At 41.5% G+C, this 922746-nt stretch carries 780 protein-coding genes, 5 tRNA genes, 2 other RNA genes and 38 pseudogenes (1 of these 825 only partly in view); 400 read left to right on the top strand and 425 right to left on the bottom strand.

Going from position 1 to position 922746, the window contains the following annotated elements:
- Together NLP_RS22525 and menA are read right to left on the bottom strand one after the other, a co-directional pair.
- Positions 1–198: the 5' portion of an o-succinylbenzoate synthase gene (locus tag NLP_RS22525; protein ID WP_104909983.1), read on the bottom strand. 771 nt of this gene lie to the left of the window's left edge; only the first 198 of its 969 coding nucleotides appear in the window; it begins with the start codon at positions 196–198; the stop codon falls past the left edge of the window.
- A 14-nt stretch (positions 199–212) separates the two neighbouring features.
- Positions 213–1109 carry a 2-carboxy-1,4-naphthoquinone phytyltransferase gene (gene menA, locus NLP_RS22520; RefSeq protein ID WP_104908305.1) on the bottom strand — a complete coding sequence of 299 codons (897 nt, stop codon included), beginning with the start codon at positions 1107–1109 and terminating at the stop codon, positions 213–215.
- A 310-nt stretch (positions 1110–1419) separates the two neighbouring features.
- Between menA and NLP_RS22515 the strand changes: the two genes are divergently transcribed.
- A complete protein-coding gene (locus NLP_RS22515; RefSeq protein ID WP_104908304.1) occupies positions 1420–2835 on the top strand; it encodes an isochorismate synthase in 1416 nt (471 codons plus the stop codon).
- A 43-nt stretch (positions 2836–2878) separates the two neighbouring features.
- On the opposite strand, the gene NLP_RS22510 is transcribed toward NLP_RS22515, so the two are convergent.
- Together NLP_RS22510 and NLP_RS22505 are read right to left on the bottom strand one after the other, a co-directional pair.
- Positions 2879–3829 carry an L-lactate dehydrogenase gene (locus tag NLP_RS22510; RefSeq protein WP_104908303.1) on the bottom strand — a complete coding sequence of 317 codons (951 nt, stop codon included), beginning with the start codon at positions 3827–3829 and terminating at the stop codon, positions 2879–2881.
- A 147-nt stretch (positions 3830–3976) separates the two neighbouring features.
- Positions 3977–5284: a glutamate-5-semialdehyde dehydrogenase gene (locus NLP_RS22505; RefSeq protein WP_104908302.1), complete on the bottom strand. Its 1308-nt coding sequence runs from the start codon at positions 5282–5284 to the stop codon at positions 3977–3979.
- Between the two features lie 408 nt (positions 5285–5692).
- On the opposite strand from NLP_RS22505, the gene NLP_RS22500 reads away from it, so the two are divergent.
- Positions 5693–7678, top strand: a complete 1986-nt coding sequence (locus NLP_RS22500; protein WP_104908301.1) for a zinc metalloprotease HtpX — start codon at positions 5693–5695, stop codon at positions 7676–7678.
- Between the two features lie 132 nt (positions 7679–7810).
- On the opposite strand, the gene NLP_RS22495 is transcribed toward NLP_RS22500, so the two are convergent.
- From NLP_RS22495 to NLP_RS22470, 7 genes are all read right to left on the bottom strand, one after another.
- Positions 7811–9037 carry a pentapeptide repeat-containing protein gene (locus NLP_RS22495; RefSeq protein WP_104908300.1) on the bottom strand — a complete coding sequence of 409 codons (1227 nt, stop codon included), beginning with the start codon at positions 9035–9037 and terminating at the stop codon, positions 7811–7813.
- Positions 9038–9301: 264 nt separating this feature from the next.
- A complete protein-coding gene (locus tag NLP_RS33445; RefSeq protein WP_158680496.1) occupies positions 9302–9481 on the bottom strand; it encodes a hypothetical protein in 180 nt (59 codons plus the stop codon).
- A gap of 108 nt (positions 9482–9589) precedes the next feature.
- Positions 9590–11560 (bottom strand): hybrid sensor histidine kinase/response regulator, encoded by a 1971-nt coding sequence (locus tag NLP_RS22490; protein ID WP_104908299.1) that lies wholly within the window; start codon positions 11558–11560, stop codon positions 9590–9592.
- A complete protein-coding gene (locus tag NLP_RS22485) occupies positions 11560–12036 on the bottom strand; it encodes a response regulator (protein WP_104908298.1) in 477 nt (158 codons plus the stop codon). Before NLP_RS22485 ends, NLP_RS22490 begins: the two co-directional genes overlap by 1 nt.
- The gene (locus NLP_RS22480; RefSeq protein WP_104908297.1) at positions 12033–14789 is read right to left on the bottom strand and encodes a PAS domain S-box protein; all 2757 of its coding nucleotides are present in this window, start codon (positions 14787–14789) and stop codon (positions 12033–12035) included. The genes NLP_RS22485 and NLP_RS22480 overlap by 4 nt, the downstream gene beginning before the upstream one ends.
- Before the next feature lie 50 nt (positions 14790–14839).
- Entirely contained in the window at positions 14840–15034 is a 195-nt protein-coding gene (locus NLP_RS22475) for a helix-turn-helix domain-containing protein (protein ID WP_234017029.1), read from the bottom strand.
- 628 nt (positions 15035–15662) lie between these two features.
- Entirely contained in the window at positions 15663–20927 is a 5265-nt protein-coding gene (locus NLP_RS22470; protein ID WP_199784671.1) for an nSTAND1 domain-containing NTPase, read from the bottom strand.
- A gap of 118 nt (positions 20928–21045) precedes the next feature.
- Between NLP_RS22470 and NLP_RS33440 the strand changes: the two genes are divergently transcribed.
- Positions 21046–21351 carry a hypothetical protein gene (locus NLP_RS33440; RefSeq protein WP_158680495.1) on the top strand — a complete coding sequence of 102 codons (306 nt, stop codon included), beginning with the start codon at positions 21046–21048 and terminating at the stop codon, positions 21349–21351.
- Positions 21352–21382: 31 nt separating this feature from the next.
- On the opposite strand, the gene NLP_RS22460 is transcribed toward NLP_RS33440, so the two are convergent.
- Both NLP_RS22460 and NLP_RS33435 read right to left on the bottom strand, forming a co-directional pair.
- Positions 21383–22681, bottom strand: coding sequence for a P-loop NTPase fold protein (locus tag NLP_RS22460; protein WP_104908295.1), 1299 nt, complete (start codon positions 22679–22681; stop codon positions 21383–21385).
- Between the two features lie 254 nt (positions 22682–22935).
- Complete coding sequence (locus NLP_RS33435; RefSeq protein WP_158680494.1) at positions 22936–23106, bottom strand: hypothetical protein; 171 nt, start codon at positions 23104–23106, stop codon at positions 22936–22938.
- Between the two features lie 340 nt (positions 23107–23446).
- On the opposite strand from NLP_RS33435, the gene NLP_RS22450 reads away from it, so the two are divergent.
- Positions 23447–25141, top strand: coding sequence for an ATP-binding protein (locus NLP_RS22450; RefSeq protein ID WP_158680493.1), 1695 nt, complete (start codon positions 23447–23449; stop codon positions 25139–25141).
- 72 nt (positions 25142–25213) lie between these two features.
- Here the strand turns inward: NLP_RS22450 and NLP_RS22445 are convergent, their stop codons facing one another.
- Positions 25214–26689: a pentapeptide repeat-containing protein gene (locus NLP_RS22445; RefSeq protein ID WP_104908294.1), complete on the bottom strand. Its 1476-nt coding sequence runs from the start codon at positions 26687–26689 to the stop codon at positions 25214–25216.
- Positions 26690–27040: 351 nt separating this feature from the next.
- A complete protein-coding gene (locus NLP_RS22440) occupies positions 27041–27751 on the bottom strand; it encodes a pentapeptide repeat-containing protein (RefSeq protein ID WP_104909981.1) in 711 nt (236 codons plus the stop codon).
- Between the two features lie 290 nt (positions 27752–28041).
- On the opposite strand from NLP_RS22440, the gene NLP_RS22435 reads away from it, so the two are divergent.
- The gene (locus NLP_RS22435; RefSeq protein ID WP_104909980.1) at positions 28042–29262 is read left to right on the top strand and encodes an FAD-dependent oxidoreductase; all 1221 of its coding nucleotides are present in this window, start codon (positions 28042–28044) and stop codon (positions 29260–29262) included.
- Between the two features lie 65 nt (positions 29263–29327).
- Here the strand turns inward: NLP_RS22435 and NLP_RS22430 are convergent, their stop codons facing one another.
- The 3 genes from NLP_RS22430 to NLP_RS22420 all read right to left on the bottom strand — a co-directional run bounded on the left by NLP_RS22430 (position 29328) and on the right by NLP_RS22420 (position 35501).
- Positions 29328–31148, bottom strand: coding sequence for a tetratricopeptide repeat protein (locus tag NLP_RS22430; RefSeq protein WP_104908293.1), 1821 nt, complete (start codon positions 31146–31148; stop codon positions 29328–29330).
- 207 nt (positions 31149–31355) lie between these two features.
- Complete coding sequence (locus NLP_RS22425) at positions 31356–32018, bottom strand: Uma2 family endonuclease (RefSeq protein ID WP_104908292.1); 663 nt, start codon at positions 32016–32018, stop codon at positions 31356–31358.
- A 315-nt stretch (positions 32019–32333) separates the two neighbouring features.
- Positions 32334–35501: a plasmid replication protein, CyRepA1 family gene (locus tag NLP_RS22420; RefSeq protein WP_234017028.1), complete on the bottom strand. Its 3168-nt coding sequence runs from the start codon at positions 35499–35501 to the stop codon at positions 32334–32336.
- A 1058-nt stretch (positions 35502–36559) separates the two neighbouring features.
- Here NLP_RS22420 and NLP_RS22415 point away from each other — a divergent pair.
- Together NLP_RS22415 and NLP_RS36205 are read left to right on the top strand one after the other, a co-directional pair.
- Positions 36560–37345, top strand: coding sequence for a hypothetical protein (locus tag NLP_RS22415; protein WP_104908291.1), 786 nt, complete (start codon positions 36560–36562; stop codon positions 37343–37345).
- A 248-nt stretch (positions 37346–37593) separates the two neighbouring features.
- Positions 37594–37840, top strand: a pseudogene (locus NLP_RS36205) (IS701 family transposase); the annotation flags it as partial.
- 163 nt (positions 37841–38003) lie between these two features.
- Here the strand turns inward: NLP_RS36205 and NLP_RS22405 are convergent.
- The 6 genes from NLP_RS22405 to bchB all read right to left on the bottom strand — a co-directional run bounded on the left by NLP_RS22405 (position 38004) and on the right by bchB (position 43879).
- Positions 38004–38075, bottom strand: a tRNA-Gly gene (locus tag NLP_RS22405).
- A gap of 170 nt (positions 38076–38245) precedes the next feature.
- Complete coding sequence (locus NLP_RS22400; protein ID WP_234017027.1) at positions 38246–38812, bottom strand: GerMN domain-containing protein; 567 nt, start codon at positions 38810–38812, stop codon at positions 38246–38248.
- A 435-nt stretch (positions 38813–39247) separates the two neighbouring features.
- Entirely contained in the window at positions 39248–39577 is a 330-nt protein-coding gene (locus NLP_RS22395; protein ID WP_094353499.1) for a DUF3082 domain-containing protein, read from the bottom strand.
- Positions 39578–39748: 171 nt separating this feature from the next.
- A complete protein-coding gene (ispE, locus tag NLP_RS22390) occupies positions 39749–40723 on the bottom strand; it encodes a 4-(cytidine 5'-diphospho)-2-C-methyl-D-erythritol kinase (protein ID WP_104908289.1) in 975 nt (324 codons plus the stop codon).
- A 105-nt stretch (positions 40724–40828) separates the two neighbouring features.
- On the bottom strand, positions 40829–41671 hold the full coding sequence (gene rsmA, locus NLP_RS22385) for a 16S rRNA (adenine(1518)-N(6)/adenine(1519)-N(6))-dimethyltransferase RsmA (RefSeq protein ID WP_104908288.1): 843 nt from the start codon (positions 41669–41671) through the stop codon (positions 40829–40831).
- 681 nt (positions 41672–42352) lie between these two features.
- A complete protein-coding gene (bchB, locus tag NLP_RS22380) occupies positions 42353–43879 on the bottom strand; it encodes a ferredoxin:protochlorophyllide reductase (ATP-dependent) subunit B (RefSeq protein ID WP_104908287.1) in 1527 nt (508 codons plus the stop codon).
- A gap of 538 nt (positions 43880–44417) precedes the next feature.
- Here bchB and NLP_RS22375 point away from each other — a divergent pair.
- A complete protein-coding gene (locus tag NLP_RS22375; protein WP_104908286.1) occupies positions 44418–45107 on the top strand; it encodes a Uma2 family endonuclease in 690 nt (229 codons plus the stop codon).
- Between the two features lie 32 nt (positions 45108–45139).
- Here the strand turns inward: NLP_RS22375 and NLP_RS22370 are convergent, their stop codons facing one another.
- Together NLP_RS22370 and NLP_RS22365 are read right to left on the bottom strand one after the other, a co-directional pair.
- A complete protein-coding gene (locus NLP_RS22370; protein WP_104909979.1) occupies positions 45140–46354 on the bottom strand; it encodes a DUF6745 domain-containing protein in 1215 nt (404 codons plus the stop codon).
- Positions 46347–46640 carry a hypothetical protein gene (locus tag NLP_RS22365; protein WP_104908285.1) on the bottom strand — a complete coding sequence of 98 codons (294 nt, stop codon included), beginning with the start codon at positions 46638–46640 and terminating at the stop codon, positions 46347–46349. The genes NLP_RS22370 and NLP_RS22365 overlap by 8 nt, the downstream gene beginning before the upstream one ends.
- A 428-nt stretch (positions 46641–47068) precedes the next feature.
- Between NLP_RS22365 and topA the strand changes: the two genes are divergently transcribed.
- The 12 genes from topA to NLP_RS22310 all read left to right on the top strand — a co-directional run bounded on the left by topA (position 47069) and on the right by NLP_RS22310 (position 60912).
- Positions 47069–49720 (top strand): type I DNA topoisomerase, encoded by a 2652-nt coding sequence (gene topA, locus NLP_RS22360; protein ID WP_104908284.1) that lies wholly within the window; start codon positions 47069–47071, stop codon positions 49718–49720.
- Positions 49721–50326: 606 nt separating this feature from the next.
- Entirely contained in the window at positions 50327–50467 is a 141-nt protein-coding gene (locus NLP_RS34290) for a hypothetical protein (protein WP_012410890.1), read from the top strand.
- 7 nt (positions 50468–50474) lie between these two features.
- Positions 50475–50939 carry a type II 3-dehydroquinate dehydratase gene (aroQ, locus tag NLP_RS22355; protein WP_199784669.1) on the top strand — a complete coding sequence of 155 codons (465 nt, stop codon included), beginning with the start codon at positions 50475–50477 and terminating at the stop codon, positions 50937–50939.
- 86 nt (positions 50940–51025) lie between these two features.
- Positions 51026–51970, top strand: a complete 945-nt coding sequence (locus tag NLP_RS22350) for an ADP-ribosylglycohydrolase family protein (protein ID WP_104908283.1) — start codon at positions 51026–51028, stop codon at positions 51968–51970.
- A 235-nt stretch (positions 51971–52205) separates the two neighbouring features.
- Positions 52206–54926 (top strand): HD family phosphohydrolase, encoded by a 2721-nt coding sequence (locus NLP_RS22345; protein WP_199784876.1) that lies wholly within the window; start codon positions 52206–52208, stop codon positions 54924–54926.
- Positions 54927–55025: 99 nt separating this feature from the next.
- Positions 55026–55448, top strand: a complete 423-nt coding sequence (locus NLP_RS22340; RefSeq protein WP_104908282.1) for a putative toxin-antitoxin system toxin component, PIN family — start codon at positions 55026–55028, stop codon at positions 55446–55448.
- 6 nt (positions 55449–55454) lie between these two features.
- Positions 55455–55673, top strand: a complete 219-nt coding sequence (locus tag NLP_RS22335) for a toxin-antitoxin system HicB family antitoxin (RefSeq protein WP_104908281.1) — start codon at positions 55455–55457, stop codon at positions 55671–55673.
- A 302-nt stretch (positions 55674–55975) separates the two neighbouring features.
- The gene (locus NLP_RS22330) at positions 55976–56794 is read left to right on the top strand and encodes a ParB/RepB/Spo0J family partition protein (RefSeq protein WP_104908280.1); all 819 of its coding nucleotides are present in this window, start codon (positions 55976–55978) and stop codon (positions 56792–56794) included.
- Between the two features lie 12 nt (positions 56795–56806).
- Positions 56807–57520 (top strand): hypothetical protein, encoded by a 714-nt coding sequence (locus tag NLP_RS22325; protein ID WP_104908279.1) that lies wholly within the window; start codon positions 56807–56809, stop codon positions 57518–57520.
- On the top strand, positions 57513–59801 hold the full coding sequence (locus NLP_RS22320; protein ID WP_104908278.1) for a hypothetical protein: 2289 nt from the start codon (positions 57513–57515) through the stop codon (positions 59799–59801). Before NLP_RS22325 ends, NLP_RS22320 begins: the two co-directional genes overlap by 8 nt.
- 156 nt (positions 59802–59957) lie before the next feature.
- Positions 59958–60461, top strand: coding sequence for a hypothetical protein (locus NLP_RS22315; protein WP_104908277.1), 504 nt, complete (start codon positions 59958–59960; stop codon positions 60459–60461).
- 64 nt (positions 60462–60525) lie between these two features.
- Positions 60526–60912, top strand: coding sequence for a cytochrome P450 (locus NLP_RS22310; protein ID WP_234017026.1), 387 nt, complete (start codon positions 60526–60528; stop codon positions 60910–60912).
- Between the two features lie 32 nt (positions 60913–60944).
- Here the strand turns inward: NLP_RS22310 and NLP_RS22305 are convergent, their stop codons facing one another.
- The 3 genes from NLP_RS22305 to NLP_RS22295 form a co-directional block, all read right to left on the bottom strand.
- Positions 60945–62180 (bottom strand): DUF445 domain-containing protein, encoded by a 1236-nt coding sequence (locus NLP_RS22305; RefSeq protein WP_104908276.1) that lies wholly within the window; start codon positions 62178–62180, stop codon positions 60945–60947.
- Positions 62181–62294: 114 nt separating this feature from the next.
- A complete protein-coding gene (gene ubiE / locus NLP_RS22300; protein ID WP_104908275.1) occupies positions 62295–62990 on the bottom strand; it encodes a bifunctional demethylmenaquinone methyltransferase/2-methoxy-6-polyprenyl-1,4-benzoquinol methylase UbiE in 696 nt (231 codons plus the stop codon).
- Positions 62991–63074: 84 nt separating this feature from the next.
- Positions 63075–64028: a response regulator gene (locus NLP_RS22295; RefSeq protein WP_104908274.1), complete on the bottom strand. Its 954-nt coding sequence runs from the start codon at positions 64026–64028 to the stop codon at positions 63075–63077.
- 305 nt (positions 64029–64333) lie between these two features.
- Here NLP_RS22295 and NLP_RS22290 point away from each other — a divergent pair, with 305 nt between their 5' ends.
- From NLP_RS22290 to NLP_RS22240, 10 genes are all read left to right on the top strand, one after another.
- On the top strand, positions 64334–65422 hold the full coding sequence (locus NLP_RS22290; protein ID WP_104908273.1) for a RuBisCO accumulation factor 1: 1089 nt from the start codon (positions 64334–64336) through the stop codon (positions 65420–65422).
- 918 nt (positions 65423–66340) lie between these two features.
- Positions 66341–67093, top strand: coding sequence for an aquaporin Z (gene aqpZ / locus NLP_RS22280; protein ID WP_104908272.1), 753 nt, complete (start codon positions 66341–66343; stop codon positions 67091–67093).
- Positions 67094–67968: 875 nt separating this feature from the next.
- A complete protein-coding gene (locus NLP_RS22275; protein WP_104908271.1) occupies positions 67969–70452 on the top strand; it encodes an ATP-dependent helicase in 2484 nt (827 codons plus the stop codon).
- Between the two features lie 268 nt (positions 70453–70720).
- Positions 70721–71446: a hypothetical protein gene (locus tag NLP_RS22270; RefSeq protein WP_104908270.1), complete on the top strand. Its 726-nt coding sequence runs from the start codon at positions 70721–70723 to the stop codon at positions 71444–71446.
- 235 nt (positions 71447–71681) lie between these two features.
- Entirely contained in the window at positions 71682–71879 is a 198-nt protein-coding gene (gene rpmI, locus NLP_RS22265; RefSeq protein ID WP_104908269.1) for a 50S ribosomal protein L35, read from the top strand.
- A gap of 19 nt (positions 71880–71898) precedes the next feature.
- Positions 71899–72255 (top strand): 50S ribosomal protein L20, encoded by a 357-nt coding sequence (gene rplT, locus NLP_RS22260; RefSeq protein WP_104908268.1) that lies wholly within the window; start codon positions 71899–71901, stop codon positions 72253–72255.
- Between the two features lie 12 nt (positions 72256–72267).
- Positions 72268–73083 (top strand): transporter substrate-binding domain-containing protein, encoded by an 816-nt coding sequence (locus NLP_RS22255; RefSeq protein ID WP_104908267.1) that lies wholly within the window; start codon positions 72268–72270, stop codon positions 73081–73083.
- 83 nt (positions 73084–73166) lie between these two features.
- The gene (locus tag NLP_RS22250) at positions 73167–73691 is read left to right on the top strand and encodes a tetratricopeptide repeat protein (RefSeq protein WP_104908266.1); all 525 of its coding nucleotides are present in this window, start codon (positions 73167–73169) and stop codon (positions 73689–73691) included.
- A gap of 181 nt (positions 73692–73872) precedes the next feature.
- A complete protein-coding gene (locus NLP_RS22245; protein WP_104908265.1) occupies positions 73873–75855 on the top strand; it encodes a primary-amine oxidase in 1983 nt (660 codons plus the stop codon).
- A gap of 119 nt (positions 75856–75974) precedes the next feature.
- On the top strand, positions 75975–76544 hold the full coding sequence (locus NLP_RS22240; protein ID WP_104908264.1) for a peptidylprolyl isomerase: 570 nt from the start codon (positions 75975–75977) through the stop codon (positions 76542–76544).
- A gap of 177 nt (positions 76545–76721) precedes the next feature.
- On the opposite strand, the gene mutS is transcribed toward NLP_RS22240, so the two are convergent.
- Positions 76722–79364 (bottom strand): DNA mismatch repair protein MutS, encoded by a 2643-nt coding sequence (mutS, locus tag NLP_RS22235; protein ID WP_104908263.1) that lies wholly within the window; start codon positions 79362–79364, stop codon positions 76722–76724.
- Between the two features lie 276 nt (positions 79365–79640).
- On the opposite strand from mutS, the gene NLP_RS33430 reads away from it, so the two are divergent.
- A complete protein-coding gene (locus NLP_RS33430) occupies positions 79641–79793 on the top strand; it encodes a hypothetical protein (RefSeq protein WP_158680492.1) in 153 nt (50 codons plus the stop codon).
- A gap of 461 nt (positions 79794–80254) precedes the next feature.
- On the opposite strand, the gene NLP_RS22225 is transcribed toward NLP_RS33430, so the two are convergent.
- The 3 genes from NLP_RS22225 to ndhC are packed head-to-tail and all read right to left on the bottom strand — an operon-like array spanning position 80255 to position 81898.
- Positions 80255–80815, bottom strand: a complete 561-nt coding sequence (locus tag NLP_RS22225) for an NAD(P)H-quinone oxidoreductase subunit J (RefSeq protein WP_104908261.1) — start codon at positions 80813–80815, stop codon at positions 80255–80257.
- Complete coding sequence (gene ndhK, locus NLP_RS22220) at positions 80808–81545, bottom strand: photosynthetic/respiratory NAD(P)H-quinone oxidoreductase subunit K (protein ID WP_104908260.1); 738 nt, start codon at positions 81543–81545, stop codon at positions 80808–80810. Before ndhK ends, NLP_RS22225 begins: the two co-directional genes overlap by 8 nt.
- The gene (gene ndhC / locus NLP_RS22215) at positions 81536–81898 is read right to left on the bottom strand and encodes a photosynthetic/respiratory NAD(P)H-quinone oxidoreductase subunit C (RefSeq protein ID WP_104908259.1); all 363 of its coding nucleotides are present in this window, start codon (positions 81896–81898) and stop codon (positions 81536–81538) included. The genes ndhK and ndhC overlap by 10 nt, the downstream gene beginning before the upstream one ends.
- Positions 81899–82294: 396 nt before the next feature.
- Here ndhC and NLP_RS22210 point away from each other — a divergent pair, with 396 nt between their 5' ends.
- From NLP_RS22210 to NLP_RS22185, 6 genes are all read left to right on the top strand, one after another.
- On the top strand, positions 82295–82630 hold the full coding sequence (locus NLP_RS22210) for a rubredoxin (protein ID WP_104908258.1): 336 nt from the start codon (positions 82295–82297) through the stop codon (positions 82628–82630).
- 141 nt (positions 82631–82771) lie between these two features.
- Positions 82772–83791: a photosynthesis system II assembly factor Ycf48 gene (locus NLP_RS22205; protein WP_104908257.1), complete on the top strand. Its 1020-nt coding sequence runs from the start codon at positions 82772–82774 to the stop codon at positions 83789–83791.
- Between the two features lie 298 nt (positions 83792–84089).
- The gene (psbE, locus tag NLP_RS22200; RefSeq protein ID WP_104908256.1) at positions 84090–84338 is read left to right on the top strand and encodes a cytochrome b559 subunit alpha; all 249 of its coding nucleotides are present in this window, start codon (positions 84090–84092) and stop codon (positions 84336–84338) included.
- A 9-nt stretch (positions 84339–84347) separates the two neighbouring features.
- On the top strand, positions 84348–84485 hold the full coding sequence (gene psbF / locus NLP_RS22195) for a cytochrome b559 subunit beta (RefSeq protein ID WP_012411801.1): 138 nt from the start codon (positions 84348–84350) through the stop codon (positions 84483–84485).
- 8 nt (positions 84486–84493) lie between these two features.
- Positions 84494–84616: a photosystem II reaction center protein L gene (locus NLP_RS22190; RefSeq protein ID WP_104908255.1), complete on the top strand. Its 123-nt coding sequence runs from the start codon at positions 84494–84496 to the stop codon at positions 84614–84616.
- Between the two features lie 69 nt (positions 84617–84685).
- Positions 84686–84805: a photosystem II reaction center protein J gene (locus tag NLP_RS22185; protein ID WP_012411803.1), complete on the top strand. Its 120-nt coding sequence runs from the start codon at positions 84686–84688 to the stop codon at positions 84803–84805.
- 176 nt (positions 84806–84981) lie between these two features.
- On the opposite strand, the gene psaI is transcribed toward NLP_RS22185, so the two are convergent.
- Complete coding sequence (psaI, locus tag NLP_RS22180) at positions 84982–85131, bottom strand: photosystem I reaction center subunit VIII (RefSeq protein WP_104908254.1); 150 nt, start codon at positions 85129–85131, stop codon at positions 84982–84984.
- Between the two features lie 238 nt (positions 85132–85369).
- Positions 85370–88555 carry a hypothetical protein gene (locus NLP_RS35125; RefSeq protein WP_325034690.1) on the bottom strand — a complete coding sequence of 1062 codons (3186 nt, stop codon included), beginning with the start codon at positions 88553–88555 and terminating at the stop codon, positions 85370–85372.
- A gap of 601 nt (positions 88556–89156) precedes the next feature.
- Here NLP_RS35125 and NLP_RS22170 point away from each other — a divergent pair.
- Both NLP_RS22170 and NLP_RS22165 read left to right on the top strand, forming a co-directional pair.
- A complete protein-coding gene (locus tag NLP_RS22170; RefSeq protein WP_094348028.1) occupies positions 89157–89354 on the top strand; it encodes a hypothetical protein in 198 nt (65 codons plus the stop codon).
- Positions 89355–89435: 81 nt separating this feature from the next.
- A complete protein-coding gene (locus NLP_RS22165) occupies positions 89436–89912 on the top strand; it encodes a Tic20 family protein (RefSeq protein ID WP_094348027.1) in 477 nt (158 codons plus the stop codon).
- A 3-nt stretch (positions 89913–89915) separates the two neighbouring features.
- Here NLP_RS22165 and NLP_RS22160 read toward each other — a convergent pair whose 3' ends face one another.
- Complete coding sequence (locus NLP_RS22160) at positions 89916–90689, bottom strand: fumarylacetoacetate hydrolase family protein (RefSeq protein ID WP_104908253.1); 774 nt, start codon at positions 90687–90689, stop codon at positions 89916–89918.
- 379 nt (positions 90690–91068) lie between these two features.
- Here NLP_RS22160 and rpsF point away from each other — a divergent pair, with 379 nt between their 5' ends.
- Entirely contained in the window at positions 91069–91428 is a 360-nt protein-coding gene (rpsF, locus tag NLP_RS22155; RefSeq protein ID WP_104908252.1) for a 30S ribosomal protein S6, read from the top strand.
- A 211-nt stretch (positions 91429–91639) separates the two neighbouring features.
- Positions 91640–92200 (top strand): Npun_F5560 family protein, encoded by a 561-nt coding sequence (locus NLP_RS22150; RefSeq protein ID WP_104908251.1) that lies wholly within the window; start codon positions 91640–91642, stop codon positions 92198–92200.
- Between the two features lie 484 nt (positions 92201–92684).
- Here the strand turns inward: NLP_RS22150 and NLP_RS22145 are convergent, their stop codons facing one another.
- Positions 92685–93038 (bottom strand): STAS domain-containing protein, encoded by a 354-nt coding sequence (locus NLP_RS22145; protein WP_104908250.1) that lies wholly within the window; start codon positions 93036–93038, stop codon positions 92685–92687.
- Positions 93039–93512: 474 nt separating this feature from the next.
- Between NLP_RS22145 and NLP_RS22140 the strand changes: the two genes are divergently transcribed.
- Positions 93513–94142: a DedA family protein gene (locus NLP_RS22140; RefSeq protein ID WP_104908249.1), complete on the top strand. Its 630-nt coding sequence runs from the start codon at positions 93513–93515 to the stop codon at positions 94140–94142.
- A 121-nt stretch (positions 94143–94263) separates the two neighbouring features.
- On the opposite strand, the gene NLP_RS22135 is transcribed toward NLP_RS22140, so the two are convergent.
- Together NLP_RS22135 and NLP_RS22130 are read right to left on the bottom strand one after the other, a co-directional pair.
- On the bottom strand, positions 94264–95466 hold the full coding sequence (locus NLP_RS22135; RefSeq protein ID WP_104908248.1) for an argininosuccinate synthase: 1203 nt from the start codon (positions 95464–95466) through the stop codon (positions 94264–94266).
- 360 nt (positions 95467–95826) lie between these two features.
- On the bottom strand, positions 95827–96588 hold the full coding sequence (locus NLP_RS22130; RefSeq protein WP_104908247.1) for an Npun_F0296 family exosortase-dependent surface protein: 762 nt from the start codon (positions 96586–96588) through the stop codon (positions 95827–95829).
- 495 nt (positions 96589–97083) lie between these two features.
- Between NLP_RS22130 and NLP_RS22125 the strand changes: the two genes are divergently transcribed.
- From NLP_RS22125 to NLP_RS22110, 4 genes are all read left to right on the top strand, one after another.
- A complete protein-coding gene (locus NLP_RS22125; RefSeq protein ID WP_104908246.1) occupies positions 97084–98337 on the top strand; it encodes an anhydro-N-acetylmuramic acid kinase in 1254 nt (417 codons plus the stop codon).
- A 119-nt stretch (positions 98338–98456) separates the two neighbouring features.
- A complete protein-coding gene (locus NLP_RS22120; RefSeq protein WP_094348018.1) occupies positions 98457–98903 on the top strand; it encodes a hypothetical protein in 447 nt (148 codons plus the stop codon).
- A gap of 225 nt (positions 98904–99128) precedes the next feature.
- The gene (locus NLP_RS22115; protein WP_104908245.1) at positions 99129–100142 is read left to right on the top strand and encodes a glycosyltransferase family 2 protein; all 1014 of its coding nucleotides are present in this window, start codon (positions 99129–99131) and stop codon (positions 100140–100142) included.
- Between the two features lie 658 nt (positions 100143–100800).
- Positions 100801–102354 carry a serine/threonine-protein kinase gene (locus tag NLP_RS22110; protein WP_104908244.1) on the top strand — a complete coding sequence of 518 codons (1554 nt, stop codon included), beginning with the start codon at positions 100801–100803 and terminating at the stop codon, positions 102352–102354.
- 483 nt (positions 102355–102837) lie between these two features.
- Here NLP_RS22110 and NLP_RS22105 read toward each other — a convergent pair whose 3' ends face one another.
- The 6 genes from NLP_RS22105 to NLP_RS35865 form a co-directional block, all read right to left on the bottom strand.
- Positions 102838–103035: an NblA/ycf18 family protein gene (locus NLP_RS22105; protein WP_104908243.1), complete on the bottom strand. Its 198-nt coding sequence runs from the start codon at positions 103033–103035 to the stop codon at positions 102838–102840.
- A gap of 686 nt (positions 103036–103721) precedes the next feature.
- A complete protein-coding gene (locus NLP_RS22100) occupies positions 103722–104459 on the bottom strand; it encodes a Stp1/IreP family PP2C-type Ser/Thr phosphatase (protein ID WP_104908242.1) in 738 nt (245 codons plus the stop codon).
- A gap of 18 nt (positions 104460–104477) precedes the next feature.
- On the bottom strand, positions 104478–106163 hold the full coding sequence (locus NLP_RS22095) for an ABC1 kinase family protein (RefSeq protein ID WP_104908241.1): 1686 nt from the start codon (positions 106161–106163) through the stop codon (positions 104478–104480).
- Between the two features lie 130 nt (positions 106164–106293).
- The gene (locus NLP_RS22090) at positions 106294–106620 is read right to left on the bottom strand and encodes a DUF6825 family protein (RefSeq protein WP_104908240.1); all 327 of its coding nucleotides are present in this window, start codon (positions 106618–106620) and stop codon (positions 106294–106296) included.
- Positions 106621–106716: 96 nt separating this feature from the next.
- Positions 106717–107934: an ATP-binding cassette domain-containing protein gene (locus tag NLP_RS22085; RefSeq protein ID WP_104908239.1), complete on the bottom strand. Its 1218-nt coding sequence runs from the start codon at positions 107932–107934 to the stop codon at positions 106717–106719.
- Positions 107891–108331 carry an ATP-binding cassette domain-containing protein gene (locus NLP_RS35865; protein ID WP_104908238.1) on the bottom strand — a complete coding sequence of 147 codons (441 nt, stop codon included), beginning with the start codon at positions 108329–108331 and terminating at the stop codon, positions 107891–107893. The genes NLP_RS22085 and NLP_RS35865 overlap by 44 nt, the downstream gene beginning before the upstream one ends.
- 369 nt (positions 108332–108700) lie before the next feature.
- Between NLP_RS35865 and NLP_RS22075 the strand changes: the two genes are divergently transcribed.
- The gene (locus NLP_RS22075; RefSeq protein ID WP_104908237.1) at positions 108701–109444 is read left to right on the top strand and encodes a Uma2 family endonuclease; all 744 of its coding nucleotides are present in this window, start codon (positions 108701–108703) and stop codon (positions 109442–109444) included.
- A gap of 12 nt (positions 109445–109456) precedes the next feature.
- On the opposite strand, the gene NLP_RS22070 is transcribed toward NLP_RS22075, so the two are convergent.
- Positions 109457–112183, bottom strand: coding sequence for a CBS domain-containing protein (locus NLP_RS22070; RefSeq protein WP_104908236.1), 2727 nt, complete (start codon positions 112181–112183; stop codon positions 109457–109459).
- Positions 112184–112341: 158 nt separating this feature from the next.
- Here NLP_RS22070 and psbZ point away from each other — a divergent pair, with 158 nt between their 5' ends.
- The 6 genes from psbZ to NLP_RS22045 all read left to right on the top strand — a co-directional run bounded on the left by psbZ (position 112342) and on the right by NLP_RS22045 (position 115840).
- A complete protein-coding gene (gene psbZ / locus NLP_RS22065) occupies positions 112342–112530 on the top strand; it encodes a photosystem II reaction center protein PsbZ (protein ID WP_104908235.1) in 189 nt (62 codons plus the stop codon).
- 192 nt (positions 112531–112722) lie between these two features.
- Complete coding sequence (gene ribH, locus NLP_RS22060; RefSeq protein WP_104908234.1) at positions 112723–113301, top strand: 6,7-dimethyl-8-ribityllumazine synthase; 579 nt, start codon at positions 112723–112725, stop codon at positions 113299–113301.
- A gap of 120 nt (positions 113302–113421) precedes the next feature.
- A tRNA-Gly gene (locus NLP_RS22055) sits at positions 113422–113493 on the top strand.
- Positions 113494–113717: 224 nt separating this feature from the next.
- Positions 113718–113870: a hypothetical protein gene (locus NLP_RS33425; protein WP_158680491.1), complete on the top strand. Its 153-nt coding sequence runs from the start codon at positions 113718–113720 to the stop codon at positions 113868–113870.
- A 292-nt stretch (positions 113871–114162) separates the two neighbouring features.
- Positions 114163–114570, top strand: a complete 408-nt coding sequence (locus NLP_RS22050; RefSeq protein WP_104908233.1) for a hypothetical protein — start codon at positions 114163–114165, stop codon at positions 114568–114570.
- Positions 114571–114574: 4 nt separating this feature from the next.
- The gene (locus tag NLP_RS22045; protein ID WP_104908232.1) at positions 114575–115840 is read left to right on the top strand and encodes a glutamate-5-semialdehyde dehydrogenase; all 1266 of its coding nucleotides are present in this window, start codon (positions 114575–114577) and stop codon (positions 115838–115840) included.
- On the opposite strand, the gene NLP_RS22040 is transcribed toward NLP_RS22045, so the two are convergent.
- Positions 115837–116046 carry a hypothetical protein gene (locus tag NLP_RS22040; RefSeq protein WP_104908231.1) on the bottom strand — a complete coding sequence of 70 codons (210 nt, stop codon included), beginning with the start codon at positions 116044–116046 and terminating at the stop codon, positions 115837–115839. The two genes, NLP_RS22045 and NLP_RS22040, sit on opposite strands and share 4 nt — an antisense overlap.
- Between NLP_RS22040 and NLP_RS22035 the strand changes: the two are divergent.
- Together NLP_RS22035 and NLP_RS22030 are read left to right on the top strand one after the other, a co-directional pair.
- A pseudogene (locus NLP_RS22035) lies at positions 115973–116254 on the top strand (alkaline phosphatase D family protein); the annotation flags it as partial. The gene NLP_RS22040 and the pseudogene NLP_RS22035 overlap by 74 nt on opposite strands.
- A gap of 619 nt (positions 116255–116873) precedes the next feature.
- A complete protein-coding gene (locus tag NLP_RS22030) occupies positions 116874–117725 on the top strand; it encodes a universal stress protein (RefSeq protein WP_104908230.1) in 852 nt (283 codons plus the stop codon).
- 176 nt (positions 117726–117901) lie between these two features.
- Here the strand turns inward: NLP_RS22030 and psbM are convergent, their stop codons facing one another.
- The 5 genes from psbM to NLP_RS22005 all read right to left on the bottom strand — a co-directional run bounded on the left by psbM (position 117902) and on the right by NLP_RS22005 (position 120854).
- Positions 117902–118018: a photosystem II reaction center protein PsbM gene (gene psbM, locus NLP_RS22025; protein ID WP_104908229.1), complete on the bottom strand. Its 117-nt coding sequence runs from the start codon at positions 118016–118018 to the stop codon at positions 117902–117904.
- A gap of 184 nt (positions 118019–118202) precedes the next feature.
- Positions 118203–118499, bottom strand: coding sequence for a 2Fe-2S iron-sulfur cluster-binding protein (locus tag NLP_RS22020; protein WP_104908228.1), 297 nt, complete (start codon positions 118497–118499; stop codon positions 118203–118205).
- Positions 118500–118685: 186 nt separating this feature from the next.
- The gene (locus NLP_RS22015) at positions 118686–118823 is read right to left on the bottom strand and encodes a photosystem II reaction center protein K (RefSeq protein WP_006195022.1); all 138 of its coding nucleotides are present in this window, start codon (positions 118821–118823) and stop codon (positions 118686–118688) included.
- Between the two features lie 78 nt (positions 118824–118901).
- On the bottom strand, positions 118902–120050 hold the full coding sequence (gene tgt / locus NLP_RS22010) for a tRNA guanosine(34) transglycosylase Tgt (RefSeq protein ID WP_104908227.1): 1149 nt from the start codon (positions 120048–120050) through the stop codon (positions 118902–118904).
- Positions 120051–120401: 351 nt separating this feature from the next.
- A complete protein-coding gene (locus NLP_RS22005; protein ID WP_104908226.1) occupies positions 120402–120854 on the bottom strand; it encodes a hypothetical protein in 453 nt (150 codons plus the stop codon).
- A 374-nt stretch (positions 120855–121228) separates the two neighbouring features.
- Between NLP_RS22005 and cobS the strand changes: the two genes are divergently transcribed.
- Positions 121229–122002: an adenosylcobinamide-GDP ribazoletransferase gene (cobS, locus tag NLP_RS22000; protein ID WP_104908225.1), complete on the top strand. Its 774-nt coding sequence runs from the start codon at positions 121229–121231 to the stop codon at positions 122000–122002.
- A 182-nt stretch (positions 122003–122184) separates the two neighbouring features.
- Here the strand turns inward: cobS and NLP_RS21995 are convergent, their stop codons facing one another.
- The 3 genes from NLP_RS21995 to NLP_RS21985 all read right to left on the bottom strand — a co-directional run bounded on the left by NLP_RS21995 (position 122185) and on the right by NLP_RS21985 (position 123932).
- Positions 122185–122640: a PPC domain-containing protein gene (locus NLP_RS21995; protein WP_104908224.1), complete on the bottom strand. Its 456-nt coding sequence runs from the start codon at positions 122638–122640 to the stop codon at positions 122185–122187.
- An 85-nt stretch (positions 122641–122725) separates the two neighbouring features.
- Positions 122726–123403, bottom strand: coding sequence for a ComF family protein (locus tag NLP_RS21990; RefSeq protein ID WP_104908223.1), 678 nt, complete (start codon positions 123401–123403; stop codon positions 122726–122728).
- 40 nt (positions 123404–123443) lie between these two features.
- The gene (locus tag NLP_RS21985) at positions 123444–123932 is read right to left on the bottom strand and encodes a GNAT family N-acetyltransferase (protein ID WP_104909976.1); all 489 of its coding nucleotides are present in this window, start codon (positions 123930–123932) and stop codon (positions 123444–123446) included.
- 116 nt (positions 123933–124048) lie between these two features.
- On the opposite strand from NLP_RS21985, the gene NLP_RS33420 reads away from it, so the two are divergent.
- Entirely contained in the window at positions 124049–124195 is a 147-nt protein-coding gene (locus NLP_RS33420; RefSeq protein WP_158680490.1) for a hypothetical protein, read from the top strand.
- On the opposite strand, the gene NLP_RS35120 is transcribed toward NLP_RS33420, so the two are convergent.
- Genes NLP_RS35120 through NLP_RS21970 form a run of 3 tightly spaced genes read right to left on the bottom strand, consistent with a single transcriptional unit; the run spans position 124181 to position 125911 of the window.
- Positions 124181–124432, bottom strand: a complete 252-nt coding sequence (locus tag NLP_RS35120) for a hypothetical protein (RefSeq protein ID WP_234017025.1) — start codon at positions 124430–124432, stop codon at positions 124181–124183. The two genes, NLP_RS33420 and NLP_RS35120, sit on opposite strands and share 15 nt — an antisense overlap.
- 7 nt (positions 124433–124439) lie before the next feature.
- On the bottom strand, positions 124440–124709 hold the full coding sequence (locus NLP_RS21975; protein ID WP_234017024.1) for an alpha/beta fold hydrolase: 270 nt from the start codon (positions 124707–124709) through the stop codon (positions 124440–124442).
- Between the two features lie 35 nt (positions 124710–124744).
- The gene (locus NLP_RS21970; protein WP_104908222.1) at positions 124745–125911 is read right to left on the bottom strand and encodes an AI-2E family transporter; all 1167 of its coding nucleotides are present in this window, start codon (positions 125909–125911) and stop codon (positions 124745–124747) included.
- 107 nt (positions 125912–126018) lie between these two features.
- Between NLP_RS21970 and NLP_RS21960 the strand changes: the two genes are divergently transcribed.
- Entirely contained in the window at positions 126019–126492 is a 474-nt protein-coding gene (locus tag NLP_RS21960) for a hypothetical protein (RefSeq protein ID WP_234017023.1), read from the top strand.
- A 285-nt stretch (positions 126493–126777) separates the two neighbouring features.
- Positions 126778–128202, top strand: coding sequence for an LCP family protein (locus NLP_RS21955; RefSeq protein ID WP_104908221.1), 1425 nt, complete (start codon positions 126778–126780; stop codon positions 128200–128202).
- On the opposite strand, the gene NLP_RS21950 is transcribed toward NLP_RS21955, so the two are convergent.
- The 6 genes from NLP_RS21950 to NLP_RS21930 form a co-directional block, all read right to left on the bottom strand.
- Complete coding sequence (locus tag NLP_RS21950; RefSeq protein WP_104908220.1) at positions 128174–129265, bottom strand: anthranilate phosphoribosyltransferase family protein; 1092 nt, start codon at positions 129263–129265, stop codon at positions 128174–128176. The genes NLP_RS21955 and NLP_RS21950 overlap by 29 nt on opposite strands.
- Positions 129266–129493: 228 nt before the next feature.
- Positions 129494–130123 (bottom strand): FHA domain-containing protein, encoded by a 630-nt coding sequence (locus tag NLP_RS21945; RefSeq protein ID WP_104908219.1) that lies wholly within the window; start codon positions 130121–130123, stop codon positions 129494–129496.
- Between the two features lie 384 nt (positions 130124–130507).
- A complete protein-coding gene (locus NLP_RS21940; RefSeq protein ID WP_104908218.1) occupies positions 130508–130996 on the bottom strand; it encodes a hypothetical protein in 489 nt (162 codons plus the stop codon).
- Positions 130997–131036: 40 nt separating this feature from the next.
- Positions 131037–131381, bottom strand: coding sequence for a response regulator transcription factor (locus tag NLP_RS35115; protein WP_234017022.1), 345 nt, complete (start codon positions 131379–131381; stop codon positions 131037–131039).
- 121 nt (positions 131382–131502) lie between these two features.
- A complete protein-coding gene (locus NLP_RS35110) occupies positions 131503–131718 on the bottom strand; it encodes a response regulator (protein WP_234017021.1) in 216 nt (71 codons plus the stop codon).
- A 20-nt stretch (positions 131719–131738) separates the two neighbouring features.
- Positions 131739–132878: a sensor histidine kinase gene (locus tag NLP_RS21930; protein WP_104908217.1), complete on the bottom strand. Its 1140-nt coding sequence runs from the start codon at positions 132876–132878 to the stop codon at positions 131739–131741.
- A 440-nt stretch (positions 132879–133318) separates the two neighbouring features.
- On the opposite strand from NLP_RS21930, the gene NLP_RS21925 reads away from it, so the two are divergent.
- The 7 genes from NLP_RS21925 (at position 133319) to NLP_RS33415 (ending at position 137744) form a co-directional block, all read left to right on the top strand.
- Positions 133319–133930, top strand: a complete 612-nt coding sequence (locus NLP_RS21925) for a Pvc16 family protein (protein ID WP_325034770.1) — start codon at positions 133319–133321, stop codon at positions 133928–133930.
- 40 nt (positions 133931–133970) lie between these two features.
- Complete coding sequence (locus NLP_RS21915) at positions 133971–134198, top strand: phage tail protein (RefSeq protein ID WP_234017020.1); 228 nt, start codon at positions 133971–133973, stop codon at positions 134196–134198.
- An 11-nt stretch (positions 134199–134209) separates the two neighbouring features.
- Entirely contained in the window at positions 134210–134557 is a 348-nt protein-coding gene (locus NLP_RS21910) for a hypothetical protein (RefSeq protein ID WP_104908216.1), read from the top strand.
- Between the two features lie 324 nt (positions 134558–134881).
- Positions 134882–135244 (top strand): hypothetical protein, encoded by a 363-nt coding sequence (locus tag NLP_RS21900; RefSeq protein ID WP_234017019.1) that lies wholly within the window; start codon positions 134882–134884, stop codon positions 135242–135244.
- Complete coding sequence (locus tag NLP_RS35860; RefSeq protein WP_104908214.1) at positions 135207–135410, top strand: DUF6760 family protein; 204 nt, start codon at positions 135207–135209, stop codon at positions 135408–135410. Before NLP_RS21900 ends, NLP_RS35860 begins: the two co-directional genes overlap by 38 nt.
- Entirely contained in the window at positions 135407–137398 is a 1992-nt protein-coding gene (locus NLP_RS21890; RefSeq protein ID WP_104908213.1) for an FHA domain-containing protein, read from the top strand. The genes NLP_RS35860 and NLP_RS21890 overlap by 4 nt, the downstream gene beginning before the upstream one ends.
- A gap of 193 nt (positions 137399–137591) precedes the next feature.
- Positions 137592–137744, top strand: coding sequence for a hypothetical protein (locus tag NLP_RS33415; protein ID WP_158680489.1), 153 nt, complete (start codon positions 137592–137594; stop codon positions 137742–137744).
- Here NLP_RS33415 and NLP_RS36200 read toward each other — a convergent pair.
- From NLP_RS36200 to NLP_RS21875, 4 genes and pseudogenes are all read right to left on the bottom strand, one after another.
- Positions 137703–137807 (bottom strand): annotated as a pseudogene (locus tag NLP_RS36200) (Uma2 family endonuclease); the annotation flags it as partial. The gene NLP_RS33415 and the pseudogene NLP_RS36200 sit on opposite strands and share 42 nt — an antisense overlap.
- A gap of 81 nt (positions 137808–137888) precedes the next feature.
- Positions 137889–138527 carry a Uma2 family endonuclease gene (locus tag NLP_RS21885; RefSeq protein ID WP_104908212.1) on the bottom strand — a complete coding sequence of 213 codons (639 nt, stop codon included), beginning with the start codon at positions 138525–138527 and terminating at the stop codon, positions 137889–137891.
- A 260-nt stretch (positions 138528–138787) separates the two neighbouring features.
- Positions 138788–139525: a ParB N-terminal domain-containing protein gene (locus NLP_RS21880; protein WP_104908211.1), complete on the bottom strand. Its 738-nt coding sequence runs from the start codon at positions 139523–139525 to the stop codon at positions 138788–138790.
- Entirely contained in the window at positions 139525–140901 is a 1377-nt protein-coding gene (locus NLP_RS21875; protein WP_104908210.1) for an AAA family ATPase, read from the bottom strand. The genes NLP_RS21880 and NLP_RS21875 overlap by 1 nt, the downstream gene beginning before the upstream one ends.
- Before the next feature lie 258 nt (positions 140902–141159).
- Between NLP_RS21875 and NLP_RS21870 the strand changes: the two genes are divergently transcribed.
- Entirely contained in the window at positions 141160–141531 is a 372-nt protein-coding gene (locus NLP_RS21870; RefSeq protein WP_104908209.1) for a zinc ribbon domain-containing protein, read from the top strand.
- A 153-nt stretch (positions 141532–141684) separates the two neighbouring features.
- Here NLP_RS21870 and nblS read toward each other — a convergent pair whose 3' ends face one another.
- From nblS to purD, 4 genes are all read right to left on the bottom strand, one after another.
- Positions 141685–143631 (bottom strand): two-component system sensor histidine kinase NblS, encoded by a 1947-nt coding sequence (gene nblS / locus NLP_RS21865; RefSeq protein WP_104908208.1) that lies wholly within the window; start codon positions 143629–143631, stop codon positions 141685–141687.
- 281 nt (positions 143632–143912) lie between these two features.
- The gene (locus NLP_RS21860) at positions 143913–144257 is read right to left on the bottom strand and encodes a XisI protein (protein ID WP_104908207.1); all 345 of its coding nucleotides are present in this window, start codon (positions 144255–144257) and stop codon (positions 143913–143915) included.
- The gene (locus NLP_RS21855) at positions 144245–144661 is read right to left on the bottom strand and encodes a XisH family protein (protein ID WP_104908206.1); all 417 of its coding nucleotides are present in this window, start codon (positions 144659–144661) and stop codon (positions 144245–144247) included. The genes NLP_RS21860 and NLP_RS21855 overlap by 13 nt, the downstream gene beginning before the upstream one ends.
- A 45-nt stretch (positions 144662–144706) precedes the next feature.
- Entirely contained in the window at positions 144707–146005 is a 1299-nt protein-coding gene (purD, locus tag NLP_RS21850) for a phosphoribosylamine--glycine ligase (protein ID WP_104908205.1), read from the bottom strand.
- A gap of 634 nt (positions 146006–146639) precedes the next feature.
- Here purD and NLP_RS21845 point away from each other — a divergent pair.
- From NLP_RS21845 to NLP_RS21830, 4 genes are all read left to right on the top strand, one after another.
- Entirely contained in the window at positions 146640–147599 is a 960-nt protein-coding gene (locus tag NLP_RS21845; protein WP_104908204.1) for an NAD-dependent epimerase/dehydratase family protein, read from the top strand.
- A complete protein-coding gene (locus NLP_RS21840) occupies positions 147566–147937 on the top strand; it encodes a hypothetical protein (RefSeq protein ID WP_234017018.1) in 372 nt (123 codons plus the stop codon). Before NLP_RS21845 ends, NLP_RS21840 begins: the two co-directional genes overlap by 34 nt.
- Before the next feature lie 186 nt (positions 147938–148123).
- Positions 148124–148327, top strand: coding sequence for a hypothetical protein (locus NLP_RS21835; protein ID WP_104908203.1), 204 nt, complete (start codon positions 148124–148126; stop codon positions 148325–148327).
- Between the two features lie 302 nt (positions 148328–148629).
- Positions 148630–149268 (top strand): hypothetical protein, encoded by a 639-nt coding sequence (locus NLP_RS21830; RefSeq protein ID WP_104908202.1) that lies wholly within the window; start codon positions 148630–148632, stop codon positions 149266–149268.
- A gap of 336 nt (positions 149269–149604) precedes the next feature.
- Here the strand turns inward: NLP_RS21830 and NLP_RS21825 are convergent, their stop codons facing one another.
- Entirely contained in the window at positions 149605–153582 is a 3978-nt protein-coding gene (locus NLP_RS21825) for a DUF2157 domain-containing protein (protein WP_104908201.1), read from the bottom strand.
- Between the two features lie 320 nt (positions 153583–153902).
- Positions 153903–155495: a glycosyltransferase family 39 protein gene (locus NLP_RS21820; protein WP_104908200.1), complete on the bottom strand. Its 1593-nt coding sequence runs from the start codon at positions 155493–155495 to the stop codon at positions 153903–153905.
- Positions 155496–156146: 651 nt separating this feature from the next.
- Between NLP_RS21820 and NLP_RS21815 the strand changes: the two genes are divergently transcribed.
- The 4 genes from NLP_RS21815 (at position 156147) to NLP_RS21800 (ending at position 161489) form a co-directional block, all read left to right on the top strand.
- Positions 156147–157115 (top strand): TauD/TfdA dioxygenase family protein, encoded by a 969-nt coding sequence (locus tag NLP_RS21815; protein WP_104908199.1) that lies wholly within the window; start codon positions 156147–156149, stop codon positions 157113–157115.
- Between the two features lie 802 nt (positions 157116–157917).
- Positions 157918–159387 carry an efflux RND transporter periplasmic adaptor subunit gene (locus NLP_RS21810; RefSeq protein WP_104908198.1) on the top strand — a complete coding sequence of 490 codons (1470 nt, stop codon included), beginning with the start codon at positions 157918–157920 and terminating at the stop codon, positions 159385–159387.
- A 19-nt stretch (positions 159388–159406) separates the two neighbouring features.
- Entirely contained in the window at positions 159407–160624 is a 1218-nt protein-coding gene (locus tag NLP_RS21805; RefSeq protein ID WP_104908197.1) for an ABC transporter permease, read from the top strand.
- A 253-nt stretch (positions 160625–160877) separates the two neighbouring features.
- Positions 160878–161489, top strand: a complete 612-nt coding sequence (locus NLP_RS21800) for a hypothetical protein (RefSeq protein ID WP_104909973.1) — start codon at positions 160878–160880, stop codon at positions 161487–161489.
- Between the two features lie 77 nt (positions 161490–161566).
- On the opposite strand, the pseudogene NLP_RS21795 reads toward NLP_RS21800, so the two are convergent.
- Positions 161567–161936 (bottom strand): annotated as a pseudogene (locus NLP_RS21795) (Dethiobiotin synthetase).
- Between the two features lie 210 nt (positions 161937–162146).
- Here NLP_RS21795 and NLP_RS21790 point away from each other — a divergent pair.
- From NLP_RS21790 to NLP_RS21775, 4 genes are all read left to right on the top strand, one after another.
- Positions 162147–162383, top strand: a complete 237-nt coding sequence (locus tag NLP_RS21790) for a hypothetical protein (RefSeq protein WP_104908196.1) — start codon at positions 162147–162149, stop codon at positions 162381–162383.
- Between the two features lie 495 nt (positions 162384–162878).
- Entirely contained in the window at positions 162879–163124 is a 246-nt protein-coding gene (psaC, locus tag NLP_RS21785; RefSeq protein WP_015175986.1) for a photosystem I iron-sulfur center protein PsaC, read from the top strand.
- A 488-nt stretch (positions 163125–163612) separates the two neighbouring features.
- Positions 163613–165493, top strand: a complete 1881-nt coding sequence (gene glmS, locus NLP_RS21780) for a glutamine--fructose-6-phosphate transaminase (isomerizing) (protein ID WP_104908195.1) — start codon at positions 163613–163615, stop codon at positions 165491–165493.
- A 206-nt stretch (positions 165494–165699) separates the two neighbouring features.
- Positions 165700–166317: a TnsA endonuclease N-terminal domain-containing protein gene (locus NLP_RS21775; RefSeq protein WP_199784874.1), complete on the top strand. Its 618-nt coding sequence runs from the start codon at positions 165700–165702 to the stop codon at positions 166315–166317.
- Positions 166318–166394: 77 nt separating this feature from the next.
- Here the strand turns inward: NLP_RS21775 and NLP_RS21770 are convergent, their stop codons facing one another.
- The 3 genes from NLP_RS21770 to NLP_RS21760 all read right to left on the bottom strand — a co-directional run bounded on the left by NLP_RS21770 (position 166395) and on the right by NLP_RS21760 (position 167672).
- Positions 166395–166670 (bottom strand): hypothetical protein, encoded by a 276-nt coding sequence (locus NLP_RS21770; protein ID WP_104908194.1) that lies wholly within the window; start codon positions 166668–166670, stop codon positions 166395–166397.
- 165 nt (positions 166671–166835) lie between these two features.
- On the bottom strand, positions 166836–167273 hold the full coding sequence (locus NLP_RS21765; protein WP_104908193.1) for a sunset domain-containing protein: 438 nt from the start codon (positions 167271–167273) through the stop codon (positions 166836–166838).
- Between the two features lie 48 nt (positions 167274–167321).
- Positions 167322–167672: a phospholipid-binding protein gene (locus NLP_RS21760; protein WP_104908192.1), complete on the bottom strand. Its 351-nt coding sequence runs from the start codon at positions 167670–167672 to the stop codon at positions 167322–167324.
- A 549-nt stretch (positions 167673–168221) separates the two neighbouring features.
- Between NLP_RS21760 and NLP_RS21755 the strand changes: the two genes are divergently transcribed.
- Entirely contained in the window at positions 168222–168878 is a 657-nt protein-coding gene (locus tag NLP_RS21755; protein ID WP_104908191.1) for a hypothetical protein, read from the top strand.
- A 195-nt stretch (positions 168879–169073) separates the two neighbouring features.
- Here NLP_RS21755 and NLP_RS35630 read toward each other — a convergent pair whose 3' ends face one another.
- The 9 genes from NLP_RS35630 to NLP_RS21715 form a co-directional block, all read right to left on the bottom strand.
- Positions 169074–169205: a hypothetical protein gene (locus tag NLP_RS35630; RefSeq protein ID WP_267894886.1), complete on the bottom strand. Its 132-nt coding sequence runs from the start codon at positions 169203–169205 to the stop codon at positions 169074–169076.
- Positions 169206–169630: 425 nt separating this feature from the next.
- The gene (locus tag NLP_RS21750; RefSeq protein WP_104908190.1) at positions 169631–172774 is read right to left on the bottom strand and encodes a hypothetical protein; all 3144 of its coding nucleotides are present in this window, start codon (positions 172772–172774) and stop codon (positions 169631–169633) included.
- A 204-nt stretch (positions 172775–172978) separates the two neighbouring features.
- The gene (locus NLP_RS21745) at positions 172979–173500 is read right to left on the bottom strand and encodes a hypothetical protein (protein WP_104908189.1); all 522 of its coding nucleotides are present in this window, start codon (positions 173498–173500) and stop codon (positions 172979–172981) included.
- Between the two features lie 65 nt (positions 173501–173565).
- Positions 173566–174003, bottom strand: a complete 438-nt coding sequence (locus NLP_RS21740) for a hypothetical protein (RefSeq protein ID WP_199784668.1) — start codon at positions 174001–174003, stop codon at positions 173566–173568.
- 235 nt (positions 174004–174238) lie between these two features.
- Positions 174239–174448 (bottom strand): acetyltransferase, encoded by a 210-nt coding sequence (locus NLP_RS21735; protein WP_104908187.1) that lies wholly within the window; start codon positions 174446–174448, stop codon positions 174239–174241.
- Between the two features lie 350 nt (positions 174449–174798).
- Entirely contained in the window at positions 174799–175707 is a 909-nt protein-coding gene (locus tag NLP_RS21730; protein ID WP_104908186.1) for a DUF2382 domain-containing protein, read from the bottom strand.
- A gap of 797 nt (positions 175708–176504) precedes the next feature.
- Positions 176505–179834, bottom strand: coding sequence for a Swt1 family HEPN domain-containing protein (locus NLP_RS21725; protein WP_104908185.1), 3330 nt, complete (start codon positions 179832–179834; stop codon positions 176505–176507).
- A gap of 74 nt (positions 179835–179908) precedes the next feature.
- Positions 179909–180295, bottom strand: coding sequence for an endonuclease domain-containing protein (locus NLP_RS21720; RefSeq protein WP_104909972.1), 387 nt, complete (start codon positions 180293–180295; stop codon positions 179909–179911).
- A gap of 176 nt (positions 180296–180471) precedes the next feature.
- The gene (locus NLP_RS21715; RefSeq protein WP_104908184.1) at positions 180472–183480 is read right to left on the bottom strand and encodes a DUF1156 domain-containing protein; all 3009 of its coding nucleotides are present in this window, start codon (positions 183478–183480) and stop codon (positions 180472–180474) included.
- A 256-nt stretch (positions 183481–183736) separates the two neighbouring features.
- Between NLP_RS21715 and NLP_RS21710 the strand changes: the two genes are divergently transcribed.
- Positions 183737–184084, top strand: a complete 348-nt coding sequence (locus tag NLP_RS21710; protein WP_104908183.1) for a helix-turn-helix transcriptional regulator — start codon at positions 183737–183739, stop codon at positions 184082–184084.
- A 187-nt stretch (positions 184085–184271) separates the two neighbouring features.
- Here the strand turns inward: NLP_RS21710 and NLP_RS21705 are convergent, their stop codons facing one another.
- The 3 genes from NLP_RS21705 to NLP_RS21695 form a co-directional block, all read right to left on the bottom strand.
- Positions 184272–184658, bottom strand: coding sequence for a type II toxin-antitoxin system VapC family toxin (locus tag NLP_RS21705; protein WP_104908182.1), 387 nt, complete (start codon positions 184656–184658; stop codon positions 184272–184274).
- Entirely contained in the window at positions 184658–184936 is a 279-nt protein-coding gene (locus NLP_RS21700; protein ID WP_104908181.1) for a hypothetical protein, read from the bottom strand. Before NLP_RS21700 ends, NLP_RS21705 begins: the two co-directional genes overlap by 1 nt.
- A 117-nt stretch (positions 184937–185053) precedes the next feature.
- A complete protein-coding gene (locus NLP_RS21695) occupies positions 185054–188698 on the bottom strand; it encodes a helicase-related protein (protein ID WP_234017016.1) in 3645 nt (1214 codons plus the stop codon).
- 1423 nt (positions 188699–190121) lie between these two features.
- Between NLP_RS21695 and NLP_RS21690 the strand changes: the two genes are divergently transcribed.
- The 3 genes from NLP_RS21690 to trxA (NLP_RS21675) all read left to right on the top strand — a co-directional run bounded on the left by NLP_RS21690 (position 190122) and on the right by trxA (NLP_RS21675) (position 194501).
- A complete protein-coding gene (locus NLP_RS21690) occupies positions 190122–192905 on the top strand; it encodes a beta strand repeat-containing protein (RefSeq protein ID WP_104908179.1) in 2784 nt (927 codons plus the stop codon).
- 708 nt (positions 192906–193613) lie between these two features.
- Complete coding sequence (locus NLP_RS21680; RefSeq protein ID WP_199784872.1) at positions 193614–193925, top strand: hypothetical protein; 312 nt, start codon at positions 193614–193616, stop codon at positions 193923–193925.
- A gap of 237 nt (positions 193926–194162) precedes the next feature.
- Positions 194163–194501: a thioredoxin gene (trxA, locus tag NLP_RS21675; protein WP_104908176.1), complete on the top strand. Its 339-nt coding sequence runs from the start codon at positions 194163–194165 to the stop codon at positions 194499–194501.
- Positions 194502–194607: 106 nt separating this feature from the next.
- On the opposite strand, the gene NLP_RS21670 is transcribed toward trxA (NLP_RS21675), so the two are convergent.
- The 4 genes from NLP_RS21670 to NLP_RS21655 form a co-directional block, all read right to left on the bottom strand.
- Positions 194608–195141 carry a dihydrofolate reductase family protein gene (locus NLP_RS21670; protein WP_104908175.1) on the bottom strand — a complete coding sequence of 178 codons (534 nt, stop codon included), beginning with the start codon at positions 195139–195141 and terminating at the stop codon, positions 194608–194610.
- A gap of 163 nt (positions 195142–195304) precedes the next feature.
- Positions 195305–195559 (bottom strand): TIGR03643 family protein, encoded by a 255-nt coding sequence (locus NLP_RS21665; RefSeq protein WP_104908174.1) that lies wholly within the window; start codon positions 195557–195559, stop codon positions 195305–195307.
- A gap of 42 nt (positions 195560–195601) precedes the next feature.
- A complete protein-coding gene (locus NLP_RS21660; protein WP_104908173.1) occupies positions 195602–197401 on the bottom strand; it encodes an ABC transporter ATP-binding protein in 1800 nt (599 codons plus the stop codon).
- 79 nt (positions 197402–197480) lie between these two features.
- Positions 197481–199259, bottom strand: coding sequence for an ABC transporter ATP-binding protein (locus NLP_RS21655; protein ID WP_104908172.1), 1779 nt, complete (start codon positions 199257–199259; stop codon positions 197481–197483).
- 214 nt (positions 199260–199473) lie between these two features.
- Between NLP_RS21655 and NLP_RS21650 the strand changes: the two genes are divergently transcribed.
- Positions 199474–200535, top strand: a complete 1062-nt coding sequence (locus NLP_RS21650; protein WP_199784667.1) for an L-histidine N(alpha)-methyltransferase — start codon at positions 199474–199476, stop codon at positions 200533–200535.
- A 526-nt stretch (positions 200536–201061) separates the two neighbouring features.
- Here NLP_RS21650 and NLP_RS21645 read toward each other — a convergent pair.
- Together NLP_RS21645 and NLP_RS21640 are read right to left on the bottom strand one after the other, a co-directional pair.
- Positions 201062–201274: a type II toxin-antitoxin system HicB family antitoxin gene (locus tag NLP_RS21645; protein ID WP_104908171.1), complete on the bottom strand. Its 213-nt coding sequence runs from the start codon at positions 201272–201274 to the stop codon at positions 201062–201064.
- A complete protein-coding gene (locus NLP_RS21640) occupies positions 201258–201524 on the bottom strand; it encodes a toxin HicA (protein WP_104908170.1) in 267 nt (88 codons plus the stop codon). Before NLP_RS21640 ends, NLP_RS21645 begins: the two co-directional genes overlap by 17 nt.
- 525 nt (positions 201525–202049) lie before the next feature.
- On the opposite strand from NLP_RS21640, the gene NLP_RS21630 reads away from it, so the two are divergent.
- Both NLP_RS21630 and NLP_RS21625 read left to right on the top strand, forming a co-directional pair.
- Positions 202050–202820, top strand: a complete 771-nt coding sequence (locus tag NLP_RS21630) for a pentapeptide repeat-containing protein (protein WP_104908168.1) — start codon at positions 202050–202052, stop codon at positions 202818–202820.
- 36 nt (positions 202821–202856) lie between these two features.
- Positions 202857–203486, top strand: a complete 630-nt coding sequence (locus NLP_RS21625) for a TenA family protein (RefSeq protein ID WP_104908167.1) — start codon at positions 202857–202859, stop codon at positions 203484–203486.
- A 161-nt stretch (positions 203487–203647) separates the two neighbouring features.
- On the opposite strand, the gene NLP_RS21620 is transcribed toward NLP_RS21625, so the two are convergent.
- A complete protein-coding gene (locus NLP_RS21620) occupies positions 203648–205270 on the bottom strand; it encodes an iron uptake porin (protein ID WP_104908166.1) in 1623 nt (540 codons plus the stop codon).
- Positions 205271–205685: 415 nt separating this feature from the next.
- Between NLP_RS21620 and NLP_RS21615 the strand changes: the two genes are divergently transcribed.
- From NLP_RS21615 to NLP_RS21600, 4 genes are all read left to right on the top strand, one after another.
- The gene (locus NLP_RS21615; protein WP_442946671.1) at positions 205686–206618 is read left to right on the top strand and encodes a metal ABC transporter substrate-binding protein; all 933 of its coding nucleotides are present in this window, start codon (positions 205686–205688) and stop codon (positions 206616–206618) included.
- Positions 206619–206717: 99 nt separating this feature from the next.
- Entirely contained in the window at positions 206718–207494 is a 777-nt protein-coding gene (locus NLP_RS21610) for a metal ABC transporter ATP-binding protein (RefSeq protein ID WP_104908164.1), read from the top strand.
- 11 nt (positions 207495–207505) lie between these two features.
- Positions 207506–208375 carry a metal ABC transporter permease gene (locus NLP_RS21605; RefSeq protein WP_104909970.1) on the top strand — a complete coding sequence of 290 codons (870 nt, stop codon included), beginning with the start codon at positions 207506–207508 and terminating at the stop codon, positions 208373–208375.
- A gap of 74 nt (positions 208376–208449) precedes the next feature.
- A tRNA-Phe gene (locus tag NLP_RS21600) sits at positions 208450–208522 on the top strand.
- Positions 208523–208584: 62 nt separating this feature from the next.
- Here NLP_RS21600 and NLP_RS21595 read toward each other — a convergent pair.
- Positions 208585–209016: a hypothetical protein gene (locus tag NLP_RS21595; protein WP_104908163.1), complete on the bottom strand. Its 432-nt coding sequence runs from the start codon at positions 209014–209016 to the stop codon at positions 208585–208587.
- A gap of 397 nt (positions 209017–209413) precedes the next feature.
- On the opposite strand from NLP_RS21595, the gene NLP_RS21590 reads away from it, so the two are divergent.
- Together NLP_RS21590 and NLP_RS21585 are read left to right on the top strand one after the other, a co-directional pair.
- Complete coding sequence (locus NLP_RS21590) at positions 209414–210442, top strand: Npun_R2821/Npun_R2822 family protein (RefSeq protein ID WP_104908162.1); 1029 nt, start codon at positions 209414–209416, stop codon at positions 210440–210442.
- Between the two features lie 65 nt (positions 210443–210507).
- On the top strand, positions 210508–211455 hold the full coding sequence (locus NLP_RS21585; protein WP_104908161.1) for a glycosyltransferase family 2 protein: 948 nt from the start codon (positions 210508–210510) through the stop codon (positions 211453–211455).
- Positions 211456–211791: 336 nt separating this feature from the next.
- On the opposite strand, the gene NLP_RS21580 is transcribed toward NLP_RS21585, so the two are convergent.
- Positions 211792–217674 carry a trifunctional serine/threonine-protein kinase/ATP-binding protein/sensor histidine kinase gene (locus NLP_RS21580; protein WP_104908160.1) on the bottom strand — a complete coding sequence of 1961 codons (5883 nt, stop codon included), beginning with the start codon at positions 217672–217674 and terminating at the stop codon, positions 211792–211794.
- Positions 217675–217925: 251 nt separating this feature from the next.
- Between NLP_RS21580 and NLP_RS21575 the strand changes: the two genes are divergently transcribed.
- The 4 genes from NLP_RS21575 (at position 217926) to NLP_RS21560 (ending at position 220710) form a co-directional block, all read left to right on the top strand.
- Entirely contained in the window at positions 217926–218651 is a 726-nt protein-coding gene (locus tag NLP_RS21575; protein ID WP_104908159.1) for a pyridoxine 5'-phosphate synthase, read from the top strand.
- Positions 218652–218748: 97 nt separating this feature from the next.
- Positions 218749–219468, top strand: a complete 720-nt coding sequence (locus NLP_RS21570; RefSeq protein WP_104908158.1) for a SnoaL-like polyketide cyclase — start codon at positions 218749–218751, stop codon at positions 219466–219468.
- A gap of 61 nt (positions 219469–219529) precedes the next feature.
- Positions 219530–219859: an MgPME-cyclase complex family protein gene (locus NLP_RS21565; RefSeq protein ID WP_104909969.1), complete on the top strand. Its 330-nt coding sequence runs from the start codon at positions 219530–219532 to the stop codon at positions 219857–219859.
- 197 nt (positions 219860–220056) lie between these two features.
- Positions 220057–220710, top strand: coding sequence for a hypothetical protein (locus tag NLP_RS21560; RefSeq protein WP_104908157.1), 654 nt, complete (start codon positions 220057–220059; stop codon positions 220708–220710).
- A 295-nt stretch (positions 220711–221005) separates the two neighbouring features.
- Here NLP_RS21560 and NLP_RS21555 read toward each other — a convergent pair whose 3' ends face one another.
- From NLP_RS21555 to folD, 3 genes are all read right to left on the bottom strand, one after another.
- Positions 221006–221461 (bottom strand): divergent PAP2 family protein, encoded by a 456-nt coding sequence (locus NLP_RS21555; protein WP_104908156.1) that lies wholly within the window; start codon positions 221459–221461, stop codon positions 221006–221008.
- Between the two features lie 273 nt (positions 221462–221734).
- Positions 221735–222667 carry a geranylgeranyl diphosphate synthase CrtE gene (crtE, locus tag NLP_RS21550; RefSeq protein ID WP_104908155.1) on the bottom strand — a complete coding sequence of 311 codons (933 nt, stop codon included), beginning with the start codon at positions 222665–222667 and terminating at the stop codon, positions 221735–221737.
- Between the two features lie 157 nt (positions 222668–222824).
- Positions 222825–223712, bottom strand: coding sequence for a bifunctional methylenetetrahydrofolate dehydrogenase/methenyltetrahydrofolate cyclohydrolase FolD (folD, locus tag NLP_RS21545; protein WP_104908154.1), 888 nt, complete (start codon positions 223710–223712; stop codon positions 222825–222827).
- 277 nt (positions 223713–223989) lie between these two features.
- Between folD and NLP_RS21540 the strand changes: the two genes are divergently transcribed.
- The 5 genes from NLP_RS21540 to NLP_RS21520 all read left to right on the top strand — a co-directional run bounded on the left by NLP_RS21540 (position 223990) and on the right by NLP_RS21520 (position 227637).
- Positions 223990–224436, top strand: coding sequence for a hypothetical protein (locus NLP_RS21540; protein ID WP_234017014.1), 447 nt, complete (start codon positions 223990–223992; stop codon positions 224434–224436).
- A 21-nt stretch (positions 224437–224457) separates the two neighbouring features.
- Positions 224458–224892 carry an NUDIX hydrolase gene (locus NLP_RS21535; RefSeq protein WP_104908153.1) on the top strand — a complete coding sequence of 145 codons (435 nt, stop codon included), beginning with the start codon at positions 224458–224460 and terminating at the stop codon, positions 224890–224892.
- Positions 224893–224998: 106 nt separating this feature from the next.
- Positions 224999–226102, top strand: coding sequence for an AI-2E family transporter (locus NLP_RS21530; protein WP_104908152.1), 1104 nt, complete (start codon positions 224999–225001; stop codon positions 226100–226102).
- 341 nt (positions 226103–226443) lie between these two features.
- Positions 226444–227190 carry a hypothetical protein gene (locus NLP_RS21525; RefSeq protein ID WP_104908151.1) on the top strand — a complete coding sequence of 249 codons (747 nt, stop codon included), beginning with the start codon at positions 226444–226446 and terminating at the stop codon, positions 227188–227190.
- Positions 227191–227199: 9 nt separating this feature from the next.
- A complete protein-coding gene (locus tag NLP_RS21520; RefSeq protein ID WP_234017013.1) occupies positions 227200–227637 on the top strand; it encodes a DUF4231 domain-containing protein in 438 nt (145 codons plus the stop codon).
- A gap of 268 nt (positions 227638–227905) precedes the next feature.
- On the opposite strand, the gene NLP_RS21515 is transcribed toward NLP_RS21520, so the two are convergent.
- The 5 genes from NLP_RS21515 to NLP_RS21495 all read right to left on the bottom strand — a co-directional run bounded on the left by NLP_RS21515 (position 227906) and on the right by NLP_RS21495 (position 232785).
- Positions 227906–228640, bottom strand: coding sequence for an HAD family hydrolase (locus NLP_RS21515; RefSeq protein ID WP_104908150.1), 735 nt, complete (start codon positions 228638–228640; stop codon positions 227906–227908).
- Positions 228641–228771: 131 nt separating this feature from the next.
- Positions 228772–229956, bottom strand: coding sequence for a 30S ribosomal protein S1 (locus NLP_RS21510; protein WP_104908149.1), 1185 nt, complete (start codon positions 229954–229956; stop codon positions 228772–228774).
- Positions 229957–230250: 294 nt separating this feature from the next.
- Positions 230251–230358 (bottom strand): photosystem II reaction center protein T, encoded by a 108-nt coding sequence (locus NLP_RS21505; RefSeq protein WP_084227385.1) that lies wholly within the window; start codon positions 230356–230358, stop codon positions 230251–230253.
- Positions 230359–230469: 111 nt separating this feature from the next.
- Positions 230470–231999: a photosystem II chlorophyll-binding protein CP47 gene (psbB, locus tag NLP_RS21500; protein ID WP_104908148.1), complete on the bottom strand. Its 1530-nt coding sequence runs from the start codon at positions 231997–231999 to the stop codon at positions 230470–230472.
- A gap of 459 nt (positions 232000–232458) precedes the next feature.
- Positions 232459–232785, bottom strand: a complete 327-nt coding sequence (locus NLP_RS21495) for a hypothetical protein (protein ID WP_104908147.1) — start codon at positions 232783–232785, stop codon at positions 232459–232461.
- 643 nt (positions 232786–233428) lie between these two features.
- On the opposite strand from NLP_RS21495, the gene NLP_RS21490 reads away from it, so the two are divergent.
- Both NLP_RS21490 and NLP_RS21485 read left to right on the top strand, forming a co-directional pair.
- The gene (locus NLP_RS21490; RefSeq protein ID WP_104909967.1) at positions 233429–235081 is read left to right on the top strand and encodes an ABC transporter substrate-binding protein; all 1653 of its coding nucleotides are present in this window, start codon (positions 233429–233431) and stop codon (positions 235079–235081) included.
- 150 nt (positions 235082–235231) lie between these two features.
- Positions 235232–236257, top strand: a complete 1026-nt coding sequence (locus tag NLP_RS21485) for an ABC transporter permease (RefSeq protein ID WP_104909966.1) — start codon at positions 235232–235234, stop codon at positions 236255–236257.
- A gap of 16 nt (positions 236258–236273) precedes the next feature.
- Here the strand turns inward: NLP_RS21485 and NLP_RS21480 are convergent, their stop codons facing one another.
- The gene (locus tag NLP_RS21480) at positions 236274–236879 is read right to left on the bottom strand and encodes a hypothetical protein (protein WP_104908146.1); all 606 of its coding nucleotides are present in this window, start codon (positions 236877–236879) and stop codon (positions 236274–236276) included.
- A 255-nt stretch (positions 236880–237134) separates the two neighbouring features.
- Here NLP_RS21480 and NLP_RS21475 point away from each other — a divergent pair.
- Positions 237135–237278, top strand: a pseudogene (locus NLP_RS21475) (ABC transporter permease); the annotation flags it as partial.
- A 102-nt stretch (positions 237279–237380) separates the two neighbouring features.
- On the opposite strand, the gene NLP_RS21470 reads toward NLP_RS21475, so the two are convergent.
- Together NLP_RS21470 and NLP_RS21465 are read right to left on the bottom strand one after the other, a co-directional pair.
- Positions 237381–238079: an energy transducer TonB gene (locus tag NLP_RS21470; protein WP_104908145.1), complete on the bottom strand. Its 699-nt coding sequence runs from the start codon at positions 238077–238079 to the stop codon at positions 237381–237383.
- Between the two features lie 536 nt (positions 238080–238615).
- A pseudogene (locus NLP_RS21465) lies at positions 238616–239596 on the bottom strand (ISAzo13 family transposase).
- A gap of 150 nt (positions 239597–239746) precedes the next feature.
- Between NLP_RS21465 and NLP_RS21460 the strand changes: the two are divergent.
- Positions 239747–240211, top strand: a pseudogene (locus tag NLP_RS21460) (ISAzo13-like element transposase-related protein); the annotation flags it as partial.
- Between the two features lie 614 nt (positions 240212–240825).
- Here NLP_RS21460 and NLP_RS34280 read toward each other — a convergent pair.
- The 4 genes from NLP_RS34280 to NLP_RS21435 all read right to left on the bottom strand — a co-directional run bounded on the left by NLP_RS34280 (position 240826) and on the right by NLP_RS21435 (position 243662).
- Positions 240826–241278, bottom strand: a complete 453-nt coding sequence (locus NLP_RS34280; RefSeq protein ID WP_199784666.1) for a Nif11-like leader peptide family natural product precursor — start codon at positions 241276–241278, stop codon at positions 240826–240828.
- A gap of 33 nt (positions 241279–241311) precedes the next feature.
- Positions 241312–241515, bottom strand: coding sequence for a hypothetical protein (locus NLP_RS33410; RefSeq protein ID WP_158680487.1), 204 nt, complete (start codon positions 241513–241515; stop codon positions 241312–241314).
- Between the two features lie 31 nt (positions 241516–241546).
- Positions 241547–242662, bottom strand: coding sequence for an ABC transporter permease (locus NLP_RS21440; protein WP_104908143.1), 1116 nt, complete (start codon positions 242660–242662; stop codon positions 241547–241549).
- A 118-nt stretch (positions 242663–242780) separates the two neighbouring features.
- Positions 242781–243662 carry an Npun_R2479 family HD domain-containing metalloprotein gene (locus NLP_RS21435; protein WP_104908142.1) on the bottom strand — a complete coding sequence of 294 codons (882 nt, stop codon included), beginning with the start codon at positions 243660–243662 and terminating at the stop codon, positions 242781–242783.
- A 548-nt stretch (positions 243663–244210) separates the two neighbouring features.
- On the opposite strand from NLP_RS21435, the gene NLP_RS21430 reads away from it, so the two are divergent.
- Together NLP_RS21430 and NLP_RS21425 are read left to right on the top strand one after the other, a co-directional pair.
- The gene (locus tag NLP_RS21430; RefSeq protein WP_104908141.1) at positions 244211–245698 is read left to right on the top strand and encodes an efflux RND transporter periplasmic adaptor subunit; all 1488 of its coding nucleotides are present in this window, start codon (positions 244211–244213) and stop codon (positions 245696–245698) included.
- A 35-nt stretch (positions 245699–245733) separates the two neighbouring features.
- A pseudogene (locus NLP_RS21425) lies at positions 245734–246026 on the top strand (hypothetical protein); the annotation flags it as partial.
- Between the two features lie 166 nt (positions 246027–246192).
- Here NLP_RS21425 and NLP_RS21420 read toward each other — a convergent pair.
- A complete protein-coding gene (locus NLP_RS21420) occupies positions 246193–247044 on the bottom strand; it encodes a sterol desaturase family protein (RefSeq protein ID WP_104908140.1) in 852 nt (283 codons plus the stop codon).
- Between the two features lie 38 nt (positions 247045–247082).
- Positions 247083–248420, bottom strand: coding sequence for a 5-histidylcysteine sulfoxide synthase (gene ovoA, locus NLP_RS21415; protein ID WP_104908139.1), 1338 nt, complete (start codon positions 248418–248420; stop codon positions 247083–247085).
- 679 nt (positions 248421–249099) lie between these two features.
- Between ovoA and NLP_RS21410 the strand changes: the two genes are divergently transcribed.
- Both NLP_RS21410 and NLP_RS21405 read left to right on the top strand, forming a co-directional pair.
- Positions 249100–250122, top strand: a complete 1023-nt coding sequence (locus tag NLP_RS21410; RefSeq protein ID WP_104908138.1) for a glycerophosphodiester phosphodiesterase — start codon at positions 249100–249102, stop codon at positions 250120–250122.
- Positions 250123–250199: 77 nt separating this feature from the next.
- Positions 250200–251333 carry a DUF3466 family protein gene (locus NLP_RS21405; protein ID WP_158680486.1) on the top strand — a complete coding sequence of 378 codons (1134 nt, stop codon included), beginning with the start codon at positions 250200–250202 and terminating at the stop codon, positions 251331–251333.
- 111 nt (positions 251334–251444) lie between these two features.
- Here the strand turns inward: NLP_RS21405 and NLP_RS21400 are convergent, their stop codons facing one another.
- The 4 genes from NLP_RS21400 to NLP_RS21380 form a co-directional block, all read right to left on the bottom strand.
- Positions 251445–252140 carry an SAM-dependent methyltransferase gene (locus NLP_RS21400; RefSeq protein ID WP_104908136.1) on the bottom strand — a complete coding sequence of 232 codons (696 nt, stop codon included), beginning with the start codon at positions 252138–252140 and terminating at the stop codon, positions 251445–251447.
- A gap of 217 nt (positions 252141–252357) precedes the next feature.
- A complete protein-coding gene (locus NLP_RS21395) occupies positions 252358–253455 on the bottom strand; it encodes an iron-containing redox enzyme family protein (RefSeq protein WP_104909964.1) in 1098 nt (365 codons plus the stop codon).
- Positions 253456–253940: 485 nt separating this feature from the next.
- On the bottom strand, positions 253941–255779 hold the full coding sequence (locus NLP_RS21385) for a peptidoglycan D,D-transpeptidase FtsI family protein (RefSeq protein WP_104908135.1): 1839 nt from the start codon (positions 255777–255779) through the stop codon (positions 253941–253943).
- A gap of 20 nt (positions 255780–255799) precedes the next feature.
- Entirely contained in the window at positions 255800–256480 is a 681-nt protein-coding gene (locus NLP_RS21380) for a hypothetical protein (protein WP_104908134.1), read from the bottom strand.
- A gap of 502 nt (positions 256481–256982) precedes the next feature.
- Here NLP_RS21380 and NLP_RS21375 point away from each other — a divergent pair.
- From NLP_RS21375 to NLP_RS21355, 5 genes are all read left to right on the top strand, one after another.
- Positions 256983–257180, top strand: a complete 198-nt coding sequence (locus tag NLP_RS21375) for a hypothetical protein (RefSeq protein WP_104908133.1) — start codon at positions 256983–256985, stop codon at positions 257178–257180.
- Between the two features lie 504 nt (positions 257181–257684).
- On the top strand, positions 257685–258017 hold the full coding sequence (locus NLP_RS21370; RefSeq protein ID WP_104908132.1) for a hypothetical protein: 333 nt from the start codon (positions 257685–257687) through the stop codon (positions 258015–258017).
- A 199-nt stretch (positions 258018–258216) separates the two neighbouring features.
- Positions 258217–260508, top strand: a complete 2292-nt coding sequence (gene glgB, locus NLP_RS21365; protein ID WP_199784665.1) for a 1,4-alpha-glucan branching enzyme — start codon at positions 258217–258219, stop codon at positions 260506–260508.
- A 502-nt stretch (positions 260509–261010) separates the two neighbouring features.
- On the top strand, positions 261011–263047 hold the full coding sequence (ligA, locus tag NLP_RS21360) for an NAD-dependent DNA ligase LigA (protein WP_104908130.1): 2037 nt from the start codon (positions 261011–261013) through the stop codon (positions 263045–263047).
- A gap of 437 nt (positions 263048–263484) precedes the next feature.
- Positions 263485–265644, top strand: coding sequence for a hypothetical protein (locus tag NLP_RS21355; RefSeq protein ID WP_104908129.1), 2160 nt, complete (start codon positions 263485–263487; stop codon positions 265642–265644).
- A gap of 235 nt (positions 265645–265879) precedes the next feature.
- Here the strand turns inward: NLP_RS21355 and NLP_RS21350 are convergent, their stop codons facing one another.
- The 4 genes and pseudogenes from NLP_RS21350 to NLP_RS21335 all read right to left on the bottom strand — a co-directional run bounded on the left by NLP_RS21350 (position 265880) and on the right by NLP_RS21335 (position 268344).
- Entirely contained in the window at positions 265880–266635 is a 756-nt protein-coding gene (locus NLP_RS21350) for a Uma2 family endonuclease (RefSeq protein ID WP_104908128.1), read from the bottom strand.
- Positions 266636–266739: 104 nt separating this feature from the next.
- Positions 266740–267084: pseudogene (locus tag NLP_RS36195) on the bottom strand (alpha-glucan family phosphorylase); the annotation flags it as partial.
- Positions 267085–267338: 254 nt separating this feature from the next.
- Positions 267339–267449, bottom strand: a pseudogene (locus tag NLP_RS21340) (SDR family NAD(P)-dependent oxidoreductase); the annotation flags it as partial.
- Between the two features lie 229 nt (positions 267450–267678).
- Positions 267679–268344 carry a phosphoribosyltransferase gene (locus NLP_RS21335; RefSeq protein WP_104908127.1) on the bottom strand — a complete coding sequence of 222 codons (666 nt, stop codon included), beginning with the start codon at positions 268342–268344 and terminating at the stop codon, positions 267679–267681.
- Positions 268345–269149: 805 nt separating this feature from the next.
- Here NLP_RS21335 and NLP_RS21330 point away from each other — a divergent pair.
- Positions 269150–269653, top strand: a complete 504-nt coding sequence (locus tag NLP_RS21330; RefSeq protein WP_104908126.1) for a hypothetical protein — start codon at positions 269150–269152, stop codon at positions 269651–269653.
- A 270-nt stretch (positions 269654–269923) separates the two neighbouring features.
- Positions 269924–270082 (top strand): annotated as a pseudogene (locus tag NLP_RS21325) (four helix bundle protein); the annotation flags it as partial.
- 78 nt (positions 270083–270160) lie between these two features.
- Here NLP_RS21325 and NLP_RS21320 read toward each other — a convergent pair.
- The 4 genes from NLP_RS21320 to NLP_RS21305 form a co-directional block, all read right to left on the bottom strand.
- Positions 270161–270508 carry an esterase/lipase family protein gene (locus NLP_RS21320; RefSeq protein WP_234017012.1) on the bottom strand — a complete coding sequence of 116 codons (348 nt, stop codon included), beginning with the start codon at positions 270506–270508 and terminating at the stop codon, positions 270161–270163.
- Positions 270509–270610: 102 nt separating this feature from the next.
- Positions 270611–271225 (bottom strand): hypothetical protein, encoded by a 615-nt coding sequence (locus NLP_RS21315; RefSeq protein WP_104908125.1) that lies wholly within the window; start codon positions 271223–271225, stop codon positions 270611–270613.
- A gap of 183 nt (positions 271226–271408) precedes the next feature.
- Entirely contained in the window at positions 271409–277126 is a 5718-nt protein-coding gene (locus NLP_RS21310; protein ID WP_104909962.1) for an nSTAND1 domain-containing NTPase, read from the bottom strand.
- A gap of 129 nt (positions 277127–277255) precedes the next feature.
- Positions 277256–278611 carry an AAA family ATPase gene (locus NLP_RS21305; RefSeq protein ID WP_104908124.1) on the bottom strand — a complete coding sequence of 452 codons (1356 nt, stop codon included), beginning with the start codon at positions 278609–278611 and terminating at the stop codon, positions 277256–277258.
- Positions 278612–278906: 295 nt separating this feature from the next.
- On the opposite strand from NLP_RS21305, the gene leuC reads away from it, so the two are divergent.
- Together leuC and leuD are read left to right on the top strand one after the other, a co-directional pair.
- On the top strand, positions 278907–280310 hold the full coding sequence (gene leuC, locus NLP_RS21300; protein WP_104908123.1) for a 3-isopropylmalate dehydratase large subunit: 1404 nt from the start codon (positions 278907–278909) through the stop codon (positions 280308–280310).
- 92 nt (positions 280311–280402) lie between these two features.
- Positions 280403–281011: a 3-isopropylmalate dehydratase small subunit gene (gene leuD, locus NLP_RS21295; RefSeq protein WP_104908122.1), complete on the top strand. Its 609-nt coding sequence runs from the start codon at positions 280403–280405 to the stop codon at positions 281009–281011.
- A gap of 190 nt (positions 281012–281201) precedes the next feature.
- Here leuD and NLP_RS34275 read toward each other — a convergent pair whose 3' ends face one another.
- From NLP_RS34275 to NLP_RS21275, 4 genes are all read right to left on the bottom strand, one after another.
- Positions 281202–281519, bottom strand: a complete 318-nt coding sequence (locus NLP_RS34275) for a hypothetical protein (protein ID WP_234017392.1) — start codon at positions 281517–281519, stop codon at positions 281202–281204.
- An 18-nt stretch (positions 281520–281537) separates the two neighbouring features.
- The gene (locus NLP_RS35625) at positions 281538–281660 is read right to left on the bottom strand and encodes a hypothetical protein (RefSeq protein WP_267894885.1); all 123 of its coding nucleotides are present in this window, start codon (positions 281658–281660) and stop codon (positions 281538–281540) included.
- Positions 281647–284319, bottom strand: a complete 2673-nt coding sequence (locus NLP_RS21285; protein WP_104908121.1) for an MGH1-like glycoside hydrolase domain-containing protein — start codon at positions 284317–284319, stop codon at positions 281647–281649. Before NLP_RS21285 ends, NLP_RS35625 begins: the two co-directional genes overlap by 14 nt.
- Before the next feature lie 342 nt (positions 284320–284661).
- Positions 284662–285444: a glucose 1-dehydrogenase gene (locus tag NLP_RS21275; RefSeq protein WP_104908120.1), complete on the bottom strand. Its 783-nt coding sequence runs from the start codon at positions 285442–285444 to the stop codon at positions 284662–284664.
- Between the two features lie 264 nt (positions 285445–285708).
- Between NLP_RS21275 and NLP_RS33405 the strand changes: the two genes are divergently transcribed.
- Positions 285709–285849: a hypothetical protein gene (locus NLP_RS33405; protein WP_158680485.1), complete on the top strand. Its 141-nt coding sequence runs from the start codon at positions 285709–285711 to the stop codon at positions 285847–285849.
- Between the two features lie 27 nt (positions 285850–285876).
- Here the strand turns inward: NLP_RS33405 and NLP_RS35105 are convergent, their stop codons facing one another.
- From NLP_RS35105 to NLP_RS21240, 8 genes and pseudogenes are all read right to left on the bottom strand, one after another.
- Complete coding sequence (locus NLP_RS35105) at positions 285877–286428, bottom strand: hypothetical protein (RefSeq protein ID WP_234017011.1); 552 nt, start codon at positions 286426–286428, stop codon at positions 285877–285879.
- 51 nt (positions 286429–286479) lie between these two features.
- Positions 286480–287478 carry an alpha/beta hydrolase gene (locus NLP_RS21265; protein WP_104908119.1) on the bottom strand — a complete coding sequence of 333 codons (999 nt, stop codon included), beginning with the start codon at positions 287476–287478 and terminating at the stop codon, positions 286480–286482.
- 366 nt (positions 287479–287844) lie between these two features.
- Positions 287845–287973, bottom strand: a complete 129-nt coding sequence (locus tag NLP_RS35620; RefSeq protein WP_267894884.1) for a hypothetical protein — start codon at positions 287971–287973, stop codon at positions 287845–287847.
- 18 nt (positions 287974–287991) lie between these two features.
- Positions 287992–288051: pseudogene (locus NLP_RS35855) on the bottom strand (hypothetical protein); the annotation flags it as partial.
- Entirely contained in the window at positions 288051–288215 is a 165-nt protein-coding gene (locus tag NLP_RS35100; RefSeq protein WP_234017010.1) for an alpha/beta fold hydrolase, read from the bottom strand. The gene NLP_RS35100 and the pseudogene NLP_RS35855, both read right to left, overlap by 1 nt.
- Before the next feature lie 81 nt (positions 288216–288296).
- The gene (locus NLP_RS21250; protein ID WP_104908117.1) at positions 288297–288539 is read right to left on the bottom strand and encodes an alpha/beta fold hydrolase; all 243 of its coding nucleotides are present in this window, start codon (positions 288537–288539) and stop codon (positions 288297–288299) included.
- Positions 288540–289292, bottom strand: coding sequence for a glucose 1-dehydrogenase (locus tag NLP_RS21245; RefSeq protein WP_104908116.1), 753 nt, complete (start codon positions 289290–289292; stop codon positions 288540–288542). It abuts the gene before it with no gap.
- 448 nt (positions 289293–289740) lie between these two features.
- The gene (locus NLP_RS21240; RefSeq protein WP_104908115.1) at positions 289741–290058 is read right to left on the bottom strand and encodes a hypothetical protein; all 318 of its coding nucleotides are present in this window, start codon (positions 290056–290058) and stop codon (positions 289741–289743) included.
- A 63-nt stretch (positions 290059–290121) separates the two neighbouring features.
- Here NLP_RS21240 and NLP_RS35615 point away from each other — a divergent pair, with 63 nt between their 5' ends.
- From NLP_RS35615 to NLP_RS21210, 8 genes are all read left to right on the top strand, one after another.
- Positions 290122–290250, top strand: a complete 129-nt coding sequence (locus NLP_RS35615; protein ID WP_267894883.1) for a hypothetical protein — start codon at positions 290122–290124, stop codon at positions 290248–290250.
- A 374-nt stretch (positions 290251–290624) separates the two neighbouring features.
- A complete protein-coding gene (locus NLP_RS21235) occupies positions 290625–291656 on the top strand; it encodes a LacI family DNA-binding transcriptional regulator (protein ID WP_104908114.1) in 1032 nt (343 codons plus the stop codon).
- 44 nt (positions 291657–291700) lie between these two features.
- Positions 291701–291877, top strand: a complete 177-nt coding sequence (locus NLP_RS21230) for a hypothetical protein (RefSeq protein WP_234017009.1) — start codon at positions 291701–291703, stop codon at positions 291875–291877.
- Entirely contained in the window at positions 291874–292011 is a 138-nt protein-coding gene (locus NLP_RS34270) for a hypothetical protein (protein WP_199784663.1), read from the top strand. Before NLP_RS21230 ends, NLP_RS34270 begins: the two co-directional genes overlap by 4 nt.
- A 19-nt stretch (positions 292012–292030) precedes the next feature.
- On the top strand, positions 292031–292492 hold the full coding sequence (locus NLP_RS21225) for an SDR family NAD(P)-dependent oxidoreductase (protein ID WP_234017372.1): 462 nt from the start codon (positions 292031–292033) through the stop codon (positions 292490–292492).
- Positions 292468–292875 carry a hypothetical protein gene (locus NLP_RS21220; protein WP_199784661.1) on the top strand — a complete coding sequence of 136 codons (408 nt, stop codon included), beginning with the start codon at positions 292468–292470 and terminating at the stop codon, positions 292873–292875. Before NLP_RS21225 ends, NLP_RS21220 begins: the two co-directional genes overlap by 25 nt.
- A gap of 101 nt (positions 292876–292976) precedes the next feature.
- Positions 292977–293606 (top strand): dTMP kinase, encoded by a 630-nt coding sequence (gene tmk / locus NLP_RS21215; protein ID WP_104908113.1) that lies wholly within the window; start codon positions 292977–292979, stop codon positions 293604–293606.
- Between the two features lie 190 nt (positions 293607–293796).
- Entirely contained in the window at positions 293797–296301 is a 2505-nt protein-coding gene (locus tag NLP_RS21210) for an EAL domain-containing protein (RefSeq protein ID WP_104908112.1), read from the top strand.
- Between the two features lie 502 nt (positions 296302–296803).
- On the opposite strand, the gene NLP_RS21200 is transcribed toward NLP_RS21210, so the two are convergent.
- Positions 296804–298801: a PP2C family protein-serine/threonine phosphatase gene (locus NLP_RS21200; RefSeq protein ID WP_104908110.1), complete on the bottom strand. Its 1998-nt coding sequence runs from the start codon at positions 298799–298801 to the stop codon at positions 296804–296806.
- 255 nt (positions 298802–299056) lie between these two features.
- Between NLP_RS21200 and NLP_RS21195 the strand changes: the two genes are divergently transcribed.
- From NLP_RS21195 to NLP_RS21185, 3 genes are all read left to right on the top strand, one after another.
- Positions 299057–299491, top strand: coding sequence for an NfeD family protein (locus tag NLP_RS21195; RefSeq protein WP_104908109.1), 435 nt, complete (start codon positions 299057–299059; stop codon positions 299489–299491).
- A 133-nt stretch (positions 299492–299624) separates the two neighbouring features.
- Positions 299625–300632: an SPFH domain-containing protein gene (locus tag NLP_RS21190; protein WP_104908108.1), complete on the top strand. Its 1008-nt coding sequence runs from the start codon at positions 299625–299627 to the stop codon at positions 300630–300632.
- 432 nt (positions 300633–301064) lie between these two features.
- Entirely contained in the window at positions 301065–302402 is a 1338-nt protein-coding gene (locus tag NLP_RS21185) for a M64 family metallopeptidase (protein ID WP_104908107.1), read from the top strand.
- A gap of 272 nt (positions 302403–302674) precedes the next feature.
- On the opposite strand, the pseudogene NLP_RS35095 reads toward NLP_RS21185, so the two are convergent.
- Positions 302675–302818, bottom strand: a pseudogene (locus NLP_RS35095) (IS982 family transposase); the annotation flags it as partial.
- A gap of 23 nt (positions 302819–302841) precedes the next feature.
- Here NLP_RS35095 and NLP_RS21175 point away from each other — a divergent pair.
- Positions 302842–302982, top strand: a pseudogene (locus NLP_RS21175) (ISKra4 family transposase); the annotation flags it as partial.
- Between the two features lie 38 nt (positions 302983–303020).
- Here NLP_RS21175 and NLP_RS21170 read toward each other — a convergent pair.
- A complete protein-coding gene (locus tag NLP_RS21170; protein WP_104908106.1) occupies positions 303021–303425 on the bottom strand; it encodes a Fur family transcriptional regulator in 405 nt (134 codons plus the stop codon).
- Positions 303426–303570: 145 nt separating this feature from the next.
- On the opposite strand from NLP_RS21170, the gene purS reads away from it, so the two are divergent.
- The 4 genes from purS to NLP_RS21150 all read left to right on the top strand — a co-directional run bounded on the left by purS (position 303571) and on the right by NLP_RS21150 (position 306257).
- Complete coding sequence (gene purS, locus NLP_RS21165) at positions 303571–303849, top strand: phosphoribosylformylglycinamidine synthase subunit PurS (RefSeq protein WP_104908105.1); 279 nt, start codon at positions 303571–303573, stop codon at positions 303847–303849.
- A gap of 109 nt (positions 303850–303958) precedes the next feature.
- Positions 303959–304630 carry a phosphoribosylformylglycinamidine synthase subunit PurQ gene (gene purQ / locus NLP_RS21160; RefSeq protein WP_104908104.1) on the top strand — a complete coding sequence of 224 codons (672 nt, stop codon included), beginning with the start codon at positions 303959–303961 and terminating at the stop codon, positions 304628–304630.
- Between the two features lie 430 nt (positions 304631–305060).
- Positions 305061–305585, top strand: coding sequence for a DUF937 domain-containing protein (locus tag NLP_RS21155; protein WP_104908103.1), 525 nt, complete (start codon positions 305061–305063; stop codon positions 305583–305585).
- A gap of 117 nt (positions 305586–305702) precedes the next feature.
- Positions 305703–306257 (top strand): pyridoxamine 5'-phosphate oxidase family protein, encoded by a 555-nt coding sequence (locus tag NLP_RS21150; RefSeq protein ID WP_104908102.1) that lies wholly within the window; start codon positions 305703–305705, stop codon positions 306255–306257.
- Between the two features lie 63 nt (positions 306258–306320).
- Here the strand turns inward: NLP_RS21150 and cls are convergent, their stop codons facing one another.
- The 6 genes from cls to NLP_RS36190 all read right to left on the bottom strand — a co-directional run bounded on the left by cls (position 306321) and on the right by NLP_RS36190 (position 311910).
- Complete coding sequence (gene cls, locus NLP_RS21145) at positions 306321–307763, bottom strand: cardiolipin synthase (RefSeq protein ID WP_104908101.1); 1443 nt, start codon at positions 307761–307763, stop codon at positions 306321–306323.
- Position 307764: 1 nt separating this feature from the next.
- Positions 307765–308610, bottom strand: a complete 846-nt coding sequence (locus NLP_RS21140) for an endonuclease/exonuclease/phosphatase family protein (protein WP_104908100.1) — start codon at positions 308608–308610, stop codon at positions 307765–307767.
- A 442-nt stretch (positions 308611–309052) separates the two neighbouring features.
- On the bottom strand, positions 309053–309709 hold the full coding sequence (locus NLP_RS21135; RefSeq protein WP_104908099.1) for a glutathione S-transferase family protein: 657 nt from the start codon (positions 309707–309709) through the stop codon (positions 309053–309055).
- Between the two features lie 172 nt (positions 309710–309881).
- Positions 309882–310523 (bottom strand): transaldolase family protein, encoded by a 642-nt coding sequence (locus NLP_RS21130; RefSeq protein WP_104908098.1) that lies wholly within the window; start codon positions 310521–310523, stop codon positions 309882–309884.
- Positions 310524–310657: 134 nt separating this feature from the next.
- Entirely contained in the window at positions 310658–311599 is a 942-nt protein-coding gene (gene rbsK, locus NLP_RS21125; protein ID WP_104908097.1) for a ribokinase, read from the bottom strand.
- A gap of 89 nt (positions 311600–311688) precedes the next feature.
- The gene (locus NLP_RS36190) at positions 311689–311910 is read right to left on the bottom strand and encodes a PIN domain-containing protein (protein ID WP_442946631.1); all 222 of its coding nucleotides are present in this window, start codon (positions 311908–311910) and stop codon (positions 311689–311691) included.
- On the opposite strand from NLP_RS36190, the gene NLP_RS36185 reads away from it, so the two are divergent.
- A complete protein-coding gene (locus tag NLP_RS36185) occupies positions 311905–312396 on the top strand; it encodes a hypothetical protein (protein WP_442946630.1) in 492 nt (163 codons plus the stop codon). The genes NLP_RS36190 and NLP_RS36185 overlap by 6 nt on opposite strands.
- Position 312397: 1 nt before the next feature.
- Here NLP_RS36185 and NLP_RS21110 read toward each other — a convergent pair whose 3' ends face one another.
- Both NLP_RS21110 and NLP_RS21105 read right to left on the bottom strand, forming a co-directional pair.
- Positions 312398–316222 (bottom strand): hypothetical protein, encoded by a 3825-nt coding sequence (locus tag NLP_RS21110; protein ID WP_104908095.1) that lies wholly within the window; start codon positions 316220–316222, stop codon positions 312398–312400.
- A 42-nt stretch (positions 316223–316264) separates the two neighbouring features.
- Complete coding sequence (locus NLP_RS21105) at positions 316265–317434, bottom strand: cysteine desulfurase family protein (RefSeq protein ID WP_104908094.1); 1170 nt, start codon at positions 317432–317434, stop codon at positions 316265–316267.
- 217 nt (positions 317435–317651) lie between these two features.
- On the opposite strand from NLP_RS21105, the gene NLP_RS21100 reads away from it, so the two are divergent.
- Positions 317652–319283 carry a DUF655 domain-containing protein gene (locus NLP_RS21100; protein WP_104908093.1) on the top strand — a complete coding sequence of 544 codons (1632 nt, stop codon included), beginning with the start codon at positions 317652–317654 and terminating at the stop codon, positions 319281–319283.
- 81 nt (positions 319284–319364) lie between these two features.
- Here the strand turns inward: NLP_RS21100 and NLP_RS21095 are convergent, their stop codons facing one another.
- The gene (locus NLP_RS21095) at positions 319365–320450 is read right to left on the bottom strand and encodes a glycosyltransferase family 4 protein (RefSeq protein ID WP_104908092.1); all 1086 of its coding nucleotides are present in this window, start codon (positions 320448–320450) and stop codon (positions 319365–319367) included.
- Between the two features lie 794 nt (positions 320451–321244).
- Here NLP_RS21095 and NLP_RS21090 point away from each other — a divergent pair.
- The 4 genes from NLP_RS21090 to NLP_RS21075 all read left to right on the top strand — a co-directional run bounded on the left by NLP_RS21090 (position 321245) and on the right by NLP_RS21075 (position 325920).
- Positions 321245–322054 (top strand): ABC transporter permease, encoded by an 810-nt coding sequence (locus tag NLP_RS21090; RefSeq protein ID WP_199784660.1) that lies wholly within the window; start codon positions 321245–321247, stop codon positions 322052–322054.
- Between the two features lie 427 nt (positions 322055–322481).
- Positions 322482–324320, top strand: a complete 1839-nt coding sequence (locus NLP_RS21085) for a bifunctional serine/threonine-protein kinase/formylglycine-generating enzyme family protein (RefSeq protein ID WP_199784659.1) — start codon at positions 322482–322484, stop codon at positions 324318–324320.
- Positions 324321–324347: 27 nt separating this feature from the next.
- Positions 324348–324809 (top strand): hypothetical protein, encoded by a 462-nt coding sequence (locus NLP_RS21080; protein WP_104908090.1) that lies wholly within the window; start codon positions 324348–324350, stop codon positions 324807–324809.
- Positions 324810–325245: 436 nt separating this feature from the next.
- The gene (locus NLP_RS21075; RefSeq protein ID WP_104908089.1) at positions 325246–325920 is read left to right on the top strand and encodes a hypothetical protein; all 675 of its coding nucleotides are present in this window, start codon (positions 325246–325248) and stop codon (positions 325918–325920) included.
- A 290-nt stretch (positions 325921–326210) separates the two neighbouring features.
- Here the strand turns inward: NLP_RS21075 and NLP_RS21070 are convergent.
- The 6 genes and pseudogenes from NLP_RS21070 to NLP_RS21045 form a co-directional block, all read right to left on the bottom strand.
- Positions 326211–326929 (bottom strand): annotated as a pseudogene (locus NLP_RS21070) (IS1 family transposase).
- A 101-nt stretch (positions 326930–327030) separates the two neighbouring features.
- The gene (locus NLP_RS21065; RefSeq protein ID WP_104908088.1) at positions 327031–328245 is read right to left on the bottom strand and encodes an ATP phosphoribosyltransferase regulatory subunit; all 1215 of its coding nucleotides are present in this window, start codon (positions 328243–328245) and stop codon (positions 327031–327033) included.
- Positions 328245–329192 carry a J domain-containing protein gene (locus tag NLP_RS21060; RefSeq protein WP_104908087.1) on the bottom strand — a complete coding sequence of 316 codons (948 nt, stop codon included), beginning with the start codon at positions 329190–329192 and terminating at the stop codon, positions 328245–328247. Before NLP_RS21060 ends, NLP_RS21065 begins: the two co-directional genes overlap by 1 nt.
- Positions 329193–329265: 73 nt before the next feature.
- The gene (locus NLP_RS21055; protein WP_104908086.1) at positions 329266–330078 is read right to left on the bottom strand and encodes an inositol monophosphatase family protein; all 813 of its coding nucleotides are present in this window, start codon (positions 330076–330078) and stop codon (positions 329266–329268) included.
- A gap of 159 nt (positions 330079–330237) precedes the next feature.
- Positions 330238–330783: a thermonuclease family protein gene (locus tag NLP_RS21050; RefSeq protein WP_234017371.1), complete on the bottom strand. Its 546-nt coding sequence runs from the start codon at positions 330781–330783 to the stop codon at positions 330238–330240.
- A gap of 25 nt (positions 330784–330808) precedes the next feature.
- On the bottom strand, positions 330809–331177 hold the full coding sequence (locus NLP_RS21045) for a 2Fe-2S iron-sulfur cluster-binding protein (protein WP_104908084.1): 369 nt from the start codon (positions 331175–331177) through the stop codon (positions 330809–330811).
- A gap of 106 nt (positions 331178–331283) precedes the next feature.
- Between NLP_RS21045 and NLP_RS21040 the strand changes: the two genes are divergently transcribed.
- Positions 331284–331368, top strand: a tRNA-Ser gene (locus NLP_RS21040).
- A 532-nt stretch (positions 331369–331900) separates the two neighbouring features.
- On the opposite strand, the gene NLP_RS21035 is transcribed toward NLP_RS21040, so the two are convergent.
- The 6 genes from NLP_RS21035 to NLP_RS21010 form a co-directional block, all read right to left on the bottom strand.
- Entirely contained in the window at positions 331901–333379 is a 1479-nt protein-coding gene (locus tag NLP_RS21035) for an alpha-amylase (RefSeq protein WP_104908083.1), read from the bottom strand.
- Positions 333380–333492: 113 nt separating this feature from the next.
- Positions 333493–334119: a DUF1003 domain-containing protein gene (locus NLP_RS21030; RefSeq protein WP_104908082.1), complete on the bottom strand. Its 627-nt coding sequence runs from the start codon at positions 334117–334119 to the stop codon at positions 333493–333495.
- Positions 334120–334756: 637 nt separating this feature from the next.
- Positions 334757–336991: a glycoside hydrolase gene (locus tag NLP_RS21025; protein WP_104908081.1), complete on the bottom strand. Its 2235-nt coding sequence runs from the start codon at positions 336989–336991 to the stop codon at positions 334757–334759.
- A 78-nt stretch (positions 336992–337069) separates the two neighbouring features.
- Entirely contained in the window at positions 337070–337300 is a 231-nt protein-coding gene (locus NLP_RS21020; protein ID WP_012408256.1) for a NifU family protein, read from the bottom strand.
- Positions 337301–337975: 675 nt separating this feature from the next.
- Positions 337976–339745 (bottom strand): ATP-binding protein, encoded by a 1770-nt coding sequence (locus tag NLP_RS21015; protein WP_104908080.1) that lies wholly within the window; start codon positions 339743–339745, stop codon positions 337976–337978.
- Positions 339746–339922: 177 nt separating this feature from the next.
- Entirely contained in the window at positions 339923–340159 is a 237-nt protein-coding gene (locus NLP_RS21010) for a hypothetical protein (RefSeq protein ID WP_104909959.1), read from the bottom strand.
- A gap of 560 nt (positions 340160–340719) precedes the next feature.
- On the opposite strand from NLP_RS21010, the gene lepA reads away from it, so the two are divergent.
- Together lepA and NLP_RS21000 are read left to right on the top strand one after the other, a co-directional pair.
- Positions 340720–342531, top strand: a complete 1812-nt coding sequence (lepA, locus tag NLP_RS21005; RefSeq protein WP_104908079.1) for a translation elongation factor 4 — start codon at positions 340720–340722, stop codon at positions 342529–342531.
- A 253-nt stretch (positions 342532–342784) separates the two neighbouring features.
- On the top strand, positions 342785–343972 hold the full coding sequence (locus NLP_RS21000; protein ID WP_104908078.1) for a glycosyltransferase family 4 protein: 1188 nt from the start codon (positions 342785–342787) through the stop codon (positions 343970–343972).
- Between the two features lie 223 nt (positions 343973–344195).
- Here NLP_RS21000 and larC read toward each other — a convergent pair whose 3' ends face one another.
- Positions 344196–345473, bottom strand: a complete 1278-nt coding sequence (gene larC / locus NLP_RS20995; RefSeq protein WP_104908077.1) for a nickel pincer cofactor biosynthesis protein LarC — start codon at positions 345471–345473, stop codon at positions 344196–344198.
- A 119-nt stretch (positions 345474–345592) separates the two neighbouring features.
- Here larC and NLP_RS20990 point away from each other — a divergent pair, with 119 nt between their 5' ends.
- The 5 genes from NLP_RS20990 (at position 345593) to NLP_RS20970 (ending at position 349231) form a co-directional block, all read left to right on the top strand.
- Positions 345593–346252 carry an L-threonylcarbamoyladenylate synthase gene (locus NLP_RS20990; RefSeq protein ID WP_104908076.1) on the top strand — a complete coding sequence of 220 codons (660 nt, stop codon included), beginning with the start codon at positions 345593–345595 and terminating at the stop codon, positions 346250–346252.
- Positions 346253–346657: 405 nt separating this feature from the next.
- A complete protein-coding gene (locus tag NLP_RS20985) occupies positions 346658–347878 on the top strand; it encodes a HetZ-related protein (protein ID WP_104908075.1) in 1221 nt (406 codons plus the stop codon).
- A 116-nt stretch (positions 347879–347994) separates the two neighbouring features.
- Positions 347995–348216, top strand: coding sequence for an addiction module protein (locus NLP_RS20980; RefSeq protein WP_104908074.1), 222 nt, complete (start codon positions 347995–347997; stop codon positions 348214–348216).
- Positions 348209–348454 carry a type II toxin-antitoxin system RelE/ParE family toxin gene (locus NLP_RS20975; protein WP_199784658.1) on the top strand — a complete coding sequence of 82 codons (246 nt, stop codon included), beginning with the start codon at positions 348209–348211 and terminating at the stop codon, positions 348452–348454. The genes NLP_RS20980 and NLP_RS20975 overlap by 8 nt, the downstream gene beginning before the upstream one ends.
- Positions 348455–348754: 300 nt before the next feature.
- Positions 348755–349231 (top strand): PD-(D/E)XK nuclease superfamily protein, encoded by a 477-nt coding sequence (locus NLP_RS20970; RefSeq protein WP_104908073.1) that lies wholly within the window; start codon positions 348755–348757, stop codon positions 349229–349231.
- Here the strand turns inward: NLP_RS20970 and NLP_RS20965 are convergent.
- On the bottom strand, positions 349203–350060 hold the full coding sequence (locus NLP_RS20965) for a DNA adenine methylase (RefSeq protein ID WP_104908072.1): 858 nt from the start codon (positions 350058–350060) through the stop codon (positions 349203–349205). The genes NLP_RS20970 and NLP_RS20965 overlap by 29 nt on opposite strands.
- 165 nt (positions 350061–350225) lie before the next feature.
- Here NLP_RS20965 and NLP_RS20960 point away from each other — a divergent pair, with 165 nt between their 5' ends.
- From NLP_RS20960 to NLP_RS20950, 3 genes are all read left to right on the top strand, one after another.
- A complete protein-coding gene (locus NLP_RS20960; RefSeq protein ID WP_104908071.1) occupies positions 350226–350432 on the top strand; it encodes a DUF751 family protein in 207 nt (68 codons plus the stop codon).
- Positions 350433–350555: 123 nt separating this feature from the next.
- On the top strand, positions 350556–350975 hold the full coding sequence (gene rbfA / locus NLP_RS20955) for a 30S ribosome-binding factor RbfA (protein ID WP_104908070.1): 420 nt from the start codon (positions 350556–350558) through the stop codon (positions 350973–350975).
- Between the two features lie 857 nt (positions 350976–351832).
- Entirely contained in the window at positions 351833–352069 is a 237-nt protein-coding gene (locus tag NLP_RS20950) for a DUF4327 family protein (protein ID WP_069073690.1), read from the top strand.
- Positions 352070–352593: 524 nt separating this feature from the next.
- Here NLP_RS20950 and NLP_RS20945 read toward each other — a convergent pair.
- The gene (locus NLP_RS20945) at positions 352594–352947 is read right to left on the bottom strand and encodes a hypothetical protein (RefSeq protein ID WP_104908069.1); all 354 of its coding nucleotides are present in this window, start codon (positions 352945–352947) and stop codon (positions 352594–352596) included.
- Positions 352948–353065: 118 nt separating this feature from the next.
- On the opposite strand from NLP_RS20945, the pseudogene NLP_RS20940 reads away from it, so the two are divergent.
- Positions 353066–353435 (top strand): annotated as a pseudogene (locus NLP_RS20940) (cation diffusion facilitator family transporter); the annotation flags it as partial.
- A 248-nt stretch (positions 353436–353683) separates the two neighbouring features.
- Here NLP_RS20940 and NLP_RS20935 read toward each other — a convergent pair.
- The 7 genes from NLP_RS20935 to NLP_RS20905 all read right to left on the bottom strand — a co-directional run bounded on the left by NLP_RS20935 (position 353684) and on the right by NLP_RS20905 (position 360738).
- Entirely contained in the window at positions 353684–354088 is a 405-nt protein-coding gene (locus tag NLP_RS20935; protein ID WP_104909958.1) for a response regulator, read from the bottom strand.
- 650 nt (positions 354089–354738) lie between these two features.
- Complete coding sequence (gene guaA, locus NLP_RS20930) at positions 354739–356361, bottom strand: glutamine-hydrolyzing GMP synthase (RefSeq protein ID WP_104908068.1); 1623 nt, start codon at positions 356359–356361, stop codon at positions 354739–354741.
- A 228-nt stretch (positions 356362–356589) separates the two neighbouring features.
- Positions 356590–357702 (bottom strand): cobalt-precorrin-5B (C(1))-methyltransferase CbiD, encoded by a 1113-nt coding sequence (cbiD, locus tag NLP_RS20925; protein ID WP_104908067.1) that lies wholly within the window; start codon positions 357700–357702, stop codon positions 356590–356592.
- Between the two features lie 38 nt (positions 357703–357740).
- Entirely contained in the window at positions 357741–358829 is a 1089-nt protein-coding gene (locus NLP_RS20920; RefSeq protein WP_158680484.1) for a hypothetical protein, read from the bottom strand.
- A 254-nt stretch (positions 358830–359083) separates the two neighbouring features.
- Positions 359084–359380 carry a DUF7734 family protein gene (locus NLP_RS20915; protein ID WP_104908065.1) on the bottom strand — a complete coding sequence of 99 codons (297 nt, stop codon included), beginning with the start codon at positions 359378–359380 and terminating at the stop codon, positions 359084–359086.
- Between the two features lie 36 nt (positions 359381–359416).
- Positions 359417–360013, bottom strand: coding sequence for a DUF3177 family protein (locus NLP_RS20910; protein WP_104908064.1), 597 nt, complete (start codon positions 360011–360013; stop codon positions 359417–359419).
- Positions 360014–360492: 479 nt separating this feature from the next.
- Complete coding sequence (locus NLP_RS20905) at positions 360493–360738, bottom strand: Calvin cycle protein CP12 (RefSeq protein ID WP_104908063.1); 246 nt, start codon at positions 360736–360738, stop codon at positions 360493–360495.
- 373 nt (positions 360739–361111) lie between these two features.
- On the opposite strand from NLP_RS20905, the gene NLP_RS20900 reads away from it, so the two are divergent.
- Positions 361112–362344, top strand: coding sequence for an FIST signal transduction protein (locus NLP_RS20900; RefSeq protein ID WP_104908062.1), 1233 nt, complete (start codon positions 361112–361114; stop codon positions 362342–362344).
- Between the two features lie 240 nt (positions 362345–362584).
- On the opposite strand, the gene NLP_RS20895 is transcribed toward NLP_RS20900, so the two are convergent.
- Positions 362585–362818, bottom strand: coding sequence for a hypothetical protein (locus tag NLP_RS20895; RefSeq protein ID WP_104908050.1), 234 nt, complete (start codon positions 362816–362818; stop codon positions 362585–362587).
- A 543-nt stretch (positions 362819–363361) separates the two neighbouring features.
- Between NLP_RS20895 and holA the strand changes: the two genes are divergently transcribed.
- The 4 genes and pseudogenes from holA to NLP_RS35080 form a co-directional block, all read left to right on the top strand.
- Positions 363362–363913: a DNA polymerase III subunit delta gene (gene holA / locus NLP_RS35090; protein WP_234017008.1), complete on the top strand. Its 552-nt coding sequence runs from the start codon at positions 363362–363364 to the stop codon at positions 363911–363913.
- Positions 363914–363981: 68 nt separating this feature from the next.
- Positions 363982–364317, top strand: a complete 336-nt coding sequence (locus NLP_RS35085; protein ID WP_234017007.1) for a hypothetical protein — start codon at positions 363982–363984, stop codon at positions 364315–364317.
- On the top strand, positions 364314–364475 hold the full coding sequence (locus tag NLP_RS20885; protein WP_234017006.1) for a hypothetical protein: 162 nt from the start codon (positions 364314–364316) through the stop codon (positions 364473–364475). Before NLP_RS35085 ends, NLP_RS20885 begins: the two co-directional genes overlap by 4 nt.
- Positions 364466–364824, top strand: a pseudogene (locus NLP_RS35080) (ISAs1 family transposase); the annotation flags it as partial. The gene NLP_RS20885 and the pseudogene NLP_RS35080, both read left to right, overlap by 10 nt.
- Before the next feature lie 104 nt (positions 364825–364928).
- On the opposite strand, the gene NLP_RS33395 reads toward NLP_RS35080, so the two are convergent.
- Complete coding sequence (locus tag NLP_RS33395; protein ID WP_234017005.1) at positions 364929–365105, bottom strand: hypothetical protein; 177 nt, start codon at positions 365103–365105, stop codon at positions 364929–364931.
- A 398-nt stretch (positions 365106–365503) separates the two neighbouring features.
- Here NLP_RS33395 and NLP_RS20875 point away from each other — a divergent pair, with 398 nt between their 5' ends.
- The gene (locus NLP_RS20875; protein WP_104908061.1) at positions 365504–365827 is read left to right on the top strand and encodes an AprA-related methyltransferase; all 324 of its coding nucleotides are present in this window, start codon (positions 365504–365506) and stop codon (positions 365825–365827) included.
- 153 nt (positions 365828–365980) lie between these two features.
- On the opposite strand, the pseudogene NLP_RS20870 reads toward NLP_RS20875, so the two are convergent.
- A pseudogene (locus NLP_RS20870) lies at positions 365981–366826 on the bottom strand (transposase).
- A 130-nt stretch (positions 366827–366956) separates the two neighbouring features.
- Between NLP_RS20870 and NLP_RS20865 the strand changes: the two are divergent.
- Together NLP_RS20865 and NLP_RS20860 are read left to right on the top strand one after the other, a co-directional pair.
- Positions 366957–368165 carry an asparagine synthetase B family protein gene (locus tag NLP_RS20865; RefSeq protein WP_199784656.1) on the top strand — a complete coding sequence of 403 codons (1209 nt, stop codon included), beginning with the start codon at positions 366957–366959 and terminating at the stop codon, positions 368163–368165.
- A gap of 616 nt (positions 368166–368781) precedes the next feature.
- Complete coding sequence (locus tag NLP_RS20860) at positions 368782–368985, top strand: hypothetical protein (RefSeq protein WP_104908059.1); 204 nt, start codon at positions 368782–368784, stop codon at positions 368983–368985.
- A 140-nt stretch (positions 368986–369125) separates the two neighbouring features.
- Here the strand turns inward: NLP_RS20860 and NLP_RS20855 are convergent, their stop codons facing one another.
- Positions 369126–370634: a UbiD family decarboxylase gene (locus tag NLP_RS20855; protein WP_104908058.1), complete on the bottom strand. Its 1509-nt coding sequence runs from the start codon at positions 370632–370634 to the stop codon at positions 369126–369128.
- A 187-nt stretch (positions 370635–370821) separates the two neighbouring features.
- Between NLP_RS20855 and NLP_RS20850 the strand changes: the two are divergent.
- Positions 370822–371229 (top strand): annotated as a pseudogene (locus tag NLP_RS20850) (Uma2 family endonuclease); the annotation flags it as partial.
- 98 nt (positions 371230–371327) lie between these two features.
- On the opposite strand, the gene NLP_RS20845 reads toward NLP_RS20850, so the two are convergent.
- From NLP_RS20845 to NLP_RS20835, 3 genes are all read right to left on the bottom strand, one after another.
- Positions 371328–371624 (bottom strand): hypothetical protein, encoded by a 297-nt coding sequence (locus NLP_RS20845; protein WP_104908057.1) that lies wholly within the window; start codon positions 371622–371624, stop codon positions 371328–371330.
- 182 nt (positions 371625–371806) lie between these two features.
- Positions 371807–372388, bottom strand: coding sequence for a Uma2 family endonuclease (locus NLP_RS20840; RefSeq protein WP_104908056.1), 582 nt, complete (start codon positions 372386–372388; stop codon positions 371807–371809).
- Between the two features lie 35 nt (positions 372389–372423).
- Entirely contained in the window at positions 372424–372891 is a 468-nt protein-coding gene (locus NLP_RS20835; RefSeq protein ID WP_104908055.1) for a VOC family protein, read from the bottom strand.
- A gap of 75 nt (positions 372892–372966) precedes the next feature.
- Between NLP_RS20835 and NLP_RS20830 the strand changes: the two genes are divergently transcribed.
- Entirely contained in the window at positions 372967–373440 is a 474-nt protein-coding gene (locus tag NLP_RS20830) for a DUF4385 domain-containing protein (protein WP_104908054.1), read from the top strand.
- Positions 373441–373902: 462 nt separating this feature from the next.
- Here the strand turns inward: NLP_RS20830 and NLP_RS20825 are convergent, their stop codons facing one another.
- The 3 genes from NLP_RS20825 to NLP_RS20815 form a co-directional block, all read right to left on the bottom strand.
- Positions 373903–374775: an S-methyl-5'-thioadenosine phosphorylase gene (locus tag NLP_RS20825; RefSeq protein ID WP_104908053.1), complete on the bottom strand. Its 873-nt coding sequence runs from the start codon at positions 374773–374775 to the stop codon at positions 373903–373905.
- A 75-nt stretch (positions 374776–374850) separates the two neighbouring features.
- Positions 374851–375927, bottom strand: coding sequence for an AI-2E family transporter (locus NLP_RS20820; protein ID WP_104908052.1), 1077 nt, complete (start codon positions 375925–375927; stop codon positions 374851–374853).
- Between the two features lie 432 nt (positions 375928–376359).
- Positions 376360–376512, bottom strand: a complete 153-nt coding sequence (locus NLP_RS20815) for a lmo0937 family membrane protein (RefSeq protein WP_096607063.1) — start codon at positions 376510–376512, stop codon at positions 376360–376362.
- Positions 376513–376819: 307 nt separating this feature from the next.
- Between NLP_RS20815 and NLP_RS20810 the strand changes: the two genes are divergently transcribed.
- From NLP_RS20810 to NLP_RS36180, 4 genes and pseudogenes are all read left to right on the top strand, one after another.
- Positions 376820–377953, top strand: a complete 1134-nt coding sequence (locus NLP_RS20810) for a metallophosphoesterase family protein (protein ID WP_104908051.1) — start codon at positions 376820–376822, stop codon at positions 377951–377953.
- Between the two features lie 244 nt (positions 377954–378197).
- Positions 378198–378431: a hypothetical protein gene (locus tag NLP_RS20805; RefSeq protein WP_104908050.1), complete on the top strand. Its 234-nt coding sequence runs from the start codon at positions 378198–378200 to the stop codon at positions 378429–378431.
- Positions 378432–378538: 107 nt separating this feature from the next.
- Positions 378539–378904 (top strand): hypothetical protein, encoded by a 366-nt coding sequence (locus tag NLP_RS20800; protein ID WP_158680480.1) that lies wholly within the window; start codon positions 378539–378541, stop codon positions 378902–378904.
- A gap of 191 nt (positions 378905–379095) precedes the next feature.
- Positions 379096–379470 (top strand): annotated as a pseudogene (locus tag NLP_RS36180) (ISH3 family transposase); the annotation flags it as partial.
- A gap of 253 nt (positions 379471–379723) precedes the next feature.
- Here NLP_RS36180 and NLP_RS20790 read toward each other — a convergent pair.
- From NLP_RS20790 to NLP_RS20750, 9 genes are all read right to left on the bottom strand, one after another.
- Positions 379724–381205, bottom strand: a complete 1482-nt coding sequence (locus NLP_RS20790; RefSeq protein ID WP_104908048.1) for an amidase — start codon at positions 381203–381205, stop codon at positions 379724–379726.
- A gap of 95 nt (positions 381206–381300) precedes the next feature.
- The gene (locus tag NLP_RS20785; protein WP_234017004.1) at positions 381301–381525 is read right to left on the bottom strand and encodes an AMP-binding protein; all 225 of its coding nucleotides are present in this window, start codon (positions 381523–381525) and stop codon (positions 381301–381303) included.
- The gene (locus NLP_RS35075) at positions 381470–381772 is read right to left on the bottom strand and encodes a hypothetical protein (RefSeq protein WP_325034689.1); all 303 of its coding nucleotides are present in this window, start codon (positions 381770–381772) and stop codon (positions 381470–381472) included. Before NLP_RS35075 ends, NLP_RS20785 begins: the two co-directional genes overlap by 56 nt.
- Positions 381773–381849: 77 nt before the next feature.
- A complete protein-coding gene (locus tag NLP_RS20775) occupies positions 381850–383910 on the bottom strand; it encodes a tetratricopeptide repeat protein (RefSeq protein ID WP_104908047.1) in 2061 nt (686 codons plus the stop codon).
- Positions 383911–384104: 194 nt separating this feature from the next.
- The gene (locus NLP_RS20770) at positions 384105–385967 is read right to left on the bottom strand and encodes an aspartate kinase (RefSeq protein ID WP_104908046.1); all 1863 of its coding nucleotides are present in this window, start codon (positions 385965–385967) and stop codon (positions 384105–384107) included.
- Between the two features lie 121 nt (positions 385968–386088).
- Entirely contained in the window at positions 386089–386658 is a 570-nt protein-coding gene (locus NLP_RS20765; RefSeq protein ID WP_104908045.1) for a Uma2 family endonuclease, read from the bottom strand.
- A 651-nt stretch (positions 386659–387309) separates the two neighbouring features.
- A complete protein-coding gene (locus tag NLP_RS20760) occupies positions 387310–389547 on the bottom strand; it encodes a tetratricopeptide repeat protein (protein ID WP_234017003.1) in 2238 nt (745 codons plus the stop codon).
- A 60-nt stretch (positions 389548–389607) separates the two neighbouring features.
- On the bottom strand, positions 389608–389982 hold the full coding sequence (locus NLP_RS20755; RefSeq protein WP_104908043.1) for a hypothetical protein: 375 nt from the start codon (positions 389980–389982) through the stop codon (positions 389608–389610).
- Positions 389983–390386: 404 nt separating this feature from the next.
- Positions 390387–391319 (bottom strand): lysylphosphatidylglycerol synthase domain-containing protein, encoded by a 933-nt coding sequence (locus tag NLP_RS20750; RefSeq protein ID WP_104909957.1) that lies wholly within the window; start codon positions 391317–391319, stop codon positions 390387–390389.
- Between the two features lie 155 nt (positions 391320–391474).
- Between NLP_RS20750 and NLP_RS20745 the strand changes: the two genes are divergently transcribed.
- The 4 genes from NLP_RS20745 to NLP_RS20730 all read left to right on the top strand — a co-directional run bounded on the left by NLP_RS20745 (position 391475) and on the right by NLP_RS20730 (position 397024).
- The gene (locus NLP_RS20745) at positions 391475–392455 is read left to right on the top strand and encodes an alpha/beta hydrolase (RefSeq protein WP_104908042.1); all 981 of its coding nucleotides are present in this window, start codon (positions 391475–391477) and stop codon (positions 392453–392455) included.
- A 138-nt stretch (positions 392456–392593) separates the two neighbouring features.
- On the top strand, positions 392594–393502 hold the full coding sequence (locus NLP_RS20740) for an alpha/beta hydrolase (RefSeq protein ID WP_104908041.1): 909 nt from the start codon (positions 392594–392596) through the stop codon (positions 393500–393502).
- A gap of 48 nt (positions 393503–393550) precedes the next feature.
- A complete protein-coding gene (locus tag NLP_RS20735; protein ID WP_104908040.1) occupies positions 393551–395221 on the top strand; it encodes a phosphatidylglycerol lysyltransferase domain-containing protein in 1671 nt (556 codons plus the stop codon).
- 411 nt (positions 395222–395632) lie between these two features.
- On the top strand, positions 395633–397024 hold the full coding sequence (locus NLP_RS20730; RefSeq protein ID WP_104909956.1) for a hypothetical protein: 1392 nt from the start codon (positions 395633–395635) through the stop codon (positions 397022–397024).
- A 120-nt stretch (positions 397025–397144) separates the two neighbouring features.
- Here NLP_RS20730 and NLP_RS20725 read toward each other — a convergent pair whose 3' ends face one another.
- A complete protein-coding gene (locus NLP_RS20725) occupies positions 397145–397669 on the bottom strand; it encodes a hypothetical protein (RefSeq protein WP_104908039.1) in 525 nt (174 codons plus the stop codon).
- A 37-nt stretch (positions 397670–397706) separates the two neighbouring features.
- Complete coding sequence (locus tag NLP_RS20720; protein WP_104908038.1) at positions 397707–398315, bottom strand: site-2 protease family protein; 609 nt, start codon at positions 398313–398315, stop codon at positions 397707–397709.
- A gap of 528 nt (positions 398316–398843) precedes the next feature.
- Here NLP_RS20720 and NLP_RS20715 point away from each other — a divergent pair.
- Together NLP_RS20715 and NLP_RS20710 are read left to right on the top strand one after the other, a co-directional pair.
- Entirely contained in the window at positions 398844–399119 is a 276-nt protein-coding gene (locus NLP_RS20715) for a DUF485 domain-containing protein (protein ID WP_104908037.1), read from the top strand.
- Between the two features lie 152 nt (positions 399120–399271).
- Positions 399272–400840: a sodium:solute symporter family transporter gene (locus tag NLP_RS20710; RefSeq protein ID WP_104908036.1), complete on the top strand. Its 1569-nt coding sequence runs from the start codon at positions 399272–399274 to the stop codon at positions 400838–400840.
- Positions 400841–400975: 135 nt separating this feature from the next.
- Here the strand turns inward: NLP_RS20710 and NLP_RS20705 are convergent, their stop codons facing one another.
- On the bottom strand, positions 400976–401818 hold the full coding sequence (locus NLP_RS20705; protein ID WP_104908035.1) for a tetratricopeptide repeat protein: 843 nt from the start codon (positions 401816–401818) through the stop codon (positions 400976–400978).
- Positions 401819–402134: 316 nt separating this feature from the next.
- Positions 402135–403055, bottom strand: a complete 921-nt coding sequence (locus NLP_RS20700; RefSeq protein WP_104908034.1) for a ribonuclease D — start codon at positions 403053–403055, stop codon at positions 402135–402137.
- Between the two features lie 466 nt (positions 403056–403521).
- Here NLP_RS20700 and NLP_RS20690 point away from each other — a divergent pair, with 466 nt between their 5' ends.
- Positions 403522–403980, top strand: coding sequence for a BON domain-containing protein (locus tag NLP_RS20690; protein ID WP_104908032.1), 459 nt, complete (start codon positions 403522–403524; stop codon positions 403978–403980).
- Between the two features lie 145 nt (positions 403981–404125).
- On the opposite strand, the gene NLP_RS20685 is transcribed toward NLP_RS20690, so the two are convergent.
- Positions 404126–404947, bottom strand: coding sequence for a carbonic anhydrase (locus NLP_RS20685; RefSeq protein ID WP_104908031.1), 822 nt, complete (start codon positions 404945–404947; stop codon positions 404126–404128).
- 660 nt (positions 404948–405607) lie between these two features.
- Here NLP_RS20685 and smc point away from each other — a divergent pair.
- Together smc and NLP_RS20675 are read left to right on the top strand one after the other, a co-directional pair.
- Positions 405608–409240, top strand: coding sequence for a chromosome segregation protein SMC (gene smc / locus NLP_RS20680; protein WP_104908030.1), 3633 nt, complete (start codon positions 405608–405610; stop codon positions 409238–409240).
- Positions 409241–409439: 199 nt separating this feature from the next.
- Positions 409440–410435, top strand: coding sequence for a PRC-barrel domain-containing protein (locus NLP_RS20675; RefSeq protein WP_104908029.1), 996 nt, complete (start codon positions 409440–409442; stop codon positions 410433–410435).
- Positions 410436–410827: 392 nt separating this feature from the next.
- Here NLP_RS20675 and NLP_RS20670 read toward each other — a convergent pair whose 3' ends face one another.
- Entirely contained in the window at positions 410828–411193 is a 366-nt protein-coding gene (locus tag NLP_RS20670; RefSeq protein ID WP_104908028.1) for a DUF5615 family PIN-like protein, read from the bottom strand.
- Entirely contained in the window at positions 411193–411528 is a 336-nt protein-coding gene (locus tag NLP_RS20665; RefSeq protein WP_104908027.1) for a DUF433 domain-containing protein, read from the bottom strand. The genes NLP_RS20670 and NLP_RS20665 overlap by 1 nt, the downstream gene beginning before the upstream one ends.
- A 165-nt stretch (positions 411529–411693) precedes the next feature.
- On the opposite strand from NLP_RS20665, the gene NLP_RS35610 reads away from it, so the two are divergent.
- The gene (locus NLP_RS35610; RefSeq protein ID WP_267894882.1) at positions 411694–411828 is read left to right on the top strand and encodes a hypothetical protein; all 135 of its coding nucleotides are present in this window, start codon (positions 411694–411696) and stop codon (positions 411826–411828) included.
- 28 nt (positions 411829–411856) lie between these two features.
- On the opposite strand, the gene NLP_RS20660 is transcribed toward NLP_RS35610, so the two are convergent.
- Positions 411857–413824: a sensor domain-containing protein gene (locus NLP_RS20660; RefSeq protein ID WP_104908026.1), complete on the bottom strand. Its 1968-nt coding sequence runs from the start codon at positions 413822–413824 to the stop codon at positions 411857–411859.
- 249 nt (positions 413825–414073) lie between these two features.
- Here NLP_RS20660 and NLP_RS20655 point away from each other — a divergent pair, with 249 nt between their 5' ends.
- Complete coding sequence (locus tag NLP_RS20655) at positions 414074–415798, top strand: ABC transporter ATP-binding protein (protein WP_104909955.1); 1725 nt, start codon at positions 414074–414076, stop codon at positions 415796–415798.
- Positions 415799–415903: 105 nt separating this feature from the next.
- Here the strand turns inward: NLP_RS20655 and NLP_RS20650 are convergent, their stop codons facing one another.
- The 3 genes from NLP_RS20650 to NLP_RS20640 all read right to left on the bottom strand — a co-directional run bounded on the left by NLP_RS20650 (position 415904) and on the right by NLP_RS20640 (position 419230).
- Positions 415904–417361, bottom strand: coding sequence for a protein adenylyltransferase SelO (locus NLP_RS20650; RefSeq protein ID WP_104908025.1), 1458 nt, complete (start codon positions 417359–417361; stop codon positions 415904–415906).
- A 325-nt stretch (positions 417362–417686) separates the two neighbouring features.
- Positions 417687–418142: a hypothetical protein gene (locus tag NLP_RS20645; RefSeq protein ID WP_104908024.1), complete on the bottom strand. Its 456-nt coding sequence runs from the start codon at positions 418140–418142 to the stop codon at positions 417687–417689.
- Positions 418143–418654: 512 nt separating this feature from the next.
- Complete coding sequence (locus NLP_RS20640) at positions 418655–419230, bottom strand: GNAT family N-acetyltransferase (RefSeq protein WP_104908023.1); 576 nt, start codon at positions 419228–419230, stop codon at positions 418655–418657.
- A 388-nt stretch (positions 419231–419618) separates the two neighbouring features.
- Here NLP_RS20640 and bioB point away from each other — a divergent pair, with 388 nt between their 5' ends.
- Positions 419619–420626 (top strand): biotin synthase BioB, encoded by a 1008-nt coding sequence (gene bioB, locus NLP_RS20635; RefSeq protein ID WP_104908022.1) that lies wholly within the window; start codon positions 419619–419621, stop codon positions 420624–420626.
- Between the two features lie 79 nt (positions 420627–420705).
- Here the strand turns inward: bioB and NLP_RS20630 are convergent, their stop codons facing one another.
- The 3 genes and pseudogenes from NLP_RS20630 to NLP_RS35850 form a co-directional block, all read right to left on the bottom strand.
- On the bottom strand, positions 420706–420900 hold the full coding sequence (locus NLP_RS20630; protein WP_104908021.1) for a hypothetical protein: 195 nt from the start codon (positions 420898–420900) through the stop codon (positions 420706–420708).
- A gap of 51 nt (positions 420901–420951) precedes the next feature.
- The gene (locus NLP_RS20625; RefSeq protein WP_104908020.1) at positions 420952–422133 is read right to left on the bottom strand and encodes a class I SAM-dependent methyltransferase; all 1182 of its coding nucleotides are present in this window, start codon (positions 422131–422133) and stop codon (positions 420952–420954) included.
- Positions 422134–422215: 82 nt separating this feature from the next.
- Positions 422216–422278 (bottom strand): annotated as a pseudogene (locus NLP_RS35850) (XisI protein); the annotation flags it as partial.
- Between the two features lie 72 nt (positions 422279–422350).
- Here NLP_RS35850 and NLP_RS20615 point away from each other — a divergent pair.
- The 4 genes from NLP_RS20615 to NLP_RS20600 all read left to right on the top strand — a co-directional run bounded on the left by NLP_RS20615 (position 422351) and on the right by NLP_RS20600 (position 425966).
- Entirely contained in the window at positions 422351–423124 is a 774-nt protein-coding gene (locus tag NLP_RS20615) for a PP2C family serine/threonine-protein phosphatase (RefSeq protein WP_104908019.1), read from the top strand.
- 6 nt (positions 423125–423130) lie between these two features.
- Positions 423131–424864 carry a tetratricopeptide repeat protein gene (locus NLP_RS20610; protein WP_104908018.1) on the top strand — a complete coding sequence of 578 codons (1734 nt, stop codon included), beginning with the start codon at positions 423131–423133 and terminating at the stop codon, positions 424862–424864.
- Positions 424865–425235: 371 nt separating this feature from the next.
- Positions 425236–425517, top strand: a complete 282-nt coding sequence (locus tag NLP_RS20605) for a hypothetical protein (protein WP_104908017.1) — start codon at positions 425236–425238, stop codon at positions 425515–425517.
- Between the two features lie 5 nt (positions 425518–425522).
- Positions 425523–425966: an Imm30 family immunity protein gene (locus tag NLP_RS20600; RefSeq protein WP_104908016.1), complete on the top strand. Its 444-nt coding sequence runs from the start codon at positions 425523–425525 to the stop codon at positions 425964–425966.
- A 102-nt stretch (positions 425967–426068) separates the two neighbouring features.
- Here NLP_RS20600 and NLP_RS20595 read toward each other — a convergent pair whose 3' ends face one another.
- The 3 genes from NLP_RS20595 to NLP_RS20585 form a co-directional block, all read right to left on the bottom strand.
- Positions 426069–426473: a type II toxin-antitoxin system VapC family toxin gene (locus tag NLP_RS20595; RefSeq protein ID WP_104908015.1), complete on the bottom strand. Its 405-nt coding sequence runs from the start codon at positions 426471–426473 to the stop codon at positions 426069–426071.
- A complete protein-coding gene (locus tag NLP_RS20590; protein ID WP_104908014.1) occupies positions 426470–426844 on the bottom strand; it encodes a hypothetical protein in 375 nt (124 codons plus the stop codon). The genes NLP_RS20595 and NLP_RS20590 overlap by 4 nt, the downstream gene beginning before the upstream one ends.
- Before the next feature lie 231 nt (positions 426845–427075).
- Positions 427076–427543, bottom strand: coding sequence for a hypothetical protein (locus NLP_RS20585; protein WP_234017002.1), 468 nt, complete (start codon positions 427541–427543; stop codon positions 427076–427078).
- A 597-nt stretch (positions 427544–428140) separates the two neighbouring features.
- Between NLP_RS20585 and NLP_RS20580 the strand changes: the two are divergent.
- The 4 genes and pseudogenes from NLP_RS20580 to NLP_RS20565 all read left to right on the top strand — a co-directional run.
- Positions 428141–431434, top strand: a pseudogene (locus NLP_RS20580) (phycobilisome rod-core linker polypeptide); the annotation flags it as partial.
- 397 nt (positions 431435–431831) lie between these two features.
- Positions 431832–432320, top strand: a complete 489-nt coding sequence (gene apcA / locus NLP_RS20575) for an allophycocyanin subunit alpha (RefSeq protein WP_104908011.1) — start codon at positions 431832–431834, stop codon at positions 432318–432320.
- A gap of 65 nt (positions 432321–432385) precedes the next feature.
- Positions 432386–432874 (top strand): allophycocyanin subunit beta, encoded by a 489-nt coding sequence (gene apcB, locus NLP_RS20570; protein WP_104908010.1) that lies wholly within the window; start codon positions 432386–432388, stop codon positions 432872–432874.
- 222 nt (positions 432875–433096) lie between these two features.
- Entirely contained in the window at positions 433097–433303 is a 207-nt protein-coding gene (locus tag NLP_RS20565; RefSeq protein ID WP_094349821.1) for a phycobilisome linker polypeptide, read from the top strand.
- Between the two features lie 137 nt (positions 433304–433440).
- Here the strand turns inward: NLP_RS20565 and NLP_RS20560 are convergent, their stop codons facing one another.
- Positions 433441–433920, bottom strand: a complete 480-nt coding sequence (locus NLP_RS20560) for an EVE domain-containing protein (protein WP_104908009.1) — start codon at positions 433918–433920, stop codon at positions 433441–433443.
- Positions 433921–434290: 370 nt separating this feature from the next.
- Between NLP_RS20560 and NLP_RS20555 the strand changes: the two genes are divergently transcribed.
- From NLP_RS20555 to NLP_RS20550, 3 genes are read left to right on the top strand one after another with little or no spacing between them, the layout of a single operon-like run.
- Positions 434291–435493 carry an FtsW/RodA/SpoVE family cell cycle protein gene (locus NLP_RS20555; RefSeq protein ID WP_104908008.1) on the top strand — a complete coding sequence of 401 codons (1203 nt, stop codon included), beginning with the start codon at positions 434291–434293 and terminating at the stop codon, positions 435491–435493.
- A 54-nt stretch (positions 435494–435547) separates the two neighbouring features.
- Entirely contained in the window at positions 435548–435760 is a 213-nt protein-coding gene (locus NLP_RS35845) for a hypothetical protein (RefSeq protein ID WP_325034688.1), read from the top strand.
- Positions 435730–436254 (top strand): class I SAM-dependent methyltransferase, encoded by a 525-nt coding sequence (locus NLP_RS20550; protein WP_325034687.1) that lies wholly within the window; start codon positions 435730–435732, stop codon positions 436252–436254. Before NLP_RS35845 ends, NLP_RS20550 begins: the two co-directional genes overlap by 31 nt.
- A gap of 130 nt (positions 436255–436384) precedes the next feature.
- Here the strand turns inward: NLP_RS20550 and NLP_RS20545 are convergent, their stop codons facing one another.
- Together NLP_RS20545 and NLP_RS20540 are read right to left on the bottom strand one after the other, a co-directional pair.
- Positions 436385–438691, bottom strand: a complete 2307-nt coding sequence (locus tag NLP_RS20545; RefSeq protein WP_104908007.1) for a COG1470 family protein — start codon at positions 438689–438691, stop codon at positions 436385–436387.
- Between the two features lie 13 nt (positions 438692–438704).
- Positions 438705–440939: a hypothetical protein gene (locus NLP_RS20540; protein WP_104908006.1), complete on the bottom strand. Its 2235-nt coding sequence runs from the start codon at positions 440937–440939 to the stop codon at positions 438705–438707.
- Positions 440940–441124: 185 nt separating this feature from the next.
- Between NLP_RS20540 and NLP_RS33390 the strand changes: the two genes are divergently transcribed.
- Entirely contained in the window at positions 441125–441334 is a 210-nt protein-coding gene (locus NLP_RS33390) for a hypothetical protein (protein ID WP_158680479.1), read from the top strand.
- A gap of 8 nt (positions 441335–441342) precedes the next feature.
- Here NLP_RS33390 and NLP_RS20535 read toward each other — a convergent pair whose 3' ends face one another.
- Entirely contained in the window at positions 441343–442074 is a 732-nt protein-coding gene (locus NLP_RS20535) for a hypothetical protein (RefSeq protein WP_234017001.1), read from the bottom strand.
- A gap of 363 nt (positions 442075–442437) precedes the next feature.
- Positions 442438–444513, bottom strand: a complete 2076-nt coding sequence (locus NLP_RS20530) for a BamA/OMP85 family outer membrane protein (RefSeq protein WP_104908004.1) — start codon at positions 444511–444513, stop codon at positions 442438–442440.
- 139 nt (positions 444514–444652) lie between these two features.
- Here NLP_RS20530 and NLP_RS20525 point away from each other — a divergent pair, with 139 nt between their 5' ends.
- Positions 444653–446017: a lipid-A-disaccharide synthase-related protein gene (locus NLP_RS20525; RefSeq protein ID WP_104909954.1), complete on the top strand. Its 1365-nt coding sequence runs from the start codon at positions 444653–444655 to the stop codon at positions 446015–446017.
- Positions 446018–446184: 167 nt separating this feature from the next.
- Here the strand turns inward: NLP_RS20525 and NLP_RS20520 are convergent, their stop codons facing one another.
- Positions 446185–446907 carry a response regulator transcription factor gene (locus tag NLP_RS20520; protein ID WP_104908003.1) on the bottom strand — a complete coding sequence of 241 codons (723 nt, stop codon included), beginning with the start codon at positions 446905–446907 and terminating at the stop codon, positions 446185–446187.
- A gap of 1253 nt (positions 446908–448160) precedes the next feature.
- Between NLP_RS20520 and NLP_RS20515 the strand changes: the two genes are divergently transcribed.
- Positions 448161–449510, top strand: a complete 1350-nt coding sequence (locus NLP_RS20515) for an ATP-binding response regulator (RefSeq protein WP_104908002.1) — start codon at positions 448161–448163, stop codon at positions 449508–449510.
- Between the two features lie 16 nt (positions 449511–449526).
- Complete coding sequence (locus tag NLP_RS20510; RefSeq protein ID WP_104908001.1) at positions 449527–450651, top strand: hybrid sensor histidine kinase/response regulator; 1125 nt, start codon at positions 449527–449529, stop codon at positions 450649–450651.
- Between the two features lie 550 nt (positions 450652–451201).
- On the opposite strand, the gene NLP_RS20505 is transcribed toward NLP_RS20510, so the two are convergent.
- Entirely contained in the window at positions 451202–453022 is a 1821-nt protein-coding gene (locus NLP_RS20505) for a ShlB/FhaC/HecB family hemolysin secretion/activation protein (protein ID WP_104908000.1), read from the bottom strand.
- A 418-nt stretch (positions 453023–453440) separates the two neighbouring features.
- The gene (locus NLP_RS20500) at positions 453441–455216 is read right to left on the bottom strand and encodes an SWIM zinc finger family protein (protein WP_199784870.1); all 1776 of its coding nucleotides are present in this window, start codon (positions 455214–455216) and stop codon (positions 453441–453443) included.
- Positions 455217–455687: 471 nt separating this feature from the next.
- On the opposite strand from NLP_RS20500, the gene lpdA reads away from it, so the two are divergent.
- The 4 genes from lpdA (at position 455688) to NLP_RS20480 (ending at position 459383) form a co-directional block, all read left to right on the top strand.
- Positions 455688–457115 (top strand): dihydrolipoyl dehydrogenase, encoded by a 1428-nt coding sequence (lpdA, locus tag NLP_RS20495; RefSeq protein ID WP_104907998.1) that lies wholly within the window; start codon positions 455688–455690, stop codon positions 457113–457115.
- A 104-nt stretch (positions 457116–457219) separates the two neighbouring features.
- Entirely contained in the window at positions 457220–458110 is an 891-nt protein-coding gene (gene trpC / locus NLP_RS20490) for an indole-3-glycerol phosphate synthase TrpC (RefSeq protein ID WP_104907997.1), read from the top strand.
- A 240-nt stretch (positions 458111–458350) separates the two neighbouring features.
- Positions 458351–458602, top strand: coding sequence for a DUF5340 domain-containing protein (locus tag NLP_RS20485; protein WP_104907996.1), 252 nt, complete (start codon positions 458351–458353; stop codon positions 458600–458602).
- A 118-nt stretch (positions 458603–458720) separates the two neighbouring features.
- The gene (locus tag NLP_RS20480) at positions 458721–459383 is read left to right on the top strand and encodes a carbonic anhydrase (protein WP_104907995.1); all 663 of its coding nucleotides are present in this window, start codon (positions 458721–458723) and stop codon (positions 459381–459383) included.
- A 272-nt stretch (positions 459384–459655) separates the two neighbouring features.
- Here NLP_RS20480 and NLP_RS20475 read toward each other — a convergent pair.
- From NLP_RS20475 to NLP_RS20460, 4 genes and pseudogenes are all read right to left on the bottom strand, one after another.
- A pseudogene (locus NLP_RS20475) lies at positions 459656–459814 on the bottom strand (YqaE/Pmp3 family membrane protein).
- 141 nt (positions 459815–459955) lie between these two features.
- Positions 459956–460303: a translation initiation factor gene (locus NLP_RS20470; protein ID WP_104907994.1), complete on the bottom strand. Its 348-nt coding sequence runs from the start codon at positions 460301–460303 to the stop codon at positions 459956–459958.
- Between the two features lie 218 nt (positions 460304–460521).
- The gene (locus NLP_RS20465; RefSeq protein ID WP_104907993.1) at positions 460522–461016 is read right to left on the bottom strand and encodes an ureidoglycolate lyase; all 495 of its coding nucleotides are present in this window, start codon (positions 461014–461016) and stop codon (positions 460522–460524) included.
- 115 nt (positions 461017–461131) lie between these two features.
- Complete coding sequence (locus NLP_RS20460; protein ID WP_234017000.1) at positions 461132–462151, bottom strand: RpoD/SigA family RNA polymerase sigma factor; 1020 nt, start codon at positions 462149–462151, stop codon at positions 461132–461134.
- Positions 462152–465189: 3038 nt separating this feature from the next.
- Between NLP_RS20460 and NLP_RS20450 the strand changes: the two genes are divergently transcribed.
- The 10 genes from NLP_RS20450 to NLP_RS20405 all read left to right on the top strand — a co-directional run bounded on the left by NLP_RS20450 (position 465190) and on the right by NLP_RS20405 (position 477690).
- Positions 465190–467394 (top strand): GumC family protein, encoded by a 2205-nt coding sequence (locus NLP_RS20450; RefSeq protein ID WP_104907992.1) that lies wholly within the window; start codon positions 465190–465192, stop codon positions 467392–467394.
- A 70-nt stretch (positions 467395–467464) separates the two neighbouring features.
- Complete coding sequence (locus NLP_RS20445; protein ID WP_104907991.1) at positions 467465–468442, top strand: glycosyltransferase family 2 protein; 978 nt, start codon at positions 467465–467467, stop codon at positions 468440–468442.
- A 95-nt stretch (positions 468443–468537) separates the two neighbouring features.
- Positions 468538–469860 (top strand): flippase, encoded by a 1323-nt coding sequence (locus NLP_RS20440; protein ID WP_104907990.1) that lies wholly within the window; start codon positions 468538–468540, stop codon positions 469858–469860.
- A gap of 27 nt (positions 469861–469887) precedes the next feature.
- Complete coding sequence (locus NLP_RS20435; RefSeq protein ID WP_104907989.1) at positions 469888–470814, top strand: hemolytic protein HlpA-like protein; 927 nt, start codon at positions 469888–469890, stop codon at positions 470812–470814.
- An 18-nt stretch (positions 470815–470832) separates the two neighbouring features.
- The gene (locus NLP_RS20430; RefSeq protein ID WP_104907988.1) at positions 470833–472062 is read left to right on the top strand and encodes an O-antigen ligase family protein; all 1230 of its coding nucleotides are present in this window, start codon (positions 470833–470835) and stop codon (positions 472060–472062) included.
- A gap of 48 nt (positions 472063–472110) precedes the next feature.
- Positions 472111–473382, top strand: coding sequence for a glycosyltransferase family 4 protein (locus tag NLP_RS20425; RefSeq protein ID WP_104907987.1), 1272 nt, complete (start codon positions 472111–472113; stop codon positions 473380–473382).
- 24 nt (positions 473383–473406) lie between these two features.
- Entirely contained in the window at positions 473407–474423 is a 1017-nt protein-coding gene (locus tag NLP_RS20420) for a hypothetical protein (protein ID WP_104907986.1), read from the top strand.
- 127 nt (positions 474424–474550) lie between these two features.
- Entirely contained in the window at positions 474551–475444 is an 894-nt protein-coding gene (locus NLP_RS20415) for a glycosyltransferase family 2 protein (RefSeq protein WP_104907985.1), read from the top strand.
- Between the two features lie 107 nt (positions 475445–475551).
- On the top strand, positions 475552–476703 hold the full coding sequence (locus tag NLP_RS20410; RefSeq protein ID WP_104907984.1) for a glycosyltransferase family 4 protein: 1152 nt from the start codon (positions 475552–475554) through the stop codon (positions 476701–476703).
- A 135-nt stretch (positions 476704–476838) separates the two neighbouring features.
- Positions 476839–477690 (top strand): WecB/TagA/CpsF family glycosyltransferase, encoded by an 852-nt coding sequence (locus NLP_RS20405; protein WP_104907983.1) that lies wholly within the window; start codon positions 476839–476841, stop codon positions 477688–477690.
- Between the two features lie 256 nt (positions 477691–477946).
- Here the strand turns inward: NLP_RS20405 and NLP_RS20400 are convergent, their stop codons facing one another.
- Complete coding sequence (locus NLP_RS20400) at positions 477947–479041, bottom strand: endo-1,4-beta-xylanase (protein ID WP_234016999.1); 1095 nt, start codon at positions 479039–479041, stop codon at positions 477947–477949.
- 246 nt (positions 479042–479287) lie between these two features.
- Here NLP_RS20400 and NLP_RS20395 point away from each other — a divergent pair, with 246 nt between their 5' ends.
- From NLP_RS20395 to NLP_RS20375, 5 genes and pseudogenes are all read left to right on the top strand, one after another.
- The gene (locus tag NLP_RS20395; protein WP_234016998.1) at positions 479288–479557 is read left to right on the top strand and encodes a biotin/lipoyl-binding protein; all 270 of its coding nucleotides are present in this window, start codon (positions 479288–479290) and stop codon (positions 479555–479557) included.
- Positions 479541–480298: pseudogene (devC, locus tag NLP_RS20390) on the top strand (ABC transporter permease DevC); the annotation flags it as partial. The gene NLP_RS20395 and the pseudogene devC (NLP_RS20390), both read left to right, overlap by 17 nt.
- A gap of 63 nt (positions 480299–480361) precedes the next feature.
- Positions 480362–480802 (top strand): annotated as a pseudogene (locus NLP_RS20385) (ATP-binding cassette domain-containing protein); the annotation flags it as partial.
- Positions 480803–481248: 446 nt separating this feature from the next.
- Positions 481249–484818 (top strand): pyruvate:ferredoxin (flavodoxin) oxidoreductase, encoded by a 3570-nt coding sequence (nifJ, locus tag NLP_RS20380; protein WP_104907980.1) that lies wholly within the window; start codon positions 481249–481251, stop codon positions 484816–484818.
- Between the two features lie 349 nt (positions 484819–485167).
- Entirely contained in the window at positions 485168–485500 is a 333-nt protein-coding gene (locus tag NLP_RS20375; protein ID WP_234016997.1) for a hypothetical protein, read from the top strand.
- A 67-nt stretch (positions 485501–485567) separates the two neighbouring features.
- On the opposite strand, the gene NLP_RS20370 is transcribed toward NLP_RS20375, so the two are convergent.
- From NLP_RS20370 to NLP_RS20355, 4 genes are all read right to left on the bottom strand, one after another.
- A complete protein-coding gene (locus NLP_RS20370; protein ID WP_104907979.1) occupies positions 485568–486479 on the bottom strand; it encodes a DUF1338 domain-containing protein in 912 nt (303 codons plus the stop codon).
- 171 nt (positions 486480–486650) lie between these two features.
- A complete protein-coding gene (locus NLP_RS20365) occupies positions 486651–487982 on the bottom strand; it encodes an acetyl ornithine aminotransferase family protein (RefSeq protein ID WP_104907978.1) in 1332 nt (443 codons plus the stop codon).
- 255 nt (positions 487983–488237) lie between these two features.
- On the bottom strand, positions 488238–488804 hold the full coding sequence (locus NLP_RS20360) for a DUF2808 domain-containing protein (RefSeq protein WP_104907977.1): 567 nt from the start codon (positions 488802–488804) through the stop codon (positions 488238–488240).
- A gap of 22 nt (positions 488805–488826) precedes the next feature.
- Positions 488827–489258, bottom strand: a complete 432-nt coding sequence (locus tag NLP_RS20355; protein WP_104907976.1) for a DoxX family protein — start codon at positions 489256–489258, stop codon at positions 488827–488829.
- 492 nt (positions 489259–489750) lie between these two features.
- Between NLP_RS20355 and NLP_RS20350 the strand changes: the two genes are divergently transcribed.
- From NLP_RS20350 to NLP_RS20325, 6 genes are all read left to right on the top strand, one after another.
- Positions 489751–491925, top strand: a complete 2175-nt coding sequence (locus NLP_RS20350; protein WP_104907975.1) for a DEAD/DEAH box helicase — start codon at positions 489751–489753, stop codon at positions 491923–491925.
- Positions 491926–492440: 515 nt separating this feature from the next.
- A complete protein-coding gene (locus NLP_RS20345) occupies positions 492441–492812 on the top strand; it encodes a TerD family protein (RefSeq protein ID WP_325034686.1) in 372 nt (123 codons plus the stop codon).
- Positions 492784–493266 carry a TerD family protein gene (locus NLP_RS20340; protein ID WP_104907974.1) on the top strand — a complete coding sequence of 161 codons (483 nt, stop codon included), beginning with the start codon at positions 492784–492786 and terminating at the stop codon, positions 493264–493266. Before NLP_RS20345 ends, NLP_RS20340 begins: the two co-directional genes overlap by 29 nt.
- Before the next feature lie 69 nt (positions 493267–493335).
- Positions 493336–493908 (top strand): TerD family protein, encoded by a 573-nt coding sequence (locus NLP_RS20335; RefSeq protein WP_104907973.1) that lies wholly within the window; start codon positions 493336–493338, stop codon positions 493906–493908.
- Between the two features lie 101 nt (positions 493909–494009).
- Complete coding sequence (locus NLP_RS20330; protein WP_104907972.1) at positions 494010–495407, top strand: TerD family protein; 1398 nt, start codon at positions 494010–494012, stop codon at positions 495405–495407.
- Positions 495408–495413: 6 nt separating this feature from the next.
- Positions 495414–496112: a matrixin family metalloprotease gene (locus NLP_RS20325; RefSeq protein ID WP_104907971.1), complete on the top strand. Its 699-nt coding sequence runs from the start codon at positions 495414–495416 to the stop codon at positions 496110–496112.
- 20 nt (positions 496113–496132) lie between these two features.
- Here NLP_RS20325 and NLP_RS20320 read toward each other — a convergent pair whose 3' ends face one another.
- The 5 genes from NLP_RS20320 to NLP_RS20300 all read right to left on the bottom strand — a co-directional run bounded on the left by NLP_RS20320 (position 496133) and on the right by NLP_RS20300 (position 503330).
- On the bottom strand, positions 496133–496918 hold the full coding sequence (locus NLP_RS20320) for an FHA domain-containing protein (RefSeq protein ID WP_104907970.1): 786 nt from the start codon (positions 496916–496918) through the stop codon (positions 496133–496135).
- A gap of 475 nt (positions 496919–497393) precedes the next feature.
- The gene (locus tag NLP_RS20315; RefSeq protein ID WP_104907969.1) at positions 497394–500087 is read right to left on the bottom strand and encodes a PAS domain S-box protein; all 2694 of its coding nucleotides are present in this window, start codon (positions 500085–500087) and stop codon (positions 497394–497396) included.
- Positions 500088–500489: 402 nt separating this feature from the next.
- The gene (locus NLP_RS20310) at positions 500490–501668 is read right to left on the bottom strand and encodes a DNA double-strand break repair nuclease NurA (protein ID WP_104907968.1); all 1179 of its coding nucleotides are present in this window, start codon (positions 501666–501668) and stop codon (positions 500490–500492) included.
- A gap of 172 nt (positions 501669–501840) precedes the next feature.
- The gene (locus tag NLP_RS20305; protein ID WP_104907967.1) at positions 501841–502626 is read right to left on the bottom strand and encodes an HAD family hydrolase; all 786 of its coding nucleotides are present in this window, start codon (positions 502624–502626) and stop codon (positions 501841–501843) included.
- Positions 502627–502763: 137 nt separating this feature from the next.
- Complete coding sequence (locus NLP_RS20300) at positions 502764–503330, bottom strand: Rieske 2Fe-2S domain-containing protein (protein WP_234016996.1); 567 nt, start codon at positions 503328–503330, stop codon at positions 502764–502766.
- 328 nt (positions 503331–503658) lie between these two features.
- Between NLP_RS20300 and NLP_RS20295 the strand changes: the two genes are divergently transcribed.
- Positions 503659–503988, top strand: a complete 330-nt coding sequence (locus NLP_RS20295; protein ID WP_104907966.1) for a hypothetical protein — start codon at positions 503659–503661, stop codon at positions 503986–503988.
- Positions 503989–504092: 104 nt separating this feature from the next.
- Here NLP_RS20295 and NLP_RS20290 read toward each other — a convergent pair.
- The 4 genes and pseudogenes from NLP_RS20290 to NLP_RS20275 form a co-directional block, all read right to left on the bottom strand.
- Positions 504093–504215: pseudogene (locus tag NLP_RS20290) on the bottom strand (DUF1016 N-terminal domain-containing protein); the annotation flags it as partial.
- A gap of 495 nt (positions 504216–504710) precedes the next feature.
- Positions 504711–505601, bottom strand: a complete 891-nt coding sequence (locus NLP_RS20285) for a hypothetical protein (protein WP_104907964.1) — start codon at positions 505599–505601, stop codon at positions 504711–504713.
- Between the two features lie 7 nt (positions 505602–505608).
- On the bottom strand, positions 505609–506964 hold the full coding sequence (locus tag NLP_RS20280) for an AAA family ATPase (protein ID WP_104907963.1): 1356 nt from the start codon (positions 506962–506964) through the stop codon (positions 505609–505611).
- A gap of 166 nt (positions 506965–507130) precedes the next feature.
- Positions 507131–508570 (bottom strand): RtcB family protein, encoded by a 1440-nt coding sequence (locus tag NLP_RS20275; protein ID WP_104907962.1) that lies wholly within the window; start codon positions 508568–508570, stop codon positions 507131–507133.
- Positions 508571–508990: 420 nt separating this feature from the next.
- On the opposite strand from NLP_RS20275, the gene NLP_RS20270 reads away from it, so the two are divergent.
- From NLP_RS20270 to NLP_RS20260, 3 genes are all read left to right on the top strand, one after another.
- Positions 508991–509185: a heavy-metal-associated domain-containing protein gene (locus tag NLP_RS20270; RefSeq protein WP_094350009.1), complete on the top strand. Its 195-nt coding sequence runs from the start codon at positions 508991–508993 to the stop codon at positions 509183–509185.
- Positions 509186–509367: 182 nt separating this feature from the next.
- Positions 509368–511683: a heavy metal translocating P-type ATPase gene (locus NLP_RS20265; protein ID WP_104907961.1), complete on the top strand. Its 2316-nt coding sequence runs from the start codon at positions 509368–509370 to the stop codon at positions 511681–511683.
- Between the two features lie 19 nt (positions 511684–511702).
- Positions 511703–511930, top strand: a complete 228-nt coding sequence (locus NLP_RS20260) for a hypothetical protein (RefSeq protein ID WP_104907960.1) — start codon at positions 511703–511705, stop codon at positions 511928–511930.
- A gap of 6 nt (positions 511931–511936) precedes the next feature.
- Here NLP_RS20260 and NLP_RS20255 read toward each other — a convergent pair whose 3' ends face one another.
- Positions 511937–512362 (bottom strand): heavy metal-responsive transcriptional regulator, encoded by a 426-nt coding sequence (locus NLP_RS20255; RefSeq protein ID WP_104907959.1) that lies wholly within the window; start codon positions 512360–512362, stop codon positions 511937–511939.
- 518 nt (positions 512363–512880) lie between these two features.
- Here NLP_RS20255 and NLP_RS20250 point away from each other — a divergent pair.
- Positions 512881–513969 (top strand): aromatic ring-hydroxylating dioxygenase subunit alpha, encoded by a 1089-nt coding sequence (locus tag NLP_RS20250; RefSeq protein ID WP_104907958.1) that lies wholly within the window; start codon positions 512881–512883, stop codon positions 513967–513969.
- A 614-nt stretch (positions 513970–514583) separates the two neighbouring features.
- Here the strand turns inward: NLP_RS20250 and NLP_RS20240 are convergent.
- Positions 514584–515258: a hypothetical protein gene (locus NLP_RS20240; RefSeq protein ID WP_104909951.1), complete on the bottom strand. Its 675-nt coding sequence runs from the start codon at positions 515256–515258 to the stop codon at positions 514584–514586.
- A 94-nt stretch (positions 515259–515352) separates the two neighbouring features.
- Positions 515353–517347: a heavy metal translocating P-type ATPase gene (locus NLP_RS20235; protein ID WP_104907956.1), complete on the bottom strand. Its 1995-nt coding sequence runs from the start codon at positions 517345–517347 to the stop codon at positions 515353–515355.
- Between the two features lie 576 nt (positions 517348–517923).
- On the opposite strand from NLP_RS20235, the gene NLP_RS20230 reads away from it, so the two are divergent.
- A complete protein-coding gene (locus NLP_RS20230; protein ID WP_104907955.1) occupies positions 517924–518304 on the top strand; it encodes a hypothetical protein in 381 nt (126 codons plus the stop codon).
- A gap of 283 nt (positions 518305–518587) precedes the next feature.
- On the opposite strand, the gene NLP_RS20225 is transcribed toward NLP_RS20230, so the two are convergent.
- The 5 genes from NLP_RS20225 to NLP_RS20205 all read right to left on the bottom strand — a co-directional run bounded on the left by NLP_RS20225 (position 518588) and on the right by NLP_RS20205 (position 523902).
- Positions 518588–518884 carry a hypothetical protein gene (locus tag NLP_RS20225; protein ID WP_158680477.1) on the bottom strand — a complete coding sequence of 99 codons (297 nt, stop codon included), beginning with the start codon at positions 518882–518884 and terminating at the stop codon, positions 518588–518590.
- A 36-nt stretch (positions 518885–518920) separates the two neighbouring features.
- Complete coding sequence (locus NLP_RS20220; protein ID WP_104907953.1) at positions 518921–519145, bottom strand: hypothetical protein; 225 nt, start codon at positions 519143–519145, stop codon at positions 518921–518923.
- A 343-nt stretch (positions 519146–519488) separates the two neighbouring features.
- Positions 519489–522164 carry a DEAD/DEAH box helicase gene (locus NLP_RS20215; RefSeq protein ID WP_104907952.1) on the bottom strand — a complete coding sequence of 892 codons (2676 nt, stop codon included), beginning with the start codon at positions 522162–522164 and terminating at the stop codon, positions 519489–519491.
- Between the two features lie 189 nt (positions 522165–522353).
- Complete coding sequence (gene proC / locus NLP_RS20210; protein WP_104907951.1) at positions 522354–523175, bottom strand: pyrroline-5-carboxylate reductase; 822 nt, start codon at positions 523173–523175, stop codon at positions 522354–522356.
- Positions 523176–523302: 127 nt separating this feature from the next.
- Complete coding sequence (locus NLP_RS20205) at positions 523303–523902, bottom strand: cell division protein SepF (RefSeq protein ID WP_104907950.1); 600 nt, start codon at positions 523900–523902, stop codon at positions 523303–523305.
- Positions 523903–523970: 68 nt separating this feature from the next.
- Here NLP_RS20205 and NLP_RS33380 point away from each other — a divergent pair, with 68 nt between their 5' ends.
- Complete coding sequence (locus NLP_RS33380) at positions 523971–524150, top strand: hypothetical protein (RefSeq protein WP_158680476.1); 180 nt, start codon at positions 523971–523973, stop codon at positions 524148–524150.
- A gap of 137 nt (positions 524151–524287) precedes the next feature.
- Here NLP_RS33380 and NLP_RS20200 read toward each other — a convergent pair whose 3' ends face one another.
- Both NLP_RS20200 and pipX read right to left on the bottom strand, forming a co-directional pair.
- On the bottom strand, positions 524288–524956 hold the full coding sequence (locus NLP_RS20200) for a YggS family pyridoxal phosphate-dependent enzyme (RefSeq protein WP_104907949.1): 669 nt from the start codon (positions 524954–524956) through the stop codon (positions 524288–524290).
- The gene (gene pipX / locus NLP_RS20195) at positions 524953–525231 is read right to left on the bottom strand and encodes a transcriptional coactivator PipX (protein ID WP_069068710.1); all 279 of its coding nucleotides are present in this window, start codon (positions 525229–525231) and stop codon (positions 524953–524955) included. The genes NLP_RS20200 and pipX overlap by 4 nt, the downstream gene beginning before the upstream one ends.
- Before the next feature lie 177 nt (positions 525232–525408).
- Here pipX and NLP_RS20190 point away from each other — a divergent pair, with 177 nt between their 5' ends.
- Positions 525409–525750 carry a hypothetical protein gene (locus NLP_RS20190; RefSeq protein WP_104907948.1) on the top strand — a complete coding sequence of 114 codons (342 nt, stop codon included), beginning with the start codon at positions 525409–525411 and terminating at the stop codon, positions 525748–525750.
- Between the two features lie 311 nt (positions 525751–526061).
- On the opposite strand, the gene NLP_RS20185 is transcribed toward NLP_RS20190, so the two are convergent.
- The 4 genes from NLP_RS20185 to psaK all read right to left on the bottom strand — a co-directional run bounded on the left by NLP_RS20185 (position 526062) and on the right by psaK (position 530581).
- Positions 526062–526979, bottom strand: a complete 918-nt coding sequence (locus NLP_RS20185) for an energy-coupling factor transporter transmembrane component T family protein (RefSeq protein ID WP_104907947.1) — start codon at positions 526977–526979, stop codon at positions 526062–526064.
- 89 nt (positions 526980–527068) lie between these two features.
- Entirely contained in the window at positions 527069–528439 is a 1371-nt protein-coding gene (gene der / locus NLP_RS20180; RefSeq protein WP_104907946.1) for a ribosome biogenesis GTPase Der, read from the bottom strand.
- 352 nt (positions 528440–528791) lie between these two features.
- Positions 528792–529988 carry a site-2 protease family protein gene (locus tag NLP_RS20175; RefSeq protein ID WP_104907945.1) on the bottom strand — a complete coding sequence of 399 codons (1197 nt, stop codon included), beginning with the start codon at positions 529986–529988 and terminating at the stop codon, positions 528792–528794.
- 338 nt (positions 529989–530326) lie between these two features.
- Complete coding sequence (psaK, locus tag NLP_RS20170; RefSeq protein WP_104907944.1) at positions 530327–530581, bottom strand: photosystem I reaction center subunit PsaK; 255 nt, start codon at positions 530579–530581, stop codon at positions 530327–530329.
- A gap of 120 nt (positions 530582–530701) precedes the next feature.
- Here psaK and NLP_RS20165 point away from each other — a divergent pair, with 120 nt between their 5' ends.
- A complete protein-coding gene (locus tag NLP_RS20165; RefSeq protein WP_104907943.1) occupies positions 530702–531358 on the top strand; it encodes a phosphoribosylanthranilate isomerase in 657 nt (218 codons plus the stop codon).
- A gap of 62 nt (positions 531359–531420) precedes the next feature.
- Here the strand turns inward: NLP_RS20165 and folE are convergent, their stop codons facing one another.
- From folE to NLP_RS20140, 5 genes are all read right to left on the bottom strand, one after another.
- The gene (gene folE, locus NLP_RS20160; protein WP_104907942.1) at positions 531421–532128 is read right to left on the bottom strand and encodes a GTP cyclohydrolase I FolE; all 708 of its coding nucleotides are present in this window, start codon (positions 532126–532128) and stop codon (positions 531421–531423) included.
- Between the two features lie 117 nt (positions 532129–532245).
- Positions 532246–532971, bottom strand: a complete 726-nt coding sequence (locus NLP_RS20155) for an SDR family oxidoreductase (RefSeq protein ID WP_104907941.1) — start codon at positions 532969–532971, stop codon at positions 532246–532248.
- Positions 532972–533334: 363 nt separating this feature from the next.
- Complete coding sequence (locus NLP_RS20150) at positions 533335–534315, bottom strand: acetyl-CoA carboxylase carboxyltransferase subunit alpha (RefSeq protein WP_104907940.1); 981 nt, start codon at positions 534313–534315, stop codon at positions 533335–533337.
- Between the two features lie 134 nt (positions 534316–534449).
- On the bottom strand, positions 534450–535469 hold the full coding sequence (locus NLP_RS20145; RefSeq protein ID WP_104907939.1) for a long-chain acyl-[acyl-carrier-protein] reductase: 1020 nt from the start codon (positions 535467–535469) through the stop codon (positions 534450–534452).
- Between the two features lie 166 nt (positions 535470–535635).
- Complete coding sequence (locus NLP_RS20140) at positions 535636–536334, bottom strand: aldehyde oxygenase (deformylating) (RefSeq protein ID WP_104907938.1); 699 nt, start codon at positions 536332–536334, stop codon at positions 535636–535638.
- A 180-nt stretch (positions 536335–536514) separates the two neighbouring features.
- Here NLP_RS20140 and NLP_RS20135 point away from each other — a divergent pair, with 180 nt between their 5' ends.
- From NLP_RS20135 to NLP_RS20125, 3 genes are all read left to right on the top strand, one after another.
- Complete coding sequence (locus NLP_RS20135) at positions 536515–537342, top strand: carbohydrate ABC transporter permease (protein ID WP_104907937.1); 828 nt, start codon at positions 536515–536517, stop codon at positions 537340–537342.
- A gap of 208 nt (positions 537343–537550) precedes the next feature.
- Positions 537551–537877 carry a hypothetical protein gene (locus tag NLP_RS20130; RefSeq protein WP_104907936.1) on the top strand — a complete coding sequence of 109 codons (327 nt, stop codon included), beginning with the start codon at positions 537551–537553 and terminating at the stop codon, positions 537875–537877.
- A gap of 167 nt (positions 537878–538044) precedes the next feature.
- Positions 538045–540507, top strand: coding sequence for a two-partner secretion domain-containing protein (locus tag NLP_RS20125; RefSeq protein ID WP_104907935.1), 2463 nt, complete (start codon positions 538045–538047; stop codon positions 540505–540507).
- A 212-nt stretch (positions 540508–540719) separates the two neighbouring features.
- Here the strand turns inward: NLP_RS20125 and NLP_RS20120 are convergent, their stop codons facing one another.
- Positions 540720–541169 carry a hypothetical protein gene (locus tag NLP_RS20120; protein ID WP_104907934.1) on the bottom strand — a complete coding sequence of 150 codons (450 nt, stop codon included), beginning with the start codon at positions 541167–541169 and terminating at the stop codon, positions 540720–540722.
- A 52-nt stretch (positions 541170–541221) separates the two neighbouring features.
- Positions 541222–541797, bottom strand: a complete 576-nt coding sequence (gene cobU, locus NLP_RS20115; protein WP_104907933.1) for a bifunctional adenosylcobinamide kinase/adenosylcobinamide-phosphate guanylyltransferase — start codon at positions 541795–541797, stop codon at positions 541222–541224.
- Positions 541798–542186: 389 nt separating this feature from the next.
- On the opposite strand from cobU, the gene NLP_RS20110 reads away from it, so the two are divergent.
- The 6 genes from NLP_RS20110 to NLP_RS20085 all read left to right on the top strand — a co-directional run bounded on the left by NLP_RS20110 (position 542187) and on the right by NLP_RS20085 (position 546939).
- Positions 542187–542996, top strand: coding sequence for a hypothetical protein (locus tag NLP_RS20110; RefSeq protein WP_104907932.1), 810 nt, complete (start codon positions 542187–542189; stop codon positions 542994–542996).
- 244 nt (positions 542997–543240) lie between these two features.
- Positions 543241–544173: a glycosyltransferase family 2 protein gene (locus NLP_RS20105; protein ID WP_104907931.1), complete on the top strand. Its 933-nt coding sequence runs from the start codon at positions 543241–543243 to the stop codon at positions 544171–544173.
- A 24-nt stretch (positions 544174–544197) separates the two neighbouring features.
- Positions 544198–545154 (top strand): glycosyltransferase family 2 protein, encoded by a 957-nt coding sequence (locus NLP_RS20100; protein ID WP_104907930.1) that lies wholly within the window; start codon positions 544198–544200, stop codon positions 545152–545154.
- 2 nt (positions 545155–545156) lie between these two features.
- On the top strand, positions 545157–545738 hold the full coding sequence (gene hpsU / locus NLP_RS20095; protein WP_104907929.1) for a hormogonium polysaccharide biosynthesis acetyltransferase HpsU: 582 nt from the start codon (positions 545157–545159) through the stop codon (positions 545736–545738).
- A gap of 58 nt (positions 545739–545796) precedes the next feature.
- Entirely contained in the window at positions 545797–546228 is a 432-nt protein-coding gene (locus NLP_RS20090; protein ID WP_234016995.1) for a sensor histidine kinase, read from the top strand.
- 234 nt (positions 546229–546462) lie between these two features.
- Positions 546463–546939 carry a hypothetical protein gene (locus NLP_RS20085; protein WP_104907928.1) on the top strand — a complete coding sequence of 159 codons (477 nt, stop codon included), beginning with the start codon at positions 546463–546465 and terminating at the stop codon, positions 546937–546939.
- Positions 546940–547058: 119 nt separating this feature from the next.
- On the opposite strand, the gene NLP_RS20080 is transcribed toward NLP_RS20085, so the two are convergent.
- The 5 genes from NLP_RS20080 to NLP_RS20060 all read right to left on the bottom strand — a co-directional run bounded on the left by NLP_RS20080 (position 547059) and on the right by NLP_RS20060 (position 553674).
- Positions 547059–547358 (bottom strand): protealysin inhibitor emfourin, encoded by a 300-nt coding sequence (locus NLP_RS20080; RefSeq protein WP_104907927.1) that lies wholly within the window; start codon positions 547356–547358, stop codon positions 547059–547061.
- 338 nt (positions 547359–547696) lie between these two features.
- A complete protein-coding gene (locus tag NLP_RS20075; RefSeq protein ID WP_104907926.1) occupies positions 547697–548776 on the bottom strand; it encodes a M4 family metallopeptidase in 1080 nt (359 codons plus the stop codon).
- Between the two features lie 415 nt (positions 548777–549191).
- Positions 549192–549908: a class I SAM-dependent methyltransferase gene (locus NLP_RS20070; protein WP_104907925.1), complete on the bottom strand. Its 717-nt coding sequence runs from the start codon at positions 549906–549908 to the stop codon at positions 549192–549194.
- Positions 549909–550156: 248 nt separating this feature from the next.
- Complete coding sequence (locus NLP_RS20065; RefSeq protein WP_104907924.1) at positions 550157–551155, bottom strand: nodulation protein NodZ; 999 nt, start codon at positions 551153–551155, stop codon at positions 550157–550159.
- Between the two features lie 248 nt (positions 551156–551403).
- On the bottom strand, positions 551404–553674 hold the full coding sequence (locus tag NLP_RS20060) for a RelA/SpoT family protein (RefSeq protein ID WP_104907923.1): 2271 nt from the start codon (positions 553672–553674) through the stop codon (positions 551404–551406).
- Between the two features lie 326 nt (positions 553675–554000).
- Between NLP_RS20060 and patD the strand changes: the two genes are divergently transcribed.
- Positions 554001–554354, top strand: a complete 354-nt coding sequence (gene patD, locus NLP_RS20055; RefSeq protein WP_104907922.1) for a heterocyst frequency control protein PatD — start codon at positions 554001–554003, stop codon at positions 554352–554354.
- A 102-nt stretch (positions 554355–554456) separates the two neighbouring features.
- Here patD and NLP_RS20050 read toward each other — a convergent pair whose 3' ends face one another.
- Positions 554457–555053: a TetR/AcrR family transcriptional regulator gene (locus NLP_RS20050; protein ID WP_104909950.1), complete on the bottom strand. Its 597-nt coding sequence runs from the start codon at positions 555051–555053 to the stop codon at positions 554457–554459.
- Between the two features lie 276 nt (positions 555054–555329).
- Between NLP_RS20050 and NLP_RS20045 the strand changes: the two genes are divergently transcribed.
- The 14 genes and pseudogenes from NLP_RS20045 to NLP_RS19980 all read left to right on the top strand — a co-directional run bounded on the left by NLP_RS20045 (position 555330) and on the right by NLP_RS19980 (position 568368).
- The gene (locus NLP_RS20045) at positions 555330–556919 is read left to right on the top strand and encodes a DHA2 family efflux MFS transporter permease subunit (protein ID WP_104907921.1); all 1590 of its coding nucleotides are present in this window, start codon (positions 555330–555332) and stop codon (positions 556917–556919) included.
- A 713-nt stretch (positions 556920–557632) separates the two neighbouring features.
- A complete protein-coding gene (cysH, locus tag NLP_RS20040; RefSeq protein WP_104907920.1) occupies positions 557633–558358 on the top strand; it encodes a phosphoadenosine phosphosulfate reductase in 726 nt (241 codons plus the stop codon).
- 75 nt (positions 558359–558433) lie between these two features.
- Complete coding sequence (sbcD, locus tag NLP_RS20035; RefSeq protein ID WP_104907919.1) at positions 558434–559687, top strand: exonuclease subunit SbcD; 1254 nt, start codon at positions 558434–558436, stop codon at positions 559685–559687.
- Positions 559688–559729: 42 nt separating this feature from the next.
- Positions 559730–560359, top strand: coding sequence for a restriction endonuclease subunit R (locus NLP_RS20030; protein ID WP_104907918.1), 630 nt, complete (start codon positions 559730–559732; stop codon positions 560357–560359).
- A 99-nt stretch (positions 560360–560458) separates the two neighbouring features.
- Positions 560459–560677 (top strand): type II toxin-antitoxin system HicB family antitoxin, encoded by a 219-nt coding sequence (locus NLP_RS20025; RefSeq protein WP_267894881.1) that lies wholly within the window; start codon positions 560459–560461, stop codon positions 560675–560677.
- Positions 560674–560894 (top strand): annotated as a pseudogene (locus tag NLP_RS36175) (type II toxin-antitoxin system HicA family toxin). The gene NLP_RS20025 and the pseudogene NLP_RS36175 overlap by 4 nt, the downstream one beginning before the upstream one ends.
- Before the next feature lie 475 nt (positions 560895–561369).
- Complete coding sequence (locus NLP_RS20015; RefSeq protein ID WP_104907917.1) at positions 561370–562527, top strand: sulfate ABC transporter substrate-binding protein; 1158 nt, start codon at positions 561370–561372, stop codon at positions 562525–562527.
- 120 nt (positions 562528–562647) lie between these two features.
- A pseudogene (gene pstC, locus NLP_RS20010) lies at positions 562648–563226 on the top strand (phosphate ABC transporter permease subunit PstC); the annotation flags it as partial.
- Positions 563227–563237: 11 nt separating this feature from the next.
- Positions 563238–564137, top strand: coding sequence for a phosphate ABC transporter permease PstA (pstA, locus tag NLP_RS20005; protein WP_104907916.1), 900 nt, complete (start codon positions 563238–563240; stop codon positions 564135–564137).
- 51 nt (positions 564138–564188) lie between these two features.
- The gene (gene pstB, locus NLP_RS20000) at positions 564189–565016 is read left to right on the top strand and encodes a phosphate ABC transporter ATP-binding protein PstB (protein WP_104907915.1); all 828 of its coding nucleotides are present in this window, start codon (positions 564189–564191) and stop codon (positions 565014–565016) included.
- A 141-nt stretch (positions 565017–565157) separates the two neighbouring features.
- Positions 565158–565382, top strand: coding sequence for a hypothetical protein (locus tag NLP_RS19995; RefSeq protein ID WP_104909948.1), 225 nt, complete (start codon positions 565158–565160; stop codon positions 565380–565382).
- Positions 565351–565632, top strand: a complete 282-nt coding sequence (locus tag NLP_RS19990) for a type II toxin-antitoxin system RelE family toxin (RefSeq protein ID WP_104907914.1) — start codon at positions 565351–565353, stop codon at positions 565630–565632. The genes NLP_RS19995 and NLP_RS19990 overlap by 32 nt, the downstream gene beginning before the upstream one ends.
- A gap of 115 nt (positions 565633–565747) precedes the next feature.
- Positions 565748–566173, top strand: a complete 426-nt coding sequence (locus NLP_RS19985; RefSeq protein ID WP_104907913.1) for a hypothetical protein — start codon at positions 565748–565750, stop codon at positions 566171–566173.
- 83 nt (positions 566174–566256) lie between these two features.
- Positions 566257–568368, top strand: coding sequence for a single-stranded-DNA-specific exonuclease RecJ (locus NLP_RS19980; protein ID WP_104907912.1), 2112 nt, complete (start codon positions 566257–566259; stop codon positions 568366–568368).
- A 78-nt stretch (positions 568369–568446) separates the two neighbouring features.
- On the opposite strand, the gene psb30 is transcribed toward NLP_RS19980, so the two are convergent.
- A complete protein-coding gene (gene psb30 / locus NLP_RS19975) occupies positions 568447–568581 on the bottom strand; it encodes a photosystem II reaction center protein Ycf12/Psb30 (protein ID WP_199784655.1) in 135 nt (44 codons plus the stop codon).
- 287 nt (positions 568582–568868) lie between these two features.
- Between psb30 and NLP_RS19970 the strand changes: the two genes are divergently transcribed.
- The 3 genes from NLP_RS19970 (at position 568869) to NLP_RS19960 (ending at position 570089) form a co-directional block, all read left to right on the top strand.
- Positions 568869–569219 (top strand): YkgJ family cysteine cluster protein, encoded by a 351-nt coding sequence (locus NLP_RS19970; protein ID WP_104907911.1) that lies wholly within the window; start codon positions 568869–568871, stop codon positions 569217–569219.
- 97 nt (positions 569220–569316) lie between these two features.
- On the top strand, positions 569317–569748 hold the full coding sequence (locus tag NLP_RS19965) for a TMEM165/GDT1 family protein (protein ID WP_104909946.1): 432 nt from the start codon (positions 569317–569319) through the stop codon (positions 569746–569748).
- Positions 569749–569786: 38 nt separating this feature from the next.
- Positions 569787–570089 carry a TMEM165/GDT1 family protein gene (locus NLP_RS19960; protein WP_104907910.1) on the top strand — a complete coding sequence of 101 codons (303 nt, stop codon included), beginning with the start codon at positions 569787–569789 and terminating at the stop codon, positions 570087–570089.
- A gap of 132 nt (positions 570090–570221) precedes the next feature.
- Here NLP_RS19960 and NLP_RS19955 read toward each other — a convergent pair whose 3' ends face one another.
- A complete protein-coding gene (locus NLP_RS19955; protein ID WP_104907909.1) occupies positions 570222–571148 on the bottom strand; it encodes a cobalamin-binding protein in 927 nt (308 codons plus the stop codon).
- A gap of 449 nt (positions 571149–571597) precedes the next feature.
- On the opposite strand from NLP_RS19955, the gene NLP_RS19950 reads away from it, so the two are divergent.
- A complete protein-coding gene (locus tag NLP_RS19950) occupies positions 571598–573823 on the top strand; it encodes an ATP-binding protein (protein ID WP_104907908.1) in 2226 nt (741 codons plus the stop codon).
- A gap of 58 nt (positions 573824–573881) precedes the next feature.
- Here NLP_RS19950 and NLP_RS19945 read toward each other — a convergent pair whose 3' ends face one another.
- The 3 genes from NLP_RS19945 to NLP_RS19935 form a co-directional block, all read right to left on the bottom strand.
- The gene (locus tag NLP_RS19945; protein ID WP_104907907.1) at positions 573882–574328 is read right to left on the bottom strand and encodes a GNAT family N-acetyltransferase; all 447 of its coding nucleotides are present in this window, start codon (positions 574326–574328) and stop codon (positions 573882–573884) included.
- Positions 574329–574521: 193 nt separating this feature from the next.
- Positions 574522–577518, bottom strand: coding sequence for an L-glutamate gamma-semialdehyde dehydrogenase (gene pruA, locus NLP_RS19940; protein WP_104907906.1), 2997 nt, complete (start codon positions 577516–577518; stop codon positions 574522–574524).
- A gap of 495 nt (positions 577519–578013) precedes the next feature.
- Positions 578014–579375 carry a hypothetical protein gene (locus NLP_RS19935; RefSeq protein WP_104907905.1) on the bottom strand — a complete coding sequence of 454 codons (1362 nt, stop codon included), beginning with the start codon at positions 579373–579375 and terminating at the stop codon, positions 578014–578016.
- 281 nt (positions 579376–579656) lie between these two features.
- On the opposite strand from NLP_RS19935, the gene NLP_RS19930 reads away from it, so the two are divergent.
- Positions 579657–580307 (top strand): HD domain-containing protein, encoded by a 651-nt coding sequence (locus NLP_RS19930; RefSeq protein ID WP_104907904.1) that lies wholly within the window; start codon positions 579657–579659, stop codon positions 580305–580307.
- Between the two features lie 138 nt (positions 580308–580445).
- Here the strand turns inward: NLP_RS19930 and NLP_RS19925 are convergent, their stop codons facing one another.
- The 12 genes from NLP_RS19925 to NLP_RS19870 form a co-directional block, all read right to left on the bottom strand.
- Entirely contained in the window at positions 580446–581174 is a 729-nt protein-coding gene (locus NLP_RS19925) for a HEAT repeat domain-containing protein (protein WP_104907903.1), read from the bottom strand.
- 170 nt (positions 581175–581344) lie between these two features.
- The gene (locus NLP_RS19920) at positions 581345–582190 is read right to left on the bottom strand and encodes a HEAT repeat domain-containing protein (protein ID WP_104907902.1); all 846 of its coding nucleotides are present in this window, start codon (positions 582188–582190) and stop codon (positions 581345–581347) included.
- Positions 582191–582193: 3 nt separating this feature from the next.
- A complete protein-coding gene (locus NLP_RS19915) occupies positions 582194–582448 on the bottom strand; it encodes a phycobilisome linker polypeptide (RefSeq protein WP_104907901.1) in 255 nt (84 codons plus the stop codon).
- 75 nt (positions 582449–582523) lie between these two features.
- Positions 582524–583393 (bottom strand): phycobilisome linker polypeptide, encoded by an 870-nt coding sequence (locus NLP_RS19910; RefSeq protein ID WP_104907900.1) that lies wholly within the window; start codon positions 583391–583393, stop codon positions 582524–582526.
- Positions 583394–583509: 116 nt separating this feature from the next.
- The gene (locus tag NLP_RS19905) at positions 583510–584322 is read right to left on the bottom strand and encodes a phycobilisome linker polypeptide (protein ID WP_104907899.1); all 813 of its coding nucleotides are present in this window, start codon (positions 584320–584322) and stop codon (positions 583510–583512) included.
- A 652-nt stretch (positions 584323–584974) separates the two neighbouring features.
- Positions 584975–585466: a phycocyanin subunit alpha gene (gene cpcA / locus NLP_RS19900; protein WP_104907898.1), complete on the bottom strand. Its 492-nt coding sequence runs from the start codon at positions 585464–585466 to the stop codon at positions 584975–584977.
- 87 nt (positions 585467–585553) lie between these two features.
- On the bottom strand, positions 585554–586075 hold the full coding sequence (locus tag NLP_RS19895; RefSeq protein WP_104907897.1) for a phycocyanin subunit beta: 522 nt from the start codon (positions 586073–586075) through the stop codon (positions 585554–585556).
- A gap of 500 nt (positions 586076–586575) precedes the next feature.
- Positions 586576–587031, bottom strand: a complete 456-nt coding sequence (locus tag NLP_RS19890; protein ID WP_267894942.1) for an alpha/beta fold hydrolase — start codon at positions 587029–587031, stop codon at positions 586576–586578.
- A 15-nt stretch (positions 587032–587046) separates the two neighbouring features.
- Complete coding sequence (locus NLP_RS19885) at positions 587047–587301, bottom strand: alpha/beta fold hydrolase (protein WP_104907895.1); 255 nt, start codon at positions 587299–587301, stop codon at positions 587047–587049.
- A gap of 191 nt (positions 587302–587492) precedes the next feature.
- Positions 587493–588512, bottom strand: a complete 1020-nt coding sequence (gene hpnH / locus NLP_RS19880; protein ID WP_104907894.1) for an adenosyl-hopene transferase HpnH — start codon at positions 588510–588512, stop codon at positions 587493–587495.
- A 120-nt stretch (positions 588513–588632) separates the two neighbouring features.
- Positions 588633–589616: a hopanoid-associated sugar epimerase gene (gene hpnA / locus NLP_RS19875; RefSeq protein ID WP_104907893.1), complete on the bottom strand. Its 984-nt coding sequence runs from the start codon at positions 589614–589616 to the stop codon at positions 588633–588635.
- Positions 589616–592327, bottom strand: coding sequence for an efflux RND transporter permease subunit (locus tag NLP_RS19870; protein ID WP_104907892.1), 2712 nt, complete (start codon positions 592325–592327; stop codon positions 589616–589618). Before NLP_RS19870 ends, hpnA begins: the two co-directional genes overlap by 1 nt.
- A gap of 39 nt (positions 592328–592366) precedes the next feature.
- Between NLP_RS19870 and NLP_RS33375 the strand changes: the two genes are divergently transcribed.
- From NLP_RS33375 to NLP_RS19860, 3 genes are all read left to right on the top strand, one after another.
- On the top strand, positions 592367–592519 hold the full coding sequence (locus NLP_RS33375; RefSeq protein WP_158680475.1) for a hypothetical protein: 153 nt from the start codon (positions 592367–592369) through the stop codon (positions 592517–592519).
- Between the two features lie 109 nt (positions 592520–592628).
- Entirely contained in the window at positions 592629–593318 is a 690-nt protein-coding gene (locus NLP_RS19865) for a 5'-methylthioadenosine/S-adenosylhomocysteine nucleosidase family protein (RefSeq protein ID WP_104907891.1), read from the top strand.
- Positions 593319–593966: 648 nt separating this feature from the next.
- Positions 593967–595667, top strand: a complete 1701-nt coding sequence (locus NLP_RS19860) for a putative bifunctional diguanylate cyclase/phosphodiesterase (RefSeq protein ID WP_104907890.1) — start codon at positions 593967–593969, stop codon at positions 595665–595667.
- A gap of 442 nt (positions 595668–596109) precedes the next feature.
- Here NLP_RS19860 and NLP_RS19855 read toward each other — a convergent pair whose 3' ends face one another.
- Entirely contained in the window at positions 596110–596772 is a 663-nt protein-coding gene (locus NLP_RS19855; protein ID WP_104907889.1) for a LuxR C-terminal-related transcriptional regulator, read from the bottom strand.
- Positions 596773–596883: 111 nt separating this feature from the next.
- Between NLP_RS19855 and NLP_RS19850 the strand changes: the two genes are divergently transcribed.
- Entirely contained in the window at positions 596884–597300 is a 417-nt protein-coding gene (locus NLP_RS19850) for a DUF6220 domain-containing protein (RefSeq protein WP_104907888.1), read from the top strand.
- Between the two features lie 56 nt (positions 597301–597356).
- Positions 597357–598190 carry a sulfurtransferase gene (locus NLP_RS19845; RefSeq protein ID WP_104907887.1) on the top strand — a complete coding sequence of 278 codons (834 nt, stop codon included), beginning with the start codon at positions 597357–597359 and terminating at the stop codon, positions 598188–598190.
- Between the two features lie 76 nt (positions 598191–598266).
- Here NLP_RS19845 and NLP_RS34255 read toward each other — a convergent pair whose 3' ends face one another.
- Positions 598267–598419 carry a hypothetical protein gene (locus tag NLP_RS34255; RefSeq protein WP_234016994.1) on the bottom strand — a complete coding sequence of 51 codons (153 nt, stop codon included), beginning with the start codon at positions 598417–598419 and terminating at the stop codon, positions 598267–598269.
- 421 nt (positions 598420–598840) lie between these two features.
- Between NLP_RS34255 and NLP_RS19835 the strand changes: the two genes are divergently transcribed.
- The 3 genes from NLP_RS19835 (at position 598841) to NLP_RS36165 (ending at position 600495) form a co-directional block, all read left to right on the top strand.
- On the top strand, positions 598841–599965 hold the full coding sequence (locus NLP_RS19835; protein WP_104907885.1) for a site-2 protease family protein: 1125 nt from the start codon (positions 598841–598843) through the stop codon (positions 599963–599965).
- A 108-nt stretch (positions 599966–600073) separates the two neighbouring features.
- Positions 600074–600184 (top strand): IS1/IS1595 family N-terminal zinc-binding domain-containing protein, encoded by a 111-nt coding sequence (locus tag NLP_RS36170; RefSeq protein ID WP_442946629.1) that lies wholly within the window; start codon positions 600074–600076, stop codon positions 600182–600184.
- A 56-nt stretch (positions 600185–600240) separates the two neighbouring features.
- The gene (locus NLP_RS36165) at positions 600241–600495 is read left to right on the top strand and encodes a hypothetical protein (protein WP_442946628.1); all 255 of its coding nucleotides are present in this window, start codon (positions 600241–600243) and stop codon (positions 600493–600495) included.
- 376 nt (positions 600496–600871) lie between these two features.
- Here the strand turns inward: NLP_RS36165 and ssrA are convergent.
- The 10 genes from ssrA to petL form a co-directional block, all read right to left on the bottom strand.
- Positions 600872–601262, bottom strand: a transfer-messenger RNA (tmRNA) gene (gene ssrA, locus NLP_RS19825).
- A 170-nt stretch (positions 601263–601432) separates the two neighbouring features.
- The gene (locus NLP_RS19820) at positions 601433–602380 is read right to left on the bottom strand and encodes a F0F1 ATP synthase subunit gamma (RefSeq protein WP_104907884.1); all 948 of its coding nucleotides are present in this window, start codon (positions 602378–602380) and stop codon (positions 601433–601435) included.
- 95 nt (positions 602381–602475) lie between these two features.
- Positions 602476–603996, bottom strand: a complete 1521-nt coding sequence (gene atpA, locus NLP_RS19815) for a F0F1 ATP synthase subunit alpha (RefSeq protein ID WP_104907883.1) — start codon at positions 603994–603996, stop codon at positions 602476–602478.
- 142 nt (positions 603997–604138) lie between these two features.
- Positions 604139–604693 carry an ATP synthase F1 subunit delta gene (atpH, locus tag NLP_RS19810; RefSeq protein WP_104907882.1) on the bottom strand — a complete coding sequence of 185 codons (555 nt, stop codon included), beginning with the start codon at positions 604691–604693 and terminating at the stop codon, positions 604139–604141.
- A complete protein-coding gene (locus NLP_RS19805; RefSeq protein ID WP_104907881.1) occupies positions 604690–605262 on the bottom strand; it encodes a F0F1 ATP synthase subunit B in 573 nt (190 codons plus the stop codon). The genes atpH and NLP_RS19805 overlap by 4 nt, the downstream gene beginning before the upstream one ends.
- A gap of 184 nt (positions 605263–605446) precedes the next feature.
- Entirely contained in the window at positions 605447–605878 is a 432-nt protein-coding gene (locus tag NLP_RS19800) for a F0F1 ATP synthase subunit B' (RefSeq protein WP_104907880.1), read from the bottom strand.
- 188 nt (positions 605879–606066) lie between these two features.
- Positions 606067–606312 (bottom strand): ATP synthase F0 subunit C, encoded by a 246-nt coding sequence (gene atpE / locus NLP_RS19795; protein WP_012411162.1) that lies wholly within the window; start codon positions 606310–606312, stop codon positions 606067–606069.
- 149 nt (positions 606313–606461) lie between these two features.
- Positions 606462–607223 carry a F0F1 ATP synthase subunit A gene (atpB, locus tag NLP_RS19790; protein WP_199784654.1) on the bottom strand — a complete coding sequence of 254 codons (762 nt, stop codon included), beginning with the start codon at positions 607221–607223 and terminating at the stop codon, positions 606462–606464.
- 60 nt (positions 607224–607283) lie between these two features.
- A complete protein-coding gene (locus NLP_RS19785; RefSeq protein ID WP_104907879.1) occupies positions 607284–607724 on the bottom strand; it encodes an ATP synthase subunit I in 441 nt (146 codons plus the stop codon).
- A 270-nt stretch (positions 607725–607994) separates the two neighbouring features.
- Positions 607995–608090: a cytochrome b6-f complex subunit PetL gene (petL, locus tag NLP_RS19780; RefSeq protein ID WP_084227316.1), complete on the bottom strand. Its 96-nt coding sequence runs from the start codon at positions 608088–608090 to the stop codon at positions 607995–607997.
- Positions 608091–608304: 214 nt separating this feature from the next.
- Between petL and aroB the strand changes: the two genes are divergently transcribed.
- Both aroB and NLP_RS19770 read left to right on the top strand, forming a co-directional pair.
- Positions 608305–609396, top strand: a complete 1092-nt coding sequence (gene aroB, locus NLP_RS19775) for a 3-dehydroquinate synthase (protein ID WP_104907878.1) — start codon at positions 608305–608307, stop codon at positions 609394–609396.
- A gap of 285 nt (positions 609397–609681) precedes the next feature.
- A complete protein-coding gene (locus NLP_RS19770) occupies positions 609682–610002 on the top strand; it encodes a hypothetical protein (RefSeq protein ID WP_104907877.1) in 321 nt (106 codons plus the stop codon).
- 157 nt (positions 610003–610159) lie between these two features.
- Here the strand turns inward: NLP_RS19770 and NLP_RS19765 are convergent, their stop codons facing one another.
- On the bottom strand, positions 610160–610375 hold the full coding sequence (locus tag NLP_RS19765) for a hypothetical protein (protein WP_104907876.1): 216 nt from the start codon (positions 610373–610375) through the stop codon (positions 610160–610162).
- A gap of 362 nt (positions 610376–610737) precedes the next feature.
- A complete protein-coding gene (locus NLP_RS19760) occupies positions 610738–611214 on the bottom strand; it encodes a GAF domain-containing protein (protein ID WP_104907875.1) in 477 nt (158 codons plus the stop codon).
- A 179-nt stretch (positions 611215–611393) separates the two neighbouring features.
- Here NLP_RS19760 and NLP_RS19755 point away from each other — a divergent pair, with 179 nt between their 5' ends.
- The 3 genes from NLP_RS19755 to NLP_RS19750 are packed head-to-tail and all read left to right on the top strand — an operon-like array spanning position 611394 to position 612895.
- Complete coding sequence (locus NLP_RS19755; protein WP_104907874.1) at positions 611394–611936, top strand: Uma2 family endonuclease; 543 nt, start codon at positions 611394–611396, stop codon at positions 611934–611936.
- A gap of 33 nt (positions 611937–611969) precedes the next feature.
- A complete protein-coding gene (locus tag NLP_RS35600) occupies positions 611970–612098 on the top strand; it encodes a hypothetical protein (RefSeq protein ID WP_267894879.1) in 129 nt (42 codons plus the stop codon).
- A gap of 50 nt (positions 612099–612148) precedes the next feature.
- The gene (locus tag NLP_RS19750) at positions 612149–612895 is read left to right on the top strand and encodes a DUF561 domain-containing protein (protein WP_104907873.1); all 747 of its coding nucleotides are present in this window, start codon (positions 612149–612151) and stop codon (positions 612893–612895) included.
- 78 nt (positions 612896–612973) lie between these two features.
- Here the strand turns inward: NLP_RS19750 and NLP_RS19745 are convergent, their stop codons facing one another.
- Positions 612974–614122, bottom strand: a complete 1149-nt coding sequence (locus NLP_RS19745) for a DegT/DnrJ/EryC1/StrS family aminotransferase (protein ID WP_104907872.1) — start codon at positions 614120–614122, stop codon at positions 612974–612976.
- Positions 614123–614602: 480 nt separating this feature from the next.
- Here NLP_RS19745 and NLP_RS19740 point away from each other — a divergent pair, with 480 nt between their 5' ends.
- A complete protein-coding gene (locus tag NLP_RS19740; RefSeq protein ID WP_104907871.1) occupies positions 614603–615379 on the top strand; it encodes an ABC transporter permease in 777 nt (258 codons plus the stop codon).
- A gap of 476 nt (positions 615380–615855) precedes the next feature.
- Positions 615856–616074, top strand: coding sequence for a hypothetical protein (locus NLP_RS19735; protein ID WP_094350008.1), 219 nt, complete (start codon positions 615856–615858; stop codon positions 616072–616074).
- A gap of 171 nt (positions 616075–616245) precedes the next feature.
- Here the strand turns inward: NLP_RS19735 and NLP_RS19730 are convergent.
- The 5 genes and pseudogenes from NLP_RS19730 to NLP_RS19710 form a co-directional block, all read right to left on the bottom strand.
- Positions 616246–616663: pseudogene (locus NLP_RS19730) on the bottom strand (Uma2 family endonuclease); the annotation flags it as partial.
- A 284-nt stretch (positions 616664–616947) separates the two neighbouring features.
- Positions 616948–618789, bottom strand: coding sequence for an ATP-dependent zinc metalloprotease FtsH3 (ftsH3, locus tag NLP_RS19725; protein ID WP_104907870.1), 1842 nt, complete (start codon positions 618787–618789; stop codon positions 616948–616950).
- Positions 618790–618902: 113 nt separating this feature from the next.
- A complete protein-coding gene (locus NLP_RS19720) occupies positions 618903–619697 on the bottom strand; it encodes an aminotransferase class IV (RefSeq protein ID WP_234016993.1) in 795 nt (264 codons plus the stop codon).
- A gap of 17 nt (positions 619698–619714) precedes the next feature.
- Positions 619715–620134, bottom strand: a complete 420-nt coding sequence (locus NLP_RS19715; RefSeq protein ID WP_199784653.1) for a GNAT family N-acetyltransferase — start codon at positions 620132–620134, stop codon at positions 619715–619717.
- 243 nt (positions 620135–620377) lie between these two features.
- Positions 620378–621163 carry a hypothetical protein gene (locus tag NLP_RS19710; RefSeq protein WP_104907869.1) on the bottom strand — a complete coding sequence of 262 codons (786 nt, stop codon included), beginning with the start codon at positions 621161–621163 and terminating at the stop codon, positions 620378–620380.
- Between the two features lie 530 nt (positions 621164–621693).
- Between NLP_RS19710 and NLP_RS19705 the strand changes: the two genes are divergently transcribed.
- The 5 genes from NLP_RS19705 (at position 621694) to NLP_RS19685 (ending at position 627951) form a co-directional block, all read left to right on the top strand.
- Positions 621694–622206 (top strand): hypothetical protein, encoded by a 513-nt coding sequence (locus NLP_RS19705; RefSeq protein ID WP_104907868.1) that lies wholly within the window; start codon positions 621694–621696, stop codon positions 622204–622206.
- A gap of 99 nt (positions 622207–622305) precedes the next feature.
- A complete protein-coding gene (locus NLP_RS19700; protein WP_234016992.1) occupies positions 622306–623145 on the top strand; it encodes a hypothetical protein in 840 nt (279 codons plus the stop codon).
- Positions 623132–624067 carry a hypothetical protein gene (locus NLP_RS19695; RefSeq protein ID WP_104907866.1) on the top strand — a complete coding sequence of 312 codons (936 nt, stop codon included), beginning with the start codon at positions 623132–623134 and terminating at the stop codon, positions 624065–624067. Before NLP_RS19700 ends, NLP_RS19695 begins: the two co-directional genes overlap by 14 nt.
- Before the next feature lie 674 nt (positions 624068–624741).
- Entirely contained in the window at positions 624742–626031 is a 1290-nt protein-coding gene (locus tag NLP_RS19690) for a calcium-binding protein (RefSeq protein ID WP_104907865.1), read from the top strand.
- A gap of 267 nt (positions 626032–626298) precedes the next feature.
- The gene (locus NLP_RS19685) at positions 626299–627951 is read left to right on the top strand and encodes a vanadium-dependent haloperoxidase (RefSeq protein WP_104907864.1); all 1653 of its coding nucleotides are present in this window, start codon (positions 626299–626301) and stop codon (positions 627949–627951) included.
- 477 nt (positions 627952–628428) lie between these two features.
- Here the strand turns inward: NLP_RS19685 and NLP_RS19680 are convergent, their stop codons facing one another.
- From NLP_RS19680 to NLP_RS19670, 3 genes are all read right to left on the bottom strand, one after another.
- Positions 628429–629682: an acetate kinase gene (locus tag NLP_RS19680; protein WP_104907863.1), complete on the bottom strand. Its 1254-nt coding sequence runs from the start codon at positions 629680–629682 to the stop codon at positions 628429–628431.
- Between the two features lie 244 nt (positions 629683–629926).
- Positions 629927–630187 (bottom strand): hypothetical protein, encoded by a 261-nt coding sequence (locus NLP_RS33370; protein ID WP_158680474.1) that lies wholly within the window; start codon positions 630185–630187, stop codon positions 629927–629929.
- A 131-nt stretch (positions 630188–630318) separates the two neighbouring features.
- Positions 630319–630723 carry a hypothetical protein gene (locus tag NLP_RS19670; protein WP_158680473.1) on the bottom strand — a complete coding sequence of 135 codons (405 nt, stop codon included), beginning with the start codon at positions 630721–630723 and terminating at the stop codon, positions 630319–630321.
- A gap of 416 nt (positions 630724–631139) precedes the next feature.
- Here NLP_RS19670 and NLP_RS19665 point away from each other — a divergent pair, with 416 nt between their 5' ends.
- Together NLP_RS19665 and NLP_RS33365 are read left to right on the top strand one after the other, a co-directional pair.
- Complete coding sequence (locus NLP_RS19665) at positions 631140–632018, top strand: M48 family metallopeptidase (RefSeq protein ID WP_104909941.1); 879 nt, start codon at positions 631140–631142, stop codon at positions 632016–632018.
- Positions 632019–632095: 77 nt separating this feature from the next.
- Positions 632096–632239, top strand: coding sequence for a hypothetical protein (locus NLP_RS33365; protein WP_158680472.1), 144 nt, complete (start codon positions 632096–632098; stop codon positions 632237–632239).
- Here NLP_RS33365 and cimA read toward each other — a convergent pair.
- The gene (cimA, locus tag NLP_RS19660) at positions 632232–633920 is read right to left on the bottom strand and encodes a citramalate synthase (protein ID WP_104907861.1); all 1689 of its coding nucleotides are present in this window, start codon (positions 633918–633920) and stop codon (positions 632232–632234) included. The two genes, NLP_RS33365 and cimA, sit on opposite strands and share 8 nt — an antisense overlap.
- 75 nt (positions 633921–633995) lie before the next feature.
- On the opposite strand from cimA, the gene NLP_RS19655 reads away from it, so the two are divergent.
- The 5 genes from NLP_RS19655 (at position 633996) to NLP_RS19635 (ending at position 639706) form a co-directional block, all read left to right on the top strand.
- The gene (locus tag NLP_RS19655) at positions 633996–634334 is read left to right on the top strand and encodes a 2Fe-2S iron-sulfur cluster-binding protein (RefSeq protein ID WP_104909940.1); all 339 of its coding nucleotides are present in this window, start codon (positions 633996–633998) and stop codon (positions 634332–634334) included.
- A gap of 17 nt (positions 634335–634351) precedes the next feature.
- Positions 634352–634741 carry a hypothetical protein gene (locus NLP_RS19650; protein WP_104907860.1) on the top strand — a complete coding sequence of 130 codons (390 nt, stop codon included), beginning with the start codon at positions 634352–634354 and terminating at the stop codon, positions 634739–634741.
- Positions 634742–634873: 132 nt separating this feature from the next.
- The gene (thiO, locus tag NLP_RS35840) at positions 634874–636883 is read left to right on the top strand and encodes a glycine oxidase ThiO (RefSeq protein ID WP_104907859.1); all 2010 of its coding nucleotides are present in this window, start codon (positions 634874–634876) and stop codon (positions 636881–636883) included.
- A gap of 163 nt (positions 636884–637046) precedes the next feature.
- Positions 637047–637226 (top strand): photosystem II assembly protein Psb34, encoded by a 180-nt coding sequence (gene psb34 / locus NLP_RS19640; RefSeq protein ID WP_104907858.1) that lies wholly within the window; start codon positions 637047–637049, stop codon positions 637224–637226.
- Positions 637227–637492: 266 nt separating this feature from the next.
- Positions 637493–639706, top strand: coding sequence for a tetratricopeptide repeat protein (locus NLP_RS19635; protein ID WP_104907857.1), 2214 nt, complete (start codon positions 637493–637495; stop codon positions 639704–639706).
- A 25-nt stretch (positions 639707–639731) separates the two neighbouring features.
- Here NLP_RS19635 and NLP_RS36160 read toward each other — a convergent pair whose 3' ends face one another.
- A complete protein-coding gene (locus NLP_RS36160) occupies positions 639732–639842 on the bottom strand; it encodes an IS1/IS1595 family N-terminal zinc-binding domain-containing protein (protein ID WP_442946670.1) in 111 nt (36 codons plus the stop codon).
- A 75-nt stretch (positions 639843–639917) separates the two neighbouring features.
- Positions 639918–640373 carry a helix-turn-helix domain-containing protein gene (locus NLP_RS19625; RefSeq protein ID WP_104907856.1) on the bottom strand — a complete coding sequence of 152 codons (456 nt, stop codon included), beginning with the start codon at positions 640371–640373 and terminating at the stop codon, positions 639918–639920.
- Between the two features lie 1112 nt (positions 640374–641485).
- Here NLP_RS19625 and NLP_RS19620 point away from each other — a divergent pair.
- The 4 genes from NLP_RS19620 to NLP_RS19605 all read left to right on the top strand — a co-directional run bounded on the left by NLP_RS19620 (position 641486) and on the right by NLP_RS19605 (position 645990).
- On the top strand, positions 641486–643225 hold the full coding sequence (locus NLP_RS19620; RefSeq protein ID WP_104907855.1) for a diflavin flavoprotein: 1740 nt from the start codon (positions 641486–641488) through the stop codon (positions 643223–643225).
- A 167-nt stretch (positions 643226–643392) separates the two neighbouring features.
- Positions 643393–645105 (top strand): diflavin flavoprotein, encoded by a 1713-nt coding sequence (locus tag NLP_RS19610; RefSeq protein ID WP_104907853.1) that lies wholly within the window; start codon positions 643393–643395, stop codon positions 645103–645105.
- 275 nt (positions 645106–645380) lie between these two features.
- Complete coding sequence (locus NLP_RS33360) at positions 645381–645551, top strand: hypothetical protein (protein ID WP_158680471.1); 171 nt, start codon at positions 645381–645383, stop codon at positions 645549–645551.
- Between the two features lie 157 nt (positions 645552–645708).
- On the top strand, positions 645709–645990 hold the full coding sequence (locus NLP_RS19605; RefSeq protein WP_234016991.1) for a DUF4915 domain-containing protein: 282 nt from the start codon (positions 645709–645711) through the stop codon (positions 645988–645990).
- Between the two features lie 179 nt (positions 645991–646169).
- On the opposite strand, the gene NLP_RS19600 is transcribed toward NLP_RS19605, so the two are convergent.
- The gene (locus NLP_RS19600; protein WP_104907852.1) at positions 646170–646640 is read right to left on the bottom strand and encodes a cupin domain-containing protein; all 471 of its coding nucleotides are present in this window, start codon (positions 646638–646640) and stop codon (positions 646170–646172) included.
- Positions 646641–647110: 470 nt separating this feature from the next.
- On the opposite strand from NLP_RS19600, the gene NLP_RS35055 reads away from it, so the two are divergent.
- Complete coding sequence (locus NLP_RS35055; protein WP_234016990.1) at positions 647111–647290, top strand: cupin domain-containing protein; 180 nt, start codon at positions 647111–647113, stop codon at positions 647288–647290.
- A gap of 40 nt (positions 647291–647330) precedes the next feature.
- Here the strand turns inward: NLP_RS35055 and NLP_RS19590 are convergent, their stop codons facing one another.
- Positions 647331–648623, bottom strand: a complete 1293-nt coding sequence (locus tag NLP_RS19590; RefSeq protein WP_104907850.1) for a dicarboxylate/amino acid:cation symporter — start codon at positions 648621–648623, stop codon at positions 647331–647333.
- Positions 648624–648816: 193 nt separating this feature from the next.
- Between NLP_RS19590 and NLP_RS19585 the strand changes: the two genes are divergently transcribed.
- From NLP_RS19585 to NLP_RS19575, 4 genes are all read left to right on the top strand, one after another.
- Complete coding sequence (locus tag NLP_RS19585; RefSeq protein ID WP_104907849.1) at positions 648817–651447, top strand: DNA polymerase III subunit alpha; 2631 nt, start codon at positions 648817–648819, stop codon at positions 651445–651447.
- Positions 651448–651531: 84 nt separating this feature from the next.
- A complete protein-coding gene (locus tag NLP_RS35595; protein WP_267894878.1) occupies positions 651532–651663 on the top strand; it encodes a hypothetical protein in 132 nt (43 codons plus the stop codon).
- Between the two features lie 19 nt (positions 651664–651682).
- A complete protein-coding gene (locus NLP_RS35050; protein ID WP_234016989.1) occupies positions 651683–651907 on the top strand; it encodes a type II toxin-antitoxin system RelE/ParE family toxin in 225 nt (74 codons plus the stop codon).
- Positions 651904–652230 (top strand): helix-turn-helix domain-containing protein, encoded by a 327-nt coding sequence (locus NLP_RS19575; protein ID WP_104907848.1) that lies wholly within the window; start codon positions 651904–651906, stop codon positions 652228–652230. The genes NLP_RS35050 and NLP_RS19575 overlap by 4 nt, the downstream gene beginning before the upstream one ends.
- Before the next feature lie 107 nt (positions 652231–652337).
- On the opposite strand, the gene NLP_RS19570 is transcribed toward NLP_RS19575, so the two are convergent.
- The 6 genes and pseudogenes from NLP_RS19570 to NLP_RS19545 form a co-directional block, all read right to left on the bottom strand.
- On the bottom strand, positions 652338–654065 hold the full coding sequence (locus NLP_RS19570) for an Rqc2 family fibronectin-binding protein (protein WP_104907847.1): 1728 nt from the start codon (positions 654063–654065) through the stop codon (positions 652338–652340).
- Positions 654066–654696: 631 nt separating this feature from the next.
- Positions 654697–655932: pseudogene (locus tag NLP_RS19565) on the bottom strand (glycosyltransferase family 4 protein); the annotation flags it as partial.
- A gap of 1020 nt (positions 655933–656952) precedes the next feature.
- Complete coding sequence (locus NLP_RS19560) at positions 656953–657525, bottom strand: Uma2 family endonuclease (RefSeq protein WP_104907845.1); 573 nt, start codon at positions 657523–657525, stop codon at positions 656953–656955.
- 94 nt (positions 657526–657619) lie between these two features.
- A complete protein-coding gene (recQ, locus tag NLP_RS19555; RefSeq protein ID WP_104907844.1) occupies positions 657620–659782 on the bottom strand; it encodes a DNA helicase RecQ in 2163 nt (720 codons plus the stop codon).
- A 236-nt stretch (positions 659783–660018) separates the two neighbouring features.
- The gene (locus NLP_RS19550) at positions 660019–660303 is read right to left on the bottom strand and encodes a type II toxin-antitoxin system RelE/ParE family toxin (RefSeq protein ID WP_104907843.1); all 285 of its coding nucleotides are present in this window, start codon (positions 660301–660303) and stop codon (positions 660019–660021) included.
- Positions 660296–660541, bottom strand: a complete 246-nt coding sequence (locus NLP_RS19545; protein WP_104907842.1) for a hypothetical protein — start codon at positions 660539–660541, stop codon at positions 660296–660298. The genes NLP_RS19550 and NLP_RS19545 overlap by 8 nt, the downstream gene beginning before the upstream one ends.
- Positions 660542–660633: 92 nt before the next feature.
- On the opposite strand from NLP_RS19545, the gene NLP_RS33355 reads away from it, so the two are divergent.
- Positions 660634–660819, top strand: a complete 186-nt coding sequence (locus tag NLP_RS33355) for a hypothetical protein (RefSeq protein ID WP_158680469.1) — start codon at positions 660634–660636, stop codon at positions 660817–660819.
- A 229-nt stretch (positions 660820–661048) separates the two neighbouring features.
- Here the strand turns inward: NLP_RS33355 and NLP_RS19540 are convergent, their stop codons facing one another.
- Together NLP_RS19540 and NLP_RS19535 are read right to left on the bottom strand one after the other, a co-directional pair.
- On the bottom strand, positions 661049–662623 hold the full coding sequence (locus tag NLP_RS19540) for an AAA-like domain-containing protein (RefSeq protein WP_104907841.1): 1575 nt from the start codon (positions 662621–662623) through the stop codon (positions 661049–661051).
- 139 nt (positions 662624–662762) lie between these two features.
- Positions 662763–664187 carry an AAA-like domain-containing protein gene (locus NLP_RS19535; protein WP_234016988.1) on the bottom strand — a complete coding sequence of 475 codons (1425 nt, stop codon included), beginning with the start codon at positions 664185–664187 and terminating at the stop codon, positions 662763–662765.
- Positions 664188–664583: 396 nt separating this feature from the next.
- On the opposite strand from NLP_RS19535, the gene NLP_RS19530 reads away from it, so the two are divergent.
- The 6 genes from NLP_RS19530 to NLP_RS19505 all read left to right on the top strand — a co-directional run bounded on the left by NLP_RS19530 (position 664584) and on the right by NLP_RS19505 (position 669843).
- Complete coding sequence (locus tag NLP_RS19530) at positions 664584–665543, top strand: protochlorophyllide reductase (protein WP_104907840.1); 960 nt, start codon at positions 664584–664586, stop codon at positions 665541–665543.
- Between the two features lie 232 nt (positions 665544–665775).
- Positions 665776–666228, top strand: coding sequence for a DUF29 domain-containing protein (locus NLP_RS19525; protein ID WP_104909938.1), 453 nt, complete (start codon positions 665776–665778; stop codon positions 666226–666228).
- A gap of 287 nt (positions 666229–666515) precedes the next feature.
- On the top strand, positions 666516–667244 hold the full coding sequence (locus NLP_RS19520) for a hypothetical protein (RefSeq protein WP_104907839.1): 729 nt from the start codon (positions 666516–666518) through the stop codon (positions 667242–667244).
- Positions 667245–667616: 372 nt separating this feature from the next.
- A complete protein-coding gene (locus NLP_RS19515) occupies positions 667617–667799 on the top strand; it encodes a hypothetical protein (protein ID WP_104907838.1) in 183 nt (60 codons plus the stop codon).
- A gap of 98 nt (positions 667800–667897) precedes the next feature.
- Positions 667898–668617 carry a ribonuclease III gene (rnc, locus tag NLP_RS19510; RefSeq protein ID WP_104907837.1) on the top strand — a complete coding sequence of 240 codons (720 nt, stop codon included), beginning with the start codon at positions 667898–667900 and terminating at the stop codon, positions 668615–668617.
- Between the two features lie 116 nt (positions 668618–668733).
- A complete protein-coding gene (locus NLP_RS19505; RefSeq protein ID WP_199784652.1) occupies positions 668734–669843 on the top strand; it encodes a Gfo/Idh/MocA family protein in 1110 nt (369 codons plus the stop codon).
- A gap of 22 nt (positions 669844–669865) precedes the next feature.
- Here NLP_RS19505 and NLP_RS19500 read toward each other — a convergent pair whose 3' ends face one another.
- Positions 669866–671995 carry a sensor histidine kinase gene (locus NLP_RS19500; RefSeq protein WP_104907836.1) on the bottom strand — a complete coding sequence of 710 codons (2130 nt, stop codon included), beginning with the start codon at positions 671993–671995 and terminating at the stop codon, positions 669866–669868.
- Positions 671996–672288: 293 nt separating this feature from the next.
- Here NLP_RS19500 and NLP_RS19495 point away from each other — a divergent pair, with 293 nt between their 5' ends.
- The 3 genes from NLP_RS19495 to NLP_RS19485 all read left to right on the top strand — a co-directional run bounded on the left by NLP_RS19495 (position 672289) and on the right by NLP_RS19485 (position 675031).
- Positions 672289–673029: a RibD family protein gene (locus tag NLP_RS19495; RefSeq protein WP_104907835.1), complete on the top strand. Its 741-nt coding sequence runs from the start codon at positions 672289–672291 to the stop codon at positions 673027–673029.
- 125 nt (positions 673030–673154) lie between these two features.
- Positions 673155–674336 (top strand): GNAT family N-acetyltransferase, encoded by a 1182-nt coding sequence (locus tag NLP_RS19490; protein ID WP_104907834.1) that lies wholly within the window; start codon positions 673155–673157, stop codon positions 674334–674336.
- A 311-nt stretch (positions 674337–674647) separates the two neighbouring features.
- On the top strand, positions 674648–675031 hold the full coding sequence (locus tag NLP_RS19485) for a DUF4346 domain-containing protein (protein WP_104907833.1): 384 nt from the start codon (positions 674648–674650) through the stop codon (positions 675029–675031).
- 49 nt (positions 675032–675080) lie between these two features.
- Here the strand turns inward: NLP_RS19485 and psb32 are convergent, their stop codons facing one another.
- On the bottom strand, positions 675081–675815 hold the full coding sequence (psb32, locus tag NLP_RS19480; protein WP_104907832.1) for a photosystem II repair protein Psb32: 735 nt from the start codon (positions 675813–675815) through the stop codon (positions 675081–675083).
- Between the two features lie 589 nt (positions 675816–676404).
- Between psb32 and surE the strand changes: the two genes are divergently transcribed.
- Positions 676405–677085 carry a 5'/3'-nucleotidase SurE gene (gene surE / locus NLP_RS19475; protein ID WP_104907831.1) on the top strand — a complete coding sequence of 227 codons (681 nt, stop codon included), beginning with the start codon at positions 676405–676407 and terminating at the stop codon, positions 677083–677085.
- A 174-nt stretch (positions 677086–677259) separates the two neighbouring features.
- Here the strand turns inward: surE and rnpB are convergent.
- From rnpB to groL, 4 genes are all read right to left on the bottom strand, one after another.
- An RNA gene (gene rnpB, locus NLP_RS19470) (RNase P RNA component class A) lies at positions 677260–677669 on the bottom strand.
- Between the two features lie 47 nt (positions 677670–677716).
- Positions 677717–678412 carry a hypothetical protein gene (locus NLP_RS19465; RefSeq protein ID WP_104907830.1) on the bottom strand — a complete coding sequence of 232 codons (696 nt, stop codon included), beginning with the start codon at positions 678410–678412 and terminating at the stop codon, positions 677717–677719.
- A 65-nt stretch (positions 678413–678477) separates the two neighbouring features.
- Positions 678478–679620: a magnesium/cobalt transporter CorA gene (corA, locus tag NLP_RS19460; RefSeq protein WP_104907829.1), complete on the bottom strand. Its 1143-nt coding sequence runs from the start codon at positions 679618–679620 to the stop codon at positions 678478–678480.
- 294 nt (positions 679621–679914) lie between these two features.
- On the bottom strand, positions 679915–681597 hold the full coding sequence (gene groL / locus NLP_RS19455) for a chaperonin GroEL (protein WP_104907828.1): 1683 nt from the start codon (positions 681595–681597) through the stop codon (positions 679915–679917).
- Positions 681598–681755: 158 nt separating this feature from the next.
- Between groL and NLP_RS19450 the strand changes: the two genes are divergently transcribed.
- On the top strand, positions 681756–682838 hold the full coding sequence (locus tag NLP_RS19450) for an MraY family glycosyltransferase (RefSeq protein ID WP_104907827.1): 1083 nt from the start codon (positions 681756–681758) through the stop codon (positions 682836–682838).
- Between the two features lie 383 nt (positions 682839–683221).
- On the opposite strand, the gene fabG is transcribed toward NLP_RS19450, so the two are convergent.
- On the bottom strand, positions 683222–683968 hold the full coding sequence (fabG, locus tag NLP_RS19445; RefSeq protein WP_104907826.1) for a 3-oxoacyl-[acyl-carrier-protein] reductase: 747 nt from the start codon (positions 683966–683968) through the stop codon (positions 683222–683224).
- A 655-nt stretch (positions 683969–684623) separates the two neighbouring features.
- Between fabG and trxA (NLP_RS19440) the strand changes: the two genes are divergently transcribed.
- Both trxA (NLP_RS19440) and NLP_RS33350 read left to right on the top strand, forming a co-directional pair.
- Positions 684624–684941: a thioredoxin gene (gene trxA / locus NLP_RS19440; protein ID WP_104907825.1), complete on the top strand. Its 318-nt coding sequence runs from the start codon at positions 684624–684626 to the stop codon at positions 684939–684941.
- Between the two features lie 369 nt (positions 684942–685310).
- Entirely contained in the window at positions 685311–685475 is a 165-nt protein-coding gene (locus NLP_RS33350) for a hypothetical protein (protein ID WP_158680467.1), read from the top strand.
- A gap of 417 nt (positions 685476–685892) precedes the next feature.
- Here the strand turns inward: NLP_RS33350 and NLP_RS19435 are convergent, their stop codons facing one another.
- The 4 genes from NLP_RS19435 to NLP_RS19420 all read right to left on the bottom strand — a co-directional run bounded on the left by NLP_RS19435 (position 685893) and on the right by NLP_RS19420 (position 690850).
- A complete protein-coding gene (locus tag NLP_RS19435) occupies positions 685893–687812 on the bottom strand; it encodes an iron uptake porin (RefSeq protein ID WP_104907824.1) in 1920 nt (639 codons plus the stop codon).
- A 550-nt stretch (positions 687813–688362) separates the two neighbouring features.
- The gene (locus tag NLP_RS19430; protein WP_234016987.1) at positions 688363–688905 is read right to left on the bottom strand and encodes a hypothetical protein; all 543 of its coding nucleotides are present in this window, start codon (positions 688903–688905) and stop codon (positions 688363–688365) included.
- A 227-nt stretch (positions 688906–689132) separates the two neighbouring features.
- A complete protein-coding gene (locus tag NLP_RS19425; protein WP_104907822.1) occupies positions 689133–689891 on the bottom strand; it encodes an isoprenyl transferase in 759 nt (252 codons plus the stop codon).
- 23 nt (positions 689892–689914) lie between these two features.
- A complete protein-coding gene (locus tag NLP_RS19420; protein ID WP_104907821.1) occupies positions 689915–690850 on the bottom strand; it encodes a hypothetical protein in 936 nt (311 codons plus the stop codon).
- A 251-nt stretch (positions 690851–691101) separates the two neighbouring features.
- Here NLP_RS19420 and NLP_RS19410 point away from each other — a divergent pair, with 251 nt between their 5' ends.
- The 3 genes from NLP_RS19410 (at position 691102) to NLP_RS19400 (ending at position 693367) form a co-directional block, all read left to right on the top strand.
- On the top strand, positions 691102–691341 hold the full coding sequence (locus NLP_RS19410) for a hypothetical protein (protein ID WP_104907819.1): 240 nt from the start codon (positions 691102–691104) through the stop codon (positions 691339–691341).
- On the top strand, positions 691338–691751 hold the full coding sequence (locus tag NLP_RS19405; protein WP_104907818.1) for a putative toxin-antitoxin system toxin component, PIN family: 414 nt from the start codon (positions 691338–691340) through the stop codon (positions 691749–691751). Before NLP_RS19410 ends, NLP_RS19405 begins: the two co-directional genes overlap by 4 nt.
- 323 nt (positions 691752–692074) lie before the next feature.
- Positions 692075–693367 carry a hypothetical protein gene (locus NLP_RS19400; protein ID WP_104907817.1) on the top strand — a complete coding sequence of 431 codons (1293 nt, stop codon included), beginning with the start codon at positions 692075–692077 and terminating at the stop codon, positions 693365–693367.
- Positions 693368–693404: 37 nt separating this feature from the next.
- Here NLP_RS19400 and NLP_RS19395 read toward each other — a convergent pair whose 3' ends face one another.
- Positions 693405–694085, bottom strand: a complete 681-nt coding sequence (locus NLP_RS19395) for a Uma2 family endonuclease (RefSeq protein WP_104907816.1) — start codon at positions 694083–694085, stop codon at positions 693405–693407.
- A 94-nt stretch (positions 694086–694179) separates the two neighbouring features.
- On the opposite strand from NLP_RS19395, the gene NLP_RS19390 reads away from it, so the two are divergent.
- The 5 genes from NLP_RS19390 (at position 694180) to NLP_RS19375 (ending at position 698551) form a co-directional block, all read left to right on the top strand.
- Positions 694180–694443, top strand: coding sequence for a hypothetical protein (locus NLP_RS19390; protein ID WP_104907815.1), 264 nt, complete (start codon positions 694180–694182; stop codon positions 694441–694443).
- Positions 694430–694855 (top strand): type II toxin-antitoxin system VapC family toxin, encoded by a 426-nt coding sequence (locus tag NLP_RS19385; protein WP_104907814.1) that lies wholly within the window; start codon positions 694430–694432, stop codon positions 694853–694855. Before NLP_RS19390 ends, NLP_RS19385 begins: the two co-directional genes overlap by 14 nt.
- A 120-nt stretch (positions 694856–694975) precedes the next feature.
- The gene (locus NLP_RS19380; RefSeq protein ID WP_104907813.1) at positions 694976–697387 is read left to right on the top strand and encodes a tetratricopeptide repeat protein; all 2412 of its coding nucleotides are present in this window, start codon (positions 694976–694978) and stop codon (positions 697385–697387) included.
- Between the two features lie 67 nt (positions 697388–697454).
- Positions 697455–697631 (top strand): hypothetical protein, encoded by a 177-nt coding sequence (locus NLP_RS33345; RefSeq protein ID WP_158680465.1) that lies wholly within the window; start codon positions 697455–697457, stop codon positions 697629–697631.
- Between the two features lie 188 nt (positions 697632–697819).
- The gene (locus tag NLP_RS19375) at positions 697820–698551 is read left to right on the top strand and encodes a Uma2 family endonuclease (RefSeq protein WP_104907812.1); all 732 of its coding nucleotides are present in this window, start codon (positions 697820–697822) and stop codon (positions 698549–698551) included.
- Positions 698552–698553: 2 nt separating this feature from the next.
- Here the strand turns inward: NLP_RS19375 and NLP_RS19370 are convergent, their stop codons facing one another.
- The 3 genes and pseudogenes from NLP_RS19370 to NLP_RS19360 all read right to left on the bottom strand — a co-directional run.
- Complete coding sequence (locus tag NLP_RS19370; RefSeq protein WP_104907811.1) at positions 698554–700545, bottom strand: ATP-binding protein; 1992 nt, start codon at positions 700543–700545, stop codon at positions 698554–698556.
- Positions 700542–701828 (bottom strand): DUF4255 domain-containing protein, encoded by a 1287-nt coding sequence (locus NLP_RS19365; RefSeq protein WP_104907810.1) that lies wholly within the window; start codon positions 701826–701828, stop codon positions 700542–700544. The genes NLP_RS19370 and NLP_RS19365 overlap by 4 nt, the downstream gene beginning before the upstream one ends.
- 286 nt (positions 701829–702114) lie before the next feature.
- Positions 702115–702303: pseudogene (locus NLP_RS19360) on the bottom strand (EamA family transporter); the annotation flags it as partial.
- Between the two features lie 278 nt (positions 702304–702581).
- Between NLP_RS19360 and NLP_RS36155 the strand changes: the two are divergent.
- Both NLP_RS36155 and NLP_RS19355 read left to right on the top strand, forming a co-directional pair.
- Entirely contained in the window at positions 702582–702731 is a 150-nt protein-coding gene (locus tag NLP_RS36155; RefSeq protein ID WP_158680463.1) for a hypothetical protein, read from the top strand.
- A 395-nt stretch (positions 702732–703126) separates the two neighbouring features.
- On the top strand, positions 703127–705034 hold the full coding sequence (locus NLP_RS19355; RefSeq protein ID WP_104907808.1) for a serine/threonine-protein kinase: 1908 nt from the start codon (positions 703127–703129) through the stop codon (positions 705032–705034).
- Positions 705035–705137: 103 nt separating this feature from the next.
- Here the strand turns inward: NLP_RS19355 and NLP_RS19350 are convergent, their stop codons facing one another.
- The gene (locus NLP_RS19350) at positions 705138–706739 is read right to left on the bottom strand and encodes a peptide ligase PGM1-related protein (protein ID WP_104907807.1); all 1602 of its coding nucleotides are present in this window, start codon (positions 706737–706739) and stop codon (positions 705138–705140) included.
- Positions 706740–707290: 551 nt separating this feature from the next.
- On the opposite strand from NLP_RS19350, the gene NLP_RS19345 reads away from it, so the two are divergent.
- On the top strand, positions 707291–708172 hold the full coding sequence (locus NLP_RS19345) for an SDR family oxidoreductase (RefSeq protein WP_104907806.1): 882 nt from the start codon (positions 707291–707293) through the stop codon (positions 708170–708172).
- A gap of 225 nt (positions 708173–708397) precedes the next feature.
- On the top strand, positions 708398–708655 hold the full coding sequence (locus NLP_RS19340) for a hypothetical protein (protein WP_104907805.1): 258 nt from the start codon (positions 708398–708400) through the stop codon (positions 708653–708655).
- Positions 708656–708717: 62 nt separating this feature from the next.
- Here NLP_RS19340 and mgtE read toward each other — a convergent pair.
- Positions 708718–709964, bottom strand: a pseudogene (gene mgtE / locus NLP_RS19335) (magnesium transporter); the annotation flags it as partial.
- A gap of 835 nt (positions 709965–710799) precedes the next feature.
- Between mgtE and NLP_RS19330 the strand changes: the two are divergent.
- Positions 710800–714324 carry a PA14 domain-containing protein gene (locus NLP_RS19330; protein WP_104907804.1) on the top strand — a complete coding sequence of 1175 codons (3525 nt, stop codon included), beginning with the start codon at positions 710800–710802 and terminating at the stop codon, positions 714322–714324.
- Positions 714325–714469: 145 nt separating this feature from the next.
- Here the strand turns inward: NLP_RS19330 and NLP_RS19325 are convergent, their stop codons facing one another.
- The 5 genes and pseudogenes from NLP_RS19325 to NLP_RS19305 form a co-directional block, all read right to left on the bottom strand.
- A complete protein-coding gene (locus NLP_RS19325; RefSeq protein WP_104907803.1) occupies positions 714470–716023 on the bottom strand; it encodes a mercuric reductase in 1554 nt (517 codons plus the stop codon).
- A gap of 222 nt (positions 716024–716245) precedes the next feature.
- Positions 716246–717010: a TVP38/TMEM64 family protein gene (locus NLP_RS19320; protein WP_104907802.1), complete on the bottom strand. Its 765-nt coding sequence runs from the start codon at positions 717008–717010 to the stop codon at positions 716246–716248.
- Between the two features lie 123 nt (positions 717011–717133).
- Positions 717134–717347 (bottom strand): annotated as a pseudogene (locus tag NLP_RS19315) (TVP38/TMEM64 family protein); the annotation flags it as partial.
- 300 nt (positions 717348–717647) lie between these two features.
- Positions 717648–718358, bottom strand: coding sequence for a TIGR04283 family arsenosugar biosynthesis glycosyltransferase (locus NLP_RS19310; RefSeq protein WP_104907801.1), 711 nt, complete (start codon positions 718356–718358; stop codon positions 717648–717650).
- Positions 718355–718753, bottom strand: a complete 399-nt coding sequence (locus tag NLP_RS19305; RefSeq protein ID WP_104907800.1) for a CU044_2847 family protein — start codon at positions 718751–718753, stop codon at positions 718355–718357. Before NLP_RS19305 ends, NLP_RS19310 begins: the two co-directional genes overlap by 4 nt.
- Positions 718754–718888: 135 nt before the next feature.
- On the opposite strand from NLP_RS19305, the pseudogene NLP_RS35045 reads away from it, so the two are divergent.
- Positions 718889–720802: pseudogene (locus NLP_RS35045) on the top strand (nSTAND1 domain-containing NTPase); the annotation flags it as partial.
- Between the two features lie 243 nt (positions 720803–721045).
- Positions 721046–721474 carry a pentapeptide repeat-containing protein gene (locus NLP_RS35830; RefSeq protein WP_325034768.1) on the top strand — a complete coding sequence of 143 codons (429 nt, stop codon included), beginning with the start codon at positions 721046–721048 and terminating at the stop codon, positions 721472–721474.
- A gap of 310 nt (positions 721475–721784) precedes the next feature.
- Here NLP_RS35830 and NLP_RS19295 read toward each other — a convergent pair whose 3' ends face one another.
- A complete protein-coding gene (locus tag NLP_RS19295; protein ID WP_104907799.1) occupies positions 721785–722066 on the bottom strand; it encodes a hypothetical protein in 282 nt (93 codons plus the stop codon).
- A gap of 26 nt (positions 722067–722092) precedes the next feature.
- Here NLP_RS19295 and NLP_RS19290 point away from each other — a divergent pair, with 26 nt between their 5' ends.
- A complete protein-coding gene (locus NLP_RS19290) occupies positions 722093–722434 on the top strand; it encodes a XisI protein (protein WP_104907798.1) in 342 nt (113 codons plus the stop codon).
- A 73-nt stretch (positions 722435–722507) separates the two neighbouring features.
- Here the strand turns inward: NLP_RS19290 and NLP_RS19285 are convergent, their stop codons facing one another.
- The 4 genes from NLP_RS19285 to NLP_RS19275 all read right to left on the bottom strand — a co-directional run bounded on the left by NLP_RS19285 (position 722508) and on the right by NLP_RS19275 (position 729098).
- A complete protein-coding gene (locus tag NLP_RS19285) occupies positions 722508–724004 on the bottom strand; it encodes an aldehyde dehydrogenase family protein (protein WP_104907797.1) in 1497 nt (498 codons plus the stop codon).
- A 405-nt stretch (positions 724005–724409) separates the two neighbouring features.
- A complete protein-coding gene (locus tag NLP_RS33335; RefSeq protein ID WP_158680462.1) occupies positions 724410–724559 on the bottom strand; it encodes a hypothetical protein in 150 nt (49 codons plus the stop codon).
- A gap of 56 nt (positions 724560–724615) precedes the next feature.
- Positions 724616–725338, bottom strand: coding sequence for a cyclase family protein (locus tag NLP_RS19280; protein WP_104907796.1), 723 nt, complete (start codon positions 725336–725338; stop codon positions 724616–724618).
- Positions 725339–725714: 376 nt separating this feature from the next.
- Positions 725715–729098: a PAS domain S-box protein gene (locus NLP_RS19275; protein ID WP_234016984.1), complete on the bottom strand. Its 3384-nt coding sequence runs from the start codon at positions 729096–729098 to the stop codon at positions 725715–725717.
- A gap of 915 nt (positions 729099–730013) precedes the next feature.
- On the opposite strand from NLP_RS19275, the gene NLP_RS19270 reads away from it, so the two are divergent.
- The 5 genes from NLP_RS19270 to NLP_RS19255 all read left to right on the top strand — a co-directional run bounded on the left by NLP_RS19270 (position 730014) and on the right by NLP_RS19255 (position 738170).
- Positions 730014–732563 carry a proteasome protein gene (locus NLP_RS19270; RefSeq protein ID WP_104907795.1) on the top strand — a complete coding sequence of 850 codons (2550 nt, stop codon included), beginning with the start codon at positions 730014–730016 and terminating at the stop codon, positions 732561–732563.
- 31 nt (positions 732564–732594) lie between these two features.
- Positions 732595–733431, top strand: coding sequence for an Rpn family recombination-promoting nuclease/putative transposase (locus NLP_RS19265; RefSeq protein ID WP_104907794.1), 837 nt, complete (start codon positions 732595–732597; stop codon positions 733429–733431).
- 56 nt (positions 733432–733487) lie between these two features.
- Entirely contained in the window at positions 733488–733613 is a 126-nt protein-coding gene (locus tag NLP_RS35590) for a hypothetical protein (RefSeq protein ID WP_267894877.1), read from the top strand.
- Positions 733614–733973: 360 nt separating this feature from the next.
- Positions 733974–736949, top strand: a complete 2976-nt coding sequence (locus NLP_RS19260) for a molecular chaperone (RefSeq protein ID WP_234016983.1) — start codon at positions 733974–733976, stop codon at positions 736947–736949.
- A 129-nt stretch (positions 736950–737078) separates the two neighbouring features.
- Positions 737079–738170, top strand: a complete 1092-nt coding sequence (locus NLP_RS19255; RefSeq protein ID WP_104907793.1) for a hypothetical protein — start codon at positions 737079–737081, stop codon at positions 738168–738170.
- Between the two features lie 102 nt (positions 738171–738272).
- On the opposite strand, the gene NLP_RS19250 is transcribed toward NLP_RS19255, so the two are convergent.
- The gene (locus NLP_RS19250; protein ID WP_104907792.1) at positions 738273–738452 is read right to left on the bottom strand and encodes a high light inducible protein; all 180 of its coding nucleotides are present in this window, start codon (positions 738450–738452) and stop codon (positions 738273–738275) included.
- Positions 738453–738698: 246 nt separating this feature from the next.
- Complete coding sequence (locus NLP_RS19245; protein WP_199784651.1) at positions 738699–739724, bottom strand: transposase; 1026 nt, start codon at positions 739722–739724, stop codon at positions 738699–738701.
- A 361-nt stretch (positions 739725–740085) separates the two neighbouring features.
- Between NLP_RS19245 and tcmP the strand changes: the two genes are divergently transcribed.
- From tcmP to trpD, 4 genes are all read left to right on the top strand, one after another.
- Positions 740086–741381 (top strand): three-Cys-motif partner protein TcmP, encoded by a 1296-nt coding sequence (gene tcmP / locus NLP_RS19240; RefSeq protein WP_104907791.1) that lies wholly within the window; start codon positions 740086–740088, stop codon positions 741379–741381.
- 42 nt (positions 741382–741423) lie between these two features.
- Positions 741424–742173, top strand: a complete 750-nt coding sequence (locus tag NLP_RS19235; protein WP_104907790.1) for a DUF5131 family protein — start codon at positions 741424–741426, stop codon at positions 742171–742173.
- Between the two features lie 15 nt (positions 742174–742188).
- The gene (locus tag NLP_RS19230) at positions 742189–743070 is read left to right on the top strand and encodes a DNA adenine methylase (RefSeq protein WP_104909935.1); all 882 of its coding nucleotides are present in this window, start codon (positions 742189–742191) and stop codon (positions 743068–743070) included.
- An 80-nt stretch (positions 743071–743150) separates the two neighbouring features.
- Positions 743151–744218: an anthranilate phosphoribosyltransferase gene (trpD, locus tag NLP_RS19225; protein WP_104907789.1), complete on the top strand. Its 1068-nt coding sequence runs from the start codon at positions 743151–743153 to the stop codon at positions 744216–744218.
- Here the strand turns inward: trpD and NLP_RS19220 are convergent.
- The gene (locus tag NLP_RS19220) at positions 744148–745188 is read right to left on the bottom strand and encodes a retropepsin-like aspartic protease family protein (protein WP_104907788.1); all 1041 of its coding nucleotides are present in this window, start codon (positions 745186–745188) and stop codon (positions 744148–744150) included. The genes trpD and NLP_RS19220 overlap by 71 nt on opposite strands.
- Positions 745189–745427: 239 nt before the next feature.
- Between NLP_RS19220 and carA the strand changes: the two genes are divergently transcribed.
- The 5 genes from carA to NLP_RS19195 all read left to right on the top strand — a co-directional run bounded on the left by carA (position 745428) and on the right by NLP_RS19195 (position 749891).
- On the top strand, positions 745428–746594 hold the full coding sequence (gene carA, locus NLP_RS19215) for a glutamine-hydrolyzing carbamoyl-phosphate synthase small subunit (protein ID WP_104909934.1): 1167 nt from the start codon (positions 745428–745430) through the stop codon (positions 746592–746594).
- Positions 746595–746855: 261 nt separating this feature from the next.
- A complete protein-coding gene (locus NLP_RS19210; RefSeq protein WP_084227153.1) occupies positions 746856–747221 on the top strand; it encodes an STAS domain-containing protein in 366 nt (121 codons plus the stop codon).
- 578 nt (positions 747222–747799) lie between these two features.
- On the top strand, positions 747800–748279 hold the full coding sequence (locus tag NLP_RS19205) for a Mini-ribonuclease 3 (RefSeq protein ID WP_104907787.1): 480 nt from the start codon (positions 747800–747802) through the stop codon (positions 748277–748279).
- Positions 748280–748371: 92 nt separating this feature from the next.
- Positions 748372–749508: a 23S rRNA (guanosine(2251)-2'-O)-methyltransferase RlmB gene (gene rlmB / locus NLP_RS19200; RefSeq protein WP_104907786.1), complete on the top strand. Its 1137-nt coding sequence runs from the start codon at positions 748372–748374 to the stop codon at positions 749506–749508.
- An 80-nt stretch (positions 749509–749588) separates the two neighbouring features.
- Entirely contained in the window at positions 749589–749891 is a 303-nt protein-coding gene (locus NLP_RS19195; protein ID WP_104907785.1) for a DUF1816 domain-containing protein, read from the top strand.
- Positions 749892–750063: 172 nt separating this feature from the next.
- Here NLP_RS19195 and NLP_RS19190 read toward each other — a convergent pair whose 3' ends face one another.
- From NLP_RS19190 to NLP_RS19180, 3 genes are all read right to left on the bottom strand, one after another.
- The gene (locus NLP_RS19190) at positions 750064–750912 is read right to left on the bottom strand and encodes an alpha/beta fold hydrolase (protein ID WP_104907784.1); all 849 of its coding nucleotides are present in this window, start codon (positions 750910–750912) and stop codon (positions 750064–750066) included.
- On the bottom strand, positions 750912–751103 hold the full coding sequence (locus NLP_RS19185; protein WP_104907783.1) for a hypothetical protein: 192 nt from the start codon (positions 751101–751103) through the stop codon (positions 750912–750914). The genes NLP_RS19190 and NLP_RS19185 overlap by 1 nt, the downstream gene beginning before the upstream one ends.
- Before the next feature lie 79 nt (positions 751104–751182).
- Positions 751183–752415, bottom strand: a complete 1233-nt coding sequence (locus NLP_RS19180) for a methionine gamma-lyase family protein (RefSeq protein WP_104907782.1) — start codon at positions 752413–752415, stop codon at positions 751183–751185.
- Between the two features lie 85 nt (positions 752416–752500).
- Between NLP_RS19180 and NLP_RS19175 the strand changes: the two genes are divergently transcribed.
- Positions 752501–753322 (top strand): acyl-CoA desaturase, encoded by an 822-nt coding sequence (locus tag NLP_RS19175; protein WP_104907781.1) that lies wholly within the window; start codon positions 752501–752503, stop codon positions 753320–753322.
- A gap of 241 nt (positions 753323–753563) precedes the next feature.
- Entirely contained in the window at positions 753564–754616 is a 1053-nt protein-coding gene (locus tag NLP_RS19170; protein ID WP_104907780.1) for a fatty acid desaturase, read from the top strand.
- A 96-nt stretch (positions 754617–754712) separates the two neighbouring features.
- On the opposite strand, the gene NLP_RS35585 is transcribed toward NLP_RS19170, so the two are convergent.
- Complete coding sequence (locus tag NLP_RS35585; protein WP_267894876.1) at positions 754713–754841, bottom strand: hypothetical protein; 129 nt, start codon at positions 754839–754841, stop codon at positions 754713–754715.
- On the opposite strand from NLP_RS35585, the gene NLP_RS19165 reads away from it, so the two are divergent.
- A complete protein-coding gene (locus tag NLP_RS19165) occupies positions 754835–755914 on the top strand; it encodes a fatty acid desaturase (protein ID WP_104907779.1) in 1080 nt (359 codons plus the stop codon). The two genes, NLP_RS35585 and NLP_RS19165, sit on opposite strands and share 7 nt — an antisense overlap.
- Before the next feature lie 133 nt (positions 755915–756047).
- Here the strand turns inward: NLP_RS19165 and NLP_RS19160 are convergent, their stop codons facing one another.
- From NLP_RS19160 to fdxB, 7 genes are all read right to left on the bottom strand, one after another.
- Positions 756048–756500: an ArsC/Spx/MgsR family protein gene (locus tag NLP_RS19160; RefSeq protein ID WP_104907778.1), complete on the bottom strand. Its 453-nt coding sequence runs from the start codon at positions 756498–756500 to the stop codon at positions 756048–756050.
- Positions 756501–756570: 70 nt separating this feature from the next.
- Entirely contained in the window at positions 756571–757182 is a 612-nt protein-coding gene (locus tag NLP_RS19155; protein WP_104907777.1) for a cupin, read from the bottom strand.
- Positions 757183–757504: 322 nt separating this feature from the next.
- Positions 757505–757990: a hypothetical protein gene (locus NLP_RS19150; protein WP_104907776.1), complete on the bottom strand. Its 486-nt coding sequence runs from the start codon at positions 757988–757990 to the stop codon at positions 757505–757507.
- A 79-nt stretch (positions 757991–758069) separates the two neighbouring features.
- On the bottom strand, positions 758070–758669 hold the full coding sequence (locus NLP_RS19145) for a cytochrome c oxidase subunit 3 (RefSeq protein ID WP_104909933.1): 600 nt from the start codon (positions 758667–758669) through the stop codon (positions 758070–758072).
- A 447-nt stretch (positions 758670–759116) separates the two neighbouring features.
- Positions 759117–760805, bottom strand: coding sequence for a cytochrome c oxidase subunit I (ctaD, locus tag NLP_RS19140; RefSeq protein WP_104907775.1), 1689 nt, complete (start codon positions 760803–760805; stop codon positions 759117–759119).
- A 105-nt stretch (positions 760806–760910) separates the two neighbouring features.
- Positions 760911–761894: a cytochrome c oxidase subunit II gene (locus tag NLP_RS19135; RefSeq protein WP_104907774.1), complete on the bottom strand. Its 984-nt coding sequence runs from the start codon at positions 761892–761894 to the stop codon at positions 760911–760913.
- 512 nt (positions 761895–762406) lie between these two features.
- Positions 762407–762700 carry a ferredoxin III, nif-specific gene (fdxB, locus tag NLP_RS19130; RefSeq protein WP_104909932.1) on the bottom strand — a complete coding sequence of 98 codons (294 nt, stop codon included), beginning with the start codon at positions 762698–762700 and terminating at the stop codon, positions 762407–762409.
- A 1071-nt stretch (positions 762701–763771) separates the two neighbouring features.
- Here fdxB and NLP_RS19125 point away from each other — a divergent pair.
- The gene (locus tag NLP_RS19125) at positions 763772–765367 is read left to right on the top strand and encodes a helix-turn-helix domain-containing protein (protein WP_104907773.1); all 1596 of its coding nucleotides are present in this window, start codon (positions 763772–763774) and stop codon (positions 765365–765367) included.
- A gap of 171 nt (positions 765368–765538) precedes the next feature.
- Here the strand turns inward: NLP_RS19125 and NLP_RS19120 are convergent, their stop codons facing one another.
- A complete protein-coding gene (locus NLP_RS19120; RefSeq protein ID WP_104907772.1) occupies positions 765539–766516 on the bottom strand; it encodes a sucrase ferredoxin in 978 nt (325 codons plus the stop codon).
- Between the two features lie 1103 nt (positions 766517–767619).
- Between NLP_RS19120 and NLP_RS19115 the strand changes: the two genes are divergently transcribed.
- The gene (locus tag NLP_RS19115; protein WP_104907771.1) at positions 767620–768372 is read left to right on the top strand and encodes a Mut7-C RNAse domain-containing protein; all 753 of its coding nucleotides are present in this window, start codon (positions 767620–767622) and stop codon (positions 768370–768372) included.
- 18 nt (positions 768373–768390) lie between these two features.
- Here NLP_RS19115 and NLP_RS19110 read toward each other — a convergent pair whose 3' ends face one another.
- The gene (locus NLP_RS19110; protein WP_104907770.1) at positions 768391–768612 is read right to left on the bottom strand and encodes a hypothetical protein; all 222 of its coding nucleotides are present in this window, start codon (positions 768610–768612) and stop codon (positions 768391–768393) included.
- Positions 768613–768708: 96 nt separating this feature from the next.
- Here NLP_RS19110 and NLP_RS19105 point away from each other — a divergent pair, with 96 nt between their 5' ends.
- Complete coding sequence (locus NLP_RS19105; protein WP_104907769.1) at positions 768709–769710, top strand: ROK family protein; 1002 nt, start codon at positions 768709–768711, stop codon at positions 769708–769710.
- 184 nt (positions 769711–769894) lie between these two features.
- Here NLP_RS19105 and NLP_RS34250 read toward each other — a convergent pair whose 3' ends face one another.
- The 12 genes from NLP_RS34250 to NLP_RS19050 form a co-directional block, all read right to left on the bottom strand.
- On the bottom strand, positions 769895–770329 hold the full coding sequence (locus tag NLP_RS34250) for a Uma2 family endonuclease (RefSeq protein WP_234016982.1): 435 nt from the start codon (positions 770327–770329) through the stop codon (positions 769895–769897).
- Between the two features lie 6 nt (positions 770330–770335).
- Entirely contained in the window at positions 770336–770482 is a 147-nt protein-coding gene (locus NLP_RS34245) for a hypothetical protein (RefSeq protein ID WP_199784650.1), read from the bottom strand.
- Between the two features lie 51 nt (positions 770483–770533).
- Entirely contained in the window at positions 770534–771643 is a 1110-nt protein-coding gene (gene proB / locus NLP_RS19095) for a glutamate 5-kinase (RefSeq protein WP_104907768.1), read from the bottom strand.
- 287 nt (positions 771644–771930) lie between these two features.
- Entirely contained in the window at positions 771931–772470 is a 540-nt protein-coding gene (locus NLP_RS19090; protein WP_104907767.1) for a YqeG family HAD IIIA-type phosphatase, read from the bottom strand.
- A 53-nt stretch (positions 772471–772523) separates the two neighbouring features.
- Positions 772524–773150 (bottom strand): hypothetical protein, encoded by a 627-nt coding sequence (locus NLP_RS19085; protein WP_104907766.1) that lies wholly within the window; start codon positions 773148–773150, stop codon positions 772524–772526.
- Positions 773151–773381: 231 nt separating this feature from the next.
- Positions 773382–773954: a DUF3727 domain-containing protein gene (locus NLP_RS19080; protein WP_104907765.1), complete on the bottom strand. Its 573-nt coding sequence runs from the start codon at positions 773952–773954 to the stop codon at positions 773382–773384.
- Between the two features lie 143 nt (positions 773955–774097).
- Positions 774098–774595 carry a Holliday junction resolvase RuvX gene (ruvX, locus tag NLP_RS19075; protein ID WP_199784649.1) on the bottom strand — a complete coding sequence of 166 codons (498 nt, stop codon included), beginning with the start codon at positions 774593–774595 and terminating at the stop codon, positions 774098–774100.
- Positions 774576–775832 carry a GNAT family N-acetyltransferase gene (locus tag NLP_RS19070; RefSeq protein ID WP_104907763.1) on the bottom strand — a complete coding sequence of 419 codons (1257 nt, stop codon included), beginning with the start codon at positions 775830–775832 and terminating at the stop codon, positions 774576–774578. Before NLP_RS19070 ends, ruvX begins: the two co-directional genes overlap by 20 nt.
- A gap of 208 nt (positions 775833–776040) precedes the next feature.
- Entirely contained in the window at positions 776041–776247 is a 207-nt protein-coding gene (locus NLP_RS19065) for a hypothetical protein (protein ID WP_104907762.1), read from the bottom strand.
- Positions 776248–776390: 143 nt separating this feature from the next.
- Positions 776391–776882, bottom strand: coding sequence for a hypothetical protein (locus NLP_RS19060; protein ID WP_104907761.1), 492 nt, complete (start codon positions 776880–776882; stop codon positions 776391–776393).
- Between the two features lie 146 nt (positions 776883–777028).
- On the bottom strand, positions 777029–779167 hold the full coding sequence (locus NLP_RS19055) for a pentapeptide repeat-containing protein (RefSeq protein ID WP_104907760.1): 2139 nt from the start codon (positions 779165–779167) through the stop codon (positions 777029–777031).
- Positions 779168–779345: 178 nt separating this feature from the next.
- Entirely contained in the window at positions 779346–779684 is a 339-nt protein-coding gene (locus NLP_RS19050) for a hypothetical protein (RefSeq protein ID WP_104907759.1), read from the bottom strand.
- 436 nt (positions 779685–780120) lie between these two features.
- On the opposite strand from NLP_RS19050, the gene NLP_RS19040 reads away from it, so the two are divergent.
- A complete protein-coding gene (locus NLP_RS19040; RefSeq protein WP_104907758.1) occupies positions 780121–780552 on the top strand; it encodes a hypothetical protein in 432 nt (143 codons plus the stop codon).
- Between the two features lie 38 nt (positions 780553–780590).
- On the opposite strand, the gene NLP_RS19035 is transcribed toward NLP_RS19040, so the two are convergent.
- From NLP_RS19035 to petB, 6 genes are all read right to left on the bottom strand, one after another.
- Positions 780591–780962, bottom strand: coding sequence for a hypothetical protein (locus tag NLP_RS19035; RefSeq protein WP_104907757.1), 372 nt, complete (start codon positions 780960–780962; stop codon positions 780591–780593).
- Between the two features lie 95 nt (positions 780963–781057).
- Complete coding sequence (locus NLP_RS19030) at positions 781058–782239, bottom strand: glycosyltransferase (RefSeq protein ID WP_104907756.1); 1182 nt, start codon at positions 782237–782239, stop codon at positions 781058–781060.
- 10 nt (positions 782240–782249) lie between these two features.
- Complete coding sequence (locus tag NLP_RS19025) at positions 782250–783239, bottom strand: GDP-mannose 4,6-dehydratase (RefSeq protein ID WP_104907755.1); 990 nt, start codon at positions 783237–783239, stop codon at positions 782250–782252.
- A gap of 531 nt (positions 783240–783770) precedes the next feature.
- Positions 783771–784214, bottom strand: a complete 444-nt coding sequence (locus NLP_RS19020) for an ATP-binding protein (RefSeq protein ID WP_104907754.1) — start codon at positions 784212–784214, stop codon at positions 783771–783773.
- A 575-nt stretch (positions 784215–784789) separates the two neighbouring features.
- The gene (gene petD, locus NLP_RS19015; protein ID WP_104907753.1) at positions 784790–785272 is read right to left on the bottom strand and encodes a cytochrome b6-f complex subunit IV; all 483 of its coding nucleotides are present in this window, start codon (positions 785270–785272) and stop codon (positions 784790–784792) included.
- A 255-nt stretch (positions 785273–785527) separates the two neighbouring features.
- Positions 785528–786175 (bottom strand): cytochrome b6, encoded by a 648-nt coding sequence (gene petB, locus NLP_RS19010; RefSeq protein ID WP_094332660.1) that lies wholly within the window; start codon positions 786173–786175, stop codon positions 785528–785530.
- A 407-nt stretch (positions 786176–786582) separates the two neighbouring features.
- Between petB and ctpA the strand changes: the two genes are divergently transcribed.
- A complete protein-coding gene (gene ctpA / locus NLP_RS19005; RefSeq protein WP_104907752.1) occupies positions 786583–787827 on the top strand; it encodes a carboxyl-terminal processing protease CtpA in 1245 nt (414 codons plus the stop codon).
- A gap of 74 nt (positions 787828–787901) precedes the next feature.
- Here the strand turns inward: ctpA and NLP_RS19000 are convergent, their stop codons facing one another.
- On the bottom strand, positions 787902–794219 hold the full coding sequence (locus NLP_RS19000) for an ATP-binding sensor histidine kinase (protein ID WP_104907751.1): 6318 nt from the start codon (positions 794217–794219) through the stop codon (positions 787902–787904).
- A gap of 276 nt (positions 794220–794495) precedes the next feature.
- Between NLP_RS19000 and NLP_RS36150 the strand changes: the two are divergent.
- A pseudogene (locus tag NLP_RS36150) lies at positions 794496–794615 on the top strand (IS701 family transposase); the annotation flags it as partial.
- A 163-nt stretch (positions 794616–794778) separates the two neighbouring features.
- Here the strand turns inward: NLP_RS36150 and ylqF are convergent.
- From ylqF to NLP_RS33330, 8 genes are all read right to left on the bottom strand, one after another.
- Positions 794779–795660: a ribosome biogenesis GTPase YlqF gene (gene ylqF, locus NLP_RS18990; protein WP_104907750.1), complete on the bottom strand. Its 882-nt coding sequence runs from the start codon at positions 795658–795660 to the stop codon at positions 794779–794781.
- Positions 795661–795733: 73 nt separating this feature from the next.
- On the bottom strand, positions 795734–796144 hold the full coding sequence (locus NLP_RS18985) for a glyoxalase (protein WP_104907749.1): 411 nt from the start codon (positions 796142–796144) through the stop codon (positions 795734–795736).
- A gap of 31 nt (positions 796145–796175) precedes the next feature.
- A complete protein-coding gene (locus NLP_RS18980; protein WP_104907748.1) occupies positions 796176–797594 on the bottom strand; it encodes a DUF3370 domain-containing protein in 1419 nt (472 codons plus the stop codon).
- Positions 797595–798028: 434 nt separating this feature from the next.
- Positions 798029–798607 (bottom strand): Uma2 family endonuclease, encoded by a 579-nt coding sequence (locus tag NLP_RS18975; protein ID WP_104907747.1) that lies wholly within the window; start codon positions 798605–798607, stop codon positions 798029–798031.
- 383 nt (positions 798608–798990) lie between these two features.
- A tRNA-Arg gene (locus NLP_RS18970) sits at positions 798991–799063 on the bottom strand.
- Between the two features lie 44 nt (positions 799064–799107).
- The gene (locus NLP_RS18965) at positions 799108–800295 is read right to left on the bottom strand and encodes a murein hydrolase activator EnvC family protein (RefSeq protein ID WP_104907746.1); all 1188 of its coding nucleotides are present in this window, start codon (positions 800293–800295) and stop codon (positions 799108–799110) included.
- A 228-nt stretch (positions 800296–800523) separates the two neighbouring features.
- The gene (trmFO, locus tag NLP_RS18960; protein ID WP_104909931.1) at positions 800524–801840 is read right to left on the bottom strand and encodes an FADH(2)-oxidizing methylenetetrahydrofolate--tRNA-(uracil(54)-C(5))-methyltransferase TrmFO; all 1317 of its coding nucleotides are present in this window, start codon (positions 801838–801840) and stop codon (positions 800524–800526) included.
- A gap of 131 nt (positions 801841–801971) precedes the next feature.
- Positions 801972–802124, bottom strand: a complete 153-nt coding sequence (locus NLP_RS33330) for a hypothetical protein (protein ID WP_158680458.1) — start codon at positions 802122–802124, stop codon at positions 801972–801974.
- 106 nt (positions 802125–802230) lie between these two features.
- Here NLP_RS33330 and NLP_RS18955 point away from each other — a divergent pair, with 106 nt between their 5' ends.
- Both NLP_RS18955 and NLP_RS18945 read left to right on the top strand, forming a co-directional pair.
- Complete coding sequence (locus NLP_RS18955) at positions 802231–802479, top strand: hypothetical protein (protein WP_104907745.1); 249 nt, start codon at positions 802231–802233, stop codon at positions 802477–802479.
- 337 nt (positions 802480–802816) lie between these two features.
- The gene (locus NLP_RS18945) at positions 802817–804091 is read left to right on the top strand and encodes a ribulose bisphosphate carboxylase small subunit (RefSeq protein WP_104907744.1); all 1275 of its coding nucleotides are present in this window, start codon (positions 802817–802819) and stop codon (positions 804089–804091) included.
- A gap of 382 nt (positions 804092–804473) precedes the next feature.
- Here the strand turns inward: NLP_RS18945 and NLP_RS18940 are convergent, their stop codons facing one another.
- A complete protein-coding gene (locus tag NLP_RS18940) occupies positions 804474–805223 on the bottom strand; it encodes a hypothetical protein (protein ID WP_104907743.1) in 750 nt (249 codons plus the stop codon).
- Between the two features lie 353 nt (positions 805224–805576).
- A complete protein-coding gene (locus NLP_RS18935; protein ID WP_104907742.1) occupies positions 805577–805972 on the bottom strand; it encodes a hypothetical protein in 396 nt (131 codons plus the stop codon).
- Positions 805973–806137: 165 nt separating this feature from the next.
- Between NLP_RS18935 and NLP_RS33325 the strand changes: the two genes are divergently transcribed.
- The 6 genes from NLP_RS33325 to NLP_RS18900 all read left to right on the top strand — a co-directional run bounded on the left by NLP_RS33325 (position 806138) and on the right by NLP_RS18900 (position 809602).
- Positions 806138–806446, top strand: a complete 309-nt coding sequence (locus tag NLP_RS33325) for a hypothetical protein (RefSeq protein WP_158680456.1) — start codon at positions 806138–806140, stop codon at positions 806444–806446.
- Between the two features lie 240 nt (positions 806447–806686).
- A complete protein-coding gene (locus tag NLP_RS18920; RefSeq protein WP_104907739.1) occupies positions 806687–806890 on the top strand; it encodes a hypothetical protein in 204 nt (67 codons plus the stop codon).
- Between the two features lie 298 nt (positions 806891–807188).
- On the top strand, positions 807189–807656 hold the full coding sequence (locus NLP_RS18915) for a DUF4870 domain-containing protein (protein WP_104907738.1): 468 nt from the start codon (positions 807189–807191) through the stop codon (positions 807654–807656).
- Positions 807657–807966: 310 nt separating this feature from the next.
- A complete protein-coding gene (locus tag NLP_RS18910; RefSeq protein WP_104907737.1) occupies positions 807967–809064 on the top strand; it encodes a Gfo/Idh/MocA family protein in 1098 nt (365 codons plus the stop codon).
- A 7-nt stretch (positions 809065–809071) separates the two neighbouring features.
- Positions 809072–809317 carry an HNH endonuclease gene (locus NLP_RS18905; RefSeq protein ID WP_104907736.1) on the top strand — a complete coding sequence of 82 codons (246 nt, stop codon included), beginning with the start codon at positions 809072–809074 and terminating at the stop codon, positions 809315–809317.
- A gap of 39 nt (positions 809318–809356) precedes the next feature.
- Positions 809357–809602 (top strand): hypothetical protein, encoded by a 246-nt coding sequence (locus tag NLP_RS18900; protein WP_104907735.1) that lies wholly within the window; start codon positions 809357–809359, stop codon positions 809600–809602.
- Positions 809603–809853: 251 nt separating this feature from the next.
- On the opposite strand, the gene NLP_RS18895 is transcribed toward NLP_RS18900, so the two are convergent.
- Positions 809854–812571 (bottom strand): DUF3536 domain-containing protein, encoded by a 2718-nt coding sequence (locus NLP_RS18895; protein WP_104907734.1) that lies wholly within the window; start codon positions 812569–812571, stop codon positions 809854–809856.
- A gap of 577 nt (positions 812572–813148) precedes the next feature.
- Here NLP_RS18895 and cax point away from each other — a divergent pair.
- Positions 813149–814246 (top strand): calcium/proton exchanger, encoded by a 1098-nt coding sequence (gene cax / locus NLP_RS18890; RefSeq protein WP_104907733.1) that lies wholly within the window; start codon positions 813149–813151, stop codon positions 814244–814246.
- Positions 814247–814942: 696 nt separating this feature from the next.
- Positions 814943–815116 carry a hypothetical protein gene (locus tag NLP_RS33320; RefSeq protein ID WP_158680455.1) on the top strand — a complete coding sequence of 58 codons (174 nt, stop codon included), beginning with the start codon at positions 814943–814945 and terminating at the stop codon, positions 815114–815116.
- 65 nt (positions 815117–815181) lie between these two features.
- On the opposite strand, the gene NLP_RS18885 is transcribed toward NLP_RS33320, so the two are convergent.
- The gene (locus NLP_RS18885) at positions 815182–816147 is read right to left on the bottom strand and encodes an acyltransferase family protein (protein WP_104907732.1); all 966 of its coding nucleotides are present in this window, start codon (positions 816145–816147) and stop codon (positions 815182–815184) included.
- Positions 816148–816651: 504 nt separating this feature from the next.
- Between NLP_RS18885 and NLP_RS18880 the strand changes: the two genes are divergently transcribed.
- Together NLP_RS18880 and NLP_RS18875 are read left to right on the top strand one after the other, a co-directional pair.
- Complete coding sequence (locus NLP_RS18880; protein WP_158680453.1) at positions 816652–821358, top strand: cadherin-like domain-containing protein; 4707 nt, start codon at positions 816652–816654, stop codon at positions 821356–821358.
- A 385-nt stretch (positions 821359–821743) separates the two neighbouring features.
- Complete coding sequence (locus NLP_RS18875) at positions 821744–822886, top strand: serine/threonine-protein kinase (protein ID WP_104907730.1); 1143 nt, start codon at positions 821744–821746, stop codon at positions 822884–822886.
- A 307-nt stretch (positions 822887–823193) separates the two neighbouring features.
- On the opposite strand, the gene NLP_RS18870 is transcribed toward NLP_RS18875, so the two are convergent.
- Both NLP_RS18870 and NLP_RS18865 read right to left on the bottom strand, forming a co-directional pair.
- The gene (locus NLP_RS18870) at positions 823194–824267 is read right to left on the bottom strand and encodes a zinc-dependent alcohol dehydrogenase family protein (protein WP_234016981.1); all 1074 of its coding nucleotides are present in this window, start codon (positions 824265–824267) and stop codon (positions 823194–823196) included.
- A 58-nt stretch (positions 824268–824325) separates the two neighbouring features.
- Entirely contained in the window at positions 824326–825417 is a 1092-nt protein-coding gene (locus tag NLP_RS18865) for an NAD(P)-dependent alcohol dehydrogenase (protein WP_104907728.1), read from the bottom strand.
- A 120-nt stretch (positions 825418–825537) separates the two neighbouring features.
- Here NLP_RS18865 and NLP_RS18860 point away from each other — a divergent pair, with 120 nt between their 5' ends.
- Positions 825538–826461 carry a LysR family transcriptional regulator gene (locus NLP_RS18860; RefSeq protein ID WP_104907727.1) on the top strand — a complete coding sequence of 308 codons (924 nt, stop codon included), beginning with the start codon at positions 825538–825540 and terminating at the stop codon, positions 826459–826461.
- A gap of 76 nt (positions 826462–826537) precedes the next feature.
- Here the strand turns inward: NLP_RS18860 and NLP_RS35035 are convergent.
- Positions 826538–826724 (bottom strand): annotated as a pseudogene (locus tag NLP_RS35035) (IS630 family transposase); the annotation flags it as partial.
- Between the two features lie 568 nt (positions 826725–827292).
- Positions 827293–828777: an NADP-dependent phosphogluconate dehydrogenase gene (gene gndA, locus NLP_RS18850; protein WP_104907726.1), complete on the bottom strand. Its 1485-nt coding sequence runs from the start codon at positions 828775–828777 to the stop codon at positions 827293–827295.
- Positions 828778–828993: 216 nt separating this feature from the next.
- On the opposite strand from gndA, the gene NLP_RS18845 reads away from it, so the two are divergent.
- Positions 828994–829731, top strand: a complete 738-nt coding sequence (locus NLP_RS18845) for a Ycf66 family protein (RefSeq protein WP_104907725.1) — start codon at positions 828994–828996, stop codon at positions 829729–829731.
- 314 nt (positions 829732–830045) lie between these two features.
- Here NLP_RS18845 and NLP_RS18835 read toward each other — a convergent pair whose 3' ends face one another.
- From NLP_RS18835 to NLP_RS18825, 3 genes are all read right to left on the bottom strand, one after another.
- Positions 830046–830405, bottom strand: a complete 360-nt coding sequence (locus tag NLP_RS18835) for a hypothetical protein (RefSeq protein ID WP_104907724.1) — start codon at positions 830403–830405, stop codon at positions 830046–830048.
- 219 nt (positions 830406–830624) lie between these two features.
- Positions 830625–831659, bottom strand: coding sequence for a GGDEF domain-containing protein (locus tag NLP_RS18830; RefSeq protein ID WP_104907723.1), 1035 nt, complete (start codon positions 831657–831659; stop codon positions 830625–830627).
- A 919-nt stretch (positions 831660–832578) separates the two neighbouring features.
- Positions 832579–832776, bottom strand: coding sequence for a heavy-metal-associated domain-containing protein (locus NLP_RS18825; RefSeq protein WP_104907722.1), 198 nt, complete (start codon positions 832774–832776; stop codon positions 832579–832581).
- 324 nt (positions 832777–833100) lie between these two features.
- Between NLP_RS18825 and alaS the strand changes: the two genes are divergently transcribed.
- From alaS to NLP_RS18790, 7 genes are all read left to right on the top strand, one after another.
- A complete protein-coding gene (alaS, locus tag NLP_RS18820; RefSeq protein WP_104907721.1) occupies positions 833101–835743 on the top strand; it encodes an alanine--tRNA ligase in 2643 nt (880 codons plus the stop codon).
- Positions 835744–836041: 298 nt separating this feature from the next.
- Complete coding sequence (trpB, locus tag NLP_RS18815; RefSeq protein WP_104907720.1) at positions 836042–837277, top strand: tryptophan synthase subunit beta; 1236 nt, start codon at positions 836042–836044, stop codon at positions 837275–837277.
- A 31-nt stretch (positions 837278–837308) separates the two neighbouring features.
- Complete coding sequence (locus NLP_RS18810; RefSeq protein ID WP_234016980.1) at positions 837309–838466, top strand: class I SAM-dependent methyltransferase; 1158 nt, start codon at positions 837309–837311, stop codon at positions 838464–838466.
- A gap of 134 nt (positions 838467–838600) precedes the next feature.
- On the top strand, positions 838601–838888 hold the full coding sequence (locus NLP_RS18805) for a hypothetical protein (RefSeq protein ID WP_104907718.1): 288 nt from the start codon (positions 838601–838603) through the stop codon (positions 838886–838888).
- A 429-nt stretch (positions 838889–839317) separates the two neighbouring features.
- Positions 839318–839848, top strand: coding sequence for a CAP domain-containing protein (locus NLP_RS18800; RefSeq protein WP_104907717.1), 531 nt, complete (start codon positions 839318–839320; stop codon positions 839846–839848).
- A gap of 410 nt (positions 839849–840258) precedes the next feature.
- On the top strand, positions 840259–840807 hold the full coding sequence (locus tag NLP_RS18795; RefSeq protein WP_104907716.1) for a CAP domain-containing protein: 549 nt from the start codon (positions 840259–840261) through the stop codon (positions 840805–840807).
- An 89-nt stretch (positions 840808–840896) separates the two neighbouring features.
- Positions 840897–841526 carry a ribonuclease D gene (locus NLP_RS18790; RefSeq protein WP_104907715.1) on the top strand — a complete coding sequence of 210 codons (630 nt, stop codon included), beginning with the start codon at positions 840897–840899 and terminating at the stop codon, positions 841524–841526.
- Positions 841527–842129: 603 nt separating this feature from the next.
- On the opposite strand, the pseudogene NLP_RS18785 reads toward NLP_RS18790, so the two are convergent.
- Positions 842130–842576: pseudogene (locus NLP_RS18785) on the bottom strand (rhodanese-like domain-containing protein); the annotation flags it as partial.
- Between the two features lie 1331 nt (positions 842577–843907).
- Here NLP_RS18785 and NLP_RS18780 point away from each other — a divergent pair.
- Positions 843908–844627 carry a response regulator transcription factor gene (locus tag NLP_RS18780; RefSeq protein WP_104909930.1) on the top strand — a complete coding sequence of 240 codons (720 nt, stop codon included), beginning with the start codon at positions 843908–843910 and terminating at the stop codon, positions 844625–844627.
- Between the two features lie 112 nt (positions 844628–844739).
- On the opposite strand, the gene pdxA is transcribed toward NLP_RS18780, so the two are convergent.
- Complete coding sequence (gene pdxA, locus NLP_RS18775; protein ID WP_104907714.1) at positions 844740–845834, bottom strand: 4-hydroxythreonine-4-phosphate dehydrogenase PdxA; 1095 nt, start codon at positions 845832–845834, stop codon at positions 844740–844742.
- 206 nt (positions 845835–846040) lie between these two features.
- On the opposite strand from pdxA, the gene petM reads away from it, so the two are divergent.
- The 6 genes from petM (at position 846041) to NLP_RS18745 (ending at position 850869) form a co-directional block, all read left to right on the top strand.
- Positions 846041–846145, top strand: coding sequence for a cytochrome b6-f complex subunit PetM (petM, locus tag NLP_RS18770; RefSeq protein WP_094344256.1), 105 nt, complete (start codon positions 846041–846043; stop codon positions 846143–846145).
- 275 nt (positions 846146–846420) lie between these two features.
- Positions 846421–847419 (top strand): SDR family oxidoreductase, encoded by a 999-nt coding sequence (locus tag NLP_RS18765; RefSeq protein ID WP_104907713.1) that lies wholly within the window; start codon positions 846421–846423, stop codon positions 847417–847419.
- Between the two features lie 130 nt (positions 847420–847549).
- On the top strand, positions 847550–848467 hold the full coding sequence (locus tag NLP_RS18760; RefSeq protein WP_104907712.1) for an NAD(+) kinase: 918 nt from the start codon (positions 847550–847552) through the stop codon (positions 848465–848467).
- A gap of 317 nt (positions 848468–848784) precedes the next feature.
- On the top strand, positions 848785–849471 hold the full coding sequence (gene nblR, locus NLP_RS18755; protein ID WP_104907711.1) for a response regulator transcription factor NblR: 687 nt from the start codon (positions 848785–848787) through the stop codon (positions 849469–849471).
- 153 nt (positions 849472–849624) lie between these two features.
- Complete coding sequence (locus NLP_RS18750; RefSeq protein WP_104907710.1) at positions 849625–850131, top strand: DUF192 domain-containing protein; 507 nt, start codon at positions 849625–849627, stop codon at positions 850129–850131.
- Positions 850132–850641: 510 nt separating this feature from the next.
- A complete protein-coding gene (locus NLP_RS18745; protein WP_104907709.1) occupies positions 850642–850869 on the top strand; it encodes a DUF2949 domain-containing protein in 228 nt (75 codons plus the stop codon).
- Between the two features lie 340 nt (positions 850870–851209).
- On the opposite strand, the gene NLP_RS18740 is transcribed toward NLP_RS18745, so the two are convergent.
- The 3 genes from NLP_RS18740 to leuS all read right to left on the bottom strand — a co-directional run bounded on the left by NLP_RS18740 (position 851210) and on the right by leuS (position 856985).
- Positions 851210–852364, bottom strand: coding sequence for a pyridoxal-phosphate-dependent aminotransferase family protein (locus NLP_RS18740; protein ID WP_104907708.1), 1155 nt, complete (start codon positions 852362–852364; stop codon positions 851210–851212).
- A 1566-nt stretch (positions 852365–853930) separates the two neighbouring features.
- Positions 853931–854188, bottom strand: a complete 258-nt coding sequence (locus NLP_RS18735) for a DUF433 domain-containing protein (protein ID WP_104907707.1) — start codon at positions 854186–854188, stop codon at positions 853931–853933.
- A gap of 178 nt (positions 854189–854366) precedes the next feature.
- Entirely contained in the window at positions 854367–856985 is a 2619-nt protein-coding gene (gene leuS / locus NLP_RS18730; protein WP_104907706.1) for a leucine--tRNA ligase, read from the bottom strand.
- A 190-nt stretch (positions 856986–857175) separates the two neighbouring features.
- On the opposite strand from leuS, the gene NLP_RS18725 reads away from it, so the two are divergent.
- Positions 857176–857631: a gamma-glutamylcyclotransferase family protein gene (locus NLP_RS18725; RefSeq protein WP_104907705.1), complete on the top strand. Its 456-nt coding sequence runs from the start codon at positions 857176–857178 to the stop codon at positions 857629–857631.
- Positions 857632–857647: 16 nt separating this feature from the next.
- Here the strand turns inward: NLP_RS18725 and NLP_RS18720 are convergent, their stop codons facing one another.
- From NLP_RS18720 to NLP_RS34240, 3 genes are all read right to left on the bottom strand, one after another.
- On the bottom strand, positions 857648–858262 hold the full coding sequence (locus NLP_RS18720) for an anti-sigma factor family protein (protein ID WP_104907704.1): 615 nt from the start codon (positions 858260–858262) through the stop codon (positions 857648–857650).
- 157 nt (positions 858263–858419) lie between these two features.
- Positions 858420–859076: a sigma-70 family RNA polymerase sigma factor gene (locus tag NLP_RS18715; RefSeq protein WP_104909929.1), complete on the bottom strand. Its 657-nt coding sequence runs from the start codon at positions 859074–859076 to the stop codon at positions 858420–858422.
- Between the two features lie 365 nt (positions 859077–859441).
- A complete protein-coding gene (locus NLP_RS34240; RefSeq protein WP_199784648.1) occupies positions 859442–859594 on the bottom strand; it encodes a hypothetical protein in 153 nt (50 codons plus the stop codon).
- Positions 859595–859873: 279 nt separating this feature from the next.
- On the opposite strand from NLP_RS34240, the gene NLP_RS36145 reads away from it, so the two are divergent.
- Positions 859874–860890 carry a L,D-transpeptidase gene (locus NLP_RS36145; RefSeq protein ID WP_442946627.1) on the top strand — a complete coding sequence of 339 codons (1017 nt, stop codon included), beginning with the start codon at positions 859874–859876 and terminating at the stop codon, positions 860888–860890.
- On the opposite strand, the gene NLP_RS18700 is transcribed toward NLP_RS36145, so the two are convergent.
- The 9 genes and pseudogenes from NLP_RS18700 to NLP_RS18660 form a co-directional block, all read right to left on the bottom strand.
- Positions 860891–861451 (bottom strand): late competence development ComFB family protein, encoded by a 561-nt coding sequence (locus NLP_RS18700; RefSeq protein WP_104907703.1) that lies wholly within the window; start codon positions 861449–861451, stop codon positions 860891–860893. It lies immediately after the preceding gene.
- A 143-nt stretch (positions 861452–861594) separates the two neighbouring features.
- Positions 861595–861759: pseudogene (locus NLP_RS18695) on the bottom strand (late competence development ComFB family protein); the annotation flags it as partial.
- A 121-nt stretch (positions 861760–861880) separates the two neighbouring features.
- Complete coding sequence (locus NLP_RS18690) at positions 861881–862816, bottom strand: M23 family metallopeptidase (RefSeq protein WP_104907702.1); 936 nt, start codon at positions 862814–862816, stop codon at positions 861881–861883.
- A 528-nt stretch (positions 862817–863344) separates the two neighbouring features.
- Positions 863345–864043, bottom strand: a complete 699-nt coding sequence (locus NLP_RS18685) for a DevA family ABC transporter ATP-binding protein (RefSeq protein WP_104907701.1) — start codon at positions 864041–864043, stop codon at positions 863345–863347.
- An 88-nt stretch (positions 864044–864131) separates the two neighbouring features.
- On the bottom strand, positions 864132–865304 hold the full coding sequence (devC, locus tag NLP_RS18680; protein ID WP_104907700.1) for an ABC transporter permease DevC: 1173 nt from the start codon (positions 865302–865304) through the stop codon (positions 864132–864134).
- Positions 865305–865422: 118 nt separating this feature from the next.
- The gene (locus NLP_RS18675; RefSeq protein ID WP_199784647.1) at positions 865423–866622 is read right to left on the bottom strand and encodes an ABC exporter membrane fusion protein; all 1200 of its coding nucleotides are present in this window, start codon (positions 866620–866622) and stop codon (positions 865423–865425) included.
- A gap of 883 nt (positions 866623–867505) precedes the next feature.
- Entirely contained in the window at positions 867506–868204 is a 699-nt protein-coding gene (locus NLP_RS18670) for a DevA family ABC transporter ATP-binding protein (RefSeq protein WP_104907699.1), read from the bottom strand.
- Positions 868205–868278: 74 nt separating this feature from the next.
- Complete coding sequence (gene devC / locus NLP_RS18665; protein ID WP_104907698.1) at positions 868279–869454, bottom strand: ABC transporter permease DevC; 1176 nt, start codon at positions 869452–869454, stop codon at positions 868279–868281.
- Complete coding sequence (locus NLP_RS18660) at positions 869451–870761, bottom strand: HlyD family efflux transporter periplasmic adaptor subunit (RefSeq protein WP_104907697.1); 1311 nt, start codon at positions 870759–870761, stop codon at positions 869451–869453. The genes devC (NLP_RS18665) and NLP_RS18660 overlap by 4 nt, the downstream gene beginning before the upstream one ends.
- Before the next feature lie 417 nt (positions 870762–871178).
- Between NLP_RS18660 and NLP_RS18655 the strand changes: the two genes are divergently transcribed.
- A complete protein-coding gene (locus NLP_RS18655) occupies positions 871179–871793 on the top strand; it encodes a TetR/AcrR family transcriptional regulator (RefSeq protein ID WP_104907696.1) in 615 nt (204 codons plus the stop codon).
- 159 nt (positions 871794–871952) lie between these two features.
- Here the strand turns inward: NLP_RS18655 and infC are convergent, their stop codons facing one another.
- A complete protein-coding gene (gene infC, locus NLP_RS18650) occupies positions 871953–872465 on the bottom strand; it encodes a translation initiation factor IF-3 (protein WP_104907695.1) in 513 nt (170 codons plus the stop codon).
- A 215-nt stretch (positions 872466–872680) separates the two neighbouring features.
- On the opposite strand from infC, the gene NLP_RS18645 reads away from it, so the two are divergent.
- The 4 genes from NLP_RS18645 (at position 872681) to NLP_RS18630 (ending at position 879563) form a co-directional block, all read left to right on the top strand.
- A complete protein-coding gene (locus NLP_RS18645) occupies positions 872681–874021 on the top strand; it encodes a DEAD/DEAH box helicase (protein WP_104907694.1) in 1341 nt (446 codons plus the stop codon).
- A gap of 540 nt (positions 874022–874561) precedes the next feature.
- Positions 874562–876214, top strand: a complete 1653-nt coding sequence (locus NLP_RS18640; protein WP_104907693.1) for an adenylate/guanylate cyclase domain-containing protein — start codon at positions 874562–874564, stop codon at positions 876212–876214.
- A 232-nt stretch (positions 876215–876446) separates the two neighbouring features.
- Positions 876447–877814, top strand: coding sequence for an NAD-dependent succinate-semialdehyde dehydrogenase (locus NLP_RS18635; RefSeq protein ID WP_104907692.1), 1368 nt, complete (start codon positions 876447–876449; stop codon positions 877812–877814).
- Positions 877815–877919: 105 nt separating this feature from the next.
- Complete coding sequence (locus tag NLP_RS18630; protein ID WP_104907691.1) at positions 877920–879563, top strand: acetolactate synthase large subunit; 1644 nt, start codon at positions 877920–877922, stop codon at positions 879561–879563.
- Positions 879564–880060: 497 nt separating this feature from the next.
- Here the strand turns inward: NLP_RS18630 and NLP_RS18620 are convergent, their stop codons facing one another.
- Complete coding sequence (locus NLP_RS18620; RefSeq protein ID WP_104907690.1) at positions 880061–880297, bottom strand: hypothetical protein; 237 nt, start codon at positions 880295–880297, stop codon at positions 880061–880063.
- A 216-nt stretch (positions 880298–880513) separates the two neighbouring features.
- On the opposite strand from NLP_RS18620, the gene NLP_RS18615 reads away from it, so the two are divergent.
- The 3 genes from NLP_RS18615 (at position 880514) to NLP_RS18605 (ending at position 884565) form a co-directional block, all read left to right on the top strand.
- Positions 880514–881611 (top strand): ATP-binding protein, encoded by a 1098-nt coding sequence (locus NLP_RS18615; protein WP_234016979.1) that lies wholly within the window; start codon positions 880514–880516, stop codon positions 881609–881611.
- A gap of 14 nt (positions 881612–881625) precedes the next feature.
- On the top strand, positions 881626–881817 hold the full coding sequence (locus tag NLP_RS18610) for a hypothetical protein (protein WP_325034684.1): 192 nt from the start codon (positions 881626–881628) through the stop codon (positions 881815–881817).
- Between the two features lie 84 nt (positions 881818–881901).
- Positions 881902–884565 carry an nSTAND1 domain-containing NTPase gene (locus NLP_RS18605; protein WP_104907688.1) on the top strand — a complete coding sequence of 888 codons (2664 nt, stop codon included), beginning with the start codon at positions 881902–881904 and terminating at the stop codon, positions 884563–884565.
- Positions 884566–884597: 32 nt separating this feature from the next.
- On the opposite strand, the gene NLP_RS18600 is transcribed toward NLP_RS18605, so the two are convergent.
- Positions 884598–884912, bottom strand: coding sequence for a hypothetical protein (locus NLP_RS18600; protein WP_104907687.1), 315 nt, complete (start codon positions 884910–884912; stop codon positions 884598–884600).
- 366 nt (positions 884913–885278) lie between these two features.
- Here NLP_RS18600 and NLP_RS18595 point away from each other — a divergent pair, with 366 nt between their 5' ends.
- Positions 885279–886361: a class I fructose-bisphosphate aldolase gene (locus NLP_RS18595; protein WP_104907686.1), complete on the top strand. Its 1083-nt coding sequence runs from the start codon at positions 885279–885281 to the stop codon at positions 886359–886361.
- A gap of 81 nt (positions 886362–886442) precedes the next feature.
- On the opposite strand, the gene NLP_RS18590 is transcribed toward NLP_RS18595, so the two are convergent.
- Complete coding sequence (locus tag NLP_RS18590) at positions 886443–887111, bottom strand: ribonuclease T2 family protein (RefSeq protein ID WP_104907685.1); 669 nt, start codon at positions 887109–887111, stop codon at positions 886443–886445.
- A gap of 240 nt (positions 887112–887351) precedes the next feature.
- Between NLP_RS18590 and NLP_RS18585 the strand changes: the two genes are divergently transcribed.
- Positions 887352–888518: a pyridoxal phosphate-dependent aminotransferase gene (locus tag NLP_RS18585; RefSeq protein WP_104907684.1), complete on the top strand. Its 1167-nt coding sequence runs from the start codon at positions 887352–887354 to the stop codon at positions 888516–888518.
- Positions 888519–888893: 375 nt separating this feature from the next.
- On the opposite strand, the gene NLP_RS18575 is transcribed toward NLP_RS18585, so the two are convergent.
- Together NLP_RS18575 and NLP_RS18570 are read right to left on the bottom strand one after the other, a co-directional pair.
- On the bottom strand, positions 888894–889481 hold the full coding sequence (locus tag NLP_RS18575; protein ID WP_104907682.1) for a Uma2 family endonuclease: 588 nt from the start codon (positions 889479–889481) through the stop codon (positions 888894–888896).
- A gap of 90 nt (positions 889482–889571) precedes the next feature.
- Positions 889572–890759: a tetratricopeptide repeat protein gene (locus NLP_RS18570; RefSeq protein WP_199784646.1), complete on the bottom strand. Its 1188-nt coding sequence runs from the start codon at positions 890757–890759 to the stop codon at positions 889572–889574.
- 410 nt (positions 890760–891169) lie between these two features.
- Between NLP_RS18570 and NLP_RS18565 the strand changes: the two genes are divergently transcribed.
- From NLP_RS18565 to NLP_RS36140, 12 genes are all read left to right on the top strand, one after another.
- Positions 891170–892447, top strand: coding sequence for a proton extrusion protein PcxA (locus NLP_RS18565; RefSeq protein WP_104907680.1), 1278 nt, complete (start codon positions 891170–891172; stop codon positions 892445–892447).
- A 151-nt stretch (positions 892448–892598) separates the two neighbouring features.
- The gene (locus NLP_RS18560) at positions 892599–893075 is read left to right on the top strand and encodes a hypothetical protein (RefSeq protein WP_104907679.1); all 477 of its coding nucleotides are present in this window, start codon (positions 892599–892601) and stop codon (positions 893073–893075) included.
- Between the two features lie 377 nt (positions 893076–893452).
- Positions 893453–894322 carry a polyphosphate kinase 2 family protein gene (locus NLP_RS18555; RefSeq protein ID WP_104907678.1) on the top strand — a complete coding sequence of 290 codons (870 nt, stop codon included), beginning with the start codon at positions 893453–893455 and terminating at the stop codon, positions 894320–894322.
- Between the two features lie 147 nt (positions 894323–894469).
- A complete protein-coding gene (locus tag NLP_RS18550) occupies positions 894470–895096 on the top strand; it encodes a chemotaxis protein CheB (RefSeq protein WP_104907677.1) in 627 nt (208 codons plus the stop codon).
- A 576-nt stretch (positions 895097–895672) separates the two neighbouring features.
- Positions 895673–897565: a CheR family methyltransferase gene (locus NLP_RS18540; RefSeq protein ID WP_104907675.1), complete on the top strand. Its 1893-nt coding sequence runs from the start codon at positions 895673–895675 to the stop codon at positions 897563–897565.
- Positions 897566–897803: 238 nt separating this feature from the next.
- A complete protein-coding gene (locus tag NLP_RS18535) occupies positions 897804–899882 on the top strand; it encodes a PAS domain-containing hybrid sensor histidine kinase/response regulator (protein ID WP_104907674.1) in 2079 nt (692 codons plus the stop codon).
- A gap of 51 nt (positions 899883–899933) precedes the next feature.
- Positions 899934–900530 (top strand): tRNA-(ms[2]io[6]A)-hydroxylase, encoded by a 597-nt coding sequence (locus NLP_RS18530; RefSeq protein WP_104907673.1) that lies wholly within the window; start codon positions 899934–899936, stop codon positions 900528–900530.
- 15 nt (positions 900531–900545) lie between these two features.
- Positions 900546–900950: a VOC family protein gene (locus NLP_RS18525; RefSeq protein ID WP_104907672.1), complete on the top strand. Its 405-nt coding sequence runs from the start codon at positions 900546–900548 to the stop codon at positions 900948–900950.
- Positions 900951–900985: 35 nt separating this feature from the next.
- Complete coding sequence (cbiE, locus tag NLP_RS18520) at positions 900986–902206, top strand: precorrin-6y C5,15-methyltransferase (decarboxylating) subunit CbiE (RefSeq protein WP_104907671.1); 1221 nt, start codon at positions 900986–900988, stop codon at positions 902204–902206.
- A gap of 341 nt (positions 902207–902547) precedes the next feature.
- On the top strand, positions 902548–908166 hold the full coding sequence (locus NLP_RS18515) for an ATP-binding sensor histidine kinase (protein ID WP_104907670.1): 5619 nt from the start codon (positions 902548–902550) through the stop codon (positions 908164–908166).
- A gap of 254 nt (positions 908167–908420) precedes the next feature.
- Positions 908421–909101, top strand: a complete 681-nt coding sequence (locus NLP_RS18505) for an SDR family oxidoreductase (RefSeq protein ID WP_104907669.1) — start codon at positions 908421–908423, stop codon at positions 909099–909101.
- Positions 909102–909258: 157 nt separating this feature from the next.
- Positions 909259–909567 (top strand): hypothetical protein, encoded by a 309-nt coding sequence (locus NLP_RS36140; protein ID WP_104907668.1) that lies wholly within the window; start codon positions 909259–909261, stop codon positions 909565–909567.
- Here NLP_RS36140 and NLP_RS18495 read toward each other — a convergent pair.
- From NLP_RS18495 to NLP_RS18475, 5 genes are all read right to left on the bottom strand, one after another.
- Positions 909472–911040 carry a flavin-containing monooxygenase gene (locus NLP_RS18495; protein WP_104907667.1) on the bottom strand — a complete coding sequence of 523 codons (1569 nt, stop codon included), beginning with the start codon at positions 911038–911040 and terminating at the stop codon, positions 909472–909474. The two genes, NLP_RS36140 and NLP_RS18495, sit on opposite strands and share 96 nt — an antisense overlap.
- 17 nt (positions 911041–911057) lie before the next feature.
- On the bottom strand, positions 911058–912698 hold the full coding sequence (locus NLP_RS18490; protein ID WP_104907666.1) for a tryptophan halogenase family protein: 1641 nt from the start codon (positions 912696–912698) through the stop codon (positions 911058–911060).
- Between the two features lie 55 nt (positions 912699–912753).
- The gene (locus tag NLP_RS18485) at positions 912754–913467 is read right to left on the bottom strand and encodes a hypothetical protein (RefSeq protein WP_104907665.1); all 714 of its coding nucleotides are present in this window, start codon (positions 913465–913467) and stop codon (positions 912754–912756) included.
- A 438-nt stretch (positions 913468–913905) separates the two neighbouring features.
- Positions 913906–914106 (bottom strand): hypothetical protein, encoded by a 201-nt coding sequence (locus NLP_RS33315; protein WP_158680452.1) that lies wholly within the window; start codon positions 914104–914106, stop codon positions 913906–913908.
- 169 nt (positions 914107–914275) lie between these two features.
- Positions 914276–919945 carry an alpha-2-macroglobulin family protein gene (locus NLP_RS18475; RefSeq protein WP_199784645.1) on the bottom strand — a complete coding sequence of 1890 codons (5670 nt, stop codon included), beginning with the start codon at positions 919943–919945 and terminating at the stop codon, positions 914276–914278.
- 496 nt (positions 919946–920441) lie between these two features.
- Here NLP_RS18475 and pbpC point away from each other — a divergent pair, with 496 nt between their 5' ends.
- Entirely contained in the window at positions 920442–922736 is a 2295-nt protein-coding gene (gene pbpC, locus NLP_RS18470; RefSeq protein WP_104907663.1) for a penicillin-binding protein 1C, read from the top strand.
- Positions 922737–922746: the final 10 nt, after the last annotated feature.

The raw sequence follows: 922746 nt of genomic DNA, 5'->3' as shown, positions 1-922746 counted from the left end.
GCGGCAAAAGTCTAAAGCTTGTTCTAGGGTTTCGGAACCAAACCAACTAATGGGGGCGATTTCTCCCCAGCCGAGTTTACCTGATTCATCAGTGAGACGGAGGATAATACCTTCACGAATTTCCCAACTACCATGATTGGTAGTCAGCGATCGCAAAAATCTTCGCTGATAAGTACGAAATTTAAATTGATAACGCATCAATTTAGTAATTGTTAAAGCATAAATCCCAAGCCGAGCAACAAGCAAGCCCAGAAATGCACGGCTACGGCGATGAATTTACAGTTACTAACTTTGTCTGGCTGGTTGTGATTTTCTTGCACGTGGCGGCATAATTTGACAGCAAAGGGTAAACTTACCCAACTCAGTAACGTCCAAGCTGGAGAAATTCCCAATAGCACAAATAGCAAGGTGAGGGGATAAATACTACCAGTAAACCAAACTAGGAGTTGGGCCCCTTTTTGAGTTCCTAAACGGACGATAGGCGATCGCTTACCTGCGGCTATGTCATCCTTAACTTGGTGAAAGTGTGAGCAAAACAAAATTAAGGTTGTGGCAATCCCAACGATCACTGAAGCTGCTAAACTCGTTATTGACCAAGTTTGAGTCTGGCTGTAGTATGCTGCCTCCACTGCTAAGGGGCCAAAGGCAAAAAAGCAAATAATCTCGCCTAAACCCTGATATCCTAAGCGAAAGGGAGGCCCTTGGTACGTGTAGCCTAAACCGCAGCACAGTAGTATTATACCGATAACAGTTAGGTCTTGTTGCCAAAAGGCGATCGCTAGTATGCCCAGTAACCCCAAACCTAAACACAAATTTCCTATCCAAAATATTAATGGCTTATTGCCTGTTAAGTTCACCAGAGAATGGTGCTTATTTTGATCAATACCTGTTTCAGAATCAAACACATCATTACTGATATTTTCCCAGGCAAGAATTAAGATTGCCGCAGCTACAAAAGTAGAAAATACTACACCATTGAAAATTTTAGTTTCGGCAAATGCTACTGCTGTTCCTACCCAAATGGGCATAATGGCAACGCTATACATTGGCGGTTTAATCGCTGCCATCCATAACTTAGTGTTGGGATATAAAATTTGCTTGGTAGTCATTAGTTGTGATTAATTAAATTACCGGAATATTACTCACACTTGAGATTTTATAATTTAAAGAGACGTTAGATATGGGTGATATATAAACAACTGTCACTTTTATTATGACTTGTTAACCTTGTGTTGTTAACACTCACCCTCACGTTGTAGTCTCAGGCTGAAACTGTCTTATCATAGTCTGAGAACACCACAAATAAGCCAAACCCTACGCTGGTGAAATAGCAACTTAATATGTTACCTATAAAAATACGACCACGATTAATTACACTTTAGGAAGTTAACTTAAAAAAAATTTACTATCCTTAAATCCATGACAGTTTCACCATGTCGTAGCAACTTCTTTGTAAAGCACAAAGATTTATATCAATTTCTGGTAGCAGTGCAAGAAAAGTGCGTCAAAAATGATTGCAAACAAATTGTCAGTATCTCCCAAGAAATTGATTTAGTTGACCCTTTACTTGTATTGGATAAACTTACACAAGCAAATGAAATAAATTTTTACTTTGAGGATAGAGGTAAAGGAGAAGCGATCGCAGCAATTGATGCTGTAGCAAAATTACAGATTGATGGCTCAAATCGTTTTAGTCAAGCAGAATATTTTATCAAATCTTGTCTAAAAAATATAATTAATTTTGGTAACGCGAACCAACCTTTTTCTGGTCCTCACTTTTTTTGTTATTTCAGCTTTTTTGATAAAAATGCCCAACTAGATTATCCATTTCCATCTGGTACCATTTTTCTTCCACGTTGGCAAGTAGCTGTAAAAAATCAGCGTTGTGTATTAGTAACAAATATAATTATTAATGAAAACGCAAATATTGAAAGATTGTTGGAAAATTTGCAAAAGAAGATTGAATTTATTCAATCTTTAGAATATTACTCTGCTAATATTGATTGTTTCTCAGCAAACTTATATAATAAATCTGTCACTAATCCTACTCAGTTTAAACGTTCAGTAGTATCTGCTTTAGAAAAAATTCGGTCTAGCCATTTAAGCAAAATTGTCTTAGCAGATGTATTAGATGTCAAGTCAAGCAACCACTTTAGCTTAGTTAAATCATTAAATAATCTTAGACAGAACCATCCTAATTGTTATATTTTTTCTACAAGTAATGGCAAAGGACAAAATTTTATTGGTGCAAGTCCAGAAAGATTAATTAGTATTAATAATCAACAGTTAATCACTGATGCTTTAGCTGGTTCTGCACCACGAGGTAAAACCCCTGCTAAAGATGCAGCTAATGCCAATCGCTTACTAAATAGTGAAAAAGAAAAGCACGAACATTCCCTAGTGCTTGATTTCATTACACAACGCCTATCCCAGTTAGGTTTATTACCGCAAATATTAGCACCACGGCTGCGACAATTATCGAATATCCAGCATTTATGGACACCAATCAGTGCTATGGTTCCTGCTGACATACACCCATTAAAGATTGTTGGACAATTGCATCCTACGCCAGCCGTTGCGGGTGCGGCACAAGATGTAGCTTGTGCCGAAATTCGTCGTTATGAAAACTTTGAAAGGGGTTTATATGCTGCACCTTTAGGTTGGATAGATTCTCAGGGGAACTGTGAGTTTATCGTGGGAATTCGTTCAGCATTAATTGATGGCGATCGCGCGAGATTGTATGCTGGTGCTGGTATCGTGGCTGGCTCCGATCCTGGCAAGGAGTTTGCAGAGGTGCAACTGAAACTTCAAGCTTTACTTAAAGCCTTAGTTTAACATTCAAAAAAGGACGTTTTTAAACAGACTATTTGAATTGATTTTAATTATCCAAAGAATTGTAGGCTTCATTCAGTTCGGTGGCTGACTCTTTTAATAAACGTTGTTCATCAGCATTTCTTGGTAACACCAGTTGGCGCTCAATACCTTGGGAGCTAATGATACATGGAAGTCCAAGAACAACTTCACTGCCAATTCCATAGTTAGAATCTGCTCTTACCGATACTGGAAATATCTGCTTTTCATCTCGCAGGATGGTATCAACTAACTGGCAAACTACAGTTGATATGCCATAGCTAGTATTTCCTTTACGTTCAGAAATATTATAGGCTCGCTTACGGGTTAACTCTGCGTACTCTTGCTGAATTTGTTCCAGCGTTGCTCCTTGTGGTATGGGAAATTCAGCTAACGGAATTGCCCCAATAAATGCACTAGACCAAACGACAAATTCACTGTCTCCATGCTCTCCAATCACATAAACACGAACGTCTTGTTTACTAACGTTCAATCGCTTACCAAGTTGATATCTCAGTCTAGCAGTATCAAGAACGGTTCCTGAACCGAAAATTAGGTTTTCTGCTCTAGTGGAACTGGCGATCGCAATCCGTGTTAGTACATCCACTGGATTGCTAACAATAAGTACGATTGAATTCGGTGCAACTCGATCCAATTCTTTTATTGTTGAACGCATGATCTCTGCATTATCGCTCAACGTATCTAATCGGCTTTGTCCTTCTTTTTGCTGCACCCCAACAGTCACGACAATCACATCAGAATCTGCTAAATCTTCATACTGATTTGATGGTATAATTTCCATGTCTTTAAGTAGGGGAATGGTGTCTTCAATATCCCATGCTTGCCCCTCAGCTTTTGATAAAGTTCGGTCAAAAAGGACGACTGTTACACATTTACCGAGTAGCACTAAAGCATTTGCTACATCTGCACCCACATTACCCGCACCAATAATACCGACCTTAGATATTTTGCTACTCATGCGAAATCTACTTTTTTGTAACTGGCCCGACTATCGGACTCCGATTTGATTTTTGAAAACAGATTGAGACTGAAAAGCCCGTTTTATCGGGATTTCATTTTAAATCTTGTTCCGAAATCAGACATGAGTCCTATATGTGAGAATACTTTACACTAAATCCTGATGAATAAAAGCTTTAGCATTTGCCCCGGTATAAGTTGCGACAATATGACCATCGCCAGTCATTTGATATTTGTATGTGACTAATCCTTCTAAACCAACGGGGCCGCGGGGAGGCATTTGTTGTGTACTAATTCCTACTTCTGCACCAAAACCATAGCGGAAGCCATCAGCAAAGCGGGTAGAACAATTGTGGAATATATTAGCTGAATTTACCAGTCCAAAGAAAGTTTCAATAGATGCTGGATCTTCAGAGATAATCGCATCGGTATGACGAGAACCATATTGGTTAATATGAGCGATCGCATCTTCTATAGAGTCTACAATCTTGATCGACAAAATAAAATCGCTATATTCCGTTTCCCAGTCGGTTTCTGTTGCAGCTACAATGTTAGGTAAAATTTTCAAGGTGCGTTTATCGCCTCTTAATTCTACATGGCGTTCTTGCAAAGCCTCAGCAACTTTCGGTAAAAATTCTGTAGCAATTGATTGGTGAACTAGCAAAGTTTCAATCGCATTACAAACAGCAGGATATTGTGCTTTAGCATCAACGGTAATCGGAACTGCTTTAGAAATATCGGCGGCTTTATCTATATAAAGATGACAAATTCCGTCGGCGTGACCTAGTACCGGAATGCGCGTATTTTCCTGTACAAATCTGACAAAGGAATTAGAACCTCTAGGAATAATTAAATCTACATATTTATCTAACTTCAAAAGTTCTAAAGTTTCTTCTCTAGTTGTGAGCAACTGCACTGCATCTGGGTTAACAGCAGTTTGAGACAATCCTTGTTTAATTGCCTTAACTATTGCTTCGCAAGAACGCACAGCTTCCTTTCCACATTTGAGGATTACACCATTTCCCGATTTGATTGCTAAGGAAACAATTTGAATCGCCGCTTCTGGACGGGCTTCAAAAATAATCCCCAAAACACCTAAAGGACAAGTGATGCGTTTCAGAACTAAGCCAGTGTCAAGTTCGCGGTGAATCTGGACTTTACCAATTGGATCGGCTAGCTTACCAACATCTCGTACCCCAGCGATCGCATCTCTTAATTTATGTTCATCTAACTGCAAGCGCTTATAAAGTGGTTGGGGAATTCCTTCAGCAGTCGCAGCTTTACAATCAGCAACATTTGCTTGTAAAATTTCATCTTTAGCTGATTCTAAAGCTTGAGCGATCGCCACAAGTGCTTGATTTTTTGCCTCCGTGGAGAGAATTGCTAGTTTACTTGCAGCTTGGCGGGTTTGTCCGGCGATCTTAATTAAGGGAGAAGCAATATCAAGAATAGTCATAGTACAAATCTTTACTTTATCTTCATCTTATCAATCTCAGGTTATGTTCATCATTCGTCTTCCTCCAATCGGGTGAACCATTTGGGTAATCAATTATTACTCTAATCGGGTGAAGCAAGACTGGGTTCAAAACATTTATTCTTTGATTATCAAACATAGGTAAAGAGGTAGTAAGTTTACAGCGTCAAAAATATTGTAAGTATTATTACAGGTTTTATTTGAAAATCTTAAACATGATTTATGCGTTCCTGAGGCTAGAGAGACATAGTAATATATGTTTCTCTAGTCTTTTACTTTAGTAAATATTTTATACTGTCATTATTTAAATTTTTACGAAATTGCAGTGACGATCGCTGAATCTATTTAGTATTGATAGATCAAATACCACTCCTTCACTAGGGAGATCCTATGTCATTGCAATCTGCATTAGATGCCTTAAATCAAAAACGTTATCAAGAAGCGGTTGAATTACTCGAACAATTCTGCCGCGATTGTGTTGAACACAATTCCTCAGATTATCTTTCAGCACAGATGTGGCTGATAAAAGCCTATCAAGCCACAGGCGAAATCGAAAAAGCCAAGTCCCTGTGTCAAAAGTTAATCATCAGTGAAAACCCACAGGCTCGTAGTTGGGCAGAACAAGCTAGTCAATCCTTCCGTCAAACGCCATCTAACACTAGCCAAAAAGCTGGTCGCGCCGCTACGACTGGGATGAAATTAGCAATGGGGGGAGTGGGTGGTAGTTTAGCGTTAGCTTCTGGTGTCACCATCACCTTGTTGTTTGGCATGGTGTTGGCTTTAGGTTTGAGCTTAGTATTTATTTTGGGTAGCGATAATCCACTCCAAGGATTAGCGATCGCTATTGGTATTACCCTAGTTTTTAATATCGCCGCCTTTTTCTTGTCTCCATTTCTCATGGACTTAACTCAAAGCTGGCTTTACCAAACTCGCTGGGTAGAGTTGGCAGAAGTTGAAACCCTCAGTCCAGAGACAGCTAAAGTTATTCGCCAAGTCTGTGAGCAGAAAAAGCTGAAAACGCCCCGTTTGGGAATTATTAACGACCAAAACCCCACGGCTTTTACTTATGGCTCATTGCCGAACAGCGCTCGTTTAGTCGTCAGTCAGGGACTTTTCACATACCTCGATGACGATGAAATTGCTACCGTCTACGCCCACGAACTGGGGCACATCGTCCACTGGGATTTTGCAGTAATGACAGTAGCTTCTACCTTAGTACAAATTTGTTACTTGATTTACAGCACAGCCAGAAGATTTGGGCGTGGTGGCGATAGCAAAATCAAAGATGCGATGCAAACTGCTGCCTTAGTTGCTTACGTGTTTTATGTCATCGGTACTTATCTACTGCTGTACCTCTCCCGCACACGAGAATACTTTGCTGACCACTTTGCAGCCGAAAGTACGGGTAATCCCAATGGATTATCCCGCGCTTTGGTGAAGATTGCCTACGGAATTTTAGAAGAAGGTTCGCGCACACAAGAACCCAGCCGTTTAATTGAAGGGACTCGCGCCTTGGGTATCTATGACCATAAAGCCGCCGCTTCCACAGGAACCGCCTACCGCATTGCATCTGATACCCAAAAAGTTGGTCGTGTCTTTCTGTGGGATATGTTTAACCCTTGGGGTTGGTGGATGGAGTTAAATTCCACTCATCCCTTGACAGGCAAACGAGTTCGTGCATTAAGCACTTATGCCGAACAATTGGGTTTACCGACCGAGTTTGATATGGGGCGAGTTATTGGAGAAGGTAAAAGTCTCAATAAAAGTAGACTTTACGGCAACTTCTTTTTAGATGTTGTATTGTACGGCGCTGAAACAATTGGTTTCTTCGTTGGCTTGGTAATGGGTGTGATTCTGTGGTCAAGTTCGCCAAACACAGGTTTAGTATTGGGTGCGCCACTAATTGGCTTAGGGATCGGAATTATGGTCAAAGCCTTGGTGATGTTCCCCGACTATAAGCAAGCACCAGAAACCGATATTCTCACCTTGATGTCAGACCCTTATGCCAGTCCGTTACGTGGACAACCTGCAAAACTAGAAGGTCAACTTATTGGTCGTGGCGACGCTGGTTATAAATTTGGTTCCGATTTAAAAATTCAAGATCGTAGCGGAATGCTTTATCTGCACTACGCCTCACGCTTTGGACCCATCGGCAATTTTCTGTTTGGGATGAAGCGAGTCCAAAGCTTGATTGGCGAACAAGTTGGCGCTGTGGGTTGGTTCCGTCGGGGTGTTGCGCCTTGGATGGATTTGATTCAACTCCAAAGTGAAAATGGCACTATTGTTAACAGTTATCATCGCTTCTGGTCATTCATCCTTGGCAGTGGATCGATTATCCTGGGAGTGGTCTTGACTATGTTTTTGAGCCGCAGCTAGCTGAGTTTCTAGCCTGCTGTCAAAACATTTCTCAGTCCATCCAAGCTTTAATTAAATTAAACACGATAGGGACGTATAACTATGCGTCCCGATCGTGTGATCAAGTTTTAGATGCTGAAACTTTAGTTTTTATTACCGCCAATGTTGGGGTATTTTCAGATTTTCCGGTAGGATGGTTGTGCGATCGCCAATTGCTTGTTCAATCTGCTGTGATTCTACATTTTCCGAGCCGCTCAAGTTTGCTCCACAAAGGTTAGCTTCTTGGAAATTAGCTTCTTGGAGGTTAGCTGTACTCAGTAATGCACTTTCTAGATTAGCGCCAGCCAGTTTTGCCCTTTGCAAGTTACTACCAATCAGGTTTGCATCTTGGAGATTGCTACCCTCGAAGTTGACTTCTTCCAAGTTGGCATCACAAAGGATTGCTCCTTCCAAGTTGGCATCACAAAGAACTGCTCCTTCCAAGTTGGCATCACAAAGAACTGTCCCTTCCAAGTTGGCATCGTAAAGGATTGCTTGGGAAAGGTTCGCTTTTCTAAGAACTGCGCCTTGGAGATTGGCTTCTGGGAGGATTGCTTTTTGCAGGTTGGCTTCATAGAGGATTGAGCCACAAAGACAGGTCACTGATAAGTCTGCTTCCGAGAGGTTTACTCTGGTAAAATTGACCCATTGCAAGTTAGCCCCGACAATAATCGCTCTAGAGAGGTTAGCTTCTGTTAAGTCTGCATTACTAAGGTCTGTATTGCGTAAATCGAGTTTCTGATTGACTGGATCTTTAGATGAGTCGCGTCTTCCAATGACAGTTAAGGCTGTTTGAATATCTGTAGGAAGTTTTGATGATTGTAGTGACTCATCCTCATATTCCCTATTCACTGGGGCGTTCTCGCGGATAAAAGCAGCGAGGATTTCCATGATTGTCCAATGATCTTTCGGGGAATCTTTGGCAATTCGTTCCAAAGCATAAATTGCAGCAAATCGCGTTTCAATCTTTTCATTTCCTAGTTGTTCAATCGCTTTAGAAAAGCGTTCGGAAACAATTTCTTGTGGAGTTAGTTGTGTCTGATTGATACAATTTACGATATTGTTATCCCAAGCTAGTGTTCCAGCTAGGAGTTGCGTTAACAAGCTGTGATTCTCATCCAGAGAGAGTCTGGAAGTATAGTAACCATTGAGAATTAATGCCAATCCCCCAATAATTATGGCAATCGTTGTTAATGCTTGAGTGATGTATTCAATTTTTTCTTGATTTGAAAATCCTTGAATATTTTCAAAAAATAATATAATTAGAGTGAATGATAAAATAAATATAACTGAGACAAATCCCAACAAAGTTGTGAGTCCATTGGTCTTTATGAAAGACATGTCATAAGTCTTCATATCCGACTCCTTACGGAAATAAATTTAGGTTGATTCTAAGAGTATCCGTAAAGTTATGATAGAGTACAAACACGGATAAAATTGATGAAATATTAAATCTACTAGATAAAAATTATCTATATAACAATCCTGAATGATTCATGCTCAACAAGATTATCGACTTTCTAGAGAAGTCAGGGATCTGATTATTCATGAATGATTACACATCTGGTAAAGTTAAATATGCGTTAAGGACTTGCAAAAAATAAATTATCCCAAATTATTTGGAGATTTGTAGGGGCGCAATACTGTTCGGTTCAGGTAAGAGACGCGATGAATCGCCGTCTCTACAATAATCGGTCTTTCGTCTTGACGGCGATCGCGTCTTTGCGATCTAGAATTTTCATCAAAAAACCTTAACCGAGCCGTCTTGACACACATTTTCTGCATTACTTGGAGTATTCCAGGCAATTAAAAAGATTATATTACTTGTGAAGAATAGTTTAAAATCTGTAACATTAAGCAAGTTCATCTAATTACTCAGGTTGATAACAAAATTTAAGTAGATTGGACTAAGTTAGAAATTACCATGAGCAATTCCTCTGGTGCTACAGGTTTAACGATGTGCTGTTGAAACCCTGCTCTTAGTGCGTACTGCTGATTGATTTCGCCTGCATAAGCAGTCAGAGCGATCGCCGGCATCTGTTTTCCTCCGATTTTTGCTTCCAGAGTCCGCACCTTTTGCATCAGCATATACCCGTTCATCTCTGGCATCCCAATATCGCTGAGTAAGATATCTGGCTTTGACTGGGTTAGCGCTTGTAATGCTTCATCTCCTGATGCTACTGCGGTGACGATCGCGCCAAACTGTTCCAGTACAAAGCTGAAAAAGTCGCGGGTATCATCATTGTCATCCACAACCAGCACTTGTAAACCCATCAGGGGCGAGGAGGGAAAAGCGGCAGTTGAGGAATCAGTATTTGTGTCATCCTCGATCGTCGCCCCGTCCTTGATTAGCGGCAACCTAACTGTGAAAATCGCTCCCTGCTCCTCACCAGGACTTTCCGCCCAAATCGTTCCCCCGTGCATCTCAATCAAGTGACGAGCGATCGCTAAACCTAACCCTAATCCACCAAACCTTCTAGTTGTTGTACTATCACTCTGACGGAAATAGTCAAATACATGAGGTAAAAAGTCAGGGTCAATGCCTTTACCTGTATCACTGAAAGTAATTTGCGCTTGAGCGTCGATGTGCTGCAATCGCACATTTATTTTTCCCTCAGTCTCAGTAAACTTGATGGCATTCGATAGAAGATTCCAGAAAACTTGCTGTAAGCGGGCTGCATCACCCAAAACTTTCCCCACATTTGGATCGAGCATCGTCTCAATCTCAATGGTTTTAGCCTCTGCTGCTAAATGCACTGTTTCCATTGCGGCTTCAATTGTGGATACCAGATCGACTGGAATCGTGTTGAGGCTGAGTTTGCCTTGGAGGATGCGAGAAACATCTAGTAAGTCTTCAATTAATTGAGCTTGTAATTTGGCATTGCGCTCAATAGTTTTCAGTGCCTTGTTAAGCGATGCCTCATCAAATTTCCGGCTCTGCAAAAGTTTTGCCCAACCGAGAATCGGATTCAGGGGCGATCGCAATTCATGAGAAAGTACCGCCAAAAACTCATCTTTGATTCGATTAGCAGCTTCAGCTTCCGCCCTGGCTGTTTGCTCAAGTTGCAAAAGGCGATCGCGTTCTGATTCAGTGCGTTTGCGATCGGTGATGTCAGTTAGCATAGCGATCGCACCTAAGCACTCACCCTGTTCATTCAAAATCGCTGTCGCAGAAATCAGTGTCCAGATATACGAACCATCTTGGCAGCGCAATCGCCCTTCTTTGAGATCGCTCTCTTCTCCTTTGAACCACTCAAGTTTCGCTTCGGCTGCTGCCATATCATCAGCCCGATCCATAAAATCAAATATAGAACGACCGAGCATTTCTTCTGCGGAATAACCCAACATCTGAGATATCCGCTGATTCACGAACTCTGTTCGGGCTTCAGAGTCAATCATCCAGATTCCCTCATAAGAGGTATCAACAATTCGGCGATACTTGGCTTCACTCTTCTGTAAAGACTCCTCTGCTTGCTGGCGCTCACGCCGCTCTTTCGCTTCCCGCAATGCCCGTTGCACCGAGGGAACTAACCGCCCTAGTCGTTGCTTTAATACATAATCGGTTGCACCGTTCTTCAAAGCTTCGATTGCTAATTCTTCACCCAGAGCAGCCGAGACAAAGATAAAAGGAACCTCAGGAGTGCGATTTCGGGCAATTTCCAAAGCCGAAATTCCATCAAAAGAGGGCAAGGCATAATCGGCAAGTATTAAATCGAAAACCTCTGTTTCCAAAGCAGCTAGGAAATCAGCACCAGTTTCGACTCGGATCAGTTCGCAATCAATTCCCCCTTCAGTTAGTATCGCTTGGGCTAGCTCTGCATCTAACAGGCTGTCTTCTAAAAGGAGAAAACGGAGAACATTCATCACTGGCTCTCCTTTTGAGCATGAGGTGCGGGAGGTAAAGCACCAACGGGAGGCTGATTGATCACTGCCCAAAACAGGCCAACACCCTTAATAGAATCGACAAAATCATGGTAATCTACTGGCTTGACAACATAAGCATTGACCCCTAACTCGTAGCAGCGAACTAGGTCTGGCTCCTCGCGGGAAGAGGTCAGTACCACCACTGGAATTACTCGCATTACTGGATCAGATTTGAGTTGTGCCAGCACTTCTAACCCATCAACTTTAGGCAGTTTCAAATCGAGCAGCACCACCACAGGATACCCTTCCATTCGCAACCGGAACAACCCCCGGCGATAAAGATAATCTAGTGCTTCTTCTCCATCACGTACCACCACTACTTCATTGGCGAGATGGTTTTCCGACAAAGCGGCTAGAATTAACTCTGCATCGTTGGCACTGTCTTCAATTAGCAGAATCCGCTTCAGTTCTTTCATTCATTTTCCTTCTTTGACAACTTCGGCAGCGAGAAATAAAAGGTGGCGCCACTATCAACTACAGCCTCTGCCCAAACTCGACCATTATGCCGATGAATAATGCGTTGCACGTTTGCCAATCCAACACCAGTGCCTTCAAATTGTGGGTCGCTATGCAGGCGTTGAAATACTCCGAATAGCTTGTGTACATATTGCATATTAAAGCCTACGCCGTTATCTTGTACAAAAAAGATAACTTCGTTTTCATTGTCAATACTTCCAACAGTAATTTCTGCTGGGTTTTGAGTCTGGGTATATTTTACGGCATTGCCTATCAGGTTACGAAGCACCAGCCGCAGCATGGAGGGATCGCCCTGCACTTCTGGCAGGGACTCGATGTGCCAATGGATTGTGCGTCCTGGGGTTTCTGTAATTAAATCGCGTTTTACTTCTTGTACTAATTCCTCCATATTCAGGTTGATGTAGCGCATTTCCGTGCGCCCCATGCGAGAAAATGTTAGCAACTCATCGATCAGTATTCCTGCCTGTTTGGCAGTTTCGGCAATTATTTTCAAATAGCGCTGACTTGTTTGATCCAAGCTTGTTGAACTATGGCGCTTCTGAAGCAATTCGACAAATCCGGCGATGTGGCGCAGTGGTGCCCGCAAGTCGTGAGAAACTGAGTAGGAGAAGGATTCGAGTTCTTTATTGGCGGCTTCGAGTTGGGCAGTGCGCTCTTGAATTCGTTGCTCTAGCATTTCGTTGAGTTGTTGCAGGGAGGCTTCGGCAACTTTGCGATCGTGAATGTCGCTAGCGATGCCCACCCACTTGATAATCTGTCCGCTTTGATCTCGAAATGGTAAACCCCGAACAATATGCCAACGATAGTTACCATCAGAAACTTGACGGAAGCGAATTTCTACTTCGTAGTCTGTAGCGTTAGCAACAGCCTGCATCGAAGTTTTTAAGACGCGATCGCGGTCATCGGGGTGAATGACATAAATCCAGCCATAGCCAGCAGTCTGCTCCATTGTCAATCCGGTATAGTCTAACCAGTATTGATTGCAATAGGTAATACCACCATCGCGATCGCCCATCCAAATTGCCTGTGGCGAGACTTCCGCTAAAATTCGGTATCGCTCCTCACTGTCACGTAGCGCTTCTTCTGTCAACTTGCGTTCGCGCAGCGCAGCTTGCTGTTCGCTAATGTCAGCGATTAACGCCGCATACCCTTCAACGATTCCCTGTTTATTAAACTGGGGAACATAAATGGCATTAATGTAGCGTGTGCCTCCATCTTTATAAGGCATTTGACTTTCAAATGTTACCTGCTCTCCTGCGAGTACCTGTTCTACATAGCGACGAATTCCTTGATAGGCGGGTTCACCCACAACTTCCCAAAGATGCTTTCCATATATATTTGCAACCGGATGCCCAAACCACTTTTCATATACTCGGTTGTTGAAGCGGTAGCGTTGTTCTGAATCTACAAAGGAAATCAGAACTGGTAGCGTATCTGTAATTAAACGAAGTTCTGTTTCTCGTTGCCGCAGTGCTTCTTCTATGAGCTTACGGTTGGTGATATCGCGCCAGCAATCTATTGCACCAATAATCTGACCTTGGGAATCTCGAATTGGTACGACATTAGCGATCGCTGTAATTGTAGTACCATCTGGACGTTCAATGATGCATTCTTGATCGCGGATCGTTTCACCATAGCGCGTAGCACGGTATAAAGGTAGTTGCTCTAAGGTGAGGGACGTTACACCATCAGCTAGGAACAGACCGTAGAGCTGAACATAAGACTCAGAAGAGATGCCAACCAGAGATTCACTTGCTCTGCCCAAAAGCTCTTGCGCGAGTTTGCTGTTAGCGATGATTGGGAAATCAGGGGGGCCACCAGCGATCGTAATTCCCTCTGGGACGTGTTCTAGGAGCATTTGCAAAATGCTCTGGGCTTCTTCTGCTTGGCGGGCGCGATGCTGGGCTTCTGCTTCGGCTTGTTTGCGTTCGCTCAAGTCAAGAACAAAACCAATGATTGTCCGATCTCCCTGTTTAGCAAAGCCAACTAGGACGGGAACTTGAGAGCCGTCTTTGCGGATGTATTCCTGCTCAAAGGGCTTACAACTCCCAGTAATTGTCAGTTCTTGAATCGCTCGTTCGCTCACCTCAATGTATTCGAGTGGAACGATCTCGCCCCAGCGGATTCGACCAGAGCGCAAATCCTCGCGGGTATAATTGAGCATTTGTAGAAAGGCATCATTGGCTTCAATGATTAAGCCATTCAGATTGACCACAATCACCCCAATAATATTAGACTCGGTTAAGCGACCAAACCGTGTCTCGCTTTCGCGTAGTGACTTCAAACTCGCTTCAGCTTTTCTTTGGGCTGTGCGGCGTGATTCGTTGAGCCAGATGATTAACCCTGCTGTGATCACGAACACGACTAGCCGCACTAAAATGTCCAGATTTGTAATCTTCTGCGGATAGAGCGGATGATGAAACAAGTAGTTGATTACCAAAGTAGACAAAACAGTTGCAAGTAGTCCTGGTGCGAAACCCCCGTACCAGGCACTTACCATCACCGCAGCCAAAAAGAGTGCCGCAGGTGCTGCGGTGAAATATGGACGGAGCAGCAGCGTTATTCCCACTGCTAAGGCAACGGATAGCAAAGCAATACTATAGTGCAGCAGTTGCTCCCGAATGATTGCGCCCTTGTTTCTAGCGCCAGCAAAGATGTTTTGGGATTGAGATACCCTCGCCTTACGACTCATAACCCTACTCTGCTTCTGTAAAATACTGATTTAGCAATCTTTTGCCGGGTTCACCCATCTTCCGTAACATTTCTTCTATTACGTTTTAGCGCTATGCGTGAAGGGACTGTATGCCCATTTTCCCAACGATTAACTGTTTGAAAGTAAACTCCTAATTTAGCAGCAAACTGTTTTTGAGAAAGATTGAGCTGCTGACGAAGTTCCCGAATGAAATCTAAAACTTCCAGCCGCTTTGTTACAGACATCTCTGTATTTTATCCCCATAGGATAATTAGCATAAGACAGATGTCCTATTTATTGTCTCTTACTTAGAGAAGATTTTAAAAGTGATTGGCTGTAATTTTAGGCACTTGTTGATTCCCCCTAACGTCCCTTAAAAAAGCCTCTGAGATTGACTAAGGCTTTTTGAGTAATACAATATTGCACAACTTAGTTGATGAATTGACTGCGTTGGCGTAGCCTCTCCTCTGGAGAATCGCTTACCCTTTTAGTATTTAAGCATTTGCGCCCAGACTAGAAGAGTCATAATGCTGTAGCAAATCTTCTAGGTCATCGTAAATTGCCAGATTACCCAATCCCCAATAAAGAGTCCCTTTTACTTCATCATCCCATGAGAGGAGAAGGGGGTTAGAGAAGAGATGGCGATCGCCTGAGATAATTTTAGAAGGTGCATAGACGCAAAATACGGGTCAGTTAACGTTTTCATATTTTGAAGATCCCCCCAACCCCCCTTAAAAAGGGGGGCTTACAAGTCTCTTTTACCCCCTTTTTAAGGGGGTCGCCGTAGGCGGGGGGATCTTAACCGAACCGTATTGCATAGACGCATTCGCGCAGCGTCTTGTAGAGAAGCGGCTTGTCGCCAGCGCTTGGCTCTTACTTGATATCATCGCAGAGATGCTTGTCGCTCTCACTCAAATTCGGGTTATTCTGCAAATAATCATGCAGCCAATTGCAACCCCGCACCAGCAATTGGTCTAAATTCTCCACAGGCCACAACCGCGCTGTGTTGTCATCTGATGCCGTGGCGATGGTTTTGCCGTCCGGGCTGAAACTCACACTTAAGACTGGGCCTTGATGCCCTTTGAATTCTTGCAGCAGTTGCCCTTGCAGGTTCCACAACCGCGCTGTGTTGTCAGATGATGCCGTGGCGATGGTTTTGCCGTCCGGGCTGAAACTCACACTTGTGACCCAATCTTGATGCCCTTTGAATTCTTGCAGCAGTTGCCTTTGCAGGTTCCACAACCGCGCTGTGTTGTCATCTGATGCCGTGGCGATGGTTTTGCCGTCCGGGCTGAAACTCACACTTAAGACTGGGCCTTGATGCCCTTTGAATTCTTGCAGCAGTTGCCCTTGCAGGTTCCACAACCGCGCTGTGTTGTCAGATGATGCCGTGGCGATGGTTTTGCCGTCCGGGCTGAAACTCACACTTCTGACTGCGCCTTGATGCCCTTTGAATTCTTGCAGCAGTTGCCTTTGCAGGTTCCACAACCGCGCTGTCTTGTCATCTGATGCCGTGGCGATGGTTTTGCCGTCCGGGCTGAAACTCACACTTCTGACTGCGCCTTGATGCCCTTTGAATTCTTGCAGCAGTTGCCCTTGCAGGTTCCACAACCGCGCTGTACCGTCAAGTGATGCCGTGGCGATGGTTTTGCCGTCCGGGCTGAAACTCACACTTCTGACTGCGCCTTGATGCCCTTTGAATTCTTGCAGCAGTTGCCCTTGCAGGTTCCACAACCGCGCTGTACCGTCAAGTGATGCCGTGGCGATGGTTTTGCCGTCCGGGCTGAAACTCACACTTCTGACTGCGCCTTGATGCCCTTTGAATTCTTGCAGCAGTTGCCCTTGCAGGTTCCACAACCGCGCTGTACCGTCAAGTGATGCCGTGGCGATGGTTTTGCCGTCCGGGCTGAAACTCACACTTGTGACCCAATCTTGATGCCCTTTGAATTCTTGCAGCAGTTGCCCTTGCAGGTTCCACAACCGCGCTGTGTTGTCATAAGATGCCGTGGCGATGGTTTTGCCGTCCGGGCTGAAACTCACACTTAAGACACTGCCTTGATGCCCTTTGAATTCTTGCAGCAGTTGCCCTTGCAGGTTCCACAACCGCGCTGTGTTGTCATAAGATGCCGTGGCGATGGTTTTGCCGTCCGGGCTGAAACTCACACTTGTGACTGCGCCTTGATGCCCTTTGAATTCTTGCAGCAGTTGCCCTTGCAGGTTCCACAACCGCGCTGTCTTGTCATCTGATGCCGTGGCGATGGTTTTGCCGTCCGGGCTGAAACTCACACTTGTGACTGCGCCTTGATGCCCTTTGAATTCTTGCAGCAGTTGCCCTTGCAGGTTCCACAACCGCGCTGTCTTGTCATCTGATGCCGTGGCGATGGTTTTGCCGTCCGGGCTGAAACTCACACTTGTGACTGCGCCTTGATGCCCTTTGAATTCTTGCAGCAGTTGCCCTTGCAGGTTCCACAACCGCGCTGTGTTGTCATAAGATGCCGTGGCGATGGTTTTGCCGTCCGGGCTGAAACTCACACTTGTGACTGCGCCTTGATGCCCTTTGAATTCTTGCAGCAGTTGCCCTTGCAGGTTCCACAACCGCGCTGTCTTGTCAGATGATGCCGTGGCGATGGTTTTGCCGTCCGGGCTGAAACTCACACTAGAGACTGAGCGTTGATGCCCTTGCAACTGGTTATGTTCTTTAATTTTATTGAGAATACTATCCAAAGCAAAAATAGGGCTGATAGCTGGATATTTTTCTAAAGGGCGACCATCTTTTACCAACTTTTTTAACTCTTTCCCACTCTGCATTGCTGACACCAGCGATTCTAACTCCGTATATTCAAATTGTTTTAAAGCATTAACTCCAGCCCGTTCTAATTCCGTTCCCTTTTGTGCTTCTTTTTGTGCTGCTTCTGCTCCTTTTGTTGCTTTCTGTGCTTGTGCAAGTTTTGTTTGCGCTTGGTTGAGGGTGGTTTGGGCTTGTTGAGCTTGAGATTCTGCTTGCTGTTGTTTTGTTGCTGCTTGTTGTGATTTTACTTCAGCAGTTTTTATTTTTTCGCTTGCCGTTTTAATGCTTTCCTGGGCTTGGGCATTTTTCTCTTGTAATTCTGAGGCTTTCTGGTTTACCTCTTCCAAGTCTACTTTAGCAGCCAGTAAGTTTTGGTTTGCCTGTTGACTTTTCTGCTTTGCTAATTTTGATTCTCCTTCTGCGGCTTGCTGATTCTTCTGCGCTGCTTGAAATTTTTGCTCTGCAACTTTCTTCTTAGTTTCTAATTCATCCGCTTTATTTTGTGTTACTACCTGTTGCTTTTGTGTAGCTTGCAAGCGTTGAGTTACTTGATTGTAATTGGCTTCAGCAGTTGTAAAGTTTTTTTCTGCCTGTTGCTTTTTATTCCCAGCATCTTTAGCTACTTGAATTTGACTCAATGCATATCTCGATGATATACCTGCCAATAATAATAGACATACCGCTAAACCAGAACTCACCGTCAACTGCATCCGTCCTTGGCGAATTTGTCGCTTGGCTTGTTGTTGAGCATCAACTAATATCTGCCTTGCATCTTGTTCAAGCTTCAGTTTCTCTTCTGCTTGCAAGCGTTGTTCTCGCTCTCTAGCTAGTTCTGCTAATATCTCATCGCCCTGTTGTTGGCGAATAAACGACACGAGGTAATCATGAACCAATTGATAACGGTCAGCCGGCGATTCTGGTAACTGCAATACTAACCTTGATGCCACGAAAATCTCTAACACCAAATCTAGTTTCTCAACTTCTGCTGGCAAATCTGCTGCTAACTCAGCACGAGTCTTCAGAGGACGAGTACCATTTTCATCTGTGAGTAAATATAAAACCAGTCGTGCAACCTGCTCATTCTCCGCCCCACAATCATGAATAACTTCTTCTAAAAATCGCTCAACCAGTTTTTCTTTAGTGCCAAACTGACGATACTTTTCTAAAGTTGTAATTTTGTCAGTTTGCAGTTGTGTACCCACAATTTGTAACTCAATCGGGCGTACTTCCCCCAACTCACCTGCTAAATCCTGCACTAATTCATCAATCAGTGCAGGCTCTAAATAAAAGTGAGAGCGTGCTGTTAAACTCTGCACAACTGCTTTAGCATCATCTGGCGAAAAGTTACCCAAATAATAGCGAATATTTTTATCGAGAATATTATTATTAATTACACTCAAATCAAATAAACGATCTAACTCTAATAAATAATGTAAATAATCTTCTCGCAAAGATAGAATTACTTTGACAAAAGGAATATCCAGACAAACTCGCAAAAACTCATAAAATGCTCGTCGTTGACCTTGGTCTGGATAAACAAAGAAAAACTCCTCAAACTGGTCAAAGATTAAAACTGTCAACAAATTCCGGTCAGCATTTCTCCGTAATTGTTCTAAAATAGCTGCTGAAGAATCAAGATTAACAGATAATTGAATACCTCTAACTTCCTCAAAAGCCTTAGCCAAAATCCGCCCCAACATTCCCACCCAATCTGTATAAACTCGCAACAAAATAGGTAAAGCATCTCGCTCACCAATTGCTTGCTGTTGCAACGCTGGTATTAATCCACCTTGTAAAATCGAACTTTTACCCACTCCTGACTGACCATGAATTACAGTCAATTTATGCTCAGTCCCGCCAATTCTTTCTCGCAACCGCTTCACATCTTGTCCCCGACCAGAAGCAGGAATTTCTTCAGCAATTGTTTCCGGGTTTTCTACTTGCAACTGTGTATAATTAATTGCCTGTCGCTGAGGATTTAGATATGATGCACCAACAAAAGCGCGGAAACCATACTGCTGTTCAATTTGTAATTGCTCTTGCTTAATGTGAAAAGCTTTGAGATATTCACCTTGTTCAAAGTAAAGTAAACGCAACCTTTCTAATATAGATATATATAGTTGTGGGTTGTACTGATGATTACTTTCCAGCTTTGCAGTTTTTAAACTATTAATCGCTACTTGATATTCACCTAAACCTTGTTGAGATTTTGCTAAAATAAACCGATACAATCCCAATTCATCTGATTGAAGATTAGGAATATCAGCTAAGATTTGCAATGCTTGTCCAGCAAGTTGATTAGCTTCATCCCAGCGTGACTGCTCTAAAGCTACTTCTGCCAAAAAACCATAATCTTGAGCCAACTGCAACGGCGTGCCATAATTTTGATGTAGCGGCAGAGATTTTTCCACAAGGCTTTGTAACTCTGACCATGCTTGTAAATGTCGCAGCACTTCACCCAGTTCAGTAATATGTTTGGCAACTAAATCTGAACGTTGTGCTTGTTCAAAAATCTCAATAGCTTGCTGAAAGTAATTTCTCGACTCTTGCCAATAGCGTTGATTTTCTGTTGGAATTTTTTCAGATTGGCGGTTATAAGCTAAAGCAATATTAACGAGTAATATACCTTGTCGCTCTAAATAATTACTTTGTCGCCAGAACCCCAAGCTTTGTTGATAATGTGATAGAGCAGAATCTATCTGGTCATGTAGATAATCATTTAAACCAAGCAAAAACTCTAAACTTGCTTGAAGTGCTGCTTCTAATACTTCTCCTCGATTTTGCAAATCTTGACGGGCGGTTTCTAGTTCCCGGCACATTTGGGAATTGGGTTTTACATCACCAGCAAAGATTTCATCAGTTTTTTGCTGAAGGAAATTGACTAACTCATCAGTAGTGTTTTCAAACTCAATAACAGTTGCCCAATTTTCTAAATCAGTTGCTAATCGAATAAATTTTTGCAGAACTGAATCATTAACCCACAACAATATCGGAAACGGGAAGCTCTTTCTAAACTCCTCCCGTACTTGGTTAGCTGAAGTCAGAACTGTATCAATATCTTTAACCGACTCTAAACCAAAAATCATCAACGCAGGTGGCTGTTCATCTCCAAGTTGTTCGCGTATATTTGTGTAAAGCGTTTTGACTGATGCAGGTAAGGTAATTTCGCATATTTCCACAGGAGAGACTTGGTGCAGCCGTTCTACGATGCGCTGACGTAAAGCAAGATAATTACAGCGCAATATAATCAGCGAAAATTGCCCCTGCGAAAAGGTAATTGCTCTGACTAAAGTTTGTAATGAACTCTCATTGTCAAAGGCTAAATTTTCCGGTTCTTGCTGATTACTCATAACATACAGTAGTTTTGTTTTGCATGAAGTACAAAGCTACGGGTTTTGAGGCAGGAGGCAGGAGGCACGAAGGACGACGGACGATTTCTGCTAGTTGTAAAAAGCTGTAGTTGTGAAGATGACAACTGACACGGCTCCCACACTTGCTGATATGGCTCCTGCACTTGCTGATATAGCTCCTGCACTTGTTGATATAGCTCCCGCACTTGTTGATGTAGCTCCCGCACTTGTTGATGTAACTCCCGCACTTGCCGATATAGCTCCCGCACTTGCTGATATAGCTCCCGCACTTGTTGATGTAACTCCCGCACTTGCCGATATAGCTCCCGCACTTGCCGATATAGCTCCCGCACTTGTTGATACGGTTCCCGTAATTGCTGACACCGCTAACGTTGTGCCATTTTACAAAATACCTGATAGCTAAGAGCGTACAACTCTAGTCCTCTACAGCCGATTTATAACCTAAATTCCTTGGCTTGTGCCAAAATCGGATTGATATCAAACCACGAACCATCCTCATTCCGGTATTCAAATACAAACATACTGCGGAGCAAAAGTTCGTATCTTTCATGACCTCTCAAGTTTTTCTCTTGCGCTACCTCACGTAGTAATTCCCATTCATCGGGCGTAATTGCCAAAGTTAGCTCATTGCGGCGTTGTTTAATCACCCTATCCACACACTCCCGCGACAAAGGTGGGTCTTCTTGCTGAAGACAGCGAAACAATAACATCAACAAGTTACGCAAATGACCACCGCTAACTTGGCAAAGTCGCTCTAAAGTATCAGGACTATCAAAAACCTCAGTAATTAAATTCCGGCTTTGTTCCCAACTGACACCAGGAAAAGCCCTCGCCATAACCATCTGTTGCAGCAGTACAATTCCCTGTGAAAATTGCGAACCATCTTGTAATTCCACAGGAACCATCGGCAAAACCTTGGGGTCTACGCCAAAGCGATTTGTTAACCTTCCTAAAGCGTTGGAAAAAATCAACACTAACGGAATGGTATAAACAACATGACAATTTAGCTGGTTTAACTGTTCGCCCCGTTCCACAAAGAGATATTCTGGCTGATAATGACCGGAAGGTTTTTGAGAATTATCCACTCTGTCGAGATTATCTATAATTACCACCAGTCCTTTTTTACCCTGCTGCATGAGTTTTTCTCTAGCAGGCTTGAGCAATTCTTTATTAATTGATTCTAAAATGCCGTTGGTGCGCGGTTCTAAATATTGCCGTAACTGACCGCGAAGTTTAGGACTATCTTTAGTTTTGGCAGTAATCTTGGCAATACCTACAGATAACTCTCCCCCAAGTTCTATCGGCGTTTGCAAAAATTCACCAAGTTCAGTAAACAGAGTTTGAAAGTATCCTGGCTTGAGATTAATTTTGATTGCTTCCAGACTTTGACTAACCTCACGAGCTACTGCCAATAAAATATCTGTAACATCAATATCAGCCATATCCAGGCTTTGGCTAGACTCGAAATAAACCACATGAAATCCCTGCTGCTCTAACTCTGCCTTTAGCCGCAGTAATTCTGTGGATTTGCCACAACCGATATGTCCGGTAAACAATTGACAAGTGGCTTGCTCAGGTGAAAGGCGGGTGATAGTTCGCCCAAGTTCCTCAATAATCCTTGCACCACGCACTTTAGAGAAATCAATATAATATTGTCTATCCTCCGGTTTGCTCACGACCAGAGTTTTACTGGGGTTGCAAGCTTGAAAAAACCTGACTAAATCTAGTTTCATCACAAATTACCCGAAATCAGCCTAAGGCTCTTGCCCATTTCAGTGATTATACAGACGATAAAGCGGCTATTTCGGAAAAAACTTCTTCAGATTGAGTGATTATCGATGAAGCTAAAAGGTTCGGCGATGATGCTCAAAGGTTCAAGTTTCAGTATCTAAGGGTGAGATTTAAGTGTTCCAATGTTCGGGTGGTTGAAGATTTTCCGGTAAGATAGTTGTGCGATCGCCTTTTGCCGATTCAATCTGCTGTTGTTCTAGATTTTTGGCTCCCCTGAAGATTGCTCCTTTCCATAATCTAATCTTTGCTCTATTGATAATCCCTCAACATTCACAAAGGCTAAAAAAACAGCAATTAAAAAAAGAATAAATATAAATGGTAGAACTATTAACCAATTTATTAGAGCGTCTGTGTTGTTATCAAACATAAATTAAGTTTCTTCCTCATCTCCAGAATTGTTACGGAGACTTTTGGTAAAAACTATAGCAAGCATTAAGTAGAAACGGTAGAATACGCCCAAATAACGAATGATGCTGCGGTAATTTAACCAGATTGCCGCCAATGTGTCGGTGCTTCAATATAATCAGGTAGGCGAGTGGTGCGATCGCTAATTGCCTTCGGCTCGAATTTTTATTTTCTTAGATAATAAAAACGTTAAGGTATTATCTAGAATTGTGGGCTTCATAAATAGTTAGCCTGCTAGATGTTTGGGGAATCCTAAAGAACAGCGAATGCTGTATTTAGCATCGTGAATGGGTAAAGGTGCTATGTTCTCCAAACTAAATTTGCAGGTAAAACTTTTTGGTTCTTTTGGGGTGATTACTGCAATCATTCTGATAGTGGGTACAGGTTCCTATAGCAGTATTTCAAAGCTATCAAGCTATATCGACGAGCTGGCTAACAACGATTTACCCAGTGTGGATGGCTTGTGGAAAATCAGCGAAGGACAAATTCAAATTGAGTCCTCCGAACGGCTATTGCTTAACCAAACCTTGACAAAGCAACAGCGGCAGTTGACTTTGGTGCAGATTGACAAAGCCTGGAAACAAATTGATCAGGGATGGGAGCAAGCGTTGAATACGCAGCAAGCGTTGAATACGCCGCTCAACAACCCAGTAGAGCAACAGTTATCAGAACAGTTCATCCAAAATTGGAAAGTCTGGAAGCAAGCCCACCAGGAATTTATGAGTTTAGAGCGAAAGTTCTATGAGCTTAATATTTCTCAACCGGAGTTAATGCAAGCAAAACTGGGGCATCGGAGACAACAGAATTTGCCTCAAATAAAGCGCGTCGAGTCTGCTTTAGCTCTCTACAATCAATTGCAGTCCAATACACCAACTAGAGAATTACTTTATGAAAAAGCTAATACTTCATTACAAAGTCTGCTCAAAAACAATCAAGATTTTGCAGTTCAAATTCAAGAATCTGGCAATAAGGCAGCAAAGCAAAACCAATTTGCGGCTATGATCATCATTCTAGTGGGATTGGGCGCATCACTGACACTGGCATGGCTGCTGAGTCGGGCGATCGCTCAACCGATCCAGGAAGCTCATGATACGCTGGAACATCGAGTTGAAGAACGAACTCAAGAATTGCAAGAGACGCTAGAGACTCTCTTAAAAACTCAATCCCAATTGGTACAGACAGAAAAGATGTCGAGCTTAGGACAGTTGGTGGCGGGAGTTGCTCACGAAATTAATAATCCAGTCAATTTCATTCATGCAAATGTGACTTATCTAAATGAGTATGTAATTGCTCTAGTGGCTTTGCTCAAGATGTATGAACAGGAGTATCCTCAAACAAGTCAGGGAATTCAGGAAATGATTGAGGAGATTGACTTAGAATTTTTAGCAGAAGATTTGCCTAAAATGCTTGCTTCTATGAAAGTGGGAACGACGCGAATTAGTGATATTGTTCAATCGCTCCGCACATTTTCTCGCATGGATGAAGCAGAACTAAAATCTGTTAACCTTCATGCTGGGATTGATAGTACGCTAATGATTCTGGAACATCGCCTGAAAGCTAGACCAGAATGCCCAGAAATTCATGTAGTCAAACACTATGGCGATCTGCCGTTAGTGGAATGTTATGCGGGTCAACTCAATCAGGTGTTTATGAATATTCTCACAAATGCAATTGACGCGCTAGAGGAATACAATTGCGATCGCAGCTATCAACAGATATCAGAGAATCTCAGCCAAATCACAATTTCAACCGATATCAACACTCAAAATCAGGTAAAAATTGTCATTGCAGATAACGGTTCAGGAATGCCTGAATCTGTGAGACAACGCATCTTTGATCCGTTCTATACAACAAAACCTGTAGGTAAAGGGACGGGGCTGGGATTGTCTATCAGCTACCAAATTATCACGGTCAAACACGGCGGAACATTGGAGTGCTATTCAACTTCAGGACAGGAAACGCAGTTTGTAATTCAAATTCCAGTAAAGGCAAGCTGATGGTAGAAACTATAGTAGTATTTTGTAAAAACGGTAGAATGCGCCCAAATAATTAACTGATGCTACGATAACTCAACCTGATTGTCGCCAATCTGTCGGTGCTTCTATATAATCAGGTAGGCGAGTAGTGCGATCGCCAAGTGCCTCTCTAATCTGCTCCAACTCTAAGTTTTTCGCTCCTGTCAAAATAGTCCCTTCCAGTTTGACATCACTGAGATTAGCTTCTGAAAAGTTAGCCCCCATGAGGTTTGCCTGAGTCAGGTTAGCTTGATAAAAGGTTGCCCTATACAAGTTTGCTCCAATCAGATTAGCCTGATACAGGTCAGCTTCAGTTAAGCTGGCTTCCGAAAGGTTGGCAAAATAAACTTCTGTTTGGTGGAGTTTGGCTGCATTCAAATTAGCCCCAGAAAGGTTAGCTCCATTTAAGTTAGCCCCACAAAGATTAGCACCAATCAAACCCGTTTGGTGGAGGTTGGCTTTACCCAATTTTGCTCCTTGCAAGTTAGCTAAAAATAACTTTGCTCCAGAGAGGTTAGCCATTTTTAAGGTGGCTTGTTGTAAGTTAGCTTTATAAAGGTTCGCCCCCTGTAAATTAGCTGCACGCAGACTTGCACCAGAGAGGTTAGCTGAACGCAGGTTTGCTCCAGAGAGATTGGTACGATTCAAGTTAGCCCAACAAAGGTTGGCTCCATATAAACTAGCTTTTAGTAATTTGGTTTCATAGAGAATCGACCTAATAAGTTTAGCGCCACTAAGGTCACATCCACTCAAGTCAGCCCCACGCAAGTCAGCCCCACTCAAGTCAGCCCCACGCAGGTCAGCTTGTTGCAGGTTAGTTTTTAGCAGGTCTGCTTGTCTAATGTCGGTGTTACGTAAATCAAGTGTCTGATCTTTTGGGTCTTCGAGTAAATTACGCCTACCGATAACAGTCAGGGCTGCTTGAATATCAGTGCGTATTTTGGGAAATTCTTCATGGAGATTTTGATCTACCTGCGGTGTCAGACGCGACCTAGTTCTACTCTTACTTGAATAAACTGCTTCTTGATATTCCGGCTGTTGTTGCTCCCCTTTTAGGTGCTGGATAGGTGTATTCTCTCGCACAAAGGCAGTGAGAATTTCCATAATTGTCCAGTGTTCTTGAGGAAAATCCTGAGCAACCCTTTCTAAAGCATAAATTGCGCCTGTCCGGGTTTCAACCTTTTCATGGCCAAGCTGGGCAATTGCGCCCATAAAGCGCTCTGCAATCAATCTGTCTTGATTGAGTTTTGCATTTTGCAGTCCAATTTCTAAGTTTTTTTCAGATGCGATCGCACTCTTCTGCATTGCTTGGGCACGCCTTGCTGCATAATAAGTATTAAACATTGCTGCCGATGCCAGAAAAACTATAGCAGTAGTTGTTAAAGCTTGATTTCTATACTGGATTTTTTCTTGAATTGACAACTCTTTAATACTGGACAAGGCGAAGAAAATTACAGTCAACGAGCAGCCAAATATAACTGTTAAAGTTATCAACCAATTCAACAGAGCGTCTGTCTTTTTAGAAGACATGGTAAAAATTTTCCTTACAACCTAGAATTATTACTTAGATGTTGAGGAAAAATAGTATAGCATTTAGCAGAAAATTATAATAGGTGTCAAAACACTCATTGAACTAGGCAATGATATCGAATATACTTTTACATCACGACATCAAGAAACCACCATTCCAAATCAATGAAACGCTTATGTTACAAGAATTACGAACTCCGCTGAAAATAGGAAATGGAGAATAGGGAAAAATTTTCATTGCTTGCATCCTACTCCTTAATCCCGTCCCCTTACTAAGAGGATGGGAGACAAAGCTACGCTTTGGCAGGGTGAAGTTTTTAGGGTTGAATCAGTAATCAAGGGGATATGATATTATTCAAAGAATTTGGTTTCTCTGAGGTTTGCGCCATCGAGTATGGCGTCATAGAGAATTGCCCCATGCAAGCCAGCTAGATATAAACTAGCACGATGCAGGTTAGCTCCAGAAAGGTTAGCTTTCTCTAGGTTAGCTGCACTGAGGATTGCTCCTTCTAAGTTTGCTAGAGATAAATTAGCTCCTTCTAGGTTAGCTGCACTAAGTATTGCCCCCGCTAGATTAGCTTTTCTGAGATTAGCCCCAGCTAGATTAGCTTGATAGAGATTTATCTGTTGTAGATTCGCCCCTTTCAAGTTTGCTCCTCTCATATCCGTGAAGCTCAAATCAAGTTGCTGATTTACTGGGTCTTTGTTTGCATCTCTTCTGGCGATAACAGTCAGGGCGGCTTGAATGTCTACACGAACTTTTGTTGACAGGTTGCTCGTTACTTCTTCTTTAGGCATATAAGGAGCATTTTTTCGTACAAAAGTAGTAAGAATGTCTACGATCGTCCAGTGGTATTGTGGATGACTATGGGCAATTTGTTCTAAATCATTAATTACAGCTATAGTGGTTTCTATAGTATTATTTCCAAGCTGTTCACTTGCTATTCTTAAGCGTCGTTTTAGCGAATGATGCTGATTTTTTTTAACTTGTTCCTGGAAAGCAGGTAGCCACAGGAATATTTTCGATAGCTGGATGTGATTTTTTGATAAAATATTTTTCATGGCATTAAAAGCATTAATAATTAATGTAAATAAATTCAAATGCCTATTTTTGAGTGAATAAATTATTCGCGTCTGCTATTGTTTCATACCTACTTAGTACTGAAACATCCTAATGTAACCAACAAAATGGAAAATCTAACTTTCGAGTAACTAGATATAAGCATACAGACTCTTGCAGTTTCTAATAATCAGTTGTTTTCACTAGTCTTTAGTCTTCACTGACAATTAACGCTCATCATGATAATTTTGATTTATTTATAATCATTGATTAACTAAAAATGACTATTAAAATTCAGCAAAATATACAACCAAAAGTTAAAAAAGTAGTGTTAATTGGTGGCGGTCACAGCCATGCTATTGTTATGAAAATGTTCGGTATCAAACCGTTAACAGGAGTAAGTTTGATACTGATTACCACAGCATCAGAGACAGCCTACTCTGGGATGTTACCAGGACATATTGCCGGATTTTATAGCCACAAGGAATGCCATATTGACTTGCGACCTTTGGCGAACTTTGCTCAAGCACAATTATATATTGACACGGTAGTTGCCCTAGACTTGAAAAACAACAAAATTCTCTGTGCTAACGGACTTGTGGTAGATTTTGATGTGCTGTCTATAGATATTGGCAGCACTCCGGCTACAATATCTGTATCAGGTGCGGCAGAATATGCGATCGCAGCTAAACCAGTATCGCAGCTATTAGAGCATTGGTATGAACTAATTCAAGCTGTAGGTAAAAATCCTCAAGAACCAATTAGGATTGCGATCGCAGGTGGAGGCGCTGGCGGTGTAGAATTAACGCTATCGATGCAATCTCGTTTACATCGGATTTTGGATGAAACTCAACAACCTATTCAAAACCTAGAAATTCATTTATTCCAGCGTGGACAAGAACTGATGCCCAATTATCATCAATCAGTGCGGCATCAACTTCAGCAAATTTTAACTGACCGAGGTATTAAGTTACATATTGGGGAAAATGTGTGTAAAATTGCACCTAAAAACCTCACCCCTAACCCCTCTTTGCAAGCAGAGAGGGGAAATAAAGAAGTATTTGAAATTAAATGTGAATCTGGTTTGACAGTAGAGTGCAATAAAATTTTTTGGGTAACACAAGCTTCAGCACCCGAATGGTTAAAAACCGCTGGATTAGTAACTAATAAGCAAGGTTTTATTTTGGTAGAAGACACGTTGCAATCTCAAACGCACCCGCAAGTATTTGCATCTGGTGACATTGCCACAATGATAAATCATCCGCGTCCAAAAGCTGGGGTGTTTGCTGTTAGACAAGGTAAACCTTTATTTGAGAATTTGCAGCGAATTTTATTAGGTAAGTCGCTCAAACCTTATAAGCCACAGAAACAATATTTGAGTTTAATTGGTACAGGAGACAAACGAGCGATCGCAACACGAGGCACTTTTACTTTACCACCCCACAAACTTTTGTGGTATTACAAAGATTGGATTGACCGCCGTTTTATGGAACGCTTTCGCTTTGAAGATTAGGGACTGGGGACTAGGCGAGATGAGGGAGAATAATTGAAAAAGTTTCTTCCCAATGCTCAATGCCCTCATCTAAGCTGTTCAATTAGCTCGATAATTTGTTGGTAATACTGAATATTCCCTTCTTGGTAATATAAGTCTGCGGATTTCTGAAAATCTCTAATTGCTCCTTGAGAGTCTCCCAAATTGCGGTAGACATCTGCCCGGAGAATGTAAGCTGAAGCCCAATTAGGCTGACGCTGTAAGGCTTGGTTTAAGTCTGCAAGCGCTCCTTGTAAGTCTCCCAACAGAGAACGGCTACGACCCCGATTGTACCAGTCTTCGGCAAAGCTGGGGTCGATGGCGATCGCTCGACTGTAATCTTCTATTGCCCCTTGATAATCTTCTAGGGCATAGCGAGCATTAGCGCGATCGCTGTAAAATGCAGCAGATTGGGGATTTATTTGCAAAGCTTGGGTATAATCTGCGATCGCACTTTCATATTCTTCTAAAGCATAATGGGTTGAACCTCGGTTGTAATATGCTTCAATTAAATCAGGATTAATTTTTAATGCTTGGTTATAATCTGCGATCGCTCCTTGTTCATCTCCCAAAAGACGACGAGCATTTCCGCGATTGCAATACGCTTGGGAAAATTCAGGAACAAGCTCTATGGCTTGAGTGTTATCATCAATTGCTCCCTGTAAATCTTGCAGAGCTTCACGAGCAATACTCCGACCATAATAAGCTGCGGCTAAGTTATCATTAATTTGCAATGCTCGATCGTAATCTTTAATTGCTCCTTTATGATCTCCTAAAGAACGACGAGCCGCCGCGCGATCGCAATATCCTTCTGCTAAATTAGGATTGAGTTGTAAAAGGCGATTGCTATCTTCAATTGCACCTTGATAGTCTCCTAATCGGCGACGAGCATTAGCCCGAAAGCCATATACTAAAGCTAAAGTCGGGTTTTCTTGTAACGCTTGGTCATAATCTGCGATCGCACCCTGATAATCTTCAAGAGTACTACGAACCAGACCCCGCTCATAATAAGCTTGCACATCATCAGGATTCAGCTTTAATGCTTGGTTAAAGTCTTCAATTGCTCCGTGATAGTTTTTGAGGTGAGCAAGCACCAGACCCCGATTATAGTACGCTCCAGCAAAGTTGGGATTGATTTTTAGGGCGCGATTGTAATCTGCGATCGCACTTTGATAATCTGCTAAAGCGTAGTGAGCATTACCTCGGTTATGATAAGCTTCCGCCAAGTTAGGATCTAATTGTAATGCCTGGTTATGGTCAGCGATCGCTTCTTGATAATTTCCTAAAATCTGGTGAATATTGCCGCGATTGCTGTAAGCTGCGGCAAAATGGGGATGCCATTGTAAAGCTTGTTGAAAATCTGCGATCGCTTCTTGACGCTCGCCACGTTCAAAACGATTTACGCCCCGATTATGATAAGCATTAGCAATATCAATATTGATGTTATCAGCTAATTGGGTACTCATTTCTATTGTTTGGATATAATCTGCGATTGCTTTGTCGTAGTTTTCTAAAGCAAAGTAGGCATTCCCTCGGCTGTGGTAAGATTGCGCCAGATTGGGATCTAATTGTAATGCCTGATTATGGTCAGCAATCGCACCTTGATAATCGACTAAAAAGTAACGAGTATTAGCCCGGTTGTAATAGGCTGTGGCAAAATTGGGATTGATTTCGATGGCGCGATTGAAGTTAGCGATCGCACTGCGATAATCTTGGAGTTGACTGCTTAAAATCAGCCCTCGATTATGGTAAGCTTCGGCATAGTCAGGATTTAGCTTGATTGCTTGGGTATAAGCTGCGATCGCGGCTTGATAGTTTCCTTGTAAATTGTGGTTTAATCCTTGGTTGAAAAAATCTTCAGCATTCATATAATTTTTTTGGCTTTTGACATTTTCTAGCCTAAAGCATCGCGATTGTTAACAATATGTTTTAAAAATCATTCTAACTACTATTGTACCTATTGCAACGAGGTTTATTTAAAAGCAGAGACTAACCAATCATCACTATATGTTCTTTCTAACTTTCATATTTAATTATCTTCTGTAATGATTAATTAGCAGTTAACTATCAACTATTTAAAGCGTGTTTTGGTCAATTCCTTGCTGTTGTAATCTGGCTAACAGATTTTGCAATTGTTCTTCAGGCGTTGAGTATCTGTTACCATGCTCATCATACCAATATAACCATTCCCGCATCCTTCCTTGATAAGTACCCTGTTCGCGTCCAATACCTAAACCAATTTCTGGCATCCAAATTTTATCCCCTGGTTGTAAAATATATTTGCCTTCAAATAAGCGATAAACTTCTAAACGTTGACGCTTCCGCCGGAGGCGAGTTGGTGCATAAATTACATAATACAAAATGCCTAATTCGGCATAATCAATTTTTTTTTGTTCGTATTCGCCGTTGTAAGTTTGAGAAACAACTTCTAAAGCTAAAATTGGTGGAATGCCTTCTTCTTCCCACAGAACATAACTAGAACGTCCATTTTCTCCAACAAAACGTTCTACACCTAAACTCAAGAAACCATCAGGAACTATAGCTCCAATACTTGGTGTATGATAAACACCCATATTAATGCCGAAAAACCAGTCATCGCGGTTTTGCCAAATCGAGGCTAAGATGGCTAACAATAAGTTAGGAATTAATATTTGGAGTTCATTATCCACAGGAGTATCATCTGAATCTGGTAATTCTGCCGATGAAGGTAGGCAGTCTAACGGATTGTAGTTGAACATAACTAGTCCTCAATCCTCAATATCTAAATTTCAACTTATTTTCCCATAATTTAACGATAGCTCAGGTTGCACAATTGAAACTAATTTTACAATGGGATAAGGCTTAAGGCTTACTGGAAACCTAGAAACTTTCAAATAAATCGACCTCTTGGATAAATCATAAATAAGAACCCCACAAAAGCATAGATTTGTCTTCCTTCTCCGATACTTTGGGGAGGGGTGTTAAAGACTTTTGCAAGATATATAATGATTAACGATAACTTTCACAAAATCGGATATTTGCGGCTTGTAACACTTACAAATAAGTCAGTATTACTATATTTTAGATAATGGGAGAGTAGACGTAGATATTCTTTGGTCTATCTTTCCAGAGTTCGTTTGTAGAATTTCAAACTTCCAGTCTGAAGAATAATCAGGAAACTCATAACCAACACTCTTAACATGAGCCAACATCAACTCATCTCGTTGATGCCAAACAGCAAATATTTTTTCCCTGCCATCATATAGCGTTTCTAGGTCAATTTGATAAACATCATTTACCCGCTTTAGCTTCAAACCCAACAAATTTAATAGTCGGCTGAGTATTTTTATTGCCGAAACTTGCTCTTTCTCTCCAATTAAATTAATACCAAGCGCTCTTTTAATATGCTTACTATGCTGGAAAGTGATATTTTTTAATAATATCAAATCTTGATCGTTCTCAGTAAATTCTCGTGTTAATTCCAGAAACTGAAGCATTCCTAAAGCTCTCATAGCTTCAACTTTTAGCGTGTAAGTTTTTAAATCTGGCAAAAAAACTTTCCCTTCACCCCAAGACAATTGCTGATGCCATTCTTGCTCATCTCTGACGTGAAAATACTCACTCTCGTGAGTTAAATAATAGTGAATTAACAGTTGACGATAATATCCTTGTTCATCCTGCAATTTTAGCCAAGGAGTAATTTCTACACCATACCTTTGTGTCAGAATATATTTGTTGATTTGGTTGCGTTCTCCATCCGTTAGGGAATGCTTAACTAACATCTGCTCATGTTCTATATAATTCATATCTTTAGCATTAGCTACAGCAGTTGCTATCGATAGTTGATTTTGTTGCTTAATCTCTTTAATTTTGCGTTTAATTTCTTTAGCTTTTTGACGACTTTGTAGCCAATCTTTTTGAACTTTAATAATTTCTAAAATTAACCTTTTGCGAGTAACTAAATCACCTGCGTCAGTTGCCAAAAAGGCTAGGCGTAAATCTCGAATAATATTATTGTGAACCGCATTACTCCGCACCTGAATTTGATGTCCATCAGCAATTAAACCATCTTGCATAGATTGCCGATAGAGGCGAATAGAAGCATTTACTCTTGCAGATAACTTTGCCCAGGTTCGCAAATGAATCGGATCGTAAACTAAGGGTAAATCTACATCTATTTTATGTAGGGGACTCAGCAAAGCTAAGTTTTCTTTTTGATTTTCTTGATACCAATCAGATAACAAGCGATAATTTGTACTCCCACTACCAATTAGACCAATACCTCGTTTAGCACACCAGACAACACGCGGTACATCATCCCTGACTCTTGCTAGCGCTTGTCTTGCTTCCGAGTCAGGAATTACCCCTTGAAAAATTCCATAAACTCGGTCAAAATGTTGGACATCAATACTAATTCCTGTACCAAGGCTAGGGGTAACAAAAACGCCATCATATTCAGATATTTTTTGATTAATCGCAGCGATAAAATCAACTGCTGCATGACCAGGTGTGTTTGTAGTGTGACTACTAACTACCAGAGTTTTAGGATATTGTCGCCGTAATTTTTGTAGTCGCTCTTTCAGATAACGTTCAATTGTTTCACAACTATAACGCCCAGCCCGACTATCGGTAGTAACATAACATTTACGTCCAGCAAGTAAATCCAATTCTAGTTGGTGAATTAGGGGTGTTGGGTTTGGCGAATCATAAAAAGTCACGTCCCAACCTTGTTGAGGCTTCCACTGATTGAGAATTACCCAAGGTGTTAATTTAATTCCTGCCAATCCTTGTAAATATTCAAGAGAAACATCTGATAAATCAGCATCTTGGGCAATTACTAACCCCCCGCTTGTTAAAACTGTCGCAATGAGTTGCTGGAATAACTTTAATATTTTTACCCGTTTATGCTTACAAGTATTACTATTTAGCAGATGCCATAAAGATTGCTCTACTTCATCTAAAATTACTATTGCCCCGCGCCAATTTTCCGGGTTAAGTTTCCAAATCGAATCAACGCACAAGCCGAGGGATTGCTGAGGAAAGGGAGAGCGGAGGATAGGAGGAGCGGGGGTAAGTGTTTTATTAATCTTTTTCTCCCCATCTTCTTTATGTGTTCCCCATTGAATACCAATTTTTTCACACAAGAATCGTCCAAGTAAGATTCTGTGAGTAATTAATAAAACAGGTTGATTTTTAGTTTTCGCTTGCCGAACAACGCCTTGTAATGCTGTTGTTTTCCCTGTTCCTTTTGCTGATTTGACTCCTACTAATCCAGAGGTAGGAAAAGGTATTTCACCTATATAAGGACGGTTAAAGGTGAATGCAGCAGGAATCCTTAACTCGGTGTGGGGTTTGGTTTGAGCAAGATAAATTTCTAAATCAACACCTTGGCGATAAACTTTCTCGAAACTACTTGCACCTTTAGCAACAATAAATTCATCAACCCCTTTTTCTATTCCTGGAAGTTCGATGACTTTTACAGGGCAATTTTTTTGCTGAAATAAACAACCAAGTTGAGAAATAGCATTATTTACAGCAGCAATTGTCTTGGGTTGAGTTTCAAAATCAAAGCAAATGTAAAAACTGCGCTTTGTAATCGCAAACGCGGCTAAATCAGGAATTAGCTGACGACGGGTAACTTTGCCAAATTCATCTTTCACAACCCGATAACCACTGGAAATTCCGGGAATGGCGATCGCTACATATCCTTGCGTCAACAACGTGGCTGCTTTCTTTACACCCTCGCAGATGATGAGAGGAATATTCTGTTGCATCACCCATTGCCAAAAGCCCCTAGCTTCACCATCATCAGTAATGGTGATATTCTCAGGCATGACCAGATTGTAACGCCCAGCAATTTGCTGCCAGACTTGCAAAGTTACCCGCAAACAAAACACTCGTGTTGGTGTGCTGGGGGGATGCTCGTACTTGATGGGCTTGCCATTATGATTTTGTCGGGGTTGGTTTGGCTTAAAGCATCCCCATTCCATCATTTGCCAATTATTCAGAGGGTCTAGTCCCGAACACCACCAACCACCTTCTGTGATGTGAGCATAACGCTGCAACCAACTACTTTTCACCATTCCGCTATTGGTGCGGGGGAGTAGCCCAGAAATCAACAAGTACTCATAAGCTGTTACACCTTGGAGCGACCTAAAATTGAGATGCACTAAGTGTAAGTCTATACCACTACTCTTGACTAATTCTTCAAGGTGTTGGGGGTGTAAATAGTGCAGATGCATGGCGAAAGTCCCGAAGGGAAGACAATGAAATTAAAACAGTAACATGCATCTGCTTTTTTTTTATACGCGAAATTGCGAGGCTTTTATGATGCTTTTATTACTTCGCTGCTGGAGACACATCGGTTAAAGCTGTAGTGGGTTATTCTGTCTATTAAATTCCCGAAGTAATAATTTTGTATTGTGATATTTGTTCGCTTTTAATTTTTATTTATCAGTAAATTTCTGCGTTAAGGAATGCGATCGCTGCATGTATCGCTATGAGGTAATATATTCATCAAGTTCAACAAAGCCTTAACACTGAGCCTCCACCTGTACCACACTTCATCTGTGAGATGTGAAATACAAAAACGCTCACACTACAGAATCCTTTAACCTCGCTCTAAAGGTTGGAGATAGCTTTGAGTGTTAACTTCTCTTGGCGATCGCAGCTAGTACAGATACCTTGACGTAACACTTTTACTCAAGTAGCACGGTAACTCCAAAAGCTGATTGGAGGTAAAATAAATAACAACTTTCCAAATGAGTTCAATCTGCTTTATAAATAGCACCTATTCTATAAACAAAACTGCATACAGAGAAATTAAATCGATGACGCACTGATCACATCCATGCCAACTTCTGCTTTTGCACTAACAATTTCATGTCATTATAAACATGATGCTTAGTAATATGTAATACTAATAAAGAGCCTCGTGGCGATCGCACATCTTCGACTATTGCCTACTGAACTCAATGCTGCTTGATTATGCGATCGCTATAAGTCATCACCATTTGACGAAATACCTCATACAGATACTTTGAGAAATGGTATTAATATATGGCTTTGTCAAAATTCCTAGACGCACAAATAATGTTAAAAAATAAGAACATCTTCCGCAAACTACTGTTGAGAAAGTTTATTTTTTATATAAGTAGAGTGGAACTTCTTTAGTAAAAGAGGGATCTAATTAGTTTGATTATTAACTATTCACTCTTTGGGGAGGCAATTAGTCTCCAGAAATGACAACATATTTTTAAACTGTAACATTATGTGGAAATCAAAGTTAATATTTAGATTAATGCTGTCGACTGCGGCGATCGTTACTAGCGTGCAGCTAAGTTCAGCGAGTCACTATGCTATTGCTCAAAGTGCATCTTCCAATGCGACTGTCAAATCTGGGCAACAAAATCAAGCTTTAGAAGATGCTAAAGTTGCTATGGCAGGAGTTGGCATAGGAGCCATCGCAGGCTTACTCATTTCTGGTTTATGGTATCAGAAACGTCGTTACCGCAAAATCCAGTCACGTGCCAAAATAAACCGCTTTCGTGAAGAGTTTCTCTGCGGCTCTTTAGCAGATTATTACTTATCTAATTCCCAAGCAAATTCTTCACCTACAAATTCTCGGAAAACTTTACCAACACCAACTAAAGAAGAATCCCCTAGTTGTGAGGAAACTTTTGTAACGCCAACTAAAGAAGAAATATCCGATCCCTCTACTTTTGAAACAAATAATCTAGCAGCAGAACCTACGCCAGCCGCACTGTCTGATTCCTTATCTGACTGCTACCACAAGTTAATCGAGGAAATTGTTAATACCGCCCTCAATGGTCAAATCAGTTCTAAAGACTATATATATTGTCAATTAGTAGAAAATGTGAGTAGTGGTAATGGTGAAATCTTTGAACTCTGTTTGAGCGATCGCTTGCATTTCACTCAATCTGAACTACATAAAGTAATAAATTCTCCGAGTTTATTCCAAAAAGAAACTCCTGAGTTAAAGAAAGATCGTTTAAATCGCACCTTGAAGGCATTACAAACTATGCAAGGGGAATGGGAACAAATCCAAAAACAAAAACTAAATTAAGCCCCACTTACCGCAGTTGTGCAACAAATTCTTACGGACTGAAAAGCTTCTTGCTTTTCAGTCTTGTTACAAAACCGAACTAACATTATTAAATTTATTGGTGTGAACAGTTCTGATTAATTGCCGCAATTGCGAGAAAAATACAAGCGATCGCACTAAGCTTTTGTAATAGATAGAGGTGCGTAGCCGCAGTCCGCCGTAGGCATTACTTTTTAAGCAATGTAAGAAAAATAACTAAAAGTAGCTATAGGGTTCGATGGAAGGTTGAGGAGTAACACCTTTGAATTAAAACAATTGACTGGCATTGAATCATGTCAATCTCGTAAGGGTCGTATTCAAAGAAATCATATTGCTTGCGCTATTTTAGTCTGGCTTAGGCTTAAAGATTTAGCTTATAAAACAGGTCAAACAATCTATCAAATTAAGCATGGATTGCTATCAAATTATTTAGTTCAGCAACTAAAACGTCCGAATGTTCCCATGTTTATCGCCTAGTTGTTTGGCGCACGGCGCGGTGTAACCGCGCCATTGCTTGTGACAGTTGCGTAAGTCCTGCTTTTTTGCAAGAGGTACTAATCAACTGCATCTTTACTAATTTGCCAAAAACAACACTAATTTGCGAGTCGCGACATTTAATTAGCGAATGTACAAATTTTCAAGCGGGCGATGGGACTCGAACCCACGACGTTCACCATGGGAAGGTGACATTCTACCACTGAATTACACCCGCGAATTGCTACCATAGACTTATGGCTAAAATTAAGCATACCACTATTTACAGTTGTTTTCAATTGGCTAGAACGTACACCATTTTGACAACTGCTGATGCATGAATCCTCTGCCTGTTCAGATTAGGAAATTTTTTAGCTAGCTGATGACAGCACTTACTACAATATTTAACTAAAGAACAATGTCCTCGCCTCGCTCCGTGAAGCGAACCTCTTTAATATTCCATTGAGCATTACTCGTTAAGGTTTTGCGGAGACTGCCAAACAGAGCAAACTGTTCACAACTAGAAAGAGAAGTTATTTGCCGCTTTGACTCAGGAGATATGCGTAAATCAACTGTAGCAATGCCATTTTTGATGTTGACACGATACCCAGACAAGCTAAAGTCGCTTGTATCTCGTTTTTCTAAGATTTTACTCACGACATTTGTCACTGGTTCATCGGCTGGCACTGAAACCTTTTCTGGAATTAGTTTTTGACATTGAGTATCACTTGTGTATAGCGTTACGCTAGTAGTTTTGCTAATAGCGACTTTAGAAGTTGATGGAGAAGGCGTATTTTCCTTAGGAGATTCTTGATTAGGAGATTTTTCTCTTAACTGAGCTACGCTAGGAATTTGGCTGGGAGTTTGAGAAGATACGTTATTCGTTGGTGCTGTGGTAGGATATGACGTTGCGCTGTCAATATTACTCGCGGTGGGCTTAGAACTACAACTACCAAGGCTTACAACCATTGTCATAAAAATAAGCGGTAAACAATATCTCTTGATTGTGTTCATAAATTTTGCTTATAAATGATGTTACTGTTATCAATTTCAGTATCGATGGTATCAATTCCGCATAAATTCGTGAATATTGAGCCAGTCTATAAAGTGTCAACTTGAAACCTATTAAAGTCAAATTTTATACTACATTTCAAAATTACAACATCTGCTATTCAAGGAGCGATGTCTGACGACAAGCGGGTTTGTGTCTACGTCAATCCCAAAAAGCTTGACTAAACAAGTAGGAATGCAGTAGACCAGAGAATTGCTGCAACCAGTAGCATTGCATCTGCACTTGCTGCTCGTGTTAAATAAATTTGGCAAGAATAAAATCAACTCCTTGCACAGTATGGGTAAATCGTGCTGTTTTAGAAAAACTTGTGCTTTAGGTTACTGATTAAAAGCAAATTACTAGTTTTCACTACTTTTTTGCTTCGTTAATTGCTGCACTAATAATTGCACTCCCAAAGCCAACAAACCAATTGCCACTATAGCAAAAATCCCGCTACCCAAAGCAACTACACCAACAACCAGAGTGCGGACAGCAGAAGAAATCTTCACCACCAATGGATTGATTGAATGGATCGGTTTACTAGCAAAATTTGTTGCGATCGCAATCATCAGCGAATACGCTGCAAATCCCATCCCTCCAGAAATCACCGCCCCAGTAAAACAGCGTAACGGACTAGCTGTCACCTGTTCTTTAGCATCTGTTTGCGGCGTTAGATTTTGGTCATTCATAATATTTAGATTTTAGATGTTATATTTTGGATTGGAGCATTAGGAATAATTATTATCCTCAGCTAATTATCATTCAAATTGCATCTCTGCCTCTTTACTAGCGATTTGAACTATGGAACTAAAAAACTTATCAGCTTATTTCTTATACTCGATTTAACAATAAAGATTTATTTAAATTGAAGATGCCACCTGAATACCATGTGTAATTGTCCGAGTCACAAACAATTCTAAGTCTTCATCAAGAATTGCTTCTTTAACTTGTAACTTCACTTGTTCTGCCTGCTGTTGAGACTCAAAAAGAGCAAATACTGTTGGGCCAGAACCAGACATCATTGTTCCTAAAACACCTTCTTGATTTGCAAACACTTCTCGCAACTGCAAGACTTGGGGATAGTCTGGCAATACAACTCGTTCTAAATCATTGTGCAGTTTTCGGGCAATTTCTCCCGCATCTTTATCTAGGACAGCTTTTACTATTGCTTCTGAATGAACTGCATTAGCACGCGCTGTCAAGTTGTCGCTATCTCTAATATAAGAATGACCAAACTGTTGTCGATAGGTTTTGTATGCCCAAGCGGTGGAAACTTCCAAACTGCGGTATTTTGCTAACACTATATAGATACTATCCAAACTTGGCAGCGGAAAAAGTTGCTCACCTCTACCTGTTGCGATCGCAGTTCCACCTGCCACACAAAATGGTACATCTGAACCGAGTGTACCTCCTAACTCCTCTAATTCTGACTGAGTTAATCCCAACTTCCACAGTAAATCTATCCCCACCAAAACAGCTGCTGCATTCGTCGAACCCCCAGCCAACCCAGCAGCGACAGGAATCTGCTTGTTGATGGTAACTTCCACGCCTCCATATTTAGCAAAAGCTTCGGGAAATTGCTTCACCATTAATTCTGCTGCTCGGTATGCCAGATTACTTTTATCTGTCGGTACTTGTGGGTGGTTGCAGTGAACCCTAATGGTATCAGTACTAATGGAACGCACATCAATTTGGTCTGCAAGTCCGATACTTTGAAGTATCATGGCTAATTCGTGATAGCCATCAGGGCGTTGGCGTAGCCCGTTGGAGGCATCGCCAATAATTTCCAGATACAAGTTGATTTTAGCAGGGGCAATTAGGCTGTAAGAACGCATTTTCTGGAAGTGGGGAAGGTGGGGCCCCCTCTGGGGATAAGGGGTAATGGGGAATGGAGAATGGGGAATGAAGTATGGGGAATGGAAAAAAATCTGCCTTGTTCCTTACTCCCTACTCCCCACTCCCAATTGATTTGCTAGAATTACCCATTGCTGAAGGCTGAGGTCTTCAGCTCTGGCTTGGGGATTTATTTTTAATTGTTCCAGTAAGTGGCTCAAGCGATCGCGTTCTATAACTGATTGCAAATTATTTCGTAACATTTTGCGTTTGGCACCAAACCCCAACTTTAAGAAATTTTCTAACTGTCGGGGATTAAGTGCTGGTATCTCTATTTTTCGGTGGCGCAATCGCACTACTGCTGAATCGACTTTTGGCGGTGGATGGAATGCGGCCGCTGGGACTGTGCAGATTAACTCACACTCAGCCAAATACTGTACCCGCACACTCAACGCCCCAAAGGCTTTCGATCCTGGTTTAGCATATAACCTTTCTGCCACTTCTTTTTGTACCAGCAACACTATTGAGTCAAATGGTTCGGGGTTAGGGTTAGCGATCGTACCGAGTAGTTTCTCAATGATTGGCCCTGTAATGTTGTAGGGAATATTGGCTACTACCTTATTTGGCTGTTGAAAATTGGGAAAGGCTGCCAGATAAGATGGTAAATCTAGAGTGAGAAAATCGCCTTGCAGCAGTAAAAAATTTTCAGTCTTACCAAGCTGCTTTGACAACACTTGGCATAAGTCGCGGTCTATTTCAACCGCAACCAGAGATTGCACTAAGGGTAATAAACGACGAGTTAGAATGCCAGTTCCAGGCCCAATTTCCAGGACGCGATCGCCTTTGAGGGAGCGATCGCTTTCTGTACACTCTGCTGCTTTAATAATTGCGTCGAGTGCCTTTTCACTTTTGAGCCAATGTTGAGCAAAAACCTTACGCGGTCGGATCATCTGTATTTCTTGCCTAGTCTAGTTTTTAGCTTTTTCTCAAAAACTCATTATAAATATTTGAAGTCCTTCTATACCGCTAGACTCACTGTAACGCCTATCTTGTCTTCCAAACGCTCCACGAACGTAGTGATGGTGATCGCGTAAATGTCCATATAAGCCTCACTTGTAGGATGGGAGTCTTAAACCGCAAGCTCCCCAACAACTATGCTCTTATATAAAGTTAGTTCTGAGCATTTGGATTCAAGATAAATGCCTCCACCAAGACTACCTCCTGCCTTTTTCGATAATCATTAATATAATTTCAACTTGCATCAGATCCCATGTAGAGACAAGCAACGTCCATTAGACCTCTTGCAAAAAAGTTTTGTGGTATGGTGGAGGGCTGACTAAATCCAAGATAAATTTAGGCTTCTTTTTGAACTTCGTACTAAACGGAATTTTCCAGAACTGATTAATCTGCTTTCAACCCAATGTACTATGCGGCAAACCGAAGATTTAGGATACTTGCCAGTCACGCTTCTATGTGGAAGTAAGTCCAATATTCTCTCCAATACTGTAGGCAAACTTTCTTCTTGGTCTAAAACACTAAATAAAAAGACCAGGTAGTTTCCTGGCTCTACTCACATAAGAATTCAGCAGTCAACTTCCAGGGCTGACTGCTGATATTGTTAAGCTCTGAAACTAAGCCCCGACAGCTTCCTTCGCAGCGTATAACACCTCGGCATTGATTTCCTTGAAACCGCGATCGCGCGCAAATTTCTCAGTATTACGCTTCACTTTTCCACGCACAAATCCCGGAATCTTATTCAATTCTGCTTGACCATCTTTTGTCCAATTCAAATCAGAATCAGCAGAAATTCCTCTAGTAATAACTTCTTTGGTATCATGACCGCCAAAGATTTCTAACAGGTGATCTTCCATTCCCAAAGTGAAGGAATTGTAGATCAAATCTGTAATCTGATTCGTCCCTTCATAACCCATAAATGGTTTGTAACCAATGGGGAAGTTTTGGACGTGGATTGGTGCAGCAATTACGCCGCAAGGAATATCCAAGCGCTTACCAACGTGGCGTTCCATTTGTGTACCGAAAATGGCAGAGGGTTCAACACGAGCGATCGCATCCCCAATTGCACCATGATCTTCGGAGATTAGCACTTCATCGCAATACTCGCTAACCTGTTCGCGGAACCAGTCTGCATCATATTTACAGTAGGTTCCAGCCCAAACAACATGAATCCCCATTTCTCGCGCCAGAATCTTGGTAATGGCGGCGGCGTGGGTATTGTCACCAAAGACCACAGCTTTTTTGCCAGTCAAGTTTTGACAGTCAATCGAACGGGAGAACCAAGCAGCCTGAGATACATACAGGGTTTGCTCATTGATGAAGTCTTCGTAGTCAACTTCTGCACCTTGAGCGTTGATTACCTGCTGAATCTTGCGAATACAACGGGCAGTTTCCACTACACCCATTGGGGTAATGTCTATATAGGGTGTGCCAAATTGTTCTTCCAGGTAACGGGCTGTGGTCAAACCGAGTTCGCGGTAAGGTACTAGGTTAAACCAGGCTTGGGACATCTTTTTCAAGTCATACACCGAAGCACCTTCAGGAATTAAGGTATTTACCTCAATCCCCAAGTCAGCCATCAGCCGTTTGAGTTCGGTGCAGTCATGATTATTGTGAAAACCAAGGGTAGTAGTACCGATAATGTTAACTGAGGGCTTTGCTGTTTTGCCCTCAGGCAATTCGCCGCGCTTCCGGGCTTTTTCAATGTAGTATTGGACGATTTGATCCAAAGTGCGATCGGCGGCTTGCAGTTCGTTGTAGCGGTAGTGGTTCACATCCGCCAGCATTACATCTCCTTTCGCTTCCAACTGCGCCCGTTCGACAAAGTTGTGCAAATCCTCTTGCAAAATGCTGGAGGTGCAGGTGGGAGTTAACACAATCAAATCTGGGTGTTCCTCGGCATCCTTGCGGACGATGTTATCTACCACCTTCTCTTGGGAGCCGCGTGCTAAAACGTTGCGATCGACGACACTGGTTGTCACCGGAGTAAAATTCCTCTCCCGCGATAGCATAGAGCGCATGACGTTAAAGTAGTCATCGCCAATGGGGGCGTGCATGATCGCATGAACATTTTTAAAAGAACTAGCGATTCGCAGAGTGCCGATGTGGGCTGGACCAGCATACATCCAGTAAGCCAATTTCATGTTTGTGTCTCCCTTTTAAACTCAAATAACTAAGTAAGTGGGCGTAAAAAATATAAGATAGAGCTTACCACCAACCCCTTCGGTGCGTAGTTTACCGCCGTAGGCATCGCCCAGCGTGCCCTTAGCAGGGAAGGGGAGAGGTTTGGAGAGAGGTATTATCTTTGAATTCAGCCCATCTACTTATAAGTACTTGATTATTAAATCGTTTCTGATTTTCTCAAACCTGCTGGCTGAAAAAAAATAAGGTTTGTTGCGGGTTTTAGGTGAGGCGATATAGCTGAAACCTATTTAATGCTTGGGATGCAGCTATCAATTTAAACAATATTGCTGTTATTTTTGTAAAAAAATCTTAATGTTCCGGTAAATTAGACCTAACCCCCAGCCCCTTCCCTGCTAGCGTTGGGGAGTAAGATTCAAAGCCTCTCTCTTTTTAGGAGAGAGGAATGGAAGTGAGGTCAGAAGTCCCTCATTCCCTAGTCGGTTGCGTTTTTACCTAATTCGCTAAGATGTACACAAGCTCATTTTCAGTACAACAATTATGGTGAAAACCCCCTCCCAGCTTTGGACAATTCCTCCTTTGGAAAATGGCGAAAAACTCACCCGGTATGAATTTGAGCGTCGCTATAATGCCACCCATAACCTGAAAAAAGCTGAATTAACCGAAGGGATTGTCTATATTATGCCTGCTGCTGGGCGTTTCCGAAGTCACGGTCAACCGCATGGTTGGATTTTGACATGGCTTGGTACTTACGAAGCTGCGACTCCTGGTGTAGCGTTGGGAGTTGAACCTACCGTCCGCTTAGACTTAGATAACGAACCTCAACCCGATGCTGTTCTGTTGATTGAACCGGAAGCAGGAGGTCAAACGCGGCTGAGTGAAGATGATTATATTGAAGGTGCGCCAGAGTTAGTTGTGGAAATTGCTGCTAGTAGTGCGGCTATCGATCTTCATGGCAAAAAACAGGCTTATCGTCGCAACGGTGTCAAAGAATATATTGTTTGGCAAGTTTTAGACCAAAAATTGACTTGGTTTTCTCTTGAACAGGGTGAATATCTAGAATTAATACCTGACAATGAAGGAATTTTGCGAAGTCGGGTTTTTCCAGGGTTGTGGTTAGCGGCGACGGAGTTATTAGCAGGTAATATGCAGGGTGTATTGAAGGTTTTACAAGCAGGTTTGCAGTCTGCTGAACATGGGGATTTTATCAATAAATTGGGTAGTGATTAACCCGTTATAAATGGGGAAAGTCTCTTAAGCAATTAAGTTTGCACACCAAATTCCTCTGAATCTACTCCCCAATTAACCCAGCGAATCGCTTCACGCGCTGAGTTCATACTTGGTGGAACTCGCAAGGCATGAATAAAGCTTGTGCTAGGGCAAGTCATTTTTAATAAATAAATCGGCTCGATATCCACATTGTTATCAATTTTTAATAGTGTATATTCTTGCCAATTATCTAATTCAATTGCTTGTAATTCTTGGCAAATTCTAGCGTAACCAATACCCTGAATTAACACTCGCCGTAGTTCGGCGTTTTCTTCTGTTAAAAGCCATTGAGATTGCCATTGCTGCGGGTGGATTTTACCATATTTTTCAGGCAAAGTTACGCCGTGAGAGGAGTAGAGGCTATATCCATCAGTAAATTCAATGGCGGGTTCACCTTCAGCGTGGAGGCGATTTTGATTGTCGAAGCGCAGGTGAAGGGGGCGATCGCAGATAATTGCTACTTTTTCAAAACCAAAAATCCAGCCACATTCTATAATCAATGATTGAAAGTGCTGGAATTTTTTCACATCATAATCAAAATTTAAAACCTTAAAATAAAAATCATATACACTAGCTACTGTAGCATTTTTATCTGGTTGCCAGGATTTCCAATAAACGTTCCCTATATGAGAACCTAAACTTTTTCTTAGAAAAAACCACAATCGCTTTCCAATCCGGTTATGTAGTTTTGTCCCAGGTTGATGTAACTTTTCATATATTTTGGTAATGAGTTCAGGTTGGAGATGTGTATAGAATAGTCCATGTCCGTAATCCCAACCATTACTATCCAATTCCAAATAAAGACAATTATATAATATTTTGGTATCTATTGTCTGAAATATTGGTGAATTCATTACTTCATGAAAAAAGTCTATTTGCTTACCGAGGAGTTCTGGTAGAGGCTGAAAAACTTTTTCTTGCTTTCTTATTCGGCTTACAGATGATTTATTTAATCTACTAATAATAGGAAATTCCAATTTTTGTATTAATTGGTCAAATTTATCCAGAAATATCTCACTAAAAGCAGCATACGGACTATCACAAAAAACAATTTCAGGTACTTCAACACCAAAGGCAGCATAAACAACTTTTACCGATTCCGCCGCTTTTTCACGATCAATTCGCTCAGTTGAAAGAGCGATCGCTCTCCACTTTTCCCGATAAACTGGAATCAAAGCCTCTTGCTCAGGCGTTAACTTTTCAATCAGCGACATAACGCCAACCTTCAGGCTCATATTCCCGCTGAATTTTCACCATCCAATCACCTTGGGGAATAGAAATAGCTTTATGCTCCTCATGGGCAAGCAATGCCGACTCTGAAAAGACACGCAAATAAAGTGTGCTATCTTTCTCATATAATTCTGCGTTTCCCTCAGTAATGCGATGCTTATGCCCAGTAACTTCGCCTTCTGCCAAAGTTAAGTGAGGTATTTTTTGTCCTTCAACCTGTTGCACAGGCACTAAAATAACATCACCCTGACGAATTGGTTGCATGGTTTTGCTTTCCTGACATGGGTACAAACCCCACTTCGATTTTGCTCTCAAGTTTGGTTTAATTTTGGCACAAGCTTTATGAAAGTGGGCATTGGGTATTAAGAAAACTTTTTTCTAGTCCCCAGTCCCCTCATTGACAAAAGATGTTGACGTATTACACTTCTTGCGGGGTATTTTGAAAACTGTAGTCGCCAATTATGCGTTAGATAAGTTAAAGATTGAAATAGCTGGAAATTCACACCCAGCGTTTCCCTCCCCTATCCTCTGAGAAAGACTGGGCCCTAAGTTCAGCGCATTTTCTCCCAAGCAGGCAGTTTATGTGAGGATTAAATCACCGCCCTAAGCGTGACCATTTATCTTGACAATTTGCAAAAGTTACCTCAATTTGACTGTTTAGCTTAGTAGCTCTTCTTTTTATTGAAATTTCCATGTCAACTCTCGTCATCGTCGAATCTCCAACCAAAGCTCGTACCATTCGCAACTACCTGCCATCAGGCTATCGGGTGGAGGCGTCTATGGGTCATGTGCGTGACCTACCCCAATCGGCTAGTGAAATTCCCGCTGCCGTCAAGGGGGAAACATGGGCGCAGCTAGGGGTAAATGTGGACGCCGACTTTGAACCGGTATATGTTGTCCCGAAAGACAAAAAGAAAATTGTTACCCAGCTCAAAGATGCCCTCAAGGATGTAGATGAACTGATTCTGGCAACGGACGAAGACCGGGAAGGTGAAAGCATTAGTTGGCATTTATACCAACTACTGAAGCCGAAAGTTCCGACTAAGCGGATGGTGTTTCACGAAATAACCCAAGAGGCGATTAAAAAAGCTCTGAAAAACTGCCGCAATATTGATGAGCAGTTGGTTCGTGCCCAAGAAACCCGACGGATTTTAGATCGACTGGTGGGCTATACCCTGTCTCCCCTGCTATGGAAAAAAATCGCCTGGGGATTATCTGCTGGGCGAGTGCAATCTGTAGCTGTGCGGCTTTTAGTCACTAGGGAACGCCAACGCCGCGCCTTCCATGAGGGTACGTACTGGGATTTGAAAGCTAGTTTATCAAAGGAAAAAACCCCCTTTGGTGCCCAATTAGTAACATTGGGAGGAACCAAAATCGCTAATGGTAGTGATTTTGACGCCACAACCGGACAAATTACCGCAGGTCGCAATGTCTTGTTGCTCAACGAAGAACAAGCGGTAGCGCTCAAGGAACGCCTAACTGGAAAAACCTGGAATGTTAACGACATCGAAGAACGCCCAGTGACGCGCAAACCGTCGCCACCGTTCACCACCTCGACGTTGCAACAAGAATCTAACCGGAAACTGCGCCTCTCAGCCCGTGACACCATGCGCGTTGCCCAGAATTTGTACGAGCAGGGGTATATTACCTATATGCGGACAGATTCGGTACATTTGTCAGATCAAGCGATCGCAGCTGCTCGGAGTTGTGTAGAAAAGCTTTACGGTCAACAATACCTCAGTCCCCAACCCCGGCAATACACCACCAAATCCAAAGGCGCACAAGAGGCGCACGAAGCAATTCGTCCAGCAGGTAGCAGCTTCCGTACTCCCCAAGAAACTGGTTTGGGTGGTCGGGAACTTGCTGTCTACGATTTGATTTGGAAGCGGACTGTCGCCTGTCAAATGGCTGATTCCCGCCAAACTCAAATTACCGTGCAATTGCAAGTCGAGGACGCTGGATTTCGTTCTTCTGGCAAACGGATTGACTTTCCAGGATACTTACGTGCATACGTTGAAGGCTCAGACGACCCGGAAGCAGCACTGGAAGACCAGGAAGTAATTTTGCCGAATCTAAAAGTGGGAGATCGTCCAAATTGTACAGAGCTAGAAGCCGTTGGGCACGAAACTCAACCGCCAGCTAGGTACACCGAAGCTTCTTTAGTGAAAACCTTAGAAAGCGAAGGTATCGGTCGTCCCAGTACATACGCCAGCATCATTGGCACAATCATCGACAAGGGTTATGCCCATTTGGTGACTAACGCTCTCATTCCCACCTTCACTGCTTTTGCCGTCACCGACTTGCTGGAGAAACATTTCCCGGACATCGTCGATCCTAGTTTCACCTCGAAGATGGAGCAAACTCTCGATGACATTGCCACAGGTGAAGCGAAATGGCTACCCTACTTGCAGCAATTTTATTTAGGAGAAAAAGGACTGGAAACGCTGGTAAAAGAGCAGGAAAGTCAAATTGATGCCACCAAAGCTAGGACTGTAGAACTGGAAAATCTAGATGCCAAAGTCCGCATTGGTAAATATGGCCCTTATATTGAAGTCGAAAATGGTGAGGGAGTTATCACCGCCTCAATTCCCAAAGACCTGACACCAGCTGACCTCGACCCCAAACAGGTGGAAGTATTGCTGCGGCAAAAAATTACAGGACCTGATCAAGTAGGTCGCCATCCCGAAACTGGCGAACCAATTTATGTGAAAATTGGTGCTTACGGGCCTTATGTCCAATTGGGTGACAAAACCGAAGAAAATCCCAAACCGAAACAAGCCTCCCTACTCAAAGGTGTCACCCCAGAAACCGTTACCCTGGAAATGGCTGTTGGTCTGTTGGCACTACCCCGGACGTTAGGGGTTCATCCAGTTACTGGCGGCAAAATTCAAGCAAGTTTGGGACGCTTTGGCCCTTATGTGGTTCATGACCAGGGTAAGGAGGGGAAAGACTACCGCTCCCTGAAAGCTGCTGACAATGTGTTGACAATTAGCTTAGAACGTGCATTGGAATTGTTATCAGAACCAAAAAAGGGACGCAGTTCCACCAACAGCAAGTCTAAAGCAGCCTTACGCGAATTGGGTACGCATCCAGAGGACGGGGAAACAATTAACATCTACGATGGCCCCTATGGTCCTTACATCAAGTATGGCAAAACTAATGTAAGTATCCCAGAAGGTCAAACGGTAGAAGATGTAACCCTGGCGGCGGCGCTGAACTTGTTGGCAGCTAAGACATCGACCGGGAAATCGACTCGCAAAACGAGTAAATCAACGAGTTCCAAATCTAAGTCAACTGCTAAATCATCAACAACCGCTGCAAAGAAAAAGGTCACAGAAGGCTAGTACCGCTGCGCAAAAGTCAAAAGTCAAAAGAATTGTATTCCGGGCTTTTCCTTCATTTGGAATGGTATGTTTATTTCCGCCGCGATGTACTAAGTAAGTAAGTCAAATTAAATATAAAACCCACCCTGCCTCCGGCTTCCCTCTCCTTGCTAAGGAGAGGGATTGAGGGTGAGGTTTGATCTTATGTTTAATTACGCCTACCTACTTAGTGACAAGTCAGCTAATTTTGGATTTTAGATTTACGCTAGCGTTAGCGACGAAGGAGCGTCTTTTAGATTTATTTCGCCCATAATGGACGAGGTATGAACCCTAAAATTCTCTTAATCCAAAATCTAAAATCTAAAATTCCTACTCAATAGTCTATCTAAAGTGCGATTTTTAACTCTTGACCCTTGATATCCATCCTTGATAGGATACAGTTCAGTAGGTTCAAGTGTGATACTCTAAAAAGTAAGGGAAAACACAACGCTAAATTTTAGAAGTGGCTTATGTCCCAAATGCGGGATTGTGTATCAGCCCGATTGGAAGCCAGAGGTGCGAAAGTATGTTATTTTCTGCGTACCTGTTAATCAAAAATTGAGGTAGTATCTCAGGAGCGGTCAGTTCATGGACTATATAGAAAAGGTGCTGGAAAAGCTTAAGGAATTAGCTCGTAGGCTAATCGAAAGCCTATTAGGGCCAGAGGCTGAACCGGAACCGGAACTGATTCCGATTCCTGTGAACGATCGCTCGCGCCGTCGCCACTAACCCCACAGTGGTAAATTCGGCGTTTCAGCCCTTAAGTATTCTGGCACTGCATGGGCCAAACTTAAATTTGCTAGGACAGCGAGAACCAGGAATTTATGGTTCCTTGACACTAGCTGAAATTAACCGCCTGTTAGAAGAAGAAGCATTCAAATTACAGGCGAAAGTTTTTCCTTTGCAGTCAAATCATGAAGGAATTTTGGTAGATACTATTCATGGTGCGTTAGGGCAACATCAGGGAATTCTGATTAATGCAGGAGCGTACACCCACACAAGTGTGGCCTTGCGAGATGCGATCGCTGCTGTTAATTTGCCCACAGTGGAAGTACATCTGAGTAATATTTACCGCCGGGAAGAATTTCGCCATCATTCGTACATCGCCCCAGTTGCGATCGGGCAAATAAGTGGTTTTGGCGTTCAAAGTTACTTATTGGGCTTACAAGCTTTGATAGAGCATTTAAGAGTTAAGAGTTAGAAGTTAAAAATTGGTAGTTGGTAGTAAAGTTAGGAATTAGTAATATTTCATTAACTCCTCACTGTTGACTTTTAACTACATAATTTATGCGTTACTCTCCTATAAGTCGGTTTAAAGGAACTTTACTCGGAGCATTACTGGGGGGGAGTTTAGCTTCTGATGGTAAAGTACAGTTTGAGAGTTACCTAGATTTAGGGAGAATGGCGGTTCTGGGTATCCAGAGTTTGATTGCCTTGGGTAGATTAGATTTAGATGATTGGATAGAGCGTCAGCAAGAAGAATCTCCTCATTTAATAGCAACTGATCACATCTCGATAAAAGTAATTATTGCCACATTACCTGTAGCACTCTTTTTTCACGAAAATCCAATTAAGCTCCGACAAAACTTGCTGCGTGTGCTGAAAATCTGGGAAGATGACCCAGTAGTCAGGGATGGAACACTAGCAGTAGGATATGCGATCGCTCTTGCCCTAACTGAAAAACTCAACCCTCTAACTCTTATCCCACAAACAATTTCTTTTATCGGAGAAACACCGACATCAATACCAAAAAAATTATTAAGAGTCCAGAATTTATTAGAGCAAGGGGCTGGATTATCAACGACACAAGCTGAGTTTGCTAAGGAAGAAAAACTCAGTAACACTATTGCTATGGCATTCTACTGCTTTTTGAGTACTTTAGAGGACTTTCGCCTTACAGTTTTGCAGGCTACTCACAATGGCAATTCTCAAGTGCAAGATGCTACGCCTCTAAGATCGCAGGCTACAGGTGCAATTACTGGTGCTTTATCGGGAGCATATAACGGTACAGGCGGAATTCCTGTCAATTGGCAAGTCCTGCTCTTGCAGAGGAATTCTTCAGCATGGGGACTAACTAGCTTTTCCCAAATGTTAGAATTGACCGATGCATTTGTAGCGGTATGGTCAGGAGTGTATAATCTTACCTTAGATTCATGGGAGTTAACAGAGGAGGGATGTGAGGTGGCTCCGCTTTCAGTTTACGCAGCTCCTCGCGTTATTCGATCGCGTTAATCTTAATTAATCAGATAAGGGGTTAAAGGTAGGCAAACTTCCGCAACAGTGTATTAATCTCATATACTAAATAAAATTTTTCCGCAAACCCTTGGACTGATTCTGTAGCTAGCTATTGTGGCAAATCAGTAACATAAAAAGCCTCCGCCACCGAGTTGCAGCAGCCGCAGATTAAACTTTCCTGATGATTGTCTTTTTTTTGAGCTATCAAAGTTGGCAATTGCAGGCAGAGATAATGAAAATGCATAAATTTTTGCAGTTCTTGAACCAGCAATTGACTCACTGGCGGCGACAGTACAAAACACTACGCCGAAAGGGAAAGTTAATGAGAAGTCCCAAAGGTAAAATCCATAGAAGGGAACTTCTAAGGACTATGCTCAAGAATGTATTCCTGTTTTTATCAAAAACTAATGAGAAAAGCAAACGCCAAAAACAAGAAAGAGCGCTAAGGTCAAAGGCAAAATCGGTTAAAACTAAGAGTAGCATTTATGCAGTCCCTTTAGATTGGGCATATAAACAGCGTTACTCGGTGATTTTGGCGATCGCTGTAGTATCTCTCACAGGTATTACTGGGCATAAATTATACAATCAGACTCAACTCCAAGTCGGACATCCCGCGCCCCAAACGATTACAGCGCCTTACACAGCTAGCATCGAAGATCAGAAAAAAACAGAAGCCGAGCGCAAAGCCGTCAGTCAAAGCTCCTTACAAGTGTTGATGCTTGATGCGCAAATGAACCAGCAAATTAACGAAAATTTGCAACAACTTCTAGATGATGGCAATGAAATTCGCGCCGTTGCTGGAGCTTTTCCTTTTTTTGATCCTGTCGTTTTATCCATCTCTACCCAACGTTACCTGCGCTCTTGTCCTGATTTAGAATGGCAAGCACTACTAGCAGCTGTAGAAAATAATAAAAATCAGCCGAAGAAAGCAATAAGACAAACTACCGCTTCATCCCCTCCATCATCCATCGCTGCACCCAATCAGAAACGCCAGCCGCATACAATACCACCCAAATCTGATTCCCAGAGTCCAGAAAAGACAGAACCAGTTGATTTTTCTCAAAATACTGACTTTACTCAAGCAGAAGCAGAACTAGAATCTTTCCATTTCAAAACTTCTGAGAAAAGCTTGTCCTTGCTGATTGCCCAAATTTCCCAAACACGTCAAAGATATACCCAAGCTACTACTAAGCTTTTACAGTTAGAGACTGTTAGCCCAGCAGCAGTATATGAAGAATCTCTCCTTTTGGATTTATCAGATGTGGAATGGGAAAAAACACAAATAGGAATCCATCAAAGTATAGAGAGGATTCTCACCCAAGGCATTCCACAGGGACTGCCAAAAAACATCTTACAAGATGCGGTGAGTTTACAATTACAGACCTTTGTACCAGAATCCGCTGAAACATTGGCAAAGAATCTGTTGTTAGCTGTACTCAAGCCGAATCTGCAAAAAGATGAAGAACAAACCAGACAAAACGCTCAAAAGGCTGCGGCTGATGTGCCACGTGCGATGGTGAAGGTACGGCATGGTGAGGTGATTGTCAAAAAAGGAGAGCAGATTACTGCATGGAACTTTGAGGTACTGGAGCATTATCACCTGATTCGCCGGGAGATAAAGTGGCAGGAGTTGGTAAAGTTAGGAGGCATTATTGCGATCGCTATTGGCATTTTTGTCTGGGTAGAACGCCATATTGATTATGAATTGCGACAACGCGATCGCCTATTAGTGTTATTGCTAACTCTGAGTGTGCCAGGAGTAATCGTAATCGGATTGCCCTATACCACCTGGAGCGCCCTTGGTTTATTGTTGGGAAGCTTTTACGGCCCGACTTTGGGGTTGACAGTTGTCGGCCTGCTGTGGCCGATATTAGGCATTAGCTTGGATATGAGCAAGGCTGCGCTTTTAGCTGGTGTAGGAGGAGGAATATTAGGTAGTTACATTGCCCAACGATTGCGATCGCGTGAAGAGTTGGCATTACTAGGCGTTGCGATCGCCTTAACTCAGGGTGGCATTTACCTTCTAGTTAAAATCTTAATTGGTCAAGTATTTGGTTCAACCTGGTATATTGTCTTGCAAGAAGCGGGATTATTTGCTTTATCCGGCTTAGGCTGGAGTGTTATCGCCTTGGGTTTGAGTCCTTATCTAGAAAAAGTTTTTGATTTAGTTACCCCAATTCGCCTAGCAGAACTGGCGAACCCTAACCGCCCTTTATTAAAACGACTCGCTACTGAAACTCCGGGAACTTTTCAACATACGCTGCTTGTAGCCACTCTTGCTGAAGCTGCTGCCAAAAAATTAGGATGCAATGTTGAACTAGTCAGGGCTGGAACATTATATCACGATATTGGCAAAATGCACGACCCTCTTGGCTTTATTGAAAATCAAATGGGCGGGCCGAATAAACACGATACAGAGATTAAAGATCCTTGGAAGAGTGCAGAAATTATCAAAAAGCACGTAACTGAAGGGTTGGTAATGGCGCGTAAACACCTTTTACCTACGGCGATTCAAGCTTTTATTCCAGAACATCAGGGAACGATGCTGATTGCTTATTTCCATCACCAAGCCCAGCAAATGGCTCACTCAGATCCAAGTTTAACTGTAGACGACGCAGATTTTCGCTACGATGGGCCAATTCCCCAATCACGAGAAACCGGAATTGTCATGTTAGCAGATTCCTGTGAAGCAGCGCTGCGATCGCTGCAAGTATCAGCTAAATCTGTGGGAGAGAAGCGATCGCTTAAAGATGTTTCCAGCGAACAAGCTTTAACAATGCTAAATAATATTCTACGTGCCAAATGGCAAGACAATCAACTCGTAGATTCAGGACTAAAACGGGAAGAAATGTCACAAATTGCCCAGATATTTGTGGATGTTTGGCAGCAATTTCATCACAAACGGATTGCTTATCCAAAGTTGAAGGCTAGTAGCACTGCGCGGAATTCGTAATGTGATGTCTAAGACGGGCTACGCATATCTGTTGATAATCTTGTTAAGAGGTTTTTTTGACTGGGGCAGTAGTGATAGCATATATGCTACCATGTAAACATGGCGATTAAAATTGTAGTTGATACCAGCGTTTTTATTAGTGCGCTTATTAGCTCTAAGGGTTCGAGTAGAGAACTCATTCGACGCTGCTTGAAAGGCGAATATCAGCCTTTGATGGGAAACGCTTTATTTACTGAGTATGAGTCAGTTATTGGGCGAGAAGAAATTATCGCCAAATGCCCTTTAACAAGTGTAGAAATTTCTGCTTTACTCGCATCATTTATGAGCGTAAGTCAATGGATTTATATTTACTACTTATGGCGGCCTAATTTAAAAGATGAAGCTGACAACCACTTAATTGAATTAGCGGTTGCTGGTAATGCTCAAATTATTGCCACTCATAATATTAAAGATTTCCAAAATGCTGAATTGTTATTTCCTAACTTATCAATCTTAAAACCCGAAGAAATTATTAGGAGTTAAACAAAAATGGCGACTTTAACTATTCGTTTACCAGACGAAAAACACAACAGATTAAAAGAACTTGCTCAAGCTAAAGGCATAAGTGTAAATAAGCTGATTGAAGAACTTTCCACCATAGCTTTAGCAGAATTTGATGCCAATACCAGATTTAAAGCAATGGCTGTAACTGGGAATCCAGAAGAAGGTTTAAGAATACTGGCTAAACTTGATGCTCTGACGGCATAGAAATAAGAGAGCTTATAGCGGGATGATACAAGCACCCAGTTGAGGCGATTATGGGTGCGATGTCTACGACGGTCTACGCCTACGCTTACCTGCTGATAACCAACATCAGAATTAAAAAAGTACAAGTTTTTAATTCAATTATTTAACGTCAGTTCGGGTTCAGGAGGTTTATTCAATGTTAACTGGCTGAAACGGTGCAAGCACGTTGACAGATCCCAGAATCAAGCAACAGTGTAATGAGGGTTTCAGCTTATCCCGATATCAGGTTATTTAAATATAAAACGGTTAATGATGAGGTATAGATGACAATTACTGAGAATAGTGTCGTTAAAGAAATTCCACTTGACCAAATTGACATCGGACTATCTCAAGTTCGTACCAGCGATATTGACCAAGGTATTCAAGAATTAGCAGCCAGTATTGAAAAAATAGGACTCCTTGAGCCAATTGTTGTTTCTCCAAAAGCGGAAGAACGATATGAAGTAGTCACAGGTCAGAGGCGTTTTCTAGCACATCAGTATTTAGGACATGAAACTATACGTGCCACAATCCTTGCTGAACCAGTAGAACCAGAAATTGCAAAAGCGATTTCTCTAACTGAGAATATGGTTCGACAAAATTTGTCAACCAAAGACTACATTGATGCTTGCACAGAGTTATACAGAAAATATGGGTCTATTAAAAAGATTTCAGACACATTAGGACTTCCCTATTATAAGGTAAGTCAGTATGTTAAGTATGAGCAACTGATTGAACCATTAAAAGAAAAAGTTGAAAGCGGTTTAAAACTTGATGTCGCACTTCGGGCGCAAAAAGCAGCAACAGACTCTTCTAGTAAAGAAGTTAACAAGGAAGCTGCTATTATTTATGCCGAAGAAATGCAAAAAATGAGTGGTCTTCAACAACGACAAATTGAAAAAGTTGCGATTCAAGAGCCAAGCGTTCCTCCAAAAGAAGTTATACAAAGGAGTAGGCGGCAGCAGCAAATGAATCTCAGAGTAGTAGTTGGTGACAAACTATATGATGCTTTAAATCAATTTACACAAGATGAGGAGATTGACCAAAATAATGCGGTTATAACTCTCCTTGAAGCAGCGCTTTCTGAACGGGGTTATCTCTAAGTTAAAAAACTTATGTTAGACTCACTTTCGTCTGGGGAACGGCGAGATTTAATTCTCTCTATTGGAACGCATAAGAAAAATCGTAGGCTCTCTCCGATACAAGTTGCTCAATTATTAAATCGCTTGTATCAAATTCAGGGAATTTCCCTCAATCAAATCGCCCAAGAACTTGAATTAAAAGACTCCTCTATTTTGCGTAGGTTCCTTTTGCTATTATCGCTCCCACCTGAAATACAACCTCTTGTCAATTGGGGAACATCACCAGGTTATCTGTCTTTTTCCGTAGCATCTGAAATTTCGAGGGTTAAAGAGTCTGAAAATATTAACCTTTTGGCTAAAGATGCGCTTGAGAATCAGAGGAGCAAAGAAGAAGTTCGTGCGATTCTTCAATGCAACCTGCGGGGGGGAGGAAGCTTAACTGACTGCATAGAAACAATTGACTCGACTCGACCCAAGGTTATTCACCATTATGTTTTCTTGGGCAAACTTCCAACTCTAAATAATGGAAGTCAACGGGAAGAACAGTATAGTTTTGAGCTTCAAGCTATGTTATCTGAACTAGTACATGAGGAAAACGTTCTTTCTGCTGCTATCAAAAATGGGCGTTTTAGCTTTACATTAACCGAATCAGCTATTAAAAATCCTAAAGTTGCTCCCCATCTTACACCTCAGAATGTTGAAGCTTTTGTCGCCAATTTACTGAGAAAAAGGAGCAACAATGAATAATGTTCAAGGTGCAGCTACTGTTCGCAAAGATGGATGTATTCTTATTGGTCAGACTGTGACTTGTGATGGATTTGCTCCAGAGCGTTATATTCGGATACAGACTAATATCAATCGCCTGAATGATTTCAGTACCAGTAAAGGACAGCAAAAAAAGATTGTCTTAAGTCAAGAAACTTATGAAGAATTATTAGCAAAATCTCCAGATATAAAATTTAGACGTGGACAATTTGAAGTTCTTCCAACAGATGGAATCTGGCACACAATAGACAAGACTCAAATATGTTTCTTTCCATCGGGTTATCGGCTCGGTTCAGTAATGCCACTAGTTCGTACTGAAAATGGCATTAATGTAATGTATTCATCGGATTTTTCTTGGTCTCCGAATTTATTAGAGCTTTCTTACCCTAAAGTAGATGTTTTGGTTGTAGATATAAAATCTGATAATCTTGACTCTAATAGTGCTAATTTTAACGAAGCAGTCTCACTAATACAAGCGGTACAGCCAGCTTTTGTTATCACTTACAGTTCGGAAGATGAAAATGCTAGGTTACTGACTGAATACATAGAAAATCAATTAGGAATCAAAGCAAGTTTTGAGGAACAGCCTGTAGGACTTGCTTGGGGAGGGACAGGCAGAACGACAACACCCAGTCAATATGATACTAGAACTACTTCTGTTAGCTCAACTTCCTTAAAACGGCTCATTGTTGTTGTTCCTTCTGAAAATCAAGATGCTCAAACTTGGAAGCCATTAGTTGAAGAACTTAAAAAAGAAACTATTTTAACTGAAAGTGAATGGCTGCTTTGGGATAAGCATAATCTTAATGATTGGAGTTTTCAGAGAGGCATCAGCTTATGCGGACAGCTAAAAGGCAAAATAGACGCAAAATGGCAAGATAAAGGCCCTTTTGACGAAGTTATCCTTATCGGGCATAGCTTAGGTGGTGTTCTCATTCGGCAGACTTACCTATTAGCATCTGGTATGTACTCCGATTATAATCGAAGTCCTTGGTATGAATACGTTAGGCGATTTGTTCTTTTCTCTTCACTCAATCGCGGTTTGAATCCTACTCAATCTTTAACTTGGAAAATGGCAATGGCCTTCGAGAAAGCTACATCTTTTTCCTTACGGAGATTGATGCCATTACAAGACTTTGTTAGAGGTTCTGCATTTATCACCAATTTAAGAATTGACTGGATTCGACATTTCTCAAAACCTTATTATCCAATAACTGTAGTTCAACTCCTGGGGACAAAAGATGGAAAGATAACTCGTGATGACAGTGTTGATTTAGAGCAGTTACCTGATGCTTTTCATATAGATGTTTCTGATGCCGAACACACGAATATTCACCTCATTGATCAAGCTGAAGATAGGCAAGAAAGATATAAGCTAATTAAGCAAGCAATTCTTAGCGAAAGATTCTTAGATGAAAATCAAAATTTAAAATCATCAATTGTTAAAAATAATGTGGTGTTTATTCTTCATGGAATTCGAGCTAGCAACAGTGGCTGGGTTGACCAAGTAAGAGATAAAATACTTCAAGAAGATCCAGATACAGAAGTTATCACCTCTTCCTACGGTTACTTTTCAGCGTTTAACTTTGTTTTTCCTGGTCTTCGTAAAATTAATATTGACTGGTTTCAAGATGAATATAGCTACTATTTTGCTAAGTATCCCAGCACTAATTTCCATTTCATTGGACATAGTAATGGTACCTATATTTTAGGGGAAAGTTTAAAGAGATTACCTGGAATGAAGTTCAAACGAGTTTACTTAGCTGGTAGTGTTTTACCACGAGAATATCCCTGGAAACAGATATTTGACAAGAAACAGGTAGAGAAGCTATGCAATGCCCGTAGCTCTTTTGATTGGCCAGTTGGAATTCTGTGTAGTGGTTTACGAGGAGTAGGAATGGTAGATATTGGAACTGGAGGATTTGATGGTTTTTTGATGGGAGATCAACGATTGCAAGAATTATATTATTTTAATGGAGATCATGGAAAACCTGTAGAGGAGAGTAATCATACCAATATTATTCAGTATATTTTTACAGGCATCATTTCTAAACCCGAAGGGCTGAAATCTGAAGCAGAAATATCTAAATTTCAATTTTTCTCAAGGATTTCACCTTTTGCTAATCGTTTGATTTGTATAGGCATTATAATAGTCAATTTTCTATTTATATTTTATAACTTTTCTGTGATAAAGTTAGCCATAATTTTAATCTACGATGTAGTAATTTTGTGGTTAATCAGAGTTTTATTAAGTGTAATATAATTCAAATCTCGCAAGTGTCAGTTTGGCTGGAACAATTTTTTCTATATAAAAGCCAAATGGCACTTATGGCTAATTCTTTACCATCAGATATGATGAATACGAGTTCATTGAGTAACTGGGGACAAGAGTATTCAAGGTGAATTTTTGGTTAACCTGATGGTTAACTATGACTATAACCACCAAAATGGTACTCATAAAGAACTATTTAAAATTACATCTTGTAATGTAAGCTCTTTTGAAGAAAAAGGATACTATGCCACAGTCAAACAAGAACTGACTAGAGCCAACAACACGCTAGGAGAAATTATCAAAAATCCTATTTTGGGAATATTCCCTAAAACGCTAGCTAACACACTCGAATACGCTTTTCCTTCAACGACAGCTTTGTTGGCTAAAACCGCTATTGGTGATATTGCTCAAATTCATATTCTCTACCCAGAAACGGAAAAAATAACTAAGACGTTTATTTTAATGTATGTCAAATTCGTCAATCCTTTGATGAAATTCCTGTTTAAGAATTCAGTTTTACAAGCAGCAGCTACAATTATTGAGCAAGATACAAGTGCTGTAGAAAGTTTGTATCCTCGACAAAAACCAAAAATTAGATTACCAAATGAAGAGATTATGTTCTACGCAGAAAAACTCTACCAGAATTGGTAATTTGGATTTGTAAAGCCTAACTTACAATTAAACTGTAGCTAATTACTGCTGGAGGTACTCAAATATGCGGCAGCTAAAATCAGCCGAGGAAATGCCTGGTAGTTATGGCTTGCCCATCTTGGGGGAGACTTTAGAAATATTTAGGGATTTAGAACTGTATCTATGGCGAAGATTCGAGCAGCATGGTTCAGTTTTTAAGACGAGCGTCATGGGATACAAACGTGCTTATTTAATTGGCCCTGACGCTAATCGGCTAGTGCTGGTAGAACAAGCTGAAAATATGTCGTCGCGGATCGGTTGGTATTTCCTAGAATCAACATTTGGCAACAATATTTTATTACAAGACGGGGAAGAACATCGCCTAACTCGTCGCTTAATGTATCCAGCATTTCACGGAAAAGCGATCGCTCAATTCTCCTCATTCCATAATGTGGACAAATTGCAACTATAATTTGACAAAAATTTACAGTTACAAACAAAAAATTAATATTGACTTAATATTAAAAATACCGTCTGCAATAACCCGATAACAAAACCCAAAACACCACCTAAAGTCACAATCGCCTGCAATTCATTTTTCACAATTCCCTCAATGGCAGCTTCTAAATCAGCCGCTGAAGTTGATTTTACACGGTCAACTATCACTTCATCTATCGACAAAATCGGAATAGCCTGTGCCACAATTGCTTCTAAATCTTTTTCCAAATACTTCTCTAAAATTAGAGCCAACTCTTGACTCATGACTTCTAAAGAAGTACTTACAACGGGTGAAGTACTAAGACGATTCAGCAGCACTACAGCAATATTTTGCCAATCAACAGAATCAGTTAATCCTTGTAAAAAATCGCTGCCACTATTTTGCAGGTAATGGCGGACACTTTCGCGGGTGGTTTTTCGTAGTTGACGCACTGTCCCTATTGGCAAGTTTTGTAATGATAAATTTTGCAGTAATTTCCGAATGCGATCGCGGATCTGCAAATCTTGAGTCAATTCCTGCAAGCGAGTATTAGCAGCCTCTTTTTCATCCAGACAAAAAGTTCGTAGGCGTGTAAGAGTATTACGTAAGCCAAACAAATTTGCTACTACCCAATAAGTCCCACTGGTTTTTTCGCGGAAACCTTCATCGATAATTTGAATGGTGCGATCGGTCAAAAAATCAACTATCGTTTGGCGGAGAAGATCCGGCGGTAAAACGACTTGCAACAACCAATCAGCAAGCCGCGTAGCTTGTTCTTCACTCAGTTGAAATTCCAGCAATATCTGGTCAAAAATTTGATTGATCTGCACTTCCAAAAAATCTTCACGCCGTGCTAAAACCTTAAGCAATCGTGGCAAGGACTCACCTAGTAAATCCCGCAAAATTCCCGCTACAATTTTGGCACTTTTCTCGTTTTTATCTGCTTTTATTTGTTCAATTGCCAACCGCAACAACCAGAGAATTGCTGATTGCACGCGTTCTGTTTGCAACAAACGCCGCGCCAGATTTTGCAATTCTTGTGGTGTCAATAGTGACCCCATGATTGTATTAGAAATGTTCTTAGCCAGACGTTCTTGATTGCGGGGGATCAATCCAGGGGTGAAGGGTACTCTTCGTCCAGCGATATAAATTGCTCGGTAAGGACGGAACAACATTTTGATAGCTATATCATTTGTGAAATAGCCAATAATTCCACCCAGTACCGGGGGAGACACATAAAGCCAAAGATGAGACCAGTCCAAGGGAAGAATTAAAAAAGTTAGGAGTTTAGAGTGAGGAGTTAAGAATGATAAATTTTAAACGAGAACTTATCAGTACTGATAATTCAGAATTTCTAACTTATAACTCCTAACTCCTCACTCATTTTTGCTGACTACCAGCACTCCCATCATACCGTTCGCAATGGGGTAGTGTGTGGCAACAGCAAAACCAACTTGATGAGCTAACTCTATTTGCTCTTTGCCAATAGGAAAGCGATCTAAGCTGGGACTGATGTAAGCATATTCTTCTTTTAAGCCTAAATAACTGGCAACTGGCACTACAAAACTGTCCAGATATAACTGCTGAAAGGCACGTAGCTGAGGATTACTTGGTCGATGAAAGTCTAAAATTGCGGCTTTAGCACCCGGCTTCAAAACCCGGTATAACTCTTGCAGACTGCGGGGAATATCTTTAACATTTCTTAAACCATAGCCCATTGTTGCGGCATCAAATTGGTTGTCGTCAAAGGGTAAATTGAGGACATCAGCTTCTACCCAGCTGATAGCAGGTTGGGGATACTGCCTTTGAGAGCGTTCTTTAGCGTTTTCTAGCAGGTTTGGGGAAAAATCTACACCGTATACCTGTCCTGTTGCTCCTATATGTCGTGCTAAACGTAAAGCTAAATCACCACTACCGCAACACAAATCTAATGCAGTATCTCCTGGTTTAGCTGAACTCCATTTTACTGCCATTTCCTTCCAGATTCGATGCTGTCCCAGACTCAACCAATCGTTCAACTGGTCATAAACTGGAGCAATACGGTTAAAAATGGACTGAATTTCGTTAGTCATTGGTCAATAAGTCATTGGTCATTGGTCATTAGTCATTTGTCATTTGCCAAGAATAAAGGACAAATGACAAAGGACAAATGACAACTACACAGTGGTTTGATAGCGACTACTAGTAAGAGCGATCGCCACCAGTTGTGCTGATAAATTAATTAGCACCAATTCATCTTCTCGCAAAGTGCAAGGTTGTTTCCACTGTAGCGACAATACACCCAAAAGTTGATTGCGGTAGCTAATTGGAATTACTAAATGTGCTTGCACACCCGTATTTGGGTAGTGAATCGTATCAACTAATTTAGTGTCTTTAAGTACATTTAAGGAAACTTGCATTTGTCCCGTGGCGATCGCTTCCCTGGTTAGTGGGTCTTGAGATAGCCAATTTTCTATTGTACCTGTATCGCTATAAGTTCCTTGAGTTGCAACCAGAATATTTCCATCTGTAAGTTGTAAAATACAGCCGTCTGCCCCAAAAGTTTCACTCACAGCCCTAGCAATGGGAGCAAGAGTTTCTTCTAAGCTAGAAGCGGCTTGAGTTACCTGCACCAAAACACTCAGCAGCGCCATTTGAGCATGAGCACGGCGTAATTCTTCTGTACGTTGCTTGAGCAAGTCGTAGGTTTCTGCTGCTCTTTGCACCACTGCCTTCAGTTCCCCTGGGTCCCAAGGCTTGGTGATATATTTATAGACTTGTCCGGCATTAATCGCTTCTACCAAGTCTTCTATATCAGTAAATCCAGTGAGAATTATTCTCACTGTATCGGGAAACTGAGGTACAGTCTTGCTGAGAAACTCAGTCCCTTTCATTTCTGGCATCCGTTGATCGGAGATAATCACCGCTACCTCACCTTCTGCTGCCAAAACTTGTAGGGCGTTCACCCCACTATCAGCTTTCAGAACATTAAAGTCGCGTCGAAATGTGCGATAAAGTAAATCGAGATTATCTGGCTCATCGTCAACTACCAGGATTTTCAGCTTTTTTGGTCGTTCGAGAGTCATAACTTGAGATTGGACTTTATCAATTTCGAGATTAGGTTTATCCATAAGATTTTCCTTTAAATATTCACTGTCTTGTTATATTCCATACCAAGTTTAGTTGAGAATAGCCGAAAATCGCCAAGGGTTTATACGGAGTTATTTTGCATATTTGAGAACGCTAATAGCGATCGCTACAGAGGAAATTTGTCTAAATATCTGAATTAAAAAATGTTGCGCTATAAAAACCAACTAAATTAGCGAAACTATAGCAGTTTTGATCGTGGATGAGGTGTAGGTCTGGGTATAGATTAGAATAAGACTTGCTCATGAGGTGTTAATTAGCCTCTCAAGTTGAAGCTCGCACTCCGATTATGACTGATTTACCACCCAACACTCAGAATCCCGAAGATAATACTACCAACGATGTAGCACAAGAGTTACTGCGAAGGCTGAGGCAAAAACAAGGCAACTGGGTGGAATGGGGAACCGCGATCGCCTCGTTGTTAAAAACCGGTTACAACCCTCAAGAAATTTTTGAGGCGACTGGATTTGAGCCGATTCAACAAAACCAGGTGGTTGTTGGTTCTCAAGTTTACAATTCTTTGGAAAAGTTTGGAGTATCGCAAGAAACGCAATCGCACTATGCCACACGCGGCAGCGATGTTTTATACGAGCTACGTTTACTTACTCAAGAAGAACGTGCCGCCGCCGCCGAACTGATCTTTGTCCACAAACTTGACACCGATGAGGTGAAGGAAGTGGCAAAAGCAATTAAAGAGTTCTCCTATTTCCGCACTTTGCCAGAAGGGTTTTCTGCTCATCCTGGGGATGCTGTTGCCTACCAAGTTTGGAAACTGGCACGCCAAAATGCAGATTTACAACAGCGATCGCGCCTAATCGCCAAAGGTTTGCGTTTTGCTCACACGCCAGGTGCAAGGCAAAAAATCGAACAGCTGCTGACTGATTTTACTACCGTTCCCCAGCGTCCAGCGCCAATTTTACCCTTCTACCGTCTGGAATTTGAGGAACAGTTACCCCGAATCTTGCCCGTAGTAGGCGAGTTGCCATTATCACGACAAGACTTGCAAGCTGTGCCCATACTGACAGAAATAGAACCATTTCGGATGGTCAAGTTTTCTGGAGAGCAAGCTTGGATACCCTTACCTGGTTGGCAAGTGCTATTGGCGGCAGAAGATCCAGTAGTGATTTTAGCGAATAGCGATCGCTTCCCCATCCAAACCCAAAACCAAATAGGCCCCGTCGTAGTTGTGGTAGATCGTGCCAAACGGAAATGGGATGCCTCTAGCTATTTTGTTGTTGAAAATGGTGGTGAATTAGAGTTTCAGTGGTTTGAAAATGAGACAGAAATTCCTCTACTAGGACAAATTATTATCATTGTGCGTCCTAAGAAAATTCTGGATGAAGAATTAACTAAGGATTCCTGGCAGATTGACGAATAAATTTAATTTTAGACAGAACTAATTGTGTGATCTGTTAAGACTGTCCAAACAGCGTATAGCAACTGGCGGCATTGGTTCAATTTTCTGTGTGGCCAATGCCGCCAGTTGCTTTAACTCTTTAAACCAAAACAAGGCACTGGCTCCCCAATGCTTTGCCTAAACCCTTGATTTTTCGTTTAGCTTAGGACTTACGCAATAACTCTCTGAAACTCTTATTCCTTTGTGTCCTTTGCGTCCTTTGCGGTTCGTTTTTTCATTATTTTGCGTAAGTCCTGTAGCTGTGTAAGTTCACGTTTTGAGGGTTCATGACATCCCCAGAATAGTCAGGAAGTAACGAATGTAATAGGAAAAACCCAAATTTTTTAAGCTGAAAGTGTATAGGGCACAAAACCTATTTAAATTTTGTAATAACTTTTAATAGAACACACTGGATCAAGAATCTCAACAGATATATACCAATACAATTTGATTTTTGAAAAAATTTAAGTATATGTAGGGGAGCCAGCCGTGTGGGCGGGTTTCCCGACTTGAGCGGACTGGCGTTGTGTTATCGCGTAACGTAAGGCACCAAAACTTTTGGCAGGTGCGTTACCAAAGTGTTAACACAACTCCAGTTGCTTCACTTGGGGAAACCCCAAGACTGCACTGGCTCCCCTACGTATATTTCAAAAATCAAAGATGAGTCCTATATCATGAGAGCAAAATTTTGAATAAATTAACCATTTTTTTGGAATTTTAGCTTTTCCAGTATATTCATTATTTGAGCACCAAAATTATTGAGGAAAAAACAAATTACTATTTTTTCGATTTAGTTTCATAACGAAAGAAACGCAATGGATTTCCTGTTGATAGGAAAAACTTAAGCATTATTCAACATAGCTATCACTCGTTTGTAGCTAAACAAGGAGTTTTCTGAAAATGTCTCTCACGAAACGTTGTTTGGCTGAATTGATCGGCACATTCTGGCTTGTTTTAGGTGGCTGTGGTAGTGCTGTTCTAGCCGTCGCCTACACAGAAGATGCTGCAAAAATCAGCGAGAATACTTCTTTTCCATTGGGTATTGGATTAGTAGGTGTATCCCTGGCATTTGGGCTTACTGTCCTCACAGGGGCTTATGCTTTTGGTCATATTTCTGGTGGTCATTTCAACCCAGCTGTTTCGTTTGGACTATGGGCAGGTAAGCGCTTTCCGGGATCTGACTTACTACCTTACATCCTCTCTCAAGTGATCGGTGCAATTATTGCTGGCGGGATTATCTACCTGATTGCTAGCGGCAAAACTGGATTTACGCTGACTGGCTTCAACCCACTGGCTAGCAACGGCTATGGTACTCATTCTCCAGGTGGTTACACGCTGTTTGCTTGCTTCATTACTGAAGTTGTAATGACTTTCATGTTTCTGCTGATTATTCTGGGTGTAACTGATAGCCGCGCTCCTCAAGGATTTGCACCACTGGCAATTGGTTTTGGACTTACCTTGATTCACCTAATCAGCATTCCTGTAACCAATACCTCGGTTAATCCTGCTCGTAGTACTGGAGTTGCTCTATTTGCAGGTGTAGAACTCTTTTCGCAAGTCTGGCTGTTCTGGATAGCTCCTATCTTGGGGGCTATTTTAGCAGGATGGTTATACGTAGCCGTCTTTAATGAATCAACTGTGGAAGAACGGTAAAATGTCAATGAGCTACTCTAAAAGTCATTTTCAACTGTACGAGTTAGCCCGTTATTTCTGGTTTTTATAGCAGTTGATCAAAACGGGCAATAGTTGGATCTGCATTGTGCCTATAATCAATCTTCAGGTGAGGCTGCGACACCGAACAGCCCACTGTAGGCATCGCTTGAGATTTGGTCTTTAGATTTCTTAACAATCCCGTGACTGAACAAATAATGCTTGGCTAATTTATTTAGTCACGGGATTTACAGAATATTTAATACTCTTTTTTTTAAATTTTAGATACACATTAATATTTATTCTCAGAAGCCAAAGTAAGCCTAATATTTGCCTGTAATTCCTTGGCAAAACTCCATAGTTACTCTCTATAGATGTAATTTCCTCTAGGCTATATCCTTCTAGCTCTTGCTGATTTTTTACTATTCCACTTAGTAAACAACCGATTTCTTAATTCTTCTACATTCTTAATCACTAGACATATCCGCGAATTAACTAGTTAGTGATATTTTGAGCCTGGAGATCCCCCCAACCCTCCTAAAAAAGGGGGGGCTTAAGATATATTTATAGAGAATCACCAAAAATTATTCATATCTGCGGTTTGGGAATTACATTCAACATCTATACCAATCCAATTTAATTTTTAAAAAAATCTAAGTATTAAGTATATATAGGGTGCATTTAGACTAATGTCCATAACGCACCAAAGCTTTCGGACTGTGGATTATACCATTTCAGTTTAATAATGATACAAATACCTTGGTAGGGGCATGGCAATGCCATGCCCCTACGAGAAATCTATATGTATAACACACCCTACGTGTATTTCCAAAATCAAATATGAGTACTATACCTATATTTAAAATATAAAATTTAATATGTCAGACTCTAAATTTACTGCTCCTATGGCTCAAGAATTACTCCACTCAGAATTGTCTGAGCGATCGCCTGTTCCTAACCTGGGGGAGAAGATTCTAGCAATTCGCAACAGTCTACGCCCTGGACAACAACAAATGGCTGATTGGCAATCTGGCCCTTTGGCTATTTCAGCCGTTCCCGGTGCAGGCAAATCTACTGGGATGGCGGCGGCGGCGGCGATCGCAATTGCACGTCAATATGAGCGTTCATCCTCCCGCCGTCAGTTGGTAGTTGTTACTTTTACTCGCTCTGCTGCTGCCAATATTAAAGCGAAGATTCGCAAATTCTTACGAGATGATTTATGTCTACCTCAGACGGGCTTTTTTGTCTATACACTACATGGTCTAGCGTTGAACATCGCCAACCGCCATTCTGATTTGTCGGGTTTGCAGCTAGAGAATGTTATATTAATTACACCAACGCAAAGTCACCGCTTTATCCGAACGGCTGTAGAACAATGGATTGTAAATAATCCAGATGTATATTTGCGGTTATTAGAAGGTCATCAATTTGACGGAGAAGAGACAGAAAGGTTGCGTCGCCAATCAGTGCTGCGAACAGAAGTATTACCGGAATTGGCTAACACGGTAATTCATGAAGCAAAAAGTTCTGGGATATCGCCAGAAAAGTTGCGAGAGTGGAGTAAACAAACCACAGACGAATATGCAATTTTGAGCGTAGCGGCGGGATTGTACGAGCAATATCAAAACTTGATGCGATCGCGTGATTTTATAGATTACGACGATATGATTTTAGCCGCACTGCGCGTTTTAGAAAACGACAGTGCCCGTCACATCGAGCAAAACCAAATATTCGCCGTATTTGAAGACGAAGCTCAAGATTCTAGCCCTCTTCAGACGCAGCTATTAGAAATTTTGGCGAGTAATGGGGAATATCAGCGAGAGAATTCTTCACTCCCAACTCCCAACTCCCCACTCCTAACTCAGCACTCAGCACGGGCTAAACGCCCCGCTACCGCTAACAGCACTCAGCACTCAGCACTAAATTTAGTCCGAGTTGGCGACCCCAACCAGGCGATTAACTCTACCTTCACCCCAGCCGATCCGATTTATTTCCGGCAATTTTGCGAAGAGTGCGATCGCATCGAACGATTGGCAACGATGGATCAAGCTGGTCGCAGTACTAGAATTATCATCGAAGCCGCTAACTTTGCCCTCAAATGGATTAATAATCAGTGGTTAGCAACAACCAAAACCAACAACAAACAACAGATTCCTGAAAATCGACAAGTACCATTTCGCTTGCAGACAATTCGCCCTGTGGAAGCTGGCGATCCGCAAGTTAATGCCAACCCCGCACCCATAGGACGAGGATTAGAACTTTATACACCGCGCGATATTCATCACACCGTTGAATTGTTATCTCAAAGGGTAATTGAGTTATTTAGTGAAGATCCAACAAAAAATAGTGCAGCAATTTTAGTCCGAGAAAATCGTCAAGGACGATGGTTAGCAGAGGCTCTAATACCTCTGTGCAAAGAGCATAAAATTCTACTTTACGATGTGGGAGAACGCGATCGCCGTTCCCATGTCCCCCAAGAAATTTTGGCATTATTGCAATTTTGCGATCGCCCCCACTCCCCCGATTACCTCAAAGCTGCCCTAGAAGCATTAGTACAGCGCCAATTAATTCCTACCCAAGACCTCAACGCCCTTGCTAGTCTGCCAGAAGAGTTTTTATATCCTGGGCCCCTAGCAGAACCCCAGCCAGAAACAGTACAAAAAGCTGCCCGCTTGTGTCGCAGCTTACTCCGCGCTCGTCTAGAACTGCCCTTATACCAGCTAATTTCCTTTCTTGCCTTAACCTTAAATTACGATCAGGCAGAATTGGCAACTGCTGACAAACTAGCAGAACGGGTAAACCAGCAGATAGCTGGCAATAGTTCGATGGGGGGAATGCTGTCAGCTTTAAGTGAAATAGTTAGTTCCGAACGGTTTGAACCAGTGGAAACCGAGGATTCGGAAGAACGTTACACCCGTCGCGGTCAACTGACAATTATCACTATGCACAAAGCCAAAGGGCTAGATTGGGACTATGTGTTTCTTCCTTTTCTCCACGAAAACTTGATTCCTGGCAGATTTTGGGTTCCTCCCCAAAGCCAATTTTTAGGCGATTTTACCTTATCAGAAGTAGCCCGCGCCCAAATTCGTGCGACTCTCCACGAAGAATCTATCATACCGGATGTTAGTCAGGCATGGGAGGTGGCAAAAAATTTGAAAACATCTGAAGAGTATCGTTTACTCTATGTTGCTATGACACGAGCAAAGCTTCTGTTGTGGATGTCTGCGGCGCAGAAAGCCCCCTTTACTTGGAGTAAACCGGATAATTTACAAGAACAAGCACCTTGTCCGGTGTTTCCAGCATTAAAACGCCAATTTCCTGAATTTGTGGTGAATTTAGCGGCAATGAGCAAACAAGCATAAGTGATGGAGTATTGGGCAAAACAGTTCCGTTAGCAGATAGCTAACAGCACTCAGCATTACTACTTCCCTACTCCTTATAAAGAAACCGAATTGAGAGTGCAACGTCAAACAAATTATGATTGCAATTGCGATATTAAGTAGGTCGGCAGAATAAAATCAAACTATGTTAAAAAAATGAACGAGGCTAAAACCCTCCTGCCTTATCCCAACGACAAATATTCACGCCCACCTACTTATCCGTTCAATTTTTAACAATCAATACATATATATGAAAAAATCAATCATCCAAGCATCTGCCGTAATTAAAAGCACCTTCCAGTCACCCAGAGGAATTTTCTTGACGCTGGTGTTGACAAGCTTGCTATCCTATGGATTCGGACTTATTGAAAACAATTATGCTGGGGCTATACCTCGCTTAGACGGCACTAAACTATCCCAATCGCAAGTAAACGAGTTGCCGAAAGCGATCGCTAATAAAATTTTAGGAGATGCATCCTTCCGTTCCAGCCTACGTAAACGGGAATTAGAGATTACCCAAGTCACATCGAAAACCTTTGGTAATCCCTGTGAGTTCAAATTTGGAGAAGTTTGTACCAGGGAATACAACCCCATTGAAGGCTGGGAAGTAGTTGTCAGAGTCCGCAAAGATTCGTGGACTTACCATGTAGATAAATCTGGAAAGCAAATCCTTTTAGATCCGAAAGTGAGTACTTTACAAACATTGCCCAAGGCGATCGCAGATGCAATTTTGAGCGATGCCTCAAGCCGTTCTGGGGTGGAAATTGCTGATTTAAAAATTACTAAAACTACACCAAAAACCTTTGGTAATCTCTGTAAATTCCACTTTGGCGAAGTCTGCACCCAGCAGTACGACCCCGTGGAAGGTTGGGAAGTGATTGTCAAGGTTAAAGAGCAATCTTGGACTTACCATGTGAATAAATCCACTTCGCAAATAATTTTAGATCCCAAAGTCAACGCCACTGAAAAAAGTTAAATAAATCAATGGCTTTGGCTTTTTCCCATATTCTCATTCCGTGCTTTGACCATCAAAGCACGGATATAGTCATTTTTACCATTCGTATCAGCTTCGCGATCGCTCCGAAAACTTGTAGCCAAGTTGCGTTTTAGAACTTCGTAGCGATCGCGGTTGCTTAAATCCTTTATTTAATTGCAGTTATAGCAATTTTAATAGTATATAATAATGGATCGTGTCGAATCAAAGCTAGACCATGCCTAAACTAAAGACTCGTAAAGCCGCGGCAAAGCGATTTCGTGCCACTGGTAGCGGTAAAATCGTCCGTCGTAAAGCGTTCAAAAGCCACCTTTTAGAACACAAATCTTCTGATAAAAAACGTGGTATGCGCCAGAGTACGCTTGTACACGAACGCGATGAACTGAACGTGCGCTTGATGCTCCCATATTTGTAAGTATTTTAGGAAATAAGTTATGACTCGGGTAAAACGCGGTAATGTAGCTCGCAAACGCCGCAATAAAATTCTCAAACTAGCTAAAGGTTTTCGCGGTTCCCATTCAACTCTGTTTAGAACTGCCAACCAACAAGTGATGAAGGCGCTACGGAGTGCCTACCGCGATCGCAAAAAGAAAAAGCGCGATTTTCGTCGCCTCTGGATCGCCCGCATCAACGCTGCTTCTAGGCAACACGGCTTGAGTTACAGCCAGTTGATCGGTAACTTGAAAAAAGCTGATATCCAACTAAATCGCAAGATGTTGGCGCAATTGGCAGTTCTCGATCCAGCTAGCTTCGGCAAAGTTGCTGAATTGGCAATTCAAGCTAAAGGATAAAGGTGGTAAGGGATGTATAACAGATGTAACAAATTGCAAGTAATTACTCGGTTACATCTGGTATTATCCGCCACTATCTTTTGGATTTTTTGCTTTTCTCTAGTGGGGACAGGATTAACTGCATCTGCTGCCGAAATGTCAGAAATTCAGCAGCGGGGTTATTTAAATGTTGCCGTTAAAGATAACTTGCGTCCCTTGGGATTTAAAGATGACAACGGAAATTTGCAAGGTTTAGAAATTGACTTGGCAAAGCGTTTGGCAGTTGACTTGGTTGGTAAAGCCGAAGCTGTAAAATTTCAACCTGTAGCGAATCGCGATCGCCTGTCTGTAGTCTTAGACAAGAAAGTTGATTTTGCGATCGCTAGAGTCACAGCAACCGAGTCACGCGCCCGCATAGTTAGTTTCAGCGTTCCCTATTATTTGGATGGCACTGTACTAGTTACAAAAGATGCATCTGTGCAGCAGTTGAGCGATCTATCAAAACAAAAAATTGCCGTACTTAACAACTCCAGCACCATTGCTAAAGTGCGATACTATCTGTCAAACGCCGAGTTAGTAGGAGTGAATTCTTATCAAGAAGCGCGAGAAAGAATAGAAAATAATGCAGCCTTTGCCTTTGCCGCAGATGCTAGTGTTCTAAGCGGCTGGGTACAACAATATCCTCAATATCGGCTACTGCCAATTAAGTTATCAACTGAACCTTTGGCTGTAGTAATGCCCAAGGGATTACAGTACGATGAATTAAGACGAAACGTGAATCAAGCGATCGCTCGTTATTTAGAAAAAGGTTGGCTCCAACAACGCTCTCAATATTGGGGTTTACCGTAAATTGGTCATTAGTCATTAACGAATAACCAAGGACAAATGACAAATGACAAATAACAAACTTTATAATATTTGTATTTGCAGCAATGGATAACAGTCTAGCCGTTGTTTATCTCTCAATTTTGGTGGTTATACTCACAATTGCAGCCGTGAGTGTTTTTCGCCAGATTTTCAAAACTCGTAAGGTTGAAGGCTCTTTTGCAAAGTTGCGAAAGAAGTTAGAGAAAGAAAAGGGTACGACTCAAGAATATTATGAGTTAGCCAGTATTTATTCAGAAAAAAAAATGTATTCTCAAGCGATCGCGCTATTTCAAAAAGCTCTCAAAACTGCCCAAGAAGAGGAAGAAGAAAATATCGCTCCCATCTACAACGGGCTGGGCTATGTTTATTTTACCCAAGATCAATATGACTTAGCAATTCGTCAGTACAAAGAAGCTCTTAAGTCTAAACCAGACTACGTAACAGGATTGAATAATCTCGGTCACGCCTACGAGAAGAAAAAATTAACTACTCAGGCGTTACAAAGTTACGAAGAAGCACTCAAATTTGCTCCAAATAACTCTATTGCTAAACGTCGTGCTGAATCTTTACGCCGTTTGGTTTCGGCATAAATTGGGGATTGGGGACTGGGTATTGGGTATTAGGAAAAATTTCCCAGCCCTTGCTTCCTAGTCGCCAGTCCCTAATCCCCAAGTATTAACAAATTAATTTCGCTTTAGCCTCTTAATTTATCGGTTTTCAATCTTAGGCTTGGAAATAGATAACTATAAGTCTTTTGTAAAAATGTAAAAGATGATTAAGCGGCTAAAGCGTTTTTTATGGCTAGCTATTGCCATCATTGTTGTCATTTCTATCTCAATCGGATTAATGGAAACATTGACGGCTCAACAGCCTTTGATTTCCCATCCTCTTACTTCGCTAACTGAGGTAGAAATTAGCACAGCTGTTTCGATTATCAAAAGTAAGAAAACTTTGAGCGAAATGGCAGCTTTTCCCCTTATTGCTTTACAAGAACCAGATAAAGAAGAAGTTATAAATTTTACACCTGGTAAAGTCTTTGGGCGAAAAGTTTTTTTGATAATCTATGAACGTTCAGAAAACAAAACCTTTGAAGGAATTGTTGACCTGAGAAGCAAAACCTTAAGTTCTTGGAAAGAAATAGCGTCTGTTCAACCTGCGATTGTCAATTCAGAATATGAACTAGCAACTCAGGTGGTTAAAGCCGATCCTCGATGGCAAAAAGCAATGCAAAGGCGGGGAATTACTGATTTTGAGCAAGTCAAAATTAGTTGGTGGGCACCAGGAATTCTGAGCGAACAGGAAGAAGCAATAGGTAATCGTCTTTGTCGCGGTTTATCTTACTACAAAGGCAAAAGCTGGAACTATTACAGTAGTCCGATTGAAGGAGTCTTAGCAACAGTAAATTTGAACACGGGTAAAATTGCTAGTTTTGTTGATAGAGGAAACATACCTTTCTCTCAAGAAAACTGGAATTACGATGTCAAATCATTGGGCAAATTACTGTCACCACTTAAAGCATTGAAAATCCTCCAACCTAATGGTAGAAGTTTCCAGATCAAAAACAATGAAATTAGCTGGCAAGGTTGGAAGTTTCGCTATTCAATGCATCCTCGTAATGGATTAATGCTCTACCAAGTGACGCACAAAGACGGGGAAAATATTCGACCAGTTTTATACCGCGCTAGTCTCTCAGAAATGGTAGTACCTTATGGCAATCCTGAACCTACTTGGTCGTTTAGAAATGCCTTTGATGTTGGAGAATACAACTTAGGTCAACTAGCAAATTCGATGGAATTAGGTAAAGAAATTCCTGAAAATGGCTTGTTACTAAATGCTGTATTTGCTAATGAACAGGGAGAACCTTATCAAATACCAGGGGTTATCGGCATCTACGAACGCGATAACGGAATGCTGTGGAAACACTATGAGTATAATACTCAGCGTAATGATGTCCGTCGCAGTCGAGAATTAGTGATGAAGATGACGGTAGCCATTGACAACTATGATTACAGCATCAATTGGATCTTTCACCAGGATGGGACTTTGGAAGTCCAAAATGAATTAACGGGTATTATACTAGCGCAAGGAACGGCTGCCCAAAAGCAATCTGATGATGATTCTTATGGTCGGTTAATTGCTAAGAATATCTTTGGAGTAAATCACCAGCACTTTTTCAACTATCGTCTAGATTTCGATGTTGATGGTCAAGCGAATTCTGTGATCGAAATGAATGTGAATGCTTTGCCGATGGATGAGAAAAATCCTTTAGGAAATGCGATCGCAGTTACAGAAACTCCACTAGCCCAAGAAACGGCTGCTGTGCGCGATTTGAACATGAAAAGCAGTCGAGAATGGATGATTGTTAGTGCAGACAAAAAGAATGTTTTAGGGGCTGCACCTGGATATATGCTGATGCCTGAAGGAAACTCCATATTTTTCCCGGTGGAAGGCTCAAAAATCCGTCAACGGGCAGAATTTGCAACTCATCACCTCTGGGTAACAAAATATAAACCTACTGAACTTTATGCTGGGGGCGATTATCCGAACCAGACGAAACCCGGACAGGGTTTACCAAAATATATCTCAGACAATGAGTCTTTGCTGGGTGAAGATATCGTCCTCTGGTACACGATGGGCGTAACTCATATTCCGCGATCGGAAGATTGGCCTGTGATGCCTGTTCACCGAGTTGGCTTTAAGCTAGTCCCTAGAGGATTCTTTAACCGTAATCCAGCGATAAATTTGCCCGAGTAAAATATTCGTTTTCTAAAGTTTTCTTGGTTCAGTTTTTTTGTAATCTGTAAACCTGTAACTTGAATGCTGATAAGCTTATCGTAGGTCAAACACTGGCAATTTTCAAAATAGGATACCTCATGAATTTTCCAGAAATTAATATTCCCGGTGATGGAACACTGCACGCTCGTTTAACTACTTCCTTGGGTGAAATTGTAGTTCGTTTGGAGGAAGAACGAACTCCTAACACCGTCAAAAATTTTGTCGGTCTAGCAACTGGAACAATCGACTGGAAAGACCCTAAAACTGGTCAATCTGGTAAGGGGACTCCAGCCTACGATGGGGTTCGCTTTCACCGGGTCATCCCTGATTTTATGATTCAGTGTGGCGATCCTCTGAGTCGTTATTTGGATACGGCCAGCCGATGGGGTACTGGTGGGCCGGGATATCAATTTGAGGATGAGTTTCATCCTGAATTGAGGCACACAGGTGCAGGTATCCTGTCGATGGCTAATGCGGGACGCGGTACTAATGGTTCGCAATGGTTCATTACAGAAGCACCAACACCTCACCTTGACAACAAACACAGTGTTTTTGGTGAAGTTGTCCAAGGTCTAGATATAGTCAACAAGATTGCTAATGTGGCTACAACTAGAGATCGTCCGAATCAAGAAGTGGTGTTACAAAAAGTAGAAATTTTTCGGCAGTAATTAACACCTCGGTTTGTAGTATAGCGGTTCCCATTCAGATGCGGTACAACATTATATCGCGGGGTGTAGGGGCACGGCAGTGCCGTGCCCCTACGTGTGTACCTCACACAAACGAGAAGCGCTATAAGCACTTTAGTGCTGAAAAAATAAGGACTAAAGTCCTTACTACGAACTTGCTTACCCATCAAGATTTTGCAGTCCCATCGCAATCTTACTGTGTTTTTCAATTTGTCCCATGACTTGTTTTGCGCGTTGAATAACTACGGCTGGTAAACCTGCTAATCTTCCTGCTTCAATTCCATAAGACTTATCAGCACCTCCTGGTTGAACTTGGTGCAAAAAGATAATTTGGTCGGGTAATTCTTTCACTGTCACTTGATAGTTAGCCACACTCGGTATAATGCTAGCCAGTTCATTTAATTCATGGTAATGCGTGGCAAAAATTGTCCGCGACCGAATATCCACTGCTATATATTCTGCTACCGCCCAAGCTATGGAAAGACCATCAAATGTCGCTGTCCCGCGACCAATTTCATCTAATAGTACTAACGACCTAGATGTGGCATGGTTGAGAATATTTGCGGTTTCATTCATCTCCACCATGAAAGTAGATTGACCAGTTGCTAAATCATCTACTGCACCGACACGGGTGAAAATGCGATCGCATATTCCCAATCTGGCAAATCTCGCTGGTACAAAACTACCAATCTGCGCCATTAACTGAATCAATCCCACTTGACGCAAATAACAACTTTTGCCACTGGCGTTTGGCCCGGTCAGAATAATTAAATCGGGACTGTCATTTGTCTTTTGTCCTACCCTGCGGGAAGCCGCTGGCGCGTCTATGTCATTTGTTATTTTTTCTTCGTCATCTGCTAATGACTCTTGACCCAATTGCGTCGAATTCGGCACAAAGAATCCCGCAGGTAAAGACTGTTCCACCACCGGATGACGACCATCAACAATGTTTATCTCCCTTCCTGGCAACATTTCGGGACGACAGTAACCTTGATGCACCGCCAACTCAGCCAAACCACACAACACATCCGCCGCCGCTACTGCACGAGATAAATTGCGAATTATTTCCGCCTCTTGTGCTACTTCTTCCCGCAAGGTCGTAAAAATCTCATATTCCAACTGATTTAAATCATCTCGCGCTGTGAGAATTCTAGCTTCTCGTTCCTTTAAATCTGGGGTGATGTAACGTTCCTCATTGGTCAGAGTTTGCTTGCGGATGTAATTAGCGGGTACTTGGTCGGCTTTGGTGCGGGAAATACTGATATAATAACCAAAGGTTTTGTTAAATCCTACCTTCAGTGTCGAAATTCCTGTCTTAGCTCTCTCATCAACTTCCAAGTTGGCAATCCATTGCTGGTCTGCTTCTACAGTCGCCTTCCTTTCGTCCAGTAGGGGATTTACACTGGGGCGAATTAATCCGCCTTCTTTAATTAGTATGGGTGGCGACTCTACAAGATGTGCGTGTAACTTTTGTGCCAATTCTTCCAATACACTTGGGACTTTCTGCAAAGCTTTCAGGAAAGGAGAACGCGTCTCAACGACTAAGTTGGATAATTCCGGTAAGCGGGAGAGGGAATCTGCCAATGCCACTAAATCTCTAGCATTAGCTGTACCAGAACCCGCTCTTCCTGTGAGTCGTTCCAAATCATAAATTTGCCTTAACAACTGGCGTAAATCTTGACGCAGGGGCGTATTTTCCATTAATTCTTGGATAGTATCAAGACGTGCCCGAATGCCTTTAATATCGACTAGGGGTTGCAACAACCACCGCCGCAAAGCTCGCCCACCCATTGCTGTACTAGTTTTATCTAACGCCCAAAGTAGGGAACCGTGAAAAGTGCCATCCCGGACGGTTTGGGTAATTTCTAGGTTACGGCGGGTTTGATTGTCAACAATTAGGTAGTCGGTGACAGTATAGCTGCGGAGTCTCTGGAGGGTGACAGGGTTTTCTTTTTGGGTATCTTCCAAGTATTCCAAAAGACCGCCAGCCGCACGAACGGCGAGGGGAAGACGATCGCAACCGAGTCCTTCGAGCGATCGCACCTTAAATTTCTGCAATAATCTAGGTCTAGCTTCTCCTTGAGAAAAGGGAAGTTGCGATCGCAAACTATAACAAAATGATGGTGGCAAACACTCCGGCAAATGTGGCGAAGTTTCTCCTGGACGTAGCAAATTACCCAAATCGGGAGCATTTGTCGGAACTAACACCTCTGAAGGTTGCAAGCGCATTAATTCTTGTGTCAAATGTTCTAGATCGCTACTTTGAGTGGTAAAAAATTCACCTGTAGAGATATCTGCATAGGCTAAACCCCAATGATTTACAGCAATTACTACTGCTGCAAGGTAATTATTGCGACTGGATTTGAGCATTCCTTCTTCCAGCAAAGTCCCAGGAGTCAGAATGCGCGTTACTTCTCGTCGCACCAATCTCCCAGCAGCTTCAGAAGCATCTTCCACTTGATCGCAAATTACCACTGCGTAGCCTTTTTCTACCAGCATCGTCGCGTAGCGTTCCCAAGCGTGATGCGGAACACCAGACATCGCCACCCGTCCCTGTTCCCCAGCTTGCTTACTAGTGAGAACTAATTCTAATTCTTGCGCTAGTTTTACAGCATCTTGGAAATAGCATTCAAAGAAATCTCCTACCCGATACAGCAATACCGCGTGAGGATATTTATCCTTTGTCTCGACATAATGCAAGTACATTTGACTTAGCTTACTGCGATCCACCTGTTGATGGTCAGAAATAAAAGTACTTGCATCGGGCTTGGTAGATGGAGTTTCGGAGTGAGAGGCAGTCATAGATGCTATCGAGTTATGCACGGAAATTCCCCAAGATCCGATGATAACGTGATGTGAAAGTTGAATGGCGATCGCTCAAGGATATTTTACCTTTACAGCAGATTGTAAGTTAATGAAGTACAAAAATATCCTTCCCTAACCCTCCCCGTATGTATTGGGGAGGGAACTAGATTGGGAATTTCCCCCCAATACAACATCGCGGGGATTAAGGCTTTTAAGGGCAGGTTTTTTGAAGAATCAGATGTTAAGATAAACCCTCGTGACACAAAGCAGGTCATGAGTAAAGATCCGGGTTTAAACAGTTGGATTGCGATCGTTAGCCAAAAACTACCACACCTAAGTCGGGCACAAGCGAAAGTTTTGGCAATGTGGAGTTTTGGTATAGGAATGATGCAATCAACGGGTTCCATAGTTTTCTCTTCTGCTTAAACAAAAAACCTGCCCTTGAAAGGAGGGTTGGGGAGCAGAACTGTTTTATTCCACAAAGGATAAGAGTTTGTCAATATCATTAGAAGTAAATCTCTGGGCTGAGGTGATGGAAAAATAACCATTTCGGCGCCAAATATTGAGTGCGATGCCTACGGCGGGCTACGCTTACGTTCGGAGTACCGATAGATTTGCAGGGGCGTTACCCTTACGTATAGTCGAATGATCTTCATTAAAAATCACATCTTTAAACGGCAGTCGCCTCAAGTCGGGAAACTCGCCCACAGCGCTGCCTCCCCAATGAAGACGATTCTCAATCCCCCAATTCAGCCTAGCAATTCAACTTGTACATAAACTATTTTTCCTCAACATCCCTTTGCTTTACTGCAATAAAACGACACCCCTCTCCGTTAACGAAGAGGGGTGAGGTGATCAAAATTCTCACTGCTGAAACTCAGCAATCTTTAATAAGCGTCTTGCAACTCGTAAAAATCAGGCGAGATGTAATCCTTGCGCAAAGGCCAACCTACCCAATCTTCCGGCATCAAAATCCGCTTGAGATTTGGGTGTCCTTGGTAGACAATGCCCAACATATCGTAAGACTCGCGCTCTTGCCAATCTGCGGTCTTCCAAATCCAGTACACAGAAGGCACTACGGGGTTTTCGCGTGGTAAGAACACCTTAACTCGAACTTCTTCGGGGCGATCGCTATTATCACTCACTTTAATCAAGTGATACATACTCACCAATTCTTGTCCTGGGCCAAGGTCAATACCACCTTGACACTGGAGATAATTAAACCCATAAGCATAAAGGGCTGTAGCAGTAGGAAGCAAGAAATCTGCCGCCACCTTAATTATCTCTACACCATTCTTGTCTGGTGCTAAAAACTCATGGTCAAAGCCATTTTCCGTCAACCACTGAGAAACTTTACCCGCTTGTACCAATGACTCTTCTTTCGCTGCTGGTACTGGTTTAGACTCTTCTTCGTCTGCTGGTACTGGTTTAGACTCTTCTTCAGCCACGGGTTTGTTCCTCCTTTTGCGCCTTTTCTGTCAGTAGTGCAGGTGGTATTGGCATACCAATCGCTTCCGCCAATTCCTTCGGTGGTGCAGAGCGAGTTGCTGACTGCAAATACTTACCAGTTAAGATTTCCTCTACTGGCTTCAAATTATGAGTCGTGCTGTAGTAGCGGTGAGTTTGCTTAATTTTACCCCGCTCTTGCATCGATTCATTGGCGATTTTCTTCCGCAGCTTAATGATTGCGTCGATAATTGCTTCTGGACGGGGAGGACAACCAGGTAAGTACACATCCACAGGAATCAGTTTATCAACTCCGCGCACTGCCGTGGGGGAATCAACGCTGAACATCCCGCCAGTAATTGTGCAAGCTCCCATCGCAATTACATACTTCGGCTCTGGCATCTGTTCGTAAAGACGCACCAGTTGGGGAGCCATCTTCATCGTAATAGTCCCTGCCGTAATAATTAAATCGGCTTGGCGGGGGCTAGAACGGGGAATTAGCCCAAAACGGTCAAAGTCAAATCGGGAACCAATTAAAGCTGCAAACTCAATAAAGCAGCAAGCAGTACCAAATAACAACGGCCACAGACTAGAAAGCCGCGCCCAGTCGTAGAGATCGTCAACCGTCGTCAAAATGACGTTTTCTGAAAGGTCTTGAGTGATTGTAGTCCGCTCAATGGGGTTGATGATTCGTTCTTTGCCCTGGGTTGTTAAGTTAGAATTCAAGACCATTCCAAAGCTCCTTTACGCCATGCGTAAACTAAAGCGACTACAAGAATTGCAATAAAGACTAGCGCTTCAATAAATGCCAATAGCCCTAAACGGTGGAAAGCTACCGCCCAAGGATACAAGAATACAGTCTCCACATCAAAGACGACGAAGACCAGAGCAAACATGTAGTAGCGGATGTTGAACTGAATCCAGGCTCCCCCGATGGGTTCCATGCCAGATTCATAGGTAGTGCGACGTTCTGGGCTGTAACTACTGGGTCGTAGGAGCTTGGAAGCTGAGAGCGCTAAGGCAGGTACTAGGCTACAGATGATGAAGAAGCCTAGAAGGTACTCGTAACCGCTGAGGACAAACACAATGAGTATCTACCGCTTATGGAGTATTTTAAGTAGTGACTAGAGATTGGGTACTGACGACTAGAGATTAGGGATTTAGGAGTGGGGGAGGGGAGCAAGGGAGCAGGGGAGCAGAGGAGAGTTCTTATACAACAAGTTCTTTCCCTCTGCCCCTCTGCGTCTCTGCCCCTTTGCACCTCTGCCTCTTGTTCCCAATGCCTCAATGCCCAATGCCCCATGCCCAATCCCTTAACTGCGTAACTTTCTTTTACATTATATCTGTTTGGTTTTTCTGAAATCTGGGAAACAGACGCACTTCAGGTATTTGATTCGCTTTTGCTAGTGATAGAAAAGTCTAACAATTATGTCATAATTTTTAACGTATATTTAAGATTTCTTCTCTGCGAGGCCTTAGCCATGAGCGAACCAGCTGTTGAGACTACGGTGCTAGACCGCTACGAGTGTCGCGCCTGCGGTTATGTTTACGAACCCGAAAAGGGAGACGATAAGGATGATATTCCTTCAGGGACAACCTTTGCAGAACTGCCCATAAATTGGCGCTGTCCAGTTTGTAGTGCTAAGAAGACCGCTTTTGCCAACATCGGCCCTGCGGGTACTGCATCCGGCTTCAAAGAAAATCTCGGTTACGGTTTGGGTGTCAACAACCTAACGCCAACCCAAAAAAATATCCTAATTTTTGGTGCTTTGGCTCTTGGCTTCTTGTTTTTTATCAGTCTCTACGGCTTACAATGACAGCCCTTAAGCAATTCAAAATAACGCTCTCTAACAGAGGCTTTACGCTGCGTTAACAAAATTCAAAATGAAAAATCCTGGATTTTCCAGCATCCTGGCTGCCAACTCCGACAAAAATTTAGAAATAACTAAGAAATACTGATGCATTCAATTGTGAAAGGTTGGCAACGAATATTTGCCTTGTTAATAGTAGTCCTCATGTGTATAGGTTGTGGCCAAGTTCCCTCTGTTAGCTACAACCCTTGGAAAGTCATTTCTGTGCCAACAGACTCGAATTTATTGGATATTGCTTTTACTAATAACCTTGAGCATGGCTACTTAGTCGGTAGCAATGCCACCCTATTGGAAACCAATGACGGTGGTAATACCTGGAAACCAATAATACTGCAACTGGATGAGCAAAAGTATCGCTTTGACTCAGTAAGTTTTGCAGGCAAAGAAGGCTGGATTGCCGGAGAGCCTGGACTGTTAATACACACTACCGATGAAGGTGCTTCTTGGTCGCGTATACCCCTGAGCGAAAAGCTACCAGGTAGCCCGATCGCAGTTAAGGCCCTAGCAGACAATACAGCGGAAATGGCTACTGATGTCGGAGCCATATATAAGACCACAGACGGCGGCAAAAACTGGAAAGCCCAGGTGGAATCAGCAGTGGGTGTGGTGCGTAACTTGGAACGTTCTGCTGATGGGAAATATGTTGCTGTTTCGGCTAAGGGTAGTTTCTACTCGACTTGGGAACCAGGGCAAGATGCTTGGATAGCCCATAACCGCAATAGTTCTCGGCGGGTAGAAAACATGGGCTTTGCTGACAATGGGCAATTGTGGTTGTTAGCTAGAGGAGGTCAAGTTCAGTTTAGTGACCCAACTAAACCTGAAGAATGGCAAGATGCAAAATATCCAGAGTTATCCACCAGTTGGGGTTTGCTGGATTTGGCATATCGCACACCCAATGAAATTTGGATAGGTGGCGGTAGCGGTAATTTGCTACGCAGTGGCGACGGTGGCAAAACCTGGCAAAAAGACCGTGACATAGAAGAAGTTGCGGCTAATTTGTACAAGATTGTGTTCTTAGAGCCAGAGCGGGGATTTATAATTGGCGATCGCGGCGTTTTGCTCAAATATCTACCAAATCCTGAAACAACTTCTCCAGAAGCAGCTTAGTGAGTAAGAGGTAGAGTAAGCAGGGGAGCAAGGGGGCAGCACTTCGGCTACGCTCAGTGACCAAGGAGAAGTTGCAGTAAGTTTTTCCCCTCTGCACCTACGCACCTCCGCCTTTTGTGTTCAATGCCCAATGCCCAATACCCAATACTTCGACTCCCTTTGACTACGCTCAGGGCAAGTTGCTCAGTACAAGTGCCCCATACCTAATTTCTGAGAAAAACGTTGCAACTTGTAACTCTTTCTTAACTTTGTAGGATAATAAACTCAATAACACTCTATGTATAAGGTAGGGATCTAAATGTCAGGTACCACTGGAGAACGTCCGTTTTCGGACATCATTACTAGCGTTCGTTACTGGGTAATTCACAGCATCACCATCCCGGCATTGTTTATTGCTGGTTGGCTATTTGTGCAAACTGGTCTTGCTTATGATGCTTTTGGTACACCCCGTCCCAACGAGTATTTCACACCAGCGCGGCAGGAAGTGCCCATTGTGAAGAACCGTTTTGAAGCTAAAAAACAAGTTGAAGAATTTATTGGAAAGTAGTTTGAGATCATGACTAGCGGAAACAACATCAATCAACCAGTTACCTATCCAATTTTTACCGTTAGATGGCTGGCAGTTCACACCTTAGGTGTACCAACTGTATTCTTTTTGGGCGCGATCGCCGCAATGCAATTTATTCACCGTTAGGAGCAATTATGGCAGAAAGATCCCCCAATCCCAATAATCAGCCGGTTGAACTAAACCGGACTTCTCTATACTTGGGATTACTAATGATTTTCGTTCTGGGTATTCTGTTTTCCAGTTACTTCTTTAACTAATTAGAAGTACTGCTGTTAATCTTGGTTTATGAACGTGTGTTGATTTGTTGTTAAGGGAGGAGAGAAGCTGTGTCTGGAAGTGGGAGAATTCCTCTGTGGGTCGTCGCTACGATCGCAGGTTTAGGTATAATTACAGTCTTGGGCATTTTCTTTTATGGTGCCTACGCCGGACTCGGTTCTTCGATTTAACATGAGTTAGTTTGAACCGAACACTATAAGTTAGAATTTTCTAGCATTTGTTGAGAAATCAACGTTAAAAAAACCGCCTGTCTCATAGAGACAGGCGGTATTAATTTTAGTCATTTGTCATTTGTCCTTTGTCATTGTTTTTTGCAAATGACTAATAACTAATGACTACATCAGTATCAGTTAATATCACTGATATCGTCGCTTTCAATGTATAAAAACAGAAACGCGAAGACCACACCTGGCAAAACCCAACCAATTATGGGAATGAAGATAGCAGACAAGTACGAAGTACTAGCCAAGACAGAAGGCAAAAAAGATACTGCCATAGTAAAGGTTCCTATCAAATTACACTACAATTCAAAATGAGCTTACTGCAAATTCTGCCAGATTTTTGAAATTCTTTCATATTTTTAACACAGGGGAAATTGGGATATGGGGGACAAGGAGATAAGGGGGAATTATTGAACAAGTCTCTCCCTTGTCTCCCCCCTCTTGCTTGTCTACCTTGTCTCTTCTCCATGCCCAATGCCTAATTCCCAATGCTTAATGCCCCTCATACCTGAGTTACATACCCAGGAGTTCATCTAGCTGCAAGCTTGGCAAGTCTGGAGGAATTACAGTTCGCACTATTGTGACTTTGTGACTTTCCTGTTGGGTTGTTAGATCGAGTGCGATCGCTTCTAAGCGAATTTCCAAACAGCCAAAGGGAATGTTTAATTGTGTCATCACTTCAAAACCTCCGGATGCATTAGGAAGTAAATTTGTCAATAGATGAGGGCCATTTAGTAAGTAACGAGTTTGATAATCTTCAAGCCATAACTTGACAACAACTTGCAAAGGTACTTCCGGCAGTACTACGCGCACTATGACAGGCTTGCCAGCAATTAATTCGCCTTCTGGTACATACAAATGTGGAATTGGCAAAGGCTCAGTGGCTGCTGCAATTATAGGTAAGGAAGAAGATGAATATAACAGTGGTTGCTCCTTTTCTTCAAAGGTGTAACTCCCAGTTGTATCGCCTTCTAGTTCGGTATCTGTATCATCTACAACGATTTCTTGCGCCAACCAAGCTGACGCTATATTTATTTTTATCGGAGGAGGAGGGGGCGGTATTTGTGTTAACAGAGCTGATGAGATTGTTGGTTCTTCTAGTACTTTTTCTATTTCCGTATTTTCTCCAATCCCCAGTTCCATTTCCTGCGCTGTGTCTATATCTTCCCCAAGGTTCTCCAGTTCAGGAGCCAACCCTTCGACTTCTTCCCATGTCTCTTGTCCCTTTCGCGTTTCAGTCAAGAGAAATTGTGAACTGCTCCAACCTTCGCTCAGATTATTCTCCGTGTTGGCATCTAGTTCTAACGGCAAGTTAACATCAATATTGGCATTTTCTGCACTTGGAGAAAGGGGTATCTGCTGTGCTGGAACATAGTTATTGTAATCTTGAGGTTGCAGATCGTTGATAGATTCAGGCAAGGAGTATCCTTGGCTCTGCATCCACTTCCTGAGCAGGGGAGATGAATAAAGGTTTCCTGTTGTAATTAATTGTGCATTTTGGGGGGCTTCGACTTCAGAAACAGATTCTTCCTCAAATTGTGTATTTTGTGTGGCTTCGACTTCAGCAACAGATTCTTCCTGAAATTGTGTATTTTGCTGGGCTTCGCCTTCAGCAACAGATTCTTCCTGAAATTGTGCATCACCTACTACTAATTCAGGTGTATTTTCATCTTCAGCCATAGTTGCGTCCAACTTTGGCAAGTCTTCAGCCGCTTTAACTTCCAATCCATCTGGAGGAACATTATTTTCTACTTTTTCTTCGGCATCATCTGGCAGAGCTTGTAGCCGTTTCAAGTATGGCAAAGTAGTCTCGATTATTGGCATTCGACGTTGCTTGATGACCAACTGCTCCAAGTTGATGGTGGCTATAGTAGAATCCTTTTCTACAAGCTTTTCTTGTGTCTGTGGTTCTGCAACAATATCTGTGGGAATGTTGGCATCACTTTGAATAGGGGGCAGTTTCGGTAATTGAGGCAACGAAATGCTTGAATTCTTGAGCTTAGATGTCCGCAGGTTAGCTTCTCGCAGAACTTGCAGGTTAATTTGCGGTGGTAGAGGTGTGTTTGGGGATGGACGAACTATCTGAGACTGGTCTATTTTTGGAGTCTTGACCAGATTTAATAGTTTCAAATCGAGCCGACTAACAGGTGTCTCTGTTTCTGTGAAAACAGTAGATGAGTCCGATGGTGTTATGGGGTCATTTAAAGATGTACTGCGTTTTACTGTGGCTGTGATTGCCAGTAATTCTGTTACATCTGCTGTAATGGTGAAGGACTCGCTGGCTAACGGCATGACTTCACCAGCATCGGCGAATTTACCATACAAACTGATATCTGCCAAAATTAGCTTGGATTCACAATCAGCAGGAATATCAATTGAGGTATTGATTGTAAAGGGCAACTCCTTATCTGATAAGGGTTGCCGCACTTTGGTCAAGATTTTCAAGTTCTTAGGCGATCGCAGTTCAATTTCTACTTCAAGCGCCCGTAAGCTTTTTGGAGATAATGTTTTACCCCAATCTAGATTTGTCTTTTCTTGGAATTCTATGTACCCGTTGATTATAAGAGCTTGTCCCCAACGAGCAATGTAATTATCCTGATTTAAAGTTAGCAGTAATGGTGGCGGTAGTTGTGTTGCCGAAGAATCTGTGACCTTTTCATCTTTGAGCAGCAGTTCAGAGGCAGGTAAAGCTAAATCTATTAAATTTTGTAAAATCTGCTCTGCCGTCTCTCCTTGTAGCCACACAGGACTCACAGGCTCATCGATAACTATATCTTCGTCTTCTTCTGTTTTATCTGACACAACAGTGGTAGTAACAAGGTTGCTGTCTGTAATTGCTAGTTCTTCAGAAACAGCGATCGCTCCATCTAGCTCAATTACAGGTTCTAGTGGGGCATTAGATTCCAAGTTCCCTTCATCTGGTGCAACAGTAGTAGCAAGATTGCTGTCTGTAGTTGCTAGTTCTTCAGAAACAGCGATCGCTCCATCTAGCTCAATTACAGGTTCTAGTGGGGCATTAGATTCCAAGTTTCCTTCATCTGGTGCAACAGTAGTAGCAAGATTGCTGTCTATAGTTGCTAGTTCTTCAGAAACAGCGATCGCTTTATTTAGCTCAATTACAGGTTCTGGTGGGGCATTAGATTCCAAGTTTCCTTCATCTGGAGCAACAGTAGTAGCAAGGTTGCTGTCTATAGTTGCTAGTTCTTCAGAAACAGCGATCGCTTTCTCAAACGTAAATAACGTAATTGCAGTTTCTGCTGGGGCATTACATTCCAAATTGTCAGAAACATTATCTGGGCGATCGTCGGGTGAACTTGATTCTAAATTTTTCCTCGGCTCTCTCTCTGCTAACAGCGAGAAGACCTGCACTTGCACGCTGTATTGCCAAGATTTACCGAGCAGATCCGACATCAAATCGCCAGAACACCGCAACTCCCAAACTCCCGCTTGGAAGTAGGTAAAAGGAATTATCGGCATTAAGCCTTCTGAATTAGTGCGACGCGATCGCTTGAAAATTCGCCGCGTTGGTTGAACTTCCTCAGTTGAAGAGTGAGTTACCCGCACTTCCACGTCTGTATTCAGAAGGTTAGAACGAGCCAAAACTCTATACTGTCCTTCCAAAATTTCCAAATTTGGGGATTCTAGGATATGCCACGAGCGAGCGCCTTGTTTCTGTATCAGAAATTGCCAGTGTTCCATTGTAAGTGATGCCCAGACCGACGAGCCGCTGAGTAATATTGTGGATTAACTTGCTTGCAAGTTTACCTCAGTATTTTAGAAATGCCTCACTTAAATGGCTATCAAGTTAACTCAGTTTTACTGACTTGACTTCTCACAGTTTAACTACTCACCTCAAGGAAATTTCAATAAGTCGCCGTGTTGCTTGTGCGTAAAGCTTTTGTTGTTTTCTGAATATTAAGTTTGACACATCCTAGTGCTAAATTAACAGGAATGCAATGGATACCGTTAGTTGTCTTTGCTCAACTTAGTGCAAATATTTTTGTATTATTTTTTACTAAATTCCCACTTTGTAATAGACACAACGTACAATAAATTAAAATTCACTTGAGAATTGTTATTGAATTGTAATTGCCCACATTTTTGCTACAAAGAGGTAGGATGTGGTTCTTAAGTGTCCTCTGCGATCGCCCAAATTAGGCGTAAAGCCGATCGCAAATCACAACACTTAACCACACAAAACGCATCCAATCTATCTGAAGTGGCTTTTTGAACCGCTACAAAACACGTCCTCCCTTGAGTGAAATGTGGGTTGACAATGAGGATTTACAGGAGGGATTCGATGCTAGTCATTTTAATGGACGAGCAAATCCTTGCCCCTGAGCAAGTTTGCCAGTCTTGTTTACTCGCTGACGGGAGCGGTCAACCCCGTTGGCGTGGGGGTCAACTGCGCTGTGGTCAAGCCATTCGCAAACTTACTCAACAGCAGCCAGACCAATATGAATGTATGATGGGCTTTCGCATCGCCCATATAGAATAGTTGAATTTCTCAGCAAGACCAAGCAACTGCGTTATCCTAAGCTCAAGTAACTATTAAAATTTAACGACAGGAGAACGCATAATGTCTTGGCGCGGGTCTACAACGGTTTCAGATCGAATTTTTGCTTCCTTGCCTTATTTGCTTCCTCTAATTGAAGTTTTTGTATTTGGTAGATATTTGCTCTCAGAGTTTCCACCATTACAACTACTGTTTCTACCGCTTCTGCCATTATTGAGAATTTACTACGGTGTGCGTTATGCAGGAATGATTATTTTCTTTGCTTTATTTTTGCTGGTAGTAAGAAACGAAAAAATTAGTCACTTTATTCGTTTCAACACTATGCAAGCAATCCTTTTGGACATTATTATCTTTTTGTTTAGCATCCTAACTGATGTTGTGGGACTAGTTCCCTCTGGTGGTTTTGCAATCCAAACCCTATCCACAACCATTTTTATCGGCATAGTGGGAGCAGTCGCATATTCAGTCATCCAGTCTGTAAGCGGACGTTATGCAGAAATTCCAGCGATTTCCGATGCAGTGTATATGCAAGTGCGTTAGAAGTTAACGGGTCGCTACGGTGTTTTCCAGGCGACCGATACCTTCAATTTCTACGCAGACGCGATCGCCTGGATGCAAAGCACTTACACCCTCCGGTGTACCTGTAAGCACCAAATCACCAGGTAGTAGCGTCATCACCTGACTGATATAGGAAACTAAAACATCGGGGGAAAACACCATCCGATCGATACAGGTAGATTGAACTGGATTAGCGTCGTCATTTACAAAAGTCTGCAATCTCGCTCCTGGATTTAATTCCCGTACAATCCAAGGACCCAAGGGACAGAAAGTATCAAAACCTTTGGCTCGCGTCCATTGACCATCCTGTTTTTGTAAATCCCGCGCTGTTACGTCATTGGCGATGGTGTAGCCCCAAATTTTGGTTTGGGCTACCTCTGGTGTACATTCAAAGGCGTAATCGCCAATCACTAGAGCTAACTCTCCTTCATAGTCAACTCTTTGTGACTGGGGAGGATACTTAATTTCCCTCTCGGATGGAATGATTGACGTAGGTGGCTTAAGAAAGATTAGTGGCTCAGAAGGTACTGGAGTTCCCATTTCGGCTGCATGATCTGCATAATTCTTACCCACCGCCACAATTTTTGAGGGAGCGCAGGGAGCCAGAATTTGGTAATTTTCTGGTGTCAAAGTTAAATCAGTGGGTTGTCCTTGTAACCAGGGTGGAGCATCTAGCACCTGCACATTCAGGGATAGCTGTAGTAACCCATAGTAAATTTGTCCTTCTGGATTTTGAATTCGCACGTAGCGCTGCGCCATAACCTTGATGAATATCCTTTTATCTGCGATTAGAAGCTGTGAGCAGGACGCAATCGTCAGTTAGCTGTTTAGCGAACCGATTCAGCCTTGAGCAAAAAAGCGATCGCTATAGATGCCCTTAAAGAAAGATACCCCTTAGCGAAGCTAATAGCTCGATCGATCTTGTTAAAGAAATATCAGGCTTGCCTCCCAACCTAGTTTTCATTAGGGACATCCAAAAAATCCAAACTTCGGCGATTTGGCTAATGATTCAAATCGAAAACTGGTAAGATTATAGTTCCTTGTTGCTTCAGATGTTGATTAATACTGGCATTTTAAATAACAGTTAGGTATAAATTAATATCAGCAGCCACTTTTGTCCATGAGGAAACTGAAAAATATGACTACAAATTACGAAACAATGTACATCCTCCGTCCTGACCTGGGGGAGGAACAGGTAGAGCAAGCAGTTACTAAATATCAGAATTTGCTTCGCGATCAAGGCGCCCAGGAGATCCAAATTCAAAATCGTGGTAAGCGCCGTCTGGCTTACGAAATCAAAAAACACCGGGATGGCATCTACATCCAGTTAAACTACAGCGCGCCTGCAACTGCGATCGCCCCCTTTGAACGCGCCATGCGCTTAAGTGAAGAAGTGATTCGTTATTTGACAATTAAGCAGGACATTGAAGAAGAAAAACCCCCTAAAGAGGAAAAGGAAAAGCCCACTAAAGTAGCTGCAACAGCTGCAACAGTCTAAGAGACTGAGGACTGGGGACTAGGAACTAGTAACTAGAGACTAGGAAAGAAAGTGAATAGTCCAATCCCCACTCCCATTCAATAAAATTTTGTCTTTTTCTTTTTTCGTGACTTGTTTGGGAATGCTAAATTAACAAATACTTGCCAAAGGTAGTACTCCCGCAGTTATACCTAAGAGTGGACAAGATTATAAATGGGAGCTTTAAGCTACTGTGAGCCAATCTGATACACCTAATATTCAAGTTCTCTCGACGGAAGTATCGCAGCTACGCCAGGAGTTGCAACTTCGCGATCAATTAGTGCAACAACTATCTCAAGAACTTTTCCGGCTGCTAAAGGGTAACACTAGTTTTATGCCCCAGCAGCCGGAAGTTGAGCGCGATCTGACCCAGTTACACGCTTTACAAGAACAACTTCAAGCTGTGGAACAGCAGGTGGCGTTCTACCAAGAGCAAATTACAACTCGTGACTCTGAAATTTCCCAATTGCGACAGTCAGTTCAAGAACTTACCGATCGCACTCGGATGTTGGAGCAAGTAGTACAAGAGTTGCCTCAAATTTACCGTCGGAAGTTTGAAGAGCGGATGACGCCAGTGAGAGAAAAGGTAGCAATGCTACAACGGGAAAACCGCCAACTGCAAGCAGAACTGCAAAGCGTGAGTTACCGTTTAGCACTAAAAACTCGCAATGCTAGTCATAGCGGTATTGATTTACCAAATTTTTCCCGCCCAGCATCCGAACAAACTAATATTTCGACTCACCAGAATGCCTAAAATTATCATTATGGTGGAATCTAAGAGGTAAGAAATTGGTGCATCAAAGCATCTTGGAGGCATCCAAGTAGTAGATCGAGGCAAAAATAACTATAGAGCTAGAAAGTAACGTAAACGCTGATATTCTAACCCTTCTTACCTCCTGCTTGCTTTCACTAGTTACGCCCCATATAAAACAATTAGCTTAGAGTAATTTGAAAAACCCTGTCTTTAAAAGGCTGGGGAGTGTCACAAACAGTTGCATTTGCTTTGACCAATTCTAGTCATTTCTGAACTTTACTGCTTTAGGTAGATGACTTCCAATAAGCAGATTTATTCACTTGTAATTTATACTACCTAGCTCAAAGCCATGAGTTTCCGTCAACATTCTTATCTAGACAAGAAAGAAGATCGACCTGCTAGCACCAGACTATTATCTTAAGAGAATGTGAAAAAATGCAAATATTGCTTGACTCCGCCATCCTTCTTTAGGTAGATTTATTAGTTAGTCAGCTAGCATCAGACTGTTATCTTTAAGGTTGGTAAAAATATCTTGGTAAGTGTGAAAAATTTCAAACACTGTATCGAGTTGGGTAAGTTCCAAAATCAACCGTACAGGAGCTTGTACGTTGCATAGAACCAAGCGGCAACCACTTTGACGTGCAGCTTTTAACCCTTTTACTAAAGGAACTAACCCAGAGCTGTCCATGAAGTTAACTTCTGCTAGGTCGATAACCCAGAGCTGATAAGCTTGAGGGACTACTCCAGCCATCTGTTCGCTCAAAGCCTTACCGCCTTCCAAATCTATGCTTCCTTGGGGTTTAAACAAAATCACTTGAAGTTCTTGTGTGAGAGCCATGAATTTAACAGGATAATTGGAACACTTGACAAAAAATCGAAAAAGACATCAATACTTCTTCTCTTTCAACAACGAAATGACTGTTTTACCCAGATATTTGGGCAATTGCAGTCCTACAGTTGAAAGAAATTATTTCAGTATTCATGTCGTATAATTTGTGATAACTTTCATCAATATAGGCATAAACGCCTAACAATTTCGGTATCAACCGTATCTTTTACAAGATTTTCACAATCTCAACGGATATTTATAAATTTTCTATAAAATTTTTAATCTTTTTTCAATAAATTATGAACATATGGTATGTATTCCAAAAATATTCAAAAGTTAACAGTTACCATAGACTAGAAGCTATGAATTATTCAGTATTAAACTAATGACTTAATGACTCTATGTATTAGTTGGATTGACACCCCACCCAAAAACAAGCAAGAATATAGTAAAAGTAAAAATTTGTAAAGACGGCGGTGCGGAATGTCTTTAGAGCTGATTTCACTAGAAAATATCCAGGAAGTTGCTCATAATTACGGGTATTGGGCAATCTTTTTCGGAATTTTGCTAGAAAATTTAGGCATTCCCCTTCCTGGTGAAACCGTGACCTTAGTGGGCGGGTTTTTAGCTGGCAGCGATGAACTAAATTTCTGGTTGGTTCTCGGTGACGCAATCATGGGTGCTGCCATTGGTGGCACTTGTGGCTATTGGATTGGTAGAGTTAGCGGTTGGGCTTTTCTGGTAAAAGTTGGTGGCATATTTCGGATTTCTGAAGTGCGCTTGCTGAGTATTAAAGATCAATTTAGTCAAAATGCTGCTAAAGCGGTGTTTTTTGGACGTTTTTTGGCATTGTTACGAGTTTTTGCTGCACCACTAGCTGGTATAGCTGAAATGCCCTTTGGAAAATTCTTTTTATACAACTTGTTAGGAGCAGTTGCTTGGGCTAGCTTGATGGTGACATTAGCTTTTTTTGCTGGCAAAATAGTCTCTTTAGAACAATTGGTTGCTTGGGTGGGTCAATTTGCGATCGCAGCGTTATTAATCCTCGCTGCCTTAATTTTTGTGCCCCTGTGGCTGGAGTCTCGCCAGGTTAAAGGTGCAGCAGAAGAGTAAGTCAAGCATAAAAACTAGTGCAGTGAGGAGTGAGGAGTAAAGTAAAAAGTGAATTTTTTAACTTTTACTTTTGTATTTTGCTTTTTTAACTCCTTACTCCTAACTCTTAACTCTTAAACTCTTAACCCCTAATCTGCTTTGACCAAATGCGAGTCGGTAGTCCCCAAACGTAGATAAAGCCTTCAGCGGCTTTGTGGTCAAATTTGTCTTCAGCTCCGTATGTTGCCAAATCGGGAGTATAGAGAGAATTATCGCTAGAACGCCCAACTATCGTAGAGTTGCCCTTGAACAACTTCACTCGCACAGTTCCAGAGACTCGCTCTTGTGTCTTTTGAATAAAGGCATCGAGTGCAACTTTGAGTGGACTGTACCACAAACCGTTGTAAACAATTTGGCTGTAAGTTTCTTCAATCCCACGCTTGTAATGGGTAACATCTGCCGTTAAGGTCAAGCTTTCTAAATCTCTATGTGCCTGAATTAGCACCAACATCGCGGGTGATTCGTAGATTTCCCGCGATTTGATTCCCACCAGACGGTTTTCAATCATATCGATCCTTCCGATGCCATGATTTCCTACCGCCTGATTGAGTTCTTCAATTAGCTCAACTGGCTTTTTGGCTATACCGTTGAGGGTTGTGGGAACACCACCCTGGAAACCAATTTCGATGTACTCTGGCTCGTTGGGAGTGTGAGCGATCGCTTTGGTCATCTCATAAATTTCTTCTGGTGGCTCAAATGATGGATCTTCGAGTAAACCAGCTTCAATACTACGACCAAGCAAATTCTTGTCAATACTATAGGGAGAAGATTTTTTGACTGGTGAGGGAATACCAAACTTTTCCCCATAAGCGATCGTTTCCTCACGACTCATTCCCCATTCTCTGGCTGGTGCGAGGATCTTCAAGTTTGGGTTTAAGGCGGTTACAGAGACATCAAAGCGAACCTGATCGTTGCCTTTGCCGGTGCAACCGTGAGCGATCGCATCAGCACCATACTTTTCGGCTGTTTCTACTAATATTTTGGCAATCAGTGGACGAGCCAGGGCGGTTCCTAGAGGATAACGATTTTCATAAATGGCGTTGGCTTGAATCGCTCCAAAGGCGTAATCTTTAACGAAGCTGTCTTTGACATCCGCCACTAGGGATTCACTTGCACCCGATTTCAGAGCTTTTTCTCTGATTGGCTCTAATTCATCTCCCTGACCTAAATCTGCTGCTAGGGTAATTATCTCTTCCACACCCCACTCCTGCTTGAGGTAGGGGATGCAAACTGAGGTATCCACTCCGCCAGAATATGCCAGGACAACCTTTTTGGCGCGACCCATTAATTTCTCCAGTTAGGACAACAAAGAATGAGTCATTATTATATCTAAACTAATCCATGTATATTTTATTCATACAACAACCTATAGGAGGGTTTAGGAGTTAGGAGTCACAATTACAGTTCACTCTTAATCCAGTTCGGTTAAGCTCTAAGCAGTTATTGAGTATAGAAAAAGAAAATTTTTCTATAGCTTGCTATGCGTAGCATCGATCGTAAATAGCAAAAGGATTAGGGCGAGTTTACCTAAGTAAGCTCACCCTAATTTGTATTTAATATTAACTTAGTTTTGAAATCCTTATACAGGCTAAGGGTAGAGTGTAGAGAAAATCAGGAAAATCTTACTGAGCTAAGATTGATATATTTAATGAGATTGCCTTACACTTTGCAACTTCTCGTTCTTGCGCTTGCGTAGAAACATACCACCCACAGCCAACATACCTAATGTAATACTAGGCTCAGGAACAGACTTAGGATCAAAACCTGTAAATTTGTCAGTCCCTATATGGAAAGAATGGTTGTCGCTTTCAAATCCACCACCACCTGCTTGAGTAATGACAATCTTGTTGAAAATATCGTTGCTACTATCTGAGTAGAAGTGAAGGTAGCCATTTCCTTCACCGCCATGCTGTGACGCATGAATTGGAGCAACTGGGTTCACATTCTCAGTTGTAAATGATTTGATCAGAGTATCGCCATTATAGAAGGAAAAAACGTTACCAGAACTAATAGCTCCCCAGTCAATACCGAAATAATTGAGGGAACTTGCAAGTTTCATTGTGACTTGATCGCCGTTGAAAACTGCCAAATACTTACCATTATTGACCTCACCATTTGCCCCGGCAGGTGCCCATACATCCGACCTTACACTGCTGCTTCCACTGTTGTTCTCAAATGAGTATTTAGCAAAACCAGTGGTTGGTGCTTGACCATTATTGAAGTTAACAGTTGTCGTACCGGCAAGCTGAGTAAACTCAGAAAAAGCACCTTGATCAGTTTCTCCATTAGGGCCTGCAATGCCAGTGGTTACTTTGAAGGAAATAGCCTGGGCAGAACCTGCATAGATAAATGAGGAGATTGCAGATAGAGATAGAGCCGCGATACAAGCAATTTTTGTAAGAGACATACTTTTGAGATTCTGTATTTTTAATTGTTGAAAAATTCGCTGTGCGATTTGAGTTCATTATGTAATGTCTTTTATCAAAAGGAATAGGATAAAAATACTGGATTTATATTTACTGAAAAATTGCTATATCTAGTAAAGCACTTGCTTAATTTTTGAACATAAATAAGTAGTTTCACTTACTGAGAAATTGGAGAGAGTATCTGTTCTTTATCTGAAGATAAAAAAGTTGTAAAGTTAGCTCGTATATATCAAGAATTTGTATCTTCGGATGTTGTCCTGATTAAGGAACAATCAAGATAACAAACAAAACTATATGAAATTCTTTGTTTGCTGATAAATAGAAATAGATTCGCAGTCATTACTATTGGTTTTGATCTTCTTGCCTTGCTCTATTTACTTTTCCTTCTGTAGTCAACTATGCAACCTGAGTGTTTTGACATAGCTAGTAACATGAATTAAACTAAACTCTTGCAATCAACAAAAGAATCTCAATCGATGCATCCAACTGAAAAAGCTGTTGTCCCTACTCGCGTTATTGGTTTAATTAGTGGCACATCCGTAGATGGCATAGACGCTGCGTTGGTAGAGATTTCCGGCACAGAATTGGATCTCAAAGTTGAGTTGCTAGCCGGGGCAACATATCCTTATCCAGCCGAACTCAGAGAAAGAATATTAGCAATTGGTGCAGGCGTTGCCATCTCAATGGCAGAATTAGCAGAAATAGATGATGCGATCGCTCAAGTCTTTGCCCAAGCCGCCCAAAATATTCAAATTGGTCATCAGCCAGCCACTCTCATTGGCTCCCACGGTCAGACAGTTTATCATCGACCACCCAAAGAGGGAGCAGGGGAGCAGGGGAGCAGGGTGAGAGAAATGCTCACTACCCACGGGCTAAACCCTAGCTATTCGCTAACAGCACTGGGTACTCCCTTGGGTTATAGTCTTCAACTGGGACGCGGTGCATTGATTGCCCATCTTACGAACATTGCAACTGTGAGCAACTTCCGCGTTGCTGATATTGCTATAGGTGGTCATGGTGCGCCTCTCGTGCCCAGAATCGATGCTTATTTACTCAGTCATCCCCAGGAGGGGCGTTGTATTCAAAATATTGGTGGTATTGGCAATGTTGCTTATATTCCGCCTCGGCATGGAGACTGGCTCTCAAAAATTCGCGCTTGGGATACTGGCCCAGGAAATAGTCTGTTAGATCTAGCGGTAGAGCATTTAAGCGCTGGTGCTAAAACTTATGATCAAGATGGCAATTGGGCTGCGAGTGGTATTCCTTGCCATCCTTTAGTAGAACAATGGCTCAACCAAGACTACTTTCATCTACCGCCACCAAAATCTACAGGACGCGAGTTATTTGGTGTGACTTACCTACATCAGTGTTTAAAAGATGCTCAAGCATACCAACTAAATCCTGCTGAGATTCTGGCAACTCTCACAGAACTTACAGCTGCTTCAATTTTTCATAGTTACCGCACTTTTTTGCCAGAAATGCCACAACGAGTACTATTATGTGGTGGTGGTAGTCGCAATCTCTATTTGAAACAAAGATTACAGTTGTGGTTGGAATCAATACCAGTCTGGACTACAGATGAAGTCGGCTTGAGTGCAGATTTTAAAGAAGCGATCGCTTTTGCAGTTTTAGCCTACTGGCGACATTTGGGTATTCCTGGCAACCTACCTACTGCTACAGGTGCACCTCAAGAAGTACTTTTGGGAGAAATTCACCAACGTCAGTCCTGAGTCAAGAACAATAAACAAGATAAAAAATTTCTTCATTCTCACTCGTAACTCAGCACTGGCAACTTAGCACTGCTATAACTATAGTCTTGGCGGCACTCGAGCAACACAGGAAATAAAAGGTGGCTCATACTTTTTTATTGGAACCAGGACGCTGGGCAATGGAAGGAAATTGGCTGGAACGCAATGGTATGCCAATTAGTGTCAAGGGTATGACCTTGGTAGCTTGGAATCGAGATAACTGGTTCACTATGGCCACAAAACTGATATTCCCAGGTAGCGATCGCTCCGAAATCTCTCTGCAATATAAGGGGCGGTTGCATGATGGAGAGCGTCAGTATACTTTTTTACTACAACATAATATTTTGGGGCAAGTTGAAGGCGAAGGCTGGATTGGTCTTGATACTATCGTACAGCGTTACTGGGTACTAGGCGATCGTCAGCGTCGTAGTGGCTTTGAAACCCTACACCGGATTTCGCAAGATACATATTACCTTAGTAGTGGTATTTTAGCTGGTCATTTTTTAACTAACACAATGGAAGCTAGCCTAGAGCGCCAGTCAGCTTAAAAGCAGCGCTGTCTCACCGCTTTGCTGTTCTTCTAAGCCAAAAACCGCCGTTCAAAAAACTCTGGCAACCCACTGGTTTCCCAACGCCTAATATCTCCTGCCCAAATTTAACCACTCATCGTTTATTCTCACTGAGCTACTGAGTTGTATAGTAATAAAGAAACGATCAAATTATTATCAGGATTTTAGTATTTTACCTAATCGTGTAATCAGGAGTTCAGTTTCGTGAATCCTAAAGTCTCCGTTATTATCCCTGCTTACAATACTGAAACTTATATTGGGAAGGCAATAGAGTCAGCCTTAGAGCAAACACTCACTGACATTGAAGTTATCATAGTCGATGATGGCTCAAGTGATAAAACTGTAGAAGTCGCTAAAAGTTTCACCGATCGACGTATTAAAGTGATAGTTAATCAGCAAAATCTTGGAGCAGCGGCTGCACGTAATCGCGCCTTTCGAGCAGCCCAAGGAGAATGGATTGCTGTACTTGATTCAGATGATTGGTATGCTCCAGAAAGATTGGAAAAGCTTGTGTCTCTGGCAAATAAAATAAATGCAGACATGATTGCTGATGATGTTTATTTTATCAAAGACGGTGCAACATCCCCTTGGAGTACATTGATTCAAGAAAGTGGAGAACTTATAGATAAAATTATCCAAATTGATATCGTTTATTTTGTAGAAACTGATGTCTTTGGGGAAGCAGGATTGCATCTTGGCTTAAGCAAACCCCTATTCAAACGAGAATTTCTGGTTAAGCACGGCATTGAGTACGATGATGAAATCAGGATGGGTCAAGATTTTTGGCTTGATATGAAATGCTTAATTAAAGGAGCTAGGTTTTTTATTGAACCAAAACCCTATTATTTCTACCGTTCACGCCCCGGTTCTCTTGTATATCAAAGCCAATTACCACGTCTAAATCAATCTTGCAAAGCTGCTAAATATTTCATGCAACAAGACGTTGTAAAAACCAATCCTGCTCTAATGCGCGCTCTATCTTATAATCTTTCAGTCTTTAAGAAAAATCTAGCTTATTTTAAAGTTGTAGAACCTATAAAACAAGGAAACCTGTTAACAGCGTTCACAGAAATCAGGAAAAATCAGGGCTTTTTTTATGATTTTATGTCCCGATTTTATGGGATCGTTGAGCGTCGAATTCAATACTATGTGATGAATAATAAATCAAGTTTTGATATATATCCTAACCGACAGAAAAAACAAAAAACTACCTTTTAGGCTATTACAGGTTTATCAATAAATAATGCATTTTTACATAGTAATAATGACCTTGAATGTTAAAAATATTGTTAGGTAATCAGAAAATGTTTTAAAAGTATTGGGCGAATATAATTCCCTATTACACAAACTCAAGTCTAGCTCCGTGGAATAATGTCAATTTAAGGTTTGTTAACCTGCAAAGGCAGGTAAAGTTTCATGTAGCCAAACTAGTGCCGTCTTCTCCCAACACAAAGCAACGTCTCCAAGAGTTGGGGAGACACCAAGAGTGATAGCGCATTAGTCAAAATTGGGCAAACTAAAACTACACCGCAATGAAAGTGCAAAATGGTACAAAGCGTCATCATAAATCTACTCTTTATGCTTGTTTGATTTGGTATGTTGCACCAGTTGCAATAACCGTCTTGGTTGCAAACGGTCAGATCGTGGTTTCAATCTTCTGAAAGAGGACTGAAAAAGCTAGTACAGCACCGCGTAAATGGACCAACTATTGGAAATCGCACAAAAGCTTAGCTTATAAGCTTTTTACCTTTTGACTTCCATTTCTGTCTTGCAGTAAAAGCATAAAAAGTCATTTCTAGGCGCAATAATCAGATATCAGTTTGAATGCACTTGTCCTCCTAAACACTTACAATCTGCTTTTAGAGTCGAATTTTCTATGTCAGACCCCAACATTGGTCGCTTACTCAGCAAACGCTACCAACTCCAAGAGTTAATCGGTACTGGAGCAATGGGTCGGGTTTATCGTGCTAAAGATATATTGTTGGGAGGTGTACCTGTTGCAGTTAAGTTTCTAGCTCTATCAATCCAAAATGAAAAGATGCGATTGCAAGACCGCTTTGAGCGAGAAGCAAAAACCTGTGCTTTACTAGGGCAAAAAAGTATCCATATTGTCCGAGTTATGGACTATGGGGTAGATGACAATAATATCCCCTTCTACGTCATGGAATACTTACAAGGACAAAGCCTGAACAATATTATTCGCAAGCAACGATTGCCTTTAGCAAGATTTCTCAGTATGGCGCGTCAACTCAGCCTGGGATTACAGTGTGCCCATGATGGCATCCCGGTTGATGGCACTATTTGCCCAATTATCCATCGTGATGTTAAGCCAAGCAATATGCTGGTGATTCAAGATCCCAGTTTTGGAGAATTGGTCAAGGTTCTAGATTTTGGTATTGCTAAGTTATTACAGTCAGATGGCGATCATACAAAATTTTATTTGGGGACATTGGCTTATTCTTCTCCCGAACAGATGGAGGGTAAGGAATTAGACAACCGTGCTGATATTTATAGTTTGGGCGTCATGATGTTTGAGATGCTCACAGGCAAAATGCCACTGGTGGCACCAACTCACTCTTTTGGTGCGTGGTATAAAACACATCACTATCAAAAACCACGTTCTTTTGCTGAGGTTGCTCCGGGATTAGAACTACCAAAAGAAATCGAAAATTTAGTGATGAGTTGTCTAGCCAAAGTAGCACGCGATCGCCCCCAAAGTATTACTGAAATCCTCAGAGTTTTAGCATTTTTAGAAAAGCCTGAGCATACACGCAAAATTCAGCAAGCCGCCCATGCCCTAGTTCCCACTACTACAGCTACCACTGAGTTTGAACAAAAGACCAAAGCCGATTTGCGGGTATCTTGGTCAAACGATGAAATTGCTCGTGCCATTTCCTGGCCTCAAAATAAACCAATTGCCGATATTGTGTTTCCCCAGCCCATTCATATCAATGGGGAGGTTTTACCAGCGTTGTGTGTGATGCTACCGCAAGAGGAAATTCAAAAACGCTTACTCTGTAACCGCTATAACCAATTTCTGTTCATCTCTATCCCCCATCCCATGCTGCTATGGATTACTGTAATCCACAACCGCAAGCATGGTGCTAAATGGTTACCTTATTACCTCGATCTCAAAACCAGCCTTGGTCAAGAAATTGCCCGGTTACTACAGCACACAGGTTATTACCGCCTATTATTCTTTGCACGAGAAGCACCAAATCCTTGTACCCACATCTTACTTTCCAGCGTCGCTTCTGCCCAGCGCCAACGACTACAAGAGTGGGTCGGAATGAGCAATACGTTGATGTCCTCTGCTGAACCGCAAATCAGTAAAAGTTTACTCAAAAACGAGTACGAAAAGATTAAGCCTCAAATTCTAACAAAACTGGAAAGTATTGATACAGATTCTCCATACGATCTTTCCAGTTAGGCATGATTGTTAATATTACGTGTTTTATATGGAAATAAAAGGTCGTCACTCAAATAATGTAACGTTTTATAAACAAAATATATATAAAGATGTAAGTTCTAGTTATATGTATAAAGAGTGAAATCGCTAGCTGCTAAAGCAGTGGTATCCAAATTATCTCTGAATATACCTGTATCTACCTGTGCAAATATTCCAGTAGATTGTAAATTTATGCAGGTAAGATTCTCAGAGTAGACGAAAAAAAAAGAAGTTTGGTTAAAGCAAACAACAGATTTAGCCTACAAAGCTAGCTAGAGTTAAGTCTAGACCCAGCAAATATGCCGTAGACAATGTTTAGTCATTCTTAGTTAATTTCGGGAATTGAACTTTTGTGCCACTCTTGTGGAATTATTTATCGAAGTTGACGCCCCGACATCCCCAGCTCTTTTCCTCCTTGGAACCAAGCAAGAGAAGGAGGTCGCCCACTGCGACATTAGAATAACTCTATGCCATAGTGGAACCGGAATCTAAGCCCCACTGATGCTTAAGAAGTTCTTGATAAGTTGCCTCACGGACGACCATTTGCTCATAAAGCTTGACTAAAAAGTCTTTAGCTTGATCGTGGCTCATATTTTGCACCTGAGTAGAGAATGAGCAGATGCTGAATTGCTGTTCCAAGGATAGTTTCATTGGTTGGTTCATAGTTAATTAACTCCGAAAAAACAACGCGTAAAGATGATATCGCTCACAGAAGTCCAAATGGGATAATATTTTGACTTGTAACTGTCCAACATTTGTTCCTCCGTATTAAGAAAGATAACAATTGTTTGACAGATTGCCCACATCCTAATTGTGGACTTTTTCTGCTCTGATATCTTGCACCTAATCCTACTGATATACCACCCAAGTCAGCTGAACCATATTCCGGAAAATAAGCTCTGTTTGGTCTCAGATAGGTATAACTACTTCCCTAAATTCTTTCTGCTTTGCACAAATCTCCTTTAAAGAGAATATCTGGTGCTATGCAAAACTCGTCTTAGTCTTTGTGTTTAAAAGCCTAAGATGCTGTCTCCCCAAGGGTGGAGGAAGCTTCGGAGGGTGGAGATTTTAAGGAGGTTGGGGAATTGATGGTAATAAGCGTGTATTATAGTCGCTTTACCTTATTACGTGCAAGATGTCAATTTCCCAATTTATACAAATTTAGCCTCTTTAGGTAATTTAAGAGGCTAAAAATATTTGTATCAAATTGTAAAAAGGAAAAATGCTCACACTGAACAAATTACTGAGTATATTTACCAGATTTGTCGTTTGTCCTTTGTCCTTTGTCATTTGTTTAAAGTTACTAAGCATCGACTAATGACTAATGACTAATGATCAATGACCAATGACTAATGACTATTTTCTTCGAGTGAGACGATAACAACTGTAATGTTATCGTGCCCTCCATGCTCTTTGGCAGCCTCAACAAGAGAGATGGCGGCTTTATCAAGCCAAGGACTATTTTGAAGGCAGCTAGCAATCTTCTGTTCAACAAGTTCTTCTGTAAGACCATCACTACATAACAGCAAGCGATCGCCAACTTTTACATCTAGTGGTTGCACATCAATTTGATGCAAGTCTTCACGCCCCAAACAACGCGATAATACATGACGAAAAGGATGTAATCGTGCTTCATCTAAGGTGATGTCACCGATTTTGATTGCTCGTGCTACCCAAGTATGGTCTTCCGTTACCTGTTCTAAGTGCGACTCTCGGAAGCGATACAGCCGTGAATCGCCAACATGAGCGCACCAAGGCGACTCTGGAGAGCGAAAAATCACTGCTACAACCGTTGTCCCCATATCGGCGCGTTCGGGATGATTTTGCTGATCCTGCAAAATCGCTTTATTGGCACCCCACAAAGCTTGCTCTAGCAATTCTTGAGAAGACTTAGAGGTTTCCCAATTTGCTATCAAATACGCCTGAATTTCTCCAGTGGCAATTCTACTTGCCTCCTCACCTCCAGCATGACCACCCATGCCATCGGCAACAACAAAAAATCGTCCTTCTGGGTCTATATAGTAAGCATCCTGATTATTAGAACGAATAAGTCCCGGATCGCTAAAACCCGTGAAATTGAGTTTCATAAATTTTTTTTGCAGCAATTAATACATACGATCGTAACGGTCGAGGCGTAAAAGTAATCGGATCAGGATCGCTGAAAGCGCCGCTGCAATTAAACCAGGCAGCAGTGCCAACCATAGATAATCCTTAACCACTAAAATAGTAGCTGAAAGCGTGAAACCGCTGATTAACAGAGCATAGCTTATTGAGAGCTGAATACTGCTCTGTCGCCGCAGCAGGCGTTCGGTTTCTATAGACCGAACGCGCAAGCGCATATCTCCTTGCTCTAGCTTCTCCAGTGTATCCTCTAATCTACGTGGCAGACCAAAGGCGGTACTACTTACCTGAGCTGCTTGGCGACTTAATTCGTTAAGAAAGCTATTACCCTCAGAACCATTCATATCGGTCATAAGTTGCATTGCATACGGTTTGGCAACTTCCATAAAGTTAAACTCTGGATCTAAGCCTTTGCCTACCCCTTCTAGAGTAGAAAAGGCTCGCATCACAAAAGTGAAAGTTGCTGGAAATCTAAATGGCTGATTATAAGCTATTTCGTAAAGGTCGTCACTGATTGCTGCAACTGATTGGTTCTCAAAGGGCTTATCCATAAAATGATCCAGCATATACTGGACGGAACGCCGTACTGGGCCCATATCATCAGTTGGGGCGATCGCACCTAAATCGATGAGAGACTGCACAACGCGATCGCCATCTTTTTGGGCAATGCCAAACAGTGTTTGCATCAATCCTTCGCGGACGTTGGACTTAATCCGCCCCATCATGCCGAAATCGTAGAATATTAAAGCACCGTTTGCACTAACGGCTATATTGCCTGGGTGAGGATCGGCGTGAAAAAAGCCACTATTGAGTAATTGTAGTAAGTAGGCTTGAGCGCCTTGACGAGCGATCGCCTTTCGATCTAAACCTGCTGCTTCTAAAGCTTCGTATTGGCTAATTTTAATTCCAGGGAGATATTCTAAAGTCAGTACTCTGGAAGTAGCGTAACGCCAGTATATTCTGGGGACGTTCACCCAATCGTAGCCGCGAAAGTTCCGGCGAAAAGTATCGGCGTTACGACCTTCGTTAAGATAATCAATTTCTTCCCAAAGAATGCGACAACACTCTTCGTAAATACCCAACCAATCTCGCCCCCGTCCCCATTTGGGATGGTTTTGAAAGTAGCGGGTAATTCCTTTGAGAATCTGTAAATCTATTTCAAATAATTTCTTTAGTCCAGGACGTTGCACCTTGACAACAACCGATTCCCCAGTATGTAGCACAGCTTTGTGTACTTGCCCCAAGCTAGCAGCAGCTAAGGGAATCGGTTCAAAACTATGAAAGAGTTCAGGAATTTTCTTGCCTAGTTCTTTCTCAACGATCGCTTCTACTTGCTCATAACTAAATGCGGGTACTTTGTCTTGTAACTTGGCTAGTTCTTCTACATATTCACCAGGGAATATATCAGCACGGGTAGAAAACAGTTGCCCAACTTTGATGAAGGTTGGCCCTAAATCCAGTAGAGTATTGCGAATCCATACTGCTTGGGTTTTGCGTCTTGCAGCTTGCTTTACATCAGTCACACCACCTGGATAACTCCAAGATTTGTTGTATAACCAAAGTTTGAACAATAAGGTCAAGACAAAAGACCAAATGTCCACAAAACGCCGTTTGCTAGAGTATTTTTCCCGATTCCAACGGTATGCCTTCTCTGAATAACCTTGTTCCATATACTTTGTTTACCGTTGGTTTGCGACCGAATCACTTGGAAGAAAAGACACTCTGATTCCTAAACTATTCTTTCTTAAGTGTCATTTGTCATTTGTACATAATTTTTGACCAATGACTAATGACTAAAATTTATGCAGAAGCTCGGCGATAATGTTGCAATTCTGTTCGTAATAGGGCAATTTCGGCTCGTAATTCGTCAATATCTGCTTGCAAGTCACCAGAATCAGAACTGGCTTGTCCAGTACCTGTGGTAGGTTGACTGGCATTAGCTGCTTCTGTTGCCCGATTTGCCCGCTCTAGGACTTCTTCTGTAAACTGGCGCAACTGCTCTCTAGCTTCTGCATCAAATTTGCCCAGATCGCTCAAAGCATCGGTCAAGGCGACCTCTAAACGCTCATTAACTACTTCAGCTACTGCTCTGCCTACGAAAAAGGCTTGCACAATGGGGTTACTCATAAATTTTTGTTACGTTGATCCGCAAGAGAATTATAACTTGCCTGTATGCTTTGCGGCTTCTGTTGTTGAGCTGGAAATTTACATGAGGCGATCGCTTTATTTATGATATTCCAGCAACTCTCGATAATATTGCTCTGGTGTACTCGGTAAATAAGTTGTCATTTGCAAAGTTTGTTCCCTCAACTTGAAACCTTGGGTAATGTTAATCCGGCTAAGGAAATCGATATCGTGGGAAATTACCCAAAGCGCTCCTTGGTAATCATTGATACCTACTACCATTTGTTCAACAGTTTCAATATCCAGGTTATTAGTTGGCTCATCAAGAATCAGTAGATCGATTTCTGAGATACTGATCATAGCGATCGCTAATCTTGCCAATTCACCTCCACTCAGTATGGAAGCGTTTTTGGGAACGTCATCATATTTAAACAGAAAGTGTCCTAGTTGTTGACGCAAAAGCTGATAGCTAAGATGAGGATTGGCAGCTTGCATATTTTCCAGAATTGTGTATTGGCGATTTACCAATTCATAGGTTTGATCGAGATATACAGCTTTCATGGCTGGTGTGAGCAAAACTTCACCTGATTCTAAAATCGCTGCTTGGTTTTCCCTTCCCAAAATTGCCTTTACCAAACTCGATTTACCAGAACCGTTTGCGCCGATAATGGCTATGCGATCGCCAGATGATACATACAGTTGAATATTTTGAATCAATAGACGTTCTGATATCCTAAGATTTGCACCCTGGATATTAATTAGATTTCTGCGTTTTTGATTTTTTTCTTCTAGCTGAATACTCGTTACTTTCGTAGTTTTGACCTTCGTTTCTTCAATCTTTTGATTAGCCTTTGCTACTGCTGCTTCATGTTTCTTTTTCGCTGTTCCGGTAGACACCTCAGCTTTGGTTTTAATCAGCCCTGCTACCATTCTATCAATACTACCATTCCGAAACTTGGCCCGACCGTTGCGACTAGATTGGGCTGCACGTTGCTGTTCTTGCATAGCTGTCAGTTGGGTACGTTTGAGTTCCTTTCTGGCAACTTCGTGCGATCGCAATGCTACCTCTAACTCGATTTCCTTTTGTTCTCGATAGTGTGAGAAATTACCACCATATACTTTCACTCCAACAGGTGTAAGCTCCCAGGTAAACTCTGTCACTTGGTCGAGGAAAAAAGGCTTATGCGAGACAATTACAAAAGCGCCTGTAAAATCTTGAAGAAACTGCTTTAAGTTTTCTAAGGCTTGCAAATCCATGTGATTTGTTGGCTCATCAAGTAGTAGTAGCTTTGGTTCTTGAGCTAAACCGATTGCCAAAAAAAAGTTTTGTTAGTTCTCCACCACTCAAGTTAGCAATTGATAGAGATAAGTCAAGATTTGTACTAAGTTTTGTTTGCAAAAGTTCCTCAATTTTCCACCATTCATCAGAGATATAAATAAAAAAATTAAGTCCTGAATATGTTGTAATTTCTTGTCTGATAGTACTGATTTGTGGCAAATAGAAGACAACACCATTACGCCAAGTGGAACCTACGCTGGGGTCGATTTTACCTGCAAGTATCTTTAATAAGGTTGATTTTCCTACCCCGTTGCGACCGACTAAAGCGATGCGATCGCCTGCTTCAATATTCACATGAACTCCTTGAAACAAAGTTATATCTACCCTGAGGTCATAGGCTAAATTCTCAGCTAACAATATTGATTTTTTCGGCATTCCTTTCAAACCTCAATTCACAAAATTCCACCCGCGTATATCCAAAAACTACGGGTAGATTAGACACAAAAAGAACTCAGCCGCAAATACTCGTCAAGCGGTTCTATATAGATAGGAATGATGACAATATTTTTAGTGCATGACTATGTGAAGTAACCCTGTCAAACTAGCTGCGTTTATTATTTGTTGACATTTATTGCTTGGGCGCAACAGGTGCTTGGTACTACTTCATTTCAGCTATTTCATTGGAGTTGTGAAGAGGTTTTATATTGACTACAGTGTAGCACGAAGGTATTTCGGAAGGGTAGCGATCACCAACCATAACACTGCTAAAATCAATCCATAACTACTTGATGCCGTATCCATTCTATGACCATAGCTCAAGAATTAGATTCTCAAGAAGGCATCTGCCAAGATGTTATATTTCCCCCTGGTGATTTATTTAGTGATGAACCTCCTTTGGAAACAGAACTGCATTTACGACAAATAATCCTACTTTTAACATGTCTGGAATGGCTGTGGCGAGACAGAAATGATTTCTATGCGGCGGGAAATCTGACTATCTACTACAGTCCACGCCAACGCAAATCAGAATACTTCCGAGGGCCAGACTTTTTTGTAGTGCTGGGAACTGAACGTAAAACCCGTAAAAGTTGGGTAGTGTGGGAAGAAGATGGCAAATATCCGAATGTAATTCTAGAAATTTTGTCTGACTCAACAGCGAATATTGATAAAGGTTTAAAAAAAGAAATTTATCAAAATACTTTCCGCACGTTGGATTATTTTTGGTTCGACCCTTACACACAAGAATTTGCAGGATTTCATTTAGTAGATGGAGAATATCAACCTCTACAAGCAAGTGAACAAGGGTATTTGTGGAGTCAGCAATTAGGGTTATATTTGGGAGTTTATGAAGGTTTATTGCGGTTTTTTACACGAGATGGGCAACTAGTACCAACACCGGAAGAAACGTCAGAAGAAGCAGAACAAAAGGCAGAACAAGCAGAACAAAAGGCAGAACAAGCAGAACAAAAAGCTGAACAAGCAGAACAAAAAGCTGAACGTTTAGCAGCAAAACTGCGGGAGTTAAATATTAATCCAGATACAATTTAGACCAGAGCTATTTCATTTAGGATAGTGTTGCGCTAAAAACTCCTCAGCTTCAGTCTTATCTTTAATTACTCCATCTAAGGTAGCAGCAAGCATATCATCTAATATTTGTCGATATTGAGGCCCTGGTTTGTAACCCAGTTTCTTTAAATCATAGCCATTCAGTAGTGGCTGCACATTAGCCCAAACAGTTAAATATTCCCAAATCTGATGTCTAAGCGATCGCGAACTTTGCACAGCAATTAAAATCAGCATTGGTAAATCATACTGTCGCAACAACTGCATTACTTTACTAGGACTTTGAGACTTAGGCAAAGATTCCATTACTTCAGTTTGAGCAGAAGCCAAGTTTTGCAAGTGTTTAATGCCATCTTCTTGCAGTTGTAAATTCTTTGCTACTTTCGCCCGATATTGTGGTGCGAGATGGGCGATTAACGCTTCTAAACGCATTTCCCAATGAATGAGGGTTGGTTGCGGGTCAAATCGCCGCAAACAGCGTTCTAGCAAACGTAATTGTCGCAAAAGTTCTGCGTCTAGCTTCAGGGTAGGATGGATACATTGCAAAGCCTCTAAGTTATCGAGTAACTGTAAAGCTGATTTCCAGTAGGGGGCTTGTAGGATGTGTTTTAATTCTGTTTTCAGTCGAGTTTGCAGGGCTGGAGTTTTGCTATTGTCTTGAGCAGTGCGATCGTAAACACCACTGTTGATTGCATAACGGATAAACTCTTCAGTTTGCGGTTCTATCTGAAATCCAAAGCGCACGGCAAAGCGCACGCCACGAAAAATGCGGGTGGGGTCTTCGATAAAGCTATTGGCGTGTAAAACCCGAATTTGTTTAGCTTGTAAATCTAGTAATCCACCAAAAAAATCGAGTAATTCACCAGTACGAGGGGAAGTCAGGCGCAAGGCGAGGGCGTTGATGGTAAAATCTCGGCGATACAAATCTTGACGAATGGAACTCGCCTCAACTTCTGGATTTGCGGCTGGATAAGGATAGAATTCTGTTCTAGCAGTGGCAATATCTACCCATAAAGAATCTAATTCTGGGTCTTTGTGCCACAACAAAGCCGCAGTTTGAAAAGCCCCGTGGATTTCTAAGCGAGCCATAGGGTAAAGTTGTTGGAGTGCTTTTGCTAATTCCACACCAGCACCGACATCTGCTGATTTATGAAAGCCATCAACCACAAGATCGATATCTTTAATCATCAAAGTGCCCGCTACTGCTTCTGTTAATAGCAAATCCCGCACCGCACCACCCACTAAATAAAGATGCCAACCCCGTTTTTCTGCCTCTTGCGATGCTGTAGTGAGTAATTGCCACAGTTGCGGAGTAAGGCGATTTTGCAATTCAGTGCTGAGAGGAATTTTAGATTTTGTTAGCGCAGCGTTAGCGTAATTTTGAATTTTGAATTTTTGCTCTCCGTCTTGGTCTTCATCCCTTTCTTGATGCAATTCCCGCAAGACATCAGTACGGGTGACAATGCCGATTAACTGCTGATTTTCCAATACTGGTAAGCGTCCAATATCATAAGTCACCATCACCGACTCAATTTGTGGCAATGTCGTATCTTGTGTAATCGTTTTGAGATTCTTAGTCATGTAGCCCTTGACTGGTGCATGACTAAATCCGTGGTGTAAGGCGATATCAATATCCCGCCGCGAAATAATACCTACTAGTTGCCCTTGAGTATCGACTACGAATAAACCAGAGTGTCCATAGCGTAATAAAATACGCTGGGCTTCGGCAATTGTCGTTTCAGGCAGAATCGTGCGGACAGGAGAAGACATCAAATCCCTAGCAGTGAGGGGATGGGGAATTTGTGCTTTTATCCCGTCAAGGAGTTGTTTTAATATTGCCTGCGAATCAACTCCCCTTAGATTTAGCGATGCGGCTTGCGAATGACCCCCGCCACCCAATAGTTGAAATAATAGGTTCAAATTCGTTTTGGGAATTTGCGATCGCCCAATTACAGTTAACCGTGAATCCCCTTTACCTAAAGGATACTCGTTAGCCAATAGTAGGGCATCAATTTCGGTTAATTCCACAAGTTCCGATGCCAGACTCGATAGCCCTGGCACAAAAGCCTCAGTTTTAAAAGTTACCCAAGCGACCGTATATCCATGTAGACAGACATGTTCTAAACTTTCCAGTGCCTCAGTTAATAGCTGCAATTGCGGAGATAATCCGGGGTCACGGTAGGTAGAAATTACTGATAAACTAGCCCCTTGTTGCATCAACCAAGCCAAAGCTAAAGCATCCCGTGGTGTGGACTGGTCATATGTCAAAGAGCCAGTGTCAACGTGGATACCCAAAGCCATTACAGTTGCTTCGGCAGGAGTCAAGGAAATTTCCTGTTGTTGCAATTGCTCGACGATTAAAGTTGTGCTGGCTCCTACTGAGTCAATATGCGATCGCGTCGCCGGAATATCTGATTCTTGTCCTAAGTGATGGTCATAAACTATAATCTCTTTTAGACTAGGTAAATCTAACCACTCAGCAGCTTTACCCAAGCGATCGCGCTGTTGTGTATCAACCACAGTCAGAGAGCGAATTTTTTCTGAATTTACCGAACGGCGTTCAATCAGAGGATATTCATCCCGATGCAAAGCTAAAAAATCCCGTACAGTAGGATGAGAGCCGCCAGTTAGCACAATCTTGCTTCCCGATAGTAGGCGCGTTAACCCTACTGCTGCTCCTAATGCGTCAAAATCTGCTGTTGTGTGGCAAAGAATTAAATCCATAGTTAAGAGTCATTAGTCGTTAGTCATTGGTACTTAGACAAAGGACAAATGACAAAAATGTTGCAATTTCTGCTAGCTTAAAAATAATAAGAAAGTGTCAGTGTCGCCCTTTAGGATATTCTATACCTTAGTATTTCGCTGTATTGGGAGAAGCAAAAATGACCATAATATTCCAATTTGCCTTGATAGGTCTAGTAGTGTTGTCTTTTGTCCTCGTTGTTGGAGTTCCGGTTGCTTACGCCACTCCCCAAAATTGGGGTGAATCTAAAAAACTGCTCTGGGTTGGTTCTGGCGTCTGGATTGGTTTGGTATTTTTAGTTGGTTTGTTAAACTTTTTTGTCGTGTAGGCGACGGCTTCGCTCTGGCGCAGGCACATAATATAAGAACTAGAGGGGCAGAAAAGCCAAGGTCAAAGGTTAAGGGAAACAAGGGATTTTTTCTTTTTCCTAGTAACTTCATTTTGACCGCGCTTTCCTGCTCCTCTACATTTAAATAAGAAATGTATATTGGCCAGAAGTATAGTTGATAAAGAGGCAGTCATGGCAGTTTTCGAGGGAACTTTTACCCAAACGGAGCCTTTGCGGTTTGCAGTGGTGATTGGTCGATTCAATGACCTCGTTACCGGAAAGCTGCTAGAGGGATGTCAAGATTGTTTAAAACGCCACGGTGTAGACCCTAATCCCCAAGGTAATCAGGTGGACTATGTTTGGGTTCCGGGAAGTTTTGAGGTACCTTTAGTAGCTCGCCAATTAGCAATTTCCCATCGTTATGATGCTGTAATTTGTCTTGGCGCAGTCATTCGAGGACAAACACCTCATTTTGATTACGTATCCTCAGAGGTTTCTAAAGGCATTGCCGCCGCTAGCTTTCAAACTGGGGTGCCAGTAATTTTTGGCATTTTAACAGTAGATACTATGCAGCAGGCCCTAGAACGGGCAGGCATCAAAGGTAATCATGGCTGGGATTACGCTCTCAATGCCCTAGAAATGGCTAGCCTCATGCGGCAACTGCGTTCTAACCTGGCAGAGCCATATTCTCGTAATAGCCAGTCTTTGCCAGCCTCTTTTCAAAGTACCAGCGTCGGCAATTTAACTGTCGAGTCAGAAGAACTCGGCTAATCCGTCATTAGTCATTTGTCCTTTGTTATTCACTAATGACGAATGACCAATGACTAATGACCAAATTAAGGGGTTGACAATGACAAATAAATCTGAGATATTGATATTTGGGTGATGATCGCGGGTATAGCTCAGTGGTAGAGCGTCACCTTGCCAAGGTGAATGTCGCGCGTTCGAATCGCGTTACCCGCTTCCAACTAAAACCTCTTGAATTTAACAATTCCAAGAGGTTTAGTGTTTTTAGGGTGCGTTGAAGTATTCGTAGATTAGCTCTGCACTCTTGTAAAACGCTCCAAATGTGGACAGATTCAGTCAAGATTAGCCACAATTATATTTGGATATTTGGACAAAGAGTTACACACTACAATAGATGTTTTAGCAATTCCCGCTTTGCAAACGCTTGTGAACTTTAAGGAATGGAGATTGGATCTAATGCCGCTCTAACCTTGAGAATCGATAGTAATATAAATTGGCCCAAAGGGAAATTAGCGGGTTTGTTAATGTGTGTTGTTTACGAGCGTAGCCTTCCCAAAGGATTTGCTTTCGGAGTAGTCGCCACCGATGCTTAAAATTGTACCAGATGTGTCAGCATAATAAATCCCCAAAAACGTAACCACATTACCTTGAAAGCGACAGATGAAAAGAAGGAAGTTTTTAAACAAGATCGCCAGGTACGGGGAAAGACTACAAATAGATAACTCCGTACTAATTTGGCAACTAGTATACTTAAAGTTAGATGCATCTACTAGATTTAATCAGGACAATGTTTGTATCGCCTTTCTATGTATATAAACACAAAAGCCTCTAAGGCATCATATTCTCGCAGTTCATGTAAAACACGCTCAAGTTATTAGAACGCTTGTGCCATCTCAAAAACCCGAAAAAATCGATTTCAATACCGAATACCCCTGTCCCTGTCGTCGCCGGGGTCAGTTAATTCCGATTACGCTGACAGAAGCATTTGGTTGCGATCGCTGTCAGCAAATCTTTGTGGTAGAAGATAATGGTCATGTCCTAGAACAGCTTTCTACCACCTATCCCTACAAACGGGCTTGGCGTTGGATGGGAAATAGTTGGCATGTTGTCCATCCCCGCTTGGGAGAAAGCTATCTGCCTATAGCACTTGGCATTATTTTCGTGCTAGTGATTATATGGCTGCCATTAGCACTGCGATTGGCAAATGGTTCCAGCATTATTGCTTGGGCAATAGTGGCGGTGCTATTGGCTATCTTACCAGCACTAATGGTCTGGCTTACCTACAGACGTTAACTCAATGACTGTTGAAGTTTTAGATGACCACCCCGAACCGATTACTAGTGCCCAACGAGCCTATCAAGCTTCCCTAAAGTTGGGACTCACAAAGGGAGCAGACCGCAGTCGTGCAGTATTGGCAATGGCCAAGGCGATTGAGCGCTCATTTGATGACATTCTAGAAGCCAATACCTTGGATTTAGAAGCCAGTCGTGAAATGGCAGTGCCTGAGCTGATATTGGATTGGCTGAAGCTGACTCCCACAAGGCTAGAGATGACAGTAGACATTTTACAACGGTTGGGGGAATTATCAGATCCGCTGCGACGCGTCAGAACTGCTGATTATCAACTGGAAGATTCCCAAAGTTACACTCAGTTAATGCCTTTGGGAGTGATTGGATTTATTTATGAAGCGTTTCCCGATTTAGGGGCGATCGCAGCGGGTTTTTGTATCAAAACTGGTAATTGTATAATTCTCAAAGGCAGTACTGAAGCTAGCCATTCCAACACGATCATAGCTGAGGTACTGCAAAGTGCGATCGCAGAAGTTGGACTCATACCAGGTTGTGTAGAACTGATTACAGCCGAACATGGTGCTTCGATTCGGGATCTCGTCACCCAAGACGGGTACGTGAATTTAGTGATTCCCTACGGACGTTCTAGCTTAGTACAGCAGGTAGTCCGACAGTCAACTTGCCCAGTTTTAAAGTCAGCGATGGGTAACTGTTACCTCTACTGGTCGCCCAATAGTAGCTTAGAAATGGTGCGTTGGATGATTCTTAATAGCCATCAAAGTGAACCCGATCAAGTCAACGCTATTGAAAAGGTACTAATTCATCGTCAAGCCTTGCCATCATCTTTAGCCGTTTTGTGGAACAGCTTGATGGAAAAAGGTTTTGAAATTAAAGGGGATGCAGAACTAGTACAAGCCTTTCCTCAGTTGCAGCTGGTAAAAGAAGGCGAATGGGGAAACCCTTATTTAACCAGGACAGTAGCTTTTAAACTGGTGGATAGCTTAGAGACTGCGATCGCCTGGATTAATGAATACAGCAGTGGTCATGCCGACTCCATCGTGACTGAATCCTATCAGGAAAGTCGGCAGTTTGCCTTGGGAGTTACCAGTGCCTCTACCTACATCAACACTTCCCCGCGTTTTTCCCGTAACCCCTCGCGGGGAGATTCAGTGTTTCTCGGTATGTCTAATCAAAAAGGTCATCGCCGGGGATTTATCAGCCTGGAAACCTTGACCACCGTTAAGCACATTGTTCAGGGAAATGGCAGGTTTTAAATAATTCGTAATTTATACAGTATAATTCTGAATTTTGATGGCTCTGTACTTTCCTGAAGTAGCCAATAAGCTGCTTTTTGAACATCAACCTCTGAGTTCTGTAAAGCTTCAATAATCAAGTCTAAGCCAGCTTCCCCAAACTTACCAACTGTAGGCACTGAGTTTGTAGGAACCTCAATTACATCTGATTTTCCCACGGCATTCATCGCTCCAGATCAAGCTTCCCTAAACAACAATCCCCATACTAAGTTCTTTGACAGTGCTTACCGAGGATACGTCCGCTGCAACCTGACTTCAAAACGGTGGCAAAGTGACTATCGCGTTGTATCAAGCATCGTTGACTTGAATGCCTCTGTCAAAACCCTAGCTTCGTTTGTAGTCCAAAACGGACAACCAGGGGCACTTCTAAATTAAGCAAATCTCACAAGTTATCAAACAAACCCTCCAAATATAATCTGGAGGGTTTCAATATAGTCTTAAATATGATTTCGACTATTAAAATATCCGAATTTGGATGTTGTTATCCCGCATTTTACAGATGTTCGGATATAGCAATCCTATCTGATTTACCAAAACTGCAAAACACTTAAAAAAGTAGAGAATATGGGAAATTCAGGAATAATGTAGACTATTCAAGTCGGAAGCGATCGCCTGTTAAAGCTTATACTGAATCAATTTTACTATAGAGTTATTTGGGCATTTATTTGCAATACTTAACTAAACTCTAATTAACAAAAGTAAACATAGATTAAAAATAATAACTAACATCATAATTTATTAAGTTCATCAGACAAACTTGAGAGTATGCTTAATAGTTGAAGTCTAATTGAAAATTTAAGCAACTAAGTGCAAACAAACTTAAACATTTGTTTAGTTTTTTATCCTTTGCCGTTTGTTTGAGTGTTAAATACTAAAAAACAAAGTTTATTTGTGCCGACTTACTAACTAGGTTGTCAAGCAAGGTGGTGAAAATCTGACCAGAGCCAAGTACCAACAGCGAAAACAAAAGTAAACTTCACAAAAATTACGTAAGATGATCAGAAGAATTTTGCTGGCTGTATCGGGATTGGGACACGCAGAGGAAATGCTCAAAACCCTGAAAGAAATCCCTTCAATTCAATCTGCGAAAGTTACAATTTTGCATGTTGTTCCTGCACAAAGTACTGCTACTACCATGACAGCTAAATGGGAAAATGGTGGTAAAATTCTGGCGAATGCCATTCAAACCTTGAACTTAGATCCTAGCCAAGTTTCTTCAATTTTGCGTGAAGGCGACCCTAAAGATGTGGTTTGCCAAGTCGCTGATGAAATCGACGCTGACTTGATTATTATGGGTTCACGCGGACTGAAACGGCTGCAATCGATTTTATCGAACTCAGTCAGTCAGTATGTTTTCCAACTGTCTTCTCGCCCCATGTTGCTGGTAAAAGATGACATTTACGTTAAAAGAATTAAGCGCATTATGGTGGCAATAGACAATTCTGGTTCAGCAAAAAATTGCTTAAAAATGGCATTATTTTTACTCCGAGATATTCCAGGTGGCGAGTTAATTTTGGCAAATATTAGTACAGATTTTGGGGGTAAAAAATCGGAAATAACCCAGGTTAATTCAGACAAAAATCCAGTTTTAGCAGCCGCGGTTGCAGAAGCTGAAAAATTAGGCATCCAATCTCGTTCTTATATCAGCAGTGGCAAGCCTGGTGAAGAAATTTGTCGATTGGCAGAAGAGTTGAATATAGACTTATTATTGCTCGGTTCTCCAGATCGTCGTCCATCGATCGCTAAGAGTTTTGTTGATATAGATCGGCTCATCGGATCTTCCTTGTCTGACTATGTTCGAGTCAATGCCACGTGTCCAGTATTATTGGCGCGGACAATCGCTTAAAGTAAACAGTGCTGAGTATAATAATTGTTGTAATAAAATAGTAAAGAAGTAAGATTTGTCTTGTCTTTACTATTTAGCAACCAGCACAGGCTATGCTAACAGCACTAAATTGATAGTTGATAAATAAAAACCCCCACACTATTGGTGCAGGGGTTATTTCTTTTATACACAAACTCTTAATTATCTTTTCCACCTTCGCGGCTAGCAGTTTGGATGTAAAGAATTAGTAAAAACACAGCGGGGACTAGTACGAACAAAATGCTCGCTATGAACCCCAGGTCATTAACTTGCATGGCAAGAAAGCCTCTCTTAAATTTCCAGTCAACAACATTAGGATAGCATCAACGATGACAGAGTTATACCAATTCAAAATTCAAAATTCAAAATTCAATATATCCGCATAGCGTTTCGTAGAGAGGAAACTCAATTTTGGTAAGTATTTTGACTACTGACTGGATACATGACAGATTTTAGAACTTAAGGCTTCGTGACTACGCTGACTGAGCCATTCACTAAAGTTTGACAGGCAAGGCGGTAATTTTCTGGCTTTTTCTTGAATTTCCGGTTTTCTACGTCTGTGCGGGGGGAAAGATTTTCTAGTCCTTCGACTATCTCCACAACACAAGTACCACACTGACCATTACCACCACAATTGGTCATCTTGCCAATCAATGTATATATGTCAATACTATTTTGTATCGCCTTGAGCCGGAGATTAGCACCATCTGCTGCCACTATTTCTTTATTTTCTTTAACGAATTTGATATTACCCACAACTAAATTCCTCCTTAACTATAAGCTTGGCTTTCAAGGCTTCATATTGACATAGCTTGATTAACATCTTATTTATTATAATAATTCATTGCAAAATATTAATAAATATTAATTCGCTCAAACACGACGCTACAAAAAAATAGGACAGGTACTCTACCTGTCCTATAAATTGAACAATAGATTAAATTATCTAAATCCCACAGCCGCTTGCCAAACGAAAGCAAGTAACAAGAAGAATACCGGGATAACTGGGAGAACGTCTACCAAAGGATCGAAGATTTGGTAAGCTTCTGGCAATTTTGCTAATAAAAGTGCTGCTTCCATGTTTGTTTAAATCCACCTATCCAACATAGCTTTCATAATTGAGAAGTATCTTAACATGGTTTGAGTCTCGATCATTGCTTAATAGTCATTTATAATTTCACCCTTATCTGGTGCTGATTCAGATGAATTGAGCCAGTGACCAAATTCTGCAACAAAGCGATCGCTCAATATTGCTTCTCTAATTTTTTGCGTAAAGCGAATTAGTTCAGTAATGTTGTGAATGCTCAACAAGGTATAAGCCAAAATTTCCTGCGATCGCACCAAATGAGATATATAAGCACGGCTAAAATTTTGACAACTGTAGCACGGACAAGTTTCATCTAATGGCGTAAAATCTTCACGAAACTTAGCATTTTTTAAATTCCAGCGTCCGCCTTGGACTATCGCTGTACCATGTCTTGCCCAGCGAGTGGGAATGACACAATCAAATAAATCTACACCAGATGCGATCGCGATCGCCATTTCCCGATAAGTACCCACACCCATCAAGTAACGCGGCTTATCGGGGGGTAGAAGCGGTGCTGTCACTTTGACAATCTCAGCCATCAATTCTGGCGGTTCTCCCACACTCACGCCACCAATGGCATATCCGGGCAAATCCAACTTAGCCAAAGCTTCCGCCGCACGGCAACGCAAATCCAAATACACGCCCCCTTGCACAATCCCAAACAACGCCTGATCGCTGCGTTGATGAGCTGTTATGCAGCGTTCTAACCAGCGGTAAGTGCGCTCAGTTGCAGTTTCTACCTCTTGGCGAGTCGCTGGGTAAGGCGGACACTCATCAAAGGCCATAATCACATCTGCCCCCAAAGTATTTTGAATCTCAATGGAACGCTCTGGTGTTAAGTTAATAATTTGTCCATCATGGGGCGAACGAAAAGTTACGCCTTCTTCAGTAATTTTTCGCATCTCGCTTAAGCTAAAGACCTGAAACCCACCCGAATCTGTGAGCATTGGGCCGTTCCAACCCATAAATTTATGCAATCCACCACCTCCAGCCACGATCGCTTCCCCTGGTTGTAGGTGAAGATGATAAGTATTAGATAATATCATTTGTGCCCCAGTATCTCGTAGCTGAGATGGGGTGATAGTTTTGACATTTGCCAGCGTTCCCACTGGCATAAATCTGGGGGTTTCTACAAGACCGTGAGGGGTGAAAAACACTCCTGCTCTAGCTTTTGTCTGACTACAGCAAGCAAGACATTGAAAAGAAAAATTCGCACTCATGCCATTTGGAATTTTAGATTTTAGATTTTGGATTGTGAAACACTAATCGGTAAAGAGTTTCAGAAATCCATATACTAGTACAACGCGGCAAAAATAAACCTACCATTTCATTACAGCCAGAAAGCCCAAAATGAAAGCTTTTTAACTTTTGATTTTTGACTTTTGACTTTTGACTTCCGCCTTGCGGTACTAGCAGCCATAAAACCAAATGGTATTAGGGCCAAATTAATATTATTTGGCTAAATTATGGACAAACATCAATAATTGGTAATTGAGTTTTAGTGAACACTTAAGCATTCATTACTAACCTAGTTACCAACTTTACGAGTATATACTCTAAATAATTGTTATTTAGAAAGAATCAGAACAGTCATCGTCAATTTCTGCATCCCACCTAGCTGAGAGTACTTGTTCCATCATCGCTTCTATGGCGCTGACATTGAAGCTTCGCTCTCGTCGCTCTTGTAAAGGGGTTGATCGGGGAATTAACCGCAGACACACTCCTTCTTGCATCAAATCGAAGTAGGTTTCTTGTTGCGACGACTGTTTTAGTTCCAAGTAATCAAAACTACAAACATTCAGATATAGCGCGCGGTTAGCCACTAAGGTAGACCTTTGCGGATTGGCAAAAACTTCCATCACATCCCCTTCACCCTCGCTCAGGATCTTATCTTCTTGGGTGTAGATGTAGTGGACTCGACCTAAATCTGCCAGCAATCGCCGGATGTCGAGCTTATTCACAATGATGCCCGTGTTAATAATGCACGGAGCTGGTATCCTGGTGTCGGGTAGATGGTGACTCATAGGAAAATTGCGATTGAGCTAAGGAGAGCAACAACATAGCTAAACTGTCATAATTGAATAGCTTGTTTACTCCCTACATTTAAAAAAATATCAATTTTATGGGGCAATCGTCTAATAATTTGGAGTAAGTTTTTAATTGACGAATACAAAACACAAATTTTACTCCCTGATGGAATTTTAATTTCCTAAATACTTATTTATGTATAAAGAATTACTCCAACTATTTAATCGCCACTTAGACCAGCATAACAAAATTTTCAACGAGAATGTTTAATAGAAGTAAATCTTATCTAAAGTTTTAAAGTCTACTGATGTTGGTTGTACCGAAATAAAGACAATTATCCAGCAATTTACCAAAAATTAATGTAATTCAGATGACGAAACAGCAACAGTGGTGGAAAAAGCTGCTGTTAAAGCTGGCAGCTAGTATTATATTTTACACTATTATTCCACTACCGTATTTAAACGGATTGGATTTTCGGGGAGTGGCACGTCTTGCTTCGCTTGTCGGGTTGATAATTGGGGTAATTTTAGGGTTATTGGATACGGGAATGAATTATATTGGTATGCCCGTGCTAACTCGTAGTGCTTTGGTAGTAAGTGTTTGGATTGCCATAACTGGAGGATTACACTTAGATGGGGCAATGGATACTGCCGATGGTTTGGCAGTAGGCGATCCAGATCGCCGATTGGAGGTGATGGCAGATAGTGCCACAGGTGCTTTTGGAGCAATGGCTGCGATCGCCTTGGTGATACTGAAAATAACAGCTTTAGCGGATATGCCAGAAAACCGTGGGTTATTGCTGATGGCTGCTTGTGGCTGGGGACGTTGGGGACAACAATTAGCGATCGCCCGATATCCTTATCTGAAAGCAACTGGTAAAGGCGCATTTCACAAACAAGCCATTCGTTCTTACAAAGATTTGTTACCGGGATTGTTGTTGTTGTTTAGTTTGAGTGGTTTACTTTGGCTAATAGATAAACAGCAGCTATTTCTCGCACTGACAATGATAGTTGTTGGAAGTGCGATCGCCGCTTTAACTGGTGCATGGTTCAACCACAAATTAGGTGGACACACTGGAGATACTTACGGCGCAGTTGTTGAGTGGACTGAAGCCTTATTTCTCTGTGTATTGACCGTTTTTTAAGAAATGGGGAATGGGGAGTGGGGAAGGGAGAAGCAGGGGAGCAGGGGCAGGGGAGACAAGGAGGAATTATTGAAACTCTCTCCTTTGTCTCCCCCTTCTTCCTTGTCTCCTTTGTCTCTTCTCCATGCCCAATGCCCCATGCCCCATGCCCAATGACTAATGACCAATGACTAATGACTACTTCATTTAATCGGTTGCAACTTTGTCACTTTGAGTTTAAAAGCCCCAACCCCAGTTTCCCCAAAAGACCGGACACGAATCACATAATTCCCTGTCTCTACGATGCGAGTAAATAGTAAGGAATTGCTACTACCATCAGGGCCATCATCATTTTCTGCCAGAGTCGAACCATCAGGTGCCAGCAGTGTGATGATACTGTCAAAGTTTTCCGATGACAGGTCAACTGCTAAATTATCGCCCTTCTGCAACTTCACAGTGTAATCACGGGCAAACCCACCTTGACCTGTAGGAATATCTTTGTCTGAGAGGCGATCGTCAATTTCAGTACTGTTAGATAAAGGAATTGGACTATACAATTTATTTTGAGCAAAAGCTGCACTGATACTAATGCCTATTGCCAGCAATGTGGCAGGAATGATGATGAGTTGTTTTAAACCTGCCGCAAAAACTTTATTCATACATTTCAAGCAATTTTCTCCAAAAATAGGGTAATTTGGCCAATTTATGCACTTATCTGTGAAAGCTTGCCCATTACTTCTTAATTTATCCGTCTTTGACGGCAGTGGCTACAGCTACTAATCCTAAGACCACAATTCCATACTGACGAAGTGTTTGCACAGCAGACCTGGCAGTAGCACCAGTAGTATAAATGTCGTCCACTAACAGCACTGGGACATTTGGAGGACGATGGCGAAATTCTTGCCCAATAGCAAAAGCTTTGTCCAAGTTTTTTTCTCGTTTAGATACCGACAAACCAAACTGCGCTTCAGTTTCTCGCACTCTTGCTAAACCGTTTAGTTTCAATTTTAATCCAGTAATTTCGCAGAAGCTTTGTGCTATCAGTGCTGCTTGATTGTATTTACGTTGTTTTTGTTTGCTAGCGTGGAGTGGGATAGGAACTACTACAGGCTGGCTATCTCGCCTTGGTGAATTTAACAACCATGCTTCTCCTAACCATTGACCCAAAGGACGAGCGATTTGGGGTTGATTTTCGTATTTCATCGCTGCGATCGCTCGTTTCACTGGGCCACCATATTCCCCCCAGCCAAACACAGGTATAGGTTCTTGCCATAGAGAAATCGGGTCTTTACGTTGACATTTTTGCAGTTGTCTGGTGCAGTTCTGACAGAATTCTTGGGAAGTTGCGCGTTGACATAGAGGGCAATGGGATTGGAGAAAAAGATTGAGTAAGCCTGTGAGATTTTTAATCCAAGCGTGCATTTAGAATCGTCCTTTGTCATTAGTCATTAGTCATTAGTCATTAGTCTTTGACCAATGACTTAACATACACGCGATCGCACCTTGTTGTTTCTACTCCCGTTGCTGGAGTGTAGCCATTGCTTTCATACAGCTTGACTGCTTCCACCAAAACGCTGGCGGTTTCAATCCAAATTTGTTGAAAATCACGCTTTGCGATCGCTGCTTCTAGCTGTTGTAACAAATATTTCCCTAATCCCAAACCCCTGATGCTGGGTAAAAGATACATTTTGCGGATTTCTACAGCTTTTTCGCCTCGGTGTATGGGGTAGTATGCTCCAGTACCTACTAACTGACTTTGGTGTTCAATTACCCAAAACTCTCCCCCAGTAGCTAAATAACATTCTTCTACGCGCAGCACATCTTGGTCAGCCCCCTTTGGTTCCCAACCCAGGCCGTATTCTGATAATACATAACTGATGACTTCAGCGGCTCTTGTGCGATCGCTTTCCACCCAATCACGAATTAAAAAATCTTGATAATAGTTTTTCATTACCATTTGCTGGTCAAGTTTACACAGAAAAATTTTCTGCATCTATATCCCAATTTACTCAGCAAATAGCAATTCTTGCAGAGTCCATTTCAGGCTGTACTCTTAAGGCGTGAATTATGTCAGTGCTAAAAAAAGTCATCTTTAACGAAGAAATCGGCTCTACATCTACCTACATCATCAATGCCCAACCAGGTGTATTCTTGCCAAATATGCTGATTAATAAATTTTTTATGACCTTAAATTTAGATTTATGTAAAAAATAATTCCAAAAGATGTTCGATCTCTGCCTTTTTTGCAACATTTGCCTGTACTGCGATTGCACCTTCGACTGCAAGATGTTTGGCAATAGAGGCATCGATTCTTTTGGATGCACCCGTAAAAACGGCAATTTTTCTTGCTAGTTTTTTTATGATTATGAGTGCTGTAGTTGTTGAGTTTGAAAGAGTTGTCCGAAACGGGTTGCGAAAAAACGAGAACGCACCCGTTTGGGTCTTCAACATTGATGTTTTAAATCAGTGGCTCGGTGTCAACCCTTGAGGAACGACAGCAGGTCGGCATTGAGCCTGTCTGCGTATTGGTGTTCCAGGGCTGACTCGATCTGCCATGCCCACAGCTATCGTGGGTGATGACGCGATCGCCCTGCGATGCCAGGAACAGCGCTTGGATTTCCCAGCTATCAGCATTAAGCGGCCAGCCGTGCGAGAGAATAACTGTCGATCCTGTTCCCCAGTCCTTGTAGTATATCTGCGTACCGTCTTTGGTAGTGATTGTACTCATGTGAATCCTATGTATATCGAGAGCAAAGACAACTATTAGGGCAATGTCGCTTCAGAAATGCTCAAAGTGTTGTTGGCGTCAGCTTTCGATGACTCATTTGCTGGAACGGATGCAGTTATCTCCCCAATGGTGCTGTCGTTTGTCCCGCTACCAGGACGCAAGGCACTTAAAGCAGTCTTAATCACAACAGCTGTAGGTACTGCCACAATTACACCCAACAGTCCGCCAATTCTTGCCCCTGTTAAGACTGAAATTAAAATCCAAACTGGATTTAAACCAGTAAAACTGCCTAAAATTCGGGGGGCAATTAAATTTTCGAGAATTTGCTGTACAATTACCGCTGCGATCAACACTCTCACACCCATTGAAAAATCTTGTAATGCTACCAATAGTGTAGTCAGGGCGATGCCTACAGAACCGCCAAAGGGGACAAGAGCCATCAGACCAATAGTTAGTCCGAATAGCAATCCAAATGGCACTTTCAGCCACAAAAAGGTAGGAATAAGGGCTGAAGCCATACAGGTAGATAAAATCAACTGGGTGATGAAGAAATTTTGGAAGCTTAAGCGGACTGTTTTAGAGAAAGGATCGCGAAATTTATTAGGTAGCCATTCGACTAAACTTTCCCAGAGTTCACCCCCGTGCTGTAAAAGATAAAAAGTCAAAACCATCGTTAAGAGAATATCTAGCAGACTAGTAACTGTGAGTACAGCCAGATTTAAAACTTGTCCGGCGATCGCTTGTAATTGTCCTTTGACGCGATCGTTGATTTGCACCACCAAAGCATCGAGGTTAATCGGTAAGCCAAAAGTCTCAGCTTTTCCATTTAATATCATTAACTGAGAGCGTCCAGAGTCGATTAACTCTGGCAAACGCGCCACCAGTTGTTGAGCTTGGGTAAGAGCCAGGGGAAAAAGTGTCACACCCAACGCCAATAAAATCGATAAAGCCAAGAGAAATACTAAAATAGCAACTTGCTCTCTCTTAGCACCATGATGCTCCATCCAGCTCACGGGGTAGTTGAGCAGAAATGCTAGCACTGAGGCTCCAACTAAAATGACTATGAGAGAATGGAAATAATTGAAAAATACCGAAAGTGCCCAACCATTGAGAACTAGCAGCGGCAGGAATAACGCGATCGCCCCGATTCGCGCTATTGGTGTGAATCTTTGCCACCAGTCGAGTAGCTTGCGTGTCTGCATTTTGAGATGATTGGAATAGAACTAAATGAAATTTTTCTTTACAGCTTATTATCTCTAACTATATGAGTCTTATTCATCCTTCTAGTTTAGGAGTTAGACTAACCCCAATGGAGAACTTTGAACCAAAAGAGAATTGGGAGTGGGGAATGGGGAGTGGAGAGTGGGGAGCAGGGGAGCAGGGGAGCAGGGGAGCAGGGGAGCAGGCGGAGCAGGGGGAGAATAATAATGCCCCATCCCCAATCCCCAAAACACAGTTGCTTTTACATTTAGTTCCGATTCTCGGCTTTTTTCCATCCTTGTGGACGCTCTATCGGGGCCAGGGTAGTCGGGAACGACTTGCTATTAGTCGTCTGTCTATCACTTTGGCACTTACTTGGCTGTTGAGTTATCTATTATTATCTACCGGAGCAGCAACTTCAGATTTTTTTCCGCTACGTCTATTTATCCTCAATAGCTTTCTCACATCAGGTTACTTTTTAGTAAGTGTTTGGTTGATTTTGCGCCTAATGCAGGGCAAATCTGGTCGTTTACCAGGGTTTAGTAATTTAGCAGAACGAGTGCTTGGCAAGTATTTATCTTAATTTTCTCGGGTGAGAATTTGTCGGTGTTTTTACTGATTTTTGGAAAATTTATGGCTGATTTATTTATATATCTAGTCAAATCCAGTTTATTATTGCCATACTTCAGTAAAACATCTCCAGGTTGTCCCAAAAAAGAATAAATGCTGCTATAAGTGTTGTGGTTGACACTACATTAAAAAAGTTAGCACCGATAATTAAGAGTTAGCTATTATAGGTTGATTTGTTTGGGTGTTTTTAGTCTGCAAAATTACTGAATTTCATTAGTGAGTAAGTGTGAGGAAGTCTGTGACCATTCAAAGAAGTTCGGCGGAAGAAAACCAGTCGGGAAAAGCCTCAAGGTCTAGTAAAAAAATTTCCCAGAAATCGACATCAGGACGTTGGCTGTGGTTTTGGGTAGGCATGAGTGGTATTGCAATGGTGTCAGCAACTGCGGGGGCACTTTTGGCGGTGTCTTTGACCAGTACACCTTTGCAACAAGCCCAGCTAACTCCCAAGGATGAGGCGGCCTTTGATAGCGATCGCATTTCTGGAGGTGTGCTGCGATTTTCAGAATTAACTCGCCCAGTGAATCTTTTGGTGATGGGAATGAGCGTACTTCCGCCAGATATCCAAAACCCTCCTGAAGATACCAAAAATCTCAAATACCTGCCCCAAGTCAACTCCTTTGATGGTCTTTCTGATGTAATGCTCTTGGTCAAATTCGATCCAGAGACGAAAAAAATAAATATGCTCTCCATTCCCAGAGATACCCGCACGGAAATAGAGGGTTATGGAGTGAAAAAAATTAATGCTGCCAATGTTGATGGTGGGCCAGCTTTGACTGCCAGAACTGTCAGCAATCTCTTAGGTGGAGCGGGAATCGATCGCTATATCCGAATTAACGTTTTGGGAGTTGCCAAGCTGATTGATGCTTTGGGTGGCGTGACTGTCTACGTCCCTAAAGATATGAAATACCAAGATGATTCTCAGCATTTGTACATCAATTTGAAGGCGGGTAAGCAGCATCTCAACGGCGATCAGGCGCTACAATTACTGCGTTTTCGCCATGACGAACTCGGTGATATTGGTCGGATTCAGCGGCAGCAAATGGTGATTCGCGCTTTGATGGAGCAAACACTCAACCCGGCTACTGTTGCTCAATTACCTAAAGTTCTTGATGTTGTCAAAGAACACATTGATACTAACTTGACGGTTGAAGAGTTAGTGGCGTTAATGGGCTTTGGGGTGCGGACAAATCGCTCTAATATGCAAATGTTAATGCTGCCAGGTCGCTTTAGCGAGAAAGGCGAGTTTGATGCTAGCTATTGGTTGCCCAACAAAAATGGTATTGCGAAACTGATGGCTCAACACTTTGGTTTGGACTCAGAACAGGAACAGCTGGCAACTGCGACCGATCCACGATCTTTGCGTGTAGCAATTCAAGATAGTACAGGTGGCGATCGCTCTAACCTCCAACCGTTAATTAGAGCTTTGGAAAAATCTGGATATCGCAATATCTATGTGGCCAAAGCATGGGGTGAACCTTTAGACGTAACTCATATTGTCGCCCAACAAGGAGATGGTGACAGTGCCGAATCAATCCGCAGCACTTTGGGCTTTGGAGAAGTGCGGGTGGAAAGCACTGGCAACCTTGCCTCGGATATCAGTATCCAAGTGGGTCAGGATTGGTTGGAACAAAAATCTATTTTGGAGAAGTCGTTGACACCCTAAAGGGTATTGCTAACACTGAATTTACTACCTGGCTCAGTTCTTGGAGTTTAGCTGCTACTACACCATTGGTTAATAATTCTTCTGCTTTAGCTAAACCCTCTGCCATATCTGAACAAATACCACTCCGCCATAGATAAAATCCGCCATTCCACAAGGCTGTTTGCATCAATTCACCTGGTTTACCTGCCAAAACCTCTTGAATATCCGCCACCAGTTCTTCAGTAGTTCCAAGAGGTACGTTCTTGGTAGTAAAGCCGTAATCACGCGGTACGAGGTGCAATCGTTCTACCTCTTGGGATGCTACGGATGAAGATAAGCTGATGATTGCAGTGCGATCGCGCGGTAAGTCGCAACTCCCTTCCAATCCTTTAACTAATGTAAATTTTGTTATTCCCCGCAGTCCGAGAGCTATCTGAAACATTTCTTCTGTTGGCGGATGGACAAACCCAGCAATTAGGTGAACATCCCCAGCGTAAGGACACCAAATTAGCTCCATTGTCGCCAACGGCGGACGTTTGCCAAGTTGGTCGCGGTACTCCCAAATACTTGTAGTTAAGGGAAAATGCTGAGGTAGATAAATAAAGCCGATTCCGGTTTGCTCAAATACTTGTTGAGTTTGTGCTAGTGGTAAGGTAGTCCAATCGACTCCTAAACCCTGCCAAATATCTATCAGGGGTAAACCGTACTTAGTTGGTAGGCGATCGCCACCATGCATTATCACTGGTTGTCCGACTGCGGCGAGTAGTAAAGCTGTTACCGGACTAATTGGTGCTGTGCGTGTTCTACCATCATAAGGGATGCCAAGAGCGATCGCTGGTCGCCCAGAGGCTATGGGTTGCAGTTTTGGTCCTAGTTCCTCATAAGCATCCAACATTCCGGCTAACTCTTCTCCCGTAGGACGCTTGATTCGATGAGCAATCAAAAAGGCTCCAATTTGGGCTGGTGTCGCTTCACCCAGCAGCATCATCTTAGTAGCGGTGGCTGCCTCAATACGCGTTAAATTCTCGGCTGTGTGGTTTCCGCTGCCTACTTTTTGCAGAAATTCCCGAAATACATTGCTCATTTTTCCTTTGTCCTCTGTCCACCGTCATTTGTCCATTGTCCTTTGTCCTTTGTGATAACCGAAAATGACTAATGACCGAATTTTAGATTTAAGAAGGTAAAAATGAGTCGTCAACAGCAGGTTTACTAAATTATTTAGCCCAGAAGTTTGTCTACCTTTAACAAAGGGCTTAAGCTTGTTGTTAAGCCCCAAATCTTGTTAATTAAAAGTTATAAAATCAGCTTTCTACTACACAATATATACAGTGAAATTAACTAGGTTGTCCTGACCAAATCGCAGTAAATCACCGTTAAGCAGGCGATACTGCATACCGGGAGTGAGAGAATTGTTGTTTAAATAAATACCATTTGTACTCATATCAACAATCATGTAAGAATTTTGCGACCAGTCCCAATCGACTCGCGCATGACGACGAGAGACTATTCCCTCACTGGGAATACCAGTCAAGTCAATTTCTGGTGGCGCTATTCCTGGACTCTGACTGCGGCGACCAATATAACCTCCTTCCCCAACGAGGTGAAATTCTCTGCCAGTGCTATGAGTCAGCTTTAAAGCTGGCGCTCTTTGAGAGGGAGGGGTATAAACAGGTGGTGTTGGTTGATAGGAAACTCTTGGCTGATAGACTGTTGAATAATCAACGGGGGCTTGTTGGGGAACCTGGTAGTTAGGTTGGTCTGTGGCTGGGCGCTGATACTGAACAGGCGGTTGTTGATTGGGCGGTGGTTGACTAGGCGGTTGTGGTGTAGGGGCAATTACATTACCCACAGGAGTAGAACACCAGGGACAAACCTTAGCATTGTTAGGCAGGGCGCGGTTAAAATATTCGCAACTGGGATTAGGGCACCGATTTGCAGGCATAAGATTTTATATCATCAGGCATAGGTTGTAAAGCTACAAGACCTACTTTACTAAGTAAACACTGACCCTGACGAGTAGTTAGCATCTGGGCAAATGTAGAACCACCAGGCAGGCGGTTGCTGTCTTTAGGGTACACTACAAAAATAGGGTATCCCAGAGCGTAGCTTTGGAAAGTTGTGACATCAACATAATAATTATCATGCTGACACAAGTCATCTGAGGGATTAATTGAGCGCCGATCGCGTCTTTGAAACAGAGGTTGAATCGCTGAATTTTTGCCATCTGCGATCGCTAGCGGATAGCCAGTACACTGAGTCGAAGTTTTACTGATAATCCCAAAACTGATAATACCAGTGTTTCGCCCTTCTAAAATCTCACTACGTATCAGGTTTTGAGTTTTTGTTGTATCAAGTTTAGTAACTTTTGCATTCCTTTAGTAATTAAATAACAGCGTTCTCCTTTTTGATCTGCGATCGCTTCTTTAGTTTCCACAAGACGGAAGTTTTGAATTCGACTATCGGCTAAACTTACCCCACCCACCCGTTTAAAAGTCTCTTTCCGCTTTTGAGTCTCACTTTCATTAAAAGAACGATTGGGGAGCAGGTATTCTTTGATGATTACAGGTTGTTTGTCTTTAAGTTGAACACCTGAGTATAAGCGGCCTAAACCCCGCATACCGACAAAACTAGCTATTTGATAAGTCCCCTGACTTCCTTTAATCTCAGCCTCCTGTGGTAAAGTTGCTGGAAAACCACATTCCAAGCAAAACTTAGCACCCTTGATTTGCTGCGCCGTTTGGAAGGGGCGATCGCAACTTAAGGGAGAATTGTACGAGCAGGGGTATTCTTGATATAAAGATTCAAATGAAGGCATATACAAATTTCGTGAATTGCGCCGATTACTTCCGTCGCGCTCAAGCGTGAACTAATCCTAACTTGAGGGCAGCCACAATCGCTTGAGTCCGACTAGTAACCTTCAATTTTTCAAAAATACTGGTGAGATGCGCCTTAACAGTAGCAACTGTTACATATAAATGTTTAGCGATTTCTTCATTAGAAGCACCTTGAGTTAACCAGTATAAAACTTCTTGTTCTCTTTCGGTTAAATGCACCTCATGACATGCTTTTACACAAGAATCTGAATAAGCCTGAAAAAACCGAAAAAATCGACTAGCAACTTCTGAAGGTAGATAAACTTCCGATCTTGTTACAGTGTCAATAGCCTCACACAATTGGGTTGCCACACGATTTTTAAACACATAACCTGCGGCTCCCGCCTGCATTGCTCTAAAAATTTAGTCATCTTCTTGATGAGCCGACAATACTAAAACCTTGCCAGTAAAAGCAGCTTCTTTAAGACGTGCCAGAACTGTAATTCCATCACATCCTTTCAAATTGCATATCCAGCAAAATTAAATCTGGACACTTCTGGGTTGTAAACTTCAAAACCTGCTCAACAGAATCTGCATCACCCATAACTTCTACAGGTAATGCAGAATTAATACTATAAAAATTTAGGAGAGTACGTAACCCTTGACGGAAGCGTTCTTCGTCATCTACTAGCAAAACTGAAAGTTTTTTATTATCATTAGCCATATCTTTAAATTACGAATTATTTATCCATTCCTTGGTCGAGGTAAAATCACAGAAAATTGTGCCCCACTTTCTGATAAAACTTGTGCCCAGATACTTCCTTGATGATCCAAAATGATTTTTTTAGCAATAGTTAAACCCAGTCCTGTGCCTCCTTTACGCCGGGAATAAAATGGGGTAAATACTTTTTGTGAATCTTCTTGAGACAATCCTGGCCCTTGATCGGAGATTTTAATTAAAACTTCATCTTGAAAAATTTGCCAGCTACAGGTAATAGTTCCTAAATTCGGGCTGAAATGAACAGCATTACTAAGAATATTGTCAAAAACTTGTTTTATTTGTAATTTGTCTATCTTCAATATTGTCGATGTATCTGGAATCGATATTTTAAGTTGTTTTTGATTAATTAGAGGTTGTAAACTTGTGATACTTTCAACTAACAAACTTCTTAAATCTTGAAATTTCACCCTTAATTTTGCACTTTGACCGCAATCAATCAGTTCGGTTAAATTAGTATCTAAATCTTGTATGCTTTCACCGATGATTGTTGCTTGCTCTTGCCAAGGGCTATCCTCTAACCCTAAGCAGAGATTGTGTGCATACAATCCTATGAGTCCTAGAGAGTTACGCAATTGATGTCCGACTCGATGCAGGATATCTTCCAAAAGTTTAATTTCAGTTTTTTGTCTTCCATAGTCCAAGGAAATATTTACATACTTACTTAGAAGCATAGCAGAGCGTTTTACGTACAATTGCAAACTCTCTGAGAGAGGTTGATGAGTAATGATTTGAATGTATTCAGGTTTTTGATTTCTATAGCCTATGGGGCAAATGTAAGAAATGGATGAAAAGTCCTTAAGTCTAAATTCATGTAAAGTCAAAGTAGGCGGAAAATCTGTAAGCCATACTTCTGACCGCAAATAAGCTAAAGTTTTTGGAGGAAAAGGAGCTTGGTCTTGACCATAATTTATAACTTCTTGATGAGCTTTTAACAATGAATCATGATAGACAATCCGAGCGAAAAAAATTGGATATTGACTCGTTAACTGCTCAGACTCTAGCTGATAAAAGCTTTGGATGTCTGAGGAACTCAAATAATTAGAGCCATTTTCTAGTTTTTGTACAGAAAAGCCTAGTACCGCAAGGCGGAAGTCAAAAGTCAAAAGTCAAAAGTCAAAAGTATTATGAAATAAGCTCTTTAGGGCTTTTCAATGGTCTGCTTATTTACGCCGTGCTGTACTAGTGTCATAGCTTCACTCGCTTTTTGCAACCAAATGTTTTTACTATTCTGCTAACCAGTATAAAATTATGCCATTTCAGTAATGTTTATTTTTTTGTTAAGTTATCTTGTTAGATAATTCATACAAACAAAGAATTATTAAGTTTATATTCACAGCGAATCTTATTTTTATAAGCATAGATTGGTACATAGTAGCTCTCATTTGTAACACTTCGATAAATCTTCTAGGATGGGCGTTTCGCTCTAACTAGGGAAGGCAAGATGCCCACCCGACAATAAAAAAATGTAATGCATCAATTAAGAACCGCTCCAGACTAATCCACAAACTGAAGTTGCTGCTTTTCGGATTCTTGAGAAACTAATATTTTCCAGCCCCTCAATCATTATTCTGGGGGAGATGGGGAGTGGGGGAGAAGTTGCAGTAAGTATTTACCCTCTGCCAATGCCCAATACTTCGACTCCCTTCTCTACGAGAGGCTGGGCCAACGACCTGCTACTGTAAATTGGGCACCCGCTTGGTTTGATGTTTCGCTGCTATTAACAGCCTGGGATAGAACAGCTTTAGGTGAGCATCACTTTATTAGTGAGGCGTTGACTGTGCTGTTGCGCCATCGCACCTTGGAAGAGGAGTTTTTGGTTCCTGAATTGCGGGGCTATGGGAATTTGAACCTGACAGTTGCTTTAGAGCCGCCAATTGAGATTGGCTCTTTATGGAGCGCTCTCAATGTGCCATTGCGTTCAGCCTTATATTTGACAGTTACAATACCCTTCGAGCCACAACCTACTCCAGTACCTTTGGTTTGGGAGCGAATTTTCAATTTGCGAAATCAATCGTCTTGCGATAGTGACAGTCTAGTATTAACCAGGCGAGTTGCGATCGCGGGTATTGTCAGCGTCAGACTGGTTCGGTGGTTGCTTACGACCAACAAGGCTCTGAAAAGGCACGGTGGAACATTGTCAATTGTTATCCTTTAAGAGTGGTAATCTCATTCTGCGTAGAGGTACTACCAACTCTATGGATTTTTGGAAGTGGTTTGAAAAAGTCCAACAGGGTAATTGGTCACAGCAACGTAGACTTGTTGCTTTGTCTATTTATAATCAGGCAAATGAAGAAGTAGCTAGATTTGAATTAGCCGGTGCTTGGCCTGCAAGTTACAAAATTGCCGATGTCAACGCCCGTAGCAATGACATCGAAATTGAGGAAATAGAGGTTGCTTTTGAGGAATTTAAACGCGTGAAATAATCAGGAGGATTATGTTTCCCACAGAGTTTGAATTTACACTGCCAAAGGGGTATCTAGACTCTGAAGGCAACCTCCACCGCAAAGGTGTAATGCGGTTATCAACGGCGATAGACGAGATTGCACCCTTGCGTGACCCACGCGTTAAAGCTAATCCCGTTTATGCCACAATTATTATCTTGGCGCGAGTGATTACCCACTTGGGTGCTTTATCAGAAGTGACTCCTGCAATCGTGGAAAACTTTTTTTCCCAAGATTTAAATTACCTCCAAGATTTTTACCGTCGAATCAATGGATTGGAAGGTGAAACTTCCACACCAGAAGATACAGTAAATTCTCCCGAAGCACTTCTTCATAATTGAAGTGGGCATGGGGCATAGGGCATTGGGAATAGGAGAGTAGGAAAATACAGAAAAAATTTATTAACGGAGTTCAAAGACTCATTAAAGGAGTTCAAAGCCTCATTAAAGGAGTTCAAAGGCTCATTAATGGAGTTCAAAGGCTCATTAAAGGAGTTCAAAGACTCATTAAAGGAGTTCAAAGGCTCATTAATGGAGTTCAAAGACTCATTAACGAGTATCAAAGACTCATTAACGGAGTTCAAAGACTCATTAACGGAGTTCAAAGGCTCATTCACGAGTATCAAAGACTCATGCCCAATGCCCAATGCCCAAATAAAATAACCTATGCGTCGTAAAAAGGATACTCTCTGCACAGAATTTGCTTTCACTCTTCCTAGAGGGTTGAGTGATGGTGAACAACGAGTACATCGTCATGGGGTGATGCGTTTAGCCACCGCCAAAGATGAAATTTTGGTGCAACAAGAGCGCAAAGTTCAAGAAAATCCAGCTTACGGCGTATTAGTAATGCTTGCGCGGGTATTACTCGCTTGGGCAGTTTCAACTCTGTTAGTCCTGATTTACTCGAAGGACTGCTCTTACATGACATTGCCTATCTCAGAGAATTTTACAATCGAATCAATCAGCAAAGCAATGTACACATTCCGACACAATGTCCCCACTGCAATACTCAATTTTCAGTGGAGCTAGAACTAGCGGGGGAGTCGTAAGCTACCCCTCTGATACTTTATATGAGGAGGTAGCTTTTATTGCTTATCATTTCCATTGGTCACAAAATGATATTTTAAATTTAGAGCACACTACCCGTCAGCGTTGGGTAGGAGAAATCAATAAAATTAACCAAAAATTAATATGAAAGTAAAAGTTAGCTACTCACCAAATTTAAGTGAAGTCAATGAAGTTGACATTACCCTAGAAACTACACCGAGAGGAGAATGGGTAATAGGCCGTTCTCCTGATTCTGATTTAGTCCTAGACAGCCCTGATATCAGTCGGGTACATGCTAAGTTTTTTATTAAAAGTGGAAATTACTACTTCTCTGATCTTGGCAGTAGAAATGGCTCAATATTTAATGGGAAACAAACTGAAAAAGATCGATCATATTCTTTGAGCGATGGAGATATTATTCGGATTGCAGATTATGTTTTGATTTTGTCAGCAGTTGCTCCCGCTTATGAGCAACCAGAGACAGTCTTTAGAATTATAGATCCTTCACTGTTTTCTCGATCGCGATCGCCTGAAAATGTCAGCGCTGCCAATGTTGTCAATCCAGCCCCAGAAGCAGTCAACAAAGTTCCAGCGCCAATTAGTCAAGAAGTAGAAACACCTGAAATTAAAGCTGCTTCCCCAGAAATCAGCGAAATCTCAGAAGTTGTTTCTAATCAACCTGATGATGTCATCCCGGTTGTTGAGATAATCGCCCCTGAAAACATCATTCAACCACCAGAAGCAGTCAACGATGTTCCACACGATGTCCGTAATGAAATTGGAGATTTGCCTACATTCAGTAAACCAGATGGTGAGGAAGTAGGGGTTCCAGAAGTCAGCGAAGCCTCAGAAGTTTCTTTGACTGAACCTAATGACGCCATAGCTGCACGTGAGAACATCATTGAAACTCCTGAAGAGGAAAGTGTCCTTCCAGAAGCTAACCACGATGAGGCTGTAGGCTTTGAAGCAGCACTGGCGACAGAATCTACTTTCGTACAACAGCGTGATATAAGTGCTATTCCAGAAACTACCGACGACGAGAATGCAGAGTTAGAGGCAGCACTAGAAGCAGAAGTTACCTTCGTACAGCCACGGGATATTTTCAACGAAGTTCCTGCACAGAGTCCTATTCCCGAAGCTACCGACGATGAGAATACAGAGTTGGAGGCAGCACTAGCAGCAGAAGTTACCTCCGTACAGCCGCGCGATATTTTCCACCATGTATCTGAGGAGGAGAGTGACATTCCCGAAGCTACTCATGATGAAGTAGTGAATTTGGATACGCCAGTCGCAGAAAAAGCCAGTGAAGTTGTTGAAAACAAAGAGATTCAGCCACAAGAAGCATTGAGCCAAGCTACACAGGATACCACTGATGAAGCGATAGATTGGGATACGTCAGTTACAGCAGCAGACAGCGCAGATGTTGACAAAGTAGAACCTACTTCTGCGGTAGATGAAACAATAAGCAAAGTTTCTGAAGCATCAACTGCACCAGATGATGCCGTTGCGGAAGTTTTAAGCAATCAATACATTGATTTGAGTAATGCAAGTACTGAAGAAGTTAGTCTATATGTTGATGGTGTTGCTGCACAAATAAGTGAAATTTCTGACTTAACTGATATTCCATCTTTGGAAACAACAGAAAGTGGAACAACTGAGAACATCAGTCAAACTATTGAAGAATTACCTGAAGTAGAAGAAGATCGTTATGATGAAACTCCAGAAGAAACAAATGTCAGTGAGTCTCCTCAAGCAATCATTGAAAGAAATATAGTTTTGCTCGCTCATGAAAGCAAGAAATCAGAACTTGCTGAATTGGTTTCTGAACATCAGGAATTTTTCTCACAGAGTTTTACAATTACCTGGCCATCTGTTAGCGAAGTCTTACATCAACAAGCAGGGATAACTATTAGTCAACAAACTGCCGCACCAACTTCTGGAGGATATCAAACAATTGCTTCATTGGTTGGAGCCGGAGAAATTGTAGCAGTTATTTTCCTGCGAGATTTGCTGCAACCTCAGCCAGGTCAAGCAAATGAAGAAGCACTGTTAAGATTATGCACTATTAATCAAGTTTTATTGGCTACTAATTTGCCAACAGCAGAAGCGATCGTGCATTATCTGAAACACATATAGCAATTATAAATTAGTCACGAACAACAAGATACCCGACTTTTTTAATAAGTCGGGTATCTGATAATATTGGTGTTTGCAAGTAAAATATGATTACTATATTTTTTGAAAAGTTGCAAATTGCGTAGAATAATTTCAAGAATAAAAATTAATCTAAAAATATAGGTAGATTTTAAAGTAAAATCTATTTGAAAAAATGGTTGTAAATTTTAAAATTTTATTTAGACAGCCAGTTATTCTTTCAAGTGCGATCGCTACAATTTTACTAGTAGGAATTCAAAAACTGGGGGTTTTTGAGCCTCTAGAAATGAAGGTCTCTGACCAAAGGTTCACCATCATCAAAAATTAAATCTGTAGGTGGCATGGGGGGTTCCCAATCCACAACGGCTGCTGGATTTACCTCAGTATTCATGAGCGATCGCCTTTCTCAGAAAGCCTTAGATTTATATCATAATCTGCCGAGAGCTTGCTGAATTAAAGTGTACAAATTAGATTATAAATTATTATTAACCCAATCTTTAAAATTACGGATAGCTTGACTTCTGCCAATTGTTAAACACTGCTGAACATATTCATTCACTAATTCAACAATTGGGATATCAGGAAAATTAGGACTAGATTCAGATTTTATATATTTACCTTCTTTTAGCAAGAAAATTTCTAAACCTTGTTGTGTATGTCGCCAAAGTTCAGGAACTCCCAAAATTTCATAATTCTCAAACCGAGTGCGAGAAGTAATATCAATTTCGATTGCTAAATCTGGTGGTGGATCTACATTTAAATCAATGCGATTTTTACCAATGATAGCAGCTTGATTTTTAATATAAAAACTGGTATCTGGTTCTACTGCTTGCAGCATTCGCTCATTTTTAAGAGTTGTAGAACCAAAAGGCTCAAAATCAATTTGAAGTTTGTCTAATAAAACTCTTACTAATTCACCAATATATTCTTTATCTTTTTCGTGTTCTGGTAGGGGAACCATAATTTCTAACCAACCATGACTATAAGAAATACGTGCAGCACGCCTTTCCCCCATTTCTTCTAAAATCTTTTCTAACTGCTCCCAAGTAATATCTTGAAACAACATTTGTTGACCAGGTTTTACAATAATTTGTTGCAGTTTTAAAAGCATATTACCTCAGAAAGTTGATGTAGGAATTTATGTTGCCGATAGAATTTATAAATCAACTTTCTTAAAGTATATCGCCTTTGAGCAGGAGTGTAGATATTATGTAAAAAGATCAATGTAATAGAAGATATAGATAATGCAAATGCAACTCACTATTACGTAAAACCCAACCTACAATTATCTTGGTGGCTCATGGCTCACACAAAGACGCAGAGAAGAGCTATGCAAGTTTTTACACCGCGAATAACTTATTTAAATAACTACTAACTCCTTGACCACTCATCAATAATAGTCAAAATTGTTTTATCACCCAATTTTATTGTTTTATCACCCAAGCTTTTAACAGACTTTACTACATCGCGGTAATCTTCAAACTCTTGCTTTGGTTTCTTGCGTCGAGCATCAAATATGCCCTTTGCAAGTTTTTCAGCTCCAGGAATCCTAGAGCGTTGTAACTTTATAGATAACTCGTCTTTATCCAAAGAGTTCAATAAACTAAGTGGATTACTTTGTTCACTCTTTTGGGGAATAAGGTTTTCAAGTTGCTTGAACTGACTATCTATTCTCTGTCTTTCTTGTAGAAATTCTGACTTAAACTCATTAAATTGCTTCTCAAGACGTAATTCTAAATTTGCCAGACGTGGTTCTAACTTTGTTGTTTCAGACTGTAGTGTTACTTGTTTAGTAGAAGAATCAATTTCTTTGAGAGATGCAACTTGCTTTACTACTAAATCCTCTAATTTTGGAGCAATGACAAAAGCATTAACCATCTCACCTTGTCGAGGGTTTTTTTCTCGCGCCCTGACAGCAGCATAATATTCAAAATGTCCATCAACTACCGTATAGCTCTCTACTCCTGTCACTTTCACAACCAATGGTCTGATAATTCCTCCAGTTTCTATAATTATATCTGCAAGGTTTTCTAAATCAGCTTCTGCAAAATTTGAACGAGGTTGATTAGAAGCAATACTTTTGACATCCACTAAAGAAAAATTAATCATTAATAAACCCCCATTTTTCGGATAACTTCATCTGCTAATACATTAAATTCTTCAGCAGAAATTTGAGCAGAAGTTTTTAACTCGGCAAATTTTATAATAGATTTCGGGTCAGGATATTCTAAATCTCCAACTGGGATAGTCTGATTCATACATTCTGATAACGCTGTTCTGTCATAAATTACAGATTCCATTATTGGCAGTTGATAGCGCTCTGAAATTACTTCTCTCTGTTTCGGGAAATTGTATTGTAAAAATTTAGCATTTGTTGAGATTTTAGAAGCAAGAACGCCGATTATATTAATGGGCGATTTACCCATCATTTCTCTCGATTCATTAATTTGATTAACAAAATTTTTGACCGTTGGTAAACCTTGGTTAGCAAATGGTTTCAAATCGGATGGAATTATCAGGTAATCAGTAGCAATCAGTGCAACTTCAGCATACAAATCTCTAGAGGGAGGAGTATCAATAATTACAATATCATAGTTATTTTCTACCTTTTTTAGTTTTGTTACTAGCCTGCTCCTACTAGCTAATATTTTATTGAGTTTCTCCTGATATTCAATTAATGTGATATGTGAAGGAATAACATCAATTTCTGGATTGTTGAAATAATCAGATGTACGCACGACTTCTGGAATAAAGTTAAAATCTCCTGATTCTAATAAATGGTATACGTTCCGCTCTCTTAAATTATCATCTTCTTCAAATTGAAATTTTATTAATCCTGTAGCGAAAGTAGTATTTGCCTGGGAATCTATATCAACTAAAAGTACATTTTTACCTTTTTTACGTAATGCTGCTGCAAGATTGACTGCAACAGTAGTCTTACCAACGCCGCCTTTGTTGTGGTAGATTGCAATCGTTTTCATTGAATGTTGCCTCTTAGTTTCAAAACTTAAATTATTTTCTATTTGAACTTCTGGTTTATCTACTAACTGTCCTTCTTTCAGGCTATCTCTACCAATAAAAAATTTAATTTCATCTAACTTGATCTCAACTTCCTTTCCAGAACATTGAAACAATAGCTGAATATCATATTGCGATTTTTGATAAATTCTGATTTCTTTGCCATTAGTCAGCAACCCATACCTGACATTCAAGCTAGTTAAATAATGCCTGAGTCGATGGATATGATGATTTAAGTTTTGTTTGGGATGCTTCGCTTCCATGACGACACTCAACGGTGAGTTGGCATCTAAGACAAAGGGAATCACTTGTGCGGCAAATGCTAAGAAATCTAAGCGGATGCTACCAACGGCAACTTCTTGATGCCAGGTGTCAGGAGTATAACCTAGCTGCGGTAGCAAATATTGCACTATGAGTTTGCTTTCAACTTCGCTTTCGTTACGGCACAGCTCAGGATTAAAAGGCAATATTTTTATACCTCTAAATAATTATTGGACTTGGGACAAAACCTGATATTTGCTAGATTATGGCATAGCCTTAATTATGTTGAGTGATAGAAATCACTTATAAAATCTAAAAAATCATCATAAAATTAGTACTTATGCTGATAAAGTAACCAATTTTGAGAGCTAGCCATATTCAAAATTAACAGGCTACGTATGTATTTCCCCATTATCCCTGTAAATGGCTAAAATCAAAGTGTTTACCTATTTGCGCTAAAGGTTTTGGCTACTGTATCTTGTCCCCATTGCCATCAACTTGTTGATAGTCAAGCTATTAATTGTCCCTATTGTCGGACTACACTCAAAGCTTACGGTCATCCCGGTATTCCATTGCACCGCGCTGCTGGGGATGGGTATCTGTGCGACACCTGCACCTATCACGCTGATGATACTTGCAATTTTCCTAAACGTCCCTACGCCAAAGACTGTACCCTCTACCAAAATATTGAAGAGACAAAATTAGAGTTGGAACAGCAGCGTTACACTAACAGTTTTGCAGTAACTGTGAAAAGTTGGGTAAAACGCAATCAGGCTTTGTTGTTGCTATTAGGTTTATTATTGGTATGTTTGTTGTTCGTTATATTAAGGTCTTGATTTGGGTTTAGTGGGGAGTAGGGAGCAAGGGAGGCAGAGGAGCAGGGGAGCAGGGGAGCAAGGGAGAAGTTGCAGTAAGTTTTCCCCTCTGCCCCTTTGCACCTCTGCACTTCTGCCTCTTGTACCCAATCCCCACTGCCCATTCCCTAACCTTCAAGCTGTGATGATGTTGGATGCTTCTGCAATAGGCTCAACTTGTATCGGTGGCGCTTTTTCCTCAAAGGTGGCTAAGTCAAACCAAAAAGTAGTGCCAATGCTGACTTCACTCACTAGATGGACTTTACTACGATGTCTGTCGATAATATTTCTGACAATCGATAAACCTAAACCCGTGCCTTCTAGGGTGTGAACTCGGTTTTCTACGCGGAAGAAGCGTTCAAAAATTGAGTGTTGATCTTCTGTGGCGATGCCAATTCCAGTATCGGAAATTTCAATTCGCACTGGTGCAGATTGGGTGTGACTGGGCTTGAAATCTAGTTGGTAGGCGCGGATTGCTACTTTACCACCGGCTTTGGTGAATTTAAGGGCATTACCAATCAGGTTGCCAAACACTTGTACTAACAGATCGTAATTACCTAATACTAGCGGCAAATCAGGGGCAACTTCCTGAACAAGTTCAACACCTTTATCTTTTGCATTGAGTTGGTAAGTACGCAGGGTTTGCTCGATCGCTTGGGCTAAATCTACGCCATCAAAGCTGTAGCTGCGACCAGATTCGAGTTTTGACAAATCCAAAACATCGTTAACTAGGCGGGTTAGGCGATCGGTTTCATGGTTGACTGTTTGCAGAAACTCTTGCCGTTCTTGTAAAGCTAAGTCTTCGCCGTAGTCGTGCAGGGTTTCAATATAAGTTTTAATGTTGAATAGAGGTGTTCGCAGTTCGTGAGAAACGTTGCTGATAAATTGACTTTTTGCATCGTTTAGTTCAACTTCACGGGTTATATCTTGAATAGTAATCGCAATACCTTTGATGCTTTCCCTTTGCAGGTTGAGTACTGTAGTCAAGAGAATGCGGATCGTTCGTGGGATAGGTTGGTTAATAAAAATTCGGAATTCGGCGCTTTCGCATTCGCCTGCTGCCATTTCGTACAAGGGACGGGTGATTTCGATTTGTACTGATGCTGGCAAGTGATGTAAGACATTGCAACCTACTACATTAGCGGCTTCCCAGCCAAAAATTCGCTCTGCTGTGGGGTTGACTAAAATCACCTGCATGTTGTTATCAATCAACACAGCACCATCTGCGATCGTGGAAACTAGGGTTTCTAGTTTGGCTTTTTCTGCGGTCAGTTCTTCAATGTTCTGTTCTTCATAGCGCTCTAATCGCTCTGCCATCTCATTAAAGCTTAAAATTAATTCCCCTAGTTCGCCGCCTAAAGGTAAATTAATGCGCTGCTTAAAATTCCCGGTAGCAATTTGCTTTACCCCCACGAGTAGTTCTTTAATGGGCTTGGTGATGGTCAAGGCGTTAATCACTCCTGCCAAAATTACCATTACCCAAATTGTGATAAAAACGGCAATGGTGACATCGCGGGTAAAATTGGTGGAGATAACAGCGGTCTGATTGGGGTTGATCCCGATCGCTAATACACCTAAGTATTTTTTATTGACAATCAGGGGAATAAATACATCGGTGACTATCCCATCTGGGGTCGTGTGTTGCCGCACCATCGGCTTTTCCCCATCACCAGGGTAATCTTCTGGCAGTTGTATCCGCCGTTTAATGGTAAGGGAGTTTTCTACCTCAGCTTCCCAAAAAGGAATGCCAAAAAAGATTTCCCCGTTTTCATCGGCATAAAGCATATAACGCACGCTAGAGGTGCTGCTATAAAAGCGTTGGGAAAATTGGGCAACCTCTGTAAGATTATTGTCAGCGATCAAGGGGGCAACGTTGGCAGCAAGCAGCAGCCCTAAATCACGACCAAAGCGGGTGTCATTCATCCGCGCATCCTGCTGAATTGTATTCACAGCCCAGAAGGTCAAACCACTCATCACCAACGAAACTACCATTGTGGCCACAGCCAGCAGTTTAGTCTGGAGGGTGAACTCTGACCACCAACTTGCGATCTCATCTCGAATTGTTTTTAACAGAGTTAGCATCTTAAATAAAGTTGTTAGTAGTCTTTGTTATAAAGCCTAACAACTTAAAAATTAACAGTTAATTTGACAAATATGTTAGGGAAAGAGGGAATGGGGGAGTGCCAGGGGGTATCTCTGTTAAGGTGGTATTAACGAATTTAACTCATTTGAGCCATAACATGTTGATATCCAGTTGAGGATTAACGCGTTAAACCCCATTTTTGCGACTATTTGGTTACGCACAGATGAGCACGTGATTTTGGGTTAGCGGCGAGCAAGATATTCAAACCGAAGCGTCACCGCTACGATGCTACTGCAAAATCTGTGTACTGCCGCATCTTAGGCTCATGGAATGCCAACACTATATCTTCCTGGGCAACGCCTGCACGAACTAGGTCAGTTGCAATACCATATTCAGTCCAATCTTCCTCAATCCAAAATTTGCAATCTCGAATCCGAATGTAGACAGTCATACCAGTAATGCGTTCGCCATGTTGCCAACCAAGGTTCATCCAAATATAGTGACCCTTTGGCTCATCCATAATCAAGAATGTTTCGATGTCTCGGTTAGGACGACGGTTACATAGTTCTACATACTCTGTCAGGATACGCTTAATTATCTTGGGATACTCAGTTAATTTATCCATTGTGTGATTTCCTCTGTTTCTGTATCGACAACAATGAGTGGAAGTTGATGTTTGTGGAGGATGAGTTGAATCACATCCTGGTTGAAAAAATTTTTATAAGCGATCGCACCAACAGCAAGGTAAAGTTTACGGTCTGGCGCTGTTTCCTCTAAAAGATAACGGTAGATGTCATACTGACCGAGAGCTTCTTTCAAATCTTGTATCTTTGATGCGCCAACAAAGCTTTTCACTTCAACAACAAGTTTTTGCCCATCTCGTTCAGCCCCAATTGGGCGTTCAGCACCGAGATCAGCGTATAAGGTTGTTCTTCGATACTGAATTACGTAGGGGTCGTCTGTAATCGCCCAGCCGTCCTTGATGAGTGCGTTTTTTACCGCGTTATGGATAATGTCTAACTTGGGCATAGCTTAAGTATAAATCAGCCTTCAAGCCGACATCAGGCTGGATGCTTATGGGGTTTCCCTCTGCTTCACGCTGACTACTCTATGCCCAATATCTCTCCGGTAATACATTCCCTGAAACTGAATATATTTGATACTAGCGTAGGCTTGGGCGATCGCTTGCTCAAAATTTTCTCCGATTCCCGTCACATTTAATACTCGACCTCCATCTGTGACTATTTCTTGTTGCTGGTTTAATTTTGTACCTGCATGAAATACAGTTGCTCCTGTTGCTTCTGCCTTCCCAATGCCAGTAATCACCTGGCCCTTCTCATATTCTCCTGGATAACCACCGGAAGCGGCAACGACAGTGGCAGATGCTCCTCCTTTCCAAGCAATGGGCGGCAATTCACTTAAGCGCTGCTGTACACAGGCTAGAATCAACTCTTCTAGGGGTGTTTCTAACAGTGGCAAAATCACCTGGGTTTCGGGATCGCCAAAGCGACAGTTAAATTCCAAAACCTTCAAGTCGCCATCGGGTGCAATCATTAACCCAGCATACAGCACGCCTCGGTAATCAATGCCTTTGGCTCGTAAGGTGGCGATCGCTCTTTCTAATACTTCTGTTTGAATGCGTGCCATCAACTCTGGTGTAGCAATGGGTGCGGGGCTGTATGCTCCCATCCCGCCAGTATTTTCTCCTGTATCGCCGTCACCAATGCGCTTATGATCTTGAGCTGGCAACAAGGGTCTAATTGTTAACCCATCGGTCAACGCTAAAACTGACACCTCTTGCCCAATCAAACATTCTTCAATGACGACAAATTTACCAGCACTGCCAAATTGTCCTTGAAAAATTGCATCAACGGCACTTTCTGCCTGGGCAACTGTTTCAGCTACCGTTACACCCTTACCAGCCGCCAAGCCATCAGCTTTAACAACAATTGGCGCTCCCTGAGATTTAACGTAAGATTTTGCTGCCGCAGCTTCCGTAAATACCGCAGCCCGTGCCGTCGGAATCCCTGCTTCTTGCATCAGGGCTTTTGCCCAAGCTTTACTCGCCTCAATTTGCGCTCCCGCTCTGACTGGGCCAAATACCATCAATCCTTTGTCTTGGAGGTAATCTGTGATTCCCTTAGCTAGGGGGACTTCTGGCCCAACTATTACCAGAGTTATGCCATGTTCTAGAGCATATCGGCTCATGCCCTCAAAATCATCTACTGCTAAAGGCAAGTTCTGGCAACCTTCCATACTTGCCGTGCCCCCATTCCCTGGTACACAGACAACTTGCTCAATTTGCTTAGATTGCAACAGTTTCCATGCTAGAGCGTGTTCGCGCCCCCCATTACCGACAACTAAAACTTTCACTGATTTCCTCGTGCGTCTCTTGCAAAATGAGAATACCTGATTCGGCTCTCGCGGATCAATTTTTTCATCAATTCTCACACTTGTGCAAGTCTTTGGTGATTTACTATACTTATTGCAAAATTCCCCTAACACTCCACCCCCAACCCCTCCTGCGGGGTTGGTGTTACACAAGTCAAATTACCCCCCTTAATCTCCCCGTTTATTGGGGGGGAAATAGGAATCTAGTTCTTTCCCCAATGCATCGGGGAGGCTTAGGGTGGGGTAAAACTGACGCGAAAAACCAGGTAAGTAAACTATTTCAGATTTGTGTATACACCGTAGGCGGGGTGGGGTTGTTTTATTTATGCATCACTTTAATTCTTTGAGGTGCTGACCTATTTTAGCCATTGAATTCCAACTGCATTTATTCTAAAAATTAAATTTCACTAATTAGTAAAGTTTCAATTTTTATTGTTAGCAATTACTAAATCAAGTTAATAACATATTTTCCGCCCAAGTGTATTAGTTTAATTATCTTTTCTGCTGATACAACTAAAAGGATCTATGAAAAAATCCTCAATTAATCATCAATTTTTGATTATAATTATTAACTTGTGAATATAGCGGTTAATCAGGATATAAAAAAATCGGCAACATGGCTAAAATTATTGTTACTGGAGTCGCAGGCTTTATTGGTTCTCATCTTGCAGAAACATTGCTAAAACAAGGAAACGAAGTGATCGGGATTGATGAATTCAATGATTATTACGATCCTATGTTAAAGCGAAACAATGTTGCACACTTGTATCGTTTACCTGGTTTTGCATTAATTGAAGGAGATATGCAGTTTTTAGATTGGCAGAAACTCTTAAAAGATGTTGATGTAGTTTACCATCAAGCGGCACAAGCAGGGGTCAGAGCAAGTTGGGGTAAAGCTTTTCGAGGCTATACAGAACGAAATGTTAACGCTACACAAGTTTTGCTGGAAGCAGCTAAAGATGCTAGACACCTAAAAAGATTAGTGTTTGCCTCTTCATCTAGTGTATATGGTGATGCAGAAACATTGCCTACCCACGAGAGAATTTGTCCTCAACCAGTTTCTCCTTACGGCATTACGAAGCTAGCAGCAGAATTTTTGTGTGAACTGTATTACAAGAACTTTGGTGTGCCCTGTGTGACATTGCGCTATTTTACAGTTTATGGCCCCAAACAGCGCCCAGATATGGCATTTCATAAGTTTTTTCAATCCATTTTGCACGATGAGGCGATTCCTATTTACGGCGATGGCCAGCAAACGCGGGAGTTTACGTTTGTTAGTGATATTGTCGCCGCTAATTTAGCCGCCGCTACCGCACCCCAAGTAGTGGGAGAAATCTTTAATATCGGTGGTGGTAGCAGGGTGGTTTTAGCAGAAGTCTTAAATACGATTGAAGAAATTGTTGGGAAGCCAATCAAAAGAAACCACATAGAAAAAGCGATAGGAGACGCGCGCCACACTGGTGCTGATGTATCTAAAGCCCAGAAAATTCTCGGATATCAACCGCAAGTCTCCCTAAAAGAGGGTTTGACGCAGGAATGGGAGTGGGTGAAATCTTTGTATTCCCTATCTTCCTAATTTTCCTGATCCTCTTTATCTTTGGACTTAGTAAATTTAAGGCAGAAATTGCTACAGCAAAAGCGGAAGTTCTTACAGGGAAGGCGGAAGTTGCTACAGAGTGCGCAAAACACGGAAACGTGAAGGCGGAAGTTGCTACAGAGTGCGCAAAACACGGAAACGTCAAGACGGAAGTTCTTACAGGGAAGGCGGAAGTTGCTACAGAGTGCGCAAAACACGGAAACGTGAAGGCAGAAGTTCTTACAGGGAAGGCGGAAGTTGCTACAGAGTGCGCGAAACACGGAAACGTCAACCCTGGAGCAATATTTTTTGATGTATTAGGGACTTCCAACAAATAAATTATCCAATCTTGCAGGGATTGACCAAGATTTTTCCCAAACCGATGGCTTGCTCATACTCTTGCTGATTGTGAATCGTAAGCAACGGTGCGATCGCACTTTTATATCATTACAAGCCAAGCAAAATCATGCTTTTACAGGTTACTCTTAAAATGGATATCAAATCGTAAACACGTTTGGCTAACAATGGTATCTAATGAGTTAATCAAACAATTACGCAAACTCGATCGCGTAGATAAACTTCAGATTATTCAACTTTTGGCTGCCGAGCTAGCAAACGAAGAAAATAATCTGATAAAATCTGGTGCATCATACCCCGTTTGGTCTCCTTATGATGCGGTAGATGCTGCCAATATTATGTTAGAAACTTTGAATGCTGAAACTGATTGAAATTCATTAATGGCGTTACGAATTAATGTACAGAAAGTAGGCTAACACACAAGCGATCCCACTTTGTTTGAGCTAATGAATGTTGGGTTTCCTTACGTCAACCCAACCTACGGGGATGAGCGATCGCACTATGTATCTCGAAACGCATCTTTTCTTTTCTGACATTAATAAATTAAGGGGCTTGTATCCTTTTTTTTATTGCATGAGTGCCTTCCTGGTTTTGGTCACATTGCGGAATTAGCTGATTCAAACTTGAATCTATATGTAATCCTAAGTTTCACATTGATGGTTTACAGAGAATTATGAATTTCAAACACTTAAAGCAATATCGTTTACTGTCATCTACCGCAATTTTAGTTATGGGAATCGCAACACTAACGTCACTTAGTTTTTTAAGAATCAGCCAAGCGAATCAAGCGAATCCTGCTTCGACATCGGGCGTAAACAATCAAGCTGTCTATACTGATCGCTACGGCTTTAAATTCAGCTATTCTCCAACTCAGTTTGTCGTTGTTTCTCAATCACCTCAATCGGGCGATACCTCGGCGGTAGGCTGGATCGCCATCTGGACAAAACAGGACTATCAAAAGATCAGTGGTGTATACGAAGGAGACTATCCACCCAACGTCACTATATCGGTGCATCGCAATCCTCAGCAACTTTCTTTACAAAAATGGATTCAGCAGAAAGACTGGATTGTAGACGCAAAAAACTTTCAGCAGCGAACAATCGGTGGACATAAAGGACTATTCTTTACCTATCGTGGACTTTATGAGCATGAAAATATCATTTTCAAAAACCCTAGAGATAACAATATGATTTTGATTAGCTTTGCCAAAACGAATTACGATACTAGTAATGATGTAGTCTACCGAAAAGCGTTTAACGAAGCGATCAATTCATTAAAATTGGCAAACGTTGCACAAAGGCGATCGCTATAGTCAATTGCGTATTCCGAAGTACGCAATTACAAATTAGGAATTAGAAATTTTTAATACTTAGTACAACACGGCGTAAATAAACCACCCCTGACGCTCGATGACTCGCTAACGCTGCGCTAACGGGTGACGCTCGCAGGCTGGCTAACGCTGTGCTAACGGCAGTTCCTCATGGGGGGAACCCCCAGACGCTCGATGACTCGCTAACGCTGCGCTATCGCCCTTGGCGTCTCCCCTTGGGAGAAGAGCGGACTGCCTCACCATTCAAAATCAATGAAACGCTTACGGTGTATTCCTGCTTGAATTTTGAATTTTGAATTCCGCCTTGCGGTACTACCCCTATTCCCATGATTGAAATTCATCAATGGCGCTACGAATTAAGGAAGTTATTTGAGCGCGACGGGTTTCAAAGTTGGCGGCGATATAAATCAGTAAGATGCCAACTAACAAGCCAACAACCCATTTTAAAAAGGAGTACTGCAAGCTGAAAATTACCGATTGATAGATTGTAGTGATTAAAAAAGTGGCTGTACCAATGTAGAGAAAAGCTCGTACTCGTAAAGCTAATCCAGCAAAAATGGCGATGAGACTGAAAATTCCCGGTATCCAAGCTGTATTTTGATGAAATAAAATTGCCCATCCACAAATTAAACCACTACCTAGCACTCTCAGAATATGGCGAGGGGTTTTATACTCTGGTAGCCTCAGTTGGGTATCCACTAGAGCAATATAAAGCAGTGATAATCCAATGGGTGTAATGTACCACAAAGTATCAGTCAAGCGTAAAGAATCAAACCAACGGTAAAGTGCCCAATCAATCAATGCCACACTAATATAGGTGAAACGGATGTTTTCACCCACCTTTGCTAAAAAGATGTAAAATCCAGCTGCGAGTACTAAGGTAATGGGGTAAGTTTGCAGTCTGGTTTCCCATAAAATTATCAGAGGTATGATGTATGCAGCTTGTTGCCAAGGTCTTTTAGACCAACCCCAACTTTCCCAAGGTAGAATGTACAGAAAGTAGGCTACCACACAAGCGATCGCACCATTCCAAGGAACTAATGGCCCAGCCCAAAATCGCCCTACTGCTGTTTCCCGCCAATAAATCCTCATGCCGGCTACCTCTAATAAGCCAAGGTAAACCCACATCTCGGCGATTGTAATTCCTCCGAAGAAATTGGGGGAAGTGGGAGAATTTCGTCCCTGAAAGATAGCATAGCGAATCAAAAATACTCCAGTTGCCAATCCCACCAAACGGTTAACTCCAATGGGAAGAGGAATAGCAGCCATTAATAAACAGCTACCCCAAACCCAGTGAATATGGGCAATTCTTTTCAATTCTTCGGGAGTTAGGCGGAAGTAGCTGACAAGCCAAGGCGACAGAATGCGGTAAGCATACATGATACTCGCGCCAAGGGCAGACATGGCAATTAATCCATCACCTAATGCTCCTCCTGAAGCTTGTGACATTTGATAGAACAAAAGTTCATAAGCAGAAATTGATACGCCAATAATTCCTAAATACAGCAGGGGTTTAAAGCTTTCGCGCCGTCGCCCCACGCCAATAACAATTAAAGCTGCACCCAAGGAATACAACCCTGTCCATTCGGTGAAGGTGTTCAAACGTAGCAATATACTGAATGCACCATAAATTAATGGCAAAATGTGCAGACTGCTAGGAAACCTTTCTAATTGATGTCGTCGTCGCCACCACTCGCCGACAAGTTGAGTAATTAAACCCAAGGCGATGTTTGCGATTGCAATTCTCACAATTGAGCGTTCCCCCAACCCTAGCACCTGGCTAATCAACAATTCCAAACACCAACCAATCCCATAAAATGCCCAATTTGTCGGTTCGCGCCAACTGCGATAAACAATGGCTGCCAGAGCGATCGCAGTGGCAATTAAGAACAAAAATCCCGAAGTAGTAAACCCTTGGTAAATCAGCACTGAGTGCAGTGTCAAACCTAACAATTCCAAACCACATAAGGTGATCGCCCATTTATCGCTAGCGGCTGCATAGATAACTGCTAATTCGTTACCGCGTCGGCTTAAAACAGTCCGCGCTAACCATAAACTTAGAGTTGCGATCGCTCCAGCGACAAACCAACCTGCTACCGCTAGGCGAGGTAAACCAGGTATACCCGTCCACAACAGCACCCCAATGAAACTTAAAACAAATCCTTCTGTAATTAACGCAGATACTTGGTTTCGCAAATAGCGCGTATTTGCAAACATCAATCCAGCACCTACAGCCAAACCAATTAATCTGATTCCTGATAGTTGTAAAGTCACTAGCTGGGCAATTATCACAGCCAAGACACTCAAGTAACGGCTAGTAATCTGCCGCTCTATAATTGTGGCATTGGCAACACCCGTCAGAGCTAAAGGCGTAACTAGCCATAAAACTCCCCAATCAGATCGGCTATCAGCGATGCCATACCAAGATGATTCTGCATTCATCCACAAAAGGAAAAAACTCGCTGCGGCTAATCCTAAACCGATATCCCATGCACTACGTTGCCATAGTCCTTCCTCCAAGCTAAATCGCCATTCTGCAACCATGAGAGCCAATAAAATACTTGCCCAGGCTTGTTGAGTCAGGCTGGGGAATAACCAATTAATGGTAAAGCAAAACGTCAGCACCCCCATGATGTGAGTTAGGTATACCAGGGGAAGGGATGAGGGGGAGCGGCGTTGAGTAACGAATGCGAGAGTGGCGGTAGAAAATAGCAGATTTAGCGATCGCAATGTGGGATTTACTATAGCGATCGTTGTTAAAAAAGCTCCAAATAACAGGGTGAGCAGTTCGCCAAATTTAGCTAATTCTCGCTTTTGGCTGCGATACAAACTATCTGTAAGCGCCACCATCAAAATTACGTAGGGAAATAAAGCTATACCCAGCAGCGCCCAAGGTTCATTTTGAGAATTGGTGAGTTGAGTACCAGTTGCGATCGCTAATTTCTGTAAGTTATCAGGTACTAATCGCCAACTTAGCAAAATCGTCTCTAAGCCGATGACAAAAACCCCTGCAAAGTCTCGCTTTAAACTGTAACGCCGCAAGCGACTCCCCACAAACCACAAACCCAAACCACTGACAGCTATTGCTTGCCAAGGATAATTTACTACCGATACCAGCCAACCTAGAAAGAGTAAAACGCCCCCAAGTCTTTCCCAGAGTAAAAGAGATGAGGGAGATAAGGGAGATGAGGAGTATATTAATGTTACTTCCCCTACTTCCCCCGCTTCCCCTGCTCCCCGGCCCCCCTGCTCCCCTGCTCCCCTGCTCCCCTGCCCCCCTGCTCTCCTTCCCTGCTGTGCTAACCAAATCATCAACCAGCCGCAAATACCAATAGCTAACCCCAAGAGTGTGACATCTACCTTGGTAACAAAAATTGCCCGCACCAACAATACTATTAAAGAATAAATAATTACAGTAGCAGGTAAACTAATACTTAACCTACGGCGATCGTCACTGACAGTATGAGGCTGTTGGAAAAGATTGTGATAAACGGTAATGATAGTTGTGGCGATCGTTGCCAGATAAACAGCAATTAAGGGAAATCCTCTTAATTGCCAACCCCAATGCAGATAACTCAGCCCTAGAATATTTGCTAGAGGTAATTTGCCAGGATGTAAATTGGTAAAAATAGTCTGATTTTTGGAGAGTAAAACAGTTATAGCAGTCAGGGTAGGAAAGGCGATCGCAACTACAATCCAATCCACAGGATTTTGCCACAACCGAAAGCTATCCATTGCCCAAAAATTCACTGGCACTAACAAAAGAGTGGCAATCAGCAATGTCTGAGCCGTCAATCTGAGGTTATTTTGCCTAGTCGCCCAAAAGCTTAATCCCCAAAAACTCAAAGTATAAGCAAATAAAACCCCGTACTGTCCAGAAGCGGGAAACCTCGCCCATTGACTAGCAGCCAGTACCCCAGAGGATACCACTACCAAGAAAACCCCTAGAAAAAGTAGCCAACGCACACTTAGTTCTGCCCCCAAGGACTGCAACATTATGCTGATAAAGTTGGGTTTAGCTGGTTTTTGTTGTGGTTGTTTACCGCTACTAGCTTGTAAAGCTGCTATGGGCAACTGCTGCACGGGGTCGGAAGTTGCAAATACTACCTTTGTCTGAGCTTCAACCTGGGGTTGCAACACCACCGCACATATCAGAAACTCTCGACATAACTGCCTGACTTGGGCATCAGATATTAGACCTAAACGCAACCATATATCCAGTCCTTCTAATAATTGAGGATCGGAAGATGGCAGTCTGATTTCAATTTTTAGCGGGCGCTCAAGGGGGGATGACATAAGCGGCAGCAGTAAAAGTATATACTCAAATTATTTGTTTAATTAAAGTATATTTTTGCTCTAACTGTGCGACTCATAAGGCTAATTGATATTAATTTTTAACCCAATACAGTTCAGATAAGCCCAAAACCCTAATGTAGAGACGCGATTTATCACGTCTTTTTGATTTATCGTGTCTTGAAAAACCAATTATCTACACCAATAACCCTTAACCCAAGCGGATTGATTTTTAACCTACAAGCGATATTTAAATGCCAACTGTCTGCTTTTAGTTTCCACCTTGCAGTTTCCTAACCACTAGATATGCCCGTGTACTTGGTTTAATTAGGTTTTGTTATTTTCCAGAGATAATGGTTTCCCTGCTGTAACTTTGAGTTATAAACTTTTTCAATTCCAGCTTTTAAAAAGTCAGACGGCTCGAACAAGAACAAAAATATGTCACTAAAGCCGTTATTAATCTCTGGTAACTGATTTTTTCCTACAATTTGAAATTGCACTTTTGAGTCGATTAATTTACTAAGTACTTGTAGCTGTGGAAAAAGGTTATCCTCATCACTAATTAAAAGCGGTTTCTTCCCTTGATTAATAATATTAGCAATTTGAGGATATTCTTGGTATTTATCAGGCACTTGGTTCCACCAAATCTGCGCTTGAGAGTGAACCATACAAGATACAACTCCGCCCATAATTACCATAAACGCTACAAGCGACCAAAACTTTTTTTGCCAAGCTTTAGTATAAATAGACGCGATCTTAGTGGTAAATAGGTAAGCAACAGCTAACTGTATACCTAAAACTGAAGGAAGGGTATATCGACTAGTAGCAAACCGCTTTTGAAAGACGAAATCTGTTATCAGTAAAGGAAGCCCTACAGATCCAATCAAGGTTAAGACAAATAACCAAACTTTTTTAGAGGTTTTTCGACATACAAAATAAATTGAGTAGCTGATTAAAGCTAAAATAATTAAAATAAAAGGAATTAAGACAAACTTAAGTTTTCCCGGTTCGTTAAGACTAATACCTAAATCAATAAACGCACGACTAAAGATACCAGCCCACCTTGTAGCTGACATCAATAATGTTTGTTTAGTATTCGCCCAAGTGACTGCTTCTGGCTGAGGATTGGTAATAATAATCCAAATCCAAGGTACAAAAGTTATAAACCCTGCAAACAATGATAGTACGTAGGAAATCGATATTTTACTCAATCGGAAACCTTCGATTACAACTAGATAAATTCCCTGTCCAAAAGCAACCAAGGTAAAAAATAGATGAGTATAAAACCCTATTGATAATGTTGCTGCATAAATGCACCAACTAACATTTGTTTGAAGGCGCATGGCTCGCAGCAGTGCTACGCTCGATATTAATATGGCTACTATCCCTAAACTATACGATCGCGCTTCTTGTGCATACACAATGTGAATAGGTGAAATAGCTACTAACCCGATGGCTATCCACCCTACTAATGAAGACTCAAATAATTCTTGACATAGCCAATAAATACAAGGAAAGGTAAGCAGACTAATAAATGCCGAAAAACTTCTGATCGCTGCTATAGAATTGCCAAAGCACTCTACCCAAAACCGGGTAATTAAGATGTATAGTGGCAAAATCTGCGAATCTTCTAAAATAAGCCCTTTAATTGTATCAATTACATTTTTTTCAGGATTAGGATACTGGTATTTATGTAAATCTTCTATGCCAATCAAATGACCATTACTTAATTGCGTTTTCATTTCTGACTGCGTATAGCCAGATATGCGTAATGATGAAAAAACTTCATCACCCCAATAAATTTTTTTATCAATATTGACGAAGCGGAAAAATGCGCCTATTACTAATAGGATGATAATTAAAAAACGTAACCAATATTTAGAAAAAGTCCATTTCTGTGATAATTGCTTTTTCATATAGTTTTTAATTTCCTCAAAGCCTTAATCAACGTTGGTAAAAAGGCAAATCATAATTTGTTATTAGCCTGATGCTAAGGAAAAAATCAAATTAGTATCTTGAAATAGGAAAGTAGACTAAAATTATTATTTATTTATAAAATTTACAAATTAAAAAATTAAATACAAGGTATTCTCTTTTTAACCAGTATTTATTTTGCAGCTTTGGGTAAAGCTATACTTATAGTAAATATAATTGTTTTTTGTCCTCCTATAGTATAAAATAATCAATCAATAAAATAATGGTGTTATAAATAAAAAGATTTTATAAAGTTTATATAAAAATATTATGAATACGCCTGTGAGTAGCAAAGAATACAGAGAGGCTATTGTGGAATCGTTGTAAGTTTCAAAAAAGGCACTTGCAGCAAAAATTTAGTGCTTGCTATATACACATTTAATTAGGTAGCTTGCTTTTACCTCCGGTAAGAAGCTTCTTAATCTGTGTTGCGAATTTTAACTTGCCCTTGCTTGGACTAAATCGACCGTTGTTCCAGCAGTCTAAAATACTGGCAACCAATACTACGGTAAATCGATCGATTTATAGTACGATAATTTAAATTGCGATCGCTTGCGAACACCGCCCTATCGATCAAATTATGGAGAATTGACATGAGCAACAAACAGATTGAAGTCAGACAGGTAGCAGGTTTCATCGGTGCCGAAATCAGCGGCGTAGACCTGTCGCGTCCTTTGCACGATGATGCAGTCAAAGAAATTCGTCAAGCACTATTGAAGTGGAAAGTCGTGTTCTTTCGCGGTCAAAACATCGATCATGCGGCACAGATTGCATTCACGGCTCGTTTCGGCGAAGTGACTTACGCACATCCCCACGAAGATGAGCCGATTGAAGGCTTCTCAGAAATCCTGCCCATTGACCGCAGCCGTTACGAGCGGCGCAATGGTCTGCGCCGTTCCAGCTACGAGAGCCGTTGGCACACCGATGTTACAGCAGTTGTCAACCCACCTGCGGCATCAATTTTGCGTGCGGTTAATGTCCCTAGCTTCGGTGGTGACACACAATGGACAAATCTAGTTGCAGCCTATGAGGGTCTGTCAGCACCCCTGCGGGCCTTGGCAGACACATTAAAAGCCGAACATCGCTTCAATGCGCGTTTGAATTTCCCCAGCAACAGCAAGATTGCCCAGCGCATCGCAGCCAATCCCCTGGTTTCAATCCATCCAGTAGTAAGGGTTCATCCTGAGACTGGTGAACGCGCATTGTACGTCAACCCTGGCTTCACCTCGCACATTATCGACGTATCACGACAAGAGAGCGATCTGCTGCTTGAGTTATTCTTCAACCAGATCGCCAAGCCCGCCTACACCACCCGCTTCCGCTGGAATAACGGTGACATTGCGTTCTGGGACAACCGCGCTACCTCCCATTTAGCCCCTCAAGACTTGGATCATCTGGAAGTCGAGCGTGTCCTCTATCGCACCACCATCACGGGCGATGTTCCAGTTGGGCCCGATGGTTTCCGATCGCAAGTGGTTGAAGGTGAGGCGTTCAATAGCGAACTACCAACCGTATTGAAGAACAAAGCTGAGAAGTTAGAAGCAGTACCAGCGCTTTCATAAGCTACAGAGTGGTAAACAAGGGCTGCGCTGTTCGTAGCCCAGTTTACCTACTGAAGTATTTAGCGAAATATAAATTTATTTGTGTAAGTAAGTCGGCACAATAAAACCAAACTGTGTGAAGAAAAGTAAATAAGGCTCAAACCCTCTCTCCTCCTGCTCCCTGCCCCCAGCAAGAACTGCCTTATCCCAACGATAATTATTTACGCAGACCTACTTAGGATTAAGTAATTTTTACAGCAACTTTGAATGATTCATCAGAACATTTTGATCGTTTCTTTTGAGTGAATGCAGTTAAAGCTTTGGTGTCAGCTTAGTGCTGGAACGTCAAATAAATCAAAGTCAAGTTGGTGCTTGGTTATTAACCCAATTTCAGCAATAATTACAAACCCCTTTGGGGTAGAGAATAGGGAATAGGGAATGTGGAATGGGAAATAGCGAGTAGGGAAAAGAAAAGGATACAGAGCAACTAATGCCCGATCGCACTATAGCAATCCTATCTGATTTGTGAGAATTGCCCGCCGTAGATTCCCAACTTCTCAAAAAAGTTGGGGATCTTGTTTCTCACGAATAGTTCAGGATTGTACTAATATGCTGTGGCTAAAGTCACCCTTTTAGGTGAAGACATACAGAAATACGAATGCCTAATATGAAGAAAGATTAAGCAACTGTGAAGCGAATTATGCGTCTAGTTGTTAATTGACTCATAAAAATTTAATCATAAAGCTTTAACAACTCCGTACTTTCCACTTCTCCTCTAACTAAAAAATATTCTTATACAGCAAGATTTACAGGCTTCTATAATATGGCTACGCACATAGAAATTCCAGTTATTGGCAAAGTTAAGTATCCATTGCGCTGGCTGGTGGGGCTGATGGCGGGGAGTGCTTTGGTTGTGGGTACCATAACAACTTACACTTTAGTAAATCAAGGGGCAAATAAAGAAGATATTGCTCAATTAACTGTGCCAGTAGCAGCACAAAACGTCACGTTGCGGATTACAGCTAGTGGCAAAGTCGTGCCAGTTCAGAGCGTAAATATTAGTCCGAAGAACCCCGGAGTGCTGTCGCAATTATACGTGGAACAAGGCGATCGCATTCAACAAGGGCAAATTCTCGCCCGGATGGATAGTGCCAGTATTGAGGCTCAAAGGAGCCAGTACCGTGCTAACTTAGCCCAAAGTCAAGCACAGCTAGCGGAAGCTAAGGCTGGTAGTCGTCCTCAAGAAATCGCTCAAGCTAGGGCGCGATTAGCACAATCTCAGGCCCAATTAGCCGCAGCTAAGGCTGGTAATCGTCCCCAAGAGATTGCTCAATCTCAATCCCAAGTTGATGCAGCTCAAGCAAAGGCGAATTACACCAGTGGACAGGTAAAGCGTTATCAATACCTATACGAACAGGGAGCAGAGAATAAACAATTACTCGATCAAGCCATCAGCGACGACAAAAGTGCTAAAGCCAGTTTAGAAGAAATAAAAAAACGATTGTCGTTAGTCCAAAGTGGCACTCGCAGTGAGGAAATCGACCAACGCCAAGCGGCTGTTAACGAAGCACGGGCAGCATTGGTACTGTTAGAAGATGGAACCCGTTCTGAGGAAATTGCCCAGCGTCAAGCCGCGGTTGCATCTGCTCAGGCTCAGTTAAAGGGTGTGCAAGTGCAATTAGAAGATACTATTATTCGCGCTCCTTTGTCGGGAATTGTTACCCAAAAGTATGCCGAACCCGGCGCGTTTGTCACACCCACAACTTCTGCTTCTGCTAGTGCATCGGCAACTTCCAGTTCAATTGTCGCCGTAGCACGCGGTTTAGAAGTATTAGCTCAAGTTCCTGAAGCCGACATTGGCAGAATTAAACCGGGGCAGCAGGTGGAAATTGTTGCTGATGCCTATCCCGACCAAGTTTTTAAAGGTCATGTGCGCCTGATTGCTCCCGAAGCAGTGATAGAACAAGGTGTGACATCTTTCCAGGTGCGGGTTGCTCTGGATACTGGCATAGATAAACTGCGTTCTGGCTTAAATGTGGATCTGACTTTTTTAGGCGATCGCGTTAATAATGCCTTGGTGTTACCAACGGTGTCAATCGTCACTGAAAAGGGTAAAACTGGCGTACTCGTACCAGATGCAAAGAATAAACCCCAGTTCCGCGAAATTACAGTTGGGGCACAAATTCAAGACCAAACTCAGATTTTAGAGGGAGTTAAACAAGGCGATCGCATTTTTGTTAACCCACCCAAAGACTACAAAATTGAAAAGACCAAAGAAAAAAATAATTCGTAATGCGTAAGTCCTATAAGATATGAATTTCCTCGAAAGCATGAATATGGCGGGGAAAACCCTGCTGTCAAATAAACTGCGTAGCGCTCTCACGATGTTGGGTATAGTTATTGGCAACGCTTCGGTGATTGCCATGATTGGGATTGGCGAAGGTGGGCAAAAGTACGTTAATAAACAGTTGGAGTCATTAGGGCCAAATGTGCTATTTGTACTGCCAGGTAATCGAGAAACTCAGCGCATCTCCTTTGAAGTGCCAAAAACTTTAGTGTTGCAAGATGCAGAAGCGATCGCCTCTCAAGTACCAACAGTAGTAGGAGTTGCTCCCGAATTAAACACCAGACAGGTGATTACTTACCGCAACAGAAACACCGATGTCAACATCATTGGCACAACTCCTTCCTTCCTACCAGTGCGGGATTTTGAAACTGCTAAAGGCAGGTTTTTCTCTGAGGTAGACATCAAGCGAAGTAACCAAGTCGTTGTGCTAGGTGGAGACTTGACAGAAAAACTATTTGGTAATAGTAACGCTATCGGTCAGCAATTGCGAATTGGAAATACCAGCTTTCAAGTGATTGGGACGTTAACAAGCAAAGGTTCCAGCGTGGGAGCAGATTATGATAATGCTGCCCTAATACCAATCACGACATCTGCAAACCGACTTGTAGGCAAGAATTCTCCCTATGGTATCGCCTTAGATTACCTCGTTGCTGCTGCTCGTGATTCCGATAGTGTGGATGCAGCCGAATTTCAAATTACTAATTTGCTGCGTCTACGGCACAAAATTAATGGTGAAGATGACTTTACTCTTCGCACCCAGAAAGATGCTTTGCAAACTGTCGGTCAAATCACAGGTGCATTGACAATTATGCTCGCTGCGATCGCCGGCATATCCTTGTTTGTCGGCGGCATTGGCATTATGAATATTATGCTAGTCTCCGTCACCGAACGCACCCAAGAAATCGGATTGCGAAAAGCGATCGGCGCAACTGAGCAAGATATTTTGCTACAGTTCATCATTGAGGCAGTAATAGTTTCCGCAGCCGGCGGCTTAGTTGGGACTGCGATTGGCATCAGTGGCATCCTATTAGTGGGAGCCTTGACTCCTTTAGAAGCGAGTCTTTCTCCTGTAGCGATTACTATGGCAGTTGGTGTCTCTGGGGCTATTGGTTTATTCTTTGGCGTTGTTCCTGCACGTCGCGCTGCTAAACTCGACCCTATTGTGGCTTTGAGAAGTGCCTAGTACCGCAAGGCGGAAGTCAAAAGTCAAAAGTCAAAAGTCAAAATAAATACAGCGTAAGCGTTTTATTGATTTAGAATAGGTGGTTTATTTACTCGTTGAAATCCAATAGCGCCTCAGCTAACTCTTCTAGTTGAGAGATTAATAAAGGCTTCGATCGCGATCGCTACAATCCATTGAAGTAATTTTGCTGAAAAACGGGAAGACTATGGTTACTCCTGAATGGGAAATTTCTATAAAAATCCTCAACAGCAAAATGCTCAAAAAATCCCTGCTTAACTGTTTAATTTTACCTTTTTCTCTAATGCCCTGGCTCTGTGTCGGAACACTTTTTGATTCCCAAGCCAATGCTTTACCAGGGCAAAGTACAGAAGAGGTAGGCACTTGGATTAAAGCACATCCGACACTCCGTCCCAGAAGCGGAGAGCGATTATTTGTGCAAAAGACTGATACGGCTGCCCAACGATTCACTTTTCAAGCGTCAGTATTGCCTCCTGGTAGGGTGGAGTTTTCCAAAGACCGGGGCACAATTCGGACTGAGCGCATTACTATGTATGATGCTATTAACGGCATGACATTTGCGCGTCTCCAAGAATCCTTGCGGGTGATTTATGGCTTAGAGATTTATCAAGATTACGATCGCGCCCAAGTCGTGTATGAATATCCCAACCAGGAGGCAGTTAACTCAGCGCGTCTGGCTAAAACTCCAATTCGGGAAGCCTTAAAGGGAGAATTACGAGTAGGCGATCGCTATGTATATTGGGTGGAAGTTGCCCAACCCAAGACTGGCAAAGCTTTTACCGGTCAAATGACCGTTTTGCTCAAAACTGACCTAGACAAGCTAGAAAATGAACTGCAAATTCGTTAATGGGCATCGGGCAAAAGAGGCAGAGGTGCGGAGGGGAAAAACTTACTGTAACTTCTTTCCTGCTCCCCTTATATCCCTCATCTCTTCCCCAATTCCATCTGAGCTAAGGTTTGCCATATACCCAAAAAGATACTTTCAGCTGCTAAGGAAATTCGTAGTAAATCTTCTTTCAGCAGTCGCCGCCAATCAACCCCGGCTTTCCGCCCTGCGCCAAATAGCTGTTGTGCCTTAATGCTTAACTGAATAAAGGGCCAAAGCCAGTTCTCGGTCTAGGCTCTTTGCATCTTTGAGGGCTTCAAACACCACTTTCAATGCTAACAAAATCGAAGTGATCTGACCGGGTATCGGCGGTTTGCCCTGTTTCATACGCGTTAACAGCGCATCTGGGTTTTCTTCGGTTGTGATTGTCTGATCTATGAGGAGTTTCCTAGTTGTTTCGTAATTCATGTAGTCAGTTTAGCGCACATTTTGCTTCAGCAGTAATACTTAATTAAAAAGTTATAAAACTGGCTTTTAGTTATTTATAGCAATCTTTTCTGATTTATGAAATGATAGGCGTGGGGAATAATGATCGGGAATTGGCGATGCTCTAGGTTAACCAGATAAACTGAATATAATATCTTTGAAAAATACACCTTACTAGGAATCAAAAGTAAAATGATCTCACCGAATTTACTAGAAATTGAGCGCTCTATCCTTGCCTTGTCTGTGGAAGAACAACTTTGGCTGTTAGAAAGTATTGCTCGACAAATCCGAGAAAGGGAGTATGTAAAAGATAAATTAGCTGATGCTAATAATCTAGAGGAACAACTGCAAGTGACGGCTATTGAGCCAAAGATTGAAACAAAAATTGCTGCGATAAATGATGAATTTGCAATTTCTGAAATACTCTGATATATAAAAGTAAATATTATGAAATTGTCAAACCTAAAAAGTTAAATATACGAGTTATCGGTGAGCGATCGCAGTCTGTAAATCAATCATTTACATAGCAAAAGCAGTTTTATTCAGTAATAAAACTGCTTTTGCGTAATATAAATTGCCGAACTGCTTTTGTTTGCACAGGGAAGTGGCGATCGCAAAATCAGATTATTAGCCAAAATCCCCATAATTAAAATTAGGAGATTTCCTGATTCACTTTTAATTTTGTTTCATCTATCTTTACGATTAACCCCCATTATGGTATACCACTGTGGTAAATACGCTCTGATGACGTTGCTGATTATCAGTCAATAGGGACAATCTCGCAAAAACAAATATCAAGCGTGCTTATTACATTGTTTGAAGTTATGTAGCCTTTTGATTACGGCCTATCAATCACTGCGGTAGACTATGCGTTGATTATGATTCTTTCGCAGAGAAGAACACTCGAAAGGAGCCGTTTATTCAATGTCTCATTCTGTAAAAATCTACGATACCTGCATTGGCTGCACCCAATGCGTCCGCGCTTGCCCAACTGATGTACTTGAGATGGTTCCTTGGGATGGCTGTAAAGCTGCTCAAATTGCCTCTTCACCCCGTACAGAAGACTGCGTAGGCTGTAAGCGTTGCGAAACCGCTTGTCCCACCGACTTTTTGAGCATCCGGGTTTACCTGGGCGCTGAAACAACTCGCAGTATGGGTCTAGCTTACTAAAAAGCTGAGTGCCGAGTGCTGAGTGCTGAGACAAAAGAAGTAAATCAAAAATACAATTTTTTGATTCTTCACTTGGAACTTGGAACTCGGCACTCAAGACTTTTAAATGTCTCAATAGCAAGCACCTTTAGAGGATGTTTTAAGCGGATACAATCTCTAGGTATCTAATACCAATTCGCAATTCGCAATTCGCAATGACGCTCGCGGACTCGCTAACGCTGCGCTAACGCAATAGAGAAATTTAGATGCAGCAAGGCTTTCTGGCTTACATCTGTTGCCTTATTTTAGAGAATTGGTATAAATCTTAGAAGCCGTATTTGTACCGTCAGCTTTTGACCTGACGGGGAATCCGCTGTCAAAACCCTAAAATCCATAACAATACCTAGTGGTAGAGGGAGTAAAATACTCCCTTTTTTCTTTGCAAAATGTCCACTTTATGCTATCTACTATACTGGATTTAATCATCCTGAAAAAAAGTGGCGTGAAGAATGTGCGGAATTGTTGGATATATAGGCACTCAAGCGGCGACAGACATTTTACTGGCTGGACTGGAGAAACTAGAGTACAGGGGCTACGATTCGGCTGGAATCGCCACTGTTTGGGAAGGTGAGGTAAATTGTGTGCGGGCAAAGGGTAAACTTCATAACCTGCGTTCTAAACTGGAACAAATAGAAACTCCTGCCCCAATTGGTATTGGTCATACACGCTGGGCAACTCATGGTAAACCAGAAGAATACAACGCCCATCCCCATTTGGATACAGCAAAGCGAGTGGCTGTGGTGCAAAATGGCATTATCGAAAACTACCGCGAGTTACGCGAGGAACTCAAAGCAAAAGGACACGAATTTCGTTCTGAAACCGATACCGAAGTTATTCCTCATTTAATAGCTGAATTTTTAAAGAATTTTCCTCCTTCATCTTCCTCATCTCCCTTCCTAGAGGCAATTCGCCAAGCCGTTAATCACCTAAAAGGAGCATTTGCGATCGCAGTTATTTCTGCTGACTACCCCGATGAATTGATTGTTGTCCGCCAACAAGCACCTTTAGTAATTGGTTTTGGGCAAGGGGAGTTATTTTGTGCGTCTGACACGCCAGCGATCGTTGCCTACACCCGTGCAGTGCTACCTCTGGAAAATGGCGAAATTGCTCGCCTCACACCTTTGGGCGTTGAGATTTACAATTTTGCTGGCGACAGGCTGAAAAAACAACCCCGGCTGCTCAATTTCAATCCTGCAATGGTAGAAAAGCAGGGTTTCAAACACTTCATGCTCAAAGAAATTCATGAGCAACCAGGGGTAGTAAGAGCTAGTTTAGACGCTTACTTTAATCCAGCCGAATCTACCGAATCGCCAATCAATCTTGGTTTACCTGGAGATTTATACAACGATTTAGAACAAATTCAGATCCTCGCCTGTGGTACCAGTTGGCACGCAGCATTAATTGGTAAATATTTACTTGAACAACTAGCAGGAATTTCAACTCAGGTAGATTACGCTTCTGAGTATCGCTATGCACCATCGCCCGTGACGGCTAACACCTTGATTATTGGTGTTACTCAATCAGGTGAAACCGCTGATACCCTAGCAGCTTTGACAATGGAAAAAGAACGTCGTCAAGGGAAAGAATCTAAGTATCAAGCGCGACTACTGGGTATTACCAATCGTCCAGAAAGCAGTCTCGGTCATCTAGTGCCGCATATTATCAGTACCCTAGCGGGAATTGAAATTGGGGTAGCGGCGACGAAAACTTTTACTGCTCAACTGATGGCATTTTATGCTTTGGCATTAGATTTAGCAGCTCGTCGCCAGACTGTTTCAAAAGATATTTTAGAGAAAATTATTAATGGGTTGCGGCAGATTCCCAAAGAAATTGAGGCTACTTTAGAAAGTCAAGAACGTTTAACTGAACAGCTAGCCCACGAATTCGCCGAAACCAAAGATTTCATTTTTATAGGTAGAGGAATTAACTTCCCTATTGCTTTAGAAGGGGCGTTGAAATTAAAAGAAATCAGCTACATTCACGCCGAAGGGTATCCGGCTGGAGAGATGAAGCATGGCCCGATCGCTCTTTTAGATGCGAAAGTACCAGTAGTTGCGATCGCAATACCTGGTAGTGTATACGAAAAAGTTATTTCCAATGCCCAAGAAGCCAAAGCCAGAGATTCTCGGTTAATTGGCGTGACTCCCGTCAACGATGGCGAAGCTGCGGAAATTTTTAACGATCTTCTTCCCATCTCTCATGTGGAAGAATTACTTTCTCCGATTCTGACAGTAGTTCCCCTGCAATTATTGGCTTATCATATTGCCGCCCGTCGCGGTTTGGATGTCGATCAGCCTCGTAATTTAGCTAAAAGTGTTACCGTTGAATAGTATATATTTATACCAGTTTTTTTGTCCAACAATAATAAAGTCGTATAACAAATAAAAAAGTTATACAACTTATCCTGTGGGTGTAAATGTAAGCATCTACAGGAATTTTTATGGCTAAAAGCAAGCAAGATTGGACACAAGCCAAGTTTGAGCGTTACTTGAAGCAAGGCCGTGGTTAGGGTAGTGGGAAAGACTATCAACCTTGGATAAAGATTCAGGATTTTCCCTCAAAGGTTCGTGTTTCTAGACCTCCAGATTGGAAAACAAACCGAGAACATTATCTGCTTTCTGATAACGAGAAGCGGCTGTTTTACGTCTTTGAGTGGTTAGATACGATTGTAGATATAAGAGAGCAGTTTCCTCTAATTGACCTTGACTTAGCAATGAGTATTGCAGAGGAAATAGGTATTAACTATCCCAAAGATCCGCAAAGCAATACTCCCCGTGTTTTAACAACGGATTTTATGCTTTCTGTCAAGCAAGGCAAAACAATAGTTCAGAAAGCACGAACATTAAAGCTAACTAAGGATTTGGGAAGTAAGTCTGTAGCTGAAAAATTTGAGTTAGAAAAGCGTTACTATGCTGCCAAAGGTATTGATTGGGGAATAATCACAGAGAAAGAAGTCCCTAAGCAATTAAACCTCATCTATGTTGAGAACCGTAGTTTTTGCCCTCACCCTAAATCCCTCTCCCAAGTAGGGAGAGGGACTTCTTTCCGGCTCCCCTTCTCGCAATATTGGGAGAAGGGGCTGGGGGATGAGGGTTTTTCTATTCATACAGAACTACGGTTTTCAACGTGGACGCAGTTTAGCAGAAAATGTTGAGTGGGTTCATACTGCTTAATACGCTGCTACTATCTTTGTTCGGAAATCGACTGAGTATGCTCCCATTTCTGTTATTCTTAAATACTCTCCATAGTGTATCCTCTAACTATGCAAACCGCTGTATAATCTTCAGCTTCTGCAATTCCTTTCCAACTGACAAGTGTAGGTGGTGTAGGTTCGTGTTGATATATGTTATTTTTCGGACGTAATCCGCTCAATAATATCAATACATCTTTCAAGTGCTGCGGCAGTCTAACAGCTTGTACCTTTTTTATCAAAGATAAAGTTATTCCAGCCGTGCTACCCAAACTCCAGGCTAAAAATATTTGTCTTGGTATTAGCTTAGAAATCATCGCTCATTTTAGCACATAAATTTAATTTTATTTTTGAGAATCGAGAGCATAAAACAAAGCTGATGGTTGCTTATCTTTATGAATAAAAGTCAGAAAATTCTAGAAGTTTCTAGTGTTGATTTCACACCAGGTTTCATTGAATCTTGTTTAGTCAACCAGAGCTTTTTACTTAGGCGCACGGAAACCAGCTTGTTGTGCTATATTCGCATCTTTAAAACAAATATCTGGCTTGACTTTTTCATAATCTAAGGTTTTAGGAAGGTGATAAATGTTGCCTCTCTTATTTGTAATCTTGCCTTTTACCAGTGCATCACTTGGGCAAGTTGTTTGGTTTTGTGGTTTCACCCCTAGACTTTGTGCTGCTGCTAAAACTGCTGTTTTATTCCCCGCTGATGCTGGCTTCTTAGAGCTAGAAGAAGTTGTATTTCCAGGTACAGGACTAGTTGCTGTACTAGAGCTAGGACTAGCTGGAGCAACAGCAGTTGGTGTTTGAGGTGTAGTGCTAGTAGATTCTTCAGGTTTTTTCGCACAACTACTTAGGATCAGCACTGTAAATAACGTCAGCATTATCCCCACTTGTCGAGGTTTGAGTTGATTGTTCATTGCCGTTAATTCTTGCTCCTCATTCTCTAATATTTAATTCCCAATATTTTAGCCGATACTGACTTGATCGCTCTGCACATCACTAGCACCACTCACCCCCCTCGCAGTCTCTACCAATTGTGCCAATATCTCTTGTGTTGCTACTTCTCCTTTTAAAACTACGCTACTTCCCAACTGAGCAACATAGACAGAATCAATCTCATCAAATTGCGAGTCTTCGTCAAAAGCTAGGGCGACTCTTTTTGCTAAACCACTTTGGTCATATTCTCCATTTAGTCCTACTCGCTCTAGAGAAATAGTTTCCCCCGATTCGGAATCGTCAGCAATTAGAGTCGGATCTGGATTAACTTGAGCATCTTCTGGTTTTTCCTGTCCAAACAGTCTTTGTAACCAACCCATAACTGTAATCTCTCTGTGAATACATCTTTAAATACAGTCCATAATTGTATCATTACTTTGCTATATAAACATTTTATTCTTCATGAAACTGATACTTTTCCATTATGTTACCTCTGTTAAATACCCCCGCTCTGAATCCTTACCAATTCATAATCCACTAAACACCAATAAAAAAATTCTCATGACATCTTGCTGATTCATTTCGGAAATCGTTATTTGTAAAAAACAGAGTATTCACTTATTCATAATCATTACAATTTTCCAAGATGAGAATTTTTTGAGACTAAATTATCCATTTTTAGCTTAATTCAGATGAAACCTGAAGTTATTAGTACTAATTTATTAAAATATTACAATTATTTGTGTGAAAATTAATTTTTAATTAAAGGGAATTACCAGATATATATATAATAAAAAAGAAAGTTTGATGATCAGCATTGCAAGTAACAGTGTAAATTAAATCAGAAATAATTAATTGGTTGACTTCACTGGATAATGTTCGATAAATAAACTTGAAAAACAAGCAAAAAAGTAGAAGAGGGATAGGCTATGTCATACGTGGATCGAACTGGGGATGATATCGTTAGTCAACCAGTTGTGACTAATCAATTAGTCGATTATCATGACCTTGTTCGTTGGGGGCCGATTATATCTGGACTACTAATTGCGCTCGCAACTCAGTTAGTTTTGAGCGCGTTGTTTGGTGCAATCGGTGCAGGTTCTGTAGCAGAATCAGGTAGACCTAGAACAATTGCATCTGACGTTGCTGGTCATGTGGGAATTTGGTCAACCATTGCTTTATTAATTTCCCTATTAACTGGGGGCTGGGTAACAGCCCGTGCTTGTGGTCCAATGAACCGCAACACAGCTCTTCTCAATGGTGCAATTCTTTGGGCGACAACTTTAGCTTTAAGCTCTTGGCTTTTAGCAAGTGGTGTATCAGGTGCTTTTGGGATTGCTGCTTCAAATGCTGGGCAAGTTATTAACCAGGTTCAACAGTCAGGTGGTCTGAATCTACCGCAAAACACACCTAATGTATCTGCCCAACAAACTCGTGATATTGCATCAAATGTACGTCAAGGATTGTGGTCGTTTGTATTTGGTTCTTTATTAGGCTTAATCGCCTCAATGATTGGATCTGCTGCTGGAGCTCGCAGCCCCCGTGTACATAGGAGTGAAGTGTACAGAAGTGAAAAAATAAGTTAACTATCTACCAATTGGTTAACTAGTCGTCAGGAGTCAGAAAAGTTTTTACTCTTAAGCTTCTGACTCCTTAACTTAAAAGTAGAAGCGAATGAGTCGGTTTTAAAACTCTAAATTATCCACTTCAGCTAGAGAATGTTTTTAAAACTGCAACTTTCCTATTACTTGAATGAACCAATGGATGTCAACTAAAATCTCCTATGGGCGGGGAGGTTGGTCGCGTTTGCTTTTGAAAGAAGCAAGTAATTCTTGTACTTGTTCACCTGCGATTTCACGTCCGCCTAAACCAAATCTTGCACCGAGGCGGTCAATTCCTGCTGAGGTTAGCAAGTTAGACGTAACTATTGTCTAGACTCGTGATCATTTCTTTCTATTCATGGTGGTCGAGAGTTTGCGTTGCTGCCTAACAGGACAATATCCGAATATTTCTTATTAATAACAAACAAATCGCTTCCGGAATTTTATTCATATCCGTTGATTTTCACATCTATCTATCTATCTATAGATCAGAAATGTTGAATGCTGATAATGCACCAAATCTTAGTAATACCAAATAGAGAAATGATGAATTGTTTAATAAACGTGATAAAGGACTGGAATACGGCTGAATCTAGTTCTTTTCAAGTATGTATTAAATACGATTTATACTAATTTATAATTCCTAATTAATATAGGCGAAAATTTGAGGTAATTAAATCAAGTTTAGATAAGAAAGCCTCTTAATACAGAGGCTTAACTATGAACTCGTAGAACCCTTAACCAAATAGGTCAAAACCTGATACAGCCAAAGCTCCTGCTATAGCTGAAGCTGCCAAAGAAACAAAAGCTGTGTTAAACAACCACCAAGCAGCACCTGCGACAGTTTTTTTGGTTTCAACTGCTTGCTTTTGTGCTTGCTCTTTGATTACCTGAAGGCGTTTTTGAGTTTCTTGCTGGATGCGTTCGGCTTGGTGCAGTACGCTATCCCGTGTGCCTTCGATTTTGTCGATAATCTTGTTAGCTTGCGCTTCGGAAATATCTTCACGCGAACTGAGGACAGCAACTAGGGTATCACGGTCTACTGAAGATAGGCGATCGCGCAAAGCCTCAAATCCAGCTTGCGGATCGTCAAAAACTTTAGCAAAATCTTGCTGCATACCTTCATAATTGAGTTCAGGACGATCTAGGGAGTTGAGGTAGTTGCGAACAGAGCCGAAAATACCATCAAGCGCCGATTGCACCTTTGACTGAATCTGCTGATATTGTTCGACAATCGAGTTCCGCACAGAATCGATTTGATCCACAATCCGGTTAGCTTCTTCTTCTGAAATATCCTCACGTTGGGACAACAAAGCCACGAGTGTAGAACGGTCGAATTTAGAAACACGCTCACCTAAAGAAGACACACCAGCACGGGGAGAAGACAGCAACAATTGCAAATCGCGCTTGATACTATCCGGGTTGAGTTCTTCTTTATTAGTGTTACGCAGATAGTTTTCTAGATAAGCTTCAAACTCCTGCGCTTTTTCAGTAGCACGGTTTGCCAAGCGTTGCGGTGCTTTGACAATATTATTGATAGCTTGTTCTGTTGAGTCGATGGTGCGGTTTACTTGCTCCTCGCTCAAATCTCCGCGTTGCGTCAGCAGCTTGACTAAAGTTTCTCTGTCTACTTGTGAAAGCCGCTCTCTGAGTGCATCAGCGCCCTCTTTGGGGTCAGCCAATAATTTTTGCAAGTCTTGTTGAATACCTTCTGGGTTGAGTTCTTCCAGGTTAGTATTGCGGAGATATTCACTAATAGTACTCGTGGTTTTTTCGTACTGCTGTTTTGCTGTTTCGGCGGCTTTTTGCGGAGCTTGCAAAACGCTATCTTTTACTGTGAGCAACTGGTCGATGGTTTGGTTTACCTGCTCCTCGCTCAAATCTTGTCGCTGACTCAATAATTTAACCAAAGTATCGCGGTCAAATTCTGATAATCTTCCTCTTAAAGCGGAAAGTCCTGCTTGTGGGTCTTCTAACAAAGTGCCAAAATCGCGTTTGATACCTTCAGGATTGAGTTCTTCCTTATTGGTATTACGCAGATACTCTTCTACTTTTTGCCGCAACTCATCAGCTTTTGCTTTGGTTTGCTCTTGCAGTTCTTTTGCCTGACCTAAGACACGATCGCGAGTACGTTCAAATTGACCAACAATATTATTAGCTTCCTCTTCTGAGATATCTTCGCGGTCAGCCAGTAACTTCACCAAAGTATCGCGGTCAATTTCCGAAAATCTCTGACTTAAATCTTCAATGCCGGCTTCTGGATCTTCTAGCAACTTCGTCAAGTCCCGCTCAATACCTTCTGGGTTGAGTTCTTCCTTCCCAGTTGAACGCAGATAATCTTCTAAACGGGTGCGAAGATTTTGTGATTTTTCTGTTGTATCTGCCTGCTTGACAGTTTCTAAAACTTCCGTGCGAACGCTTTCCATCTGCTCGGAAATTTCTTTGACTTTTGCTTCGTTGATATCTTCCCGTTGCTTGAGCAAGTTAGCAAAATACTCTAAATTTAATTCCTCCAATTCCCGTCTAACATTTCCTGGATTAGCATTCTGGTCATAGATGACTTCTTTAAATTCATCTTGGATTGTGATGCGGTTAAAATGCCAAGGGAAAGAATTCAAGATGTATTCTTCTATATCTGCCTTGACAGTATTATTTGGAAGTGTAGGTAATTTATCAGCTACAGAACTACTAAGCTTACTTGCTTGCTGGGTTGCTTGGTCTTTAAATTGTTGCAACTGTTGTGTAATTTTATCAACATCTACTTCCTGAACTTTCCCTGACAATTTTTGTAACTGTTGAGCAACTTTTTCTACATCTATTTGGGCAAAGTCAAACCCCTTCATCACCGCAGGTAAAGCCGCACCTAAGCCAACTTCAATAGCTTTCTTAACTATTCCATTGCCTTGCTTACCATTTCCACCTCCAACTGTTGCTAATTGCTGAATTTTTTCAACTAGTTTTTCAGGTTGCAATTCTTCTGGTGAGGCTTGTTGAAGTAAATTAATTATTTTGTCAGTGGGATTTGAGCCTTTCACAACTTGGTTCCAAGCACCTTGCAATTGGTCTGCAATCCCATTGATATCTGACTGGGAAAAGTCTGTGCGAGAACTAATTAAATCAACAAAAGTCTGGCGATTAACATTTTTTAGTAAGTCACTATCAGCAATTGATTGTAAGTCTCCCTCTTTAAGCAGCTTCTGAAATTGAGAGCCGATTTGTTTAGTATCCAGCTGCGGTAACTGTACACCGGATAAAGAACTCTGTAATGTATTTTTGATACTATCAGCATCAAAACCTGATGTGAATTCCCGACGAACGGCGGCGGTGATCTCTTCAGCTGTAGAAACCATCTGACTTTTAGCAGCATTAGCACCCAAAGCCGCAGTTGCTGTACCCATGATTCCTTGCATACCACTACTAACGGTACTAACAACAGAACCAATCAAGGAGCCGACTGCACTCGAACCTAACCACATAATGACTGTGAAATAGGCAGACCAAATGACTACACCAATAATTGCTCCTAAAAGCGCACTGTCAATTAAGCTGAGTTTCACCGCTAAAAAGCAAGCACCAAATAAGGCGATGGTTGCGGTAACAAGCGCCCAAAGACCGACGGCTGTTTCAACTTTGCGAATCGTTCCGCCCAAGCTTTCAGATTCATCAGAACTTTCGCTACCCCCTAAAGCTGAAATTCCTACAGCTACTGAGAAGTTTGTTAATAGCAATTGAAAGGCAAATGCCATCAATATACCAGCAAGCAATGCTACCAAAAATTTCGGCCCAGAAAAAACAAGTGATGCTTGTTCTGGAGTTAAAACTTCCTGAGCCATTGTCATCGGTGCTAAACCAAACAGTGTAAAATCTGTAATTATAAACATTCTATTTTCCTTGTTCGATCTCAATTAGACATTACCACTTGCAAAAAAAAGAACTTAATCAGGACAATATCTCAAAAGTTATTTAAGCTAGTGGTGTGTCAGTGTTTACAGTGGTAGGTTCGCTCAATAATCTCTACTGGGAGTGAATGGGTGGAGTGAGTTTCAATACCCTTAGTCCTATATATGTATCAAATTTGGAAATGCTTATTTATGACCGCCAAACCATTTAGCCGCGATCGCTCCCAAAGCTGCTCCGATGACTGGATTACTGAGAAACTTAAGAATCGCTGGTTGTTCAGCCATCACGGATTGGAAGATGTCAGGATGGCTATGATATGTGAAAGATGCCAGCTTGCTGAGGTCATCTGCATTCATGTGGTTGGGGTTGTGGGTAGAAAGTCCCAAATCTCGCTCTAGATGGCGTTCGTCTAGACCTCTTTGCTTTAAGTGCTTGAAAAATGCTCGGGCAACATCATCCCGTTCGTTAGGCTTAATCTGAGCGATCGCTTTCTGCAATTCTGGCTCCAGCTGGCTTGGGGGTATGCTGTTATGGTTGAAAGATTTACCAAATAATTGACGACGTTCTTCATGGGATGAGCGTTGAGCAAAATCGTCAAAGTTTTGGTAATCCTTGCTTGGATCAGATGAAACATCATCTAAAGATTCTGTATTACCGTGCGCCAAATCATTGAGAATTTCGCGTTTATACTTGTCACTGCTACTCATTAAAAATGCCTCCTTTTATACTTTGAATCAACTGAATCAATTCTTTAATCCAGAAGAATGAGTAATTATTTATACTCGACTTGATTTGATTGCACATCATACTGACCCGTCAAAATCAGTTTTTTATCGGGTGCGTATACCAAAATCGTCAAATCTTGATTGGGAAAATTTTTGTGAAAACCTTGGACTAAGGATTTTGTTAACGATCGCACTTCTGTCGGGCGAACTTGAGGCGTAATCACGACACCTAACTTGTTGTTGTCACGAACATAAGCATCTTGGACAATTCCTTTTGCTGTACTAACAACCCAATTCCCAAAATCTTGACCTTGTACGCTGTTACCACGCTCTAACAAGGCATAGTCACCACTACGACTGATTCCGGGTGCTAATTGAGTTGGTTGTTTAGCTTGAACCGTACCACTACAAGCAGCTGTTGTTGTTAGTACTAAAGCCAAGATTAAAGCCATTAAAATTTGGCGAAACTGTTGAATCATATTCACACTTGTCTCCTAAAAAAATAAGTTGGAAGTTGCACAATCCCAGGCTATAGCAATCCTATTTTATTTATGAAAATTATCGAACCCCCATCGCGCAGCGTCTTGTTAGAGAAGAGTGCCAAGAGGATAAACAGAAAAGTTCAGAAATCATTTAGAACTGCTATAGAGGTTTGAGTAATTGCTTGAATAAGCTCTAGCAAAAGATGCAACATACATGGCATGAATTTTAACTAGATGTTCAAGCGCTTTTGTAATTTGCATCGATCCAACATTGTGGCAAGCTCTCACCAGAAGGAAAATTTAATTTGCCTTTCTCAAAAGATTCTGGGTCTTGTTCTTCTTCTCCCACCTGATATTGTCCTTTAACAGTAGTTTCTTTCGGGCTAAACAGTGCCTCAATGTCGAGGATTTCTACTAAATTGCCGTTCTGTTTATCTTGTAGTAACATAGCAAAACTTAAGTTTGAGGTTTGAGGTTTAACTTACTGATGCATTCTTTTTAATAGTGTCAGCCCAACAGTATAAGGTTTACCACCCAAGAGCGCAGCAAGCGTCAGAAAAAACGTGCCGACAAGTTCAGCTAACGCAGACTTGGCGCTTTTTGGTTTGAAGAAGTCTGTCCCGTGGCTAAATCAGTAGATTAAATCTAATTCGGGATCTCTACAACTCTTGCGAACCCATATAGAAAGCAAATACATTTGCTCAATCACAAAAATGCCGAAAACCCTTGAAGAGATTCCAGACTCAGCCTAGAATTTCTGTGCTGTCTGACAAGCGATGAAGGCTAAAAGCAGTTTTCTTAAATACGGTCTTTAGGCAACTTATTACCAGTTCTTTCCTCAATAGTACGACCCTCAGCATCAACATCTAACTCTTCACGTCGAATGGTATCTTCAACTTCAACGGTTTCTTTGTCTACAACTTTTTTCACTCTGACTTCTTCCCGCACAAAAGCTTCCTTTTGGACATCTGCAACTTCTTCATAGAGTTCTATCTGTGCTACCTCGCCCTCACGGAAGTTAGCTGTTTGAGGTGATACAACTTTGCCTGCATCTTCAGGAGTCACTCGCTCAATCACAACTCGCTCTCTTTCTACTGGAACAGCAACTCTTACAGTTTCAGTTTCAACGTGCTTACCAATAGATACTTCTCCGGTTTTCCGGCGCTGTTTATTAGCAACCAGCCTTTCTTCGTAGAGTTTGAAGCTTTGGTCTTCGTGAGCGCTGACATCATACAGATCCGCGTCCTGTGCGTAGGTATAGCTGTTGGGATCAGGACTAGGAGTAGTGCGTCCAACTGTCGATCCTACCGCAGCCGCAGATGTTGCATCCAGAGGTGCTGAATTTTCTACGGACGGTGTGCGATATGCTCCGCGCACTCGTTCTTCATAGTCGTAGTCAAGTGCTGTATGTTCTTGATATTCAGGTAAATTTTCCGCTTGCTCTCTTGTCATCCCAACGACATATACACGGTCTGCTCTAGAGTCAATACGCGATTTCCCTACTGGTAATAAGACTTTCTTGCCAAAAATCCAAAAGCCTAAGTCAACAATTAAATAGCGAAATGCTCCTTGGTCGTCTAGTACAGCATCATTTACTGTGCCAATCTTCTCATCAGTTCCCTGAACATACACACCCATTCCTTTTATGTCTTTACCCAGGGTATTAGAGTAGTCTGTATCAAATTCACTTATTTTTTGCAGTGGCATTATTTTTTATCCTTAAAATTATGCTCTTTATTTCCTCAACTATACACTATCCAAATAATTAAAAAGACTACTCAATAAAATCTTAATTTTCATAGGTAAATATTATTTTCAGGCATTTTTTAGTACTTCTGTACTTCTATATTCTCACTTTTGATAATAATTTTATCTATTTTTTGTGACTAGCTTCTAGCCTTTTTGTGACTAGCTTCTAGCGCTAAATATCATGTGTAAAGCTAGCTCACACAATATATACCATTAACTCTAGCTATTTAAATATATTCATTAATCCCTTACATAAAAATAAAAAATTCTGATATTTTTAACATTTTTTTTGATTTCTAAGATGTGTTAGAGTATTCTTGAGCAAGATAAAACTTATTCTCCAGAGATAAATTGATTAACAAATTAATCTAAAAATATTTAAATTTTAATATAACTAAAAGCACTGTTAATTATTTAAGTAAAATTTTTGGCTATTGAAGCATCAATTGTTATATTATTTGGGAAGATTTTTGTTGAAGTCAAGTTTCCCTAGTTCACAAATACTTTTCTCAACCAGAACAGTTGAGTTGACAGGTGTTAGTGTGAGCGATCGCTTTGACGCTATGAGGTTAGGACTACTAAGGCGTGTCATCAATTAAGTATTTTGTACCACTTGTTACGGCAACCTGCTCAGGTACTAGTATGTATCCCATGGCCTAAACAGGGCAAAGTGGGAGCTTTTACTGTTACGCACTCTTGAGAGTGACGTAATGCTTTACCTTATTACTTTCTAACAAGGTTTATGTACCTCAACTTCATTCTTGTTCAAATCCCTGATTACTAAATTTGAGAACCCGGCAATTCTCGCTGACTATGCGAATTACATTATCTGGTACTCCTTCAGGGACAGTGACCTGAAGTTCCAAGGTAATTTCTACTTCAGCATCTACCAAACTACTGAGGTGTTGAATAACCTCGTCTGCTATTTGTCCTACGTCACGTCGTAATCGCAATGCGTCCAATTTGACTGAACCATAGAAACGTTTTGGTGGAACTATGACAGTTACTTTGTCATTAGAGGAGTCATCTGATGTTACTACAGTGTCAATAGTTTTTTCCTTTTCAGTCTTATAACTTCCTGTTCCTTCTTTAACTAGTGGTGGAGTTGGAGGTTTAGCCATAGCAGCATCTGCCTCAAGCTGGCGTTGCGCTACTTCGGGTTTAACTATCAGGCTTTGACTACTCAGTGTTACGGTAATGTGTTCAGCCGTTTTCAAACAAAGGTAACGTCCTTTTGATTCATCCCAGCCTGTGGCATAAGCAAAGTTTTCATTCCACAGTAATGCTGCAACTCCAAGTGCGATCGCTTCTAATAGCACCTGTTGATTTTTGATGCGTGGCAGGTAAAGGTAGTACGCTAAGTACTCCCACAACTTCTTAAGGTCGAGGTGGTTTACATCGCGCCAGAGATATGGATCGAGGGCTTCTAGGCGCAGACGACTGGCTGCATAGTTAGCAATCAAATGTTCTTCATGAACTGCTTTACGACTTGCTTGCACAATAGGAGAGTCTGATGAGTGCAATCGAATTTCTTGCCATTCAATCTCTCTTTGGGGGTTGGGTTGCATTGGCACTAACAACCAGATGTAAGCTTCCTGAATTAAACTTTTTACATCTTTGTCGGTTTGCTGTTGTTTAGTTGTCGCCTGATTGCTTTGAAAAACATCTAAGTTTAAGGCTTCTTTATCCCGAATAATCGAATTCCAGGCGAGGTACTGGCAAACAGATTGTTCTAATAGCTCCAGTTTTGCCTTGTCTGGTGCTAGGAACAGCAACATATTTTTGCAGTACCGAGGACTGGCTCCCTTTTGATTCAGTATTTCTTCGGCTCTGGCGCGGGCTTGAGTTTCAGTTTCCTTATTTTTATGGGGATGTTGTGGCCCCATGACAACCAGCCTTACAGCCATTTCATCAGGAACATCTGCGGAGGAGTCGGGAGCAATATGTACTCCAGCAAACTCGCCACGTTGCTTATCAGCCTTTAATCGGAGAATGATTTCATCCCAAACTTTATCCTGATCCTGTTGGATTTGCTCGGCTCTGTCTTGGGCAAGTCTGGTGACACTAGGCTGAGTTGAGAACCAGTAACGAGTATTATCGACATAAAGATGTGTGGACTGGTCGGTAAGCCGGCGCAAAGCATCGCCAAAAGTTGCTGCACTTTCCCCTGGTTGAACACACCCTAACTTGATCCGATGATCTTCTACACCACGATTAGCTGCTCTCAGAGTAGGAGCAGAACCAAGGTAAATCGTCCGGGCGACACGACGACAGGCAGAGTAACGTCCTAAGTTCGGGTTTTGGCGATCGCACGCCAATGGTAGAGAATTATATCCATCTACATCTTTTTCAATCACTGGCACCCAATTATCTTCCAGGTAGCGAGTCAATTCTGTTTGTACCTGTCCGTCATCCATTGGCACGCTGGCAGGCATGATTAACAAACTCTTGTCCTGTCCTTCCCAAAGTGAATGAATCACCTTTGCCATCAGTCGCAGCACACCCCGCGTGCGTTGGAATTTGTCGAGAGTTGACCAGTCATTATAAAGTCGGTCAAACAGTTCTGGATGGATAGGATAGGCATTTTCTAGCCGTCGTTTGTAACTACCTTCTCGGCACTCACTAGGAAACTCCTGAGATTGGTTTTGGTACATTTCTGCAAAGGCACGGATGATGGCATCACGGGCAATAAAGCCATTTTCTTCGGTGATGGGTTGAAACAGCCGCCGCCGCACAATTTCAAAGCTTTCATCGGCAGTTGCTGGTCGCCAAGGAGATTCGACTCTGCCAATAGCATTTTTGAGTCTACTTAAGGCTGCTTTACCGCGATCGCCTCCAATCTCATTATCAGATGCAGGAATACTCACGACCAAAAGAGTTTGGTTAGCGTTTTTTGCCGACTCACTCAAAGTCTGGGCAAAGGTAAAGTGAGTGTCAAAGCTGCCCCCCGGAAGGTCGTTTATTTCGTGAAGCTGTCGGGCATAAGCCACCCATTCATCAATTAAAATCAGGCAGGGTGCATAGCGGTTAAACAGCAGCCGGAGGGCATCGCCAGGGTTAGTTGAAGTTTCATCTGCTTCTCGAATCATTTCGTAGGCTTCCCTACCGCCCAGTTGCCAAGCTAATTCGCCCCAAAGTGTTCGGACAAATGTGCCATCTTTTTTAGGTTGAGGCTGACCGGGAGAAATTTTATTTCCTACCAGCACTGCTGTGTTAACTTTTGGCGGAGGTAAAACATTTGCCGCTTCCAGCACTGGTTCCAATCCGGGTAACTTGGATGCGGGAACTCCCATAAACAGGTGGTATAGTGCCAGCATCGCGTGGGTTTTGCCGCCACCAAAGTTGGTTTGCAGTTCGATAACGGGGTCGCCTGCATTGCTAGAAAGACGTAGCAAGGCATTTGTGAGCAGTTGCTTTAGCCCTTCGGTGAGAAAAGTGCGGCTAAAAAACTCTGTAGGTATACGATATTCGTCGGAACCTTCATCTAAATAAACTTGCCAGAGGTCGGCAGCAAATTCTGCTTGTTGGTAGCTACCAGAGGCAACATCTGGGTGAGGTGTAACAATTTCTCGCCAGGGTTTTAAACCGCCTACAGGAGTGCCTTCTAGAGGTTGGTGAGTAGCACGACGAGTTTCACGACGGGCTTGTTCTGTAAAGCGTACCCGCAAAAGTTCTTGTTTTTGTTTATCAACTTCATCTGCTTCTGGTGCAGAAAAAGCAGAAAGTAACCGCGATACGCTATCAAGAGCGCGATAGGCATCATCTGTAGAGAGTGGCTTGTTGTGCGCCCAAGAGTTGCGCGTGTCAATTAATTCCCCAACCAAGCTTCTTTCAGCATTGCCCAGAGTCTTTTTGAACACCTCACGCCACTGGTTAGACATGAGTTTCAGCAGTGCTGATTCGTCTTGCTTAAGAATTTGCTGGACATTACGTCTTAGGCTGTGGTCTTCTGGAACAAAAGGTGTAGCGGCAACTACCCACTTATCGCCATAAATGGAACGCATTTCCCTTTCCACAAAAGGATATAAGCCATCTCTCAAAAGGTCTAGCACCCTGCCAACTCGTTCGCGGTTACTTACGGACATAGATTTTTATACTAATGTTTATAGTTAAATTGCCCTCACCCCTGCCCCTCTCCCATCCTGGGAGAGGGGTAAAATTACTTTTCTTCTTGCTCCCCTTCTCCCAAATTGGGAGAAGGGGCTGGGGGATGAGGGCTATCTGGGATAAAAGCGTGACTAATAATTTGTAAAGTCGCAGGTAAATTTGTTTCCACTAACTCACTACTAATACGTACAAACCGCAATTCCAAACATTCAAGTAATTCTTGACGGTGTTGATCTAGAATCTTTTGAGATTCATGAATGGCTCCGTCTACTTCAACAATTAGACGTTCAGCTGCACAAAAAAAATCAACAATAAAACAGCCAATTGGTTGCTGACGACGGAATTTCCTACCTTCTAACTTTCTATTTCGCAAGGCTTGCCAAAGGATGGCTTCACTGGGTGTAGGTTCTTTGCGAAACTGACGGGCTACGTCTTTCATTTTTTGGTGGAGGGCTGGGGGGACTTGCCAGTTATTGGAAGTGCCCTCACCCCCAGCCCCTCTCCCATGCTGGGAGAGGGGAGTAGGATTAGTTTCTTCTGATCTTGTTCCCCCTTTCCCAAATTGGGAGAGGGGGTTAGGGGGTGAGGGTAATGAAGGCTTTTCAAATTCCATCTTTAAAACAACGCTACTTGTAAAGGAATCTTTTCTTCGGTTTCAGCAGCGAGGCGAGAAATTTCTGGCCAGGAAATCACTAAGCTGTTGTAAGCGACACCTTCAGCAGCCCAGCCTTTTCTGTCGCAAATGTTATACAGCCGATAAGCTAATTCCCTTGCTGCTTCTCCTATGGTTCCCAGTTGAGATAGCAAATTTGCAGCGCCTTGATTTCCAGCACCGTCTTGCAATTCCCGAATCATGTGCTGTGTGGCTTCCCAGACTGTGAGGCGGTTATCGGTTTGGGGATTCCAATTTTTGGGTAATTCGTCGCGGCGCAATAGTCGCACTTTACCCACTTTGGCAGTGAGGATGCCAGCGTCTACCATCCCTTGTACTGCTGTATTCTTAGCTTTGGAGAGGGTTTCAGCATCGCCAAATAATCCTTCATTAAAGGTATGCTGTTCAAACCAAATCAACGCAAAGCAGGTTTCAGCATCAAATTCTCCTTCTTGTTCAGCGAGAAAGTCATCTAAAGTTTGGTTAATCAGTTGTAGTGCAATACGCACAGGCATTCGTTCACCGCCTGATTCCAGGACTTTGCTGTAGCGAGAGTATATTTCCATACCTGGGCCAATGCTGGCTTGTGCCAAATCTACTGGGGCGATGTTGCCTTGTTGCAGTTTTTGCAGTGCATCTGGAAGTTCGCGTTTGAGAATGTTGACAAATTGGCGGCGGGTTGCGGATGGAGCAGTTTCTGGGCGAGGGCGGCAGACGAGAGCAATGGATGAGGCGAGGGCATTAGTACCACTAGCAATCGTGCGGTTACTTAATTCTGTTCGCATTGGCCAAGTACCAGTAATGCTAAAACCAGCTTTTATAAGTCCTTCAAGCATCGTTTCCCATCCGGTTGAAGCTCTAATATCACCGTTCCCCTTTGCTTCTGTGAGAGAAACTTCATCATCTGTTTCGGTTTGCTTGAACGCATAATAAACAGTCAAAGGATATCCGTCATGCGCCATCTCACGCATCCGTTTAAAAGTTTCACCCAGTCCTGTCTCAAAAAATTCTTTTGCCTTTTGTTTACTACCACTAAAGCGATAAGGTGTAGCCACTAATTCTCGTTCTTTATCAGGAATAATTATGGTACTGAAAAGGTCGGGATAGATAAAACTTAGAGAACGTCGTAGCCAAACATAAAAAAACTCCGAAAGGTCGGCGTAGCCAATATTATCGTAGTAGGGTGGGTCTGTAGAAACAACTATTGATTTTGCGTAAATATCTGATTTAGTAGCATCTATGCGTTGGACAAATCCTTGAGTGCTACAAGGAGAAATTTCAACTACTTTGGCTATCCAATTAACTGCACCAATAAAGTTACCACTGGAACTGCTAAATGGATTTACTTCTGCGAAATCCCAAGTCATAGGAATTGCTTGACGGGCAAATGTATTTCGCATTTTCTCGCCTGACGAATGCCAACTACAAATACTTGAACAGTAATCGCTCATTCGATCCACTGCGATCGCTAAATAAGTCGCCACTGCATCCGCGTAAGCAGTCGCACCCTTACCACCTTCACAAAAAGGTAAACTATCATCTGGTATTTCAAAAGCTACAGCATCAGAAAGTATCTTTTCCCGTGCTTCGCTTACTAATTCACAAAAAGTGTTTAGTGCTACAAGCTGACGCGGGGTAAAAAGTTCTGCAAATGTACGCATCCCGTAGTTAGGCGTTTTGAAATCTCGTGGATTATGAGGCAAATTGACTTCAGGCTTCCATTCTGGTTTTACTGAAGTTACAATTTCCTCGTCTTTGTTAGTTGGCGATAAATACGCCCGTCCACGTTCACCTTCTGCCACGATAGCCATCAACTGAGCGCCCATCCGTCCTGCTTTACCTTCAGCACGAACATAATCCAAAGGCATAGGAGTACTGCAACAGATACAAATTGCACCTTTGCGGCTAACAGTTTCATCTAGCGGTTCACCCTTGCCAGACTTCACTTGAAAACTTATCACAGGCGGTTGCTGGCTATGGTTAATAGTTGGTTCTACCCAAGCTTCCTTCCCTTTCTTACTCGAAAGCTCAAAAGAACGTACCAAAGGCATCTGACAACCACAAGCTGGGTTAGGACATTTCACAGTCCTAGCCCACAGCCAAGCAATCACCGTTGCTCTGCCCTCACCCCCGTCCCCTCTCCCATCCTGGGAGAGGGGTGTATTTTCTTCTCCCTTTCCTGTCCCCCTTCTCCCATTCTGGGAGAAGGGGCTAGGGGATGAGGGCAAATCCACCTTGGGATACAAATGCCCAATTAGCTTAAAAGCTTGTTCCCGCATCCATTGCCCGTAATAGCGTACATCTTCAGCTAAACCCTGCGCCCCATACCATGTCTTAGTTTTTAGAGAATTCTTCCGAGAATCAGAGTTAATGGGAGGCAAATTTGCAAACTTCGGCGGAATTTCAATCAAAGCTTTAGTAATCAAAACCGCTACAGGATTAATATCACTACCATGTGCCTCTAACCCCAATCTTTGGGCTTCCAAAGGTATACTACCTCCACCACAAAAGGGATCATAAATAGGTGGTGCGTGTTTGCTTAAATACTGTGTTACTTCTTCCCGTTTAGTTGGTGGTTCGTCACCTTTTTCCCAAGCAAGGCAACGAGCAATTTCTCTTTGTGCTTCCTCAACTACACTGGTATTTGTTATGTCATCCCAAGATACTAAACCACGAACAGTTTGGGTTGATTTTCCCCTTGTTTCAACATTTTCAATTCGCCCAATTAAGTCATGTAATCGTTGGCGTTCTTTTTCTTGTTCCTCTTCAGTGGGAAATTTTTCAGGATGACTTGAGGGATCATCTACCAAAGATGCAAACAAAACTGCTCGACAAGCTGCCAAAGGTCGCCGCGCCCACCATAAATGTAGCGTCGAAGGGTGTCCATGCCGAATTGATTTTTCTCTGGCAGATTCTTTGTTAATTGCTTCCAGGGGTAACGCGACTTCGATTAGCTTCTTGCGGTAGGTCATTATTTTGCGAGACTGATATGATGGAAGCGAGTAAATGTCTGAGCAAGAAGCAGCACAAAATATTCCGAGTGAGTGGACTTACGGAATATTTACATCAAGCATTGGTAGGCTAATTAGTCTTTGTTGATTGCTGCTCGCCTAACTTAGTTACAGAGCTTCGTCCGGCAATTATAATCACGATACCAGCTAGATGGTTCAGTGATAATTCGGAGGAGCGCACATTATCTTTAGCTAAAAGCCTGTAGTTTAAAAAACGATGACTTCTAACACAATTTCTTGGGATTCTATTCGTGATGAGGTTTTAGCAGATCCAGAGGTAAAGGCTGAATACGATGCCTTGGAATCTGAATTCCAGTGTGCAAAACAAGTTATTGCTTTAAGAAAGGCTAGCGGCTTAAATCAACGGGATTTTGCTAAGTTGGTTGGTATTAAACAGCCACAGCTAGCTCGGATTGAATCTGGGAAACAGGTTCCTAAAATTGAAACTCTAGCAAAACTTGCTAGGAGTGCAGGTTACGATGTCGAGATTCGCTTTGTAGCACCCAAAGGAAAGCGATCGCATAAAGTCGAGCCTCTGAGGATTTCTGCTAAAGAGTTAGTTTAGTCGTGTGATTGCTCTCACCAAAAGCATCCCTTTTTACTTGGATAACTAGCTATCCAATAAAGTAGGCAGACTTAAAAGGGATTAGTCTGACAAAATTGCGATGTCTACGACGGGCTACGCCTACGAAGTAAACCTGTAGCAGTTATTCTAGAGAAAGCTAGAGTTCTGAAATTTTGGCATATTTGAGCTACCCAAAATCATCAGAGAATAATGGCACATCATAAAATTTAAACTTTTGATCTACTGTAATTATTGTTAAACCTTCTACTAAAGCTTGAGCAATTAACATCCGATCAAAAGGATCTTTATGGTGTAGAGGTAAATCAGCAACCTTTATTCCATGTGCCAATGTCATAGACAAAACCTCAAACCGACTGAAGCGCAAAGCCTCCTCCAAATTACCAGGAGCAATTAACTTTCCTAAAGACTGTTTAATTGAAATCTCCCAAGCACTAATCGCACTGACGAAAATTAAATTTTCAGGATTAGTAATTACCTCTCGTAACCAATCTGACAATTTAGAATCATTTTCTAAAAACCACAACAAAATATGAGTATCTAACAAAAAACTCACTACTCATCCCCATAAAATGCTGCAATTACTTCTTCTGGAGTCTCATCAAAATCGTCAGCAATCTTAACTTTTCCCTGCCAAAAACCCGCAACTCTTGGCTTTAAGGCATCATTTAAATCAGCTTTAGTAACCGTAGGCTCAGGTTGAGTCAAAGGCAAAACTTTTGCCAAAGGGACACCCTGATGAGTTAGGGTAACTTCAACATTATTTTGGATATCTGACAATAAATCAGCTAAATTCTCAGATAAGTCAGCAATATCAAAAGTTTTTGGTGACATTTTACTTATGCCCTACTGATTACCAGCATTATAACCAATGAAATCGAATACTCTTGGAGAAGAAAGAATGATTAAAAAATCTGAAGAGTGTAATCATTAATACGGTAAATAATTATTTTAAAACGGCTCAGTTCCCTTTTGCCACAACTCCAGCCAATCATAATTAACACTCGTCACGGCAAAATCTGGTTCTTTATGGAATGGACGGCGTAAGTAGTGAATAGAACAATTACCTTCCATATTTTCTGCTACAGGCACTTGCACCAATGCCAAAATGAAATTATCAGGCTTGTTTAGAGCGGTAATAATTTCATTCTTCGTCACTGTCACAGTTTTAGCGCCTGTAATTCGCCCTTTCACCTCAATAAATCGCAAGCCCTCACCCCGCCTCCGGCTCCCCTCTCCCAATTTGGGAGAGGGGCTGGGGGTGAGGGGACGTGATTCAATATCATAGCCACACTTCTGGGTACTTACATCTGTTGGTTCGTACCCTAAATTGCGTTCTACTTCCATCACAGCCGTCATTGCTGCCTGTTCTACCCGTTCTGTCTCCCTGGCAAACATCGCTGTTGTTGCCTGTTGTTTGCCTTGCATTCGTTGCAGCAAGCCTACTGAAACTACCAACGCACCCCCAACCACTACAGGCGGTAATGGCGATAATCTACGTTCTTGCTCTAATTCCTCCAAGCGCTGCATTAACCGTGCTTGCAAATCATCAGCTCGCTGACGTGCTTTACCTGAGTTAATTTTGGCATTAGGCTTGCCAGCTTCCTCTTGCATTTTCAGTTCTTCTGCCCGATGATCCCAGTAATTAATCTCCTTGGTTAATCTATCTTTTACTGCTGTCATCGTCTTAGCAATAAGTTCCTCCTTGCGCTGCTTGAGTTCTTGAAGATGTTGAGGAACAAGATGAGCGATCGCATAACTCTTGGCTTTTGCTTCTAAATCTTCTCGCAACCAAGATTCTTCTAAAATTTTTTCTACAACACTTTTTTCCTCGTCTGTTAGCGGACGGTAGTTGAGGTAAGGTGCGTAACCTGCATTGTAAGTATTGCCTTCTGGATTGATTTCTACATATTGCATCCGCCGTGATACTAAACGCCTAGAGCCATTTAAATTTGTCCGCGCGTCTTGTATGGAATGTTCTAGATAAACTAAGGCGCGGGTTCCTTCGCTGGAATCATTTTCATCGACTAAGATAGTCCCTTGTTTCAACAAATCCCGGTGTCGTTCCAAAGTCAGGTCAATTGTGGCATCTAGTAGAGAATGTCCAGAACAGATGAAGGCAGCTAGGGGTTTACCAGAAATGCTGATCAAATCTTTTTCAAAGCAGATGCGTTCGTAGCGTAGCAGCAACGGTTCTCCTACACCAATTTGCCGCCCTCGATTGCGAATAACTGCCGGAACATGACTGATTTCGTAACGCTGGGGTTCACGTTGACGCAATGTTCCACCTAATTGGGTAAATGCTTCTAGGAAGAAAGAAGCAATAAAATGAGGTTGCAGCCGTCGTGCCTCTGCCCTTTCCATTTCTTCCCGAATTTGCTGCACTTTGGCGATATCCATCGAATCCCGTGCCAAAGCTCTTTCTTCTAAAAGTTCGCGTAGTCGCTGTTGGTCGAGTTTATCATGTACGACTTGGTTGAGTCTGTCTCGCACCTCTGGTTGATCGCCATAGCGAATTGCTTCAATCAATAACTCTCGTAATTCCGTCCCTGCGATCGCTTTTCCCAATACATCAAATACTTTACCTCCCAACGCCTTCTGCTCTGCGTCTATCTTTTTCAATAACGCTAAATACACATCGCCTTCACGAGTGCCTTTTGCCACTAAATTCCATAAGTGACAGACCTCCGTCTGCCCAATCCGGTGAATTCGCCCGAAACGCTGTTCTAGGCGGTTAGGATTCCAAGGTAAATCGTAATTAACCATAAGGTGCGCCCTTTGCAAGTTAATCCCTTCACCCGCAGCATCCGTAGCTATTAAGACTTGTACTTCGATATCTTGGGTAAACGCCTCTTGCGCTTTGCGGCGTTCTTCGCGTCCCATTGCGCCATGTATATTTACCACAGCTTCATTACGCCCTAGTAGCGTCAGAATCCTATCTGTCAAATAATTTAATGTGTCCCGGTACTCGGTAAAAATCAGGAGTTTGCGCCGATGTCCTTGGGCGTTGAACATTTCGGCATCATTTTGTAACAGATTAGAGAGTTCTTCCCATTTTTTATCTTTACCACTACGTCGCACCGGCAGTGCCAGTTGCTCTAATTCTTCTAAAAGCTTAATTTCTGTTTGTAATTCTGCGATCGTCCGTGATGCTGTAGCTAGATCAACTACTTCCTGTTCTGTTGCTTCTCGTTCTTCACCAGGAATATCCTCTAAATCATCTTCTAAGTCTTCCAGATCCAGAACCTGCTTAAATTCAATGATGATTGCATTACTTCCTCGCCTCAAAACTTCTTCTTGCCTCAGTCGTTTTTGCAACCTTTCCCGACGGCGTAGCAGCGATTGATATATAGCTTCTGGGGAAGAAGTAAGCCAACGTTGCAAAATAGTCAAAGCAAAGCCAACATTACCTTTGCGCCCTTCATTTTCTAAAGCATCGGCACGATTAAATTCCTCGCGGACATACTCAGTGACTCGCTTATAAAGTACCGCTTCTAAATCCGATAGTTCGTATTCTATAGTGCTAGCTTGGCGTTCTGGAAATAGCGGTTTTCCATCAAACTTCAGCAAATCTTCTTTAACCAATCGCCGCATCAAGTCGGAAGTATCGGCTACATGAACACCATCGCGGAAGCGTCCTTCAAATCTGTCTCCATCCAATAACGCCATAAACAACTGGAAGTCTTCCTCTTTGCCGTTATGTGGTGTCGCTGACATTAATAAAAAATGCCTAGTTAAAGTTGAGAGTAACTTACCAAGTTTGTAGCGTTTCGTCTCTTTAATTTCACCACCAAAAAACGAAGCTGACATTTTATGAGCTTCGTCACAAACAACCAAATCCCAGTCTGTCTGCGCTAGCTTTGCTTGTAAGTCTTGATTGCGGCTGAGTTTGTCCAGTCGCACAATCACCAACGGCATTTGGGCAAAAGCATTTCCAGTTACTGCTGATTCAATGCGATCGTTGGTGAGAATTTCAAAGCGTAAATGAAACTTTTGCGACAATTCATCTTGCCACTGTGGGGCTAAACTGCCGGGACAAATCACAAGGCAACGATGCAAATCACCTCGGATGAGCAATTCCCGCATCAGCAACCCTGCCATAATAGTTTTACCTGCACCTGGATCATCTGCTAAGAGAAAACGCAGAGGTTGTCGAGTTAACATTTCCCCATAAACGGCAGTGATTTGGTGGGGTAAGGGTTCGACTAGAGAGGTGTGAACGGCTAGCAAGGGGTCGAACAGATAAGCTAGACGGATGCGGTGCGCTTCTGATACCAGACGAAAATTAGCTCCATCAGCAGTGAAACTCCAAGCACCACCAGAGGTGATTATTTCCAGGGTAGGTTCTCTGTCTCGAAAGACTAACTCATTCCCTAACGTGCCGCTAGCATCTTTGTATGTTAATTCCACAACATCAGAGCCATGCCACTGAGCATCAACGATCGCGACAATACTATTTGGCAGAATACCTTGTACTTGTGTGCCTTTTGTCAGATCCTCAAGTCTAACCATGTTGCGGTGTTTTCCCTTTTGGCAGATGTCAGTAGCAATGTAAATACCAATGTTTTTTGGTCGGACATTGCTTGTTATGACCATAAGAGACACTAGGCTGGTTAGTAGCTAGTATATTTACTGTTTTTGGCTGTGGTTGCCTAGAAAATGGCGTTGCTTAGTTGAGAGATGATTTAAGCGATCGCTCCATGCTAGTGGCTACAGGTAAAGTGAAATAGAGTGCGATCGCATCCATCGCAAACTCAACCTATTAATTCAGTTTTGCACTTGGGATGCGATCGCCATCGAATCTTGTAGTCAATAGTTCCAAACCATTACAAGGTTTGCTTTTGAGATATTGTACAACTTTTTTATTTATCAATATGACGAATTTTGGGAAAATTGTAAAACTTTATTTTTATAAGTCGCGTGAATGCCAACGGTAATATAGGGGTTACAAACTGCAAAATTGTACAACTTTTTTATACTTCTACAATAAGTACCTAATGGCGGTGAGAGTGTTAATTTTGTTCAAAATTTATCAGTATAATCCAGTTTCAGATCCACCGTCATTAGTAGTTTTTATACGATAGGTTACGCCTAAGCTACGGAAGTATGTTTGGTGGAGATAGTTATTCTTAAGTAGCTATTGATAACTTGCCAATACTCTACAGCGATTCGTCAGAACCTCGCAGCATACAGATTTCAAAAACTCTTACAGCTTGCTTGTCTACTAGGGGGACGACACGCTACACGAGCAGATCAAACAACCATTTAGCTGCTGTTTAGCTGCTGCATATAATTATTAGTGGCTATCAAGACATGAAGAATACATAAAGATAAGTACTCACATTATACTGATCGGCAAATAATGTGAAGAGTATGCAAAGATATGTCTTTAAGTGTGGACATCTCAGTAAATTTTCAGATATGGTTATCAAAGTGTTATTTAGATGTTCCTTATTTTTAAGCTATACACCCGCGGGCGATAGCCCACAACAACTGCATAAAAATTCTTTCCCTATCGAAAGTGAATTATTCTCTATATTTACGACAGTAGGGCTACGCTTTGATGAGAAATATGAAGTGTGGGTTTTAGGCATTCAAGCTTGATTTTTCGACACTTTGTCAGTGATGGCTGGGTTGATCTGCGGATCAAGAATGATAGAAAAAGTGTGAAACCATCTGTTTTCCTAAATACACGCTCATAAATAGTACAATGCTTAAGACTTAGATAGTCGTAAATAGCATTATTAATGGGTACACAAATAACGAATGAAAAAGGAAATAGGGAATTAGGTAAAGAATTTAACTTTGAACCTCCTGCCTTTTTCAAGTCAGTTAGATAAGTCCTACTTACAAGCTTATCAATAGGGTAAATCTTCGAGAAAATTGCTAGCCCTCAAGGGTGACATAAAAGTATGTCGAAAGCGTTAACTCTCGGCAATTTCTGTGTGTCCTTAAATAACATTAACAAAAAGTTAATAGCTGAAGTTACTCAAAAAATCGATTCAGGAAGATAAAAGTTATGGTGAATATCATTGGAACCAACGGTAAAGATACTCTACTGGGTAGTCAGGGTGCAGATACAATTAACGCTAAAGTGGGTGATGATATCATTGATGGCAAAAATGGCAACGACCTTTTAAGCGGTGATGCCGGAAATGATACCCTCATTGGTGGTGCAGGGAATGATACTCTTCTTGGTGGTACAGATAACGACTCCCTGCGTGGTGGTACTGGTAATAACCTGGTAGGGGGTGATGAGGGAAATGATACCCTTGATGCTGCCTATTCTTGTGGAAATAACATCCTCAGTGGAGATGCTGGGGATGACTACCTTGATATTAGATATTCTGTTGGCAACAATACGGTTTTAGGCAAAGATGGCGATGATTCTTTTTACGCAGATGAAGTCCAGGGTAGAAACACTCTAAATGGAGGGGCTGGTAATGACACCTTCTATTTGTCCGCCTCAAAAACTGCCCCCTCTTCCTTAACTACTCAAAGTGTAAATGGAGAAACTGGTGAGGATTACTTGTCTGTATATTACACCAGTGCTACTAAAGGAATCATTTCAAGTTTCGATGCTGCTACTAACACTGGCTCAATTAGGGCTGGCACAAATCAGATTAACTACAACAATATCGAACAATTAGAAATTAGAGGTACAACCTACGCTGACTTTATTGTTGGGAGCAATGGCAACGATTTACTCTTCGGTGGCAGTAGTGGCAATGATTTAAATTATGGCAATGATACGATTTTTGGCGGTGAAGGTAACGATTGCTTGAATGTTGATTATTCAACAAGCAATAACATCCTTAACGGTGGTATTGGTAACGATCAATTCAGTGCTACCTCTTCAACAGGCGATAACATCCTCAATGGAGAAGATGGCAATGATAATCTCTCTACGTCTAAGACAGATGGCAATAACACCCTCAACGGTGGTGCTGGTGACGATCAATTAAATGCTAACTTTTCAACAGGCGATAACATCCTCAATGGAGGAGATGGCAATGATTCTCTTAGTGCCTCTCGCGACTATGACTATTCCGCCTCTTTTACCTCCGGGAATAACACTCTCAATGGTGGTGCTGGTGACGATGAATTGAGTATTAACTATTCAACGGGCAATAACATCCTCAATGGGGGGGATGGCAATGATTCTTTCTTTGCCTCTGGCTACTACGACGACAAAAAAGCCTATGGCACGTTTGGTAATAACATTTTCAATGGAGGGAATGGTAATGATTCCTTCTCTTTCGTCCTATATACTTCCCCACCTTCCTTAGCGACTCAAACAGTAGATGGGGGGACAGGTAACGATTTGTTGAGCGTTTCGTATATCTATCCTAGTGAGGGAATCACAACAACATTCAATGCTGCTACTAACACTGGCTCGATTAAAGCGGGCACGGATCTGATTAACTACAAGAATATCGAAGGATTACATATCTCAGGTACAGTCTACAATGACTTGATTGTGGGAAGTAATGGCAACGATACCCTTTCGCTCTACGGGAGTAGTAGTGGCAATGATACTATCGATGGGGGAAAAGGCGATGATTTATTGGAAGCCTATTGTTACAGTAATTCTAGCGGGGGTGAGGGAATCACAACGACATTCAATGCTGTTACTAACACTGGTTCCATTACATCAGGCACGAATCAGGTTAGCTACAAAAATATTGAACGATTAAATATCTCAGGTACAGCCTACAATGATTTGATTGTGGGGGGCAATGGCAATGATACACTCACCGGAGGCGATCGCGGCAAAGATACCATAGATGGAGGCAACGGTGACGATTTGTTGTCCTTCTATAACTATTCTATCAACCAGGGAATCACAACGACATTCAATGCTGCTACTAACACTGGTTCGATTACAGCAGGCCCGAATCAGGTTAGCTACAAGAATATCGAGCAATTAAATATCTCAGGTACAAACTACGATGATTTGATTGTGGGGAGCAATGGCAACGATACCCTCGCTGGGGGACGCGGAAATAACACAATTCTCGGCGGTGCAGGTAAGGATTACTTGAGTGCTGACTATTCAAATGGTAATAATTCCCTCTCTGGTGGTGATGATAATGATTCTCTTAACGTCTCTGGCTCCTACGACGACTACCGAGGCGATTTTTATCTTGATGCTATCTCTGGTAAGAACACCCTCAATGGTGGCGCTGGTGACGATAACTTAGTTACTAACTATTCATCAGGCAATAACCTACTGAATGGGGGCGATGGCAATGATACTCTCACAGCCTCTGGTTCAGCCTCCTTATATTCGTCATACGGAGCTTATACTGTCTCTGGGAATAACACGCTCAATGGTGGTGCTAATGACGATCGCTTGATTGTGGACTATTCATCAGGCAATAATCTACTGGATGGAGGCGATGGTAATGATACTCTCACAGCCTCTGGTGCCTCTGGCAAAAACACCTTCAAAGGTGGCAAAGGTAATGATAACCTTTATGGAGGAACTGGTACTGATACCTTTGTTTTCAATAGTTTCAATGAAGGCGTTGATAGCATTTATAACTTCAATGCGACTAATGAACTGATTCAGGTATCGGCTGCTGGTTTTGGTGGTGCGTTATCATCAGGTTTACTCTCAGCTAGCTCTTTTTCCCTTGGAACATCTGCAACAAAGCTCGATCAGCGATTTATCTATAACAACACCACAGGTGCACTATATTTTGACCAAGATGGCAGTGCGGGTGGATTTGCTCAGGTACAATTTGCACAACTATCTGGTGGAGTGTCACTAAGCCAAAACAACTTTCTAGTTGTTTAATCCTCTACGCCACAGTCAAATAGAAATCTTCAGAATGCGAGGTGCTATATTAAGCACCTCGTATTCGCTTCATTAATGGAATTATTAAACCACGCGGTAGAATAATTACATACTTAATACAACCAGAGGTGATGGGAAATTATCTCAAGGCTTCTGGAGGTCGTCATTTCCCAGTCTTAACATCAGCGTGGGAAGATCCTTTTTGGAAAGATTCTAAAGATCCTTATCTCTCGACTGCCATTAATATATTTCTCAACAGAGAAACTCGCCCATTTTTTTTGTCCAAAACCCAGCTTATAGTTACTCTATTTGAGGCGATCGCATCAATCTCAGAGTGCGAAGTGCTCGAACTCAGATAACCCGCAAGTTGGGTTAATATAGATAGCGGTTCTCATACAAAATATTCGTAAGGGCGTATAGCTAGCTGTGCTAATTTACCTCTGTACCATATCTATATTTTTATAGGCTTTTACAAAAATGGAAATCATGAGATAAATAAAATTGATTGACTTAGGGCAAATTTTTAAATAACACACATTAATTTGTCTGTTAATTTCCCAAGTTTTGTATATATAGCGCTTCTGGTTTGCGTGAGTGAGATACACCCGTAGGGGCACGGCAGTGCCGTGCCCCTACACCCCACGATATAATGTTGTACTGCATCTGAATGGGAACCGCTATATGTTAAATATTATTTTTGTAACCAGTATGAACTTAAAGTTTATCAAAAAAAAGATTTATACCTTTGTAAAAATTATATCTACAGTGCTTATAACAAGCGCAATTGGATTGGAATCATGGAATATTTATGCAGTAATAACTAATATTAATGTGCCAAGCAGCCTTAATCTTATTTTTTGGATTGAGCGTTTTGCCATAATCAGCCATTTCATTGAGAGCATTATAGCAGCTTTTTATGCACCTTCCAAACAAAAGATGCCAATAAAATATGCTACTTATACTTTTTTTGTAGGCACAATTGGGTTGTTAGAACTGTTTGATCGGCAGGATGAGTATTGACGCTTCTACGCCTTGAAGGTATGGGTTTTTGGATTAGGTTGGTTGGTAGAGTGTGTTATGCGATCGCACTCTACGTACAAAAGTTTTAAGTTATTAAATATACGCTAGTAAGCAAAACTCATCTGTGGGGTTTCCCAATGAATGTAGATAACTAATGAATCTGAGACTCAGAAGGGAGTATAGTTTGTATAGTTAGCTTTTTGCTGAAATTTTAGTTTGACACTAAGGAATTAAAAAATGTCTACAGATACTGACATAGTTGCTTACGTTGAAGAAAGTGAATTTGATGTTGTTTTAAATGGAAGTGAAGAGAAAGTTGTTGTTGTTGATTTTACTGCTACTTGGTGTGGCCCTTGTCGCTTAGTCAGTCCGTTAATGGATCAACTTGCCCAAGAATACAAAGGTCGCGCTAAAGTCGTTAAGGTAGACGTTGACAACAATAAGCCAATTTTCAAACAATTCGGTCTTCGCAGTATTCCAGCAGTTTTAATTTTCAAAGATGGTACTTTAGCAGAAACCATTGTGGGAGTTTCTCCTTACGAAGACTTTAGCAATGCTGTTCAGAAGCTTCTTTAGCTAATTCGTAATAATCGCCATTCGCGTAGCGTCTCGTAGAGAAGGCGAGAAGCAAGCTACGTAATTCGTAATTCGTAGAAAACATCATTAAGAATTACGAATTATTTTAAATATTTCCTTGTCGCCTATAATGTGCTTGAAGTAAACCAGTTGGATATTGTTGTGAGTTAATCAGCTCCAATTTTTCTTCATGGTTAGATGGTGAAAAAAGATGTATACCGCCACCTAAGATAATTGGAATAGTTGAAATAATATATTCGTCAATCAAGCCGTGTTGAAGAAACGAATTGATTAATTTTCCGCCACCAACTAGCCAGATATTTTTAAAACCTTGAGCCTCTATATTAGCTAACGCCTGTTTTACGGGGTCAGAAACAAACACAACGTCCTCACGATCGGATTGGAGATGACGCTGGGTGAATACGAAGGATTTTTTTTCTGGATAAGGCCATTGATCAAAACCAAGCCCTACTTCATACGTCTTGCTGCCTAAGACGATCGCATCAATCGATTCGTAGAAAGCACTGTAACCGTAGTCTTCATCTTCTGTATCAAGGATTGATAGCCATTCAATTCCGCCATCGCTGCGAGCAATGTAGCCATCCAAACTAGCTGCAATGTAGAGTGTAACTTTGATCATTGTGCTTGGTGAATTTGGTAGTTTTCACTCAATTAGTGCAAGCAAGCGCAAGCTTATTTTTTTTCAGCATTTTAGCCTTTGATGATTTTGGACAATATTTTAATTTAACATATCACAAAATAGCGATGTCTCCGACGGGCTACGCCTACGCTTACCCAATTACTTACGTTTTTTGATTGTGCGATTTAAACCGACCTACAATAAATTCTCGCCCAGATAAATGTTTTGTATTGCGTTTAGTGACTCGCTCTCGCCACATCTTGAAACTAGATTCTTTCATTTCGCGCCTCATTAGGGCAATTACCTGCTTCTCCAGCAGCCCAAACTGAGCTTCAATGGCATCAAAAGATGTTCTATCTTCCCATGCCATTTCAATGACGCGATCTATGGTTTGTGAATCGAGGTTAGGTAGCTTCATTTTTTTTGCTGGCAATTGGTATCGAGCTATATAATATCTATTTTACTTTTCATTTTGAAGAACTGTTGTGTCTGCTGCACCCAGTTGGAGAGCATAGAGGTTGGCATAAACACCTTGCTGATTTACGAGTTCGGCGTGAGTACCCTGTTCTACAATTTCTCCCTGCTGAATTACTAAGACCCGATCTGCTTGAGTAACTGTACTGAGACGGTGGGCAATTACGAAACTGGTACGACCTTGGAGCAAACGAGCGATCGCAATTTGCACTAGCGCTTCTGTACGCGTGTCAATGCTGCTGGTGGCTTCATCAAGAATCAGAATTCGGGGATTAATTAATACCGCACGAGCAATACTGATTAGTTGTCGCTGTCCTTGACTCAGAGGCGCTCCCCGTTCGCCCAATTGAGTTGTATAACCCTGTGGCAGTGAGGTAATAAACTCATGCACATTTGCCAGTTGTGCAGCCGCTTCGATATCAGCTTGAGTAGCGTAAGGAGCGCCAAAAGCTATATTTTCGGCGACGGTGCCGGTGAACAAAATATTATCTTGCAGGACGATACCAATTTGACGGCGCAGACTTGCTTGAGTGACGCTACGCACATCAAAATCGTCAATTTTCACTGTACCGCTTGATACATCATAGAAGCGCAAAATCAAGTTAATAATTGTACTTTTTCCCGAACCGGTCGGCCCTACTAATGCAACCATCTGTCCTGGATAGGCGTGCAAATTCACTCCTTTGAGAACTAGTTGCTCTGGGTTGTAGCCAAATTTGACATTCTCAAATGTCACCTCACCTTGAATTGGCGGCATTTCTATGGCATCGGGTATATCCTTGAGTTCTGACGGTTCATCTAGTAATAGAAAGATTCGCTCTAATCCGGCAAAGGCAGATTGAGCTTGAGTATAAAACTGGCTGAGAATTTGGATAGGGCGAAAGAACTGCTGGACGTAAAGTAAAAAGGATGTCACTACACCTACTGTTGCAGATCCTGTTACCGCCAGATAACCGCCATAGGCTAACACACCTGCCGTTGCTAGTGTGTTGAGAAAATCGATGGAGGGCAAAAAGGCTGAAGTAATTGCCACAGCCTCAACGTTGGCATCTCTATTGGCGGCGTTCAGAATGTCGAATTCTGCGATATTCATCTGTACGCGATTAAATGCTTGTGCTTCTCGCACGCTGCCAATATCTTCTTCTAACTTGGCGGAAAGCTCCCCAATGGTTTGTCGGGTGACGCGAAATCTGGCTCTTGCCCAACGTGCAAATAAGCTTGTGGTAAAAATCATCAGTGGCACAACCAGATTGCTCAATAAACCGAGTTGCAAGTTGATTGAGAGCATTGCAATCACAATGCCAACCAAACTGAAAGTGTTGCCCAGCATTTGGGCGATTGTCAGTCCAAATGCCTGATTTACGGTGTTGACATCATTCAGCAATCGGCTCATTAAATCGCCTGCTTCGCTGCGATCAAAAAAGCTAAGTGGCAGACTTTGGATTTTAATGAAAATATCTTGTCTCAGTTGAGCCAGCAATCGCTGCATAATCCAGCCGACTCGAATAATTTGACCCCGAATTGCTAAGACGCCAAGTCCATAGTTCAGTCCAAGTAGCCCTAACAACATCAGCAGTCCTTGCAAATTCCCTTGTGCAATCAGATGATCGATCGACCAGCCGATAAAGAATGGCCCAACTGCCTGGGTTATGGCACCAATCAATACTAATGTCAGGGCGATGGGAATTTCTTTGCGATAGAGTAGCACATATTCCAAAAAGCGCCGCAGGGTGGAAGGTTGCTGACTCGTTTGCTCAGATGCAACAACGGGAATAGTGCCTCTCATACAAATTTTGGATTTTAGATTTGGGATTAAAAGTCTTTATTACAAGGCTGTAAGCAAAATTAATTATGTTAATTGGAGATCATTTTTTCTCCTTTGGTTTTACCTGAGATTCTAAAATCACACCGTAGAGGGGGCTGGTTTGCATCAATTCCTCGTGAGTACCTTGTGCTACCAATTGTCCTTTATCCATGAGAAAAATCCGATCGGCATTCTGGATGGTGCTAATGCGTTGAGCCACTACAAAGGTTGTACAAGCTTTTTGGCGCATTAAGCCATCTAGTTCGGCTTGAATTTGGGCAGCGGTTTTGGCATCTACAGCCGAGGTACTATCGTCCAAAATCAGAATGCTGTAATCGGTTAGTAAGGTACGAGCGATCGCAATTCGTTGTTTTTGTCCACCAGATAAGCCCACACCCCGTTCACCCACAATCGTCTCGTAGCCATTGGGTAGACCGCTAATAAAATCGTGTATTTGGGCAGTTTTGGCAACCTTAATCACCTGTTCTAAGGTGGCATCAGGTTTTGCATAGGCAATATTTTCGCGGATTGTGCCAGAGAAGAGGGTTGTTTCTTGAAATACAATGCCAATACGCGATCTGAGGCTTTTGAGTGTGAAACCTGTTATATCTCGTCCGTCAATGCGAACTGCTCCCTTTGTGACATCGTAAAAGCGGGGAATCAGGTTCATAATTGTGCTTTTTCCCGAACCAGTCATGCCGAGAACGGCGATTAGCTCGTTGGGCTTGGTTTCAAAGGATACTTCTTTAAGAGTTTCGATTGTCGCTCCTGGATAGCGAAAAGAAACATTTTCAAAGGTAATTCTACCACCGCAGGTGTCAAATGGGACAGCACCAGGGCGATCGCGAATTTCTACCTCTGCATCCACAACTTCATAAACTCGTTCCGCAGAAGCAGCTGCTTGAGCGATCGCGGGTGCGGCAAATCCAATCAACAAAATCGGTTGGAGAATCAATGCTAGGTAAGAGTTAAACGCCACCAGTTCGCCAATGGAGAACCGATTTCCAATCACCTGCGCTCCCCCATAGGCGAAAACTGCCAGTGTTACCAAATTACTCACCAAAAAGATCAATGGGAAGGTATCACGGATCGCACTAATCGTCTTCAAGTTTGCCTTGACTAGGCCATCATTCAGAGTTGTATAACGCGACCTTTCGGTTGACTCCCGTACAAAAGCTTTCACCACCCGGATTCCTAGCAAGTTCTCTTGCAATACAGCATTGAGGTCGCTCAGTTGCTCTTGTACTTGCCGAAAAATTTTGTTATTCCGAGTAACGAATTGTGCCATCAACCATGCAGCTATGGGCACTGCCGTTAGCGTAATCAGTGCTAGTTTCCAGTTCATCACCAGCAAAACCACTGAAATACTCACCAATGTCACAATTGAACCGACGACCTGAATTAAGCTAGTGCCAATAAAAGTACGGATCTGCTCAATGTCGCTGGTGACACGGGTTAGCAATTGGGAAGTCTGCGCCTGGTCATGAAAGCTGAAACTGAGATTTTGAATCTTGCTGAAAATTTTGTTTCGCAGGTCATAAGCAACACCCTGAGACACTGCTTCTGCTAAATAGCTTTGTCCAAAATTAAATACACCACGAGCGATCGCTGCAACTACCATCCAGGCGGCGCTATATAGCACAATTTGGAGATTTTTTTGCGAGATACCCTGATCAATTCCCCACCGAAATAGTTGTGGAGTGATAGCGTTGGCGATCGTCAGCAGCAACAGGCTGACTAATGCTCCCAGTGAAGTCCACCAATAAGTGCTTAAACTTCTTAGCACGCGCTGGGTTGACTTTATCAACGAAGTTTCCTGGAGTTCTGGTTGCTGAACCACTGCAATTCATCCCTGTATCTTTGGAAAATTATCTCGTACTTTGATTGTAAAAAACCAATTTCTTCTTTGAGAGTGGGGAATGTGAGATAGAGAACAGCCTTGTTCTTTGTGATGAGAATTCCAGGTTTTGGGACAGTAGCATGGGAGAATACATTTTTAGCAAGTATTGCCGATAATCAATTTAAAGATTGAAGAAAATCAAAGAAGAAGAATAATGGCTCAAAATTTTCATAGCAATTCCCAACTTCCCTTAAATATTTCACCTGCTATCAGTCGCACAGCAAAGCCAAGTTCTGAGTTCTACTCTCTTTTTTCTGAAGAAGAAGTTTTAGGGATAATTCATGCATTAGAAGTTAGCCGAGAAATTCCTCTCAAGTATTCGTATAAAGGGAGAGGTGCAAAAATTTGGGATGATTTTTACCGAAAATATGTTATTTCGAGATGGTATGGAAGAGCAAATGTAGAAATTGACCTTTTAAAAGATAATTTTAAATATCTGAATGGCAATATTAAAACTGGTGAAAAAGTAAATATTATAGACGTTGGTGCAGGTAATTCTTATCCCGTTAAAAAGTTTATCTCTAACCTAAATCAATTAGGAAAAATTAATAAATATATAGCTTTAGATATTAGTGAACAATTGCTTCATGTATCCAAAAGTAATTTTATCAAATGGTTTCCACTAGTCGAGTTTATCAGCTTGACAATTGACATAGAAAGTAGTTCTGTTCCCAAAATTTTATTCCAAAATCAAGCTAGCCTTGAAATTGACGACACAGCAAAAATATTTTTGCACTTAGGAGTTACCATTGGAAATCATCAAAATAGAGAGGAGGTGTTCAAAAACTTTAGAGATAGCATGGGAAAAAATGATCTTTTAGTATTTACTAACGAAACTGGTTCTAACTCTACATGGGACGGAATAGTTAGAGGTGGCTGCAAGTACCATGTAGAAGAAGTCTATAGATGGGTTAAAAATAAGATCGGGATTAAATCTGAAGATTGCGAACTGGTAAGAAAGTACGATTTAAAAACAGATAGTATTGTTGCTAATCTGAAATTACGTCATGATTACACTATAAATTTTAGTCAGATGGGGATAGATAAAAATATTGAAATCTCTAAAGGTGAAGAGATTACTATTTGGCGACATCACAAGTATGAAATTCCTAAATTGTTACAAGAACTAGAACGTTCTGGACTACAACTTATTCACTATACTACTAACAAATACAAATCACATATTATGGTGATTTGTAAGGTTGCTAGTAACTAAGTTCTTCACTTAGACTTGCTCTGTCATCTTCAAAATACTGGACTTACAGAACCTTGGCTTATACCGTGGTTCTCGCATGGGTAAGGTACAGACAAAAACAATTAACCACAGATGAATACAGATACTCGTAGGGACATGGCATTACCCATTGGTGTTAACTTAAGAAAAAATCTGCTTTGAGAGGACGTTTTACCCTCATCCCCTAACCCCTTCTGCCAACTTGGGAGAAGGAGAACTAGAGAATTTGCTCCCCTCTCCCAAAATTGGGAGAGGGGTTGGGGGTGAGGGTAAAACCTGGAAAGTTCGCCAAATCTAGCTTATACGTTAAGTTGACACCAATGGGCATTGCCGTGTCCCTAGCCATGTACCCATTCAAATGAGAATCACTATAACTTAAATACGATAATGGCAGTCAATAGAATTTTTTATGTCTTTTAGTGAAGATTTTTCTGATACGTATCTAAATATGGTATTAAATATTTCTGAATAATGCGAAAAAATCAGTTTAACTTGGTTTGTATATCAACTAAATGTACATCAAACGTAGTCTAGGTTCAGGAACTGGACGCCCCAAATCCTTAGCAGTTTCTATCCATTCCTGCACAACTAATTCTACATTATGCAGGGCTTCTTGATAAGTATCACCGTCAGCAGCACAGCCTGATAACTCTGGGACTTCAGCAATAAAGGCTTGATCTAGTTCACTCCAATAGAGAATAATTTCATACCGAAACATCATTTTTACTTCCTAGCTTATATTTGAGAATCACTGCCCGAACTTGTTTAATTTGATAGCTTTTGGCTTTTCCTTTTTTATGTTGCAGGTTCAATATTTCCTCAACATCGGCTTTGACAAAAATACGATGATCGCCACGAATCCGTTCTTCAAAGCCTAGTGTATATAAAAGTTGCCACAGTTGGGCGAAAGGGATATCTGTATCAGAAGTCCCAGAGAGAATTTTTTCTAAGAGTTTGTCTTGCTGACTCACGTTTTTCTGACTGCCTTAATATTTCTATAGTCTCATATTTATTTAAAATCAGGGTATACAAAAGCAAATCTATGATTTTGCTCCTGAACCAGAGCATCCCTGATGACAATGACTAATCTAGTTCTCAGGGCAAGCTTTAGGCTTGGATACTGCTCTACAATTTACTTGATTTCAAAAAATACTAATTATCTGGATGTTACAGTTGCTTTTTTTGAAGCAATATTTTGCAGTGAGTTTAATTTGGTGACATTAGTTTCGCTTATAGTGGAGTGTATTATTTCTCTTGACGAATGATGCTTATTGATCATTCTTGCTGAGGTTATCAGTCTTAATATCGGCTCAATTGATAGCTTGACGACTTTTCTATCATCCTTTAGCATAGCCTTCCACAGGAAAGGTATCGCCAATTTATCAGTGATATAGACAACTACAGAGGGCAAATTGTTGAGATTGCTCATATCATAATGCTGAGGTATAAATCCATCTCAGTTAATAGTGCTATTGAGTCAAAAATATTACATAAATATGAAAAGCCAAATTCTAAGCGCAGTTGCATTTTTAACCACGATTAGTTTGACAACACCCGTACAAGCAGCAAATTCTGAACATGTTAAACAGTTATTAGCAACGAAACAATGTCAAAACTGTGATTTGACGAGTGCAGGTTTAGTGATGGCTGACTTATCTGGAGCCAATTTGAGCGGTGCTAATCTCACAGGTGCTAACCTCAGCCGCGCAAACTTGAGCGGCGCAGATTTGCGGGGTGCAAACTTAAGTGGTGCGAGTTTATTTGGCGTTAACCTAAGCGAAGCTAAATTTAATGGGGCAAATTTGACGGGTGCTGATTTGAGAAATACTTATTTAGCAAATGCAGAACTGACTGGCGCTTACTTGAATGGGACTAACTTTCAAGGTGCAGTTGGTATACCATCACAAATTGCTTCACCAGCAGAATTTTATGCTTTGGGTGTAGCAGAAGGGCAAAAAGGCAACCAACAGCAAGCAATCAGTTATTTTAATCAAGCGATCGCAATTAAACCAGAATATGCAGATGCTTATCTAGCTCGTGGTGTCGCCCGTTACCAAATACTAGATAGACAAGGTGCATTCCAAGATGCTCAAGTTGCAGAAAAATTTTTTACATCCCAAAGCAACAGTACTGGAACCCTAACAGCCCAAGCTTTTATCAAAGAACTGCAAACGCCCATTAATGAAAAGGTAAGTACTGGTAAGCCCAACTTCCTTGACTTTTTGGGAAGTATTGGCTCAGTCTTGCTTCAGTTCTTCCCTTTTTAAAGGGGATAATAACAAATGACAAATGACAAATGACAAATGACAAATGACTTATCTAAAGAATTATGGGCAGCAAATCAAGACTTAGCCCAAGCTTGCCTAGAGCATCCTTTCGTTCGAGGCATTGGTGATGGTACTCTTGAGCGAGCTAAATTTGCTTACTACGTAGGGCAAGATGCTTTTTTCTTAGAAGCTTTTGCGCGTGCCTACAGTATCGCCGCAGCTAAAGCACCAGACTGGTTAGGTTTCACCACATTTCATAATTTAGCTAGTGGAGTTTTAGAAGAACTGCGGCTGCATAGTGGCTATGCTTTTGAGTGGGGAGTCAATTTGCATTCTGTAGAACCTGCATCTGCCACCCGTCGCTATACTGATTTTTTGTTAGCAACTGCTTGGAGCAAAGATGTGGGTTTAACTGCTGCGGCGATGTCTCCCTGTATGCGTTTGTATGCCTTTTTAGGAGAAAAATTGGCTTGTAACGGTATTCCTAATCATCAATATGCAGATTGGATTCGTACTTATAGCAGTACAGATTTTCAAGCACTAACACAACAATTAGAAAATTTGGTTGACAATTATGCCGCTACCAATTCTGTTGTGCATTCAACTTATCGTTATGCGATGTTTTGTGAGCGCGACTTTTTTGAAGCTGCGTGGATGTTCAGTTGAGCAAATTCATATCTAGCAACCTTTTTGACCTTTCCTAACCGTCGAACTGACGTTGTTTTAAGATACCAAGTCCGGTAAAATACTGAGTTTAATTTTTAAAGCTATACACAAAAAGAAGACGCAAATTTATCCCTTGCGTCTTCTTTTAAGATTTTAAAAAATTAGAAACTGAATGTGGTTCTCAATGCACCAATAACAACATCATCATTAGTGTCGTTGTGATCTGGAGATGTTAACCAGATAACTCCAGGAGTAATGGTGATATTGTCACTCAGCTTATACTGATAGAAAGCCTCAAGATGATAGGATGTATCAGGATCGCTATCCAACCCTGCAATATTAGAACTTGTCACTTTCGGCTCCATACCAGCAATGATACCTGCTAAGTTACCTTTTTTACCGAGGTCAGGGAAGCCAAGAGTGACAGCATAGTTCCAAATATCAACATCTCCACGGGTTCCTCTTAAGCTTTGGCTGTTGGTGTATCCAGCCCAACCACCCAAGACAATGTTATCAGTGATGCCAATTGATGCTTCGACACCGTAAGAATTACTGGAAAATCCTACTTGCTCTTCTGGTAAACCCTGGATAGCTGCTATATCCTGGAAAGTGGCGGCATTACTACCTGTGAGTAGTGGTTGGTTGTAGGAATTGATGTAAGTTAAACCGATAGAAATGCGATCGCTTGGTTTAACCGTTAGCTGCGCCAACGCCCCGTAAGAACCATTAAACAAACCATTATTGGGCGTAGGGTCATTAGCTGTACCACTCAAATACCCTAGACTCAGTGCCAATTTATCACTGAACTCATGCGTTACTGCCAACCCCGCGCCATTTATCTGGCCATAAATTGGGTTGCGTGTACCAAAGGTGGACAAAGCACCAAAGGAGCCATCACCATCAAAGAGATTGACAGTACTGGTAATATCATCTGCTGCCGCTGCGTTGGCAAGAGCAGTAACCTGTGTTTTTTCACCCAGAGGGAATTTGTAATACAAGGCATCTATAAAAGCATTAGTAGTACCATCCTCGCCAGCAAAGAATAAGTTACCCTCTGGTGTACCAATGTTAGGGCTGAGAATATTATCAGCCTGGATTCTGGTGAACAGCGTATCTTTTCCTGTAAAGCTGGTCACCAATTCTATCCGCGCCCGTAACCCTAAAGTTGTATTCTCATCTGTAATTTCCGCACCGTTAACTGTATTTCCTGACAAAACATCGCTGACGACTGCGACAACTTCTCCTTGCAGTTTGGTTGTGGTTGAAAACCGATTCGCCTCCAATTCAGCACTGCGTACTTCTACTGCATCCACACGACCTCGGAGTGTCGCCAGTTCTGCGGAAAAATCTTCTTGCAGCTTTTGTAATGTGGCTAAATCTTGTTTGTTAACTAAATCGCCAGTGGCTGTAGCAATAAGTTCGTTAACGCGATCGAGACAAGCATTCAAACCAGCAGCAAACTCATATCGCGTTAATGCCCGATTACCGCGATAAGTGCTATTTGGGTATCCTGCAATGCAGCCATAGCGCTCAACTAAGGACTGCAATGCTTGGAATGCCCAGTCAGTTGGTTGTACATCCGAAAATTGAGACACAGAGGTAACTTGCGCCATTGTCTGATCTGGCGCTATGTTCTTAGCTTTTGTGTCTGGATTAGCTAAAACTTGTGGTTGATTGATTTCAGACGTGTTGGATATTTCACCTGCAAATGTAGCAGTATTCACAAATAGCATTACACCGCAGATTGCTGGACTAACTAGCAGATATTTACAGAATTTTTGCATTTTTCTCCTCACACCGATCTCCAATTCACACCCAAACCACATTTTTTTTAAACGTGTGTTTCATGAAAATATTTGTCAGTAATCTTATCAGAACTCAGCAACCTTTTTAACAAAAAAAGTTAAGAAATCTTAATTATTCAGGGAAAACTAAATTGCAGAGGGCTGTACCTTCTGAAAAAGTTTTGTTGTTACTCATTACGCAGCAAACCCAGAATGATATTATGTGCTAGAAATGAGAATGAGAATTATTATAGTATAAAATTTAGAATATTTCCCATTGTCAATAGCGATGATGACAGAGGTAAAGCAAACATCCGTTTGGAGGAGAAATATTGTGATTGTGAATTGCAGAGAAATTAGAACAGGTAGGCAAAGAAGCGGCATTTTACCCATAATTGCTCTGCTAATATTGTCGATGGCTACTGGGTGTAGCCAATCGGATCCAAATCAGGGAACAGCTTCCGAACAGTCGCCGCGAGTACAGGAAGCTGCTTCTACCCCACAGGCACAGTCTGGAAAAACTAAAGTAGTAGCGACATTTTTGCCGATATATTTGTTTACTAAGGCAGTAGCTGGGGATGTGGCAGATGTAGAAATTCTAGTGCCACCTGGTACGGAGGTACATGAATACCAAGCGACACCAGCAAATGTAAAAGCGATCGCTACTGCTAAGGTGTTAGTAAAAAATGGTTTAGGTTTGGAGGAATTTCTGGAAGGTACTGTCAAAAATGCCCAAAATCCCAAATTAACTGAAATTGATGCTAGTAAAGGTATTAAACCCTTAAATGAAATTTCACCTGTCGTGAAAACGGCGCCAGATGAAAAAGACCACGAACATAGTCAGGGTAATCCTCACGTTTGGTTAGATCCAGTTTTAGCAAAACAGCAGGTAACAAATATTCGGGATGGATTAATTGCTGCCGACCCTTCTAACAAAGCTACTTACGAAGCAAATACTACAGCTTATATTAAAGAATTAGAAAGTTTAAACAGCGAATTTCAGCAGACTTTGCAGAAAAATCCCAGTTGCACCTTTATTACCTTTCATGATGCATTTCCATATTTAGCCAAACGCTATAACCTCAAGCAAGTTGCTGTGGTGCAAATTCCCGAAGATCAACTTTCACCAACAGATGTCCAAAATGCCGTCAACGCTGTGAAAAAATACAAAGTTAAAGCTTTATTTAGCGAACCAGGAGTAGATAATAAACTGCTGATCAGCCTCTCTAAAGACTTGAAATTAAATTTGCGTACTCTGGATTCTCTAGAAACTGGCGAAACAGATCCACAGCATTATTTCAAGGCAATGAAAGCTAATTTGCAAACTTTGGAAACATCATGTAAATAGATTTGTCATTTGTCATTTGTCAGTTGTCCTTTGTCCTTTGCAAATGACCAATGACCAATGACCAATGACCAATGACCAATGACCAATGACCAATGACCAATGACTAATGACATTCCTATTTTGAAAGTAGAAGGATTAACTGTTTATCAAGGCAGCTATCTAGCTGTTCGAGATGTTTCCTTTGAATTATTGCCAGGAACAGATACAGCCATTGTTGGCCCCAATGGTGCTGGTAAAAGTACCCTGGTAAAAGCGGTTTTAGATTTGATCCCTCGAAGTGCTGGGACGATTGAAATCTTGGGTCGTCCAATTGCCAGATTGGGGCATTTACGCCACACGTTGGGCTATATGCCGCAAAACTTCATTTTTGACCGCAGCTTTCCTATTTCTGTCAGCGAATTAGTAGGACTGGGATGGACTAAGGAAGGGAAAAAAAAGAATTTATTTTTTTCCAAGTTGTGGAGACAAGATCGAGAAAAATCGGCAGCAGTCACAGAAGCTTTACGGCGAACTGATGCTTATCATTTACAGCATCAAGCTATTGGTACTCTTAGTGGCGGTCAACTCAAACGGGTTTTATTGGCTTATTGTTTGGTAATGCCTCGGAAACTCTTAGTACTAGATGAAGCCTTTGCTGGTGTTGATGTGCAGGGTGCAGCAGATTTTTACGCTTTGTTAAATGAATTAAAGCGAGAGGAAGCTTGGACAGTATTACAAGTTTCTCACGATATTGATATGGTCAATCGCCATTGCGATCGCGTGCTTTGCCTGAACCAAAGCATTGTTTGTACTGGTAAGCCAGAAATTGCCCTTTCACCGCAAAACCTGTTAGCAACCTACGGCCCAGGTTTCAGTCGCTACCAGCACCAACATTAATGCTCACAAGTATGAATTCCTTTAATGATTGTCAGATAACTTGGTTAGCGATCGCTAGTAGTAATGACTTGCTAGAGTTGTTACAGCTTCCTTCGATACAGCGTGCGATCGTCGGTGCTGCCTTGATGGGAATACTTGGCGGGATGTTGGGCAGTTTTGTCACCTTGCGCCAGTTGTCATTTTTCAGCCACGCGGTTGGTCATGCAGCATTGGTAGGTGTGGCATTAGGTGTGCTACTACAAATAAATCCTACTTGGATGCTATTACCTTTTACCTTAGTTTTTGGGGTTATTGTCCTCTACTTTATCGACAAAACCGACTTAGCTAGCGATAGCATACTTAGCATCGTGTTATCTGGGGCATTAGCGATCGGTTTAATTCTCACGAGCCTAATTAAAGGATATCGTGGCAACTTGATGGCTGTACTGTTCGGGGATATTCTAGCGATCGACACCACAGATTTGATTTTGACGCTGCTAGTCCTTGTGGGAGGTAGCATATTTTTACTATCAACTCTGCGACAGCAAATTTTATTGACCCTTAACCCCGATGTAGCCCAAGTTCAAGGCGTTCCCGTCCAATTGTACCGCTACGCCTTTGTGGTTTTGCTTTCACTTGCCGTTGCTGTCGCGATTAAAGCTGTTGGTGTTTTATTGGTGAACGCTTTTTTGGTCATTCCCGCCTCCACCGCCAAACTGATGAGTCACCACTTTAGCCGCTTTCTAGTTATGTCGGTGATAGTTGGTTCCATCAGCAGCATTGCTGGCATCATTGTCTCAGGTATTTTCAACCTGGCTTCTGGACCAAGTATTGTTCTTGTTCAGTTTCTACTATTTGTAGTCGTTTTCATCTGGTTTAAGTTGAGTTTGAAAGCTGCATAACTATTTTTCTCCAAAGACTTGCTATATTCTTAAATATTTGCTACATTGATTAATCGTGGCTCACAAAAGCCCCAGCCGGGATAGCTCAGTTGGTAGAGCAGAGGACTGAAAATCCTCGTGTCACCGGTTCAAGTCCGGTTCCTGGCATACAATACAGCGCAAGATCAAGCGGTTTTGACTAAAACTCATAAATTTTCCTTAGGCAAGGTTTAGTCAGAAGATTTTACCGCTTTTTCATGCCCCAAAATCCGCGGAACCTGGGGGCGATCGCTTTTACCAGATATAAAATCAAAAGCCCTTTGGTGGTGATAAAGTTCCGAGTGAACTTTCGCCAAATGCCTCATTTGTTGGGCGGCTAGCGTTATATCAAGCCCAAACACTAAGGTACGGATCGCCCAACAGTGGCGCAAATTGTAGGGAGCAAAAATTGAGTGGCGGTGAAACCAAACTGTTACCACGTGACCAATGGCCCGATTCGACTGATTTAAGTCAACTTTTGGTAAAACCACATTTTGCAGGTCAAATTCCTCAAACCATTCTGGATAGCAAGGCCAAACCTGCCTTCCATCGGTTTTAGAATTGTCGCCAACGCTGATGATGTAGTTTCCATGTGCGATCGCAGCAGGCGCTTCATCGAGCAAAAATTCTCTGGATGAATGAAAAATTCAGGTTTGTATCAGGTATCTACTTCTGAATCGGCAAGATTGGCTTTTCCACTTGTCATATATTTGCTAAAGTACTTAAGTACTCTTAACTCTGCACTCCTTTAAAGTTTTAGGCACTTCTAAGTAGGCGGGCAATGTTAGTATCATCCAAACTAACCAAAATAGCTATATTATTATTTGAGAATAATCGGTCAAAAAATAGCGATCGTATTATTCGCCTTAGACCAATTCTGTATAAAGATGTGTAGAAATAACCCCACCACCTGCGGCACTTCCCGCGAGTTCGGCAAGGTTGGGAGCGGTGGAAATGATGTGCAGCTTCACAGAGAATTGGCTTTACTCAGTAAATCAAAGATAAAAAAAATTTATTACAATGGATAATTTTGGGATTTACACACTTGCTAATGACGTAGTATTTGACCAACTAGTAGCTTTGCTAAATAGCATTGAAGTGAATGTTAGTCCAGATATTCCGATTTGTATTATTCCCTATGATGACCGCTTAAAACGAGTTAAGCAGGAGATACGTTCTCGACCTAATGTCAGCCTGTTTGACGATAAAAGCTCGATCAAAAAATGGGAGGATTTTGCTATTCAAGTTTGGAACGCTTATCCAAGAAATAGCCGAAAAAATAAACCTTCTATAGAATGGAATAAAAAAAATAATTTAATCAGAAAAATGTCTGCTTTTGATGGTGAGTTTGAAAGATTTGTATTTTATGATGCTGATAGTTTGGCAATGAATAAGTTGGACAAGGTTTTAGAAAAACTAGACCAATATGACTTTGTATTTGATGACTGGGAACACACAAAACAAACTTCAGTTGCAGCTTTCGACTTGCCGAAGTTAGAACAAAAAATGTCTTTGCCTGAATCTGAAATCAGACGAGAAATCCACTGTTCTAGTTTTTTTGGTTCAAAAAAGGGTATTTTAGGCATTGAAGAATTAAAAATACTCAAAAAACGATTGATAGAAGATAAGGAAGTTGAATGGATTAACGAAATCGCTTGGTGGTGCGACGCAGATTTATTTAGTTATATGACTTTCAGGATTGCTCGACCACTATTTAACTTTACACTCAGTCCCGATGGTGAAGATAGAACTGGCAACTGTGCTAATGCAAATCCATTTGTGAATATTGATAATGTTCTTTATAACCAACAGGGATTAAAACCAATTCATCGCCTTCACTATATGGGTTATTCTGCTATTGGATTTGCCCGCTTGTGTAAAGGTGAAGATGTTGATATTCGTTACAAAAATGAATTTTTACACTATCGCTTTCTGAAGCAACCAGAGCAAAAACCGAAGCAATTAAAGCCACCCACTATAGCGGCTAGAAGCAATCGATTTATCAAAAAACTTTTGAATAAAATTAATCAAACTATTTCTTACACTTAGCTTTTGCCCAGCCTTGCTCATTATGCGTTTAGTTCGCGAGCAATCTCCACTCTCATTTTGCAAAAATGCCTAAAGTTAGTGTTTCCATTCCCACGTTTAATCGAGTTAATTTACTGCCTTTCGCAATTGACAGTGTACTCAATCAGTCTGAGCAAGACTTTGAGCTAATTATTTGTGATGACGGTTCTGGCGATGGTACGCCTGAGTTGATGTCACAGTACACAGACGACCGGATTAAATATATCCGTCATCAGCAAAATATTGGTAAAAGTAATAATATGCGCTCTGGCTTTGATGCTGCCAGTGGTGAATATTTTATTAAATTTGATGATGACGACCGGCTAACACCCGATTTTCTCGCAAGTACAGCAGCTGTACTTGCTGAAGACTCTAGCATTGATTTTGTTGGTACAGACCATTGGATAATTGATATTAACAATGTCCGGGATGAGGCAAAAACTCAAGAAAATTCTCATCGCTGGGGTAGGAAGAATTTACCAGCAGGTGTTGTAAATAATTTGTTAGAAGTCGTATTTATTCAGCAAAGCTTTCAAGTGGGGGCGACATTATTTCGTCGTAAAACTTTGCAAGAATTAGGATATATGCAGCCAAATCTCCAAAATTGTGAGGATAATGATTTATTTGTACGTCTGGCTTTGGCTGGAAAAAAGGGCTATTACTTACCAGAATTATTGATGGAATATCGCTCTCATGCAGAGCAGCAAGGTATTAATCGAGCTATTCCTTATTTCTTTGATAAAATTCAGTATTTAGAAAATTATAAGTTTGAGTCTGAGAAATTAGAGAAAGTTAGGAAAAATCGTTTAACTGAAACGCAATTATTATTAGGTTTGCGTTTAATTGAAAAGGGTGAAACGCAAAAAGGCAGAGAACTAGTTTTAGCGGGACAGTCTTTTTCAACTGCCAAAGCTTGGACTGGTTTAGGATTATCGCTGTTACCAGTTGGGTTGCGAGGTAAGGCGTTTAATGCATTGCGACAGATGCGGGTTTAGACATTGACATATTGTGCAACTTACTTTTTGGCGTTGCAGAGTAGAAATATGAATTAGTGCGATAATCCCTTAACAATATTGTAACTAATGATAGCTGTGGCGCTAATGCTAATGGACAGAATTACCACAATTGATAATAATAGAAAGTTTTGCGATCGCCATTTCAATGAGTAGTAATTTTTGTTGGTTATGGCATACTGTAGAGGGTTGAGTTTTAACCAGCTTTTGCATAATTTAAGTATTATTGTCACTTTATTCCCAACTAAAATTTAAATAGCGAAAATGAAAAGTGCTGAGTAAAGTAGAAATTACTCAGAACTCAGAACTCAGCACTCATTATTGTTGTTGAGTAGAGATTTGAATGACAAACTCTGTGCCTTTTCCAAGTTCGGAAGTACAAGAGAGCGAACCGCCATGTGCTTCTACCACAATTTGACGAGCGATCGCTAATCCTAATCCAGTGCCTTTTCCGACAGGCTTGGTGGTATATAAATGGTCAAATACTTTTTGTTTAACCTCTGGTGACATTCCCACCCCGTTATCAGCAATCTTAATCAAAACATCCTGACTTGAGTCTGCTACAAGAGTTTGAATGGTGATGCGATTGGGGTTAGCAAGAATCGCTTCCAAACTACGTTCTGTATTGTATTGTTCAAGCGCATCAATGGCATTTGCTAACAAGTTCATAAACACCTGATTAAGTTGTCCCGCAAAGCATTCCACTAGGGGCAGTTTGCCATAATTCTTCACCACCTCAATTGCTGGACGGTTTTCATTAGCTTTTAAACGGTGTCTGAGAATCAGAATAGTACTGTCAATGCCTTCGTGAATATCAAAAGGAACTTTATAATCCTTATCTGCTCTGGAGAAGGTTCGCAAACTGGTACTGATGCTGCGAATACGCTGAACACCCAATTTCATCGAGTCCAGCAGTTTAGGTAAATCTTCGCGTAAATAATTCAGGTCAATGGCATCAATTTCGTCTTGAATATCTGAGCCGGGATTGGGAAACTTTTCCTGATAAAGATTAATTAGTCCAAACAAGTCTTTAACATAATCTTTGGCTGGTTCAATGTTACCGGCAATGAAGCCGACAGGATTGTTGATTTCATGGGCAACACCTGCTACCAAGTTACCAAGGGCAGACATTTTTTCGCCTTGCACTAATTGCAATTGCATCGTTTGGAGTTCTTGTAATGCTTGTTCTAATTGTTGTTTTTGTTGTTGCAGCAAGTGTTGTGCTTGCTGACGTTCGGTGATATCTTCAGAGGTGTTAAGGATACCAAAAATATTTTTTTCTTTATCTTTTAAGGGAATTTTATTTGTATTCGACCACTTTTGTTTTCCATCTACTTGCTGCACAGTTTCGATAATGTTGAGTTCTGGTTCCCCAAACTCCATGATGCGGCGATCGCGCGCTACAAAAAAATCTGATTGCTCCCTAGTCCAGGGAAGGTCGTAGTCTGTTTTACCAATAACATTTTCTGGCACTCCTAGACCCCAAGTTTGAGTAAACTTATGGTTACAGCCTAAATAAACACTATTGCAGTCTTTCCAGAAAACAGACTGGGGAATATTCTCGATAATTAACCGCAAGAATTGTTCCGTCTGTCCCAAGTTTTCTAGAGTATTTTGTGCTTGCTGATAAAGTCTGGCGTTTTCTAGGGAGATTGCAGCTTGAGTACATAATAGATTGAGAATTTCGACGCGATCGCTAGTAAACGCTCCAGTCATCAGATTGTTTTCTAAATACAAAATCCCTAACAGTTTCCCTTGATACAAAATTGGCGTACACAGCAAACTTTTGGGTTGCCGAAGATTAATGTAGGGATCGGCTATCAGCACCGGATGCAATGTTATATCAAGAATAACGCTAGGTTGTAGGCTACGTTTGACGGTGTAAATTAGGCTATGAGGAATGTCTGCACTATCTTCCATGAAAATGGACTGTAACACCGTTGATTGCTGCCCAACTTGAGCAGTCGCCTCAACTACCAATCTACCTTCTTTGAGCAGTAGTAACGCACACTTATCTGCTCCAGCATTTTCAATCACTACTTGCAGCAGCTTCGTAAGTAATTTATCTAGTTCAATTTCACTCGATAGAGTCTGAGAGGCTTTTAAAACTGTTGCCAAATCTAGCATCACTGATGTGTTGCTGCTAGAGGTTACTGATTTATTAATGCTTGGGTGGAAGGTAGTAATGCTGTCAATATTTGCGATCGTTTCATTGGGTGTAAGTAGCGATTGCCTCTGTTGTAAGATCGGAGCTAGCAGTTGTGGATAACGTTGTTCTAAATCATCGACTTTGGCATTAGCACCCCAGCGTGTGTAGCAATAGTAAGCATTAATCAAATACTCTTGAGCAATGCGTTCTTTGCCCCATTCTAAATAAAACTTGGCTGCAAGTTCATTGGCGAGAGCTTCTTCATTGAGGTATTCGTTTTCTTTAGCTTTGGCAATGGCGCGATCGTAATACTCAATAGCCTCTGCTTTCGCCCCCAAGACTCGACATTTTTCTGCGATAACTAAAGCATGGCGGTGAGCCTGATTACTTGGTGCATGAGCCGCCCAGATGCTGAGTTTTTCTTGATGGGCTGTCACCCGCTCGATAATGCTGATTTGGTCTATCTCACTGGCATCTGGATAAACCGCTAATCGAACTAGTGCATCGTAGAAATAGAAGATTGGAACGTGCATGAGTCCTTTTCCTGCACCTAAATATTGTTCCGTTAGGGTGGCGTTTTCTAATGCTTGTTCATAGCGTTGGAATAGGTAGGAGAGGAGCAGTTTGTTGACATAAATCTGATGTAGTGCTGTCACATCATTGGTTTTGAGGTGAAGCTGAATCATTTCATGCTCATTATAATGTTCGCTATGCAACCGATCGGGTTCAGCCGTAGTCTCCAGCAGATTGAGTACAGCTTGATAGTAAATACTTTGCTTGTGGAGATAGGTATCCTGGCGCAATTGCTGCATCACCTGGCGATGAGCTTCCATTGTTTGTCTAAGAGAAGACAGTTCCTGACTGCTGAAATAAGCAGTGAAGCTATAACCAAGAAGACTTAGGGCGACATATTGAATATCTCCAATTTCTAATCCACTAGAATAGGCTTTTAGATATCCTTCCAAAGTATCTTTCGCAGGTTCTTGCCAATGTCTGAGGAAGTTATTAAAGGCAAAAATGGTTTTAGCGGTTAACTCAGGAGCATGGATATGTTCCAACAGGTTCATCCCCAGTTGTCCAAACCGATAGCCCGCGTCAATATCTCCCAACACAACAAGCAATGTCAACCCATACATCACATAGCCATGAGTCGATTCTGGTGCATTCCCATATTGCACGGATAAATCGACGTGAGCAAGGTTAATCAGAGGTAACAAGTCTGGGGCAGCTTGATAGGCAGCAGAAAGAACGGCGGATAGAATCACCATTGCCGCTTTTTTGTCTGGTGCGGTCATTTGGGGTAATTCCAGCAAAGATTCGATTGACCTATCATTGAGTAAGGTTTGGGTGTGCCTCAGTGCCTGTCCGATGTCTGCTGGGGTGGGTTGCTCTGGCAGATGCACTCCCAGATGCTTTAACACTTCCCGTGCTAGTCGCAAGGCTTCTAGCTGCTGATTTTGGGCGATGCAAGCTTGGATTTTAATGTTGTAGATTTTTACCCGATCCAGCCAGGATTGGGCATGATTCAGTACTATCTCAGCTAACTGTTCCATCTGTTCAAAATCGGTGCAGAGGTAAGCTGATTCTGTTGCTCCTTCATACAAGATAAGGGCGAGATTGTATTGGCTATGCCAGCAATTACCTGTTAGCATGGCAATACCTGTGTTGAAATAGTCTAAAGCTGCTGCGTAAGCTGTTGCACCCTTGGCTTTATGCCCAGCCGCCAAGTTTAACTGTACGAGTTCCTGTTGCTCCAGCTGATCACTAATCAAAGCGGCCCCTTGATTGAGGTGGTTGACGATCGCAAAAATTTTCTCATCGCGTTCATTTGCAGTCGTGGCTTGTTGCAGCAAACGCCCAATGTGCAGGTGAGTAACTTGCTTTTGGTTATCAGGAATTAGTGAATAGGCAGCTTGCTGAATGCGATCGTGAATAAATTTGTAGCTGATGGTTATTTGTCCATAGTCATTCTGGCTATTTACCAATGAATGCTGTTGATAGAACTTGTAAACATCACTGGTAGGAATGATAAATCCTTCTTGGAGTGCTTTCCATAATTCATCTGCCGTTGTTGCCTCAGACTGTTCATAGACAATCGCTAATGTAGCTAAATCAAAAGAGTTTCCTACACAAGCCGCTAATTTCAAAACTTCTTGAGTTTCTATTGACAACTTTTCCAGCTGAATTGCCATAAACTCTACTACATCATCGGTAAGGGCGAGCGATCGCACCTGAGCAATATCGCATTCCCAATAACCACCGTCAAAATTAAATGTAATTAGTCGATCTTGATGTAGCGCTTTCAGAAACTGGGTGCTGAAAAAAGGATTTCCTTTGGTTTTGCTCAATACCAACTCTGTTAACGGTGCAGCTAATGCTAGTGTGCAACTCAATGTATCTGCCACCAAATGATTGACAGATATTTGATCGAGGGGAGCTAAGGTAATTGTATTGACTGTAGCGCCGAACTTCTGAATTTCTTCTAAGGTCAGCATCAGGGGGTGTACTGGATTGACTTCGTTATCTCGATAAGCACCAATTAACAGTAGATAGGCAATGTCAACTTCGCTCATCAACAAGTGCATTAACTTTAAAGAAGCAGAATCTGCCCATTGCAGATCGTCAATAAAAATTACCAATGGATGTTCTAGTGCAGCGAAAACTTGAGTGAATTTCAAAAACAGCAAATTGAAGCGATTTTGTGCCGCACTCCCAGAGAGTTCCGGCGCAGGAGACTGTTTACCAATAATTCTTTCGAGTTCTGGAATCACCTCAATCATCACTTGTGCGTTCTCACCCAAAGCAGAGAGAATTTTGGACTTCCAGCGCTCGAATTGGGTGTCAGTTTCACTCAGCAGTTGCCCGATTAAGTCTCGAAAAGCTTGCACAAAGGCAGAGAAAGGGATATTGCGCTGGAATTGGTCAAATTTACCTTTAATGAAATAACCCCGTTGTCGCACAATTGGCTTGTGGACTTCGTTCACCACAGCAGTTTTGCCAATGCCAGAGAAGCCTGCTACCAACATAATTTCAGTGCTTCCCTGGCTGACTCTTTCAAAGGCATTCAGTAAACTCTGAACTTCACTTTGGCGACCGTAGAGCTTTTCTGGGATGATAAAGCGATCGCAAATATCCCGCTCACCTAATTTAAAAGATTTAATCGAGCCTATTTCTTGCAATTGAGACAAACATTTTTCTAAATCAAATTTCAGACCTAATGCACTCTGATAGCGGTCTTCAGCATTTTTCGCCATCAATTTCATTACAATGTCACAAAGAACTTCGGGAATTTCTTCTTCCCTGCTGCCCCCTGCCTCCTGTCCTCTGCCCCCTAATTTTTCTGGTTGCTTGGCAATATGACAGTGAACCAACTCCATCGGATCGCTAGACTCAAAGGGTAGGTGTCCAGCCAGCAATTCATAGAAGGTAACGCCAAGGGAATAGTAATCACTGCGATAGTCAATTCCGCGATTCATCCGCCCGGTTTGTTCTGGGGAAAGGTAGGCGAGAGTACCTTCTAAGATATTGGGACTGTAAATTTCCTGGCTTTCTCTGGGTAAAAGAGAGGCAATACTAAAGTCAATCAACTTGACTTGCTTAGTTTCCGGGTTGATGAGGATGTTGGCAGGCTTAATATCTTTGTGGATAACTCGATGGCGATAGAGTCCGTCAAGAGTATTACTCAGAGCGATCGCAATTTCCAAGAACTCTGTCAAAGTATATTGGTTGCTTCCCATTTTTTTGTTGAGCCAATCTCTGAGGGAAATACCACCAAAATCCTCCATCACCAAAGCATAGCTGTTGCGGTAAGGTTCCAGGCTGTAGGGACGAACAATACCGGGTAGATCAAGATTTTTAGCAATAGTGTACTGATTACGGAATAGCAGCAGTTCATTGAAGGTGGGATACTCTTGCTGGAGCAGTTTGATGACAACCAAAAGTCGATCCGCCTCTCGAATAGCACGGTAAACTAAGGTTCTAGAGCCTACATAAAGTTGTTCGCTAATTTGATAGTTAAAAAACTTGTCCATCGGCTCAACTGCTGTATTCATACTTCATCAACTCTTGTTAAATCAGCCATTTATTTAAAGTAGTTTGCCCAAAAATCAGCTTTTGCTAACTCAGTTTTCTTTTGGGGGACACCGATAGCGGTAGCGAGTCCGCAAGCGTCCGCAGAAGCGTCACAGCCCGTCGTAGACATTGCATTTTATGTGTGTAATCTGTCTTAAGCTTCTTCAGCAAAACTACCGCTATTTCCGGTAAAATCAAGTTCTAAAGAATCTGGATTTGGGAGAAATTTGGGGTGCCTACACTTGGTGTTAACATTGACCACATCGCCACCATCCGGCAAGCGCGGCGGACGGTGGAACCAGATCCGGTAGCGGCGGCGGTACTGGCAGAATTGGCGGGTGCAGATGGAATTACGGTGCATCTGCGCGAAGATCGGCGGCATATCCAAGATCGGGATGTACTGCTGTTACGGCAAACAGTGCGATCGCATCTGAATTTAGAAATGGCTGCTACAGATGAAATGCTAGCGATCGCTCTCAATATCAAACCAGATTACGTGACCTTAGTCCCCGAAAAGCGCGAAGAAGTGACAACAGAAGGCGGACTAAATATTGTCGGGCAAATTGCTAGAATAGGTGAAATAGTCGATAAATTGCAAAGCGCTAGCATTCCAGTTAGTTTATTTATCGATGCCGAACCAGCACAAATTGAAGCATCTGTCAAGATACAGGCGCAGTTTATTGAATTGCACACCGGACAATATGCTGAGGCTAAAGATGAAACAAATCGCCACCGAGAATTAGCCATATTAGCTAAAGGTTGTGAACAAGCGATTCAAGCCGGATTGCGAGTCAACGCTGGTCACGGACTCACCTACTGGAACGTCTATCCGGTGGCTGCGCTTCCAGGTATGGAAGAACTGAACATTGGTCATACCATCATTAGCCGGGCAGCATTAGTAGGTATGGAAAGAGCAGTCCGGGAAATGAAACAAGCTATAAGAGGGGACAGGGGATAGGGGAAAGAGAACGAAACTATAATCTGTAACCTCATAACAGAGGGGTTGTCACTGCGCAAATCTAGAAATTGGGATCAAATCTTCAGCAAAAACTTCTATGAGCGCAACACAATCTAACAACCTGCCACTTTGGGTACAGGATCGGGATAAGGTGATAGCAGAAAGCACTGATGTCGAGTGGCGTTATCAGACACCGCCTGATTATTCCCGTTCAAATGAGAATCTTGCTAAAGAAAGTACCTACAATCATCTTGAAGGAACACTGGAAGCGATCGTACAAAACTTGGTGCGAACCTTTGAGATGGAGGTATCATTCAAAGCTAACCCGCAAGAGTGGTTATCTATTGTTAATGAACAGTTTCGCGTCAGTACCAATGGTGGAGTAGAGTACACAGCAGCAGATGTATCAGCCCAAGGTACTTACAATTTATTTATGGCTGATTCAGAGCATTACAAGGCTTCAGAAGAAAGCTTTGAATCATCCGCAAAAGTCTTTCACACAACATTTCCCCAAGGATTTCCTTGGGAAGTGGTGGAAGTTTTCTCAGGGCCACCGAATGTAACATTTAAATGGCGGCATTGGGGACATTTTAACGGAGAATACAAAGACCATGCACCTACTGAAGAGACGCTAGAAATTATTGGCATGACTATTGCAAAAGTTACCGATGACTTGAAACTTATTTCCTTAGAACACTACTTTGACAATAATCTGTTCTTGGAAAAGCTAACATCTGGTGGCAAACAGATAAAATCTGAAAACCAGAAAAGTGCTTGTCCGTTTAGTTCTTGGTTCAAGAAATCTCAAAAAAGTTAGATTGTAAGGGTACAGAGTCACTGTGCCCTTAAATTATTCACATAGCAACCAAAGGATGAAAATGCAAACATACCATTACGTTTTGGCAAGTCAACGCTTTCTTCTCCAAGAAGAACCGATACACGAAGTTCTCAAAGAACGCATCCGAAACTACCACGAACAAGAAAAACAAATAGATTTTTGGTTGGTTGAGCAACCAGCTTTTTTGGAAACACCACAGTTTAAACAGTTAAAGGCAAAGTGTCCCCAACCAGCAGTAGCAATTATTTCTACAAATCCTCAATTTATTACTTGGTTAAAACTGCGTTTAGAGTACGTCATTACTGGAGAATTCCAGGCTCCTTCTGAGGCAATACCAGATGCTTTAGCATCGTTAGCTACTGTATCTTAGGCATAGCGCATTGGGCATGGGGCATTGGTTATTTTCCTTGTCCCCTTGTCGCCCCATTCTCCACTCCCTAATTTTATTTTTGAGTAACAAAATATATTTTTTGACACATATTTCATCACCATACTGAAGTAGCTAGGTTTTCAGCTTTTTTCTTATAAAATCTTCTAAGACACCTTAATTTACATAATCTAACTTTTGTGCATAGATTTCAGACTTTACCAAGTGTTTTAGGATTAGCGATTGCAGGGTTGATTGGTGGCATGAGTTCTGTACTTGCTCAAAAAACCATTCCCTCTTGTCAACCACCAAATGCAGGTGAGTATCTTTTATTAGTAGTCAGTCCCACAGCAAATAATCAAAAGCAGTTACGTAGCGCCTTACCACCTGAACTTAAAACTATCACCTGTAAATATCTCAACGAAACCGTGACACGAGTCGGGGGCTTTAACAAAATTGACGATGCCAATCGTTGGGCAAGATATGTCAGCAACATTGTTGGCTTGTCTGCCATCATTACCACTCGACCAACAACAACGGCAGATGTACAGCCACAGTCACAGCCAAAACCACCTCAGCAGACAGTCAGTTATAATCCTCAAGCATTAGGAGAAGGTTATGCAGTACTGGTAGATTATTACAACCGTCCAGAACTAGTAAATAGTGTGCAGCAAGTGGTCGGAGGTAACGTCGGTTTTGTTTCGTATGGACAACGCCCTTACTTGCTAGCAGTTTATACCACTAACCAAAGTGAAGCTTATAATACATTGCAAAAACTAAACAATGGCGGTTTCGTTGCCAGCCTAGTAGATAGTCGTAAAGTGATTCTGCTGCGCTCGACTGTGCGGTTTTAGTGATATTAAGTTCACTGGCATCCTGATGCAACGTACCAGATTGGTAATTTGTCAATTGACGGAATTTTAGATTTTAAATTTTGGATTTTAAATTCAAAATTTAAAAAGGTTTTAAGCGAACATATTTATTTATATTCGCTCTGTGAGAAACAAGTTATTTGGAATAAATCCTTTCACCCTTAATCCCCTGAATTTATTCACGGGGTAAATCTAAAATCGAAAATTAAAATTTGATTGACAAATTACCAGTTATTAATTATCAATAGCCGCTCAAACAAAGATTTATTGCCCTAGTTCAATAAGCAGACCTAGCTAACCAATAAATGGTTATACCCAAAGCCGACCCAGCGATTACCTGAACTGGTGTATGTCCGAGTAATTCTTTGAGACGGTCTTGGCTAAAATCTGGTTTCTCATGAAATAATTCATCAATCATTTGATTGAGAATACGAGCTTGTTTACCAGCTGCTTGACGAACTCCGGCTGCATCATACATGACAATGATCGCAAAAACGCTCGCAACAGCAAAATCAGGAGATGCCCAACCCAGTGTTTGCCCTACACCAGCGGCTAGAGCCGTAACCAGAGCCGAATGAGCACTGGGCATACCTCCAGTTGTCACCAAAACACGCACATTCAGTTTGCGATTTTTGACGATCTCAACCACGAGCTTTAATGCTTGAGCAATTAAACAAGCTACCAGAGCAACCAGCAGCACCCGGTTGTCTAAAATGTTGCCTATGTCCTGCATGGTATTTTGGTTAGGTTAGTAAATATTAGCAGCAGTTGTTGGTTGAGGAAACATTTAGATTCAACCCAAAATTCCCAAATTAATCTATCACGTTGGAAAAAGACCAACGATTCAAAATAATCTAAAAGCTTATTTGATCAGCTTTTATAATTTTGAATCAGTGAATTTTTAATTTTGCTGGGCAGTAGTAGTACAGTATGGTGTAAATAAACTACCCATTCTCAATTAATGAAACGCTTGTGGTCTAGGAATTACGAATTACCCAAAGCGTTATTAGTTATTACGGCTGGTAATAAAATGAGCAAGCGCTTGGAGTGGTTTGGCTCTGTCTCCAAATGGTTCTAATTCCACACAAGCTGCTTTAACTAGCTCTTGGGCTTTTGAGCGCGATTCCTCAAGTCCCCAAAGGCTAGGATAGGTGACTTTCTGGGCTTTTTGGTCTTTGCCAGCTGTTTTACCTAATTGCTCTTGGGTAGAAGTGATATCCAGAATATCATCAATGATTTGGAATGCTAGCCCAATATTTTGAGCATAACGGGTTAGCCGCTGCACATCTTCAGATGATGCATTAGTTATCAGCCCGCCACAAACTACGCAAGCTTCTAAAAGGGCGGCTGTTTTGTGTTTATGAATGAAATTTAGGGTTTCTAAGGAAATATCAGATTTACCTTCCGACTCCAAATCTACAATTTGACCGCCGACCAAACCACCTGCCCCCAATGCTCGACCAAGACGAGCAATAACCTGCAAGACTATCTCTCTCTTAACGCTTTGGGGGGTTTGAATGGCAACAGACTCAAAAGCAAGAGCCAATAAGCCATCTCCAGCCAAAATCGCTACATCTTCACCATAGACTTTATGATTCGTCAGCTTGCCACGACGATAATCGTCATTATCCATCGCTGGGAGGTCGTCATGAATCAACGACATTGTGTGGATCATCTCCACAGCACAAGCTGTTGGCATGGCCATCTCAATGGTTCCACCCATCATTTCACAGGTGGCAAGGCAAAGAATGGGACGTACACGCTTACCTCCAGCTAATAACGAGTAGCGCATCGCCTCATAAATCTTTTCTGGATAAATGACCGGGATAGACTGATCCAAAGCATTATCACAAAGCTTTTGTCGCTCTTTTAGATAGGCTGCTAAGTTAAATGTGGTTTCCTCTGGTGGTGTCTTTTGCACGTTATCAGTTGCTACCATTCTTTAATTCCTGACATTTTGCGATTTTTGCCTTATACGTCACAATTTTAAGGTGCTGTGGCGCTGAAAAAAATGAAAAGTTAGCAGCAGAGAGGCGATTAATCGCGTCTTTACAAAATTTAGGAGTTAAGAGTTATTAAGAATAACTTTTAACTCTTCACTCTCTTTCTTCTTTTGCGGCTCTGGAATAGCTAGCAAATGTATTTTCCAACAATATGGCAACAGTCATCGGGCCAACACCACCAGGAACTGGGGTGATAAATCCTGCTACATCAGCAGTTGATTCAAAATGCACATCGCCAATCAGGCGACTTTTGCCATTAGCATCGGTGACGCGATTCATCCCCACATCTACCACAACAGCGCCCGGTTTCACCATCTCAGCAGAGATCAATCCGGGACGACCTACTGCTGCAATTAGAATATCAGCATTTTGGGTGATGGTTTTTAGGTCATGCGATCGCGAGTGAGCGATCGTGACTGTAGCATCAGCTTCTAATAGCATCAGCGCCATCGGTTTACCCACCAAAATACTGCGCCCCACTACTACTGCCTGTTTTCCCTGCAAAGGAATCTCATATTCTTGTAAAAGCCGCATCACACCAGCCGGGGTACAGCTACGTAAACCGCTTTCTCCCCGTACTAGTCGCCCCAAGTTAACTGGGTGCAGTCCATCAGCATCTTTATTGGGATCGATTTGATGTAGAAGAGTTACAGCATCCAGGTGGTTAGGTAAGGGCAACTGTACAAGAATGCCATCAACTCTTTCATCGTGGTTGAGTGCAGCAATTACCTCTTCTAACTCCCCAAGGGTAGTTTGGGCAGGAAAATGCTTACCAAAAGAAGCGATCCCAACTTTAGCGCAGGCTTTTTCTTTATTGCGTACATAAGCGGCTGACGCTGGGTTATCACCAACCATCAACACTGCTAAACCAGGTGGTCGTCCAATTTTTGGTTGTAATTGTGTAATCGCAACAGAAAGTTCTTGCAGAATTTTTGCTGCTATTGCTTTCCCATCTAGGAGTTTGGCAGTTTTTGTTTCCATGAAAATCCCCAGCTATGTTCGCTTGTTGTCCAAAGTCCAAAATGAAAATATTGATTCTTGAGTCTTGACTTTCGACTACTATTATGTTGCTGTTTGATGTCGTAGCGTTTGTCTCACAGTAAATCCATAATGTTTATTTTCTCAGATCAACGGCATCATCTGAAGAATAAAGGATTGGAAGAGTGAGGAGATGAGGAACAGAGGAAGCAGGGGAGAAGTTGCAGTAAATCTTTTCCCCTTTGCCCATCCTTACCTCTGCCTCTTGTGCCCAATGCCCATGCCTAAAATAAATAAATCGGTGGCTTTGATGCGACAAACGAGAAATTTTTCCCTTTCATTTTTATACGGACACAGTATTGTTCCTTACCGTTTGGGGTTGATTTTTTTTCTGATAGCAGGACTTTGTAGTTGTGGTAACTTGACATCACCTGGCTTGCGTGGGGCTGGCTTGAAAATTGGGACAAATGTCACTCCAATTGGAGAAATTAAACCAAAACAAGACAATCAGGCTATAGTTTACATCCAAGGCCAGGTAGAAAAGCAAGCTCCCCTGATCAAACAGTGGGCTTATAAAATTAAGGACTCAACGGGTAAAATTTGGGTTGTCACCAATCAAAAAAATCTGGGTGAAGGTTCAGAAGTTGTAATTAAGGGTAAAGTTCGCTACCGAAGTATTCCCTTAGCTGGCAAAGAATTGGGGGAAGTTTATTTAGAAGAAGAATAATCAGCAATTAAAAATGAAGATATGAACAATCAACAGGTGCACGTTGCGATCGCAATTCTCTACCAGAAAGACAAGTTTCTCATGCAACTGCGTGACAACATCCCTGGTATTCTCTACCCTGGTTACTGGGCGCTGTTTGGCGGTCACATCGAACCTGGTGAAACGCCAGATGTAGCGGTAAAACGAGAAATTTTAGAAGAAATCGGCTACAATTTACCATCCTTTGTTGAATTTGGTTGTTATCCCAACGAAAGGGTTGTCCGTCATGTCTTTCATGCACCACTCTTGGTGGAATTAAATCAACTGGTTCTGAATGAGGGCTGGGATATGGCGTTATTTACGCTAAAAGAGATTCGCCAAGGTAACTGTTATTCACAAAATGCTGGTAAAGTGCGACCTTTAGGGGCAATGCATCAGAAAATTATGTTGGATTTTATTGAGAAAAATCCAACATAATTTGGGCATTGAGCATAGTTACGATCTTGTCCCCCCTCATTCTCCATTCTTCACATCTCTAGAAGCCAAAATAAAGTTAGAACGAACTCTTATGGGGTCATCACTAATGCAATCAGCAAACAAACTGCCGCGATGGTTAACTATAGGATTGGCCTTTCCCATTGCCATTCTTAACGGCTGGCTATTGCTCCAGTTTATACAGTATTTTCAACCCTTAGTTAGCATTATTGCTGCCGCCATCCTGCTAGCTTTTGTCTTGAACTATCCAATCCAGTTTCTCCAAGAACAAGGGGTGAAACCCAACTTAGCGATCGGGGGAGTGTTGCTTTTGACTCTGGTGATTTTAGTAGCTTTAGGCATCACCTTGGTTCCCCTGATTATTCAACAGCTTGTTGAACTGGCTAATATTTTGCCCAGTTGGATTGATTCTGGTACTCAGCAGTTGCAAGCTTTTCAAGATTGGGCGTTAAGTCAACAGCAACTTCCGATTAATTTAAGTGGTTTATTTACCCAAGTTCTGGAACAATTATCTAACCAACTTCAGTCCTTCACTGGTAAAATTCTTAGTTTTGCTGTCGATACCATTGGTAGTGTCCTCAATGTGTTGCTGGCAGTAGTGTTAACTATCTACCTAATATTGAATGGTGAACGTCTTTGGGACGGAATTTTTCAGTGGTTTCCCCCTAATATTGGGTTAAGAGTACGGGAATTACTGCAAGAAGATTTCCACAATTACTTCATCGGTCAAGCAACATTGGGAGCGGTGTTAGGGGTGACAATTACACTAGTGTTTTTAGCCCTGCAAGTTCCCCTAGCTTTACTTTTTGGCATCGGTATTGGCTTATTTTCACTCTTCCCCTTTGGTACGGGAGTCGGTATTGCCATAGTAAGTTTGCTGGTAGCGCTGCAAAATTTTTGGTTAGGGGTGGAAGTCTTAGGTGTAGCTGTTGCGATCGACCAAGTTAATTCTAATATTATTGCACCTCGAATTCTCGGTAATTTGACTGGTTTAAATCCTGTGTGGGTGGTGATTTCTTTATTGCTGGGTGCAAAGTTGGGAGGAGTACTGGGTTTATTAATTGCGATCCCTATAGCTAGTTTTATCAAGGATATAACAGATAGCTGGCAGGCTGGAGAGTTTAATAAGATAGAGGATATAAAGTCAGAATCTGTGACAGTAAAAAGTGAGAGAGCAGGAACTTATAGCTAAAGTTTCATCATTGAGATTAACTGAAAAATTGGTGCGATAGTGCATACATAAACTGCAAAATCCTAATTTAAGATGTCAAAAAACAAGAAGCTATTACTTTGTGGATCAATAATTTTCCACAAAGAAAAATAATGGCAAAAAGCTGGAGCGTAGGAGTAGACAGATGTAGGCATTGCTATTTACATCTAAGCAAAAATCTGGTGAAACATTAATCAATGATAAACCCATACAAAAGCATTATAAAATTACTTTTCTTCAAGGAAATAATGGAATACAAGGCTTGCAGAACATGACTGCGAAGCTCTACGCCAGAAAACCTAAGCAGTCAGTATTTTGAAAAAATGAAAAGTTGTTTAAAACTTACCTTTGATAATGGGCAAACAGCATTAGCTACTCAAGTTGAGCAGCCAGAAGAATTGCCTTATGCTCTTGAGACAATAGGGCTGTGCGGTTCGCGCCCTGTTTTAGTAGTAGTGGGGGGTGCAAGTAACATCAGTGAAGCTGACTTTCTGCGTATTCAACGGTTGTTTGTGGAAGTTTTAGCCCCCATCGCCGAAAGTTTGGGGGCTTATGTCGTGGATGGGGGTACAGATGCAGGAATTATGCGAATGATGGGTACAGCTCGTACCCAAATAGGTGCTAAGTTCGCTTTAGTTGGTGTGACACCTGAAGGCAAAGTGGCTTTACCTAATCATTCGGAAACTGCTACTGATTTAATACCGTTAGAGCCAAACCATACTCATTTTATACTAGTTCCTGGGAAGAATTGGGGCGACGAGTCTCCTTGGATATCTTGTGTTGCCACTATGTTGGCTAATGATGCACCTTCGATAACAGTACTCTTGAACGGTGGTGAAATTACCTTTAAGGATGCTGTTTTTAGCGTTAATAGCGGCAGGGTAGTTCTTGTGATTGCTGGTAGTGGTAGAACCGCAGATATACTTGTAGATGCTTTGCGTGGAAAGGCTACTGATGAACGAGCCAAAAAGCTAGCTAAATCTGGTACATTACAATACATCGACTTAATCGAGATAGAGAAAGGAGTTGAGAATTTAGGCAAAGTAATTAAGGGGTTACTTTCTAATTAGGAGTAAAAAATGGCAAAAAAAGATAGTTATTACGAATTTTTAAAAGAAGATTTTAACAATTTATTTGCAGGTATTAACTTAGGTGATGTGCAAAAACATTTTTTGCGATCGCGCTGGTTAGACCAAGTACTCTGGATGGAAGGTAAGGCAAATTTCTCGCGCGATCGCCATTATTTTTTAAGAATAACAACTATTATTGGTGGTGTAATTCTCCCGGCATTGGTAAGTCTAAATATTAACACTAATTTCAAACCTAGCAATAGGGATATCATTATGTGGTCAACTTTTGGTTTGAGCCAAATAGTTGCTATTAGTGCTGCCATTGAAGAGTTTTTTCACTATGGAGAACGCTGGCGACACTATCGCCGAACAGTTGAATCTTTGAAAACCCAAGGATGGCAATTTTCGCAGTTGACCGGCCCTTATCGTATTTATCCAAGCCACTAGCAGGCATTTAATCTATTTGCAAGTCATGTAGAAGATATTATTCAGCGAGATGTGAAAATATATGCCACTCAAGTTGTACAAGAAAAGAAAGAAGAAAAACATAATCAGGAAGACAATATCCTTCTGCAAAATACAAAGCTCGCCAATTTAGAAGAGAAGAAAAACGAAGAATAAAATTGATTCAATAAACTCTCCCCTGTTAGATAAAAATATAATAACAGAAAACGCCCCAACTGCCGTTTTTTTAGTTCATCGAAACCAGATTAAATTAATCTTCTAAAATCTGGATTTCATCAAGTTGATTAATCACCACATCCGCACCTCGGACGTTATCTGACTTACCTACCCAAGTGATACCAATACAACCTGCGGCTTTAGCATTACGCGCCATTTGCATATCACCAACTGAATCACCCACCATCAAAGTAGCGTTCGGTTCAACTCCCAAAGCTTGGCAAGCTTGCAAAAATAGCACTGGATCTGGTTTACTCGGCCCTTCATCTACTCCCATTTCTAACTGGATATAATCGCTTAACTGGTGATTGGCTACAAAATTACGTACTTCTTCAGTTGTCGCAGCTGAGAGGATACCAAGTTTTAGTCCACCCTCCCGCAGGTACTTCAAAATTTCTAGGCTACCTACAAACAGTGGTGAAGGAGTTTGTCCAATGTATTTTTCCGCTTCATCCAAAGCTTGACGGGCTATTTTTAAGCACTCAAACCATCCTTTTCCTGTTTCGGCAATATATGCCGCAGCCGCAACTTCTGTTTCACGGCGGCTTGCTACTGATATTAAACCCGCAGGATCTAGAAAATTGCCATTGATGCCAAATGCCATTAATAGGGGTTCCCCAGTTCCAGGGATTTGAGCATCTATTAACCTCGTTGCTTTTTGTGCGAGCGATCGCAAATACGTTTCTGAATCTTCTAGAGTACCGTTTTTGTCAAACAAAATTGCCTGGATATTATCAAAAGTGATATTTCTACATTTAATGGTTGCCATAATATTTAATTTATAAATACTCCCAACTCTTCACTTTTACCGATTCTCCATATAAAAAAAGAGGGAAAAACCCTCTTTATAAAATGATTTGATACTCTTACTTAAAGACAAGTAAAACTATAAAAAATCTATTACTCTTCAATAGCTGCTGGAATTTCCTCTTCAGTTTCAGTCGCTGCTGGAATCTCTGTTTCAATTGCCGCAACTACTGGAATATCTTCTTCAAGTTCTGCTGCTGGTGGAATATCTTCTTCAAGTTCTGCTGCTGGTGGAACATCTTCTTCAAGTTCTGCTGCTGGTGGAATATCTTCTTCAAGTTCCGTTGCTGGTGGAACATCTTCTTCAAGTTCTGCTGCTGGTGGAATATCTTCTTCTGCAACAACTTCCGCAGGTGCAGCCGCAGCAGTAGCACCTTGCTGCTTGGCTAATAGCTGTTCGCGATACTTAGCAGCCATTTCTTCTGCCTTATCGTAGACCAAATCCCGGTTTTTAATCATGTCGCCGGGTTCGGGTTCTAGCTGCTTTGTAGATAGGGAAATGCGACCCCTTTCTGCATCCAAGTCAATGATCATAACTTTAACTTCATCATTGACATTGAACACGCTATGAGGTGTATCAATATGTTCGTGAGAAATCTCAGAAATATGCAGTAGACCACTGACGCCGCCAATGTCGATGAAAGCACCGTAGGGCTTTATCCCACGAACAGTACCAATTACTACTTCGCCGACTTCTAGGCGGTTCATCTTGCGCTCAACCAACGCCCGACGATGAGATAGAACGAGGCGATTACGTTCTTCGTCCACCTCTAAGAATTTTAACGGCAGATCCTCGCCTACCAATTCTTCTTTAGGTTTGCGGGTACTGATGTGGGAACCTGGGATAAAGCCACGTAATCCCTCAATCCGCACCAATGCTCCACCGCGATTGGTTGCAAACACGCCAGAACGCACAGTAGCATCTTCGGCTTGCAACTGTCGCACGCGTTCCCAAGCCCGCATATATTCAATACGGCGAATGGAAAGGGTTAATTGACCATCTTCATTTTCATCAGTAAGGATGAAAAATTCGCGCGTTTCGTTTGACTGTAATACTTCTTCCGGGCTATCCACCCGGTTAATAGACATTTCTTGTATGGGTATATATGCTGCGGTTTTAGCACCAATGTCAATCAGAGCGCCGCGCGGCTCTATACTGAAAACTGTTCCTGGCACAACATCGCCAGGGCTAAAATGATAATCGTATTTGTCAAGTAGAGCAGCGAAATCTTCGTGAGTGAATCCAATTTCTGTAGCGGTTAAATTCTGATTGACCATGCTGATTTGTTCCTGGTTCTAGTCTCCGTAAAGGTGGTGCGACAAGCTCGATGCGTTATGTAAGCAATTCTATGGCAGCTTACACAAAACATCCTTTTTCATCCTAGCGCAGAAAAGCTAGTATTAACACATATCTACTCCCAAGATTGGAAATTATATCACAATATAAAAATGATTTGTTATTTACTTAGTAATGAAAACCAACAAAGGACAAACATAATAATATCCGTTGCCACTATGCTTAGTAGCAACGGATATTAAGATTAAATCCGCTTAAAAGTCTGGGAATAGGATCTACTTATCTTTTGGTTTCTCAAAGCGAGGGGGTTCGCGAAATGCGATCGCAAAAAAGAGAGTACCTATACACAGAGTAAAAATCAAGATGTACGCAACGCTTTCCATATTACGATTTCCTCTCTATCCAGCCAGTAATTAAAGTTTTGAGTACTGAATCACTTGAGTGCTGAGTCAGAGTTTAACTCAGAACTTAGCACTCAGAACTCAGCACTGAAATTAAAGGGCTTCGTTGCGGCGGGTTGACTTATCACCCACTTTCTGAAACAGACCCCACTCAACTTGCTCTTCAAGATCCGCGTCAACACCAGCAAATACGTCTCGGTAGATTGTCCGAGCGCCATGCCAGAGATGACCAAAGAAGAACAGCAGAGCAAATACAGCGTGTCCAAAGGTAAACCAACCTCTAGGACTGGTGCGGAAAACACCATCAGAGTTCAAGGTTTCTCGGTCAAATTCAAAGATTTCACCGCCTTGAGCCTTACGGGCGTACTTCTTCACATCAGCTGGTTCTGTAAAGGTCTGACCATTCAGATTGCCACCGTAGAAACTAACGGTGACACCAGATTGCTCGAAGCTATATTTAGATTCTGCCCGACGGAAGGGAATGTCAGCGCGGACAATTCCATCGGCATCAGTCAAAATTACTGGGAAGGTTTCAAAGAAGTTGGGGAGACGACGCACGGTCAATTCCCGTCCTTCAGAATCTTTGAATACGGCGTGACCTTGCCAAGATTGGGCAATGCCATCACCTTTCACCATTGGCCCTGTACGGAATAGACCACCTTTCGCGGGGCTATTACCGACATAATCATAGAAAGCCAATTTTTCAGGAATCTGCGACCAAGCTTGCTCAAGGTTTACACCTTGGGCAACGTTTGTTTGGACGCGGCGCTGAATTTCTTGACGGAAGTAGTTCTGATCCCATTGATAGCGGGTGGGGCCAAACAATTCGATGGGAGTGGCGGCATTACCGTACCACATAGTACCAGCAACGACGAAAGCAGCAAAGAAGACTGCTGCAATACTGCTAGAAAGTACTGTTTCAATGTTCCCCATCCGTAGGGCTTTGTAGAGCCGTTCGGGGGGTCTAACTGTCAGGTGGAATAAGCCTGCAATAATACCAACAACACCAGCGGCAATGTGGTGAGCCGCAATGCCACCAGGGTTATAGGGGTTAAAACCATCTGGGCCCCATTCTGGTGCTACTGCCTGGGCCGCACCAGTTACACCATAAGCGTCAGAAACCCATATCCCCGGCCCAAATAGTCCGGTGACGTGAAAAGCACCAAATCCAAAACAAAGTAGACCAGATAAGAACAGGTGAATGCCAAACATTTTTGGCAAGTCGAGAGCCGGTTCACCAGTGCGGGGATCTCTAAAAAGTTCCAAATCCCAGTAAACCCAGTGCCATACGGCGGCTAGAAATAGCAGACCGGAAAGAACGATATGAGCGGCAGCAACGCCTTCAAATGACCAGAAGCCAGGATCGCTTGATGGGCCACCAGTAACGTTCCAACCACCCCAAGATTGAGTAACGCCCAAACGTGACATGAACGGCAAGACGAACATTCCTTGACGCCACATCGGATTGAGAACTGCATCGCTAGGGTCAAAAACAGCCAGTTCGTAGAGTGCCATCGAACCAGCCCAGCCTGCGACTAAGGCTGTGTGCATTAAGTGTACAGAAATCAGTCGCCCTGGATCATTCAGAACGACTGTATGTACTCGGTACCAGGGTAGTCCCATTGACTACGCTCCTCCTCGATAAGTTAGTTTACAAAGCAATTTTCTTACTGAGCTTCTAAGAGACGAAAATCGCCACTCAGAAAACTCTCTTGTTTTTTTGTTATTGCCAGAGCCATAGTTTTACCACAGCTTAGTCTTAATAAATCAGACAACGTGGGTGCTTTGGCAATGCTTACTCGCTTCGGGAGGTTTACCTATGTAGGGTAGCCATCGCCAAGCAAAAATGAGAATGTTTTAAAAAGTGTAACTATTGATGGAATTGTTTGCAAGCGTGTAAATTGATGCAATCGCGTAGCATATCCAAGTTTTTTCGCTACCAATACCCGTCGAGGATTAAATTTGCTTATCTTTTCTTTACGATGAGTGGGGAGAAGGGGAGCAGGGGAGCAGAGAAGTTGTAGTAAGTTTTATCCCCTCTGCCCCTTTGCACCTCTGCCTCTTGTGCCCCATGCCCAATCTTTACTGAACCACCAACTGGATATTTTGCAGTTGACACTTCGCCTCAGCTGTACTTAGGCGTTCGATTACTTGTTCGGCGCTCATCAGACGCTTGAGTACTACTTGACCGATGGTCTGACTGGCAATTACTGGTGTTGTTGGCTTGACTTCCACGGTTAAAACGGCTTCTTCTACTCGATAAAGCCAGAGCAATTCATTTTCTTCGACTAAACAAATATTCATTCGCTGAATATCTGGTTGGCGTCGCCATGCAGTTATTTGCCAAAGTCCATCAGATGCCCAGACTCTTGCAACTGCCCATCCCTCAGATAGAAAGAAATACTTCACGGTCTTAGTCTCACTATTAGACTTTCAATCTGCTGTTAACGATATCGCGATCGCTTTAGTCGCTGATGTTCAAACACTCTTCTTTTTGAAAATACAGCCGATCTTGACGATAAAACGCTTTATCATCGGTGTCTGTGCCCAAGCAGCAATAGGTAAAATTTCAACGTACATTACTTGGGCTAAGGTCAAAGCTTAACAAGACCTAATTTTCTTATTAACTAGGAATTTACGACAATTTTAGCCAATGTTGAAAATTTTAATTAAATAAAAACTTTTCAGTACTTAACAAGTATTAAATTGAAAAATTTCAAATTATGTATTTTCTCAATGATTTTTTGTAACAAAATAGTGCGTAGGCGTAGCCTGTCGTAGACATTGCACAGTCGCAAGAAACTTAATTATGAAGTTGAGTATCCGCCACAATTTTTTGATTTAGACGGCTACGGAGTCATAATGTCAAGTCGAATTCTCTATCATTTAGCTGTACCAGTTATACTTTTACGTCTAACTACTTAGCTTTAGGCTTTGCCAACCAAAGCCCGCGTTCCATCGAAACAAGAACTACTATAAATTGTGAAGATTCAGCACAAGAGTCACAAATGTAGTAAGATTGCTGACCGCTGATATGAAATATATTATTGCTATGACCTGGTTTTCCTTGTTCGTGAAACGGTGGGGTCGGATTACACAATTCCTATCTTTGTTCTATTTATGTTTATTTTTGGTTGTTAGTTGTGCTCCTCGTCCACAGTCAACTACGCCACCATCAGGTTCTGTAAATACCGCTACAGGTGATGGACGTATTACTATCGGTACAACAGCCAAGCCAAGAACCCTCGATCCGGCTGATGCTTATGAGTTAGCATCTTTAGGTTTGGTGTTTAATATGAGCGATCGCCTCTACAACTACGAATCAGGAAGCACCGAAATTAAGCCCCAACTAGCTACAGCATTACCTAAAGTCAGTCAAGATGGCTTAACTTATACCATCCCCTTACGTCAGGGAGTAGTTTTTCATGATGGGACTCCCTTCAACGCTCAAGCAATGGCTTTTACCATCCAGCGCTTTATTGAAAATAAAGGAAAACCCTCATTCTTACTAGCTGATCTAGTAGATTCAATAAAACCTACAAGCGAGTATGAGTTGACAATCAAGCTGAAAAAGTCCTTTGCAGCTTTTCCCTCACTGTTGGCATTTCCTGGAGTGTGTGCCGTTTCACCAAAAGCTTATGAAGTCGGCGCTGGTAGATTCAAGCCGAATATTTTTGTGGGAACTGGCCCTTATAAATTAGGACAGTATGGTACTGATTCCATCCGATTTGATCTGTTTGATAAATATTGGGGAGAAAAACCAGCTAACAAGGGTGTTAATCTCCAAATTCAAACTAGTCCGGTTAATTTGTTTAATGCTTTCCGTACAGGTGCAGTGGATGTAGCTTATCTGTCGCTACAGCCAGATCAAAATCGCAGCTTGGAAGAAGGTGGTAAAAAAGGGGATTGGCAAGCGATCGCGGCTGAAGGTAGTGTAGTAAGTTATTTGGTATTAAACCGGAATCAAAAGCCTTTAGATAAATTAGAGGTAAGACAAGCGATCGCCTCCATAATTGACCGTCCACTTTTAAATGAGCGAGTCTTACTTGGTCAAGCAGATCCGCTTTATAGCATGATTCCCACAACGTTTAAAGTTTCTGTGCCATTATTCAAAGATAAATATGGCGATGCTAACTTCGATCAAGCTAAAAAATTATTAACTACTGCTGGTTTCTCCAAAGAAAATCCCGCAAAAGTGCAAGTTTGGTATCCTTCTAGTTCACCTACTCGTAGTTTGGCAGCCCAGACACTCAAATCCCTTGTGGATGTCAAAATGGATGGAATACTGCAATTTGAAGTTACCCAAGCGGAAGGGCCCGCCTTCTTTAAAGACATTGCCAAGGGTTTGTATCCGGCAGCTTTACTTGATTGGTATCCAGACTTTTTAGATCCAGATAATTACGTCCAGCCATTTTTGTCTTGTGACAAAGGTTCAGTTGCTAAAGGATGCGAAGATGGAGGCAGTCAAACTCAGGGTTCGTTCTACTATAACGAAGCTATAAATAAACTGATTGATGGGCAACGCAAAGAACAAAACCCCGAAGCGCGTCAGAAAATTTTTACAGAAATTCAAACGCAAGTAACTACTGATGTACCTTATGTTCCTTTATGGCAAAACAAAGACTATGTATTTGCCCAAAAAGGTGTTAGTGGCGTAAAACTTAACCCTACCCAAATTTTGGTTTACCAGACACTTAAACAGTAGTCATTAGTCATTAGTCATTAGTCATTAGTAATAACTGTTGACCATTGGCTTTTGACTATTCAATAAAATATTTCATGTTTAATGTATATCTAATTGATAGCTAAAATAGTTCCCAAAAGTGCATTTTTAATTTTAAACTTTAAATTGTTTATGTCCCGTTCTAAAGCTTTACAATATTACATTGTTTCTCGGTTGCTTCTTGCGCCACTTCAGCTATTAACGATCATCACCATTGTATTTCTCTTACTAAGAGCAACACCAGGAGATCCAGCAGATGCAATTCTCGGTGGACGTGCGCCAGAAGCAGCTAAAGAAGAATTGCGAAAACAACTTGGTTTAAACCTTCCTTTGTGGCTACAGTACCTAAATTATTTGGGAAGCATACTGCACTTTGACTTGGGAACCTCTTTAATGAGTCGCGGACAGAATGTTTGGGACATAATTGGGCAATATTTCCCGGCGACGGTGGAGTTAGCAGTATGTAGTATGGCGGTTGCACTCATTGTCGGAATTGCGGTTGGGACTCTTTCGGCTTCTCGTCCTGGGACATATTTTGATGTCGGGGGGCGCTTATTTGGGATCATCACCTACGCACTTCCAATGTTTTGGGCGGGAATGCTTTTGCAGTTGATTTTCTCAGTCCAACTCGGTTGGTTTCCTAATTCCAATCGCTTTCCGCCCAATCTGCCGGCTCCCACTCCTGTGACTGGATTGTATACAATTGATAGCCTACTCGGTGGAAATTTCACCCAGTTTTTCGCATCTTTGCACCATCTTGCTCTACCAAGTCTCACGCTAGGAATTTTGCTCAGTGGAATTTTTGAGCGAATTGTGCGGGTGAATTTAAAGCAAACCTTGCAAGCAGATTATGTAGAAGCGGCTAGAGCTAGAGGTATTGGTGAAAATAAGATTTTAGCCTCTCACGCTTTAAAAAATGCTTTAATTCCAGTGATTACAGTCTTGGGATTAACCTTTGCGTCTCTGTTGGGTGGGGCGATTTTGACAGAGGTAACATTTTCTTGGCCTGGGTTAGCAAATCGATTGTATCAAGCGATCGCCGATCGCGATTATCCCACAGTCCAGGGAGTGCTAGTATTTTTTGGTGCGATCGTTGTGAGTGCAAGCATTTTAATTGATATTTTAAATGCTTATGTAGATCCGCGAATTCGATATTAAGCTGTTGGACATTTTATTAACCTTCTTGAGAAATACCACTGGCTAAAATACCAAGAATTTTATTCACATCTTTGAGATAATATTCGCTTAAATCAATGGTCAATGTTTGTTGTTGTAATTTGAGGAATTGCCAAATACTGCCCGTTGTGACTGCGCCGTAAATTGTTTTAATCTCAGTTGCAGCTTGCTCATTAAAAATTTGGGCTGCTACCATTTCTGCTGCACACTGACCCAAACCCCCATTAATATTTTCTTTTTTAGCTTCTACAACTGTAATTACTGGTGCTGTCAAAATTAGAATTTCTGGAGATTTAGTAATAATAAAATCGCAAGTGCCATTTAATCCTTTGCTATTATCGACAGTGAAATCTACTCCAGAAAATAAACCAATTTTTTCGTGTAATTGTCGGCGCAAGTCAACTAAAATTGGAGCAATAATCAACTCAGAACGAGCTTTTCCACTATTACTACCTAAAGCAATATCCAGATTATAATTGAGTGTTTCTACAAGTAAATTACTCGCTGTTAATTCAGGAGCAGTAGCGAAAATATCGCGTTTTTCTAATGTGGTTAAACTAAACTCTTGTTTTGCTTTAGCTAAACTAAACTCGCTGTAGACCATAGAACTACTACTCCGTTTAGTTTCTGGTTGGAGAATACACACTCAATGCACAAAAGCTTGATTCAAAGCATTGGTAACAAATTAAGGTCATTCTAGCACTGCTACTTTAGCTTGTTTGAGAATCTCTGAGCCTCCTCAAACACTGAATCAATTTTTTACTGGGAGATTTTACACTCTGAGATTGCGGAGAATTCGTTTCAGCTGATTTTAGTTGTTTAACTTGCTCAGGCTTTTTAATCGCTTGTGGCACTTGAGTCAAATCGATTATATCAAGCCATTAGCGATCGCGATTATCCGATAGTCCAGGGAGTGCTGGTATTTTTTGGTGCGATTATTTTGAGTGCCAGCATTTTGATTGATATTTTAAATGCTTATGTAGATATCCGAATTCGCTATTAAAAAATCTTATTTTGATTTACCCTACTTCTCCCAATTTGGGCTAGTTCAGTTTTCTGTTTGACTACTACCCCTACGCCTACGTTCTTCTGATTGAAGGTGACGTCATGAATCCGCTATGGCATATTCACTTGGTACTAACACTCCTTGTCTGCCACCAGATGCGGGTTTTAATTTCGAGTTACGTGCTTGTCTCAAAACTTCTTCATCCAAGTTGCGGTTTCCACTAGAGCGAATAAGGCGCACATTGGTGACATTGCCTTGAGCATCAGTATCTACCGCCATTTCTACTCTGCCTTCTATGCGTCTTCCTCTTGCTGACTCTGGATACTTACTACGGCATCCACCTTCTTGGCAAGCTGCACGACCATTACCTGAAGTGTTGATTTTTGGGGGTGTTGGCGCTGTCGCTACTGTTGAACGGTTTCCAGGTTGATCGGGACCAATGCCAGTTCCTGAACCTAAACCAACGATAGCATTAGAGGCACCAAGGTTATTTGACTGGACTGCACTACCACTAACACCGCTGCTCTGACGTGCTCTAGAATCTCTTAGCCTTCTCAAACACTGTGTTAATTTTTGACTATCAGGTTCTATAGTCTGAAACTGTGGAGAATTAGTTTCATTTGGTTTGAGTTGTTTAACTGGCTTAAACTTTTTTGTTGCTTCTATCGGTTCATATTTTTCAGAAGACAGTTGAAAAATATTACTTACCACTGGTAATACTACGGTAGTGTCTAACGCTAATGAACCAATGGGACTGTAAGCCAAAAAAACACTGACAGCAATATTATAAAAGCTCATAATCTATGCTACCTAACTATTTAGCAAGTTGCTAGTTAAGTGATATTGTACCTAGTTTTACAAACCTATCTTCGCAAACTCCGAGCAATTCAAGTAGAGTGGGCACTGCCTATCGTTCGCTCAAACCAATACGCTTGGTGTTAAGGCTAAAAACTAAAACTGGCGTAGGTTGGGGAGCCACTGCGCCCTTGCGTGCCGACAACTAAGCAAGTGGCGTTTGAGGAACGTAGACAGCCATGTGGGCAGCTTCCCGGAGGGGAACCCAACATTTGGTAAGGCTTATGCTCAACCCAACAAAGCTATTCTTCTTAAGGGACTTCCAAGGAATAAATTACTCAACAAAAACCAAAAGTCCAAATTTTAATCATAATGATAATCATTATGATAGGGGAAGAGGCGGTTGCCGTCGGCAACCGCCTCTTCCCCGCTCAATTATCAATGAAAAACTTTGCACTCTGTAGCAAATTTCAGATGCATAATCATAATTAGTATTGATAATTTTGGTAGCCTTAAATTTTTAGAAATCTCGGTTTGAATTAACTGAGTCCACAACAAATATCAATAAACCACTTACCGAGATTGGGAAATTTTTCATGTGTAGACTTGGTGAGACGTTCGATATTTGGTTCGATTGCATCCATAGCTTTTTTAGTAAGCTTAACTCCCTTTTCGTAAGTTTGAGTTACTAACTTGACAACGGGATGCTGTCCTTTCCATGTCATATTCTGAGCAAAGTTTAAAGCTGTCTCTACTTCATCCAAAATACTACCATTCCAAGATTTTTCTAATATGCCCCATGTTCGCTCGATGGGATTATATTTACTGTGATATGGGGGATAGTAAGCTAAACGTATATTCAGTTGGTTAGATTGAGCGAATTCTACTATACGTTTCATGAACTGGGTGCGCCGAGAATGATTTTCTCCACCATTATCTTGATTAATAAGAAGTGTTTTTATATCTGGGAATCGCCAACTCTCGCTTTTCCAAAAATCAGCTAATACATCTACAATAAAATCACTTGTTACCTGAGATTCTGTAAAGTATAAAAATAGTTTATCTAGGTTTGGAAGAAAGATCCCATAGGGAGCTAGGGTTGTTTTGGGGTCAAAATCGTGGTCTTTAGTTTTGGTTGGAATTCGATTTCTACCTCCTCGGTCAAACGAACCAATATTGACACGAGCTTTGGCATCAAGACTGAGACGTAAAATACTCTTGTCGTCTAAAGCTGATTGATTAATTATTGCGAGTTCCTCAAAGATTGCATCAGTTTCTGGGATTTTTTTTGAGGTAGAACTTTTGCTACCCGTTTGAGCCGATAACCTAAATAATTCAATTTGACGCGAATTGTTTCTTCGGTCGGTAACTGCTCATTACTATAGCTAAACTTCTCGATTAATATGCCCTCCGTAACCCAACTCCATCACAATTTGTGCTTGAAAGCGCCGCCTTGCTGCACCCTGAAGTTGGCTTGCTGTTTCCTGAAACACTTTTTTGACTGAATCAGTTAATTCTATCAACACTTCTCTCCACACAAAAATTTCCCTCCAAATTGAATTTACTACAAAAAGAGGGAAGGAGAAGCAGCCTGCGGCTGCTTCTCCTTCCCCCGCTCATCATAATGATTATCATTTTTGTGTTTGGTGATTTTATTCCTTGCAAGTCCCTTAGCTGATTTTTGGAAAAGCGAGAGTTGGCGATTCCCAGATATAAAAACACTTCTTATTAATCAAGATAATGGTGGAGAAAATCATTCTCGGCGCACCCAGTTCATGAAACGTATAGTAGAATTCGCTCAATCTAACCAACTGAATATACGTTTAGCTTACTATCCCCCATATCACAGTAAATATAATCCCATCGAGCGAACATGGGGCATATTAGAAAAATCTTGGAATGGTAGTATTTTGGATGAAGTAGAGACAGCTTTAAACTTTGCTCAAAATATGACATGGAAAGGGAAGCATCCTGTTGTCAAGTTAGTAACTCAAGCTTACGAAAGCGGAGTTAAACTTACTAAAAAAGCTATGGATGAAATTGAAAAGCAAATCGAGCGTCTCACCAATTCTACGCATGAAAAATTCCCCAATTTAGGTAAGTGGTTTATTGATATCTATGGTGGGATAACGTAAGAGGAGTCAATTTTTCTAAAAGCTTGAAGTTGTAAAAATATTCAATACTAATTATTATCATGCACTTGACATTTACTACAAAGTGCAAAGCTTCTCATGGATATTTAAGAGGGGGAGAAAACGGTTGCTTTCTCCCCCTCTTACAATGATTATCATTATTGTTTGAGCGTAATTTCTTGGTTTTTGTTGATTAATTTATTCTTTGGAAGTCCCTAACCCTGGTCGAGTAGGATGGTAATTTTAGGAATGTTCATTGGTTTTGACCGGAAATAGCTGATGTTTTCCCTCAACATCTCCAGCAAGCCAGCATCATCGGAAACATTGGCTTTCGTGCAGTGTGTAAAGAAGGGTAATACCAATAATCATGGTGCTTTGATTGGGGATTAGATCCCTTAGCGTACGATTTTTTACCGAAGAAAGGCAGAGGGCAGGAGGCAGAAGGGAATACTGCTTCCAGCCCTCTGCCCGTGACCAAAGGGAACAAGGGTTTAAAGCCCCGCCGTCTACACGGCGCCGACAATTGGTTGGGGTCTGAATCCCCATTCAATTGTTCCTTCTGCCCTCTGCCCTCTGCCTTCTGCCTTCTGCCTTCTTCAAAAATTCTCGCGTGACCCCTAGTTGTACTCTCCAGGAAGATCAGTTTTTCTAACAGTAATGCTGCCAACTTTCTTACCTGACATTCTCAATAATTCATCACCTGAAAATTCAAAACCAAGCTTTAGTGCTATTCGCGCAATATCATCTGCGGTTGGTGCTGCGAGCACCTCGTTTTTAAGTTCAGGTTCAGACTGCATTTTCTTTAAAAATGCTTCGATTTGCTCAAAAGCCATATTTAAAATTTGATCCTCGCTAGCTACTCGTAATATAAAGAAAAACAGCAGTATATTCTTTAAGACTAGCAGTTTTTCATTGATAATTGAGCGGGGAAGAGACGGTTGCCGACGGCAACCGCCTCTTCCCCTATCATAATGATTATCATTATGATTAAAATTTGGACTTTTGGTTTTTGTTGAGTAATTTATTCCTTGGAAGTCCCTAACCCAAGCGTATTGTACTAAGACTGCCATTTTTATTTGAGCGATACCTACAGCTGGCTACGCCTAAGCATTTGCTATTTCGGCGACAGCATTTGTTATATCAGCGCTCGCATTTGTTACTTCAGCGAATACATTTGCTACTTCGGCGTTCGCATTTGTTATTTCAGCGTTCGCATTTGTTATTTCGGCGATCGCATTTGCTATTTCAGTGACAGCATTTGCTATTTCGGCGACAGCATTTGTTATATCAGCGATCGCATTTGCCATTTCGGCGACACCATTTACTATTATTGAGGGCTTATCTTCTTAAACTGCGCGGGTCAAGTGCATCTCTTAGCCCATCACCAAGTAAGTTGAATGCCAATACTGTGAGAATAATCAGCACAGCCGGCGGCCAAATTAACCAAGGTTGCAGTACCAAAATTGAAGCATTGCTAGCCAGAGAAAGCATATTGCCCCAAGAAGGGTCTGGTTGTTGAATTCCTAAACCGATGAGACTTAGTATTGCCTCTGCGCCAATAAAGCTGGGAATTGCAAGGGTAGCGGAGATAACGACATAACTAGCCGTTTGTGGCAAAACGTGACGGAGGATGATATAAATTGGGTTCCCGCCCATCGCACGCGCTGCTTGGACAAATTCTCGCTCTTTAATTGATAGTACCTGTCCCCGAATTACCCGTGCTAAACCAGCCCAGCTAATAACCGAAGTAATCACCACAATCAGCAAAAAGCGCTGGGTACTGCTTAAGCCAGGTGGTAAGACTGCGCCCAAAGTCACCAAAAGATAAATACTAGGGAAAGTCATTAGCACTTCTGCCAAGCGCATAATGATACTATCAGTTACACCACCCAAATAGCCGGAAATTCCCCCGATAAGCAAACCGAGGGGATAGGTAATGATAATTCCAAAAATCCCAATAAACATACTGATGCGACCGCCATGTAGGAGGCGACTAAATTGGTCGCGGCCTTGGTCATCAGTGCCCAAAATATTGATTTTTGCGCCAGTTGTTGTGCCAAATAAATGCCAATTTAAGGGAATACCACCAAAGATTGTGACTTCATCCCACTTCGGCGGTAGTGGCAAACTCATCTGCAACAATCGATATTCTGGCCCGGAGACAAATAGACGCAAGGGTGAAGGCTTTGTCGAGTCTACAATGAGTTCGCGATCGCCTGTATCTAAATTCGTATCTCCCTGAGTCGTCGGATAAACATAAGGTCCGGTAAACTGCCCTGATTGAGAAACCCAGTGTATCTTAGTTGGTGGCAGGAGTGAACCATTAGGCTGTGAAGCATAGGGGTCATAAGGAGCTACGAAATCAGCTGCAATTACTCCTATATAGAAAATTAACAGCAAAATTGCCCCAAAGCGTGCCAAAGGATTTTTCTTAAGTCGTCGCCACCAATCCATAGTAGTTAGGAGTTATAAATTAGGAGTTATGAGTTATTAAGCTTTTATCTTAATTCATAACTCATGATTAATAATTTTCAACTCCCAACTCCTGTACAGACAAGGGTTAATCGCGTTCCTAACTCTTAACTGCTAACTTCTCTAAATACCGCTGCTGTTCTTCCTGTTGTTTTTCATGTTCCACAACAAATACGTTTGAGTAGAGATTAGCGAGAATTTGTTTTCCCTGTTGTGTCAATGATAGGTAATGCAGTCCTTCTTGGATATAAGGATAGACGCCATTCCAGTAAAACTTAGCGTAGTTGTTACGCAAATCGGCAGGAGTTTTATAGCCCAAAACTTTATTTACACCAGTTTCTTCAAATTCGTAAAATAAAGAAGTAATTTTCTTCAGGTAACGCGGGTCGCTTAATTGACCTATCAAATCAGCAGCACGCACTAATCCTGCAAAGCACTTTGTATCTTGATGATCCTCAGCCGCAGGTACGGGAAATCGAGTCAATTCAATATTGCTCTTAATTGCCTCAGCATCTATTAACTTGTGACCTCCAAAACGCTCATCAATAAATAGCTTGGCTCTATCAACATGATACGGTGTGAGACTGGCATCAGAAGCGCCAGCAGCCACAGAAATCATTTTGCCATTTTTACCTGTGGCATATAAGTTTGCTGTTTCTCGGTCTTGTCGGCAAACTCCCTTAACATAACCAATATCATGACTGACTAAAGAAATAATACAATGCAACCAGTCTTCACTAGAAACACCGCCTTCCCTGATGTGTTTGCCACGTAAAATTTCTTGTCCCACCAGGGTGACTAAGACTGTGTGTTCAACATTGTGATAAAGGGCATCGCTATTGGCAATGTTTTCCAAAGCCATGTTACCTGCCCAGGCGATAATGTCCTGATAATCATTTTTAAAGCAGCCATAAGTGCGGCGATAGCCGTCTCGAATTTCATTTACGAAGGCATCAATTAAAATTTCAGTGGCATTGAACATATCTGCTTACTCTGGTAAATATCAATTTTTTATTGATTTGATTGATTTCAAAATTCCATAATCAAGGCTACCCTTGCTGGAATTCCTTTGTAACTCACGTGTAGCTGTAGACGCTAGCTTTATCCATGTCTGGATACACGGCTTCCTGACAACCAAAGGCTTTAGAGAAATGATTGATTATGTATAAAAAATAATTTACTGGTGTACCAAGGTACATAAATACTTTCGATTCTAGTTAGATAAATCTAGATGAACTATATCAGTTTTTCATATCTAAGCATTGGTTGACAGTGATCTAAATACAGATGGTGTGTGACATAGAGTAGCTCTATAAGATGAGAAAATTTTTTTACCATAATCTACATAAAATTTATTATCATTTTTTGTTAGTAATTTCTCTGATAGCTAAAGTTGTATTATATACTATTGCAGATAAAAGACATTTACGATGAAATGCGTCATAGTTGATATCGAAGTAAATAAACTTCAAGTTTTCTTAAGAAAATACCAAGATTTGGTATGCATAGACAGAAAGTAGAGGTGAAACTGTGAGCGATGAAAGTCTTTCAGAAGTTGAGGTGGAAGAAGCTATAACCTCTGAAGATAGGAATTTTTTGAGCAAATCAGATCAAAAACAAACGAGGGGGTGGTTGAAGCCATTATTCTTGGGTACTGGTTTAGGAATTGCGATCGCCTTGGTTGGGATGAGTGTATTAAATCGTTTTCCATCCCGTCAACAAAGTGCGGTAACGGATAAAAAAGTTAACCCAGCGATGACAGTCACCATCGCCACAGTCGAAACCGCCCATGTTGTCCGTACACTCAAAACTACTGGGACTGTAGCCGCAAGTGATTTAATTCCGGTGCTACCGCAAACAAACGGTTTACAAATTAAAAGCATCCCAGGAAATGTCAAAGAAGGAGCTTTTGTCAAACAAGGTCAAGTGTTGGCGCTGTTAGATGGTTCCATACTGCAAAGCCAAATTAGCCAAGCAAAAGCAGATGTGGAATCGAAACAAGCAGATGTGGCATCCAAACAAGCCGATTTGGCATCCAAGCAGGCAGATTTGGCATCAAATAGAGCAATAGTCCCGCAAAAACAAGCTGATTTAGCTCAAGCTAAGGCGAGGTTAGAGGAAGCAGCTAAGAATTATCAGCGCTATCAACAACTTGCTGACTCTGGGACGATTAGCAAACAAGAACTTGATACTCGTTCTTACGCTGTAAAAACTGCCATAGAAGTTGTGAACCTGTCCCAAGAAAATATACGTAGCGCTCAGGCTAATATCGGCAGTGCCCAAGCCAATATTAATAACGCCCAAGCGATCGTCAACAAAGCCAAAGCCGATGTCAAGAGCAGTGCTGCCAAGGTACAACAACTGCAAACTCAGTTGGGACAAACGGTGGTACGTGCGCCGGTTTCGGGAGTAATCGCCGAGAAGCTGGTTAGAGTCGGTGATGTCACTGGTGTACCGCCGCAAACCCAGGTGGGAACGGTGATTGGTGGCACACAAAAGCTATTTTCGATTATCCGAGATGAAAAGCTAGAACTTCAGGCGAAGGTGCCCGAAACTCAACTAACTCAGGTGAAAATTGGCGCATCAGTGCAAGTTACTTCTGATGCCGATCGGCGGGTGCGATCGCAGGGACGAGTCAGGGATATACAACCACAGATCAACGAGCAAAGACGTGAGGCGACAGTGAAAATTGACTTGCCACCAACAACTTTACTAAAACCAGGAATGTTTGCTAGTGCTGCAATTACTACTGACTCAGGGATGAGAATGGTAGTGCCACAAAAAGCAGTGCAGTCCCAAGCTGACGCAAGTGTAATTGTATTCATCTTATCGGGTGAAAATACGGCCAGCAGCCAGAAAGTCGAGTTAGGAGATCCTGGTAATAACGACACAGTGGAAATCAAGAGTGGGTTACAGTTAGGCGATCGCGTTGTAGTTGATGGTGCAGGTTATCTCAAAGATGGCGATCTGGTTCGAGTTGCAAATTCAAGGGAATGGGGAAAAATAACCAATGACTAATGACTAATTCAAAATCTGAAATCTAAAATTTCCCGATGTCTTTTAATATCTCAGCCTGGTCGATTGCGACTATCCAAGCAAAGTTGCCTTTTCTTGTTACCCTCAGTGCAGAAGAACGACCAACTTATTTAAGATGGGCGATAAAAGACTAGCTTTTGTCAACAATAGCCTGATTGCTGCCCAATCTAACCGAGACATTTTACCAGCCAGTTTTGATTTAGATGAATTTGTGCCGGATTATCAACTAGCTGCTAACCTCACCGAAGTTTTGATTGGACTGCGACAACTGACAGAACAAGTAGATGATACCCTAATGGCTGTCGGTAGCGTGCCTGACGATCGCTCTTTTTTAGTCTAAAGTCCAGTTAATAGTCTTTGCCAATTAGTTGTAGTTGAAGCAGGTACAAGAACTCCCTCACCGCAAGCGAAGAGGGAACTATGATGTAACTTGTATAATTAGGAAAAGCTATAATATGATAATTTTTTTAGTTGAATTATATTTTTTCTGTGTCCTTACTAATAGATGACTTAATAAGTGTATACTCGATCGAACTCACAGGAAACATAATTCCCGGCTTCTTAGTAGGAGGATTTAGTGTGTTGAATATTCTATCCCAGAATCCCTGAATGCCATAGTTTCCATGAAAGCAAGTATGATGAAGATCGTGAAAATCTGATGGAATGAAAAATATTGACAAAGAACTATGACCTTCTAAGTTGTAAGCATTGCCTATAATGCTCCATGCACATAGTTGAGTGATGTCATATCCAAATATAAAAATAGGCAAAACGTCAGCGATCGCAACAATAATATATTCAACCAAACTCTTGTGTCCAGCAACAAAACTTGATGAGTCACGAAACTCATGATGTTTAAGATGGATTTTCTGCAAGAATCTTGTGTGCAAGAACCGATGAGCAATATAAAAACAGAAATCAGCAGCAACTATTCTCATCAAGAACCATTCAAGGTTTAAGAGTAAGCTATTTCCTCTATGAACCTCTGGAGCTAGATATAGAGTTATGAGTGCTAATAGAAAAGCTTTAATTTCTCCTGTTATAATGCCTTTGATAGTAAAGGAAGGAAATTCTTGATTTTTGACTTTCTTGACCCTTGCAGTCAGCTTATCTCTTAAAACATCGTTACTTTTGATTCCTTTTTCAATGAGAATGCCAATACTATAAAATGAAATAGAACCAAGGAGCCAATACAACAGCACCTGCGTTATAAAGTCGATCTTGATATTATTTAACAGCAAATAAAATACCTGCTGAACAATCGTACAACTAATAGCGATCTTCAGATAAAATTCGATCTCAAAACAGAAATTCAAAATTTTTTGCATCTCTGTAACCTTATAGGATGTGACTGAGGCATATTCTGTTAATCTTTGATATCTTGAACAATCCGAAAACCAGCGTGCTGATAAAAATTTGGACGGAACCAGTTGCGGTAATATTTTAAAGCTTCTGTACCATTAGTTATCCAACATCCTCCTAACATCATTTGATGTTTATCATCAAAAAAGATAGCAGAATTATCTTCATAAAGAAAATGAGGTTGATATCCTGCAAAAGGGTTTAGGTTATTACTCAACCATTCCCAAACATTCCCACGTAAATCATACAATCCCGAAGAACTTTTGGCTGTTTCTAACATCCCAACAGGACTAGGGGAGCCAAATTTTAAATTGAGATTATAATTTTCGACATCATCTAATAAACTATTACTATAAGTTGCTAAATGGTACTCTGGTTCACTCATTAAGCGAGTATCTTTCCCTTGCCAACGACAATAAGCCATAGCTTCATAATGATTGACTTCCACAGGCCAATCTAGGGGTAAGTCGATTTCATCAAACATGGCTCGATATTTGTAGCTACCATTTTCATGTAACCAAAATTTGGGACATTGAATATTGTATCGAGTTTTCCAATTCCAAGATTCTTCATCCCAATACTCTTGATTTTCGTAGCCACCAGCCTTAACAAAATAGATAAAATCGGCATTAGTAATCAGATATTTACTGGCAAAAAAGGGTGCAACTTCAACAGTGCGATCGCCATAATCAATATCCCATCCATAAGTTGAATCATTTAAGGCTTTACCGAGTTTTGCTACCCCACCAGCAACTTCTATCATTTCGTTCTCAGAAGTGTAACCATTAAAAGGGGCATATTGCCAATTTTGAGGACGTTTCACTCTCTCAATAGGCAGTTGGCGAATTAACATCGAAGAAGTTTCAATGTGAATACGTTGGTGTTCAATCCCCATCATTAAAGCCCAAAGAGGATGATTGGGATGAATTGGTAGAGTAATTGGGGTTGTCTTAATTAGTTCAGAAATTACAGAATATGCTTGTTCTCGATACTCCCAAGTTTGTGAAACTTGCGGCCATTCCAAATGAGCGATCGCTTCATTTAACTCTTCTGGTTTTTCTGGATCTACTCCAATTTCAAACAAAATTTCATACTCTGGATTGAGGCGTTTTTCTAATAATCCTACCTGAATTAATTTGTTGATGTAGAAAATCGCCGAATGTCCTAGATAAAAAATTAAAGGATTTCTCAAAGGATCGGGATTGAGATAAAATGTCTCTTCCCCAACTAGACTCTTCAATAATATCTCTTCCAGTTGCCAAGCATTCTCAAAGTAATCGAGGATAACTTGGTTATTACAACTATCAAGTTTTGGAGGTGTAGCAGATTGTAGACTATTCATGGTGTAACTAAGTTGCTGTTAAAGAACAATGAAAAAATTAATTATATAGAAAACCGATTTGGTTTCTGAATTTACTTGCGTAAATAGGGAATAATGAGACTCTTAAATATGACAGATTTATTATTTAATAGCAATACTTATTGTTGAACAATTAGTTTTTTAAATAGTCCCAAAACTTTATCGGTTTAGTGGTATTAGTATGGCAGATTTGATTAATTTAATATTTGTTGAATAATTCAACTATCAGCCAACAAGTAATTCAGTAAAAATAAACATAACTATATTATTCAAGATAAAGACTATTTAAACTCTTACCAAGAAAAAATTACAACTCTCTTTAGACAGTTTTATTTGTCTTGACTTACCCTGAGTGAAGTGAAAAATAATTGTAGGTTGAGTAGCGATCGCAAGACTAAAAATACTTGTTTTCTGGTTTCGATAAAAAACTAAACTGTATTGAATTGTGAGTTTTTCTGAATCTAGATTAATCTATTGGATCTGGATTTATCTACCTTTAGTACATATTAACGCAATATCATTAACTCAATACGGTTGACAAACTGGTTGGTCAAGTATATTTACTAGTTGATGTAAGTGGCTACAGCATCAAATCCTGATCGCGCACTGCTTCTCTACGACATACTACGGATAGCTTTCTTCTGTCTAGGTGGGTAAAGTAATGACTACAACTTTGCAAGATACATCTCCAATTATCATTGCACACCGGGGTGCTAGCGGCTATCGTCCCGAACATACTCTAGCTGCTTATGAGTTAGCGATCGCACTTGGGGCTGATTATATTGAACCTGATTTAGTTTCTACCAAAGACGCCGTTTTAATTGCTCGTCACGAAAATGAGATTTCTGAAACTACCAACGTTACAAGCCATGCAGAATTTGCTCATCTTCAAACCACTAAAATAATTGATGGCGAATCAAAAACTGGCTGGTTTACTGAAGACTTTACCCTAAAAGAACTGAAAACACTACGAGCTAAAGAGCGAATTCCCCAACTGCGATCGCAAAATACCGCCTATGATGGACTCTTAGAAATTCCCACGCTGCAAGAAATCATCGATTTAGTCAAGGTTAAAAGTGGCGAAATTAATCGGGCGATTGGCATTTACCCAGAAACGAAGCACCCAACTTACTTTCAATCTATTGGGTTAGCCCTAGAAGCACCCCTACTTGCAACTTTAACAGCTAACGGTTATCAGGGAGCTAACACACCTGTTTTCATTCAGTCTTTTGAAGTGGGTAATTTACAAGATTTATCTACAAAGACTGATTTACCTCTGGTGCAATTGCTGAATAACAGTGGTAAACCTTATGATTTTGTCATTAGTGGCTGCGAACGCACCTATACAGATTTAGTCACAGCATCAGGTTTAGCAGAAATTGCTGAATATGCACAGGCGATTGGGATTCATAAAAATTTACTGGTTCCTAGAGACAACAATGGTAAATTGCGTAGACGCAAAGCGGCTTGTCGCCAGACATCGCCTACATCTTTAGTCATCGATGCTCATGCGGCTGGTTTGCTAGTTCATGCCTGGACTTTCCGCAATGAAGACTGTTTTTTGCCACTGGATTTTCAAGGAAATCCTCAAGGTGAATATGAACTATTTTTCAACTTAGGTGTTGATGGCGTATTTAGCGACTACCCAGATACAGCAGTTCACGCCTCTACTGTTCAGTGGTAATTTGGTAAAGGAATAAAAAATCATAGAAAAGTAACATGGTTCTACTTAAGTGGAAATCCTATATAACAGCAATAACCTTGACTGCAATCAGTCTTACTGCATCCAAGTCGGCATTGGCGGCATCTCTGTACTCAGTTACTGACTTAGGCAGTCTTACAGGAGAAGCCTACAGTTACGCTACAGACATTAATGACTCAGGTGAAGTAGCGATTAATTCTTTGGACAGTTCTTTTTTTTACAGTAATGGTTCGCTCAAAAAAATTAGTCCGTTGCCTGGCGATAATGTACTTGCAGTGACTGGTATCAATAACTTGGGGCAAGTAGTTGGTAATTCCATCGGTAAGACCGACAGTGATAATAACGTCTTTATTTACAGTGGTGGAACAACGCAAAATACTGGTCTTAAAGGCATTCCTTATGCTATCAATGACTCAGGTGAGGTAGTTGGCGGTACAAATGGTGGCGGTATATTCCCAAAACTTGCCTTTCCCTTCGGAGCCGCTTTCCAATACAACAATGGTACGACGACTATTATTAACAGTAACTTAAATGAAAATTATGTTGCCTATGGCATAAATAATCTAAGTCAGGTAGTTGGCATTTTCGGTTCTTCCGGCCGAGCCTTTTTATCCGACAACGGTATAATCACTAATCTCGGTACCCTCCCTGATGACAAATACAGTCAAGCAAACGATATTAATGACTTAGGACAAGTAGTTGGTAGTTCGGGACTCACTGGCGTAAATGATACTCGTGCTTTTCTGTACAGTTCCAGTACGGGACTCCAAGACCTCGGTAGGTTACGTCCTACAGATTTGTTTAGTACTGGTTTGGGGATCAATAATTTGGGTCAAGTAGTCGGGTTTTCTGGCACTAACAATAACTTTTTTGCCGCAGATGGCAATGGTTTACGGGCTTTTCTTTATAGTGATAACACTCTCTACGACTTAAATGACCTGATTGCTCCTGGTTCAGAGGCTGGCTTTACCTTGACAGCAGCATCTGCCATTAATAATAATGGACAAATTGTCGGTCGTGGTGCAGTTAATGGTGAATTACACGCCTTCCTCTTGACGCCAACCTCATCTGTCTCTGTAGCTGAACCAACTTCAGGTGTTCCTATTTTGTCGTTTGGTGCTGTTGTAATTTTATTTGCAACGTTCAAGCGCAAACCTTACTCTAGCAATGCAGCCATACAACAAACAAGTTAATGCAATAACAAATGCTAGTTGAAAATATTTGAGATATGTCTCTAGGCTGCGCTTAGAGACACATCGTACTTTAGGCAAGGGATGACATCACTGCTAAGTTGTTCTCGATTTTCACAAACTAGTCATCACCTGAGCTAATTGATTAGATAAATCAATTACAGACTCCTGGCATTTTTTAAATAAAACTCCAGCTAAAAAATAATAATTACCAGAATAAAATGCCATCTGATTTTTTTGGAGTTTTTCGATGTGCTTCTTTACCTTGGGATCGGAGCTATAGTAGCCAAACTGCAAAGGTAACACCATGAAGTTTTGAACATAATAACCATTTTGTTTTGCTAAGTTCAACGTGCTTGTTGGATTAGAAAAGCTAGATATTAAAACCAACACATTTTCATAACCTAACGATAAAAGCTCATTGGTCACTGTGGCTCCATCTACACCCCCAAATAATAGTGGCATATAAATATCGTTATCTGGTGCGGGAAGATAGGGTGGATTGGCTACAAGATACTCAGCATCGTGTTGAGAAGAATTAAACAAAGATGAATTATGGATGATGTATTTACTAGTGAGATTGTATTCATCAATGGTTGAATTTGCGACTTTCCATGCAGAAGTATTTAATTCAAATCCCTGGATGACTCCATCAAACTTGTTTCTCAATAAGGAATTAATTACAGGGCTGCCATCTCCTGAACCAAACTCCACAATAGATTCAGAATTTTGACAATTTCTGATCACAAAGCTTTCTAAGCAGTTGGAGTAGAAATTAGATTCTTCAGGGCAAAAAAAGATATCTTTCATTTGACTGCACTTCAAACTGTATGGTATAATCGATTTAATATGAGGTTATCTGCTGTATTGTATTCAGGTAATAAAAACTGTTCTTTTAGCAAAGGGTTGCTAAAAAATGTATTGGCAGGTGAATTAGCAATAAAATGACTTAAATAATGTCGAATTAAAACGCTAAGAATAACCTGCTATTTATAATTTTTTGGATTGACAAAGCGAGTAAAGCGGCTTATTCTGCTTCGCGTATGGATCGCATAACAGCACCAGCGGCGCGATCGCCCATTAGTTTTTCCTGGTCATACCCAAGCACCAGTTCCCATGCATCATTGGGATATCGTTCTGCCAAAGGCAAAGCTACATCATCTAACATCCAACGACCGTGGCGTTCATCTTCCCTGATGTGTAGTTCCCAATAACCCATCGCCGCCTCTGAGAGTCCCAAGCGTTGTGCCGCCGCCAGATAGTTTTTGTAAGCCGCAGGACCAGCCACCTCAAAAAATGTCAATGCGCCACTGTAACGTAGGAAATAGCGTTTGCGATCGGTGGTCAAAAAGTTATGATTATCACAAGCTAGGACTTCCCAAGGCACTAAATCGAAGTATCCTTCTGGTTCGGTGTTCATCCCAAACTCAGCCAGCATTTGAGCAAAAAATGTCGAGTGCTTGCGGGATAAACGACCGTTGCCGTATTCTTCTAATAGTACTCGCACCAACGTACACTGCACTTCATTAGCAGCACCACCCAATACGTAGCAAAGACGACTACCTTCAACCAAACCATCAAAGGAGCCGATCGCTAGCAAGTGACGATAGCCAGCTTCAGTCATTTCCTCACGAATGTAGCGGCTATTCTCCGACAATGGTGGATTTAAATCGGCAGATGCACGCTCAATTAAAGCTTGTTTTACATCCAATTGTTGCAATGCAGTCACATCGATCTGTGCCAATTCCCACTGTTGCCAAGCAGCTTCAATTTGGTCGCGACATGAGTACAAATAAGGCGATCGCTCATTGTTATAATGCCGCAAATCGTCGTACCAAAACAGCTTTAGCCGATTAATTCGATAAAGTATCCGCTGGAGAAAACGGTGAGCCTGTTCATCAGAGCGATCGTTTCCATAAGCAGCGCCAATTGCCATAGAGAGCGTCTGTTCAAACTGACTAGCTCTTGCAGGTTTTACATCCAGTTGATTGTCCAAATCCTCCATTGCTAGCAGTTCTATAAATTGCTCCTCAGCACGGTCGTACTGGGTAATTGTTCTTTCTTCTGTTTGCGTGCTATTTTTCGCAGCCCCAGCGTTAGGAAATATAATTAAATTGCTTTGCATGGAATCTTCGGTAGCTTTGCAAAAGTGAGAAATTAATTTCACCTCTAATACTTAACTTTTCACACAAGTAGCTTTTTGTACATCTTTCCCTGGTTATAAAGAAAGATTAAGTTTAGAAGAATACAGGGCATTGGGCATTGGGCACTTGTACTGAGCGACTTGTACCGAGCGAAGTCGAGGTAAGCCGAAGTATTGGGCATTGGGCATGGAGAATAGGGAATGAGTCTTTAATACTCGCTGACGAGTCTTTGATACTCGCCGATGAGTCTTTGATACTCGTGAATGAGTCTTTGATACTCGCCGATGAGTCTTTAATACTCGCCGATGAGTCTTTAATACTCGCCGATGAGTCTTTGATACTCGTGAATGAGTCTTTAATACTCGTGAATGAGTGCTTTTAACTCTACTCCCCTGCTCCCCTGCTCCCTTGCTTCCCCTGCTTCCCCTGCTTCCCCTGCTTCCCCTGCTTCCCCACTCCCCCCTCCCTAGGGCGCTTTCATTTGTTGCTCGATCGCCTTACTGGGCGGAATCTGCTCGAGAGGAATTAGTGCTTCGATCACCGACTTCACAATTGGCGCGGCGACAGTAGAACCATAAGCACTTTCTCCTTTTGGCTCATCCACCAGTGCAAACACTACATAACGAGGAGATTCCACGGGTAAAATAGCCACAAAACTGGTCATTCTAGCACCCTTAATGTATCCGCCATTCGGACTAGCTTTTTGGGCTGTACCAGTTTTACCAGCAATGCGATATCCCGGAATTTGTGACGCCTTCCCGCTGCCTTGAGTAACAACAGTTTCCATCATTTCCACAACCTTTTGAGTTGTTGCGGTTGAGAAAATTTGGCGGGGGATGGTGCGAGTGGGTGAATCATGCATCTGGCCTTTGCTATCAATTAACCCGCGAACTACATGGGGTGTAACTAACTTACCGCCATTAGCTAAAGCACCGTGCATTTGCACTAGCTGTAACGGTGTCATGGAAAAGCCTTGCCCAAAGGAAGTAGTAGCTGGTTCAATCGGGGAAGCGATAAATTCTTCTTGACTTTTGAGCCGTCCGCCGACTTCAAAAGGTAAATCTGTATCAACTTTTTGTCCTAGCCCTAAGCGTTCTAACCAGTTGTAGTAAATTGAAGGCTTTAAACGTTGGATAATTTGCACCATGCCAATGTTGCTGGAATACTGCAAAATCTGAGCGATGCTGATTCGTCCATTACTATTATTCATCGCATTTTTGATGGTGTAATTAGCGACTCGAATCGAACCGGAGTCATTAAACATATCATCTGGTTTGATGATGCCATTTTCCAGAGCGATCGCCACATTCAAAGGCTTAAAAGTCGATCCTGGTTCATAAAGATCCGCCACCGTCCAGTTTTTAAATAGTGAAATATTAGCTTTAGCATATTCATTAGGATTATAAGTAGGCTGAGAAACGAGGGCGAGTAAGGAACCATCCAATGCATCCATGACAATTACTGCCCCACGTTTAGCGTCAAACTTCTCCATCTGTTGTTTGAGCGCAATCCGAGCAATTCGTTGCAGACGGCTATCGATAGTGAGTTGTAATTGTAAATCATCAAAATGCAAAAAACCTTCGGGCGCACGATCCGGCATCAGGGCCCCATTCCCCGACCGACTGAGCCGCACCGTTTGCACAGGACGTTCTAGCAACTTCTCTTGAGAGTATTCCACACCAGCTTGACCGCGACGGTCAACATTCACATAACCCACCACATCAGCAACCAAATCGTCTGGCGGGTAAAATCGGGAGTATTTTTGAATCCACTCCAGGCCATTTAAGCGCAAAGAGATGACGCGATCGATAATTTCTTCTGGTAAGGCTGGCGCAAGGATAATTCCACTTCTTTTACTTTCAAAAGTTTTCACCAATTCAGCAGTATCTTTTGCCAAAATTGGGGCAAGTCGCTCTGCCATCTCTTCATTAGACTTATCAAACAGCTTGGGATGAGCGTATAAAGTATATACAGGACGGTCAATCGCCAACAGATCGCTATTGCGATCTACGACCGGGCGACGGGGCATAAAAGGTCGCAAATTTACCATTTGCTGGTTGCGCGCCTGCTCAGTTAACTTTGGCCCCTTGACAATTTGTAGATTATACAAGTTAATAGCCAACCCCAACCCTGATGCCATCAATACGCCCCAGACGATGAACAGTCGGGACTTAGTGTTGGATGTTTGGTCTTGCATATTAGAGGCTAATTTTCCCAAAATCCCTCGTTTATCACCCTTGTGTCGCCCTGTGAATCCTGGATTCTGAAACTTTCTGAATTTTGTTTTCCTTGGTGACTTCTGCATTGGGTTCTGACGAATTACGATTAGTATCCCAGTGGCGAGAGTGTTTGCGGTTGCTTTTCAGAATTTGGCGTTGTGTTAGGCGATGCTGGCTTAGGACTCTGAGATGCTGGAGGCAAGAAAATCACCCCTTCAGGAGTTGGCGATACCAGCCCTGCTGTTGGTTGTTCTGCTTCATTAGCCATTTTATTTTTTAGCGTTGCGTTGGTTGTTGTTAGCAGCCGTTCATGACGTTGGAGGTTTTGCAGTCTGCGATATGACTGACCCCAAAGCTCTTGAGAATATACTGTCCAAGCATAAACAGCAAGTGTCGATGCTACTAACAAGAACGCTACAACTGACGAATAACGATGAAAGGTATACAAGCGCAGCAACCACAAAGGTGCGGCTCCAGAATTAGGCATTGTGGGAAGACCAAGAAAACCTTCCCCCACAGTCTTTTGGTTCGCATTCAACTGCTCATTGAGATTTGGTAATTGTTGTCTGCCCAACTCTTTCACCGATTTGGCTATAACTGCCTCATTTGTGGGAGAAACCACTAAATTTTTCGATAAACGCCGTTGTCTTTGAGAGGATACTGGTGTAGAAGCGCTCCGTGCTGCTGACTCCATGCGCGCAGAGCGTCGCCTCCCTAAAGAAAGAAGAGAATCTCGCCGGAACCAATTACCCCTTGTAGAAACAGTAGATTTACGAGCAACTACCATAAATTTTTAAATTTTTTTAGATGGGAAATACTGCACTTTCGATTGATTGTCTTGATTGTCTGTTTTTGCTAAGGTTAAAATAACCTTCTGTGCAATAAGCACACATAACAGACTATACCCTTTTAACTTTTCTGATAGGTAGCTGTATCAATGTTTGCATCCCCTAGATATGCAATGTTTGCAATCAGCGATTAGAAACTGGACAGCTTACCCTTTAGGTATCGCCCCTAAAGTATGGCAACGTCGGGTTGCCAGATGCAATACTCCGTGAAAAAAATAAAATTTTTTGCTATCATAGCTCCATTTGCTAAATAAGTTGGTAATTTTCGTTTTGCTCCTGAGTTAAAAGAAACTAATCAGGATACGTAATTCCAAAAACAATACCCCAAAGGATTGTTTTTTTTAAGTATGTAATCTCGCAGAATTTAAAAAAAGCAATAAATACGGTATCGTATTCAACAGGCGAAAAATTGTTCTAGCCACAATTGGTGAAAGAGGAGTTATGAAAACAAAAATCTTTGGTTTTGCTCTAATGTTAAGTCTGGCTGCAATTCTTGGGGCTTGTGAAGGTGGTGGTGGTGATGGTGCTGGTACTGCTACTCCAGCTGCTACAGGTGAACCAACTGATGCACCTGCTAAGTCTACTCCTGCCACGACTCCCGCAGCTACTCCAGCAACTCCCGCAGCTACTCCTAAATAAGGCATCTTAAACTTTAGTTTAAATCACGCCCAGAACTACTTAGTGACAGCGTTCCTCACTACATAGCTCGAATTAATTAGGTTCGCGAAAAAACCGCATTTTTATGTTGGTTTATCTGAGCCTAAAGTTTGCTCAAATATCAACTAAGTAGAGCAGGAAGTAGAGGACACTGGTAAAGAGGGTTACGTCCTCTACCAAGTGTCCGCCTGAAATTCCCGCCCGATCAAACCTTGTTCCCAGTCCAAGGAAGTTGAGTGAGTCTAAACTAGTTTTGTAGACAATAAACTTCCCTCATTTGGCATTTTAAATTGCTTATACTACTGAGTTTTGAGAGGGCAAAACAATTTATCGCGATCGCTGGCAATTGCTCTTGAGCATTCCTGTAGTCTATTCCGTATCAGGAAAGACCTGGTAATCTCCCTTGATATTGCCAGATTTTTATTGGGAAAATTTGGGCATGGGAAAAACAGATTTTCATCCTGCGTTGTGAACGTAGTTCAGGAGATGAGAAGAGTTAAAACGAGAAAATATATAAAATTACTGAGCTTAATTGTAATTACTGTAACTTCGATTGTCTTAAGTAGCTATTGGAGATCGGCAGCAATAGCATTACCGCCACCAGAGGATATACCAGAAGAAATATTACGGACAAAGATTATTATAGAAGCGCGATCGCCTATTGATGGAAAATTCCTAACAGCTGCCGAGTATATCCAATTGCAAGCCCAGCTACAAGAAGTCCCGCCACCAAAACTAGACCCCAAAATTCGAGAACAGATTTTCTTGCTTCGCTTACGTAAAACATTATTGCAGTTTTTCCCATTTTTAAATTTTTGATAAATTACTCCAGGGTCAAAAGCTTTTCTCAATGCCCCGCTATCGCTAACGGAACTGTTCTGCCCAATGCCTTCATGCCCAATACCCCATTCTGATGTAGGATAACGGTGGCGACAAAATTGCAAATAAATGTAAAGAATATATATAGATATTAAAAAAGTAGATTTAGTCAATCACGTTATTTCACTTAGGTAGCTTCATGTCCATGACCACGATCGCCCCTGAACAGGTTAACAGCATCGTTTGGAATCAGCATAACGATCCCTTTGAAATACTAGGTTCTCATCCCATTGAGCAAGATGGCAAAACTGTCTGGGCTGTGCGGGCCTACCTACCAAATGCAAGTGCAGCGTGGGTCGTTCTTCCTGAACAACGTAAAGAATACCCAATGCAAACAGTGCATCATCCTCACTTTTTTGAATGCACCATTGAAACTGCCGAACTTGCAAACTACCAGTTACGGATTAAAGAAGGAGAACACGAGCGTGTCATCTATGACCCTTACGCTTTCCGTTCTCCCAACTTGACAGACTTTGACTTGCATTTGTTTAGTGAAGGTAACCATCACCGGATTTACGAAAAACTGGGAGCGCACCCCACGGAAATAGGCGGCGTCAAGGGCGTTTATTTTGCTGTTTGGGCACCTAACGCTCGTAATGTTTCATTGCTAGGAGATTTCAACCTCTGGGATGGGCGTAAACATCAGATGCGTAAAGGCCGCACTGGAATTTGGGAATTATTTATTCCTGAAATCGGTGTGGGAGAGCATTACAAATACGAAATCAAAAATTTTGAAGGGCACATTTACGAAAAATCCGATCCCTACGGTTTCCAGCAAGAACTTCGCCCGAAAACGGCATCCATTGTCACTGATTTAGATACTTATAGTTGGAGTGATGAAGACTGGATGGAAAAGCGGCGTCATACTGACCCCCTAACTCAGCCAGTTTCAGTTTACGAAGTGCATTTAGGCTCTTGGTTACACGCTTCGAGTGCAGAACCAGCTAGACTTCCCAATGGTGAAACGGAACCAGTAGTTGTCGTTTCTGGACTAAAGCCGGGCGCACGCTTCCTTACCTACCGAGAACTAGCTGACCGACTCATTCCCTATGTTAAAGAATTAGGATACACCCACATAGAAATGCTGCCCATTGCGGAGCATCCCTTTGATGGTTCTTGGGGTTATCAAGTAACTGGTTACTATGCCCCTACCTCGCGTTTTGGCAGACCCGAAGATTTGATGTATTTTATTGACAAATGTCACGAAAATGATATAGGGGTAATTGTAGATTGGGTTCCTGGTCACTTCCCCAAAGATGGACATGGTTTAGCTTTCTTTGATGGTAGCCACCTGTACGAACACGCTGACCCCCGCAAAGGCGAACATAAAGGATGGGGTACTTTGGTGTTCAATTACGGTCGCCATGAAGTTAGTAATTTCTTAGCAGCAAATGCTCTCTTCTGGTTTGACAAGTACCACATTGACGGGGTTCGTGTCGATGCTGTTGCCTCGATGCTCTATAACGACTATTGCCGCGAACCAGGAGAATGGCTGCCCAATCAGTACGGTGGCAGAGAAAACCTAGAAGCAGCAGATTTTCTACGTCAGGTAAATAACATTATCTTTAGCTATTTCCCCGGTGTTCTCTCAATTGCGGAAGAATCCACTTCCTGGCCAATGGTATCTTGGCCCACCTATACAGGCGGACTAGGTTTTAACTTGAAGTGGGATATGGGCTGGATGCACGATATGCTGGATTACTTCAGCATGGACCCTTGGTTCCGCCAGTTCCACCAAAACAATATCACCTTTAGTATGTGGTACAACCACACTGAGAACTTCATGCTGGCCCTGTCTCACGATGAAGTCGTGCATGGCAAGAGCAATATCATCGGCAAAATGCCGGGAGATACATGGCAAAAGTTAGCTAATGTGCGTTGTTTATTTACCTATATGTTTGCTCACCCAGGCAAGAAAACCATGTTTATGAGCATGGAGTTTGGGCAGTGGACTGAGTGGAATGATTGGACAGATTTGGAGTGGCATTTATTGCAGCATGAAGCCCACCAACAGTTAAAAACGTTTTTCCACGATTTGAATTATCTTTACCGTTCTGAACCAGTTTTGTACACCCAGGATTTTGCCCAAGCGGGGTTTGAGTGGATTGACTGTAGCGATAACCGCCATAGTGTAGTTGCCTTCATGCGTCGTGACAAGGATTCTGATGATTTTGCGATCGTCGTTTGCAATTTTACACCACAACCCCATTCTCACTACCGTATCGGTGTACCGCAAAAGGGATTTTATACTGAGTTGTTCAATAGTGATGCGCGTAAGTATGGCGGCAGCAATATGGGCAACTTAGGTGGTAAGTGGACGGATGAATGGTCTTTGCACAGTCATCCTTATTCACTGGATTTATGTTTGCCACCTTTGGGTGTGTTGATTCTCAAGTTGGATAAGAAGAAGACTGCTGAGGTAATTGGATAACAATTTGGGGTGGGTGCTACCTCACCCTAGACATAATTTTGTTTATTGACAGCTACTCAACCCAGTTCTCTAATAGACTCTGGTAGAAATTAAATATTCGTTATTCATAACCCTTGTAGAGACGTAGCAGTGCTACGTCTCTACATTCTTTTTCACGATTTTTAACTGGCGATCGCTCTGCATTTACCCGTGGAATTATACTTAGCACTCAGGAAAAGTGCACCACTGAAGGCTGACAGTAGCTAGTTGCTAAGTAATAATAAATCCATCTGTCGATAGATACACTTTAGATGATGTATTTAATCAACTCCTCTTGCTACGATCCCCTCTGTTCTAATCAGACAAAATTTCGTGCCACTATCGCCCGATTCAAGTACTGAGTAGCGGAAAATTTGGTAAAACTTATTTAGCTTTAGATATGGCTCAAAAGCCAAAAAAAATTTTGTATAGTACAAATGTATGATTTATTAGCCCTAATTCTAGATATTTTATAATAATTCTAATGACACAGATTAAGCCGGAAGTAAAGCGTACAGCAGAATTGCGCCAGTTATTGCAACAAGCAAGCTTCGCTTATTACGTCCTAGATGCTCCAATCATGGAGGATGCAATCTATGACCAGCTATATCGAGAATTGCAACAACTGGAAACTCAATATCCAGAATTGACAGCACCCGATAGTCCGACTCAGCGTGTGGGTGAAAGGCCGGCAACACAGTTTACCTCGGTGCGGCACAATATCCCCTTGTACAGTCTGGAGAATGCATTCAATATTCATGAGTTGCAAGGGTGGGATCAGCGTTGGCGGCGACAAGTACCGAAAATAGATTCAGTGGAATATGTCACTGAACTTAAAATTGATGGTTCTGCTTTGGCTCTTACCTACCAAAATGGCATTCTAGTTAGAGGGACAACTAGAGGTGATGGGGTGACAGGTGAAGATATCACTCAAAATGTGCGGACAATTCGCTCTATTCCCTTACGTTTGAATTTTGAAGGGTTAGAAATTCTAGAAAGAGTAGAAGTGCGAGGTGAAGCGTTTTTGCCGTTGGAAGTATTTAAACAAATCAACGAGGAAAGGCAAAAAGCAAGTGAGCAATTATTTGCTAATCCCCGTAATGCCGCAGCTGGTACACTCAGGCAACTAGACTCCCGCATTGTCGCTAAACGGCGGTTAGATTTCTTTGGCTACACCCTGCACATTCCTGGTAGAGATGACACCAGTATTGCTAATACCCAATGGGAAGCGTTGGAGTTGTTGGAAAAGATGGGTTTTCGAGTCAACCCCAACCACAAACTCTGTGCCTCGATCGCAGAAGTGGCAAAATATTACGAATATTGGGATACGGAACGGCTGAATTTACCCTACATGACTGATGGGGTAGTAGTGAAGCTGAATTCTTTTAAACTTCAGGAACAGCTAGGGTTTACGCAGAAATTTCCCCGTTGGGCGATCGCTTTAAAGTACCCAGCCGAAGAAGCACCTACCCGTGTGGAAAATATTGCTGTAAATGTGGGACGAACGGGGGCGTTAACGCCATTAGCAGAGATGCGTCCGGTGCAACTGGCGGGAACAACAGTTTCCCGCGCTACTTTACATAATAGCGATCGCATTACTCAATTAGACATCCGCATTGGCGATACTGTGATTGTCCGCAAAGCTGGGGAAATCATTCCAGAAGTGCTGAGGGTAATCAAAGAACTCCGTCCTGCTGACACTAAACCCTTTGTTATGCCTACCCATTGCCCAGTCTGCGGTCAACTAGTGGTGCGAGAATCAGGTGAGGCGGTGACTCGGTGCGTCAATGCTTCCTGTGCGGCGATTCTCAAAGGTTCCATTGAACATTGGGTAAGTCGTGATGCCTTGGATATCAAAGGTATGGGCGAAAAGTTGGTATATCAACTCGTTGATAAAGGTTTGGTGCATTCCGTTGCTGATTTATATGAGTTGACAGCAGAGAAATTATCTGAATTGGAAAGGATGGGTAAAAAGTCGGCAGAGAAATTGATCGATGCGATCGCTCAATCAAAAAATCAACCTTGGTCAAGAGTATTGTATGGTTTAGGTATCCGTCACGTTGGCAGTGTAAATGCTCAATTGTTGACTCAGAAATATTTCGCTGTAGACCAGTTAGTTACGGCAAAGCAATCAGATATTGAAGGCATTTACGGTATTGGTACTGAAATTGCCCAATCAGTATACCAATGGTTTCGGATTGACGCTAACCAAAAGTTGATAGAACGCTTACAAGCAGAAGGATTGCAATTAACTGCCTCAGAGGAAACAAAAATAGTTGGGGATGGTAATCAAAAGTTCGCAGGTAAAACTTTTGTAATTACAGGAACATTGCCAACCTTAAAGCGAGATGAAGCGAAGGCTTTGATTCAAAAAGCCGGGGGAAAAGTGACTGATTCAGTGAGTAAAAAAACAGATTATTTAGTGTTAGGAGATGAGGCCGGTTCCAAGTTAGAAAAAGCAATTTCTTTGGGAATTACGCAGTTAAGCGAGGTGCAATTGTTAGAGATGGTTGAAGGTTGAAACAAGGTAAACGCCTGGAAAGCTATATATTTAATGAACGAATCCAGGCGAGTAACCCAGACCAATCAATCAGCCCGAAAGCATAACCGCTAGAACCCGCATTATTTACTTGGCTGATAAAATCTGCTTATGCTTTATATTTTTTAGACTCTGGTATCAATACATATTTAAGACTCCTTAGTACTTAACTAAATATAACTTCATAATCACTTTTGCGGAATTTTGATATGTTGTTGTGTATCAAACTCTATTGGCTTATATCTTGCTCCTAGAGCGAGTCCACAAGCGTCTTAATTCTGACCGGAGGCGGAGCGTCTCCGGCTTTGCTTCTGACTTCTGAATTCTTCTTCAATCTCATTTATCTGGAAACTAGGTGCAAGATATAAACCAATATGAACAAAAACAATTAACCTTTTGTATATTTACAGAAATTTGTCATGAACAAAAGACAACAGGTTTTTAACGGTATTGTCTTGTGGTTGGGACTAGCATTCCTAATTTTAATGCTACAAAATTTCTACAGTGTATTGCAATACATTTTCTTTCTGCGAGTGCCTATAATTATTGGTTTATTACTGTTATTATTGCCAACAATTTCAGTGAATACTGGTTTATCAGCGATGTTGAAAAACTTATTTGTACTTCGCGCTAATAATCAGTTGGTTTTAGTTATTGGAGGTGCAGTTTTAGCAGGACTGGCTACGATACAAGTTTTCGATATCATCTTGTATAATTCCCATCTTCGTTTTGATGTACCTCAGCAGCAAGTAATTCCAGAATTTCTCCAATATTTAATCGCTATTATCTTAAGTCTTCCGATTGCCATAAAGGCGATTCAGCTTTCTAAAAAAGAAATAGAAGAAGCAGATCGTAGCTGGGAAGGTTGGGGAATTATATTTGGCATTCTTGCAGGAGCTTTATTGCTAATAACCAATTACTTTAACAAGCATTTTTTTGAATCTAATCAGGTTTTAAAACAGGTCTTATTGAAAATAATTTCTTTTTTCCCAGAAAGAATACAAAGGGGTTATGTAGATGCAAATGGTAATTTATCTTACGGAATTGCTGCAATAACAGTATTTTCACTTTTTCTATTAATTGTTTATGGGTTAGGTTATGTTATCTTGAAACCTCGTCCAATTCGTAATAGATTTGAAGCTCCTGCTCTTTTTTATATTACTCTTATTTTGTCAGTTATGGTAGTGTGGATAGGAGGAATTTCTTACTTTGTTGATGTGTCTCGCATTCCTACATTGCTATTATTTTTAGCAATTTCATCTGCTTCTTATGCTATTTTTAAAATAGACCATTTTTACAAAATATACTCAAAAAGTAACTGGAAAAAACCAACAAAAGAAAAGTGGATTAATGTTATCTCTCAACGTCTGAAAAATCAACAAAGTGAAGATAAAACTTTAGTAGTGGTTTGTGCAAGTGGTGGAGGTATTCAAGCATCTGGATGGACAACTAAAGTTTTGACTGGTTTACAGGAAGAACTTGGATCTGATTTTACCAAAGCAATTGGTTGGATAAGTTCGGTTTCTGGTGGTTCTGTCGGAACAATGTTTTATTTGGATAGATTTGGAGATCGGGGTTATCCAGAAGAAAATCAATTAAAACAGATTTTTAAAAGCGCTACAGAAGATAGTTTGGATGCTACAGGCTGGGGATTCGCTTATCCAGATTTACTTCGTTTTATTGGTTTACCTTTTGTCTTACCAAAAGAGAAAGAGAAAGAGAAAGAGGAAGATACTACAACTGAGCAAGACCGTGGTACTGCTATCGAAATAGATTGGAAAGGGGAAATGAAAAATCCCGATGCAAGTTTAGGTAGCTGGAGCGATAAAATTGACCAAGGAATTATTCCTATTCCTATTTTTAATGCAACTTTAGTTGAAGATGGACGGCGTTTTTTAGTTAGTCCAATGACTTTTAGTCCCCATAAGGATTGCAAATCTATAGATTTTAATACCCTTTATCCAGAATACGATATTGATGTAACGACAGCCGCTAGATTATCTGCCACTTTTCCTTATGTATCTCCTGTGTGTCGTCCTAGTCAAGACACTAGATGGAATTATCATATAGGTGATGGTGGTTACTTCGACAACTTTGGTATTGGTACTACCATAGAATTACTGGATCAACTATTAGAATCTGAGCAATCTCACCAAATTAAAAAAGTTATTTTAATCCAAATAAATGCTTTTCCTGATGATGAGAATCCCCAAGAAGAAAAAGGCGCTCCGGGATGGCAGATGGAAGTTATTGGTTCATTGCTCGCTTTATTAAATGTTCGTAGTGATACACAGAACGAAGGCAATACATTAAATATAGAACTTTTGATAGACAAGTATAAATGTGGCTACAAGCATGATGAACAGGAAAAAGTGCAGCAATTTTTAAAAGATAAATCTTGTCAAAAAGCAATAGAAATTATGCATATTCCTATTAAATTTCCTCGTGGTAGAATCAATCCTCCACTTTCTTGGCAGTTAACTCAAGAACAAAAAGAAGCTATTCAAAATGCATGGCGAGATTGGAAAAGAAGCCACTCTGATATTATTTCTGAACTAAAAAAGATATTTCCAGAGTGATGAGTATTAATTCATAAAATGATTTAGGATTTCTGTAATAATCTTATTTGATTTATAAGCCGCAGATTCCCGAATTTTTAAAGAAGTCAGGGATCTTGTTTCTCAGTCATGATTCAGCATTGATATAGCAAACAGTTTGTTTTGCAAAATCGGATGATTAGACTTCTTGCATGAATCAAAAACCCTCACCCTAAATCCCTCTCCCAAGCTTGGGAGAGGGACTTTGAAATTGCCTCTACTCAAATGGGGGCAAGTTATTCGGGTCAATACCCTGAGATTGTAAGTAAGCAATCAGTCGTTCTTTTTGCTGGCGTTCTTGTTCGGTGCGTTGGCGTTCTTGTTCAATCTGTTCTATAGCCCAGGGTAACAAATTACCATTTCGATCCCACCAGCGCAACCAATAAGCAGTTCGCGCTTCTTTTGTTCCTTGCCAAGTTCCCAAAAATAAGCCCATTACATCAATCCAATGACGACCATTTTCGTCAGGTTGCTTTAACTCATAGCGTTTATTTTCTAGTTGATAATATTCTAATAAACCGCCATAAAGTTCAAAAATTATGTAGATGGGAATTTGCAAAATTTGCTCGTAGAAAAACCATTTTCCTGGTGGATAAGTTCGCTTTACCGAATATTCTCCACCGTCAGTATCGGATAAAAATTCAATAGCGATCGCCGGAATATCTCCTTCTAAATTGGGTGTATAACTTTTGCGATTAGCCACCACTTCATTAACCGACGGCACATAAACCCAGTCTGGTGCTTTGGCAATAAATTGACCGTTGACTGTCGCACAAAGACCAAAGTTTGAAGCTATCAACATCTGGGGTTGGATGAATCCACTGATTTCTAGGCTTTCACGCAAAGCACCAGCCAAGAGTGGCTGACCAGTATTCTCCACTGGTTCATCCTCTAGTTGAAAATCTTTGGGCAAGGCTTCCCAAGAGATTACCAGTTCTATTGGTGATTTGGCTTGGCTGAGTTGGGTTGCCATAAACACAGCATGAATTTATTCTCGATCTTATCGCAGCCGATACTAGGAGCAAAAAAAGGGGCAGAAAACCCACCCCTCTATTTAACCAAGAAACTGAAAATGCTCTAAAGCAGTACTTTAGCTAAAATCGGTTCCACACTCTTAGAAATCTCTGGCACATACACCTGTGAAACGTAGTCGGCAATCATCCTGTCGGTGTTGAATAACGGCGCATTTGTCTTAATGGATGTTTTCATCATTTGCACCCAACGGTGGGGAATGCCTTCGGCATCTTGGTCATAGTATAGAGGAACGATTTCTTCTTCTAAGAGCGGATAAAGCGATCGCGAATCAATCCGATCTTGCAATTCTTGATCGCTAGTATTAGCATCTTCACCAATTGCCCAACCGTTAATTCCTTTGCCATCTGGCCCTGCTTGGTAGCCTTCACACCACCAGCCATCCAAAACGCCACGTAACTCCCGTGATTTTTTCACCTTATAACGGGTGAAGGCAATCAATCTTTCTTTGAGGATAAGATGCCGTGACCACAATTCCTCGTCAGGAATCTCGTCAACTTTAGCCCACATCTTGGGATCGACGGCGCGATTTTTCCAGTCTTCTCCCAAATATTGGTTATATAAGTCACCTAACAGAAGTATTCGGTAGAAAAAGACGATAGGATTCGCTGTCCATCAAAATGAAGAAACCGATCTTCGCGTCAAGCAGCCAGCATCAGTTTGGCTCCACTAGCAGCAAGTTGCTTCGCAGTCGCCTCACCTAACCCACTACTGGCTCCGGTGATGATTATCACTTTGTCTTGAATCTCAGACATATTAATTAATGTGGGTTATGAAACATTGGATGCTGTTTCAGATGAACTCAGCATTATTCAACCATATCAACTAGTTTGTACACTCGATCAACGTTTTCTGTCCCGGCAGCGTCACTAATCGGAACCGCTATGATCGCACCGTTTGAATTGTGTCCCGTTAAAACTTCAGTTGGTGAGTTGAGACTATCTCAGAAACTTAATCTTGGCATTCCCAAACACCAAAATTTATCTACATACCAAGAGGTATAGCATCACTGTTCTTTGCCGCTTTTGCGAGTAAGGCGCGGACTTCTTCATCCGTAGTTTGGGGAAAGCTTTCGTACCAAAGACCAACGCTGCAAAAAGGGCTGGGTGTCGAGACGCAAACGATTTCGTCTACTTCAGTTTCTAATTCTTGGCAAGTTTCAGGTGCAGCCACAGGTACAGCGATCGCAATCTGAGCAGGTTGGTGTTTTTGCACAGTTACAACAGCAGCCCACATGGTTGCACCCGTGGCTAAACCATCATCTACCAAGATGACTGTGCGTCCTTGTAAATCTTTTAAGGGGCGATTTCCCCGATAAAGCCGTTCCCGCCGCTCTAACTCCCGTTCTTCTTGCGCCGACACTCTGGCAATTACTTCATCGGATATCTTCACCAGGCTGATAATATATTTATTAACTATCCGCACACCCCCAGAAGCGATCGCTCCCATCGCTAGTTCTTCTTGATCGGGCACACCCAATTTACGTACCACTAAAACATCTAAGGGAGCATTTAACGTTTTAGCAACTTCAAAAGCAACGGGTACACCACCCCTTGGTAGCCCTAATACCAGAACATCTGGGTTGTTAGCATAAGCGGTTAACTCCTTAGCCAAAACTTGACCCGCAAACCTCCGATTTTTAAATAGCATGGTGTGATATTCCTAATTGGTTTCCAAAAAATTAAATAAAAAATATTTACATACGTTTGTTATTGGCTATCAACCTCAAAAAATGAAGCAATTGAGCAAATTCCAAACTTGTTGTTATAGTTCAGATGTTCTGAATCGATCTTAGAAAGCTAAATATTCCCTGTCCTCCACTAACGGAGCGACATCTTCTATCTACAGTTCTATCAAACGGATGAGTTAGCTTTAATGCAATAAGATTTCTGCATCTTGCGCTGAGACTATTTTACGACTCCACACTCAATATCCGTCCCCAAATGGCTTGTTGAAGAAGACACGGTGATGCGGTGAACTCTCCTTGTAGGGGGTTTACTGCTCTAGGTAACTGGTGTTAGCGTGAAGCAAAGTTATAGTGCAACCACAAAAGAAGGGTGACATGGAAAACCTAATGTTTAAGTAGCGGTGCATTTAAAAACTGCTATAAGTTTTGCCACTTGCTAACATTTACTGTTAAACTCTTACTGAGTTGTTTTTTTACACTATACTAGAGAATTACTTAATTGCTAGCAGATGCAAAAATCTCTGAAAATCCAGTGATAATTCAATTGTTAATTCTTCGCGTATCCCCTGTTACTGACATTGTGTTGATGTTATCTTTACATTATCCCTAAATTGTGAATATAAGATAATGCACCATCTGCTTGTTCGTTATATAATGCTTAATATTACAGAGAAGAGTCATAAAAGTTACCCAATTAACACTTTTGAATAAAAATTAATCGGGTAGAATCACTGAATATGTTTGAAAATCAAAAGAAGGGTGTTTTTAATGATCGGCTTAACTAATTCAGAAAACGGCACAGTTAGCAGCACAGCAGCCACTAAGAGACTAGCAAGGGCGATGGTGGTTTCTGGTGGAGAGTTTTCACTATTATTGGCGTGTTGTAACTGCGTTCAAAGGCAGCAGCAAGTGCTGAATTTGTTAAGAGAATTTTCATCAGCAGATATCCACGAAATTTTGCTCTTACCTACGGTTGACAAGTTATACACAGCTATTAGAAGTAAAATTGGTACTACTCAACCCGAAGCTTTGATGGTAAGGGGCTTAGAATCTATAGTGGCAATTAACCAACTGATTATTAGTACCAATATCATGCGAGATGAATTTCGGAAACAGTTTCAGTTCCCCTTGGTGTTGTGGGTCAATGATGAAATTCTGCGTAAGCTAGTCTGGCTAGCACCCGATTTCAAAGACTGGGCGGCTAGTACTATTAGATTTGATGTACCGAATAATCAGTTAATTGAATCTGAACAACAACCCATCAGCGCCTAATATTGCCTGAAATTACTTTCAAAATCTTATATGGGCTAGGTTGAACCGAGTAAAACCGAAGCTGATGTTCTATCACATTCTTTATCTAAAATCACTTTTATTGAACCCTCCCTTACCAAAGTCAGGTAAAACCCTTGGAAGCTATTTTCCAAATAAGAATATGGTATGGGTGTTGGGTGTGTTATCGCCTTAGTACGCGTCACCCTAAAAAAAACTGTGGAAATTAAGCTGCGATCGCCAGGTTTGTTTGAATCGTATAATTAAAGTCTTGAATTTGTTAAATTTCTACATATTGCTTTAGGTTCGCTTCGGGAACTCGACACTCAGTTGATTATTTCCAAGGAAGTCGGATTAGCATCCCCTGAACTATTTACTCCTGTTTTGGAAGAAGTCGATAGGTTTCAAGAAATTTTAGTGTCAAGCATTCATGCATCTCAAGTCTTGAATCTATTCTACCTTCTGCCTCTTGCCTCCTGCCTCCTGCCTCCTGCCTTGAACGCAGAATTCTCACAAAATCGCGTTGCTCCCAATTGTTATTGAACCTAGGTTTTCCTCAAGGGAGATATATCCTCTACATCTCTGCAAGGATTGTGGATAACGCATATTTAATTTCACCAGATGTCTAAGAGGAATTATAGTACCAGCCATTGAGTGACCGACTAGGACAATATCATCATCAGTTTTTGGCAGCGCTTGAATTACTGCATTCGCAAGTTGGGACAAAGTAGCAGATGCATTTTCAATTGGCAAATCCATTGCTAGGGTTTTGTGTCCCTGTGCTTCTAAGTAGGGAATTAGCAAATCCCAACACCAGGTGGCTTGGAAAGCACCGTGAACTAGACAATATAGACTCATATCAATTGAATAGTGGTAATGGTGGACAAGTTTTAACTTCTCTTATTTTTTAGCAAATTTTTAACCTTGACTAAGTAAGTTACATCAGCACCTGCTATATATTCAAACAGCAGTTAAAACAGTCCGAAAAGGTTGCAATAAAATACCCAAGATTTTATCAACTTCTTTAATATAGTATTCAGTCGAATCTATATAAACAGTCGTTTCTTCTAAAAATAAAAACTTCCAGTTAGTTCCACTAGTAACCGATCCATAAATTCGCCCGACTTCATTACCTTGGTTTTGATTGAACAACTGCGCTGCGATCATTGCGGCTACACATTGACCCAGACCGCCGATAATATCTTCTTTTTTCGCTTCAAAAATAAACATTACCGGAGCAGAAATAAATAATTGTTCCTGGGAATTGCTAATGATGTAATCGCAAAAGCCTTGCAAGCCTTGAGTTGGATCAACATTAAATTCATTTCCAGAGAACAACGAGATTTTATTATTTAATAATCGTCTGACCTCTGCGAGAATTGGTGCAATTAAAAACTCTGACCTGGCTTTTTCGGTTGAAATTGCAGTTGCTAAAGGAATGTAATCTATTAAAATTGTTCTGAGAGTTTCTGATGGTGTAACAGGTTTTGTATCAGCAAATAAATTGCGAGTTTCATCGAGGGTTAAGTCAAAACTCTTTTTCACTTTAGCGAGACTAAAATCGCTGTATGCCATCCTTCCACCTTGTGATTATCTATTTACAGCAGAATTCAAGTATTTGAACCACATCTGTTGTAGGGGCGCAAGGCCTTGCGCCCCTACCGCGTGGTCTATTTACCTGAAAATAGCTGTAATCTATTTCATATATTAGACTTATTGCAGAAGTGGGGAAAAGGGTAAGGGGTAAAGAGGAAAGGGCTAATTCTGTAACTTTTTAAGCTCTGCATCTGTAAACGGATTCTTCCCCGCCCGTAAATCTTTCACCCAGCGTTGCCGTTGTGCTTTTCTATCTTTATCGTCACTCTGGGCGATGTATGCCTCAAAGTCTTGAATTGCCCCTTGGGTGTTGCCTGTCAGCGCTCTAGCCAAGCCACGACTATCACGAATGTTGCCATTTTTAGGTGCAAATGCAACGGCTTGTTCACAGGCTGGTAAAACATCGGCGGCTTGTTTTTGCAGACTCCCGTCCCAGCATAGTGCATTCCAAGAACTTATAGGAATTTCGACTTTTGGATCGAGCTTGAGAGCTTCGGTATAATCTGCTAGCGCTTCCTTAAACTTTTTCTCTTGTAAGCGGCTGTTTCCTTCATCAACTGAGCGTTCAGCTTTGCCTTTGTTGACAAACTGTTTTGCTCTGGACTGGAAATCAAAATTTAATTTATTATCCCACTGCTGTGCTTGGCGGAACTTTTCCACAGCGCCATTAATATCATTATTTCGCGCTAACTTTTCACCTTGGATGACTAATACTGTCGCCCCCAGCGCCTTCTGTGATGGAGTTTGGCACGATTGCAATTCTTCTAACACTTCTGGATGGGCAACTAGGTAATTATTCAGCAAGTTGCAACCACTGAGTAATAAATTATCTAAATCCAAGTCCCATAAAATCACCGTCTTGTCATCACTGCCAGAAGCCAGTGTCTTGCCATCGGGGCTGAAGACTACGCTAATGACCGTACTGCTATGCCCAGTCAGGGTTTTGATCGCTTTGCCTGTGCTGACATCCCAGAGTTTGATCGTCTTGTCATCACTGCCAGAAGCCAGTGTCTTGCCATCGGGGCTGAAGACTACGCTAATGACCCTACTGCTATGCCCAGTCAGGGTTTTGATCGCTTTGCCTGTGCTGACATCCCAGAATTTGATCGTGTTGTCATCACTGCCAGAAGCCAGTGTCTTGCCATCGGGGCTGAAGACTACGCTATATACCGTACTGCTATGCCCAGTCAGGGTTTTGCTCGCTTTGCCTGTGCTGACATCCCAGAGTTTGATCGTCTTGTCATCACTGCCAGAAGCCAGTGTCTTGCCATCGGGGCTGAAGACTACGCTATATACCGTACTGCTATGCCCAGTCAGGGTTTTGATCGCTTTGCCTGTGCTGACATCCCAGAGTTTGATCGTCTTGTCATCACTGCCAGAAGCCAGTGTCTTGCCATCGGGGCTGAAGACTACGCTATATACCGTACTGCTATGCCCAGTCAGGGTTTTGATCGCTTTGTCTGTGCTGACATCCCAGAGTTTGATCGTCTTGTCATCACTGCCAGAAGCCAGTGTCTTGCCATCGGGGCTGAAGACTACGCTAATGACCGTACTGCTATGCCCAGTCAGGGTTTTGATCGCTTTGCCTGTGCTGACATCCCAGAGTTTGATCGTCTTGTCATCACTGCCAGAAGCCAGTGTCTTGCCATCGGGGCTGAAGACTACGCTTAAGACCCAACTGCTATGCCCAGTCAGGGTTTTGCTCGCTTTGCCTGTGCTGACATCCCAGAGTTTGATCGTCTTGTCATAACTGCCAGAAGCCAGTGTCTTGCCATCGGGGCTGAAGACTACGCTTAAGACCCTACTGCTATGCCCAGTCAGGGTTTTGCTCGCTTTGCCTGTGCTGACATCCCAGAGTTTGATCGTCTTGTCATCACTGCCAGAAGCCAGTGTCTTGCCATCGGGGCTGAAGACTACGCCCCAGACCGTACTGCTATGCCCAGTCAGGGTTTTGCTCGCTTTGCCTGTGCTGACATCCCAGAGTTTGATCGTCTTGTCATCACTGCCAGAAGCCAGTGTCTTGCCATCGGGGCTGAAGACTACGCTTAAGACCCTACTGCTATGCCCAGTCAGGGTTTTGATCGCTTTGCCTGTGCTGACATCCCAGAGTTTGATCGTGTTGTCATCACTGCCAGAAGCCAGTGTCTTGCCATCGGGGCTGAAGACTACGCTAATGACCATACTGCTATGCCCAGTCAGGGTTTTGATCGCTTTGCCTGTGCTGACATCCCAGAGTTTGATCGTGTTGTCATCACTGCCAGAAGCCAGTGTCTTGCCATCGGGGCTGAAGACTACGCTAATGACCATACTGCTATGCCCAGTCAGGGTTTTGATCGCTTTGCCTGTGCTGACATCCCAGAGTTTGATCGTGTTGTCATCACTGCCAGAAGCCAGTGTCTTGCCATCGGGGCTGAAGACTACGCCCCAGACTGAACTGCTGTGCCCTTCTAAAGTGTTCACCTCTATAGCTCTATTTTCTTTATGCTCTTGTGGCTGCAAATAAATTGCTTGCCTTAACATTGCCATAGTCCGCATTTGGGTATCTGTGTTTGCCCCAGGATTCAGTTTTAGTTTTTTTAGTTTTCCCCCGGCTTTTAAGCCTTCTATTAAAGCATCGGGGTTTTGCTTAGAGACAAAAAACGCCTCTGAAGAATTAGCAAGGGCATTAATTTCACTAATTGCAGCTTGTTTTCTTTGCTCATCTGCCGTTCGTGCTGCATCCCAGGCTGTAACTGCCAACCCCGCTAAGACTAATCCTGCGGCTACGGAACCAAAAAGGGCGCGTTTGAGAAAGTTATTTAGTTTGGCGTCACTCAGTTTTCTTTGTTCTCGTTCTTTTTCTAGTTCCGCCATCACATGTTTTAACTTTGGTTCCTGTTGCTGGCGGATAAAGGCGGCGATGTAGTCATGTACCAGTTGATAACGGTCAGCCGGGTTTTCTGGTAGCAAAACCACCAAGCCAGATTGGACAAAAATCTCTACAATCAAATCTAATTTGCTGATGTCAAAAGCTTTATCCTCCCTAGTTTCTGATCCCCCCGCCTGCGGCGACCCCCTTAAAAAGGGGGTAGAAAGAATAAAGCCCCCCTTTTTAAGGGGGGTTGGGGGGATCTCCAAGAAATACGCGAACAAATCGCGTTCCAACTCAGCGCGAGTCTTCAGGGGGCGAGTTCCTTTTTCATCCGTCAGCAAATACAGTAATATGTCTGCTGCTTGGTGATTTTCTTCACCACAATCATTAACAACTTCATGCAAATAACGCTTAACCAATTCGTCTTTAGTGCCACGCTGCCGATATTCTGCCAGAGTTGTAATATTCTCCGTTTGCAGTTGCGCCCCCACAACCTGCAACTCAATGGGACGAACTTCACCCAATTCCCCGGCTAAATCTTGTACCAGTTGTTCAACTAAAACATCCTCTAAGTGAAAACTAGTATTTTCAGTTAAACGCTGAATAATTGACTTTGCATCAGCAGGTGAGAAGTTCCCCAACTTGTAAAGCACATTATTACTGAGAATGTCATTGCCAATAATCTTCAGGCTGGACAAATCATTGCACTCTAGCAAGTAATGGATGTAATCTACCCGCAGCGATAAGATAACTTTCACCGATAGAACATTCAGACACTCTCCCAGAAACTCAAAGAATTGCTTCCTTTGTGCTGGTTCGGTGTAAACAAAGAAAAATTCCTCAAATTGATCAAAAATTAGCACTGTGCGGAGGTTGCGCTGTTCGTTTTCTTTAAGTCTGGATATTAAATATTGCGGTTCTCTAACCTCACCCCCAACCCCTCTCCTTGCTAAGGAGAGGGGAGTGTTTGCGTCAGCAAATACGGGGTGAGGTTCCGACTGTATTGCACTGCTATATTGCAGAGTTTCGAGTTCTGAGGTGGAACGTTGAGGTTCTGAGGTGGAACGTTGAGCTTCTGAAGTGGAACGTTGAGGTTCTGAGGTCGAAGGTTGAGCTTCTGAGGTCGAACGTTGAGCTTCTGAGGTGGAACGTTGAGCTTCTGAGGTGGAACGTTGAGCTTCTGAGGTCGAAGTTCCGAGTTCAAAGGTCGAAGGTTGAGCTTCTGAGGTCGAAATTCCGAGTTCAAAGGTGGAACGTTGAGCTTCTAAGGTCGAAACTTGAAGTTCTAACTCTTCCTCATCTCCCCCATTTCCCAAAAGCTTCCCCAACTCTTCCACCCAGTTGGTGTAAACGCGCATTACCACCGGCAAATAATCTTGAGTACCAATCGCTTTATTCTTTAAAGCTGGTATAAGTCCCGCATTCACCAGGGAACTTTTGCCTACACCCGATTGCCCATGAATTACTATCAGCTTATAATCAGGGCGACCCATACGTTCAATCAAACGTTCTACATCCAATAGGCGACCAGATGCAGCAATTTCTGGGGCAATGTTTCCTTGGGGAGAGTTTGAGCGCAATGTCTCTACAAATGCCTGTTTTGTAGCTTCTAACCTACCCGCACCAATAAAAGCCCGCAAGCCAAATTGCTGTTCAATGGAACGCCGTTGCTGTTTTATTTTGTATGCTTTGAGATATTCTTTCTGCTCAAAATAAAGCTGCTGCAAAAATTTAAGAATATCCAAGTAAAGCCGGAAATCTTCTAGGGGATTACCCACATGCCTAGCAGTTTCTAAGCTGAAAGTTGCCTGTTTAATTTGACCTAAATGGTATTGAGAACGACTTAAAATAAACTGATATAAGCTCAAATGTTTTGATTTTAAAACCCTTTCGGGAATATCAGATAAAACCCCTGATACATTCGCTGATTCCAAATTGGGAATCGCAGCAAAAACTTCCAAGGCTTGCTGAACAAGCTGATTTGCTTTCACCCAGTTATTTTGAGCCAAAGCCACCTCAGCTAAAAAACCGTAATCTTTGGCTAATTCCCTTGGCTGGTTGTTAGTTTGATGTACTACTAAAGCCTGTTCAGAAAGACTCTGCAACGTTTCCCACTTTTGCAAGTCCCGCAAAATATCACCGAATTTAATTGCTGTATTAGCAATTAAATCTGGATTGTGAAACAGGTTAATAAAATTTATATACTCTCGAATATAATACCAAGCCGTTTGCCAATCTGGATGATTGATATCTGGATTTTTAAAAGCTTTGAGATAATAACCAACGCCAATCTCCCCAAGGATTATTGCTTGCCTTTCTAAATTATTACTTTCCTGCCAGAGCTTATAAGCTTTTTGATAATGCTGTAGTGCCAAATCTTTTTGATTATTTATCTGTTTGATAAAACCTAACAAAGATTCTAAATCAGCTTGAATTTCTAAATTATAAATATCTGGCTGATTGAGTAATTCTCTTTGCGCCGTTTCTAGCTCAGTTTCCAGTTTAATATATACATCTACGCTAAATTTTAAGTTATTACTAAACCATTGATTAGCCGTTTCGATGATAAAAGCAACTAATTGCTGTGTTGATATAGCAAAATTTCTCGTAGTTGCCCAACTCTCCAAATCAGGCGCAAGCTGTATTAGTTGCTTGTAGATTTCATCGTCAATCCACAACACTAAGGGAAAAGCAAAATTCTTGCGAAACTCCTCCCGCACCTGATTTGCAGAAGTTAACATCACAGACAAATTCTGCACTGATTCCAAACCCACAACCATTACACAGGCTGGTATTTCTGCGCCGAATTCTGACTGAATCGCAGTATAAAGAGTCTTGCGAGATTGCTGCACCGCCAAGACACGAATTTCGACTTGACAAATTTCCTGCAATTTGGAGATTAAGCGATCGCGCTCTCTTGCATAATTACACCGGGCCAAAATCAGCTTAAACTGTCCCACAGAGGACTCGATCGCCCAAGCTAATTGTTGCAGTCCCTTTTCATTTTCAGGTTGCTGTGAATCTGTCATACCAATTTGGAATTTTGGATTTTGGATTAAAAGAGCCAGGGCGAATAGCAGATGTCGGGTGTGTACCACGAAGCATAACGACCGGAAACAGGAAATGGTGCGTTACGGAAGCCATAACACACCCTACCGTTAAGAAACGTTCAACTCTCTTGCTTCAGCTAAAACAGGATTAACATCAAACCAAGACTCGCCACCATCCCGATATTCAAACACAAACCGACTGCGGATCAGTTTTTGATATCCCTGGTCATCACTCACCTTTTTTCTTTCCTTGACATGACGTAACAGTTGCCACTCATCCTCAGAAATCGGTAACATGATTTCATTCCGCCGAGAACGAATCACTTGCTCTAAGGTTGCACGAGTTAGGGGAAGACTCATCTCTTCCATAATCCAGGTATTTAGTAGCCTCAGCACGTCCCGCACATGACCACCGCTCATTTTACATAAGCGCTCTAGGCTAGTAGCACTATCAAAAATCTCAGTAATTTTATTTAAACGCTCCTCTGGTGTCAAGTCAGGAAAAGCTCTAGCTAGTACCATCTGCTGCATGAGTGCCATTCCCTCTAGATGAACACTGCCATCAGTCCTTTGTACAGGTACCATTGGTAACACCTTGGGATCTTCTGGGAAACGCTGAGTCAGCATTCCGTAATCATTGGAAAACTTCAAAGCCAAGGGCATAGTGTAGAGGAGATGACAATTAAGCCTTGTCAAAAACTCACCTTGATCGACAAATAAATATTCCTGCTGCGGACGACCCCAAGGTTTGGCACGATTATCTATGCGGTCAAGATTATCGACAATTACCACCAAACCATTTTTACCCTGCTGTTTGAGTTTAGCGATCGCAGGTTCCAATAATTCTTGATTAATCGCTTCCAGCAGCTTAGTTTTTTGCGGTGCTAAATACTGATTGAGTTTTTCTCGCAGCGTTGGGTCATTTTTCATCTTCGCCGTGATCTCACCAATGCCCACAGACAGAGAAAGCTTTTCTTTTTCAGAGGTGACACCAAAATCGCCGACATTCGGAACCTTAACTTTTACCCCCGTCACTTCGGAGTTTAAGACCTTCCAAGCACCTTGCAGCAACTCATTAAACTTATTGGGTGACTCTAGAGTAATTTTATCCAGACTTTGACTCACACGACGAGCGATCGCTAGCAGCACATCAGCAATATCGACATCGGTCATTTCCAAGTCATCACTGGACTCAAAATAGACAACGTGGAAGCCTAACTTTTCCAGTTCTGCCTGTAAGCGTAATAATTCTGTCGATTTCCCACAACCAATATGCCCAGTAAATAAAGTGCAAGTGGGTTCATTCGGCTTAAAAAAAGTAATTTTCTGCTTCAGCTTGCCAAGAATATCACCACCTCGTACTGAGGAAAAATCTATATAATACTTGCCATCAGAGCTATTGTTAACAAACAGAGTTCTGCTGGGATCGCTAGCCTGATAAAATTCCCGTAAATCTATGGGCATAAAGCTGGTAGTGCAATTATCTCGTATTGTCTCAACATATCCTTGTTGATAAGGATAAAGTTATTTACATCTTTGCATCTCAATATTTCGGATAATTTGCGCTTTTGCTGTTTAAAAGGCGAGTAAATTACATTCATAAATTCTCTGCGTACCTTTGCGCTTACCTCTGCCCTTCTGGAGCGTTTAAATTTCACCCCTCAACTGCAAAGCTGTAAGTAATATGAAGCAATCTGTAAAAACTAAGACTTTTTTTTGATACTATTTAAGACCGGACTCTTTAAATATTGATTGACGTATGAGCAAAGGTACCCTGTTTGACAAAGTTTGGGACTTACACACCGTTGGTACACTTCCCTCAGGGCTGACGCAACTATTTATCGGGCTTCATTTAATTCATGAAGTCACCAGTCCCCAAGCCTTTGCCATGTTACGCGAGAGGGATCTAAAGGTACTGTTTCCAGAGCGGACTGTTGCCACAGTCGATCATATTGTGCCCACAGAAAATCAGGCGCGTCCCTTTGCCGATAACTTGGCAGAGGAAATGATTCAGGCGCTCGAAAATAACTGTCAAGAAAATAACATAACTTTTTACAACATCGGTTCTGGCAGTCAGGGTATAGTTCACGTTATTGCTCCCGAACTTGGGCTGACTCAGCCAGGAATGACGATCGCTTGTGGAGATAGTCACACTTCCAGTCATGGGGCATTTGGTGCGATCGCATTTGGTATTGGTACTAGCCAAGTTCGGGATGTTCTCGCTTCCCAAACTCTTGCCCTGTCGAAACTGAAAGTCCGCAAAATTGAAGTTAACGGCACTCTCAACCCAGGAGTTTATGCCAAAGATGTCATTCTGCATATCATCCGCACCCTTGGCGTTAAAGGTGGTGTGGGCTATGGCTACGAATTTGCCGGTACGACATTTGACCAAATGAATATGGAAGAGAGGATGACTGTCTGCAATATGGCGATCGAAGGCGGTGCTAGATGCGGCTACGTTAATCCCGATCAAGTCACCTACGATTACCTCAAAGGCAGAGATTTTGCACCCAAAGATCCAGATTGGGATAAAGCAGTGGCTTGGTGGGAATCCATCAAGAGTGATGCAGATGCCCAATATGATGATGTGGTGGTATTTGACGCTGCGGAAATTTCTCCTACCGTTACCTGGGGCATTACTCCCGATCAAGGTATCGGTGTCAACCAGTCAATACCTCAACCGGAAGAACTGCTGGAAGAAGACCGATTTATTGCCGAAGAAGCTTACCGCTACATGGATTTATATCCCGGTCAACCCATCAAGGGCACAAAAATAGATGTCTGCTTTATTGGTAGTTGTACCAACGGCAGAATTAGTGATTTGCGAGAAGCGGCGAAAATCGCTAAAGGTCGCCACGTTGCAGAGGGAATCAAAGCCTTCGTTGTCCCTGGTTCGGAAAGGGTGAAAGAAGAGGCAGAAGCTGAAGGATTGGATAAAATCTTTCAGGAAGCCGGATTTGAGTGGCGCGAACCGGGATGTTCCATGTGCCTAGCCATGAACCCCGATAAGCTACAAGGAAGACAAATCAGCGCTTCTTCCTCCAACCGCAACTTTAAAGGAAGACAGGGTTCATCCTCCGGTCGGACATTGTTAATGAGTCCGGCGATGGTCGCCACTGCTGCAATTAAAGGCGAAGTTTCTGATGTACGCGAGTTACTGTAACCCCACTTCGTGGCAGAGATAAGTCTCTTAAACTTTTCTTTCTTTCTTTGTGTCCTTTGCGTTCTTTGCGGTTCGTTTTCTATATAAAAATTATGGTGAGTGAAGTTAAAACAATTTCAGGGCGCGGTATACCCTTAGTGGGCAATGATATAGATACCGATCGCATCATTCCGGCGCGATATTTGAAAGCTGTTACCTTTGATGGGTTAGGCGAAGGCGCGTTTATCGACGACCGGACAGCACTTAAAGGTGAACATGCCTTTGACCAACCCCAGTACCAAGGCGCGAATATTTTAATAGTTAATCGTAACTTTGGCTGTGGTTCATCACGGGAACACGCACCCCAAGCGATCGCAAAATGGGGAATCCAAGCTTTAATCGGCGAAAGCTTTGCGGAAATCTTTTTCGGTAACTGTGTGGCAATGGGCATACCTTGTCTGAGTGCCGATGCTGTTACTGTTAAACAAGTGCAAGATTTAGTCGCTACCAATCCCCAAGCCGCCGTGACAGTGGATTTGGAAACCTTGCAAGTGCAAATAGGTGATTACACTGCCGCAGTTGCGATCGGTGAAGGGACAAGAAGCACATTTATTTCTGGGACTTGGGACGCTTGCGGTCAGTTAGTAGCTAACGCTGACCAAGTTCGGGCAACTGCTGCAAAATTACCCTACGTAAGTTGGGGCAATTTAGCCGCAAGTTAGTATTGTCTCATTCCCTGAGTGATAGCTAGGTACGGTGTACACACAAGTTCTAAAAACCTAGCTTGAGACTTTTTTCGTTCTCGTTCCCAGTGTCCGACTGGGAATGCATTCATTGAGTCAGAGACTCAATGCCTGACTGGAGGCAGCAGCCCCTAATAAGCCATTCCCATACAGCAATACCGTAGCCAATTTAGGAGGGTTCAACACCTGTAGAAACGGGATGAATACGTCCTAAAAAAGTAAGCTTGGCAAAAATCTGGGCTAATAAAATAGGCACGGTGACGATATAGTTCACGGCACTTTGGTGAACACCTGACCCAACAATAATGTCACCAAATAAACCCCAAACAATCCGCCCAAACTTTGAAACAGAATATAAAAAATAGCATCCTGACGTTTGACTTTTCCCAGACGATAGAATGTGAGCGCCAGATTGCTTGCCCCAAGGCGAATAAATCAGGGTAATTGCTATTGTCCCCATGACCACACCAATTAAAAACCGACGCAAATCGCCATTGGGAATTGCTTAATGAATCGGGGAACCAGGATACTCAAACACACAGGTGAATACTCCCGCAGCAATCAGAAATAATCCCAGTTCTGCTGCTTCCATTAAGTATTCTGATAAATGTTTTCTAAATCTTTCCATGCTGCTCTTGCGCCCGGTGTTCAGCATTTTGGAGAATTAGCGCGGCGACTAATCCTGTCCAGCCTGTTTGATGACTAGCTCCAATACCCGCCCCGTTATCTCCGTGAAAGTATTCATGGAACAAAATATAGTTGCGCCAATGGGGATCGGATTGAAATACTTCTAGACCGCCATATACCGGACGACGACCGGCAGGATCTTGCTCAAAAATTGCAACTAAGCGATGAGAAAGGGCGATCGCTACTTCCTGTAATGTCATTTCTTGCCCGGAACCTGTGGGATATTCCACCTTCAAGCTATCTCCGAAGTAGTCATGAAACTTCCGGAGTGCTTCAATAATTAAATAGTTTACCGGGAACCAAATCGGGCCACGCCAGTTAGAGTTACCGCCAAACAAACTTGTGGTAGATTCGGCGGGTTCGTAACGAACGCAGTAATCATGTTCGCCTTGATGTAAGATATAAGGATCTTTGAGGTGATGCTTGGAAATGGCACGAATTCCGTAATCACTCAAGAATTCATTCTCGTCGAGCATCCGTTGCAGAATACGTTGTAATTTTGTCTTGTAAGCGATCGCTAATAGTTTTCTTGCACCTACCCCTGGTGTTTCCATACAGGCGACATTATCTTTTAAATCTGGGCGATTGCGAATGAACCATTCCATCCGACGCTTAAAGCCGGGAAAACGTTGTAAAGTTTCTAATTCCAAGACTGTGACAGCGTAAAGGGGAATTAACCCTACGATTGAGCGTACTTTTACCGGAAATTGCCGTCCATCGGGTAAATGCAGGGCATCGTAGTAAAAGCCGTCTTCTTCATCCCATAGCGAAATATCTGCATTACCAATGCCGTCAATGGCATCGGCAATGTAAAGAAAATGCTCGAAGAACTTGCTAGCAATGTCTTCGTAGGTAGAATCTTCTTCAGCAAGTTCTAGGGCGATCGCTAGCATATTTAAACAGTACATTCCCATCCAGCTTGTACCATCTGCTTGATTGAGATGGCCGCCTGTGGGCAATTCTTTGCTGCGGTCAAATACCCCTATGTTGTCCAGTCCCAAAAACCCGCCCTGAAAGACGTTCTTACCTTCTACATCTTTGCGATTTACCCACCAAGTAAAATTCAGCAGCAGCTTATGAAAGACCTTTGCCAGAAAAGCGCGATCGGCTTTTTTGTAAAACTTCTGCTCGATTTGATAAACGCGCAAAGCTGCCCACGCTTGCACGGGGGGATTAACATCACCTAATGCCCATTCGTAAGCAGGTAATTGACCATTGGGCTGCATATACCATTCGCGTGTGAGGCGGTCTAGCTGCAACTTAGCAAAATTTGGATCGAGCACAGCTAGGGGAATTAGGTGAAATGCTAGATCCCAAGCAGCAAACCAAGGGTATTCCCACTTGTCTGGCATGGAGAGGATATCTTCGCTAAATAGAGAAATCCACTCATGGTTGCGTCCAGCTTGTCGTTCCGGTGGAGGTGGCGGTTGTTGGGGATCGCCCTTGAGCCAGTCATGAACGACATAGTTATAATACTGTTTGCTCCATAGCAAGCCGGCAAAGGCTTGGCGCTGAATATTGCGCTCATCTTCTGAGGTTGGGAAGGGACAGATGCCCTGATAAAATTCATCAGCTTCGGCAATGCGTGTCTGGAAAATTGTGTCAAAATCTTTGCCAAAAGGATCTGTCAGTGTTTGCACATCACTCAACCGCAAGCGCACAACTTTAGTTTCACCTGGATTGATGATTAATTTCTGGTGAGAGGCAAACTTTGTACCTATACGGCTGGAATTGACGGCTGCTGTTTTCCCATTCACCACATACTCATTAATGCCATCTTTGACATAAGGTGAGTCATTGTTGTAACCAAATAATCGTTCGTAATTGGTTTCGTTGTCGGTAAACAGGAGTTCTGTGTCTCCTTGGCAGTATAGCCAACGAGTTCCCAGGTGAGAATTCTCGGCTTCAATTAAACTGAAGTTGGAATCTGAGCTAACCACTTTCATCAAAGGTTTCTCAATTTCGAGATTCCAAGCCCAGATATTACGAAACCAGAGTGTTGGCAGTAGGTGGAGTGTGCTGACTTCTGAACTGCGATTAGCGATCGCAATTTGAATTAAAATATCTTCTGGTGCGGCTTTGGCATACTCGATGAAAACATCAAAATAACGGTTTTCGGCAAAGATACCCGTATCAAGTAGCTCGAACTCCGGTTCAAATTTGCTTCTGCGTCGATTTTCTTCTAAGAGTTGCGTGTAGGGAAATGCTTGTTGGGGATACTTGTACAAGCATTTCATGTAGGAATGGGTGGGCGTATTGTCAAGATAAAAGTAATACTCTTTAACATCCTCACCGTGATTACCTTCTGTGCCCGTTAGCCCAAACAATCGTTCTTTGAGAATGGGATCGTTGCCATTCCACAGCGCGATCGCAAAACACAAACGTTGCCGACTATCGGAAATACCAGCAATACCATCTTCGCCCCAACGGTAAACACGCGATCGGGCATGATCGTGAGGAAAATAATCCCAAGCAGAACCATCGTGGCTATAATCCTCCCGCACCGTTCCCCATTGGCGATCGCTGAGATAAGGCCCCCAGCGTTTCCAGTAGGCAACACGTTCTTGATCCTGCTGCAATCTTACTTCTTCTGGAGTCACGTCGCTTCGCTCCGAATTCAAAATTTAAAATTTAAAATTCAAAATGGGCATTGGGAATTGGGAATGGGGAATGAGGCTTTGAACTCCGTTAATGAGGCTTTGAACTCCATTAATGAGTCTTTGAACTGCATTAATGAGTCTTTGAACTGCATTAATGAGTCTTTGAACTCCATTAATGAGGTTTTGAACTCCATTAATGAGTCTTTGAACTCCATTAATGAGTCTTTGAACTCCATTAATGAGGCTTTGAACTCCATTAATGAGGCTTTGAACTCCATTAATGAGTCTTTGAACTCCACTCCTCTGCTCCTCTGCCCCCTGCTCCCCTGACCCTTTGCCTTTCTATTGCTCTTGATAATTCCAGAGCAATCCACCGTCAACAACAAATGTTGTCCCTGTTACATAATCTGACTCAGAAGATGCGAGAAATGCCACCATAGACGCAACATCTCCTGGTTGTCCTAATCGTCCCAAGGGAATGTTTTTCAGGAGTGCCCCTAACTTCTGTGGATCGTTTAAAAGTTTAGTATTGATGGGAGTTTCGATTGCCCCTGGCGCAACATTATTAATATTAATGCCATGAGGAGCCAGTTCCACAGCTAAATTACGGGTGAGCATTTTCAAGCCACCTTTGCTAGCACAGTAGGCAGCAAAGTGCGGAAAGGGTAATTCTTCGTGTACGGAACTAATATTAATAATCTTGCCAGGTTGCTTTGTTTCTAGTCGGTGTTGCACAAATGCTTGTGTGGCAAAGAATATTCCTTTGAGATTCACATTCATGACAGCATCGTAATCGGCTTCAGTCACATCCCAAAAATCGGCGTTTTTTTCGATGCCTGCATTGTTAACTAAGATATCTAGCTTGCCAAAGTGGGAAATACTGTCTGCAATCATGCGCTGCACATCGGCAACCGTACCTATATCTCCTTGAATTGCAAACCCGTCTACTATATGGCACTGACCACCAGCTGCCTTTACTTTCGACAAGGTTTCTTCCGCACCTTCAGGATGAGAGCGGTAGTTGATAACAATACTTGCTCCTTCCTGTGCTAGACGAATTGCGATCGCCTGTCCTATCCCTTGACTACTACCTGTAACCAGTGCAATTTTATCTTTTAGTTTCATACCTGTTCCAATGACTTTAGTATTGAAAGCACTCTGTTACATCAAGTCTAGTTAATTAACGATCGTTCGATATATCTATGCAAAAATCTAAAACTCTTTTCTCCCTGGCTCTTGCCCACTGTGGTATGAATAAGTCTTTCACTGGATATGATACAACACTATAGAATCCAACTGGTTTCAGTATCCATGCTCACCTTCATCCTTGAACCAAGCTAGTTAAGCGAAAACTATTTCGCCTTTCCTCACGAAATAAACGCAGCACAAATGCTCCAGCAAGAGTATTCCGTAGTTCATGATGCCCATCGTGCTTTTTCACAGTCAGGACTGACCGCAAAAGCGATCAAGCGGGTAGATTTTTCCTGGGAATTAACCTGCATAATTCAACTCCTCATTGGTAGTTGCTAAGTTCTTGGGTCTTTACTTACTGCGTTCTTACAACTTGGAAAACAATATATTTAACCCTTCAGTCATCGTGGGATAAGTCAAAATACCATCGCGCAGAACGGTGTAGGTCATCTGAGCTTGCATCACCATCTGCACTGTTGAAATTACTTCACCTGCTTCATGACACAACAGGGAACACCCTAAAATCCGACCTGTGTCTGTATCCACGATCGCCTTCAGCAGTCCATCGGTTTGACCAAGTGTTTTCGCTCTGGGAACGGCTGACGCATCGACCTTTGCCACGTGAATGGCATATCCTTGTTGCTGTGCTTCAGTTTCAGTCAAACCCACATGAGCCAGTTCTGGATCGATGAATAGACAGGATGGCACTAAGCGATCGCGCCAGTCAAAACCCGACCCCAAGAAGCCAATGAAGATTGGATAAGTCAGAGCAGTCTCAAGCCCGCGATGGCGTAACCGCCCAGCGTAGCTAGCTGCTCGCCAAAACCTGACAAGAACGAAGCTTACAGCTATTTTCAGGTAAATAGACCACGCGGTAGGGGCGCAAGGCCTTGCACCCCTACAACAGATGTGGTTCAAATACTTGAATTCTGCTGTAATTGCAACTGCGGTAAAAGAAACGATTGTTTTCTATTGCAGATATTTCTTCAGTTCAGCGGCTGCCTGGACAAAAAGAGAACGGGTTGCCGGAGTCTCGGCTAAACCATTCAGCAGTCCGAAGTCATGAATCATACCGTTGTAACGCACAGTTGTCACTTTTACCCCTGCTTCATCTAGCTTGCGTCCATATGCTTCGCCTTCTTCACGCAAGACATCGCTTTCTGCAACCTGAACTAACGCCGGAGGCAATCCTTTCAATTGCTCAACAGTAGCCTGTAGCGGAGAGGCATAAATTTCTTTGCGTTTTTCCAGGTCTGTCGTATAGAGGTCATACATCCACTTCATCAGAGATGTGGTCAAGAAACGTTTCTCGCCAAATTGTTGATAAGAATCCGTTTCAAAATTAGCATCTACGATCGGCCACATCAGTATTTGCAACTTAATCTGCGGACCCCCTTTCGCTTTCGCCATCAAAGTGGTTACAGCCGTCATGTTACCGCCAACACTGTTTCCGACTACTGCCAGATTTTTGCCATCAACATTAATCTCCTCACCATGCTCGGCTACCCATTTGGTAGCGGCATATATCTCATTGACAGCCTGCGGATACTGAGCATCTGGAGTTCGAGTGTAGTTGACAAAGACAGCCGCAAAACCTGAAAGCACGACGAGATCGCGAACCATGCGTTTGTGAGTTGGATAATCGCCTAACACCCAACCGCCACCATGAATAAAGATGAAAACAGGCAATGTACCTTTGACACCTTCAGGTCGCACGATGTTTAGCGTGATCGGATAACCATCAGCGGTAATCGTCTTCTCAGACTCATCAATGCCTGAAAGATCCACTTTAACGGAAGCCTGTGCATCTACTAGCACTTGACGCGCTTCGAGTGGAGGTAATGTCTCTAAAGGCGAACCATCACTTGAATTCAGTAATTTCAAAAATGCCTTCACTTCCCTAGAAAGACGCGGATCGTCTGCGACTTCCAAAACTTTCACCGCTTGTGAGTTTGCTTGACTAATCATAAGTCCTCCTTGGATTTATAGATGGTGGATAATTTGTTGAAGTGGCACTGTCAAGTAGGGCAGCCGCATCATGTCAATAAGCAAGGTATATTTTCAATAGATTTCAAACTAATATCATTAACTCTTGCTTATTGCGAAAACTTTCAGCGTTGGCATAGCCCGCCGCAGGCATCGCTTTGGGGCTTAAAAAATAATCAAACGCGAAAGGAAAAATTTTTTTGTTGGTTCTTAACCTTCGTTGCGATCAAGAGTAATTTAGATGTTTTTGCCCTGCACTGTCAAGTTAACTGGCTTGACAGTAGGAATTGATGAGCAATAATCATGGAATGACAATCAGTTACTATCGACATCCCTTCCCAGCCGAGATTATTTCCTACTGGGGACTGGGATGATGTCCTCCTTCACAACGTGAGTTGTAATGAAGCGACGGATATGGTCTGCGATCGCATCTCCTTCCTCTTCTAGGGCAAAATGTCCCGTATCAAGTAAATGCAACTCTACGTCTTTTAGGTCGCGCTTGTAGGGATGAGCGCCTTCTGGGGGGAAGATGTAGTCATTCTTACCCCAAACAATCAGAGTTGGTGGCTGATATTTGCGAAAATACTCCTGCCATTGCGAAACATGTGAGATGAGGTCGGGAAGCCGTGCAATAGCAGAATTGTTGGATTACTGCGGGAGCCAGCTTCTCGATAAAAGATATCCAAACCATCAATCGAAACCGTGCGAAATGTGGTCATGACTTTATTCATTGTAAGGTTATATAGAGTACTTCTACGCACAACTTTACGTCGCGCATCTCGTTGCAACGCCAATTAAGGTTAATGAACTTTAGCTTGAGGCTCCTCTGCCTTTGCAGCTTCAATAATCAGATTTGCGACTTCAGTTGGATGGGAAACCATTGAGACATGGCTTGATGGTAATGAAATAACGGTTGCCCCGATCCGCTTTGCCATAAAACGCTCTAGTTCTGGTGAAATCATGCGATCGTTGGCAGATACCAGATACCACGATCGCTTGTCTATCGCCCGTGAAATTTCAACAAAGAGATCATTGGTATCCATTCAAACTTGTGCCATACCACCATCGACAAACAGTTCGATGCCGTTCACAAAGCTGCTGTCATCCGAGGCAAGGAAAACAACCGCCTTAGCGATTTCGTCCGTTGTACCCACCCGCCCAAGGGGGATAGTTTCAACCTGGTTTGCCACAAATCCTTGCACCTGTTCCTCACTCAATCCCATGAGATTGTAGCCAGGAGTAGGAACTACACCGGGGCTGATGGCATTGACGCGAATCTTGCGCTCTTTAAGGTCGAGTGTCCAGTTTCGGGCAAACGATCGCACAGCGGCTTTGGTCGCGCTGTAAACGCTGAACGCTGGAGTACCCTTAATCGAAGTGATCGAAGCATTAAGGATGATCGATGAACCCTCTGACATCAATGGCAGTGCTTTCTGTACGGTGAAAAGTAAACCCTTGACATTGGTATTAAAGGTCTTATCGAAATGCTCTTCGGTAATCGAGCCAAGTGGAGCAAGTTCGCCGCTTCCAGCGTTAGCGAAGAGGATATCGAGGTGTCCTTTCTCCTGCTTAATCGTAGTGTAAAGGCGATCAATATCTGCGAGATTTGACACATCACTCTGAACAGCAATGACATTTTCTCCAATTTTCTTTACCGCAGCATCAAGTTCGTTTTGACGACGACCAGTGATAAAGACGTAAGCCCCCTCTTCTACAAACCGCTGGGCTGTCGCGAGTCCGATCCCACTGTTACCACCTGTCACCAGTGCGATTTTACCTGTAAGTTTACCTGTCATAAAACTTCTCCATTTGTGTGAATTTCGCATTGACGTTTGCCTTCAATGCGCTGGACAATTACGCAATCTGTCTTATTCTATGGGAAACCATGAAAGTCGCTAAACGATAACGCTTATTTGCTGCGACAGGCGATCGCTACATGAAGGAAATGGCCTTTGATGCCAATGAGTTTGTGATCTTTCGCCACCAACACCCTGCTAGCAAGGAGATTTCAGCTTTTCTTAGTACCATTCGGCTAAATCCCCATTCTTTTCTATCACTAGTACGTCACGGCGTAAAGAAACCACCCATTCCAAATCAATGAAACGCTTATACTGTATTCATTTTGAATTTGAATGCGTGAATGCGTGAATGCGTGAATTTCGCCTTGCGGTACTAGTTACTTCTAATCCCTCAAAAATGAGCCATCCCCATCAGCGATTGCAATTTATGTGGTGTTGATTCACTCTAGTGATTTGAAAGTTTAAAAACTTGAGTGCATATTTTCAGATGTCCTTGTATCGCCTCGTCCCAAGTGGGGTAAAAGTTTCTTTTTCCATCGAGTGCCCCACCCATGACCAAAGTTTCAAACACCATCGGTTGAGAATTAGAGTTGCTGCTCCCAGGGTTTAAGTCTATGCCGACAAATCTAGTTGAAATTATAGAGTCTTTAAGTTCGTTGAGCATAACTGTGATATTGGCTGACATTATCCACAAAGACCACTCCATGAAAGACCCAACAGCAACCGGGGTTTGTCCAACTAATTTGTAGTAGCGATTAGGCATAATTCCGTTTTTATCACTTGGCAGGCTTTAAGGCTTTTACTGTCGAGATGAATAGAATGATAAATGATCGCCCTGCATCCAGTGGAAGGATATCAGGGGGTAGCTGTTCTCGCCCGTCAGAGGGAATGTGGTAGGCGTTCAACTCGGCAACGCAGACAGCCAACTGTTATAAAGCGCGATCGCCAAAAATGAGTAGCATCTGAATAGCACAATTGTTGCTTGCGATCGCTAAAAACTGGGGTAAAAATTGCTCAGTTGAGTAGCAATTGAGTAGCCAATCAGCAGAGGTAGAGCAAAAGCCTTGCTATTTCAGCACTTGTTTTGGTTTTTCCAGAACCAGACACACCCATTACGAGGATAATCATTTTTTTCTTAATAAAAGTTCAACTAATTCGGAATTTGTAATTCGTAAATTGTAGTTGTAATTATAAACGGAGTAAAAGTGAGGACTTTTAACTCTTTTCCATGCAAAATGTAAGTTGTATTATTTTTTGACAAATAACGATTCTTTTCTATAATACATACATTTGCACACGTGTGCAATATTTAAAAGCTAAGATAAAATAATGAATAAACGAAGAATTTCAATTGAAGATATTGCCCGCAGAGCAGGCGTTTCTCATTCTACAGTTTCACGCGCTTTGCGAGATAACGCTCTCATTAGCCCAAAAGTCAGAGAAGAAATTAAGCGACTGGCGCAGGAGATGAGCTATGTGCCGAATGCGATTGCTCAAAGCTTGCAAAATAAACGTACTAATACTATTGGTGTAGTAGTAACTTCAATTTCTGATCCCTTTTTTGCAGAGGTGGTAGAGGGAATCGAGAAGATAGCCAAACCAGCAGGTTTGAGTGTTTTGTTGAGTGCTTCACACCGAGATTTTGAGCAGGAAATGGCAGCTATTGATACCTTTCATCGCCGTAGAGTGGACGGGATCTTAATAGCCGACTCACGAATTGGTAGACAGCATACTAAACAACTCACGCAAATTGCTGTGCCAACAGTTCTGATTAATAGCCAGACTGAAGATCAATCCGAAATATTTCACTCAGTAGCAATAGACGATCGCTTAGGTGCTAAATTAGCCACAGAGCATCTAATTAGTTTGGGACACACCGCTATTGGTTATCTAGGTGTAGGCGATCGCAGCAGGTCGAACCAGCAGCGCCTAGAAGGATATCAAATGGCCCTTGCTGAGGCTGGTATAGCACCAAATACTGATTGGGTTTCAATTAGTGACGAATATGATACCAGAACCAGCGATGTTAGCACTGGGCAAAATATGCTATCTAAACTCTTGACTGCGGAAGTTACAGGCATCTTTTGTTACAACGATATGGTGGCGGTTGGCGCTTTGTTAGCTTGTCAAGAATTAGGTATTTTAGTACCGCGAAATTTAAGTCTCGTCGGATTTGATGGTATTGCTCTGGGTTGTTACGTGACGCCGCCACTAACTACAGTTAGCCAGCCAATGTTAGAAATTGGTGGCATAGCCATGCAAATGTTACTCGATTTATTAGAAGAAAAAACTGTGGAAAACCGCGTTTTATCTCCTTTTTTAGTACAGCGTGGTAGTAGTGCAGCACTATTAACAATTTAAAATTTAAAACAATTTATATCAGGAATTTTAATCAAACAAAAATTATGTTAACTAAAAAACCGAGTTTATCTGCCGATCGCTGTTTTTCCCCAGAACCAGTTCAAAGACGACTAGCCCATCAATTTTTTGATAGCATATCTGCGTTACCTCTAGTCTGCCCACACGGTCATGTAGATCCAGCTTTGTTAGCTAATCCCGCAGCCCGTTTTGGTTCGCAATGAAGTCAGAACGGGGGCGGTGGTGGCTGAGATTACTGCTAACGCTGGAGAAAGATATCGCTGTGGTCGCAGATGTTAGCGATCGCTCCCAATTAGAAATTGCTAGGGATATTATTTATTATACAGGGTTGGCGTGAAATAGATATCTTGGTAAATATGGCTGGCGGTAATATTTCGGCTGCCACAATTTCTCCTGATGCAACTATTTTTGATATGCCTCGCGTTGCTTTTGAGGAAGTGGTTAGCCTCAACTTAGTTGGTACTCTCCTACCTTGTCAGGTTTTTGGTCAAGCAATGGTGGAAATAAGTCAGCCTCACGGTTGCATTGTGAATATTTCTTCCATGTCTGCCATTCGAGCGATTAGCCGTGTGGTTGGCTACTCAGCCGCGAAAGCGGGGATAGATAACTTTACTCGCTGGCTAGCTGTAGAACTCGCCCAAAAGTATGGTGATGGAATGCGAGTAAATGCGATCGCACCAGGTTTTTTTATTGGGGAACAAAATCGAGATTTACTCTTAAATTCTGATGGTAGTTTGACCGAACGCGGGCAAAAAATTATTGACCATACGCCCGCCAGACGTTTCGGAAAACCGTGGTTGCTGACGCAGGTGAGGTAATTATATATGCGCCTCACATTACCGATAGCTATACACACGGCGAAATCCTCTCCCAAATTGGCTATCATCTGCGGGATTACTTTCTCAAACAGTGGCATAAATTCCAAGAGTATCCTGCAGGAGTGCTGGCCCATAGTACTCACTTAAAAGGGATGGGTACTTTTGACCCGATAAAAGGAGAACAAGCGCGGATTTGCGTGACTTTAGCTACTGGCATTTCTGCTGAACGCTGTGCTGCTCATAACTTAAATTATCGTCACCCCGCGACTATTCAAGTCACTGAATGGGCTAATCGAGAGGATGAAGGCATATTGCTTCTGCCCAAAGCTGGCGAGATATTATACCGTTTAAGTTACAGTAATTTTCAGGTAACTAAATCATAGACAGCGATATCTACGATGGGCTACGCCTACGCAATTGCAGGTTAATTTTGCACTTCGCGCTATTCTTGATCTGATGAAACGTCAGCGAATCAGTTTATAGCATGGGTGGCAAATTAATTGTATTTGAAGGGGTGGAAGGGTGTGGCAAAACCAGCCAAATGCAGCTTTGTTCTGAGTGGTTGGAAAGTCTAGGTGTAACTGTTGTGGTAACTCGCGAACCAGGGGGAACAGAGTTAGGTTTACATCTTCGCCGCTTGCTACTAGAAAAGGCAGAGGATAAACCAGTTGCAGAGGTGACAGAACTCTTGTTATATGCTGCTGACCGATCGCAACACGTTGAACAAGAACTTAAACCAAATCTCACAGCCGGGAAATATATTTTATGCGATCGCTACACTGACTCTACCATTGCCTACCAAGGATATGGTCGCGGTCTGAACATGAGTTTAATCAATCAGCTTAACAATATTGCTACTGGTGGTTTAGAAAGCGATCTAACTATTTGGCTAGATGTCGATGTCGAAGTTGGACTAGCCCGCAAACTAAGAGACCCAGTGGGACTAGACCGCATTGAACAAGAGACAATCGCTTTTCATCGGCGTGTTCAGCAAGGATACGTGCAAATAGCCGCATCTTATCCCTCACGAATTGTTCAAGTAGATGGCAGCTTGAGTAAAGAAGCTGTACAACAGGTAATTCAAGGAATTTTACGCGTACATCTGCACCTATAGTAACAAATAATACAGCAATTTTCATGATGTGGTGTACTTGGCAAGGATGGAACTTTTGCCGTTACGGGGTGCGCCAGTTATGATAAAATATCCGCGATGACTGTGGCGACAAGTTACTTAATACTGAAAAACTTTTAGTATTATAAATAACTAAGATCGAGAGCAAACAACTTGTGTTTGAAATAACGTGATGCTGGAATTTGGGAAAAGCCTTTTTGGTTATAAACAGTTTATTCCCCACGGTCATTGCTATCTTTGGAAACCAGAATTAGTGGGGTTCCATATTGTATCTGACAGTTTAATTGCCCTTTCTTATTATTCTATTCCCATCACGCTACTTTATTTTGTCCGCAAGCGCCAAGATTTACCTTTTAACTGGATATTTATACTATTTGCAACATTTATTGTTACTTGTGGCACTACCCACATAATGGAGATTTGGACGCTCTGGTATCCAACTTATTGGTTAAGTGGTTGCCTTAAAGCTATTACAGCCATAGTTTCACTGTATACAGCTTGCGAACTTATACCTTTAATACCAAAAGCACTTGCTCTCCCCAGTTCTGCACAGCTGGAGGCAGCCAATCGAGAACTGGAGAGGGAAATTAGCGAACGGCAAGCCGCACTCAACGAACGCAAGCAAGCAGAAATTGCTCTCAAACAAAGTGAGATTCGCTACCGTGCCATTGTGGAAGATCAGACTGAATTCATTGCCCGATATTTACCAGACGGTACACTCACCTTTGTCAACCAAGCTTTTGCACTTTATTTTGGGCGATCGCCAGAGGAACTGATCGGCAGCTGCTATCAACCGATTGTCTTTGAGGCAGATCGGGAGCGAGTTGCTCAATTAATAGCTTCAATGAGTGCTGATAATCCTGTAGTCATCATTGAGAGTCGCGTGGTTGTGGCAGATGGGGTGCGTTGGAGTCAGTGGCATAACCGAATGCTGTTTGACGAGCAAGGATGCTTTATAGAATTTCAATCGGTGGGACGGGATATCACAGTTCTTAAACAAATCGAAGAAACACTTTTTCAAGAAAAAGAATTAGCTCAGGTGACGTTGCAATCGATTGGAGATGCAGTTATTACCACAGACGTGTTTGGCAGGATTCAATATCTCAATCCGGTTGCAGAATCTCTGATTGGATGTACTCAAACATCGGCACAAGGGTTGCCGTTAGTAAAAGTCTTTAAAATTGTGCATGAAACGACACACGAGCCAGTTCAGAACCCAATTGAGCAAGCATTAGAGGAAAATCGAATTGTAAATTTAGCAAACCATACCGTCTTAATTACTGAGAATGCTCAAGAGATTGCGATTGAAGATTCAGCTGCGCCCATTCGCAATCGTGAAGGACAAGTTATTGGCGCGGTTATGGTGTTTCATGACGTGACTCAGAACCGCCAGCTTGCGCTTCAGCTATCCTGGCAGGCAAGCCATGATGCCTTAACCGGATTGGTAAATCGCCAGGAGTTTGAGCGGCAGGTTGAACAAGCATTACGCCTTGCCAAGTTAGACTACCAGGTTCACGGGTTATGCTATTTGGATCTCGATCGCTTCAAAATCGTAAATGATACCTGTGGTCATCTGGCTGGAGATGAATTACTGCGTCAAATTACTGTCTTATTGCAGGAGAAGATTGGGAAAACTGACACACTGGCACGGTTAGGGGGCGATGAATTTGGAGTATTGCTCAATCAGTGTATGCCGGAGCAAGCTTTACGAGTTGCCAATGAACTGCGTGAGTGTGTTCAAGAGTTCCGGTTTGTTTGGCAAGAGCAGGTATTCTCAATTGGAGTAAGTATCGGCTTGGTTGGTATCGACACGAATAGCGAGAGCTTTGCAGAGATTATCAGCACGGCTGATGCAGCTTGTTATACCGCGAAGAACCGGGGGCGCAACCGCGTATACGTTGCTAAGACTGACGACCAGGAGCAACTGCAACAGCGTGGCCAGATGCAGTGGGTTAGTCGCATTTCTCAAGCTTTGGAAAGTGATTGGTTTTGTCTCTATGCTCAAAAGATTGCCGCTATTACTCCGAAAGATCAAAACGGCAACCATTATGAAGTTCTGCTGCGGCTTTGGGATGAGCAGGGAAATTTAGTGCTGCCAATGGCGTTTATTCCAGCAGCAGAACGCTACAACTTAATGCATCTGATCGATCGCTGGGTGATTCGGACTCTATTCAGAAATGGGCTAACGCTCGGTGGCGATGAACAAAGCATCTATGCGATTAACCTCTCTGGCTCTAGTATCAACGACGATCAATTCATTGACTTCTTGTATGAGCAGTTTACCCTACACCCGATCTCACCCCAACGCATTTGCTTTGAGATTAGCGAAACTGTGGCGATCGCCAACCTCGTAAAAGCCAAGCAGTTCATTGAGTCACTTCAACAGATGGGCTGTCGCTTCGCGTTGGACGATTTTGGGATGGGGATGTCATCCTTTGCTTATCTCAAGTCTCTACCTGTGGATTACCTCAAAATTGACGGCAGCTTTATTCGTAACATTGTCGATAATCCTGTGGATGATGCAATTGTAACAGCAATCACGCGCATTAGCAGTGTGATGGGTATTCAGACGATTGCTAAGTTTGTAGAGAATGAAGCGATTTTAGAGCAAATTACGGCACTAGGAATTGATTACGCACAGGGATACAGCATTGCAGTACCTTGCCTATTAGGATAGTACCGCAAGGCGGAAGTCAAAAGTCAAAAGTCAAAAGTCAAAAGTATTATGGAATGTGCTTTTTAGGGATATTAAATGGTTGCTCTATTTACGCCGTGGTGTACTAGGCAGGGGGAAAGAGAGTTTTCCAATTTTTTCACAGATTTGGTAACTGTAACTAATTAGCCGGACATGATACAAGTGCAAGATGTGATGTAGATCATCTGTAGTGCGATCGCTAACCTATATTCGTTCGCTAGCGATCGCCACTTTCTTTTCCATCACTCTGAATGTACAAATAGTTCTTGTTAAGATTGCAATATTCCTCATCAACATTACAACATCTATAAGGAACATTGTAATATTTATCATTAACATTACAATATACCTTATCAATGTTGGAATATTCCTCATCAAGATTACGACATCTATAAGGAATGTTGTTATATTTCTCATTAACATTACAATATACCTTATCAATGCTGGAATATTTCTTATCAAGATTAGAATATTTCGGTATAACCTATTTCCCAGTCGGACACACTGACTGCATTTTTTGGGGAAGTTGCCGACACATCTGCTGTAATCCTTGAGGATTAATTTGCCACCAAGCAAATAATCCCAGACTTGTACCTCCCACAAGCAACGCCAACACTCCCCCCAGCATTACCAAACGTTTCCCCCGCTTCGGTTTTGTAATTAAAGTTGGTGGAATCTCTGGGCTAAGAGGTGGTTCTTCTGAAAGATCCAAATCTAGATCCAAATCTAGCAAAGCTTGCGAACTTTCTGTAAAAGAAATTGGTTCTTCTAGTTCTTCTAGTTCTTCTAGTTCTTCTAGTTCCTCTTGTTCTTCTTGTTGTATTTCTGCTTCTATAATCTCTTCTGGCAACGCCGGAGTCACAGGTACTAAATATTCTGGAGAGACACGGTAATAAGTGAGAACAACCGATGTATTATCATGCCCATTTTTTTCGTTTGCCAAGTTAATCCAGTTGCCGACAGCATCTTCAACTGTCATTTGCCCTGTTAACACGGGTATTGCATAATCCTGCCAAGATTGTTCCACCCAGTTACGATCGCTTAAACCATCAGAACACAGTAGCAAAATGCCATCTTCTTCCAGAATAAATCGCTGAACCCTGAGACGCAAAGATTCTGAATCTTTTGTCCCCAATGCTTGAGTTAAAGCACTAGCATCTGGTCTGAAAAGTGCCTTTCGATACAAGCTTTTAGCAAGGCGTACTTCTCGCGTTGCCACATCATCATCTACTGTCAGTAGCTGGCAATAATTGCGAGTAATCCAATAGGCACGGCTATCGCCAACATTAGCCAAGTAAAGCTCATGGGTATTATTTGATTGCCACCCAGTACTTGTCTGGACTCGTTGTGGAACTTGCAACGCCATAACAATAGTTGTAGCCATGCGTTCTCTGCCCTGGCGTTTTTGTTCGTTATTGCGCGCACAAATTAGATTATTTACCACCCGTAAGCTTGCTTCTAATTGTTCCTGCAACAACTCTGGTGGTAAAAGTACAGTTTGTTTTGTCACCTCAGTTAATAAAGCGCGAATTTGCAACTTTACAGACTGTACTGCCAACTGACTCGCAACCTCACCGCCTTCGTGTCCGCCAATACCATCACAAACAATCGACAAGCGGCGCAATAAAGGTTCATCTAAATCACTCAAACTATTGGGATAGCAAGCATCTTCATTTTGCGCCATCATTGGGCCAATATCTGTAGAACCTGCCACCTTTAAGACTAATGGCAATTCAGCAGCAGCTGCTAGTAGTAAATTATTGAGTTGAATATTAATCGCCTCTAACTCAATTTCAGTTTCACACATCTGCTGGACAATGTTCTGTAACCCTTTAGCTACTGATGCCTTTGCAGAAACTACCCAAAACTGCCAACACTCCCCTAGATTTTGTAAACTCAGCTTTTCATCGGCTGGTGTTTGATAGAGTTCCAACAGTCGCACACACCAACCTTCGACTCTCAAGTTGTCTGCTACTAGTAAACTGCGGCTAAGTCCCAATTCTGCTAGAGGTGTCCAAAGTTGGAGAATTTGCCACAACCAATAAACTTGTCGTACTGCCGTGGCTTCCTCCCATGCCTCAACAATAGTTGGATAAATATTTCCTGTTTTATCTATCGGCGCATTTTCTAATAAAAGGATATCAGTTGTATCTTCCTCAAGGTTACTAGCAAACCCATAAGCTTGGGGCAGATGCAACCGTTGATATAACTGTAAATAAGGAATTACTTCCGTTGGCAGTTCTTCAAATACATCTGGCGGCAATCCCGGTTGAGTATCCAGCCAAATCTGTTGTTTAATTACTTCATACCTATCTGCTACCTTTGTGCCTGGTGGGATTTGAGCAGACAATGAGCCAGTCGCCCACAGATAGCGGTGAACTAAAGGAGTTTGGCAACTAGCACAAACGCTATCTCCCATCGGATTAATGGGGCTATTACAGCGTGGATTTATACAAAAAATTATCAGTTGAGTAGAAATCATAAAACAGGAGTCGGGAGTCAGAAGTCTTCTTTATACATGAACTTCGATTAACTTTAGCTGGCAATGAATTGAAGGCTAGAATAAACTAAACTTATGTACCTGAACTTGTGTACTGCTAGTTACACTTTGTTACTGAAATTAAGCAAAATTATTGGTATAAATACCCAATTTTGTTTTCTGTAAATAACTTACATCTGGCTGTATCTAATCGTAGAAATGCATTTACGTCAATAATGTAGAGACTAGGATGGCGCTATGCCAAGTTTTACCTTAATCTGGCTGATGGCAGGAGCAGTTTTGTGTTTAACAGAACTGTTCTTACCCTCAGCGTTTGTCGCCTTCATGATGGGAATTAGCGCTTTTGTGGTGGCGCTACTGTCTGGAGTGGGTATGGGAAGTGTATGGTTGCAAATTGTGGTTTGGCTCTTGCTTTCCACAGCCCTAATCGTGCTTTCTCGTCGGTTTTTGCAACCAAGACAACGCAAATCAAAAATTCGGGATGCAGTCATAGCTGAAACCTTAACAGAAATTCTGCCTGGAAAAACAGGGCGGGTGCGGTATGAGGGAAATTCTTGGCAAGCAAGATGTGACGATGACAAATTTACCATACCACCCCATGAAAGAGTTTATGTGGTTAGGAGGGAAGGTACTACTTTGATTGTTATACCGGAAAATCTGTTGAATTCTTAAGTATTTGTCATTTGTCATTTGTCATTTGTCATTTGTCATTTGTCAAAATTCAAGAGTTCTTCTGACTCTACTTCCTTTACTCACTCATCTCCTCCACTCCGCACTCTCTTTATTAAAAATTAGGAGATTCACAATGGAACAGTTCTTTTTACTAGTATTTTTAGCTCTTGGTGGTTCTGCTGTGGCAGGTTCTGTGAAAGTTGTCAATCAGGGCAATCAAGCTTTGGTGGAAAGATTGGGTAGTTATAACAAAAAACTGGAACCAGGACTAAACTTTGTCATTCCTTTCGTAGATAGAGTTGTCTACCGAGAAACTATCAAAGAAAAAGTCTTAGATATTCCTCCTCAACAGTGCATCACCCGCGACAACGTTGGCATTGAGGTAGATGCAGTGTTTTATTGGCGCATTGTGGATATGGAAAAAGCCTGGTACAAGGTAGAAAATCTCCAGTCAGCAATGGTAAACATGGTGCTGACTCAAATTCGCGCTGAAATGGGACAACTGGAGTTGGATCAAACTTTTACTGCTCGTTCCCACATCAGTGAACTTTTATTACAGGATTTGGATGTTGCTACCGATCCTTGGGGTGTGAAAGTGACACGGGTAGAACTGCGAGATATTATTCCGTCTCAGGCAGTGCGTGAATCGATGGAATTGCAAATGTCGGCAGAACGACGCAAACGGGCAGCAATTTTAACTTCTGAAGGCGATCGCGAAGCTGCTGTCAATAGTGCCAGAGGTAAAGCTGAGGCACAAATACTGGATGCGGAAGCTCGTCAAAAATCGGTGATTTTGCAAGCGGAAGCTGAACAAAAGGCGATCGTTCTGAAAGCTCAAGCAGAACGTCAGCAACAGGTTTTGAAAGCCCAGGCGATCGCAGAATCATCAGAAATTATTGCCCAAAAGCTCCATAATAACCCCAATGCCAATAAAGCAGTGGAAGTTTTGTTTGCCTTGGGTTATCTCGATATGGGCGCGACAATTGGTAAAAGCGATAGCAGCAAGGTAATTTTTATAGATCCGCGTTCCATTCCTGCTGCTTTAGAGGGCATACGTTCTGTCGTTTCAGATGGTCAGGTTAACTCTAACGAATTGTTTTCTAAACAAATCCCAGGTTTAGAAAACAATCGCCCTGGTTAAGAATGGGGACAAGGAGGACAAGTTTCTTTCTTGTCTCTTTTCAATGACAAATGACAAATGACAAATGACAAATGATAATTAATCCAGAACAGGTTATCAACGCTATTATTGCGATCGCCTAATATTTCATCTGACCTATTTGATAAAATTACAATAGCTAGTGAGGATAATGCAATGTCTACGAAGGACTACAACACGGGAGCATCTCACTTTTTGAAGTGGCTCAAACCAACAATAATCCATTTCTGAAATCCTGAAATTGTGGAAGTATAGTAAAAACTTTCCAAAGTTTTTGGCGTACTGTGCGCGGGCGCGCGGGCGCGTTGACTCAAACAGCAAATCAAAACTCATTAGCTTTGAAGTCTCTAAAAATCCGAAAAAGGGAAATTCAAGTTTGTAGATAAAGCAATATACAAACTTAAAGGAACCAATATGAAAGGCTTAGACCGCAAAAGTGCGAAATCTGTTTGGGGAGTTTTGGCTACAGCTTGTGGAGCCGTTTCCATGTTAACAGCCACACTAGGAATACCGGCCTCGGCACTTGCTGCTACTCTAAACTATAGAGATGAAGCTGGACGTTCCCTTAATAATGACGGGAATATGTTAACAACAATCGTCAACAATGGTCCATCTTCCAATCGTGTAGATGTTGTTTTTTTGGGTGATGGCTACACCTCAGCGGACTTAGCAGCGGGAATCTACGACAATCAGATTAATAACTATCTTAACTACAAGTTTTCTAACTCGTTGAATTCCGACCCATTTTTTCGATACCGCAACTATTTCAATATACACAAGATCAACGTAGTGTCTAACGAGTCAGGGGCTGATGTTCCGCCACTGGGCATTTTTCGTGACACAGCGCTTGATGGCACCTACTATTTTGATGGAGTGACTGAGCGGTTGCTTTATGTCAATACAAGCAAGTCTGACAGCGTGCGTGACCTGGCTCTTACTGGAGCGGAGTTCACTGCCGAGATGCAGTATGTGACGATCAATGACACTAGGTACGGAGGCGGAGGTGGAGATTACGCTGTTTACGCAGGGAGTAATGCTTCATCATTAGAAGTTGCCCTGCACGAAGTTGCTCACTCCTTTAGCAATTTGGCTGACGAATACGGCGGCTTTACCAATCCCTACACTGGAGCGGAACCGAGCGAAGTCAATGTTACTAATGACGCTACAGGTGACAAGTGGTCGCGTTGGAATGGATATAACCAACCAGGAATTGGGGTTATTGGTGCTTATGAAGGTGGGCGCTATTACGATAGAGGAATTTACCGTCCGTCGAATAATTCTAAGATGCGTTCCTTGAACCAACCGTTCGATGTGGTTGGACGTGAGAAAATTATTCTTGATATCTATGATTTGGTCAATCCCTTGGATTCTTGGCTTGACAACAGCACGCCATTAATCAATCCTGATCAACTTTTTGTGAATGTCATCGACGACAGTGTTATTAACTTAGAGTGGTTTGTCGATGGTACTCTCATTCCGCTAGTTAGTGGAGAAACGTTTAACTTGAGCGATTTTGGTTACGGAGCCGGCGATTACGTCGTCTCTACTCGTGCCTTTGATCCGACCGGGTTTGATCCTGTTGATGGCTGGGTGCGGACGAATCAGAGTAACTTGGAACAGTTTGTCTCCTGGAATGTGACAATTACTTCTGTGCCTGAACCTTCTACCACTCTGGCATCTATAGGTCTTGGGTTAATTTGGTTAGCAAGTTCTCGGAGGAAGCTAAGTTCTCAATCAGAAAAAGGCAAATGAGGGACCGTAAGGATTCCCACGTAAATTACATATTAGAACTCTTGCATAAATATTTTGTGGTATAATTATTGGTTATTTCAATTTCAGTTTTTGGCAATTCAAATAGTAAGAGTTTATAAATTTTTTCGAGCAAGTATTATCAGCCGATTGCTAACTAAAAAGATGATTATAAGTCAAACCAACATTGTAATAACTTTATTGAGTCAATCATACTTACTCCTTACTCTTGGGATACGTTAAAAAACTTCTTTATTAAGGTGAGTTCGACGAAACTAAAAAATAGCAGAAGGTAGTGCAGGCAAATCTTTTGGGTAAATATCAATCGAAGGTTTTTTAGGCAAATAGGTATAAGCAGCTAAACCGGCCATCAAATTAACTAAAAAGTTAAATGGACTACGATGACGAGAGTGTTCGATCCCACATTCCGCACCCAGAACTTATTGGTTCTGGATCTGTTGAATCTGCCGTTAAACAAGTTGACCGTCGCACTAAGATTTCCGGTGCACAATGGAAGCGAGACAATGTACCTCAAGTCCTAGCCCATCGTTGTGCCTACCTCAATGGATTATTGTCGGTTTGAGCCACTTTAAAAACTGAGATGCTCCCAAGTCGATATGACTATTGACTAATCTTAGTACTTTGATTTACTTGGCATTGATTGCACAACCCAAAAAACTCTAAAGTATGGTAAAAAACTTTAAACTTATGGTTTGATTCTAGCTGGTCTTCTAAGTCATGAACTGGGCATTGATTAATCGGAATTGAGACACCACATTGCAAGCAAGTAAGGTGGTGTTTATCTTGTTGTGCTAGGCTATAGAGGGCTTCGCCGTTAGCCAAATTTCGCACTTGTACTATGCCTTCTAATTTTAAGGCTTCTAGAGAACGGTAAACTGTTGCTAAACCCATGCTCTGATTTGTATTACGTAGTTCTACGTAAATATCTTGGGCGGAAATGCCTTTTTTGATAGTTTTCAGTAGGTTGAAAATACGCTCTTGACTGCGGGTGCGTATGGCTCTCATAGATAATTATTTAAGTATGCCACTGTAGTTTGAAGCTGTTAGATTAAGTTAATCGATCAATTAACTTTAACCGCTTCGTAATCTTATTTTCACTCAGTTGGAACAGAAAGTTATAGTATAGCGATCGCAGCATTCAGCAAAAGCCGTGCAAACCAAGTATCTAGCCAAAATTTTCGTGACCCTTCGTCCTTCAGTTTTAGACCCCGCTGGTGTGGCAGTACAATCCGGTCTTAAGCAACTGGGATACGATAACGTTGACCAGGTGCGGATTGGCAAGTACATTGAACTCACCATCACCTCAACTGAAGAGAAGAAAGCGCGTCAAGACCTTGATAATATTTGTGACCAAATGCTATCAAATCCCGTAATTGAAAATTACCGCTTTGAATTAATTGAGGTCGAAACTCAAACTGGGGTATTTTAGGGATTGGGTATAGGGCATTGGGCATTGGGCATTAATTATTCTTTCTCCCCCTTACCTCCCCTACCTCCCCTGCTCCCCTACTCCCCACTCCCCACTCCCCTAACTAATCATGAAATTCGGTGTTGTTGTTTTTCCCGGTTCTAATTGCGATCGCGATGTTGCTTATGTAACCAGAGATTTACTGGGGCAACCAACGCGCATGGTTTGGCATCAAGAAACAGATATTGCTGATTTGGATGTCGTTATTATTCCTGGTGGCTTTAGTTACGGGGATTATCTGCGCTGTGGTGCGATCGCACGTTTTTCACCCGTGATGCACCAGGTTGTGGAACACGTCCAAAAGGGTAAGTTTGTCCTCGGTATTTGCAACGGCTTTCAGGTATTAACTGAAGCTGGACTTTTGCCAGGGGTGTTGACCAGAAATCGGGATTTGCATTTTATTTGCGATCGCGTCCCCTTGAAAGTTGAACGTACTAATCTATGGACGCAAGCTTATACGACTGGTGAAGTTATCACTTTGCCCATTGCCCACGGAGAGGGGAGATTTTACGCTGATGCAGCCACTCTCGCAGAAATTGAAGATAACGGGCAAGTGTTGTTTCGTTATGAAGGCGAAAATCCCAACGGTTCACTGAACAATATTGCCGGGATTTGCGATCGTCGGGGTAATGTGTTGGGAATGATGCCGCACCCAGAAAGGGCGTCAGACGCAATGCTAGGGGGTAGTGATGGCTTGAGGTTGTTTCAAGGCTTGCTAGAGAAAGTAGCGGCATTAGCGTAGAGCAAATATCAGGTAAATAAGTTGAGCGTTTTGCGATCGCTGTCTGAAAAATAGATCAACATTTTTCTACAGACGGCGATTTATTTTTTTAGTCGGAACTTTGAAGCATTTTTCACAACCAAACCACGACAGATTAAGGGTTTAAGGCTAGCGATGCCTGCGTCGGGCTACGCCTAAGCATCTCAGATTGTAGTAAAAAAACATCTGGGTAAAATTATTTACCAATCTAAGTTAAATCGAGCAACAGAATTTGCGTTGGCTTTGCCCACTACAGCTATCGCTGGATCGATTTCTCATACTTGAGCTAGTAACTGTTAAAATTTAGAGCTAGCGTGTTCTAATCTTTTAGTAGACTTACAAAAGTCCGTGTACACAAAAAACTTCAAGCCAGTTTTGGCAAGTTTTTGAGAACAAAGAGAGAAACAAACTTATGGGACTTTTCGATCAAATTCTTGGTGCCGTCGCTAATCCCAATCAACAGGGCAGCTTAGGTCAAATAGGAAGCATTGTAAATAGTGTTCAGCAGTTAAGCGATCGCACAGGCGCAGACCCTTCTACCATCCAATCAGTTTTGTCAATTGTGGGTGGTCAAGTGCGTTCTGCTTTACAAGATAAACAAGCCACAGATGGTAACGAAGCCACACAAAATTTAGTTAGTCAATATGCTGGTACTTCTGCCAACCCTCAAGCCGTCAATTCGTTGTTTTCTCCTCAGATACAACAGCAGGTAGCTGAAGTTGCTGCCCAGCGCACTGGGTTAGATGCTGGTATCGTTCAACAATTGCTGCCTTTGGCAGTACCTTTAGTACTAAAGTTTTTGCAATCAGGCGCCAATGCTCAAAATCCCCAAGCTGGTGGAAATCCTGTCCTAAATTCCTTCTTGGATGCTGATGGTGATGGTGATGTCGATATCGCTGATGCTATCCAAATGGCTAGTCGATACATGAGACAGTAATACTTTTTCCTACTTCTTTTCCGATAAATCAGACATCAGTAATTATACCTTGCTAGATTTTTAGCTAAGACATAGGCTGAGAACATGATAAATTTGCAAATATAAATCAGACAGTCTATGTCTAAATTCTTTGACTGTATTACTGAGCAACTGCAAGACTTTATTGCTGCCCAACACCTTTTCTTTGTTGGCTCTGCACCTTTGAGTCCTACGGGTCATGTTAACCTGTCTCCTAAAGGTCAAGACTGCTTTCGCATCCTCTCTCCCAACCGAGTAGGTTATGTAGACCTCACAGGTAGTGGTAACGAAACATCGGCCCACTTGCAAGAAAATGGGCGGATAACCTTCATGTTTTGTGCCTTTCAAGAACCCGCGTGTATCTTGCGTCTTTACGGTCAAGGAACCGCGATTTTACCGAGTTCTCCAGAGTGGGACTCGTTGTATTCTCTGTTTTTGCCGATACCTGGAACTCGTCAAATTATCGTCGCTGACATTGAAAAAATCCAGACTTCCTGTGGTTTTGGCGTACCACTCTATGAATATCAAGGTCAGCGCCAGACTCTAGTAAACTGGGCTAGTAAAAAAGGCGAAGAGGGAGTTCGAGAATATCAACAGAAGAAAAATCTTGTCAGCATTGACGGTTTAGCAACACCACTGAGTAAATTACCCTAACTTTGCCTGATGGATTATTTTATTCATCCATATAATATTAGAGGTAGGGGCAATTATTAGTGATTAAAGTAAAGGAGTCAGCAATCGAGAGACTCTCACAGCTAACTTGAACCAAAAAGGTTTTTTATCGTACTCATTAAGATCGACAGCAACACAGACAGCTAAATCATCCTCTAACATCTTTTTCACACTTTGGACAAACCGAGGCTCGGTAACAAAACCCATAACTTCAAAGTTGAGGGAAAAAGAGCGACTATCTAAGTTAACAGTTCCTACCCCAGCTATATTTTCATCAATGACTATAATTTTCTGGTGCATAAACCCATTTTTGTAACGATACAACTTGATACCGATTCTTTCCATTTCGGTGTAGTAAGAGAAGGAACATAAATAAACAAATAAGTGATCGGGTCGATTTGGTAAGAGAATTCGCACATCAACACCTCGCATTGCTGCCAGTTTTAAGGCTGACAATGTTGCTTCGTCCGGCACAAAATATGGACTAGCAATCCAGAGGTGAGTTTGAGCTTGATTAATTAGTTCGACGAAAAAAAGCTTACAAGCTGGTAGCGTATCTGCGGGGCCTGTAGGAAGAATGAATGCAGTTTGATTAATTTCCCGATTAATTTTTACCTGCCAGTTAACTTCGATAAGTTTTCGAGTCGCCCAATACCAATCTCGCACAAAGGAGTTTTGTAGGCTTTGCACAGTTGGGCCTTCGAGCATGATGTGGGTGTCACGCCAGGGACTCAAGCGAGGATTTTTTCCTAAATATTCGTCACCAATATTCAGTCCACCGACAAATGCTATTTCTCCATCCACCACCAGAATTTTCCGATGATTGCGAAAATTATATTGGAGCCGATTACCCTGACCTTGGGTGGTGTTAAATGCACTTACTGCAATTCCATGCTGTTTTAGAGACTGGATATAAGGACGAGATAGTTTCTTGGAACCAATTTCATCGTAGAGAAAGTAGATGTTTATTCCTTGCTTGGCTTTAGCAATCAATGCTTCTTTAAACTCATTACCAGCTTGGTCATCGTTAACAGTATAGAATTGGAACAAAATATAATTTGTCGCCGATGCAATCTTTTTCAGCATCGCTTCAAAGGTTTGCTGACCATCAATTAGTAATTCCGCAGCATTACCTGATGTGAAAGGAATTTCTGTAAAAGCCTTCGCTAATGGTTGCAACTCGGCTAGATTATCTGGTGGCGCAACCTGAAATTTAATCAGGTCACTATAAATCGGATGAATAAGGTTGTAGTGTTGTGCATAGACTGAGCGCAGTGTTTCAGCATATCCATGAAATTTAGTTCTTCCTAAAATCCAATACAACGGAATAGCTAGCCAGGGAAAGGTAATTAGAGAAATGCTCCAGGCAATTGCCCCTTGGGAAGAACGCACATTCATCACTGCATGGGCTGCATGTGCAACTCCCACGACATGAGCAACAACTGTAGTTGTGCTAAAAATAGCTAAAACACCAGCATCTACAAGCATTTTAATTTTTTTGAGGATTGATATAAGTAAATTCTGCCAGCAATGGCTTATGATCGGATGAACAAATTTGGTCTAGCACTTTAGCACTGGCTTTCTTCACACTAAGATTTCGATAAAAGATATGATCTAAAGGCGGTGATAACAGGAAGCGTTTAATTTTCTCCTTCTCATCAGGTGCAAAAATTACAGGCGTTAATCCCAATTGAGTTGTTACTTGATTGAGGATAACTGCTCTTTTTCGACTCCAAGTATTGAAATCTCCTGAAAAGATTAGTGGCCCCCGATGTGTAGATAACGCCCGCTCTAATTCATTTAGTTGAATTTTAAATTTATTTAAATCTACAAAATTGATCAAATGAGTATTGATTGTTAGGATAGTTGTATTTTGTTCAGATAGCAGATACTCAGTAATTAAAGAAATTTTCGGAGTTTTAACAATCGGTTCATAATGTTTAGTAGTTATAACTTTTTTGGTAATTGGTTTGATTGTCGAGGCTGTAAAAATTCCTGAATAAGTTTGATGATGAATGTCTACAAAATTAGGAGCAAAATTCCAATTCATTTTCAGCCAGGTTGCCCATTCGTCTGCCTCTAACTTTAAAGAAAATTCTTGTAAAAATATAAAGTTTGGTTGATAAGTCGCAATTATTTTTGAAAAATCTTCTAACCAAGCGTTATTATAGTTTTGTTTAGCAATATTCCAACTGAGAACTTTAATTGAGTTACTATTAATCTCTGTTTGCAGTGAATTATTTTTATCAATTGTGAGTTCTTGTAAACGAAAAAATCTATAACCCGGAACAAATTTCGTAATCAGAGTGTTTACGTGTTCTTGAATATTAGGCATTACTAATATTAAAATGGATTTATTCTAGCTTAACGCTATTAAACAGTCGTTAGAGAATAAGAGCACGTTTGTAAAGCTATAAGCTATGCTCCATAAGCACTAGAGCTTTTAAAGCTATTGAACAGTGTTGGGATGGAGCGGGCGATTTTCCTTGATAGACCTTACAGTTTACCAGGGTAGCTTAAGAGAGCGATCGCAATTCTAAATGATTTGTAAGAAAATTCACCCCCAGCTAACGCCGTCCTCCCAAAGCATCGGCGGTACTACAGGGGGTCATAACTATTTCAAATTATCAATCTCTAAAAAAGAATGTAGAGACGTAACATTGCTATGTCTCTGTACAAGGGTTCTAGATAACGCATATTTAATTTCTAGAAGTGTTTAGTAGGAATATCCCTTTGATTTGCATCTATAATTGAAGTTTTTCTTATTTGCTATTTCACTAAAACTCATATTGAGGAATAACTTCTGTCTCATTCTTTGCTGCATTTATCCACTCTTGCATTGCTGGAAGTGCCAAAACTGACTCCAGATAATTTCTAGAAACAGTATCTAAGTGCACATCATAGGTGATAAACCGCAGGACAACTGGAGCAAAAAACGCATCGGCAATCGTGAAATTACCAAATAAAAAATTGCCCCCAGCCCCAAACTTTTGACGCGATTCCTGCCAAATACTAGTTATGCGGTCAATGTCTTGTTGTACAACTGATGCTAAACCTTTACCAGGATATTTGGCACGGCAGTTCATCGGCATATTCTGACGTAAGTTTTGAAATCCTGAGTGCATTTCCGCACTGATAGAACGGGCTAATGCTCTTGCAGCCTTCTCCTCTGGCCACCATTGCAGATTCGGAAATGTTTCCGCTAAATATTCACAAATAGCGAGAGAATCCCACACCGTTTGCGTATCGTGCAATAACACAGGTACTTTTCCTGATGACGAATATTGCCGAATTTTCAATGAACAATCTGGGTTGTTATAGAGAGGAATCCGAATCTCATTGAATTCCAAACCGAATTGCTTCATCGCTAACCAAGGACGAAGTGACCAAGATGAATAATTTTTGTTGCCGATTACCAAAGTAAGTTGTGTCATATTTTTAATACCTATAAAGCTGTTCAATCCACATACACACATCAGTTTCGGAACCTGAAGAGAAAGATTTTCCGGTTACAGGGTCGTAAGCTTCACATTTTTGGAGATGTTGAGTAAATTTGATTTTTATAGTTTAGCTAAATTCACTTATTGATCCCATACGAATTACAAATTACGAATTAGTTAAACCAATGCCTCCTTTAGCGAATTCTTCAACAGTTTTTTGTGAGAATTCATGAGTTGCGATCGCCTGCAACATTGTCAGTGGTAAAGTTAAATGATCTGCCCCGGCTTGCAACGATGCGGCTGCTTCTTCAGGAGATTTGATACTAGCTGCCAAGATTTCCGTATCACTACCTTTGAGTACGCTAGCCATATCCCGCACTAAGGCAATACCATCACCTAACAATCGGGTAGCTCGATTTACATAAGCTATGGCAATTTTCGCTCCTGCTTCTCGTGCTACTGCTGCCTGTGCTGCACTATAAATCGCTGTCACTGAACAGGTAATCTCTGGTGATAGACTCGCCACCACTTCAAACCCTAACGGTGTTGCGGGAATCTTCAAAATTGTTTGTGAACCAATAATCTCGAAAGCTTTTCTAGCTTCAGCTAGCATCCCAGCTTTATCAGATGCCATAAGTTGATAGTATAACGGGCCATTTGTCAAGGCAACCAACTTTTTGAGCGTGGTTTCTGGTGGAGTATCGCTTTGAGACAATAGCGTGGGATTTGTTGTAATACCTTTTACCCATCCCCAAAGCTTAACAACTTCAGCTTCCGATGCGATCGCTGAGTCTAGATATAGTGCCATACTTAATTCCTCACTTTTACTATCTGCATTTCTCCTGCTACACACCATACATCGTCCAGAAGCTTTGCACTGATATTTCTGCCTACCCCGATTGGATAAGCATTTTACCTGTTTATCTATACTTTTTTAAATACCTACCCTTGAAAACCACCATTCATTTTCCTTTCCTTAAGAAATGCATCAAATGTAAACCTATCCGGTAGCGAAGTTTGGGCGCCTGGTTTTGTCGCTGTCAAAGCACCTGCTGCTGCACCCCAAACAACTGCTTGATGTAAGGAAAGTCCTTCAAAAAGTGCCGCCGCTAAACCACCATTAAAAGCATCGCCTGCGGCTACTGTGTCAACTGCATGAACTGAAAACGCGGGTACAAAAAACTTTTCTTCAGCAGTCGCACAAAAAACACCCTTAGCACCCAGTTTGACGATCGCACATTTCACACCCCGTTGCAATAAAACCGCAGCGGCTTTGGCTGCTTGTTCCTCTCCATCCACAGGAAAACCAACCAACTGCGCTGCCTCAACTTCATTTGGTGTAATAATGTCTACCAATGGATACAATTCATCTGGTAAATTAGATTGTGCGGGTGCGGGGTCAAAAATTACTTTTATGTTTGCACGTTGTGCCACTTGAGCAGCAGCAATCACGGCAGTAATAGGAATTTCTAGTTGTAAAAGTAGTGCTGTAGCTTCTGGTAAAAAGTAGGATAATCGCTCTACATCTTCTTGATTGACGCGCCCATTTGCACCAGGAATGACGACTATTTGATTTTCACCAGTCTGACTCACGGTGATAATAGCGACTCCAGAACTAACAGTTTTATCCACAAAAATGTTATCAGTCTGTACACCAGATGCTTGCAAATTGTTAATAAGTTCGGAACCAAAATCGTCTGCGCCTACACGCCCCACTATCTGAGTAGGAATTCCCAATTTTGCTAATGCTACGGCTTGATTGGCTCCTTTCCCTCCCGAAACTTTAAAAAAGTCTTCTCCTAGTAACGTTTCTCCTGCAACTGGCAACCGGGGTGTTGTTGCTACCAAGTCTATATTGATGCTGCCGAAGACGATAATACTCATGATGCTGATTTTTATTGAGCTTACAGTTATTTTGATTGATATTACAGGATGCCAGTAACGCAATATCATCACATCTCGCATATTGACAACTAATCAACCCAGTTTTCTAATAGGAGCGTAGGAATACGAGAAAACTCTCGCATATTATTGGTGACGAGGGTAACTCCTAAACTGAGCGCATGAGAAGCAATGAGCATATCCATTGCACCAATAATAAGTCCTCTACTTTCGAGATCACTTCTGATGCTGGCGTAAATCGTTGCAGATGATTGATTGAATTCGACAATTTCTAGAGGTAGCAGAAGTTGCATCAGGGCGATGCGGTTTTTCTCTTGCTGTTGGACGCTAGTTGCTTCAAGTCGGCAAAGCCGCCCAACGCACTAGCTCCTTTTGGCAACTCCGTATTCGAGTTCAGCAACGGTGATGGAGGAGATACCAACATCAGAAATGCTAAGAGTTTGGAATTTATCCAGTACTTTTTGGGGTTTTTGCTTAATGAGGTAAATGCAGATGTTGGTATCAAGCAGGTATCGCATTTAAAAATTTTCTCTAGTGTCAAGAACTGGCTGAACTCTAGAATTCATGAAGTCATCAGAAAAATTGTCTGGACTATCAATGAGGGATTGCCAGGGGTTATCTTTGGCAATGAGGACAATGGCGTTACCAATTTTTTTGATAGAAACTTCAGTACCAGTGAGTTGAAAATCTTCGGGCAAAATGACCATTTGGTGAGTGCCATCAGTGGTGAGTTTAGCAGTGTCCATGATGTTGTTCTTAAATTAGCTAGTATTTCGTAACCTAGTCGTGCATGAAGTCTCGCTTCTTTTCTCTTTCAATTTCTTCCCTTAACCACTGAATAAGTTGCTCTATGTATTGTTTATGTTGCAGAAAAGGTACACTATTAAAAAGTGGAAGCAATGACTCTAAATACTCAACGCGGTTCTGATATACGGGAACTCCACTTCCTGAGCTACTCCAAGAGCTAGGTTCTAGGCGAAGTTTTTTAAAGTCATCGAATTTTTGGTTATGCCTTATAAAAAAGTCAACAAATGAAAGTCTTCTTTCAAATGAGAAATTTGTAACTATATCAAATATAAGCTGGGTAAACGGAATCTCATTACATCGAGATTCTAGTAATTTCATCAGGATCTTATCTTGCCGCTTCCACAAAGTTGCATTATCTTTTCCATCTGCACTGAGAATGAAGAATTTGCTAAGTCTAATAGAGCCTAAGCTAAGATACTCCTCATCCCGTTGATAAATATATTCAATTATCTGCGTCATCAGGTTTTCATAGTTGTCACATTGCCATAGAAAGGAATAATCTCGTCCATTATCAAAATGATATGATTGATATTCTTGGTGGTAAATCCAATCCATGTATTCAAGGATGAATTCTGGATCGCGTTTCAGGATATAAGCAAAGTATTGTCCATTATCATCTATATCCCAGTCATTTTTCAGTACTTGAAGATAAGCTTGTTTCAGTAAATTTAATTGGTTATCTAAAAGGTTAAGTAAAGTTGTATTGACTTCATATCTATGAAATAAGCATGATAGTGGATAAGACTTATTAGAATTTTCATAACCATTTGCCAGGAGAATTTCGACTATCTTAACCAATAGATTTTCATCTAGCGCACGGTATTTTAGGACAAAGTTCAAATCGTGTGGTATATCATTTACATCACTTTCTTTATAAATGCTATAAAGTTGATCTAAATGTTCTTCTATAATCAGTTCTTGAGGTAATAACTGATAAAAGTCAAACAACCACTTTCTTTTTAAATAATAAGAACTTTGGTTTAGAATTTCATAAGTTTTATTAATATCTAATATTTGAATTAAGTGATTGATAAGTCGAAAATCATTAATCCTCAGTGGATTTCCAATACTAATGTAATCTTGAACTACATCAGCATAGAGTTGTGGATCTCGATTTGCCAGGTTAATAAGTACTGCGGCTACTTGGCTTGGAAGATGGGATGTATTATGATTTCGGCGGTCTGTTTGCTCCTGAATTTCAAGGCATTGCTCAAAGAATTGCTTGTAGTCTTCCAAGTTGTAGTTTACAAAGAAGTCTTGAATTCGTTGTTGCCTAAGTTGCTCGTATTCCTCATATTCTAGATTTAGATATCGTCTCTCTGGTTTATCAGAAATAAGAACTTTAGACATTGCATAGGTTTTATTCGTAAATAAATCGCGCAAAGTTTCACACAATAGACATCTCCAGAAATTAGCCATAATTTTCATCAAAATAATGGTTTTATTGTCATTATCGGAGATTTCTAATTTTTGATACTCTAATTTATCTAAGTAGCTTTGAACTATCAGGCAATGAGAATAGCTACTGGTATCCAGATATGACTCAAGAAAAGGAAGCACCTTAGATGAATCTTGGATAATTATTTCCACTACTGAGACTTTATAGCCTGATGTACTATACTTGTAAAGAAGATTAAGCACATCTTCCTTGAGAATAGGTACTTGATAAAGTTGGAATACCCTCTGCCAAATTTTTTGTCTAAGTTCAGCCAGTTCTGGCGTTGGTGGTAAGGTGAAGTTAAAGATGTTGATCCCTTTCCCTTTCATCCTAGTAGTGTTGAAGTCGGTGTAAAGATAATGTTCAGCCACCGCGAGAAATAGCTTTGAAAACATTATGTCTTCACCATCCTTAACCCGTTCCCACAGTATATCAATTACTATCTGCTGGATAGTAAACCTATAACAATAGGATTCGTGATCAAACCCAAATCGTTCGGTAAGAAGGTAAAGCACTTGCGATATTTGGGTCGGTCGTTTTGTGACATACTCCAAAATAAGCTCTAATGCCATTTGAAGATTATTCTCATTTGAATGGTTGAATAACCCTAGTGTGCTGAGGATAGAAGGTGATGGAATATTAGAGTTAGGCTCAATTTTCAATTTAGAGAGGTCTGGTAATTCCGGTTCCATTGCGGAAATGCAGTTATGAATATATACAAGGATGTCTGTTTGCTTAAGGAACCAGAACACCTGTATGAAGTGCATCAGATTTTTTTCGTCTCCTGCATTTTGATATGTTTGCCATGCTTGATTAACGTGTGGACGCATTACATCTATGATTCTTTCACTATCAAAAGTACTCATAACAGGATTGAGAGCGTCAACAATTCGATACTGAAGCTGAGGGAAAAAGTGATTTAGGAGAATAGCAAAATTAAGTAATTTTTCCTTAAAGAAGGCAAGGTAAAAAAGATAGGTAGCCAGAACTTGATCAGAGACTCGCACGATCTCATTCTCGTACATATCGAGCAATTCATGATCATGTAGCTGGCGAACAGCTTTCCAAAAAACTTCTTGGCTAATACCGAATGCTGTCTCAATTTCCTCCATCATCTTTTCATTTGAACGATCTACCGTCCTAAAAAAGGCAACAATACCAGCAGCTTTCAAGAGGTTTTCATCACCGAGTTCTTGCAAATCTTTTCGGATTGAAGAATAATACTCGTCGTAAAGATTAGATACATTATTAATGCTGTCAAGTCTCTCTTCTTGTTTTGCTAACAGTGCAGCCATGATTGCAAGACGAGGATTTCCTTGAGCAATATCGGCAATTCTGTTGAGATACAGGGGATTAAGAATTTCGTACTCATCCTTAAGTATTTGCTTTATGTGATTTTCGTCCAAAGAGTTTAGCTCTATCTCAGTCCAATTTTTATATGACTGCGCTAATTCCTTAACTTTTGCAAAAGCATAATCTCGAACAGTAGCAATGACCTTGATTTGTTGATCCTCGCGCTGGTCATGAAGGATTTGAATGAAGTACTCAAATGAGTTAACCCGATTCGCATCATCTACAAAAATGAGGTGACAGCCCGGTTCTGAAAAATAGACACGGAGATCCTCAAAAATATTTGCTCCTCGAAGAAAAATACATCTAACCTGATATTCAGGGTGACTTGCTAAAAATTGATTGCAAGATTCGAGCGCCAATCGAGATTTACCAATGCCTGCTTTGCCAGACACAATAACAAGATTACTGTTATTCAATCCTTGCAATACTTGCTTTAACTCTTCCTCTCGAAAGTGGAAAGTTGTATTAAGAGGAGTAGCCGCTTTTTTATCGTAAGCCTTAATAAATTCATCAAGATCAACGATTTGTCCTGTATCTACCTCAACTCCAAGGAAATCTCTTGCAATGCCTGGATATTTTTGGTAAAGGTCATAAGATATAGGGCCAAGACCAAAGATATTAAGGTTGACTCCTCGGTTCTGGCATTCCTCCCTCAATAAAACTTCTTCGTCTGGGGAAAGCATCGATGTGTGACATAAAACTATCTCTTGGATTTTTTCAACAGATATTCCAGTTTTTACCTCATCAAAGCACTTGTCGAGGTCTTTCTTAAATTTCTGAGCAACTCCTTTCTTCTCTGTTGTGTATTCTGCAAAGACATACTTTCCATTAGGTAGGATTACTAATGTATCAGGAGTTCCTGTCCTCACTTTGTCAGCACCAATTACAGAGCCAATAGGATTAATCCGCTCATATCCTTTCTTGTGAAGGTAAGCATCGGCAAGCTTTTGGAACTTTTCACCGCTTTGTTGCCGTAGTTCATTTTGGATCTGGTTAATTTTTGACATATAACTTTACACGGTTTAAATCCTAGTAGCGTTGCCAATAATTTAACGCTTAACTAAAGATAAATCCGGTGTTAGCCTTTGCAAAATTTGCTTCAATACCATCACTGTCCAATCTATATCAGCTTCGGTAGTATCACGCCCCAATGTGATGCGAATTCCGCCCAAGGCAGCTTTTTCAGAATAGCCCATTGCTAACAATATTGGACTAGGGCTAAGTTTACCACTGTGACAAGCAGCACCAGCACTGATACCAATACCAGCAAGGTTTAGCTGTCTTACCAAGGTTTTACCGCTAAGTTTTTTCCCGTCGGCGTTTTCTAAGCACATACTGATATGGTGAGGTAAACGATCGCAAGTATCCCCTGTAGCAATTAAACCAGGAATCTCAGCTAATTGGGCAAAAGCGCGATCGCGTAATTCAATTAACCGTGGTGTTTCTGTAGCTAATTCTTGCGCTGCTAATTCTGCTGCTACACCAAATCCGGCAATTATCGGTACTGCTTGCGTACCAGAACGCAGTCCCATTTCTTGTCCACCACCACTCAGTAAGGGCATAAAATCTACCCCAGGACGCACATACAGCGCCCCTGCACCTTGCGGCCCATATATTTTATGACTGGAAAGGCTAAGTAAGTCTACTGGGAGTTGTTGCACATCTATGGGTAAGCGTCCCGCAGCTTGCACTGCATCTGTGTGGAACAGAGCACCGTGCGATCGCACTATCTTACCCAGTTCCTCTATTGGTTGCACAGTCCCTACTTCACTTTGACCGTAAATTATAGAAACTAAGGCTGTGTTATGTCGCAATGCCGCCTTTAAACCCAAGGGGTTGACTCTGCCTTTAATATCTACAGACAAGCGTGTAACTTTCCAACCCCACATTTCTAACAACCCTACTGTTTCAGAAATTGCGGAATGCTCAACGCTGGAAATAATTAGATGTTGAGGAACAGCATACAACCGAGCCACACCCATAATTGCCAAATTATCTGCCTCAGTGCCACCAGAGGTAAAAACGATCGATTCAGGGGTAGCGGCGTTAATTAAACCAGCAACTTGGACTCTGGCTTGTTCTACAACCGTTGCCGCCCGTTGTCCCCACTCATGTAAGCTGGAAGGATTGCCCCACTGTTGAGTGAGGATTGTTTGCATAACTGCGATCGCTTCTTTTCGAGTCGGAGTCGTGGCGCTGTAATCTAGATAAATTTGCATATAACCGATAATAGTGAAAACACACGTTGGTGATAGACTGCGGATTTGTCAGTATATACAGTTTTAGTGGACAAATCCTGAAAAAAATATCTGTAATTTTACATCTAGTAGTGGATTTTTCCCTTTACTTGGAAACTTATTTCTCTACTTAATTCAGAACACAAAATTTTGGGAATGATAAATCTATCCACTCCCAATCCACTTTTAACAGATTACAGTGCAACTTATCTCTAGACAAAGATATTTTTTATCTATCTTTTTACTGATATTCTCTCTTGCTGGTTGTCAACGAGTCCAGTCTTATAATCAGCGTCCAGCACCCTTACCACAAGACCCGTTAGTTCAAGTTTATTTTAACCATTCTGAGTCTTCAGAATACCAAGAAGCTTACCGTCAGCAAACTCGCCTTGGGGATGATTTAGAAAAACAGATTGTCGATGCTATTACGCAAGCTAAATCTACAGTAGATGTGGCGGTGCAAGAACTACGTTTACCCAAAGTTGCCCAAGCATTGGTTGATAGACAAAAAGCTGGGGTAAGAGTCAGAATCATTTTAGAAAATACCTACAGCCGACCTTGGAGTAGCTTAACATCTACTGAAATAGGTAAGTTAGATAAAAGAGAACAAGAACGCTACAAAGAATTTCGCCAATTTATCGATATTAACCAAGATAATCAACTCAGTTCAGCCGAAATAAATCAAAGAGATGCTTTGATAATTTTGCAGAATGCCAAAATTCCCTGGTTAGACGATCGAGCAGATGGTTCAGCAGGTAGCAGCTTGATGCATCACAAATTCGTGATTGTGGACAATCGCCTTGTAATTATCACTTCAGCTAATTTTACATTAAGTGATACTTCTGGTGATTTTACAAATTCCAGCAGTTTAGGCAATGCCAATAATTTATTGCAGATTGACAGCCCAGAATTAGCAGCTTTATTTATAGAAGAGTTTAATATCTTATGGGGAGATGGGCCAGGAGGTCAACCAGATAGTCGATTTGGTTTAAAAAAACCACTGCGTTTACCTAAACAAATAACTTTAGGTAATACCAAAATTACTGTGCAATTTTCGCCTACTTCTCCAACTCAACCTTGGAGTAACAGTAGTAATGGTTTAATTGCTAAAACTTTAGATTCAGCAAGCAAATCTATTGATATGGCATTATTTGTCTTTTCTGAACAGCCTCTTGCCAATATTTTAGAAAAACGCCATCAACAAAGTGTGCAAATTCGCGCTTTAATTGAACCACAATTCGCCTATCGTCCTTACAGCGAAGCCTTAGATATGATGGGGGTTGCTCTGAGTAACAAATGTAAATATGAAATTGACAACCATCCTTGGTCAAATCCAATTACTACTGTAGGTGTACCTGTGTTACCCAAAGGCGATTTATTGCATCACAAATTTGGTGTTATTGATAGCCAAACTGTAATTACAGGTTCTCATAATTGGTCAGATGCTGCCAATAATGGTAACGACGAGACACTTGTAGTGATAGAAAATCCGATAGTTGCTGCCCATTATGTGCGAGAATTTGCTCGTCTTTATGCCAAAGTGAAACCAGGCTTACCACCAGCAATTCAAGAAAAAATTAAATTAGAACAAACACGGTGTCCTCAAATAAAAACTTTTTCATCAACTGAGTTACAAGCAATTCAAAAAGTAAATATCAACACCGCAAGTTTAGAAGAATTAGCAACTCTCCCTGGCGTGGGTAAGAAGTTAGCACAGCGAATAATTATTAGTCGTCAACAGCAAACATTTACATCTTTACAAGACTTAGAACGAGTTCCAGGAGTGAGTGCTAGAACTTTAGAAAAATGGGATAATCACCTAACTTGGTAGGGTAGCACAGCTGTGCTACCCTACTACGAAAATCTGTGTTCTACTTAATTAAAAAGATGTAATATTACACAAATGTGATATTTAAATGCGATCGCTAGCTAAATCAACCAAACTGCGGAAATGCCCATTCTGAGAAAATCGTTCTGCTATTATTTGTTGATAAACCGCCTCATAGCCATTAGTCATGTGCTTAACACTGAAAAGATTTTCGACATACTGACGACAAGCATAACGGTCTAACTCGATGACGCGATCGATAGCACTGATGCACTCTTGAATATTATTGCAGAGGAAACCCGTCTTGCCGTGAGAAATTACTTCCTCAGTAGACCCCAATTTTATTGCAATCACTGGCGTACCGGAAGCCATTGACTCAATCATCACCAATCCAAAGGGTTCTCGCCAAGTAATTGGAAACAGAGTTGCTACTGCACCACCCATCAGGGCATTTTTTAGAGTATGGTTGGCTTCACCCAGATACTCAATTTGCTCCCCGTCAATGTGCGGTTTAATTTCCTTCTCAAAGTATTCCACATCAACGACATCCACCTTACCAGCCATTTTTAAATGCCAACCAGTTTCTTTGGCAATTTCTATGGCTAAGTGCGCTCCCTTCTCTGGAGATATCCTACCCAAAAACGCTAAGTAAGGAGGATCTTCTGGTTGGGAGTGAAACTCATAACTGCTGACATCAATTCCGTTGTAAACTGTTGCTATAGAGTTCAACCCTAACCTTGGTTCTCGTTGTGCATTGGAAATATTGACGTAGGGTTGTTTTTTACCAAAACTAAACATCTTTTCGTTGTCAGGGTTAAAAGTACCATGCAACGTGTGAACTGTAGGGGTTTTGACGAGATTCGCGTAAGCCAGTGCCCCATGCCCGATATGGGAGTGAATAATATCAAACTCTTCTGCGCGTTCATAAACCGAAGCTAGATTCAGCATCTCGTAAATGCCGTAATCTTTGATAGTAGAATCGAGTCTGAGGGCACGGGGATGAACTGACGTTAGTGTTCCCAGACTAATAGAATCTCCCGATGCAAATAAAGTTACTTCGTGTCCGCGTCGGACTAATTCATCGGTCAGTAACCCCACTACTAACTCTACGCCACCATAAGCTGGAGGTGGAACTCTTTCCCACAGTGGAGCTATTTGAGCAATTCGCATCATAAACCTCCTAAAAAATAAAACTTGAATTAGAAGTTTTTTATTTCTGTTGTTTTAGTGTTGGTAATTGATTCACTTTGCATCAGAAAGTAACTTCAGATACTAAACTTATTAACAATCTCTTTCAAATCTTATGCCGTTACTTCTATATTCTTTGTCTATCCTAGTACGGAAATTACCCACTCCTAAAGAGGTAAATACATTCTAATTTATTAATTTTTGGTAGATTAGTGAATATTAAATATAGATATTTTTGACGTTTTTGACAAACAGGAATTCACTAAAATCGTCAAATTTTAAGTTAAATGCTGATAATAGGCAGAAAAACTCTGCTATCGCCTGTCAGATTATCTAATTTACAAAAGTTAATTAAAGAATAAATCGTGTAGTCACTTTTTGGGCGGCTTTCCGTACTCTCAAGAATAATTTAGAGTCGCCCAAAGAACAGATTTTGGTAAAGTAGGTAGTTGGAAATCAGAAGCAGCAATTTTTCTGATAAGTTCTATCCAAATTATTAAAGGTAAGAATTAACTATTAGACATCTTTAGAAATTAAATATGCGTTATCCAGAAGCCTTGTAGAGGCGTAGCAGTGCTACGTCTCTTTTTTACCAGATGTCTAGTATGGGCGAAAGTTTATCTATCTTATAACCAGTTGTTCAAGCTGCTTGTCTGATTAATTGAGATACTATTCGATTCTTTGCTAGTCAAAAAGGAGAGAAAATAGTTAAATCATTGACTTATTACATTAAATGTGATATTTTAGATTCCTATCAATAAAAATCATATATAAACGTGAATATCTCTCCATCTCTCAAAAAACCGCGTGTCTCATGGCAGGCGGTTTTCTCAGTGCTGATGTTTGTGTTCATGTACCTGCCTATATTGGTACTTGGCTTTTATAGCTTCAATCAATCGCCCTATAGTGCAACTTGGCAAGGATTCACTCTCGATTGGTATCGCAAGTTGTTCAGTGACGATCGCATCTTATCGGCTTTGCAAAACAGTATGATAGTTGCTGGTTGTGCCGTGGCAATTTCAGCAGTGCTGGGAACCTTGATGGCGGTTGGGTTGGCGCGTTACGAATTTCCTGGTAAGAAATTGTATCGGGGTGTTGCTTACCTACCATTGATTATTCCCGATATTGCGATCGCAGTGGCTACCCTAGTATGTCTAGCAGCCTTTGCGATACCTTTGAGTTTGTGGACGATAGTTGCAGCCCATATCGTGTTTTGTCTGGCATACGTCGGACTTGTAGTTGGTTCCCGACTGACTAATTTAGATCCCCACTTAGAAGAAGCAGCACTAGATTTAGGCGCGACACCAACCCAAGCTTTCATCAAAGTATTGTTACCTCAATTAATGCCTGGGATTATCGCTGGTTGTCTATTGGCTTTTGTCCTTAGCTTAGATGACTTTCTCATTGCCAGTTTTACTGCTGGTAGCGGTTCTAACACCCTGCCAATGGAAATTTTTAGCCGCATTAGAACCGGAGTTAAACCTGATATTAATGCTCTGAGTGTGATGTTAATTTCAGTATCCGCGATCGTTGCCCTTGTAGCTGAATTAATTCGCGCTTCTGGAGAGAATAAAACTTTTAAATAAGAGTCGCAATTTGCAATAAAAGTTATAGGTAGGTGATTTCGTTCTTCGTGAACTTTTTTAGATAGCAAACAACAGTTATATTAAAATTTAGGGTGCATTACGGCAAGCCTAACGCTCCAATATTATGGCAATGTGCCATACTTTCTGCTAACACAACGTCATACTATAGATAAGTAATACCAATTGTAAAAAAATGCGACAAATACACCATTTTTAGAGACGCGATGAATCGCGTCTTAACCCAAGTATGTGTTGCAATCATTCATTGAATTGGTATAAATAAATATAATTTATTCATCCTTATGCCCTCGTGTGAAAGATAGTTTTAAACACATGAATAAACTTCCGTGTTCGCTTCTCTACATAACTGTTTTCAATTAGATAATATTGGGGCTAACTTTGGAGAAGATGCTATTTCCCCCTGATTATGCAAATCTGCCAAAATCCCAATTGCTCAAATCCATTCAACTCTGATAGCAATAGATTTTGCGTCAGTTGCGGACAAAGCAACTTTGGCAAACTTCTCAGAAACCGTTACCGCGTATTAAGACTCTTAGGTGAAGGTGGATTTAGTAGAACATATTCTACAGAAGATGTAGACAGACTAAACGCCCCTTGCGTCATCAAGCAATTTTTCCCGCAGTTTCAGGGAACAGGACAACGCACTAAAGCCGCGGAATTTTTCAAAGAAGAGGCTTTTCGGTTGTATGAACTGGGAGAAAATCATACCCAAATTCCTAGATTACTAGCTTATTTTGAACAAGGTTCTAGCTTATATCTCGTACAAGAATTTATTCAAGGAAAAACTCTTTTACAAGAAGTTCAGCAACAAATTTATGGCGAGCAACAAATTTGGGAACTTTTAGCTGATTTATTGCCAGTTATAGAATTCATTCATACCCATAACGTCATTCATCGGGATATCAAACCAGAAAATATCATTCGCCGTGCAAGTGATAAAAAACCCGTCTTAATTGACTTTGGCGGTGCTAAACAGGTGACACAAACCAGTATAGGAAGACAAGCTACGGTAATTTATACCCTTGGCTATGCCCCAACAGAACAAATGGCTGGATTTGCTTGTCACGGCAGTGATTTGTATGCTTTGGGCGTAACTTGTGTGCGTCTTTTAACTCAATGTTTGCCTTTGCAGGATGCTTCTGGACAGATTAATGACCCTATTTATGATGCCATGAACGCTAAATGGTTGTGGCGCGAACGTTTACAAAAAAAAGATATTACTATCAGCGACGAATTAGGAAAAATTTTAGATAAATTACTCAAACATCTACCGAGTGAAAGGTATCAAACAGCAGTAGAAGTCATTAACGATTTGAAGTTTGCCACATTGAACATTGAACCTGTTGCCTTAAAAATTGTTTCGATACCTCAACCTATATTAGCGCCGCTATCACAAAAAGTAATCGTACCATTACCCCCATTAGAAACCTTTGAATTTGACGTAGTGACAGTAGACACAGGTGGTAGAGAAGTAAACCGCATGAACTGTAATGCAAACTTCTTTGTTGAAGATTTGGGTAAGTCTGTCACATTAGAAATGGTATTGATTCCTGGTGGTAGTCAGATGATGGGTTCGCCGGAGTTTGAAGGAGATGCTGACGAACGTCCTCAGCATCAAGTTACCGTTGAACCATTTTTTATGGGGAAATTTCCTGTGACTCAAGCACAGTGGAGAGTAGTAGCAGCTTTACCCAAAGTCAAACAAGCTTTAAATCCCCATCCATCGAAATTCAAAGGTCTAGATAGACCAGTGGAAAATGTATCTTGGTATGAGGCTGTAGAATTCTGTCTCAGGCTATCAGAAAAAACTGGACGCGACTATCGTTTACCGAGTGAAGCTGAATGGGAATATGCTTGTCGGGCTGGAACTACAACCTCATTCCATTTTGGCGAAACCATTACTCCTGAGTTAGTCAGCTGCACTATGGAACCAAAAAGCAAATTCCGTAAAGAAACAACAAACGTCGGTAGTTTTGAAGTCGCCAACGCCTTTGGATTGTACGATATGCACGGGTTAGTTTGGGAATGGTGTGCTGATTCGTGGCACAACAATTACAACGATGCACCCTTAGATGGAACAGCTTGGGAAGTTGGCGGCGATATAAATCGTCGGGTGCTACGCGGTGGTTCTTGGAGTTTCAGTCCAGAACTGTGTCGCAGTGCTAGCCGTAGCTGGAATGAGTCAGACGGTGGGCTGAGGGTTTGTGGCTTTAGAGTAGTATTTTCTGTAGAGGAGATTATTTAGTAATTTAATTACAAAGCTGTATAAATTATGAACAACAGAATTGAGAAAGGTGACATAGTAGTTATAAATAAAAGTGGAAAATATCATCAGCAAGTGGGTGAAGTTAGTGAGGTAGATTACAATATTTTCTTTGTCAAAATAGTCTTAGTAAAGTTAGGCGATCTAGAAGAAGCCTTTGAAGAAAAAGATTTACAATTACAAACTAAAAAGCCCAGTCTGCAAGAAATAATTGCATCAGTAGACCAAATTTTAGAACAAGTTGCTCAGATTGCCCACTTGCCGACAAAAGAGAAAGTAGAGTTACCCAACCGTTTGAAATATCTAAAATTAGATATTCCTAAATTAGATAAGCAATTGATTCAAAAAAACTTCGACAGTATAGAGCAAATACTCGCAATAACCAGAGAAGCAGACTCTTCAGCAAGCTTTTGGCAGGAAATAGATCCTAATTTGGATAAAATAAGCTGGTGGATTAGAACAAGTCTGTGAACTAAGAAGTAAATCAGCGAGAATAAATCAGCTTTCTCTGGTTCTCAGCTAGAGTCTGCGAATCCTTAATTAGACTTCTTGCATGAATCAAAAACCCTCACCCTAAATCTCTCTCTCAAGGTTGGGAGAGGGACTTTGGAATTGGTTCCTAAATAATTGGCATTGGACATAATTAAACGTAACTATATTTTTTCATTTTCTATCCTTAATGCTTTATTCCTTACAGTTTACGCTTCATTATGAATAGTAATTTTTATTTGTACCCACATACTCAACTTTGTATTTATAGCTGTATGGTTTAAATTTTTTTATTAACTGTATATTGATATAATCTTAAGTTTTGAGAATACTTTTTTAGCGAAAATTTTTAAATTTATATATTAATAAAGGACGTTTTATTAGATAAAATAAACTACGAAGATCATCAGAAATATATATGCGTTTTTTTCAGTTTGCAGGAATTTTTGGTTGTACGACAGCAGCTTTTATCTCAATAGCACCGATACAGGTAGATGCTGCAACTTTTAAAGTGATATCTGGAGTCACCAGCATCGATCGCGATCACGAGGAGATTCTTAGTAGTATTGGGCTAACTTTGACAGGCACTAATCAGACAGTTGCACCAATTCCTAGCAATTATTTAGTTGGTTTCAACATCGACTCACTTACTAACTTCACGTTCAGCGACGAGGGCGGTTTTACTCCGCTTTCAGGTACAATAAAGCAGACTGGTACTGTTACTTTCAATAAAGAAATTACTGTTGGTGATTTTTCAATCGGTTTTGCTCCAGGACGTACTGTCACAGGTGCCAGCGGACTTGTTTTAAGAGACACGTTTTCTTTAAATACAATTTTGTTTGATTTGAGCACTCCGGGACTTATGGCATTTGATGGCCAAAATTTAACCATCCCTGATGTTCAATTGTTGATTTCTCCAGAGTTTGCTGATGTATTAGACCACCCTGAATTGTCTGGTTTGTTTGCTGGAACTGCACGAATTGATGCTCAAGTTGCTGCCGTCCCTGAACCTGATAGTGTACTAGCAACTTTAGTAGCAGGTGCGGCTCTTTTAGCAGGTAGATTTTATACTCAAAAAATTAAATACACTTGATATTTTGAAGCATAGCCAACTAAAAGTTCGCTCTACAACCAACGCTTAATCCTTTTCAAATCTCGTTCCAAGCTCCGACTAGGAACGATACAACCCAATTATCAGGCAATAAAGTTCAGAATGAGCAACAAAACCTAGATGTAGAGACGCGATTTATCGCGTCCTGAAAGACTAATTATTTACATCAATAACCCTTAACCCAAGGGTATTGAATTATCAGGTGTGCTGAGTGGGGAACGTCAGGAGCAATCCAGGACAAATACGAGGGCATTGCATAATGGCGGTATGAATCATTGCGGAACTGGAACATCCCAAAATTTGAGATAGGGAAGTAACAATCGAATCGAGTATCTCAGCATTTGTGCTGATTTAGAATAACATAGCGTCTTGCGATGCAATCGAGCCAGATAGTGTCGCAATCGGGTGTTTTCCCCTTCAACCCGCGTCATGTAAGTCTTGCTCACAATCATGGTCGCCCTCTGGAATAAAGCCTGGATAGACCAACCATCCATCCGTGACATAGAAATAGCACTGCCAAGTACCCACGATATCCCATAATGGGCGAAAGGCTTCGGCGCTATGGTCGCCCAAAACCCACGCTAAAATACCTTGTCTGAAGTGGTTCACTGCTGTCCAAAGCCAGATTTTGTTTTTTTTGAGCCGACGAACGTTTCTAGTTCATCAAGTTCACCAACTTCTGGAATTGTCTGTGGGTCGTAGGCATCAGGCAACAGTTCTCCCACAAGTTTTACCCAAGTAATCAATGTCGTATGATGCACACGCAATGACTCCGTTCGATGCCACGAAATCCCATGCCATTAACGTACATTTTCAGGCATTCTCGTTTCACTTCATCACTATATCCTTGGGGTGGTTCGTACCGATCAATGAATTGACGTTAGCGAAGCGGGGCGGAACGCACGTCGCAATCACAGCAAATGTGATTCTGTTTACCTCTTTTCTTTCCGTTCTTACGGATATGGGACGACCCACAACGCGGACATTCCATCCAGTTTCACTTCAATTCATACCGCCATTATGCAACGCCATCTGGGGGGAGTGGAGAGTAGGGCAGATAAAGCAATGCCCCATGTCCAATCCCCAACTCACTTAACGCAATGATTCAATGGTTGGTGAGCCATCAGCTTTGATCCAAGCAATTTGGGCAATGCTGCGATCGCTTGCATATTGGCGAATCGCCTCTGCATCCCTTCCGCCCAAATCAATTTCTACCCGCACCAAATCAGTAGAATTTCTGAGTTTTTGGGCATAGACAAAGGCAGCGGCGTTAGCATTAGCTGTCTCTGGTGCTACCAACCAGTCACTCGCTGGAGTTTCTTGTGGTAATTGCTGAGTAGATAAAAGAACTTGGTATAAATCTTCGATATTTAGTCCAAAACCAATTCCGGGAATGTTTTCTCCTTGAGGATGATATAGCCCCAAAAGCTGGTCATAGCGACCACCACGCCCTAAAACTCTGGCTTGGGATTCGGTATCATTGACAACTTCAAAGACGATACCAGTGTAGTAATCTATGGTTTGGATCAGGCTCAGATCGAGGATTAACGGAATTTTTTTCTCTGATTCTAGTAATTCTACTAGGGATTTGAGGTTATTCACTGCCTCTCGCTGTTCTTCATCTAGATCCAAACTACTGACTTTTTGTAATACATCTGCACTTGACCCGCGCAAATCCAGGATGATTTGGGCGCGATCGCGCAGTTTGTCACTCAGGGGTAAATTATCTATGGTGATGCGGTCAAGATGAGCGATCGCACTGCGAACTTGAGCTTGTAAATTAGCAGGAAAAGCACTCAGGAGCGATCGGGTAATTCCCGCCTCACCTAAAATTAAATGCCATCCCTGCAAACCCAATGTTGCCAAACAATCTGCTACTAACAGCAGTACTTCCGCATTCGCCAGCAATCCGCCAGTACCTAACAACTCCACGCCAGCTTGATAAAACTCTTGTTGGCGATTGTGTCTACTTTCCCAAGTGCGGCGAAACACATTGGCGTTGTAATACAACCTTTGTGGATAAGTGACACCAGCCATCCGAGTCACAACAGTACGAGCAATAGATGCTGTTAATTCTGGACGTAGCCCTAATTCATCATCTTCACCATTTTGTTGTAGTTGAATCACCATCTGACGCTGAATTGCTTCCCCCGCCATCAGGGTATCCATGCGCTCTAAAGTCGAGGTGATAATCCTGTGATATCCCCAACGATCAAACACCTGCTGTAACCGATCTTCAATCCAGCGTTTTTTCTCTACATCCAAGGGTAATAAATCCCTGGCTCCCGCTGCTGGTTGATACACCATTATTTTTTCTTCCCACCAAACAAACCACCGAACAAACCACTACCAGATTTCTCTGGTTGCTTATCTCCATTATTGGGGGATGAAGTCACCTTCTGATCGCTAGGTTGTTGTCCTAAAGCCTTATCTATTTTAGGTTTCCATTGCAGAGCCGTTTCGTCACTGGGGTCTAATTTCAGAGCATTGTCAAAGTGGATTTTAGCCATTTTTAGCTGATTTTGCTTCAAATATACCATTGCAATTAAGCTATGACAGCGACTATTTTTCGGTTCTAGCTTCAGGGCATCTTGCAACTCTACTTTGGCTTGGGCAAATTGGTTTTTGTCAATCAAAGATTGAGCGCGACGAATATACTGTTCTACAATCAAGTCTTCTTTTGGTGGCGCTGGTGCTGTATTTTTTGGTGTATTTGGCTCAGGTGTACCTGATTGGACTTTGGGTTGAGCAGGTGGTGGCGGCGCTGCGGATGCTTTACCCGCACTCCGCATTAAATACACTAAATTCAACTCACTAGCTTGGGCAATGACTTGCTGCGCTTGTTCTAAAGAATCATATTGGGTTTGGGCTAGTTTCGCGATCGCAGTTTTATAAAAATGATCGATATTAGCTGCCTCAACTAACTGTCTAGCCAAGCCAGTGTTTAGAGTTACCGAAGCAGACTCTTGTACCAGACGCTTGCCAATTTGCGACAAAATTAGAATATATTCAGTGCGAGTGCGATCGCCAGAGAGTTTTTCGTAAGCTGGGTTAACCAGCTTTGATAACAATTCATTACCGAGATGTTTTTGAGCAGCAGTTTCAGTAAGACTACTGTCTGGGTGCAAACGACGGGCGACTTGGAGATAGCGTTTGCGAATCTCTTTGACATCGGCATCAACTGGAACGCACAACACTGCGTGATGATCTATGAAATCATATTTAAATAGTCCACGATCTATTTTGAAAGACATATAGAGTTTTTGCACCAAGGGAGCAGTTAGATTGGTTTTAGTTTACCCAAAGTCTGAGGGAAAGCCCCATCTGCTATACCCAGGCTGACAGTGGTGGAACCTGTAAAAGTTCGTTACTGATAGAGTCGTGAATATAACTATTTGTGGCAAGAATTCTACCTGACTCAATTTTGACGGCAGTTCCATCGTAGGCGGTAACATTACCCCCGGCTTCTTTTACCAAAATTATCCCGGCGGCAATATCCCAAGGAGAAAGTCCCCGTTCCCAGTAACCATCGACACGCCCACAGGCAACATAAGCCAAATCTAGCGATGCCGAACCGCTACGTCTAACTCCTTGGGTCAGATGGGTAAGGTGACTAAATTCTGCGTAGTTATTATCAGAGGTTTCGCGGCGATCGTAGGCAAATCCTGTCACTAGTAGGCTTTTATTCAGTTCAGATGTGACTGAAACCTTGATGGGCTGACGGTTACGCGTTGCTCCCAAGCCAGCAGCAGCACTGAATAACTCATTATGAAATGGGTCATAAATTACACCAACTTGCGGAACACCATTAATTAACAGCCCGATGGAAACGGCAAAAAATGGGTATTGATGGGCGTAGTTGGTTGTGCCATCTAGAGGATCTATTGCCCAGAGATATTCATTCTGTTGATTACCTAATTTCCCTGATTCTTCAGCGAGGATCGAGTGCTGGGGAAAGTGGCGGCGCAAAATTTCTAAAATCAACTCTTCTGAGGCTTTATCAGCAGCTGTAACTAAATCACCAGGGCGTCCTTTTTCAATAATTGCATCTTCTAACTTACCCAAGTAACCTTGCAAAATACCACCAGCAGCTAAGGCCGCTTCTGTGGCAATATCGAGAAAAATTTGTAGATTAGTCATTTGTCATTTGTCATTGGTCATTTGTCATTGGGCACTTGTACTGAGCGTTCGCGTAGCGTCTCCAAGAGTTGCCGAAGTATTGGGCATTGGTTATTAATTCTTCTCCTTCACTTCCTCACTCCCCCACTTTCCCCCTCAGCACTCAGCACTCAGCACTAATTAAAGATTTTGGCGGCGAAACTCTGCGGGAGTGAGGCGCATCGGTTTTTCTGGGTTCCAGATTCCTTGCCCCATGAGTCTAGCCCATTGTTGGGCACGTTCTAAACGCAGGTCATACTTATGGTTAGGCGATCGCCCTACAAACATTGCATTCCCTTGTTTGACTAATTCTTCATTCAATAACACCTTATTTTTCCACACATAAGCTAGAGTTCGCCCAATTTTGTCTTTTGCTTCTAAATCAAACTCCAGCGTTACCGATTGTTCTACACCACCAATTAGATTATCTAACTGTTCTTTTGCTGCTTCCCCCCAAGGGCGCTGTCGTAAATCTGGTGCATCAATACCCACTAACCGCACTTGAGAAATCAAATTTGGTTCTTCAGCCATGCCTAAAACTTCCAAACTTTGCCCACTAACTACCCGCGCTACTTTCACCTGAGCCTGATTGTTTGGCAGTTGGTTTTTACCTTGGCAACTCACCAAGAGTAATAAGCAAGCCAAAATAGCTATTTTTCGCACCCTCTCACCAAGACGCATAGGCATCAGAAATTTGGTGATTTTGAATTGTTTATTCCTCATCTAAGGGTAAACCCGCTTTAATTCTTCCCTTAGCAAAATAGCGTCCAAACTGGAGTTCGTAGACTTCATCTTCATCTTGTGTTTCCACTTCCAAGTCAGAACGGGGGTAACTCACACACAACAAGGCATAACCTTGGCGACGTAAATCTGGCGACAAGCCGATCGCCTCTGGTTGGTAAATTTCTCCTGATAACACTCTCACAGCACAAGCAGTACAAGCCCCGTTGCGGCAGGAAAACGGTAGTTCCACACCTTGTTTTTCGCCAGTGTGCAGGATGTAGCGGTCTTCTGGCACTTGTAGGGTGTATGTTTTGCCAGTAGCGCGATCGCGAACTTTAATTGTGTATGTACGGGACATCTGGATTTGTGTTTTAGGATTAGGGCTATCAAATTCAATCTAGAATATCTTTCTTTATCTTTGCATTTACTGGGATTTTATAGTAGAATCGTAACTTGTGGCACCTGGAGAGGTGGCCGAGCGGTTTAAGGCGCAGACCTGGAAAGTCTGTTTAGGGAAACTTAACGAGGGTTCGAATCCCTCCCTCTCCGTTGAATGTATACAGTGCAAAGCTTTCAACCTTAAGTATTTGCCATTTTACCGTTTCAGACACTGACTTATGGTTTAGTTGGTTTAGTGAATTGGTTGAATCAATAACACCAATTGCTAGTGCTTGTACTACTGGTAATCATATTAAATTGTCATTGATGTTGAGTAATAATAATGGTTTTGCTTATAAATGGTGACTGATAAGTGAAACACCTACGGAACAAAGCCGTGAAAATTAACTTAAATGATTGCATAACAAAACTTTAAGGGTGCGGAATTGAATGTTTTATCAAGGAGAAGCTATAGCTTGCGCTTATTAATGAATTGCACATATCAAAAAGGCGATCGCCGCAGAGGCTGGTTCGTACACAATACCCATTTTCAGCAGTTAGCAGAATCGCTGACAAGGTTTAATGAAGGGGATTCATACCCTTACTCCTTTCAGTCGTGGGCAGAGGGCAGAGTGTATCCTTGTGCCTCCTACCCTCTGCCTTTGTTAGTAATCTTTCTGCATGAATGCTACTAAAACCCCGACTACGACTGTGGAACCCACACAGAAACAGAACCAGCATTGCAGCGAAAATCAGCCCAGCCCTGATCATTCGTTGTGACAGGTTCGCTGATATGTTCAGTGATGTCAATGTAAGTGGTGTTGGGTTGCCCAACTTCCATCCACTTAGTCCCCTCTCCTCCATTACTCAGAACAACTGCAATACCGCCAGGATGTTCTTCATCTCCTAAGCGTGTCCAGCCGATTGTATTAGCGTGGTCGAAATAATCGTATTGCTCGCCATAGGCATAAGTTTGACGAGCGTGCAAAAATTTATCAATTATCCATTGATGACTATCGAGCCAAATCTCATACTCATTGCCATCTGGGCCCTTATCCTTGTAATTAGCACCATAGTAATCGGCATAGAAAATACAGGGATAACCCTCACTTCGCAGTAGGATTAACGCATAAGCCAACGGTTTAAACCAGCTTTCTACTACAGACTCCAACGACTGCAAGGGTTGAGAATCATGATTCTCTACTAAGGTGACGGCTAAAGTAGGTTGTTGTTGCACCAAAGTGTTATCAAATATCTGCCGCATATCGTAGTCATTGCCTTGGGTGCTGGCAGCGCTAAAGTTATAGTGCAATGGCGCATCAAACAACATCACATTCCCATCGGTGATGTTAAGGAAATGGTGGAGCGCTTCAACTTCATAAGACCAATATTCACCAACGGCAAAGAGATCGCGACCTGCCTTTTGGCGACAGTGAATCAGCCATTCTGGGAAAAAGCCAGCTCTAACGTGTTTAACGGCATCAAAACGAAAGCCATCTATATCAGTGGTTTCTACAAACCACTCACCCCAGCGATTCAACTCCTCGCGCACCTCTAGACTCTCCATATCCAGATCGCATCCCATGAGATAGTCGAAAGCGCCTTTTTCCAGGTCAACGTTATCGTCAAAATGTTTATCTTTGAACAGATAAACTGCGTTTTCACCTTCGTTGTAAACGTTGTAATCAACTGCGTCGAAGTGCCACCAGTGCCATTCCATGTCGGAGTATTTGCCTTGACGACCTGGAAAGGTAAAGTGAGTCCACACTTTAATCGTCTGCATCTCACCGATGGGCTGGTGACGATCGTCTGGATTATAAGGCGTTGCTTCCACCTCTTCTTCTTTGTCTGCACCTAACTTGTGGTTAAGGACAACATCAGCATACACTCGAATACCAGCAGCTTTTGCAGCCTTAACAGCAGCGATATACTCGTCTTTTGTGCCGTACTTTGTCCGAACCGAGCCTTTCTGGTCAAACTCGCCTAGATCGTACATATCGTAGACCCCGTAGCCGACATCGTAGCCACCCCCTGTTCCTTTATAAGCCGGGGGTAGCCAAACAGATGTAACACCTGCATCAGCTAACTCTTTGACTTTATCTTTGAATTCATTCCAAAGATTTCCATCTGGAGGGATATACCAATGGAAGTACTGCATCATTACACCATTCAGTTGAGCCATGTGTATTCCTGTAGTAAAATTTCCGATAAATTGTGATTTACAACACAAAGACTATACTTGAAGTTTTCTTTTTTGTCTTTCAATAGAAACAAAAATCCACTAAAAAACTGCGATCAACTTATATTGTTTTCTTCTGTGGATGACAGCTCTTCAGCTAAGTTTTTCTGGAGTGCTGACAATACCGCGATTGGGTCAGTCGGTTCCTGCATCAATTCAGCTTCCAAATCATGCCGATTTATCACATTAGGCAAATCGGTACGGAGTTCTTCTAATAGAGCAATAATCTTGGCAATTTTTTGCTCGGAGAGCAGGTTCAGTTGCAGCATCAATTGCGCCCGTTGTTCGGCAAAGTTTTCTTGGCGAGTTTGTCGTACCAGTACTCCGGTTGAGATCACCAATGCAGCTGCGTCTAAGCCTTGACCTGACCAGCTAAACGAGGGCAGATTGAATGGCAAAAAGCGATCGAAAAAACTGCTAAAAATCCAGATAGCCAGTATGACTAGCAAACTATACAGAAATATCGATCGCCCAAAGAATGTAGCGATCGCTTCTAGTATCCGCTGGTGGACGGGAATATCTCGAACTTCCTGAGTATGAAGTGAAATAATCGCTTCAATATTTTTTGCAATCGGGTCTGGTAATGGAGCCGTGATCACTTGATTTCGAGAAGCTTTCTCTTTGGGTTTGTTAGCATCTGATCTGAAGTATCTGTTGGCTGTGTCGTCTGCGTTATAGGTCATGCACCAAGTCCTGAATCTGGATGTTATTCGATTATTGCTTATCTTCCACCGAGGATAGCGTTTTACCCCACCGCAGGCGATCGCATCCTAATACTGCTCGATTAAAAATATACGACTTACGGACTGGACAAATTAACCATAATATGGACCATGTGTTTTGGTTGTTTCAGGCGTTTTCTATAACCCCGATTTATTCCCATATTTGTGTAGCTGTAGACTGTCGTAGACATCGCTGGGTGCTAAACATGGCTGAAATACCCAAATTACGTATAGTACTTATGTACGATGCGTAAGTCCTAAGGGACTTCCAACTAAAAAAATATCCCATCGCTGTGTAAGCAGGGGGGCAGGGAGCAGGGCGCAGGGGGAGAAAGAAAAATATTATCTGAGAAAATTGGATAATTTATTTTCTGGAAGTCTTTAATTAAACATGAGTTCGATGAACCTCTCCCTCCTAGCCTGGCTCTGGGAAACGGAAAGGGAGGAGCTAAAAATTCAGCTTTTTTCTCCCCTCTCCGTCTCGGAGAGGATCTGGGGGTGAGGTCAAATAAGACTTGTCGAACTCACGTAATCTTTAGGGACGTACAACATCTGTACACCCCTAATCGGTATTTCGTAAAACCAAAGGTATTGAGTTCTAAGGCACCTCAATGGGAATCAAAGCATTTTCTGGCAAATAGTTGGAAAAACGCCCTTCATCTGCAAGCACCAAAATCAGACGTAGAGGATAATCTGGCGGAACTTGCAAGTCTGCCCACGGCACTGCCAACTCTAAACAACTATTTAAAGCTACTTGAGCGCGACTGAAACGGGGATACCATTGAGAATTGTCTCCAGCTTCTCGAAACTGAATCGATTGCGTCAGCAAGTTAACTTCTAAAAGATGGTGAAAAAGGTAATTAAGTGGGGCTGCATCTGGTACATCTGCCAAGGGTACTGGACTATTGACCATTGTTTTTTCTGGATAGAACCACAGCAAATTCAACTCTGTTGGCAAATCCTGCCCTGGTGCAGCCCCACTTTTAAAGTCCAGCCGTAAATAGAAATTCAGGTGATCCACCCCATACCAAAGTCGCTGGATGACGCTGCTATTGTGCATCGTTCCCCGCGCCCCGCCGATTTCTATGCGTCCAGCTTTGTCCCAGTCTTGTTCATCACCCCTACCATCAATCACGGGATGAATAAACCCTTGTGGAGTGTGGTTTCCCTGTGCTTGGTGGTTTTCCACTGGTTGCTTGAGATAGGGCGGTACAGGTTCATTTAATGCCTTGTAAATACCAAACAGATGTTCTCGAAACAATCGGTCAAAGATGGCATCCTGATTTGAGGAGTGTCCCGCACCAAACCACCAGAACCAGTCGGAACCCTCTGCGGCATACAATGCTTCCCACGCTTCGGGGTTGTTTTCTTCTGTCGCTTCGGGATGACTTGCGAGCATAATTCTTGCTTCTGTCAAATAATCCCAAGCACGATTTTTGGCGGGATCGCCGATCCAAGTGGTGAAACTGCCATCTACCCAAGAACCACTATGTAGTTGTCCTCCAGGAATGGTGGCTGTGGCTGGAAATTCTTCGAGAAATTCGGAGACGGTGACGAGTTTGAGGCGAGGTTCATCGCTCAGACTTTGATACAAAGCTTCTAGAAAGGGTTTGCCATCTTGGGGATAAAATTCCCAGCAATTCTCCCCATCCAAGGCGATGGTAACTAGCCAAGGTTGTTCGCTATGACTATCTCTTTGCATTTTAGCGATCGCTTGCAAATGTCCCACTAAATCTGCTGCTGCCTTTTTTGCAGGCATTGCACTATAAGTAAAGCCAATCAAATCTGATAATCTGTGGTCACGAAACACAATTGATAAATCACCCTCTGCGGTTTGCAGGCGATAGGGCTGATACAGCAGTTCTGGTTGTTCCACATTCCCCGCCCCATCCCGATGAAAAAAGTGTTTCAGCGTCCACCCTAAGACGGCTTCATCTGAGCATATCCACTTAAATCCTTGGTTAATAATATCTGGAAGTATCTGTGGACTTACTGACTGTTCCGATGGCCACAAACCACGAGGTATCTGTCCAAAGCGGTCTTTATAAAGGTCCCAAGCTTTTCGTAAGTGGCGGGGAATATCTTCTGCCCACTGAAAGCGTTGCTTAGGTAGTGTCATATTGGGCACAGCTACCCGACCACAGTTAGTATCAGCTAGCAACGGCAAAATCGGGTGGGTGTAAGGCGTGGTGGTAACTTCTAGCTGCCCCGCCTCCTGCATTTTCCGATGTTGGGGAATAATCCGGCTCAAGATTTCTCGCTGTTTGGAATAAATGCGCTGGCGATCGCTTAAAGTAAAATTCCGACCCTGTTTTAACCAAGCAGCAATTTCTGGGTCATCCCAAAATAGCGGATCGATCCAAGCCAAATTGTGCCAAGCTAGCAAATCACCATAATCTGGCAATTCCCAATTTGCTAAACACCAAGCTTGCCCTTTTTCCTGCCTTTGCTGGTACAACTCGGCATAGCGGGGATGAGGATCGATCAGGGTATGGTGATTGGCATCAAAAAAGTGTTGGATAATAAATTCGCGCTGTTGGTAGGTGAGTTGTTCATCTGGTGTCAAACTGGCTGTGAGATAAGGGTCAAAAGCAGTGCCAGCAATATAATCTTCGAGTTGTAATATCAGCGATGGTACTAAATTCACCGTTTGGTGTAACTTAGGATATCGCTCTAAAAGCAATACTAAATCCAAATAATCTTTAGTCCCATGTAAACGTACCCAAGGGAGACGGTACTGCTGAGTGGGAGATAGCGAAACGCCGCTGCCAGGAGATTTGTACAGCGGCTGATGTTGATGCCAGATAAAAGCAATGTAGAGAGGATGGGACATAAGAATAGTTAGGAATTAAGAATAAGGAGTTAGGAGTTGATTCAAAACTCATAACTCCTAACTCCTAACTCCTAACTTTTACACCACTTGCTCAATTTCTGCAATTTCGGGAATCATTTCTTTGAGGCGGCGCTCAATACCCATTCTCAGGGTCATTGCAGAACTGGGACAAGAACCACAAGCACCTTGCAGCCGCAGTTTTACAACAGGCCCGTCAAGTTCTACGAGTTCCACATTGCCGCCATCAGACATGAGATAAGGGCGCATTTCATCCAAGACTGTTTCAACGTTGTCAATTGTGAGTTCCATAGTTTAGACCTGCTAAGTTAGGGATGGGTATGGGGAATGGAGAATGGGGCATGGGGCATTGAATAATAACGATCCCTCTCACCAATGCACCCTTACTCATTAACCATTATCCAAAGTTTTATTTTCCAGCTTTGTTAAATCGATCCTAAATCTAGTTGCCGGTATGATTGTCAGGTGTCAGTTTTTAATGACTTTTGACTAAACCACTGCTAGTTTTAGCAACTTGAGATTAGATTAGCTGAAACATTGTTTTCCTTTGAGCCTCCTACTTTACTCTAGCCTTTAGGTTCTGTTTTGCAGTCCAACGGAAGACAGGATTTTATGCTCCTCAGTACACTCACTGTAAAAAAGGGTCAAAAATCTATTTTTCGTAGGTGGAGTAAAGCCGAGCAAAAGCCAATATTTAGACGTTTGTGGTATTTTGTTCTTCAACCGAATGGCATTAAGTTAAGATACAGCCCTTACGCCAACTGGTTAAGAGCCTACAATAAGTCTTTGGGCTTTTCTTATTGCCATTCGTTCTTCAACCCAATCTATAATTATACAACTCTAATGGCTAGGGACAGAACTCTTGCCAATTTCAAATTTAGTTATTAAATAATAATTGCTCAAAAAATTTAAATTTAAAATCTCAAAACCCAGTATTGGTAATGTTCCAAATGACCAATGACTAAATCAACACTCAGCACTACTTGTTGAGTCGCTATCATTAGACGAAACCATGACTGGTTGTTGATATAGTGGCACGGTGAATGTGACTGTTGAGCCAAGTCCTTCGCCCAAACTATAAAAATGTACCTCGCCGCCCATTGCCTCCACGAGCTTTTGGGATATTGCCAGTCCCAAACCTGTGCCGCCGTACTGGCGAGTGCGAGAACCATCCACCTGAGAGAATAATTGAAATAGTTTATCTTGTTTATCCAAAGAAACACCAATACCAGTGTCTGCTACACGTACTCTGACCATCCCAGGAAATTGCTGATCTTGAAAGTTCGCCTTTTTGAGTACTAAATCGGCGCTGACGGTAACGCCACCCTCATGAGTAAATTTGATCGCATTACCTACTAAATTGATCATCACTTGTAGCAACCGTTGGTAGTTGCTTTGGACAATGATTTCATCGGAGGTAGCAGGCATTTGCATCCGAAAGCTGAGGTTTCTCATTTCTGCTTGGGGACGCATGAAACCTTCTACATGACTGAATAGCTCATCTAGCTTGACTGGAGCGTAAGCTAGCTCCATTTTACCAGCTTCAATTTTGGCAATGTCCAAAATATCGTTGATGATATTCAGCAGGTGTATTGATAACTGGTGAGCTTCTGCCAAAAACTGATTTTGTTCTTCAGGGTCATCTGCCATCCCTTCCAAAATCAGCTTCAAAAAGCCAATCATACCGTTGAGGGGGGTACGAATTTCATGGGATACATTAGCTAGAAACTCGCTTTTGAGGCGGGAAGCTTCTTCGGCTTTTTGACGCGCTATTTCTAATTCTTCATATAAAGTAGCATGAGCGATCGCAGTTCCCAATTGATCTGCTGCTTCTTTTGCTAGTTCTAATTCCGATTCTGTTAATGTGTAGCATTCATCCTGCCAATTCAAGGCAACCAATCCATTGGCTTGATCTTGATAACAAGTGGCAATTACCAAAGTTTTCTGCCGCCCAGACTCTTTGTCTTTGTATCCAGGCACTTCCATCATAACTGGTTCTAGGGTTGCCAAGGCTTGAGCAAAGGCAGGCTCAGAAGCTATATCTATGTCAGAGCCAAGCATTGATTTGAGTTCTGGCTGGCGATACTCAGCCTTCACCTGCACTTTTGAGCTTGAGGGTTGGTAAGGACAAATAATGCAGCGCTCTAGTCGCAGTGCTTTCCCCAAACTGTCAACTGTTTGCTGCCAAATAATATCTAAATCCAATGTCCGGCGAATATTTCTGGTAATGCGATTGACGAGTTTTTGGTGTTGCTGTGATCGTATTGCCAACTCTATTTGTGTGGGCGTTTTTGATGCCGCACGCGCTTGTTTTTTGTTTAGTGTGGCTTGCACTAACCGTCCCATCACTAAAACTGTAGTCGCAGTTGTTCCCAAACTCGGCATAATCGGACTAATCACTAAGTCCAACTCAAATAATTCCTTGTGATAGCTAAACCAACACTGAAACCTTTCTGGCACCAAACTTGTCAAAACTCGGTGCAATCGTTCCAAATAAGTAACCTTATCCACAGGAGCAAAGGTTTGGGTCTGGTTGAGTTCGTCAACTATTTTTTCAGTATTTAACCCCAGGAGTTCGCTGTACTGCCAACAAAAGGTCAGATAGCACCCTGTCCCATCTTGCGTATACACCAACTCGGCTCCTAGAGTTGGTAATGAGCCATCAGTCTTACTGGAAATAGATTCCAGATTTTGGGAAAATACATTCGACAATTGGGAATTGGCAGTAATAGTCATTAATTGAGTTGGATAGACAAAGGGTATCCGACCGTAATTTTACTAAAGCCGCTGAAATTTATACATAAATTTTTACAGCTTTTTTGTGTTTTATTGGGTATTTTTTGGTGTTTTGGAAACCAGATTGGCAAACTTTACTTTTTTTAACTTGCATTGACAGCTGAACTAATAATGGCGTCAATCGTTCCATTCACCGCGAGGAGGAACAGGAGTACGCACAGGTGTACGCGTTAGTTCGTCATCTCTAAGGATTTCACCTCGTAACCACTGGCGAATCGCCACCTCAATTACTTTGCTTGGGTCATTGGTGAGATGCTGAATTTGCTTTAGTAACTCGGAGTCTAGGCGGACAGCAATTTCTACCTTATCGGCTTGTGTATTTTCCGCTTCGGTAGTTTTCTCTCTCATATTCATAGGTTTATATACTCTGAATTCTTTGAATTGGTTTTGTCTAAAGCTTTGTAAAGTAGTTATATTCATTATTTGGGCTAATTCGCTGAAAAATTTTCAAGGGCACAGTTAAATACTTCCCTGAAATAGCAGCAAAGTAACAGCTTTAAGTTTTAAATTGCATTTTTCATATAACTGACTAGACAATGGCTCTAGAAATTTTGCCGATAGATCAGCGATTGTGGGCAATTACCGATCGCAATTGCCCACGATCCCTACATGATCCCTACATGTACTTATTTACATTTATTGTACGCTCCTAGCTGTTGAATACTAGCAGCGACAAATAGACTTTCATAATATTCTTAAAAGTCCACCTATTTAGATCGAAAGTTAAAGATGGGGTGAAGAGGCGCAGGGTGCAGAGGGGCAGGGGAAGAATAATAACTCTTAACTCCTAATTCCTAGCTCCTAACTCCTAACTCAGCACTAAAAAGCTAGCAGCGTCTTGGCTAAGAAAGCATTAAAATACATTAAGTAAATTGCCCTTTTAATTTTGGTTGCTGCTAAGGCAAAGATAGTATATGACTGACGTTCCCGCAGTTCGCATTCGCAATTTTTGTATTATTGCTCACATCGACCACGGGAAATCAACCCTCGCCGATCGCTTACTACAAGCTACTGGCACTGTTGAAGACCGACAGATGAAGGAACAGTTTCTCGACAACATGGATCTCGAACGAGAGCGCGGCATTACAATTAAGCTGCAAGCTGCCCGGATGAACTACACAGCTAAGGATGGTCAGCAGTATGTGCTGAACCTAATTGATACTCCAGGACACGTGGATTTCTCTTATGAAGTCTCCCGCTCTCTTGTTGCTTGCGAAGGAGCGCTATTGGTAGTAGATGCGTCCCAAGGTGTGGAGGCGCAAACTTTGGCAAATGTATATTTAGCGTTAGAGAGTAACCTGGAAATTATTCCGGTTTTGAATAAAATCGATTTGCCGGGGGCTGAACCAGAACGGGTAATTAGCGAAATTGAAGAAATTATCGGTCTAGATTGCAGTGGGGCGATTCTGGCTTCTGCTAAAGAAGGAATTGGTATTGATGAGATTTTAGAAGCAGTTGTTGAGCGGATACCGCCACCACCAAATACCATAAATGAACGCCTCCGAGCGTTAATATTTGATAGCTATTACGACAGCTACCGGGGAGTAATTGTGTATTTTCGGGTGATGGATGGCACCGTGAAAAAAGGCGATCGCATCCATTTAATGGCATCTGGTAAAGAATTTGAAATTGATGAGTTAGGCGTTCTTTCTCCGACTCAAAAGCAAGTTGATGAACTACACGCTGGGGAAGTAGGCTATTTGGGAGCGGCAATAAGAGCTGTAGCTGATGCACGAGTAGGAGACACAATTACTCTTAGTAAGGCGAAAGCAGAGTCACCCTTACCAGGTTATGCAGAAGCGAACCCAATGGTTTTTTGCGGGATGTTCCCCATTGATGCCGATCAATTTGAAGATTTGCGCGAAGCCTTGGAAAAGCTGGAACTCAACGATGCAGCGCTACATTACGAACCAGAAACTTCGAGCGCGATGGGGTTTGGCTTCCGTTGCGGGTTCTTGGGTTTGCTGCACATGGAAATTGTCCAAGAACGTCTAGAGCGAGAGTATAACCTAGATTTAATCATTACAGCCCCCTCGGTGGTTTATAAGGTGATTACCCTCAAAGGTGAGGAACTGTACATCGATAATCCTAGTCGTTTACCTTCTCCCAACGATCGCGAAAAAATTGAAGAACCCTACGTCCAAGTAGAGATGATTACGCCGGAAACTTATGTCGGCAGCTTGATGGAGTTGTCACAAAATCGCCGTGGCATCTTCAAAGATATGAAATATCTCGCCCAAGGACGAACCACCCTTACTTATGAGCTACCCTTGGCGGAAGTTGTAACTGACTTTTTCGATCAGATGAAATCGCGATCGCGCGGTTACGCAAGTATGGAATATCACATCATTGGCTACCGTGAAAATCCTTTGGTGAAGCTGGATATCATGATTAACGGCGATCCTGTGGATTCCTTGGCGATGATTGTGCATCGAGATAAAGCTTACAACGTTGGGCGGGCAATGGCAGAAAAACTCAAGGAATTAATTCCCCGCCATCAATTCAAAGTGCCAATTCAGGCATCTATTGGCAGTAAAGTTATTGCCAGCGAACATATCCCCGCTCTGCGGAAAGATGTGTTAGCCAAATGCTACGGTGGTGACATCAGTCGGAAGAAAAAACTTTTGCAGAAGCAAGCAAAAGGTAAAAAGCGGATGAAATCTGTAGGTACTGTAGATGTACCCCAGGAAGCCTTTATGGCAGTACTGCGCTTGGATCAAAGCTAATAGAATTCAGGAGTCAAAAGTCAGAATTCAGAATTCAGCTAAATCACGTATTGGCGCGTAGGGTAGGTTCCTCCTGCCCCCTGCCTCCTGCCCCCTGTCTCCTGCCCCCTGCCTACTGTTAGATAAGCTTTAACAAAATCACTGTTAAAAAATCTAAAAATTTTAGTAAAAGTACTCACTGCATTAGCCAGACTTGTATTTTTAGGTAAATGTAGTTTGTTAGATATTTATAAAGTGTTGGGGAGGCTAGTAGATGAAGATACTGGTACTGAGTTGGGAGTTTCCACCAAGGATTATTGGGGGAATTGCGCGACACGTGGCGGAGTTGTACCCGGAACTAGTAAAGCTAGGACATGAAATTCACCTGATTACAGCGGAGTTTGGTCACGCGTCGATGTATGAGGTAGTTGAAGGAGTAAAGATACATCGAGTGCCAGTGGCATATAGTAATGACTTTTTCCACTGGGTAGTCAATCTCAACCTGAGTATGGGAGATCACGCTGGTAAGTTGATTTTAGAAGAAGGGCCCTTTGATTTAATTCATGCCCATGATTGGTTAGTCGGAGATGCTGCGATCGCTCTCAAGCATAATTTCAAAATACCACTAATTGCCACAATTCACGCTACGGAATACGGACGCTATAACGGTATTCATACTGCCATCCAAGGCTATATTAATGGCAAAGAAAACTTGCTGGCTTTCAACGCTTGGCGGATTATTGTTTGTAGCGACTATATGCGCCAAGAAATAGAACGAGCACTACACAGTCCTTGGAACAAAATCGATGTCATTTATAACGGTATCCGAGCCGAAAAGAAACAGCATCACATAGATTTTCACGCTCTGGATTTTCGCCGCCAATTTGCCACAGACGATGAAAAAATAGTTTATTACCTCGGTCGTATGACCTACGAAAAAGGTGTATCTGTATGGCTCAATGCTGCACCCAAAATCCTTTCCCAAATGGGAGGGAAGGTAAAATTTGTAATTGTTGGTGGTGGTAATACTGACCATCTCAAGCGCCAAGCTTGGGACTTGGGAATTTGGCATCATTGCTATTTTACCGGTTTTCTCTCCGATGAATACTTAGATAAATTTCAAACTGTCGCAGACTGCGCAGTTTTTCCGAGTCTTTACGAACCCTTTGGAATTGTAGCCTTAGAAAGCTTTGCCTCGCGTGTACCTGTAGTAGTTTCTGATACTGGTGGTTTTCCAGAAGTAGTCCAACATACCAAAACAGGCATTGTAACTTGGGTGAACAATCCCGATTCTTTAGCTTGGGGAATTTTAGAAGTGTTGAAAAATCCAGGTTATCGCCAATGGCTGATAGATAACGCTTATGAGGATTTAGAGCGACGCTTTAGCTGGCCAAAATTAGCCAAGCAAACAGAGGAAGTGTATCAGCGAGTTGTACAAGAGCGATCGCAAATAGCGTGGTAATATAAATCCCCGACTTCTTGAAGAAATCGGGGATCTAAAATTTTATTTAAACTTGCATAAATCCTTAATTAACCTTTGATGAGTATAGCCTTAACGGTAGATTGGGGCTTTTTACCAATTGGCTATTTTGGTGTAGATGAACGTGGTAAAAGAAAAGATTACAAGGTTTAATTGAGGCGGCACATCAAAATATAAGACTATATGGGGTTGCGATCGCAAACTATCAGCCATTGACTAAATACCAACGCTGTAGCGCCAACCGTTGAATTTCGCGCCAGGGAATATTATGTTTTCGGGCTAAGTCTGCACAATCTTCATATTCTGGCTGCACATTTGCAATAACTTTTTCTGGTGATTGTCCCTTCCATGCTATTTTGACACGCACTTTGCCATATTCCGTTTCCACTTGTTGAATTTCCCGTTGTAAAATGGCACGTTGCTGAGTTGTTCGCCGAATGCCTAAAGTTGTAGTTTCGCGGAAGATAACGGCTTCACAACTGAGTAAATTTTCTGGATGACAAATCACAGTTAGTAAAATCCCCGGACGGGACTTTTTCATCCCGATCGCTTGGGTAAAAACATCCAGTGCCCCAGCCGCAAACAACGCCTCAAACACATAGCCAATCGCTTGTGGACTTAAATCATCAATTTGGGTTTCTAATACCGAGATTGTTTCCAAGTTTGAGCTAGTAGCTTCAGAATCACTGAAATTTGCCTGTAAACTTGCGCTTTCACCCAACCAGAAGCGTAAAATATTTGGAATGGATAAATTTATGGTTCCTGCTCCCAGTCCTATCTGCTTGATAGCGATCGCAGGTGGTGAACCAAAATCTCTTGCCAAAGTAGTGGCGATCGCAGCTCCTGTTGGTGTCACCAGTTCTCTGTCAATCCCATTGCTATAAACTGGACAACCCCGCATTTCCCACAGCTTTAATACTGCTGGGACTGGTACTGCCATCTGACCATGTGCAGCCCGAACAGTGCCGCCACCAGTCGGGAACGCCGAGCAATAAAGTAGGGGCAATCCTTCGCCATTGCTCTCAATGCCCAACCAATCCAACCCCAGGCAAGTACCCACAATATCTACGATCGCATCTATAGCACCCACCTCATGAAAATGAACTTTTTCAGGTGAAATGCCATGCACCGCCCCTTCTGCCACCGCTAGCTGCCGAAATACCGCTAAACTCCAAGCTTCTGCCCGTGATGGCAACCCCGCTTTGAGAATCATCTGCTCTATTTCTGGCAAGTGGCGTGTGTGATGATGACTGTGTTCGCGATCGTGGTGATGATGATCGTTTACTAAATCCACATGGACTTTAGTCGCCTGCTGACCATTCCGTTGGACAAGTTCTGCCCTTAACTGATATTCCTGTTCAATACCCAACCCATTAAGTTTTTCCATTAAATACTCCACAGGAACACCCAAACTTACCAAAGCACCCAGGCACATATCACCAGAAATTCCTGTCGGACATTGAAGATAAGCGATTTTATTCATAAAAAATTAGTCATTGGTCATTAGTCATTAGTCATTAGTCATTAGTCATTAGTCATGGGGCATTGGGAATTGATCAATAATTAATAGTTCTTCTTCTCTGCTCCCCTACTCCCCCTCCTATGGCAAAAATTTTCCCAGTTCATCCGGATAATCCTCAAATTCGCCGAATAGAGGAAATAAAGTCGGCGCTCTCTAGTGGCGCAGTCATGCTTTACCCTACTGATACAGTCTATGCGATCGGTTGTGATTTGAATGCCAAGTCGGCGGTAGAACGAGTGCGGCAAATTAAACAGCTAGCAAACGATAAACCATTGACATTTTTATGTCCCTCGCTTTCAAATGTGGCAACTTATGCCTTCGTAAGTGACACAGCTTATCGGATTATGAAACGCCTGATTCCAGGGCCATACACGTTTTTGCTCCCAGCTACGAAGTTAGTACCGCGATTGGTGCAAAGCCCCAAGCGGAAAACTACTGGAATTAGAGTACCAGACCATACTGTGTGTTTGGAGTTGCTGGCAGCATTGGGCAATCCGATTATTTCAACTTCAGCACATCTGCCACCAGATGAAGCAGATAATGGCATGATTCGGATAGATCCTGAAACGATTCAGTCGCGGGTAGAGCTATTTGATCGTTTGGACAAGTTGGTAGACATAATTGTAGACACTGGCGAGGAACCTACTTATGAAGTATCTACCATCTTGGATATGACCGGAGACGAAGCAGCAATTATACGGAGGGGTTTAGGTTGGGAAGCAGCAGCAGCATGGGTATAAAAATTCCACTTCACAGGCGCACCTTTCCATTTCGGAAATTGTGATAAAAATAACTCCAGTTTTAAAATTGTCATATTTAAAAGCGATGTCTAGGATGGGCTGTTCCGTGAGGCAGTCGATATAAGAGGATGGTGGCAAAACTTGGCATGGTAAGGTATTTGACAACTTTGAGAAAATGGCGGGTACTCGTGTGCCAGCGTTAAGATGGTGGCTTGTGAAGAAAACCGACACATTGCCAGAACTGTAACTCTTTCGTATTTCCTATAGTTTTGATATATGAGCTTTAGATGTGAGCATTATATACGGCAAGTCTTGATGGATGAATGCCTAAAGATTCACAAGCCTTGGACGGTCTTGATTGCTGTGTCTGCGTTGTAATTACGGTGCAATACTACTGGAAAAGTCATGAAAGCTAACGTCGTCAATCTACCAAACTCTACACCCATTTTTGACAATCACATTTCGACTGAAGAATTTTCAGATAGCAGCAGCGATCGCTTGATTCAATTGCTGTCTGAGGAAATGCAAGCGCAAGTGAAAGCAACACCCAAGTGCGTAGAAGCTTTAGCAAAGCGCATAGCTGTAGAAGTAGAACGCATTTGCGACAAAAGCTCCCGCATTCAAACATCTGGGGAAATCAAGTCCTGGCAGATGACATTGGGAAGGCATCGGATGCAAAAGTGCTTACGTTACTACCAACTAGGTTCCAAACAAGGGCGGGTGGAATTACATAGCAATTTGGGTGCTATGGTTTACCGCCATGTAACTATGTCTGGTTCGGAGTTGGGCTTTGATGCTCGTTACAGCCTGATTGAAGATTTTTTACAAGCATTTTATATCGAAGCGATCAAAGCTTTCCGTAGAGAAAACGAACTACCTAACGATCACACGCCGCGTACTCAGCTGCAATTAGCTGAATACATGGCTTTTACAGAACAGTATGCCAAACGCCGGATCAATTTACCTGGTGGTGCAAATCAGCAATTAATTATCTTGCGCGCCCAAGGTTTTGCTCGTCGTCAGCCCCAAGAAACCACCGTAGATATTGAAATGGCGGTAGAGTCTGCTAAGGGTGAAGAAGCAGAATCTTACCAGCGTAACTCGGCGGTGCAACAGCTGCGATCGCAAATGATCGCCCAAACTAATTTCGATCCATCTGAAGAATCAGAACGCGATCGTGTCATTACTGAATTGATGAAATATCTGGAGTCTCAAGGTCAATCTGACTGTATGAACTACCTCAGCTTGAAACTTCAAGACCTCTCAGCCCCAGAAATTGACCAAATTCTCGGTTTAACTAGCCGTCAGCGCGATTATCTCCAACAAAGGTTTAAATACCACGTAGAAAAGTTTGCCAAGCAACACCACTGGCAATTAGTACATCAATGGTTAGGCGCGGGTTTAGAGCAAAAGTTGGGTTTATCTTCCCAGCAGTGGGAAATCTTTGTGAATCAACTCACAGAACAGCAACAGCAAATATTACAGTTAAAAACTGCACGGGAAAACGACGTTGCGATCGCCAAAGCCATCAAATGCACCCCCAAACAGCTACAAAAACGCTGGACTCAACTTTTAGAACTAGCATGGACTATCCGCAACGGTCATACTGAAGCCCAGACAGGTTGAAGTCAAGGCGAAATCACTAAAATTTATCCAAGCTAAATTCCAGTTATTAGAAATGTTGTTATGGATATGGCGGTTTTGAGGTGTAATAATAAAGGGGAATAAAATCAGAGAAAAACATGAACCCAGTATTTCCCGAACTCTCTAGTCTTTCGAGAGCGGAAAAACTCCAACTGGTAGAAGACTTATGGGATGAGATTGCCACTACACCAGCAGCACTTCCAGTTTTAGATTGGCAGAAACGAGAACTAGCCCGTCGCAAAGGCGAATATCTGCAAAACCCAGCCATTGGTAGCAGTTGGGAAGATGTAAAAGCCAGAATCTCTCAACGGCATGGCTAGAAATTTAACTATCCTTATAGCCGCAGAACTAGACATTATCGAAGCTTATGACTGGTACGAGGGGCGGGAATTTGGCTTAGGCGCTGAGTTCCTACGATGTATTGATGCCTGCCTGAATTTAATTCAGCGTCACCCCAGCACATACCAGATTGTTCATGAAACCTATCGCCGCGCTACAGTCAGGCGTTTTCCCTACGTCCTTTTTTACGAGTTTAATGAACACGAGATTATTATCTAGGCTGTTTTCCACTGTTCCCAAGACCCAGAAAAATGGCGTAGTCGCTTGCAATAGTTGCTCTTTGAGACTAAAGATAAATCCATTATTTTAACTATTACCTGAATTAGTAACTCGTTCCTAATCCAAATTATTAATACATTGGGATTTTTTTAGTACAAAAATACCAATAAATTCGGATTTTTTACCTATTAATCCAACCTCGTTAAGTCAAAATCAAAAATTCATATTAAGCAACTGGCCCTTTTTTACTGCTTCTGTGAAATCCTATAACAAGCAGGACTTTTGGCAGAGGGATTTAGGATGGCTCTGACTCAAGGCGGACGGGCAAATAAGTCTGGGAATATTTTAGAAGCAAATGTAGAAGCAATCTTGAATGGGCATAATTATTTCCAAGTAGGAAATTATGTCCAAAAAGAATTTATACTAAATGCTACTTTATTGCCAAAACGTTATGGAAAAGAAGTTTATATTGGAACTGGAATTTATCATACCTATCTGAAAGTTGATTTTTATGTTATCGGCTCATCTATAATGCCATCTGGTTTAATTTTCGAGTGCAAATGGCAAGAAAGCCCCGGTTCGGTTGATGAAAAGTTTCCTTACTTGAACATGAACATCCAGAACTATTACCCTGCACCAACTATCGTAGTTTTAGGCGGTGAAGGTATGCGAGAAGGTGCAAGCAAATGGCTGAAAGCAAGAGTTAATGATAACCAGAATTTATTAGCAGTTTATAGCCTAGATAGATTTATTGCTTGGGCAAATAAAAATCTTTAAAAGATGTAATTAATAGTTCGTCAATCATCCCTCTATTTTTTATTTTCGAGTTAATTGAACGCGCTGCTTTAATTTTGTAAGTTTCAAAATTGATATCAGTATAAATTTTTTGAATAAATTCACTATTAGAATTGCATACCATAACTTTGACACCACGACTTGCTAACTCTGCACAAGCATCTCTTAAAAGTTCTTGGTTTTTTTTACTAAAGCAATTTTGACTATAAGCAGTGAAATAGCTAGTGTCACTGATCGGATGGTAGGGTGGATCAAAAAAGACAAAGTCATCACTGCTAGTCGCATGATTTAGGACTTCTGTAAAATCTGCTTGTTTAATTTCTGCATGAGAAAGTGCTTCTGAAGCTGCTTTGAGTAAAACCTCAGAACAAATATTAGGATTTTCATATCTGCCTAAAGGCACATTGAATTTACCCTGTGAGTTGACTCGATAAAGACCATTAAAACAAGTCTTATTAAGATAAATTAGACGAGCAGCTTTTTCTATATCAGTACCACTAGAGTTGTTTCTGATGCTATAGTAATAATCTTTACCATGTCGAATTTTATGCTCTTTTAATAGAGAAATTAATTCTTCGACACGATCTCTAACACAACAATAAGTGTTAATTAATTCGGCATTAATATCAGTTAAAATTGCTGCACTTGGTTGGAGATAGAAAAAAACAGCACCACCACCTAAAAATGGCTCATAGTAATTTTGATAACTCTTGGGAAAATAAGGAATATATTGCTGTATTAACCGACTTTTACCCCCTGCCCACTTCAAAAATGGACGCGGGCTAGTTTCCTTTGAGACTTGAATTACCATTTACTTACAATTTAACTGAAAATAATTATGACTAAATAAAGCCAATATAACCGACGAACCAAATTTTAGATTAACTGGCTAATTTTCCAGCCGCATATATTACAATTGAGTAGATAAAGCATATCAAAACAAACGTAAGTATATAACAAGGCAGTTTAGATTCAGATGTTTGACGGATTTTGGGATAACGTCTTTCGCTACCCCCGATACTTAATTACGATCGTCTTAGGCTTGTTTCTGAACACCTTTGCGCCATTAGTGCCATTGTTGAAACGCCCTATCACCTTGATCGCTATCTTGGGTTTATTTGTGAGCAGCCTAGTCTTCCTAACTTTCACCCTACGGGCAATGCTGGGGTTGAGTACAATCTAGACTAGCGTTATATCGGGGCTGTGCCCCACAGACGGTTGCTCTTGGCGTTGCTCCTGCTAAGTACTGTCTACTCAACTTGCATCTATTTTTGTCGTACAACCTCTGTGATGAGGCGAAATTTTTATGGCTACAAATCGTCGGGTTTCCCGCGTTGCTGAACTGATCAAACGGGAAGTTAGCCAAATGCTGCTTAACGGCATTAAGGATGACCGTGTGGGTAGTGGAATGGTCAGTGTTACTGATGTTGATGTTTCCGGCGATCTCCAACACGCCAAAATTTACGTCAGCATCTATGGTACGGATGAAGCTAAGGTAGAAACAATGGCAGGCTTAAAGTCAGCTACGAGTTATGTCCGCAGCGAACTTGGGGCGCGGGTACGGCTACGTCGTACACCAGAAGTAATATTTCTCGAAGATCGCTCCATAGAACGCGGTAATAAGGTATTGGCACTACTAAACCAACTTAACCACGATCGCCCACCAGAAAATCTAGTAGCACTAGAAGACAGCACTGGTCCAAATGATCAGGAATTCTCCGAATAAGTAACTAAAACAACAATGTAACTTCAGAACAATTAATCTCAGCAAATCCGCCAAACAGTTTACAGACGTGACTAGATCGCGTCTGTTTTAATGTAAACATAACCTAATTCAGCAAGACACTTCTCTTGTTGTGGGTGAAACAAGCTTTAAACATTCTTCCTTGCTAAAACTCCATTCCTTTATGGATGGAATATTCACCAATTCTGAATTCTGACTCCTGTTTATGTATGTCCTGATTTTGAATTAGTATTATTCCACCCTTTTACAGATGTTTTTCAAAATAAAACTGGATGATGTTAGTGCTGAAATTAACTAATAAATTTCGGAATTACTTAAGAAATTGTTAACAGATGCTATGGTTAAAGCCTTTGTAGTATACTTTAGCCCTGATGTTTTGCAACAGTTTATACCAAAGTAACTGACAAATATTATTGTGTTGTTTACCTTAGATGAATACCAGCAGTTATAGATCCAGCTTTTAGGGTGATTATTTGATATGTAAGCGATGCCTGCGGCGGGCTACGCCTACGCGATATAAACTCTTCCTACCCACAAAATCTTGCCTAAAAACAGTAATGGCAAGACTTTCAGACTTGTGGCATCAAAGTCATACAGCTACATAAGCAGGTTAAGTTAACTACTCGGAATTTTTTTTGTAAAGCGGATTTTCCCTATATGTCAGGATTCGTTGACTTTCTTAACATTTCTTGAGATATTTTTTGGAGATGTAGCGTCAAAATAAAAACAGTTCCGTATAGCAAACTACAAAATCTTAGCCACAAGTCTAATTTCTGTAATGTTTGTTCCTAATTATTAACGGGAACACTATCGTAAGTGTTAATTTGTGAGTAAAAAACATGAGTGTGAATACGGTGCCTTCTATCAATTACTACTCTCTAGATGTGATTCAAGACGAAGCACGCCGACTGGTGCAAAAGGGAATGATTAGCCGACAACAGCCAATATATACCCTTTGCCAATACATTCCAGCCAGAGAGTGGGTTTGCGTTGAATGTGAATTAGAGAAATGTGACTTTTTGTTACGCGATCGCATTGGCGATCTAATTGGTCGTGAACAGTGGGACAACGACTAATCAATGTTTGATGTCGGCTTTGGGATTGGGAGTTTGTTTTTGATGTGTGGATGTCACCATCAACGATTCAACGTTCAATCTGGGGGATAATCTCTGGTTTTTAATGAGCATTGCCCTATACAGAATCTTGCGTTTTTGATTAACACAGAAGCAGTTGAGTCTGAATTTATACAACTTTTCAAGTTAAAGAAGGCATCAAAACCATTTGTTGTGTAGATATGGTGTCACGGCTTAAGTTTAGTATGTAGATTCTGTGAAGTTCCTACATCGATCTGATAGAAGTGCAGGAACTTCACTTTTGACTCGCAATTTATTGCATCGCTTCCCTCAAGTAAGTGATAACCTGCTTGCTGTTCAAAGCCACAATCTATCTGGAAAAGTTTGCTAAGTCGGGCTAACCGTCACCAGTTGCCACCACAAAGGGAACCTCCGCCAGCAACTGGCTCAACCTTCAGAAAATCCAAAATTTTTATCGTATTTTTCCTGAAAAAATCTCGAAAAGCATAGAAAAATCGGATGAACTATTATCCTACTTGCTCTAAATATTGATTAATGTCTTCAATGATGCGAGTAAGTTCAGCTTCAGTAGTCAAGCGAATGTTGACATTGCGGACAGTCAGCAAAACTTTGGCTGCGAAGGGCGTTGGCCAGATATTCGGATTACAAAAAACTTCTAAAAATACTTCACCCGTATAACGATATTCCAAAGGAGGCTGGGGAGTGACTCTACCACCGCCAGGAGTGGGTTTAACGGCGATCGCTTTTAGGCGTTCCATCAGTTGATCCGTCGCTGTCTTTAATTCTCGTGCTGCTTGGGGTGAAAAGCTAAAGGAGACTGAACCTTCAATTAAGTTCAATGTTAGAGGAATTGAAGACATATCTTTTTTATTAAAACTTCTTGATAAGTAACACTGTGGTCAATATTATTGCACAAGCCGAAGCAAGTGTGAATGTCAAAACGCTCAATAACAATAGATTAAGTTAGGTTATCAATAGATGGATTTGGTGTTAGCTTTTCCTGTCGCCTTGTTGGTATTTTGGAGCGGCTGGTCAGTTTTAAAAGAGAATTTGCCTTGGCTTGTGGATCAAATGGCGATCGCACCAGAAGCAATACACGCAATCGCGACTTCTATTTCAGGTGTAATTAACTGTCATGCGATCGCTTCTCGTGGGGTTCTTGGTCGTCAAGTATTCATTGAAATACATCTAAGTAGTAGATGCATCAGATGTAGAAACAACCCATCACATCACCGAATAAGTAGAAAGCCGATTAGAAGAACGATTCCGTCCAGTGAGAATTTTAATTCACGTCGAGCCACCAGTATATAAATCTGAGCAAATTAGCTTTGAAACTGGAGGAAAGTAGTCTCAGCAATTCTAAATCACGCCTTATACTATGCTGGTTCCCCTTAAAAAGGCTGGTTTTAATTCCCTGATTAAAAAGGTGAGTTAGGGGGGAGCAAGCCTGAACCTAAGTATATTGTGTTATTGCCAACATTTTTTTCCCAAGCCAATACCTTACCAAAAGTGATGTTCTATAACCTTAATTTCTTTATTTAAAAATATGATCAGGAAAATAACAAATAACGACCGACAAATAACTGCATCTTTGTATTAACTCTTATAAGAAGCAACCAATTCTGCGACGATCGCAACTAGTTCTCCTGGATCGACAGGTTTAGCCACATGAGTCTGAAAACCCGCTTCCAGAGCACGGCTACGATACTCGCTATCACCATAAGCAGTTAAGGCGATCGCGGGAAGTTTTTCATAAATATCGGGCTTTAGTGCCCGGATCTTGCGGATAAGGGTGTAGCCATCTTCATCAGGCATAGCAATATCACAAATTAAGACATCTGGTTGCAACTCAGGTAATACTTTCAATGCTATCGCTGCCGATGCAACTGCCATTATGGTGGCTCCATCAGCTTCCAACACAGTAGTAATGTAAAAGCGGCTATCATCATCATCATCAACTACGAGGATGTTTAAGCCAGCAAGGGGAAGAGCAGGTTCCATAACATCTCCATTAACATTGATCGAATGATATATTTCCAATGAGCTGTTTGTTTTTTTCTTTGTCACCATACCATTGGTAATTTTACTGCGAGCGCGCCGATTTTCCTAGAAAATAACTCAATTTGTCTAGTTACCATCCAATTGATGCTTAATTATTCACTGGCATTTATAATTATCGACTGGATAAAATTATGTTAATGTTTAAATTCCTTTACATATCAAAATTAACTTTAACGAATAGTTTAAGTTCACTCAATAATCTTGCTAACTACTGACTGCTTTATTACTAACAGGTTTGGATTTGGATGGAGCTTGAAAAAAGTCAAAAAAATAGACAATGCCTAGTCTTAAAACGAGTCAGGTCGGCATTGTCATTTTTAAATCAATACAGTTTAGATAAGCTCAAAACCTAGATGTAGAGACGCAATGAATTGCGTCTTTCAAGACCAATTATCTACACCAATAACCCTTAACTCAAGCTTATTAAAACGGAGCCGAAGACGCTCCAGATCCAGTCAGAAATTAGGAGTCAGAAGTAATACACCTAACTATTAACTTGCAAACTGCTGTATGTGAATCTAAACTCCTGCAAGTAATCTGAACCGTAGTAAAGAGTAATCAGCTTTTAATTAAGTCAAATTAAAACTTGATTACTCCCATTCAATGGTTCCAGGCGGTTTAGAGGTGATATCATAAACCACCCGATTCACCCCTTTTACCTCATTTACAATTCGAGTAGAAATCACTTCCAGGACATCATAAGGCACTCTCGCCCAATCAGCAGTCATGCCATCTTCACTGGTAACAATCCGCAAAACAATGGGGTAGGCGTAAGTACGTTGATCTCCCATAACGCCAACACTACGAATTGGCAGCAATACAGCAAATGCTTGCCAGAAATCATGATACATACCGCGTTGGTTAATTTCTTGCCGCACAATCAAATCGGCATCGCGCAAAATATTTAACCGCTCAGATGTAACTTCCCCCAGAATACGAATTGCTAAACCAGGCCCAGGAAAAGGTTGCCGTTGAACAATTTCTTCTGGTAAACCAATGGAACGTCCAAGTTTACGGACTTCATCTTTAAATAGTTTCCGCAGTGGTTCCACTAATTTAAATCTTAGGTCTTTGGGCAAACCGCCAACATTGTGATGACTCTTAATTTTCACCGCTACCCGCTCACCACTTTGGGGATCAACGTTGGTGTCCGCAGATTCAATCACATCTGGATAAAGAGTTCCTTGAGCTAGATAGTCAAAGTGACCGAGGCGCTTGGATGTTTCCTCAAATACACTGATAAATTCGTGTCCGATGCGGCGGCGTTTTTCTTCAGGATCTGTAATCCCAGCAACTTTAGCCAAAAAGCGATCGCGGGCGTTAACATATTCAACAGGAATGTGAAACTGCTCTTGAAACAGCTTTACCAATCGCTCTGGCTCATATTTCCGCATAAAGCCTTGATCGATAAACACACAAGTCAGTTGCTCGCCAATTGCTTTGTATAGCAAGAAAGCCAAGGTAGAAGAATCCACTCCACCAGACAGCGCTAACAGCACCCGCTTATCGCCAACTCTGGCGCGAATTTCTCGAATTGCCTCTTCTACAAAAGCCGCTGTTGTCCAAGTAGGTTCGCAATCGCAGATATGGTAGACAAAATTACGGATTAATGCTATACCACCAAGAGAATGTACCACCTCTGGATGGAACTGAACGCCGTAAAGCTTCTTTTCGTGGTCAGCAATAGCAGCACAGGGAGTATTTTCTGTATGTGCTAGCAATTCAAACCCTGATGGCATTTGGATAACTGAGTCTCCATGACTCATCCACATGGTAGTGCCATCTTCAACATTAGTAAGCAAATCTGTGGGATCATCAATATATAATGAGGCTTTACCGTATTCACCTCGATCGGCCTTTGCCACTTCCCCACCAAGTTGGTTTACCATCAACTGCATCCCATAGCAAACACCCAAAATGGGTATTCCCAAATTCCATATTTCTGGGTCACAATGGGGAGCATTATCACCATAAACTGAACTTGGACCACCTGAGAGGATGATTCCCTTGGGATTGAGTTGGCGCAAATGTTCAGAAGTAGTGCGATAGGATAAAACTTCGGAGTATACTTGAGTTTCGCGGATGCGACGGGCAATCAGCTCAGAATATTGAGAGCCAAAATCCAGAATTACAATCAATTGGCGATCAAGCCGCCCAAAAGTTTCCAATGTTTGGGGCGCTTGTTCTGTTGGTAGAGTCACCGCTGTATTCATGACGGAAGTGTTATATCTGTTAAGGATAAATAGATGCTTTGTGGTCTATGGTGATGCTATTATCCAGCCTGGACAGGCTGATAATGGTATAGAAAGCCCTGACAAACGCGAGTTTACGTGCATTTGTCAAGTCCCGAAGTTGGAGATGGTATTAAAACGATAAATCTACCCTAGAGTGGTTACTTAAAGGATTATTTTTTTGGATTGTTTACGATTATTCATAATAAATTAACATAATTTTCCCATCAACAGACCAGCAGTTTTACTCTTCACGATAATTTTGCGATCGCGATCGAAGAGAATAGAGCCACAGACTGTTACTTTTTTGCCACTTTCGCTATGACTTTGGATGTATTCTTGGGCACGAACATCGATAGTTTCGGCGATCGCACTGTAAACTTTATTTACCCAATCACTACCAGTTTCAGCATCTAGCGATTTTAAGTGTGTTAGTGCTGCTTCAGCAGTTGCACTGTTAAACACAGCTTGGATATCTGGTGATTTTAAACCTGCGATCGCACAGTGCGCTGCCAAAATTTCCCGCCGTCCATCAGCCAAGTAGTGATGGGTGTGAAAAATCCCTCCAGCCAGTTTCATTAGCTTACCGTGATAGCCAAATAATAAGATTTCTTTTACACCCAGCACATCAGCTTCTACTAACATTGGGCCCAGCCAGTTAGCAGTTTTGACCAATTGTTCGGGATTAATCCCTAGTTTACGCGCCAAATCTAGGCCATTCTCGCCGATACAAAATACTAAACTCTCAAAACTACTGGCTTTATTTTGTAATTCCGCCCGAAAAACGGCAAGCTGATCTGGTGTACTTAAGGGTTGAGAAATACCGGTTGTGCCTAAAAGGGAAAGTCCTTCAACCACACCAAAGGCAGAATTTGAAGTTCTAACAGCAAGCGATCGCCCTTCAGGTAGAATAATCGTCACCGTGATTTTTTCCCCCGGTGCTAGCATTCGTTGCAAATTCTCTTGCAACAGCCTTTGAGCATAAGCATAAATAGCTGGCTTGTCATCAGCGTTTAATTGCCTACCAATCCCTTCCCCACCTTTAATAATTATTACCTCACCCTCTTCCCTCCATTCCACCAATGCCCAAATCGGTGTATCTTTGGTCAGGTCAAGATTATCACCAGGATCGCTGCGAGCGATCGCTAAAGCTGTATTCTCAGATAGTCCTGCTACCTGTTCAATGGGGATTTCTACGATTTGAGCGGGTTCAATCAAATCTATAGATGCTAAAGTTAGGGGTTTGCGATCGTGTAACCAGCGTAAAGCTGCAACAGCAGCAGCGCACGCAAATACCGGGAGTGTGTATCCAGAACGAGACATTTTTTAAGTTTAAAAGTCAAAATAATACTTCAAAAAACTTACTGTTCATACTGTGTAACTTTGTGAGAGAGATGACCATCCTCATCAAAGGTTGATTGATGACCACATACAGCACATAAATACTGTTTAAAGTTCCTGCCGCCAAACATAAACTTTTCCAGTTTTAGATATTTATCATTATGACAAGTTGCACATACAACATCACCTGAACTTCGTAAGTTCATTAACTGTTTTACATTGATTTGAAGCAGCTTCGCACCCACTTCTATAGCTTTAGAAACTGCTGTACACCAATCCAAAAAATCTTGCTCTTTAAAGAGCAAGCCACTCCATGAATTTTTGTGTAATCCTTTGTGTATCAAATATTTTTCTCCGCCATGAATGCTGCCATTTAGCTGTTGGTAAAGATCGGATATATCGTTGGATAAATTACTAGTAATCAGACCTAAAACAACTAATTTATTTAGGAGTCCGTTTTTTCCACGAAGTGCAGGAGTATGGTAATTATTAGACCGCCACTCATCAAATTCATTGGGCTGATTACAAAAATGCACTGGTAGAACCGCGTTCTCTAAGAAACCGCGAAGTATTTGGAATGATTGTTTGTAATAAAACCGGGCAGCCATATCCACTGATGCATCTATATCTGTACGTGCTTCAAGCAAATGGGCTTGTGAGAAGAAGGCACTTTCAGCGAGTACATTGCTACAAAGGTTATCCCAAGCAATAAGATATTTCAGTGTTCTTCCAAAGCTTACATTGGAAAAGAAATATTCTGGGTTAATTAGTTTGTACGTTTCAGCGGCAGCAGGCGTAGGAAGCGCATTCACAGCATATTTAGTAAATTGTTCAGCGAAATCACAACTTTCTTCAATCCCTCTTTCAAGTTTCTGTTCAGTTATGTAGTGTCTAAAATGTTCACCAGAGACAGAGATATCACCACTTTCACTAAGAAGAAGACTAGATTCGTTGTAAAGCTCATTTAAAAATACAACTAAATCACCATTGGCAAAAGATGAATCTAGTGATTCATCAGAAAAGTTGAGGAGTGAAATTGCTTTGGACGGAATTACATCTGTAGAAAGAGTAATTACCATGTATTGAGATAATATTCTACGTTTGCTCAAGATGATCTCCAACAGCTACATATACGAAACTTTCCAGATAACTACCCCATACAGGGTATTTGTACAGAATATTTATTAATAACACGCCTTTTCGGACATGATCTCGAAATTTTCCGCACAACTGCCCAATTCAGCATAATATCCCGCAATAATGCTCACAGTGGGTCATCGAACAGCCCGTCGTAGATATTGCTCCATCAACAATCTGAAAGTCAGCCTTTCCGCAAAATTACTAATTCATAATTCGTAATTAGTCAAACACCTACTTCTAATAATAAAGCTTCCATAGCTTCCCAAGAGAGTCCTTGTTGAATATAACGGGGTACTTCAGGATTGTAAGGACTCGCTACTCGGTCAATGTTGAGGATGTTTGCCCCATCTGGTAGAACTGGTACATCTGCATCAAATGCCGTTGGGCGCATCAAAGAACTGGAAAAGCCTTTGAAAATAGCAATTGTATCTTGCTCATCGGCAATTTCCACCGTTACAATTAGGACTTCTTTGGTGCGTTTAGCGGTGTATTGTTCCAGTCGCTTGCCAATGGAATTCATTTTTTTAAGAGTAAGGGTAAGGTGGTGCAGCGACGGTTACTGTGGTGTGGCTGAACGTCCCTGTTTGCCCAGCTTAATCAAAACAAAATAGCTCAAGTAAAGCACATAAATTACTAAACTAGTTATGCCAAGAAAACCTAAGAACTCAGCCTTGCTGTTAGCATGAAAATATTCTTTGAATAGTAACGGAGCCTCGAACCAGACACTACAATAGGGAGTCTTTAGCATATTGCCAGAAAAAGCACAACGCAAAAAAGGGATAAAGGCTAGTGTGCCCAAAAAACAATAAACAGTTGTCGCCCAGCGCCAAGAGGTAAAAATAAATTTCAAAGTTCCACTGGTTTGATACTCAATTTCATCGTTGATATCCACCCAGAACCACAGCGAAATCGGGATCAAAATCTGAGCTATCAACCCAGAGATAAAGCTAACTGGATACTGGGCAATCATTAAGTAAATCGTGATTGCTACCAAGCTTGATACTCGCCAGTATATAGCCAATAAGCGTTGTATGCCTTCCGCTTTTTGTACAAATGCCCAAATTAGAAGAATTAGCGGAATAATTACCAGGAATAATACTGCCAGTCGGTAATCAATCCAGACGAAAGGTCGAAACCAAATATTATAGTCCATATTTTTTCTCAAACAATAGATAAAAAGAAGTCAGGAGTCCGAATAAATAAAGTGGGATTTTATACCACTACCTGATTGTAGACTGCTAAATAAGGCAGGGGTATTAAACCCTTTTATTCAGGAGTCAGTCGGACTCCAATTCATCCTGAATTCTTCTTGATAATAGTTTATTGAACCTCGTATGACTAGAAGTCACGAGTATTACAAAAAATTTATAGGGGCGTACAGATGTACGCCCCTACTGCCAATTAATTTATTATTTAATTTATGAAAATCGCAACTTATCCCTTTGGAAGAAGCCTATTGATTCAAATAAGGAATTTATTTTTTGTTTCCACGACTAAAATCGAGGGCTTTAAATAAAACGCTTGCGAGTGGAGGATATTGGTGAGTTTCCGCGTCCCCCACTCTAGGCGTATTCTTTGGTCAATTCTGGTTGTTTGCTAACCAAACAACAGAAAATCCAGTTACCTCAATTTCTAGTCATCGTAAACCCGGCACTCAATGGCATCTGGGTTGTCATCACAATACTGTTCTAGAGAGTTTTTTGGCTTGCTTTGGCGCTTATGCGAAGCTTCGGCTTGCAATTCTTCTACTGCATCCCAAGCAGCAGCACACTCTGGTGAGTTGCTACCGTTAGTATCACAGACAGTACGCGCTTGTTCCACTTCTTCTTGGATTTTCTCTTGGATGTCGCCTTTTGCTGTTTCTTGGATGTTGGTCATTGCTTTAGTCTCGTTGTGTGTTGTTAATACTAGTATAGAAAATGTTCAGAAATGGCAGTTTTTCGCTTAATTACTAACCATTCTAACCATGTAGCCGATCATAAGTTAGTGTTTTAGCCTATTGATTTATAACCAATACGGCAAGCTACCCTATCTATAATGCATTTACCTTTATTTTTTAAGATTTTGTGGAATTAGTAGCATAGATAAATAATCATACAATATATTTAGATGCCTATATTAGGGAATGACAACCCCAACTTCTTGGGATGGAGGAGATAAAAGGCTGGCATCAATTCTTGTAAGATGCAATTCTTCCCAAAATAAAAAGTCAAAATCTACTAGCCTAAAAAGAGAAAGAAGCTCAAAACTCATGGCAGACCAAATGCAGTGGGCAAATGCCCTATCAACCCGTCATTCTCTGGAAGCCGCTGTTACAGATGTGGTAGAACGAGCTGTTTCATCATTAACAGCACCTGCGGATCTAGGACTGGTATTCATTTCGTCTGCTTTTACGAGTGAGTATTCCCGACTGTTACCCTTGTTGGCTGAAAAACTTTCTGTGCCTGTGCTAATTGGCTGTAGTGGTGGAGGTGTGATTGGGACGACAGTTAGCGGAGAAACCCAAGAATTGGAAGCGGAACCAGCTATTAGCTTGACTTTAGCACACCTTCCAGAAGTGAAGATTCAAGTTTTTCATGTTGTTGCTGAAGAATTACCTGACTTAGACAGTTCACCAGATGCTTGGCTTGATTTGATCGGTGTGCCACCATCACCGACACCGCAGTTCATTTTGTTATCTAGTTCTTTCGCCTCTGGAATCAACGATTTGTTGCAGGGGCTAGATTTTGCTTATCCAGGATCGACGATCGTGGGGGGACAGGCTAGTGGTGGAGGTATGGGTGGTCGTGTTGCCCTTTTTTGTAACGATACTAACGGTGAGGAACAGCAAAACTTGTATCGTGAGGGCACTGTTGGTATAGCTTTGACTGGCAATATTGTTTTGGAAACGATTGTCGCCCAAGGATGCCGACCGATTGGCAAGCCATTGCAAGTCACAAAAGCCGATCGCAATATTATTCTAGAGTTAGATGAGCAAGTGCCTCTGGTGGTGTTACGAGATTTGATTGCTAGTCTCAGCGAACAAGAACGCATTTTAGCACAGCACTCTCTGTTTGTTGGTGTAGCAATGGATGGATTTAAGCTGGCTTTGCAGCAAGGAGACTTTTTAATTCGTGGTATTCTTGGAGTCGATCCAAATGCTGGGGCGATCGCAATTGGCGATCGCGTCCGTCCTGGTCAAAGGCTGCAATTCCATCTACGCGATGCCCAAGCCTCCGCTGAAGACCTAGAATTACTCCTGCAAAGTTATCAACACCAGCGAGAATCTGAACCCTCTGCCGTAGCTGCCTTGATGTTTTCCTGTCTGGGACGAGGTGAAGGACTCTATGGTAAACCCAACTTCGATTCTGAACTATTTCAGCGCTACCTTAACGATATTCCTGTTGGTGGCTTTTTCTGTGGCGGTGAAATCGGCCCTGTTGGTGGCAGAACCTTTTTACACGCCTACACTTCAGCATTTGGAATTTGTCGCCAAAATCAGTAATCAGTAATCAGTGCTGAGTACTGAGTGATGAGTATTGAATTACCTTCTAACTTCTAACTCTAGCCCTGTCAAGGTGACTTTTTTGGAGTCGCCAAAAGTTTGGCAGTCGAGACATGTGGATGTTGAGGGTCATACTTGGGAGGGTCTTTCTTCTTCTTTGAAGCACGGATATGTTTGAGAAAAGACTTCAAACGAACCCTCGAAGCCAAATCTTGGAGAATAAAAGCAAGCTGTTCAAGTTCAAAATCGGCAAATACATTCCAATGCTGCGGAGCGATGTCTACGACGGGCTACGCCTACGCAATCTATCAAACTTGCCAGTGGGATGGCTGTTTCTCTTAAAATCGCCGAACTAACTGTAGTTTCGACTCCATTTAATTTGTCGTAAACAGCCGTGCTAAGATTCATTTCTTCGGCTTTTAGGCGATAGGCTGCGCGGACTGATGGGTGAATCCCGCATACTACTAAACTCATTAGTTCCACAATCCTGGAAAAAAGTAGTTCTCGCGTGTACTGGGATGAAGCGTTTTCCTCAAATATTTGATTGATTGTATAAGAGCGCGAATACTCTTTCCATAAGCCCTCGAACCATTAGACTTATTGGACTCTCTTTGACAAAACGCTCAAATATTGCACCCAGCATTCACCATATCCTCCGCTACTTTTTCCTTTGCGATCGCATGGCATTATTATCCGGCTATTTGTCACCTTCACAGGGCTAGGGTAAACTCCAAAGTCAACTCGTTCCCGAGCAGGACTTTTCACTTTTTTTAAATCGTCTACGTTCCTCACTTCAAGTCATCTCCTGTTCTATGTAATCTACAATTCGCTGATTTACACTCTGAAACAATTTTCGCGTTGGCTTCAATTCCCATTTTGCTTTCAAGAAATCAAGGAAACTAGTATGGTAGATGCTATAACAAAGTTCTGTTTCAATTACTTGCTGTCTCAAATACTCACGCTACTTTTCCTCCAATACGAATAACGCCTGATAACTAAATGTTTATCTAATCTATCATGAGTGTATATCTATACTACGGCGAAAATAGCTACTTACTCAATCAAAGAACTGATTATTTAGTGAATCAAAATGTTCATCCAGAATGGAAAGTTTTCAATTACGTCAAGCTATTTGGAGATGAGAAAAATATTGCTGCAAAAGTCTTTACCGAGGTGATGACTTTGCCCTTTGGAGAGGGTAACAAAATTATTCATACAAACAGCGACTCTCTAATTGGAAGTTTATTAAATGAAGATAATAACCAAGAACTTGAAAATCACTTTTCCCGAATACCTTCAAGCAACATTCTACTAATTACTGGTAATAAAAAGCCAGATTCGCGCAAGACAGTAGTAAAAACTATCCTAAAATATGCCCAACAAGAAGAGTTTCCCCTACTTTCTAGTTGGGATAAAAAGGGGATAGTTAACTTGATAGGAAAGTATGCAGCCATACATCAAGTTAAACTCACGCCAGATGTCACTAATTATCTAGCCGAAGCAATTGGCAATAACACTGCACGAGCCGCGAATTCGCTAAACTTGCTGTTTATGCAAGTGGAAAAATAATCTCTGTTGAGGAAGTAAAACAGCTCGTTGGTAATCATAATACTGACTACCTAAAGCTTACTATTGCTATGTTAAGGAATCATCCAAATTTGGCAGTAGTGCAGGTATCTAAACTACTAAATAATAATGAACACCCGCTGAAAATAGTAGCAACACTTACCTCTATTTTCCGCACTTGGTTAATAACCAAAGCTGGGGTAGAAACTAAATTATCTGATACTAAGATTGCAGACATAGCCGAACTGAAAAACCCCAAAAGATTGTATTACCTCAAAGAGGAAGTCAAGTTTGTAGGCGTTCAAAAGCTTAAAAACAGCCTTACTTTACTTGTACAACTCGAAGCCGAACTCAAAAGCGGAGTTGACAACCTAACCAGTCGAATTGCTGAAATTTCTACGATATGAAAAACAACCCATTTACAGAAATCACCCGACAGCATACCGCCAAACTTCTCCTGACTGAAGCAATCGAACAGAATAAAATTGCTCCTGCATACCTATTTAGCAGTCAAGTTGAGGGAGTAGGGAAAGGAAAAACCGCTCTGGCGATTTTTTGGGAATAGAAGACCCAGGAATAGACCGCACTAAACGACACAATTTAATTGATATCATGACGATTGCTATCTGTGCAGTGATTTGTGGGGCAGATGGTTGGGTGGGAATAGAGACTTGAGCTTAGTGCGAAGTATGAATGGTTAAAAACATTTTTAGAACTCCCGAATGGCATTCCGTCACACGATACATTTGCACGGGTATTTGCATAAAATTTATCCCCAGCAGTTCCAGTCATGTTTTCTTGATTGGATGAAATCCATAACTAAGATAACTAATGGTGAAGTTGTCGCACTTGACGGGAAAACCTTACGTGGTTCTTACGATAAAAGTAGCGATCAAAGCGCAATGCAATTGTTATGATCACACCCCGTATTACCTCAACCATCCCCGCAATTACCCCAGTAAAAAGTATTGTAATTGTGCAGTCTTGGTCGATAACAAGGTATGTCAAATAGGGTTAATTACACATTTGCTTTGCTGTAAAATTTTTGATCGCAGCTTTTACAGATGAGATACATGAAGTGATTATTCCAGGCGATCGCACCTCTAAAACTAGAATGCGATCGCCTTTCAAGTTCGGTATGGTCTGAATAGTGAAATTTTGCATACTTTTGAATAATAGTGATAATTATTCTCATAATCAGGATTGCCAATATTTAGACCCTGGCAGGGACTACTATGAGCAAAAATATAACGAGCAAGTCCTCAAAAATCTCAGGAACAAAGCTCATACTCAAGGTCTTGAACTTGTGCCAATTTCTCCAGCTACGCCAAATAATCCATCCTCTCAAATCCTTGCTAAATAAGCTTTAGGCAAAGTGTTTCTTTAAAGAGCGATAATTACTGCTCAATGGCATTAAAAGCTATAACCCTTATTCTCGGTAGCTTAGAGCTTTTCTTAATGCCATTCAGTACAGAGTATATTAAATTTAACTATATACAGATATGTGAATTTTTCGTGAGGTAATTATCAATTTTCATGTTAGTGTACTTACATAATAATCATAGTATGAAAAGCTTGTACTGATTAGACAGTATGACTCGTAGCCCAGGTAGAAAAATGGTAGAAAAAGGCCACTTTGAGCTATGGCCGATTTTTAAAAATCACATTCTGTCAATTTTTAATGCTCCGAACGTCAAGGAGCAACCCAGAGTGATTGTTGAACTCGGCTGCGGTAATGGTCTACTGCTACAACATATCTACTTATGGATTCAAGAATATAGTCTTTGCGGTAATGTCCTGGATGAACATGATCTGACACTAATTGGTATTGAGCAATGCCCGGATTTAATTCGGACTGCAACTCGTAACCTTGCAGATATCCCATCTGCTGATGTCATTTCAATAGACCCATCCTAAAACTTACAAGCAAGTATTTACAAGGCTTTGAGACCAATCCTTGCAGATTCTATGTTAACGTAACAATTAGGGTTTGATACCGTTAATGATAGTTTAGAGGAGAAAAATAGAGGTTCACAGTTTTATGCGATCGCTAATTTTTATTAATGTTAATTAGCTGCGTAAAACTAAAGTACCAATTCGTAGTCTAATCAGACCGCAAACTGTTAAAATTATTTCTTGATAAACATTCGAGTTCAGTTTAAATCTTTGTGAAGTTATTTGAAAGATTCTCATGAGTCTGATTAAATGTTCAATAAATATACGTTTGCTTGATAGAATTTTGTTTTCGGTTTTTTGTTGCTCAGTTAATTGCTGGTTTCTTTTTTTCTTCTGAGGAGTTGTAATGTTTTTACCACCTTGATATCCTTTATCTCCTTGAAATTTTTGTTCAGAATCAAATTTTTTCTGTTATTCTCTAAATAAATTGATGTCTGATATTGGACTAAGAAATCCTACTGCTACATCAATAATATCTTTCCCATCTGGCAAACCTACTAATTGGCTTTTTAAAGTATGCTGTTTTTTCTTGCCTGAATAAAACTTTTTTTGCTTTTCATTATCAGATGGTCTATCAATAGGCTGTTCTAGGCTATCTACTAAGAGTTGAAAATTCGTCAATATTTCTTGTACAATCATCAAATCTCCTTCTTTTTCCTGAATCTGTTTTAGTAAACTTGATGGGAGAATTACCCGGATAATTTTTCTCCAGTAATGAAAAGTAACATGAGCTTCGCTTTTAGATACACCAAACAACATTCCTAATATTTCAAAGGTGGGTATTTGTCTCAAATAAAACAGACATAGACATATTTGCTGTGAAATTGATAATATTTCTTTCCGTCCTCCTCCAGGATAATTAATCCTTATTTTTTGCGTTTCTTTTTCCTTCTGGATTTTGAGATGTTCTTTGAAAGCGGACTCAAGTAGAGCTTGAAACTGCTCGTGACTAATACCCAAAATCTGTTTTGTTCTCTCCGGGTATTTTTGGATATAATCAAAGACAATACACATTTTAAATCAGAGTGGTAGACTGCTAATTTTACTTTCTACCATTTTTTTTGCCTAGATTATATTTTGGACGGGTCTATTGGACGAAGCGATTCGACTCCGCTTGCAAGCTGATGTACCAGTTGGCTGCTATCTCAGCGGTGGACTCGATTCGTCTACTGTGTTGGGAATGGCAGCTAGACATACCTCTCACCCGATACAGGCGTTTACTATCGCCTTTGATCAACCCCCTTATGACGAACAAGCTTTCGCTCGCGAGACAGTTGAACATGTCGGGGCAAATCTTCATATCCTTCCAGTCAGCCAATCCGATCTTGTCAGCAACTTTGCCGATGCCGTTTATTACGGTGAGAGGCTTTCCAACACTATCTCCACGGCTGGCAAATATCTATTGAGCAAGGCGACGCGAGATATGGGTTACAAAGTTGTACTTACGGGTGAAGGTTCTGACGAAATCTTCGGAGGATATGTCGCTATGCATGAGGATATGTTGCTCTACAATAGAGAAGGACAAGATGAACAGACTGTACAGCAGCTATTAGCAGAATTGCAATTGAACAATCCAGTTTCTGCACTTTTATTAGAAACTGATGCATCAAAGATGCCTTTAAAGGGCGTGCAGCGGACTTTAGGTTTTGTACCAACTTGGCTCAAAAATATTTCAGCTGGCCTGATGAAAGCCGGTATAAAGAAGCTTTACCCTTTTTATACGCCTGCATTTGCTGCTTTTGTGGCAGAACGCGATGCCTTTCGGATTTTTTTAAATCGCTTAGATGTACAGGGTCAACTAACTGGGCGGGAACCCGTCAATCAATCCCTTTCTTTGTGGTCTAAAACGGTTTTGCCAAACTACGTTTTGAGAATGCTGGGCGATGGTGTAGAAATGGCACATTCTATTGAGGGGCGTCTGCCATTTCTTGACCATCATGTGGTTGAGCTAGTGCGTGACTTTCCTGTTTCACTCAAAATCCGTGGTGCGACCGAAAAATATGTGCTGCGAGAAGCGGCACGCCCTTTCTTGACAGACACGATGTATTATCGTAAAAAGCACTCGTATTCTTCTCCACCTTATGCTCTGCAAAGCAATCAGCCATTGCAAGAACTACTCCAGGATACTTTGCGAGGCGAGGTGATGAAATCACTACCGTTCTACGACCAAAAAGCAGTTATTGCACTCCTAGATCAACTGCCCGAAATGGATGACAGTAAACGCACTCAAGTAACTTTTACTCTGACAGGAATGGTAAGTGCTTGTATTTTACAAGAACGGTTTAAACTGACGGGATAAATAAAAGGTAAAACCAGGGTTTGTGTCCTCACCTCTGCTGAGATAGCTTTACTGTTAAGGAATTACCAGAATATGTAATTGAGCAAGCCTTTGCGAAACTGAAAATTAGATACAAGAAGCGATTGTTTGATAATAGTTAATGTGACTTAAAGTCAAAGATCGCTGAAAATTAAAGGATAAGCTTCCCGAACCTATAGCCTGACTGGTTTTGTGGTCAAATACCCGTTTTGCGAGAGTGCGATCGCCTCCGGCGGCGATCGCAAATATTGGATTTGCGCGCTCGGCTCAAAACATGAGACAAAGGGCGTGAAATGTATTCGGAAATTAGCAAGACAATGCTTGCCCACGCCCAAGAATTAGTCTACACCCTAGCCCTGTGAAGGTGACAAATAGCCGGATAATAATGCCATGCGATCGCAAAGGAAAAAGTAGCGGAGGATATGGTGAATGCTGGGTGCAATATTTGAGCGTTTTGTCAAAGAGAGTCCAATAAGTGTAATGGTTCGAGAGCTTATGGAAAGAGTATTCGCGCTCTTATACAATCAATCAAATATTTGAGGAAAACGCTTCATCCCAGTACACGCGAGAACTACTTTTTTCCAGGATTGTGGAACTAATGAGTTTAGTAGTATGCGGGATTCACCCATCAGTCAGCGCAGCCTATCGCCTAAAAGCCGAAGAAATGAATCTTAGCACGGCTGTTTACGACAAATTAAATGGAGTCGAAACTACAGTTAGTTCGGCGATCTTAAGAGAAACAGCCATCCCACTAGCAAGTTTGATAGATTGCTTAGGCGTAGCCCGTCGTAGCTTTTGCTGATGATCAAAGAGATATTTATATCAGGCTATGTTCTCCAGCTTTTTCATTCTAATATTTTGTTAGTTTTGGGTAAGTTAAACTGATAAAAATCAGTTAAGCTGATAGCCAGCAGAGATTTTTACCAGTTTCTATCTAACACGTTACCTCATATCATAGCCAAACAAATTCGGGTCTACTTCTCCTAACTGCAACTCTGCCAAACCATACTCCGCCCATCGTCTCTCTACCATCGCCGCCACATCTGGATCGGATTCTAAAGGCGAACCCCATTCATGGTTTGTTTCCGGCGGAATCTTTGTAGTTGCATCAATTCCCATCCGTCCACCTAAGCCAATCTTTTCACTGGCAAAATCCAACGTATCAAAAGGTGTATTTGGCAAAATAAAGACATCTCGCACTGGGTCAACTTTGGAACTAATGGCCCACACAACTTGACGCGGATCGCGAATATTTATGTCTTTATCCACCACAATTACAAATTTGGTGTATGTAAATTGTGGTAAGGCACTCCAAAATGCTAAAGCCGCCCGTCGCGCTTGTCCTGGATATGCTTTATCAATGGAAATAATCGCCGCTTTGTAACTCAAAGCTTCCATTGGGAGGAAGAAATCGACAATTTCTGATACTTGTTGCCGCAGTATGGGCGTATAAATGCGATTTAGTGCGATCGCCATCATCGCTTCTTCTTTGGGTGGACGACCGCTAAATGTTGTTAAGTAAATCGGATTTTTCCGGTGCGTCATACACTCGAAGCGAATCAACGGCGAATCTTCTACACCACCGTAATAACCCATGTGGTCGCCAAAAGGCCCATCTGGTAAGACTTCCCCTGGTGTAATCGTTCCTTCCAAGACAAATTCGGAATCTGCGGGAACTTCTAAATCTACAGTTTTACATTTCGCCAACTGCACGCCAGAACCGCCGTACAGTCCAGCAAACAGCCATTCTGATAAATCTATAGGGATGGGTGTGGCAGCTGCCATGATAATTAGAGGATCTACACCAAGTGCGATCGCAACTTCTAATTTTTTCCCACGTTCGGCTGCTTTTCGCAAATGCCTCGCCCCACCCCGCACCGATAACCAGTGAACCGTCATCGTATTCTGAGATTGTAGTTGTAAACGATATACTCCTACATTCGGAGTACCAGTTTCACAATCCTTGGTAATTACTAGTCCCAGCGTGATAATCTTGCCAGCATCATTAATATAAGGACGTATCAAAGGCAACTTATTTAAATCTAAATCATTACCTTGAAGCACAACTTGCTGACAAGCGGGGAAAAAGTCTCGTCCTGGTTTCGCCTTCACCACATCAAACAGCACTTTTCCAAAATCTATCGCCTGGGAAATCTTCTTCGGTGGTTTCGGCTGTTGCAGCATACTCAATTTTTTCCCCAGAGTTTCCAACTCCTCTGGATGCTGCATATTCATCGCCCAGCAAATCCTTTCCACAGTTCCCATCAAATTTACCGCCACCGGAAAGGAAGCACCTTTGACGTTTTCAAACAACAACCCTGGGCCACCTTTTTGCAGCATCCGGTTGGAAATCTCAGCAATTTCTAAATCTGGGTCAACTAAAGCTGAAATTCGCCGTAATTGTCCTCTTTCTTCCAAAATTTTAATGAATCCCCGCAAGTCTCTCGCCATTGTTCTAATAAAGCTGATTATTTAAGAAGTGTGAAGCGCTTTCTTATATTATGGGGCATTGGGGATTGGGCATTGGGCATTGGAGAAGAGGCAAAGAAGAAACTTGTTCAATCACTCTCCCTTGTTCCCCCTGTCCTCTCCATTCGGGAAATTGTTGGTTTTAATTCAATACAGTGGAATTAAACCAACACTCTGCTTAAATAGAGACAATGAACTGCAACCAGATGGGGTGCTATTAATCACACCAATAGCTCAAGGGCAATCTCGTTTGAGCGATGATGATTACATCAAAGGTGCGCCAGAACTGGTAATAGAGATAGCAGCTAGTAGTGTTGCTATTGATTTACATGACAAGAAAAAAGTTTATGGTCGTAATGGAGTAAAAGAATATATTGTTTGGCAAATATTTGAAAACAAACTAGATTGGTTTAGCCTGCAACAAGGAGAGTATGTCTCTTTAGAAGTGGATGTAGATGGAATTATCAAAAGTCAAGTATTTCCTGGTTTGTGATTGTCAATGTCAAATTTACTTACTGGCAATATGCAGCAAGTCTTAGCTGTATTACAGTTGGGATTAAATTCGCCAGAACATTAAAGATTTGTGCAGCAGTTGTCTAGTCAGAATTCAGGAGTTAAAATTCAGGAATCAGAATAGTTAAAAAATCAGGAAAATATTTGATGAATATTTTGGCATCAATCTATTTTTTGAAGAAGGAGACTGGCGCTTTTGGTTGCACTATCCCAAACAATCCAGTTAAAAGAATTATCTAAATCTTCAGGGCTGTTTGAAACTTTGAAATATAGCTTTTCTTCGCGTTTTCTTTCAATAGCAAAGTCTGCATTTTGAGCATAAACGACTATAAAACCTTTGTCTCGCAAACAATACATCGCCCAGGCTTTCAATGATTGCTTGTATGGTTCGTGTGGAATTGGCGGTTTTGCGATCGTGTCTTCAATTACTTGAAATATTTGCGTGAGTTTAGCGGTCATAGTAAATTAAGTAGTGTTTTTTAAGAGCCAAGGCAAAGGTCATTTGCAGCTATACATAAGAAAAGATTGAGTTTTTAAACTCACAAAGGTGGGTTCTGCTTGTGTGGATGTGGTTTCCAAGCGTTGATTTAACTGTGTATTTCTAACATCTGTTCTATCCATTAGAGCATTTTAAAATATTATTATCCCCAAATTTTTTTCAGATTTAGTACAAAACCAGGTAAAACACTTTCTCCAGAAATAGTTTGAGGTGATTTTAAAACTTCCACATCTTGTTCAGGACGATAAATTTCTACTTCCTGTTTTTTTAGATTTATTAGCCAACCTAAACGACACCCATTTGACATATAATCATGCATTTTTTTTTCTTGCACTTTTTTCAAATTGTCAGATGGTGACATTATTTCAATCGCAAAATCAGGACATAAAGGAATAAATTTTTCTTTTTGTTCTTTCGTCAAATTATCCCAACGAGATTTTTCCACCCAAGAAACATCAGGAGAACGATCAGCCCCTGAAGGTAAAGTAAATCCAGTGGAAGAATCAAAAACTTCACCTAGTAGCTTTTGTTCATTCCATGATGCTAATTGCAGAATTAAATTAACGTTACTTCTTCCAGTTTCTCCTCCCGTCGGTGGCATTATGACTAGTTCTCCTTGGGCATTGCGTTCTAGTTGTAAATCGGGGTTTTCTTCACACAACTGATAAAACTGCTCTCTTGTCAGTTTCAGAATTGAATTCAGGTTTAATGTCAGTGCTGTCATAGAAGTATTTCCCTTTTTTACTGACAAATAATTATTTAATGGACATCTGGATCGCAACGAATTTCAATCATAAAGCCATCTGGATCGTAAAAATACACTCCTCTACCAGTAGGACGAGTGACTGGGCCATGTGCGATCGCTATTTTATTTTCTCCGAGCACTGTCACCGCGCGATCGAATAACTGCGGATCTATATCAAAGGCTAGATGATACGCTCTAGTAAAGGTCTTTTCTGGATTGGGATCTGGTGGTGTTAATTCGGGTTCCCCAAATAAATCTAGAATTGTACCATCAGGAGTGATGAAGTTGGCTACTTTCCCAGATGCGACTAGTTCCACTAGGGTTGCGGGTACTTCGTCGCCTGTGAGTTCGTGCAAACCCAGGATTGTGCCATAGAAGTAGCGCGAGGCTTGCATATCCTGGACGTTGAGGGCAATGTGATGCACTTTACGCAGATTTCCTGGCGCAAGGACACTGTTCAGGGATTGGGTGCTAGATAGCATAATCAACAAAATCTCAATACTTAGATAGAAGTTGAACTTTTTTTTAAAGTTTACTATTCCTAATAAAAATCTATCATGGCTTTTGATTATTCTTTAGACTTTAAAAATATTGATTTTCGCCAACATCCTGAACTCTATCGTGTTGGCAAGGGTGAGCAGGGTGTACTTTTGGTTGAACCATACAAATCAGAAATTCTTCCTTACTGGCGGTTCAAAACTCCTGATATTGCAAGAGAGTCGAGTGAAAAAATCTACGAGATTTTTCTTGATTATTTAAAGAAAGATGATTTTGTCGGTGCCGATATGGCACGGAAATTTATCCAAATGGGTTATACTCGCTCTCGCCGTTATGCTAATCATAAAAACGGCAGGAAATATAAACAAAATTCGGAAGATTCAGGTGACAAAAAAGAAATTCTTCCTTATGAAGTAGACCCAGTGAAGGCGGAATCAGCAGCAATATTTAAAGCCAAGTGGCTACAAGCAAAGACAAATGAGAAATATCAAGAGCTTTTAGCCAAGCATAAGCAGATGTATGAGCTAAAGTAAGACACCATTAACTTTCAATTGAGCGGCTTTCACAGAGCGTATTACGTGAATGAACCTCTGAGCTTGGCGAATGAGAGACCATTTATAAAGTAAATCTTAAGTAGGGTGTGTTATGGCTTTGCGATCGCGCACCATGTTGTATGGTAGTGCGCGATCGCGCTTACCCTAATGTTTTTCGTGACAAAGCATACCAAAATATATGCCTAACATACCCGACAGTAATTTTATTTTCGCCTCTATTATTTCAAATAATCGTGCGTTATCGAATAACCTGTCGTAGCGATCGCTCTTGCTCTAATCTAATTAAGTACAGCATTTCATTAATTCTTAACAAATTAAATTTTGCAATCCCCAGCAATGCCAATGCGTTTCCCTGCATAAAAAACGCTACGCTTTTACGCAAAACTGTACTAAGAAACTGCGTAAGCGTAGCCCGTCATAAACATCGCTCATTCACCAAGACTACAAATACTTCTGCAACAATAACCCCAGCTTTTCCTTCGTCGCCGCTGGTGCTTTATCCAATTGAGTCAAAATCGCATGTTGCAACGCCGAATGCGCCTCACTCGGCGGCGGATTTTCACTCAGGCGCCGTACAGTTTCTTGAATCACCTTTTGAGCATTCACAGCATTCCGCAGTAAATTGCCAATCACTAATTCTACTGTCACACTGTCATGGTCTGGATGCCAACAATCGTAATCTGTCACCAGCGCTAAAGTTGAGTATGCAATTTCCGCTTCCCTGGCCAACTTCGCCTCTGGTAAATTCGTCATGCCAATGATTGTTGCACCCCAACTGCGGTAAAGATTCGATTCTGCCTTAGTGGAAAAAGCTGGCCCTTCCATGCAGACATAAGTGCCGCCGCGATGGAGAGTAACTTCTGGTAAATTGAGAGATGCGATCGCATCTGCCAACACACCAGCCAAATTCTTACAAATCGGATCGCCAAAGGCAATGTGAGCTACAATTCCCTCACCAAAAAACGTTGAAATCCGATTTTTTGTCCGATCAATAAACTGATCTGGCACCACCATATCCAATGGTTTCGCTTCTTCCTTCAAGGAACCCACAGCACTAGCTGAAATTAAATACTTCACACCCAATTGCTTCATCGCATAGATATTAGCGCGAAATGGTAATTCAGAGGGTAAAAGCGTGTGATTGCGGCCATGACGCGCCAAAAAGGCTACCCGTGTAACATCCAAAGTTCCCAGAATCAAAGCATCAGATGGTGAACCAAAAGGCGTCTCTACTCGCACCTCTTCGACATCTTTGAGGGCATCCATTTTGTAAAGACCGCTACCACCAATAATCCCAATACTAGCTTGAGCCATGATTCTGAACCTGTTCTTTGCTAATCTGCTACACCACACAAAAGTGTATCAAAGACTAGCTAGAGAATTACTTATTTAGTTGTTCGATTTAACATCTATTTTACTTTCAATTTCTCCTTCATTTAAAGTAGGTTCTTCAAGCGTAAACTCATCAATAAGCGTAATTATCACTGCCGCAGCAGGCACTGCAAGTAGCACACCAATAAATCCAAATAGCTTACCCATTACCAGAAATGTCACAATCACCATCACCGGATGGATATTAACTTGCTGACCCATTACCACAGGCTGAACAATATGGGCATCTATTTGATTCATTACAAAGAAAAGTATCAACACAAATACTAGCTTTAGCGGTGAAATACTCAATGCTACTAATGCTGGTAAAAAAGCACCAATAATCGAACCAAAGTAAGGAATTATTTCAAATAAACCTGCAATAATCCCAAATGGCAGGGCTGAGGGAATCCCCAAAATAAAAAGTCCAAACGTTGCTCCAACACCCAGAAATATCATCGCTATCCCTGTCCCAAAAATCCAACCCCGCAATCTTGTCTTGCAAGCTTTAAGAATTCGTTTAAACTGCTGATGATGTCGTGTTGGTACTAATCTTAAAATCCCTTTCACTAAGGAATTAGGATCGTAAGCCATGTAAAGTGCTAGAATTAACGTCGCTACCAACTCCACTGTTAAACTTAAAGCTTCACCTAAGAAAACTGGTATTCCACCTAGTAACTCGTTAGCCAAGTTCCGTAATTGTATTAGTGCTTGGGAAATGTCCGGAATAAAAGAGAATTTCTGACGCAGTTGCTCAACATGTTCTGTCAATCTATCGAGATAAGTTGGTAATGTTTTGATTAATTTTTGAGACTCAAACGTTACACTGGGTAGAACTACAGTAGCTAATACTACAATAAATCCGACGATTAATCCAATTAGTAGCAGAACAGCAACATTCTGTGATTTGACTAACTTTTGCAAAAACCGTAATAGCGTTCGCAAAATTAAAGCAATCAATGCTGCAACAATTAAAAGTTCTAATACTGGTAAAAGTTGGTATAAAATGTAGAGTGCTACAGCTACCATTACTGCCAATGGCGCACCACGAGTTAACTGCGACCATCCATTGTCTGTATCTCTGGGATTCGCCATTAATTATATATCACTTATTTTTCTATTTGAATTTTAAAAATTCAGTGCCAGCGACGGCGCAGAATTTTTATCTTTAACAAAAGAGCAATATTGGCGTCAGTCGCCAGAATTCTATTGCTTGTATTCTATGGGGCTGGTAGATAAATAAACAGGTTTAAGTCCCCCACCAAATTTTCATTTTTGTGGTGTTCAATTCTTGGCGGTTCTAAATCCCCCAAGAATTGATTCTTAATTCTGCATTCTTCTTCAGTAGCACCTTTTGCCTACTTAACACAAGTCTAGTTTTTATCTCCTGTTTCAGCCTATATCAACCAAATAATAATTCTCTAAAAATAAATCAATTTTTTCAGAAAATCTACGCTTAAGTCTCAAGCTGATGTATATGATTTAACTAACTTAACTTAAGAAGTAAAAGTGTCAGAAGTTATTTATTCACACATCACGCGCTTTGAAAAAATTATAGATAGCAAGGGCAATGGCTAAAAGCAACACTGCATGAATTAAATTTCCGGCAATATGAAGTGCCAGTCCTAATGCCCAAAAAGCAATTAGTACAACAACAATACCCCAAAGTATACTCAACATATATTTGCTTTGAGTCAAGTAAATTTTAATTTGTTCATATATTTTACTCCCTAGCTTCACTTTTTATCCCAGACTCATCGATATAGACAACTTTCACTTTCTTCAAGCAGGGCTATTTAAGCAATAAACGCTTCTCGTTTGCACTTGGAGTGTTCTTGAGTGCTATAGGTCTTTTTTTCACGTATAATCGATGCTTAATGTATACAAATGTTAAATAGACGCACTTCTACGCAGGGAAACAAAGCAAGCGTTATACTTTTGGGAAAAGGCTTATTTTAACCCCTGCTTTTAACATTTTCATAAATCAATGAGTCTCAATTTTCGCTTTGCGGTAGTCAGCGACTTACACCTGGCACTTCCTCACACAATCTGGGATCATCCCAGCCGGTTTCATCTGGTGGAAGTAAGTATCTCAGCATTTAAAAGTGTACTAGAACATTTAACACAACTCGATTTAGATTTCTTGTTGTTGCCAGGAGATTTAACCCAGCACGGCGAACCAGAGAACCACGCCTGGTTACAACAATGTTTAGCCCAGCTACCTTTTCCCGTCTATGTTGTTCCTGGTAATCATGACGTTCCTGTGCTGTTGGCCGATCAACAATCAATTGCTTTTGCAGATTTTCCCTACTATTACACAAAGTTTGGCTACGAAGATCCACGGCAGATATACTACATTCGTCAATTACTGCCTGGAGTTAAGCTGATTGGACTAAATTCTAACTCCTTTAACGATCAAGGAGAGCAAGTGGGGTGTTTGGATGCCAAACAGCTACGGTGGTTAGAAGAGGTGCTGGCGGCATCTGGTGATGACTTAGTTTTGGTGATGGTTCATCATAATGTGGTGGAACATCTACCCAATCAATCGAACCATCCACTGGCAAATCGCTATATGTTGTCCAATTCAGCAGAACTATTGCAGCTGTTGAGGCGCTACGGAGTCAAGCTAGTGTTTACCGGGCATTTGCACGTTCAGGATATTGCTTACGCCGATGGGGTATATGATATTACCACTGGTTCTTTAGTTAGCTATCCTCACCCTTACCGAGTGCTGGAGTTTCATCGGGATAACCAAGGTAAAGAATCGTTGCAAATTTTATCCCATCGCGTAGAGTCAGTGCCTGAGTTTCCCGACTTGCAACAGTCATCACGGCAGTGGATGGGCGATCGCTCTTTCCCTTTCCTAATTAAGCTACTAACTCACTCTCCATTAAACTTACCATTATCACAGGCAAAAGAATTAGCTCCTGGTTTGCGCGACTTCTGGGCAACTATTGCCGATGGGGATGCGGTGTTAGATTACCCTCATTTTCCCCCAGAAGTGCGGCGCTATATTCAAACATATAGTGCATCACAGCCCAACCCAGGTATTGCCACTGCTGGAACTTTGACTCTGATTGATAATAACAGCACACTTTTACTGGATAAGAGTTTACCCTAGCCCTGTGAAGGTGACAAATAGCCGGATAATAATGCCATGCGATCGCAAAGGAAAAAGTAGCGGAGGATATGGTGAATGCTGGGTGCAATATTTGAGCGTTTTGTCAAAGAGAGTCCAATAAGTCTAATGGTTCGAGGGCTTATGGAAAGAGTATTCGCGCTCTTATACAATCAATCAAATATTTGAGGAAAACGCTTCATCCCAGTACACGCGAGAACTACTTTTTTCCAGGATTGTGGAACTAATGAGTTTAGTAGTATGCGGGATTCACCCATCAGTCCGCGCAGCCTATCGCCTAAAAGCCGAAGAAATGAATCTTAGCACGGCTGTTTACGACAAATTAAATGGAGTCGAAACTACAGTTAGTTCGGCGATTTTAAGAGAAACAGCCATCCCACTGGCAAGTTTGATAGATTGCGTAGGCGTAGCCCGTCGTAGACATCGCTCCGCAGCATTGGAATGTATTTGCCGATTTTGAACTTGAACAGCTTGCTTTTATTCTCCAAGATTTGGCTTCGAGGGTTCGTTTGAAGTCTTTTCTCAAACATATCCGTGCTTCAAAGAAGAAGAAAGACCCTCCCAAGTATGACCCTCAACATCCACATGTCTCGACTGCCAAACTTTTGGCGACTCCAAAAAAGTCACCTTGACAGGGCTAGAGTTTACCCTTACAACCTGATTCGTTCGGGCAATTTACAGAAGTACTACCAACTGCTTTGCAATTTTGATTTTCTGTTGGGCAAAATTCAACATCCGGTATTTGGGGTACAAGCGTTAATTGAGGATTACGATTTGCTGGATGATCCGGAGGTAGAGAAACATCCAGACTATAACCCTGAAATAGTCAAGGCATTGCGATTGATTCAGGGAGCATTACGGTTATCTGCTCACGTGTTAATGGCACAGCCAACACAATTGGTATCACAACTATGGGGTCGATTGGAGAGCTGATATACCGGAGATTCATAGATTGTTGCAGCAAACAAAGCAGAATCAACAGTAAACCAAAAAGTTTTTCCCAAAGAGCGATCGCTAATTAACTTACGTGTTTTAAAGACCAACAGACTTTATTCGAGATTCTGACTCATGCTGCTAGCAATGGAGATAGTATTGAAAATACAGCCAAATTATTAAAGAATGTTCCTACAGGCAAAAAAAGTTATAAAACTACTTATACAATAACAAGAGATAAGGATGATTCAGTTACATTTGACTTATGGATTATTTGTAAATACAGGAAGGAAAATCGTAATCAGCGTGGAGTTCAATACTTTGTTTATGTTACTCACAAGGTAAGAACAAATTTAGATTACATTTATCAAGATTATCGAAAAAGATTTGGGATTGAAACTAGTTATCGTCTGAAGAATATTTGTCGAATTATAACGAATAATAAAAATCAAGTTTTGATATTACTATTCGTGGGTATATCTTTTCTTTTAGTTAATATTTGGGTCAATCTACTTTGGCTCAAAATCAGTCGTAAAAGGAAAGGTAGTCGATTAATTTATAGCACTCGCATTTGCTATTTTGGCGAACTCATTTGTTATTTCGGCGAACTCATTTGTTATTTCGGCGAACTCATTTGCTATTTTGGCGAACTTATTTGCTATTTTGGCGAACTCATTTGCTATTTTGGCGAACGCATTTGCTATTTCGGCGAACTCATTTGTTATTTCGGCGAACGCATTTGTTATTTTGGCGAACTCATTTGCTATTTTAGTGATTGGGTTGTTTGAGTTTTTCAACTTACTGTGATACCATATTCGGTTAAAAATAGCCTAATGGATGGCGGAAATCACCAACCGCTTTGTCAAGTTCTTGAGCGATCGCTAGCAACTCCATCTCGCGCCATCGCTTGCCAATAATTTGTATTCCAATTGGTAAGCCATTGTGAGTTTGCCCGATAGGAATCACCACCGCCGGATGACCACTGAGATTAAATGGCATAGTGTAAGATCCGTTTGCCACTGCATAAGGATAGGATTTGCCGTCTATATCAATGGCGCTCCAAGCCGGACAATGGGTAAATGCAGGAGTTGCTGTCACAGGAGTGAGCCATACATCCCACGCTTCTAAAGCTTCATCGATTTGGGCAATGAAGCGATCGCGCTCGGTAAGTGTCTCGAAATATCCTCTTAAGCTGGGATTCAAAATTTCTGGCAGAAAGCTACTGAAATTCCCCAATTTTCGCAATTTTTTGTCGCCTTGAGTTGCCGTGCGAAAAAGTAACTCTAAGCTGCGTAGCACATTATAGCGATCCTTGGGTTGGGCGTAGTTGTTGATATATGCTTCCATCCGTCCGCAGAGGTTCCACACTGTCGATAAATCAAAATCTTTGGGAAGCCAACGTTCAACATGAGTACCTGCTTGAGCAAGTTTTTGCACCACTGTCTGTACTGCACCTCGAATTTCCGCAGCAACGGGAACCTCTACCCATTCATCAATCCAAGCAATTTTAAGATCCTGCAAAGACTTGCCTGATGGAGTATCAAGGGGAATCGGTGGCACATCTGGGCGACGCAGATCCGCACCAGCGATGAGCGAGAAACAAAGGCGAATATCTTCGAGCGATCGCGCAAAACAGCCAATAGTTAACATTTGTCGCAAGCATAGCGGCATTCCTGGTACTTCAGGGATACTTCCGGCGGTGGAAATACGGCGATCTGTTGGCTTTAAGCCATACACACCGCAGAAAGTTGCAGGCTGGCGCACGGAACCTGCAAGATCGTTACCTATATCTAATGGTGAAAGTCCGGCTGCAACAGCAGCAGCACTACCTCCAGAACTGCCACCTGCTGTATAGTCAAGATTCCAGGGATTATTTACCCGTGGAAACAGAGAATTTGTACTTTGAAAATCACCAGCCAGTTCTGCCATGTTGGTTTTTCCCAGGATAACGGCTCCTGCTGTTCGCAGCCTTGCAACAACGGTGGCATCCTGTTGAGGAATGTAGTCTTTGAGAGGAATGTAACCCGCTGTGGTACGGAGTCCTACTGTTTCAAAAATGTCTTTGATTGTCACAGGGACACCGTGCAGAGCGCCCCAGTGTTCTCCTCTAGCTAGGGCTTCATCTGCAAGCTTTGCTCTGGTACGAGCATTGTCTTCGTCTAACGTGCAAATCGCATTCAGCTTTGAGTTGTGTTTATAAATCTGCGCCAGGTAAGCATCGAACACTTCGACAGCAGAGACTTGGCGATCGCGAATCATCTGAGCAAGTTGATGAGCGGGTAGAAAAACTAAGTTACTCATAGGTTGATTTCACCTCATTTGTCAAATTCTAAGGCTCGATCGAGTTAATTATATTTACTTAAGTTTAAGAACTTACGAGGTTTAAAACTCCAGGTCTAATTGGGTGTTAGCGATCGCAGTATACTCTCAAAATTAGGATGAGCATCAATTATTGTTGCTCCAGAATTGGTAATTACATACTCTAATTCTGGACGTGGATCGGAAACACACAGAGGTACAGCTATGCCACCAGCACGCCAAATTCCCCATTGAGTAGCTACATACTCAAACCCAGGCGGGATGAGAAAGGCAACTCGCTGCTCTTTGCCAGAGTTTATCAACGTGATGAACCAATTCTTGATTGAATAGTTCTTTCACTGGCTGGCCGATCCATTGAAAATCTTCATTATCCATAATAGCCATAAGTAACTTGATGCTTTGAAAATTACGGCGTCCAGAACGAGTCGATTGCCTCATTGTGGCAATTTTTTGGTACGTTGATTCATCACCAGAATTGTCTACAACTTCATCTTCTAAATCATCAATTTTTCTATAAATATAGGTAAATACAGTTTCGTAATTATTCAAAATATCTTTAAATATGAGATAAAAAAGATAGTCAATTCCTAACTTAGTTGATAGTTAACACTATATTGAGTGGTAGCTCAATTTTTTTCTATTTTCCCAGATTTCGGGCGAGTAGTTGGCGCTGGCGCTGACTTATTTTGCAGAATTGCAATTTCCCGGCGTGCATCTTGATAACTATCTTGTTCCCCTTGCTGTTGGAATAGTTTTGCAGCTTTTTTGAAGTCTGCGATCGCACCCGGTTTATTTTTCTGTTTGGTGCGAATCACACCCCGATTATAATAGGCTAAGGCATTGTTAGGATTAATTGCGATCGCTCGTGAATAATCCTGATTTGCAGCTTTTTTATTTCCTAGTTCAAGATAAGCATTACCACGGTTGTTGTAAGCTGCTATATTATTTGTATCTAGTTTCAGCGCTGCGGTATAATCTTCAATAGCGCCTTTATAATCTCCAAAAGAAAAGCGGTGAATACCTCTGTGAATATAAGCTGCAATAAATTTAGGATCGATCTGTAAAATAGTGTTGTAATCTTCAGTAGCTTCTACTTGATTTCCCAGATCGCTATAAATATCACCACGATTCAGATAAGCTTCTATGTATTTGGGATTGATATTGATTGCATCTGTGTAATCTTTAATTGCTTCATCTTTTTGTTTATTAATAGATTGAGTTAAACCCCTTTGATAAAAAGCTTTAGCATCGCTAGGATTAATCTTAATTACTTTATCAAAATCTTGGATTGCTTCAGGTCTTTGTTTGAGGCGGCGGTGGAGAATACCTCGTTGCAAATAAGCTTCGGTATACTGAGGTTTGAGAGTGATCGCTTTGCTAAAATCTCCAAGTGCACCTTTATTATCCTTCGATTGAGCACGAGCTAATCCTCGTCCATAGTAAGCATAAGCATCTTTGGAATTTAACTTTATTGCTTGAGTATAATCTGCGATCGCTTCTTTGTATTTGCCTAATTCCGAAAAAGCAAATCCTCGGTCAAAATAGGCATTAGCATCTTGAGGATTCAGTAAAATAGCTTGGCTAGAGTCTGCTTGTGCTTGCTCATAATCTCCTAATCGATAATAAGCATCACCTCGCCGATTATAAGCTAAAGCGTTTTGCGGCTCTAATTCAATAATGTGATTGAAATCTTCAACTGCTCCTTCATAGTTTCCTGACTCATATTTATTTACTCCCTCTTGGTATAATGTCTGTTGGGCATCACTTACAAGTTTTGGCGATCTCAATTGCCACGCTGCAACAATAAGGGTAATACAGCCAGCTATCCCCCCTAGAACTAGTAATAGTTTTTTCTGATGCTGTTTTTGTCGATCGTCATCAACATTTATTAACTTTTTCAGGTCGTCTAAAACTTCCGTTGCATACTGGTAGCGCTGACGATAGTCAAAACGCACCATTTTATTAATAATTTTTACTAATTTTCTGTTAAATTTTAAATTTTTATCGTGCCAAAGTATTTCACCTGTCAGCTTATTTTTCTGACTTCGCAAATTAGATATTTCCTTTGTAGGTAAACCTTTTAGTGCTGCGATCGCAACCATACCTAAAGCATATATATCACTGTTATATTTGAGGTTGCCGTTAATTTGTTCTATCGGCATATACTCGGAATTGTCAACAGTATTATCGATCGCTTCATTAAAAGTACCCAAATTAACTAAAACTAACTTTTTATCTGATTCTCGGCGAATAATATTTGCTGGTGTAATATTCCGATGAATTACGCCATAGCTATGTACAACCACCAAAGTTTCTAATATCTCTGACAAAAGACTAATTACTTGGTCTTCCTTGAGAAGTTGTCCCTGAATGATTTCGTCAGTTAAAGGATTACCAGGTATGAATTCTTGAACTAGATAAAATTCTTCATTTTCTTCAAAAGAAGCAATGAGCTTTGGAATTTTATCGTGTTCTTGTGCGAGTTTCTCTAAAGTTGCCGCCTTACTGGCAAACAAGCGGCGTAGGATTGTTAAAGCTTGAGGATTGCTATTAGGAAGAGATAACTGCTTTACTATAAATTCTTGACCATTCAGATTAACATCTTCAACTAGATAGGTTTTCTCTTTTCCGCCATTATTGAGAACTTTTAGTATTTGATAATGTCCATCTAGGAAATGACTATTCATCAATATAAATTATAGTCTGATAAATTGTTCGATTATAGCTTACGTGTTATTAATACTGATTTTAAAATATAAATATTTATTTATTAAGCAACTTCAAATGAGATCGAGGCGTGGGCTGCTACCGCGTGTATATTGCAAAGTCCCTCTCCCAAGCTTGGGAGAGGGATTTAGGGTGAGGGGGTTTGATTCAGGTTTTATACTGGAACGACAAATTTCTCGCTACCAGCTAGTTCAAAGGCTGCATGAATGGCTTGCAAAGCTTTAACACCTTGCTCTTGCGCCACAACACAACTAATTTTGATTTCTGAAGTGGCAATCATTTGAATATTGATTTCTTGTTGGGCTAAAGCTTCAAACATTTTAGCAGCAACACCTGGTTGTCCTACCATACCTGCACCGACAATACTCACCTTAGCGATCGCACTATCTAAAACAACTTCACCCCATCCTAATTCTGCCGCTACTTGAGTGAGCATTTTTTTGGCATTTTCTCCGTCTATCTGCGAGACTGTAAAGGCAATATCTCGCCTGGGAACACCATCAATCACTCGGCAGCGCTGAGATTGGATAATCATATCAACGCTGATATTATGCTGCGCTAATAATCCAAATAATTTCGCCGCCATCCCCGGACGATCTGGCAATTGACGAATCGCAAGACGCGCTTGATTCAAATCGAGAGCAACGCCTCGAACCGGGGGAGAGGGAGGAGATAAGGGAGACAAGAGAGAGGAGGGAGACAAGGGAGAAGTTTCTTCAATGATTCTTTCTTGTCCCCTTGTCCCCCCTTTCCCTGCTTCGATCTCAAAGGCGGTGCGGAGTGCTGTGACGGCGCGATCGCACTGGGCAGCATTGACTACACAACTGACTTTCACTTCGCTGGTGGAAATCATTTGGATATTCACACCAGCTTCAGCTAATGTGGCAAACATCTTTGCAGCTACACCAGGACGGCCAATCATTCCTGCGCCTGCGATGCTGACTTTGGCAATGTTGTGTTCTACCATTACCTCGGCTTCGTCAAATTTGGGGTTAGATTGACTCCTCAGTGCTGGGGCGATCGCTGTTGCTACTGCTTCTGCCCGTTTTAATATTGGTGTTGTGACAGTAAAAGCAATGTCATTACTGTTACCTTCATGAACTGACTGAATAATCAAATCTACATCTACTTTTTGCCGAGAAATTTCGCCAAATAACCTGGCTGCAACACCTGGCTTATCGGGGACGCGCAACAAAGCGACCTTTGCTTGGTTAGTGTCAAATTCTACATGATCTACAGGACGGGCAATTTCTAGATTGATTAGCGATCGCCCTTGGGGTTTGACTGATGTCACCCAAGTACCTGGTTGATCTGTCCAGCTAGACCTCACTACAAGGGGAACACCGTAGTTACGGGCAATTTCCACAGCACGGGGATGCAGCACTTTTGCACCCAAGCTAGCTAATTCCAACATTTCATCGCAGCTGATGGCATCCATCAACTGGGCTTCGGCAACTAAGCGGGGGTCTGTAGTGAGAATCCCTGGAACGTCTGTATAAATTTCGCAAAAATTCGCTTTTAATGCGGCTGCGATCGCCACTGCTGAGGTGTCGGAACCACCACGACCCAAAGTCGTAATTTCCATCTCTCCGACGCTGGATATACCTTGGAAGCCAGCTACTACAACTACTTTACCTGCATTTATGTGGCGAGTTAGGCGAGTAGTTTCAATATGCAAAATCCGAGCGCGGCTGTGTTCGGCTTCAGTAACAATTCCTACTTGAGCGCCAGTCATGGAAATTGCGGGTTGTCCGAGTTCCTGCAAAGCCATGCTGAGTAAGGCAATGGTTACTTGTTCGCCAGTAGAAAGCAGCATATCCATTTCCCGGCGATTAGGATTTGGAGAAATTTCAGTAGCTAGTTTGACGAGTCCATCGGTGGTTTTGCCCATTGCCGAAACCACTACGACAATAGAGTTTCCAGCTTTAACAGTTTTATAAACACGCTGTGCAACAGCTTGAATACGTTCCACTGAACCGACAGATGTACCACCGTATTTCTGAACTATGAGCGCCATAACTTTTTATTTAATCAATTGTGCCTGCTTTCATCAACGCTTCCGCCTGGTAAGGAAGCCTTCAAGGCTTATCAGTTATATAGTTTACTAAATATTGCGGCGAATGCCCTATAATAATTGATTATTCAAAAACTACATCTTCGTAGAGTGCTGCCATTGTTTCCTCAAAATCCACGCTGTTGAGTCGAAATGATTGATGTTCTGCTGTGTAGGATTGTAAAACCCACAACCCTTGCTCATTGCGTCGAAAACACTCAACTCGTTGACGTTTTGTATTAATTAAAACATATTCTTGCAGACTTTCCAGGGTTTGATAATCGGCGAATTTGTCGCCCCGGTCAAAGGCTTCAGTAGAATTAGATAAAACTTCGACAATTAAACAGGGAAATCTTTTATAACCTGGCGTTTCTTGATCTCGTCGATCGCAAGTAACCATCACATCGGGATAATAAAAGCGATTCAGAGATTCAATTCTGGCTTTCATGTCAGCGATGTAAACACGAGAACCAGAGCCGCGCAGATGATTACGGAGGAAAGCAAATAAGTTTCCCGCAATGGTAACGTGTGGATCTAGCGCTCCAGCCATTGCGTAGATGTAGCCGTCGATGTATTCATGTTTGATATTGCTCTGTTCCTCCACTTGGAGGTATTCTTCAACGGTGACGTAGTTTTGTTGAGGCGAGGCTATCATAGTTGAAACTTTAAGGTTTGAGTAATATTTATTGATGGCAAGTATACTTTATAATCCAATACGTTTCCGTTAAGGCAAGAGACGCGATAAATCGCTGTCTTTACAAGAATGAATCTTTTGTAGAGACGGCGATTTATCGCGTCTTTAAGAGCGATCGCCTCTAGATTTACACTTCTTTTATAGAGCGATATCTCTGACGGGCTACACCTACGCCAGTTTTCGCTCAATGATATACCAAAATGAATGCGTGAATTACTCAAATGAGAAAGCAAACTGGGGTTTGAGAAAGTAAAAGCTTATTTGACTTGCGGAAAACACCAAAATGAGAAAGCAAACTGGGGTTTGAGAAAGTAAAAGCTGATTTTGCTTGCGGAAAACACCAAAATGAGAAAGCAAACTGGGGTTTGAGAAAGTAAAAGCTGATTTTGCTTGCGGAAAACACTAAAATGAGAAAGCAAACTGGGGTTTGAGAAAGTAAAAGCTCCTTTTGAGTAAGTAAAAGCTCATTTTGAGTAAGTCGAATGGCATTTTTACTTAGTTAAATATGAATTTTAGTCTAAGCGATACCTTCGGTGAGCTTCGCTAACGCGCTTTTCAGTTTGATCACGGTACGCTTTGCACAAAACCTATAAATTCGTATCCCCATGTAGTCTATTCTGGATTTGAGGAGAGGCGATCGCGAAGATTTGCTAGATTTTCACGGCACTTAACAGTCCAGGGATGATTCACCCCTAATCGTTGCTCACAAATCTCCAAAGCTTGCAGATACAATGGTTCAGCTTCGGTATAACGTCCTTGTAAATAGTACAGTTTTGCCAGATTGTTGAGACTAACTGCGACATCTGGATGTTCTTCTCCCAGCAGCTTGCGCCTGAGTGCCAAAGCTTGGATGTGAAGGGGTTCGGCTTCGCTGTATCTGCCTTGAAAGTTGTAAAGTGTCGCTAGGTTGTTGACACTAAGTGCAACAGATGGATGTTCTTCACCCAGCAGCTTGTGGTACAGTGCCAAAGCTTGGATGAAAAGGGATTCAGCTTGGCTGTATCTGCCTTGAGAGTAATAGAGACACGCTAGGTTGTTGAGACTAAGGGCGACATCTGGATGTTCTTCACCCAGCAGGTTGCGCCTGAGTGCCAAAGCTTGGATGTGAAGGGATTCAGCTTGGCTGTATTTGCCTTGGTAGTTGTAGAGTGTCGCTAAGTTGTTGAGACTAGCTGCGACATCTGGATGTTCTTCACCCAGCAGCTTGCGCCAGAGTGCCAAAGCTTGGATGTAAAGGGGTTCGGCTTCGCTGTACCTGCCTTGGGAACGGTAGAGTGTCGCTAGGTTGTTGAGACTAAGTGCGACATCTGGATGTTCTTCACCCAGCAGCTTGCGGTAGAGTTCCAAAGCTTGGATGAAAAGGGGTTCGGCTTGGCTGTATCTGCCTTGAGAGTTGTAGAGATTAGCTAGGTTGTTGAGGCTTTGGGCGACAGATGGATGTTCTTCACCCAGCAGCTTGCGGTAGAGTGCCAATGCTTGGATGAAAAGGGGTTCGGCTTGGCTGTATCTGCCTTGAGACTCGTAGAGTCCCGCTAGATTGTTGAGACTTTGTGCGACATCTGGATGTTTTTCACCCAAGCGCTTTTTAGTGACCTTTAAACACTGCTCATACCAAGGTAAAGCTTGGTTATATAAACCTTGACCATAGTAAAATCTAGCATTGCTGGTGAAAGTCCAAATTAAATCATCATCACTGACATATTGAATGAGATTCTTCGCTACTTCAGCTAGATGAGGTATTGCAGGTGTGACATCGGTGATTTGCTGAAGTGTAGGAGTTTCAGGAATATCTTTAGCAACTGCTACCATTACCCGACAAACGGAGCGCTTAAATTCCTCTCCCTGTTCTAAACCTGTAAGCTTATATTGGAAAAACTCTCTCAACAGTGGATGCAGTTGATAGATTCCCTCACCTTTGCGCTGGAGTAAATGTAGATTCAGCAAGCTATCGTCTCTAATTTCTTCTAAATCTTCGGTATCTTCCTCTGGTAAACACTGTTCCACCAACTTCCAAGGTATGGGTGCGGCGGCAAATAAACTCAATAAACAACCCAATTGTTTATCGTCGTCCTCTAACTCCTGCCAACTCAACTCAAAGGCTGCTAACACACCTCGTTGTGCTGTCATGTCGGCTTCCGACTTAGATTTAGAAAGGGAACGCTCATCTAATCGCTTGTTCTTCAACCGCCGCAACATTTCTGCTAAAGATAAATCCTGTTTCCGCGCCAGATAGCGCCCCACTAATTCCACACCTAAAGGTAAATATCCTAGCCACTCACATAACTGATTTGCTACAGTCAATTCTCGCCCAATTCGCTCTGGTGTTTCCTTGAGTAAAGACCTTAATAACTCCAGCGCAGCCTCTGGTTGCAGCACATCCAAAGATAACTGTGCGATGCGTCCCAAGTTTTGGCGCGTAGTCATCAGCACTTTAAACCGAGAAGGTAGCGACTGAAAGTAAGGCTTAACTTGCTCGTAGTCGCTGACATCATCCAACACTAGCAGCACATCACCCTCACGCCAACGCCGCCAGCAATATTGCACTTGGGCGAGTAATTTTTGGTTAGAATCTTCTGTTAAATCCTCTGGCGGGTTTAAGTCAAGCTGCGTTCTGGCAAACTGCACAACTTGAATGCCCACATCCTCAGTTTTTGCCAGCAACCAGCAAATTCCACCCTTGTAGGTTTCATGGTGAGCCTTTGCATATTGTAAGGCGAGTTCTGTTTTACCAACTCCACCCATACCAGCGATCGCAGCGATCGCAACTTGTTTATTATCCTGCAAAAGTTGGTGAAGATTTTGCAATTCCTTTTTACGTCCGACAAATTCCACCACCCCACTCAGGGGCAAATTTTGCGGTATTTTAGTAGAAGGATTTGACTTTACCCGTTCCCCTTCAGGCGACTGTAGTCAAAAGTTAAAGGTATTGCCAGAAACAGTATTAGTTCCGCCTTTAATGATTATGCCTTTATAGTTTTCAATAGTTTGAGTCAATTGCGGTTGAGCTTCTTTAGCCAATGCTGCAACAGCTTGAGCAATTTCATCATCTTTCTTTGCCGCCTCCTCTACCTGCTGCCCAATAAGATAAGCTTGACCATAATCTAAAGGTTGTGTTTTTGCCTGTTCGATAACCTTCGCCATGCTAGGTTCCTTGCGTTTGAGCAGAACTAACAACTTTTCGCCTTCGTTCCAAGCCTTTTCGCCGATGATTTCCCCAGTTTTTTCAAAGGCTTTGGTGATTACCAAAGTTGCGATCGCAGCTGCTGTCAATGATACTGGCTCCATAAGTTTGCCAAAGTATAAAAGATTTTACTTATGGCTCTTAGTTTAACAGTCTCTTAGAGGTTGTTTGAAAAGTAGTTGGCTATGATTTTAGGCACTTATCGATCCCCCTAAAAAAGGGGGTAACCGGAATTAAAGCCCCCCTTTTGAAGAGGGGTTGGGGGGATCGATAACGTTTTGCTACCGACGAAAGGACTTTTAAAACATCCTCTGAAGATAACACCGCAGGATTCCGCATTTAAAAATAACAGTAGTGATTGATTTTACAAATTTGATATCAACAGCCCTCACCCTAAATCCCTCTCCCAAGCTTGGGAGAGGGACTTTGAAATTGCCTCCCCTTCTCCCAATTTTGGGAGAAGGGGTTGGGGGATGAGGGCTTTTGATTCATGCAAGAGGTCTATTTTTTAATTCCCTGCTCTAAATCTAATTTCATAAAGTCCTAGTAAGCCTGCTGCTACTAGCAAAGGTAAGAAATAATAGACTCCCCGATAAGCTAACATTGAACCCAAAATTGCCGCCGCCGAAACTTTTGAGGAAAGAATCAGCAAAATTATAGTTTCAAATACTCCCAAACCACCGGGGACATTACTAACCACACCTGCAAACATCGCTAGTAAATAAATGCCCAAAAAGTCTAGATATGACAAAGATATATTGCTAGGAAGTAAAGCATAAAGAACTGCTGCCGCCAGAATCCAGTCAAAACTAGAAATTGCTATTTGAGCCAAGGATATGTTAAAAGAAGGAAATCGAAATTCATGTCCACGAATTATTAATGGTTGTTTAATAAAAATGCTTCCTAGTAAATAAGCCGCAACTAATAGTAGAAAAATTACGCCAATGGGACGCACAGTAGCAAAAGGTAAATGTAATTGAGTGGGAATCTTCAAGGGGTTGATGAGGAACAATAAACCTGCAACAGCAAACATCCCCAACCAAAAAGTAAAATTGGCGAAAGCAATTACTTGAGCGATCGCAACTGCTGACACTCCCCAACTAGCATAAAATCGATAACGGATAGCACTGCCAGTTAGCAAGGCAAAACCGATGGTATTACTAAATGCAGAGCTAATAAAGTTAGTGAAAGCAATCTTATTCCAACTTAGGGAACGATTAATGTAGTTAAAACCTAAGATATCGTACCCAATCATCACTAGATAGCCCAAAGCTGTCAGCCAAATTGCCCAACTTAAACGACTTTTGGGAATAGCAGCTAGAGAATTGAGGATATCACGATAATTATACTCATGCAATTCGTGAGCGATCGCCCACAGAGAAAGCACCAGCAGTAACAAGCCAAACAAAGAACTAAAATTGAGTCGCAGCTTTTTAAGCATCATGAAGAAACTTATCCTAACTCTTGACTTTTAATTTACAACCAGTCGCAAAGTTTCCATCCTGGTGACACAGTATCGACATATCATTTGCATAAGCTTTTGAAGGCAAGCATCAATTATCCAATAATGCCTTGTTTAACCAATGCCCTTCAAAGATGAACTACAAACAATCTAAAATTCTCTTGCTATTTTCAGTATTAACCCTAGTTGGCTGTAATTTCTCTCAAGGTGTCGTCGCAAAACCACCGCAACAGCAGGATTTACAAACAACGCCTTCTGTTCTTCCAACCCAGCGCAATACTAGCAACTCAGCAACTCCCCTAACCTATAAAATTGAAACCTACGATAGTAAAGTAATGGGTGCAAGTCGCACTTATGGCGTTTCTTTACCTCCTGGCTATGAGCAAAACTCAAAACAAAGGTATCCTGTAATCTTTCTCCTCCACGGTGGACATGGTGATCCCAGTAGTTGGTTTATTCAGAATAAAGGACAAGCTCTCAAGACTGTAGAACAACTTTATACTACAGGTAAGTTGCCACCCAGCATCATCATTACACCAGATGGCAACGACAAGCGTGGCTCTAGCCCCTACCAAGATCCCGAATATATCGATGGCCCTAACGGTAAAGTCTCTACAGCCGTAGGCGATGAATTAGTAAAAGTTGTACAAAGCCGTTATCGTACAATAAATAATCCAGATTTTTGGGCGATAGGTGGTTTATCTTCTGGTGGTTGGGGAGCAATCAATGTCGGATTACACAATGTAGATCGTTTCTCAATTTTATTTAGTCATAGTGGCTATTTTAAAGATAAAAGTGGGCCAGCAAATAGCCCAATATCTTATATTAAAACCATTCCCTTTCAAGCTCAAAAAAAGCTGAAAATATATCTGGATTCGGGTACATCAGATACTGATGAACTCGGCGAAGCAGAGCGATTTAGTAAAGTCCTAAATCAGTTGAAAATTTACAATTCATTTCGCCAGTTTCCTGGCAGTCACACTTGGCAATACTGGCGGAAACATTTAGCCGATTCATTGACATTTGTCGGCGAACAATTTCGACGAGCTTCAGAAACAGCAAATATGCCTGCTAATTTAAGTATTAATCATCATAAAAATAATCAAAATAATTAGCAATTAGCACTAGAAATAATACTGTTTTGCCAGATCGTTTATATTTAAACGTCAAGATAAAAAACTCTGTGGTAATTTTTCAGTAAATTAACTATATTAAGTTGTTAATGGAGGTGATGTTTTTTACATTTAAAGAATATGAAGATTAATAAATTGTTAATTAGCTTGGTAGGAGCGATCGCACTCCTTACTAGCGCTGGTTATTATTATGTATTCATCTTAGGTGCGCCACAACTAGACCCACCCAAAAAAGAGGCAAATACTGGGCTAAAGTTTCAATTAGCAACCTTTAACTCCCAAGCAATGGGTGCAGTCCGTAAGTACGGCGTGATTTTGCCCCCTAGTTATAGCAAAAATCCGCAAAAGCGCTACCCTGTGATATTCTTACTACACGGAGGTCATGATGACGCTCGTGCTTACGCTAATAAATACGCACTTTTAGACGTATTGCATGAACTTTATCAAAGTGGAAAATTACCGCCATCGATTGTGATTACACCTGATGGTAATGATAATCGCGGTTCTAGTCCTTTATACGACCCCGATTATTTTGATGGGCCGAATGGCAAAGTAGGGACTTTGATTGGTTCAGAATTAGTACAAGTTGTCAAATCGCGCTATCGCACTTTGGAAAAACCCCAATTTTGGGCGCTAGGAGGTCTATCTTCTGGAGGATGGGGGGCATTTAATATTGGATTACGCTATCTCAACAACTTCCAGATTTTGTTTAGCCATAGCGGTTACTTTACTGATGACAGCGGCTCACAAAATAGTCCTCAACAAATTGTGCAACAGCTACCAGTTAAAGATAGGAAGCGATTGCGTATTTATCTAGATGCGGGTGTGAACGATACTAATTTGCTAGCTTCTACCAAAGTTTTCAACGAAACCTTAAATAAATTAGGCATTGCTCACGTATTTTATGCATTTCCTGGAGGTCATGGTTTGTCTGGTGCAGATATTGGCTGGAACTACTTTCACAAACATCTAAAAGATTCACTATCCTATGTCGGAAAACAATTTCAAAAGTTAGGAGTTAGGAGTTAAGAGTTTTAACTCCAAAACAAATGACAAATGACAAATGACAAATGACAAATGACAAATAATTTAAAAAATCGGATTGGACTTTGGAGTGCGGTTTTCCTAACAGGTTTAGTCGGAGTAGTAAATTTATTATCAGCAGTGACACCTAATCTGTATGGGCGGACTCACTGGCTGAAAGAATTTTTACCATTTGAAATTCGTGCCAGTGGTCATATATTTGCAGCATTGACTGGATTTATTTTATTAACACTTGCTACTAATTTATTACGCCGAAAAAGAATAGCCTGGTTACTGACAATTGCTTTACTAGTAATTTCTATTTGCAGCCACTTGCTGAAGGGACTGGACTATGAAGAAAGTCTCCTCTCTGGAGTTTTACTAGTCCAATTAATCTTGATGCGCCATTTTTTCACGGCGCAATCAGACCGTCCTTCCATCGCACGGGGAGTTAGAGTACTGATAGGCGCTTTATTATTTACCCTGGCATACGGAACTATTGGATTTTACTTGTTAGATGGCAAATTTTCAGAGAATTTTAATTGGCGGGAAGCGATAGTTCAGACTTTGGCGATGTTCTTCACTGAGGATAATTGGGGACTGCAACCAAAGAGTCGATTTGGAGAATTTTTTGCTAATTCTATCTATATTATTGCCGCAGGTACTATTACTTATGCAATGGTAATGCTGTTGCAACCTGTGTTTTGGCGGAGTCTCGCAACTACAAATGAGCAACAAAGAGCTAAAGAAATTGTCGAGCAATATGGATGTTCTTCTTTAGCAGCGCTGACACTCTTAAATGATAAAAGTTATTATTTCAGTCCTTCGGGTAATAGTGTAATTGCTTATGTCCCCAAAGGACGGGGCGCGATCGCCTTGGGAGATCCCATCGGCCCGATTGAAGACCGCAAAGAGGCAATTATTGCTTTCCAGCAGTTTTGCCAGCGTAATGACTGGTATCCTGGCTTTTACCAAACTATGCCTGATGATGTTGAGCTTTACAAATCGTTAGGGTATAAGGTACTCAAGATTGGAGAGGAAGCGATCGTTGACCTGAAAAGTTTTACATTACAAGGTAAAGCCGGTAAAAACTTTAGACCATCAATCAGTCGTTTAACTAAGCTAGGATACCAAATCGACTTTTACCAACCACCCATCACCAATGATTTATTGCATCGGCTCAAACCTGTAAGTGATGAATGGCTAAAAATGGTACAAGGTTCAGAAAAACAATTTTCTTTGGGTTGGTTTGACGAAGCTTACCTGCGAGAGTGCGAGATTGCTGTGGTGCATAATCCAGAAGGTCAGATTAGCGCCTTTGCCAACATTATCCGGGAGTACCAACTTAACGAAGCGACTATTGACATGATGCGACATCGCTCATCTCTTGAAAATGGCACAATGGACTTTCTATTTATTTCCCTACTCCAGCATTTTAAAGAGGGTGGTTACGACAGCTTTAATTTTGGTCTTTCTGCCCTTGCTGGAGTTGGAGACAACCCCGAATCGCGCCGCTTGGAAAAAGTATTGCACTATCTTTACGACCATTTGAATCGCTTTTACAACTTCAAGGGACTGCACGCCTACAAAGACAAATTCCGTCCTCGTTGGGAACCGCGTTATTTCGTTTACCCTAGTTTAGCCACCTTACCAGATGTAGTTGTAGCATTAATTCGTGCAGATTCAGGCGATCGCCTCTTCGATTATTTCAAACCCGGAGCCTAAATGTGCGAAAAAAATAACGTACTGGTTGCTTGCTGTTCCTCTGAATTGGATATTTCAGCCGATTAGGAACAGATATATCAAGCGATGCCTACACAACTGGGCATTTGTATGATACAATCGTACTACAAAGTATGAATATCCGGTAAGTATGCAACGCAAAATATAGCTTTGCCTAAGTTCGTAGCCAAACTTTGCGCTCCTACCCTACCGGAAGGCAAAGCGCCTATGCGTTTAAACTTAAACCCTTGATTATCCATGAATTTACGAAACTGTGTACAAAGTTTCGTAAACAAATTATTGTCTATTTACTTTTCAACTTTATACGGTTGTAACAGATTATTTTGTCAAAGTAATAGATTTCAGTAACAGTGATTTGAAAAGATTCTTGACCTTTAAATGGAAGGTGGCAATATGACAAAGAATCAAATTTCTCTAGTAGAACTAATCCAAATTTTTGCACAATACCGTAATCATCTTATCATCAATATTAAGCACCTACAAGAACATTATCAAAGAACAGGTATTAAACGTATTAGAGGTGTTAGAAACGAAAATGGAGAACTGCTCCAACCTTGGTTGATAACAGAATATATAGATGATGCTGACTATGTTGGTATGGGCGAGTTTCAGTTTAACCGCAATACTGCTACTATCAATATGCTTGTCAAACGTAGAGTTAAACTTGCTAAATTTGAAGACCAAACTCCCACGATTGAAGTAGCAGGGTTATTAGTAAATGACCTCAACACCTTTAATAATTACACAATTGTAAGTGACGGCAAAATCAACATAAATGCATTACAAGTCAAAATTAGCAGTAAAAAAGTCTTTGACTTACTCAAAGAAAAAGGCATACTGAATGCAGAAGAATTTGACTTCCGGGCTGAACATACGATTCAGTTAGATAACTTGCCGCTTGTAGCTGCTAATAGTTATTACAGCAGGATTGATGGACTATTCAATGAACTAGCAGAAATTAAAGTACTGACTAGTATTATTTGCGCTCACTTGAAAAAGGAGTCAGATGTATTTATAGAGACGCAGTTAGATGAGTTTAAAAAGCACTATCTGTCTAAAAATATTTACATCAACTTTCCTACAACCAACGAATACACTGATATCAACCAAGCTTTAGTCGATGGTACTATTGACTCAAAATTGAGCTATAAAATCGATATTGGCAGTCAAGATATTCTGAACCTGAGTAAGTTTCCTTCTGCTAACAAGTTTCTCAATAGAATGTTTCGCCTTTATAACAAAGAAACTGGAGAAATTATCATGAAGCCGAGTTTTGATATGGTATTTCATGAGAATCTCACTGTTAGGCACAGGTTACTATCATCACGTACCAAGATTACAAAAGTTGACGAATTGATGAAACCAATTTTTGATGATTTTCTTGGGCTTGAGCAAAATGGCATTATTGGAGGTATTCTTAAGAAAGTTGGTGCTGATAGTTTAGGGCAGTTGTTGCAAGATAAACAAACTGGTAAGCAGATAGACAAAGAAGAAATAGTTGCAGCTTTAACGGTGGCAAATAAAAAGTTAGAAGAATATGCAGAAAATATCTACCAAGACAAGATATCTCCCTTAGTATTTTACATTGGTTCTACTGGACTATTGCCAGAACAAATGGAAGCAAAAGCCATGACTGCTGACGAAGCTGCTGCTAAATATCCAAGTTTGCAATTTTCTAAAAATGAGCATGAAGGTACTTTTTTTGCAGTTGGTGATAGTATTCTCAGTATCTATGCAAAAACTGAATACTACAGCAAACTTATTTCTGTAGGTGTAGACAATTAGATTGCATAGTAATTCTAATTTCCAATTTTTTAGGGTGTGTTAAAGGGGAGAGTACTACACCAGCTTGAACTGTTGTGGTGCGTTACGACGTTCTGTCTAACGCACCCTATGATTAATAGCTTATGGTTTCCCTAAAATACAGCTAGAGCTTGGATGAATTGCAGAAGCAATTGAACTTGTGGGTGAAGACATTAAAACAATAAAATTACCTATAATCTGTAAAGATAGTAGCAATAAAATACTGTAGTAAATTATTTTTAAATCTTTATTAATGATTTGAAAATAGCGTTCCACAAAGGAAGTATAACCTACCATTCCTACAGAACCAAAGCTTCCAATAATCAATAATCTCATCAATAATTCAATGGAAGATGTAAATGGCGATCGCTCTTGATTAAAACAGGGTACTAAATTAAATTTTTCAATTCTTAAATCCCCTAACAAAGAGTTAAATAGCCCTGGTTGTACAACCATTAATTGTTGACTTATTTCGTGGGGAGATTTGACTAAATGGTTACTTACAGAATGATTATATTGATCTACAGGTAATATACTCGCCATTGATTCTTCAGATGGAAGAAGTACAGCAGCAATGCTCAAGGTAACGCTAGTAGCAGCAACTACAAATTTTTTCTTGATTTTCATTCAAATTTTCCTTTTGATTTACCTAAAAAGTTGCTGTTTACATCGCCAATCCTGAACGGATAAACAAATCAGCAATGCGACTAATTCCTATCCCAAAACCCGGAATTATAAATAGAAGCATCATCGCAAAGAGTCCAAATTGGTTATATTGCAGTGGCTTTAGTTGAGGAAAAATTTCACTGAAAATATGAAATCCATCGAGTGGTGGAATTGGCAAGAGATTAAACAAAAATAATGTCAAATTAATCCGAGCCGCTAGATAAAGAAATTCGACACTCAAGAGTCCTGAAAGATTAGGGTTAAAGAAAAGTTTGAGCAGCATAATAAATAGAATTCCTAAAGCCAGATTGGACAATGGCCCTGCTGCTGATACCAAAATATTGCCTAGCTTCCCAGAACGAAACTTAGATGGGTTGACGGGCATTTGTCCCCAAGCTATACCCATGAGACAGAGAAAGATGATTGATTCTTTGCCCATGTGAACTACAGGATTCAGCGTCAGATGACCAGTTTGTTGTGGAGTGTTATCTCCCTGACTCATCGCAGCCAAGCCGTGAGCAAGTTCATGCAAAGTGATGGAAAATATGACGATTACAACGATTCTAAAAAAATGAATCGGCTCTGTGATGAGTGTTTCGATAAACATACTTTACTAAATTTTGGTAATGCCCCACCTGTGTATTAACAAGGCTATGACATAAATAATACTAAAGTATTTACGTAAAACCCTACAGTGATTTTTGGTATATTTTATAAATTAAAATTTACTACTTTTATTAATTTCAGTTGATTTAATAGCTTAAAAGAAAATTTCATAACACTTTAAGGATTTTAAAGCCTGGTAGTAACTACGTATTTATTTTATGTTTTAGTATATAAAAGATTAATGTCTGAGTTAATCTCGAATGCAGTTGTATAAAAAATTACCTTTGTTCAAAAAAATTATAAATCGCTGAATAGCTCGGCTTTATTTGTGTCTAACTGCATCTATAGTTTTATGTTTCTCTGACTCAAAATAGAGTCGCTATTGTCTTGTTATTTTGATAGATCACTTTGCAAAGTTAATTTTATTACCTAATACAGCAATAGATTTACTAACAATCTTTAAGAAAATTACGCAGAAATCAGCTTCAATGAGACAATCTGACCTAATCTTCTCAACTTAAAGGAAGACATGAACGATCGCACAAAGGCTCTCCAGGCTCTCGCGGCTGAACGTTGGCGGATATCCCTGATTCTCAGTGGAGCCATGATGTTTATTTACTTTGGCTTTATCTTATTAATCGCGTTCAATAAGCCTCTGCTGGGATCATTAGTAATTCCTGGCCTCAGCTTGGGAATTTTACTGGGAGCGCTAGTAATTGTCTCAGCATGGATATTAATTTTTATCTATGTACGTTGGGCAAATAGCAGTTACGACGACCAAATCGCAAGGCTGACACGCAAGTAAATTAGCTATTAGCAATTTCGGACTTGCTGAATTAGGGGATGATTTCGCACAATTTATAACGAATTACCAATGGTTTCAATCGCCAATTCATCCCGCATTTATGCAACGCCGCAATTTCTAGTCCAAAATCCAAAATACTAAACCAAAAAAGCATGAGTAGTGTGTGGTTCGATCTGCCACTAGCGGCGGATATTACCAGTCTTGGTAAGTTTAACCCGTTGGCGATCGCTTTCTTTTTTCTGTTTGTTGGCAGTTCTTTAGGCATCACTTATTGGGCGGCGAAGCTCACCAAAAATACAGCACAGTTCTATACAGCTGGCGGTAAAATCAGTGGTTTCCAAAATGGGCTGGCCCTAGCAGGAGACTTTATGAGTGCAGCTAGCTTTTTAGGTATCACTGGGCTGGTGGCACTCAACGGCTTTGACGGCTTAATTTATTCTATCGGCTTTCTGGTGGGCTGGCCGATTGTTATGTTTCTAATTGCAGAACCCCTACGTAACTTAGGTAAATACACCTTTGCCGATGTAGTGGCTTTTCGCTTGCAGCAAAAACCTGTACGTATCGCCTCTGCAATTGGAACGCTAGTAGTAATTAGCTTTTACTTAATTGCCCAGATGGTAGGTGCTGGGGAGCTAATCAAACTACTGTTTGGCTTTGATTATGAATTAGCTGTGGTCATCGTCGGTTGTGTGATGATGGCTTATGTGATTTTTGGCGGGATGATTGCCACCACTTGGGTACAAATTATCAAAGCAGTTCTGTTGCTGGGCGGAACTATTTTACTAGCTATCTTGGTACTAGCACGATTTGGCTTTAACCCAATCGCTCTTTTCGCTGCTGCATCCCAGAAGTATACAGGTGTATTAGCTCCAGGCAAACTGGTTTCCGATCCCTTTGATGCTATCTCATTGGGGATGTCGTTGATGTTCGGCACTGCTGGATTACCCCACATTTTGATGCGTTTCTACACAGTACCCGACGCTAAAGCAGCACGGCTCTCTGTTACTTACGCCACAGCTATTATTGGCGTTTTTTATCTCCTTACCTTTATCCTGGGCTTTGGAGCGATGGTGCTAGTAGGTCAAGATGCCATCAAGCAAATTGGTACTGGTGGTAACATGGCTGCGCCGATGTTGGCAGAATTTCTCGGTGGTGATGCTTTCTTAGGTTTTATTGCGGCTGTTTCTTTTGCAACGATTTTGGCAGTTGTCGCTGGGTTGACACTTTCAGGTGCAGCTGCATTGTCCCACGATTTGTGGGTGAATGTGGTGCGTTCAGGTCATGCTGACGAGTCAGAACAGCTGAAGGTGGCTCGCGGTGCAACAATGCTTTTGGGGTTAGTGGCAATATTCCTGGGCATCTTGTTTAAAGGGCAAAACGTAGCTTATATGGTAGGTTTAGCATTTGCGATCGCTGCGAGTGCAAACTTCCCAGCGTTGCTCTTATCAATGCTTTGGCGACGCTTCACTACCAACGGTGCGGTTGCCAGTATGTTGGTAGGTACTGTCTCCTCTTTAGTGCTGATTTATTTGTCACCTACTATTCAAGTAACGATTCTCAAGCACGCTTCTGCACCCTTTCCCCTAAAAAATCCTGGATTAATCAGTATCCCACTGGCGTTTATTGTGGCGATTGTCGTTTCACTATTGAGTACTGAACAGCTGGCACAGGAAAAATTTGCGGAAGTTGAGGATCGCATTCACATTGGTTCTGGGATGTGATTTTGTCATTTGTCATTGGGCATTGAGAAGAGACAAGGTAGACAAGGAAGAGAGGGAAGAGAAGGAAGAAACTTGTTCAATAATTCACCTTTGTCCCCCTTGTCCCCCTTGGCTCCCCCGCTCCCTGCCCCTCTGCTACTGTCCAAGTTCTTTGATGTTATCCATCACTTGTTGGTATAAGTCGTTGTTACCTTGACTTTGAAAAATGCTTGCTGCTTGTTGTAAGTCCTTGAGCGCTCCCTGTTTGTCTCCATTAGTGGCGCGGGCATTTCCCCGGTTATTGTAGGCAGGGGCAAAGTTAGGATTGAAGCGAATGGCTTGATTGTAATCTGCGATCGCACCCTGAGGATCTCCATTGGCAGCACGGGCATTGCCTCGGTTATTATAAGCGATCGCATATTTGGGGTTAAGGAGAATCGCTTGATCGAGATCGTCTATTGCCCCTTGTTTGTCTCCATTGGTGGCGCGGGCATTCCCTCGGTTATTGTAGGCTTCGGCATAGTTGGGATTCAGGCGAATCGCTTCACTGTAATCTTTAACTGCTTCTCTGTTGTTTCCTAATGAGGCGCGGGCATTCCCCAGGTTATTGTAGGCTTCGGAGTCGTTAGGGTTGATGCGGAGGGCTTGATTGTAATCTGCGATCGCTTTTTCCTTGTCTCCCAAATCAAAGTAGGCTAATCCCCGCGCGTTGTAGGCAGCGCCATACTGAGAATTTTGACTAATTGCCTTACTGTATGAAGCGATCGCAGCTTGCAAATCGCCGTTTAAATGCTGATTCTTTCCCTGAAGATAAAATTCCCCACCAATGGAAGTTGTAGCTGAACGACGGCTAGGTTGACTAACTCCTATTTCTGTTACTAATACATTGTCATTCTTACTACAAGAAACACTGCTAGTTGCTGTCAATGTAGTAAAAATAGCTATGGTAAATAAAGTATTTACCCTTGTTCGATTTTGCCCAAATAAACGCCATCTCATAAGTTAATATAAACTGCCATAACACCGAACGGAATTAGTACTAAAATCTAGATTTTAATTCTTTAACTCAATAAATATTCTAACTTTTGATATACATTTAAAGTTAATTGACAAATTTCCCTAATATTTTATAGATTTATAAGATGAGGCAGGAGTCAGCACTTTTCTACGAGACGCTACGCGTAGCTTGCTTCCACGAAGTGGTACGACTAGCTCAGTGACTGGGCAAAAAGTAGGAGGAGAGAATTATTAAATTTCAATATTTATTCTTCACAATAACTCTATAAATTCTGACATTTGTAGCCTAATGAACAATTTAATCATCCTCAACTTCACTCTCTTGAGTTTTAGGAATTAGCCGCCAAGAGGTAGTTTTGTCAATATCTACAGATAGTTGTTCTAGATTTTCCCCTAAATCTTTTTGGAGTTTCTGAGTTAGTGCGATTGGGAAATCTAAATTAATACCTTGAGTTTGTACTAGCTTTGCCAATTCTGTAAATGCAGCTTTGATTGTGGTCCGTTCATAGCTAGTCAGCTTATAATTAGAAGTTTCAGATATATTCTGAGCTGGCATGGCTTTTTTTATACGTTCTTGCAAATGCTCAAATTCTGAATTCAACAACTTCCATTCCTGCTCAACTTGCGAGTATCTAGTACTTAGCGATATTAAGTCTTCCGTTGCAGGTTCGGGGCTGGCTTTGGCTTGTAAGTCTAACAAGTTTAGGTGAATTTGAGCAAGATAAATACAGTCTAGGTAAGCATACTCTATCTGTTCTTCAGTTAGAGGGCGTTTTCCCCAATCACCTTTTTGTTCTTGTTTATCGATATTATTAAAGCTACAAAGTGCTGTAGCTATTGTCTTGAGTTGGTAGTTGGGTAATGGCAAAAGATAGTAGGGAATTTTTTTGGCCATTTCCAAAGTGCAAGTAATATTTTTGGCTTTCTTGCTACCGAGAAATTTTAGATCGTAACTCGCGTTGTGAAAAACTTTTTCAATTGCAGAATTTATCATAATTTTTTCAATAAATTCAGTTATAATGTTAGGCTGATCTAATACATCTAAAAGATAGACGCGATCGCCACTCATATCTTGAGGATTATCTAATAACTGAATCAGCGATAATCGGGGATTACGACTTTTATAGTCAGCTACTTCTGTATCTATCCACAGTGTTTTAGCGTTTGTATATTCAGCGACAATGGCACGAATTTCGCTAGCCGAAGTAAGGTAGGGCATTAGTTAATATTTGCTGATATTTAAGACATTGTAAGTAAGCCATAGTTTTATAAAGTAACATTTTGTTGGTGAGTTTGCTGGCACAGGATTGCAAAAATACTGAAGTTTGAAATTCGTTATAGACATCGCCAAATTGACTCAAATTTGATAACATCGAGTCACCACTGTGGGGTGGCATCGTCTACCATCGAAAGAGCTACTCAGCATCGACATTAAATTCATAGAGAGCCAGAGACTGTGTGCAAAGCCATCCTGGTTAGCAGCCGTCAGAAAAATTGAATTGGCAGTTCTCAAAACTGGGCGCAAAATCTTAGCTTCAAGAAATCGTCCAGATTTCAATTTTCAGTAACCTGAGCTATTGCTTAAGCACTTTTGTTACTCCACTTTTAATTGTTTTTTTAATTTGCTCCTCACCATGACATACACCTCAATTAACCGCTTCAAGTACTCAATTCGGAGATAGATGATGAAAAAGCTAATTCTATTAGTAGTTAGTGGCATTTTGGTAGTTGGTACTTTTGGCTGTCAAGAGGCTCCTAAAACAGGTTCACAAACTCCAAGCACAACTAATGAAGCCGCTCAGGCACCAGCAAAACCAGCTTCGCAAACAAATCAAACTGCCAAAGTTTCAGAAACACAAACTACTCCTTCAGCAGCTACTACAGGTACTAAAGTTAAAACCGATTCTGAAAAAATGGCAGCAACGAAAGTTAAGAGCGACTTAAAAACTGAAGTTAGCGCAAAATTGAATAAAGGCTTACCAGGCAACAAGTTACAAGTTGAAAACAAAGAGGGTGAAATTATCCTCAAAGGTACGGCGACTTCTGTTGAAGAACTCAAGAAAGCTGAAACTTTGGCTAAAGAAGTTCAAGGTGTAAAAACGGTGAAGGTAGAAGCAAAAGTTGATACTGTGAAAAAGCCATAAAAGAATAACTGAAGCACATCTGTCGTCAGGGCACAGCATTGCTGTGCCCTACTGCGTGGTCTATTTACCTGAAAATAGCTCTAAGGTACAAAAACCCCACCCCCAACCCTCTCAGAGGATGTTTGCAATTCTATATTTTTGTCTTTCAACTTCCATTATTTGAACCTCGATAAATTCGCTCCATCTGCTCTGGAGAAAGGCGTCTCATTGGAAACCACTCAAATTCGGAAATAGACACTTTCTCATAAGGTTGAACATCATCCTGCTGGTTTTGAGGGGAACGCACTACTACATTGGTATTTGAAAGCTGACCCCTGAACGACTCATCTATTTCTGATTCTGGAAGCTGAGTTTGAGGCAAAACATAAGCGTGCTTCTGGGGATCGTATGCGAAAACTTCTCCTGTTTCAATCTGATAAATCCAAGCATAAATGCTGAGTTCCCCTTGATAGAGCTTAGAGTGAATCACTGGATATGTCCGCAAATTCTCAATTTGAGTAAGAACATTTTCGGCAATTATAATCTCTAGCAGTTCTTCTTCGTCGTAGTGGCTGTAGTGGTCTATAACTAGCCTTCGAGTTGCCTCTGCATATTTAAGCCAATCATGTACAAGCGGCATTTCATCGCTGAGATTGTGTAACTTCATTAATCCTTTCATTGCACCGCAATGAGAATGACCACAAATAATAATTTGGCGAACATCTAAAGCTTGAACAGCATATTCAATTGTTGCACCTTCACCGCCATTACTTGCCCCATACGGAGGGATAATGTTACCTGCATTACGAATCACAAATAATTCACCAACTTGGGCTTGTGTAATTAGATTTGGATCGAGACGCGAATCAGAACAGGTAATAAATAAGACCCTGGGCTTTTGACCGTGTGAAAGTTGCTCAAACAATTGTTGATGTGTCGAAAAATAGCTAGATTTAAATTCGCGCAGACCTTTAATTAATCTCTTCATTACTAAGTTCTACAAATATTTGGGGGTTAAGAATCAAATCACAGACAGCAGATTGAGGTAGTAAAGAAGACTTTCTTTCTACGTTTTTCCAATTGTAAAGATTACTATATTATAAATTCATTTGGTGCTTTTAATATCCTCTGCCATTTGGTTGAGTTGTTTTTTTCCCTTGCTCCCCTCTGTTCCTTAGCAGTTCGCATTACTGTGTGAGAATACCTTGAGCCTGTTTCAAACTAGTTATATCGTGAGATAAAAATGCAACGCTTCGTTGTCACGATCGACCGAGAACGATAGATACAGAATAGATGTAATAAAACTATACCAACGGGTTCTCCTTTGCACTTAAACTCTCCTGATCTCGTGTCCAGTTGAATAGTTGTAATTATGACTGACGCAAAGACACGCAAACGCAGAGATTTTTGAATTACAAGTAATTAGTCAGACATGATATTATCTGCTCTGGGAAAATTTTGATGGTGAGTTTGCGACATCAAAATTTTTGCTGTACACTGAGCGATCGCCTGCGGTAAGCCTTTTGGGTGAAGCTTGCAGGCTCATCGCAACGCGTCTACAATAATCCCCAATCCTCCCTCCTACCCTCTTGCGAATTCTTAATTAGTTGATACACTTGTTCTTCATTAGCCCAGGGAACCAGCGCCTATGGTGCACATCAAGCGCGTGGAACTTACGAACTTCAAATCCTTCGGTGGCACTACTTCTGTCCCTTTGCTACCGGGGTGTACTGTCATATCTGGGCCAAATGGTTCGGGTAAGTCTAATATCTTAGATGCACTGCTCTTTTGCCTGGGACTCTCTAGTTCTAAGGGAATGCGAGCCGAACGCTTACCGGATTTGGTAAATAACACTCAAACGGCTAAAGGACGTGCTTCAATTGAGGCTAGCGTCACGGTGACATTTGATTTGTCCGATGAAATCTCACATAAAGACGCAAAGGCACAAAGGGAAGAAGTAGAGGAAGTAGAGGAAGTAGGAGAAGAAAATCTAAAATCTAAAATCCAAAATCCAAAATCGGCAGAGTGGAGTGTTACTAGAAGGCTACGAGTCACTCACCAAGGGACTTACACATCGAATTACTATATTAATGGTGTACCTTGCACGTTGACAGAGTTGCATGGGGAACTAAGTAATCTACGGGTTTATCCTGAAGGCTACAATGTGGTACTGCAAGGGGATGTCACCAGCATTATCTCAATGAATGGGCGGGAACGGCGGGAAATTATTGATGAATTAGCTGGGGTGGCGGCGTTCGATCGCAAAATTATCCAAGCCAAATCAACTTTAGATGAGGTGAAGGAAAAGGAAGATAGCTGTCGGATTATTGAAACGGAATTAACTGCACAGCGCGATCGCCTTTCCCAAGATCGGGCGAAAGCTGAGAAATATCAAAAACTCCGCACAGAATTTCTCGCTAAACAATCCTGGGAAGCTGTTTTATCATGGCGATCGCTACAAGCACAACAAGAAAAGTTAGTTCACGAAATTCAAACAGGCGATCGCAACTTTAGCGAACTCACTACCCAACTCACAAACCTAAATTCCCAAATCGTTCAAAAAACTGCTGAACTCGAACAACTCAATGCCCATGTGAAAGCATTGGGAGAAGAGGAACTTTTGGCGGTACAATCTACCCTCGCCACCCAAGAAGCAGAACGTAAACAACTCCAGCGTCAGTTAACAGAATTACAAACGACTTCCCAAGAAACCGCCAAACGTCTGCTACAAACTCAGCAAGAGATTCAAAAACACCGTCATTCCCTAGAAGAAATTGCCGAAACCCAAATTGTAGAGACGCGATTCATCGCGTCTTCCCAGCAACAAAGGGATGAAGCACAGCAAGCTCTAGAAACCTCCCGCCAAGCCGCCGCAGAAATCGCCTCGGCTTCAGAAGCGTGGGTGCAGCAACAAACAGCATTCAACCGTCAAATTGAAGCTTTACTGCATATTCTAGAACCGCAACGCACGGAACAAGCACAACTCAGAGAACGCAATAATCAGTTACAGCAGCTTATCCAAGAGCAAACCCAGTTAATTGAACGCGACGAACCGCTATTAACCCAAAAACAAGTTGAGTGTAATCAAGTTGAAACGGAATTTAACACCTCTAGCGAACCCATCCAAAATTTAGCCCAAAATCTCTCAGCCACAGAGCAAGAACTGCAAATCCAACAGGAAACCCAAAAACGGTTACTTTCTGAACAACGAGAAAAACAACGCCAGTTGGATAAAATAGAGGCGCAAGCACAGGCACAGCAAGAAGTCCAAGGAACCCAAGCTAGTAAAGTCATTTTACAATCGGGAATGCCTGGACTTTGTGGCTTAGTTGTGCAGTTAGGAAAGGTAGAACCCCGCCATCAGCTTGCTTTAGAAATGGCTGCTGGGGGACGCTTGGGACATATTGTGGTGGAAGATGATGGTGTAGCCGCAGCAGGGATTGAATTGCTCAAACAGAAGCGGGCAGGGAGAGCGACTTTTTTACCGCTAAATAAAATTCACGCTCCCAAATTTACTCAAGATGCAACGCTGCGTTTTGCTAGCGGCTTCGTTAACTATGCTGTTAACTTAGTCGATTGCGATCGCCGTTACAAAGATGTATTTAGCTATGTTTTCGGCAACACGGTAGTTTTTGCCAACCTGGAGGCGGCGCGGAAAAATTTAGGACTGTATCGCATCGTTACCTTAGACGGGGAACTTCTGGAAACCAGCGGTGCAATGACTGGTGGTAGTAACACCCAGCGTTCCTCCTTGCGGTTTGGGAATGCGGAAGCGGCGGAATCTGACGAGGCGATCGCTTTAAAAACTCGCTTAGTGGACATTGAGCGAGTTTTAGAGCGTTGTACCGAGGCGATCGCTACTTTGTCAGCCAGAACCAAAAAACTGACGCAAGAATTAACAGAAGCGCGTCAAACACGGCGAGAACAGCAGTTGCAATTGGAGCAGTTGCAAAAAGATATTAAGAGTTTAACAACGCAGTTAGAGGGGACGCGATCGCAACTCGCCCAAAACAGCGAAAAGTTAGCCACTGCTCAATCCCGTCTGGAAATTTTAGAACGGGAATTACCTGGGCAAGAAAATGAATTGCAACAATTGCGACACGCATTAGCAGAATTAGAAGCATCCCAAACCCCCAGTGAATGGCAACAAATCCAGGCAACCATTAAAATTCAAGAGCAACAATTGCAACAACGGGAGACAGCATTAAGAGAAGCTGAACAAAGATTAAAAAATTTAGAAAATCAGCAACAACGTTTGCAAGAAAAAATCCAAGAAGGTGAAACGCGAATCACAGAATATGAAACCCAACAAATCTCTTGTAGAGACGCGATTCATCGCGTCTCCACACAAATCACAGCGATAGACGAGCAAATCACCCAAACCCGCGCCAACCTCAGCCTTATGGAGCAAAATTTGGGAGAAGAGAAACAAAAACGCGACGCCACAGAACTGGAAGTGCGATCGCATCTTTTACGCCAACAACAATTGGAATGGGAAATCCAAAAACTTCAAGAAACCCAAGAGAAGCGCCGGGAGGAACTAATTGCACTGCAAACTCAATTACGGGATGTGGGAGCAGAATTACCAAATCCCTTGCCAGAAGTTCCAGATAAGGTAGATTTAGAGGAATTGCAGAAAGAATTGCGATCGCTTACCAAACGCTTACAAGCAATGGAACCTGTAAATATGCTGGCGTTGGAAGAATACGAGCGCACTCAAAACCGTCTCCAAGAACTCACGCAAAAATTAGAGACACTACAAGGAGAACGCACCGAACTACTTTTACGGATTGAAAACTTTACCACATTGCGGCAACTTGCTTTTAAAGAAGCTTTCGATGCTGTTAACGAAAATTTTCAATCGATTTTTGCCATTCTTTCCGACGGCGACGGCTACTTACAACTCGAAAATCCCGAAGATCCCTTTAGCAGCGGACTGAATTTAGTCGCACATCCCAAAGGCAAACCCGTACAGCGCCTAGCTTCTATGTCTGGGGGAGAAAAATCACTCACCGCCTTGAGCTTTATCTTTGCCCTGCAACGCTACCGCCCATCGCCATTTTACGCCTTTGACGAAGTAGATATGTTCTTAGATGGAGCAAACGTAGAGCGATTAGCTAGAATGATTAAACAACAGTCACAACAAGCGCAATTTATAGTTGTGAGTTTGCGTCGTCCGATGATAGAATCAGCCGAACGCACAATTGGCGTTACTCAAGCACGAGGAGCTTACACTCAAGTTTTGGGGATTAAGTTACAATCATCCAATACATCTGCTTGAGTTTTTGTTAATAATAGTGTATAGATAAACCACGTAATGTGTGACTTTCTCTCAAATTTAACCCCGAACCCCTTCCTACCAGGGAAAGAGAGCAAAAATCAAAGCCTCTCGTTCACTAGGATAGAGGAATGGAAGTGGGGTTACAAGAATAAGTTGCACGTCGCGTTAAACCGGATTCGAGATCAGGACTCGGTATAGAATGACCTCCGAACAGATAATTAGGCGTTCCGACATATTAAATACCCAGGTGATTACCCGCGACAACGGCAAGCGGCTAGGCATCATCAGTCAAGTCTGGGTTGATATCGATCAACGAGAGGTTGTGGCTCTTGGTTTGCGAGACAGCCTGATCTCCATTTCGGGCATACCGCGCTATATGTACCTCAACAACATCAGCCAGATTGGTGATGTCATCCTGGTTGATAACGAAGATGTCATTGAAGATATCGAAGTTGAATCTCTCAGTAATTTGATTAACTGGGAAGTAATTACAGAAACAGGTGAAGTCTTAGGTAAAGTTCGGGGCTTCAAGTTCAACGGCGAAAGCGGGAAGCTTGAATCTATAGTCATTGCTTCTTTAGGATTGCCCCAAATTCCCGATCAATTTGTGAGTACTTACGAGTTCTCAGTAGATGAAATTGTCAGCACTGGCCCCAATCGGTTGATTGTGTTTGAGGGAGCCGAAGAACGGGTAGAGCAGTTGACAGTTGGTTTACTAGAGCGGCTGGGTATCGGCAAAGCGCCGTGGGAGCGAGATATAGAAGAAGAATACGGCTATACTCCACCGCGCCAAGTTGCACCAGGTAATCAACTGCCTAGTGGAGTGCCATTGCAGCCACCCAGGCAAAAAGTTCGCGCCCCCGAACCCGTAGCGCGGGAAGAGGAATGGACTGAAGACTATGTAGAAGAGGAAAGGCCACAGCGTCAGGTAATGAAGGCGCGGCAGTATGAATCTATTCAATACGAAGAAGATGAGGAAGAAGATAACTGGAGCGAAGCAACAGGCAGCGACAGGTATCAACAACCGCAGCCGCTAAAGTATGAAGCCCAGCCCTATAACAAGCCTTATGTTGACGAATACGATGATTATGACGACGTAGAGGGCGATGCTTGGGAAGATGCGCCGAAGCCTGTGAACATTCCTAAGAAAGTCAAGGAAAGACAGCCAGAATACGAAGAAGAAGGCGGATATTAAGTAATTCGTAATTCGTAGTTCGTAATTCAACCGGAAAATTACGAAGTATTTTAAGATTAATTCAGCCCTTTCCTTACTTACAAGGAGAGGGCTAATTTTTTAGAAAGCAGTAGAGTGGGTTAGCGACATGGATAAGAGTAACAAACTCTTTATAATCCTTGGCTAATTTTTTAGAAAGCAGTAGAGTCTGTTAGCGACAGCATAACGCACTGTCTAAACGAGAAAAAGATATGCGTAAGATTAAGCAAGCGATTAAGCAAGCTGATAAAGAGTTATGGATACCTTACTGCGAAGAACTCCAAGAAATTCACAGACGAATTGTTGAAAAACAGCAAAAATTATCTTAGTAGGAAGGGGTGGAAAGGTGATCGGGTGAGCGAGTGGAGAATGTACTATCGGCTCAGAGGTAGATATTCAATTCGATCCTGGTATTCATCATCAAACGAAGCTTCCACAATAATGATTAATTCTTCAACAGTTTGTCCAATGCTTTGGTTTGCATCAATGGTGAATATTCCAGGAATATGGCAACCTGAAGCTAAATGGTCAGCCAAATGTCTAGGCATCGACTTACGGTTGTTCGTGACTAAAATAAATTCATTGGTTTCGCACCAAATCAAAATCTCTGGATCTGGAGTGCCCTTGGGTGGCACATCTAAATCCCCAATTATTCGCACAATCAATTCAGGGTTGCGCCGCACAAGTTGGGAACGATATGTAGGATTCAGATGTTCATCTAACAGATACCGGATTGCCATTAGCTTTCCTGTAACTGTTTTGGAGCGTTTTCTTCCTGTATCCGCCGAAACCTCATCCTGGCAGGAGACGGATTTAGCTGTTGCTCTTCGCGCATAGTTCGGGAAAATTCTAACCAATCTACAAGATACGCATCAACCTCTGAACGATGATGCAAGTAATACAAAATCGTGGCGTAAACCTGTTCCAACGTCACCGTATGAAATTGTTCGGCAATTTCTTCTGGTGTTTTGCAGCGATAGATGTATTCGTAAAGAATGCTCTCAATCCCAATCCGGGTTCCTTTAAGTCGAATGTCATCTGGTGCAAGCGCGTTGAAATACTCTTCCAGTTTCATAAAGCAAAACCCCTCGAATGAACATTCCATTTCAATCATAGAAGACCACCGGGAAACTCTACGATGAACGCTAAAACACTTTGTAATTAATTAGTTAACTGTTCAGAAACTCACCAAAAACTGATAGCGTCAAACAAAGTAAAATATCGTTGTGGACTTTCGAGCTTGAAAACCCGTTCTAATTACTGGCAACTACTGCCTTATATGCGAATCCAGTGGCAAACCATCACCAAGGGATTTATTGGGATCTTGGGATACGTGCTGGCTGGCGACATTAATATCGATCAATCTCGCCAGTAAATTGGCAATTCCCTTTGCACAAGATCCATCACCACTGAGGATTTGCCATAATTAATGCCGTCGCCTGAGAGCTATTTAATGGATGGGAGAAAAAATATCCCTGCCCATATTCACAGTTCAACTTTTTCAACATTCCTAGTTGCTCTTCTGTCTCCACCCCTTCGGCGGTCACATCCACACCTAATTTGTGTGCCAATGTAATAATTGTCTCAACAATATCTAAATTTCCATCATCAATAATGTCCCCACTAACAAAGGAGCGGTCTATCTTCAATTGATTAATTGGAAAGTGGTGGAGACGACCTAATGAAGAATAGCCTGTACCGAAGTCGTCAATTGCCAACTTAATTCCTAAATTTCTCAGTTCCTTTAGCCTGATGATGGCTTTATCGTTGTTTTCCATAATTACGCTTTCTGTAATCTCCAGCGTCAAACTCGGTGCGTCTAGTCCAGTGTCTTGTAGAACTTTATTGATGTGCGGCAGCAAGTTTTCTTCACTGAACCTATTACTACAAAGATTGATACTAATGGTCAAGGGAGACTCAGGCAGATCCCCACAGCTAGAGGATAATTGCTTTTGCCACTGCTGTATCTGACCACATGCCTCATACAAGACCCACTGCTCAATAAGGATAATTAGCCTGGTTTCTTGGGCAATTGACATGAAATACTCTGGCAAAACAATGCCGTGTTTTGGATGTAGCCAACGCACAAGCGCTTCAAAACCAGTTATCCTGCCGCTACTGAGTGACACTATCGGTTGATAATAAACCTGAAACTCTTGAAGCTCAATGGCTCGGCGCAGCTCGTTAACCAACTCCAAGTGTGCGATTGCTTGAATATGCATATCAGTGTTAAAAATCTGATAGCACCCTCTGCCTTGTGTTTTAGCTCGGTACATCGCAATATCAGCGTCACGCAATAAATCTTCTGGTTCTTTGTAACCTGTTATGCTTAAGGTAATGCCAATACTCGCTGTAGTAGAAACTTTTTGTCCGCCTAAAATCACCGGAAGTGCCAGTTTATTTTGTATTCGTTCAACAACCGCTAACACTTCTACTACATCTTTAATTCCCACCAGCAAGATGATAAACTCGTCTCCTCCCAACCGCCCAGCTATATCTGTAGAGCGCAAGCATTCTTGAAGCCTTTGAGCTACGGTAAGCAATAATTGATCTCCCACTGCGTGTCCCAGGCTGTCGTTGATCAACTTGAAGCGATCTAGGTCTAGAAACAAGACAGCAAATAGATAATCTGAATGCCGTTTGGAATAATTGACCGCATCTTTTAAGCGGTTCATAAATAAAGCGCGGTTTGGGAGACCCGTCAGTACATCATGAAGCGCAAGGTGCAGCAGTTGTGACTCGGCTCGTTTACGCTCTGTAATTTCACTCAGCAATTGCTGATTTGCTTTTGCCAGTTCCTCTGTGCGTTTTGCCATTCGTTCTTCAGCTTGTTTAGCTTCGCTGATATTACGCAGCAACCAACGCCAGCCTACCAACTTTTCTTGTGAGTCATACACTGGAGATGCCCTAATACTAGCAGGAAAGGGCTTACTGAACCGTGGCTTTAGGTCAATTACCCAGTCCTGTATCTGCTGCGAATTATTTATCTGGGAGTGAAAGAACTGCCGATCTTGTTGAGCAATAAACAGAATTAATGGTTTACCTACCAGATATTTTAGGTGCACAGAGAACATAGTTACTGCTGCATTGTTAGCCTCTAGGATCTTCCCTGCGGTATCAGTTACCAAGTAAGCATCCGGTGCAAAATTGAATAATTCTTGGTAACGCTGACACTCTCTCTCTACTGCCGCTCTTGTTGTGTATAGCTCCTCAGAGGCAGCCAATAGTTCTTCCACTGCTATTTGAAGTTCATCAAATGCCTCTATTATTAGCCCTTGTTGTGAGTTCGGTTGAGTTGCAGTACGCTGCCATATTCCCCGTACCCGCGATCGCAATTCCTCTATCTGTTGGCTAAACTCATCAACATCCATATTGCTCAAGGTGCAGAACTATGAAGCGTGGGTGGAAGTAATAGTCAAATCAAAATATTAGTATCAATAAATACTACAAAACTGGCATCTATAGCAGGATATATTTTTAGTATTAATACTAATTCTCTATGTATACATTATTTTCACCTGAACGCTACAACAGTTTGTAACTAATTAGTGAACTATTCAGAAACTCGCCAAAAACTGCTAGCGTCAAACAAAGTAAAATATTGTTGTGGATCTTCGAGCTTGAAAACCCGTTCTAATTACTGGCAACTGCTGCCTTATATCCGACTCCAGTGGCAAACGATTGCCAAGGGACTTATTGGTATATCGGGATACGTACTAGCGACATTAGTGTTAATTAATCTTGCCGGTAAATTGGCAACTCCCTTTGCCCAAGGTAATGTAGTCGCGATCGCTCAAATAACTGGCAGTTGTGCCTTAGTCTTTCTGGTGAGAGGCTTGTTTCAGTCTATACAAGATATGTATATGGCGAAAGCGGCTTTGCGAGTTGCTTTTCATCTTCGCCAGCAAGTCTATACTCATCTCCAAAAGCTAAATCTCAGCTATTTTGAAACGGCAAAAGCAGGTGATTTATCTTACCGCCTCACCGAAGATGTTGACCGCGTTGGCGAAGTCGTAAATAAAGGATTTCACGACTTTATCCCGTGCATTTTGCAGTTGCTAGCAATTCCGGTTTACATGATTTACCTGAATTGGCAACTGACATTAGCAACAGTGATAGTTGCACCCCTGATGGGTATTTTAGTCGGCTGGTTTGGTGAACGGTTACGTAAGTATTCCTTAAAAAGTCAAAATCGCGTGTCGGGTTTATCAGCTATCCTCGCGGAAGTTTTCAACGGTATTCGTTTAGTACAGGCTTTTGCTGCCGAAAATTACGAAATTGCTCGCTTTGGCCATGAAGCAGAACGCAGTCTCAAAGCAAAATACTCAGCCGAACGCCTGAAAGCGATTCAGATTCCCATTATCGGATTTTTTGAAGCCTTAAGTGCCTTATCGTTACTGATTGTGGGAGCGTGGCAAATTTCCCAAGGTCACTTGACAGTGGCGAATTTTTTCAGTTATCTAGCGGCGGCGGCGCTATTAATCGATCCCATTGGTCACACTACTAATAATTACAATGAATTTAAGCAGGGTGAAGCATCTGTTGACCGCGTTTTTGAATTGATGGCAATTCAGCCAACGGTGATCGAAAAGATAAATGCGATCGCTCTGGCTCCAGTTAAGGGCAAAGTAGAATATCGTCATATTTCCTTCGCCTATAAACCAGGTGAACCTGTCTTAAAAGATATCAGTTTATTGGTATCGCCAGGTGAAGCGATCGCTCTTGTGGGTGCATCTGGTGCTGGTAAAACTACATTTGTCAACCTCCTCCCCCGTTTTTACGATCCCGAAGTTGGTCAAATATTGATTGACAATGTTGATATTCGAGATGTGAAGCTGCATAGTCTGCGGCGACAAATTGGGATTGTTCCTCAAGAAACCATCATGTTTTCAGGGACAATTGCCCAAAATATCGCCTTTGGACAAAATGTTTTTGACATAAAAGCAGTTAAAGAGGCGGCGAAAATTGCTAATGCTCATCAGTTTATTAGCCAACTGCCAGAAGGTTATAAGACTTGGGTAGGCGAACGTGGGGTAAACTTATCAGGTGGACAAAGACAAAGAATTGCGATCGCTCGTGCTGTTTTGCTCAATCCCCAAATATTGATTCTTGATGAGGCGACATCAGCATTAGATTCTGAATCAGAAGCACTGGTACAAGAAGCCCTGGAAAGATTGATGGAAAAACGGACGGTGTTTATTATTGCTCACCGTTTATCGACAGTTAGGAGGTGCGATCGCATTTTAGTTCTTGAACAGGGACAAATTGTCGAATCGGGAACCCATGAAGAATTATTAGCCCTAGAGCGTCGCTATGCGCGATTTTATGCCCAGCAATTTAGTTAGCCTGACCAAGAAGATCCCCCCAACTCTTGGTCAAAAGGCTTACTTTAATTCCCTCCTTTTTAAGGAGGGTTAGGGAGGATCAAGTTTTAATCCAAGCGCATTGGTCTATCTCCTAGACTGAATTGCCTTGATTAAGTCATAAAAAGGTTGCCAATTATCTTCCTGAGCAATTGATTCCCAAATAGATTCAATCACAGGTCTTGATAATGCCGTTTTGGGATTATGAACAGCTAGAGTTTGAGCAATTACATCGGTGCGATCGCTATCAAAATCGTTCAAAATTTGATGGTATAGTATGCACCAATCATCAAATATTCCAGATGCACCGGGTACTGGCACAATATCTGAATTATCCATTACAAAACCTGGCTCATCTCGCCATTTAGATGAAAAAGTACGAGCCATCTCATAAAAGAATTCGTGATAACCAACTTGGCTATCTTTCAAAAATTCAATCGTTAGATTCAATAGTTCCACTGTTTCTGAATACGGCAAATTCTCAAAACCTAACTTTTTCAACATCAAAGAACTGTATTCAGCTTCATAATACTCATCAAACCTTTCTAATGCAGCTTCCATTTCGCCTTTATCAATAATTGCCTTTAAAGGTTCCTGGAGCATTTGTAAATTCAAGTGGCAAATGCTTGGTTGATTACCGAAACAATAACGTCCATAATAGTCAAAATACGCAGCTATAAAGGATGGGTTATAAGTCGGGATAAACGCATAAGGGCCATAGTCAAAACTCTCTCCAGTAATCGACATATTGTCAGTATTCAGAACTGCATGACAAAAGCCAGCCGCCATCCACTGTGCGACTAGTTCTGCAACCCGTTTCACTAATTCGGCGTAAAACAGGACATATTTATCTTGTTCAGCACTTAAGTGTTGATAATACTGCTCAATTACGTGGTCTAATAACTTCTTAGTTAAATCTGGACGCTGGAAATAGTGCAGTCGCTCAAAAGTGCCAAACCGAATATGAGAACTGCTCATTCTAATCATCACAGCTGAACGGGTAGGTGAAGGTTCATCACCCCGCCAAAGGGGTAAACCTGTTTCAATCATGGTTAGACAACGCGAGGTTCGTACACCCAAGTGGTGTAGTGCTTCCGCAGCCAGAACTTCCCGCATCCCACCTTTGAGCGTCAGCATACCATCACCACCACGGGAGTAAGGCGTTCTCCCAGAGCCTTTTGTGCCAAAATCGTACAATTCGCCATCAGTGGCGCGGACTTGCCCGTAGAGAAAGCCTCTACCATCACCTAACTGTCTGTTATATTCACCAAATTGATAGCCGTGGTAACGTAGCGCTAACAAGGGTTTACGCCCCTGAAATTTGCCAAAAGCTGTGATAAAATCTTCGTCTTTGACTACTTGGGGGTCTAGACCCAAACGAGGTAGTAGTGCATCGTTACGCCAACGCAAGACGTGTTGGGGAAATTCCTCTGCTGCAACCTCATCGTAGTAGTCATCGCCTAGAGATTCTAAGGCGCTTTCGTAGTTGAGGGTGAGAAAAGGATTACTAGAATTTTTGTAGTTTGGAGTTTCAGCCAGAGTCATTACGAGCAAAGCTTAATTCATTCTTCCCTTAATACTACCTCTGGCTTCATCATCATCAGCATAGACGCAAAAAGCAACCTCATATCTAAAATAGACCTCACCCCCAGCCCCTCTCCGACACAGAGAGGGGAGTAAAAAGCTGAATTTTTCGTTGCTCCTCCCTTTTCATTTTGAAAAGGGAGGCTGGAGGGAGAGATTCATCGAACTCACGTCCTTTTAGAATAAATAAAGTTTTGCAATTAAAAAAATAAGACTGGCTTAACCGAAGTTTGGATAAAATCCGCCAGTCTTCCGAAACTTAACCTTAATTAAATAAACTGATTTTTTATTTTGTAATTGGTTGTGATGTTGGTTGAGTAATTCCTACTGAGTTTGATGTTGGTTGTGATGCCTGTGAAGATAGAATTTTTTTCACTTGCAGGTTATAAGCTTGCAAAATTGATTGAACCTGTTTCTGTTGATCTTGATTCAAATCCAAAGATTTTAAAACTATTCTGATTCTCTGACGGGATTGCAATGCCGCCTTAAATTTAGTATCTTGGGATGGGTTTAATAGAGCCTCAATATCCTTATCTCTTTGCTGGCGAGCCATTTGGATTTGTAAGCGCTGTTGATTTGTAAGTTTGATTGGCTGGTGTGATGCAGCACTAGTCTGAGTTTTTAAGACTGGTGTCGTGGCTGGACTTGGGACTGGTGCTGCCAAGACAACTCCGTTTAAGATGGTAGCAAAAGCGAAGATAGTAGAAAAGACAGATAAGCGCTTTGTAGAATTAATCAGCATTTTAAAAAACTCCTCAACTATTTAAGAAAATTGGACACATCGGCTAAAGCTAATCTTAATAACTGAGCCTGTTAGCGAACAAATATCACTATTGCATTTGCTTGTGGAGTTCTTGTGTATTTATTATGAATTTGCTATGAATTTGTAGATGTTCACAACCGATTTATTAAATTCATTTTCATATAGATATTATATTATTATAAATAACTGTAAGGTATACATTAAGTATCTAGGCATAAATAAATTAAAGTTTGTAGTAAAAACTTTAGTCTTGATAATCCTGCACTAAACGATAAATTGCTTAGTACAAACTAAGAGTCTATTTTAAATTTAATTATGTCTATTTACTTACTGTCAAACTAAGAATAAGTATTTAAGTGAGTTTAAGCTTTGCTTAATTATAGTGATTTTAGAAATGACGTTCATAAATAGCAATTATAAATAAATGAATTCATCAACAGTTAGAGTGGGTAGATAGAATAAAGATTATTGACAATAATCTTGAGTAATTTTTAAAAGTTAGGTGCTTTCCAATGAGGATTTGTAAGACTTGTCAAAATATGATCTTCCCATTGGCCATTAATTAACAAATAGTCTCTGGCATATCCTTCAACGACAAAACCGAGTCTTTTGAGTACATTGCCACTGCGCCGATTGTGAGGCATATAATTAGCCATGACTCGGTGAAAATTTAACTCTTGAAATAGATATTGAGTTGCAGATTTTAACCCCTCCGTCATATATCCTTTACCTTGTTTATTTTCAGCAAGGCTATATCCCACATAGCAAAAATGAGCGGCTCCTCGGACAAAATTACTAAAATTAACCGTTCCAATAACTACGGTAGGATTTTTTTTGGTAAAAATAAATAGTTTTAACGATTGTCCATTGATAAATTCTAGAAAACTATTCTCTATCTGATATTGCCAATATTCTTCAGTGAAAAAACCATCAGCCCAAAGAGGGTAAAATGGAGTCAGATAAGTTTTGTTATTAATAAAGTATTTGAGAATTTGGGGTATATCTTCATGGATCGCTGCTCGTAATAACAGGCGATCGCTTGCAATTATTGGCAGTTCTGATATCATAAATTACTTAATCGGTGGGATCTCTTCCCAGAACATTCTCTAAATTTTGTAAATTTTCTCATAACCTGCGGTTTAGGAGCAGCAGTTAAATTAGCTGTCTCATCATTACAACTTACACAAGTGTCATAGCTTTCTCATAAAGTTTGTTAAGAGTCAAGGGTCAATAATCCCCAATCCATGAGTATTTTTGCTCTTAATCTGCCATTCGAGCAAAATCTTGATAAGCTGATGTCTAATATCTAGAGCGGAAGGATTGAGAGCCAATGGGTGATAAAGCACAGTCCAGGGTATAACTTCGATAAAATCGCTTTGCCCAAACGCTGTACCGCAGCAGATTCAAATAAAAGATAGCTCAAGATTCAACCCAGTCTACAAGAAGGATAGTGATGTGGTGGGAATACGCTACGATTGGCAGGAATTAGAGATTAGGGCGATATACAACACGTCTTTGCTAGAGCTTATTTATCAAGCTGCTAGTGTGCATCGCCAATATCATGACCCAACAAAAATACAAGTTTGCAAGCTCATATCGATTAAAACGGGAGGTTGTCCAGAGGATTGTAGCTACTGCGCCCAATCTTCCCGCTATAAAACAGAGGTAAAGGCGCAAGCACTTCTAGAAAAAGAAACGGTAGTTAACATCGCCCAAAAAGCTAAAGAAACTGGTGTTAGTCGCATCTGCATGGGTGCTGCTTGGCGTGAAGTGCGGGATAACTCACAATTTGAGGAAGTCCTGGAAATGGTCAAGGATGTGACTGCAATGGGTTTAGAAGTGTGCTGCACTCTGGGTATGTTGACGGCAAATCAGGCCAGGAAATTGTCAGAAGCCGGACTTTACGCCTACAACCATAACTTAGATACCTCGCAGGAATATTACAGCACAATTATTACTACAAGGACATATAGCGATCGCTTGAACACAATTGAGAATGTCCGTCAGACAAATGTTACTGTATGTTCCGGCGGTATCTTGGGTTTGGGCGAAACTGTCGATGACCGGGTTGGGATGTTACAAACTCTGGCAAACTTACATCCACATCCAGAATCTGTACCGATTAATATTCTTTCACAAGTACCAGGCACACCCTTAGAAAATCAGCCTGATGTTCCCATTTGGGATATTGTGCGGATGATTGCCACAGCCAGGATTTTAATGCCGGCTTCCGATGTGCGTCTTAGTGCCGGTAGGGCGAGACTTTCTCAAGTTGAGCAAGCTTTCTGCTTTATGGCAGGAGCTAATTCTATCTTTTCTAGCGACGACAACAAGATGTTAACGGTGACAACTCCTTGTCCAGATTATGATACTGACCGAGAAATGCTGAATTTACTTGGTTTAGGAATGCGTCCGCCTTCCCAAAGACAAGAGAAGGTAGCAAGTCCGGCTGTTGTCGGATAAATATCTGATTGTGGGATAGCTGAAAGGCTCATCCCACAATGAATAATTGGATATTTTTTACTTGGAAAAGCGTTAAGTACTACATTTCATTAATTCGTAGCCAATTAAATTTAGCAATACGTTGCAATGCCAATGCATCCCGATACATTGTTAATGCGTTCCCCTGCAATGCCAATGCATCCCGATACATTGTTAATGCGTCCCCCTGCAATGTCAATGCATCCCTCTGCAATGCCAATGCATCCCGATACATTGTTAATGCGTCCCTCTGCAATCCCAATGCATCCCAATCATTGTTAATGCGTTCCCCTGCATTAAAACTGTACTAAGCAGGTGTCAATAAAATCAGCTGCTGCTGAAGAAGTGTTCTGACCCCATCCAATCCCAGTTGTACACTTGCTAAAATATCTGCCACTTTTGAATTAGCATCACATCTTTGCATAAACTCAAACTCTGTTACTGACAAATTAACAATCTGGTAATCGTAATTAAAGAAACATTGACTGGGAAATCCCTCAATACAAGGATTAAGTTCGGGAATCGCTGTCAGTAGGGTGTTATCGTCTGACCAGTCAGCTTTGATTAAGGGAGGACGACCGAGGAAAAACTCGTAATGAGTTACTTCTGGGTCTAATAATTCTATCAGGCGATAAAGCTGGTGATCGCTCAGTTCTTTTGCCCGTTCTACTAACTCTGGTGCTTTGCCTAAAAGTCTATCCAAATCCCAGAAACTTGGATTCGAGAAACCAATAAACTCCAATCCCGAAGCATCAATTAATTCAAACAGCGTTTCAATGTTGTAGTCAATCTCCTGGGGATGAACATACATATCAGCAAAATATTCATCCTTATTGTTTTCTAGTGACCAACGTTGTTTATCGTATTTGACAATTCGGTTATTTTCTGGTAAAGAGGCGAATATTTTTCGCCCAACTTGGACACCATCGCGGTAGTCGCCTTTTTTATCACCTTGAAGAAGTGCGATCGCTTTTTGCATGAGTTGAATTTCCCAACGTCCCAACTCCCCGTACACAAAAATGTGCATCAAGCCGCCTGGAGCTAGCTTCTTCGCCAAAGCTTGAATACCGCGAATTGGATCGAGGGTATGATGCAAAACGCCAACACAGTTAATTAAATCAAACTCACCCGGTAACTGCTCCACATCAAACAAGCTGAGGTGATGAAATTCAACGCGGTTAGCTCCTGAACGCTGACAACGTTCTTTGGCTACAGCTAAAGCGCCAGTACTGAGGTCAATTCCCACAACAGAAGCCTGGGGATTGAGGTGAACCAGGTACTCTGTACTCACCCCTGTACCGCAACCTGCATCTAAAATCCGAATATCTTGCTTTTGGGGTTTTTGACCTGTGCAAAAATTATAAGCGGCTAGCCAATTCCAGCGCCAGTTGTAGCCTGGAGGTGGTTCATCCAATAGGGCTTCCGGCGGAAAGGGGTAGGTATTGTAGAGTTTGGCAACAGCAGCACTAACAGTTTGGGAATCGGACATGATGAGGAATAACGCAGCATTTCTGAGTTTAGCGGATAGTGGCTGATTAGAGCAAAGATTACTATTGCTTATTTTCTACTACTTATCCAACAGCAAAGTCAGTAAATTCGCGTTTATAAGGAGCATGAAATCCTAATACAATATCTTCTTAAAGTGGGGCAAGCTGTAGCTTTACCGGCTATGGGATGGGGTCAAATTATCAGTTAGAGGAAATTTTGTGAAGAAGTGGAAAGCTGTTGCGGGTTACGAGATTGGAACAAGTCATCAAAAGCAGGGGATAGTTTGTCAAGATTATGGGAAATATTGCATCTTTGATGATGTGATTGTAGGCGCTGTTGCTGATGGTGCTGGTAGTGCTAAACATTCTGATGTTGGTTCTCGGTTGGCGGTAGAAACGGTACTGAAATACTTTTCTGATATTAATGAATTTCCTCATAAGCAAGCTTTTTCTCAACCACTTGACAAAGAAGAAGCTCAGAAAGTGTTTGCTAAGATTGTAAACCAAGTTATTACAGAATTACACAAGCAAGCAGATGACGAAGATTATTCTATCAATGATTTAGCTTGTACCTTGTTGGTTTTTCTGGCAACTCCTGACTGGGTTGCAGCTATGCAAATCGGGGATGGATTTATTGTGGTGCGTTCTCAAGATTCAGAATATCAACTGTTGTTTCAGCCAGATAAAGGTGAGTTTGCTAATGAAACAACTTTTATTACCTCAACAAATGCACTAAAAGAAATGCAGGTAGAGGTCATTCCCGAAAAACAAGAGTTTATTTGTGCTTCCACTGATGGACTAGAAAAAGTAGCAATTCGCTTGAGCGACTGGCAACCTTTCTCACCTTTCTTTAAACCTTTGGAGGAATACTTGCATGAAAGTGTTAATCCAAAGGAGGATAAATATCTGACGGAATTCCTCAACTCTGAACGGCTAAATTCTCGCACTGATGATGATAAAACCTTACTTTTGTGCTTGTTTAATAGAGAGTAAAATTCGATGACAGTTTTCACCTGTGCCAGTACGGGACAATCGATTACTCTGCTGGGTGAACGGATCGCTGATAGTGGTGAAGCTAAGGTTTGGCGAACTAATTGCAATGGTTACTTAGCAAAAATTTACCACTTGCCAACTCCTGAGCATGTGCAAAAGTTGGCGGTGATGATAGCGCACCGACCCAAAGAGCCAAACTCTCACCTCAATCATATTTCTTTTGCTTGGCCTAAGTCGGTACTGAAAGATGCTCAGGCTAATTGCGTGGGCTTTTTGATGCCGGAAATTAAGGAGGGAAAAGAACTTATTGATGTATACAATCCCAAAAAAAGAAAGGCTTTGAAACTTGAGGTTGATTGGCGTTTTCTGCACACAACAGCGCTGAATATCGCCTCAATTATTGAAGCAATTCACATTTCTGGCTATGTTTTGGGTGACATCAAGCCGCAAAATATTCTTGTAAACGATCGCGCTTTACCTTCAATTATTGATACTGACTCCTTTCAGGTTCGGAATCCGAAAAATAATAAGGTTTATCGTTGTCTAGTTGGTTCAGAGGGCTTTACACCACCGGAACTGATTGATAAAGATTTTTCTAGCATTGATCAAACTGAAGTACATGATCGCTTCCGGTTAGCAGTGATTATCTATCAATTGTTATTTGGTGGTCAAACTCCTTTTACAGGAAAGTGGATAGGCGCGGGGGAAACTCCAGAAACTAATGATCGTATCCGTCAGGGTTTATGGGTGTATGCACCAAACAGTTTGATTCAACCTGTAGATATCACAATTCCTCTTGAGATTATTCACCCAGAAGTTCAGCGATGTTTTCTCAGATGCTTTAATGATGGTTATAAAAATTCTAACTTGCGCCCAACTGCTGGGGATTGGGTAAAGGCGCTCAGACTTGCTGTTAATGAGTTAACTATCTGTGGAAAGGTAGACAGCCACTACTACACCCGAACTTATGGTAAGTGTTATTGGTGCGATCGTTCTACAAAACTTGGTATTGATATATTTCCTGGCTTTGCTAAAAAATACACCTCTTACAAAGATAAAGATGCCAATACCTACATCAAATCAGGAGTTGCCCGTTATAACTTGGGAGACAACCAAGGGGCGATAGATGATTACAACCAAGCTCTCAAGATTAATCCTAACCATGCCGATGCCTACAGTAACCGGGGGTTTGCTCGTTATAAGTTGGGAGACAATCAAGGGGCGATAGATGATTACAACCAAGCTCTCAAGATTAATCCTAGCCATGCCTATGCCGCCTATAGCACGGGGCTTGCACGTTCTGCATTGGACAAACAGGGAGCAATAGACGATTACAACCAAGTTTTGCGTATTGATCCCAACTCTATGCAAGCCTACAAAAACCGACCAACTATCCCTTATAAAAAGATTGCTCTTACTTTAATAGAAGCAGTTTTACTGAGTATTTTAGCAGCTTCAGTGATTATTTTTGCTAACAATTTTAATTCTACAAAAAATTCCAACCTTGAAAAAGACTACGTAAAACGTTGTTCAGTGTATTTTTCATTGAAAGATTATAGTGAGGCAGTAGATGACTGTAACGAAGCAATTAAGATAAATCACAATAATGACGAAGCCTACTTTTTACGGGGTGCTAGTCATTATTTGAATGGGAACAAGTATCAAGGAATGGAAGATTTACGGAAATCTGCAAGCTTAGGAAACGAAAAAGCTAGGGAAATCCTCAAAGATGTTAAATAATATCAAGAGAAATATATGAGTGAATTTCTAAATTTTACGTCAATATAATAATTAATAGCATACTCGTCAAATCCTAGCGATCGCACATTTTTGAAAAACTCTAAAGTAGCCTGTAGTTTTGCGTAAGCTAATAACGCAGTATAAGGTTTTTAGGTCTAACTGAATCGTATTGAGCTATAAATAGATAAGTTAATTTACCTTGATAATTAGAATACTAATCAATAGAAATAGCGAATATGGAGTAAAACATTATTAATAATCAACGTTAACTTATTCCCAGAGAGGGCAGTATAGGTAGTTATGGGGACTTACTCAAACTAGGACGTAGAGGCGATAACCTTACACCTCATCATATACCTGCGGATGCTTTTATGAAAGCTAAAGTTCCTGGTTATACTACAAATAAAGGAATTGCCATTATGATGGAACATTTATCACCAGGAAAAGGAGGTCGTCATCGGCAAACAATTTCTTACGGTAAATCTCCTAATTTAAGCTTATCAGCAAGAAAAACATTGGCTCAAGAACTTTGGGATGTGCGTTCTATTTATCTTCGTCAAGGTTTGTACAATAGAGAAATCAGGAAAAGTTTGCAAGGTTTAATTAACCTGAATAGACTAACTTGGCAAGGGATTTTTGAGAAAGTAGGTTGAAACCGATGAATCAAAACAATCTATTGGCAATTCTAAGAGAAAATCGCTTGATGCAAACTCAACAGCAAGTTACCGACTTTGAAAATGCTTTAGCTGAAATAGCTGATAATCCTGATGAGCAAAATTTATCTGCATATCATCTTGTTTTAGATGATCAATGTCAACAGCCAGAAGTGATGTTCAGCTTAATTCATTTCCTCGAATCTTTTGATATAGAAGGACAAATTACGGCTTTTATTAAAGTTGTACCCCAATTAATGATCAATGCACCTGAATGGACAAGAATCATTCACGACAGGATTTTAAATGATGGTTCAGCTTGCCAAGTTTATCAAAAAATTTTACACTCAGCTAATTTGAATACACCTCATTTTCTCTATCATCTTTTGGAAGAAAGTATTGTAAATAAACTAAAAATTAAAGAAACTTTGTCCAGAATAACTCAATAAATATTAAACTAATTTGGCGTTCAAACTCAGATTAAATTAAATTCTGAGGAGTACTAGATGACGCAGTGTTTTAGTTTATAAATTTTAAGATATAGTCCAATCTTATAAACGCAAATTAGGATCTTTCTCAAAATCTTTCCGGTTGCGAGTAACGAAAATACCATTTACTGACAGCGTAATTACTGCAATGCGTAAATCTTGAGTACCAATGCGGATTCTTTGACGAATCAAGTCTTCGTAACAATTAATAGCATACTCGTTAAATCCTTGCGATCGCACGTTTTTGAAAAACTCTAAAGTAGCCTGTAGCTTTGCGTAAGCTAATAGCAATGCATCAGATGACGAAGCCTTTCTGATTACATTAAACCTCCCACGCAGTTGTTCTTCAACTGTAATTATTGTTATGGCAATGTTTTCAGTATTGACTGCATTGATACGCTGGGTTACAACTGGATGCCGTTTTCGAAAAAGTGAGACGTGACCCGTATCAAGTATCCATAAACTCACTTAGTTTCATTCTCCGCATCAAGTTGCCGATAATATTCCTCCATTTGTGCGTCAAGTTCACGACGATCAGCTTCTATATATGCTAGCACCTCGTCAAATTGCGGATCATCTTTGAACATACCCACAAATTTCATCCAAGGATGTTCAGTTTGGGGAGGTTCAATTTCCAAAGTTACTATTTCTGGTTTTCGCTCTTGTAAAAGTTGAATTAGTTTCTCTAGCGCTTCTTCTTTAGTCACACCAGAGCCTTTAAAATCTGGCAAGCCTAGTACTGTCGCACTAACTCCGCCATCTGGTTGATTTTCAATCAGCACATCATAATTTAACTTGGGTGCAGTATTGTTAGGATAAGTTTTTACAGTTAAACTCATAATATGTTGAACCTTGAAGTTTTATATTGATTATAACTGCTGACCTACTTACTACTAACCTTTAGTTTTTACGTGTTAGCGTAGCGTTTCGTAGAGAGGCTCAAACTCTCAAATTAGCACGTTTTGTGCTGACTATAAACCTTTAGGAATTTACACAAAAATCCTCTCTATTTCTCCTCTGTCTGTGTTTTTTGCGTCTCTGTGGTTAGTTTATTTCTTGGAAATCCCTAATTAAACGTCGCACTGATTGGTTTGACAATATTTTGCATTATCTATAAACTCTTTCAACTTATTCAAGGGAATTATCTGCAATGATGACCCACCCTGAACCTCAGCAGCTATGTAAGCAAACTTTTGTCCACGATAAAACTGGTCACGTCCAACTTTGCTGACATAGCGAGACTTCTGAAAGTCATTGGCAATATTAGAATTATAAATATTTTGTAACAGTTTCACTGCATTGGCATTTTTTGTGGTGAATTTGAGGCGTTTATCACCACTAACGGTTATTCCTTCTTTAGTCACTGTCCCATTTTGAGAAGTGACATCAGCATAGAAGTATAAATTTCCTTTTGTACCCTCGTAGCCGTGGGCTTCGCTGTTGTATCTCAGAGTTGGTAGTTGAGGTCTAGTCTTTGCCCACTTCACAACGTTATTGATGTTTTGCTCTGGTAGTGCATTTGCAGGAGTGACAGCCAAAATAACTGCGATCGCAGATAGGGTAGCATTGAATAAGTAGTCAAATTTACAACTTTTCCCTATCGTATTTACCCTGCATGTAAATACTGACTATTTGCAAATTAAACCATCACAAATTAAGAATTACTTTCCCTACGGTGCAGTTGTGAATAGGAGTTACCAGTAGCAAAAACAACTTAACATCGACTAATAAACACTGTCCAGTGACTAAGTACAACCTTTAATTAATCCATAGCTAATTCTCTGCGTGCCTCTGCGCTTCCCTCTGCGCCCCTTTGCGTTTAAATAAAAAAGAAATTAGTAGACAGTTTCCAACCTACTACTTAGTTACAAAACTTAGACTTAATCTCAGACAAATTGGAGTATGCACTTTTGAGACTGGAGACATTTAAGATACAGGTTGTACATACTTCTTAATAAATCCGCCTTGAGAACGCAAAACGTTCTAATCTAAAAGCTAACTGGGTTAATTTACTGGCAGTTTTGCAGGCAATACTCTCAAGCTCATATAGCATAAACACAGCGATGTGTCAAGCCTCAAAACAAACAATCCAGACTTAACATATAAACGCTTATGATGGGAGTTTTACAAATCCGATGAGTGTTAAGGCGAGTGGTGGAACTTCGGTTGCGCGTCCGCAACTATATCAAACCCTACCTGTATCCACAATTACCCAAGCCGAGCAGCAAGACCGCTTCTTGGGAAATGGTGAATTAGATGAACTGGCAAGCTATTTCGCATCTGGTGCAAAGCGTCTAGAAATTTCCCAGAGGCTGACAGAAAATGCCGAGATTATCGTATCTCGAGCTGCTAACCGGATTTTTGTCGGTGGTTCGCCAATGGCTTTTTTAGAAAAGCCCAGAGAAATAGAAATAGTACCTGTTAGTGCTGGTGCTAATGTTCAGCAAGGGATGCAACTGGGAACTGTAACCTACGTTGAAAGCCGTGGCGGGTTCCTAGAAAATTTACGATCAATATTTAACTCATCCCCCAGTGGCCCGACACCTCCAGGTTTCAGACCAATTAACATTGCTCGATATGGGCCAAGCAACATGGCCAAGAGCTTGCGGGATTTATCCTGGTTCTTGCGCTACGCTACTTATGCGATCATTGCTGGCGACCCCAACATCATAGCGGTGAATACAAGGGGTTTGCGGGAAATCATTGAAAATGCCTGCTCTGGTGAAGCAACGCTAGTAGCTTTGCAGGAAATCAAAGCCGGGTCACTTTCATTTTTCCGCAATGATGCTGAGGGTACAGAAATTGTGTCTCAGTACATGGATGTTTTGTTAACAGAATTCAAAGCAGCCACACCCTCAAATAAAGTGCGCCAACGTCCTTCTAGTGACCAGCAAGGGTTAGAATTGCCGCAAATTTACTTTAATGCGGCAGAACGGCGTCCCAAGTTTGTGATGAAGACTGGGTTATCAAGTAGTGAAAAAAATGAGGTAATCAAGGCCGCATATCGGCAAATCTTTGAGCGCGACATTACCCGTGCTTATAGCTTGTCCGTATCTGACCTAGAATCCAAGGTAAAAAATGGCGACATCTCCATGAAGGGGTTTGTCCGTCGTCTAGCTAAATCTCCTCTTTACCAAAAACAGTTTTACCAGCCTTTTATTAACAGCCGAGTCATCGAACTAGCTTTTCGTCACATTTTAGGACGGGGGCCAAGTAGCCGCGAAGAAGTACAAAAATACTTCTCAATTATTTCTAATGGTGGTCTACCAGCCTTAGTAGATGCCTTAGTAGATTCTGCTGAATACAGCGACTATTTTGGTGAAGAAACAGTACCCTACCTGCGGGGTCTGGGTCAAGAAGCACAAGAATGTCGCAACTGGGGACCGCAGCAAGACCTGTTTAACTACAGTGCGCCTTTCCGCAAGATACCTCAGTTCATCACCACATTTGCGGCTTACGAGCAACCGCTACCAGATCAACATCCTTACGGTTCTGGTAACGACCCCTTGGAAATTCAGTTTGGGGCGATTTTCCCGAAAGAAACTCGCAACCCCAGTACCAGTCCGGCTCCTTTTAGCAAGGATACCAAACGCATTCTGATTCACCAAGGAGCAGGGATTAATAACCAAAATAGTAATCCCAGAGCGCGAGGTGAAGCGCCTGGTACCCTTGGCCCCAAGGTGTTCAAATTAGACCAACTGCCTGGTACTAGAGGTAAAAAGGCTGCCAAAAATTCTAGCGTCAGATTCTCCGAAAGCTCCACGCAAGCTTTGATTAAAGCTGCTTACCTGCAAGTTTTCGGTCGCGATCTCTACGAAGGTCAGCGCCCGAAGGTATTAGAAATCAAGCTGGAAAACGGCGACATATCCGTGCGGGAATTTATCCGTGCTTTAGCTAAATCGGATGTATTCCGTAACCTGTACTGGTCATCGCTGTATGTTTGTAAAGCGATCGAGTATATTCACCGCCGCTTGTTGGGTCGTCCGACTTATGGTCGTCAAGAAATCAATAAGTACTTTGATATCGCTGCAAAACAAGGCTTTTACGCGGTAGTTGATGCCATTATTAACAGCGTAGAATATAGCGAAGCCTTTGGTGAAGATACAATTCCTTACGAACGGTATCTGACTCCTGGTGGTGTATCAGGGCGACAATTACGCGTTGGTAGCATTCGTGATGATATTGCCGCGAAAGTCCAGAAGGAAGTAATACCAAGCTTTGTGACACTGGGTACAGTCACAGAACAACGGTCAGAACCAGATATTCAGTTCCGCATTAACCAAGGTGTCAGCAAGCAACGAGAACAAACCAAAATCTTCAAGTTGGTGGCGAATACCAGTGACAAAGTTGCAGTAAAAACTTTGATTAGCGCTGCGTATCGTCAGATATTTGAGCGGGATATTGCCCCCTACATTGCCAAAAACGAATTTACAAAATGGGAAAGCAAGCTGGGGAACGGCGAAATCAGCGTCAAGGAATTTATTGAAGGTTTGGGTTACTCTAACCTCTACCTGAAAGAGTTCTACACACCCTACCCCAACACCAAAGTGATTGAGTTGGGAACCAAACACTTCCTGGGACGTGCGCCACTAGACCAAGCAGAAATCCGCAAGTATAACCAGATTTTGGCTACTCAAGGTATACGTGCTTTTATCGGTGCCCTGGTAGATAGTGTGGAATATAACCAGGTATTTGGTGAAGATACGGTACCTTACCGTCGCTTCCCGACCCTACCTGCGGCAAACTTCCCGAATACGGAGAAGTTGTACAACCAGCTTACCAAGCAAAACGATGACGTAGTTGTACCGAGCTTTAAGCCAGTGCAAGCCCGCGTCGGAGTTAGTAATGATACAGCGCTTTCAAGACAGGCGATCGCAGATATCGCAGCACAAACAAATGGTCAGCCATCCTTTGCTGAACTGGGTCGTTCCTATAACGATGGTAGCGGACAATCCGTGGAACAGGGTGTGCGTAAACATGCACGCATTTACCATCTAACAGAAAACACCAATCAAGCCGAAAAACAACAGGCAATCAACGCCATTTATCGTCAAGTATTGGATGTATTTAGCGGTGAAGTGCCTGATAATTTCCGTCGCACTGACCTAGATAGCAAACTCCAAAATGGTGAAATTTCCGTGCGGGAGTTTGTGCGTGAACTAGCTAGTTCTCAAATCTATCGCCAGCGCTTCTTATCACCTTATCCTCATACTAAGGTCATTGAGTTCCTCTTCCGTCACCTGTTGGGGCGTACACCTGCAACTCAGGAAGAAATTGGTCAATACAACAAGCTGCTAGCCAATAGTGGTTTGTCAGCTGCTGTAGAAGCAATAGTCGAAAGTCCAGAATATAGCCGCTACTTCGGTGAAGATGTTGTGCCTTACAACCGCTTCCCATCTCTGCCAGCAGGTAACTACCTCGGCAGTGTTGCGGTTGATTAAGGAGTAGGGAGTAGGGAATAGGGAATAAAGTACAGATTATTTACTGTTCCCTATCCCCTGTAACCTTTCCCCTGTCCTCATCGTAACCTTTCGGAATCCCGCTCTCAGATTGCAGTTAAAACAGTAAATTCTGAAAAGCAATATTACAAAGTATTAAGAGCAGTCATAAATGCTCAACAGAATGCCGGAAAATGTTTTGCGGAAGGTAACTGAGTTTGAAAGCTTGTGTACTTATGTTGACTCAAGCAAACTCGTAATTTATTAGCCGTAGCAGTTGTAAAACTGTTGTGTCTAAAAGAACGAGAAAACAAACTCAGTAAACCAAACTTAAAGTCGCACCAGTTTAATCAAATCCTGGTTTCATTAGTATTGGAGGAATCCATTAATGAGTATCGTCACGAAAGCTATCGTGAATGCTGATGCAGAAGCTCGCTACCTCAGCCCTGGTGAGTTAGATCGGATCAAGTCCTTTGTTACAAGTGGTGAGCGCCGGGTGCGGATTGCTCAAGTTTTGTCAGAAAATCGCGAACGGCTCGTTAAGCAAGCTGGCGATCAACTGTTCCAAAAGCGTCCTGATGTTGTGTCTCCTGGTGGTAACGCTTACGGTCAAGAATTGACTGCTACTTGCCTGCGTGACCTAGATTATTACCTCCGCCTCGTTACCTACGGTATCGTTGCTGGTGATGTCACCCCCATCGAAGAAATTGGTGTTATTGGTGCCCGTGAACTGTACAAGTCCTTGGGAACTCCTATCGATGGTGTTGCTGAAGGTATCCGCGGGCTGAAGAATAGCTCTGCCTCACTCCTCTCTGGTGATGACGCTAGTGAAGCTGCTGGCTACTTCGACTACCTAGTTGGTGCCCTTCTAGGATAGGGTAAAGCTGTTTACCTACTTAAACAGAAGTATTGCAATACGGTTGGAAATAAGGAATTAACAACATGGCTCAAGACGCAATTACCGCTGTCATTAACTCCGCAGACGTTCAAGGTAAATATCTAGACTCTTCTGCTTTAGAGAAGCTAAAAGGCTACTTCTCCACTGGCGAACTACGGGTACGTGCTGCTAGCACCATCAGCGCTAACGCTGCTGCCATCGTCAAGGAAGCTGTAGCAAAATCTTTGCTTTACTCTGACATCACCCGTCCCGGCGGTAACATGTACACCACCCGCCGCTACGCTGCTTGCATCCGTGATTTGGACTATTACCTCCGCTATGCCACCTACGCTATGTTGGCTGGCGATCCTTCCATCCTAGATGAGCGTGTGCTAAATGGCTTGAAAGAAACCTATAACTCCTTAGGTGTTCCCGTCGGTGCTACCGTACAAGCTATCCAAGCAATCAAGGAAGTAACCGCCAGTTTGGTAGGTTCTGATGCTGGTAAGGAAATGGGTGTTTACTTAGACTATATCTCCTCCGGCTTAAGCTAAGAACTAGTTTGCGCTTAAGAATTTAGGTGCGGCTTTATTAAGGTCTGGAAATCAGCCGTGAGTGCTAGAACGTTATATTGCTTATCTTGGTAAATTATCAATGATGAGTATTGGTGGTCTAGTATTGATGTTTGATTTCCAGCCTTTGAATGATTAAAAGATTTGCACTCAATATTTTGAGATAAAAAAGTTTTCACAAGGTATACAGGAGATTTTCAAAATATGTCCCGTTTGTTTAAAATTACTGCTCTAGTTCCTAGCCAAACCCGAATTCGTACCCAACGCGAACTGCAAAATACTTACTTCACTAAGCTAGTTCCTTATGAAAACTGGTTCCGCGAACAGCAACGCATTCAAAAAGCCGGTGGCACAATCATCAAGGTGGAACTGGCAACTGGTAAGCAAGGCGCTAATACTGGCTTGTCGTAATTCTGTAAATAGAATATTATTTTAGGGAATTGGTAAGAGGTCGAGAAAGACCTCTTTTTTGTTGAGAATTGATACTACAAAAAACCTGGTAATTAAGTAATATAGAAACAAGGTACTCTTAATCAAGCTTGTTAACCTTATATAAAGTACTTCTTCCACTCAGCATCTAGGGCAGCTTCGTACTGAGAACCTAGTTCTTGGCCACTTCCGTACCTAACAAGATTGACCCCCTGCATACTTGATAATTTTAGTAGATAGCTATCTTCTAAAGGACTATCAAGACTCACAACCTCATCAAGCCTTATTGATACAGTAGGGCAGTTTCCAAAGAAATGTTGAGTATAAGCATCAGAGTAATTATGATATTGAGAAAGTTTATTCAAGCGATGTTCAGCATATTCAGTCTTGATTACTTCTCCTACCGCAATGAAACCACGTTTCCCCTTTCCAGTTTTTTTCAAGTAGGCTTTATCCCCAACCTTAATTGACTTTACCTGACCTGCACTCCAGGTGATATAACACTCCCCTTCATTTTTGATATCATCAAGTGCTTCTTCAATATAGCTAGGAATATTAACATCAATATCTGGATTTGCTAAGAAAATACGTGTTGGCATGATTATGCTGCACCTAAATTAGTACAATGGTTATCAATTTCTATGAAAAGTATATAATTAGCTTTTATAATACATATATCTTTTGTATACTTCCGTACATGTACTCTATTTCAGATAAATACTTTTAGAATACTTTCAGTCAATTTTCGAGCGATCGCTCTTAACTATAGCAATTCTAAATTATTAGTATAAAATATTACTTTTTTGTTGCAGAGTAGAGATTGCAATTTGTCAGAAATATTGAACTAGTGGTGTATTGAAGTTAACAACTCTAAGATTTATGGTTGTAAAGCCTACTTATAAGTTATAAGTTATGATTTATGAGTTTTATTTCTAACTCCTAATTTCTAACTTTTTACCTGTACCGATCGTGAATCTACGCCGCCTGATTCCAATTTTTGATAGTTCAGTCTCCAACTGGGCATTAGAAGCGCGGTTGTTGCGCTGGTTAACGTTGATTTGGCTGTTCGTCGGCTTGATCATGCTATTTTCAGCATCATATCCTGTCGCTGATGCCCGTCAAAATGATGGGTTGTACTACTTTAAACGTCAATTGCTTTGGGTCTTAGTTTCCTTAATCGGATTCAATATTATTGTTAATTCGCCGTTGCAGAAAATTTTGGGATTATCCCATTGGTTTTTGTTGCTGTTTTTGGGGTTAATTTTTGTCACACTGATTCCAGGATTGGGAAAAAAGGCTTTTGATGCAGCGCGTTGGATTGCGATCGGGCCAATTCCGATTCAACCTTCAGAATTAATTAAACCCTTTTTGGTGTTGCAAAGTGCGCGGCTTTTTGGTCAGTGGGAACGAATTAGTTGGCGGATTCGCTTGGCTTGGTTGGGTGTTTTTGGTCTGGTACTTTTAGGGATTCTTGCCCAGCCTAACTTGAGTACAAGCGCACTTTGCGGCATGACTATCTGGCTAATTGCTTTAGCAGCTGGCTTACCTTACAAGTACCTGGGAGGAACAGCAATTGGTGGAGTGATGTTGGCAGTACTCAGTATTAGCATCAAAGAGTATCAACGTAAACGGGTGATGTCATTCCTCAATCCTTGGGCCGATGCTACAGGAGATGGCTACCAGTTGGTGCAAAGTCTACTAGCTGTGGGTTCTGGTAAAACTTGGGGAGCTGGATATGGGCTTTCTCAACAAAAGCTGTTTTATTTACCAATTCAAGATACCGATTTTATTTTTGCAGTGTTCGCCGAAGAGTTTGGCTTTGTTGGCAGTATGGTGTTATTGGTACTTTTGGCTACATTCGCCACTCTCGGATTAATTGTGGCGCTGAAGGCTAAAAATATAGTACATAGATTAGTAGCGATCGGCGTAACCATTTTGATGGTTGGACAATCATTGCTCCACATCGGTGTTGCAACAGGTTCTCTACCGACTACTGGTTTACCTTTGCCCATGTTTAGTTATGGTGGTAATTCTATGATTGCCAGCTTAATAGCTGCTGGATTGCTGATTCGGGTAGCACGCGAGAGTAGTGAAGCTGAGATAGTTCCATTACGAAAATCTCTGCTTGAAAATGGGCGCAGACCTAGAGCTTTTCATAAAACCAGGAATTGAGCTAGCAAAAGCTACGATAGACAAATTACGCTCTTTGCAGGAATTGAATAGATTATGGAAGACTTAAAACAAGCAATAATCAGCTACTCCAGCACAGGCCTCCAACAGCACAAACATTGGTATTCTCCGGCAGCAGAAGCTTACAATCAGGCAAGACCACGTTATCCTCAAGATTTGATTCACCAAGTTGTGGAACTTGCTAAACTCTCCACTGACTCAAAAATTCTGGAAGTGGAATGTGGCCTTGGAACTGCAACAGTAAGGTAAAGCCCGCCGTAGGCATCGCTCAATTGGGTTTCTCTATAATCTGCTTAGAACCCAATCCAGATTTTTTCAGGTTAGCTCAACAAAATTGTCAACCCTATTCCAATGTAGAGATACAGAACACATCCTTTGAAGAGTGGGAACTCAAGCCACTTGAATTTGATGCCGTTTTAGCCGCGAGTTCTTTTCATTGGATATCACCAGAAGTTGGATATCCAAAAGCAGCAAATGCCCTAAAAGAAAATGGCTACCTAATTTTATTGTGGAATAAGGAATTTCAACCCAGCTACGAAGTGTACCAAAGTTTATCGCAAGTCTATCAACAACATACTCCATCTCTTGACCGATATGAAGACCAAAAAACACAAGAATATATCTTGAAAAATTTAGGAAATATGGTCACTGATTCGGGGAAATTTAAAGACTTGATATCCGGGCAAGTTATATCAAAAGTAACTTATACTGTCGATGAATATTTAACACCTTTAAACACTTAGTCGCCATACATAAAATTAGATCCACATAACAAAGAGTCTTTATTTTCGGGATTGAGGCATCGCATAGAAGATGATTTTGGAGGCAGTTTGCAACTTTGATATATTTCTGCTTTTCACATTGCCCAAAAAGTTATCTCAGAGGGAAGGGAGTTTTAAATGGGCTACTGTTGGATGGGAGAGTAGGTGCAAGGGGGTTAATGCTAGGTATAGGAGTAGGCTGTACTTTTTTAATGACTTTAATAGCAAATCCTCTTTGCTGGGGTTGTTGCTGACCAGATATATCATTTACTAGCAGTCCGATTTGAGGCGGAAAAGCTTGATTGACTGGAAGCTTCATTGCACCAACTGGTGGAACATCATTGCCGTATGGTAGAAGTTTAACCTGAATATTTTCTCCCTCTACTCTCCAACTCAGGGTAGCAGATTCACCTTCCTTAAGAACCAAATTTGGTTGTTCGCTAGCGTTGATTCTAAAAGAGACAATTTTAAATGGTTTTGGTAATATTCCAATTTTTGATTCAGTCTTTTTAAAACTAGTTTTTTGACTGCCATTATTAGGAAAAGCTTTGATTTCAAATACAAAATTTCCGGCTTTAGTTGCTGACAAAGGAATATTTGTACATCGTAATTGTTGATTTTGTTGTGTACATAGCTTTTGAAGTTTCGGATCAGTAATATTACCTTGATTAAATTTATAAGTAATTGGCTTACTATAGAATGTACCATCATCTGCGCTGCCAGCAAGTTGAATTTGCGCTAACAATAATGGACGGGCAATTGCCCAGCTTAAAAGAATATTTTGACCTTTTGTATACAGTGGTTTATCTGCTTGAAAACTAAGTAATTCCGCAATTTGTTTTTCAGCTATTTCTACTTGGGTAGTTTGGCTAGCTACTTTGTTATTAGGAGAAAATAATTGTCTACCATTACGATAAAATGCTTGTAACTCAAAAGTATAATTACCTTTTGTTTTCACTCCAGTTTTAACATTGCTACAAATTAGCTCTTGTTTATCTTGTACTTGACAAGGAGGTATTTCATTAGCACTTCCCTTACCCAGTGTTTCAGGAATGCCATTGCTAAAGTTGTATGTAATAGGCTGGATAGGTTGCGAACCTTTGGCCGTCAGAACCAACTTTTGCAACTGTTGATAATTGTGAATGTCCCACTTCAAAGATATTTCGTCGCCTTCAGTGATTTTAGAGTCATTTGCACTAAAATTTTCTAATCTCAAAGGATCGGGGTTTAAAATTCGCCAAATAATGAATCCTATCCCTCCTAATAAACCCAAAACTACTAAAATTAACAGCAATAATTGCCACCAAGGGCGGTGTTTCCATACCAATGTTCCTTGAGGCAATGTGTTAAGTAAAGGTAAATTTTGTTGGTCTTTGATGTCGAGTTGAAAGTTGAGCGCTAGCCCTGCACCAAACCACGGTCGTCGCCACCAAGGTCTGGGTTTGACCGTCAAATTAGCCACAGCACTTCTATTAGGTAATAATCTTACTTCAGTAGGTTCAAATTTGTAAGTATATAGTTCTTCTTCGTCTCGACTTTTTAAGTTTAATATCAGTTCGCGGACAATATTACCCTGGTTAGCTAGTGATAATTCGTACTTGCCAAGACTACGGCTAACTTGTGCCAAGATGGTATGAAGTTTTATATCTAGGCGATAATTTGTTGGAATTTGTATATACACCAAATCCAGCAGTACCAAGTCTGGAGAGTTTTCCGAATACAAGCGGATTGTGGGAGAATAGCTTCCTGCGAGGGTATCACCAGGTGGGTGAAATTTCAACAATATTTGACCTTGAGTACCAGGGTTGAGTTCTAGTGCAGTCACGTCAGAAACTAACCCTGGCCCCTCAAATCCAGTTGCGGGATAATTAATTGTGAACCAGTCATCATCTAAATCTGGGCAATTCAAGCGAAACCTATCTACAAGATAAGAGCGATTATCAACTATTACCTCCACTTGATGAGGTTCATTAGGATTGAAAATTAGCGGTTTATTGGGGTTGGTGTTAGGTCTAAGAGAAAATGTCGGATCATTTACTCGAATTGCTGTCTGTTCTTTTAGCAGAACCTTAATTTGATTTGGGAAGGTTATAGGAGTATCTTGGGGATAATGTAGAGGAGAATCTACGACTAGTGTATAGTCATAGGTTCCGGGGAGAGCATTTGCAGCAATTTGAAACTCAAATTTTACTTCGTCGCTATTTTGCCCTGGAGCTAATGCTAAACTTTCTCTAGGAGAACTAGACCAGTCGGTTAAATTTTGAAATACTTCGTCAAAAACAAAATATAAGTCAATAATCGCACTTTGATTTCCCTGATTGATTACAACAACATAGAGTTCAATGGTATCTCCTGGCATCCCAAATTGAATTCCAGGTGGGTTGATAATAACTTGCAGTGGATTGAATTTAGCTTGCATATCATCGACTTCCTTATTTGATGCGGTGTAGTTTGACCTGAAAATCTTCACCACCACTCACAATCATGGTTCCTTGATTGGTTTTCAAGTCGATACTATTGATTTTTTTAGAGCTTTGGTAAATTGTTTTACCTTCTGCTGCTCTTGTTTTGTCAAGCTTATGTTCGGGAGTTAAGTACCAAACTACGACTCGTCCATCATCGCCACCACTTACTAAGAGATTACCATCATCACTAAATGCTAGAGTCCGCACAGATGTTTTTGATGCTGACCAGCGGTCTAATGGCGAACAATTAAGTTTATTTACTTTTTCGAGGGGATTCGGATTTTTGATAGTTTGGCACTGATTCAAATTCCAAATCGTAATAAATCCCGCCGAATCAGAGGTTGCGAGAATTTTTTCTGCCGAGTTAGGAACAAAAGCTAATGCCCAAATATAGTCTTCACGCCCAACTAATGGGTCTAGTTTTTCTAAATTTTGCACTGATAAACTTGGGAATTGTTTATCAGATTGAGTTAGATTCCACTGCCACAAGATGAAACGCTTAAAGTTTCCAGCAATTACTAGAGTTTTTGCATCTGGGCTGAGATTTAATGCTCGGACTTGGAAACCTGATAGTTTCAATGTACTTTGTACGTCGATAACTTGCGGTTCTGGCAGAAAATCGCTGTTAGGCGCTGGTCTTGACCATAATCTCACTTTACCACTACCATAACCACTGAATAAGTTAAGTGAGTTTGAGGTGAAAGCTAGGTCAAAAACGCGATCGCCTTTTGCTTTCGGATCTTTAAGGTCTTGAAGTTGGCTAATCTTGGCACCTGATGGCACATCTCTGAGTTCAATTACACCATTATCTAAACCAACAGCAACACGATTATTTTGTAATGGCATGAAGCGTAAGACTTCTACAGCGTCATCGGTAATCGCCATCAATCCTTTAGGCTGTTGCGTTTGGTCACAAGCAAGGGGCTGCCCAGAATATTTTACTGTATCATCAGGGTCTAGGCTATCAGCACCAATTCTCCAAAGTCTTAAGGTGCAATCATCTGAACCACTGACCACAGATAAACCAATGCCACTAAAACGCACTGAGTTGACAGAACGAGTATGCATTACACCTCTGGGTTGGAGGATTAATGCTAGGAGTGCAGCTAATAGTGCGATCGCAGCCAATTGTAGCCATAAAGGTATAATTGGCAAAGTCTCCACTTCTAATGTCTGCGTGGCTGGATCTGTACTCCCTAAACGTTGGTCGGATAATTCCGATTTAGCCTCCAGCAACAAAGTTTTAGCGATTCCCACCCAAGGGCGTTTTGTTTTAACTTCGAGGAGAACTTTACTTGTCTCTCCTAGATGGAGATTGGCGGTTTCAGGAAGCTTTTTAAAACTACATTTTCGCCAGTCTCTACCCTGTACCTGCACATTAATTTGCTGGTTGAGATTGCTAGCATTTTTAAATAGTAATTCAAAGGAAGCTATATCAGATTTCCAGTCAGGCAACCATGCAAATTTGCTGGGAATTTTCAGGTGTTTTTCTGTGGTGGTAAAGTCTATAAAACCTACAGGTAAAACTTCAACGTTGCCTCCAGCATTAGTTGGATAACCATTATTGCTAACAGCTTCAATAGTAAAAGGGTAATTTTGACTGGGCGCTTGTACTACAGAAGGAGGTTGACATTGGAATGTGGCTTCTGCTAAACCACCTGCATCTAAGGGTAATCGGCGTTCTGCACTGCCAGCCAGCCAAGACGGATCGACGCCTGTAAAACGTAGCATTACCTCAGATGGTTGTTGCCCCAAGTTCCGCACCCGTACTGGTATATCGACAGAATTGCGGGGATAAACTTGGAACTCTCGTACAGGCAGTTCTACACTTAAATGTGTTGGTCTATTGTCTCGCTCGATTTTCAGGCGTAGCACAAGTCTGGACTGTTGTGCTAATTGCGGTGAAAAAATATTTACCATTAGGTTGACAGTACCAACAAATCCTGGAATCGGTGTATTGAATACGAAGACTTGAAAGATGGTACTACTGCCCGGTGGCTTGGCTGCCGCTACCTCTGGTTCGAGTCTATACCAGCGATATCCTGTGTTGCGGATTTCTCCGGCGGCGGTAATTTCTATCTGAAAATTGACAAAGCGATCGCTGTCATTATTGACAGTTACCTCAAATGATACAGGAGTATCACCTGGACGAAAGGTTAGATTCTGGGTAGAAAGGCTGGCATTTATAACACTTTTTTCCATACCATTACTTATAATATTTTTTGATATTTTGTACGACTAGCACTATTAAAAAATTAATCTCTTGCGAAAAGGTGATAGTAATTCTTTTCCTTTGATGATTGAAATGTATATATATAGAACTCTTATTTGATTTTTAAACAAGACGGCGAAATAATACGGCAATACATAAAAGTATAATTAGTAGCATGATAGGCACGCATTTATCAGTCGGGATACTGCTACCAGGAGTATTCCGGCAACAGTTAGCCGAGAATATAGTACTTCATACGATACCTTCTCGACGAGACACTACGCGTTCGCAAAGCTTTTCTACGGAACGCTCCGCGAAGGCTAACGGCGAGCTACAAGATTTTATCACTCTGCGTCCAGATGCGCGTAAGGTTGGGAAAGCGTAGATTTCATATTACTTTTCAGATATATAGATTTTCAGTTGAATGCTTTCTTTCAAGCTGCTAAGGTAAGCTAGCAGCGCATAAATAAAAATCACAATTCCGGCCATTTCTAAAAACTCTTCACCAATTATGCCAATTAACGATATTAGGGTGCGTTGCCCAAAATCTATTCTTAAAACTCCACCCACCATTTCCATACCTAATGCTCCACCCACATAAACAACTGCGGCAATCAGAAATAAATACCGAGTCTTGTGAGGGAGATGGAGCAAAAATTTGAGATATTTAAATGCAAAAACTCCCATTAAAACAATACCAGGGATAACCCAGGTTTCAAAAAATACAGGATTGAGATGAAGCGATTCTCGCACTGACGGAATGATCAAAATCTCGTGAAAACTAAATGCTTCATCCAAACTCAAATAGAAAAATATCAAATATAGGGTTTTCCAGTAAGCAAAATGGCGGTCTTTCGTCTTAATAGCGGTAATTGCTTTAAGTAATCCCGAACAAAATAATAGAGAGAATGAAGAATACCAGGCAGGAATATTGAATTCTCCATCTAGGTTAAATAGTTCGTAAAACCATTTGGAAGCTGGGAAGGGAAACCTCGATATCCAGAAATAGCCACCTAGAGCGCCTGCTAAGGTGAGGCAGATAAGTGTGACACTTAAACGTCGAGCAATTGTTTTAGCACTGAAATGAATTGGGAACTCCATACTATGGGTTAATAGTTGCTGCATACGAATATTGAGCTCATTTTCTCTATGTTGAACAATTAAGAGGAAATTATCTCATGTAGGCAAATAATATGAACGAACTCTTATGAAACTTTGATTACGGAAAATATGAGATTTTGAACAGAATGGCGATTAGCTTAATAGAGATATAAGAATCCGGTTTGATTCCTGAATTTACTTACGTGGACAGGTAACAGGGAATAGTGATAAATATGTACTGAGTCTTGTTCAAAAATCAAATAGGAGTCCTATATGAGTGAAAAAGAATCTACAGAGATAGCACTGCTACGTCTGCATAAAGGATCTGGATAACGCATATTTAATTTAATTTCTGGATATAACCTCTGAGCAATGCTTTAACTTAAATTAAAATCGCTGACCTATACCTAAATGCACTTTGCTTTCTCCCTGGTCGCTAATGCCATAGTCAGCCCGAATTAAGCCTAGTGGTGAATTTAATCGCACTCCCGCCCCATAACCAAAACCATAACCTGGTTTATCCCGTACACCTGCCGGATTTCCTAATACAGTATCACCAGAGCCTAAATCTGAGGCAAAGTCGGCAAATAATACACCGCCTACGATTGGTAAGACGGGGAAGCGGTATTCTGCGGAGGCTAAGACATAACTACGACCACTGCCAACATCTCCAGAATCGTAACCGCGCACCGAGTTGGAACCACCCAAGTTAAAGCTTTCGTAAGGCGGTAAATTCCCAATGACAGTACCAGCTTGCACATTCACCGCAAATACTTGTGGCTGTTTGCTGTTAAATAACTGCACTGGTAAATATTGGCTGTAATTGGCTTTGAGGCGATTTAGAGAAATATTCCCTTCACCGATAGGTATAGATTGTTCTGTACTCAGACTCAAAACAGAACCTTGAGTTGGATTAATGGGGTTATCTCGTTGGTCTTTGGTGGCGATAAAGGATACGGTAGTTAGGTCATCAATACCAGTTCCGCTGGCAGAGAGGGGATTTCCCTGAGCGTCGGTTGGGGTAATATTACCTTGGCGATCGCGAATACTAGTTCGGGTATAGTTTAATCCTAATGAGGTATTCCAATCATCAATTGGTCGCTGCAAGCTGATACCACCGCCAATTTTACCTTCTCGCACTTTGTCGCCGTTAGCTAACGTAATCTTGTCATCAAAGGTTTCCGAAAGTTCTTGACTACGAAAACCATTTACAGTGTAGCCCAAGCGATCGGGGTGAGTTGTCCGATAAGGACTGGTAAATTTGGTATTAAACTGCAAGTCTCGACTACTTACCCCAACATTCACACCTAATGTATCATTAACACCGCCGACATTCTGATCTTGATAGCTGATTGTGCCTACTAAACCTTGATCGGCATTGTAACTACCACCCAAGTTAACACCACGCGCCCCAGTTTCTTTGAGTTGGTAGACTAAATTAAGTTTTGTCGCATCCCCTTCTAAAGCAACATTTACACTCTCAAATAAACCAGTACGATATAGCTGTTGGATGTCTTGTTTAACGACATTTTCTTGGAAGATTTGACCGGGTTTGAGTTTGAGTTGTTGTTGGAGGAAATCTGGTTTGGTGCGTCCTCCGATGGAATTACCTTTGCTGTCAACGGTTTTGCCTTCATCGTTGATAAAACGAAACTTGATATCATTCACCAAACCTTCAGCAACATTCACGGTAAGAATGCCTTGAGAACTGGGTTTAATTGATAGTACTCGTGCTAAGTTATAACCATTGTCGGCGTACCACTTGTTGATTTGTGCTACTGCTTGTTGCAGTCCACTGGGACTAATGGTGGTTCCAATCTGAGATTGCAAACGTTGTTGAGCGGCTTGATAGGTAAGTACCTTAGCACCAGATAATTGCAGCGATCGCACAATCACTGGTTGGACTTGGTATACTACATTCAATCCAGCAGGTGTGCTAAAAGTATTCACACTGACATTGCTAAATAAACCTGTATTCAAAATTGCTGTTACATCTGTTTGTAGCTGGCTTTGACTGGTTTCTCCACCCACTTGGGTTTTAATTACCTGACGAATGATTTGCTGTAATTCTTGATTGGCTCCCACCACCTGAACATCTGTAGCTGTGACGACTAAATTGCTTTCAGTCGCAGGAGTTTTGGGGGATGAGGGGGAAAAAGAGGGAGTCGGAGGGAGTATTACTGATGAATTACCCTTATTTGTTGATTTTAAGACTACTGGGGAATTTTTGTTTGCACCTGTTTGTACGGTGACGGAATTTTGGGAAAATTGTTGTGCAACTATAGTTTCTGGGGAAGCAATTGTCTCTACTGGTGCGGGAGTGTCTTCAATTATCGGCACCACCAAGTTACCAGCTTTTGCAGTTGGAGTAATGGTTTTAACAGGTGCAGCCGTTGCTTGCTGAGTGACATTGGCAGCAGCTAAAGTAGCTAAAGTAAAAATTGCAGTAGCAGAAACTCGCATAATATTTAACCTAATTAACTGGGAGTTAGTTGTAGAGACGCTAGCGAATAGGGATAATACTAACTTCCAGCTGCTTCGTCGATTTCCCTATTTATACCTCTTACCCAAACAGACAGTTAATTTTGATATTTTGTTTCTTATGAGTAATGTATCTCGGTCATCTCTAGCTTCTAACTCTCAATCTGCAACTTCTCCTTTGCGGTTACTTGTATTAAGTAATGGTCATGGGGAAGATATGATTGCAGTTCGGATTTTGCAAGAACTCCTACAACAACCAAACCCACCAGAGATATTTGCTTTACCTCTGGTGGGTGAGGGACGTGCTTATGAACAGTTGGATATCCCCTTTATCGGTTCAGTCCTGACTATGCCTTCTGGCGGCTTTATTTATATGGATGGCCGCCAATTAGCGCGGGATGTACGCGGTGGTTTATTGCAACTTACTCTCAGCCAAATTAAAGCTATCCGCCGTTGGGTAAGTTCTCAAAAAAAATTAGGTAATAAAAGAGCGATTTTAGCAGTGGGAGATATTATCCCGCTGTTGTTTGCAACATTCAGTGGCGCTAATTATGCTTTTGTCGGTACGGCAAAATCTGAATATTATGTGCGAGATGAAGCTGGATTATTACCACGGAAATCTAAAGACGCAGGTTGGGAAAACTTTTCTGGTTCAGTTTACCATCCTTGGGAACGTTGGTTAATGAGTCGTCGCCGTTGTCAGGCAGTATTTCCTAGAGATGATCTGACGGCGGAAATATTAAAACAATGGCCAATTCCAGCTTTTTCTTTCGGTAATCCCATGATGGATGGTCTAGAACCGACGTTTTCACGCCAACAATTTTATAGTCAGAATACCCTACAGCAAGAGGCAGTTCGACCCTTTGTAGTGACTCTTCTTCCTGGTTCTCGTCCGCCAGAAGCTTACACGAACTGGGAAACAATTATGATTGCTGTATCTGCATTGATGGCAAGTTTTCAACAGCGAGATTCAATCTTCTATACTTCTAACAAAGTAGTGTTTTTAGGTGCGATCGCTCCTGGTTTAGACTTTAATATTTTATCTCAAAGTGTGCAATCCCAAGGCTGGCGTGCTGAATCAGCATCTCCTATCAAACTTCGCGATCCAAATGTATTGACATTTAAACAGAGAAATGCTTATCTACTGTTGACACAAAAAGCCTATAATGATTGCTTGCATTTGGGAGATTTAGCGATCGCAATGGCAGGTACAGCTACAGAACAGTTTATCGGTTTAGGCAAACCTGCGATCGCGATTCCCGGTAATGGACCACAATATAATCCTGGCTTTGCTGAATCTCAAAGTCGTCTACTGGGATCGTCTTTGATTTTAATCAATCAACCAGCAGAAGTAGCGAAGGTTGTACAATCTCTATTTAAAAATCCTGATAATTTGCAAATTATTGCTGAAAATGGTGAGCGACGCATGGGCAAACCGGGAGCAGCACTACGTATTGCTAATTGCTTGCGGGAAAGATTGGGATAATAGGGTATTGGGCAAAACAGTGTTGAGTGCTGTTAGCGGTAGCGGGGCGTTTAGCTCGTGCTGTTAGCTTTTTTTGAGGCGTTGAGCCAGTGCTAAGTTAGGAGTTAGGAGTTAGAAGTAAGGAGTTATTCTCCTTGTCTCCTTATCTCCCCCTTGTCTCTAATCCCTTACGCCACCAACCCCGAACGTAAGGCCCTTACAGCAGCTTGGGTACGGTCATCAGCACATAGTTTATTTAGAATATTACGAACATGGGTTTTTACAGTACCAACTGTAATATAAAGTTTCTCGGCAATTTGCCCATTACTACACCCAGCTACAATCAACTCTAGGATTTCCAGTTCCCGTTGAGTCAGAGGGTATGTTTCCAAAACTTGCTCGTATTCTGTCGCCAGCGCCTCAATTTTTACAGTCTTCGGCTTGTCAGAACCTTGGCTTTCTCCAGGAATACCTTGACGCATCTTCCGCAATACGACGTTGGCAATTGCCGGATCAATCCAAGAGTTACCGCCGTGAGTTGCTTGAATTGCCTCAGTTAATTTACTAATGCTGGTTTCTTTCATATAATAAGAATCAGCGCCAGCTGCGAAGGCTGCAAGTACAGCATCCTCTGTATGATCCATTGTCAAGATAAGAATCTTCGTAGTAGATTGCCCATTTTCAGCCTGGGAGCGTTTGAATTTACGAGTGAGTTCGATGCCATCCATGTCAGGCAAGCCGATATCTACTACCGCTACATCCGGCTTTGCCGTCTCTAAAAGTTTTAATCCTTGGGTAGCATTTGCCGCTTCGCCAATTACTTTCAATGCACTATGAGACTGTAATGCCGCTCGTAGCCCCATTCGCGTTAAGTCATGATCTTCAATTAAAATAATACTAATTTCATTCATCGTTACACTCACTCTTGCGCTGTTTGGCATCTTTACAAAGTATTAGCTTTTGTAACTATTATCTCTTATTTTCCCAAACTAAAGATAGATGATATTTCAACCTGTCTGCATCCACCGATAGAAATAATAAGTACCCCAAATTTTAATATTTAGATAGAGGGCAAATCTAGCTGGAGATATATAGATACTTACACAAAAAGTATGAAATATTGAAACGAATGCCAAATTGCTTCTCCTTGCTGACAATTCAGCTTTGAGTTGCCATGTTCCATTCATTAATTAGTATTATTTTGGATCAAACTTTAAAAAAGCTTACGAAAATGAAAAAATTACACCGAGTAAAAGTTGCTTTTCGAGAAAGTGAACGATGGTTTCGAGCGATTTTTAACCAAACCTTTGGATTCATCCGATTGATAGAGTAAATAGAAATCTTCATCGAAGGGAATCAGACGGCGTTAAAATTTGGTGGAATCACCAACAGTAAAGTAATTTGTAGTGCTTTGTAGCGAACTTGTTCGTCTAACTTTTTACAGGATATAATACAATCTCTCTATGCAAACCTCTCCTGTTTGGGTTTTAAACTTTTGTCGGTAAGCTTTCTTGGGCATTAAGGCTTGGTAAGTTTGCAAACATGTATGTATAAGTCCGATAATACCTGGAAAAATACTAATATCGGTCTGGCGATCGCTAAGAAAATTGTCGAAATTTCCGGAGATAGGATTACTCAGATTCACAAATAGGTTATAGATAGTACTTTTTATTTATCTGCTCTAACTAACCTGATAGATAAAACTATTCAAGCTTATGGTACACGATAATGGTATGCAACTCTCACCAATGACTGACGACGGTGGCTTGCTCACTCATTTACAATTGTTTTAAGCTTAGTAAAGTATTTTATTTTACTTTATATGAACTGTGTCTGCTTGTTAATTACTAATTTTTTGAGGGATATTGGTCATTTGCTTGGTGTTTAGTTCGCAGAGTCTGGGAAGTTAACCAGATTGAAGATACAACACACTGAATTAAACCCAAAAAAACGCCCGACAGAGTGATTAACATACTACTAATGGAGGATGACGAAATTGATGTTATGAATGTCAATCATGTCTGAAAGTAGATATTATGCAAAATGTCTTAGTCAATCAAATTACAGATTTTAGATGTCCGAAAATCTTATATTCTTTAATTGGATAATCTGAAAAGTGAAATGTTATAGATCAACCTATGTTTGGCGGCGAAAATAAAAACCGATGGAAGAGACGCTGAAAATTTTGGTTGTAGACGACGACGAATTAGACCAGATAGCAATCCGTTCTGCCCTGACTACAGCAGGTGTTCAGATGGAACTGTCTGAAGTAGGTGATGGCAATGATGCGTTCTCTGTCTTAAGGAGTACTGCCTACGATTGTGTTTTCCTCGACTATCGTTTACTAGACCAAGATGGACTAACCTTAATTCAACAGCTGCGTTCTTTAGAAATTAAAATTCCTTTAATAGTCCTAACTAGTGAAGGAGATGAAAAAATTACTCTCCAATTATTGAAAGCTGGTGCTACAGACTATCTCTCTAAGTCTAGGATATCTCCAGAAACTCTGTCGCAAGTTTTGCGGAGTGCGATTCGGGTTTATCGGGCAGAAATGCAGGTAGATTTGGCAAACCAGCAGCTCAGAGAAAGTCGCGAACAACTCATTTGTAAGAACCAAGAATTGGAGAGACAACAGCAACAGATTCAAATGCAAAACTTCAAGCTATTGGAGGCATCACGTCTAAAATCACTTTTTTTGGCAACTATTTCCCATGAACTTAGAACGCCGATGAATGCGATTATTGGTTTTTCGCAAATACTGCTGCGTCCTAAGTTCGGTCAATTAACACACCAGCAAGCAGATATGGTTGAGCGCATTTTGAATAATGGCAAGCATTTACTGATGCTACTCAATGAAGTTCTCGACTTTTCCAAGCTGGAGGGAGGAAGATTAGATTTAAAGGCGGAAAGATTTGATGTATCAAAAGTAATCAATCTCGTTGTCGGTGAAATGCGTTCCCTAGCTGAGGCTAAAAATCTTTCATTGTTAGTACAAACCGATTTGCAAAATCCTTTGGTATTTAACGATCCGGTTCGTCTCAAACAGATTTTAATTAACCTCCTCTCCAACGCCATTAAATTCACAGAGTCTGGTGAAATTTGGGTTGAAGTTAAGGAACTACCTGCAAATCGAGTAGTAATTATCGTTCAAGATACAGGTATTGGCATAGCCCCCAAAGATTTTAAACATATTTTTGAAGCATTTCGGCAAGTCGATCAAACTATCACTCGCAAATATCCAGGTACAGGTCTGGGTTTGGCAATTATAGATTCGCTAGTGCGAATGATGGGCGGTAAAATCTTTCTTGAGAGCAAATTGGGGGTGGGTTCAATGTTTAAAATTGAATTACCACGTCAAATTACATTACCAACTGTAGCAGCCAATCCACCAGCTTCACGGTTAGATAACGATGATTTTTTTTGTCCTGCACAAAATCCTCATCAGTCATCTTCTCAAGCCAGGAAAGCACCAATAAAATATCATAAATTTAAAAATTACTTCCAAAAAAACTGATAAAAATTTATAAATCATGTCTGTAGTTGAAAATAATAAAATTTATCGTATCTTAGCAGTTGACGATACTCAAGATAATCTCATTTTGGTTCAAGCAATTTTAGAAAGTGAGGGGTATGAAATTGATTTGGCTTCAGATGGAATAAAGGCTTTACGGCAAATTGAGCAATCTCCACCCGATCTGATTCTGTTAGATGTAATGATGCCAGGGATAGATGGCTATGAAGTCACACGTCGGATTCGGAACAACCCTGCAATCTCTTATATTCCAATTCTGTTGATTACTGCTTTTCACCAATCCAGTGTTGTCGAAGGTTTGGATGCTGGTGCTGACGATTTTATTCGTAAACCATTTGATACTGATGAACTACTGGCAAGAGTGCGATCGCTATTGCGTCTCAAACACAGTTTAGACGAACAACAAAAAATGGCGCGGCAACGGGAAGACTTTGTTTCCCGTCTGACTCATGATTTGCGAACTCCCCTAGTAGCCGCCGATCGCATGTTGAATTTGTTTGAAATGGAAACATTCTGCAAAATTCCACCAGAAATGAAACAGGCGATCGCAGTGATGATTCGCAGTAACCAAAATTTGATGGAAATGGTTAACACCCTACTAGAAGTGTATCGCTTCGAGGCAGGTAAAAAAACGTTGAATTGGGAGGAATGTGATTTACGTGAGATATCTCAAGAAGTAGTCAGCGAACTAAGTCCTCTAACTAATGAAAAAGGCTTGACTTTGGAAATTGATACCCGTGAATTAGATCCACTGAGTCAAAAACCTGCTATTATCATGGGCGATCGTTTAGAATTACGGCGAGTGTTAAACAACCTGATTGCAAATGCCATCAAATTTACAGATACAGGAGGTATAACAATCCGCATTTATGAAATATCATCTAATCCAGGAGATCCAGATTCAGTAATAATTGAGGTGCAAGATACAGGATATGGGATTGCGCCAGAAGATCGGGCAACAATTTTTGAGCGATTCCGCCAAGGCAGAAATAAACGCTCAGGTAGTGGCTTAGGACTACATCTATCCCATCGCATTATAGAAGGGCACGCAGGAACTATTAAGGTCGCTTCTGAACTAGGTAAAGGTAGTTTATTTACCATGCAACTACCTAAAAACACTTAAGTTATTCTCCTTCACCACAGATTATTTTGAGCATATCTCCCAAGAAATTACATTGAATTTTTGATGTGTGTTTTATGCCCCCAACAAAAATTAAATTAGCTTAAATTATATAGATTAATTACAGCACCATTTGAAGGTTAATCCAATCAGAATATTGCCGGATAATATCGTGTCCGACTAAAAACTTATCATTTAGCTCGCAGAGGGCAGGGGGAAAGAGGCTTTTGAGGTTTTTCTACAGATGCGGTAATCATAAGTAGTTAAACGGACTTGAAATAACTTGCCTCTGACAATATTTGCATACTCCCAACGGTAGATGTATTGATAGACTAGAATAACTAATTTCTATTTTTGTATCATTCTATAGATAGTAGAAATTACTATTTTACAAAGTTATTATTCAACCTATTAATGCCTGAAAAACGTGTATGCACCCTGGAATTATAACCCAGGGTCTTTTTTATAAAAATTTAGATACTCATAGTTTTTTGATCGTTGACTACTGTCCATGTACACCCTCAACTCTTAATAGGGTGTACATGGACAGCGGTTAAAAAGGATTATAGAGTAAACTAAAATACAAACCGCTTTCTTGTAATGTTCTCTCATTTGAGTCAACAGATATTAAAGGAATGCCCCAGTCAAGACGAACGGTTAAGCGATCGCCCTGTGCCCAACGCAACCCCAGACCAACAGAAGCTAGAGTATTAGGGTCGGGATTATTTCTACCAGAACTGTTCCAGCCAACACCAAAATCTACAAACGGCACAACTTGTAAAGTGCTATTTATCTGGGGTAAGCGCAGAATTGGAACTTGAACTTCCGCAGAAACAAAAGTGCCATTATCCGTCAGCAGATAATCTTGACGATAGCCGCGAATGCTATCCTGCCCACCTAAGCCAAATTGCTCTATAGGCAAAAGTGTTCTAGATGCAAGTTGCGTATTTAAACGAAGTAATAATAAGGTTTCAGGAGCTAAAAGGCGTGCCCATTGCGCTTGCCCTTGCCAAGCAAAAAAACGGCTATCAGGAGCATCTTGATTAACCGTGGCATCCAACACATCTATGCCCAAACTGAATTGAGAGCGTAGGGCGATGACTTCCCGACTGTTACGATTCGTCCATTCTTGAAAAAATCGCAATGCAGATACCCTAGTGTGTCCCTCATCATCAGCACCAGGCGAAAGTAGAGAGGGGGGAAACCCTCCTTCGCTCTCTCTCTGTAGTTTCCACGAGATATCACTTTCGCGTCGGGAGGCTGTCAACCCAAGGGCGAACTCTTGTGTCGGAGTTTGAACTATGGGCTGGCGGAATGTCACCTCGTAGTAGCGAGAAGCCGATTCGATATCTAAAGCGTCGAAAGGAGGCTCAATGACATGACTCGACGTAGTGCCATAGTTAAAGCTCAGAGTTCCATTGCGGGGATTGAGAGGCAATGTGTAACTAGCGTCAAAGGAGTTGCTACCATCAGTATTGGTGTAGCCCAAACTCAGATCGTCTCCCAATCCGAGTAAGTTGGCTTCATTCAATCTTAACCCACGTCGAAAACTGCCAACACTAGGCGATCGCCCATTATCAAGAATTATTTGCCCACTAAAGGTTTTTGCCTCACTGACTTTAACTTCTAAAAGACTCGTACCCGGTTGCGATCCTGTTGAGAGTTCAGCAGTCACGTTTTTAATCAAAGGATTAAGTTGCAAAAGTTGCAGTGCCTCTAGTAAACGCTGGCGATTCAGAGGCGCTGATGTCGCAATTGCTAGTCGGCTGCGGACATAATTGGGATTCAACCGCCGAGTCCCAGTTACCTGGATATCTTCTAATTTACCTTCCACCACCTGAATTTTCACAACACCGGATTGGATTGTTTGGGGTGGAATCAAGGCACCAGAAGTAATGTAACCATTTTTGACGTATAGCTCAGTGATTTTAGAACGTGCTTGAAACAATTGAGTCGGTGAGATTGGTCGTTTGGTAAATTCAGCAGTGGCTTGGGCTAACTCTTGGGCACTGAAGACTGTGCTACCAATAACTTCAAACCGCTCAACAACAATAGTTTGAGGAAAATTGCCAGAGGGTAGTTCCTCAGGTGTGGGAGTTGGGGCAGAGGGTGGAAATAGTTCTGCTGGTGGGGGGAGTGGCTGTGGCACTTCCGGTAAGGGAAGTGGTGAAGGTGTGGGTGGTTGGATATCCTGTGGCGGTGGGACATTCTGTCGTAGTGGAATTTGTTGCGATAGGATGAAATTACTAGTTGGTAATTTGGTCGGATCAACAGCCTGAGCTTTCAGTGGACTTAAAGATGTACTGCTGAGTAATAGAAGCATACTCAGCGGTAAGCAAGACACTATAAGATTCTGAGGATATTTATCAATCATCGCACTGGACTATTTTTTGTCAGTAACTATGGGATTATACGGGGACTGCTTCAGATGTGAATCTTACTTCATCTTTTGTCGCTAAAGTTGATATTTTGAGCAAATCTCAATTTAAAAGCTAAATCATCTGGTTATTGCAGACTTAACAGTATCAATGAGATACAGGAGTTTTCTTTTGCATGAAGTACAAAGCTACGGATTCTGAGGCAGGAGGTAGTGACTCTTTATATCTGATGCGTGAGTCCTGCATTTTATACCTCAGTTACTTGCTAACTCCTGTATCTTGTGAAATCAATTATGCGTTGCCCAAAATCCTTGATAGGTAAAATTCATGAAGTTGAAGGTTTCCCGTTAGCGTAGCGTCTTTGTTAAGAGAAGGTATTGTGCCTACGTCATTTTCAGTCCTATATCTCATTCTTCACTCCATACCGCTTTCCTTAAACATTCCCATCAATTTACGTTTACGAGCGTGGGTTTGCATCAAGTTTTCCCGATAGCTTAACCAGTCAGCTTTCTTCCCAGATTCCAGGTAGGCATTACGCGCCTTTTTCAACCATTCAACCGCGTAATAGTAGTATTCGGCTTTACCTGCATCCATAATCTTTTCGGCACGGCGACGAGCATTGGCAATCACCCAACCAGGATTATGAGGGATAGCAGCATCCATAACTCGGTGAATTAACTCTGAACGATCGGAACTTAGTTCACTAGCGATCGCAATTGCATCATCAATTAGCCCCTCATGCAAGAATATATCCACCTTGGCTGATTCTGTTCCCCAACCACTAGAAGTACAGACAATTCTCAGCAGGTCTGTTTTGACACTTCCCCAGTTTTCCCCAGCCAATTCTGCCATCCTTTGGTAGTCCACAAAGGAGGGCTTCAGTTGAAAAGCCGCCTTGATTGCTAATAAGGCAGCTTCACTATTACCCAACTCAATAGCTAAATCACTTGTCCAAACTCCCAATTCGTACTGACAATTACCCGGTAAATTTAATCCACTCTGGGCTATATCTAATGCTTGCTGCAATGCTCCCTGAACGCTGAGTGTTTTCGCTAGGGCAAAGGCTTCTTCCATTGAGTTCATCTGGGTTTGAGCAGCATCAATTGCTTCTTCCACCCTGCCTAAACGCCCTAACATTGTCAGATATTGCTGGGTTTGCCCTTCCGCTTCTGCCAAATACAGGTATTCTTGATAACGTTCTTGACGTTCGAGAATTTTCAGGCGAATTAATGCCAAATCATCAGCATAATCTGGTACGTCTTCTTCCCAAGCTCCCCTTTCAGTAATGTTACCTTGGAGAACTTGTACCAGCGGCGGATAATCCCAACCTTGGCGTAAAGCCTCCATAACTAGACCAAAATCAGCATTCCACTCATCCTGCCAAGCTTCTAAATTTATTTGAATATCAACTTTTTCTTCTGGAGTAAGTTCGGCAATTAGAATTGCTTCACACCAAGCATTATTTAATTCGCCGACAATTTCATCGTTTTCAGCGCCGTATTCGGCAACATCATCCCAATTTTCGGCACAGGTAGAGGTAATCGCTTCCAAAATAGCGATCGCATTTTCACCTTCTCCCCGTTCGCTAAAATCTACCGCAGTTTGCACCACATTCAGCAAATCTTCGCCAATCGGGTCTTCTTCGTACCCCTCCTCAAAGTAGCGCACAGTATCCTTGAGAATCTGCCGTACTTGCCGCCGAAACGGAGCGGGATCAAGAGTATTGCTGCGCACGAATTTTATGGTTGTTTGGTTGTCAGTAGGATTCGTTATCCAACTTATATGACGATCAATCGCCTCAATTAGGGGGGGGTATTCTGCTACCAACTCTTGTAGCAGCCTTTGAGTTTCGATACGATCCAGGCGATTTAGTAGTTCTTCAAGGGTGGGGCGCTGCTCAATTTTTTCTGAGTTACGCGCACAAACGAGCATCGTCGCTACAATGTGTTTGCACCACCCTTCATAGTCGTAGGCACAGGTGCATTTTACTGAGGTTAACCCACTGCTATCGAAATTCAGGTTGACATGATAAGGTCTAGCTTCGGTGCCTAATACATCTGCCTGAAGCAGATGACCACGTTGGATAACGGCATTAACAGCACCAGCGTTATAATACGCCTCGCCCCGCTGGAAAGATTTGGCGTTGGCATGACGGCGGATAGTAAATTCACTAATTTGGGGAATAGACATCGAGCGATCGCCTGCGTAAATCTTCTGGATCAATCTTAAATCCAGCTTAGTGTTACGCTAACGCGCTGTAAAGAAAAAGGTGTAGAGAGTCGGGAAGGTGGGGCCTCCTCTGAGGATAAGGGGTAATGGGAGTCTAGATAAGACTGCAATTTCTATTTATTAACTAGCTCAGTACTGAAATCAGCTTCATTACCCTGCAAATACTCACTTAATTTCTTGTCGCCTTTCTGGGAAAACCAACCCATATAATGAAAATATCCATATTTTCGCCAGAAGTGAGTGAATCATAATTTGAGTTAGCAATACCCGAACCTGAAATCAGTGAACAGTCAACAGTAAACAGTCAGGGTAATGTAAGGTGAGGGATTTAGAGTTCAGCGATAAAACTGATAACTGATAACTGTTAAAAGGGTAGCGCTGATTGTCGAGTCAAGTTGAGAATAAATAGGCGAAGCACACGGGGAAACTAACGTGAGTCAAGGATATGATTACGATTTAGTAATTATCGGCGCTGGTGTAGGCGGACATGGCGCAGCCTTACACGCCGTAAGTTGTGGTTTGAAAACAGCAATTATTGAAGCTGCTGATATGGGAGGAACCTGTGTTAATCGGGGCTGTATTCCTTCTAAAGCGCTACTGGCAGCATCTGGACGTGTGCGGGAGTTACGCAATGCCCACCACCTCAAGTCACTGGGAATTCAAATTGGTAGCGTGGAATTCGATCGCCAAGCGATCGCTAATCATGCTAATAATCTCGTCTCAAAAATTCAAGGCGACTTAACCAACAGCCTCAAACGTCTAGGAGTCGATATCATCAGGGGTTGGGGAAAAATCGCTGGGACGCAAAAAGTCTCGATCGCTGGAGACGGTGGTGAAAAAACCATCACAGCCAAAGACATCATCCTTTCACCAGGTTCAATTCCTTTTGTGCCTCCAGGGATTGAAGTAGACGGCAAAACTGTCTTTACCAGCGACCAAGGTGTGAAGTTGGAATCACTACCAGAGTGGGTAGCAATTATTGGCAGTGGTTACATCGGCTTGGAATTTTCTGATATTTACTCAGCTTTGGGTTGTGAAATCACTTTGATTGAAGCCCTAGATCAGTTAATGCCAGGATTTGACCGCGACATTGCCAAACTTGCTGAACGGGTGCTAATTACTCCCCGCGATATTGAAACGAAAGTGGGGATATACGCCAAAAAAGTCATTCCTGGTTCACCTGTGGTAATTGAGTTAGCAGATTTCAAAACCAAAGAAGATGTAGATGTCATCGAAGTAGATGCTTGCTTGGTGGCTACGGGACGCATCCCGGCGACCAAAAATCTTGGTTTAGAGTCTGTGGGTGTGGAACTTGATCGGCGCAATTTTATCCCAGTTGACGATCACATGGCAGTGCTATCAGCAGGTGTCGTGCCGCATTTGTGGGCAATTGGCGACGCTAATGGGAAGATAATGTTGGCACATGCAGCTTCTGCTCAAGGCATTATCGCGGTAGAAAATATAGTTGGGAGGGAAAGAATAGCAGACTATCGCAGCATCCCCGCAGCGGCATTTACCCACCCAGAAGTCAGCTATGTAGGCTTAACTGAAACAGCCGCTAAGGAGTTAGGACAAGCCGAAGGGTTTGAAATCGCCACCAGTAGGAGTTACTTCAAAGGAAATTCCAAAGCGTTGGCAGAAAATGAAGCTGACGGTATTGCCAAGGTGATATATCGCAAAGACACCGGAGAAGTCTTGGGTGTTCACATTTTCGGACTGCACGCCTCAGACTTGATTCATGAAGCCTCAGCTGCGATCGCAAACCGTCAATCTGTCCAAAGTCTCGCACATCTAGTTCACGCCCACCCGACACTTTCGGAAGTTTTGGACGAAGCTTATAAACGAGCGATCACAATTTAGTCATTTATTGTTTGTCATTTGTCCTTTGCTAATAAACAAGGACAAATGACCACTAAGCAATGACTAATGACTAATGACCAATGACCAATGACTAATGACTAATTATGCAAATCCGTCGCCGTTCACCTAACCCAGCTATTTCCGTGTCTATATTACGTTATCAGGCTGCCGTACCTGATGCTGCGCCAAACAACATTTTGGAAGAAATTGTCTGGCAGAAAGAAGTAGAATATGACCAAATGCGGGAAAAGGTTCCTTTGCAGCAATTGCTTAAGCAGGTACTCACTGCATCGCCAACCCGTGATTTTGTTGCCGCTTTGCGCCAAGGTAAGACAAAGCCAGCATTGATTGCCGAAGTCAAAAAAGCTTCTCCCAGTAAAGGCGTTTTACGAGAAGATTTTGACCCAGTAGCGATCGCCCTTTCTTATCAGCAAGGTGGTGCTAGTTGTCTTTCTGTACTCACAGATACCAAGTTCTTTCAAGGCAGCTTTGATAACTTAGCCAAGATTCGCGCTGCCGTAGATTTGCCCCTACTATGTAAAGAGTTTGTGATTTATGCTTACCAGATATACTTGGCGCGAGTTCAGGGTGCAGATGCTATTTTATTGATTGCAGCTATCCTGAGCGATCAAGATTTGAAATATTTCCTCAAAATTGCTAACAACCTGAAAATGGCAGCCTTGATTGAAGTCCATAGCTTGGCAGAACTTGACCGCGTGTTAGCCTTAGATGGAGTCTCCTTGGTAGGAATCAATAATCGCAATTTGGAAGATTTCTCTGTCGATCTGCAAACTACTTGTCAACTTTTGGCTGCAAGGGGTAGCCAATTGCAAGAGAAAAACATCCTAGTTGTTAGCGAATCAGGACTACACAACCCAGAGGATTTGAGTTTGGTGCTGACAGCAGGTGCATCTGCTGTACTCATTGGAGAATCTTTGGTAAAACAACCAGATCCCGGCGCTGCGATCGCCCGTATATTACCAAGGAATTTTTGAAAAAAACACCCTACCTGCCCTAAAATGTGCAGGGCTGCACAAAATAGTTGAACAATTGGGCACACTATGCGTACACACGCAGCACTTTGCCATCAAATATCATCAATATCTTTGCCAAATCTTCATTGCTAATCAAATCAAAGCCATAAGTAACTAGTTATTTAGTATGTAACAATTTATTTACAAGAAACAAACTGTGACTAATACAAAATCCCAAATATGAAATCAAAATTGAACTTCATGGAGCAAATTCCTCTACCTTCGCCTATTCACTACGAACTTATACTTCAACTCTTAGAAAGACAAACTATGTTAGCAGTAAATGATAACCCAGATTTACGGCATCAGGTGAATCAGCTAATTATTACTCTCCGTAAAGCTGCTGTACAGCAAAAGCGACTAGAAGAAATTTGTGAGTTTTCCTCTGTAACTATCGATCACCGTTGGTCAATCAACCATCATAACGGTAGCAAAGTTGTTGCTCCTGATTGAAAAACAATTGTCATCTTTATAAGATTTTAGTTCTGAAAAAGTTCATCTTGATTTAAACAAAACTGTAGATCAGTTAAAATAAAATATTGATGAGATTCTCTCTCGAATTTGACGAAAGATGAAATACAACAGCATTGATGAACTCCTCAGAAATAATCAGGCTTGGGTTGCCGAAAAGCTAGCTCTAGATCCAACTTACTTTCAAGAATTATCTAGTGGACAAACACCACCTTTTCTATACATCGGGTGTTCTGATAGTCGTCTAGCATTAACAAAGTTTACCAGTACAGAACCAGGAGAGTTATTTGTACATCGTAATATTGCCAATCAAGTCTCTCTAACGGATATAAACTTTTTAGCCATTTTAGAATACGCAATTTTACACCTGAAAGTGGAACACATTATCGTTTGTGGTCACTACGATTGCGGAGGAATTAAGACAGCTTTAGAAGGGAGAACTATCGGAATTCTTGATAACTGGGTAAATCCGATTCGGGAACTGTATTTAGAGAAACAAGAAGAAATTGATGCCTTGCCAACAAGAGAAGAACGTCTGAATCGCTTGGCAGAAATCAATGTTGTGGCGCAAGTGAAAAATATTTACCAAACTTCCATCATGCGTCAGGTACTTTATCAGCGAAAAGCGCCTATGGTTCATGGCTGGGTACTAGATATACGCACTGGCTTAATCAAAGATTTAAAGGTCCCAACTGTGCAATGGCAATTGCACATCTGCCCCTTGCTTCTAGAGCTTAGACTCTATGCCATGTTAAAAAATTAGAGTTAATTTGGTATTTTCCGGCACACAAAAGTTGACATTAAAGACTTGATAAATATTGTTTTTACAACTTTTATTTAGATATCAGGTTTGATTGGGCAGTGTCTATGTATATTTCAAAAATAAAGTAGTATTCTTAGAGATTTTTGTTTAATTAAAGTTACGAACAGAAAATAGTTAATCTTATAAACTTTTTTATAGAGGTAATTCATGAATTGCCTCTATAAGAATCACTAACACAGATATTGGTACGCTTAACCTACTTATACAAAAAGTTATTTCTTAGCAATTATCCATATTGCATGAATAATCCCAGGAATGTAACCAAACAGCGTCAAAAGTATATTAATCTAAAAGTCTATACCAAAACCTACTTGTAAAAAAACTCCCAAGGGCGGCAGGAAAATGGCACACAGAATCCGAACTAAATCCATTTAAACCTCCTATTCATCTTATAAAACACAGCTTGTTGGTAAACTAATTTACCACTGTTCAAGCATATTTGTACCTCTCAAAGATAACATTCCCTCTCTTAATCTAGATCGCGGTTTAGATACGGTAAACCGCACTCAAGATTAGCCACCGCTAATTTTGGCTTTGTAACCTAGCTTGGTCAAAATCTCGACAATTTTCTGTTTGTGTTCGCCCTGAATTTCAATTTCGTTGTCTTTAAGTGTCCCACCTGTCCCACACTGGGTTTTCAACAGCTTCACCAAATCTGCTAAGGTTTCCGGTTTCGCTTGAAAACCGCTAACGACTGTGACGGTTTTGCCTTTGCGTCCTTTGCGGGAAGCCTGTACTTTCAGATTTTGTTGTTGTGGGGGCAGTTCTGGAATTGGTCTTTCTGTGGCGGCGGAGTTATCGTTGCCAAATTCGCGGTAGACAAAGCTTTTGTTAGAAGATTGAGAATTGGAAGAAGCCATAAAATGAATGTTTAAGAAAATTTCAAAGGCAGTGGAAACTTCTACGCAACCATTCTGCTGGGATATCAATTTCTAGGCTAACATTAGACAATCCATACATCATAACCAAACTGACGTAATACTTGAACTAATTTTTCCTTCTGTGGAAAGTAGATTCAAATGGTTGAACTGATTCAGGTGAATGGCTTGTCTATATTTATAATTAAACATAATCTTACCTAAACCATCTCAAACTCTAATTGATGACTCTTGAGAAAATCATGGGTGAAATGATCCACCATATTTGTATCAGCTAGTTCCAAATTATAAAAATCCACAGCTTCATGGTCAAAATGGGGCCCAGCGTGCCAAGTACCCTCATGTAGCTTAATAAAACAATTCCCCGGAATGTGGAAAGCAGCAATCTCTTCTAATGCTGGTTCATTCACATCATTCTGAGGAGGACAAACTGCAATTAACCAATCCTTCCCTTCCAAAGAACCCAGACATTGAGTGCATTGCACATGGCGAGTAATTTTGTGGAACTTTCGCCCTATCTTCTCCAACCGCATAACATAAAATCGTGGAATCCCGTTTTGTAGGTTTAACTGGGCATCTTCGCCATCGTAAGTTTTGCCATCAAAACTTGCAAAAATTACCTGTCCATAACGCCAAAAGTTTTCAGAAGTCACCCATTGTACCTGCAATTGTTGCACTGTCTTTGGTGTACTCATATCAAATCTTTAAGAGAGATTATTTAGGTTTATTTTCCCCCAGAATGACTGAATTCCATACACCCATTATGGTGATTTCCTAAGTTTCAATGTCTTAAATTGTAAAAAAATAACCTTAGCTAGCTAGATAACTACGTACTTGTTCCTTTTGGCGTCGGAGGAGACTGAGAGCTTTTTGTTCTATCTGACGCACCCGTTCTCGACTAATACCCATGCGATCGCCAATCTGTGCTAAAGAAAGTTCATACCCATCCGTTAGACCAAAGCGCAGGGTTAATATCTCTCGCTGCTGTGGAGACAGCTTTGCCAATAAGTCTTGTAAGTCTTGGTGGAGAGATTCTTCAACGGCATAATCTTCGGGGGAAGGACCATCATCCTCCAATATGTCCTGCAATTCTGTATCTTGTTGTTCACCAACTCGTGCCTCTAGAGAGAAGGGTTGACGAGCTAAGTACAAACACTCTCGAACTTGGCTAGGTGTCAAAGATAAGGCAGTGGCAATTTCAGCAGTAGTAGGAACGCGACCCAACTGTTGAGATAATTCTCGCTGCACCCGTTTAATTTTGTTCAGTTTCTCAAAGACGTGGATAGGTAAACGAATTGTACGTCCTTGTTGAGCGATCGCCCGTGTAATTCCTTGACGAATCCACCAGTAAGCATAAGTAGAAAACTTGTAACCAAGAGCGGGATCAAATTTATCTACCCCTCGTTCCAAACCTAAAGTACCTTCTTGAATTAAATCCATAAATTCTAGGTTCCGGTGCTGGTATTTCTTGGCCACAGCTACCACCAACCGGAGATTAGCCTGAATCATTTTCTGCTTGGCCTGGTGTCCTAAATTTAGCTGTTGCTCTAGCACCTCTACACTTAACTCCACCTGATCTGCCCATTCTTGCAGCGTGGGTTCGTAGTTTAATTTCACAGCCAATTCTTCCTTAGCAGCTAATAAATTCATCATCTGCTGCACTTGTTGGGCAAAAATAACCTCTTGTTCGCGAGTCAACAAATCTACACGCCCGATCTCTTGCAGATAACTACGCACAATATCATCTGTAGCTCGAGGCTTTTTATCTGCGGCTAAACTTTTTTTCTTCGTTTTTTGAACTTCGGTATGTGGAGATGTTAAGTTGCTCATGGTTATTTGCTCCTCTGTAACCTCATGAATTTATTGGTATCAAGTCTAGATATTCAGACCCACAGCCATTTCACACTGCTAATCAATAGATATCTTGCAAAAATACTTAATACCCCATCCCTTAATCTCCTTCCCGCTTGCGAGGAGGGGATACAAAGCTACGCTTTGGCGGTGTGGGGTTTTTAATTTGTAATTTATGCAAGAGGTCTAATCAATTTGCAACACTGATGAATTCTGATCTATGATACATTACAAGTTAATTGTTGGAGATAATAAACCCAAAATCAACCCACCCCTTAATAATAACATCATCGCCACTCACAAATCAATTATCTAAAGTATTTATTTTGGCATATCCTTTGAAGTAATTACATTCCTTTATCATTGATTTTTGCATATTCTAAAATAAAATTAACAATTAAATTGAGTTTAGTTATCCAATGTCATTACTGAAAAAAGTAAAAAATACCGAGCAAGGATTTCATCATTATCTAAGAGATTCGACTCTTAAAATATCACAAAAAACTCATTTTTTGAAGTATTCTTAGTCTGCTGATCAAGAGATATAATCTCATTAAAGAAAAACTTATTAAATATAAAATATCCATTTTTCACCTCATGTTTTTGTAAGGCAATCCAATCATATCAAGCCAGGTGCATAGCAAACGATCGTTAAACATGAAAGAAAGAACTTCTCCTGCTCTCCTTCTTTAATAACAGCTTTCTTTAAAAATCTGGTCAAATACTTAGCAATTGGGTGTCTGGTGAAATTAATTATGCAGTATCCAGAACACTTGCACAGACGTAGCACTACTACATCTCTACATTCATTCTTACTCATATCTCTTTCCTAAGATTTAGGATGACCAAGAAGACGCAGATATTTGTGACAATTGCACTTGTGTCATAATTGTTCGCAGACATCTACACTGGATGCGGTATTATAACTTGATTACTCCTAGAGACATTTTATGGACTAAAAGTACTAACAGTGGTAACACTAACATCAAGGATAATACTTGGCAAAACAGCAACACCCGCGATCGCCCTAATATCCTCTTAAAGCGAAAAGATTTTTGTGTAAGGGTGCTTAGTTGATTGTTATGCACCATAGCTTGAAGAACAACATTCCCACTTTTTAGATAAGTCGGAAATAGTCTAAGACTCCTAATTAAGCAGCATCTCACAGCTTTCTTGCTTACTAGTTTCAACTTTAAGTTGACACAACAGCATAGTTGTGAATTGATACAGATGATTGGCTTATTGCAAAGATTTTTGGAAAAATCGTACTATATTAAAGTTTTAATCTAACTCTTCAACGATCACCTTAGTAGATATTGGTTAAGAAAAGCATTCACCTCATTGGCGCATAACCCGACATTAATTATCTTTCCTGCAATTCTTAAGAATGTCTAATCCTTTACCATTATTGCGGGGGTCTGGATCGAGTATAGATACATATATTTCATGTATCCGACGATCTTCAGCGATCGCTAAAGCACATGCAGGTGTGCGTCCATGAAAAGAACAAGGTTCAACTGAGAGTGAGTGCGCTAATCACAATGGCTAAGATAATAGAAGAGGATTTCATAATTAAATCTCTTAACATTTAATTTCAGTTTAATAATTACAATTGCCTAGATATAAAAACCAAGAAATAGCAAGCTAGCTTGAGTACTTCAGATTAACACAGGTAATAATAAATATAGTTAAACTTCATTAAAAATGTGGTGAAATCTAGTAAAATTTAGCGGAAGTTTGCCTACCTTGAACAAGTAGCTTGAGCTACTCATCTGGTTAATAAAGGTAGTAGCTGGATTTCTGCTGTCATGTACTAGTCTGGTGTAGACTAATTTCTTGTTCTAATCACGTTGCCATTTGATACTCTCCTCTTTGGCTACGTTAAATTGAAGCTGGATAGGGCTTCAGCTTCAATTTTGTGTAAATTAATTTTGTCTTACTACTTGTCTTCTAATTATTTGCGCCGACTTACTTACCTGTACTAAGTAGGTCAGCGCAAAAATTTATTGTAACAATCGGACAGGAGGGAGCAGGAAAGAGGGTTTTAGCCTAGTTTATCTTTCTTGACATACGTTTATTACTTACTAGCCGTTTATCTTTAACACGTGTTACTGTGTAGTTACATACATAAGACAATAGATAATATATTTTTACATAGATACTGAAAGGGGTATTTTGCCTCGATTAGAGAATACAACTAAGGTGATTGAAAATTTACGGGTAAATCTAAAATACTGGTATAGAAAAAACCTAAGGACAAGCACGTTATAATTTTCATACCTCAAGCAACATAAAAAAGTCTTTCACCTGACTGGGCAAATTAAACTGATTACGAGTTATTACAGACTCAATACTCAAATCATACAATTTTATGATTGCCAGTTCCGTATTATTACTAAAATTGACCATTTTCAGAGTCAGAATTAATTGTTACTAAAAGTTTGGAAGCAGGTGAAGTAAACATCCATCGAGTCTTTATAGGTCTCTCTTTTCACTGTACAAAGTCTATCTCTGAAGTGCTTCAATTGCTTATAGGGTGGCACAATTGTTCTATTCCTTACCCTGAAGTAATTAACTCCTTTCGTCGTTTTAAAATCACCAAATTGACAGAGAACATATTAGTCTTTTGTATAAATTTTTTGTAAAGTTTTCGAATTCAGTGTTCTCACATAATATGATAGTGATTGCTAGCTTCCAAATCAATACTTGCATTAGTAGTAATACAAAACTAAGTTAACCAAAATTAAGTCCTAAAAATGGAAAACCACTAAATCAAATAAAAAATTGTGAGTTATCTTGTTGTTGCTGTCAGGAAAATATCAATCTAACTTAAAATTGCGATCTGCAAAACTATTAGTTAATTTCAGATATTTAACAACTTCAGCAAAAAGGCATTAGCTGACAATCAACGAAGAAAATTACTATTGCAAAGTAGATTACAGCGCTACTGTGGGCAAAATACTAAGAACAATCTGCTGTAAGTAAATAATCTTTTTTATAAAAGTTTGTATATATCTATGACGATGGAATCTTTACCAAGTTTTGAAGAAGTAAATATTCAGAAATACTTAGAAGTTATTCAACGGCGTTGGCTACCTCTAGTTGGAATTTTTGCTATATCTGTTACCCTTGGATGCTTGTATGCATTTTCACTAAAACCTTCATACAAGGCAGAAGGAAGTTTGATGATAAAAACAAATCGCTCTTCCTCACTCACGGGCTTACCGGATGACATAGGACGCCTAGAAGCTTTGAATGTGAACGACAATCCCCTGGAAACTCAAGTGAGAGTTATTGGATCAAATCCAGTAATTGAGAAAACAATTAATTCCCTCAACCTTAAAGATAGTCAAGGCAAACTGCTCTCGATTCCCGACTTGGCAAAACAACTAAAAATAGAAGGAATTAAAGGTACTGATGTTGTACAACTTTCTTATAAAGGTGGCGATCCAGAACTAGCTGCCAAAATCATCAATGAAGTTATTGACAGTTATATCGATTTAAATATCAAGGCTAATCAGAATGAAGCGCGGACAGCCAAACAGGTTCTCGTAACGGAAGTACCTAAAGCTGAGGAAGTTGTCAGAAGAGCCGAATCAAAACTGCGGCTATTTAAAGAAACGAATAAAGTTGTTGTGCTGGAACAAGAAGCAGCCGCAGCAGTCGATACAATTTCTAAGTTAGGAAACCAAATTTCTCAAGCTTTAGCTCAACTAGATGATGTGAAGGGTCGTCTAGAACAGTTAAGCAGTGAAGCTCAAGTAGATTCACGGCAAGGTGTAATCGAATCTGAATTGAGTCAAGCACCTGGAGTTCAGAAAGTGCTAGCCCAACTTCAAGAAACAGAAAGCCAACTTGCATTAGAGCGTACCCGTTTTTCACCTGAACATCCTACAATTACTAGCTTAGAAGAAAAAGTCGCAGCTCTTAACAACTTGCTAAAAGAGCGGACAGGACAAGTAGCGGGTAAAGCGCAGATAACACAGGGAAGTTTACAGGTTGGACAACTGCGACAAAGCCTAATTGCAGATATTACTCGTGCTCAGGCAGAACGCGTTGGTTTGGAGAGACAAATTGCCACACTCAAACAACAGCAAAATGCCTACATCAAACGAGCAAATAATTTGCCAAGGTTAGAACAGAGTCAACGAGAGTTAGAACGGAAACTGCAAGCAGCTCAAACGACTTACGAAACACTCTTAAAGAAACGCCAAGAGATTGATATTGCACAAAACCAAAAAATTCCTAATGCTCGCGTCATTTCCTATGCTTTAATCCCTGATAAAGCAGAAGGGCCTCGGAAAATGCTGTTTATTGTTGGTGGAGCAGGAGTTGGTTTCTTCTTAGGTATCATTGTTGCCTTTACTTTAGACTTGATAGACCGCTCGGTGAAAACCGTCAAAGAAGCCAAAGATGTCTTGAGATACAGTGTTTTAGGAGTGATTCCTACACAAGCTAGAAATGGTAAAGATCATTCTTCTATAGCAGGACTCGATAGACCTATTCCCAAAATCATTGGTAGAGATATTCCTTACTTCCCTGTTGGTAATGCATATCAAATACTACAAGTGAACTTAAAGTTCCTCTGTTCTGATAAACCGCTCAAAAGCATTGTAATTACAAGTTCCGTTGCCAGAGAAGGAAAGTCTGACGTATCTGCAAATTTAGCTGTGACTATGGCTCAGGCGGGGCGTAGAGTGTTGTTGGTGGATGCAGATATGCGTCATCCCATACAGCATCATATCTGGGGGCTAACAAATACAATGGGACTAAGTAATGTCATACTTAACCAAGCTTCTTTAGACACGGTTGTTCAGGAAGTAATGCCTAATCTGGAAGTTCTCACTTCTGGAGTTTTGCCTCCCAATCCAGTGGCAATGCTAGATTCTCAACGCATGGCGACATTAATTAGTAACTTTGGGAGAGAGTACGATTTCGTAATTTTTGATACTCCTCCATTGTCAGGAATAGCAGATGCTGCTGTTTTAAGCACCTTGACTGACGGTATCTTATTAGTCGTTCGTCCTGGAGTGGTTGACTTAAACAGTGCAAATGCAGCTAAAGAGTTTTTAACTCAGTCAGGTCAGAAGGTATTAGGGATAGTCATCAATGGTGTGAATGCTAAAAATGAACCTAATAATTATTTTTATGACACTAAAAAACGACAAATTGAACAAGATTTGGTATCTAGCAGCTTAACTAAATTTCGCAAAGAGCGTTAAGTTCTCTTAGAAATTGTGAAAGCTACCATCACTACAACCATCTAAAGCAAATTTTTTGACTGTAGGAATAATGGATAAAACCAAAATGAAAACTTCTTGTTTAATTAATAATTATAATTATGCGGAATTTCTCTCTGAGGCAATTAATAGCGCTTTAAATCAGACAGTTAAATTTGATGAGATTATCATTGTTGATGACGCATCCACAGATAATTCTGCGGAAGTTATCAATAAATTTACTCAAGTAACTAGTGTTAAATCTATCTTGAAAGAAAAAAATCAAGGACAATTGTCATCTTTTAATGAAGGTTTTTTAGCTGCTACTGGTGACATTATATTTTTTTTAGATGCCGATGATATTTATGAACCTGAGTATTTAGAAAATGCCATAAATTTTTATAATAGACGCAGTGAATGTGATTTTATATTTTGTGCGTATAAAAAATTTGGAGCAGTACAAGGAACATTTCAAGACGATGTAGTTGATTTAGATTTGGGTTATTCAGTAATTAGAACTTTATATAATGGGGAATGGATTGGTTCCATAACTTCAACATTATCAATACGTAGAGAGATAGTCGGAAAATTTTTACCTATTCCAAATATAGAAGATTGGCGTGTAAGGGCTGATGACTGTTTGGTATGGGGAGCTTCTTTGGTGGGGGCCAAAAAGTTTTATATGTCAAAACCTTTAGTGATGTATAGAATACATGAGAATAATCATTATTATAATAAAAACTTTTTAGATGTAGACAAAAACTATAAATATAAAAGATTCTGGAAATGCAATTCCCTGTTTAATTACATTCTGCAGAAAAACAATTTCACCTCCCCATTATTATTAGCTTTTACATCTATCAATGAGCTAAAAACAATACCATGCCCAAAATATCTAGATTTTGTTACTTACTTGAAAATAATATTTTTATTTGAGCATAGTTTTTATTGGAAAATCAAGGGCATTATTTTCTTATTTAGCTATTTTTTGAAAATTTTGATTACTGGTAAATTAAAAAAATTGTATGTGATAAATAATGGAAGTTGCTGAATAAACAAACTTTGTTTTGTATTTGAGAAAATGAAAAATTTCACGAGCGAGATTGATAGGTGTAAAGAATGTAATATGATTAATTAATAAAAATAATGTTAAGTAAATTAAAAATTAAAAACTTATCGAAATTTAAATCTCGTTCTGGGCTGCATGCAATTATTGCTAATACCGGTTGGTTATTTGCTGACCGCATTCTACGTATGGGTGCAAGCTTAGTTGTAGGGGTATGGGTAGCACGTTATTTAGGAGTACAACAGTATGGTCTATTTAACTATGCTTTAGCTTTTGTTGCCTTATTTAGCCCAATTTTTACTCTCGGACTAGACGACGTAGTAGTTCGCCATCTTGTTCGTCAATCATCAAACAAAGAGGAAATTTTAGGAACTACTTTTTGGCTAAAATTTTTGGGTGGGATTGCTTCTGTTTTATTGGCAGTTAGCACGATGTTTTTCTTAGGTGAGCATGAAACACTAAAGATATGGCTAGTTACAATTTTAGGAATAGCAGGAATTTTTAGGGCATCTGATACTATTGAACTGTGGTTTCAATCACAGGTGCAGTCAAAATATACTGTAATTGCTAAAAACACGGCGTTTCTGTTAAATACTGCGATCAAAATCACACTAATTTTAACAAAAGCACCATTGCTAGCTTTTGCTTTGGTAACATTAGCAGAATTTGCAATGAGTGCAATTGGCTTACTGATTGTTTACCAAGTCAAAGGGTCTTCATTGTGGTTATGGCATTGGAGTTTTGCTTCTGCCAAAACTCTTATGAAAGAGAGTTTACCTCTAATTTTTTCGGGGTTTGCCATCATGATTTTTATGAGAATAGATCAGGTGATGTTAGGTCAAATGATCGGAGATAGTGAGGTTGGAGTTTATTCTGCTGCTGTGCGTATTTCTGAAATTTGGTATTTTATTCCAGGGGCTATTGTTTCCTCTGTTGCTCCGGCAATTTATGCAGCAAAGGAAAAATCAGAAAGTCTTTACTATCAGCGAATAGGACAATTACTCAGTCTAATGACATGTATATCTTTAGGAATTGCTCTTCCAATGTCCTTTTTATCTGACAAGATAATTATAGTGATGTTTGGAAGTGGATATGCAGAGGCAGGAGCAATATTAGCAGTTCATATTTGGACTTCTTTGTTTGTATTTATGGGTCTTGCAACATCACCTTGGTTTATTGCTGAAGGTTTAAACCACGTTTCTTTAGGTAAGACTTTATTTGGGGCAATACTAAACATCATTCTCAATTTATTACTTATTCCTAAATATGCAGGACTTGGAGCTGCGATCGCAACAATAATATCTCAAGCTGCTGCTGCTTTTATATGCAACGCATTTGATTCAAGAACACAAAAACTATTTAAAATTCAGGTGCGATCGCTTATTCATTTTTACAAATACTGATCGTTATTATTTAACTTTTATTATTTTATGCAAACACCCGTAACTTTTATTATTTTTAAACGCCCACAAACAACAGAGAAAGTTTTTGAAGCTATTCGCCAAGCCAAGCCAACAAAACTTTTTGTAATTGCAGATGGACCCCGCACTGACTACGAAGGTGAGGCAGAAAAATGCAAATTGACTAGGGCAATTATTGAGAGAGTTGATTGGGATTGTGAAGTAATAAAGAATTATTCTGATATCAACTTAGGTTGTGCAAAACGGGTATCAAGTGGTTTAGATTGGGTCTTTAATAATGTCGAGGAGACAATTATTTTGGAAGATGATTGTATCCCTCACCCAACTTTTTTCAGATTTAGTCAAGAATTGCTGGAAAAATATAGAGATGATACCAGAATCGCCACAATCTCTGCTCAAAATCTTCAACTTGGACAAAAACGTACAAATTACAGTTACTATTTTTCTCGCTACAACCACTGCTGGGGTTGGGCAAGTTGGAGACGTGCTTGGCAACATTATGATTTGACTATCAAACTCTGGAAAGAGGTGCAAGCAGAAAACCTTTTACATGACATTCTTATAGACCAAAAAGCAGTAAATTCTTGGCAACGAATATTTCAGTCTGTTTATGACAATCCTACAGGTATAACCTGGGATTATCAATGGACATTTGCTTGTTGGATGCAGGGAAGCTTAAGTATTATTCCCAATGTCAATTTAATCTCTAATGTTGGTGTTGGTACAGACGCAACTCATTTCACTTCAAATCAAGGATTTTCCTTCATCAATATGTCCATGCAGGCAATGGAATTTCCCTTAAAGCATCCACCATTTATTGTCAGGAATGTAGAGGCAGATAATTTTATACAGAAAACAGTCTATAAAGCAACTGCATTGGATATTTTTAAAGAGGAAGTGAAGAAAAGATTGAATTACTCAACAATAAAAAAATAGATAAATCAAATATAAAAAATGAAAGTAAAATTAACAGAGAAAATATTAACTATCTTGCTATTACTGATTGCTGTAGGTGCATTAACAATACACCCCGCACAAGAAGTTTCCATGTCTACCCTTGGAGGCGATAAGCTAGATACTTTGTTCAATATAGTTTCATATTTAATCCTATTTTATTTCATAATTTTATACTGGAAAGGTTTTATTTTTGTAATCACTAGAAGTCCATTACAGTTTTTTTTACTAGCAATAGTTATATTTTCTCTTTTATGGTCAGAAGACCTAAGTTCTAGTCTTACTTATCTAAGAGGTCTAATCCGAATATATTTTCTTGCCATCTATTTAGCAATGCGTTATCCGCTTAAGGAACAAATTAAGCTGATAGCTTGGGCACTTGGCGTAGCTGCATCATTATCTATGCTATTTTCTGCATTCGTACCAGGTTATATTCATGAATCACCGGAATTACTAGGTATGTGGAGTGGAATTTATGGTCATAAAAATGAATTAGGTTACATGATGGCTTGGAGTGCAGGAGTTTTTTTGCACCTTGCTCTTAGTGGCCATCGATATCGCTGGTTGATGTGGGCACTATGTGGGATCTCTATATGTCTAATTATCCTCTCACGTTCAACAACATCTTTAACGATTTTGTTGACAATGATATTACTTTTACCTTTCTACAGATCCCTAAAGAAAACTAATTATAAATTACAAGTTATTATGATTACTTCAACTTTGATGTTACTGATGATTTCTTCAATATTACTTCTCAATAATGCCGAAGCTGTAGTTGGTACTTCTGGTAAAGACCTTACCTTCAATGGACGCTCTGACCTCTGGGAGCTAGTGATTTCCAAGATTTTGGAAAGACCTTGGTTAGGTTATGGATTTTCGGGATTTTGGACTAGTAATGCTGCATCTAAATTAAGAGCTACTTATGATTGGGCAAGTAATGCCCATAATGGTTTTTTAGAATTATTGTTAGAATTGGGATTCTTAGGTTTTTTGACTTTTGCAGCAGGGTTTGTCCGGTTTTTTGTAATGGCATTGACTCGAATTATTTCTGTCGCTAAAAAACCGGAAGATTATTGGCCAATGCAGATGCTACTTATCATAGTCATAGTTAATTTTTCAGAAGCCAGATTATTAACTCCTAGCTGGAATTGGTTAATGTATGTCACTACGTCATTATCTTTGACTGTTGAATATCAACGAAATCGTAAAAACATTTTAGTCAATTAGTTTTTATGACATTCAAAAATAGTTTCAGTAATTATTAAGTGAATAAAAATGAAAATTTTACATATTAGTACCCATGATATTAGTGGCGGTGCAGCGAGGGCTGCATATCGTTTACACACAGGTTTACAGGATATAGGACTACAGTCACAAATGTTAGTTCAGGAAAAATATAGTAATGATAAAACAGTAATTGCACCCAAAATTAGACTGTTCCAAGGTATTGCTAAGGCAAAATTGACAGTTGAAAGTTTGCCATTAAAGCTTTATCGCCAAAAGAAAAATACTCCATTTTTTACCCAATGGTTGCCAGATAGAGTTATTCCTAAAGTTGCCCAGATTAATCCAGATATAATCAATCTGCATTGGATTAGCGGAGGTTTTATGCAAATAGAAACCTTTGCTAAACTGAAGCGTCCTCTAGTTTGGACTCTCCATGATATGTGGGGGTTTACTGGAGGGTGTCACGTTACTGGAGAATGCGATCGCTACAAAGTATTCTGCGGGGCTTGTCCTCAACTCAACAGTGGCAATGAATGGGATTTATCGCGTTGGGTATGGCAGCGCAAAGTCAAAGCTTGGAAAAATTTAAATTTAACTCTGGTTTCACCAAGTTCTTGGTTAGCAGAGTGCGCTCATTCCAGTTCTTTATTCCAGAATTTGCGAATTGAGATAATTCCTCACGGACTAGATACTCAAAAATATCGACCGATTAATCAACATTTTGCACGAGAAGCACTCAATCTACCTCAAGATAAAAAGCTGATACTCTTTGGAGCGATAGAAGCAACAAGCGATAGAAATAAAGGATTTCATTTGTTGCAACCAGCTTTACAAGAATTAAGTAAATCTGGCTGGAAGGATGACTTGGAAGTTGTGATTTTTGGAGCATTTCAACCTGAAAATCCACCTGATTTAGGCTTCAAAAGCCACTATTTGGGACACTTACATGATGCTATATCTTTAGCAACTGTTTACTCAGCAGCTGACGTAATGCTTGTACCGTCTCTTCAAGAATCTTTTGGACAGACAGCTTCGGAATCATTCGCTTGTGGTACTCCAGTTGTGGCGTTTAATTCTACTGGCTTAAAAGATATTGTTGATCATCAGCAGAACGGCTATTTGGCTAAACCTTATGAAGTTGAAGATTTTGGCAAAGGAATTACCTGGGTTCTTGAAAATGAACAGAGGTTGCAAAAACTGTCATTTTATGCCCGCGAAAAAGCCGAGCAAGAATTCACTCTGGAACTTCAAGCACGTCGTTATTCAGCCTTGTTTCAGGAAATATTGATGATAGCAAATAAATCTTCATTGAGTAATTAACTTAGTAAATCAATACTTCATAATATGTCAATACCTATAGCTTTTATAATTTGTACAGAACCTGGCCGTTTAGAAGGCCAATCTTTGATGCTTGCAGAAAGTATTCGTAAGTTCTGCGGCGGATTGAAAAATACACCTATATATAGTTTTCATCCTAGAGTAGGTGAACCGATTTTAAAGCAAACCCAACAAGCCTTTGAAGCATTGCAGGTGACTCATCAACAAATCCCGATAAATCAAGAATTTCATGAATATTATTTAGCTAATAAACCCCTAGTTTGTGCTTATGCAGAACAAAATATTGATGCAGAAATATTGGTTTTTTTAGACAGTGACAAATGCTTTTTTTCTGAACCAAAAGAGTTTCTATTGCCAGTAGATTGTAATGTACGGGTACGTCCTGAGTATGGTCAAGGAATTGGTTCTACAGGTCTGCAAGACCCTCAAGAGTGGTATTGGCAAAAACTATATGAACTACTGGGAGTAAAGCGTGAGCTATTTGTTGACACACCAATTGGTAATAAAAGAATCAGAGCCTACTGGAATTCTGGTTTGGTTGCTGTAAGAAGGAGTGCGAGTATATTTACAACTTGGAAAGAGAACTTTGAAAAAGTAATGCGCTTGGATATTACTCCTCCTCAGGGTATTTATTTTGTTGAGCAGTCTGTTTTGTCTGTAACTTTATGTGCCTTGGAAGAAAACGTTGAACATCTCCCTCCTAATTATAGTTATCCATTACCTTTACATAACCGTTTATCAAAAGAAATTCAACTTAAACATTGGGATGATATTATATCCATTCATTATTTCAACTTATTTTTTTATAACGATTGGAATGGACAAATAAAAAAATTGAAAAAATTTAATAGTAATTCAGATAAATATCAATGGTTATGTGAAGAGGTTGTCAGACTTAATATGCCTCGTGTATCAGTTTGGCATCGATATCTGTTGGGAGTCAGAAGAATGGAACAAAAACTAAAAAGCTTTAATTTAGATATTAATTTTAGTGGCTGGATAGAAAAGAGAGTTAAGTTTTAAATAGATATAACAATATATGAAAGGTAGAAATTGGATAATTTAGATTATGAAGATCATCTGTCAGAGTTGCGTATAAGTTTATAACTTGAATTAATCATTTTTGTACATATTATATGAGGTAAATGAAATGAATAAAGCAAATCTAGCTGTAATTCTGACATGTTATAACAGACGGAATACAACTCTTGCCTGTCTAAATGCTTTATATCAGCAAAAGAATCATTGTGATATTTATTTAACTGATGATGGGAGTTCTGATGGTACTACAGAAGCTGTTAAAGCAGAATATCCAGAAGTACAAATTCTTCAAGGTAATGGCAATTTATTTTGGGTTGGAGGAATGCATCTCGCTTTTAGTGAGGCAATAAAATATCAATATGATTATTATCTATGGTTGAATGATGACACATTTCTAGAAGCCAATGCTGTGAGTAAACTATTACAGGTTCATCAAAATTTGACGGAACTTGGTTATCTAGACTCAATTGTAGTTGGTTCAACTAAAGACTCAATTACAGGAAAAGCAACCTATGGAGGAGCAGTAAAATCTAAAAAGTGGTATTCTAATAAGTTTGAATTTTTAGAACCAAGTTCTGTTATCCAAAAATGCGATGCTATGTATGGTAACTGCGTGCTAATTCCTAAAAGTGTTGCCGCCAAAGTTGGCAATATTGATACAGCTTTTGCTCATAGTTTAGGAGATTTAGATTATGCCCTAAGAGCGCGTAAATTAGGTTGTAAAATATGGGTAGCTCCTGGGTATATTGGTACTTGCACTAAAAATTCTATTCGCAATAGTTGGGCAGATACCAATTTAAATCTATTGGAACGCTTGAAAAAAGTACTACAAATTAAAGGATTTCCATTGAAATCATGGACTATATTTTGTAGCAGACACTCTGGGCCATTCTGGATACTTTACTGGTTCTTACCCTATATCAGAGCAATTATTGGTTACAAAAATTTGGCAATCTCTCCCACATTTTCTGAGGATATTAATCAAACCAACTCAGAAGTTTAATACTTGCATAATAGTCATTAGTGGATGACATTTGGATAAGTTATAACTATCTTAATAACTTCACAAATGTAGTTTCAAACTATAAAATAATAATCAGCAATCATTTTATGGGTAAACGCTTACTGATTGTCTCAACCCTCGATTCTAGTCAGCCATTTGGTGCATTCACTAGACCTTTTTATTTAGGACAATATCTTACTAAACATTTTGATGTTTTTCAGCTAGGTTTAGATTGTTCATCTGTTAATTATGCACCTTCTCTTTCTATTGGATCAAGAAGCTTGAAGTCATATATTCAATCCATAGAAAAGTGCATCGACGAGTTTTGTCCAGATATTGTGTATGCTCAAGAAACACTACCTGGATTAGCTGCTTTAGTTTCACTAAAGCTTAGAAAACACAGTAGTTCCTCTCTTGTCTTAGATTTTCATACATTTTCGCCTTATGAATACTGGATGCGCTTGTTTTCAGTTGCCAATCCTTTCAAAGAGTTTGCACAATGTATTAAGACATATATTGCTCAGGGAATTTTAATATTCTCTGGTAGTCCAATTATTGCAGCAGGTGAATCAATTCCTAAACTAATTTCCCAATGGTATGGAAAAACTCCACAGCAAATTTATTCTATTGGAAATGGAGTGACTGAAGACTTACTCAATACTGAAGTCTTTCCAGATCAAGACCCCTATCAAGCATTCAGACCAGCTAAAATAGTGGTTATTATTGCTCCCAAAACATTTCAATTTCCAACTAATGATATGTCTGTATCAATGGCGATTGAGGTTGCTAAATCCCTTGAAAGTCATCAAGAAAAAGTACATTTTGTTGTGATTGGTAGGGATAATAGTGATATTTCAGAATCAATACCCTCTAACATTTCTTTTTTAGGCTTTTTACCTAAAAGAGAAGATTTTGTCGCCCATCTGAAATATGCAGATATTGCTTTATTGCCATTTTCAAAACAAGCAGTAGCAGGTGGCGCTCGTAATAAAGCATTAGATTATTTCGCTAGTAGAAAATTAGTTGTATCAACACCAGAAGGCTTGCGAGGTTTAGAAGAATTTCGCCACTTAGAACATCTGTTAGTAACAGGATACTCTCGCGAAGAAGTCGCTAACACAATACTTGATGCTGCTTCAAATATTGATAAATATCAATCACTTGTAGATACAGCACATACTTTAATTACCGAAAAGTATTCCTGGAATGCAAGAGCACAGAATATCGCGGAAATCCTCATGAAAAAAAGTGCTTTTTAGTTATATTTAGATAATAATTTTTAACTAAAAAAATTAGCTATTTCAGTATTTTCGTATTGAAATATTGCTAATTAATTTTACAATACTCCCCTTTACATTGAGATAACATCTCATATTTATCAAAAAAAACAAAGTATGAAAAAGAGCTTTTCTTATAAATTTTTTGGCGCTCAAGTGGATGCACTGTCTATCCTTGACTTAAATTTCTTGATTGAAGAATCTATTGCTCGGCATGAAAAATGGATTATTGCTAATCACAACTTACATAGTCTTTATCTCTTCCATAACGATCTAAAAATGCAAGCTTTTTATTCCAAGGCAGAATATACCCATATTGATAGTATGCCTTTAGTGTTTATTGGAAAGCTGTTGGGTTTTCCAATTAAACGTGAACAAAGAGTAACCTATGCTGACTGGGTATGGCCTCTGATGGCAGAAGCTGCTACTAAAGGTTGGCGTGTATTCTATTTAGGTTCAAAGCCAGGAGTTGCTGAAAAAGCAGCAAATATTTTATGCCAGAAATTTCCTGATTTACAGATTGCTTGCGCTCATGGCTATATTGATATAGATAAAAATAGTCAAGAAAATCTTGCCACTGTAGCTGCAATTAATTCTTACAAACCCCATATATTAATGGTGGGAATGGGTATGCCACGCCAAGAGTATTGGATTTATGAAAATCTTGAACATCTTCATACCAATACTATTTTGACCAGTGGAGCCTGTATGGACTATATAGCAGGAGCAATACCTACTCCTCCTCGCTGGATGGGAAAGGTGGGGTTAGAATGGTTATATCGCTTGTTATCTGAACCGAAAAGGCTTTGGAGACGTTACTTACTTGAGCCTTGGTTTGTTGGCACATTATTTTTACGAGAAATTTGGAGTATCTCAAGTCAACAAAAAAAAAATAACCTGCTGGTATTTATAAGTACGAAATTTCAAAAGTTCGTAGCGTTATCGAGTTTCTCAAAGCCTTACCAGTAGGTTACTCAATTCGTCACGAATTTATGAAATGTCGTACTAAGGTTTAATGATTAATTAGTCAGTAAGTCTTATTCAACTTTCATAATCGTGAATAACGAAAAATATCTCCATCTATTTTGCTTAGAATAATACTTAAAAGTACTATAGCAGTTCCCGGCATAAGGAGGTACATTTTCAAAATTACTAAGCTTGGTAAACAAGATTTGGGTGTACCTCAGTTGCTGAGGAAATGCTATATTTACGCCTGGGTGGAGTATTAAGTTGATTCCTGAAAAGCCTGGGCTATAGCATTGCGGGCTGGTTTAGATTGCAGGTTCTCATCGAAGGGAAGCGGACGCAGAAATTTCCAGAGACTTGGATTGTTTCTAAAGGTTTTTCTTGGCATCCACTGGGGATGACGTATCCAGGTATGACGGTCAGTAAGTCCCCATGTAATTACAGTATCGACCTTAGCTGCAAAGCACAGGTCAAGATATCGCTTGTAACTATCGGCTACCATTTGGTCTAGGCTTTTGATACTATCGGGTAGTGGGGTATCAATGATAATATCTAATTCCGTAATTATTGGTTTCACTTCAAGATCGTTAAGCCGTTTTAAAACGGAATTAAATCCTTTCTCGTCAAAAGGATATGCAGTAGAAAACCATAGATGTGATTGGATACCTGCCCCGTCAATTTTAACACCACTATTCTTCAGATATTCGACCATTCTTAAGAAACGTTCTGATTTCCATGTAGTGCCTTCGATGCCAAAATCGTTTAGGTAAAATTTCTTGCTGCTATCAACTGAAGCGGCAATTAAAAACAAGTCTCGAATCAATTCTGGTTTTAACCCTTTACGCAAACCGGTTGTTGCGTTATCAGTTTCATTTTCACTCTGGGCGATAATTTCATTGGCAATATCCCAAGACTTTAAAACGGGACTATTGCGATAATGCCCCATGACTCCGTTAACATGGCGTTCGATCATCTTAGGTGTAGGAGGGTAAGGAACCCAGTCTGGTTTTCCCATGTGCCAAAAAAGGGTATGCCCGTGCAATTCTATCTTATGTTTTTGGCAGAAATCAGCGATCGCATCTGCTGACTCAAAGGTAAATAATCCTTGCTGTGGTTCAGTAGCGTCCCATTTTAATTCACCATTCGGTGTCACAATGGAACATTCACGAGCCATTAGGTTAGCGTAATCTTTCTCTGTTTGCAAAAATTCACTAGAAATTGCTGCGCCATAACGCTTTCCTTTGGCGGCAGCTAATTGCCGAAGGGGAGAATTTAAATTTTTACTTGTATAATTTGCTGCAATTGCATTCGTGCCTTGGTCTTCTTTTTGGTTATCCTTTTGTAAAAACCCCATAGTTAATAAGGCAGAAAGGGTTGTGTATCCGGCTCTCCTTAAAAAATTTCTCCGATAAGGCATAAATTGTATTTAATACAAAACATATAAGATTATTATATTACATAATAAGTTTTGATACTTCTGAAGGTGTAGTAATGATCTGCTATTACGGGTGGAATTGTTGTTTATGGGATTTCTCAGTTTGGGTTAGTTGGTCAACCTGAGAAATCTGAGCCAGTAGAAACCACGTCCAAAAGTCAAAAAGTGGCTGCGTTAGGACGACTAGAATCGGAGCCTGAGGTAATTAGCTTGTTTGCGCCCTTGGCATTGGATGGCGATCGCATTGCGAAAATTCTAGTCCAAGAGGGCGATCGCGTTAAAGCCGGACAGATCATCAAAATTCATACGCGAGTCGGAGAAAAAATTAGTGATTCTGGCATTGCAGACTTAGCGCAAACAGACCAGATGATGGCAGTCGCAGAAGTTTATCAAATCGACATCGGTAAAGTGAAACTAGGACAAGGTTCTGTTTGACCAGGCAGGTCGTCCAGAATACGGGGCAGTTGGCGATATATTTAAAAAAACAGGCAAATTTGACACGGAACTCAATAGTAAAGCCGTCTTTGTTAAAGACTTGTTTACTGATGGAGCCTCCTTTGCTGCCGATGATAAGGGACTTCCAGTGACTCTACCTTTCTCCAATTATTCCCAGAGCGTAAACCCGATCGCATCGAAGTTGGGTTAATCACGCTCAAACCAGATGCCGATTCTGAAACAGTGCGTAGGCGTAGCCCGTCGTAGACATCGCAACTTGTCAATGGACTACCTAAAGATGTCAGAGTCCTGACTCCAGAAGAGTTTGCAAAAGTAGAGAGAACTTACTGGCAAGCCCGTACTGGAATTGGTTTCATTTTCAGTTTAGGTACAGGAGTCGGGTTTATCGTTGGCATTGTGATTGTCTACCAGATCCTTTACTCTGATGTTTCTGACCACTTGCCAGAATACGCCACCCTCAAAGCAATGGGATACACCGATAACTATCTCTTGGGAGTCCTAATTCAAGAAGCATTGTTATTGGCTATCTTAGGTTTTCTGCCTGGATTCATCCTTTCTTTTGGATTGTATCAAGTCACCTATGCTGCAACAATGCTTCCCATTTTCATGAAAATGGAACGGGCGATCCAGGTTTGGATTTTGACCGTGATCATGTGTAGTGTTTCTGGGACGATCGCAATGCGAAAACTACGAGCTGCTGACCCTGCTGATGTTTTTTAGTTTTGGGAGTTAGGAGTGAAGAATTATTTTCCTCGTCTCCCCAATTCCCAATTCCCAATTCCCCTGATGACTTTTTTGACAGCTAGAGAAAATGTACGAATGTCTTTAGAGTTGCATGACGATTTTTTGAATCAGGATATCAATGCCAAAGCGATCGCCATTTTGTCAACTGTCGGTTTAGCCGATCGTGTCGATTACTACCCAGAGAAACTATCTGGAGGGCAAAAGCAACGGGTAGCGTTGGCGTAGCCCGCCGTAGGCATCGCTCGTGCTTTAGTTAGCCATCCTAAGATTGTCTTAGCAGATGAACCCACTGCTGCACTTGACAAAAAATCTGGGCGTGATGTTGTAGAAATAATGCAGAAGCTAGCTAAAGAACAAGGCTGTACGATTTTGCTAGTTACCCACGATAATCGCATCCTCGATATTGCTGATCGGATCATTTATATGGAAGATGGTCAACTGAAAATTGATGGTATAGATTCTACCACAACAAGCAAGTAATACGATTTCCATAACCACTTCCCCTAACGGGGATAAAAACGAGACAAAAACCCGGCCCCATACCCCACAAAAAAGAATCTATTAGCCCAAAGCCTTATCTAATATGTCTTTTGGCTATTGAGTACATGATTAATACATATTAATAGACGCAGTGTTTCGGATGAGATACTAATATATGAAGTATTTATTTAAAGTTAATTAAAAAGCCGAAACCCATTAATAAATCATCATTTAAACAATGGTAAATCCTACCGATAACTCTTTGACTTTAAAATTTTAATACCCTGACTTCCTAGCTCTGGCTGTTTATGCAGCAGTTTGTCATTCAGTAAGGCACAAAACTTCCAAAGCCAGATCAAGAGCCTGTTTTGCTTCTGACTTATGATGACTGACTCCTGAATTCTGCTCTTCTATTTACACTGAAAGGCGGGGACAAAAATCAGATTATGAACAAAACCTTTGCAACCGTTGATGGGAATGAAGCTGTCGCCCGTGTTGCTTACAAATTAAATGAAGTGATTGCCATTTATCCGATCACCCCCTCTTCAGCAATGGGTGAATGGGCAGATGCTTGGTCAGCCGAAGGTCGTCCTAATCTCTGGGGTACTGTTCCCAGTGTCGTGCAGATGCAAAGCGAAGGTGGGGCGGCTGGTGCTGTGCATGGGGCATTGCAAACAGGTTCCCTGAGTACCACCTTTACGGCATCTCAGGGATTATTGTTGATGATTCCCAACTTCTACAAAATTGCTGGTGAGTTGACTAGCGCCGTAGTTCACGTTGCAGCCCGTTCTTTGGCTACTCATGCTTTATCAATTTTTGGCGATCATAGCGATGTGATGGCAGCTCGTGCTACTGGTTTTGCCCTGCTGTGTTCCGCTTCGGTGCAGGAAAGTCAAGATTTTGCTCTCATCGCCCATGCTGCTACCTTAGAGACGCGAGTCTCGTTTATGCACTTCTTTGACGGTTTCCGTACATCACATGAAGTACAGAAAGTCAAATTACTTTCAGATGACGATTTGCGATCGCTCATCCACGATCATCTCATACTCGCCCACCGCAGCCGCGCTCTCACTCCAGATCGTCCAGTCTTGCGGGGAACTGCCCAAAACCCCGATGTTTACTTCCAAGGACGGGAAGGTGCTAACCCTTACTACAACGCTTGTCCAGAAATCGTCCAGCGCATCATGGATGAATTTGGAGAACGCACGGGAAGGCATTACAAAATCTATGAATATTACGGTGCTAAGGATGCCGATCGCGTTATCGTTCTTATGGGTTCAGGCTGTGAAACCGTTCATGAAACGATAGATTATCTTAACGCGCGTGGTGAAAAACTGGGTGTAGTGAAAGTGCGACTTTATCGCCCCTTTGATGTCCAAAGGTTTGTTGCAGCCTTACCAACTAGTGTAAGAGCGATCGCAGTTCTCGATCGCACCAAAGAAGCAGGTAGCGCTGGGGAACCTTTGTATTTGGATGTTGTGGCTGCTATCTATGAGGCGTGGGGAGAAAATACTCTCTCATACCCTAAAATTATTGGTGGTCGCTACGGTCTTTCTTCTAAAGAATTTACTCCGGCGATGGTGAAAGGGATTTTTGATACCCTTACTGAAGCTAAACCGAAGAACCATTTTACTATCGGTATTAATGACGATGTAACTTACACTTCTCTAAACTTTGACCCCAACTTCTCCACAGAATCAGATAATGTTGTTCGGGCAATGTTTTATGGGTTAGGTGCTGATGGTACTGTTGGGGCTAATAAAAATTCCATCAAGATTATTGGTGAAGAAACCGACAATTACGCCCAAGGCTACTTTGTCTTTGACTCCAAGAAATCTGGCTCGATGACTGTCTCTCACCTACGCTTTGGTAAAGAGCCAATTCGCTCCACTTACTTGATTGACCAAGCCAACTTTATTGGTTGTCATCACTGGGGATTCTTAGAACACATAGATATTTTGAAGGCTGCTATTCCTGGGGCGACTTTGCTGCTTAACAGTCCCTATGATGCAGATAGCGTTTGGGAAAATCTGCCGTTGAAAGTGCAGCAGCAAATTATCGATAAGCATTTGAAGTTATATGTGATTAATGCTAGCCAGGTTGCCCGTGAAAGTGGCATGGGTGGCAGAATTAATACCATTATGCAGGTATGCTTCTTTGCCTTAGCGGGAGTCTTGCCGCAAGAAGAAGCGATCGCTAAAATCAAACAAGCGATTGACAAAACCTACGGTAAAAAAGGTGCAGAAGTTGTCCGCATGAACTTGCAAGCTGTAGACAACACCTTAGACAACTTGCATAAAGTAGATATCCCACAGACAATCAACAATCAACAATTAACAATCAACAATCCAAGATTGCTAGACAGCGCTCCCGAATTTGTGCGGGAAGTTCTGGGCAAAATCATGGTATGGGAAGGTGATGACTTACCTGTTAGCACACTACCAGTTGATGGCACTTTTCCCGTAGGTACTGCCAAGTGGGAAAAATGTAACGTTGCCGAAGAGATACCTGTATGGGAGCCGGATGTCTGCGTTCAGTGTGGGAAGTGCGTTATGGTTTGTCCCCATAGTGCAATCCGTGCCAAAGCTTATCAAGAGGATGAGTTAGTCAATGCACCAGGAACCTTTAAGTCAACTGGTGCAAAAGATAAAGACTTTGCCAATCAAAAATTTACCATTCAAGTTGCCCCAGAAGATTGCACAGGATGCACGATTTGTGTAAATATTTGCCCTGCTAAAGATAAATCTGAACCATCGCGGAAAGCGATTAACATGGCGCAACAGTTGCCATTACAAGAACAAGAGCGGAAAAACTGGGATTTCTTCTTGAGTTTACCTAATCCTGACAGGCGATCGCTAAAATTAAACCAGATTCGCCAACAACAACTGCAAGAACCTTTATTTGAATTCTCTGGTGCTTGTGCAGGTTGTGGTGAAACACCTTACTTGAAATTATTAACACAATTGTTTGGCGATCGCGCTGTCATCGCCAATGCTACAGGTTGTTCTTCAATATATGGTGGGAATCTCCCCACAACACCTTGGACAACCAACGCCGAAGGACGCGGCCCCGCGTGGTCAAATAATCTATTTGAAGATAACGCCGAATTTGGTTTTGGCTTCCGCCTCTCCCTTGATAAACAAGCTGAGTTTGCGGCGGAATTGTTGCAACGGTTGGGGAGTGAAATAGATGAAAACCTTGTTTACTCCATCCTGAAAGCTGAACAAAAATCAGAGGCTGACATTTGGGAACAGCGAGAAAGGATAGAACTGTTGCAGCAGAAGTTAGATGAAATCGTCACTTTCGACCCTAATCTCAAATCTCAAATCCAAAATCTCAAATCCCTTGCAAATTACTTAGTGAGAAAAAGCGTCTGGATTGTTGGCGGTGACGGTTGGGCTTATGATATTGACTTTGGCGGCATCGATCATGTAATTGCTAGTGGTCGGAATGTCAACATCTTGGTGATGGATACAGAAGTGTATTCTAATACAGGCGGTCAATCTTCCAAAGCTACGCCACGAGCCGCAGTTGCTAAATATGCCGCTAGTGGTAAGCCAGCACCAAAGAAAGACTTAGGGATGATTGCCATGACCTACGGAAATGTCTACGTAGCGAGTGTAGCCCTTGGTGCTAGAGATGAACATACCCTGAAAGCATTTTTGGAAGCAGAAGCTTACGATGGCCCATCACTGATTATTGCTTACAGCCATTGCATCGCCCACGGCATTAACATGACTACAGGGATGAATCATCAGAAAACTCTGGTAGAATCAGGTCGTTGGTTGCTGTATCGGCATAATCCAGAGTTGCTTAACCAGGGTAAAAATCCTTTGCAATTAGATATGCGATCGCCGAAGCAATCTGTAGAACATTCGATGTATCAAGAAAATCGCTTCAAGATGCTGACCAAGAGCAAACCCGACGTTGCCAAACACTTATTAGAACAAGCCCAAGCTGAAGTAGATGCACGTTGGCAAACGTACCAATATTTGGCAAAACGCGATATTCTCTGAACATTAACCCTAATTTTAGTTATAAAAATTGCGACTTAACTAACTCAAGTCGCAATTTTCGTTATAAAAATCCATTTTTTTTGTTACAAACATCATAATTTTCGTTACAAAAAACCATTTTGGTTACTAAATTCATTATTTTTGTTACAAACATTATAAATTTTGTGAGAAAAAAACCATTTTGGTTAGTAAATTTGTTATTTCCGTTACAAACATGAGAATTTTTGTTACAAAATCACCATTTTAGTTACTAACGCTGTGGTTTAAGTTGTATTGAACCACAGTGTTAGTCAACAAACGCGCAAATGTTGGGTTTGATTCCTCAACCCAATCTGTAAAAAAGAGTGCAATGTCTACGACAGACACTGACGCTCGAACGCAAGAGCGGGTTGCAGATAAGTCTCCACCCTCAACGGGTTCCCAAGGTGACAAGATTGTACTGGATAAGACTACCTTTGGTGCGATCGCTTCTACTCCAGGAACAGGTTTTAGTAACGCCAGTGATTTTAAAATCACGAATTCAGCCGGGACTAGCACGGCAAAAATTGTGTACGATCCTGTGAGTGGGCAGTTATTCTACAACCAAAATGGTAGTGCAGCTGGTTTTGGCAGTGGTGGTCTATTTGCAACTCTAACTAATGCGCCAACTCTCACGGCATCTGATTTTGTGTTGCAAGCATAATTATGCCCAAAACACGAAACTACTAGCTCAGAACCTTGAAATTGAATCCTTTACTAACACCTCTGGGCTATTTGGATAGACGAGTCATTTCAAATAATTGCAGGGCATTACTTCCTAAAAAAGCATCAAAAAGTACCTGCTTTCCAGATTCCACATCTATTAGATAGCGCTGGGCAATTTCATAATAGGCATAAGTCCAAGGAATCTGAATTTCTGCGCCACTGTTATCATCTAACACTGTCACCATTGACCTTACTGCTTGAGTTGCAGTTTGCTGTAAACCACAAGCAACATTTCCCTCTATCTCTGCTTTCATTGGTACACCCAGGTTAGCTAAAGCACTGGCGGTAGTATCAATATCTGGATATTCTGGAGTATTCTGTCCGTTAACATAGCCTGTAAAGTGGTTAACACCATATCCGTGCAGCAATACCCAGGCCCCATACTGAGTAACCTGATTCACCTCTTCGACAACAGAACGCTGGGGAGGTAGCCAAGGGCGGGTGAAGACTTGCTGGAGTTTGGCAATAGTTTCAATGTTCCCGTCTTTTTGTATAAGAGTAAGGTGTGAGGTCAGTTCGTCTAGGATTGAAGATACTGTTTTAGAGATGAGTTGGGCAATATTAGCAGGCAATTCATCGACAATCAACTCGCTGATAAACAGCTTGGGTAAGTTAAATTCCTCTTGCTGTGGATGACAATAATGACGGGCGTACAAATGAGTTTGAGCAAAAGTATACTCTCCAGCCGCCACATAACCTAAAGCTTCTGCAAGTTGTCCAAGGTAGTTAATTCCTAAGTTAAGTTGACCTTGTGGAGTATCTACTAATAAACGCAAAGACCGAAAGGCGATGTGGTCGTTGGCGACAGTCCCACCAGCAGCAGTAATCATTTGCTGGTAAGTACGGGCATAATTTACCCTGGCGCTGTATTCTTGCCAAAGTAATTTCCATAAATCAAGGGCTATTTCAGGTTTCATAAAGTATTAGGGATTGGGGATTGGGCATGGGGCATTGGGTATTGGGCATTGGTTATTTCCTTCTCCCTTACTCCCCATTCCCTATGATTTTTTAAGAACTTACAGCTATTTTCAGGTAAATAGACCACGCCGTAGGGGTGCAAGGCCCTGCGCCCCTACAACAGATGTGGTTCAAATACATGAAAACTGCTGTAAAATCTCGCTGATAATCTGAAGGGCTATCTGAATTTGGTCGCTGTCGATAACTAGAGGTGGACAAAAACGAATTGCTGCTTTACCGCAACCTAGTAATAATAAACCTCGTAAAAAAGCTTCTTGAATAATGCGATCGCGCAATTTATAATCGAGATTACCTTGTTCATCCAATAAATCTACCGCTACCATCAAACCCTTACCTCGTGGCAACGATACTCTGGGAAATCTTTGATGCAACTTGGTAAGACTAGCTTGTAACAATTCTCCCATCTGGGTAGCGTTGGTCATCAAACCACTTTCCAGTAGTCGCAGTGTGGCAATACCAGCAGCACAAGCTACGGGATTACCGCCAAATGTGGTGGCGTGAGAACCAGGAGGCCAAGTCATTAACTCAGGTCTGGCAAGTATGGCTCCTAATGGCAAACCACTGGCGATACCTTTAGCAGTAGTAATGATATCAGGCATCACACCCCAATGCTCGATCGCAAATAAGCGACCAGTCCGCCCCATCCCCGCTTGCACTTCATCCACCACCATCAGAATACCGTGGCGATCGCATATCTCCCGAATCCGCTGCAAGAAACCATCTTCGGGTACGATATATCCACCCTCTCCTTGAATCGCTTCGACGACGATCGCCGCTACTTCTTGCGGTGGTAAAATCGTCGTGAATAGCTGTTGTTCCAAGTAATCTAAGCTAGCGTCAGTGCCGTAAGGGATATGAGTCACCCCAGGAAGTAAAGGCCCAAAATTAGCTCGCTGCACTGCTTTGGAACCAGTGAGAGACATTGCCCCATAAGTGCGTCCGTGAAATGCGCCTAAGAAGGCTACGATTAGCGATCGCTTGGTGTAATATCGAGCTAGTTTGATTGCTCCTTCGTTGGATTCTGCCCCGGAATTGGTGAAAAATATCTTTGCGGGAAACCCACTATCACTATGTGGGTGTGGAAAGGGAGCGCGAATCGCTAATTGTTCCGCTAGTTCTACCATCGGCTCATAATAAAAATCTGTCCCTGACATGTGCAGCAGCCGCGCCGACTGTTCTTGAATTGCCTTGACGACTTCTGGGTGAGCGTGTCCGGTGGCGGTAACGGCAATACCTGCGGTCATATCCAGAAATATATTGCCATCTACATCTTCCACCATACAGCCCTGACCGCGAGATACAACCAACGGGTAATCGCGGGTGTAAGAAGGGGAAGTTACAGCGCGATCGCGTTGTACAATTGCTTGAGCGCGAGGCCCAGGTAAGGAAGTTACTAAACGAGGTATACGAGATAAATTTAGGTTAATAGGAATACTCAACATAATTTTTTCTATTTTTAAAGATTACTGATGATTAAACGCTAAAGCTTGATTGCTTACAGTAGCATTTGATTCCATTGCTGTAAGAATTACGCATTTACCGAAAAATCAGAGTATACGTCAGCGACTCAGGAAAAATACAGCTAATTTTTCCTGAATCCTCAAAGATATATAACGAAAAAGCTTGATGGTAAGCGCTTTCGTATTGTTTAAGACTCTTGCCCGTTTTTATAACACAACTTTTAGAAAATGTTCCCTCTATGGGAACCACCAACTTCCCGTATTGCTGTAGAACTGAAACCGTCCAAAGCCAAGAAATTGACCGTGAGATTTTTCACCCACAGGGAATGCTGTAACACCGAATAAGTAAACACCAGAAAAGCTTGGATTACTCACAGGGCGGAGGGCGATTGTAACTGTCTGTCCTGGAGTTACAGGTGGGTCAAAGTTTACAGAAACCGTGCGTGTGTGGCGCTCGTTTGTAACTGGGCCTAGTTTCAGTTGGGTTTCTTTGCGATGGCGTGTTCCGATAAATGCACGGGTATCATCAAGATTGTAGCGGATGTTTTCTGACCCCTCTTTTTGGGCGATCGTTACCTTCTGGAGGGATTCTCCAGCATTTTCCGGCACATTGATAGTGAAATAGTAAGTTGCGCTAAAAACATTAACATCTTTATAAGTAGTTGTCGCTTCAACAAGTTTTGGCGGTTGGACAAAATAGACAAGGCCATCTCTAAGCTGCACAGCTTGAGTTACCGGAAGTGTAACTCCTCCAATGCCTATTGCTAACGAGAATGTTATTCCAAACAAAGTTGCAAGGCGCATGATTCAAATATAAAAAACGCACTTATTCTGATTCTAGTTCCTTGGGAATCAGTGACTTAGGAATGATAGAAGCTTGTTTTTCCCCAATCGAAGATTTCGTGTACCACCAAGCCCAAGCAATTAAAACAGCTTGAAAGGGAAGTCTAACTACGTGTACCCAAGGTGAGTTTGGTATATGTTCTAGCTGAATGTGATTAACCGCCATATTGATATTGGCAGGGAAAACCGCAATAAAAAGAGCAATAAGTCCCCAAGCAGCAGCTTGACTTACAGGCGGAACTAATAACCCAATACCACCCAAAATTTCATAAAAGCCACTGAGATAAACTAATCCTAAAGGGTAAGGAAGTTGCGGTGGCATAATTTTGACATAAGGTTCTGGAATAGCAAAGTGTGTCACTCCAACCACAATGATGCATGTAGCAAGGATGACACGTAATATTTCCTTATTCATGGTTTTTGCTTCATTATATACTTGCCCCTATTACTTCAGTTTGACTGATGGATGTTAATCTGCATTGAGTCAATAGGAGTAAAAATCGACAAAATTTTCCAAAGTACTTACAAAAACGATTGCAAGTATAAGTATAACTGATTCTCGGTTAAGTAGGTACTGAACCCCACCCCCAACCCCTTCCCCGCTGTTTCGTGGGAGGGGGTTATGATGTAAATTGTTTTATTAGGAAACGTTATCATAACGCAGTGCTACAATTGGGAATTCCGTAGACTTGAATAGACATAAAACAATTAAGCAGCAATCTGCATATATGACATAGTAGGTGGAACTTCTGCCACCAATGTGGTAGTAGAATATCTACGACAGAAATTTAAGGGTAGTGATCGCTTTTAGCAATCGGTAATTCCAAGCATGGAACTTGTTGAGCCATGATTCGAGGGTTCTGAAATACCAAGGAGTAGTTTTACTAACACTTCTATCCATAAAAAAATGAGCGATGCCTTTAGCCGACTTGCACCCTTCATCCAAGAATATATTTATCATCACCAGTGGACTGAATTACGACCAGTTCAAATTGCCGCTTGTCAAGTTATATTTGACACTGATGCTCACTTGTTAGTTACGGCTGCAACTGCTGCTGGTAAAACAGAAGCAGCCTTTCTACCAGTTTTGACTCTATTACATGCCAACCCTGCTGCCACAATTGGCGCATTATATATTAGTCCAATTAAAGCTTTAATTAACGATCAATTTGAGCGTCTCAACGACTTACTCAAAGAAGCAGATATTCCAGTTTGGCACTGGCACGGCGATGTTTCGCAAACTCGAAAAAACAAGCTTTTAAAGAATCCTCAAGGCATTCTCCAAATTACCCCAGAATCTCTAGAAAGTTTGTTAATTAATAAAAATAACGACCTACTTCGCTTATTTGGTGATTTAAGGTTTGTCATTATTGATGAAATTCATGCCTTTATGGGTTCAGAACGCGGTTGCCAAATTATTTGCCAATTACAACGTTTAGCAAAGTTTACGCAAAAACAACCGCGCCGTATTGGTTTATCGGCAACTCTTGGTGATTACTCAATAGCTGAAGAGTGGTTGCGTTCGGGAACAGATAAGCCAGTAATTACACCAAAAATTGACGGTATAAAACGGCAAATAAAACTAGCTGTAGAACATTTTTATATTACTGATGAAGTAGATGAATCAGAGGCGACAGCTGATGAACAATATATTTTCAACCTCAGCAAGTCTCGCAAATGCCTGATATTTGCTAATAATCGCACACGTACTGAATCTGTAATTGCATCTTTGCGACAAATTGCCACAGGACAAGGACTACCAGATATATATCATGTGCATCATGGAAGTATATCTGCTAGTTTGCGGCAAGCTGCTGAAAATGCGATGCGTGAACCCAACAATCCAGCTGTTACCGCCGCCACTCTGACTCTAGAATTAGGCATAGATATTGGTTATTTAGAGCGAGTGATTCAGTTAGAATCACCCCTGTCTGTAGCTAGCTTTTTACAGCGTTTGGGACGTAGTGGTAGAAGAGGTGAAGCTGCTGATATGCGTTTCGTCTGCGCTGAAGATAAGCCATTACCAGAAGCTTCTATACCAGAACAAATCCCCTGGCAACTTTTGCAATGTATTGCGATTATTCAACTTTATTTAGAGGAACAATGGATTGAACCAATCAAACCAATTAAATATCCTTTGAGTTTGCTTTATCACCAAACAATGAGTATTTTAACAGCAGCAGGGGAAATTTCAGCTAATGCCCTAGCTAAACAAATTTTTAGTTTGCCGCCCTTTGCTGCTATTTCCAAAGAAGATTTCCAATTATTGCTTCGTTATTTAATTGATATTGGTCATATTCAGCATACTGAACAAGGTAAATTAATCTTGGGTTTGGCAGGAGAAAAGGTAGTGAGAAAATTTCAGTTTTATGCTGTTTTTGCTGAACAGCAAGAATACATTGTTAAGCAAGGTTCAACAGAAATTGGCAGTATTGTCACGCCACTTCCTGTTGGTAATCAATTTGCTTTAGCTGGGAGAACTTGGGAAGTCGTAGAAGTTGACTTTCAAAAGAAGGCTATTTTTGTTAAACAAGCTGAGGGTAAATCTAGTATTTATTGGCGTGGTTGTGGTGGGACTATTCATACCAAAGTTTTGCAACGAATGCAGCAAGTCTTATTTGAGAATATCGAGTACAGTTACTTGCAAAAAAATGCTTTGCAACGCTTACATCAAGTTCGCAAATTGGTGCAGCAGGTTGAATTAGATAAACACAATATTGTAGAATTAGAGAAAGGTAAATGCTGTATTTTTCCTTGGATGGGTACGGTTGCTTATCGCACCTTAGAAAGATTGCTCAACTCGTACTGCCGGGAATCATTAGAAATTACAAGTATTGGCGGAGTAAATCCCTATTATTTGACAATTAAATTAGGCAAAGATAAATTTAAATATCTTTATCGTGAAATTACTTCATTGTGCGAACAAAGAATTACCTCAGGAGATTTAGTTAGTACTTCAGAAGCACCAGAAATTCAAAAATATGATGGTTTTATTCCTGATCCACTTTTATGGAAAGCTTTTGCTAACGATTATTTAGATATGAGGGAACTCAAGCAACAAGTGGCATTGTGGAGAGATTAAATTAATCCATCTTTAAGTTGCATAATCCTTAGCCTCAGAAATACACTCTTATGCAGAGAATGGGAGACACCAGGATGCAGAATGAATATTAGCTTAAACTCCCTATGTCTTTAGATACGACATTCATACAGCATATCCCTCATTTATTAAGAACCTCAAAAATTCTATTTTGGAGTTTACGTATTTTTACTGATTTCAGCGCTTATTGAAGGTGACTACGATAGAGCGCATAACAAATATGACATACACTGCATTCTGTAGCGTGTTTGTTATCACTCAACTGTAAATAGGTAAACTTCTTGGTTAATTCTAATAGAAAACTAGGTTGACCAAATCAATCTTCAAAACTAGCCAAGTCAAAAATTAAATAATTACTGGTGAAGTTTTTTCTAAAAAACCAGCGCCATAGGTAATTATTTTTTGTTGATATCTACAATTTTCCACTTATTTGAAAGTAACAATAAACAGATTACTTACTTGGTGCATCCATTTGCTATAAATAGGAAGAAAAAATTATGGCAGTTTCGCTAACAAAAGGACAAAGAGTTTCACTTGAAAAAGTTGCTCCTGGCTTAACAGATGTCTTTATTGGACTTGGATGGGACGTTAAAGCTACAGATACAGGTTATGACTTTGATCTAGACTCCTCAGTGTTCATGTTAGGTATTAACGAAAAACTTATTTCTGACAACCACTTTATTTTTTATAATAACCTCACAAGTCCTGACTCTGATAAATCGCTTCAGCACATGGGAGATAATCTTACTGGTGCAGGTGAGGGTGATGATGAAGTTATCAAAGTTGATCTTAAAAAAGTACCAGTAGATGTTCAAAAAATAGTTATTACTGTAACTATTCATGAAGCACAGCAACGCTTCAGACTTTGATTTAGACGCCTCTGTAATCTGTTTAGATCAAAATGGCAAAATAACAGATATAGGCAATCTTGTTTACTTTGGTAATCTATCCCACAAATCAGGAGCTATTACCCATCTGGGTGATAATCTCACAGGTGCGGGAGAAGGTGATGACGAGCAGGTTCTTGTAGATTTAGCTCGTCTACCAAAAGAGATTGTAAAATTGATTTTTACAGTTAATATTTATGATTGTATTACTCGGAAGCAAGAATTTGCACAGGTAAAAAATGCCTTTGTACGCCTAGTCAATACATCTAATAATCAAGAACTCGCTAAGTATCATCTATCGGGTTCTGAATATAAAGGAATGACCGGAATGATTATGGCTGAAATTTACAATCATAATAATGAGTGGAAATTGGCAGCTATTGGCAACGGCATTAACGTTAATGGTTTAGAGGGACTTGTGAAAGTTTATGCTTAAGTAGATATCAAGTTACTCAAATCCATAGAAATTCAGAATCTAATTCACTTACAAAAATAGGTAATAATTATGTCAATTAACCTCAGTAAAGGTGAAAGGATCAATCTTTCAAAAGAAGCACCAAGCTTAAAAAATGCTGGAATTGGTTTAGGATGGGATATCAATGTTACAGACACAGGTTCAGCTTTTGATTTAGATGCTTCTATATTTATGTTAGGTAGTAACGGAAAAATTCCTAATGAAAAATATTTTGTATTTTATAATAACTCACAATCACCTGATGGTTCTGTCAAACACGAGGGAGATAGCAGAACTGGAGAGGGTGTAGGGGATGATGAAACGATTCAAATTGATTTAAGCAAGGTGGATGCTTCAGTTCAAGAAATAGTTTTTGTCGTGACTATCCATGAAGCAGAGCAAAGAAAGCAAAACTTTGGGCAAGTCAGAAACTCGTTTATCAGAATTTATGACAATGCCACAGAAAAACAAATTGCTAAGTATGAATTAGATGAAGATGCTTCCGCAGAAACTGCAATTGAGTTTGGTAAAGTTTATCGAAAAGATGGAGAATGGAGATTCCAAGCTGTCGGTGCTGGTTATAAATCAGGGCTGCAAAGTTTTGTAGACCGATACGCTGCTTAGTATATATCTCATAAATTAATACAAAGGAGGTATTCATTGTTGTTACCCCCTTTTTTTGCATAAAAAATTAACAAATTTTTAATTGATAGGATGTGTATTAAATGGAAATTGAATTAAGCAAAGGCAGCAGGTTTAATCTTTCTAAAGAAGCTCCGAATTTAAAGAAAGTAGCTATTGGCTTGGGTTGGCAAGTAAATCAAGCTGGGCAAAGCTATGATATTGATGCTTCTGTATTTATGTTAGGTGCAGATGGTAAAATTCCCAATGATAAATATTTTGTCTTTTACAATAACCTTCACTCACTTGATGGATCTTTAAAACACTCAGGAGATAATAGAACTGGGGAAGGGAATGGAGATGATGAAACAATTTATGTTGATTTGGCAAAAGTCAATCCAGCTATTCAGGAGATAGTTTTTGTTGTCACTATTCATGAAGGGCAAGAAAAAAATCAAAATTTTAGCCAAATCAAAAATGCTTTTATCAAGATTTATAATCACGAAAGCAAAAATTCTTTAGCTCGATACAATTTAAGAGAAGCTTTTTCTCAAGAGACAGCTTTGCAATTTGGACGCTTGTATAAAAAAGAGAATGAATGGAGATTTCAAGCGGTAGGAGAAGGCTATAGTTCTGGACTACAAAGTTTTGTAGATAAATATATTTCCAAAACTAAACAGGAAGAATCTACAAAAGTAGAAAGGGTGCAAGAAAACTGTAAAACTAAACTAAATATATCGTTAGATAAAAAGCTTGAGCGAGAAGCACCACATATTTTCAATCTTGTTAAAAAAGCAGATATATCACTTCAAAAAGCAAATTTGACGAATCATAAGGCTAAGGTTGTGCTTTGCCTTGATATCTCTGGCTCAATGAGTGCGCTCTATACCTTAGGTAAAATTCAGCGGTTTGCTGAAAAAATTCTGGCTTTAGGATGTCGTTTTGATGACAACGCCTCTATTGATATATTTCTATTTGGAGCTAAAACCTATAATGCAGGTGAAATGACTATTGAAAATTTTAAAACCTTTATTCCAAATCTCTTGAAAGAGTATCCACTAGAAGGTGGTACTTACTATGGTAAAGCTATAAATATGATTAGAAAATTCTATTTTCCAATATCTAAAAAAACTAGTGCAAAAAATGCTACTCCAGTTTATATCATGTTTGTGACGGATGGAGCAACTTCTGACGAATCACAAACAGAAAAATCTCTTAGAGAGTCTTCGTATGAGCCTATCTTTTGGCAATTTATGGCGATAGGCAAGTCACGTAAGGATGTTAAAGATAAAGGTATTTTAGGTTGGCTAGCTAAAGCAAAAACTAGTGATTTTACCTTTTTAGAAAAACTTGACGAAATGAGCGATCGCTATCTTGATAATTCAGATTTTTTTAGTTTAGAAGACCCAGAAAGTATAGCAGATCAAGAGCTTTATGATTTACTAATGACTGAATATCCAAACTGGGTAAAATTGGCCAAAACAAAGAATCTATTACAATAAAAATTAATGTCTCTTTACGATCGCCTGGATTTAACTAGACTCAATCGCAAGCTCAAAGTCCCGATTTGGGAACGCATAGACTTGACTATACCTGTTAAACTCCGTTGTCAGGGATGTTGTTCGCGCATTCAGTCTCAGTGGGAGTTTTGCCCTTCCTGTGGAAGAATTCTCATAGAGAGAAATAGCGAGTTTCGCCGTTGTATTTGGGTAGATGTTTCGGGAATGGACATTGAAGAGGAAAATAGAGAAGTAATCAATAGTATTCTCAGTGATGCCTTTTCTAAGCTCTACGGTGCATTTAGAAGTGTTGAAGTATTTTTGACATCTGATTCGCCTGAACCCAAGGAATGGGGGGACAATTTTACTCATATCTATGTATTTGCTGATAACCAACCAGTTGACTATCTAGGAGTAGCTACTTTTAAATTAGGAATGGTTACAAATCGTGCGATTATCCGCATAGATCAAGTATTCTATGCTTCTTACAATGCCAGTCTTCATGTTAATCAATTGTCTAACTTAATCGCCAATACCATTGCCCATGAAATTGGACATACATTAGGACTCGATCATTCTGCACTACCAACGGATGTAATGCATGATGGACTTGACCATATAATTCATAGCTCAATGCCGCCATCGTTTCACGCATCGCAAATAAACTTGATGAATCATGCTATTCGCAGAGAAGTAGGATGGAAATAATTAAGAATGATTAAAATGAGTTATTTTTTAATTAATTTCTGGAGCGATCGCAAATCATAATTTAAGATTTTTCCAGTATTCAAAAGTTGATATCCAGCGATAAATAAAGCAGATGATGCCACAAAAACTAAAAGATTAACTGACGCGAACACATTACCAGTAAACGCTATAACTATAATTCCTAGCGCTATCAAAATCCACCCTAAGTTAGGGTTTATTCGCTGCTGACAAAGGACGAAAATACCGGAAATACATAGTAATAAACCAGGAATACCAAAAAATATACCAACACGAATATTTGCAGTTAAAATGATGATGCCTGCAACCATCAAAGCAAAGCCTATATACCTGGTTGTTTGATTCACCAGAGTTTGTCTGCTGTTCAGAGCAATTTGAGCCTGCATTTTTGTGGAACTTGTAAGAGGAAGAAGATTTTGTTGAGATTGTATCTTATATTGAAATATAAATGTAACTTTTTCTTCTTGACCAAGGTCTATTTTATCTCCTATATTTATTGGGCAGGGTGTTCTAGGTTCTAATCTAGTGTTGTTGACAAATGTGCCATTAGAACTTCCTAAATCTTCAATAAAGTAATTATTTATATGGATTTGAATCCGTGCGTGGATGCGAGAAACTACATCTACATCTGGCAAGTTGGAAACATCAATATCCGGCGGAATTTGGTCATTTGGTTTACCGATATGAAACACCGCAGTATTTGGTGATAACTCAAAAGCAGTGTTGGTTTGGACATGAAAAAGCTCTAAACTCAGTCCTATAGTGTTGGATGTACTTAAATTTTGCATAGTTTTTAGTCAATATTTTCTCTAGACTTTTGATTCTTGCAAATTAGTAGACAATTTAAATCCGTTATGGCTTACCGATTCCCCCATCTGATGCAAAGGAATCTCAATCGAAACAGAACTCTATAGTAACGAGCCACGGTGCTACTAAGCACTTGTTCATAAAATTCAATTTAAATTATAGACAAGTAAGTCGGTGAGAAGAATTCAAACTATATTAACTAATGTAAAAAATATTCAAATTATTTTGTAGTGAGAGCTTCAGCTCTCACTACAAACCTTTAATTATTTACGTCGTCCTACTTAGTTGATCTTAGAGTACCGAACGACTAACTGACCTTAGTTTGCTCATGTGGACTAAGGTCAGTTATCAGTTACGCATAACATGTGAGCAGAGGGCTATTTACATATTTTTTCTGAAACAAATCTCAAAGTACAGCTTTGCGTAAAATCGTAGCGTTTTGAAACGTAGAGTATTTTAAATTGGAATGTGAATCCAGAATTCTGTGCCTTGTCCTGGTTCTGATACACAATTCAAAATTCCACCATGTTTTTCTACTACAATTTGGTAGCTAATTGACAGTCCTAGACCTGTTCCCTTTCCTACCTCTTTTGTGGTGAAAAATGGATCAAATAAGCGCTTTTTAATGTCTTCTACCATTCCTAATCCGTTGTCAGCAATTCGGATAACAGCAAATTTACTCTCTAAAATTTCAGTACAAATTATAATTTGCGGTTTATGATTTGTTTTTATCTTGACCATTGATTCTTCTAAAGCATCGATCGCATTAGTTAAAATATTCATAAATACTTGATTAAGCTGCCCAGGATAGCAATCAACTAAAGGCAAATCACCATATTCTTTAACTATAGATATATTTAAGCCAATTCCATTATTTTTCCAGCGGTGATGCAAAATTAATAACGTATTGTCAATTCCTTCATGAATGTCAACTAGTTTTTTTTCTGCTTCATCATGACGAGAAAAATTTTTCAATCCCAAAACAATCTCACGAATACGATTAGTACCCATATTCATTGAGGATAGGAGTTTAGAAAGATCGCTAGCAATGAATTCAAAATCAATTTTTGCAGCGAAATCTTTAATTTCTACTTCTGGTTGGGGATAATGTTGTTGATAAAGGTGCAAGAGAGTTAACATCTCTTGAAAGTATTCGTTAGCATAGGTTAAGTTACCATGAATAAAACTAACTGGATTGTTAATTTCATGGGCCACTCCAGCGACTAATTGTCCTAAGCTAGACATTTTTTCATTTTGGATCAGTTGAGATTGAGTTTGTTGCAATTTATGCAAGGTTTCGGTGAGTTTTTCAGCTTGAGTTTGAGCCTCTAAAGTAGCAGCGCGACTTTGGGTATAAAGTTGTGCGTGATCGATAGCGATCGCTAGTTGATCGCAAACAGCTTGTAATAGGTTAATTTCACTATTATTCCAAACGCGATCGCCACTACAATGACTGCACACAATTGCTCCAATTTCCCCAGAATTACTCTTAATTGGTAGCATTAGTTGAGATGTGATACCAAACTCAATTAAAAGTTCTTGCACATCATATTCGAGATGTGATTTGCTATTAATATTGTCGATGCAGCTTAGTTCTTGAGAGAGAAGGTTTTGAGTCAAAAAAGTGCTTTTTTGCAGTGGAATACTGCCTAACATACTTGCCAAGTTAGGGTTTCGTGCTTCATAGCTAATAGTTAGGCTTGGTTGAGATGGATGCGGTAAATAAGAAAGAAAGTAGCAACGGTCAATTTGTAATAAGCTGCGAATTTCATTCACAGCAGTTTCTAAGATCATATCTAGGTTAAGAGAACTACGGATTTGGCTAGCTAAACGCAGTAATAAAGCTTCCCGACGACTGAAGATTTCTTCTCGTGCCCAGATTCTGTCAATAGCCACAGCAATATTATTAGCAATCCAATTTAATAGGTTATGAGTTGGTTCGGTAAATAATTGCTTGCTAAATAAAGCCATTATACCGATTATTTGCTGCTCTACTATTAGGGGATAAGCAGAAAATCGTAAAATTGATAATGTAGAATTGAGAAGTTTATCGGAATTATTAATTGATAGTTCTTCGTTAAAAATTGCTTGGTGATTTTGAATCATTAAGCCAATAATATTATTGACTAAAGCGATATGCTCTGGGAAATCTTGGGTATCGCTCAAAGCACTACAACTAATATCTGTGCAATGAACGCCAGCCTGCAATTGTAACTGGTTTGTCTGTGTTTCAAATGTCCAGATACAAACAAAACTGATATCAAGATATTGGGAAATAGTATTTGTACAGTTTTGCAAAATTTCTGGAAGTGTGCCACTTTGAGATAAGGCTAAACTGACTTCTGCACTCAAAACTGACAAGCGCGATCGCTCCAATAAAGCTAACTCTGAAAGCTTGCGCTGTGTAATATCTGTACGAATTGATACATATTGATAGGGTTTTTCATCTTGTCCCAACATTGGGGCGATCAAAGTATCTACCCAATAAAAAGTACCATCCTTGGCTTTATTTTGAATTTCTCCTTTCCATATTTTTCCTTGAGCAATAGTTTTCCATAAATTTGCAAAAAATTCTTTTGTGTGGTATTCAGAATTGATAATCCGATGATCTTGCCCTAAAAGTTCTTCTGGAGAATATTGAGAAACTTTACAAAATAAGTCATTGACATAGGTTATTCTTCCAGTTCTATCAGTAATAGCTACCAGTGAATGGGCATTTAAGGCAAATTTAAAAGCTTCTAATTCATGGATAGAATTGTTTAGCGCTATCTCATTTTTTTTATTAATAGTAATATCACGAGCTACTGCATAAATCAATTTTTCTTCAGTAAAGCCAGTTGCATTCCATGATAGCCATTTGTAAGAACCATCCTGACAAAGATAGCGGTTTTCAAAACTGATTGCGTCTACAGATTGTGTAAGTTTTTGGGCTACTGCAATAGTTGATTCACGGTCTTCAGGGTGAATAAATTCGATAAAAGGTTTAGCAACTAGTTCATAAATTGACCAACCTAATGTTTTTGTCCATACTGGATTTAAATACTTAAAATAACCATCAAAATTAGCAATACACAATAAATCTATAGAAAATGAGAAAAATCGAGAGTATTTTTCTTCAGATTGTTTGTACTCAGATTTAATTAGTTTCATCAGCTTTTTAGGTATGAATATTTTTGGATAAAAGGTAATACGTTTATCGTTAAAATTAAATAATCATTGCAATAAAATGTTTCAATCTAGAAACTTGCCTAATGTCAGTTATGACTAAGACTGGTTACTTACGAATAAAAACGTAATGAACTTGATAGTAAAGCCAATAAGTATCTACTAGTTTTTACTGAGTAAGCTAGCTGTTGACTTAATTCTCTACTAAATAAAGGTTTCCCTAAAAAGCTGTAAAGTAAACATTTAGATTTTAAATTTAAGATAAGAAGTGTTACGTATTTTTTTATCTGTCATTTTCCTTAAGTAGCTAAGGTATTAAGACCGTAAAACGTAATTCGTAATTCATAATTATAATTATGAATTACGAATTACGAATTACGAATTATTTTAAGCAATACTCCCGCGCTTTCTGGCTTCTTTGTAGGAGGTTCCGACATTTTTTAAACCAGCTTTAATCATTTGTTGTTCGAGTAGGGCGAAAAAACGCGCTTTATCGCCACCTTTTACTACTGCTTGATTATGCGCTTCAGCGATCGCTACAGGGTAGCCATATCCTTTTTGCACTTGTGCTAACATCAGTCCCAGTGCTTGGTCTAACATGGTTGCATTCTCCGCTACCCATGCCGGAACTTCAATTCGGGCGATTTCAGTACCAACGTGGACGTAGCAAAAATAAATGGTTTGATCGCCGTAGAGTTCGAGAATTGGGGAATTGCTGCGCCATAAGGTACTGCGTTGTCCGGGTTTGAGCCGGGTTGCCCAAACAGAAGTATCTCGCAACTGTTCAAAAATTTTACAAGGTACTTTTTCTAGCTGATTTGGGCAATGACTTTTACAGTCTGGTACTGGATAGGGACAAGCCAATAGCCGTAAAAAGTTCATTGTTTCGATGCTGCGAGAGGCACTAAGATAGCCCATCAACGGAATTTTAGCCTCACGCATCTGCTGCCAAGCTTCCAGGATGGGGGGTAAAATGCGATCGCGTGCATCCATCGGCAATTGTTCTAAAAACCAGTAAATTAGCGAACCATCTACCATTGCTAGCGCTGGCGTATCCCCTGGCGCTGCACTACACGCCAGTTCTGCTAACACCGTTGTTTCGGAAGCAGTGCGGCGAAAACTCATCCATTCCTCGGTTCTAATTCCCCACTGCCGAGACATATATAAATCTTCTGGGCGGTAAAATACTTCTGGCAAACTATCGAGTAGCGGATGGCGATTTTGTCCGTAGTGTAAGACGACTCTGCCGATATTTAGCAGATAACAGTAAGCAATTTCATGATGGTTGGGGGCTATTTGGGAACCATCGGTAGCGATGACAGTATGAATTTTTGGCGGAACAGGGATATCAATGCAGGTTTCTAGTGCTTCAATTGGGGTAGCATTAGCAAAGAGAATGCGATCGCGCCATTTTTCCTGGCGATCGATTAAATCTTGTTGGCACTCGTAAGCATTTTTTAAATGTTGTTGTGCCAGTTCTAAACGCTGACGATTGGCAGCAGCTTCTAAAGTAAGATGCTGACTTAAACCCTGCATTTCTCGCGCCAGTTTTGTTAGGTCAAGCATAAAAGTAAGTGTGAAGTGAGGAGTGAATAGTTGTAAGTTATTATTTCACCTAAATTTACAAAATATATAATTTTATTTAGATAGATACATCCATAAATTAGATATGTATTATTCATAACTATTGTAGAGACGTAGTACTGCTACGTCTCTTTTTCACTAAATATTTAATATATTAAAGCCAAGCTGAGAAATCTTTGGCAAACTGAGAAAGTGATAACAACTGAATTCGTGGATCGTTTTGAGCCGTTTCCCGTTCGGCTTGGGTGTTATAGCCCCAGTCTGCAAGGAAAAGTTTCACATCCTCAAGGTCTGCTTGCTGTTGGATTAACTGTAATGTCTTGAGTCTATCTTCTACAAACCAGAGACTAACTGGCTTGTCTTCTACTGACTGGATTAATTCTCGCAAAATATCATATTTGGGACGCTTGACTTCTTTCCCAAAGATTGCCTCTGGTGGTAAATTCACCCCTTCTTGTTGCAACAACTGCTGTACAAAACGCCCTTCTTTAGTTGTCACAATGTATAGCTTAACTCCACTGTCAATAGTTAATTTGATTTTTTCTACTACCGCCGGATAAAATCTATGCAGACTCAGCCAACCACTTAAATCCGTGGTAATCCATTCATCTCGCTGCTTATCTAGTTTCGCACCTATTTCTTTTGCTTGTAGCTTGTCATTTAACAAAATTTGTGGGGCAATGCTTACCCATTCATGAAGAATTTTTTCGTCAGGAATCCCATCTATCAAGGCTTTAATTAAAATGGGCATTTCCCAACCCGTTTCAATAACAGGTCTTAGGCGATAGAATCTCAAAGCTAAATCATCTGGCGGTGTGTCGTTAGCAGAAGACCAAATTTCACAGTAAGTACGCCATGCTACCTCAAAATATTCAATTAATCCGTCGCAAATCACTCCATCAAAGTCTAGGGCTAAAATTTTGGGACTACTTGCGGTCATTGGTTTGAGAATAAAACTGCTGTTGTCAGCTTACCCGACAAATTTAAATCATGCAGTAATTTTTGTTAGTCTTTTATAATTTATAACTTGCTGAAAAAGTATGGTGGAATTGTGACATTTGATTGGTTATTAGTAGATTAACGAGGATCTACAGCAGGTTTGCGATCGACTAAACGAATTTGGTTTTGCTTGACTACTACGGTGATTAGTGGTAGAGAACGTTTAGCTGGCCCGCGAACAACTCGACCCTGAGAATCGTATTGAGATCCATGACAAGGACAAATAAAGTGATTCTTCTCAAGATCCCACTTTACTGTACATCCTAAATGGGTGCAGATTGGACTGATACCGTACTCAGCAATCTTTGGCCCGTCTTGAATAATTAGATAATCAACGCTACGATCTGGCAAGCCTTTTACCAGAATCGGAATTCCTGGCTTTGCGGTTGCTAATAGTGCATTAGCCTCAATTTGCTTGCCGTCTTCAGCTAGTGTTACCGATCCGGGAAGATAATTTTGACAGCGTGAATTCTTGGGATAAAGCGAGCAAAGGGTTTCTAGGTCTATCTCACGACTTTGGCTGACTTTGGGAAATAGATATCCGATAGCTACTGATGCAACGGTAGTACCTAGCATATAGGTTAAGAAATCCCGACGCGTTTTTATCCTCGCTGGAATTTTGCTATTAGTAGAAGAATGTTCCATAATAATTCGATTTACCGACAAAGGTCTTCTAGTATACTACGGTGCGATCGCATTAGGATTAATATATATTTGTGTTTACTGTCGGTTAATTTTGAGAAAATTTGCTTTTTTTAAGAGTTGTTCCTGAACTTTAATTTTTAATTACTATTTATTTCTAGAGTATGAGGTTATTTCTCAACTTCAGAGCTAGGCTATAACCTAAGATATGTACTTCAAAAAATCTCTTCAAAATATATTCTCAAACTCTCTCCAGAGAAAGAACTCTTTATACCTTTAATTTTTTAAGCTGTTGTTAGTCGAGTTCCATATTTTAATAACTGAAAGCGCCATGAGTGAGAAAAATCAAGAAAATCAAATTAATCAACCAGTAACTGAAGACCGGGATTCTCGTGAGCTAGACGTAAACAAAGAAAATTTAACCGCGAATCCAGGAGATAGAATCTCTGATAAGCCTCAATCAATTGAAGAGAAGGCTAAACAGGCAGCTGTTGATGATGTACCAGACATTACAGGCGAGAGAATCACAGTCCCTACTTACTTCGTTGTGGATGAACCCAACGGCGAAAAGAAGGCACTCCACCACGTTAAAGACGCTGAAGAGATTTCCGACGTAATTCGGCAAATGCGACTTGACGAAAATGGAAATCGAATTTGGTAGTAGTTGTTTATGGAAGACGCAGAGAGACGGAGAAGTTATCAAATACTTTCTCCGTTTTTTTGCATCTCCTACTCAGTGGATCTTCTTTGTGCTTGCACAAATTCCTAGTCTGGATAAGCTTCAGCAAATGCCCGCACATACTTGAGGTTGCGAACCGGAAATCCCTTCATCTCTGGAAAAGCTTTCTGCAAGTCATCTGTCAGACGATTAATAACTTTTGTGTCCCAACCATTGCGAACATACTGGCAGAAATTTGAGCGATCGCAAGTGTTGGGATAATGAACACAATCCCATGTTTTGAATGGAGATTATACTCAGAAGGTATACAAACAATTAGAACTAATTGCCTAATTTGACAAAAAAGCGTAGGCGTAGCCCGTCGTAGACATTGCTCTCATCGATGAAACTGAGTAAATTCCTATCTAACTAGCCGATTACAAAATAATCATCATTAATATGCAGTTATTGCATTAATACGGATTTACTATAGCTTCACAGATGCGATTCTAAATGAGGGAATAAAGATGGATACCCCTGGTGTTGACCAGGGGCTTTCTATTTCGCTGTAAAGCGCTACCGATCACATTGTTGAGATAGTAAGCGCTATATCTGAATCTGGCGACAAGCCGTTTTGCGTCTGTATACTTATTTTCTAGTGAGAGATAACAGCAATGTCTACGACGGGCTACGCCTACCTGGATATAAGCGATTATTCGCCTAGATTATCTGTCAATACGAGCCAGTAAGCGCTGAAATAGACCTTCTTGAGACAATTTATCAGCATCAATACATGCCAATAAGCTCCTTGCAAGAATCTCTGAATTGTAAGAACTCCTGATTTCTGTCCCGAGATAGGGTCTGATGTACCAACACAAAAGCTCAGTAAAATCATGCCCATGAATTTTATATCGTATTTCTATCAGTTTTTTTGCACGTAATTCTTCGAGTTTAGTTATGAATCTCGATTCTTGTGAGCGATTACTATTGCTATTTAAATATTTAGTAATGAAAGTTTTTAACTCAAACTGAACCTGATAATCTTTTTTATTCAATTTACAGCAGTCACCAAATTTGTCGAGCCATCTCATATTTAAATTAAGTGCTTCATTAGTATCCCTAATTAAAAATAAATCCTCTAATACTCTAGATAATTGATTTAGTACTTCCCTAGCTTTGGGCTGAGATAAACCTAGTCCTAAACGCAGACATTTATCTAAAACAGCCTCATTAAATAGGTACATCTCAAGACACGAATAATCAGTAAATAATAGTAAATCACACTGATACTCTTTGCAAAATAGCCAATCAAAATCCTTATCTGCAACACATGTAATATGTAGAGAAGTTTCTGAGAGTTTATCATTTATATAAAGGGCAAGAGTAATAACACGACTTCGATTATTGTCTTTTAATCCTTGTTCAAATAATAATTGGGCAGGAATTTCAACTGTATCAATTTCATAAACAGCAAAACCTTGATTTTTTTTCTGGTCTAAAAACCATTCTATCAATAGCTTATCTGTCTTTCCTTCAACATATATATCACGCAGATCAGGCTCAAGTTCATATCTAGTTACAAGTTCGTCAAGCGTGCGTCGTATTTCATTCTCCATTTTTCAATTATTTCTCCATCTTCACAAGCTTAACGACATTGTTGTTATACTGAGAAAGTAATTCAATTGAATGAGTAGCTAATATAAATTGAACTTGGCTTCCTTTTGTCAGTTCAAGCAATGCATGAATAAGTTGACGCTGCCATTTGATATTTAGTGATATTTCTGGCTCATCAATAATAAAGATTGTTGCTTTATCTCTCGCCGTCAGAGTATTACAAAAAAGTAGTAAAAGTTGCTTTTGTCCTGAAGAAAGGGTTTCTGGGGATAATTCTTTTCCTTCGTCAGTAAATATTTTTAGTCCGTCTCTGACATGCAACCTTATATATTTATCACGAAAAAATAATTTATTGATTGTCGTTTCAAAAATGGTCAATAAATTTTGTGTATCCTGGAGAGCATCAAAACGTGCTGTTACACTATCTAGGTATGGTTTCAACACTCTTGATATAATTGAAGAATCGGTTTTAGTATTAGATTTTAGTACGTTAACAATTTTTTGAGTATCTAATGGTGACATTAACCCAAAACTAGAAAAATCTTTACTACGATCCTCATGAGCTTTTAGCTCCCTGATTAGCATTTCAGGTGATTCTGATAATTCTTCTTCGACTAAACTTCCTGAAGTCTGAAGAATTCTCGTAATAATTTCTTCGTATATATTATGAACATTTGCTTCTCCTTCATTAGCTCCTCTTAATGCTTGGTCACGAATCCATTCTTCAGTTCTGTGAATAGATATACTCAGCGTCAATTCTCTATTTAAACTGGGCTTTTCTTCTAGAAAATTTGCCATTTTTGACAGCAAAAATTGTTTGTATTTTTGTTCATCTTTAAGTTCTTCCTGACCATCAAACATATCACTATCTAAGACTCTATCATCACCTAAAAAAAACAGGCTCAATCGCATTTTTATGAAATTTCTATAAAATTCATAATCTTGTATTTTTTTATGTATATTTTTCACATCATTGTCAATATCAGCGTAAACTTCAGTAGAAAAAGTTACATGATTTTTTTGGAGTACTTTAAGTTGAAATGAGCCAATTAAATTCTCATTTTTTCGGCTAGCAATAATGCTTGTTCCATCAGCTAGAAAAACTGAAAAATTGGCAAAAGGAGTCTTTGCTAAAAAAGTAAGATGACCACGTTGCTTACCTGTTGATAACAGGTGAAATAAAAGTTTAAGGATAGTCGTTTTACCAGAACCATTGTCACCATAAAGGATGATTAGTGAAGAATCTATGTGAGGATTATTATCTTTTTTTTCCAAAGTATATGTATACTTACCAAAGAGTCGTTCTACTTCAATGCGAACTACAGATAGGGGAAGGCTAGCTGTGTTTATATCGAGCATCTGCATAAAAATTGCTGTTCCTTATTTGAAGAGATAGGGTTGTAAAAGCTGAAATTTATTTTACTCCCCTAATTACACTTTATCGCTCAATCACGTGGCAATATACTCTTGAACTGCATTTAGACAAATCTAGGTGCAATAATTAATTGCCTTTGATTAATTCACAATCTACTTACGCCTTAAACGTCAACACCGGACTCAATCGCGCCACAACATCTACCATTTCTGCTTCAACCTGCACATCAATCACAGACTGAATCGGTTTGTAGGCAGCAGGTGCTTCCTCAATTCGGCGTTCTTCACGCAGGGTGATGCAGTCTACCCCAGTTAATCCCAGTTCTGCTTCACTTTGAGATGCACCTTTACGACTGAGATCGAAGCGAGAACGAATTCTTCCCGCTCCATGTGACGCCGAATTACAAAATGCTGTATTGCCTTTACCCACCATCAGATAAGAATAAGCACCCATTGAACCAGGAATAATCACTGGTTGACCTGTATAAGCGGGACAAGCGCCCTTGCGTGTTACCCATCCCTGACCTTCTGGTAAGGTGATGTTATGCGGCAAGTCATAAACTAGAGGTGCTTCCACATCTTTGTATACTTCCCGCAAACGCAGACGTAGCAATTCCGCTAACAGCAGGCGATTGATAAAGCCATAGTTAGCAGCAGTGGCTTCAGCTTGCAGGTAACTGGCAACTAGTTCAGGGTGAGAATAAGTAGAGAGAGGAAAAATCTGAGAATCAGGGTACTTTAGACCTTTCTGCCAAGTCGCCTTAGCTTTATCTCGCCACATTCCCCCGATATACTTACCCACGTTTCGAGAACCAGAGTGAATCATAAAAGCTAGCTGTCCCTCACGCACTCCCCAGGCATGGGCAAGCGGGCGATTTTCGACTTTATCAACCCGTTGCACTTCGACAAAATGATTGCCGCCGCCAATGGTTGCCAGTCCGCCATCGCGTACTAGTCCAGCATCGGGAACTAATTCTTCAGGCGCAAGTTTCCAGTTACCATCCATTGAACCACCTAAGAAGATGCGATCGCTCTCTTGGGCAAGTTGTTGCAAATCAGACTTGACTACACTCCCCGTAGGCTGGTCTAGCATGGTATCCAGCCAACCGGGAACTCCGTACTGAAATAGCGATCGCATTGCGTGAGCAGTCATCGTCATGTCACGTGTACCGAAGAAGTAATCGCCCTTCATCCGTTCTACGAATTGGTCGCGCTTTGTCAGGAATTCCTCAATTGTCAAATCAACGATATGCAGGCGCATTCCACAATTGATGTCAGAACCGACAGCACCAGGAATGACTTGACCCACAGTTTCTATGACTGAACCAATGGCAACACCCGCATCACCTGGGTGAAAGTCAGGCGTAGCACAGGCACGACAAACGCATCCACCTGACGGGTGACGGACGCTTGCTAAATTTGCTAACTGCTTCAATGCCTTAGCTTCTACGGGGAAGTTTTCAGGTAGTAGTACTTCTGCTACAAGGGCATCAGGAGAATTAACTAAACGAACTGAATAAGTGCGATTGTTATAAGTTACATCCAAACCTTGCCGCTCTAAAGCACGCAGGAGACGTTTGAGATTTTTTGGCTGCATGAAAACTCCAAATAAGGTCTTAAAAAAGACCTCTTGTTGTGAAGAGATGAGGAGACTTGGGTTCAGCAGCCGCGTCTCAATTAGTGCAGAAGGTCATTTTCCCAGAACTGTGGGGAAAACAACAGGTTAATTCTGACTAATGTGGTTATATAGCCTTAATAACACACAGTTTCATCGGATGACAAGTGTTTTGTAGTACGTTGTATTTTTTATGGGCAACGGTTACTCAGCCAAACCAAAGTTGTAAAGAAATTTGAAGTTTAAGGAAAAACTTTTTAAAATCTCTAGACTCTCCAGCCGGCTGGAGAGTCTAGGATAAATTCAAGGCGACTCTCTTTCCAGTTATTTCTGACGTGTGAGGGATACGTCTCAGTCATCCAGCTCGATCTGGCTAAGTTGTTCATTTTATCCCGTAAATCTATGACTCTCCAACTCACAGTTCCCAACATGGCTTGTTCTGCTTGTGCAAGCACCATCACCAAAACACTTCAGGCAGTCGATGCCAATGCTAGCGTTCAGGCCGATCCAACAACCAAGCTTGTCAGTGTAGAAACTCAAGCATCAGAAACAGCAATTAAGGAAGCGTTAGCTGCTGCGGGTTATCCAGTTGCTTAATTTTTAACAAAACAGGAGGCAGAAGGAATAATGCTCTGGAGCCTCCTGCCGCGTTAAGTCCCCAATCAAAATTTATGATTTGGTGGCTTGGAATTAGATGGAGTTGAAAACAACAGATAATATAACCTGCCTCCTGCCTCCTTCACGCTCCTCTCACACCAATCACAGGGGTTCATCTATTTATGGATACTCTCACACTCAAACTTCGAGGCATGAGTTGTGCCGCTTGCGCCAACAACATCGAAAAGGCAATTCGCTCTGTTTCTGGGGTAATTGACTGCAATGTTAATTTTGGAGCAGAGCAAGCTACCATCAAATACGATCGCTCTCTAACCAATTTAGAGAAAATCCAAGCTGCGATCGCTGCTGCGGGATACTCTTCTGACTCACTCCAGGAAGAATTGCTCTTTGAAGAAGATGATGCTGAGAAAGCAAGTAGGCAAGCATTACAACGCCAACTCTCCCTCAAGGTAGCGGTAGGAGGTGTAATTAGCATTTTCCTACTTTTAGGATCGTTGCCCATGATGACTGGGCTAAATTTACCCTTAATTCCAAGTTTTCTTCAGAATCCTTGGGTGCAGTTAGTGCTGACAACACCCGTAATCTTTTGGTGTGGTGGATCTTTTTACCGGAATGGCTGGAAATCCCTCAAGCGCCATACGGCGACGATGGACACGTTAATTGCTTTGGGTACAAGTGCAGCCTATCTATATTCTTTGTTTGTCACTGTTTTCCCAAAATTTTTTATTGCTCAGGGCTTGATACCTCATCTTTATTATGAAGTTGCCGCCATTGTCATCACCTTAATTTTGCTGGGGCGATTGTTGGAAAATCGCGCTAGGGGACAAACTTCTGAAGCCATCCGCAAACTAATTGGACTGCAAGCCAGAGATGCCAGAGTCATTCGTGATGGAATAGAAATTGATATTCCCATCGCCGAAGTCAGAATCAACGATGTGATTTTAGTGCGTCCTGGTGAAAAGATTCCGGTAGATGGCGAAGTGATTGCAGGCGCTTCAACGGTAGATGAAGCGATGGTGACGGGTGAAAGTTTGCCAGTCAAAAAGCAGCCAGGAGATGAGGTGATTGGGGCGACGATTAACGGTGCGGGTGCATTTCAGTTTCGGGTGACAAGAATCGGAAATGATACGTTTTTGGCTCAAATTGTCAAACTGGTGCAACAAGCACAAGGTTCTAAAGCACCAATTCAGCGCTTGGCAGATCAAGTGACAGGATGGTTTGTACCAGCTGTGATTGCGATCGCGATCGCCACTTTTGTGATTTGGTTTAATTTCACTGGCAATCTCACCCTAGCCACAATGACAACGGTGGGTGTGCTGATTATCGCTTGTCCTTGTGCTTTGGGTTTAGCTACGCCCACTTCTGTAATGGTGGGGACGGGCAAAGGTGCAGAAAATGGCATCTTGATTAAAGGTGCTGACAGCTTAGAACTAGCACACAAAATTCAAACTATCGTTCTAGATAAAACTGGCACCTTGACTCAGGGGAAACCGACAGTTACAGACTTTGTAACTGTCAACGGCACGGCTAATGGTAATGAAATCCAGCTTTTACAATTAGCAGCAACGGTAGAACGCAATTCTGAGCATCCTTTAGCTGAAGCGGTGGTGAAATACGCCCAGTCTCAAGAAGTAAGTTTAATAGATGCAAAAAACTTCGTGGCTAATGCAGGTAGTGGTGTGCAAGCAGTTATTGCAAATCAGCTTGTGCAAATTGGTACACAACGCTGGTTAACAGAACTTGCAATTAACACCATGAGTCTCCAGCAATATAAAGATGCTTGGGAAGCTGCTGGTAAAACAGTTATTTTGATTGCTGTAGATGGCGAACTACAAGGAATAATGGGTATTGCTGATGCCCTCAAACCTTCATCCGCAGCAGTGGTGAAAGCCTTACAAAAGTTAGGTTTAGAAGTAGTAATGCTCACCGGAGATAATCGTAAAACTGCTGATGCGATCGCTCTACAAGTTGGCATCCAGCAAATCTTTGCCGAAGTGCGTCCAGATCAAAAGGCGGCGATTATTCAATCTTTGCAAGGGGAGCAGAGGGGCAGAGGAGCAAGGGGAGAGAATTCTCATAAATTCCCACTCAAAACTCAGCACTCAATTGTCGCAATGGTTGGTGATGGGATAAATGATGCGCCAGCGCTAGCACAAGCTGATGTGGGAATTGCCATTGGTACGGGAACAGATGTGGCGATCGCAGCTAGCGATATCACCCTAATTTCTGGAGATTTGCAAGGAATTGTGACAGCAATTCAACTTAGCCGCGCCACCATCAATAATATCAGGCAAAATCTCTTCTTTGCCTTTATTTACAACGTCATAGGTATTTCTATTGCGGCGGGAATTCTCTTCCCTATCTTTGGTTGGTTACTCAATCCAATTATCGCCGGCGCTGCGATGGCTCTTTCTTCGCTTTCTGTTGTTAGCAACGCCCTCAGATTGCGTAACTTTCAACCAAAAATTAGCTCATAGTTTCAGGGTAATTTAGGAAATGTTCAGTCAAAAAACGCTTTGGGGAAGCCTGATAGCTTTAGTGCTTCTCACTGATACATCAGGTGTAACATTAGCAGAAATGCCAGCCCATCCATCAGAGCAAACCAGCCAATTTCAACGCCTTGAGCAACCTTTAAGCTTGAAAATTGGTGTTGCGATCGCTGGTTTCGCCTTAATTGGAATAGAATTGTGGTGGTTTCTTCTCTATAAAAGTCCTGATTCATGATTGGTATTAGTCCTGAGAGGTGTTTTGAATAATCGGACAAATTATCTTCTCATGATGATCGCTGATATTTTTCCAGCCTGAAAGTAATCCTTTTATTTCAGAGCGCAAAGTTAAGAGCTGATCGATTTGGCGATCGATCTGCAAGACTTTATCTACAAGCTTTTCTTTGATTTCACCACAGGGAGTTTGCCCTTGGTCATAAACTTGAAGAATATTTCCAATCTCTTCTAGGCTAAGACCAAGATTTTGCGCCCTTTTAATGAATGCTAGACGAGTTAGCACATCCAATGAAAACTGGCGAAAGCCTCCCTCTGTTCGTCTTAATGAATTGATTAAGCCTAAACTCTCGTAATAACGAATTGTCCTGATGGGTATTCCAGTTAAGTCTGTTACCTGACCAATTAAAAGCAGTTTTTTATCTTGAGTTAACATAGTAGATTTTTCAACTCTTGTAATTATTATTACATATTTTTCTAATTATTAAGTAAACCTCATCTATGTTGAGAACCGTAGTTTTTGCCCTCACCCTAAATCCCTCTCCCTACTTGGGAGAGGGACTTCTTTCCGGCTCCCCTTCTCCCAATATTGGGAGAAGGGGCTGGGGGATGAGGGTTTTTCTATTCATACAGAACTACGGTTTTCAACGTGGACGCAGTTTAGTTTGATAGTTGAGCAAAATATTGGCATAGGTATTTAAAATTTTTATCTAATTAGAGATTTTACTAAATTTTCAGTTTTCAGATATCTATTTATAATAGATATTTGAAAATTTAGCTGATATTGAATTGGCATGAATTTGACATTTTAATAAAATTTACTCAATAATTTTACCTGATGAATTTTATCCATTTATTGGATAGCTGTTTCTCATGGTACTGAAAGTAACTGTTTTTTTTGAGTTCCCATGTTAATTCTAGATCAACTGCTTCACTTCAAGTGAAACCATAAAAATGAATCTCAACTCGCAGACTTATAGCTCAATCCGTAAACCTAAAATTTTCAATAATCCAGAGCGTTTTATTGAGGGATGGTATTGGGTAATACCTTCTCAAAATCTGCGGGTGGGTGAAGTAAAACCTGTCACGATTTTGGGTAGAGAATTAGTAATTTACCGTGGTAAAGATAAAAGAGTAGTTACCTTAGATGCCTACTGTCCCCACATGGGCGCTCACCTTGCTGAAGGGAAAGTTGAGGGTAATGCACTACGTTGTTTTTTCCACCACTGGAAATTTGATGCTGAGGGGATGTGTATTGATATCCCATGTTTAGATGTGCCGCCTTCCGTAAAGTTACAAACTTGGCCCACTGCTGAAAAATATGGGATGATTTGGGTTTGGACTGGAGAAATACCGCAACAACCTCTACCTTTTGTTCCAGAGTTAGAACAGAAAGAGTGTGATGTCGCCATTCATTCCCACTTCTTACTGAATTGTCACCCCAATGTGGTGATGATTAATGCAATTGATGCTCAACACCTCAATACAGTTCACAAATTGCCACTAGAAATTATTTTTGAAAGACACGAACTGAACGAGAATGCAATTATCTTCAGTAATACTACACCCATCAAAGACAATTTCTTTTTGATTAAGCTCATCCGTCTTTTCTACAAAAATGTCATAACTTACAGTATTTGCTATTGGTACGGTAGCATTGGCATTGTGACAATTGGCCCTGATTTCTTCCATATCCACATGATGGTTGCAGTTCGCCTCTACGAAGGGGGGAAAACTGAAGGTCAAGTTCTGTTGATGACTAAAAAACGTAAAGGAATTTTTGGTTGGTTATGCAATCGAGTTGTCCTATGGCTGACTAAGATTGCAGCTAAATACTTTCTCATGGGTGACATCAAGATTCTTCAAACAATTCAGTTTGATTTGAAAACTCCCATTAAAGCAGATTACTCAATTATGCAGTTTATTAACTATGTTGAAAAACAGCAATCCCTAATGTGGGGGACTTGGCAAGAAATGCGATCGCGCGATGTGGAGAGCAAGCCCAAGCGTGACAGATGGGAAGATACAATGAGTAATGACTAACATCATGTTTATTATGACCAGAAATTCGTCAGACTGCTTGGCCAATTAAATGCACGCGATATCATAACTATTGTCAACAACCTTTGCAAGAAATGAATCATTTGTAGGGGCGTATAGATGTACGCCTCTAGCAATGAATGTTTAGCAGGTATTTTGCAAAATACTATAACACTTAATAAAAGTTAAAATTTTAACAAAGTTACTTTTAATTTTTAATCGATTTTTTATTGGAGTACCAGATAAATAAAAAGAAGTGGCAAAGCCACTTCCTAATTCCCAGGTAGAACCTAAGTTCTGAGTATAACGACTACAAAGAATTGAAATAGTATAAACAAACACCAATTAACTGAATATCTCTATTTTCTTTGTTTATAGGTGAGTAAATTCTGATTTACATACACCAAATAACTGTATATTTACATAAATCTCATGATTGCAATCCAGACTCAATTTTATCCAGTTCATCGCTAAGATGTGCCAGTTCTGTATGTTATCAAGAGGCTGCTGTTCTAATTGAAACTTAACTACTTTACCAGCCTCAAAGCCTCAGTATGAGAACCTTGTCTTCATAGTTACTCTACGCCCTAGCAAGCAAACAGATGTTTAGCATACCACTACTCACTTGGATTCAATATAACGATAATTTCTGCTAGCCTAATTCCCAAAGATTTCCAGTGGGGATTGCTGGAGGGAAAAGTAGCATCCCCAGACACAGCTTGGTAGTCATTGGGGAACTTCTCAGAAGCATTGGGAGCCGTATCTACTCGTAAAATGAGTTTGCCTTGATAACGGGATAATTGACTACTATCCAACAAAATAGTACCGCCATAGTCCCACGCCAATCCATAAAGTTTAAAATTACCTAATTTTTTACGTAATTCGCTCAAAGGGGTTCCCACTCCAATACCTTCGCGGGTTTTCCAAGCTGAACCCAGGTTACGGACATCTAGAGGTTTGGTACGAGTATTATCACTCCAGACTACTAACAGAGAGCACCCCTGATTTAGATTTAACTGAGTAGCTGCAAAACTACCTATTCCTTCAGCACCAGAGATAGTTTTATCAACCAGGCGGGACACACCAAACAGTTTGACTAAATCCTGCTTGGTGGTTTTGCGTGTGATTGGCCCCACTCGTTCTCCAGGAACAATTAAGGTATCTTTTAAGGGTTGCAATTTAGCAACAGTCACTGGATGATTGATTTTCTGGGGTAGTGCAAAGGCTTGGTTTGCTGAATATAGCAGTAAAGCTAAAGTAGCTGTAGCAATGACTTTGATTGATGAATTCATAGGTTCTATTATTGGATAGTAGAACATAAGTAAGAAGTACTCATAGTTTAACTACTACAATTTCCCAATTACAGATTACCGATTTTCAAAAATTTTATTTCATCGCTCTAGTTGCATTTAAAATTGCCAGCATTGCTACTCCAACGTCAGCAAATACAGCTTCCCACATTGTCGCTATCCCTAAAATACCCAATCCAATAAATACACCTTTTATTGCTAACGCAAACCCAATATTTTGCCAAACAATTTTGCGAGTTTTTCTGGCGATTTGGATTGCTTCTGCTACTTTGGATGGTGCATCTGTGACGATTACAATATCCGCAGTTTCGATTGCTGCATCTGAGCCTAACCCACCCATTGCTATACCAACATCTGCTCTAGCAATCACTGGCGCATCATTAATACCATCCCCAATAAAGGCAACTTTACTATGCTTACCAACGGTGCTGAGTAACTTCTCAATGGCATTGACTTTTTCTTCTGGTAATAACTCTGCTTCGTAAGCATCTATGCCTAGCTGTTGAGCAATTCGGGATGCGCTCGCTTGATTATCTCCTGTCAACATTACTATTCTCTCTACACCCATTTGCTTGAGTGCTTGAATAGCTTGTCTAGCATCTTCTTTGATCTCATCAGCAATGACAATATAGCCAGCGTAAATATCATCCACTGCTAGATGAATAACTGTTCCCTCTAACTGGCAATTATCGTGAGAAATCTTCTCTCTATGTAATAGGCGATCGCTTCCCGCTATCACTACCCTATTTGCAATTTTGGCTTTAATTCCATAGCCTGCTATTTCTTCATAATCTCTGATCTCAAATTCATCGGTTTTTCCACCATAAGCCTTGCAGATAGATTGAGCGATGGGATGATTTGAGTGCGATTCTACTTTGGCAGCTAATAGCAGCAGTTCTTGTTCACTCCAGCCATTTAATGGTACTATTTCTACTACTTTGAACACCCCTTTAGTTAACGTTCCAGTTTTATCAAAAACAACTGTATTAACTGCATTTAAAGTATCTAAAAAAGTAGAGCCTTTGACCAAAATACCACGTTTAGCTGCACCTCCCACACCTCCAAAGTAACCTAATGGAATACTGATAACGAGTCCACACGGACAGGAGATAACTAGTAAAATCAGAGCACGATAAACCCATTCAGAAGAAGTTGCACCCGAAATGAATAAAGGAGGTAATATTGCAACTGCTAAAGATGTAAAAACTACTATTGGGGTATAATATCGGGCAAATTTAGTAATAAACTTTTCTGTTGCTGCTTTTTTACTTTTGGCATTTTGCACCAAGTCTAAAATCTTGGCAATGGAAGATTCATCAAATAGTTTTGTGACTCTAATGACGAGCGCACCTATTTTATTTATCGTCCCAGCAAAAACTGTTTCTCCAATTCTTACCGTTCGTGGTACAGATTCTCCAGTTAATGCAGATGTATCAACTTGCGAAGTACCATCTATAATTTCGCCATCTAAGGGAATCTTTTCTCCAGGCTTTACAACGATAATATCTCCAATATTTACTGTTTCTGGCGATACTTTTTTCAGTTCTCCTTCTATTTGGATATTTGCATAGTCCGGGCGTATTTCCAATAATGATTTGATCGAATTACGGGAGCGACTGATGGCAATATCTTGAAACAATTCTCCAATTTTGTAAAATAACATGACTCCGACCGCTTCGGGTAATTTATGAATTGCGATCGCTCCTAATGTTGCTACCGTCATTAAAAACGTTTCATCAAAAACTCTACCTTTGAGTATATTGCGCCCAGCAGTTTTTAAAACACTCCATCCACTTAATAAATAAGCAGGGATGAAAAGCAGATATTCACCTATTGAATAGAATGTATTGTGTAACTGATTTTCAAAAATTACACCCGGTGCATATAAACTTAAAATCATTACCAAAGGCAATAACTCATTTTTTAGATTGAATTCTCCACCGTGGTCGTGATTGTGGTCATGGTTATGATTCTCATCATGATTGTGATTATGAACATGGTTATGATTCTCGTGATGGTCATGTTCACTGTTGCAACAACCTGAAGATTCTGAATGTACTTTCTGCTTCATTTTTCCCTTGTAGGCTAGTAAATTAATTGAGAGATGAGCCTTTTTTCAAATGTAATGAAAAAAAGAAGTTTTTACAAGTTAATATTTTAAGAACGAGAATCTATATCAAAATTATTGCTAAATATATACGCTATCTTTTGGTTAAAATTAAGTTTTATAATCTGGTAGAGATAGCGATAACGGTTCTCAATTGGATAGAATAATCTAAGATATAACTTTTGTTCGTAGTGAGCGATAAATCGCTCTCTATAAGAATTTAAAGAGCTATATCTGCTAATTATGAGGTTTAATCTAAATTAAGCTCTTATACTTACATCAAGCAAACAATCACCATCTTGGGAATATACAGCGGATTTAAATTTGCTGAATTACATAACGTTGCGTCTAAATGCTAGATATCAAGCTTATTTGATTGCTGAATTATGCTGTAGTAAATAATTTCAGATCAAACTTGTGTAGAGATGGAACTTTCTTGGGTAACAAGTGTCTATCTAGCTATTCTCAGGGAAAATTTACTTGAAGTTTGAATGTTAATCGAATACCCTAATCTAGTAGACAATTTTTTCAAGGAAATCTATGAACAAAAAAATTCTCTTGAATTTGCTTTCCACTTCCTCAATTTTTGTATCAATGATGTCTACGCTGGTGGCATTTCATCCTGCCCATGCTAGTGGTAGCATTACACAGCGATTACTGCACACACAAGACGGTCGTACCTGTATTACTAACCCACATGGTGGAAAAGATTTTGTGTGCATTCGAGATTCGGAGAGAAAACGTCCGTATACCTCTACAAGTTCCTCAACTATTGTAACATCAGTATCAGATCGGAATGTTGCCATGTTGAACTTTACTGAAGAGGAAAGCGACGCTGCAATTAGAGTATTTGGCTGCGACTGTCCATTATGTATAAATTCTTTACGTCAGTTGCAGGGTACTGGAAACTTGGTGTACTAAGATTGAATAGCGCTGATAGCGACTATAACTTTTGTTAGATACACGTGATTAATCACGTATAAAAGATATACGAAACCAAAAAAGCATTTTTAACTACGTACCACTACTATTATTTGGTCAAATGTAAATTGATTGTTAGGGCGGTTTGTAGTACTATTTCAAACCCCTTAAATGAAAAACTCCACCCCCTAGTGGGTGGAGTTTTTGGGTATGGGGAATGAGGCATGGGGCATGGTCAAGAATCACTAATGCCCAATGCCGACGAGCAGCTATCCCTCTCCACTTAGAAGCGGATGGAGTTTTTCGCCGACTTTCTATTAAAAATAAAGGTAATATACATCCGCTTTATCATCCCTTGGTAGGGACAGTTAACGATTTGCTGTGCTATTCCTTGAATAGCGGTTGTAATTTCCGGGTAAATTAATGTCTGCCAATCATTACCCTTTGTGAGAAACTTCAACTGGGGGGAAATATCTCCATCCTCTGTGGGGAAAAAGGTTCTGAGGAAATCAGGTGTCATCTCGATATCAACACTTGTGTACTGACCTTTTGGAGTCGCCACTAACATTGTTCGTTGCACGCCGCTACCAGAAATGAGTGTGTATCCTTCCCTAACCTATCCTCCGTATTCGTCTAGACTTTTGCCTGAAGGGGTAACTTTAAATTGCACGGGATGATCCCATTCAGTAATTTTTTTTAGCAAGTCATGGTGAAATTCTATGTCTGTAATACAAAGCGAGAGATTGGGATGCACTTTAATCTCTCGCTCATATCCTTTACCCTCCCAACTAGGCACTTGATAAATAAACTCATCTGGCTCTGGGTTTTGCAGCTTGTTCATTTCAGCTTCTGCCTCTTCCTTGCGGCGCTGTCATGGTAGGTGGTAGAGATTAATCAAACCAAAACTTATTGAGATTAATTATTACCTGTTTCTTAAACTCATACAAGTTGAACTACTGACCTTTATAGGACAAGGGCAGGGGGAGACAAGTACTAAATATCATGTCCGCATAATTAGTTATGATTCCCCTAGTTATTACACCCCACACGCCAGATGCTCCACTTGGGCAGACCCCAAGACCGCACTGGCTCCCCTTAATCCCCTCCCTGCAAGCTCTTAGGGAAGACGAATTATTTTAAATACTCTCTGTGCGTCCCCGTGTAAAAGCGTAAGAGCATCCTGTTTATTCAACCACCTCATTCACAGGGAATCTATCAATCAACTGCATCGCCCGATAGGCATTACGCTGGAAAGAATCTGGCAGATGGGGAACGTGAGGTATCTGTGATAACAAATCCAACGTCCGCCGCAAAATTCTCACGACATCGCCTTCATCCAAGGTGGTGTTTTCGCAGAGTTCTATCCACTCCATTCCTAATGCCCATTGTTCCACTATGGCAATTAACTCAAATTCCAACCATATAGGCAGCGCTACGTTATACCGCCGTTGTAGTTGGAACATTTGGCGGCGAATTCCCCGCAATTTTGCCAAGGCTTCTGCCACTTCATTGCTGAGGTCAAAGTTAACTTTGCTATCTGGACGGGGCGTTTCCATCACTAAAGCCGCTGCTGCTGCTGCTAAATGATGCGGATCTAAGTTATCCAATTCGCCACTAGCGAATACTAAACCCAGCCACAATTCATTCTCGCCTCGAATGGCGGCAGCGATTCGCCCTAATTGTGTGGGGACTAAGTTATCTAAAGCGCCAAAGTGTTGCAGAATTGCAATTAAATTCAGAAACTCTTCCCAATGACGTTGTGACTGTTGCTCTACTTGTCCTTGTAACTGTTCGAGTTCGGCTTCTAGTTCAACATAGCGGGCGCGGCGCTTGAAAAGCGTTGCTGCATTGCCTGATTGATGTAGAGGATGAGCTTCTAATTGCTCTTGGACGGCGGTAGTGCGACTGAGTTGTTCTGCTACTTCTGGTGCCAGATGCAAAGATTCTATCGGATTGGGAATACGTACAGCGATCGCAAAGCTTTCTTCGTTACCACGGCGCGATTGTCCTGGCTTCAAAGGCATCTCTGGTGGTGGTAATATATCAGGTGGCACTTCAATTCGCGCCAGTTCGGCATACAAATCAACTACATCCCCTGTGGTTGCCACATACCACCGATTATCATGCCCCAAGCATACCAAGTAAGGAGCTTGACCAGAACCAGGCGATTTTCCTACTAAAACTGCGGTTACAGGTGAAGACACTGTGATATTTTTGCCCTTGAGACTCAACAGAGTTCCTGACACTGCAAAGCCCAACATCATTACCAATTCCTCGTGTCGGTCTGACTGTGCTTGCTCTTGCAAGGTTTTCAATATCTGGCGTTCCACCTTCAGGCGTTGCCGCAATTTCTCATAAATAGCTAGTTCATTTTCATCAACTGCGGCGATTTGCTCATGAAGTTGAGCTAATTGGGTTTGCAATTCGGCAATCTCATCGTATTCTGGTCTTAAATGCAAGGTAGCCATGTACTGCCCAAAACTGCGCTCTATCAGTTCCCTGGTTTGCTCTAGGCTATGGGTTTGCAGCAAGTTGAGTACCATGCCGTAACTGGGCGTAAACTGGCTTACTAGAGGGTCTGGCTTAGATGTTCCCAAATACGCGGCTTCTTTAGCTCCTTCAAAGGGAGTTTGGACTGTCACCACATGACCTTGTTTATCCATCCCCCGGCGGCCTGCTCGTCCAGCCATTTGCAAAAATTCGGAAGCGTTCAACAGGCGATGTCCAGTATCGGTACGCTTGGAAAGGGTAGAAATTACTGTTGTCCGGGCGGGCATATTAATTCCCGCTGCTAGTGTCTCAGTGGCAAATACTACTTTAATCAGCCCTTGCTGAAATAGTTCTTCTACCAGTGCTTTCCAAGCAGGTAAAATCCCAGCGTGGTGGGCAGCAATTCCCCGATACAGGGGAGCAATTTGTCCAGAACGCCCTGCTTCAGGATTGCGGGCTAAAAAGTCATCAATCTGTTGCCGCAAAATCTGGGACTCTTCATTATTTACCAGCCATAAATCACCTACTTCCGCCACCGCTTTATCACATCCCCGGCGGCTAAAGATAAAGTAAATTGCTGGTAGCATATCCCGTTGCTCTAACTGGCTAAGGGTAAAAATTATACCCGGAGCTTCAGGTCTGCCATTTCTCCCCCTATCCCTTTCTCCCCCTTTGCCTTTTTTCTTCTGAAGCCGAGGGTTAATTTTGGTTTTGCTATCATTCAGCAGGGGAAATAACCCTTTAGGATTGCAAAAGTGAAATTCTAAGGGGACTGGGCGAAAATCGGAGTAAATTAAGTCAGTTGGGCCGTGAACGCGGTTTAGCCAATCGGTGAGTTGATCGCTATTGGCAACCGTTGCTGAGAGGGCTGCCAGTTGCACTTCACGAGGACAATAGATGATTGATTCTTCCCAAACTGTACCGCGCTGGCGATCGTTCATGTAGTGACATTCATCAAGTATCACCGCTTCAACGTCTACTAATGAGATGCCGATTTGCCCAATCGGTGTGCCATAGAGCATATTTCGGAAAATTTCTGTGGTCATCACCAAAATCGGTGCATCTCTGTGAATGGAAGCATCTCCAGTTAACAGTCCGACTCGATCAAACCCGAATTTTTCTCGAAAATCACGTAATTTTTGATTCGACAGCGCTTTCAAGGGAGTAGTATAAAATACACGTTTTCCTCGCGCTAGGGCGCGATAAATGGCGTATTCCCCGACTAATGTTTTGCCCGAACCTGTGGGGGCGCATACGACTACGGAGCGCCCAGCGTTCAGGGACGCGATCGCTTCTTTTTGAAACTGATCCAGTTCAAAGGGAAATATAGACCCTAAGTCAAGTTCTGGAGACGGTGCAGGATAATTCACTCAATCACATTTGCAACCAGATTGTTTACTATACTAACGAGTCTTTTGTCAACTTCGTTAATAGTCATTTATCATTGGTGAGCCAGTACGGTCTTGGGGGTTTCCCCCATGAGTAACTGGCGAACCCGGAGGGTCATTAGTCATTAGTTTTTCACAAAGGATAAAGGACAAATAACAAAGGACTGTTAATTATTTTCCCAGCTCTTGCGATCGCTCTGTGGCAGCTTTGACTGCTTCAATTAAAGCGGAACGAAATCCTGCCTGTTCTAGCTTGGCAATCCCCGCAATGGTTGTACCACCGGGACTGGTAACACGATCTTTGAGTTCTGCTGGGTGTATTTTGGTTTCTTGCAACAGTTTCGCTGTTCCCAGTACGGTTTGCAAGGCTAGTTGATTGGCAATTGCTCTAGGTAAACCTGCGGCTACTCCGCCATCTGCAAGTGCTTCTACCATGAGCGCCACGTAAGCGGGGCCGCTACCAGATAGCCCTGTAACTGCATCCATCAGCGCTTCTGAAACTTCTACTACTTCACCCACAGCAGAAAAAACTTGCTGTGCTATTTGGTGATGCTTCGCATTGGTATATGCACCTAAACAAATCGCGGTAACTCCTGCTCCCACTGTTGCCGGGGTGTTGGGCATTGCTCTAATCACTGGCAATTGCACAAATGCAGTTTCTAACTGACTTAAGGGCACACCCGCCAAAATAGAAATGATTAGAGGTGTATCTTCTCTATTAAGAATATCAATATTATGTGCTAATTCTTGAGCGATCGCACTAAACACCTGTGGTTTCACTGCCAAAAAGACAACTTCTTTTGCTTCGGTGAAAACCTGGCTATTATCTGTTGTCACAGCAACACCGTATTGCTGTTTTAAAAAATCTAGGCGTGAAGATAGCGGTTCGCTAACTATAACTTCTGATGATTGATAAATTCCACGCGCAATAAGGCGGGATAAGAGTGCTTCTCCCATTACCCCACCACCAATTAAGCCAAATTTTATAGTCATTAGTCATTGGTCATTAGTCATTAGTCATTGGTCATTGGTCATTTGTCGTTTGTCATTTGTCACTACGAGCAAAACCCAGGACAAATGACAAAGGACAAAGGACAAAGGACTAAATACTAATTTAACTTTATTGTGCCATCCGGTTAGTTTCGTTGCCCCAGGTTTGATTTGGAGTAGCTGTAGGACGAGATGGACGTGCTGGTGGTTGTGGTACTTCATGAAGAACGCCACCTTGGGTGCTAACTTGGACACAGCTTGGCGTAAACAAAAAGATGCTCTCACCAATGCGCTCTTGATGTCCATCTAGTGCGTAAGTACCACCTGCAACAAAATCTACGGCTCGTTGAGCTTGATCTGGATCCATGATTGTCAGATTTAATACCACTGACTTGCGTTCTCGCAACGCTTGAATTGCCTGGGGCATTTCTTCAAAGGTGCGTGGTTCGAGTACTAAAACTTCCGAAATTCCGTTAATTGCTCCTGGCATACCAATCACATTCCCCATTGGCTTTGAACCTGCTGTCATATCATCTCCCATTGTAGGCACTGGTTCCCGCCAGCGTCGATTTTGAGCGGCTGTACTCTCTTGCGGTGCTGGTTGAGGATTTTCTTGCTGATACAGATTTTGGTAATTATTATCTGTTTCTGGTTCTTCTTCGTAATACTCGTATTCTACTTGCTCATTTAGACCCACAAAGTCTCTGAGTTTGGAAAATATGTTGTTCATGGTGTGTGTACTCTCCTGATGCGAATAGCCTGCATTGACTTGGCTAAGGATTGATTGAGCTAGGAGCGATGCCTACGTCGGTAAATTACGCGACATCGGTGGATACTTCAGCAACTTTATTGCTAGTTGTAGCCCATATTACGAGTTTTGGCGATGAACTGACACTTATTGGAAAGGTTTGTGCATCGCCTAAACATAATAATGAGTCAAGATTATATCCTAAGGTTTATCCGAAGGAAAGTCCTTGATACCCCATTTTCCCTTGACGATTGCTCTTGTCAATACTATATCCTTTGTCTCGGATTGCACCAGTCTGTTACAAAATTCTTGTCATCAAATTCTTAGCTTCTATTAATACTGAAGAGCAAGGCTGATGATTAATCAGCTAAGAGCGATCGCCAAACAATATGGTTCCTAATCGTACCATCGTTGCCCCTGCTTGCACTGCCAGTTCGTAGTCGCCTGACATACCCATAGATAGGTGCTGCATTTTAATCTGCGACCAGTTTTGCTCCTGGATTTCTTTGGCTAGCTCACGATTGAGATTAAACACACTGAGAATTTCGGAATCATTTAATCCTGAAGGCGGAATTGTCATCAAACCTTGAATTTGTAAATTTTTGTATTGATTGAGTGTGGGTAAGTCAGCCAAAAGTTCTGGCACACTCCAACCGGACTTGTTGGCATCGGGGAGAATTTTCACTTGCAGGCAAACCTGGGGACTCACTCCTAGCTGTTGCGCCAATTCATCTAAGCGCTGTGCCAGCTTCAAGTTATCCACGGAGTGAATCCAAGGGAATTGCTCGATGGCTTTTTTGGCTTTATTGCTTTGCAAATGTCCAATAAAGTGCCAGGTAATATCCGGTAAATCTTGTAACTCGGCTTGTTTGCTGGCAGCTTCTTGGATACGACTTTCCCCAAAATCACGAATTCCTGCATTATATGCAGACCGAATGGCCTGGGCAGAAACTTGCTTGCTAACAGCAATCAATTTGACTGAAGTTGGCAGTGAGGAGCGAATAGTAACAATACGTTCGGAAATCGAACTGTTCATTGGAAGGTGCGCTGGAAAACACTCTGAAGCTGATCGTACTCCTGAGAATGCCCACTGCGCCGCAGGGTACGTAAGCGATTTTCCAACATCATTCTCGCCTCAGTACGTCCTAGAGACTGGAATTTAACACCTTTAACGTCATTTGCCACCAAAAAAAATAAGCGCTGGGCATAAAGTGTGGTGAACAAATCCTGGTTCTCATCAACCATACAGATTTTGTAGAGTAAACCCCAAGTTGGATGGTTTATGTAAGTTTCTGCGTTTTCTGGATTCATTTAAGAGTCAAGGTGTAGTCAAGGTGGAAGTATATATATCTTTTCGCAGAGAATTCCAAACATTCAGACGATAATACCAACATTCGTCAGAATATTTGGTTAAGATGCGAAACTGCGGTTACGAAGACCTCGATCTAGTTCCTAATGGGCAGATGAAGCTAGTGGTAGTGAAGCGCAATGGTACAACAGAAGCCGCGAAGCGTAGATTCAAAAAGTAGAGGCTGGTGGACAAATATCACCATCTGCTTTGGTGATTTCAATTTACTAATCTGTAGGGACAACGCACAAAATAGCCCCGATCTTCTTGTTGAAAGTTCGACATGGGAAGGAAAAACACCCTTTGAAGTTCCTAACGGCAACGGCGAGTTTTTCAACTTCTTTCTATACTGCCACAACTGTCGCCCAATGGCACAAAATCCTAATTGGGGAGTAGGGAGTAGGGATTGGGTACAGGAAAGAAAACTATCTTCTATTAGACCTCTTGCAAAAGTCCGTGACACCCAATATGGCAAGCTCTGAGGGTAAAAAAGTGTAGCTTTGGTGGGGTGGGGTTTTTATTTTTGATTTATGCAAAAGGTCTATTGATTATCTAGCATTTTTCAGTGGTGCAATTTGTGCCTGAGCTTTGTGCAGAGATTCATTGGGGATCGGTAAAAAATATTAAGATTAGTTTGTAGTGTTCGCGTCAGGCTGGTTCATATCAAAAATCTACGCTAAATGGTAGGGGATCAATTTTATCGCTGGGTAGCTGTTCAATTTCCCATTCTGAATCCTCAATTCTGACTCCTGAATTCTACTGTATTACCTCTTACCATTTTCTCAGTGCAAAATTAGACTTGAGTTCCTATAGCTAGCCGTATTCCCCAGAATAAGATTAAAGTTGCGATCGCCAGCCAGTCACGTCCTTTTAATCGTAAATCGTGCCACTGCACTCGATGCTCGTTAGGACTGGTAAAACCCCGCACCATCATTGCATTCGCCATTTGATCGGCTCGTAAAAGCAGATTTTCCAAAAGTCTCTCTGCGACTGTCATCCAAACCTTGAATGCTCCTTTTAATCCCAGTTTTTTCCAATTAATTGCCCTTGTCATCACGGAGCGAAATAAGTTTTGTACTTCTTCTAAAACTAGGGGAATAAAGCGCAAGGACAAGGTTAAAGTTAAAGTAATTTCTGTGACAGGCAATTTGAAGCGGCGCAAGGGTTGCATTAAGCTTTCTATGCCAGATGTGATTTCTTCTGGTGCGGTTGTCAGCAGATACAGGTTGGTGCTGTAAATCACGGTAAAGATAAGTGTACTCAGGCGTACTGCCAAACTCAAGGAGTAGCGAGTCACTTTAACCGGGCCTTTGTGAAATAGCACGTAGCTGTATTTTTTTTTCTCAACTGCTGGTTGAACAAGATTATTGGAGAATGCTTGCTGGGTTAATATTTGTTCATTAGCTGGCAGGCGTGACTGATAATCTACACCCAGTCCATCAGGACTGATGGCTGCGATCGCTAGCACAAAAAACGATAGCATTAATAGCCAACCCATTTGCTGCTGCCATACTCGTCGAGGAATTCTGGCAATCAAGGTGGCAATAATTAATACTACCACCAACAGCACCCGCCAAAAGTTATTAGCCAAAACATAGCTTGTTAAAAAGCTCATCAACCAGGCGAACTTGACTCGCGGATCGATTTTATGCAGCCAAGTTTGGGGTTGTTCTAAATAAAGTCCAAGTGGCAGCGAGCGCAATAAATCCATTTTAGAGTTACGAGTGAGGAATGAGGAGTTAGGAGTTTTGACTTTAACTCATAACTCTTGTACAGACGCGATTAATCGCGTCTCTACTCCTAACTTATTTTGACGCGAGTTGCTCTATTAACATTACCACTTTCGGCATCACGGACTTTTTTGCTTCGCCACAGTAAAATAATTGGTGTGCCTTTAAATCCTAGCTGTTGGCGGAATTGCCGTTCAATGTAGCGGCGGTAGTTGTCGTTGAAGCGTTTGGAGTCGTTGACAAATAGAGCGATCGTTGGTGGTTGGCTACTTACTTGTGTACCATAATAAATCTTGCCCTGACGCCCACCACGAGATGCTGGCGGTGAATGCCAGCTGACGGCATCTGTTAAAACTTCATTAATCACTGATGTGCTGACACGGCGTTTGTGTGATTCAGCCGCCGTTTTCACCAATTCTAAAATCTTTTCTACCCGTTGTCCTGACAAGGCACTCACAAAAATTGTTTCTGCCCATTCGGTAAAATGTAACCGTGATTGCAGAGTTTTTTCGTAGTCGTAGATTGTGTAAGAGTCTTTTTCGACAGCATCCCATTTATTAACGACGATGATGCAAGCTCGGCCTTCTTCGATAATTCGCCCAGCTAATTTTTGATCTTGCTCGGTGACTCCATCGACGGCATCTAGTACTAATAAAACCACATCAGCGCGGCGAATCGCTTTGAAAGCACGGTTAATACTAAAAAATTCTGTGCCGTATTCGATGTGTTTCTTTTTGCGAATGCCGGCAGTGTCAATCAATCGGTAGGTTTGTCCGGCTCGTTCAATGACGGTATCAATAGCATCGCGGGTTGTACCAGAAATGGGGCTGACAATTGCCCTTTCTTCCCCGACAAAAGAATTAAGTAAGCTTGATTTGCCCACATTTGGGCGTCCCACAATTGCTACTTTGATTTCATTAGTTTCTGGAATGTCTTCAATAGCAGGGATGTGATTAACTAACTCGTCGAGTAACTCTCCTGTGCCACTACCATGAATCGCGGAGATGGGGTAAGGTTCGCCCAATCCTAATTCCCAAAATTCGGCAGCTTGCATTAAGCCTTGTTCTGGGGATTCACATTTATTTACTGCTAGTAGTACAGGTACGGGTTGTTGGCGCATCCATTCAGCGATTTCTAAATCTGCTGATGTGGGGCCTGTTTGACCATCGACGACAAAAATAGCGCCACACGCTTCTGCAAGGGCTGTCATTGCCTGTTGACGAATCAGTGGTAAAAATTCGGTATCATCATTAAAAACTAAACCACCAGTGTCTACCACTAAAAATTCGCGACCATTCCAGAAAGCTGGTAGATAAGTGCGATCGCGTGTCACTCCCGGTTCATCATGGACAATCGCCGTTTGTTCCCCGGCGAGTCGATTAACCAGGGTGGATTTGCCCACATTTGGGCGTCCGATAATTGCAACAATTGGCAGTGCCATAAAACCAGGGTAAGTGAGAGGTGTAGTATATCACGTCCTTACATTTTACTCACTTTAAACTTGAAGTTTTAATTTCATTTTCCCATCATCTGAGGCGATGTCTACGATGGGCTGTTTGGTGCTGTCATGCTTTTAAAAATAAAAAAGGTAGGAAATCCTACCTTTTACCCAAAAAAAGCATTTTGTAACCAAATACCAAATTAAATATCACATACGCTTTTGACGTATCTATTGCAAACCTATGACGAGTGTATGACGTTTAAAACTTCTACTACCAGAGGCTGCGCCAACGGCTTCTCTACGAGACGCTGTTCGCGTTCGCTCAGTCTTAACGTCGAGCGAAGCCCAGACGTTAATTTGTAGTTGATTTCGCGATTACTCCAAGTTGCAACCCCGGCGGATAGCTACCTTCTTCCTTGATGCGCTTAATTTCCGCATCGCTTATCTGCAAATTTAACTTTTGTACTAACGATCGCACAATATCTCCCCGATCAATTACACCAGCTACGGCACCAGCGGGAGAAAGTACGGTAATTCTAGGTAACTGCTCATTTTCTAATTTGTTAATTACCTCAGCGATCAATGTTGATTCTGCAACGCTAGGTATTTCTGTCAGCGGATGCACAATCCTGTGTAAAGTTTCAGTTTCCCATTCACTCCTTTGGGTTAAACGAAAATCGTCAATGGAAACTATACCTCGGTAACGTCCATCAGAAGCAGCAAAATAAACCTGCGAGGGAGTGGTTTCCAACAAGTATAAATCGGCAAAGGAACGCAATGTCTGGTCAGCATCTATAACCCGAAAGTCACGGGTCATTGCATCAGCCGCCACCACCTTGAGTAGGCTTTCTTGCAATGTAGTCATGTTGTCATAGGTGTTAGCGTTGCGGACAGCAAACCAACCTAACAGCGCAATCCACAAACCAACTACTAACTCTCTGGTAACGAAATCTACAACAAATCCGAAAGCGATCGCACCATAACCCAATATTTGTCCAGCCCTTGCAGCCAAGTGTACGGCTTGAAAACGATTACCCGTGATTTGCCATAGTGCTGCTTTTAACACTTGTCCTCCATCTAAAGGTAAGCCAGGAATCAAGTTAAATAGAGCCACCACTAAGTTAATTCTCGCCAAATCTCCGACCATAACACTGAGGGGATTAGTATCAGGGATCGCAAAAGCTGCCAGACGGAGCAGGAAAAATAGGATGATACTCACCAAAGGGCCAGCGATCGCTACTTGAAAGGCTTTGAAAGGAGTTTTAGATTCTTCTTCAATGGCAGCAATTCCGCCAAACATAAATAGGGTAATTGAATTAACTCTAATGCCTTGCGATCGGGCTACCAAGCTGTGACCCAACTCATGTAACAACACTGAACCAAATAGCAGCAGTGCCATAACTATTCCAGCACTCCAAGCTATAACATTTCCCCATTCTTGATAAGCTACCCCAAAATTCAGGGTTGCCAACCCTAAAATCACAAACCATAACGGGTCTAAAAACAGGGGAATTCCAAATAATGACCCAATTCTCCAATTTGTTTGCATTACACTGCCCTAAAACTAGATATCGCCAGTAGTTTTTATACCGAGATACTATGCATATTCGTATACACATTTATATTGAGCATCAATTCGGTAGTAACAAGTGACGAAATGCTCTTATTTCTAGAATAGACAATTAATGCCTGTGAGCAAAACTCTGGAATTGGGAATTGGGCATGAGGTTAGGGCAAAGGTGACAGGTAACAGGTGATAGAGAATAATCTGTACCCTGTAACCTGTTACCTATTCCCTTCTTTACTCCCTATTCCCCCTGACCAAAATCGGTTTTAGAGTTTTGTATCGATAGCAGGGTTACAAGTAACACCTCTGTCATTACAAAACTACAGACGACCGATGTTAGTCAGTCCTAAAACGATGCCAACGCCAATAATATGACCAAAAGCCATCGCAGCAACGAATGTGGGAATACTAATCGGTAGGATAGGGAACTTGGGGCCAACTAGGGGTTTTTCAATCCTAGTACTTAGTAAAACCATTACTAAGCTACTGATGCTGATGATGATGCCTACTATAGGATTCCACGCAGGTGTTGCGGGAACAGTTGCAGCTGCTGCTAGTAAAATAGAGGAAATCAAGCTTTTGTCTCCTGAATGGAAAAGTTAATGTAGACCTACAAGATTATAAAATTACATGGCCCAAAAATTTTTTAGATAGTTTAGACTTTCTTGATATTATTTTAAATTTGTTAAATTTTTATGCGCGTTAAGATTTGCGGCATTACTCAACCACAGCAGTCTGTAGCGATCGCCTCTCTAGGCGCAACGGCACTAGGATTTATTTGTGTGCCAAACTCACCTCGTTACGTGACTACATCCCAAATTCGGGCAGCAGTGGCAGAACTCCCGGCAAATATTGACACAATTGGGGTTTTTGCCAATCTTAGTATCGTTGAAATCAGTCAGATAGTTGCTGATTCTGGGTTGACTGGTGTGCAGTTACACGGAGATGAATCCCCAAATTTTTGCTCCCAATTACGTCAAGCTTTACCCAATGTCGAAATTATTAAAGCACTGAGAATTCGTAGTCTTGAGCATCTTGACACAGCGGCTGATTACACAAAATATGTAGATACTTTGCTACTTGACGCTTTTCATCCGCAACAACTGGGTGGTACAGGCAAAACTTTAGATTGGACGATGCTAGAACAATTTAGCCCTAGTTGTCCTTGGTTTTTAGCAGGAGGATTAACAGCCGATAATATTGTGCAAGCCCTAAATCAGGTTAATCCTAGCGGTGTTGATTTATCTAGTGGTGTGGAACGGACACCAGGAGATAAGGATTTAGATAAAGTAGCCAAGTTATTTGAGAAATTGGGGAGTAGGGAGTGGGGAGCAGAGGAGAAGTTGCAGTAAGTCTTTCCTCTGTGCCCCTCTGCCCCTCCGCTCCCCTGCCTCTTATGCCCCATGCCCATTCCTTAAAAGAACGCCGCTTGGTGGCGAATTAAGTTAAAAAATTCTTCGCGGGTTTTGTGCTCCTCTTGGAACACACCAACCATTGCGCTAGTGACAGTCCAGGAACCTGGTTTCTGAACGCCACGCATTACCATGCACATGTGGCTAGCTTCCATCACGACAGCAACGCCTTGAGGTTCTAGAATGGTCTGAATTGCTTCGGCAATTTGGCGGGTTAGTCTCTCTTGTACTTGTAAGCGACGGGAATACATCTCAACAATCCTGGCCAGCTTACTCAGTCCGACAACTTTTTGGTTAGGGATATAAGCAACGTGCGCTCTACCCATAAATGGCAGCATGTGGTGTTCGCACAGACTAAAGAAGTTAATATCTCTAACTAGTACCATCTCGCTATGCCCTTCATCAAAGATGGCATCGTTAACGAGTTCTTCAAGGGATTGGTTGTAGCCACTGGTAAGAAACCGCATTGCCTCCGCTACTCGTTTGGGTGTTTTCAGGAGTCCTTCGCGTTCGGGGTCTTCGCCAACTCCCAATATTAGTGTCCGCACGGCGTCCTCCATTTCCTCCAGCTGTTCCTCTGTTGGCGGGAACACATCCGCTTGTCGCCCGTTGTGGGTATTGCGATCGGGTCTTGGAGTTATGGCTTCTGCTAAGTCGGGAATCAGAGGCGATTGAGAGCAATTGGAACCGTTGGAACTAGCAATAGTCATGATTCAGTCTTGGTTATGGTTTAGTCATTAGTCATTAGTCATTGGTCATTGGTCATTGGTCATTGGTCGTTTGCAAAAGACAAAGGACAAAGGACAAAACAAAGGACGAAGGACTAATTAGAGTGCGCCAGTGCTGGGCATCAGGGTCAATTCATCAATCACTGCCTGTTGTGGTAACAGAACTGTGTAGAGAATTGACTGAGCCACAATTTCCGGGGTTAACATTTTGGAACGGTCTAAGTTGACATGAACTGTTTCTGTATCCCAAAGTTCGGTATTGACTGCGCCGGGACAGATAGCTGTGACACGAATGCCGTGAGTGCGTTCTTCTTGTGCCAGGGTTTGAGAGAGGGCTATCAAACCAGCTTTGCTGACGCTGTATGCTCCCCAACCAGGAAAGGGTTGCTTGGCGGCAATTGAGGCGACGTTGATAATTGTGCCTGTGCCCCGATCGCGCATTGAAGGTAAAATCCCTACAATGCACTGAAACACGCTGGTGAGATTCAAGTTAATTACCTGCTGCCAGTCCTCTAAGGGAGTTTCGCTCAAAGAGCCTGTATAGGCGATGCCAGCATTGTTTACCAGAATGTCTATATCACCAAAGTCAAGGGCGATGGCTTGGATCTTTTCTTTGACTTCCATGATCCGCGCTAAATCTACAGCGTAAGCTTTTGCTTCCACCCCAGTATGCTCTACGGCTTCTCTTACCGCCTCCAACTTATCCAAAGAACGGCTGACTAAGGCGACATCTACTCCCGCTTTCGCAAAGGCTAAAGCCGTTGCTTTCCCAATTCCACTACTTGCCCCAGTAATCAGGGCGCGTCGTTTTTGCTCAACACTCATTCATGGTGTCTCCCAATTTTTTGGCAGTTCCCAAAACCTATTCCCATCCAATTATTCACACTTCTCGGTTTGGATAGATTAAAGGAATCTAAAAATCTGATGAATTCCATTAGGCAAATGCTATGATGCAGCACAATAGTCCTCATATTGTGGGTTTTACCAGTGAAGACAACAAATCATTGCCTGGAAAACCACCCCATACATTCAAATTAGATTATTTACATAATACAAAATCCACCCAATCAAATTGAGTAGATTTGCCAAACATACATGCAAATGCCTATGGCTAGATTGTTAAAAATCTTTAAGCACATAGGCAATTATAGCATTTCTGGTTTGCTAATCAATCATTATGCAGTGTTGTTAGTGAGCAACTTCTGTAAAAACACCAATTTTGCGGAATTTTTCATAGCGCATTTGGCGGCGTTCTGGAGCAGTTAAACGATTGAGTTCGTCTAAATTTTCCATCAGTACTTGCTTGAGAGTAGTAGCGGCCTTCAAGGGGTCGGAATGAGCGCCACCAGTGGGTTCAGGCAGTATTTGGTCGATAATTCCCAACTTTTTCAGGTCGTGGGAAATAATTTTTAGAGCCACGGCGGCTTGGGGAGCCTTACCAGCATCTTTCCACAAAATGGCGGCGCAGGCTTCGGGAGTGGCGACGGTATAAACGGAGTGTTCAAACATGAGTAGGCGATCGCCTACGCCAATACCAAGGGCACCACCAGAACCGCCTTCACCGATAACTGTGCAGATAATTGGCACATCCAAGCAGAACATTTCTCGCAAGTTGTAAGCGATCGCTTCTCCTTGACCTTGATGTTCTGCTTCTACCCCAGACCAGGCTCCTGGCGTATCGATAAAAGTTAGTATCGGCATACTAAACTTATTGGCGTGTTCCATCAACCGCATAGCTTTACGGTAGCCGCCAGGGTAAGGCATTCCAAAGTTACGGGCAATATTGTCTTTAGTATCGCGACCCTTTTGATGACCCAACATCACCACAGGTTGCCCACTCAGACGACCAACACCACCAACTAAAGCTGGATCGTCACCACCACAGCGATCGCCATGCAATTCCATCCATTCATCACTAATTGCCTGAATGTAATCGAGAGTACTAGGGCGACGTGGATGACGAGCGACTTGCAATCGCTGGGACGGGGATAGACTAGTGAAAATTTCCTCACGTAGTTGCATAGCGCGTGCTTCTAGTTGACGAATTTGACCAGAAACATCGACGCCATTTTCTTCTGCAAGTTGCCGAATTTGATCGATTCGGGTTGCAAGTTCTGCTAGGGGCTTTTCAAAATCTAACAGTAGCGGTTTACGCTCGGTAGTTGCCATCGTAGGGGTTATGAATTACGAGTTATAAGTTATCTATCCTTTGTCTTCTGTCAGTTGTCCTTTGTCTTGTGTCCTTTGTCCTTTGCAAATAACAAATGACCAATGACTAATGACAAATGACCAATGACCAATGACTAAACCAGCAGGGGTCTAAATCCATGTTTCACTGATACCTTACCAATCTGCTCCATTTTGTCTACGGTAATCTGATTTCGTCCCCATGAAAAGTTCGTATATAACTTCTCAAATTCCAGCAGCATTGATTCGGCAAAACAAGCAAATAACTGGCGGGCTGGCACGTCCATGTTGACGATTTTCATGATTTTCCAGTCAATATCCAGGGAATGCTCTACAATTCCACCATTTAGCACGTGTACACCAGGATGCTGAATTTTAGTCGCTAAGTTTTTAGGATAGCCACCATCAATCAACAAACAGGGTTGTTTCAAAGTGATAAGGTCAATTTCCACGCCTTTGGGCATACTAGCAACCCAAACTACAATGTCAGCTTCAGGCAGTGCTTCTGTTAAACCCATGATTTTTCCTCGTCCCAGTTCGCCTTGCAGTTCTTTGAGGCGTTCTTGATCGCGGGCGATCAACAAAAGTTCTTTGACATCTGTTTTCGCGTCTAGCCAGCGGGTAACTGCACTACCAATATCCCCAGTTGCCCCACAGATAGCAACAGTCGCTTTTGAGAGATCGATTCCCAGTTGTTTTGAGGCTTCTTCCACCTGCTTACAAATAATGTAGGCAGTATGTGTGTTTCCTGTGGTGAACCGTTCAAACTCTAGTTTAATATTGCGGACTTGGCTAAACTGGTCTAACTTAAAGTTTTCAAAAATAATTGAGGAAAATCCGCCTAAAGCTGTGATATTAATACCATGCTTTTGTGCATGGGCCATAGCGTTAAGGATTTTGCGGGTTGCGGCTTTGATCCGACGGCTAGCCAGCATCTCCGGCAAAAAGCAAGATTCTACATACCGTCCTTCAATTTTTTGCCCAGTTATACTGGTGACAATAATCGTATCGACAATTTGCGGTGGGGCGCTGCACCAAAAGTCTAGCCCTTGATCGGCATATTCTGGGTATCCCAATTCTTGAGCTACCGCTTGAGCGTGTTCTAAACTAGTCAGATGTCCAATTAGACCAAACATGTAGTGATTATTAGGCTTATGCTGTCTTGAGGGCGTGGAATTTGTTAAGTGGTTCAGCAGTCCTGAGTCCTAAGTCCTGAGTTCTGAAGTTCTGATAAATTTGAACTACTCAGCACTCAGCACTCTTGTACAGACGCGATTAATCGCGTCTCTACTCAGTACTCTTTTAAGCGGCGATGAGTCCGTAGGCTGACAAGCGCATAATATCGCGAGTCGTGAAACCTATGTTACTTAATGCTTCACCGTATTGAATCATAAAGTCTTCTACCAAAGCATCTTTTTCCATTGCCATTGTGTGGGCATCACCTTCTACTTTGTTGAGCATTTTCCAGACGATGGGTAGGTTCTGGCGATTTGCAAGTTCAAGTTCAGCTTTGGATTCTGTGAAGTGTTCTTTCAACCAAACTTCTCCAAAGTTGAGGTGGCTGTATTCTTCTTTTACTACTCCTTCCGTGATTTTGCGGGCAAAAGCGTCGGCGACGGGGATGTAAATGTTATATGCTGCGATCGCAAAACATTCGATAATCAAAGACTGAATCAACAGACAAGTGACAACCTTTCCTTCAGCCGTTGCTGTTTGGAAATTTTGGTGTAGTCCAGAGAAAAATTCCTTGGCAAATTGCAAATCTGGGGTAACATCCAAATTGCGTCCACAAGCTTCAAATCCTTTCTTGTGACGGCTTTCCATCTTGGATAGGCGAATCAATTCATCATGAGATTCTGGCAGCAGTCCGGCTAATGTGATGTAATTTTCATGGGCTTCTTGCTCCCCTTCAATCACGATCGCATTAATCCGGCTATAAGCATCTTTGTATGTTTCGCTCTTGAAATCTAATTCTTTAAATTGGTCTGCAAGCTGCTGCATGGTTATCTTTACTCCTGTAAACTTGAATTATTTGACACCAGGATTGAATTTACCCTATGAACTGAGGGTAACAATTACTGTGGTTTAATTTAACTTAACAAGTAGACTATGTTTATAGATTAATTGTTGCTGGGGGCAATGCTCTAGTACTAGCGAAATAAATGCTTTGCAGCTCAAGTTATGTCTAAACCAAACCCGAATGTAAAATCTGGTGATTTTTTGAGCCTAGTAATCTTACTGGTAGGGGCATTTATCGTTCTACTACCGCTATTTGTGGTCTTTCTCACCTCCTTTGCACCGACAGCCGCCAGCCCAGAAAATTTGTCCAAAAATAACTGGTCTTTAGCAAATTACCGCGTTGCGTGGCAACAGGGGAAATTTTTGCTGGCGTTTGCTAATTCTACCTTGGTAGCGATCGCTGTGACGGCGTTTCAGATTGTCACTTCTGCTTTGGCTGGTTACGCCCTAGCACGATTGAAGTTTCGGGGACGCCAAGCACTGCTATTAGTCGTTTTAGCAACTTTAGTGATTCCCTTTCAGTTATTGGTGATTCCCATCTTTTTGGTGTTGAAGTGGGGACACCTGATAAATACATACTGGGCGCTCATTTTACCGACTGCGGTTAGCGGATTTGGGATTTTCTTATTACGTCAGTATTTCCAGACAATTCCCGTAGAGTTAGAGGAAGCCGCAGCGATAGATGGAGCGAACCGACTGCAAATTTTGTGGCGGGTGATGTTACCTTTAGCCCGTCCGGCGTTGGTAACGCTGTTTTTGTTCACCTTCATTGGTGAGTGGAATGATTTGTTTAAGCCTCTAGTATTTACGACACGACCAGAATTAAGGACAGTACAACTAGCGTTGGCTGAGTTTCAGGAACAATTTACGAATAATTGGCCTTTGATGATGGCAGCAGTGACAATAGCGACAGTGCCAGTGATGGTATTATTTCTCATCGGTCAGCGTCAATTTCTTCAAGGTATTGCTGCGACGGGGATTAAGAATTAGTGGGTAAACAGGCGGTAAATGGAAGCCCGATTTTAGTTACTAGACGAGATTGACCACTTTACAATAAATAATTTGAATTGGTATTTTCTCAAAATAAGCTGCAAAGGAAATCCCGCAGGGAAACATGAACTTTTATGACACTCAGCGTAATCATTGCTAACTAAACTGAAGCAATAATTATACACATTCCGTCAGGAAGGAAAACAATATGAGTTCTCAACAAGTCATAGACCCTGAAATATTACAGCAGTTACAAGAAGAGATTCAGCATAAAATGAATGAAAGCCTAGAAAACGCTGACTTACACTCAGTGCTTGAAAAGTACGGCTTATTAGAATATAGAGTCTTGAGAATTCATTGGCAGTGTAATCTCGACCCCAATCAACTCAAATCTGATAATGCCGTTGATGAACAGCAACCCAATGCATTATTAGCAGAAACTTCAACAGCTTCAATACCAGAAATTGTGTTAGTCAAAAAAGCATTGTGTATCCCTTGCCCTTCAACTGGCAACCCAAGGGGCTGTAACTGCTAAATAATTTTATCTTCGGACTGCAAAGAGTTTATTCTAGTGAATGTAAAAATACTAAGCTTTGCTTTTATGTATTATTTAGGTAGCAAATATTACATTAATGTACTAACATCACTAATTAGCAAAAAGCAGTATTTTAATAAACTCTGATTTTTGAGTGGCAGTTTTTCATGTCTCAAAACCGAAGCAGTTGCCAGTGGAAGTTAGGAATGGTGAGTACTTTAGTAATTGCTGGAGTACTCACTTTTGCTGAGAGTTTTGCCTTAGCTCAAATTAAAACAGATGCCACGCTCGGATCTGAAAGCTCAATAATTACACCAAAGCTAATCGATGGTCAGCCTACAGACCAGATTGATGGTGGAGCAGTTCGTGGTACAAACTTGTTTCACAGCTTTGAACAGTTTTCTGTCTCTGCGGGAAGGACAGCCCACTTTAACAATGCAATCGATATTCAGAACATCATCAGTCGAGTGACAGGCAATTCTGTTTCTAATATAGATGGCATTCTCAAAGCTAACGGCACAGCCAATGTATTTCTGATTAATCCTAACGGCATTGTTTTTGGGCGTAATGCTTCTTTAAATATTGGCGGTTCATTTGTGGCTAGCACGGCGAGTAGTTTGAACTTTGCTGATGGTACAAAGTTTAGTGCTACATCTGGTCAAACTGCACCTCTACTCAAAGAAAGTGTTCCTATTGGCTTACAATTCGGAACAACTGCTCGACCTATCCGCAATCAATCCCAAGCAAGTCCAAATAATGCAATTAATAGCTTCGCACAAAATGTTGGTCTACAAGTGCGGCAAGGCAAAACCTTAGCACTTATAGGTGGTGATCTAACGCTAGAGGGCGGAAATTTAACGGCAAGTGGGGGAAGAATTGAGTTAGGAAGTGTTGCTGGCAATAGTTTGGTTGGTCTAAGTTCGACGAATCAAGGTTGGGCATTAGGATATGAAGGTGTTCAAAATTTTCAGAACATCGAACTAACCCAGCAAAGTGAGATTCCATCTACTGTAGATACCAGTGGCAAAGGTGGTGGTAATATCCACCTGCAAGGACAGCGTGTACTGGTAACTGACGGTTCACAAATTTCGGCTCTTACTCTGGGAGCGCAACCAGGAGGAAATTTGACAGTGAACGCTTCCGAGTCTGTAGAACTTGGAATAAATGCGTTCTTGTCTACTGGAACTTTCGACACTGGAAACTCTGGAGATATAAATATCACTACCAGAAAGTTGATTGTCAAAGATGGAGCGCAAGTCATAATGTTCAATGCTGGTTCGGGATTGGCGGGGCAATTGACCATCAACGCCTCAGATTCTGTAGAACTAATTGCAGGTATCCCCATTGCTCCTTTGCCAGATGGTAGTGATTTAATATCCAGTGGATTATTTAATGCAACTTATGGCACTCAAAATGCTGGCAACATAATAATTAATACTGGAAAGTTACGTATCGAGGGAGGGGCAGCAATATCAACAAGTTCTGAGGGTATACTTGGGCATTTTTCTAACCAATTTATACCAGCTACAGGAAATGGAGGAGATTTGATAGTGAACGCCTTCGAGTCCGTAGAATTAATCGGAACCTCAGCAAATGGTTCTAGGCTCAGTAGCTTGTTTGCTGGCACTCAAGGGTCTGGAAATGGCGGCAACTTGACCTTAACTACAGGGCGATTGGTTATCAAAGATGGGGCGGCAATAACTGTCAGCAGTGAAGCTCGAAAAAATGTTAACTATCAAGGAGGTGTACCCAATTTAGGTCTAGCAGGCGAACTCAATGTCAGCGCTCGTTCCATCCTGCTGGATAAAGGAAAACTCACATCTGATAGTGAGTCAGGTAAGGGCGGTGACATTGCGGTACAGGTGCAGGACTTATTACTGATGCGTCGCAACAGTCAAATCTCTACTAATGCTGGAGGTGATAAAACTGGCGGTAATATCACTATCAATGCACCTAATGGCTTTCTTGTCGCCACTCCTTTCGGAAATAGCGATATTACCGCCAACGCTAACTTTGGTTCTGGTGGTAAAATCGCGATCGCCGCTAAGAATACCTTTGGGTTTGTGTCACGCCCTCGTGCAGAGGTGGAGAGGCTCGATCCAAAAGATATAAATCCGAATAACCTACCAACAAGTGACATCACTGCATTTTCTCAGCAAAACCCTTCATTAAGTGGCACTGTACAAATCAACTCACCAGATGCTGACCCCAGTAAAGGATTAGTGGAACTACCCGTAAATCTGGTTGATGCTTCGCAGCAAGTTACTGCTAGTTGTAGTTCTGGTGGAAAAATAGGAAGAAGTTCATTTGTTACTACTGGGCGTGGAGGAATACAAGCCGATCCTACAGAGCCATTGATAGCTGATGATGCAGTGCTAGCAGATTGGATCGCCCTCCCTCCAGAGAGTCAGAATCGGGCTGAGGGTATTCAGAAAAGAGCCGTTGTTAAGGCGCAGGTATATACAGAAGAAAAATCACAGAAGGTTAATTCTGTCAATGAACCTACTCAAATTGTAGAAGCCCAAGGGTGGATTCTAGATGCCGATGGGAACGTGGTTCTAGTTGCTCAAGTACCCACTGGATCGCCTCATAACTCCTCACTTGTCGCTACATCTTGTGCTGCTAATTAAAATTTGAGATTTTTGTAACTTTTGTTGGTGCGTTGGCGTAGACTGCACTTCTCATCAACTTTAGTTAATAACCAATAGTTATTTTTTCCCTAGCTAGTGCAGGCATACAAAAATTCTGTAGTGAGATTTAAGGGCACTACAGGAGAAATTAAAATAATCAAATAATTAGAAAATTAGAAAAAAGTTGTCAGATTTCCAAATTTGTTGTTTATTTATGTAATATTCTTTACAAGGCGATCGCGAATTGTTTGGAGTTTATCTTGAGTTTTAATTGGCTCTCGCGGTGCTGGCAATTCAGTATTCGGCCAGTTAGGTAAATCATTGCAGGGACATAACAACGCCGGCATCCCAACGTTTCGCGCGGCTATTGGCATACTGCATCGGCTGCAAGGGAGCATATTCCATGCTGGTGTCAACAATTCAGCAATGGTTTCGTATGTACCCTCAAGGTAACAATCACCCGATTCCGGTGAAATAATTTTTTGCCAACACTCTTCAAATTCTTCACTATAGCGATCGCCATTTAGCACCGATAGCGGAGCGTTAGCGAGTCCGCGAGCGTCTTGGGGCAAAAAGCTTGCCTCACCGTTGCCCGTAATCACTTTCTTACCCAACTGAAACCAGTAGGCAAGGTATCGTTTAACTTCTTGTTTGGTTGCCATATTACAATTCTAGATTTGAGATTTTAAATTTGGGATTAATTTGAATCAACAGTTAAGAATCTTGACTCCTGAATGTTCCAGCATCACCGCTATTTGGCAATGGCGAACCAAGGATACTGAGATTGAGAACATGGCCACCAGTCACTAAATAAACAGTTTCGCTAAGTGTTGCTAGCTGGCGTACTAAAGAACCCAAGCGATCGCGGAACATCCTTCCCAGGGGATAAGCTGGTATCACACCCCAACCGACCTCTTCTGCTACAAACAGCATATCAGCAGCAACCAGTTCTACTGTCTCTAATAACTCTGCAAGGGTATTTTCCCAGCTAGATTTGTCCTGTTCTAGGAGATTAGCAACCCAAGTTCCTAAAGAATCAACTAAGAGGCAAGTATAGGGTTTGGCATCAGCGAGGGTAGCAGACAGTTCCACGGGTACAGATAGAGTTACCCAGTCTTGGGGACGACGTTGTTGGTGTTCTAAAATGCGTTGATGCCACTCTTGATCGTCTAGGTTATCGGTGGCTGTGGCTACATAAACAACTGCTTTTCCTGACTGCATAGCTAAAGTTTCCGCCCATTCACTTTTACCAGATCGTGCTGGCCCTGTTACTAAGATGATTTTACCCAAAGTTTTTTACTAAGTATTTTAATAACAGAGGCAGGAGGCAGAAGGAATATTGCCGTTGCCTCTTGCGGTTATTATCGCAAGTGAGCTTGCAGTTTAAGTCCTCCACCAAAATCTACGATTTCGTGGCTTGGAATTTAGATGGAATTGAGAGCAACAGATAAATTCCAACTTCCAATCTCCTGGCTCCTGCGTCCTCTACATACCCACGGTTACAATTTATTACCACAATTTTTTACTTCATCGGTGAGATTTTTGGTTTCAAATAACTTTTAAGGGATAAAATTAGCACCAGCATCATTGATGCTATAACTGGCAAAAGCCAAAAATCCCAACAACCCCATTCTCAATTATTTAATACCACTGGGGAAAGCAAACTTTAGGACATCTTTATGAACGCAGGCTTAAAACGCATTGAAGCAACTCTACACGATTTAGGGAATCGCGGCACTGCCTCTACTGCCGAAACAGGTGATTCGACGACAAAACGGCCTTTCTCATTTAGAATTAGCGTCGGAGCCAACGAACCCACAGAAAGTACACAAATTCCATCCTCTCAGGATGAGAAACTCGTTGAATTGGGCAAAGAGACTGAGAGTGATTATTCTTCTGAACAAAATTTCTTTCCTCACCATGACTCTGTGCAGACTTTTCAAGCAGAAGAGAATGGTAGCAAAACACCCAGCCTACCCAAGTTGAAAACTCCGAGCTTTAGTAGCCATCGCCACGGAGCGAATCCAGCATTGGCGATGAATCTATTGCAAGAAATTCAGGAAACTGTCGCCGATTGGCAAACAGAATTGCAAAATATTTTGAAGCAAATTCAGGATATTTACTTAGAAGGCCCAATTGTCAATGGCTGGTTAGAATCCAATCCCACCGAACCAGAAGCGGGAGGAACCGCGACACTGCGCCATGCAGAAGTTGACCGCCTGATGAACTACGTAGAAGAAATTTGCGCCACTGGTGGAAAAGTATCTTATCAATCATCTATTACTGGCTATCGCCTCTGTGGTGTAGACGATACTGGTAAAGTTTGGTCGCGCCCATGTCCACCGGATCAGGTTCCCAATGTTAGTATGGCGATCGCTCGTTACCAAAAGTTACGTCAACTGTTAGGGCGCAAGCAATCTTTGGAAACCCGCCTTAGTCAGCTGGCCCAAACTCTTGTAGTTTTACACAGTCATATTCAACAAACGTAAAGTTTTAAAGATTATTTCCGAAGAAACTCGGTTGGTAGGTCGGTAAATTTTGGTTTAGATTAACTCTCAGCAGTTATGCCTTGGATTTAAGATTTTAATCTAAAATCGTTCGACTGAGCGTAGCCGTACCCTTCGGGGAAGCAAGCTACGTGTAGCGTTCCGTTGGCGCAGCCTCTCGTTCGCGTTAGCGTCTCTGAAAGAGAAGAGAAGGAAAGTCCCAAATCTCAAATCCAAAATTAAATCTATGCCAGACATCCAAATCTCTGCCATTATCTGTACTCACAATCGAGATACCTATTTAGGGGCTGCAATTGATAGTCTTTTAGCGCAGGATTTTGCTGCTGACTTTGAAATTGTGATAGTTGATAATGGATCTAGCGATCGCACTCGTGAGGTTGTAGAACAAAAAACCTACAATCCGCGCCTGAAGTATGTTTTTGAACCCACCATTGGTTTATCTGTCGCCCGTAACACAGGTGCAAAGGTAGCCAGTGGTGATATTCTTGCTTATCTAGATGATGATGCAGTTGCCAGTAAGGGCTGGCTACAAGTTTTATATTCTGCCTATTACAATAATTCTAAGCTAGCGATCGCAGGTGGCAAAGTCACTCTCCTGTGGCCTCCAGGAATTCAACAACCACGGTGGCTATCTCCGGGGCTAGCTGCAAATCTGGGTGCATACGACTTAGGTGACAGTAACATCTACATTGAGCAACCTGGCTCAACACCCAGAGGCTTAAATTACTCCATCCGCCGCAGTTTCCTAGAAGAAATTGGTGGTTTCGATCCTCATCTCGGTCGAGTTGGGAAAAATTTATTATCTAACGAAGAACTGCAAATGACCGAATTCGCCCTACAGCGTGGTTGGCAAGTCGCTTATCTTCCCGAAGCACTCGTCGCTCACAATGTAGCCCCAGAACGCCTCCAACGCTCCTGGTTTTTAAACCGGGGCTGGTGGCAGGGTATCAGTGAATGCTATCGAGAACAACTTGCTGGTAAAGCTGGGATCGCTCAATTGCAGCGAGGTAGCGAACGGTTTTTGCGAGGCTTGTATAAAGCATTACAATATTTCTCCGATCCAGCAGAACGGTTTGACAAACTGGTATATGCTTACGGTCAGATTGGTTACTTAAATGCTGCTATTCAGGGTCTTTTATCTACATCAAATAAGAAATAACCAGTAATATAATTTCTACTCAATATGTCATCTAAAATACCAGTTTCAGTACTAATTCCGGCAAAAAACGAACAAGCTAACTTGCCTGCTTGCCTTGCTAGCCTCAGCAGGGCAGATGAAATATTTGTAGTAGATTCTCAAAGTACCGATAACAGCATTGAAATTGCTAAAAGTCACGGTGTAAATGTCGTGCAATTCAACTTCAATGGACGCTGGCCCAAAAAGAAAAACTGGTCTTTGGATAATCTACCTTTTCGTAATGAATGGGTGCTAATTGTAGATTGTGATGAGCGTATCACCCCCGAACTTTGGGAAGAAATTGACCAAGTAATTCAAAATCATGAATATACAGGTTATTATCTCAACCGCCGCGTATTTTTCTTAGGAAAATGGATTCGTTATGGCGGTAAATATCCTGATTGGAATCTACGTTTATTTCAACATACAAAAGGTCGCTACGAAAATCTAAATACAGAAGATATTCCTAATACTGGTGATAACGAAGTTCACGAACACGTAATTTTGCAGGGAAAAGTTGGGTATCTCAAAAATGATATGCTCCACGAGGACTTCCGCGACCTTTATCACTGGTTAGAACGCCATAACCGCTATTCAAACTGGGAAGCCAGGGTTTATTTTAATATTCTTACAGGTAAAGATGATAGCGGTACTATCGGCGCTAATCTATTTGGTGATGCCGTACAACGCAAACGATTTTTGAAAAAGGTGTGGGTACGCCTACCATTTAAACCCATTCTGCGATTTGTTTTGTTTTATATAATTCAACGTGGTTTTTTAGATGGCAAAGCAGGATATATCTATGCACGTTTGCTGAGTCAATATGAATATCAAATTGGTGTTAAACTTTACGAATTACGCAACTGTGGTGGTCACTTAAATACTGCAACTATCCCGAAGGATGGAGCAGAGGAGCAGGGGAGCAGAGAAGCAGAAGCAAAGCTATTGACCATTGATTCCTGATCATGACTAATGACCAACCTTTCGTAGATTTACGCAAATATGACCAATCTTGGTTTGACCGGGGGCGTCCAAGTTGGTATGTTTTGTTATGGTGGTTTGTACAAGCGATCGCCTTTCCTCTAACTCCTCAACCGTTAAATATTCTGCGTTGTGCTTTGCTACGATTATTTGGTGCTCGTATCGGCAAAGGTGTATTAATTCGACCCACGGCCCGCTTCACTTACCCCTGGAAAGTCACTATTGGCAACTACAGTTGGATTGGAGATAACGTAGTTTTATATAGCCTCGATCAGATCGACATCGGTGAACATTGCGTAGTTTCCCAAAAAAGTTATCTGTGTACTGGTACTCACGATCTGCAAGATCCTGCCTTTGGGTTGAAAACAGCGAGTATCACCATCGACAATGGTGCATGGGTAGCGGCAGATTGTTTTGTTGGGCCAGGAGTACAAATCGGGGCTAATGCTGTGATTGGCGCTCGGAGCAGTGTTTTTACTAATATGCCTTCGGGGCAGGTTTGTTGGGGAAGTCCTTGTCGTCCCAAAACGGCTCGGATAAAACTCGATCCCTCCACAACCCCATGATTTTATAGATAAACATACTTGGGGCGCACAGCTAGCTCTGCGCCCTTAACTTTATGTGATGATTACCGTGTGCGACACAGGTACAGGAATTAAAAGAGAAATAGTAGATAGAATTTTTGAGCCATTTTTCACTACAAAAGAAGTGGGTAAAGGCACAGGGCTTGGTCTTTCAACAGTCCTTGGCATTATCAAAAGCCACAGTGGTTTTGTGAATGTAGTTAATGAAGTGGGCAAAGGTACAGAGTTTCAAGTTTGCTTACCCGTAACGCAGACAATCGATACAGATAGTAAATTAGCTAGATATGAGGAATTACCAGCAGGTCATGGAGAATTAATTCTCGTTGTTAATGATGAAGATTCAATTCGAGAAGTTACTCAAACCTGGTTAGAACAAAATGCCTATAAAGTTTTAGTGGCTAGTGATGGTATTAATGCGATCACACTATATACAAAACATCAACAAGAAATTAGTGTGGTGTTGGTTGATTAGCATCCAATCATGAAATGATTAAAAACCTTGGTAATAGTGTTAAAACCCTTTTGTCCCAACCCTACACCTCAAGCGACTTGTTAATAAATTTACACATGGTGATTAGCACAAAGTAGAGTTTGTCATTAGTCATTAGTCATTTGTCATTAGTGAATAACCAATGCCCAATGCCCAAGCAAAATGGTAAGTAGCAGTGGTAATATGTTTTCATGGCTGCTCTAATCCTTGCTATTGATGAACAAACTATTGGATGAAACGCTGTCAATCAAAATTGCTGAACAGATAAACAGCAGAGCTAGCACTCCATTTGATAATGCTTATAAAGCAGCATTATCCACTGAGGGAGCAAGGTATATTCAGGGATTTTTAGCATTTGCTGGGAAGCCATACAGACCGATTGAACACAGTTGGATTGAGCTAGACGACGCCTCCGATGTCCGTATTATCGATCCCACATTACCTCACCTGAACAAAAATCCCCAAGAAATCTGGTATTTTGCAGCACATAGTCTGACTGTTAAAAAACTGAAAGCCATCATTGAAGAATCAAAAGAAGATTATCCAGAAGACGATCCATTGCCAATCTATGGTGATCCACCTTATGAATATTATGGTGACGTAATGTTGGGTGGTCAAGACTATCTGACAGCATATCAAGCCGCAGAGGTTAAATGCAGAGAAATCAACGAACTCAACCCTGAGAGTAATTAATAAAAATGAATTATTTAATTCATTTTTACGAATTACGTTACTACCACTTTGCCACCATTTCGACCATTGAGGAGATATTCTACAGTGTCAGAGACTTATAAGTAATTATGTTTTACTTTTTACCTTTTCTGTGCTATTATCTGAAGCCATTCAATCAGGGGTCTTAAGGTTCCTGGCAATGCTGACTCACTGACAGTTACAGTATGCTGCTTACCGTTATCTTCTACTGTTAACTTGTACTGAAAGCGATCGCTCTGAGGATTTGGCGAAGTAATTAGTTCCGGTAGCCTAAATAAATCAGCTGCTTCCACCAGTCGGGGAAGTGTGCTAGCTTCATTTGGCGGGAGAGTGTCTGTATCAACAGTGGTTTTCTTGGTAATTCCAGCAAAGCCGCCCGTGCGTTCAAACGATATCCGCATTTTTTTGCTCTCCGTTGTGCTACTTAGTTAGGAGAAAATACAAAGACTGGGAGATGATAGTTTTTAGGACTTACGCATTGACACAAAATACATAGTATCTAAGGCTTTAAAAACCACATCTGTCGTAGGGGCACAGCAATGCTGTGCCCCTACAGCGCGGGTTTACTGATCATCAAAGAACAATTAATAAAGGCTGAAACGACCTATTTTCGTGAAACATACTATGATTAATTTGTACAGTGCGTAAGTCCTAGTTTTTACCTCCCAGTTTAGCAATAACAAACAACACATCTAAAAAAGTTAGAAGTTGAGAGTCAAAAAACTCCTCACTCCTAACTCTAAATAACTCCTACCTTTTGCCAAGCATTTTGCACAGCTTTTTGCTCATTACTGTCATTACCGTAGAGTTCGCCAGCAACTTGAATGGTAACGCTGGCAGCTTTTTTAAAATCTGCTTTGGCACGCAAGCGATCGCGTAAAGCTATGTACCAGATTTTACCCGCTTTCTCCCAAGCATAGCCACCAATCTCAACAGCCGCTAGATAAAAGGCATAGTTAGGGATTCCTGAATTGATATGCACCCCACCGTTATCATCAGTACCAGTATATTTATCTTTCACATGGGCTGGTTGGGGATCTTTACCCAATACTCGATCGTCATAAGCTGTTCCTGGTGCTTTCATGGAGCGGAGGCCAACACCTTTGACAGTCGGTACTAAAAGACCTTCACCAATCAGCCAGTCTGCCTCTTGTGCAGTCTGATTTTTGATCTTTTGTTTCACCAAGGAACCAAAGACATCAGAAAACGACTCATTTAGTGCCCCTGGTTCGCCATAATACTGTAAACCCGCTTGATACTGGGTTACACCATGAGTTAGCTCATGCCCAATCACATCAATTGACTTTGTGAAACGTTGAAACAGTTCTTCATCGCCATCACCATAAACCATTTGGTCGCCGTTCCAAAAGGCATTGTCATATTTAACACCATAATGCACGGTGGAGTCTAAACGTAGTCCTTTGTCGTCAATGGAATTGCGATCGAATATCTCATGAAACAAGTCATAGGTAGCACCCGCCGCATCGTAGGCTTCATTCACTGCTGGGTCGCTGCTGGGAGGGCCACCCTCACTACGTACCAGCGTACCAGGGAGTTGCTGTCCATTTTTGGCATCATAGATGGTGCGGCGCTTCTCACCAGGAGAAGGCGCAAATGAGATATTACCTACGACGTTTCTTCGTCCCTGAAATTGTGCCGAAATATTTAATGTATGAAATGCCCAAGTACGCTGCTGGGGATTGCCATTCACCACGACATTTTTTAGTATATGGGGCGGGATAATACAACAAATAGGGCATCTAGAGTATGGTGATTGCTCATGCTTGAAACCGGCTGATTTCTTTTTATTTCGAGCCATCCAAGATATTCTCCTTTTGAAACTAAGTGATGGCAAACAGTGGCTTTAACTCCACTGGAGAAAGGAGCAGAAAAACGAATCCAAATCGCGTGTTCGTGGTTTCTTTTGTGAAGAAAATTTTCTACTCTGTATTTTTGGATAGGTCTGTAGAGGATTGATCGTACCCTCATGGGTACTTATGATCTGGAAATATTGTATAAAAACACAAAGCCAGCTTAATTACTACAAGTTTCAGCCAAAACTCTTGTGTGAGTTAGCAAGACCTCCTTTACAGACCTAATGCGTTTATATATTAGTTCCGATCAAGAGAAATAATATTATTTATTGCTGTTTTGTTACTATCAAGCTGTTAATGTGATAAATGCCTATTGGAGACAGGCTAATCTCAAATCTAGGCATCCAAAACCGAAAATTTTCACAAACAGCCACCAAACACCGCCAAACCATAATATTTCCAAGGTACTGCAACTGTCTTAAATCCAGCTTTGCTCAACATTTGTAAATGAGTCTCTAAGCTAGCTAGCTGGTCTTGACTAGAGTAACCTTGAGTACTACCGGTGCCACGTTTAGCGCGGATCTCTGTCAAATTAATTCCCTGTTCAACTGCCCATTCCTCTCGTGCCACCTTGTAAACTTCTGCTAAGGCTGGTGATTCTGGTAAAGTAGGGTCTGCATTCCAAAAACAGCCGTCTTGAGGGAGGCTAGCAGCAATTCGCTCAAATAACTTCAACTTCATCTCATCTTGGAGATGGTGAATTGCCAAAGATGAGACACAAGCATCAAATTCGCTATCAATATCCAATTTCTCTGGATTATTTGCCCAGTCGCCAAAATCTGCTTGTATACCAGTCCAGCGTTGTTGATATCCAACTGCTGTGATTTTATCTTGGGCAAATTGCAACATTCGAGGTGAGTAATCTAGGGCTATTACTTGGGCGTCTGGAAAGCGGTTGAGTATCTTGAGACTAAGTTCGCCTGTACCACAGCCTAATTCTAAAATACGCCGACTTGTGGAAGTTAAACAACGGGTAATTACCTCCAACATCTCATCGTATCGCGGTAACAGTTGGCGAATACCAGTGTCAAAATCCGCAGTGTTGGCGAATACCTCTCCGGGAAATAATTGTTGCATGGGAATTGGAACTAATACATACACTAATCAATATTCTCAAGCAATTTTGGGGACACCTTCTAAAGATGTGACATCATCTAAAATTAAGAATCTATTACACCTCAATTGAGAACTACTATAGTCAAGTCGCTTCGCTCCAATTAAAAATTAAAAATTATTAATTAAAAATTCAATTATTGGGGGATTGTACCTAAAATTAATTAAAAATTATTATTCTTCTTAATTTTTAACTTTTAATTGAAAAAAGGTCACGAAAGAACTGTTTTTTCTCTGACCCAAGCAATTAAGTTTTTGACTTTTCCTTTTAAGCTGTATTGAGAAGTATCAATTGTATTAGCTTCTGGGATATCAGAAATCAACTTTGCAACTACACCAAAAGTAGAAGTTTTATTGTATATTAGATAATTACATTTGCTTAATAAATAGATATCTATTAAAGCTTGAACACCATTTTCAAATCTATCTGGACATTCAGGATTCTGATGTAAAGAAGATCCTGAGGCAGGGTACCACTTATCTGTCACTAAAATATTCGTATATTTATCTCTAAAAAAATCTTCTACTGCTGGATTATCAGTAGCTAAAAATATCAAACTTTTAGGATGTTTTTCAAGAATCTTATCAACAAATTTTAAATATAGATTTTTGGAAGTTTTTCTGTCAGTATATCTAACATGAACTCCGATTACTATATCTTCAAAAGAATTATCTACAGTTTTTTTAATAATTGTTTCAATATTAGGTTGTAAACTCAGATTTTCTCTAATTATCTTTTTTAAAATAGTTTCATTACTCAGACGTTGTAAATAAGCGAAATCACCTAAGAAATATCTTCTTAGCTTATAAGTCTCTGTTACATACGACCATCTAATCAAAATATCTTCACTATAATCTATGCGAGACATATTAGTAGTATATTTTGACCATATTTTCGGGTTGTTATATCGCAAATCATCTGGAGATTCGTATGATAGTAGTACTTCATTCACAGATTTATCTAAGCTATTCTTCCAGAAACTTGGATATACAGATTGAGTAGAAGGTATTTCTGAAGCTTGAGTAACATGATCAAGATTAAAAAAGTCAGGAAAAACATTGCTGCGATTATTTGAGTAAACCTCATCGCTCCAATCAACAATTATCTTTCTATTAGTAAGTTGAGCATATAAAATACTGTCCAAGAGAGAGAGAAAACGATTTCCCATCCCTGCTTTGCCTTTCACTACTAAAAACTTCTCTGAAACCATTTTTGATTGCTCCTAACAATTTTAAAATCGAAAAATCGTTGACGAACCTGCCAGGGAAGGTTTTATTCATATTTTCTAGCTCGTCAAAATAATATCACTCATGATAGGTCAAATCAATAGTTTACGAACCTGCCAGGGAAGGTTTTATCTCTTTAGACGCAGTTTATAGCCGCCATATTGAGTTCCCGGACAGGCTGCTAGGTGTAAGCAAAAGAAGGTTTTTTGTTAAGGGGATACTGATACCCCTATTACTCGTCAATTTGACCGACGCGGCGGATATTCAAAATGTCGCTCATTTTCTTAATTTGGACGAAGACTTGCTCTAGTTGAGAGCGATCGCGTATATCTATTCCTAAGTCGATCAATGCAGGTTGACCAACAGAGGTTTTCACCTGGGCATGACGGACATTGATCCCTTGGTCACTTAAGCGTGACAAAATATCCTTTAACACCCCGACGCGGTCAAGGGCTTCAATTTGAACATCTACTGGATAAGTATGCGGACGACCACTATTTTCGGCAGATGGGTTCCACCTAACTGGTACTAAGCGCTCATACTCCACAGTTTCCAGATTATGGCAGCCTTGGCGATGAATTGAAATCCCCCTACCTCGCGTTACCACACCAATAATTGGTTCGCCAGGAATCGGGGCACAACACCCAGCTAAATAATACACCAAACCTTCCACCCCAAAAATTGGCGAATCAGTGGAACGTGAGGTAGTTGGAGGTGCATCTCGCAAAGCTTTTGATGTTGCTGGTTCTTTGGGGATAAATGGCGACACAGTGGAAACTGGTTGTTGTCCCTTGGCTACTTCTCGCCAGCGATTTAGCACTAGGTTCAACGTTACTTCTCCGTAACCCAAACCAGCGAGTAAATCGTCCACGCTATGGTAGTTACACTTTTGGGCGACAGTCTCCATCGCATCTGACTTTAGCAAACTATCAAAACCAGTTTTACCAAGTTCTTTTTCTAACAACTCCCTTCCACGAGCGACATTTTCTTCCCGGCGCGATCGCTTGTACCATTGTTTTATTCGATATTTCGCCGCCGAAGTCCTGACAAAGTTCAACCAATCCAAACTCGGATGACAGTTCTTTTGGGTGAGAACCTCTACAATATCGCCATTTTGTAGCCGCGTTGACAGTGGCACCATTCGCCCATTCACCCGCGCCCCTGAACAGTGGTTTCCGACTTCGGTATGAATGCGATAAGCAAAATCTACAGTGGTGGCACCGGGGCTTAAAGGAACAACGTCCCCCTTAGGGGTGAAGACATAGACATCATCTTCAAATAGATTATCTTTGACGCTATCAAGATATTCTTGTGCATCCTTGAGATCAGTTTGCCATTCCAGCAGTTGCCGCAGCCAAGTAAACTTGTCATCTGTGCCTGTCAAATGGCTAATGCTAGAACCACCTGTTTCTTTATACTTCCAATGGGCGGCAATCCCATACTCGGCGATATGATGCATTTCGATTGTCCGAATTTGCACTTCCAAAGGACGACCAGTTAATCCAATCACCCCAGTGTGCAATGACTGGTAACGGTTAGGCTTTGGCAGTCCAATATAGTCCTTAAATCTCCCAGGAATTGGGCGAAAAGCATCATGAACCACCGCCAACGCCCGATAGCAATCCTGATTGGTTTGAACAATAATCCGCAGCGCCGCTAAATCGTAAATTTCATGAAATTCCTTTTGCTGGCGGTGCATTTTTTGGTAAATGCTATAAAGGTGCTTGGGGCGACCGCTGATCTCCTGAAAGTGGATTCCGGCTTGCTGCAAACGCTCTTCCAACATGTTCGTAGCTCTAGCCAATTTCTCTTCTCGCGCCGTCCGTTTTTCAGAAACATGCTCTTGCATTTGGCGGTAAGCTTCCGGTTCCAAATACTTAAAAGCCAAATCTTCCAGTTCCCATTTAATTCGCCAAATCCCCAAGCGATTGGCTAAGGGTGCGAATATATCTCGCGTTTCCTGGGCACTGCGGCGGCGGCTGGCCTCTGACATATATTGTAAAGTTCGCATATTATGCAAACGATCTGCCAATTTCACCACAATTACCCGAATATCTTGCGCCATTGCCAAAAACATCCGCCGGAAGTTTTCGGCTTGGCTTTCGGTTTTGCTGGTGAAATTGATTTTAGAAAGCTTGGTGACACCTTCGACCAATTGTCGCACTTCTGCGCCAAAGCGTTCTTCTATGTCTTGACTTGTAACTTCTGTATCTTCAACGACATCATGGAGAAATCCAGCTGCTATCATAGCAGCACTGCCTCCCAAGTCACGCAGCAATTCAGCCACAGCAATGGGATGAGCAATGTATGGTTCTCCCGATTTGCGGTATTGTCCTTCATGCAGTTGGTAAGCAAATTCAAATGCCCGACCAATTAAGACGGCATCATTATGCTTTTTGTCATCTTCCCCTGCGCCGCTACTTGTCGATGACTCCTTCAAACATTTTTTTAACCATTCGGGAATGGCAAGGTCAACTGATGAATTTATCGCTATACTGCTCATACAATTGGGTTTAGAAAGGATCGGTAGATAAGTGAATGATAAATAAAACTAGCAGCATCGCCCTGAAAAGATACTGTTGCCCTAAGACGGGTGGAAAAAGCAGTGTAAGGATGATTCTCCAATTGCAATAGCGCAGTGTTAGCGACGCAGGAGCGTCTGGTTAGTCATCCAGTTTGAGTTTCAAGGATCGTTAAAGAAAGAAAATCCATTGATGGCAAACAAAGCCCCAAATCACGATTTGAGGCTTTTAGTGCTGATAAGTCTTTAAGAAAGTTTATTGTAGAAGAAAAATAACTTGACATTAATACTATCTTAACTAGCACTGGATGTCTTTAAACTGTGAGAAATATCTGGCATTCGTAACTTTGTTAGAGCAATTACGCTCCGATGCCACAACTACCCAAATCGCTGCGCCAGAACTGCGGCAGCGTGTAGCCACGTTGCAGCAATTTTTCGGGCAACAGATTGTGCCTTTGGCTGATGAAAACTGGCGAGTGCAGTCTTATCAAACTGAAATGAGCAAGCAATTGCGCTTGTTGGCAATAGATGTGATGTTTTTGCAAGGAGCGCGGCAAGCATCTACTGTACAAACGAGACTTCAGACGATTAGCGATCGCTTGACAACCCTCATTCAGTACTGTAGTGCTATTCTGCAACCAGAAGCGGAAGGAGAAAAATAACAATTGTTCACCTTTTTCTCTAATTAATCCATCATCTCATTTACAACCGTTCATGAAAAGTTATTTTTGCAACAAATTGGACATGGCATGATGTCCCATACCCTATTTGCCATGTCCAATACCTTTAAGCAGAAGATTCATTGTGCGGCGCATATACGCTTCTACTGGCTCAGTTGTGGGTTTGAAGATCAGTGCATAATATAATGACCCGCTCACCAGGTCGATAATTAAGTCTACGTCTGCATCCTTGTGTATTTCACCTCTAAACTTGGCTCGCTCAAGTACTTTAGAAAAGGCTTCACGTCGGAGTTTTGTATATTTTGTCCAGTAAACCTGTGCAAACTGAGGATTGCTAGATGCTGTACTAATTATTAGCGCAAGTGTCTGACGACCAAGGGGGCTATCTATTTTTTTAGCGGCATTATTAATCAAAAGATCCATGTCTCCCCAAAAGCTGCTAGTATCGGGGATCGCTAAATCATCTCTGAGACTTTCTATCGCGTCTGCAACTAGTTCTTCTTTGGAAGTGTAACGCCGATAGATGGTCGTTTTACCAACTCCAGCACGAGAAGCGATCGCTTCTATACTCATGCTTTCATATCCTACCTCTGCAAGCAAGTCTAAGGTCGCTTGCAAAATCGCTTGGTCGGCATGGATGCTGCGTGGGCGTCCAGAAGTGATGTTGATTTGCTTACTCATAAAAATATCATCCCCAAGCAATATCTTCTTGGCCATTTGCTCCATCTGAGAAACAAATAAGCCTTATAACCCAATTCTTATGCACTAAAACAGCAACAATGACCATCCATCTTTAGCATAGGTATTTCTGCCACATTTGCGGAAAAACTCTCTTGACCATTTTTATATGATACGCTACGGTAGCGTATATATACAATACTTAATTTTAGCTTTGGCGTAAGCGTAGCAAAGCCTTGACATTGTTTGACATCTCTCAAATATTATTTGTGCTAAATAATGGCTACCAACATTAAAGGTTCTAGTTTTGACGAATTTGGTTATGTCCACGGTCCATTGAAGTGGGCGATCGCTTTTACGGCTTCTCTTGGTGCGATACTAGAAGTAATTGATACTAGTATTGTTAACGTTGCCCTGACAGATATACAGGCTAGTTTGGGTGCAACTGTTAGTGAAGTAGGTTGGGTGGTAACTGGATATGGGATCGCAAATGTCGTCTTAATTCCCCTATCTGCATGGCTAGGAGATTACTTTGGACGCAAAACCTACTTTATCTTCTCGTTGATTGGCTTTACCCTGGCCTCGGTTTTATGCGGTTTGGCATTTAATCTGCCGATGCTAGTTTTTTCTCGAATTCTTCAAGGTTTATGTGGTGGTGGGTTGCTAGCGAAAGCCCAAGCGATTTTGTTCGAGACTTTTCCACCTGCTGAACAAGGTTTAGCACAGGCAGTTTTCGGGGTAGGTGTAATTGCTGGCCCAGCCATCGGCCCAACTTTGGGAGGATTTTTGGTAGATGGTTTAGGCTGGCGGTGGATTTTCTTTGTTAATATTCCCTTCGGAATCGTTGCAGTGACGATGTCTTTCATGTTTTTGCCCAAAGACAAAGATAAAAGCAAGACAAAAAGCCAAACGGTCGATTGGTTCGGGATCGGGTTTTTGGTTATTGCTATTGGCTGTATGCAAACTTTGTTAGAGGAGGGAGAGCAAGACGACTGGTTTTCCTCTGGTTTCATCACCACGTTAGCGATCGCTAGTATTATCGGTTTGGGGTTGTTTATTTGGCGAGAACTGAAAACAGATCACCCTGCTGTGGATTTGAGAGTTTTGCGTCACCGTTCTTTAGCTGCGGGAAGCGTTCTCTCAGCAGTGGTGGGTATGGGGCTTTATGGCACACTCTTTGCTGTGCCGATATTTGCTCAGAGTGTGCTGCACTTTACGGCAACGCAGACAGGACTATTGTTAGCGCCCGGTGCTTTAGCGTCTGCGATCGTTATGGTTTTATTAGGCAAACTGTCTAGTAAAATTGATGCCCGATTTTTAATTGCAATCGGCGCTGTCGGATTGTCTGGAGTCATGTTTCAACTAGCAGCAATTACCCCACAAACTGGCATAGATGATTTATTTTGGCCATTGGTATGGCGTGGGGCTGTTACCGTGTTGATGTTTCTCCCTTTGAGTTTGGCAGTTTTAGGCCCGCTACCCAAACAGGATATTTCTGCCGGCTCTGGTTTCTACAACCTCACCCGACAACTGGGTGGTAGCATCGGCATTGCTCTACTCACCACTTTGCTTGACCGACGAGAAGCTTTTCATCGAGCTATCCTCGTAGCAAAACTTAGTCCTTATGACCCAGAAACCAGTCAGCGCCTTGACTTCCTCAATGGGGCACTTCAAAGCCAAGGCATGGATGCGACAACGGCTCAACAACAAGCACTAGCTTTATTAAGTCAAACAGTAGATATTCAAGCTGCGGTTTTGTCTTACGCAGACTGCTTTCGAGTGGTAGGGATAGGGTTCCTTTGCTCATTACCTCTGTTGCTATTTCTGGGTAAAGGCGGTGCAGGAGCGAAAGCGCCAGTCGGGCACTAGTACCGCAATGCGGAAGTCAAAAATCAAAAGTCAAAAGTCAAAAGTTTTATAGAATAAGCTCTTTAGAGCTTTTCAATCGTCTGCTTATTTACGCCGTGCTGTACTAGGGTAAAAGAAATAGCGATCGCATCCCTATTCTAAATTCTCTGACTGCAAAACTACGTAATAACACGGCTTCAGAATTATTCTCTGCCGAAAGTCACAGCGGAAAATTAATACACACGGATTAATCTGGATGAAAAAAGTAAAAGTCCCACTCAGTTTTGAGCGGGACTATGTGAAGTCTTATTGCTAAAATGAGAAATCTTAATCTTAGAAAAAGTTCATTATTGTAATAATTCCAACGCTGGTTAACATCATTAAAGCGCCCATAATTATAGATTGTCCTAATGGATTGCTGAATTTTGCATTGTTCATTTAAGTAAAATCCCTTTTATTAATAGTTCCTTAACCATATCAAAATCAGTATAAATATCTATAAAAGTCGTGTAAAACTTAAATTACCGTAAAGTTTATTAATAAATACTCTTATTTAAATTGTTGTATAATTTATGCCGCGTAGTAAAAATGGTTATTTTTATTGTCTCATTCCCCATGCTCAAAATGTAGTAATTTCCGCACATAATAATTACCTTATATCCGAGCGGAATAGGCGTCTTAATGGAGTAAGATCGATCTTAATCAAGGTAAAAATATTTGAACAGAAAATTATCATGACAGTCTCCACAGCATCTAGAAACCAAGCGATCGCTTTTGACTTAGAAAAATTAAATGAGCAATTTGAAACTGCCACTCCCAAAGAAATACTGGCATGGTCTATAGAGAATATCCCAACGGAACTGGTGCAAACAAGTGCCTTTAACGTAGATGACATGATAATTACTCATATTCTTTACAGTGAACTGAAGCATCCCGTTCCTGTGATCTTTCTGGATACCTTGCACCACTTCCCTGAAAGCCTAGAATTAGTAGCCAAAGCCATACAAATCTACAACCTGGATTTGCAAACTTTCAAAACTCCAGATGTAGATACCCGCGAAGCCTTTGAAGCCAAATACGGCGACAAACTTTGGGACAAGGATATTGCCCAATTCCACCACATTACAAAAATTGAACCATTATTACGGGGTTTAGACGAACTCAACAGCGTTGCTTGGATTACCGGACGCCGCCGGGATCAAGCAGTAACCCGTGCGAATATGCCCATATTTGAATTAGACGGTAAAGGTCGGCTGAAAGTAAATCCCATAGCTACCTGGACACGCCAAGACAGCTGGGTTTACGTGGCTGAACACGGAGTCATCTACAACCCCCTCCACGACCAAGGTTATCCCAGCATAGGCGACCAACCCATTACCACCAAAGTAGGTGAAGGCGAAGACGAACGCGCCGGACGCTGGCGGGGAAGTGAAAAAACAGAATGTGGAATTCATATTTAGTTATTAGTCATTGGTCATTTGTCATTAGTCATTAATATTAGACAAAGGACAAATGACTAAGAAGAAAGGACAAATATGATTAAAATCCTCCATCTCTCCGACATCCACATGGGAAGCGGCTTCTCCCACGGACGAATTAATCCCGCGACTGGATTAAATACACGATTGGAGGATTTTGTCAATACCTTGTCTATATGTATTGACCGAGCGCTGACAGATACTGTTGATATGGTGATATTTGGTGGCGATGCTTTCCCAGATGCGACACCACCGCCTTATGTACAACAAGCTTTTGCTAGCCAGTTTCGCCGTCTCATGGATGCCAATATTCCAACAGTGCTGTTGGTAGGCAACCACGACCAACATTCCCAAGGACAGGGAGGGGCGAGTTTAAATATTTACCGCACTTTAGGAGTGCCAGGGTTTGTTGTCGGTGATGCATTAACTACGCACTGCATCCAAACCCGCAATGGCAAAGTGCAAGTAATTACCCTGCCTTGGCTGACTCGTTCAACTTTGATGACTCGTCAAGAGACTGAAGGTTTGTCTTTGGCGGAAGTCAACCAACTATTAACGGAACGTCTGCGAGTTGTTATAGAAGGGGAAATTCGCCGCCTTGACCCCGATGTGCCTACTATCCTTTTGGCTCACTTGATGGCTGACAATGCTACCTTGGGCGCAGAACGCTTTTTGGCAGTAGGTAAAGGCTTTACTCTACCCCTATCTTTGCTGACGCGACCTTGTTTTGATTATGTAGCGTTGGGACACGTCCACCGCCACCAAAATCTGAATAAATCCAACAACCCGCCAGTAATTTATCCAGGAAGTATTGAGCGAGTAGATTTTAGTGAAGAAAAAGAAGACAAAGGCTATGTAATGCTGGAACTAGAGCGGGGGAGGGCTGAATGGGAATTTTGTCCTTTGACAGTTCGGACTTTCCGCACCATTGAAGTGGATGTCTCAAAAGCAGATGATCCGCAAGCGGTGTTAATGAAAGCGATCGCTAAATATAATATTCAAGATGCTGTAGTGCGGCTAATTTATAAACTCCGCTCCGAACAGATGGATTTAATTGACAGTTCCTCTTTACATACTGCTTTAAGTCCCGCTCATACCTACACCATTCAAGCAGAATTACTGAGTCAATTAGCCAGACCCCGAATTCCTGAATTGAGTGCAAGTAGTAGCATCGACCCAATGGAAGCGTTAAAAACTTACTTGAATAATCGCGAAGACCTTAAAGATATTGCAACCTCAATGATGGATGCAGCCCAAAAGTTGCTAGCAGATGAAGTGGAAGTTTGGCTAGAAACAGCAACTAATGAGTAGGATAAAGCCAATTAATTTACTGTACTCCAGTCCCCAAAAGTTATGACGCAAACAATCCAAGCAAAGGTCATCGACTTACGCTATTTAATCGATAACTTTGGTATTGAGTTAGTTTTAGATGGCTCATTCTTCCGTGAATGGCAAGAAGATTTACCAGAAATTAGTGATTTAGATAAACAACTTTTAGACAAGGTAAAAACGGGTTATTTTAATCTTCTTAATTACCCACCTTTACTAGAAGATGTAGTCAGAATGGCATTTATAGATCCATTGCTTTTTATTGGGGATTTTTATCTAGCTCCGTTTTATGTAAAATCAGAAGAATCTATAGATATTGCTGTACCAGATGAAGATGTAATTATCAAAGGTAGAATAGATACCTTAGTTTTAAAAGAGCAATTCTGGGTGATGATTATTGAGTCTAAAAGAGCTTCGTTTTCAGTGGAACAAGGACTCGCACAAATTCTTGCTTATATGTTAGGGAATCCATATACCGATAAACCTAGTTTTGGTATGATTGCCACGGGAAGCGAGTTTATTTTCGTCAAATTAGTGAAAAGAAATCCACCGCGTTATGCTTTATCAAAGGGTTTGTTGATGCGAAATCCTGGAAATGAGTTGTACGACGTACTACGTATACTGAAACGCCTGACTCAGTTAGTGAGTGCTTAAATCTTAACTTATGGCCTGATTATATTTTATCACTGAAGGGGCGATCGCTCTTTTAATAATGAGAGAATAATTAATATAGTATAAAGTCAGAAAATAAGAATGATGAAGCGAGAATTTAATGTAATTATCGAACGAGATGCAGATGGCTACTTTGTTGCTTCCGTTCCAAATCTTCCTGGTTGTCATACGCAAGCCCAAACTTTAGATGAGTTAATGGAGCGTATTAGAGAAGCGATTGAACTTTGTTTAGAATTTGACGAAGAACAGCAGGATTCACTAGACTTTGTTGGTATTCAGCGAGTTGCAGTTGAGATATGAGTCAATTCCCAAGCGTCACAGGACGCGAAGTTATTGCAGCCCTTAGCAAAGTCAGTTTTGAAGTGGCTAGAGTTCGTGGCAGTCATCATATTATGATACAGATGGGCGCAGGACAGTAGTTCCTGTACATTCAGGTGAAACAATTGGTCGTGGTTTGCTAGCACAAATACTACGCGATTGCCAAATAACTCGTGAAGAATTTAGGGAATTCTTATAAGTATTGATGCTTTTAAGAGTTAGACATTATATACAGATAAGAGATAGTCGTAATGAGTGATCGGCTGATTATATATTATTGCAACATTGGCAATGGCATTATTAAATCTCAGCATACCTTGATTCAGTAGTGAGTGCGATGGCTAAATATGATACCTGCTGTAGTGCGGCTACTGTGTTTTAAAAAGAGCTTTATTGGCTAAAAAAAAGTCTAGTTTATACTACTGTTTTGTATTCCTCATCACATATTATTTAGCCAATATTATGTATCAATGCAATCGGATGTTTTCGCTTTCTAGCAAAAGAAACGTTTTGTGAAATGCCTTGCTAAATTAGATTTATTTGCTACTATTGAGCAGAAATTGCTCACTGAGTAAAAAAATTGAAGTCAAATGATAAATATCATTCTATATACCCTATAATTCTCATAATTACGGTATCCATCTAGAAATACCGTAGATTTAGGGGTGATTCTGATGAGCAAGTCGCAACAACCGACACAATTAAGCAAATTTCTAAGTGAGGGGATGCAGGCTTATGTTATGAAAGCTTTGCAGAATATACAACTCTCGTATCAACACGCAATTATAAGTTGGTTGAATGGACGCACTGTAAAAAGCTTTGTAAGTCTGTTTCTAATAAGTATTTTTTTTAGTCTAGCAGTTGCCTCCTGTTCTGGAAGCAGTTCAGCTAGCAAAAATGATGTTAAGTTAAAACTCGTATCTTTCTCTGTCACCAAAGCGGCTCATGACCAGATAATTCCCAAATTTGTCCAAAAGTGGAAGCAAGAACACAACCAAAACGTCACATTTGAGCAAAGTTATGGAGGTTCTGGCGCTCAAGCGGCTGCTGTCATTGCCGGTTCGCAAGAAGCAGATATAGTACATTTGGCACTTCCCCTGGATGTCAACAAAATTCAACAAGCAGGTTTAATTAAAACAGGTTGGGAAATAAAATCACCGAGAAGTGGTATTGTTAGCAGATCGGTTGCTGCGATCGTCACCCGCGAAGGCAATCCCAAAGGCATCAATACTTGGGCAGACTTGGCAAAAGATGGCGTGACATTGATTGCGGCTAACCCAAAAACTTCTGGTATTGCTATCTGGGAATTCTTGGCTTTTTGGGGATCAGTAAGTCTAACGGGAGGTGACGAAGCCACAGCATTAGATTATGTCACCAAAGTTTATAAAAACACCCCTATTCTGACGAAAGATGCTCGTGAAGCTAGCGATTTATTTTTCCAAAAAGGTCAGGGTGATGTCTTAATCAACTACGAGAATGAGGTAATTTTAGCAGGAAAAAATGGGACTAAACTACCTTATGTTGTACCCCAAGTCAATATTTCCATTGATAATCCTGTAGCCGTAGTTGATAAAAACATTGATAAGCACGGTACAAGGGAAGTTGCACAAGCATTTGTTGATTTCCTTTACTCAACAGAAGCTCAACGGGAATTTGCAAAATTACAATATCGTCCTGTTAACCCTAGCGTTACTCAAGAAGTAGCATCACAACATCCGCCAATTAAAACTTTATTCACATCTCAAGATTTAGGTGGATGGGATATTATCCAGAAAAAGTTTTTTGGAGATGGGGCAATATTTGACAAAGTGCAAGCTGCGAAGAAAGCATGATATTTATTTTCTCATGCAGCATTCTCTACTTGTAGATAGCCAAGCATAAGCAATTCGCACTCACTTTATCTCAATTGATAATTTATGAGCTTTCGTAGCCGATTTAAGGATAGCCTTTTCCAAGTAGCAGCAATTTTACGTCCAGCAGTCGAACTTTTAGCGGGAATACCTACTGTAGTATATGGTTACTTTGCGCTATTATTCCTTACACCATTGCTGCGGAATTTTATCCCTCTGGAAATATTCAACGCTTTGAGTGCGGGGTTAATGATGGGCGTAATGATTACTCCTACTGTTGGTTCTATCAGCTTAGATGCTATCCGAGCAGTTCCCCGTTCTTTGCGAGAAGGAGCTTATGCTTTAGGTATCACTAAACTGGAAACCATTTTTAAAGTAGTTCTCCCAGCCGCACTTTCTGGAATCATCGCCTCGATTATTTTGGGAATCTCTCGCGCTGTAGGTGAAACAATGACTGTCCTCATCGCCGCCGGACAACAACCAAGACTAACTGTTAATTTTGCGGAATCGATAGAAACAATGACAGCTTACATGGCACAGATTTCTGGTGGAGATAGTCCGCGTGGTAGTCTTAATTTCAAGACATTATATGCTGTAGGCGCTGTTCTATTTTTACTTACCCTTGCTTTGAATATTGTTAGTTACTGGATTGCTAATCGCTTTAAAGAAAAATACGACTAACATACATATATATGGCTACAAGTTATCAACAAGATGATTCTCTAGATTCTGCGGCAGAATTTACCGATAATGTTGAGAGTAGGGAAACATTAGGAAAAGTATTTGAAGTACTTTTTTTGTTAGGATTGCTGATTGGTTTATTTATCCTAGCCTTGCTACTTTTTGATATTTTTAGAGACGGATTAGGCAGATTTTTATCACCCGGCTTTCTCACGGAAACTCCTTCTCGTTTTCCTGACCAAGGTGGTATTCGTCCTGCAATTATCAGCAGTGTTCTTTTAGGATCTGTTGTGATTTTAGTGACTGTACCAATTGGTGTCGGAGCAGCTTTATATCTAGAAGAGTATGCACCTAAAGCTTGGTGGACAGCGATTATTGAGATTAATATCAGTAATCTTGCAGGTGTGCCTTCTATTGTCTATGGATTGCTGGGTTTAGGGGTTTTCAATTATTTGCTTGGGTTTGGCCCCGCTTTGATTTCTGGGGCATTGACTTTATCTTTATTGTCTTTACCAGTAATTATTGTGACAGCTAGAGAAGCAATTCGCGCTGTCCCAGATTCCCTGAGAAATGCTTCTTACGGATTAGGTGTCACAAAATGGCGAACTATCAGCAATCATGTCATACCCTATGCTGTTCCTGGTATTTTGACGGGGGTGATTATCTCTGTATCGCGCGCTATTGGTGATGCAGCCTCTCTAATTGTTGTAGGTGCTGTGGGTTTTCTCACCTTTAACCCTGGTTTGTTTCAGAGATTTATGGCATTGCCCATTCAAATTTACAGTTACATAACTCGTCCTGAACCAGGTTTTGCTAGTGCAGCAGCAGCCACAATTATTGCGTTGTTAGTCTTGATTTTACTTTTAAATGGTGTAGCGATTTATATTAGGCAACGCTTCTCAATACGTTAGGTAATTAAATATCTAATTGGATAGATTTACAAATATTAGGAGAACAGCCAAATGACTTATAGCAATAGTAGAAGTCAATCAGATAGTGCCACAATCGATCAAGAAAAGAGTGTCTTCAATGTTGAAGGTGTGAAAGTGTTTTATGGGGGATTTCTGGCACTTTTAGATGTCTATTTAAAGATTCCGAATAAACAAATTATTGCTTTTATTGGACCTTCAGGATGTGGTAAAAGTACTTTACTGCGTTGCTTCAATCGGATGAATGATTTAATCCCTGGAGCTAAGGTTGAGGGTAGACTGAATTATCGCGATCGCAATATTTACGATCCGAAGATCAATTCTGTAAAATTACGCCGCCAAGTCGGAATGGTTTTTCAAAGACCGAATCCTTTCCCCAAGTCAATATACGAAAATATTTCCTTTGGACCGCGTGCTAACGGTTATAAAGGTAACATCGATGAATTGGTGGAAGATTCCCTCAGACGCGCTGCTATCTGGGATGAAGTCAAAGACAAACTCAAAGAAAAGGGAACTGCATTATCTGGCGGACAACAGCAACGGCTTTGCATTGCTCGTGCGATCGCCATGAAGCCAGATGTATTATTAATGGATGAACCATGTTCTGCTCTCGACCCAATTTCTAGCCGCCAAGTTGAAGAACTCTGCTTAGAACTTAAGGAGCAATACACCATCATCATGGTGACACACAATATGCAGCAAGCTTCTAGAGTGGCAGATTTCACGGCTTTCTTCAATACAGAAATTGACGAGCATGGCAAACGTCGTGGCAAATTAGTTGAGTTTAACCCTACAGCCCAAATGTTCAGTTCTCCTCAAACTAAAGAAGCTGAAGATTACATCAGTGGACGCTTTGGTTAAAGAGGCATCACAGCATAAGGGGAAAGGTAAAAGCCAAGTTCAGTTGTGAGCAACTATTATTCGTTTGCTCTTTAACCTTTCCCCGCAGTACAAGCTGAGACTAGGTAATATATACATCTAACCATGAATAAAAGGTATACAGTGGAAATTCAAGAATTAAAAGCATTGATTAAAGAAACTATGCGTGAAGTTCTGCAAGAAGAAAGACTTCGCCTTTGCCAAATTCTTATTCCTTACATAAATGATGATGAGCAACGTGAACTTGAAGCCGAATTTGGTGTACCTTCAGATGATGCTGAGGATGAAGTAATTGATCTGACCGATTGGGTAAAATATGGCAATAAAATTTCGCAAAAAAGCGATTAAATTTTTAGAAAAAGCCAATCCTGAAGATGTTGAAAATATTCGGGAGCAAATTAAACAAATTGTTATTGCTGTCGAAGACCAAGGCATTATTCCATTTACAGAACTAGATATCAAAAAGATCAAAGGTGATTGGGAGGGATTTTACAGACTACGTATAGGTAAAAACAGAATTATTTTTACAGTCGATATTGATTCCAAAGACATCGAAATTTACGCTATTGGTGCGAGAGGAGATGTTTATAAAAAATAATTAGTAATTAGTAATTTAAAAAGTGGGAATTAGCAAAGTAATTCTGGAAAATATACTGAGGCTTGACATTCCGAAACTAAAGTAATATTTCAGTTTAGTACTTATACTGTGTATTATGTTTAAGCCTCTGTCATTTGCTTTAGTTACAGCTACCGTTCTAGTTGCATCAATCAATAATCCCAGTACTACCTTAGCTCGAACTTGTGCCTCTAAGTGTGGGTCGCACCCAATTCAGTTTACGCCTGGGCAACACATCAGAGTTGAAGTTGTAAATAGCACACCTAACCTGATCAAAATCCAAAAACCCTCCGGGACTGATGCAATATCCTTGAGTCCAGGGCAGAAATTAAATCTAGAACAAATAGAGGGTACGGAGCCAAATACATCTTTGATATTTTGGAGCGAAACAGGTTTATCACTACAAGCAATTGTCTCCAAACCTAACTTTGGCACATTGCGGCTGGAACTCCGTCCGACTTTGCACTCTCCAGGCGATCGCTCGTTATATATTATGGATGATGGTAGGATAAACGTGTTTTAGACAGCAAATTAATGTTATTAGTTGTGAGTTAAGAAATAACTTTAAATTCAAAACTCCTAACTAATAACTCCTAACTTTATACTGTGCTAGACCGACCTGTATCTGAACTATCAAAACCTAGCAGGCGCTTACCTGATCAGCGCTGGCAAATTTATCCGCAGAAACCAGAATTTGCCCAAAAGCTGGCGGTTTTGACAAATATTTCGCCTATTATCAGTCAGTTGCTGATTAATCGGGGTATGGAAACACCAGAACAGGTACAAGCATTTTTAGAGCCAGAGTCTTTAGTTTTGCCTTCGCCGTTAGAAGATTTCCCAGATTTGGCGATTAGTTTGGAGTTGTTGCAAAATGCGATCGCTTCTCAAACAAAAATTGCTATTTGTGGTGATTACGATGCTGATGGAATGACCAGCACTGCTCTACTTTTGCGTAGTCTCCGCACTTTAGGCGCACAAGTAGATTATGCTATTCCCAGCCGGATGCACGAAGGTTATGGTATTAATAAACGCATAGTTGAAGAATTTCACAGCGAAGGTGTGGGATTAATTCTCACTGTAGATAATGGTATCTCTGCGTTTGAACCAGTTGCGAGAGCTAGAGAACTTGGTCTTGCAGTTATTATCACCGATCACCACGATATCCCCCAAAAATTACCGCCAGCTAACGCTATCCTCAACCCTAAGCTAATAGCCGAATCGTCACCCTATCGGGGTGTTGCAGGTGTTGGTGTTGCCTATATTTTGGCAGTGTCTCTAGCACAACAACTAGGGGAGACTAAGGGCTTGATCCAGCCGATGCTAGCACTTTTTACATTGGGAACGATCGCAGATTTAGCCCCCTTAACTGGCGTAAATCGCCGCTGGGTGAAACGTGGTTTACAGCATTTACCCAAATCCCATTTAGCTGGGGTGCAGGCCTTAATTCAGGTAGCTGGGGTGCAGGTGAGGGGAGAGGGAGCAAGGGAAGCAGGGGAAGCAGGGGAGAAAAAATTCAATATTCCTAACTCCTCAAATCCCAAATCGCTCAAGCCTGAAGATATTGGGTTTCGCTTGGGGCCGCGAATTAATGCTATTGGTCGGATTGGTAATCCCCAGACTGTCATTGAATTGCTGACTACAGATGATATGGGGTTGGCGCTGGAAAGAGCAATGCAGTGTGAACAAATCAACGCCTCTCGCCAGCTAATGTGTGAGCAAATAGAACAAGAAGCGATCGCTTATGTAGAGACACAATTTGTTGCATCTCTACAACAAGACCGTGTATTAATTGTTGTGCAACCCAATTGGCATCACGGCGTTATTGGTATCGTCGCCTCCCGCTTGGTAGAACGCTACGGTGTTCCCGTGTTCATAGGAACTTATGAGGATGAACAACACATACGCGGTTCAGCACGCTCAATTCCAGAATTTCATGTATTTGAAGCTTTGGAATATTGTCACGATTTACTAGGCAAATTTGGCGGACACAAAGCAGCCGGAGGATTCTCTTTACCAGCACAAAATTTACAGGTGTTGCGATCGCGTTTGATTGAATTTGCTAACCAGTGTCTTAAACCCCAACATCTCAAACCTCTGCTCAAAATTGATGCCGAAATCAACCTCAATCATCTCAATCAGCAGCTTTATCAACAGCTTAATGCTCTACACCCCTGCGGTATGGACAACCCCGATCCAGTTTTCTGGACATCTAATGTCCAAGTGGTTGAGCAAAAAATCGTTGGTAAGGGTCACATTAAACTGACAGTTGCCCAAACTATTGATAATCAGGAGTATAGAATTAAAGCGATCGCCTGGCGTTGGGGCGACTATTTCCGTTTACCATCGCGAGTGGATATCGCTTACAAACTGCGAGAAAATTACTTTAACGGTAACACCAGCATCGAGCTAGAGTTAATCGGTGTTAGACTGCCAATTCAGCTTCAACAATTTTTTGGTTCGCCACCTATCCAGTCAAGCACCACCTTTGAGTACAACCAGCGACAATATACTTGTGGTTTCTATAAAAATGGTATTAAAGCAGAATTAAGAATTAGAAATTCTGAAGGCAAAGTATTAGCCATGCAGCCAGGACATATAATTGGTTTGTTGGGCACTAATCGTCAAAACGCTAAAGAAGTTGATATTTCTCAACCACAGTATGACAATATTATCCAAGCTGCCCTTCAGGCGTTATCAGTACTGAGTGCTGAGTTATGAGTTATGAGTTATGAATTCTTAATTCACTTCTCACTCCTAACTCTTAACTGTTAATTCCTTAGTCAGCACTCAGCACTCTTATAGGTTGCCGTTGCGAAATGCCAGCAAAAAGATTACCACTGGCCCAGCAATTACAATTAGTGCCACGGACAGCAATTGGAAAATAACTTCCCAATTGATACTGGTAAAAGCGTTAAACAAAGAGTCAAACATTTTTCCTTTTCTCCTCCCAATAGTCTTAAAAAATTCAATAACTTAATTAGAACAACCCGAAATCGATCATATCTGGCTATGGCCTGTTAGATTTAATTTACTTAACAAAATTATAAGAAAAGACATAAAAACGTAAAATAGGGGAATTGGGCAGAAGAGGCACAGGGGTAGGGCGAAGGGTGCAGACGAGAGGAATTGTCCCCCTGCTCCCTTCTCGCGTTCGGCTCCCCACTCCCCACTCCCCACTCCCCACTCCCTGCTCCCTGATCCCTAATCCCTAATTCAAAATGTCAACTTGGCAATGTGTAAAGCAATGTGGAGCGTGCTGTAATCTCGATCCAGCAGAGCGTCCAGACTTGGAAGAGTATCTCTCTCCACCAGAACTAGAACTCTACCTCAGCATGGTAGGCGAAGGGGGATGGTGCGTTAATTTCGACCACACCACGCGAGAATGTCGCATCTACCCCAATCGTCCGCGCTTCTGCCGTGTGGAATCAGAAGTGTTTCAAGATATGTATGGGGTTGAACCAGAAGAAGTCAACGATTTTGCTATTGACTGCTGTCGCCAGCAAATAGAAGGAGTTTATGGCGATCGCAGTTTAGAAATACTACGCTTCGACAAAGCTGTTGGCCTTTGACACCCAACCTCCTTTTTTGTGTGGGTTGCAATTTATGACAAAAATCTGAGAAAATGATAGAAATATGAAAAGACCCTTGCAACCAAAACTACTACCTGTGAAACTTGACTCTGTACCTTTGGAGATTTCTGGCATATCTCAGACTGAGATCGAGCTAGAACTGGAAGACAGCAATGATTTTAACTTAACTCCCGCGATCGCTTCGTCAGTTCAGCCTGTAATTGCCGATAGTCCTCAAAAGCAGCAATCAGCGTTAGTAATTTTTGGTACGACTTTTGTAACTATTTTTCTAGCAGAAATTGGAGATAAAACTCAGCTATCCACTCTGTTAATGAGCGCACAATCTCATTCGCCGTGGGTGGTATTTATTGGATCTGCGGCGGCGCTAATAACTACCAGCTTATTAGGTGTGCTTTTAGGTAGTTGGATAGCCAATCGACTCAGCCCAAAAACTGTAGAAAAATCAGCCGGCGTAATGCTGTTGGTAATTTCTCTAATGCTATTTTGGGATGTATTTATTGGTCATTAGTCATTAGTTATTGGTCATTAATCTCCCCCCTAAATAATATGGATTGGCATCTTTTAGGACTGAGCTTTATTACGGTTTTTTTATCAGAATTGGGTGACAAAAGTCAGCTAGCGGCGATCGCACTTTCAGGACGTTCTAATTCTCCACGTGCAGTATTTTTTGGTGCAGCAGGCGCATTGCTGTTGACAAGCCTGTTGGGATCGTTAGCAGGGGGTGCAGTAGCCGAATTATTACCTACACGTGTTTTAAAAGCGATCGCGGCTGTCGGATTTGCCATTCTTGCTGCACGCCTGCTGTTATTTAACAATGAACCATCGGTAGATTCTGAACAAACACCTTAGAGAAGAATTCAGAATCCAGAAATCAGAATTATTGTTCGTGGGCGATTGGAACGCGCCAAGGTTTTGAACCAATCTCACTCAGCCGGACTTGAATTCATACTGAATTCTGACTCCTGAGTTGTGAATTCTTCTTTACAAAGGTTCCCAACCAGTTCCTTTGTAGCCGTATTGAAAAATTTCTGGATGCAAAATCTCTGCCAAAATTTCTAGAGAATCTACCAGTCGCGGTCCTGGACGATTGAAGTAAGAATTGCCATCAGTAATGTAGACTCTACCAGCTTCGGTAGCGTGTAGTTTTTCCCACTCTGGACGTTGAGTTAATAAATTGGCTTCTTGGCGAGTACGATTTAAATCAAAGCCACAAGGCATAAAAACAATTACATCGGGATTAGTTGTTAATAGTGTTTCCCACGGCAAGATCGGAGAAGGCTGACCTGTAGCGCAAAATAGAGACTGTCCTCCTGCTAAGTTAACTAATTCAGGAATCCAATTAGCGGCGACCATTAAAGGATCAGTCCACTCGATACAGGCGACAGTAGGCACTTCATCTAAAGAAAGTCCTTGGATTTTTTGCTGACAAATTTTGACGCGAGCTTCTAAATTTCCTAAGACTTTTACCGAGTCTACGCCAAAGGTATTGCCGACTCGCTCAATGTCAGCCCAAACATCCTGGAGAATATTGGGTTGTAAAGAAATAATCTGAGGTTTACTGTCAATGAGTGTAGCAACTGCCTTTTCAACATCGTGTAAGCTGACAGCACAAACGTCGCACTGGTCTTGAGTGAGAATGTGGGTAGGCTGCAATTGCTCTAAAACATCTGTTTTAATTTCATAAATGCTAAGAGCAGATTGCAATAAACTGTTCACTTCGTCGTGAATTTGGCTGCTGGAGGCATCACTGTTTAAACGTGCTTGGGTACAAATGGGACGATTGAGGATTTCTGGAGGATAATCGCATTCGTGCGATCGCCCTACAATAGCATTAACCAATCCTAGTGTCGCTAAAATCTCTGTTCCACCAGGAATTAGAGAAACAATTCTCACATCACTATCTGTCATCTGCTCCACCTCCACAAAAGCTGCCGTTACCTTAAGTTTGGCAGAATTTGAGTCATTAGGTATCTTTCTCTAGGAGAATCAAGGGTATTTTGCTAGTCAGTACTAAGCTAGAAGTTGAACTGGGGATTGAGTATTGGGAAGAGTCTTTAATATTCCCCAGTCCCAAATTAAAAATACTATACTACTTATACTACTTGATAGTAGAATTACTTGATAGTGAAATTACTTGAAATGCTAATTATCCCCTGGCAAAAACCACTGGTATGAAGTAATAGAAGTAATGAGCAAAATTTAGCTTATAACTAATTAACCAGAATCATAAAATTTGATTAGAAAAATTATACTTTCCGGTTATGAAAAACCATACCAAGTAATTGTAGTTATACAAAGATAGTTCTACTTTTTCCGTAGAACTGCAAGTCCAAATTATTTCTTCTTGAGGGCAAGTAATGCAGGTGGTGTCAGCTAGAGATATTACAGAGCACAACCAGGCCCAAGAGGCTTCACGAATCAGAGAAAATAGTCGGCGAAGACAAAGCCAGACGCTGGTGCAACTGGCAAGAAGCAAGACATTTCAGCAAGGTAATCTCAATGCGGTGTTGAGGGAAATCACAGAAACTGCTGCTCGGACGCTGTTAGTAGAGCGAGTTGGGGTATGGTTATATAATGAAGAACGTTCAAAAATTGAATGCATCGATTTATATGATGTCAGGACTAAGGAGCATACCTTTGGTAACTCGCTTTTAAAAACAAATTTTCCTGCTTATTTTCAGGCTTTAGAAGAGGAACGTACCATTGCCGTAGATGATGCCAGAAACGACATCAGAACCCAAGAATTATCAGAGTCTTATCTTTCAGTTTTGGGCATCACATCTATACTAGATGCACCAATTTGGCTAGAGGGTCATTTGGTAGGCGTAGTGTGTCACGAACACATAGGCGAAGCTCGCCAATGGACTTTAGAAGAAGAGACTTTTGCTGGTTCGATTACAGATTTTGTGACGCTGGCTATGGAAGCGAGCGAGCGAAACATTGTACAGGAAGCACTGCGACAGAGTGAGGCACAATTTCGGGCGATTTTTGAGCGTTCCTCTATCGGCATTGGACTTATAGATATGAAAGCGCAGATAGTCGATACTAATCTGGCACTGTGCGAAATTTTAGGATACAGCCAAGAAGAGTTATACGGCAAGCGCTTTACAGATTACATTTCCATAGAAAGGGAAGATTTAAAACTTTACAAACAACTGATGTCAGGAATTCGCACGGACTTAAAGAGAACTTCGAGGGAAGGTTTACAACCCTCCAAACATCAGGAACAGCTTGTCGAAAGACATCGGATTGAGATCGAAAGACGCTGCCAGCATCAAAATGGTAGCTTAGTTTGGACTCATATCTCTGTTTCTGTTATACCAGGCAGCAATGGTGAACCTGAGTTTTTTCTAGCGATGATTGAGGATATTACTGAACGTAAGCAAACAGAGTTGAAAATACGTGCTTCTCAAGCAGCAGAAGCTGCCAGTCGGGCAAAAAGTGAATTTTTAGCAACTATGAGCCATGAGTTGCGGACGCCTCTGAATGCGATTATGGGTTTGTCACAGTTACTGCAACAAGAAATAGTTGGCTCTTTGAATGAAAAGCAGAACGAATATGTAAGTTGTATATATAGTAGTGGCGAACATCTACTGGCAGTGATTAACGATATCCTTGACTTATCTAAAGTAGAAGCAGGTAAGGAAGAACTGTTATTATCATCTTTGTTAGTGTCAGATATATGTAATTATGCCATCTGGACAGTGCGCGATCGCGCCTCAGAAAAGGGATTGCAACTCACATATAAAATTGACCGAGAAGCTGATATTTGCGTTGCTGATGAACGGCGCATCAAGCAAATGCTACTCAACCTGCTGAGCAATGCCATTAAATTCACTCCAGCAGGTGAAGTATCGCTGCTAGTCAAAAAAGTACCACAAGGGATAACGTTTACAGTTTCAGATACTGGCATTGGTATAGATTCAAGCCAGTTTCAATTTATATTTGAACCGTTTAAACAACTTGACAGTCGGTTAAATCGGCAGTATGAAGGCACTGGTTTGGGTTTAGCCTTGACACGCAAATTAGCACGTTTACATGGTGGAGATGTCACCTTTACATCAACTTTAGGAAAGGGCAGTCAGTTCACTCTGTTTCTACCAAATCCAGAGCGTCTGGAAAATGAGGAAGATGAGATAGATGAGGTAGATGAGACAGAAGAGGAAGCAAATTTTACCTCGTCCTCCTTATTCTCCTCTTCTCCTGTTATTCCCACAAATAAAACTATTTTGCTTGTAGAAGAAGAGGAAAACACTGCAACACTGTTGCAAGATTATCTCCACACAATTGGCTACCAAGTCAAATGGATAGATAATGCTAACGAATTTTTGAAACAGGTAGAAAGCTTCCAACCAGATTTAGTTTTTTTTGATTTCCAGTTAGTAAAAAATGTTCATATCGGGAATTTGCTAAATATCCTTACAAAAGAGCCTTATCGGAAACATTTACCGATTATAATGATGACCTTTAGCGAACTTTTAGAGGAGGAAATTGCCACGTTACCAGGTAGTCTTAATGATTACCTTGTTAAGCCAATTCGGATAGTCCAGCTAGAGTCAATCCTGATGAAATATTTGAGTTAATTGCCCATAAAAATACATTTTTGTACGAACAATTCGTGAAAAAAATTACTATATATTTTTAATTTAGCTGTGTAAACTTTTTTCTCATTTTAACATGGAGAATACTAGCTTCTTCAAATATTTCTCCTTCTTCTACAAAATCGAGTTTCTTGTATAAGTCTTTCACATATTCTTGAGCATGAATCACTACTTCTGGAATATTTTGGTTAGCTATCACCTGTAGGGCATTTTCCATAATTTTTTTACCAATACCCTGCCCTCTAACTATCGATAAAACAGCTAACCTTTCTATTTTAGCAGTTTTATCATCTAAATATCTGATTCTGGCAGTACCCACAGCTTCCAGATTTAAATAAGCAATTAGATGATCGGATATTTCATCTTTGCCATCAAATTCTAAAGCAGGATCTACCCCTTGTTCTTCTTGAAAAACTGATTTTCTAATTGCTTGAATTGCCGGAAAATCTTCAGGTAATTCAGCAATGTTTATAACTAAATTACTCATGAAACTCTCTTTGAGGTTACTACCTATTTTAGTTTAACGTGAGTTTGATACACCTCTCCCTGCTTTGAACGAAAGTGTAAATCTGTCCCTTTGTAAGTCAGACAGGAAGGGTTTTACGCAGTAAAATCAGGGAGAGGTGTTTTGATTGTCCTAATTAGACGGACACTATATGAGCCGTGGAATTCACGTTAGTTTAATCTGCTCCTTCAATTGGTGCAAAACCTTGACGTTGAATATTTTCTGTCACCGCGCGTGGTTCTAAAAATTGCAGTAAGTAATCGGGGCCACCTGCTTTAGAACCTACTCCAGAAAGTTTGAATCCACCAAAGGGTTGCCGTCCAACGATCGCTCCGGTAATATTGCGGTTGATGTACAAATTACCGACTTCAAACTCTGTCTGCGCCTGTTGAATGTGCGAAGGCGTTCTAGAATAAAGTCCGCCAGTTAAGGCGTAATTTGTACCGTTGGCGACTGCTAACGCTTCCTGGAAATCTTTCACCCGAATTACCGCCAGCACAGGGCCAAAAATCTCTTCCTGGGAAATTACCGCATTTGGTGATACTTCACTAAAAATAACTGGCCCGATAAAATATCCTTGTTCGGGTGCTGGTAATTCCAACGCCACTTCTGCTTCTGCCTTACCCTTCTCAATATACTCGCGGATGCGATCGCGGGCATTAGCATCAATTACCGGCCCAACTTGTGTACTTGGTAACTCTGCTTCCCCAATGTTCAAGGATTTTGTCGCTTCTACCAACCGTTGCACAAAGGCATCATAAATCGGTTGCAGCACAATCACCCTGGAGGCGGCAGAACATTTTTGGCCGCTATAACCAAATGCTGACTGCACTATCCCCACAACAGCTTGGTCTAAATCAGCACTTTCATCGACAATGATGGCATTCTTGCCGCCCATTTCAGCAATCACGCGTTTCATGTGCTTTTGTCCGGGTTTCAAAATTGCCGCTTCTGCGTAAATTCTACAACCTACTTCTTGAGAACCCGTAAAAGCAATTACATGAGTATCTGGATGATTTACCAAATGAGCGCCGACTTGCGAACCCTTGCCAGGTACGTATTGAAATACACCTTTGGGCAAACCAGCGTCTACTAAGATTTCTGTGAGTTTCGCTGCAATCACAGAAGACGTTTCCGCAGGTTTGAGGAGAGTGCAATTGCCGGAAACCAAAGCTGCAACAGTCATTCCACAAGCGATCGCTAGCGGGAAATTCCAGGGAGAAATTACTACAGCAATCCCCCGTGGCTGGTAAATATAATGATTAGTTTCACCAGGTATGTCGTAATTCACACCTTTTTCTAACCGTTCTATCTCATCAGCGTAGTAACGACAAAAGTCTATCGCTTCCGAAACCTCTCCATCAGCTTCCTTAACTGGTTTCCCAACTTCCAAAACTATCCAAACTGAAAGTTCAGCGCGGCGGAGTTCCATCAAATCACCCGCTTTCCGCAAAATATCAGCGCGTTGTTTAGCTGGTGTTTTCTTCCACCCAGGAAATGCCGCTTTGGCAGCTTGCATCGCCTGTTCTGCTTGTTCAACGCTAATCAACCCAACTTTACCAATTACCTCACTGAACTTAGAAGGATTGAGAGAATCAACAAATTCCGGTGGATTAACATATTCTCCATTAATTAGCGGTAAATAAGTTTTACCAAGTTGTTGGCGAACGTTTTGGAAAGCTTGCGCCGCTTTCGTTCTCACCTCTTCCTCAGCGTAATCGGTATCAGCAGCACCGAGGAAATGAGAGTCAGGAGTTTGAAGAGACGCGATTAATCGCGTCTGTACGTTCTTCTCCTCTTTGACAATCGGCGGCGCTAATAATTCCTCAATCGGACGATTTTCGAGATTTTGCCGTAAAAAAGAACTATTAGCTGTATTTTCCAACAATCGCCGAATTAAATAGGCCATCCCAGGTAATAATTCACCATAGGGACAGTAAACTCTCACCCGATAACCTTTATCAACCAACGCCTTGGCAACTTTATCACCCATACCGTAGAGGACTTGTAATTCAAAGCGACGGCGAGGGACATTTAAACTTTCAGCTATGGCAATGGCGCGAGAGTGCGATCGCACGTTATGGCTACCAATGGCAGAATAGACATATTGATGATTTTCTAACAACAACTGAGTGATGGTTTCAAAGTTAGCATCAGTTGCGGCTTTGTCGTTGTAAACTGGCTGTTTCCAATGCTTCTGCGCTGCTTTAATCGTTTCTTGATCCCAATATGCGCCTTTCACCAAGCGAATTGTTAAGGGATAACCGCGCTGTTTCAACCAAGAAATTAAGTCTTCGGTATCTTGTTCGCTATCACGCAGATATGCTTGGATTGTCATACCAATATCTGTGCGTTGCCGAAACTCTTCTTCTAGTAAGAGTTTTTTCAAGATGTTGAAAGTTATATCTTTATAAGCATACTGTTCCATATCAAAATGCACAGCTGCACCCAACTCTTTAGCACGACGTAAGAGAATACGAATGCGATCGCTAACTCGCTCCTCACTACCTTTAGCATCTAATGGGTCAAATTGGGAATAAAACGCCGTTAACTTCACAGAAACCTGAACTTTTGGGATTGCTTCGCCATCAGCCTCATCAATAGCCGGAATAGCTGCCCAATTCTTTGATGCTTCCACCAATTGTTGGATTAATTCTAGATAGCGTTCTAGATAAGACTGCGCTTCCGCTTCGGTAATTACGGCTTCACCGAGTAAATCGATAGTGAAAGCCATTTTTTCTTTTCGTAGTCGTTCAACTGTTTTGATGACTTGTTTAATGTTTTCCCCAGAAATATATTTATGGGCAAGCGTCTCAACGGCTGTACCAACAGTTGTAGCAGCAACTTGCCCTGGCATAGAGTCGGGGTTAGCAAAGTTTAGCATTCCCTTCAAAGCTGACGGTAATTCTACCGATTCATCGCCTAAATATTCTTGTAAATGTGAGGCAATTTCTGATTTACTGTGCAAAGCAGGTAGCGTATCTATAAAGCGAAATAGTTGCACCCGCAACCCAGGATTACTCATCGCCCAAGCTAGTAATTTATCATCCCAACGCATTTGATCCCGCAGGGAAGAAAAAAACGAACGATTTTCCTGCGTTACTACTAGAAGTTGTTTAGCAATTTCTTGGGTTTTAGCTTCGTAGGTGCTTGTTTGTACTTGTAATACCACTGATAATAAACTCCGTAAATCAAGGCAAGGCTTTTTGTACAAAGCCTATGTCTTCTATTTTGACGCTTTCATTTAGCTGTCACCATTATGCGGAATTCGTAATTCACATAGCGCAAGGATTCCATTGATTTTAAATGATGTACTTACGCCGTGCGTTCTAGCGGGACTCAGACAAAAAGTAGCTACAAAAAAGGCTCAAATGTATACATAGAAAAACTTCGACATCGTTTTGCCTAGTTTCTTGATATATTTGGGTTTGAAGCATTTTTGAGTTTTTGGTGTATTTGCCTTGTAGTGCAAGGGTTTGAGGCTTGTTTCTGGCTCAAAAATGTTCAAGTCACGTTATTCAACAAACCCGCTTGTCAATAGGCTTTGAGATGCGCTAGCCCTGTATGGTTAACATAAAGCGAGGAGCGATCGCTTATTTACTGGCTAGTGAACAACCATTCGCTCCCAACACTCAAGAGAACTTACTTAGATACATAAAGCGATCGCTCATTCTTGCATCCCTTCGTATAACAGTCGTGCAAACAGCCGTGCGCCATCATCTATCTTCAACCGCGCATAAGTGGGTGGTTCACACGTTCCTACTGTTCGCAAATCGGACAATAGCTCTGGGTGAAACTGACATGTAAACGATCGCCGAATCCGTTTACTCTCAAAATCTTTATAGATAATGCAAGTAGCAGAACATTCGGTAACAATTTCATCGTCAATGGTAGTAGAACACAAAATCTCGATCGCATCCGGCAGTTTCAGTAACCAGGCCAGCCGACTACCTGCTAAAATCGACCGATGAGGAATAATGGCATCATGCAGCAAGCGGTATGCCCAGTTAGCAAATAAGATTGCTTCTTCATTAACCTCATCTGAATGAAACATGGCAATATTGACTTCCCGTTCATACTTAATGGCGGTGTCAATCACGCCTTCATATTCATCAGCAGTGATTTCGTGAGCGGTGATTAGGTCTTGAGGAATATCAACAGCCTCTGCATCCGGTGATTGGTAGTGATGCAGCCGCCGATCGCCAACTTCCTTGTGTTCGTTCGGGCCAACAGCAAATTCTGGATGATCCCAGCCTTCGGCGATGACGTGCCCATTTCGCTTGGTAATTTTTAGGGAACTGCCAACTGTTTCAATTTGTTGACAAACGCGCTTCAGGGCTTTTAACATTTTGCCATTGCGGTCTCTCGGTAGATATTCTAAACTCAGCACTTGCTGAACCGCCCGTTTAATCAAATTGATATGTCCTTGCGCCGCCAGTTGATGTCCCAAACAAATAAACAGCGCTAAAGCACTTATCGGCGAGCGCGAGATCAACAACTTTTCAACCAAACAATGGAGATCGTTGAGGGAACATTTGCCACCCTCAAAAGTAGAAGCATCCCGTACTGAGGGATCGCCACCTTCTACTACTACAGCTAACCCCGACGTAATCAAAGGTACCACTACATCAGGATCGAGTAGTCCAGAAGACCATACAGGAAACAAAATTGAATCGCAATCGGCAATTTTTTGAGCGATGTATGCAACATTCAGCGATGCTCGAACATCTTCTCCTAATGGATTTTGTCCGACGTGTTTCCAAGGTTCAATGATGGCGATCGCATTGCGAAATAGACAAGGGTATTTCATCAGAAATTCTAAATCTGACTGCGAGTTAATTACCTTCTCCAATGGTTTGCCATATCCCCACTGAAATTTGGCGTTTTCTATGAGTAACGATGTGTCTGGTAAAGGATCGGGAGAGTGGCGATCGGCAAGAAATTGACCGATGAGAATATGCATAGATTCAAAGTCAGAATCCCCTTCACTTAAATAACCAGGACGCAGCCGCCAATTGTCCAAGATCATAATTTGCCTGTATTATATATCACATTTTTAATCGACTGATGTCCCGCAAAGTCTCTGAGATTAGATCAGGTTGAATACTGATTACAAATCTTGATAAGAAAGAAGACAACCACAACCCCAGATAAAACCATGATTGAGGAGGGGGAGGTGTCCATAAGGTGTATTTAAATTCCAATTCTCCTAGCAAAGTTAAGGGGTGAGGTTCTACTTGAAGTCTTCTACTGCTTTTTTATCAGTATGTACTTATTTTTTCCAATACTAAGAATGGGTATACTGCCTCTATGCCTACAGAAAATTTTATGGATATTTTATTTTATAACTGGCAACACACACTCCAACCCTTTGGCGTTGACCAGGTAGCGGCTGAGAAAGCCTTTAATCTCTTGGTTGAAGCTTACTCTACCCCTGGTCGTTATTACCATACACTTAAACACATCGATCGCGTCCTCAGCACAATTCAGATTTTGCAAGGCTACACGAATAACCTAGCTGCTGTTCAACTAGCTGCCTGGTTTCACGATGTAGTGTATGACACTGAAGCTAAAGATAATGAAGAACGAAGTGCAGACTATGCTTTTGAGTTGCTGAGTAATTTGGGTATTCCAGAAAGTACTATAACTACTGTCACCCATCTCATTCTGAACACTAAAGACCACCAAGTTACGGGGAATGACTATGATAGCCAAGTCCTACTTGATGCAGATTTAGCGATTTTGGCTACTAACCCAGTTGATTATCAAGAATACGCCCATGCCATTCGTCAGGAATATGCCTGGGTAGCAGAGGCAGAGTATATCACAGGTCGTCAGCAAGTTTTAGAACGATTTTTACAGCGATCGCGTATTTATTTTACGCCTTTAATGTCAGAGTTCGCCGAACCATCTGCTCGTGGCAATATCCAGGCAGAAATTCAATCTTTATCGCCTGGTTAGTTTTACAAAAACCAAGGTAAGAGGTACACGTCGCACGAGAAAGATTTAAGTCTTGGAAACCTACGGAGTTCTGAAGGCTATCCCCGATGAATTGGGATACCACACACCATACCGCAAGCGCGGTTGGTGTATGGTAATTTACCGTCTGCCACCACCACGATGAGGTATTTCAGACACTTCAGTATCTTCTAGCTTTCTTTTCAGTGCAAATACTTCTTGATGTTGTTGCGGCTGAATTTTTTGCTGGGCAAACTTTACACGGGTGCGAACTCCAAGATCAACATCTGTATCGAGCATTTGCTGAAGTTGATTTGTAATCCGCAATGCTTGATCAGGTAAAGTGACTGCTATGGCGATCGCTAGTGTTTCTAAACTCGTCACTGCTGCATAGCGCACTATCCACTCTGGATCTTGAGAAATTAGTAATAGCGCCTCTACTACCTGAATCTGAACAGATTTCACTTTCTCAGCAGGTAGTTGATGCCAGCGCAAAGTGCCTAATCCTCTGGCAGCTGCCCGCCGCACACTTAAGGAAAAATCGTTTTTTGCTGCCTCTAACAAAGTATCCAGCGCCCTAACATCGCCAATTCCCGCTAAGGCACGAACAGCCCAGGCTCTAGCACTGTAGTTGTAGTCATCAATTAGTTCCAATAGTGATGGTACTGCGACTTCCCCGATCGCAATTAGTCCATCTACTGCCGCCACTGCCGCCCCTGGATTGTTGTAGCCTAAAGCTGCAATCAGAGTGGGAACAGATTCCTCGATCCCAGCTGCCGCTAACTCCTGAACTGCGTCTAATAAGCGATCTGAGGAGTCTGCTTCTTCCACAGCACGGATTAATATTTGGGCAAGATCACTGTTATTCATAATAATTTTTCATGAGTCATTAGGGATCTGCCAATTGTAGCTTAAGTTCTCCGTAGTTCACATAATACATAAACCCCCTAGCCCTGATTTTGCAGTTGGGTTGGGGGTTTATCTGTGGTGAACATTTGGTTTAAACGTATTAATAACAACTAATTCCTGGAAAATTATGACTACAACAGCGAGTCCATCAAATTTATCACTTTAATCGCACCTGCTGAGAAAGTGTTTGTTGCTGTGTGGTTAACTTGATGTTCTAGTAATCCTTTAAGAGAAATTAACTTCAGGCTATTTTCAGCAAGAGTTTCGGCGATCGCATCTGCTGCGGGTAGATAGCCAATCGCTCCCAAATCTGCTAACACTGCTCGACGCAATTGCAATTTATCTCCCGCCAGAGCTTTTACTAACCGTTCTCCATAAACTGGTTCTTGGGTTAATTGATACATGCCTCGTGCGGCAGCATATTGCACCAATTCGATTGGATGCTCTAAAAATGGTTTTACCAAAGCGATGTACTCAGTCGCTCTCAAGGCTCCTAAGGCTTCTAAAATGGCCTCGTAGGGTTGAGATAAATCAGGCTGTTTTGATATCAGCTGCTCTCCTTGCAAACCTACTTGTAATAGCTCGCTCAGAGCGGGAATACAAATCGGATCGCCCAGCATTTCTAAGGATTGTGCCGCTGCTTCCCGGACATAAAAATCTGAGCAGTCTAAACACGCAATTAAAGGTGAGACTGCCTGGCGATCGCCAAGTTTCCCTAAAGCCCTAGCTGCGTTCCGTCGCAGAGGATATCCGCCTTCTGGTGTTCTGTCGGCTTCATCCTCTAACGCTTTAATCAATCCTGTAACCGCAGCTGCTTCACATATCCGAAACCTACCCAACCACCAGGCAGCATAAAAGCGCAGACCTAAATCTGCACTCTCAAGATTAGCGATCGCTTGTTCTACTGTTAAAGATTCACCATCGCCAGAGTTACCTGTCGGTGATAAATCTTCAAATTTCTGCGGACTAGAATTCATTTATCAAGAAGGAGTGCTTTGTTCGCCACTTGTTTGAGGTACAGCGTTCAATGGCTGAATGCTGACTATTTTGCCACCCAAGCGAGTGATTCGCTGCATCTCTTGATTCATCCGGTTCTCAGGTACTGTGAAAAACACAGTAGCACTAGAACGAATCGGATAGTTGGTTTTTTCAGTTTCTTCGGTTTGGCGCAGACCCACTACTTCATACCGAAAGTAGCGACTACTCCTTGATGTACTACTAATTGCTCCAATCATAAAATTAATTCCCAATTCTAAATCGTCATTAGTCGTTTGCCCTTAATAATGACTATTGACTAATGACTATTGACACTAAAGAGGTTTCACACTAGCTATTTTACCACCTTGCTTTAACACTCTCTGGAAGTAACTAGATAGTTCTTCATAAGGTATAACTACCGCTTGATTGACGCGGCGTGTGCTCGGATACCCAGATCCAAAAACACCTGCTACTTCAATGCGGTAAAGTCTGCCTTCTTTACCAAAGGTTCCCGCACCACCAAAAGTACTGCTGGGGGTAACGCCTTTTTCAGAAGCAACGTATGAAAACCCTGAGGAAGCACCAGAGGGAGGAACAACGACGGATGCACTATTGCGACCTAGTTCGCTAGCCAGGCGGGAGTCTTTGCCTTTGAGTTGGGAGGTATCGCTACTGGCATAGCCGCGATAAAGTTGAAATATCCGGGTAAATCCGACAGTTTTTTGTCCTGTTTGGGTTTCAAAGCCGCGATAGTAAGGCACTATATTTTCACCAAAGCTAGATTGATACTCTGGCGAATCAATATAAGAATCAATGTCGGCTTCATATCCCTTGGTTTGATACAAGTCTAAGTGATAGACGACATCAGACTCATCATAAGGGGCACGACCCAACAAATGTTTGTAGTTCAGCTCAATGACGCGAGTTTGGAAGTTGTCGTAGAAAAATTTGGATTTGTACAGTTCTGATTTGGCTAGTTGACGTACAAACTCTTGCACTGTATTTTTTCCATCGCGCAGGATAGATTCAGCACTTGTCAGGCGGTCAGATGCCAATATGTAGTTGTTGCCTAACACCTGACGATAGACGGCAGCAATTACTCTCTCGATGTCTTCTTTGGTTGCATTCGGACGCAATTCCACAGGAGACTGATCGGTAAAAGGCTCTGTTCCCAGACGGGAAGCTGCTGTTGTAATAGCCATTGGTAATTTTCCTTTTGTAATTAATAAATTGGTAAGGGGAGTAGGGAGTCGGGAGTTGAGAGTGGTGAACCCTACTCCCTACTTCCTCCTCCCTACTCCCCGCCCCGATTCCCTATTTATACGGCTGTAATGCTAATAACCTTACTGCCCTTGCGATTCAACTGCTGCAATTTACTAGAAAGTTGCTCGTAGGGTACGATCAATTCCGCAGTTCCGCGCCGTACTACAGCTGAGTTTGGGGAAGCTGCTTGTAACACTCTGATCCGGTATGTTTCGCCGCGACCACCTGTAGAAAGACCTGTTAAGGCTCCGGCGGAGACTGGGTAAATGGGTGAAGCTAGATTCTTAGCTACTTCCCAGGTTAGCCGTCCTTGTTTTTGTCCTTGAGCGCGATCGCTATTGGCATAACCCCGATACAGTTGAAACAGTCGGCTATAGCCAACGTTTTTCTGTCCTACTTGACTTTTAAAGCCTCGATAGTAGGGCACAATATTTTCACCAAAACTCTCTTGATATTCTAATGAGTCAATGTAGGAATTAATCTCAGCTTCGTAACCTTGTGAATTGTAAAGTTCAACATGGTACGAAATCTCTGACTCATCTTCCGGGGCACGCCCTAATAAATGCTTATAATTCAACTCGATAAACCGAGTTTGGGAGTTGGAGTAGAAAAACTTATCCCGATAGAGTTCTGATTGAGCAATGGCTAGCACAAATCCCCGAACGGTGATTTCACCTTGCTGCAACAGTGATTCTGCACTCTCTAGACGCTCTCCTTCTAGTAGATATGCATTACCCAAAACCTGACGGTAAGCCGCCCGGATAACCACTGCCACATCCGCTTCTGTTCTATCTGGACGTAGTTCTACTGGCGCTGAATTTTCAAACGCTCCAATCCCTAATCTTGCTGCTTGTCCCAAAGCTGCCATCTTTAAACCTCCTCAGTTTTAACTGCAAAACTGAAAACTTTTTAGAAAATTTTTTCTAGTCTTTTAACAGTCTTTTTGAAATTGACACTCACCTTACTTTAAGTAAGGTGATTTTTAAGACATCGCTGCCTTAATATCCTGTTTCCACAAGTTCCCAGGCTCACCCTACGGGTTTGGCAGTCCCTGATGGAAGAGAAACCTCCAGACTTTTCTGCCAGACACTGCGCGTAGCTTGCTTCCCCGTAGTGGACGCGGACTTGCTAACGTTGCGCTAGCGTCAAGGAAGAAGATTGCGCTCGCTGCCTCACCACATTTGCCACAAGGGCGTAGTGATATCTCCTTACGTTATTTCGGGCGTATACTTTCCCCCAGTCCGAGGGTAGGTTTTTAAATCTTGTACTGATAAAAATATTGTGCCAATTGACGGTAGCTTAAAATAGGCACTGGGTTGCGAACTTTCCCAAAGTTGTAGCAAGTACCGTGCTACGTCGGTAGCTTTCATCCCTGTTCTAAAGCAAAAAATACAGAACTAGGTTCCTCTTTATCCAGGGTTTTCAGCTAGCTTTTCTTAAAAAACTGCCCGGAGAGGTAAACAACTCATAGAACTTACTTGTCATAAGAGCTGATTTCCTCTCCGGGCTAAAGAAACACTCTAGCTTAGAGTATTGATTACATAGTCGATGTAGGAATTTGCTTCAACACCTGGATCGCCGCTGAGACCGTGGTTAGCCTTGATGTACTTGAGAGCTTCAATGTACCAGCTAGGAGACAGGTCAAAGGTGCGGTTGATTTCAGCCAAGCCAGAAATCAAGAAATCATCCAAGGGGCCTGTACCACCAACAACTAAAGCGTATGTGATAATCCGCAAGTAGTAGCCTACATCACGTACACACTTGCCTTTGCCGCGTGCATCAGCCGCGAAGTTGGGGCCTTGTTGTTGAGTGGTGTAAGGGTACTTGTTATACACCGCTTGAGCTGCACCTTCGGTCAAGCGTTGAGCATTGGCGCTCAATGCTTTTGCTGCTTGTAAGCTAGCTGGCGCTTGGCGGAAGCGACCAAAAGCAACTTGAATTTCAGTGCTGCTGAGATAGCGACCTTGAGAATCAGCCGATGAAATTGCTTCCGTTAGAGGTGTTTTTGACATTTTGCTATTTCCCTTTCACAAACTTTATGGTTGAAATTTTGTTTTGTCCTATGGACAATTATTTAGTCAACATCAGCAATGCTTGGCTTAAGCCACAGCAGCAGCAGCACGATCGAAATAGCTAGCTATTTCAGATGACAGAGCGCTGCAATCTCCTCTGGTGATGTTATTTGGATCGTTGACAATGGCTAGCGAAGCTTGTTTCAGCTTCTGAATACCAACAGCAACTGACGCTCCTGGAGTTCCCAATGCCAAGTAGGTTTCCCGCAATCCATTGAGGGCACGGTCATCTAGCACGCTGGAATCGCCAGCAAAGATAGCGTAGGTGATATAGCGAAGAATGATGTCCAAGTCTCTGATACAAGCAGCTGCACGACGGCTGGTGTAAGCATTACCACCAGGAGTGATCAATTGGGGTTGTTCTGCCCACAAATCACGAGCCGCAGCAGCAACAAGAGCAGATGCATTGCTGGTAATACGGTTAACGGCATCTGTACGCTTGTTACCATCTTTGACCATTTCGCTCAATGCATCCAATTGTGCATCAGAGAGATATTCGCCGCGTGTATCAGCTTGGGAAACTACTTTTGCAAATGCATCTAAAACCATTGCGTTAAATCTCCTAATTTGCTTGGTTAAGAATAAATTGGACTCAAAACTGAATGGTTCAGTTGATTTTTGATGTCAGCACTGCCTGACGAGTTACGAAAGGTTTAAAACAGACATCCAAGAAATAAGTTTACGATCTCCAGGCTTTCAGATTAAAACTTTTGTTAAAAAACTTAAAACTTCTGTGAATGACTGGAAAACCTGATTAAGATGTTGTTTTTTACTTCCAAGTTCTCTTTATACAATGCTGCCGTATCATTATTTATTACAAATTATTGTTATGTTTGTGAAATTTGTTTACATAACTTCATATTTTTGTATCTGTTTTAGTTTACGAGCCGAGCGCTGCTTCCGTGGCAGGGCAACACGTATAGCAGTTATTGTCATTTTGTAGTTATGTATTATGTAAAATTACTCGAATTTATTTTGGAGAAAGGCAATAACGCGCTTGAATGCTTGAGGATTTTGGTAAAGAAAGCCATGACCGCCCTTAAAGAACTCTAAGTACGAACCTGGTATCTGTTTGTGTATCGCTTCAAGATTAGCAGGAGGAGATATGCCATCGTGATGACCGCCGCAGATATAGACAGGAATATGCAGTTGAGAAAGTCGATTGTATGTATCGTGAGCAGCACGGGCCTCAAGCTGGCGAGACGACCAACTTCACGACTTGGTTCGTCTATACCCCCTTGAGAAACTGCTAGTGTCAACTTCACTAATTCCTGAAATTGTGTAGTTCGGCTAGAGAGCCAAGCTTCCTCTTGCCAACGGATATCAGCAATTGTGATTTGCCGATGAGCTAGTTCTTCACTAGGAAGGTTCGCGAGTTCATGTAGTGGATATGACGACCCACCAGCACCGCCACTGCTAGTACAAGCCAAAACAAGACGTTCAACGCGGTGCGGATAGCGCAGTGCCAACTCTTGGGCTACCATACCCCCAAAGGAAATTCCGATGAGATGAGCGCTCTCTCACCCGACTGCATTTAACAAAGAGTCTGTATCGGCGGCGTAATCTGCTATGGTGTAGGGAATATCAGGTTTTGAAGTTTGACCCAGACCGCGCTGATCGTAGGCTAGGATTTCAAAGTGTGGGGCTAGTGGTGAGTCAAAAATAGTTGGCGATCGCTGCAAGTCTCTTCCAGTACCACTAATACAGAGCAGGCGTTGACCTGTGCCACGAATCTCATAATACATTTGCAGGTCACGAATAGATACAAATGGCATGAGTATTTTCCCTGATGATTTTCGGCAAATTTGGCTGAGGGAAGTATCGCAATATCTCTAAATAAGCATCCTCCTTTAACTTTTATCGCATATTGTTGGGCACATTCTAGTGCAATCAGAATCTTTAAAGGGTGCGTAGGCGTAGCCCACCCTAGGCAGCGCACCCTTTAATATGTAGTATTTACTACTTCCTAATTCCTACCAAACACACTGCTAAGGGCACGCGCCATATTTTGTGGTTGCATTGCATCCATTGCGGCGGTGGGTTCGTAGCCGCAGTGAACCATACAATCGGCACACTTGGGATTACCACTCTTCTGGCCGTATTGACTCCAGTCAGTTTGTGCGAGTAATTCTTTAAAGGTAGAGTAATAACCTTCGTTCAGCAGATAGCAAGGTTTTTGCCAACCGAGAACGCTATAACTAGGGCTACCCCAAGGTGTGCATTCGTAGTCCTTCTCGCCAGTGAGAAAATCTAGGAACAACGGATTGTGATTGAAGTTCCAGTTTTTTTCACCACTTTTGTATGGAGCCAGAATTTCTCGGAAGAGGGCGCGGGTTTGTTCGCGGTGGAGAAAATGATCTTGATCTGGTGCCCACTCGTAACTGTAGCCAGGAGAAATCATCATCCCGTCAGTATTTAGTGTTTCCAGAAAGTTGAAGAACTCTTGCACATCTTTAGGTTCAGTACCTTCAAAGATAGTGGTGTTAGTTGTGACACGAAAGCCTTTAGCTTTAGCGGCACGAATGGCTTTGACAGCAATATCAAAAACACCTTTGCGATCAACACACTGATCGTGTAATTCCCGCATTCCATCTAAATGCACGCTGAAAGTGAGATAGGGAGAAGGTTGAAACTTATCCAGGCTCTTTTCTAACAACAAACCATTGGTACACAAGTAAATATATTTCTTGCGCTCAATTAATCCTTGAACAATCTGATCAATTTGGGGATGCAACAGGGGTTCTCCTCCAGGAATGGAGACAACCGGTGCGCCGCACTCTTCCACGGCGGCAAAACACTGTTCTGGGGTGAGATTTTGCTTTAAAATTTCCTTTGGATGTTGGATTTTACCACAACCAGTACAAGCGAGATTACACCGAAAAAGAGGTTCCAACATCAAAACTAGAGGAAAGCGTTTACGTCCTTTCAAACGCTGAGTAACAAGATACTTCCCAATATCTATAGCTTGTTGTAGATTAACTGCCATTGTTGCGATCGCTCCTCTTTTAGATATAAGTACACCACTGGAAAACATAAAACCTTCGTAGGGGTGCAAGGCCTTGCGCCCCTACTGTCTATTGCATCCACACGTAAATCGCTATATTTTTCATTTGACATATCCCTGAGCAACAAACCAATCCACAGCATCTTTAAGTGCGACCTTTAGCGAAGATTGGGGTAGACCCAATTCTCGTACAGCCTTGGCAGCATTGTAATACATCGGTTGTTTCGCCATCCGAACGCCATCCAATGGTACTGAGGGCGATTTACCTAATGGTGCGAGAATCTTTTCATCAACCCAGGCAACACTAAGGGGCAACCAAGTGGGTATTGTTTGTTGAGGTGCGCTCAGACCTGTGATATCGGCGAGTTGTTCGAGTAGTTGCTTGAGACTGAGGTTTTGATGACCTAAGATATAGCGATCGCCTGATTTACCCCGCTGCAAAGCCAGTAAATGCCCCCACGCCACATCTCGCACATCGATAAAATTTAGACCAGTATCCAAATAAAAAGGCATTTGCCGTCGTAAAAACCGTAGTATTATATCACCCGTCGGGGTAGGTTTGATATCCAACGAGCCAATCGGACTGCTGGGATTGACAATAACTACCTCCTGACCTCTAGCAACGGCTTGCATAGCTTCTTGTTCAGCTAGAAACTTAGACTTTTTGTAGTCACCCACCAACTTTTCTAAAGGACTCTGATGTGTTTCATCGACGACTTGACCAGACGATCCTACCCCAATCGCTGCCACTGAACTCGTGTAGACGGTGCGTTCAATGTTAGCCTTACGAGCTGCTGCCAACACATTGCGCGTACCCAGGACATTGTGACGGTGCAGTAACTCCCGGTCTTTTTGCCATAAGGAATAATGGGCTGCGACATGAAATAGGTATTGACAATTAAGCATCTGTTGCCAAAGATTTGGATCGTTCAAATCGCCTTTGACAATTTCCACATCCAGACCGCGTAAATTCTCCAAATTGCTGCTATGGCGTACCAGCACTTTGACTGCATATCCCTGTTGCAGCAACAACCGTGCCAAATGGGCACCAATAAAACCCGTTCCCCCTGTGACAAAAACCTGCATCAACTTCCCCCCTGCTCCCCTGCTCCCCTGCTCCCCCTCTTCTCAAATCGGGGAAACCAATCATCCAAAATGGTGTAGACTACTGGCACAACAATCAAACTGAGGATAGTTGAAGTTACAAGTCCACCAGCGATCGCTACAGCCATAGGCGATCGCAATTCGGAACCAGCACCCAAACCTAAAGCGATCGGTAGCATCCCTAAAATAGTGGAAGCTGTGGTCATCATAATTGGTCTGAGGCGCACTAGTCCGGTATTAAGGATCGCCTCGGTGCGCTCTAAGCCAGCGTTGCGTAACTGATTGATGTAATCTACAAGCAAAATGGCATTTTTATTTGCCAGCCCCAGCAAAAAGACGAAACCGATCAATGAGATCATCCCAAAGTCGCTCTTGGTGATTAGTAGCGCCAACATCGCCCCCACTAGTGCTAAAGGTAAAGATACACCAATAACTAGAGGATCTACCCAGGTTTTGAACAGCAAAATTAGTACCACAACAATACACAGGGCAGATAGAGCTAAAGTACTGCCAAAACTGCTAAAAACTTTACTTTGGTTAGCAGAGTCTCCTCCTAAATTTAAAGAAACATTAGACGGTAACACCGCGTTTGCTTCAGCTACCACTTTGTCGGTGGCATCACCCAAAGACAGATCCTTGCCAAGATTAGCACTGATGTAGGCCACGCGCTGATTATTCAGACGCTCGATCTGAAAAACCGTGCCCTGTGGATTCGTTTCACCTGTAACTGTAACATCAGCGAATCCCGGTAGCCTTTGAATCCTTTCTTTAATTGCTTTGACTGCTTTGCTCAAAGCTTGGAGATTATCACCTTGTAATGCTATTTGCAGGGGTTTTTGACCGCCGGAATCGACAAATTGAATATCTTCAACACTAGTAGTTACCCCAGAAAGAACAGGTAAGGAGGAGCGCAATTGGTCTTGTAATTCCGCAGTTGTGATTGTGCGGTTTTTCTTTAACTTTACATATAGCGTCCCTTTATTTGGTTCACCCTCACGAGAACCAACAGTGGTAAATACCGTTTCAACTGCCGGTGATTTTCTCACAACCTCTTCTAGTTTTTTGGCAACATCTAGAGAATCATTTAAAGGGTTGGGAATTGGAGACTGAAGACTAGAATTTCTTCCCTGCTCCCCTGCTCCCCTGCCCCCCTGCCCCTCTGCGCCACTAGGAATACTCGGCAAAGGAACTGTATAAGCAATATTAAATTCGCCGCGATCGAGTTTGGGAATAAATCCTTTAGGAATTAGTGGAATTAGTGCTATTCCTGCAATGAAACTGAGTGCAGCTAACCCGATAACTATCTTCCGGTGATTTAAAGACCAACTCAGCAAGTTTCTGTAAGATTGGGTAAACGCTACCCAGATTTTTGCTTCCCGACGCGGGGAGAGGGATGATTTAGGTTTCAACCAGTAGATAGCCAGAACTGGAGATAAAGTCCGAGCAACTAGCATAGAAGCAAGCATCGCGGCTGATACAGTGATGCCGAAAGGCTTGAAGAACTGACCGATTACCCCACCCATTAAACCTATGGGTAGAAAAACTGCTACTGCTGTTAAAGTGGCGGCGGTGACTGTCAACCCAATCTCATTTGTAGCTAAAAGCGCTGCTTGGCGAGGAGTTTCCCCATCTTCAACGTGTCGCATGATGTTTTCCACATCGACGATCGCATCATCAACAATGCTACCAATCACCAAAGCTAAAGCCAGCAGGGTGATTGTTTCCAGGTTGAAGCCGAAAATCGCCATGACAATAAATGTCGCCAACAAAGATGTGGGAATCGCCAAGGCAGAAATGAGAGTTGCCCGCCAATTCCATAAAAAAGGAAAAATTACCACTATCGATAACAAGACTGCTTCCAGCAAAGCATCAATTGTTGACTGGGTGGCTTGACGGATATATTCTGCTTGAGTCGCAGCTAAAGTGAGTTTGACATCTTTTAAGGTAGAGCGTAGCCTTTGAACTTCTTTCTCAACCCGACTCACAACTTCCAAGGTATTAGCACTACCGCGTTTTATTACCTGAAATGCGAGTGCATCTTCACCGTTAAATCTAACTAATGTCGCCCCACCTTGGGGGACCGTTGCACTCGCATTCGCTGGATTTACCGGAGGAGTCGCCGTAGCAGCGCCTAGTAGTGAGACTTTTAATATTCCTGGTAGTTTAGCGATCGCACTAACAATCTCATCTTGCGCTAACTTCGTCAAATCTTTGAGATTCCGCGTGGGACTCTCTATGGCATAACTAATGGCGGCTGACTCGTTTAGATTCAGAGGAATAATTTTAGAAGTTCCTCCTTGAGGTAGATTCAACTGCTTCAGGGCAGTTTCAACCTTTTTGGTCGATGTTTCTAAATTCGTCCCAACGGCAAAAGAGAGGCTAACAGCAGTTTGACTAGGATAGGTGGATGAGCGGATATCCTCCAGTCTTTCAAGGGAGCGGAGGCGTTCTTCTAAGGGTTTGGTGAGCTTCGCTTCTGTATCCAGGGCAGTTGTCAGGGGAGCTGTAGCATTTACAACCACCACTGGAAAGGTAATATCTGGAAACAAGGCATACTTAAGGGAACTGAAAGCTAGAACACCAGCTACCGTTACGGCAATCCAAAAACTCACCGTCAGCCACGAAAATTGAATCGCCAATTTGGAAATATTGAAGAGTTCTCGTGCGGATTTGGAGTTATCAAGCTTTACCATCTTGGAAAATTATCGTGTGGATGACACAATTATTTAGTCATGCTACAGCAATCATCTTCGGTTTGCGAATTTTGGTTACTACTAAACGGCAATATTACTTATTATCACTCAGATATGACCCAATCTCTAATGCAAGCAGTAGTTAGTGGTTACGCAGCGACGGTGAGCGATCCTATTTTACAAACTGCGTAGGCGTAGCCCATCGTAGACATCGCTCTCCAAGGTAAAGAAGAATCGCGCCACGCCCGTCTACTCCCAATATTAAATTGACCGTTAAAACTTGAAACTATTGAGATAGCTAGTGTCTAATTTTTTGCCCATCAACACAATTTTGGTACCTCAAGGAGCAGAATATAAAGCTGTGTGTCGCGGATTAAGCGGCATTACTACCTCCATCCCAAGGGTAGTAGCCATACCTGTTGGGATGAAGCCTTTACTCAAATACCTGCAACAAGGAGAATTTCTGACTCCAAAATCCAGAGTGCTGATTATGGGTATATGTGGCAGCTTGAGCGATCGCCATACAGTTGGTGATATTGTGCTGTATCAAGATTGTATTTATCAGGGGAAACTGCAAGAATGCGATCGCACTTTTACAGCACAATTGCACTCTTATCTATCAGAAAAAGTATCTTTGGTCAAGTCACTAACAAGCGATCGCGTAATTTGGTCTGCGCCCGAAAAACGCCGTTTAGGTGAGACTTTGGCGGCTGATGTTGTTGATATGGAAGGATTTACCGCTTTAGAATTTTTCAATGCGGCTGGGATGTCTGTGGGAATCCTGCGAGTAGTCAGCGACGATTGTCAGCATAATATCCCCGATCTGACATCAGCGATTAACTCTGATGGCTCTCTAAACCCTTTTCCGTTAGCGATCACAATGCTTCGACAACCTTTTGCCGCTACTCGGTTGATTCGAGGTTCATTAACAGCATTAAAGGTGTTAGAGCAAGTTACAAATCTGCTTTTTTCAGGCTCTAGCAATAAATAATCTGTTGCGTATTTACAGCAATTTTTAGGTAAATAACCATGCTGTAGGGGCACAGCTTTGCTCATTGGTGTCAACTTAATCTAAAAGTTAGGTTTAGCAAGAGTTCTAGGGTTGCCCTCATCCCCTAACCCCTTCTCCCAACATGGGAGAAGGGGAACTGGAGAATTTGCTCCCCTCTCCCAATTGGGAGAGGGGCTGGGGGTGAGGGCAAAACTCATGCAGTCAGGATATTTCAGCTTAAGTTGACACCAATGAGCAAAGCTCTGCCCTTACAAAATATAGCAATCTTAAATCATTTGTGAAAATATCTTTTTACTCTATTTGCATTCTCTGCGTCTCTGCCGTTAGTTATCAAAAATGATTTTTCATCAATCAAATCGAATTTTTATATATTTTTACTCTGACATCATCTTAATAAAAACTAATAAAAATCAACCTGATATAGGTATTTCTTGTGAAATTGTTTATGGATAAGCTTTACATAAACTTTATCGTTAAACATATAAATAGAAACCTAGATTGGGAAGCATAACATATAACCTTATCAGGGTTGGGTTGCATGAGAGCTAATTGCACTGAATTGTAAATTATAAATACCTTTTTGCCAGAATAGCTCGGAACTAATTTACCAACTATCGAACAGAATTTATGAAGCTCAATCTATACTCGTTTCTAGCTAGTTTTCCATTAATCAAAAAAAGTTACACCGCTAAAATCATGTTGGTGGCATTTTTGGGTACTCACATACCACTTCTAAGCTTACTCTTGAGTTTCGTAATCTCAAACTCCTATTCCTTGGAGATGGCGATTCGAGTTATGCTTATTGCTCTGTCGGCTACCTTAGCGGGTACAGCCGCCACCCTCTACGCACTACACCACCTCCTCAAACCGGTTATTTTGACATCTGCTGCATTGCAAAATTATCTAAACACCAAAACCTTACCTGAATTGCCCACAGAATTTGCTGATGAAGCCGGTACATTGATGGCAGATACTTCACAAACTCTTTACAAATTGGATGAGTTAATTCATTACATCAGTAATTATGACGATCTAACTGGATTGCCCAATCGTGATTTATTTCGCGATAGCCTCCATCAGACTCTATCTCAACCTGAAAATAATCAGCGCTTTGTAGCCGTCTTTTTATTGGGTATTGATGATTTCACTGCTATGAGTCATGGATTAGAGCATGAAACAACAAATTTGTTGTTAAGAGTAGTTGCTCACAGGTTATCACTCTGCATGACACAAACAGATATTCTTACCCATTTGAGTGGAGATGAATTTGCCATTGCCCGTATAGACATTGTTTCTTTTGAAAGTGTGATTAAGCTATCTCAGATACTGTTAAGCACCCTGAGCAAACCCTTTTCTATAAAAGGGAACTTGATTCATATCACCGCCAGCATCGGTATCACAATTAATGGAATAAATGATCCTAATAGCGTAGATCAACTTTTGCAGCAGGCTCATATAGCACTGTACCAGGCGAAGCAACGAGGGCGTAGCAAATACCAATTCTATTCACCGGAAATTAATGCTCAGTTGCAGGAGCGAATAACTTTAGAAAATGAATTACATAGAGCGCTTGATCGCAACGAAATGCTGGTTTATTATCAACCTCTGATTGATTTACACAGTGGACAAATTATAGCTATGGAAGCGTTGGTTCGCTGGCAGCATCCTACATTAGGTTTGGTTTCTCCAACAAAGTTTATTCCCATTGCAGAAGCTAATGGTTTGATCCTACCAATTGGTGAATGGGTCTTGCGAACTGCTTGTGCCCAAAACCGTGCTTGGCAGCTTGCTGGATTTAACTCAATTCGGATATCTGTAAATCTGTCAGCTCGACAGTTTGAACTACCGAATCTAGTTGAGGTCGTCAGTAAAATTCTTGAAAAGACTGGACTCCATGCATCTTACCTAGAATTGGAAGTGACAGAAAGCTTCTTGATGGCTGATATGGAGCGATCGGTTAAAACCTTAAAACAATTACGAGAACTGGGTATATGGTTAGCTCTAGATGACTTCGGTACTGGTTATTCCTCCCTCAACTACTTGAAGCGCTTTCCTGTGAATATGCTCAAGATCGATCGATCATTTGTACAGGATGTCACGTCCAATCCTGATAGTGCTGCCGTCACAAATGCGATTATTGCCCTGGCAAAAAGCCTGCGGTTGAACATCACCGCAGAGGGTGTGGAAACCCAAGAACAGCTTGACTACCTGAAAATGCAGGGATGTGATGAAGGTCAAGGTTACTACTTCAGTTGTCCTGTGCCCGCCGAGCTAATTACCCCGATGTTGCAGAAAATTTCTCAGCAGATGGAGACAATTGCAGCATAAGTGGATGCCTCAGTCAGAAAATACACCCCTGATAAGGTCTTACTTGAATATTTGCTAGAAATGGTTATCAGGGGGCAGGTTAAGGAGGCAGCTATGCTGGAGGAATACCCATAAATAAATATTAGGCTTTCGCCGTGAGCGTCAGGCGAACAGAGATTTAAGAAGGACGCTGTATTTCTTGCACCTACTTAATAAAATACATATTTTTTGTTTTTCATAAATAAATTTAGTTACTTTCAGACGATTTTGCTTCCAGATAAAATTATTTTCTAAAATCTCCTGACTCCTACCTGGTTGTTGAGCGTAGTCGAAACACTGCCTCACTTCTCTTCTTAGGCTGCGCCAACGACAACGCTCAGTGACCACCTGCCTCCTGCTTCCTACCTTTTTTCGGTGACATAAGCAGAGAAATCTAGGATTAATGAGGCCAATAAAAGGTTATTTATTTTGAAACTGTGGAAAGTTTTGCAACCATGTGAGCACGAGATGAAACCTCAAGCTTGCGAAACATCCTTTTTAAGGCTTGCTTGACAGAGTTTTCAGTAATCCAAAGTTCAGCACTAATTTCTGCATTAGTTTGTCCTTGAGCCACCAAGGAAGCAATTTGCATTTCACGAGGCGTTAAACGCTTTGTCTGTAATAGTGGTTGTTGCAATCGCGCCATTGCTACCCAAGTAGAAATGTGCAGACAAAGCGCACTCAAATCTGTAAGATTTTGTGAATCAAATGCAGGCATTCCTTGCTGACGCGTCAAACCTACCACACCCACTAACTCACCATTGCTGACAATTGGCCCTGCCATGACGTGCCAATGATCGGCACGAGGACAAATCAACTTCCATGTTTTTGGTTCTACTACTAAAGCTTCATGAACAGGGGCATGGCGTTCTAACAAGTAGCGTGCAACTGGATTGTGTTGAGGTGATAAGGCAATTTGCAGTGCTTTTTGAATCTTGCTGTCAACTAAATAAATTTGGGCAAAGAAAAATAGTCCACATCGTGTAGCTGAAAAATACTCACTCATTTCTGCGGATATGTGCGATCGCAAAGTCTGTTCATCTTGAGCTTGAGCAATTCCATGAAATAGAGCTTGTAAGGCAACCATGATTTGCAAAGTGTACTCGTTCGAGGTCTAGGCGCAGTATCGCAACCAGACTTATCTTAGCTTTAGTCACACCAAGTCAAATCTTTTGTTTGGTTTTTGGAATTACTTCAGATGACTGTAAATTCTGGCATTGATGACACACAGATATCCGGGCGCTGGATTCAAATCAGTTTTTTGATTGCAGCAGTGCTTTTCAATCTCTGTTTAATAATCCAAATATTCAGTGTTGGACTGGCTTATTTTTACAACTCTGATTGGTGGAATCTTCATATTTGGCTCGTGCGAGGATATGGCGGACTCTCACTAATTTTGTTGATATGGGTGTTTTTAATTCCCTTTCCTCGAAGAGTCCGAAACCTGACAGTAAGTTTGCCAGTGCTGCTGGGACTGCAATTTCTCACAATTTACTTGCATTCTTTGCCTTTAGCAGTATTCCACCCACTCATCGGCTTTTCCTTATTCTCTATTTCCACAACCTTAGTGCATCGGACATCACACATCGTATTTCCCAACTATAACCAAGACTAAATCGTTGAGGAAACACAACTTTCAATTCTTTTCGCGCTATTACAGGAGAAATATAAGTGTCTCAATACGCCGATCCATCTGTTATCGTTGATACCCAGTGGCTTGCAAATCATCTTAACGATCCAAACATCCGCATTATTGAAGTGGATATGAGTCCAGAGCCGTACAAAAATGCTCACATACCTGGTGCTGTCTTCTGGAACATTTTTGCAGACTTACTCTTGCCCGATTTGAAGATGAATTTGGATGCGATCGCTTTTGAAAAGCTGATGGCACGTTCAGGCATCACCAATGACACCACAGTGATTGCTTATGGCAGTTATCCGGGAACAGGAGCCTGGATTTTCTGGTTGTTGAAAGTCTTTGGTCATGAGAATATACGAGTTCTCAATGGCGGCTACCAAAAATGGAAATCAGAAGGTCGTCCACTAGCAACTGAATTATCTACGTTTGCTTCTACTGATTACTGTGCTAGAGGTATTGATGCTGATCTGCGAGTATTACACAATGAAATTCAGGTATCGATAGGTAGAAGCGATCGCGTGTTGGTAGATGTCCGAACACCTCAAGAATATTCTGGTGAGTGGTTTTTCGATCAGCCACCACAAGAAGGTCAACTCACTGGACATATTCCCGGTGCAGTGCATCTTGAGCATACCTTAATTCTCAATGAGGATGGAACTTTTAAATCATTCAACGAATTGAAAAATCTTTATGACAGTAAGGGCATTACGGCTGATAAAGAAGTGTTTCCCTACTGTACTATCGGTGGGCGTTCTGGATATATCTGGTTTGTGTTGAAGTATTTATTGGGTTATCCGAATGTTCGGAATTACGATGGCTCTTGGAATGAGTGGAGTCGCCTGCCAGATGTAGCGATCGAGAGGTAGTGAGATAAATCGTTAACGTGGCGAAAGAACTCTGCGAATTAAACAAGGCAATACCCTGCAATGCCAATGCGTCGGCTTACATTGTTAATGCATCAGCTTGCATTGTTAATGCGTCGGCTTGCATTGCTAATGCGTCGGCTTGCATTGCTAATGCATCAGCTTGCATTGTTAATGCGTCGGCTTGCATTGTTAATGCGTCGGCTTGCATTGCTAATGCATCAGCTTGCATTGTTAATGCATCAGCTTACATTGTTAATGCGTCGGCTTACATTGTTAATGCATCAGCTTGCATTAAAAACGCTACACTTTTACGCAAAACTGTACTTAGTTATTACTAGAGTTTATCTTGTTTATTCCCTAGTACAAGGCGGCAGAAATAAACTTACCATTTCATTACAGCCAGAAAGCCCAAAATGAAAGCTTTTTAACTTTTGATTTTTGACTTTTGACTTCCGCCTTGCGGTACTAGTCCTCTAGTAACCGCTTGAAGATGTCATTACTCTTGCTTGCAATATTGCCAATAACCACACCTTTACAGACGGACACCACTACCGCCATGCAAGATTAAAATCTCTTAACCTTTCGTTACAATAAAAACATCGAGAAGGACTAAAGCAAACCTCTCGAAGCTGAAATCAAAGGTGAGCGACATGAATGGCACAATTCGCGTTGGTAATCTCTTCGGAATTCCCTTCTATATCCATCCGTCATGGTTTTTAGTTCTGGGTTTAGTAACTTGGAGCTATAGCAGTGGACTGGCGGCGCAATTTCCCCAATTGTCTACGGGATTAGCTTTGTTACTAGGATTGATGACAGCGCTGATGTTATTTGCCTCTGTCGTCGCCCATGAATTAGGCCACAGTTTCGTTGCGATTCGTCAGGGAATTGATGTCAAATCCATCACACTGTTTATATTTGGCGGTTTAGCAAGCTTAGAAAAAGAATCGAAAACCCCAGGTGAAGCTTTCTGGGTAGCGATCGCCGGGCCGTTAGTTAGCTTATTGCTATGCGGCATCGTTACAGCTATTGGTGTTACTACTGCTGCATCAGGGCCGTTAGCTGCAATTCTTGGTGTTCTCGCTTCTGTTAACTTGGCATTAGCCCTGTTCAACCTGATTCCTGGCTTGCCCTTAGATGGGGGAAATATACTGAAAGCTATTGTTTGGAAGATTACAGGTAATCCTTATAAAGGTGTAACCTTTGCTAGTCGAGTTGGACAAATATTTGGTTGGGTAGCAATTCTTTCAGGTGTACTTCCCCTACTATTATTTGGCAACTCCGGTAACTTGTGGAATTTGTTAATTGGGTTCTTCTTGTTGCAAAATGCTGGTAATTCGGCTCAATTTGCCAGAGTGCAAGAAAAACTCACAGGTTTAACAGCTGAAGATGCTGTAACTCATGACAGCCCGATTGTATCTGCTAATCTTACCTTGAGAGAGTTTGCCGATGAGCGAGTCATAAGTGGGCAAAACTGGCATCGGTTCTTAGTGACTGATGATGATGGACAATTAGTAGGTGCGATCGCAGTTGATAATTTAAGAACCATCCCCACAGCACTGTGGTCAGAAACTCAAGTTAAAGAAGTCATGCGACCAATTACTGAATCTACCACAGTCCAATCAGATCAACCTCTGCTGGAAGTCATGCAGTTACTCGAACAACAAAAACTATCTGTGCTTCCCGTGATTCGCAAGAATGGCGTCCTAGTTGGAATCTTAGAAAAAGCTGCTATTATCCAGCTACTTCAAGGCCGAATCCAACCTAACCCTGCATAAAGACGCAATTCATCGCGTCTATGAAAAAACGGTAAACCCTTGTAGAGACGCGATTTGTCGTGTCTCTACATTTTTATCGTCAAAATTTTGGCGTTGCATAATTAAGAGATGAACTGTCCATATTGTGCATCTAACCTTAGCCCTAATAACGGGCATCGTCGTGGTAAACAAAACTACATCTGTAGCGATTGCGACGTGCGTTTTGCCCCGCTTTGCTAACGCCAATTTCTAGAATCATATTCAAAACGCGGATACAATGACGAAATTAAACAACAATGTCTAACCATGTACGTGAATGGCATTGGTTTGAGACCATTGAGCGGCTGACTGAAGTCAATGATAATACGGTAAGAAATTGGGTTAAAGAAATCGCTCTCAAATTCCCAGATGCGCCTGAACATTCAGAAATTCCTGGATTTGCACAAGTCGATGAACTTGAGACATTTGTTGCTATTCTAAATCAGAAGAAATGCTTAAGCTATCAATTCGATTGTTACTGCACTACCTCCATTATGGATTTGTACCCTTAGTAGCCTAATTCATCCCGCAACGGGAGCAACGCCCTAGATTGTGGTTAACAATCAAGATTATTTTCTTGACAAGTTCTGCTTTGTGCAGAGATAGTACTTGTTGCGCTTCTTTTTGTTACTTGGGCTTGGGCGCTGTTGATGTCTACACGTTTTTGGTTTAAGGTTTGGCGAGAAACTTGTAGAGACACATTAGCACAGCAGGCTAACAGTCCAGTTTCGCATCTTTACCAAAAATTTTGGGCTTAACTCAACGGTATTGCTATATTAGCCGTTGAACTCAAGTTAGCTGTGCATTATAGAAAATTCTGATGAGAATTTACCATAAAACAAAGCCCACTTACACATCATAGTGTCAAGTGGACTTGTTAACTATTTTTAGTGGATCCGAGCAGAGTCGAACTGCTGTCCAAATTGGGTATTGACTCCCCGCTCATTCACAGGTTTAGCCTTTCTGACCCTCAAGGCGGGAATCGTTCATTATCCCGAACGTAGGATGCTCTGATTTGATCTTAGCCAGCAAGCCAACCAGAGAACGCTTGCTAGAGCATCCGTTGGGGTTTGGTCTTCAGTCCTTAACGGAGTCAAACCGAAGACGCTCGAACCTATAAGAGGTGTTTTAGGCTGCTACTAGAGCATCCTTACGAGCAAAGTTAACGATGTTATTCGCATTTACTTTTTGTTTGAGCCTTTGATTTCCGAGAGGAGACTCACTCTCGACCTGAATCACAGAGCAGCGTTCGCCAACCTGTCGAAACCGTGACGGACCCATGCGCTTTATACTTCAATTATAATACGCAATTCTTGAAATGTGTTAATAGACAAAAATTTTTGCTTTATGTTGAAAGTCCCAAATACTAAATAGCCAATTGCTAATCTTAAAATAATTAGCAATTGGCTATATATTACAACGCACTACAAATAAATAATTAGCTATACCTTAAGTTAGTGCTTCAGCACCGCCCACAACTTCAAGGAGTTCTTGGGTAATTGCAGCTTGTCGAGCCTTGTTGTAAGACAGCGTGAGGGTGTTAATCAGTTCACCAGCATTTTCACTGGCATTACTCATGGCTGTCATCCGCGCTGCTAGTTCGCTAGCTGCCGATTCTTGTAGCGCCCGCAATAACTGGTTACTTAGATACAGGGGCAACAGAGAATCGAGAATCTGCACAGGATCTTGCTCGAAAATCATGTCAGGAGCCAACGTGCGGACTTGGTTAGTCACTTTCTCCCGTTCAACTTCAAATTTACCACCACGGGTTGTCAAGCGGAAGATTTCGTCATCGGCTGCTTCTAGACCTTGTGGATCGAGGGGCAGTAAGGTTTGGATCACAGGACGCGAGCTAACCAAGGAAAGGAATCTGGTGTAGATTAATTCGATGCGGTCAACTTCTTCCGAAAGGAACAAGGAAAGTAGTTGGTCAGCAATCTGATTGGCTTCCGCTGCGGTGGGAATTTGCTCTAAGCCGCTGTAAGTAGCATCAATGGGCTGATCGCGGCGTTGAAAGTACTGTGTAGCTTTGCGTCCGACAAGCACAAATTGATAGTCTAAACCTTCTGCCTTGATTTCTTTGGCGCGGTTTTCTGCACGACGGATAACGTTATTATTGTAGCCGCCGCATAGACCGCGATCGCCTGAAATTACCAACAGCCCAACGGACTTAACTTGGCGTTTTTTCAGTAGTGGTAGGTTTGCTTCTTCAAAGCGCAGACGGCTTTGCAAACCATATAATACTTGTGCCAAGCGATCGGCAAAGGGCCGAGTTGCTAGGACTTGTTCTTGCGCCCGACGTACTCTAGCCGCAGCTACGAGGCGCATGGCTTCTGTGATTTTTTTGGTGTTTTTGACCGACTGAATGCGATCGCGTATTGCTTTTAAATTGGCCATATTTTTTTCCTTAGTAGTTAGTCATTTGTCCTTTGTCATTAGTCACTAGTCATTAGTTCTGTACCAATGACCAATAACCAATGACTAATAACTAATTACGCTGTAGCTTTGAAGGTCTTCTTGTATTCGGTAAGTGCTTCCTTCAAAGCAGCTTCTTCTGCGTCACCTAGTGCTTTAGATGCTTGTACTCCTTGGGCATACTGGGTTTTCCCAGTCTTTAAGTACTCACGTAGACCGGCGGTGAAGGTAGTTACTTGATTTACAGGTACGTCATCTAAGTAACCATTAATTCCAGCATACAAAATTGCTACTTGCTCGTATACCGAGAGTGGGGAATTTTGTGGCTGCTTGAGGAGTTCGCGTAACCGTTGACCCCGTGCTAACTGGTCTTGAGTGGCTTTATCTAAGTCAGAAGCAAATTGAGCGAAGGCTTGCAGGTCGTCAAATTGGGCTAGTTCCAATTTAATCTTACCGGCAACTTTTTTCATTGCCTTAGTTTGAGCGGCAGAACCCACGCGGGATACTGAAATACCGGGATTTACAGCCGGACGGATCCCAGCGTTAAACAAGTCCGAAGACAGGAATATCTGACCATCGGTAATAGAAATTACGTTGGTGGGGATGTATGCTGAAACGTCACCAGCTTGGGTTTCGATAATTGGTAGGGCGGTCATACTGCCTTTACCTAATTCGTCACTCAGCTTTGCGGCTCTTTCTAACAAGCGGGAGTGGATGTAGAATACATCTCCGGGGTACGCTTCGCGTCCGGGTGGACGACGTAGCAGTAGAGACATTTGGCGATAAGCTTGGGCTTGCTTGGAGAGGTCATCATAAATTACCAGCGTAGCTTTGCCTTTGTACATAAAGTACTCAGCAATAGTTGCGCCTGTATACGGAGCGAGGTATTGCAGGGTAGCTGGTTCACTGGCACTAGCGGCGACGACGACGGTGTAATCCATCGCGCCTTTTTCTTGCAATGTCTGCACCACGTTAGCTACGGTGGAAGCTTTTTGACCGATCGCAACGTAGACACAAACTACATCTTCTTCTTTTTGGTTGATGATGGTGTCAATAGCGATCGCAGTTTTACCGGTTTGGCGATCGCCAATAATCAATTCCCGCTGACCACGACCGATGGGAATCATTGAGTCAATAGCTGTGATACCCGTTTGCATGGGTTCGTGTACAGACCGACGAGCAATGATACCAGGTGCTGGAGATTCAATCAAACGATTTTCTGAGGATTTGATGTCTCCCTTACCATCGATGGGGCGACCTAAAGCGTCTACGACTCGTCCAATTAAGGCTTCTCCGACCGGTACTTGGGCAATTCTACCAGTAGCGGTTACGGAGCTACCTTCTTGAATTTCTATCCCTTCACCCATCAGCACCGCGCCTACGTTGTCTTCTTCTAAGTTCTGGGCGATGCCAATTGTGCCATCTTCAAATTCCAAAAGTTCCCCAGACATAGCCTTTTCCAGACCATAAATCCGGGCAATACCGTCACCAACTTGGAGAACAGTACCAACGTTAGCAACTTTGACCTCTTGATCGTATTGCTCGATTTGTTGTTGGATAATGCTGCTAATTTCGTCAGGTCTAATTGATATGCTCATGTGTCTATCTTTTTTGCTTTCGAGACGGAAAAATTAATTCAGTTAGGAGTTAAGAATTAAAGATGCCAAAATTACAAGTTAAAAGTCAAAATAAATTACTATTTACTTAACTCCTAACTACTAACTCCTAACTTCTAACTTTCTAACTATTAGTTAGGCGCAATGAAAGGCGGCGCAACTGACCCCGGATACTAGCGTCAATTACCTGCGAACCTACTTTAATGATCACACCACCAATTAACTCGCTGTCTACCCTGGCTTCTAGTTCTACCTGGCGAGCATTCGAGATGGCGATGACCTTTTGGATGATTGCCTGCTGTTGAGCTTCTGTGAGGGGAACGGCTGAAATTACTTCCGCTAATACGGTTTGATTCAGCTGCCGCAACAGCGCCAGATATTGTTGAAAAATTGATTCCAAGAATGCAATGCGCCGTTTATCTACCAATATCAGCAAAAAATTGCGTAAGTAGGGGTTAGCGCCTTCACCGAGTATTTGTTTGATCAGAGATTTTTTGTTCTCAGACTGAATAAACGGGTTGCTGAAGAAGTTGTGTAGCTGTTTGTCTGCCCTGAGTAGTCCCAGGAAAGTACGCGCATCTTCCCCAAACTCTTCTGTCAAATTTTTCGATTGCGCTATTGACAAAAGTGCCTGTGCGTAAGGTTGGGCTACTTCGGCTGCCGCTACCTGACTTGTCATACATTGCCTCCCAGTTGTGCGATGCTGCGGTCAATTAAACCTTGTTGAGCATCGTCGGCAATCCCGCTTTTGAGTTGCGATTCGACTTTTTGCAATGCTAGTGTAGCTACCCGTTGCCGCAGTTGAGCGATCGCTCGATCAGTTTCACTGTTTAAATCTGCTGCTGCTGTTTGTTTCAAGCGTTCTACGTCTTGCACTGCCTTCGCTAACAAGGCTTCTTTCGCCTTTTGGGCGTTTTCTACGGCCGATTGGCGGATGCGTTCTGCCTCTGCCTGAGATTGCTTTAATTGCTCTTGCGCTTGGGAAAGAGCAGTTGAAGCCTCTTTTAAGCGCCCTTCTGCTTCCTGAATTGCAGTGGCAATATTGGATTGTCGCTCGTTCAGGATATTGCTTAAAACTTTACGTCCGAAGTAGAATAGTATGCCAATCAGAATCGCTAGATTAATCAGATTGGTTTCAAAAATGTCTAGGTTTAGACCGAAACCACCTTCTGCTGCGCCTTCTGCCAATTCAGAGTGAACAGCGTTTGCTTCTGCGGCAAGTAATAAGAATGTCCCCATGATACCCATTTACAAGTGCGCTGCTCGCTTGCTAATACGTTGTATTTTCCCGAAAGGAAATTAAGTATCTTTCCCGAAGGAAATTTAAGTATCTTTTCCCAGAAGGGAAAAAGTGCCTTTTTCGACACTTAATTAAGCGCTCTGGACTAGGGGCCAGTTGCGCGTATGCTTTCACCGAACCAGTCTAGTTAGTTTATCTAACTGGAGTTGGCCCCAATAGTTTTTCTAGAATCTGCCTGCTTAAAGCATCAACTTGTTGCTCTAAGGTGCGAAAAGCTTCCTGTTTTTGTTGTTCTATTTCAACAGCAGCTTGTTCTCGTTGAGTCTGAGCTTCCTTTTGGGCCTCAGCTATTTTCTCGGCAGTAATTTTCTTAGCTTCCAGTTGAGCTGCTTCTACAGTAGCTTGCGATTGTTTGCGAGCGTCTGCGAGTTGCTGCTCATATTCGGTAGCCAAGCGCTCGGCTTTAGCCAAGCTCTCCCGCGCTTCCAAGGTATTCGTTCGGATATAATTATCGCGATCGTCTAGTACTTTGGTCAGTGGCTTATAGAAAATTGCATTCAACAAAGCTGCTAATAGCAGGAATTGCAATGCCATGAAGGGCAAGGTAGCATCGAAATCAAACATTTGTCTCCTCTTTGGCTGGAGTAGCAGTTTTCGTGGCTAGCAACATCATCCAACCTTTCATATTTTTAGAGACCCATAGCCAATAAGGGTCAACTGAACATTAGATATTCTATTTTAAGATACCCAAAACGTTTCGATTGTAGAGGCGTGATGGTTCACGTCTCCACACTCACAAAAATTTTCAGGTATTAACCGAAGGGGTTAGCAAACAGCAATACCAGGGCAATTACTAGACCATAGATAGTCAAGGATTCCATGAATGCTAAGGTTAATAGCAAAGTACCGCGAATTTTTCCTTCTGCTTCAGGTTGACGAGCAATACCTTCTACTGCTTGTCCAGCAGCGTTTCCTTGACCAATACCAGGGCCAATTGCAGCTAAACCAATCGCTAAAGCAGCAGCGAGAACTGAAGCAGCCTGAACTAATGGATCCATGTTGATTTTCCTTGCTTTGATTACAAAACTAACAGACATTACGTTAACGATTAGAAACGTGATTTTCACGCTGCACATGAGTTCTTTGATCGCGCTTTGCGATATTTTGAGCAAATATGCTCTGGGAACTGTGCTATCAGCTGAGAAGTTTAATGCTCCTCATGTTCTTCTCCACCATGTCCCTCCATTGCCTCATGAATGTATGCTCCGGCTAGGGTGGCGAAAACCAGGGCTTGAATGGCACTGGTAAATAAACCCAAGGCCATTACAGGCAGAGGTACAAATAGAGGAACTAGCAGCACCAGCACAGCTACTACCAATTCATCCGCCAAAATATTACCAAATAGCCGGAAGCTTAGGGAGAGAGGCTTGGTGAAATCTTCAAGAATTGCGATCGGCAACAAAATAGGTGTTGGCTCTATATATTTCTTAAAGTAGCCTAAACCCCGTTTGCTAAAACCTGCGTAAAAGTACGCTAAAGAGGTCAGCAGTGCCAATGCAACAGTCGTATTGATGTCATTAGTGGGAGCTGCCAATTCACCTGAAGGTAGCCTGATGAGCTTCCAGGGAATTAGCGCACCTGACCAGTTCGATACGAAAATAAACAAGAACAATGTGCCAATAAATGGCACCCAAGGGCGATACTCTTTCTCACCAAGTTGGTTTTTGGCCAAATCACGAATAAATTCTAGGGCGTATTCCATCAAATTCTGGATGCCCTTGGGAATTCTTTGTGCGTTGCGAGTAGCAGCTATTGAAGCCACTACTAGAATACTAATCACAAACCATGAGGTGAGAAAAACTTGCCCATGAATTTTAAGATTGCCCAACTGCCAGTAGAAATGATGACCTACTTCTAATGCGGCGAGGGGAAAAGAATTAAAGGCGTTTAAGACACTAAGCATTTGCATTCTTCAAGCATTTTCCCCAACGAGCGAGGATGGGATTACTATCTTTGTGAGCCTGACTTTTTAAGAATCAGGAATGAACGCAATTTGCACCATATAGACGAGGAGCGTGGCTTTGTAAGTTAGAAATCCCAAAAAAATGGGCAGAATCTGTAGCTCACGCCATTGAGTTGCCACGATCATTATTCCCATAAACAGAGCAAAACGAGTTTTGCTCAGACTGGTTTTTTCACTACCAAGCTGCTCAACATCTCTAGCCAACATTTTTAAGTAAACCACACCTGTACACGCCCCAATTAAATAATTTAGGGCAATGTTTAAGGAATAAAAAATCCACACAGAGATAAAAATAACCCCCGTCAAGACAAGCGTGATTACCAACAATCGCTGGAAGAGTTGATAGAACTCTTGCATGGAGTTACCTGATTCTGTGTCTTCAGAACCAGTTTTAGCATCTTGTTGCGTTGTCGGAGTGGGCGCAATTGATTCGTCAGACAAGCTCACGGGACTTGAAACCAGTACAGTTAAATATGATGACTGCACATTCAGTCAGCTGAATCATATCACGATGCGGTAACAATACTTTAGGAAAAAACAATTAACTTCTTGTCAACATTCAGAGAGTAAGTACCGACAGACTAAAGCCTACAGCACTTTTACCAAGTTCGCCGAGGTGTACTTGGTGAAAAAGTAAGGGTTTTATAGGATATTCATAAATAGAGGGCAGGCAAGATGCCCGCCCCACAAGAGTCTTGGGTTGAATATACCTCTCGATTAAATTATCTTCGCAGTCCGCAGACCGAACAGCAAACCTACAGATAAGCCAAAGAATAAACCCAAGAAGACGACATAAGATACAATTGCAAACATTTATTGCTCTCCAGAATACTTCCTAAATCTATTGAATCATTAGTTGTTGGGAATTGGGCATGGGGCATTGGCCATGCGGGTAGAGGAGAAATAGTTACTGCAACTTCTCCCCCTGCTTCCCTGGTTCTTACCAATCCCCAATCCCCAATTTCCTATGCCCATTTCCTAGATTGCGATACAATACAGCCCACGGGCGCTTGTTTGGGGTTGGGCAATGACTTCTGTAATTAATGTAAATCTACCAGAGCAGTCTTATGAGATTGCGATCGCACCTTCAAGTTTAGATCAACTGGGTCAACAGATGGCCAGTCTGAAACTGGGCAAGAAGGTATTGCTGGTTTCTAATCCGACGATTTTTAAGCATTTTGGCGAAAGAGCAATTACATCCCTGACATCTGCTGGATTTGAAGTTGCTAGCTGCACTCTACCACCTGGTGAACGCTACAAAACCCTCAATTCCATCCAAAAACTCTACGATATCGCCTTAGAAAACCGCCTAGAACGTTCTTCTACTATGGTAGCTTTGGGCGGAGGTGTAATTGGCGATATGACTGGCTTTGCGGCTGCAACTTGGCTACGCGGTATTAATGTTGTCCAAGTGCCTACCTCTTTGTTGGCGATGGTAGATTCGGCAATTGGCGGCAAAACTGGCGTGAATCATCCCCACGGTAAAAACTTAATTGGGGCATTCCATCAACCGCGCTTGGTTTTGATTGACCCAGATGTGTTAAAAACTCTACCTATGCGTGAGTTTCGAGCAGGGATGGCAGAAGTTATTAAGTATGGTGTGATTTGGGATGCCGAATTGTTTGCCCAGTTGGAAGCAAGTAAACGCCTCGACCAACTCCGCTATGTTAAACCTGACCTAATAACCAGCATATTAACGCGTTCTTGTCAAGCTAAAGCTGATGTTGTTGGCAAAGATGAGAAAGAAGGGGGATTACGCGCAATTCTCAATTATGGACACACCATCGGTCATACAGTAGAAAGTTTGACTGGTTATCGTTTAGTAAATCATGGCGAAGCAGTGGCTATTGGTATGGTAGCAGCCGGTCAAATTGCTGTGGATTTGGGACTATGGCACAAGAAAGACACAGAACGTCAAAATGCTTTAATTCAAAAAGCGGGTTTACCTACTCAGTTACCAGATGGAGTAGATATTGAAGCAATTATTGAGGCGTTGCAGTTAGATAAGAAAGTCCAAGCCGGGAAGGTGCGGTTTGTTTTACCAACAGAGATTGGTGTAGTAACAATTACTGATGAAGTGCCATCGGATATTATTCGGCAAGTGTTGCGAGGAATTTAAACAATTTGAAAAAGAATTCAGGAGTCAGAATAAAAGTTAGTTGCTCCATCCTTCAATTACGAATTAATCAGCCATGATACTCCAAGCAATGAACAAGTTGCTTGAGAACTTGTTTGGCTAATTCAGATGGTAACTGGTTTTACGCCACGCTATACTAATAATCGTTTAGTTGATTAATTCATCCATTTTTAGGAGGTAATTACCAAGCGAATAAGTATACTTTGTTTATAATCATACCAAAACAATATGATTTGAGCCTGCATTTACGCAACAGATGTATTAATCATGTTAAATCTAATATTTACTAAATGTATAAAAATCAAACCATTGGTGGTTTCAACAGCTTTTTTAATAGCTGTACAGACTTCTGCCAATGCTCAACAAGCAGTTCCTAGTTTGACGCCAGCACAAGCTCAACATTTATCCCGTGACTTGGTTCCATATAATTCTCAAGACTTTTTTAGACAAGGAAAAGATTCAATTGCGAGAGAAATTCAAATTCTTAATCAAAGGCAACAGCGCCCAATTAAACCTATTCTTGAGATTGATTTAGTACAGCAAAGCAAAAAACCACATACTCAGCAAAAATCTCAACGTTTTATCTAAATAAGAATCATCACCCTTCTACGGCTCTTTCTTGTCCTGTTAATTCTTAAGCTGTAGTACATAACCTACATCTCCAGGCATCAGAATTACTATGTTCTGTTTTTAGATAACAGAGGTTTTGTATTGTCAATAAACTTTGCAATATAAATTTACAATTTCAATCGTCTAGCAAACTCATCAACGCTTGAATTTCAACGTCTTGCTCTTGTGGCTCTGATAATTGAGACTGTAGCTTTAATAATTGACTCTGCAATTCTTCTGCTACATGAAGCATCTCAGACTCTTGTGCAATTTTTAGCTGATTTTCTTTAATTTTGATTTGTTTAAGCAAGTTATTTTCAACATGAATTGAGTTGTAATGTTGAGCAATCATAGCTTTACATTTATTATCAATCTATGGAGCGCAATTAAATTTTCCACCTATGTATTATTCCATACTTTTGTCATTTTTTAAATATGCCGATGATTTAATCTTGATGTTCATAGTTTTTAGCCCGTTCTATTCTTCTCAAAATTTTGGGAATATTGAATTAAGGACTTCCAGTGAAAAAACATCCCATGTAGGGGGGTACATCTGTGCATTGGTGTCAACTTAAGCTGAAATCTCCTGAATGCATGAGTTTTGCCCTTATACCATTTCACTTTAAGGTTGATACATTTAGGTAAGCAGAGGGGCAGAGGAGAAAAAAACGGAGGATAAATGGAGTATTTTGAAAAAAATAATAGTATTTGATTTTAACTGACGATTTTCCGGCTAATTGCCTCTCCAATCTCCATCAGTGTCTTTTCCTCTTTGGCAGTAAATTCGTAGGAAACCGACTTGGCAATGCCCAAAGTACCATACAATTGGCCATTCAGCATCAGCGGCACCGTAATGGAGCCTTGTACCTTCGTTTCTTTTGCTGAGGGTCTAGCCACTCCTGATTTATCGGTTTGCAGGTTGCAAATCTGTACGGGTCGCTTGCGTTCGGCGGCGACACCAGCCATTCCTTTACCAATAGGAATTACCGTCATTTTAGGCAAAAGCAATTCTGGAATGCCTTGGTAAGCCTTTAGGTGCAATAACTGGCTGTCTCGTCGTCGATCTAGGGTATGGATGCTACCTGTAGAACAGTCGAAAGCGACCAGGATTTCAGTCAGCAGTCGGTTCCAGTCGATAGTAGACTCTTCATCAGTCAGGATATCGAAAATGGTTTTGGTATCTGAAGTCATAGTCGCAGGAAATAAAGTTTGATCGTAAACGCGGAAAATAAATAGGAAAATTCATTTAGCAAAGCCAATCTCCCCTTTCCACATCCTGTGAAAAGTCAGGGGAATTCATGGGGCGATCGCACCTAGAGAAGTCTGTTCTCTCCATAATATAAATACAGACCGTGTGATTTAGAGGTTTTATGTCCCTAACACTTGAAGACTTGGAAAAAATGCAGCAACAGCATCCTGACTTTCGTATGGAACTAGTCAAGGGTAATATTATTGTTATGAGTCCATTAGGATACGAATCAGATGAAGTTGCAGCTGAAATGGTAGCCCAGTTACGTAACTGGGTTAGACCGCGCAAACTGGGACGAACAGCAGCTTCTAGCGCCGGTTTCAGATTGACCAATTCAGATTTGCGCGCACCAGATGCTTCATTTGTTTTAGCCGAACGCTTGCGTCGCAGTCCCAAGTCTTTTGCTCAATTGGCTCCCGATTTGACTGTAGAGGTGAAATCTCCTAGCGGCAATTTAGAGGATCTGAGAGCCAAAATTCAAGAATTTCTGAGTTTGGGAACTAAGGTAGGAATTTTGCTCAATCCAGATGAGCGGATTGTTGAAGTTTACAATTTTGGACAAGAGCCAATAGTACTTCGTGATGGCGATATTTTAACAGCTCCCGAACTGCTCCCAGGATGGGAAGTACTAATTGCAGATTTGTGGCCTCTAGAGTTTGACTAGGATAGTGGTAAAAGACCCTACAGACATAGATGGATGGAACTAGAAGTTTATGCGATCGCTTTCAGTAAAGATGGCAAAACTTTGATTAGTGGTGGTAAGAATAAAATTATCAAAAAATTATCAATATTTGGCAACTACCATAGTGATTTAGTCTCTCATTAACTGAGGGACGGTAGAATATACCTAATTTTCGTAGCTTCAAAAGCCAAACTATGACGATGCATTCCACACTCCAACGTGCATTTACTAACCGCCGCGTTCTCAAAGTGATCAGCGGTTTGAATAACTTCGACGCCGCTAGCGTCGCTGCTACTGTTAAAGCTGCTGATTTTGGCGGTGCTACTTTTGTCGATATTGCCGCCGATCCAGCTTTAGTCCAGCTAGCTAAAAGTTTGACAAATTTACCAATTTGTGTTTCAGCAGTAGAGCCAGATAAATTTGTGCAAGCAGTGGCAGCTGGTGCTGATTTAATTGAAATCGGGAATTTCGATTCCTTCTATGCCCAAGGACGCCGTTTTGAGGCTCTAGAAGTGCTAGCACTGACTAAGCAAACCCGCGCTCTCCTCCCAGAAATCACCCTATCTGTCACCGTTCCCCACATCCTGGAACTAGATCGACAGGTACAGCTAGCAGAAGAACTGGTGAAAGCTGGAGCAGATATTATCCAAACCGAAGGCGGTACTAGCAGTAACCCAGTTCACCCCGGAACTTTAGGATTAATCGAAAAAGCTGCCCCTACCTTGGCAGCAGCTTTTGAGATTTCTCGTGTGGTGTCAGTGCCAGTATTGTGTGCATCAGGCATTTCTAGCGTTACTGCACCGTTAGCGATCGCGGCTGGTGCTGCTGGTGTTGGTGTTGGTTCCGCTATCAACCAACTTAACAGCGAAGTCGCAATGATTGCCGCTGTGCGTGGCTTAGTAGAAGCCTTAGCGACTGCAAGAGTGCTGACTGAGAAGTAGGGCATTGGGCATTGGGCATGGGGCATTGGTTATTAATTACTTTCCTTCGCCCCTTTGCCCCTCTATTCCCCAGTTCCCTCACCCCAAACAATCCTTCAAGGCATAAATCACCTGGTCTTGCTGCTGTTGTGTCAGTTCTGGGAACATAGGCAAGGATATAACCTCATGGCAAGCTTGCTCTGCTATTGGTAAGTCCCCAATTTCATAACCCAGACTTTGATAAACTGGCTGCAAATGTAGAGGATGGGGGTAGTAAATCATTGAACTCACGCCCTGTTCTTGCAATTGACTACGTACCCAATCTCGATATTTGGCACTAGAACCATTGCGCCCTTCGCCTGATATGCGAATAGTATATTGATTCCATACTCCAATACCCCCAGGTAATTCTTGGGGCGGGACAATCCCTGGAACTTGACTAAGGTACTGGTAGTAATAGTTTGCAATATCTCGGCGGCGATCGTTCCAAATATCTAAATAACGTAGCTTAATCTGCAAAATGGCTGCTTGGAGAGCATCCAAACGGCTATTTACACCGATTTCTTCATGTAAGTATCTAATTCTACTGCCATGATCTCGTAGTATTCGCAGTTTAGTGGCGATCGCTGGATCGTTAGTCGTTATTGCTCCGCCATCGCCGCAACCACCAAGATTTTTGGTAGGATAGAAACTAAAGCAACCAATATGTCCAATGCTTCCTACTTTTTGATCGGCCCAAATCGCGCCTGTAGACTGAGCGCAATCTTCAATTATTGACAAATTGTGAGACTGAGCGATCGCCATTAATGATGTCATATCCACAGGTTGTCCAAATAGATGAACCGGGATAATCGCTTTAGTGTTGGGTGTAATCGCCGCTGCGACTTGCTCTACATCTAAATTAAATGTAGTTGCGTCAATATCAACGAAAACAGGCTTTGCACCCACGGCGCTAATTACTTCAGATGTCGCAATAAAGGTAAAAGGCGTTGTAATCACTTCATCGCCTGCACCAACGTCCAAGACTCGTAACGCTAAGTAGAGCGCATCAGTACCAGAATTACAAGCCACACATTCAGTAACAGTATTATAAGCTGCAAACTGTTGTTCAAAGCCTTCGACTAACGGGCCGCCGATATAGCGACCAGAAGCCAAAACCTCTAAGACCGCTGCACTCACTTCTGCTTCGATGGTGGTGTATTGCTGCTTGATATCAAAGGCAGGGATGGGATTTACACTTTGGATCATGAGTTCTCATTTTATCGGGAGATACAAAGGATGCACTTCGACAGTCAATTTTTGCTGATTGAATTGTTAATCAAAGAGGAGCTACTAAAAGACTATCGCCCAAGATACGCATCTATTAGGGTTTTTACTTAAATTGTGGTGCGGTAAACCACTGCACATTTAATTTACAGATAGTAGGCATACTAGTACCGCAAGGCGGAAGTTAAAAGGAGCCAGTGCGTTGGGCGGCTCTGCCGACTTGAAGCAACTGGCGTTCAAAAGTCAAAAGTCAAAAGAATTGTATTCCAAACTCTTGCGGCATTTGAAATGGTATGTTTATTTCCGCGCCCGCCGTACTAGGTGTTTGCCATGTTAAGGTCGTACCATTTGGAATTTTGAATTGATGAAAGTGATATATATCAACCAAGATCCAACACATCTGGTCAAAGTTCCTCTTGTGTGTGCTGCTTTGAGAAGAAAATACCACGAGATAGAGAACCCATGCAGAATCTGATCGAGCTGGATTTCGTGGATTTAGCTATTGGTGTGGGATTGATGGCGATCGCCATTGGTTTATCTGCCTGGGAAAAATTAGGATTAGAGTTGAACCTAGCCCTTGCTACTGGGAGAACCATCTTACAACTTCTTGTATTGGGATACATTTTAGATTTCATCTTGGCTTTAGACAATGCTTGGGCAGTTTTGGCGCTATTAGCAATAATGCTGACAATTACGGCGATTGTCGCACGAAATCGCATCAGCCAAAAAATTCCTCATCTGTTGCCTTTGGTGTGGGGTGCAATTTTAATTAGTACCGCCGTCACAGTGTTTTACATCAACTTCTTGATCGTTCAACCAGAAAGATGGTATGAACCACAGTATATAATCCCTCTAGCAGGAATAGTCTTAGGTAATGCTACCAATGCAGCTGCGATCGCAGGCGATCGCCTTGTCAGCACCATTAATTCCAGCCATCTCGAAATAGAAACCCATTTAAGCTTAGGTGCAACTCCAGAGCAAGCAGTTAGCCAGTATCGCAAAGACGCCATTAAAGCCGGATTGATTCCTACTCTCAATCAAATGATACTCATAGGTATGGTCGCAATACCAGGAATTACCACCGGACAGTTATTAGCTGGTGTCAAACCTCTAGATGCTGTATCCTATGAAATTTTAATTATGTTCATGGTTGCTTTTGCTAACTTGTTGACAACAGTTTTAATCACGAAGGGGTTGTGTCGTCAATTTTTTAATTCTGCCATGCAGTTGGTGAGATAAAGAGTGCTGTTAGCAGTAGCGGGACGTTGAGCCAGTGCTGAGTAGGGTAAAGGGATTAATCCAAATATAAGTATTTCATTTCCTTGTAGGGACGCATAGCTAGCTGTACGCTCCTACAAAGTCTCTACACAATTGAAATATGAAAATATTTTGGAAACGCATCTATCCTAAGAAGGATTTTATATAAAGCATCAATAAATATTTATATGGTTATTTAAAAATAATGTCATCTCAGTATTCAAACTCGATGCTGTAAAGCTGAGAACTCAACCTCTTGCCATCTATCAAAGGTAACAGAACCAAAAAAAGAATGTCATGATTATTAGATGTACCTTTGAGTACTGAAGTCAAGCAGCTGAAATATTTATTAATATTAATAATAGAAGGTGTAAATTCAGCGTCAGGAGTCAGAAAAATTCCCAATGGCAGGTATTTCACATCAATCACTAGATTTTTCACCAACCGAACAGAAGATTATGAAAGATCAAAAACGATCGGACTCTAAAGAATTCGTCGGAAATCTCAAGAATGGGATTTGGCTATTTGGCCTCTCATCCTGGGTATTTGGCATTACCGATCGCAGTATTGCTTCATTTGCAGATGGCTATCTATCTGCTTTGGATTTGACGCAACTATTTACAGCGGCTACGTTCTTTGTGGCGTGGCTATTTTTGAAACCGACATCCAGAGTTTAAGTTAAGCAACTAGTTGAGTATTCAGTCATTGTTTAGGCTAGTCCGATAGAGATTTAGAAAGTTATCTATTTGATCGCTATAAGGGGTGTGCCACAGAATGCATAGATTTTTTTGCATTGATTGCAATCAAGGTAATTCGTAAAATCTCCGAATTACCCTTATTTCTAGTTTTCACAAGAGAGAATCAGGATCTACACCTAGTTTGCGCAACCTTTGTGCCAGCATTTGGGCACGTTCTTCCGGCGTTAGTAAAACGTCGTTCTTGCTCGTTATACCAGTAAAGCCACTTTCGCGTGATAACGTGATATATTCCTCGTTCTATGCCAATTCCCAAACCTACCTCTGGTAGCCAAACAGGATTTCCTGAGAGCAATTGATACTCGTTATTGACTAATTTATAGACCTCTAAGTGTTGCTTGCGGTGGCGAGTAGGATTATAAACGGCAGAGTACAAGACTTTGAGCTTTGCGTACTCGTTTTTCTTAGTAGTGTATTCTCCGCGATCAGTCTGAGATACTACTTCCAGTACCAATATAGGAACTTTTTCTTCTTCCCAAATTGCATAACTTAAACGGAGGTTTTCATCAAAGTTATAGCTGCTTTGATTTTGGTGTATCTAAAAAAATTTTTCTAATTTTCCGGAATTGATTATGCTCAGGTGGTAGTCTTTATCAGATTAGCGATTTATACTGAAACTCTATAACGAACCTCCGGGGAATATAACCCCATTACGGATAAAAAGCCCGGTCTTCATGGTCGGGCTTTTGCCAAGAAATAAAAAAATTGGGGTAACTCTGGAAAATCCCAGAATTACCCCAAATTTTTAAAAGTTACGAGCTAAAAATTATTTTTCACTCATCACTTCTGATTAAATTAGGCAAACGCAGCGGTTGTCACATCGTTATTCGAGAGAATTTCTTGCAACTCTTCGGCGTCTACTGTTTCTTTATCAACCAGCATTTGCGCTAGCTGATCTAGGACGTGGCGGTTACGCACTAACACTTCTTTAGCGCGTGTATAGGCTACATCTACAAGTTTGCGGACTTCTTCATCAATGGCAGCAGCGGTTTCTTCAGAGAAATCGCGCTCTGACATGATATCCCGTCCGAGGAACATGTTACCTTGTTGACGACCAAGGGCAACAGGGCCTAAGCGATCGCTCATCCCAAATCGGGTGATCATCTGACGCGCAACACGGGCTACCTGTTGTAAATCATTAGAAGCACCAGTGGTAACTTCTTCTTCACCAAAGATTAATTCTTCAGCGAGCCGACCACCCAAAGCCACAGCCATCTGATTTTCCAGATAAGCGCGGCTGTATAAACCTGTGTCCATCCGGTCTTCGCTGGGGGTAAACCAAGTTAAACCACCTGCGCGACCACGAGGGATGATACTAATCTTCTGCACAGGATCGTAGTCTGGCATCAAAGCACCAACTAAAGCGTGACCAGCTTCGTGATATGCCACTAAAGTTTTGCGCTTTTCGCTCATTACCCGGTCTTTCTTCTCTGGCCCAGCTAATACGCGATCAATCGCGTCGTTGATTTCGTCCATCGAAATTTCAGTCAAATTCCGGCGTGCTGCCAGAATTGCGGCTTCATTCAGCAAGTTGGATAAATCAGCGCCAGTAAATCCAGGAGTCCGGCGGGCAATTTTATCTAAGTCCACATCTTTCGCCAAGGTCTTGCCACGGGCGTGTACCTTGAGGATTTCGCTGCGTCCGGCATAGTCGGGACGGTCTACCACAACTTGACGGTCAAAGCGACCAGGACGCAATAGGGCTGCATCTAGGACATCAGGACGGTTGGTAGCGGCAATAATGATGATGCCAGTGTTACCTTCAAAACCGTCCATTTCTGTAAGCAACTGGTTGAGGGTTTGTTCCCGCTCATCGTTACCACCACCTAAACCTGCACCCCGTTGACGACCTACGGCGTCAATTTCATCGATGAAGACGATACAGGGAGCATTGGTCTTAGCTTGTTCAAACAAATCGCGGACGCGGGATGCACCCACACCGACGAACATTTCCACAAATTCCGAACCGGAGATCGAGAAGAAGGGTACACCTGCTTCACCAGCTACGGCACGAGCTAGGAGGGTTTTACCTGTACCAGGAGGGCCAACTAACAACACACCTTTAGGAATTTTTGCACCAACGGCGGTAAAGCGATCGGCGTTTTTCAGAAAGTCTACGACTTCGTTTAATTCCAACTTGGCTTGGTCAATACCAGCAACATCGCCAAATGTCACCTGAGTTTGTGGTTCCATTTGGACTCTGGCTTTGGATTTGCCAAAGTTCATCGCTTGGCTTCCTGGGCCACTTTGAGCGCGACGTAGCAAGAAGAATAAGCCAACCAAAAGCAATACAGGGAAAAATAAGCTGCTTAGTGCCTTAAACCAAAATCCTTCATCAGTTTGGGGCAAAACAGAAATATCAACGCCTTTTGAAGTCAGAGTATTGATTAGGTCTGGATCGTTGACTAAGGTAACAATCCGTTTAGCCGGGTCATATTTGGGTGTAACCAGTGCTGTAGAGCGATCTGCACTCAAACTGACTTTTTCTACTCTGCCTTGCTGAACTTCTTGAATAAAGCGACTATATCGCCATGTTTCTCTGCTTTGGGGTTGTTTGTCAAAAAATGCTGTTCCCAGCGCAATGACGACAATAAACAGGAGCGCGTACAGCCCTGCATTTCTCCATCTTTTATTCACTAAGGTCTATCCTCCGGTATTTTTCGCACCATCGCCTAGCATCTGCGATCGCAAAGGTGATTATTAAGAATTATGTTAACTTATCTTAAGATATAACAAATTTGGCGTGGATGTCATACTAAAAAAAGCTCCCTTATTAGCTGAAAACTATTATGGTAGGGATTACATTGTAGCGACCCTGAAGGCAGATGAACGGTATGAATAGGAATAATTTCTACCACACTATTAGTGTAGGCGATCGCTTCAAATCTCTGGACTAACTCGACGCTCCAAGTTTCTTCTCGCACTGGCTGCTGGTGGTTTTGCAACCAGTTTACAAGTTGCGATCGCACAATTCCCGGCAAAATTTCGGCTTTTATTGGCGGCGTGTACCAACTGCGATCGCACCATCCCCAAAGGTTGCCTGTACTGGTTTCTAGCCAATTTCCTTCAGCATCGACTAATATTGCTTCTTGAGCATCTAAGCTAGTTTTTGCCAACCAAGCACTCAAATAGTTTCCAGTTTTATGAGAAGGGAGAGAGCGATAAAATTCTGAACTTGCAACAGCGCACAAAATACCATTATTTTGTTTTTCTGTCAAATCTGGCGGTAAGAATCTGCCAGTTATCCACTCTCGTCCATCGGGAAAGAGGGTAATTCTGAGAACGGGGAAGTGTGCCAGAAGAGTTTGAGCGCCTTGACGTAGACGGTTCCAATCTGGTTGCTTCCAACCAAAAGATTGTACTGAGGAAAGTAGGCGATCGCAGTGTGCTTGCCAATTAGTTAAATTATTATCTAGGGAGTTCTGATAAACCCGCAATGTTGTAAAAACAGTTGCGCCATAAAGTAAACCCGGATCGTTAATGTTTAATTCTAGGGTTTGAGAGTGAATTAATTTGCCGTCATACCAAAAAATATTATTTGTCACAACCAAAGTGCTTATCGCTACAACTTCATTGAAAAGTGATGACTTGTAATACTCATACGCTGCATGAGATAAAACCTGTGGGCTGCAAATCGCTGAACACCAGAATCCAGACTCAAGTGTTTACACTCATGATTTCTGGCATATTCAATTAGCCACTGAAATAACTGTTGACCATAGCTATGCGATCGCTTCAACTCATCAACAACTAAATCATCAATGTATAAAAACTTTTCCAATGCTAAACAACTAGAAATGCGAAATCCAGCGATCGCTACAGCTTGCTTTTCTACTTCCAAGAATGCAAGTTGATATCCTTCTTTCATTTGATATCGAACTTGTTCTACAAACTTAGTCTGCTCAAGGTGAGGGCGTAACTGAGAAATAACAGGAAAACACCCTAATATTTGAAAGTCAGATTCTGCCAATTGTATTGACATCAGTATTACCTTACTCAATCGATTTATTGTATGAATTAAAAGCCCTCACCCTAAATCCCTCTCCCAAGCTTGGGAGAGGGACTTTGAATTGGCTCCCCTTCTCCCAATATTGGGAGAAGGGGTTGGGGGATGAGGGAAAATTTTGCATTTGTACAAGAGGTCTAATCCTACGTGATAAATTTGAAAAAATTGGGTGTATATAATTCTTTACTGCACTTGCAACAACCCTTTATAAATAATAATTTAATCTTTAGGCGGAAATATAATTTTATGAGTACCTTCAGGAGTTGTAACTATTTTTCCTCCCAAAGCTTCGATTTCCCTAATTGCGCGTTTCTGAGTTCTCTCATCGGTATGATTATTTAAAACCATTGACCATGTAGAAATTTGAGCATATTTACTGTTAGGATTTCGACTCAGAAATTCAGCAGTTCTTTGGGAAGTATTAGCTATAAGCTGACTCTCTGGATCTGAAAATTTACTTGCCCAGTTTGCCGCCGTTGCAAAAGACTGTTGAGCAGCTTGAGCGTTGCCTAAAAACAATAACTCATCAACTCCTTTAAAACGCCATATATAATATGACTTTTCGGGAACTGACGGAGATATTGATTTTAAGCCTTTCTCTGATAATGCGATCGCACGTTCTGGCATACCAGCATACAATGAAGTACTGATCGAAAGACTGCGATACGCTGCTAAAAATCGCGGGTCGCGCCCTAGAATAACTTCAAAATATTCTGGACTTAAACTGTAACCTGTTTTATCCCGAATTTCATCATCTCCAAAATATTGAAGAAAATTGAGATAAACCAAATCTGCGATGAAGTTATCATAACTAAAGCTAGGCGTTTTTTCGAGAAAATTTAGACGGATATTTTCAGATTTTATTTCTTTTTTTAGAGTTTCTAAAGAGGCAGATTCTTTTCTATTTATTAGTTTTTGCAATTGAGGTAATTGAATCAAGCCAACTCCTAAAATACACATACAAACTACAACAGGTGTAGCAAAAGCCTGACGAGATAACAACATATTTTTCCTTGTCTTGATCATCATAGTCATATTATTGTATACATAGTTTTATAAGACAAGTCAGCCCTACTTGTGCGTCTACGCTTTGCTAAACAAAATAAAAAACAGATTGACTAAAATAAATTAGCTTATTACTAGTATTAAATCATACTTACTACTTGCTTTTCCTGAGATATACTTTATATTTTTTTGTTTATAAGTAATATCTAATTTCTACAGATTGGAACGAAACGCCCAAAAACTAATTAAATAAATCTTTCAGAATCAAAACCACTTAAAACAGCTGAGAAACCTTACCGCATTGGTAGACTCATTGCAAACCGTGGCTCCAAAATCTAACATGGCATTATTCTTTTTCTAAGATAAATTTGACTTTAGGAAAGCCATAACTTTTTTTAGTAAAAATTTCTGAAATTATTAAGTTGTTTTGACTTTAGTTACTTTTTTTGAGTAAAAGCCTTAAAATTTTTGACATAACCTATAGTTGTATCTTGTTTATATTTAAATCTGTCTGTAACCTCTAAAACATCATGGTGAATAATACTCTTAACGAAACCACAGAAACTAATGGTCAAGCCATAGAAAATGGGGAAAGCAATAGTCAATCTAGCAAAGCAAGTAGTAAATTTAAAATAAAAGTTAAGAAGCTGAATACTAAAGCAGAAGGATTCAATATTGATGACATTATTGATGCTATTCAAACAGCAATAGTTGAAGTTGTCGAGCTAGAAATTACCACTTGGGTTCCAGAATCATCTACTCAGTTAGAACAACCAAGAGAGCAGCAAATTGCTCAAACAGGTAATCGAATGCACACTATAATCAATCTAATTGATGGTGATATAACTAACGAAGTTGGTAGTCAATTTATTGGTAGTGGCCCATATACAGAACTTCGCGAATTTCATCTAACTCAAATCAAAGAAAGTCGAGAGATTATGCAGAAAAATATAGAAAGTTTGCAGAAGTTGTATGGATTTTTTATAGAAATTATGAAATCTCGTAAAACTTCACAACAATCGCTATCCCGTTCCCAGCAGTAAATATTTATTAATTAATATTAACCCAAAATACCTACAGTATATGAACTTGTCCCAACCTGTAGGCTAATTTACTTTAGATAAATTAAGGAAATTATGACTATGCCTAATAAAATTCAAGAACAAGCCAAAGATTTGCTAGAGAAATTAGTCTCATCTGTACATGGATTAGTCGATGATATTACAGCTTTAGAAGTAAATACGATGGTTGTGGATCAAATTACTGGTGCAAAGTTTAATGCTTGGCAAGCGTATGAAGAGATTTATTCAATAAATGACAAAGACTATTTTGATGTCAAAAAAATTCCAAATCCAGACAATTTAACAGAATCAGAAAAAACCCAAGCTCAAGAGCTACGCAAGCGTTATACAAGTCTATTTTCGCAACTTGAAAGAGAATATTTTTACATTCTCCTTGAACAAAGTACTGAGACTCGTGAGCCAGACTCCAGGATAATACAATATCAGGAGCGTCTAAAATATCAGGTAGAACATAAAGCAAATATTGTTCCAGATGATCCGGTATACATAAAGCTAGCTCGACCAATATTGCCTGCTCCAACTCCTGTTGCAGATCAAGAAGATAATAATCAAAAAAATTTGCGGCAAAGGTGGCAAGAGATTGAAGAACTTTTGAACAATGATAAATTTATTCGTACACTGCGGAAAATGTCTGAACTAAAAGCTGCACTTAATGGTGGTAACATTACCAGCGTAGATATTGATATTATTTATGCTCAAACTGTTATGCAGTTAGATGGAGATATTATCAGCCGTTACCATAAAAACCTATTTCAATTACCTGATGGAGATAGAGATTTAATTCTAAAAATACATAATGAAGGGGTAGTTGCTGGAGAAAAACAGTGGCGTGGAACACTAGATTTTTTGATTGGTATTGTACGAAGTATCGCCAATTTATCCCGAAATGAACGCTTATAAAATACACACAGATCATCAAACTGATGTTCAACTATCTTTATTTCTGCAAATCCCTCAAGGCACTCCTATTGAACTTGAAATTAAGGTTGAGCCAGGACAGTATACTTTTTATCTAAATAAGTCAGTTTTAAAACAAGTTGAGGAAGCACGAGAAATAGGCTACTCTCTGTACATTCCGCCAAAATTACTAGCTTATCTTTGGTACTACAGCTGCTTTAGCGATAAGATTTACTTTAGCAATAACACTAGGCCATACAAAAAATTAGTAATTACTAAAAAAAACTTTAAGATATTTGGCAATACTTTTATAGTAAATTTTCTCAACTTGTTGTGGAGTAAATCATTACAAAATAAATCGACGTTACAGTATGGACTTACTTTTAATTCTTCTTATAGAGAAGATACATCAGCTTTATATTTTGGGAAAGAACAAGATATTGTTTTACAAAGCAATATTTTATTTGATGGTGACATAATTCACAAAATCAGGAGTGATTTTATCCAAAATCCTCAGTGTTTAAATATTGTTTATGTACATTATTGGCTTATTGAACAAATACTAAGTTATCTTAGGACTAAATTAAATCTGTTAGCTTGGGAGCTAGCTTCGGTATTACCTGCTGCTTTTTTAGTTTGGAAATTACATCTTTCATTATCAATACTTGCTTGGCTAGTAATATCTTTTGTATTTGCTACTATTCGCTATTGGCTTGTTAATCAACTTGCGAGATGGACTTTTATCAGATATCAATATCGAAATTGGCTGGCGTGGGGACTAACTTGTGTCATTTCTAGTATTTTTACTCCCACTAATTTCTTATATTTACTGTTTTTGTCACTACTTGGGCGGCTATTACAAAGGGTTTTTAGTTTTATAGTGGGGCAAATTGGTAAATTTTTTATGCGTTGGTTACTAGCTTGAAAATCGGGTATGAGGCATTGAAAAAGATATTTTTTCGTGAAAGACTGTTTTAAGAAAAAGATTAGGGATGTAGATATGTCACGGTATAGGGTAACTGCATATTCAAACAATGTTACCCAGATTAAATCAGACTTTCTAATTACGTTTCAACAGCTGCCAACACTGTTGAGCGATCGCTCAATTTGATTGAGTATTTATCACTACTACCTGCACTGCTGAATCCAGTAGCCCTAATTCTTTCTTAGGACACAAACAAGCTTGCCGAGAATGAATAAGTTTAGCGATGGGAGTACTTATTCGCTCAAACCTTATCAAAATAGTAGTGTTGATGTAAGAGGTATATTTTATTGAGTATAAAATATATTTCAATATATTTAAATAAGTTATCAATAGTATAGCATTTTCTGATTTATGTAAATAATTGTAACAATAACTAATAGTTCGCGTAAAACTCACAGTCTGAACCCGATATACAAGTATGGCTATGTTGGTGTTTCATATAGTTCAACAATGATTTACACACGTTCATACGGAGTTCATCAAGTTAAAATGCTTTTGATAGTTCAAAAACTCACTCTTTTCTGCAATATTACTGCTAGATAAAAGTAGCTCTGTATTAATTGAGCAAAAATAGTTCTGTCATCCAAGTTATTTAACGAAATGAGGTCAAAAAAATGGCAACACTCAGCATAGAACAACAAGAATTAGAAGAACTCCAAGAGGTGACAGCAAGCACATTCGATACTTCACAAGCAGAAGTAATTAAACCAGTATTTTCTACAAATGAGCAAACTCGATTAGCAAGACTAGAACAACTAGAAACAGGTACGTATGTTCCACCAAATAGTACGCTACTCACTCCCGGTAAAAACATCGGCTTGAATAGCACCGACTCCATCAGCGATCGCAATGAAGTCAGTGACAATGTTGGCAAAATAATAAGGAGTGTAGATAAGGATAATAATCAAATAATAATAGGCACGCCCAATGCGGATACACTCTATGGTGCTAATGGGGATGACGTTATAACTAGTTTAGGTATTGATGATATAGTCTCAGGTCGCAATGGAGATGACCTCATTAGTGGAGGAAGTGGAAACGACTACCTCCTGGGTGATGCTGGGAAAGATATCATTTATGGGGACTATAGTGCCAGTGGAAATTCAGACTTGATTGCAAGTAGCAATGACACCATTTTTGGTGGTGATGGAAACGATAAACTCTATGGTCAAGGTCGTCAAGACAGAATCTATGGTGATTCTGGTGATGACTATATTGAAGGTGGGGCAGACAACGATCAAATTAATGGTGACGATGGTAACGACATACTTTATGGTGATGACATAGAGGGCAACGCCGATGTCAGTGGTGACGATATAATCTCTGGTGACAATGGGAACGACAAAATTTATGGTGGTCGAGGTAACGACTTCCTCGAAGGTGATGATGGAAAAGATTTACTAGTTGGTGGGCAGGGTTACGACTCTCTTAATGGCGGTAACGGCAACGATGTATTGATTGGTACTGATACAGACTTTTTTGGTCAACTGCAACAAGGATTTGGCTTTGGCGAAAAAGATACCTTAATCGGTGGGAAAAATAATGACACATTTGTTCTGGGGCTTGAACAAGCAAATGCTAGGGATGTAAATGGGAAGGATACTGTTATCTTTGATGTAGTTTTATACAATGATGGCAATATTAAACTCAACGGTACTCAAGACTATGCTCTGATTAAAGATTTTGGTTTCATTAACGACCGTGTTACCCGTGGTGTAGATAAAATCCAGCTAGCAGGTTCAGCAAGTCAGTATTTACTGGATGCATCTCCTGTTAGCTCGATATCTGGTACGGGAATATTTTTTACCCCAGGTCAAGTTGTACCTGAACTCATTGGTATTGTTGAGGGAATTTCGCTCTCCAATCTAAGTCTTTCCGATAGCAATCAATTCATTTTTGTTTGATTAGAAATTCAGACTCAGGGTATTGAACCAAAATCTTATCTGAGCGTTACTGCACGCCTAAAGGATTCCAATTAAAAAATATCCAACTTGTAGGGTGCGTTATATCTCCAGCTAATGCACTGTGACAGATTAGATCAAGATTGTGCGTTACTTGATTAATGCACCCTACAAATTAAGATTGGATCATTTATTTTTTGGTAGTCCTTTAATAGCAAAAAGCAGGAAAACTATCTTATTCCTATTTGCAACAAAAGGAACAAAAGCTTTATGACTTCAGATATCGTTATTCAGTTTGCTGAAATTCTCGAAAATCCGACAATCTTTCCCGATGAACAGGGAAAACTGAAAATTGTTGTTGAGAATCAAGGTGATACACAGTTTAACGGGCCTGTAAATATCAAACTGTATGGATCAACCGATAAAGTTCTTGACATCAATTCTCTAAACACACTCGAACAATCAAGGGGTGCAAGCGATTTACTCAGGGGCAAAGATGAGCTTTTGGGCGGTTTGAACGATCAAAGGGTTAATTTAGCGCCTGGTCAATCTAAAACATTTACTGTGGATTTTGCTGGATCTGAGTTCCGTACTGCAAGTGTTGTCTCTCCAGGACTCTACTATTTGATTGGACAGGTAATACCAGGTAATAGCGTTACTGAAAGTAATACAGCCAACAATGTAGCCAGCCAGTTAATTACTGGAGGTGACGTTGTGATCCAATGGAATTCAATTCTCTTAAATGCCATACAAGCATCGGGAACAGCACCTCCAGTGGGGGCACGCAATCAGGCGATCGTTCAGGCGGCAGTTTATGATGCTGTCAACGCAATTGACCGGAGTTACAAGCCTTATTTAGTAAACATCAGCGCATCGGAAGCTACCGGGGCATCGAAAGAAGCTGCGGCAGTTGAAGCAGCCTACCGAACGCTGGTCAATTTGTTCCCAAAACAAAAAACTACATTCGATGAACAGCGGCAAAGGTCTCTTGCAACAATCCCGAATGGTACGGCTGAGAACAAGGGCATTGCGATCGGAAACAAGGTTGCCCAGCAAATACTGGATAACCGGAAAAATGATGGTTCAAGTACTGCACAAGGATCATACACGCCGGGAACTGGCTTTGGCGATTGGAAGCCAACTTTCAGCGATGGTGAAACAACAAATAATACTACCAATTTTGCACCAGCATTATTGCCCCAGTGGGGTCTAGTAACTCCCTTTGCTATAGACAGTGTTATCCTGTTCCGTCCAGATACTTTCCCTGAGTATGGTAGCCCTCGGTATACAAGAAATTTTAATCAGGTTAAGGCGCTTGGCGCTGAAAATAGCACTGTTCGCACCACAGATCAGACGGAAATTGCCCAATTCTGGGCTTACGATCGCGGCGATACTTTCAGGCCACCAGGTCAGTTGAACGAACTCGCGCAAGAAGTAGCATTGGCTCAAAGCAATACTCTAGAGGAGAATGCCCGTTTATTTGCGCTGCTGAACATTGCCCAAGCTGATGCGGGTATTGTTGGGTGGGATGCCAAGTACGTGTATGAGCAATTGCGCCCGATTACTGCAATCCGCAATGCCGATCAAGATAATAATCCTGATACGATTGCCAATCCTAATTGGGAACCTCTGCTAGATACCCCACCATTCCCCGATTACATCTCAGGACATTCTGTATTCGGTGGTGCATCAGCCGAAATTCTGAAACTTTTCTACGGCACCGACGACATTAGTTTTGACATTCCTTCACAAGAATTACCTGGCGTTGGTCGCTATTACGGCAGCTTTTCACAGGCAGCCCAAGAGTCTGCCGATAGCCGGATTTATGGTGGCGTCCATATTGAAGCGGCCACTATAGACGGCGTGCAAGTAGGTAGGAATGTCGGCAGTTTCGTGTTTAATAACTTTTTGACTCCGGTTTAGTTATATAGCAAGGGACTGGGGATAAGGAGTAATGGGGACTGGGTGAAAAGTCTTTGTCTTGAAAAGTTCAGAGCGGCGGAAGCCGCCGCTCCGACTTTTCGTTTTGTGTCTAAGTTTTATCATCTATCGATGTCCTAATCACCAAGGCTTTTGTTATACTCATAGAATTTTAGATTTTAAATTTTGGATTTTGGATTTTGAATCTTCAAAATCCAAAGTTTAAAAAGGTCTGAGAGCATTGGCTACAAGAACAGTTCAATCAAGTAGGTGAGATAGGTGTATTGCCTCAAGATTTTTGTTATATAATTTCGCCGTAGTCAAACTATTTGTAACTCAATAGCTCTTTTGTTATATCTTGCACCTGCCCACTTTCTTGCCAGAGAATAAATTCTCTAACTAATAGCACAAATCCACTAAGCGTGGACTATAAACCTTACCCAGTTTTCTTTAGAAGACTTTAGCTATCAGCCTCAAAATTCATTCTGAGGCTGTTGTTGGGACTGGTGCAAGTTCTGAGTTTTTCAATAATTGCCAACATTGGCCGGCGATCGCCCAATCTTCTTGAGTATGAATAACTAATACCCGTACTGATGAATCGGGTGTAGCAATATCCTCATCCACTGGCTGCTGTTGATTTTTCTCAAGGTCTATTTTCAGTCCGATAAACCCAAAGGCTTCACAGGCGGCTTGGCGAATTTCCGCAGAGTGTTCACCCACACCTGCTGTGAATACTAAAGCATCTAATCCCCCCAAACTAGTGAGCATTGCGCCAATACCAGAACGCAAGCGATGCACGTAGATATCCCACGCCAGTTGAGCGCGGGAATTACCTTGAGCGATCGCTTCTCTCACCTCACGCATATCGCTAGATACACCCGAAATTCCCTTTAACCCAGAAGCTTTATTTAATAACTCATCCAACTTTTCGATAGAGTAATTGCAGTGCCGCAACAAATAAATCAGAATCCCCGGATCGACTGAACCAGAACGACTACCCATCATCAATCCTTCTACGGGTGTGAATCCCATAGTGGTATCAATACTGCGACCGTTTTTAATTGCCGCTAAAGAGCAACCATTGCCCAGATGACAGATAATTAACCGCTCAGATGCAACATCTCGACCGAGAATTTGGATAGCACGTTGAGAACAGTATTGATGACTGATACCATGAAACCCATAGCGACGAATACCTTGCTCTAGCCACTGATATGGGCCGGGATAGATTGCTGCTGCATCGGGTAAAGTACCATGAAATCCGGTATCAAAGACTGCTACTTGAGTGACATCTCCTAAGATTTGTTCAATTACTTCTATGCCTTCTAGACCCACTGGATTATGTTCTGGAGCCAGGTTAGACAGACCAGCGATCGCCTTTTCGACATCTTTTGTAATTACCACACTATCTCGATAATCCTCTCCACCATGTACTATCCGATGCCCCACCACATCGATTTCTGACAAGCGATCGATTACCTTGGTAGCATCACGATCGAGTGTATTGAACATATAGGTGAGGTGCGCCTGTGGAGAATCACCAGAGATTGATTTTTGCAGCGTTCCACCCGTAGCAGTTTTCACCTCAATTTCTGCCACACTTCGATTTTGAGTCCAGTTGATTTTCCCTTCCCAAAGGGTTTGGGGTGCTTGGGTGGGCAGGGCTGCCTCTGCAATTTCATACAGACAACTCTTTTGGCTGCTCGATCCGGCATTCAGTACCAATATTTTCATAGTGACAACAGAAAAAGACAATCTCCTTTAATCGTGTCACCAAAACAGTGCCTCGGCTTAGAGTAACTCGGCTTAGAGTAAAAAGTAAAATTAATTGCACTCAGCATATAAGGTCTGAGAGCAACTAAATTTATTTATGAAAAAAATAAAAATATTTTTTTTGAGACACGTAGCGCAAGAAAAAATATGTCCTTGTTTCAATCCCCTAGTTTTAACTATGGGATTATTACTCACTACTCAGCACTCAGTACTTAGCACTACTGAATAATTCTAGCTTCATGCTTAGTATAGTTTTGCGTAAAAGTGTAGCGTTTTTAATACAGGGGAACGCATTCACAATCCAAGCCAACGCATTCACAATCCAAGCCAACGCATTCACAATCCAAGCCAACGCATTCATAATCCAAGCCAACGCATTCACAATCCAAGCCAACGCATTCACAATCCAAGCCAACGCATTCACAATCCAAGCCAGCGCATTCACAATCCAAGCCAACGCATTCACAATCCACAGTATTGCCTTTCATGAATTCGCTATAAATTAATGAAATGCTGTACTTAGTTTTCTCACGGCACAACATTGAAGCTTCTAAATTTCAGAGACTTGGAACTAGGAAGCGAGGACAAGTGGTTTGGTCAGTTATCAATTCGTAGGTTGATTGGGTGAATGTCGCGGAGCTTGAGGGTTCTTTTGCCTGCGTTATCGTCGTCATCAATCGTCACCAGGTATTTCACGACCGTATGGTTTGCATTTCCACCAGTCACGGTGACAACAAATGCTGAGTAACTGTTAGCGTTTGTGCCACAACCACTTCGGTCATGGAAGGTTTGATTCCATTCACCAATACGGACACCCTCGCCTCGTGGCTCATCACCACTTTGTTTAATTTCATTGAGGAGAGCTACTTTCAGTTGAGATAGCTTTGATTTTTTATCAGCAAGCATAAGTTTAAGAAACTTATCGCGATTTACTTTGTCAAGGTTGCCGCCGTTGCTGCATTTATCTTCGTAGTTAGCGTCAGCTGAATCGGGGCTGGTCATCACCAGTGCTGGGATCTTGGGAGACTGAGCGGCGTGCCCACTTTTTGTCGCTAGTGCGAGAACACATAAAGTAAAAAAACCAAAGCGCATTCAATTCTCCGAGCGTGAATTAGTGTGTCCAATCAAGATTAACTGCAACGGACACTAAAGGGCAGGGTTTGCCCGATAGGCGTATGCAGCAAAGGGGTGAAATGAGCAGTGATACCGAAAGTTACGCGCTTTGACACTGCGTATCTTGCCGCCGCAGGCATCGCCAGGAATAAAACTGTACCAATTGAAGTCTCTGAAAATTAAGAGCTTCAAACCCAAGTATGCAAGAAAGGAAACCCCCTACTGAAATCGTTATACTAACTGTGGGAGGCTGTTTATCTATCCAGCCAGATTCCATAGTTGTGTTTTTTATAGCTTGTTGCACTATGTCTTTCTTCAAAACCCCGCTAATTGGTTTAAAAGCTGACTCATTTCGTCATCCATTAGACCTGGAAGCCACTAGAGCGCTCAAGCAGATACCAGGCATAGATATGTTAGTGCGAAATTGGCTTGGGCCAATGGCAGAGCAGGTTTTCTATGTGGAAAATATTGCCTCTAGCATTTTGGTGGGTGAAAACCAACTACCCGATTTATACAAACTGTTGTTAGACGCCTGTAAAATCCTGGATATAGATCCTCCCCAGTTGTACGTCCGGCAACATCCGGCTCCCAACGCCTATACTTTTGCTGTGCGGGGTAAGCAGCCTTTTGTGGTGCTACACACTTCCCTGATTGATATTCTTACACCAGAGGAAATACAGGCAGTAATCGCCCACGAATTAGGACATCTCAAGTGTGACCATAGCGTTTACTTGACACCTGTAAATTTATTAATATTAGCTGCGGCGATTGTGCCCAATGTCGGCACCTTCGTTGCTCAAGCCATACAGGCGCAACTTTTGGAATGGGTACGTTGTGCTGAGTTTACCTGCGATCGCGCCGCATTACTAGCAACCCAAGACCCGAAAGTTGTCATGTCCGTGTTGATGAAGTTGGCAGGTGGTTCTCCCACCTTAGCGCCCCAACTGAATCTCGATGCCTTTGTTGCCCAAGCCCGCGCTTACGATGACATCAGCAAGACAGAACTGGGTGAAATGGTCAAAACTGCCCGTACAGCCCAATTAACCCATCCCGTGCCAGTACTGCGGGCGCGAGAAATTGACCGTTGGGCAAGCAGCACCGAATATCAAACTCTGTTGCAAAGTCACGGACTGAAGTCTACTAATAATGAAGTTGCACCCAAAGGTGGATGGCGCAATTGGTAGAGCTACTATTTACAACCGTTTTTTCGCTACATACAGCGTATTTTAGGTAAATGAAGTACACAAGTAGGGGCACAGCCATGTTCCCTACGATTATCTGTACCTCACGCCTGTTGCAATCTGCTGTAAGTACAAAAGTGTTAATACAAGGGGAAGCGATCGCTTCCCCTGCTCATCGAAAAACGCAAACTTTCCCTACACTACATATCCCTTTTGTCAACTAGAAGCTTTTAAAGCCGCTTCTGCTTGGGAGTGCAATAACAAACCGTATTCCAATCCCTCCACCACGGCTTGATAGGAAGCCGCCAAAATATTGGTGGAAACTCCTACTGTCGTCCAGCGTTGACGACCATTGCCTGATTCTACCAACACACGAGTTTTCGCCGCAGTGCCCGTATATCCATTGAGAATCCGTACTTTATAATCTGTCAAATCAAAGGTTGCAATTTGGGGATAAAAGTTCACCAAAGCTTTGCGTAAAGCTGCATCCAAAGCGGCAACGGGCCCGTTACCTTCCGCCGCCTCCAAAATGTTTTTCCCGTCAACAGCGACTTTGACTGTAGCTAAGGCATTGCTAGTTTCTTTCCCCTCAATCAAGTCACAGTGGACTTGAAAACCTTTAACTTCAAAAAACTTCTGGCGATCTCCCAAAGCTTCGTGCATCAATAGTACAAAACTGGCCTCTGCGGCTTCAAATTGAAATCCTTCGCTCTCCAAATCTTTGAGGCGCTGGAGAATTTCTCTAGCCTCTGCCTTTTGTTGATCCAATTCAATCCCAAAACTGCGGGCTTTGGCTAAAACATTGCTGAGTCCAGACTGTTCCGAAATCACGATGCGGCGACGATTCCCGACTTGTTCCGGCTGAATGTGTTCGTAAGTCAGGGGATTACGTTCTACTGCTGATACATGAATACCGCCCTTGTGCGCAAAAGCCGAACGTCCCACAAAGGGAGCGTGTTCATCTGGCGCGAGGTTGACCACCTCACTCACAAAACGACTAGCTTCTGTAAGTTGTGTGAGCTGGTCTTCTGTGATACAACTGTAACCCGCCTTCAGTTGTAAATTGGGAATTAACGAACAGAGGTTAGCATTACCGCAACGTTCACCGTAACCATTTATTGTGCCCTGTACCATCTTTGCCCCTGCCATCACGGCGGCTATTGCGTTAGCAACCGCCATTTCCGAATCATTATGAGTATGAATTCCAATTTGGGGCATTGTCCTTTGTCCTACCCTGCGGTCAGCCGCTAGCGCGTCTATGTTCTTGGTCATTGGTTCTTGACAAATGACTAATGACAAATGACTAATGACATCTTGAACAATTTGGCTAATTTCGTGGGGTAAAGTGCCACCATTGGTATCACAGAGGACTAGCCATTCCGCACCAGATGCGATCGCAGCCTCTAATGTCTGTAAAGCATAATCTCGATTGTGCTTATAGCCATCAAACCAATGTTCGGCATCGTAGATAATACGGCGACTCTGAGAACGGAGGTACTCAATTGTGTCGCGAATCATCGCCAAATTTTCTTCTAACGTCGTCTTGAGTCCTGTTGTCACATGTAAATCCCAAGACTTGCCAAAAATCGTTACCCAGCGAGTTCCGGCAGCCAAAATATCCTGTAGCATCGGTTCGGTGGCGGCAGTGGAGTTGGGGCGTCGAGTCGAACAAAAAGCCACAATTTCAGCCTGTTTGAGCGGATCTTCTTGGAGTTGCCAGAAAAATTGTACATCCTTGGGATTGGCGCCAGGCCAACCACCTTCAATAAAGGGAATTCCCAGTTGATCGAGTCTACGGGCAATGCGTAACTTATCTTCTATCGATACAGATAGCCCCTCGCGCTGAGTGCCATCCCGTAATGTAGTGTCATAGAGCCAAAGTTGAGGTGAGGAATTTGTGGTCATAAAACTGGGACCGACGAGACAACTTTCGAGGCAATGTGTCAATATACAACAAAAAGCCAGTTTGGCAATTTAAAAATGCCTAAAGTACAAGCTGAAGGTAAAACAATTGATTGCGAGCATGGAAGCAATCTCCGAACAATTTTGCTGCAAAATAGTATTCACCTCTACAATGACGGTGCTAAGGTAATAAACTGTCGGGGCATTGGCAGTTGTGGAACCTGCGCGGTTCTGGTAGAGGGCGAAGTATCAGCAGCGAATTGGCGCGATCGAGCACGACGTTCGCTTCCTCCCCATTCTCCTACAACAGACTTACGTTTAGCCTGTCAAACTCAGGTTTTAGGCGATGTGAAAGTGACAAAGTTTGATGGATTTTGGGGACAAGGTTCTCGAATAGTGTGGACACCAAAAGGTTAAAAAGGAGTTAAGACAAGATGGGTAGATGGACACCCTTAATTTTAATGGCTGGAGGTTTAGCCATTCTGCTTGGTACATTACTGGGCATCAACTTTCCGATGGGCGTACAAACTGCTAACGCTCCCAGTGACAAGAAATCAGAAGTCTTGCCAGCTAATATCAATGTTAATGGCAGTGGTGGCAGCAATAATGAAGAACCTGCAACAGAAGGAAATCAAACAACTCAAACAAACGAAAACAGGCGCGGCATTGTAGCCCCAAGACCCGACAACAGGAGTAACGTTGCCCAGAATTCTGCCGATGACTCAACTGACAGTACAACAGACGGCAATACAGATTCTTCAGAAACAAACACGCCATCCAGCGATACAAATCAAGGCAACGAACCAATTCGCGCCTTGTGGTAACGAGCAGATCCATCTTCAGACCCGTCTTTAGTTACGAGTTATAAGTTATAAGTTATGAATTATTAGTTATGAGTTATTAGTTATGTACTAATGATAAATGGCTAATGATAGATGACTAATGACTAATGACTAATGATTAGTGAGACTGTGATTATTGGTGGCGGCGTTATTGGTTTAGCGATCGCCATTGAACTAAAATTGCGCGGGACAAACGTCACCGTGCTTTGTCGTGACTTTCAGGCTGCCGCTACCCACGCCGCCGCCGGGATGTTGGCACCCGATGCGGAAAACATCCTGAATGAGGCAATGCGTTCCTTGTGTTGGCGATCGCGTGTCTTATATCCCGACTGGACGCGCAAATTAGAAGAACTGACCGCCTTAAATACTGGCTACCGTCCTTGTGGTATCCTTGCACCCCTCTTTGAAGAGGCAGGGGGGCAGGGAGGCAGGGGAGCAGAGGAGCAGAGGAGCAGAGGGGATCTTTCCTCATCATCTCCCTCATCCCCGGCTTACTGGTTAAACAAAGAGGCAATTCATCAATATCAGCCAGGATTGGGAGCAGAGGTAGTTGGTGGCTGGTGGTATCCTGAAGACGCACAAGTTGATAATAAAGCTCTCGCTCACGTATTGCGGACGGCCGCTGAGTCTGTTGGTGTTAAACTTAAAGATGGCATTACAGTAGAAGCATTTTTACAGCAGCAGGGACAAGTCGTTGGCGTGCAAACCAATGCGGGAATAATTCGCGCCGCGCACTATGTTTTAGCTTCAGGTGCTTGGTCAAATGAAATGTTACCACTACCTGTGGTACCCAGAAAAGGACAAATGCTGAGTGTGCGGATACCAGAAGTTTCGCCGGAATTGCCCTTAAAGCGGGTTTTGTTTGGGCAGGATATTTACATCGTACCAAGACGCGATCGCCTGGTTATTGGCGCAACAAGTGAAGACGTTGGCTTTGTCCCCAACAACACCCCAGAAGGTATTCAAAAATTACTACAAGCTGCTATCCGGCTGTATCCCCAATTAAAGCATTATCCCATCCAGGAATTTTGGTGGGGATTTCGCCCAACTACCCCTGATGAATTGCCCATCCTGGGCACTAGCCACTGTCAAAATTTAACCTTTGCTACGGGTCATTACCGCAACGGAATTCTACTTGCACCTGTAACAGCCGCTTTGATTGCCGATTTAATCTTAGAACAAAAGTCTGACCCCCTACTTGCTGATTTTCACTATTCGCGCTTCCAGTCCAAGTCATCTACCTCCACCCCCATGCTGACTCACTCTACCAATTTCTCCAACGGGCATAATACGACCCCACTTCCCACAGACGCGATTAATCACGTCTCTACCGATTCCCCATTGATTATCGCTGGCAAAACCTTCCAATCCCGCTTGATGACGGGAACTGGTAAGTATCGCAGCATTGAGGAAATGCAGCAAAGCATCGCCGCCAGCGATTGCCAGATTGTCACCGTAGCAGTACGACGGGTACAAACCAAGGCTCCTGGACATGAAGGTTTAGCTGAAGCCTTGGATTGGAAAAAAATCTGGATGTTACCCAATACCGCAGGTTGTCAAACTGCTGAAGAGGCAATTCGGGTAGCGCGTTTAGGGCGAGAAATGGCGAAATTATTGGGGCAGGAAGATAATAACTTTGTCAAGTTAGAAGTAATACCCGACCTTAAGTATTTACTCCCAGACCCGATTGGGACATTGCAAGCAGCAGAACAACTAGTTAAAGAAGGCTTTGTAGTATTACCCTACATCAACGCTGACCCCATGTTAGCCAAGCGCTTAGAAGAGGTAGGTTGTGCTACAGTAATGCCTTTGGCATCGCCAATTGGTTCTGGACAAGGGCTGAAAACAACTGCCAATATCCAAATTATCATCGAAAATGCAGGTGTGCCAGTGGTGGTAGATGCTGGTATTGGTTCACCCTCAGAAGCCGCTCAGGCAATGGAATTGGGAGCAGATGCTTTATTGATTAATAGTGCGATCGCTCTTTCTCCAAACCCAGCAGCAATGGCTCGTGCCATGAATTTGGCAGCAGTCGCCGGTCGTCTAGCATACCTTGCTGGCAGGATGCCTATTAAAGATTACGCCAGTCCTAGTTCACCTCTAACTGGGACGATTACTAGTTAGAGAATAGGGAATAGGGCATGGGGTATGGAAAATAAACAGACAAGTGAGACAACAGGAATAACCCAATGCCCAATCCACAATGTAACGATTTATCTAGCAGTTTAAGACCAGATTTAGCATTTATGTAACATTAAATTAACGATAAAGATAAAGGAATTCATTCATGCCCTATATCAATGAAGAAGGCGGTCTTCTGAATAATTTTGCCCGGGAACCAAAGGTTTATCAAGCAGAACCTGTCACGGAAGGGCAAAAGCGAACTTATATCCTACTAGGAATTGCCGCTACAGCTTTGGTTGCCGGCTTGATTCTAGTCGCCTTCTTTGTTTCTAAGAGCAGTTGATCGTAAAACATTTTAAGAAAACTTCATCTTCTTTATAGTTTTTCAGGTTCCGATTTTAAGAGGGGCCTGCTTTTTTATTTTTTGTTAAAATTGAACTGGGAATGAAAGTATATAATTATACTTTATTGTTCCTACTATAATTGAAGGCTCAATATATCCTGAGCAGCACAACATCTACTTATTAAAAATCATTTTTATGATGAGTTTGGCCCACTTTAATGCACCCAGAAAGGTGATATCTACTATGTTTTGGCTCTTTAGCCGCTATGAGCGTGAATGATACTGCACACAACAATAATTCTACTTGGAATCGGCAAGTATACCACCGCCTGAAACTTGCCTTAAGTCTTGGCTTACGACGACAAATTCTTTTGGCAGTATGTGATAATTTATACTTAAGAAATCAGGTAGCAGCCCGTTTGCATTCTACATTGGCTTATCCTGTTGGACAGGTGCTATATCAATCATCAAATGCTCAGGAAAATAGTACTCCAGCTTATCCGCGATTAGTCACGTTGCGTTTGAATTTAAACGATCCCAATCCCATAATCCAGATTAATCAATGGTTGACTAATTATCCACCGCCAATTATTGGGGCATCAAAAGATACTCCTGGTAGACCTTTTTCAGTACCAGCATTTCAGATTGTCGGCGTGGAGCATCTTACGAAGCAACCAGTTGCGACACAGCGTTTATTTTTGCACTATCTCCGCTTAAGCGAACAATATTTCTCTACACAAGAATCCAGCCGATTCCTAGAATCTAATTTGCTGTTGTGGATACCACGTCCTTGGTTATCAGCTATCAAGCAATCAGCACCACAGTTTTGGCGTTGTCGTACTGGCGTATTTATGTTTGCTGGAGAACCCACACCAGCAACTCAGAATTTGGCCTATCCACAACGTTTTTCACGTTCTGGAAGCTTGGATTTAGGGAATATTGAGCAGTCGATTCTAGATGAATCAGTTAACCAAGCAGAACTCCAAACCGCAGCCACCGAGTTAAAGTTTGATAATAATTCTGATTTCCCAGTAGAGATACAAGGGAATCGCCTACACAAAACTGAGGAAGTTTCACCATCAACAGCGGATTTATTGAAGGCTACGCCACAACAACAGGAATCTACAAATCGGTCTGGTAGTGGGAGTAATAATCAATCGCTGTCGTCTTTATCTTATATTAGCAGTGAGTTAACGGAGCTAGTAATAGCAACAATAAATACAAGTATTCCTCAAAATACAGAGGATTCCTTACAACCACAGCAGATTTTATTGGAGATTGAAGAATTACACGAAAAGCAAGTTTCAGAGGAGATACTGGCAGAGGCTTATCATCGCTTGGGTACTTTATACCGTCTTCGCATTGAGCAAGGAGAGGCAACTTTAGAAAACCTGATGGTGGCAATTATTGCCTATCAGGAGGCAATTAGTTATGACGAAAGCTCACCGCAACTCCCAGATATCTTGAATGATTTGGGTACACTCTACTGGATGCTATACCGCACACCACCCAATTCTGAAGAGGGACAAACTTATATAGAGCAGGCAATAGAATTTTATCAGTTGGCGTTAAAGATGATTTCGCCCCAGACACATTCGGAAACTTACGCTCGCGTACAAAATAATTTGGGGACAGCTTATGGTGATTTAGCTCGTTTCTCTCACCCATCTGAAAATTGGCAGCAAGCAATTTTCGCTTACAGTGAAGCACTCAGCCACCGTACAGCCGATATGGATTCATTAAAGTATGCGGCTTGCCAAAATAATTTGGGTACTGCTTACTGGCATCTAGGGCAATACAATCAACCAATTGTGCATTTAAAGAAAGCGATCGCAGCTTACAATGAAGCGCTTGCACACTACAACCCTGAAGAGGAACCGCTGAAGTATGGCATGATTCAAAACAATATCGGTACTGCGTGTTGGAATCTGGCACAATACGAACAACCTGCCCAAAATCTCCAGTTAGCCATAGATGTTTATAGCGAAGCTCTTAAGTATCGCACTCCAGCTAATGTTCCCAGTGCCTGCGCCGCTACACAAAATAATCTGGGAACTGCCTACTGGCATCTAGCCAACCTATCTGAAACTACTCAAGAGGCACGGCAAAAGTATCTGCAACTATGTATCAGCGCTTACGAAGAAGCTATAGCTTTGGCTCACTCACTTAGCGGTACTTCTTTAAGTTTTGATTTGCTTGCCTCTCACAATAACCTGGGACTAGCACATTATCAGCTAGTAATAGATAAGTCTTTTAATGGCGACAAAGCGACACGCTCTCAACACTTAGAAATAGCATTAGATAACCATTTGCAAGCCTTAAACGGATTAATTAAACAACCAGAGGCTTATCAAACAACCTTCGCTTATGTGGTGAAAACTATTCGTACTTTTCATAATGAATTAGGGATACAGGGACAAAATCTGGCTTTATCTAAAGTTCCTAGCCAGTTGTTGCCAGAGATTTTGTCAAAATTATAAATCCTTATGATTCTAGAAATTGGCGTTAGCAAAGCGGGGCAAAACGCACGTCGCAATCGCTACAGATGTAGTTTTGTTTACCACGACGATGCCCGTTCTTACGGCTAAGGTTAGATGCATAATATGGACAGTTTATCCCTTAATTATGCAATGCCAAATCTAGCGATCGCTGCCCAAACGAAACAAGTGATTCGAGTCCAAGATGATTTAATCAGCTAATTATGCTGTTTCTGGGTGTGCGTGCGCTTCCAAACCTCCTTCCCCTTTTTTTCAATACCCGTCGTAGTCGATCTGCACTCAAGTTTATTTGACGCTCAGATGCGAGTTTTTTTGCTAATTGTTTAGAGTTATAAGTCTCTGACTCTTGAGCTAAACAATTTTCGAGATAAACCAAATCCGATTCCGAATATCGAGGTTTTCCTCCTCGACCAGGAGCATCCCATAAACCTGCTAAACCCATCTTTTCCCAGCGGTGAAGGGTTTGACGCACTGTTGAAATCGCCCAGTTCAAGCCTTTTGCAATTTGCTCATTTTTTAAGCCGCGAGTATTCAGCAGTAAAACTTGAGCACGATCCTTAGTACGTTGAGGAACATCTTTGGCTTTTCTCAACTCTTCTAAAGTCAGCTTTTCTTCTTCTGTGAGAAACACTTTTAATCGGCATCCCATAAACAATAACCTTTTACACAATCAATTTTTGTATCTTTTTACGCCTACATACTGAATAATTTAAGTATCTAATCATACATCCTAAGAACTTGAACTACAAGTATTAAGGATGTCGGCGTCTATAAGGCTGCTACGCGATAAGTATTGGCTTGAGAACACGATCAAAGGTTGCAATTTTTCATCAACAATAGATTTTTATAAAAAGTTAGGCACATTGAGATGACACCATTAACCTATATAGGTAAATTTATTCAATAGCCTAAGGCTGTAGCTTATAGCTATGACAAGAAGAATTTGTTGGCGTTGTCTTGATTAATGTCTAAAGTCGATAATAAAGGACTGTATCATTAAATTACTGAGATTATTCCTATGCTTACGGAGGTTTATCGAAACTTTAAAAATTATTTTTACGCTAGTTTCTATTTGGATGAGCGGAAAAAGATATACAAACCTAGTTCCTTTTTATTAAACTAGTCTCTGGAAAATTGCCTTGATTATCTCCAAAAAATATCTGTTGTATCGACTTTACATAAAGTTTATATTTTATGCCACCATATTTTTGATTAAGACAACAATATATTCAATACTCATTGAATAAACTAATGTTAACAGCTTATTTGATGCTTGTTAGAAGCTTGATAAGCTTTGTCCTACCTTTCCTACCTTTCCTACTTTTCCTACCTTTCCCACTTTTCCTACCTTTCCTACTTTTCCTACCTTTCCTAATTAAGGGAGTACCCGAAAAAAATAAATTTTTATACTTGATAAATATATTTTCTGACAATATTAAGTATTAAAAGTAATTTAGACTTGGTAGCTCTACCAGCAAGCTAATATTGTTTAAATTATGCTTTTCTAGTTAAAAATATAATTGCTATGATATTTTTGAATTAAGATAGAGTCAGATAAATAGCAAAAATAAGTACTCAGTAAATTTTAGGGATAAATTAATATTTAGTATATTTTTGGAGTCATATTTTTTGCTAAAAAATAGCAATAATTGATACAAGCTAAATTTTTCAAAAACTGATATTCATTACAACTTCAAATAAAAATAATAGAGACAATGGGGGCAGAAGAAAAACCTGTTAATTTGCGCTCGGAGACGAATAATGATAGCGATGTCTACGACCGGCAAGGCCAACGCAGAGAACGTTCAACATCGGTTAACTATACAAACTGTAGAAATTGCCCCTAACACAACGGCGATTCGCTCTCTTGATTGGGATCGCGATCGCTTTGATATCGAATTCGGACTGCAAAACGGTACAACCTACAATTCATATCTAATTAGGGGTGAACAAACAGTTTTGATTGATACTTCTCACCAGAAGTTTCGCGATCTGTATTTAGAGACTCTCAAAGGTCTTGTTAACCCCAAAACAATTGATTACATAATTGTTAGTCACACAGAGCCAGATCATAGCGGCTTAGTAGAAGATGTCCTCCAGTTAGCTCCTAGAGCCACTGTCTTAGCCTCAAAAGTTGCACTTCAGTTTTTGGAAGGCTTAGTACACGATCCTTTTAGTAAGCGGGTTGTGAAAACTGGCGATCGCATAGATATCGGCAAAGGACACGAAATCGAATTCGTGAGTGCGCCTAACCTGCACTGGCCGGATACAATCTTTAGCTTTGACCGCAAAACCCAAACCCTTTACACCTGTGATGCTTTTGGGATGCACTTTTGTGACGATCGCACCTTCGACGAAGATTTAGAAGCGATCGAAGCTGACTTTAGATTTTACTACGACTGCTTGATGGGCCCTAACGCTCGTTCTTTGGTGAATGCCATGAAGCGGATGAGCGAACTAGGGAAGATTAATATTATCGCCAACGGTCACGGCCCATTATTACACCACCATCTAGATGTTCTAACCGGCTGCTACGAAAATTGGAGCCAAAAACAAGCTAAAGCAGAAACCACCGTTGGCATGTTTTTTGTCTCAGATTACGGGTATAGTGAGCGGCTTGGTCACGCAATTGCTGAAGGTATACAGAAAACTGGGGTTGGGGTAGAAGTCCTGGATCTAAGTACTGCCCAGAGCCAAGAAATCCAAGAACTAGCCGGTAGAGCAGTTAGCATCGTTATTGGTATGCCCCCGACTACCGCCGCTGCCGCCCAAGCTAGTATCAGTTCATTGCTAGCTGTCGCCAAAAACAAGCAAGTGGTTGGGCTGTTTGAATGTTACGGTGGGGATGATGAACCCATTGATACACTCCGCAGAAAATTTCTCGACTCTGGCATCAAAGAAGCTTTCCCAGCCATTCGGATTAGAGAGGCTCCGACTGCATCAACATTCCAGTTGTGTGAAGAAGCGGGTAAAGACTTGGGACAATTGCTGGTGCGCGATCGCAACATCAAGCAAATCAAGTCCCTCGACGTTGACATGGAAAAGGCGCTGGGTCGGATTAGTAGTGGACTGTATATAGTTACCGCTAAAAAAGATAATGCTTCAAGTGCCATGCTGGCATCGTGGGTAACGCAAGCGAGTTTGCAACCCTTAGGATTAACAATAGCCGTTGCTAAAGACCGCGCTATTGATTCCTTAATGCAAATAGGCGATCGCTTCGTCCTCAATGTTTTGGAAGAAGGCAATTATCAAGAACTCAAGAAACACTTCCTCAAGCGCTTGCATCCTGGTGCTGACCGCTTTGCGGGAGTAAAAACTCAAACCGCGAAAAACGGTTCGCCGATTCTAACTGATGCTTTGGCATACATAGAATGTGAAATACAGACCAGCATGGAATGCAGCGACCACTGGATTTTATACTGCACCGTCCAAGAAGGTCGTGTTTCCAAAAACGATGGATTGACAGCCGTTCGCCATCGCAAAGTAGGTAATTACTACTAAAGATTTGACATGGGGCATGGGGCATGGGGTATAGGGCATGGGGTATGGGTTATTTTCCTTATTCCCCTTCTCTCCAATTCCTAATTCCCAATTCTCAATTCCCAATGCCCAATGCCCAATGCCCAATGCCCAATGCCCAATGCCCAATTCCCCAATTTTTAACAGCTATGACCAATTCCAAGCCACGCGACGTACAAGTTTTACCAATTGCTACAAATACTAAAGCTATCAGAGCACGTAGTTGGTCACGTCTGCGGTTTGAAATTGAATACGCACTTGAAAGAGGTACTACCTCTAATTGCTATTTAATTGAAGCTGATAAAACCGCACTTATTGATCCACCACCGGAAAGCTTTACCGAAATTTATTTAGAGGCATTGCGGCAGACTTTAGATTTACAACGTTTGGATTATATCATCCTGGGTCATTTTAGTCCTAATCGAGTTGCAACCCTCAAAGCAATTTTAGAACTGGCACCACAGGTAACTTTTGTCTGTTCTCTTCCTGGTGCAAACAATTTGCGTGCTGCTTTCCTAGAGCAAGATTTGAACGTCTTGGTGATGCGGGGGAAAGAAACTCTGGATTTAGGTAATGGTCATGTTTTAAAATTCTTCCCCATTCCTAGTCCACGTTGGCCGGAAGGACTTTGTACCTACGATCAGCAAACCCAAATTCTTTACACAGATAAATTATTTGCAACTCATCTCTGTGGTGATGAAGTGTTTGATGATAACTGGGAAGCGCTCAAAGAAGACCAGCGTTACTACTTTAACTGTCTGATGGCTCCCCAAACTCCTCATGTGCAAGCAGCTTTGGAGAAAATATCAGATTTGCAGGTAAGAATGTATGCTGTGGGTCATGGGCCTTTAGTACGCACCAGCTTAATCGAACTTACCAAAGCTTATGCAGAGTGGAGCCGTTCTCAAAACGATCGCGAGATTTCTGTTGCCCTACTTTACGCTTCAGCTTACGGAAATACCGCGACTTTAGCACAAGCGATCGCTTTGGGATTAACCAAAGGTGGAGTCGCAGTCAAATCGATTAACTGCGAATTTGCTACCCCTGATGAAATTCGCATCAACCTCGCACAGTCAGAGGGTTTTATCATTGGTTCTCCTACCATCGGTGGTCATGCGCCAACTCCCATTCATACTGCTTTAGGGATTGTGATATCGAGTGGTGACAACAGCAAACTCGCTGGGGTCTTTGGTTCTTATGGCTGGAGTGGCGAAGCATTTGACTTAATCGAAGGTAAACTTCGAGATTCTGGATATCGCTTTGGCTTTGACACCCTAAAGGTGAAGTTTAAACCTGATGATGTCACTCTCAAGTTCTGTGAAGAACTAGGTACCGACTTTGCCCAAGCACTGAAAAAGGCTAAAAAGGTACGTGTACCACAACAAGCCGCTACTCCAGTGGAACAGGCTGTTGGTCGGATTGTTGGTTCCGTTTGTGTAGTGACAGCGAAACTTGGAGAAGTCTCTACAGCAATGTTAGGCGCTTGGGTTTCTCAAGCCACCTTCAACCCACCGGGAATAAGTGTAGCGATCGCCAAAGACCGAGCGATCGAATCTTTGATGTATCCAGGCGGTAAGTTTGCCTTAAATATTCTACCTGAAGGCAATCATCAAGACTACATGAAGCATTTCCGTAAATCTTTCGCGCCTGGGGAAGACCGATTTGCCAACTTTAGTACAGCAGTTGCAGATAACGGCTGTACTGTCCTCACCGACGCCTTGGCATATTTGGAATGTTCCGTCAACCAACGTTTGGAATGTGGCGATCACTGGGTTGTATATGCAACTGTGGATGAAGGTAAATTACTCAAGCCTGATGCTGTTACTGCCATCAACCATCGAAGAACTGGCACTCATTATTAGATAGTAAGAAATTTAATTTAACGAAATCGCCTTAGCTCGAATATAGCCAAGGCGTTTGATCGCAAAAATTCTTTTTTTTGTGGGATGGGCAAGATGCCCATCCCAGTTTTTTTATGCTTAATCAACAAAACTTAAGCAATTTAGGCGTTGCTGAATTAAGGGATGATTCTTGTCGGGTGAGCAACATGAGCGCCCCGAAATACCTATCGTGTTCACACAAGTCTTTTAGAGTTGCTGCGTAACGTAGGGTGGGCTAATCTTTACAGGTTGATGCATTGGCATTGCGGGTCGATGCATTGGCATTGCAGGTCGATGCATTGGCATTGCAGGTCGATGCATTGGCATTGCAGGTCGATGCATTGGCATTGCAGGTCGATGCATTGGCATTGCAGGTCGATGCATTGGCATTGCAAGTCGATGCATTGGCATTGCAGGTCAAGGTGTAAAGCAGCTTTAGAAGACTTGTGTGTACACCACAAGGGACGCTCATGTTGCCCATTCCACAAAACTAGCAAAATCATCCCGCAAATATGCAACGCCGCAATTGAAAATGCCATTCCAATATGTCTCAAGCTTAAAGGATGAAATCAGTCGCGGTAATTGTTGCCAATCCATTCAGTTGAATTTCTAAATCTGCGGTTATCTTACCGTCGCCACAAGAACTTCAGCGGCTTGGCTTTGGACGATAAATTGCACCAGAAAAATGTTGAGCCTCGCTGTGGGTTACTAGTGATTGACCTAAAAAGCGGCGATATTGTCCATTCCCTGCGAATAGAAGGGGTGGTACTGGAATTGTACGACGTGGTAGCACTTTTGGGGGTGCGTCGTCCAATGGCGATCGGGTTTTGCAGTGACGAAATTCGGCGGGTGGTAACAGTGGGATGAAAGGCAATTCCAAATTAAGAGGAATCAACATCAATAGCACCTAATTCAGCCGTTTTTAAGCTATCTCACCTCAACAGCAGCAACAGTTTTATAATCAACGCTATCAATGGTACAGACTTCTTAGTACAAGTCACCGCCAAAAAAGATCGGAAATAGAGTCAGATATTTTTTGTAATGTGTCACTGTAAATTTTCTATTGGCTCTTGGTCAAATCGACGCATCAACTCTAGCAAGGCTTCCTGGTCTGGTTTCTGTCCATCCTGAAGTAGGGAGGCCAAGTCCTCAAAATACTTTTCGCGTTCCCCACCTGGAGAGAACATAATCAGTAACTTTGCAGGTTTTGTTCCACGGTTAGCAAATGTGTGTGGCGTATTGCGAGGAACAAGTACAAATGTTCCTGGTTGACCTTGGACAATCCGGTCTCCAGCTTGGATTTCGACTTCTCCCTCCACAACATAAAACATTTCCTCCATCTGACGGTGAAGGTGTAGTTGTGGTGTAGTTCCTCCTGGTTGTATTAAGTATTCAAATAAACCTAAATGACCATGAGTATCAGCACCAACTGCTTTAAAGATTACCTCTGTATTACTTATAGTTAAGTGATTACCTTCTCCTGGTGCTAATATAATCTCTTTAACAGGTAAAGTCATAATAATTAACGTTTCTCCCTAGATGCCGCAGGTAAGCCAAGAGATTGATGGTATTTTTTATTCATGACACTATCAGTCTCAAAAATCATAGTACAAGATATTAACCAAGTAAAAAATAGTGGCTGGGATATGCGATCGCAGCTTAATTTGGGCACCTTTTTATGCTGACCTGTACTTAGGCAGATCCGTTAGCAATGCAGGGGACATCAACGGTGGCAGCTTCAAGTCTACGCCCCTAACAACGTTATCTGTAGCATGAATTTCGTGAAATGGTATGACTTTTCATGAGATGTGGAATCAGAAAAATGGTGCGTGCAATTTCAGTATTAAAGCGGAAACAACATAAATTCACTTGCCGAAATTCCGCAATTGCCACAAAGACAATTGCAAAAACGCAGGGTAGCCTTTAACTAGAAAAACAGTATCAGGCAATTGCTAGACAAAACTTTTATATTATTTTTGTTGTTTTTATGACTCCAAAACACACCAAAATTAAATTTCCTATTTGGCAGTATCTGAACCAGCCCTTATTTAGTCGCGATACTAAATTAGTATTGAATCCCCAACGCTTTATCTTGATCTGGCGTCTGCAACTTTTAGAACGCTGCTGGACTAAAGAATGTGACGCCAAGGGGCCCCAACAGCATTAGATATTTGAAAAGTTACTGAACTCAACTAAAAGCTGGCAAATTAAGCCTCGTCTACAGAACGTGGCTTTTTGCCGTCAAGTAAAGCACTGACAGTCATATCTCCCATAACATTAATCGCGGTGCGGCAGCGATCCAAAAACCAGTCGACAGTAACTAGCAAAGCTATATACTGGGTAGGTAAGCCAACAGAAGTGAACACTAGTGTCATTGTTACCAGTCCCGCATTGGGAATATTTGCCGCACCTACCGATGCAAAAATTGAGGTAAGAATGACAATTAACTGCTGTCCTAGACTCAGATGTTGTCCAATCAGTTGGGAAATATACAACGCAGACATTGCTTCATAGAGGGCAGTGCCATCATTATTAAAATTTGCCCCGACTAATGCCCCCAAGGCAGCAGAAGATTCCCTTAAACCGACTTTTGTTTGCAAAACCTCAAAGGTTATGGGCATTGCCGCCGCCGAGGAAGAAGTTGAGAAAGCTGTCAAAAAGGCATCAGAACCACCAGCTAGGAATTTTAGCGGGTGTACCCAAGAACCAAATTTTACTCTGGTGAGGTAGTAGCACGCTTGCAATACCAGTGCTAACAATACGGCGACGATAAATGCACCCAAGGATTTAAACGGTGCAAAGCCCTGCATCGCAATAGTTTTAGCCACAATCCCAAATACTGCGAACGGCACTAAAGCAATAACCCAGTTGAGGATGCGGACTACCGCTTCAAATAAAATTCCGATGACATCCTCTATCGGCTGGAATCCATTCTTGCCTTGAGCGATTTGTTCAGATTTTAATCCCCGCAGGACGATACCAAAACTCAGGGCAATCACAATCAGTTGAATGACATTATTATCAACTAATGGCTTCAGGACAGCTTCCGGTACAGCATCTTTGAGTATTCCCCAAGGATCGAGACTTTGAGGAGTTATTGCCGTAGTTGTTGAGGTGCTTACATTACCCCAAGTCCCTGGACGCAGTACATTAGCTACCAAAAGTCCCACCAAAATAGCTACGGTAGTGTTGGTTAAAAGTAACACTGCCAACCGCCGTCCGGCTGTACCAGGGATATTGGTAGTCATCAAAGTATGCAGCACCGCTACCAGAATCAGGGGTGTAGCCAAGGCGCGGAGAGCCTTTAGCACCAATTCTGCCGGAATTGCTAAATTGTTGATTAAAGCGGCGTTGCTGGGATTGGGATTCCCCGCACCAAGGGCAATTCCGACACTGACTGCCACTACTAAGGCGATGAGAATTTGCAACGTGAGAGGGATACGCTGCCACCAAGGGCTAGCTTTGGTTTCAGGCGAAGTTGTTCTCTCTGTTTGACTCATTGGCTAGATACTGGTTAACTGCTGTAACTATTAAAACAACACTAATGATAGTGATAATTCCCGAAAAAGAACAGCTTTAATTTTGGTTAAAAACTGTTAATCTAAGATTCCGTTGCTTTACAAAATCTGGCTCGAAAGGGTATACCACAAGGTAGGCCCCTAGAGATATCTTGGCTTGTAGTTGGAGATGCTTATGTCCTTTGTTCCTCTACATATTCACAGTGACTATAGTTTGCTTGATGGGGCAAGTCAGCTACCAGAATTGGTGGATCGAGCGATCGCACTGGGAATGAAAGCGATCGCCCTTACCGATCATGGTGTCATGTATGGTGCGGTTGAACTGATCAAAATTTGCCGTAGTCAAAATATTAAGCCGATTATCGGCAATGAAATGTATGTCATTAACGGCGATATTGAAAAACAAGAACGCCGCCCTAAATATCATCAAGTTGTTTTAGCTAAAAATACTAAAGGTTACAAAAATTTAGTTAAATTAACCACGATTTCTCACCTCCAAGGTGTTCAAGGCAAAGGAATTTTTTCTCGTCCTTGTATTAATAAAGATTTATTAAAAGAATATCATGAAGGCTTGATTGTCACCAGCGCTTGTTTGGGTGGAGAAATTCCCCAAGCAATTCTCAGTAATAGACCAGATGCCGCCCGAAAAGTTGCTCAGTGGTATAAAGATGTATTTGGTGATGATTATTATTTAGAAATTCAAGATCACGGCTCACAGGAAGACCGGATTGTGAATGTGGAAATTGTCAAAATTGCGCGGGAGCTAGGGATTAAATTTGTTGCTACCAATGATTCACATTTTATTTCTTGTTTTGACGTTGAAGCCCACGACGCTTTGCTATGTATTCAAACGGGCAAGTTAATTATTGAAGATAAGCGGATGCGTTATAGCGGTACAGAGTATCTCAAGTCTGGTGAGGAGATGCGGCAGCTATTTCGTGACCATTTGCCGGATGATGTAATTGCCGAAGCGATCGCTACTACTGAAGAAGTAGCTGATAAAGTCGAGCCTTACCATATTATGGGTGAGCCTCAGATTCCTACACCTCCCATTCCTTCCGGTCATACTGCTGACACTTACGCCGAAGATGTTGCATGGAGTGGACTTTTAGAACGCTTAAATCGCAAATCTCGTCAAGAAGTCGATTCTGTCTATAAAGAAAGATTGGAATACGAACTGAAAATGATTCAGCAGATGGGTTTTTCCAAATACTTTTTAGTTGTATGGGACTACATCAAATTTGCTAGAGATAACAATATTCCTGTGGGCCCAGGTCGGGGTTCGGCGGCTGGTTCATTAGTTGCTTATGCAATGCGAATTACTAATATTGACCCCGTACATCATGGGTTACTATTTGAGCGTTTTTTGAACCCAGAACGGAAATCCATGCCTGATATTGATACAGATTTCTGTATTGAACAACGGGATAAAGTTATTGATTATGTAACTGAGAAATATGGTGCAGATAGAGTTGCCCAAATTATTACTTTTAACCGTCTAACTTCTAAAGCAGTTTTGAAAGATGTTGCCAGAGTATTAAATATTCCCTACGGGGAAGCTGACAAAATGGCGAAACTAATTCCTGTGGTGCGCGGGAAACCAACGAAACTCAAGGTGATGATTTCCGATCAAACTCCAGAACCAGAGTTTAAAGAGAAATATGATAAAGAACCTCATGTTCGTCATTGGCTTGATATGGCGATGCGAATTGAAGGAACTAACAAAACTTTTGGTGTTCATGCAGCAGGTGTAGTAATTTCCGCCGATCCACTTGATGAAATTGTGCCGCTACAGAAGAATAATGACGGTTCTGTGATTACCCAATATTTCATGGAAGACCTGGAATCAATGGGTTTGTTGAAAATGGATTTCCTGGGTTTACGGAATCTGACGCTGATTCAAAAGACTGTGGACTTAATTCAAGAAACGAGAGGATATCGGGTCGATCCTGATGAAATTCCCCGCCAGGAAAGAAAAGCCCAGAGGATATTAGCTAAAGGTGAACATAGCAGTCTACCTAAAGATGTGCAAAAAACTTATGAATTATTAGAAGCAGGTGAGTTAGAAGGGATATTTCAATTAGAATCTTCTGGGATGCGTCAGATTGTGCGAGATTTGAAACCTTCTAATATAGAAGATATTTCTTCAATTTTGGCACTTTATCGACCTGGACCATTAGATGCGGGACTAATTCCTAAATTTATTAACCGCAAACATGGTCGAGAAAAAATTGATTATCAACACACCATTTTAGAACCAATATTAGACGAAACCTATGGAATTATGGTCTATCAAGAGCAAATCATGAAAATTGCTCAAGATATGGCGGGTTATTCTTTAGGACAAGCTGATTTGCTGCGTCGGGCGATGGGAAAGAAGAAAGTTTCTGAGATGCAAAAGCAGCGAGAAAAATTCGTAGATGGTGCAGCGAAAAACGGTGTTCAGAAAAAAGTTGCAGATGAATTATTTGAGCAAATGTTGAAGTTTGCTGAATATTGTTTAAGCTATGACACGGAAATATTGACAGTAGAATATGGATTAATGCCGATTGGAGAAATTGTAGAAAAAGGCATTGAATGCACTGTGTACAGCGTTGATAATCATGGAAATATTTACACGCAACCTGTGGCACAATGGCACGATCGCGGACAACAAGAGGTGTTTGAGTATTGTTTGGAAGATGGTTCAATAATTCGGGCAACAAAAGATCATAAATTTATGACTGTTGATGATCAAATGTTGCCAATTGATGAAATATTTGAACGCGAATTGGATTTGATGCGGGTAGAGGGTTTGCCGGAATGAGAGGACAGGCAGTGGAAATTAGGCATTCTCAGCTTGCTATATGAATGAGATGTCTGACTTTTTTTATAGGAATTTTCATATAAAATGGACGATGGTGAGGATATTACAGAAATTCCTTTACGATCTCTGGTTTGGATGGGAGACTCTCTCAAAAATATTCGCTTATTTCCTGAAGAGGTGCGTGCATCAGTAGGCTATGCGCTGCAATTGGTGTAAGCAGGGGAAACACCAATGGATGCCAAGCCTTTTAAAGGGGTTGGAAGCGGTGTGTATTAAATTATGCAAACGCTACGATACCGATACTTACAGGGCAGTCTATGCGGTAAAGATTGCAGAGAAAATCTACGTTCTGCACGCTTTTCAGAAGAAATCAAAGCAGGGGATTAAAACCCCACAAGCTGATGTTGACCTGATTAAACAACGCTATAAGGACGCAGTGGCAAGGGAGAAACAAGAATGACACAGGAGCCAGTTTTTGAAGAAAGCAGTGGCAATGTGTTTGCTGACCTCGGTTTGTCGAATGCTTCGGAGCTTTTTACGCGAGGCAAGATAGGGATTCAGGTATTGCGCCTCCTCTCTCAACGCAACCTGAAACAGCGCGAAATCAGCAAACTTCTTGACATTCCCCAACTAGAAGTATCTCATTTGATGAAAGGAGAGTTTCAAAGGTTCAGCGAAGGCAAACTGCTCATTTTCCTCAAGCGCCTCGATATGGAAATCAGCTTGCATCTTCGCCCTCGTCATGCGCCGGGACAATCTGCTGAAACTGTGATATTGCTATAAAGCAGGATAGAAGCGATGTTGGGTCTTGGCAAAGTAGTAGTGGGCAGTAGGCAAATGAGGGGCATGAGGGAGCAGAGGAGCAGAGAGAAATGCCCAATGCCCAATGACTAATGACTAATGACTATTTGTGGTTTTCCCCAGAGGATGGTTTCCTGCTTGTAAATAGCAATTCCCGGTTTGGCTCCTTTGGGTTTGTAGACGTGTTTTAGCTGAGTGTAAACTACTGGCACTTGCTCACTCTGACGGGCGCGACTGTAGTAAGCGGCAAGATTAGCTACAAATTGCAAATCAGCCTCTTCTGCAATAGCACCCGCTTCTAGACGTAGTAACACATGACTTCCTGGAATTTCTTGAGCGTGAAACCAGATGTCATAATCCCCTGCTACACGAAAGGTCAATTGGTCATTTTGGCGATTGTTACGACCGATTAATACTTCAAAGCCATTGGGAGTAAGGTAACGATGAAAGTTGGTGCTGGGGACTTCATTGGCACTGCGGCTGCGGTATTCAGGATCTTCTAGATACTTTTGCCCAATCAACTCTTCGCGGATTTCTTCTAAAGCTCGCAAATCTTCTGCTGTTTGATAGTTATCTATTTGGCCGATCGCAGCTTCTACTTGTTCTAAATACTCAATTTCTGTCTGTACTTCCAATAGTAGCGGTTCGACAGCAGCACGAGCGCGTTTCAGCTTTTGGTGCTGTTTGTAAAGGCTTTGAGCATTTTGAACAGCATTTTTATCTGGCAACAGAGCGATCGCTATTGGCAAATTTGTCTCAAAATCAGCAAGGATAATTTCTTTCATCCCCGGTTCCCAGTTTTGCAGGTGAGCCATCAATAAATCAGCTTTTTGCCGATACTCATCGGCTCGATCTGATTGCTGCAAGCGCGTCTTAAAGGTTTGAGCCTTGTTACGTAATTTCGCCAGAATATTATTCAATTTCTGACTCAACTGATGACGCAATTGGGAAAATAACTGTTGATCAATCTGATTACTGTAATAGCGGTTGAGCAACTCCTGGATATTTTTGACCTTTTCAATTACACCCCAACCCATTACGGTGTAACCATCTTTTGTCCAAGCAGGTTGAAATTTACTAGAATCCAAGGCTTGCAGCCATTCTTGCCAACGCTTAAACAGCCGTCGCCAGTCGTCGGGGTTAAGAGTATCGGTGGATATTTCTGGTGCGATATTTGCTTCTAGCAGCATTAACTCCAGTAGTGCTGCACTCAAGCCACTATAACTTTTGAGCAATTGCCGCTTGATTGCTCCTGGTACTAAACTTACCCGTTCTTGCCAACGTTCTTGGGATTCGCTCAAGTAGGGGACAGTTCCAGTGAGTTTTGGTGGTGTTTCATAAGGTTGTCCGGTTTGGATGGGACGGACACTAGATTGTTGCTGACTGACTTGATGGGCGGCGGTGATAATTATATTGCTGGCGTCGGTGAGAATGACGTTGCTATACTTGCCCATGATTTCTGCATAGACATGATATAGAGCGCTTTCTCCAGGACGACGGGCAAATTGCAAATCAATAACACGCTCCCACGGTGCGATCGCTTCAATCGCCACCAGTGCTAAACCACCCAATTGGTGTATCAGTTGTTGGCTAAAGGTAAAGGTATCTGGCAATCGCGGTGGCGGATCGCCAATACAAATATGTGCAGCTTGGGGATGCCAAGAAATCTGTAGCCAATCTCGCTGTTCCAGGGTACGTAATGCCATCGCAATCGTGTAGCGATCGCGCTGGTAAACTTGTTCTAAGCGTGATGGTAGCCAGTTAGCGCGGATTTCGCTACAAGTAGCTGTGAGAGTGGTAAAGTCAACTGGTTGCAAAGCGATTAGTTGTTAACATTCAAATGGTAGCGATCGCTATGCCTTTATTTTTGTTTTGTTAAAGCATAACAGACCTCAACTATCATAGCGGTTACTTGCTTTGGTGATAGCTGCGATTAAGTTCTAGGTTTAGGTAATAAGTTCTAGGTTTAGGTAATAAATTAGTTTTTTATACAGTTTGTTTTTAGTGTTGAGTTTTCCAAGCTCAGGCGATCGTTGCCAAAGTTGAAGAAGTATTCAAAATTCAGAATTCAGGAGTCAGAATTACTCTCGTGGGAGACATAAACCTGTTGATTCAGACGCTAGCTGACTCCTTCTAAGCGTTAGCGTAGCGTCTCCAAGAGTTGCCATGCCGCAGCCTTTACGCTGCACTATCCACAAGTTTCACAGAATTCAATTCTAAATTCTGGCTTCTGACTCCTGAGTTCTAATTTTGTTAAACCCAAAATATTATCCGAGTTACTCACTTATCATTATCTGTTACGCAAAAGCGTTATTTAGCAACCAAAACTGGTTCTTTTGCTGCTGATTGCACTAGTTCTGTGGTTGAGTGTACTAGTTCTTTTGCTGCTGATTGCACTAGTTCGGCGGTTGAGTGTACTAGTTCTTTTGCTGTTGACGCTACTGTTTGTGGCTGCATCAGTTGGGTGTAAAGTTCACTCAGTTGATGTGCGACACCATCCCAGCTAAACTTAGTTTCGACGCGCTTTCTACCAGCTTTACCCAATTCATCTCGCCATTCTGGACTTAAGAGAATTCGGTCAATAGCAGAAGCAAAAGCCTCTACATCTTGCGGTGCAGCTAATAAACCGGTTTCTTCACTAACTACAGTAAACTGAAGTCCGCCGACATCACTTGCTACCACTGGTGTACCGCTTGCCATCGCTTCGATCGCCACGAGTCCAAATGGTTCGTAGTGACTGGGAACAACGCAAACATCGGCAGCGGCGTAATAAGTTGGTAAAATATCTTGACTTAAACGACCAGCAAAAGTGGTAAAGTCGCTCATTCCCAATTCGTTGACGATTTGCTCAATGCGATCGCGCTCAATTCCGTCACTGTTACCTGGAGTACTACCACCACCAATAATTAGCTGGAGATTGTTGGAGTCGCGTAGCTCAGACTCATTTAATGCTCGCACCAAGGTTTCTATACCTTTGCGTTGGTCAAAACGTCCTACATACAATACGACTTTGACTTCTTTGTCAATTCCCAATTCAGCCCTGGCTGCTTCTCGTGCAATCGAACCAAATCGCTGAATATCTGTACCACAGGGAATAACGTCGATATTACCTTTTGTAGAAACTAGCGATCGCATGTGTTCCTGTTCTTGCGGACTCGTCGCTACAATTCTATCTGCATTTTCCAAAACCTGTTTTTCTACTGCTAATCGCACACTTGCAATCAGAGGAATATTTTCTATAGTGTTATACTTAACTGCTCCTAAGGAGTGATAGGTGTGAACCTGTTTACTCTTTTGGATTTTATTTAACTGCATCCCCACCCAACTAGAGAGCCAATAGTTAGTATGAACTAACTGGTATGTAATTTCGTTTTTTACTTGAAATTTGAGGAAATTATCGACAAATTCTGGCAGATATTCAAAAATTTCATCTCGCGGCACAAACTCAACGGGGCCAGCTTTTAAACGAATAGTTCGACAATTGTTGCTATGTTCAACTATCGAGTCTTGCTCCAGACTCACTTTGCGGGTAAACATATCAACTTGCCATCCTAGTTGCGCTAGTGCTTCACCCACATGGCGCACATAAACATTTTGTCCTCCAGCTTCTTCTTTCCCTATTTCAATCGCTGGATCTCCGTGGACAGAAATTAAGGCGATACGTTTTTCGGTGGTAGAGTTCATAGTTTGTGTGTTGCTGATTTTAACAAAGTTTTAGGCTGTTCCAAGCACGTGTATAACACACTTGTCTGAATTGTTTAGGAACTTTGAATAATATTGATTTTAATTTACTATGTCTAATTTTTTTTTACATCCTCTGTCAGAAGTATACTTTTAGGTTAGATACAAATATTTAGTTTCTTGAGATATAGGAAATTGTTATATCTGTCTCTCATACTTTTGATAGATAAAGATGAGATTTTTTCATTCAGATATAGCTCTAATTTCATAGATGATATGGCAATTTTAATTTGCTCTCTATCTAGAGACTGAGCTTCCTGACTTCTGCGAGGATATATCTGTTGAATAGGGGGTTTGACCCCCTAATACATCTCAGAGCAGGAAGTCAGAAGACATAAAAAGTAAAGGTATGACGCTTAGATGTTTTCAAAAATCAAATCGGCTTGCTATAGGACTCATATCTGAATTTTTGAAAAAGATTTCAGATAAAACCCTTATCTAACAGGCTTTTCAGTCTCAGGATGTTTTCAGAAATCAAATCGGAGTCCCATATATTGCTATCGGATAAAAATATATTTATTTAGCTTATATTTTCTAAAATAAATCTAAATTCTGTTTTTACGCAATTCTACTGATTTTGCTTCAAACTAATAAATATAGTCACTACCAATTTTCAAACGGAGAACATTAATACATGAGTTTGATAGATGGTATATTTCTGACGATATTAAATACTGTTGCCTGTCTAGCACTGCCTAAGCTGCTATCTGTAATTCTGTCTGCCAAAAACCAAAACACTGTACCTTCATCGTCTACGCTTACATCACAAGACTCCAACTCTGAAATCCCCAGTTTTTCTTAATGTGAACTGATAATTTATAGATATCGCCTTGATGAGGAGAAAACTTAGTTATTGGTGCAAGGCGATATCTGAACAATAAATTATATATACACATTTTGTTTTGGGAAAAGAATGAGAGTTAATCCGCTACTTGAGATTTGTTTTTCCATTCAACCTAAAATTTATACAGGAAAAAACTGGTCTATAGTACAGCTAAAACCAGGCAATAGCGGAGAAATTAGATTATCACTACTAAATAAAGTTGCTACCAAGTTAAGTTGACTTTGTTCGCGCCGATAGACCTCCAGTTTACGCGATCGCCAATCAGCAATCCAATATTCTTTGACTCCTCTGGTAGAATAAAGTTTAAGTTTAGCTTCCTTATCTCGTCTTAGGTCTTCGTTGCTAGCAGACAAAACTTCGACTACTAAATCTGGTGCGCCAGTTAAATGTCCCCCTTCATCCAATGTTAGCGCCAAGGTTTCTTTAGTAGCCCAAACTACATCGGGAATCACATTATCTGATTCTGAAAACAAAACACCGGGGTTGATTACAGCTTCTCCTAAACCAGTAGACTCTGACCAAATGTTAAGCTGTTGGAAAATTCTGCCACAAGTTTGCTGATGTTTAAAGTGAGGTGCCCTGGTCATAAATAATTCTCCATCAACTATCTCGTAGCGTGTCCCTTCATTTTCTGCGAAGAGTTCCACATCATGAATTGTCCAGCGTACTCCTGTATTAAGCATCTGACTCATCGGCTAACTCCTTTAATCTTGTTTTTGTATTTTAATAAAACAGAATTTATGATTCATACTAATTGATTCTGTATTCTGTATTCTTCTTCAATCATCACTTGCGATTTTCGCGCCGCCACTTACACCGCACTAAGCGAATTTCATCAAAAGTGTAGCTTTCGCCTAGTTGTTCTTTGATGGGAGTGAGGGAAATATCACCGAGTACTTCTAAAACTTGCCAAATTTTTTGTTGATGTTCTAAAGGTACTAATTGATTTAAATCAACTGGCTGATTTTTCTCAATTAGTTTTTCTAGATGATTGCTAACTGTTGCCGGACTAAGGTTGCGTTTTTGGGCAATTTGAGCAACATTTAAACCTTGTTGATGCAATTGTAATGTCTGTAATTCTGTGTAAGAAGATGAGTTTGGAGATGATCCGGAAGCAGAAGTAACCGATTTATTTTGCAAACCTTTTTCTTGGCGGTAGGCGCGAATTTCTGTAATAAACTTTTCGCCATATTGAGCGAGTTTGTGACTACCTACACCAGAAAGTTTGGCAAATTCAGCTAAGTTTTGGGGTTGCACCTGTACCATCAATTTTAAAGTGGAATCGTGGAAGATGACGTAAGGTGGTACAGATTGCTCATCAGCTAATTGTTTACGTAGCGATCGCAACTTCTGTAATAATATTTCTGCAACTTCTGCTTTTTCACTGCTCTGTTCCCAGGTAATCTTTGGTACTGTGGTTACAGCTAGCGAAACTGTGCGTTGTTTTCGCATTACTTGCCAACTTAAGGCATTTAGTTTTAAAACTGAGTAACCATCGCTAGTTTGCTCTATTAACCCTTGATGTAAAAGCGATCGCCCCAACATTCGCCATTCATCTACAGTTCTATCTTTACCAATACCATAGGTAGAAAGTTTATCGTGTTCGTACTGGATAATTTTGTCTTTTTTTGCCCCCCGCAACACATCAATTATGTGTAGCATCCCAAACCTTTCTTTGCAACGCGCCACACAAGATAAAAACTTCATGGCTTCAATTGTCCAATCTTGCATCGGTTTGGGATGACGACAATTGTCACAGTTACCGCAATTCCCCGCAAACCTTTCGCCAAAATAACCCAGTTGAATCGTTCGCCGACAATCAGTACCTTCAGCGTAATCGATCGTTTGTCGCAGTTGTTGTTTGGCAATCAACTGTTCTTGAGGATCGGTTTTTTGATCGATACTCCATTCAATTGTTTTAACATCACCAAAGCTGAAAAATATTGTACATCGAGATGGTTCTCCGTCTCTCCCGGCTCTACCCGATTCTTGATAATAACTTTCTATATTTCTGGGTAGATCGAAGTGAACTACCAAACGCACATCGGGTTTATTAATTCCCATTCCAAAGGCGATTGTTGCCACCATCACCCGGACATCATCTCGAATAAATCGCGTTTGATTACTACTACGTTCTTCATCAGTTAATCCGGCATGATAAGGGAGAACAATAACTTTATCATTTTGGAGTTTAAAAGTGAGTTCATCAACTTTTTTCCGAGTTAAACAATAAATAATTGTCGAACCTTCAGTTTCTCGAATTAGTTCTAACAATTCAGCGTAAGCATATTTAGTTTTAGGACGAACTTCGTAATAAAGATTTTCACGGTTAAAACTGGCAAGATGGATGCTTGGTTGCTTTAGTCCTAATTGTTGAATAATATCACTACGGACGCGATCGGTCGCTGTAGCGGTGAGGGCGACGGTAGGAACATCAGGGTAGCGTTTTCGCAGAGATTTTAACTGGCGATATTCTGGACGAAAATCGTGTCCCCATTCCGAAACGCAGTGCGCTTCATCAATAGCAAAGCTAGAAATACCGATTTTTTCTTTAACTAAATCGATAAACGGGAGAAACCTTTCACTGAGGAGACGTTCCGGGGCGACGTAGAGTAATTTTACTTTACCGCTGAGGATGGCTTCTTCCCGCGATCGCACTTGGTAAGCATTCAAACTGCTATTGAGAAATGTCGCGTTAATATTATTATTTCGTAGTGCTTCTACTTGGTCTTGCATCAAAGCAATTAATGGCGACACTACCACAGTTAGTCCATTTTTCAACAATGCTGGGAGCTGAAAACACAGAGATTTCCCCCCACCTGTCGGCATCACAACCATTAAATCTCGATTTTGCAGCGCATCTTCGATAATTTGCCGTTGTCCAGGGCGGAATTGGTCATAACCGAAGTGATATTTTAGCGCTTGTTCGAGATGGGGATACTGAAGCATAGCGATCGCTTTTTCCGGGCCGTTCTGCGTGGGTAGTTATTGAAGATATCAGGATTTTAACTCACATCATCGGCAGCTTTGGCCAGACCTGCGTTTCTATACGGTGATGTCTACGACGGGCTACGCCTACGCACGCCGATCAACCATCATACATGATGCGATGTCTACGACGGGCTACGCCTACGCTTGACTTTTAAGACAGTTGCTACAAAATTGGCAATCGCACTTGTATTGAGCTAATAAACATCCTCATGAGTACCAATGTCTAACAAAAGAACAACTTGTTCCCCACTCTCTTCATTGGTTTTCAGCGAGAAAACAACGCGGCAATCATATCCACAAGAGCATGAAAGCAATCCTGATAGCTTTCCTTCTAGCTTGTGAGTGCCCAAGTTAGCTGCAAATATATCATTCTCCATAGCAGCAATAGTTTCTTCTATTTTGGCTTGCAAGTCAGTATTACGACGAGCAAATTTTCGAAAAGCTCTTTTAAATTTGCTAGTGATAACCAACCTATACATCGGCTGCACTTGGATTATTGAGATATTCCCGTAATTCTTCAATTGCTTCGGCAGCAGTCTGGATTTTAAGTCTACCTGCTTGGAATTCAATAATGGAAACTGCTGCATCTGACGCAATTTCATCTCGCCGACTTTCAATAATTCGGTTTTTGAGAATTTGTACCAGTATTTCTTGCTGCTCTAAAGGCAGCTCCATTGCCGCATCTAAAACTCTATCTAGGTTACTCAATTGCTTCATCCTTTTAATTATTTGGGTTGATCCCAAAACTCATAAGATATAAACTTACAAGTCTTACTTATCCTCATCGCTTTTTTAGCTTCATCAAACTCATGTTAACTTATCGCACTAAATCAATTTTCATAGATGAGCGATCGCTTTTTCCGGGCCGTTCTGCGTGGGTAGTTATTGAAGATATCAGGATTTTAACTTACATCATCGGCAGCTTTGGCCAGACCTGCGTTTCTGTTGGCTATACCTACGATGAGCTTCTCTACGAGACGCTACGCGATCGCTAACGCACTAAATCAATTCTCATGCATGAGCGATCGCTTTTTCGGGCCGTTCTGCGTAGGTAGTTATTAAATATATGAGGATTTTAACTTACATCTTTGGCAGCTTTGGTCAGACTTGCGTTTCTTTAGTCAGGGTTTTTGGCTTTGTTGAGATTGTTAGAAAACTGGTTAACGAGCAACGGAAAGTTAACTAATTTTAAGCTAAGTTCCTAACTAAGTTTTTTAACGATTGTTATTCTGAGGTTTCCCTAGCAGTTCTTGATTTTGGACAGTGAGAAAATTGAAGAGGCGTAGTAAGACCGGTGCATTTTAGCTGTGATTCTAAAGCATCAATTTTTCGTAAAAGCGATACTCCCCACAATATAGAAATTACCAACTTGATTGTCATGCCCACGAGCAAAAGTGTCACTATTGTGGCATTTTTCTTTTGTTGAGCCAGCCTTTTTTGTTCTTCTGCAAGTCGTGCTTCGACTTCTTGAGCACGTTCAGCCTCTAATGCCTGTTGTGCTTCTCGCCGATCTAATTCTTCACTAGCAGCTAAAAATCGATAATCTAAGTTGCTCAAGCTTTTACCATTTGCCCAAGTTTGGGCATCTCTCAACGCTTGTCCACGCAATAGGCGAGATTTATCTTTTTCTTCTGAGGCTACCCATGCATTGAAGTTTTCGTAGTAAGGACGCAAGTAAGCTAGTTTTTTTCCAACCCATTCTAAATTGAAAACTTCTTGATAAATTCGGTTTTTTATTTGGAGAAAACCTTGTTTTTTGATTACCAAGCCAGACAGCAATAATTCTACCTGTTCTCGACTATCATCGGCTGGTACTTTCACTCCTTGGAGAATTTGTTGATAAATTCCGAGCAATCTGGCGGCAAATTTTTCGTTTCTGAGGATGCGATCGCGAATTGTCCGCAGATGCTCCGGTTCATCTTGTGATTCCCATTTATCGATGATGTGCGATCGCACCACATTTTCTATCCAAAAGTCTTCTGTACCAGGAGGAATTTTGAGCTTTCTACCCAGATCGTCTTGAGATAAATTTACAAGCAGCCGGCACAGCTTTTGAGTTAGAAATGGTTGCCCTTCTGTCCAAACTAATACTTCTTTCAAAACTTTCTGGGGATGATTGTCTTTAATATCTAGTCCTAAAGATAGTGGTTGAGCTTCTTCAAAGGTGAAACCATTTACTTGTATGGTTTTACCCAAATTAAACGGGGTAGTATGATTTTGAGATAAAATTAAGTCTGAAGGTGTGGCAACCCCGAAAACTGCAAATGTAATCCGATCATACTCTGGATCGATTGCTCGTTGGTTATAACAGAACCGAATCAAGCTAAAAAAGTCATCAACAGAGAAATCGAGGTTGAGTATACTATCAACTTCATCAATAAAAATAAATAGTCTTTCGTTAGGAAACTGAGCTAAAAGAATTTCCGAAATAAACCGACTAAGTTTATGAACTAAAGAAATATCTTGTTGTTCTTGCCACCAGGTTTTTAAATTGACTTTTCCTAACAGTTTAAAACTCAACCATAGGTCGCCAACAACTCCTTTATACCACTGTTCGGGAGTGATATTTTCACAACCAATATTAGTCATATCAACGGTGGCACATCTAAAGCCCTCTTGTTGCAAGCGGTGCTTTGTTTTTACCATAAGTGAGGATTTACCCATTTGCCTACAGCTTAAAATGTAGCAAAATTCACCCTGTTTCAAAGCTTCGTAAAGTTCTACATCTGCTCTGCGCTCAACATAGCTAGGAGCATCATTAGTAAGAGTACCACCTACTTGGTATCGATAATTTTTCATTTAATTAATTTTTAATTTCAAATTAGTTCTATATCTCAATCAAAAAATTCGTTTTGGGACAGTGAATAAAATTTATTTAATATCGATGATTAACTAGGTTCATAGTAATAACTTTAGTACTTACTATGAACGTTCAAAACTAAATGGTAAATTTACTAGAAGCATTAGCAATATTTTGCTTTTCAAACTGTTGGCTAAAATAAAGACGATATAACTCACACTTGCTACTAGCTTGATTGCCATTTAATTGAACCAAACCCATGCTTTCTAGTTTGTAAGCAGCGATCGCGTCTAACTCCACTTTTTCATCTGTTGCAATTACCTGTTCCATAGCTAACATTAATTCTGGTTCTGCTTGCAGTAGTGTCAACAGTTCTCGTAAATGCTGACCGTAAATTCCTACTGCTGTAGATGCGGTTTCTAATAACACCTCCAGCGTCATTTCCCCCTGACAGAGATGATAAAATGCAAGGTTCACCAGATAGGGATGTCCTCCTACCATTGCTTGTAGGGGTGCAAGGCGTTTTGCCCCTTCCGAGTTTCCTGACCAATCTAGTCCGTAACATAATGCTAAATTCTGTACCTCCTTAAGGGTAAATGGTGGCAGTGTAATTGTTATCCCTACATTGAAAGGCGATTGGTTGAGCTTAAGTGGAATATAAATTTCTGTTGTGTGAACCACTACCATCCGCAGTTTTTGCCAAATCCGATCTTGCTTTGCTTGTTCGTGCCAAAATCGCAGCATTGGCAGAAAGTCTTGGGCAATATTGGGATGTTCAAAAATCCGATGGACTTCATTCAAAGCCAAAACTACAGGACTATCATCAGTGTATTGCAACAGATAAGCTTCAAAATAGATTTTGCAGCTTACTTTGCTGCCCATTTCTGTATCCCAAAAATCATCTAGACAAGGAAGGAGATTTAACTGCCTACTGACATTTACACAAAACCAACGCAAAAATTTATCCAGGGAAGCAAAAATGTCTCGATCGGCTTCTTGAAAGTCCAAATAAACAATTTGATAATCTTGCTCTTTAGCATAAGCAATCATCCGATTGAGTAGAGAACTTTTTCCCATCTTTCTAGGTGCTTTGAGCCGGATTAAGCAACCAGGTTGTAAAACCTCATTACAAACAAGTTTTTCCAGAGAAGGGCGATTGATGTAAAGAGGAGAACTTAGTGCTACAGGTCCGCTGGGAAATTCTATCTTGCTTGCTGAAAAAAGGTCTGGATAAACCTTTTCTATGCTAGATTCTTCACCGAATTTTTGTTGGCTCTGATTTTCCCCATTACCTTTCTCGTATTGCAAGTGGTTATTCAAGGCTAAATGCAGATTTTTTTTCGTGACTCTTTTTCCAAGTGCTATAGAAAGGTCTTGCCACAATTGAGAACCAATTTCCTTGATATAATTGTTGCCGTAGCCTGATGCCTCTGCTATTTCTCCGTAAGTTTTGCCCAAGCACGATTGATAAAGCACAAACCACTGAATTGAACCGAGAGGCTTGTCTTGCAGAATTTTTTTTACAGATTCTATAAATTTATCCACAGCGTATAAATTGTTCAAAAGCTATACAATTTACTTATACTTTTCAGTCTAGTAATAAGATAAATCTGAATATATCTGAAAAAATACTTGAAAAAAAAAGTCAAGATTGCATTTATCCAATTTTAAACTTTATCAGTACTCCAAAAATATTATTATAATTATATTTTTTTGAAGGTTTTTTGTATAGAGGTTAAGTAGGTAAGCACGATAAAAACAATATATAATATTTAGTTTTGTCAAAACGGTGAAATAACGAATTTGTAAAGTATGTGCTGTATTTACATTTTCGTCACATACTTGGGAATTTTCTCGCCCACTTACTTAGTTCAGCCTAAATACAGCCCTGAAAAAGCTGGTGATAATGATGGCTCACTGGTATGAGATCCTAGAGACAGTCAATGGAAGCTGAACATAATGGAACAACATCAGAAGCCAACGGTTGTAATTACAGGTGCCTCTTCGGGAGTGGGTTTATATGCTGCAAAAGCTCTTGCTGAAAGGGGATGGTATGTCGTACTAGCCTGTCGGGATTTAGCGAAGGCACAAAAAGCAGCCCAAAGTGTGGAAATCCCTTACAACAGTTATACCAGCATACATATCGACCTTGGCTCCTTGGAAAGTGTTCGACAGTTTGTGAAGAACTTTCGAGCCAGTGGAAAGTCTTTAGACGCTTTGGTGTGCAACGCTGCAATTTATATGCCCTTAATCAAAGAGCCGTTACGCAGTCCAGAAGGTTACGAGTTAACTGTCACCACCAATCATCTGGGTCATTTTCTATTGTGCAACCTGATGCTAGAGGATCTGAAGAAGTCATCTTTAGAGCCAAGGCTGGTAATTTTAGGAACCGTCACGCACAATCCAGACGAACTGGGTGGGAAGATTCCACCGCGTCCCGACTTGGGCGATTTGCAAGGCTTTGCAGAAGGGTTTAAAGAGCCGATCGCAATGATTGATGGTAAGAAATTTGAACCAGTCAAAGCTTACAAGGACAGCAAGGTTTGCAACGTGCTAACTATGCGGGAACTGCATGAGCGCTATCACCAGTCAACCGGTATCGTCTTCAATTCTCTCTATCCGGGATGTGTTGCAGAAACGCCGCTATTTAGAAACCACTATCCCCTGTTTCAGAAAATCTTCCCATTATTTCAGAAGTACATCACTGGGGGATATGTGTCTCAGGAATTGGCGGGAGAACGGGTGGCTGTGGTGGTTGCCGATCCTGAGTATAATCAATCCGGTGTTTATTGGAGTTGGGGAAATCGCCAGAAAAAAGATGGCAAGTCTTTTGTGCAAAAAGTCTCTCCTCAAGCCCGTGATGACGAAAAAGGCGATCGCATCTGGGAACTCAGCACCAAGTTGGTTGGACTTGCATGATGGAACAGCAAGAGACAAACTATGCTCATTTAGTGTTCACCGTTCCACTCAATACTGATGAGTCAACAGAACATCGTAACCTTTACATACAAGAACGCGAGACTACATCTCTAACAAAATTAATACCTCCCAATTCCTAGAGTTCGTAGGGTGCGTTACACTTTGTTAACGCACCGATGTTAATTGTAAATAGATACGAAAAATTATCTAAACATTTCCGATGGAAACTGCTATGTCTTCTTTAAAGGCGCATTCCCAAACGCTATATGAAACTGATTACTTGCAATGGATAGAAACGACTGTAGAAAAATTGCAAAGTCAGGATTACGCAAACGTTGAGTGGGAGAACCTAATTGAAGAAATTGCCGATATGGGAATGAGTGAGCGCCGGAGTCTCAAGAGTAATTTAATTGTAATTCTGATGGATTTGCTCAAATGGCAATTTCAGCCCGACAAGAGAAGTGGAAGCTGGGAAGGAAACATCATTGAACATCGTAGACGCGTTAAAGAAGCTCTAGATGATTCACCTAGTCTCAAATCCTATCTTGAGATAGTTTTTGCTGAGTGTTACACACAAGCAGTTAAGCAAGCAAAAGCTGAAACTGGCTTGTCAATGGAATCTTTTCCTGTGAACTGTCCATACCAGCTAGCAGAAGTCATAGATGATGAGTTTTTACCTCAGTAGCACTGAACCATCTAATTCGCAAAAATTACTTTCACCCCTCCAACACCTTGGAGGGGTTTTTAGTTGGTGCTAGGGTTGCTACTTGCTCTAGCGTCGTCCTATGCACAGTAGCACTGGAATGCTTTCTGCTCCCACAAGGGTGTGACCGATCGCACTTTTAGAAAAAAGGGACGGGTCTAAATTATTTACTGTTCTATCAAATTAACGTTGTTAAGTTACTCAGCAGGTGTAGTTTTCACCTCCAGGCTGTGTTAGATATTGTGACGCGAAACAGGAGTATAGATACGTTGCTAAAGCTTTCTCCCGAATCTCCTCTATTTATTGTATTAATCATTATTAGTTTTCTAGTAGTAACTTTGTCAACTTGGTTATCATCTAAACCATTTGTTTTAAAACCATTTGGAGTTAATGATATTGTCCAGTTACTCACATTAGAATTATTTATTTCTTTGTTGTTAGAGCGTTCTTTAGAAGTTTTTATAACTACTTGGCGTGGGCCATTCGTCGAACAATTAGATATTAGTATTCAGCAAGAGAAGGCTCTAATCTCTGAGAAAACAAAACTTATAGAAGGACAACAGCAACAGTTTCCTTCTTTGGAATCAAATCAAATCAGTGGACTTCCACCAGAAGGAATGAGTTTAGAACAGCAAATCATCCAAAACTTTACACAAAACCAACAAGAAGCATTAAAAATATTCAAGCCACAAATGGATGATATAAATGAAAAAGAGCGCCAAAGAACAGCCTATAAATCTGATACACGAACAATTGCTCTATGGACATCTCTTTTATTTGGTCTTTTAATGAGCGCAATAGGTGTTCGCTCAATCGAACCACTTGTAGTTATTGATTTAGATAATCCCATACAAGTAATTATTTTCCGTTGTTTAGATGCATTGCTGACAGGAGGTTTAATTGCAGGAGGTAGCGAGGGAATTCATAAGCTCATAAAAGTTTTTATCGACTTTATGGAAGCTACATCTAAACAAATCAAAAATCAGGGATCGTCTTGATAAAACCCTCAATGCAGGATAAGATTGCAAATATTAGGAAAATTATATAGCAGTCCTAAATCATTTGTGAAAATTCTATATCTCTTTTTTCTTTCTTCCCTTTGTGTCCTTGGCGTTCTTGGCGGTTCGTTTCCTTCTCTATATTTTTCACGACTCATTTAGGATTGCTATAGTTGACAGTCAAATCTGGAAATCGTTGCTTACACCAAGCGATCGCTGTCGGTGAAATATCACTAGTATTGTGTAATAAGAGTTACCTCTTGTAAAAGTGGGAATCGGTGGGCAACAAGTTTCTCAGGCTAAGATGCCCATCGATTTAACATTTTCTACTGATATACACGTGGAGAATAACTTTATTTGTATTTCTATACAATGTCTAAAAATAAAGGTAATCCAGATAACTTAAAGCCATTCACCACAGACAGAGAGCGACCACTAACTGAATATCTACATTTGCGTATCACCAAGGAAATGAAGGAAGAGGTAAAAGCTAAGGACGATCCTCCTGAATTTTGTCGTCAAGCTATCCAAGAGAAGCTAGATAGAGAGATGTAGCGAAAAGTTGTTAGATTAATAGTCCAAGAACTTTAGGTATATAAAATAGATAACTAGTTGCCTTCCTCTGCTCCCTGCCCACTTCCCCTTATTATGTAATGCCCCTCGCTTATCCACGCCGTCAGCGGCAACTCGAAAGTTTAGTCCAAAAATTTGGTTTGTCGCTAGAAGCACCTATAAAGTGGGAACTGCTGGATTTAGCGCTAACTCATCCCACTGTCTCTGATTCGGCAAATTATGAACAGCTAGAGTTTGTTGGCGATGCAGTGGTGCGGCTAGTATCAGCTGTTGTGTTATGGGAAAATTATCCCGATTGTCCCGTGGGCGATTTTGCGGCAATTCGTTCAGTGTTGGTGAGCGATCGCATCCTTGCTCAATTGGCCAGAGGTTATGGTTTGGAGTTATACTTACTAGTCGCTGGCAGTGCTACCGCTGATAAAGTTGGTCTAGAGTCACGACTGGCAGATGCTTTTGAAGCAGTTTTGGGTGCGCTTTACTTAAGTACTCAAAATCTGGAATTGATTCGCTCTTGGTTAGATCCCCACTTCCACCAACTAACAACAGAAATTCGCCTCGATCCTGCCAGACTTAATTACAAAGCTGCTCTCCAAGAATGGACTCAGGCGCAATTTAAAGTTTTACCAGAGTATCGGGTTGTGGAAGTCGCTCAACCGCATCGCAATCAAGAACGTTTCATGGCTGAAGTGTGGCTGCACGGAAACAAACTCGGAGAAGGTAAGGGGCGATCGATCAAAACTGCTGAACAAGCCGCAGCTAAAGTAGCTTTTTTAGCAATCTCTAGTCCGCAAATACCCTGAGCTTAAAAGAAGGGCGATTAGTCGATAATCAGTTGATTGTCAGTGGTAATTTGTCCCTCGTCCTTTGTATACAAATAACTAATGACAAATAACAAATGACAAATGATAAATGACAAATGACAAATAAAATTAATATTGCTGTCATCGGAGTTGGGCGTTGGGGAGTGCATCTGCTGCGGAATTTCTTAGCACATCCCCAAGTAAAGGTAGTTGCTGTAGTAGACCCCCATCCAGAACGATTAGCCGCGGTCAAGCAGCAGTTTAATTTAGATAAAAATGTACTATTAACAACCCAGTGGCAGGATTTAAAGACAGTGCCAGGGTTGATAGGAGTGGCGATCGCGACTCCTGCTACCACCCACTACGCTTTAATGAAAGACGCTCTCCAACAGGGATACCATGTTTTGGTAGAAAAACCCCTAACTCTCAATCCAGTAGAATGTCGGGAACTTTGCAATTTAGCAGAACAGCATCATTTGATACTAATGGTTGACCATACTTATTTATTTCATCCAGCAGTTAAGCGAGGAAAAACTGTAGTACAAGCAGGGAAATTAGGTGATTTACGCTATGGCTACGCCACCCGCACCCATTTAGGGCCTGTCCGGCAAGATGTTGATGCGCTCTGGGACTTAGCCATTCATGATATTGCAATCTTTAACGCTTGGCTTGGTCAAATTCCTGTGCAAGTACAAGCAACGGGTACTGTGTGGCTACAGGGAGCAGGGGAGCAGGGGAGCAGGGGAGCAGAGGACAAGAAAGATACAAATTCTCCTCTGCCTCAAGGTTTGGCTGATTTAGTATGGGTAACACTGACATACCCAGATGGCTTTCAAGCTTATATTCATTTGTGCTGGCTAAATCCTGATAAACAGCGACGGCTGGGGATTGTAGGTAGCCTTGGCAGCTTGATTTTTGATGAAATGTCAATATCATCACCCCTAACTCTGCTACATAGTGAGTTTGAACAGCAAGGCAATCAATTTATTCCTGTGAATCAAAGCCAGATAGCGCTGGAATTAGAGCCAGGAGAACCATTGCAGCGAGTTTGCTCCTCTTTTGTTGCCTCTATTCTCAACAATACTCCCTCAGATATCTCGTCTGGCTGGGTAGGCGCTGAGTTAGTAGAAATTCTTGCTGCTTTAACAGTATCTCTTGAGCAAGGCGGTAAACCTGTTTTTTTGAGCGATCGCATCGTCAAGGAGCAAAAGTTTCAGGAGTACTGATGAATATGGACTTTTAGCTAAATTACCTCTTGAAAGTCCCATTTGCACAAACTCCTCCTTTTGGAAGACTTACCAAAATAGTTTGCAAGGGCGAAAGACGAATCTCGCAAGTTTCATTTCCAAATAGCAACTGGGACTTCGGGAACTTTTCTTTGTCTACCTCTATTTTCACAGACTTGGCGATGCCCAAAGAGGAACTTCCTACAGACTCCTGTAGGCTGGGATAGCGGCTTGCCTTTACTGGCTCATTCCCAGAGGAGAATCCCACATCCCCGACATTTGCTTCTTTATTTGGAACAGCTAACAGCGAGATATCAATCAAAGGTAAGGTAATTTTTAGTGTCGTACCTTGATGAAGTCCCGCACTCTCAAGAGTAATGCTACCTCCCATGAGTTCGATTAAGTTTCGTGAAATCGCTAGTCCTAGTCCAGTACCTTCAAACTGGCGTGTTGTAGTGCCATTCACCATTACAAAAGGGCGAAATAGTTTGTGCTGTTGAGTCGGATCGATGCCTATACCTGTATCTTTGACAGCTACTACCACCTGAGATTTACCATTACTAGATTGAATTTCTGTAGCAATGGTGATGCTTCCGGTGTCGGTGAACTTGGTGGCGTTGCCGATAACATTAATCAGCACTTGCTTTAGTTTTCCCGCGTCTGCCTTAATTGGGATCGCTTGGGGAGCTAACTCACATTTCAATTGCAAGCCCTTTTGTTGGACATTAACTGATTGTAAATTAATTACCTCTAACAATAGTTGTCGGAGATCAATAGGTGTAGAGACTACCGAAAGCTTACCTGCTTCGATTTTAGAAATGTCGAGTAAATCATTAATAATACCTAGCAAGTGAATCGTTGTTTCATCGGCACGTTTGAGAAACTCCATTTCTTCTTCCCGGTCATCACATAAGCCCTCTTCAACGAGGCGAATACAGTTAATAATAATATTTAATGGGTTTCTCAATTCATGGGAAGTTGTAGCCAAAAACTGGCTTTTAATCTGGTTAGCACTTTTTGCTTCTTTCCAAGCTATTTCTAATTCTTCCGATCCAGCTTTAAGCCGTTCTACCATTTGGTCTAATGCTTGGGCCAGTTGATTGAATTCCCGAATTTGAAAATTGTGCGGAACTGGTTGTGCGGCATGGTGAGAGTGAATATTGAGAGCGTAGTCTCGCAATTCTTCTACAGGACGTGCCAAGTAAGGAGCTAAATATAGGGATGCTAACAAACTTGCACCAATCAAACCGACTGTCAAAACGATAAGAATTAATTTAATTTCCTCTAAACCAAAAAGCGCATTCTCGACGCTAGTAACAGCTAAAACTATCCATTTTTGTTGCTGCTGTTGAGTAAGTGGACTTGCAATAGCTGTATAGCCAGCTACTAATTCTTTGTCCTGTGTAAAAGACAAATTTATCGAATCGTTTTTTCCCGTAATTGCATTTTTAATTATGCTTTTGATTTGGGAAGCATGAGGGTGCTGATTGATATTAGTTCCCACCCAATCTGTGAATGGGTGTGCCAAAATTGTGCCATCTTCAGCAATGACTACCATAGCGCCCGTGAGCGATCCCGGCGGATTTCTGGTTTGTTGGTACAATGCAGACTGAATACTTAAGCTGTAAACTGAATTTCTTCGGCTGTTAAAGACTGGTGCAGATAAAACTACTTGCAGCTGATTTTGTGTGTTTCTTTTCCCAGTCATTCCTGCTTTTGGCAGGAAGATTGCTTTGACATCAATTCCCTCACTAGGCAAAGGTAATCTCAATTCGCCAATTTCTCGATCCCCACAGCTACTAGCAATTAGCTTGTGGTTTAGGAGACTTGTTAATTGGATGCACTCGATACTGGCTGGAAGTTGTTGCCTTAACTGCGTGAGAATTTCTTGCTCTTGTATAGGTGAATCCGACGGAATAACCGTTGTTTTGCTTACACTCTGTAAATTAGCTTTTAAGATTGCGATCGCATCATCAATTCTCTCCCCTTTACTAATAGCGCTTTCTGTTAAATTTTGCCGTGCCGTTCTCAATATACTAGAACGTGCCTTATTCAAGGCAACAATTTCGCCTACAAGTAAAACTGGAACAAACAGCAGCAATATTCTCGTTACTAAAATTCGACGAAAGGAAGATTGGCGGGGATTATTCATCGACTGTCTCACTTTGCACCTGCAATCTACAACACCAAAGATATGCAATTAGACCAGCTAGATGAGACATTTTATTAAATTATCAGAATTTTATTTTCAATGTTTAAAAATAACAAATTGCTATAATTCAAAAAGAAACGTGGTATACCAAAACTCGTATATGCTAGATGTAAAAGCGATTTATGTTGCATATCAATACAGTGGTAAAATTATAAAACAGTAGCTTGCAGGTATGGTTTTTTTGAGAATATACATACGACTAAAGTAAATATTAAAACTATCAAATCAATTTAATGTTCCAACATCGTCCTCATACTATAGTTGTTTTAGCAATGAGTGCAGATGGCAAGATAGCAGATTTTAAGCGATCGCCTGCTCGGTTTGGCTCAAGGGTTGATAAAGCGCATTTAGAAAAACAAATTGCTGCCTCTGATGCCGTTTTATTCGGTGCTGGTACTCTGGACGCTTATGGAACAACACTTACTGTAACCGATCCAACTCTAGTGCAACTTCGGGCGCAAGCAGGGAAGCCTCGGCAACCAGTTCATATAGTGATTACAAACTCTGCAAACCTTAATCCGGAAATATACTTTTTTAAGCAACCAGTTAGACGCTGGCTACTCACCACAACAGCAGGAGCATTTTCGTGGAAAGAACGCTTACAGACGCTTTCCTCAACTCTGGGAACCGGAGTACAGGAGTACCCTCCAGAATTTGAGAATATTCTGGTTTTTGAAACACCAACGCGAGAAATTGACATTTCCGCAGCTTTGAAGCATCTAGCCACTCTACATATAACACGCTTGGCAATCTTGGGTGGAGGTGAATTAGTCGCTTCCTTGCTGGAATTAGATTTAATTGATGAATTATGGCTAACTGTCTGTCCACTGATTTTAGGTGGTAATACTGCACCCACACCTGTAGAAGGGAAAGGATTTTTACCTGATTTGGCTCCCAAGTTACAACTCATAGAAGTTCATACAGTTGAGCAAGAAGTGTTTTTGCACTATCGCCTGCAACGACCAGCAGATTAGATTACGCTAAGTAAAGTTATTGGGTATTGAGGATGGAGCATTGGGCATTGATTATTTTCCTCTGCTCCTCTGCTCCCCCACTCCCTACTCCCTACTCCCTACTCCCTACTCCCTACTCCTCTAAGATGGTGGAACAACTTAAGCCTCGCTATTCTGTCTTTTGGACGAACAAAATCGCTGAAGTACCCCAAAATGCCTGGAATGCTTTGGCAATGCCACTCAAAACACCATTTTTAGAATGGGAATGGTTGAACAATCTCGAAACCTCCCAGAGTGTTACGGCTAAAACTGGTTGGTTGCCAAATCACTTGACACTGTGGCGAGATAAAACGCTGATTGCGGCGGCGCCACTCTATCTTAAAGGACATAGTTCTGGTGAATTTATTTTCGATCACCAATGGGCAGAGTTAGCCGATCGCATCGGAGTCCAATATTACCCAAAATTGCTGGGAATGACACCATTCACCCCAGCAGAAGGTTATCGGTTCTTAATCGCCCCAGGAGAAGATGAGGATGAAATCACAGCGCTGATGGTGCATGAAATTGACACTTTTTGCTCCAAAAATCGGATTTCTGGGTGTCATTTTCTCTACGTCGATCCCCAATGGCGTCCGATGCTGGAACGGCACGGCTTTACAACTTGGCTGCACCACAGCTATATCTGGGAAAATGCTGGCTTTAAAACTTTTGATGACTACTTGAAGGTGTTTAACGCCAATCAGCGCCGCAATATCAAGCGGGAACGCAAAGCTGTGGAAAAAGCAGGTTTACGATTGCAACCACTAGCTGGCGATCAAATTCCTCAGTCTTTGTTTCCCTTGATGCACCAATTCTATGCTGACACCTGTGATAAGTTTGGCTGGTGGGGTAGTAAGTATCTCACACGGAGGTTTTTTGAGCAGCTACACACCGATTATCGCCATCGAGTCTTGTTTGTTGCCGCATATAGCGAAGAAGATAACTCTCATCCTTTAGGAATGTCTTTTTGTTTATTTAAAGGTGACAAACTCTATGGACGCTATTGGGGGAGTTTTCAAGAAATAGATTGCTTACATTTTGATGCTTGTTATTATGCACCAATTGAGTGGGCGATCGCTAACGGCATCCAAATTTTTGACCCTGGCGCGGGTGGGCGTCACAAAAAACGGCGCGGTTTCCCCGCTATGCCCAATCACAGTTTGCATCGCTTTTATAATAATCGTTTAGGACAAATTTTACTTCCCTATATTAAGGAAGTGAACCAACTCGAACAGCAGCAGATTGAGGCAATTAATGCAGAGTTGCCATTTAGTGAGAAAAATGCTTGAGGAAAAGGAAGTACTTTCGTAACAGAGTTTGCCGAATAATTAAGCTTTACTCGGCAAACAGATGCAAATTTTCCTTATTTTCAAAATTGTGAAATTATACTGTTGGCGATTGAGACGATATTTCTGCTACCATTCGTCAAAATTCACCGTCTTAAATCCCTTCCCGAATAATAGCACATCCTCTGATTTACTTTTAAGTAAAAGGAATCAAAAATATCTGAAAGATATCAAGAAGACTAAGTAAGATAGGAATTACACTTGATATAGAGTGTAAAAACCCTCAAGAAAGAAAATTTCTTTTTATAATGCTTATGGATTTGATAGTTGAAGATTTAGCCGCAATTGATGATAAACTTTCCCAGCGTCATATTGACCTCGATCCCGGTGGATACTTCATTATTTACTTGGATCGAGACGCAGGGTTAATTTATGCCAAGCATTTTACAAATGTGATTGACGATCGCGGTTTAGCTGTCGATCCTGAAACGGGAAAGGTAATTCCGGCGCGAGAAAAGGTAGAACGAACTCATACAACAGTTTTTAGCGCCAGAACGGCGAAAGAACTTTGCGTGAAAATTTTTGAAGAAACTCAGCCCTCTCCTGTAACTCAATTAGATCATGCAGCTTATTTAGGTCGAGAATTTGTCCGGGCTGAGGTAGCTTTAGTTATAGGGCAAGAGTATGTTCAAGATTAAAGTTAGGAGTTAAGAGTTAGAAATTCATAACTCCTAACTCCTAATGCCATTACCCATTAGATGAAGGCTGATTTATCTGATAGATATAGTAAGTTGCCATTGGGATAACGGTGGCAGCAATTAACAATCCTACTACCCAAGCAGTAGCGTTACCCTGGTTGGTTTCTTCTGCTTTCTTGAAAGTGCCTCCTACCTGCACATTGTCAGTTATTTGGGGTGGTCCTGGATCGGCTTTGCCAGAGAGAACGGCGACAAGGCGATCGCTTGCATCGAGAAATGCCTGATTGTATTTGTCACCATTGCGTAACGGCACACTTACTGTTTCAGTAGCTACACTCTCGGCAATAGAGTCAGTAAGCATTGGCTTGACTCCATCCCCAGTAATAATGGCCGTACCGTTGGTAACAGTATCAAGAACCAACAAAGTTTGATTAGCTTGGGCTGCTTTTGTCGGAAACCATTTTTCAAACAGTTCTTTACTAAAGCTTTCTGGTGTTTCACCGTAGTCGAGGCGGCGAACAGTAACAATTCTTACTTCCTTATCTGTTTGCTTTGCCAAATCCTCAAAAGCGCTGCTAATTTTGCCTTCATTCAGACGGCTGATGACTTCACCTTGATCCAAAACCCAGGTATTCCCTGCTGTCAGGTCGGGTATTTGATACACACCCGTGGCTAAAGCAGGTGTGGCAAACAACGAGGCTGCGAAAATAACCGTCACCAAAGGTAGAATTAGTCGGATGAGGTGTTTTTGACTGCTAAAAACTTGTTTGAGGAGCTGTTTCATCGTGTGATCCCTAAGACAGACTTGCACCAAAAATATTACAGAACCACTGCAAAAATCACCTCGTTCCCGATTTTCTTCAGTGTAAAATTTCTGATATTCCCAGCAAATATGTATATTGTACGGGATTTTTGATTACACAAACTTGTTCTGAGGGCGGTTGCAAGCATTAAACTGACGCTAAATCCGTTACTAGTCACAAGGAATACCGCCCATTTTGGGAATTAACCCAAATGCTTAGGGCGGAATTTGCAAACCATCTAAAAATCATATCGCATGATTCATATTTTGGTTCAGCAACGCCATATTTTTTCATATCTGCGAGTAGCTTTTCCTGGCGTACTGATTAGATTAGATATCTGAGTGAAAAAGAATGTAAAGACGTTATACTGCTACTTCTCTACGAGGGTTCTGGACAATGCATATTTAATTTATATACAGCAGATTTCCAGTAGGTGAGGTAGACAAAGATTCGTCTGTTACCCAGGTATAAAGTGTGTTTGTTTTACTTCTGAATTCTGTTGTAGATGTCTATGTGATGGTTGATATCTGCATTTTTCTGATATTTGAGCTAAATCAATATCATATAGACATGACTATACTTTTAACTAACGACGATGGCATTGATGCCCCCGGTATCCAAGCGCTGCTCAAAGCTGTAAACGGCAGAAATTCTATTATCGCTGCTCCTGCCGATCATCAGTCTGGCTGTGGACATCAAGTTACTACGACTCGTGCTATCAACCTCCAACGACGTTCTGAGACTGAGTATGCGATCGCAGGTACTCCCGCTGATTGTGTGAGAATTGCCATAACACAAATTCCCGCAGATGTCAAACTCGTACTTTCAGGCATCAATGCTGGGGGAAACTTAGGAGTCGATGCCTACATTTCTGGCACAGTGGCCGCCGTGCGGGAAGCCGCGATGCACGGTATTCCTGGAGTTGCCATTTCCCAGTATCGCAAAGCCAAACAGAATTTTGATTGGGATCTAGCTGCCAAATTTACAGCTGAAGTTTTAGCGGATTTACTCAAGCGTCACTTAGAACCAGGAAGCTTCTGGAATGTGAATCTGCCGCATCTGCAACCAGGAGAACCAGATCCTGATGTGGTATTTTGCCAAGCCTGTACCAAACCTTTACCCGTGAACTATCGAATCGAAGGCAATGATTTTTATTATGTAGGAGAATATGGCAAACGCGATCGCACTCCTGGTAGCGATGTAGATGTATGTTTTTCCGGCAATATCGCCGTCACCCAATTAAGAGTTTGACATCAGCCATCAGTTACTAGTTAACTGTTTAGGCTATTACAAATTACAAGTTATTTGGACATTGAGGAGAGCTTGTAGGGCTATTAATTAATCTTATGGCTAATTTAGCGATCGCACAAAATCCTACAAAAAGAATGGAGTACAAACCGTCAAAGGTTTATACTCCATTGCAAGGGAGAGAGCAGGACATAAGCCGGGTTCTGTTCTCTTACGAGGGCAGTTATCTATCTGGGACGTTTGTTACCAAACGCCTCAAGCGGCTCTCATTCAGCGGAACTGGTAAAAGACCAACCGTAGTTCCTATCGCCTTGCTCCCAACCGGGGTTTACCGAGCCAGCACCTCTCGATACTGCTGGTGCGCTCTTACCGCACCTTTGCACCCTTACCAAATTTGTCCTTTGTCCTTTGTCCTTTGTTATTTCACAAATGACTAATGACTAATGACTAATTGGCGGTATCTTTCTGTGGCACTATCCTCACGATCGCTCGCACTGGACGTTATCCAGCAAGTTTGGTCTTTCGGGAGTCCGGACTTTCCTCAAATCAGTAACTATGACTGATCTGCAACCGCCTGCGCCTACTCTCTCCTTAAATCCAGTGTACCCGGTTGACAGAAGGGGTTGACACGGCATTACTTTTTTTTATTCCAAGGTAGAGCGTAAGTCCAAGGTAGTTTCCTGACTGTGAAAGGACAATTGATAATACTAATGGGAGGAAAATCGCCACCTGGGGCTAGACCTATACGTACCTCAGATATCCTAAGCACTAATTGCAGAGAAAAATCCAACTCTTTTTTTCTGTTAAAAAAGTCGTTGTACAACTTTTTTTGCCCTTTTTGTAGTCCGTTGATATCAATTAGTGGTTTTTTTGCTGAATAAGTTCCAGCTACTTGATCACGCTGGAAAACATCTTCTGCTGTCACTGTTTCAGAAAGTGTTTTCTTGGGAGCAATCAAACTAGGACTTTGGGGTACTGCTAAGTCGCGGGTTAAGTCGGGTGATTTCCGAATTACGCGGCGCGATTGCTTACTATGTTCAACGACTAAAGAACTATTATCCCAGTCAACGTATAGGGCGACATTATCCGATTTATTTTCGATACTAATTCCTAAATCTTTCAAATCGTCAATTGGGTATGAGGATTTGAGTTTAAAGGAAATTCCAATTTTATCGTCGAGATTATGTTCTTTGAGTTGCTCGTCAACAATTCCTTTTTTAAACTCAAATTTAACTTGATCGTCGATGGATTCAATCATGCGGTTGAAAACATAAGAAACACCGATAATATAAATCGTCAAAACTACTAAATTCTGGTCGCTACTCCTCATAACTCAAAAATCTTAACTCCTGGTGCTAATGAATGTATATTTGACTTGTCGCTAATCTACAATTTTTAATGGCGCTTAATTTCTACAGAATTTTGCAGCCAGCCTCGTCGCCAAAAAAAGAATAGCAAACCAAATGCGATCGCTAACATCAATGCCCAGCAAAGTGGATAGCCCCAATACCAATTCAATTCAGGCATATTATATGGCGATTTTTCAGTATTGAAATTCATACCATATATTCCGGCAATAAAAGTCAGTGGAATAAAAATTGTTGAAACTATCGTTAGCACCTTCATGATTTCATTCATTTTATTACTCACTGCCGAAAGGTACACATCCATTAATCCAGACGCTAGTTCTCGATAAGTTTCTACCATATCCATCACTTGCACTGTATGGTCATAACAATCTCGCAGGTAGATTCGCACTTCTTCACAAATCAAATCGGGATCATCTCGAATCAAGGAATTAATTGCATCTCGCTGGGGCCAGATAGCACGACGTAGTTGCAGTAATTCTCGCCTAATTTGATAAATGTTTTGTAGTGTTTGTGGAGTAGGTCTGACTATTACCTCCTCTTCTAACTCTTCAATTCGCTCTCCATAAAGCTCCAGCACTGGAAAAAAGCCATCAATAATTGCATCTAATACAGCGTAAGCTAAATAATCCGCTCCCTGTTTGCGGATGAGACCTTTATTTTTTTCAATTCGCGATCGCACTCCTTCAAAACAATCATGTTCTGGTTCTTCTTGTACTGTCAGCAAATAATTTTTCCCTAATATCAAACTCACTTGCTCGCTGTAAAAACCACATGTTTTTTCCTTTGCTACTACCATCCGGGCAATGAATAGCAATTGGTCTTCATAATCCTCTATTTTGGGACGCTCTGGTACATTAACTATATCTTCTAAAACTAGAGGAGGTAACTTAAAAACCTTACCCAATCGTTGTAATATGTCTTGACTGCCTAAACCTTGTACGTCTATCCAAGAAATCGATTCCGCCTCCAGATAGGGGACACACTCCTCTGGAGTTTCTATTTGTTCGCGAATGAAATTGGTTTGGTTATAGTCAATCAAAAAAATTACTGGTAGTGGAGCATCTGCATCAATAAAAATGGTTCCAGGTATAGTCCCTGGTTGGTGATGGAACTCGTCTTCATAAAGCTTGGGAACTATTTTAGGAAGGCGACGTACTTTTCGTGCCATGCAATATTACCTAATAGTAATTTGTCATTGGTCATTGGTCATTGGTCATTTGTCATTAATAAATAACCAAGGACATAAGGATAACTTACACGTTATTTTATAAATATTAATATAAAGTCGGTAATTTCTAAATTAGGCAATTATTTAGGTTGCTAATTCGATCGTCACCCAGGTTTAATCTGACGAATTACGAATTGGTATAACATATTGCCTCTGAATCAGCAATGTTACAAAAAAACAGTTTGCCTTAGCAAGACAAACTGTTTAAAAAATATTTATCTGGGTCAGCAGAAGTTAGAACATACCCATGCCGCCCATGCCGCCCATACCGCCCATGCCACCCATGCCACCCATGCCGCCCATGCCGCCCATATCAGGGGCAGGAGCAGCAGATTTCTTCTCTGGCTTTTCAACAACGATCGCTTCGGTGGTTAAGACCAAACCAGCAATGGAACCAGCGTTTTGCAAAGCTGAACGCACGACTTTGGCAGGGTCGATAATACCAGCAGCAATCAAGTCTTCAAATTCGCCAGTAGCGGCGTTGTAGCCAATGTTGAAGTCGCTATCCCGGACTTTCGAGACGATTACAGAACCTTCAGCACCAGCGTTGTCTGCTATTTGGCGCAAGGGGGCTTCTAGCGCTCGTTCAACAATATCAGCCCCAATTCTTTCTTCGTCATTTTGTAAGGTCTTTTTAATCGCTTCTACGGCCTTAGCTAAGCGAATTAAGGTTGTCCCACCACCAGGAACAATACCTTCTTCCACAGCAGCTTTAGTAGCATTCAGCGCGTCTTCAATCCGCAGTTTGCGGTCTTTGAGTTCGGTTTCGGTTGCCGCACCCACTTTAATCACTGCCACGCCGCCAGCAAGCTTGGCGATGCGTTCTTGGAGTTTTTCTTTATCGTAATCAGAATCAGTTTCTTCCAACTGTCTGCGAATTTGACCGATCCGCTTTTGTACCTCTGGCTTAGTGACACTGCCAGCGACAATTGTGGTGGTTTCTTTGTCAATGGTGATTTTGCGGGCAGTTCCCAGCGCTTCTAGAGAAGCGGTATCCAAGCTTAAGCCGATTTCTTCAGAAATCAACTGTCCATCGGTGAGAATGGCAATATCTTCTAACAAAGCTTTGCGGCGATCGCCAAACCCAGGCGCTTTAATCCCAGCCACGGCTAGTACACCGCGCGCTTTGTTCACCACCAGAGTTGCCAAAGCATCACCTTCGACATCTTCAGCGATAATTAGCAAAGGCTGACCAGAACGGGCAACTTTTTCTAAAATCGGCACTAAATCTTGGATGCTGCTGATTTTTTTATCTGTCACTAAGATTCGGGCGTTTTCAAATTCGACAATTTGCCGCTCGTTGTTGGTGACGAAGTAGGGAGAAATATAGCCCCTGTCAATCTGCATCCCCTCAACTACTTCTAGTTCGGTGGTTAGGGATTTGGATTCTTCAACGGTAATTACACCATCTTTGGTGACTTTTTCCATTGCTTGAGCTAACATTTGGCCAACTTCTTCATCGTTACCAGCAGAGACAGTGGCAACTTGAGCGATCGCACTTCCTTCTATCGGCTTGGCTATCCTGGCAATTTCTTGCACCAGGGCCTCAATAGTTTTGTCGATCCCGCGTCTCAAGCTAACAGGGTTACTACCTGCCGCGACGTTCTTCAAACCTTCTCGAATCAAGGCTTGTGCTAAAACTGTGGCGGTGGTTGTACCATCCCCAGCGACATCTTTAGTTTTTGAGGCCACTTCCTGGATGAGTCTTGCACCAGTATTTTCCAAAGGATCTTCTAATTCAATTTCCTTGGCAACAGTGATACCATCGTTGACAATTTGAGGTGCGCCAAATTTTTTCTCTAAAAGGACATTACGACCTTTGGGCCCCAAAGTGATTTTTACGGCATCGGCAAGGGCGTTAACACCCCTTTCTAAAGATCGCCGCGATTCCTCGTCAAATGCAATAATTTTCGCCATGTTTTATTTCTCCAGCGCTTCCATTAGACAATTTAGCACTCACAGCGCCAGAGTGCTAATCTCTCAAGCGGCTCAAGTTACAAATGGAAATAAAAAAAATTGATTAATATACAGGTGATGCTCATATTAGATACTGGCAGTAATGCTTGAATTGGGAGATGAATCTAGACAACTCCCTTAAGTCCCTTGGTATTGCCGACCCTAGCGGCACCGGCTGGTTGGCAGTAGTATTTACGTTCCTCTTGGCTTGGCTTGTAACTTGGCGTTTAATTCCGACAGTACGCAAATTCGCCTTGCGGGTAGGTTGGGCTGACCAACCCAATGCACGACGACTCAACCGAGAACCTTTACCCAATGCTGGGGGGCTGGCTATCTACGCGGGTGTGATTGCCGCGCTGGTATTAGCTAGCCTTTTACGACCGATCGAACTTCAAAACGTATTGGCTCAGGTACTGACTATTCTGTTGGGAGGTTCGATATTAGTTCTTGTGGGCTTTATCGACGATCAGTTCGGCTTACCGCCCTCTGTGCGATTGTGGGCACAAATTGTCACGGCGCTGTTGCTCGTAGCTAATGGGATCAGCGTCAAAGTCCTGTTTGGCACTCCCATTGACTCGCTTCTGTCCATGTTACTAACAGTACTATGGGTAGTAGGGATTACCAACGCCATCAACTTGATGGATGGTATGGATGGCTTGGCAGGAGGAATTAGCTTTATTACCGCCATGAGTTTGTTGGGCGTTGCAGCTCAATTTAATAATCGTGCCGCGGCAATCTTAGTACTTGCAGCATTGGGAGGTGCTGCGCTGGGATTTTTGCGCCATAATTTCCATCCATCACGAATTATTATGGGTGATGCCGGAGCATACTTTTTTGGCTATGTCCTGGCAGCAACTAGTATTTTAGGCAAACTGCAACAAAACACAGTTTATGCGCTAATTCCTACGGTTTTATTTCTGTTGTTACCGGTGGTAGATACTACTCAAGTATTTGTACGGCGGCTACTAGCAGGAAATAACCCTCTTAGTACTCCTGGCAAAGACCATCTGCACCACCGCTTACTTGCTTGGGGACTCTCCCAGCGCAATGCTGCGTTTACCCTTTGGTCAATTACCTTAGTTTTCAACTTGCTGGCGATGAGAATACAAGGTATGAGTTTGGCTGTGATGCTGACAACCGCCACTAGTATTATCCTGCTTTTGGGCTTTACTGTCTGGCAAAGGATACGCCAACAGCCTTAGTTGCTTGTAGGGTGGGCATTGCAGTGCTAGCCCTACTATGGTTTATTCTGTGCATGAAAGCGATGTCTGTCTTGAGAAGTTCACAGACGCTCGTAGACTCGCTATCGGTGCGCTAAGGCATCATGTAAAAATAAGTTGTACAAAATTTATTTGGAATACCTTACTGAGAGGCTATAAGAGATTTACGAGCCGTGAAGTTAGTTTAGAAGTTGAAAACTCGATTTAGAACTTCAAAACTCGATTTATTAGAACTTCAAAACTCGATTTAGAACTTCAAAACTTGATTTACGAGAGTGAACTACTGAAATAAAATCGGTGCGTTACGCTTTCGGCGTAACACACCCTATGAAAATTGCTGTAGACACGATTCATCGCGTCTCTACTTACGCCATTACCATACCGCCATCGACGTTAAAAACCTGTCCAGTGACGTAGGCGGCGGCGGGATCGGCGGCGAGGAAGCGCACCATCCCAGCTACTTCTTCGGGCTGACCAAAGCGACCGAGTGGGATGTATTTGAGAATATCTTCGGGGTTGTTGAGATTGCTGGTCATGTCGGTAGTGATGAATCCAGGGGCGACGGCGTTAACGGTGATGCCGCGAGTAGCTAGTTCTTTGGCAACGCTTTTGGTGAAGCCGATTACACCTGCTTTGGCGGCGCTATAGTTTGATTGACCTGGGTTGCCGATTTGTCCAGCAACAGAGGTAATGTTGATGATTCGCCCCGATCGCTGCTTCAGCATGATTTTACTGACGGCACGTGTACATAAGAAAACACCAGTTAGATTAAGGTCTATCACAGCTTGCCAATCTTCTGGCTTCAAACGCAAAAGCAGTGTGTCACGAGTAATACCTGCGTTATTGACTAAGATATCCACACGGCTGAACTTTTCGATGACAGCGTTAATTAGTGCGTCTACTTGATCACTTTTAGATACGTCTGCTTGGATAGCGATCGCCTGACCTCCCGCATCTGTAATTTCTGTAACAACTGCCTCAGCAGCTGCACTCGAACTGGCATAATTGACAACTGCGATCGCTCCTTGTGAGGCTAATTCAATTGCGATCGCGCGGCCAATTCCTCGTGATGCACCTGTGACAATTGCGACTTTATCTTGTAATAGTGTCATTTAATGTTCCTCAATCTTAGAAATACCGCGCTAATTATCTTATGGTGATTTCGGGAACATCTGAATATTGTCTGGATAATATCTAACTCTTGCGGGGTGACAATCTTGCTGTCATGCTGCAAATTAGATAGCTAATAGATCAAGTTATACGTCGTATTTAGCTAGATAGAGCTATCTGAATCAAACGCGCAGAAACTAGACCCCCGACTTCATAAAAGTTGTCGGGGATCTGCGGGTTGCAATTTTCACAAATTAAATAGGATTACTATATAACTCAATTAACACGAATTAACGTTTTACTACAATTAAATATCTATAGTTATTTCTCTGTGAATGGATCGATAACTTTAAGTAATATATTCGCCTGACTGGATAGACTAGAAAGTGTTGCATCTATACCTTTCGTAGACATCACTCTTGTGAAAGCCTTTATAATTATTTGGCTGGTCAGGATAGGTTTAAATACATATTTGATCCAGATGCACAACCTTAAAGAATATATGTCTTTTATTATAATTATTTAATATTTTTGGCTGGTAAATCATCCTATATTAACTAATCTAATCTTTTACCAACAAAAACCCATGAACCTATACCGATTTTATTTTCTAAGAACTACTATTGAAACAAACAATTGAAAATCGGTGTGTGTCACATGGCAACGAAAAAGCAATTTAACAGCTTTGAAGATATGCTGTCTGCTTCTGATGTACCTGTATTAGTAGATTTTTACGCTGACTGGTGTGGTCCCTGTCAAATGATGGTGCCAATTTTAGAGCAAGTCAATGCCCAACTTAAGGATCGCTTACGGATTGTCAAAATCGACACAGAAAAATACACAGATTTAGCTACTGAGTATAAAATTGCTTCTCTCCCAACCTTAGTACTGTTTAAGCAGGGTAAGCCTGTGGAGCGGATAGAAGGAGTGATGCAAGCACCGCAGTTGGTGCAATATCTACAAACAAAGATTTAAGCTAACCTTAGAATTTTGATTTTAGTTCTTAGAGGCGCGAAATATCGCGTCTCTTTCAATAGATAGATAATAATGTGCGCCTATATTAATCAAATCACTGTTTGGTTGAACTTCTAGGAGCTATAAGACTCCTATTTGATTGCGTGAAAAAACTCTGTATAACTAAGGCTGATTCCCTACTCCCTGCTTCTGGCGCTTGCGCTGTACTTTGAGTACCACACAAATAAGTTTAATAATAAAATCGGATTGCGATAAAACCTTAAGTAAATGTTAAGCATATTTACTTATATGTCTAGAGAAAGTAGTTTATAAATTGAGAAAACTATATTGTATAGATATAACAAAATATATTGACAAGTAAAACCATATATGAAACTAAAGCAGCAAAGACCTGACAAAGCCTATATTTGGGTGAATATTGATTTTGATAAGGTTAAAAATAGAATAGATGCGGTGACTTGCCAGATTGAACGGGTTATAGAAAAGCACCACCTTTCAAATCAAACTGCTAAATCAAATAAAAGAAATAATTAGGTTATCTGTAGGGCGATATCTACGATGAGCTACACCTACACAGTTTATTTTTAATGTAGCCCGCACTTCGGCAATTCGGTAAGCTCAGTCACCAACGTAGACATCACACTAGTTTTGCACAACAGATTTTGGGCAATGCGACTATATTTTATTTTTGTCAAAAACCAAACAATATTATTCGATAAACATCCACCGAATTTATACGTATTTATTAGTCATTATTTTATCCTCGACACTCCTTTTAAAGATGTGACTAATGGATAGCCAAAGCATCGGGGAGAGAAGCGTTTGCTTTACTCAAATGCGGTGTAGGGTTCTTTATTGTTGATTTATGCAAGAGGTCTACTGTGAACTTTGTCATCCAATCCCTAAATCCCCCAATTTTTTGGGGGATTTTGACTGCCTACTCCCAATCTCTTAAAATGTAAAAGTAGTCCGAAGTACACCTACAGTCGTAGTCTCATTGTTGCTGTTACCTTCTGGGTTAAAGAGAACAAATGCACCAGGGGTAATGCTGATATTATCGCTAACTTGAAGGCGGTAATAGGCTTCTAAATGGTAAGGAGTCGCCCGATTGTCACCTGTGGGTGTAAGTTGAGCAGAACCACCACTATCACTACGGTAAAGCGGCTGACCAAAAAGAATTCCGGCAGTGTTTCCTGACTTGAATAAATCTCTGAAGTGAATTCCCGCCATCCAACTTGTAAAGGTAGTGGAAGCATCCACGCTATTGGAAGAAGCATCAACAAATATTGCTGCACCGTAGCCAGATAATGCTATTTTGGGAGACAATCGCCATGTTACTGTACCGCCAACAGAGTTTAGTGTAAGCGGTGTTCCAACTGCAACCCCTGATAAAGCACCGATATCACTACTAACTAATCCTGTAGCCAAAATATTGATTTCGTGATAACTGTGGGCATAGTTTAAACCAATATCCAGAGCAGCACTTGGCTTGAAGGTTAACTGTGTGGCAATAATACTACTACCACTAAATAAACCTGCTCCCAAAGGTGTAGTAGAAACTCCTGGTACTGCTTCATTAGCAGATTTTTCGGGTAAATTGGCATTTACACTGCCGTATAAAGCTCTTAAATCCAAATTTGGCGAAATGTTAAAAATAAATCCCGCCGCCGATGCTAAACCAGTACCCGAAGTCCCACCAGAAACCCTTAGCACAGGATTCAAGTTGCCAAAACGAGAAATTGACTCTTGTCCTTCACCATAAAAAGGCGTAATTGCTGGGAAAGCATCTGATGTCTCTGCCGCAGTTCCCGCAAACAAGGTTAATTTATTAGCGACGGGAAAGATATACAGCAATTTGTAAAGCTGAACACTGTTTGCGCCAACACTCGACAAAGTATTGACATTTAACCCCGGAAATTGCGGCTCAAAACTGGTACGAGCGCTACTTGCACTTAAAAGCGGTGAAGCTAATCCTAAACTTTGTTGCAGGCTACCCTGTCCATCGGCTCCACCCAAAAAGTTATAGGCTTGCAATCCAGTAATTAATGAATCTTTACCAGTAAAGCTAGTGGTGAGATTTAACCGCACTCTATTGACTAGGATGATGTTCGAGTCGCTGTTATTAGGAGCGCCGCCGCTAGCACCAACACCAGCAATAATTGCCTCACCATTGAGTTTGGTCGTAGTAGAAAACCGATTTGCTTCTAGTTCTGCTGTGCGAGCTTCTACAGCATCTACTCGACCCCGCAATGTTGCCAATTCCGCCGCAAATTGTTCTTGTAGCTTCTGCAACGTGGCTAAATCTCCTTTATTGACCAAATCACCAGTTGCAGTCGCAATCAGTTCATTGATTCGGTCTAAACAAGCATTTAAGCCAGCAGCAAATTCATAGCGAGTCATCGCCCGATTACCGCGATAGGTTTGATTGGGATAACCTGCGATACAACCATAGCGCTCGACTAAAGATTGGAGTGCCTGAAAAGCCCAATCAGTCGGCTGTACATCAGACAATTGCGATACGGATGTTACTTGTGCAAGTTTGTATGAGGTTGAAGATGAACTTGCAGGTTGTGGTATGATTGGCTGCCACAAGTTAACAGCAGAATCTACTCCTATATCTGGAATTTTTTGCTGTTCATTGACTGAGGATAAGTTTTTTTGAGTTTCATTAGCTATCAGCAATTTACTAGAGATATTATTTGTTAAATCGCTTTGAAGAGAATAATTCTTTTCATAGCCGCCGTCATCTTGATTAACAGCTACGTTTTTATCTGCAATTTTTAAACTAGGAAGGGCTTGCACAGGTGATAACCCGACAATTAAACATAAAAATCCCATCCCACTAGCAGAAGCTAGTAGATATTTTGCCATGATCACTCCCAACACCTATAAAATAGTGAAAAAATTCATTGCGATTTTAAAATGGATTGATAAGTAAATTTAAAGTAGATTTAGCAAGAGAGTCTTGTTAACTTTAAATTTTGGATATCAGGATTTTTTCTGAATTAACTTACCAAAACATCAGCTTATATCGCAAGTATTAAATTATAGTAAATACTATTTTGGGAAAGAATTAACAAGACATCATATTGATAGTTTTTATGATTACGATAGCCATCCTGAATTGTTTTTGAACAATGCATTACGTAAAATGCTTGATTCATAAGCCTTCCAAATTTTCTCTGTTCAAATATAAAATAGAATTGCTATATTGACAAAATAATAATTCACATAAGTCTGATTTTGTGATAATGAATAAAGGTATTGAGCTGAAATCCTCGGCTCAATACCTAACAAAGAATAATTTACTCAAAAAAAATTAAGAGACTGCGATCGCTGCTCAATTTGGGTGTAAGGTAAGATCGGGAAGAAAACAGCATATTGTAGTCCACGATTTCTCTAATTGAGATACTTCAAGAATTCAATCCCACCAATAGGCAACAACCACCGCATCACAATCCTGCTGAACATCTTCACCCCATAGCGCTCCTTCCAATCTAGTTCTCAGTCGGCGCTTCAGGCGCAAACCATAATCTTCATTTGTGCCATCACTTACCTCTACTGAATCAGCTCGCCATTTTTTGCCCAAATCTAAAAGCTCTGACACTTTTGTGTCTTGGTTCTCTGCAAGGATGTATAGTGTATCGGCAGGATAGGCAATGAAATGGATGATGCTGGTTTCAGGCATGGGACGATAGTTTGCCATTGCAAGTAGGGTATCGACCATACCACCAAAGCTTAAACCGTTTTCATCTGGTGCAAAGATTGGTTTGGTGAACAGAAAGCTTGACCATAAATTTCTGTGGTTGGAAAGGTCAGTAATCACTTCTTCGCCATCAAACTCATTGAACCGACGCTGCCAAACCAAAGCAGCGAAGAGTTCTTGAGGAGAATAGGATTTCGCAATCGATTGGATTTTACCTAAATCAAGCATCATGTTGACGGTAAGTAATATTTTTAACAAAACATTTGTAACTACCCTTGCAGTTTATTTACCCAGTGCCTGCTATTCTTATAGTTACTTCGGTCTGTCATAGCAGATAGATTATCCTCGATAATGTTTTATTTGTGAGCGCTCATATACCATCCTGGTAGTGTGGGTGCTTTTACTTTATCAAGAAAGGCAGAAGGCAGAAGGAATATTGCCCTCTGCCTCCTGCCTTCTTCACGCGATGTTTGGTGTTTGGTACACTAAGCTGATAATGAAGCTTTGACTTGACCAAAACGGCGATCGCGATTTTGGTAACTCAACAAAGCTTGATGAAATGCTTCTCGATTAAAATCTGGCCAAAGAATATCGGTAAAATACATCTCTGTATACGCCATTTGCCACAAGAGGAAATTACTCAATCGCATCTCACCGCTAGTACGAATCAGCAAATCGGGTTCTGGAGTATTTGCTGTGTAGAGGTGTTGTTCTATAAAACTTTCATTCACTTCTTGGGCGCTGAGTTCTCCTTGTTCCACGAGTTGAGCTACTTGACGGCAAACTCTGGTAATTTCGTTGCGGCTACCGTAATTGACTGCAACAGTAAAGTGGATTGCTTGATTGTTCAACGTCTCTATCATTGAACGTTCCATTTCTGTCTGTAGAGACTTGGGTAAAGCTGATAAATCTCCAATAAAGGAGATGCGTACTCCTTCTTGATGCATCTGAGCCAACTCGCGGCGTAGTAATCGCTCAAACAAATGCATCAGAAAATCCACTTCTTCAACGGGACGCTGCCAATTTTCTGTTGAGAAAGCGTAGGCTGTCAACGCTTTAATTCCCCAATCTTTGCAGCAACGCAATAGTTCTTTGAGTGTTCTTGCTCCTTGGCGATGTCCAGCGATGCGCGGTAATCCTCGACTGGTTGCCCATCGTCCGTTACCATCCATGATGACGGCGATATGTTGGGGGATTTTTTGGGGGTTTAAATCGGTGGGTAATTTTGATTTGTCATTTGTCATTTGTCATTTGTCCTTTGTTTTGACTAATTAGTTTCAAATAAATTTTGCAGATAGTCTGGTGTGAGGCTATTGTTCCAACTCCACAAGCGATGCATTGTGTAAGTAAAGGTGAAGAGGAGAGTTATTTTGTTGGTTAATGACCAAGCATTCCAGTTGAGGGTGGCCATCATCCGGCGGAGAGTACGCATGAGGTTGTTACGCTGATAGTTTGGCGATCGCGTTTTGATTAGCGTGCGTCCAATTCGCATCAACCCAGTATCAGGGAAAGCCCAGACTCCAAATCCCCAGAATTTGGTCGTATGATTGATTTCATCCTGTGCTAGTTCTTCTAGAACATCCTGGAGTGCGCCAGTAGTGTGAGCCATCAACCAAATATAAAGACAGGTAGCACCGTATTCTGTGGCAATGCGGTGTAAGCCGTGGCGATATAAGTCTTCTTTGGCGTCATCTGTGGGGAGATAGCTTCTAACAGTACGAAGTTTTGGGGTGATTTTCTCGCCTGTTAATTGGGTGTAGATTTTGATTAATGCAGGTGTGTGCTGACGTTCTTCCTTTTCCCATAAACCAAGTTCCAGCAGTTCGCCATCTTTACCGACTGTTCCACCAACAAACCGAGCCATTTGAGGATGCAATTTTTCCAAATACTGCCGACTAGTTTGGGTATAGCTGCGAATGGGAGCTTCTGTATCCATCGCACCGATCAATATAGATAAAAATACCTCTGCGTCTAAGCCGATAATTTGATTGCGGTTAATTGTTTGCCAATCAATGGGTTTCCAGGGACGCGGTTGGGGATTGGCAAACTGTATCGGTAAATCTTGCAGACGGCCATGTAGTTTTTCGACTGCAATATATTTGTCTATAAGTGAACGAATGCGGCGCTGTGTTTGCAAGTAATGAGGACTAGGATAGCTTTTTCCTGCTAAGTCTTCTGTGATTGGGCTGAGGTTGTTAAGCATATTTTTATACTTAAATTTTTATCTCTATGCCCAATAGCCTAAGCGATGGCACTATCGTTTGTCAGTCGGCTGAAGTCGGCAGTTTTATGTGATAGGGTTGCAAAAGTCGGGGAAAAAGTTGGTTATAGAAAATTTGGGTTTCAAACCTCGCCCTTCCAAGACGACTTTACAAAGTTAGAAGAGAGAATTGCAGAGAATATAGCGAAATTGTTAGAACAAGGGTAGATAAAAGTTGAGTTACAGGATAAATCATGAACGCTTATAAAACATATATTACTATTGAAGATCCAAAGCAGTTAGTATTATCTGATTTACCATTTAAAGCAGGACAGAGAGTCGAGGTGATTATTTTGACAGACGAGAATCAAAGGGTTACTTTAGCAGAAGAATTAAAAAAATTATTCAAAGAAATACAAGGGATACACGCAGATAATCCCTTGACTGATGAAGAAATAGCAGCAGAAATTGAAGCTTATAGACAGGGAGAATGAAAGTTATTATTGATACTAATATCGTAGTTTCTGCTTCTATAGCTGATAAAAATCCAGAGGCAGTAATTTTATTTGTGATTGCTAATTCTGCTTTTGAGTGGGTTGTATCGGTAGAGATTATTGCAGAGTATAAGGAAGTTTTAAAGCGTCCTCGTTTAAAGTTAACTGAGGCACAATACCAAAGATGGATTTATTTAATTGATTCAGTAACAACACTAATTGATGTGGATGTGGAGGTTGATTTCCCCAGAGATAGGAAAGATGCAAAGTTCTTAGCTTGTGCTATTGCAGCAGAAGCAGATTTTTTTATTACGGGTGATGCTGATTTTAATGAAGCACAAACTTTGTTAAACACAACTATTATTTCTCTGTCTTTATTTAAAAGGTTAGTTTGTGATGTGAGGGAATAAGCTTCAATCTGGTAGGGTGCGTAAGATAGCGGCATAACACACCGTACAAAACTAAGCGATCGCACTTTGTTTTGTCAGTCGGCTTAAGTCGGCAGTTTTATGTGATGCAGTTGGAAAAGTCGGGGAAAAAGTCTGATATAAAATATATGGATGATAAAGTCAAGCATTGAATTATGTGTACTACCGTGAGCTAAAGAATCTCTCTTAATAGTCGAAATGCTATTTTACACTGTGTTACATTAGAACGAGTTTAGCCTGTACATGAATGTGGCTAAATCACTGAGTAGTGTTAAAGACGTAGCTAAACAAGCAAGAAATAGCTTATGCCATCAGATAATATAAAGATTATTGATAATCCTTCTTATAAAAAATTGCTAGAGACATTTTCAGGGATGAAGTCTGTCTTTCAAATTGTGTCTTTTCTGGAATTTATTGGGATTAAAAATGCAAGTTTATCAGAGGCGTTTAGTAACTTACCTGAGGTTCAAGAACAATTAAAAATTCTTTACATCCCTGATAAGTTTAATGAATACTTTTCCAAATTTGGCTGGGTAGCCTATGAATCATTAAATGTAGATTTAATGCAAAAAGCTATTGAATTAGTAGATAAGAGTAAATTTGAAGAAGCAGAAAATTTACTTACAGATTATTATAACGAACAAACTCTTCAATGGCTACTCATGACAATGTTGGGAGTAAAGGAGTTTCGGAATAGAGAGGAATTTGCAAAATTAGCAAAGGAAGATTATCTTGCAGAAAGATATTATGCATGTGTACCGATTTTATTAATGCTTATCGATGGTTTGGTAAATGACATTGAGCAGACAGGTTTTTTTGCGGAAGGAACAGACCTCACAGCATGGGATTCAATAGCAGCACATAGTAGTGGGTTACAAGAATTATCCAAGCTATTTAGTGTAAATAGAACAACAACTATTAGTGAAAAAATTACGATTCCATATAGGAATGGTATTTTACATGGTAGAGATTTAGGCTATGCTAATAAAATTGTTGCAGCAAAATGCTGGGCTGCTCTGTTTGTGATAAAAGATTGGGCAATAGCGATTAGCAAAGGAAATAAAAATCCTCCCCCTGTTGAACAAAAGCAAACTATAATCCAAGCTTTTCAAGATTATTTAGATATACAAAACCTTAAGAGAAATCTTAATAATTGGAAAAAGAGACAACTAACTATAGGAATAGATGTACCATCTACGGGTTGTCCTGATGACTATGAGAAGTATATGCCAGAGAGAACTTTTGCCAAGTTTATGCTTTACTGGGCGAACAGCAACTACGGAAAGATGGCAACTTTAATTACTGATTATTTAGATATACCAATCAATAAAAAAGCTGGACAAGTGAGGCAAGAATTTGGACATATCAAGCCAATTAGTTTTCTAATAATTTCTATCAACGATACAGCCCCGGCAACTACTACAATTATAGCTACTGTTAAATATATAGAAAAAGAAGAGGCAAAAACCTGCGAAATAACTACTGCTCTAATTTATATAAATGAAACTCATAAAGCAACATTGAGAGGTGAACCCAATGGAATATGGAGCATACATCAACGTTCCTTCAATCCAATTATTTATTCAAATCTTGTATAAGAAACGAAATTATACTATGAAAGGAGTATCGCCCCGCTTACCTTTCTGGCAATTCCCCAAATTGTTGACGATAACGCTCAAGTTGTTTTTGCGCTAATTCAAGCTGTTCTTCTGGAGTTTGATAGCGCTTTCCTTGTTGGTCATACCAATACAAAACCTGACGCTGGATATTACCAGATACGTATTGCGATCGCCCAATTCCCAAACCAATTTCTGGCATCCAAAAGGGTTCACCAATTTGCAATTGATAGCTACCATCTACTAAGCGATAAACTTCAAAAGGTTGATGGCGATCGCGTTGCCAATACTCTGGATTATAAATAATGTAGTACAGTACCCCTAACTTGGCATAAATGTCTAATTTTTTGTCGTATTCTCCACCCAAAGTTAAGGAGACAATTTCTAAAGCCAGGATAGGCACTATGTTATTTTCTTCCCAAACAACATAGCTTTTACGAGATTTATCTGCCTTGCGGCGTTCTACACCTAAGCTCAAAAATCCGTCTGGTACAATTGGCACAAGCGGACTAACCCCTGTGGTATGGTAAACGCCCATATCCACACTGAAAAACCAGTCATTACGGTTTGCCCAAATATATTGCAGCAAAAAGAGAAGCAAATTGGGAATAAAGTTCTGGTCTTCGTTATCCACAGGTGTATCGTCTGAACAAAGAAGTTCAGCACTACTAGGCAATTGACGGGAGTCTGATTTCACCATAAGTAATGATGGTGCTAATGTTACCTAATGAGTTTTATTCTAGACGATTCGACGCGGACGATATACTTTAGGTAAACGTTCCAAGTTAGTGGCAATGAAGAATTTTGATATTCAGCTAGATGAAGAATATGCTCAAAAGCTTGCCTACATCCAACAGGAGGCTGACCAAGATACAGTAGAAGCAATTAAATCTTCGATTGAACTGCGCTATCAACAACTTCAGCAACAAAAAACAGATCCCTTAGCTAAACTCAAGCAAAGTAAATTTATCGGCTGTTTCAAAGGAGAAACTGACTTAGCTGCTAATTCCGAAGCCATTGTGCGATCGCTAATCCAAGAAAAGTATGATCATCGCTGATACTGGCTTTTTCGTGGCACTTGGGAACCAAAACGATCAATACCATCAATTAGCACTACAAGTTTTAAATGCTCTCAATGAACCACTAGTCACTACTTACCCTGTTATTACCGAAACTTGTTACCTTCTTCTTGCCAGAGGAGGTGGTAATAATGCTCAATGTAGTTTTTTGAGAGAGGTTGCACAGGAAGCATTTGAGGTGTTTGATTTACGAAGTCACCATGTTGTACGCATAGTTAAACTCATGGAAAAATATGCCGATTTACCAATGGATATGGCAGATGCTTCTCTGGTTGTTCTAGCAGAACATCTGGGACATGGACGAATTTTGACAGCTGATCAACGAGACTTTAATACCTACCGTTGGAATAACAGCAATCGTTTCAAGAACTTGCTGCTGAATTTTGAATAAAGTTTGCAAAAGTCGGGAAAAAAGTCGGATTTACAGAATCTTATCCGAAAACTTCAGCAACATAACTGTAGATTGATTTATAGTTGTCCTTAAAATCTGACCTACCCTCGTCGTTACACAATGGACGCTGAAGCAGCATTAGCATGGTTAGACGCCATAATTCCCCCTCAGACTGGGGAACGGTTGAGCGATTTGCAAAAAGTGATTCTTGTGCAAGTTTGGTTGGGTAGAAAATACTTGGATATCGCTCATTCTTACGGTTGTACGGAAGGACACGCCAAGGATGCTGGTTCTCAGTTATGGAAATTGCTTTCTAAAGTATTGCGCCAAAAGATTACCAAAAGTAATTGTCGCGCTACTTTGGAGCGAGTTCTGAGAAAAACTACTGCGATATCATCCAGTCTGATTGATTACTCGCGATCGCCCCAAAATCCCATCCCAAAATTAGAGGATACCAATTTTATTGGACGAACAGAAGCGATCGCTCACCTGAATAATTTGGTAAATCAGGGGTCAAAAGTGATTGTCATCCAAGGTGAAGGCGGTTTAGGCAAAACCACTCTAGCGCAGCAATATCTTCATCAGGGGTTTGAGTTGGTTTTAGAACTGCTGATGGCGAAGGAAACGCAGAATATCACCCCCGCCGAACGAGTAGTAGAAGAATGGCTCAAACAAGACTTTGATCAAGAACCTGGGGTAGAATTTGGCGTGACATTGGGAAGACTCAAACGCCAACTCCACAATCGGCGGATTGGGGTGTTAATTGACAATCTCGAACCTGCATTGGATCAACAAGGTGGGTTGATTGCTTCTCACCGCAACTATGTAGAACTATTGCGGGTTTTGGCTGATGCTAGGGTGCAGTCTGTTACCTTGATTACTAGTCGCGATCGCCTTTGTGAACCTGGGCTGAATGTAAATCATTATCGGCTTCCTAGCTTAAATGAAAGCGCATGGCAAAAGTTTTTTAGCAACCGTGGATTAGCTACCAACTCGCCAACCTTGCAAATCATGCATCGCACTTATGGCGGTAATGCTAAAGCAATGGGAATTCTCTGTGGTTCGATTCAGGAGGATTTTGATGGTGACATGATTCTTTATTGGCAAGAAAATCATGCCGATCCGTTAGCAGCAACCGACTTAAAAAATTTAGCAGTTAGTCAAATCAATCGCCTGCAAGCCCTCGATCCCCAAGCTTATCGCCTACTTTGTCGTTTGGGATGTTATCGTTACCAAGATATACCCACCATTCCATCTCAAGGATTGTTTTGTTTACTTTGGGATGTTGCACCTGATCAACATCGCCAAATCATCGCCTCGTTGAGAAATCGGTCTTTGGTGGAGTGCGATAAAGGTGAATACTGGCTGCATCCGGTGATTTGTGCAGAGGCGATCGCGCGTTTACGCCCCAGCAATGAATGGGAAATTGCCAACCACAAAGCCGCAGAATTTTGGACAACTAGTGTTAAACAAATTGAAACTTTCAAGGATGCTTTGCAAGCTTTAGAAGCATATTATCACTACATAGAGATTCATGAATTTGAGTTGGCAGCCAAGGTCATTTTAAAAAGCCGAAATAATCAATGGCAGCAGTTTTTACCTCTTGGTAGTACGTTGTATCGAATGGGTTTAATTCAACCGATACTTACGGCGATTAATCAAGTCGTTAAGAATCTAGAAAATGACCAAAATCTCAGCGAACTTTACAATATTTTGGGTGATTTATATTGGATAACAGGTAAGATTATTCAAGCGATCGCTTGTCAAGAAAAGACTATTATTCTGGCAACCCAAGCACTAAAGTCACTTGTACCTCAACCAAAAAATAAACATACAGTTTACTATCTGAGAATGCTCGAGGTAGATTCTTTATTAAGTATTGGTCTTTACAAAAGAGATTTGTGGGAACTAGAAGCAGCCGCAAAGTTATTTCAACAAGTAATTTACTTAGCTCAAAATACCGAGCATCATCGCTGGGCAGAGAAAGCTTCAGTCTGTTTAGCTTTAGTATATTCTTATTTAGGTTTGCATGATGCCTCATATCAATTAGCAGATGTAGCGTATCAAAATATTACTAACGAAAAACTGGTAGAACAGACTGGAAGATTTGTCTATTTTATGCAAATTTTGGGTCAAACCTACGTCAATTTAGGCGAATTTTCTCAGGCAAATCAGATATTCCATCAAGCTTTGACTTTTGCTGAAGAAAGTCACTATATGCAGGTAAAAGCAAAAACACTCAATGGTTTAGCAGAAATCCATCGACAACAAACAGATTTTGCATTAGCTCTTGTTAATCATACAGAAGCAATCGAACTTTTGGATAAAATAGGTGCAAAGTGTGACCTGGCTGAAGCTTATTTTCAATTGGGTTTAACTAATCAAAAGATGTCAAAGCCTGATGACAGTCAAATAAATTTTGATCGAGCGATTCAGCTATTTACTGAAATCAAAGCACCAAAACAAGTTGAAAAAGTTTTAAAGTGTGCAACTCAAATCTGTGTCACCAGTCGGAGATTGGAAACGATGTAAAATCTTTGATTTAGTAGACGGCTTTGTAAATAAATCGACGTAAATAATTAAAAGTTGACTAAGGGACTTGGTACAGTCCATTGAGAAGCGGTTTGATCGTATTTCCCTTGTATGGTTGCAGCGCACTGGATTCGCCAGCGTTAGAGTTGTTGCTGAGACCAGCGACGGATTTGAAGTGGATGTACCAGCTTTGTTAGGTTCAAATATGCGATCGCTCATCTCACAACCTCAAGCATATTTTTGAATCAAATTATACAATTTGTTTAGTGGCGATCGCTATCGACTGAAGTGGAAATTATTCTATGACAGCAGGTGTTTTGTGTGAGCAAGACTTATAATTTTAGAAAGCTGGGATGAAAAGCTGGGGCGTTCGCTTCTGAAGCTGAATGAATTGGGTTAAGTTAGATTTATCTTGTCAAAAGAGAAATTATTATGTCTTCTGCTCAAGATTTAGGAATAATTTTAGAAGACACACCAGAAGATGTTATATTTCCTCCTGGTGATTTATACAGTGATGAACCACCTTTGGAAACAGAACTACACTTACGGCAAATACTGCTGTTAATTCAGTGTTTGGAATGGTTGTGGCAAGAGCGTCAAGATTTTTACGCTTGCGGTAACATGACGATTTATTACAGTCCGCGTCAACGCAAGTCTGAGCAATTTCGAGGCCCCGACTTCTTTGTAGTTTTAAATACCCAACGCAAAATACGCAAAAGCTGGGTAGTTTGGGAAGAAGATGGCAAATACCCAAATGTGATTGTAGAGATTCTTTCTGACAAAACAGCTGCTACTGATAGAGGGTTGAAAAAGGAAATCTATCAAGATGTTTGGCGGACTCCTGATTATTTTTGGTTTGACCCGGTAAGTTTAGAATTTAAAGGATTTCATTTATTAGATGGCCGTTATCAAGAACTGCAAGCAAATGAAGCAGGTTGGTTATGGAGTCAGCAATTGCAGTTATATTTGGGAATTTATCAATCGAAGTTGCGCTTTTTCACTCCCGATGGACAACTGACACCCACGCCAGAAGAAGTAGCACACCAAGAACAGCAACAGCGTCAACAAGCTGAACAGCAACGCGAACAAGCCCAACAGCAACTTGCCCAAATGGAGTCCATGCTTGCTCGCTATCGGGAAAGATTTGGTGAATTACCAGAGTAAAATCACATCCATCCCCCAACTTCCGCATCAGTCAAGGGTTTCTCCAACTTACTATATTCTGTTTGAGCCGCCCGCAATACGTGTTTCATCTGCACTGATTCCCCAGCATCGGCAGCTAAAAAAGCTGCATTTAAAGCAATGTTACGGATATTACCCCCAGCGACATTGAGCCGTGCTAGTTGCAGAGCATCTAAATCTGCGGTTGGGGTTTCGGCTGGAAAGACGCGTCGCCAAATCTCGGCTCGTTGCATTGTATCAGGAAAGGGGAACTGCACCACAAAGCGAATCCGCCGCAGGAAGGCTGTATCAATCGCACTCTTCAGGTTGGTAGTCAAGACTGCTAGACCTGGGTAGCTTTCCATACGTTGCAATAGGTAGCTAACTTCAATATTGGCATAGCGATCGCGCGCATCTTTGACTTCACTCCGTTTGCCAAATAAAGCGTCGGCTTCATCAAATAACAAAATCGCTCCACCTTGTTCGGCGGCATCAAATACTCGGCGCAAATTCTTCTCTGTCTCGCCAATATATTTGCTAACTACTGATGATAGGTCAATACGATAGAGGTCAAGGCGTAATTTATGAGCCAGTACTTCTGCCCCCAAAATTTTACCAGTGCCGCTACTACCTGCAAATAGAGCGCTGATTCCCAATCCCCGCGCACTCTTGCCCCCAAAACCCCAATTATTATATACAGTACTACGTTGGCGCACATGAGCCGCAATTTCCCGGAGAACTTGTTTCTGTGCCTCTGGTAATACTAAGTCCTCCCAATCACCAGATGGCTCAATCCGTTGGGCGAGTTCATCCAAGCGTGGACGTGCTTGCACGCGGCAGGCATCCCATAAAATGCTAGTGATATCGCTTTCTGGTGTTTGTGCTAACTGTCCTGCGGCTTCTGCACAAGCAGCACGAATGGTTGCAGCACTGAGGTTAAACTGATCCACTAGGGTTTTGACTTGCCCATTCATTTGCGATGCACTCGCCCCTAGTGCATCTTGCCAAACTGCACTTTGTTCTTTGCTAGTTGGTTGATCTACGTCAAAATTAACTACTAGGCGTTGTGATAAGCCGATCCGTTCCCGACTCGTGACTATTAAAAAGCCGTTTGTGCGTTCAATGAAACGAGCGATCGCATTCAGCCGCGCTGTATCATTAGTATCCAGTTCGTTGCAGTCTATGAGTAAGGCACTCTTACTTAAAATCGTCTCGCGAGTCCACAGGCGGATGAGATTATCCAATTCGCCAGGTGCTAAAGGAATGACTTGTGCAGGCATTACCCACAAGCTTAAACCCTGAATTTGACAAATTGTCGCGGCAATGGCACCTTTACTAGCAGTTTCACCACTAGATAACTGGATAATTGGTAAGCTATTAACCTTGTAAGCTTGTGACCAAACCGCTGCTACTCGCTCTGCTAAATCTTGGTGTGAGGGTACTAAATCGCTAACCTCTGGTAATGGCTCAATGATACCAGCTAGCCGTTCGTCAAGATATTGAATCCCCGTGAGATAATGTAAAATCCGCTCGTCAATTCTCAAGGGACTGAGAGTTAGGGAATGACCATCACCAATTTGAATTAATCGCCAATGACGTAAGGAAGCATTTGGAGCGATCGCATCCCAGTGGACGTTAGGTAAAGCTGCCAGAGCTAAACCCAAAGTTGGGTAAGCTCGTTGTGAATCGTCGTGAACTATAGCACACAATTTGGCAAAATCTCCATTTAATTCCATACCTGTACACAACAGCAACAAATCACGTTCAAAGGATGAGAGGCGAAACATTTTGCATATTCTCTCCAATGCTGATGGTGCAGGCATAGCAGTAGCCGTTTCCTGTAACACTTGCTGTAAATGCTCTTGGTTGTGCTCTTCAGGTTGGTTTTGCTCTTTTGCCGTGTGATTTTCCAAAATACCACGCACCACGGCTAGGGCTGCTGATAGGTAGCGGTAGTTTGCCTCATCCCAATTGTGATTAATTGTCGTAGCATTCATAAAATTGTCACCTGTGGCGAATCATATTCCCCAAACTGATTCTTTTGCAGTGGACTTTCGGCCCCATCTACCCGCACCCGAACAATATAAGTTCCTGGTTTCACATTTTTGACCGGAATCATGATTGCATCAGTGTCTTGAGTCGGTGGTGCAGCCAAGAAAGAGTAAGCTACCGGACTATCATCTGATACCTCATTTAATACCTCATTGAGTAGCAAAACTACCCGCTGTGCCTTACCTACTTTGGGCTGGAATTTAACGGTAATTTCTGCCGTGCGTAAATTCTCGCCGCTATTTTCTACTTGAGTGACGAATGCTGTAATTGTTGGATGTAAGACAAAAGCCGCAACGTTTGATTCAACTAGATGATTCGTTTGCCCTGCATTATTGCCCATTGTTAGATGTACAACTTGGACACCCTGAACCCTTGCGTATAAATCTGGCGGCACTAACAAACTGATTTGGGTTTCTTTTACTTCTTGAGGTACTAGTAATGTCTCTGTATTACCGAAACGAACTCGTGTGATTTCACCGCGTAACCGTTTACCACGAATTACTAATTTCGTACCTGCAACAATCATTTTTTCAGTTTTTGTCGGAGCTATAACTTGCTCTATATTCGGTTGAGACAAGGGCATCATGTAAAAACTTTCAGACTTGTCATTGCTACTCTCAATCAATACCATTGATGCCAGATAGGTAGCTGAAGGCCGATAGTGTGTTTGTAAAGCAGACCATAACTTAGAAGTTTCTTCCATGTTAAAAAACTCTGGAGTCAGTTTTATCTGCCCAATTTGTTCAGCTAAATCGGATACAGACACAGTTGCTACAGCTTGGGAAAAAGCACTTGAGGTATTGGTTGTAGATGCATTTATCAAAGTATTTTCAATAATATCAGATGTGATCGCTGGTGTTTTGTGTAATAAATGCATTGCATAGCCTAGTAAAAGCTCCGCCTGAAAATCCTTGGCTCCGTAGGCTGTTAATAAGTAGTGAAGGTCAAGAGCTAGTGGTGGAATCGCAGAGCGCGGGTTTCCATTAATACGTGAATGCCTGCTCCGAAATTCTTGAGATACCCAATCGACATTGCGATTCTGCGTCACTTGATAGAGAAAGAGGTTGATTTGAGCACGCTCGTCAGCTTCAACTGAAATTCGATCGGGCGGTAGAGCAGTTACAATCACATCACCAACACTAGCAGCGATCGGATCGCTGACTAAACCATTTTCCAGCAAGACTTTTAGTACTGCTGTCACTGCGGCTATAGAGAGCACATTACTCATCCTGATTCCTCATGGAAATAGCACATATTAATCATGTACGCCAGAGTACATTAATAGAATATATTTTGCAAAACTTTAAGTCCTATTGTCGCAAAGACTATCAGCACGGCAGACAAAAGTGCATTGTCAACTATTAGTACAGCACGGCATAAATCCACCTACCATCTCAATTCAAAAGACTCGGCAATGGTCAAAACTTCCTTATTAAAAGTAGGTAAATTTTCACTCAAAGCTACATAATGTACTTGAACAGTAGGAATTTTAAAACATCCTCTTAATTAAAATTTTAAATAATTAAAACTAAAGTGCCTATGACTACTAACCCAGTTCCTAAAATGATCTTCCAATTTAATGTTTCTCCCAAAAAGATGACTGAAAACAATAAAACTAATACCAAGCTTGATTTATCAATTGGTGCAACAAGGGAAGCTTTTCCGGCTTGTAAGGCTTGGAAGTAAAAAATCCCTGATAACCCTGTAGATACTCCAGATAATAATCAGAAAATCATGGTTTTTTGGGATATAAACTGCGTCCACGTTGAAAACCGTAGTTCTGTATGAATAGAAAAACCCTCATCCCCCAGCCCCTTCTCCCAATATTGGGAGAAGGGGAGCCGGAAAGAAGTCCCTCTCCCTACTTGGGAGAGGGATTTAGGGTGAGGGCAAAAACTACGGTTCTCAACATAGATGAGGTTTAGCTAAGATATTAACTACGTTTCCCTGAAAAAATACAATCCCCCAAGCAACTACTAAAATGACAACAGTTGGGATTGCTGTTGCTAAATTAGCATTCACATTTTATATCCCAATTTTGGCAAAGATAGTTGTCAATGCTGCAAAGCCAGCTGACAATAATGCATATATCCACCATGTTGTGGTGTTGCTTTCCATCTTCGCCTCCTGATTCACTAGTCAAAATTAGCAGTGTAATTTAAGAAGAGTATTAAATTAAATTACTTGTTTATCAAGTTTGACTTGCTAGGTTCGTAGTTTGCGCTCTACCGTTTCACTCTCTTAGTCACTCAGCACTACAGAAGCTGACGATTCTCGTAGAACTTGCGCTAACTTAAATATCAGGAACAAATTTCAACTGCTACAGGTCTTAAGTTTAAACATTTTATCAAATTTATCGCATTACTTTAAGTTACTAATATGTTAAGCTGAGTATAATTAGATAATTACTAGTAGCATATATTACTAATATTCATCTAAGTTATGAAGCAATCATATTTATTTGTAATACTAGTATTATCTCTGAATAAAGTTAACACTTAAAGTAACTAGGATGGGTTGCCCCAGATGAAATCCCCACCTTCTTCAAATTCTTGGAATGGTCGCTTCGTAGGTGATAACCAGCGATACCGTTTAGACAGACGGTTAGGCGGGGGTGGCATGGGAGAAGTTTTCCTGGCAACGGATACCCGTGTCGGTCAGCAGGTAGCGTTGAAGTTGCTCAAAGATACGCTAGTGGCATCACTCGAAATGAGAAAGCGTTTTGAGCGGGAGGTGGCAGTTTGTGCTGCTTTGCAAAGCGACCACATTGTTAAGATTAGTGATTGTGGTGTAACCCCGGAAGGTTTTCCATTTTACGTCATGGAATATTTGCGGGGGCAAACGCTTGGGCAATTACTGCTGCGCCAAAAGCGGCTGTCTGTTGAGCGGACGGTGAAGATTATGGCGCAAGTTTGTAAGGGTTTACAGCTTGCCCATCAAGGAGTGACTCTCCAACGGGATGGCGGCAAAACCACTGAACATATTCAGGTAGTTCATCGCGACCTGAAACCAGATAATATATTTTTGATGCCGACAGATTTGGGAGAATGGGTGAAGGTTTTGGATTTTGGTGTTGCCAAAATTCGTGGTGAATCTTCAGAAAATTCCAATATTACAAATATAACTAGTACATTTATCGGTACATTTCGTTACGCACCTCCCGAACAAATCCAAAGCGATCGAAACCTGGACGCCAGAGGTGATATTTACAGCTTAGGAATTATCCTTTATGAAATGCTGAGTGCAGCCGACCCCTTTGGAATCAGCATTAAGGGTAGTTATATCAGTGAGGCATCTTGGGTATTAGCTCATGCTTATGAGCTACCAAAACCACTGCGATCGCAACCAGAGTGTGAGAATTTACCGATACAATTGGAAGCGGTGGTGATGAAATGCCTCCAAAAAAACCCAGCTAACCGATTTGCAACGGTAGAAGAACTAAATCAGGCTTTGCAAGCTGCTGCAAAATTTGCCACAGAATCTAGTGTATCTGGAGAAATTACTGGGCGATCGCAACCTTTTTCTAATCAAGGTTCAAATCACGAAACTGTTCCCAGACAATCAAACGACGACACGATTCTGCGTCCTCCATCTGCTTTCAATCAAGGCTCAAATCACGAAACTGTTCCTAGACAATCGAACGACGACACGATTCTGCGTCCATCTGCTTCCAATCAAGGTTCAAATCACGAAACTGTTCCCAGACAATCGAACGACGACACGATTGTGCGTCCTCCATCTGCTTCCAATCAAGGTTCAAATCACGAAACTGTTCCCAGACCATTTAACCCGATTAAGCAAAACCAATCTGAGCAAACCGTTCCTCCCATTCAGGCTGGACAGACTGAAGGTTCAAATCACGAAACCGTTCCCAGACCATTTAACCCAGTTGAGCAAAATCAACAGAGTCCGGTGAATAATCGGAACGCCAGCAAACCTGATGTGACGTTATATCAACCACGACCAGGATCTAATCAAGGTGGTCAACAAATACCACCAGATAAGACGTTGTTTCAACCACGACTAGGATCTAATCAATGCGGTCAACAAGTACCACCAGATAAGACGTTGTTTCAACCACGACCAGGATCTAATCAAAATAGACCACCAGTTCCACCAGATAAGACGTTGTTTCAGCCGCGACCAGCATCTAATCAAAGTAGACCACCAGTGCAACCAGATGTGACGTTGTATCAGCCACGACCTGCGTCTAATCAAAGCAGACCACAAGCACGAACGGATGATACTATTTACCAACCAAAGTTAAGTGAGCAGCTAACTACGAGAATTAATCCCAATTTTTTGCGAATTCTGGGGGTGGTATTGGCGATTGGACTGACTTTAGCAGTAGTAACCTATATATATACTCAATCGCAATCTCGTAAACAGCCAAACACCCAGCAAAATTTACCTAACAGCGATCAGCGCATTTAGAAGTAATCAGCTAATCAGTTATCAGTAAGTCACCTGAGGGGTCTACGAAACAATAAGCTTTTCAGCTTGTGGACGACCCTCTCAGTTTACACTTCTTAACAAATTAACTATGTTCATCCCAAACTACGGGAAAGGAATAATCTGAAAACGCCGAGAAATCACGATTTTCGCTACGTGTTTCTTCATCCAGAACTTTGACAACTTTGTTATAAATGTCTTGTGCTTGTTGCGGAGAATCACCAATGCTGGTTAATCCCACCTTGCCAAACTGTGAAAGGCAACCCATCAGATGAAACACTGTACCGGTTTCTGTACCGCTGTCGAAGTGCAATCTGTGGTGAGCAATAATATCCATTAAATCATTAGGTAATAATCCCTGATAGCGCTCTTTTTGCAGATTATCAGTGGCAATGTAATATTTTGGACGACCTTGTTGACTATAAAATAAACCCGTGGAAAGGTCATAGCGGCCGTTCGTTAATAATTTCAGGGTCATGAATGGATGAGTTGTACCGCCTTTACGCAGGTTAATTTCGATCGCCTGAATATCCCACTCTCCGTTACCCTTGTCAACGGCAATAAAATCTAATCCAAATCGCTCTAAAGTGCCTTTCTCTGCTAGTTTTTTGCCAACTTGAAGTCCCAATTGCTGTAATTGCAATCGATATCTTTCATCAGCGGGAAAGCGACAACCAAGGTAAATCTGACCGTCTGGTCCTCCGAGAATTTGGTCGTGAGTTGAAAGGATTTCCACTTCGCCCTGGGGTGTGATCCGTCCTTGGACGCTGGGCGATCGCTTAATTTCCCCTTCTACAAATGCTTCGGCGAGCGCCCCTAATTCAGGGATTCTTCCGCAAAAATGATCCCAAGACTCAAGTTTTGCTTGAAAGCGCATTGTTGAGAAGCGATCACTAATTGCTGCTACCCTTTGGGCATGAGTCCCTTTGCCTGGTGCTACATTCTCAATTGGTCTAAAGTCCAACAACGCATTCCCTTCTCCAGAAATGCCTTCGTTGAGTTTCACTACTACCCGTTTTAATGTCGGTTGGCGTTCCCACAAATCACCGGTAGCTTCTGCCAAATCTGTGTGATTCCAAACTTTTTCCGTGCCATCTGGATATGGTACTCCGCTTTCGGCAAAGATTTGCCGACTGCCACTTTTTGTCCCCCAAATCTGTAAATCTGGTGCGGCAGCATACAGTGGTACACCTAATTTTACAGACAATTCGCCTTCCCACTGCGAAGAGTTGTAGCAGATCATAAACGATTTGTCTAGCCTCAAAGCTTGATGAATCCGCTTTAGCAGGCGGGGGCGTTCTAAAATCTTTTGGCTCAGAGGCTTAAAAGAGGAATCGTAAGTAGAAAGTAGCAGTAAGCGATTGCGAGCATGAGAAAAGGGAATTCCTGGCAACAGTTGCAGATAATAATCAATGATACTAGGATGCAGTGGTACTGATGTTACATAAATCAGTCGAGTCTGGGGATTCTGCAACCGGATCAAGGAAAATAGTAATCTTTCTTCATAATGCTCGCAGCCTTCGATTTTTTGGAGTTCGCCCTGGTCGATACTCAGGGAGGGAATAATTAAAATATCTGCTTCACTATTGTCAAATAGTTCGCTCGTTTTCCAGCGATCGCGCAGGGTTAATTGTAAGTGGCGAAACTTTTCAACCTGTTCTAACTCAGAAATATTTAATGTTGCCATAACCCATGCCCTCTAATGATATCAATGTAGCGCACCACGCACCCTTTTGGAAAATGTATAGTCGCCGTGTCAGCATTTAGATAGTTTTGCAAAAAATTTCCGTATGTCCGCAAGGATCGCTCGAACTATAGCAACCCGTAAATCGCCGACTTCTTTAATTTCGTTTCCATCTTAAGGTTGAGCTAATTGCAGCTTAGTTTACCTCTAGGGGGCGATAAAGTACAGCAATATAATAGTTAACTTGAAAGCAGAGCAAAAAGATAAATTCTTCATCACATCAGATTTGTGTACTTATTTTCGAGGGTCGATGATGTAAGTTGCGTACAGTCGCTAGGAATAAGTAAGTTTGGCAAACATTCAGGATATAAATGCCTAAAAGTGCAAATGGCTAATGAGAGTCAAAGCAAAAAATAAACCTTGGGTTGATTTTTCGATCCAAGGTTTAGTTATGAAATAGGGAATGGAAGAGATGAGAAAAATGGGGTTAGATCAATATCCAATCCCCCATTCCCAATGCTCAAATTCAATATTCAATTACCAAGGTAAAACAGATGGCTAAATCAAAAGAGCAAAAAGAGAAAAAAGAGCAAAAATTGCAACCGTCACAGCAACAAGAAACACCAGGTGTTGAATCAGAAATGACACCAAAACCCAAAGCAGATGATGCTCAGTATCGGGGTAGTGGTAAGTTACAAGATAAAGTAGCATTGATTACAGGTGCAGATAGTGGTATTGGTCGTGCTGTTGCGATCGCATTTGCAAAAGAAGGTGCAGATGTGGCGATCCTTTACCTTAACGAACACGATGATGCCAAAGAAACAAAACATCTGGTAGAAAAACAAGGGCGTCGTGCAGTTACCATTGCAGGAGATATTGGGAATGAAACTTTTTGTCAGCAAGCCATACAACAAACAGTTGATGAATTTGGCAAACTCGATATTCTGATCAATAACGCCGCCGAACAACATCCGAAAGAAAGTATTGAAGAAATCACTGAAGAACAGCTAGAGCGAACTTTCCGCACTAATATCTTCTCGATGTTTTTCATGACTAAAGCTGCACTCAAGCATTTACAAACAGGCAGCGCTATCATCAATACCACATCGGTAACAGCTTATAAAGGTAGCCCACAACTACTAGATTACTCCTCTACAAAAGGTGCGATCGTTGCTTTTACTCGCTCCTTATCAAAAAATTTGGTGTCAAAAGGAATTCGCGTTAATGCCGTTGCGCCAGGACCAATTTGGACACCTTTAATTCCCTCAACTTTTCCCGAAGAGAAAGTTGAAACTTTTGGTAAACAAGTACCAATGGAACGAGCCGGACAACCAGAAGAAGTTGCTCCTAGCTACGTATATTTAGCCTCTGATGATAGTTCTTATGTCTCTGGACAAGTGTTACATGTTAATGGTGGAGATGTGATCAATGGTTAAGTAGAATAGTTAGGAATTACTCAATTTTGGATTTGAGGTTTTGGATTTTAGATTTTTCTTTCAATCCAAAATTTAAAATCCAAAATCGCTAGAATTTGCAGTCATAATTTTTTGTTTTTTCATTCTTAACTCCATCCTCATGGTCATCCATTGGAGGGATGATTTAACATGGAAATATTGATAATCTGTCTAACAGCGTACATTTAAAAAATAATAACTACGTTTATGGCATCTCTTACACCACTGGATGGCAGAGAACTAGTAGATTGTGCTAGAGCAAATGCCCAGCAAGGAATTGAAACTGCTGCTTATCAATGTGGCTATGGTCAAGACCTCAACAAATTTGCCCAAGAACTAAGACAAGCTTGTGAAGACATGAATTTACAAGTGAAAGAACTTAGCGGCTTGATTACTGACCAGGACATGATACTGCAATTGGGTACTGGCGAAATTGTTGCTCCAGATACGGAATCAGAATTGTAAAAGTTAGTCATTTGTACTTTATTCTTCACTAATGACCAATGACCAATGACTAATGACTCTTTTCATAACTTTAAAATTACTCGCGCCAAATTGAAGTAGATCAAAACGCCTACGACATCAACTGCTGTGGTGATGAATGGTGCTGACATTAATGCCGGATCTAAACGCAGATAGCGAAATAGAAACGGCAGTGCTGAACCGGAGATCGAAGCTAAAATAGAAATAGCTACCAAACTAGTGCCTACAGCGAAGCGATCGCTACTTCTAATCGTCCTTGCAGAAAATAAGCCCAGACAGTAGCGATCGCACCTAACATTCCTCCCAATAATGCCCCAGCGATCGCTTCCCGGCCGATTACCTGCAATGCCCCAAGCGATCGGATTTCATCGGTATTCATCCCGCGAATCACCACTGTGGAAGATTGAGCGCCTACATTACCCCCAGTACCAGTCAACAAGGGGATAAAGGCCGTTAGTGTCACCACTTTTGCTAAAATATCTTCTTGCGACTTAATAATTGTGCCTGTGACGGTATTGGTTACAAGTAAAACCAATAACCAGACAACCCGCTTTCGAGCAATTTCCAGCAAATTCATTTGAAAATAGTTGTCGCCACCTGACTGCACACCACTCAAGGCATAGATATCTTCGGTGGTTTCTTGTTGCAGAATATCAATCACATCATCCACCGTAACAATACTTACTATAAGCTATTCTCGATCTACTACAGGTACAGCCAAAAAATGATATCTTTGGATTAATCTTGCAACTTCTTCTTGGTCTGTATCAGTGTAGACAAACACCACATCACGGGTCATAATTTCGCCAATAATTTGCTCAGGCTGAGATGTTACTAATTCCCGCAACGATACAATCCCCGTTAAGCGCCTTGCCGCATCCATGACATAAAGATAATAAATCATCTCACTGGCATTAGCTAAGTTACGAATTCGCTTTAGAGCTTGAGATACTGTCAAGTTTTCTTTCAGCGAGATTAACTCTAGTGTCATGATTCGCCCAGCTGTATCAGCTTCATAACCCAATAGTTGGGCTGTAGCTTGACGTTCTGCTGGACTCAGTTGTTCTAGCAAGCGATTGACGACTTTTGCCGGTAATTCATCAAATAATTTAGCTCGGTCATCCGGCGACATTTGATCGACAATATCGCAGACTTCCTGGCTTTTAAGTTCTTCAATTAACCGTTCTTGAACACTGTAATCGAGATATTCATAAACCTCTATAGCCTCATCCTTAGAAAGCAAGCGAAAAGCCAAAGCGTGCATCGCTTCTGGCAAACCCTCGAAAACTTTTGTAAATGAACGAAATAGTAGGGTTTCGGACGCTGACAATTCTTTGCTCGCGGCGTCTGGTTGTCTCATGGAGAAACTGTCGCGTAGTAATTCGCAGGATAATCCACCCGCAATAAGGTTACTCAAAAAGTACGATTAGCTGATTGTGTTCCCTAGCTTAAATGCATGAATGGTGAGGCTCTTGCAAAAGTTTTTGCTCCACTGATTTTAGGTTATTACTATATTTCTGCTGGTTCTGGTAAGAAGGACATAAAGTAATAGTCAAGATGAAGTATAGATAAATATTAATTTTTAAAATCTTTAAATATTAAAAATTTTCTTTACTGAATTTTTATATAGTTAGTAAATCTGTAGATAAAACACATTAAATTATCCGGGATTTTGGCAAATTTTATTTAAATATAATCAAAACTTTTCTATTCCTTTAAAAAAGCATATAGCAATGTGAATATTTAAACAAAGTCACATAAAAAAGATAGACATAACACCGCGATCTATTGTCAAATATGTAGAAGTAAAAAAATACTTAAGTAAGTTATGTAAAGTTATTGCATTTTATTAATTACGTATGTGTTTGCTTTCTTGGGCATCCCTTGCCTCAACGAATACGCGTCTGCACATCAATGAGATTAGAGGCTCTCAAGAATTCAGAAATTTTTTGAAAGAAAACAAAGACCAATATATTCTTCAAGTAATTATTCATAATTAGCAATTACTAAATATATATTTATAGGTCAATCAATGATTAGCTTATCAATATATTTATATCTAGCTTTATGATGCATTCTTTGTTGAAAATATTCATCCATATAAAAGTGATACTGAAACATTAATTATGGCATCAAATCAAAAGCTATCAACATCTGTAAGTCCAGTAATTACTAGTAAATCATCTCTAGAAAACATTGATCCGGGACAAACCAGCATTTCTGCTCGGTCTAGCCTACTCTCTCAAGGAGATGGACTCAAGGCAGAGTATTACGACAACATCGACTTCACCAACCTGAAGGTAACTCGTACAGATCCAACGGTGAACTTTAACTGGCGCAGTGGTTCTCCCGATCCGTTGATTGATGCAGATACCTTCTCAGCGCGGTGGACAGGTCAGGTAGAAGCCAAGTACAGCGAAACTTACAAGTTCTACACCACTGCTGATGATGGTGTGCGAATGTGGGTGAATGGTCAACAAATCATCAATCAGTTTATCGATCAACCTGCCACCGAATCCAGTGGCTCGATCGCATTGGTTGCAGGTCAGAAGTACGATATTAAACTTGAGTACTATGAAAATAAATCCAATGCCGTTTCTCAACTGCGTTGGTCAAGCACCTCTCAGGCGAAAGAAATCATTCCTCAGTCCCAACTGTATAGTAATGTCAACACATCTAGTAATGTCAGCACATCTAGTAATGTCAACACATCTAGTAATGTCAACACATCTAGTAATGGCAACGGACTAAAAGCAGAGTACTACGACAACATCGACTTCACCAACCTGAAGGTAACTCGCACAGATGCGACGGTGAACTTTAACTGGGGTGCTGGTTCTCCAGCTCCGTCGATTGATGCCGATACCTTCTCAGCGCGGTGGACAGGTCAGGTAGAAGCCAAGTACAGCGAAACTTACAAGTTCTACACCACTGCTGATGATGGTGTGCGAATGTGGGTGAATGGTCAACAAATTATCAATCAGTTTATCGATCAACCTGCCACCGAATCCAGTGGCTCGATCGCATTGGTTGCAGGTCAAAAGTACGATATTAAACTTGAGTACTATGAAAATAAATCCAATGCCGTCTCTCAACTGCGTTGGTCAAGCACCTCTCAGGCGAAAGAAATCATTCCCCAGTCCCAACTGTATAGTAATGTCAGCACACCTAGTAGTGGCAATGGACTCAAAGCAGAGTACTACGACAACATCGACTTCACTAACCTGAAGGTAACTACTACAAATCCGACGGTGAACTTTAATTGGGGCGCTGATTCTCCCGCTCCGTCGATTGATGCAGATACCTTCTCAGCACGGTGGACAGGTCAAGTAGAAGCCAAGTACAGCGAAACTTACAAGTTCTACACCACTGCTGATGATGGTGTGCGACTGTGGGTGAATGGTCAACAAATCATCAATCAGTTTATCGATCAACCTGCCACCGAATCCAGTGGCTCGATCGCATTGGTTGCAGGTCAGAAGTACGATATTAAACTTGAGTACTATGAAAATAAATCCAATGCCGTTTCTCAACTGCGTTGGTCAAGCACCTCTCAGGCGAAAGAAATCATTCCTCAGTCTCAACTTTATTCACCACTTCTTCAGACCACTATCACCTTAGGTTCGTCTTCGATGACTGTGAACGAAGGCAGTGATAGCGTTACCGTTAAAATACTTAGGACTGGAGATGTAAGTGGTACATCTTCAATCAAGTATGCGACTATAGGTAATACTGCTACAAAAGGAGTTGACTATGGGAGTGAAGGCATTGAAAGTGCTGGAATACTTACTTTTGCGCCGGGACAAAGCAGCGCACAGGTATCCATTCCGATCAATGATGATTCCTTGATAGAAGCAGATGAAACCTTTAATTTTGTCATCGATCAGGCAGAGGGGGCAACACTAGGAGTCCAAAGAACTCTCGCAATTACGATTCAAGACAACGATCGCTCTGGCCTCGATTTCAGTCAGCCAGTAGTTAATGAAGATGACGGTACTGCTAAGGTGATAGTTACACGGGGGAACGCTTCGGCGGCTGCTAGTGTCAACTACATAACCCAAGATGGAACTGCTAAAGCTGGATCTGACTACCAAGCTGTATCTGGAAGCTTGAGTTTTGCAGTTGGACAAACCAGCAACACCATTGTTATCCCCATTCTTAATGACAATGTTGGGGAATCAAATGAGACATTTGCTTTGAAGTTCAGTAACCCAGTTGGAGTGCAGCTAACTAATCAACAGACAAGTATCACTATTATTGATAATGACTCTGGTAACTTTGCTTTAGATACAGTAGCTTCTGGTTTGACTCAACCCACAGCTTTTGAATGGGCACCTGATGGTAAGAGCATATTCATTGCCCAGAAAAATGGGGTAGTGCGAGTCATGAAAAACGGTAGCTTATTATCAACATCATTTATTGATATTAGCAAAGAGGTAAATGATACGCGCGATCGCGGTCTATTAGGCATTGCCGTACATCCAGATTTTGGCAAAAGTCCAAACGGCAACAACTATGTTTACCTGTTGTATACCTACGATCCACCAGAAACTAGTGTAAACAATCCTAATAATAATCCCAATAGCACATTGGACGATCCCGATCAGAATGGGAATCGTACTGCACGCCTAAGTCGCTTTACAGCTGACCCCAACACTAATTACACTACTGCAATTGCTGGCAGCGAAGTGGTACTACTAGGTACAAATGGCACTTGGGCAAATATCAGCCACCCAGATGGAAATAGCACAAATGTTTCACTTGGCTATGCACCATCAGGAATTCTCAACAAAGATACTGGTAAGCCGTTTACCAGCTTGCAGGATTATCTTAATAATCTCGATAAAGTCCAAAATGTCCAGAATTTTATAGCCAATGATAGTGAATCTCACTCAGTTGGTTCTGTGCGTTTTGGTACTGATGGTTCTCTATTTGTTAGCTTAGGAGATGGTACTTCCTACAATGGAATAGACCCCCGAGCAATTCGCGTCCAGGACAAAAATAGTCTGTCCGGCAAGATTTTGCGGATTGACCCGATTACTGGTAAAGGCTTATCAAGCAATCCTTTCTACAACGGTGACGCCAATAGCAATATTTCCAAAGTTTATGACTTAGGTCTGCGTAACCCCTTCCGTTTCACAATTGATAAAAAGACCAATACCCCCTATATTGGCGATGTTGGCTTGGGTACTTACGAAGAGGTGAATGTCGGAAAACCAGGGGCTAACTTTGGTTGGCCATTCTATGAAGGTGGCCTTGATGCAAATGGTAATACCATCAGTCTGAAACAACCATCCTACGCTACTTTGGATGCAGCAAAAGACTTCTATAATAGTGGCTCATCTGTTACAGAACCATTGTACACTTACAAGCATTTTGGTTCTAATTCAATCCTCGTGGGTGATTTTTACACAGGTAATACTTTCCCTGATATCTATCAAAATGCCTTATTCATTGGTGATTTCAGTCAAGGAACTATCGATGCTTTGATATTAGATAGTAAGGGCAAAGTTACCTCAGTTAAGCAGTTTGCTTCCCAAAAGGACAGGCCTAATCTAGGACTGCCTACACAAATCACTACTGGCCCTGATGGTAATCTGTATTACGCAAACTTGACCGGAGGCGAGATCGATCGTTTCCGACCTGTTTAGAGATGACTTGAAAGAGGCAGGAGGCAGGAAGAAGGAAGCAAACTTTTTATGTCTGGTTTTGAGTCCTGTACTTTGTACCTCATCTAGTTGAAAACTGCTGTATCAATTATCAGTGAACAGTTATCCGACTGTTCACTGATTTTGCTTAAGAGAACTTTGTCAGAAATCTCAACAATTTTTTGGTATTGGATGTTAGGAGTGTTCGACGATAAGCATCAGCTGCTTTTTTAATCGCTTCGGCTTGAGTGGGATAAGGATGAATTACACTGCTTAACTTGCTCAAACCAATCTTATTCACCATTGCCGTAGTCACTTCTGAAATCATCTCACCCGCATGACTGGCGACAATAGTTGCACCGATAATTTCATCAGACCCCTTTTTATGGCGGATTTTGAGAAATCCTAATTCTTCACCATCTGCGATCGCTCGGTCTACACTACTAAAAGGGATCTCAATTGTTGTCACCTCAATACCCAATTTCTGCGCCTCGTGTTCGGATAACCCTACGTGAGCAATTTCTGGGTCAGTATAAGTTACCCAAGGCATCACCAAACTACTGAGTTTCGAGCGTCCCAAGCCAAAGGGAGAAAATAGCGTATTCTTAATTACAATCCGCGCTGCGGCATCAGCTGCATGGGTAAACTTCCAGTTCATGCAGATATCGCCAGCTGCATAAATTTTGGGATTGGTCGTCTGGAGGTAATCATTTACCTTTACACCTTGGCGCTTGTCGTATTCCACCCCCACTGATTCTAAATTTAAACCTTCTACATTTGGCGATCGCCCCGCACCGACTAAAATTTCATCCACTGTTATTGAATCTCGATGACCATTAGAGGAAAAGTAAAGCCGTTTCCCCTGGGTGACAGTTACCACTTCTTCCAACTTGGAATTGAGTACTACGCGAATTCCTTCATTAATCAAAACCTTTTGGAGAATTTCAGCAGCCTCAGCATCTTCTTTATTCAGAAGATGAGAACCGCTATGGAAAACTACCACCTCAGAACCCAAGCGCCGGAAAACTTGCGCTAATTCGCAACCAACGGGGCCGCCACCAATCACCGCCAAATGTTCCGGTCGTTGAATCAGGGAAAAAACCGTCTCATTAGTTAGATAACCCGCCTTTTCAATTCCCGGAATCGACAGTTGGGCAGCTCTTGCGCCAGTAGCAATTACAGCTTTTTTAAATTTGAGGGTTTTGTCGCCAACTTCCACGGTATTTTTACTCGCAAATCGACCGCTACCCAAAAAGACATCGACACCCAAGTTTTGAAACCGTTCCGCCGAGTCATTATGGCTGATATCAGCCCTGATTCGCCGTATCCTGGCCATAACTTTGGAAAAATCAACATCAATATTATTATGTTGGGGAATATTAACTCCCAAATCTTTAGCATCCCAGATTTCGCCAACGACGCGGGCAGACCGAATAATAGTTTTAGATGGTACGCAACCAACATTTAAGCAATCTCCACCCATGAGATGCTTTTCAATCAACGCCACCTTTAAACCCAAATCTAGTCCCGCAGCACCCGCCGCCACAACTAATCCCGCCGTACCAGCACCAATTACTACCAAATCGTAAACATCGGGAGGTTGAGGATTAACCCAATTTGGTGGATGGACGTGAGACACCAACTTTTGGTTATACTCATCCATTGGGCGAACTGTGACTATCTCTAAATCTGAATTGTTCATTGGCAAAACCTCTTTTAAAATTAAGAATCCCGATAAATTTAGGCGGCTCAGTCTTTTATTTTTTATGCTTGTTTAATAAGGAATACAGCCTTTGAATTGTTTTGTCCGTTTGAGAATTGACAAATATAATTGAAGCTTTTCTGTATAAACGTTTCAGCAATCAATAATTTACAGCAATTTGCAGTTTAATAGACCACAGTAAGGCCATATATCTGTCCCCCCTTACAATTCCTCTTCTAAAGCTTTGCGTGCAATCCGGGTTACATAAACTGTCACAGTTACTGTCGCAAACAAACCCAAGATACGAATTGCCCATTGTAAAGTCGGGTTGGTAGGTTGAGCCTCAGTGCCAATCATGGCCAGATTACCTGCAAGGGAACCAATATAAACGTACATGATGGTTCCGGGAATCATGCCCACGGAACCGATAAAGTAATCTTTGAGCGAAACTCCGGTGATGCCGAAAGCATAGTTTAATAAATTGAAAGGAAATATCGGCGACAGTCGCGTTAGCAGGACGATTTTTAATCCTTCTCTGCCAACGGCTTGGTCAATGGCGGCAAATTTTTTATTATCTGCAATTTTTTGAGCAACCCAGTCCCTTGCTAAATAACGTCCGACGAGGAAAGCAGCTGTAGCGCCAAGGGTTGCACCAACGAACACGTACAAAGAACCCCAAATTACGCCAAAGATAACGCCAGCACCTAAGGTAAGAATGGAACCTGGGAAGAAAGCGATGGTGGCAATAATGTAAAGTGCAAGAAAAGCGATCGCTCCCACAGTACCGAGATTATCAATCCACTGCAAGGCGTCCCGTAAAATGGCTTGGGGATTGAAAGAATTTGGATTTACAGATTCTTGTGCCAAGGCAAACTCTGTATTTAACAAAAAAGCAAAGCTAAGTACTAGTAATATTAATACAATCAATCTAAAAAACTTCTGCAAGTCTCCAGGATTAAATCGATTTACGATAAATTGCTTGTTCATAACTTGCACGGGTAAGATAAATTTGTAAATCAGTTAACAGTAATAACTGACAGTGGAGAAATTTTACATATATTAATTATTTTGAGTTTGATCATCGGTTATTTTTTCTATTGCCACACTTTGCGTTAGGAGGGAACCCGGTATGAACAGCAATGTCGCCAAGTTGTAAATGACTATGTAGGCGATAGGCCCTAAAACGCCAAGACTCTCAACCCAAATGACTGAGGTTTGTAAAAGTCCCTGAAAGTTAAATTGTTTAGCGACAATTATGAGAGTGACCAATCAGGCAACTTAAGAGTAGTAGTTTGAGTTTGGAATTTAATAAACGCTTCTTCATTTTTATAAGTTTCACCTTCTGAGGCTCAATGTTCACCTTCTGAGGCTCAATGTTCACCTTCTGAGGCTCAATGTTCACCTTCTGAGGCTCAATGTTCCCCTTCGGAAGCTCAATGTTCCCCTTCGGAAGTTCAATGTTCACCTTCGGAAGTTCAATGTTCACCTTCGGAAGCTCAATGTTCACCTTCGGAAGCTCAATGTTCACCTTCTGAGGCTCGATGTTCACCTTCGGAAGCTCAACTTTGAAACTTACACCTCAAATCTAATGCCCCTAAGATATACTACTTAGATGAGAAACAGCTTAAACCCTCTTAAATTTTTCTCGGCGATACCAGCGACGAATTCGCTCAGGTGAAATACCGAGTAAATAAGCAATAATTACTATTTGATTAAGTAGCGTAGTTTTCAATACTCCCTTTTGCAACCATCTACGGGCTGAAGTAACAACTGGTGTAGGGATAATTACAATGCGTCCGGTGCGTTTTAAACGACGCATAAGTTCAAAGTCTTCCATGATGGGCAATTCGGGAAAACTGCCAATTTGGTGAAATACTTGCTTTGTTAAAAAAATTGCTTGGTCGCCATAGGGCATTTGGTAAAAATGCGATCGCACATTTACTCCCCACTCCACCCATCGTAAACTTAAAAGTGACGCATCAATCCGCAACTTAAAAGCACCAGCCACAATCCCAGGCTGTTGTAGTGCTGTGCGAATCATCTCATCAAACCCTGTTGGCAAACGGCTATCTGCATGAAGAAACAGCAGAATCTCGCTACTAGCCGCTACAGCACCCGCGTTCATTTGCACAGCACGGCCTGGAGGTGATGAAATAACTTTTACACCTAAAGACTGGGCTATTTTTACTGTGTCATCTTTTGAGCTACCATCTACTACTATGACTTCTATATTTATACTCTGTTGAGTAGTCGCGATCGCTTCTTTAATATTTCCTGCTTCATTAATAACTGGAATAATAATCGAAATTTTACCAGCACCAATATTCTGACTCATGATTGCTGAGTTTGTTTTTCCAGCTGGTCAGGAAATGAACACTCTACCGTTACCTTAAGATTACTTTCAGCCGTGCCTTTAGTCACGTAAGGTATACCTGCTTCACCGCCAACTTTGATGCCAAATTCTAGAGTGACTTTATCAATATTGGCAACAGGGATTTTCTTAAAAGCATTAAGTGAATAAACAGTGTAAGCCCGAATTGTACCTTCAATTGCTTGGAAATTTTGCACTATTTGTTTTTGTGCAGCATTAGCATCCCATCCCTTATCAATTAGTGCTTCTTCTCCCTTTGGAGAAACTTCGGTAATGACTGGTGGAGCATCTATATTATCTGTACCCTCAATGTAAATAATAGTGCCATCTTCTAAATGAATAGGTGTGAGTTGAGTCATGGGATAAATCTCGCCTGAAAGAATTGCGTGTAGGGTAGCACATCTGGGCTAACCTACAAATTTTTACGGAAAATGCGGTAAATTTCTTGTAGAAGCTGGAAATAATTCGGCACAACTATCATAGGGCTTTCTAAGATGAGTCGAGACGCTTTGGTGGTGGGAATTAATACGTATGACCGCTTAAAATGTCTCAACGCACCAGCTGCCGATGCTGAAGCGATCGCTCAAATCTTACAACAATATGGGGAATTTCGGGTAACGCGGCTACCAGCAGTCAAAGACAAGGAAAACCAGACGATTCGCATTGGTAAGCAAACTAAAGTTGCTTTAACTCAGCTAGAAAAAGCCATAGTCCAATTATTTAAGCCAGATGGTAAGCCGCCAGACACAGCGCTACTGTATTTTTCTGGTCATGGATTGCGGAAAAATTTAGGAATTCCGGAAGGTTTTTTAGCAACGAGTGAAGTCAACCCCGATGCGGGTAATTGGGGATTATCTCTACAATGGTTGCGGCGACTGCTGCAAGAAAGTGAAGTAAGACAACAAATTGTGATTTTGGATTGCTGCTATAGCGGAGAGGTGCTAAATTTTGCAGAGGCAGATCCAGGCGATCGGGGTAAAGGTAGAGATAGGTGTTTTATTGCGGCTTCTCGTGATTTTGAAGTAGCTTTTGAAGAGATTAACAGCCAACACAGCGTTCTTACCGCCGCACTGCTGAAAGGCTTGGAACCAAAACAAGACCGTTGGGTGAGTAACTACACTTTAGTAGACTTGCTCAATCAAGAACATCACCCGTTTCCCCAGCGTCCCATTTTTGCTAACTCTGGTGAAGCCATTAATTTCACCCGCAAATGGAATTCCTCTACTGTTAACTCCACAGTACAGATATCAGCTATTTGTCCTTACAAAGGGTTGTCTTATTTTGATTGCACAGAAGCAGATGCTAAATTATTTTATGGCAGAACAGCCTTAACCGACGAATTCTTAGAAAAAGTGCGGTCGGGTAATTTCCTAGCTGTGTTGGGAGCATCAGGAAGCGGTAAGTCTAGTGTTGTGAGAGCGGGTTTACTTTATCAATTAAAGTTAGGACGTAGGTTATCAGGTAGCGATACTTGGCAGTTGAAAATATTTAGACCAGGAATTAACCCCTTACAAAATTTAGCACTGGCATTTGTAGAATCAGAATTATCAGATATTGAACGCGCATCACAGTTAGCGAAAGCTGAAGAACTAATAGCTAGAGGTGCAGTTGGTTTAGGACAGTTGATTACTGCTGCACAAACTCAGCGCGTAGTGCTAGTGGTAGACCAGTTTGAGGAAGCTTTTACTCAATGTCAAGACATTACAAAACGACAGCAGTTTTTTGAATGTGTGCTAGGTGCTTTGCAACGGGATGACAATAAACTCTGCCTAATAATCACAATGCGGGCTGATTTTTTTGGTAAATGTCTGGAACAAGAGTATGGCGGACTAGCTAAGAAAATTCAAGAGCATTTAGTAACAGTAACACCGATGAATCAGGAGGAATTAGAAACAGCAATTATCAAACCTGCTGAACAGGTGAACTTAGCAGTAGAACCAGAATTAGTTTCTCAAATGATTGCAGATGTATAAAATTCACCGGTGAGTTTACCGTTGTTGCAGTACACGCTAACAGAACTATGGCAGCAAAGAACTGAAGAACGGTTAACCCTGACTACGTATAGCAAACTAGGTGGAGTTAGGGGAACCCTGCAAATACGTGCCACAGAAGTTTATGAGTCATTATCACTTGAGGAACAGCAAGTAACAAAGCGGATTTTTTTAGAATTGACGCAGTTGGGAGAAGGAACAGAAGATACCCGCAGACAAGTTTTGCAAGGGGATTTAGTTACTTCACAGCATCCAGAAGGTGTAATTAATAGAATAATTCAACGGTTAGCTGATGAGAAGCTAGTTGTCACCAGTACCTTATCTAATCAAATTGCTGTAGTAGATGTGGCACATGAAGCACTGATTCGCCATTGGTTGCTATTACGCAAGTGGATTGACGAAAGTCGGGACATCCTGCGACAAAAGCGGAAAATTGAAGCGGCAGCTATTGAATGGCGGGATAGAGGGAAGGCAAAAGATTATCTGTTTCAAGGGAAACGTTTGATAGAGGCAAAGGTTTTTCAGAAAGAACAAGCTGAAAGTTTAAGATTATCTAACCAGGCTGAAGAGTTTATTCAAGCAAGTAGCAGACAAAAGCGGAATAATAGCTTGCAGTCTATTGGTTTTTCCTTAATTCCTTCGTTAATTTTCCTAATATCTGTGACTCCAAGAGTTCTGAAACAGACTGAGATAAATCTACTTTGGCAGAATCTAGATAGTGCTAAGGGTAAAGAGTATAGTCTGGCAAGAATTCAAGCACTTGAAAAGCTAGTAAAAGCTGGTGAAAGTCTAGCTAGTAGAGATTTCAGGAATACCGACCTCAGCAGTGCCAAACTCAGGGGTGCCGACCTCAGGGGTGCCGACCTCAGCGGTGCCAAACTCAGGAATACCGACCTCAGGAATACCGACCTCAGCAGTGCCAAACTCAGCGGTGCCGACCTCAGCGGTGCCGACCTCAGCGGTGCCGACCTCAGGTACGCCAAAAACCCTACTCCTGAGCAAGTTAAATCTGCTAATAGTTGGAAGGAGGCAGAATATGACGAGGATTTTCGTACCAAGCTCGGTTTACCACCAGAATTAGCTAAGTGAATACTTTGGGGTTGCATTTTTACTTCTAACCAATCCTGCAATGCAACTTTTTGCAACCTTTTTATACATTATTATTCCACTAAAAGTAGTTGTTTTGCGGTCTTCTTTGTGTCTATGGGCAAAACAAAAAGATTTATTTGTCAGAGCGAGTAAAGCTCACAAGACTTAGAGATTACTTTGCTGGTAATGAGTTTTTATAATTAAGCGATCGCACCAAACAAAGAGGAACCCTGCATCTAGTCTGAAAAAATGGTGTTCAAGAGCGATCGCTCTTTTCAGAGATTGCTTTGCTTGCAATGAGTTTTTATAATTAAGCGATCGCAACGAACCCTGAAGCCACTTCCGTCAACCCTGAAGCCACTCTTGCCAACCCTGAAGTCACTTTTGCCAACCCTGAAGTCACTCCCGTCAACCCTGAAGTCACTCTTGCCAACCCTGAAGTCACTTTTGCCAACCCTGAAGTCACTTTTGCCAACCCTGGAGTCACTAACGTCAACTCTGAAGCTACTTCCGTCAACCCTGAAGTCACTAACGTCAACTCTGAAGCCACTACCGTCAACCCTGGAGTCACTAACGTCAACTCTGAAGTCACTAACGCGAACTCTGCATCTAAGTGAAATGGATAAGTTAACTCAATATCAAAATACGATCAAGCAAATATTAACAGAGTATCAAAGAATATCTTCACAAGTTACTGTTGTTGATGTAGATGAAGTGTTAATGTTTGATGATGAAAGAAGTCAATATTTGTGGTTCAATATTGGTTGGAAACAAGGGAAAAGAGTTAAAGGAATTTCTGTCTATATTCGCATTAAAAATGAAAAAATTTACATTGAAGAAGATTTGACTGAAGAAGGAATAGCAACTGAGTTAATGCGTTTAAATGTTCCTGCAAGTGATATTGTCTTGGCTTTTCAGCCTCCAGAAGTGAGGAAATATACTGAGTTTGCAACGGTTTAAAGCAGCAGAGCAGATTCAAATTTAAGGAGGGTTAGGGATAATCAAGCCTTAACCCAAGTGCATTTGCAAATAATTAACTACGATTATCTATCTGAGCGCGTTGCAAACTTCCAGAGAAGTCAACATAGACGCTTTTCCATTCTGTGAAAACATCCAAAGCAGTAGTTCCAGCTTCACGGTGTCCGTTACCGGTTTGTTTCACACCACCAAAGGGCAAGTGTACCTCTGCGCCAATAGTCGGGCCGTTGATATAGGTGATACCTGCTTCGATATCGCGCATGGCAGTAAAAGCCCGATTGATATCGCGGGTGTAAACTGAAGAAGAAAGACCATAATTGCTATCGTTGAGAATTGCGATCGCATCCTCAAAGGAGCTAACCTCAATTAATGCTACTACTGGCCCAAATATCTCTTCACGAGCAACCCGCATATCAGGAGTTACATCATCCAAAATAGTTGGTTGAAAAAAGTAACCGTTTTTCAGTGAGCCTTCACTAGCAATTTCTCCACCAATTAAAACCTTTGCTCCTTCCTCACGAGCGATATCCAAATACTTGCTCACCTGTTGGAGTTGCTTTTCATTGACTATCGGCCCAATATCTGTATTTGGGTCAGTGCCAGCACCCAAGCGTAACTTAGTGGTACGCTCATAAAGCATAGCGGTGAATTTTTCTTTGATATCACGATGCAAAATCAGCCGACTGGTAGCCGTACACCGTTGCCCAGTTGTGCCAAATGCTCCCCACACTGCACCATCGAGAGCAAGTTCTAAATCGGCATCTTCCATCACCACTTGAGCGTTTTTACCACCCATTTCCAAACAGACACGCTTGTGAGTGCGTCCGCAAGTCGCGCCGACAAAAGCACCTGTTTCTGAAGAACCGGTAAACGATACTAAATCTATATTAGGATGCTCAACTAAAGCTTTCCCCGCCTCTTCTCCCACACCATGCACTAAGTTAATTACTCCTGGTGGTAAACCTGCTTGTTGAAAAATTTCAATCAATTTAGTTGCACAGGCGGAGGTATCTTCGGCAGGTTTGAGAATAACTGTATTGCCACAAACCAAGGCTGGCATAGCTTTCCAGCAAGGAATTGCTACCGGGAAATTCCAGGGAGTAATTAAGGCACAGACTCCGATGGGCATCCGCACAGTCATGGCAAATTTATTGGACATTTCCGAGGGTGTGGTTTGCCCAAATAGTCGCCGTCCTTCGCCAGCACTGTAAAAGGCGCAGTCAATACCTTCTTGGACATCTCCCCTGGCTTCCGTCAAGGGTTTACCCATTTCCCGACTGATTAATTGGGCAAGTTCTTCTTTATGCTGGAGTAATATTTCCCCAACGCGAAAGATGTATTCTGCCCTTGCTGGGGCCGGGACTGTGCGCCAACTGCGGTAGGCTTGACGGGCGGCGGCTACCGCTATATCTACATCCTGAACTTGAGAACGGGGAAATGTGGCAACAACTTCGGTTTTGTCAGCAGGGTTGCGACTTTCTAGGGTTGCTTCCTCTCCAGCACTCAACCATTGGCCATCTATATAATTGCGGCAAGATAGCGGAGTTATCATTTTGAAAATTTCCGATGATCCACTGAAACTTGTGTATTAAGTTTGCTTGCTTTCTAGTTTGGCGTCAAGGCTCTGTTTTTTAGGCGTAAACGTTGTCAGCCTTTCTTAAAGTAGAACGTACACTGCCAAACTCATCTTGTTAAAGAAAGTGACTAGCGGATCTCACAAATCTTACGAGCTTCGTCCAATAGACCTCTTGCACTAATACAAAACTAGCCCTTATCCCCAACCCCTTCTGCCAATTTTGGGAGAAGGGGAGACAATTTCAAAGTCCCTCTCCCAAGCTTGGGAGAGGGATTTAGGGTGAGGGCTTTTGATTCATGCAAGAAGTCTAATGTTTCTTTTGCATCCCAAGCTGCGACTTATTTTACATCTGCAACACATTATTACTAATCTAGTTTGAGGCTAATTGACTAATCTACCAACAGTGACACGCTGCCCTGTGAAGGTGAACCGAAACGGCTCACCTTCACCTACAGGCTCGTTTTCATCTAAAGGATTTTTAGTTAAATCGAAAGTACGAACTTCAAATGTTCCTTCCACTGTCTGAGTCATACGATTAAATCTCAAACGATAACGCTTACACAGGTTCCACAGGTTCCATATAAAAATTAAGGCACTAACGCCAATACCCCCACAGGAGAACCAGAACCACCACGTAACCTTAGAACTGCGATCGCTAGAGTAGTACCTTTAGGTGGCAGTTGATCCAAATTTGTCAGATTCTCTAACACAATGCGCGGTTGTTCTAAAACTAGGCGGTTAATCGTAAAACTGTTATCCTGTCCGGGATCTACACCATGAGTATCAATTCCTACCCCAACTATTTGCCGTTCATCGAGTAAAAATTGAGTTGCATCGCTGCCAAATCCAGGAAAGTGGGGAATCCCTTGACCATCATGATTGAGGAATGCACTTTTATCCAACCACTTTTTTTGCCAACCAGTATTTAATATAACTACGCAGCCACCAGAAATTTCACCGTATTCTGCTTCCCAAGCCAAAACATCAGCAATAGTCAGCGCATAATCAGGATTAACTGCTGTGGCTTGGCAAATATTTATGACCACCGCAGGTACAACTAAAGACTGGGCTGGGTATTGGTCAATTCCCACAGCATAACTATGAAAACTATTAGGAGCGTTGATATGGGTAGCACTATGTTCCCCCAAAGAGAAACGCCGCAGGTAATAGCCATCATTATTTAGTTCAGCCACAGTTTCAAATTCTACTATGGGATCTCCAGACCATTGGGGAATATCTACGTCAATTACATGACTTAGATGGATAACGCGTGTGTAGGTGATACTATTTTGACTTTGGGGTTGTATCATCCCAGCCTTCTATTTTATTTGTACTCAGTGATTTTTTATAAAATACGTAGGTGCAGATAGTTGTGTACATCCTCTGGGTTGGGCTACGCCGAAGCAAAGCTAGTACTACCATTACAACGTTTTCTAAACCTAATTCCCTATACTATAAGAAATAATCCCCCCAATTCCTGTAAGTTTTAGGTTATTGAGGGGGTTCAAATGTTGCAGCAAAAAGTGAGTTGATCTTAGTTAACAACTATTAGGTTAATTTTTGATTAAGCTTAGATTAAGATTAGATATCTCCAGAAATTAAATATGTGTTATCCAGAACCCCTGTAGAGATGTAGCAGTGCTACATCTCTACATTTTTTTCACTCATATCTCTATTGTGTGATATCTACTTTGAGGGTTTTTGCTTTAGTGGAATCATCACAACAAACTCGGCACCTTCTCCTGGTTCTGAAATACACTGGATTTTTCCACCGTGTTTTTGGACTATAATTTGGTAGCTAATTGATAATCCCATACCCGTGCCTTTACCCACAGGTTTTGTCGTGAAGAAAGGGTCAAATAAGCGTTTGCGTACTTCCTCACTCATGCCTGGGCCATTGTCAGCAATTCTAATGATTACATGGTCTTCTTGAATGAGGCTGCGAATGCGAATTTGTGGAAAAGTCATTTGTCTTTGTTCGCGCAGCATCTCCTTTGGGAGAAGTTCTGATCGCCGGAAGCCTCCGCTCAGACTTCTCTGTTGGTCATTTGTCCTTTGTTCAGTTTTGTTTACTAATGACAAATGACTATTGACAAATGACTCTTCCAAGACATCGATCGCATTTGTCAATAGATTCATAAACACTTGATTCATCTGTCCAGCGTCACAGACTACTGGTGGTAGGTCGCCGTAGTCTCGGATTACTTGGATTTCAGGATGTCCTGGTTTGGCTTTTAGGCGATTTTGCAATAGCAGCAAAGTGCTATCCATACCTTCATGAATATCCACTGCCTTTGTACCGTCTTCATCAAGGCGAGAAAAATTGCGTAAAGATAGGACAATCTGGCGAATGCGTTCGGCTCCCATCTTCATAGACTCCAGGATTTTGGGTAAATCTTGCTTGAGAAAGTCTAAATCAATGGTATTGATTTGTTGATCAATCTCAGGTATTGGTGGGTAGTAGTTTTGTTGATAAAGTTCTACTAAGTGCAGCAAATCCTTAGTATATTCACGGGCGTGGCTAATGTTGCCGTAGATGAAATTAACGGGATTATTGATTTCGTGGGCAATACCTGCAACTAATTGTCCTAAACTGGACATTTTTTCAGTTTGAATCAGTTGCGCTTGGGTTTGTTGAAGTTCTAGCAGTGCTGCTTCTAGTTGCTGGGCTTTGTCTTGGGCAGTTTGGGCAGTGATGCGACTTTGGGTGTAAAGTTTAGCTTGGTCAATAGCGATCGCTAGTTGAACTGTAACTGCTTGTAGTAACTCTACTTCGTTGTTCAGCCAAGGACGAAAGCCACTACAATAACCACAGCTAAATGCACCAATTTCGCCAGATTGGGTGTGTACAGGCAGCGACATAAAGGCAGTGAAACCAAAATCCTGCAAAAACTGCCGGGCTATGGAATCGTCTACAGTCTCAGGATCATCAATGCGGATGATTTCTCCGTTTAAGGTTTTGGCTGCGATTAGTTCGATTTCTCCATTAGTTACTTCTTGTTGATTAAGCAGACAGGGTAAAAAGGAACTTTTCGTTTCATATACTTTTTCCCAGTAGGGTACATCAGCGTCTTGCCGATACCAAAAGAAGACACAGCGATCGATCTGGAATAAGTTATGAATCTCCTGCACTGCGGTTTCCACAATGTGATTGAGATCCAAAGAAGCTCGAATCTGATTAGAAAGACGATTGAGTAGTGCTTCTCGCTGAACACTTTCTCTGAGTGCAATTTCTGCTTGTTTGCGCTTGATGCCAATGGCAATCTCTTGGGCAGCAAATTCCAATGCTGTGAAAGCTGATTCTGTCAGTGTTTGGCGGGCAAACATGGCTATCACCCCTACAGTTTCATCTTCAACAATTAAGGGATAGCCCGCGAAGGCGACCATACCCTCTCGCTGTGCCCACTCTTTGTTACCAACGCGGGGATCTGTCTGCACAGAATTAGTTAAATGGGGTTTGCCTTCTTCGGCAATCAAACCAATTTTGAATTGACCGACTGGCACAGATTTATGGGGCCCATTGATATGGGTGTACATCCCAGAACTGACTTGCAATTCCAATACGTTGTCTTGTTTGTTCAGCGTCCAGATGCGAGCAAAAGCTGCATCAATATGTTCAACTAAAGCCTCAGTGCAGCGGCGCATCATGTTCTGTAAGCTGTCACTCTGGGTCAACGCCGCGTCTACATCGGCACGAAAATTTGCTAAACGCGCTCGTTCTGCTAGAGCGACTTCTGCTTCTTTACGGTCAGTGGTGTCATAGCAAATACCAACGAAGTATAAAACATTGCCATTAGCGTCTTTAATCGCAGATGAGTTGCTTGTATGCCATCGCCAACTACCATTTTTGTGTTTGACTCGATATTCAATTGCCTCTTGTTTCTTGCCTGTTGTCAAAATTCTTTGGAAATAATCGGCACAGATATGCACATCATCAGGATGTATAAAGGGAATAAAGGATTTGCCTTCAACCTCTGCAACCTCATGCCCAAAAATCTCAGTCCAGTTAGGAGAAATGTAGGAAAATATCCCTTCAAGTGTTAGCGAAAAAATAACGTTGTTGGCATTTTCTACAATGCTGCGAAACTTGGCATCACTTTCTATTAAGGCTGCTTGGATGTTGTCGCTGGTGTCGCGGATCAGAACTATGATTTGCTGGTCTGGTAATGGTAATAATCTAGCTTCAAAATTATTATTTTTTTCTAAGATCGGTAAGGTATATTCAAAACTGACTTCATATTGAATTTCAAGTACTTGATTTATTGCTTGATGGAAGCGATCGCCTACAGCAGTCGGTAAGCATTCTCGTAAACTCTTGCCCTGACAATCTCCTGGTAGAATATCCAGACTCGGCATCTTCCCTGGATTGTAATCCAGAATACTTCCATCAACATCAAGACGAAAGTACAAATCAGGAAGCACTTGCAAAATCGTTGCAAATTCTGATGTTTTTTGGCGTAACTGTGCTTCAACTGCTTGGCGTTTGGTAATTTCAGCTTGCAGTTGCTCTAATGCTTTTGCTAATTCTGTTGCCCGCTCTCTACCTGTAATTTTACGTAAGCGAGGAGAGGAATTTATCGATGGCGAACAGCTTTCTGTTAGGGAAGGTTGACTTATCTCTATCGGCACTTCTGTTAGATCGATACAATAACCGATGTAACCGACAAAGCTACCATCTGCTGCAAATCGTGGCGCGGCTGTATCTAAAATCCAGCGATATTCACCATCAGCTCGACGCAGGCGATATTGTCTCTGGAAGGAATCATGCGTCGCAAATGCTCTTAGGTATATATCTTCGCCTCGCTGTCTATCTTCTGGATGGACGCTGCTAGTCCAAATATTGCCTATTTCCTCTTCTTGTGCAGATGCAGATGCGGCTGTTGTTAAGTGTGTTCCAGTAAATTTCAGCCAATTAGAATTGAAGTAACAGTAAAGTGCATTGTATCCAGACATCCAAATCATCAGAGGAGCAATATCCGCCTGCTGACAAAATACTTTTTCATCCTGTTGTATTTCTTCCTCTTCAACTATGATTTGGTTAACGTAGCTATGCACCTTTTTAGAAAACACTTTTGCCTGCCTGCTCTGCCTAAATTATAAAAGTAACTTGCTGAAAATATAATTCTTAATACATGGATATAATCTTGTTTATGCCAACCTGCTAACGATCTTAATACTTTATTTATTTTTATATATGCAGCAATTCCTCTTTTAGTGTAAATAAATTGAAAAAATGCTGAAGTTATCATTAAGATTAACTCCAACATTTTTTGTGAAATTTAAACTATCTAGATATCAGTCATCTTGTTTGACTTTGTTTCTTTTTGGAATCACTGAGAAATTCATTTTAGCTATGTAATTGCATTCCTTAAAAACCTGATTTAGGTTTACGTAAACTATATGATTCTCTACAAGGCGTTTACATCTTTATCATAAATTCACAATAATCAAGATTTTCATCCCAAATAAATATTGATTTTTTATCAAGAAGAATTCAGCATGAATTAGAATCTGGCTGATGGATCTAACTTGCTTAAAATCAGGGGTATAAAAGAGTTTGAGCGCCACATCTGTATTAAGCAGTTTCCAACCAATTAGTGGTATAAAAGCCAACTTTATTTATTTTTAATCCTGGATGATGATGGATGTATTCTTTTTTATTGTTTCCAACAAAACCCAATTTATTCAAATTGTCTTGACTAGTCAAAATGCCTTATATAGCAATAATCCTATCTGAGTTATGAGAAATCTAGGTGATGACGAACTGTCTTCTATAGGAGATACTAAGTGTACGCGCAGCATCTCATATAAAAGTACGCCAAAAAGAGAACAAATCTCACCAATGATTTAGGATTGCAATAACAAAATCGCAAATTAAATGAGAGAAATGCTAAATGTGATATCAACACGTTGCAACAATGGCTGATAATCGCATTTTATATGTTATAAAGCTCACAGAAATTAATGTTAGGCGGAAACTACTTTATGGAACCAGATAAACTGGGCCGTTTTAAGGAGTACGGCGAATTCATCCTCCGAAAGATAGATTCTGTGCCCCACTACCCTTCTAAACAAGAAGATTGGGTTCCAGCTAGTCTTGATGACTGTCTTCTTCGTTTGCGCTCGGCTGCCCAGAAAACTGTAGACCTGGCAACTTCGCCTGTCAAAATTGGTGTAATGGGGGAATTTAGTAGTGGAAAAACCTTACTTTTAGGCAGTCTAATTGGATATGCAGATGCTTTGCCAGTCAGTGAAAACCCCACTACAGGTAATGTTACCGCCATACATATTCTCCCACAAAACGAGTTTGTAACTACTCAGTTAAGTAATTTTACGGTCAATTATCTTTCTCATGAAGGAGTACATGAGTGTCTACGCTTCATGCTGGGGGAAGCCAATAAACGAACAACAGCAGCAGGGCTTCCTCCTATACCAGTATCGAAACTCAATTCTGGCACAGATATTATTAGCTGGTGTGAAGAAGCATGGAATAGCAGTAACAATTTAGAGCTACGTTATTTACTGAGGGAGTTGGTACTATTCCTACGGGCTTATCAAGCTTATGGGGAAGTTATGTGTGGTGGGCACTACCAGATTGATGCTACCACCGCTCGTGAGGGATTACAGCTAGTCGAACAGCCAATGGCAATCCAAACTCTGAAATTTGAGGATTTACCTCCAGCGCATATCCGATTACCAAGTCCACCCCAGCGGCTACCAACAAAGTTATTGCAAAACAGTTTCCCACTGATCCGCCGCGTAGATATCGATGTAAAAATCTCACGGGAAATTTGGGATTTTGCAGATGCAGCTAAATTTATTCTCATCGACTTTCCGGGATTGGGGGCTGCTAATTCGGGGGCTAGAGATACCTTTTTGTCACTGCAAGAATTGGCAGAAGTACAGACAATTTTGGTATTGCTAAATGGTAAATCTCCTGGAAGCGATCGCGCCAATAAAATCTTCACCATGATGCAGCAGCAGCGACCGGGACAAGACCTGAAAGATTTAATTCTCGTCGGTGTGGGTCGTTTCGATCAACTACCTCTAGATAGCGAGGGTGGCGAAAGAGAACTTGACCAATTGATTGAAGATAGCTCATATTTGCAGGAAGAAACGGTTCTTCAAAAACTCAAAGTTCTGCAAACTACCATTGATGGTGCACAAGCGTTTACAACCCAAAAAGACCGCATCGTTTTACTGTCGCCACTGTTGGGATTGGCTGAATTAGCAAAACGTTCTAGTAGCGTGAAAGCCGGTTCACCAGAGTTTTTGGCTAACTTAGACTATCCTGATTACCTAGATCGGTCTAAACGGCTACAAGATAAATGGGAGCTATTAAGTAAACATCTGCTAGAATCTGATACCCGTAGCTATTTGGGCAGACAGTTGGGTTACTTTGTTCAAGATGGGGGACTTAGTAAGCTGCGGGAAGTGATTCAAACTCACGTAGCTACTCATGGTTTGAAGCAACTGCATGAAGATACCAAAAGAGCTGCTGATGTGGTGAGTCAGCAACAAGATCACTTAAAAGACATTATAGATGAAATTCACGAGCAAGGTATCCCCACAGGCGATAGTCCCGCTTTTATCGAATTGCGTTTTGTGGTCGAAAGCTTAGATAAAATCTACAGAAATTTTCAAAAAGATATCGGGAAAGAACCACTCAAAGACCGACGCGGTGTTGTTGTCAGCGATGTAGTTAAAGACGAACTCACCTTTAGAATCCTTAATTGGAACCAGTGGACTTTACTCTTCAACAAAGCCAATAATGGAGCGATCGCTCTGGCAGAATCTAAAGGTGCAGCTGGAAAATTATTCGATCGAGGAAACCGCGTAAATACTTCCCTTCCAACTAAGAGTGATGATTTTTATCCAGTATTTGAGAAAACCGTTAAAGAAGTAGAAGATTTTGCCCGCGATCGCATTCAGCAAGCAGTAGTAGATTTATTGAACCAATTATCAAATTATATCGCCCCAGAACGCGAACAATTGCAGGCATTTTTCCACCCAGAAATGGAACAAGAAATCGAAGAAAAATTTGGTTTTGAAGATGCCGATCTATTTTACAAATTATTATTAGGATGCGACCCTAACGAATGGAAAGAAGCAATTATCTCGGAAATTACTAGTAAAGACAAAACTGTTGCACCTGAAATTATTTTTCCTTTAGCACGTCAAGACGAAAAACACAACGTTGGTCAAATATTTGATTGGGCACCAGAGAAAAGCCAAGGCTTACCCAGATCGACTAATCACCAACTTTTAGTACTGCGACTGCGAGATGAAATTACTGCTAGCGCCAGTCTCCATCTTGTGCAGTATGTTAGTGAAGTTAATCAGCAAATTAATTCCGAACTAAAAGGCATTTTGGATCAAATTATTCCTAGTCTGCAAAACCTTTCAAAAAAAGAAACGTTGCTAAGATATTTGGCAGCTGGAGAATTGCCATCTGAGATCCAAATTCCTACTTGGTTGCAAATTATTTCAGAAATCGCCGCAGTTTCTCACTCAGATGATTTTGATTTGAGATGACGCGATCGCGTAGAGATATGAGGATGTATTTGTGAGACGTGATGCGATTTTTTATACAATTTTCAAGCGTGTCCCAGGATTGTTTTTCGAGTTAGTAGAACAGCCACCAACAGAAGCTGCTAGTTATCGCTTTGAATCAGTTGAAGTTAAAGAACCAACATTTCGGATTGATGGGGTATTTTTACCTCCACCGGATGCAACATCTCAGACGATCTTTTTTGCTGAGGTACAATTCCAAAGAGATGAGTTACTGTACCATCGCTTTTTCTCCGAATCCATGCTGTATATGTATCGTAATCCGTTGCTTTACGATGACTGGTACGGGGTAATTATTTTACAATCTCGCAGCTTGGAACCAGAAAACACCACTATTCATAGATCGTTACTGAATAGTTCCCAAGTACAACGGATTTATTTAGATGAGTTAGGTAGTCCTGATGAGCAAAAAGTAGGTATCAGTTTGATGCAGTTGACTATTGCCTCAGAGACTCAAATGGTTCAAGAAGCGAAACGTTTAATTGAGCGGGTGCAACTAGAACAGATAACTGTCTTGGCTAAGAAGGAGATAATAGATGTAATCACAACAATCGCAGTTTATAAATTTGCAAACTTAAGTCGTGAAGAGGTAGAGGCAATGTTAGGAGTTAAGTTAGAAGAAACTAGGGTTTATCAAGAAGCTAAACAAGAGGGATTAGAACTAGGACTACAACAAGGGCTACAACAAGGGCTACAGCAAGGACTACAACAAGGACGAGAACTAGCAAAACTTGAACTTGTACCTCAGTTATTAGCTAGTGGTATGTCGATGGGAGATGTTGCCCAATTACTTAATTTAACCATAGAACAAATAAGGCTTGCAGCTGAGTAATCACAACAATTACTGATTATAAATTTGCAAACTTAAATAGTGAAGAGGTAGAGGCGATGTTTGAAATTAAGTTACAAGAAACTAGGGTTTATCAAGAAGCTAAAGAAGAAGGACTAAAACAAGCACTAGAAGAAATACGAGAAAAAGGACGAGAACAAGCAAAACTTGAACTTATACCTTGATTCTTAGCTTATGGTATTTCTATAGAAGAGGTTGCCCAGTAACTTGATTTAACTATCAAACAAGTCGAACAAGTAAGACTTGCAACTGAGCAAGAATCTTTAACATCAACTCAATAACTACCGTAATTTTCATAGCGATGCCTAGTTTGGGCTATACCTACGTCCTTTCTATATAAAAGCGTAGGTATAGCCAGCCGTAGATATCGCACCAAATAAAAAAGCTAGTGCTAAAGAGAATCAGTGGTACAAGACCAAAGATGAAAAGTCTTTACCACAAGGATTCTCTAAATTTGTAATTTTATGATACAACATTACAGTTTTTAGCCAGCTGTAAGACAAACAATAGAAAGTGATACTATAATGAACCCTTTTCAACTCAACAAATATAGCGATCGAGAACCAAGTGAGAAACAACAAAAAAGATTTCCGGGATGGTTTGCTTTAGATTTTGGCACGTCGAACTCTACAGTTACACTCTTCGATCCAATTGAAGTACCGATCGCAGAAATTTTACCCAAAGAACAAGAAATGCGGTTGCGCGATCGCTTATCACAATGGTTAAGTTCTCCCGCCTCAGTCGCTTTACCAGATGTCAGCGCTGATGATTGGGAAAAGTTCATCGTAGAAATTAGCAAAAATCTGGAGATAGAACCAAGAAGATTGAGTGAAGTATTTGAAAGTGATAATAAAGAGCGATTTTTAGAAGCAATTCGCCAAATTGAACTTTCTTTAGGAAACAGCGAGAGATTCCGCCGGGCTGTCAGCAAAAAACTTTACCAAATTTATCATGAGGTGTTCCGCGTCCCTACCCTAGAGTCGCAAAATCTGATCCCAGTTGTGCTGGATATCGATCGCCGCGATACGGAAATTCCCAGCGAGTCGGAAATTTCCCACTTAGGGGATTTAAAACTGCGGATGGGAAGGGAAGCTAGAGATAACAGAAAAAAAGCGATCGCTCAAGGTACAAGCGGTTCTTTAAAGGAAATTATCAGCAGGTTTCACCATTCACCTAAACGCTATTTTGGTCAGGAGCGATCGTTTTCTATTATTTTGGATGGCGAAGAAGAAACAATTACCGCCAACCAACTGATCCAATCTGCTTGGGCGCATTTAATCGAGTTAACTGAAGACTACCGCCAACACGCACGACGCAGGTTTTCTGAAGGAGATTTTTTAACAGCAGTTGTCACCTACCCAACAGTCGCCCCACCAGTTGTTCGCAAGGAAGTTAGAGAATTGGTTGAGCAGTTAGGAATCGATGATGTGCAAACTGCTTATGATGAAGCCGTTTCTGTGGCAATATTCTTTTTATGGCGAGAATTTGGCGGTAATCTCAACATTGGGATTGAGTCATTCAAAACCCGTTGTCGCCAAGTAGGAAACAAATGGTCACAAAATGTCCTCGTCTTGGATATTGGCGGCGGAACCACAGACTTAGCTTTAATTGAACTGACTTTGGAAGACAAAACCCCAGCTTTTGCTGATTATGAAGAACGTGGTTTAGGAGGACGTTATTATAAACTTACCCCCAAACTCTTAGGTTCATCTGGTCATTTACAGTTAGGCGGGGAGTTAATTACACTGCGAATATTGAGATTATTAAAAGTTGCGATCGCAGACTTTTTGTTGACAGCAGTAACAATCGGCGATCTAGAAAACGAAAAGCTAGAAGATTTAATTAACTCAGAATTAAACGAGCGCTTTTTAGAACAAGGCAAATTTAAAACTGGCAGTCTTTTAAAATGTCTGGATAGAGAGAATCCAGAAGGCGATATTGCTTACAAAGATGCCCTAGATACTGCCGAGAAAGTATTGCCGACTCGTTGGCAACAAGCACCTCAACGTCTGCAATCTTTTTATATTCTCTGGGAACATGCAGAAGCAGCTAAACTTAAACTGGGGCAAAAGTCAACAGCAGATAATTCTCTATTAACCTTCACACTTTCTGAGCAGCAAATTTCCGAATTGCTCACCCAAAGCGCCATTAAATTGCAAGTCAAAGATCCAAATAACATCTGCGTCACCTTAGATAACCAGCAATTTGAACGAGCCGCCGCTTCGGGAATTAAAGAAGCGATCGGGATTGCCAAAGGATTAATGGAAAGTCGTTTGCGTCGCGATGATCTCACCAAAGATTCTTGGAATTCCCAAAAAGTTGATTGGTTAATTTTGTCTGGTAAAACTTGTAATTTAGACATAGTGCAGCGCCAAATTTATCAAGAATTTAGTAAGTCTCCATATTTTGTCTGGAATCCAGAACGGATTACCTTTGTGTTGGAATTTACCAAGCTAGCCACCTCCGCCGGTGCTTGCTATGCCGAAAAGCTACGAAGATTGAGATTCGATCCAGAAGAGTCTAAAAGCTTGCTGCGTAAGGGAGCCAACCAGCTAGAAATTGATGTTAAAAACCTGTTTTATTATTTACCCTGCAACTTCAAACGCAAAACCCAAAGCAACGATTTACTAACTATATTCAAAGCTGGACAAGAACTCTATCAACTCGCACCTGGGGAAACTGTTGCTAAAGTTCGTACTCACTGGCAAGGCATACAATTGACTAATATTATCTACCGTCAGGATTACGAAGAAGGAGATTTACGACTTTGGGGAAGCTTTGACGGTAAAAACCTGATGAATCAACTGGAAATACCAGAAGTAGAATTTCTGAAAAAAATCAAAGTCCAGTTTGAGATTGACCAAACCCTCGAATTTAACGTATTGCTTTGTCAAGGAAATCCCCATTATTTGATTGATATTTCTGGTATCGATTTAGAATCGGTAGTTTCAGAAACTTCAGCGCTATTTGCTGATGGTCAATTAAACTGGAATATTGCTGTAGAAGGCTTCAATAAAGATTTAAATGATGGTGATATTGCCGTTAATGTTATTGAGTCAGCAACTGTCGATCAACCAGATGCCTATCATCTTGTATTTGAAGTCGGAAATGATGGTAGTAAAACGTTTCATAAATTTCACTATTTACGCGATGGGGTGACGCAACCAGGAATTGGCTTAATTAGTAATCCTTTACCTCCCTTTCCGCAAACTGGACAGCACACTTTCTATGTTTATCAAACAGATGCTGAAACCAACAGCAAAAAATGGATACGAATTGGCGCACTCAGTAAACCAGATGTAACCACAGATTACCCTTGCCAATATCGTGTAACTCTCGACGATCGAGGTATTCTAAGGATGCACGCTGGCGAAGTGCCTTACTGGACATCACAAAATCAAGAATGCTTGATGCAAGAAGGATGCGTTTATCGTGCTGAATTAGAGTTGCAACCTAATGAAGTTGATAAAGAACGTGATCCCTTTTGCGGCATACATTAACTCTTGCATTAAACCTTTGCGTTTCTCTGCGTTGAAAAAATTAATATTTTTAAACAAAAAGTGGCGCAGAGGTTTGCCAAGCTTAATTTGCTACGAATCACATACAGGTAATATTTGGAAGTGATATTCATGCAGCACTTGCGTCAATTATTAGAGATAGAAAACTCAGAGTTAGCCCAATTACTGCGGTTTAGTTTGTATGGAATAAAGGCTACTTTAAATCAGGCTCGCACAGAATTACCACTAGATCCAGGATCTAAAATATGCGATCAGGTGCTGCAAGAACTTCATAGCCTGTTGCAACCTACACCGCCACAGCAAAATACTGGTTGGGAAGATGCGCTAGATGAGTTAAAACTAAGTCACCTCCGAGAAGCTTTCGATTCTGACTCAGAACTCAGTTATTATCTGGGTAATTCCCAACTGCAAAGCCAAACAGACTCAGATTTATGGAATGAAATTCAACGTAAACTGCTACGGGTACCAGAGGATTTAGCTGCAACTTGGCGATCGCGCACCTTAGATTTAGCTCAAGAGGTTGGTGCGATCGCAGATCATTCTAACCTCTTTCAGCTTCCCTTTATTCGTAATGAAATTATCTACCCCGGTCTTAGTGGTACTGTTCAAACTCAAGGATTGAGCTTGTATCAACAACCACTTTCAAATCATTTAGTTACTCAAGGGAATGCATCTGATTTACCAGCGGCATTCCTATTTTTATATATGAATTTTATCGAAATAGACCCAGATTTACATCATGCTTTAAAGAGCGTTTTTAGCTTCGATGTTATTTCCTTACACTCCAAACCAGAACAGCGCGATCAATATATTGATGCTTTAAGCGATCGCTTCCAACGCATTCAAAAAGCTGAGAAAAATACTGATACTCTGTCAATTCTGCGTGCCTGGATTGACATGGACGAAGCAATACATTCCCTAATCTTTGTACCACCTGCTGAACGCTATTCTTGGTGGGGAAAGCTACAACATGAATCACGGCGTATCCTGAAGAAAATCGCTGATGAAGCTATTAATGCAGGTAATGAAGTGCGAATTCGTCAATTATCGGGACTTTATGCAGATATCTGTGCTTTATCCAAGGATGACTTACAACTAGACTGTGGTGGTATTCCTGGCGAAGTCTTAACTTGTCTTCGAGTATATGCGCGAATTAATCAAGAAGAATCTCCAGGTCGTGTAATATTTCGTTCATCAAGGTAGTTGCTGGCAAGTTTTTTAATTCTTGAGATTACGAGGCAAAACAGACAATTTTACTAATCTCCGCCTTGCCTCATAATCTAATGAAGGTAAAAACGTTTAAATCTAAAGGATGCCCCAGAAGTGTAAAATCCCTTGACCAGAAAACACTTCAAGCGCAACAGCAGATAAAAAACCAATCATTGCAAAACGACCATTCCAGTTTTCGCTCTGAGGAGTGAAGCCCCAGCGCAAAGCATTAGGATCTTCTGAAACCGAAGGCGTAGTCTTCTTAACATTTGCCATAAATAATACTCTGAGCTTTTGTGTTGTAACAGTTATAACTGCCTGTCAAGTAATGTAACAGACTTTTACGAAAATGCAACATAAACTCAAGAGAAAATTTAGTTAGTGACTATATATTACGGTTACGTAGTTTCTTAATAGGTTTGCGCTCGCACCATTCAGCAGATTGGTACAGTAATTTTTGGAGAGTTGTTGCAATTTTTACCAACGTTGCCTGTATTTGCTAACCTAGTGCAAAGCCATTACTCATATCTTGCACCTGGAAATAGTAATGTCAATTCCATGACTAAGTGCTAAGGGCCGAAGCCGTTCAATGTCTAGTAGCAATAAAGACAAGACTAAATGAGGTAAAAAAGTAGATAGTGCAAGGAAAGCAGCTTGACCCCAGTCTAAAGAATCAGGGAAACAGGATGAAAGATACGTCCAATATGCTAATAAATAGGCAGTAATAGACAAGACTAACCAACGATAAATTCCTAAAAGAGTACCTTGTCCAAATCTATCTAAACCAAAGCGATATTTAGCAGTTTTAAACCAACCTTCAATTTTCCAACGGCGTTTACCCCACCAGGAAATAGTACTGGCTTTAAGAGGTTGTGTAGAGATAACATATCTTTTAACAAACTGACCATTATCGCGTTTGAAGTAATACCAAGAAAGAGTAACAGGGAAATCTAATCCAACAAGTCGGACTTGTTGTCCTCGACGATGTAGAAGTTTAACTGGATAACCATTAACCAACTTGCGATTACAACCAATACCAATAACAGCATGATATTTTAGTTTCCGAAGATTGTTGATAAAATCCTTAGTACCAAAAGCAGTATCAGCGAGAATTTTTACCCGAAATCGTTTGGTTAAATCTTTGGGTAAATGACGTACCATTCGTAATGCTATTTGAGACGGACTAGCCGTCCCTTTACCTCTCCAGACACGAAAATTCCAGGGTATACGCCATTGTCCAACTACCAAATATAAAACTACTATATGCAAGCCTCGTTTCCCGTTGTAAACGGTTATTAGATTTTTAAATGCTTTAAATTGACCACATTTCTCTAAAGTTGTCAGGTCAATTATTACTTGTAGAAACGCTTTTCTTCCCAATGGACAATGACTGTTAACTTGCTCAATTGCCTGTTGGCGAAGATGGCGAATTAGCTTGCGAGTAGGCCATTTATAGGTATTCAAAAATCTACTTAAAGCACTTTCAGATTTGGATTTACTGTAGTGTGGCAAAGGTTTTCCGTCTGCTGCTAGAAACAGCCCTAACATTGCTTCCAAGTTGTCTCATTGATAACGGCTAGGCATCAATGCCAGAATCGTATACATTAGGGTATGGGCGTGGGCAAGAATGGTTTCCATATTTCTTGCTGTTATTTATGTTATCTACGCCCTTTTCTCTCATTTTTTACGAACATATAAAAATATCTTTATGCAGATGACATTATTCCCATCTTTGTATATGTCATTTGTATATATTTTGATACTAAATGTAGTTTATTATACTAATGCAAAACGTAGAAGCTCAATTTTTAGATGTTACTTTTATTTTCTTGTTATTGACTAATACTGAGAGTTTTTATCAGGTGCAAGATATGAGATTAGATATTTTGTTACTTCATAAGGTTCAGCAATGTCAGTAAAACAATTATCTCTATTTGATCAGCAACCAGAAGATTTAAATAAATTTTTTGCTCGTAAAAGACCCTGGTCAGCAGCAAAACATAGGATAATGCTGAAATATATACAGGCTCATTGCTATAATTTGGGCGGCAGCAAATCCTATCAATCTATGTATATTAACTATGTTGATGGTTTTGCAGGAGCAGGCAAATATGATGAAGGTATTGGTATTGAAAACTTTGTAGATCAATCGAAGTTTTGGCAGAGATATAACACTGAACTTTTGGATACTGACGGTTCGCCTTTGATAGCTCTTAAATGTGCTAAGATATTCGGTCTTGAAGAACGTGTTACTTTAAGATGTTTTTTTACTGAGGAAGATAAAGACCTTAACCAAGAACTTAAGAGTAATTGTAATTTAATAGGTGAAGGATTGTCCTATAAAGTTTATGACCCTCAAAGATTTGACAAAGCGTTGACTCAAATCATGAATGAATTGGACAAATACCCAACGTTATTTTTTCTAGATGCCTTTGGAGTTAAGGGAGTAACTTTTGAGCAAATATGTTCTATTGCCGATTACGTCAGTAAATATAAAGGAGAATTATTTTTACTGTTTCATAACCGCGCAGTAGCCCGTCATGCAGGTTTATATAAAACAAGCTATAAAAATTACAAAGATCAGAAAACTGCCGAAACATATACACAAAATTTAACTAACTTATTAGGTCATAATTCTGATTTAGACTGGAAACGCAAGTGGCTAGAATGCCAAGATCAAGAGCAAAAACAAAAATTTGAAAGGTGGGCGCTTGATTACTTTAAGTCTAGGCTTCAAAAAGAAAGTAGTTTTAAAGGAGTGGCTAGTTTTGAAATAAAGGAGACATACAATGATTCTAGACCGCAGTACAATATTGTAGTTGGTAGCAACCATCCAAGGAAAGCTTTTGGTGAATTTTTAAACGAATTTTTTTGTGAAGAAAATAGGTTACTTTTCTTTGAAGATGACAAAACTGGAAAAAATCATAAATTTATGACTCAATCATGGAAGCGCGAAAATGATGAGCGAGTTGAAATAATTAGACCTGAAATTATTGAAATTTTACGAAGGAATAATCAAGATTGGATAACTTTGAAAGACTTAATAAGTCTTATTATTCTTAAAATTGGTAAACTAGGTTATTTAAGTAGACCTAAGTATAGAGAAATTTTACTGGAGTTTCATAAAAAAAATATCATAGAAGCTAAAGAATTGGGCGCAAAAGGTAATTTAACTTTGGATAATTACGTCAGAGCAGTACAATAATACTAATATAGTAAAGCTAGTTTAATTGAAAAGTAAAATTCTATGTCAGTATCTTCAACAATAGAATGGACAGAAGCTACATGGAATCCTACCACTGGCTGTCATAAAATTAGTCCTGGTTGTCACAATTGTTATGCAGAACGTTTTGCAGAACGGTGGCGAGGTGTTGCTGGTCATCCCTACGAACAAGGTTTTGATGTAAAAACTTGGAATGAAAGACTAAGAATGCCTCTTTCATGGAAAAAACCTCGGCTAATTTTTGTTAATTCTATGAGTGATTTATTCCTTGATGATATTTCAGAAGAATTTATTAAGGATGTCTTTCATGTTATGAAAGAAGCTAGTTGGCATCAGTTTCAGGTATTAACTAAACGTCCACAAAGGATGCTTAAAATAGCTAACTGCATAAAAGAGTGGCCTCCTAATGTTTGGGCTGGAGTAAGTATTGAATCTCAAGCTTGGCTATGGAGAAGTGAAATTTTAAAAGAGATTCCTGCAAAAACTAGATTTTTATCTTGTGAGCCTCTTTTAGGTTCTTTAACGCTGTGTTTAGATGATCTACATTGGATTATTGTTGGTGGAGAATCTGGTGTAGGTGCTCGTCCTATGAACATTGAATGGGTAAGAGATATTAGAGAGCAGTGTATCCAAGCTAATGTGCCATTTTTCTTTAAACAATGGGGAGGCGTTCAAAAGAAAAAATATGGCAGAGAACTTGATGGAAGAACTTGGGATAGTTTTCCAGAAAATGTAGCTGATACAAGCACTAAACAAGTATCAGTTTTAAAATAAATGTGTCCGTAAATGATTATCAAAAGCCCTCTACGATATCCTGGTGGTAAGTCAAAAGCAATAAATGAAATAGTTGAATACTTGCCAGAGAGCTTTTCGGAATTTCGAGAACCTTTTGTGGGTGGTGGTTCTGTATTCATTTATTTAAGACAAAAGTTTCCCGATCTAAAAATTTGGATTAACGATTTAAACCGCGAACTCTTCTTATTCTGGAAGTTTGCCCAATCTGATCTAGTTCAGTTAGTTAAAGAAATTCGATATATTAAAGTAAAGTATACAGATGGGAAATTATTGTTTTCAGAATTGACTAGTATAGATGTCAATAATTTATCTGATCTAGAAAGAGCCATTCGCTTTTTCGTACTGAATAGAATTACTTTTTCTGGAACTGTAGAATCAGGTGGTTTTTCCCAAGAAGCTTTTCATAAAAGATTTACTGATTCTTCAATAGAACGACTTGAAAAGTTAGAAAATATCTTATCAAAAAACGTCCAAATTACTAATTTAGATTACAGCCATCTATTAAAACCAGAAGGAGAAGATGTATTTTTGTTTTTAGATCCACCATATTTTAGCGCTAAAAAATCAAAGCTATATGGTAAAGATGGTGATTTGCACACCTCTTTTGAAGATCATAGATTTGCTCAAATTTTGCAACAATGTCATCATCGCTGGTTAATTACCTACGACAACTCACAGCAAATTCGAGAAAATTTTCAATGGGCTAATATTTCAGAGTGGGAATTACAGTATGGGATGAATAACTATAAGCAGAGTGGTGCGGCTAAAGGAAAAGAGTTATTCATTACTAACTACGAAGTTAAACTTTATTTGGAAAAAAAATTACAAGTTCAGAATCTTGCTAATCCAGCTTTGCAATTAAGCCTTGAGATTTAAACCTAACTTTGATAGCTTCCAATTTTCCGGTAGGATAACCCCATAGCTCTCAATATAGCTACAACATACAAATCTTAGCTATGACAACTTCCCCAATCCCTGCTCAAGAATCCTCTGCTGGCTGGTATGTCCTGCTGCAACAATTAATAGATGGCCAATCTTTATCCCGTACTCAATCTGCTGAATTGATGCAAGGTTGGCTCAGTGAAGCGGTTCCCCCAGAGTTATCAGGGGCTATATTAACAGCGCTGAACTTTAGAGGCATTTCTGCCGACGAGTTGACCGGCATGGCTGAAGTATTACAATCACAATGTTCGCCACTCAGCACTCACCACTCACCACTCACCACTGTAATAGATACCTGTGGCACTGGTGGAGATGGGTCATCAACCTTTAATATTTCTACAGCAGTTGCTTTTGTTGCTGCTGCATCTGGTGTACCTGTCGCCAAACACGGTAATCGTTCCGCGTCAAGTCTTACAGGAAGTGCAGACGTATTGGAAGCCTTGGGTGTAAACTTAAGTGCCTCTAGTGAAAAAGTAGAAGCAGCACTACAAGAAGTCGGGATCACTTTCTTGTTTGCCCCTGGTTGGCATCCAGCACTCAAGGCGGTTGCGTCATTACGGCGGACTTTGAAAGTGCGAACAATTTTTAATTTGCTCGGGCCGTTAGTAAATCCTTTGCGTCCAACTGGGCAAGTGGTGGGCTTATTTACTCCCAAACTTTTGGCAACTGTTGCTGAAGCTTTACAGAATTTGGGCAAGGAAAAGGCGATTGTGCTGCATGGGCGAGAAAAACTTGATGAGGCTGGGTTAGGAGATGAAACTGACTTAGCGGTGTTATCAGAGGGAGAAGTGCAGTTAACTACCATTAATCCCCTAGATTTGGATTTAACGCCTGCTTCCATAGGTATGCTTCGGGGTGGAGATGTCCAAGAGAATGCACTAATTCTCAAGGCGGTACTCCAAGGTAAGGGAACTCAGGCACAACAGGATGCAGTTGCCTTAAATGCTTCGTTGGCGCTGCAAGTAGCGAGTAAGATCGCCTTCCTTGATCACGCCGAGGGTATTAAAATCGCTAAGGATATCCTACAAAGTGGGGCAGCTTGGACGAAGTTGGAGCAGTTAGTTGAGTTTCTGGGGAATTGATTTGCGATCGCAATTGCGGGCGAAATTCTATGACATTACGCTTAATGGTGACATCGTAGTTGCCAAAAAAGTCATGTCCTAGAAGTCCAGTTTCTAATTCCGCACCTGCGATCGCTACTGGTATTTTTTTCACTATTACCCCGCCAACTGCCATCGAATTAACATAGCCCACAGGAAATTCTACAGCTCTAGAACTTGCGGTGTTTGCCTTAGCTTTTCCCACTGTGACGATTCCCAAAGCATTAGCCATCTGTTGGGTAATTACAGTACCACTTGCTCCCGTATCCACAATCATCTCAAATTGTTGCTGGCCATTGAAGGTAACTTCCACAATCGGCGTACCACCAATTCGCCTTTTTATCGGGGCTGCAAATACTGCTTCATCGGGAATCACCACTGCTGATGAGGGCAAACTTGGCTCTGGTGATAACGGTTTTGTTTCTCGTGGAGGTAAGGTGAACTTTGGTATAGTTTCTCTGTGGGGAGCAACAACTACTATTTTATGAGGTACTCTAACAGCAATAGGGCGAGGATTAGCTAGCTGTTGGGCATATCTAACTTGGCGGCGATATTCCGTGATTTTGGTTTGAGCGATCGCAAATTCTGGGCTTTGTCGCCGTACTCTTTGCATCAGGGCGATCGCATCTTGGTACTGACTCGCCACCAATTTCCAATCATCTGGGGATTGAGCCGATTGGCTGATACTCCAAGCGCCAACAGCTTTGTCTCGTCCGATCTCAAAAAGACTTGGTTCAGTTTCAAACGGATCTAGCGGCTGCGCTTCTGGGGTAGCTGCTGGTCTTACTGATTCAACGCTAGGCTTGACTGGTGCTAGATCCCCAATTGGCGTAGGTTGCTCATCGCCACCAGTAGCGGTGTTCAGTTTGTCTTCACTACAGGCAACGCACAAAACCGCTAGAGTGCTTGATACAAAAATTAGGGTTGCACGGGATAAAAAAGACTGAAGCATAATTAATTTTAACTGCCCAAGCTTTGTCAAATCCACTCCCGCTACTTTAATTCCCTTTTAATTTTAATTAACTATCTTAAAAACTCCCAATTGCTCAACTCATGGGATAATTAACAATCGCAGTATTAAGCAATGGGGAATAGGGAATAGGCGATAAGAGTTTTCCCAATGCCCAAAACTTCGACTTCGCTCAGTACAAGTGCCCCATGCCCCATGCCCAATCCCCAATCCTATCACCTATGCCCCTGACTGACTCAATACCAGCTTTACTTGTCCTAGCAGATGGAACCACTTATCGCGGTTGGTCTTTTGGTGCGACGGGTACCGCGATCGGAGAAGTGGTGTTCAACACTGGCATGACCGGCTATCAAGAAGTCCTGACCGATCCTAGTTACCGCGGTCAGATTGTGATTTTTACCTATCCTGAATTGGGGAATACTGGCGTCAATCCCGAAGATGAAGAATCAGATGGGCCCCAAGTCCGGGGTGCGATCGCTCGCAATATTTGTCACCATCCAAGTAACTGGCGATCGACACAATCTTTACCTGACTACTTCAAACAAAACCAAATACCAGGGATCTACGGCATTGATACCCGTGCCCTCACCCGCAAAATTCGGATGTTCGGAGCGATGAACGGTGGCATTTCTACAACCATTCTCGATGAAGGGGAGTTGTTAGAACAGGTACAGGCAGCCCCGAACATGGCAGGATTGAATCTGGTTCGTGAAGTTACCACCTCAACGGCTTATGAATGGTCTGATCCCACAATTCCAGCTTGGGAATTTAACTCTGAGGCTAGAGAAAATCTTGAGGAAGCCTTTACCGTTGTTGCCCTTGACTTTGGCGTTAAACGTAATATCTTACGTCGCTTAGTAAGTTATGGTTGCCGGGTAATTGTTGTACCCGCTGATACACCACCAGAGGAAATTCTCAAATACAATCCAGATGGTGTGTTTCTTTCTAATGGGCCTGGCGACCCTGCTACCGTCACCGAAGGGATTGCAACTGCCAAAGCACTCCTGTTAAGTGAAAAACCCATCTTTGGTATTTGTATGGGACACCAAATTTTAGGTCATGCACTAGGGGCAGAAACCTATAAACTCAAATTTGGTCATCGCGGTTTGAATCAGCCTGCCGGCTTACAACAACGGGTAGAAATCACCAGCCAAAATCATAGTTTTGCTATTGACCCAGATTCTTTACCGACAGCAGTTGTAGAAATCAGCCACCTAAACTTAAACGATCGCACCATTGCCGGGGTACGTCACAAATCTCTACCTGTGTTCTCCGTACAGTATCACCCAGAAGCTAGTCCTGGCCCTCACGATGCTGATTACTTGTTTAAGCAATTTGTTCAAGCCATGCGAACAGCACGTCAACCCCTCCAGGGAATTCCAAATTAAAAATAAAAAATTCAAAATGAAAGATTTCTTTTTGAACTATGCATTTTTAATTTGGAATTGGAGCAAAAAGCAAGAGTCAAGTTGCCGCATCTGAGATTAAATAAAAATAGCAAAATGCAAATGGGGGATCGGGGACTAGGGACTGGGAAAAGTTTTCCAATGACTATTATCCAGTAGCCAATCCCCTATTCCAACAGATTGTAGACAATTTGCTCAAAAACCATCTATACTTGAGCGTTCACTTTAACTCATGAGGAGGGAATTATTGCTGAGCCACTGAATCTAACCGTTAGCCTGAGGGGCACTCGTGAAGTCCGGGATAACTGTCAGCTATTCCGCCTCACAGGTTTGTTAGATGCTTTTTCTGAGCCGACATTTCGCAAGACACTTGGCAGCAAGATAGACGAGGGTCCTAAGCACATTATTTTGGATCTCTCACAAATTGACTTTGTTGATAGCTCTGGCTTGGGTGCTCTGGTGCAGCTAGCCAAGCAGGCTCAAACTGCCGATGGCACTTTGCAAATTGTTACAAATGCCCGCGTAACTCAAACGGTCAAGCTTGTTCGCCTAGAGAAGTTTCTCTCCCTGCAAAAATCAGTTGAAGACGCTCTAGAAAACGTCAAGTAGTCTTGATTGCTCGACCTGAGAGTTAAATTTAGCTATCCAGATTCAATATCGGATAGCTTAATTTTTAAAACTTCTGGCAGAAAACCTCTCTCCTTGTGGGAGAGGCATAAAGCCAGTTAAGCTATTATGTTTAAAGTTGAGTAATAACTAAAGATATACACAGCCAAAATTGGGTGTGTAAGCGTTAGCTAGAATATTGGATAAATAATCAAGTCTGAGATATTTGTAAGAAATACAAAGCCAGCAGATTTGTTTATAAATAGACTTGACTCGATGCTGTATAGTTAAAAGTTGTCGTTTACTCAGTAAGCATGGCAATGCTACTAAGTAAAAGGGTGAATTTGATGCTAAAATTTTACCCGCTCTTAGGCACAGACCACAAGAAATAGGCGAAATTTGGTTTATAGATGTTGACATCAGGGTGATTTAAAATGCCAACTATTAATCAAAAAGATGAAATTAGGAAGTAATTTTGATAGTATTGATTCTGCTAAGTATACTATCATGGCATACTTCAGAAAAATCAGTCTTTGCGAAGAATGCTTGCCAAATGTAGCCCGTCAAGGAATGATTTATTTGTGAAGTCACAGGAGGAAGAGCTATTAGATGGACAAGATGAAACTCCCAAACAGAGTTTATCTTGGACTCAAGCACTCTTGGCAACCACAGGGCCATTCCAACAGATTTCCCTCTCACAAGTGCAACAAATTTCTCCTAGTGCTTTAGCATATTTGGGGGATGCAATTTATGAGTTGTATGTTAGAATGTTCTATCTGCTGCCGTTGCAGCGGTCAGGAATTTACCATCGTCTGGTAGTGGAGCAGGTCAGAGCAGAAACACAAGCGCTACATTTGCGATCGCTAATTCCTCATCTCAGGGATACCGAATTAGAAATTGTCCGACGGGGTAGAAACGCCGCAACAGGACGCCCTAAGCGACTTAATCCCGAAATTTATCAACAGGCAACTAGTCTAGAAACTTTAATAGGCTACTTATATATCACCGATTACCAACGTCTAACCGAACTGTTGCAAATACTTCATCTAGAAAAAGAGTGAAAACTCAATTTCGCAGTAGCCACAACACTAGATTAAATTCAAAAAATTGAGGTAATCGGAACGATCAACCATACGCTATATCCATAACTCAAATGCAGGATAAACCCAGAAAAGTCAAGACTTCTAGCGAACCAAATCGGGGACAACCCGTAAAAATTAAAGGTAAGCGTGTTGTTACTAATCCGACTCGCAATCCCAGAAAAGTAGATAGCAACCCTATCTCTGTTGCAAATCCAACTCGCAATCCCAGGAAAGTAGATAGCAACCCCATCTCTGTTGCGAATCCGAATCACAATCCCAAAAAAGTAGATGGCAACACCATCTCTGTTGTTAATCCGAATCGCAATCCCCGGAAAATAGATAGCAACCCCAGTTATAGCAACTCCCGACAACGAAATAGCAACTTCTCCCAGCCGTCTGTATCTACACAACTGACAGAAGAAGATAACGATCTCATCTACGGTCGTCATCCAGTATTGAGTGCATTGCAAAATCAGCGCAATCTCAACCGTCTCTGGATTACTACCCGTCTGCGGTACGATCCCAGCTTTCACCATTTTCTCTTGCAAGCAAAGGAAAATGGCACAGTTATTGATGAGGTTGAACCCAAGCGTTTAGACCATCTGACTAATGGGGCTAATCACCAAGGAGTGGCAGCACAAATTGCTCCCTACGCTTACATCGAATTGCCCGATCTAATTGAGCAGTGCAAATCTGTAACCGATGCTGTAATTGTTGTGGCTGACGGACTTACCGATCCCCACAACTTGGGAGCAATTATCCGCACTGCCGAAGCAATAGGCGCTCAAGGATTGGTAATTCCTCAAAGAAGGGCATCTGGGATCACTTCCACTGTTATGAAAGTCGCAGCAGGGGCTTTAGAAAATTTTGCTGTAGCTAGAGTTGTCAACCTCAGCCGTTCCTTAGAAGAATTAAAGGAAGCTGGCTTTTGGATTTACGGTACTGCTGCAAGTGGCAGCGAACCTTTGCATACAGTCAATTTTACCGGCCCAATCGTTTTGGTAATCGGCTCAGAAGGTGAAGGTCTGAGTATGTTAACTCAACGTTCCTGTGATTTTTTAGTATCGATTCCTCTACAAGGTAAGACTCCCAGCCTGAATGCTTCTGTAGCAGCGGGTATGGCGCTTTATGAGATTTATCGCCAGCGATCGCTAAATACGCTGCACTTAGATAAATTACAAAAAATCTCTTTGAAAAAATATCAGTAACAGAGTATAAAGAAATGTAACAGATAATCAGGCAGCATATCGTTTAACACCCTATAGACGTTTATAAATCGGCGAAAACCATGAAAACCATTTGGCATAACCTCAAGGAAGTGTTAATTAACACATTCGACTACCTCGGCTTGGCTTGGTGGGTAGAGATTGTGACGCAAAATCCTCGTTGCACGTATTACTTCGGGCCATTTCTAAGTTCTTCTGATGCAACATTAGCAAGCAAAGGATACATAGAAGATTTGGAACTCGAAGGAGCGCAGGGAATTATTGTGAATGTCAAGCGCTGCAAACCTAATACTTTAACAATTGCTGACGACTTGGGGGAAAGATTTGACCGCAAAGTACAGCCTGCCTTTGGCGGTCAAATTTAAGTTAGGCCAGAGAATGAAAAAGATGCTCTGATGCGAGGATGTAAAGACATGAAGACACAGGAAATCCTTTTATTGGGGGTTATTGCGTCTTTTTCACTCATTGCGTCACCACATTTTCCGTCTCCATTTCTTCGTCAATAGTCAAAATTTTTTTAAATATTAAATATTTAGACTATTGACTACCAATTACTTGCGGATGAACTTCGAGCCAATTGTCAATATCATTCAGCACCAACTGGGGAACTTCCCACGGGAAAAGATGGGCAGTGTTGCGATAGCACTGCCACTGAGAATTTGGGAGATGTCGAGCAGTTTCTAAGCTGGAATCAGATGTGATGTGGCGGTCTTGTTCGCCAGCAAGTACTAAACTAGGACATTGTATTTGTTGCAAATCTAGAAGCCGATTGTATCCTGATTGAATTGCACTATAAAGAGCGCGAGTAGCAGCAGGAGAGGTTTGCAAATAAGCTGGTACTGCTTCCTTGGCGATGTAATTGTAAGTAATAGATGTATGTTGTTGGATTAGGTAGCCCAAAAGCGATCGCTTACCAAAAGTTTCAATATTCCATTGCCAACTCGGTTTTATATAGTTCAATAGGGCAGCAACGCCAGTATATAAATTATCTTGCCAAGTGATAGGAGGATGACTGCCACGGGGTTTTGCGGCTGTTGCCACCAAAATCAGCCCAGTAATGCGCTCTGGCAAACGTAATGCCATCTCCATTGCTAAAATGCCTCCAAGTGACCATCCCAATAGTAGGCATTTTTCAATTTTTAAACGGTCTAGCAGCGCTTCTAAATCAGTCAAATGGTCATTCATGTCAAAATTGCCGTTGTAGCGACTTTTACCGTATCCGCGTAAATCGGGGGCAAAAGTTTTGTAGCGTTTTGATAAATGATTGGTAAAGACAGAAAGACTACGACCAGTACCAGGATGACCATGTAAACCCAAAATTGGAAATCCTTGACCTTGGATGTAAACATTGAGACGTGCAGCAGTTGTGGTGTGGCGATCGCTCATTACTTGCCGTTCTCCTGTCTACCGAACAAATGTTCTAAAATGTGTTGACTTTCGGTTCTCAAGCCTCTAATTTCCGATCTGATTTCTTTAAGTTCAGTGACAATCGCTGCAAAGTTACGTACCTGCAACAAGGAATTTACAGTTGAGCGTAGTTGGGCAATCGCGCATCTATCCGCTTCCATCGCTACCATATTCGCTTCAGCCTTTTGTGCTGTCTTTTATAGGATTGCTTCAATCCAGTTTGGCCACTATATCCTAAAAGAATATGTGCTATGCATTACTGCCAACTGCATCGATCGCAGCCTCCAGTGCGATCGCCACATGAGTCCAATGAGTCCCCCCCTGGCAATAAACGACATACGGCTCACGCATTGGCCCATCCGCTGATAATTCCAAAGTACTCCCTTCAATAAATGTCCCCCCAGCCATGACTACCTGGCTCTCATACCCCGGCATTTCATCTGGAACAGGGTCAAGATAGGAACCGATCGGAGAATGCTGTTGTATGGCTTTACAGAAAGCAATTAGCTTTTCGGCAGAACCGAGTTTAATTGCTTGAATTACATCCCCACGGGGAGCCAGGGGTGCAGGATTCACTGGATAACCGAGTTTATCAAATACATAACCACTAAGATAAGTCCCTTTGATCGCCTCTCCTACCATTTGCGGCGCTAGAAACAAACCTTGGAACAGCAGGCGATTTTGGTCAAAGGTAGCACCACCATAACTACCAATACCAGGAGCAGTAAGGCGACAGGCGGCTGCTTCCACTAAGTCGGCGCGACCAGCGACATAACCCCCAGCGCTGACAATAGTGCCACCAGGATTTTTAATCAATGACCCAGCGATTAAATCAGCACCTACGGCTGTAGGTTCCCTGGTTTCAATAAATTCGCCGTAGCAGTTATCTACAAAGCAAACGGTGTTTGGGTTTTGCTGTTTAACTAAGTGGACGATTTTTTCAATATCGGCAATTGACAAACTAGGACGCCAAGAATAGCCACAAGAACGCTGAATTAAGACTAAACGAGTGTTTTCAGCCACAGTAGTAGTTAAAGCTTGCCAATCTATAGTTCCTTCTGGGGTTAGCTCTAATTGGCGGTAATTTATGCCAAACTCAATAAGGGAGCCTTGACCCTGACCCCGTAAACCAATGACTTCTTCAAGCGTATCGTAGGGAGAACCGACCACTGCTAACATTTCATCTTCAGGACGAAGCACACCAAATAAAGCACAGGCGATCGCATGAGTTCCCGAAACGAACTGCACTCGCACCGCCGCCGCCTCCGCACCCATAACTTCGGCAAAAACTTTATCTAAAGTTTCTCGTCCTAAATCATCGTGACCATAGCCACTTACACCAGCGAAGTGGTGTGCCCCTACACGGTGATTACGAAAGGCATCCAGCACTCGTTTTAGATTATGCTTGACCTGAGCGTCAATACCAGAAAAAATTTCTAATAGTGCCTGTTCTGCTTGCCGCAGCTGTTCCAAGCTGTTCATCAGTTCCTCTTTCAAAAAAAATTATAGATATGCGGATTTTCAGATCGCGCAGACTAGGCTGGAAAAATCAAATTCAGGTTACTGCATGACAATTGCTACCTTAACTAAACCTCAAATCAACTGGGTTAATACCCTATTTTTCATTGGACTGCACATCGGCGCTTTGTTTGCCTTTCTTCCTGGTAACTTTAGCTGGACGGCAGTTGGTGTGGGTTTCTTGCTGTACTGGGTGACTGGTGGTTTAGGCGTGACTCTAGGATTTCACCGCCTTGTCACCCACCGCAGTTTTCAAACTCCCAAGTGGCTAGAGTATCTCCTGGTTTTCTTTGGGACACTCTCCTGTCAAGGAGGCCCAATTGAGTGGATCGGGACACATCGCATTCATCATTTAAACTCTGATACTGACGCTGATCCCCATGATTCTAATAAAGGCTTCTGGTGGAGCCACATGGATTGGCTGATTCACTACTGTCCCGCTCACGCTGATGTTCCTCGTTTCACCAAAGACATTGCCGAAGACCCAGTTTATCAGTTTTTAGAAAAATATTTCATTTTGATCCAGGTAGCTCTAGGTGTATTGCTTTTGCTTCTAGGTGGCTGGCCGTTTGTTATTTGGGGAATTTTTGTTCGCATTGTCTGGGTTTACCACTGCACTTGGTTGGTGAACAGCGCTACTCATAAATTTGGCTATCAGAGCTATGATTCTGGTGATAGATCGACTAATTGCTGGTGGGTAGCCGTACTAGTTTTCGGCGAAGGCTGGCATAATAACCATCATGCTTTTCAATACTCAGCTCGTCATGGGCTGGAATGGTGGGAAATCGATTTCACTTGGATGACAGTTCAATTGCTGCAAGCACTTGGTCTGGCGACTAATGTGAAGTTGGCCCCAACAAAAATTATTTAGGAGCAAAGCTGGAGACGTTTCCCTTGCTCCGGTTAGGAGTTAGGAGTTAAAAGTTAACATGTGTAGCTTTTTTAACTCATAACTCATCACCTCTAACTCCTAACTTTTCAAAAAGCTATTTACTTACGGGTGCGCTTGTGTCGGTTAGATTGCTATAATCCAAAGCGCTAATATTAAGAAATTTTGCGGCAAGTTGCTTTTTGGTGACTTGGTGGAGGAGTTTGTTGTTTTTTAGGTGTCCATGACTACATCAATAATTAATAGCCAGAAACTAAGTGACGAGCCTGGTAATTCCGACTTCCGGCTCAAAGATATTGTCAAAACCCTGCCACGGGAATGTTTTCAGCAGAACCGTCGCAAAGCTTGGACACAAGTCCTGCTGAGTGTCTTGGCAGTCGCCTTGGGCTATTACAGCCTGATTATCACTCCTTGGTTTCTCTTGCCCCTAGCTTGGATTTTTACGGGCACTGCTTTAACAGGTTTTTTTGTAATTGGCCATGATTGTGGTCACAGGTCTTTTGCCAAACGTCGTTGGGTAAATGATTTGGTGGGGCATTTCTTCATGATGCCGTTAATTTACCCTTTTCACAGTTGGCGCATTAAGCATAATTATCACCATACTCATACCAACAAGCTGGATGAGGACAACGCTTGGCATCCAATCAGACCAGAAGTGTTTGAAAATTGGGATACAACCCGGCAATCTGCTTTTAAGCTGTTCATGCGTAAACGCCTTTGGTGGGTAGGTTCCATTGGACATTGGGCTGTGGTGCATTTTGATTGGCGGAACTTCAAAACTAAAGACCAATCGAGTATCAAGCTTTCTGTGGCTGTAGTAGTGGTGTTTGCTGCGATCGCTTTCCCGACTCTCATCGCCACAACTGGTATCTGGGGATTTGTCAAGTTCTGGCTAGTGCCCTGGATGATTTACCATTTTTGGATGAGCACTTTTACCATTGTTCACCATACTGCCGCAGATGTTCCTTTTGCGACAGCGAACAAGTGGAACGAGGCTCTAGCACAGCTATCTGGAACTATTCATTGCGATTATCCGCGCTGGGTAGAAGTCTTGTGCCACGATATCAATGTTCATGTCCCTCATCATATCTCCACTGCTATTCCTTCTTATAATTTGCGGCTAGCTTACAGCAGCATCAAAGAAAATTGGGAGCCTTATCTGCATGATGAGTATCAGTTTTCTTGGCCTTTAATGAAGCAGATTACAGATCAATGTCAACTATACACAACTGATGTTGGCTATAAGACTTTCAACGAACATTATACAGAGCGATAAATAGCACTGTGACTACACTCACGCTCTTGAACCAACGAGAGCGTTTATCATGCTGTGTTTAAATAGAATCTGGCAATTTTTTAATGACTAAAATTGTTAGGGAAATTGCCAGAAATTATCTTCTTTGGTGTTAGCGATCGCTAGTTTCGTGGGCATCCTAGAGGTGAGATGATTTTGTCTCAAATAAAGTTCCGATTTATATCCAACAAAAGAATCCAGTGCCATCAAATATCATCAGTTTCAACAATCCTCTTAGCAGTGAAACGTCTGAGGATACAACTAAATTACCTTTCACTCTTCAGGATTTAAAAGCTGCAATTCCTGCTGAATGCTTTCACCCCAATGTGACAAAATCACTTTTTTACTTTTTTCGTGACATCCTGATTATCGGTCTGCTTTATGCAGTTGCTTATTACCTGGATTCTTGGCTTTTCTTCCCGATTTTCTGGTTAATGCAAGGAACGATGTTTTGGGCTTTGTTTGTAGTAGGACATGACTGCGGACACCAATCTTTTTCTAAGCATAAATGGCTCAATGATTTGATTGGACATCTTTCTCACACACCAATACTTGTTCCTTATCATGGTTGGCGGATTAGTCACAGAACTCATCACAAAAATACTGGTAATATCGATAACGATGAAAGCTGGTATCCTGTGACAGAATCACAATATAAGGATATGCCTTTAGCACAAAAAATAGGCCGATATTATGTTTTTCTATTGGCTTATCCTGTATATCTGTTTAAGCGTTCTCCTAATAAAGAAGGCTCCCACTTTTTGCCCGGCAGTCCACTTTTCAAAGCATCAGAAAAATGGGATGTTCTTACTAGCACTGTACTTTTGATTGGCATGATAGGTTTGCTCGGTTTCCTCACCTACCAATGGGGTTGGATGTGGTTGCTGAAATATTACGCTGTACCCTACCTTGTGTTCATAGTTTGGTTAGATTTGGTGACATTCTTACACCACACTGAGCCAGAGCTTCCCTGGTATCGTGGAGAAGATTGGACTTTCCTAAAAGGCGCAATTTCTAGTATTGACCGTGATTATGGTTTGGTTAATCACATCCATCACGATATCGGTACTCATGTTGCTCACCATATATTCCTTAACATCCCTCACTACAATTTGCTAAAGGCAACTGAGGCAATAAAACCAGTGATGGGTGAGTATTTCCACAAATCGGAAGAACCTATTTGGAAGTCATTATGGCATTCATGTGTCAGCTGCCATTTTGTACCTGATACTGGTAGTAAAGTTTACTACACATCCAACAACAAGTTAGCTAAAGGCTAGAGCCAATTTCAAAGTCCCTCTCCCAAGCTTGGGAAAGGGATTTAGGGTGAGAGCTATTTAATTCATCCAAGAAGTCTAATGACTACAAGCTGCCTTGCTTTTGATGTTGTTCGCTACGCTGCTTACAGCCACCTTAATGACTATGATGATGACTATGCTCTTTACCGTGGGAGCAGTTTTGCAAATCTTGGTTCATAAGCTTGTCGCTGATTTCTTGCAAGGATTCATCCACAGCTTGTAAGCCAATCCAAGTATCAATCTTTTGGACATCAAATCCTACCTCACGGCGATCGCCTATTTCTAACAAAGGACGGCGAATTAACAGTGGTTCTTTCAGCATCAACTGCAAAGCGGTTTGGGCATCAGTTTTTTCAGGAACTATTTCACCAGATTTTATCTTGGGGGAGGAAAGATTAAACCATTCGGCAACGGGGCGATCGCCAAAAAATGAACGCAACCGCTCAACTGTCCAAGGTTCTGTTAACATATTGTATGGTATCACCTCATGTCCGGCAGCTGTTAGTAAAACTTTTTGCTTAGTACCACCTTTACAGCCTGGTTTGCTATAGAAAATTACTCTTGCCATTTTAACTACCTCTTAGTGGAATACAACTCGTTTTTGGGGGCACATAGCTATGCGCCCCTATCAGATGGTGCTAAAAGTTTTTAGCACTATATTTAACCGGATCAAACTCAAATCTTTCATTCGGATCGGTTTCGCCGTAGACATTAAAAGTTACGGTTGGTTCATCACCCATTGCTTCTACACAGTGAATTGCATCGGGAGTAAAGCTAATAATGTCTCCTGGAAATAGAGTTAACTCTCCCGTCTGTTCAATTTTGTCCTGAAATTCTGGGCTATTGGTGCGTTGCCAAAAAGTGTTTTTTTCCTGACCTTTTAACACCGCTACTATTCCCCATGTCCCATGATTATGAATGGTTGAACGGGTTCCCGGCGCAAATGTTACTGTTTGCACTGTCAACGGAAAACCCAATTCATCGTATAGGAGTGAAACAGAGGTTCCCGTTTTGGGCGAAGGCTCTAAATATTGACTTTGCACCCAGTAAGAATTTACTATCAAGCGCCTTACGAGCATCTGAAGTTCTGGTAGACGACTGGCTTCATCGTCAACGCTATTGAGAACATCTTCCACCTCAGTTAAAAACCGATAAAGGCGGTAATTTTCTCTCAATAAATCCCATGCTCTCACAGATCTACAGGCTTGATACTGACCGTCCCCCCTTAGCAGCCAATCCTTACCTTTCATAACTTTTAGATTGATAGGTGATAAGATTGGAGGACAAAGATCGGAGAGACATTAGGAAGACTACCTACATCAAGTTTAGTAGGTACGTTAATAGGAGGAATGATAGAGTTACTATTAGTACCTGCTCCCAAGAGGGAGTAAGAAGAATACGATGTAGTAGATAACCAATTGTTCATGATTGTTCACCGAAAGGGAATTGGGAATTGGGAATTGGGAATTGGGAACTTGTACTGAGCGCAGTCGAAGTATTGGGAATTGGGCATTGCTTATTCCTCTTGTTTCCTTGTCTCTCTCACTCCCCACTCTTTCTTCTATTGACTAATTAATCATCTTCTTCTGCTGGACGTGTCAAAATATCCAGGAGAATTCCGGCTCCGAAATCATTCTTCTCGTCTATTTCTTTGACTTTGGTGCTGATTTCTTTTGCTTGCTCAATTTCACCTAAATTCGCTAGTACTAGTCCAGAAGCAGCATAAGCATTTAAGTACAATCGGATTTGTGGGTCTTCTTTGCGATTGACTAATATAGGCTTAAGTTGCTCCCAGTCATCAGGAAGTTTCTCTCGTTCTTTAATTTTATCTAATAATTTGACTGTTGTTTGCAAAGCGAGAGAATAATTATTTTTATAATAGAAAAATCTATATGCTGCTACCAAGACATCTGTATTTTCACCAGTTTCGGCTAAAGCTTGTTGAATATACTTTTCCGATTCTGATGTATTCTCCCACTTTTGTGCAGCTAGAATTAATAAATTTTTGATGTCCTCTGGAACCTGAAACCATGATAATTTGTTTGCATCAAGTTGCATAATAATCTCTTTGAGAGTTAGGAGTTAGGAGTTAGGAGTGAGGAGTTAGAAGTTAAGAATTTCTAACTCCTCACTTGTGTTAAAACAATGTGAGAACGTACACTAAGGTGAATAAGACAATCCAGATAATATCTACGAAGTGCCAGTAAATTTCTGTCATTTCGATGAAAGTATGATTGGTTGCAGAATATTCACCGGGACGGCGCGATCGCCACAATACACGTAATATCAATAACAGTCCCACAAAAACGTGCAAACCGTGGAACCCAGTCATGATATAAAAGCAGTTGGCGAAGACGTTGGTAGTCAGTCCGTATGCTAAAGTCGAGTACTCATAAACCTGACCACCCAAGAAAATTGCCCCCATGATTGCAGTAATTCCATACCACAGTTGCATTCCCTTGACATCATTCTTTTTAATCGCCGAATCACCAAAGTGAATGACGAAACTACTAGACACCAAAATAATGGTGTTAATCGTCGGTACAAGTAGTTCTACTTCACTTCCTTCTGGAGGCCAAACGGCTGTAGTACCTCGAAAAAACAAATAAGTGGCAAAAAATCCTCCAAACATCAGGGATTCAGAGGCGAGGAACGTCAACAGTCCCCAAACTCTTAAATCTGGATGTTCTTCGTGTCCGACACTGTGATCTTCGCTCGTGGTTGTACCTATAGTCATAGATTTTTTGACAATATTATCTACTCTGTCTGTTGTGGAAGCTTGAATAAAGAATGAAGTCTGAAGCGGCAAATTTTCATTCTTCATCCAAAATCCTTATTTAACCAAACTCTTCACTTGTTCAGGAATGATCAAAATTCCGAGTTTCAAGTTCCAAGCTCGGAGTTCCGAGTTCTAATCTCGGAGTTTCGAGTAATAATGCTCAAGTTTCGAGTTCCAAGCTTGGAGTTCCGAGTAATAATGCTCAAGTTTCGAGTTGCAAGCTCGGAGTTTCGAGTTGCAAGCTCGGAGTTTCGAGTTCCAAGCTTGAAGTTCCAAGTTCTAAGCTTGGAGTTCCGAGTAATAATGCTCAAGTTCCGAGTTCCAAGCTTGGAGTTTCGAGTTCTCAAATTAAATGACTAGAAATTGCAGTCACCTTGAGTGCGATCGCACTACTCACTCTACTAACTAAGCAGTAGCTTCCGGCGTTGCAGATGGCTGTACTTCAGTACTATGACCATGACCGTAGTCATAAGGGCCATGAGTCACAACCGGCAACACTTCCCAGTTTTCAATTGCAGGTGGTGAGCTAGTTGTCCATTCTAAGGTCAAAGCTTGCCAAGGATTATCACCAGCCAAAGGTCCCTTCAGCCAACTATAGATAATATTGATCGCAAAGGGAATTACCGATATCCCCAAAACAATTGAACCATAGGTACAAATTTTATTGAGGTCGATAAATTGGGGGTCATACATTGCCACTCGTCGCGGCATTCCTTGCAAACCCAACTCGTGCATGGGTAAAAAGGTCAGATTAGTGCCGATGAAGGTGAGGGCGAAATGAATCCGTCCCCAGGTTTCATTCAGCATTCGTCCGGTCATTTTGGGGAACCAGTGATAAATGCCGGCGTAAATGCCAAACACGGAACCGCCAAACAGAACGTAGTGGAAATGTCCGACAACATAATATGTGTCGTGGATGTGAATATCAAAAGGGGCTGTTCCCATCGTCACACCGCTTAAGCCGCCCATGACAAACATGGACAATAAGCCAATGGCGAAAAGCATCGCACTGGTGAAGCGGATTTTACCACCCCAAAGAGTAGCAACCCAGGCAAAAATCTTCACGCCAGTAGGAACTGCAACTATGAGCGTGGAGATAGTGAAGAACATCCGCATCCAACCGGGTGTGCCACTGGTAAACATGTGGTGTACCCAGACGAACAGACCGACAGCGCAGATTGCTACACTAGAATAAGCGATCGCTTTATAGCCAAAGATTGGCTTGCGGGAGTGAACTGGAATTACCTCCGACATGATGCCGAAGATGGGCAGAATCATTAAATATACTGCCGGGTGAGAATAAAACCAGAATAAGTGTTGATAAATTACAACGTTACCGCCCGCATCTGGTTTAAAGAAGGAAGTACCAAAGTTGAGGTCAAACAACAGCAGAATTAAACCGGCTGCTAATACAGGTGTGGAGAGAAGTGCTAGCAGGGAGGTTGCCAAGATTGCCCAGCAAAATAGGGGCACTTGATCCCATTTCATGCTAGGAACCTTCATCATCAAAATGGTGATCACAAAGTTCAGTGAACCCAAAATTGAGGAAGTTCCCACCAAAACGATCGCAAGTATCCACATAGTTTGAGCGATTGGTGCTGTTACCAAGCTCAAAGGTGGATAAGCTGTCCAACCAGATTGCGATCCGCCAAAAATGAAACTACCTAATATGAGCGCACCTGCTGGTGGATTTAACCAAAAGGCGATCGCATTCAGCTTCGGGAAAGCCATATCCCTAGCACCGACCATCAAGGGCACCAAAAAGTTACCAAATCCCCCAATGGCGCTAGGGACAATCCACAGGAAGATCATAATCGTCCCGTGATTGGTCATGAAAGCGTTATACAGATTGGGGTCGAGTACGTCTGATTCTGGTGTTGCTAATTCGACCCGCAGAGCGATCGCCATCAGTCCGCCGATCAGATAGAACACGAACGCTGTTACTAGGTATTGAAGACCAATAACTTTGTGGTCAACATTAAATGTAAAATAGTCTTGCCATTTCCACGCCTTCGGATGAGAGGTGTGGCCAGCCACCATTTCCGGTTTCTTTCCTTCTGGTGGAGTATTCCGTGGAAATTCTACCTGCGTCATATTTTTGTACCACTATGCGGAGTTCAGGGTCAAACGTCCAAAGTTAATTAAATGTGACTCTTGTACAGACGCGTGACTCTTGTACAGACGCGATTAATCGCGTCTCTACTTGACTACTGACTCTAGAGTTGCTGCACTAATTCCCATATCATGGGTGTGGGGTGCGAGAAACTCTGATGTTGATAAGTCGGCTGGATTAACTGCAACGACTTGATTGAGGTTTTGCTGTTGAGCAATCTGGTTTTCTGTCCGCCAGGTTTTATAGTCTTCTGGTGTGTGGACAATTACCTCTGTCCGCATTGAACCGTGATAACCACCGCACAACTCAGCACAAACTACGGGATATGTACCTGGTTTGGTGGCGACAAATCGTAGTTCGGTAGGTATACCAGGAAGCGCATCTTGTTTCAGGCGGAAGTTTGGCACCCAAAATGAGTGAATTACATCTTGTGCAGAAAGGTTGAGTTGCACATCAGCACCGACGGGTATGTGCAATTCCCCAGAGGTAATGCCACTATCAGGGTAGTTAAATAACCAGGCGTATTGTATCCCTTTGACATCAACAACTAAATCGGCTGGTTTGTTTAGGGTTTGAGGAGACGCACCAATGCCAATTGTTGGGGCAATTGATGGGGCAGTTGTTGCTTGGGAAGTATCGCTTAATGTGGCAGCAAGAGCAGTTCCCGGCATCTGAGCAACATGAGCTGCTGAATGAGGATGACCCGCAGGATCAAAGCCTCCCATTCGGTTAAAAACATCTACACTGTAGATGCCCAAGAGGAGGACAATCACTGTTGGAATTGCTGTCCAAAAGACTTCTAAGGGCAAGTTACCTTCTATTGGCACGCCATCGGTATCGTCACCCGGACGGCGACGAAACTGAATCAAAAAAACTACAATTGTTCCTTCTACCACCAAGAAGAGTGCGATCGCAATGGTAAACATGATGTTGAAAAAACCGTCTACCAAAGGCGCTTGTAGCGATGCTTGCACTGGCATCAGAGTGTGATTCTGACCAATCCAAATACTGATTGCTGTAACTACTATCCCAGCAACCAGAGTCCATAGTGAAACAGGAACTTGTTCCATACATGCTACCTGTGTAAACAGTCTTTAAAGGTGTGATTTTCTAGGTTTTGGGCATTAGACATTGGACATTGGGAATTGGGTATTGGGCATTGGGAATTGTTATCTATTCCCCATTCCCCATTCCCCATTTCCCATTTCCTTTTCACTTATTAACTTTCTAACGTGCAGCCATAAAAAAAGGGGGAAACTTCCAGATTTTTTCCATATCTTTCCCCCAGAAAATTACAAATTATATTTCAACTCCTATGAAAAAGTTAGCCCCCTGCTTTCATAAAAGCTAGTTGTTCCAAGAGGGCACTGTTAGACCTAATATTGATTAGGCTATATTAGCAGCAAGTTTAAATTTGTTAATAGCTCACATTTTGTGATTTACGGATTTGTTTACTGTGAACTATTTATTAGTTCCGGTAAATATTTAGTATTCCCCTCAAGTTACCTTGCCTAGCGTATTTGCGCTTTCTACAAACAGTGCCTCATTGAATTAACAACAATTTTGACTAACTTCAAAAACCTTAATTGTTTAATTCAACATGCGTGTAGCAATTCTTGGGGCAAATCCGTGAACAAGCTTCACAACCAATACAGTTATCTGGAGAAGTAACTGCCATTACTTTCCGTTCAACTTCTTCCTCATCTTCATCTTCTACAAATTCGCCTTCTTCGTTGAGTGCCTTCAAACCTAGCACATTGTACCCGCATACTTTAACGCATCTGCCACAGCCGATACATTTTTCCTTGTCGATTTCCTGAGCGAATTTTGGTGTCCAAGCCTTACCGCCAAATGTCAAACCTGTTAGTTGTGCCATGAATAAATCCTCGGCATTTTTGCCTGTCATCTGTTTGTGCATTAACCATCATATTATCCTAATTTTTTATTGTTTTGTACTCAAAAATTACTTTTACAGCATCAATTTTCGATAACTTTGAACACAATAGCAAATTGTTTTTTATTTCAAGTTATAGATAAAGTTTCTTGCAAATAATTCTTATGAATATTTAGTATTCCTTTTTCCCCTGCTCTACATGGAAATGGATTCACCGGGTCTCTGACTCAATATCTGACTGGAGATAGCAGCCCACAATCGGCCATTTTCATACAGAGCATAAATAAAAAGTTGAGGATTTAAAATCTATGCAGGTGAGTAAAGCCTCGTGTATATGTAGTTTATAACTGCCGATTTAACTATTGTTTCCAGCAAATGCAACTATATCTATAAGAGTAATGATATTCTTTTTCAAATATTTTTAGACCTAAGCAAACAAATTTATATAAACAGTATACATATATACCAGAATAAATGTTCGCCAGTTACATTTTGATATATGCAATATGTATTGGAGAAAGCAACAATTTTCAATTTAGTTTGATTTAAATATTTAGATAAATGATGACAAAATGAATATTATTCTTTCGTCGGAATCAACAGAATTAATTTATGAAGGAACTGTAAACTTTATGGCAGAATATTATCATGTCTTAAATATTAAAATTATTAACAAATCAGATGAGGTCTAATTGTAAGAGGCTTAAACATTTCCTAAAAATATTTTGTGTAAGGTTTTCTGGTCAAAGTGAAAATGTTCATTAAGTAGTTAATTAAATAAATGTTAAAACTTTTTTAAAGCTCAATACGAACAAATTAATTATTTTGCTCATGAAATGTATAGTTAATAAGAAGTTTTGTCAGGCTCAATTTGAAAGCCTTAAATAGCTTTCAAGTGGATGCGAAGTTAACAAGTAGATGTGGTGATTGAATGTGGTGAGAAAAGACTATTCTCACCATAAAGATAATGTGTAGCGAGTCATGAATAAACAGGACTCATCCAGGGGAGACCTGAGCCAGACATCTCAACGATTAGAGTGGGAAAAGAGCCAAATGCCTTATACAATTCCTAACAACAGTTGCGTTGGATGTGACAACTGCCGCCCCCAATGTCCTACGGGTGCAATCAGAATAGAGGACAATGAATACTGGGTTGATCCTGGTCTTTGTAATAATTGCGAGGGCTATTATTCAGAACCGCAATGTGTAATAGCTTGTCCAACTAATTCTCCCATTCCTTGGCAGGCGAAAAAGGGAAGATGCAAAGTTGAACCAAGAGATGCTACCAGCTTAGACTTGTTTTCTAATGGCAAGAATAATCCATTTGCTTCAGCGATCGCAATTTGGGAAGCTTGTAATGTATTAGCGCAGCGTACATCCCTACACTGGGAAACCGATGAAGAGGGCTACATCAGTTACAGCCGACAAGTCAATCAAGGGCGAGGTGCGATCGCTTTTCACATCCAAGATCCCTTGAAAGTTAACGACAAGGCCACAGATATAGCAGCAATTGAGGGGCTTGACATTAGAGCCGCTTGCATACATCTGATTTTTGCAGCTTATGCTACAGCTTTAGAGCAACCTTGGGAGCAAGAATTTGCGATCGATGAGCGACAAATCGAGAAATATTTGGGGATGGAGAAACGCAAAGACTTGAGCAAAGCTGCCAAGCTAGCTTTAATGAAAAATATCGTGCAGCAAGCTTGCTCCTTGATTATCTCCATTGACTGGCCCCAACAAGGTCGAATTAACGGATTTTCTGTTGTCGGAAGCCGCTTATGGCACTTGGTAGATATTCAACATCACTTTCAAGAAGACAATCTTGGATGCAAATATCTGATTGGGCTAACTTTTAAAGTCAAAGCAGGCTTATGGGCACAATATTTCTTAAACAAACAAGCATGTAAAGAGCGAACCGCATTCTATCAATACGGTAGTCTCCCCAAAACGCTGCTAACCACAGTTATGAGCATTTGGCAGCAACATGAAGGTGCAGTCCGACTAATGCTGTGGTTGCTGTTTAAAACCAAAATGGGCAAAGAACAACGCATCACCATTCCTACCCTGCTGCGTATTGCTTACGGTGAAGAAAAAGTCGCCCTTGCATCTAGACAACGGGAAGAACGCAAACGTCTGCTGCGAACCTTTGAAAGCGACTTGGAAATTCTCAATCACTATGGAATGAAGGCACTTTTCGATCCAGTTACATACCCACCAGAAATTCAACCTTTGTGGGCGAAGTTAATTGATCTTCCCGAAGATCCAGATGAAGCATTAGAATTTTGGACTAACGACGGTGGTGCTGAAACTCGCCTCACAGACACAGGCCCCCGTGGTAAATGGAATCTGCTCATGAATGCGCGGATTTTGGCTTTTGAACTCCCACCAGAATGGGAACAGCAAATTTCAGAATCAGAAAAAAAGAAAACAAGAACTGCTAAAGCCAAAAGGAAGCCCAAAGCTACAAACGATTTGCTAGGTGAACAGATTTTGCAGGCGCGAAAAAATTTGAATCTCTCCCAAAGAGAGTTGGCAAAACTCACAGGTAAAAGCCAAAGCTGGATTCGAGATATCGAAAATGGTCGTTTAAAAGCCAAATTAGAAGACCAAATACTGTTACGAAAAGTCTTAAATATGGCTTCATCTTGATTCAATATTTGGAATTTAAACACAGAGAGACACAGAGATTTTATTACGAATTTTTACACCGTTATACTAAATACAGTATTTAATTAATTCCGAGCGAACTAAATTTAGTAATACTCTGCGTCCCTCTGCGCTTACCTTTGCGTCCCTCTGCGTTTAAAACACTCTCCACTTCTATGTACTATAACTCATTACCTTACTAGAGGTAATCCAAAAACTACCGACAGCATATTTAGTAACTACCAACTCTCGTGTAGCATTGCATGAACTCTTCAGTTGTTGAGTCTTGGTTTCATCTTTCACAAGTTTAGCCTGGTAAGTGTAGAGAGAACCACAAGGTTGTTCAAAACTAAGTTCAGCTAAGATAGTATTATTGTCTAAACTTTGCTCCAAAATTTTGCCTGCAACTTTGTAGTTAAACCAATCCCATCCTTTACAGAGGATTAACTCTCTTTCCAAAACTTGAAGTACAGCAGGCAGAATTCCCCAACCTCGATAGACTTTATGTAAGCATTGAATATCGCCGGTACGAGTCAAAATCGATCTAAATGAATCTTGATCGAGACGACCGTAGTATCTTCCTTCTGGCAAGTCTATAACTGTTGGTGCAAACCGATGTCCACCAAAATGCGATGATTTCCAAATTCGCACATTATCTAAGCACAAATCAGCATTACTCGCTGTAATATGGAAGTAAAAAGGAGCGCCATATCTCGCACAACACTTGTCATGGCTACCGTGGGTACAAACTAAAATATCTCTAGTTGTAGTAGTTTCCACTTCAGAATTAGAATTGATACCCCATATCCATTTTTGGACAACTCCTGCTACTTCCTCAATATTTGCTAGCTTAAACTCTTGCTTATGGTATCCATTACTTAGCCCCTCTTGTTTTTGATAAATCAAAAGCGTAGTATGATTTACCTTGTGTGATAGATCATTAGCAATTAAGAGGAATCTAATCGGCAGTTTAGCACGCTTCACTTCTTCTACCAAAATCCTCAAATTCTGAGGCACCCATTTGGAATTAAAGGCTTCGGATGTCCAAGGTAAAGGACACTCAACTAAAATATAAGTTTGATAATTAGTGGCACTACCAATAACATCTTCTCCTACTTGCAGTGAATCATCAGAACAAAAAAAAGTATTCATTTCGCTGTACTCATTAGCATATTTAATGGACAAAAGGTATTCCCAAATACAATTGTGTTCTTAGCTACAATATCCTTGACTAAAGGAGATAAAAAAGAACAATATTCATTTCTCAGTTCAAACTAGGTAGCCACTTTATAACATCATTATTGATTGAGGTCTTTCCGGTTAATAAATTCTCCATAATAAAGATAAACAGTGTCAAGAGATATTTTTCCGTATGAGTGGCGTTAATTTTGTATCTAGTTTTATTGTTATTTGGTATTTAATAAATTTTAATTTGCGGAAACTCAGTTTTTCTAAACTTGGTTTCTTTGGCAAAATCAAATATATTAAATCTGGTACACAGACGCAAAGCGACTTGGAGAGTTACCGACGATTAACTTGCTTACAATATCGATGTAGCTGATACTACAATCAAAAATATTCCTCGCAGCAACCTAGTTGTTTAAAGTTTTGCTGAAATTATCTACATAGCTAGTTACATATCCTGCTTTTACACATAAAGATATAATTCTGTGCTGATCTTCTGAGAAATATATTCCTAAAGGTAGATGCAGAAGCATTTAATTAACAGCAAACGCTTAAGTAAGCCAATACTGTTTTAAGACTTCTTCCACGCTATCTGCTTTCTAATATATCTATCAATCTATCCTTATTGCAAATTTTTCTCAATAGGCTGAGAAAAATAAAAAAAGTCAAATTAGGGGTAAATGCTTTACTTCCCCGTACTCCATCTGCGATAAGTTAATAATCAAAAGTAGTGACTAATTATTAGCAGTGTCATTGACATTAACATTAACAAATTTGGTATTTAGCGTTTTACCTAATTTAACTTCTCGAAGATACTGTCAGGGTTTGATGATAAGCATCTGCTTTGACTGTAACTGAAGTCAATAATAAATGCAAGTATTTAAGAATCTTTATGACTTCTTTACAATTTGTTGCCTCTAGGACATTGGTTAAATCAAGGTAAACAGGCATTTAGTAGAGATATCTTACTATAACAAGCATTGATAGCTTCAATTTAATAGAGAAAGTTTTACAATTATGACGAATTGTTGCTAGTAAAGGCGCACTTACTAATCCAAATATCTGTAGCTATGGCGATCGCATATTTCTACTTTCATGCAGAATTGAATCATTTTTTACCACGGCATCACAAACAGGTGAGAATCTCTCATTTTTTTGAGGAAAAAGCCTCAATTAAGGACATGATTGAGTCGTTGGGCGTCCCTCATCCAGAGGTGGATTTTATAAATGTTAATGGTGAATGTGTAAATTTTTCTTACATAGTTTCCGATGGAGACACTATCAATGTTTATCCAATTTCAGCGAAGAATGTTATTATACCAAGCGTTTCTGTTCTGCCAAAACCACTCAGTATTATCCGCTTTGTTTTAGATATTCATTTGGGGAAGCTTGCGACATCTTTACGACTTTTAGGTTTTGATACTTTATACCGCAATGACTACGAGGATGAAGAATTAGCCCAAATATCCTCCAGCCAAGGGCGGATTCTCTTGACTCGTGATAAAGGTCTATTGATGCGTAGTTTGGTAACGTATGGGTATTATGTTAGAAACACTAACCCTCAACAACAAATTGTAGAAGTACTGCAACGTTTCGACTTATTTAATTTAATCTCACCATTTAAACGGTGTTTGCGTTGTAATGGATTATTAGAACTTGTAGATAAGCAATCCATTATTGAACAAGTGCCAGAAAAGGTGCGATCGCAGATTGATCAATTCCAGCGCTGTCAAGACTGCGATCGCATTTATTGGAAAGGTTCACATTATGAACGATTACAACAGTTTATTGATGGAGTACTTAACTCACAAAAAGGTGAGTAGCTTAGTCATGCCAATTATTTAACCACCTGAAATATTGCCACTAATTATTTGACTACCCCCGATTCTTGGATCTTCATCTTCGCGATTAAAATCATCAAGAGTGGGGTTTTGCTTTCTTTGTCCACTAACTTCTTCTGGTTCAATGGGATCTGCCTCTTGAGCTTTATCGACATCAAGGGAAATAGGAGGTTCTTTGGCCTGAGAAAAATCAATGAGTGGATTGGGTTGATCGGGAGTCATAATTTACTAAATTAGTATGGGATTTTCTTTAGTGTTGAATTTATTTTGCTTGCAAACATCTTTCTTGAGAAAGAAACCACGTAGGTATAAAAAACTATGACATTAATTTTAGCTCTCGATTTTGGCGGAACTAAGCAGGCAGCAGCAACAGTAAATATCGGTTCTAGAAAGTGGTTGCGTTATGAACGTCGTCTCTCGCCAGTAGGTGCAGATGCTAATACTGACTTGGAAATTATGCGATCGCTAATTTACTCTCTGTTGCAAGACACAAAACCTGCTGCGATCGGTGTCAGCTTTGGCGGCCCAGTTGATGCTTCCACAGGGACGGTGCGACTATCTCATCATGTCGCTGGATGGGAAAATATTCCTCTCAAAGGGTTGTTGGAGGAGGAGTTTGGTATTCCTGTTGGTGTAGATAATGATGCCAATGTTGCTGCTTTGGGTGAACACCGTTTTGGTGCGGGACAGGGATACGATAGTCTGCTTTACATAACTGTCAGCACTGGCGTGGGTGGTGGTTGGATACTCAACGGCCATCCTTGGCGGGGTGCTGGTGGGATGGCTGGCGAAATTGGACATATCGTTGTAGATCCTGCTGGGCCAGTGTGTTTGTGTGGTAAGCGGGGATGTGTGGAACGTTTGGCTTCGGGACCTTATATGGCGCAAAATGCTAGGGAAATTTTGGAAAACGTAGACGCGCTAGCGGCTTCCCGAAGGGTACTACAGAAGCGCGGAGGACTCAGAGATGGAGAGATTTTGAGGGGTTTGGTGGGGGATGATTTAAGGTTGCTGACGGGACAGTTGGTAAGTGAGGCGGCGGCGGCTGGGGATGAATTGGCGAAGGAAGTTTTGCACAAGGCTGCTTGGGCGCTGGGTGTGGGTATTGGCAATGTAGCGAATTTGATGAATCCGCAGCGCTTTGTGTTGGGAGGCGGGGTGACGAAAGCGGGGGAGGATTTCTGGCGGGTGGTGCGTCAGGTGGCACGGGAGACGGCTTTGCCAGAAGTTGATTTTGAAATTGTGCCGGCGGTTTTGGGGGATGATGCGCCTTTATGGGGCGGTGTAGCGATCGCTTCTATGACAATCCCAAATTTGTAAATGAGTGAGGCGTGGAGCGTGTGCAAACAGAATTAGTTATTTTTGATTGTGATGGAGCGCGTGTTTTTTACTCTATGCACCAACTGCCTTCTTTGTTGTCCCACCATTAAACTTATAATTCTAATGTAAAAATTAACACTCTGAGCGATATTAAAATATTTTTTTTCATTTAAACCTATTATTACTACCGTTGAATATTTTGACGAAACTCTCTAATTGCTTCCAAGGGAGACGATAATAAAACACAACGATTGAGTATGGATAAATCTAATTCTGGGAATAACTTACTTTTAACAACTTTCTCATATTCTTGTTCTCGTAAGCAGTAAACCTCAAATGTGCCATCTTCCCAAAACCAAACTTCCGAGACTCCCATTAATTTGTACTTCTGTAACTTTATGGGACTACCGCTAGTACTGACTACTTCAATACAGAGGTCTGGTATCGGTTTGTCGTTTTCAAAGCAATAAGATAAGTCAGCTTGATATTCTACTATCTTGGGAAGAACCTGGCTAAAACTCCCACTACGAAAAAACTCAATACCCTTAATTTCAAAATAAGTAATCAGCAGTGCAGGAATTAAACGCTTGATCGCCTCATGAGGCTTACCAATAGTCACTATTTCTCAGACTCCATCACAATAAAATAAGCGCACTCCTGGTACATTTTCAAAGCTAGCTTGAATCGCTTTAAACTGTTCCCAACTTAACCCATGTCGAAAGAAGCGTTGTTCTTCTGGTAAGTTAACAACATTTTCTAACGTTTGAGTCATAATATTTTTACTCTCTCAGTTAGTAGTTACAAAGTTTATCTCATTTCCATTTTAAGTCAAAACCAAATTATCCCGATGAATCACGGTTTCTGCACCGGCATATCCTAAAATTGTGGAAATTTCTCGTGAATGACGCCCAGAAATCTTTTGCAGTTCATTGCTGTTGTAATTTACAAGTCCTCTAGCAATTTCGTTACCGTTGGTGTCACATAATTGCACAGCATCTTGTGTGTCAAACTCTCCTTCTACCGCCTTAATTCCAGCCGCTAATAAGGATCTTCCTGCTAGAGAAATTGCCGCGATCGCACCTTCATCTAAATACAATTTACCCGCAGGTACAAGTCCGTAAGCTATCCAACGTTTACGCGCCGAAGTTGGTTCCGGTTGCGGTTCAAAATGTGTCCCAATAAGTTCACCTTGAATAATTTTTTCAATATTCCGGGGAAATCGCCCTTGGGTAATTACGGTACGCACTCCCGCCGCAATGGCAATCCTCGCAGCCGAAATTTTTGTCACCATACCGCCAGTACCCCACCGAGAACCTTGGGAACCTGTTTGTATTTGTAATTGAGCTAATTCTTTAATGCTACTAACTAGAGCGATCGGCCGCGCATCTGGTACAGAACGCGGATCGGCTGAGTACAGCCGATCGACATCGGTAAGTAAAAATAGCCAATCTGCTTTTACTAAGCTGGCAACCAATGCTGAAAGAGTGTCATTATCACCAAATTTTAGTTCGTCTATTGCTACGGTATCATTTTCATTTACTATGGGAATCACTCCAAGTCCCAATAGTTCTTGAAAAGTGTTGTAGACATTGAGATAGCGGCTGCGCTGTACTAAGTCACTGCGAGTCAGTAATACTTGAGCGATCGCTTGTTGCAAGGTAGTAAATAAATCATCATATATACGAATTAACCTGCCTTGTCCAACTGCTGCTACAGCTTGTTTGAGTGCGATCGCCTTGGGACGTTCAGTTAAACCCAACCGCGCACAACCCACGCCTACAGCGCCAGAAGAAACCAAAATCACCCGATGTCCTTGGCGTCTTAAATCGCAGAGTGTCTCTGCCAAAGTGGCAATGGTAGAAAGTGCTAATTGTCCCGTTTCTGATTGAGTTAGGCTAGAAGTGCCGATTTTCACAACAATTGTTTTAGTCATTAGTCATTAGTCATTGGTCATTAGTTATTGGTCATTAGTCATTGGTCATTAATCATTAGTAACTGACGAATGACAACGGACAAATGACAAAGGACAAATGACTAAAGAAATTGTAAAGCGCCAATCCCTCTATAGTGAAGGTTGACGCTTTACGGAAGTATATTTACTTAGTATGAGTTAGAGTCTTTTTTGGCTGACCCCATGTTATTAATACTTATGATCCCCGATTTTTTGGTTCCAGTAAGATTCCTTAATTATTTCTTTAGATTTACTTTCCTGACGATTTCTCAACTTTTGTGAATCTTCTTTTTCTTGGGGGTAATAGAGGCTCCCAAAATTTCAGATATCCAAACTTCAAAGTTGCGGACGGGATGAGAGCGGAGAGCCGCATCGGCATGAACAATTGGTTCGACTAAAATGGTAAACATTCCCAAACGATTACCTGCTAAAACATCGGTAAACAAGCGATCGCCTACCATTCCTACTTGATGTACTGGTAGATCCATTCCCCTAAGTGCTGCTCTAATTTTGCGTCGGGAAGGCTTGGCCGCACCTAAGTAGTAAGGTAAGTTGAGCGATCGCGCAATTCCACCAATTCGGGCTTCACTGAGGTTGTTACTCACTAAACACAGTGCAGTACAGGTGCGGATTTGCTCTACCCACTCTCGTAGTTCTGGGGAAGCTATCCCGACTGTAAAGGGTACTAAAGTTTCATCTACATCCAATACCAGCCCTTTAAGCCCGTATTTTTGGATAATATCTGGTGTTAGGTTCAACACTGAACCCTCTAAAATCAAATCAGGCTGTAAAAAATTGTTCCAGACCATAATCAACAGTCAAATGTAGATAGCTAAGACAAATGAGCATAACCCAATATAGTTTAGTTAGTCGAACTCCATCCTGGAATGTCTCCCTGAACATTTTGAGATAAAATCCCTAAAATCTTATCTATCTCTTTAATATAATAATTATTCAAATCAATAAATATATCGTTTTCTTCTAACTTTAAAAACTTCCAAATCTCCCCTGTTGTTACCGCACCGTAAATTTTTCTGATTTCATTTCCTTCTTGTTGATTAAACAAATGTGCTGCCAACATTGCGGCTGCACATTGACCTAATCCACCTTTAATATTTTCATTTTTGGCTTCAATAATAACCACCACTGGCACATTAATCGTTAGCTGCTCTCTAGAACGACTGATAAGAAAGTCACAGTATCCATTCAGACCTTTTTCTGCATCTACATTAAAATCTGTTCCCGAAAATAAGCTAATTGGATAATTAGCTCTGCGTCTTACCTCCAACAATATCGGAGTGATAATCATTTCTGAACGAGCTTTTTCAGTATTAATCGCTAAAGCTAATTCTGTAGTTTCTTCTAAAGAATTTTTGAGTTTCTCACTTGCCTGTAAAGGTTCTATGTCGGCACATAAATCAGTTTCTTCATCAATGCGGATACTGAATGACTTTTTAAATTTACTTAATGTAAAATCGCTATAAGCCATTTTCAGCACCTCATACTAATTTGAGATTTTAGATCGTGGAATTCAAAATCCCTACAAAAATGCTTTTTCCAGGATTTTAAACAATACTAGTTGCCCCAATGTAATGTTAATGTTTCATTGCTTCCAACATTTAATGGAACAAAGTAAAAGATTTAAGTAAATTGTGATTTCAATCAAAAACTACCAATTAAAAAATTCAAAATGAAAATATTACATTTTGAATTTTTAATCTTATTCAACTTCATTAAAAAGATGTTCTTCTAACAGAGGCTGCACTTTGCGGAACTCCTCTGGAGAGAGTAATTCGGGTTCACCTGTTTTTGTTATCCGTGCAAAAAACAACAGAGGATCTAGGGGTGTATAAATTGCATACTCCTGATCTTCTTCATAAAAGCTAGCGAGTAACTGTAATTGCTCAGGCTCTAAATCTGCCTCTTCGTCTTCGATTTCTAAGGTGAAGAGTTCTGATTCTTCCACTGGCGGTAAATCACCTGCAACAGTCAGAGCATAAGCTGTGTTCTTTAATATCAAGTTCTGCTCAGATAGTACAGCTTGGGCATTAGCAAAAATTTGCTCAATTATCGTGTCATCTTCTACCAGAACTGCTTCTTCTTCCTCACCGTCACCTTCCCAAGAAAAAATTTCTACAGGTGAGTCAACAGGAAGAAGCAAAACGTATTCTTGTCCATCTACCTCCAGGGAATGCTCTATGTAACAATCGAGCGATCGCCCTTTGTCATCGGTTAAAGTGATGGAACCCGCATGAGCGTTATCATTTTCTTCAGGAAATGGAGAGGAAAACATAGCCGAAATGTAGAAATTTAATAAATACCAGCAAGTTTGAAAATCGTTTAACTATAGTTAATGACATATTATGTCAAACAAATAGCTTTATACGTAGATACAACTGCTGGCTAATCGTTTTCAGAATATCATGTTAAAAGGTATCAATATTCAATAGCTGCAACTGAACTGCGGGAGTTGGCACGCTTCACATCCAGCCATTGTTGCAAAATCAAAGCGGCTGCCTTGCGGTCAATCAAACCTTTATGGCGTGATGGGGAGCGGTTTTCAGCTATCAGCAGTTGCTCTGCTTGAAATGAAGTTAATCGCTCATCCATATATTCCACAGGTAGGTTCAGTGCTTTAGCAAGTCTTTTAGTAAATTTCTGAACTTGATGTGCCTGAAATCCTAGTGAGCCATCCATTGAATAAGGTAAGCCCATAACTAGAACTTGCACCTCACGTTCATCAACTATTTGTCGGATTTGCTCGACATCCTGCTCAAAAGATGTGCGCTCAATTGTGGTGATTCCCGTGGCAATTAAACCCGTGCGATCGCATCCAGCCACACCAATCCGCTTGCTGCCAAAATCTAGTCCCAACGCGGAAATAAACGGTTTTGGTTGCTCTTGGGATATCACACTAATTCTCCTGCTGTCCATCTGCTGATTCAGCAATCGGCGATGTTTCTATGCTAGGGTTTTTTACCGAAAAGTTAATCGGTTCTGGCTTGCTTGGCAGAGGTTTATCTGACGATGGTAACTTTCCTGGTTGTATCCATGACATCCCACCTGGTATAGGTTTACGAGTAGGTTGTAAACCTTGCAGCATATCAGTCCACTGGATTCCTTCTAAGGAGACGAATTTCGACTCTCGTAGCTTGTGCCACACAGAGCGCGACATCACTAATGTATGTTCTATGCGTTTTGCCCCAATTCGCTCCAAATATTCTTCTCGCTCTGCCTGATAGTCTGAGGATGCTAGTTGTAACCCTTGCTGGGGAAAATCTTGGGCAATACGAGCCAGTTGAGATAATAATTCTGGATAAAGCCAGGTGTAAGCAGGATGAACTGTCAGCGTTGCAGCATGGGGAACTTCACCCTTGCGATCGAGTTGCACCTGAAAATAGCCGATCGCAGCTTTGCGTTGCGGTTCAAATACGTAACCACTGACTACTTCTGTTTTGGTTAGCCATTGCATTACTGCATCAGTTAAAGCGCCGAACAAACTGGTTTTAAAGTCGCGGGTATTGCGGTCAAAAACCTGACGCACCAGAGGTGGCATCGATGCCGTATCTAATTGATATAGCAACTGGGCATCAGCATTACTCACAGGCAAGAGGTTGGGCAAGTCTGGCTCTGCTTGTGCCAATTCAGCCAGTAATTCTGGCCCAATTTCCCAGTATGTCATTTCTGCCAGACGCTGGAATCCATTTTGCCGATATAGTGCCAGCGCCTCTATGTCATTGATATTAACTTCCAGTAGCCAAGTGCGAGCTTCTAAAATCGACTCAAAACAATGACGCAAAAGTTGCGAACCAATTCCTTGTTTATCGACACCACGTTCTAGTAGCACTTGATCGATCCGCCAAGTACTGCGTGTGCGGTTAAAAGGTGACACTTGAACCATCCCTAAAAGTATCCGCCCTTGCTCCGCGACATAGGCACAGAGGCGATACTGTAGCGGGTTAGGAAACCAACTTAAAAATTTGAGTAATCCATACCAGCGACGCAGCCTTTGCATCTGGCTGATGGCAAAACCTGCTCCCTTGGGAGTGAGGGCTGCGAATGACTCTTGAGTTATGCGCTCGATTCCATCCAGATCCCGGTATTGGACTGGTCGAATAACAACGCTGAGGTTTCTGGGAAGTAATGAAGTCATTTTAATTCGAGCCGCCATTTAGCCTTAACTAACTGCTCTTCAAAGCAAGGAACTGCTGCAATAATCTTAACTAGTTTCTGTTCTCTACTATTGTGCCAAAAGGGTGATTTTAGTAACTTAATACTTAAAAAACAGAAAAAGCAGACCTTGTGAGAACACCATTGGCATTGACCCAACAACATCTGCCCTTATTTTATTTGAATTTTGATTAAAATTTGTATATATTTTATAACCCTTGCCGAGAAACTAGCTTTTCAAAGTGGGCTTGGGTTTGATGGAGTAATTGGTGGCGACTATCTACTAGTGTTTGCTTCAGCGTTGGAACAAGATTGCGAGCTTGTAGAGTCATGTGAAGTTGCAGGTTGGCGACATATTCACTGAAATCTTGATTCATTTCATCTGCGCCGGCATCCGTTAATAAATTTGATTCCATTGCCACTGTGTTCTCCTGTGTTAATCCTGTGCTGTCTCTCTTCATGACCAAAAATTATCACATTGTTTGGACTAACTTCTTTATTTGCAATGAAGTTTAACGCTTCTTAGGGATAGCGATCGCAGTAGAGTTTTTCTCGGCTATTAAAATCTCAAACCAACACCACCTTGTACTGAGATAGCTGTACCACTACTATCTCGGTAGGCATCAAAAGCAATAATGGCATTGCCAAAAAGGACAGTATTGCTATTTGGGATCATATAATCAATGCCCGGTTGTAAGGCAAAACTAATTTTGTCACCCACAGGAGAAGAACCACCACCACCAGCCAAAACTAATCCTGCGCCCAGGTAGGCATCAGCTTGCCAGTTGAGGGGTAAATCGTAAGAAACCGTTGGTACAACTGCCGTATTATTACCAATTAGCACTTGGGCACGCAGTGAAATTGGTGCTTCCAAAAGCTTGTAGCGCCCTGCTATCACCCCCCCAAATTGGATACCATCGGTAATACCAATAGTGGGGCCGATACCGATATAACTACCATAAGCTACTTGAGCTTGTGCTGGTCTAGTACTCGCCAAACTCAAGACCAAACCAGCCCCTAAAACTGAAACCAAAGATGGAATATACTTCATAACCGACTTCCTCACACCAATTAGTCATTAGTCATTAGTCATTAGTCATTAGGCATGGGGGATTGGGCATTGGGCATTGGTTATTCTCCTTTTCCCTTGTCCCCTTGTCTCCTCATCCTCCCCTGCTCCCTGCTCTCCCTCTCATTCTACGGGCAACGGGGATGAATACCTCCTTGAGTACAAATGTACGCTAATTGCTTGGCATCTAAATTTTTGGCTTGAGAAAAATCAACGCCTTGAACTACGGCAGATACTGAGCCTAAATCTGGGGTTTGGACAAATTGATCTGCTGGATCTTGTTTGCTAGGAGCGAGAATTGCTCCTTTAAAATCTGCTCCAGCGACATTCGCCCCCCGTAAATCTGCAAGACTTAGGTCGGCATTTTGCAAGTTAACGTTTTCCATTTGGGCAGAACGTAAAACAGCACCAGTTAAACGAGTAGCACTCAGGTTCGCATTGCTGAGATTAGCACGATCCAAATAAGCTCCTGATAAATCTGCCCCTTGCCAATCAGTGTTAGTTAAGTTGGCAAAAGATAATTGCGTTCCGATAGCAGTGGCGCGACCTAAACGCGCTGCATACAGATTGGCTTCGTTCAATTTGGCATCGCCTAAATCTGCCCCAGTCAAGCTGGCTTTTTCCAAAACTGCGTTTCGCAGATCGGCTCCTACTAGTTGGGTGCTGTTGAGTTTAGCATCATATAGACGCGCGTTGGATAAGTTGGCTCTGTTAAGAGTGGCGCGACTCAAATCGATCCGGTTCATCAAGACGCGACTGAGGTTAGCATCAGTAAGATTGGCTTGCTGCAACTGAGCTTGGCTTAAATCAGCCATTACATCGTCGTAGGTATCCCAGCGTCCATCTTCACCTACACCCCGGAAGCGGCTACCCTTAAAGCTGGCTTGGTTAAGATTCGCAGATTTAAACTTAACTCCTGATAAATCAAGATTGTCCAGTACCAAGTTGAAGGAGGAACTTCCTGAAGTACCGCTTTGACCTAATTGGGTTCTACTAAGGTCAACACCCTCGATTTTACCGCTGTAAACAGAGAGAATCTTGTTGATCGTCCGCTGGTTTCTTTGTAGCCGCCCTTGCCGTAATTCCCGCTCTTTGGTTGCAGTACTACCTACAGATTCCAGTTCGCTGACCAAAAACTGATTCTTATTTTTGAGTTCCGGGATGGCTTGGGGCCCGACAGTTGTCAAAGCTTGTTGAATCGTATCCAGGACGCTGGGGTTAGTTTCCTTAACTAATAAATCCGCAAGAAATTTAATGGATTGTGGGTCGTTAAGACCACCCATAGCCAGAATTGCACTTTGACGTTGCTCATTAGTCGCCCCAGAGTCGGGAGTCAATTGTTTGACGAGTTCGAGGAATTGTTGGCTGTTGATTTGCTTGGTTGCTCGCTGGGATTGTTGAATTTGGATATAAACTTGAGTGCCGATTAAAGTTGCCAGCACAGCAGTCATACTCGTTAGCCCTATCCCAAACAAAGCCAGATTGGGATTTTGCTGTATCCGCCGCCACAAATTAGGCGATTGGTTGGTTCGATCTGCCGCTAATTCTTCTCCCTCTTGCCCTTCTTCTACTTGATCCTTATCGCCAGCCGACTGAGCTTGTCTGTTGCTAGCTAAAACTGCATCGATTGTATAAGTACCTGCAAGTTGATCGTGGAATGCGCGACGCCCCCGACGCGACGGTAAGCCTATCCCTTCACCCACAATCATTAATAAAGACAAAAATGTGAATAATCCTAAATTCGGAAAAGCAAAGCTGTAGCGCCACAGCAGATAGGCGATGGAAATGGGTACAGTCCAACGCCCAACGCCTTCTCTAATCACAACTGCCCCCAATCCAGGTGGCTTTTCTTGCTCGTTGACAACCCGCACTTTTAACCAACGTTTCCCAATTGTGCTACCAGTCTTCGCTAATAAATACAATTGCCACCACGAGAGAGTTACAGGCGCTAACAAGGCGATTGTCCACAAAATATTAGTCGGCCATGCGACGTTACGGATGCCATAGCTCACAGGTAGAGCTAGGGGTCTGGCGATCGCTCTTTCTGTAACTACCAGCACGGGGTTAAGCGGCACTCGGTTCAGATCGCTTCTAGAATTGGCATAGACACCAATGCCGAAGGGAATCAACCCACTAGTAACCACTAGTGTAATTTCAGCCGCCCAAGCAGCAAAACGTCTACTTGCTAGCAGTAGCGAATTGGCTCTTTCCGATTTTTTTGACTGACCAGATTGATTACTAGTTCTCCTGACAATTGGTGAGGTCATCGTATAGGTTCCTTTGATATTATTTCTACGCCGCGATCGGCACAATTAAAATAGACTCAGCTAATCAGCAAGAAGAAAAGCATATTGAAATAGGATTTAGGAGTTATAAGTCAGAAGCCTTTGTATTCTGGCTCCTGACTCTCATAACTCCAGGCATGCAAAGTAAATGCATATCAACTTATTGCTTGCGTTGAAAGCTACCAGACACAAAAAATTTGTATCCAACATACACTAACACTGCCAAAAGTGCCAGACTGATTACAGATGCAACTAGTTTAAACACTGCTTGCAGTATCGCCAAGCCTACTAGTACCGTCACACCCGAAACTACCAGCTTTTTCACATTAGATAAGCTGTTGAACCAAATCTGAAATCGCTCCCGTTGCAAGTTGAAGCTGGCAAAAACAGACTGAGGCGTTTGTTTTTGTTCTTGTGAAACTACCCCAGGCGGGGAATTAATCTCTGCCTCTAGCTGACTGAGGCGACGCTGTAAGTCTTCTTCTGGTTGAGGATTCATCAATCTTTCCTACCTCATTAGCATACTTATTCAACAATAGACCAACCAAATTCTATTTTTGGTGGTTGTCTTAGTGATTTTAGCTAATGTCTGTGAGTGCCAGACCTTTCTGGACAGGGAAAAATTATGTTCAGGACTTACGCAAAATAATGAAAAAACGAACCGCAAAGGACGCAAAGGACACAAAAGAATAAGAGTTTCAGAGAGTTATTGCGTAAGTCCTAATGTTTTTTTGTTGCCTTCCAGACATCAATTATAGAGACGTTGCAATGCAACATCTCTACAGATATACACCTATTAAATCTTCACAAATAATTATTAACGGACTGGTATTGCTTTATACGGCAGCTTTTGGAACTAAGACGGATTGCTGTCGTCTATATAGATCAGACTGTATAACAATATTGCTCTAAAAAAATCTGGAGCATTAATTAAAATGAAGACGCTTAGGCTACTTGCAATTATTCCCACAGCTTTGGCGATGAGTTTGGTTTTCACTGAGGCTAATTTGGCACAGACACCAACAATCCAAATTAATCGGAATTCCCAACCAGATCCATTGATTTTGAACGGAAAGTCTGGGGGAACTGTCAAAAGTAATTGTGGTAATATTACCAGTGAACCTAATCAAGTTATCCAAGTTACAGAGTCACTGCCTTATTTGCGATTAGCAGTAGAAAGTAAAGGGAAGCCAACACTGTTGATCGATGGGCCTGGGGGGCGCTTTTGTGTACTAGCAGATAGTTATTCTGGAGGTAAGTCAGAACTTTCTGGTTATTGGCAGCCAGGAAAATACTCACTGTATGTAGGCGAACTATCCCCGCAACAGTATACTTACACCCTCTCAATCTCGCAAAAAAATAAATAGTCGTCATTAGTCATTAGCAAAGGATAAATGACTAATGACTATTCTTCCAGTGATTTGGCTGGAACTTCGACAGCTGTGACATCAATTGTGCCTTCTGGTGTGAAGCGCTGAAAATGACTATTTTGTACTAACAGTAACTCCTTACAGTTAGGACATTGCAACTGACTGTTATTTAAACCTGTAAATTCATATCCACAGACGGGACAGCCATCGGCAACCAAGTTGCGTTGCAGCCACCAGCGAAAGCCAAAAAAAGCCGCAATAGGTGCCAACAACAGCAACCCGAAAATAATTAGCAATGAATTAACCAACCAACCCAAGCCCACTGATGCCAGCAACAAAATAACTGCCAGCAGGGTGAGCCAAGGGCGGAGATTTAAAAGATTCAATTGAAATGACTTAAAGCTCATTTTTTAAATATCGTCCTGCTTTCCTTCTAGGATAGCGATTTTAGTCATTAGTTTATGACTCAGTCTATGAGTCATTTTTTATTTGTTATTTGGACTCAAATGCGCTTCATTACTGAGGATAGCAGCATTTTTTGCAAGTGTTGTTGGAAGGCATTTATGCCAAACAAAGCGATCGCCTGTTTTCGTAGCCACTCTCCATCACATCGCTGGTCATCCCCTTGAAGCATTTCTATACAAGCTGCTGCTACAGCATCAGGACTGCGGTGTGGTACTCGCCATCCCAGTTTACCATCCTGCAAGGGATCAGCAGAACCATCGTTGTCACCGGATAATACAGGTACTCCACAAGCCATTGCTTCTAGATAAACTATGCCAAAGCCTTCTTGCGAAGGCATAATATAGGCATCAGCAAGGCGGTAATGTTCCATTAATTCTTCTGTGGCAACAAAACCAGCAAACACAACGCGATCGCTCACACCTAAATTTTCTGCAAGTTCAGCTAATCGCGGTTGGTCATCACCGCGACCAATTACTAAATATTTCACTTCTGGAAAAACCTGAGCGATTTGTGGTACTGCCCGAATGGTGACATCTACACCTTTGTAAATATCTCCTGACCATAACCGCGCTACTGTCATTAACACTTTCGCACCAGTTAAGCCATACTTCTGGACTAATTCTGGTTGTTTGGAACCAGGAGTAAATTTATCCCCATCAATTGCACAAGGTATCATTTGTACCATTTTCGGGTTTAGACTATTAGCAACACAAGCGCGATCGCGGCTGTAGCGACTAATTGTCCAAATTCCTGCTGCTGATGTCAGGGCGCGACGTTCCTGATTTTTCAACGGTTCCCAGACTTCTTTACCGTAAGTTAGCACGGTGTAAGGAATCCCCAAGGGCTGGCAAAGTGTTTGGATTAATACTGCTAAGTTAATGTGACCGCAGAAAACTTGCTGCGGACGGCTTTGCAACAGACACTTCAGTAAAGCTGCTGCCATTTGCAATCTCCCCAAATAGGGAGACTGATTTTTAAAGTAATGAAATTTTAAGTTCTCGTCTTCAAACGGATTTAAGCTATCAGCACTATCTCGCAGTAAAAAAACTTCTGCTTTATAATCTTGGCTCAATCCCAGATAGGCGCGAAAAATATCTTTTATATACGATTGAATACCACCTTCGTGAGCAAAAATTTCTAAAAAGACGAAGACATGGTTAGTTTTTTTGTTAACTTTACCACCTAAATTCAGTTTTTTTATCACTGTAGTGATGTGCATCTTAGATTATTTATACTCGCGAGAAGGGTGCGATCACGCCGCTTTGTAACCGTTCTAAATCTGTTTTTACCATTTTTTCTAAAAGTTCCTCAAAGCTTACTTGGGGTTCCCAGCCGAGATTTCTTTTAGCTTTGCTGGGGTTGGCTACTAGTTGAAAATGCTCATCTTGCCGCAACAAGCTAGTATTTAATACTACATGGTTCGTCCAATCTAATCCCACTGACTCAAAGGCTGTGGCAACTAAATCTCTAACACTATGTAGTTTACCAGTGCCAATCACATATTCTTCTGGTTCATCAATTTGCAACATCAGCCACATAGCCTCTACATAATCACCTGCAAAGCCCCAATCACGTTGGGCATCGAGATTACCGATTTCTAAAGTGTCAGTTAAACCCAATTTAATTGATGCAGCTGCCAAAGAAACTTTGCGTGTGACAAACTGAGGTGCACGTAGAGGAGACTCGTGATTATATAAAATGCCGCTACAGGCAAATAGTCCATAGCGCTGTCTGTGATGCACCATCGTCCAATGGGCGTGCATTTTAGCCGCAGCATAAGGATTTTTGGGGCGAAAAGCGGTTTCCTCATCTTGAGGCGAGAGGAATACATCGCCAAACATTTCTGAACTGCTGGCTTGATAAAATCTGGTAGACAAACCAACTTTTCGTACTGCTTCCAAGAGCCTAGTAGCTGTACCAGTTATTAAATCAAGGGTTCCCAATGGGTCGTTCCAGGAGTCGGGTACAAAACTGGGAGCTGCCAAATTGTAAATTTCTTGGGGACGCAGTTGTTCAACTGCGGTCAACAACGCCGCATTATCCCTCAAATCAACCGTAAAAATTTCTACCTGATTTGCCAGTATTCCCAGTTTTGTCAAATTAGGTTGTCGATGTGGGGGTACTAATCCAACAACTCGATAACCACGGTTGAGGAGCAAATGGCTGAGATAGTAGCCATCTTGACCAGTAATTCCTGTAATTAGGGCTGTCTTAGTCATATGTCCCCTATTCTGTCTATCTCTTTAAGCACTAAATGGCACTTGTTGGAGAACAAAAATTAAGACTCTCAACACTGCTGACAAATCTTAACAAGGGAGCTTGTGTAACTCGAATGCTATTTTTACTATATTCACTAATTTTTTTTATACAAAAATATTATTTAAGATTTTACAAAAAAATCATAATGAATAAGCAATTTCACGGAAAAAACATATTACTCTTAGTCAAATAATATTCAAAGAGGAGTATACTTTTATCAATCAAATAACTATGTATTTCAATAGTAACGGCTCTATTTTAAAGTGAGTCGCTCAATTTTGAGCAAAGTTTTTATTAGCTTGGTGACGACTATAGGAGAAGTTTTATTTTCTGACTCCTAAGTACGATCGAGCTAGCAAGAGAGTGTTGTAGAGAAGACAAGTCCTCGTATTTTGTCGATACTCCTTCTTCCCTACACTCTGGCTGCGCTCACAAGCCAAAATTGACATCAGAAGTATTCTTACCTTCCTTTATCCTTGACTATTTCACTGTTATTTTTGTGCTTCTACAGAGTATTTGACAATGAGCAGGCAATTTCTACCATCCGCACCACGTTCGTATACAACCCGGTCAGCCAACCGCCGAAGGAGAAACCATCCATACCCACCTACTTGCAGAGTACCTGGGGCTGGCTCTGCGATCGCATCAGGATTGAAAGGTTTTCCATAATCCCAAATTCTAATTTCTAGTCGGTCAATCCACAGATAAACGTTAATCTCAATGCTTGTTTCCGGGGGTAAAGCATGATGAGCGTGACGAACAGCGTTGGTAAAACCTTCTGCTAATGCTAAATTGAGGCGATCGAGTTGGGTTTTTGACCAGCCAAGTTGAGACAAGTGTTGCAGACAAAATTGCTCAAACCATTCTTGCACCTGGTTTAAGAGCCTGAGTTCGCTCTTAACCGTCAGATGGTCTTGCTGCACTATACTAAGCATTAACTGTGAGTTGAATATAAGTAAACCCAAGTTGCTAGTTATTAAATTCTGCGTTGTTCGCAAAATTTCTCTGATATAAAAAAATCTAAATTGACATCTTCTATGTACCAAAATACAAAACATGAACGATTTTGGCATTCTGAGGGTTGTAACTAGCAACTTAAGTTAAGTAAGTAAGAAATCTTTGTATTTGTTGACTTTTGCTGATTGGAGATTTTGGAATAGATTTTCTATCCAAAACTTCAGATCCCAGATGCAGTCTGAAACTATTAAAGAAGAATTCAGAATGCAATCAGCGGGGTATTCACATCTCCCACTATATTATTGACCACTAATAAAAGCATATTTAGTGGGGGACTTAAACCCTTTTATTCAGATGCTCTTGCTAGCTTGCTTAATAGTAGGCTACGCAAAACGAGTTCGCGTAGCCCTATTAGCTTTTGCTTTCAGAATTTAATTCTGAATTCTGGCTTCTGGCTCTTTTGTTAAAATTGACGCCTGTTGATTGTTTTCAAAAGCACATCTGCATCTACTCTTGAAACTCACAGGCGTCAAAGCACTTTCTGGTGACTAATTTAGAATAGTCCCAAGGTCAAAGATTTATCCAATGGCAAAGCAGCACCAATACCCAGCCACAAGGTGACAAGAGTACCAACGAGGAATACTGTGGTTGCAACTGGACGGCGGAAGGGGTTTTGGAACTTATTGACGTTCTCAATAAAGGGAATGAGGATTAGACCTACTGGTACGGAACCCATTGCTAACACTCCTAAAAGTTTGTTAGGAAGCGATCGCAAAATTTGAAAGACTGGATACAAGTACCACTCTGGCAAAATTTCCAATGGTGTGGCGAAAGGATTTGCTGGTTCACCCGTCATTGCAGGATCTAGCACAGCTAGAGCTACAATCGCAGCGAAGGAACCCATGATCACAATTGGAAAGACGTAAAGTAAGTCATTAGGCCAAGCGGGTTCACCATAGTAGTTGTGACCCATGCCTTTAGCGAGTTTGGCTCTTAACTGAGGATCGCTCAGGTCAGGTTTTTTTTGTGTTGACATTTTGAAATGTGCTCTCCTGCTTAAGTTAAATTAAAGCATTTGTGAAAGCTATCAGCGACTAGGCAACCAACAGGCAAGAAACAGCTTTTCTATATCTTCAGTCATCCGCCTGAAGGTTTTCTATCGCTTTCAGCTTCAGATACAAGTATTTATTTTTTGTAACTTATGTGCAATTAATTTATTGTGTTTCATAAGTTTAAAACAAACAACTCGATCTGAAAACTAACAAATGTTGCCTTTCGCTAATAGCTGAGATTACAAAGGCCCGGAAATGCCTTGCTTGCGGATCATCAAGAAGTGAAACAGCATGAATACTGCAATCAACCAAGGCAGTACAAATGTGTGTGCGCTGTAGTAACGAGTTAGTGTTGCTTGACCAACACTAGAACCGCCGCGCAGCAGGTCGGAAATCAGCACTCCAACCACGGGAATTGCTTCTGGTACGCCGCTAACGATTTTCACAGCCCAGTAGCCAACTTGATCCCAAGGTAGAGAATAGCCGGTGACTCCGAAGGAAACGGTAATCACAGCCAGGATCACACCACTTATCCAGGTCAGTTCGCGGGGCTTTTTGAAACCACCAGTGAGATAAACCCGGAAAGTGTGCAAAATCATCATCAATACCATCATGCTGGCAGACCAGCGATGGATGGAGCGAATTAGCCAACCGAAGTTTACTTCATTCATGATGTACTCCACTGAGGAGAAAGCTTCAGTGACTGTTGGCCTGTAGTAGAACGTCATGGCAAATCCAGTGGCAAACTGGATGAGAAAGCAAACCAGGGTAATTCCACCCAGGCAGTAAAAGATATTGACGTGGGGAGGGACGTACTTGCTAGTAACGTCTTCAGCGAGTGCCTGAATCTCCAGGCGTTCCTCAAACCAGTCGGAAACGTTGGCCATACAATCTCAAGTTCCTAAGAATCGGTTGCGGTTGATAAATCCCGAAGTTCTGAATCGGCAGAAGCCTTCGCTCAGACTTCTCTCCCAAATAGCAATTTTGGGATTTTAGTAAAGGGGAGTTTTTTTGTTTGCTTTTGGCCTTTTGGCGTGCTAAGAGACTTCAGAAACTTTACACTCTGTAAAGATGGAATATATTGCGATCTCTTTACGCCCCTACACACAAAATGGTGGACACAAAGTAGATTTTATCCTTTGGTGAGTGGATACGATGCATCAGTTGACTGAACAACTTGATGAGAAAAATGCACCACTTCTATAAAAAAAGTAACATAATCGAGAGATAGATTTCATCAACAACAGGGGAAGTGGGCATTATCTAGACAATTTGGGTTGAGGTGGAATTGATAATGGGGTTCATGAACAAACAAGTCTTTCGGGTTGGATTTTCACTGTTAATGGCGTTTTGCTTGGTGTTGGGTACGCTTACTCAGTCGGCGGTGGCTTTGACGGGGGAACAAAAGCTGGTTTCGGAAGTTTGGCGAATTGTTAATCGCACTTATCTAGATGAGACCTTTAACGATCAAAATTGGGCAGCTGTGCGGCAAAAGGTTCTGGAGAAGCCACTGGCAGACTCAAATGCCACTTATGCGGCAATTGGGAAGATGCTCAAGAGCCTCGACGATCCTTTTACCCGTTTTTTAGATCCAGAACAGTACCGCAGCTTGCAGGTCAATACTTCTGGGGAACTAACTGGGGTGGGATTGCAAATTGCCTTGAATCCTGAGAATGGGAAGTTGGAAGTAGTGGCTCCTATCGCTGGTTCCCCAGCAGATAAAGCGGGGATTCGACCACGCGATCGCATTCTCAAAATTGAAGGCGTTTCCACAGAAAATCTCACCCTTGATGAAGCTGCAACCAGAATGCGCGGGCCGAGTGGCAGCCTTGTGACTCTCTCGATCGAACGGGATGGAGAGGCAGAAACGGAAATTAGACTGACACGCGATCGCATTGCCCTTAACCCTGTGGTTTCAGATTTGCGTGTTTCTGCTGAGGGTACACCCATCGGCTACCTAAGTCTGACACAATTTAATGCCAACGCTTCAATGGAATTGGCACACGCTATTTCTAGTCTAGAAAAAAAAGGCGCTGCTGCCTACATTCTAGATTTACGAAATAATCCTGGGGGGTTATTGCAATCAGGAATTGAAATCGCCCGTCTGTGGTTAGATTCTGGGATTATCGTCTACACTGTTAACCGACAAGGCATTCAGGGTAGTTTTGAAGCCCTTGGGCCAGCCCTGACCAAAGATCCTCTGGTGATTTTGGTGAATCAAGGAACTGCTAGTGCCAGTGAAATTCTCGCTGGTGCACTCCAAGATAACCATCGCGCCCAGTTGGTAGGCGAAACCACCTTTGGCAAGGGATTAATTCAATCCTTGTTTGAATTATCAGATGGTTCGGGCTTGGCAGTGACAATTGCTAAGTATGAAACTCCTGAACACCGAGATATTCACAAACTAGGTATTAAGCCGGATAAAGTTATTTTCCAACCAGCCATTAACCGCGAACAGATTGGCACCGAAGCGGATCTGCAATATCAAGCAGCAGTCGAACTTTTGGCGAAAAACTCGGTGGTAGTGGGGAAAGCTTGAAGAAGGGGACAAGGAGACAAATCAGATGGGGATTCAGACTCCATCTGATACCAGAACTAACAAATAAGATTTAGTTATGGCGATAACGGTAGCTGAATCACAAATTCAGTTCCTTCGCCAAGTTGAGAATTCACCGCGATCGCTCCGCCATGTTTTTCTACAATGATTTGACGAGCGATCGCCAATCCTAATCCTGTGCCTTTACCGACAGCTTTTGTCGTAAATAAATGGTCAAATATTTTTTGTTTTAGCAGCTCATCTATACCCTTTGCATTATCGGCAATTGTAATTCTAACTAGATTATTTTCTACTGTAGTGGTAATTGTAATACAGTTTGGATTTGCTTTAATTTCGTCAAAACTTCGGCCAATATTTGATTCTTCCAAGGCATCAATAGCATTTGCTAAGATATTCATAAATACTTGATTTAATTGTCCAGGGAAACACTCAACTTGAGGTAAAATGCTGTATTCAGTTATCACTTCAATTGCTGGACGTTGCTCGTTAGCCTTGAGACGATGTTTCAAAATTAAAATCGTGCTGTCGATACCTTGGTGAATATTAAACGGTACTTTATAATCTTTATCGGCACGCGAGAAAGTTCGTAAACTGGTGCTGATATTTTTCAGGCGATCGCACGCCATCGACATGGCATCAATCATCTTGGGCAAATCTTCTAAGCTATAATCCAAGTCAATTTCTTCGGCATGGTCTTTGATTTCATCATTCACATTGGGCAAGCTTGATTGATAAAGTTTTAAGTGTTCAACTACATCAATAAGGGTAGGTTTAGCAAGTTTTAGACTGGCAGCAATAAAACCGAGAGGATTATTCATTTCGTGAGCGACACCAGCAACTAAGTTGCCTAGTGCAGACATTTTCTCACTTTGCACCATTTGTAATTGGGCGTTTTGTAGATCGGTTAGCGCTTGTTCTAAGTCAAATGATTTTTGCTGCAAGGCAAGTTCAGCTTGTTTGCGCTCGCTAATATCTCGCATCACAACTACTGCACCGAGTTTATCACCCGAAGCATCGAAGATCGCTTGTCCGCTAGCTAACAATATTCTCGTAAAACCATGCTTCGGCGCAATTACCATCTCGGCATTTTCGACAATTTCCCCTTGCAAGGCGCGAAACAAAGGAATTTCCGTTTTTGATAGGGGTGTTTGACCATCTGGTTGATAGAGATCGAAGTGTTCTGCCCATTGTTCTGCTGGTAATGATTCTACTGGTAGACCATGAAATTCACGAGTTGCTTTGTTAAATAGAGTCAATTTGCCAGTACCATCACAAACAACAATCCCATCGGTAATATTGTGAATGATGGCATTCAAGAACTCTCGTTCTTTAGCTAGAGATGCTTCAGCCTGTTTGCGTTCGCTAATATCAATCACCACCCCATCCCAGATGATTGAGCCATCGGCTTGTCGCTCTGGCCGAGAAGCAGATTGAATCCATTTCACGGTTCCTGAAGGTAGGATAATGCGCCATTCTTGCTCAAAGGGTGTGAGATATTGGGCAGAGTAGGCGATCGCTTGGGCAATAGCTGGATTATCATCAGGATGATGCATGGTGTAAAGGCTATGCGTCCCTGCCATCACCAACTCTGGCTCTAACCCATACAAATCGAAACAGCCAGAACTAACGTAGGGTGTTGAAGTTGAACCATCCACCTCCAGACGCAATTGGTACACCATACCAGGAATATTATTCGCCAAATTTTGGAAGCGGGTTTCACTAGCCTGCAATTTTGCTAGAGATTGTGTTAACTGTTGAGCATATTTCTGGGAATTTCGATAAAGTCGGGCATTTTCCAGAGAAATTGCCGCTTGAGCGCAAAGTAAGTTTAGTAGTTCGACGCGATCGCTTGTAAAGGCTTTGGTTACTAAGTTATTTTCCAGATACAATATGCCCAGCAACTTACCCTGATGCAAAATCGGGCTACACAAGATACTTTTGGGCTGCTGTTGTTGAATATATGAGTCATTAATTAATTGAGGATGCACCCTAGCATCAGTAATCACTGTTGATTGTAAGCTGTGTTTGACGGAATATATTAAGCCAACTGGCAGATCAACAGAGTCTTCAACAGACTGTGGGTTGAGCAACATTGGGTAAAAATCGATTTTGGCAGCCTGGTTCTGTACACCGTCTAAGGAAAGCTGTGCTAACGCCTGAATTAGCAAACGATCTGACTCCAAAAGCATGAACACACACTTATTGGCTCCCGCATTTTCAATGACGATATGCAGTAATGCTGAGAGCAGTTTTTCGAGTTCGATTTCCCCTGAGATAGTTTGATAAGCTTTGAGAATGGCAGCTAAATCTAAAGCAACAGAGACGCTGCTACAGCTGGAAGTGGCGGAACTGGTGGATGTGACACTCCCCAATGTAAAGATAGTTTCGTGAGTGGAGAGGGGAGAACGGGTTTGCTCAAGGATGGAGGCGAGGTGTTGCGGATAGCGTCGTTCCAAGTCGGCGACTTTGGCTTTAGCGCCCCAACGAGCATAGCCATAGTAGGCTTCAATTATGTATTCCCCAGCTATGCACTGTTTGCTCCAGTCGAGGTAAAATTTGGCGGCTAGTTCGTTGGCAAGTGCTTCTTCTTGGGTGTAGCCGTGTTCTTTTGCAAGAGCAATGGCGCGATCGTATAATTCTATTGCCTCTGATTTATGTCCCAGAACCCGATATCGTTCTGCTTCAACCAAACAAAACTTGTGTAAATGATTGGCTGGAATATAGCTAGCCCAAGTTTTGATCTTTTGTTGATTTTTGCTCACCCGCCCAAGAATGTGTTGTTGTTCTGTTGCGGAAACTTGGGAATAGATTGCCAGATGAGCCAGAGAATCATAGGTGTGGAAGATTGGAACCACAAATAATCCGATGACACCGCCTAGATAATTTTCAGTTGCGATCGCAGCTTCCACTGCATGTTCAAACTTCCCAAACAGATAACCAAGAAAAAGTTTACTCACATTGAAATAGCACAGCGCAGTTTGATCGCCTGAGTGCTGGAGAACTGGCAACATTTGCTCTTGATTGAAAGCCTTACCAATTAGTTGCCATGCTTGGGCACAATCACCGTTTAAATTCAAAATCGATTGCTGAAAAATCGTCAGTTGGTTGAGAAGTCCTTCTTGTTTTAGTTGAGTGAGTTGAAGGCGGAAAGCATCACTCTCTCGGCTTAACTCCCCCAGTTCTTTACCAACAAACAAAGAGTGCATGACGTAAACAACTGCACAAATGGTAGCTGATTCTAAATCTCCCGTTTCTAGCCCAACTTGATAGCCTTCCCGGAAAAGCGCTAAGGTGTTCCTAAGCGGCTCTTTCCAATGCAATACACTACAGCATACTCCGACATAAGTTCTGGCTTTCAACTTTTTGGCATTAAAATGTTCGAGTAATTTGAGTGCCAGTTGTCCAAACTGATAACCACATTCAATATCTCCTACCGCCCCACAAAGCAGCAGTCCATAGTAGGCATAACCATTTGTAGAGTCTGAGGTATTGCCGTACTGAACAGATAAATTTACTTGCTCAAGGACAATAAATGGTAAGAGTGTTGGAGCGGCAACAAAGGCAGAAGAAGAGACACTTACGAGAATCCGCATAGCGGCTAATTTGTCTAACTCTGTCATCTGATGTAGAGCGATTAAATCTACCGCTTGCCTTCCAGCTAAAATGGATTTGTTTGCTTTGAGTGCCGATGCAATATCTGATTCATCTGGTTGCTTGGGAAAATGGATTCCTAACTGCTCTAAAATCTTGAGAGCCAGCTCCACGCCCTGTAGAAATTGATGTTGAGCTTGAGCGGCTTGAATTTGGATTTCATAGACTTTAACGGTATCTAATAAGGTTCTAGCATTTGACAAAATGACTGCTGCAAATTGTGCCATCTGCTCAAAATTGCCACTTAGGTAAGCTGCTTCGGTGGTAGCTTCATAAAGTGTCAGGGTTAGTTGATATTGTGTTTGCCACCGCTCCTGTGCCAGCATTGCAATACCTGTAGTGGCATACTCAAATGCGGCAACGTATGCTGTTGCAGCTCTTGCTTTTTGGGCAGCTTGTAAATTGAGTTGAGCGAGTTCTGTCTTCTGATCTGGATCGACAATTAAGCTATTGCTGATATTGAGTTGATTGACAATCTCAAATAGTTTTTCGTACTGTTCTGAGGCTGGCGTATGTTTCAGTAAAAGTTGCCCAATTTTCAGGTGAGTGACCTGTTTTTGCTGCTTGGGAATCAGAGAGTAGGCTGCTTGCTGAACGCGATCGTGCAAGAATTTGTAAATTGTCATTTGTCCTTTGGCATTTGTCATTTGCAAATGATCGATAACCAATGACGAATCTTGATAAAACTTGTAAACCTCATTGATGGGAACAATCAATCCTTCTTGCAATGCTTTCCACAAGTCCGAAGCGGTTTCTGTGTGCGACTTTTCAGAGACGATTGCTAACGTCGTTAAATCGAACTGATTGCCAATACAGGCTGCCAGTTTCAAAATATTTTGAGTGATGTTGGGCAACTTTTGAAGCTGTTGTGCCATAAATTCCACCACATCATCGGTGAGAGCAAGCGATCGCACTTGCGTCACATCACACTGCCAAAAACCTAACTCCCAATCAAAGGTAATCAGCCCATCCTCATGTAGCGCTTTCAAAAACTGAGTTGTGAAAAAGGGATTGCCTTTGGCTTTTTGATAAACTAACTCTGTTAACGGTAATGCCTTTTCAGTTGCACAACTGAGTGAATCGGCGATTAAATGGTTTACATCTGCTTGACTCAAGGGAAATAGAGTCAGAGTGTTGACGCAAGAAGATTCCTTTTTGATTTCATCTAGTGTCAACATGAGTGGATGAGCTGCAAACACCTCGTTATCGCGGTATGCACCAATAACGAATAGATAACTGCGATTACTCTGGGCCATCAACAGCTTCAGCAAATTCAGCGATGCCGAATCTGCCCACTGCAAGTCATCAAGAAACATCACCAACGGATGCTCTGGTGTGGTAAAGACTTGAATAAACTTTTGGAACAGCAGATTGAACCGATTCTGTGCCGCACTGCCCGATAATTCAGCGATGGCTCCGCCAACGCCAGGGGCGATCGCAGGCTGTTTGCCGATAATCTGCTCCAGTTCAGGAATCACCTCGATCAGAAGTTGCCCGTTCTCACCAACTGCCGCTAAAATCTTGTTTTGCCATTGCTTTAGTTGAGTATCGCTTTCACTAAGCAACTGTCCCATCAAATCACGAAAGGCTTGGACAAAAGCAGATAAAGGAATATTTCGGTTGAACTGGTCGTGTTTCCCTTTGATGAAGTAACCATTCCACTGGACGATCGGCTTATGTACTTCATTGACAACTGCGGTTTTGCCAATGCCAGAGAAACCTGCCACCAGCATCAGTTGGGAGTCACCATTAGCAGCATGACCAAATGCTTCTAGTAACGTCTGTACTTCCGACTCGCGTCCGTAGAGTTTTTCTCTGATGAGAAAGCGATCGCTGATATCGCGCTGTCCTAAATCAAACCAGTTGTGTTTGCCTGTTTCTCGCCACTGTTCTAGGCAAGTAACGAGGTCATGTTTAAGACCTAGCACACTCTGATAGCGGTCTTCGGCGTTCTTCGCCATCAGTTTGCGGATAATCTCGCCCAGCATCAAGGGCAATTCGGGGTTGAAATCGCAGACGCAGGGTGGAAGTTTCGCAATGTGGCAATGCACCAACTCCATCGGTTCCTGGGACTCAAAGGGCAATTTTCCACTCAGTAGTTCAAAGAAAGTCACACCTAAAGAATAGAAGTCACTGCGGTAGTCAATGCCTCTGTTCATCCGTCCGGTTTGCTCTGGCGACAGATAGGCTAGCGTTCCCTCCAATCCATTGAGGCTCTGGATTTCCTGGGTTTCTCGTGGTAAGAGTGAGGCAATACTGAAATCAATCAGCTTGATTTGTTTGGTGTCAGAGTGAATTAAGATGTTGGCTGGCTTAATGTCTTTGTGAATGACGCGCTGTTGATGTAACTGGTGTAAAGTGTCTAGCAGTTGCAGAGCAATGGGGAGGAATTGCTCTAATGTCAGTGTTTTTCCTAGAGTAAATTGCCGCAGGGAAACACCACCAAAGTCTTCCATGACTAGGGCATAACCATTGTGATAGGCTTCCAGGCTGTAGGGTTTGATAATGCCAGAAATATCTAAGTTTTTAGCGATCGCATATTGGTTGCGAAACTGTACTAATTCGCTAAAAGTTGGGTATTCTCGTTTTAAGAGCTTGATGACAACTGGTAGGCGATCGCATTCTCGAATTGCCCGATACACTTGAGTACGAGAACCTGAATAAAGTTGCTTGATGATTTGGTAGCCAGCAATCCTTAAAGTTCCATCAACTTTTGCGCTCATAAATTTTGACGAAAATTCTTTTATACTAGTGTTATAATTCCCACTACCATATCTTGGTTAACAAACGTTAGAAAAGTTGCATTGGGTATGGGGCACTAGTACCGCAAGGCGGAAGTCAAAAGTCAAAAGTCAAAAGTCAAAAGTCAAAAGAATTGTATTTCGGGCTTTTACACCATTTGAAATGGTATGTTTATTTACACCGTGCTGTACTAGGTCGTCCCAAGTGGCTTTGGTATCAGGGGGAACACATTTTTACAGTAATTTTGTACTACTCCAAGAAATCATATTGCCTGCGCTATTTTAGTCTGGTTTAAGCTCAAAGATTTAGCTTATAAAACTGGTTAAACAATTTATCAAATTAAGCATAGATTATTGTCAAATTATTTAGTTAGGTAATTAAAACGTCAAGACATTACGATGTTTATCGCTTAGTTATTTGGAGCGTAGTGCGGTGTGGCTGCGCCATTATTTATGACAGTTACGTAAGTCCTGTCACAAATCAAATAGGTTTCCTATATATGTAGACAATTTGCAGAATTTTTACTCTTTGAATTTAGATTTAATTGGGTGGTAATTCCAAACTCATTTCACCCAACAATCCCTTGCGAAAATCTGTTAAAAGTTGCCTTGCAGCTCGCTCTATATCACCTTTGTAACGATGTTCTGCTAAGGTGTGCAAATAGGTATCTCCGGTCTCTGATGTCGAATCGAGTTGGTAGCGAGACTGTAATGGTTTTTTTGGTAATAAATCTGCGGCTACAGCTTCTAAATAGTTGAGTAAATCCACTAGAGCTGCTGCTACTAGCTGGTTATCGTAAGATGCTTCACCGATATCATCACAAATAGCTAATTTCAAGGCTGCATCTTGGTCTTCTAATCTTAGAGGGATGACACCAGGAGCATCTAGCAATTCTAAATGTTCGGAAATTCGCACCCAGCGTAGTTGGCGAGTTACTCCAGGACGGGCTGCACTTTCCACGACTCGCTTTCCCAACAGGCGGTTAATTAAAGCTGATTTACCGACATTGGGAAAACCAATCACCACAGCCCGCACTGGACGGGGTAACATCCCGCGATCGCTTCTTCTTTGATTGAGTTCTACCCCAGCAGCTTGCGCTGCCCGCGCCACTTCTGCTATACCTTTACCATGTTGAGCGTTGGTAAAATAAGGGACTTCTCCTTGACGTTTAAACCAATCGATCCACAGCGATCGCATTTGTGGCGTAATCATATCTACTCGGTTAAGTATCAACACCCGTGCCTTACCCTCCACCCACTCACCTATTTGGGGATGGTGAGTCGCTAAAGGAATCCGAGCATCTCGTACCTCAAACACTACATCTACGCGCTTTAGCTGTTCTTTGAGCTTCTTTTCAGCTTTCGCAATGTGACCTGGATACCATTGAATCAGGTTCAATCTATAGTTTTGAGTTATAGCCATTTGTCCTTTGTCCTTTGTTATTTGTCCTTTGTCCTTTGTCCTTTGTCCTTTGCAAATGACCAATGACAAATGACTAATGACTCTCTTTAGGAGTTTGATGTAAAATCAGACGGTTGCCATCAGGGTCATAGGCATAGATTTCTCTGCCGTGAGAAGCAATGGAAATGTCTCCTGGTGGAGGATAGCCCAAAGCAGTTAGATGAGCGATCGCATCTTCTAAGTTACTCATCTCTAAACACAAACTTATCTTACTTTTAGGGTAGAAAGAAAGTGGGTTGTCGTCAGACATCGCTTCAAATTCCGATTCGTTTGTGTTCTTTGGTTTAAAAATACCTAATCGCATACTAACTAAATTAAACTCAGCATAGACATTCGGAATCAAAATCACTGGCTTTTGCTCCAGCAATTTGGTATAGAAATTCACTAAATTCTCACAATTAACCGATGCTATGGTGACAAATGCGTTAGTGTACTGAAAAACCATATAAGCTTTAAGTTATTTGATTTTTTTGAGATCATTTTTCTAAAGTTCTTACACTCAGCACTTGCGGTGGTGTCGAATCTGGTGGATAAATCACATCTATCTGTACTATCCGCTGAGTTGAAGGTGGAAGTACAAGCTGCACCAATGGTTCTAACACCTGACCAGTTCTGTGCCATAGATGTATATAGCGCGTCTTTTGTTGACCTTGGTCATCGAAATAGCGTAGCCGCACTGTACCACGGAAGAAAGGAAAATCTAGGGATGGTTTGCGAAAACGCACACCACCTTGAGATAATTTATCTTCCTTCAAAGGTGTTTCTAAAGTAACAGTCACGCTCTGGTTTTGATTGGTATTGTTGTTTAAGGGTAAGGTGAGTTTATATTCCACCCCATAATTACCATGTGCTTCATAAGCCGTATCGGGATAAAGTACCAGCATTTTGGCCGTTTGGATTTGTTGAGTGCCCAATCGACCACTAAGCAATGTGTCTAAACCATAAGAAATAGCTTTGCCACGCTGGGGAATAGTCAGATATCTGGTTTGGGGATTATCTACCAACTTTGCTTGCCATTGGGAGCCACTAGACACACCAGCTACACGCCCATAAATTAGTGCACCACTGGTAGCATTTGGAGGAGTAGGGGTTTTATCTCGCGGCCCGGCGAAGTTGCCGGTATTTAGTAAAGCTTGCCATTCTGCAAGAGTGGGTTGGCGTTCTGTATTATCAGAATTTTTCTTGGCAAACATTGCTAAACTTGCCACATAAACTTGATCGCTACTACGCAGCCGCATAAAGCTAGAGCGACCATTCACCGGCTTTTCTAAATTTCGTACAGGAATCGGATGATTTAACAACATCCGGCTTTGTCCTGGAGGAATTATCAGCTTTGCGGGAAAATCAGCTTGTCGAACACCCCGGAGTACATCACCAACAGCGCGATCGCCTGGCCCTGAGTAAGCCTTACCATCGTTATTTTCTATGTAGGGGGATAAGGTGACAAAGGGCGCATCCTGCATCAAATAACTCGCGGCTTGCAATACATCTACTGTTACTGGTTTTTTACCAGGGTTCTGCACAATTACGCCCAAATATAGCGTTTGCAAATCCTTGGGAGTGTGGCTGTAGTGGTGGGCGAATAAGTCAAAGCGTCCCTGAAAGGGAAAATTAAGGTGTGCTGCTGGAACTTTTTTACCGTTTGCAGGAAAGGTAGAAAGTAAAATACCCTCAGTTTTAATCCATTCTGGGCTATTGCTGTTAAAAACGGGTATATTATCCAACTTGCCTGGTAAGGCTCGAACTTCTCCTGGTTGCACAATTTCTTGAGGCGCTGGCTTCGGTGAAGTTTGAGCGATCGCTGAATTATCTTTTTGAGTTGTGCATTCAAAGGTTTGAGTTATGGCAAGTCCTAATAAAAGTGTGAATACAGATAATGGGAATTTAGCCAGCATAAATTTGAGCATCAAGAAAGCTGTAGTATCAAAGATCGGAAGTTATTACTACAAGTTCCTTGAAGGGGATTTCTGATCGTGCGTAGGCATAGCCCGCCGCAGGCATCGCGATTAAATTGTAAGTGTATAGGACTTACGCATTGACACAAAATACATAGTATGTCAGGCTTTAAAAACCACATCTGTCGTAGGGGCACAGCAATGCTGTGCCCCTACAGCGCGGGTTTACTGATCATCAAAGAACAATTAATAAAGGCTGAAACGACCTATTTTGGTGAAACATACTATGATTAATTTGTACAGTGCGTAAGTCCTAGTGTAGTTCCAGTAGCCCACGTCAGCAGGGCTTTTGATGTTTAAAAAGAATGCCAATGGTTTAAGCGAATTTGAGAACGTTCAGTGATTGCAGAAATAAAATCAAGATAATCAGTCATCTATGCAAAAATCTGCTGTAAATTTAAAAGAAAACCAGGGAGAACATCTTCACCCGATAAACTTGTGGGAGATTGTAAAACTTTCGGTGCAAGATTTGGGCGATAAATTATTACTTGTTTATCTTTAGGATTTATTAACCAACCCAGTTGTAAGCCATTTGCTAAGTATTCCGCCATTTTTGCTTTAGTATCTTCCACATCATCAGTTTCAGAAACTAATTCCACTCCAAAATCAGGACACAAAGGGAGAAATTTCTTTCTTTGTTCTGGAGTAAGAGTATCCCATCTTTCTATCCTTACCCAAGAAGCATCAGGTGAACGAGTTGCCCCATTTGGCAGTTTAAACCCAGTAGAAGAATCGAAAGCTTTTCCCAAATTATTTTGATTGCTCCAAAACCATATCTGACCTAATAAATCAAAATTACGGTTTCCCGTTTCTCCCCCAGTAGGTGACATGATAATTAATTCCCCTTCAACAGTTAACTCTAGTCGTAATTCTTTATTCACGGCTACAATTTGTGCAAATTCCTCATCAGTAAATTGCAGATTAGGAGGTAATTGTAAGGTTAAAGCAGTCATAATTAATTGCGCTCCACAAAAATCCTAGTTGCATCAAACCCATGCGCTGCTAAATAGGGAAGATTTAGCCTCTACCTCTACTTTAGGAATTCCTGTCAACAAATGCGACATTGTTTTGTTTTTTAAAAAAGTTTGGGATAGGTATAGGTGTGAGAGATTGAATGAGTTAAGAAAAATTGTAGGTTGGGTTAAGCAAAGCGCAACCCAACAAAGCCCCGGAAATGTTGGGTTTCGTTCCTCAACCCAACCTACACAGTTTAATGTTTTTGGCTAATTTTTGTATTCCAGATTATCCGTTTGCCATTCTGTCTCATAAGGTAAATCAGGTTTATCCCATGAGAGAAAATGACACATTGATTTCTTCGTTAGTCTTGTAAAGGTAACGAGCGCGGAGGGATTTGAACCCCCGACCCACAGAACCGGAATCTGTTGCTCTATCCACTGAGCTACGCGCCCTTAATCTTCAATATTATAGCACGTCTGTGATAAAATTCGCAGCTTTAAAGATAATTAGCTGGGTCTACGGGTGTACCATTCCGACGAACTTCAAAGTGGAGATGGGGGCCAGTTGAGAAACCTGTGGAACCGACAGCAGCGATCGCTTGTCCGCGTTCAACTGCTTGTCCCTCAGAAACATACAACTCGCTGGTATGACCGTAGAGTGTAGTCATGCCATTACCGTGATCGATAATTACCGCTCTGCCATAACCACCATACCACCCAGCAAAAATTACTGTTCCTGAATCGGCTGCCCGAATTTTACTGCCATAGCTGGCGGCAAAATCCAACCCGGCATGAAAGCGACGATAGCCAAGAATAGGGTGTATCCGCCAGCCGAAGGGACTGCTAGTAGCAGCATCGCTAGGATATGCCATTACACCAGTTCCCCGAATGATGATACTTGTTCGGCTGTTGGTTTTTGCTTGGGCTTCTGCTACCTTTTGTTGAATCAAGACTTCCAGATTTTTCGATTCTCTTTCTAGCTGATTTTGCGCTGCTTCTAAGGCCAAGCGATCGCTATTCAGGCGTTGAATCAATTCTGATTGTGATTGCGTCTGGGTTTGATAATCAGCTTTTTGTGCCAACAGTTGCTCGCGAATTAAGCCAATTTCGTTTTTTTGCTGTTCTACTTCCGTTTTTTGTTTATCGATGGAGTTTGCTTGGGTGTTGAGTTTTAGCAAAATTTTCTGGTCTGCCTGAAACACTAACTTCAACTGATGACGACGGCTGAAAAAGTCGCTGATATTTTCACTTTCAAGCAAAACCGCCCATCCAGCAAAAGCAGGCGATCGCTGGAGGTAACGCAATCGTGCTACTGTTGCTATTTGCCGCTCCTGATATGAACGTTCTGCGACATCTAAATCAGCTTCTAACTGCTGGAGGCGTTGGGTAGCGAGTTGTAATCGTGATTCGCTCTCTAGAAGATAGCTATCTGTAGTTTGCAGATTTTGCTTTAAACCAGTGAGGTGTTTTTGGGCCTCTTGTTGGAGATTATTTAAGCGATCGCGATCGTTAACCACACCCTGACGCTGCTGGTTCATTTGTTGCTGCTGTTGTCGCAGAGTATCAATAGACCCTGTAGACGTTGCGTGGGCTGGAATTAATCCCAAACAAATCCACAAAATACAGCAAAATGCAATAGATAAACAGCAATAAATCTGCTTTTTTTCTAGAAATCGCCCTCTCATAGTGCGAACCTAATCAAAAGGATACTTTCAAACACTATGAGGATTATTCCCAAAATCTAATTCACCCACACCAACACATTATTAAATTGGTCTGCCAAGTTGTAACACAAGGATTCGGCGTTGCACAACAGGAGAATGAATTTAGGCTGGCAGAGGAAGCAGGGGAAGATGAGGGAGTGAGGGAGAAGAATTAATAACCAATGACCAATGACTAATGACTAATGACTATTAATTATGATTAGCTTTCCAGCTTGCCAAATCAGCTAAAGAGCGATCGCGGTAACGTCCATAACGCTCTGGTTTACTTTTGATTTTCATTCCTAAATCGGGAAAAATCCCAAAGTTGGGCGGCATTGGTTGGAAATGCTTGGGGGAAGCGGAACTAATAAATTCTAATAACGCACCGATCATTGTTGTTGGTGGTAAAACCAAAGCTTCTTTACCCAAGGCTAATCGCGCTGCATTAATTCCCGCCAAGCAACCACCCGCAGCCGCAGCAGTGTAACCTTCAGTACCAATCAATTGTCCAGCGGCTAACAATGTTGGACGCTCTTTAAATTGCAAGGTAGGATGCATTAACTGAGGAGCATTAATAAAAGTGTTGCGGTGCATCACTCCCAGCCTGACAAACTCCGCCTTTTCCAAACTGGGAATTAACTGAAAGATTCGCTTTTGCTCGCCCCAACGCAGATTAGTTTGAAATCCTACCATATTCCACAGTTGACCAGCTTTATCTTCTTGTCGTAACTGCACCACAGCATAAGGGCGTTCCCCTGTGCGAGTATCTGACAATCCCACTGGCTTCAGGGGGCCGTAGCGCATGGTATCTTCTCCGCGCTGTGCTAGTTCTTCTATGGGTAAACAAGCTTCAAAAAACTTTGCCGTTTCCCGTTCAAAACCCTTGAGTTCTGTTTGTTCAGCTTTACAGAGTTCTTCTTGAAAGTGCAAGTACTGCTCTTTATTCATTGGGCAGTTGAGATAAGCGGCTTCACCTTTGTCATAACGTGATGCCATAAAAGCAATGTCACGATTAATCGATTCTCCCACGATAATCGGACTAGCTGCATCAAAAAAGCTGAGGTATTCCATCCCTGTAAAGCGGCGCAAATCTTCTGCCAAATCGGGACTGGTTAAAGGCCCGGTTGCCAAAACCACAATCCCTTCGGGAATTGCAGACACTTCACCCCGGCGGAATTCAACTAAAGGATGACTCGCTAAAGTTTCGGTTAAATCTTGGCCAAATTTTCCCCTGTCTACGGCTAATGCCCCACCAGCCGGAACGGCGTGTTCATCAGCTTTTGAGATGACGATAGAACCTAGTTGGCGTAACTCTTCGTGCAATAATCCCGCCGCGCGATCGCTTGCCATTGCTCCAAAGGAATTACTACACACTAATTCTGCTAAATGTTCTGTGTGATGAGCAGGACTAAATCGCTTTGGACGCATTTCATGCAGAATTACTGGCACTCCAGCTTGCGCTATTTGCCAAGCTGCTTCTGTCCCAGCTAGTCCACCTCCAATTACTTGTATCGGTTGTATTTCCATAGTTAAATTTTTAATCCCCATATTATAAGTATCCATCAGCATTACAGAAGTAAAATTAAATAAAAAGTCATGTTAAACCACAACAAGTGCAAATAAAGTATTGGGCCAATTGTAACCTTGAGACTAAACTCTCAAGGTTTTTTACAATCAATTTTGCTGTAACGCGAAAAGCCACCATCAACGGTGGGCTTAACATTTTCCAACTGGCACACTGCCAGCAAGTGCGATCGCGTCCTCAGCCCTTGCCTAATTGCATCAATCAAAAAAGTAGCAAAATTAGTCATCAAACTAGGATATTTTGTATAAACCCTTGATTTCTCATTTTTCGAGGTGATACATTAAGTATGTATTCAGTGATTAATTAACAATGGGTTAATTGGGATGTGATTTATGACTACAAACAAAATCAAAGATAACGTCGATTTAAATCAAGCTCCAGTTATGTTTATTGAGGAAGTAACAGATGATGAGGAATTAAAAAGTGTATGTGGTGGCGAAACTCCTCCTGATTCAGTATTAAGCACTAAGATTATGGTCGCTCTTGAAAATCGCGGTATTAAATTGCCTAACGATCCTAACAACCCAAATATATTAACAGAAGATATGTTGTCTGCTTTTAAAGAAGTTTCAGGTAATTAGACGTAGTAGATATAAACAATTTCCATTAATTGTAGCAATATGCAATATTAGGACGTGTTTTCAAACACACTATATTCTAAAAAATAGGCTAATCTCAGTAATCTGGGAATTATTCTAATGTCTTATCAAAGTCATTTGATATTGTAATCAAATCTTTGGCACTACCAAATAACAGCAGTTTTTACGAGTCCATGCTTGGGAGCGTGTTCAACTTTGACAACAGACAATCAACCCGACAAATGAACAAATACAAGCTTGTCTAAAAGAAAAGCGATCGCTATCCCCAAAAAAACTTAACATTAACCTTAGAAGTGTTAATTTTTCATCATATAAACTCATGGGTTACTACATCGCTCCCCGCTTTTTGGACAAACTTGCTGTCCACATCACTAAAAATTTCCTGAAGCTTCCTGGCGTGCAAGTTCCCGTGATATTGGGTATTCATGGACGCAAAGGAGAAGGCAAAACATTTCAATGTCAATTAGTCTTCGAGAAAATGGGTATCGAAGTGACTAACATATCTGGCGGCGAATTGGAAAGTCCAGATGCTGGAGATCCAGCGCGGTTGATTCGGTTGCGCTATCGGGAAACAGCAGAACTGATCAAAGTACGCGGCAAAATGTGTGTACTGATGATTAACGATTTAGATGCCGGTGCTGGACGCTTTGATGAAGGGACTCAATATACTGTAAACACCCAGTTGGTGAATGCCACACTGATGAATATTGCTGATAATCCCACAGATGTGCAGTTGCCAGGAAGCTATGATTCCACACCTTTACATCGCGTGCCGATTATTGTCACAGGTAATGATTTTTCTACCCTCTATGCACCGTTAATTCGGGATGGACGGATGGAGAAATTCTACTGGGAACCAGATAGAGATGACAAAGTGGGAATTGTCAAGGGGATTTTTGAACAGGATGGACTATCACAGAAGGAAATTGAACAGCTAGTTGATACTTTTGTCAATCAGTCCATTGACTTTTTTAGCGCTTTGCGATCGCGCATTTATGACGAACAAATCCGCAACTACATCCATAAAGTAGGTTTTGAGCAGATATCCTTGAGTGTGGTTAACAGCGCTAAAGGGCCACCAGAATTTCAAAAGCCAGATTTCAGGCTGTCTCACTTAATCGAGTCTGGTAACTTCCTGGTTGGCGAACAAAAACGGGTGCAAAATTCCCATTTAGTTGATGATTACAATCGACTCAATCGAGGTAGAAATTCTCAATCAGCACCACCTGCTCCTGTGAAACCAATTAGTCAACCGTCAAGCAAGGGTGCAACTCAAGAAGCAAAAACTAATGGATTCCAAAAACAGGAAGCATCCAGTCCACATTTGACTCTAGATACACAAGCTCAAATTAGGGAATTATTATCTCAAGGTTACAAAATTAGTATTGAACACGTAGATGAGCGCCGCTTCCGCACAGGTTCTTGGCAAACTTGTGTTCATAGCCACATTGATGCCGAATCTGACGCCATCTCAAATTTGGAGTCAACTTTGACAGAATATAGCGGTGAGTATGTGCGCTTAGTAGGTATCGATCCTCAAGCCAAGCGGCGGGTGGTGGAGACAATTATTCAGCGTCCAAATGGAAACAATTAGGGGCAGATACAGCAGAATCCGGGAGTTAGGAATCGGAAGTTAAATCGACGGTTAGAAACTGCGTCTACACAGACAAAACCCGCGCGGGCGGGTTTAAAAAAGCTTTATTTTCTATTAGCTCATATCATTTCTGGGTAATTAGCTGCTAAAGAGATGATGTTTTAGCTATAGCAATCCCAATACTGTTCGGTTAAGGCAAGAGACGCAATGAATCGCCGTCTCTACAAAGCCAATTTTAAATCATTTGCGAACAACAAGAAAACCAACTTCCCCAAAAAGTTGGGGATTTAAGGTTGCAAATTCGATTCGCCAGGGTTGTTGTTAATTCTTAAACAACTGGAAACAATATGTTTCCTCAATTTGGTAGCTGAATTTTTCTCTTTTACCTACAAGTCCTGGCTGAAACTGAGGTCATCTTTCTTAAATCGCCTGTAAATGCGGCTGTGTATTGATAAGGTGATGAACCAGAGCAATTCATGGAATTTGTATAGGTGTTACGGGGAGTCCACCATGACGTTGCTTTCACAGTCAAATTTGCGCCATTCCATGATAGATGATTGACAAGTAAAGAGTTAGTTTGTCCATTATCTGACTTTTTGGAAGATAAAAATGTGGCATAATTAACCTGGCCATTAGCTGGATTAATCCGGGCTATAACTGCGGCTTTTGGCCCGCCTCCACTACCATAGCTAGGCAACCACCGACCACTGGCAAAGCGGCGAAAATCATTACCTGCCTGAGTGCCTGTGGAAGAGTAAATGCCATATAAGACATCACTTCCATTCCAATACAATCCGTAACCTGTACCATCGTCATTTGTTGTCTCGTAATCATTACGACACCATGCTTTTATCCCATTATTGAAGCGGATAGTTACAGGGTTTTTGTTATTTGAGAGTTGCTGATAACCAACGTAAATTCTTGCTGTTCCATTAACTACTTTGGGGCCCTTTTTAGCTTTGATTGTCGCTTCACTATCATTGCAACTGAATGTCACAGCTTCACCGATCGATGTATTTATGGTTTCGGCTAAAACTGGAGCAGTTTTTTGTGTGAGAACTAAATCACCTACTAAAATTACAGACAAAGAAATGCCCGCAAAATACTTTTGTAATTTGCCAGAATAAATCATGTTATGAATCTGCCGAGACAAGGAACGGAAAACACCGTATCACTATAAACTCTAATTAGTATTTAGACAAGCCAAATGGTTGAAAATACTATGCAGCAAGACTCTCAGTATTGCAAAATATTAGACAGGACTACAAAATCCCTGATCTAATATGCATGATACTAGCTGTATATAATTATTGTTTATCAAAGAGTGTAAGTAAATATAAAAAATTGCAATAGGTTATGCTTTACCATAAACAATTGCAGTATTTAAGAAAATAATTTTAATCAGCAAAGTAGCCTTTGTTCGTTCCCTACATACGTTGTAAGAAGATTGCTTTCGCGGTATCTTATGCTTTTATCTGGGCTGTATTAGGTAGTTTTAAGATTTTCATCTGATGTTTCTCCAGCAGCAGCTTTCAGGCGGCTCAATCTGCTTTTGCGAATCCGTTCGCTATCGCGAACCCCACCCGCCATTTCATATTCGCTGCTATCTTTGCCATATTTAAAAGCAACCCCTCTTACCATCTTGTCTGTAAGATTACTTAGGGTTTTTTCCATCGCATCAATTTTAGTTTTGGAAGAATCAATTACAGTTAAAGCAGTGTTATAAGCATCAAGCATAGTTCTTAGCTGCTCAATTGCTTGATTCAAGTTTTGCAAATCGCAATCATCACCAAAACTCATATTTGAATCAATTGCTTTTAGTCCAGCGGATCTCAACTCAGCTTTTTCGAGAACACGGGATGTACGTTTTTTACGAGACATCAATATACTCCTTAGAGAGGTTTCTAAAGCTACTTTGCCTTACGAAAGCTATTTTTTGGTTCAGTAAAATTAGGGAATAATTATATTTGTTAAAAAAATCCAAACTAATCTGAGTAATTTCTCTTGATTTTCCGTTTTTACCTGTTTTTCTTTGCAATTGCTTTAATGTTGATCAAAAACGTTGCAATCTTAATGAGGAATATTTCAACGTTGATAAGGAATATTGCAATGTTGATGAAGAACATTTTAATATTGATGAAAAATATTGCAATGTTGATGAAGAACATTTTAATATTGATGAAAAACGTTGCAATGTTGATGAGGAATATTGCAATATTGATCAGGAATATTGCAATCGACCTCTTGCATAAATCAAAAATAAAGAACCCCACCCCGTATTTGAGTAAAGCAAACGCTCCCCTCCCCCATGCCTTGGGGCAAGGTGGTTTCATACGAAAAAAGAAAAATACATAAGTCTTGATTTATCGTTTTTTGGCATGGCTTTTTCCCTCACTTCCATTCCTCTCCCCCCGTGGGGGAGAGGCTTTGAAAGTTTTAGTTTTTCTCTGCTTGTATGAAACCACCTTGCCTTCTGGATGCCTTGGGGAGGGGTTGGGGGTGGGCTGTTAGGGACTTTTGCAAGAGGTCTAATGTTGATGCAAATAACCTTGTATTTCAGGGCGGGCGAGACGCCCACCTTACAAGAATCATCCCTTGATTCAGCAACGCCAAATTTCAGACTGTTTTCAGATTGCGATCGCCCAAGTTGATGAAATTCTCAAAGGCTTTACCTTAAAAAGCTACGCCAACGCCATCTTTAGCAGTGCTATCTGCCAAACTTTATGCCAAAAGAGGGAAGCAGAAAGCCCAAAAACGTCTGCTATCTGCATCTCTGCAATCTTAACGATCGGTTTTTAAGCGGACACGGTATCAACTGGCGATCGCAGATCATCCCCAAAGCGTAGCTTTGGCGGGGTGATTCGGGTTTAATAAGTAATCAAGCAAACATGATATAACGAAGATATAGCTATAACTGCCGTAAAACAACTTGATGTAGAAATTGTGCTACTGCTAGGAGAAAGCATAGTCTGATAAATAGAACCTCTTCTCGTAAATTCTGACCGAGAAATACTCAAATTTTAAACTCTTGTTTGGCTTTTTTATAGATAATTACAAGGGAGAATTATATTGTAAATCCACCTAAATATAAAAAGCCATGAAAGAAAAACCTAAACAAAAAATGTGTATATGGGTGATGTTGTGTCATTTCTCAGCCTTGGTAGGATGGATATTATTGTTATTTTTGGTATTTCTTGGCATTCCTTTATATTTACCTTTAAATATTTTACCTCCGCTTATAATTTGGCGCTTTAAAAAATCTCAATATCCCTGGATCAATTTCCAAGGTAAGGAATCATTAAATTTTCAAATGTCTTTAACTTTTTACACTTTTATTGTTATAACAATATCTTTATTTATAGTATTAACTAGCGTTAGTTTGGCAGTGACTACTAATGGTTCAATTAATGAAATAAGAAACACTTTTAATAAATTATTAAGTATACTTATGTCATTGATTTTATTCAAATTGGTACTACAATCTTTTGTAGTGACTTTTGCCGCTATTAAAGCTTACAATGGTGAGTATTATCGTTACCCCTGTCAAATTAGAGTTTTACGATAAGATTATAGCAATCCTAAATGAGATTGTGAAAGGTTCTGTTATGGTTGTTTTTGGTCATTAGTCATTTGTCATTTTTGATTACAAAGGACTAATGACACCTAAAAAATATTTGACAAATGATTTAGGGCTGCTATATCTGATAGTATACTAGATTCGAAAGAGCGATCGCTAAATATTATAAAGTCAATAGCAACCGCGAAGTATGAGGAAAATATTGTCTAAAAAATCTGATGTAAATACATATTAGATATATTGTATAAAAGAAGATTAAACAAAGAATAAGTTGCATAAATATGGAAATAAAAATTATATGATTGGAGTTGCGATCGCAGGCACTGGATTTGGTCAAAAAGTCCACATACCCGGATTACAAGCACATCCTCGCACTGAGGTAGTTGCTGTTTATCACCGAGATATAAATAAAGCCAAAGCTATAGCAGAATCCCATAATATTCGTCACGCTTCCGACTCACTTACCGATATTGTGGCATTACCAGAAGTGCAAGCCGTCAGCATTTCGACACCGCCATTTTTACACTATGAAATGGCCAAAACTGTACTGCAAGCTGGAAAACATTTATTACTAGAAAAACCGACAACTTTAAATGTATTTGAAGCCAAAGAACTTTATCAGTTAGCTAAAGCAAAAAGTGTGATTGCGACTGTAGATTTTGAATTTCGCTTTGTACCAGCATGGCAATTGTTTGCAGAATTATTATCAGAGAACTATGTGGGTGAGTTGCGCCTAATTAAAATTGATTGGTTAGGGTCTTCTCGTGCTGATACTTCACGCCCTTGGAATTGGTATTCTGACAAAGAGAAAGGAGGCGGTGCATTGGGATCTTTGGGTTCTCACGCCTTCGATTATATTCACTGGTTGTTCGGACCAGTGCGTAGATTAAACGCCTATCTGAGTACTGCTATTCCTACACGAGTTGACCCTATTAGTGGGGAATCTAAAGCAGTGAATACAGATGACAACTGTATATTAACCCTAGAATTAGCCAATGGTACACCTTGTCAACTTTCTATCAGTGCGGTTGTTCATGCAGCAAGAACTCATTGGGTAGAAGTGTATGGCGATCGGGGTACATTAATAGTGGGCAGTGAAAATCAAAAAGATTATATACATGGTTTTCGTGTTTGGGGTTCCCAACCAGGTAAACCTCTAACAGAAATAGAAATACCGAGTCGGTTAATTTTTCCCCAAAATTATGCTGATGGGCGTATTTCAGCATTTATCCGTGTAGTAGACCAATGGGTGCAAGGAATTGACCGCAATCAGGAAATTACACCATCACTACGCGAAGGAATTTATTCTCAGTTGTTGATGGATTTATCTCATGAATCGCATCAAAAATCAAGTTGGGTAGACGTACCCAGTTTAGAAGGATTTCTTAATAACTAGAAAACAAATGAGCAAAACTCCCCGCATTCGTATCCCGCCGGAAGTCAAAAAATATGTTTTTCAACGCGACCAATATCAATGCCGAAGCTGCGGTAAAACTAATGTAGAAACTAACCTCAGCATCGACCATATCATTCCCCTGGCTCGTGGAGGTCAAAATGATATCAGTAATCTCCAAACTCTCTGTTTTACCTGTAATCAGCAGAAAACAGATAATATCGATCTGCGTTTTCGGCGATATTTTCAGCTTTAGGTTACGATGGTATGAGCTATTAGTTTCTCTCTCATTTCTATGCCTCAAAATAAAAATAGCAATTCCCTAAGATTTCTCAATATTAAAACTACAGTTTTTTATTTATTCACTGTCATAGTTATTTTAGTAGTAGCCTTTCCCTGGCTATATGAAATTAAAACCAAAGCTGGGATCGACATATCACCTGGACGCCATGCGGGAACATTTTTTGAAAAACATACCCGTGGACTCTTCAAGTGTGAGTGGCTTTATCCCTACCATTGCGATCGCTCTCACGTTAAGTAAAGGAAATTACAGCATAATTCAGAATTCAGGAGTTAAAATTCTGAAATAAAACAGGCTGCATTACCTGGATTTGAGACGAATCGTTGTGTACTTCACTAACTTTAAATTCACTGTAAAAAGAAAAGGGGATAATTATCTCCTTCTCTGCTGTGTGAAATTTTTATCCAAAACTTGACCTCGTTCCCAGTCTTTAGCTGGGAACGAGGTTTTGACTTAAGTTGATACTAATGTACCTCTGTGAGTCCTTACATCTATCCCAACTGATTTGAGATCGAGCTAACATCAACGGCTAATTTTTTACCCAACTTGAGCAACTGAAGACATTGATTATCTCCTTCATTACCAAGGCTAGTGATACACACTGGCGCTATCTGACTATGTAGACAACTAAAATACAATTCTTGCGATCGCTGTAGGGAAATATCAATATTTAGTTGATCCCCGACATCAATCAATCGTTCCAATAGTTGGATATCTGCATTAAAGCTACCATTGGCATCGTGCAACAATTGCCAAAGCGATCGCGCAATTAACTGTTCTAACATCTGCTTCCCATCGGGAATATTCAGCCGACAACGCAGATGTTTTGCTTCAGTAGCGATCGCCTCCAATTCTAATATATGATTCCAACTCTTTTGGGGATCAGCGATATCTTGCTCAAGCCATCGCAATGTCATCAGACAGCGATGCCCTAAAGCAATATCGGCTGCAACCTGCAATTCTTGCGGTACTGCTATTTCATCGCGATGAAACGCCATCAGCACCCCATAATTATCACGGTAGGCTTGAGTATACAACTGTCCTAAACGTGCCAGTGTTTCCTGACTCAGCAGCCGCATAATCCGGTGGCGTTCTTCAGCAAATAGATTTTGCAAGCTGAAAGCTTCTTCTCCAAATAGCTGTGTCATCACCAAAATAGTATGAGCCGCACTAGCTTGTTGCAGTGCGCCAAACAGCTTTTCTTTGATTTGGCTGTAGTTACGTCGCCCAGTAAATTGTTGAATGCAGCAGTGGAAATCCCAGCCTCCCAAATGCAGAACTGCAAATACCAAATGCTCACTTTCCCAAGTAATCTCTGATACTAGCTTTAAATTTCCCACAGCCAGAGTTAGCGATCCCATCCGTTGCAGTTGGTAATCTAGCTCATTGGCAGCGTAACAATAAACCCGTTTATGGTAACGCTGAGACTGTTTGTCAGCAGCATCTTTTCTAGGCAAAGAATTGTGTGTCTCTGCTGATTTCTGATTGGTAAAAAGGGAAGTAATGGCGTAATGGGCTGTAACTTGCTTAAAGCCAAGTTGGGCAGTTAACACGAGTTGCCGATAAATTTCCGCACCGTGTTTGAAGTCATCCACATTACTGGGGGCTAAACCAAGACGTTTGACGAAGCCTTTTTCCAACTGCACACCTGCCACTTCCCCTGCCAATTCCAAAGCACGGGCTGCATAGCGCAGAATTTGTGTCCCCTCTGGACGAGAAATTTCTTCAAAAAACCAGCCGCAACTAGTGAACATTAACAACGCGTGACGCTGCATTTCTAACAAGCGCAAAGCGTCTACTTGTTCGGCTGCGGTTAGTTTGTGGGTTTGATGACGCGAAAGGAAACGGTTGACATTGCTAGCAGAGCGATCGCGCAATACTTGGATATATTCATCTCGTGCTAGCCAGGGATCGCGAAATAACTGTCTACCATGTTCTGCATACACTTCAGTTAGCTGATCCCGCAGCCAATTTAGGGCATCCCGCAGTGGACGACGCCATTTCTGATGCCAAACACCACCTTCCCCGCCACAACCACAGTCATCCTCCCATCTACCGACACCGTGGGCGCAACTCCAGGCTGTGACTGACTTTAATTCCACTTCCCAACTGGGAGAATTTAAGCTCAGGTAGTGGGCGAAATTCGTCACCGTCCAACCTTGTTGAGGAAACTCTTTGGTAAAGGCGTAAGCTAAAGTTTTTTCAGTTCCCTTTTTGTGGTGTCCAAAGGTTTCCCCATCCGTCGCCACCGAGATTAATTGTGCCAGACGATGATCCCCACGCACCGCCGAACCGATACGTCCAGCAAAGTGACTGGAATTATAAACGACATCACTAAAACCCATATCCCGCGATATCGGCCCATCGTAAAAGAAGATATCAATGTAGGGTAATTCTTCTGTACTACCATCCTTGGGGCTAGTGGCGATCGCACTTAGAGGTGAAGATGAAGGTAAGAGGGTGGGCTGCAAATAACAACGATAGGGACGGGTGGAATCAATCTGACTACCACCGACTTCGATCCATTCAGGATGGGGACGATCTGGAGTCGGGAGGGGACGGCAACGCAGCGCTTGAGACGGTGCAAGGACAATGAAGCGAATACCCTCAGCAACAAGAGCTTCTAGGGTGGCGTAGTCTACAGCAGTTTCTGCTAACCACATCCCTTCGGGATCGCGTCCAAAGCGGGAGCGGAAGTCTTGTTTACCCCAGCGAATTTGGGTATATTTGTCGCGTTCATTCGCCAGAGGCATGATGATGTGATTGTATACTTGCGCGATCGCATTGCCGTGACCATGCAAGCGTTGGCTACTCTTCGTATCCGCCTCTAAAATTCGCTGATAAACCTCCACATCGTAGCGTTCTAGCCACGACATCAGCGTCGGCCCAATATTAAAACTGAAATACTCATAATTATTAACGATTTTCACCACTTCACCTTGGTCATTTAAGACTCTGGCAAAGGCATTCGGGCGATAGCATTCCCAATGAATCCGCTCATTCCAGTCATGGAAAGGCGCAGCGCTCGGTTGGCGTTCAATTGCGTCCAGATAAGGGTTTTCCCTTGGTGGCTGGTAAAAATGACCATGCACCGTCACATAAACACCATTGGCCTTTCTCAGGGGATCGGTTTCTTTGGTGTTATTGGGATCTGAATGTAATGTTAACGTTGAGCCAGAGTTAGCTGGCATTTGGTCAGCAGAAGTCATGTATATTTATCCAAAACAAAAAACTTGCAGTTGCAGCGAAAATATTGTGCGTAAACCTTTCTCCAATAGGTTTCACACAAAATCCGGTATAAACAACAACTATGGAATCCAATCAAAATTTTGACAAAGCTGTTTTATTGTAGTGGGAAATCTGCGTTATCGCACAGCGCAAAGTCCGTTGGGCGGCTCTGCCGACTTAAAGGAACTTTGCAAAATAGCCCTTTCCCTGAAGGCTCAAAGTAATTAGCCATTGAACAAGGCCTCAGATTAGGGGTTTTCTCTTCTTGGGCGCCAATCAAAATTTAATTGTCTTTTAATATATTAAACCCCATTTTTGGTGTAATATTTTGGCTCAAATTCATAGTTTTGCAACAAAAGATTACAATAACTCATTATATCGCAATCTAATTTCACATACACAGTAGTGAACTGAAAACAGTAAAATTTCTGAATTGCTGTACAAGCGGTTGAGAGTATCATGTCGGAGTGCTGAGTGAAAGTGATTGTTGATTCAACACTCCAAATTTAAAATTTAGGATTGCTCGCTGTGAATGATACCCTCAACCCAAAACAACAAATGTCAACCAAAAACATTATTCTTTTCGCTTTACTACTGTTTATCCCAGTTTCTGTAGCAGCTCACTTTCTGGAATGGGGAGAATTGACAGTTTTCATTACAGCTGGATTAGCAATTCTGCCCTTAGCAGCTTGGATGGGTACAGCCACAGAAGAAATTGCTGTCGTAGTTGGGCCATCGCTGGGGGGCTTGTTAAACGCCACTTTTGGCAATGCTACAGAACTAATTATCGCCTTAGTAGCGCTGAACGCTGGGTTAATAGATGTAGTCAAAGCTAGTATCACAGGATCGATTATTAGCAACTTACTACTGGTGATGGGTTTTTCCATGCTTTTGGGAGGACTGCGCTACAAAGAACAGACATTTCAGCCAATTGTGGCGCGGGTGAATGCTGCTTCGATGAATTTGGCAGTGATTGCCATTTTGATGCCAACGGCGATGAACTATACCTCTGAAGGAATTAACGAACAAACACTGCAAAATCTTTCTATTGCTGTTGCTGTAGTATTAATCTTGGTTTATGCTCTAACGCTGCTATTTTCGATGAAAACTCACTCCTATCTTTATGATGTGGGTGTAGCGGAGGCAGAAGCAGAAGTTGAGGAAATATCTCATGGTAAACCAAATATGGCTTTATGGGTTGGCGTGCTGCTAGTATGTACCTTGCTAGTGGCAATTGAATCAGAAATGTTGGTCGATTCTCTGGAAGTGGCTACATCTCAGCTAGGTTTGACGGCGCTGTTTACAGGGGTAATTTTGGTTCCCATCGTCGGTAACGCGGCTGAACACGCCACAGCAGTCACCGTGGCGATGAAAGATAAAATGGATCTTTCCCTGTCGGTAGCTGTGGGATCGAGTATGCAGATTGCCCTATTTGTTGCACCCGTGTTGGTGATAGCAGGGCGGGTAGTGGGGCAACCTATGGATTTGGATTTCAAACCCTTTGAATTAGTCGCTGTGGTTGTGTCAGTGTTGATTGCCAACAGTATTAGTTCTGATGGTAAATCCAATTGGCTGGAAGGCACTTTGTTATTAGCTGCTTATACAGTATTGGGGTTCGCCTTCTACTTCCACCCAGTTATGGAAGGTATGAGGTAACTAGCAGTGCATAGGCGTAGCCCATTGTAGACATCACACTTGATGATTTTAGATTTTAGGATTGCTGAGAATTGCAGATTTAAAACGAGCGATCGCTTTTTCTAAATTGTTCTCAGCTACTTGGATAATACCTAAATATTATGTCCCATAGCATATTTATGGTTAATTGTCAATTCCTGTTTGTAAGCCAGAACAGTTTGGTTAGTTTGTCCTTGATTGTCCATAATTACCCCCAACTGATACTAAACGGGAGCATATTGTGGATATTGGGCGATCGCTTCTGTAAATTGTAGTTGTCTTTGTAAAGCTAATGCTTATTGGTAAAGCTTTTCTGCAAGGGGGATGAGGTGGATTTTGCTCTTTTATTCCCGCCTGTCATACTAGCTCGATAATCAGTATTTTTACTGTTGCTGAGTAGTTGTATTTTGCATATTTTCCATACAGGTCAGTTCTTTAAATTACTGAAAACGTATGGTAATAAGCATTAACAACCTCAGTAATTCATCATATACCAAGCAGGGGAGTGCATTAAATCACAGGCTAATGAGCAATCATCAACTTCAGATATATCAACCAACACAGCATCAGATCCTACTGAGCTTACTGAGAGCTAATTTAATAGAGAAAGTGTAGTTATTTATTGTTCATCACTGATTTAATCAACGTTCCAGAGTGCATTGCTGCCAAGAATTTATTATGCCTAAACGTAAATCCCAGAAGACGAATACTTCACCTTCACCATCACAAGAAGAAGCTGCGCCAACTCAGCCAGCTATTTTGCGTGTTGTCAAGCAAGAAGATACTGCCACTGACTCTAATAATCCTGTACAATCCCAATCAGCATCAACTGATGAGAGTGAACCTGATTAGTAATAAAAAATTGTCTTTTACTAGATAGGTCTAATCAAAAGAATTTTTCCGTCTATCAACATCCTTTAATTGTATTGTTTTCTAATTTTTTTACGTAAAGCAATTACTGGCTTCTCAAAACAAAAAAAACCTATTCCTGAAATAAATATAGAAGTTAATAGCATTACCAATATCCACTTAAAATTCCAGTGTATCTCTAATTGCTCAAACTCAAAAATAACTAAATAATGAGATAAAAATAATCCGTAAGAGAGATTACCAAAAAAATCATCTAAATATGTTCTTTTAATTTTTATTAACAGATGTATAGACATAATTCCTAATATTAATCCTGTTAAAACTTCTCTATTAAAAGCTAATATCAAACGGGAATCTAAAAAAGTTGCTGCTAATAATAAGCAAGAAAAAGTTAATGTAAATTTAACTGGCTGATTTGTATTAATATTATTATTTTTATATAAAAAGCTACCGCAAATAAAGATAAATATTGTTCCAAATATTAATCTATAACCAAAATAATCTGTATGAATAATTCCCAAATAAGCCATCAAGAAAATTATATAGGATAACCCAAAAAAAATCTTTTCTAACTTATATATTAATATAAATGGAATTAATATATAAAAACATCCTTCAAGACCTAGCGACCATGCTGGAGGAATAATCATAAATTTCTCTCCTACCCAAGGAATCATATAAAATCCCATAGGTATTATCAAAAGGTTTTGTAATAATCCAATTTGTGAAGGTTGACTGAGATAATGTGAGTTTAATCCAAAATTATAATAAATAATTAAAACTGTTATTATGTTAAATAAATACTGCGGATAGATTCTAAAAATCCTATCAAGATAGAACCAAGCTATTTTTTTAGGCTCAAAATAATTTTTATATATCAAGGCTGTCATTACATATCCACTTATAATCAAGAATGATATTACAGCTATCACTCCGGGGTTTAAGCCGTTTATAAGCACTCCTGCATGACTTATGGCAACAAAGATTGATAACAAAAAACGATAGATTCCCATTGTTATTCCTTTTATTTGAGAAAATATGAAGGTAAAGCTCGTTTCCGTTCTTTATTACTGTGTGTATCTGCATAGATGCGAAGCGGCTTCCCAAAGGCATCGCTTCTTTAATTGCCTCTTTTGGGATAGTTGTTTCTAAGGCTTTGAGTACCTTACCTGATTCAACTACAGGTGATATCAGTGAAAATTCTTGTAGTTGCATTCAAGCTCAGTGTACTTGAGTAATAACCCTCAGTTTATCTGGTTTTTGCTTTAACCGAACTTTATTACTGTATTAAGTCTGGCTACGCCTACACATAATCTTAATACACATCATTATTCTTACTCCATATATTCCGTATAAAATCAATTTTATACATGTATATTAATACAACTTAAAGTATAATTACTTTAAGCGTAATCACTGCTATATGGAGGTAATATTATTTTTGTCATACACTGATATCATCTGTGTATTATGTGGTTATGATGTTGTCTTCTGCTTTCTTGTTGGAGATAAACATAATGTCTTTTGAGCTTTCCCAGTTGGGTACATCTACTGATGTGCTATCTAAAAACAGCCTTGCGCCTGTCTTGGACGAAGGCAGTTTGACAACTTCTTTAACAGGACTGGGACGATCCAACCAATCTCTCTTGTTTGTCGATAAATCGGTGACAGACTATCAGCAGTTGCTGGCAGGTGTAACTCCGGGCACAGAGATCCATGTACTTGACCCGGGGCAGGATGGTGTTACCCAGATTACTAATACCCTGCTAGGGCGGCAAAACATCGCCAGTTTGCATATCGTTTCTCACGGGGAAGCTGGGGGAGTGGATTTTGGCAGCAGCGCCCTTAACTCGATCGATCTGCCTCAGTACGCAGCCCAGTTAAAGACCTGGAGCAAAGCACTGACCAACGATGCAGATATTTTGTTCTATGGCTGTAACGTTGCCGAAGGCCAACTCGGTCAGACGTTTGTCCAAAACATCAGTCAGGTTACTGGAGCCGATGTTGCTGCCTCCGATGACCTGACAGGTAACAGTTCTCTAGGCGGCGACTGGAATTTGGAAGTTGCAACAGGAACAATTGAAAGCTCTCCAATTTTCAGTGCTGATGTTCTAAACAGCTATCAAGGAACGCTGGCATATACTCTAGGTGCCCGCCATATTGTATCTGGTGGAGATGTTTTCTTGGGGGGTCAATTCATTGAATTAGGTGTTCGTGGTAATGCAGGTTTCTTTGGAACCGCTGCCTCCAAACCAGCTAATTTCTTTGGTACTTCAGCCCGGTCTAACATTGGACTCAGTATTGACCCAGATGGCTATCAAACCGGGAACACATTTTCCTACGACGTATTCTTACCGGGCACTCCCTATGAGGGTTGGTCAATCGGCTATCAGCAGAGTGGTACAACTTACGGACTGCAAAACGCTGGCGGGGGATCAACCGATATCACTTCAACTACAACTGCCGATACCTCCTCAGGCGACACACTTGCCGCAAAAGTTACCTCCAACACTGCTCAAAATGTTTCTGTCGTCCAGACCTATTCCTTTGACTACACGCAAGACTACTGGAAAACAAACGTCACCATTACAAACAACTCAGCAACAGCCCTTGACAACCTCCGTTACGCTAGAGCCTATGACCCGGACAATGCTGTAGACGGTGGAGGAGGTTACCCGACCACCAACACAATCGTTAACACAATTGCATCTGACAAGAGAGTTCTCATTTCTGCCGAGGTTCCCAATACCGACGCTTCTTTTGCCACCCGTGGTGCACGACCTTCTTACTTCATTTCATTTGATCCATCGGCACGGGCATCCGTTGGCGGCTCACTCGGTAACGTAGCTATCAATTCACTCACGGTAGGAGATAAGGGAAAAACAGTAACCTCAGATAGTAGCATCACGCTCTGGTTTGATGTGGGTACGTTGGCTGCGGGGGCATCGAAGACCTTTCAGTTTTACTCTGGACTATCCACCAGTATTCTCGATGCTGCGGCAAATGCACCTATCAATACCGTACCGGGTGCTCAGAGTATTAACGCAGGTACACCCATAACTTTCGGTGGAAGCAATGCCATTAGTGTTGCTGACCCTGATAGTACTAATCTAACGGTTACACTGACGGCAACCAATGGCACTACGAGCCTAAGCGGTGTCACTGGGTTGAGCTTCGCTTCTGGAGACGGTACTACCGACAGCACAATGACCTTCAGTGGTACTAAAACTGACATCAATACTGCTCTCAACAATCTGGTTTTCAACCCGACAGCAAGCTTTGTCGGCGCTGCTAGTATCCAAATTGAAACCAGTGATGGCGATTTCTCTGATGCCGATACTGTTAACATCACCGTCAACCCAGTTAACGAGGCACCTACTATCAGCACCAACTCGTTAAGCCTCAGCGAAGGTGGCAGTGTGGTACTCTCCAGCAGCAATATCAACGCCACCGACCCCGATAACACTCCCGCTCAACTCACCTACACTGCCAGCAGTATTAGCGGTGGACAGTTTGAGTTGGTAGCGAATGCGGGTGTTGCCATTACCAGCTTCACCCAAGCACAGATAAACTCTGGAGCAGTTCGCTTTATCCACGGTGGCGATGAAACCGCACCCAGCTATAGCCTCAGTGTCAGTGATGGGTCATTGAGTAGCCCTAGCAGCACAGTGGCAATCGGCACCTTCACCAACGTCAACGATGCACCGACCGTTAGCACCAACACCCTGAGCCTCAGCGAAGGTGGCAGTGTAGTTCTCTCCAGCAGCAATATCAACGCCACCGACCCGGATAACACTCCCGCTCAACTCACCTACACTGCCACCGGTATTAGCGGTGGACAGTTTGAGTTGGTAGCGAATGCAGGTGTTGCGATTACCAGCTTCACCCAAGCACAGATAAACTCTGGAGCAGTTCGCTTTGTCCACAATGGTAGTGAAACCACACCCAGCTATAGCCTTAGTGTCAGTGATGGGTCATTGAGCAGCCCTAGTAGCACAGTGGTGATCGGCACCTTCACCAACGTCAACGATGCCCCGACTATCAGCACCAACTCGTTGAACATCAGCGAAGGTGGGAGTGTGGTACTCTCCAGCAGCAATATCAACGCCACCGACCCGGATAACACCCCAGCTCAACTCACCTACACTGCCAGCAGTATTAGCGGTGGACAGTTTGAGTTGGTAGCGAATGCGGGTGTTGCCATTACCAGCTTCACCCAAGCACAGATAAACTCTGGAGCAGTTCGCTTTATCCACGGTGGCGATGAAACCGCACCCAGCTATAGCCTCAGTGTCAGTGATGGGTCATTGAGTAGCCCTAACAGCACAGTGGCAATCGGCACCTTCACCAACGTCAACGATGCACCGACCGTTAGCACCAACACCCTGAGCCTCAGCGAAGGTGGCAGTGTAGTTCTCTCCAGCAGCAATATCAACGCCACCGACCCGGATAACACTCCCGCTCAACTCACCTACACTGCCACCGGTATTAGCGGTGGACAGTTTGAGTTGGTAGCGAATGCAGGTGTTGCGATTACCAGCTTCACCCAAGCACAGATAAACTCTGGAGCAGTTCGCTTTGTCCACAATGGTAGTGAAACCACACCCAGCTATAGCCTTAGTGTCAGTGATGGGTCATTGAGCAGCCCTAGTAGCACAGTGGTGATCGGCACCTTCACCAACGTCAACGATGCCCCGACTATCAGCACCAACTCGTTGAACATCAGCGAAGGTGGGAGTGTGGTACTCTCCAGCAGTAATATCAACGCCACCGACCCGGATAACACCCCAGCTCAACTTACCTACACTGCCAGCGGTATCAGCGGTGGACAGTTTGAGTTGGTAGCGAATGCGGGTGTTGCGATTACCAGCTTCACCCAAGCACAGATCAACTCTGGAGCAGTTCGCTTTGTCCAAAATGGTAGTGAAACCGCACCCAGCTATAGCCTCAGTGTTAGTGATGGGTCGTTGAGCAGCCCTAGCAGCACAGTGGCAATCGGTACCTTCACCAACGTCAACGATGCCCCGACTATCAGCACCAACTCGTTGAACATCAGTGAAGGTGGCAGTGTGGTTCTCTCCAGCAGTAATATCAACGCCACCGACCCGGATAACACCCCAGCTCAACTTACCTACACTGCCAGCGGTATCAGCGGTGGACAGTTTGAGTTGGTAGCGAATGCGGGTGTTGCGATTACCAGCTTCACCCAAGCACAGATCAACTCTGGAGCAGTTCGCTTTGTCCACGGTGGCGGTAAAACAGCACCCAGCTATAGCCTCAGTGTCAGTGATGGCTTGTTAAGTAGCGGTAGCAGCACCAGTGTGACCCAGATCCAGAGTTTGCCCAATATACTGTGGCGCAACAAGGCAAGCGGAGAGAATACCATCTGGGAGATGAATGGCTTCTCCTTGCAAAGCAACAACTTGATTACCCAAGTGGCTGATCAAAACTGGCAGATTGTAGGTACAGCCGACTTCAACGGCGACGGCAAATTTGATATCCTCTGGCGCAACAAGGTAAGCGGAGAGAATACCATCTGGGGGCTGAATGGCTTCTCCTTGCAAAGCAACAACTTGATTACCCAAGTGGCTGATCAAAACTGGCAGATTGCAGGTACAGCTGACTTCAACGGCGACGGCAAATCTGATATCCTCTGGCGCAACAAGGTAAGCGGAGAGAATACCATTTGGGAAATGAATGGCTTCTCTGTGCAAAGCAACAACTTGATTACCCAAGTGGCTGATCAAAACTGGCAGATTGCAGGTACAGCTGACTTCAACGGCGACGGCAAATCTGATATCCTCTGGCGCAACAAGGCAAGCGGAGAGAATACCATCTGGGGGCTGAATGGCTTCTCCGTGCAAAGCAACAACTTGATTACCCAAGTGGCTGATCAAAACTGGCAGATTGCAGGTACAGCCGACTTCAACGGCGACGGCAAATCTGATATCCTCTGGCGCAACAAGGCAAGCGGAGAGAATACCATCTGGGGGCTGAATGGCTTCTCTGTGCAAAGCAACAACTTGATTACCCAAGTGGCTGATCAAAACTGGCAGATTGCACTTACAGCCGACTTCAACGGCGACGGCAAATCTGATATCCTCTGGCGCAACGAGGCAAGCGAAGAGAATACCATCTGGGGAATGAATGGCTTCTCTGTGCAAAGCAACAACTTGATTACCCAGCGAGTTGATCAAAACTGGAAAATTGTAGGTAGGGTTTGACTTCAACGGCGACAGCGAACCTGATATTGTGCTTTTACCCCCTAGAACACCGATTCAGTAATCAGAATTAAGTAGGGCTTGCTGAATAAAAGTGTAATCTAGTCCAGATAAGGGGTTGAAGCTTTTTTCTCCCAAAAAAGTGCAAGGCTATAATCTCTATCTCAAAACCCTTGCACTTTCCATTTGATTTTTGTTTTCGGAGAATGATAAAAGTGGGATAGTGTACTATGATTCATATTTTTAGATTCTTTTAGTTAATCGTTGCTTCACCCGCTTTCACCCCTTCTGCGTGACACAAATCCAAAATTTAAAATCCAAAATCTATTGATTACACCCTTTTGCTTGGGACAGGAGAAAATAAAGACATATAAGAGCGATCGCCTATATGAGCTACTGCCTTAATCCCCATTGTCCCAAGCCTGAAAATCCTGATGATGTCAAGTTTTGCCGGACTTGCGGTACTAAGTTACTCCTCAAAGAACGTTACCGTGCTATCAAACCAATCGGACAAGGTGGTTTTGGCAAAACCTTCTTAGCTGTGGATGAGGATAAACCCTCAAAACCACGCTGCGTAATTAAGCAATTTTATCCCCAATCCCAAGGCACTAACACGCTTGCCAAAGCCATAGAGTTATTTAACCAAGAAGCAGTGCAGTTAGATGAATTGGGCAAACATCCCCAAATTCCCGAACTCCTGGCATATTTTACTCAAGAAAATCGGCAGTATCTTGTACAAGAATTTATCGACGGGCAAAACTTAGCCCAGGAATTGGCACATAGAGGTGCTTTTAGTGAAACACAAATCTGGCAACTATTAAACGATTTATTGTCAGTTTTGCAATTTTGTCACGCCAAACACGTGATTCACCGCGATATTAAGCCAGAAAATATTATTCGTGAGAGCGATGCCGAACGCAAACTAGTATTAGTAGATTTTGGTGCTGCTAAATCTGCCACTGGCGCTGCCTTAAATAAAACTGGTACCAGCATTGGTAGTCCAGAATATGTTGCCCCTGAACAAATGAGAGGTAGGGCTATTTTTGCCAGCGATATTTATAGTTTAGGTGCGACTTGTATTAATTTATTAACAGTGCGATCGCCCTTCGATTCTTATGATACCAACAACGATACTTGGGTATGGCAGCAATACTTGCAAACTCCCGTCAGTAATGAGTTGAGCCGCATTCTCAACAAGATGCTAGAAAGTATTCCAATTCGGCGTTATCAAACAGTAGAGGAAGTTCTCAAAGACTTAAATCAACAGCCGAAAGTAGCAGCTACGCCAGTGATACCGCCAAAACCGATCCCTCAATCACCACCAAATTCTCCAGCTGCTTTTGTATCGAAATCTCCTAGTCAACTTGAGAAAGAGTTAGAAGAAATGAAAACCCAATTCATGGGTAACAGCAAACCTCAACCAAATAAAATACAGCCACCAAATCCTACATCTCAGGCTCCTAGTAAAAGCAAAATAGATGAAGAATTAGAAGAATTAAAAGCTAAATATCTTGGTAATAATAACTCTTAATATTAAGGTAATGGGAAGGACAGCACGCGGCTGACTTCGTTTGTGCAATCTTTATATCGGAATAGCTCCTCTTCACCAGCTCGATCCGTTTGGGGTCGAAGCGATCCCCTGCGATCTGCCAGAAATCGATCAAGCCACCTGTTTGAAATCGAACGGTGTGGCGGACTGGCGCTCCTGGCCAACGGCTACGCCGAGCCGATCGCGCCGGTGGTGAGCAGCAGCATCCAACAGACGAGGTTTGTGAGTTTGGGTAATTGCATTGCGTTCTCTCAAGTGCTAGTGGGTATCTGTGCAACCCCGGTGGCGATCAAATGCGGCTTTTGCGATCCGACAGATCGATCGCGATCTTGCCGAAGAGTTCCTGCGACGACAGAGCTTGATAAGCGTCCTTGGCGTTCTCGAAGCGGAACCTGCGATCGATAGGCGGTCGAACCTGGTGCGTGTCGATCGCCTGCGCCAAAGCTTCATACATTTTTGCGTTGCCGACAGAGATGCCACGGACGGTGGCACCCTTACCCATCAGCGCTCCATATTCCAGGGGACCATCGTCGTCGAACGTCATTAATCCGATAAGGGCTACTTCGCCGCCATAGCTGAGGGCTGCCAGCGACTGGTTCAGCGTCCCTATACCGGCGGTGTTGACTACCTTGTTAACGCCGCCTGTCCGCTCGAACACCGCTTTTCCCCAATTTGGAGTGTCACGGTAGTTGACGCCATCGCTGGCACCAAGGGCGACCAATCGCTTCAGCTTGGCATCCTGGCTCGACGTGGCGATCACCTGAGCGCCTGCCGCACGTGCTAGGAGCATGGCGAAGAGTGATACACCACCGCTACCCAAAACCAGAACCTTGCTGTCCGATCCAATCGGATGGTCGCCATAGAGGGCGTTCCAAGCTGTAAGCGCGGCACAGGGGAGGGTTGCCGCTTCGGCGTAGTCCAAGCTTGCTGGCGCACGCACGACGCGATCAACGGGCAGAACGACATATTCAGCCAACATCCCATTTTCATTAAGCGAACCTAGACCGAAGCCTAACTCCGCTTTGGGCGTCCCTCCGATCCATGCAAAGTACAACCCCGTGACCCGATCGCCGACAGCCCACGTATCGACGCCAGAACCGATCGCATCAATCTCACCCGCGCCGTCCGAAACTGGCACGAGATCCCTATCAGGCAGCCTACCGTTCAGCCCCTTCAGCACAAGCTGGTCGCGATAATTGAGTGACACTGCATGAATACGGATTCGCACTTCGCCTGGACCAGGCTCTGGCATTGGTGTATCCTCAAGAACCAATCCCTCAATATCGGTAGTTCCAGCTTTCAAAATCCAACGTCGCATGTTAATCTCCTGTTTAAGTGTTTTTCTGGGCGCGAACTTGGTCAATTCACCTCTGAATGCTGGAGTTCTTTGATATGGCTTCAGACTTCGCCGCTTGGAAAGATCAGGCAGTGACCTTGGCTGGTGCTTCGAGCGTGGACATATCGATCACCAGACGATAGCGCACCTCTCCCCGCTCAAGCCGTTCAAAACCGTCGTCGATATCCGCAGCCGAGATAATTTCGACATCGGCTGATATATTATGCTGGCTACAGAAATCTAGCATCTCCTGCGTTTCACGCGTACCCCCTACCCCTGAACTCGCCAGCCGCCGCCGTCCCATCGTTAGGAAGACGGGGCTGAAATCCATATCTGCGGGAATGCCAAGACAGCAGAGCGTGCCATCAAGCTTGAGCGATCGCAGATACGGGTTGAGCGGATGGCGGGATGAAACCGTATCAAGGATGAAATCGAAGCGGGATGCTTGACCTGCCATTTGTGCCTCGTCGGTTGACACGATCGCTTCATTTGCCCCCAATGCCTTCGCATCGGCAAGCTTTCCCGCAGACGTGCTGAATAGGACGACATGAGCGCCCAACGCGTGAGCAAATTTCACTGCCATGTGACCGAGACCGCCCAGCCCCACAATACCAACCGTCTTGCCAGGTCCCACGTCCCAGTGGCGAAGCGGCGACCAGGTTGTCACCCCCGCGCAGAGCAGGGGTGCTACGCTTGCCGGATCGAGACCCGATGGGATGTGATAGGCAAAATCGGTATCGACAACATATTCGTTCGAGTAGCCCCCGCGCGTGATGCTGCCGTCGTGCCTGTCGATGCTATCGTAGGTGTTCGTCACACCTTCGCGGCAATATTGCTCTAAATGGCTTATACACGGTGGGCAGTGGCGGCAGGAATCGATAATCGTGCCCACCACCACAGCGTCGCCGATTCGGAATTTCGTTACATCCGCACCGATTGCCGTTACCTCGCCCACCATCTCGTGACCCGGAACTAAAGGAAAGCGGCTCTTCCCCCGAATTGCGTGCAGATCGCTGTGGCAGACGCCGCAGAACTGGATCTTCACGGCAATATCGTTGGGTCGTAACTCCCTTCGATCAAAAGCCCAGGAAACCAGGCGATCACCTTGACCTAAAGCAGCAAGTCCATAACAGCACCGCAGCGATTGATTGCGTTCGAGAGAGGTATTGCTTGGCATTTGCTTTTCTTCCTCTTTGTAAGCCAGGGGCGATTTAATCTATGTGCAGTAAATATAGATCGGATACAATCCTTTGACTAGATGGCATAATCAGAATAAACTGATGAAATACATGCAGTAATGAAGCGTGACGAACTGAACGACTTAGCCGCATTCGTGGTGGTCGCCGACGAGATGAGCTTTACGCGCGCCGCGTCGAAGCTGGGTATGTCCCCATCTGCCTTGAGCCACGCAATGAAGGCGCTCGAAGACCGTCTTGGCTTGCGATTGCTGGCGCGAACGACCCGGAGAGTCTCGACGACTGAGGCTGGCGAACGACTGTTAAAGACCTTGCGACCTGCCTTGGAGGATATCAGCGCCGAGCTGACAGCCCTAGGTGAGCTGCGTGACAAGCCTGCTGGAACCGTACGCATTACCACGTTTAAGCACGCGGCGACCTCTGTGCTATCGCCCGTGCTGCCCGATTTCCTCGATGCATATCCGGATATCCGCGTTGAGATTACGATAGATGACGGTCTGAGCGACATTGTAGCGAGCCGTTATGATGCCGGCATCCGGTTTGGTGAGAAGGTCGCCAAAGATATGATTGCAGTGCGGGTCGGCCCGGATATCCGAGCGGCAGTCGTCGGGTCGCCAGCCTATTTCGCTGACCATCCCGTACCGAAGACACCGCAAGACCTCGCCGGACATCGCTGCATTAACTACCGATTTGTGACAGCCGGAGGTCTTTATTCTTGGGAGTTTGAGGAAGATGGGCGGCCGTTTCAGGTTAGGGTCGATGGGCCTCTCGTCTTCAATGACGGCGATCTGATTCTAGCTGCTGCCTTGGCGGGACAGGGGATTGGGTATCTCTATGATGATCAAATTGCCGATTATGTTGCCAAGGGCAGGTTGATCCGGGTATTGGCAGAGTGGTGCCCGACCTCTATCGGCTACTACCTTTATCATCCAAACCGCCGCCAGACACCGCCGGCATTGGCTGCGTTGATTGATGCTCTGCGGGTCAAATTGGCTTATGGGCAAACTGCACAAACGGGAATGTAGATCCGGTTTGGGTCGAATTGAAATTACAACTTTTCGGCTACTAATACCAAGTTGCCAAAGATAAGCTGTTCCACATTTAACTTGCAATAACAGTGTTACTCTTATTTTTTATTTTTCGCTGCCATTTAATAATTAATTCTTCTTGATTTAAGAGTCTGTCTAGTAAATTTCTCAGTTCCTCTAGTGATTTAAATAATTTGTGAGCGATAAATTCTGTCTTCAGAATGCCAGACTAATTCTACTAAATTCATATCTGGGCTATAGGTGATTCATCAAGAGAAACATCAATATTTATTTTCTGTGTTAGCTCACAGCGATCGCTTTCTTTTAAGGCTTTTTGTAAATTTTATTTTTGGGATTGTGGGAACCCCAAGTCAGTTTTGAATACGCTTTAGTTCAAGGTGGTTTTAAAACCAAACTCTACCTGGAGGTAATGGACAGGGCGGTCGCATCATGTCAATAACACTACTATATTGAGAATAGAGTAAAAATTAATCTCATTAATCCTTGCTTATGCGACGCCGAATAGCCCGCACTTCGACATGGTTCGACTCCGCTCACCAGCCGCTCAGTGACCATCGTAGACATCGCATTGAGTCTTGGAAAGTAAATCTAAATGACAAATCCTGATTTTTTGTTGGTTCTTAACCTTGGTTGTGATCAAGAGTAATTTAGATGCGTTTGCCCTGAAGTAATGGATTGGATTGCAGCTTCATCAGCTAAAACTTTAGTGGAAACTGGCTTAACACTGAATAATTAACAATTAACAGTGATAATTGACAAAAAAGTGGCTCTTACAGAGCCACTTTCAAATTTACAATCTAAAACTCTCTAATTTGTAGGTGTAGTTGGTTCTGTAGCTTGCAGCTCTCTTGGTGTGGAAGTTTGCACTGATGCTTCAGAAATCGGTGTCCATTCGGTGTGGAAGGCTCCGGGCTTATCAAGTCGCTCGTAGGTGTGCGCCCCGAAGTAGTCGCGTTGAGCTTGAGTGAGGTTTTGAGGCAAGCGATCGCGTCGATAGCTGTCAAAATAATCTAATGAGGCACTGAATGCTGGCACTGGAATTCCCAGTTTTGCTGCTGTTGCCAACACTTCGCGCCAAGCTGTTTGTCTGTCGAGAATCGTCTGCTTGAATTCTGGGGCTAATAGCAGGTTAGGTGGCGCTGGATTTTCGTTAAATGCCTTCTTAATCTTATTCAAAAATCCAGCACGAATAATACAGCCACCCTTCCAAATTCGCGCCATTTCACCTAAATTCAAGTTAAAATTATAGGTTTTTGAAGCTGTAGCTAGCAGTGCCATGCCCTGAGCATAAGAACAGATTTTCGAGCAATACAGGGCATCCCGCACCATGTTGATAAAGGCTTTAGTATCTCCCTCATATTTGCCAGAAGGGCCTGTAAGTATCTTGGATGCTTCTACCCGTTCTTTTTTGAAGGAAGACATGATCCGGGCGTTCACCGCTGCAATGATTGTTGGTACAGCAACTCCCAAATCCATTGCAGTTTGCACTGTCCAGCGTCCAGTTCCCTTTTGCCCTGCGGCATCAACAATCAAATCGACTAAGGGTAGATTTGTTTCTGGGTCAATGTAGGGGAAAATCTTTGCCGTAATTTCAATCAAAAACGAATTGAGTTCGTCGGTGGTGTTCCACTCGGTAAAAACTTCGTGTAACTGATTATGGTCTAGTCCAGCAACATTTTTCAGCAAGTCGTAGGCTTCAGCAATCAGCTGCATATCGCCGTACTCAATGCCGTTATGTACCATTTTGACGTAGTGACCAGCACCACCAGGACCGCAATAGGTTACGCAAGGCCCATCATCAACTTGGGCGGCAATTTTGTTAAAAATTGGCGATAGATACTCATAGGAGCTTTCTGTACCTCCTGGCATGAGTGAAGGCCCATTTAGCGCACCTTCTTCACCGCCACTAACACCCATCCCGATAAACCGAAGTCCAGCCGGTTCTAATTCTTGAGTGCGTCGTTCTGTATCTTCAAACCAAGAGTTGCCACCGTCGATAATGATATCGCCTTCATTTAGCAAAGGTCGGAGTTGAGAAATCACCGCATCTACTGGCTTACCAGCTTGCACCATCACTAGAATTTTGCGGGGACGTTCCAATAAGGCAACGAATTCTTCTAGAGTAAAAGCGGCTTTGACGTTCCGTCCTGGCGCACGCTGCGCCATAAAGGCATCCGTTTTTTCTCGGGAGCGGTTGTAAACTGCAATTGGGAAGCCATTACGCTCCACGTTTAGAGCGATATTCTCACCCATAACGGCTAATCCAATCACACCAAAGCTTTGTAGTGTCATAAAAAATTTCTGGCTAACTCTTGCAGATCCTTTTACCTTTAAGGGTAGTCCGATATTTTCCGTTCTCCCCTAAAGAAGACCTTAAGACTTGAATAAAGGGCAAAAATCCACAACTAACATGGATAATTAATTTTAAATTGTATCTAAATCAACAATTAACTTGCAAAATTTGCAAAATTGAAATAGTCAAAGGACGCAGTAAGGAGTAACCAAATAATGCTGGCATTTGTCCTAGCTTTGGTAGTGGGTCTTGGTAGTTTAGCCATTTATATAGCAGCTTTCTTTTTTCCAGAAATCCACCGCAAGAATGACTTTATTTGGAGTGGCGTCGGATTGTTCTATGCTTTAGTCTTATGGGTGTTTGCACCACGCATTACTGGAGGTTTGTTGCTGGGTCATGTGGCTAGTGTGGCTCTTTTGGTCTGGTTTGGCTGGCAAACTCTATCATTACGTCGGCAATTGACCCCGCAGGCACAACAAACCCAAGTACCCAGTGCTGAGACGGTAAAAACTGGCATTCAAGAACAGGTAAATAAGTTGTCCCTTCAGGAACGGCTGGGCCAGTTGCAAAAAGGTCTGGGTAGTACCTTCAGTGGTGCGAAAGACAAGGTACAGCAGACTGTGAGCAAAAAGACACCCACAACCCCCAAACCTGAAGATATTACCTCTGTAATAACAGATAAACCTGCTGTTGAGATTATCGACAAAACTATTGTCATACCAGAACAACCAGCAGAGGAGAGAGTTACTACCAACACTGAAGCAAAAACCGAGAGTGTACCGGAAGCGATTCCCCCACATCCCCCATCTCCTGAATTGGTGGAAGCAGCGCAACCAGATTTTGAAATTGAGGACAAGAAACCGATTTCTGTAGAAGACATTGCGCCGGATGCGGTACTCGCTCCCCCAGCAGAAACGCCACCGGAAGCAATACCGCCTAATCAAGGTAGTTGAATTCTGTGAAACCCAGCGTTAACCTAAATATAATGTTGGGTTTCACTCAACTTACTTTAATGTTTTGCCACAAATCGGCTGCAAAAAATCTAGATAAATGACCAACATTAGTTGTTGCGATCGCAACATCTGCACCGATAATAGTTACAGCTTGGGCTACTAAAATTATCTCACCGTCAATTGTCTTATCACCAGCTGTTGGTTGTCCTTGTTGACGAGCTTGTGCCCAAAATAATGCAGCTTAACGCATTGCAGCTGTTGTGATAAGTAAATATTCTAGAAGTTGACTTAATTCATCTAAGCGAGCAATACCTTTAACTTTGTTTGCCCGTATCCTGATACTGCTCATAAAGTGATGTAAAAGGGTCGGGTTTAGGTAATAAATCCCTTCGCCAGAGTCCGGTAGGTTTTGGTAATAGTTCATAAAGCTTTTCCATTACCTTCAGTGGCGTTTCAATACTTGGTGTAAGCCCAAAGGACACCTCTGCAAAGTCAGCTTGCAACTCATGCGTCTCTTTTAGTTTTTGGGTGAGGGTAGTTTTACCAACTCCCCCGAACCCATAAATCTGAAACAGCAGTGGGGTAGATTCTGGAGATAACAGTGCTTGGGCAAATTTAGCTAGAAAGTCCTGAGCCTGTTTGCGAGAGATGTAATAAGCTATTGAAGTTGTCATCTGGCAATGAAAATACTTGGTCAGATGTATAGATTTTAGCGACTGCTACTTTAATTCAACACCTCAAATTGCTTATTTCAAGGAATTTTCTAAAAATTAAATTGAACCATTGTAATTTTTAATGCTAAATCTGATTCTTTCAGGATCGCACTTTTATGAGCCAGGTTTTAAAAGAGTTTTAGCTAAAATTGACACGTATATCCTCCCCACTTCTTACTTTCACGAAGAAACAGCTTTCAAATGTGAGCCATGATGAGATAAGTAGTTCGAGTTAATCACCCGATTTCGCCCAGAAGTTTTAGCCTGTAATAGACATTGATCGGCACGATACAGCAGACTCTCTCCTTTCTCATCATCCTCAGCTTGCAGAGAGGCTGTACCCAAACTAATGGTGATATTAATTGTATTAATTGTCAGTTTATTGTTGAGTGCAAATGGTTCGTCGCTGACTACGCGATTGAGACGACGGGCTACTAATAGTGCTTCTTCATCGCTAGTGTTAGCCAGAAGAATCACAAATTCTTCGCCACCATAGCGAAATGCTGTATCTTGACAGCGCAGATTGTGGCGCAAACGCTGACATAATACTTGCAAAATGCGATCGCCTACTAAATGCCCATGAGTATCGTTAACTTTCTTAAAATGATCTACATCCAGAATAATCAAACTCAGGGAAGTTTTTTGAGTCCTGGCTCTTTGAATTTGTCTGGGTAAGTCCCATTCTAAAGCCCGACGATTATTTAATTCTGTCAATGAATCTGCTAAGGCGATCGCAGATAACATATCATTTGTCCGAATCAAATCTCGGTATTTTTGTGCTTTCCGCAAACCAACTGTCAATTGAGCAAGTATTAGTCCATGATTGGCAGTTAACTCTGCCAAGCTATAGTCTGTTTTTTCTTCAATAAGATGCCAAATATATGCATCGGCTCCTTGCTTTAGGGCCGCAGCACTCATCTCCAATTCCCTATGCCAACCCTTATTTCTATCAGTCAGCTGCTGGGAACGATCCTCGAAGAGAATACAATATATCCACGATAGTTTTGTCTGATCTTTCAACCAACCGCAGAGTTCCATACTGCCATCTAGGCTAGCTTGCACCAGGATTATATCGGGGGGTGTTGTTTTAATCCGCGACACTGCTCGCTCCAAATTGTCTATAACTTCTACACTAAAAGCAGTCGCATAACGGATCTGATCTGGAAGTGTGGCGATAAAATTATTTTTTCCAAAGATCAGAATAGAAATATTCATTGCTTTATTTTTTATCCTATTTAAATTTTAAATAAATTCACTTGGGTAACTACTGCTATTGTCGTCTAATACTAAATATGATGTTATCGGCTAAATTATATTTTTTGACATCTTGTTTTTTTAACAATCGATTAGATAGTGAACTTCCAAATTTAATCTCATTTTAAGACTTTATATTTACTACTACAGGTTGGAAAATATTTATTTCTAACAACTAATGTCTTCTTTACAGTTTGTTTTTAAAACAGTAAAAACACTGAATATTATTTAAAGTCATAAAAACGATTGCTGTGGTTTCTTAAGTACTATTTTCCTGATGAAATTACCAAAATAAATAGTTTGTAATAATCATTCTATTAGTCAGACAATTTTCTACATAAGAAGAAAATGTAAAATTTTTTCATTGAATTATAAAATCTAAAATTTCATTATGTAATTAAAAATATCATTTCCCATAAAAACTTTTAGCTTTTTATTTATAAGCTAGGTTTAAATCAAATATTAAAAAAGTATTTAAATTATATTTAAAATATACAGTAAAACTACCTAATGCTATGCACAGTAGCTTTTTGGGGCTTACCTACCCTCTAAATAAAGACAGAAATTTTCGGGTAAAAATTTATAACTTAAGTAAAATTAAACAAAAAAACAATGCATTAGCAGGAGAAATAAAATCTTTCTGCCTACACTTTCTCTGGATTTGTCTATTTACTTAATTCACGTCGTTGTGATTTGCTGTAACATTATAAATTTGGAAAACAAAGCTAAATAAAAAAATTATGTCAAAACCTGCCCCTAATTTGGGGAAATTATTTCTATTTTGCCCGTCTACAGGCGGGAAATATAAAAAAATTTTGTTAGCGTCGCCTGAGATATTAAAGTCTAAATCTTTATTCTGTAAAAAGCTGGAATCCGATCGCTAACCTTCTACAGCGTAACCAGCAGCAACAATTACCTGTTTGATTGACTCCTCAGAAGTTTCGGACTCCACCGTGACAGTTTTAGCGTTAATATCAACATCCACTTTGACCTTAGGTTCCATAACGTGGATAGACTCAGTAATTATTTCTGCACATCCCTCACAAGCAATATTTGATACTTTCAGTTTTAGTGCCATTTGTTACCTCAGTATGGAAATTTTAAAGTATTTCTTAATGATTAATTTTAAGCATCGAAATGCGATGTCTACGACGGTCACTGAGCTTTGTCGCTGGCGCAGCCTCTGGTAGAGAATTGCTGGCTACGCCTACACGCATCTTGCCAGAGTCGGATTATGTTGTAGAAGCGTCCTAATCAATGCATTTTGCTCACCTACTGGCAGAATTCGCTGGCAGTAATATAAAACAAAATGCAAGAATATATAAAGCTATTTATGAAAATACACCTATCTAGTGCCGCTACGCCCAAGTCGAAAATCTAAAGTCTAAAGTTAAAAACACCTATGTCTTCAAATCCCCAGTACCTAAGCGGTAACGAAATTCGCAACATATTCCTCGACTTCTTTGCTCAACGGGAACACCAAATTCTCCCAAGTGCCTCCCTCGTGCCAGAAGACCCAACCGTGCTGCTGACGATCGCGGGGATGCTACCATTTAAGCCAATATTCTTGGGGCAGCGCACACCAGAATTTAAGCGGGCTACGACTTCGCAAAAGTGTATCCGCACCAACGACATCGAAAATGTCGGACGCACCAAACGGCATCACACCTTTTTTGAGATGCTGGGCAATTTCAGCTTTGGTGATTATTTTAAAGAACAAGCGATCGCTTGGGGTTGGGAAATCTCCACACAAGTCTTTGGCTTTTCCCCTGAAAATCTCGTCGTTAGCGTTTTTGAAAACGATGATGAAGCTTTTGCAATTTGGCGCGATCAAATTGGTGTGCCGGTAGCGAGAATTAAGCGCTTGGGTGAAGACGATAACTTTTGGGTATCTGGCCCGACTGGCCCTTGTGGCCCTTGTTCCGAAATTTATTACGACTTCCACCCAGAACGCGGTGACGAAAATATAGATTTAGAAGACGATTCCCGGTTCATCGAGTTTTACAATCTCGTCTTCATGCAATATAACCGGGATGCTTCCGGGAATTTAACGCCACTGCAAAACAAGAACATCGACACCGGTATGGGTTTGGAGAGAATGGCGCAAATTCTCCAAAAAGTACCCAATAACTATGAAACTGACCTAATTTTCCCAATTATCCAAACAGCAGCGCAAATTGCTGGCATTGATTACCACAAAAGTGATGAAAAAACCAAAGTCTCTCTAAAAGTTATTGGCGATCACGTTCGTTCTGTTGTCCACATGATTGCTGATGAAATTCGTGCTTCCAACGTCGGACGCGGTTATGTGTTGCGGCGATTAATTCGGCGGGTGGTGCGTCATGGGCGATTAATTGGGATTTCTAGCGAATTTACTACCCAAGTTGCTGAAACTGCGATCGCTCTTTCCGAATCAGCTTACCCCAATGTGCGCCAACGGGAAGCAGCAATTAAAGCTGAGTTGCAACGGGAAGAATCCAATTTCCTCAGAACTCTGGATAGAGGCGAAAAACTCCTAGAAGAAATCATTCAAGAGGTGAAACAGCAAGGGAAAACTCAAATTAGTGGTGAAAGTGCATTTACCCTCTATGACACCTACGGATTTCCCCTGGAACTTACTCAAGAAGTTGCTGAGGAAAATAATCTGACAGTTGATGAAGCGGGATTCAATATCGAAATGCAAAAACAGGTGGAACGTGCTAAAGCAGCACATGAAACTATCGATTTAACTGTGCAAGGTTCCCTCGACAAATTAGCAGAACACATCCAAGTCACCGAATTTTTAGGCTATGCCCAATCGGCGGCGACGGCAAAAGTTGAAGCGATTTTGGTAGAAGGTGTTTCTCAAGAGGAAGCAGAAGTGGGGACACAGGTGCAAATTGTCCTTGACAAAACGCCATTTTATGGTGAATCTGGGGGGCAAATCGGCGATCGCGGTTATATCTCTGGTGATGGTATCGTTGTTCGGGTAGAAGACGTTAAAAAAGAATCTGATTTCTTTGTTCACTTCGGACGCATCGAACGCGGTACACTGCGCGTAGGCGATCAGATCACCGCCCAAATCGATCCGGCTTGTCGCCGTCGCGCCCAAGCTAACCATACCGCAACACACCTATTGCAAGCGGCATTGAGAAAAATTGTTGATGAGGGCATATCTCAAGCAGGTTCTCTGGTTTCCTTTGACAGGTTGCGCTTTGACTTCAACTGTCTTTGCGCGTTGACAGCAGAGGAAGTTCAACAAGTTGAGGAACAGGTGAACACTTGGATTGCTGAGGCTCATGCTGCCAAGGTGGAAGTATTACCTTTAGCAGAGGCGAAAGCTAGGGGTGCTGTTGCCATGTTCGGGGAAAAATACGGCGAGGAAGTGCGCGTGATTGACTTCCCCAGCGTATCAATGGAACTATGCGGTGGAACCCATGTCAGTAATACTGCTGAAATTGGCGTCTTCAAGATTATCTCGGAAGCTGGTGTGGCTTCTGGGGTGCGGCGGATTGAAGCTGTTTCGGGGCCGGCAATATTAGATTATCTCAATCTACGGGATAAAGTAGTTAAAGATTTGAGCGATCGCTTCAAAGTTAAACCCGAAGAATTACCAGACAGAATCACAAGTCTGCAAAGCGAACTGAGAAATAGCCAGAAGGAATTAGAAACCTTAAAGGTACAGCTAGCGATCGCTAAATCAGACAGCTTGCTACAAACAGCCCAAAGCGTAGGCGATCATAAAATTATTGTCGCCCAGTTAGAATATGTAGATCCAGAATCATTGAAAACCGCAGCCGAACGCTTGTTGCAAAAAATCGGTAACGGTGCAGTGGTGCTGGGTTCTGTTCCCGAAGAAGGAAAAGTTAGTATAGTTGCAGCTTTTAGTTCAGAAGTGAACAAAAAAGGTTTGCAAGCTGGTAAATTTGTGGGTGCGATCGCTAAAATTTGCGGCGGCGGCGGCGGTGGAAGACCGAACTTAGCCCAAGCTGGCGGACGCGATGCAACTAAATTACCAGATGCGTTGGGACAAGCGGAAAGTGAGTTAAAGTCCGCGTTGGGTTAACCAAACCGAAGGGGAACTCTTACAATAGGGGAAGAATTTTAGGCGTTGCATATTTACGGGATGATTTAGCACTTCCAAAATTCCCCCTGCCTCCCCTGCACCCAAGATGAAGTTAAAAGTCAAAAGTTAAAGGGCAAAAGAGACTGATGAAGTCTTAATTCTTTTCTTTTTACTTTTTACTTTTAGCTTTTGACTTACTACCCACTGCCACATTGCCCCTCTGCTTTCTCCCCATTCCCCAGATATGCTTCAGACTTTTCTATAATAATTAAGTGATTCCCGTCATCAAAAATAGCCTGTGACTACCACTCCCCTATCTCCAAGTTCAACTGCTCAGGTTCCAGATACGCTAGGCCGCTTCGGACGCTTTGGCGGTAAGTATGTACCTGAAACGCTCATGCCTGCCTTGGCTGAATTAGAAACAGCTTATCAGCAATACCGCAATGACTCTGGTTTTCAAGCAGAACTACAGCAGTTGTTACGAGACTATGTAGGACGTGCGACACCATTGTATTTTGCTGAACGCTTGACTGATCATTATGCCCAACCCGATCGCACCGGGCCACAAATTTACTTGAAACGTGAAGATTTAAATCATACTGGCGCTCACAAAATCAATAATGCCCTTGGTCAGGTATTATTGGCGAAACGCATGAGGAAGCAACGGATTATTGCCGAAACGGGTGCTGGACAACATGGAGTTGCTACAGCCACAGTTTGCGCTCGTTTTGGGCTGGAATGCGTAATTTACATGGGTGTTCAGGACATGGAACGCCAAGCTTTAAATGTTTTTAGAATGCGGCTGATGGGAGCAGAAGTGCGGCCGGTAGAGGCGGGAACCGGAACTTTGAAGGATGCTACTTCCGAAGCAATCCGAGATTGGGGGACAAATGTGGAAACTACTCCACTCATCCTTGGTTCGGTAGCAGGGCCCCATCCTTACCCAATGGTGGTACGTGATTTCCATGCAGGAATCGGCGAAGAAACCCGCGCCCAAGCAATGGAGAAGTGGGGTGGATTACCTGATATTCTCTTGGCTTGTGTAGGTGGTGGTTCCAATGCAATGGGACTATTCTATGAGTTTATGAATGAGCCTTCTATACGCTTCATTGGGATTGAGGCAGCCGGGGAAGGTGTCAATACCGAAAAACACGCAGCTACATTGACAAAAGGACGAATTGGTGTACTGCACGGAGCCATGAGCTATTTACTGCAAGATGAAGATGGGCAAATCATTGAGGCACACTCAATTAGTGCGGGGTTAGATTATCCAGGCGTGGGGCCAGAACATAGCTATTTAAAGGATACTGGTCGTGCTGAATACTATAGTGTGACAGATGCAGAGGCTTTGGCGGCATTTCAGCGATTATCGAAATTGGAGGGGATTATCCCGGCATTGGAAACAGCACATGCGATCGCTTATCTCGAAACTCTCTGTCCTCAACTAACTGGCAGTCCTCGGATTGTAATTAACTGCTCTGGACGTGGTGATAAAGATGTACAAACAGCAGCAAAATTATTATATCCAGCGTAAATCTACATAAAATATTTGGGAGAAAACAATAATGGATCAACAATTCCAACACGCAATGTTACCGCAACCCACTCACGACGAGTTGGCACGCCAAAGCTTTGTGCAAACTATGAAAATGCACATTTTCAAGAATATCCTTCCTGGTAATAAAGAAGTTTATGAAAAACTAGCCAAGCCGAAGTTTGAACAAGCACATCAGCGCCCTCCCCAGAATCGTTATGAAATTCGGGAAGTCATGCAGCACGAACCCTATTACCGCTGGACTAGTGCCCTGAAGCGTTATTACCAGGAAATGGTAAGGGATTCTGTAAAATGCCACGTTGACAAAAAACTGCCAGAGTTGATAGAGCGTGCCAAAGATAAGGGCGGTGAACTGGGTACTCTAACCCCTGATCCAAATTTTTCAAATACTAACTTTCAAAAGGCTGTAGACATTCACTGTATGCCCGGAGGATATCACAGTGAATTCACTGCTGATGATGTCGCAGCCGGTGCAACCTACGATCGCGGCGCTTACGTTTATGGACTCGGTTGGTTGGGGCCGCTCAACGATGATCTGGGGCTATCTATAGTCCAAAACTATCTTTTAGCAGAGTTTCCCAACTTTCGACCGAGAAAAATCCTCGATATGGGATGTTCTATTGGTAATAGCACATTACCTTATGTCGATGGTTTCTCAGATGCAGAAGTCCATGCCATAGATATAGGTGCATCTATACTGCGTTATGCTCATGCAAGAGCCGAAGGCTTGGGAAAACGGGTACACTTCTCTCAGCAAAATGCCGAACGCACTAACTTCCCCGATGAATCATTTGACTTAGTGGTTTCTCATATTTTGCTGCATGAAATTCCCCCGTCATCTGTGCGTAAAGTTATGCAAGAGTCTTATCGTCTACTGGCTCCCGGTGGCATGATGATTCATCTAGAAGCACCCCTGTATCATCACATGGATGTTTATAGACAGTTTATTTCTGATTGGGAAACTGTTAACAACAACGAACCCTTCTGGAGTGCTGTACGTGATTTAGATTTAGTGCCGCTAGTTACTGAGGCTGGTTTTGCAGCAGATAAGACATTCGAGAAATTTGTCCCGAATGGGGCATGGAAAGCAAAAGAAACTAATGGTATGTTTCAAAATCGGAACTCAGCCACCCAAGGCACTTGGTTTGTGGTTGCTGCAACTAAGTAAGCAGAGAAAGTTTCGTAATTCGTAATGGGCTATGGCCTGCTACGCTAACGTAATTCGTAATTGAGAAAGTCAGATTTTATCTGGCTTTCCTCGTTTTGTATGTCTAGTCTTATTTTTGGAGAATTGGTATTAGGATGACAAAAATAGCCAAGGGTAAACGACCTGTTTACTTAGAAAATCCGCAAACTGATAAATTGTTAGCGATCGTTATGGCTTTGACTGGTGAGGTGTCCGTGCTACATGAGCGGCTAGACACCATTGAACGGTTGCTAGAGGTGAAAGGTATTTTATCAGCTAGTGAGATTGAAGCTTACGAGCCGGATGCCAAAGTAACTAAAGAACGGGAACAGTGGCGTGCAGAATATATTGCACGGGTGCTGCGCGTGGTACAGGAAGAGTTAGAAACTCTCAACCAAAGCTAGTTTAAATCACGCAGATATTTTGCTAAATAATTCTAGCCTATTTATATTCTACATTCCGTATATTCAACTGTCACAATCGGTTTTTACTGCTTTTTGTACGTGGAAAAAGCTATTAAATATACTTAAAAACAGTAAAATAGCTGAATTTTGAAGGTAGATAAGCATAATTTAAAACTAAAAAATTCAAAAAAATCTAGTAATTACACTACTATATGACAGCTAAATGCGGAATGTGGATACAAAAAATAATACTAATGGTAGAAAACGATTATTGATTAAATAGTACGATATATCCGTAAAATTGTGCATTTAAACGTTTGCTGGTAGTTTTGGAACAAAAAAGCCCACAAATAAAGCTATATAGACCTATAAGCAATTTGTCACATTGATATTAGTTAGTTACATTGTCTAAAACTTTACTTCCAGCAAATGATTAAACCAATAATTTACAGCGTTGCTTTAGGCACTATTATTCTCAGTAGTGGAGCGATCGCTACTCCTGTAACAAATCCAGCTTTCACGCCAATGGTTTCAAATGTATCAAATAGTACTGTAAAAATTGCAGCATCTAGCATCGACACTGCTGCTCTAGAACAGTCGATTTTTAACCAAATTAATAACTACAGAATTTCCCAAGGGCTATCAGCACTGACTCGTAATGCTGCCATCGATAATCAAGTTAGGATTCACAGTCAGAACATGGCTAATGGTACAGTTCCCTTTGGACATACTGGATTTTCAGAACGTGTTAAAGCAACCCGTATTTCTTACAGAGCAGCTGGTGAAAATGTCGCTTACAACCAGGGATATAGCGATCCTGCCACAATAGCTGTTCAAGGCTGGCTTAAAAGTCCAGGGCATCTTGCTAATATCAGAGGTAATTATAATCTGACGGGGATTGGTGTCGCCAAAAACAGTCAAGGCGCAATCTACTTCACACAAATGTTCATTCGCTCATAAGTTTGACGCAATGTGCAACTTAATATGCTGACCTCACTTCCATTCTTTTCTCCGGTAAAGAGAAAGGCTTTGAAAGCAAGGACTGAGAAATGAAGTTTGAGTAAAGATTGCATGCAGCGTTAAATTTGAGAAAATTTAGGTTTTTTCTCAAATTTCCCAGACTTCAACCTGTCAGCAAAGCTTTTGCGAGATATTTCATGAAAATCTGAAATTATTAGCAAAATTAACCGTGATTTTCATGAAGCTGACCTATTGAAATACAGACAATTGCAAATGATTGTTTGTGTTACTTGTAAAGGATGCAGCCAAATTGCCGAAATTCATCATTACTTAATAGTATTGTGGTATGTATTCTCGGAACAATAGGGTAGAGTAGAAGTCTTATATCTCTACACATTACGCAATTCTCCATGTTCCGACAAACTGCTTTTGGCATCGCTTTAAGTGCGCTTGTCCTTGCTAGTGGATTAACGACTGCTCCGATACCAAATCATATTTCTACGAATACATCCACCCGTAATAAGCTGTTGTCGCTTTTTTCTAGTCAGGTTGCAATATCGACTCCTACTTTTAAAACTACTGAGCTAGAAAAATCAGTATTTGACCAAATTAATCGATATCGGGCTTCTAAAGGGCTGCCAAAGTTGACCTTAAATCCAAATTTAACTCGACAGGCAAGAATTCATAGTCAAAATATGGCTAAAGGTAAAACCCCATTTAGCCATCAGGGATTTGAAGGGCGAGTCAAAGCTATCCCGATTCGCTACAACAGTGCAGCAGAAAATGTTGCTTTTAACCGGGGATATAGCAACCCCGTAGAGGAAGCTGTTACTGGTTGGATCAAAAGTCCCGGACACCTAAAGAATCTTAAAGGAAATTATAACCTGACTGGAATTGGTGTTGCTACTAATAACCAAGGCGAAGTCTACCTGACACAGATGTTTTTTCGCACTAGATAGATATAATTTATGATTTTTTTGCACAATAATAATGTAGTGTCTGACAAGACTTTTTTCTGCTGGACACTGCTATTATTTTTGAACAATTGATGACATTACCAGATTTTCAGGTGAGCGATCGCGACCTCAGTGACGCAGCCCTTAGCCAGTATTTAGAATCTACAGCGATCGCAGTTGATACAGAAACGATGGGATTGCTACCGTTGCGCGATCGCTTATGTCTCGTCCAGTTGTGCAATCTTGAAGGGAAAGTCACTGCAATCCGCATAGCCAAAGGACAAATTGACGCCCCCAACTTAAAAAAACTCTTGGAAGCAGTCAATGTTGTGAAAGTGTTTCACTTTGCTAGATTTGACTTGGCCACTTTGCGAGCCAATTTGAAGATTCAGGTAGGGCCGATTTTTTGCACCAAAATTGCCAGTAAATTAGCCCGTACTTACACAAATCGCCACGGACTCAAAGATGTGGTACAAGAGTTAGAACAAGTGGAACTAGATAAAAGCTCTCAAAGTTCCGATTGGGGTAACGCCGTGAGCCTATCTGAAACTCAACTAAGTTATGCTGCCAATGATGTGCGCTACTTACTTAGTGTGCAGCAGAAGCTAATACAAATGCTTAAACGAGAAGAACGCTGGCAAATTGCTCAAGAATGTTTTGAATTTCTACCAACGATAGTTTCTTTAGATTTATTGCAATTTAAGGATTTGTTTGAACACTGATCAAACCGTAAACCTATTGCAAAAGTTATTGATCTAGAGGACAAATATCACTATACAGAATATTCTGTCTTCTGATCGGAGCTTCGGAGTCTCTGGCTCCATTTGTGAATTGTGACTTTTCTGCTCATGAAAAATTGAGATTAGACCTCTTGGAAAATTTTCTAACACCCCACCCCTAACCTCTCTTCGCTATCAAAGAGGAGAAACTTTGACGTTAGTCAAAGGCAGAGTGGGGTTCTTATGCTTGATTTATACAAGAGGTCTATTCGCTAACTTTCTAAGTTATTTTTTGCCTAAGATCCAATCTTGGAATTATTCAGTGTCTCTAGGAGTTTTAGATTCACTAATGCCTTCTTTGAGGTTACTAGCTCCCTCTTGAACATTTTCTTTAAGGTTACTAGCTCCCTCTTGAACATTTTCTTTGAGATTACTGGCTCCCTCTTGAACATTTTCTTTGAGGTTACTAGATCCTTCTTGAACGTTTTCTTTGAGATTACTGGCTCCCTCTTTAATGTTTTCTTTAAGGTTACTGGCTCCCTCTTTAATGCCTTCCTTGAGGTTACTAACTCCCTGTTTAACGGCTTCGGTCGCGCTAATACCACCCTTTTGCTGAAGCTCTTGGTGAGTTTTTAGCCGATCTACGACATTATAGTCATCTGCACCTGGGGGAGTTGTTGATTCAACAATGCCTTCTGTTGGGCCACCGATCGCCTTCCATGCTGCAAGACCACCTTTAAGTTGGGAGACATGCTCAAATCCATTAGAACGCAGTTGTTGTGCGGCTTGGGCACTTTCTTCTTCGTTGGCACCGTAAACGTAAATATCACGGCTCTTATCCAAAGAGGGTACTGCGCGCTCTACCAATTCATCTGCTGGCATTGGCATTGCCCCCATAATGTGACCTTGATTATAGGTCGGGCGATCGCGTACATCTAGGATTGTAAAAGCTGGTTCGCCCCATTCCAAACGAGTCTTTAGGACATGAGCATCAGTTTGTGCTTCTATTGGTGGCTGTGGGGGAATGACGCCACCTGCTAAATTATTAACCATAATTTTTCCTTACTGACGATATTAATAGTAATTTAGCGAACTGAAGATATTTAATTGATCTTTCTTTGGTATGAATATCCTCAAACTCTCTCCTCAGATAGACTAAGTACTTTCCAGAAATTCTACCAATTAATCAATTGTAAATAATGCCATTTGAGAGTATAGGTAGACCAGATTTACTATAAATATAATTGAATATATTTATAGTTTATGTTTTTGACATTTTAGTCATTTAGATATTTTTAATTTTACTAAATTTCTCATTAATAGAGAAAAATATTAGTTTAAAATGAGGAATATTTAGCGATGAATACAGTCCTTTTTAATATGAGCGATCGCTAATAATAATGTCTCCTCAATCTCCTGCCACGCTTGTAGAGTTATGTACAGCAGATTAGAAGTTTATGAGGTACACAAGCTAAATCTGTTAACCAGATATAAAGGGTGTTTTACTTCTGTTAGCGCAGCGGGGCGTAGCCCATTCTGAATTCTGCTGTCAGCAGCACTATTGAGGCAAGCTACCAGCAATTTATTGACATCATAATATTGCTAGAGCAGTCCTAAATCATTTGTGAAATATTTTTGGAGTTGGCTGTCATTAGTCATTTGTCCTTTGTAATCACAAATGACTCTTGACAAATGACCAAGGACGACCACAACAAAAATTTTCATAATCTCATTTAGGATTGCTATAGAGCAATTCTTTTTGCTGTTGCTTTTGTCTGTTAAAGCTGGTTTTACTGCCCTATATACCTTCTGGGGATGCTTTCAGTCCTTGGCTTGTCATAGTCTCTAGGCTGAAACTTGTAGTATAGTATATGCTTAAGAGGACAGCTACATGTAAATGCACCAGGGTAGATTTTCGTAGACCTTCTTCAAGAGAACATACCTATTGGTTATAGTACAGTCGAGTAAGTAGGAGTTAAGAATCTAGATTGGCTGATAAGTTAGTTTGTGAGCCTTTGTAGAGACCTAATTAATCAGGGAGTGCGTTACTCTTTTAAAGTTGTAGCAATTGCCGTCGCTTTTGGATGTGTCTTTTGACTATTTGCGGTTACGGAGATGGGTTTTAATTACACTTATCCAAAATGCAAAAACATTTAATATTATACAATGCAAATTTAAAATTATGCAAGAATCATGCAATAATTATAAATTTTATCGGCATGACAATGGCTGAGGTTGTCATAAGCTTCATGGAAATTAAATGTACACAAGTACTACAGTAGCGATGGTACTCAGTAGAGAAGCGCGTGAATACACTCTCAACAGAAACACGTAAAGTAAAACTGGCGCAACAGCGAATCGCCCAATCTACAATAGACAGCATTATGGTTATGGTTACTGCTACTACTCCCAAAATTCTGATCGTTGATGACGACTTCGGCGTCCGAAATCTTGTATATCGTTTTTTAAGCCGAAAATATCAAATAGAGTCAGCAGCAGATGGTAGGACTGCCTTATCGTTGTTTGAGCAATTCAACCCAGCTCTAGTAATTCTGGATTGGAATTTGCCGGATGTTACTGGTTATAACCTTTGCCAAGAAATGCAGAGTCGTACTAATGTCTTAGTGCTGATACTGACTAGTAGGACTGACGAGGCTGATAAAATTAAAATCTTAAGCGCAGGTGCTGATGATTTCATGACTAAACCTTTTAGTCTTGCAGAAGTTGAAGTTAGAGTAGAAGCTCTTTTGAGGCGGATACGCTACATCAATCCCTCCCCAACACAACGTATCGTTTTCAAGCAACTAGTAATTAATCCAGAGGGCCGGGAAGTAACACTTAATGATAAAATGCTTGCCTTAACAGCGTTGGAATTTAATATCTTACATTTTTTGGCAAGTCATCCTAATCAGGCTTGGAGTCGTCCACAACTAATCCAACAAATCTGGGGTTGCGACTACGTAGGAGATGGCCGGGTGGTTGACGTGCATATTGGTCAGCTTCGCAAAAAGATGGAAGTCGATCCTAGCATCCCGGAGTTTATTAAAACTGTGCGAGGCTACGGTTACAAGTTTGAAGCGCCCGATGAGAATACTAGTTTTTAAGGCAACCACAGAGTTACAAACAACACTGAAATAAGAAAGAAATGCTTTGAACCATATTGGGAACTGATTTGGTCGTGTCTTGACTATTTTCAGCAAAGCTGTACTTTAAAGACTATTCATTATTTTTCTTAGCCAATCTTTGACTAACCAACTCAGCTGCTAAATGTATCGCTGCTTTCATACTCGTAGCATCAGCAATTCCTTTACCCGCAATATCAAACGCTGTTCCGTGATCGGGTGAAGTCCGAACGAAAGGAAGACCAATAGAAGTATTAACTGCCCGATCAAACGCCATCAGCTTCACTGGAATTAAGCCTTGGTCGTGGTAAAGTGCCAAGTAGGCATCAGCGGGATTTTGTACTAAAGAATTTCCATACCAAGCTTGACCAGGTTTAACCCACATTGTATCTGGCGGTATTGGCCCATCTAGTTGCAATTGTGGTCGCTTTTGTCGCTCTTGCTCTAACCAGGGAATTAACCAATCTTGTTCTTCATGTCCAAGTTGTCCCTGTTCCCCACTGTGGGGATTTAACCCGGCGATCGCAATTCTCCCTCTATATATACCAAAATCTTTCTCCAAGCACTCCACCAGCAAATCCAGTTTTTGTGTCAACAACTGCGGTGTCAACACATCAGCTACTTGACGTAGGGGAATATGTGTGGTTGCAAGTAAAGCGCGGAGTGTCCAACCAGTATGGGGCGATCGCGCTACGAATAACATCCCAAAACGGTCAACACCTGATTTTTGTCCTAAAAGTTCCGTTTGCCCTGGATAATTGTACCCTGCGGCTTTCCAAGCAGATTTAGCGATCGGCCCTGTGACAATACCATCAAATTCACCAGCCAGTGTTTGAGCGATCGCATATTCCATATATGCAAAACTAGCCGCACCACTGGCTGCATTACCTATTCCTGAAATAATTCGATCTTTAATTTTTTCATCCAACTGTACATCGCTGACTGACAAATCATCTGGATTTGCTAAAGCTACTAAATTCTCAGTTAAATTCAGTTTGTGATACATCTGTGCGAGCAAATCCTCGTTACCCACTACTGTCACGTCATATTTTTTACGAATTTCTGTATCAGCTAAAGCTTTCAAAATCACCTCCGGCCCAATCCCCGCCGGATCTCCCAGCGTCAGCGCTAAACGCGGACGATTTTCTTTCAGAAAATTTCTTAAACTACCTTGATTATTTGGATACATAAAATCTCTTCATAATTATTATCATTAAAGTTTCCCAATTTACCGATCTCCCTTCTGATGACAGTAGGGATTGCCCCCCGAACCAGTAGGGATTACCTGCTAAACTAGTTTAAAATTATTTACACAGGTCTAATCCTACAGCAACTATTGAAAAGCTTCTGGTAGACCTAGTTTACACACCACTTTGCATAAGGAGAATCACACCAATGGGCGGCGAAATTTTGAATGCAGCTCTATTATCTTTCGGTTTAATCTTCGTGGGCTGGGGCTTAGGCGCGTTGTTACTGAAAATTCAGGGCACAGAAGAATAATTAGTGCTGAATGCTGAGTTAGGAGTTAAGAGTTAAGAGTTATTATTCTCCCTACTCCCCATTACCCCTTATCCCCAGAGGGGGCCCCACCTTCCCCATTCCCTACTAACTTTTTCATCGAAATGAGAAAAAAGCCTGTCCGTTAACCGGACAGCTATTTTCCCATAGCCCTATCCAAATAAATTGATTTTCTGAGAAAAGATGTAAACTTTTGTTTGCATAGGTTATTCTGATAACATTCTTTTCATAAAACATTAAAATTTATTACAACCCTCATGACATTATTAATCGTCGGTGCCACTGGCACCTTAGGAAGACAAGTGGCTCGTCGTGCTATCGATGAGGGATATAAAGTACGTTGTCTTGTCCGCAGCAGTAAAAAAGCAGCTTTTCTTAAAGAATGGGGTGCAGAACTCGTACCCGGAAATTTGCGTTACCCCGACACCCTAGCGGAAGCATTGGAAGGCGTAACCCAAGTTATTGATGCATCAACATCTCGCCCTACAGATTCACTGAGTATCAAACAAGTAGACTGGGAAGGCAAAGTAGCATTGATTCAAGCAGCAATTGCAGCGGGTATCGAGCGCTTTATCTTCTTTTCAATTTTAGATGCTGATAAATACCCAGAAGTGCCGCTAATGGAAATTAAGCGGTGTACAGAACTATTCTTGGCTGAGTCAGGCTTGAATTATACCATCTTGCGACTAGCTGGGTTTATGCAAGGTTTAATCGGTCAGTATGGGATTCCCATTTTGGAAGGACAGCCAGTTTGGGTAACAGGTAATTCTTCTCCCATCGCCTATATGGACACTCAGGACATTGCTAAGTTTGCAATCCGAGCATTGAGTGTACCAGAAACGCGAAACCAAGCTTTTCCTGTAGTCGGTACTCGTGCATGGAGTGCAGAAGAAATTATCAACCTGTGCGAACGCTTATCTGGAAAAGATGCCAGAGTAACGCGGATGCCAATAACTTTGCTGCGTGCTGTGCGGGGCATAATGCGTTTCTTTCAGTGGGGATGGAACGTAGCAGACAGGCTAGCGTTTACAGAAGTATTAGCTAGTGGAAAACAGTTAAACGCTTCAATGGATGAAGTATATACAGTTTTTGGTTTAGATCCGCAACAAACCACAACCCTAGAAAGTTATCTCCAAGAGTACTTCAGCCGAATAATGAAGAAACTCAAAGAAGTAGACTACCAGAAAAATAAAAATAAAAAACAGAAACCTAAAAAAACTCCTTTTAAGCAATCTTCAAAAGCCAACAGTCAATAGTCATCACAAAACAGACATTAGTCGTTAAACTCTAAACTCTAGATATTTAACTCTAGATTAATGACTACATGACCAAAAATGTGTAACGATTACATAATACAGAGCATCGCCTAAACTTGGATATTTGAGTGTGCCGAAAGCAGGCATTATCTACAATGACGTTAAACCGATAGCGGGTCGTGTCGCTATCGAGTTAAAAGACAAGCTAACCGCAGCCGGTTGGAATGTATGTATCACATCGAGTATTGGTGGGATACTGGGCTACCCTAACCCGGAGAGTCCTGTGTGCCACACCCCCATTGACGGTCTGACACCCCCTGGTTTTGACTCAGATATGGAGTTTGCAGTGGTATTAGGGGGAGACGGCACTGTTCTAGCAGCGTCTCGTCAAGTAGCCCCTTGTGGTATTCCACTACTAACAGTAAATACCGGACACATGGGATTTTTGACAGAAACTTTCCTGAATCAATTGCCCCAAGCGCTAGAACAGGCGATGGCAGGTGAGTATGAAATTGAAGAACGAGCTATGCTCACTGTCAAAGTATTTCGGGATGATTCAGTGCTATGGGAAGCCCTATGCTTGAATGAAATGGTGCTACACCGGGAACCTTTGACCTCTATGTGCCATTTTGAAATTGCCATAGGGCGTCATGCACCAGTAGATATTGCCGCAGATGGTGTGATTGTTTCTACACCTACTGGTTCTACAGCTTACTCATTGAGTGCTGGTGGCCCAGTGGTGACTCCTGGTGTACCTGTTTTACAGCTAGTACCAATTTGTCCCCATTCCCTAGCTTCTAGAGCATTGGTATTTCCAGATACTGAATCGGTCAATATCTACCCAGTCAATATCCCTCGGCTGGTAATGGTAGTAGATGGGAATGGAGGGTGCTATATATTACCAGAAGATCGAGTATATATGGAGCGATCGCAATATAGTGCCCGATTTCTTCGGCTGCAACCGCCTGAGTTTTTCCGAATTTTACGAGAAAAATTAGGTTGGGGTTTGCCACATATCGCTAAACCAACTTCGGTAGAATTGCCGTAAGGATTGGGGATTGGGGATTGGTTATTAATTCTTTTCCCTTATCGCCCTCATCAACCTATTCCCTATGCCCCATACCCCATGCCCCCATTTGCTGATTTCCTTGCAGAATTACTGGTATGGAGATGAAATTTGGAGTTAGTTATTAAGATTGCATCGGAGAATTCGATAGCTGACACCTGAACGTGCTAAAACATCGCTAGCAGCGCGTCAAATCAGGATTGCTACATCATTAAAAGCTCGTAATTGCACTTTATAACTGATGTAAAGATTTTCTCTGGAATATCTTTACAATCCCAAATCCAATATCCCAAATTGTTATGACAGCTGCTCAAAGTCCCTGTGTTTTAGTGATTGAAACCGATGAGAGCCTAGCAAATCAGCTTTCTTGCGATTTGCAAGAAGCCGGTTATGAATCAATTTTGGCTCATGATACGACGAGTGGTTTACAACACTGTCGCGATCGCCAGCCTGCTTTAATTGTTTTAGACCGGATGTTGGCAGGAGAATCAGGACTCTCATTGTGCAAAAATATGAGAAGCACTGGTATGCGATCGCCTGTATTGATTTTAATGGCAAGGGATACAGTTGACGATCGTGTAGCTTGTCTAGAAGCTGGAGCGGATGATTACATCCTCAAACCTTACCGCTCAGAAGACTTTTTGAAGTTGATTCGCCTCTACTTAAAACCCGATGTGGATACCACGGAGCAATTACGCTTTGGGGATTTAATTTTAGACATAGCAACTCGCCGTGCTATACACAACGGGCGACCAATTGACTTGACAATGAAGGAATTTGAATTATTAAAATTCTTAATGGAACATCCCCGTGAGGTGTTAACCCGCGAACAAATTCTAGAAAATGTTTGGGGTTATGACTTTCTGGGTGAGTCGAATGTAATTGAAGTGTATATCCGTTACTTGCGGTTAAAAATCGAAGATGAAGGTCAAAAGCGCCTCATTCAAACAGTGCGAGGTGTAGGGTACGTTTTAAGAGAATCCTAGTATACTGTAGCGGGAGTTTGCCTATCTCCTTGCTTTGTTCCCAGTTTCAGATTGGGAATGCTTTCTTTGGGTGCTGTTGTCTCCCACCCAAAGTGTTTTTTTTGCCTACAACACTGTAAAATTGATGTCTAAATTACAAAATCGAAAAGCTATATGACTCGTCGGCTAAGTTTGCTCTCGATAGTGCTGAGTATTTTTCTGATGGGTTGTTCTGTGCCAACAACAGCTAAATCTCCTAGCCTCACTTCTGATTCTAAAACTCCAGCACCAGAGAGTTTAGGTCAAAAACTACCAATTTCTGCTAAAGCCATTGTGCCTAATGGTACAACGATTCAATTGGAGGTAGCGCAGACGCCACAACAGCAAGCGATGGGGTTGATGTATCGGTCAGCTTTGCCAGATGACCGAGGAATGCTGTTTGGGTTCCCTTCAGCACAACCAGTCAGTTTTTGGATGAAGAATGTACCTGTACCCTTGGACATGGTATTTCTACATAAAGGTGTAGTTAAATATATTCAGGTTGCTGCACCTCCTTGTGCAAGTGAGCCTTGTCCTACCTATGGCTCCAATACACCAATTGATAAGGTGATTGAACTTCGCTCTGGAAGAGCTACCGAATTGAAGTTGAAAGTGGGCGATACAATCAAAATTGAGCTTTGAAACTCCGGTGCTTTGCACGGATAAAAACTTAAGTAATTACTCGGTTAAGAGCCTATACGGTCGAAATATATGTTTTTTCTGTAAAAAATGTCACTTTCTGTGGTCAAATAGCACTTGTAACGCTACTATTTAAAAACTGTAGTAATAATGTAAAATTCTACTGTCTCAACCCTGAAATCGCTGTCTTCAGGTTTGGTCTCAAAAATATTCCCTTGGGCGCAAGTGTAAATAGTCGCCAATAAGAGAGTATAGGCTATGGAATCTTTATTACTACCTGTGTAATTAAATAAAATACAAAGGTAAATAAAATGAAGCCAATTTAATTAGGTAAAAATACTGTTTAATAAGCTTGCAGATGATTTGTGTGAGAATTTTTATTTCTCAGACCTTTTATGGGAAGCCTTTGTTGAAGGCAGATTAACAAAAACAGTGCTGGGGTGTATGGCCGAGAACAGCACAGTGACAAATGAAATACTGGCTACTGTCTACCGAGTTATGGTGAACTGATATATGACAATACATTCTGTACAAGGAGGTGAGATCCAAATGTCACCATCAAAATATTCTCGACTGATTCATTTTTTGCAAGAAGATTTAGCAATTTCCACAGCATCACTAGCGGTGGCGCTTCGGCATCGGGAGCAAGACCCAGGCCCTTTGGCAATGATTCTTTGGCAATATGGGTTAGTTACTCTAGAGCAATTAGAACAAATTTATGATTGGCTGGAGACGGCGTAGGTTATAGCAATTTTGGGTTGTAGATTTTAGACTTTGGCTTAAAAGTTTCTACCAAATGCATATTAGCAGAATCTCAAACAATACTATTGATGCCAATTTGGGATGATACTAAGTTGCCAAAGTTAGTCTTGTTTGGTGTTAAAGATACAGTACGACTTTCTTCAAAGCAAATAATACTATCTAGGGCAACTTGGTGTCATTTAGGAGGATTGAGGTATGTCACATCAACTCTATCTGATGCAAAGGTTGATATATAGCTCTCTTGACTCTGACGGTTTCTACTCTATATATAAGTTAAAAGAGCGAGTTAAATTATCAACTCGCTCTTTTGATTTAGTACTTAGGACTGACTAAACACTTTAACTGCTGCTGCTATACCAGAACCAGGGGTGAAGTCTTCGTAGCCAAGTTCTGTTAGGGTAACTTCTAAGGATGCTATACAGCTAAGGATATCGCGATCGCTCACAAAACCCAAATGACCAATACGGAAAATTTTATTGCTCAAATGATCTTGACCACCGGCTAAAGCAATATCAAAGCGTTTTTTCATCAATGACCGAATCTTATCCGGTTCAATTCCCTGTGGTGCTACAGCCGTAATCGCCGGACTAGCGGAATTATCTGCTGCAAGCAAGGGTAAATTTAATCCTTTAATGGCGGTGCGAGTAGCATTTTTGAGCCGTTCATGTCGAGCAAATATTGATTCCAAGCCTTCCTCTTTCATGATTCGCAACGTGGTGTGTAACGCTATGATCAAGTTCACAGGCGGAGTAAATGGAGTTGTATTTTTGGCTGTGGCTTTGCGATATTTGCCTAAATCCAAATAATATTTCGGTAGCTTCGCAGTTTTGTAGGCTTCCCAAGCTTTGGGACTGACAGAGACAAAACCCAATCCTGGCGGAATCATATAACCTTTTTGGGAACCAGAGGCGACTATATCCAAACCCCAAGCATCCACGGGTAGATTGAATGCACCCAAGCTCGTGACGGCATCAACGATAATTAAAGCTTCACCGTGTTCTTTAACGTGGCGGTTAATGCTTTCTAGGTTATTCAACACACCCGTAGAGGTTTCGCTGTGGGTAATGATTACAGCTTTGATTTGCTTTTGGGTATCTGCTTGGAGTTTTTCGGCAAATACTGCGGGGTCTAGGGGTTTTCCCCATTCCACCTTAACTTCTTCTACATTCAAACCGTAGGCTTGACCAACTTCTACCCAGCGTTCGCCAAATTTACCATTAGAACCAACTAAAATGCGATCGCCTGGAGAGAGAAAATTAATTATTCCCGCTTCTACAGCACCCGTACCACTGACATTCAGCATCAGCACATCACTTTGAGTTTGGTGCAGCCACTTGAGGTTTTCTGTCACCTCTGCCAAGATGTTGCTAAATTCATTAGTACGGTGCCCAATCGGATGCTTGGCTAATGCCAGTAAGGCAGCTTCTGGCACCGGTGTAGGGCCTGGAATCATCAGCATCAGCTTATCGTTCATGTGTCTATCCTAAAAGTCAAATATAAAGTCAAAATTGTGGGAAGTTGGTTAAGTCTGATCGCAAATTCTAGATGTTCATCTACAAATTCCACTCAGATTGTCACCAGTATTGTTGTATATTTTCCAAATTCATAGGAAAAGTATCGTGGGAGTTAATGATCGGTCAGCTTGACCTTTGCAATTTATACCAGACTCCAATTCAGATAAAACCTTTGTTCCAGGCAATCTTACCATACACCTAGACGCCAGGTTAAGGTGTCTGCTCGTAGGCGAACGGCTATTATAGCCAAAGATGAAACATCTATCTAAATGAGGCATAGGTACAATAAATTCTTAAAATCTACCCATAATCCACCTCAGTTGTTTTTAGATAAAACTTACGCAATAACTATCTGAAAGCTTATTCCTTCGTGTCCTTTGCGTCCTTTGCGGTTCGTTTTTTCATAATTTTGCGTAATGTCCTGTTATAAAAAACGCTAAATCGTTTTGAACATCGCGGTAATTGTCGATGAAAAAGTTGTGTTTTGCTTCCACGAAAGAAGTAACCCCCTACACTATACAGAAGACTTGGATGTTACCGTTTGCTAAGAGATAGAACATACCCAACCCAAACTTTTCAATCTATTTGAATCAAAGATTTGTTGTTGGGTTGCCATTTTCTAAAAAATACCTTCATCTATAATTTATTTGAGTCAAAACCGCTTCGATGGCAGTATCCAAGACTTTTCTGGCTTATTTGATAGTGACTAATTTGACGCAGAAGTTGAGATATCTATGCTACTAATTGCTGCACTTTTCGATACTGCACTTAGTAATAAGCGATGCCGGCGGCGGGCAATATAAACTATAAGTTTTTATACTATACTTACAAAATTGCTACAATCGTGTTTAGTCTCCTTAGTTACTATTCATGGTGAGTCGTTTTTAACTAGTGTTCAGTTTATAAACTGTCACTCACTAGATCCCCGGTATTATTGCAAAAGAGATATTCTTAGTTAGTGCAAGGAGTGATACCATTTCACCACATGTTTGTCACAAGTTATCCGCGTAATACTCCCTCCTCAGGGAGTGTTGCAGATTTCAAATGTTGCATCAAACCAGTGAGTTGGTATAAGCTTTTACAGAAAAGCGCTTGAGTGAGCAAAACTCTCAAGCGCTTTTTTGTGTATAAATAAAACAATCCAACTTTCTGGACGATCGGATAGATGTTTTTAAAGACACATACACCAGAGAAGTCAACTACTGGTAAAAGAGTTCTTGCAAAATATACTTGACGGCTTTAGCATTTGGCGTTCCATCAAAACCTTTTTAAGTATACTGGACATACCACACGAATTAGTTTTCCTTGCAACGATTCTTCTGCTGGCACAGCCTCATCTATCCGTGCTGTAAATTGTTATCAATTACGATTAGTTCGTGCAAACAATACAGCACTTCCTGCTGTTATAAGGTACAGTTAGTAAGAATAAAAATATTATCTTTTCATGAAAGCATATTCAATCGATCTCTGAGAAAAAATAGTTGCGGCACATATTAACGAAAAAATATTAATTCGGAAAGGTTTTATTAGGTCTGGCAAGAACTCATGCGCGTTCGCAACAAGGAACAAAACTCAGCATCACTATATCTAAGATGGCGAGCTTCCATAAATACCCAAACGGGAATACGAGTTTTAGCGATGCGAGCCTCTCCACCACAGACTCTAGGAGTTTTTTTAACTCCTTGCCAATTGTTACCAAGACTTTGAGCAAGTAAATGTATAGCCTGCAATTTTTCATCAGGACTGAGGGCAACAAGTTGTTGTTCTAACTCTTTGAGTGTCACAGATGTAAAGCCTCTGATGTTTTGTCAGGCTACATTTACAATTTTATCGATTCTAAGTACAACATTTCATTAATTCGTAGCGAATTATCTGCGCCCCTACCCTGCAAAAAGACGAAGCGCATCTGCGTTTAAATAAATTTAAACCCTCAATTTGCCACAATTTTATGCAAAGCTGTACTTAGCTAACTACAAAATTCACCAACTTTCCAGGCACTACAATTACCTTTTTAATCTCTTTACCTTCGATGTAACGCTGGGCAATTTCTGATTCACGGGCATATTTCTCCAACGCGGCTTTATCTGCTTGTGCTGGTACTTGAATCGAGCCGCGAGTTTTACCCATAACTTGAATCACTAAAGTGATTTCATCAGCAACCAAAGCAGCCGGGTCAAATGATGGCCAAGTTTGAGTATGAACTGAATCACTTTCACCCAATAAATGCCACAATTCATCAGCAATGTGTGGTGCAAAGGGTGCTAATAATACCACTAAAGTCCAAATACCTTCTGCGTAAATTGGTGAACTTTTGCCGTTGGCATCAGTTAAGGCATTACTCAACTTCATCAATTCTGAAATAGCTGTGTTGAATTGATATTCGTCTTCTACGTCTTCTGTCACCGCTTGAATAGCCGTGTGAATTGCCCGCCGCAACTCCTTTTCTGCTTTAGTTAAATCAGATTGGGCTTTCTTACGGGATACCCCAGCCGCAACATAATCTGTCACCAAACGCCAAACCCGATTTAAAAAGCGGAATTGTCCTTCCACATCGGCTTCATCCCATTCCAAATCTTTTTCTGGCGGCGCTTTGAACAAGATGAACATCCGCGCTGTATCTACACCGTATTTAGAAATTACATCTTCTGGTGCTACACCGTTGCCCTTTGATTTAGACATGGTAGCGTAGAGACGTTGCAATGGTTCACCTGTATCGGGGTCACGGGGGTCGGCTGAATTTACCAAATTAGAAGGAATCCATTTATCTTTACCACCCTTATTAGGATTTAGGTAAGTTAAACCCTGCACCATACCCTGAGTTAACAGGCGTTGGAAGGGTTCATCAAAGTTTAACAAGCCTCTGTCCCGCAGAACCTTAGTAAAGAACCGCGAATACAACAAATGTAAAATCGCGTGTTCAATCCCACCCACATACTGATCGACTGGCATCCAGTCGTTTATTTTACTGGAATCGAAAACCTGTTGTTCATTCTTAGCATCAGGAAACCGCAAAAAATACCACGAGGAATCAATAAAAGTATCCATCGTGTCAGTTTCACGCTTTGCCGGAGTGCCACAAGTTGGACAAGGTACATTTACCCAGCTTGACAATTGAGTCAAAGGTGAACCACCACGTCCAGTAAATTCCACCTCTTCTGGCAACTGTACTGGCAAATCTTTGTCAGGAACTGGTACTATCCCACAGTTGGGACAGTGAATTACAGGTATCGGTGCGCCCCAGTAACGCTGCCGCGAAATCAACCAATCCCGCAAGCGATATTGCACCCGCACTTTACCAAAATCTTGTTGTTGGGCGTATTCAATTATTGCTTGTTTAGCATCTGTGGAAGTCATACCAGTAAAAGCCCCAGAATTAATTAAAATTCCTGGTTCAGTGTATGCCTGATTGTATTCAATTTGAATGAGTTGGGTAACTTCATCAATCTCTGATGTTGGGGTTAAGTCAAAACCTGTAACATCATCCGGGGAAACGATGACAAAATCAACTGACAAATCGTAATTTTTGGCAAACTTAAAATCCCGGATATCGTGTGCTGGTACACCCATAACTGCTCCAGTACCATACTCATACAGTACATAGTCAGCAATCCAAATCGGCACTTCTTCCCCTGTAAATGGGTTAATTGCCTTACCACCTGTGGGGATACCCCGCTTCGGTTTATCTTCAGAGGTACGTTCCAACTCACTTTGATGGGAGACTTCTTTAATAAAGGCTTCTACCGCTGCTTGTTGTTGTTTTGTAGTGACGCGCTTTGTTAAGGGATGTTCTGGTGCTAACACTAGGTAGCTTACACCATAAACTGTATCTGGGCGTGTGGTGTACACTCCGATTTTTTCATCTATCCCAATGATGGGAAATTCTAAGTAAGCGCCTGTAGATTTGCCAATCCAGTTTGCCTGCATCGATTTGACGCGTTCCGGCCAACCTGTCAATTTATGCAAGTCATTGAGCAATTCTTCGGCGTAGTCGGTAATCTTGAAAAACCACTGGCGTAATAATTTACGCTCAACTATTGCCCCACTGCGCCAAGAACGTCCTTCGTTATCAACTTGCTCATTTGCCAGTACAGTTTGATCGATAGGGTCCCAGTTTACAGCTGCTTCTTTTTGATAAGCTAACCCCGCTTGCAAAAACTGTAAGAAAATCCATTGTGTCCACTTGTAATAATCTGGTGAACAGGTAGCAAGTTCGCATTCCCAATCAATGGATAAACCAAGACGCTGCAATTGTTGCCGCATCTGAGCCATATTCTGATAAGTCCACTTTGCTGGTGGTACACCACGGTCAATAGCAGCGTTTTCTGCTGGCAAGCCAAAGGCATCCCAACCCATTGGGTGTATTACCCGATACCCTTGCATTCGCTTGAGGCGGGCAATCACATCGGTAATCGTATAATTACGGACGTGACCCATGTGTAGGCTGCCCGATGGATAAGGAAACATGGAAAGAGCGTAGAATTTTGGCTTGTTGCTAACTGTCGGTGTTTTATCTAAGCCAAGTTCTACCCATGTTTTTTGCCATTTTTCCTCAATTGCTGCTGGGTTATATCGGGAATCCACCAAAAATTCTCCTACTGGGTCTACGTCATTTACTATGTCAACCTATATATGTTGACATAGCAGGTTAATCTAAATATTGTAGGTCAACTACTCATAGATTTATATATATCAGTGCGGTTGAGAAGCAGTCTAATTATGCTCAAACTGCGACCCTTTCAGAGATCGCAAGAGTTATTTGATGAAGGTTTAAATGGTTGAATCAAATATAAAATTTTCTGATTTGGTGAGGGTTTTTGTCTACGGCACGCTCAAACCAGGTGAAGCTAACTATAAAAGATACTGTAGTGGCAAAGTAGTTGATGTCAAAATAGCTCTTGTACAAGCCAAATTATTTGCTCTGCCAATGGGCTACCCAGCGATGACGCTAGGGGATAGCCAAGTTTACGGATATTTACTCTCTTTTTCCAACCCAAAGATTTTAAATGAGCTAGATGTGCTGGAAGATTACCAGCCCAATAGACAAACCCCAGAAAACCTCTATAATCGACAAATTATCGAGGTTTATGAGCCACAGTCGCTATCTCTTAGTTGGGCTTGGGTTTATTTAATGACTTTAGAGAAAGTTGAGCGATTAAGAGGATTCCTCCAGCCTGGGGGCTGGTGGAGCGGCTGTAGTTTAACCCCAAACTACAGTTATGATCTGTAAACTGTTAACTTTGCGATTAGTTTATGTCCTGTTTGGGGTCGTGTCGTTGCGGCTGTACCTGATAAATTGAATTTTCTGGAGAGGCTACTGCTGCTTTCGGAATTTCAATTACCGGGTTATTTAGTCCCACCATCAGCGGCGAAGGCGGAACTATAGATGCTGAGGACGTTTGTATAGGTTCTCTTTGTGGTCGTTGTGCCAGTTGCGGCACCATCGAACCACTACCTACTAAGCCAGATACTGCACCGATTACACAAGCAGCAACGGCCGCACCTCCCACCATCCAGTTTAAACGGGAGCGACGGCGCAAACGTGTCAATACTTGCTGAACTGTTTCTTCTGGCGACTGTTGGGCTGCTGGCACTGGGAGCGTCCGCAAGCCTTGGCGCAGCTTTAACAGTCGAGCATACAAACATTGAACTGAGGCATCATTTGCCAGCCATTCTTCTACTTGCTTGCGTTCGGTGGCTGTGACTTCACCATCGAGATAAGCACTCAATAACTCGAAGCGATCGCGCTTCACCATATTCATAAGACCCGTTGATTCATTGGTATGCTTAGCCATTCCATCTGACAAATCTTGAGGAAGTTGCAAAGGAGAACGGTCGTAAAACTGAGAATCAGTAGTCATCTTAACATTATTACCAATTCATACACGGGTAAACTGGGCGCAAATTTCGGGAAAATTAGCCAATTCTCCTCTTAAAGGCAGAAACAATCTACGTCTTTCTAGTAATTTTTAATCTATGCTTAAATTCTGCCATTGGGCAGAGGCAAGATACTGTAAATTAGGAGTCTAGATAATTCTGCAAGTGGGCTTGCAACCTCGATCTAGCTCTGGCTATTCTTGACTTCACAGTTCCTAGAGAAACTCCAGTGATTTCGGCAATTTCTTCATAAGCCATGCCTTCGATTTCTCTGAGGACAATAGTAGTACGAAAAACTTCTGGTAAATCCGCGATCGCTTCTTGCAATTGCTCGTAAAATTCTCTAGTTGTCAGTTCTTCCTCAGGACCTGGGGTATCGCCAGCGATTTCCCAATCCATCTCGCCGTCCTCTAAGGAACGGGGAGCATCCAGTGACAAAGGACTCATAACCCGCTTGCGTTTCCGTAACTCGTCGTAAAACAAGTTCGTGGCAATGCGGCTTAACCACCCCCGAAATTTAGCAGGCTCTTGTAATCGGTTAATATTCCGATACACTCGAATCCAAACTTCTTGAGCCAAATCGGCTCTGTCAGGCCAATCTGGAGCCAAGTGGTATAGAACTCGATCGACTTGACTTTGATAGCGGCGTAATAGTTCCGCAAAAGCAGCACGATCTGGTCGCAGTCCGGCTTGACAGCGCAAAATTAAATCGTGGTTAGGGAGTTTGTCAACTTGCACTGATGCTTCTGGATACTTTGCATCAACCGTTGACCAGGATACAGTAATCGATTGACTCATAGATCGTACTGGCTCTAAATCATCCCTATCTATTAGACCTGCTAATAGGACAGAAGTTCCACGCTCAGGTGACGGATTGATGACTGGAACACTGAAGCATACAATTTTGGATATATTTATAGCAATAAGCAGAGCCACTTTTCCTTATACTGCTCCCATAGTTGCCTAAGACCGATCAACGAACAAAGGTACGCTCTAAGGCACATTTTAGTACTTTTAGCAACTGGGTATATACGCTTGCTCGAGATAATTAAATTTGGCTATAAAAATGAAGATAAAATTTTGTAATTCTAACTTCTTGATACCTTTAAAATTCGGGTAATAATTTCTGGAAGTTAGGTGGCTGTGGTTGCTAAGATGGTGATTTAATTTTTTGATTTCGTTACCAGAATAGTTGCTGATTGTTCTGCTTGTGGCCCGAAGGCAGCACTAGAGTTATGTTGCTCTGGTACGCGAACTTGAAAAAAGAAATTGAGGGAAAATGTAATTGTTACGGCTAGCAATAGTTTTTCAAACATGATTTTTCATCCACCCACACCATTAATGATTGATTGCTACATTTCAAGAGTTCCACCAAAAAGTCCGAGGAGAGGCTTACGATCCTCAGAACTTTTGACGAATGAGGTTGCTCGCTTGGAATTTTGCCGATGGGACAATTTGCATAGTCTTAGTTTGCCCAGAGGTGTTGGCAGATTTACAGCGGAAATGATAAGTATTGATAAATTTTTGATAATCGGATGATGAACTCATCTAATTACTCGGCTGGATATGTCAGGGATAAACAATAGGCGATGGCAATGGTAAGAAACGAATCTGTAGGGCGTATGGTAATGCTGCTTTGTTTTGGCACAGCATTTTTATCCTTAGCTGTCCATTGGCGCATTAGTACGGCGGAACGGCAGTATGAGAAGTCTGCATCTACTTTGATGCGGCGAGATTCTACCCGAACTAATCTTAAGGGAAGCCGGCTAGAGGGAGTCTACAAGAATCTTTCCCAAGTGAGTTTGGGGGAAATTGCGCTGGGTGGATCTGTGCCACTTGATGAAGTTACCCAAGGCTCGACTGTCCAGAGGACGTTTACACCAAAGTCCTCTGCTATTAAACCTAAAACTAAATCAAAAATAATTAAGAAGAATCTAGCTAAAACAACTACTCGTAGGGCTTCTACACTCAAGTCTTCTATTATTGAGTCGCAAATAATTAAGAAGAATCTAGCGAAAGCAACTATTCGTAGGGCTTCTAAACTCAAGCCTTCTACCATTAAGCCCCAAACTATTAAGAATAATGTAGCTAAAGCAAGCGACCTACCAACTCAGACGCGGCTGGTGGGACAAGAAAGACAAAATCCAGTTGCGGATAGTTGGCCAAAAGGTCTGTGGTCTCAGGCTTCAGCCCAACAAATACCATCTAATAGGCTGGCAAATGTCAAGACCCAAGTGGTAGTTGATTTAAGCGATCGCCGCACTTATGTATACGCAGGAGATGAGGTGATAGCCAGCTACCCGATTGCTGTCGGTAAGAAAGGTTGGGAAACCCCCACAGGTTCTTTCCAGGTGATCCACATGCGACACTATCCAATCTGGCGTCACCCAATTACTGGCAAAGTATTTCAGGCTGGTACAGATAGTCCCTTGGGCGATAGATGGATTGGTTTTTGGTCAGATGGACGGAATGAAATTGGCTTTCATGGCACGCCGGATATTGACCTGGTAGGAACGGCTGTATCCCACGGCTGCCTGAGAATGCGTAATTCTGATGTCCGATTGTTATATGAGCAAGTGAGTATAGGGACAAAAGTGTTAGTACGTGATTAATTAAGAGTCGTTATCATTTGGCTTGTCATTTTGCTCAAAATTAGGTGCGTATGTTTGGAGTAAAGCACTAACTTGGCGTACAACCTCATTGCCAGTGTTTTTGCCCAAGGCTTGCCGTTCTGGGAAGAAATGGGGTCGATCGAGGTAACGGTTAATCGCCTCACTTATTTGCTGAGAAATTAAGTCTTGCAGTTGTGCCTGAGCTGTTTGGCGCTGGAAGTTAGCACCCTCTTCTGTAGTAGCATACAAAGGTGGTAGGCGGTTGAGAGCGTAAGCAGCAATATCCCCGACATCTAGAGAACTTTCGCTGGTGGCTTCAATTTCTGCGACTCGTGCGATCGCTTCCGTCAGTACCAATTCTTCCATCACGTTAATGAATTGTTTGCGAGGTACCGCCACTACCTCACCAGTTAATAGTGCACCCATCAGCCGATCCAGCGCCATATACTCTTCAATTGAAAGTTCCGAGGCATTGTCACAGATTCTACCGACTTCTGCTTCCATTGCTGGTGTCAAATAACCATCCTGGAGAGCTTGTTCGACAATTTTTTCGATACTCATAATGCTTATCATTATTTATGTTAGCCAAGCAAGGTAGGGACGGTATCAATCCAATTTATTTTGGGTAATTCTCAGCAAAAAATACACAAATTATCCACAGACACGATCAATTCCGCCTCTACTATTTAACGACCTTAGTCCTCCACTACCTCACCATTCAATAGCGCACCCATCAGCCGATCCAACGCCATATATTCTTCAATTGAGAGTTTCGAGGCGTTGTCACAGATTATACCGACTTCTGCTTTCATTGCTGATTTCAAATAACCATCCTGGAGAGCTTGTTCTACAATTTTTTTGATACTCATAACGCTTATCATCATTTATGTTGACTAAGCAAGGTAAAGACGGTATTAATCCAATTTATTTTGCCTAATTATCAGCAAAAAATACACAAATTATGCAAAGACGCGAGCAATTGCGCCTTTACTAGTTAACGACCTTAGTTCGCCAAGGTGTTGGATCAACAGATTGTCCGTTGACATACAGACCCCAGTGTAAATGTGGCCCGGTAGCAGCACCTGTTGAACCTACTGCGCCAATTAATTGACCAGCTTTCACAAAATCACCTTCTTTAACGTTAATACGACTCAGGTGCATGAAAATACTGGTTACTCCTTGACCGTGGTCAATGCCAACTACGTTACCGTGTATCCGAAATCCTTGGGATACCCTACCTACCAAAGCAACTCGCCCAGAGGCTGGGGCAATTACCGGTGATCCGGCAGCACCAGCGTAGTCAAGACCACGATGATAGTAGTCTTTTGCAAATGTACCATTATAGTAGCGACGTACACCATAGTTTGTACTCATCCGCCCTGCATTTGGCTTCAGGAATACTCCATTCCAATACTTTTTTGGTGTTTGTAGCGCCTTAAAAGCTGCCACACGCTTGAGTTCATACTCTGTGGCATCCACTCCGGCTTTGCCAGGTGGCAAAGTAATGTGTTGTACGGGGAATTTGCGATTAAGCACATTCACTGCCAAGTTTTTAACTTGACCATCCCCTGCAACCCGAAGTGTTCTAGTTCCAGTTTTTTCTAGTGGAGTTGTGGGAACAAATGCCCGATACTGATTGGGTGCAATTTCAAAGGCTGGGTATGTATTTTTACCACTGGCTACTGTTGGATTTGTACGATTCTCTGGGTTATCTAGATTAATCACCACCGAGAGTGTATCCCCTAATTTAGGATTAGTTGGAATCACCTTTACTTGCAAAGCATCTACAGGCAATGCCAAGGCGAGCGGGAGAACAGCAAATATTCCCTTTAACACATTTATTGCATGGCAATTGGCTGTCAAAGTTTTGACATCAAAACCGAGCAAATTTTTGTTTGAACTACTAGCGCTATTCTCAATAATCATAGAACTACAAAAAATCCCTTGCTTGTATTGGAAAATAGATTAGCTTATTATCGCTAGTTTTCCCGTTGGAAGCCAATGTTGTTGACAACCATAAATTTTTGGAAATTCTCCCGTTACTTATGGATTGCAAGGGCAAATCATTTTATCTGTAATTTTAGAAAATTGGTCTTAACTCTAATAACCAAGGTATATGACATTAGCAATGAGCATAAAATTTAACTGTGATTACATAAATAATACTTGAAGGAAATCTTGGAATCAACTAGACACTTTTTCAACTGGACACTAATATCACATTGTTGGGTTGAAATTGATATAGGGAAATTACTTAAATTAGATTAAGTAAGTCGCTGAGGATAAATTAAACTATATATACTAGTCACTAGTCGTAAATATTTTAAAATTTACTGATAATAGGCTTTAATTGCCAAAAAATTGTGACACTAAGGCAGAAATGCGAGTTTGCCACGCCACACTTAAGATTTACTTTATAAAGCAACTCTGAATAATGGAATACGCTAATTAACTTTAAGCTGATAGTATTACTTTTGACTTGAGTTTGCCATCTTCCATGTGAACGATGCGATCGGCAATGTCTAGGATACGGTTGTCATGAGTAACCATCAAGATGGTACAGCCTTGTTCTTTTGCTAGTTTTTGCATGAGATTGACTACATCTCGTCCTGATTGACTGTCAAGGGCGGCAGTGGGTTCATCTGCGAGGATTATTTGAGGATGACTAACTAAAGCACGAGCGATCGCTACTCGTTGTTTTTGTCCCCCAGACAGTCGATCGGGATAGTAATGCAAATGATTTCGCAATCCTACTTGCTCTAACATTTGGGCTGACCTAGCTCGCATTTTTTTTAACCCAAGATGTTTGTGCAATTCTAAAGCCATTTTGACGTTTTCGAGTACCGTTAAACTACCATGCAAGTTATGTCCTTGGAAAATATAACCGTTATGGCGTCGCGCTTGCACTAGTTCTTCAGCACTAGCACCACAAAGTTCTCGTCCCAACACCTGCAAACTACCAGATTGGGCAGAACGCAATCCACCCACCAAGGTCAACAAGGTAGTCTTTCCAGAACCAGAGGGCCCAGTCATGATAATAATTTCACTGGCATTAATCTCTAAGTTGATATTACATAAAACTTGCTTGCGGAGTGAGCCGTGACCAAAGTGGTGGTCGAGATTCTGGATGGAGATGATGGATTGACTAGTCATAAATAGATCGATTACTCGTGACGATCGTCATTGGTCATTTGTCTTTTGTCCTTTGCAAATAACCAATGACCAATGACAAATGACAAATTTAAAACATATCAGCAGGATCGGTGGCTTGGAGTTTGCGGGTGGCGATCGCACCGGAAATTGTACACATAATGATTGTCAGTACTAACACCTGCAATGCTTGAATCGCAGTCATGTACATGGGCAAATTTGTAGCACTGCGAGTCAGTTGATAAAGCACTAAAGAAACTCCCAATCCAGGGAAGAAGCCCAGTGCTGCTAAAATCAACGATTCTTCAAGCACCACACCTAGCAAGTAGTAATTGCGATATCCCATTGCTTTGAAGGTGGCGTATTCTCGAACATGGGCATTAACATCGTTAGAAAGGACTTGATAGACGATGATCACGCCGACCACAAACCCCATTGATACACCTAGACTGAAAATAAACCCAATTGGGGAATTTGTTCTCCAAAAGTTATTTTCAAATTCAATAAATTCGGCGTGGGTTAATACTCTGACATCATCTCTGAGGTAGGCTTTGAGCATTGCTGCTACTTTTTTCGGTTCATAACCTGGTTTCAGAAGAATCAAGCCTAGACTGACACTGCTGGACTGTCGCCCAGAAAATAGCCGCAAAAAATTTTGATCGCTGGTAATCAGGTTGCCATCAAAGCCAAAGGAAGCCCCGACTTGGAATAAGCCACTAATGGTAATTGTGCGCCGTTCTATTTCGGTAGTCAGGGTTTTACCTTGGTCAATTTGAGCGATCGCTTTTTGATAATCTCCTCTTGCACCACGATCGAACAACACGGTATCCGGCATTTTGATCGCTTGCAATTGCTGGTTAACATCTGGTAAGTCAAAGGCTGGCTTGTCTGGGTTAAAGCCGATAACTAACACCCCTGTCTCACGGTGTGTTTGGGGATTCTTCCAGATTGTGTTGTTGAAATACATTGCTTGGGCCGACTTCACCCCTGGTATATCCATTGCTTGGTAAAGTCGCCGCCGAGAAAATGTAGACAAGCTTGCTAAGTTACGGGCTTGGGGACTGGTTAAAACAATGTCTGCTTGCAAACTGCGATGTAGTCTGGTGTTACTGTCATACAGCGCAGTCTGAAAACCTAGCTGCATGAACATCAGAAGATCCGCAAAGGCAATGCCTGATAATGCCACTAAAAGACGGCTTTTTTCATGATTTAGTTGCAGCCATCCTAGAGGAGTTCGCCGTCGCAGTTGTTTGAGCAATCCCATCATAAGAAGTGGGGAGTGGGGGGATGAGGGGACAAGGGAGATGAGGGAGTAAGGAAGTAACGAAGAAGAATTAATAACCAATGACAAATGACTAATGACTAATGACTAATGACAAATTTCACAATTCAATTACTGCCTTAACTTGCATATTGGTTAAGGTAGCGGCTTTTAGGCTGGAAGCTTTATCTAGTCGGATGTGGACTTCTACTACTCTGTTGTCGATATTGCTGACGGGATCTGTGTTAATAACATTCTGCCGTCGCACTTGCAAGCCTTTGCGATCTACAATTCCCTGCAATTCAATTGGCAGGGAATCACCAAATACTTGCACTTGCTGCCCTGAATGCACTTTGCCGATATCGCTTTCGTAGACTTCGGCGATGACATACATCTGGCTGGTTTGTCCAATATCTGCAATGCCATCATTTGATACTAATTCCCCAGGATGGGTATGGATCTCAAATACCTGTCCATTTTGGGGCGATCGCACTACAGCCTGTTCGAGATTAACTTTTGCCAGATTCATGGCTGCTAGGGCACGATTGATTTCTGCTTTAGCAGCTTCTACATCCACTCCGCGCACTTCGGCGATTTCATCAAGTATTGCTGTGGCTTGTTTAACTTGTTGCTGACTAGTTGATTGGGTACGATTTAACTGTGCTTGGGCTTCTTGTAGGCTTTTTTGGGCGGTTTCCAAGTTTAAACGCTTGCTATCCCGTTGGGAGGCGGAAATTGCACCCTGTTGATCTAGTTGCTGATAGCGTTCGTCTTCTGCTTGGGCGTTACGCACTTCGGCTTGAAATCGCTCAATTGTCGCGGCTTGGGTATTAATATCACCTTGGTGTTCTGCTTTTAGACGAGCGATCGCAGCTTTTTGGGCGGCAATTTCACCGCGTTTAGCACCTGCTTGAGTGCGGTTTAGGTTTGCCTGGGCTACTTTCACTTGTTCCTGTGCCTCTTTAAATGCCGCTTGCAAGCGATCGCAGCTGTTCAAAATTGCGATCGTCTGTCCTGCCTTTACCCTATCACCCTCCTTCACTAACAACTTTTCTACCCGACTTCCTTCCGCAGACACCGCAGCAGACAGTTTAATTACCTTTCCCTGTGGTTCGAGTCGCCCTAAAGCTGTTACTGTTTTTAACTGTGGCAATTGTGTTGCTGGTACTTGTGCCTCTTGATTGGCATAATTTTGCCCGCGTTTTACTATATAAAAACTTATTCCGCCAACTAATAAAGATATAGTTATACCTATAGCAACGGATGGACGCAGAATAGACTTTGGGAACGTTCTGTACCCTAGCTTTGAGTTTCGCACCATAGATTTACCTCTTAACTAGTGGCGCAGAAAAAATAAAAAGAACAGATTAGGCTTTTCTCCGTACTTATTTGCTAATTCATACTTTTTTAGTTAGTCATTTCTTGTTGATTTATCACTTACAAGTCCATCGCAAAATTGTAAAATGTTGATATTTTACTTAGATAAACCTCATCTATGTTGAGAACCGTAGTTTTTGCCCTCACCCTAAATCCCTCTCCCAAGTAGGGAGAGGGACTTCTTTCCGGCTCCCCTTCTCCCAAGTAGGGAGAGGGATTTAGGGTGAGGGTTTTTCTATTCATACAGAACTACGGTTTTCAACGTGGACGCAGTTTAATGTTATTTAGATGGATAGAAAAATAACAAATCATTCTACTGATTGAGAAGTTAAGTTTCCTAGTAAACTACCTTTGGTTTCTGAAAGTACTTAGGTATAATAAACCGTTTTAAAAATTCGGGTTGTAACAGCGCCAACAATCATAATCAAATTAATTAAATAAAATAAGTATTTTTTGTCAAAGTTATGAACAATTCCAATTAATGTCAAGTTTTGATGATTTCCTTTATGTAAAAAGCAGATTGTGTTTATAATAATAGTAAATCTAAAGAATCTAATTAGATACCAATTATGTCTATCTAAAAATTAAAGTAATTTACACACAGAAATTATGAAGTTTTTATCCAATACTTTCAAAAGTTAAGGAATATTTAAAATTTCTCGTTTGGATGCAATACGGAGTAGTAAATTTAATCTAAGATGGGTGGTTAAAAACTTATTAGACATCTCCAAAAAATAATGTAGAAACGTGGCACTGCTACGTCTCTACAAAGGCTCTGGATAAAGCATATTTAATTTCACCAGATATCTGTTGGAAGACCTAGCAGCCTAACTAACTGCAAGAACAGCACTGTCATTTACTAACTTGCCATCTTCCATGTAGACGATGCGATCGGCAATATCTAGAATGCGGTTGTCATGAGTAACCAAGAGAATGGTACAATCCTGTTCTTTAGCTAGTGTTTGCATCAGGTTGACCACATCTCGTCCCGATTTACTGTCAAGAGCGGCGGTAGGTTCATCCGCTAAGACAATTTTAGGACGACCAACTAGAGCACGAGCGATCGCAACTCTTTGTTTTTGTCCCCCAGATAAATCATCAGGATAATAATTCAGGCGATCTCCTAATCCTACCTCCTCTAATATTTGGGCTGACCGGGTTTTCATTTCTGCTGGCGAAATATTCTTATGTACTTCCAAGCCCATTCTGACGTTCTGGAGTGCTGTCAGGCTACCATGCAAGTTGTGTGCTTGGAAAATATAACCGTTATTACGTCGCACCTGGGTAAGTTGTGCTTTATTAGCACCACAAAGTTCTTGTTCCAATATCTGCAAACTACCAGATTGGGCAGAACGCAAGCCGCCTGATAAGGTGAGAAGTGTAGTTTTACCAGAACCAGAAGGCCCAGTCATAATAATAATTTCGCCAGCGTTAATATCCAGGTTGATATCAAAGAGAACTTGCTTGCGGAGTTTACCATGACCAAAATAGTGGTCGAGATTTTTAACAGAAATTACAGGAGGCATAGCAATTTTAGATTTTAAATTTTTGATTTTAGATTGGGAATTGGGTAAGTATCTTTATGCCCAATGCCCATTTTCTAAAACATATCTGCGGGGTCGGCGGACTGTAATTTCCGGGTGGCGATCGCACCAGAAATTATGCACATAATCATAGTCAGTGTTAATACCGTCAAGGCCCGTGCTACGGTCATGTAAACTGGCAAATTGGTGGCATTACGAGTTAAATGATAAAGTCCTAAAGGTGCGATCGCTCCGGGGATAAAGCCCAAAATCGCCAAAATTATCGCCTCTTCAAACACCACACCTAATAAGTAGAGATTGTTATATCCCATTGCTTTAAAAGTGGCGTATTCTTTGATATGGGAATTCACATCTGTAGAAAGAACTTGATACACGATAATCACGCCCACTAAAAACCCCATTGCTACACCCAGGCTGAAGATAAACCCGATCGCCGTATTTGTTTTCCAGTAATTTATTTCAAATTCGAGAAATTCTGCTTTGGTTAAAACTTTAACATCATTATCTAAATGAGATTCTAAAGCTGCTTTCATCTGTTTTGGATCATAGCCTGGTTGCAGCTGCACTAAACCGAGACTGACACTGCTTGCTTGTTGTCTGGGAAATAGTCGCAAAAAGTTCTGGTCGCTAGTGATCAAAGTACCATCGGCTATGAAGGAAGCCCCGACTGAAAATAAGCCGCTAATGGTAATTGTCCGCCGTTCTATTTCGGTTGTAACAGTTTTACCTTGTTCAATTTTGGCGATCGCTTCGTTGTAATCTCCTCTAGAGGCGCGATCGAACAAAACAGTATCTGGTAGCTTAATAGCATCTATCTGGCGATTCACATCCGCTAAGTTCAACACTTGCCGATCGGGATTGAACCCCATAACTAATATTGTCGTCTTCTGATGTGTTTGGGGATTTTTCCAATCAACAATGTTGACATACATTCCTTCTGCCGACTTTACACCTGGTACATCCATTGCTTGATACAGCCGCCGCCGCGTAAAGTTAGACATATATGCTAGGTTACGTGCTTGGGGGCTGATCACAAACATATCAGCCTGCATACTCCGATGCAGCATTGTGTTACTTTCAAACAGGGCATTCTGAAACCCTAGCTGCATGAACATCAGAACATCGGCAAAGGCAATACCTGACAATGCCACCAAAAGACGACCTTTTTCATGACTCAGTTGCAGCCATCCTAAAGGCGTTCGCCGCCGCAGTTCCTGGATAAATCCAATCACAGTTCAATTACCGCCTTGACTTGCAAATTAGTTAAGCTAGAAGCATTTTGGCTGGATAGTTTATTTAGTTGCACATGCACTTCCACTACTCTGGCATCGATATTGCTAGAGGGGTCAGCATTGATCAGATTTTGCCGCTTTACCTGCATACCAATCCAATCGACTCTTCCCTCTAATTCATTGCGAAGGGAATCACTGCTTATCAGCACCGGTTGTCCCGGACGCACTCTCTTGATATCACTTTGGTAGACTTCTACTACTGCATACATCTGGTCGGTTTGACCTAGAGCCACAATTCCTTCATTGCCTACAGTTTCTCCGGCTCGTGTATTAATCTCCAAAATTCGACCGACTTTAGGAGCCACAACGTATGCCTCTGCCAGTTCTGCTCTAATTTTCTCCACAGTGGCTTGAGCACTGTCTATCTCTGCCTGTGCATTTGCTATATCTGTGGGACGAACTTCAGTGGTTTGATTTAGGTTAGCTTTTGCTTCGTTAATCTGCTGTTGCAAGCTGGCAAGGGTTTGATCCTGGTTGGCTTTTGCTTCGTTAAGCTGCTGTTGTAGGGTCGCTACAGTTCTTGTCTGGGTGGCTTGGCTTTCAATTAAGGCTTGAGTAGAAGTTTCGGCGCTTAGGCGTCTTTTATCAACTTCCTGGCTAGAAATTGCTCCTGCTTTGTATAAAGTCTCGTAGCGCTGCACGTCAGCTTGGGCATTACCTTTCTCGGCTGCTACGCGAGCCACTGTTGCTTGCAAGCTCCGTTGTTGCCCAAGGAGTTCTGCTTCTAGACGATTAATTGTGGCTTGCTGAGTTTTAATGTTTCCTTGTAGTTCTACTTGTACACGATTCACCGTAGCTTGACGCGCTCCAATTTCTCCCTGTTTGGCTCCAGCTTTTACCTGGTTAAGGCGGGATTTGACAACTTGAACTTGTTTTTGTGCTTCACCCAAAGTAGCTTGTAGGCGATCGCGGTTGTCCATAATCGCAACTATCTGCCCAGCTTTGACGCGATCGCCTTCTTTCACCAATAGTTGCTCTACCCGATTTCCTTCACCATTTGAAGAAGGCGCTGACAGTTTTATTACCTCTCCCTTTGGTTCCAACCGCCCTAATGCTGTTACTGTTTTTATCACAGGCTGAACTGCTACTGGTGCTTTTTGCTTTTCATTAGTTGCAGCTTGAAGCTTCATCACTGTATAAACACTGATTCCGCCTATTGCTAGAGATGCAATTATTGCAAGTAGAAGAGGCGATCGCAAAAGATTCTGAGAAGACCTTAAACCCTCTGAATTCCTGTTTTGCTCCATACTATTTTCCCCTTACCACCAGTAGCAACTTGTACTAAACTGTCCAGTTCAATTATGCTAAACTAAACGGACTAGTTTAGTCAACATGATACACTAAACTTGTCAATCAATTTGCAAAGGCATTATGCAGCTGAATGCTATTCCCTATTGGGATTGATTGTCTACTACAAGAAAGTAGAAGAGAGGAAAGCTGACAATAGAGGCTTTTGAGCTTTATCGAAGGGTAAGTAAGTTGCCACAATTAAACCAAACTATGTGAAGAAAGATAAACTATACTAAAACCCTCTTCCTTCGTACCTCTTGCCTGATTCCAACGACAAATTTTTCCGCCGACCTACTTATGTTTATTTTCGCCATTTTGTACTGGGCATTTTGCAGCATCTATTAATATTGTTTATAAGAAAGGATGATTAATAAATGGTACGCATCAAAGCTGGCGAAGTGGATCGAGACAATTCCGTTGATAAAGTGGAGCAAATTTTGCAAGGAGCAATGCAAGAATTCCTTCAACATGGTTATGCTGGTACAAGCATGGATCGGGTAGCGGTAGCAGCAGGTGTTTCTAAAGCGACAGTCTACAGCCACTTTCAAGATAAAGAAGGACTTTTTAAAGTACTGTTAGAGCAACTGACAAGCAAAAAGAACAGCTCCATTTTTGGCACAGAACCGATTGAGGGAGAACCAGGTGTCATACTGCACCAGGTAGCAACCAAAGCATTAAAGCAAATGCTTAACGACAAAGAACATAGTGCATTTATGCGAGTCCTAATTGGGGAATCTGGGCGTTTTCCTGAGTTAGCTCAAATTTGTGTTCAAGCAATGATTAAGCCAGTAGCGGAAACTCTCACTCACTACTTAGCAGCTCCTGAATTAAACATACCTGACCCAGAGGCAACGGCGAGAATTCTCTTAGGAGCACTGGTGCATTTTCATATTACTCAAAATGTGATGCATGGACAGGACATTGTACCAATGGAAAGCGATCGCCTAATTGATGCCTTGACACACCTGATCGCTAAATGCGCCGATTGATTGGTTATATCCCGGCGCGTGGCGCTTGTTTGGTCGGAAAGTCAAATTTACCTTGAGTAACAGTTGACTGTTTTTTCCATAGAAGCTACAGTACTGTGTCCGGCTTTTTTCGTTCCTTACAAGCTGCCACAAATACATCCCCTAGCGATCGCCAGATAACTAAGCAGGAATGACTTGAACAACTAGGGCGCGTTTATCCAGCGACTGGATTTTACCTACTTGACTGAGATCGTTTGCAATTCGGTCTAGCAGTTCTCCCGCTTTGTCACGATATTGATGTTCTCGGCCTCGTAAACGAATGGCAAACTTGACAGAATCGCCTTTACTTAACCACTCACCTGCTTGTTCAATGCGTAAATTGTAATCAGCCACACCCACGTTTAGACCGAATCGAACTTCCTTTACCGTGGGTCTAGCACTTTGACTCTGACGTTTTTTCTTTTGATACTGAAGCTTGCCATAGTTGAGAATCTTGGCGATTGGAGCGTCTTTACCTTGGGAGACTACAACTAAGTCAAGCTCTAAGCTTTCGGCTAGCTGTAACGCCTCATTGGTATCGATCAGACCACGATTGTTATTTTCATGGTCAATCAAGAAGACGCTAGGTGATTTGATTTGTGAATTAATCAGTTGCTTTTGGATTGCGATAATGAATTTCTCCCATTTGTTCAATACTTTGCTTTACAAGCAGGTAATGCCAATTTAACACAACACTGAATCAGAGCAACTTTAACAACACAATAGACGGCAATCTGTTAGAATGAGGGACTGCGGCACTCGCTCTCAGTCTTTGCGCTACTGCCCATCCAGCTTTTCAATAATTTTTATCCGTCCGCCTAAGACTGACGCCATCATTGGTGACAGGCCGATGTTATTTTTGGAGTCTTATGTCTTTTTCCGATCTCGGCTTGTCCAATGAAATTATCCGTGCTGTTACCGAACGAGGGTACACGGAACCCACGCCAATCCAGATGCAGTCCATTCCTGCTGTCTTGTCGGGTAGAGATTTATTAGCTGGGGCACAAACTGGTACTGGAAAGACCGCTAGTTTTACACTGCCGCTCTTGCATCGGTTGTCGTCTAACAAAAGCAAAGGTACGTCTAATGGATACCCACCAATCCGAGCGTTGATTCTCACTCCGACTCGTGAACTCGCTGCACAAGTAGAAGAAAGCGTGCGCGAGTACGGCAAGTACTTAAATCTCAACTCAATGGTGATGTTTGGCGGAGTCAGTATTAATCTGCAAAAACAGCGTTTAAGGGGCCGAGTGGATATTTTGGTCGCTACTCCAGGGCGACTGCTAGACCACGTACAGCAGGGTACGCTGAACCTATCGCAGATTGAGGTTTTGGTGCTGGATGAAGCCGATCGGATGCTGGACATGGGTTTTATTAATGATATCCGCCGCATCCTCTCACTCCTGCCCAAACAGCGACAGAATTTGCTATTCTTCGCTACTTTCTCAGACAAAATTAAGGCACTGGCCGCCGGATTACTCAATAACCCGACAATGATTGAAGTGGCACGCCGCAACATTACTGCCGACACGATCGCACAGAAAGTTTACCAGGTAGACCGTGACAAGAAACGCCAATTACTGGCTCATCTGATTCGGCGAGATAATTGGTATCAAGTGCTAGTGTTCACTCGCACTAAGTATGGCGCTGACCGTTTGGTGAAGCAGTTGGGCGAAGACCGCATTCAAGCATTGGCAATCCACGGTAATAAGAGCCAGCCTGTGCGTACCAACGCTCTGGCAAAGTTCAAAAATGGCAGCTTACAGGTATTGGTGGCGACAGATATTGCTGCTAGAGGTCTTGACATCAGCGAACTGCCCCATGTTGTTAACTTTGATTTGCCCAATGTACCAGAAGATTATGTTCATCGTATTGGTCGCACCGGTCGCGCTGGCGCATCAGGTGAAGCTGTATCGCTGGTGTGTGTCGATGAACAGCATCTATTGATAGATATCGAAAAACTGATTGAGCAGCGCTTGCCGAAGGAAGTGGTTGCTGGTTTTGCGCCCAACCCCGATACTAACCCCGAACCAATCCCAAATGGACGGCAACACAAAGCCAAGCCTGGAGGTGATAAGCGTCCGGCTCGTACTCCTAAACCATTACCACAGACATCGGCTAAACGTAAGGCAGCGCCACCTGCCACCAATGGCGAGAAACCTGGCGCTCGTTCATCGGCATCGCGCCGTTCTGCTAAACGCGATCGCTAATGTTCGTTAGCTGTTCAATAGATTGATTTTTCACGGGTTCTGGAAAACCTCACTTCCATTCCTCTCGCTTACAAATTTTCGGTGTATACACAAGTCTTTATAGAGTTGTGTCAGAGACTCCAAAACAGTGCCTCGGCTTAGAGTAACGAGTACTGAGTAAAAAGTAAAATTAATTGCACTCAGCATATAGGGTAATCGTGCCCCTAAGAGCAAAGTTCTGTTCGCCCTTGGCGTTGGCGTTCGCGTAGTTTTAACTATGGGGTTATACTCAGCACGGGCTAAACGCCCCGCTATCCATGTACAGCACTCAGTACTCAGCACTACTGAAATACAGTTGTCGGAATGCAGTTAACAGTGTCATAAAGAAAAGGTGAAGGTTAACCTGTAGGGTATAACTTACCTTAGAGTTGCTTGACCGAAGAACAAAAGGATACAAGCCCCTAAATTTATTTATGGGGATTATTAATTTTGAATTTTGAATTTTGAATTTTGAATTCCCCAAAGGGGTTGACCTCTAGCTTCGATGGATCTATCACACTCATGACTGAACTGACGCTACGCCTACAAGAGGGAGATACCGAGACAACGATCGCAGTTGACCAAGATGTATTTACAATTGGTCGTTTGCCGGAATGTAACTTGTACTTACCTTTTGGTGGAGTATCCCGCAACCATGCTCGCCTGGTAAAAACGGCTGACGGTGTGTGGACCATTGAGGATTTGGGCAGCAAAAACGGGACACAAGTCAATAAATATCTGGTTAACTATCCCCAAGAGTTACATCACGGCGATATTGTTTGGCTGGGCAATGTCAGCCTGGTAGTGCTGCTCACAACCCCTGTTTCTCAACCAACACCTGAGTATCCCGGAATTTCGGAGATTAATGAGCAAAGAACAATCCTTCATAATGTTGAACAACTACAACAGCAATGGATTGCAGCTGATAGCAAAGATGGCAACATCAATAATAAGGACAAAACTATTGCCCGTCTCAAAGACTTAGTGGACATAGCGAAAAATCTTTGTGCAGCCGCGTCCATAGAAGAGATTTTTTCTCAGGTGCAGCAAGTAGTTTTTCGTTACCTTGATAGTATTGATCGCTTGGCATTATTAATTGATGTCAATGGTTGCGGCCAGTTAGAATTAATGAATGCTGCCACTAGAAACGTTTCCCAACACAAACATCTCCCCTCTGATGGTAGTTGGATTAGTCGTAGTATTTGTCAAAAGGTATTTGAGGAAAAAGTCGTCATTCAAACCGGTGATACTCATCAGGATGAACGGTTTGCTAGCGAACAGAGTATTTTAGTCAAAGGCATTCGTAGCGCGATGGCAGTGCCTTTATGGGATGAAAATAAAGTTGTGGGCGTACTCTATGCCGATGCCAATTTTTCTTCTTACCATTGGGCGAATGAAGGTGAAGAAGAATTGAGCTTTTTTTCAGCTTTAGCAAACCTTGTAGCTTCTAGTGTGCAGCGTTGGCTATTAGTAGAGAAACTCAAAACTGAAGAGATGATTCGTCACCGATTAGAACGTTATCATTCTCCAGCAGTTGTACAGCAGTTGATATCTGTAGGCGGATTACCGGGTGGTCGTTTAGCTCCCACCGAGAGCGAAATCAGTATTTTGTTTGCTGATTTAGTTGGCTTTACGGCAATTTCTGAAAGGTTAACACCAACTGCGATCGCTCAACTATTAAATAATTTATTTGAAGAAATGCTAAAAGAAGTGTTTGGTTGCGGCGGCACTTTAGATAAATATATTGGCGATTGTATTATGGCATTTTTTGGCGCTCCAGAACCGCAAGCAGATCATGCCGATCGCGCTGTTACTACTGCCAAAGGAATGCTTACTCGTCTCGAACATCTTAATGCCAATGGTTTTTGGCACGAACCCCTGCAATTACGTATTGCAATTAATAGCGGTAAGGCTGTGGTGGGAGATGTCGGTAGTTCCCAAAGGGTAGATTATACGGCATTAGGCGCAACGATTAATCTTGCTGCTCGGATGGAAGCAGTTTGTCCCCCTAGTGAATGCGTAATTAGTGAAGCCACCCATACAATGCTTTCACAACCCTTAGACTTCCAAGAAATGGGAGATTATCGTTTCAAAGGTATTGAGCGATTAGTTAAGATTTATCAGACAAAATTGCAACCAGTGCCAACAATCATTGCTCCAATCATTAATCTTTAGGGATTGGGTATTAGAAAAACAATTAACAGCTAACTAATGGCTAATAAATTTTAATTCATCACGATAAATACATAATGCACTTGTATATTTTATTTCAAAAATAATTGTAAAATTGTAATATTCAGCAACCAATTCTGGGTTATAAGACTAGAATTTGGGTGGTAGCTTCCAGAATTGATCTGTGTAACACTAGGAAGCCTAACGAAGCTATTTTTTAACGGGAGGTCAGGTAATGGCGATCGCCACGATTAATCCCGCCACTGGGGAGACGCTCAAAACCTTTGAGGCGCTCAATGATACCGAAATTGTCGCTAAACTCGATTTAGCTAATCAGACTTTTGAACACTATCGTCAGACTAGTTTCTCTGAACGATCGCATTGGCTGCAAAAGGCTGCTGATATTTTAGAGCAAGATAAAGCAGAATTTGCTAAGTTAATGACTCTAGAAATGGGTAAACCATTTAAAGCTGCGATCGCGGAAGTCGAAAAATGCGCCGTCGTCTGTCGCTACTATGCCGAACACGCCCCTGGTTTTCTAGCTGATGTCAGTATAAAAACTGATGCCAACCAGAGTTTTGTACGTTATCAACCAATGGGTGCGATTCTCGCGGTGATGCCGTGGAATTTCCCTTTTTGGCAAGTTTTTCGTTTTGCCGCACCAGCGCTGATGGCGGGGAATGTCGGCTTACTCAAACACGCTTCCAATGTGCCGCAGTGCGCCTTGGCAATTGAATATATTATCCGACGGGCAGGTTTTCCTGAAGGTGCTTTTCAAACTCTATTAATAGGCGCTGCCAAAGTTGCCGATTTAATGGCTGATGACCGCGTAAAAGCTGCTACCTTGACAGGCAGCGAACCAGCAGGTATATCCCTCGCCGTCGCCGCCGGCAAACAAATTAAAAAAACAGTTTTGGAATTAGGAGGAAGTGACCCGTTTATTGTGTTAGAAAGTGCTGACTTAGAGACAGCAGTTGTCACAGCTACTACAGCGCGGATGTTAAATAACGGGCAATCATGTATTGCAGCGAAACGTTTTATTGTCGCAGATGCGATCGCAGACAAATTTGAAAAATTGCTTTTAGAAAAATTTGAGGCGCTGAAAATAGGCGATCCCATGCAACCAGATACCGATTTAGGCCCCCTGGCAACACCTGGTATTCTCCAGGATTTAGATCAACAAGTGCAAGCTGCTATAAAAAGTGGTGGTAAAGTCCTCATCGGTGGACATCCTTTATCAGATCGTCCTGGAAACTTTTATCCGCCAACGATTATCATAGATATCCCCCCTGAGGCACCAATTGCAAAAGAAGAATTCTTTGGCCCGGTAGCCTTGTTATTCCGGGTTTCGGATATCGATGCTGCCATTAAACTCGCTAATGACAGCCCCTTTGGCTTAGGTGCAAGTGCTTGGACAACCAACGACCAAGAGAGCGATCGCTTAGTTGAAGAAATTGAAGCTGGTGCCGTGTTTATCAACAGTATGGTCAAATCCGATCCTCGGTTGCCCTTTGGTGGCATCAAGCGTTCTGGATATGGCAGGGAATTGAGTATCCAAGGTATACATGAGTTTGTCAACGTTAAAACTGTGTGGGTGAAGTGATTAGTCATTAGTCATTAGTCATTAGTCAAAAAACAAAAGAAAAATGACTAATGACAAAAAATTACTAATGACTAAAGTCTTATTTGTCAATAGTTAGGAAATAAAATGAATACAGCAGAATTATTGGTGCAGTGCCTAGAAAATGAAGGAGTGCAATACATTTTTGGACTTCCTGGTGAAGAAAACCTTCACGTTTTGGAAGCGTTAAAACATTCTTCGATTAAATTTATTACGACTCGTCATGAACAGGGTGCAGCATTCATGGCCGATGTATACGGACGCTTAACAGGAAAAGCCGGAGTGTGTCTTTCTACTCTTGGCCCTGGGGCAACCAACTTGATGACTGGGGTAGCAGATGCTAACCTCGATGGTGCGCCCTTAGTGGCGATTACTGGTCAAGTGGGAACAGATAGAATGCATATTGAATCCCATCAATATTTAGATTTGGTGGCAATGTTTGCACCTGTTACCAAGTGGAATAAGCAGATTGTGCGACCGAGTATTACACCAGAAGTAGTACGGAAAGCATTTAAGCGATCGCAATCTGAAAAACCTGGTGCAGTTCACATCGATTTGCCCGAAAATATTGCTGCCATGCCCGTGGAAGGCAAACCTTTGCGTAAGGATAATAGTGAAAAAAGCTATGCATCGTTTGCTAGCATTCGGGCAGCAGCAGCCGCAATTTGCCAAGCAGTTAATCCATTAATCTTAGTAGGTAATGGGGCAATTCGCGCTCATGCAAGTGATGCAGTCACACAATTTGCTACATTGCTGAATATACCTGTTGCCAATACTTTTATGGGTAAAGGCGTGATTCCCTACACACACCAACTAGCTTTGTGGTCAGTGGGATTACAGCAAAGAGATTTTATTACGTGTGCCTTTGATAACACAGATTTAGTAATTGCGATCGGCTATGATTTGATTGAGTTTTCCCCCAAAAAATGGAATCGTAATGGTGAAATTCCTATTGTGCATATTGGGGTAAGTCCGGCAGAAATTGATAGTAGTTATATTCCTAATGCCGAAGTTGTGGGAGATATTTCAGATTCCCTCTATGAAATATTAAAATTAGCAGATAGACAAGGCAAACCCGATCCCTTTGCTATTAGCTTAAGATCAGAGATTCGGGCTGATTACGAACAGTATGCCCATGATGACGGATTTCCCATCAAGCCGCAAAAGTTAATTTATGACTTACGCCAAGTCATGGGTCCAGATGATATCGTCATCTCTGATGTTGGCGCACATAAAATGTGGATGGCCCGTCATTATCATTGCCATAGTCCCAATACTTGCATAATTTCCAACGGCTTCGCAGCTATGGGTATTGCCATTCCTGGCGCTTTAGCAGCAAAACTGGTTCATCCCAAGCGCAAAGTCGTTGCTGTCACAGGCGATGGCGGCTTTATGATGAATTCTCAAGAATTAGAAACAGCCTTGCGTGTCGGTACGCCCTTTGTCACCATAATTTTCAATGATGGTGGCTATGGATTAATTGAGTGGAAGCAAGAAAATCAATTTGGTAAAGGAAACTCAGCCTTTGTGCATTTTAGCAATCCTGATTTTGTCAAATTTGCCGAAAGCATGGGTTTAAAAGGCTACCGAGTTGAATCGGCTTTAGATTTGATTCCCACTTTGAAAGAAGCCCTCGCTCAAGATGTACCCGCCGTGATAGATTGTCCCGTAGATTATCGGGAGAATCACCGCTTCAGTCAAAAAGCCGGCGAGTTGAGTTGTGCGGTGTAAAAAATAGAGAAGCGATTAATCGCGTCTGTACAAGAGAGAGGCGATTAATCACGTCTGTACAAGAGTTAGGAGTTAGGAGTTTTTTATTCCTAACTCCTTATTAATTTCCACTCCTTTAACGTTTTGGTAGGGTGCGTTACGCCAAAGGCTAACGCACCGCTTTACTTCACTTCATTTATAGAGATATTTCTTCTCCTTCTTCGCGTCCTTTGCGTCCTTTGCGGTTCGTTAAAAAAACTACGAGTATCAAAGACTCGTTCACGAATATTAAAGACTCGTTCACGAATATTAAAGACTCATCCACGAGTATTAAAGACTCGTTCACGAATATTAAAGACTCATCCACGAGTATCAAAGACTCGTTCACGAGTATCAAAGACTCGTCCACGAGTATCAAAGACTCGTTCACGAGTATCAAAGACTCGTCCACGAGTATCAAAGACTCGTTTACAATAAATTAGAAGTTATTGATTCTAACTCATCACTGATTTTTACTCTTAATTAATCGTCTTCTGGTTGGAATTTGTGCCTTCCTGCTTTTGGGCAATATTTTCTACTGCTTCGCATTGCCTTTTGTCAATATCTGACTTAATAATGAGTCCCTTAGTATTAAGCGCTATTTCAACTTGGTATTGACCATTCACCATATTAATCGCAGCGTAAGTTACTGTACCAAACATCATCACTCCGCAAAGTGATAAGATAATTTGCAGAATTCCCAGTTCTCGTTTCATTTTTAAAGTCCTTAATCCCTTACATTCACCATTACAACTTGGTGCTGGTTGAGAACGGAGTTGAGAAATAGTCACCCATTGGACGAGTTGTTAGTTGATTATCAGTTAAGTTCAGGATGACTATAATTTCTAGAGTGCAAGAGGTTATCGCTGAATAGCAAAGCTGTTTAGCTAGTATACAAATCTGATATACTCTCAGCAGTTTCTCGATGAGGAATGATGGCGCGATCGCTCCGAGTAGCCCCAGAGTATATTGAAAAAGTAAAGTTAGCACCTGGGCGTAACGGCTATCCCAGCCAGCAGTCTTTGGCTAGTGATATAGGATTTTCTCTCTCCACAGTCAAAAGCTTTCTCACTGGTAAACCTGTTGACTATCTGAATTTTGTAGAACTTAGCAAAAAACTGGGGTTAGAGTGGCAAGACATTGCATACAAAGAACCAGAAACTCAACCGCCTAAACCTCAGCCCACTAACGGGGAAGCATCACCCTTCATCACTGGCGTACCCATCACCCAACCCCGTTACTTTTTTGGGCGCGAGAAAGAATTAAAACGCCTCTTCAACTTACTCAAACGCCATCCCCTACAAAACGCCGCCATTATCGGCAAAAAGCGCAGTGGCAAAACATCCCTGCTGCACTACCTCAAAAATATCACCACCACCCCAGCAGAACAGCTGCGTCTTGAGCAAAAATCTGACTGGCTACCGCATCCAGAAAATTACTGTTGGATTTTCGTAGACTTGCAAGACGCACGAATGCAAAGCCGAGAAGGACTACTAAAGTACATCCTAGAATCACTGAAGATGCAAGTACCGACACCTTGCGATTTAGATCGTTTCATGAATGTAGTCAGTGATAATTTACATTTTCCCACAGTTATCTTATTAGATGAGATTGGCGTTGGGTTGCAACGCTGTCCAGAATTAGATGATGGCTTTTGGGAGAGTTTGCGGTCTTTGGCGACTAACCAGACAGGGGGAAATCTAGCATTTGTCTTGGCTACCCCTGAATCACCGATTGAAATGGTGCGAAACACAGGACACAGTTCACCATTTTTCAATATTTTCGGCTACACCGCATATCTGGGAGCATTGACTGAGACAGAAGCGCGGGAATTGATAGCGAGTTCGCCCATTGCCTTCACTGATGAAGATGTAGAGTGGATTTTGACACAAAGTTGCTGCTGGCCACTGTTGTTACAAATTCTGTGTAGAGAAAAATTATTTAACTTAGAAGAAGGGGAGAATGATGATAATTGGCGTAAGGAAGGTTTACGACAAATAAAACCATTTACTGATTTATTAGATTCATAACTAGCGAAGTAACTATGAAAGCACACCGAATTGAAACAAAGTTAACTAAAAACGGAACCTTGATTCTTGAGGATTTACCGTTTCAAGCAGGCGAAGCAGTTGAAATTATAATCTTAGAACGTTCTTCCCAAGCTTCAGACTCTAACCTTTATCCTTTACAAGGAAAGGTTATTCATTACGATCAACCAATAGAGCCTGTTCCATAGAGGATTGGGAAGTGCTGTAATGACTGCGTTTACAATGACAACAATATTTTTAATATCTCTACTATTAACCTAAGCAGGCAAATTATGCCTTCTCAAAACTCACCCACTAATTACGCTGAAATCTACACTGATGCACCTAAACCACACTCAAATTTGATCGTAGGTAGTTTGCAACTATTGTTTTGGCTATTTTTTCGTCCTGTAGCTTGGTATCAGCACACTTTACATATTAAAAATGAGATTACCTCTTTAGCAGACTTGAACAAACCATCAGTATGGCAGCCAGTGCTACAAGGGTATTTAATTGTACCTCTCTGGGCTAATTTTATCCTTGGTTTAGTACTTTGGGGATTAGGTCAGCCATTACCAAATATTTTGTCTATTGTGGCCCCAAGCTTAGGGTGTTGTGTAGCATTAAACGTGGCGTTTGGCGTGGCGTTTGGCGTGGCGTTTGGCGTGGCGCAAGGCGTAGCGTTTGGCGTAACGTTAGGTGTGGCGTTAGGTGTGGCATTTGGCGTAGCGTTAGGTGTGGCGTTAGGTGTGGCATTTGGCGTGGCGTTAGGCGTGGTATTTGGCGTGGCGTTAGGCGTGGCGTTAGACGTGGCGTTAGACGTGGCGTTAGACGTGGCGGTAGGCATGGAAGGCGTGGCATTTGGCGTAGCGTTTGGCGTGGCGTTAGGCGTAGCGTTTGGCGTGGCGTTAGGCGTGGCGTTTGGCGTGGCGATAGGCGTTACGGAAGGTGTAACGTTTGGCGTGGCGTTAGGCGTGGCATTTGACATGGCGTTTAGCGTGCCGTTTGGTATGGCATTTGGTATAGCAGAAGGCGTGGCGTTTGGTATGGCGTTTGGCGTGGCATTTGGCGTGGCATTTGGCATGGCGGAAGGTGTGACGTTTGGCGTGGCAGAAGGCGTGGCGTTTGCTGTGCTGTTATTTCTGAGTATAACTATCAACTTATGGCGACCAATAGTTTTATACCCATCACTACAATTATGGAATTTAGCACTTTATCGGTTGGAAAAAAATCGCATTAACCAGCCTTATATTTTATTAAGATTGTCTAATATATTTCCTGATCGAATTAATGAAAGGCACAACAATGAGACATTTATACAGTCTATATTACGTTTTCCTTATCAATTTCTTGAAATAAGTATAGATCAGTATTCAAGCTCATTACGCTATCATTCCGCCTTTTGGGATCAATTACAGCGCATACCTTTATATGGCTTAGATAATTACTTACTTTTAGTCATAGAACATAACCCAAGCGAGGGTGAAGCTGCCATTGATTATCTCAATGAAAGTCTGCAAAAATGGGCTGTTCAAATTTGCAAAGATGCACTGAGTCTAAGAAAATGTGGTGATGTAGAAGCTATACGTCAGCTTCATCGCATCATAGAAATTGAGGAATTAGATAATTCAATTAATTCTGTCCTACGCATCTTTACTCGCATCAGTCAGGATGTAAACGCAGCATTAGAACAAAGAAGTAATTACAACCAGCGTATAGCTCTCAAGGATGTAGCAAAAAAGTTAGGTGTACAATTAGAGAACTTCAATCGTATTAATAATAAATATGCTTCTTCCTTTTTACCTTTTGCTAAAAGATGGCTGGATATCATCAACAAATATATACAAGAACTAGCTATCAAAGTTGAACAAAATAAAGAAATTGACTCGCCTTACATTACTGGTAATCCCATCACACTAGAGCAAGAAATTTTCACGGGACGTGATGACATTGGCTTACGCATTGAGCAGTTGCTTTTAGATCGCCGTCGTCCACCTTTGCTACTATACGGTCAGCGACGTATGGGTAAAACTTCTCTCCTCAATAACATCGGAAAGTTACTACCTAATACCATCATCCCCATGTTTGTAGACTTGCAAGGCGCACCTTCATCAGCTAGTGACCATGCAGGTTTTCTCTACAACCTGGCAAGAGAGATGGAGAAGTCAGCAAAAAAGCAAGGTGTAACTCTACCGTCCCTAACCCGCGAAGTGTTAAAATCTGACCCCTTCACCTATTTCGATGAATGGCTAGATAAAGTAGAACAGGCTCTAGAACAAAATACCGCCTTACTAGCGCTAGATGAATTCGAGGTGCTAGACAACGCCATAGCCAAAGGTCGCTTTGATGAACAAGATGTTTTGGGAATGTTGCGTCACCTCATCCAACACCGTCCCCGTTTCAAGGTTTTACTGGCTGGCTCCCATACTATCGAAGAATATCAGCGCTGGGCTAGTTATCTCATTAATGTCCAAGTAGTGCATATTTCCTACCTCAAACAAGCGGAAGCACGACAATTAATTGAACGTCCGGTCAAAGATTTTACCCTCCGCTATGAACCTAACGCAGTTGAACGAGTGTTACAACTCACCCGTTGTCACCCATTCTTAGTACAATTACTCTGTGCGGAAATTATTGTCCTGAAGAACGAGCAAGACCCCTCTATCCGGCGATTGGCAACTTTAGCGGATGTGGAAGCAGCGATATCAGAAGCTTTGCAAAGTGGTGGTTTTTTCTTCGCTGACATTAAAAACAATCAAGTAGACGCGACTGGACAAGCTATTCTACGTTTTATCGCCGCTCAAGGGGAAGGGACTATAGTCAGCCGCCAAACTCTATTGCAACAGTTCCCTCATGCTGATATTACTTTCAACTTGCTGTTGCAACGTGAGTTAATTGAGGAAGTTGACGACGGCTATCGCTTCCAAGTGGAGTTGATTCGTCGCTGGTTTGTTTGAATTATGTCTGATAAGTTAACTGATGACAAATACTACTTGTGCTGGCGCAATTGCTCTACTATATATTCTTCCAGTTCTTGTTTTTCTCTGTTACTAGCATTTCGTTGATAAGTTCTTCCGGTTTCTTGAATAAACCTACGTTTCTCGCTGGGAGAAGATTTGAGTTTACCTCCAGTTCCTTGCAGCTTTTGCTGTAATTCTTCCCAAGTCTTTTCACCCACACTTTCACCTAATTTGACCAGTGCCTTTGGGAGTAACATTTTTGCCTCTCGTTGAAAATCTTCTTCTGTCTCAAGGGAAGCTAAATCTATATTGCTGAAGTCGATATCGATTTGAAACTTACTCATAAAATTATATTTATTCTGTTCAAAATTATTACCCCAATCGGGGGAAGATGGGTTTTCAATTTTCAGCTATGATCTGAGGATAGTATGATTGTACTGGTTGATATTGGTAACTGATTTGAAAACATCAATTCCGAAAGTTGATTGAATACTTCCGGTAGTATAGCCCTACTTAATCATTAACAACAAGATTCCCGACCTTCTTAAAAGTAAGTAGGGAATCGGAGTCTTTTGATTTTGACTTATACAATAAGATTGCTATATCTTCAGAAAGAAGACATATCACTAATCTTCGTACAACTAAGTTAGCAATATTAGAAATGCTATCTTAAAGGCAAGGTCATTTGCTCAAATTTTGAGGATAATACTATGACTACAACGCTCAAAGAGGCTAATTCTATTGAGTCATTGCTAGGTAAAGAGGCTGAAGACCTACTTACTCACAAAGCAAAAGTTTCTCGTGATTTAATACATTTGCCGGGCCCAGACTTTATAGATCGAATCTGGCTCAACAGCGATCGCAATCCTCAAGTATTGCGTAATCTCCAGTTACTTTATTCTAGTGGTCGTCTGGCAAACACAGGTTATCTCTCGATTTTACCAGTAGACCAAGGGATTGAACACTCGGCAGGTGCGTCTTTTGCGCCCAATCCGATTTACTTCGATCCAGAAAATATTATCAAGCTAGCGATCGCCTCAGGTTGCAATGCTGTTGCTACCACTTTGGGAACATTAGGTATAGTTTCGCGCAAATATGCCCACAAAATTCCCTTTATTGCCAAAATCAATCACAACGAATTGCTGACTTTCCCTAATCAATTTGACCAGGTATTGTTTGCTGATGTCGAACAAGCTTGGAATTTAGGGGCCGCCGCCGTAGGTGCGACAATCTATTTTGGTTCAGAGCAATCTACCAGACAGATTCAGGAAATCAGCAAAGCTTTTAAACGCGCCCATGAACTGGGTTTGGTAACAGTTCTCTGGTGTTATCTGCGGAACAACGCTTTTAAACAAGATAAAGATTACCACCTTGCTGCTGACCTCACCGGACAGGCGAATCATTTGGGTGTAACCATTGAAGCTGACATTATTAAACAAAAGTTACCAGAAAATAACAATGGTTACGGTGCAGTTGCCAAAGCCACTGGTAAGAGTTACGGCAAAACCGATGAGCGGGTTTACACGGAATTAACAACTGATCACCCAATTGATTTAACTCGTTACCAAGTACTAAATTGCTACTCTGGGCGTGTGGGGTTGATTAATTCTGGTGGCGCGACTGGCAAAAATGACTTCGCCGAAGCAGTTCGCACCGCCGTAGTCAACAAACGCGCTGGTGGTTCAGGATTAATTTCTGGGCGAAAGACCTTCCAACGTCCCTTTGAGGAAGGTGTAAAACTGTTTCATACCATTCAGGATGTGTACTTGTCGCCAGATGTGACGATAGCTTAGGGAGTTAGGAGTACAGACGCGATTAATCGCGTCTGTACAAAAGATTATTAGAATTCTTTCCCTCATTCCCCATTCCCATTTTTATCTAACGTTTCTCACTAAGAAATCTGGTTGACCACAACTTTTTTGCGATCGCTTCAAAATCTCGGCGCTACAAATACCGGGTTCACCGTTTTTGGAATAACAAAAGAAGACTTCTTGTAAAAATCTTCCTGAACCTGAACAAAAAGGTGCTACACCATCAGCAATAATTTGATTATTCGCACTCACAAATGAATTTTTAAAATTTGTAATTGTGGTACGCACGGGTTTATTAGGACGATTATAAGCTGCGGGAATAGCGATCGCATCTTTTAATTGTTTACTCAATCCCAAGTATTCCGCAGGAGTTTTCCCCGAACAAGTACCATGTTTTTCCCATTCATGATCGGCAACTTTAGCGCTAGGAAACAAATTAGGAAACCGCCGCTTTACTTCCGACGGTAATTTTTGCGTGGAACAATTAGCAGGATAGCCAGTTTGATATTGCGGCCACAAACCATGTAGTACAAAACCAAGTTTCCTTCCAGAACCGCACTGCTGCTGATCACGATTACCATTTGTCGCACAATAATCTGGCGACCAGGAGAGTGTCAGGACATAAAAATCAAATTTACCCGGAGTACCGCGATTTTGAGCAATGGCAGCATTAGGTATAAAAAGACCAGTAATTAGCAGAGAAGATGCAATTAAAAGTTTCTTAATCTGCATAAAAACAGTTAGGTTCCACTAAAAATAAAGTTATATACGATACATTGTTAAGAGTCAATAATCAAACTGCTTCGCGGAGTCATTAGTTATTTGTCATTAGTCATTTGTTATTTGTCATTTGCTCCTCCTGCTCCCTCATCTCCCCAATCCCCGATTATCAACGAATTCAGAAAAAGCAAATCTTGGTAGGGATTCTGGGATATCCTTAGATCAGTGAAAGATTTGCCAAAAATAGTAAGAATGAAGCTGGCAGCAAGAGTAAGTCAGGTAACACCTTCATTAACCTTAGCGATCGCAGCCAAGGCTAAGGCACTGAAGGTAGAAGGAATAGACGTTTGTAGTTTTAGCGCTGGAGAACCAGATTTTGATACCCCAGCGCATATTAAAGCCGCAGCAGTCAAAGCTTTGGAAGAAGGCAAAACCAAGTACGGTGCAGCAGCTGGAGAACCAAAGTTAAGGGAAGCGATCGCCCACAAGCTTAAAACCGACAACGGTCTTGATTATAAGTCAGAGAATGTCATCGTCACCAATGGCGGTAAGCATTCTCTGTACAACTTGATTGTGGCGCTAATTGACCCAGGTGATGAGGTAATTATCCCTGCGCCCTACTGGCTAAGTTATCCCGAAATGGTGACTTTAGTCGGTGGAGTCTCGGTAATTGTGCCTACAGATGCAACGACGGGTTATAAAATTACTCCCGAACAACTCCGTAAAGCAATCACGCCGAAGACGAAGTTATTTATCCTCAACTCCCCATCTAATCCTACAGGGATGGTTTACACGCCAGATGAAATCAAAGCACTGGCGAAGGTAGTAGTTGATGCAGATATCTTTGTCGTCTCTGATGAGATTTACGAAAAGATTCTCTATAACGGTGCAGAACATATCAGCATCGGTTCTCTAGGGAAGGAAATTTTTGACCGCAGTTTGATTAGTAATGGGTTTGCGAAGGCTTATTCCATGACTGGTTGGAGACTTGGCTATTTAGCGGGGCCGGTGGAAATCATTAAAGCAGCGAGTACCATCCAAGGGCATAGTACATCTAACGTGTGTACCTTTGCCCAATATGGTGCGATCGCAGCGCTACAAAGTTCTCAAGATTGTGTCGAAGAAATGCGCCAAGCCTTCGCCAAACGCCGACAGGTCATGCTAGACAGACTCAACGCCATTCCCGGATTGAGTACCGCCTCACCAGATGGCGCGTTTTATCTATTCCCTGATATCAGCAAAACTGGTCTAAAATCCCTAGAATTTTGTGATGCTTTGCTGGAAAAATATCAAGTTGCAGTCATTCCCGGAATTGCTTTTGGCGCTGATGACAATATTCGCCTTTCCTACGCCACAGATATGGCGACGATTGAAAAGGGAATGGATAGATTGGAGAAATTTGTCAAGTCGCGTAGTTAGTTGTCAGTTGTCAGTTGTCATTTGTCATTTGTGAGGAGAATTTATCAACTCTTAAACTTTTGACCTCCACCTTTTCGACTCAGAACGGGTGGAGTTCATTTTTAAACCTCAAGTTTCGTGTTCTGAAGCTCAAGTTTCGTGTTCTGAAGCTCAAGTTTTGTGTTCCGAAGCTCAAGTTCCGAGTTCTGAAGCTCAAGTTTTGTGTTCTGAAGCTCAAGTTTTGTGTTCTGAAGCTCAAGTTTCGTGTTCTGAAGCTCAAGTTTCGTGTTCTGAAGCTCAAGTTTCGTGTTCTGAAGCTCAAGTTTCGTGTTCTGAAGCTCAAGTTTCGTGTTCTGAACTTGAAGTTTCGTGTTCTGAACTTGAAGTTTTGCGTATTCACACAAACAACCGCGCCACGGTGCAAACAAAATTTGGTAACAGAGGTGAAGAGAGATCATCTGTTGCAAATAACGTTGCTACTAATTTCAGAACTGCTTTTTCTCGGCGATACACATCAACTTGTTGTAATTGCCAGTTCAAAATCCAATATTCTTGAACTCCTCTAGAAGCATATAATTTTAGCTTGATTTCGCGTAGGCGTAGCCCGCCGTAGGCATCGCGTCGCTCGTTTTGAACTCCAGGGGAAAGTACTTCTATAACCAGTTCTGGCGCTCCGGTTAAATGTCCTTCATTATCAAGTAAAATGGTGAGGCGTTCTTTACTTACCCAAACCACATCGGGAATAACGTTATCTGCATCAGTAAAAATAATTCCTGGTGTTGGCACAGCCTCACCAAGACCTGTTGAGAGTGACCAATCTCTTAATTCTCCACAAATATTTGCTGTGGCTTTTTGATGTCCCCAATGTGGTGCCCTAGTCACAAATAATTCCCCATCGATAATTTCGTAGCGATTACCGTTATCTGGCAATAACTCTAAGTCTGCACTTGTCCAACGTATCCGTTCATCAATGGTTTGGCTCATAAGAACCTCTGAAATATTGATACTAATATTCTAATGTCATTTGTCATTTGTCATTTGTCATTCTTCCCCATGCCCCATGCACCCTCACCTCTACATCAACTGCATCTCTCGCAACCCCTGGCGTAGCCTCTTTGCCTCTTCGGGATTATACCTTTCGTGAAGGGCGATCGCTTTTTTAAAAGCTGCTAAACTATCTTGATGATTGCCAATTTTCAGCAATACTACCCCCAAATTTTGATACGCTTCGGCATAGTTGGGATTTAAGGTGATTGCATGTTGATAATATACGATCGCATCTGCAAATAAACCCAAAGCCTTAAATGTCATCGCCAAATTATAATGTCCAAAAACGAAAGTAGGGTCAATTTTCAAAGCTGTGGTGTAAGCCGTTTTCGCGCCGTTGAAATCTCCTGCTGCTTTGAGTAAGTTACCCAAGTTGTTGTATGCTCCTAGTTTGAGCATGGGATAAATTGGCAATTTGATGGCAGCTTGATAGTGAGAAATTGCTTGTGGGGATTTTTGCAACCGACTGTAGGCAATGCCTAAATGATAGTGAAGTTCATATAAAATATCGTAGTTGTCTTCAGCACCGGGGATTCCATGTCTGAGCAAATCCATACCTTGAGAAATTTTCCCAGTTTGCACATACAACGCTCCTAATTTACTGCAAACATAGGGATCGTTGGGATGATTTGCCAGAAACCCTTCCATCGCCGTAGCGGCTTTGGCATATTTGTTATTTTGAGCGATCGCACTTTTTTGATATCCTGTGTGTACAAGGGCAACCCCAGGTAAATAACCTATTTGCCAGTGAGGTTCTCTGGTTAAAATTTCTGAGACGCTATCATCTACCAAAGCATGGTAAGGACGATCAAAACGAATGTCTGGATGATTGCGGAATAGCCTGGAAACCAGAGAATAGGGAGATTGTTCTGCACCAACTTCCTGACGGACGAGGTTGATGAGCAAATATTCATCTATTGCGATCGCCTCTCGTAACTGCGGTACAATTGCTGGAGTCAGAGTTTCATCAGCATCTAATACCAAAATCCAATCACTAGTGACATATTTGAGAGCTGCGTTGCGAGCAGCACTGAAGTCATTACACCATTTAAAATGATGGACTTTTGCACCGAGTTGTTGGGCAATATTAGGAGTGCGATCGATTGAGCCTGTATCCAAGACTATCATTTCATCCACCACTTTTCTCACACTGCTCAGGCATTTAGGCAGTGTTGCTGCTTCGTTTTTCACAATCATGCATAGACTCAAACTCATAATTTAAAACTTGGGAGTGGGGAGTAGTGAATAAAGGGATGAGGGAGATGAGAAAGTAACATCTTTAACTTCCTATTCCCTTTAACAGTGATAGACTCTGCATAGTGGAAGATTTACCTTGATTGTTAAATGTTACAATTAAGGCTTTTTGATGGAGCATAAACACTGGCAATTGGTGTAAATGATGACAGTGTAATCGATAAACTGCCAATAAAAATAACCAGTGTCAATTTATGCTGATCCATCTGAGTTTACAGGTAATATAAAATTGCTAGCGTAGGCGTAGCCCGTCGGAGACATCGCATCAAGGAATATTAACTAAATTTGGATTGGACTAACTATTTAGCTGTTATTACCCATTTTTTAGATTATATAACTATAATACACATTATCTAAAAGTCATATATGTAATGAAAAACTCACTTAGCAGAACAGCAGAATTACTCCGCCAAAATTTCCAAAAATCTTTGCGATCGCTTAACCGTTGGTTTTCAAATACACCAGAAAGGGCACTTTTAGAAGCTTATCAAGCAGCTCAGAGAATTAAAAATATTGAGAACGAACATTTTGATAACAAAAAAATATCTTTACAATCAGTAAAATATACTGAAAATGTAATGTCTTATTGGCAAGTATATCTTAATAAAAACCTAACTATTATTAAGATCAGGCTTGCAGAATTCCACCTGAGTCGGGGAATTGTCAATATCTCTAATTCTGTTTTATTAGAAAAATTGAAGGTTATTGATGAAGTCGTAGAGAAGTATGCTATCAAAGATGAAATAATTAACAATACTCCGTTAGGATCAAATTATCAGCCTTTAAACATTAATGATAACAAAATAAAAAAACAGCTAAATTCATCTAACATAACTCAAGTTAACGCTGCAATTCAAAAACCTAGACTGGCTAAGATTTCTATTGGCAGAAGAATTAATAAAATTCAAGCAGATTTTGCACCGCAGACAGAAGAAGAGTTTGTCAGGAATTATCGCATTTCTAAAGGTAGAACAATAATTGCCCTGCGATTTTTGATAGTTCTCATTGTTGTACCGCTTTTAACTCAATATTTATCTAAAGAATTTATAGTAACTCCAATATTAGAAAGGGTTAGAGGAGATAATACAACTAAAATATTCATCAATTCTGACATGGAAAAAGAAGCTCTCCATGAATTACATAATTTTCAAGAAGAATTGAGATTTGAATATTTTATTCATCAAGCACCACCACTTTCTTCAGAGCTAACACAAGAAAAAATCAAAAGTAAAGCAATTGAAATCTCTGAAGAATTTAGCAGAAAAACTAATAGTAGTATTAGTAATGCTTTCGCTGATTTAATATCACTCTTTGCTTTTGGTATAGTTATCGCCATGAGCAAAAGAGAAATTGTGATTCTTAAGTCTTTTATGGATACGATTGTCTCTGGTCTCAGCGATAGTGCCAAGGCTTTTTTAATTATTCTGTTTACAGATATATTTGTCGGATTTCACTCACCAGATGGGTGGGAAGTCCTTCTTGCGGGATTTGCAGAACATTTAGGTCTACCAGCCAGTAGAAATGTAATCTTTTTCTTTATTGCTACATTTCCTGTGATTTTAAACACTATCTTTAAATACTGGATATTCCGCTATCTCAGTCGTTTATCTCCATCGGCATTAGCTACATTAAAAGAGATGGACGAGTAATTTGTAATTATCCAACGCCCAAATTCACTTACTTTGAGTAAAGAATATATTTCTTCCCATAAATCAATTAATTACAAATTACGAATTATGTTCACGCATTTGTCTTTTGATTCGCTAGGCTATGTATATTCTGGTTTTTCCGAAGTATACTATGGATTTTGAAAGCAAAGCTAATGCCTCAACTCCTACAGACAACATAGAATTTGCTCAACCAACGACTACCCGTAAGCCGTTGGAACTGCTGCGAGATACTGAGGCTTTGCTTCGTCGCCCAACTGTTGCGAAACTGTCGCCGATTTTGCCACCAAAACTGAGCAATAGATTCCAATCAACCTCATCTTTGGCAGATGACTCCTTTAAGGAACTGGCAGAAATTGACCTAAATACTATTAGTGATTTTGAACTGCGTCCGGCACGAATTCTTGTTGGTTTGAGCCTTGTTGGTTTTGGAGCGCTCATGATATTGCTGCTGTTGCTATACTTAAATACATTGCATCCAAAAACCAGTACAGTTGAGCAGATTCGGCAATATTGGTATCAATATATTTGGTTTGTCTGTTTAGGTATCACGGGGATGTTTATCTTGGGACGTGAAGCAATGCGTCCTATGCCAAAACGACGCAACTAATTCGTAACTAAGTTTTGTCATAGAAAGATGAGTGAAAAAGAATGTAGAGAGGTTAGCAGTGCTAACTCTCTACAAGGTTTCTGGATAACGCATAATAGTTAAAAAATCAGGATGAACTTTGGTGAATAAATATACCAATTATTCTAGATTCATGATAAATTCTGACTCCTGAATCTTGGGTACTGAATTCTTATACCAATTCAATTAATGATTGCAACACATCCTTGGGTAAAGACGCGATGAATCGCGTCTCTACAAATGGTCTATTTGTCGCATTCTTTTTTCAAATTGGTATTACTATTAATAAATTATAACTTTCAGGAATTAATACTTCAAAATGTGCTTGTGTATTAATTAGCTGCTAGGAGATTTTATAGATGAATCATGATGCTTTCATTGTTTCGCCAGGTTCAAAGATTTCTCTGAAAAAAAACTATGACCCAGCTTATAAAACTGATTTTCATCAGAAAACTGATGCTGCAACTAAATTACAGGTAGATGTTGAACGACTAGCTAATTACCAAAATATTCTCTATGCTCAAAATACCTATGCTCTGTTGATTATTTTTCAAGCAATGGATGCTGCTGGGAAAGACAGCACAATTAAACACGTGACTTCTGGTGTTAATCCGCAGGGATTTCAGGTGTTTAGTTTTAAGGGCCCTAGTGCGGAAGAATTAGACCATGATTACTTGTGGCGCTCAATGAAAGCTCTGCCAGAAAGAGGAAGAATTGGCATATTCAATCGTTCGTACTATGAAGAAGTTCTAGTGGTTCGCGTCCATCCAGAAATGCTTCAGAAACAACAACTTCCTCACTTCCCTAATGGAAAAAAGATATGGAAACAGCGTTTTGAAGAAATCAATAACTTTGAAAAGTATTTGGTTGATAATGGTGTAATCATTCTGAAGTTTTTTCTAAATGTCTCTAAGTCAGAGCAGAAAAAGCGCTTTTTAGCACGGATTAACTCTCCTGAAAAAAATTGGAAGTTTTCAGATAATGATGTCCGAGAACGAGCTTTTTGGGATGATTATATGAATGCTTATGAAGATGTTTTTAATAATACTAGTACTAAGTGGGCGCCGTGGTATATTATTCCTGCCGATCGCAAATGGTTTACCCGCCTGACCGTTGCCAATATTATCTGCACAAAATTAGAAGAACTAAATCTGCAATACCCAACGGTTAGTGAGGAACATAAGCAGCAACTTTTGAAGGCGAAACGTATTCTAGAGCAGGAAGATTAACCTGGGAATTTGATAGGTAAAGGCAAAAAAATACTGAAGTAGTTCAGATATACTGTAGAATATATGTAAATAAGAATAAAAAGTTGTAACTTAATTAATGCTATTTGTAACTAAAGAAGTTAGGCAGATAGTTATAGGCGCAAAATCATGATTGAGATGGTAGAAAATGCCAAAAATCATCCACCTCACTTTACTAATGCTGCTTTTGATATAGTGACGATCGCAGCCTCAGCAGGCGGACTGACTGCTATTGTTAAAGTGCTATCGACTCTAAAAGCAGAATTTCCAGCCGCGATCGCCATTGTGCAACACTTGGCTCCCCAACATCACTCGTTCATGGCAGAAATTCTCAGTCGGCGCACAGATATTATCGTCAAACAGGCACAAGAAGGAGATTCCCTTACCTCAGGAACGGCTTATGTTGCCCCACCCAATCGTCATTTGCTGGTTAACGGTGACGGCACACTTTCCTTATCACAGTCGGAATTAGTACATTTTTTACGTCCTTCGGCTGATTTATTATTTGAATCGGTTGCAGCCACTTACAAAGACAGAGCGATCGCCCTTGTGCTAACTGGAACGGGTAGCGACGGTGCGATGGGAGTAAAAGCGATAAAAAAAATGGGCGGTACTGTTATTGTCCAAGACGTAAAAACTGCCGAATTTTCCGGGATGCCCTCCGCCGCAATTCAAACTGGCAATGTAGATTTTATTCTCCCCCTGAATGAAATTTCCAGTACCCTGGTGACTTTGGTTATGGGAGAATGTGACTAAGCAGGGGAGCATACTTCGACTCCCTTCTCTACGAGAGGCTACGCCAACGACTACCAAGAGGGCAAGTCGCTTAGTAACCGGGGAGGCAGAAAAGCAGAGCAAATATGTTTTAGAATATAACTTACTGTAACCATAGTTTATAGCTATTTTCAGGTAAATAGACCACGCGGTAGGGGTGCAAGTCCTTACGCCCCTACAACAAATGTGGTTCAAATACATGACAAACTGCTTTAATGAGTCTTTAATACTGATTAATGAGGCTTATAACTCCTTTAATGAGTCTTTGATACTGATTAATGAGGCTTATAACTCCTTTAATGAGTCTTTGATACTGATTAATGAGGCTTATAACTCCTTTAATGAGTCTTTGATACTGATTAATGAGGCTTATAACTCCTTTAATGAGTCTTTGATACTGATTAATGAGGCTTATAACTCCTTTAATGAGTCTTTGATACTGATTAATGAGGCTTATAACTCCTTTAATGAGTCTTTGATACTCGCCAACGAGTCTTTGATAGTTGCGGACAGAGATCGGAACTCCACTCCTCTGCTCCTTTGCCCCCTCCCTACCTTATGACTTCTGCAGAAAAAGATCCTAAATTTGAAAATCTATTGAGTTATCTCAGACAAAGCCGAGGATTTGATTTTACAGGCTATAAGCGCTCGACTTTGATGCGTCGGGTAGTCAAGCGGATGCAGTCATTAACCATAGAAAATTTTGAAGATTATCAAGACTATCTGGAAGTTGATCCAGAAGAATTCAATTATCTTTTCAACACTATCCTAATTAACGTCACCGCTTTTTTTCGAGATTCATCAGCTTGGGAAGACATAGCAGAGCAAATACTGCCTAATCTGATTAAGAATAAAAAAGCTTCCGATCAAATCCGCATCTGGAGCGCTGGCTGTGCTTCTGGGGAAGAAGCTTATACTTTGGCAATATTGATGGCTGAAATATTGGGAGTAGAGGAATTTCGCCAACGAGTGAAAATCTACGCCACAGATGTAGATGAAGAGGCTCTCAACCAGGCTAGGCAAGCTGTGTATTCAGCAAAAGATGTCCAAATGGTGCCAGATGAACTGCGGCAAAAATACTTTGATGTTATTGGAAACCGCTATGTCTTCCGCCAAGACTTGCGCCGCTCGGTGATTTTTGGTCGCCACGATTTGCTTCAGGATGCGCCCATTTCGCACTTAGATTTATTAGTCAGCCGCAATACATTAATGTATTTTAATTCTGAAACTCAAGGGCGAATTATAGCCCGGTTTCATTTTGCACTAAACGATCGTGGCTATCTGTTTTTAGGAAAAGCAGAGATGCTATTGATGCATTCTAGTCTGTTTACGCCCCTGGATTTGAAAAACCGGATATTTACTAAAGTATCGACGGGGAATTTACGCGATCGCCTCTTAGGTATGGCAAACTCAGTAGATGACGAATCTACGAGCCGTTTGGCTAGAAATCTCCGGCTGCGAGATATGGGTTTTGACACAGCTCCAATCGCCCAAATAGTCATTGATATCAATGGCATTTTGGTAATGGTGAACGAGCAAGCGCGGATTTTGTTCGCCCTTTTCCCTAAAGATTTAGCTCGTCCCTTCCAGGATCTAGAACTTTCCTATCGCCCTGTTGAATTGCGATCGTTAATTGAACTGGCTTATCATGAACACCGCCCTGTGACCCTAACAAATGTAGAGCGCTATGTGTCTAACACAGAAATCCAATATCTAGATGTACAAATTACGCCTTTACAAGAAGCAGACACCAGCTTTTTAGGAGTCAGTATCTCCTTTCATGATGTCACCCGTTATATTAAACTCCAAGATGCCCTGCAACGTTCCCAACAAGAATTAGAAACTACCAACGAAGAATTACAATCTACCAATGAAGAGTTAGAAACTACCAACGAAGAATTACAATCTACCAATGAAGAGTTAGAAACTACCAACGAAGAACTCCAATCTACTAATGAAGAATTGGAGACGATGAATGAAGAACTCCAATCTACTAATGAAGAATTACAGACAATTAATAACGAACTGAGCCAGCGCACCATAGAACTCAATCGCACAAATATTTTTCTCTTCTCTATTCTCAAAAGTCTGCAAACGGGAATAGTGGTAATTGACGCCAGCTTTAATGTCTCTATTTGGAATTACATGGTAGAAGATTTATGGGGCTTGCGAACTGATGAAGTTCTCGGAAAGTCTATCTTTAGTCTAGACATTGGGCTACCCGTCGAGCAGTTGCGATCGCCCATTCACGAATCCCTATCCGGGAAAAAGCAGTTTGAAGAAATGATCATCGATGCTACTAATCGTCGGGGTAGGCAAATAAAATGTTACCTGGCAATTACTCCACTGCTTGGCATTGAAATGCAAGGAGCAGTTTTGATGATGGTAGATGTAGAGAGAGTCAATAGTATGATTTCTACTCAAGAAATGGAGGAACGACGGCAGCAGTAATAACAATTAACAATTAACAATTAACAATTAAAAACAGTGATTTAAACCCCGACTGTAGCAAGATTTACCGGGTGAGATGCTATATATATATAAGTCTTAAACCCTTTAATTGCCGATAAAAATGCTTAATTGAAGGGTATTGTATTAAATTCTTATTCTCTTTAATCGCTTTACTGAAGCAGAGGTCAGTTTTCCTTCTGCATTTCTTGATAAAAGCAATCAAAGGAAAAGACTGCAAATGACTAAGGAAAATTTCCAACAAGCGATTGTCGAGGCGCATCAGCGACTGGAAAATCTTTCGCAGCTTGCAAGTCTGACGGTAGATAAATCTATAGAGCAGGATTATCCTATAGAGCTTTTGCAACAAGCGATTACCGAAATATCTATTTCTCTAGAAGAGTTACAGCAACAAAATGAAGAATTGATCGCTACACGCCATTTGGTAGAAGTTGAACGTCAACGTTATTACGATTTATTTAACTTTGCCCCAGATGGTTACTTGCTTACAGATGCGACTGGAATTATTCAGGAAGCTAACTATGCTGCGGCTAAGTTATTGAATGTGCGTCAGTCTTACCTGATTGGTAAACCAATGGCTGTGTTTGTGCATCAGACAGAACGGCAGAAATTTCGTCAAATCATGCTGCAATTGCAACAGCAGGGGCAAATCAAAAGAGAAGAGTTACAGATTTTTCATGAACAAGGAAGTACAAATTTTCCGGCAGAACTAACTGCGATCGCTGTGGAAGATAGTCAGGGTAAAATAGGAAACTTGCGCTGGCTATTCAGAGACATTAGCGATCGTCACCAGCAAGAACAGAAAATTCGCGAACAAGCTGCCCTACTAGACATCACAACAGACGCAATTATTGTAGAGGATTTGCATAACCAAATCTTATTCTGGAACCAAGGCGCAGAGAAGATGTACGGCTGGCAAGTTCAGGAAGCTCAAGGAAAGGACGCTTGGGAACTTTTATCTAAAGAAACCTCACCTCAACTATCAGCGGCTCAGAAAGCTGTTATTGAGCGGGGAACATGGCAGGGAGAGTTGCATAAATTCACAAAAAATGGTGACAAACTAATCATTGCTAGCCGCTGGACGTTGATGCTCGATGCCGTAGGCTTGCCTAAATCAATCCTGATCGTTGACACCGATATCACAGAGAAAAAACAACTCGAAACTCAGCTATTCCGTAGTCAACGCCTAGAAAGCTTAGGCATTCTCGCCAGCGGTATTGCTCATGACCTCAACAATCTTCTCACCCCAATCTTGGGAATTGCTCAACTGCTGCCCCTAAAATATCCCCATCTTGATGACGTTTCGCTGCAAATGTTGAAGATTTTAGAAACCAATGCCATACGGAGCGGTAATTTGGTGGGGCAAATTTTGTTATTTACCCGTGGTTCTGAAACAGAACACACAATCGTGCTAGTATCGCAACTGATCGAAGACATCAAGCAGATAGTCCAACAAACATTCCCTAAATACATCGACATCAAGACAGACATAGCGCAAGATATCGGGATTGTTGTTGGAGACAGCACCGAACTGCATCAGGTGTTGATGAATCTAGCAGTCAATGCTTGTGATGCCATGCCCAATGGCGGTAAACTCTCTATTTCTGCCACCAAGGTATTCATCGATGAAAACTATGCCAGGATGCACATAGGGGCAACAGTTAATTCCTACGCGAGGATTACGGTTGCTGATACTGGAGTTGGGATTAACTCAGAAATTATCGATCGGATTTTTGATCCCTTTTTCACCACTAAAGAAGTGGGTAAAGGAACAGGACTGGGTTTATCTATATTGATGGGCATCATCAACAACCACGGCGGTTTTGTAGAAGTAACCAGTCAGGTAGGAATTGGGACTAAATTCCAGGTATACTTGCCAAGCAAGGAGGGCAGCACTTCTCAAATAATAGATGAGATAAAACTGCCAACAGGTCAGGGAGAATTGATTTTAGTTGTTGATGATGAACTAGCCATCACTCAAATCACCAAAACCACACTAGAAATTTATAATTACAAGGTATTGACCGCCCAAAATGGGATTGAGGCGCTAGCTCTCTACACCGAGTATAAAGATGAAATTAGGCTGGTGCTGATGGATATGATGATGCCGTCAATGGATGGGAAAACAGCCATCCGTACCTTGCAAATCATCAACCCGCAAGTGCCAATTGTTGCCATGAGTGGATTAGCTACGACTGAGGCATTGGTACAATCTACGGGTATTGGTATCCAAGGCTTTTTAGCGAAACCCTTCACCACCGAGCAATTATTGAACTTTGTCCCCAAAATATTCCGTTAAAATCAATTTGCTAGACTATTTAGCTAAATTAAAATTCTGGAGTTTTCTGATGTGCTTACTCAGTTATCGACTATCAACGCCCTGAAACAGCCCACTAGCTCTGCTTGGGTTGAACAAGCGATCGCTAATTTAGATATTATCTTACTCGACCACTCCCACTGTGAACGCAAAGCAGCAGGCGTGGCCTTGAACATGATGTTTCGCTACCCTTCCAATACTAAAATGGTGCGGGAGTTAACTGCGATCGCCCGCGAAGAACTAGAACACTTTGAGCTAGTTAACCAATGGTTAGAACGCCGGAATATTCCCTTGGCTCCCCTACCACCGCCTCCCTACGGTGCGGGTTTAAAATCTCAAGTACGCCCCAAAGAACCTGAGCGATTTCTAGATTCCTTACTAGTCACTGGTTTAATTGAAGCTCGCTCTCACGAACGCTTGGGACTATTAGCTGCTCACTGTCCAGAGCCAGAGTTAGCAAAATTTTATCGTGGGCTAATGGCATCCGAAGCGCGTCACTACGGTATATATTGGGTTTTAGCTGCTACTTATTTCGACAGAGAAATTGTCATGCAACGGCTTGATGAATTAGCAATTGTCGAAAGCGAGTTGCTAGCGACTTTGCACCCAGAACCTAGAATTCACAGTTAGTATAACCCAACAGATATGAAGCTTCAGCTAACACACCTGAGACTCCTTGTCTCCAACTACAAAGATTCTTTTCTGTTCTACCGGGATCTGCTGAAATTTGATGTCGATTGGGGCGATGAAGATAGCGGATATGCCGAGTTTAATGCCGGATATCTCAAGCTGGGTTTGTTCAAAAAAGAATTAATGGCTGAAGTAGTCCCAAGAATTGAACAGCCTTCATACATTGTCAATCGAGATAAAATTGTGTTGATTTTCGCAGTCGATAACGTGGATGAAGTCTATGAGCAAGTAAAGGCTCAGAATTCGGTCGTTGTGACTAAACCACAAGATCGCCCAAGCTGGGGAATCCGCACAGCTCATTTGCGCGATCCTGATGGCAATCTCATTGAAATCTACAACAATCTCGGAATTGTTAGTTAAAAGTTCCTGCCAACAACGTTATGAAGTAATTAATCATGAAATGGCTTTCTATTGTTGGCATTGGGGAAGATGGATTACAGGGGTTAAGTGCGATCGCTCTTTGTTTACTCGATCGAGCCAAAGTAATTATAGGAGGCGATCGCCATTTATCGATGCTTCCTACAGACGATCGACGTGAGAAACTAGTCTGGACATCTCCCATTAGTGCTTCAGTAGAGGAAATCATCCAACGTCGGGGCCAGTCAATCTGCGTACTCGCAAGCGGCGATCCGATGTGTTATGGCATTGGTGTCACCTTGATGCGGCGAATTCCCGTCTCTGAAATGACGATTATCCCCGCACCTTCAGCCTTCAGCCTCGCCTGTGCTAGGGTGGGATGGTCTTTAACTGAGGTGGAAACTTTGAGTTTGAATGGTCGTCCATCTTCCCTAATCCAGTCTTACATTTATCCGGGAGCGCGGCTGTTGATTTTGAGCGAGGGGAAAGATACACCAGCGCTCGTTGCGCAAATTTTGACAAATCGCGGCTATAGTGGCAGTAAAATCGCTGTATTGGAGCGTATGGGCGGCGCTGATGAAAGAATTGTGGAAGGTACAGCTGCATCTTGGGGTGAAACTGAAGTTGCAGTGTTGAATGCGATCGCAGTTGATTGTATTGCTGATGCTGGGGTTATACCATTACCAAGATTACCAGGATTACCAGATAAAGCCTACCACCACGATGGCCAATTAACGAAGCGTGAAGTTAGAGCAATCACCCTTGCAGCTTTAGCACCCACACCGGGAGAATTATTGTGGGATGTGGGCGCGGGTTGCGGCTCAATTTCAATTGAATGGATGCGAAGTAATGCTCGCTGTCGAGCGATCGCGATCGAACAAAACTCCTCTAGACTACTGTATATTGCCGATAATGCCGCCACTCTCGGTACTCCAAATCTGCAAATCATTGAAGCTAAAGCGCCCCATGCCTTGAAAGATTTGCCAGCACCAGATGCCATTTTTATTGGTGGTGGGGTGACAGCAATGGGACTTTTTGATATTTGCTGGGAAGCACTGCGGCTGGGTGGGCGTTTGGTGGCAAATGTTGTCACGGTAGAGGGTGAGCAAACTTTATTTCAATGGCATGAACGAGTCGGTGGCGATTTAACTCGTATTGCCATCCAACGGGCGGAACCTATTGGTAAATTTTTGGGTTGGCGAGCAATGGCGGCTGTGACCCAATGGGTAGTAGTGAAGTCTGAAAAATTGCATAGTTAAAGTTACAAGTGCGTAGACGCTTCTCCTGTCGGAGACGCTACGCGAACGTCTTGTCGCAGACATCGCTTTTGTAATTTGGTTATAACTTACGTAAATTCTTGCCTTGTTATACGCAGTATAGTTTGTAAAATGTATTTTGCTAAGACCATAAAGCATTACAAGCATATTCTCTACCTATACATACAGCAAAATGAATATCTGCTATACCTATAATCTGCTGTAAATTGGTGATTAATACACTTAATTTTTAGCACATCACAAAATCGCCCTACTCACTGATAGTAGTAACTCTGTTTTGGGTATACTAAACCATAGAAAGAAAATTATCATAACTAGATGCAATGTTAATAGAATCAAACGAACTATTTCTAATACTTGGCTATCGCATTATTAAACAATTATATTCAGGTAAAAAAACTTTAGTTTATCGGGCTATAAGAGAAAAAGAGCAGCAATCAGTTATTTTAAAATTGATGCGTAATGAATATCCTATTTTTGCTGAAATTAATCAGTTTCATAATCAATACACCATTACCAAAAATCTTGAAATTCCAGGCATAGTCAAACCAATAAGCCTAGAAAAATACGATAATCGATATATTATAGTAATGGAAGATTTTGGGAGTATTGACCTTAATCTCTGGCAGCAAGAAGAGCATAAAAAAGGAAAAATTTCTGTTTGCTTGAGTGAGTTTTTTAATATTGCCATTGAAATTAGTGCAACTTTGGAACGGCTACATCACCATCGGATCATTCACAAAGATATTAAACCTGCTAATATTTTGATTCATCCGATAACAGGTAAAACCAGGATCATCGATTTTAGTATTGCTACTCTATTACCAAAAGAAATTCAATTTCTCACAAATCCCAACGTCCTAGAAGGAACTCTAGCTTATATTTCCCCTGAACAAACAGGACGCATGAATCGAGGTATAGACTACCGTACCGACTTTTATTCCTTGGGTATCACCTTCTTTGAACTCTTGACAGGGCAGTTACCCTTTAGTGCCACTGAACCGATGGAGTTAGTCTACTCTCACATTGCCAAAGAACCGCCAAAAGCCAGCTATATTAACTCCAATATTCCCACAATTTTATCTGATATTATCAGCAAGCTGATGGCAAAAAATGCCGAAGACCGATATCAGAGTGCTCATGGACTCAGGCATGACTTGGAGAAGTGTCAAAACCAATGGCAAGAGAAACAAAATATTACAGTCTTTAAATTAGGAAGTCGGGATATCTCAAATCATTTTGCCATTCCTGAAAAACTTTATGGTCGTCAAAGAGAGATTGAAATTATACTCACTACTTTTGATCGGGTGACAAAGGGAAACACGGAAATGATTTTAGTCTCTGGTTACTCAGGGATTGGTAAAACTGCTGTGGTGAACGAAGTCCACAAACCCATTGCTAAACAGCGTAGTTACTTCATCAAAGGAAAATTTGACCAATTCCAACGTGATATCCCGTTGTCAGGATTGCTACAAGCTTTGCGGGATTTAATTGAGCAAATACTCTCCGAAACAGATGCCCAAATTCAACAGTGGAAAACCAAAATCTTATCGGCATTGAGTACGCAATCTCAGGTAATCATTAATGTAATTCCTGAACTTGAAATAATTATTGGCAAACAACCTGTATCTGCTGAACTTACTGGTAGCGCTGCTCAAAATCGCTTCAATTTATTGTTCCAGAGATTTATCCAAGTGTTCTCTACTAAAGATCGTCCTTTAGTCATATTTTTAGATGATTTGCAATGGGCAGATACGGCTTCCTTAAAGTTTATTCAATTATTAATGGATGGAACTTCTTCTCGCTTTGCTAAGAATGCAGAGAATATATCTGAAAATAAAGGTAGTTTACTACTAATTAGTGCCTATAGGGATAATGAAGTTTCAAATCTACATCCGCTACATTTAACACTACAAGAAATTGTTAAGACAGGAGCAATAATTAATACAATTCAACTTTTACCTTTAAATCAGATTGATTTAAATCATCTAATTGCTGACACGCTGCGTTGTCCAGAAACTATTGCTGTGCCTCTGACTCAAATGGTGTTTTTAAAAACTAAAGGAAACCCCTTCTTTGCATCTCAATTTTTCAAGTCCTTATATGATGACGGATTAATTGAATTAAATTTTGATGATGGTTATTGGAAGTACGATATTACCAAAATTCAAACTTTATCTCTTACAGATGATGTAGTAAAATTTATGGGCATACAAATAGAAAAGTTGCCCCAAAATGTACAAAATGTATTAAAAATATCTGCTTGTATTGGTAATGAGTTTGACTTAAAAACATTGTCACTCGTTAATGAAAAATCTGTAATAGATACTTCATCTGACTTATGGCAAGCATTACTTGAAGGATTGATTATTCCTCAGAAAGATGGTTATAATTTTGCACCAGAAAATGATAGACAACTATTAAGCCTTTCAACTAGAGAATCAGAAAATTTATCAACGACCAATTCCCAACTCCCCAGATATAAATTCGTACATGACAGAGTTCAGCAAGCAGCTTATTCTCTAATTCCCAAAGACCAAATCAAGCAAATGCACTTAAAAATTGGGCTGCTTCTCTTGAAGAATACCCCAATCGCCGAACAGGAAGAAAATATTTTTGAGCTTGTCAATCATTTCAATATTGCAGCTGAATTTATCACCCATAAAGCTAAACGTAATGAGTTAGCTGAAATGAGTCTAATTGCAGGACGTAAAGCTTTAATATCAACAGCTTATTCTTCGGCACTTAAGTATTTAACTACTGGAATTGAGCTACTAGCAGATGATAGTTGGGATACTAAATATAATATCACCTTAGCTTTGTATAATACGGCAGCAGAAGCCGCATATCTCAATGGTGATTTTGAATATACAGAAAAATGTGTCCAGGTTGTTTTACTAAAAGCGAAAACTCCACTAGATCGAGTGAAAGCTTATGAAGTTGAAATACAGTCTTATGGTGCACAAGCAAAAGAACTGGAAGCTGTCCATATTGCAAAAACATTTTTGAAAACTTTAGGAGTAGAGTTTCCTACAAATCCCAGCCAAGCAGATATTCAGTTAGCAATAGAGACAACATCTGCAAAATTGGCTAATAGATCTATTCAAGACTTAATTGAACTGCCGGAAATTACAGAAGCGCAACCACTGATAATCATGCGTATTCTATCTAGTACAATTGGTCTTGCTTATACAGTTGCACCGGAATTATTACTATTTATTATTCTGAAACAGATCAATTTATCAATCAAATTTGGTAATTCTCCTTTGTCTGCTTTTGCGTATGTGATGTATGGAGTAATGTTGTGTGGGGTAATAGGAGACATTGATTCTGGATATAAATTTGGAAAACTAGCTGATAGTTTGTTACCTAATTTCCAAACAAGAGAAGTAACTGGCAAGGTTATGGAAACATTTAATCATCTTGTCAGACATTGGAAAGAGCATCTGAAGGAAACATTGAAACCTTTACTTGAGGCTTATACTACTAATCTTGAAGTAGGTGATATGGAATTTGCAGCTTATGCTCTTTATGGTTACTCTCAACATGCATACTTTACAGGACAAGAACTAATAAAACTTGAACAAGATATAGAAATATATAGCAAGACTATTAAGCAAATAAAGCAAGAAAGAGTATTTTATTGGAATGAAATATTTCGGCAGACAATCTTGAATCTTCTAGGAGATGTTCAAAATCCGCAGAGTTTAATCGGTGAAGTCTATGATGAAGATAAAATGTTACCACTTCATCTGAAAGCTCAAGATGGAGTAGCACTTTTTTTCCTATATTTCTGTAAACTTCACATATCTTATCTGTTGGCTGATTACTCTCAAGCTCTTAAAAATACAGTCATGGCAGAAAAGTACTTATATGCTGGTGTCGGCATGTTCGTGACTGCTCAATTTTATTTCTATGATTCATTGACACATTTAGCAGTCTATTCTGATTTCGATGAATTTGAACAAAAAGAAGTCCTTCATAGAGTGATAGAAAATCAGAAAAAAATGCAAAACTGGGCAGATCAGGCTCCCATGAATCACTTGCATAAATTTTATTTAGTAGAGGCGGAACAGCATCGAGTTCTTGGTCAATATCTTGAAGCGATAGATAATTATGAATATGCTATTTCCCTTAGCAAAGAAAATGAGTACATTAACGAAGAAGCTCTTGCCTGTGAATTAGCTGCTAAATTTTATCTTGAATGGGGCAAACAAAGAATTGCCCAACTATACCTCACTGATGCCTACTATTGCTATGTTCGCTGGGGAGCATTAGCCAAAGTTTATGACTTACAAAAACGCTATCCTCAATTACTTCTTTCCATGATTCAGCAAGAAGAACTTAGCTATTCTTACAGTGAACAGAATCTACCTGAACTGAGCCTACATCTATCTACACTTAGCAATAAATCTACTCTAGTGACGAATGAAACTGTCATTGGCTCTAACACTAGTATTTCAGATATGTTAGATTTGGAAACTGTCATAAAAGCTTCTCAAGCAGTGTCTGGAGAGATTGAATTGGAGGCACTCCTTTCTACTTTAATGGAAGTTGTGATGGAGAATGTAGGGGCTTCTAAATGTGTGCTGATATTGAGTGAAGCTAATAACTTAGACTTAACTGTTGCTGCAATTAGTTCTGGGTATACTTTTAGAGATACTCATACAGAGTTTTTATCTATTCCTTTAGAATCTAGCGATCTTGTTCCTATCTCTTTGATTAATTATGTCAAACGAACCCAAGAAATATTAGTAATTGATGACATTAAAGCTAAAGCTGCTTTTACGGTAGATAGTTATATTAACCGTGAGGAACCAAAAAGCATATTATGTATTCCGATGCTTAATCAAGGTAAATTGCTGGGGCTGATTTATCTAGAAAATAGTTTAACTACAGGAGCATTTACACGCGATCGCCTAGAAGTTCTCAAACTCTTAACTATCCAAGCTGCAATTTCTTTAGAAAATGCCATTCTCTACAATAATTTGACTGAAGCGAATGAGCAATTGGAGGAATACAGTCATATACTAGAGGAAAGGGTGATAGTAAGAACAGCAGAACTTAACGAAAAAAATCAGCATCTGCAAGCAGCTCTAGAAGAATTACAAAGTACCCAAAGTCAATTAATCCAAAGTGAGAAAATGTCTTCTTTAGGGCAAATGGTGGCGGGAATTGCCCATGAAATTAATAACCCCATCAATTTTATTCATGGTAATATTACTCACGCAAGTGACTATGTTCAACAATTGCTAGATTTGATTAATATTTATCAGCAACAATATCCCCATCCCTCAGCAATAGTGGAGCAAAAACTTGAGGAAATGGATGTACAATTCCTGAAAGAAGACCTCCCAAAGGTGCTCGATTCTATGAATGTAGGAAGTTCCCGTATCCGAAATATTATTCTGAGCTTACGTAATTTCTCTCGTCTAGATGAATCGGAAATGAAGCCTGTAAATATTCATGAAGGCATCGATAGTACCTTAATGATTTTGCAGCACCGACTCAAAGAAAAAAGTGATCGCCCAGAAATTGAGGTCTTTAAAGAATACGCACAACTGCCGAATGTTATTTGCTATGCCGGTCAACTCAATCAAGTGTTTATGAATATTTTAAGTAATGCGATCGATGCTTTAGAGGACTACAACTATGAAGAAGATTCTCCCAGAAAAAATCCTCAGATTCGTATTCGTACTGAACTAGGAGAAGTAAACACGTTGAAGATTCGGATTGCTGATAACGGTTATGGTATGACTGCACAGGTGCAGCAGAAAATATTCGATCCATTTTTTACCACTAAGGCAGTAGGAAGTGGTACGGGGTTGGGGTTGTCAATTAGCTATCAAGTGGTAGTGGACAAACACAAGGGTCAGTTAAGCTGCAAATCAACTCCGGGAGAGGGAACTGAGTTTGTGATTGAGATTCCAATGCAACAGTGAGACAAGCTACCGTTACTGAAAAATTTGGCGTTGCATAATGGCGGTATGAATCATTGCAGAACTGGAATATCCCAAATAGATGGCTTACAGCGATCGCTTCTCGGCAGATACTCGTGTAGTAGATGTGCATATCTCCTGATTACGGACAAAAATAGAATCCGACCCAAACTTGCCAGAGTTGATTGTTACAGCAAGAGGTAGTGGTTATTTTTTCCCACGAATTATTTCTAAGAGAGCAGGAATAGCAGAAAAATATGACTAAACTCATCTTAATTACAGGTATCAGCAAAGGTCTAGGTTATGCGATGACCGAAGGTTTTATTCAAGAGGGACATACTGTTATTGGTTGCGCTCGTTCATTAGATGCTATTGATAAAATACGCCATAAATATGGTGCACCCAACGATTTCACATCTGTAGATGTGGCAAATGAACCGCTTGTAAAAAAATGGGCAGAACATGTACTGAACAAATATGAACCGCCAGATATAGTGATTAACAATGCAGCAATTATTAATTACCCAGCACCTTTATGGGAAATACCATCCGAAGAATTTTCCGATCTAATAGATATCAATATCAAAGGAGTAGTGAATATAATTCGCCATTTCGTACCAGCAATGGTCAAAAACAAACGGGGTATTATTGTTAACTTTAGTTCTGGCTGGGGACGTTCTACTTCAGCCCAAGTTGCACCATACTGTGCTTCCAAGTGGGCAATAGAAGGATTAACTGGTTCTTTGGCACAAGAATTGCCGAGTGGGATGGCAGCTATACCTCTCAATCCAGGGATTATTCATACAGATATGCTCTCTATTAGCTTTGGAGAAGAAGCTGCTAATTATACACCCGTGTCCGATTGGGTATTGAAAGCTGTGCCATTTATTCTCAAGTTAAAACCTAAAGATAACGGGATTCCTTTGACTGTACATTAACCCTGAATCTCAATTGCGTAGGCGTAGCCCGTCGTAGACATCGTTGCGATTAGGTGCTGACAGTTGAATCATCGAAGAATTACGTGAATATTTAACCGCATCGTTAGGGGGATAATCCGCCGAGACTGGAATCAACAATAATACCTACACAAACCTAATGGCAGTCTGGACGCTCTATCGAACGCAGGAAGTCCTCAATCTACTGTCACCTTCCTGCCGTCGTGAATTCTGCGATCGCCTCAACCTGAGTCAAGAAGAAATCAACCATTGGGATGTTGTGAGCCGGAAGATACACGTAGTTTTTCAAGACGACGGTATTTTAAGCCAGTACGAAGGGTTTGATCGCTTAGAATTTGATGTCCAGCCGTTATTAGGGAGATATCAACGAAGGCTTCTTTTTGACCTCTACACTTGCCGCGATCGCAAAATCATTGAGAGATGGATGTTGTTTTTGTTTTGCTTGTAATTCCTCGCCCAGATGCTTGTAGGCAGATGGATCTATTGGCATCAGAAACTCCCCAACCAAGTTCCCTGGTTGACGGCGGCTACTCAGACCCATATCCTGAAGCAACTCATCAATGTAATGGAATGTAAAAGGAGTTACACATGCTCCACTGACAAAAGCATAGGGTCTATCTTTCTTCCTCCATTCCAACTCTGCTGTTACATCCTCTAGCATCTGTTGCGGGGATGGTAAAGGTAAATTCCCTTTGACATACTCTGATAACCATCTAGCACCAATTTCTGCTGATAACTGGGCACAGAAAGTATAGTTATAACCAACAAAACCCATCTGTGGAATATGGGGGTGAATAAGATGGCGGTAAAGATGGATAGTGCCTTGCTGATCAAATACGTGTCTGTGGTACTTCTCTTCTAAAAAAGGGATATCCTGAAGAAATCCTGTGCCAAAGACAACAACATCTGCCTGTATTTTCTCGCCGTTATCCAATTCGACGCCACTAGCAAAAAACTTGTTGATCTTTGTCTTGACAGCACGAATTTTACCTGCGCGTACATATTCAAAAAAGCCTTTAGGCACTAAGCCGATACTACAACCAATCAATTTGTTCATCGGTTGTTTGGGCACCATTCCACAAGCATCAAGGGGAAACTGTAAGCGCAAGATAGTCTCATTTAGCCGCCAGAATGCCCACACTAGTGGTTTGCCAAAACTATGCAGCCACTTTTCCCATCCTTGAAGTTTATGATAGGGCATCCAAATTTCTGCAAACCGAGTCAGAAAAATATACTTGATGTTCAACAGACCGAGAAAGAAGTTAGGAACTTTCCACAGCGCTTGACGGAAGACAAGGGTACATTCCTTGGCCTTGCTAGCTGCAAGATTCGCTAAATCGGTGGCTGACTTGCCAAAACCGACAACAACGACTCGCTTGCCCTCAATTACAGAGCCGTCATTAAAGTCGTTAGTATGTATTACTTGACCTCCGGCGGCAATGAACTCTTCCATCCCCGGCAACTTAGGAATGTAGGGAATATCATAAGTGCCATTGCACACAATCACAAAGTCGAACTCGTAATTTTGTTTTCCGATCTCCTTACCATCTTCTTGAAAGCTAACACTGACTATCCATCCAGGAATACTTGCTGATTTGCGCTCCACTTTAGTTACTTTTGCACCGAACTGAATTTTTTCTGTGACACCAAAGTGTTGGGCATAGGATTCAAGGTAAGCGCATATTTGCTCTGCTGAAGGCCATTCTGGATAAGAGGCAGGCATAGGAAAGTCTGAGAAAGCATAGGTATCTCTGGGATTTTGAATCGACAGTCCTGGGTAAGTTCTCGATCTTTCCCACACACCACCAAGTCCCTGCCGTTTCTCGAACAATGTAACTTCGTAACCTTCCTCAAGAAAGGTCTTTGCTGAGACTAATCCGCTGACTCCAGCCCCAATCACGCATACTTGTTTCACCGTCATCTTGGGTTCTCCTATAATTATGAAATTAGTGCATGAATCTGATATGAGCGATCGCTAACCCCACTTACATACTCCGACTGTTCTTGTGACTTTATTACATGAGTCAAGTATTCAGACTGAGACGGTAAAGTTGAAGTTAGGTAATTGGCTCTTTCCCTAATTTCCAAAAATGCAGCCTCCGCATTGTGATTGCCGATATGTTCTAAAATGGGAAGACTGCTTTCAGGCATGTAATTTAGCCCCAGCAACATTACCGAATAAGAGTAAGACTCGAAGCCGTGGTATTTCGGGTTGATAGTCTTATTGCTTGGCAGTCTATTTTTCCATAACCTTAATTTTTCCTGTAGTTCTTCTGGAACTTTGATATTGTTCTTAGTTGCTTTCCAGAATTCTGTGTCGGTGCGATCGCTAGCATAATAATGAAGTGTCAAAAATTCTCGCACACCATCTATGCAGTCAGCGACAACTTTGTTATAGCTGTGAATTAGTTCTTGATTGAAAGATTTGCTGGGAAAGTGGTTAACTAACTCTTCAATTCCATGTTGAATGAAGAAGATGCCAGTAGATTCTAGTGGTTCCACAAATCCACTGGAAAGGCCAATTGCTACACAGTTTTTCACCCATGAGTTTCTGTTACGTCCAATCCGCATCTTGATATGAGAGGCTTGACCATTATTAGCAGCGGCTCCCAAATGCTGGCGAAATTCCTGTTCTGCTGACTCAGCAGAAATGAATGCACTTGAATAAACATACCCAGTACCATTTCTGCCATACAAAGGTATATTCCAGACCCAACCCGACGAAAGTGCAGTTGACGTGGTATAAGGGTTGATGCCATCTTTTTTGATATCAGTTGGTATCTGCATTGCGATCGCGCGATCGCACAATAGTGAATCTGAATAAGAAATGAATGGCTCACCAAGCGCTTTGTTGATCAAAAGACCACGGAAACCAGTACAGTCAATAAAAAGGTCGCCACTGAGAATGCCATGCTCTTTGGTTGTAAGACTATCTATGCTCCCATCCTCAGTTAACTTAATATCCACCATATCATCAACAATTTGCTTCACTCCCCTTGACATTGCATAATCTTTCATGAATCTTGCCAGTAGATTCGCATCAAAATGATAGGCATAGGGGTACTGAATTTTTAACTTATCCAAGATATTTTTCTTGGCGATATGCTCTTGAGAAAATTCATTTTGAACTTTGTGATCGAAGACTTTACTATCTAAATATCTCGGCGATCTTTGATGATCGCACAGCCAGGGAATTAGAAAGCAGGCATAATCAAATGCTTCTTGGTCTTTCTTCATTTTCAGCCACCATTCAGAGATATCAAAGCCGTCGATTACCTCATATCTCTGGAAAGGATGGTAGAAGTGTTGCCCTTTTGCATTCCAGTTGACAAACTTAATTGCCATCTTATATGTGGCATTACACTTTGGCATCCATTCATATTCTTGTAACCCTAGAAAATCAAAGAATACTTTGATGGTACTAAAAGTTGCTTCTCCAACACCAATTTTTGTGATGTTAGATGATTCCACCAGAGTAATATTAATATTTTTATCTAGTGCTTTACTTAAATAAGCTGCCGTCATCCAACCGGCTGAACCACCACCAACAATTAAAATTTTTTGTACATCCTGTGACATAGTTAAAGTTCCTATTTTTGTATGATAGTCAATTTCAAAAAGCTTGCTTAATAACTTATGCGGTTTTCAATTGCTGCTCAACTTTGTGGGTTTCAGCATATACCAAAAGCTCATTTGTAAATTGTGTGAAAATTGTAAATAAGTTCTCAACTAATTCATAAGCTTCTTGTCGAGTTGCTTCTGATAGTTGAATATCTTGTAAAAATTGCTCTATTCCAGATTGACTTGTCATGTGACCAGTTTCAACATTCAGATGGAAATCTGCAAAATATCGGCATGGTTTTTGGGTAATTGCTTTAATTTCTTTGCCAATCTCTGCCGCTGTTGAAAACATTATGTTACCTGTCGCTTCGGTAACTTCAATAACTATGATTTTCTGAATAGGAGTTGCTTGTGAAGTATATCGATAGAGTTGATAATTTAAATAACGAGCATTCTTAGTTTCTTCACTCCAAAGGAATTTTAATGCATCACTAAATTTTAATGATTTGTCAAGTTCTAGATTTTTCAAATCTTCTAAAAACCACAACCAATGATGGTCATCTTCATAAGTATGCTTGTTAATTAATGCCTGAATTGGATCGTTTGTTGGTTCTACTCGCAAAAAATACTTATTAAGTTCTCCAAAATTCATAATAAAATGAGCAGCACATGGTGCCCAAGCTAACCTTTGGATAGGGTTTATACTTTTATTTTGCATAAAACTAAACAAGGCTAATTGAGCATATTCTTGTTTTTTTTGTTCAATTAATGTTAGTACTTGTTGCATTTTTTATTACGCCGATTTTCAATCTTTAAGATTAGAGCAAAAGTAACTTTCCTACTTTGTTGTAAAAATGTCTAATTTGTTATATTCCCATACGGTTTAGTTAAGGGTTTGTGGATAATTGATCTTTTAAGACGCGGGAAATCATGTCTCGCATCAGAGTTTTAGGTTTATCTGAACTGTATTGTGTTATATCGTATTGAGACTAACCCTAAATTGTAACCAGCTAATTTACCGTTGTTGTTTTTACTTTAACTTTGACATCTCTATGTAATAAACGCAGCTTTTACTTAAGTATGCTTGTTAAAAAATGGTCTTATATGAGCGTTTCTTTTGCCCATAAAAGCCAAATTAGTTAGTTAAACCTTAATATTTAAAAGCAGGCTCGTATATACTTGGAAAAATTTTTAGATTTGCTGTAGCTAAATAAAGTATTAATAATTACTTTATATACTTCAGTAGCAGTGTTAACCCAGCAATACGCCCAAATTCTTCTAGTACATATTGCAAATGTATTTGGGCAGCAAACCAAGAAAATGCACCAGGAGTCATAGAACGGACTAAGTAATGGAGGCTATAAACTTCTGGTTCTAGGTGGTCGGCATAAGCGATAATGCCATCGCTTTTTTGTTGGGGATACACGTCCGTATTCCCTCACTTCCTGGCTGTATCAGTGAAGGAGAAACTGTGGAAGAAGCAATAGAACTTTATCTTGAGCGATTGGAAGATGAGTTGATTACTCAAGAAGGCGAGGTCTGTATAGACTTGGAAAGATTTTTAGATTTGTTGTAGCCAAATATCGCATAAATAATTACTTTCCATCTTCCAATATTAATGTAGACTCAGCAGTTCGCCCAAATTCTTCTGGCGCATATTGCAAGTGAACTTCCGCACCAGGCCAAGAAAATGTACCAGGAGTAACAGAACGGACTAAGTAGTGCAGGCTATAAACTCCTGGTTCTAGATGGTCGGTGTAGGCGATAATGCGATCGCGGTAGATATTTCTAAAACCAAGTTCCCAGCTATCGGCTTTTGCTTGTAATGCAGCTGTAGCAGTTTGAAAACTTGCATCCACCGCCTCAAAACCTGATGGTAGCGGATCTTTTATCACCAGATGATCTACAGGATGATCGGCGATGATTTCTAAACCAATATCAAACACCTGTCCAGAGGCTAAAGTCAAGGGTTTATCAAAAGCGTAAAGACCTGTTTTTTGCAAAATTTTTTCTTCATTTACTTGACTAATTTCTCGTGTTATGCGTAGTCCGTTAAACCTGCCTGCTTGATTACCTTGCAAGCGATAATTATAAGCAACCAGATAGTGTAAAGTGCCATTACCTGATTTTTGCAGCGTTAAATCATTACGCCCACGAGGTAATTTATTCATCGGCACATTTAGCTGTAAGCTAGGATTTTGGTAGCCATTAAACCTATTTTCTCCTAACTTATTACCAGCTAATTCCACTGTGGCAACAAAATTAGGTGCTGTGGGTTGCAGTTGACTATAATCTACCAAAGCTGTTAAAGCTTGGGCATTATTATAGTTAGTTTGCCATGTACCATCCCGTCGTAATGCCAGAAGACTTTGGAATAACTTATCTATAACTTCGGGTTTACTTTGTTTGGCAATAAATAAACGTAAAGCTTGCGCTTGCGTCGTGGTAGATGAACTCATCCATCCCCAACTACGTGGTAAACTTACAACTGCTGTGCGGCCAGTTTCATAAATATTCTGTTGCAGCTTGTTCACTAATTGTTGAGATTCATCTTGCCATTCTGAGAATTGAGATAAGTATCGCGCTAGTTTAATTTGAGTTGCTACATCAAAGTTATTGCGCTGTTCATAAATATCTGCAAGGAAAGTATTGCGTTTGTCTCCCAATTCTGCTAAAGAGATTAAAGCATTAAGTTGCAGTTGCCTTTTACAGAGTAGTTGTTTGCAAAACTCATTTTCTCCAGGATTCGCCATAACTTTTTGCAGATAAGCTTTCAGGCGAGACAGCATTGCAGAATCGACTAAATTAGGGAACACCTGACTGGCTTTAGCCAAAGATTCTCCCGTATAGGAAGAAACCCAAGGGTCAGATTTTTCTTGTCCTGGAAAAGCGGCAAAACCACCATCGGCTATTTGGAGTTTTTGTAATTTTTCAATTGCTTGATTAGCTTGTTGGCTAGGATTAAATTCTGCAAAGTTTTGACCATATTTTTGGGCAAGAGTTTGCAGATTTGCCGCAATTATTAACTGACTGGCCGCCGGTTCTGTAAACGGCAAATCATCATCTTCTAAAACCTGCTTTGCTGGTGCTTTAATTTCTGGTATCAAAGTACTCGCCAACTGAATATCTAAACCTCCCGCATCAGGGAAGTTATTTTTATCAACATTCAGGGGAATCTTCACCTGTTTTTCAGTAACACCAGATTCAACAACTTGTTCTGTAATTTCAATTGGCTTAATTTCCAAAGGTATTTCAAAAGCATCTGCGGCTGTACCATTTAACTGAGTGGTAAAGCGAACTTTACCAACTCCCACGTTATCCGCCAGCATGGGAAAGCGATAAGCATGAGTTGCAGATTCAGCTTTGGTTTGTAAAGAAGTAGCTGTGGGGTTTTTCTCAGTAAACTTCACATTACCGCTAAGTTCACCATTAATTGAGAGATTTCCTGTATTCCCAGTGTTATTAGTTACAGATAAACCGGCGAGGATGCGATCGCCTGGACGGGCAAATTGTGGCAAGATGGCATTAGTGAGCAGTGGCTTGGTGGTGATAAACGTTGTGTCCCCATTCCCGAAACGCAGATTTCCATCAGTAGCGACAGCCATCACCCGCCATGTAGTTAAATCATCTGGGAGTTTAAAGGTTATCTGTGCATTCCCATTTGCATCGGTAAGGACAGAACCGTTGTAGTAAGCTAAGGCTTGAAAATCGGTGCGAGTGCGAGTATTGGCTGCACCAGTTGAGAAACCACCGCCATAACCCCAACCTTTGGGTTTAGCTACATCTTGTGCTTGTAATATGACATCTGGGCGATTATCGCTAAAGCGGGTAGATATTGGCTGTTCTGCGTAAACTGTATCTACCAAATCTGGCGGACGATAACCAGAAAGTTGTAACACCGCCTCGTTTACCACCATGACTGTAAACTGTCCTTTGGTGGGGTTTCCTTGATTGTCCCTCAGTTCTAGTTGTACTGTTTCCTCTGCACCAGGTTCTAATGATGCTTGCACTGGTTTAACTTGCAGTTTTAAATACTTCTCTTCTAAATTAACTTTAAAAGGTGTAAAACCAATCTTCACTAAGTTATCTAAACTTCCTGCTTCCACTTGGTTAATAGGTTTACCCTGTCTTACTAATACAGCTTCAATGGCTGCATTAGGCAGCATTTCTGGGGTGACTTGAAACTGAATTTGTGGTGCGCCTCCCTGAACTTTAATAATCTGCTGATAAAGGGGTTTGTCTTTAATCACAGCAAAGTACAATTCTGCATCTGGATAGGGAGATTGAATTAGGGCAGTAGCAGTTTCACCAGGCTTGAATTCTTTTTTATCTAATTTAACTTCTAAAATATCTTCTTCTTTAGAACCCCAAAATACTGGATTTTCTCCAGTTGCCCAAATTTGTAAATCTGTAGCAGTTAATTCACCTTTAGCATCGCTAAAATTAACTCTAATCCGATATGAAGCGGATTCCGGCGCTGTCAAATTTACCGATTGCGGATTACTCGCAGATGTAATTTCTGCTTGTCCTACTGTTTTATATTCAACTTGATTTTTTGGTGTTCGGCTACCTTCCACCAACTGCGTGACGCTGCTGTATTTAATCTGTTGTAATTCCAGCCGCACCCGTTGACCTGTGATTGGTTTTCCTAGAGGGTCAGTAACAATCACTTCAATCGGAAAAGGCTTACCAGCATCAGCTATGAAATTACTTTTTAACCCGATGAGACGATTACTCGGTAAGGCGGTAAATGTTTTTGAATTAGCTACAGACAGATTAGAAACATCTGCAACTTGCACATCGACTTGGTAAGTCATCGGATATGGTAAATCATTTGCCACATTCACAGTTTGACTACTTTTACCATTAGCATATAGTTGGGCATTAGTTTGCAATACATCACTAGATATAGTAGGCGTTTCCTCTGGCCATAACCATTGCCTACCAAAAGTAAATCCCTCCCAACCTTTAGGAACGAAATCAGCCTGCTGACGAGTGATAAAATATTTTGCTTCTCCACCTTCCACAGGCGCACCAAACAAATAATTGCTTGTAGCATTAATATTTACTTTCTCGCCAATGTATGCAAATTCTTTATCTAAGTTGAGTTCGACTTTAAAATTGGGTGGCTTAAACTCAGCTACCCGAAACTCTCCAGAAATTTCTTGCCCATTTTTACCTTTCGCCTGGATTGTATAGTAGCCTAAGCGCTGAGTAGTTTTGATTGGCAGTTCCAGAGAAAAACTGCCAAATTCATTTGTGGTTTGCGTACCTAAGCTGGTTTTTTGTCCATCGGGATTTACTAAAGTTAATTGGTAAGCAGCATTTTTATCTTGCTGAATTGCACCATTCTCCAAGAAGTCCGCGAAACCAGTCAACCAAGCTTTTTCGCCTGGTTGATATAACTGTCTATCCGAGAAAATTACCCCACGTGATTCTGGCTTACTATCTTGCCAACCCGCATCAATACCATATCCATAAACACCGCTATATTCTTCAGTTCTAGCGAAGGCCCAATCTTGATTTTCACGGGCAATTACTAATAGTTGTGGTGATTTACTAGAGCTTTCATTGCCAGAATAACATTGTTGTAATCCTTCACGAACAATTCTAAAAATTCCATTTTCATCAGTTTTACCTGTTGCACAAGGTACTGGTTCGGGGTGAGATTTTGCTTGTAATTTTGATTGATAAATTTCGATAGCGCCATTTTTAACTGGCGAACCATCTGTAAGATGATTGACGCGAATTAACCCTGACTCAGGAAACCACTGAGTAAATACGCCCAAATTTGTCAATTCAACCATGCCATAAGTCGTAGGTTCGCGCCACAGTTCCTTCCCATTCTCTTGATATTTATTAGTGCGGGCTTGGACTCCATAAGCTAGCATTCCCGTAGCAGCACTTATTTTTTCCCGGAGAGGGATAGCAATATCAACTGATTGATTTTTCTTACCCGATACCTTAAAGCTTTGCCATTCAGAAGCTTGTGGTAATAAATCACTACTATTATTAAAATAAACTAAATCTGTAGGTTTAACTACTCGATAAGCTGCTTTGTATTTGGATTCTGGCAGATTTCCCGTACTAATATTTAACTGTAAATCTTTACTTGTAGGGAAAATATTCAAATCTGATGGTACCCAGATATCTCCAGCTAAATCTCCAGTATCATATTTAAGTGTGACGGGTTTACCCAAAGTTTGCCCAAACTTATCTTTGAGATTTCCGCCGATAGTAATTGTATAAGTCTTGGCTGGTTCTAGCGCATAAGGATTGATACCAACAATTTTATCTTCATCATTAACTTGCAGAATTCTCGAAATTTCTTTTGGTGCTGGATTAATGGTAATATTTTCTTTAGCTGAATCTGCTAACAAGACATTATTAAATTCTAGCTGCGGACTACCTTTAATAAATCTTCCAAAAGTTCCACCTGCATCTGGCTGTCCGTAAAAGTTAATTTTTTGAAATGCCAAAGGCGAATAAGTTGCTAACTTAGTGGCAAATTCTTTTTCTGTAGGTAGATTGCCATAAGCAGGACGTATTCCTGGAGAAAATACCAGACGATAACTGGTTGCTTTTTCCAGATTTTGCTGGGGGATGAGGTTATAAATCCAATTGCGTACTGAAGGTTCAAATTTTTCTAAAGGGTCTTCTTCATTTTTTAATGGTTTTTCTTCTTTGTTTAATTCAACTTTAAAACCTGTACCTTTACTTTTACCTTCAGGAATTAACTGTAAATGTTCTTGTACAGAAGCTAAATCTAATTCAACATTTGAAGTAACCTGTAATTTTTGTTGTAAATCAATTGGTTCAATATCAGCTTTTTCAATGGGATTGACACCGGGTAAATTAGTTAATTTAATAGATTCAGTGTTGAAAGTCCAAGGTAAATCTTTGTCTAATCGATGATTTTTTAAATCGGCTAAACCTGTTTTGAGAGTGACTTGAAATCTTGTCGCTATTGGCAAAGCTTTATCAGCTTGAAATCCTACCATGCGCGGTGTTAAAAAGCGAAATTGACCGGGTAAAGGCGGCCAAAGGGCAAATTTTTGTAATATTTTTTGCTGTTCTGGACTATCAAGACTTTCAACTGGGATTAAAGCTTCTTTAAAACGGATGCGGATTTGGTTGAGGGGTTTTGCATCTCCAATGGGACTAATTTGTTCAATCCAGTCTGGTAATTTTGGTGGTGTGAGTGGGGAAACTGCTGGGAGTTGTTCTTTACTTGAGTTGATACCAAAAAAATTACACCCTGCCATCCCTAATATAAATGTAAATAGAAGGAGAAACTGTATTGTTCTTTTCCGGCTTGAAAAACGCCTAATTTTTTTTAACGAACTGTCAATAACCCTAAGAACGCGATAGGTTATTTTATGCTGGAAGCGCAGTAAAACTCTGATAATCATCTTTCTAGTAATTAAAAATAAAAAATTCACCCACTATAGCAAATAAAAACTTGCATTACCTCATGGAGCCGGAAATGCCAATACTAATAAAGTACGCAAGATAACTAGTTGTTTTTACACAAGTTTTGGATGTAACGTCTGTTTATTTACATAGATAACTAATCTAGTGTTATTGTTCCAAAAATGACTACAATTCTTAACTATAAATAAGTATTTAAGTTTCGCAAACATTAATTTACATCTGCTAAGTTAGTAAAAATTAATTATTAAGGATTTGAAATATTTACTGATGTAGATGTAATCGCTGCGTCAAGATTAAGGTAGGTTTTCTTGGACAGGGAATTCCCTGATGAAACTAATTTTACGATCGCTACTCAAACTTAAGCACACTAGTAAGGTTATCCTAGCTGTGCTGCTAATCTGTCTGGTGATACGCTTACTACCTTATTTTGCGCCCATTCGTGCCGCAAATATTGCCCAAAATCAGTTGGCAATGCAATTTAGCGATCGCAATGGTTTACCATTAGGAACACTACTCACCCGCGATCAAGAGCATACATCAGTAGTACCACTCAATCAGGTTTCGCCCCATTTTACCCATGCGATTTTAGCCGCCGAAGATGGCAGCTTTTACCATCACGGGGCGTTGGATGTGAAAGCTGTTATCCGCGCTAGCAAAGAAGCCATCCATACGAAACGAATTGTTTCCGGCGCTTCCACAATTACTATGCAGTTGGCGCGGATGTTAGATCCAGTGCCTCGCAGCTTCTCTGGTAAACTGAGTGAAATTTGGCTATCTTGGCGGTTAGCAGCAGGGATGAACAAAGATGAAATTCTCTCTGCATATATCAATCGCCTACCAATGGGAGGGAATATATATGGTGTGGAAGCCGCCGCGCGGACTTATTTTTCCATTCCAGCTAGTGAGTTGAATCTTGCTCAAGCTAGTTTATTGGCTGCTATTCCCAATAATCCCACATACTTTAATCCTTATGAGCATTGGGAACGGCTGAAGCAGCGACAAAAATACGTCCTTAATCGGATGGTACAGGAAAAGTATATTAATAGTGCGATCGCAGCCCGAACACATACTGAAAAAGTTGTGTTTCAATCTCGCCAAGGGGGAATTATCGCTGCACCACACTTTTTATTTTGGTTAGCCAATCAGTTTGATAAGACGCAAGCAGAACAAAATTCCCCCATCCGCACGACTATAAATCGCCCTTTGCAACAGTTTGTCGAAGCACAGGTACAGCAGGTAATTTCTTCCCTAGCCGCGAACAATGTCCATGATGCAGCCGCGTTGGTGATTGATAATTACACTGGTGAAGTTTTAGCTTATGTCGGTTCACCTGATTACTTTAATGAAGCCAAACTGGGACGCAATGATGGAGTGCAAGCACTACGTCAACCAGGTTCTACCCTTAAACCTTTTGTCTATGAACTAGCTTTAGAAAAAGGTTTAATTCGTCCAAATACCATTTTGGCAGATGTACCCGCCCATTATGCAATTCCCGGCGCGAAACTTTACAGCCCTACAGATTACACCGAAAGGTTTCTTGGCCCTGTGCGGGTGCGAATCGCTTTAGCAAATTCTTTAAATGTACCCGCAGTGCGCGTATTAGAAAAAGTAGGTGTGGAAACTTTCTTAGAACGACTGCATCAACTGGGATTTGAACACCTCAATCAAACTCCAGAACATTATGGTTTGGGTTTGACTCTAGGTAGTGGCGAAGTCAGCCTCTGGGAATTAGCCCGTGCATACTTAACCATAGCACGACAAGGAAATGCTACCCCTTTAGTAAGCACATTTTCCAATTCCCCAATCCAAAATCCCAAATATACAATCCAAAATTCGACGACAATATGGCAATTAATCACCAACATACTCAGTGACAGCTATGCTCGTGCAACAGCATTTGGTGTAGACTCGGTGTTAAATTTACCCTTTCCTTCAGCTGTTAAAACTGGCACTTCTTCCAATTTTCGGGATACTTGGACTGTTGGCTTCACTACAGATTACACCGTCGCTACTTGGGTAGGCAATTTCAACGGTGAACCGATGCGACAGGTTTCAGGTGTGACAGGTGCAGCACCGTTATGGAATCGAATTATGTTACATCTGCATGAACATCAAGAACCAGCAGGTTTTCCATCTCCAGAAGGTTTAGTGCAATTACCTGTTTGTGCAGTTTCGGGGTTACGACCCACACCAGATTGTACCTCAGTCGTGCAAGAATATTTCTATCCAGAAGATAAAAGTAATTACGAACGTGAGAATCAATTCAATTTGCCACCAGAGTATGATGAATGGTTGGCAAAACAACAACAGTCAAATTTTACTTCTACCAATTTGAGAATTTTATCTCCGCATCATGGCGATTTATTTTTACTTTATCCTGGTGAAGAAGCAAAGCAAAAACTCGAATTTAAGCTAGCGGGAAATAAATCTGCACCAGTGGAGTGGTGGTTAAATGGCGAAAAGTTAGATACAAACTCAGCTAATTCTTTATTTTGGAGTTTACGTCCTGGTAAGTGGACTTTGGAAGCGAGAAGTGGGGAAATGAGCGACAAAGTAAGTTTTCAGGTGGAGTTAGCTAATATTAAACCTACGCGTCGAGGATTTTCTATTAGTAATAATTGAAATAGCAACA

It is taken from the genome of Nostoc sp. 'Lobaria pulmonaria (5183) cyanobiont' (genome assembly GCF_002949795.1).
GTDB lineage: Bacteria > Cyanobacteriota > Cyanobacteriia > Cyanobacteriales > Nostocaceae > Nostoc.
Note: the sequence above shows the minus strand (reverse complement) of the source record. Positions and strands in the feature narration are given on the sequence as shown.

Bases quoted from the DNA above. Each gene is read 5' to 3' on its own strand.
- NLP_RS20625 (WP_104908020.1), bottom strand. From the start codon at position 422,133: ATGTCCGATTCCCAAACTGTTAGTGCTGCTGTTGCCAAACTCTACAAT.
- NLP_RS19390 (WP_104907815.1), top strand. From the start codon at position 694,180: ATGAAGAATTTTGATATTCAGCTAGATGAAGAATATGCTCAAAAGCTT.
- NLP_RS18905 (WP_104907736.1), top strand. From the start codon at position 809,072: ATGAGCAAAACTCCCCGCATTCGTATCCCGCCGGAAGTCAAAAAATAT.
- NLP_RS20420 (WP_104907986.1), top strand. From the start codon at position 473,407: ATGTCAATACCTATAGCTTTTATAATTTGTACAGAACCTGGCCGTTTA.
- psb30 (WP_199784655.1), bottom strand. From the start codon at position 568,581: ATGTTTGACTCTTTGTTTAACGCTTTTACCAGTATCAATTGGGAAGTT.
- NLP_RS20175 (WP_104907945.1), bottom strand. From the start codon at position 529,988: ATGCAAACAAATTGGAGAATTGGGTCATTATTTGGAATTCCCCTGTTT.
- NLP_RS22270 (WP_104908270.1), top strand. From the start codon at position 70,721: ATGAAAAAATCAATCATCCAAGCATCTGCCGTAATTAAAAGCACCTTC.
- NLP_RS20365 (WP_104907978.1), bottom strand. From the start codon at position 487,982: ATGTTGAGTATTCCTATTAACCTAAATTTATCTCGTATACCTCGTTTA.
- NLP_RS20690 (WP_104908032.1), top strand. From the start codon at position 403,522: ATGAAAAAGCTAATTCTATTAGTAGTTAGTGGCATTTTGGTAGTTGGT.
- NLP_RS20965 (WP_104908072.1), bottom strand. From the start codon at position 350,060: ATGGTAATTCAAGTCTCAAAGGAAACTAGCCCGCGTCCATTTTTGAAG.
- NLP_RS21620 (WP_104908166.1), bottom strand. From the start codon at position 205,270: ATGCAAAAATTCTGTAAATATCTGCTAGTTAGTCCAGCAATCTGCGGT.
- NLP_RS18565 (WP_104907680.1), top strand. From the start codon at position 891,170: ATGAAAAACTCACTTAGCAGAACAGCAGAATTACTCCGCCAAAATTTC.
- NLP_RS22295 (WP_104908274.1), bottom strand. From the start codon at position 64,028: ATGGATAAACCTAATCTCGAAATTGATAAAGTCCAATCTCAAGTTATG.
- NLP_RS21025 (WP_104908081.1), bottom strand. From the start codon at position 336,991: ATGTCCCATCCTCTCTACATTGCTTTTATCTGGCATCAACATCAGCCG.
- NLP_RS21700 (WP_104908181.1), bottom strand. From the start codon at position 184,936: ATGTCACCAAAAACTTTTGATATTGCTGACTTATCTGAGAATTTAGCT.
- NLP_RS20565 (WP_094349821.1), top strand. From the start codon at position 433,097: ATGTCCCGTTTGTTTAAAATTACTGCTCTAGTTCCTAGCCAAACCCGA.
- NLP_RS20705 (WP_104908035.1), bottom strand. From the start codon at position 401,818: ATGAGATGGCGTTTATTTGGGCAAAATCGAACAAGGGTAAATACTTTA.
- hpnH (WP_104907894.1), bottom strand. From the start codon at position 588,512: ATGGCAGTTAATCTACAACAAGCTATAGATATTGGGAAGTATCTTGTT.
- NLP_RS21710 (WP_104908183.1), top strand. From the start codon at position 183,737: ATGACTTCTAACACAATTTCTTGGGATTCTATTCGTGATGAGGTTTTA.
- NLP_RS21860 (WP_104908207.1), bottom strand. From the start codon at position 144,257: ATGGATAAATTAACTGAGTATCCCAAGATAATTAAGCGTATCCTGACA.
- NLP_RS20190 (WP_104907948.1), top strand. From the start codon at position 525,409: ATGGTACAACAGAAGCCGCGAAGCGTAGATTCAAAAAGTAGAGGCTGG.
- psbZ (WP_104908235.1), top strand. From the start codon at position 112,342: ATGACCATAATATTCCAATTTGCCTTGATAGGTCTAGTAGTGTTGTCT.
- NLP_RS20250 (WP_104907958.1), top strand. From the start codon at position 512,881: ATGAATCTCAACTCGCAGACTTATAGCTCAATCCGTAAACCTAAAATT.
- NLP_RS19310 (WP_104907801.1), bottom strand. From the start codon at position 718,358: ATGAGTCAGAATATTGGTGCTGGTAAAATTTCGATTATTATTCCAGTT.
- NLP_RS19935 (WP_104907905.1), bottom strand. From the start codon at position 579,375: ATGATCTTGGACAATTGGCGGCTGCGTCCTGGTTATTTAAGTGAAGGG.
- NLP_RS19695 (WP_104907866.1), top strand. From the start codon at position 623,132: ATGAACGCTTATAAAATACACACAGATCATCAAACTGATGTTCAACTA.
- NLP_RS20900 (WP_104908062.1), top strand. From the start codon at position 361,112: ATGGCAGACCAAATGCAGTGGGCAAATGCCCTATCAACCCGTCATTCT.
- NLP_RS21760 (WP_104908192.1), bottom strand. From the start codon at position 167,672: ATGGGTTGGTTACAAAGACTGTTTGGACAGGAAAAACCAGAAGATGCT.
- NLP_RS21110 (WP_104908095.1), bottom strand. From the start codon at position 316,222: ATGTCAAAAATTAACCAGATCCAAAATGAACTACGGCAACAAAGCGGT.
- NLP_RS20085 (WP_104907928.1), top strand. From the start codon at position 546,463: ATGAACAAACTATTGGATGAAACGCTGTCAATCAAAATTGCTGAACAG.
- NLP_RS19160 (WP_104907778.1), bottom strand. From the start codon at position 756,500: ATGGCAAGAGTAATTTTCTATAGCAAACCAGGCTGTAAAGGTGGTACT.
- NLP_RS21800 (WP_104909973.1), top strand. From the start codon at position 160,878: ATGCTCAAAAAATCCCTGCTTAACTGTTTAATTTTACCTTTTTCTCTA.
- petL (WP_084227316.1), bottom strand. From the start codon at position 608,090: ATGTTTGCAATTGTATCTTATGTCGTCTTCTTGGGTTTATTCTTTGGC.
- NLP_RS22480 (WP_104908297.1), bottom strand. From the start codon at position 14,789: ATGAGTCGTAAGGCGAGGGTATCTCAATCCCAAAACATCTTTGCTGGC.
- NLP_RS21630 (WP_104908168.1), top strand. From the start codon at position 202,050: ATGAAAAGCCAAATTCTAAGCGCAGTTGCATTTTTAACCACGATTAGT.
- rpmI (WP_104908269.1), top strand. From the start codon at position 71,682: ATGCCTAAACTAAAGACTCGTAAAGCCGCGGCAAAGCGATTTCGTGCC.
- NLP_RS19755 (WP_104907874.1), top strand. From the start codon at position 611,394: ATGTCCCTAACACTTGAAGACTTGGAAAAAATGCAGCAACAGCATCCT.
- NLP_RS22100 (WP_104908242.1), bottom strand. From the start codon at position 104,459: ATGAAACTCAATTTCACGGGTTTTAGCGATCCGGGACTTATTCGTTCT.
- NLP_RS18505 (WP_104907669.1), top strand. From the start codon at position 908,421: ATGACTAAACTCATCTTAATTACAGGTATCAGCAAAGGTCTAGGTTAT.
- NLP_RS22255 (WP_104908267.1), top strand. From the start codon at position 72,268: ATGTATAACAGATGTAACAAATTGCAAGTAATTACTCGGTTACATCTG.
- NLP_RS20270 (WP_094350009.1), top strand. From the start codon at position 508,991: ATGACTCTCCAACTCACAGTTCCCAACATGGCTTGTTCTGCTTGTGCA.
- NLP_RS22430 (WP_104908293.1), bottom strand. From the start codon at position 31,148: ATGAATGCTGAAGATTTTTTCAACCAAGGATTAAACCACAATTTACAA.
- NLP_RS19945 (WP_104907907.1), bottom strand. From the start codon at position 574,328: ATGAGTAATTTAGTTATAAACATTGCTGAATTACCTGAAGATTTTCCG.
- NLP_RS19120 (WP_104907772.1), bottom strand. From the start codon at position 766,516: ATGAATACTTTTTTTTGTTCTGATGATTCACTGCAAGTAGGAGAAGAT.
- NLP_RS21170 (WP_104908106.1), bottom strand. From the start codon at position 303,425: ATGAGAGCCATACGCACCCGCAGTCAAGAGCGTATTTTCAACCTACTG.
- NLP_RS19280 (WP_104907796.1), bottom strand. From the start codon at position 725,338: ATGATACAACCCCAAAGTCAAAATAGTATCACCTACACACGCGTTATC.
- NLP_RS18910 (WP_104907737.1), top strand. From the start codon at position 807,967: ATGATTGGAGTTGCGATCGCAGGCACTGGATTTGGTCAAAAAGTCCAC.
- NLP_RS21625 (WP_104908167.1), top strand. From the start codon at position 202,857: ATGACAAATGACTTATCTAAAGAATTATGGGCAGCAAATCAAGACTTA.
- NLP_RS19345 (WP_104907806.1), top strand. From the start codon at position 707,291: ATGGCTAAATCAAAAGAGCAAAAAGAGAAAAAAGAGCAAAAATTGCAA.
- NLP_RS20465 (WP_104907993.1), bottom strand. From the start codon at position 461,016: ATGAGTACACCAAAGACAGTGCAACAATTGCAGGTACAATGGGTGACT.
- NLP_RS21045 (WP_104908084.1), bottom strand. From the start codon at position 331,177: ATGTCCCGTACATACACAATTAAAGTTCGCGATCGCGCTACTGGCAAA.
- NLP_RS18915 (WP_104907738.1), top strand. From the start codon at position 807,189: ATGAAAGAAAAACCTAAACAAAAAATGTGTATATGGGTGATGTTGTGT.
- pbpC (WP_104907663.1), top strand. From the start codon at position 920,442: ATGAAACTAATTTTACGATCGCTACTCAAACTTAAGCACACTAGTAAG.
- NLP_RS20325 (WP_104907971.1), top strand. From the start codon at position 495,414: ATGTCTCTTTACGATCGCCTGGATTTAACTAGACTCAATCGCAAGCTC.
- NLP_RS19860 (WP_104907890.1), top strand. From the start codon at position 593,967: ATGAAGCTCAATCTATACTCGTTTCTAGCTAGTTTTCCATTAATCAAA.
- NLP_RS20300 (WP_234016996.1), bottom strand. From the start codon at position 503,330: ATGGAACATTCTTCTACTAATAGCAAAATTCCAGCGAGGATAAAAACG.
- NLP_RS20015 (WP_104907917.1), top strand. From the start codon at position 561,370: ATGAGCAAGTCGCAACAACCGACACAATTAAGCAAATTTCTAAGTGAG.
- NLP_RS33330 (WP_158680458.1), bottom strand. From the start codon at position 802,124: ATGACTAATTTTGCTACTTTTTTGATTGATGCAATTAGGCAAGGGCTG.
- NLP_RS20645 (WP_104908024.1), bottom strand. From the start codon at position 418,142: ATGCTGATTAATTCTACAAAGCGCTTATCTGTCTTTTCTACTATCTTC.
- NLP_RS21910 (WP_104908216.1), top strand. From the start codon at position 134,210: ATGTTTCCCACAGAGTTTGAATTTACACTGCCAAAGGGGTATCTAGAC.
- NLP_RS22485 (WP_104908298.1), bottom strand. From the start codon at position 12,036: ATGAAAGAACTGAAGCGGATTCTGCTAATTGAAGACAGTGCCAACGAT.
- NLP_RS21750 (WP_104908190.1), bottom strand. From the start codon at position 172,774: ATGTTTATAATTACAGATTTTACACTGTTTGGTTTAGCACCGATGACA.
- NLP_RS20700 (WP_104908034.1), bottom strand. From the start codon at position 403,055: ATGCCCTACCTTACTTCGGCTAGCGAAATTCGTGCCATTGTCGCTGAA.
- NLP_RS21055 (WP_104908086.1), bottom strand. From the start codon at position 330,078: ATGACTAATCTACAAATTTTTCTCGATATTGCCACAGAAGCGGCCTTA.
- NLP_RS19575 (WP_104907848.1), top strand. From the start codon at position 651,904: ATGACACAGGAGCCAGTTTTTGAAGAAAGCAGTGGCAATGTGTTTGCT.
- NLP_RS33375 (WP_158680475.1), top strand. From the start codon at position 592,367: ATGCTACAGCAATCATCTTCGGTTTGCGAATTTTGGTTACTACTAAAC.
- NLP_RS20440 (WP_104907990.1), top strand. From the start codon at position 468,538: ATGTTAAGTAAATTAAAAATTAAAAACTTATCGAAATTTAAATCTCGT.
- NLP_RS20065 (WP_104907924.1), bottom strand. From the start codon at position 551,155: ATGGTTTCAGAGAAGTTTTTAGTAGTGAAAGGCAAAGCAGGGATGGGA.
- NLP_RS20405 (WP_104907983.1), top strand. From the start codon at position 476,839: ATGAAAAAGAGCTTTTCTTATAAATTTTTTGGCGCTCAAGTGGATGCA.
- rpsF (WP_104908252.1), top strand. From the start codon at position 91,069: ATGACTACAAATTACGAAACAATGTACATCCTCCGTCCTGACCTGGGG.
- NLP_RS19665 (WP_104909941.1), top strand. From the start codon at position 631,140: ATGTCTTTCTTCAAAACCCCGCTAATTGGTTTAAAAGCTGACTCATTT.
- NLP_RS18725 (WP_104907705.1), top strand. From the start codon at position 857,176: ATGGTTGAATCAAATATAAAATTTTCTGATTTGGTGAGGGTTTTTGTC.
- NLP_RS21715 (WP_104908184.1), bottom strand. From the start codon at position 183,480: ATGACCTACCGCAAGAAGCTAATCGAAGTCGCGTTACCCCTGGAAGCA.
- NLP_RS19290 (WP_104907798.1), top strand. From the start codon at position 722,093: ATGGATAAGTTAACTCAATATCAAAATACGATCAAGCAAATATTAACA.
- NLP_RS20480 (WP_104907995.1), top strand. From the start codon at position 458,721: ATGAAATACAACAGCATTGATGAACTCCTCAGAAATAATCAGGCTTGG.
- NLP_RS19530 (WP_104907840.1), top strand. From the start codon at position 664,584: ATGGAACAACATCAGAAGCCAACGGTTGTAATTACAGGTGCCTCTTCG.
- NLP_RS20550 (WP_325034687.1), top strand. From the start codon at position 435,730: ATGTGGCCTTGGAACTGCAACAGTAAGGTAAAGCCCGCCGTAGGCATC.
- NLP_RS18525 (WP_104907672.1), top strand. From the start codon at position 900,546: ATGAAGCTTCAGCTAACACACCTGAGACTCCTTGTCTCCAACTACAAA.
- NLP_RS20220 (WP_104907953.1), bottom strand. From the start codon at position 519,145: ATGAACAAGCTGCAAAACCCAGAGCCAGATGAGTTTATTTATCAAGTG.
- NLP_RS21095 (WP_104908092.1), bottom strand. From the start codon at position 320,450: ATGCGAATTGCTCAAATAGCTCCACTGTGGGAAAGAGTTCCACCTCCA.
- NLP_RS20140 (WP_104907938.1), bottom strand. From the start codon at position 536,334: ATGCAGCAGCTTGCAGACCAATTTAAAGAATTAGATTTCAAGAGCGAA.
- NLP_RS20825 (WP_104908053.1), bottom strand. From the start codon at position 374,775: ATGGCTCAAGCTAGTATTGGGATTATTGGTGGTAGCGGTCTTTACAAA.
- NLP_RS20105 (WP_104907931.1), top strand. From the start codon at position 543,241: ATGCCAGACATCCAAATCTCTGCCATTATCTGTACTCACAATCGAGAT.
- NLP_RS19920 (WP_104907902.1), bottom strand. From the start codon at position 582,190: ATGAATTCTAGTCCGCAGAAATTTGAAGATTTATCACCGACAGGTAAC.
- patD (WP_104907922.1), top strand. From the start codon at position 554,001: ATGTCTTTAAACTGTGAGAAATATCTGGCATTCGTAACTTTGTTAGAG.
- NLP_RS20770 (WP_104908046.1), bottom strand. From the start codon at position 385,967: ATGGCGCTCATAGTTCAGAAATACGGTGGTACATCTGTCGGTTCAGTG.
- thiO (WP_104907859.1), top strand. From the start codon at position 634,874: ATGATTAGTGAGACTGTGATTATTGGTGGCGGCGTTATTGGTTTAGCG.
- NLP_RS20750 (WP_104909957.1), bottom strand. From the start codon at position 391,319: ATGCTTAAAAAGCTGCGACTCAATTTTAGTTCTTTGTTTGGCTTGTTA.
- NLP_RS18660 (WP_104907697.1), bottom strand. From the start codon at position 870,761: ATGGAGCAAAACAGGAATTCAGAGGGTTTAAGGTCTTCTCAGAATCTT.
- NLP_RS19465 (WP_104907830.1), bottom strand. From the start codon at position 678,412: ATGAGGAGTAGCGACCAGAATTTAGTAGTTTTGACGATTTATATTATC.
- NLP_RS18810 (WP_234016980.1), top strand. From the start codon at position 837,309: ATGGATCAACAATTCCAACACGCAATGTTACCGCAACCCACTCACGAC.
- folE (WP_104907942.1), bottom strand. From the start codon at position 532,128: ATGACTATTGCTAGTTCCAACGGTTCCAATTGCTCTCAATCGCCTCTG.
- NLP_RS20360 (WP_104907977.1), bottom strand. From the start codon at position 488,804: ATGCGCCTTGCAACTTTGTTTGGAATAACATTCTCGTTAGCAATAGGC.
- NLP_RS22015 (WP_006195022.1), bottom strand. From the start codon at position 118,823: ATGGAAGCAGCACTTTTATTAGCAAAATTGCCAGAAGCTTACCAAATC.
- NLP_RS19050 (WP_104907759.1), bottom strand. From the start codon at position 779,684: ATGAATCCTCAACCAGAAGAAGACTTACAGCGTCGCCTCAGTCAGCTA.
- NLP_RS20735 (WP_104908040.1), top strand. From the start codon at position 393,551: ATGACAAATAATTTAAAAAATCGGATTGGACTTTGGAGTGCGGTTTTC.
- NLP_RS20275 (WP_104907962.1), bottom strand. From the start codon at position 508,570: ATGCAGCCAAAAAATCTCAAACGTCTCCTGCGTGCTTTAGAGCGGCAA.
- NLP_RS20840 (WP_104908056.1), bottom strand. From the start codon at position 372,388: ATGACAGCACTGACATTAAACCTGAATTCAATTCTGAAACTGACAAGA.
- NLP_RS33410 (WP_158680487.1), bottom strand. From the start codon at position 241,515: ATGGCAAATGCGATCGCTGATATAACAAATGCTGTCGCCGAAATAGCA.
- NLP_RS18830 (WP_104907723.1), bottom strand. From the start codon at position 831,659: ATGAATATTTCTATTCTGATCTTTGGAAAAAATAATTTTATCGCCACA.
- NLP_RS19420 (WP_104907821.1), bottom strand. From the start codon at position 690,850: ATGCTTAACAACCTCAGCCCAATCACAGAAGACTTAGCAGGAAAAAGC.
- NLP_RS21535 (WP_104908153.1), top strand. From the start codon at position 224,458: ATGAACAATCAACAGGTGCACGTTGCGATCGCAATTCTCTACCAGAAA.
- trxA (WP_104907825.1), top strand. From the start codon at position 684,624: ATGGCAACGAAAAAGCAATTTAACAGCTTTGAAGATATGCTGTCTGCT.
- NLP_RS20845 (WP_104908057.1), bottom strand. From the start codon at position 371,624: ATGACCGCTAAACTCACGCAAATATTTCAAGTAATTGAAGACACGATC.
- NLP_RS19670 (WP_158680473.1), bottom strand. From the start codon at position 630,723: ATGACCAGCCCCGATTCAGCTGACGCTAACTACGAAGATAAATGCAGC.
- NLP_RS19325 (WP_104907803.1), bottom strand. From the start codon at position 716,023: ATGAACAATTCAGATTTAGAGATAGTCACAGTTCGCCCAATGGATGAG.
- NLP_RS21755 (WP_104908191.1), top strand. From the start codon at position 168,222: ATGTCATACGTGGATCGAACTGGGGATGATATCGTTAGTCAACCAGTT.
- NLP_RS19505 (WP_199784652.1), top strand. From the start codon at position 668,734: ATGACAAATAAAATTAATATTGCTGTCATCGGAGTTGGGCGTTGGGGA.
- NLP_RS19525 (WP_104909938.1), top strand. From the start codon at position 665,776: ATGTCTTCTTTAAAGGCGCATTCCCAAACGCTATATGAAACTGATTAC.
- NLP_RS21485 (WP_104909966.1), top strand. From the start codon at position 235,232: ATGTCCCGTTCTAAAGCTTTACAATATTACATTGTTTCTCGGTTGCTT.
- NLP_RS20685 (WP_104908031.1), bottom strand. From the start codon at position 404,947: ATGAAGAGATTAATTAAAGGTCTGCGCGAATTTAAATCTAGCTATTTT.
- NLP_RS19735 (WP_094350008.1), top strand. From the start codon at position 615,856: ATGAAAGATCAAAAACGATCGGACTCTAAAGAATTCGTCGGAAATCTC.
- NLP_RS18765 (WP_104907713.1), top strand. From the start codon at position 846,421: ATGACATTATTAATCGTCGGTGCCACTGGCACCTTAGGAAGACAAGTG.
- NLP_RS18895 (WP_104907734.1), bottom strand. From the start codon at position 812,571: ATGACTTCTGCTGACCAAATGCCAGCTAACTCTGGCTCAACGTTAACA.
- NLP_RS20320 (WP_104907970.1), bottom strand. From the start codon at position 496,918: ATGCAAAATTTAAGTACATCCAACACTATAGGACTGAGTTTAGAGCTT.
- NLP_RS20150 (WP_104907940.1), bottom strand. From the start codon at position 534,315: ATGGCAACTACCGAGCGTAAACCGCTACTGTTAGATTTTGAAAAGCCC.
- NLP_RS19960 (WP_104907910.1), top strand. From the start codon at position 569,787: ATGGATTGGCATCTTTTAGGACTGAGCTTTATTACGGTTTTTTTATCA.
- apcB (WP_104908010.1), top strand. From the start codon at position 432,386: ATGGCTCAAGACGCAATTACCGCTGTCATTAACTCCGCAGACGTTCAA.
- NLP_RS20895 (WP_104908050.1), bottom strand. From the start codon at position 362,818: ATGAGTTTAGTAGTATGCGGGATTCACCCATCAGTCCGCGCAGCCTAT.
- NLP_RS18600 (WP_104907687.1), bottom strand. From the start codon at position 884,912: ATGAGTAAGTTTCAAATCGATATCGACTTCAGCAATATAGATTTAGCT.
- NLP_RS18595 (WP_104907686.1), top strand. From the start codon at position 885,279: ATGACTACAACGCTCAAAGAGGCTAATTCTATTGAGTCATTGCTAGGT.
- NLP_RS19760 (WP_104907875.1), bottom strand. From the start codon at position 611,214: ATGACTTCAGATACCAAAACCATTTTCGATATCCTGACTGATGAAGAG.
- NLP_RS21305 (WP_104908124.1), bottom strand. From the start codon at position 278,611: ATGCCCATAGATTTACGGGAATTTTATCAGGCTAGCGATCCCAGCAGA.
- NLP_RS22110 (WP_104908244.1), top strand. From the start codon at position 100,801: ATGTCAGACCCCAACATTGGTCGCTTACTCAGCAAACGCTACCAACTC.
- NLP_RS20355 (WP_104907976.1), bottom strand. From the start codon at position 489,258: ATGAATAAGGAAATATTACGTGTCATCCTTGCTACATGCATCATTGTG.
- atpH (WP_104907882.1), bottom strand. From the start codon at position 604,693: ATGACAAGTCAGGTAGCGGCAGCCGAAGTAGCCCAACCTTACGCACAG.
- NLP_RS35590 (WP_267894877.1), top strand. From the start codon at position 733,488: ATGTTTGAAATTAAGTTACAAGAAACTAGGGTTTATCAAGAAGCTAAA.
- leuC (WP_104908123.1), top strand. From the start codon at position 278,907: ATGAGCAAAGGTACCCTGTTTGACAAAGTTTGGGACTTACACACCGTT.
- NLP_RS18700 (WP_104907703.1), bottom strand. From the start codon at position 861,451: ATGAGTATCGAAAAAATTGTCGAACAAGCTCTCCAGGATGGTTATTTG.
- NLP_RS18635 (WP_104907692.1), top strand. From the start codon at position 876,447: ATGGCGATCGCCACGATTAATCCCGCCACTGGGGAGACGCTCAAAACC.
- NLP_RS19855 (WP_104907889.1), bottom strand. From the start codon at position 596,772: ATGGTTGCCTTACAAGCTCTATTTCATGGAATTGCTCAAGCTCAAGAT.
- NLP_RS21335 (WP_104908127.1), bottom strand. From the start codon at position 268,344: ATGCTATTTAAAAATCGGAGGTTTGCGGGTCAAGTTTTGGCTAAGGAG.
- NLP_RS18620 (WP_104907690.1), bottom strand. From the start codon at position 880,297: ATGAAACGAGAACTGGGAATTCTGCAAATTATCTTATCACTTTGCGGA.
- NLP_RS36145 (WP_442946627.1), top strand. From the start codon at position 859,874: ATGGTAAGAAACGAATCTGTAGGGCGTATGGTAATGCTGCTTTGTTTT.
- cbiD (WP_104908067.1), bottom strand. From the start codon at position 357,702: ATGTCTCGTTCTGGATACACACTCCCGGTATTTGCGTGCGCTGCTGCT.
- NLP_RS18615 (WP_234016979.1), top strand. From the start codon at position 880,514: ATGATGGCGCGATCGCTCCGAGTAGCCCCAGAGTATATTGAAAAAGTA.
- NLP_RS19190 (WP_104907784.1), bottom strand. From the start codon at position 750,912: ATGAGCGATCGCCACACCACAACTGCTGCACGTCTCAATGTTTACATC.
- NLP_RS19180 (WP_104907782.1), bottom strand. From the start codon at position 752,415: ATGAACAGCTTGGAACAGCTGCGGCAAGCAGAACAGGCACTATTAGAA.
- NLP_RS19185 (WP_104907783.1), bottom strand. From the start codon at position 751,103: ATGGTAGCGATGGAAGCGGATAGATGCGCGATTGCCCAACTACGCTCA.
- NLP_RS20745 (WP_104908042.1), top strand. From the start codon at position 391,475: ATGAACTACAAACAATCTAAAATTCTCTTGCTATTTTCAGTATTAACC.
- NLP_RS22070 (WP_104908236.1), bottom strand. From the start codon at position 112,183: ATGGATTTAATTCTTTGCCACACAACAGCAGATTTTGACGCATTAGGA.
- psbB (WP_104908148.1), bottom strand. From the start codon at position 231,999: ATGGGACTACCCTGGTACCGAGTACATACAGTCGTTCTGAATGATCCA.
- NLP_RS19070 (WP_104907763.1), bottom strand. From the start codon at position 775,832: ATGGCGGCTCGAATTAAAATGACTTCATTACTTCCCAGAAACCTCAGC.
- NLP_RS20905 (WP_104908063.1), bottom strand. From the start codon at position 360,738: ATGACCAACATCCAAGAAACAGCAAAAGGCGACATCCAAGAGAAAATC.
- NLP_RS19625 (WP_104907856.1), bottom strand. From the start codon at position 640,373: ATGGGATGCCGATTAAAAGTGTTTCTCACAGAAGAAGAAAAGCTGACT.
- NLP_RS18965 (WP_104907746.1), bottom strand. From the start codon at position 800,295: ATGAGAGGGCGATTTCTAGAAAAAAAGCAGATTTATTGCTGTTTATCT.
- nblS (WP_104908208.1), bottom strand. From the start codon at position 143,631: ATGCTAACTCTGTTAAAAACAATTCGAGATGAGATCGCAAGTTGGTGG.
- NLP_RS34245 (WP_199784650.1), bottom strand. From the start codon at position 770,482: ATGACTCAAACGTTAGAAAATGTTGTTAACTTACCAGAAGAACAACGC.
- lepA (WP_104908079.1), top strand. From the start codon at position 340,720: ATGACTGACGTTCCCGCAGTTCGCATTCGCAATTTTTGTATTATTGCT.
- NLP_RS21845 (WP_104908204.1), top strand. From the start codon at position 146,640: ATGGCTAAAATTATTGTTACTGGAGTCGCAGGCTTTATTGGTTCTCAT.
- NLP_RS19135 (WP_104907774.1), bottom strand. From the start codon at position 761,894: ATGGAACAAGTTCCTGTTTCACTATGGACTCTGGTTGCTGGGATAGTA.
- NLP_RS20990 (WP_104908076.1), top strand. From the start codon at position 345,593: ATGGCAAAAATTTTCCCAGTTCATCCGGATAATCCTCAAATTCGCCGA.
- NLP_RS19085 (WP_104907766.1), bottom strand. From the start codon at position 773,150: ATGGCTTATAGCGATTTTACATTAAGTAAATTTAAAAAGTCATTCAGT.
- NLP_RS21210 (WP_104908112.1), top strand. From the start codon at position 293,797: ATGCTGGAATTTGGGAAAAGCCTTTTTGGTTATAAACAGTTTATTCCC.
- NLP_RS22400 (WP_234017027.1), bottom strand. From the start codon at position 38,812: ATGACAATGGTTGTAAGCCTTGGTAGTTGTAGTTCTAAGCCCACCGCG.
- NLP_RS20075 (WP_104907926.1), bottom strand. From the start codon at position 548,776: ATGGCTCGAAATAAAAAGAAATCAGCCGGTTTCAAGCATGAGCAATCA.
- NLP_RS18715 (WP_104909929.1), bottom strand. From the start codon at position 859,076: ATGAGTCAATCGATTACTGTATCCTGGTCAACGGTTGATGCAAAGTAT.
- NLP_RS20185 (WP_104907947.1), bottom strand. From the start codon at position 526,979: ATGGATTTATTGCGCTCGCTGCCACTTGGACTTTATTTAGAACAACCC.
- NLP_RS21830 (WP_104908202.1), top strand. From the start codon at position 148,630: ATGAATTTCAAACACTTAAAGCAATATCGTTTACTGTCATCTACCGCA.
- NLP_RS22125 (WP_104908246.1), top strand. From the start codon at position 97,084: ATGCATCCAACTGAAAAAGCTGTTGTCCCTACTCGCGTTATTGGTTTA.
- folD (WP_104908154.1), bottom strand. From the start codon at position 223,712: ATGGAAACAAAAACTGCCAAACTCCTAGATGGGAAAGCAATAGCAGCA.
- NLP_RS33425 (WP_158680491.1), top strand. From the start codon at position 113,718: ATGGAGATTGGATCTAATGCCGCTCTAACCTTGAGAATCGATAGTAAT.
- NLP_RS33335 (WP_158680462.1), bottom strand. From the start codon at position 724,559: ATGACTCAGACAGTGGAAGGAACATTTGAAGTTCGTACTTTCGATTTA.
- NLP_RS20560 (WP_104908009.1), bottom strand. From the start codon at position 433,920: ATGCCAACACGTATTTTCTTAGCAAATCCAGATATTGATGTTAATATT.
- psb34 (WP_104907858.1), top strand. From the start codon at position 637,047: ATGCCCTATATCAATGAAGAAGGCGGTCTTCTGAATAATTTTGCCCGG.
- NLP_RS22470 (WP_199784671.1), bottom strand. From the start codon at position 20,927: ATGAGTAATCAGCAAGAACCGGAAAATTTAGCCTTTGACAATGAGAGT.
- NLP_RS19395 (WP_104907816.1), bottom strand. From the start codon at position 694,085: ATGGTGAAATCAGACTCCCGTCAATTGCCTAGTAGTGCTGAACTTCTT.
- NLP_RS19710 (WP_104907869.1), bottom strand. From the start codon at position 621,163: ATGTTGTTATCTCGTCAGGCTTTTGCTACACCTGTTGTAGTTTGTATG.
- NLP_RS34255 (WP_234016994.1), bottom strand. From the start codon at position 598,419: ATGCAAGCTGATGCATTAGCAATGCAAGCCGACGCATTAACAATGCAA.
- NLP_RS21880 (WP_104908211.1), bottom strand. From the start codon at position 139,525: ATGATTAATTTTTCTTTAGTGGATGTCAAAAGTATTGCTTCTAATCAA.
- NLP_RS20130 (WP_104907936.1), top strand. From the start codon at position 537,551: ATGAGTTCTCAACAAGTCATAGACCCTGAAATATTACAGCAGTTACAA.
- NLP_RS22475 (WP_234017029.1), bottom strand. From the start codon at position 15,034: ATGTCTGTAACAAAGCGGCTGGAAGTTTTAGATTTCATTCGGGAACTT.
- NLP_RS20060 (WP_104907923.1), bottom strand. From the start codon at position 553,674: ATGAGCAGTATAGCGATAAATTCATCAGTTGACCTTGCCATTCCCGAA.
- NLP_RS19410 (WP_104907819.1), top strand. From the start codon at position 691,102: ATGAACGCTTATAAAACATATATTACTATTGAAGATCCAAAGCAGTTA.
- NLP_RS19600 (WP_104907852.1), bottom strand. From the start codon at position 646,640: ATGACTTTACCTGTTAAAGAGATTATATTAGCACCAGGAGAAGGTAAT.
- NLP_RS20830 (WP_104908054.1), top strand. From the start codon at position 372,967: ATGGCTTTTGATTATTCTTTAGACTTTAAAAATATTGATTTTCGCCAA.
- apcA (WP_104908011.1), top strand. From the start codon at position 431,832: ATGAGTATCGTCACGAAAGCTATCGTGAATGCTGATGCAGAAGCTCGC.
- NLP_RS35110 (WP_234017021.1), bottom strand. From the start codon at position 131,718: ATGGCTAATGATAATAAAAAACTTTCAGTTTTGCTAGTAGATGACGAA.
- NLP_RS20665 (WP_104908027.1), bottom strand. From the start codon at position 411,528: ATGAAACTGGAAGAGTATTTCAACGCGCTTGCACCAGATGACATTCGA.
- NLP_RS20445 (WP_104907991.1), top strand. From the start codon at position 467,465: ATGGATAAAACCAAAATGAAAACTTCTTGTTTAATTAATAATTATAAT.
- NLP_RS22250 (WP_104908266.1), top strand. From the start codon at position 73,167: ATGGATAACAGTCTAGCCGTTGTTTATCTCTCAATTTTGGTGGTTATA.
- NLP_RS21650 (WP_199784667.1), top strand. From the start codon at position 199,474: ATGGCTCAAAATTTTCATAGCAATTCCCAACTTCCCTTAAATATTTCA.
- NLP_RS21010 (WP_104909959.1), bottom strand. From the start codon at position 340,159: ATGAATATGAGAGAGAAAACTACCGAAGCGGAAAATACACAAGCCGAT.
- NLP_RS22510 (WP_104908303.1), bottom strand. From the start codon at position 3,829: ATGAGTAGCAAAATATCTAAGGTCGGTATTATTGGTGCGGGTAATGTG.
- NLP_RS21660 (WP_104908173.1), bottom strand. From the start codon at position 197,401: ATGAGAGGCACTATTCCCGTTGTTGCATCTGAGCAAACGAGTCAGCAA.
- NLP_RS21540 (WP_234017014.1), top strand. From the start codon at position 223,990: ATGCCTAAAATAAATAAATCGGTGGCTTTGATGCGACAAACGAGAAAT.
- NLP_RS36155 (WP_158680463.1), top strand. From the start codon at position 702,582: ATGACAACAGTTGGGATTGCTGTTGCTAAATTAGCATTCACATTTTAT.
- atpB (WP_199784654.1), bottom strand. From the start codon at position 607,223: ATGCAAATGCTTAGTGTCTTAAACGCCTTTAATTCTTTTCCCCTCGCC.
- NLP_RS18720 (WP_104907704.1), bottom strand. From the start codon at position 858,262: ATGACTACTGATTCTCAGTTTTACGACCGTTCTCCTTTGCAACTTCCT.
- NLP_RS19715 (WP_199784653.1), bottom strand. From the start codon at position 620,134: ATGTCAATACAATTGGCAGAATCTGACTTTCAAATATTAGGGTGTTTT.
- NLP_RS19060 (WP_104907761.1), bottom strand. From the start codon at position 776,882: ATGAAGTATATTCCATCTTTGGTTTCAGTTTTAGGGGCTGGTTTGGTC.
- NLP_RS19250 (WP_104907792.1), bottom strand. From the start codon at position 738,452: ATGGCAAATGTTAAGAAGACTACGCCTTCGGTTTCAGAAGATCCTAAT.
- psbF (WP_012411801.1), top strand. From the start codon at position 84,348: ATGACTAGCGGAAACAACATCAATCAACCAGTTACCTATCCAATTTTT.
- smc (WP_104908030.1), top strand. From the start codon at position 405,608: ATGGTGCACATCAAGCGCGTGGAACTTACGAACTTCAAATCCTTCGGT.
- NLP_RS33445 (WP_158680496.1), bottom strand. From the start codon at position 9,481: ATGCAGAAAATGTGTGTCAAGACGGCTCGGTTAAGGTTTTTTGATGAA.
- devC (WP_104907700.1), bottom strand. From the start codon at position 865,304: ATGGGATTGCTCAAACAACTGCGACGGCGAACTCCTCTAGGATGGCTG.
- psaI (WP_104908254.1), bottom strand. From the start codon at position 85,131: ATGGCAGTATCTTTTTTGCCTTCTGTCTTGGCTAGTACTTCGTACTTG.
- NLP_RS19245 (WP_199784651.1), bottom strand. From the start codon at position 739,724: ATGTTAGGGCTGTTTCTAGCAGCAGACGGAAAACCTTTGCCACACTAC.
- NLP_RS22460 (WP_104908295.1), bottom strand. From the start codon at position 22,681: ATGAAACTAGATTTAGTCAGGTTTTTTCAAGCTTGCAACCCCAGTAAA.
- NLP_RS18515 (WP_104907670.1), top strand. From the start codon at position 902,548: ATGTTAATAGAATCAAACGAACTATTTCTAATACTTGGCTATCGCATT.
- NLP_RS21490 (WP_104909967.1), top strand. From the start codon at position 233,429: ATGACCTGGTTTTCCTTGTTCGTGAAACGGTGGGGTCGGATTACACAA.
- NLP_RS20165 (WP_104907943.1), top strand. From the start codon at position 530,702: ATGCGCGTTAAGATTTGCGGCATTACTCAACCACAGCAGTCTGTAGCG.
- NLP_RS20090 (WP_234016995.1), top strand. From the start codon at position 545,797: ATGATTACCGTGTGCGACACAGGTACAGGAATTAAAAGAGAAATAGTA.
- NLP_RS22420 (WP_234017028.1), bottom strand. From the start codon at position 35,501: ATGCATCTGCACTATTTACACCCCCAACACCTTGAAGAATTAGTCAAG.
- NLP_RS22095 (WP_104908241.1), bottom strand. From the start codon at position 106,163: ATGGAACAAGGTTATTCAGAGAAGGCATACCGTTGGAATCGGGAAAAA.
- NLP_RS20265 (WP_104907961.1), top strand. From the start codon at position 509,368: ATGGATACTCTCACACTCAAACTTCGAGGCATGAGTTGTGCCGCTTGC.
- NLP_RS22240 (WP_104908264.1), top strand. From the start codon at position 75,975: ATGAATTTTCCAGAAATTAATATTCCCGGTGATGGAACACTGCACGCT.
- NLP_RS21665 (WP_104908174.1), bottom strand. From the start codon at position 195,559: ATGAAGCTACCTAACCTCGATTCACAAACCATAGATCGCGTCATTGAA.
- NLP_RS18825 (WP_104907722.1), bottom strand. From the start codon at position 832,776: ATGGCACTAAAACTGAAAGTATCAAATATTGCTTGTGAGGGATGTGCA.
- NLP_RS22515 (WP_104908304.1), top strand. From the start codon at position 1,420: ATGACAGTTTCACCATGTCGTAGCAACTTCTTTGTAAAGCACAAAGAT.
- NLP_RS18805 (WP_104907718.1), top strand. From the start codon at position 838,601: ATGACAAAAATAGCCAAGGGTAAACGACCTGTTTACTTAGAAAATCCG.
- NLP_RS33350 (WP_158680467.1), top strand. From the start codon at position 685,311: ATGAAACTAAAGCAGCAAAGACCTGACAAAGCCTATATTTGGGTGAAT.
- NLP_RS18880 (WP_158680453.1), top strand. From the start codon at position 816,652: ATGTCTTTTGAGCTTTCCCAGTTGGGTACATCTACTGATGTGCTATCT.
- rsmA (WP_104908288.1), bottom strand. From the start codon at position 41,671: ATGATCCGACCGCGTAAGGTTTTTGCTCAACATTGGCTCAAAAGTGAA.
- NLP_RS19450 (WP_104907827.1), top strand. From the start codon at position 681,756: ATGAATCTAGACAACTCCCTTAAGTCCCTTGGTATTGCCGACCCTAGC.
- NLP_RS19405 (WP_104907818.1), top strand. From the start codon at position 691,338: ATGAAAGTTATTATTGATACTAATATCGTAGTTTCTGCTTCTATAGCT.
- hpnA (WP_104907893.1), bottom strand. From the start codon at position 589,616: ATGCAGGTTTTTGTCACAGGGGGAACGGGTTTTATTGGTGCCCATTTG.
- NLP_RS20345 (WP_325034686.1), top strand. From the start codon at position 492,441: ATGGCAGTTTCGCTAACAAAAGGACAAAGAGTTTCACTTGAAAAAGTT.
- rnc (WP_104907837.1), top strand. From the start codon at position 667,898: ATGCCCCTCGCTTATCCACGCCGTCAGCGGCAACTCGAAAGTTTAGTC.
- NLP_RS21105 (WP_104908094.1), bottom strand. From the start codon at position 317,434: ATGCAAATTTATCTAGATTACAGCGCCACGACTCCGACTCGAAAAGAA.
- surE (WP_104907831.1), top strand. From the start codon at position 676,405: ATGACTATACTTTTAACTAACGACGATGGCATTGATGCCCCCGGTATC.
- NLP_RS22505 (WP_104908302.1), bottom strand. From the start codon at position 5,284: ATGACTATTCTTGATATTGCTTCTCCCTTAATTAAGATCGCCGGACAA.
- NLP_RS21820 (WP_104908200.1), bottom strand. From the start codon at position 155,495: ATGAAAAAGCAATTATCACAGAAATGGACTTTTTCTAAATATTGGTTA.
- NLP_RS20450 (WP_104907992.1), top strand. From the start codon at position 465,190: ATGACGATGGAATCTTTACCAAGTTTTGAAGAAGTAAATATTCAGAAA.
- NLP_RS19150 (WP_104907776.1), bottom strand. From the start codon at position 757,990: ATGCAACTTGATGCAAACAAATTATCATGGTTTCAGGTTCCAGAGGAC.
- NLP_RS20755 (WP_104908043.1), bottom strand. From the start codon at position 389,982: ATGGAGCCAGTATCATTGACAGCAGCTGCGATCGCAACTTTGGTAATC.
- NLP_RS20660 (WP_104908026.1), bottom strand. From the start codon at position 413,824: ATGGATGTTGATGAGTTTAGCCAACAGATAGAGGAATTGCGATCGCGG.
- NLP_RS19380 (WP_104907813.1), top strand. From the start codon at position 694,976: ATGGACGCTGAAGCAGCATTAGCATGGTTAGACGCCATAATTCCCCCT.
- NLP_RS35860 (WP_104908214.1), top strand. From the start codon at position 135,207: ATGTCCCCACTGCAATACTCAATTTTCAGTGGAGCTAGAACTAGCGGG.
- NLP_RS19930 (WP_104907904.1), top strand. From the start codon at position 579,657: ATGCCTACAGAAAATTTTATGGATATTTTATTTTATAACTGGCAACAC.
- NLP_RS21725 (WP_104908185.1), bottom strand. From the start codon at position 179,834: ATGTCCGTAAGTAACCGCGAACGAGTTGGCAGGGTGCTAGACCTTTTG.
- NLP_RS22310 (WP_234017026.1), top strand. From the start codon at position 60,526: ATGCGGCAGCTAAAATCAGCCGAGGAAATGCCTGGTAGTTATGGCTTG.
- NLP_RS19950 (WP_104907908.1), top strand. From the start codon at position 571,598: ATGCAGGTGGTGTCAGCTAGAGATATTACAGAGCACAACCAGGCCCAA.
- NLP_RS21435 (WP_104908142.1), bottom strand. From the start codon at position 243,662: ATGTTCAATGCCACTGAAATTTTAATTGATGCCTTCGTAAATGAAATT.
- NLP_RS18835 (WP_104907724.1), bottom strand. From the start codon at position 830,405: ATGACAACTTCAATAGCTTATTACATCTCTCGCAAACAGGCTCAGGAC.
- NLP_RS20425 (WP_104907987.1), top strand. From the start codon at position 472,111: ATGAAAATTTTACATATTAGTACCCATGATATTAGTGGCGGTGCAGCG.
- NLP_RS20340 (WP_104907974.1), top strand. From the start codon at position 492,784: ATGAAGCACAGCAACGCTTCAGACTTTGATTTAGACGCCTCTGTAATC.
- NLP_RS20500 (WP_199784870.1), bottom strand. From the start codon at position 455,216: ATGTCTATTCCCCAAATTAGTGAATTTACTATCCGCCGTCATGCCAAC.
- NLP_RS19620 (WP_104907855.1), top strand. From the start codon at position 641,486: ATGATAGCGATGTCTACGACCGGCAAGGCCAACGCAGAGAACGTTCAA.
- NLP_RS20505 (WP_104908000.1), bottom strand. From the start codon at position 453,022: ATGATTGATAAATATCCTCAGAATCTTATAGTGTCTTGCTTACCGCTG.
- NLP_RS18485 (WP_104907665.1), bottom strand. From the start codon at position 913,467: ATGCAACAAGTACTAACATTAATTGAACAAAAAAAACAAGAATATGCT.
- NLP_RS21765 (WP_104908193.1), bottom strand. From the start codon at position 167,273: ATGAACAATCAACTCAAACCTCGACAAGTGGGGATAATGCTGACGTTA.
- NLP_RS21275 (WP_104908120.1), bottom strand. From the start codon at position 285,444: ATGAAACTAAAAGATAAAATTGCACTGGTTACAGGTAGTAGTCAAGGG.
- nifJ (WP_104907980.1), top strand. From the start codon at position 481,249: ATGAACAAAACCTTTGCAACCGTTGATGGGAATGAAGCTGTCGCCCGT.
- NLP_RS20810 (WP_104908051.1), top strand. From the start codon at position 376,820: ATGAGTCTCAATTTTCGCTTTGCGGTAGTCAGCGACTTACACCTGGCA.
- NLP_RS35085 (WP_234017007.1), top strand. From the start codon at position 363,982: ATGTTAAGGAATCATCCAAATTTGGCAGTAGTGCAGGTATCTAAACTA.
- NLP_RS22160 (WP_104908253.1), bottom strand. From the start codon at position 90,689: ATGGCGCAGCGCTACGTGCGAATTCAAAATCCAGAAGGACAAATTTAC.
- NLP_RS20600 (WP_104908016.1), top strand. From the start codon at position 425,523: ATGAATCAAAACAATCTATTGGCAATTCTAAGAGAAAATCGCTTGATG.
- NLP_RS34290 (WP_012410890.1), top strand. From the start codon at position 50,327: ATGGACTATATAGAAAAGGTGCTGGAAAAGCTTAAGGAATTAGCTCGT.
- NLP_RS21615 (WP_442946671.1), top strand. From the start codon at position 205,686: ATGGCTACTGGGTGTAGCCAATCGGATCCAAATCAGGGAACAGCTTCC.
- NLP_RS35845 (WP_325034688.1), top strand. From the start codon at position 435,548: ATGGAAGACTTAAAACAAGCAATAATCAGCTACTCCAGCACAGGCCTC.
- NLP_RS20295 (WP_104907966.1), top strand. From the start codon at position 503,659: ATGAGTGAGAAAAATCAAGAAAATCAAATTAATCAACCAGTAACTGAA.
- NLP_RS20045 (WP_104907921.1), top strand. From the start codon at position 555,330: ATGGCTACCAACATTAAAGGTTCTAGTTTTGACGAATTTGGTTATGTC.
- NLP_RS19765 (WP_104907876.1), bottom strand. From the start codon at position 610,375: ATGATTGCTCAACATTACAACTCAATTCATGTTGAAAATAACTTGCTT.
- hpsU (WP_104907929.1), top strand. From the start codon at position 545,157: ATGACTAATGACCAACCTTTCGTAGATTTACGCAAATATGACCAATCT.
- NLP_RS20485 (WP_104907996.1), top strand. From the start codon at position 458,351: ATGGAGCAAATTCCTCTACCTTCGCCTATTCACTACGAACTTATACTT.
- NLP_RS21315 (WP_104908125.1), bottom strand. From the start codon at position 271,225: ATGGCATACAGCGATTTTAGTCTCGCTAAAGTGAAAAAGAGTTTTGAC.
- NLP_RS20070 (WP_104907925.1), bottom strand. From the start codon at position 549,908: ATGCAACAATTATTTCCCGGAGAGGTATTCGCCAACACTGCGGATTTT.
- NLP_RS19850 (WP_104907888.1), top strand. From the start codon at position 596,884: ATGACTGTAAATTCTGGCATTGATGACACACAGATATCCGGGCGCTGG.
- NLP_RS21825 (WP_104908201.1), bottom strand. From the start codon at position 153,582: ATGTCATCCCCCCTTGAGCGCCCGCTAAAAATTGAAATCAGACTGCCA.
- NLP_RS21020 (WP_012408256.1), bottom strand. From the start codon at position 337,300: ATGGAACTCACAATTGACAACGTTGAAACAGTCTTGGATGAAATGCGC.
- NLP_RS33430 (WP_158680492.1), top strand. From the start codon at position 79,641: ATGAGTAAAGATCCGGGTTTAAACAGTTGGATTGCGATCGTTAGCCAA.
- ovoA (WP_104908139.1), bottom strand. From the start codon at position 248,420: ATGAATAGTCTACAATCTGCTACACCTCCAAAACTTGATAGTTGTAAT.
- NLP_RS19370 (WP_104907811.1), bottom strand. From the start codon at position 700,545: ATGAATGCTACGACAATTAATCACAATTGGGATGAGGCAAACTACCGC.
- NLP_RS22105 (WP_104908243.1), bottom strand. From the start codon at position 103,035: ATGAACCAACCAATGAAACTATCCTTGGAACAGCAATTCAGCATCTGC.
- NLP_RS21815 (WP_104908199.1), top strand. From the start codon at position 156,147: ATGAGCAACAAACAGATTGAAGTCAGACAGGTAGCAGGTTTCATCGGT.
- NLP_RS35865 (WP_104908238.1), bottom strand. From the start codon at position 108,331: ATGCCGAAAAAATCAATATTGTTAGCTGAGAATTTAGCCTATGACCTC.
- NLP_RS20315 (WP_104907969.1), bottom strand. From the start codon at position 500,087: ATGAAACTAATTAAATCTGAGTACAAACAATCTGAAGAAAAATACTCT.
- NLP_RS22290 (WP_104908273.1), top strand. From the start codon at position 64,334: ATGACTGATTTACCACCCAACACTCAGAATCCCGAAGATAATACTACC.
- NLP_RS19515 (WP_104907838.1), top strand. From the start codon at position 667,617: ATGTCTAAAAATAAAGGTAATCCAGATAACTTAAAGCCATTCACCACA.
- cax (WP_104907733.1), top strand. From the start codon at position 813,149: ATGTCAACCAAAAACATTATTCTTTTCGCTTTACTACTGTTTATCCCA.
- purQ (WP_104908104.1), top strand. From the start codon at position 303,959: ATGAAATTCGGTGTTGTTGTTTTTCCCGGTTCTAATTGCGATCGCGAT.
- NLP_RS22005 (WP_104908226.1), bottom strand. From the start codon at position 120,854: ATGAGTCACCATCTACCCGACACCAGGATACCAGCTCCGTGCATTATT.
- NLP_RS20610 (WP_104908018.1), top strand. From the start codon at position 423,131: ATGACAGTTTTCACCTGTGCCAGTACGGGACAATCGATTACTCTGCTG.
- atpE (WP_012411162.1), bottom strand. From the start codon at position 606,312: ATGGATCCATTAGTTCAGGCTGCTTCAGTTCTCGCTGCTGCTTTAGCG.
- NLP_RS19635 (WP_104907857.1), top strand. From the start codon at position 637,493: ATGAGCGTGAATGATACTGCACACAACAATAATTCTACTTGGAATCGG.
- rlmB (WP_104907786.1), top strand. From the start codon at position 748,372: ATGCAGGATAAACCCAGAAAAGTCAAGACTTCTAGCGAACCAAATCGG.
- trpC (WP_104907997.1), top strand. From the start codon at position 457,220: ATGCAAATCCGTCGCCGTTCACCTAACCCAGCTATTTCCGTGTCTATA.
- NLP_RS19055 (WP_104907760.1), bottom strand. From the start codon at position 779,167: ATGACCTCACCAATTGTCAGGAGAACTAGTAATCAATCTGGTCAGTCA.
- NLP_RS19800 (WP_104907880.1), bottom strand. From the start codon at position 605,878: ATGTTTGATTTCGATGCTACCTTGCCCTTCATGGCATTGCAATTCCTG.
- NLP_RS19655 (WP_104909940.1), top strand. From the start codon at position 633,996: ATGCCTAAAGTACAAGCTGAAGGTAAAACAATTGATTGCGAGCATGGA.
- NLP_RS20025 (WP_267894881.1), top strand. From the start codon at position 560,459: ATGATGAAGCGAGAATTTAATGTAATTATCGAACGAGATGCAGATGGC.
- NLP_RS19040 (WP_104907758.1), top strand. From the start codon at position 780,121: ATGAAGACGCTTAGGCTACTTGCAATTATTCCCACAGCTTTGGCGATG.
- NLP_RS21810 (WP_104908198.1), top strand. From the start codon at position 157,918: ATGGCTACGCACATAGAAATTCCAGTTATTGGCAAAGTTAAGTATCCA.
- NLP_RS18975 (WP_104907747.1), bottom strand. From the start codon at position 798,607: ATGACTGCTTTAACCTTACAATTACCTCCTAATCTGCAATTTACTGAT.
- NLP_RS20050 (WP_104909950.1), bottom strand. From the start codon at position 555,053: ATGAGTAAGCAAATCAACATCACTTCTGGACGCCCACGCAGCATCCAT.
- NLP_RS20375 (WP_234016997.1), top strand. From the start codon at position 485,168: ATGTCTACGACAGACACTGACGCTCGAACGCAAGAGCGGGTTGCAGAT.
- NLP_RS21080 (WP_104908090.1), top strand. From the start codon at position 324,348: ATGAACAACAGAATTGAGAAAGGTGACATAGTAGTTATAAATAAAAGT.
- NLP_RS21155 (WP_104908103.1), top strand. From the start codon at position 305,061: ATGGGACTTTTCGATCAAATTCTTGGTGCCGTCGCTAATCCCAATCAA.
- NLP_RS22030 (WP_104908230.1), top strand. From the start codon at position 116,874: ATGATCAGAAGAATTTTGCTGGCTGTATCGGGATTGGGACACGCAGAG.
- NLP_RS19220 (WP_104907788.1), bottom strand. From the start codon at position 745,188: ATGCTTCAGTCTTTTTTATCCCGTGCAACCCTAATTTTTGTATCAAGC.
- NLP_RS22425 (WP_104908292.1), bottom strand. From the start codon at position 32,018: ATGTTCAACTACAATCCGTTAGACTGCCTACCTTCATCGGCAGAATTA.
- NLP_RS19260 (WP_234016983.1), top strand. From the start codon at position 733,974: ATGAACCCTTTTCAACTCAACAAATATAGCGATCGAGAACCAAGTGAG.
- NLP_RS18585 (WP_104907684.1), top strand. From the start codon at position 887,352: ATGAAGCTGGCAGCAAGAGTAAGTCAGGTAACACCTTCATTAACCTTA.
- NLP_RS33325 (WP_158680456.1), top strand. From the start codon at position 806,138: ATGTTGATCAAAAACGTTGCAATCTTAATGAGGAATATTTCAACGTTG.
- NLP_RS18750 (WP_104907710.1), top strand. From the start codon at position 849,625: ATGACTCGTCGGCTAAGTTTGCTCTCGATAGTGCTGAGTATTTTTCTG.
- NLP_RS19320 (WP_104907802.1), bottom strand. From the start codon at position 717,010: ATGAACAAGCAATTTATCGTAAATCGATTTAATCCTGGAGACTTGCAG.
- NLP_RS20400 (WP_234016999.1), bottom strand. From the start codon at position 479,041: ATGGGGTTTTTACAAAAGGATAACCAAAAAGAAGACCAAGGCACGAAT.
- NLP_RS20915 (WP_104908065.1), bottom strand. From the start codon at position 359,380: ATGAATTCCATTGGCAAGCGACTGGAACAATACACCGCTAAACGCACC.
- NLP_RS19170 (WP_104907780.1), top strand. From the start codon at position 753,564: ATGACTACATCAATAATTAATAGCCAGAAACTAAGTGACGAGCCTGGT.
- NLP_RS20805 (WP_104908050.1), top strand. From the start codon at position 378,198: ATGAGTTTAGTAGTATGCGGGATTCACCCATCAGTCCGCGCAGCCTAT.
- NLP_RS18550 (WP_104907677.1), top strand. From the start codon at position 894,470: ATGATTGAGATGGTAGAAAATGCCAAAAATCATCCACCTCACTTTACT.
- NLP_RS21385 (WP_104908135.1), bottom strand. From the start codon at position 255,779: ATGCAGAAGTCACCAAGGAAAACAAAATTCAGAAAGTTTCAGAATCCA.
- atpA (WP_104907883.1), bottom strand. From the start codon at position 603,996: ATGAGCATATCAATTAGACCTGACGAAATTAGCAGCATTATCCAACAA.
- cbiE (WP_104907671.1), top strand. From the start codon at position 900,986: ATGAAATGGCTTTCTATTGTTGGCATTGGGGAAGATGGATTACAGGGG.
- NLP_RS20950 (WP_069073690.1), top strand. From the start codon at position 351,833: ATGAGTGTGAATACGGTGCCTTCTATCAATTACTACTCTCTAGATGTG.
- NLP_RS21310 (WP_104909962.1), bottom strand. From the start codon at position 277,126: ATGACAGATTCACAGCAACCTGAAAATGAAAAGGGACTGCAACAATTA.
- NLP_RS21735 (WP_104908187.1), bottom strand. From the start codon at position 174,448: ATGTTACTACAAGATAAACAGAACGGCAATTTAGTAGAAATCCTCGAC.
- ndhK (WP_104908260.1), bottom strand. From the start codon at position 81,545: ATGGTCTTGAATTCTAACTTAACAACCCAGGGCAAAGAACGAATCATC.
- NLP_RS21400 (WP_104908136.1), bottom strand. From the start codon at position 252,140: ATGAAAGATATCTTTTTTTGCCCTGAAGAATCTAATTTCTACTCCAAC.
- NLP_RS18800 (WP_104907717.1), top strand. From the start codon at position 839,318: ATGATTAAACCAATAATTTACAGCGTTGCTTTAGGCACTATTATTCTC.
- NLP_RS19985 (WP_104907913.1), top strand. From the start codon at position 565,748: ATGTTTAAGCCTCTGTCATTTGCTTTAGTTACAGCTACCGTTCTAGTT.
- NLP_RS19895 (WP_104907897.1), bottom strand. From the start codon at position 586,075: ATGGTTTTAGATGCATTTGCAAAAGTAGTTTCCCAAGCTGATACACGC.
- NLP_RS19435 (WP_104907824.1), bottom strand. From the start codon at position 687,812: ATGGCAAAATATCTACTAGCTTCTGCTAGTGGGATGGGATTTTTATGT.
- NLP_RS21525 (WP_104908151.1), top strand. From the start codon at position 226,444: ATGAAAAGTTGTTTAAAACTTACCTTTGATAATGGGCAAACAGCATTA.
- NLP_RS18740 (WP_104907708.1), bottom strand. From the start codon at position 852,364: ATGAACGATAAGCTGATGCTGATGATTCCAGGCCCTACACCGGTGCCA.
- NLP_RS20725 (WP_104908039.1), bottom strand. From the start codon at position 397,669: ATGAAAATCAAGAAAAAATTTGTAGTTGCTGCTACTAGCGTTACCTTG.
- NLP_RS21000 (WP_104908078.1), top strand. From the start codon at position 342,785: ATGAAGATACTGGTACTGAGTTGGGAGTTTCCACCAAGGATTATTGGG.
- NLP_RS19490 (WP_104907834.1), top strand. From the start codon at position 673,155: ATGGTGGAACAACTTAAGCCTCGCTATTCTGTCTTTTGGACGAACAAA.
- carA (WP_104909934.1), top strand. From the start codon at position 745,428: ATGCCCCTGACTGACTCAATACCAGCTTTACTTGTCCTAGCAGATGGA.
- NLP_RS35615 (WP_267894883.1), top strand. From the start codon at position 290,122: ATGATCGCCCTGCATCCAGTGGAAGGATATCAGGGGGTAGCTGTTCTC.
- NLP_RS19105 (WP_104907769.1), top strand. From the start codon at position 768,709: ATGACATTAATTTTAGCTCTCGATTTTGGCGGAACTAAGCAGGCAGCA.
- NLP_RS21855 (WP_104908206.1), bottom strand. From the start codon at position 144,661: ATGCCCAAGTTAGACATTATCCATAACGCGGTAAAAAACGCACTCATC.
- NLP_RS20155 (WP_104907941.1), bottom strand. From the start codon at position 532,971: ATGAGTGTTGAGCAAAAACGACGCGCCCTGATTACTGGGGCAAGTAGT.
- NLP_RS21035 (WP_104908083.1), bottom strand. From the start codon at position 333,379: ATGGCTCAACTGAATGGTGTAATGATGCAGTACTTCCATTGGTATATC.
- NLP_RS20125 (WP_104907935.1), top strand. From the start codon at position 538,045: ATGTCTCAAAACCGAAGCAGTTGCCAGTGGAAGTTAGGAATGGTGAGT.
- NLP_RS22325 (WP_104908279.1), top strand. From the start codon at position 56,807: ATGTTAGACTCACTTTCGTCTGGGGAACGGCGAGATTTAATTCTCTCT.
- NLP_RS18475 (WP_199784645.1), bottom strand. From the start codon at position 919,945: ATGGCAGGGTGTAATTTTTTTGGTATCAACTCAAGTAAAGAACAACTC.
- NLP_RS20855 (WP_104908058.1), bottom strand. From the start codon at position 370,634: ATGGCGAGAGACTTGCGGGGATTCATTAAAATTTTGGAAGAAAGAGGA.
- ylqF (WP_104907750.1), bottom strand. From the start codon at position 795,660: ATGGCTATAACTCAAAACTATAGATTGAACCTGATTCAATGGTATCCA.
- ctpA (WP_104907752.1), top strand. From the start codon at position 786,583: ATGGGGTTCATGAACAAACAAGTCTTTCGGGTTGGATTTTCACTGTTA.
- NLP_RS21590 (WP_104908162.1), top strand. From the start codon at position 209,414: ATGGATAATTTTGGGATTTACACACTTGCTAATGACGTAGTATTTGAC.
- NLP_RS20815 (WP_096607063.1), bottom strand. From the start codon at position 376,512: ATGTTGAGTATACTTTGGGGTATTGTTGTTGTACTAATTGCTTTTTGG.
- NLP_RS18985 (WP_104907749.1), bottom strand. From the start codon at position 796,144: ATGGTTTTTCAGTACACTAACGCATTTGTCACCATAGCATCGGTTAAT.
- NLP_RS20535 (WP_234017001.1), bottom strand. From the start codon at position 442,074: ATGCAGCAACTATTAACCCATAGTATGGAGTTCCCAATTCATTTCAGT.
- NLP_RS33355 (WP_158680469.1), top strand. From the start codon at position 660,634: ATGTTAACTTATCGCACTAAATCAATTTTCATAGATGAGCGATCGCTT.
- NLP_RS21420 (WP_104908140.1), bottom strand. From the start codon at position 247,044: ATGCAAAAAATTTTGAATTTCTGTTTTGAGATCGAATTTTATCTGAAG.
- NLP_RS21060 (WP_104908087.1), bottom strand. From the start codon at position 329,192: ATGTCTTTCAAAATAGATCGTGGACTATTTAAATATGATTTCATAGAT.
- NLP_RS18670 (WP_104907699.1), bottom strand. From the start codon at position 868,204: ATGCCTCCTGTAATTTCTGTTAAAAATCTCGACCACTATTTTGGTCAT.
- glmS (WP_104908195.1), top strand. From the start codon at position 163,613: ATGTGCGGAATTGTTGGATATATAGGCACTCAAGCGGCGACAGACATT.
- NLP_RS18640 (WP_104907693.1), top strand. From the start codon at position 874,562: ATGACTGAACTGACGCTACGCCTACAAGAGGGAGATACCGAGACAACG.
- NLP_RS35120 (WP_234017025.1), bottom strand. From the start codon at position 124,432: ATGTTGAAGACCCAAACGGGTGCGTTCTCGTTTTTTCGCAACCCGTTT.
- rplT (WP_104908268.1), top strand. From the start codon at position 71,899: ATGACTCGGGTAAAACGCGGTAATGTAGCTCGCAAACGCCGCAATAAA.
- trxA (WP_104908176.1), top strand. From the start codon at position 194,163: ATGTCTACAGATACTGACATAGTTGCTTACGTTGAAGAAAGTGAATTT.
- NLP_RS21915 (WP_234017020.1), top strand. From the start codon at position 133,971: ATGGATTTTTGGAAGTGGTTTGAAAAAGTCCAACAGGGTAATTGGTCA.
- NLP_RS35055 (WP_234016990.1), top strand. From the start codon at position 647,111: ATGACTCCAAAACACACCAAAATTAAATTTCCTATTTGGCAGTATCTG.
- NLP_RS19285 (WP_104907797.1), bottom strand. From the start codon at position 724,004: ATGATAACTCCGCTATCTTGCCGCAATTATATAGATGGCCAATGGTTG.
- psbE (WP_104908256.1), top strand. From the start codon at position 84,090: ATGTCAGGTACCACTGGAGAACGTCCGTTTTCGGACATCATTACTAGC.
- NLP_RS20540 (WP_104908006.1), bottom strand. From the start codon at position 440,939: ATGGAAAAAAGTGTTATAAATGCCAGCCTTTCTACCCAGAATCTAACC.
- NLP_RS22345 (WP_199784876.1), top strand. From the start codon at position 52,206: ATGAAAATGCATAAATTTTTGCAGTTCTTGAACCAGCAATTGACTCAC.
- NLP_RS20675 (WP_104908029.1), top strand. From the start codon at position 409,440: ATGACCTCCGAACAGATAATTAGGCGTTCCGACATATTAAATACCCAG.
- NLP_RS18605 (WP_104907688.1), top strand. From the start codon at position 881,902: ATGCCTTCTCAAAACTCACCCACTAATTACGCTGAAATCTACACTGAT.
- NLP_RS18540 (WP_104907675.1), top strand. From the start codon at position 895,673: ATGACTTCTGCAGAAAAAGATCCTAAATTTGAAAATCTATTGAGTTAT.
- NLP_RS22275 (WP_104908271.1), top strand. From the start codon at position 67,969: ATGTCAGACTCTAAATTTACTGCTCCTATGGCTCAAGAATTACTCCAC.
- NLP_RS21890 (WP_104908213.1), top strand. From the start codon at position 135,407: ATGAAAGTAAAAGTTAGCTACTCACCAAATTTAAGTGAAGTCAATGAA.
- NLP_RS20470 (WP_104907994.1), bottom strand. From the start codon at position 460,303: ATGGCTTCTTCCAATTCTCAATCTTCTAACAAAAGCTTTGTCTACCGC.
- cysH (WP_104907920.1), top strand. From the start codon at position 557,633: ATGACAGTCTCCACAGCATCTAGAAACCAAGCGATCGCTTTTGACTTA.
- NLP_RS21030 (WP_104908082.1), bottom strand. From the start codon at position 334,119: ATGACCTATAACGCAGACGACACAGCCAACAGATACTTCAGATCAGAT.
- NLP_RS22190 (WP_104908255.1), top strand. From the start codon at position 84,494: ATGGCAGAAAGATCCCCCAATCCCAATAATCAGCCGGTTGAACTAAAC.
- NLP_RS20740 (WP_104908041.1), top strand. From the start codon at position 392,594: ATGAAGATTAATAAATTGTTAATTAGCTTGGTAGGAGCGATCGCACTC.
- trmFO (WP_104909931.1), bottom strand. From the start codon at position 801,840: ATGGAAATACAACCGATACAAGTAATTGGAGGTGGACTAGCTGGGACA.
- petB (WP_094332660.1), bottom strand. From the start codon at position 786,175: ATGGCCAACGTTTCCGACTGGTTTGAGGAACGCCTGGAGATTCAGGCA.
- NLP_RS21995 (WP_104908224.1), bottom strand. From the start codon at position 122,640: ATGAATAAAGTTTTTGCGGCAGGTTTAAAACAACTCATCATCATTCCT.
- topA (WP_104908284.1), top strand. From the start codon at position 47,069: ATGTCAACTCTCGTCATCGTCGAATCTCCAACCAAAGCTCGTACCATT.
- NLP_RS19650 (WP_104907860.1), top strand. From the start codon at position 634,352: ATGGGTAGATGGACACCCTTAATTTTAATGGCTGGAGGTTTAGCCATT.
- NLP_RS21555 (WP_104908156.1), bottom strand. From the start codon at position 221,461: ATGCAGGACATAGGCAACATTTTAGACAACCGGGTGCTGCTGGTTGCT.
- sbcD (WP_104907919.1), top strand. From the start codon at position 558,434: ATGATTAAAATCCTCCATCTCTCCGACATCCACATGGGAAGCGGCTTC.
- NLP_RS20460 (WP_234017000.1), bottom strand. From the start codon at position 462,151: ATGAGCAACTTAACATCTCCACATACCGAAGTTCAAAAAACGAAGAAA.
- NLP_RS20800 (WP_158680480.1), top strand. From the start codon at position 378,539: ATGACCCTCAACATCCACATGTCTCGACTGCCAAACTTTTGGCGACTC.
- NLP_RS21395 (WP_104909964.1), bottom strand. From the start codon at position 253,455: ATGCAAAGCAATTTAATTATATTTCCTAACGCTGGGGCTGCGAAAAAT.
- cimA (WP_104907861.1), bottom strand. From the start codon at position 633,920: ATGACCACAAATTCCTCACCTCAACTTTGGCTCTATGACACTACATTA.
- NLP_RS19145 (WP_104909933.1), bottom strand. From the start codon at position 758,669: ATGACTATAGGTACAACCACGAGCGAAGATCACAGTGTCGGACACGAA.
- cpcA (WP_104907898.1), bottom strand. From the start codon at position 585,466: ATGTCAAAAACACCTCTAACGGAAGCAATTTCATCGGCTGATTCTCAA.
- NLP_RS20285 (WP_104907964.1), bottom strand. From the start codon at position 505,601: ATGGAGAATGAAATACGACGCACGCTTGACGAACTTGTAACTAGATAT.
- der (WP_104907946.1), bottom strand. From the start codon at position 528,439: ATGGCACTGCCAATTGTTGCAATTATCGGACGCCCAAATGTGGGCAAA.
- NLP_RS22315 (WP_104908277.1), top strand. From the start codon at position 59,958: ATGGTTAACTATGACTATAACCACCAAAATGGTACTCATAAAGAACTA.
- menA (WP_104908305.1), bottom strand. From the start codon at position 1,109: ATGACTACCAAGCAAATTTTATATCCCAACACTAAGTTATGGATGGCA.
- NLP_RS18535 (WP_104907674.1), top strand. From the start codon at position 897,804: ATGACTAAGGAAAATTTCCAACAAGCGATTGTCGAGGCGCATCAGCGA.
- NLP_RS21900 (WP_234017019.1), top strand. From the start codon at position 134,882: ATGCGTCGTAAAAAGGATACTCTCTGCACAGAATTTGCTTTCACTCTT.
- NLP_RS21470 (WP_104908145.1), bottom strand. From the start codon at position 238,079: ATGAGCTTTTATAATATTGCTGTCAGTGTTTTTTTGGCTTACAGTCCC.
- NLP_RS19750 (WP_104907873.1), top strand. From the start codon at position 612,149: ATGACGATGCATTCCACACTCCAACGTGCATTTACTAACCGCCGCGTT.
- NLP_RS20080 (WP_104907927.1), bottom strand. From the start codon at position 547,358: ATGCGGATATCGTTTGAACGCACGGGCGGCTTTGCTGGAATTACCAAG.
- ribH (WP_104908234.1), top strand. From the start codon at position 112,723: ATGGCAGTTTTCGAGGGAACTTTTACCCAAACGGAGCCTTTGCGGTTT.
- NLP_RS18780 (WP_104909930.1), top strand. From the start codon at position 843,908: ATGGTTATGGTTACTGCTACTACTCCCAAAATTCTGATCGTTGATGAC.
- NLP_RS20730 (WP_104909956.1), top strand. From the start codon at position 395,633: ATGACAAAGAATCAAATTTCTCTAGTAGAACTAATCCAAATTTTTGCA.
- NLP_RS21375 (WP_104908133.1), top strand. From the start codon at position 256,983: ATGAAAACAAAAATCTTTGGTTTTGCTCTAATGTTAAGTCTGGCTGCA.
- NLP_RS21720 (WP_104909972.1), bottom strand. From the start codon at position 180,295: ATGAAAGACGTAGCCCGTCAGTTTCGCAAAGAACCTACACCCAGTGAA.
- NLP_RS21670 (WP_104908175.1), bottom strand. From the start codon at position 195,141: ATGATCAAAGTTACACTCTACATTGCAGCTAGTTTGGATGGCTACATT.
- NLP_RS22490 (WP_104908299.1), bottom strand. From the start codon at position 11,560: ATGAATGTTCTCCGTTTTCTCCTTTTAGAAGACAGCCTGTTAGATGCA.
- NLP_RS20510 (WP_104908001.1), top strand. From the start codon at position 449,527: ATGTCTGTAGTTGAAAATAATAAAATTTATCGTATCTTAGCAGTTGAC.
- NLP_RS36165 (WP_442946628.1), top strand. From the start codon at position 600,241: ATGTCTAACCATGTACGTGAATGGCATTGGTTTGAGACCATTGAGCGG.
- petD (WP_104907753.1), bottom strand. From the start codon at position 785,272: ATGTCAACACAAAAAAAACCTGACCTGAGCGATCCTCAGTTAAGAGCC.
- pdxA (WP_104907714.1), bottom strand. From the start codon at position 845,834: ATGTATCCAAATAATCAAGGTAGTTTAAGAAATTTTCTGAAAGAAAAT.
- fdxB (WP_104909932.1), bottom strand. From the start codon at position 762,700: ATGGCACAACTAACAGGTTTGACATTTGGCGGTAAGGCTTGGACACCA.
- NLP_RS19270 (WP_104907795.1), top strand. From the start codon at position 730,014: ATGGAACCAGATAAACTGGGCCGTTTTAAGGAGTACGGCGAATTCATC.
- NLP_RS18795 (WP_104907716.1), top strand. From the start codon at position 840,259: ATGTTCCGACAAACTGCTTTTGGCATCGCTTTAAGTGCGCTTGTCCTT.
- NLP_RS19305 (WP_104907800.1), bottom strand. From the start codon at position 718,753: ATGACTCAACTCACACCTATTCATTTAGAAGATGGCACTATTATTTAC.
- NLP_RS19340 (WP_104907805.1), top strand. From the start codon at position 708,398: ATGGCATCTCTTACACCACTGGATGGCAGAGAACTAGTAGATTGTGCT.
- nblR (WP_104907711.1), top strand. From the start codon at position 848,785: ATGACAGCTGCTCAAAGTCCCTGTGTTTTAGTGATTGAAACCGATGAG.
- NLP_RS18885 (WP_104907732.1), bottom strand. From the start codon at position 816,147: ATGGGAATCTATCGTTTTTTGTTATCAATCTTTGTTGCCATAAGTCAT.
- NLP_RS20650 (WP_104908025.1), bottom strand. From the start codon at position 417,361: ATGACTCTGGCTGAAACTCCAAACTACAAAAATTCTAGTAATCCTTTT.
- NLP_RS21580 (WP_104908160.1), bottom strand. From the start codon at position 217,674: ATGAATACAGCAGTTGAGCCGATGGACAAGTTTTTTAACTATCAAATT.
- NLP_RS19925 (WP_104907903.1), bottom strand. From the start codon at position 581,174: ATGAATAACAGTGATCTTGCCCAAATATTAATCCGTGCTGTGGAAGAA.
- NLP_RS18610 (WP_325034684.1), top strand. From the start codon at position 881,626: ATGAAAGCACACCGAATTGAAACAAAGTTAACTAAAAACGGAACCTTG.
- NLP_RS19025 (WP_104907755.1), bottom strand. From the start codon at position 783,239: ATGACTAAGACAGCCCTAATTACAGGAATTACTGGTCAAGATGGCTAC.
- NLP_RS22445 (WP_104908294.1), bottom strand. From the start codon at position 26,689: ATGTCTTCTAAAAAGACAGACGCTCTGTTGAATTGGTTGATAACTTTA.
- NLP_RS36190 (WP_442946631.1), bottom strand. From the start codon at position 311,910: ATGCAACTTCTGCTACCTCTAGAAATTGTCGAATTCAATCAATCATCT.
- NLP_RS19065 (WP_104907762.1), bottom strand. From the start codon at position 776,247: ATGGAATCAAATTTATTAACGGATGCCGGCGCAGATGAAATGAATCAA.
- NLP_RS35625 (WP_267894885.1), bottom strand. From the start codon at position 281,660: ATGGAAAGATTTAGAAAACATTTATCAGAATACTTAATGGAAGCAGCA.
- NLP_RS21480 (WP_104908146.1), bottom strand. From the start codon at position 236,879: ATGGTCTACAGCGAGTTTAGTTTAGCTAAAGCAAAACAAGAGTTTAGT.
- NLP_RS20605 (WP_104908017.1), top strand. From the start codon at position 425,236: ATGAAAGCTAAAGTTCCTGGTTATACTACAAATAAAGGAATTGCCATT.
- NLP_RS22090 (WP_104908240.1), bottom strand. From the start codon at position 106,620: ATGAGTAACCCCATTGTGCAAGCCTTTTTCGTAGGCAGAGCAGTAGCT.
- NLP_RS22320 (WP_104908278.1), top strand. From the start codon at position 57,513: ATGAATAATGTTCAAGGTGCAGCTACTGTTCGCAAAGATGGATGTATT.
- NLP_RS21770 (WP_104908194.1), bottom strand. From the start codon at position 166,670: ATGATTTCTAAGCTAATACCAAGACAAATATTTTTAGCCTGGAGTTTG.
- NLP_RS18490 (WP_104907666.1), bottom strand. From the start codon at position 912,698: ATGTCACAGGATGTACAAAAAATTTTAATTGTTGGTGGTGGTTCAGCC.
- NLP_RS19550 (WP_104907843.1), bottom strand. From the start codon at position 660,303: ATGTATAGGTTGGTTATCACTAGCAAATTTAAAAGAGCTTTTCGAAAA.
- gndA (WP_104907726.1), bottom strand. From the start codon at position 828,777: ATGACACTACAAAGCTTTGGTGTGATTGGATTAGCCGTTATGGGTGAG.
- NLP_RS20975 (WP_199784658.1), top strand. From the start codon at position 348,209: ATGGCTAGAAATTTAACTATCCTTATAGCCGCAGAACTAGACATTATC.
- NLP_RS19035 (WP_104907757.1), bottom strand. From the start codon at position 780,962: ATGAGCTTTAAGTCATTTCAATTGAATCTTTTAAATCTCCGCCCTTGG.
- NLP_RS19770 (WP_104907877.1), top strand. From the start codon at position 609,682: ATGTTAAATCTAATATTTACTAAATGTATAAAAATCAAACCATTGGTG.
- NLP_RS22205 (WP_104908257.1), top strand. From the start codon at position 82,772: ATGCATTCAATTGTGAAAGGTTGGCAACGAATATTTGCCTTGTTAATA.
- NLP_RS20240 (WP_104909951.1), bottom strand. From the start codon at position 515,258: ATGAATTCATCAATCAAAGTCATTGCTACAGCTACTTTAGCTTTACTG.
- NLP_RS21690 (WP_104908179.1), top strand. From the start codon at position 190,122: ATGGTGAATATCATTGGAACCAACGGTAAAGATACTCTACTGGGTAGT.
- NLP_RS20205 (WP_104907950.1), bottom strand. From the start codon at position 523,902: ATGAACAACATATTTTCCAAACTCAGAGACTTTGTGGGTCTAAATGAG.
- NLP_RS19350 (WP_104907807.1), bottom strand. From the start codon at position 706,739: ATGGCAACATTAAATATTTCTGAGTTAGAACAGGTTGAAAAGTTTCGC.
- NLP_RS22130 (WP_104908247.1), bottom strand. From the start codon at position 96,588: ATGTCTCTTACAAAAATTGCTTGTATCGCGGCTCTATCTCTATCTGCA.
- NLP_RS19560 (WP_104907845.1), bottom strand. From the start codon at position 657,525: ATGAGTCAGATGCTTAATACAGGAGTACGCTGGACAATTCATGATGTG.
- NLP_RS18690 (WP_104907702.1), bottom strand. From the start codon at position 862,816: ATGATTATTGAGAATAGCGCTAGTAGTTCAAACAAAAATTTGCTCGGT.
- NLP_RS18980 (WP_104907748.1), bottom strand. From the start codon at position 797,594: ATGCTGGCTAAATTCCCATTATCTGTATTCACACTTTTATTAGGACTT.
- NLP_RS21085 (WP_199784659.1), top strand. From the start codon at position 322,482: ATGCAAATCTGCCAAAATCCCAATTGCTCAAATCCATTCAACTCTGAT.
- NLP_RS22415 (WP_104908291.1), top strand. From the start codon at position 36,560: ATGCTGTCGACTGCGGCGATCGTTACTAGCGTGCAGCTAAGTTCAGCG.
- NLP_RS21250 (WP_104908117.1), bottom strand. From the start codon at position 288,539: ATGGATACCAATGATCTCTTTGTTGAAATTTCACGGGCGATAGACAAG.
- NLP_RS21790 (WP_104908196.1), top strand. From the start codon at position 162,147: ATGATCTCACCGAATTTACTAGAAATTGAGCGCTCTATCCTTGCCTTG.
- NLP_RS18575 (WP_104907682.1), bottom strand. From the start codon at position 889,481: ATGAGCCAAACCATTGATGAACGGATACGTTGGACAAGTGCAGACTTA.
- trpD (WP_104907789.1), top strand. From the start codon at position 743,151: ATGACAACTTCCCCAATCCCTGCTCAAGAATCCTCTGCTGGCTGGTAT.
- NLP_RS18555 (WP_104907678.1), top strand. From the start codon at position 893,453: ATGAATCATGATGCTTTCATTGTTTCGCCAGGTTCAAAGATTTCTCTG.
- NLP_RS33440 (WP_158680495.1), top strand. From the start codon at position 21,046: ATGACAACTGACACGGCTCCCACACTTGCTGATATGGCTCCTGCACTT.
- ruvX (WP_199784649.1), bottom strand. From the start codon at position 774,595: ATGGACAGCAGGAGAATTAGTGTGATATCCCAAGAGCAACCAAAACCG.
- NLP_RS20305 (WP_104907967.1), bottom strand. From the start codon at position 502,626: ATGACCGCAAGTAGTCCCAAAATTTTAGCCCTAGACTTTGATGGAGTG.
- NLP_RS20260 (WP_104907960.1), top strand. From the start codon at position 511,703: ATGTTCAGTCAAAAAACGCTTTGGGGAAGCCTGATAGCTTTAGTGCTT.
- aroB (WP_104907878.1), top strand. From the start codon at position 608,305: ATGACTTCTGTAATTAATGTAAATCTACCAGAGCAGTCTTATGAGATT.
- NLP_RS19820 (WP_104907884.1), bottom strand. From the start codon at position 602,380: ATGGCCAATTTAAAAGCAATACGCGATCGCATTCAGTCGGTCAAAAAC.
- NLP_RS20885 (WP_234017006.1), top strand. From the start codon at position 364,314: ATGAAAAACAACCCATTTACAGAAATCACCCGACAGCATACCGCCAAA.
- NLP_RS19255 (WP_104907793.1), top strand. From the start codon at position 737,079: ATGCAGCACTTGCGTCAATTATTAGAGATAGAAAACTCAGAGTTAGCC.
- NLP_RS20335 (WP_104907973.1), top strand. From the start codon at position 493,336: ATGTCAATTAACCTCAGTAAAGGTGAAAGGATCAATCTTTCAAAAGAA.
- NLP_RS20350 (WP_104907975.1), top strand. From the start codon at position 489,751: ATGAGCGATGCCTTTAGCCGACTTGCACCCTTCATCCAAGAATATATT.
- NLP_RS36170 (WP_442946629.1), top strand. From the start codon at position 600,074: ATGAACTGTCCATATTGTGCATCTAACCTTAGCCCTAATAACGGGCAT.
- NLP_RS19080 (WP_104907765.1), bottom strand. From the start codon at position 773,954: ATGTTTTCCTCTCCATTTCCTGAAGAAAATGATAACGCTCATGCGGGT.
- NLP_RS22210 (WP_104908258.1), top strand. From the start codon at position 82,295: ATGAGCGAACCAGCTGTTGAGACTACGGTGCTAGACCGCTACGAGTGT.
- NLP_RS20410 (WP_104907984.1), top strand. From the start codon at position 475,552: ATGGGTAAACGCTTACTGATTGTCTCAACCCTCGATTCTAGTCAGCCA.
- NLP_RS21410 (WP_104908138.1), top strand. From the start codon at position 249,100: ATGACTACAACTTTGCAAGATACATCTCCAATTATCATTGCACACCGG.
- NLP_RS21075 (WP_104908089.1), top strand. From the start codon at position 325,246: ATGCGTTTTTTTCAGTTTGCAGGAATTTTTGGTTGTACGACAGCAGCT.
- NLP_RS19590 (WP_104907850.1), bottom strand. From the start codon at position 648,623: ATGAGTCAAACAGAGAGAACAACTTCGCCTGAAACCAAAGCTAGCCCT.
- NLP_RS21570 (WP_104908158.1), top strand. From the start codon at position 218,749: ATGAGCGCAACACAATCTAACAACCTGCCACTTTGGGTACAGGATCGG.
- NLP_RS21510 (WP_104908149.1), bottom strand. From the start codon at position 229,956: ATGGTCAATCAGAATTTAACCGCTACAGAAATTGGATTCACTCACGAA.
- NLP_RS19610 (WP_104907853.1), top strand. From the start codon at position 643,393: ATGACCAATTCCAAGCCACGCGACGTACAAGTTTTACCAATTGCTACA.
- NLP_RS21645 (WP_104908171.1), bottom strand. From the start codon at position 201,274: ATGATGTTTCGGTATGAAATTATTCTCTATTGGAGTGAACTAGATCAA.
- NLP_RS19745 (WP_104907872.1), bottom strand. From the start codon at position 614,122: ATGATCCAAAGTGTAAATCCCATCCCTGCCTTTGATATCAAGCAGCAA.
- NLP_RS20235 (WP_104907956.1), bottom strand. From the start codon at position 517,347: ATGAAGCAGAAAGTACATTCAGAATCTTCAGGTTGTTGCAACAGTGAA.
- pstA (WP_104907916.1), top strand. From the start codon at position 563,238: ATGGCTACAAGTTATCAACAAGATGATTCTCTAGATTCTGCGGCAGAA.
- NLP_RS22165 (WP_094348027.1), top strand. From the start codon at position 89,436: ATGTCTTGGCGCGGGTCTACAACGGTTTCAGATCGAATTTTTGCTTCC.
- NLP_RS22140 (WP_104908249.1), top strand. From the start codon at position 93,513: ATGTCTTTAGAGCTGATTTCACTAGAAAATATCCAGGAAGTTGCTCAT.
- NLP_RS20230 (WP_104907955.1), top strand. From the start codon at position 517,924: ATGAACAAAAAAATTCTCTTGAATTTGCTTTCCACTTCCTCAATTTTT.
- NLP_RS19485 (WP_104907833.1), top strand. From the start codon at position 674,648: ATGGATTTGATAGTTGAAGATTTAGCCGCAATTGATGATAAACTTTCC.
- NLP_RS18655 (WP_104907696.1), top strand. From the start codon at position 871,179: ATGGTACGCATCAAAGCTGGCGAAGTGGATCGAGACAATTCCGTTGAT.
- NLP_RS19125 (WP_104907773.1), top strand. From the start codon at position 763,772: ATGCCTTATACAATTCCTAACAACAGTTGCGTTGGATGTGACAACTGC.
- NLP_RS21835 (WP_104908203.1), top strand. From the start codon at position 148,124: ATGGTATCTAATGAGTTAATCAAACAATTACGCAAACTCGATCGCGTA.
- NLP_RS35050 (WP_234016989.1), top strand. From the start codon at position 651,683: ATGCCAAGCCTTTTAAAGGGGTTGGAAGCGGTGTGTATTAAATTATGC.
- NLP_RS20765 (WP_104908045.1), bottom strand. From the start codon at position 386,658: ATGATAGCCTCGCCTCAACAAAACTACGTCACCGTTGAAGAATACCTC.
- NLP_RS19500 (WP_104907836.1), bottom strand. From the start codon at position 671,995: ATGAATAATCCCCGCCAATCTTCCTTTCGTCGAATTTTAGTAACGAGA.
- NLP_RS35125 (WP_325034690.1), bottom strand. From the start codon at position 88,555: ATGGAACACTGGCAATTTCTGATACAGAAACAAGGCGCTCGCTCGTGG.
- NLP_RS20310 (WP_104907968.1), bottom strand. From the start codon at position 501,668: ATGCTTGACCTAACAAAACTGGCGCGAGAAATGCAGGGTTTAAGTCAG.
- NLP_RS19990 (WP_104907914.1), top strand. From the start codon at position 565,351: ATGGCAATAAAATTTCGCAAAAAAGCGATTAAATTTTTAGAAAAAGCC.
- NLP_RS22350 (WP_104908283.1), top strand. From the start codon at position 51,026: ATGCGTTACTCTCCTATAAGTCGGTTTAAAGGAACTTTACTCGGAGCA.
- glgB (WP_199784665.1), top strand. From the start codon at position 258,217: ATGTCCATGACCACGATCGCCCCTGAACAGGTTAACAGCATCGTTTGG.
- NLP_RS20775 (WP_104908047.1), bottom strand. From the start codon at position 383,910: ATGAATAGTCATTTCCTAGATGGACATTATCAAATACTAAAAGTTCTC.
- NLP_RS19110 (WP_104907770.1), bottom strand. From the start codon at position 768,612: ATGACTCCCGATCAACCCAATCCACTCATTGATTTTTCTCAGGCCAAA.
- ispE (WP_104908289.1), bottom strand. From the start codon at position 40,723: ATGCGTTCTTACAGCCTAATTGCCCCTGCTAAAATCAACTTGTATCTG.
- NLP_RS21150 (WP_104908102.1), top strand. From the start codon at position 305,703: ATGTCTAAATTCTTTGACTGTATTACTGAGCAACTGCAAGACTTTATT.
- NLP_RS19495 (WP_104907835.1), top strand. From the start codon at position 672,289: ATGTTCCAACATCGTCCTCATACTATAGTTGTTTTAGCAATGAGTGCA.
- NLP_RS21950 (WP_104908220.1), bottom strand. From the start codon at position 129,265: ATGAGCAATGTATTTCGGGAATTTCTGCAAAAAGTAGGCAGCGGAAAC.
- NLP_RS20435 (WP_104907989.1), top strand. From the start codon at position 469,888: ATGCAAACACCCGTAACTTTTATTATTTTTAAACGCCCACAAACAACA.
- NLP_RS21515 (WP_104908150.1), bottom strand. From the start codon at position 228,640: ATGGCAACCATTAAATGTAGAAATATCACTTTTGATAATATCCAGGCA.
- NLP_RS18560 (WP_104907679.1), top strand. From the start codon at position 892,599: ATGGATTTTGAAAGCAAAGCTAATGCCTCAACTCCTACAGACAACATA.
- NLP_RS21225 (WP_234017372.1), top strand. From the start codon at position 292,031: ATGGCTGGCGGTAATATTTCGGCTGCCACAATTTCTCCTGATGCAACT.
- NLP_RS33380 (WP_158680476.1), top strand. From the start codon at position 523,971: ATGCCTACGTCGGTAAATTACGCGACATCGGTGGATACTTCAGCAACT.
- NLP_RS19175 (WP_104907781.1), top strand. From the start codon at position 752,501: ATGACAATTGCTACCTTAACTAAACCTCAAATCAACTGGGTTAATACC.
- NLP_RS22245 (WP_104908265.1), top strand. From the start codon at position 73,873: ATGATTAAGCGGCTAAAGCGTTTTTTATGGCTAGCTATTGCCATCATT.
- NLP_RS33395 (WP_234017005.1), bottom strand. From the start codon at position 365,105: ATGAGAATAATTATCACTATTATTCAAAAGTATGCAAAATTTCACTAT.
- NLP_RS18860 (WP_104907727.1), top strand. From the start codon at position 825,538: ATGAAGCGTGACGAACTGAACGACTTAGCCGCATTCGTGGTGGTCGCC.
- NLP_RS20200 (WP_104907949.1), bottom strand. From the start codon at position 524,956: ATGAACAGTTCGATTTCCGAACGTATTGTTACTATTCGCTCCTCACTG.
- NLP_RS22375 (WP_104908286.1), top strand. From the start codon at position 44,418: ATGGTGAAAACCCCCTCCCAGCTTTGGACAATTCCTCCTTTGGAAAAT.
- NLP_RS18745 (WP_104907709.1), top strand. From the start codon at position 850,642: ATGACAATACATTCTGTACAAGGAGGTGAGATCCAAATGTCACCATCA.
- NLP_RS21940 (WP_104908218.1), bottom strand. From the start codon at position 130,996: ATGCCTTCATTTGAATCTTTATATCAAGAATACCCCTGCTCGTACAAT.
- NLP_RS21355 (WP_104908129.1), top strand. From the start codon at position 263,485: ATGAACAAAAGACAACAGGTTTTTAACGGTATTGTCTTGTGGTTGGGA.
- NLP_RS20370 (WP_104907979.1), bottom strand. From the start codon at position 486,479: ATGAAACCTGAAATAGCCCTTGATTTATGGAAATTACTTTGGCAAGAA.
- NLP_RS19835 (WP_104907885.1), top strand. From the start codon at position 598,841: ATGAATGGCACAATTCGCGTTGGTAATCTCTTCGGAATTCCCTTCTAT.
- NLP_RS35595 (WP_267894878.1), top strand. From the start codon at position 651,532: ATGGACGATGGTGAGGATATTACAGAAATTCCTTTACGATCTCTGGTT.
- NLP_RS22075 (WP_104908237.1), top strand. From the start codon at position 108,701: ATGACCATAGCTCAAGAATTAGATTCTCAAGAAGGCATCTGCCAAGAT.
- NLP_RS19235 (WP_104907790.1), top strand. From the start codon at position 741,424: ATGTCAGTATCTTCAACAATAGAATGGACAGAAGCTACATGGAATCCT.
- NLP_RS21985 (WP_104909976.1), bottom strand. From the start codon at position 123,932: ATGAAAAACTATTATCAAGATTTTTTAATTCGTGATTGGGTGGAAAGC.
- proC (WP_104907951.1), bottom strand. From the start codon at position 523,175: ATGACTATAAAATTTGGCTTAATTGGTGGTGGGGTAATGGGAGAAGCA.
- corA (WP_104907829.1), bottom strand. From the start codon at position 679,620: ATGGCACGAAAAGTACGTCGCCTTCCTAAAATAGTTCCCAAGCTTTAT.
- NLP_RS18955 (WP_104907745.1), top strand. From the start codon at position 802,231: ATGACTACAAACAAAATCAAAGATAACGTCGATTTAAATCAAGCTCCA.
- NLP_RS19700 (WP_234016992.1), top strand. From the start codon at position 622,306: ATGCCTAATAAAATTCAAGAACAAGCCAAAGATTTGCTAGAGAAATTA.
- leuD (WP_104908122.1), top strand. From the start codon at position 280,403: ATGGTGAGTGAAGTTAAAACAATTTCAGGGCGCGGTATACCCTTAGTG.
- NLP_RS34240 (WP_199784648.1), bottom strand. From the start codon at position 859,594: ATGTTTGAAAAACTATTGCTAGCCGTAACAATTACATTTTCCCTCAAT.
- NLP_RS35585 (WP_267894876.1), bottom strand. From the start codon at position 754,841: ATGGCACTGGATTCTTTTGTTGGATATAAATCGGAACTTTATTTGAGA.
- NLP_RS22340 (WP_104908282.1), top strand. From the start codon at position 55,026: ATGGCGATTAAAATTGTAGTTGATACCAGCGTTTTTATTAGTGCGCTT.
- NLP_RS18900 (WP_104907735.1), top strand. From the start codon at position 809,357: ATGCCTCAAAATAAAAATAGCAATTCCCTAAGATTTCTCAATATTAAA.
- NLP_RS33415 (WP_158680489.1), top strand. From the start codon at position 137,592: ATGGTTGTAAATTTTAAAATTTTATTTAGACAGCCAGTTATTCTTTCA.
- NLP_RS20590 (WP_104908014.1), bottom strand. From the start codon at position 426,844: ATGAGTTTAACTGTAAAAACTTATCCTAACAATACTGCACCCAAGTTA.
- NLP_RS20875 (WP_104908061.1), top strand. From the start codon at position 365,504: ATGACTCGTAGCCCAGGTAGAAAAATGGTAGAAAAAGGCCACTTTGAG.
- NLP_RS20100 (WP_104907930.1), top strand. From the start codon at position 544,198: ATGTCATCTAAAATACCAGTTTCAGTACTAATTCCGGCAAAAAACGAA.
- holA (WP_234017008.1), top strand. From the start codon at position 363,362: ATGAGTGTATATCTATACTACGGCGAAAATAGCTACTTACTCAATCAA.
- NLP_RS21970 (WP_104908222.1), bottom strand. From the start codon at position 125,911: ATGCAGACACGCAAGCTACTCGACTGGTGGCAAAGATTCACACCAATA.
- aqpZ (WP_104908272.1), top strand. From the start codon at position 66,341: ATGTCTCTCACGAAACGTTGTTTGGCTGAATTGATCGGCACATTCTGG.
- NLP_RS18570 (WP_199784646.1), bottom strand. From the start codon at position 890,759: ATGAGTTTGAGTCTATGCATGATTGTGAAAAACGAAGCAGCAACACTG.
- NLP_RS21130 (WP_104908098.1), bottom strand. From the start codon at position 310,523: ATGGCACTATATCTAGACTCAGCGATCGCATCGGAAGCTGAAGTTGTT.
- NLP_RS20120 (WP_104907934.1), bottom strand. From the start codon at position 541,169: ATGGCAACCAAACAAGAAGTTAAACGATACCTTGCCTACTGGTTTCAG.
- NLP_RS20715 (WP_104908037.1), top strand. From the start codon at position 398,844: ATGAACGATCGCACAAAGGCTCTCCAGGCTCTCGCGGCTGAACGTTGG.
- NLP_RS20330 (WP_104907972.1), top strand. From the start codon at position 494,010: ATGGAAATTGAATTAAGCAAAGGCAGCAGGTTTAATCTTTCTAAAGAA.
- ubiE (WP_104908275.1), bottom strand. From the start codon at position 62,990: ATGACTAACGAAATTCAGTCCATTTTTAACCGTATTGCTCCAGTTTAT.
- NLP_RS19915 (WP_104907901.1), bottom strand. From the start codon at position 582,448: ATGATTGGAGCAATTAGTAGTACATCAAGGAGTAGTCGCTACTTTCGG.
- alaS (WP_104907721.1), top strand. From the start codon at position 833,101: ATGTCTTCAAATCCCCAGTACCTAAGCGGTAACGAAATTCGCAACATA.
- NLP_RS35100 (WP_234017010.1), bottom strand. From the start codon at position 288,215: ATGACCACATTTCGCACGGTTTCGATTGATGGTTTGGATATCTTTTAT.
- NLP_RS21730 (WP_104908186.1), bottom strand. From the start codon at position 175,707: ATGCCACTGCAAAAAATAAGTGAATTTGATACAGACTACTCTAATACC.
- NLP_RS21960 (WP_234017023.1), top strand. From the start codon at position 126,019: ATGGAGAACTTTGAACCAAAAGAGAATTGGGAGTGGGGAATGGGGAGT.
- NLP_RS20525 (WP_104909954.1), top strand. From the start codon at position 444,653: ATGAGTAATGTATCTCGGTCATCTCTAGCTTCTAACTCTCAATCTGCA.
- petM (WP_094344256.1), top strand. From the start codon at position 846,041: ATGGGCGGCGAAATTTTGAATGCAGCTCTATTATCTTTCGGTTTAATC.
- NLP_RS22365 (WP_104908285.1), bottom strand. From the start codon at position 46,640: ATGCAACCAATTCGTCAGGGTGATGTTATTTTAGTGCCTGTGCAACAG.
- NLP_RS21680 (WP_199784872.1), top strand. From the start codon at position 193,614: ATGAACTTAAAGTTTATCAAAAAAAAGATTTATACCTTTGTAAAAATT.
- NLP_RS18935 (WP_104907742.1), bottom strand. From the start codon at position 805,972: ATGTCTCGTAAAAAACGTACATCCCGTGTTCTCGAAAAAGCTGAGTTG.
- NLP_RS20415 (WP_104907985.1), top strand. From the start codon at position 474,551: ATGAATAAAGCAAATCTAGCTGTAATTCTGACATGTTATAACAGACGG.
- NLP_RS34270 (WP_199784663.1), top strand. From the start codon at position 291,874: ATGAAGTCAGAACGGGGGCGGTGGTGGCTGAGATTACTGCTAACGCTG.
- NLP_RS33365 (WP_158680472.1), top strand. From the start codon at position 632,096: ATGTTCCCTACGATTATCTGTACCTCACGCCTGTTGCAATCTGCTGTA.
- guaA (WP_104908068.1), bottom strand. From the start codon at position 356,361: ATGAATACAGCGGTGACTCTACCAACAGAACAAGCGCCCCAAACATTG.
- NLP_RS19805 (WP_104907881.1), bottom strand. From the start codon at position 605,262: ATGGGTATCATGGGGACATTCTTATTACTTGCCGCAGAAGCAAACGCT.
- NLP_RS19365 (WP_104907810.1), bottom strand. From the start codon at position 701,828: ATGAGTAATGTGCTCTCTATAGCCGCAGTGACAGCAGTACTAAAAGTC.
- NLP_RS21065 (WP_104908088.1), bottom strand. From the start codon at position 328,245: ATGGTGTATCAACCAGCAGCGGGAGCCAGGGATTTATTACCCTTGGAT.
- NLP_RS21190 (WP_104908108.1), top strand. From the start codon at position 299,625: ATGGAACAGTTCTTTTTACTAGTATTTTTAGCTCTTGGTGGTTCTGCT.
- NLP_RS22330 (WP_104908280.1), top strand. From the start codon at position 55,976: ATGACAATTACTGAGAATAGTGTCGTTAAAGAAATTCCACTTGACCAA.
- NLP_RS22045 (WP_104908232.1), top strand. From the start codon at position 114,575: ATGACTGTTGAAGTTTTAGATGACCACCCCGAACCGATTACTAGTGCC.
- NLP_RS21520 (WP_234017013.1), top strand. From the start codon at position 227,200: ATGGCAAAAAAAGATAGTTATTACGAATTTTTAAAAGAAGATTTTAAC.
- NLP_RS21605 (WP_104909970.1), top strand. From the start codon at position 207,506: ATGAATTCCTTTAATGATTGTCAGATAACTTGGTTAGCGATCGCTAGT.
- NLP_RS33420 (WP_158680490.1), top strand. From the start codon at position 124,049: ATGTCAGTGCTAAAAAAAGTCATCTTTAACGAAGAAATCGGCTCTACA.
- tgt (WP_104908227.1), bottom strand. From the start codon at position 120,050: ATGAGTGCGAATTTTTCTTTTCAATGTCTTGCTTGCTGTAGTCAGACA.
- NLP_RS22495 (WP_104908300.1), bottom strand. From the start codon at position 9,037: ATGTCTTTCATAAAGACCAATGGACTCACAACTTTGTTGGGATTTGTC.
- bchB (WP_104908287.1), bottom strand. From the start codon at position 43,879: ATGAAATTGGCTTACTGGATGTATGCTGGTCCAGCCCACATCGGCACT.
- NLP_RS18675 (WP_199784647.1), bottom strand. From the start codon at position 866,622: ATGGTGCGAAACTCAAAGCTAGGGTACAGAACGTTCCCAAAGTCTATT.
- crtE (WP_104908155.1), bottom strand. From the start codon at position 222,667: ATGGTAGCAACTGATAACGTGCAAAAGACACCACCAGAGGAAACCACA.
- NLP_RS19955 (WP_104907909.1), bottom strand. From the start codon at position 571,148: ATGACAGATAGTGATGTGAGAATTGTTTCTCTAATTCCTGGTGGAACA.
- fabG (WP_104907826.1), bottom strand. From the start codon at position 683,968: ATGACACTATTACAAGATAAAGTCGCAATTGTCACAGGTGCATCACGA.
- NLP_RS34280 (WP_199784666.1), bottom strand. From the start codon at position 241,278: ATGGCAGTCTTAGTACAATACGCTTGGGTTAGGGACTTCCAAGGAATA.
- NLP_RS19355 (WP_104907808.1), top strand. From the start codon at position 703,127: ATGAAATCCCCACCTTCTTCAAATTCTTGGAATGGTCGCTTCGTAGGT.
- tmk (WP_104908113.1), top strand. From the start codon at position 292,977: ATGGGTGGCAAATTAATTGTATTTGAAGGGGTGGAAGGGTGTGGCAAA.
- NLP_RS20980 (WP_104908074.1), top strand. From the start codon at position 347,995: ATGAACCCAGTATTTCCCGAACTCTCTAGTCTTTCGAGAGCGGAAAAA.
- NLP_RS22135 (WP_104908248.1), bottom strand. From the start codon at position 95,466: ATGGGTCGCGCCAAAAAGGTTGTCCTGGCATATTCTGGCGGAGTGGAT.
- NLP_RS21370 (WP_104908132.1), top strand. From the start codon at position 257,685: ATGAGAAGAGTTAAAACGAGAAAATATATAAAATTACTGAGCTTAATT.
- NLP_RS21140 (WP_104908100.1), bottom strand. From the start codon at position 308,610: ATGCCTAATATTCAAGAACACGTAAACACTCTGATTACGAAATTTGTT.
- NLP_RS19115 (WP_104907771.1), top strand. From the start codon at position 767,620: ATGGCGATCGCATATTTCTACTTTCATGCAGAATTGAATCATTTTTTA.
- NLP_RS19030 (WP_104907756.1), bottom strand. From the start codon at position 782,239: ATGCACATCACTACAGTGATAAAAAAACTGAATTTAGGTGGTAAAGTT.
- NLP_RS20720 (WP_104908038.1), bottom strand. From the start codon at position 398,315: ATGTTTATCGAAACACTCATCACAGAGCCGATTCATTTTTTTAGAATC.
- NLP_RS20530 (WP_104908004.1), bottom strand. From the start codon at position 444,513: ATGCGAGTTTCTGCTACTGCAATTTTTACTTTAGCTACTTTAGCTGCT.
- NLP_RS19685 (WP_104907864.1), top strand. From the start codon at position 626,299: ATGACTTCAGATATCGTTATTCAGTTTGCTGAAATTCTCGAAAATCCG.
- NLP_RS21200 (WP_104908110.1), bottom strand. From the start codon at position 298,801: ATGATTTCTACTCAACTGATAATTTTTTGTATAAATCCACGCTGTAAT.
- larC (WP_104908077.1), bottom strand. From the start codon at position 345,473: ATGAATAAAATCGCTTATCTTCAATGTCCGACAGGAATTTCTGGTGAT.
- NLP_RS20670 (WP_104908028.1), bottom strand. From the start codon at position 411,193: ATGGCAATCCGGTATCTGTTAGATGAACATCTGAATCCTACATATCGT.
- NLP_RS19870 (WP_104907892.1), bottom strand. From the start codon at position 592,327: ATGGTAAAGCTTGATAACTCCAAATCCGCACGAGAACTCTTCAATATT.
- NLP_RS21695 (WP_234017016.1), bottom strand. From the start codon at position 188,698: ATGGTCATAACAAGCAATGTCCGACCAAAAAACATTGGTATTTACATT.
- NLP_RS19425 (WP_104907822.1), bottom strand. From the start codon at position 689,891: ATGACAAATGACAAATCAAAATTACCCACCGATTTAAACCCCCAAAAA.
- recQ (WP_104907844.1), bottom strand. From the start codon at position 659,782: ATGCTTCAGTATCCCCATCTCGAACAAGCGCTAAAATATCACTTCGGT.
- NLP_RS18875 (WP_104907730.1), top strand. From the start codon at position 821,744: ATGAGCTACTGCCTTAATCCCCATTGTCCCAAGCCTGAAAATCCTGAT.
- rbfA (WP_104908070.1), top strand. From the start codon at position 350,556: ATGGCTACAAATCGTCGGGTTTCCCGCGTTGCTGAACTGATCAAACGG.
- ligA (WP_104908130.1), top strand. From the start codon at position 261,011: ATGACACAGATTAAGCCGGAAGTAAAGCGTACAGCAGAATTGCGCCAG.
- NLP_RS21135 (WP_104908099.1), bottom strand. From the start codon at position 309,709: ATGACACAACTTACTTTGGTAATCGGCAACAAAAATTATTCATCTTGG.
- NLP_RS19155 (WP_104907777.1), bottom strand. From the start codon at position 757,182: ATGAAAGGTAAGGATTGGCTGCTAAGGGGGGACGGTCAGTATCAAGCC.
- NLP_RS19330 (WP_104907804.1), top strand. From the start codon at position 710,800: ATGGCATCAAATCAAAAGCTATCAACATCTGTAAGTCCAGTAATTACT.
- NLP_RS21885 (WP_104908212.1), bottom strand. From the start codon at position 138,527: ATGCTTTTAAAACTGCAACAAATTATTGTAAAACCTGGTCAACAAATG.
- NLP_RS20970 (WP_104908073.1), top strand. From the start codon at position 348,755: ATGGCTCTGACTCAAGGCGGACGGGCAAATAAGTCTGGGAATATTTTA.
- psbM (WP_104908229.1), bottom strand. From the start codon at position 118,018: ATGCAAGTTAATGACCTGGGGTTCATAGCGAGCATTTTGTTCGTACTA.
- NLP_RS18590 (WP_104907685.1), bottom strand. From the start codon at position 887,111: ATGCAGATTAAGAAACTTTTAATTGCATCTTCTCTGCTAATTACTGGT.
- NLP_RS20145 (WP_104907939.1), bottom strand. From the start codon at position 535,469: ATGTTTGGTCTAATTGGACATCTGACTAGTTTAGAACACGCTCAAGCG.
- pipX (WP_069068710.1), bottom strand. From the start codon at position 525,231: ATGAATCCAGAAAACGCAGAAACTTACATAAACCATCCAACTTGGGGT.
- NLP_RS21565 (WP_104909969.1), top strand. From the start codon at position 219,530: ATGCAAACATACCATTACGTTTTGGCAAGTCAACGCTTTCTTCTCCAA.
- pstB (WP_104907915.1), top strand. From the start codon at position 564,189: ATGACTTATAGCAATAGTAGAAGTCAATCAGATAGTGCCACAATCGAT.
- NLP_RS18630 (WP_104907691.1), top strand. From the start codon at position 877,920: ATGAATACAGCAGAATTATTGGTGCAGTGCCTAGAAAATGAAGGAGTG.
- NLP_RS19905 (WP_104907899.1), bottom strand. From the start codon at position 584,322: ATGGCAGCTTTGGGACAAGCAGCAAGATTAGGGATTGGAGCGTTTGAA.
- NLP_RS18945 (WP_104907744.1), top strand. From the start codon at position 802,817: ATGGGTTACTACATCGCTCCCCGCTTTTTGGACAAACTTGCTGTCCAC.
- ctaD (WP_104907775.1), bottom strand. From the start codon at position 760,805: ATGACGCAGGTAGAATTTCCACGGAATACTCCACCAGAAGGAAAGAAA.
- NLP_RS20945 (WP_104908069.1), bottom strand. From the start codon at position 352,947: ATGTCTTCAATTCCTCTAACATTGAACTTAATTGAAGGTTCAGTCTCC.
- NLP_RS33390 (WP_158680479.1), top strand. From the start codon at position 441,125: ATGATAGGCACGCATTTATCAGTCGGGATACTGCTACCAGGAGTATTC.
- NLP_RS21380 (WP_104908134.1), bottom strand. From the start codon at position 256,480: ATGGTAGTTGCTCGTAAATCTACTGTTTCTACAAGGGGTAATTGGTTC.
- NLP_RS19545 (WP_104907842.1), bottom strand. From the start codon at position 660,541: ATGAAGCAATTGAGTAACCTAGATAGAGTTTTAGATGCGGCAATGGAG.
- NLP_RS20280 (WP_104907963.1), bottom strand. From the start codon at position 506,964: ATGCAGATGCTCGATATAAACACAGCTAGCCTTCCCCTATCTGTAGTT.
- NLP_RS22170 (WP_094348028.1), top strand. From the start codon at position 89,157: ATGCTAGTCATTTTAATGGACGAGCAAATCCTTGCCCCTGAGCAAGTT.
- psb32 (WP_104907832.1), bottom strand. From the start codon at position 675,815: ATGAAACAGCTCCTCAAACAAGTTTTTAGCAGTCAAAAACACCTCATC.
- NLP_RS21265 (WP_104908119.1), bottom strand. From the start codon at position 287,478: ATGATTAGTCAAGCAAACTCACAAGCGGTGAAAGTTTTGGAAGTCGCA.
- NLP_RS18940 (WP_104907743.1), bottom strand. From the start codon at position 805,223: ATGATTTATTCTGGCAAATTACAAAAGTATTTTGCGGGCATTTCTTTG.
- NLP_RS20640 (WP_104908023.1), bottom strand. From the start codon at position 419,230: ATGATATCAGAACTGCCAATAATTGCAAGCGATCGCCTGTTATTACGA.
- NLP_RS19540 (WP_104907841.1), bottom strand. From the start codon at position 662,623: ATGAAAAATTATCGATACCAAGTAGGTGGTACTCTTACTAATGATGCT.
- NLP_RS19000 (WP_104907751.1), bottom strand. From the start codon at position 794,219: ATGAGCGCAAAAGTTGATGGAACTTTAAGGATTGCTGGCTACCAAATC.
- NLP_RS21230 (WP_234017009.1), top strand. From the start codon at position 291,701: ATGTTAACTAAAAAACCGAGTTTATCTGCCGATCGCTGTTTTTCCCCA.
- NLP_RS21330 (WP_104908126.1), top strand. From the start codon at position 269,150: ATGATCGGCTTAACTAATTCAGAAAACGGCACAGTTAGCAGCACAGCA.
- NLP_RS20030 (WP_104907918.1), top strand. From the start codon at position 559,730: ATGACGCAAACAATCCAAGCAAAGGTCATCGACTTACGCTATTTAATC.
- NLP_RS18495 (WP_104907667.1), bottom strand. From the start codon at position 911,040: ATGACGGTGAAACAAGTATGCGTGATTGGGGCTGGAGTCAGCGGATTA.
- NLP_RS18645 (WP_104907694.1), top strand. From the start codon at position 872,681: ATGTCTTTTTCCGATCTCGGCTTGTCCAATGAAATTATCCGTGCTGTT.
- mutS (WP_104908263.1), bottom strand. From the start codon at position 79,364: ATGACTGCCTCTCACTCCGAAACTCCATCTACCAAGCCCGATGCAAGT.
- NLP_RS22335 (WP_104908281.1), top strand. From the start codon at position 55,455: ATGGCGACTTTAACTATTCGTTTACCAGACGAAAAACACAACAGATTA.
- NLP_RS33320 (WP_158680455.1), top strand. From the start codon at position 814,943: ATGCCTAAACGTAAATCCCAGAAGACGAATACTTCACCTTCACCATCA.
- NLP_RS19910 (WP_104907900.1), bottom strand. From the start codon at position 583,393: ATGGCTATTACAACAGCAGCTTCCCGTCTGGGAACAGAGCCTTTTACC.
- NLP_RS20960 (WP_104908071.1), top strand. From the start codon at position 350,226: ATGTTTGACGGATTTTGGGATAACGTCTTTCGCTACCCCCGATACTTA.
- NLP_RS19970 (WP_104907911.1), top strand. From the start codon at position 568,869: ATGTCAACTTGGCAATGTGTAAAGCAATGTGGAGCGTGCTGTAATCTC.
- NLP_RS19885 (WP_104907895.1), bottom strand. From the start codon at position 587,301: ATGCCATTTGTATCTATTCGTGACCTGCAAATGTATTATGAGATTCGT.
- NLP_RS21945 (WP_104908219.1), bottom strand. From the start codon at position 130,123: ATGCCTGCAAATCGGTGCCCTAATCCCAGTTGCGAATATTTTAACCGC.
- proB (WP_104907768.1), bottom strand. From the start codon at position 771,643: ATGACTAAAACAATTGTTGTGAAAATCGGCACTTCTAGCCTAACTCAA.
- NLP_RS22450 (WP_158680493.1), top strand. From the start codon at position 23,447: ATGTTCTCCAAACTAAATTTGCAGGTAAAACTTTTTGGTTCTTTTGGG.
- cls (WP_104908101.1), bottom strand. From the start codon at position 307,763: ATGCTTGTAGATGCTGGTGTTTTAGCTATTTTTAGCACAACTACAGTT.
- NLP_RS18685 (WP_104907701.1), bottom strand. From the start codon at position 864,043: ATGACTAGTCAATCCATCATCTCCATCCAGAATCTCGACCACCACTTT.
- NLP_RS20710 (WP_104908036.1), top strand. From the start codon at position 399,272: ATGAGTAGTGTGTGGTTCGATCTGCCACTAGCGGCGGATATTACCAGT.
- NLP_RS21975 (WP_234017024.1), bottom strand. From the start codon at position 124,709: ATGAGTACAATCACTACCAAAGACGGTACGCAGATATACTACAAGGAC.
- NLP_RS21585 (WP_104908161.1), top strand. From the start codon at position 210,508: ATGCCTAAAGTTAGTGTTTCCATTCCCACGTTTAATCGAGTTAATTTA.
- NLP_RS21240 (WP_104908115.1), bottom strand. From the start codon at position 290,058: ATGCCTAATCGCTACTACAAATTAGTTGGACAAACCCCGGTTGCTGTT.
- NLP_RS21050 (WP_234017371.1), bottom strand. From the start codon at position 330,783: ATGCCTATGCGTCTTGGTGAGAGGGTGCGAAAAATAGCTATTTTGGCT.
- NLP_RS21530 (WP_104908152.1), top strand. From the start codon at position 224,999: ATGCAATCAGCAAACAAACTGCCGCGATGGTTAACTATAGGATTGGCC.
- NLP_RS22500 (WP_104908301.1), top strand. From the start codon at position 5,693: ATGTCATTGCAATCTGCATTAGATGCCTTAAATCAAAAACGTTATCAA.
- NLP_RS21245 (WP_104908116.1), bottom strand. From the start codon at position 289,292: ATGACAGGTAAACTTACAGGTAAAATCGCACTGGTGACAGGTGGTAAC.
- NLP_RS20935 (WP_104909958.1), bottom strand. From the start codon at position 354,088: ATGGAACCTGCTCTTCCCCTTGCTGGCTTAAACATCCTCGTAGTTGAT.
- NLP_RS20515 (WP_104908002.1), top strand. From the start codon at position 448,161: ATGGAAGAGACGCTGAAAATTTTGGTTGTAGACGACGACGAATTAGAC.
- NLP_RS21195 (WP_104908109.1), top strand. From the start codon at position 299,057: ATGCCAAGTTTTACCTTAATCTGGCTGATGGCAGGAGCAGTTTTGTGT.
- NLP_RS18845 (WP_104907725.1), top strand. From the start codon at position 828,994: ATGCTGGCATTTGTCCTAGCTTTGGTAGTGGGTCTTGGTAGTTTAGCC.
- NLP_RS21350 (WP_104908128.1), bottom strand. From the start codon at position 266,635: ATGGCAACCCAACTCAGCCAAGCCAAATCACCAATAGAACTGGTAATC.
- NLP_RS21440 (WP_104908143.1), bottom strand. From the start codon at position 242,662: ATGGATTGGTGGCGACGACTTAAGAAAAATCCTTTGGCACGCTTTGGG.
- NLP_RS21185 (WP_104908107.1), top strand. From the start codon at position 301,065: ATGAAAGGCTTAGACCGCAAAAGTGCGAAATCTGTTTGGGGAGTTTTG.
- NLP_RS33405 (WP_158680485.1), top strand. From the start codon at position 285,709: ATGCTCCAGCAAGAGTATTCCGTAGTTCATGATGCCCATCGTGCTTTT.
- NLP_RS19680 (WP_104907863.1), bottom strand. From the start codon at position 629,682: ATGAAAATATTGGTACTGAATGCCGGATCGAGCAGCCAAAAGAGTTGT.
- NLP_RS36140 (WP_104907668.1), top strand. From the start codon at position 909,259: ATGGCAGTCTGGACGCTCTATCGAACGCAGGAAGTCCTCAATCTACTG.
- NLP_RS20860 (WP_104908059.1), top strand. From the start codon at position 368,782: ATGAGTTTAGTAGTATGCGGGATTCACCCATCAGTCAGCGCAGCCTAT.
- NLP_RS19400 (WP_104907817.1), top strand. From the start codon at position 692,075: ATGCCATCAGATAATATAAAGATTATTGATAATCCTTCTTATAAAAAA.
- NLP_RS18790 (WP_104907715.1), top strand. From the start codon at position 840,897: ATGACATTACCAGATTTTCAGGTGAGCGATCGCGACCTCAGTGACGCA.
- NLP_RS20545 (WP_104908007.1), bottom strand. From the start codon at position 438,691: ATGCAAGCTAAATTCAATCCACTGCAAGTTATTATCAACCCACCTGGA.
- NLP_RS33435 (WP_158680494.1), bottom strand. From the start codon at position 23,106: ATGTTTGATAACAACACAGACGCTCTAATAAATTGGTTAATAGTTCTA.
- NLP_RS22440 (WP_104909981.1), bottom strand. From the start codon at position 27,751: ATGAAAAATATTTTATCAAAAAATCACATCCAGCTATCGAAAATATTC.
- NLP_RS19585 (WP_104907849.1), top strand. From the start codon at position 648,817: ATGTCCTTTGTTCCTCTACATATTCACAGTGACTATAGTTTGCTTGAT.
- NLP_RS21320 (WP_234017012.1), bottom strand. From the start codon at position 270,508: ATGAGTCTATATTGTCTAGTTCACGGTGCTTTCCAAGCCACCTGGTGT.
- NLP_RS20255 (WP_104907959.1), bottom strand. From the start codon at position 512,362: ATGTTAACTCAAGATAAAAAACTGCTTTTAATTGGTCAGGTAACAGAC.
- NLP_RS19705 (WP_104907868.1), top strand. From the start codon at position 621,694: ATGGTGAATAATACTCTTAACGAAACCACAGAAACTAATGGTCAAGCC.
- NLP_RS21505 (WP_084227385.1), bottom strand. From the start codon at position 230,358: ATGGAAAGCGTTGCGTACATCTTGATTTTTACTCTGTGTATAGGTACT.
- NLP_RS22040 (WP_104908231.1), bottom strand. From the start codon at position 116,046: ATGAATGCCGTGGGAAAATCAGATGTAATTGAGGTTCCTACAAACTCA.
- NLP_RS20430 (WP_104907988.1), top strand. From the start codon at position 470,833: ATGAAAGTAAAATTAACAGAGAAAATATTAACTATCTTGCTATTACTG.
- NLP_RS20835 (WP_104908055.1), bottom strand. From the start codon at position 372,891: ATGCTATCTAGCACCCAATCCCTGAACAGTGTCCTTGCGCCAGGAAAT.
- NLP_RS21610 (WP_104908164.1), top strand. From the start codon at position 206,718: ATGACTAATGACATTCCTATTTTGAAAGTAGAAGGATTAACTGTTTAT.
- NLP_RS21745 (WP_104908189.1), bottom strand. From the start codon at position 173,500: ATGAGTAGCAGTGACAAGTATAAACGCGAAATTCTCAATGATTTGGCG.
- NLP_RS19375 (WP_104907812.1), top strand. From the start codon at position 697,820: ATGTCTTCTGCTCAAGATTTAGGAATAATTTTAGAAGACACACCAGAA.
- NLP_RS19090 (WP_104907767.1), bottom strand. From the start codon at position 772,470: ATGGTCTGGAACAATTTTTTACAGCCTGATTTGATTTTAGAGGGTTCA.
- NLP_RS20520 (WP_104908003.1), bottom strand. From the start codon at position 446,907: ATGAATGAAATTAGTATTATTTTAATTGAAGATCATGACTTAACGCGA.
- NLP_RS19690 (WP_104907865.1), top strand. From the start codon at position 624,742: ATGGCAACACTCAGCATAGAACAACAAGAATTAGAAGAACTCCAAGAG.
- NLP_RS18865 (WP_104907728.1), bottom strand. From the start codon at position 825,417: ATGCCAAGCAATACCTCTCTCGAACGCAATCAATCGCTGCGGTGCTGT.
- rbsK (WP_104908097.1), bottom strand. From the start codon at position 311,599: ATGAGTATTATCGTCTTCGGCAGCATCAATATAGACTTGGTAGCAACA.
- NLP_RS20110 (WP_104907932.1), top strand. From the start codon at position 542,187: ATGAACGCAGGCTTAAAACGCATTGAAGCAACTCTACACGATTTAGGG.
- NLP_RS20820 (WP_104908052.1), bottom strand. From the start codon at position 375,927: ATGGCGAATCCCAGAGATACAGACAATGGATGGTCGCAGTTAACTCGT.
- NLP_RS22145 (WP_104908250.1), bottom strand. From the start codon at position 93,038: ATGGCTCTCACACAAGAACTTCAAGTGATTTTGTTTAAACCCCAAGGA.
- NLP_RS19740 (WP_104907871.1), top strand. From the start codon at position 614,603: ATGCAGAATCTGATCGAGCTGGATTTCGTGGATTTAGCTATTGGTGTG.
- NLP_RS21235 (WP_104908114.1), top strand. From the start codon at position 290,625: ATGAATAAACGAAGAATTTCAATTGAAGATATTGCCCGCAGAGCAGGC.
- tcmP (WP_104907791.1), top strand. From the start codon at position 740,086: ATGTCAGTAAAACAATTATCTCTATTTGATCAGCAACCAGAAGATTTA.
- NLP_RS21990 (WP_104908223.1), bottom strand. From the start codon at position 123,403: ATGCACGCTTGGATTAAAAATCTCACAGGCTTACTCAATCTTTTTCTC.
- groL (WP_104907828.1), bottom strand. From the start codon at position 681,597: ATGGCGAAAATTATTGCATTTGACGAGGAATCGCGGCGATCTTTAGAA.
- NLP_RS20790 (WP_104908048.1), bottom strand. From the start codon at position 381,205: ATGAGTAACTTAGTTTTTCTACCCGCTCATCAACTTGCTCAGATGATT.
- NLP_RS21805 (WP_104908197.1), top strand. From the start codon at position 159,407: ATGAATTTCCTCGAAAGCATGAATATGGCGGGGAAAACCCTGCTGTCA.
- NLP_RS19020 (WP_104907754.1), bottom strand. From the start codon at position 784,214: ATGCTTAGTATAGTGCAGCAAGACCATCTGACGGTTAAGAGCGAACTC.
- psaC (WP_015175986.1), top strand. From the start codon at position 162,879: ATGTCTCATTCTGTAAAAATCTACGATACCTGCATTGGCTGCACCCAA.
- NLP_RS21015 (WP_104908080.1), bottom strand. From the start codon at position 339,745: ATGACTATTACTGCCAATTCCCAATTGTCGAATGTATTTTCCCAAAAT.
- NLP_RS22395 (WP_094353499.1), bottom strand. From the start codon at position 39,577: ATGAATGACCAAAATCTAACGCCGCAAACAGATGCTAAAGAACAGGTG.
- NLP_RS19195 (WP_104907785.1), top strand. From the start codon at position 749,589: ATGAAAACCATTTGGCATAACCTCAAGGAAGTGTTAATTAACACATTC.
- NLP_RS35600 (WP_267894879.1), top strand. From the start codon at position 611,970: ATGGAACTAGAAGTTTATGCGATCGCTTTCAGTAAAGATGGCAAAACT.
- NLP_RS19385 (WP_104907814.1), top strand. From the start codon at position 694,430: ATGATCATCGCTGATACTGGCTTTTTCGTGGCACTTGGGAACCAAAAC.
- cobS (WP_104908225.1), top strand. From the start codon at position 121,229: ATGACGAAACAGCAACAGTGGTGGAAAAAGCTGCTGTTAAAGCTGGCA.
- NLP_RS20135 (WP_104907937.1), top strand. From the start codon at position 536,515: ATGTCTAAACCAAACCCGAATGTAAAATCTGGTGATTTTTTGAGCCTA.
- NLP_RS20985 (WP_104908075.1), top strand. From the start codon at position 346,658: ATGAAAGCTAACGTCGTCAATCTACCAAACTCTACACCCATTTTTGAC.
- NLP_RS20910 (WP_104908064.1), bottom strand. From the start codon at position 360,013: ATGGACTATAATATTTGGTTTCGACCTTTCGTCTGGATTGATTACCGA.